603 protein-coding genes, 1 tRNA gene, 1 rRNA gene and 31 pseudogenes (1 of these 636 running past the window's edge) are annotated in these 710381 nt (G+C 59.6%); 280 read left to right on the top strand and 356 right to left on the bottom strand.

Features of this window, described 5'->3' with window-relative positions; genetic code table 11:
• The 7 genes from AGR1_RS20850 to AGR1_RS20880 all read right to left on the bottom strand — a co-directional run.
• A protein-coding gene (locus tag AGR1_RS20850; RefSeq protein WP_149148101.1) for a FadR/GntR family transcriptional regulator crosses the window boundary here: on the bottom strand, window positions 1–670 show its 5' portion. Its footprint begins 104 nt before the window's first position; only the first 670 of its 774 coding nucleotides appear in the window; it begins with the start codon at window positions 668–670; its stop codon lies beyond the left edge, outside the window.
• Between the two features lie 176 nt (window positions 671–846).
• Window positions 847–1713, bottom strand: a complete 867-nt coding sequence (locus AGR1_RS20855) for an aldose 1-epimerase (RefSeq protein ID WP_149148102.1) — start codon at window positions 1711–1713, stop codon at window positions 847–849.
• Entirely contained in the window at window positions 1700–2887 is a 1188-nt protein-coding gene (locus AGR1_RS20860) for a galactarate dehydratase (RefSeq protein WP_149148103.1), read from the bottom strand. The genes AGR1_RS20855 and AGR1_RS20860 overlap by 14 nt, the downstream gene beginning before the upstream one ends.
• A 44-nt stretch (window positions 2888–2931) precedes the next feature.
• On the bottom strand, window positions 2932–4656 hold the full coding sequence (locus AGR1_RS20865; RefSeq protein WP_187772252.1) for an ABC transporter ATP-binding protein: 1725 nt from the start codon (window positions 4654–4656) through the stop codon (window positions 2932–2934).
• 8 nt (window positions 4657–4664) lie between these two features.
• Window positions 4665–5789, bottom strand: coding sequence for an ABC transporter permease (locus tag AGR1_RS20870; RefSeq protein WP_137411129.1), 1125 nt, complete (start codon window positions 5787–5789; stop codon window positions 4665–4667).
• A gap of 9 nt (window positions 5790–5798) precedes the next feature.
• Complete coding sequence (locus tag AGR1_RS20875) at window positions 5799–6785, bottom strand: ABC transporter permease (RefSeq protein WP_149148104.1); 987 nt, start codon at window positions 6783–6785, stop codon at window positions 5799–5801.
• Between the two features lie 121 nt (window positions 6786–6906).
• Window positions 6907–8856: an ABC transporter substrate-binding protein gene (locus AGR1_RS20880; protein ID WP_149148105.1), complete on the bottom strand. Its 1950-nt coding sequence runs from the start codon at window positions 8854–8856 to the stop codon at window positions 6907–6909.
• Between the two features lie 300 nt (window positions 8857–9156).
• Between AGR1_RS20880 and AGR1_RS20885 the strand changes: the two genes are divergently transcribed.
• Genes AGR1_RS20885 through AGR1_RS20895 form a run of 3 tightly spaced genes read left to right on the top strand, consistent with a single transcriptional unit; the run spans window position 9157 to window position 11744 of the window.
• Window positions 9157–9876: a FadR/GntR family transcriptional regulator gene (locus AGR1_RS20885; RefSeq protein ID WP_077983889.1), complete on the top strand. Its 720-nt coding sequence runs from the start codon at window positions 9157–9159 to the stop codon at window positions 9874–9876.
• Between the two features lie 58 nt (window positions 9877–9934).
• Complete coding sequence (locus tag AGR1_RS20890) at window positions 9935–10816, top strand: SMP-30/gluconolactonase/LRE family protein (protein ID WP_149148106.1); 882 nt, start codon at window positions 9935–9937, stop codon at window positions 10814–10816.
• Between the two features lie 31 nt (window positions 10817–10847).
• Window positions 10848–11744, top strand: coding sequence for a dihydrodipicolinate synthase family protein (locus tag AGR1_RS20895; RefSeq protein WP_077983891.1), 897 nt, complete (start codon window positions 10848–10850; stop codon window positions 11742–11744).
• A gap of 116 nt (window positions 11745–11860) precedes the next feature.
• Here the strand turns inward: AGR1_RS20895 and AGR1_RS20900 are convergent, their stop codons facing one another.
• The 8 genes from AGR1_RS20900 to AGR1_RS20935 form a co-directional block, all read right to left on the bottom strand.
• The gene (locus AGR1_RS20900; protein WP_080793511.1) at window positions 11861–13513 is read right to left on the bottom strand and encodes an OFA family MFS transporter; all 1653 of its coding nucleotides are present in this window, start codon (window positions 13511–13513) and stop codon (window positions 11861–11863) included.
• A 115-nt stretch (window positions 13514–13628) separates the two neighbouring features.
• Window positions 13629–13973, bottom strand: a complete 345-nt coding sequence (locus tag AGR1_RS20905) for a formate dehydrogenase subunit delta (protein ID WP_077983893.1) — start codon at window positions 13971–13973, stop codon at window positions 13629–13631.
• A gap of 70 nt (window positions 13974–14043) precedes the next feature.
• The gene (gene fdhF, locus AGR1_RS20910) at window positions 14044–16926 is read right to left on the bottom strand and encodes a formate dehydrogenase subunit alpha (RefSeq protein ID WP_149148107.1); all 2883 of its coding nucleotides are present in this window, start codon (window positions 16924–16926) and stop codon (window positions 14044–14046) included.
• A gap of 4 nt (window positions 16927–16930) precedes the next feature.
• Entirely contained in the window at window positions 16931–18487 is a 1557-nt protein-coding gene (locus AGR1_RS20915) for an NADH-quinone oxidoreductase subunit NuoF (protein ID WP_149148108.1), read from the bottom strand.
• Entirely contained in the window at window positions 18484–18963 is a 480-nt protein-coding gene (locus AGR1_RS20920; RefSeq protein ID WP_149148109.1) for a formate dehydrogenase subunit gamma, read from the bottom strand. The genes AGR1_RS20915 and AGR1_RS20920 overlap by 4 nt, the downstream gene beginning before the upstream one ends.
• 104 nt (window positions 18964–19067) lie before the next feature.
• Entirely contained in the window at window positions 19068–20003 is a 936-nt protein-coding gene (locus AGR1_RS20925; protein WP_077983897.1) for a LysR family transcriptional regulator, read from the bottom strand.
• 100 nt (window positions 20004–20103) lie between these two features.
• Window positions 20104–20826, bottom strand: a complete 723-nt coding sequence (locus tag AGR1_RS20930; protein ID WP_149148110.1) for an aspartate/glutamate racemase family protein — start codon at window positions 20824–20826, stop codon at window positions 20104–20106.
• 21 nt (window positions 20827–20847) lie between these two features.
• On the bottom strand, window positions 20848–21477 hold the full coding sequence (locus tag AGR1_RS20935; protein WP_149148111.1) for a flavin reductase family protein: 630 nt from the start codon (window positions 21475–21477) through the stop codon (window positions 20848–20850).
• A 129-nt stretch (window positions 21478–21606) separates the two neighbouring features.
• On the opposite strand from AGR1_RS20935, the gene AGR1_RS20940 reads away from it, so the two are divergent.
• On the top strand, window positions 21607–22284 hold the full coding sequence (locus tag AGR1_RS20940; protein ID WP_044458905.1) for a GntR family transcriptional regulator: 678 nt from the start codon (window positions 21607–21609) through the stop codon (window positions 22282–22284).
• An 8-nt stretch (window positions 22285–22292) separates the two neighbouring features.
• Here AGR1_RS20940 and AGR1_RS20945 read toward each other — a convergent pair whose 3' ends face one another.
• The 7 genes from AGR1_RS20945 to AGR1_RS20975 all read right to left on the bottom strand — a co-directional run bounded on the left by AGR1_RS20945 (window position 22293) and on the right by AGR1_RS20975 (window position 30722).
• A complete protein-coding gene (locus AGR1_RS20945; protein ID WP_137411140.1) occupies window positions 22293–23315 on the bottom strand; it encodes an oligopeptide/dipeptide ABC transporter ATP-binding protein in 1023 nt (340 codons plus the stop codon).
• Window positions 23312–24295, bottom strand: coding sequence for an ABC transporter ATP-binding protein (locus tag AGR1_RS20950; RefSeq protein ID WP_149148112.1), 984 nt, complete (start codon window positions 24293–24295; stop codon window positions 23312–23314). Before AGR1_RS20950 ends, AGR1_RS20945 begins: the two co-directional genes overlap by 4 nt.
• The gene (locus AGR1_RS20955) at window positions 24288–25781 is read right to left on the bottom strand and encodes an amidohydrolase family protein (protein ID WP_149148113.1); all 1494 of its coding nucleotides are present in this window, start codon (window positions 25779–25781) and stop codon (window positions 24288–24290) included. The genes AGR1_RS20950 and AGR1_RS20955 overlap by 8 nt, the downstream gene beginning before the upstream one ends.
• Entirely contained in the window at window positions 25781–26974 is a 1194-nt protein-coding gene (locus tag AGR1_RS20960) for an amidohydrolase family protein (protein WP_149148114.1), read from the bottom strand. The genes AGR1_RS20955 and AGR1_RS20960 overlap by 1 nt, the downstream gene beginning before the upstream one ends.
• 5 nt (window positions 26975–26979) lie before the next feature.
• Window positions 26980–27927: an ABC transporter permease gene (locus tag AGR1_RS20965; RefSeq protein ID WP_149148115.1), complete on the bottom strand. Its 948-nt coding sequence runs from the start codon at window positions 27925–27927 to the stop codon at window positions 26980–26982.
• Window positions 27928–27945: 18 nt separating this feature from the next.
• Entirely contained in the window at window positions 27946–28914 is a 969-nt protein-coding gene (locus AGR1_RS20970; protein WP_077983902.1) for an ABC transporter permease, read from the bottom strand.
• 242 nt (window positions 28915–29156) lie between these two features.
• Window positions 29157–30722, bottom strand: a complete 1566-nt coding sequence (locus AGR1_RS20975) for an ABC transporter substrate-binding protein (protein ID WP_149148116.1) — start codon at window positions 30720–30722, stop codon at window positions 29157–29159.
• A 162-nt stretch (window positions 30723–30884) separates the two neighbouring features.
• Between AGR1_RS20975 and AGR1_RS20980 the strand changes: the two genes are divergently transcribed.
• A complete protein-coding gene (locus AGR1_RS20980) occupies window positions 30885–32402 on the top strand; it encodes an amidohydrolase family protein (RefSeq protein WP_149148117.1) in 1518 nt (505 codons plus the stop codon).
• A gap of 307 nt (window positions 32403–32709) precedes the next feature.
• Here AGR1_RS20980 and AGR1_RS20985 read toward each other — a convergent pair whose 3' ends face one another.
• From AGR1_RS20985 to AGR1_RS21010, 6 genes are all read right to left on the bottom strand, one after another.
• The gene (locus AGR1_RS20985) at window positions 32710–34884 is read right to left on the bottom strand and encodes a GGDEF and EAL domain-containing protein (RefSeq protein WP_149148118.1); all 2175 of its coding nucleotides are present in this window, start codon (window positions 34882–34884) and stop codon (window positions 32710–32712) included.
• Between the two features lie 231 nt (window positions 34885–35115).
• Entirely contained in the window at window positions 35116–36051 is a 936-nt protein-coding gene (locus AGR1_RS20990; protein ID WP_149148119.1) for a 2-hydroxyacid dehydrogenase, read from the bottom strand.
• A gap of 23 nt (window positions 36052–36074) precedes the next feature.
• The gene (locus AGR1_RS20995; protein ID WP_149148120.1) at window positions 36075–36806 is read right to left on the bottom strand and encodes an amino acid ABC transporter ATP-binding protein; all 732 of its coding nucleotides are present in this window, start codon (window positions 36804–36806) and stop codon (window positions 36075–36077) included.
• Window positions 36787–37446, bottom strand: coding sequence for an amino acid ABC transporter permease (locus tag AGR1_RS21000; RefSeq protein WP_003521700.1), 660 nt, complete (start codon window positions 37444–37446; stop codon window positions 36787–36789). Before AGR1_RS21000 ends, AGR1_RS20995 begins: the two co-directional genes overlap by 20 nt.
• Complete coding sequence (locus tag AGR1_RS21005) at window positions 37443–38147, bottom strand: amino acid ABC transporter permease (RefSeq protein WP_149148121.1); 705 nt, start codon at window positions 38145–38147, stop codon at window positions 37443–37445. Before AGR1_RS21005 ends, AGR1_RS21000 begins: the two co-directional genes overlap by 4 nt.
• A gap of 66 nt (window positions 38148–38213) precedes the next feature.
• Window positions 38214–39017 (bottom strand): transporter substrate-binding domain-containing protein, encoded by an 804-nt coding sequence (locus AGR1_RS21010; protein ID WP_149148122.1) that lies wholly within the window; start codon window positions 39015–39017, stop codon window positions 38214–38216.
• Window positions 39018–39312: 295 nt separating this feature from the next.
• Between AGR1_RS21010 and AGR1_RS21015 the strand changes: the two genes are divergently transcribed.
• Window positions 39313–39633: a hypothetical protein gene (locus AGR1_RS21015; protein WP_077983909.1), complete on the top strand. Its 321-nt coding sequence runs from the start codon at window positions 39313–39315 to the stop codon at window positions 39631–39633.
• 157 nt (window positions 39634–39790) lie between these two features.
• A complete protein-coding gene (locus AGR1_RS21020; RefSeq protein WP_149148123.1) occupies window positions 39791–40813 on the top strand; it encodes a LacI family DNA-binding transcriptional regulator in 1023 nt (340 codons plus the stop codon).
• A 149-nt stretch (window positions 40814–40962) separates the two neighbouring features.
• Here AGR1_RS21020 and AGR1_RS21030 read toward each other — a convergent pair whose 3' ends face one another.
• The 7 genes from AGR1_RS21030 to AGR1_RS21060 all read right to left on the bottom strand — a co-directional run bounded on the left by AGR1_RS21030 (window position 40963) and on the right by AGR1_RS21060 (window position 47991).
• Window positions 40963–41991, bottom strand: coding sequence for a proline racemase family protein (locus AGR1_RS21030; protein WP_149148124.1), 1029 nt, complete (start codon window positions 41989–41991; stop codon window positions 40963–40965).
• 10 nt (window positions 41992–42001) lie between these two features.
• Window positions 42002–43711 (bottom strand): aconitase X, encoded by a 1710-nt coding sequence (locus AGR1_RS21035; RefSeq protein WP_149148125.1) that lies wholly within the window; start codon window positions 43709–43711, stop codon window positions 42002–42004.
• Window positions 43712–43824: 113 nt separating this feature from the next.
• Window positions 43825–45066 carry an FAD-binding oxidoreductase gene (locus AGR1_RS21040; protein WP_149148126.1) on the bottom strand — a complete coding sequence of 414 codons (1242 nt, stop codon included), beginning with the start codon at window positions 45064–45066 and terminating at the stop codon, window positions 43825–43827.
• Window positions 45066–45788 (bottom strand): amino acid ABC transporter ATP-binding protein, encoded by a 723-nt coding sequence (locus AGR1_RS21045; protein WP_004444624.1) that lies wholly within the window; start codon window positions 45786–45788, stop codon window positions 45066–45068. Before AGR1_RS21045 ends, AGR1_RS21040 begins: the two co-directional genes overlap by 1 nt.
• Complete coding sequence (locus tag AGR1_RS21050; RefSeq protein ID WP_080793558.1) at window positions 45781–46434, bottom strand: amino acid ABC transporter permease; 654 nt, start codon at window positions 46432–46434, stop codon at window positions 45781–45783. Before AGR1_RS21050 ends, AGR1_RS21045 begins: the two co-directional genes overlap by 8 nt.
• 12 nt (window positions 46435–46446) lie before the next feature.
• Complete coding sequence (locus AGR1_RS21055; RefSeq protein ID WP_149148127.1) at window positions 46447–47112, bottom strand: amino acid ABC transporter permease; 666 nt, start codon at window positions 47110–47112, stop codon at window positions 46447–46449.
• A gap of 72 nt (window positions 47113–47184) precedes the next feature.
• A complete protein-coding gene (locus tag AGR1_RS21060) occupies window positions 47185–47991 on the bottom strand; it encodes a transporter substrate-binding domain-containing protein (RefSeq protein WP_149148128.1) in 807 nt (268 codons plus the stop codon).
• Between the two features lie 387 nt (window positions 47992–48378).
• Between AGR1_RS21060 and AGR1_RS21070 the strand changes: the two genes are divergently transcribed.
• Window positions 48379–49416: an Ldh family oxidoreductase gene (locus AGR1_RS21070; RefSeq protein ID WP_149148130.1), complete on the top strand. Its 1038-nt coding sequence runs from the start codon at window positions 48379–48381 to the stop codon at window positions 49414–49416.
• Window positions 49417–49649: 233 nt separating this feature from the next.
• Here the strand turns inward: AGR1_RS21070 and AGR1_RS21075 are convergent, their stop codons facing one another.
• From AGR1_RS21075 to ftsZ, 3 genes are all read right to left on the bottom strand, one after another.
• Window positions 49650–50615: a dihydrodipicolinate synthase family protein gene (locus tag AGR1_RS21075; protein WP_149148131.1), complete on the bottom strand. Its 966-nt coding sequence runs from the start codon at window positions 50613–50615 to the stop codon at window positions 49650–49652.
• A 108-nt stretch (window positions 50616–50723) separates the two neighbouring features.
• Window positions 50724–51422, bottom strand: coding sequence for a GntR family transcriptional regulator (locus AGR1_RS21080; RefSeq protein WP_077983918.1), 699 nt, complete (start codon window positions 51420–51422; stop codon window positions 50724–50726).
• 276 nt (window positions 51423–51698) lie between these two features.
• Window positions 51699–52661 carry a cell division protein FtsZ gene (gene ftsZ, locus AGR1_RS21085; RefSeq protein WP_003521714.1) on the bottom strand — a complete coding sequence of 321 codons (963 nt, stop codon included), beginning with the start codon at window positions 52659–52661 and terminating at the stop codon, window positions 51699–51701.
• Between the two features lie 380 nt (window positions 52662–53041).
• Between ftsZ and AGR1_RS21090 the strand changes: the two genes are divergently transcribed.
• Window positions 53042–53482, top strand: coding sequence for a response regulator (locus AGR1_RS21090; protein ID WP_149148132.1), 441 nt, complete (start codon window positions 53042–53044; stop codon window positions 53480–53482).
• 404 nt (window positions 53483–53886) lie between these two features.
• On the opposite strand, the gene AGR1_RS21095 is transcribed toward AGR1_RS21090, so the two are convergent.
• The 11 genes from AGR1_RS21095 to AGR1_RS21145 all read right to left on the bottom strand — a co-directional run bounded on the left by AGR1_RS21095 (window position 53887) and on the right by AGR1_RS21145 (window position 69390).
• Window positions 53887–54033 carry a DUF1127 domain-containing protein gene (locus tag AGR1_RS21095; RefSeq protein WP_077983920.1) on the bottom strand — a complete coding sequence of 49 codons (147 nt, stop codon included), beginning with the start codon at window positions 54031–54033 and terminating at the stop codon, window positions 53887–53889.
• A gap of 215 nt (window positions 54034–54248) precedes the next feature.
• Window positions 54249–54851 carry a hypothetical protein gene (locus tag AGR1_RS21100; protein ID WP_187772253.1) on the bottom strand — a complete coding sequence of 201 codons (603 nt, stop codon included), beginning with the start codon at window positions 54849–54851 and terminating at the stop codon, window positions 54249–54251.
• A 137-nt stretch (window positions 54852–54988) separates the two neighbouring features.
• Window positions 54989–56101: an ABC transporter permease gene (locus tag AGR1_RS21105; RefSeq protein ID WP_187772271.1), complete on the bottom strand. Its 1113-nt coding sequence runs from the start codon at window positions 56099–56101 to the stop codon at window positions 54989–54991.
• 2 nt (window positions 56102–56103) lie between these two features.
• Window positions 56104–58872: a ribosome-associated ATPase/putative transporter RbbA gene (gene rbbA, locus AGR1_RS21110; RefSeq protein ID WP_149148134.1), complete on the bottom strand. Its 2769-nt coding sequence runs from the start codon at window positions 58870–58872 to the stop codon at window positions 56104–56106.
• A gap of 11 nt (window positions 58873–58883) precedes the next feature.
• Entirely contained in the window at window positions 58884–59948 is a 1065-nt protein-coding gene (locus tag AGR1_RS21115; RefSeq protein ID WP_149148135.1) for an HlyD family efflux transporter periplasmic adaptor subunit, read from the bottom strand.
• A 415-nt stretch (window positions 59949–60363) separates the two neighbouring features.
• Entirely contained in the window at window positions 60364–61737 is a 1374-nt protein-coding gene (locus AGR1_RS21120; RefSeq protein WP_149148136.1) for an alpha-glucosidase/alpha-galactosidase, read from the bottom strand.
• A gap of 22 nt (window positions 61738–61759) precedes the next feature.
• Window positions 61760–63427 carry an ABC transporter ATP-binding protein gene (locus tag AGR1_RS21125; protein WP_149148137.1) on the bottom strand — a complete coding sequence of 556 codons (1668 nt, stop codon included), beginning with the start codon at window positions 63425–63427 and terminating at the stop codon, window positions 61760–61762.
• Between the two features lie 12 nt (window positions 63428–63439).
• Window positions 63440–64576, bottom strand: a complete 1137-nt coding sequence (locus tag AGR1_RS21130) for an ABC transporter permease (RefSeq protein WP_149148138.1) — start codon at window positions 64574–64576, stop codon at window positions 63440–63442.
• 1 nt (window position 64577) lies between these two features.
• Window positions 64578–65585 carry an ABC transporter permease gene (locus tag AGR1_RS21135; protein WP_077983927.1) on the bottom strand — a complete coding sequence of 336 codons (1008 nt, stop codon included), beginning with the start codon at window positions 65583–65585 and terminating at the stop codon, window positions 64578–64580.
• Window positions 65586–65730: 145 nt separating this feature from the next.
• Window positions 65731–67818, bottom strand: coding sequence for an ABC transporter substrate-binding protein (locus AGR1_RS21140; RefSeq protein ID WP_149148139.1), 2088 nt, complete (start codon window positions 67816–67818; stop codon window positions 65731–65733).
• 105 nt (window positions 67819–67923) lie between these two features.
• Window positions 67924–69390 (bottom strand): alpha-glucosidase/alpha-galactosidase, encoded by a 1467-nt coding sequence (locus AGR1_RS21145; protein WP_149148140.1) that lies wholly within the window; start codon window positions 69388–69390, stop codon window positions 67924–67926.
• A gap of 197 nt (window positions 69391–69587) precedes the next feature.
• Here AGR1_RS21145 and AGR1_RS21150 point away from each other — a divergent pair, with 197 nt between their 5' ends.
• Together AGR1_RS21150 and AGR1_RS21155 are read left to right on the top strand one after the other, a co-directional pair.
• Window positions 69588–70475 carry an AraC family transcriptional regulator gene (locus tag AGR1_RS21150; protein ID WP_077983929.1) on the top strand — a complete coding sequence of 296 codons (888 nt, stop codon included), beginning with the start codon at window positions 69588–69590 and terminating at the stop codon, window positions 70473–70475.
• A gap of 77 nt (window positions 70476–70552) precedes the next feature.
• Window positions 70553–71014: a hypothetical protein gene (locus tag AGR1_RS21155; protein WP_187772254.1), complete on the top strand. Its 462-nt coding sequence runs from the start codon at window positions 70553–70555 to the stop codon at window positions 71012–71014.
• 15 nt (window positions 71015–71029) lie between these two features.
• Here the strand turns inward: AGR1_RS21155 and AGR1_RS21160 are convergent, their stop codons facing one another.
• Genes AGR1_RS21160 through AGR1_RS21170 form a run of 3 tightly spaced genes read right to left on the bottom strand, consistent with a single transcriptional unit; the run spans window position 71030 to window position 75586 of the window.
• Window positions 71030–71941: a DMT family transporter gene (locus tag AGR1_RS21160; RefSeq protein ID WP_149148142.1), complete on the bottom strand. Its 912-nt coding sequence runs from the start codon at window positions 71939–71941 to the stop codon at window positions 71030–71032.
• Complete coding sequence (locus AGR1_RS21165) at window positions 71938–74340, bottom strand: PIG-L family deacetylase (protein ID WP_149148143.1); 2403 nt, start codon at window positions 74338–74340, stop codon at window positions 71938–71940. Before AGR1_RS21165 ends, AGR1_RS21160 begins: the two co-directional genes overlap by 4 nt.
• A 19-nt stretch (window positions 74341–74359) precedes the next feature.
• A complete protein-coding gene (locus AGR1_RS21170; RefSeq protein WP_137411169.1) occupies window positions 74360–75586 on the bottom strand; it encodes an ROK family transcriptional regulator in 1227 nt (408 codons plus the stop codon).
• Window positions 75587–75840: 254 nt separating this feature from the next.
• Between AGR1_RS21170 and AGR1_RS21175 the strand changes: the two genes are divergently transcribed.
• Genes AGR1_RS21175 through AGR1_RS21200 form a run of 6 tightly spaced genes read left to right on the top strand, consistent with a single transcriptional unit; the run spans window position 75841 to window position 82341 of the window.
• On the top strand, window positions 75841–77094 hold the full coding sequence (locus AGR1_RS21175) for an extracellular solute-binding protein (RefSeq protein WP_149148144.1): 1254 nt from the start codon (window positions 75841–75843) through the stop codon (window positions 77092–77094).
• A gap of 17 nt (window positions 77095–77111) precedes the next feature.
• Window positions 77112–78053, top strand: coding sequence for a sugar ABC transporter permease (locus AGR1_RS21180; protein ID WP_080793591.1), 942 nt, complete (start codon window positions 77112–77114; stop codon window positions 78051–78053).
• Window positions 78050–78892, top strand: a complete 843-nt coding sequence (locus AGR1_RS21185) for a carbohydrate ABC transporter permease (RefSeq protein ID WP_080793593.1) — start codon at window positions 78050–78052, stop codon at window positions 78890–78892. Before AGR1_RS21180 ends, AGR1_RS21185 begins: the two co-directional genes overlap by 4 nt.
• A gap of 4 nt (window positions 78893–78896) precedes the next feature.
• Entirely contained in the window at window positions 78897–80411 is a 1515-nt protein-coding gene (argH, locus tag AGR1_RS21190) for an argininosuccinate lyase (protein WP_149148145.1), read from the top strand.
• The gene (ugpC, locus tag AGR1_RS21195) at window positions 80411–81451 is read left to right on the top strand and encodes a sn-glycerol-3-phosphate ABC transporter ATP-binding protein UgpC (RefSeq protein ID WP_149148146.1); all 1041 of its coding nucleotides are present in this window, start codon (window positions 80411–80413) and stop codon (window positions 81449–81451) included. The genes argH and ugpC (AGR1_RS21195) overlap by 1 nt, the downstream gene beginning before the upstream one ends.
• A complete protein-coding gene (locus AGR1_RS21200; protein WP_149148147.1) occupies window positions 81448–82341 on the top strand; it encodes a sugar kinase in 894 nt (297 codons plus the stop codon). The genes ugpC (AGR1_RS21195) and AGR1_RS21200 overlap by 4 nt, the downstream gene beginning before the upstream one ends.
• A 15-nt stretch (window positions 82342–82356) precedes the next feature.
• On the opposite strand, the gene betC is transcribed toward AGR1_RS21200, so the two are convergent.
• A complete protein-coding gene (betC, locus tag AGR1_RS21205) occupies window positions 82357–83871 on the bottom strand; it encodes a choline-sulfatase (protein ID WP_149148148.1) in 1515 nt (504 codons plus the stop codon).
• Between the two features lie 15 nt (window positions 83872–83886).
• Window positions 83887–84840 (bottom strand): choline ABC transporter substrate-binding protein, encoded by a 954-nt coding sequence (locus AGR1_RS21210; RefSeq protein WP_149148149.1) that lies wholly within the window; start codon window positions 84838–84840, stop codon window positions 83887–83889.
• Window positions 84841–84934: 94 nt separating this feature from the next.
• Between AGR1_RS21210 and AGR1_RS21215 the strand changes: the two genes are divergently transcribed.
• Window positions 84935–85831, top strand: coding sequence for a LysR family transcriptional regulator (locus tag AGR1_RS21215; protein ID WP_149148150.1), 897 nt, complete (start codon window positions 84935–84937; stop codon window positions 85829–85831).
• Between the two features lie 30 nt (window positions 85832–85861).
• On the opposite strand, the gene AGR1_RS21220 is transcribed toward AGR1_RS21215, so the two are convergent.
• The 6 genes from AGR1_RS21220 to AGR1_RS21245 form a co-directional block, all read right to left on the bottom strand.
• The gene (locus AGR1_RS21220; RefSeq protein WP_149148151.1) at window positions 85862–87313 is read right to left on the bottom strand and encodes an aldehyde dehydrogenase; all 1452 of its coding nucleotides are present in this window, start codon (window positions 87311–87313) and stop codon (window positions 85862–85864) included.
• A gap of 16 nt (window positions 87314–87329) precedes the next feature.
• Window positions 87330–88052 carry an ABC transporter ATP-binding protein gene (locus AGR1_RS21225; RefSeq protein WP_149148152.1) on the bottom strand — a complete coding sequence of 241 codons (723 nt, stop codon included), beginning with the start codon at window positions 88050–88052 and terminating at the stop codon, window positions 87330–87332.
• Window positions 88045–88773 carry an ABC transporter ATP-binding protein gene (locus tag AGR1_RS21230; protein ID WP_149148153.1) on the bottom strand — a complete coding sequence of 243 codons (729 nt, stop codon included), beginning with the start codon at window positions 88771–88773 and terminating at the stop codon, window positions 88045–88047. Before AGR1_RS21230 ends, AGR1_RS21225 begins: the two co-directional genes overlap by 8 nt.
• Window positions 88770–89678 (bottom strand): branched-chain amino acid ABC transporter permease, encoded by a 909-nt coding sequence (locus AGR1_RS21235; protein WP_149148154.1) that lies wholly within the window; start codon window positions 89676–89678, stop codon window positions 88770–88772. Before AGR1_RS21235 ends, AGR1_RS21230 begins: the two co-directional genes overlap by 4 nt.
• The gene (locus AGR1_RS21240) at window positions 89675–90547 is read right to left on the bottom strand and encodes a branched-chain amino acid ABC transporter permease (RefSeq protein WP_149148155.1); all 873 of its coding nucleotides are present in this window, start codon (window positions 90545–90547) and stop codon (window positions 89675–89677) included. Before AGR1_RS21240 ends, AGR1_RS21235 begins: the two co-directional genes overlap by 4 nt.
• Window positions 90548–90617: 70 nt before the next feature.
• The gene (locus AGR1_RS21245) at window positions 90618–91832 is read right to left on the bottom strand and encodes an amino acid ABC transporter substrate-binding protein (protein ID WP_149148156.1); all 1215 of its coding nucleotides are present in this window, start codon (window positions 91830–91832) and stop codon (window positions 90618–90620) included.
• A gap of 134 nt (window positions 91833–91966) precedes the next feature.
• Between AGR1_RS21245 and AGR1_RS21250 the strand changes: the two genes are divergently transcribed.
• Window positions 91967–92839 carry a helix-turn-helix transcriptional regulator gene (locus tag AGR1_RS21250; RefSeq protein WP_149148157.1) on the top strand — a complete coding sequence of 291 codons (873 nt, stop codon included), beginning with the start codon at window positions 91967–91969 and terminating at the stop codon, window positions 92837–92839.
• 19 nt (window positions 92840–92858) lie between these two features.
• Here AGR1_RS21250 and AGR1_RS21255 read toward each other — a convergent pair whose 3' ends face one another.
• The 6 genes from AGR1_RS21255 to AGR1_RS21280 form a co-directional block, all read right to left on the bottom strand.
• The gene (locus AGR1_RS21255) at window positions 92859–93158 is read right to left on the bottom strand and encodes a HigA family addiction module antitoxin (protein WP_149148158.1); all 300 of its coding nucleotides are present in this window, start codon (window positions 93156–93158) and stop codon (window positions 92859–92861) included.
• 55 nt (window positions 93159–93213) lie between these two features.
• Window positions 93214–93492 carry a type II toxin-antitoxin system RelE/ParE family toxin gene (locus AGR1_RS21260; protein ID WP_149148159.1) on the bottom strand — a complete coding sequence of 93 codons (279 nt, stop codon included), beginning with the start codon at window positions 93490–93492 and terminating at the stop codon, window positions 93214–93216.
• A gap of 78 nt (window positions 93493–93570) precedes the next feature.
• A complete protein-coding gene (locus tag AGR1_RS21265) occupies window positions 93571–94377 on the bottom strand; it encodes an ABC transporter ATP-binding protein (RefSeq protein ID WP_149148160.1) in 807 nt (268 codons plus the stop codon).
• A complete protein-coding gene (locus tag AGR1_RS21270; protein ID WP_149148161.1) occupies window positions 94374–95414 on the bottom strand; it encodes an iron chelate uptake ABC transporter family permease subunit in 1041 nt (346 codons plus the stop codon). Before AGR1_RS21270 ends, AGR1_RS21265 begins: the two co-directional genes overlap by 4 nt.
• Window positions 95411–96454, bottom strand: a complete 1044-nt coding sequence (locus tag AGR1_RS21275) for an iron ABC transporter permease (protein ID WP_149148162.1) — start codon at window positions 96452–96454, stop codon at window positions 95411–95413. Before AGR1_RS21275 ends, AGR1_RS21270 begins: the two co-directional genes overlap by 4 nt.
• The gene (locus tag AGR1_RS21280; RefSeq protein ID WP_149148163.1) at window positions 96451–97461 is read right to left on the bottom strand and encodes an iron-siderophore ABC transporter substrate-binding protein; all 1011 of its coding nucleotides are present in this window, start codon (window positions 97459–97461) and stop codon (window positions 96451–96453) included. The genes AGR1_RS21275 and AGR1_RS21280 overlap by 4 nt, the downstream gene beginning before the upstream one ends.
• Window positions 97462–97682: 221 nt before the next feature.
• Here AGR1_RS21280 and AGR1_RS21285 point away from each other — a divergent pair, with 221 nt between their 5' ends.
• Window positions 97683–99803, top strand: a complete 2121-nt coding sequence (locus AGR1_RS21285) for a TonB-dependent siderophore receptor (protein ID WP_149148164.1) — start codon at window positions 97683–97685, stop codon at window positions 99801–99803.
• Window positions 99804–99920: 117 nt separating this feature from the next.
• On the opposite strand, the gene AGR1_RS21290 is transcribed toward AGR1_RS21285, so the two are convergent.
• A complete protein-coding gene (locus tag AGR1_RS21290; RefSeq protein WP_210248739.1) occupies window positions 99921–100814 on the bottom strand; it encodes an AraC family transcriptional regulator in 894 nt (297 codons plus the stop codon).
• Between the two features lie 214 nt (window positions 100815–101028).
• On the opposite strand from AGR1_RS21290, the gene AGR1_RS29670 reads away from it, so the two are divergent.
• The gene (locus tag AGR1_RS29670; RefSeq protein ID WP_187772255.1) at window positions 101029–101205 is read left to right on the top strand and encodes a hypothetical protein; all 177 of its coding nucleotides are present in this window, start codon (window positions 101029–101031) and stop codon (window positions 101203–101205) included.
• Between the two features lie 157 nt (window positions 101206–101362).
• Here AGR1_RS29670 and katG read toward each other — a convergent pair whose 3' ends face one another.
• Window positions 101363–103534, bottom strand: a complete 2172-nt coding sequence (gene katG / locus AGR1_RS21295; protein ID WP_149148166.1) for a catalase/peroxidase HPI — start codon at window positions 103532–103534, stop codon at window positions 101363–101365.
• 208 nt (window positions 103535–103742) lie between these two features.
• Between katG and AGR1_RS21300 the strand changes: the two genes are divergently transcribed.
• Window positions 103743–104651: a hydrogen peroxide-inducible genes activator gene (locus AGR1_RS21300; RefSeq protein WP_149148167.1), complete on the top strand. Its 909-nt coding sequence runs from the start codon at window positions 103743–103745 to the stop codon at window positions 104649–104651.
• Between the two features lie 27 nt (window positions 104652–104678).
• Here the strand turns inward: AGR1_RS21300 and AGR1_RS21305 are convergent, their stop codons facing one another.
• On the bottom strand, window positions 104679–105221 hold the full coding sequence (locus tag AGR1_RS21305) for an NUDIX hydrolase (RefSeq protein WP_077983440.1): 543 nt from the start codon (window positions 105219–105221) through the stop codon (window positions 104679–104681).
• A 113-nt stretch (window positions 105222–105334) separates the two neighbouring features.
• Here AGR1_RS21305 and AGR1_RS21310 point away from each other — a divergent pair, with 113 nt between their 5' ends.
• From AGR1_RS21310 to AGR1_RS21320, 3 genes are all read left to right on the top strand, one after another.
• Entirely contained in the window at window positions 105335–105979 is a 645-nt protein-coding gene (locus tag AGR1_RS21310; RefSeq protein ID WP_149148168.1) for a DUF47 domain-containing protein, read from the top strand.
• Complete coding sequence (locus tag AGR1_RS21315) at window positions 105979–106980, top strand: inorganic phosphate transporter (protein ID WP_077983442.1); 1002 nt, start codon at window positions 105979–105981, stop codon at window positions 106978–106980. Before AGR1_RS21310 ends, AGR1_RS21315 begins: the two co-directional genes overlap by 1 nt.
• 89 nt (window positions 106981–107069) lie before the next feature.
• Entirely contained in the window at window positions 107070–107861 is a 792-nt protein-coding gene (locus AGR1_RS21320; RefSeq protein ID WP_149148169.1) for a Ku protein, read from the top strand.
• 12 nt (window positions 107862–107873) lie between these two features.
• Here AGR1_RS21320 and ligD read toward each other — a convergent pair whose 3' ends face one another.
• The 9 genes from ligD to AGR1_RS21370 all read right to left on the bottom strand — a co-directional run bounded on the left by ligD (window position 107874) and on the right by AGR1_RS21370 (window position 119958).
• On the bottom strand, window positions 107874–110366 hold the full coding sequence (gene ligD, locus AGR1_RS21325) for a DNA ligase D (RefSeq protein ID WP_149148170.1): 2493 nt from the start codon (window positions 110364–110366) through the stop codon (window positions 107874–107876).
• A 3-nt stretch (window positions 110367–110369) separates the two neighbouring features.
• Window positions 110370–111203, bottom strand: coding sequence for a Ku protein (locus tag AGR1_RS21330; RefSeq protein ID WP_149148171.1), 834 nt, complete (start codon window positions 111201–111203; stop codon window positions 110370–110372).
• Entirely contained in the window at window positions 111200–111487 is a 288-nt protein-coding gene (locus AGR1_RS21335; RefSeq protein WP_080796398.1) for a hypothetical protein, read from the bottom strand. The genes AGR1_RS21330 and AGR1_RS21335 overlap by 4 nt, the downstream gene beginning before the upstream one ends.
• 43 nt (window positions 111488–111530) lie before the next feature.
• Window positions 111531–112424 carry an SDR family oxidoreductase gene (locus tag AGR1_RS21340; protein WP_149148172.1) on the bottom strand — a complete coding sequence of 298 codons (894 nt, stop codon included), beginning with the start codon at window positions 112422–112424 and terminating at the stop codon, window positions 111531–111533.
• Window positions 112425–112625: 201 nt separating this feature from the next.
• Entirely contained in the window at window positions 112626–114965 is a 2340-nt protein-coding gene (locus AGR1_RS21345) for an EAL domain-containing protein (RefSeq protein WP_149148173.1), read from the bottom strand.
• A gap of 187 nt (window positions 114966–115152) precedes the next feature.
• Window positions 115153–116256, bottom strand: coding sequence for a hypothetical protein (locus tag AGR1_RS21355; protein WP_137411236.1), 1104 nt, complete (start codon window positions 116254–116256; stop codon window positions 115153–115155).
• A 277-nt stretch (window positions 116257–116533) separates the two neighbouring features.
• Window positions 116534–118072: an ABC transporter substrate-binding protein gene (locus tag AGR1_RS21360; protein ID WP_244614254.1), complete on the bottom strand. Its 1539-nt coding sequence runs from the start codon at window positions 118070–118072 to the stop codon at window positions 116534–116536.
• Window positions 118073–118196: 124 nt separating this feature from the next.
• A complete protein-coding gene (locus AGR1_RS21365; RefSeq protein WP_149148175.1) occupies window positions 118197–119177 on the bottom strand; it encodes a mannonate dehydratase in 981 nt (326 codons plus the stop codon).
• A 67-nt stretch (window positions 119178–119244) separates the two neighbouring features.
• Entirely contained in the window at window positions 119245–119958 is a 714-nt protein-coding gene (locus tag AGR1_RS21370) for a FadR/GntR family transcriptional regulator (RefSeq protein WP_149148176.1), read from the bottom strand.
• Window positions 119959–120164: 206 nt separating this feature from the next.
• Between AGR1_RS21370 and AGR1_RS21375 the strand changes: the two genes are divergently transcribed.
• The 4 genes from AGR1_RS21375 to AGR1_RS21390 are packed head-to-tail and all read left to right on the top strand — an operon-like array spanning window position 120165 to window position 123655.
• Window positions 120165–121193, top strand: coding sequence for an ABC transporter permease (locus tag AGR1_RS21375; protein WP_149148177.1), 1029 nt, complete (start codon window positions 120165–120167; stop codon window positions 121191–121193).
• Entirely contained in the window at window positions 121190–122089 is a 900-nt protein-coding gene (locus AGR1_RS21380) for an ABC transporter permease (protein ID WP_149148178.1), read from the top strand. The genes AGR1_RS21375 and AGR1_RS21380 overlap by 4 nt, the downstream gene beginning before the upstream one ends.
• The gene (locus tag AGR1_RS21385) at window positions 122076–122921 is read left to right on the top strand and encodes an ABC transporter ATP-binding protein (protein ID WP_149148179.1); all 846 of its coding nucleotides are present in this window, start codon (window positions 122076–122078) and stop codon (window positions 122919–122921) included. Before AGR1_RS21380 ends, AGR1_RS21385 begins: the two co-directional genes overlap by 14 nt.
• The gene (locus AGR1_RS21390; RefSeq protein ID WP_149148180.1) at window positions 122918–123655 is read left to right on the top strand and encodes an ABC transporter ATP-binding protein; all 738 of its coding nucleotides are present in this window, start codon (window positions 122918–122920) and stop codon (window positions 123653–123655) included. The genes AGR1_RS21385 and AGR1_RS21390 overlap by 4 nt, the downstream gene beginning before the upstream one ends.
• 96 nt (window positions 123656–123751) lie before the next feature.
• On the opposite strand, the gene ugpC (AGR1_RS21395) is transcribed toward AGR1_RS21390, so the two are convergent.
• The 7 genes from ugpC (AGR1_RS21395) to AGR1_RS21425 all read right to left on the bottom strand — a co-directional run bounded on the left by ugpC (AGR1_RS21395) (window position 123752) and on the right by AGR1_RS21425 (window position 131530).
• Window positions 123752–124804, bottom strand: coding sequence for a sn-glycerol-3-phosphate ABC transporter ATP-binding protein UgpC (ugpC, locus tag AGR1_RS21395; protein ID WP_149148181.1), 1053 nt, complete (start codon window positions 124802–124804; stop codon window positions 123752–123754).
• A 17-nt stretch (window positions 124805–124821) separates the two neighbouring features.
• Window positions 124822–125664, bottom strand: coding sequence for a carbohydrate ABC transporter permease (locus AGR1_RS21400; protein ID WP_092773728.1), 843 nt, complete (start codon window positions 125662–125664; stop codon window positions 124822–124824).
• Complete coding sequence (locus AGR1_RS21405) at window positions 125654–126586, bottom strand: sugar ABC transporter permease (protein WP_149148182.1); 933 nt, start codon at window positions 126584–126586, stop codon at window positions 125654–125656. The genes AGR1_RS21400 and AGR1_RS21405 overlap by 11 nt, the downstream gene beginning before the upstream one ends.
• Window positions 126587–126596: 10 nt before the next feature.
• Window positions 126597–127868, bottom strand: coding sequence for a sugar ABC transporter substrate-binding protein (locus AGR1_RS21410; RefSeq protein ID WP_149148183.1), 1272 nt, complete (start codon window positions 127866–127868; stop codon window positions 126597–126599).
• A gap of 48 nt (window positions 127869–127916) precedes the next feature.
• Window positions 127917–129518: an FAD-dependent oxidoreductase gene (locus AGR1_RS21415; RefSeq protein ID WP_149148506.1), complete on the bottom strand. Its 1602-nt coding sequence runs from the start codon at window positions 129516–129518 to the stop codon at window positions 127917–127919.
• Between the two features lie 13 nt (window positions 129519–129531).
• Window positions 129532–130593: a LacI family DNA-binding transcriptional regulator gene (locus AGR1_RS21420; RefSeq protein WP_149148184.1), complete on the bottom strand. Its 1062-nt coding sequence runs from the start codon at window positions 130591–130593 to the stop codon at window positions 129532–129534.
• A 199-nt stretch (window positions 130594–130792) separates the two neighbouring features.
• Window positions 130793–131530 (bottom strand): PHB depolymerase family esterase, encoded by a 738-nt coding sequence (locus tag AGR1_RS21425; RefSeq protein WP_149148185.1) that lies wholly within the window; start codon window positions 131528–131530, stop codon window positions 130793–130795.
• Window positions 131531–131954: 424 nt separating this feature from the next.
• Here AGR1_RS21425 and AGR1_RS21430 point away from each other — a divergent pair, with 424 nt between their 5' ends.
• Complete coding sequence (locus tag AGR1_RS21430; RefSeq protein WP_149148186.1) at window positions 131955–134021, top strand: ATP-dependent helicase; 2067 nt, start codon at window positions 131955–131957, stop codon at window positions 134019–134021.
• 59 nt (window positions 134022–134080) lie between these two features.
• On the opposite strand, the gene AGR1_RS21435 is transcribed toward AGR1_RS21430, so the two are convergent.
• Complete coding sequence (locus AGR1_RS21435; protein ID WP_149148187.1) at window positions 134081–136252, bottom strand: TonB-dependent siderophore receptor; 2172 nt, start codon at window positions 136250–136252, stop codon at window positions 134081–134083.
• A gap of 6 nt (window positions 136253–136258) precedes the next feature.
• Here AGR1_RS21435 and AGR1_RS21440 point away from each other — a divergent pair, with 6 nt between their 5' ends.
• The 6 genes from AGR1_RS21440 to AGR1_RS21465 all read left to right on the top strand — a co-directional run bounded on the left by AGR1_RS21440 (window position 136259) and on the right by AGR1_RS21465 (window position 141388).
• On the top strand, window positions 136259–136489 hold the full coding sequence (locus AGR1_RS21440) for a hypothetical protein (protein ID WP_149148188.1): 231 nt from the start codon (window positions 136259–136261) through the stop codon (window positions 136487–136489).
• A 45-nt stretch (window positions 136490–136534) separates the two neighbouring features.
• Entirely contained in the window at window positions 136535–137347 is an 813-nt protein-coding gene (locus tag AGR1_RS21445; RefSeq protein WP_149148189.1) for an ABC transporter ATP-binding protein, read from the top strand.
• Window positions 137344–138387 carry an iron ABC transporter permease gene (locus AGR1_RS21450; protein WP_149148190.1) on the top strand — a complete coding sequence of 348 codons (1044 nt, stop codon included), beginning with the start codon at window positions 137344–137346 and terminating at the stop codon, window positions 138385–138387. Before AGR1_RS21445 ends, AGR1_RS21450 begins: the two co-directional genes overlap by 4 nt.
• Window positions 138384–139424, top strand: a complete 1041-nt coding sequence (locus tag AGR1_RS21455) for an iron ABC transporter permease (protein ID WP_149148191.1) — start codon at window positions 138384–138386, stop codon at window positions 139422–139424. Before AGR1_RS21450 ends, AGR1_RS21455 begins: the two co-directional genes overlap by 4 nt.
• 7 nt (window positions 139425–139431) lie before the next feature.
• Window positions 139432–140394 (top strand): ABC transporter substrate-binding protein, encoded by a 963-nt coding sequence (locus tag AGR1_RS21460; RefSeq protein ID WP_149148192.1) that lies wholly within the window; start codon window positions 139432–139434, stop codon window positions 140392–140394.
• A 97-nt stretch (window positions 140395–140491) separates the two neighbouring features.
• On the top strand, window positions 140492–141388 hold the full coding sequence (locus AGR1_RS21465; protein WP_149148193.1) for a MurR/RpiR family transcriptional regulator: 897 nt from the start codon (window positions 140492–140494) through the stop codon (window positions 141386–141388).
• 40 nt (window positions 141389–141428) lie between these two features.
• Here AGR1_RS21465 and AGR1_RS21470 read toward each other — a convergent pair whose 3' ends face one another.
• The gene (locus tag AGR1_RS21470) at window positions 141429–142715 is read right to left on the bottom strand and encodes a glycosyltransferase (protein WP_149148194.1); all 1287 of its coding nucleotides are present in this window, start codon (window positions 142713–142715) and stop codon (window positions 141429–141431) included.
• A 475-nt stretch (window positions 142716–143190) separates the two neighbouring features.
• On the opposite strand from AGR1_RS21470, the gene AGR1_RS21475 reads away from it, so the two are divergent.
• Both AGR1_RS21475 and AGR1_RS21480 read left to right on the top strand, forming a co-directional pair.
• On the top strand, window positions 143191–144954 hold the full coding sequence (locus AGR1_RS21475) for an ABC transporter ATP-binding protein (protein ID WP_149148195.1): 1764 nt from the start codon (window positions 143191–143193) through the stop codon (window positions 144952–144954).
• Window positions 144955–144994: 40 nt separating this feature from the next.
• Window positions 144995–146425, top strand: a complete 1431-nt coding sequence (locus AGR1_RS21480; protein WP_149148196.1) for a mannose-1-phosphate guanylyltransferase/mannose-6-phosphate isomerase — start codon at window positions 144995–144997, stop codon at window positions 146423–146425.
• A gap of 91 nt (window positions 146426–146516) precedes the next feature.
• On the opposite strand, the gene AGR1_RS21485 is transcribed toward AGR1_RS21480, so the two are convergent.
• The 7 genes from AGR1_RS21485 to AGR1_RS21515 all read right to left on the bottom strand — a co-directional run bounded on the left by AGR1_RS21485 (window position 146517) and on the right by AGR1_RS21515 (window position 156234).
• A complete protein-coding gene (locus AGR1_RS21485) occupies window positions 146517–148610 on the bottom strand; it encodes an NAD(+) synthase (protein WP_187772256.1) in 2094 nt (697 codons plus the stop codon).
• Entirely contained in the window at window positions 148585–150675 is a 2091-nt protein-coding gene (locus AGR1_RS21490; RefSeq protein WP_149148197.1) for an FkbM family methyltransferase, read from the bottom strand. Before AGR1_RS21490 ends, AGR1_RS21485 begins: the two co-directional genes overlap by 26 nt.
• Complete coding sequence (locus tag AGR1_RS21495; RefSeq protein WP_149148198.1) at window positions 150593–151135, bottom strand: NUDIX hydrolase; 543 nt, start codon at window positions 151133–151135, stop codon at window positions 150593–150595. The genes AGR1_RS21490 and AGR1_RS21495 overlap by 83 nt, the downstream gene beginning before the upstream one ends.
• 64 nt (window positions 151136–151199) lie before the next feature.
• Window positions 151200–151982 (bottom strand): class I SAM-dependent methyltransferase, encoded by a 783-nt coding sequence (locus AGR1_RS21500; RefSeq protein WP_246669695.1) that lies wholly within the window; start codon window positions 151980–151982, stop codon window positions 151200–151202.
• A 61-nt stretch (window positions 151983–152043) separates the two neighbouring features.
• Window positions 152044–153870, bottom strand: a complete 1827-nt coding sequence (locus AGR1_RS21505; protein ID WP_149148199.1) for a hypothetical protein — start codon at window positions 153868–153870, stop codon at window positions 152044–152046.
• Window positions 153867–155219 carry a nucleotide sugar dehydrogenase gene (locus AGR1_RS21510; RefSeq protein ID WP_187772257.1) on the bottom strand — a complete coding sequence of 451 codons (1353 nt, stop codon included), beginning with the start codon at window positions 155217–155219 and terminating at the stop codon, window positions 153867–153869. The genes AGR1_RS21505 and AGR1_RS21510 overlap by 4 nt, the downstream gene beginning before the upstream one ends.
• 34 nt (window positions 155220–155253) lie before the next feature.
• Window positions 155254–156234 (bottom strand): NAD-dependent epimerase/dehydratase family protein, encoded by a 981-nt coding sequence (locus AGR1_RS21515; RefSeq protein WP_149148201.1) that lies wholly within the window; start codon window positions 156232–156234, stop codon window positions 155254–155256.
• An 830-nt stretch (window positions 156235–157064) separates the two neighbouring features.
• On the opposite strand from AGR1_RS21515, the gene AGR1_RS21525 reads away from it, so the two are divergent.
• From AGR1_RS21525 to AGR1_RS21550, 5 genes and pseudogenes are all read left to right on the top strand, one after another.
• Window positions 157065–158282: an IS701 family transposase gene (locus AGR1_RS21525; protein WP_149148202.1), complete on the top strand. Its 1218-nt coding sequence runs from the start codon at window positions 157065–157067 to the stop codon at window positions 158280–158282.
• Window positions 158283–158565: 283 nt separating this feature from the next.
• Window positions 158566–159399 carry an IS5 family transposase gene (locus AGR1_RS21535; protein WP_149148204.1) on the top strand — a complete coding sequence of 278 codons (834 nt, stop codon included), beginning with the start codon at window positions 158566–158568 and terminating at the stop codon, window positions 159397–159399.
• A gap of 191 nt (window positions 159400–159590) precedes the next feature.
• Window positions 159591–159953: a transposase gene (locus tag AGR1_RS21540; protein ID WP_137409395.1), complete on the top strand. Its 363-nt coding sequence runs from the start codon at window positions 159591–159593 to the stop codon at window positions 159951–159953.
• Window positions 159950–160297: an IS66 family insertion sequence element accessory protein TnpB gene (gene tnpB, locus AGR1_RS21545; RefSeq protein ID WP_137409396.1), complete on the top strand. Its 348-nt coding sequence runs from the start codon at window positions 159950–159952 to the stop codon at window positions 160295–160297. The genes AGR1_RS21540 and tnpB overlap by 4 nt, the downstream gene beginning before the upstream one ends.
• 70 nt (window positions 160298–160367) lie before the next feature.
• Window positions 160368–161726, top strand: a pseudogene (locus AGR1_RS21550) (IS66 family transposase); the annotation flags it as partial.
• Here AGR1_RS21550 and AGR1_RS21555 read toward each other — a convergent pair.
• The gene (locus tag AGR1_RS21555) at window positions 161705–162892 is read right to left on the bottom strand and encodes an IS110 family transposase (RefSeq protein WP_081950783.1); all 1188 of its coding nucleotides are present in this window, start codon (window positions 162890–162892) and stop codon (window positions 161705–161707) included. The pseudogene AGR1_RS21550 and the gene AGR1_RS21555 overlap by 22 nt on opposite strands.
• Window positions 162893–163148: 256 nt before the next feature.
• On the opposite strand from AGR1_RS21555, the pseudogene AGR1_RS21560 reads away from it, so the two are divergent.
• The 3 genes and pseudogenes from AGR1_RS21560 to AGR1_RS21570 all read left to right on the top strand — a co-directional run.
• Window positions 163149–163412: pseudogene (locus AGR1_RS21560) on the top strand (transposase domain-containing protein); the annotation flags it as partial.
• Complete coding sequence (locus AGR1_RS21565; RefSeq protein WP_149148509.1) at window positions 163412–163738, top strand: hypothetical protein; 327 nt, start codon at window positions 163412–163414, stop codon at window positions 163736–163738. The pseudogene AGR1_RS21560 and the gene AGR1_RS21565, both read left to right, overlap by 1 nt.
• Window positions 163739–163780: 42 nt before the next feature.
• Window positions 163781–164149: a hypothetical protein gene (locus AGR1_RS21570; protein ID WP_149148205.1), complete on the top strand. Its 369-nt coding sequence runs from the start codon at window positions 163781–163783 to the stop codon at window positions 164147–164149.
• A gap of 66 nt (window positions 164150–164215) precedes the next feature.
• Here AGR1_RS21570 and AGR1_RS21575 read toward each other — a convergent pair whose 3' ends face one another.
• Window positions 164216–165499 (bottom strand): glycosyltransferase family 1 protein, encoded by a 1284-nt coding sequence (locus tag AGR1_RS21575; RefSeq protein WP_149148206.1) that lies wholly within the window; start codon window positions 165497–165499, stop codon window positions 164216–164218.
• Between the two features lie 159 nt (window positions 165500–165658).
• Window positions 165659–166849, bottom strand: a complete 1191-nt coding sequence (locus AGR1_RS21580) for an AGE family epimerase/isomerase (protein ID WP_149148207.1) — start codon at window positions 166847–166849, stop codon at window positions 165659–165661.
• A 284-nt stretch (window positions 166850–167133) separates the two neighbouring features.
• Here AGR1_RS21580 and AGR1_RS21585 point away from each other — a divergent pair, with 284 nt between their 5' ends.
• Window positions 167134–167919: a 2-keto-4-pentenoate hydratase gene (locus tag AGR1_RS21585; RefSeq protein WP_187772273.1), complete on the top strand. Its 786-nt coding sequence runs from the start codon at window positions 167134–167136 to the stop codon at window positions 167917–167919.
• A gap of 78 nt (window positions 167920–167997) precedes the next feature.
• Here AGR1_RS21585 and AGR1_RS21590 read toward each other — a convergent pair whose 3' ends face one another.
• On the bottom strand, window positions 167998–168903 hold the full coding sequence (locus AGR1_RS21590) for a LysR family transcriptional regulator (RefSeq protein ID WP_149148208.1): 906 nt from the start codon (window positions 168901–168903) through the stop codon (window positions 167998–168000).
• Window positions 168904–169088: 185 nt separating this feature from the next.
• Between AGR1_RS21590 and AGR1_RS21595 the strand changes: the two genes are divergently transcribed.
• Window positions 169089–170132, top strand: coding sequence for an aldo/keto reductase (locus AGR1_RS21595; protein WP_149148209.1), 1044 nt, complete (start codon window positions 169089–169091; stop codon window positions 170130–170132).
• 51 nt (window positions 170133–170183) lie between these two features.
• Here the strand turns inward: AGR1_RS21595 and AGR1_RS21600 are convergent, their stop codons facing one another.
• The 4 genes from AGR1_RS21600 to AGR1_RS21615 form a co-directional block, all read right to left on the bottom strand.
• A complete protein-coding gene (locus AGR1_RS21600; protein WP_149148210.1) occupies window positions 170184–171134 on the bottom strand; it encodes a bile acid:sodium symporter family protein in 951 nt (316 codons plus the stop codon).
• 246 nt (window positions 171135–171380) lie between these two features.
• Window positions 171381–173045 carry a type IV secretory system conjugative DNA transfer family protein gene (locus AGR1_RS21605; protein WP_149148211.1) on the bottom strand — a complete coding sequence of 555 codons (1665 nt, stop codon included), beginning with the start codon at window positions 173043–173045 and terminating at the stop codon, window positions 171381–171383.
• Window positions 173042–173350: a mobilization protein gene (locus AGR1_RS21610; protein WP_149148212.1), complete on the bottom strand. Its 309-nt coding sequence runs from the start codon at window positions 173348–173350 to the stop codon at window positions 173042–173044. The genes AGR1_RS21605 and AGR1_RS21610 overlap by 4 nt, the downstream gene beginning before the upstream one ends.
• Before the next feature lie 185 nt (window positions 173351–173535).
• Complete coding sequence (locus AGR1_RS21615) at window positions 173536–174450, bottom strand: nucleotidyltransferase and HEPN domain-containing protein (RefSeq protein WP_149148511.1); 915 nt, start codon at window positions 174448–174450, stop codon at window positions 173536–173538.
• Between the two features lie 363 nt (window positions 174451–174813).
• On the opposite strand from AGR1_RS21615, the pseudogene AGR1_RS21620 reads away from it, so the two are divergent.
• From AGR1_RS21620 to AGR1_RS21640, 5 genes and pseudogenes are all read left to right on the top strand, one after another.
• A pseudogene (locus tag AGR1_RS21620) lies at window positions 174814–175578 on the top strand (hypothetical protein).
• A 169-nt stretch (window positions 175579–175747) separates the two neighbouring features.
• Window positions 175748–176087: pseudogene (locus AGR1_RS21625) on the top strand (Arm DNA-binding domain-containing protein); the annotation flags it as partial.
• 287 nt (window positions 176088–176374) lie between these two features.
• Entirely contained in the window at window positions 176375–176659 is a 285-nt protein-coding gene (locus AGR1_RS21630; RefSeq protein ID WP_181404672.1) for a helix-turn-helix domain-containing protein, read from the top strand.
• Window positions 176649–177971, top strand: a complete 1323-nt coding sequence (locus AGR1_RS21635; protein ID WP_149148214.1) for a type II toxin-antitoxin system HipA family toxin — start codon at window positions 176649–176651, stop codon at window positions 177969–177971. Before AGR1_RS21630 ends, AGR1_RS21635 begins: the two co-directional genes overlap by 11 nt.
• 19 nt (window positions 177972–177990) lie before the next feature.
• A pseudogene (locus tag AGR1_RS21640) lies at window positions 177991–178689 on the top strand (BID domain-containing protein); the annotation flags it as partial.
• Window positions 178690–178809: 120 nt separating this feature from the next.
• Here AGR1_RS21640 and AGR1_RS21645 read toward each other — a convergent pair.
• The 7 genes and pseudogenes from AGR1_RS21645 to AGR1_RS21675 form a co-directional block, all read right to left on the bottom strand.
• A pseudogene (locus AGR1_RS21645) lies at window positions 178810–179037 on the bottom strand (transposase); the annotation flags it as partial.
• 324 nt (window positions 179038–179361) lie between these two features.
• On the bottom strand, window positions 179362–180393 hold the full coding sequence (locus AGR1_RS21650; protein WP_149148216.1) for an IS110 family transposase: 1032 nt from the start codon (window positions 180391–180393) through the stop codon (window positions 179362–179364).
• An 83-nt stretch (window positions 180394–180476) separates the two neighbouring features.
• Complete coding sequence (locus AGR1_RS21655) at window positions 180477–180815, bottom strand: hypothetical protein (RefSeq protein WP_149148217.1); 339 nt, start codon at window positions 180813–180815, stop codon at window positions 180477–180479.
• Entirely contained in the window at window positions 180815–188095 is a 7281-nt protein-coding gene (locus AGR1_RS21660; RefSeq protein WP_246669719.1) for a hemagglutinin repeat-containing protein, read from the bottom strand. Before AGR1_RS21660 ends, AGR1_RS21655 begins: the two co-directional genes overlap by 1 nt.
• Window positions 188096–188205: 110 nt before the next feature.
• A complete protein-coding gene (locus AGR1_RS21665) occupies window positions 188206–188658 on the bottom strand; it encodes a hypothetical protein (RefSeq protein WP_149148218.1) in 453 nt (150 codons plus the stop codon).
• An 18-nt stretch (window positions 188659–188676) separates the two neighbouring features.
• Window positions 188677–190563, bottom strand: a complete 1887-nt coding sequence (locus tag AGR1_RS21670) for a ShlB/FhaC/HecB family hemolysin secretion/activation protein (RefSeq protein WP_246669696.1) — start codon at window positions 190561–190563, stop codon at window positions 188677–188679.
• 370 nt (window positions 190564–190933) lie between these two features.
• Complete coding sequence (locus AGR1_RS21675; RefSeq protein ID WP_137412028.1) at window positions 190934–191734, bottom strand: hypothetical protein; 801 nt, start codon at window positions 191732–191734, stop codon at window positions 190934–190936.
• Between the two features lie 139 nt (window positions 191735–191873).
• Between AGR1_RS21675 and AGR1_RS21680 the strand changes: the two genes are divergently transcribed.
• Window positions 191874–192941, top strand: a complete 1068-nt coding sequence (locus AGR1_RS21680; RefSeq protein ID WP_149148219.1) for a linear amide C-N hydrolase — start codon at window positions 191874–191876, stop codon at window positions 192939–192941.
• Window positions 192942–193165: 224 nt separating this feature from the next.
• Here the strand turns inward: AGR1_RS21680 and AGR1_RS21685 are convergent, their stop codons facing one another.
• A complete protein-coding gene (locus AGR1_RS21685) occupies window positions 193166–193525 on the bottom strand; it encodes a VOC family protein (RefSeq protein ID WP_149148220.1) in 360 nt (119 codons plus the stop codon).
• 243 nt (window positions 193526–193768) lie between these two features.
• Between AGR1_RS21685 and AGR1_RS21690 the strand changes: the two genes are divergently transcribed.
• The 4 genes from AGR1_RS21690 to AGR1_RS21705 all read left to right on the top strand — a co-directional run bounded on the left by AGR1_RS21690 (window position 193769) and on the right by AGR1_RS21705 (window position 198507).
• Window positions 193769–196696: an Ig-like domain-containing protein gene (locus tag AGR1_RS21690; RefSeq protein ID WP_149148221.1), complete on the top strand. Its 2928-nt coding sequence runs from the start codon at window positions 193769–193771 to the stop codon at window positions 196694–196696.
• 195 nt (window positions 196697–196891) lie between these two features.
• A complete protein-coding gene (locus AGR1_RS21695; protein WP_149148222.1) occupies window positions 196892–197491 on the top strand; it encodes a superoxide dismutase in 600 nt (199 codons plus the stop codon).
• A 105-nt stretch (window positions 197492–197596) separates the two neighbouring features.
• Window positions 197597–197932 (top strand): ferredoxin FdxA, encoded by a 336-nt coding sequence (gene fdxA / locus AGR1_RS21700; protein WP_080793770.1) that lies wholly within the window; start codon window positions 197597–197599, stop codon window positions 197930–197932.
• Between the two features lie 11 nt (window positions 197933–197943).
• Window positions 197944–198507 carry a flavin reductase family protein gene (locus AGR1_RS21705; protein ID WP_149148223.1) on the top strand — a complete coding sequence of 188 codons (564 nt, stop codon included), beginning with the start codon at window positions 197944–197946 and terminating at the stop codon, window positions 198505–198507.
• A gap of 163 nt (window positions 198508–198670) precedes the next feature.
• Here AGR1_RS21705 and AGR1_RS21710 read toward each other — a convergent pair.
• Window positions 198671–199027: pseudogene (locus tag AGR1_RS21710) on the bottom strand (hypothetical protein); the annotation flags it as partial.
• Window positions 199028–199200: 173 nt separating this feature from the next.
• Between AGR1_RS21710 and AGR1_RS21715 the strand changes: the two are divergent.
• Entirely contained in the window at window positions 199201–199530 is a 330-nt protein-coding gene (locus AGR1_RS21715; RefSeq protein ID WP_281406462.1) for a GntR family transcriptional regulator, read from the top strand.
• A gap of 41 nt (window positions 199531–199571) precedes the next feature.
• Window positions 199572–201020, top strand: a complete 1449-nt coding sequence (locus tag AGR1_RS21720; protein ID WP_137412022.1) for a sodium:alanine symporter family protein — start codon at window positions 199572–199574, stop codon at window positions 201018–201020.
• A gap of 188 nt (window positions 201021–201208) precedes the next feature.
• Here AGR1_RS21720 and AGR1_RS21730 read toward each other — a convergent pair whose 3' ends face one another.
• On the bottom strand, window positions 201209–201946 hold the full coding sequence (locus AGR1_RS21730; protein ID WP_149148224.1) for a GGDEF domain-containing protein: 738 nt from the start codon (window positions 201944–201946) through the stop codon (window positions 201209–201211).
• Between the two features lie 318 nt (window positions 201947–202264).
• Here AGR1_RS21730 and AGR1_RS21735 point away from each other — a divergent pair.
• The 5 genes and pseudogenes from AGR1_RS21735 to AGR1_RS21755 all read left to right on the top strand — a co-directional run.
• A pseudogene (locus AGR1_RS21735) lies at window positions 202265–202700 on the top strand (NagC family transcriptional regulator); the annotation flags it as partial.
• A gap of 178 nt (window positions 202701–202878) precedes the next feature.
• On the top strand, window positions 202879–203385 hold the full coding sequence (locus AGR1_RS21740) for a sigma-70 family RNA polymerase sigma factor (protein WP_149148225.1): 507 nt from the start codon (window positions 202879–202881) through the stop codon (window positions 203383–203385).
• Window positions 203386–203468: 83 nt separating this feature from the next.
• Window positions 203469–204437, top strand: a complete 969-nt coding sequence (locus AGR1_RS21745) for a FecR family protein (RefSeq protein WP_149148226.1) — start codon at window positions 203469–203471, stop codon at window positions 204435–204437.
• A gap of 108 nt (window positions 204438–204545) precedes the next feature.
• The gene (locus AGR1_RS21750) at window positions 204546–206981 is read left to right on the top strand and encodes a TonB-dependent siderophore receptor (RefSeq protein WP_149148227.1); all 2436 of its coding nucleotides are present in this window, start codon (window positions 204546–204548) and stop codon (window positions 206979–206981) included.
• Window positions 206981–208204, top strand: coding sequence for an MFS transporter (locus AGR1_RS21755; RefSeq protein WP_149148228.1), 1224 nt, complete (start codon window positions 206981–206983; stop codon window positions 208202–208204). The genes AGR1_RS21750 and AGR1_RS21755 overlap by 1 nt, the downstream gene beginning before the upstream one ends.
• Window positions 208205–208260: 56 nt before the next feature.
• Here the strand turns inward: AGR1_RS21755 and AGR1_RS21760 are convergent, their stop codons facing one another.
• Window positions 208261–210243: a phosphatase PAP2 family protein gene (locus tag AGR1_RS21760; RefSeq protein ID WP_149148229.1), complete on the bottom strand. Its 1983-nt coding sequence runs from the start codon at window positions 210241–210243 to the stop codon at window positions 208261–208263.
• Between the two features lie 212 nt (window positions 210244–210455).
• Window positions 210456–211736, bottom strand: a complete 1281-nt coding sequence (locus AGR1_RS21765) for an ABC transporter substrate-binding protein (protein ID WP_149148230.1) — start codon at window positions 211734–211736, stop codon at window positions 210456–210458.
• A gap of 194 nt (window positions 211737–211930) precedes the next feature.
• Here AGR1_RS21765 and AGR1_RS21770 point away from each other — a divergent pair, with 194 nt between their 5' ends.
• Genes AGR1_RS21770 through AGR1_RS21795 form a run of 6 tightly spaced genes read left to right on the top strand, consistent with a single transcriptional unit; the run spans window position 211931 to window position 220072 of the window.
• Window positions 211931–214453 carry a hypothetical protein gene (locus AGR1_RS21770; protein WP_149148231.1) on the top strand — a complete coding sequence of 841 codons (2523 nt, stop codon included), beginning with the start codon at window positions 211931–211933 and terminating at the stop codon, window positions 214451–214453.
• A 13-nt stretch (window positions 214454–214466) separates the two neighbouring features.
• Window positions 214467–215561: a glycoside hydrolase family 105 protein gene (locus AGR1_RS21775; RefSeq protein ID WP_149148232.1), complete on the top strand. Its 1095-nt coding sequence runs from the start codon at window positions 214467–214469 to the stop codon at window positions 215559–215561.
• A 5-nt stretch (window positions 215562–215566) separates the two neighbouring features.
• Window positions 215567–216919, top strand: a complete 1353-nt coding sequence (locus AGR1_RS21780) for a glycoside hydrolase family 28 protein (RefSeq protein ID WP_187772258.1) — start codon at window positions 215567–215569, stop codon at window positions 216917–216919.
• Window positions 216919–218022 (top strand): sn-glycerol-3-phosphate ABC transporter ATP-binding protein UgpC, encoded by a 1104-nt coding sequence (gene ugpC, locus AGR1_RS21785; RefSeq protein WP_149148234.1) that lies wholly within the window; start codon window positions 216919–216921, stop codon window positions 218020–218022. Before AGR1_RS21780 ends, ugpC (AGR1_RS21785) begins: the two co-directional genes overlap by 1 nt.
• A gap of 1 nt (window position 218023) precedes the next feature.
• Window positions 218024–219019 carry a sugar ABC transporter permease gene (locus tag AGR1_RS21790; protein ID WP_149148235.1) on the top strand — a complete coding sequence of 332 codons (996 nt, stop codon included), beginning with the start codon at window positions 218024–218026 and terminating at the stop codon, window positions 219017–219019.
• A 3-nt stretch (window positions 219020–219022) separates the two neighbouring features.
• A complete protein-coding gene (locus AGR1_RS21795; RefSeq protein ID WP_149148236.1) occupies window positions 219023–220072 on the top strand; it encodes a carbohydrate ABC transporter permease in 1050 nt (349 codons plus the stop codon).
• Between the two features lie 9 nt (window positions 220073–220081).
• Here AGR1_RS21795 and AGR1_RS21800 read toward each other — a convergent pair whose 3' ends face one another.
• A complete protein-coding gene (locus AGR1_RS21800) occupies window positions 220082–221128 on the bottom strand; it encodes a LacI family DNA-binding transcriptional regulator (protein WP_187772259.1) in 1047 nt (348 codons plus the stop codon).
• A 1147-nt stretch (window positions 221129–222275) separates the two neighbouring features.
• Here AGR1_RS21800 and AGR1_RS21810 point away from each other — a divergent pair.
• The 6 genes from AGR1_RS21810 (at window position 222276) to AGR1_RS21835 (ending at window position 228286) form a co-directional block, all read left to right on the top strand.
• On the top strand, window positions 222276–223265 hold the full coding sequence (locus AGR1_RS21810) for an ABC transporter substrate-binding protein (RefSeq protein ID WP_149148238.1): 990 nt from the start codon (window positions 222276–222278) through the stop codon (window positions 223263–223265).
• A 5-nt stretch (window positions 223266–223270) separates the two neighbouring features.
• Window positions 223271–224044, top strand: coding sequence for an ABC transporter ATP-binding protein (locus AGR1_RS21815; protein WP_149148239.1), 774 nt, complete (start codon window positions 223271–223273; stop codon window positions 224042–224044).
• 4 nt (window positions 224045–224048) lie between these two features.
• A complete protein-coding gene (locus tag AGR1_RS21820; protein WP_137412205.1) occupies window positions 224049–224846 on the top strand; it encodes an ABC transporter permease in 798 nt (265 codons plus the stop codon).
• A gap of 86 nt (window positions 224847–224932) precedes the next feature.
• Entirely contained in the window at window positions 224933–225928 is a 996-nt protein-coding gene (locus AGR1_RS21825) for a 2-oxoglutarate and iron-dependent oxygenase domain-containing protein (protein ID WP_149148240.1), read from the top strand.
• Window positions 225929–225930: 2 nt separating this feature from the next.
• Window positions 225931–226902: a LysR family transcriptional regulator gene (locus AGR1_RS21830; RefSeq protein WP_149148241.1), complete on the top strand. Its 972-nt coding sequence runs from the start codon at window positions 225931–225933 to the stop codon at window positions 226900–226902.
• Between the two features lie 31 nt (window positions 226903–226933).
• Window positions 226934–228286, top strand: coding sequence for a cytosine deaminase (locus tag AGR1_RS21835; protein ID WP_149148242.1), 1353 nt, complete (start codon window positions 226934–226936; stop codon window positions 228284–228286).
• 173 nt (window positions 228287–228459) lie between these two features.
• On the opposite strand, the pseudogene AGR1_RS30175 reads toward AGR1_RS21835, so the two are convergent.
• The 4 genes and pseudogenes from AGR1_RS30175 to AGR1_RS21850 form a co-directional block, all read right to left on the bottom strand.
• Window positions 228460–229044 (bottom strand): annotated as a pseudogene (locus tag AGR1_RS30175) (metal-binding protein ZinT); the annotation flags it as partial.
• A 48-nt stretch (window positions 229045–229092) separates the two neighbouring features.
• Window positions 229093–230253: pseudogene (aztD, locus tag AGR1_RS30180) on the bottom strand (zinc metallochaperone AztD); the annotation flags it as partial.
• 102 nt (window positions 230254–230355) lie between these two features.
• Complete coding sequence (aztC, locus tag AGR1_RS21845; RefSeq protein WP_137412000.1) at window positions 230356–231294, bottom strand: zinc ABC transporter substrate-binding protein AztC; 939 nt, start codon at window positions 231292–231294, stop codon at window positions 230356–230358.
• Between the two features lie 14 nt (window positions 231295–231308).
• Window positions 231309–231602: an ATP-binding cassette domain-containing protein gene (locus tag AGR1_RS21850; protein ID WP_077984009.1), complete on the bottom strand. Its 294-nt coding sequence runs from the start codon at window positions 231600–231602 to the stop codon at window positions 231309–231311.
• 321 nt (window positions 231603–231923) lie between these two features.
• Between AGR1_RS21850 and AGR1_RS21855 the strand changes: the two genes are divergently transcribed.
• A complete protein-coding gene (locus tag AGR1_RS21855) occupies window positions 231924–232118 on the top strand; it encodes a LysR substrate-binding domain-containing protein (protein ID WP_137412204.1) in 195 nt (64 codons plus the stop codon).
• A 41-nt stretch (window positions 232119–232159) separates the two neighbouring features.
• Here the strand turns inward: AGR1_RS21855 and AGR1_RS29935 are convergent.
• From AGR1_RS29935 to AGR1_RS21890, 7 genes and pseudogenes are all read right to left on the bottom strand, one after another.
• Window positions 232160–232252: pseudogene (locus AGR1_RS29935) on the bottom strand (VapC toxin family PIN domain ribonuclease); the annotation flags it as partial.
• Window positions 232253–232326: 74 nt separating this feature from the next.
• Window positions 232327–233112 carry a TIM barrel protein gene (locus AGR1_RS21865; RefSeq protein WP_137411999.1) on the bottom strand — a complete coding sequence of 262 codons (786 nt, stop codon included), beginning with the start codon at window positions 233110–233112 and terminating at the stop codon, window positions 232327–232329.
• 8 nt (window positions 233113–233120) lie between these two features.
• Window positions 233121–234131 (bottom strand): Gfo/Idh/MocA family oxidoreductase, encoded by a 1011-nt coding sequence (locus AGR1_RS21870; protein ID WP_149148244.1) that lies wholly within the window; start codon window positions 234129–234131, stop codon window positions 233121–233123.
• 10 nt (window positions 234132–234141) lie between these two features.
• A complete protein-coding gene (locus AGR1_RS21875) occupies window positions 234142–235038 on the bottom strand; it encodes a sugar phosphate isomerase/epimerase (protein WP_137411997.1) in 897 nt (298 codons plus the stop codon).
• A gap of 45 nt (window positions 235039–235083) precedes the next feature.
• The gene (locus AGR1_RS21880) at window positions 235084–235992 is read right to left on the bottom strand and encodes a sugar ABC transporter substrate-binding protein (protein WP_187772274.1); all 909 of its coding nucleotides are present in this window, start codon (window positions 235990–235992) and stop codon (window positions 235084–235086) included.
• Between the two features lie 137 nt (window positions 235993–236129).
• Window positions 236130–237071 carry a sugar ABC transporter substrate-binding protein gene (locus AGR1_RS21885; protein ID WP_149148246.1) on the bottom strand — a complete coding sequence of 314 codons (942 nt, stop codon included), beginning with the start codon at window positions 237069–237071 and terminating at the stop codon, window positions 236130–236132.
• Between the two features lie 278 nt (window positions 237072–237349).
• Window positions 237350–238378: a LacI family DNA-binding transcriptional regulator gene (locus tag AGR1_RS21890; protein ID WP_149148247.1), complete on the bottom strand. Its 1029-nt coding sequence runs from the start codon at window positions 238376–238378 to the stop codon at window positions 237350–237352.
• A gap of 349 nt (window positions 238379–238727) precedes the next feature.
• Between AGR1_RS21890 and AGR1_RS21895 the strand changes: the two are divergent.
• Window positions 238728–239651: pseudogene (locus AGR1_RS21895) on the top strand (IS110 family transposase); the annotation flags it as partial.
• 264 nt (window positions 239652–239915) lie between these two features.
• Here the strand turns inward: AGR1_RS21895 and pcaF (AGR1_RS21905) are convergent.
• The 3 genes from pcaF (AGR1_RS21905) to AGR1_RS21915 are packed head-to-tail and all read right to left on the bottom strand — an operon-like array spanning window position 239916 to window position 242531.
• Window positions 239916–241121: a 3-oxoadipyl-CoA thiolase gene (pcaF, locus tag AGR1_RS21905; protein ID WP_149148248.1), complete on the bottom strand. Its 1206-nt coding sequence runs from the start codon at window positions 241119–241121 to the stop codon at window positions 239916–239918.
• Window positions 241122–241131: 10 nt separating this feature from the next.
• Complete coding sequence (locus tag AGR1_RS21910) at window positions 241132–241827, bottom strand: CoA transferase subunit B (protein ID WP_149148249.1); 696 nt, start codon at window positions 241825–241827, stop codon at window positions 241132–241134.
• Window positions 241824–242531 (bottom strand): 3-oxoacid CoA-transferase subunit A, encoded by a 708-nt coding sequence (locus AGR1_RS21915; RefSeq protein ID WP_149148250.1) that lies wholly within the window; start codon window positions 242529–242531, stop codon window positions 241824–241826. The genes AGR1_RS21910 and AGR1_RS21915 overlap by 4 nt, the downstream gene beginning before the upstream one ends.
• Window positions 242532–242670: 139 nt before the next feature.
• Here AGR1_RS21915 and AGR1_RS21920 point away from each other — a divergent pair, with 139 nt between their 5' ends.
• Window positions 242671–243432: an IclR family transcriptional regulator gene (locus AGR1_RS21920; protein ID WP_077984020.1), complete on the top strand. Its 762-nt coding sequence runs from the start codon at window positions 242671–242673 to the stop codon at window positions 243430–243432.
• Here AGR1_RS21920 and AGR1_RS21925 read toward each other — a convergent pair.
• The gene (locus tag AGR1_RS21925; RefSeq protein ID WP_149148251.1) at window positions 243402–244325 is read right to left on the bottom strand and encodes a helix-turn-helix domain-containing protein; all 924 of its coding nucleotides are present in this window, start codon (window positions 244323–244325) and stop codon (window positions 243402–243404) included. The genes AGR1_RS21920 and AGR1_RS21925 overlap by 31 nt on opposite strands.
• Window positions 244326–244441: 116 nt before the next feature.
• On the opposite strand from AGR1_RS21925, the gene pobA reads away from it, so the two are divergent.
• The gene (gene pobA / locus AGR1_RS21930; protein ID WP_149148252.1) at window positions 244442–245614 is read left to right on the top strand and encodes a 4-hydroxybenzoate 3-monooxygenase; all 1173 of its coding nucleotides are present in this window, start codon (window positions 244442–244444) and stop codon (window positions 245612–245614) included.
• Here pobA and pcaQ read toward each other — a convergent pair.
• Complete coding sequence (gene pcaQ, locus AGR1_RS21935; RefSeq protein WP_149148253.1) at window positions 245608–246552, bottom strand: pca operon transcription factor PcaQ; 945 nt, start codon at window positions 246550–246552, stop codon at window positions 245608–245610. The genes pobA and pcaQ overlap by 7 nt on opposite strands.
• 94 nt (window positions 246553–246646) lie before the next feature.
• Here pcaQ and pcaD point away from each other — a divergent pair, with 94 nt between their 5' ends.
• The 5 genes from pcaD (at window position 246647) to AGR1_RS21960 (ending at window position 250372) form a co-directional block, all read left to right on the top strand.
• Entirely contained in the window at window positions 246647–247444 is a 798-nt protein-coding gene (gene pcaD, locus AGR1_RS21940; RefSeq protein WP_149148254.1) for a 3-oxoadipate enol-lactonase, read from the top strand.
• A gap of 3 nt (window positions 247445–247447) precedes the next feature.
• On the top strand, window positions 247448–247882 hold the full coding sequence (gene pcaC, locus AGR1_RS21945; RefSeq protein ID WP_149148255.1) for a 4-carboxymuconolactone decarboxylase: 435 nt from the start codon (window positions 247448–247450) through the stop codon (window positions 247880–247882).
• The gene (gene pcaH, locus AGR1_RS21950) at window positions 247879–248619 is read left to right on the top strand and encodes a protocatechuate 3,4-dioxygenase subunit beta (RefSeq protein WP_077984025.1); all 741 of its coding nucleotides are present in this window, start codon (window positions 247879–247881) and stop codon (window positions 248617–248619) included. The genes pcaC and pcaH overlap by 4 nt, the downstream gene beginning before the upstream one ends.
• Before the next feature lie 2 nt (window positions 248620–248621).
• Window positions 248622–249242 carry a protocatechuate 3,4-dioxygenase subunit alpha gene (gene pcaG / locus AGR1_RS21955; protein ID WP_077984026.1) on the top strand — a complete coding sequence of 207 codons (621 nt, stop codon included), beginning with the start codon at window positions 248622–248624 and terminating at the stop codon, window positions 249240–249242.
• Between the two features lie 68 nt (window positions 249243–249310).
• A complete protein-coding gene (locus tag AGR1_RS21960) occupies window positions 249311–250372 on the top strand; it encodes a 3-carboxy-cis,cis-muconate cycloisomerase (RefSeq protein ID WP_149148256.1) in 1062 nt (353 codons plus the stop codon).
• Between the two features lie 425 nt (window positions 250373–250797).
• Here the strand turns inward: AGR1_RS21960 and AGR1_RS21965 are convergent, their stop codons facing one another.
• Window positions 250798–251091: a putative quinol monooxygenase gene (locus tag AGR1_RS21965; RefSeq protein WP_187772260.1), complete on the bottom strand. Its 294-nt coding sequence runs from the start codon at window positions 251089–251091 to the stop codon at window positions 250798–250800.
• 490 nt (window positions 251092–251581) lie between these two features.
• On the opposite strand from AGR1_RS21965, the gene AGR1_RS21975 reads away from it, so the two are divergent.
• The 6 genes from AGR1_RS21975 to AGR1_RS22000 all read left to right on the top strand — a co-directional run bounded on the left by AGR1_RS21975 (window position 251582) and on the right by AGR1_RS22000 (window position 259520).
• The gene (locus tag AGR1_RS21975; protein WP_149148258.1) at window positions 251582–253402 is read left to right on the top strand and encodes an ABC transporter ATP-binding protein; all 1821 of its coding nucleotides are present in this window, start codon (window positions 251582–251584) and stop codon (window positions 253400–253402) included.
• A gap of 41 nt (window positions 253403–253443) precedes the next feature.
• Window positions 253444–254979 carry an ABC transporter substrate-binding protein gene (locus tag AGR1_RS21980; protein WP_077984037.1) on the top strand — a complete coding sequence of 512 codons (1536 nt, stop codon included), beginning with the start codon at window positions 253444–253446 and terminating at the stop codon, window positions 254977–254979.
• A 78-nt stretch (window positions 254980–255057) separates the two neighbouring features.
• Window positions 255058–255981: an ABC transporter permease gene (locus tag AGR1_RS21985; RefSeq protein WP_003519820.1), complete on the top strand. Its 924-nt coding sequence runs from the start codon at window positions 255058–255060 to the stop codon at window positions 255979–255981.
• A 6-nt stretch (window positions 255982–255987) separates the two neighbouring features.
• Window positions 255988–256836: an ABC transporter permease gene (locus tag AGR1_RS21990; RefSeq protein ID WP_077984038.1), complete on the top strand. Its 849-nt coding sequence runs from the start codon at window positions 255988–255990 to the stop codon at window positions 256834–256836.
• A gap of 5 nt (window positions 256837–256841) precedes the next feature.
• Entirely contained in the window at window positions 256842–258575 is a 1734-nt protein-coding gene (locus tag AGR1_RS21995) for a M14 family metallopeptidase (RefSeq protein ID WP_149148259.1), read from the top strand.
• A 120-nt stretch (window positions 258576–258695) separates the two neighbouring features.
• Window positions 258696–259520 carry an AraC family transcriptional regulator gene (locus tag AGR1_RS22000; RefSeq protein ID WP_149148260.1) on the top strand — a complete coding sequence of 275 codons (825 nt, stop codon included), beginning with the start codon at window positions 258696–258698 and terminating at the stop codon, window positions 259518–259520.
• A gap of 84 nt (window positions 259521–259604) precedes the next feature.
• On the opposite strand, the gene AGR1_RS22005 is transcribed toward AGR1_RS22000, so the two are convergent.
• Window positions 259605–259979: a hypothetical protein gene (locus AGR1_RS22005; protein WP_149148261.1), complete on the bottom strand. Its 375-nt coding sequence runs from the start codon at window positions 259977–259979 to the stop codon at window positions 259605–259607.
• A gap of 343 nt (window positions 259980–260322) precedes the next feature.
• On the opposite strand from AGR1_RS22005, the gene AGR1_RS22010 reads away from it, so the two are divergent.
• The 11 genes from AGR1_RS22010 to AGR1_RS22060 all read left to right on the top strand — a co-directional run bounded on the left by AGR1_RS22010 (window position 260323) and on the right by AGR1_RS22060 (window position 272836).
• On the top strand, window positions 260323–261495 hold the full coding sequence (locus AGR1_RS22010; RefSeq protein ID WP_077984138.1) for an ABC transporter substrate-binding protein: 1173 nt from the start codon (window positions 260323–260325) through the stop codon (window positions 261493–261495).
• Window positions 261496–261584: 89 nt separating this feature from the next.
• Window positions 261585–262448 (top strand): branched-chain amino acid ABC transporter permease, encoded by an 864-nt coding sequence (locus AGR1_RS22015; RefSeq protein ID WP_077984042.1) that lies wholly within the window; start codon window positions 261585–261587, stop codon window positions 262446–262448.
• A gap of 1 nt (window position 262449) precedes the next feature.
• Window positions 262450–263457, top strand: coding sequence for a branched-chain amino acid ABC transporter permease (locus tag AGR1_RS22020; RefSeq protein ID WP_149148262.1), 1008 nt, complete (start codon window positions 262450–262452; stop codon window positions 263455–263457).
• On the top strand, window positions 263454–264218 hold the full coding sequence (locus AGR1_RS22025) for an ABC transporter ATP-binding protein (RefSeq protein WP_077984044.1): 765 nt from the start codon (window positions 263454–263456) through the stop codon (window positions 264216–264218). Before AGR1_RS22020 ends, AGR1_RS22025 begins: the two co-directional genes overlap by 4 nt.
• Window positions 264199–264915 (top strand): ABC transporter ATP-binding protein, encoded by a 717-nt coding sequence (locus tag AGR1_RS22030; protein WP_077984045.1) that lies wholly within the window; start codon window positions 264199–264201, stop codon window positions 264913–264915. The genes AGR1_RS22025 and AGR1_RS22030 overlap by 20 nt, the downstream gene beginning before the upstream one ends.
• A 173-nt stretch (window positions 264916–265088) precedes the next feature.
• A complete protein-coding gene (locus tag AGR1_RS22035) occupies window positions 265089–265904 on the top strand; it encodes a MurR/RpiR family transcriptional regulator (protein ID WP_149148263.1) in 816 nt (271 codons plus the stop codon).
• 204 nt (window positions 265905–266108) lie between these two features.
• A complete protein-coding gene (gene iolC / locus AGR1_RS22040; RefSeq protein ID WP_149148264.1) occupies window positions 266109–268025 on the top strand; it encodes a 5-dehydro-2-deoxygluconokinase in 1917 nt (638 codons plus the stop codon).
• The gene (gene iolD, locus AGR1_RS22045) at window positions 268022–269848 is read left to right on the top strand and encodes a 3D-(3,5/4)-trihydroxycyclohexane-1,2-dione acylhydrolase (decyclizing) (protein ID WP_137411975.1); all 1827 of its coding nucleotides are present in this window, start codon (window positions 268022–268024) and stop codon (window positions 269846–269848) included. Before iolC ends, iolD begins: the two co-directional genes overlap by 4 nt.
• A gap of 1 nt (window position 269849) precedes the next feature.
• Entirely contained in the window at window positions 269850–270758 is a 909-nt protein-coding gene (gene iolE, locus AGR1_RS22050; RefSeq protein WP_137411974.1) for a myo-inosose-2 dehydratase, read from the top strand.
• A 101-nt stretch (window positions 270759–270859) separates the two neighbouring features.
• Entirely contained in the window at window positions 270860–271672 is an 813-nt protein-coding gene (gene iolB / locus AGR1_RS22055) for a 5-deoxy-glucuronate isomerase (RefSeq protein WP_077984050.1), read from the top strand.
• A 36-nt stretch (window positions 271673–271708) separates the two neighbouring features.
• A complete protein-coding gene (locus AGR1_RS22060; RefSeq protein ID WP_149148265.1) occupies window positions 271709–272836 on the top strand; it encodes a Gfo/Idh/MocA family oxidoreductase in 1128 nt (375 codons plus the stop codon).
• A 133-nt stretch (window positions 272837–272969) separates the two neighbouring features.
• Here AGR1_RS22060 and AGR1_RS22065 read toward each other — a convergent pair whose 3' ends face one another.
• The 3 genes from AGR1_RS22065 to AGR1_RS22075 all read right to left on the bottom strand — a co-directional run bounded on the left by AGR1_RS22065 (window position 272970) and on the right by AGR1_RS22075 (window position 276006).
• Complete coding sequence (locus tag AGR1_RS22065; RefSeq protein WP_137411971.1) at window positions 272970–273932, bottom strand: 2-hydroxyacid dehydrogenase; 963 nt, start codon at window positions 273930–273932, stop codon at window positions 272970–272972.
• Window positions 273933–274339: 407 nt separating this feature from the next.
• Window positions 274340–275362 (bottom strand): LacI family DNA-binding transcriptional regulator, encoded by a 1023-nt coding sequence (locus AGR1_RS22070; RefSeq protein WP_142913140.1) that lies wholly within the window; start codon window positions 275360–275362, stop codon window positions 274340–274342.
• A gap of 134 nt (window positions 275363–275496) precedes the next feature.
• Window positions 275497–276006 carry a MarR family transcriptional regulator gene (locus AGR1_RS22075; protein ID WP_077984053.1) on the bottom strand — a complete coding sequence of 170 codons (510 nt, stop codon included), beginning with the start codon at window positions 276004–276006 and terminating at the stop codon, window positions 275497–275499.
• Between the two features lie 79 nt (window positions 276007–276085).
• Between AGR1_RS22075 and AGR1_RS22080 the strand changes: the two genes are divergently transcribed.
• The 3 genes from AGR1_RS22080 to AGR1_RS22090 all read left to right on the top strand — a co-directional run bounded on the left by AGR1_RS22080 (window position 276086) and on the right by AGR1_RS22090 (window position 279345).
• Entirely contained in the window at window positions 276086–276886 is an 801-nt protein-coding gene (locus AGR1_RS22080) for a creatininase family protein (RefSeq protein ID WP_149148266.1), read from the top strand.
• 115 nt (window positions 276887–277001) lie between these two features.
• On the top strand, window positions 277002–278129 hold the full coding sequence (locus AGR1_RS22085; protein WP_077984055.1) for a GTP-binding protein: 1128 nt from the start codon (window positions 277002–277004) through the stop codon (window positions 278127–278129).
• Between the two features lie 223 nt (window positions 278130–278352).
• Window positions 278353–279345 carry a WD40 repeat domain-containing protein gene (locus tag AGR1_RS22090; protein WP_080793901.1) on the top strand — a complete coding sequence of 331 codons (993 nt, stop codon included), beginning with the start codon at window positions 278353–278355 and terminating at the stop codon, window positions 279343–279345.
• A gap of 42 nt (window positions 279346–279387) precedes the next feature.
• Here AGR1_RS22090 and AGR1_RS22095 read toward each other — a convergent pair whose 3' ends face one another.
• Both AGR1_RS22095 and AGR1_RS22100 read right to left on the bottom strand, forming a co-directional pair.
• Entirely contained in the window at window positions 279388–280569 is a 1182-nt protein-coding gene (locus AGR1_RS22095) for an MFS transporter (protein ID WP_149148267.1), read from the bottom strand.
• Between the two features lie 394 nt (window positions 280570–280963).
• On the bottom strand, window positions 280964–281251 hold the full coding sequence (locus tag AGR1_RS22100) for a hypothetical protein (protein WP_149148268.1): 288 nt from the start codon (window positions 281249–281251) through the stop codon (window positions 280964–280966).
• Window positions 281252–281521: 270 nt separating this feature from the next.
• Here AGR1_RS22100 and AGR1_RS22105 point away from each other — a divergent pair, with 270 nt between their 5' ends.
• The 3 genes from AGR1_RS22105 to AGR1_RS22115 all read left to right on the top strand — a co-directional run bounded on the left by AGR1_RS22105 (window position 281522) and on the right by AGR1_RS22115 (window position 284492).
• Entirely contained in the window at window positions 281522–282700 is a 1179-nt protein-coding gene (locus tag AGR1_RS22105) for a hypothetical protein (RefSeq protein WP_149148269.1), read from the top strand.
• A 107-nt stretch (window positions 282701–282807) separates the two neighbouring features.
• Window positions 282808–283449: a DUF1007 family protein gene (locus tag AGR1_RS22110; RefSeq protein WP_170985652.1), complete on the top strand. Its 642-nt coding sequence runs from the start codon at window positions 282808–282810 to the stop codon at window positions 283447–283449.
• Window positions 283443–284492 (top strand): nickel/cobalt transporter, encoded by a 1050-nt coding sequence (locus AGR1_RS22115; RefSeq protein WP_149148270.1) that lies wholly within the window; start codon window positions 283443–283445, stop codon window positions 284490–284492. The genes AGR1_RS22110 and AGR1_RS22115 overlap by 7 nt, the downstream gene beginning before the upstream one ends.
• Here the strand turns inward: AGR1_RS22115 and AGR1_RS22120 are convergent.
• The 4 genes from AGR1_RS22120 to AGR1_RS22140 form a co-directional block, all read right to left on the bottom strand.
• Complete coding sequence (locus AGR1_RS22120; protein ID WP_149148271.1) at window positions 284489–284749, bottom strand: intracellular growth attenuator family protein; 261 nt, start codon at window positions 284747–284749, stop codon at window positions 284489–284491. The two genes, AGR1_RS22115 and AGR1_RS22120, sit on opposite strands and share 4 nt — an antisense overlap.
• On the bottom strand, window positions 284736–285428 hold the full coding sequence (locus tag AGR1_RS22125; RefSeq protein WP_149148272.1) for a GNAT family protein: 693 nt from the start codon (window positions 285426–285428) through the stop codon (window positions 284736–284738). The genes AGR1_RS22120 and AGR1_RS22125 overlap by 14 nt, the downstream gene beginning before the upstream one ends.
• Before the next feature lie 275 nt (window positions 285429–285703).
• Complete coding sequence (locus AGR1_RS22135) at window positions 285704–286399, bottom strand: tellurite resistance TerB family protein (protein ID WP_149148274.1); 696 nt, start codon at window positions 286397–286399, stop codon at window positions 285704–285706.
• Between the two features lie 108 nt (window positions 286400–286507).
• Window positions 286508–287146, bottom strand: a complete 639-nt coding sequence (locus AGR1_RS22140) for a 2-dehydro-3-deoxy-phosphogluconate aldolase (RefSeq protein ID WP_077984065.1) — start codon at window positions 287144–287146, stop codon at window positions 286508–286510.
• A gap of 171 nt (window positions 287147–287317) precedes the next feature.
• Here AGR1_RS22140 and AGR1_RS22145 point away from each other — a divergent pair, with 171 nt between their 5' ends.
• The 3 genes from AGR1_RS22145 (at window position 287318) to AGR1_RS22155 (ending at window position 289807) form a co-directional block, all read left to right on the top strand.
• A complete protein-coding gene (locus AGR1_RS22145) occupies window positions 287318–287806 on the top strand; it encodes a CYTH domain-containing protein (RefSeq protein WP_149148275.1) in 489 nt (162 codons plus the stop codon).
• Window positions 287790–288698, top strand: a complete 909-nt coding sequence (locus tag AGR1_RS22150) for a CHAD domain-containing protein (protein ID WP_149148276.1) — start codon at window positions 287790–287792, stop codon at window positions 288696–288698. Before AGR1_RS22145 ends, AGR1_RS22150 begins: the two co-directional genes overlap by 17 nt.
• Before the next feature lie 164 nt (window positions 288699–288862).
• Window positions 288863–289807 (top strand): rhodanese-related sulfurtransferase, encoded by a 945-nt coding sequence (locus tag AGR1_RS22155; RefSeq protein ID WP_077984068.1) that lies wholly within the window; start codon window positions 288863–288865, stop codon window positions 289805–289807.
• 112 nt (window positions 289808–289919) lie between these two features.
• On the opposite strand, the gene AGR1_RS22160 is transcribed toward AGR1_RS22155, so the two are convergent.
• The 8 genes from AGR1_RS22160 to AGR1_RS22205 form a co-directional block, all read right to left on the bottom strand.
• Window positions 289920–292163 (bottom strand): bifunctional diguanylate cyclase/phosphodiesterase, encoded by a 2244-nt coding sequence (locus AGR1_RS22160; protein ID WP_170985651.1) that lies wholly within the window; start codon window positions 292161–292163, stop codon window positions 289920–289922.
• Window positions 292164–292359: 196 nt separating this feature from the next.
• Entirely contained in the window at window positions 292360–293139 is a 780-nt protein-coding gene (locus tag AGR1_RS22165; RefSeq protein WP_077984069.1) for a MetQ/NlpA family ABC transporter substrate-binding protein, read from the bottom strand.
• 33 nt (window positions 293140–293172) lie between these two features.
• Window positions 293173–293841: a methionine ABC transporter permease gene (locus tag AGR1_RS22170; RefSeq protein ID WP_080793922.1), complete on the bottom strand. Its 669-nt coding sequence runs from the start codon at window positions 293839–293841 to the stop codon at window positions 293173–293175.
• Entirely contained in the window at window positions 293831–294871 is a 1041-nt protein-coding gene (locus AGR1_RS22175) for a methionine ABC transporter ATP-binding protein (protein ID WP_149148277.1), read from the bottom strand. Before AGR1_RS22175 ends, AGR1_RS22170 begins: the two co-directional genes overlap by 11 nt.
• Window positions 294872–295239: 368 nt before the next feature.
• Complete coding sequence (locus AGR1_RS22180; protein ID WP_149148278.1) at window positions 295240–295869, bottom strand: NAD(P)H-dependent oxidoreductase; 630 nt, start codon at window positions 295867–295869, stop codon at window positions 295240–295242.
• 361 nt (window positions 295870–296230) lie between these two features.
• The gene (locus tag AGR1_RS22190) at window positions 296231–297610 is read right to left on the bottom strand and encodes a GH1 family beta-glucosidase (RefSeq protein WP_149148279.1); all 1380 of its coding nucleotides are present in this window, start codon (window positions 297608–297610) and stop codon (window positions 296231–296233) included.
• A 610-nt stretch (window positions 297611–298220) separates the two neighbouring features.
• The gene (locus AGR1_RS22200; RefSeq protein ID WP_142913167.1) at window positions 298221–300071 is read right to left on the bottom strand and encodes an ABC transporter ATP-binding protein; all 1851 of its coding nucleotides are present in this window, start codon (window positions 300069–300071) and stop codon (window positions 298221–298223) included.
• 48 nt (window positions 300072–300119) lie between these two features.
• On the bottom strand, window positions 300120–301283 hold the full coding sequence (locus tag AGR1_RS22205) for a M20 aminoacylase family protein (RefSeq protein ID WP_077984141.1): 1164 nt from the start codon (window positions 301281–301283) through the stop codon (window positions 300120–300122).
• Window positions 301284–301588: 305 nt separating this feature from the next.
• Here AGR1_RS22205 and AGR1_RS22210 point away from each other — a divergent pair, with 305 nt between their 5' ends.
• The 3 genes from AGR1_RS22210 (at window position 301589) to AGR1_RS22220 (ending at window position 305366) form a co-directional block, all read left to right on the top strand.
• Window positions 301589–303298 carry a peptide ABC transporter substrate-binding protein gene (locus AGR1_RS22210; protein ID WP_137411955.1) on the top strand — a complete coding sequence of 570 codons (1710 nt, stop codon included), beginning with the start codon at window positions 301589–301591 and terminating at the stop codon, window positions 303296–303298.
• A gap of 144 nt (window positions 303299–303442) precedes the next feature.
• Window positions 303443–304453: an ABC transporter permease gene (locus tag AGR1_RS22215; RefSeq protein WP_077984077.1), complete on the top strand. Its 1011-nt coding sequence runs from the start codon at window positions 303443–303445 to the stop codon at window positions 304451–304453.
• Window positions 304446–305366: an ABC transporter permease gene (locus AGR1_RS22220; RefSeq protein WP_077984078.1), complete on the top strand. Its 921-nt coding sequence runs from the start codon at window positions 304446–304448 to the stop codon at window positions 305364–305366. Before AGR1_RS22215 ends, AGR1_RS22220 begins: the two co-directional genes overlap by 8 nt.
• A 161-nt stretch (window positions 305367–305527) precedes the next feature.
• Here AGR1_RS22220 and AGR1_RS22230 read toward each other — a convergent pair whose 3' ends face one another.
• From AGR1_RS22230 to AGR1_RS22300, 14 genes are all read right to left on the bottom strand, one after another.
• On the bottom strand, window positions 305528–305878 hold the full coding sequence (locus tag AGR1_RS22230) for a ribbon-helix-helix domain-containing protein (protein WP_137411954.1): 351 nt from the start codon (window positions 305876–305878) through the stop codon (window positions 305528–305530).
• A 70-nt stretch (window positions 305879–305948) separates the two neighbouring features.
• Entirely contained in the window at window positions 305949–306515 is a 567-nt protein-coding gene (locus AGR1_RS22235; RefSeq protein ID WP_003523156.1) for a DJ-1/PfpI family protein, read from the bottom strand.
• Between the two features lie 97 nt (window positions 306516–306612).
• Window positions 306613–308010, bottom strand: coding sequence for an amidase (locus tag AGR1_RS22240; protein ID WP_149148280.1), 1398 nt, complete (start codon window positions 308008–308010; stop codon window positions 306613–306615).
• Between the two features lie 52 nt (window positions 308011–308062).
• Complete coding sequence (locus tag AGR1_RS22245) at window positions 308063–308884, bottom strand: ABC transporter permease (protein WP_165691267.1); 822 nt, start codon at window positions 308882–308884, stop codon at window positions 308063–308065.
• Entirely contained in the window at window positions 308881–309831 is a 951-nt protein-coding gene (locus AGR1_RS22250; RefSeq protein ID WP_137411952.1) for an ABC transporter permease, read from the bottom strand. The genes AGR1_RS22245 and AGR1_RS22250 overlap by 4 nt, the downstream gene beginning before the upstream one ends.
• Before the next feature lie 247 nt (window positions 309832–310078).
• Complete coding sequence (locus AGR1_RS22260; RefSeq protein WP_149148281.1) at window positions 310079–311614, bottom strand: ABC transporter substrate-binding protein; 1536 nt, start codon at window positions 311612–311614, stop codon at window positions 310079–310081.
• A gap of 207 nt (window positions 311615–311821) precedes the next feature.
• Entirely contained in the window at window positions 311822–312724 is a 903-nt protein-coding gene (locus AGR1_RS22265) for a LysR family transcriptional regulator (RefSeq protein ID WP_080793945.1), read from the bottom strand.
• Window positions 312725–312867: 143 nt separating this feature from the next.
• Window positions 312868–313617 (bottom strand): ABC transporter ATP-binding protein, encoded by a 750-nt coding sequence (locus AGR1_RS22270; RefSeq protein ID WP_137411950.1) that lies wholly within the window; start codon window positions 313615–313617, stop codon window positions 312868–312870.
• A complete protein-coding gene (locus AGR1_RS22275; protein WP_149148282.1) occupies window positions 313614–314450 on the bottom strand; it encodes an ABC transporter ATP-binding protein in 837 nt (278 codons plus the stop codon). Before AGR1_RS22275 ends, AGR1_RS22270 begins: the two co-directional genes overlap by 4 nt.
• Window positions 314447–315379, bottom strand: a complete 933-nt coding sequence (locus tag AGR1_RS22280; RefSeq protein WP_137411949.1) for an ABC transporter permease — start codon at window positions 315377–315379, stop codon at window positions 314447–314449. Before AGR1_RS22280 ends, AGR1_RS22275 begins: the two co-directional genes overlap by 4 nt.
• Window positions 315376–316443: an ABC transporter permease gene (locus AGR1_RS22285; protein ID WP_077984083.1), complete on the bottom strand. Its 1068-nt coding sequence runs from the start codon at window positions 316441–316443 to the stop codon at window positions 315376–315378. The genes AGR1_RS22280 and AGR1_RS22285 overlap by 4 nt, the downstream gene beginning before the upstream one ends.
• An 18-nt stretch (window positions 316444–316461) precedes the next feature.
• Complete coding sequence (locus AGR1_RS22290) at window positions 316462–318102, bottom strand: ABC transporter substrate-binding protein (RefSeq protein WP_149148283.1); 1641 nt, start codon at window positions 318100–318102, stop codon at window positions 316462–316464.
• 50 nt (window positions 318103–318152) lie between these two features.
• Window positions 318153–319208, bottom strand: a complete 1056-nt coding sequence (locus AGR1_RS22295; RefSeq protein ID WP_137411946.1) for a dipeptidase — start codon at window positions 319206–319208, stop codon at window positions 318153–318155.
• Between the two features lie 205 nt (window positions 319209–319413).
• Window positions 319414–320121, bottom strand: a complete 708-nt coding sequence (locus tag AGR1_RS22300) for a phosphoribosyltransferase (RefSeq protein WP_077984086.1) — start codon at window positions 320119–320121, stop codon at window positions 319414–319416.
• A gap of 210 nt (window positions 320122–320331) precedes the next feature.
• Here AGR1_RS22300 and AGR1_RS22305 point away from each other — a divergent pair, with 210 nt between their 5' ends.
• Entirely contained in the window at window positions 320332–321504 is a 1173-nt protein-coding gene (locus AGR1_RS22305) for a M20 aminoacylase family protein (protein WP_187772261.1), read from the top strand.
• Between the two features lie 206 nt (window positions 321505–321710).
• Window positions 321711–322412 carry a DNA helicase gene (locus AGR1_RS22310; RefSeq protein ID WP_149148285.1) on the top strand — a complete coding sequence of 234 codons (702 nt, stop codon included), beginning with the start codon at window positions 321711–321713 and terminating at the stop codon, window positions 322410–322412.
• A 49-nt stretch (window positions 322413–322461) separates the two neighbouring features.
• Here the strand turns inward: AGR1_RS22310 and AGR1_RS22315 are convergent, their stop codons facing one another.
• From AGR1_RS22315 to AGR1_RS22350, 8 genes are all read right to left on the bottom strand, one after another.
• The gene (locus AGR1_RS22315; RefSeq protein WP_149148286.1) at window positions 322462–324258 is read right to left on the bottom strand and encodes an adenine deaminase; all 1797 of its coding nucleotides are present in this window, start codon (window positions 324256–324258) and stop codon (window positions 322462–322464) included.
• Entirely contained in the window at window positions 324255–325175 is a 921-nt protein-coding gene (locus AGR1_RS22320) for a nucleoside hydrolase (RefSeq protein WP_149148287.1), read from the bottom strand. Before AGR1_RS22320 ends, AGR1_RS22315 begins: the two co-directional genes overlap by 4 nt.
• Before the next feature lie 2 nt (window positions 325176–325177).
• Complete coding sequence (locus AGR1_RS22325; protein WP_077984091.1) at window positions 325178–326203, bottom strand: ABC transporter ATP-binding protein; 1026 nt, start codon at window positions 326201–326203, stop codon at window positions 325178–325180.
• On the bottom strand, window positions 326196–326975 hold the full coding sequence (locus AGR1_RS22330) for an ABC transporter permease (protein WP_065655279.1): 780 nt from the start codon (window positions 326973–326975) through the stop codon (window positions 326196–326198). Before AGR1_RS22330 ends, AGR1_RS22325 begins: the two co-directional genes overlap by 8 nt.
• The gene (locus AGR1_RS22335; RefSeq protein ID WP_149148288.1) at window positions 326972–327799 is read right to left on the bottom strand and encodes an ABC transporter permease; all 828 of its coding nucleotides are present in this window, start codon (window positions 327797–327799) and stop codon (window positions 326972–326974) included. The genes AGR1_RS22330 and AGR1_RS22335 overlap by 4 nt, the downstream gene beginning before the upstream one ends.
• A 161-nt stretch (window positions 327800–327960) precedes the next feature.
• Window positions 327961–328983: an ABC transporter substrate-binding protein gene (locus AGR1_RS22340; RefSeq protein WP_149148289.1), complete on the bottom strand. Its 1023-nt coding sequence runs from the start codon at window positions 328981–328983 to the stop codon at window positions 327961–327963.
• Entirely contained in the window at window positions 328980–330041 is a 1062-nt protein-coding gene (locus tag AGR1_RS22345) for a LacI family DNA-binding transcriptional regulator (RefSeq protein WP_149148290.1), read from the bottom strand. Before AGR1_RS22345 ends, AGR1_RS22340 begins: the two co-directional genes overlap by 4 nt.
• 127 nt (window positions 330042–330168) lie before the next feature.
• A complete protein-coding gene (locus AGR1_RS22350; RefSeq protein WP_080793975.1) occupies window positions 330169–331095 on the bottom strand; it encodes a LysR family transcriptional regulator in 927 nt (308 codons plus the stop codon).
• 168 nt (window positions 331096–331263) lie between these two features.
• On the opposite strand from AGR1_RS22350, the gene AGR1_RS22355 reads away from it, so the two are divergent.
• Window positions 331264–332379: an acyl-CoA dehydrogenase gene (locus AGR1_RS22355; protein ID WP_236760909.1), complete on the top strand. Its 1116-nt coding sequence runs from the start codon at window positions 331264–331266 to the stop codon at window positions 332377–332379.
• A 78-nt stretch (window positions 332380–332457) separates the two neighbouring features.
• On the opposite strand, the gene AGR1_RS22360 is transcribed toward AGR1_RS22355, so the two are convergent.
• The gene (locus AGR1_RS22360) at window positions 332458–334557 is read right to left on the bottom strand and encodes a TonB-dependent receptor (protein WP_149148291.1); all 2100 of its coding nucleotides are present in this window, start codon (window positions 334555–334557) and stop codon (window positions 332458–332460) included.
• A gap of 270 nt (window positions 334558–334827) precedes the next feature.
• Between AGR1_RS22360 and AGR1_RS22365 the strand changes: the two genes are divergently transcribed.
• Window positions 334828–335604 (top strand): IclR family transcriptional regulator, encoded by a 777-nt coding sequence (locus tag AGR1_RS22365; RefSeq protein WP_077984098.1) that lies wholly within the window; start codon window positions 334828–334830, stop codon window positions 335602–335604.
• A 2-nt stretch (window positions 335605–335606) separates the two neighbouring features.
• Here AGR1_RS22365 and AGR1_RS22370 read toward each other — a convergent pair whose 3' ends face one another.
• A complete protein-coding gene (locus tag AGR1_RS22370; RefSeq protein ID WP_137411935.1) occupies window positions 335607–336908 on the bottom strand; it encodes an NtaA/DmoA family FMN-dependent monooxygenase in 1302 nt (433 codons plus the stop codon).
• Window positions 336909–337122: 214 nt separating this feature from the next.
• Between AGR1_RS22370 and AGR1_RS22375 the strand changes: the two genes are divergently transcribed.
• The 7 genes from AGR1_RS22375 to AGR1_RS22405 all read left to right on the top strand — a co-directional run bounded on the left by AGR1_RS22375 (window position 337123) and on the right by AGR1_RS22405 (window position 345202).
• Window positions 337123–337923, top strand: coding sequence for an ABC transporter ATP-binding protein (locus AGR1_RS22375; RefSeq protein ID WP_137411934.1), 801 nt, complete (start codon window positions 337123–337125; stop codon window positions 337921–337923).
• Window positions 337920–338933 (top strand): iron ABC transporter permease, encoded by a 1014-nt coding sequence (locus tag AGR1_RS22380; protein WP_137411933.1) that lies wholly within the window; start codon window positions 337920–337922, stop codon window positions 338931–338933. The genes AGR1_RS22375 and AGR1_RS22380 overlap by 4 nt, the downstream gene beginning before the upstream one ends.
• The gene (locus AGR1_RS22385; protein ID WP_137411932.1) at window positions 338930–339994 is read left to right on the top strand and encodes an iron ABC transporter permease; all 1065 of its coding nucleotides are present in this window, start codon (window positions 338930–338932) and stop codon (window positions 339992–339994) included. Before AGR1_RS22380 ends, AGR1_RS22385 begins: the two co-directional genes overlap by 4 nt.
• Window positions 339995–340017: 23 nt before the next feature.
• A complete protein-coding gene (locus AGR1_RS22390) occupies window positions 340018–340971 on the top strand; it encodes an ABC transporter substrate-binding protein (RefSeq protein WP_077984103.1) in 954 nt (317 codons plus the stop codon).
• 221 nt (window positions 340972–341192) lie between these two features.
• Window positions 341193–342032: a siderophore-interacting protein gene (locus AGR1_RS22395; RefSeq protein ID WP_137411930.1), complete on the top strand. Its 840-nt coding sequence runs from the start codon at window positions 341193–341195 to the stop codon at window positions 342030–342032.
• A complete protein-coding gene (locus AGR1_RS22400; RefSeq protein ID WP_137411929.1) occupies window positions 342025–342303 on the top strand; it encodes a phosphopantetheine-binding protein in 279 nt (92 codons plus the stop codon). Before AGR1_RS22395 ends, AGR1_RS22400 begins: the two co-directional genes overlap by 8 nt.
• A 61-nt stretch (window positions 342304–342364) precedes the next feature.
• Window positions 342365–345202: a condensation domain-containing protein gene (locus AGR1_RS22405; RefSeq protein WP_149148292.1), complete on the top strand. Its 2838-nt coding sequence runs from the start codon at window positions 342365–342367 to the stop codon at window positions 345200–345202.
• Window positions 345203–345281: 79 nt separating this feature from the next.
• On the opposite strand, the gene AGR1_RS22410 is transcribed toward AGR1_RS22405, so the two are convergent.
• A complete protein-coding gene (locus AGR1_RS22410) occupies window positions 345282–346628 on the bottom strand; it encodes a condensation domain-containing protein (RefSeq protein ID WP_077984107.1) in 1347 nt (448 codons plus the stop codon).
• Between the two features lie 60 nt (window positions 346629–346688).
• Window positions 346689–351137, bottom strand: a complete 4449-nt coding sequence (locus AGR1_RS22415; protein WP_149148293.1) for an amino acid adenylation domain-containing protein — start codon at window positions 351135–351137, stop codon at window positions 346689–346691.
• 81 nt (window positions 351138–351218) lie between these two features.
• Here AGR1_RS22415 and AGR1_RS22420 point away from each other — a divergent pair, with 81 nt between their 5' ends.
• The 6 genes from AGR1_RS22420 (at window position 351219) to AGR1_RS22445 (ending at window position 358557) form a co-directional block, all read left to right on the top strand.
• Window positions 351219–352394 carry an isochorismate synthase MenF gene (locus AGR1_RS22420; RefSeq protein WP_149148294.1) on the top strand — a complete coding sequence of 392 codons (1176 nt, stop codon included), beginning with the start codon at window positions 351219–351221 and terminating at the stop codon, window positions 352392–352394.
• Window positions 352395–352412: 18 nt separating this feature from the next.
• Complete coding sequence (locus AGR1_RS22425) at window positions 352413–354038, top strand: (2,3-dihydroxybenzoyl)adenylate synthase (protein WP_137411924.1); 1626 nt, start codon at window positions 352413–352415, stop codon at window positions 354036–354038.
• 96 nt (window positions 354039–354134) lie between these two features.
• Complete coding sequence (locus tag AGR1_RS22430; RefSeq protein WP_137411923.1) at window positions 354135–355004, top strand: isochorismatase; 870 nt, start codon at window positions 354135–354137, stop codon at window positions 355002–355004.
• A 13-nt stretch (window positions 355005–355017) separates the two neighbouring features.
• Window positions 355018–355773, top strand: a complete 756-nt coding sequence (gene dhbA / locus AGR1_RS22435) for a 2,3-dihydro-2,3-dihydroxybenzoate dehydrogenase (RefSeq protein ID WP_080794003.1) — start codon at window positions 355018–355020, stop codon at window positions 355771–355773.
• A 30-nt stretch (window positions 355774–355803) separates the two neighbouring features.
• The gene (locus AGR1_RS22440; RefSeq protein WP_149148295.1) at window positions 355804–356517 is read left to right on the top strand and encodes a 4'-phosphopantetheinyl transferase; all 714 of its coding nucleotides are present in this window, start codon (window positions 355804–355806) and stop codon (window positions 356515–356517) included.
• A gap of 126 nt (window positions 356518–356643) precedes the next feature.
• Entirely contained in the window at window positions 356644–358557 is a 1914-nt protein-coding gene (locus tag AGR1_RS22445; RefSeq protein ID WP_137411921.1) for a PhoX family phosphatase, read from the top strand.
• Between the two features lie 409 nt (window positions 358558–358966).
• Here AGR1_RS22445 and AGR1_RS22450 read toward each other — a convergent pair whose 3' ends face one another.
• From AGR1_RS22450 to AGR1_RS22470, 5 genes are all read right to left on the bottom strand, one after another.
• Window positions 358967–360007: an HlyD family type I secretion periplasmic adaptor subunit gene (locus tag AGR1_RS22450; RefSeq protein ID WP_246669697.1), complete on the bottom strand. Its 1041-nt coding sequence runs from the start codon at window positions 360005–360007 to the stop codon at window positions 358967–358969.
• Complete coding sequence (locus tag AGR1_RS30120; RefSeq protein WP_271365710.1) at window positions 360004–360546, bottom strand: ATP-binding cassette domain-containing protein; 543 nt, start codon at window positions 360544–360546, stop codon at window positions 360004–360006. Before AGR1_RS30120 ends, AGR1_RS22450 begins: the two co-directional genes overlap by 4 nt.
• Before the next feature lie 379 nt (window positions 360547–360925).
• Window positions 360926–362356, bottom strand: coding sequence for an NAD-dependent succinate-semialdehyde dehydrogenase (locus AGR1_RS22460; protein WP_246666599.1), 1431 nt, complete (start codon window positions 362354–362356; stop codon window positions 360926–360928).
• Between the two features lie 310 nt (window positions 362357–362666).
• The gene (locus AGR1_RS22465; protein ID WP_137411919.1) at window positions 362667–364130 is read right to left on the bottom strand and encodes an ROK family protein; all 1464 of its coding nucleotides are present in this window, start codon (window positions 364128–364130) and stop codon (window positions 362667–362669) included.
• A gap of 21 nt (window positions 364131–364151) precedes the next feature.
• Window positions 364152–365069, bottom strand: coding sequence for a tagatose-bisphosphate aldolase (locus AGR1_RS22470; protein WP_137411918.1), 918 nt, complete (start codon window positions 365067–365069; stop codon window positions 364152–364154).
• Window positions 365070–365331: 262 nt separating this feature from the next.
• Between AGR1_RS22470 and AGR1_RS22475 the strand changes: the two genes are divergently transcribed.
• The 5 genes from AGR1_RS22475 to AGR1_RS22495 all read left to right on the top strand — a co-directional run bounded on the left by AGR1_RS22475 (window position 365332) and on the right by AGR1_RS22495 (window position 370244).
• Entirely contained in the window at window positions 365332–366249 is a 918-nt protein-coding gene (locus AGR1_RS22475; RefSeq protein ID WP_137412202.1) for a sugar-binding domain-containing protein, read from the top strand.
• A gap of 157 nt (window positions 366250–366406) precedes the next feature.
• Window positions 366407–367396 (top strand): ABC transporter substrate-binding protein, encoded by a 990-nt coding sequence (locus tag AGR1_RS22480; RefSeq protein ID WP_135398461.1) that lies wholly within the window; start codon window positions 366407–366409, stop codon window positions 367394–367396.
• A 124-nt stretch (window positions 367397–367520) separates the two neighbouring features.
• Window positions 367521–368567 carry a ribose ABC transporter gene (locus AGR1_RS22485; RefSeq protein WP_233284797.1) on the top strand — a complete coding sequence of 349 codons (1047 nt, stop codon included), beginning with the start codon at window positions 367521–367523 and terminating at the stop codon, window positions 368565–368567.
• Window positions 368560–369303 (top strand): ATP-binding cassette domain-containing protein, encoded by a 744-nt coding sequence (locus tag AGR1_RS22490; RefSeq protein ID WP_080820521.1) that lies wholly within the window; start codon window positions 368560–368562, stop codon window positions 369301–369303. Before AGR1_RS22485 ends, AGR1_RS22490 begins: the two co-directional genes overlap by 8 nt.
• 125 nt (window positions 369304–369428) lie before the next feature.
• A complete protein-coding gene (locus AGR1_RS22495) occupies window positions 369429–370244 on the top strand; it encodes a DeoR/GlpR family DNA-binding transcription regulator (RefSeq protein WP_127756839.1) in 816 nt (271 codons plus the stop codon).
• 84 nt (window positions 370245–370328) lie between these two features.
• Here AGR1_RS22495 and AGR1_RS22500 read toward each other — a convergent pair whose 3' ends face one another.
• From AGR1_RS22500 to AGR1_RS22530, 7 genes are all read right to left on the bottom strand, one after another.
• Window positions 370329–371030, bottom strand: a complete 702-nt coding sequence (locus tag AGR1_RS22500) for a ribulose-phosphate 3-epimerase (protein WP_246666590.1) — start codon at window positions 371028–371030, stop codon at window positions 370329–370331.
• Window positions 371021–371854 carry an alpha/beta hydrolase gene (locus tag AGR1_RS22505; protein WP_137411916.1) on the bottom strand — a complete coding sequence of 278 codons (834 nt, stop codon included), beginning with the start codon at window positions 371852–371854 and terminating at the stop codon, window positions 371021–371023. Before AGR1_RS22505 ends, AGR1_RS22500 begins: the two co-directional genes overlap by 10 nt.
• Window positions 371851–372672, bottom strand: coding sequence for a sugar phosphate isomerase/epimerase (locus tag AGR1_RS22510; protein WP_137411915.1), 822 nt, complete (start codon window positions 372670–372672; stop codon window positions 371851–371853). The genes AGR1_RS22505 and AGR1_RS22510 overlap by 4 nt, the downstream gene beginning before the upstream one ends.
• Window positions 372672–373745, bottom strand: a complete 1074-nt coding sequence (locus AGR1_RS22515) for a Gfo/Idh/MocA family oxidoreductase (protein WP_137411914.1) — start codon at window positions 373743–373745, stop codon at window positions 372672–372674. Before AGR1_RS22515 ends, AGR1_RS22510 begins: the two co-directional genes overlap by 1 nt.
• Before the next feature lie 124 nt (window positions 373746–373869).
• Window positions 373870–374637, bottom strand: coding sequence for an SDR family oxidoreductase (locus tag AGR1_RS22520; protein WP_149148296.1), 768 nt, complete (start codon window positions 374635–374637; stop codon window positions 373870–373872).
• Window positions 374624–375379 carry an FCD domain-containing protein gene (locus tag AGR1_RS22525; protein ID WP_246666589.1) on the bottom strand — a complete coding sequence of 252 codons (756 nt, stop codon included), beginning with the start codon at window positions 375377–375379 and terminating at the stop codon, window positions 374624–374626. The genes AGR1_RS22520 and AGR1_RS22525 overlap by 14 nt, the downstream gene beginning before the upstream one ends.
• A gap of 156 nt (window positions 375380–375535) precedes the next feature.
• Window positions 375536–376003, bottom strand: coding sequence for a metallophosphoesterase (locus AGR1_RS22530; RefSeq protein ID WP_246666588.1), 468 nt, complete (start codon window positions 376001–376003; stop codon window positions 375536–375538).
• Here AGR1_RS22530 and AGR1_RS22535 point away from each other — a divergent pair.
• On the top strand, window positions 375987–376439 hold the full coding sequence (locus tag AGR1_RS22535; RefSeq protein ID WP_246666587.1) for a LysR substrate-binding domain-containing protein: 453 nt from the start codon (window positions 375987–375989) through the stop codon (window positions 376437–376439). The two genes, AGR1_RS22530 and AGR1_RS22535, sit on opposite strands and share 17 nt — an antisense overlap.
• 36 nt (window positions 376440–376475) lie before the next feature.
• On the opposite strand, the gene AGR1_RS22540 is transcribed toward AGR1_RS22535, so the two are convergent.
• The 14 genes from AGR1_RS22540 to AGR1_RS22605 all read right to left on the bottom strand — a co-directional run bounded on the left by AGR1_RS22540 (window position 376476) and on the right by AGR1_RS22605 (window position 387976).
• Window positions 376476–377171, bottom strand: a complete 696-nt coding sequence (locus AGR1_RS22540) for a cytochrome c3 family protein (RefSeq protein WP_271365750.1) — start codon at window positions 377169–377171, stop codon at window positions 376476–376478.
• Between the two features lie 2 nt (window positions 377172–377173).
• Entirely contained in the window at window positions 377174–377665 is a 492-nt protein-coding gene (locus AGR1_RS22545; RefSeq protein ID WP_080820507.1) for a nitrate reductase cytochrome c-type subunit, read from the bottom strand.
• Window positions 377635–380139, bottom strand: coding sequence for a periplasmic nitrate reductase subunit alpha (napA, locus tag AGR1_RS22550; RefSeq protein ID WP_149148297.1), 2505 nt, complete (start codon window positions 380137–380139; stop codon window positions 377635–377637). Before napA ends, AGR1_RS22545 begins: the two co-directional genes overlap by 31 nt.
• The gene (locus tag AGR1_RS22555; protein ID WP_003520944.1) at window positions 380114–380401 is read right to left on the bottom strand and encodes a chaperone NapD; all 288 of its coding nucleotides are present in this window, start codon (window positions 380399–380401) and stop codon (window positions 380114–380116) included. The genes napA and AGR1_RS22555 overlap by 26 nt, the downstream gene beginning before the upstream one ends.
• Complete coding sequence (locus tag AGR1_RS22560) at window positions 380394–380894, bottom strand: ferredoxin-type protein NapF (protein ID WP_149148298.1); 501 nt, start codon at window positions 380892–380894, stop codon at window positions 380394–380396. Before AGR1_RS22560 ends, AGR1_RS22555 begins: the two co-directional genes overlap by 8 nt.
• Window positions 380895–380901: 7 nt before the next feature.
• A complete protein-coding gene (napE, locus tag AGR1_RS22565) occupies window positions 380902–381087 on the bottom strand; it encodes a periplasmic nitrate reductase, NapE protein (RefSeq protein ID WP_022557563.1) in 186 nt (61 codons plus the stop codon).
• A 202-nt stretch (window positions 381088–381289) separates the two neighbouring features.
• On the bottom strand, window positions 381290–382477 hold the full coding sequence (locus AGR1_RS22570; protein ID WP_149148299.1) for an NnrS family protein: 1188 nt from the start codon (window positions 382475–382477) through the stop codon (window positions 381290–381292).
• Window positions 382474–383226, bottom strand: coding sequence for an ATP-binding cassette domain-containing protein (locus AGR1_RS22575; protein ID WP_149148300.1), 753 nt, complete (start codon window positions 383224–383226; stop codon window positions 382474–382476). Before AGR1_RS22575 ends, AGR1_RS22570 begins: the two co-directional genes overlap by 4 nt.
• Complete coding sequence (locus tag AGR1_RS22580; protein WP_149148301.1) at window positions 383223–384032, bottom strand: ABC transporter permease; 810 nt, start codon at window positions 384030–384032, stop codon at window positions 383223–383225. The genes AGR1_RS22575 and AGR1_RS22580 overlap by 4 nt, the downstream gene beginning before the upstream one ends.
• A gap of 5 nt (window positions 384033–384037) precedes the next feature.
• Window positions 384038–385021, bottom strand: coding sequence for an ABC transporter substrate-binding protein (locus tag AGR1_RS22585; RefSeq protein WP_149148302.1), 984 nt, complete (start codon window positions 385019–385021; stop codon window positions 384038–384040).
• 147 nt (window positions 385022–385168) lie between these two features.
• Window positions 385169–385552, bottom strand: coding sequence for a hypothetical protein (locus AGR1_RS22590; RefSeq protein ID WP_137411905.1), 384 nt, complete (start codon window positions 385550–385552; stop codon window positions 385169–385171).
• Complete coding sequence (locus tag AGR1_RS22595) at window positions 385549–386487, bottom strand: U32 family peptidase (protein WP_137411904.1); 939 nt, start codon at window positions 386485–386487, stop codon at window positions 385549–385551. Before AGR1_RS22595 ends, AGR1_RS22590 begins: the two co-directional genes overlap by 4 nt.
• Before the next feature lie 5 nt (window positions 386488–386492).
• The gene (locus AGR1_RS22600; RefSeq protein WP_149148303.1) at window positions 386493–387470 is read right to left on the bottom strand and encodes a peptidase U32 family protein; all 978 of its coding nucleotides are present in this window, start codon (window positions 387468–387470) and stop codon (window positions 386493–386495) included.
• A complete protein-coding gene (locus tag AGR1_RS22605) occupies window positions 387461–387976 on the bottom strand; it encodes an SCP2 domain-containing protein (RefSeq protein WP_149148304.1) in 516 nt (171 codons plus the stop codon). Before AGR1_RS22605 ends, AGR1_RS22600 begins: the two co-directional genes overlap by 10 nt.
• A gap of 149 nt (window positions 387977–388125) precedes the next feature.
• Here AGR1_RS22605 and AGR1_RS22610 point away from each other — a divergent pair, with 149 nt between their 5' ends.
• The 3 genes from AGR1_RS22610 to AGR1_RS22620 are packed head-to-tail and all read left to right on the top strand — an operon-like array spanning window position 388126 to window position 390634.
• Entirely contained in the window at window positions 388126–388476 is a 351-nt protein-coding gene (locus tag AGR1_RS22610) for a DUF488 domain-containing protein (RefSeq protein WP_149148515.1), read from the top strand.
• 56 nt (window positions 388477–388532) lie between these two features.
• On the top strand, window positions 388533–390047 hold the full coding sequence (locus AGR1_RS22615; RefSeq protein WP_187772262.1) for a UbiD family decarboxylase: 1515 nt from the start codon (window positions 388533–388535) through the stop codon (window positions 390045–390047).
• Window positions 390044–390634: a UbiX family flavin prenyltransferase gene (locus tag AGR1_RS22620; protein WP_137411900.1), complete on the top strand. Its 591-nt coding sequence runs from the start codon at window positions 390044–390046 to the stop codon at window positions 390632–390634. Before AGR1_RS22615 ends, AGR1_RS22620 begins: the two co-directional genes overlap by 4 nt.
• Before the next feature lie 4 nt (window positions 390635–390638).
• On the opposite strand, the gene AGR1_RS22625 is transcribed toward AGR1_RS22620, so the two are convergent.
• Both AGR1_RS22625 and AGR1_RS22630 read right to left on the bottom strand, forming a co-directional pair.
• Window positions 390639–391316 (bottom strand): NnrU family protein, encoded by a 678-nt coding sequence (locus AGR1_RS22625; RefSeq protein ID WP_149148305.1) that lies wholly within the window; start codon window positions 391314–391316, stop codon window positions 390639–390641.
• Window positions 391317–391328: 12 nt separating this feature from the next.
• Window positions 391329–391484, bottom strand: a complete 156-nt coding sequence (locus AGR1_RS22630; protein ID WP_003520964.1) for a hypothetical protein — start codon at window positions 391482–391484, stop codon at window positions 391329–391331.
• Between the two features lie 137 nt (window positions 391485–391621).
• Between AGR1_RS22630 and AGR1_RS22635 the strand changes: the two genes are divergently transcribed.
• The 8 genes from AGR1_RS22635 to AGR1_RS22670 all read left to right on the top strand — a co-directional run bounded on the left by AGR1_RS22635 (window position 391622) and on the right by AGR1_RS22670 (window position 398349).
• Window positions 391622–392155 (top strand): cytochrome c oxidase subunit 3, encoded by a 534-nt coding sequence (locus AGR1_RS22635; protein ID WP_149148306.1) that lies wholly within the window; start codon window positions 391622–391624, stop codon window positions 392153–392155.
• Between the two features lie 4 nt (window positions 392156–392159).
• Window positions 392160–392450: a cytochrome C oxidase subunit IV family protein gene (locus AGR1_RS22640; RefSeq protein ID WP_149148307.1), complete on the top strand. Its 291-nt coding sequence runs from the start codon at window positions 392160–392162 to the stop codon at window positions 392448–392450.
• A gap of 166 nt (window positions 392451–392616) precedes the next feature.
• Window positions 392617–393069, top strand: a complete 453-nt coding sequence (locus tag AGR1_RS22645) for a cytochrome c (protein WP_137411896.1) — start codon at window positions 392617–392619, stop codon at window positions 393067–393069.
• A gap of 24 nt (window positions 393070–393093) precedes the next feature.
• Window positions 393094–394440, top strand: coding sequence for a nitric-oxide reductase large subunit (locus AGR1_RS22650; protein WP_137411895.1), 1347 nt, complete (start codon window positions 393094–393096; stop codon window positions 394438–394440).
• 64 nt (window positions 394441–394504) lie between these two features.
• Window positions 394505–395317 carry a MoxR family ATPase gene (locus tag AGR1_RS22655; RefSeq protein WP_149148308.1) on the top strand — a complete coding sequence of 271 codons (813 nt, stop codon included), beginning with the start codon at window positions 394505–394507 and terminating at the stop codon, window positions 395315–395317.
• A gap of 72 nt (window positions 395318–395389) precedes the next feature.
• A complete protein-coding gene (locus tag AGR1_RS22660) occupies window positions 395390–397288 on the top strand; it encodes a nitric oxide reductase activation protein NorD (RefSeq protein ID WP_149148309.1) in 1899 nt (632 codons plus the stop codon).
• A gap of 143 nt (window positions 397289–397431) precedes the next feature.
• Window positions 397432–397737 carry a DUF2249 domain-containing protein gene (locus AGR1_RS22665; protein WP_035257647.1) on the top strand — a complete coding sequence of 102 codons (306 nt, stop codon included), beginning with the start codon at window positions 397432–397434 and terminating at the stop codon, window positions 397735–397737.
• 78 nt (window positions 397738–397815) lie between these two features.
• Window positions 397816–398349 (top strand): DUF2249 domain-containing protein, encoded by a 534-nt coding sequence (locus AGR1_RS22670; RefSeq protein WP_149148311.1) that lies wholly within the window; start codon window positions 397816–397818, stop codon window positions 398347–398349.
• An 84-nt stretch (window positions 398350–398433) separates the two neighbouring features.
• Here the strand turns inward: AGR1_RS22670 and AGR1_RS22675 are convergent, their stop codons facing one another.
• On the bottom strand, window positions 398434–399666 hold the full coding sequence (locus AGR1_RS22675; protein ID WP_149148312.1) for an NnrS family protein: 1233 nt from the start codon (window positions 399664–399666) through the stop codon (window positions 398434–398436).
• A gap of 236 nt (window positions 399667–399902) precedes the next feature.
• On the opposite strand from AGR1_RS22675, the gene nirK reads away from it, so the two are divergent.
• The 3 genes from nirK (at window position 399903) to AGR1_RS22690 (ending at window position 402920) form a co-directional block, all read left to right on the top strand.
• Window positions 399903–401045 (top strand): copper-containing nitrite reductase, encoded by a 1143-nt coding sequence (gene nirK, locus AGR1_RS22680; protein ID WP_149148313.1) that lies wholly within the window; start codon window positions 399903–399905, stop codon window positions 401043–401045.
• 106 nt (window positions 401046–401151) lie between these two features.
• Window positions 401152–402069 (top strand): formylglycine-generating enzyme family protein, encoded by a 918-nt coding sequence (locus tag AGR1_RS22685; RefSeq protein WP_149148314.1) that lies wholly within the window; start codon window positions 401152–401154, stop codon window positions 402067–402069.
• A gap of 149 nt (window positions 402070–402218) precedes the next feature.
• A complete protein-coding gene (locus tag AGR1_RS22690) occupies window positions 402219–402920 on the top strand; it encodes a Crp/Fnr family transcriptional regulator (RefSeq protein ID WP_137411888.1) in 702 nt (233 codons plus the stop codon).
• A gap of 91 nt (window positions 402921–403011) precedes the next feature.
• Here the strand turns inward: AGR1_RS22690 and AGR1_RS29945 are convergent.
• Window positions 403012–403092 (bottom strand): annotated as a pseudogene (locus tag AGR1_RS29945) (cytochrome c family protein); the annotation flags it as partial.
• A gap of 37 nt (window positions 403093–403129) precedes the next feature.
• Window positions 403130–404269, bottom strand: a pseudogene (locus AGR1_RS22700) (IS3 family transposase).
• Window positions 404270–404318: 49 nt separating this feature from the next.
• On the opposite strand from AGR1_RS22700, the pseudogene AGR1_RS22705 reads away from it, so the two are divergent.
• Window positions 404319–404822: pseudogene (locus AGR1_RS22705) on the top strand (hypothetical protein); the annotation flags it as partial.
• A 15-nt stretch (window positions 404823–404837) separates the two neighbouring features.
• Here the strand turns inward: AGR1_RS22705 and AGR1_RS22710 are convergent.
• Complete coding sequence (locus AGR1_RS22710; RefSeq protein ID WP_149148315.1) at window positions 404838–405866, bottom strand: LacI family DNA-binding transcriptional regulator; 1029 nt, start codon at window positions 405864–405866, stop codon at window positions 404838–404840.
• A 140-nt stretch (window positions 405867–406006) separates the two neighbouring features.
• Between AGR1_RS22710 and AGR1_RS22715 the strand changes: the two genes are divergently transcribed.
• From AGR1_RS22715 to AGR1_RS22750, 8 genes are all read left to right on the top strand, one after another.
• Complete coding sequence (locus AGR1_RS22715) at window positions 406007–407041, top strand: Gfo/Idh/MocA family oxidoreductase (RefSeq protein ID WP_137411887.1); 1035 nt, start codon at window positions 406007–406009, stop codon at window positions 407039–407041.
• Between the two features lie 12 nt (window positions 407042–407053).
• On the top strand, window positions 407054–407956 hold the full coding sequence (locus AGR1_RS22720; RefSeq protein ID WP_137411886.1) for a sugar phosphate isomerase/epimerase: 903 nt from the start codon (window positions 407054–407056) through the stop codon (window positions 407954–407956).
• 62 nt (window positions 407957–408018) lie between these two features.
• Window positions 408019–409251, top strand: coding sequence for a sugar ABC transporter substrate-binding protein (locus tag AGR1_RS22725; RefSeq protein ID WP_077984120.1), 1233 nt, complete (start codon window positions 408019–408021; stop codon window positions 409249–409251).
• A 111-nt stretch (window positions 409252–409362) separates the two neighbouring features.
• A complete protein-coding gene (locus tag AGR1_RS22730; protein ID WP_137411885.1) occupies window positions 409363–410265 on the top strand; it encodes a sugar ABC transporter permease in 903 nt (300 codons plus the stop codon).
• Window positions 410262–411089 carry a carbohydrate ABC transporter permease gene (locus tag AGR1_RS22735; protein ID WP_077984122.1) on the top strand — a complete coding sequence of 276 codons (828 nt, stop codon included), beginning with the start codon at window positions 410262–410264 and terminating at the stop codon, window positions 411087–411089. The genes AGR1_RS22730 and AGR1_RS22735 overlap by 4 nt, the downstream gene beginning before the upstream one ends.
• Complete coding sequence (locus tag AGR1_RS22740; RefSeq protein ID WP_137411884.1) at window positions 411086–412171, top strand: ABC transporter ATP-binding protein; 1086 nt, start codon at window positions 411086–411088, stop codon at window positions 412169–412171. The genes AGR1_RS22735 and AGR1_RS22740 overlap by 4 nt, the downstream gene beginning before the upstream one ends.
• 54 nt (window positions 412172–412225) lie before the next feature.
• The gene (locus AGR1_RS22745) at window positions 412226–412447 is read left to right on the top strand and encodes a hypothetical protein (protein ID WP_137411883.1); all 222 of its coding nucleotides are present in this window, start codon (window positions 412226–412228) and stop codon (window positions 412445–412447) included.
• A gap of 92 nt (window positions 412448–412539) precedes the next feature.
• The gene (locus AGR1_RS22750) at window positions 412540–413526 is read left to right on the top strand and encodes a LacI family DNA-binding transcriptional regulator (protein WP_149148316.1); all 987 of its coding nucleotides are present in this window, start codon (window positions 412540–412542) and stop codon (window positions 413524–413526) included.
• A 32-nt stretch (window positions 413527–413558) separates the two neighbouring features.
• Here the strand turns inward: AGR1_RS22750 and AGR1_RS22755 are convergent, their stop codons facing one another.
• Window positions 413559–415244, bottom strand: coding sequence for a metallophosphoesterase (locus AGR1_RS22755; RefSeq protein WP_137411881.1), 1686 nt, complete (start codon window positions 415242–415244; stop codon window positions 413559–413561).
• Window positions 415245–415399: 155 nt separating this feature from the next.
• The gene (locus AGR1_RS22760) at window positions 415400–416239 is read right to left on the bottom strand and encodes an inositol monophosphatase (RefSeq protein ID WP_149148317.1); all 840 of its coding nucleotides are present in this window, start codon (window positions 416237–416239) and stop codon (window positions 415400–415402) included.
• 341 nt (window positions 416240–416580) lie between these two features.
• Here AGR1_RS22760 and AGR1_RS22765 point away from each other — a divergent pair, with 341 nt between their 5' ends.
• Window positions 416581–418554: a bifunctional diguanylate cyclase/phosphodiesterase gene (locus tag AGR1_RS22765; protein WP_187772263.1), complete on the top strand. Its 1974-nt coding sequence runs from the start codon at window positions 416581–416583 to the stop codon at window positions 418552–418554.
• A gap of 157 nt (window positions 418555–418711) precedes the next feature.
• Here the strand turns inward: AGR1_RS22765 and AGR1_RS22770 are convergent, their stop codons facing one another.
• The 8 genes from AGR1_RS22770 to tssH all read right to left on the bottom strand — a co-directional run bounded on the left by AGR1_RS22770 (window position 418712) and on the right by tssH (window position 428530).
• On the bottom strand, window positions 418712–419149 hold the full coding sequence (locus AGR1_RS22770; RefSeq protein WP_149148318.1) for a hypothetical protein: 438 nt from the start codon (window positions 419147–419149) through the stop codon (window positions 418712–418714).
• Window positions 419142–419591, bottom strand: coding sequence for a hypothetical protein (locus tag AGR1_RS22775; RefSeq protein WP_202048339.1), 450 nt, complete (start codon window positions 419589–419591; stop codon window positions 419142–419144). Before AGR1_RS22775 ends, AGR1_RS22770 begins: the two co-directional genes overlap by 8 nt.
• A gap of 8 nt (window positions 419592–419599) precedes the next feature.
• Entirely contained in the window at window positions 419600–421171 is a 1572-nt protein-coding gene (locus AGR1_RS22780) for a PAAR-like domain-containing protein (RefSeq protein ID WP_149148319.1), read from the bottom strand.
• A complete protein-coding gene (locus AGR1_RS22785) occupies window positions 421168–422229 on the bottom strand; it encodes a DUF2169 domain-containing protein (RefSeq protein ID WP_077984129.1) in 1062 nt (353 codons plus the stop codon). Before AGR1_RS22785 ends, AGR1_RS22780 begins: the two co-directional genes overlap by 4 nt.
• Window positions 422230–422235: 6 nt before the next feature.
• The gene (tssI, locus tag AGR1_RS22790) at window positions 422236–424563 is read right to left on the bottom strand and encodes a type VI secretion system tip protein TssI/VgrG (RefSeq protein WP_149148320.1); all 2328 of its coding nucleotides are present in this window, start codon (window positions 424561–424563) and stop codon (window positions 422236–422238) included.
• A gap of 158 nt (window positions 424564–424721) precedes the next feature.
• Window positions 424722–425222: a hypothetical protein gene (locus AGR1_RS22795; protein ID WP_077983120.1), complete on the bottom strand. Its 501-nt coding sequence runs from the start codon at window positions 425220–425222 to the stop codon at window positions 424722–424724.
• Between the two features lie 119 nt (window positions 425223–425341).
• Complete coding sequence (locus tag AGR1_RS22800; protein WP_003504561.1) at window positions 425342–425818, bottom strand: Hcp family type VI secretion system effector; 477 nt, start codon at window positions 425816–425818, stop codon at window positions 425342–425344.
• A 57-nt stretch (window positions 425819–425875) separates the two neighbouring features.
• A complete protein-coding gene (gene tssH / locus AGR1_RS22805) occupies window positions 425876–428530 on the bottom strand; it encodes a type VI secretion system ATPase TssH (RefSeq protein WP_149148321.1) in 2655 nt (884 codons plus the stop codon).
• Window positions 428531–428750: 220 nt separating this feature from the next.
• Here tssH and tssA point away from each other — a divergent pair, with 220 nt between their 5' ends.
• The 14 genes and pseudogenes from tssA (at window position 428751) to AGR1_RS22875 (ending at window position 447420) form a co-directional block, all read left to right on the top strand.
• Complete coding sequence (gene tssA / locus AGR1_RS22810) at window positions 428751–429806, top strand: type VI secretion system protein TssA (protein ID WP_149148322.1); 1056 nt, start codon at window positions 428751–428753, stop codon at window positions 429804–429806.
• Between the two features lie 67 nt (window positions 429807–429873).
• The gene (gene tssB / locus AGR1_RS22815; RefSeq protein ID WP_077983123.1) at window positions 429874–430383 is read left to right on the top strand and encodes a type VI secretion system contractile sheath small subunit; all 510 of its coding nucleotides are present in this window, start codon (window positions 429874–429876) and stop codon (window positions 430381–430383) included.
• A gap of 95 nt (window positions 430384–430478) precedes the next feature.
• A complete protein-coding gene (gene tssC, locus AGR1_RS22820; RefSeq protein WP_149148323.1) occupies window positions 430479–431960 on the top strand; it encodes a type VI secretion system contractile sheath large subunit in 1482 nt (493 codons plus the stop codon).
• A 55-nt stretch (window positions 431961–432015) separates the two neighbouring features.
• Window positions 432016–433410, top strand: coding sequence for a type VI secretion system contractile sheath large subunit (gene tssC / locus AGR1_RS22825; protein WP_149148324.1), 1395 nt, complete (start codon window positions 432016–432018; stop codon window positions 433408–433410).
• The gene (locus tag AGR1_RS22830) at window positions 433407–434231 is read left to right on the top strand and encodes a type VI secretion system accessory protein TagJ (RefSeq protein WP_149148325.1); all 825 of its coding nucleotides are present in this window, start codon (window positions 433407–433409) and stop codon (window positions 434229–434231) included. Before tssC (AGR1_RS22825) ends, AGR1_RS22830 begins: the two co-directional genes overlap by 4 nt.
• Window positions 434224–434733 carry a type VI secretion system baseplate subunit TssE gene (tssE, locus tag AGR1_RS22835; RefSeq protein ID WP_149148326.1) on the top strand — a complete coding sequence of 170 codons (510 nt, stop codon included), beginning with the start codon at window positions 434224–434226 and terminating at the stop codon, window positions 434731–434733. Before AGR1_RS22830 ends, tssE begins: the two co-directional genes overlap by 8 nt.
• A complete protein-coding gene (tssF, locus tag AGR1_RS22840) occupies window positions 434726–436507 on the top strand; it encodes a type VI secretion system baseplate subunit TssF (RefSeq protein WP_137411872.1) in 1782 nt (593 codons plus the stop codon). The genes tssE and tssF overlap by 8 nt, the downstream gene beginning before the upstream one ends.
• A gap of 9 nt (window positions 436508–436516) precedes the next feature.
• Complete coding sequence (gene tssG / locus AGR1_RS22845; RefSeq protein WP_149148327.1) at window positions 436517–437521, top strand: type VI secretion system baseplate subunit TssG; 1005 nt, start codon at window positions 436517–436519, stop codon at window positions 437519–437521.
• A 4-nt stretch (window positions 437522–437525) separates the two neighbouring features.
• A pseudogene (locus tag AGR1_RS22850) lies at window positions 437526–438732 on the top strand (FHA domain-containing protein).
• A complete protein-coding gene (tssK, locus tag AGR1_RS22855; protein ID WP_149148328.1) occupies window positions 438722–440062 on the top strand; it encodes a type VI secretion system baseplate subunit TssK in 1341 nt (446 codons plus the stop codon). The pseudogene AGR1_RS22850 and the gene tssK overlap by 11 nt, the downstream one beginning before the upstream one ends.
• The gene (tssL, locus tag AGR1_RS22860; protein ID WP_149148329.1) at window positions 440059–441561 is read left to right on the top strand and encodes a type VI secretion system protein TssL, long form; all 1503 of its coding nucleotides are present in this window, start codon (window positions 440059–440061) and stop codon (window positions 441559–441561) included. The genes tssK and tssL overlap by 4 nt, the downstream gene beginning before the upstream one ends.
• Window positions 441558–445037, top strand: coding sequence for a type VI secretion system membrane subunit TssM (gene tssM / locus AGR1_RS22865; protein WP_149148330.1), 3480 nt, complete (start codon window positions 441558–441560; stop codon window positions 445035–445037). Before tssL ends, tssM begins: the two co-directional genes overlap by 4 nt.
• Window positions 445038–445118: 81 nt before the next feature.
• Entirely contained in the window at window positions 445119–446522 is a 1404-nt protein-coding gene (gene tagF / locus AGR1_RS22870; protein ID WP_149148331.1) for a type VI secretion system-associated protein TagF, read from the top strand.
• On the top strand, window positions 446515–447420 hold the full coding sequence (locus AGR1_RS22875) for a protein kinase (RefSeq protein WP_149148332.1): 906 nt from the start codon (window positions 446515–446517) through the stop codon (window positions 447418–447420). Before tagF ends, AGR1_RS22875 begins: the two co-directional genes overlap by 8 nt.
• A gap of 11 nt (window positions 447421–447431) precedes the next feature.
• Here AGR1_RS22875 and AGR1_RS22880 read toward each other — a convergent pair whose 3' ends face one another.
• A complete protein-coding gene (locus tag AGR1_RS22880; protein WP_149148333.1) occupies window positions 447432–448568 on the bottom strand; it encodes a polysaccharide biosynthesis/export family protein in 1137 nt (378 codons plus the stop codon).
• 274 nt (window positions 448569–448842) lie between these two features.
• Between AGR1_RS22880 and AGR1_RS22885 the strand changes: the two genes are divergently transcribed.
• On the top strand, window positions 448843–449139 hold the full coding sequence (locus AGR1_RS22885) for a PRC-barrel domain-containing protein (RefSeq protein WP_003522015.1): 297 nt from the start codon (window positions 448843–448845) through the stop codon (window positions 449137–449139).
• Between the two features lie 94 nt (window positions 449140–449233).
• Here AGR1_RS22885 and AGR1_RS22890 read toward each other — a convergent pair whose 3' ends face one another.
• From AGR1_RS22890 to AGR1_RS22930, 9 genes are all read right to left on the bottom strand, one after another.
• Complete coding sequence (locus AGR1_RS22890; protein ID WP_080794037.1) at window positions 449234–449959, bottom strand: SDR family oxidoreductase; 726 nt, start codon at window positions 449957–449959, stop codon at window positions 449234–449236.
• A 59-nt stretch (window positions 449960–450018) separates the two neighbouring features.
• Window positions 450019–451629, bottom strand: coding sequence for an FGGY-family carbohydrate kinase (locus AGR1_RS22895; RefSeq protein ID WP_149148334.1), 1611 nt, complete (start codon window positions 451627–451629; stop codon window positions 450019–450021).
• Between the two features lie 88 nt (window positions 451630–451717).
• Entirely contained in the window at window positions 451718–452449 is a 732-nt protein-coding gene (locus tag AGR1_RS22900) for an SDR family oxidoreductase (protein ID WP_065654942.1), read from the bottom strand.
• 39 nt (window positions 452450–452488) lie between these two features.
• Window positions 452489–453466, bottom strand: a complete 978-nt coding sequence (locus AGR1_RS22905) for a ribose ABC transporter permease (RefSeq protein WP_137411860.1) — start codon at window positions 453464–453466, stop codon at window positions 452489–452491.
• Window positions 453456–454958, bottom strand: a complete 1503-nt coding sequence (locus AGR1_RS22910; RefSeq protein WP_077983138.1) for a sugar ABC transporter ATP-binding protein — start codon at window positions 454956–454958, stop codon at window positions 453456–453458. Before AGR1_RS22910 ends, AGR1_RS22905 begins: the two co-directional genes overlap by 11 nt.
• A gap of 69 nt (window positions 454959–455027) precedes the next feature.
• Complete coding sequence (locus tag AGR1_RS22915; protein WP_077983139.1) at window positions 455028–455939, bottom strand: ABC transporter substrate-binding protein; 912 nt, start codon at window positions 455937–455939, stop codon at window positions 455028–455030.
• Window positions 455940–456036: 97 nt separating this feature from the next.
• The gene (locus tag AGR1_RS22920; protein WP_077983140.1) at window positions 456037–456921 is read right to left on the bottom strand and encodes an AraC family transcriptional regulator; all 885 of its coding nucleotides are present in this window, start codon (window positions 456919–456921) and stop codon (window positions 456037–456039) included.
• Between the two features lie 369 nt (window positions 456922–457290).
• Window positions 457291–458343, bottom strand: coding sequence for an NAD(P)-dependent alcohol dehydrogenase (locus tag AGR1_RS22925; RefSeq protein WP_137411859.1), 1053 nt, complete (start codon window positions 458341–458343; stop codon window positions 457291–457293).
• Between the two features lie 246 nt (window positions 458344–458589).
• Complete coding sequence (locus AGR1_RS22930) at window positions 458590–459183, bottom strand: TetR/AcrR family transcriptional regulator (RefSeq protein WP_162520527.1); 594 nt, start codon at window positions 459181–459183, stop codon at window positions 458590–458592.
• Between the two features lie 121 nt (window positions 459184–459304).
• On the opposite strand from AGR1_RS22930, the gene AGR1_RS22935 reads away from it, so the two are divergent.
• Window positions 459305–460534, top strand: a complete 1230-nt coding sequence (locus AGR1_RS22935) for an MFS transporter (protein WP_149148335.1) — start codon at window positions 459305–459307, stop codon at window positions 460532–460534.
• A 76-nt stretch (window positions 460535–460610) separates the two neighbouring features.
• Here AGR1_RS22935 and purU read toward each other — a convergent pair whose 3' ends face one another.
• The 6 genes from purU to AGR1_RS22965 form a co-directional block, all read right to left on the bottom strand.
• Window positions 460611–461495 carry a formyltetrahydrofolate deformylase gene (gene purU / locus AGR1_RS22940; RefSeq protein ID WP_149148336.1) on the bottom strand — a complete coding sequence of 295 codons (885 nt, stop codon included), beginning with the start codon at window positions 461493–461495 and terminating at the stop codon, window positions 460611–460613.
• 121 nt (window positions 461496–461616) lie between these two features.
• A complete protein-coding gene (gene glyA, locus AGR1_RS22945) occupies window positions 461617–462885 on the bottom strand; it encodes a serine hydroxymethyltransferase (RefSeq protein ID WP_149148337.1) in 1269 nt (422 codons plus the stop codon).
• A 15-nt stretch (window positions 462886–462900) separates the two neighbouring features.
• On the bottom strand, window positions 462901–463455 hold the full coding sequence (locus AGR1_RS22950) for a sarcosine oxidase subunit gamma (protein ID WP_173991459.1): 555 nt from the start codon (window positions 463453–463455) through the stop codon (window positions 462901–462903).
• Window positions 463456–463468: 13 nt separating this feature from the next.
• Window positions 463469–466459 (bottom strand): sarcosine oxidase subunit alpha, encoded by a 2991-nt coding sequence (locus AGR1_RS22955; RefSeq protein ID WP_149148339.1) that lies wholly within the window; start codon window positions 466457–466459, stop codon window positions 463469–463471.
• Window positions 466456–466776: a sarcosine oxidase subunit delta gene (locus tag AGR1_RS22960; RefSeq protein ID WP_149148340.1), complete on the bottom strand. Its 321-nt coding sequence runs from the start codon at window positions 466774–466776 to the stop codon at window positions 466456–466458. Before AGR1_RS22960 ends, AGR1_RS22955 begins: the two co-directional genes overlap by 4 nt.
• Window positions 466777–466844: 68 nt before the next feature.
• Window positions 466845–468098 carry a sarcosine oxidase subunit beta family protein gene (locus tag AGR1_RS22965; RefSeq protein WP_149148341.1) on the bottom strand — a complete coding sequence of 418 codons (1254 nt, stop codon included), beginning with the start codon at window positions 468096–468098 and terminating at the stop codon, window positions 466845–466847.
• An 86-nt stretch (window positions 468099–468184) separates the two neighbouring features.
• Between AGR1_RS22965 and AGR1_RS22970 the strand changes: the two genes are divergently transcribed.
• On the top strand, window positions 468185–469231 hold the full coding sequence (locus tag AGR1_RS22970; protein WP_165691217.1) for a GlxA family transcriptional regulator: 1047 nt from the start codon (window positions 468185–468187) through the stop codon (window positions 469229–469231).
• A 16-nt stretch (window positions 469232–469247) separates the two neighbouring features.
• On the opposite strand, the gene AGR1_RS22975 is transcribed toward AGR1_RS22970, so the two are convergent.
• The 8 genes and pseudogenes from AGR1_RS22975 to AGR1_RS23015 all read right to left on the bottom strand — a co-directional run bounded on the left by AGR1_RS22975 (window position 469248) and on the right by AGR1_RS23015 (window position 475939).
• Entirely contained in the window at window positions 469248–469580 is a 333-nt protein-coding gene (locus AGR1_RS22975; protein ID WP_077983198.1) for a cytochrome C oxidase subunit IV family protein, read from the bottom strand.
• Between the two features lie 14 nt (window positions 469581–469594).
• Window positions 469595–470320, bottom strand: coding sequence for a heme-copper oxidase subunit III family protein (locus AGR1_RS22980; protein ID WP_149148342.1), 726 nt, complete (start codon window positions 470318–470320; stop codon window positions 469595–469597).
• Window positions 470321–470332: 12 nt separating this feature from the next.
• A complete protein-coding gene (locus tag AGR1_RS22985; protein ID WP_149148343.1) occupies window positions 470333–471037 on the bottom strand; it encodes a cytochrome c oxidase subunit 3 in 705 nt (234 codons plus the stop codon).
• Entirely contained in the window at window positions 471034–472812 is a 1779-nt protein-coding gene (locus tag AGR1_RS22990) for a cytochrome c oxidase subunit I (protein WP_149148344.1), read from the bottom strand. The genes AGR1_RS22985 and AGR1_RS22990 overlap by 4 nt, the downstream gene beginning before the upstream one ends.
• A gap of 55 nt (window positions 472813–472867) precedes the next feature.
• Window positions 472868–473683 carry a cytochrome c oxidase subunit II gene (locus tag AGR1_RS22995; RefSeq protein WP_149148345.1) on the bottom strand — a complete coding sequence of 272 codons (816 nt, stop codon included), beginning with the start codon at window positions 473681–473683 and terminating at the stop codon, window positions 472868–472870.
• Window positions 473684–473961: 278 nt separating this feature from the next.
• Window positions 473962–474777, bottom strand: coding sequence for a DUF2189 domain-containing protein (locus AGR1_RS23005; RefSeq protein ID WP_077983152.1), 816 nt, complete (start codon window positions 474775–474777; stop codon window positions 473962–473964).
• Between the two features lie 142 nt (window positions 474778–474919).
• Window positions 474920–475126, bottom strand: a pseudogene (locus AGR1_RS23010) (glycerol kinase); the annotation flags it as partial.
• Between the two features lie 153 nt (window positions 475127–475279).
• Entirely contained in the window at window positions 475280–475939 is a 660-nt protein-coding gene (locus tag AGR1_RS23015) for a hydrolase (protein WP_137411847.1), read from the bottom strand.
• A 150-nt stretch (window positions 475940–476089) separates the two neighbouring features.
• Here AGR1_RS23015 and AGR1_RS23020 point away from each other — a divergent pair, with 150 nt between their 5' ends.
• Window positions 476090–477010: a LysR family transcriptional regulator gene (locus AGR1_RS23020; RefSeq protein WP_149148346.1), complete on the top strand. Its 921-nt coding sequence runs from the start codon at window positions 476090–476092 to the stop codon at window positions 477008–477010.
• Window positions 477011–477058: 48 nt separating this feature from the next.
• On the opposite strand, the pseudogene AGR1_RS29950 reads toward AGR1_RS23020, so the two are convergent.
• Window positions 477059–477208: pseudogene (locus AGR1_RS29950) on the bottom strand (antibiotic biosynthesis monooxygenase); the annotation flags it as partial.
• 7 nt (window positions 477209–477215) lie between these two features.
• On the opposite strand from AGR1_RS29950, the gene AGR1_RS23030 reads away from it, so the two are divergent.
• Window positions 477216–477386, top strand: coding sequence for a LuxR C-terminal-related transcriptional regulator (locus AGR1_RS23030; RefSeq protein WP_271365558.1), 171 nt, complete (start codon window positions 477216–477218; stop codon window positions 477384–477386).
• A 53-nt stretch (window positions 477387–477439) separates the two neighbouring features.
• Here AGR1_RS23030 and AGR1_RS23035 read toward each other — a convergent pair whose 3' ends face one another.
• The 4 genes from AGR1_RS23035 to AGR1_RS23050 form a co-directional block, all read right to left on the bottom strand.
• A complete protein-coding gene (locus tag AGR1_RS23035; RefSeq protein ID WP_137411845.1) occupies window positions 477440–478402 on the bottom strand; it encodes a hypothetical protein in 963 nt (320 codons plus the stop codon).
• A gap of 81 nt (window positions 478403–478483) precedes the next feature.
• A complete protein-coding gene (locus AGR1_RS23040) occupies window positions 478484–480169 on the bottom strand; it encodes an iron ABC transporter permease (protein ID WP_149148347.1) in 1686 nt (561 codons plus the stop codon).
• Complete coding sequence (locus tag AGR1_RS23045) at window positions 480166–481263, bottom strand: ABC transporter ATP-binding protein (RefSeq protein ID WP_246669701.1); 1098 nt, start codon at window positions 481261–481263, stop codon at window positions 480166–480168. Before AGR1_RS23045 ends, AGR1_RS23040 begins: the two co-directional genes overlap by 4 nt.
• 102 nt (window positions 481264–481365) lie before the next feature.
• Entirely contained in the window at window positions 481366–482358 is a 993-nt protein-coding gene (locus AGR1_RS23050; RefSeq protein ID WP_149148348.1) for an ABC transporter substrate-binding protein, read from the bottom strand.
• Between the two features lie 291 nt (window positions 482359–482649).
• On the opposite strand from AGR1_RS23050, the gene AGR1_RS23055 reads away from it, so the two are divergent.
• The 5 genes from AGR1_RS23055 to AGR1_RS23075 all read left to right on the top strand — a co-directional run bounded on the left by AGR1_RS23055 (window position 482650) and on the right by AGR1_RS23075 (window position 488617).
• Window positions 482650–483783 carry an ROK family transcriptional regulator gene (locus AGR1_RS23055; RefSeq protein WP_149148349.1) on the top strand — a complete coding sequence of 378 codons (1134 nt, stop codon included), beginning with the start codon at window positions 482650–482652 and terminating at the stop codon, window positions 483781–483783.
• A 327-nt stretch (window positions 483784–484110) separates the two neighbouring features.
• Window positions 484111–485037, top strand: a complete 927-nt coding sequence (locus AGR1_RS23060) for an MYG1 family protein (protein WP_149148520.1) — start codon at window positions 484111–484113, stop codon at window positions 485035–485037.
• Window positions 485038–485363: 326 nt separating this feature from the next.
• Window positions 485364–485912 (top strand): TRAP transporter small permease subunit, encoded by a 549-nt coding sequence (locus AGR1_RS23065; protein ID WP_080796439.1) that lies wholly within the window; start codon window positions 485364–485366, stop codon window positions 485910–485912.
• 18 nt (window positions 485913–485930) lie between these two features.
• Entirely contained in the window at window positions 485931–487436 is a 1506-nt protein-coding gene (locus tag AGR1_RS23070; RefSeq protein ID WP_162927562.1) for a TRAP transporter large permease subunit, read from the top strand.
• A gap of 68 nt (window positions 487437–487504) precedes the next feature.
• A complete protein-coding gene (locus AGR1_RS23075) occupies window positions 487505–488617 on the top strand; it encodes a TRAP transporter substrate-binding protein (protein ID WP_077983157.1) in 1113 nt (370 codons plus the stop codon).
• Between the two features lie 62 nt (window positions 488618–488679).
• Here the strand turns inward: AGR1_RS23075 and AGR1_RS23080 are convergent, their stop codons facing one another.
• The 3 genes from AGR1_RS23080 to AGR1_RS23090 form a co-directional block, all read right to left on the bottom strand.
• A complete protein-coding gene (locus AGR1_RS23080) occupies window positions 488680–489312 on the bottom strand; it encodes a response regulator transcription factor (protein WP_077983158.1) in 633 nt (210 codons plus the stop codon).
• A complete protein-coding gene (locus AGR1_RS23085; protein ID WP_149148350.1) occupies window positions 489309–490706 on the bottom strand; it encodes a cache domain-containing protein in 1398 nt (465 codons plus the stop codon). Before AGR1_RS23085 ends, AGR1_RS23080 begins: the two co-directional genes overlap by 4 nt.
• 179 nt (window positions 490707–490885) lie before the next feature.
• Window positions 490886–492169 (bottom strand): cystathionine gamma-synthase family protein, encoded by a 1284-nt coding sequence (locus AGR1_RS23090; protein ID WP_080794080.1) that lies wholly within the window; start codon window positions 492167–492169, stop codon window positions 490886–490888.
• A 123-nt stretch (window positions 492170–492292) separates the two neighbouring features.
• Between AGR1_RS23090 and AGR1_RS23095 the strand changes: the two genes are divergently transcribed.
• Window positions 492293–492751 carry an Lrp/AsnC family transcriptional regulator gene (locus AGR1_RS23095; RefSeq protein ID WP_149148351.1) on the top strand — a complete coding sequence of 153 codons (459 nt, stop codon included), beginning with the start codon at window positions 492293–492295 and terminating at the stop codon, window positions 492749–492751.
• 55 nt (window positions 492752–492806) lie between these two features.
• Here AGR1_RS23095 and AGR1_RS23100 read toward each other — a convergent pair whose 3' ends face one another.
• A complete protein-coding gene (locus tag AGR1_RS23100; RefSeq protein ID WP_149148352.1) occupies window positions 492807–494495 on the bottom strand; it encodes a dihydroxyacetone kinase family protein in 1689 nt (562 codons plus the stop codon).
• Between the two features lie 236 nt (window positions 494496–494731).
• On the opposite strand from AGR1_RS23100, the gene AGR1_RS23105 reads away from it, so the two are divergent.
• From AGR1_RS23105 to AGR1_RS23115, 4 genes and pseudogenes are all read left to right on the top strand, one after another.
• The gene (locus tag AGR1_RS23105) at window positions 494732–495094 is read left to right on the top strand and encodes a hypothetical protein (protein WP_149148521.1); all 363 of its coding nucleotides are present in this window, start codon (window positions 494732–494734) and stop codon (window positions 495092–495094) included.
• Window positions 495095–495170: 76 nt separating this feature from the next.
• Entirely contained in the window at window positions 495171–495476 is a 306-nt protein-coding gene (locus AGR1_RS23110) for a hypothetical protein (protein ID WP_149148353.1), read from the top strand.
• 48 nt (window positions 495477–495524) lie between these two features.
• Window positions 495525–495688, top strand: a pseudogene (locus AGR1_RS30185) (sulfurtransferase); the annotation flags it as partial.
• 184 nt (window positions 495689–495872) lie between these two features.
• A complete protein-coding gene (locus AGR1_RS23115) occupies window positions 495873–496685 on the top strand; it encodes an alpha/beta hydrolase (RefSeq protein WP_137411836.1) in 813 nt (270 codons plus the stop codon).
• Between the two features lie 80 nt (window positions 496686–496765).
• Here AGR1_RS23115 and AGR1_RS23120 read toward each other — a convergent pair whose 3' ends face one another.
• The 10 genes from AGR1_RS23120 to AGR1_RS23165 all read right to left on the bottom strand — a co-directional run bounded on the left by AGR1_RS23120 (window position 496766) and on the right by AGR1_RS23165 (window position 507869).
• Window positions 496766–498139, bottom strand: coding sequence for an FAD-containing oxidoreductase (locus AGR1_RS23120; RefSeq protein WP_149148354.1), 1374 nt, complete (start codon window positions 498137–498139; stop codon window positions 496766–496768).
• A complete protein-coding gene (locus AGR1_RS23125) occupies window positions 498136–498498 on the bottom strand; it encodes a hypothetical protein (protein WP_149148355.1) in 363 nt (120 codons plus the stop codon). The genes AGR1_RS23120 and AGR1_RS23125 overlap by 4 nt, the downstream gene beginning before the upstream one ends.
• A gap of 372 nt (window positions 498499–498870) precedes the next feature.
• Window positions 498871–500568, bottom strand: a complete 1698-nt coding sequence (locus tag AGR1_RS23130) for a glycoside hydrolase family 3 N-terminal domain-containing protein (RefSeq protein WP_246669702.1) — start codon at window positions 500566–500568, stop codon at window positions 498871–498873.
• Window positions 500569–500625: 57 nt separating this feature from the next.
• Window positions 500626–501369, bottom strand: coding sequence for an alpha/beta hydrolase (locus AGR1_RS23135; RefSeq protein WP_348640592.1), 744 nt, complete (start codon window positions 501367–501369; stop codon window positions 500626–500628).
• Between the two features lie 35 nt (window positions 501370–501404).
• Window positions 501405–501953, bottom strand: a complete 549-nt coding sequence (locus AGR1_RS23140) for a carboxymuconolactone decarboxylase family protein (protein WP_149148357.1) — start codon at window positions 501951–501953, stop codon at window positions 501405–501407.
• A gap of 15 nt (window positions 501954–501968) precedes the next feature.
• The gene (locus tag AGR1_RS23145; RefSeq protein ID WP_149148358.1) at window positions 501969–503045 is read right to left on the bottom strand and encodes an ATP-binding cassette domain-containing protein; all 1077 of its coding nucleotides are present in this window, start codon (window positions 503043–503045) and stop codon (window positions 501969–501971) included.
• 4 nt (window positions 503046–503049) lie between these two features.
• A complete protein-coding gene (locus AGR1_RS23150) occupies window positions 503050–503952 on the bottom strand; it encodes a carbohydrate ABC transporter permease (RefSeq protein WP_236760886.1) in 903 nt (300 codons plus the stop codon).
• Window positions 503945–504838: a sugar ABC transporter permease gene (locus AGR1_RS23155; protein ID WP_246669704.1), complete on the bottom strand. Its 894-nt coding sequence runs from the start codon at window positions 504836–504838 to the stop codon at window positions 503945–503947. Before AGR1_RS23155 ends, AGR1_RS23150 begins: the two co-directional genes overlap by 8 nt.
• A gap of 59 nt (window positions 504839–504897) precedes the next feature.
• Window positions 504898–506130: an ABC transporter substrate-binding protein gene (locus AGR1_RS23160; RefSeq protein ID WP_149148524.1), complete on the bottom strand. Its 1233-nt coding sequence runs from the start codon at window positions 506128–506130 to the stop codon at window positions 504898–504900.
• Window positions 506131–506498: 368 nt separating this feature from the next.
• The gene (locus AGR1_RS23165; protein WP_149148359.1) at window positions 506499–507869 is read right to left on the bottom strand and encodes a PLP-dependent aminotransferase family protein; all 1371 of its coding nucleotides are present in this window, start codon (window positions 507867–507869) and stop codon (window positions 506499–506501) included.
• Between the two features lie 270 nt (window positions 507870–508139).
• Between AGR1_RS23165 and AGR1_RS23170 the strand changes: the two genes are divergently transcribed.
• Genes AGR1_RS23170 through AGR1_RS23205 form a run of 8 tightly spaced genes read left to right on the top strand, consistent with a single transcriptional unit; the run spans window position 508140 to window position 514676 of the window.
• Complete coding sequence (locus AGR1_RS23170; RefSeq protein ID WP_080794113.1) at window positions 508140–508622, top strand: MSMEG_0572/Sll0783 family nitrogen starvation response protein; 483 nt, start codon at window positions 508140–508142, stop codon at window positions 508620–508622.
• A 47-nt stretch (window positions 508623–508669) separates the two neighbouring features.
• Window positions 508670–509677, top strand: coding sequence for a Nit6803 family nitrilase (locus tag AGR1_RS23175; protein WP_210248747.1), 1008 nt, complete (start codon window positions 508670–508672; stop codon window positions 509675–509677).
• Window positions 509670–510791, top strand: a complete 1122-nt coding sequence (locus tag AGR1_RS23180) for an MSMEG_0568 family radical SAM protein (protein WP_149148361.1) — start codon at window positions 509670–509672, stop codon at window positions 510789–510791. Before AGR1_RS23175 ends, AGR1_RS23180 begins: the two co-directional genes overlap by 8 nt.
• Window positions 510788–511330, top strand: a complete 543-nt coding sequence (locus AGR1_RS23185; RefSeq protein WP_149148362.1) for an MSMEG_0567/Sll0786 family nitrogen starvation N-acetyltransferase — start codon at window positions 510788–510790, stop codon at window positions 511328–511330. Before AGR1_RS23180 ends, AGR1_RS23185 begins: the two co-directional genes overlap by 4 nt.
• Complete coding sequence (locus tag AGR1_RS23190; RefSeq protein WP_348640596.1) at window positions 511330–512298, top strand: sll0787 family AIR synthase-like protein; 969 nt, start codon at window positions 511330–511332, stop codon at window positions 512296–512298. The genes AGR1_RS23185 and AGR1_RS23190 overlap by 1 nt, the downstream gene beginning before the upstream one ends.
• The gene (locus AGR1_RS23195) at window positions 512291–512569 is read left to right on the top strand and encodes an MSMEG_0570 family nitrogen starvation response protein (RefSeq protein WP_149148364.1); all 279 of its coding nucleotides are present in this window, start codon (window positions 512291–512293) and stop codon (window positions 512567–512569) included. The genes AGR1_RS23190 and AGR1_RS23195 overlap by 8 nt, the downstream gene beginning before the upstream one ends.
• Before the next feature lie 11 nt (window positions 512570–512580).
• Window positions 512581–513837, top strand: coding sequence for an MSMEG_0569 family flavin-dependent oxidoreductase (locus tag AGR1_RS23200; protein ID WP_149148365.1), 1257 nt, complete (start codon window positions 512581–512583; stop codon window positions 513835–513837).
• Complete coding sequence (locus AGR1_RS23205; protein ID WP_246669705.1) at window positions 513834–514676, top strand: Pnap_2097 family protein; 843 nt, start codon at window positions 513834–513836, stop codon at window positions 514674–514676. The genes AGR1_RS23200 and AGR1_RS23205 overlap by 4 nt, the downstream gene beginning before the upstream one ends.
• On the opposite strand, the gene AGR1_RS23210 is transcribed toward AGR1_RS23205, so the two are convergent.
• The 13 genes and pseudogenes from AGR1_RS23210 to AGR1_RS23270 form a co-directional block, all read right to left on the bottom strand.
• Entirely contained in the window at window positions 514673–514951 is a 279-nt protein-coding gene (locus tag AGR1_RS23210) for a hypothetical protein (protein WP_149148366.1), read from the bottom strand. The two genes, AGR1_RS23205 and AGR1_RS23210, sit on opposite strands and share 4 nt — an antisense overlap.
• Window positions 514952–515156: 205 nt before the next feature.
• A pseudogene (locus tag AGR1_RS23215) lies at window positions 515157–516281 on the bottom strand (adenylate/guanylate cyclase domain-containing protein); the annotation flags it as partial.
• Between the two features lie 4 nt (window positions 516282–516285).
• Complete coding sequence (gene gcvA, locus AGR1_RS23220; RefSeq protein WP_149148368.1) at window positions 516286–517179, bottom strand: transcriptional regulator GcvA; 894 nt, start codon at window positions 517177–517179, stop codon at window positions 516286–516288.
• 110 nt (window positions 517180–517289) lie between these two features.
• Window positions 517290–518492, bottom strand: coding sequence for a 3-oxoadipyl-CoA thiolase (gene pcaF / locus AGR1_RS23225; RefSeq protein WP_137411829.1), 1203 nt, complete (start codon window positions 518490–518492; stop codon window positions 517290–517292).
• A 77-nt stretch (window positions 518493–518569) separates the two neighbouring features.
• Window positions 518570–520636 carry an acetate--CoA ligase family protein gene (locus tag AGR1_RS23230; RefSeq protein WP_149148369.1) on the bottom strand — a complete coding sequence of 689 codons (2067 nt, stop codon included), beginning with the start codon at window positions 520634–520636 and terminating at the stop codon, window positions 518570–518572.
• 10 nt (window positions 520637–520646) lie between these two features.
• Window positions 520647–521447, bottom strand: a complete 801-nt coding sequence (locus AGR1_RS23235) for an enoyl-CoA hydratase/isomerase family protein (RefSeq protein ID WP_149148370.1) — start codon at window positions 521445–521447, stop codon at window positions 520647–520649.
• 110 nt (window positions 521448–521557) lie between these two features.
• On the bottom strand, window positions 521558–522928 hold the full coding sequence (locus tag AGR1_RS23240) for an MmgE/PrpD family protein (protein WP_149148371.1): 1371 nt from the start codon (window positions 522926–522928) through the stop codon (window positions 521558–521560).
• Window positions 522929–524131 carry a CoA transferase gene (locus AGR1_RS23245; RefSeq protein ID WP_149148372.1) on the bottom strand — a complete coding sequence of 401 codons (1203 nt, stop codon included), beginning with the start codon at window positions 524129–524131 and terminating at the stop codon, window positions 522929–522931. It abuts the gene before it with no gap.
• A gap of 91 nt (window positions 524132–524222) precedes the next feature.
• On the bottom strand, window positions 524223–525221 hold the full coding sequence (locus tag AGR1_RS23250; RefSeq protein ID WP_149148373.1) for a tripartite tricarboxylate transporter substrate binding protein: 999 nt from the start codon (window positions 525219–525221) through the stop codon (window positions 524223–524225).
• Between the two features lie 165 nt (window positions 525222–525386).
• Window positions 525387–526898, bottom strand: a complete 1512-nt coding sequence (locus AGR1_RS23255) for a tripartite tricarboxylate transporter permease (protein WP_137411824.1) — start codon at window positions 526896–526898, stop codon at window positions 525387–525389.
• A gap of 9 nt (window positions 526899–526907) precedes the next feature.
• Window positions 526908–527408 carry a tripartite tricarboxylate transporter TctB family protein gene (locus AGR1_RS23260; RefSeq protein ID WP_187772264.1) on the bottom strand — a complete coding sequence of 167 codons (501 nt, stop codon included), beginning with the start codon at window positions 527406–527408 and terminating at the stop codon, window positions 526908–526910.
• A 227-nt stretch (window positions 527409–527635) separates the two neighbouring features.
• Entirely contained in the window at window positions 527636–528898 is a 1263-nt protein-coding gene (locus AGR1_RS23265) for an AbrB family transcriptional regulator (RefSeq protein ID WP_348640593.1), read from the bottom strand.
• Window positions 528783–529556, bottom strand: a complete 774-nt coding sequence (locus AGR1_RS23270; RefSeq protein ID WP_149148376.1) for an alpha/beta hydrolase — start codon at window positions 529554–529556, stop codon at window positions 528783–528785. The genes AGR1_RS23265 and AGR1_RS23270 overlap by 116 nt, the downstream gene beginning before the upstream one ends.
• A gap of 177 nt (window positions 529557–529733) precedes the next feature.
• On the opposite strand from AGR1_RS23270, the gene AGR1_RS23275 reads away from it, so the two are divergent.
• The gene (locus tag AGR1_RS23275) at window positions 529734–531743 is read left to right on the top strand and encodes a 3-hydroxyacyl-CoA dehydrogenase NAD-binding domain-containing protein (RefSeq protein WP_246669706.1); all 2010 of its coding nucleotides are present in this window, start codon (window positions 529734–529736) and stop codon (window positions 531741–531743) included.
• A gap of 434 nt (window positions 531744–532177) precedes the next feature.
• Window positions 532178–533791, top strand: a complete 1614-nt coding sequence (locus tag AGR1_RS23280) for a BCCT family transporter (RefSeq protein ID WP_149148378.1) — start codon at window positions 532178–532180, stop codon at window positions 533789–533791.
• A gap of 84 nt (window positions 533792–533875) precedes the next feature.
• Here the strand turns inward: AGR1_RS23280 and AGR1_RS23285 are convergent.
• A pseudogene (locus AGR1_RS23285) lies at window positions 533876–534015 on the bottom strand (IS3 family transposase); the annotation flags it as partial.
• A gap of 40 nt (window positions 534016–534055) precedes the next feature.
• On the bottom strand, window positions 534056–535381 hold the full coding sequence (locus AGR1_RS23290) for a PLP-dependent aminotransferase family protein (protein ID WP_149148379.1): 1326 nt from the start codon (window positions 535379–535381) through the stop codon (window positions 534056–534058).
• A 100-nt stretch (window positions 535382–535481) separates the two neighbouring features.
• Between AGR1_RS23290 and AGR1_RS23295 the strand changes: the two genes are divergently transcribed.
• The 5 genes from AGR1_RS23295 (at window position 535482) to AGR1_RS23315 (ending at window position 540339) form a co-directional block, all read left to right on the top strand.
• Window positions 535482–536444 (top strand): ABC transporter substrate-binding protein, encoded by a 963-nt coding sequence (locus AGR1_RS23295; protein ID WP_149148380.1) that lies wholly within the window; start codon window positions 535482–535484, stop codon window positions 536442–536444.
• A gap of 57 nt (window positions 536445–536501) precedes the next feature.
• Window positions 536502–537392 carry an ABC transporter substrate-binding protein gene (locus AGR1_RS23300; protein WP_149148381.1) on the top strand — a complete coding sequence of 297 codons (891 nt, stop codon included), beginning with the start codon at window positions 536502–536504 and terminating at the stop codon, window positions 537390–537392.
• Window positions 537389–538312 (top strand): amino acid ABC transporter permease, encoded by a 924-nt coding sequence (locus AGR1_RS23305; protein ID WP_137411816.1) that lies wholly within the window; start codon window positions 537389–537391, stop codon window positions 538310–538312. The genes AGR1_RS23300 and AGR1_RS23305 overlap by 4 nt, the downstream gene beginning before the upstream one ends.
• Entirely contained in the window at window positions 538309–539088 is a 780-nt protein-coding gene (locus AGR1_RS23310) for an amino acid ABC transporter ATP-binding protein (RefSeq protein ID WP_149148382.1), read from the top strand. Before AGR1_RS23305 ends, AGR1_RS23310 begins: the two co-directional genes overlap by 4 nt.
• A gap of 69 nt (window positions 539089–539157) precedes the next feature.
• Window positions 539158–540339, top strand: a complete 1182-nt coding sequence (locus AGR1_RS23315; protein ID WP_149148383.1) for a M20 aminoacylase family protein — start codon at window positions 539158–539160, stop codon at window positions 540337–540339.
• A 379-nt stretch (window positions 540340–540718) separates the two neighbouring features.
• Here the strand turns inward: AGR1_RS23315 and AGR1_RS23320 are convergent, their stop codons facing one another.
• Window positions 540719–543799 (bottom strand): multidrug efflux RND transporter permease subunit, encoded by a 3081-nt coding sequence (locus tag AGR1_RS23320; protein WP_149148384.1) that lies wholly within the window; start codon window positions 543797–543799, stop codon window positions 540719–540721.
• 14 nt (window positions 543800–543813) lie between these two features.
• The gene (locus AGR1_RS23325; RefSeq protein WP_149148385.1) at window positions 543814–544980 is read right to left on the bottom strand and encodes an efflux RND transporter periplasmic adaptor subunit; all 1167 of its coding nucleotides are present in this window, start codon (window positions 544978–544980) and stop codon (window positions 543814–543816) included.
• 165 nt (window positions 544981–545145) lie between these two features.
• Between AGR1_RS23325 and AGR1_RS23330 the strand changes: the two genes are divergently transcribed.
• From AGR1_RS23330 to AGR1_RS23345, 4 genes are all read left to right on the top strand, one after another.
• Window positions 545146–545835 (top strand): response regulator, encoded by a 690-nt coding sequence (locus AGR1_RS23330; protein ID WP_137411811.1) that lies wholly within the window; start codon window positions 545146–545148, stop codon window positions 545833–545835.
• A complete protein-coding gene (locus AGR1_RS23335) occupies window positions 545832–546896 on the top strand; it encodes an ATP-binding protein (RefSeq protein ID WP_149148386.1) in 1065 nt (354 codons plus the stop codon). The genes AGR1_RS23330 and AGR1_RS23335 overlap by 4 nt, the downstream gene beginning before the upstream one ends.
• A 161-nt stretch (window positions 546897–547057) precedes the next feature.
• Window positions 547058–548596 (top strand): MFS transporter, encoded by a 1539-nt coding sequence (locus tag AGR1_RS23340; RefSeq protein WP_149148387.1) that lies wholly within the window; start codon window positions 547058–547060, stop codon window positions 548594–548596.
• 64 nt (window positions 548597–548660) lie between these two features.
• Entirely contained in the window at window positions 548661–549239 is a 579-nt protein-coding gene (locus AGR1_RS23345; protein ID WP_077983178.1) for a cytochrome b/b6 domain-containing protein, read from the top strand.
• A 107-nt stretch (window positions 549240–549346) separates the two neighbouring features.
• On the opposite strand, the gene AGR1_RS23350 is transcribed toward AGR1_RS23345, so the two are convergent.
• The 7 genes from AGR1_RS23350 to AGR1_RS23375 form a co-directional block, all read right to left on the bottom strand.
• On the bottom strand, window positions 549347–549889 hold the full coding sequence (locus AGR1_RS23350) for a GNAT family N-acetyltransferase (RefSeq protein ID WP_149148388.1): 543 nt from the start codon (window positions 549887–549889) through the stop codon (window positions 549347–549349).
• 46 nt (window positions 549890–549935) lie between these two features.
• The gene (locus AGR1_RS23355) at window positions 549936–551885 is read right to left on the bottom strand and encodes a MacB family efflux pump subunit (protein WP_149148389.1); all 1950 of its coding nucleotides are present in this window, start codon (window positions 551883–551885) and stop codon (window positions 549936–549938) included.
• Window positions 551882–553069: an efflux RND transporter periplasmic adaptor subunit gene (locus tag AGR1_RS23360; RefSeq protein ID WP_246669707.1), complete on the bottom strand. Its 1188-nt coding sequence runs from the start codon at window positions 553067–553069 to the stop codon at window positions 551882–551884. The genes AGR1_RS23355 and AGR1_RS23360 overlap by 4 nt, the downstream gene beginning before the upstream one ends.
• An 11-nt stretch (window positions 553070–553080) precedes the next feature.
• Window positions 553081–553212, bottom strand: a complete 132-nt coding sequence (locus AGR1_RS30125) for a hypothetical protein (RefSeq protein WP_276327079.1) — start codon at window positions 553210–553212, stop codon at window positions 553081–553083.
• Window positions 553213–553277: 65 nt separating this feature from the next.
• On the bottom strand, window positions 553278–553730 hold the full coding sequence (locus tag AGR1_RS23365; protein WP_149148390.1) for an SH3 domain-containing protein: 453 nt from the start codon (window positions 553728–553730) through the stop codon (window positions 553278–553280).
• A 251-nt stretch (window positions 553731–553981) separates the two neighbouring features.
• Window positions 553982–555058 carry an ATP-binding protein gene (locus AGR1_RS23370; protein ID WP_149148391.1) on the bottom strand — a complete coding sequence of 359 codons (1077 nt, stop codon included), beginning with the start codon at window positions 555056–555058 and terminating at the stop codon, window positions 553982–553984.
• Window positions 555048–555737: a response regulator gene (locus tag AGR1_RS23375; protein WP_149148392.1), complete on the bottom strand. Its 690-nt coding sequence runs from the start codon at window positions 555735–555737 to the stop codon at window positions 555048–555050. The genes AGR1_RS23370 and AGR1_RS23375 overlap by 11 nt, the downstream gene beginning before the upstream one ends.
• A gap of 448 nt (window positions 555738–556185) precedes the next feature.
• Here AGR1_RS23375 and AGR1_RS23380 point away from each other — a divergent pair, with 448 nt between their 5' ends.
• From AGR1_RS23380 to AGR1_RS23430, 11 genes are all read left to right on the top strand, one after another.
• A complete protein-coding gene (locus AGR1_RS23380; RefSeq protein ID WP_149148393.1) occupies window positions 556186–556872 on the top strand; it encodes an MtnX-like HAD-IB family phosphatase in 687 nt (228 codons plus the stop codon).
• An 8-nt stretch (window positions 556873–556880) separates the two neighbouring features.
• Window positions 556881–558299, top strand: coding sequence for an aminotransferase class III-fold pyridoxal phosphate-dependent enzyme (locus AGR1_RS23385; protein WP_149148394.1), 1419 nt, complete (start codon window positions 556881–556883; stop codon window positions 558297–558299).
• Between the two features lie 4 nt (window positions 558300–558303).
• The gene (locus AGR1_RS23390; RefSeq protein WP_149148395.1) at window positions 558304–559254 is read left to right on the top strand and encodes an arginase family protein; all 951 of its coding nucleotides are present in this window, start codon (window positions 558304–558306) and stop codon (window positions 559252–559254) included.
• Complete coding sequence (locus AGR1_RS23395) at window positions 559251–559601, top strand: EamA family transporter (protein ID WP_149148396.1); 351 nt, start codon at window positions 559251–559253, stop codon at window positions 559599–559601. Before AGR1_RS23390 ends, AGR1_RS23395 begins: the two co-directional genes overlap by 4 nt.
• Window positions 559598–560503: an alpha/beta fold hydrolase gene (locus tag AGR1_RS23400; protein ID WP_149148397.1), complete on the top strand. Its 906-nt coding sequence runs from the start codon at window positions 559598–559600 to the stop codon at window positions 560501–560503. Before AGR1_RS23395 ends, AGR1_RS23400 begins: the two co-directional genes overlap by 4 nt.
• Window positions 560481–561644 carry a GNAT family N-acetyltransferase gene (locus AGR1_RS23405; RefSeq protein WP_149148398.1) on the top strand — a complete coding sequence of 388 codons (1164 nt, stop codon included), beginning with the start codon at window positions 560481–560483 and terminating at the stop codon, window positions 561642–561644. The genes AGR1_RS23400 and AGR1_RS23405 overlap by 23 nt, the downstream gene beginning before the upstream one ends.
• Window positions 561641–562039 (top strand): EamA family transporter, encoded by a 399-nt coding sequence (locus AGR1_RS23410; RefSeq protein WP_077983188.1) that lies wholly within the window; start codon window positions 561641–561643, stop codon window positions 562037–562039. Before AGR1_RS23405 ends, AGR1_RS23410 begins: the two co-directional genes overlap by 4 nt.
• Before the next feature lie 213 nt (window positions 562040–562252).
• Entirely contained in the window at window positions 562253–563632 is a 1380-nt protein-coding gene (locus tag AGR1_RS23415) for a TolC family protein (RefSeq protein ID WP_246669708.1), read from the top strand.
• Window positions 563629–564765, top strand: a complete 1137-nt coding sequence (locus AGR1_RS23420; RefSeq protein ID WP_149148400.1) for an ABC transporter permease — start codon at window positions 563629–563631, stop codon at window positions 564763–564765. The genes AGR1_RS23415 and AGR1_RS23420 overlap by 4 nt, the downstream gene beginning before the upstream one ends.
• Before the next feature lie 3 nt (window positions 564766–564768).
• Entirely contained in the window at window positions 564769–565482 is a 714-nt protein-coding gene (locus AGR1_RS23425) for an ABC transporter ATP-binding protein (RefSeq protein ID WP_149148401.1), read from the top strand.
• 4 nt (window positions 565483–565486) lie between these two features.
• Window positions 565487–566407 carry an efflux RND transporter periplasmic adaptor subunit gene (locus tag AGR1_RS23430; RefSeq protein WP_149148402.1) on the top strand — a complete coding sequence of 307 codons (921 nt, stop codon included), beginning with the start codon at window positions 565487–565489 and terminating at the stop codon, window positions 566405–566407.
• 538 nt (window positions 566408–566945) lie between these two features.
• On the opposite strand, the gene AGR1_RS23435 is transcribed toward AGR1_RS23430, so the two are convergent.
• The gene (locus AGR1_RS23435; protein ID WP_149148403.1) at window positions 566946–568175 is read right to left on the bottom strand and encodes a DUF4238 domain-containing protein; all 1230 of its coding nucleotides are present in this window, start codon (window positions 568173–568175) and stop codon (window positions 566946–566948) included.
• A gap of 320 nt (window positions 568176–568495) precedes the next feature.
• Here AGR1_RS23435 and AGR1_RS23440 point away from each other — a divergent pair, with 320 nt between their 5' ends.
• The gene (locus AGR1_RS23440; RefSeq protein WP_149148404.1) at window positions 568496–569665 is read left to right on the top strand and encodes an ATP-binding protein; all 1170 of its coding nucleotides are present in this window, start codon (window positions 568496–568498) and stop codon (window positions 569663–569665) included.
• Window positions 569666–570015: 350 nt separating this feature from the next.
• Here AGR1_RS23440 and AGR1_RS23445 read toward each other — a convergent pair whose 3' ends face one another.
• The 3 genes and pseudogenes from AGR1_RS23445 to AGR1_RS23455 all read right to left on the bottom strand — a co-directional run bounded on the left by AGR1_RS23445 (window position 570016) and on the right by AGR1_RS23455 (window position 577157).
• On the bottom strand, window positions 570016–575097 hold the full coding sequence (locus tag AGR1_RS23445) for a hypothetical protein (protein WP_149148405.1): 5082 nt from the start codon (window positions 575095–575097) through the stop codon (window positions 570016–570018).
• 321 nt (window positions 575098–575418) lie between these two features.
• Window positions 575419–575763 (bottom strand): annotated as a pseudogene (locus tag AGR1_RS23450) (helix-turn-helix domain-containing protein); the annotation flags it as partial.
• Window positions 575764–576182: 419 nt separating this feature from the next.
• Entirely contained in the window at window positions 576183–577157 is a 975-nt protein-coding gene (locus tag AGR1_RS23455; protein ID WP_149148406.1) for a LysR family transcriptional regulator, read from the bottom strand.
• Window positions 577158–577325: 168 nt separating this feature from the next.
• On the opposite strand from AGR1_RS23455, the gene AGR1_RS23460 reads away from it, so the two are divergent.
• A complete protein-coding gene (locus AGR1_RS23460; protein ID WP_149148407.1) occupies window positions 577326–578477 on the top strand; it encodes an HlyD family secretion protein in 1152 nt (383 codons plus the stop codon).
• A 6-nt stretch (window positions 578478–578483) separates the two neighbouring features.
• Window positions 578484–580052: an MFS transporter gene (locus tag AGR1_RS23465; RefSeq protein ID WP_149148408.1), complete on the top strand. Its 1569-nt coding sequence runs from the start codon at window positions 578484–578486 to the stop codon at window positions 580050–580052.
• An 80-nt stretch (window positions 580053–580132) separates the two neighbouring features.
• Here the strand turns inward: AGR1_RS23465 and AGR1_RS23470 are convergent, their stop codons facing one another.
• On the bottom strand, window positions 580133–580450 hold the full coding sequence (locus tag AGR1_RS23470) for a hypothetical protein (protein WP_149148527.1): 318 nt from the start codon (window positions 580448–580450) through the stop codon (window positions 580133–580135).
• 298 nt (window positions 580451–580748) lie between these two features.
• Between AGR1_RS23470 and AGR1_RS23475 the strand changes: the two genes are divergently transcribed.
• Window positions 580749–580898, top strand: coding sequence for a hypothetical protein (locus AGR1_RS23475; protein WP_348640594.1), 150 nt, complete (start codon window positions 580749–580751; stop codon window positions 580896–580898).
• Window positions 580899–580913: 15 nt separating this feature from the next.
• Here the strand turns inward: AGR1_RS23475 and AGR1_RS23480 are convergent, their stop codons facing one another.
• A complete protein-coding gene (locus tag AGR1_RS23480; RefSeq protein ID WP_149148409.1) occupies window positions 580914–581864 on the bottom strand; it encodes a LysR substrate-binding domain-containing protein in 951 nt (316 codons plus the stop codon).
• 110 nt (window positions 581865–581974) lie between these two features.
• Between AGR1_RS23480 and AGR1_RS23485 the strand changes: the two genes are divergently transcribed.
• The 5 genes from AGR1_RS23485 to AGR1_RS23505 all read left to right on the top strand — a co-directional run bounded on the left by AGR1_RS23485 (window position 581975) and on the right by AGR1_RS23505 (window position 585905).
• Complete coding sequence (locus AGR1_RS23485) at window positions 581975–582844, top strand: pirin family protein (RefSeq protein ID WP_149148410.1); 870 nt, start codon at window positions 581975–581977, stop codon at window positions 582842–582844.
• Between the two features lie 130 nt (window positions 582845–582974).
• Window positions 582975–583604, top strand: a complete 630-nt coding sequence (locus tag AGR1_RS23490) for a hydrolase (RefSeq protein WP_149148411.1) — start codon at window positions 582975–582977, stop codon at window positions 583602–583604.
• Between the two features lie 30 nt (window positions 583605–583634).
• Complete coding sequence (locus AGR1_RS23495) at window positions 583635–583982, top strand: putative quinol monooxygenase (protein WP_210248740.1); 348 nt, start codon at window positions 583635–583637, stop codon at window positions 583980–583982.
• Window positions 583983–584507: 525 nt separating this feature from the next.
• On the top strand, window positions 584508–585494 hold the full coding sequence (locus tag AGR1_RS23500) for an alpha/beta hydrolase (protein WP_149148412.1): 987 nt from the start codon (window positions 584508–584510) through the stop codon (window positions 585492–585494).
• Between the two features lie 120 nt (window positions 585495–585614).
• On the top strand, window positions 585615–585905 hold the full coding sequence (locus AGR1_RS23505) for a hypothetical protein (RefSeq protein WP_210055951.1): 291 nt from the start codon (window positions 585615–585617) through the stop codon (window positions 585903–585905).
• 267 nt (window positions 585906–586172) lie between these two features.
• On the opposite strand, the gene AGR1_RS23510 is transcribed toward AGR1_RS23505, so the two are convergent.
• From AGR1_RS23510 to AGR1_RS29955, 3 genes and pseudogenes are all read right to left on the bottom strand, one after another.
• Entirely contained in the window at window positions 586173–587339 is a 1167-nt protein-coding gene (locus tag AGR1_RS23510; protein ID WP_187772265.1) for an alpha/beta hydrolase, read from the bottom strand.
• 350 nt (window positions 587340–587689) lie between these two features.
• The gene (locus AGR1_RS23515; RefSeq protein ID WP_149148414.1) at window positions 587690–588031 is read right to left on the bottom strand and encodes a hypothetical protein; all 342 of its coding nucleotides are present in this window, start codon (window positions 588029–588031) and stop codon (window positions 587690–587692) included.
• 369 nt (window positions 588032–588400) lie between these two features.
• A pseudogene (locus tag AGR1_RS29955) lies at window positions 588401–588633 on the bottom strand (pirin family protein); the annotation flags it as partial.
• Window positions 588634–588837: 204 nt separating this feature from the next.
• Between AGR1_RS29955 and AGR1_RS23525 the strand changes: the two are divergent.
• On the top strand, window positions 588838–590403 hold the full coding sequence (locus AGR1_RS23525; protein ID WP_149148415.1) for a methionine--tRNA ligase: 1566 nt from the start codon (window positions 588838–588840) through the stop codon (window positions 590401–590403).
• A 139-nt stretch (window positions 590404–590542) separates the two neighbouring features.
• Here AGR1_RS23525 and AGR1_RS23530 read toward each other — a convergent pair whose 3' ends face one another.
• On the bottom strand, window positions 590543–591448 hold the full coding sequence (locus tag AGR1_RS23530) for a LysR family transcriptional regulator (RefSeq protein WP_149148529.1): 906 nt from the start codon (window positions 591446–591448) through the stop codon (window positions 590543–590545).
• A gap of 274 nt (window positions 591449–591722) precedes the next feature.
• On the opposite strand from AGR1_RS23530, the gene AGR1_RS23535 reads away from it, so the two are divergent.
• Window positions 591723–593198, top strand: a complete 1476-nt coding sequence (locus AGR1_RS23535) for an alginate export family protein (RefSeq protein ID WP_149148530.1) — start codon at window positions 591723–591725, stop codon at window positions 593196–593198.
• A gap of 144 nt (window positions 593199–593342) precedes the next feature.
• Here the strand turns inward: AGR1_RS23535 and AGR1_RS23540 are convergent, their stop codons facing one another.
• A complete protein-coding gene (locus AGR1_RS23540) occupies window positions 593343–593759 on the bottom strand; it encodes a VOC family protein (RefSeq protein ID WP_149148416.1) in 417 nt (138 codons plus the stop codon).
• A 204-nt stretch (window positions 593760–593963) separates the two neighbouring features.
• On the opposite strand from AGR1_RS23540, the gene AGR1_RS30130 reads away from it, so the two are divergent.
• Window positions 593964–594095 carry a hypothetical protein gene (locus AGR1_RS30130; protein ID WP_281406469.1) on the top strand — a complete coding sequence of 44 codons (132 nt, stop codon included), beginning with the start codon at window positions 593964–593966 and terminating at the stop codon, window positions 594093–594095.
• A 15-nt stretch (window positions 594096–594110) separates the two neighbouring features.
• Window positions 594111–594368 (top strand): annotated as a pseudogene (locus AGR1_RS29960) (prolyl oligopeptidase family serine peptidase); the annotation flags it as partial.
• A gap of 140 nt (window positions 594369–594508) precedes the next feature.
• Here the strand turns inward: AGR1_RS29960 and AGR1_RS23550 are convergent.
• Window positions 594509–595249 (bottom strand): SDR family oxidoreductase, encoded by a 741-nt coding sequence (locus AGR1_RS23550; protein WP_149148417.1) that lies wholly within the window; start codon window positions 595247–595249, stop codon window positions 594509–594511.
• Between the two features lie 169 nt (window positions 595250–595418).
• Window positions 595419–596252: an enoyl-CoA hydratase/isomerase family protein gene (locus AGR1_RS23555; protein WP_149148418.1), complete on the bottom strand. Its 834-nt coding sequence runs from the start codon at window positions 596250–596252 to the stop codon at window positions 595419–595421.
• 126 nt (window positions 596253–596378) lie between these two features.
• Here AGR1_RS23555 and AGR1_RS23560 point away from each other — a divergent pair, with 126 nt between their 5' ends.
• The gene (locus AGR1_RS23560; RefSeq protein ID WP_149148419.1) at window positions 596379–596765 is read left to right on the top strand and encodes a helix-turn-helix domain-containing protein; all 387 of its coding nucleotides are present in this window, start codon (window positions 596379–596381) and stop codon (window positions 596763–596765) included.
• 164 nt (window positions 596766–596929) lie between these two features.
• Here the strand turns inward: AGR1_RS23560 and AGR1_RS23565 are convergent, their stop codons facing one another.
• On the bottom strand, window positions 596930–597541 hold the full coding sequence (locus AGR1_RS23565) for a TetR/AcrR family transcriptional regulator (RefSeq protein WP_210248741.1): 612 nt from the start codon (window positions 597539–597541) through the stop codon (window positions 596930–596932).
• A gap of 72 nt (window positions 597542–597613) precedes the next feature.
• Here AGR1_RS23565 and AGR1_RS23570 point away from each other — a divergent pair, with 72 nt between their 5' ends.
• Window positions 597614–598627 (top strand): NAD(P)-dependent oxidoreductase, encoded by a 1014-nt coding sequence (locus AGR1_RS23570; RefSeq protein WP_210248742.1) that lies wholly within the window; start codon window positions 597614–597616, stop codon window positions 598625–598627.
• A 367-nt stretch (window positions 598628–598994) separates the two neighbouring features.
• On the opposite strand, the gene AGR1_RS23575 is transcribed toward AGR1_RS23570, so the two are convergent.
• Window positions 598995–599918: a LysR family transcriptional regulator gene (locus AGR1_RS23575; protein ID WP_149148533.1), complete on the bottom strand. Its 924-nt coding sequence runs from the start codon at window positions 599916–599918 to the stop codon at window positions 598995–598997.
• 227 nt (window positions 599919–600145) lie between these two features.
• On the opposite strand from AGR1_RS23575, the gene AGR1_RS23580 reads away from it, so the two are divergent.
• The 8 genes from AGR1_RS23580 (at window position 600146) to AGR1_RS23615 (ending at window position 608741) form a co-directional block, all read left to right on the top strand.
• Window positions 600146–600799: a hydrolase gene (locus tag AGR1_RS23580; protein WP_149148420.1), complete on the top strand. Its 654-nt coding sequence runs from the start codon at window positions 600146–600148 to the stop codon at window positions 600797–600799.
• A gap of 240 nt (window positions 600800–601039) precedes the next feature.
• The gene (locus tag AGR1_RS23585; protein ID WP_149148534.1) at window positions 601040–602077 is read left to right on the top strand and encodes an Atu2307/SP_0267 family LLM class monooxygenase; all 1038 of its coding nucleotides are present in this window, start codon (window positions 601040–601042) and stop codon (window positions 602075–602077) included.
• Between the two features lie 31 nt (window positions 602078–602108).
• The gene (locus AGR1_RS23590; protein ID WP_149148421.1) at window positions 602109–602999 is read left to right on the top strand and encodes a LysR family transcriptional regulator; all 891 of its coding nucleotides are present in this window, start codon (window positions 602109–602111) and stop codon (window positions 602997–602999) included.
• A gap of 248 nt (window positions 603000–603247) precedes the next feature.
• Complete coding sequence (locus AGR1_RS23595) at window positions 603248–604090, top strand: alpha/beta hydrolase (RefSeq protein WP_149148422.1); 843 nt, start codon at window positions 603248–603250, stop codon at window positions 604088–604090.
• 112 nt (window positions 604091–604202) lie between these two features.
• A complete protein-coding gene (locus AGR1_RS23600; RefSeq protein WP_149148423.1) occupies window positions 604203–605945 on the top strand; it encodes a monovalent cation:proton antiporter-2 (CPA2) family protein in 1743 nt (580 codons plus the stop codon).
• Window positions 605945–606184, top strand: a complete 240-nt coding sequence (locus AGR1_RS23605) for a hypothetical protein (RefSeq protein WP_149148424.1) — start codon at window positions 605945–605947, stop codon at window positions 606182–606184. Before AGR1_RS23600 ends, AGR1_RS23605 begins: the two co-directional genes overlap by 1 nt.
• Entirely contained in the window at window positions 606181–607191 is a 1011-nt protein-coding gene (locus AGR1_RS23610) for an alpha/beta hydrolase (protein ID WP_149148425.1), read from the top strand. Before AGR1_RS23605 ends, AGR1_RS23610 begins: the two co-directional genes overlap by 4 nt.
• A gap of 584 nt (window positions 607192–607775) precedes the next feature.
• Window positions 607776–608741 (top strand): zinc-binding dehydrogenase, encoded by a 966-nt coding sequence (locus tag AGR1_RS23615; protein WP_149148426.1) that lies wholly within the window; start codon window positions 607776–607778, stop codon window positions 608739–608741.
• A gap of 16 nt (window positions 608742–608757) precedes the next feature.
• Here the strand turns inward: AGR1_RS23615 and AGR1_RS23620 are convergent, their stop codons facing one another.
• The 3 genes from AGR1_RS23620 to AGR1_RS23630 all read right to left on the bottom strand — a co-directional run bounded on the left by AGR1_RS23620 (window position 608758) and on the right by AGR1_RS23630 (window position 611445).
• On the bottom strand, window positions 608758–609156 hold the full coding sequence (locus AGR1_RS23620) for a RidA family protein (protein ID WP_149148427.1): 399 nt from the start codon (window positions 609154–609156) through the stop codon (window positions 608758–608760).
• Between the two features lie 60 nt (window positions 609157–609216).
• Window positions 609217–610161 carry a pirin family protein gene (locus AGR1_RS23625; RefSeq protein WP_149148428.1) on the bottom strand — a complete coding sequence of 315 codons (945 nt, stop codon included), beginning with the start codon at window positions 610159–610161 and terminating at the stop codon, window positions 609217–609219.
• 726 nt (window positions 610162–610887) lie between these two features.
• Window positions 610888–611445, bottom strand: a complete 558-nt coding sequence (locus AGR1_RS23630; protein ID WP_246669723.1) for a TetR/AcrR family transcriptional regulator — start codon at window positions 611443–611445, stop codon at window positions 610888–610890.
• A 172-nt stretch (window positions 611446–611617) separates the two neighbouring features.
• On the opposite strand from AGR1_RS23630, the gene AGR1_RS23635 reads away from it, so the two are divergent.
• The 5 genes and pseudogenes from AGR1_RS23635 to AGR1_RS23655 form a co-directional block, all read left to right on the top strand.
• Complete coding sequence (locus tag AGR1_RS23635; protein ID WP_149148430.1) at window positions 611618–612556, top strand: alpha/beta fold hydrolase; 939 nt, start codon at window positions 611618–611620, stop codon at window positions 612554–612556.
• 90 nt (window positions 612557–612646) lie between these two features.
• Window positions 612647–613396: an SDR family oxidoreductase gene (locus AGR1_RS23640; RefSeq protein WP_149148431.1), complete on the top strand. Its 750-nt coding sequence runs from the start codon at window positions 612647–612649 to the stop codon at window positions 613394–613396.
• Window positions 613397–614762: 1366 nt separating this feature from the next.
• On the top strand, window positions 614763–616052 hold the full coding sequence (locus tag AGR1_RS23645; RefSeq protein ID WP_149148432.1) for an ImmA/IrrE family metallo-endopeptidase: 1290 nt from the start codon (window positions 614763–614765) through the stop codon (window positions 616050–616052).
• 265 nt (window positions 616053–616317) lie between these two features.
• A complete protein-coding gene (locus AGR1_RS23650; protein ID WP_149148433.1) occupies window positions 616318–618534 on the top strand; it encodes a hypothetical protein in 2217 nt (738 codons plus the stop codon).
• Window positions 618535–618793: 259 nt separating this feature from the next.
• A pseudogene (locus AGR1_RS23655) lies at window positions 618794–619003 on the top strand (LuxR C-terminal-related transcriptional regulator); the annotation flags it as partial.
• Between the two features lie 527 nt (window positions 619004–619530).
• Here the strand turns inward: AGR1_RS23655 and AGR1_RS23660 are convergent.
• From AGR1_RS23660 to AGR1_RS23695, 8 genes are all read right to left on the bottom strand, one after another.
• Complete coding sequence (locus AGR1_RS23660) at window positions 619531–619773, bottom strand: cysteine rich repeat-containing protein (RefSeq protein ID WP_149148434.1); 243 nt, start codon at window positions 619771–619773, stop codon at window positions 619531–619533.
• Window positions 619774–619922: 149 nt separating this feature from the next.
• Window positions 619923–620462, bottom strand: a complete 540-nt coding sequence (locus AGR1_RS23665) for a hypothetical protein (RefSeq protein ID WP_149148435.1) — start codon at window positions 620460–620462, stop codon at window positions 619923–619925.
• Between the two features lie 431 nt (window positions 620463–620893).
• Window positions 620894–621544: a DUF4410 domain-containing protein gene (locus AGR1_RS23670; protein ID WP_149148436.1), complete on the bottom strand. Its 651-nt coding sequence runs from the start codon at window positions 621542–621544 to the stop codon at window positions 620894–620896.
• Between the two features lie 5 nt (window positions 621545–621549).
• Window positions 621550–621903: a hypothetical protein gene (locus AGR1_RS23675; RefSeq protein ID WP_149148437.1), complete on the bottom strand. Its 354-nt coding sequence runs from the start codon at window positions 621901–621903 to the stop codon at window positions 621550–621552.
• 193 nt (window positions 621904–622096) lie between these two features.
• A complete protein-coding gene (locus AGR1_RS23680) occupies window positions 622097–625240 on the bottom strand; it encodes an efflux RND transporter permease subunit (protein ID WP_149148438.1) in 3144 nt (1047 codons plus the stop codon).
• A gap of 13 nt (window positions 625241–625253) precedes the next feature.
• On the bottom strand, window positions 625254–626471 hold the full coding sequence (locus AGR1_RS23685; RefSeq protein WP_149148439.1) for an efflux RND transporter periplasmic adaptor subunit: 1218 nt from the start codon (window positions 626469–626471) through the stop codon (window positions 625254–625256).
• 242 nt (window positions 626472–626713) lie between these two features.
• Window positions 626714–627394 (bottom strand): SH3 domain-containing protein, encoded by a 681-nt coding sequence (locus AGR1_RS23690; protein ID WP_246669709.1) that lies wholly within the window; start codon window positions 627392–627394, stop codon window positions 626714–626716.
• Between the two features lie 46 nt (window positions 627395–627440).
• Entirely contained in the window at window positions 627441–627743 is a 303-nt protein-coding gene (locus AGR1_RS23695) for a hypothetical protein (protein ID WP_246669710.1), read from the bottom strand.
• Between the two features lie 195 nt (window positions 627744–627938).
• On the opposite strand from AGR1_RS23695, the gene AGR1_RS23700 reads away from it, so the two are divergent.
• The 3 genes from AGR1_RS23700 to AGR1_RS23710 all read left to right on the top strand — a co-directional run bounded on the left by AGR1_RS23700 (window position 627939) and on the right by AGR1_RS23710 (window position 630358).
• Window positions 627939–628661 (top strand): response regulator, encoded by a 723-nt coding sequence (locus tag AGR1_RS23700; RefSeq protein ID WP_149148440.1) that lies wholly within the window; start codon window positions 627939–627941, stop codon window positions 628659–628661.
• Between the two features lie 8 nt (window positions 628662–628669).
• The gene (locus tag AGR1_RS23705; RefSeq protein WP_187772266.1) at window positions 628670–630013 is read left to right on the top strand and encodes a HAMP domain-containing sensor histidine kinase; all 1344 of its coding nucleotides are present in this window, start codon (window positions 628670–628672) and stop codon (window positions 630011–630013) included.
• A gap of 108 nt (window positions 630014–630121) precedes the next feature.
• Window positions 630122–630358 carry an acyl carrier protein gene (locus AGR1_RS23710; RefSeq protein ID WP_149148442.1) on the top strand — a complete coding sequence of 79 codons (237 nt, stop codon included), beginning with the start codon at window positions 630122–630124 and terminating at the stop codon, window positions 630356–630358.
• Between the two features lie 27 nt (window positions 630359–630385).
• Here the strand turns inward: AGR1_RS23710 and AGR1_RS29965 are convergent.
• A pseudogene (locus AGR1_RS29965) lies at window positions 630386–630835 on the bottom strand (transposase); the annotation flags it as partial.
• Window positions 630836–630846: 11 nt separating this feature from the next.
• Here AGR1_RS29965 and AGR1_RS23720 point away from each other — a divergent pair.
• Window positions 630847–631008: pseudogene (locus AGR1_RS23720) on the top strand (HU family DNA-binding protein); the annotation flags it as partial.
• A 264-nt stretch (window positions 631009–631272) separates the two neighbouring features.
• Here the strand turns inward: AGR1_RS23720 and AGR1_RS23730 are convergent.
• Complete coding sequence (locus AGR1_RS23730; RefSeq protein ID WP_149148443.1) at window positions 631273–631755, bottom strand: STAS domain-containing protein; 483 nt, start codon at window positions 631753–631755, stop codon at window positions 631273–631275.
• A gap of 166 nt (window positions 631756–631921) precedes the next feature.
• Here AGR1_RS23730 and AGR1_RS23735 point away from each other — a divergent pair, with 166 nt between their 5' ends.
• The 8 genes and pseudogenes from AGR1_RS23735 (at window position 631922) to AGR1_RS23775 (ending at window position 640618) form a co-directional block, all read left to right on the top strand.
• Window positions 631922–633052 carry a DUF3800 domain-containing protein gene (locus tag AGR1_RS23735; protein WP_149148444.1) on the top strand — a complete coding sequence of 377 codons (1131 nt, stop codon included), beginning with the start codon at window positions 631922–631924 and terminating at the stop codon, window positions 633050–633052.
• Between the two features lie 140 nt (window positions 633053–633192).
• Window positions 633193–633491, top strand: a pseudogene (locus tag AGR1_RS23745) (CopG family transcriptional regulator); the annotation flags it as partial.
• A 172-nt stretch (window positions 633492–633663) separates the two neighbouring features.
• Window positions 633664–634095: a cytochrome c family protein gene (locus AGR1_RS23750; protein ID WP_149148445.1), complete on the top strand. Its 432-nt coding sequence runs from the start codon at window positions 633664–633666 to the stop codon at window positions 634093–634095.
• A gap of 12 nt (window positions 634096–634107) precedes the next feature.
• Window positions 634108–634560, top strand: coding sequence for a (2Fe-2S)-binding protein (locus AGR1_RS23755; RefSeq protein ID WP_149148446.1), 453 nt, complete (start codon window positions 634108–634110; stop codon window positions 634558–634560).
• Window positions 634561–634563: 3 nt separating this feature from the next.
• On the top strand, window positions 634564–636882 hold the full coding sequence (locus AGR1_RS23760) for a molybdopterin cofactor-binding domain-containing protein (protein ID WP_246669711.1): 2319 nt from the start codon (window positions 634564–634566) through the stop codon (window positions 636880–636882).
• A 346-nt stretch (window positions 636883–637228) separates the two neighbouring features.
• Window positions 637229–637699, top strand: a complete 471-nt coding sequence (locus AGR1_RS23765; protein ID WP_149148447.1) for a (2Fe-2S)-binding protein — start codon at window positions 637229–637231, stop codon at window positions 637697–637699.
• A complete protein-coding gene (locus AGR1_RS23770; RefSeq protein WP_149148538.1) occupies window positions 637699–638391 on the top strand; it encodes an Isoquinoline 1-oxidoreductase subunit in 693 nt (230 codons plus the stop codon). The genes AGR1_RS23765 and AGR1_RS23770 overlap by 1 nt, the downstream gene beginning before the upstream one ends.
• A 28-nt stretch (window positions 638392–638419) precedes the next feature.
• On the top strand, window positions 638420–640618 hold the full coding sequence (locus AGR1_RS23775) for a molybdopterin cofactor-binding domain-containing protein (protein ID WP_149148448.1): 2199 nt from the start codon (window positions 638420–638422) through the stop codon (window positions 640616–640618).
• On the opposite strand, the gene AGR1_RS23780 is transcribed toward AGR1_RS23775, so the two are convergent.
• Entirely contained in the window at window positions 640615–641682 is a 1068-nt protein-coding gene (locus tag AGR1_RS23780; protein ID WP_149148449.1) for an AraC family transcriptional regulator, read from the bottom strand. The two genes, AGR1_RS23775 and AGR1_RS23780, sit on opposite strands and share 4 nt — an antisense overlap.
• A gap of 445 nt (window positions 641683–642127) precedes the next feature.
• On the opposite strand from AGR1_RS23780, the gene AGR1_RS23790 reads away from it, so the two are divergent.
• Complete coding sequence (locus AGR1_RS23790) at window positions 642128–642814, top strand: SDR family NAD(P)-dependent oxidoreductase (RefSeq protein ID WP_246669712.1); 687 nt, start codon at window positions 642128–642130, stop codon at window positions 642812–642814.
• A 782-nt stretch (window positions 642815–643596) separates the two neighbouring features.
• Here AGR1_RS23790 and AGR1_RS23800 read toward each other — a convergent pair.
• On the bottom strand, window positions 643597–644427 hold the full coding sequence (locus AGR1_RS23800; protein WP_149148451.1) for a helix-turn-helix transcriptional regulator: 831 nt from the start codon (window positions 644425–644427) through the stop codon (window positions 643597–643599).
• Window positions 644428–644505: 78 nt separating this feature from the next.
• On the opposite strand from AGR1_RS23800, the gene AGR1_RS23805 reads away from it, so the two are divergent.
• Window positions 644506–645420, top strand: a complete 915-nt coding sequence (locus AGR1_RS23805) for an SDR family oxidoreductase (protein ID WP_149148452.1) — start codon at window positions 644506–644508, stop codon at window positions 645418–645420.
• Here the strand turns inward: AGR1_RS23805 and AGR1_RS23810 are convergent.
• Window positions 645387–646343 carry a zinc-binding alcohol dehydrogenase family protein gene (locus AGR1_RS23810; RefSeq protein ID WP_149148453.1) on the bottom strand — a complete coding sequence of 319 codons (957 nt, stop codon included), beginning with the start codon at window positions 646341–646343 and terminating at the stop codon, window positions 645387–645389. The two genes, AGR1_RS23805 and AGR1_RS23810, sit on opposite strands and share 34 nt — an antisense overlap.
• Before the next feature lie 59 nt (window positions 646344–646402).
• Here AGR1_RS23810 and AGR1_RS23815 point away from each other — a divergent pair, with 59 nt between their 5' ends.
• The gene (locus AGR1_RS23815; RefSeq protein ID WP_348640595.1) at window positions 646403–647416 is read left to right on the top strand and encodes an AraC family transcriptional regulator; all 1014 of its coding nucleotides are present in this window, start codon (window positions 646403–646405) and stop codon (window positions 647414–647416) included.
• An 81-nt stretch (window positions 647417–647497) separates the two neighbouring features.
• Here AGR1_RS23815 and AGR1_RS23820 read toward each other — a convergent pair whose 3' ends face one another.
• From AGR1_RS23820 to AGR1_RS23840, 5 genes and pseudogenes are all read right to left on the bottom strand, one after another.
• Window positions 647498–648412, bottom strand: a complete 915-nt coding sequence (locus tag AGR1_RS23820; RefSeq protein WP_149148454.1) for an SDR family oxidoreductase — start codon at window positions 648410–648412, stop codon at window positions 647498–647500.
• Between the two features lie 197 nt (window positions 648413–648609).
• Window positions 648610–649557, bottom strand: coding sequence for an SDR family oxidoreductase (locus tag AGR1_RS23825; RefSeq protein WP_149148455.1), 948 nt, complete (start codon window positions 649555–649557; stop codon window positions 648610–648612).
• A gap of 258 nt (window positions 649558–649815) precedes the next feature.
• Window positions 649816–650700, bottom strand: a complete 885-nt coding sequence (locus AGR1_RS23830; protein ID WP_149148456.1) for a DUF2306 domain-containing protein — start codon at window positions 650698–650700, stop codon at window positions 649816–649818.
• Window positions 650697–651167: a DUF2147 domain-containing protein gene (locus AGR1_RS23835; RefSeq protein WP_149148457.1), complete on the bottom strand. Its 471-nt coding sequence runs from the start codon at window positions 651165–651167 to the stop codon at window positions 650697–650699. The genes AGR1_RS23830 and AGR1_RS23835 overlap by 4 nt, the downstream gene beginning before the upstream one ends.
• 362 nt (window positions 651168–651529) lie before the next feature.
• Window positions 651530–651838 (bottom strand): annotated as a pseudogene (locus AGR1_RS23840) (AraC family transcriptional regulator); the annotation flags it as partial.
• 506 nt (window positions 651839–652344) lie between these two features.
• Here AGR1_RS23840 and AGR1_RS23845 point away from each other — a divergent pair.
• Together AGR1_RS23845 and AGR1_RS29675 are read left to right on the top strand one after the other, a co-directional pair.
• Window positions 652345–653205, top strand: coding sequence for a MipA/OmpV family protein (locus AGR1_RS23845; protein WP_149148458.1), 861 nt, complete (start codon window positions 652345–652347; stop codon window positions 653203–653205).
• Between the two features lie 744 nt (window positions 653206–653949).
• On the top strand, window positions 653950–654369 hold the full coding sequence (locus AGR1_RS29675) for a hypothetical protein (protein ID WP_187772267.1): 420 nt from the start codon (window positions 653950–653952) through the stop codon (window positions 654367–654369).
• A gap of 383 nt (window positions 654370–654752) precedes the next feature.
• Here the strand turns inward: AGR1_RS29675 and AGR1_RS23855 are convergent, their stop codons facing one another.
• The 3 genes from AGR1_RS23855 to AGR1_RS23870 all read right to left on the bottom strand — a co-directional run bounded on the left by AGR1_RS23855 (window position 654753) and on the right by AGR1_RS23870 (window position 657451).
• A complete protein-coding gene (locus AGR1_RS23855) occupies window positions 654753–655421 on the bottom strand; it encodes a phospholipid methyltransferase (RefSeq protein ID WP_149148460.1) in 669 nt (222 codons plus the stop codon).
• Window positions 655418–656056, bottom strand: a complete 639-nt coding sequence (locus AGR1_RS23860) for a VTT domain-containing protein (RefSeq protein WP_149148461.1) — start codon at window positions 656054–656056, stop codon at window positions 655418–655420. Before AGR1_RS23860 ends, AGR1_RS23855 begins: the two co-directional genes overlap by 4 nt.
• A 543-nt stretch (window positions 656057–656599) precedes the next feature.
• On the bottom strand, window positions 656600–657451 hold the full coding sequence (locus AGR1_RS23870) for an SDR family oxidoreductase (protein ID WP_149148463.1): 852 nt from the start codon (window positions 657449–657451) through the stop codon (window positions 656600–656602).
• A 386-nt stretch (window positions 657452–657837) separates the two neighbouring features.
• Between AGR1_RS23870 and AGR1_RS23875 the strand changes: the two genes are divergently transcribed.
• From AGR1_RS23875 to AGR1_RS23885, 3 genes are all read left to right on the top strand, one after another.
• Window positions 657838–658761: an AraC family transcriptional regulator gene (locus tag AGR1_RS23875; protein ID WP_187772268.1), complete on the top strand. Its 924-nt coding sequence runs from the start codon at window positions 657838–657840 to the stop codon at window positions 658759–658761.
• Window positions 658762–659669: 908 nt separating this feature from the next.
• The gene (locus tag AGR1_RS23880; protein WP_149148464.1) at window positions 659670–660914 is read left to right on the top strand and encodes an efflux RND transporter periplasmic adaptor subunit; all 1245 of its coding nucleotides are present in this window, start codon (window positions 659670–659672) and stop codon (window positions 660912–660914) included.
• Between the two features lie 13 nt (window positions 660915–660927).
• Complete coding sequence (locus AGR1_RS23885; protein ID WP_149148465.1) at window positions 660928–664083, top strand: efflux RND transporter permease subunit; 3156 nt, start codon at window positions 660928–660930, stop codon at window positions 664081–664083.
• 1352 nt (window positions 664084–665435) lie between these two features.
• Here the strand turns inward: AGR1_RS23885 and AGR1_RS23900 are convergent.
• Together AGR1_RS23900 and AGR1_RS23905 are read right to left on the bottom strand one after the other, a co-directional pair.
• Complete coding sequence (locus AGR1_RS23900; RefSeq protein ID WP_149148466.1) at window positions 665436–666557, bottom strand: SDR family oxidoreductase; 1122 nt, start codon at window positions 666555–666557, stop codon at window positions 665436–665438.
• A 36-nt stretch (window positions 666558–666593) separates the two neighbouring features.
• Window positions 666594–667919 carry an MFS transporter gene (locus tag AGR1_RS23905; protein WP_149148467.1) on the bottom strand — a complete coding sequence of 442 codons (1326 nt, stop codon included), beginning with the start codon at window positions 667917–667919 and terminating at the stop codon, window positions 666594–666596.
• Window positions 667920–668083: 164 nt separating this feature from the next.
• Between AGR1_RS23905 and AGR1_RS23910 the strand changes: the two genes are divergently transcribed.
• Window positions 668084–669007, top strand: a complete 924-nt coding sequence (locus AGR1_RS23910) for an AraC family transcriptional regulator (RefSeq protein WP_187772269.1) — start codon at window positions 668084–668086, stop codon at window positions 669005–669007.
• 127 nt (window positions 669008–669134) lie between these two features.
• On the opposite strand, the gene AGR1_RS23915 is transcribed toward AGR1_RS23910, so the two are convergent.
• Both AGR1_RS23915 and AGR1_RS23920 read right to left on the bottom strand, forming a co-directional pair.
• Window positions 669135–669938 (bottom strand): NAD(P)-dependent oxidoreductase, encoded by an 804-nt coding sequence (locus AGR1_RS23915; protein ID WP_246669713.1) that lies wholly within the window; start codon window positions 669936–669938, stop codon window positions 669135–669137.
• Window positions 669939–669946: 8 nt separating this feature from the next.
• Complete coding sequence (locus tag AGR1_RS23920) at window positions 669947–670327, bottom strand: MarR family transcriptional regulator (protein WP_246669714.1); 381 nt, start codon at window positions 670325–670327, stop codon at window positions 669947–669949.
• 812 nt (window positions 670328–671139) lie between these two features.
• Between AGR1_RS23920 and AGR1_RS23930 the strand changes: the two genes are divergently transcribed.
• The 3 genes from AGR1_RS23930 (at window position 671140) to AGR1_RS23940 (ending at window position 673819) form a co-directional block, all read left to right on the top strand.
• Window positions 671140–672720, top strand: a complete 1581-nt coding sequence (locus tag AGR1_RS23930) for a methyltransferase regulatory domain-containing protein (protein WP_149148470.1) — start codon at window positions 671140–671142, stop codon at window positions 672718–672720.
• A gap of 64 nt (window positions 672721–672784) precedes the next feature.
• Window positions 672785–673159, top strand: coding sequence for a hypothetical protein (locus AGR1_RS29970; RefSeq protein ID WP_246669715.1), 375 nt, complete (start codon window positions 672785–672787; stop codon window positions 673157–673159).
• Window positions 673160–673525: 366 nt separating this feature from the next.
• Complete coding sequence (locus AGR1_RS23940; protein WP_149148471.1) at window positions 673526–673819, top strand: hypothetical protein; 294 nt, start codon at window positions 673526–673528, stop codon at window positions 673817–673819.
• Between the two features lie 81 nt (window positions 673820–673900).
• Here the strand turns inward: AGR1_RS23940 and AGR1_RS23945 are convergent, their stop codons facing one another.
• From AGR1_RS23945 to AGR1_RS23970, 6 genes are all read right to left on the bottom strand, one after another.
• Entirely contained in the window at window positions 673901–674998 is a 1098-nt protein-coding gene (locus AGR1_RS23945) for an aldo/keto reductase (RefSeq protein ID WP_149148472.1), read from the bottom strand.
• Window positions 674999–675065: 67 nt separating this feature from the next.
• Window positions 675066–677240: a xanthine dehydrogenase family protein molybdopterin-binding subunit gene (locus AGR1_RS23950; protein WP_149148473.1), complete on the bottom strand. Its 2175-nt coding sequence runs from the start codon at window positions 677238–677240 to the stop codon at window positions 675066–675068.
• The gene (locus AGR1_RS23955; RefSeq protein ID WP_149148474.1) at window positions 677237–678232 is read right to left on the bottom strand and encodes a xanthine dehydrogenase family protein subunit M; all 996 of its coding nucleotides are present in this window, start codon (window positions 678230–678232) and stop codon (window positions 677237–677239) included. The genes AGR1_RS23950 and AGR1_RS23955 overlap by 4 nt, the downstream gene beginning before the upstream one ends.
• Before the next feature lie 3 nt (window positions 678233–678235).
• Complete coding sequence (locus tag AGR1_RS23960; RefSeq protein ID WP_246669716.1) at window positions 678236–678868, bottom strand: (2Fe-2S)-binding protein; 633 nt, start codon at window positions 678866–678868, stop codon at window positions 678236–678238.
• A gap of 164 nt (window positions 678869–679032) precedes the next feature.
• A complete protein-coding gene (locus AGR1_RS23965) occupies window positions 679033–679617 on the bottom strand; it encodes an intradiol ring-cleavage dioxygenase (protein ID WP_149148475.1) in 585 nt (194 codons plus the stop codon).
• Between the two features lie 25 nt (window positions 679618–679642).
• Complete coding sequence (locus AGR1_RS23970) at window positions 679643–680605, bottom strand: MBL fold metallo-hydrolase (protein ID WP_149148544.1); 963 nt, start codon at window positions 680603–680605, stop codon at window positions 679643–679645.
• A gap of 89 nt (window positions 680606–680694) precedes the next feature.
• On the opposite strand from AGR1_RS23970, the gene AGR1_RS23975 reads away from it, so the two are divergent.
• On the top strand, window positions 680695–681651 hold the full coding sequence (locus tag AGR1_RS23975; protein ID WP_187772270.1) for a LysR family transcriptional regulator: 957 nt from the start codon (window positions 680695–680697) through the stop codon (window positions 681649–681651).
• 908 nt (window positions 681652–682559) lie between these two features.
• Here the strand turns inward: AGR1_RS23975 and AGR1_RS23980 are convergent.
• From AGR1_RS23980 to AGR1_RS24045, 14 genes and pseudogenes are all read right to left on the bottom strand, one after another.
• The gene (locus tag AGR1_RS23980) at window positions 682560–682781 is read right to left on the bottom strand and encodes a DUF2274 domain-containing protein (protein WP_149148477.1); all 222 of its coding nucleotides are present in this window, start codon (window positions 682779–682781) and stop codon (window positions 682560–682562) included.
• 2 nt (window positions 682782–682783) lie between these two features.
• Window positions 682784–683941, bottom strand: coding sequence for a TrbI/VirB10 family protein (locus AGR1_RS23985; protein ID WP_149148478.1), 1158 nt, complete (start codon window positions 683939–683941; stop codon window positions 682784–682786).
• Window positions 683938–684924, bottom strand: a complete 987-nt coding sequence (gene trbG / locus AGR1_RS23990; RefSeq protein WP_149148479.1) for a P-type conjugative transfer protein TrbG — start codon at window positions 684922–684924, stop codon at window positions 683938–683940. Before trbG ends, AGR1_RS23985 begins: the two co-directional genes overlap by 4 nt.
• Window positions 684921–685610 carry a conjugal transfer protein TrbF gene (gene trbF / locus AGR1_RS23995; RefSeq protein WP_149148480.1) on the bottom strand — a complete coding sequence of 230 codons (690 nt, stop codon included), beginning with the start codon at window positions 685608–685610 and terminating at the stop codon, window positions 684921–684923. Before trbF ends, trbG begins: the two co-directional genes overlap by 4 nt.
• On the bottom strand, window positions 685607–686968 hold the full coding sequence (gene trbL / locus AGR1_RS24000) for a P-type conjugative transfer protein TrbL (RefSeq protein WP_149148481.1): 1362 nt from the start codon (window positions 686966–686968) through the stop codon (window positions 685607–685609). Before trbL ends, trbF begins: the two co-directional genes overlap by 4 nt.
• Window positions 686969–686971: 3 nt before the next feature.
• The gene (trbK-alt, locus tag AGR1_RS24005) at window positions 686972–687259 is read right to left on the bottom strand and encodes a putative entry exclusion protein TrbK-alt (protein ID WP_149148482.1); all 288 of its coding nucleotides are present in this window, start codon (window positions 687257–687259) and stop codon (window positions 686972–686974) included.
• Between the two features lie 10 nt (window positions 687260–687269).
• A complete protein-coding gene (gene trbJ, locus AGR1_RS24010; protein ID WP_149148483.1) occupies window positions 687270–688034 on the bottom strand; it encodes a P-type conjugative transfer protein TrbJ in 765 nt (254 codons plus the stop codon).
• Window positions 688031–688951 (bottom strand): annotated as a pseudogene (locus AGR1_RS24015) (conjugal transfer protein TrbE); the annotation flags it as partial. The gene trbJ and the pseudogene AGR1_RS24015, both read right to left, overlap by 4 nt.
• A gap of 135 nt (window positions 688952–689086) precedes the next feature.
• Complete coding sequence (istB, locus tag AGR1_RS24020) at window positions 689087–689845, bottom strand: IS21-like element helper ATPase IstB (RefSeq protein ID WP_035226016.1); 759 nt, start codon at window positions 689843–689845, stop codon at window positions 689087–689089.
• The gene (gene istA / locus AGR1_RS24025) at window positions 689842–691338 is read right to left on the bottom strand and encodes an IS21 family transposase (protein WP_035226019.1); all 1497 of its coding nucleotides are present in this window, start codon (window positions 691336–691338) and stop codon (window positions 689842–689844) included. The genes istB and istA overlap by 4 nt, the downstream gene beginning before the upstream one ends.
• 325 nt (window positions 691339–691663) lie before the next feature.
• Window positions 691664–692734 (bottom strand): LysR family transcriptional regulator, encoded by a 1071-nt coding sequence (locus AGR1_RS24030; protein ID WP_149148484.1) that lies wholly within the window; start codon window positions 692732–692734, stop codon window positions 691664–691666.
• Between the two features lie 67 nt (window positions 692735–692801).
• Window positions 692802–694019: an MFS transporter gene (locus tag AGR1_RS24035; protein ID WP_210248744.1), complete on the bottom strand. Its 1218-nt coding sequence runs from the start codon at window positions 694017–694019 to the stop codon at window positions 692802–692804.
• A gap of 46 nt (window positions 694020–694065) precedes the next feature.
• Complete coding sequence (locus AGR1_RS24040) at window positions 694066–695163, bottom strand: alkene reductase (protein ID WP_149148485.1); 1098 nt, start codon at window positions 695161–695163, stop codon at window positions 694066–694068.
• Between the two features lie 3 nt (window positions 695164–695166).
• Complete coding sequence (locus tag AGR1_RS24045; RefSeq protein ID WP_149148486.1) at window positions 695167–696210, bottom strand: LLM class oxidoreductase; 1044 nt, start codon at window positions 696208–696210, stop codon at window positions 695167–695169.
• 91 nt (window positions 696211–696301) lie between these two features.
• On the opposite strand from AGR1_RS24045, the gene AGR1_RS24050 reads away from it, so the two are divergent.
• A complete protein-coding gene (locus AGR1_RS24050) occupies window positions 696302–697213 on the top strand; it encodes a LysR substrate-binding domain-containing protein (RefSeq protein ID WP_149148487.1) in 912 nt (303 codons plus the stop codon).
• An 837-nt stretch (window positions 697214–698050) separates the two neighbouring features.
• On the opposite strand, the gene AGR1_RS24055 is transcribed toward AGR1_RS24050, so the two are convergent.
• Window positions 698051–700207, bottom strand: a complete 2157-nt coding sequence (locus AGR1_RS24055; protein WP_149148488.1) for a ParB/RepB/Spo0J family partition protein — start codon at window positions 700205–700207, stop codon at window positions 698051–698053.
• Window positions 700208–700383: 176 nt separating this feature from the next.
• Window positions 700384–701577 (bottom strand): DUF932 domain-containing protein, encoded by a 1194-nt coding sequence (locus AGR1_RS24060; RefSeq protein WP_149148489.1) that lies wholly within the window; start codon window positions 701575–701577, stop codon window positions 700384–700386.
• A gap of 316 nt (window positions 701578–701893) precedes the next feature.
• Between AGR1_RS24060 and AGR1_RS24065 the strand changes: the two genes are divergently transcribed.
• From AGR1_RS24065 to AGR1_RS24070, 3 genes are read left to right on the top strand one after another with little or no spacing between them, the layout of a single operon-like run.
• Window positions 701894–703279, top strand: coding sequence for an ATP-binding protein (locus AGR1_RS24065; protein ID WP_210248745.1), 1386 nt, complete (start codon window positions 701894–701896; stop codon window positions 703277–703279).
• Window positions 703269–703961 carry a TOPRIM nucleotidyl transferase/hydrolase domain-containing protein gene (locus AGR1_RS29800; RefSeq protein ID WP_210248746.1) on the top strand — a complete coding sequence of 231 codons (693 nt, stop codon included), beginning with the start codon at window positions 703269–703271 and terminating at the stop codon, window positions 703959–703961. The genes AGR1_RS24065 and AGR1_RS29800 overlap by 11 nt, the downstream gene beginning before the upstream one ends.
• Entirely contained in the window at window positions 703954–705723 is a 1770-nt protein-coding gene (locus tag AGR1_RS24070; protein WP_149148490.1) for a UvrD-helicase domain-containing protein, read from the top strand. The genes AGR1_RS29800 and AGR1_RS24070 overlap by 8 nt, the downstream gene beginning before the upstream one ends.
• A 4-nt stretch (window positions 705724–705727) precedes the next feature.
• Here the strand turns inward: AGR1_RS24070 and AGR1_RS24075 are convergent, their stop codons facing one another.
• The 3 genes from AGR1_RS24075 to AGR1_RS24085 are packed head-to-tail and all read right to left on the bottom strand — an operon-like array spanning window position 705728 to window position 707391.
• The gene (locus tag AGR1_RS24075) at window positions 705728–706579 is read right to left on the bottom strand and encodes a hypothetical protein (protein ID WP_149148491.1); all 852 of its coding nucleotides are present in this window, start codon (window positions 706577–706579) and stop codon (window positions 705728–705730) included.
• Window positions 706576–707088 (bottom strand): GNAT family N-acetyltransferase, encoded by a 513-nt coding sequence (locus AGR1_RS24080; protein WP_125270088.1) that lies wholly within the window; start codon window positions 707086–707088, stop codon window positions 706576–706578. Before AGR1_RS24080 ends, AGR1_RS24075 begins: the two co-directional genes overlap by 4 nt.
• Window positions 707089–707091: 3 nt before the next feature.
• Complete coding sequence (locus AGR1_RS24085; RefSeq protein ID WP_149148492.1) at window positions 707092–707391, bottom strand: DUF1778 domain-containing protein; 300 nt, start codon at window positions 707389–707391, stop codon at window positions 707092–707094.
• Between the two features lie 273 nt (window positions 707392–707664).
• On the opposite strand from AGR1_RS24085, the gene AGR1_RS24090 reads away from it, so the two are divergent.
• On the top strand, window positions 707665–707874 hold the full coding sequence (locus tag AGR1_RS24090; RefSeq protein ID WP_149148493.1) for a hypothetical protein: 210 nt from the start codon (window positions 707665–707667) through the stop codon (window positions 707872–707874).
• 16 nt (window positions 707875–707890) lie between these two features.
• A pseudogene (locus AGR1_RS29975) lies at window positions 707891–708976 on the top strand (recombinase family protein); the annotation flags it as partial.
• Between the two features lie 216 nt (window positions 708977–709192).
• Here AGR1_RS29975 and AGR1_RS29980 read toward each other — a convergent pair.
• The 3 genes from AGR1_RS29980 to rrf all read right to left on the bottom strand — a co-directional run bounded on the left by AGR1_RS29980 (window position 709193) and on the right by rrf (window position 709934).
• Entirely contained in the window at window positions 709193–709459 is a 267-nt protein-coding gene (locus tag AGR1_RS29980) for a hypothetical protein (RefSeq protein WP_246669717.1), read from the bottom strand.
• 43 nt (window positions 709460–709502) lie between these two features.
• Window positions 709503–709579: transfer RNA gene (locus tag AGR1_RS24100), tRNA-Met, on the bottom strand.
• Between the two features lie 240 nt (window positions 709580–709819).
• Window positions 709820–709934 (bottom strand): 5S ribosomal RNA (rrf, locus tag AGR1_RS24105).
• Between the last annotated feature and the right edge of the window lie 447 nt (window positions 709935–710381).

Below are 710381 nucleotides of genomic sequence, written 5' to 3' on the forward strand. Positions count from 1 at the left end.
GCCTTTCCTGATGCATGAGCAGGTGCTGGCGCATAGCTTCGCCAGCTCTTGCAGGGTCGCGATCGGCGATGGCATCGACGATCGCTATGTGCTGCTCGAAGGAAGCCTTGCCGTTCGTGCCGCTGCGGCGCGCCAGCTCCCGTATCGACTGCCATGCATCGTCCTGGCGAATGCGGTTGATGACATCGAAGATGGACAGGAACAATTTGTTGCCGGCGCTCTGGGCGATCTGGCGGTGAAGCGAACCATCCCACAACTCTTTGGCGTCGGCATCCGTGCTCTGGCCGGTCTTGTGGACGAGGGCGCGCATGCGCTCCACCTCGGCGGGCTTGGCGCGCATGGCCGCAAGCTGCGCCAGTTGCGGCTCGATGCGAAGACGCACTTCCATGATTTCCATAATATCCGTACCGGCGACCAGTTCTGTCACCTGGGCGGACCAATCGTCGGGCTTTTCACCCACAAAGGTTCCCGCCCCCTGCCGTCGCCAGATCAGACCTTCGGCTTCAAGAACCTCAAGAGCGCGCCGGACCGCACGCCGGCCGACATTGAAAGTCTCCGCAAACGACCGCTCCGTCGGCAGGCGACGGTCCTTCGCAAGATCCTGCGCCTGAATGTACGCGCGCAATTTTCCTAGCGCATAGTTGGAGTTGTCGTTGGGGTTCACCGTCACGTCGCACCATTTACCGAACCAATCTTATATTGGTTCATTTGGTTCGAAATTTCCGCCGTCGTCAAGCTTATTTTTGAGCGATAATTACTGACGCTCAAAATATGGGCATTTGGCGGTTTTTTGAAGTTTGACGGTGGGCAGAGGGCGTTTGGGCGTCACAGGCGCGCCCGCTCCTCCTAAAGATCGATGGAGAGCCTGATGCGCCCCGACAGGCGCTCGCCAGGGGCAACCGTCCCGAGACCCTGCCCTTCCCGCTGCGCCTGCGACAAACCAAGCGCTCCGGCGGCCATGGAAACAGGCTCAAGACAGAGGTAGCGCTCCATGCGGTGCACGGCGAGATGGCCGAAAACGGGATCGGCCTCAAGCCGCAGTGAAAACCGGTCGAAGTCGACCTGCGCGCTTGACCAATCGGTGAAATGCCATGTGTATCCCGCTGCGGCGGGAATGGCGGGTTTCGGGCGAGGCGCCGCCGGCTGGCCGGTTGGCAGGTTTTGCGCATCCAGCGGATATTGCAGCCTGGCGTCCGTCCGGGCGTCGCGACCGAGCCCGGCCGCCAGATAGGGATGCCAGCCCAGCGACATCGGTGCTGGCACATCCGCGAGATTGGTTATCGACAGTTCCACGGTAAGACTTTCGTCTTCAAGCATGAAAGACTGCCCGGCGCGAAAAGAAAAAGGCCAATCCCCGTCGGCCTCGTAGTCCAGTACCAGTGAAACCCGAACCGAAGACAGATCTGAAATCGCCCACGGCCGGCGGTGAGCCGGGCCATGCATGGCGTCAGGCGCAAGCGCCGGATGCGGCAGCAGGTCATGACGGATACCGGCATGGATGAAGGACGCGCCATAGAGCCGGTTGTGATAGGGAAACAAGGGGTATGCGCCAGCCCTTGGCCAGTTGAACGGCTCGAATTCCTGCTCCATTGTCGGCACCAGAATATCGCCGTAGTCAAAGTGCCGCAGATGGGTCATTCTGCCACCCCAGTCGGGGCGCAAGCGGGCAGAGAGCCGCCCGCAGGCAATCTCAACCGTTTCAGGCGAAGGCATAGGAGCCGTCAGGCCGTTTTGGCACCCGTCTTTGCCAATGAACATAGCCATCCTCCCGCATGGCCTTTTCATCCATCTCGACACCCCAGCCGGGACGGTCCGGCCTCAGTTCCAGATATCCGTCCTTCGGCAGGTAGGGGTCGACGACATAACGGGTTTCGTCCTCGCGTTGTTCGAGATCAGTGCCGCCATAGACGTAGCATTGCCCTTTCGGCAGCCGGTATTCGAGAATGCGGAAATTCTGCTGGGCAGCGGAAAAATGCACATTGACGGCGGTGGCGAGCGGTCCCATCGGGTTATGCGGCGCGATGCTGACAAAATGGGCTTCCGCAAGCGTGGCGATGCGGCGCATCTCCGAAATGCCGCCGACGACGCAGATATCGGGCTGGATGATATCCGCACCCTTCACTTGAAGAAGGCGAAGGAAATAATTGCGATTATAGAGACTTTCACCCGTTGCCAGCGTGCAGTTCAGCCCCTGTTTAAGGTCTCCCCACATCTCGATGTTTTCGGGACGCAAAGGCTCTTCGAAGAACAGCGGATCGTAAGGGGCAAGCGCATTGCCAAGCTGGCGGGCGGCCGCCGGCTCGAAAATCTTGGCATGGGCGTCGAAGGCGATGTCGTAGTCAGGCCGCACCGTCTCGCGAAGGGAGCGGAAATATTCGGCGGAACTGCGCACCACCTCCCCCCAGCGATGGGCGTGGATATCGACACGCCATGGGCTGAGCTTGAAGGCCGTGAAGCCCCAATCCTCGTTGAGACGGTCGAACTCCTCCCTCGCCGCCGGCGCATCCGGGGCGGTGTAAACACCGGCATAGACCTTGATACGGTCCCGCACTTCGCCGCCCAGCAGCTTGTAGACCGGTACGCCCGCCGCCTTGGCTGCGAGGTCCCACAGGCAATGATCGAGCGCCGAGATGGCCGACAGACCGAGCGCTCCCGGCGGAAAGCGGTTCTGCTGGAGCAGGAGGTTATAGAGATACTCCACCCGCGTCGGGTCCTGCCCGGCGAGGAAGCCGTAAAGGTAGTCCAGCACTGGCGGTAGGGCGAGATCGGGGCCGTGATTGTAACATTCACCCCAGCCGGTCAAACCGTCATCGGTATCGAGGGCGACGATGACGCGGGGGCGGTCCTTGTCGCGGGTGACGAATACCCGCATGCGGTCAATTTTCATGCTTCAGTCTTCCTCATGAATTGCAGCGTGCGGCAGGCCCGGCACTATCGGGCGACGGCCCCGTTCTTGGCTTCGGATGGTTCGACGTAGCGGAATCTGCGCGTGCGATCCCGGTCGCGCGGATCCGGGCGCGGAATGGCGGAAAGAAGCGCCTGCGTGTAGGGATGGTCCGGCGCGTTGCAGACCTTTTCGGCGCCTCCCACTTCCACCAGCTTGCCGCGATACATCACGCCCACACGGTCGCACATATAGCGAATGACGCCGATGTCATGGCTGATGAAGATATAGGCGAGGCTCAGCTCATCCTGCAGCCGCATCAAAAGATCCAGCACCTGGAACCGCACCGAAACATCGAGCGCCGACGTCGCCTCATCCGCCACGATGACGCGCGGCTTGAGGGTTATGGCGCGGGCGATGCCGATGCGCTGGCGCTGGCCGCCGGAAAAGGCGTGCGGGTAACGTTCGCGCCCGCCCGGGTCCAGTCCCACCTGCTCCATCAGAGCGCAGACGCGATCATCCAGTTCCCTGCCTCTGGCAATGCCGTTGACCAGCAACGGCTCGCCGATGACCTGCGCCACCGTCATGCGCGGATTGAGCGAACCGAAAGGATCCTGGAACACCATGCGCAACTCACGCCGCGCGGCTTTCAGCTCGGAACCTTCGATTTTGGCCAGATCGACCACCGTGCCATCAGCCCGGCGATAGAGCATTTCGCCGTCCGTCGGATCGTAAAGGCGCATGATCGAGCGGCCCATCGTGGTCTTGCCGGAACCGCTTTCGCCGACAATACCGAGCGTTTCGCCCGGCAGAAGCTTGATCGAGACGCCATCCAGCGCCTTCATCTCGCCGAAGTGCATGGAGAGGTCATTCACTTCGAGCACGGGAGCAGCTGCAAGGTCGAGCGGAGGCCGCGCAAGGCGGATTTCCGCCTTCTGCTCCAGCTTCAGCACGGAGCCGATCAACATGCGGGTATAGGGGTCCTGCGGATTATGGAATATCTCATCAACGGTGCCATATTCCTTGGCGACGCCGTGATGCATGACCAGCACGTCATCGGCAATCTGCGCCACCACGCCCATGTCGTGGGTGATGAACAGCACCGCCATGCCATGCGCCTTTTGCAGCCGCGATATCAGGTCGAGGATCTCGGCCTGTGTGGTCACATCGAGCGCCGTCGTCGGTTCGTCGGCGATCAAAAGCTGCGGCTTGCAGGCCAGCGCCATGGCGATCATGGCGCGCTGGCGCATGCCGCCGGAATACTGGAAAGCGTAACGATCCAGCGCCTTTTCAGGGTTAGGGATCTCCACTTGCCGCAACAGCTCTATGGCCTCGGCCCGCGCCTCTGCCTTACTCATCTTCAGATGCAGACGCAGGACCTCCGTGATCTGGTCCCCGACCGTATGCACGGGTGAAAGCGACGACATCGGCTCCTGAAAGATCATCGCGATATCAGCGCCGCGCACCGAGCGGATGGCCCGGCTGCGCGGATCGAGCTTCGCCAGATCGAGGGACGTGCCGTCGGCACGGTTGAGGATGATCGATCCGGACGCAATGCGGCCGGGGCTGTCGATGATCTGCAGGATCGAACGGGCGGTGACGGATTTGCCCGAGCCGCTTTCGCCGACGACGCAAAGCGTCTTGCCGGGATCGATGGAAAAAGACAGGTCATTGACCGCCCGGAAAATGCCGTTTCTCACCGGAAATTCAGTGACCAGATTGCGGACTTCAAGCAGCGGTTTGGCTGGCTTCATAGAGAGAATATCGCTCATCCGGGGCCTCACTTGTTATAGGGATCGGCTGCGTCGCGCAGGCCGTCACCGAGCAGATTGAGCGCCATGACGGCAATGACGACCGCCACACCGGGCAGGAACAGCCAGGGTGCAGTCGCAATCGAGCGGATATTCTGCGCCTCGCGAAGCAGCACGCCCCAGGAAATGGTGGGCGGCTGAAGGCCAAGGCCGAGGAAGGACAGCGAGGTTTCCGCGAGGATCATCGCCGGAACCGCAAGCGTGACCGAGGCGATGATATGGCTCGAAAAACTCGGCAGCATATGGCGGAAGATGATGCGCCCTTCCGGCACGCCATCCAGCCGCGCTGCGGCCACGAATTCTTCGGTCCTGAGCGACAGGAACCGTCCGCGCACGACGCGGGCAAGCTGCGCCCAGCCGGTCAGGGACAGGATGATGGTGATCATCATATACTGAAGCGTGGCGGGCCAGCCCTGCGGCAGTGCGGCGGCCAGCGCCAGCCAGATGGGAATGGTGGGCAGCGAGAGTACGAAGTCGATCACGCGCTGCATGGTGAAATCAATGCGACCGCCATAATATCCCGATATGCCGCCGAGAACGACGCCGAGCAGCAACGAGAAGAACACGCCGACAAGACCGATCGACAAGGAGACCTGCGCCCCCTGGACCACGCGGCTGAAGACATCTCGCCCAAGGCGATCCGCGCCGAAGAGGAAGAGCGGCCGCGTCTTGTCGGCGGACGCCAGCAGATGGATATCCGTGGTGAACAAGCCGAATACGGAATATTCGTAACCGCGACCGAAAAACTGGACCGGGATTTTCTTCGCCGTATCCTCGACAAAGACCGCCGCCAGTGTCTCGGGGTCACGGGTCAGCTTCAGCGGATAATAATGCAGCCCGAGCGAGAAACCCTCGGTCGTATCGATGAAATGCACGCGCTGCGGCGGATGGAAGGTGGCGCGGGCATTCTGCAATACCGGATCGTTGATGGCGAAGAAGCCCGGTACCAGCGCAACGATATACATGGCGATGGTGATGAACATGGCGGCCATGGCCAGCTTGTGGCGCTTGAAGGCCCACCAGATGAGCTGCCACTGCGAGGCGACGGCCGCGCGGTCCTGCCGGGCATTGGCGGTGATGGTGATATCGCTCATGGCGCCCTCCTATTCGAGCCGGATGCGCGGATCGACCAGCGCAAGCAGGATGTCGCTGATCAGCGATCCGATCAGCGTCAGCGCACAGATCAACAGCACGAAAGCGCCCGCAAGATACATGTCCTGCGCCATCAGCGACTGCAGAAGCAGCGGCGCGGCCGTCGGCAGATTGAGCACGATGGCGACAACGACGGAGCCCGAAATAAGATTGGGCAACAGCCATGCGATGGTGGAAATGAACGGGTTAAGCGCAATTCTGAGCGGATATTTCGTCAGCAGTTTGAACTCGGACAAGCCTTTTGCCCGCGCGGTGGTGACATATGGCTTGGGCAATTCATCCAGCATATTGGCGCGCATGACGCGGATGAGACTTGCGGTGGAAGACACGGCAAGGATGGCGACCGGCAGCCAGATATGGGCCATCAGGTCCATCATCTTGGCGATGCTCCAGGACGCCGTTTCATATTCTGCCGAAAACAGCCCGCCGACATCGGCCCCGAACTCCACCGCCGCCACATACATCAGCACCAGCGCCAGCAGGAACGACGGTATGGACAGACCGAAGAAGGAAAAGGCGGTGAAGAGATAATCGCCGATCGAATATTTGCGCACGGCGGAGAAAACGCCGATCGGAAGGGCGATGGCCCAGGTGGCGAGAAGGCTTGCGACGGCCAGAACCAGCGTCAGCGCCATGCGCTCCCAGATGAGGCCGGACACCGGCTGCTGCCATTCGAACGAAATGCCGAAATCACCGCGGCTGATGATGCCCCATATCCATTTCAGATATTGCACGATCATGGGGTCATCGAGGCCGAAGCGTTCCCGCAGCTGCGCCGCCGTATTGTGGTCGATGACCTCGTTGGAAGCGGCCAAGGTGGCGATATAGGTCGTCACATAGTCGCCGGGCGGCAGCTGGATCAGGACAAAGGCAAGGAAACTGACGGCAACCAGGGACGGTATCATCCACAGCAGGCGTTTTACGATAAAAAGCAGCATGTCGTTCTCGCAATCACATTGTGCCGCACGCGCCGCCTCCCACTAAGGAGACGGGCTGCGGGTGGTCGAAACAACCTGAGAGGCGTCGCCGCGTTACGGCAGCGACGCCCATGTGGCGATATTAGCTTGTGAAGGTGAACTGTTGCGGCAGCGCCGGGCCGGGATTGGGCCACGACCAGCTGTCGGGTTCGGTCTCGGGCACGTTGCGCAGATTGTTGCGAATGATGCCGAAACCGCCCACCGCAAGGCAGAGACCGATCGTCTCGAACTCTTCCGCCGCGATATCGAAGATTTCCTTCATCTTCTGACCGCGCTTGGCAAGGTCGGCCGTCGAGCGCGCCTCGTCGAAAAGCTTGAAGCGCTTCTTCTGGCTTTCCGGCGGCTCTTCGCCCTTCTGGCCATTCGAGGTGTACCAGAGCGCCCACGGGATTGCGTAACGCGACCCCTGCGGATGGAAAGCGAAGAAATCGCGCGGATCAAGCATCGGATCGAGACCGCCGGGGCCGGGCCAGACGGCGGCATCATGGGCGTTGTCATCACCGCGTGTATAATAGAGCGCACGTTCGATGGTGTTGACCTTGATGTCGACGCCGATCTGCGCCCATTGCGCCTTCACCAGTTCCAGCGCATCGACCAGATCGGGATAAAGCGTCGGGATGACATCGATCGAGAAGAAGATCGGCTGGCCGTCAGGTCGCAACCGCATGCCGTTGCCGTTCTTCTTGTCATAACCGGCCTTGTCGAGAAGCTCGTTCGCCTTGTCCGCATTATATTCGGTGAATTGTCGCGCCAGCTTTTCATTGTACCAGGGATGTGTCGGGCGCGGCCCGGCCTGATAACCCTCGCTCTGGCCGAAATAGACGATGTCGATGATTTCTTGCCGGTTGAGCGCGATGGACAATGCCTGACGGAACGATTTGTCGGCAAACATCTTGCGCATTGCCGGGTCTTTGTGGGTGATGTTGAGATAGATCTGGCACTGCTGCGCGGCAGACGGCACCAGCGTCAGCAGCCGGTAATCACCCTTTTTCATGTTCTGTGACAGGGTCGGCTTGTTGGCAAGAACGCTGATATGGCGCTCCTGAATGTCAATCTTGCCGGAAATCACGTTCAGCATCAGCGATTCGACATCCTGCGAAATGCCGAAATTGATTTCATCGATATAGGGCAACTGATTGCCTTCGGTATCGACCTGCCAGAAGTAAGGGTTGCGGGTCATGACCACCCGTGTCGCACCGCCGGAATAGGGCTCCTTCACCACCCATGGATCGAGCGTCGGCTTGTCGACATTCGACCAGCGGGAGGGAATTTCGATATCGCCGCATTTGGCCCGGAACAGTTCCGTCCAGCTCGAGACACCCGCCGCCTTCACATCGGCATCCAACGACGTATTGTATTTCGGCAGGAACTTGCTGCAATAGTGCTTGGGAAACAGCGTCGGATGCTGGCCGAGCGGCGTGGCGAGATTTTCGAGATATAGTGCATTCGGCGCTGCGAATTTGAACTTTACCGTGAAATCATCGACTTTTTCGACATCGACCGCCTTGCCGGCCACGGAAAGCTGCGCCGGCGTGGCGCTGTAAAGCTCCTTGTTCTTGATGCAGTCCTCGATGGCGAACACCACGTCATCGGCTGTGAAGGGGTGGCCATCCGACCATTTTGCGCCCTCCAGCAAATGGAAGGTGAATTGCGAGGCATCGTCGTTGACTTCCCATTTCACCGCAAGGTTCGGCAGAACCTCGGTAAAATCCATGTTCCAGCGGACAAGGCCCTGATTGCCGACCATGCGCAGGATGCCGTTATGGTCCGATGAACCGCGCAGGCCACGACGCAATGTGCCGCCATAGGCGCCGATTTTCTCGTGCGGCGTCACCACCATCGGATTTTTCGGCAGACGTTCGGCCAAAGGCGGCAATTTGCCGTCCTTTACCAGCGCCTCCAGTTCCGGCGCCTGCTTGCCGGCAGCAGCCCGCGCCGAGGTCCCGATGACGGAAAGCGCGGCCACGCCGCCAACACCCGCCATAAAGGTTCGGCGCGTTACGCCCAGTGAAAATGTATCGCCATCGCGCATCGACAATCCTCCCAAAAAATCACCGGCAGCGAGACGGTTTTCACCGAACCGCGACGGCCCTCCCGGCCAGCCAGCACGCCGATCCTCCATCGGCAGGGGCAGACCATATGGGCGTTTTCAGATGATTACAAGTATTGACAGATTTTTACATCTTTTTTATTTGTAGACCGGTTTTCAGGATCAGGCTTGAAGAAAAATCGGTCAGGACAGCCCCCTCGCTCACAAAAATCCGGTATTTCTGTTGCGATTGAAATGCAGGAAACCCATTAACTTCAGCGATTTGCAACGGAAGGGCTGCTGATGGACAATCACACTGCATCTGCCGCCGCTCGAGGCGAAACTCGGCTGAGCGACATCATCTACGAAAAAATCGTGGGCATGATTTCGGACGGGCGGTTTCCCGTGAACGAGCGGCTGCCATCGGAACAGAATCTGGCATCGCTGTTTGGCGCATCGCGGCCGGTTGTGCGGGAAGCGCTGGAGCGGCTTCGGAACGACGGGCTTATCGTTTCGCAAAAGGGATCCGGCTCCTATGTACGCCAGCAGCCGGACTCTTCGGTCTTGCAGCAGGTGCCGGTCGGCTCGCTGGCAGATGTGCAGCGTTTTTTTGAGTTCAGGGCCGGATTGGAGGCTTCCGCGGCTGAGCTTGCGGCCCGCAATTGGCAGGCAACGGACAAGGTCCGCATAGAGCAGGCGATTGCCGCGCTGGAACAATGTCTCGAGCGCAACGATCTCGGCGCGGAGGAAGACTTCGCCCTGCACGAAGCAATTGCGAAAGCGAGCCATAACCAGTTCCACATTACGGTGCGGATCTGGTTCAAGCCTCATTTCGCCATCGGCCAGTCGGTGACACGCAGCCTCAGCCTCAAGCGGACCCCGCAGCATGTGCGCGAGGTGCAGGACGAGCACACGGCGATTGTGGAGGCGATTTTTGCGCGGCGCGAGCAGGCCGCGCATGACGCGATGAAAGACCACATATTGAAGGCGCGCGCCCGCATGTTTCAGGGCGTCGGCAGTTAGGCCGCACCCTGCAATGTCGAAAATAGAATCATAAAGCGCGGATGAGGGAGAGGAACCAGTGAGCCAGCCGCATATCGTCGAACCGAAGCTTCGTTCCCTGATCGATACCCCGTTGAGGGTTGGCGAATCGCCGGCCTGGGATGAGCGAACCGGCGATCTGTGGTTTGTCGATATTCTCGCACCCGCCATTTTCCGTCTCTTCCCCGACGGAAAACTCGACCGATACGACATGCCCGCCCAGATCGGCTGTCTCGGCCTCTGCGACAATGGCTTGATCGTGGCGGGCCTCAAGACCGGCGTGCATCTTCTCGATCCCGCGAGCGGCAAGCTCGATCTTCTCTGCGACCCGGACGACGGGCGGCCTGACAGCCGCCTCAACGACGGAAAGGTTGGTCCGGACGGCCATTTCTGGGTGGGGACCCGCGACGAGGCCGCGATACAGACAGGCAATGCACGCCTCTATCGCGTCGCCCCGGATGGCGGCATCGAACGCGTCATCGATGGCGATATGTTCACATCGAACGGGCTTGCCTGGAGCCCGGACGGCACACGCATGTATCATTCCGACAGCAGCGGCCTCATGTATCAGGCATTCGATTTCGACGCCGCGACCGGCAGGATCGGCCCAGCGGAACGGCTCCACGATTTCGCGCCGGATGAAGGCAGGCCGGATGGTGCAGCGACCGATTGCGAAGGCTGTTACTGGAGCGCCGGCGTTCAGGCGGGGCGCCTCAACCGCTTTTCGCCGGACGGCGAATTGCTCGAGGTCTACAGGCTGCCGTTCAAGGGGCCGACCATGCCGTGTTTCGGTGGTCCCGACCTCAAGACGATCTACGTCACAAGTCTCGTGACCGAGACGGGCGGAATAACCACCGCTGGAACGCTCGTCGCATTCGACGCCCCGGTCTCCGGCGCGCCTGTTCACAAATTTTCCATCTGAAGATGACTTTTGATCTTAAGGAACCCAGTTGATGACGACATTCGATTTTCGCCAGGCCCTGCAGGGCATCTCCGGCGTTCCGGTAACAGCTTACGATGCAGGCGGCGAAGTGGAGACCGGCGTTACCGCCGCGGTTTACGCCCGCGTCGCAAAGGCAGGCATCCACAATATCGTCGCGGCAGGCAATACCGGCGAATTCTACGCCTTGACGCCCGCAGAAATTCTGAAGGTTTATGAGGCTGCGATAAATGGCGTCAGCGGCAAAGCCCCGGTCACGGCGGCTATTGGACGCTCGCAGCGCGAGGCGCTTTCCATGGCGCGTCAGGCAAAAGAAATGGGCGCATCCGCCGTCATGTCGCATCAGCCGGTCGACCCTTTTGCAGCCCCGCAATCGCAGATCGACTATTTTATTGGCCTTGCGGAGGGCAGCGAATTACCGCTGGTCGCGTATGTCCGGGCGGACGGCTTCTCGGTCAATGACATGGTAAGGCTTTCCGGCCACCCGAATGTCGCCGGTATAAAGTTTGCGACGACCGACATCATGCTTCTGTCGCGCGCGATTGCCGCTTCCGATCCGAACGGCGCTCTATATGTCTGCGGACTGGCTGAAAGCTGGGCGCCGGCCTTTTCGGCGGCTGGCGCACGCGGCTTCACCTCCGGTCTCGTCAATGTCGCACCGCAATTTTCCCTGCAGGTTCATGACGCCCTGACGGCCGGCGATTTCCCGGCGGCACGGAAGATCATTGAAAAGATCGAGCTGTTCGAACGGCTACGGACACGATACCGCAACGGCGCAAACGTGACCGTGGTGAAGGAAGCCATGGAAATCCTGGGGTTCGAGGTTGGCCCCGTTCGCGCGCCTGGGCTTGCCCGTCTGGACAAGGAAGATCGCGCAACGCTTGAAGGACTGCTTGCCAGCTGGCGTTGATGGAAGCCTTGCCGGCAAGCTGCACGTTTTCGCTTTTATCAGTTTATATGCCGGCCATGAGCCGGCATATGTTTTTCGGCCGTGCATCAATCCTGCACGACCGAGGCCGATGGACGTCAGCCGAACAGGGCAAGGCTGCTTTTCACGGTAACCCACACACCCCACAGAAGCGGAATACCGACGGCGACCCAGGCAAGCGCCGCCTTGGTGTCCAATCCGCCCCGTCCGATGCCGAAGGAGCCTGTCGGGCCGGCATTGGCGGCAGCGGTCTTTGCCTGCAGGGCTGCAACTTCCGCATCCGGCATGAACCACTTGTCCGAGAGCGGCCGCACGAAGGCATTGGCCACGAGGCCGATCGCCAGCATGCCTGCCAGAATGTACATGGTGCTGGTGTAGAGCGCGGGTCCTGGCGCCACACCCGCCGCAATCTGTGCCTCTCGGATGTAGTTGACGACGACCGGACCGGCAATGCCAGCAGTCGCCCACGCCGTCAGCAGGCGGCCATGGATTGCGCCGACGAACTGCGTGCCGAAAATATCCGCGAGATAGGCCGGGATGGTGGCGAAACCGCCGCCATACATGGACAGGATGATACCAAAGGCCAGAACGAACAGCGCCTTGTTGCCCATCGTCGCAAGCGTCGGCGCCAGCGCATAAAGAATGATGCCGAGAATAAAGAAGCAGAAATAAGTGTTCTTGCGGCCGATCTTGTCAGACATCGACGCCCAGAAGAAGCGGCCGCCAATGTTGAAGAGCGAAAGAAGCCCGGTGAACCCGGCGGCAATCGCCGCGATCTGCGCCTTCTGTCCGGCATCGAGATCTGCAAAGCCCACGCCCGGCAAGCCGATCAGCGAGCCAGCGAAGATTTCCTGCAGCATGGGCGAGGCCATACCGATGACGCCGATACCCGCCGAAACATTCAGGCACAACACCGCCCAGATGAGCCAGAACTGCGGCGTCTTGTGCGCATCGCGCAGATGTACATGACGATGGGTTATCATGGCGCTTTTGGCAGCCGGCGCCGTCCAACCTTCGGGACGCCAGCCCGATGGCGGAATGCGGTAACCGAAGGCGCCCGCCATCATGAAGGCGAAATAGATCAGCGCCATGACGACGAAAGTCTGCCAGACGCCGACAGAGACATCCGTCTTGAAGTTGTTCATCAGGAGATTGGCGAGCGGCGCACCAATCATCGCACCACCGCCGAATCCCATGATAGCCATGCCCGTCGCCATGCCACGACGGTCCGGGAACCATTTGATCAGCGTCGACACCGGCGAAATATAGCCAAGGCCGAGCCCGATGCCGCCAATGACGCCAGCGCCCAGCCACATCAGCCAGAGTTGGTGCGTGATGACGCCGACTGCCGCCACCAGAATACCGCCGCACCAGCAGCAGGCGGAAACGAAGCCGGCCTTGCGCGGCCCCACTCTTTCCAGCCAGCCGCCCCAGATGGCCGCCGAGCAGCCCAGAAGAACGAAGAAAAGCGTATAGATCCAGCCGAGATCGGCCACGCGCCAGTTGCACTCAGTGGTGAACAGCGCACCCAGCAGGGTGAGGCTGGAGCAACTGGGGTCCGTGGCCGGCAGCGCCTTGGACAGCGGCAGCCAGAACACGCTGAAACCATAGGCCATGCCGATGCATAGATGGATGGCAAGGGCAGCCGGAGGCACCAGCCAGCGATTGAAACCCGGTCTTGCGATTATTCGTTCGCGGTCCAAAAAGCCGGCTTGCGCCGCTTCTCCCGCTGTTGCACCTGCTACTGCCATTGACATTACCTCCCTCGTGGATGTCTGGACATGTCACGTTCGCCCCGCCAGGCGAACACCGATATAGCCGAACGTCCCCCGTCCGGTCGAAAGTGTGATTATGCGGTCACGCCGCTCAAGCCTGTGTGCTTTCCGGGACGCTCGGCTCTGAAAGGGACTCTCCCGCAACCGGTCCTTTGCCACCCGGCGCGCCCTTGGCATCGTCGCCGAGCCCCACAGCATCGGGCGCCGGATCGTCGGGCCGCTTGATCTCCTTCGACGCGGCAAGCACAAGCGGCAGAAAATCACCTGCCCCGGCATCCGCCATCTCGAAGAACCGGCGTCGCATGCGCGGTTCCCAGAACTTGTTGATGTGGGTGGCGACACCCTCGATGCGAATATCTTCCGGCTGCGACAGAAAGAACGTCGCGATCTGGTTCGCCATTCTCACCAGCTTTTCATCGGTGTGGTTGAGCAACATGACCTCTTCCCCGCGTCGGCTGCCGGCCGACGCCTCTATGTGTGACAAGGCCGGGCGCACCCGGCCCTCCTTATTCCGCCGCTTCGAGCTTGCCGCTGATCCGCCGCGAACGGCGACCAAGCGCATCATATTCCTCCTGCCATTCCGTCGGACCGTTGGACGGCGATACCTGCACGGCGGTCACCTTGTATTCGGGGCAGTTGGTCGCCCAGTCGGAGAAGTCAGTCGTAATGACATTCGCCTGCGTGCCGGGATGGTGGAAGGTCGTATAGACCACGCCCGGCGCCACACGGTCGGTAATCAGCGCCCGCAGCGTCGTGTCTCCTGACCGGCTGGCAAGCTTGATCCAGTCGCCGTCCTTCACGCCGCGCTGTTCGGCATCGTGCGGGTGGATTTCAAGACGATCCTCCTCATGCCAGACGACGTTTTCGGTGCGCCGCGTCTGCGCGCCGACATTGTATTGCGACAGGATGCGGCCGGTGGTGAGAAGCAGCGGGAAACGCGGACCGGTGCGTTCGTCCGTCGCCACATATTCGGTGCGGATGAACTTGCCCTTGCCGCGCACGAAACCGTCCACATGCATGATTGGCGAACCATCCGGGAATTTCTCATTGCAGGGCCACTGCACCGAGCCCTTTTCTTCCAGATAGTCATAGGAAACACCGGCAAAGCTCGGTGTCGTCGCCGCGATCTCGTCCATGATCTCGGACGGATGCATGTAATTCCACGCAAGTCCCATGGCCTGTGCCAGCTTCTGCGTCACTTCCCAGTCGGCATAACCGTTTTTCGGCGACATGACCTTGCGAACGCGGTTGATGCGGCGCTCGGCATTGGTGAAGGTGCCGTCCTTTTCGAGGAAGGTCGAACCCGGCAAGAAGACATGGGCGTAGTTCGCCGTCTCGTTCAGGAAGAGATCGTGCACCACGACACATTCCATCGCGGCGAGACCGGCCGAAACATGCTTCGTATCCGGATCGGACTGGAGAATATCCTCGCCCTGAATATAGATGCCCTTGAAGCTGCCATCCACCGCCGCATCGAGCATGTTGGGAATACGCAGCCCCGGTTCGTTGTTGAGCTTCACGCCCCAGAGTTTTTCGAAGATGTCGCGCGTGGCGTCGTCGGAAATATGCCGATAGCCCGGAAGCTCGTGAGGGAAAGACCCCATGTCGCAGGAGCCCTGAACATTGTTCTGGCCGCGCAAAGGATTGACGCCTACACCGGGGCGACCGATGTTGCCGGTCGCCATGGCGAGATTGGCGATCGCCATGACGGTCGTCGAACCCTGGCTATGCTCGGTGACCCCGAGGCCGTAATAGATCGCGCCGTTGCCGCCCTTGGCATAAAGCCGGGCAGCACCACGCAGATCTTCTGCAGGAACGCCCGTGTAACGTTCCGTCTCTTCCGGGCTATGCTGGGGTTCTGCAACGAACGCCGCCCAATCCTCAAATTCCGACCAGTCGCAGCGTTCGCGGATGAAGGCTTCGTTGAACAGTCCTTCCGTGACGATGACATGCGCCAGCGCCGTCAGCACCGCAACGTTGGTACCCGGCAGCAGCGGCAGATGGAAAGCGGCCTCCACATGCGGTGTGCGCACAAGATCAATACGGCGCGGATCGATGACGATCAGTTTTGCACCCTGACGCAGCCGCTTCTTCAATCGCGAACCGAAAACGGGATGCCCGTCCGTCGGATTGGCGCCGATCACCAGCACCACATCGGATTGCTCGACACTGTCGAAATTCTGTGTGCCGGCGGAGGTGCCAAAGGCCTGGCCGAGGCCATAACCTGTCGGCGAATGGCAGACGCGGGCGCAGGTATCGACATTATTGTTGCCGAAACCGGCGCGGATAAGTTTCTGGACGAGGAAGGTTTCTTCGTTCGTGCAGCGGGACGAGGTGATACCGCCGATGGATTCCCGGCCATATTGGCCCTGAATACGCCGGAACTCCGACGCGACATGGGAGAAGGCTTCCTCCCAGGTCACTTCCCGCCACGGGTCGCTGATCTTTTCGCGGATCATCGGGTTGAGAATGCGGTCCCTGTGGGTGGCATAACCATAAGCAAAGCGGCCCTTGACGCAGGAATGACCGCGATTGGCCTGCCCGTCCTTCCACGGCACCATCCGCACCAGTTCCTCACCGCGCATTTCCGCCTTAAAGGAGCAGCCGACGCCGCAATAGGCGCAAGTCGTGACCAGCGAATGTTCCGGCTGGCCAATCTCGATCACCGATTTCTCCGTCAGCGTCGCCGTCGGGCAGGCCTGCACGCAGGCGCCGCAGGAAACACAGTCGGAATCGAGGAACGCCTCATGCGCACCGGGCGATACACGGCTTTCGAAACCGCGCCCTTCGATCGTTAGTGCAAAAGTGCCCTGCACTTCCTCGCAGGCGCGTACGCAGCGGGAGCAGACGATGCATTTGGAAGGATCATAGGTGAAATAGGGATTGCTCTCGTCCTTCGGCATAAAGCGGGCATTGAGTTCGCCCTCCCCGGTGCGGGCCTTGACGTGGTTGTCGCCTTCGTAACCGTAACGCACATCGCGCAGGCCAACGGCGCCCGCCATATCCTGTAGCTCACAATCGCCATTGGCGGCGCAGGTCAGACAATCGAGCGGGTGGTCGGAGATATAAAGCTCCATCACACCCTTGCGTATCTGCTTCAGCCGCTCCGTCTGAGTATGCACGACAAGACCGGCAGCAACCGGCGTGGTGCAGGAGGCGGGGGTGCCGTTGCGGCCCTCCACCTCGATAAGACAGAGGCGGCAGGAGCCGAAGGCGTCCACCATGTCGGTGGCGCAGAGTTTCGGCACATCGATACCTGCTTCGCGCGAGGCGCGCATGATCGACGTTCCCGCGGGAACAGTCACCTGACGTCCATCGATGGTGAGCGTCACCATGTCAGTGGCGAGGGACTTGGGGGTTCCATAGTCGAATTCTGTCACAAGGGCCATGGTCTTACTCCGCCGCTTCAACATGTGGGGTGGGGGCAAAATCAGCAGGGAAATGCCGGAGAGCGCTCATCACGGGATAGGGGGTGAAACCGCCAAGCGCACAGAGCGAACCGAATTTCATGGTTTCACAGAGGTCTTCCAGCAATGCCGTGTTTTTCTCCCGCTCGATGCCGAGCGCGATCTTGTCCACCGTCTCGACGCCACGCGCCGAGCCGATGCGACAGGGCGTGCACTTGCCGCAGCTTTCGACCGCGCAGAATTCCAGTGCAAACCGCGCCTGATGCAGCATGTCTGCCGTGTCATCGAAGACAACGATGCCCGCATGGCCGATGAGGCCACCAGCGGCCGTGAACGCCTCGTAATCGAAGATCGTGTCGAACAGCGAAACCGGGAAATAGGCCCCGAGCGGACCGCCCACCTGCACCGCCTTGACCGGACGGCCAGTGATCGTGCCGCCGCCGATATCATTGACGAGTTGTCCGAGTGGCAGGCCGAAGGCGGTCTCGTAAAGCCCGCCATGTTTGATGTTTCCGGCAAGCTGGATCGGGATGGTGCCATGCGAACGGCCGACACCGAAATCGCGATAAAACGCTGCGCCACGATCCATAATGACGGGAATGGATGCAAGCGAGATGACATTGTTGACGACGGTCGGCTTGCCGAACAGGCCCTGAAGCGCGGGCAGCGGCGGCTTGGCGCGCACCGTGCCTCGTTTGCCTTCAAGGCTGTTGAGCAGCGACGTTTCCTCGCCGCACACATAGGCACCGGCGCCCATGCGCACTTCCATGTCGAACGCGCGACCGGAGCCGAGGACGGAAGGCCCAAGAATACCCTCACGCCTTGCGATCTCGATTGCCTTTTCCATGACCTTGATCGCGTAGGGATATTCCGAGCGAGTATAGATGAACCCCTTGGTCGCACCGACGGCGAGGCCGGCAATAGCCATGCCTTCGATCAGCACAAAGGGGTCGCCCTCCATGATCATACGGTCGGCGAAGGTGCCGCTGTCGCCCTCATCCGCATTGCAGACGATATATTTCTGGTCGGCCATCGCATCAGCGACGGTCTTCCATTTGATACCCGTCGGGAAACCAGCCCCGCCACGTCCACGCAGGCCACTCTGGGTCACCTCGGCAACGATATCGGACGGCGCCATCCCAACAGCTTTTTCAAGGCCCTTCATGCCGTGATAGGCGCGATAATCCTCCAGAGACAATGGATCGGTCACGCCGCACCGGGCAAATGTGAGACGCGTCTGGCTTTTCAGGAAGGGAATGTCCTTCGTCGGCCCGAGACAGAGGCGATGCTCGCCGCCGGTGAGAAAACCAGCATTAAAAAGCGAGGCGACATCGCTTGCCTTGACGGGACCATAGGCGATACGGCCATGCTCGGTGCGCACTTCCACCAGCACTTCAAGCCAGAGCATGCCGCGCGAGCCGTTGCGGACAATCCGGACGTCAAGGTTGCGGCCAGCGGCTTCGCGGGCGATGGCATCGGCGACGCGGTTTGCACCAACGGCAAGGGCGGCAGAATCGCCGGGAACAAAAACGGTGACACTCATCGGCGCGCCTCCGTCAGAATGTCGCTAAGACAGTCCTCATCAAGACGGGCATGGACTTCGCCATCCAGCATCAGCGCTGGCGCCTGCGCGCAAAGCCCGAGACAAAAGACCGGCTCCAGCGTCACGGAACCATCGGCTGACGTTTCGTGCCAGTCGAGACTGAGCCGGTTCTTGACGGTTTCTGCAAGAGGCTCGCCACCCATCGACTGGCAAGCCTCGGCGCGACAGAGCTTCAGCACATGCCGGCCGGACGGATGATCACGAAAATCAGGATAGAAGGTGACGACGCCATGGACCTCGGCGCGCGAGATATTCAGCGCGGATGCGATGATCTGCTTGGCGCTTTCCGGGATATAGCCGAATTCATCCTGCACGGCGTGCAGGATGGGCAGCAGAGGCCCTTCCAGATGAAGAAGTTCGCCAATGACAGCGGAAATACGGGCCGCCTCATCTGCGGCAACCGCTCTTATATTCATAAGCCAGTCCTCCCAAACCGACAGGGGCAGGAATGGCGACCAAAACTTGCATCAAGCTCATCGCCACGCCCCTCATGTCATTGAGAATGGCGAAGTGCGGTTCGTCAGGTCAATAAGTCGTTTCCGTCGTGTGATAGGAAATTCCTATCAAATGATTTTTCTGCGGCTCTGAGACGCGCCTCATGCAGAAGCGCCGAAACTAGAGGCGTGTGCGGTTCCCGGTGCGTGGCAATCAGGCCGACGAGATGTTCCGGGTCAGGATCGGTGATCGGGATAATCCTGATCTGCTTTGGAAAACCGAACGATTCAGCTAGGTTACGCGGCATTATTGAAGCCCATTGTCCGGTGCGGATATGGGAAAACAGCACGATCATGGAGTTGGATTCAAGTGTCGGTTTGGCCTCCACTCCAGCTTCGGCCATGTGCCTGTTGATGATGCGCCGGTTCTGCATGTCCGGGGTCAATAGGCATAACCTAAGACCGGAAACCTGCTTCCAGGTAACGCTTTCCTGATCAGCGAGCGGCGTTCCGGCCGCGGCAATGAGGTGATATCGCTCCGAATAAAGCGGCACAGTCGTCACACGCCCGAGTGGTTCGTTGTCGAGGTAACTGATTCCCGCATCGATCTCGAGGTTTTCGATCTGGCTCAAGACCTGCAACGAGGTTCGTGAAGTCACCGAAAACGTCACATCGGGATGGCGCGCCTGAAAAGATTCCGTCAATCGCGGTACCATCGCCAGCGCGGTCGGAATGACGGCAAGGCGAATGTGTCCGGCAAGACCCTTGCGGGCAGCGCGCATTTCCTCGCGCATGGTGCGCGCATCGCCAACAATGCGACGCGCCCATTCGAGCACACGCTGACCTTCCGGGGTCAGCCCCTGGTACCGCGCCGAGCGCACGACGAGAACGACACCCAGCTGATCCTCCAATTGCCGGATTGCCGCCGACAGGCTGGGCTGGGAGACACCACATTCCTCCGCCGCCCGGCCGAAATGTTCTGCCCGCGCCAATGCAATGAAAAATTCCAGCTTGTCGATCATATGCTCTCCCCCGGCGCGCGATCCTTAGACCGGTGCACGCGGAAGAACACTAGAACGCGGCGGCGGCGCCCGCAAATAGCTGCAGGTATTTTCCTTGCGGCTAAGCGCAGGCGACGAGCGCCGGCCCCTTTAAGCGCGGATAATCGTAGGCGTTGACCTTCGAGGTGTTGTAACCCGCGCCCACCAGAGCTTCGGCAAGCTTGATCGCAACCGTGACACCATCGATGACGGGCACGCCGGTGGCCTCCCGCAGGCGGTCGCAGAGAGATGACATGCCGGCGCAGCCAAGGATAATAGCCTCCGCCGCATTCTCACGCTTGGCAGCCTCGATTTCGCGGCGGAGCAGTGCTTCCGCGACCTCCGGATCCTCCTCAAGACCAAGAACCGGCAGGTCGATCGCGCGAACATTTCGGCAATGCCTTTGAGCGCCATAATCCTCCACCAGATCTTCGATGATCGGAATGGACCGAGGAAGCGTGGTGATGATCGAGAAACGGCGGCTGATCGTCATCGCCACCTGAACTGCCGCCTGGCAGATGCCGATAACCGGCCCCCGCGCCACTTCGCGCGCGGCGTGAAGTCCCGGATCGTCGAAACAGGCGATCACGTAGGCGTCCACACCCTGCCCCTCTCCTTTGCGGATTTCCGCCAGAAGCCCCGGAACGGCCATGGCCTCATCCGCCTGCCCTTCAATGCTGACGGGGGTGTCGACCGGATTTGCCGCGGAGACGTGGGTTTCCTTCTGCTTGACCCGCAGCGCGCTATCGAGTGCCTGCGCGGTCATGGAAGCGGTGGAATTGGGATTGATCAAACGAATATGCATCGCACGCATCCTGAAAAGCTGTCACTTGCCGTCAGGCGCGGTGAAATCGGTGATTGGCGGCGCCTTTAAAACGAACTGGCGGTCCGAGGTGATGTAGTTGTCGGCATGAAGTCGGGCGATCGGCTGGTAGCGATCGGGATCGACGTAACGCCCCTCCTCATCGAGGCACTCGTTATGGACATGCATATGCACTACTTCGCCCAACACCAGTGTTCGGCGGGGGTAATCGATCAGTCGCTCCACCCGGCACTCGAAGGCGCAAGGCGATTGCGCAGCATAACTTGCGTCGATCTTGGTGCATGGCGTGGGCGTGAGCTTTGCCATCGACATCTCGTCAACTTCATTGTCAAAGCCGAGACCGCAGATCAGCATCTGTTCAGACAGCGCCATGTCCACCATGTTGACGACGAACTCGCCGGTGCGGCGGATATTCACCATCGTATCCTTTTCCTCCCCGCTGACCTTCGGCTGAATGCCGAGGACGACGATGGGCGGATCATGCGAAAAGACGTTGAAGAAGCTCATCGGCGCTGCATTGTTATGGCCCGCTTGTGAACGGGTCGTCACAAGCGCGATCGGTCGCGGACCGATAAAATTCGTCAAAAGGCGGTAGCGGCTCTGGGGCTCAAGCGCGCTGAAATCGAATTCCATGATCGGCATCCTAATTTAGTCGACAATTATCTTTCATATTGTTGACAATGTTGCAACCAAAATCCCGTTGATACAGTTGACTTTTTCATTCACATCGCGCTTCTCTACCGCGATTGGGGAGTATGTCGAATGAGCGAGCAGGCCGGCCCGTCCACGCAGCAGATTGTCGAGAAAGTATGGCTTTCGATTGCCGAACGCCGGCTGCGTCCGGGCGTGCAGTTGAAGGAAGAGCAACTGGCGACAATCTTCGGCGTCAGTCGTGCAAGAATCCGCCAGGCCTTGTCCGTTCTTGAGCGTGACGGGCTGGTGACGATTGTTCCCAATCGCGGCGCATTTGTCTCCAAACCATCGGTCGAGGAAGCCCGCGATGTGTTCTTCGTGCGCCGCACCGTCGAGCAATGCGTCGTCGAAAGACTGTGCAAATCCGCTACCAAAACCGATCTCAAAAAACTGCGCGACCATGTGGCGAAAGAGCGCGTGGCCAATACCAAAAACGTCACGACCGACATCATCAAGCTTTCCGGCGGGTTCCACCTGCTGCTTGCGGAAACGCTCGGTTCCGATTTCCTCTTTACCACCATGCGCGACCTCATCTCCCGCTCGTCGCTGATAACCGCCGTTTACCGTAACACGGATCGCTTCAACTGCGGCCCGGACGAACATGCGGAAATCGTCGATGCGATTGCCAACAACGATCCGTCGCGGGCCATCCACCTGATGACCCACCACCTTGAGCATGTGGAAGCGGAACTCGATCTCAGCGAAATCCGGGACCTTTCCCACGACCTGCGCGCAGCACTCGGCTGATCCCCCTCTCAGGCGCGCTGTCGCTGGCCGGTCCACTCCACATCATCTTCGACCAGATGACAGGCGACCCGCGTGCCGTTGGCGAGGCTTTTCACTTTTGGCACCTCTGCTGAGCATTGCGCCGTCGCCCGCGGGCAACGGGGGTGAAAAGCGCAACCCGAAGGTGGCTTTAGAGGACTCGGTACTTCGCCTGCCACAATCTCCCGATCCCGCTGCGGCGTCTTGATATTGGGGATCGTCTGGAGAAGCAGCCGCGTATAGGGATGGCGCGGATTGGCGAAAAGCTCTTCCGTATCCCCCTCCTCCACAATCCGCCCGAGATACATAACGGCGATACGGTCTGACATGTGACGAACAACGCTCATGTCGTGGCTGATGAAGAGATAGGTAAGGCCGAGTTCATCCTGCAAGCGGCGCATGAGGTTCAGCACTTGCGCTTGCACCGAAACGTCGAGCGCCGATGTCGGCTCGTCACAGACGAGGAATTCCGGTTCGCTGGCCAATGCGCGGGCAATGGAGATACGCTGGCGCTGGCCGCCGGAAAATTCATGCGGAAACTTTTCGCCGTCCGAGGCCGACAGCCCCACGGTTTTGAGAAGCTCTTCCACGCGCTCCATCGTTTGGGCCTTTGTCGCGCGCAGCTTCAGCTCGCGGATTGGCTCTGCGATGATGTTCTTCACGCGCCATCGTGGATTGAGCGAGGCATAGGGATCCTGAAAGATCATCTGCGCCGACAGGGGGCTGCCCCTGCCGCCCGCCGCAAATTGAAACTCACCGGCGCTTGGCCGGAAAAGCCCTGTTATCAGACGGGCGACTGTCGATTTGCCGCAGCCGCTTTCACCGACGATGCTGAGACAGCCCCCGGCCGGAACGGCGAAATCGATATCGTTGACGGCCTGGACGAACTGCCGGGGTTTGCGCTCGATGATGCGATTGAGAAGCGGGGCCGAAACATCAAAGGTTTTCGTCAGGCCCTTCACCGTCAAAGCCGGCTTGCTGAGTGCTGCTTTTTGAGCTGCGGATTGTGTCATGCTGTGCCTCCTGCGTTCAGCCAGCATGCACTGGCGCCGTTGCCGACTGTTTCGAGTTCAGGCCGTTCCCGCAGACAGCGCGGCCCGGCAAAACCACAACGGGGATTAAACGCGCATCCCGGCGGGATCGCATCGAGACGCGGCATCGCCCCGTCAATCTGGTTGAGCCGCTCTACCCTGGCGCCAAGCGACGGAATGGAGGCCATCAGGCCCTGCGTATAGGGGTGGCGCGGTTCGTGCAGCACCTGTTCAACCGGTCCCACCTCTATCAGCCGGCCGGCATAAAGCACCGCAACACGGTCGGCAGCCTCGGCAATCACGCCCATATCGTGGGTGACGAGCATGACCGCGGTCTGCTTTTCTTTGCACAGCCGCCGCAGCAGCGAAATGATCTGCGCCTGGATCGAGACATCGAGCGCCGTCGTCGGCTCATCGGCAATGATGAGTTTCGGTGAAGCGGCGAGCGCCAACGCAATAACTACTCGCTGGCGCATGCCACCGGAGAACTGGTGCGGATAATGATCGACACGATCCGCAGGTGATGGAATGCCGACATCTTTCAGCAGTTGAACGGCCCGAGCGCGTGCATCCGCTTTCGACAGTGGCAAATGCTGTCGGATCGTTTCGACAAGCTGTGCACCGACCGTAAACAGTGGATTGAGCGAGGTCAGCGGGTCCTGAAAGATCGCTCCGATCTCCCGACCGCGAATGCTTTCCATCGCCCGGTCATCCAGCTGATCGATACGGCGCGACCCGAGCCATATCTCACCGCCGGCAATGTGGCCGGGTTTTTCGAGCAGGCCCTGTATGGCAAGTCCCGTCATGGATTTACCGGCACCGGATTCACCGACGACACCCAGAATTTCGCCGGGCCGGATCGAAAGGCTGATATCGGAAAGCGCGGTAACGGTGCCACGCCGACCGGGAAACTCGACCTTGAGACTACGGACATCGATGACCGATTGGTTCATTTCAACCATGTTGGGCGACCTCCACCGGATAGCTCGGAGGGAAAATTTCGGAGACAGGCGGATTTGCCCAGCTCCGTTCGGGATATTTGGCAATCAGACGATCGAACTGAGCCTGCGCCTGTTCACGGGCACGCCGCATATCGATATGAGCGACCTGTCTCTCACGCATGGAAAGACGGCCGTCGACAAAAACGGCCCGCGTGACCTTGCCAGAGCCGCCGGTCACCAGCGTGGTGATGGGATCGATGCTCGGCGCCATGACGATATCGTCGAGGTCGAATACGGCAATGTCTGCCCTTGCACCCGGCGAAAGATGGCCAAGGTCAGATCGTCCAAGCGCGTGCGCGCCGCCAAGTGTCGCCGCATCGAAAAGATCGGCACAGCGGATCTGGTCTGGAACGCCGTCATTGATACGACAGGTAATCAGACCAATGAGCAGGTTCATCAACATGTCCGCCGGCGCCGTATCCGTTCCCATCGCAATGTTGATGCCGCGTTTGCGGCAGGAAGAGAAGGACGAGAGCGTGCTGCCGCCGCGGCTCGATACCAGCGGACAGTGGACGATCGACACGCCGTTCTCCGCATAAAGCGCCAGATCTTCCTCCGTCGCATTGGTGGCGTGCGGCGCGATCAGCCTTTCGCTGAGAAGCCCGGCCTTGGCCAGCCAGATCGGCGCGGTCGACTCATGAAGCTTGCGGACCGTCTCGACCTCCATGACGCCTTGCGCCATATGAAGACGGAACTTGCAGCCGAGTTCGCGGGCAGCCGCATCGGTACGCTCGATCAGGCCCAGAGTGGAGGTTTCGACCCGATCCGGTGCGAGCATGCCGCGCACCAGATCGCCATGCCGCCCACTCTGCTTCTCGATGAAGGCAATTGCGTCTTTCAGGCCCTGGAAACCACGCTCTTCATCAAAGACCGGCACCATGCGGCCCGGTTCTTCCAGCACCATGCCGCCGGAGCGGAAGGCGGGGCTGAGATAAACGCGAAGGCCAAGTTCACCAGCAGCATCGGCCGCGGCCTCGAACTCAGTTACAGTCTCCCCCCACGCGCGATAAAACAGCGATGCAATTGGCGCTGCGGTGGTGATGCCGTTGAGAAGCAGTTGTCCAAACGCGAAACGCTTCTGGAAGGCAAGTTCTTCCTGCGAGTACATTTCGTAAGGACCGGCTTCGACATAGGAACGCGGCCAGACACGGCCCTTGGCCCAGCCCGGATGATGATCGATGCCGAGGATCGTCGTATCGAGATCGGAGAGCGCGTCGAGATCGATCAGCCCGGGGCTGACGAGAGCATTTCCGAAATCGATACGCCGGGCGACCTCTCCGGGAAATTCATGCCCGACAAAGACGATTTCACCATTTTCGACGACAACCTCGCCGTTTTTGAGAAGGCGGTGCGATCCATCCTTATGTCCGACAACCCAGCTGGCTGCCAGCAACGTCCGTCCTTCCGGCCTTTCGCCGAGTTGCAACGAGTTAAGAACATCGCTCATCACGGCGCCTCCACGATGGCTTTGCCATCTCTCGCAGTGACACGGCCGCCTTTGACGACCAGCGGCCGCGGCGCGATATCGACAACGGCTTGCGCCAGCGTTTCCCCGGTCAAGAGGGTGAAGTCGGCATGACATCCGATCTCCATGCCATAGTCTTCGAGACCCATTACATCGGCGCCGCCCTTGGAAACGACGTGCAGCACGTGGGCTAGTTCGATATCCGAGCGCAGTCCGTTTTTCATGCCGATGATCTTGGCGCGATCCAGCATGTCCGGCTGTCCCCACGGACCCCATGTATCGCGGATGCCATCACAGCCGCCACCAACACGCACACCCGCTTCCTTGAGGCGCATGATCGACGGCACGCTTGCCGATGGCGCACCCGTGGTCAGGATGGCAACGTCGAGCCGCGCGATCTCGTCGATCAGCCTGCCGACGCGCAGATAGTCATTCATGCCGAGTGCAAAGGCATGGCTGATGGCGACATTGCCCTGCATGCCGTTTGCCCGGATGCGCTCGAAGATGAGTTCCATGGTGAAGGCGCCGAGGTCGGCGGCTTCGTGCAGATGGATATCGATCGGGACGCCGTGTTTTGTCGCCAGCTGGAAAAGAATGTCCAGCTGGCCCTTCGGATCGCGGTCGATGCCGCAGGGGTCAATGCCGCCAAGCACTTCGCAGCCCTGCTTTAAGGCTTCATCGAGAAGCTCCACCGTGCCGGGCATGACCATGACACCGGATTGCGGGAAGGCGACGATCTCGATATCGATGATACCATCAAGCTTTTCCCGGGTTTCCCAGATGCCCTCGACCAGCTTTAGCCCGTGGGTGGGGTCGATATCGACATGGCTGCGAATATGGGTGCCGCCATTGGCTGCGAGCCCGATGGCATGGCGCATGGACTGGCGATGCGGATCGATGCCGATCTGAACGCGGTTCTCCCGCTCGAAATCGATCCGCTCGCGAAGGATGGCGGCACGATTGTTGACGTGCCAGGGCATGCCCCACGTGGTCTTATCCAGATGCGTATGGGCATCGATGAGACCGGGGATGGCGATTGCTCCCTTACCATCCTCGACCGGCATTTCGGGTTCGGCTTCAAATGTTCCGAAACCTGAAATCTTGCCGTCCCTGATCAAAATATCGCAGGCTTCGCCCGCCATGGGCCGTACGTTGCGCAAAAGAAGATCGTGCATGGAACTCACCTCAGTTTCGGATTGAGCGCATCGCGCAGCCAGTCACCCAGAAGGTTGACGGTGACGACGAGCAGGCAGAGTTGGAAGACCGGAAACAGCACAATCCACCAGGAGCCGGAAAATAGGAACTGGTTGCCGATGCGGATCAATGTGCCGAGCGACGGCTGGCTCGGCGGCATGCCGATGCCAAGGAAGGACAGGGTCGCTTCCGTGAGGATGGCCATACCGAAATTAAGCGTCGCAGCAACCATGATCGGCGTCAGCGTGTTGGGCAGGATATGTGCCGCCATGATGCGACGGGCGGGCACGCCGATCAGCTTGGCGGCCTGAACATAGTCCTTGCCGGTTTCCACAATGGCTTGAGCGCGCACCGTTCGCGCATATTGCACCCAGGCGGAAAGCGCGATGGCGAGAATGAGCACGGCGGACGCACCGACCTCACGCAGGCTGTCGGGCAGCATCTGCCGCACGACGGTGGAAACGAGGATGGCGACAAGAATGGTCGGAATGGAGAGCGTGATATCGCCGATGCGCATCAGCAGACCATCTGCAATACCGCCGAAATAACCCGCCACCAGACCCGCCGTCATGCCGATGATGAGCGAGAGCACCACGGAGGCAACACCGATGACGATGGAGATGCGCGTGCCATAGAGAATGGCGGACAGCATGTCGCGTCCCTGCGTATCCGTTCCAAGCAAGAACGGCCATTCGCCGCCTTCCTGCCAGATCGGCGGCAGCTCGGCCTTCCACATGTCGAGCGATGCGCCGTCATATGGGTTCTGGGGCGCAATCCACGGCGCGAAGATGGCGGCAAGGATCAATAGCGCAAGGATGAGCGCGCTGACCTTCGCCGATTTGCTGCGGCTAAAGGACCAGTAGAGGTCGCTGTCACGCATGCGGCTTAAAAGCGACCGACGGGCGGGTTTTTCCGTTTGCGAAAGGTCTGTCATGAAACCGGCTCCCTTCGGTTAGCGCGCGGTGCGCAGACGCGGATCGATGACCGCATAGGCGATATCGACGAACGTGTTGAGGACAACGAAGATGAAGGAGATGATGCAGAGATAGGCCGCCATGACGGGAATATCGAGAAAGGTGACAGCCTGAATAAACAGCATGCCCATGCCCGGCCACTGAAACACGGTTTCCGTGATGAGTGCGAAGGCGATGAGCGAGCCGACATTCATCGTCGTCAGCGTCACAACAGGCATCAGACAGTTGCGCAGCGCATGGCGGAAATAGATCCGCCAACGCGGTATGCCGCGAGCTCGCGCGAATTTCACGAAATCGGAGCGCAAGACTTCAAGCATTTCCGCCCGCACCAGACGCATGACGAGCGTGATCTGGTAGAGAGAAAGTGCAATGGCAGGGAGAATGAGGGCCGCTCGTCCGGAAGACGTCAAAAGCCCCGTCGACCACCACCCGAGCTGGACGACATCGCCGCGACCAAATGCAGGCGCCCAGCCCAGCGACACCGAAAATACCAGAATGAGAAGGATGCCGACAACGAAGCTTGGCAGGGAGACGCCGACAATCGACAGGAATTGCAGGCCCTCCGTATACCATTTCCCGCGCCGGATTGCCGTCAGAACGCCGAGAGGCAGGCCGACGACAAGCGATATGATGGTGGCAACCAGCACCAGTTCGAGCGTTGCGGGAAACCTTTCGGCGATCAGCGGCAGCACCTGCTGGCCGTTGCGGTAGGAAACACCGAAATTGCCCTCCGCCGCATCTTTGACAAATCGCAGATATTGGGTCGGCAGGCTGTCATTGAGGCCGAGCCTCTCACGTAGCGCGGCGCGATCCTCCTGGGAGGTCTGTTCGCCAACCATCAGCTCGACAGGATCTCCCGCCAGCCGAAAGATCATAAAGGCGATAAGCGCAACGGAAAGCATGACCAGCACGGCATTTCCCAAACGCTTGATAATGAAAACCAGCATTGTTACCTCTCGGACACGAGCCTGAATCACGCGGGCATTCAGGTTCGATTATTCTCTTCCTGAGATGGGGCAAAGGTTACGCGGCGTGCAAGAACCGCGACCACGGTGCAACTTTGTCGACAATTTTTGACACGGTTTCGTTCGGCTTCACACCCAGTCGAATGAACTGGCGCGTACTCGAATGTCTGCTGAAACAGGCAAGGCGCTCAGTCCAGTGACCGGCGCCTCGCTTGCTCTCCGTCTTATTTGTCGAGCTGAGTCAGCCAATGGCGTGGCTTGTTGTCGGCGCGGAAGTCGACACTTTTGACCTTGGCCAGCATCGCCCAGGCAATCGGCTGCTGATGCAACGGCACGAGCATGGTCTCGTCCTTGGCGATCTTCAGCGCGGCTTCTTCGAGCGCCAGACGCTTCGTATTGTCTTGCTCCTGCGCCGCCTGCGCGACAAGCTTGTCGATCTCGGGATTGGACCAGCCGCCGTAATTGGAGACGCCCATCGCACCCTTGCGGGTCGAGAGGATTTGCGACAGCATGGAGAAGGCGTCGAGTGTCGGCTCGTTCGCCCAGCTGAGGTTGAAGACGTCAGCCGTGCCACCATTGCGCTTGGGTGACTGCACCGAACGTGGCGCGATATCGATGGTCGGCTGGAACCCGCCGCGCTTCAACATGTTGGCAACGCCAGAGCAGATATCCTCTTCATTGACGCTCTCATCATTCATGCAGGTATAGGTGAAAGCAAGGTTCTTCATGCCCGCATCGGCAAGCAGCTTGTGCGCCTTGGTCGGATCGGCCGGCTCGAACGTGTCGAGCGACTTGGCATAGCCCGCAATCTCCGGTGCGATCAGCGAGCCAGACGCTCTTGCGAGACCACGCATGACTTTCTTGTTGATGAGGTCACGATCGATGGAGGCTTCGAAGGCCTGGCGGACACGCAAATCATTGAACGGGTTCGGCTGACCGTTTTCCAGTTTTTCGCGGCGGTTGAAGCCAATGAAAAGCGTGCGAAGCTCGGTGCGCTTCTTCACCGTGATATCGGGCGAGGATTCGAGGCGCGGCAAATCCTGGATCGGGGCGGAATCGATCAGGTCGATTTCACCTGACAGCAGTGCCGCGACGCGGGTTGCCGCCGATGCGATCGGCACAAATTCGATGCGGTCGAGATTGTGCTTTTTCTGGTCCCACCAGCCTTCATTCGCAACGAGAACAGTCTTGCTATCGGGAACGCGGCTTTCGAGCTTGAACGGGCCGGTGCCGTTGGTGTGCATGGTGGTGTAACCATCGACCTTCGACGCGAAGTCGGTGGGCTTCTCGCTATTGTTATCCTTCAACCACTTGGCATTGAAGATGAAGATGTTGGTGATGTCGTTCAGGAAGAGCGAGGTGGGCGCGTTGACATCGAGGTCAACCGTAAAATCGTCAACCTTTTTGACGCCAGCATAAATCGGGATATTACCCCGCAGCGGCGAGGTCGCGTCCGAAGCGCGGGTAAAGGATGCGACGACATCATCAGCGGTGAAGTCTGCGCCGTCATGGAATTTCACACCCTTGCGCAGGGTAAAGCGCCAGGTCTTTCCATCAATCAGCTTCCATTCGGTGGCAAGCGCCGGCTCGATCTGGAAGTCCGGCCCGTAACGAACGAGACCCTCATAAATATGATTCAGAAAAGCAAGGTTGGACGTAGACGGGACCGAATATGGGTCTAGCGAATAAAGATCGGCGCGACCGGCCCAGCGAAGGGTCTCGGCATTGGCGGGAACGGCAATGGCGGCGGCAGCCATGGCCGCCAGGACGAAACTTCTGATACGGGACATTTGATCCCCCCTTTTTATAAATCGTTGGAAGACCGCTGGGCGGTCCGCTCGGGCAAAGGGAGTATTGTTTCACCCGGGCTTATTGTCAATAATATTGTTGACAATTATCGTACTCAAAATTGTAAGTTTTTGGATACGAATTAAAGAGAGGGAGGACGGAATATGACAGGCTTTCTGCTGATACACGGCACGATCGTCACGGTCGACACGGAGCGGCGCATTATCGAAGACGGCGCATTGGCCATCGAGGGCGACAGGATTGTCGACATCGGCACTGCGGATGAACTGGAACCCCGCCATGGAGACAAGGAGGCTATCGACTGCAGAGGAAAACTGATCACCCCTGGCCTGATCGATGCCCATGGCCATGCAGGCCACGCGCTTCTTCGCAGCGTTGCGGCGGATACCAATGCGATGTGGATGAAAATCATCACCCCGACATACTATCACTACGTGACCCGCGACTACTGGTATGCCGATGGGCTGATTTCCGGCATTGAACGATTGCGCGCCGGGGTGACGACCGGGGCCAGCATCATCACCTCGATGCCGCGCGCAGATGACCCCGTCTTCGCCATCAACCATGCCCGCGCCTATAGCGAACTCGGCCTTCGCGAAATCATCTGCATCGGACCGTCAGGCTTGCCCTGGCCTCATCAGGTCACGCGTTGGGAGAGCGGTTCGCCAGAGCGTCGTGACGTGAGCTTCGACGAGATGATGGAGGGCAGCGAAGCGGTGATTGAAGCATTGCATGGAAGCGCCGATGGCCGCATTAGCGTTTTCCTGACACCTTTTACCATCGTGCCTTCGGTCGAACCATCAAATGCATCGACACCTGATCAGGCTGTGAAGCTGACCGACGCCGACAGGATGCAGGCCCGCCGGATGCGCGAGATGGCGCGCAAGAGAGGTGTCAGGCTTCATTCCGACGCCTTTGCCGGACAAATCCGCATGGCGTTTCAGGACAAGGAAAATGCCCTGCTTGGTCCAGATATCCACCTCCAGCACTGCTGGGGCATCTCCCATGACGAGATCGACATCCTGGCCGAGACCGGCACCCGCGTGACCCACGCACCACCGGGCCGCGCGACACCCGTCATGGAAATGATGTCGAAAGGCATTCGTGTCGCGATTACCAGCGATGGTGCAGCCCCGAGCCGCCATTTCGACATGCTTCAGACGGCGCGCCTGGCACAATTTACGCAGCATCTCCTGCACAATCATGACCGCTACCTGCTGCCGCCCGGCAAGATTTTCGAGATGATCACAATCGACGCTGCTCACGCCATTGGTATGGAAGACGAGATCGGTTCGCTCGAAATCGGCAAGAAGGCTGACGTCGTCATCATCGATATGCGCAAGCCACATCTGATGCCCATGTGGATGCCGGTCCACCGGTTGGTGCATCAGGTCCTTGGCAGCGATGTCGATGCCGTCTTTGTGGACGGAAAGTTACTGATGGAAAATGGTCGGGTTCTGACAGCAGATGTCGACGCCGCCATTGACTTTGGCCAACAGGAGGCGATCGCTCTGGTAGAGCGGGCCGGCCTGAAAGCACATATGCATGATCCGGGCTGGGGCCGCTTGCTGCGCACATTCGACGAGCCGGTGTACCCTCCCCGTCCACCGGAAGATGCAAGCTACCGCGCGAACGCGCATGGGCTCGATCAGGATCGATAAATCAAGAGGCTACGGCAAACCCTCATTCACAGCCCCGCCAGCATCACGACAAAAACTCCCCGGCCTGGAGTGGTCCGGGGAGCAAACCTGACATCATGTCAGGCACTTTGACTGGAGCTAGTGACTCACCCGTTCAAAACGGGGTGGATCTGAGTTGTCTAACCCGGTTTATGCTTTTTATGCAGACAATTAGAACGAACGCTCGAGACGAACGAAACCGGTCCAAGCTTCAGACTTCTTTTCGACGTCGAGGTAGTTCGCATGGCGGCTCGCCCGTCTCTCCGGCAAATCCGTCAAATGGGGGAGCTTATGGCCTGTCGCTGGAAACGCCGGTGGGGAATGTCGTAGTATTTGCCAGCATTGCCTCAATCGCGTCCGCCGGAAGAGGTCGGCTGAAATAATAGCCCTGGCCGTAAGGACAGCCCGCCATGCGCAGGAACGCGGCCTGTTCGGCGGTTTCCACGCCTTCGGCAATGACATCGATGTCCAGCGATCCCGCAAGCTGGATCATGATCGTGACGATGGCGCTATCCTTGGTTTTTTCCGGCAGGTGGGTCAGGAACGAGCGGTCTATCTTCATGCAGGACAGCGGAAATGTCTTGAGCATACCAAGGCAAGAATAACCAATGCCGAAATCGTCCAGCGCCAGGCTGACACCCATCTGTTTTATGGCGCGCATAATCCGTACCGATGCCTCAACATCCTGAATGATCAGCGTCTCGGTTATCTCGATTTCCAGAAGGGAGGGCGCTAGCCCGGTTTCCTTCAGCACCGACCTTATCTGCTGCACCAGCCCGCCCTGAAACTGCCGCGGAGAAATATTGACCGCCATTTTCATGGGCGGCAGGCCGGCGGCGGCCCATGCCTGCGCCTGGTGGCAGGCCTTTCTGAGGATGTTTGCCCCTAGCTCCACGATCAGTCCGGTTTCTTCCGCAAGCCCGATGAATTCCTCAGGGCCGAGCAGACCTTCCGCGGCATGCTGCCAGCGAACAAGCGCCTCCACGCCGCTGACCCGGCCGTTTGCAAGATCGACTTGCGGCTGGAAATGCAGGACGAATTCGTCCCTTTCCACCGCCTTGCGCAACTCCTCAATCCGGTTGAATTTCTTCCTCAGATCATCCGCCATGTTCGGCGTGAAGGTGGCGATGCTGTCGCGCCCGTTATGTTTGGCCTCATACATGGCAAGGTCGGCCGCTGCGACGATTTCCGCCGTGGTTTCCCCATGCTCCGGGAAAAAGGCCATGCCGATGCTGCTTGTGACCTTGATATCGTAATTGCCGATGCGCAAGGGCTGCGAGACAGCGGCGCGGATGCGCTGCAGGCGGTTTTCGACATCGTCCTTGCGCTCTTCGAGAATGATGACGAACTCGTCGCCCCCCACCCTGAGAACGAGATCGTACTTCCGGAGACTTTTCGCAATGCGCTCGGCGGTTTTCGCCAGCAATGCATCGCCGATGCTGTGGCCAAGCGTATCGTTGATCTGCTTGAAGTTGTCGAGATCGAGAAACCCGATACCGACCCTTCTGTTCGCCTTTGCCGCCGCCGCCAGTATCTCCGGCAGCCGAGTATCGAGAAAGCGGCGATTGGGTAGCCGGGTCAGCATGTCGTGATCCGCCAGAAAGGCGATATGTTCCGCCGCCCTTTTGCGGTCTATCGCCAGACCCGCCATGCGCGCCGCAGCACCGATAAACTCCACCAGCGCCGCGTCCGGCTCGCGGCCGGCCAGCATGCACCAGACGAAACCATGCGCCTTGCCTTCGCTGGCCGGAATATCGAAACTGAAGGCGACGTGTTCTGCCGGATGGGTGAGGCGCTCAGGATCACTGATACTGGCGAAAAGTGCGGCCAGCCCCTCCTGCTGCGCGAGCGCCGGCGAGGCGTAAACGGAAGGCTCCCCTTCCGCCGCCTCGAATACCCGCACCGCGCAGGCAAGGCCGGTGGCGAGATTTTCGATGGCCTTGACGAATTCCTCGAGAAAATCCTCGATCCGCGCCGCCTCCACAATCATTTGCAGGATACGCGCCTGCGCCTGAAGCAATCGCTCGGAGGCCTTTTTCTGGGTAATATCGCGCGAAGCGCCGACCACGCCGATGATGTTGCCAGCCTTGTCCTTCAGCGGCACACGCGACATCATGAGCCAGCGGTCGATATCCCCGCGCATGGCACGTTCTTCATAACCGAGATCCGGTTCGCCGGTGCGCATTACCCGCGCTTCGGTCTCGGGAATGCCGGCGCGCTGCGCCGCTTCACCATGAATATCGTAGTCAGTGAGCCCTATCAGTTGCTCGACCGTATCAAAGCCGTTTTCGGTGACGATGGCGCGATTGGCGAAAAGAAAGCGCCCTTCCAGATCCTTGGCATAGATAAAATCCGGTACGTGGTCGATCATCGCTTCCAGAAGCGCGTGCCGGTCGGAAGGATTGGCATTTTCGCCCATGTCAGGAATGGCGGATGGCATGACATCGCGCTTTTTTCGCGACATCCGGTTCTCTTCGGGTGTCTTCGGGCCTTTGGAACGCACCTCTCCGCCTCATTACTTCATAATCAGGCAGAACAGTACGATTATACATATTATATAAGTATGAATGACAGGGCAAAGATCGCCGGGAATTCCGTCTTTTGCAGCAGCTTCCCCGAAGCCCTGCCCGACTGAAACCAAACAGCGCAACATGAGCTGCGCCGTCACTTCATACAGGTGACAATTCTTTGTCCGTCACACCACCGGCGTTGGCAAATCTTTGCCCGCGAAATGCGCATCGAGATTGGCGAGAACCAGATCGGCCATGGCGCGCCGCGTCTGGTGTGTGCCGCTGCCGACATGAGGGGCGAGCGTGACGTTGTCGAAAGCGAAAAGCGCTTCCGGCACACGCGGCTCGTCCTCGAAGACATCCAGCGCCGCGCCGCCGATCGCGCCGTTCGAAAGCGCCTCGACAAGCGCCGTCTCATCCACAAGCGACCCGCGCGCCACGTTGACCAGTACGCCTTGGGGACCAAGCGCATTGAGCACATCCGCATTGACGACATGGCGGGTTTCGGCCGTCGCGGCGGCGGCAATGATCAGCACGTCGCAATTGGCAGCCAGCGCTTCGATGCTGTCGTAATAATCATAAGCGACATCGCGACGGCTTCTCGCGGTGTAGGAAATGCGGGCATCAAAACCCTCGAGCCGCTTTGCGATTGCGTGGCCGATGCGGCCGAGGCCGAAAATGCCGTAACGGCGGCCGGCCACACGGGTGGAAAGCCCCATATCGCCCTTCAGCCATTGGCCGGTGCGCACATGCTGGTCCGCCTGCGGCAGCTTGCGCGCCTGCGCCAGAACGAGGCCAAGCGCGAGGTCGGCGACATCGGCCGTCAGCACGTCAGGTGTATTGGAGACGCGGAAGCCGCGCCGTTTCGCGTCAGTCAGATCGACCTTGTCAAAACCGACGCCGTTGATGGCGACGATTTCAAGATTGGGAAGTGCAGCGGCGATATCCGCGGGCAGGCCGATATGGCCGCCGGTGACGACGCCGCGGATCGCGCTGCCCTTTTCAGCAAGCAACGCCGCCTTGTCCGAAGCTTCGAACAGGCGATGCACGGTGAAGCGCTCGGCAAGTTCTTCTTCCAGCGCCGGGATGAGCGGGCACAGTTGCACGATTTCAGTGGTCATGGAGTTTCCTTTGCGCCGGTGAACTACTTCACATCGGCCTTGACGAATTGCCGGAGTTCCGGCGTTTGCGGATTGGCGAAGAGCTCGGAAGAACGGCCCTGCTCCCAGATTTTACCCTTGTGCATGAAGATGGTTTCAGTCGCCACGCGACGCGCGAAAGCCATTTCATGTGTGACAAGGATCATGGTCATGCCGTCCTTGGCGAGGTTTTCCATGACGGTCAGCACTTCCTCGGTCAGTTCCGGATCGAGCGCCGAGGTCACCTCGTCGAACAGCATCACCTTCGGCCGCATGGCGAGCGAGCGGGCAATCGCCACGCGCTGCTGCTGGCCGCCGGAAAGCTGGTCGGGATAGGAATCGAATTTCTCCGAAAGGCCGACGAGTTGCAGAACCTCGCGGGCAATCTCCTTCGTTTCCGATTTCGCCACATCCTTGACGATGCGCGGCGCAAGCATGATGTTTTCGCCGACGGTCAGATGTGGGAAGAGATTGTAGCTCTGGAACACGATGCCGACATCGGTGCGCAGCCTGCGCAGCGCCTTGGCATCTTCGCCGATCGCATGACCGGCAATTTCGATACGGCCGGAATTGATCTTCTCCAGCCCGTTCATGCAGCGCAGCAGCGTGCTCTTGCCCGAACCCGAGCGGCCGATGAGGGCGAAGACTTCACCACGGTCGACCGAAAGCGACACGCCTTTCAGGACTTCCAGAGCGCCAAAGCTCTTGTGAACGTTTTCAACGATTACTTCCGGCATGAAGCCTCCTTTCCAGCCAACGCGACAGCTGGGACAACGGGTAGCAGACGATGAAATAAAGCACGGCCACCGCGACGAAGACGCGGAACGGCTGGAACGTGGCGTTGTTGATGAGCTGCCCCGCTCTCGCCAGTTCGACGAAACCGATGATCGATGCGATGGACGTATTCTTGACGACCTGAACGGCAAAACCGACGGTTGGCGGCAGGGAAATGCGGATCGCCTGCGGCAGGATGACGTAACGATATTGCTGGGCGCGGGTGAGAGCCAGTGATTCCGACGCTTCCCACTGCTGCTTCGGCACAGCCTGGATGCAGCCGCGCCAGATTTCGGCGAGATAACCTGACGTATAGATCGTCATCGAGGCGCCGGCGGCGAAGAGCGGCGGCAATTCCAGCCCGGCAAGGCTGAGACCGTAATAGGACAGGAACAGGATCATCAGCACCGGAATACCCTGGATCACCTGAATATAGGTGCCAGCGGCAATACGCAGCGCCTTGAAATTCGAGGTACGGGCGAGCGCCACGAAGAAGCCGACGATGCCGCCGCCGATGAGTGCAATGATCGTCAGAAGCACGGTCCATTGCAGGGCGGTCAAGAGAAAGCCGAATTCGTTCCAGCCGAAAGTTCGAAGAGTCATGACTGCACCTCCGGCAAAGCGGTCATCGTCTTGCGCGCCACGCGGCGCCCGAACAGCCACATGCCGACGAGGGCGAGAATGAGCCGCAGGGAAAGCGCCAGTGCCAGATAGATGAGCGTGACGACGATATAGACCTCGAAGGAGCGATAGGTCTGCGATTCCACGAAGGCTGCGGCGGCCGCAAGTTCATGGGTGGAAATAGCCGAACATATGCTCGACGCCAGCATCATCAGCACGAACTGGCTGCACAGCGAGGGATAGACCTTGGCGATGGCCGGCACCATGATGACGTGGCGATAGATCTGGTATTTGGTGAAGCCGAGCGCCTCGCCCGCCTCAATCTGCGACTTGTGAACAGCCTCGATGCCGGCGCGGATGATCTCCGTCGAATAGGCCGCGAGGTTGATCGTCATGCCGATCAGCGCCGCCGTATCTGCCCCTACCCTGAAACCGAGGCCCGGCAGGCCGAAATAGACGATGAAAAGCTGCACGAGAAACGGCGTGTTGCGGATGACTTCCACATAACCGTCCACGATGATGCGGACGATGCCGCCGTTGATGGACCGCAGCGAGGCCAAAAGAATGCCGAAAGCGCAGCCGAGCACAATAGAGAGGACCGACAGCTTGATCGTCAGCCATATGCCGTTCAGAATTTCATTCTGATATTGGGCGAGCGCGCCGAATTGGAATGTATAGGACATGCGTCACTCCGTTGACATTTCCCGGGCCCGCCGGAAGTTTCCCGGCGGGCGCGTTGAAAGGCTCAATCAGAAGCTTGGCAGTTGCGGCAGCGGACGGCCTGTCCACTTGACCGAGATGCGGTCGAGATCACCCGACATCTTCATGAGGTAGATTGACGTGTTCAGCCACTGGCGCAGCTCGAAATCCTCAAGCTTGGTCGCCATCGAATTGCCCTGCTGGAAGAAGGTGAAACCAACCTGCAGACCGGCTTCCGGGCGCTGCTTGATGATCGCTTCGCCAACCGTGGACGGCAGGGCGACAGCATCCACCTGACCGGCAAGCAATGCCTGTGCGCTGGTGGAATCGTCTTCGTAAACGACGATTTCGAGACCTTCGATATTGGCCTTGCGCAGCGCGGTTTCCTGCGAGGAGCCGCGATTGACCGAAACTCGCTTGCCTTTGAGGCTTTCGAGGTTTTCGAACTTCTGATCCTTGCCCGAGATGATGTCCATGTTGAACGCGCTATAGGGCTGCGTGAACATAACCGTCTTGGCTCGCTCACCGGTCGGGGCGAGCGTCGCAACAAGGAAATCGACCTTGCCGGTCTGAAGCGCCGGAATACGCGCGGGCGGCGTCAACGGCACCAGTTCCACCGGCAGCGACAGGTAAGAGCCGATGAGATTGGCGACATCGACGTCGTAACCGGAAGGATTGCCCTTCTCGTCCACCATGCCCATCGGTGGAGCGCCGGTCAGAACACCGATCTTGACCTTGCCGCGCGCCGTGATCTCGCTGAGCGAGACGGCTTGGGCAGACGTGGTGGCAGCAAGCGAAGCTGCGGCAACACCAACGGCAACGGTCATGTTCTTCACAAATCTGGATATGTTCATGGTCTCTCCTCCAACCTTTTAAGTGGCTGCCCAAAGTGGAACAGCGATCCTGCGCAAAGTGAAAAATGTTCTCGATAACATTTCACCGCGATAGACAATAAACTCCTCCCAAGAGATCGCGAAAGCAAAAAATCTGATGAATTTACTTTGAAATTCAATAATTTCTGCCGGATATCGATTTTCCTCTGGTCGACACCATCTCACGTTCTTGGCAGGATCAATAATGCATGTTATCGGTATCATTGCAAGTCTGATCTACAGAACTGTTTCGATCGGCAATCATTCGGGAGGAAACATGTACACACGCTCGGCAATTTTCGAAGGCAGGATTCACCCCGGTCGGGAGGAGGAATTTTTCCGCATCGTCGAGGAAAAACTGCTTCCGGTCTGGAAACGCATGCCGAATGCGCAGGCCGTGCGGGTGATGCGCACCGAGCGTACCGATCCGGACGCGGCCTCGATCATCATGGTGCAGGAAATCGACTATCCTTCGATGGAGGCGGTGGAGGAAGCACTGGTTTCACCGGTCCGGCTGGAGGGCCGTGTACTGACGGATGAGATGATGAGCATGTGCGACGGACGATTTTATCATCTGGTCTATAGCCGCATCGCATAAATCCGGTGCACGCCGCACCGATATGCAATCATGCGGCGTGCTTTCCCTTGATATCTTCGTGTATGTCTTGTCCTGAACCGGTTCGAATTTAGGGAGACATGCTTTGGTGGAGCGCACGCCCTTGGCCGCAGCGTTAGTCACGTCGAAAAAAGCAACCATGAGCGACGTCTCGAAACTCGCGGGCGTCTCCAAGATGACCGTCTCGCGGGTGCTGGCCGATCCTGCCCTGGTGTCTGAAGACACGCGCCAGAAGGTGATGAAGGCCATCGAGAAGCTTGGCTATGTGCCGGATCGAATCGCGGGATCGCTCTCATCCCGCCGCACCAATTTCATCACCGCCATACTGCCGACGCTCACCAACTCCAACTTCGCCGACAGCGCGCAGGGTCTCGCCAAGGCGCTACGGGCGGCCGACTACCAATTGCTGATCGGTTATACGATGTACGATTTACAGGAGGAAGAGCGCGTCATTCGCACCATGATGGAACGCCGTCCCGACGCCATTGTCGTTGCCGGCACGGTGCATACCAAGATGGCAAGCGAAGTGTTGATGCGCGCCGGGATCCCGATCGTGGAAATCTGGGATGTTCCGGAACACCCCATCGACCACGCGGTCGGTTTTTCCAATTACGAAGTGGGAAGAACCGCAGCCAAGCATCTGATATCGCTCGGCTTCAAGAGAATCGGCGCGCTCGGCTCCAGGGCGGATGGCGATGTGAAGGACTGGCGCGGCGAAAGCCGCCTGCTCGGTTTCGGCGCGGCCTTGCGTGAAGCGGGCATTGCCGACGATCTCATCATCCGCGAAGGAAGCGCCCCGGTCTCCTATGACCACGGGGCAAAGACCCTCGGCTCGCTGCTGGCCAAGGCGCCAGATGTCGAGGCCATCTTCGCCGTGTCGGATATTTCCGCCGTCGGCGCGCTGATGGAATGTCATCGAAGGGGAATCCGTGTCCCTGACCGCATTTCCATCCTCGGCTTCGGCGATTTCGATATCGGCCGGCAATGTTATCCGGCGATTTCAACGATCCGGGTCGATGCCCAGATGATCGGGCGCAGGGCAGGCGAATTGCTGCTCTCGATACTGGAAGCGGGAAAGGATGCCGCTGTTCCCGAAGGGGCGCGGGTGGATGTCGGTTTCGAGCTGATCGTGCGAGAGACGACGAAACGCACGGGCGGCTAATCCACTCTCTTTCCTCATTCCTGCGCTTGTCACAGGAATCCAGCCGACGCGCGTCTGCGCGGCGAAAGGGAGTCTTTTCAGCCCAAGGACTTGGGCTGACTGGATCCCTGTGACAAGCACAGGGATGAGGGAAGTGCGGTGTATCGCCCTTACCGAGCACCCCAGGTATCTGTCAGCCGATACCCCTCCGGCCATGGATCGGACGGATCGAGCATGTGCTGGTGAATGCCGGTGATCCAGCCGCGGCCGGAAATTTCCGGCAGGATGGCCGGACGATCGCCGACCGTTGTCGTTCCGAGAATGCGTCCGGTGAAAGTGGAGCCGATCAGCGATACTGCCGTCAGCGTTTCGCCCTCCTTCATTTCACCGCGCGCATGCAGCACCGCCATGCGGGCTGAAAGCGCCGTGCCGGTCGGAGAACGGTCCACCTTGCCCGGCTGGATGGCCACGGCCGCCCCCGCCCTGAGGCCTTCGGCCGTGCGTTCCACCTTGCCAGCGAACAGGCAGAAGGAGAAATGCCGCCAGTCCGGGTTCTCGGGATGGTCGAAGCCCAAGGCCTTGTTGGCGGCATTGGTGATGCGCACGCCAAGGCGGGCAATGTCATGCGCCTCTTCCGGCTTCAGGCTGAAGCCCATCGCTTCCGCATCCACGATGACGAAGCTGTCGCCGCCATAAGCGGCATCCACCTTGAGCTTACCCAGACCCTCGACTTCGAGTTCCACATTGAGCTTTGCGGCAAAGCTCGGCAGGTTCTGCACGAAAATGCGCTCGGCCTTGCCGTTGCGGCATTCGGCGCGCACCTTCACCAGCCCGCCCGGCGCTTCCAGCAGCATGTGGGTTTCCGGCTCCTGCATCGGCACGATGCCGCCATCCAGAAGCACGGTGGAAACGCAGATGGAGTTGGAGCCGGACATGGGCGGGGTGTCTTCCGGCTCCATGATGATGAAGGCGGCATCCGCATCAGGGTGTTTGGGCGGCACCAGCAGGTTGACATGGCGGAACACGCCGCCGCGCGGCTCATTGAGCACGAAGTTGCGCAAGGTCTCATCGCGGGCGATAAAACGGCTCTGCTCCCAGATCGTCTCGCCCGGCGGCGGCTTTACCCCGCCAACGATAACATCCCCCACCTCGCCTTCCGCATGAGCGGAAATCACATGAACTGTCTTTATACTGCGCATTCAGTTCTCCTCACGAAAGCCAGACAGGAAGACGGGAAACCGCATGGCCGGTCAGCGCACTGTCGACGCAATCGGCAAGACTGCCGAAGCGCACCGCGCGACCACTGAGGCCAGGGCCGTAATGAGCGTATTTGCCGGAATTGGTCATGAGCGCACGGGTCTTCGTCGGGAAGACCGGCTCGGAAATCGAGCACCAGCAGAGATCAGGCAGCACCTGTACGCCGCTGTCCTTCAATCTCTGCAGCGTGCCGTCCTGCACAGCAGCATCGATGACATGCTGACCGGCGGTGACGATGACGGCGACATCCGCGAGACGATGGCGGCCGGCAAATTCAGCCGCAAGCGCTTGGCACTCCTCCAGCGAGGCATGCGGACTGCCGATGGCGACGAGTTGAACCTCTTCCGGCCCTTCGTTGAGCAGCGACCAGCCGGCGGCCATGTCAGCCAGCAAAATGGAGACGGTGTCGGCAGTTTCGAGAGGGGCAAGACCGGCTTCCGGCGTTACGCCCTCTATATGCAGCATGGGCGCAGCGGAGGTGGTGCCGAAAGCGGCGCAAAGCGCCTTTAGATCATCCCGCGACGGCTTTGCAGGGCCAAGGCCGCGCAGCAGGGGAATGCAATCGGGCGCGGCCTTGCCCGCCAGATAACCGACGAGCGGCCAGAAGGCATCATCCACGCCCTGCGGCAACGCCACATTGACGATGCGCCGAGGACGGCGGTTTTCTTCCAGATAGACGCCGGCCAGCGGTGCCCTGCCCGTCAGTGCGATGCAGAGATCGAGAAAATCCGGATGTTTCGCCGTACGCGCGCCAAGAACCGTATTGGCGAAGATCACAGCGTTCGATTCCGCCCAGGCGATCATGTCGCCCGCTTGCGGCGCGCTGTCGAGCAGGTAAGGCGAACAGGTGAAAGTCGGACGACAGCCCATGCGCACATAGGCATCCGCCAGCCTTGCGGCCGGGTCGCCGAAATCCTCCGGCATGCCCTGCGAACGCCAATGCGCCTTGTCCACCGAAATGGCGTTCATGGTCGTCGGCACCCGTACCTTCGCGCCCATCTCCGCCATTTTTTCCGCGAAGGTGAGATTGGCGGGGCTGGCGTATATGCAACCGTCAATATGGCCCTGCGTGACATCGACGAGCGCCGACGCTCCCTGCTGGGCGGCCATGGCGACGGTGATGCGCATGGCCTGCTGCACGGCGACGCCATCGCGCCCTTCGAGCATGGCCCGGTCGTTATCCCCAAGATCGAGATGCGCTGTCGCCGGCGGCGTGACGGAAAGGGATACGCCATCGGCTTCGATGGCCGTCTCATCGATACGGACATGAACGGCTTTGGAGAACCGGGCGAAATTTTCCGCGCCAAGGCGCAGCACCGGCAAAGGCTTGCCGAACATTTCGGCCGCGATCAGCGCGCCCAGCGTCAGCACGTCCTCGGCCTCACAGAAGACCAGCGCCGAGGGCGCGCGGCCCGTCAGGATTAGATCGAGCAGCACGCCCGAACCGGTGCACGAACCGCGGCTGGTGGGCATGAACAACACGCCACCGGTAAGACAGACACCATGCAACGGGTGGTGCACGTCGATGACCCGGCCGGTGGCGGGATCGACCCCACCCCAGAAACTCAGCGCTTCGGTCGTCGCAATCACAGGACCTTCGGCCGAACCGGCCAAAATACTGCGGGCTTCAGGAACGACTGTTGCCGAGAGGGAAGAAGACATCGGAAATCTCCCTAAAGCATTTCCAGTAAAAGTGCGTAGCGGTTTTACGCCAGGAAAATGCGTGAAAAAAAGAACTAGAGAATTTTTGCGTTTCGGAGAAAAGCCAAAATTCTCTAGAAACGTTGCGGCGAAAATGCCCTTGTATCCATGGCGGGTTTTTGCCCCGTCAGCAGATCGGCGACGATGCGGGCCGTGCCCGCCGATTGCGTCAACCCCAGATGCCCGTGGCCGAAAGCATAGACCACCCGCGCCGTGTGCCGTGCTTGCCCGATGGCCGGCAGGCTGTCCGGCAGCGAGGGGCGAAAGCCCATCCACCGTTTGCCGCCTTCGGTTTTCAGGCCCGGCAGGAAGGCTTTCGCCTTGGTCAGCAGCGCTTCGGAACGGGCGAAATTGGCCGGAAGCTCCAGCCCGCCCAGTTCCACGGCACCGCCAACGCGGATACCGGAGGAAAGGCGGGTAACGACAAAACCATGGCCGCCGAAAGTCACCTGCGTGCGCAGATCGAAGGCGCCAGACGGCAGGGTTGTATTATACCCCCGTTCGGTTTCCAGCGGAATTTTTTCCCCGAGCGAACGGGCGATGCGATGCGAAAAGGCGCCGGCCGCCAGCACCACCTTGGCGGCCTTGCGGGTGCGACCGTCATGGCTCACCACCTCGACTCCGTCTTCCAGTGGTCGAAGCGAAGCGATATCGAGGCATTCGATACGCCCACCGATGGTGCGGAAATGATCGGCCAGCGCCAGCGTATAAAGCTTGGGATCGGCTATGGAATACCAGCCGGGCGTAAAGGTTCCGCAGGTGAAACGCGGCGCGATGCCGGGCTGTATCTCGGCCATCTGTTCGGCATTGAGATGCCGGAACTCGATGCCGTGACGTTCACGCGCCTTCCAGCCGGCAAGCGAGGCTTCGAATTCCGCCTCGCTTTCATAGACCTGCAGGTTACCCTCCTTGCGCAGCATCGCAATCGTGTCCGTCTTTTTAAGGAACGGCTCCAGCTCTGCCTTGGAAAGGTCCATCAGCGCCGTCTGGGCGGCGGTGGAATGTTCCACCTTCGAAGCGGCGCAGGCCCGCCAGAACCGGAACATCCACGGCGCGATCTTCAGCGCATAGGCCGGCGGCACGCTGAGCGGACCAAGCGGATCGAGAAGCCACTTCGGCGCTTTCCAGAGAATGCCTGGCGAAGCCAGCGGCAGAATATCGGTGAAGGCGAAGGCGCCGGCATTGCCGGCGGACGCGCCCGCCGCCGGTCCTTCACGGTCGATGACCGTGACCGACAGGCCACGGCCCTGCGCCGCGATTGCCGCCGAGAGGCCGACAACGCCGGCCCCGATGACGATGACATCATTTGCAGGCATTACCGCACGCTCGCCAGAAACTTCTGGGTTTCAGGATGCTGCGGTGCGCCGAAGAGCTGATCCGGCGTGCCGATTTCCGCCATGACGCCCTGATGGAAGAAAGCGACGCGGTTCGAGACATCACGGGCGAAGGCCATTTCATGGGTGACGCAGATCATCGTCATGCCCTCATCCGCCAGCATCTTCAGCGTATCGAGCACCTCGCCAACCAGCATCGGGTCGAGCGCAGACGTGACTTCATCGAACAGCATATATTCCGGCGACATGGCAAGCGCACGGGCAATCGCCATACGCTGCTGCTGGCCGCCGGACATGCGGTTCGGATAGACCTTCAGCTTTTCGGCAAGCCCCACATGGGTCAATTGCTTGACGGCGATTTCCTCCGCCTTCTCCTTGGAAATACCCAGCACCTTGCGCGGCGCGAGCATGACGTTTTCAAGCACTGTCAGATGCGGAAAGGCGTTCCATTGCTGGAAAACGATGCCGACCTTGCGGCGCAGCTTGTTGAGGTCTGTCGATTTGGCATGCACCTCGGTGCCGTCGATGACGATCTTGCCGCTGTCGATCGGCTCAAGGCCGTTGATGCAGGTCAGCAGGGTCGACTTGCCGGAACCGGAGCCGCCGATGATGGTGACAACCTCGCCCTTGTTGACGGTGAGGTTGATCCCTTTCAGAACCTCCAGCGGGCCGAAGGATTTGCGGACGTTTTCGATCTCAATCATTGGGGGACCACCGTCTTTCGAGATACCCGCCGAAACGGGCGATGGGGAAACTGATAAGGAAGTAGATGGCACCGCAGATCATCAGGATCGTCAGCGGCTCCTGCAGGCGGGTGACGAGGATCTGCGAGGCGCGCAGAAGTTCGATGAGGCCGAGCCACAGCACCAGTGCCGAATCCTTCATGACGCCGAGCGTGAGCCCGATCCACGAAGGCAGCGATACGCGGGTGGCAAGCGGCAGCACGATGTAGCGCATGTCCTGCGACCAGGTCATGCCGAGCGACCGGCAGGCGCGCCGCGTATTCGACGGCACCGCACCGATGCCGCCGCGCACGATCTCGGTGCAATAAGCCGCCGTATAAAGCGACAGCACCACGCACGAGGTTGTGAACGGCGGCCAGCCGAGCTTTGCGATCGACTGGAAGGCGTTGCCGAGAACCAGCTGGATCAGCAGCGGTACGGAACGGAAAATATCCAGAACGAAGGTCAGCGGCAGCGACCAGTAGGGACCGAACTGGAAACGGATGATGCCGAAGATGATACCCAGAATAGTGCCTGCCGTAACGGCGACGGCAGTGACGGCAAGCGTCATCCCTGCACCCTTGGCCAGGAAGGCGAGATCACTCCAGGTGAGAGCGGTTTCAAACATGGCTCACCTCTCTCAATAACGGAACAGACGCGCAGCCAGCAATCGGGCGGCGAGCGTGACGATCTTGGCGATCACGTAATAGATGACCGCGGCGAGCGCGAAGAATTCGAAAGTGCGGAACGAGCGCGCATTGAGGGCCTGCGTGACGCCGGCAAGGTCCGTATTCATGCCGACAGTGACACCGAGCGAGGTCATCAGGATTGCCCAGACCATCTGGTTGGTGGCGGGCAGAAACGCGACGCGCAGCATCTGCGGCATGATGATCAGACGAAAGGTCTGCATCGAGGTCATACCGAGCGATCGGCCGGAACGGGTCTGCGTATCCGGTATCGCTTTCAGCGCACCGCGGAAATTCTCCGCGAGATAACCGGCATTGTTGAAGGCGATGCCGACCAGAAGTGCGGTATAGGGGCTGAGGTGAATGCCGAAATTGCCAAGCCCGAAATGGGCCATGTAGATCTGGAACAGCGCCGGCGTGTTGCGGGCAACCTCCACCCAGATGGAGGCGAGTTCGCTTAGAATGCGGTTGCCGGAGAGCCGGAACAGCGTCAGCACGATGGCGAAGGCCAGACCGATCACCATCGAGAGAATGGCAATCTGCAGCGTCACCACCGCACCGTCCAGAAGCTGCGGCAAAGCCTTCAGCGCCTGATTCCAGTGGAATGTATAGTTGAACATTAAGCGTCCCGCCTTTTCAGAAACGATCAACGGCGCGATCATTTTGACCGCGCCGTTTACGAAAAGTCCTGATCAGCGATAAACGCCGTTGACGGTGAGCGAGGGAACTTCGCCGCCAACCCATTTTTCATAGAGTTCGGCGTAACGGCCGGTGCGAACCTGCTGGTTGATGAAAAGGTTCAGATAGTTGATCAAGCCGTATTCCTCACGGTTGGTGAACAGCGACACGTAGTCGATATCATACGGTGCCTTGCCGACGACAGAGACGCCTGCGAACTTGCCGCTCTTGACGGTCGACTGCGCAACGGTGGAGGTGGAGACCGTGGCGTCGATCTGGCCCTGGCTAAGCGCAAGGAACACATCAGCCTGCGTCTGGTAAGGACGGAACTCGCCCACGCCCCATTCCTTGACTGTCTTTTCGAGAGCGATGGCTTCGAAAGTGCCGGCGGTTGCGCCAACCGTCTTGCCCTTCATGTCTTCGAAGGACTTGATGCCGGACTTGTCGTTGGCGGTGACAGCCATTTCAAAAGCAAAGTAAGGCACGGTCATGCCGACCGTCTTGGCGCGTTCCAGCGTATCAGACGTCGAGGCAACGCCGACGTCGACGCGTCCGGACATCAGCGCCGGAATACGCTCGGGGAACGGGGTCTCGACGATTTCAGCCGTGACGCCAAGCACCTTGGCCAGATCGTTGCAATAATCGACGTCAAAACCAACAGGGTTATTGGCATCATCACGCGCGCCCATGGGCGGGAAATCGAGCACAACAGCGCAACGCAGCGTGCCGGAGGAAATAATGTCGTCGAGTTTGTCGGCCTTGGCCGGCGTAATAGCGAAAGTGGCGGCCAGAAGGCCGGCGATGATGACCGATTTTTTCATTGTTGATTTGCTCCCATCAATTGGTCTGCCTTTGAAGGCGCGGTCACTATTTCCCCATGAAGTCGATAAATCAACACAAAAATACAACGAGTATACAAAAAGAATTTTTGCACGTGCGAACGAGTGAGGCGGCACGGATTGCCCAAGTAAGCTTGCGCATGGAGGGAACAACAGCCCAAGTCCTTGGACTGAAACACTCTTTCCGACACCCAGACGCGCGCCGGCCGGTTTCTTGCGACAAGCACCAGAATGATGGTTAGGGTATCGTCATGTCTAACGGGCTGGCCTTTTGCTCTGACCGAGCTTCACAGAAAAGACCCATTGCAATACTCACACCTTTGTATACTTTATGTATTCAAAATGTGCGAACCCTATCGGAGGACTATGATGAGCGACACGACCACCTTGACCATTGAGGCGCTTTTCCAGCGGGTCGAGTCGATTTTCTTGAGGGCCGGCCTCAACGCCGTGCAGTCGGGAGCGCTGGCCCGCGTCATTACAGCCGGTGAGCGGGACGCCTGCAAGTCCCACGGAATCTACCGTATCGAAGGCGCGCTCCGCACCGTCAAAGCCGGCAAGGTAAAGCCCGATGCGATACCTGAGGTGGCTGAAGACGATGGCGCGGCCATCGTGAAGGTCAATGCCAATGGCGGCTTCGCCAACCCTGCCTTCGAACTCGGCCTGCCGGTTCTGGCGGAACGCGCAAAGCGCCTGGGCGTTGCCGCGCTCGTCATCAATGACTGCACCCATTTTTCGGCGCTCTGGCCTGAAGTGGAGGGGCTGACCTCGAACGGGCTCGCCGGTCTGGTGATGTGTCCGAGCTATTCCACCGTCGCGCCGACGGGAGGAACCAAGCCGCTGCTCGGCACCAACCCCTTCGCTTTCGGCTGGCCGCGCAAAGGCACTTCGCCTTATGTCTTCGATTTTGCGACATCCGTTGCCGCCCGCGGAGAGATAGAACTGCATCGACGCGCGGGGAAATCCCTACCCGAAGGCTGGGCGGTCGACGCCGATGGCAATCCGACGACGGACCCCGAGGCGGCCCTTGCCGGTGCCATGTTGCCCTTTGGCGGCCACAAGGGTTCTGCCATCGGCACGATGATCGAGCTTCTCGCCGGCATCATGATCGGCGACCTCACCAGCCCCGAAGTGCTGGACTATCTCGGCACCACCACACTTGCGCCCTTCCATGGTGAGTTGATCGTCGCCTTCTCGCCGGAAGCCTTCGCCAAGGGGCGCCCGGGGGATCCCTTCCAGCGCGCGGAAGCACTTTTCGACGCCATCATCGGCCAAGGCGCCCGCCTGCCCTCCGGCCGCCGCTTCACTGCCCGCGCCAAATCCGAAAATGAAGGCATTACATTGACCGCAGAAGAAATGGCCAGCCTCGAGCGGTTGCTGGAGAATGGTCTGGCGGCGATCTCCTGACTGTGTCGGAGAACAATATACATAAGGCCCACGGCCCGGTGCAGAGTTGCCGACGCCGAGAGAATATCCACTCTTCATCACCAGCTTCGTGGGGATTGTAGCCGGCAAAAAAAATTTAAACGGACAGCCGTGGGACAAGTCCGGGGTGACGTCGAAGCCAAGAAACGCTCAAACCATAAATGCAATAAAGGCCCGCATTTTGCGGGCCTCTTGTTTTCACATCAGCGGCTGCTTTAGGCAGCCTTGCAGGCCTGCACCGCGCCCGGAAGCTTGCTCCAATCGGCATACCAGCTGTTGAAAAGCTTGAACTGCGCCTCGACATAACCGCGCTGACTGTCGGTCAGGGCGTCGGTTTCGTTGAAGTGCAGCGTGTATTCCTTGTCGCCCTTCAGCACCATCATGTGCTTGAAATAGAGAACCAGATCCGGGCCTTCATCGAAGGATGAGAGAACGGCCAGCGCCTGTTCCAGTTCCAGCGCGCGGGCGCGGGCATCGGCATCGCCCTTGGCGGCGGCCTGCGACAGCTTGCAGAGGTGAATGACTTCCTTCGGCAGGACATTGCCGATGCCGGTGATGGCGCCGGTGGCGCCGCAATTGACGAAACCGTGGAAGACTGCCGTATCAACGCCGATCATCAGGGTCACGTCGTTATCGCGGCTGGTGATGTTCTCGGCCGCATAACGCATATCCGCCGGGCCGCCGAATTCCTTGAAGCCGACGAGGTTCTTGTGTTCGGCGCGCAGCGCGAAGAAGAGGTCGGCGCGGGTCGCAAAACCGTAATAGGGGCTGTTGTAGATGACGGCCGGGATTTCCGGCGCAGCCGAAAGAATGGCCTTGAAATGAGCCTTCTGAGCAGCGATGACCGAACCGCGCGACAGAACACGCGGAATGACCATCAGACCCTTGGCGCCAACCTTCTGGGCGTGGGCGGCATGGGCAACGGCGGATGCCGTGTTGACCGCGCCGGTGCCGACGATAACAGGAATACCGGCCTTCACCAGACGCTCCACGCCTTCCATGCGCTGCTCGTCCGTCAGGAGCGGCCAGTCGCCCATGGAGCCGCAATAAACGACCGCCGACATGCCATCGGCGATCAGTTCCTTGCCCTTGCGGACAAGCGCATCGAAATCAGGGCTGCGGTCATCCTTGCAAGGGGTCATCAAGGCGGGAATCACGCCGGAAAAAATGCTGGCCGTCATTAATAGCTCCTAAGGGACAGTTTTTCGGGAATGGACGCACCTCCGCGCCACCCTTTCAACAAGGACATTACTATCTTGTATTTTATTTGTCGACAAGAAATCGACAAGCTACAGATTTATTTCCAGCCGTTCGTTTCGCACCAGAAGTTTCTGCACCTGCCGCACGATTTGTTCGGCGTGCTCCCGCGCGAGCCGTTCGGAAAGAGCGATATCGCGAGCGGCAATCGCCGCAATCATCTCTTCATGATCATCGACGAAGCGCTTGGGCAAACGATCATCATAGGACTGGTAATAAAGCCTGAGAATGCGCCGTCCCTCATCCAGGAGCCGCTTGAACAGGCTGGTGAAATAAGGATTGCGCCCGGCTTCGGCGATGGAAAGGTGGAGGGCGGCATTGGTGGAAATCATCGCCAACGCATCCTGCTTCTCGACTGCAATGGCAAATTCCACATTATGGGCGCGGATGCCGGCCAGATCCTCCGGACGGTGATATTGCGCGGCAAGCTGCGTCGTTACCCGATACATCAGCACCAGCGCATCGAAATAAGTGTGCATGTTGAGGAAGTCGATATTCGACACCATGGTCGATCGGTTCGGCAGCGTATCGATCAGCCCCTCGCCCGAAAGCCGCACCAGCGCCTCGCGGATCGGCGTGCGCGACATCTTGAACCGTTCGGCAAGCTGCACCTCATCAATGGGGCTGCCCGGCGGCAGAACCAGATCGAGAATCTCGTCGCGCAGCAGGTCATAGACCATCTTCACGCCAGAGCCGCGCTTACGCTCGGCAGAAGCAATAATATCAGACATTATCAAATCCCTCTTGTCGACATAAAGAGTACTATTATATTTTTCCCCGATCAACGCCGCGCAGCACCGCCGCTTTTTTGAATGGCGGAATAATCGTTCAAAAACAACAAAAAGCCGTCGCGAAAATTCCACACGACGGCTTTTGATCGTTCAGTTTGTGGCGCGGGTGCTTAAACGAACGACGATTGATCTTGGGAAGCGAGGAGCACGCCGCGTGCCTCTTCCCCCGCCAGGGAGAAGAAACGCCCAGCAGTGTCCCGTCTCAAGCCAGCATCATCAGTTGCGCAGGCCAGTGGCGACGACGGAAATCTTGAAAGCGCCGTCCAGCGTCGGGTCGAAGGAAGCGCCCATCACCACATCGGTTTCTTCGCTGACCGCCTCACGCACCAGCGTCATTGCCTCATCGATCTCGTAAAGCGTCAGATCGTTGCCGCCGGAGATGGAAACCAGCGCACCCCGCGCTTCCTTCAGAGACGGTTCACCGAGAAGCGGGTTGGCGATGGCTGCCGCCGCTGCTTCCGAGGCGCGTTTTTCACCCTTGGCCTGTGCCGTGCCCATCAAAGCCCGGCCGCCATTTTTCATGACGTAGCGCACATCGGCAAAATCGAGATTGACCAGACCTTCGCGCAGGATGAGATCGGTGATGCAGCGCACGCCAAGTGACAGGACCTTGTCGGCCGTCTTCAGCGCATTTTCGAAGGTCGTGCCGGCATCGGCAATGCGCAGCAGGTTCTGGTTTGGAATGACGATAACGGTATCGGCCGTGTTGAGCAGGTTGGCGAAGCCATATTCGGCAGCCCTCATGCGGCGTGCGCCCTCGAAGCTGAAGGGAAGCGTGACGACACCGACGGTCAGGATGTTCTTTGCCCGGCAGGCTTCGGCAATAACGGGGGCAGCACCCGTGCCGGTGCCGCCGCCCATGCCGGCGGTGATGAAGCACATGTCGTAGCCGCTCAGGTGATCCATGATCTCGTCAAGGGAATCGATCGCCGCCTGTCGGCCCACCTCGGGATCGGCGCCCGCTCCAAGCCCGCCGGTCAGTTCGGAGCTGAGTTGCACCAACCGCGGCGCATTGGTTTTCTTCAGCGCCTGCGCATCCGTATTGGCAGCGATGAAATCGACGCCGCCAATGCCCTCGGCAATCATGTTATTGATCGCGTTACCGCCACCGCCACCGACGCCGACGACGGCGATGTTGGGTGTGTTGCGGGCAATGGTGGCGCGCGGAGACTGGGTCATCGTCTTATTCTCTTTCTAAACTCATCGGGTCCGGCACCGTTTCTGAACGGGGCACGCGAATGATCGGCGGCGTCTCGGCGTTCCACTCCAGGCAAAGGAATGACGCCGTAACATCTTGAATTCCATGCGGGCCTTAAGGACAAATTGCGGCCAAAAGACTTGCGCTCCAGCGGCGAAAGATGCGCTACGGCAGCGTTCCTCCACCCCTTCCCCAGATGAAAACCAAACCGAATCAAATGCTTCGCCATTGCTTCGTGATAGCCGAAAAGGCACGCCGTTTACACTCTATTCACTATGTTTATCTCACTTTGGAACGAGTTGTCGCTCAGGGTGTTTGCTAGCCAACAGCGCCCGGCGGCGCGCAAAACGGAGGCAGGCAAATGTTGGCAGACGTCTTACAACGAGAAACGGGTTACAGCATGCAGCAGCCGCGCGTGCTGATCGTTGAAGACGAATTCCTGATTGCCATGGATATAGAAGATTCCATCATGCAGGCCGAAGATGAAGCCGACGTCATCGGGATTGCCAACCGTCTGGATGACGCGATCGCGCTCGGCAGGAGCGCTGACGTCGCCTTTGTCGACGTCAACCTTGCGGACGGGCAGACCGGACCGGAAATCGGACGCAGACTGTCGGAAAACGGCGTCGTCGTCATTTTCATGACGGCCAATCCAGAAGTCGTTGTCAACCTTGGTGTCGGCGCTGGCGTTATTTCCAAGCCTGTACCGCAAGATGCGGTGGAGCAGTGCCTCTCCTATGCCATAGCCAAACGGGCCGGCACACATGCCGTCACCCCCATCGGGATGCTGCCATTCGATTGAGATTGACGCTGGAAACTCCCGGTAAAACAAAAAAGCCTGCCGCGGGAGGAGGTGCGGCAGGCTTTCTAAAAAGATGAACAGCGATATGGGAGGAGGAAAACCGCTGTCCCCGGGGCAATCCATTGGGAGGAGGAGTAGGATCACCCGCATTACCAAAAGGATGTGGGAGGAGGTACATCGCTTTCGATGATTGGAAGATAGCATTTTTCTGCGCATTTGATAGGCATAAGCTTGCAGCGCAGATATGCACTGAACGCATGGCGACTATCATCGCCCTTCGCGTCCGATTTCATCGCCGCCTGAGTATCTGGCGGACATTCACCGCGAAGCTTTCGACATCCCCAAAACAAAAAACGCCCGCTGAGCGGGCGTTCGTATATTCAAAAGAGGCGATATGGCCTTGATTATTTGCCAACGGCGGCGCGGGCCACACTGGTGATCTGGCTGCGATCGATACCGAGATCGTGCAGTTCACGGGTGCTCATACGGCCGAGTTCATTGATGGTCTGACGATATTTGCGCCAGTTATTGAAGCTGCGTGCTACGTTCATGACATTACCCTTTCTGAGGTTAAGGTGACGTCAGTAACATTTTCGTCCCGGCGTCTTCTGATGCGCTCTATATGCGCTTTCCGATGACGAATTAACAGGCAGAATAAGGCAATCCACCCATGCGCTGCATGCACGGGTTCCGACCTGTGGCGTGCGAAAATGAGAAAGGCGGCTGAAGTTTTGGCCGCCTGCAGACCCGGACCCCGTCGAGCAGCCTAGAATTTATAGCGGACGCCGAAGACATTGGCGTTCGTCGCACCCTTCATATTGCCCAGCGTCTTGCCGCCGCCGGAGCGGTGGTGCAGCCGCCAGAAGAATTCCGTCGGGGAATCCTCGCTGAAGGACACGTTGATTTCCGGCCCCAGATAAAACAGGACATTGGCGTTGCCGTCGTCCTTGATTTCCTGTTCGCGCTCGCGGCCCCGCTGCGCATCCGTGACAAGGCTGAGGCCAGCGGTAAAGCTTGGCGTGATGAACAGACGCTCTCCGAGCCTGATCTGCTCGTAACGCGCGACGGGACCCGCCCAGACTTCACCCGTAAAGCCTTTGCCGAACCTGGCGGCAACGCCGATTTCGCCGCCGAGTTTCAGATTGCCGATATGGTAAGGGTAGAACTGATAGCCGCCGCCGAGAATGGCGTTGCGCTCATATTCCACCGGAATGAGGGCTGCACTTTTCAGCATGTCTTCTTTCGTCAGGACGCCGCCAAAGCCGAATATCGCTTCGCTCGTCTGCAACGTCATATCTTCCGACGCGAGGGATGGCGTTGCCGCCAGTGCGATCATGGCTGCCAGTGGCAGACGTGCTGCAATATTCATTTTGCTACTCCTGAACAAAGCCCGCTTACCCAGTCGTCCTCATAGGCATATTCACGGAAGGCGAACATACCGTTACCGAACACAATAAATTCAACGCGCGCGGAAACGGGTGAAACAGGCGCATGATCGCGCTGGGGTCAGCGCAGGAACCGCCTGAAACGGCGAAGCGCGAAAACAAAAAGCGCAAAGCCGATGGCGAGCAACGCCAGCAGTTGCGGCCAGACCACATCCAGCCCCGCCCCCCTGAAGAGCACCGATTGCGCCAGAATGACGAAATGGGTGTTGGGTGCGAGAAGCATGATGTACTGGATGATATCAGGCATGCTTTCACGTGGCGTCATGGCGCCGGAGAGCACCTGCAAAGGCAGCAGGAACAGGATCAGCAACATGCCGAATTGCGGCATGGAACCTGCGACGGTCGCAAGGAAGATGCCCATCGACGTCATGGCGAAGAGTTGCAATGTCGTTCCAAGCAGGAAAAGTGAAAGCGAGCCTTCGATCGGAATGGCGAGCAGCCCCCTGACGACCACGAACAGGGAAAATGCCGAGGCCACCAGCACGACAAGGCCCATGGACCAGACCTTGCTGAGCATGATTTCCAGCGGCGTGACCGGCATGACCAGCAGATGCTCGACCGTGCCATGCTCACGCTCGCGAATGAGCGCCGCCCCCGTCAGCACGATCGACAGCATGGTGATGGCGGTGATGATGTTGTTGATCGACCCGAACCACGACTTGTCCAGTTCCGGGTTGAAACGGGACCGCAGCGTCAGGTCCACCGGCACCGACGTCGCACCGCGATATCGGTTCACATATTCCTGAACTTCGCTCGTTACGATGTTCTGCACATAACCGCCGCCGCTGAAAGCCTGGCTCATGCGGGTGGCGTCGATATTGAGCTGGATGGCCGGCTGTTGCCCGGCCATCAGTCGGCGCTGGAAATCCGGCGGGATGTTGAGCGCGAAAGTATCGAGGCCCGCATCCATGCGCTTGTCCATTTCCGCAATGGAAATCTGCTTCGGCGGGGAGAAATAGGGTGGATAAAACGCCGTACTGATGCGGCCGGAAAGCGGCGACTGATCCTCGTCCACGATTGCGATGGCGGCATTGTTCAGCGTCTCCGGCAGCGCGCTGGAGCCGGTGTAGATTTGCAGCGTGAAGGCGTAGACAATGAGCAGCAGCAGCATGCCGTCGCGCGCAAGGCCGCGCAGTTCCTTGATGCCGAGCTGGAAGATGTTGGACGAAAACAGCTTCATGACGCCTGCTTCCTCAAAAGTGCGGCGCCGGCAATGAGAAGCAGCGGAATGGCGATGAGAAGCGGCAGGAAAGAGCCGGAGAGCCCGGCGAAATCCAGCCCCTTCGAAAAGGTGCCGCGCGAAATGGTCATGAAATAGGTAGCGGGATAGATGTTGCCGATAAAGGCGCCCGCCCCCTGTAGCGATGAAACGGGATCGATCATGCCCGAATATTGCGTTGCAGGAATAAGCGTCAGCAGGGCCGTGCCGAAGATTGCCGCGATCTGGCTTTTCATGAAGGACGACATGAGTAGGCCGATGGAGGTGGCAATGATGACATAGAGCAGCGCTCCCGTCGCATAGGCGAGATAACTTCCGGTGAAAGGCACCTGGAAGATGAAGATGGCGAAAGCCGTCAGAAGCAGGAAATTAAGCATGCCAAGAGCCACATACGGAAGCTGCTTGCCGATCAGGAATTCCAGGCGCGTGGTCGGCGTCACGTAAAGATTGACGATGGAGCCGAGCTCCTTTTCCCTGACGACGCTGAGTGCCGAAAGCATGGCGGGAATGAGCATCAGCAGCAGCGGAATGACCGCCGGCACCATGGCGACGAGGCTTTTGACGTCAGGATTGTAACGATAGCGCGTTTCGATGCTGAAACTGCTCTGCGTCGCCGCGCTGCCATATATCTCGACGGCCTTGCGCGCCAGCCATGTCTGGTGCATGCCCTGCACGTATCCGCGAACGGTTTCCGCCCGCTGCGGCATGGCGCCGTCGATCCACGCGCCCACCTCCACGGTTTTGCCGCGCAAGACATCCCGGCCGAAACCGGAGGGAATTTCGATGGCGAGGCTGAGTTCCCCGTCACGCATCCGCCGATCCATATCGGCATAATCGCGGATCGGTTCCTTTTCGATGAAATAACGGGAGCCGGCAATATCGAGCACGTAGTCACGGCTGATGGTGGAATCGTCGCGGTCCAGCACCGCGAAGGTCAGGTCCTCGACATCGAGATTGATGCCGTATCCGATGACAAACATCAGGATGACGCTGCCGAGCACCGCCAGCGTTCCGCGAATGGGGTCCCGCTGCAGCTCCAGCGCCTCGCGGCGGGTATAGCTGAACATGCGCCGGAAATCGAAAAACCTCTTGCGCGTGGGTGCGGCATGTTGCGTCGCTGGCACCTCCGCTGCCGGTGTGGGCTGTGTCGCGGGCTTTCCCTTCTTCACACCCGAGGCATCCTCGAGATAAGCGACGAAAGCCTCTTCAAGCGTTGCGGCATTGCGGCTTTTGGTAATCGCGTCAGGCGTATCGCTGATCAGCACCTTGCCGGCATGCATCAGCGAAATCCGGTCGCAGCGCTCCGCCTCGTTCATGAAATGGGTGGAGATGAAAATGGTGACATTGTCGTTGCGGGAGAGATCGGCAAGGATTTGCCAGAACCCGTCGCGCGCCACCGGGTCGACGCCGGAGGTCGGCTCATCGAGGATGAGAATATCGGGGGAATGGATCATCGCCACCGCAAGCGACAGCCTCTGCCGGATGCCGAGTGGCAAGTCGTCCGGCAGCGTCTCCATGACAGCGCCGAGATCGAAACGCTCGGCCATTTCGGCGATACGCGGTTGAATGGTCTCTTCCGGCAGCTTGAACAGACGGGCGTGCAGATCGAGGTTCTGCCGCACCGTCAACTCGGAATAAAGCGAGAAGGCCTGGCTCATGTAACCGACGCGGTGGCGGATTGCCATGTCGCTCGCATCCACCTTGTGCCCGAAGAGCTTGGCTTCGCCTTCGCTGGCCGCCAAAAGCCCGGTCAGCATCTTCATGGTCGTGGATTTTCCGCAGCCGTTGGAGCCGAGAAAGCCGAAAATCTCGCCGCGCGGAATCTTGAAGCTGACATTGTCGACGGCGGTAAAATCGCCGAAGCGCATGCTGAGATGCGACGCCTCGATGGCATAATCGCCCTCCCCGGTCACCTTGCGCGGCGCGATATGGACCTCGTGGTAACCCTTGCGCTTTTCTTCGGGAAGAAGCGCGATGAAGGCTGCATCGAGATTGGGTGCTGAGGTGCGCTCGAGAAGTTCGCTGGGCGAACCGGTGGCGAGTATTTTGCCGCCGTCCATGGCAACCAGCCAGTCGAAACCGGCAGCCTCTTCCATGTAGGCCGTGGCGACGATGACGCTCATCCCCGGACGCCCGGCCCGGATGGAATCGATCATTTCCCAGAATTGCCGGCGCGAAAGCGGGTCAACGCCTGTGGTTGGCTCATCGAGAATGAGCAGGTCCGGATCGTGTATAAGCGCGCAGCAGAGCCCCAGCTTCTGCTTCATGCCGCCGGAAAGTTTCATCGCGGGGCGGTCGGCGAAGGGCTCAAGGCCGGTGCTCTTCAGCAATTCGGCGATGCGCGCCTGCCGCTCCCTGCCGCCCTGCCCGAACAGCCTGCCGAAAAAGTCGATATTCTCGAAGACGGACAGGGTGGGATAAAGGTTTTTGCCAAGACCCTGCGGCATGTAGGCGACCCGCGGGCAGGTATCCTCGCGGTGACGCGGATCGGACATATCGCCGCCCAGAACCTCCACCTTGCCCTTCTGGATGGCGCGTGCGCCGGAGACGAGCGACAACAGGCTCGATTTGCCCACACCGTCCGGCCCGATAAGCCCTATCATCAGCCCTGCGGGGATCTCGACCGATATATCGGCCAACGCGACGGTGCTTCCGAAGGTCAGCCGCACATCGGTCAATCGCGCGACCGGTGCATTTCTGTCATTCGTTGCGGAGGGCGTGACCATCGCGGCCACCCTCAATTGACGAGATTGCGTTCGAGGTTCTCCGGCCAGGCGGCTTGCGGATCAAGCCGGACATAGGCCATGCCGGGCAACCCGGTTTTGACATACTGGATATATTTCTGCAGCAGTTCCTGCGGGATTTGCGCCCGCACCCGGAAGGTCAGCTTCTGGCGTTCCTCTTCGGTCTCGACCGTCTTCGGCGTGAACTGCGCGACATCGGCGACGAAGGAAACCTTGGCGGGGATGGTATATTGAGGAGCGGCATCCAGTACCAGGCGAACGTCCGAGCCCATGGATGTGCGACCGGCCTCTGCCGTCGGCAGGAAGAACGTCATATAGACATCGCCGAGATCGACGAGGTTCAGAACCCGTCCACCGGCGGACAGCACCTCTCCGGGCTGGGCGATCCGATATTGCACACGACCGTCACGGGGTGATTTCAGCGTCGCATCGGCGATGTCAGTCTCGATGCTTTCAATATCGGCCTGCGCGGCATCGACAGCCGCCTCGGCATCGACGATCTGCGCTTTGGCGGCGTTAATTGCGGCATCAGAGGCAGCAAGTGAGGCCTGCGCGGAGGCGAGCGTGGCGCGGGCGGACTGCTCGGCGGCTTCACTGTCATCAACGATCTGCTGCGAAACGGCATTGCCGGTCAGCAGCTGTTTCGAGCGCGCATAGGTCTTGGAGGCGGAATCGAGCTGGGCCTTGCGCTGCTCCACCACCGCCAGCGCCGAGGTCTTTTCCGCCTCCCGCTGGGCGACAAGGCTGTGGGCCGTATCGATCGCTATTTTCGCACGGCGAAACTGTGCTTCCGCCTGACGCTTCCGTGCTTCCAGCTGGGCGGTGTCCATCTGCGCCAGCACCTGCCCGGCCTTCACGAAATCACCTTCGCGCACCATGATGTCCTGAAGGCGGCCTGCAGTCTTGGTGGAAATGTCGATTTCTACTGCCTCGATCCGACCGTTGCTGGCCACAAATCCGGCGGGAAGTCCCTCACCCTTCAGCTTCGACCAGGAGAAATAGGCGATACCGGCAATAACCAGAACCACCAGACCAACGAGCAAGCCTTTTTTAGACATCCGTCTTCCCCATGAACCCTTCGAATTTCAACCCTAATACGATGAAACCGAAGAAGCCAGCCACCATTGCGTTTAGTATTCGCACCCGACATTTCTCCTGATCAGGGGAACGGGCCGGGTTAAGGGCTGTTTAAGTTAGGGTGTGTTTTGCGTCCTTGACACAAGTCAAGCGCATGGGAGGTTTCGGGCAAAAGCTGGAAACACCATGGGACCCACGGCCGAAATTAATGGCCGGCATGACAATCGCCGTCAGTCATGCCCGGGCCTGTCCAGAATATCTGCTCCCTGTCAATTTTCGCTAGGTGGTTGCGTCCTCGGGACAAGCCCGAGGACGTCGAATATGGAGAGAGGCGTGTCGGTGAACTCGACCGCAGACGAAAACCCGCCACCTCTTATTGGCCGCAGCAACCGCGCCTTACACCGCGCGGGCCCGCTTCACCTCCACCTGCGTCCATTCCGGCAGCCAGTCGCGATGGGCCAACAGCAGATCGTCCACCAGCGACCATATCTGGTCGAGATCCAGTTCCGCCGCCGTGTGCGGGTCCATCATCGCCGCATGGAAGATATGTTCGCGGTTTTCGCTCATCAGCGCCCGCACCGTCAGTTCCTGCACATTGATGTTGGTGCGCATCAGCGCGGTGAGCTGCGGCGGCAATTCGCCGATGAAGGTGGGCTGCACGCCGTTATGATCGACCAGGCAGGGCACTTCCGCCGCGCAATCCGATGGCAGCGAGGTGATGCAGCCATTATTGCGCTGGTTGCCGTAGATAACCGAAGGTTCGCCGGTCCAGACCGAGTTGATGATGGAGGAGGCATATTCCTTGGATGGCTTGACCTCGATCTTCTCGGCCGAACGATAGGCCGCCGCCTGCCCTTTCCAGCGCTCGATCTGCTCGATGCAGCGCTTGGGATATTCATCAAGCGGGATGCCGAATTTTTCGATCAAATCCTCTCGCCCCTCCTTGATGAAATAGGGCGTATATTCGGCGAAATGCTCGGAACTTTCTGTGACGAAATAACCAAGCCGCGTCAGCATCTCGTAACGCACCTTGTTGGGGCAACGCGGGTTCCAGCCGGGTTTTGGCGCACGGCCTTCGCGGTAGCCGCGCACGAGGTCCGGATAGAGGTTCTTGTAGCTGCCATCGGGCTGGCGGTGTTCAAATTCGAGGAAAAACGCCATGTGGTTGATGCCGGCCGAACGGTAGCGAATTTCCTCGTAAGGGATATCGAGATCGTGGGCGAGTTCCATGGCCGTGCCTTGCACGGAATGACAAAGGCCGACCTGCCGGATCGTCGGATATTTCTCCGCAATCGCCCAGGTGTTGATCGCCATGGGGTTCACATATTGCAGCATGATGGCGTTGGGGCAGACGGCCAGCATGTCCTCGCAGATTTTCCACAGATGCGGCACGGTGCGCAGGCCGCGCATGATGCCGCCGACGCCGAGCGTATCGGCGATGGTCTGGCGCAGGCCGTATTTGCGTGGCACCTCGAAATCGGTGACCGTGCAGGGCTCGTACCCGCCGATCTGGAAGGCGACGACGACAAAATCGGCACCGGCAAGCGCCTTTTTCTGGTCGGTGTAGGTCTCGGCTTTCGCCTTTGCCCCCAGCGTCGAAATCAGCTTGTTGACGACGACGGCGCTTTCTTCCAGCCTTTCACGATTGATATCCATCAGCGCGATGGTGGCGCCCGAAAGGGCCGGACGCTGGAGCACGTCGCCGATGATGTTCTTCATGAACACCGTGGAGCCTGCACCGATGAATGTGATCTTGGGATCTCTTGCCATGTCTACCTCCGGCATTGGGAATTCAAGCGATTTCGAAGGCGGCCCGTACAAGCCGCTGAGTATACTCGGTTTTAGGGTTGCTCAGCACATCCTCGACAGGGCCTTGCTCAACGATCTGCCCGCGCTGCATGACGATGACGCGGTGGCAGAGCGCGCGGACCACTTTCAGGTCGTGCGAAATGAACAGGTAGCTTAAGCCCCGCTCATCCTGCAGCTTGCGCAGAAGGTCGATAATCTGTGCCTGAACGGAAAGATCGAGCGCCGAGGTCGGCTCATCGAGCAGGATGAATTCCGGCTCCAGCGCCACCGCACGGGCAATGGCGATGCGCTGGCGCTGGCCGCCGGAGAACTCATGCGGGAAACGGGAGAGGATGTTGCCGGGCATGCCTGCCGCCTCAAGGGCGTCGCGCACCCGGTCCAACCTTTCGGCTTTCGTCCGGCCAAGGCCAATTACGACAAGACCTTCCTCGATGATCTGACCGATTGTCATGCGCGGATTGAGCGAGGCGAATGGGTCCTGAAAGACGATCTGCATGCGCGAACGCAAAGGCCGCATTTCGGCGCGGGAGCGGCCATCGACCCTTTCGCCGTCAAAGACCACTTCGCCGCCCGCCGGCTCGTTAAGCCGAAGCAGGGATTGTCCGAAGGTCGTCTTGCCGGAACCGGATTCACCGACGAGGCCCAATGTCTCGTGCCGCCTGAGGGTGAGCCCCAGACCATCGACGGCGATCAGTTCCTTCAGTTCCGGTTTGAACAGCCCGCCGTAACGCATCATGAAAGAGACGCGCACGCCGCTTGCCGTCAGCAGCACGCCGGAATTTACCGGCAGCGGCTTTGCCGTGCCATGCGGTTCGGAGGCAAGCAGATTTTTCGTATAGGGGTGCTGCGGCGCTTCGAAGAGCTTTTCCGTTGTGTTGTGTTCGCGCATCTCGCCGTGCTGCATGACATAGACGTAATCGGAAAACTGCTTCACGATCGTCAGGTCATGGGTGATGAGAACCACGGCCATACCGCGCTTCTTCTGAAGATCGCGGATGAGGTTGAGGATTTGCGCCTGCACAGTCACATCGAGCGCGGTGGTCGGCTCATCGGCAATCAGCACATCCGGATCGTTGGAAAGCGCCATGGCGATCATCACACGCTGCCGCTGGCCGCCGGAAAGCTGGTGCGGATATTGTTTCAGCCGCGCTTCCGGCTCCGGTATCTGCACCTGCCGCAGCAGATCGAGCGCCCTCGCCTCGGCTTCCTTGCGGCTGAGCTTCGAATGGACGCGGATCGCCTCGACGATCTGACTGCCGATCGTATAGATCGGGTTCAATGAACTCATCGGCTCCTGAAAGATCATCGAGATGCGGTTTCCGCGCAGCGCCCGGCGTTTGCTGCTGGAGAATTTCAATATGTCGTCACCGTTGAACCGCACGGTCGCGGATTTCGAAACCGAAGCCCGCTTCGTCAGAAGCCCCATGATCGTGCGGGCCGTGACGGATTTTCCCGAACCGGACTCGCCGACGATGGCAATCGTCTCGCCCCGGTAAAGCTGAAAGGAGATGTCCTTCACCGCCTCCACCGTGCCGTGCTCCACCTTGAAGGTCACGGCAATGTTGCGGGCGTCGATGATGGCGTCGTCGTGACGGTCAACGGCATCGAAGCGGATGGCGGGGGCGTAGGCCTTGTTCTTGGCAGCTTCCATTTCACGCTCCTCTCAATAGGGATCGACGGCATCGCGCAGGCCGTCGCCGAGCGCGTTGAAAGCAAAGACGGTGACCAGCACGAAGCCGACCGGGGCAAGGATCCACGGATAGGAGCCGATGACGGAATAGGTCGCCGTATCCTGCAGCATCAGGCCCCAGGAGATGAGCGGTGGTTTGACCGCAAAGCCAAGGAACCCCAGGAAGGATTCGAGCAGAACGACGCTTGGAATATGCAAGGTCACGGCAACGATCACATGGCTCATCACATTCGGCAGGATGTGCTGGAAGATGATGCGCCGGTCGGTCGCGCCAACGGCAATCGCCGCGCGCACATAATCGATACGCGCGAGCGCCAGCGTCTTGCCGCGCACCTCGCGCGACATTTGCGCCCAGCCAAGCGCCGACATGACGCCGACCACAAAGACAAGGAACACGGTCGTCGGTGCGGTGACCGGAATGAGCGAGGTCAGCGCGAGATAAAGCGGCAATTGGGGAAAGGCCAGCACCACCTCCACAAAACGCTGCACCCAGGCATCCAGCGGCCCGCCGAAATATCCTGATATCAGACCGACACTGGTACCGATGACGGTGACGATGGCGACGACGCTTAAGGCGATGGCAAGCGAGATACGCGAGCCGTAAATGGCGCGCGACAGCACGTCGCGTCCGAACTTGTCGGTGCCGAGAAAATGGACAGGCTGGCCATCGGTCGAGCCGAAGAAATGCCGGCTCATTGGGATAAAACCTAACAGCCTGTATTCCGCACCTTTGACGAAGAAGCCGAGATAGACGGGATTGTCGTAATCCGGCCCGACGATGGGCTGGAAGGTGACGGGATCGAGTTCTTCCGTCTCGGCGATGGCATAGACGCGCGGTGCAAGGCTTAAATTCCCGTCTTTGTCGAAGAAACTGACCACCTGCGGCGGCGAGAAGCTGGCATTGGTTTCAAGCGGGTTCATCGGCGCGAAGAAATCCGCAAAGACGGCAATCAGGATCAACAGCGCTACCAGCACCAGCCCGACTATGCCGGTAAACGAGCGCCGGAGACGCCGCCAGACCAGTGCGAGATAGGTCTCGTTGCCATGGGTGGAGCGGTCGGGTTTCGCCGCGGTGGCAGTTTCGGTTTTCACGTCGTCAAACGCCATCATCTCAGGCCCTCCCGAATTCGCGGACGCGCGGGTCGAGCATGGCGAGCAGCATGTCGGCGATGATGTTGCCGACGATCAGCGTTGCAGCCAGCACCATCATGAAGGTGGCGGTGACATAAACATCGCCCACCGCCATGGAGCCGACAATGGCCGGGCCGACGGTCGGCAGCGCGAAGATGATCGCGGTCTCGATTTCACCGCTCAACATATAGGGCAGCACCACGCCCTGATACATGACGAGCGGGTGCACGGCATTCGGCACCGCATGGCGCATGATGACGGCGCCTTCTGAAAGCCCCTTGGCGCGGGCTGTCTCGACATATTGCGCATTCAGCGTATCGAGCAGATTGCCGCGCATGACCCGCATATTGTAGGCAAGGCCGCCGAAGACGGCGATGGCGACCACCGGCCAGACATGGCTGACGAGATCGACGAATTTTGCCCACGACCAGGGTGCCCCGCCATATTGCGGCGAAAAGAAACTGCCGATCTCAGACACGTCGAAATGAAACACCATGAGATAAACAAGGATCAGCGCCATCAGGAAACGCGGGATCGTCATGCCGAGGAAGGCGATGGTGGAAAGAAGGTTGTCGACCCAGGAATATTGCCGTGTGGCCGCCCAGATGCCGAAGGCGATGCCGAGAATGGACGCAAAGATGTGGCAGACCAGCGCCAGCGCAATGGTGCGCGGCAGGCGTTCGCCAACCACATCGGCAACCGGCTTGTTGTAATAGAAGCTGTAGCCGAAATCGCCGCGGGTGACGATGCCCCCGATCCAGTTGAAATACTGAATGACAAGCGGCTTATCGAGACCGTGTTCAATACGATAGGCCTGCGCCTGCGCTTCCGCCTGCTCGAAGGATGCCCCACCCTGGTTCATCAGCTGCGAGCGGATGTAGTCGGCATAATCGCCGGGCGGCGCCTGGATGATGGCGAATGTCACCACGCTCAGGATCAGCAGCACCGGAATGGCGGATGCAACGCGTATCGTTAGAAATCTCAGCATCGAACGGTCTTCCTCGGTTTGGATGGGCCGTGTGTTGCCGGCCGCGCTTCACGCGCGACCGGTACCGGGTGTGCTCCGGGAGGAGTTCTTCAGGGTCTTGGCATTTTCAGACGAAAAAGCAGTGTCCGCTTTTTCGGGAAATGCTTTAGTTGATCGGCCCGCCCTCGCCCGGCTTGCCGGGAAGCTGCTGCGGGAAAAGTTCGTATTTGCCCTGCTTGTCGGCTGCGACCCACAGGCGTTCGCGGATGATGGAATCTTCGGCCCAGTTGAACATGAAGATCGGCGTGCCCTGCGGCACATTCGAGAAGCGCTTGTTGACGATCAGTGCGCCGGGATATTCGGTAAGGCCAATCGTATAGAGGTTCTGCGTATAGACCTTCTGATATTGCTTCATCAGTTCCGCCCGCTCGGCATTGTCTTGCGACGAGATGAATTTGCGAACGATGTCGGCCATCTCCTTCTCGAACGGCATCAGATCGAGTTCCTTGCCTTCGGGCGAGCGATGGTTCCAGCTGGTGCGCGGGCCGACAGGGGCAAGCTGCTCGGTATTTTGCACCACGGATGAAAGCTCGGTGGAGTTGCGCCGCACCAGCCAGTCGAACTGTCCGCCATAGTGGGCGGCGTCGCGCTGGTTGGAATCGAGACTGTTGATAACGACGCGCAGGCCGAGTTTCGCCATCTGGCCAACAAGACCTTCCGCGAGGCTCTTGTCCGTCGCGTAACCGTTGTTGACGAGAAGGGTAATTTCGACGTTGCGACCGCCCAGCGTTTCCTTCGGGAAATTCAGGAAACCATCGCCATCCGTGTCCTTCAGGCCGATCGAGGCGAGTGCGGCCTTGGCGCCCTCAAGGTCGAAGGGGTAATAGACCGTGGAGGCGCGGTCATAGAAACTGGTGCCAGACGAAATGCCCCCCGGATAGATCGCCGTGAACGGACCCTTCACCAGCGAGTCGCCGACGGCCTTGCGGTCGATGGCCGATGTGACGGCCTGCCGGAACACCTCGTTGCGGTTCAGCTCGCGAATGGCCTGCCCGCGCTCGTCCGGATTGCCCCAGCCATTGGCGGAGAAGTTCATCTGCAGATTATAGCCGATGAGGCGCGGCCCGAAGGCAAGGCGAGCCGGCGCATTGGGCTCGGCGGCGCGTTTCAGCGAAGCGACGAAATTTTCCGGCTGTTCTAGGTTTGAGAAATCGCCAGATCCCGCCACGGCCTGCACATCACGGTCTGCCCATGTGGAGAGCTTGTAGTGAACTTCGTTGAGATAGGGTAGCTGCTGGCCCTTCTCATCGACCTTCCAGTAATAGGGGTTGCGACGCAGAACGATGAGATCGTCCGGGCGGTATGACACCGGCACCCACGCGCCCATCACCGGCATGTTCATATATTCCGGCGGGAACGCGTTCTTGAACTGGTTATAGGTGTTCTTGGAATATTTCGGATGCTGGGGCTTCAGGATATGCGACGGCCCGGGGCAGAAGCTCGGATAGGCCATGGTGTAGAGATATTGTTTGGGAAACGCCGCCTTGAACGTCCATTCGACGGTGTAGTCATCGACCTTCTTTAGCGTCGTTCCCTCGCCGAAAGCCTCAGGCGATGCGCCGCCGCCAAGCGGTGAGACATTGGGATCGATGACGGCGTCTTCCCAGTAGAACATCACGTCATCGGCGTTGAAGGGCTCGCCGTCGGACCACTTGGCACCCTTGACGAGATGCATCGTCAGCTTGTGGCCATCTTCCGACCATTCCCAGCTTTTGGCCAGATTGGGCAGCGGTTCGGTATCCTTGGCATCCACCTGGAAAAGCGGCGCGGTGCGCGTCAGGCATTCTGAAAGGGCGATATCGATGCCGCCCCAGCCCTGGCTCTGGCCGGCGATATAGTTCCAGCCCTCGGGCCTGCCGCCCACCACATGGCGCATCGTGTCGCCGTAAACACCCATGCCGTCGGGCATATTGCCGGTCTTGTAGACCAGCGGTTCTTCCGGCAGGCGCTCCTTCAAGGGCGGCAACTTGCCGGTCTTCTCGAATTTCTCGGTGATCCAGTCAGGTTCGCTATAACTGGGAAGCGCCTTGAATTCGAGGATCGAGTCACGCGCCACATAATTGATCTTGCCTTCGGCCGGAAATTGCGGCGGCTCGGGCGGCGTGGTGGTCTCGAAGGCATTCGCATTGAGTGCGATCATCGAAACACCGAGACCCAGTGCCGAGATGATACCGATCCTGCGTTGAAGTAACATCGTTTTTCCTCCCAAATGGCAGCTCTTCGAGCGCCCACCCTCTGTGATCGTTAAGACCGGACGGCGAACTCCCTTTCGCCACCGGCCTGTTTCCATGCTTTTTCCTCAGACAGCCTTCTTGAGTGCCGATTTTTCGGCCCGCAACTCTTCGATGGAACGCACATTGCGGCGGGCGGCCCCCGCCCAGTCACGCGTCTTGACGGTTGATTTCGCAAGCCGCTCCTTTGCTGCCGGAACGGCATCGGCATATTGCGGCAGCCAGCGCGCCTGCGCGACAACCATCTCATCCACCATCTGCCAGACCTCCTCCGGCGTGGCGACGGCGCCGACCAGCGGATCATGCAGCACGGCAAGCTTCAAAATATCGATATCGCCGCTCACCGCCGCATGCACCGACATGCGCTGGACGTTGATGGAGGCCATGCAGGTGGCCGCACAGGCTTCCGGCAAGGTGATGCCCGAGACCATATTGATGCCGAAACGGTCGACGAAACCGGGGGATTCGATGATGGCGTCCGCCGGCAGATTGCTGATGACGCCATTGTTCTTGACGTTGAAATGGCCGCGATAGACACGACCCGTCTCCAGCGCTTCAAGAATATGGCTTGCATGTTCGTTGGAGCGCTTTGCCGGATCGATCGGCTTGGCGGCGGACGCCAGAAACTGCGGGAATTCCGTTTCGAACCAGTTGCGTGTTTCGGTGGAGTGGCGCAGATACCCGCCGGTTTCGCCATGAATCCAGTCGGACATATCGATCCATCGGGCGATTTCCTCTGGCCGCTTACGATACCACGGCAGATATTCGGACAGATGGCCGTTGCTCTCGGTCGAATAGACGCCGAAACGCTTCAGCACGTCGATGCGCAACTTCTCCTGCTGCGAGAAGACCGGATGCGCCTCAAAGGCCGCGATCAGTTCTTCCTTGCCGATCTTGCGACCGTTGAGCTTCAGATCGATGAACCATGTCTGGTGGTTGATGCCCGAGCAGATGTAGTCGAGTTCTCCAGGCGATTTCGCGCCGAGGATTTCGGCGATCTGTTCCGCGCCGTGCTGCACGCCGTGGCAGAGACCGACCGTATCCACCTTGCCATATTCGATGGCCGCCCATGTGTTCATCGCCATGGGGTTGGCATAGTTCAGGAATTTCGCACCCGGTGCGGCGACTTCGCGGATATCCTTGCAGAAATCCAGAATGACCGGAATGTTGCGCTGACCATAGAGAATGCCGCCAGCACAGATCGTATCGCCCACACACTGGTCGACGCCGTATTTCAGCGGAATGCGGATATCGTCCGCATAGGCTTCCAGACCGCCGACCCGCACGCAGCTGATGATATATTTCGCGCCCTCCAGCGCCCGGCGACGGTCAGTATCGGCCGTCACCTTGACGGGGAAACCATTAGCCTCAACGATCTTGTCGAGGATCGCCCTGATCATATCCAGATTGTGCTGGCTGATATCCGTGAGCGCGACTTCAATATCGCGAAACTCCGGCACACACAGGAGATCGGTGAACAGTTTTTTCGTGAAACCGACGCTGCCTGCGCCAATAATAGCGATTTTGAAACTCATAACGCCACCTCTGTTGCAAATCGAACGGGTGAAACGGGCCGAAGGATCGTAAAATGGCATTGCAGAAAAATACCGTTAAGAATCCCGGAAAACCGGCCTTCATCCCAATTTTTCAGCAACAATATCCTGCTGGCTGTCTCCTCGGATCGGGATTATGCGTATAATATCGGTGAGAGCCAGAGAAGGATTATGCTTTCATGGGTAATTTTGTGCTGCAAGATTTGATCGACCAGGGCCCCTGTATGCGAACAGTTTCGCTGCCGCGCGGCCGCCAGACGCTGCACACCATGCCGACCAGCAGCGGTTATGAAATCCGCCGCAGCGGCAATTACGACTGGGACGGGCGCAAGCGCGGCCAGACGCCGTTCACCGTGCTGCAATATTGTATCGGCGGACAGGGTAACCTGCGTTACGAGAACCGTCATTACGTCGTTAGGCCGGGCGAAACCCTGCTGCTGCTCATTCCTCACAATCACCGCTACTGGCTTGAAGAGGGCAAGCAATGGGAATTCTTCTGGATTTCCATGAATGGCGAGGAAGCATTGCGCATTCACCGCAATATCCTTTCCGTTACCGGCCCGATCCTCAAGCTCCAGCCCGAAACCGTGGATCATCTCGCCGAATGCTGTTCCCGCCTCGTCAATGGCGCGGAAACGCCAGGCGCTGCCTCCGCCGTTGCCTATGAGGCGGCGATGACGCTCTATGACGATGTCTTCGGTTCTCATCCATCTTTCGGGGGCGAATATCGCACCATGCAGCAGGTGCTGAGCTACATCGACATCCATCTCGGCGAACGGCTTTCGGTCAGCGACCTTGCGGCGGTGGCAGGCCTCAGCCGCGCACATTTTTCCCGCATCTTCGCGGCAAGCGAAGGCCTGTCGCCGGCGGAATTCGTGCTGCAGCGACGGCTCAGGCGTGCGGCCAAGCTTCTGACCTCGGCTGCCGACCTTCCCATCAAGGAAGTGTCGGTGCTGTGCGGGTTCGAGGATCCGAACTATTTCTCCAAGGTCTTTCGCAGGCTCTACGGCACCAACCCCAGCGAATTCCGCACCACCGGCATGTATGCGAGCGTGCGGCAGGGCTGAACGCAACGCGACTTCGTTTTGACATGTTTCAGGCGATTAAGGATGGGCGTTACGCCCCTTTTTGGAGACCCGCCGAGGTGAAGAGCATAATCCGGACGATCCTCGTTTTTCCGCTTCGGGCGATCATCGTTTTCGCCCTGATCCTCGACGGTATTGTTCGCCCGCTCTACCGGCCCGTCATCAGGGCCATATCCGGGCTGACATTCATCAGACGACTGGAAAGCCGGATCGCGCGACTGCCGCGCCTTGCCATTCTCCTTTGCCTAGCCGTGCCCTTCGCCATCGCCGAACCCATGAAGATCATCGGTCTTCTTCTCATTGCCAATGGCGCCGTCAAGATGGGGTTGGTTCTCACGATCCTCGCCCATCTCGCAACATTCCTGATCGTCGAGCGCATCTATCACGCCGGCCGGGAAAAGCTCCTTACCTATCCCTGGCTTGCATGGATCATGCGCTATGTGCGTTTCGCACGGTCGTTTTACGATCGCCTCAAACTCGCGGCACTGAACTGGATCAGGCTCCGGCTTCTGGCGCAATAGAGGCAGATCGACCCGTCACTGTTTGCGACGCAGCTTTTTCAGCAGATATTCCGCAAGGGCGGTCGCCTGAAGCGAAACGAGAATAATAACGATGCCAAACACCACACGGGCCTCCGGCACTTCGTCAAACAGGAAATATCCGACTGCTGTCACGAACAGGATCGACAGATAGCTGACAGGCGCAAGGATGCTGGCATCGGCAACGCGATAGGCCCGCAGGAAGCAATATTGCCCCATCTGCGCCAGCAATCCGATGCCGAGCAGCGGAACCCAGTCGAATGACGCAACCGGTTTCCATGTCCAGATCGCCGGAACGGCGGTGATGACGGCGAGGCCCACCGTATAGAACACCATCATGACCGTGGTATTCTCCTGCCGCAGCGCCCGGGTCTGGATCACTGCCAGCGCGCCGAACACCACCGAGACCAGAACGACAACCACACTCGCGCCAAACTCCGCGCCTCCCGGCCCGATGACAACCAGAACGCCGACAAATGCAAGACAGGCACCGGTCCAGCGAAAACGGCTCACGCTTTCACCGAGAAAGGCAACAGCCATTGCCATCGTCACCAATGGCCGCGAGAAACCGATGGCATTGACGGTCGCAAGCGGCAAAAGGGTGATGGCGATGAAATTGCTGGTGAGTGCGATGGCGTTGCAGCAGATGCGGAAGATGTTGCGCCAGGGATATTTGACGCGCGCCATTTCGCGCCTGTGCCGCCAGATGAGTGGCAGGATGAACATCAGACCGATCATCGCCCTGATAAAGACAAGCTGGAAGGCGGGATAGGTGACGCCCTGCGCCTTGACGAGCGCGGTCATTCCGCCCGCAACAAGGGTCATATCCAGCAACAGCCAGCCTATGCCCGCGCGCGTATCCGTTTCGCGCAGGGTTTCCTGTTCTTCGCTTTGGCCGTCGCCATTCACGCCGGCTGCACAAGATTGGCCATAAGGCGGAAGGCCCCGGGCACAAGCTTGTCCATCTGGTGATGCAAAACAAGGCTGGTATGGGTGTGACGGCCCTTGCCTATGATACCGGAGACCAGCGCGCCCTTGAGCGGCTGCTCATCGACATCATGCATGGCGAGTAATGGCTCGTAGACATCATCCCAGCGCGCTGCGAAATAAAGCCCGCGTTCCTTGTCCCACCCCGCCCAGTCGGCGGCATTGATCCTGTTGGGGCCGGCAAGTAGCGGATGTTCGGGCGCCAGCACCGTTACCTCCGCCTGCGGGTCGGTTACACGCCAGCGCAAGGAAGGCCTGCCGATCTCAAGCCGTCTCACAGGCGTCGTCTCCGGATCCCATCCATCGGTCGGCCGGTGATAGAGCGTGACAAGATGGCCGCCGCCTTCAACGAAACGATGAAGCTTTTCCGTTGCAGCGGCCAGGTCGTTGCGGATTCCGAAGGCGAAGATGCCGATAACGATCGTCGTAAAAGATGACAGGTCGCCGCCAAGCGCCTGAGCATCGAGTTCGGAAACATTAAGACCCATGCGCGAAAGCCAAAGACCCACCCTGTCGGCGCCGCCGCCGACATAACCGACGTGTGCGCCCTCGGGCAGTTTGAGGTCCAGCGACAGGATATTCAAAACGGACGGCGCCAGAAACCTTGCCCTGCCGATATGCGGATAGGCGATGGGCGTGATCTGGAAAGCGGGTTGCGAACCGACAAGCGCTTCTATTCTGGCAAGGCCTGCCGTCGCAGCGCCAGTGCGTTCCGCAATCCAGTCGCCGCCGTTTCTGCGCAGGTTCCAGCCGCCCGTAGTCCTGAACGACAGAGGCGCATCGGCGCCCTTCACATGCGCCTGAAAGACATGGGCATCCTGCCCCTTTCCAAGCGGAACCAAAAGGGCATCGGGCGCAATCGTCAGCGACTGCGCGGGCGTTACGAAAAACGGCTCCTCCAGATCGAAGGCGACCGAGACCTTTCTGCCTTCAATCGTTGCGGAAAGCCGCACAAAGGCATGGCCATTGCCACCCAGGGCTTTCCAGTCGGGCTGATAAAGCCCGGAAACAACGGCATCCCGATCGGCGGCAAGCGAAAAGACCAGCGTCCTGCCACGCGACTGAACGGACGACGAGACACCCGCTGGAAAAACCGGCGTGACCTCGACGTCAAATTCGCCCGCCTTGTCTGAAAGCTCCACGGAAAGAACCGATGTTCCACCCGGAACGATCTCCCCCGGCTCGGCATAGGCCCGCTCGAAAACATCGAGCGCCGTCAGGATAGCGGCGTCGACCTGCTCCCGCTTGCGTGCGATCCGATGCCCGTGCAGCTCCTTGAAATCCGCAGCTGCGGCTTCATCTACCGTCTGCAAAAGAGCCGCCGCAGCAAGAAGCGACGCCGTGATATTCCGCCTGTCGGGAAAGGCCGCGATTGCTTGGCTTATTGCCTGTTCGGCCTTGACCAGCGCCTTTGACAATTCCGCATCCAGCCCCGGAAAAGTCGCAAGGTCGGTGAGTGAAGACGGAAGCCTGTCGAGGATCGAGCTTTCCTCGCCGCCGACGGCATCCGAGAGCTCCAGATGCAGCGGCCAGACCTCCTGCGCCCATTTCGGCCAATGACCCATTCCCTGCGAGGCATGATAATAACGCGACCATTCGCCGATGCGGTCATATTGCGCACCGGTGGCCGCCTCCTTGCCCGGAGCATTGACTATCAGCGTCGTCTCCGGCGGCGGCACTTCGTCATCATAGGTGTCGCCACCGCCAGACCATGCGGGGAGGTAATATTTGGCCACCTGCCAAGGTTTAAGCCCCTCAGCAATATGCTCGGGATAGGCGGCAGGATCGGCCGCCAGCGCGATGGCGCTCTTTGCCGCCCGCGTCATGGCGCGATGGTGCCCATGCTGTCCCGGCACATCGAGAAAGGTCGGGATGACGATATCCGGACGTTCCTTGCGGTAGGCGCGCACCAGCCGCTCGACGATGCGTTGTTGCCCCCAGCGGTTAAATGTCTGGTCGCCATCCTTGGAAAAACCGAAGTCGTGAATGATATCCGCTGGGCCATGGCCGAGCCAGCTGATATCCGCATCGATGACGCGGGCGGCCTCCTCCAGCTCCCGCGACCGGATGACGCCAAGCGCGCCCAGCCTTTCCGGCCCCAGCGCATTCTGCCCGCCCTCGCCGCGTGTCGAGCAGGCGATGATGATCCGCATACCGAGTTTCATGCGAAAATAGGCCAGAAGTCCGTTCTGCTCGTCGTCGGGATGCGCGCCGGTGTGCATGACGGTCACGGTGGATTTCAACGCGCTCAGCTTGCGGTGCAGGCGGACAAGCCACGGATCGGCCATGTGCCGTTCGATGCGCTCCCGAGGGTTAAGCATGGGCGGTCTCCTCCAAATTTCAACCGGGTGCCTGCGTTGCAGCTCCCGTGGATGTCTCGAGTTTTGGTGTGACGATGTCGAACAGCGGCAAGGCGGCCGCACCGAGTGCCGCCGTCAACTGTCCGGATTTGCCGTGCATGACACGCGGCAGTTCCCGCTGTCGCCGGCTTGCGACCGAGGTTGGCAAAGTGCCCATCCGCGCAATGACTTCACTGATGACGATCTCAGGCAGCGCACCGCCGAGAATGACAGTCTGCGGATCGAGAATATTCTCGAGCATCGCAACCATGGGCGCCAGATGGGCGGCGGCATCCTCGATCCATTCCATCACCACCGGATTGCCCGCTTTGAACAGGGCTTCCAGATCGTCAAGCTCCGTATCCGCGACACCGGCGCAGACAAGTTTTTCCTTCAGCACGTAAACGGAGGCATAGGCTTCGAGACACCCTCTCTGCCCGCAGGAGGGGCAAGGCCTTCCCTTTGGCGAGACGGTCACGTGGCCGATTTCGCCGGCATTTCCGAATGCGCCGCGATAGGGTGAACCATCCTGAATGATACCGAGGCCGATACCGACGCCGAAATAGATCATGCAGAAATTTGGGATGGCCAGGCCCGCACCGAACAGCCGTTCGCCGACAGCGGCGGCCGTCGCATCGTTTTCCACCACGACCGGCTGACCGCAGGCTTCCCCCAGCATCTGCCGGGCATCGATGCCGCCCCAGCCGGAAAGCGTCGTCGGCCCGACGGACGTCATGCCATCAATCTCGAAAGGACCGGGCATGACAACCCCGGTGCCAAGCAGCCTGCAGCCGAGATTTTTCGCAACGGCAGCGTGCTCGGCGGCAAAAGTCTTGAATATGGCGTCCGGCGTCGTGTCCTTGAGGGGTGTAACACGATGGGTACGCAACACGCCGGCAAGATCGAGGCCGACCGTGACCATATGGTCGGCGGCAATTTCCACGCCGATGGTCGCTCCGCCATCCGGATTGACCGCGAACTGGATCGGCGGCTGGCCCCTGCCGGTGCGACGACGGCCGAGTTCCTTGAGCAATTCCTCGCCAACCAGCTCGTCGACGATATTGGCAACCGCCTGCGGAGTAAGATGGGTAATCTTGGCAATCTGGGCGCGACCGAGTGAGCCATGCCGCCGGACGAGGTCGAGAACGACTCGCCTGTTGTGCTCCCGGCTTCGCTCGGGATTTTTTCCGATTGCTACGGGATAAGCGTCCACCGTGTGCACCGTCATCTCTTCAACTTCCCGTCTGTTGGAAAATTCATAGCGTCGAATTGAGGATAAGCGCAATATAATAATTCAAGTAAATTATCTTATTGACAAACGGACGCCTTCAGAGAACCGTAGAGGGCGACCGGGGGTCAGGTTTGCATGGGGCGGAAGAGGAAACTCCGCGGCCGGCGAATCGATGAGCGCGCGCGAAAGCGCGAATAAAGGGAACGATCGCTCCGCATCCGGAAGACCGGACGGAGGAAAAGGAGGCTTACATGCGCAGGGCAACTCTGTTCGCCGGCTTGGTCGCCGGTTTCAGCACATTTGCATTCAACGCCGCGCAGGCGGTGGAAATCGAATATTGGCAATATGTCTTCGACACCCGTGTGAAAGCCATGGACGAGCTGATCGCGGAATTCCAGAAGGCCAATCCTGATATCACCGTCAAGCAGGTGACCTTTCCTTACGCCGATTACCAAACGCGCGTGATCGCCGCCAACATGTCCGGCAATGGCCCGGACGTGATGCAGCTGTTTTACGGCTGGCTCGACAAGTTCGCAGCCGGGGGCATTTTGCAGCCACTGCCGGCCGATACCTTCCCGCATGACAAGATCGAAAGCGAATTTTTCCCGATCGTCAGCGCCATGAAACGCGGCGACGACTATTATGGCCTGCCGACAGCGGTTCGTTCGCTGGCGCTGTTCTACAACAAGAAGCTCTTCACCGAAGCCGGTCTCGATCCCTCCAATCCACCGAAGACGCTCGATGAATTCGTCGCCGCCGCGGAAAAGATCGCCAAGCACGATGCCGCCGGAAACCTCACCGTTGCCGGTTCCACGCTCGACATGGGTGGACAGGACCATCAGTGGTGGCGTGAAGTCCTCATCCGCCAATATGGCGGCGAGCCCTATACCGACAACGACCAGAAGGTCGCCTATAATAGCGAGCCGGGCATTCAGGCCCTGAAATTCTATACCAGCCTGCAGCTTGAAAAGAAGATCGGCCAGGTGGGCTTCATGGATGAGGGCCAGGCCGCCTTCCGCGCCGGCAAGGCGGGCATGACCATCGACGGCACCTTCCGGCTCGGCTCGTTCCGCACCATCAAGGATTTCGAGTGGGGCGTGACCGAACTTCCCACCAATGACAAGAATATCCGCTCCAACTATGCAAGCTACTTCGCCAACGGCATCAGCGCCAAGACCACGGGTGAAGAGCTTGAGGCCTCCAAGAAGTTCCTTGCCTATATCTCTTCCCCGGAAGCCATGGCGATTTGGCTGAAGACGGTGGGCGAGTTGCCGGCGCGGCGCTCGGCAGCGCTGACCGAAGAAAACCTGAAGGACCCGATCTACGCGCCGTTCCTGAAGGGTCTGGAATATGCGCATACGACGCTGTTCATGGATGAGGCAGCCCAGCGGCAAAACGCCATCGACATGACAAACCGTGTCCTGCTCGAGGGCCAGTCGGTTGAAGACTCCGTCAAGCAGGCCGCCGAGGCCGAGCAGGAAATCATCGACGCGGCGAAACCCTGAAAACCGCAGGTCCAACAATGACAGCGATAGATCAACAAGGGGCGGCATCCGGCCGCCCCGGCGGCTCCTTCGGAGATCGCCTTTCCATGCGCACCAAACGGCTTTTGTGGATCTGGAGCTTTTTGGCGATCCCGATCCTGTTTTACAGCGTCATCCGGTTTTACCCGACACTGCAGGCCTTCTATCTGTCCTTCACCAACTGGGACTTGCTCAGGCCAGCAAAGTTCATCGGCGCCGCCAATTACGTCAAGCTGTTCAAGGATCCGCAATTCTGGAAGGTGTTCAAAAACACCTTCACCTATCTCATCGTCGGCACGCCGATCAGTCTCGTCCTTGCTTTCGTCATCGCCTTTTATCTCGACCGGGTGCGCATTCTGCATGGTTTCATTCGCGCGCTGTATTTCCTGCCCTATTTGACGACTGCAGCGGCCATGGCCTGGGTCTGGCGCTGGTTCTATCAGCCGCCGCCCATCGGCATCATCAACGACGTGTTCGGCATGATCGGCATTCCCCAGCAGCCCTTCATCCGCTCCACCGATCAGGCGCTCTATTCGGTCATGGTGACAGCCATCTGGGCGGGGCTCGGCTTCCAGATCATCATCTTCATGGCCGGCCTGCGTGCGATTCCCACGACATTCTACGAAGCCGCCCGCATCGACGGGCTGGGTGAATGGGCGATCCTGCGCAAGATCACGCTGCCGCTTCTGAAACCAACCACGGTTTTCCTCGTGGTGTTTTCCTCCATCGGCTTCCTTCGCATCTTCGACCAGGTCTACAACATGACCACCAATGATCCGGGCGGCCCGCTCGGTTCAACCAAGCCGCTGGTGCTGATGATCTACCAGACTGCGTTCAATTCCTATGCCATGGGTTATGCCGCAGCACAGACGGTCGTCCTGTTCACCATTCTTCTTGTCGTATCGCTGGTCCAGCTCTGGGTCCTGAGGGAAAAGAAATGAGCGAAGCGCCGCCACTCTCCCACGCCCGCATCCGCCCCGGCCGCATCGTCACCTGGACGCTGCTGTTCATCGGCGGCCTGATCATGATCTCGCCGCTGCTCTTCATGTTTTCGACCTCGTTCAAGACGGCGGATCAGGTTTACGATCTACGTCTCATTCCGGCAGCACCCACGCTTGCAAACTACATCACCGTCATGGCCGATGGCCGTTTCCTGCGCTGGTTCTTCAACTCCATGCTGGTTGCGGTCATCGTTACCGTGTCCAACTGCTTCTTTGACAGTCTTGTCGGCTACACGCTGGCGAAATTCGAGTTCCGCGGTCGTTATTTTATCTTCCTCGCAATCCTCTCGACGCTGATGATACCGACCGAAATGCTCGTCATTCCCTGGTATCTGATGTCCAGTCAGCTCGGCTGGCTCGACAGCTACTGGGGCATCATGTTCCCGGGCATGATGACGGCCTTCGGCACCTTCCTGATGAAGCAGTTCTTCGAGACGGTTCCGAACGACTTCATCGAGGCCGCGCGCGTCGACGGGCTCAACGAATTCCAGATCTGGTGGAAAGTCGCCCTGCCGCTCGTCACACCGGCGCTCTCCGCACTCGCGATCTTCACCTTCCTCGGCAACTGGACAGCCTTCTTCTGGCCACTGATCGTCACGACAAGCAAGGAGCTTTACACGCTGCCGGTCGGTCTTTCGAGCTTTGCCGTGGAACAGCAAATCCAGTGGGAAATGATCATGACGGGCGCCGCCATTGCGACCATCCCCACCCTCATCGTCTTCATCGTCCTGCAACGCTACATCGTTCGCGGTGTGATGCTGGCGGGTCTGAAAGGATAATATCATGGCCGATATGAACCCGCGCCTGTCCGACACCAGCAAGTTTCCCGACCCTGTCTACAAGGAAACCGTGCTGCGCCCGCTGTTCGACGGTGCCAAGAACCACCATGTCGACGGCTTCCGCCGTATCGACCGCGCCCATCTGGTCATGCTGCGCGAAACCGGCATTCTCGATGCCGAAACAGCGGCGAAGATCGCCGGCGCGCTTGAGGATATCGACAGGACCATCGAGCCATCGGAGCTGGTCTATACCGGCGAAGTCGAGGATTTCTTCTTCCTGATCGAGAAGGAGCTGAAAGCCCGCATCGGCGTCGATGTAGCCGGCCGCCTTCACACGGCGCGTTCACGCAACGATATCGATCACACGCTGTTCAAGATCGGCCTCAAGGACAAGATCGACACGCTCACCGCCAAGGCGCGCGTTCTCTTAAAAGCGCTGATCGATGCCGCCGAGCGCAATCAATCCACCCTGATCGTAGCCTATACGCATGGTCAGCCGGCCCAGCCCACCACCTTCGGCCACTACCTTTCCGCCGCCATCGAAGTGCTGATCCGGGATATCGAGCGTTTTGCCGAAGCGCGACGCATCGTCGATCTGTCGCCGATGGGCGCCGCCGCCATCACCACGTCAGGTTTTCCCATCGACCGGGCGCGGGTTGCCGAATTGCTGGGGTTTGCCGCACCCTTACGCAATTCCTATTCCTGCATCGCCGCCGTGGATTATACAACAGCGACCTATGGCGCGATCGAACTGATGTTCCTGCATCTCGGCCGGCTTATTCAGGATTTCCAGTTCTGGACGAGTTTTGAGGTCGGCCAGATCTATGTACCGAATTCGCTGGTGCAGATTTCCTCGATCATGCCGCAGAAACGCAACCCGGTGCCGATCGAACATCTGCGCCACCTCGCCAGCCAGACATTCGGCCGGGCACGCACGGTGCTGGATGTAATGCACAACACGCCCTTCACCGACATGAATGACAGCGAGGGCGAGACGCAGGGTATGGGTTATGAAGCCTTCACTTCTGCCAGCCGGGTACTCGATCTTCTCGCCAGCCTCGTTGGCCAGATCAGCATCGATCCTGAAAGGGTCGACCAGAATATTCGCCGCTCCTGCATCACCATCACCGAACTGGCGGATTCACTTGTCCGCATCGAAGACCTGTCATTCCGTCAGGCGCATGAAATTGCCGCGACTGTTGCCAAGAGCGTCGTCGCGCTGAAGGGCGATCTGCCGAATGAGGGTTACCAACCGTTCCTCAAGGCGTTTCGGGAACTGGCAGGACGCGATACCGGCATCGACGAGGAAAAATTCAAGCAGATCGTCTCGCCGGAACACTTTGTCGCCGTGCGCAGCCGCTTCGGCGGCCCGGCGCCTGAACCCATGCGGGAAGCGATTGCGGCATACCGCGACAGGCTCGGCGCTTTTGCGGCGGAAGCACGGCGTTTCGCCGATCACGAAGCGGCGAAAGCCGCCGAACTGGCAGAGAAATTCACCGCCCTGACGGGAGCGCGATAATGGCGACAATCGAACTCAATCAACTCGTGAAGCGCTACGGCAAGGTCGAAGCAGTCAAGGGCATAGACCTTGCCATTGAAGACGGCGAGTTCGTCGTTTTTGTCGGCCCCTCCGGCTGCGGAAAATCCACCACCCTTAGAATGATCGCGGGTCTGGAGGAAATTTCCGACGGCACGCTGAAAATCGCCGGAAACGTCGTCAACGAGAAAGAACCGAAGCAGCGCAACATCGCCATGGTCTTTCAGAACTATGCGATCTACCCGCATATGACGGTTCGCCAGAATATCGGTTTCGGACTTTATACATCAAAGCTCGACAGGGCGGAAAAGAACCGGCGCATCGAAGAGGCCGGCCGGGTGCTGGGGCTTGAGGCCCTGCTCGACCGCCGTCCCGCCGCTTTGTCGGGCGGCCAGCGGCAGCGCGTCGCCATCGGCCGCGCCATGGTGCGCGATCCTGCTGCCTTTCTTTTCGATGAGCCGCTCTCCAATCTAGACGCGCAGTTGAGATCGCAGATGCGCATTGAAATCAAACGCTTGCACCAACGTCTTAAGACGACAACCGTCTACGTCACCCATGATCAGGTGGAAGCCATGACCATGGCGGATCGTATCGTGGTGATGAAGGACGGCCACATATTGCAGGTCGGCACGCCGACGGAACTTTACGAAACACCCGTCGACATCTTTACCGCACGCTTCATAGGCAGCCCCTCGATGAACCTCCTGCGCGGAACCAGCGCCGGCGACAGCGTTGCGCCCTCGGCCACGGGAGACCTTCTGATCGGCGTCAGGCCGCATGATCTGCTGGTCGGCGAGAACGGTGCTGCTCAGGCGACGTTCACGCTTGAGGGAACGGTAACGGCGGTCGAGCCGCTCGGGCCGGAGACGCTTGTTCATCTGGACACCGACACCAGTTCGGTGATCGCCACTGCGCGAAGCAAAACCATTCCGGCCGTCGGCAGCCGGCTGCAATGCCAGGCGGAGCGAGGTTCGCTTTATCTTTTCGACGCCAAGACGGAAAAGCTTCTGGGCCGCGCATGATGACAACGGAAAAAACTGCCGTCATCAGCGTCGGCCGGATCTATTGCGACCTCATTTTCACCGGGCTTGACGAATTGCCGGTGCTCGGCCGGGAACTGTTTGCCCGCGACATGGAAATTGCCGCCGGCGGCGGAGCTTTCATTGCCGCCGCGCATTTCGCCCATATCGGCCGACCCGTTGCGCTGCTGGCAAGGCTCGGCACCGACACGTTTTCGCGAGATATCGGTGAGAAAATGGCGCGAAGCGGCGTCGACCTGCAGTTTTTGGAACATTCAGCAGATGCCGGACCGCAAGTCACGGTGGCGACAGTGGTTGGTCAGGACCGGGCTTTTTTGACGCGTCGCGCCGGTGCCGCCCGGCCTTCGACGCTGGATGCCGCCTTTGCGTGGGAAACCGCCCGGCATCTGCACATCGCCGAATTCGCCACTCTGCATGAGATGCCCGACCTGGTCTCCCGCGCCAAGGCAAGCGGATTGTCCGTTTCGCTCGACCCAAGCTGGGATGCTTCGCTGATCTATGACAAGGGCCTGCTCCAGGCCTGTGCCGGCGTCGACGTTTTTTTGCCGAATCTCGAAGAGGCCGAAGCAATCACTGGTCATTCTGACCCGGAAATCGCGATCCGCGCTTTATCAGAGGCGTTTCCCGTCGTGGCTTTGAAAGGTGGCGCGCAGGGGGCGTGGGTTTCCTCTCAGAGGGGGCTGCGGCATGTAGCGGCCCAGAAAGTCCCGGTTATCGATACGACCGGCGCAGGCGACGCCTTTAATGCCGGTTTTCTCGATGCGTGGCTTGAGGGACAGGACGAACAGCGATGCCTCAAAGCCGGGGTCGCTGCGGGCAGCCTTGCCGTGCAGGCGGCAGGCGGCGCACCAAGGGAGACGGCCGCCGCTTGAGGCATCCCGCCTGTTTCACTCTCCCCGCGGAAAACGCTGGTTTTCCTCCAGCACGTTGAGGTCCATGTGGTTGCGCATGTAGCGTTCCGAGGCTTTCTGCAGGGGCTGGTAATCCCATGGATAATAAGCCCCGTTGCGCAACGCCTTGTAGACCACCCAGCGCCGCGCCTGACTTTCGCGAACGGCAGCGTCGAAGACCGGCAATTGCCAGCGCCGACCAATCTCGGCGGAAAGCGATGAAAGCACATCGCGCAAAGCCGGATCGCCGGCAAGGTTCGTGCGCTCTTCCGGATCAGCCTCAAGATCGTAAAGCAGCGGCGGATCGGCTTCGCAAACCGACAGCTTGTAGCGCCCATCGCGAAGGGCAACGAGCGGTGCTATCGAGCCTTCGGCGGCATATTCCATCGGCACCGGGCCACGCCCGCCGGTTCCCTTGGCAAGCGCCGCCAGATCCTCGCCATCCGTCCAGCGTTTGAGCGAAGTGATATCGAGACCCGCCAGCCCGCACAGCGTCGGCGTGACATCGAGTGTCGAGACCGGCGTGTCGATCAAAGCCGGCTGCCAGCCGGGTGCGGCCACCATCAGCGGTACACGAGCGGAGCCTTCGAAGAAACACATCTTGAACCACAGGCCACGCTCGCCCAGCATATCGCCATGGTCCGACAGGAAGAGAATGATGGTGTCGTCCTCCATCCGTGTCGCTTTCAACACGTCGAGGATTTCGCCGATCTTTTCGTCGATATAGGAGATATTGGCGAAATAACCGCGCCGTGCCCGGCGTATCTGCTCGCCTGTGATCTCGAATGCCCCATGATCGCAGGCTTCCAGCAGCCGCTTCGAATGCGGGTCCTGCTCCTCGAAGGCAATCGCCTGCGACTGCGGATCGAGCGCCGGGCAGTCCTCGTATAGATCCCAGAACTTGCGCCGCGCCACATAGGGATCGTGCGGATGGGTGAAGCTGACAGTCAGGCACCACGGCCGCTCATCGAGGCGGCGCGACAGGTCGTAAAGCTTGCGGGTGGCGTTGTAGGCCACCTCGTCATCATATTCCATCTGGTTAGTGATTTCCGCGACACCAGCGCCGGTCACCGAACCGAGATTGTGATACCACCAGTCGATCCGCTCGCCCGGCTTGGTATAATCAGGCGTCCAGCCGAAATCAGCCGGATAGATATCAGTCGTCAGGCGCTCCTCGAAGCCATGCAGCTGGTCCGGGCCGACGAAATGCATCTTTCCCGAAAGACCGGTGTAGTAACCCGCCGCCCGCAGGTGATGCGCATAGGTCGGAATATCGGAAGCGAATTCGGCGGCATTGTCATAGACCCGTGTCCGGCTTGGCAACTGCCCGGACATGAAGGAGGCGCGCGCCGGCGCGCAGAGCGGACTTGCCGTATAGGTATTGGCGAAGCGCACAGAGCGCTTCGCCAATGTTTTGAGATGTGGTGCGTAGAGAAAATCGGCCGGGCCATCGGGAAAAAACGTCCCGTTGAATTGGTCGGCCATCAGGATCAGAATATTGGGACGCGGCATTTCCACTTTCCGATTTTAGAGGCCAAGCTTGCCTTTGACGGCGTCCGCACCCGGCTTGCCATCCAGCGTGGTGACACCCTGCAGCCAGCCATCCAGCGATTTGGGATTCGCCTTCAGCCAGGCCGTCGCCGCGGCCTTGGAATCTTCGCCGCCGAGGATGGAACCCATCAGGCTGTTTTCCATGCCAATATCGAATTTGAGGTTCTTGAACAGCGTCGCCGCATTCGGGCATTGCTGCGGCCAGCCGGTGCGGGCGAGCGTGTAGACTTCCGCGCCGCCGAAATTCGGGCCGAAATAGGCGTCCCCGCCGGAGAGATAGGCGATATCGATTTTCTCATTCATCGGATGCGGCGCCCAGGCGAGGAAGACCACGGCCTTTTTGTCCCTGCCCGCCCGCTCCACCTGCGCCAGCATGGCTTGCTCGCCGGATTCGACGAGTTGCCAGCCTTTCAGGCCGAAATCATTGGCGTCGATGATCTTCTGGATATTCTGGTTGGCCGGCGCGCCCGGCTCGATGCCGTAAATCTTGCTTTCGAACTCATCGGCGTGTTTGGCGAGATCGGCGAAATCCTTCACGCCCTTTTCCGCCATATAGGCCGGCACCGCCAGCGTGAACTTGGCGCCTTCGAGGTTCTTCGTCATCACCTCTGCCGCCTTGGCGGCATCAAGATCATCTACGAAGGATTTCTGCGCCGGCATCCAGTTGCCGAGAAAAACGTCGATCTCGCCGTTCTTCATCGCCTGATAGCCGATCGGCACTGACAGCGTCTTGACGTCGGCCTCATAGCCAAGCGCATCGAGCAGCACGGACGCGACACCATTGGTGGCGGTGATGTCGGTCCAGCCGGGATCGCTGAGGCGGATGGTCTTGCAGGCCGCGTCATCGGCCGCCTGAAGCGGGGTGGAGAAGGCTGCCACCGACAGAATGAGACCGGCGGCGATGCGATGCAGATGAGAAATGGTTTTCATTGCGGCTCCCCTTTTATCAATCCAGTTTATTGAACACCACGTTGCTTTTGCCTGTGAAGCGGGTATTTTTCGATGGTTGATATAAGGAATTTTAATGTCAGACCGGCCGCTCGATCTGGGATGGATGCGCATTTTCACCGAGGTTGCCCGCCGCGGCAGCCTGACGGCGGCGGCGGCATCCCTGCGGCTGACGCAACCGGCCGTAAGCTATCAGATCCGCAGGCTGGAGGAAGAACTGGGCGTAGCGCTCGTACAGCGCAGACATCGTGGCATCGAACTGACGGCCGAGGGACAAAAACTGTTCGAGATTGTTTCACGCAATGTCGACGCCATCGACCTTCTCGCACAACAGCTTCGCCGGACGGAGGAACGGCAGACCATCCGCCTGCACACGGACTATGCCTTTTCTTCCTTATGGCTCATCCCGCGCATGCATGGCTTTCGAACGCTCAATCCGGATATCAATATCCAGATCGTCGCCACGCAGGATCCGCTGGGCCAGGGCAAGCACGATAGCGACGTGATGATCATTTTCGGCACGCGGCAGGAGGCCGGCGACGGTGCGGTGCTGCTGCTTTCAGAAAAGGTCACGCCGGTCTGCTCGCCTGCCCTGCTGACCGAGACACCGGCACCCGCAACCGTTGCGGATTTTTCGCGGCGGAAGCTCATTCACCTCGAAAACACCTCGCAAGCGCACTGGTTCGACTGGCCTTCCTACTTCAAGCATTTCGGCGTGCAGAGACCGGCCGACCACGATGGCGGCGACATCAGCTTCAACAATTACACCATGGTGGTGCAGGCAACCATTGGCGAGCAGGGTTTCGCGCTCGGCTGGGCCGGACTGGTCGATCCGTTGCTTCAGGCCGGCGTGCTGGTGACGGCAGGCCCAAGCCTCGATGCACCGGGGCGCGGCTACTGGCTGATGCGACCGAAAAGCAGCGACACCGCGGTGAGAAAACTCACCGGCTGGCTGATCGACGAGCGGCGGTAACGCCGCCCGCCAGCTTGTACCGTTTCCTGTTCAGATCGGATAATGCAGCGGTCCGTCCTGCAACGTGACCCAGCGTAGCTCTGTGAATTCCGCAATGCCCGCCGTGCCGCCGAAGCGGCCGTAGCCGGAGGCCTTAACCCCGCCGAAGGGCATCTGCGCTTCATCGTGAACGGTTGGACCGTTGATGTGGCATATGCCGCTTTCTATACGGGCGGCAATGGACAGCGCCCGTGCCTGATCCCTACCGAAAATCGCAGCGGAGAGGCCGAACTCGGTTTCATTGGCAATGCTTACCGCCTCATCGATGCTGCCGGCCCTGATGATGGAAACGACCGGACCGAAACTTTCCTCCGAATATAGCCGCATGGCGGGGGTGACGCCATCGACGGCAATCGCATCCAGCATCGTGCCGTTGCCGCCGCCACCGGCGACCTGCCGTGCACCCTTGGAGACGGCGTCATCCACCAGCGCCCGAATGCGCGAGGTTGCTTCGGCGCTGACCAGCGAGCCGAGCGGTGTTTTGCCCTCACGCGGATCGCCAGCCGTGAGGCTCGAGGCTTTTTTCGCGAAGGCCTCCACAAATGTATCGGCGACGCTGTCGAGCACGATGATGCGTTCCGTCGACATGCAGATCTGGCCCTGGTTCATGTATGCGCCGAAAGCCGCAGCCGCGACAGCTGCGTCGATATCGGCATCGTCAAGCACAATGAACGGCGCCTTGCCGCCAAGCTCCAGCAGCGCGGGTTTCAGGTAACGGCCGGCCGTTTCGGCAATCACCCGGCCGACACGGGTCGAGCCGGTGAAATTCACGCGTCTGACGGCGGGGTGTGCGATCAGCGTATCGACGATCTTTGCGGCATCTTCCGGCGCGTTGGAGACGGCGTTGAGCACGCCCTTGGGCAGACCGGCGGAAGCGACCGCCTCAATGATCAGCGCATGGGTGCGTGGGCAGAGTTCCGAGGTCTTCATCACCACCGTATTGCCGCAGGCAAGCGGCGTGGCGATGGAGCGCACGCCGAGAATAACCGGCGCGTTCCACGGCGCGATGGACAGCACAACGCCCGCCGGCTGGCGCAGCGCCATGGCCATGGTTCCCGGACGGTTGGACGGAATGATCTCGCCCTTGATCTGGGTGGTGAGGCTTGCGGCCTCCACCAGCATATCGCTTGCCAGTTTGACGTTGAAACCGGCCCAGGCGTCGGTTGCGCCGATTTCTTCCTTCATCGCCTGGGTAATATCGGGCCCTGCGGCCAGAAGCGCCTGCGCAGCGGCCAGAAGCAGGCGACGGCGTTCACCGGGCGGCGTTGCCGACCAGACCGGGAAAGCGGCCGCCGCGGCATCGGCCGCGCGGGTAGCGTCCTCCACTGTTGCCGCCGCAGCACTCGTCGCCACGTCGCCGGTAATGGGGTTGCTGCGTTCGAAGCGCTTGCCGCTTGTGGCCGGGCAATGGTCGCCACCGATGAAAAGATTGACAGTCTGCATGATCTTCCTCCTGAATTCAGACAATGGCGGCGGTGGTGCCGCCAAGAAACGCCCGTTGCACGGCGGGATCGGCGGACAGGCCTTCAGCCGTGCCTGCCCCGACAATCCGCCCTGCTTCCAGCAAATAACCGCGATCGGCAAGCGCGAGGCTTTCGCGCACATTCTGCTCTACGAGCAGAATGGAAAGGCCGCTTTTCTTGATCTCCGCCAAAGCGGCAAAAAGTTCCTGTGTAACGATGGGCGCAAGACCAAGGCTCGGTTCATCCAGCAGCAGATAATCTGGTGCCGACATCAACGCGCGGCCGATGGCGACCATCTGCTGCTCGCCGCCGGACATGGTGCCGGCAAGCTGCTGCCGCCGCTCCGCAAGCCGCGGAAACAGCGAAAAAATATGCTCTCTTGTCGTCTTTTCCGCTGAACGGGCATGGCGGGGATTGGCTCCGAGACGGAGATTGTCTTCCACCGTCAACGCCGCGAAAATTCCGCGCCCCTCCGGCACCAGCGCCACACCCCGCTCCACGATCTGATGGGCGGGAACCTCGGCAAGCGACTCGCCATTGACGCGCACGTCGCCGGCGGCTGCCGCAACTAGGCCGCCGACCGCCTTCAGCAGTGACGACTTGCCGGCTCCATTGGCACCGAGCAGCACCACCGTTTCGCCCTTGGCGACATTGAGCGATATGCCGTCAACCGCGAGATGTTTGCCGTAGCGGATTGTCAGTGCGTCTATTTCAAGCATGTGCCGCTCCCAGATAGGCGGAAATGACGTGCGGATCGTCAAGCACCCTTGCCGTCGGCCCGTCGGCAATCTTGCGACCGGCCGCCATGACCACCGAGCGCGAGCAAAGGGCGCGCACGGCGGCCATGATATGTTCCACCAGCAAGATCGTCGTACCCTCCGATGCCAGCCGCCGGATCAGCGCTATTCCCTCCTGAAGTTCGGTGGGATTGAGGCCCGCGAGCCATTCATCCAGCAACAGAAGCTTCGGTTCACCCGCAAGCGCACGCGCCAGTTCAAGGCGTTTCTGGTCAATATAGGTGAGATCGCCAGCCGGCATCGTCTCCCGCCCGGCAAGACCAATCCTTTCAAGGCAGGCGCGCGCAACCTTCTCCGCCTCGGGACGCGAAAGCCGTTGCGGGCCGAACATGGCCGATACGGCAACGTTTTCGAGTAGGGAAAGCGAAGGCAAAAGCCGCACGAGCTGGAAGGTGCGCGCCACGCCGGCGCGCGCAATCACATCCGGCCGTCTGCCCGCAATCTCCTGCCCTTTGAGCCGGATCGACCCTTCGGTCGGCTTCAACGCCCCGGAGATGAGATTCATCAGCGTCGTCTTGCCGGAACCGTTCGGCCCAAGCAGCCCGACGACTTCGCCGGCCTCGATGGTAAGACCAAGGCCATCCACCGCCTTCAGCCCGCCGAAGGTCTTGCGGATATCGGTGATTTCGAGAACGGCGCTCATGCGGCTTTCTCCTTTTTGCGCAACTTCTCGAGCGCCGCGAGCACGCCATCCGGCAGCACGAACACGATGAGGATGAAGAGAGCGCCGAGAATGATGGAAAAATGATTGGGGAAGTTGGCACCCAGCCACTCGAACAGCAGGAACAGCGGCACCGCACCGAGGATCGGTCCCCAGCGTCGTGTGGCTCCGCCAAGCAGTGCCATGATGACGGTGAGGAACGAGACCTGCGGATTAAAGACGATGGCCGGCTCGATATAGACCCAGCGCGGGGCCTGAATGGCGCCGACAAGCGTGATGATCGTGGCCGACAGCACGAAAAGCGTCAGCTTGGTGCGTGCGAGATTAATGCCCGCATGGGCGGCCACGACCTCGTCGTCACCGATTGCCTTCAACGCCAGTCCGAGCTTGCTGCGGTCGATGAGGATCGACAGCAGAAGGGTAATGACAGCCAGCGCCAGCAATTGCCAGAGCACATGCTGCGGCTCCAGCGGCAGGAAGATGTAACGCCCGAGCGTGCCCGTCACATTCACCTCATACCAGGTGATGAGCTGACGGATAAGTTCGGCAAGACCGAAGGAAAAGATCACGAAATAAATGCCGGCGACGCGCAGTGTGGACAGCCCGACGACGAGCGCCAGCGACGCGCCGACAAGGGCCGCACTCAGGAGGACGAGCGGCCATGGTAAGACTTCGCTCAGCACCGCAACCGTATAGGCCCCGACACCGAAGAACGCGACGGTGGCGAGCGAAATATACCGCGTCGGACCGGAGAACATCGCCCAGGCGGAGGCAAGCGTCGCATAACCGAGAAGGCCGATGATAACACCGACGCCATAGGCATCGAAAAAGAAGGGGGAAAGCGCCAGCAGCGCGGCTGCGGCAAGGCCGATGAGAAGCGGGATCATTTGCCCCTCCTTGCGAAAATGCCTTCCGGACGCCAGAGCAGCACCACAAGGAAAAGCAGATAGGTGGCGGCAAGCGTGAGGCCGGGATCAACGTAAACGAGTACGAAGGTTTCCACGAGGCCAAGCAGCAGGCCGGCAACCAGCGCGCCGAGCAGATTGCCAACACCGCCCATGATGACGACGACAAGCGCCTTCATGGTGAAGACAACGCCATAGGAGGCGGAAAAAGTCTGATACATAGAGATCATCACCCCGCCTGCCACGGCGAGTGCGCCGCCAAGCGCAAAACCGATTGAGGCCACGCGATTCACATCGATGCCGACCAGCGGCGCGGATTTGGGCGCCAGCGCGACCGCCCGCAGGTTGAGGCCCCAGCGGCTGTGGGTGAGCGCCAGATATAGCCCGCCACCGATTGCGACCGACAGGCCGAAGGACAAGAGCCGGTCCAGCGCCACTGTCGTGCCGAAGACGTCGACGCCATCGGAGAGGTAGGAATAGGAATGGTAGTTGCCGCCGAACGCCACCAGCATGATGCCCTGGATAACGAAGAGCAGCCCGAAGGTCGCCAGAATGGAATCGACTTCCAGACGGCCGGACGCGCCCGAACGGCGCACCAGCGGCCGCATCATGACCCGGTAGATGACGAAAGACAGGGCGTAACCGAGCGGAACGATGATGAAAAGAGACCAGAGTGGCGACAGGCCATAGGCGGAAAACAGCACGAAGGTGATGAAGGCAGCCGCAATCAGCACTTCGCCATAGGCAAGGTTCATGATGCGGGCGATGCCATATTGCAGCGAAAGTCCAAGCGCGATCAGCGCATAGGTCCCTCCCAGCATCAAACCGAAGATGAGGGTGGATAAAAACAAGGGAACGTCTCCAGTATGGAACATGGCCGAAGCCTTCCGGCCGGGGTTTACGGCCCCGGCCGGCAAAGGCTCACCATTGCGGCTTCGGAATGACCGGCTTCGCTGCGCCCGGGCGGTCTGCGGGCGCAATCGCCACGAAACGGTCACCCTGCCATTGTCCCGCCCACCAGAGCTGGCGAAGCTGGTTGTCTTCAAGCTTGACCGGGCCGATGACGGTCTGGAAACTTCCCGTCGAAAGCTCATTCGCCACCGCCGCCTTATCAAGGCCGACACGTTGGATGGACTGGGCAAGCATTTCGAGGCTCGCATAGGTGATGGCGCTTGCCCAGCTGTCCGGCTTGGCGCCGATGAAGGCTTCGTGGCGCTTGAAATAATCCTCGATCTTGTCGCTGCTGCCATCGACGCCGCCGATGCTGATCACGCCTTCCTGCTTGCCATCGGAGACCTTCGGGAAAATCGGGAACGCACCGCCGACACCGACATAAAGAACCTTCGGGTTGAATCGCGCGGTCTGCGCCTGTTTCGTCACCGCGAAACTGTCGGGCGGATAGGAAAAGGCAATGAAGCTGTCCGCGCCGCTCGCCGCCGCCTCGTTCACAAGTGCTGCGAAATCCGAGGTGCCGACCGGATAGGTCTTGTCATAGGCAAGCGTGAAACCCGCTTCCTTCAGCGCCGGCCGCGCGGCCTTGATGAGATCGATGCCGAAACCGTCAGCCACCGAAATCACCGCGACCTTGTCGTTGATCTGGCCGGCATCGCGTGCGGCTTTCAAAACATCGGCCAGTGCATTGGCATAATCATGGCCACCACCGAGCATCCAGAAGCTCTTTTTCCAGCGGGCGGCAAATTCGGGCGCCTTGTCGGTGACGCCAGTCACCGCAAGCTGCGGATAACCGAAACGGTCGTAGAGCGGAGCGACGGCCAGATTGAAGCCCGTTCCCCAGGGCGGCAGAATGAAATCGACCTTGTCCTGGCTCGCCAGACGCTCGGTGAACCGCACCGCATCCTCGGCCGAGGAACGGTCGTCATATTCGACCACTTCCACCGGCAGGCGCTTGCCATCCGGCAGGGTGAGGCCGCCGGCATCGTTGACCTCCTTCACCCATAATTTGTAGTTGGGAATGGTGGTGATGCCGGCGCCCGTGGCGTTGGCGCCGCTTTTTGAGACCGCATAACCGATCTTCACCGAGGTGCGGTCCTGCGCATTGGCGTGACCGAAAAATACCGCCGACAGGGCAGCACTGGAGAGCAGGCAGAACAGCGTTCTGCGCTTCAGACTATTCATGATGTTCCTCCCAAAGCGCGTTGTCGGGGTTGCCATTCTCCTCAAGGCTTTCCCCTGCGCTGATCAAAGTTTAGCAATGACAGCCGCATATAAAATGCACTAATGTAGCGCATTATTGCACTTTTGGAGGTCGAATGCCGCTGCACAGCCAGATTGCCGGCAATCGCGTGGAGATCACGGCGCGCACCCTCGCCTCGACGCTGCGCATATCCGAGTTCCGGCTGGAATCGGATAGCGCCCATCTCCTTCTCCTGTCCGCCGGGGAAGCGGAAATCATACAGGGTGAAAAGACGCTGCCTGTCCCGGCACCGGGGCTGATCTGGCTGCCCATCGGTCCTAATGGCCGCCTCCGGCTGAATGCCGGAAGCCGTGGATCGCTGCTTAAGACGACGGAAATCGGGCTTGCCCATGCGATGCCCACCGGCACGAGCGCAAGCGCTGTTCGCAATATATTGCAACGTGTTCTGACGCAGACGCCGGCGGAGAAGGACCGGCAGGAACTGGCGGGTTATCTTGAGACCATCGCCAGCGAAAATGTCCGCGCGACAACCGGCTCAGACACGATCATCACCAGCCTCCTCTCCGTCACCCTCATTCGCATATGCCAGCACGCCATCGCCGATATTGCCGCAGCCGTCTCCACGCCTGGCAGCCTCACCGAGCGTTTCGTGCTGCTGGTCAGCCAGCACAAACGTGATCAATGGGGCGTGGAAGACTATGCAAGGCAACTCGGCGTCAATCGCGAACGGCTGGGATTTGCGGTGCGCAAGGCGACGGGGCTTTCGCCGCAGGCCTATATTCACCGGGAACTGCTGTCCGAAGCGCGCGACCTTCTTGTGAACTCATCGCTGCAAGTCGCTGAAATCGCATTCCGATTGGGCTTTCAGGACCCTGGATACTTCAACCGCTTTTTCACTCGCAACGAGGGCACGTCTCCCGGCCGTTTCAGGAGAACGGCAACGCGAATGCAGAAGGTTCCGCCGCCATCTTATGCGGCCTGGCCGTGACCTGACAGGCGGCTGAGAATTAAGCCGCTTCCAGTTCTTTGATATTGGCAAGGTCCGCTTCCAGCCTCGCAGCCGCCGCCTTAATGTCAAAGGCGTTCTGCAGGTTCAGCCAATATTCCGGTGTGGTCTTGAAAAATTTTGCCAGGCGCAAGGCGGTGTCGGCGGTGATACCGAGTTTCTCTCCGGCAATGCGTTCTATGCGGGTGCGCGGAATATTGAGGTGCTTTGCAAGAGCGTAAGCAGACATCCCCAGCGGCTCAAGATAGAGTTCCCGCAGGATTTCCCCCGGATGGATCGGAGGCGATTTACTGATTGTCATGCTCGCTGGCCCTCCTTGGCCGATTTGTCATGAGCCTCTCCACAAAAATGCCAGACTAGTGATAGTCGGTTATTTCAACGTTTTCCGGCCCTGCTTCCGTCCAGACGAAGCAGATGCGCCACTGCTTGTTGATCCGGATCGAATATTGGCCTTCACGGTCGCCGGACACCTCCAAACGGTTACCGGGCGGTGACCGAAAGTCTTCTACCGTGGTCGCCGCGTCCAGGATCGTGAGCAGCTGCTGGGCGCGGCGTACCAGATCGGCGGGAAAGCCCTTCTTCACAGATCCGTCGTCAATCGACGCGGTCAGCTTGTTTTTGAAAGAGCGGATCATTGTTGGCCTCGCGATGTTGGTATCATAAACCGATACGCACAGAAGTCAACAGAGCCGTATCTCAAAGAGATACGGCTATTACCACCCCACCACCGTTCGATGCCTCCCGATTGGCAGCATCATCGGCTTGCCCGAGGTCGGATCCTCGATGACCCGGCTTTCGATGCCGAAGACGTGACGGACATTCTCTTCCGTCAGCACCTCTTCCGGCGTGCCGAACACATGCAGCTTCCCGTCCCTCATGGCAACGAGATGATCGGCATAACGGGCCGCGAGATTGAGGTCATGCAGCACCATGACGATGGTGGTCTCGCGGGCGTGGTTGAGGTCGGTCAGAAGATCCAGCACCTCGACCTGGTGGCTGATATCGAGGAAGGTGGTCGGTTCATCCAGCAGCAATATGTCTGTCTGTTGAGCGAGCGCCATGGCGATCCAGACGCGTTGACGCTGGCCGCCGGAAAGCTCATCCACCGGCCGCTCGGCCAGTTCCACCGTATCGGTGGCGACAAGGGCTGCGGCGACGGCCTCGTCGTCCTGCCGCGACCAGCGGGCGAAGAGGCCGTGATGTGGGTGCCGGCCACGGCTGACGAGATCGGCAACCACGATACCCTCCGGCGCTATCGGCGATTGCGGTAAAAGGCCCATGCGCTTTGCGAGATCGCGGGAGGCAAGTCGATGAATCGATTTTCCATCGAGCAGAACCTGACCGGCGCGTGGCGTAATGAGCCGTGACATGCTGCGCAGCAAGGTGGACTTGCCGCAGGCATTGGCGCCGACGATGACGGTGATCTTGCCGCGCGGAACGGTGAGATCCAGCCCTTCTATGATGAGGTTTTCGCCGTAGCCGGCCGACAGGCCGTTCACGGAAAGGGAGTGGCCGGTCATAACGAGCCTCCGCTGCGGTTGACCCGCACGATCAGGTAAATCAGATAGGGCGCACCGAGCGCGCCGGTAACGACGCCGACCGGATAACGGCCTGGCAACAGAAACTGGCCGCAATAATCGCCAACCAGCACCAGCACAGCCCCGACCAGAGCCGCAGGAAGGAGCAGCGAGCCGTTGCTGCCGACGATGCGCGCCGCAATCGGCCCGGAGAGAAAAGCGACAAAGGCGATCGGCCCGGAGACCGCCGTTGCAAAGGCGATCATGCCGACTGCGGCGATGATGACGATGATACGGGTTCGTCCCACCCGCACGCCGAGCGCTGCGGCGGCGTCGTCACCCAGTCTCAACGCTTCCAGATCACGCGCCCGGCTGAGGAGCAGGCCGCCGAACAGGATGAGCGCGATGAGGAGCGGCAGCAACTGGGCGATTTTGGCGCCGTTGACGCTGCCGGTCAGCCAGCGCATCGCCTCCTGCAACGTCCATGCCGGCGCAACGGAGAGTATATAGGCGATGAAGCTTTCCAGCATGGCTGAAACGCCGATGCCGACGAGGATAAGCCTCGTGCCGGCCACGCCGTTGCGGAAGGACAGGAGATAGACGAGAAGCGCGACGCCGAGACCGGCCGCGACGGCGAAGACCGAGATTAGCGGACCGCTTATCTGCAAAACGACGATGGCGAAAACGGCCGCCGCACTTGCGCCGGAACTGATGCCGATAATATCGGGACTGGCGAGCGGATTGCGCAGCATGATCTGGAAGGCGACGCCGCCGAGCCCGAAGCTCAGGCCTGCGAGAACCGAAAGGAGCGCGCGCGGCAGGCGCAGCTGCCCGACGGTGAACGTGACGCCGGCAATCTCCTCCCCCAACAGAACACGAGTGACATCGCCGGGCGGCGTGAAGGATTGCCCGAGCATCAGCGTAATTGCGAAAGCGGCGATCAGGATCACCGACAGGGCGGCGATGACAAGACGGCGCCGGCGCTGACGGGCATGGCGATTGAAAACAAGATTTTCGATGACGGGAGCGGATATGGTCATAATTCGCGCACCCTCTGGCGTCTGACAATCCAGATGAAGAAAGGCGCACCGACAAGGGCGGTGACGATGCCGACATCGAGTTCCGACGGCCGCGCCACGATGCGCCCGACAATATCGCCGGCAAGCAGCAGGCACGCACCGCCAAGTGCCGAGAACGGCAAAAGCCAGCGATTGTCCACCCCGACGAGCAGGCGGCAGAGATGCGGCACCACCAGCCCGACAAAACCGATCGGCCCGCAAATGGCGGTAGCCGCACCGCAGAGCAGAATGGCACCGAAGGAGGCTACGGCTCGGGCCACCGCAACATTCTCGCCAAGCCCGGCGGCGAGTTCGTCTCCGAGCGCCAGAGAATTCAGCTTGCGCGCCGAAAGCAGGCTGATGATGAAGCCGGCGGCCAGAAAGGGCAGCACGGTCTCGATGCGCTCGAAAGTCGCCCCACCGACGCCGCCGATCTGCCAGGAACGGATGCCGCCGGCAATATCGCTACGCGGCAGCACGACGGCGACGACGAGCGAGGAAAAGGCGACGGAGGTGGCGGCGCCCGCAAGTGCGAGTTTCAACGGTGTCGCCCCGCCTCGCCCGAGCGAACCGACGACATAAACGAAAACCGCAGATCCCCCCGCCCCGGCAATCGCGACCATGATGAAGGCCTGCGCCGTGGCGATGCCGAACCAGACAATGCCGATGACGACGGCGAGCGACGCCCCCATGTTGACACCGAGAATGCCTGGATCGGCAAGCGGATTACGGGTGACGCCCTGCATGATGGCCCCGGCCAGCCCAAGTGCCGCCCCGGAAAGCAGGGCAAGCAGCGTGCGCGGCAGGCGCACCGCGACGGCCGCCTCGGCAACCGTCGCGACGCGGCCGCTGAGCCCACCAACAATATCCGCAAAAGAGACCTCACGCGTGCCGATGGCGACGGAGAGCGCACAAAGCAGTGCGAGAAGCGCCAGCACCGCACCGAGCCAGGCCGTTCGCACGCGGTTGGAGCGGCCGGCGAGCAGCACGGCCGTCGCTTTGCCAGGGCCGGACATTGTCACTGCGATTTCCCGGAGGATTTGTCGGCGGCCTTTGCCAGAAGATCGGCATAGTCCTTCAACACCCACGAAATCGACAGCGGCGTGGGGTTGGAGGCGGTGCCAAGCGGATCGCGGCCCAGCATGACGATGGCATCATTGGCAACGGCCGGCATGCGCGCGAGAAGCGGATCGGCCCGCATGGCATTCAGCAGCTGCTCACTGCCATAGGTCACGACGATATCGACATCGTCGAAGGCATCCACACGCTCGGCGCTGACGCCGGCGGCGAATTGCCCCGGCTTCGTCGCCTCCAAGACGCTTTTCGGCGAGGAAAGCCCAAGATCGGCGAAAAACTTCACCCGGGTGTCATTGGCCGTATAAAAATTGACGACGCTGAGATTGGTGGCGTCGAGATGGGTGACGAACATGGCCGACTTGCCCTTCAGCTGCGGGTGGCCGGCAACGACCTCAGCAATCTCACCCTCTATGCGTTTGATTAGCGCTTCACCTTCGGCCGCCATGCCAAGACCGGCGCTGTTCAATCGGATCATCTCGCGCCAGTCCGTTGCCCAGGGAGAAACGGGATAGGCGACGACAGGGGCGATCTGGCTCAGCGTATCGTAGTCGGACTGGCTGAGGCCTGAATAGGCGGCAAGGATGACATCCGGCTGCGTCGCCGCCACGGCCTCGAAATCTATACCGTCACCCTCGTCGAACAGAACAGGCTTTGCGGCATCGAGTTCGGTAAGCCGCTTCGCCACCCATGGCAGCAGGCCATCGCCGTCATCATCGCCGAAATTGGCCGCCGCAAAGCCGACAGGCACGATGCCGAGGGCCAACGGCACCTCATGGTTGGCCCAGGCGACAGTCGCGACCCGCTGCGGTTTCTTCGCAATCGTGGTCGTGCCGAACGCATGTTTGATGACGATGGGATAGCGGGTTGTCTCCTCCGCCGCGGCCATATTCGGCGCGATCATCGACAGGAAAAGCACAAATACCGACATGAGGCAGCGGAACGGGCAAAGCATTGGCGAGCTCTCAAAGGTTCAAAAGTGGACTTGAACTCTCAGCTTCAAATGCCCCCGTCAAGCCCAGGCAGGAAATGGCGTCGCAACAGCGGTGAAATTTCCGGGGTTTTGTACAAAACCGCAAAAAGTTACAATACCGGACAAACTTTCTCAAGTTATTGGGCGCTTCGAGAGTGGGCCGTGCAAGCGGCGGTCGGGGCATCAACGTCTGGAACATACCAATGAATATCGAAACCGAAGGCAGACACCGCAAAACCACGCGACGTCGTTATCAGGATAGGGCGCTGCTTGCCTGCACGGCGCTTGTCGCCACCCTGCCCGGCTCCCTTCTGGCGCAGGAAGCTGCCAATACGGGCGGCAGCACGGTTCTGGAGCGCATCACCATCGATAGCGGCGACAATGACCAGAAGTCCATTGTCGCCACCCGCACCACAAGCGGCAGCAAGATGGCGACCGATATTCTCGACACACCGGCCTCCGTTTCCGTCATCACCGCCAGGGAAATGCAGCAGCGCGGCGTGCAGAGCGTGGAAGAGGCGCTGCAATATACCGCCGGTGTGACAACGGATTTTTACGGCTCCGACGACCGTTTCGACTATTTCAAGATTCGCGGTTTCGACGCCTATACCTATCGCGACGGGTTGACGCTTGGCCGTCCCTTCGGCGCGCTGCGCGAAGAAACCTATGCCTATGAGCGTGTGGAAGTGCTGAAGGGCGGAAATTCCACCACCTTTGGCGTCTCGGATCCCGGCGGCTCGGTGAATTATTCCACCAAGGTGCCGAAGCGCACCCGTTTCGGTGAAGCCTATGTCACCGGCGGCTCCTATGGCCGCGCCGAAACCGGCTTCGACTTTGGCGACAATATCACCAGCGACGACACGCTGTCCTATCGCCTGACCGGCAAGCTCAGAAATGCCGATGCGGAATATGACTATTCCCGCGACGACGAGAAATTCTTCATGGGCGGCTTAACCTGGCGCCCCACGGACGTCACCAGCCTTACCGTGGTTTACGATCATCTGAACAAGGATGGCGTTCCGGGCGGGGGCGGCCATCCCGTCGGCTCGCATTTCGACCGGAGCCGCTTCTTCGGCGAACCGGACTACAATTATCGCGGCACGAACCGCAATTCGCTGAGCGTGATGTTCGACCACGATTTCGGCTCCGGCCTGACGCTGAGTTCCAATGCGCGCTACAGCAAGGCGAATACGGACTTCGGTTACGCCTATATCTCGTCGACACCGACCAACGGTTCGACCATCGCCAACCGGTCCTATTTCGGAAACGACACCGAGACCGAAAACTTCCTGATCGACACACGCCTGCAATATGACACGCGGTTTGAAACTGTCGAAAGCCGCAGCCTCGTCGGCGTTTTTTATAACAACTACGAATCCGGCAGCAAAAGCTACTTCGGTGCTGCGCCGAGCATCAACTGGATGAACCCGGTCTATACCGGCGCACCCGCTTCCGTGCCGCTCTATGCCGACTCCCTGACGGATCAGAAGACCAAGGCGATCTATCTCCAGCAGGACTTCACCTTCTTCGACAGGCTGATCGTCAGCGCCGGCCTGCGCAACGACTGGATCGACACCGAGCAGACCAATCGGCTGAATGGCACGACGGCCAGCGGCGACATCAGCGAACTGACCAAGCGCATCGGCGTGTCCTACAAGGTCACCAACGAAATCGCGCCTTATATCAGCTATGCCGAATCGGTAGTGCCCGCATCCGGCCTGACGGTAGAGCCCGAACGCGGCGAGCAGATCGAACTCGGGGTGAAATACCGGCCCGACGCTTTCCCGGCCCTGTTCACCGCATCGATCTACGATCTGAAGAAGAACAACATTACCGTTACCAGCCCGATCACCAGCCTGCCGACCACCATCGGCGAGGTACGCGTGCGCGGTCTCGATCTCGAAGCCAAGGCGGAAGTGACCGACAATCTCAGCCTGACGGCGGCCTATTCCTATCTCGACGCGGAAATCACGGAAAACGGCACCGGCGGCAATGTCGGCAACCGGCCGCAATTCGTGCCAGAGCATCAGGCTTCATTGTGGGTCAATTATACGCTTGCTGGCAACGACCATTTCGGCGACATGACCTTCGGTCTCGGCGGCCGCTATACAGGCGCCTATTATTTCGGCAATGCCAACAAGGTCGAAACCGGAAGCAGCGTGACCGTGGATGCCGCGTTCAGCTACAAGATTCAGGAAACTGCCTCGCTGGACGTCAATGTTTCCAACATCTTCAACGAAAAACATGTCTCTTATGGCGGGTTCGGCGCTGACTTTTATAATCCCGGTCGGGCGTTTTCCATAACCTTGCGAAAGACGTGGTAAAAAACGACATTAGCAATATTTTTCAGAATATTGCATAGTTTTTCTAACACATAAAGTCATCCTCGGGCTTGTCCCGAGGATCTGACCGGGTCGCATCAAGACACCGATCTCGCCCCGTCAAAGCAGCTTGTGCAGACGTCGCCAGGCGGCGGGCGTGTTGCCTACGGACTGGCGGAAAGCCTTGGTCAGATGGGCCTGATCGGAAAAGCCGAGCTGGGCGGCGATATCGGCCACCGTCAGATCGCCTTCCAGCAGAAGTTTCTGGGCGGCATTGATGCGCCGCTCCAATTGCCATTGCAGCGGCGTCTTGCCGGTGGTCTGGCGAAATACGGTGGCGAACCAGCTTTCCGAAAGCCCGACGATATCGGCCATCTCGGCAACCGTCATACGGTCGTCGCCACGTTTTTCGACCTGGGCAAGAAGCTTGTTCAACTGCGCCTGCGTCAGCCTGCCATTAGCCTGCTCCGGAGCAGGGCCGGGAATATCCAGCAGGCCGGCAACGATGCTGCCGACAAGACTTTCCGCGTAGACCGCATGTTTCGAGGGTTCGCAGAGCTCATCGACAAGCAGGCCGGCAAGGGTTTCCACCGAACCGATGTCCTGTATCTCGACCGGGCGACGCAGCGCCGTCATCGCCGCGGAACTGCCGACCGAAGGTGACAGGAAGCGCAACAACCGGTCCTTGTGAATATGCAGGTTGAGATGCGAGAACCGGTGCGTGGCGCTGCTGCTCGTCCACATCGGCACGCCGGCGGGCACATAAACCGCCCGTGTCATTGGCCGCGAATGGTTGGTAAATTCGCCATTGCGGTTGGACATGCTGATGCGCGAGGAGACATCGTTGAAAAAGATCATGATGCGCGGATCGGCGGCCAGATAATAACCCTTCGCCCCCATCTGGCTTTCCGCCTCCCAGAAAGCACTGACCAGTCCGTCGAACTGGCGCCATTTCACCGGCGCAGTGACGCTGATCCCTTCCGTGTGCCAGGTCATGGAATGCCAGAAACTCAATGCGGGTACCGTCCGGTTGTCGGGTTAGGGTGAGCGTATGAAAAGACGCGCGCACCACGCCAGTCATCGCGCTGCGCCCCATTAACATGACTTATCAATTCATGTTAATAGCAAAGATCGTTATAAAGTGAAACGTTCGCGGCGGCGACCGCGCTGGAACCTCTGCTCATGACGGCCGTTGAACTCCTGACAGAAGTGCAACAAGGAGATTACCATGAACAGCAATAAGGAACCGGGCGACTTCGCAGACAAGAAGCGCGAGGAGCACGGCCGTGGCGTGATCGTGGCGGGGCCGGACGCGCATGAAAACGAGAAGGACGGCAAAGCCCCGTCGCCAGACGCTGAAAAAACCCCGGCCGGCAAACCGGTTCCGTCATCGGACCGGCGATAGGGAAACCGTCCTGCGCAAACAAGATAAAGAGGGCCTATGAGGCGTCCAGCAATCTTTTCACCGTCGCGGCAAACCTTGCGCCTTGGCGGTCGATAGAACGCAAAACACCTCCCCGATTTCTCGGGGAGGTGTTTATTCTTAAATAGCCGGGTTTTTCTTACAGAAGGTCAAAACGGTCGGCGTTCATCACCTTCGTCCAGGCGGCGACGAAGTCACGCACGAATTTCTCCCTGCTGTCATCCTGCGCGTACACTTCTGCATAGGCGCGCAGGATGGAGTTAGAACCGATCACGAGGTCAACGCGGGTCGCCGTATACTTGGTCGCGCCAGTCTTGCGGTCACGAATCTCATAGAGATTGTTGCCGGTCGGAACCCAGGAATAGGCCATGTCTGTCAGCGTCGTGAAGAAGTCCGTCGTCAGCGCGCCGGGCTTGTCGGTGAACACACCATGGGCCGCACCGGCGTAATTGGCGCCGATGACGCGCAGGCCGCCGATGAGCACGGTCAGTTCCGGCGCGGTCAGGCCCAGAAGCTGTGCGCGATCAAGCAGCAGTTCCTCAGGGCTGACGACATAGTCCTTCTTGACCCAGTTGCGGAAACCATCCGCCAGCGGTTCCAGCGGGGCAAAGCTGTCGGCATCCGTCTGCTCGGCGGAAGCATCGCCACGGCCGGCCGAGAAAGGCACGGCAATGTCGAAGCCGGCCGCTCTCGCCGCCTGTTCCACACCGTAATTGCCGGCCAGAACGATCACATCCGCGATGCTCGCGCCGGTTTCACGGGCAATCGGCTCCAGAACCGAAAGCACATGCGAAAGACGGGCGGGCTCATTGCCTTCCCAGTCCTTTTGCGGTGCAAGGCGAATGCGTGCGCCATTGGCGCCGCCGCGTTTGTCAGAACCGCGGAAGGTGCGGGCGCTGTCCCAGGCGGTCGAAACTAGATCGGCAACAGAAAGGCCCGACGCCGCGATCTTTGCCTTGACGGCAGCGACATCGTAGCTGGTGGAGCCTGCGGGGATGGGATCCTGCCAGATCAGGTCTTCCGCCGGAACGTCCGGACCGAAATAACGGGACTTCGGGCCCATGTCGCGATGCGTCAGCTTGAACCATGCACGGGCGAAAACCTTAGAGAAATGGTCCTGATCGTCCTTGAATTTCAGCGAAATCTCGCGGTAGATCGGATCGACCTTCAGGGCCATGTCGGCATCGGTCATCATGGGGATGGTGCGGATCGAGGCGTCCTCGACGTCCACGGGCTTGTCTTCCTCGGCGATGGTGATCGGCGCCCATTGCGATGCACCGGCGGGGCTGTGGGTCAACGTCCACTCATGCTTGAACAGCATGTCGAAGAAGCCGTTGTCCCACTTGGTCGGATGACTGGTCCAGGCGCCTTCAATGCCCGACACCACCGTGTCGCGACCGATACCGCGACCCTTGGTGTTCATCCAGCCAAGACCCTGGTATTCCGGGCCGGCGGCTTCCGGATCGGGACTGAGGTTGGCGGCGCTGCCATTGCCATGCGACTTGCCGATGGTGTGACCGCCGGCGGTCAGAGCCACGGTTTCCTCGTCATCCATGCCCATGCGGGCGAATGTTTCACGCATCTGTGCGGCGGTCGCCAGCGGATCGGACTTGCCGTTGACGCCTTCCGGGTTGACGTAGATGAGGCCCATCTGCACGGCGGCAAGCGGGTTTTCCAGCGTCGCGGGCTTGGTCACGTCGCCGTAACGGCCGTCGCTCGGCGCCAGCCATTCCTTTTCGTCACCCCAATAGGTGTCCTTTTCCGGAGCCCAGATGTCTTCACGGCCGAAGGCGAAACCGAAGGTTTTCAGACCTGCGACGTCATAGGCAATAGTGCCGGCGAGCGCGATCAGGTCTGCCCAGGAAATCTTGTTGCCGTATTTCTTCTTGATCGGCCACAGCAGGCGGCGGCCCTTGTCGGTGTTGACGTTATCCGGCCAGGAATTGAGCGGGGCAAAACGCTGGTTGCCGGTGTTGGCGCCGCCGCGACCGTCAGTCACGCGGTAGGAGCCCGCCGCATGCCAGGTAACACGCGCCATCATGCCGACATAGCTGCCCCAGTCGGCCGGCCACCAGTCCTGGCTGTCGGTCATCAGCGCGCGCAGATCGGCCTTCAGCGCCTCAACGTCGAGCGTCTTCAGGGCTTCGCGATAGTTAAAGGAGGTGCCGAGCGGATTGGTCTTGGTGTCGTGCTGGTGCAGGATGTCGAGGTTCAGCGCGTTCGGCCACCATTCGGTCACCGATCTACCCGAGGCCGTGTTGCCTCCATGCATGACAGGACACTTGCCAGCCGGTTTTGAAGTTGCGTCCATTTCGCCCTCCGATGGGTTTGACAATTAAACCAATAATCAATTCGACATGTGCAGCGTGGAAGCCAGAGCCAGCAGTTGGTCATGGGAAACCGTGCAGCGACGCTGGTAACCTCTCACAGCTACAGCCTCTTTCTGTCATGAAAATGACTAGCAGCCGGGTTCCATAATTTCCAATTGTATATTCTAAAGGCTGCGATATGCTGAGCTTATGATTGCGCTCTCCATGAAACATCTCCGTTATTTCGATGCGCTGGCCAAGATCGGCCATTTCGGCCGGGCGGCAGAGGCTTGCGCGATTTCCCAACCGGCGCTGTCGCTGCAGATCCGGGAGCTGGAAGAACTGATCGGCGCACCGCTCGTTGAACGGAGCAGCCGCCAGATCCGGCTGACGGCGCTTGGTGAGGAATTCGCCGAACGCACCCGCTCGATCTTGCGTTCGGTGGATGAGTTGCAGGATCTGGCGCGGGCGCGGCATGGGCCGCTCAGCGGGCGCCTGCGCATCGGCGTCATTCCCACCGTCGCACCCTATCTTTTACCACAGATTATCAAGACACTCACGCGGCATTATCCCGGACTGGAGGCCCGCCCGCGCGAGGCGGTGACGCAGAAACTCATCGACGACCTTCTGGAAGCCCGGCTGGACATGGCGATCGTCGCCCTGCCCGTCTCGGAGCCGGCACTGGAGGAAGTTCCACTGTTTTCGGAGGAATTCATCCTTGTGCGGCCGATGGAGGACGCGGGCATGCCGGTGCCGAGCGCCGACAAGCTGGGCGAAATGCGCCTGCTGTTACTGGAAGAAGGCCATTGTTTCCGCAACCAGGCGCTTTCCTTCTGCAGCACGACCAATGCGCCGCCGCGCGTGCTGATGGAAGGCTCCTCGCTCTCCACCCTTGTGCAGATGGTCGGTGCCGGCATCGGGGTCACGCTCATTCCGCAGATGGCGGTCGACATGGAGACACGGCAATCCACGGTCTCTGTGTTTCGGCTGGCGGAGCCTCGTCCTTCCCGCACCATCGGCATCGTGTGGCGCAAGAGCAATCCGCTCTCGGCGCAGTTTGCCCATATTGCGGAGATCGTCCGCGAATGCGGCCTCCGGAGGCTGGCGGCCGCCGCCTGAAGAAATCCGCCACCCTTGTAGCTGGGCCTAGAGCTTTACGCCGCTCTGACGCTTCTTTTTGCCCTTCGGGCGAAAATCGACCAACAGCGATTTCAGCTCGATATCGCGAACGCGCCTTGCCGCCTCGTCCGGGCGCACCCATTCCAGCAGGCGTTCACCGCGTTCCTTGAAACTGGTTTCCGCCTCAGTCACCTCTATCTGGAACACATCGACCATGCAGGGAACGACATCGCCATTGTCGAGCATCTTGAGATAGGTGTAGCGGCCGACGGCATTCTTTTTCACCCGGCCGCGCACGCCCGCCTCCTCCCACGCCTCGATTGCCGCCGCCTCGTGCGGCTTCTTTCGTTTCATCGGCCAGCCGCGCGGAATGATCCAGCGCCCGCTGGTACGGGAGGTGACAAGGAGGATTTCGACCTCCTCGCCATTGCCGGCATAACGGAAGCAGAGCGCGGCATATTGCTGCCGGAAAGCGCCAGTGAAGAGCTTTTCCGGAACCGCAGCAAGCTGCTGTAGCAATGTCAGCGCACGAGCCGGGCGGGTTTTCCGGCTTTTCTTGGTGGGTTTCATATCCGTTGATAGTGCTGATTTTCCGGGTTGCATCAATGCCCCACGTACATTTATGACAGTTTTATGACAATCACCCCCCACAACTAATATAGCGCCATTGAGGGCCAATTCGCATGATGAGTATTTTTCGCAAGCTGATGCCGCGCGAGGACCGTTTCTTCGAGATGTTCAGCAAACATTCCGAAACCGTTATCAAAGCGGCCGAGGCCCTTGACCAACTTTTGAGCGGCATCGACGTCGAGAAGAACTGCGACCTCATCGTCGCTCTGGAACACCAGGCGGATGACATCACCCGCGATGTGCTGCTTGCGGTCAGACGCAGCTTCATCACGCCATTCGATCGTGGCGACATCAAGGATCTCATCCAGTCGATGGATGACGCCATCGACATGATGCACAAGACGGTCAAGACCATCCGTCTTTTCGAGCAAACGGAATTCGATCCGCTGATGAAGGAAATGGGTCATGAGATCGTGCGCGCAGCCGGCCTCATCGCAGAAGCCATTCCGCTTCTCAACAAGGTCGGCACGAATGCGCATCGCCTGTCGTCCATCGCCGAAGAGGTGACCCGCGTTGAAGGCCGCTCCGACGAACTTCACGATCTGGGTCTCAAGGACCTCTTCCGCCGCCACGGCGCAAGCGGCAATGCCATGGCCTATATAATCGGCAGCGAGATATACGGCGAACTCGAAAAGGTCGTCGACCGCTTCGAGGATGTGGCCAACGAGATCAGCGGCATCGTGATCGAGAACGTCTGATGGATGTCGCACTTGCCTTGCCGCTGCTTGTCGGCCTCATCGCCATTGCGCTGTTCTTCGATTTCCTGAACGGCCTGCACGACGCCGCCAATTCCATCGCCACCATCGTTTCCACGCGCGTACTGCGCCCGCAATATGCGGTAGCCTGGGCGGCCTTCTTCAACTTTATCGCCTTCCTGTTTTTTGGCCTGCATGTGGCCGAAACGCTCGGCACCGGCATCATCGACCCGGCCATCGTGTCGCCGCAGGTGATCTTCGCGGCGCTGATCGGCGCCATCGTCTGGAACATCGTCACCTGGATTTTCGGCATTCCCTCCAGCTCGTCGCACGCCCTGATCGGCGGGCTCGTCGGTGCGGGATTTGCCAAGGTGGGGTTCAATTCCATCGTCTGGTCGGGCCTGCTGAAGACTGTGGGCGCCATTTTTATGTCGCCTGCCATCGGCTTCTTCCTCGCGCTGCTTCTGGTGCTGACTGTCTCCTGGCTGTTCGTGCGGCAGACGCCCTTTGCCGTGGATCGCACCTTCCGCGTCATGCAGTTCATCTCCGCCTCGCTTTATTCGCTGGGACACGGCGGCAACGACGCGCAGAAGACCATGGGCATCATTGCCGTGCTGCTCTTCAGCCAGGGCCATCTCGGCGAAAGCTTCTACGTGCCCTTCTGGGTGGTGATTTCCTGCCAGTCGGCCATGGCGCTTGGTACGCTGTTCGGCGGCTGGCGCATCGTTCATACGATGGGATCGAAAATCACCCGGCTGAACCCGATGCAGGGTTTCTGCGCCGAAACCGGCGGCGCGCTGACGCTGTTCGGTGCGACATGGCTCGGCATTCCGGTCTCCACCACCCACACGATCACCGGCGCCATCGTCGGCGTCGGCGCGGCCCGCCGTGTCTCGGCGGTGCGCTGGGGCCTTGCCGGCAATATCGTCATCGCCTGGATCGTGACCATGCCGGCGGCTGCGCTGATCTCCGCTGCGGTTTACGGGCTGACCTCGCTGTTCTGATAGCTGCATTACTGCCGCTACGGGCCGCTTCTCCCGGAACAAACGCCGCCCTTGGCTGTTGTTCCGGGAGATCAACGTGGATCGCGGACATGGCACGGCAGGTTTTTTGGAAGGGTTATTTGAAGCTGTCGCTGGTGACGGCTTCCGTCTCGCTGACGCCCGCAACGACCGAAAGCAACAAATACAGTTTCCATATCCTCAATCGCAAAACCGGCAATCGGGTCGAAAGCCGGTATGTCGACAGCGTCACCCATAGGCCGGTCGCCGGGAAAAACCAGGTGAAGGGTTTTCCACGCTCCGAGGACGATTACGTTCTGCTGGAGGATGACGAAATCGATGCGGTGGCGCTGGAAAGCACCCGCACCATCGATATCAAGACCTTCGTGCCGAAGGGGTCTATCGACTGGATCTGGTACGACCGTCCGCATTTCCTGCGCCCGGAAGACAAGATCGGCACCGAAGCCTTCAGCGTCATCCGCGAAGCCATGAAGGTGAACGATGTTTTCGGCATTGCGCGTCTGGTGATCTATCGCCGCGAGAGGGCTGTGCTCCTCGAACCTTCAGGCAAGGGCATCATTCTCTGGACGCTGCATTACGGTGAGGAAGTGCGCGAGAGCATCGACGCCTTGGAGCCGAAGATGAAAATCGACCGGCCGCTGCTGGACGCCATGGAAAAACGCATCGGCAAACAGGTGACGGGTTGGAAGCCGGCTTTGGTGCAGGACCCCATTCAGAAAAAGATCAAATCCCTGCTTAAGTCCAAGGGCGAGGAGGTCTCCTCCTCGAAAAAGAAAACCGGCACGAAGGCACGCAGCGGCGGCAATGTCATCAACATCATGGATGCCCTTAAGAAAAGCCTTGCTTCCGACAAGAGAAGCTGAGGCTCGATGCCTTCAGCGGGCCTTTTTCGGAAGCGGCTCGGCAGCAGTAAAAAAGCCGTCCCACGGGTCTTTCTTCAAAGCGGAAAGGCGTGCGCCGATATTGCTGACGGTGAAATGGGCCGGGCCGATCTCAGCCGTCAGCTCCGACCATTCGAGCGGCGCTGAAATGGCCGCCCCCGGCCGGGCGCGCGTCGAATAGGCCGCAACCGCCGTATTGCCCCGGCCATTGCGCAGATAATCGATGAAGATGCGGCCCTGCCGTTTCGCCTTGGTGGCGACGGAGAGATATTTCTCCGGTTCGGCCTTCGACATATCCGCCGCCATCGCTTTCGCGAAGGCCTTGACCGGGCCCCAGCCCGCCTGCGGCTTCAACGGTGCGACGACATGCAACCCTTTGCCGCCCGACGTCTTGACGAAAGCGGCAAGACCCGCCTCTTCGAAACGTCGCTTCAGTTCGTGCGCCGCCTCGATCACCGCGTCCCAGGCCACATCCTCGCCAGGGTCGATATCCATGGTGATCATATCAGGCTTTTCCCAGTTGGCGGTGCTTGCCCCCCAGGGGTGGATTTCAAGCGCAGCGGACTGCACGAGCGCCATCAGGCCATCGAAATCGGTGATGCGGATCAGCGGTTCGCCGCCCCTGTCCTTGGGATCTTTGATCTGCTCGATTGCCTTGTTGATGCCGCGCCAGGCGTGTTTCTGGAAAAAACGCTGGCCCTCTATGCCCTCCGGACAACGCAGCAGCGCAAGCGGCCGGTTGACCACGAAGGGCGCCATGTGCCGCCAGACCTGCGCATAATAGTCGGCCAGTCCCTCCTTCGTCACGCCATCGTCCGGCCAGTAGAGCCGGTCGGGGTGAGTGAACTTGATCTTCGACTGCGGCGCATTGCTATCCGACACGGCCTTCTCCTCGCGTTCGATCTCCCCAGCCGGCTTGTCTTCCCGTAGACCCCGGAAGGAGGCGTGACGAAGATTGCCATCTCCCGACCATGCGCGGAACTCCACTTCCGCCACCAGTTCGGGCTCCACGAAATGAAGATCGCGGCGGGCAAGCGCGGTGAGCTTGTCACCGAAGGGGCTGTCCTTGCGTTCCAGCGGCTTCAGACGAGAAAATATCATCTCCGCCACGTCGCCCGTGTAACCCGTCCCGACACGGCCGACATGACGCAGCTTGCCTTTTTCATAGACACCGAGTGCCAGCGAACCGATGGCTTGGTCCGATGTCAAGGAGACGGTATAACCGCCGATGACGAATTCCTGTCGCATCGAGCATTTGGATTTTACCCAATCGCCCTTGCGGCCCGAAACATATTTGCTGTTCCTGACCTTGGAAATGACGCCTTCGAGGCTCAGCCGGCAGGCATGGTCGAGGACAAGCGCGCCACTTTCTTCGAAATGCTGACTGTAGCGGAGATGGGGATCGCCTGCCGGCAACAGCTTTTCCAGCAGCGCCTTTCGCTCGCTCAATGCCGCAGCGCGCAGATCGCTGCCATCGAGATAAAGAAGGTCGAAGGCATAGAATAGGAAGCGGTCGCTGTGCCCTTCGCTTAGATCCTTCTGCAAGGCGGAGAAATCGGAGGCGCCGTTATCGCCTTCAACGACGATTTCGCCATCGATCAACGCCGTTTCTGCCGGTAGCGCCGTCAGCGCGGATGCTACGGCATCACCGAATTTTTCCGTCCAGTCGAGCCCGCTGCGGGTCAGCAGCTGTAGCTTGCCCTGATCGACACGCGCCTGCAGACGGTAACCGTCGAATTTGATTTCATGCAGCCAGCGATCTCCGCTCGGCGGTTTAGGCTTCAGGGTGGCGAGTGCCGGCGGCACGAAAGATGGCATAGCCAGTTTGCGTGCACCTTTGGGCAGCACATGCGCCTGTTTCTTGCCCGACGTCGAAGCGGCGGCCTTTTTCGATACCGGCTTGGAATTCCAGGTATCCTTCGGTTTGGCTGCGACTTCCTCGACACTGCGCCCGGTTTTTACGGATTCCGGCCGTTCTTCGAGAATATCCGCGCCACCCTTATGCCTCGCCTCCTCGTCATCGCCCTTGATCAGCAGCCAGTTCTCCCGGTTTTCTCCGGGCTTTCCGTGCATGCGCACCAGATGCCAGCGGCCTTTCAGCTTCTCGCCCTCCAGTTCGAACTCCAGATGGCCTTTGCGATAACCCGTCCGAGCGTCCCCGACCGGCTGCCAGATACCGCGATCCCAGACGATCACCGTGCCGCCGCCATATTGTCCTTTCGGGATGACTCCCTCGAAATCGCCATAGCTGAGCGGGTGGTCTTCCACATGTACGGCAAGGCGCTTGTCCTCGGGATTAAGGCTTGGGCCACGCGTCACCGCCCAGCTTTTCAGCACGCCGTCCATTTCCAGCCGAAAATCATAATGCAGTCGGCGGGCATCGTGCTTCTGGATAACGAAGCTCGACCCTTGCTTTTCGGCCTTCGTGCCTTTGGGCTCCGGTGTCTTGTCGAAACTGCGCTTGGCGTTGTAGGTCTGCAATCCCATGGATCAGCTCGCTTTCCGCGGCGCCTTGCGGCCTGTTGCCGTTGCTCTTTTCTTGCTGTCCTTTTCGGCCCCGGCGCTGCGACGCAGGGCCTCCTTGAGATCGATGATATTGTCTTCCTTGCGTGGCGGCTGTTTCTCGATTTCCCGGCCCTCGATCTTGGCTTTCACAAGTTCTGCCAGCGCATCGTTGTAACGGTCGCTATAGTCGGCGGGATCGAAGGTACCTGCGCGCTTTTCGATGATGTGCCCGGCGAGCTCGAGCATTTCTTCATCGAACTCGATGTCAGGGATCGACTTGAAGACGGATGTCTGCGAACGGACCTCGTAGCTGAAATTCAGCGTCGTCGCGACGAGAGCCTTACCGCACGGACGGATTAGCAGGACACGGTTGCGGCGGAAAAGCACCGCTTCGCCGAGAGCTGCGACGTTCTCGTCGTCCATGGCTTTCGCCAGAAGCGTCAACGCCTCTTCGCCACCCTCACCGCTTGGCGCGAGATAATAAGACTTGTCGAAATAAAGCTTGTCGATCTCGTCACAGGGCAGAAAGTGACTGATGCGGATAACCTTATCGCTTTCCGGCATCAGCTTTGCGATCTCGTCTCCCTCAATGACGATATGGTCGCCATTGTCGAGTTCGTACCCCTTGACCTGATCTTCGCGAAGAACCGCCTCGCCGGTATCGCTATCGACATATTGCCGCTCGACGCGGTGGCCGGTCTTGCGGTTGACGATATTAAAGGAGATTTTCTCCGCCGAGGTCAGTGCGGAATAAAGACCGACTTCGCAGTTGAAATCGGCAAAGGTCAGCTTGCCTCTCCAGCTCGCTCTCCGTTTCATGTCCGTCGTCCCTCGTCATCGCTGTGGGAGGACGTTTCTCCGCGTCGGCCGCTGGCCAGAATGCGCTCGACGGCGGGCACGTCCGCCTCCGCCAGAACCGGTACCGGGTCTGACGCCATGGCTTCAAGCATCTCCGGCGACAGCCCGCCATTGCGGATGACCCATTCCATCGCCTCGCGGGTTTGCCGCTCGGCTTTCAACTGCGCATAAAGCGCCAGTATCAGCCGGTCGCGGACATCCAAGCTCTTCAAATTCCTTTCTGAAGGGTCTGCCTGCCGTTTCATCTGGAAATCCTCATAGGCTCGTCCGGCATTGGCGGGCATCGCCTCAGGCAATGCCCCTGCCGCCAGTCACACCATAAACCTCGCCATTGATGAAGCTCGCATCCTGCGACGCCAGCAGCACATAAACGGGCGCCAGTTCCACCGGTTGTCCCGGACGGCCGAAATCGCTGTCCTTGCCGAAATTCTTCACCTTCTCGTCCGGCTGGCCGCCGCTTGGCTGAAGCACCGTCCAGAACGGGCCGGGAGCAACGGAATTGGCGCGCACACCTTTTTCGATAAGCTGTTTGGCCAGCGCTTTTGTGTAGGCGACGATACCGGCTTTGGTGGTGGCGTAATCCAGCAGGATTGCGGAGGGCTCATATGCCTGGATCGAGGCGGTCGTGATCACCGACGACCCCGGCTTGAGATAGGGAACAGCGGCCTGGGAAATCCAATGAAGCGCATAAAGATTGGTCTTCATGGTGCGGTCGAAGTCGGCTGTCGACAATTCCTCTATGTCGTCGCGATACTGCTGTCTTGCGGCATTGATGACCAGAATATCCAGCCCGTTGAGATCGCCTGCTGCTTTCTCAACCAGTTCACGGCACCACGCCTCATCGGTAATATCGCCGGGCAGCGCGACGGCTGTTCGACCTTCCGCCTCAATGAGCGCCACAACTTCCTCGGCGTCGGGTTCTTCTTCCGGCAGGTAGGAGATCGCCACATCCGCGCCCTCCCGCGCAAAGGCGATAGCGACCGCGCGGCCGATGCCTGAATCGCCACCGGTGATCAGCGCCTTGCGCCCTGCAAGCCTGCCGGCGCCGCGATAGGTCTTCTCACCATGGTCCGGGAAAGGCGTCATATTTGTCACCAAACCCGGCATCTCCTGCGTCGGGGTCGAAAAGGGCGGGCGCGGATACTGGCTGCGTGGATCCTGAGGCTCGAGGCGGTCTGTCATCGCGATCTCTCCCATCGATAGAAGTTTATCAGGGACGCGTTCATGACAGGGGTCAAACAACTCCTGTCGGGTTGCTCGCGGATACCGCTCAGGCAGCCGCAGCATGGACGCGCCATACGCAACCCTAACGATCTGCCCTCGCTCTCGTTCCAAAGAATATGGGAAGGCGTGGTGACGACGTCCTCGCCGTCACCGTTTCTATCAAACAGGATGTTTCTTCCGCGTGTTGGGTCTGACGACCTGCGCGGGAGCGACATCCGGTTTGCCGAAGAGATAACCCTGCGCCTGCGCGCAGCCCTCATCCACCACCATGCGGTATTGCGCATCCGTTTCAATCCCCTCTGCTGTCACCGGCAGATCGAGGCTGCGGCCAAGCCCGATTACCGCGCGCACGATGGCGCGGGCATTGTCATCGTCGCTCATGGCGGCGATGAAGCTTCGGTCGATCTTGATCTTGTCGAAGGGGAAGCTCTGCAGGTTGCTGAGCGAGGAGTAACCGGTGCCGAAATCATCCATGACGATGGCAACGCCGAGCGCCTTTAACTGGTTGAGGATAATCAGCGTCGCCTTACGATCCTTCAGAAGTGCTGCCTCGGTGATTTCCAGCTCCAGCCGGTTCGGCGAAAGCCCGGTCTGCATCAGGGCGGTGCAGACGACATGGCCGAGATTGGCCAACGAGAATTGCAACGGCGAGACATTCACCGCGACCTTCAGATGCGGCGCCCAACCGGCCGCCTGGCGGCAGGCCTCGCGCAGCACCCATTCGCCGAGCGAGATGATGATGCCGCTCTCCTCGGCAATCGGAATGAAGACATCCGGCGGCACTACGCCGCGCGTCGGGTGCTGCCAGCGCACCAGCGCCTCGTAACCGACCACCTGGCCGCATTCGACCGAAAGGACCGGCTGATAATTCAGCAGCAACTCGTTGCGATTAATAGCGAGGCGCAAATCCGTCTCGAGCTGGCGGCGTTCGCGCGCTTCCTGGTCCATCAGGGGGTCATAGAAGGCCAATATGCCGCGCCCGCCCATCTTGGCGCGGTAAAGCGCTAGATCGGCGGCATGCATGATGCTTTCGTGATCCTTCCCGTCCCGCGGAAAGACGGCGATGCCGATGCTGACGCCAACGGAAGTCGGATCGTTGGCGACATTCATCTTCAGCGCGAACATGCCAAGGATCGTCTCTGCCAGCAAACGGGCCTCTTCCGCCCTGGTTTGCCGTGCGGTCAGAATGACAAATTCATCGCCGCCGAGGCGAGCGACCACATCGCCTGCCCTTGCACATTCATCGAGAATAGCGGCGACCTTTTTCAAAACACGGTCCCCTTCGGCATGGCCGAATATGTCGTTGACCGCCTTGAAGCGGTCGAGATCGAGCGCCAGAAGCGCGAATTGGTCCTCCTCGTCGCAGAGCTCGATCTGCTGGTGAAGACGGGTCTGGAACATGGTGCGGTTGGAAAGGCCTGTCAGGACGTCGTGGCGGGCGAGATATTCGATCTCCCGCTGCGCTTCGCGCTTTTCCGTCAGGTCGCGAATGGCCATCACCTCGCAAGGATGGCCGCGAAATTCGATCGTGCGCACACTAAGCTCGAATATTTGCGCCTGGCCGGCGCGCTCGCGAACCGCCTCCACAGGTGCGTGGCGCGGCAGATAGGCGGGCTGTCCGTCGATGGCCTTGAAAAGATCGTCGGGATTTTGTCCGAGCAGCGACGCTTCCTCCCGGCCCAGAAGGCCGGCAAAGCGGGTGTTAAGCTCCACGATCCGCCCATCGCGCACGACGGCGAGACCATCGAGCGTCGCATCCACAAGACCCTTGAGATCGACAAGGTAACGATCCACAAGAGCAGCAGCGGCAGTGGTGGACAGGATCAGGAAGGTGACGCCGGAAATGGCGCAGATCATGATCAGCCGGGCGACATTGTCGGGATCAGGCCCGGATACGGATGGATCCGGCGAAAGCACCGTGGCCGACATGGCCGTGAAATGTAGTGCGCAGATCGCGAAGATCGCCGATCCGGCCGGCGCGGCGATGCGCTGCCAGGAGCCGAGGCGACGGAAAAGGAAAAACGCCAGAAGAAACGACACCCAGGCGACCGCAAAACCACCCACCACCGCGCTCCACCGGTAGCTGATCGTGGCGGCGACATCCATTCCGGCCATTCCGACGAAATGCATGACGGCGACCGACAAGGTGATGAGCGTGCCGACGATCACCGGGCTGTGCGCGGCCTGCGAGCGTGTAATGAGCGCAAACCAGAAACCGAAAACGGCCAGAACCGCAGAAAGAGCCGTGAAGGCGAAATCATAACCGATCGGGACCGCACCCTTGTAGGCCAGCATGGCGACGAAATGCGTCGCCCAGACGCTCAGTCCCCCGGCAATGGCCGCAACCAGCACCCAGTAGGGTTTACGGCCAGCCGGACTTTCTTCCGCGCGCAACAAAAGATGAAAAAAAGCAAACATGCCAAGAAGGCAGATAACAGCCGCGAGAAGCACGACCGCGTGGTCGTGCTGTATGGCAACGCATTCCAGAACCGTGAACATGACGCACTCTCCCAGCCTCTGAAGAACCGCTCAGGATGGCACTATGGGAATGGTTTATTTATAAATCTCTAATGCAACCATTGATAATTGTTTCAATATTTTTTCGCGCACGAAAAAGAAAGCGGGCCGGCGCGCCAGGCTGTCACGCTTATGGCAAACCGACCCGGGAAAATCATCGACCGAAACTTTATTTCCAGCTTCGGTAATCTGCCGCGGCACATCCGAAAGGCGCCGCGCCATCGGCGAAACGCTCCTGCAACCGGGCGCAACCCCATTCGTTAAGCGCCGCCGGCAGCATGTTGTTGATGTCCATTCCGGGCGAGTTGAACTGCGAGGGAGCGCTTGTGACATACCACAGCCAGTAACCGAACACCGCGACGACGATGACGGCGACGATCGCAGCGAAAATACCCAGTCTGCGCAGCAGGCCCGGTCCCTTCTTCATCGCCGCGGCCTGGGCCGTTGCAGCCTCCTGCGCCTCACTGGCGAGCATCGGGGCAATTGATGCAAGGGCTTCCGCCCTTTCCTGCTCGGTCAGGTCGATCCGCTCCAGCCGGTCGTCGAGCAGAACCGGCAAGGCGCTGTCGCCATGCAGGACCGCCAGCGCCACATCCTGTTTTCCGGTGTGACCAATGACAACGGGAATGCGGCCCCGCTCCAGATGCGCAAAAGATTGCCGCTTGGTTTTATCGTCCCTCACCGTATCGGCATAGGTGACGAAGAGACGGCTGCGTTTTTCGGCAACCGCCGTCAGCGCCACCGGAATGACGGACAAAGGCTCAGGCTTGCGCAGTTGCAGACGAACCCGCAGGATCCGCAGAAGCGTGAACAGCATCGCGAGACTGCCGAAACCGAGAAGAACAACGAACACGCCGAGCGTGATGATGCGGTTCCAGAGCATGTCGAGGCCCAGCGAAATCGTTGCGAGTTCCGGGTTCTTCGCGGAGATGACCAGTCCGGTTTCATAATCGCCGGAATGGAAATCGACGAACATGACCTCGACATCTTTCTTGTAGCTTACGCCCGCATGGTCATAGGAAAGATCGGCCTTGCAGGTCGTGAAGATCGCCTTGCGCGTCTTGCAGCTGCCGCTGATATCGCCGTTTTCAATCTCCAGCGGATCTTTGCTGATCTGATAGTCGCGCAATATGCCCGGGCCTTCGGCGACAAGCATGACGACCGTGATGGCCAGAAGCACCGGAATGGAAAAATAATAGGCTGCAGGAGCCGAAATGACGCCGCGTTTGAGGCTCAGCGGCCGCGACGGAAGTTTTATCTGTGCAAGGTTCATTGTCGTCAACGCATTCTTCGGGAGGTGGGTGAGCGGAGTTCGCGACTCTCGCCCGACGGAAGGAACAGTTGCGGGACGGTCTAAACCGATGAAGTCCTTGAGAAAACCCCCTGAAATTGTGGGATGAGGGCGGCAATCGCCTATTGCCGCTTTGCTTTGTGAACGCAAAGCGCCGGATGAACCTTGCGGCGGAAGCCTTCCGGGGCATGGGCCCAAAACCTCATAAAAACGGGCGGTAAAACCGCCCGTCACTTGTTGCAAAGGCTGTCGTTTGTCCTCAGTCCTTCGTTACGTTTTCAAGCCGCGTCGTCTGGCTCGGATGCCCCACATAATCCTTCACACGCGCATTCAGCACGATCGGCTCGAACCTCTCAAACATCGGCAGCACTGCCGGTTTCTGGGCGACGAACATCTCCTGCATCTGCGTGTAGATTTCCCCGCGCTTCTTGGCATCGGGTTCCAGCGACGCCTTTGCCGTGAGCGCCGTCAGTTCCGGAATGTCCCAGGCCGAGCGCCAGACAAAATTACCGGCATTGTTGGCGGCCAGCGAATTATCGGGGTTGGACGAAAACTGCTCCATCGAACCCAGCACATTCGGCATATAGGCGCCGGTCTGCGGAATGAGCAGATCGAAATCCCGCGCGCGGTGGGCGGCAATAACCTCCGAACCATTTCCCTGCTGGATGTTGACCTTGATGCCGATCTGGCTGAGCGAGGCCTGGATGGCGGTGGCGAGATCGATGCGCGGCGTCTGCGCAATTGTTTTCAGAGTGAGCGTGAAGCCGTTCTCATAACCGGCCTCCTTGAGGAGAGCCTTCGCCTTCTCCACATCGAGCTTCCAGTCAGGGCTCGCAATGGCGTATTCGAAGTTTTGCGGCACCGGCACCGTGCGCGCCTTGCCATAAGGACCCATGATGGTCTTTTCCATGCCCTTGTAGTCAATGCCATAGGCAATCGCTTCGCGGACCTTTGGGTTGGACAAAGGCTCCTTGCCGGCATTCATGGACAGGACGTAAAAGCCGCCCGTCGGCACACGCTGGATCTGGAAACCCTCCTTGTTGTTGAAGGTTGCAAGGTCTGCAGCCGTCAGCGCACTGGCGATGTCAATATCGCCGCGCTCCAGCATCAGGCGCTCAACCTGGCTTTCCGGCACATGCCGCACGATGACTCGGCGCATTTTCGGGCTACCGGCCACGTAGTTCTTGTTGGCCTCGAGAATGATGATCTCATTGGGCGACCAGCGATTGAGCGTAAAGGGACCGGAACCGGCGGAATTGGTTCTCAGCCATCCATTGCCCCAGTCGCCATTGCTTTCATGCGACTTGAGTTCCTTGCTGTCGACGACGCTGGCGATGACCATGGCCAGACGATAGAGGAGCAGTTCGGAGGTCGTCTCGCCGGAAAGATCGAGGCGAACCGTCTTTTCATCGGGTGCGCTGACCAGCTTGTCGATATTATCGGCGTTATAACCCACGCGCTTCAGATTGGCGGCCGCGGCCTGGTTCATTTTCAGCAGGCGAGTGAGCGAATAGACGACGTCGGCCGAGGTTACGGGATTGCCCGAAGCGAAATTGGCCTCGCGCAGATGAAAGGTGATGCCCTTGTCATCCGTCTCCCAGCGCTCGGCAAGCTGGGGGGAAACCTTGCCCGAACCATCGACCGAAATCAGGCGGTCATAGAGATTGGCCATGATTTCATTGGCCTTTGCCTCCGTCGCCTGGTGCGGATCAAGAGACAGGACCTGCGCCAGCGACGTTCCAATGACCAGCTGGTCGTTGGGGGTTTTGGCCGCGACGGGCGATCCCTGCACGAGCATTGCGCCCAGAACGGTGGTGAATGCGAGACGGATTAGTGTTTTTTTCATACCTGCTCCTCCTACAGATCGGTAATTCATGTTCAGGAAAAAGCCGCGACGCCGGGTGCGCCGCGAGCCGGAATGGTCAAAGATGTTTGTTATCAAGCGCTTCGATCAGGGCAGCGATGTAGCCGTAACAGAAGGCGAAAGCCACGCCGACGGGATCGCGCCCGGCAATCGTCGGTACGTGGTCCGGCATGATCATGTAGCGATAACCGAGTTCATGATAGAGTTTCAGCGACCGCACCATGTCCATGTCGCCCTCATCGGGGAAGGTCTCCATAAAAGAGAGCTTGCCGCCGCTGATGTTGCGGAAATGGACGTTGAAAATCTTGTCGCGACTACCGAACCAGCGAACGATGTCGTCGATCTCCTCGCGCGGATTATCGAGCATCTCGCCGATCGACCCCTGGCAGAAATTCAGGCCATGATAGGGGCTCTCGCGCATTCGCACGAATTTCTTCAGCCCCTCGACCGTGCCGAGAACGCGGGTCACCCCCTTGTAACCCGGCGGGGTATAAGGATCGTGCGGATGGCAGGCGAGACGCACCTTGTTGCTTTCAGCCACCGGCACCACGCGCTCGAGGAAATAGTCGATGCGTTCCCAGTTTTCGTCCTCTGAAAGTACGCCGGCAAGGCCCGGCGCCGCATCATGGTCCGCCTTGTCCCAACGCCAGGCTTCATTGAGCGAACCGCCACGTCCGCGCTCCATTTCCGTGCGTGGAATGCCGATGAGGTTGAGATTGTATTTCGCGGCAGGGATTCCTGCCCTGGCGATATTTTCGATCATCGTGCAGACGGCATCGATCTGCCGGTCGCGATCCGGCCCGGCAAGCAGGATATCGGGATAGGACGCCTCTTCAATGGGCCGCGAAGGCAGGGGCAATTGCACCATGTCGAGAACGAGGCCAAAGCTTTCGACCTTGTCACGGTGGCGCTCGAAGTCCTCGAAAGTCCAGCTCGCGGGCTTTCCGGGCGGATCCGCGTTGATATTTTTGACGCCAAGCTGCGCCCAAACCTTGAAATCCTCATCATCGCGCGCAGCAACCTGGGTGCCGACATACATCGATTCTCTCCTCTCTCCATGCGAGTCATCATATGACATCGCATGAAATAAGATGAGTGTCGAGATGCTATTGCGCTTCTGACAGCAACCTGTATCGACGCTGACTGGCAAGCATATGTTCGCGCATGGCTTTTCGCGCCGCATCCGGATCCTGTTCGACGATGGCGCGCAGGATTGCCTCGTGCTCGGCCTGCACTTTGCGAAGATAATTCGCATCACCAGTTTCCGGCAGCGTCGGGAATTGCCCACGCGGTATCGAGCGCGAGCCGAACTGACGCAGAGCCTCCAGATAAAAGCGGTTGTTGGTGGCGATCGCGATGGCCGTATGGAACTCATAATCGGCATCGACGGTGGTTTCACCCGCATCGATGGCGCGGGCCATTTTCCGGTGCGCCGCAGAGATTGCGGCCTCCTGCTGGGCGGTGCGGCGATAGGCGGCGATTGCCGCCGCCTCCCCTTCGGTCGCAAGCCTGAACTCCAGCATTTCCAGCGTTTCCGCGATGGTGCCGACTTCGGTTTGCGTCAGCTTCACGCCGGCCCACTCACTGGCGTTGCTGACAAAAACCCCCTTGCCCTGGATGGGAACGACATAGCCGGCAGAACGCAAATCCGCGATCGCCTCGCGAACCACTGTGCGGCTCACGCCATAGCAGCGCTCAAGCTCCGGTTCGGTGGGAAGCTGATCCCCATTTTTCAGTTTTCCACTGCGAATTTCTGCGCTGAGATTATCGATGATCTGTTGCGCCCGCCTCTCCCGCGGCCTCGCCTTGTCGCCCATCATGCCACTCTTCCCTCTTGCAGAATACGAATCCCTTCGTTACTCATATGATGACATGACCGCACATCATATGTTTTCATGTTAACTCAGGGAGGAGTTGGGATGAAGTACCATCGAGAGTTTTTGCAAAGGAGAATTGCGCGTCTGCGGCGAGCAGCGTGCAACACCCTGGCCGCTGACGGCTTTCTTACGGGGAAGTGCGACCAGCAATGACGGAGATCTCACTGCGCGGGCTTGGACATCGTTTCCTGCAACTGATCGTCAGCCTCTTAATCCTGCTGTGCATCACCTTTATCATCGGCCGGGTCATGCCGACCGATCCGGTTGGTGCCATCGTCGGTGAACTTGCCGACCCCAAGGCCTACGAGGCCATGCGGGCGCGGCTGGGGCTCGACCTACCGCTTTACCAGCAATTTTTCATCTACCTGCGCGGACTGCTGCATGGAGATTTCGGCATTGCTATCCTCACCGGCAACCCCGTTACCCGCGATCTGGCGCAGGCCTTTCCCGCCACCTTCGAACTTGCCACGCTGGCGATCATCATCTCGACGGTCATCGGCGTCCCACTCGGTCTTGCCGCCGCGCTCTTCCGCGACACCTTCATCGACAAGTTCGCGCGGGTTTTTGCGCTTGTGGGGCATTCGATACCGGTCTTCTGGTTCGGCATCGTCGGGCTGGTGATCTTTTACGCGAACCTCAACCTTGTCGCCGGGCCCGGCCGGGTCGACGTCTTCTACGAAGGCATTGTCGAGCCGAAGACGGGGTTGATGCTCGTCGACAGCCTGCTTGCGGGCGAGACGGAAATCTTCTGGAACGCGCTTGGGCATATCATCCTGCCGGCCATCATCCTCGCCTATATGGCCATGGCCTACATCACCCGCATGACGAGGGCATTCACCCTTGAACAGCTCAGCCAGGACTATGTCATCGCAGCACGAGCGAAGGGCGTCAGCCCGGCACGCACCATAACCCGGCATGTACTGCCCAACATCGCCGTGCAGCTCATCACCGTTCTGGCTATCTCCTACGGCAACCTGCTGGAAGGCGCGGTGGTGACCGAGATCGTTTTTTCCTGGCCCGGCATCGGCCAGTACATGACGAATGCGCTGCTCATCGGCGATATGAATGCGATCCTCGCCGCCACAATCGTCATCGGCTTCATATTCATGTTGCTCAACTTCCTTGCCGATCTGGCCTACACCACGCTTGATCCCCGTACACGGGAGGCTGCACGATGACTGATATCGCGCATAACAATACCGTTGATCGCCCCGGCGCCCTGTCGCGCCTCTCGACCACCACCATGCTGACGCTTCGTAAGCTCGCAGACGAACCGCTTGGCATGTTCGGCTTCGCCATTCTGGCCATTCTGGTCGTAGTCGCCATTTTCGCGCCACTCATTGCACCCTATGATCCTGCGCGCCAGGCGCTCGAAAACGCGCTCCAGCCTCCCAGCTGGGTGCATCTGGCCGGAACCGACGAATTCGGCCGCGACATTTTCAGCCGACTCGTCTACGGCACCCGCATCACCATCCAGACGGTGCTGTCGGTCTCGGTCATCGTCGGTCCGATCGGCCTTGCCATCGGCGTCATGGCCGGCTTCTTCGGCGGGCGCACCGACGCGATCCTGATGCGTGCCACGGATATTGTGCTGTCCTTCCCGTCCCTCGTACTGGCACTTGCTTTTGCGGCCGCCATGGGCGCCGGTCTCGGCACGGCAATCATTGCGATCTCGCTCACCGCATGGCCGCCGATTGCGCGTCTTGCCCGCGCGGAAGCGCTTGTGGTGCGCAATACCGACTATGTCGCCGCCGCCCGTCTCTATGGGGCCTCGCCGATGCGCATCCTGTTTTTGTACATTGCGCCGATGTGCATTCCCTCGGTCATCGTTCGCCTGACATTGAATATGGCGGGCATCATCCTGACCGCCGCTTCACTCGGCTTCCTTGGCCTGGGAGCCCAGCCGCCGCTTCCGGAATGGGGCGCGATGATCTCCAGCGGCCGCAAATTCATGCTCGACTACTGGTGGGTCGCCGTCATGCCCGGCATCGCCATCCTGCTGACGAGCCTTGCCTTCAACATCGCCGGCGATACGCTGCGCGACCTTCTGGATCCGCGTCATGCCCGTTCCTGATAGCTCCCCCATCCTTTCGGTCCGCGACCTCAATGTCCGTTTTGGCCGCAACACCATTCCTGCCGTGTCCAACGTCAATTTCAATGTCGGGCGAGAAAGGGTCGGTATCGTCGGTGAATCCGGCTCCGGCAAATCCACCACCGGCCGGGCCGCCATGCGGCTTTTGCCGAAAAGCGCAACGGTGACGGCAGAGAGAATGGATTTTCTCGGCGAACCGCTGCTTTCAAAATCCGAGCGGCAAATGGGCGCGATCCGCGGCAGCGAGATGGCGCTGATCATGCAGGACCCGCGTTATTCGCTCAACCCAGTGCTGCCCATCGGCAAACAGGTGGCGGAAGCCGCCGAACTGCATCTGGCGCTGACCGGAAAGGCGGCGAGAGATGCGGCCCGTGACATGTTGCTGCGTGTGCGCATCAACGATCCTGATCGTGTCATGGCGCTTTATCCGCACCAGATATCGGGCGGCATGGGCCAGCGTGTGATGATCGCCATGATGCTGCTCGCCAAGCCGAAACTCGTCATTGCCGATGAGCCGACCTCGGCCCTCGATGTCAGTGTGCGCAAGGATGTGCTCTTGCTGCTGGACGAGATGGTGCGCGAGAATAATTCCGGACTTATCCTTATCAGCCATGACATCCGCATGGTCGCGGCCTTCTGCGAGCGCGTGCTGGTCATGTATGGCGGGCGCGTGGTCGAAACGCTGACGAAGCTGGAAGATGCGCAACATCCCTATACGCGGGGCCTGATCGCGGCCATGCCCGATCCCCGCAATCCGGTGCGGCGTCTCAAGGTGCTGGATCGTCAGGCAATCGATGCGGAGGTGATGGGATGATCACGGTAGACAAGCTCGACGTCGTCTACGGCGTAAAGGAAAAGAGCAATCACGTCGTGCGCGGCGTCAGCCTCACGGTCAACAAGGGGGAAACCCTTGGCATCGTCGGCGAAAGCGGCTGCGGCAAGTCCACCTTGTTGCGCTCGCTGGCTGGGCTGGAGGCCGGCTGGACCGGTTCCATCAGCTTTAATGGCAAACCGGTCGGCAAGACCCGCAGTCGCGACGAACTGAAACTGGCCCAGATGGTGTTTCAGGATCCTTATGGTTCGCTGCACCCGCGCCACCGCATCGGCCGGGCTCTCGCCGAACCGGTCCGCGCCATGGGCCTTGGCGACGGCTGGTCGAAGGTTCCGGCCGCCCTGCAGCAGGTGGGCCTGCCCGCACATTTCGCCGAGCGTTTCCCGCATGAACTTTCCGGCGGCCAGCGCCAGCGCGTGGCGATCGCCCGCGCGCTGATCCTAGAACCGCCGATCCTGCTGCTCGACGAGCCGACATCCGCGCTCGACGTCTCCATTCAAGCGGAAATCCTGAACCTGCTTGCCGACCAGCGCGAAGAACGCGACCTGACCTTTATTCTCGTCAGCCACGACCTCGCGGTGATCGCCCATATGTGCGACCGCGTTCTGGTGATGCAGAACGGCGTGTTTGTCGATGAGTTGACCAAGGCCGACCTTGAAGCGGGTATTACCCATGCCGCCTATTCAGGCGAGCTGTTCGAAAGCAGCTTTCTTTGAAATGACCGGTCGCGATGACGGCAACGCCCGAAGCGCGGTCGGGCTTTCCCGGACATGCCCGGCGTCTGCGGCTCCTAACCGCCGCAGATGCCAAAGTCAGTTCAGACGATTGCCGTTCTCATCCGAGAACAGATGAATTCCGTCCAGAGCCGGTGAAATTCTTATCTTCTCGCCGACCGCCTGTCCTATACGTTCGCGAAAGACGCCGAGCACCCGTGAACCACCGAGTGTCATGGTGACCTGCGTTTCAGATCCCAGTGGTTCGACGAGCAGGATCTCAGCGGACACGCCGGAAGGGTCAAGCGCGAAGTGCTCCGGGCGGATGCCATAAGTGGCCGCTCTTCCCACAAGAGCTGCGGCAGCGGCCGGCAGCGGCAGGACCACACCGCCGGTTTCAAAACCGGCTTGCGATATCACGCCAGGCAGGAAATTCATGGAGGGTGAACCGATGAAGCCGGCAACGAACTGGTTTGCCGGACGGTCGTAAAGTTCAAGCGGCGTGCCGACCTGCTCGACCCGGCCGCCATTCAGGACCACGACCCTGTCCGCCATCGTCATCGCTTCCACCTGGTCATGCGTCACGTAGATCGTGGTGGTCTTCAGCTTCTGGTGCAGCGCCTTGATCTCGCCGCGCATGACGACGCGCAGTTTCGCATCGAGATTGGACAGGGGTTCGTCGAACAGGAACACCTGCGGATTGCGAACGATAGCCCGGCCCATGGCAACACGCTGGCGCTGGCCGCCGGAAAGCTGGCGTGGATAACGGTCGAGTAAGGCGGTAAGGCCAAGGATTTCGGCAGCCCAATTCACCTTCTCGGCAATTTCCTGCTTGTTCGAACCCCGATGCTCCAGCGAAAAACCCATATTGCTGGCGACCGTCATATGCGGATAAAGAGCGTATGACTGGAACACCATGGCGATATCGCGGTCCTTCGGGTCGAGATCGTTGACGATCCGCTCTCCGATCCTGAGTTCACCGCCGGTGATGGTTTCAAGGCCGGCAACCATCCGCAGCAGGGTCGACTTGCCGCAGCCGGAGGGGCCGACAAGAACGACGAATTCGCCATCCTCGATGTCGAGATCGACGCCGTGAATGGTTTTCACCGCGCCATAGCTTTTGCGGATGTCGGACAGAGTTACGTTAGCCATCGATTAAATCCGGTTCTTCAGCCCTTGAGGCCGGTATGGGCGAGGCCTTCGACGAACTGCTTCTGGGCAATCACGAAGACGATGAGCACGGGCAGCGCCGTCAGCGTCGCTGCGGCAAGCTGGATATTCCACATCGGTCCGCCATAGGCGTCGGTATATTGGGTCAGCGCCTGCGGCAGCGTGAACATCTCTGCGCTGGAGAGAAAGACGATGGGCTCCAGGAACAGGTTCCAGGAGTGCAGGAAGGTGAAGATCGCGACCGAGGCCAGCGCTGGTTTTGCCAGCGGCAGCGCGATCTTGCGGAATATCTTGAAGCGCCCGAGACCATCGACACGCGCCGCCTCTTCGAGCTCGGCGGGCAGCGTCACGAAGAACTGCCGCATGACGAAAGTGGCAAAAACACTGGGCGCACCGAAGATCGGCACAAGAATGAGCGGCCAATGCGTGTTGACCATGCCCGCCTTCAGAAACATCTGAAACAGCGGCACGATTGTCACCTCCGACGGGATGAGCAGGCCAAGCAGCACGATCATGAAGATGGCGTTGGCGCCCGGAAACCGGATCCGCGCAAAAGCATATCCCGCCATGGAGGAAATAATCATGGTTCCCACTGTCACCACAGCGGCAATATAGGCGGAATTCCAATATTGCCGCACGAAAGGCTGCAGCTCGAAGACCTTCGAATAGGTCGTCCAGTCATAGCTCTGCGGGATGAGCTGAGGCGGGAAGGCGAAGATGTCGCTGATGGGCTTGATGGACGAGGTCACCATCCACCAGGTCGGAAAGACGAACGGGATCAACAACACACATAGCAACCCGTAAAGTGCCACCTGCATACGGGGGGAAAGGTCAGCTTTCATAAAAGACGATCCTCTTGCGCATCTGCCATTGGGCGAAGGTCAATACCGCGACGATCAGGAACAGCAGGATGGAAAGCGTGGAGCCATAACCGAAGAAATGGAACTGAAAGGCCTGCTGGTAGAGGTAATAGACCAGCACCGTGGTCGAGAGACCCGGACCGCCCTGGGTCAGGACAGCGATCTGGGCAAAGACCTGCAGCGAGCCGACGATGGTGATGATCGAGGTCAACAGGATTGTCGGGCTGATCAGCGGCAGCGTAATGCGACGAAATTGCTTGAAGGCCGGCGCACCATCGATGCGGGCCGCCTCATAGAGTTCCTTCGGCACGCCCTGAAGGGCCGCCAGAAACAGGATCATGTTAAGCCCGACATTCTTGAAGACCTGCACGACGATGACGGAAATCATCGCGGTCGTTTCCTCACGCAGCCAGTTGGGACCTTCTATGCCGACCATCAGCAACATGCCGTTGATGCCGCCGTTCTTCTGCAGCAGGAAACCCCAAACGATCGTCCAGGCAACCAGCGATACGACGACCGGCGAGAAAAACAGCGTTCTGAAGATGGCGATACCGGCCAGTTTCTGGTTCAGCAATACGGCCAGAAGCAGCGCCAGCGAGAGGTTGAACACGACGAGCCCGGCCGAAAAAATCGCCGTCGCGCCAAGGACGTCGCGAAGATTGCTGTCCTCGACCAACATCCGGTAGTTCTGGGCGCCCGTATAGGTGAAGGTGTTGGCCAGCACATTCCATTCATGCAGCGAATACCAGAACACCAGCCCGAGCGGGATCAGCACGAAAATGATGATGCCGATCAGTTGCGGGGCGGTGAACAGGAAGCCTGCAAGGCTGTCGCGCCGCGCGATTGTCCAGAACGCCGACACCGGGCGATCTGGACGACGGGTAACTTCCTGCGCGACAGCCATCTTTTTCTCCTCAGCGCTTCAAGAGCGGCCCGATCTGGCCGCAGATTTTTTGAAGCGCACCGGCGACGTCGGCCTGCGGCCGCCAGACGGCGTCGAGGTTTGAACGCACCATCTGCTGGATCTGGGCAAAACCGGTATGGCCGGGCATGACCTTACCGGTCGCGATGCCCGATATGACGACCTTTTCAATCTGCTCCTCGCTGAGCAGTGGATTGGTCTTTTTCAGCACCTGCGCATTCAGCAAAGACTTGCGCGCCGAAGGGAAGAACTGGCTGAGCTTGGCGGAATTTTCCGGATTGGTCATGTAAGCCACGAACTCCGCCGCGGTCTGCGCATTCTTGCCCGATTGCATGACGCCGATGCCCGCCTGGCCGATCAGCGCATACTCGCCGGCAGGGCCCTTCGGAAGAGGCACGAGATCCCAACCGAACGGCTTGTCCTTCGGCAGAAGCGAGGCGCGGCTGATCTGTGTAATCGTCATTGCCGCGTTGCCTGCAAAGAAATCGACCGTCTCGCCGGGCCCAGGAATGGCCTTCTTGTCGAAGATGGCGTCGTGGATGAACGAAATGGCATCCGCCATCGGCTTTTCCGCCATGGTGCAGGTTGCGCCGTCAGCGCTCCAGGGGGAAGCACCCCAACCATTCAAGATCGAGGTGAGATATTGCCAGCTCTGGTAATTGAAATCGCGGACGACAAGCCCGCCCTTGCCGGTCTTGGCAACGGCAGAAGCCGTGGCGATGGCGTTTTCCCAGGTCCATTCGCCGGCAGCGATCATGTCGGCAGGGGTTTTGGCGCCGGCGGATTTGATGAGATCATTGTTGACGAAGACGGCAAAGGGTGACGTCGAGAACGGATAGGCGTAAAGCGTACCGTCCTGCGACCAGCGTTCCATGGCCCCGGCGCTGACTTCCTCAAGATTATAGCCTGGCGCGGCCTTCAGCGTGTCGGTGAGCGGGTAGAGCGCGCCGGACTTGACGAAGTCATAGGCCGACGTCTCGAAAATCCAGGCCATGTCAGGCGGGTTGCCGCCCGCGATCTGGGTGGTGAGTGCTGTCGTGTAGGTATTGAAAGGCAGGGACTCATAGGTCACGCTGACATTTGGATGATCCTTTTTGAAACCCGCTGCGATCTCGTTGAAGAGCTTCAGATGCGCCTCATTGGCGCTCCAGATCGTCATGCGCAGATTGACTGCATCCTGCGCCGTGGCAGCACCGCCAAGCGTAAACGAGCCGATAAGCGCAAGCGCACAGGCCGTGGATTTCAGTTTAAAATGATTGTTCATTCCCGGTCCTCCTCCAAGATGGGTTCGATCAGACGGCAAACCGCCGTCCTAGTATGCTGCGATATCCGGCCAGCGAATCTCGATGCCCTCGCGGGTCAGTTGCGCCTGGAAGGCGTGCAGGTGCTTGTCGTCTTCCTGCACCTGGTGCGGCGTGAGGCCATTCTCCAGGCAATGCGCCGCGAGCATTCCCGCCACTTCGCCAATGTTCCATTCGACCGGATGCAGGCGGTAGCAACCGTTGGTGATATGCGTCGTGCCGATGTTCTTGCCGGCCGGGATGAGGTTTTTCACCCGCTCAGGGATCAGCGCGCCGAGCGGGATCTCAAAGGGGCAGGACGGCACGTCGATATAATTGTCGCCGCCGGTCGATGGATGCAGATCGATGCGATACATGCCGATGCCGATGCTGTCGCGATAGCGGACAGCGCCTCTTTCACCGCGAACCGTGTAGGACAGGTCCTGCTCGACAATGCGCGTTACCGGCTTGATGCGGCGGCTTTCGCGAATATAGGGCGCCATGGCGAGCCCATGGTCGGTACCGGTGATATCGCCGCGCAGCCGCAGCCCGCGGAACCCCTGCCCGCCATCGAAACGTGGCGCTTCCGTCTGCAGCCAGTAGAAGACCGAATAGGAAAGGTCCGCCGCCGCCTTCAGATGCCGCGCTTTTTCTTCCTCGGTCACGTCGATGATCGTGCTGTCCATGTAATCGATCATCGGCCAGTTCACGAGGCAGATATCGGACTGGTAGAAGCCGGGCGCAAAGTTTTTGCGCGCCGCGATACGCCGGAAAATCCACAGGTTCTCATCGCCGCCGCCTTTGCGCTGGTCGGCATCGACAAGCAGCGGATCGTCATCGGGATTGGGCGTGAAGGAGCGGGTGGTGTGCTCCAGCGTGCGTGGGTTTGGCGCGGTGAAACCAAGGAGCGGCCCGCCCCAGAAATGCGGCTGGTAAGAGCGCCAGTAATCGTAATTTTCGGGCTTGTCGATTGTCTGGTCGCCATCGACATGGTCAATGGCAAAGCAGATCGAGACAGCCTGCACATTATCGGGCTGGGCTTCAGCCGGCGCGCTGGGTTCGCCTGTATCTGACTGCGCCTCAAATCCCTTGGCATATTCCGTGCCCGTCATCGGCAGCAGATCGCCGAGTTCGGTGGCGTCGAGAACGTATTCGGCGGAAATGGAGATTTCAGCACCACTGTCACGATGGCGAACAGTCACCGAGCGAACCCTGTCGCCGTCCACGTCAGCCGCGACGGGACGCCAGGGTTTGAGGACCGTCAGGCGACCTGCGCCAATATAGGGCATCAGCATGCTTTCCATGACCGCGAGGCTGACGCGCGGCTCGGCGCAGATGCGGCTCACCCATCCGCCGCCCGGATTGAGATCGCCCCATGCCCGCGCGCCTTCCGTCAGCGGATAGTGGTCGCGATAAAATTGCCGCACACCGTTGCGCAGCGCCCGGTAGGACCGGGTGATGCCGAACTGTTCGACCCATGTATGCTCGTCCGAGGGAACAGCCTGACTGGTCAATTGGCCGCCGATCCAGTCATATTCCTCGGTCATGATCACGCGTTTTCCGGCCTTTGCAGCCGCCAGTGCCGCCGCCACGCCGCCAAGGCCGCCACCGACCACGAGAATATCTGCTTTCATGTCTTTCACGACGTCACATCCGTTTTGTTGACTGAGAACTTGTTTGCCGGGCCGGTCGGGCCGGCCCCAGCGTTTCTCCCTTGACCGGTTCACATTTGAGAAGGATCTGCCCTCCGGCGCTGCCGGTCTCAATGCGGTTGACCAGCATGGCGGTCGCCTGCCGCCCCATTTCCTCGCGGGGAATTTCATAGGAGGTGAAGCGCACCGGGCTGCGGGCGGCCCTGATATGGCTGCCGAGTACGATCATTGAAAAAGCGTCCGGCACCACGAGCCCCCTCGCCCGCGCCAGCGCCTCGACACGCACGGCATCGGCCAATTCTATGAAGAAGGCCACTGTGGCCCCGCTCTCAAGGATCGCATCGAGTATTTTCTCAGCCGAGCGGTTGACCGCCTTGATATGCAGGGCAAGCGTGGCCGCGTCTCCGAGCGCCGCGCTGAAACCCCGCCAGCGATCCGCAATCGATTCTGCCGGACCATTCGGGCCGATATAGGCAAGCTTGGTGTGCCCCAGCGCAATGGCGTCTTCGACAAGCTGACGCGTGCCCGCGGCATAGTCACCGCCCACATAAGGAACCGGTCCGCCGGCATCTTCACGCCGGCCGATCGCGACGAAGGGATAGTCTTCCGAAACCAGCCGGGCGAGTTCCTTGCGATCGAACTCGCGACCGAGAACCAGACAGCCGTCCGCAATCCGAAGCCTGTTGCCCTCCGAAAATATCTTGCGGTTCTCGCCGACGCCGGCGCTCGTCAGCAGCAGAAGATCGTAAGCCTGCTGCTGCGCCTCTTCTTCGATACCGAGCAGAAACGGCGTGAAAAAGTCAGCCTGCGCGCTTGGGAATGCCGGTTCATAGGTAAACACGCCGAGGATGCGGTTCAGCCCCTTGGCCATGCGCCGCGCAATCGGATCGGCGACATAACCTGTCTGGCGAATGACGGCCTGCACCCTTTCCCGGGTCTCCTCCGGGATGCGGGCGATCGCTGCCGGCGCGCCGTTCAAAACAAGCGACACGGTTGCCTGGCTGACGCCGGCGAGCTTGGCGATATCGTTTTGGGTGAGACGTCTGTGAGTAGTCAACCGATGCCCTCCCCGACATCCGATATTTGCTAATACGTATTAGCTGCTAATGCGCATTAGCACGATTTGTGGGCACCGAGTCAAGGGATAAAGATGCACTTGCTGAGGGAGGCCACAGGGTTGTGACAAAAAGCCCGTCTGCGGCGGCGGCACTGGTGAAATCGGCTATAACAGCCGTAAAATAGCGATCAGCCCGGATTCACGGACCCGCAAGTGCTTTCTCATCGGCGAGCTTCTGCTCAAGCAACCAGGTCCACATCGCCTCGTTCTTCAGCACTTTCCCTTCGACCGCTTCATGGTCCGTATCTTCAAACACGGTGAGCCGAACATTTCGTTTCAGTTCCTGAAGGCGTTGCACGAGGACCACCGTGTCGGACAGCCGAATCACAGCGTCATTTGCGCCATGAAACGCCCAGAAGGCTGTTCTGTCATTCGTTCGATTGAGATAATGCCGGATACCGCCGCCGGCGATCGGGACGATTGCGGCAAAAGTTTCAGGGAATTGCGCGGCCATCGACCATGCCCCAAACCCTCCCCGGCTATAACCGATCAGATAGATGCGCTCGCGATCCACCCGATGATCGGCCACCACCGCCTGCAGAACACTCGCCACACGCTCGATCGGATAGAGCAGCTCTTCACTCGGATTTTGCGGCGAGAACACCAGAAAAGGAAAATCGCGGCCTTCTTCGATCATTTTCGGCAGACCGCTGCGGCGCAGCTTTTCGATGTCGCTGCCGCCCTGATCGCCGCCATGCAGCCAGACGACGAGAGGATAGGTCTTATCCGAACTGGCGTAGTCCTTGGGCGTGTAGAGCAGATAGTCGATATCAGAGGCGATGGTGACATCGGATTTCATCGCCTTCTGTTCGGCCTGAGCAAAGGTCGAGGCAGCGATTGCGGCGACTGCAATCAGGTAAAGTTTCAGATGCGTCATGGTCTGATCCTCCCAAAATGCGCCTACTCCCGGGGCGCAATTGTTGAACTCGCGGATCACCGGGTTGGTTCAAAGGTTTCGCTGCAGGTTGCGAAAATGCACTGAAACAAATTGAGAGTATTTATATATTTCAGAATAACACTGCTATTTCCCCATGCGTAATCTAATTTTCGATTACGGGATCGGGCACGCCCGGCAACCAGCCGCCACCGACGAACTGCAAGCGACCTTTCGGAACGATAAATCTCATCACCCACCGTGTTTAAACGACTGGAACGAGGCGTTCAGCATTTGTTCTGGATTGGTGTTTGAGTCTTTGCTAATCATTGAGACAACAGGGCAGACAATGGCCGGCGATTCCGACAACTGCCATCTCTGAACGGGTCCTCACCATGGGGACAGGCAGGTATCAAGGATTGTTCGCATGGCGGTTGCCTATCTGGAAAAGCTCAACGAACAGCAGCGCAAGGCGGTGGAGCATGGCGTTGGGCTGACAGAAGGCCACACGGCCGGACCTCTGCTGATCATCGCCGGGGCCGGTTCGGGCAAGACCAATACGCTCGCCCACCGTGTCGCCCATCTGATCGTGAACGGCGCCGATCCCCGCCGCATCCTGCTGATGACATTTTCCAGACGTGCCGCCACGGAAATGTCGCGGCGGGTCGAGCGTATCTGCAAACACGTTATCGGGGCAAATTCGGCAATCATGACCGACGCGCTCGCCTGGTCCGGCACGTTTCACGGCATTGGCGCGCGCCTGTTGCGCATCTATGCCGAACAGATCGGGCTCAACATCGATTTCACCATCCACGACCGCGAAGATAGTGCCGACCTGATGAACCTTTGCCGGCACGAGCTGGGTTTTTCCAAAACGGAAAGCCGTTTTCCGACAAAGGGTACGTGTCTCGCGATCTATTCGCGTGTGGTGAATTCCCAGACGCCGCTCAAGGAGATATTGCGCCAGCATTATCCCTGGGTCGCCAACTGGGAGAGCGAACTCAAGGAACTGTTTGCAGCCTATGTGGAGGCAAAGCAGGTCCAGAACGTGCTCGATTACGACGATCTCCTGCTTTACTGGGCGCAGATGGTGAGCGATCCCATTCTGGCTGATGATATCGGCAACCGCTTCGACCATGTTATGGTCGACGAATATCAGGATACCAACCGCCTGCAGGCCTCGGTGCTGATGGCGCTCAAGCCCGGCGGCCGCGGGCTGACAGTGGTGGGTGACGATGCGCAGTCGATCTATTCCTTCCGGGCGGCGACGGTGCGAAACATCCTCGATTTTCCGGCTTCTTTCAGCCCGGCGGCCGACATCATCACGCTGGACCGCAACTATCGCTCGACGCAGCCGATCCTGGCCGCCGCTAACGGCGTGATCGATCTGGCGCGCGAGCGGTTCACCAAGAACCTCTGGACAGAGCGGGAATCTCTGGAGCGCCCAAAGCTCGTGACGGTGAAGGACGAGACCGAACAGGCGAATTTCATCATCGACCAGATTCTCGCCGCCCGCGAAACCGGCATGACGCTGAAACAGCAGGCCGTGCTGTTCCGCACCTCCAGCCATAGCGGGCCGCTCGAGGTGGAACTGACCCGTCGCAACATCCCCTTCGTCAAATTCGGCGGCCTTAAATTCCTCGACAGCGCCCATGTGAAGGACATGCTGGCGGTGCTGCGCTTTGCGCAGAACCCGCGCGACCGTGTCGCCGGTTTCCGGCTGCTGCAGATGCTGCCAGGCATCGGACCGAAGAAGGCCGGCAATATTCTCGATGCTATCGCGACGGACCCCGAGCCGCTGCTTGCCCTTGCTGAAATTCCGCCGCCGCCGAAGACCGGCGATGACTGGACAGCCTTCACGCAGATGCTGGTGGGTCTGCGGCAGGCCCCGAATGGCTGGCCGGGCGAAATCGGACAGGCACGGTTGTGGTACGAACCCCATCTCGAGCGCCTCCATGAGGACGCCGACACCCGCAAGGCAGATCTGCTGCAACTCGAGCAGATCGCCGGCGGCTACCCTTCACGCGAGCGCTTCCTGACCGAGCTGACACTCGACCCGCCCGATGCCACCAGCGATCAGGCCGGCGTGCCGCTGCTTGACGAGGATTATCTGAGCCTCTCGACCATCCATTCGGCAAAAGGCCAGGAGTGGCGCTCCGTCTTCATCCTCAATGTGGTCGACGGGTGCATTCCCTCCGACCTCGGTGTCGGCACCACCCAGGAACTGGAGGAAGAGCGCCGGCTGCTTTACGTCGCCATGACCCGCGCCAAGGACAGCCTGTCACTGATCACGCCGCAACGTTTCTTCACCGGCGGCCAGAACCAGCAAGGCGACCGGCATGTCTACGCCGCAAGAACCCGCTTTATTCCGGCGACCTTACTGCAATTCTTCGAGACGATGGCCTGGCCGCTGGTTTCAGCCGCAGCTTCGGAGCGCAGCGCGCAGCAGATCCGCATTGACGTGGGTGCGCGGATGCGCGCCATGTGGAAATAGAAAGCGGGGCGTTCACCCCGCTCTCATGACTGGCGATAGTTTTCCGGTCGACGCCGTTGTCAGAACTTCACGCTGGCCGTGAGGCTGACATTGAAGGGCTCGCCCACGGCATTGGCATAGCTGGTGGAGCCAATGGACGAGGTGTAATAGGTCTTGTCGAAGATGTTCTTCAGGTTGAGCTGCAGCGTCACCGGCTTTTCGAACTGAAGCGTGTAGGTGGCGAAGGCGTCGAAGACCGCATAGCCTGGCAGATTATAGGAATTGTCGTTGATGCCGGCGCGCTCACCCACCGCCCGGACGCCACCGCCGATGCGCAGCGTATTGCCGTTCGGACCGACCTCACCGACATCATAGGCAAGGAAGAGCGAGCCGGTGTGGCGCGCCACATTCGGCAGGCGCTTGCCGGCATAGGTGGGATCTTCGAGTACGAGCGCATCCGTATAGGCATAGCTTGCGATGAGATCGAGATCGTCGGTCAGGCTGCCGGCAATATCGACCTCCACACCGCGCGAACGGACGAGGCCGACGGCCTTCACCGTCGAGACGCCGCCGACATCTTCCGAATAGGCGACATTGCGCTTGCGGGCGTTGAACAGGGCGATATTGGCGTTGAGCCCGGCGAAAAGATCGAACTTCGCGCCCAGTTCGTAGGAAATGCCCTCTTCTGGATCGAGCCCGCCATAATAGGCGCCGATGGATGACTGCGGGCGGAAGGTTTTGGCCACATTGGCGTAAAGCGAGGCATTCGGAGTGAGCTTGTAGACGAGGCCGGCATTGGGAATGAGTTCGCCGCCATCCTTCTCGGTATTGACGACGAAGGGACGGCCCTTACCAGCATAGATGTCGTAATATTGGTAACGCAAGCCGCCGACCGCGATCCACTGATCGTTAAGATGCAGGGCGTCCTGCATGTAGATCGAGGCGGTGGAAAGTTTTTCCGTCTGGTCGCTGTCGACCGCTCTCACCGTGGTGCACACCGGCAAGCGGCCATAAACCGGATTGTTGATGTTGAAATTCGTGGAATTCGCGCATCTCAACATGTCGGTGCGCAGGGTGTCGCTGTAGTCATAGGACGCACCGAACAGCAGGTCGTTGCGCAGCCCGCCGATTTCGGCCTCGCCCGTCAGATCCGCCCGCACCGCGTGATTGTAGATCGTGGAATATTGCGTCGCATCGGCTCGTCGCGTCACCTGTCCGGTGCGGGAATTATAGCCCATCACACGCGCCTGATTGTCCGAATATTCGTTGCGGCTATAGGCGTAATTCAGCGACAGCTTCCAGTCATCAGAGAGTTGGCGGTCTACGGCGATGCTCGCCAGATCGGATTTGCCGTCGGTGATATTATAGGCTTCATCAAGGCGCAGGCGGCGGCTGACGTTGATCGCCTTGCCGGTCGCCGGGTCGAAGATCGTGCCGCGGTCAAACGGCACGCTGTAGTCCTCATGCATGTAGGAAACCGTAATATCGGTGTCCTCACCGCTCCATTTCAGCGAAGGCGCGAGCAGCCAATTTTTCTTCTCACCGAAATTGCGCCAGTAATCGCTGTTTTCCCCCTCGCCGATCAAACGATAGGAAAAATCCGTGCCCGCAATCGGGCCGGTAACATCGAAACCGCCTGATGTGCCGTACTTGCCCGCCCCATAAGCAGAAAAGCGCGAATAGGCCTCCGCCGTGAACGTGTCCTCGGGTTTCTTCGTCACGACATTCACCATGCCGCCAGGATCGAGAATGCCGTAAAGGGTGGAGGCCGGGCCTTTCAGCACTTCCACCCGCTCGACCGCATCGTTGAAGGAATGCGGCAAGGCCGTCTTCAGCCCGTTGATGAGGATCGAGCCGTCACGATTGTCGCCGAAACCACGGCGGATGACGGCATCCTGCGTACCGCCGAGCGTATTTGCCTGGGTGACGCCGCTGACATTGCGCAGCGCCTCGTCCAGCGAGCGAGCCTGCTGGTCGCGCAGCACCTCGGCCGTCACCACATTGACCGATTGCGGAATATCGAGGAGCGGCGTCTCAGTGCGCGTTGCCGTGCCCGTCGTCACCGGCTGATAACCGCGCGCACCTTTTTTCACATCCGCATTGACGGTTATGGTTTCGAGCACGGTCGTCCCGTCGGCATTCTTTTTCGGCGCAGTACTCTCCTGCGCGAATGCAGGCAGGGCAACCCCGGCCAGAAGAAATGCCAGCAGCGCCCGCGAGCGCACCCTAATGATCATCGAACCGTCATGCATCCTGTCTTGTCCCCGACTGTCCCAAATCGTCATCGCGACGATGCACCGCTCTTTCAATTGATGAATGTAGTAGTCAACTTTATTGCCGCATCAGCGCGGCAAAACATCGGCACCGAAGGCTGCATTCGCGCTTCCTTCCGTGTCATTTCAGCCCATGACAGCCGCTTTTTGTTCAAATCCACCGGCAAAAACCGCTTTTTCGAACGCTATATACTTGACTACTACAGTCATAAATAATTCTGGTGGCAATTCATTAAGACGGGGACGATTTTGAACGACGGCATGAGACCCATAAGGACGGATAGAGGGCTTGCGGCAGAGGCGATCGAGCTTTCCTATGGCGACACGCCGGTGCTTGCGGATATGTCCATCGATGTCGCGCCGAACCGCTTCACCGTTCTGCTTGGCCCGAACGGCTCCGGAAAATCCACGCTTCTTTCAGCACTTGCCCGCCTGCACCGGCCCGCGCGGGGCCATATTCTTCTCAACGGCAGCGATATCTTCCGCCACCCGACCAAGGCGGTGGCGAAAAAGCTCGGCATGCTGGCGCAGCAGAACCATACGCCGGAAGGGCTTTCGGTTTTCGATCTCGTCTCTCGTGGCCGCTACCCGCATCAGGGATTTCTGAAGCAATGGAGCGAGGAAGACGCCCGCGCGGTGGAAGAGGCGCTTTCCGTGACCGGCATGTCCGATCTGGCGGAAAGAGCAGTCGACAGCCTTTCCGGCGGCCAGCGCCAGCGCGCCTGGATCGCCATGGCGCTGGCGCAGCAGACGGATATAATCCTTCTCGACGAGCCGACGACATTTCTCGATCTGCATCACCAGATGGAGGTGCTGGACATGCTGGCGGGCCTCGTCAACCACCACAACCGCACGATCGTGGCGGTGCTGCACGACATCAATCTTGCCCTGCAATATGCCGATCACCTGATTTTCCTGAAGGATGGGCGGCTGCGGCACCGGCTGGAAACAGCAGCGGCCTGCGATGCCGGCATCATTGCCGATGTCTTCGACATGGCAGTTGCGCAGCTGATGCATCCGGTAACGGCACGGCCGGTATTTCTTCCCCTGCCCGGACGGGCCGGCGCCGCATGATGCCCAACGCAACCAGCGGAGGCGCCCTTGCCCTGCGCGAGCGTGCCTATGGCCGCACGCTTGCGGCAGCACTTCTCCTTCTGCTCGCCATGCTGCTTCTGGTGCTGGCACATATGGCCACCGGCCCACGCCCCATTTCGCCGCACGTTCTGCAAGACCTGATATTTGCTTATGACGCCCGCAATTTCGACCAGCAGGTTTTGATGCGCCTGCGCCTGCCGCGTCTGCTGGCCGCGATGGAGGCCGGGGCCTGCCTTGGAACAGCGGGGCTTCTGCTGCAAACCCTTCTTCGAAATCCGCTTGGCGAGCCGCATATTCTGGGGTTGAATGCCGGGGCGAGCCTCGCTGTCATTCTGGCGACAGTGATGCCGTTCGGGCTGATCGCAACGCCGCTCCTCCGCCCGTTGCTGGCAGCGACGGGCGCGGGCATCAGCTTCTCGCTCGTACTTCTCCTTGCTTCCGCCGGTCGGCAGGGGCTGACACCGGCAAAACTCGTTTTTTGTGGCATTGCGCTTTCCACGCTTGCCGGAACCCTCACCTCCGCAATCCTCATTCTCAATGAGGAAACATTGCAGCAGATGCGTTTCTGGCTTGTGGGCGATACGGCCGGCGTTTCCATGGCATCCATCGCCGCCGCCCTGCCCGCAGCCGCGATCGCGCTTATCCTCGCTTTCGCCGTCGCTCCCCGGCTCGATCTTCTGGCGCTGGGCGAGAGTGCTGCCGCAGCACTCGGTGTGCCGATCCGTTCGACCCGTATTCTGGCGCTTGTCTCCACATCGCTGTTCTGCGGCGCGGCCATCGCCGTCGTCGGTCCCATCGGTTTCGTCGGCCTGGTCGTGCCGCCGCTCGTTGGACGCGTGAAAACGGGTCGGATTCTGCTTGCCATACCCATCGCTGCACTCGGCGGCGCGGTTCTCTTGATCGCCGCCGATCTCGCCGCCCGTCTCATTCTCCTGCCGAAAGAACTGCCCACCGGCGCGATGACCGGCCTTGTCGGCGCGCCGGTGTTTCTCTGGCTGGTGCGCAGGGTGCTGAAATGAACCGTTACAGGGTTGTCCGACTAGGGCGCTTTTCAGTCCGCTTCATGCCGTCGCGGCTAACCATTCTGATGGCGCTTTTCCTCTGCGTCATGCTTGTCGCCCTATGGTCGCTCTCCGCCGGTAGCCAGCATATTCCCGCCTCCGCCCTGTGGTCGCTTGTCACCGAAACCAACACCGATCCCGCCGTGACCGACGCGGTCGTGGTTCTCGACTTCCGGCTCTCGCGCCTGGCGCTTGCGATGGTGGCCGGCGCCATGCTCGGCATTGCCGGCGCCATCATGCAGGCCACGACCCGCAACGGCCTTGCCGATCCCGGCCTGCTCGGCGTGCGCGAAGGCGCATCCCTTGCCGTGCTGGGCTGCCTGTTCCTGCTGCCGTCCCTTCCGGTCACGTTGCGTCCCGTCGCAGGTATTACCGGCGGGATGGCATGTGCCGCAATCGTTCTGATGCTCTCCGGCGCAACCTCGCGCCTGCGCTTCGTGCTGACCGGCATCGGTTTTTCATGGTTTTTATCAGCGCTGCTGCTTATCCTCATGGCGTCGCTGGATATTCGTAATTTGCAGACAGCGATGATCTGGATGGCTGGCAACCTGCAGGGCGCAAGCTGGACAGCCGTTTCAATCCTCTCCGTCATCCTCCTCATCGCCCTTGGTCTTTTGCTCCTGACGGCGCGCGCCGCAGACGTGCAGGCGCTCGGCGATCATGCGGCGACAGCACTCGGCGTCCATAGCCGTCTCCTTTCGGTGCTCCATGTCACGCTTGCCGTCACACTCACCGCATCCTGCGTTTCCTTCACCGGCAGCATCGGTTTTGTCGGTCTGATGGGACCGCATATCGCCCGGCTTCTGTTGCCCGGCGGCTCCTATCCCGGGCTTGTCTTGGGCGCAGGTCTGACAGGCGCAATTCTGGTCGCAGCATCCGACACCATCGCCCGAACCGCCTTTTCACCGTTGGAGCTACCGACCGGCCTCGTTCTTTCCGCCGTCGGCGCACCCACGCTGCTTGCTCTTCTCTGGTTTCACCGGCATCGCCTATAGGTCCCCCATGCGCAAAACACTCCTCGCCTTTCTCCCAGCTGCCGCTTTTCTCTTCGGCATAGCCACGGCCCAGGCCGAAGAGACTAGCCGAAGTTTCACCGACGACCTCGGCCGCAAGGTTTCCATTCCGGCAAAGCCGAAACGCATCGTGACGCTACACGATATCGACCTCACCATTCCGCTGATCGAACTGGGCGTGACGCCGGTGGGCAGCCACGGCCGCGTGGGGGCGAACGGCAAACCCTATCTGCGCTCCAGCGCCATTCTGACCGGCGTTGATTTCGACAATAGCGACATCGCCTATATCGGCTCCATCAATGCCGATCTGGAGGCGATTATCGCCCTCAAGCCCGATCTCATCCTGACCGAGCCGGATCGCCCTACCCCCGTTGAAAAACTGGCGCAAATCGCCCCCACCGTCGCCATCGACAATACCAAGGACGGCGCGCCGCATATTTACAAAGTGCTGGCCGAGCTGACGGGTACGCAGGCGCGTCTTGCCGTGCTGGAGCGGCGCTACCGCGCGCAGATCGAGGCGCTGAAGGTATCGGTCGATACCGGCGCCATCACCGTTTCGGTGTTCCAGCCGCTCAACGGCAAGATCAGCGTCTACCACACCTATCGCGCGCTCGGGCGGGTGCTGCGGGATGCGGGGTTTCGTTTCCCCGCCATCATCGACGCCATTCCGGAAGGCGACCGTATCGAGATCAGCGCCGAACGCCTGCCGGAACTCGATGCCGATATCATCTTCGATCCCTATCGCTCCGATACCGGCGCTTCGCCGCAAGCGGAAATCGACATGATGGAAGCCGTGATGCCGGGCTTCTGCAATTTTCTTCAGGCCTGCCGCAACGGTCGGTACATCCTCCTGCCGCGCGAGGAAGCGATTTCCAACTCCTATGCCGCGCTCAGCCTCATGGTCTCCGCTGTCCAGTCGCATTTGACGGTGCGGCCAGGAGCCGAAAAGTGACGGTAGCGACCATCGCGGACAAAAGCGCTTGCCTCGCGGCTTGGCACGCTGCTAATCCGAGAAGAAGAGTAGAAAACTCAGCTTCACGGAAGAATTCATGCCGGCTGGCGAAACGCATACATCAAGGCTTCGGCGCACCGACCGTTTCGGCGAGCAGCTGCGCAAGCGCCGCGACCGCCTGTCGCCGGGCCTGCTTGCCGTTGCCGAATATATTGACGGCCACCGCCATGCGGTTCTCGCCAAATCGGCGCTGGAAATCGGCTTCGAGACCAATACATCCGATGCGACCGTCATCCGCGCCATACAGGCGCTCGGCTTTCAGGGGCTGGTCGATCTCAAGGAAACGCTGGAGGCCTATCTGGGCGTGACGGATTCGCCCGTCGAAAAAATGGCGGCGACGACAAAATCCATATCCGGCAACTGCGATGCAGCGATAGATTTCGTGCTCGACAATCAGAAAAACACGCTGGAGATGCTCTCAAGCGCAGAAAACCGCGACGCCATGGCGGCCGCCGTGCGACTTCTCTCGCAAGCGCGCGGCATCGGCGTGCTCGGCATCGGCGCCTCCGGCATCATCGCCACCTATGCGGCAAGGCTGTTCCAGCGCTCGGGCGTCCATTCCTATGCGCTCAACGCCACCGGCATCGCGCTTGCAGAGCAGTTGCTCGAGCTTGAAAACGGCCACGTCCTCATCATGCTCCTGCACGGCCGCGCCCACCGCGAAGCCCAGACCGCCATAGCCGAGGCAGGCCGCCTCGACATCCCAATCATCATGCTGCTCGGCCAGGAAGACAGCGTGCTGAAAAAACACGCCAACGCCAGCCTATTCCTGCCCCGCGCCAAAAACGAAGGCGTGGCGCTCCACGCCCCCACCTTCATCGCCATGGAAACCATGGCCCTTGCCCTCTCCGCCGCCTGCCCCGAGCGAAGCCTTGAGACGCTGGAGCGACTGGTGGAGCTGCGGGCGTCGATCAGGCCGCATAAGCGGGTTTAAATTACAACGACACTGTCAAGCTCAGAATGTCGATGTACCGTTAAGCCGGTCCCCTTATTTTGTTGCTATCTTGAATTGTCTTAAGTATCTCTGATGCAACGTTTCGCCATGTTCGCATTTGCGGCTTAAATTCAGCAATCTTGGCTTTCAGAGAAGCGTATTCACCCGGCTCCAACAAGAGTTTGCGAACCAGACTCGCCAATTCCTCAGGTTTTTCCGGGTCGAAGTAAAGCGCGAGCGTTCCACCTGCCTCCCGCAAGGCAGGTACGTCCGCGGCAAACGCCGGCGTCCCGCACCATAGAGCCTCACTGATCGGCAGACCCCATCCTTCCATCCTGCTCGGCAAGACCAAGCCGTAGGCATTTTCGTACAGTAAGCGTAATTCCGCCTGATTAGGATTAAGCACGAAGTGAAATTTGTCGGCTATTGGCCGGAACTTCTCTTGCTTTAAAAATTTTTCAACCCTTTTCCGCCTCGCGCCAGCTAACACCAGTGCGGGCGGAATAACACCTGATTCCTGCAATTCCAGCATGGCCTCAACAACGCACTCCAAGTTTTTGCGGCCATTGTAAATGCCGACACCCAGCAGATAGCGATCTTGAGGTGGCTTCTTGTTGATCGGCTCAACTGTCTCACGAAGCTCGTTGCAAAGCGGTACAGCCACCACATCGGGTACTGGCGGCAATGTGCCAACATCTGAAAAATGCGCTACCTCCCGCGCCGTAAATTCAGAATTTGTCAAAATCAGTGCGGATGCCCCGATAGCGACCTTGTTATCGTGAATGAAATTCCGCGGAAATGAAAACTGATTCCGATGTGTGAAATCATGCAACGGAATCATATCATGGAGCATCGGAACAAAGATGGCTTTTTCACCGCGTTGGTTCAATGCCATGAGGTAGTCGGACATGATTTTCGGCCTCCCTAGCGAGACCAGAATCTGTCCGTCCAGGTCGACCTCTCGGACGGCCCCCGCCGGAATGGTTGCCCAGCGTTTGCGATTGCGATGCTCAACTATTGTGCGCACAACACCGTAGAACAGAGACTTTAGAAAATTCGTGTCGAAAAGGTTCTGCCGCAGGCGCACAGGGGTCGCGCTTGAAGGAACGTTTGGATCCAGAACACCCGTTGGCGATGCGTCACCGGTGCGCGGAAACACTTCAAAAAAACGACGATGCAACGGTGAGTAGATGACATATCTTACGGATTTATCCAGCAAGGTCAGCTCATAAGCGACCTCCATCACGGTTCTTGCAATTCCGTAATATTTGAATTTCACTCCTGAATTCAGGAACAGTTCCGACAGATCAAAAAAAACTTGGGGCATTTACCGTCCTGCCTGACGGACGTATCCGTCATAAAAAACATTGGATTGCAAAAGCTTACGGGCTTATATGCCGCGCCATTGTCGATCGCCCGCCACTTAGTTCGGGATATAGATTTTGAACAGCGCACTTGTCAACGGCAAGAACCTTCGGGCTGTGCAAAACTAGATGTTTCACACCAACAACCAATCCAAGAACTACTCACATCTAGTGCCCAGCAAAACCAGTGTCCTTGGGCACCACCACCGGAGGGAGATTGACACTTGACGATCACCCATTTAAGTGCACTACACCAATTTCGGATTAGACGTGCCTCGGCATTTGGAACCGGTGTTAAGCTTTGAGTTTTCTGACTATGAAACTTGGGCGTATCATATATGAGCGTTACACAGAACATCACGCCGCTGATTTGGGTTTGTTTGCCTGACGTGATAACACTCGCCAACTGCAGTTTTTGCACCAATTAGGAATATCGCTGTGATCGGATCATTTTTGTCGCAAAACGACAAGAAGCTGCTGGTACGACTGTTCAAAGAGAACTTCAAGAAGCATGTTGGCTGGTACTCCATGGCAATCGCGGCCATGGTTGTCGTTGCCGCGACGACATCTCTTAGCGCCTGGATCATGCGCGATATCGTTAACAGCGTTTACCTGAAGCGTGGCTTCGATGTTGTTCTTGAGATTGCGTTCGCGGTCGCCGCGATCTTCATCGTCAAGGGGCTCGCCACCTTCGTGCAGAGCTATTATCTAAGCAAGGCTGGTAATAGCATCGTAGCGGAGCAACAGCGCAAGATTTACGACCGGCTTCTGAAGCAGGGGGTTTCTTTTTTTCAGAACTTGCCGTCCTCCGAGCTACTCATTCGAGTCACCTATAACGCTCAGGCTGCGCGTAGCGTCATCGACACGATCGTAACGTCGTTTGTCCGCGATCTCTTTTCGCTTATCGGACTCATAATCGTGATGTTTGCCCAGAACTTTCTTCTGAGTGCGATCTCAATGATTATCGGTCCTCTTGCGATTTTCAGTGTTCGCCTTGTTCTGCGGCGCGTCCGCAAAATCATGGAGGCGGAACTTGCCTCGTTGGGTGAAATCGTCAGTGTCGTGCAGGAGACCAGCATAGGCGTGCGCGTTATCAAGGCGTTCTCGCTCGAGAAACTGATGCGCCAACGCATGGACAAAGCGGTATCGGATGTCGAGCATCGCGCAAATGGCATAGCGAAACTTGAAGCGGCGACAAGCCCGATCATGGAGACGCTCTCTGGCCTGGCGATTGCAGTTGTCATCGCCGTTTCCGGCTACACAGTCCTTGAAAAAGGCGGTTCTCCGGGCGACTTGATGGCCTTCATCACTGCCCTGCTACTTGCTTATGAACCGGCAAAGCGTCTTGCACGCATGCGCGTCCAGATCGAAAGTGGCATGATCGGTGTGCGTATGATGTTTGAGGTTCTCGATGCTCCACTGACTTTAAGCGAGAAAAGCGACGCCGCACCGCTGCCAAAAGCAAGCGGCGATGTGGAGTTGAAAAACGTTGGCTTCGAATACGTTTCCGGTCAGCCCGTTTTGAAAGACGTCAGTGTCCTTTTCGAAGGTGGAAAGATGACGGCACTCGTTGGGCCTTCAGGAAGCGGCAAATCCACAATTATAAATCTGATTATGCGCCTTTATGACCCGCAAAATGGGTTGGTTGAGATCAACGGCATGGATTTGCGCGACGTGTCCTTCGCCAGTCTGCGGGAGCATGTATCCTATGTGGGTCAGGAAACATTCCTGTTTTCCGGCACTGTAAAGCACAATATTTCCGTCGGTCGTGACAACGCTACGGAAGAGGAAATCGTTGCTGCGGCCAAGGCCGCCAATGCACACGACTTTATCATGAAGATGCCCGAGGGTTACGATACCAAGCTTGGTGAAAACGGCTCCGGTCTGTCCGGCGGTCAGCGGCAGCGCGTCGCGATCGCGCGAGCCATGCTTAGAAACGCGGATATTTTGATCCTTGACGAGGCGACAAGTGCCCTGGATTCCGAGTCCGAAGCGCTTGTCCGAGATGCTCTGGAGCGCCTCACGCTCAACAAGACATCAATCGTCATCGCTCATCGTCTTTCCACTATTAACAGGGCAGACAAGATCGTCGTTATGGACAATGGCGAAGTTGTAGAACAAGGTAGCCGCCGTGAACTGCTCTCGGCGGATGGCCTCTATAAGCGCCTGCACAGCATTCAGTTCGATGCGGATGTAGCTTAAACTTAGCAGATCTATAAGGCCGCGTTGGAAAGGTTTTGTTGTGAAGGAACACTCTCGAAAGATCACGCCGGTTCTTCTTGCTGGCGGTGCTGGTTCGCGGCTTTGGCCGGTATCGCGCGATCAGTTGCCCAAGCAGTTTCAGCCGCTGGTCGGCAATCTTTCGACCTATCAGCAAACGTTGCAGCGGGTGGGCGATAAGAGCCTCTATGCCGAGCCGCTTGTCATCACCAACGAGGATTTCCGTTTCTTCGCCCGCCGTCAGGCGGAAGAAATCGATCTGCCGGCGACGGTGGTGCTGGAGCCCGCCCGCCGCGACAGCGCCGCCGCCATGGCCGCCGCCGCCGTGCTGGCCGAGCGCCGCGAGCCCGGATGCCTGGTGCTGGCGCTTGCCGCCGATCATGTGGTGCTCGATGCCGACAAGTTCTCCGACGCCGTGAAACTCGGCGCAAAAGCCGCCGATCAGGGTAATATCGTCGTCTTCGGCCTGGTGCCGACCGAACCGCGCACCTCCTACGGTTATATCAAGCCGGGCGAGGCGATAGACGGCGAGGAAGACCTCAGCACCGTGGATGCCTTTGTGGAGAAGCCGGATATGAAGACGGCGATCTCCTATCTGGAAAAAGGTTATCTCTGGAATTCCGGCAATTTCCTGTTCCGTTCCGATGTGATGATTGCCGAGCTGAAGGCCTTTGCCCCGGAGATTCTGGCGGCGGTGACGCAAGCGGTCGAGCAATATGAAAGCGACCTGGGTTTCGTGCGCCTGCATCAGGAAAGCTTCGAGGCTTCGCCGAAAAATTCCATCGACTATGCGGTGATTGAGAAGACCAAACGCATGGCGGTGGTGCACGGACATTTCCGCTGGTCGGATATCGGCAGCTGGGATGCGATCTGGGAAATTGCCGACAAGCGCGGCAACGACAATGCGCTGGAAGGCAATGGCGTTTTCATCGATTCCGAAGGCTGCCTCATCCATTCGACGCAATTGCTGACGACCGTGGTGGGCGCCAGGGACATGGTTGTCGTGGCCACCAAGGATGCGGTTCTGGTGGTACCGAAGAACCGGGTGCAGGATGTGAAGGCTCTGGTGGAGACGCTGAAGGACGGCGAACATGCGCCGCAGACCCAGACCCACAAGCGCGTCTATCGCCCCTGGGGTTATATCGAACACATGTATGTGGACGAGCGTTACCGGGTGGGCCATATCACAGTCGATCCCGGCCACCGCATCTCGTTCCAGAAGCATTATCACCGCTCGGAACATTGGATCGTCGTCAAGGGCACGGCGACGGTGACGATCGGCGAAGAGACGAAGTTGCTGACGGAGAACCAGTCGGTTTACATCCCGATCGGCCAGCCGCACCGGCTTGCCAATGAGGGGCAGATTCCGCTCGAACTGGTCGAAATCCAGACCGGAGCCTATATCGGCGAGGATGATGTCATCCGCATCGAGGACGATTATAAAAGGAAGTGACGAGCGGATATGCTGCGGATAAAAGCAGCGATCTGGATTTCCCCTCCCCGATAAATCAGCGCCCTTCTGGCAGAGCGATCTTCTGCGCCCTCTAACCTCTGGGGGGCGGCGTAAGCGCCGCGTCAAGCTCACGTAGCCAGGCATCTGCCGATGCGTCCGAAGGCATGCGCCAGTCGCCACGCGGAGACAACGAGCCACCGGAGCTCGTTTTCGGACCATTCGGAACTGCGCTACGCTTGAACTGGCTCGTTTGAAAAAAGCGCCTTATGAAGACTCTCAGCCACGACCTGATGGTTTCCAGGTCATAATCCCGTCGGTCAGTATCCGCGAAGTCGGATGGCCAGTTACCCATTTTGACATCCCTCCAGGCGTGCCACGCAAGAAAGGCAATCTTGGACGGCCTCATTCCATATCGTACCGTGTAAAAGAGATTGAAGTCCTGGAGCGCATAGGGCCCGACGAAATCTTCAGTCTTCTGACTTGGTGCATCTGCATCACCTGGCACCAATTCTGGGCTGATTTCGGTCGACAATATATTCCGAAGAACTTCGGAAGCTTCCTCACCGTAAAGACCGCGCGCCGCCACCCATCGAATAAGATGTTGAATAAGGGTTTTGGGAACCGAGCAATTGACATTGTAGTGACTCATATGATCACCCACGCCATATGTTGCCCACCCGAGAGCAAGCTCGGAGAGATCACCCGTGCCAAGGACAATTGCGTTGTGCCGATTTGCCAGCCGGAAAAGAAGCGAGGTCCGGGCTCCCGCCTGAACATTTTCAAAGGTGATATCGTAAATTTTTTCACCTTCGGCGGCAGGATGACCGATATCTCTCAACATCTGCATCGAAGCTGGACCTACGTCGATTTCATCCGCCGTCACTCCCAAAGCCCGCATCAAGCGCCATGCATTCGATTTCGTGGTGTTGGTTGTCGCGAAAGCTGGGAGGGTCCAGGCAAGAACATTGGAGCGAGGTAGCTTCAACAAATCCATGGCGTGGAGCGCAACCAGAAGGGCGTGAGAACTATCCAATCCACCGGAAACGCCTATAACCACGCGTTCGATCCCACTGGCCTTCAAACGACGGGCAAGGCCTTGAGACTGTATCTGAAAAGCTTCCTCGCAGAGAGCATCAAGCTGACTTTTGTCATCTGGAACGAAAGGAAAGCGGGCAATTTTTCGCTGCAAGCCAATATCGTTTGCGGAGGGCTGAAGATGAAAACCAATATGCCGATAATCTTTTGGTGCAAGATCGCGCCGATTCGCGACAAGGCTACCATTCCGCAACCTTTCCGCTGCGAGAAGTTCAAGGTCGATATCCGTGACGATCATGCCGGCGCTGGTAGAAAAACGCTCAGATTCTGCCAAAAGAGTTCCAGCTTCATAGACCATTGCATGGCCGTCCCAAGCGAGGTCGGTGGTTGATTCACCAAATCCTGCCGCGGAATAGAGATATGCGGCATTGCAGCGAGCGGATTGCACGCGGCATAACGCGTGACGTTCGGCGGACTTGCCGATAATTGCATTGGAAGCTGAAAGGTTTGCAATAACAGTGGCGCCCGCAAGGGCGGCGAGGGACGAAGGTGGCGTCGGCACCCAGACGTCCTCGCAAATCTCAATCGCCAGCACGAAATTCTCTATATCCTGCGCAGCAAACAAGAGGTCCGTTCCGATCGGAACCGTCGTCCCCAAAAGCTCAATCGTCGCACCTCCTTCAACGATTGCGCCTGATGCGAAGTGCCTTGCCTCATAAAATTCGCGATAATTCGGCAGATAGGTTTTAGGGACGATACCCAAAAGACGACCGCGGTGCACCACGACCGCGCAATTAAGAAGGTGTCCCTGCCAGCGCACCGGCATTCCCACCAGAATCAGAGGTGTGAGCGTCTCGGTGCGCTTTCGCAGCAGTTCGAGAGCTGCTTCCGCCTCATCAAGCAGCGTTTGCTGATGCAGCAGATCATCAATCGAATAACCGGTCAAGCCGAGCTCGGGGAGGACAAGAAGACCAACCGACTGTTCGTCTGCTGCCTCCAATAGCGGTATCGTGGCTGCAGCATTCGCCAGAGGCGAAGCGGGCGAGACCAGATGCGAAGCAACGGCACAACGAAGAAAGCCCTGCGCGTAAGCCGAAGAGAAAGTCGTTGGTGTCACCTGTTTATTACGCGTCATCGTGTTCACTTGCATTCATGCCACCATCAGCAACCACTCCAATGAGAAGCCAGGAGGGGCGCACCCAAAATAAGGAAGAAAAACGCGGACGCCATTGTTTCCAATTCAGCAAAACCGCTTCGACGACGCCCTGCGCAGCACTTTGTTCCGCCAGGATCGAAGGATCCGGACAAAAATCATGCCACATGACAAGCCCACCGGGCCGAACCACCTGCAAGGCCTTTTCAGTGTCGTTCGCCACGACATCAGCCGTGTGACCGCCGTCGATCAGGGCGGTGTCGAAGAAATCGCTATCGAAAGCCGAGGTATCAAACTCTCTGCTGTCGATCAGTAGCTGCGTGACCCGTGAAGCCAGTCCTGCTTCGCGATAAAGGCGTCCAATTCGATTTCCACCATCCGTAACGCCCGATGCGTCTGAATACAAAGAACGCCCCTCGGCATCCTTTTCCCCTTCGGGAAGATTGAGTGTCCACACGTGTGCTTCGGAATGCTGTAAGCAAAGCCGCGCACCAAACCCCTCCCAGGTTCCAAATTCGAGGTGATGCTTTGGGCGAAAGGCGCGGTAGAGTTGCTGCAACACCTTCGCATCATGCACTTCCATGCGAAACTGCGTGAGCGGCATGTTAACGAGGTTTATCGGAGCGCGGAACGAGCAATCCAAACCGAGGCGTTCTCCCAACATATGAGCGTCAACGATTTCGAGCTTGTCTTCAGGCACATCGAAACTCGATGACGGGAGACCCTTGGCGGCCTCACTCAAGGCGATCTCTTTTTGTAAAGGATTCATCGAAGGCGACGGTGTCGCGTTGCGTCGAGCTTCGGCTTGCAGCACAACTGGCTCACTGAAACGTACTCTTGCCACGCCAGGCAGCGTAGGACCCTTTCTGATAACAATACCGCGCAGGTCCTCAACGTTATCAAGAGCTATAGCAATGGTCGCTTCCCCACCTGGGAGCACAAAAGCTTCCGATCCGATGAGTTCTGAAAAACCTTCTCTTACGCAAAGAACTCCAATATCTGCTCCGGACACGCCGACCGACAGGCGCACGATTGCCGGCCCTTCACAAACTGGTTGCACTTTCCAGATCAGGCCATAACCCCAGGCAGGTGCATCAATAATCAGATCACCAGTTTCCTCATCCACAACACCCGCACCAGTCGACTCGAACGTAGCAGCAACGTCAGCCGCTGATGCAGCCGTCGCGACAAGAACCGGCGAAACATAGACAGGTTCCCGTTCATGTATAAGCCTCAGACCATCAACTGCAACGGGTACGCCTTCAGGACGACGCAAGAGGAAATTTTCGCCATCCATCACGAGAGCCTCGTGATAGCCGACTGATGCCAACCACTCGAGTGCTTGCGAGACGCTCTGCTTTCTTTCCGCCAACGCGTGGTTGAGTTCTACAAGAACCCAAGGGTTAAATTTATCGAGTGTCTGAAGAGACCCTTTCAACACTTCGAGATCGAAACTGTCGACATCAACCTTGAGAAGATCAAGCCTGTCCCACTCCAGACGCTGCATTTCCGCGTCCACTGTAGAGAAAGGAAACTCTTCTACCTCCGCGGGACTGCCCCATACGCGGAATATCGCATCTCGACGGTTCCCTTCCGTCTCTCCCATAGCGATCTGCCGGACTTCGACATTTGAAATCCCATTAAGCTCGAGATTATGCCTGAGCATCCGATGTGTTTCGGTCGGCTCGAACGCGACGACAAAACCTTCCGGCGCACAACGGCCAAAAAGGGCGGAGTAATAACCGATATTGCCCCCGACATCGAAAATCCGCCAATCGCGACCGATATTGCGGACACACCACCGTTTTGTCTGCATCTCACAATAGGGATAGTAGCCTCGCATATGCGCGTAATAGGATCCGAGACAAATTGGCTCCGCCTCGGGAACCATCATCCAGATCGGAGCAAGATCGAGCTGGATAGCAGGGGCCGAAGCTTCAACATCCAGACCCGGTTGAGATTCGGCGGGGTGTTGCTGTTCAAAATCCGAAGTGTGCTCGGGTCGCGAGCCAGACGGCGAGCTGAGGAAGGATTGTACAATGTCCCTGATCGATCGCCGCATTTATTTCCTCCACTGTCATAACTTTGAGATCAAAAGTTTCAAGATCGTCATGATCAGCGACGCCTACAGGACGACAACCCGTCAGGGCAAAAAGATGCGCGCGCCCGCAGCCCTGATTTCCGCTGACTGTATAACTGCCAAAGCCAATTGCCTGCTCCGCAACATAACCAGTCTCTTCTCGCAGCTCCCGTAGCATAGCCCCGACGGCATCTTCACCGGGCTCCACATGGCCAGCCGGAAAGGTCATGGAATAACAACGCGCGCCGTGCTTATATTGCCACAACGTTAAAATACTGCCGTCCGCCAGAATGGGCACGGCTATCGAATAATCAGGCAAGTGAACTTGGTGATAGTCGTCGACAATGCGGCCATCCGGTAGCGATACAGCCTCGACTGAGAGCGTTACGAAGGGAGACACATAGAGCTCCCTCCGATTTTTGACGGACCAGGCGTTATTCATTGCTGTTTCCGCACCCCGAATTGTCAAACGACTTTCAAAGAGTTTGCGTCAATCTTACTCAGACTCAAATGGGCTTAGCAGTTATCAGCAAATGCCATCCCAAACTCTGCTCAAGCGCACGGAACAATTCCGGCGGCATAGTTTCAAACCAAGGTTGCCGCACATATTCATACTTGACATATTGTTCAATCTGGTAAGGGAAAATGTGGTCCTGCCGAATTTCGGTTGCTTCAAAGCAGCCAGAGAGAAGCTCTTGAACGTCGCGCTCATCGTACGTAAAAGCAATCGGGCACCCTGACTGTGCTTCCGGTTGATCGAGACCAGCTTCAATCATAGCAGCCTTCCAAGACCGCTTTGCATAAAGCATTATCCTCAACTCACCATCCGGCTTAATAACTTTTCGGATTTGCTCGATTACACCTCGCGGATTGGGTGTATGATGAATAACACCAAAAGAGTATACCAGATCGAAATTGTCCTCTGGAAAACCTTCCGTGAGCGATTCCGCATTCAATTGCTGCAAACTTCCGGTTTGTCCAAACACTTCAAACCGTGTCTTGGCGATAGAAAGGCTGGCTTCCGAAAGCTCGATACCAGAGTATATCGCACCGCTACGTGCAAAATTGACTGCATCAGTACCGATGCCACACCCAACTTCCAGTACCTTCTTGCCATTCCAAAGCGAGAATTCTGCAAATCCGGGAATGTGTGGTTCAACAAAGTACTTCCGGGCTTCTACTTCATCGAAATATTCTCTCGTGCCCACTTCGAGTTTTGAATGTCGAACATTGCAAGGGCGACGATTCCAGTACTCTTTTACGTCATCAATGGTTGCATGGTCGGTCACAGGTGAATCCTTTTATTGAATGATGATAGCAGTTCAGTTACTTAGGTGTGTTTCAACCAGGCTACGCATCAGCAAGTCGAACCCTTTTCACAGTTACACGTTCGAGGGCGACGTTGGATTTTCCTACTGAGTGAAGACGCACTTCAATAGGAAGAGACAAATCTCGCGCCGCAATTTGAAGCGGTAGCGAGATAATTTTTCTAGGGCCAAACAATTTGATTTTTACGACTTCGATCGTTCTTTCGCCCTGCATAATTTCTAGGTGCAGCTTCGATGTTGGAGAGTGGTTCCAACTTCTACTAAGACTTATATCAACTCTATAATTACCGGGCATCAAATTAGCATAAGGCCCATAAAATATATGTCCGCTAGCACCCGTTGAACGAATTATATTCCCATCTTTCTTCCCAGCAGAACCCGGGAACACTTCGGTAGTCCAATCCTGAGAGTCGACGAATGCTGACCTAAGCAAATAACCGTGCCGCAGCCTAGCAGAAAAAGGCGTTCTGCTGCAGCCAACGAAGCGCTGCATAAGCGATTCGAAACTATTATGAATCGCATTCACGCCGATAATTCGGCGCGGTTCTTTATTTCCTTCCAAGTGATCCCGCTCGTTTGTCACGACGGTATAAAATTGCTCCATCAACGCAGCCGCTGCGTCGCCCTCTACTTTTTTCGGGAGCCCAAAGTTGATTATAAAAGTGTCTGCTTGACCGATAGCTTCCCCATCGTCTTGCCAGTGAGACACATCAGTCAGAAATCCCAAATGTCGCCAACAGCTCGTGAAGAGGTCGTATATCCTATCCTTGGGGCCAAGCCAGACGAGATTAGTATTTCTCGGAGCATTCGCAAATAGATCCACAAGAAATGGAAGTACATGCTCCGGCGTTCCAAGTTCCAGATCGTAAGATTCCGGTCGATATCTTGCTTCAATTAACCCCTTCAGAGGCTGATCGATAGCTTTGCCAAGCGCCTGACGATACGCCATATTCACGGTGTCAGTCAGCCTGATCTCTTCCAGATCAATGCCAGCGAGGCCCCAAGTTTCTGATTGATCCGGTATCTCCTGCTGCTCGAGATTGTGGTAAAAATCGTCAGCACTATTTTCAACGCTCTTGTGTGCATGAGCAGGAGTGGTCTGACGGGTGTGATCACAATGATAGCCAAGAACGAAAGGTAAAGCGTCCTCAATCTTGCCATGGCGCATAACGAGACGCTTTGAAATATTCGCGTCCACATGCCAACCCAAGAGCATCCTTTCGTCGAAACCGTGAATGGAAAAAAGGTCGTCCCGCTTTATCAGCTGAAAATCACCGGGAGCGTCGTAGAGGATGGAGTCCATCCCGTACACAACCTCATTCAAATAAAATTTTTCTCCCGCCTCGCGGGTTTCAGCTATAACCCCGGCCGGATCACGCCGGTCGAAGCTCTCCCATAGTGTTTCAGGTATCTCGAAACGCGGCGCGCAGTAAAACCCGTCCTTCAGCGCTGCCAACTGCTCCGAGAGGGATTGCGACCCCCGCGGAACGAATATCATGTCCGTGTTGGTCGACAATATCCAGCGATTTGCAGGATTGGACCGTCTGACGGCAGCGTTGCGCGAAATGGGTTCAAGGGCCTTCAGATGCGTACGTGATGCGAAAAGCTGATTGTGAAGACTGGGCCTTATGCGGATAATCCGCAAAAGGCGCTTCGCACGATCCGTCAGCGTGTCACAGATCGCCTCCGGGAAGGTAGGGAAATCGTCCGGCGTGTTGTAATCGACGAAAAGAATTTCATCATTTTCATCAGTTAACACTTCCGCCATGCAATTCAGGCTGAGAGCAGCCCGCTTGTGGAGATTATAGCCGTAGCTGTCGTTCCTTCCGTAGAGGACGATCGATATCATGGCATTACCCGGTTGTGTTTCGCCGCTGCGGCATCTAAGAGCCAATCCCCCATACCGGGCCTGATCAGCGTTATTGCGGCTGAGAGCTTTGCGGCGTCAACGACGCGCCACGGGTCAATGACCGCCTTGGGCCCTGCTGCCGCGATATCGAGATTTCGATAGGCTTTCCACGGCGTCACAATGGCGACCACATCTGCTCCCGCCATGGCGCTTTCCGCATCCATCTTGATCACAATGCCGTCGGCAATTTGATCCGGAAGGCTGACAAGCGCTTGCGGATCCGTAATCCGCACACGATAACCTATGCTAATCAGCTTGTGGGCGAGCGCCAGTCCCTGGCTTTCCTCAATCACCGGCGTTTCCGGCTTATAGGAGAGGCCGAGAATGGCAACCTGCGCCCCTGGATCAGCCGATGCCGATATGGCCCGAACAAGTCGTTCGGTCTGATGATCATTGATTACATCCGTCGCTTCTGCGAGGTCCGTACGTGCACCCAGGCTGCGTCCAAGTGCAGCAAATGCCTTATTATCACGCGGGAAACAAGGACCACCATAACCGATGGCTCCCTTGATGTATTTCTTTCCTATACGGCTATCTGCACCGAGAGCATCCGTCACCACGTCTGCATCTGCACCATCGAGATGGTCGCACATGTCTGCGATCATGTTCGCATAGCTGATTTTGGTGGTTACATAGGTGTTGACGGCGATCTTGCAAAGTTCCGCATTGACCCAGTTCATGCGCTGGAATTCGGGACCGCTCTCCGTCGAGCCACGGTAGACGCTCTCGAGCATATCCCCGGCCTTGGGGTCGCTTTCGCCAATGAGAATCATGTCTGGATAAAGCATGTCGCGAACGACGGTACCGAGCGCGATGAACTCCGGATTATAACACAAGCCGAGATCCGAACCCACTGTGCGACCCGATGCACGTTCAAGCGTTTGCCTCAGAACACCGCCCGTAGAACCAGGCATAACAGTGGAAGTGACAACCACGTTGTGATAACCGATCTTGTCATGCAATGCAGCGCCGATGCTCTCAAGAGCGGAGATCACATAATCATTGCGGAAAAATCGGTCCGGCCCACTTGGCGTCGGTACGATGATGAAAGTGACATCCGACGAAAGCACTGCCTCCCGCATGTCAGTCGTTGCCCGAATGCGCTCACCATGCTCGTTGATCAACTCCTGCAGCTGCGGCTCGGGAACTGGTGCTACACCACGATTGATTGAATCCACGAATGCGGAATTCAAATCCATACCAATGACGTCAAAGCCCTTTTTGGCAAAAACGGCGAGCATGGGCGCACCAAGTTTGCCCAGGCCTATAACGGAGAGTTTCGGCTTCATCTTCATATCTCGCTACGGATCGGGCCGTTGGCCGTCACTTGTTTTTTCCACGCGCAAGCTCGGCCTGGCGCGCAATCCAGGGATAGGTGCGGGCCAGGCCCTGCTCAAGCGTAAGGCTTGGCTCCCATCCCAACTTCTCCCGAATGAGGTCATTATGGGAATTGCGCCCACGTACACCTTGCGGGCCAGGGATATTGCGAATTTCGAGATTCTTGTTGGCAACCCGCATCGTAATCCGGGCAAGTTCATTGATCGAAACCATTTCTTCCGAGCCAATATTCACCGGCCCAGCGAAAGATTCGCATCGAGTCAGCCGCAGAGTCGCCTCGAGGCACTCATCAACGAAGAGGAACGACCGTGTCTGTAGGCCGTCGCCCCAAATTTCGATTGCACCGCCGGATTCAGCCTCTGCGACCTTGCGGCAGAGCGCGGCCGGCGCCTTCTCGCGTCCTCCGACCCAGGATCCTTCCGGACCGAAGATATTATGATAACGCGCGACACGGCATTCCATGCCATGGTTGCGGTTGTAAGCGAGATAAAGACGCTCGGAAAACAGTTTTTCCCAGCCATATTCGCTGTCCGGATTTGCCGGATAAGCGCTGTCTTCCCGCGTTACTGGAGCATTCGGGTCCGTCTGATTATGTTCGGGATACATGCAGGCCGAGGAACTGTAAAAGACCCGCTTTATATTGCGGCGAAAACAGGCATCCAGGACGTTGAGATTGATGGTAGCCGAATTATGCATGATATCGGCATCGTTCTCGCCCGTAAAAATATACCCCGCGCCGCCCATATCGGCAGCAAGCTGGTATACTTCGTCAAATCTGCGATCGATCACCGCACGACAATTGGATTGCTCCCGAAGGTCTGCGATGACGAAATCGTCAGCCTCCGTTGCGGCATATTCCGGGTATTTGAGGTCAACCCCCCTCACCCAAAAGCCTTCGCGTTTCAGGCGCTTGACCAGATGTGCGCCGATAAATCCACCTGCTCCGCAGACGAGTGCCGTTTTCATGTGTCTCTTCCCAACAAGAAAAATCCGCAATTATGCGCCCGCAGGAGCTATCAGATTATGTTGGAAGTTTTCAATAGGTTTCGGATTATTTTCGATCTTTTCAGAATGTTTCTGCGTTAACCGGCCATCAATTGTTTGCGCGATCCCGCCCTATGCGGTAGGACGCCCCGAGCAGAAAAAACGGCGCCCCACGGCATCCAAGGTCGCATAAATGCACGATAGTGCCCTCTTCTATCCGGACCCGCTGCAAAAAATGTGCTACAAAAGAGCGATGAACCGTTGAATTTCGACACTCGAAAAATTCTCGTCGTTGACCTAGACGGAACCCTTCTCCGAACTGACATGCTATACGAGAACTTCTGGTCGGCTTTTGGCTCGGATTGGCGGTGTCTTTTCAGCGCGATCTCGGCATTGCCGCGTGGGCGTGCCCACTTGAAACGTCACCTAGCATGTGCGGCAACGGTCGATGCCCGTTTCCTTCCTTACAACACGAAGGTACTGGCCTATATCAAAAAATGGCGACGTGCAGGCGGGCGCACCGCTCTTGTCACCGCTTCTGACCAACAAATTGCATAAGGGATAGCCGACCACCTGGGTATCTTTGATGAGGTTCACGGCGAAATCTGAAAGGCGCCACGAAAGCTGCATTTTTGGAAGAACGTTTAGGTGAAACAGGCTTCTTCTATATGGGGGACACTGCTGCTGATTTTCCCGTCTGGGAACGCGCAGAAAAAGCGATCACGGTGGATGTACCTAGCACTACTTTGGCAGATTAACTGACGGTTAACGATAATCGGCCATCTTTGGCCCCTCAAAAAGGGGTGCGGTGGATGGTGGAGCAGAATATTGCACTGGCGGATTGGCTGAAGCCGTTCGTTGAGAAGCTTGGTCACAAGAAGCGGCGGCAGATGTGCCCGGTATATGTTTCAGGCCTGATCGGACCGGGTGATCGCAAGAGTATCGAACCGATGGCGGAACGCCTTGCGCCCGATCATTACGACCGTCTGCATCATTTCATCTCGGATGGGATTTGGGACGCCAGTCCGCTTGAGACTGAACTGGCTGTGCAGGCGGACAGAATAGTCGGAGCTTCAGACGCCTTTCTGGTGGTCGACGATACGGGTCTGCCGAAGAAGGGTGATCATTCGGTCGGGGTCGCTCCGCAATATGCTTCGATGCTGGGCAAACGCGCCAATTGCCAGACGTTGGTATCGCTGACGCTGGCACGCGATGAGGTTCCCGTTCCGGTTGGTTTGCGACTGTTCTTGCCGGAAAGCTGGACCAGTAACCAGGATCGGATGGTGAAGGCTGGCGTCCCCGAGGAGATGCGTATATCCCGCACCAAGCCGACGATCGCGCTCGACGAGATCGACAGGCTGATCGCGGCGGGGGTGCGGTTTGGCACCGTGCTCGCCGATGCCGGCTATGGTTTATCGGCCGCGTTTCGCCAGGGGCTCAGTGCACGCGGCCTCACATGGGCTGTCGGTATTCCCAAACATCAAAAGGTCTACCCCCATGATGTCGCCCTGATTTTTCCGGTTTCCGGTCATGGCAGACCGCGCAAGCATTCGATCCCCGACACCCTGTCGATGGCAGCCGAAACGATCCTGGAAGCATCCTCCTGGAAGAAGGTCAGTTGGCGTCGCGGCACGAAAGGTCGCCTGACAGCGCGCTTTGCTGCGCTCCGCATTCGGATCGCTGATGGTAGTCCGCAACGTATCCTCGACAAGGGACAGCAGCATATGCCGGGCGAAGAGGCGTGGCTGGTGGGCGAATGGCGCTCGAACGGCGAGCGCAAATACTATCTCTCCAATCTGCCGGCCGAAGCAACGTTAAAGCAGCTGGCAGCTGCCATCAAAGCCCGATGGGTCTGCGAGCAGGCGCATCAACAAATGAAAGAAGAACTCGGCCTCGATCACTTCGAAGGCCGATCATGGCAAGGTCTGCATCGACACGCGCTGATGACAATGATCGCCTATGCCTTCCTGCAACATCAGCGCCTACACCAGGCCAAGCGGGAAAAAAACCAAGAGGCACGGCCCGCCTAAACCGACACTGCCAGCCATCCGACGCGCGGTCATAAACACCCTCCTGGCAGCGTCAGCCCCAGAACGATGTCCGCACTGCAGAATCCGCTTCAGACCGCCAAAATGCATTCTGCCAAAGTAGTGCTAGGAAAGTACGCACAAAAGTCGAGGCCCTTTGCGACACAGTGGAGCATCTCCAAAGCGAGAAAGAGATTATTAGGCCTTAGAGGCTGACCGAAAAAGAGTTGAGTGAAATCAGTCATTTGTGATTCTGTTTGTTTGCTTAGGACGAACGGAGACCACAATGGGTTGGACTGATTTCACCCGTCGGCAATATGCCCGACGCGCGAGCCGCTATGCAAGTGATCTGACGGACCGGGAATGGGGATTAATCTCGCCTTGCCTACCTGGGCCAAGGCGTTTGGGCAGGCCACGTAGTACCGATCTTCGCGAGGTCGTGAATGCGCTGCTTTACATTGCTTCGACGGGTTGTCAGTGGCGAATGCTGCCAAAGGACTTTCCACCGTTTACGACAGTTCAGGCCTATTTCTACGAATGGCGGGCAACGGGTTTATGGGGCCGGATCAACCATCGTCTTGTGATGGAGACGCGCCAGCTGGAAGGTCGGCAAGCCTCGCCGTCTGCTGGCGTGATCGACAGCCAGAGCGTGAAAACCACGGAAAGCGGCGGGATTTCGGGCTATGACGCCGGCAAGAAGATCAAGGGGCGCAAGCGCCACATCATTGTCGACACGCTGGGGCTGATGGTCGGCCTGATCGTGCATGGCGCGGACATTCAGGACCGCGACGGGGCATCCGACCTTCTGAAATCGATCCGCCACCGCTGGCCCTGGCTCCGGCATGTCTTCGCCGATGGCGGCTATGTGGGCGACAAGCTGAAAGGGAGACTTGCGAAGATCGGCCAGTGGACGATGGAAATCGTCAAGCGTTCCGATAAGGCCGAGGGCTTCACCGTCCTGCCGCGCCGCTGGGTGGTGGAGCGGACCTTCGCCTGGCTCGGTCGTTGCCGTAGACTGGCCAAGGATTGGGAGAAAACGATCGCCTCCGCCGAGGCATGGATCACAATCGCCCACATCCGCATGCTCACACGGCGGCTCGCAAGATACAGAAATTGCTGAGGTCTTTTTGAGTCAGCCTCTCACATCTGCCGCGTCAGCAACTGGAAAGTACTGGTCTATCATTGCAGCCCGTGATGGACAGCAACGTGAGCGTCCGGTGAGCGGATTTTGCAGAACGAGCCAGTTAGGCGATGTTCTGGCATTAGAACCAGCATTAGTGCTGAGATTAATACCAGATCTGAGAGGTTGGCATGGCTCGCATGGAGATTATTTCCGGCGTTGAGCGTAGGCGGCGATGGTCGAAAGAGGCTAAGCTGGAGATACTGGCAGAAGCAGATGAGCCTGGCGTCCGCATTGGGGATGTAGCTCGTCGGCATGATATCCATCCGGGTCAGATCCGTTTATGGCGAAAGACATTCAGCCACTTTAGTGCGTCGCCATCGTTCGTTCCGGTACAGCTCGTGGACGACATAGGTCAGCGGCAGAAGCCTGCCGTTCCGCCGTCGCGGGTGTTCATCGAGATCTTGCTACGAAACGGTCGCGGTTTGAAAGTTCCAGTCGACCTTGAGCGAAAGACGTTGGCATCTTTGATCGCCTGCGTGGAGGCGGCATGATCGGGCCTTCAGGAAATGTACGGGTCTATTTGGCCTGCGGGGTGACTGATATGCGGCGCGGCATTGATGGTCTGTCAGTGTTGGTCGAGGCAGTCATAAAGGAGGCGCCGGGTTCTGGCGCGATCTTCGGATTCCGCGGCAAACGCGCGGATCGGATTAAGCTTTTATGGTGGGATGGCCAGGGGTTTTGCTTATTTTACAAAATTCTCGAGCGCGGATATTTTCCCTGGCCGACGGCGAAAGAAGGCGTTGCGCATCTGACGCAGGCTCAGCTTTCCATGCTTGTCGAAGGAATTGATTGGCGTCGACCGGCGTGGACTTCCGCTCCAGCTCGGACGGGCTAAGAGCCTTGTTTTACTTGAAAATCCGGGAAAAATTCTAGCGCTTCAGGCGCAAATCGGCTAGTTTAACGGCATGGAAACAACGCCATTGAACAGTCAGGACGAGCTATCTGCATTGCGCGCGCTGGTCGCTGAACAGGCGGCGAAACTTGAGAGCCAGGAAGCCGAAGTCACCAAGCGCGACTCCATTATCAGTCTTCTGCGCGCGCAGTTGGAACTGCTCCGACATCGGCAGCACGGTCCTTCTTCGGAAAAGATCGACCGGAAGATCGAGCAATTCGAACTGATGCTGGAGGAGATCGAGGCCTCTCGTGCTGAGGCTGAGGTGCGTTCCGGGAAGACCCCTTTGCCGGATTTGGACGACGTACCGGGTAAGCCGAAGCGCAGACCGCTGCCGGATGACCTTCCCACCGAAGAGCAGGTCTATGCAGCGCCCTGCAGTTGTCCGACCTGCGGTGGCACGTCTTTCCTCAAGGCGGCTGACAAGGTGGTCCAGGTGATGGAGCACGTACCGGCGTCCGTAAAGATTGTCCGCCACGTCGAAAAGCGAATGATCTGCAAGGACTGCGATACGACGGTGTCCGGCGAAATGCCAACCTTGCCGATCGAGCGAGGCAAGCCCGGACCGGGATTGCTCGCGCATATCATGGTCGCCAAATTCGACGATCACATTCCGCTCTATCGTCTATCCGAGATGTACGACCGGCTGGGAATAGATATATCCCGGTCCGTCATGGCGGACTGGGTTGGCCGCGTATCCGTTCTGCTTGCGCCTCTCATCTTGCTGATCAGAGCCCATATCGCTGCGGTCGACAGAATACATACGGACGATACCCCGGTCGATGTTCTCGACCCTGGGCGCGGGAAGACGAAAACCGGCAGGGTTTGGGTCTACGTCTTCGATGGCAGCGGCTATCAAGATCCAACCCCCAAGGCCATTGCCTATTACTATAGCCCCGATCGTAAGGGCGCACATCCAGCCGACCATCTTGCTAGCTTCAGCGGCGTGATGCATGCGGATGGCTATGGTGGTTATAAGAAGCTTTACGGCAACCAAATCACCGAGGCCGCCTGCATGGCGCATGTGCGCCGCAAGTTCCATGATGTGATCAAACTGAAGCCATCACCGATAGCCGAGGAGGCGTTGTCTCGTATCGGCGCGCTCTACGATATTGAGGATCGTATCCGCGGCATGCCGGCTGATGAGCGGTGCGCACTGCGCCAGGAACATGCCAAGCCCATTCTGAGGGACTTGAAGGTGTGGATCGAGGCTACGCTACCGACGTTGCCGCAGAAACAGAAGCTGGCCGAAGCGATGCGATACGCCCTCTCGCGGTGGGCAGCATTGAGCATTTACATCGATGATGGACGTGTCGAGATCGACACGGATGTTGTTGAACAGCCCCTTTCTCAACCTTTTTGTGGTTTAGGTGGCCTATCTCTCCAGGCTTCGACCATGGCCGCGTAGGCTGCCTCCGCCTGAGCAACGAGCTCCATCTCTCGATGTCGGATTTCCTTGATCCAATAATCGCGGGCGGGACCAGCGGGTCCATGTGCTTTGGGAGCGCCGGCACGAAGTTCAAGCTTGCGCATCTTCATGGCGACAAAGGCGGGCCGAGCCCATCTGTAGGGAGCCTCCTTGGTCAGCAACTGCCAGATCAGATTTGCGATCTTGCGCGCCGTGGCGACCGCCGCGACGTTGAGGCCTTTGCGGTCCTTGATCCGGAGAAAGAAGGCACGCAGCGGCCCCGGGACCGACGCGGCCGACCAGGCAGCTTCAATCAGCATCGTTCTGGCAATCGCGTTTCCCTGTTTCGAGATGCGGCCATGGATTGCGCCGCGATCGCCGGACTGGCGCACCCGTGGGGTCAAGCCGAAGTAGCTCGCAAGCCGGTCGGGCGTCGGGAACCGGGAGATGTCGCCAATGGCGGCTATCACCGCCGTGGCAACCACGGAATTTACTCCGGCGATCGTCATCAGCTTGCGCGTGCGAGTGTCGTCAAGCGCAATTCGGGCCATGGCACCATCCAGCTTTTCGAGCTTGCCCTTCAGCCAGTCCAGTTCATCGAGATGGCGGGCGAGGAGGTCGCGCTCTGCCTTGGGCAACGGGGCCTTCGAAAGCCAGTCTCTGCCATCTTTTCCGAACAGATGTCCCGAGTATTTCGGCACGAGATTGGCGTGGAGAACGGCCTGAACCCGGCTCTTCACTCGTCGCACTGATCGCACGAGCGCCGCGCGCTCCGACACGAGACGACGCAGGTTCAGGGTATCATCATCCGCGGCCCAGACCTCCGGCAAGAAGCCGGCGGCATGAAGCTGCGCCAGAATCCGCGCGTCGACTTTGTCGGTCTTCACGCGCGCGTGGGCGATGGCCTTCACCTGAAGCGGGTTCGCGATCACGACCTTGGCCACGAACGGCGTCAGCAACCTTACGATGGCCGAGGTGTTCCCGGTTGCTTCCAGTATAACTTCGTCATCCTTTCGAAGCTTCTGCCCAAAGGCCACCACAGCGTCGTAATCCAGGTCCACCCGGAATTCTTCGGTGACCTTGCCCCGGTCAAGAACCGCGACCTGCGCAAAACTTCGATGCACATCCATTCCGATCGACCGCATTCCAAATCCTCCATGTTGTTGATGGGGGAGTGCGCGGGCTGTGCGACATCTACGGATACGCGCTCGCAGCGCAGACGGGATAGTCGCAGGGGCGGCCAGATAACAACGCGAGCTCGCAGCTCAAAGTCAATTCGGCCTGCCCGCTTCTTCGCACTCCGACGCCCCTGTCCCGACACGACAATTCTAACATGACAGGATAGAATCTGCCGAACGTTCGTGGGACGCCGATGGCAACATGCCCGATAACAATATAGCTGAGCGAGCCATGCGTCCGCTGGGAATTGGCAGAAAAAACTGGTTATTCGCAGGCTCGGACAAGGGTGGCGATCGCATCGCCAATATATTGACAATCATCGAAACGGTCAAACTCCATGGCCATAATCCGGAAGTCTATCTGACGGACGTTCTGATCAGGATTCAGGATCATCCCAAGGATCGCCTTGAGGAGTTGCTGCCGTGGAACTGGGTGCCGATGGCAGCAATCACCCGCGCCGAGGCCGCCTGATGGCCCGCTCGACCCGCGTATACACGATCAAAGCCGTCTCGGACCTCCTCGACGAGGATATGGAGCTGCTCGAAGAGATCATGTACAATTCCGACAACATCGATTACGGCGAGATGATCCACATAGACGACGGGTCCAAAGATGGCATGACCGGATTTACAGACCGCGGCATCGAATGCATAGAGGAACTCCTTCGCGATGCCCGGAGCTGGAAGGGCGGACTACGAAGCTTCCTGGTCGCGGATCATTGTGACCCGGAAACGATCGAACGCATCATGGCGAAAGAACAGGCTCGAACCGAGGCTCAAAACCGTAAGCAGGCATAAAATCTATTCGCCGGACGCTTACACAGCAACCAGTTACCGCTAATGAAAACGCGTTACGGTCCAGTGAAAGACCCAATTCTCGATCTGGCCGGGACTGGAAGAAAACATAAGTTGTATGGCCCCGGAATGGTGCTGTCACCAGGCGAATACCGTATTGAAATGGATGCGCTAATTTTCGATGAGCGCGCCGACGAGGCGGTAGTCGAGGTATACAGTACAACAACCGGCCTCGTCACCTCAGCGCCCCTGCTGCGCGGGCCACACGGCCATCCCACCACGACCCGCCTCGAATTCACAATCGGGCAGCAGGATCAGGGCAGCTGGGAATTTCGAATTGCCGGTAATAATTTATACGGCATTCGAGTTACTGGCGTCCGGCTCCGCTCCGCAGGTCAAGGCGGAAAAACCTGATCGTTGAACCACCGTTGTATGCATATTCAATATATAGGTGCACACCGCCTGCCACCCGTAATATTTTCAGTTTTCAGCATCTTCAAGTCTACTAAGTACAGATAAAAGCAAGTCCGTAGATCTCTCCCAATTGAATTGGTCCCGAATTTCGCTCGCTATTCGGCTTCGGACACTCATGTCCGGTGGGAAGTTAGCCAATTGATACATGGCATTCGCCCAATCCTGCGGTTTATCCGGCTCACAAAAAACCACCATACCAGGCAGCAATTCTGTCATGGCAGGTCTCGCACTACATATGCAGGGAACTTCAAGCCTCAACGCCTCTAAGGGAGGCAAACCAAAACCTTCATATAAACTGGGGAAAAGCAGCCCTTTGGATCGCTTCAATACTCTAGCCAACTGTCCGTCCGTCAGGCGACCGATCGGATGTATTCTATCTCCGCTATCAGAGGTCAACTCGGCGGAAAATCCCTTCGGAGATTTTCCGACAACGACCAGATGATAATCCCTGACATCCCTGAAACCCATCGCCTTAATTACGACGTCAATATTTTTGTGGTAATCGTTAGAACCTATACAGACGAAGTATGGAGCATCAGGCGTAAGCAAATCCACACTCTCGTCTTCATGCCAGTCCAAAATATCAACGCCATTATAAACGACGTGTATTTTTTCCTCAGGAATACCAATAATTCGTGAAATATCTTTCGAACTGCTTTCGCTAACTGTCACGATGACATCAGCGCTTCTAATCGTATGGACGTATCTTTGTTTCCATTCGCTAATAGTTGATTTTTGAAATATGCTCTCAAATAGCAAAGGAATAACGTCGTGCACCATAACGACGGATCGAGAAGGTAACTCGGTTGGGCACCAGTGGACAGACGAGAAAAAATGAATAGGTTTTCCGCAAACCGGCCTAACATCGAACGTTGAGAGTGCCTCTCGCTTTATTAATTCCTTCAATATTTCACGAGCAACTCTACCAACACCTCGCCTGTCAACGAAAGTCGCAGTACTATACTGAATATTAAGTCCCTGAACACATAAGGGAAAATATTCAGAATTATCGAGAGCTTCAGGTGACCTCGAGACCGTTCCTTGCTTTGGAAAGCGCTTCCGTATCGCTCTTCGTATCATGCGCTCGGGATTAAGCGAACGAAGCGTCGCCCTAAAACCACTGTCGCTTTTCACTTTTCCATCGCCGATTCGGACGCCATTCGATTGTGCCGATATAACGTCATTTGCAACACGGTTAACTACCTCCTGGGCATATTTTGAAGCCAACAGGTGGTTGAGTTCTTTAGCAGTTTTTAGCTCATCCTCGTGGTTCAGAAGATCAAGGGCCATTATTTGCCTTTCGAAAGAGTGACCATAATTTTTGTGCCCCCAGTATTGTCTTTTTAGCTGATCGACAGCGTAAAATCGCTATCCCATTTAAAGCCTGAGAATAAAATGAAAACCCAATTCAAAAATCAGATTTCTGCTATTCCTCTACGGCTATGGGCATCATCTCCACCCACTGACCGCCAGCACGGCCTCTGCCTCATATATGGCGCAGACGATGTGATAGAAGGTGCTTGCCGGCGCCGGCTCATCGAGCATCGGCTTATCCGCTGGCCATTTGTCGAACCACAGGCCCTTGACCGTGGTGTCGAGGAAAGGTTGCAGCGCGCCGATGGCGCTGAGACCGGAGGCGAGGTAACGCTGCCGCTCCTCGCCGCTCGTGACGCTCGCAAGCCGTACCGCCGCTTTCAGCCATTCCGTCTGCGGCCATAACCGCGCCAGCCCGTCATGCACCGAAAAATCGTCGTAGAGGCTCATCACCGCCACTTTGCGGCGCGGGCAGATGCCATGTTCTTCGCCGATCTGGAACAGCCGTTTTGCCTTCCTGATCGCTTCATCGTTTCCACGCAGGCCCCCCCAGCGCACAAGAAGCCATGCCCATTCGAACTGGTGGCCCGGCTCCATGATCCGGCCCTTGTCGCTATCATGGGGTGTCCAGTCATGACCGAAGAATTCGCGCAAGCCGCCATTGCCGCCATCGATGAAGCGGTTAAGCGCAAGACCGGCGATCTCGTCGGCCAGCGCCGACCATGGGCCGTCCGGGTCCTGCACCTCCCAGGCCAGCATCGCCTCGAAGAGATGCATGTGCGGATTGGAGCAGAGCGGCGTGCGCGGCGGGTTCGCTTCCTCGAAGCCGGCGACCGGATGTCTGTAGTCGCGTTCGAGGATGGCAAGAATATCGAGCGCCCGGCCGCGCATCTCGTCCCGGCGCTCGGGAAGGCTTGCGGCCGCCTGTGCGGCGGCAAACAGCGCAAAGGCCTGATTGTAGAGATCGAAGGAGGGATCGATCAGCCTGCCGGTCTGGTCGGCAAGGTTGCCGTAAAGGCCGTTTTCAAGGCGATAGACCTTCTCGAACCAGGAAAGCCCGTGCAGGACCGCGTCTTTCCACGGCCCCTGCCAGCCATGCTGGCCGGCGGCGGCGAAACAATAGGCCTGGCGCGGCTGCACGCGGGCGCGGCGGTTATCGGAAAAAACCGGCTTCGCATCCTGACCGAGACGCTCGTAAAAGCCGCCGTCCGGGCGGGCCGAACCCGCCTCCCACCACAGGGGCAGGGCGTCCTCATCCAGCCATTTGCGTAATGTTCCGATCTCTTCGGCAAGCGCCTGCGCGATGCTCGGAAATTGCAATGTCATACGTCAACTCTCTGTTCTACGTCTTGGTAGGTACGAATACGCCAAGGGAACCCAGAAGCAAACGCTTGAATTTATGTTTTGTGACGCTGTCAACCATAAACACTATTCATTTGCTCTCTCATAAAGCCCGCAGCACGCGAGGAAGGGTACTGGCTCTACAGTGGCCCTCGCCGCACGTCCTTAAAGTCGGCAATGTGGTCAAACCCGGCATTGATGGCCTTGGCAGTGAGCGCCAAATCGTGACAACATTTTGGCGTTCGCGAACAACGGAGATCATGGACGCAATGGCCGCAATCGAGAAACTGGCGAAAAGCTTTATCACAGCAAGCCGCGAGGGGGCGAAGATTTCTCTGGCGGCGGTGCAGGCGGAGGGTCTCATTCCCGGTACGCTTGGAGAGGCTATGGCGGTCCAGCGGGCTTTTGCTGAGAGCCGGGCAGAACCGGTTGCCGGCTGGAAACTGGCGATTCGCGCGGATGGCGAGGCCATTGGGGCGCCCATGTTCGATTGTGTGCGGGTCGATGAAGCCAATGCTGCTTCTTTTCCGCATGGCGGCACCGAAGGCATCGAGGTCGAGATCTGCTTTACGCTTTCGGCGGATATTCCTGCGGCGGCGGCGGGGCCGCTGGCGAGGGCCGACCTGATGGCATTTATCGACAAGGTCCATCTTGGCGCTGAACTTCTCCGCTACAGGCTGGCGGAGAAAAACCAGGTGCCGTTTCCGCTTTTTCTCGCGGATCGCCTCGCCAACCATGGCTTCGTCATCGGCCCTGAAGTCGATAAAGGCATTGTGGATGTCTTTGCCGGAAACGGCGAGAACCTGCCACAGCTCACTGTTACCGAGGGGTCGGTATCGCTGTTCGATGCTACGGCAAAACATCCCAATGGCGATCCGCTTGCGCCGCTTGTCGCCTTTGCCAACTCGGCGTTCAACAGAGGCAATATGCTCAAGGCCGGTAACGTCGTAACGACAGGCAGTCTCTGCGGTGCGATACCAAGCACGATTGCCAGTGAGACGCAGATCACACTGAAATCAGCTGGCGCCTTCACGCTGTCCGGTCCGAGATCATAGGCGACCGGTCAGCCGGACACTCTTTTTTCAGCCCTCTGCCGTCTCATCCTCACCGCGACTTCCGATGCTATCGAAATGTCACTTCACCCGTCCGTATTCGCCGAGAAAATCAAGCAGGGCTCGAATACGTGCCGGAAGCGGGCCCCGTTGGCCGACATAAACGGCATGAAACTTCTCCGTCTCACCCGTATCAAGATGATCGAGCACGGAGACCAGCCGGCCGGTGGCGATATCCTCTCGCACGGTGAAAGCGGCAAGGCGAACCAGACCGACACCGGCGAGGGCGAGACGGCGAAGGCCCTCGCCGTCGCTGACCTGCACGCGCCCCGTCGCCGGAATGACAACAGTCTTTCCGGCATCCCGCAGCGGCCACCCGTCGACTGATCGGGCATAACCAAATCCGAGCCGATTGTGATTTTCCAGATCGGCGATTGTTTGCGGCACGCCGCAGCGCTCAAGATAATCCGGAGCGGCCGCGATCATCATCCTCGTCTCACCGAGTTTCCGGGCGACGAGGCTTGAGCTTTTGAGCGGCCCGGCGCGCACCGCGACATCCATGCGCTCCGCAAGCAGGTCAACCACCATATCCGTCTGGACGATATCGAGCGTGATGCCTGGATGAAGCGCCAGAAACCGTGGCAGGATGGGCGCAAGAATATGCGTTGCATAAGAAGCGCTGGTGTTGATCCGCACGCGCCCGACAGGCTGTTCGCCCTCACCGGCGGCGCGTTCGGCCTCCTCAATATCCGCGAGGATACGAGTTGCCCGTTCATAGAAGGCGCAGCCCTCTGGGGTGATCTGAAGCTGACGGGTGGAACGGTTGAGCAGGCGCGCGCCCAGGCGACCTTCCAGCCGTGCGATCAGTTTACTTACAGCCGAAGGCGTCATGTTTGCCGCCGCGGCCGCGCGGGAAAAACCGCCCAGTTCGACGACCCGCACGAAGATTTCCATTTCCCCTGCCCGGTTGATCTCCAGTCGCGCCATGATAACTTGATCTCACAAGTGATAGTAATTTTGGCATTCTATTTCATTGAAGAGCGAGCGTCTATCTTCAGGCGGCGATTGAAATGCATCGCAATCATCATCTGCCAGATCATGACGGAATGGACAGAGCGCGACGCTGCCAAAGCCCCGCCCACGACCATTTCGAAGCAAGAAAGGAACGCCCCATGGAATATCGCTATCTCGGCAAATCCGGCCTGAAAGTGCCGGTCTTGAGTTTTGGTACCGGAACTTTCGGAGGCTCCGGCCCACTTTTCAGTAACTGGGGCAATTCAGACGCCACGGAAGCCCGGCGTCTGATCGATATTTGTCTGGAAGCCGGCGTCAACCTCTTCGATACTGCCGATGTCTATTCCAATGGGGCATCGGAGGAAGTGCTTGGCGGAGCCATCAAGGGAAGGCGCGACAGCGTTCTGATTTCAACCAAGACCAGCCTGCCGATGGGCGACGGGCCGAACGAGGCGGGCTCGTCCCGCTTCCGATTGCTGCGGGCGGTGGATGACGCCCTGCGCCGTCTCCAGACCGACTATATCGACATCCTTCAACTCCACGCCTTCGACGCCTTCACGCCGGTTGAGGAAGTGCTCTCGACGCTCGATACCCTCATCCGCGCCGGCAAGGTGCGCTATACTGGCGTTTCGAACTTTTCAGGCTGGCAGATCATGAAATCGCTCGCCGTCGCGGATCGATACGGCTGGCCGCGTTATGTGGTCAACCAAGTCTATTACTCCCTGATCGGCCGGGATTATGAATGGGATCTGATGCCGCTCGGCGCGGATCAGGGTCTGGGCGCAATGGTCTGGAGCCCGCTTGGCTGGGGGCGTTTGACGGGAAAAATCCGCCGCGGCACGCCGCTGCCCGAAGGCAGCCGCCTGCACGAGACCGCCAGCTTCGGCCCGCCGGTGGATGATGAACATCTCTACCGCGTGATCGATGCGCTTGACGCTGTTGCAGAAGAGACCGGCAGGACGGTACCGCAGGTCGCCCTCAACTGGCTGCTCAGACGCCCCACAGTTTCCACAGTGATCATCGGTGCGCGCAATGAGGAACAGCTTCGCCAGAACCTCGATGCCGTTGGATGGGAACTGACGCCCGCGCAGGTGGCGCGGCTGGACGAGGCCAGCGATAGGGCCGCTCCCTATCCGCATTTCCCTTATCAGCGGCAAGCGGGCTTTGCCCGGCTTAATCCACCGGTCGTCACTATGCCGTAACAAGGCTGGTCGGGCCACCTGATCTGCAGGCGGCCCGACAGATCTGGAGCTTCAGTCGGCTTTGTTGTCGGAGCCTGCGTCCACACGGCCCGAAAACCAGTTCGCGAGGATTGCGCCGGAAATATTGTGCCAGACGCTGAAGATCGCGCTCGGCACCGCAGCGACAGGCGAGAAGTAAGCCGTGGCAAGCGCCGCGCCAAGGCCTGAATTTTGCATGCCCACCTCGATCGCGATGGCCTTGCGCTTGGCAAGCGACAGGCCCGTTGCCTTTGCCGCGAGATAACCGATGAGATAACCAAGACCGTTATGCAGGATTACGACGGCAAGAATCATCAGTCCGGACTGGGCGATAGCCGCCTTGGATCCTCCCACCACCGCCGAGACGATCAAGACGATGCCGATGACGCTCACGAGCGGCAATGCCGGAACGGCGGCCTTGACGAGACCGGGCAGCAGCTTCTGCAGAGCGGCGCCGAGAGCGAGCGGAACCAAAACGACCTTGACGATGCTGAGGAACATGGCCCAGCCGTCAACCGGCAGGTACTGGCTTGCAAACAACCAGACGAGAAACGGGGTCACCAGCGGCGCGGCAAGCGTGGTGACCGAGGTGCAGGCGACCGACAGCGCGACATCGCCCTTGGAGAGATACGTCATGACGTTGGAAGATGTGCCGCCCGGGCAGCAGCCGACCAGAATGACGCCAGCGGCGACTTCCGGCGGCATGGGAATGATCCGGGTGAGCAGCACCGCCAGAAGCGGCATGACCAGAAACTGGCCAAGGACACCGATCGTCACATCGAACGGCCTTTTGACGACCTCCCTGAAGTCATCGACCGACAGTGTGAGCCCCATGCCGAACATGATGATCGACAGAAGCGTGACGATCCACGGCGCTATCTGTTTGAACGTATCTGGAAAAAAGAAGCCGAGCACGGCAAACAGGATGACCCAGACTGCAAAGGTCTTGCCCACGAAAGCCGAAACGGCTGCCAGCGTTTTCATGTCTATACTCCCAATATAATCATGGGACCTCGTCTAGACTCCTACGGTGCCCTGTCAAGGTCATTACTCCGTTGCTAGACTTCGCGGTCGAAAAACGATCCCTCGGCCGCGATGCCGCCGTAGCCGCAGGACTGCAATTGGACAAAAGCTCATCTATCCGCGTCCGGTTGCGGCGAACGAAGCCCGAAGGACCTCACATGCAAAGTCCGATGCAGATACCGGACTGCCTTTTCGTTGTGGATCCCGTTAGACTGGATCAAACATCTCCCTGAACTCTCGATCGGCAAAATAGGCAAGTTTCTCGGCCAATATTGGTCGTTGTCCGGCCAAGAATAGAAGTTGTCCTTTCGCCGGCAGATTGCGCACCTCATCAGGGGTGAGTAACGGCCGGCCGGTATGCTGTTGGCTGTAGGAGATGCCGGTCTTATCGGAATCGAGCGCTCTCGCCATCGTCTGGAACACGACCGTTTCCTGCCCGAGCAAATCAGAGATGAGGCGGGCGCTGTCATGATCGTTGACGCCGAAGACCTGGAGCACGCCGGCATTTGACAGAAAGGTTCCGGCGCGGTGACCGTATGTGGCACGCAGCTGATGGATGTCCTGGAAGATGGGCCAAAGCTGGACACCATAACCCGCCATCAGACCCATCGCGCGTTCGACTGGTGCCAGATGCCCAAGGGATGCGAACTCATCGAGCAGATAGAGAACCGGTGTCGCCGGCCTTGCCGGATCACGGGCCATTTCGAGCAGGCTTTGGGAGACAAGCAGGCGCAGCCAGCGCGAATAGGTCGAGAGGCGGTCAGGCGGAAGGACGAGGAACACCGTCATGTTGTTGCGTTTCAGATCGGCAAACCGGAAATCCGAGCGGCTGAGGACGGCCGTCATGCGCGGTGAATCGAGAAAATGCGTATGGCGTTGGGCTGCGGACAGAACGCCTGCAGCTTCGCGGTCGGATTTTCCAAGGTGGCGGTTTGCGGCCCGGGCGACAAGACCTCTTGCCGCATCGCTATCCTGCATACGCTTGAGCAGCGCTGCAAACTGTTCCGGAGCAAGGGTAAGATAGTCGCGAAGTGTTGCGAGGTGCCGGCACCTCAAAGGCTCCGCTGCAACGTTCTGGAGCAGCAATCCGGCAATCAGCGCTTTTGCCTCCTCGTTCCAATGCGCCTCTCCCGCCATTCCCGGTTCGTCGAACACGAGAGCGTCGGCAAGCGCACTGGCATCGTCCGCGACATCGAGACCGTGGGGATCGAGCATGGCCAGGGGATTGAAGGCTGCCGAGGGTCTGCCGGTAACCCCGAAAGGATCGAGCACATGAACCGGTCCGAATTTTTGCCGGGCACGGCCGGTGATCCTTGCGTTCTCGCCTTTCGGATCGACGCAGATCACGGAACGGTCGGCAGTCAGCAGGTTTGGAATGATCGTACCAACACCCTTGCCGGTACGCGTCGGCGCCATGGTGAGGAGATGAGCCGGGCCATCATAGCGCAGGGGCTTGGCTGATTTTGTATCACGACCAATCAGGAGGCCTGAACCGGATGAGGTAAGAGCGGCTATCTCCTTGTCTGTCGCAAAGCGGGCGGAGCCATGGGTCTCATCGTCACTGTCCCCGAAATGCAAAATCAGTGGAGTGGTGATGAACCAGAAGGTGATAGTGGCAAGCGCCAGCAGGGTTAAGATACCCGGGATGATGTAGACAGGCGAGCCCCGCTCGAAACCCATTTGCCCGAGGAAATGACCGCCACCCATGCCGATCACAAAGGTGACGTTGAACAGGATGAACATAAATCCGAGGAGCCGTTTCCAGATCCGGAAGGGCATGGTGATCAAAGCCAGAAATGCCCAAAGCGGATCACGTGCTGCGGCGCGCAACATGTTTTTGAACGCGCCCCAAGAAAGTCGCAACCGGTTCATGGAGCGCCCTGCCCGCTTCCATCATTCTCTCTTGTGCCCGAGAGCCCTGGTCCGATCAGATCGTCAAAGAGCGCCTTGTCATTGTCGCGTGTCAGAAAGCCCGGCAGTTCGCGGCGCAGCCATTCACCGAGTTGCTGCTTAAAATCCTGATCATCCGAGGTTTCGAGGTGATGCAGAACGAGAGAGCCGATCAGGACCTTGCGGCGCATATCGTTGTTGCGCTCGGTTTTCGAGAGACGGGCCTTCAGCGCAGACCGCTGCGCCTCCAGTTCAGCCAGGCGCTGCTCGATGGTTTTCCTTGCCACGATTGTTCCTTTCGATTGCGGTCGCACCGGAACGGCCGTTGTTGCCCACGGCTTTGCTCCTGGAAGACAGACCAGTTTCTATGAGGAGATCGACATAGCGATTGTAAGAGGAGGTTGGACCCTATGGTTCATGACGCTGCGGCAGCTGCTCCCTGAACTCAGGATTGTTGAGCCACCCGTGAAGCTCAGTCGCTGGCCTTCGCGGCCTGTTCGAGTTTTTCGATGTGATCGCGGCAGACGGTGTTGACGAGATCGTAGAGGATGGACGTTCTTGCCGTCAGCCAGGTCAGCGCCTCCTCGGTGATTTCGTAATGATCGGAGTAGCGAGCCTTCACATAGGCTTCGTTCAGCGTATTGAACCACGAGTGAAACCGATGATGATCCCGCGGCCACGCCTCGGCTAAGCGGGTATCCTGCCCCTCCGCTAGCCCTCGTAGAAACTTCAAGTTATGGCTCGCAGGGCTGTAGTTGGTGAGAGTCAAAAGCAGCGTTGAATAGGCCTGCTCTATGGATTGATGCAGCATGAACGCTGTCTCTTTCCAATCACCATCTTTCAGCCCATAGAGGGTGTGCTTGACGAAGAATTCAGCAGTGCGAGAGCGAGCCGAAAAATGCTTTTTGGCAACCTCATATGCTTGCTGCGCCGTAAGGCTTTTGGGCTCGGCGAGCTCTCTATCATCAAGCTCGTAAAGCGCAATGCCATCACGCCGGATATCGCTGAAGAAATATTGCCCTTCCTGCAGGAAATTGCTGATCTCCCGAGCGCCATGGACAATGAGGCTCACGGGTGTCTCAATCTCCTTGTCCCACATCAGCCGGTCTGTCGCCTTGTCCCAGTATTTGGGATCGGCCAGTTCCTTGTTGCTGACGATGACAAGGATGTCGAAATCCGAGCGATAGCCTTTCGACGTATGCGGCTCATCCACCCAGGTGCCACGTGCGTAGGAACCGAACAGGATGATTTTGAAAATCCGTCCATCCTTCTTGGCGTCAGACTTCGAGCGCTCGACCAGATCAGCAAACTCTTCCTGAATAATTCCGACGACGCGCGCGAGCTCGCGTTGCTTTCGTTCCGGCAAATGTTCAAGGCTGGTCTTCATGTCTGCTCCGTTTCTGGACGGTACCCTGTATGGGCCATTGTAAACTTCTATGAAACTCCGATTTTTGGCAGCTGCTAATCGAATGCCTGTCTCCCCAAATATCCACATGCGCATTGCCCCTTATCCGCCGTGCGATCAGCCTGCGCATATCGATCTCACTGATGGATGCGATTGTGTCCTATTCAAACATGAGCAATGACCGATTGGCGACTACTACTTTTAGTAGTCGAAATGCCCGTTCGATGTTGCTAGCTTCGCCACCGGTAAACAGACAAGGGGACCAGTAACGGCAAACGCGCCTTCGCCGCCGGTGACCGGATCATCTTCCTCGAAAACAACCGCGACCTCGGCGTCAAAAACGGCATGCCTGGCACCGTCGAGCATGTCGCAAAGGGTCGGATCGTTGCCCGGCTCGATGGTCGTGGTGGCGACAGTGTCAGCATTCTGACCGACAGCTATCAGGCATTCGACCACGGTTATGCGACGACGATCCATAAAAATCAGGGAGCAACCGTCGATCGCGCCTTTGTGCTGGCGTCCAGCACCATGGACCGGCATCGGGCCTATGTTGCCATGACCAGGCACCGCGACAGCGTGCAGCTCTATGCCGATATCAAGGAGTTCACCAAGGCGGGCCGGCTGGTTGATCATGGCGTTGCGCCCTACGAGCATAATCGCCAGGCGCGAGAAAACTAATTTGTGACGCTGGAGAATGACATGGGCGATCAGCGCACGGTGTGGGGCATCGATCTCAAGCGGGCCATGCGAGAGGCCTCGCCAAAGATCGGAGACAGGATCGGACTGCAGCATGAAGGTGCCACGCCTGTCACGCTTCCGGACGCCACGCCGGCCGAGCGCAATGCGTGGCGTGTCGTCAAGGGCGATGAACTGGCCTACCAGAAGCTGACAAGCCGCCTGTCGCGTTCTGGCGCCAAGGAAACCACGCTGGATTACATCAGCGACTTTGCCGAGCGGCGCGGGATCGCAAGCGACCAAGGGATCGAGCAAGAGTTTGGGGGCAGGAGCGCGATTGAACTTGCGTCCGGCCGGGATGAGCGTCAAGAGCTCGTGTCCCGTGCGGCCCATCCGGCGCGGGAGCAGCAGGATCGGCCATCAGAGCTGGTCTAAGGACCTATCCGAATTGCACGATAGGGTACGCCAGAGCACGCTAACATTCTGAAATGTATTTATTTTCAGAATCGGAGCTCCGAAGTCTCTATCCGAGAACACGCCTTGATTTCCGCCCGCGTGCTTGCGTGGTTCTTACTCGAAATCGGGGCTTCCGAGGGACGGGAGCATGGCCAAGCTGACCAAACGATTTGTAGAAGCCGTCGAGCCGCAGAGCGAAGGGCACGTCGTCTGGGACGACGCGTATCCGGCTTCGGTCTTCGCGTCCATCCCTCGGGCAAGCGCAGCTACATCGTCCAGCACCGGTCTCGTGGTCGATCGCGTCGCTACACGATCGGCCTTCATGGCGTCTGGACACTCGAGACCGCGCGCCGCGAAGCCAAGGCCCTGCTCGGACAGGTCGCCCATGGCGGCGATCCTGCTGAAGAACGCGAGGAATACCGCAAGTCGTTGACCGTCAAGCAGCTCTGCGAGCAGTACATCTCTGACCCATGGAGGCTGGCCTCATACCACCAGATCTTCCGTAAATAGCCGCCGAGTAGCGGAGTATGTGGCACAATCTCTAGCCCCCACGTAGGCGACGACCCTCCAGGCTTCACATCTTTGTTCAAAACTCTGGACACGAACCATCCTTATGACCAATCAAATGGACAAAACTTGACTAGACGCCAGTCCCATGGCACAATGTACAGAATTCTGGACGCGAGAGGATCTCGTGTCCACTCAAATGAACAAAGCAGGTATAGCTGTGCCCCGTCAGAGAAGCTACTCTAGAGTCACGCGCCAAGCCCTCACCATGCTCGGCAAGCTGATCCGCGTCGGCCGCGCCGAGCGCGGCCTGACCGCACAAGAACTGGCCGACCGCGCCGGCATCAGCCGCACGACCCTATCCAGCATCGAAAAGGGCGCGCCGGGCCCTGAGATCGGCATAGTCTTCGAGGTCGCTTCAATCGTCGGCGTGCGCCTGTTCGACTATGACGAGCGCACTCTCCAGATGCACAATGCCCGCCTCGACGAAAAACTGACCCTTCTACCCAAGAGCGTCCGTCACGCCGTGAAGGAGGTCGATGATGACTTCTAAGGCGGATGCTACCGAAGCCTTTGTCTGGAGTTGGCTGCCGGGGGCGACGGAACCGGTGGTCGCGGGCCGGCTCGACCAGGACGGCGATCGCCTGCTCTTTACCTATGGCGCCAGCTACCGGCGCCGTAAGAGCGCCATTTCCCTCTATGAGCCGGAATTGCCACTTCAGGAGGGCACGATCGCCCCGATCAACGGCCTGTCAATGGCAAGCTGCATTCGCGACGCCTCGCCGGACGCTTGGGGCCGCCGGGTCATCATCAACAGGCTGACGGGCAAAAAGCCCGACGCTGCCGGCGTGCCGGAGATCAGCGAGCTGACCTTTTTGCTCCAGTCAGGTTCCGACCGGATTGGCGCCCTCGATTTCCAGGCATCGGCCACGGAGTACGTCCCCCGCCATGCCGCGCAAGCTTCGCTCGACGAACTCCTCGAAGCGGCCGAACTCATCGAAGAGGGCGTCCCTCTTACTCCGGCGCTCGGCCAGGCCCTCAATCACGGCACCTCGATCGGTGGCGCGCGCCCCAAGGCCCTGATCGACGACGACACTAAAAAGCTCATCGCCAAATTCTCTGCGACCAACGATACCTACAGCGTCGTGAAGGCCGAGTTCATCGCGATGAAGCTGGCAGCCGCCTGCGGGATCAACGCCGCGCCTGTGTCGATAACACGCGCCGCCCATAAGGATGTGCTGCTTATCGAGCGCTTCGACCGCACGCACACAAAAGACGGTTGGACGCGCCACGCCATGGTCTCGGCCCTGACTATACTCGGGCTCGATGAAATGATGGCCCGCTACGCCTCCTACGAAGACCTCGCCGAACTCATCCGCCACCGCTTCACTGACCCGAAGGACACGCTCAAGGAGCTCTACGGGCGGATCTGCTTCAACGTACTGTGCGGCAATACCGACGACCACGTCCGAAACCATGCCGCCTTCTGGGACGGCAGAATGCTGACGCTCACCCCCGCCTATGACATCTGCCCGCAAGGCCGCACCGGCAGTGAAGCCACGCAGGCCATGCTCATCAAGGGCGAGGGCCGTGCCAGCACGCTCGCCACTCTGCTCGCCGCCGCGCCCGACTATCACCTGAAAGAGGCGAAAGCCGCGGCGCTGATCGAACATCAGATCACAACCATCGCCAAGTTCTGGCAAGAGGTCTGCGATGAAGCAGACCTCAGCCCCGTCGACCGCAAACTGTTTGCCGGGCGTCAGTTCCTCAACAGCTATGCCCTCGAAGGCCTCGATGACCACAAGGCGCTGCAGGACGCGTTCCGCACCGCCCACAACACGCTGCTCACAAGGGCAGGCGCCTGACGATGACAGCACCAAAGCAGCTCAAAAGACGCGCCTGTCCGTTATCGAGCAGCGGTTCGATACGGTGAAATCTCCCGTGCGGCGCGGGTTCCGTGATCCGGCCGAGGTCGCCGCAAGACTCCGCAGCGCGATGACCGAGAAGGAAGGCAATGGCAAGATCATGGCGAAAGCCATGGCCGGGCAGCCGGAGCGGTTCGGGGAGCTGCGCGGCAAGTCAGGTCTGTTCGGAAACAACAAGGAGCGGAAAGAAGCGCTGCAATATGCGAGATCTCTCTCTGCCCATATCGGCTACGTCTCCGAGGCATGGGAGCGCCGGCTTGGCGAAGAACGCGCAAGCGAACAATGGCTGCGCGAACAGCGTGATGTGATCGAAGTACCCGGCCTCACGCCGCGTAGTGTCGAGATCATTGCCAAGGTCGAGAAGATGCAGGTCGACAAGTGGCGCCAGTTTATCGCAGAGTTGCGATCGTCACCTGAGGGGCAAGCCGCGCTCGATGAGGCCAAGCTGGTGGTCGACGCGCTCACGCTGCGGTTTGGTAGTTCCGATCCTCGCAGGTTCGCCGAGGAGCTTGCAGCACGCCCGGAGCTCGCAAAACAGGCCGAGCAGATCCAGACAATCGCCCGCATCGTGCATCGTACACGCCATGCCGAGCTTAGCCATGACCACGCACTCAGACGGCAGCTTAACCGGTCACAGGGGCTTGGACTGAGCCGATAGGCCAGAGACTCTACCATCCGCTGGTCCAGAAACTTGGGGCGGTTCAGGCCCAAAACGGGGAGCGCGTCACTTGAACCTTTCTGCTTATGCCGACTGTCCGGTCGAAATAGGGGCAGTTCGGTCTCGCTCCTCGGTGACGCGAGCTAGTTCCTTCTTTGGCCCCCTGATCTCTTCGGCCTCGTCGTTGCCCTGGGCGCTCGAGGCCGCAAACTTCTTCTTACACGCGTACAAAGAATGCTGGCTTACCGCCAGCCGTTGCGAAGCCTCCGCAACCAGATAGCCTCGCTCCGTGATCTGACGCACCACGTCACGCTTAAACTCTTCGCTTAAATTTGATCTGCTCATGATGATCTTCTTGCCTGAAAATTAGGCAAGAAGGCGTCTAAAAATCTCGGGGCTTCTGTGGTTGCCGCCCGTAATGCAAGAAGTTTCTGAACCATTGGGTGTGATCGAGTGCGGTCTTCTGTCAGGCCTTTAAATGCGGCACTTTAGAAGCCGCTGGCCGATATGGTGATCAGCGGATCAGGTCCAAATCTATTCAGCGAGCTGATTAGCTCTATGCCCCGAACTGGTTTTCCTGATCCAGATCTGTTCGATCATTTTGCCCATATGGGTCGTCGACTTTCTCACACCTCCGTCACCGGCTCTAAACTGCCTTGTGCCACACCTCTGTCACGCAGCAGCAGTCTGTGCCGGGTTCTGATAATCCTTGCCTGTTGTCAGCATGGCCCAGATCGCTCTGGCCATTTTGTTCGCGAGCGCGATAGCCACAAGCATTCTCGGTTTCCTGGCCAGCATTCCAGATAGCCAAGACCTTTCCAGGATCGTTCTCCGCCCGAGCCAGTTCAAGCGCGACATCGCTCCCATGATCAAAAGCCGGCGTATATCGGCTTGTCCGGCCTTTGATATTCGTCCGAGCCGCTCCTTTCCTCCCGACGAATACTGCCGTGGCACCAGGCCTAACCAAGCCGCGAAGTCTCGCCCACGCCGAAAGCTTTCCATGGGTGGAGCAAACGCTTCAACGGCCAAGGCGCTCATTGGTCCAATGCCCGGCATTGTTTGCAAACGGCGTGCTGTGTCAGTCAGTGATGCCAGAGCGCCGATCTGTTTTGTCTTCACCTCGATCCGTTGCGTCTTCTCGGCGATCTGCAGCAGAAGATCACGGCATTCGTCGCGAACCAGTTCTGGCAGATCGCTGTTCTCAGCCTCAACCATCGCCTCAATCCGCGTAAGCTGCCCAATGCCCGGAGGAATTGGATGCCCGAACTCGTAGAGGGCTGATCGCAATGCGTTTACCAACTCAGTACGCTGACGTACAAGTCGTTCTCTCCCACGAAAAAGAAGCGCCTGTGCCTGCTGCTCCTCGAGCTTCGGCGTAACGAAGCGCATCCCAGGTCGCTGTGCGGCTGTGACAATCGCTTCGGCATCCGCGGCATCGTTCTTCTGACGCTTCACGAACGGACGAACGTACTGTGGCGCTATCAGCCGTACTTCATGACCGAGTTTCGTCATCTCGCGTGACCAGTAATGAGCACTCCCGCACGCCTCCATCACGACGATCGAAGCGCCTTGCCCCGCCATAAATCTGCGAAAATGCTGCCGGGATAGCTTCCGCCGGAACTTCACCTCTCCGGAAAGCAAAGCTCCGTGAACCTGAAAAACGTTCTTCGCCAGATCGATCCCAATCATCGTGTCGTATGTCATGCTGCCATCCTTCCACCCTTTGGATTTTACCCGGCCATCCTCTGACAGAACGTGCCGGGTGGGTAGAGCGGCAACCACGCCATCTATTCAAAGCGTTCCCTCCTTCGAAATACGACGCGTGCACATTCATCACTCCATTTATCTATACTTCCGCCATCAACAAATGTACTGCTCACAATTTTTTTGAATGACCCTTGAGAAATTTTGTCTTTTATATCTTCCATGAATATCGAAAATTCTTCAACAGCATCGCTGAATTCCTCCCGGTCGAGGGAGTTTTCTTCCTGTAAGATTGCTTTAACTAGCCAGACATCCCCGTTGAATTGAAGTGTTATCATTCGAAAGTTTGCCGAAATTACTCCCAACAGTGCCTGCACAAGCATCAAAACATGCCAATTCCAGTCTTGTGTTGTGGGTATCATTAAGGTCTCCAATTTGGGGTTGTAGGTACTATGCTTGGACTTGCGGTGCCCTTCACAATAAAGACGTTAGTAGGTTGATTTATGATCCCTGCGCCGACGTTATTGTTCATGCCAGTAACCCCATTAAAGCGAACAACCGGGAAACCTTGTTTAGTCGAACCCAAAATTTCCGCATTCCCGTTATGATATGCATCAAGAACTCTCTGTGCATCTGAATGGCTAGATAGCGTGCCGCCACCGCGATACTCTGGTCGGCCTTCGATGTGGCGCATCTGCTTTTGGCTTACCGTCGTACTAACTTGCCGGAAATCAACGGCGGTCAGCTTTGTAGTATTTGGAACCTCTCCTTCAGCTTGTCCAGCAGTGCCGTTCGACCCAGGGCTTCCGGGCTTGGCCTGTCCGAGCTTTTCAGCAATGCCAAATGTGAGGACAGCGACAGCTGCGTTGGCAATTGATTGATTGACAAATCCGTTGAGAGCAGCCTGAACGGGTTCCGGATATTGCGCCAACAACCGGATGGTCTGAAGACGTTCTGCGTAAACTGCCGCGGCGAGCTCCTGGTTCGACAAACCGCCGAACCGGCCATTGACCAGCCGCATCTCCATGTCGGCATAGCCACCCGGAACGATGGACGACGGATCAACCATCGGATCGGCGGGATTGCGCAGATACTCGACGGCTTTCAGCGCATCGGTAATGGCGGCAACGCAGGCTGGACTTGTCCGGTTAGCATTACAGGCATCCGCAAGAACCGAATCGCGTTGCGTATCAAGCTGATCCCAATATCCAATCTGCTCTTGTAGCGCCGCGACTTGGGCATCTGTGCAGGCGTTTTCCGCCTTGCATTTTGCAAGCTGCTGTTTCGCCTTTTCCCGGGCCAGTTGTTCATTGTGATTGAGATAATTGTATTGATATTCCGCAGCTCCGTAGGCCGCGCCTTCTCCGCCGCCCACAGCAGCGCCAACCCCGGCGCTCAAACTTGCGCCGATCAACGTGGCAAGTGTCTGCTTTTCCTTTTCGGACAGACTGCTGTCCTTGAGCATGCCCTTGACTAGGTCCGCAATGGCTGGCGCCATGAGCGCCGATGCGGTACCGCCAAGCGCACCCCTGAGCGCCCCTTCCCATCCATTGACGCCGCCAAGGATACCGCCTCCGATGGCGTGAAGCAGGGCTCGACCTGCACCACCTTCATCCCAGAGATCACGTTCGGCCTGAGTCGTTGCGTTGTTGTAGAGACTGGAAGCAATATCGCCGGCCAAACCGGCCATTGTCTTCTGCGCTTCCTGAAGATCGGCCTGTGTCTTGTATTGCTGCCGCAGGATATGTTCGAGATCCGGTAGGCCGGGCAGGGAGGTGTTGGTATTGGCGGTATCGCGCCGGATTGTGCCAATGTCCTGGGTCTGGTTGTCCGGATCGGTAATGGTGATCGGTATGTTGCCGCCGATGGCCGAATAGGCCTTGCCGGTCTCGCTATCGGCAGCCTTGACCGGCGGTGCGATGGAGAGGCCGCCAGTCCCGATCGAGCCGCCATAGGTTTCGGCTTTCCAGCTTGAATGCGTATCGATATCGGTAGCATCGAGCGTGCCGGTGGAGAGATTATTGCGTCCCTCGCCAGCTTCACTGGTAATCAGGCCGCCGACAAGCGAGGTGTGCTGCTCGACATTGAGATCGATGCCACCCGTTCCGGCATGGATGCCGGATTGGTCGGTGACAATGGCCGCATCACCTTTACCCTTCTGCCCGGAGCCGGAGACGCCGGTGTTTCCAAAGCCGATCTGGCCAGAGACATTGAGCTGGTCCGCCTTTGCCTTGGCCGTATCCACCTGACTTTCGATCGTCAGGTTTCTGACATCGGCGGTGACCGACTTGCCAGCAACGGTCGCGCCTTTCAGCGCCAGATCGTTGGTGACGATGGTGACATCGCCAGTGCCGTTGACATGTGTGTTCGTATGGCTGGTGCCCGAGGTGGTAGAGCCGCCCTTGCCGTAAGAACCGTTGACACCGACGCTGGCATTACAGCCGCCCGACGAAGTGCAGCCCATATTGATGCCGGCGCCTGCGCTCCATGACTTGTTTGAACTTGCCGCATCAAACGTGCCTGTGGCGGCATTGAGATTGATGTCACCGTTCTCTGCCGACAGGAAGATGTCTCCGGTCAGCGCATCGGACGAGATGGCCGGCAGGCCGTTCTTGCCGTAACCGGCGAGGATTTGCGCGCCCTCACTTGTGATATCGCCGTTTTCGGCCGCGATGGTTATGGAACGACCGGCACGGATGTCGGTGACGACAGGCGTGGAGAACGAGGAAGAAGCGCTGTTCTCCTGGTGGCTGATCCCGGCATTAATGCCGATGCTGAAGGCGAGACCCTGGCCCGAAGAAATCCCCTCGGAGACGCCCTGCAGATCCTTGTAAGCCTGATAGAAGCCGAGCCCGGCAATGGCGCTGTTTGTGATGGCGTTGACCTCGCCGCCGTCCGACAGCCGTTCTGCCGAATTCATGATACTCTGCGCCGCCTTGCCAGCTTGGCTGGTCACGGAAACCGTAACACCGGCAAAGGTTTTTTCGTGCATCTCTTGATAATTGGTGCGGTCGTTGGCCGAGAGGAGATTGATATCGTTACCGGCGAAGAGGTCGACATCACGTCCTGCTTCGACCTGTGCAGCCTGCAGATTGACGTTGTTGCCTGCGGAAACAAGGAGATTGCGACCGGCGGTGAGAACCGAGATCGCGTTGGTGTCGGACTGCTGGTGCATGCTGTCTTTGGTCTTCTGCGCACCGATACCGACAGAGAAGCCGCCATTGCCGGAGGAAAGGCTGATACCGAAACCGGAGCGCTGCTCCTTCTGTGCCGATGCAGCACTTTCTGCTCCTGGCGTGATATTGACATCACGGGCAGCCTCCAGCGCGATGTCACGCCCCGCCATGATGGACGAGCCGATGACATTGACGTCGTTTTCGCGTGCCGTCAGAGTGACATCAGACCCACCGGCCAGCGTGGAGCCAACGTTTCGGGTAGACGATTGGCTCTTTTCTTTCTGTTCCTTGCCCCAGAGCGAAAGGAAACCGCCGCCGCCCCCCGCAAACAGGCCGGATTTCTTGCTGCTGCTTTCCAGCGCGTGCTGCTCCTCGGCCCCGATGATGGCGACGCTGTCGCCTGCGACGCTGATCGCATCGCCTGCCGTGACATTCGAGCCAGCGATGACGGCGTTGCCACCAGCATCCAGCTTGATGTTGCCGGACGCGGAAAGCTCGGAGCCAACTGTCGTTTCGTCGTAGTTGTACTGCGTCGAACTTTTTTTCGAGAGGAAGCCCTTGGATGAGGAATTCTGCTCGAACTCCGCAGTATTCTTGCCCGACGCGATTAGCAGATCGCCGCCCGCGCTGACATTGATATCGGCTTTGTCGGTCTCGTCGCCGGCAGTCACCTTCGAGGCGGAGACGACGGTATCTCCACCTGAGACGATGGACACGCCCTTCCCACCGCTAACCGATGAGCCGACGGCAGTCTGCGTTTCCGTGTGGCTCGTCGTCTGTTTCTTACCGCCGAACAGGCCACCCTTTTTCTTGTAGGTGTAATCGATCGTGGTGGTGTCGACAGCTTCGGCAATTGTCACGTCACCGGTCGCTTTCAGACCGACCGTCCCATCGGCGGCAACCGTGCTGCCGATGACGTTGAGGTTGCCGCCTGCATTGGCTGAGACCGATCCGCCCGCAGTGATCTCGGAGCCCTGACTTGTGGTTCTAATAACCTTCGTCGAACTCCGCTTGTCGCGCAAGGTGCTGGTTGTCGACCTTTCAGTCACGGAGATATTGATGTCTCCATCCGAGGTCAGGCCGAGATTGCCACCTACTTTCACCTTCGCGTTGGCCAGCAGAATGCTCTCGTTCCCCGTCAGCGAGGCATTGCCACCCGCCGTGAAGGTGCCGCCAATTGACGCGATTGATGAACCGGAAACGGTAAGATCGCCGCTTGATGCAATCATGCCTGATGTTGCAAGCAGGCCAGTATCGATTGTCACCTGATTGCCGGCGATCAGCGCGCCCGCAGAATTCAATCTTTCCCTGTCATTGACGGCGAGATGTAGTACCGGCGCAAGAACGGTCGTACCGTTCACCGTCTGCCACTCATATACGACGACGGATTCGGTGAGGCTGGCGATCTCCTCAGCCGTCAAAGGTTGGCCGAGCGGGCGTTGCTGCGCTCCGAGATAGGCGGCTCCATTGTCGAGAAGCTGCTTGATCTGGGTAATTGAATCCTGCCCGGTAAAACCTGAGCCCGTGGCCAGTCTGATCTGTTGCTCAATATACTGGTTCTCGAAATAGGCGTCCCCAAGGAACTGGATCTGGCGATCCGGCTGGTAGCCAATGCGACCTAGGAAATAGCTGGAACCATAGAATTTCGAGACGTCGAGGAAGGCGGCGCGGGTTTCATAGAGAAAGCTCTGGCCGGGAATGGTGCCGCCAAAGCCGCCGGACTGTGGGGTGGCGACGCCGCCAAGCGTGAACAGCGCACCGCTTGCCGTCATACTGGACAGTAATGCGGTCGGATTGTTCGAAGGCACAGGCGCTGCAACGGCAACACGGTCGGCGATCGTTCCGGCCGAAGCAGTATTGTTGACGGCAGCAAAGCCGGTGATACCAAGTGCTCCGCCCGAGCGGATTGCCGCTGGAACCCCACCGATCGCCTCTACGCTTTCCACGGTTCGTCCGGGGCCGATATCCTTTGACGCATCCCGCGTTCCAAACGGGCTGGGGCCAGGCATGGAGACCTGATATGAGTATTCATGGCCTCCTGTATCGCCACTATCCCGCCTTTCTTCCCACTGGAAGATGACATCAGGATAATATTGGCAACCCGAACTTTGATTGCAGTTGACTGACGTCGTGCGCTGCAGCTGCAAGCCCAGATTTGTCAGCGTGCCGGAGCCAACAAGTGTCATGCCGGAGCCAGCTTCGATGTTGCTGTAGGCATTGGTAAGATCGACGGTATCGACAAAAAGCGTATTACCCGCCTTGATAGTCGCTGCGGGGCTACCAGCCGATGTGAGGCGGTCCTCGGTCACATCACGATAGACATGGCGAATGGGGGCACCAATGACGAACTGCTTATCAGCAAAAGAGACGGAAGATGAACAATCTCCACACAGGTGTGCATAATAGGTGTCATAAGCCGACACGTGTGCGTTTGAGATTTGCTGGCTCGTATAGGTTGGAGCCACGCTTTTCTCGTTACGCAGGTTCGCCGTCAGGATCGAGATATTGCGACCAGAAGAAATCAGACCTGAACTGTTGACCGTAGCAGCATTGCGCGCACCGGAAGCACTTCCAGCAATTGTGAGGTCACGACCTGCGACAATCGCCCCCTGATCATTGGCCAGCACGCCACCCACGAAAAGTGCGGCGTCGTTACCGGCATAGATGAGCCCCGTCGCGGTGTTGGTCAGGTTGCCGGCGATATTGAGGGTAAGATCATTGCCAGCAGCCAGTTGACCGGAGTTGGCAAGTTGCGAAAGCGACAGCGTCAGATCATGGGCCGCCAGAACATTGGTGGCGCCATTCGCAGCAAGGCTACCCGCTTTAATCGCGATGTCACCTGCCCCCTGAACGGAACGAGCAGTACTGCTCGCGATGACAGCATTGAGCCGCGCGCCCGTCAAATCTGTCGTTCGAGATGACGTGAGCTCAATGCCCCCTGATGTCAGCGTGCTATTGGCGAGGTTAATATTATTGGCATCAATGTAGAGCGTGCTCGATGTGGCAAGTCTGCTCCTGTTATTGGAAAGGTCGGCATTTTGCTGCCTTATCCTGATGTCGCCGCCCGCGGCCGTGCGTTTATCAAAGCTGATGACACCATTTGCCGAAGACAGCAAAACGTCTCCGTTTGCCTCCAGACTGTCATAGCGGATGTCGCTGCCAGCCGAAGCCTGCAAATTCCCTTCTGCAAGCACGAGCCCGGAAATCCCGAGATCAAGGCCGGAAAGCAGCGCCAAATCGCCTTTCGAAAGGAGTGAGCCCGCCGTGATCGCGCCTGAGGCCGCCGTAAGCGACATCGCCGCGCCAGACTGGGCCGTGCCGCTGATGGCAATGGAGCCAGCCCCCGACCATAGCGAAACAGGTCCGGCAGCCGACGCGTCGGCCAGGGCAATACGCCCATCTGCCAGAAGGTTGAGTGCACCACTGGCCCCGAGAGTACCAGCGACATCGACGAAGCCGGCCCCACCATTGATCAGGATATCCTCTTCAGTACCGATCGAAGCGACCTTGGCGTCCTTACCCGCCTTGACCGACACCGATTTCTTCGAGGTCAGACGACCGGCCGAAGCACTTCCCTTAGAGGAGATGCTGACGCCGTTATTGCCAGAGGCATTGCCGATCGAAATCTTGCCGTCTGCCGATAGCGAAAGCTCGCTGGCATTGGCGGCCATGTCGCCGCGCATGCGAACACCGGCGCCCTTTTCCGTGACGACCATCTTGATGCGGCCGGCCTGCATGGCCCCGAGCGCGGAACCATCGATTGCATATTCGGGTGTTCCAGAGGTCGCATCGAGCGCCGTCGCATCGCCAGTAGAATAATCGAACTTGCTCTTGCCGGCCGTGAGGCGCAAATCCTCTCCATAAATCGTGCCGTCAATCTGGATGGTGCGGGATACGATATCAAATAGATCGACCCTCCCGTCTCCCGTCGCAAAATTCGCACCCTTCGGACCAAATGTGACGTCTCCGCTATTGACCGTGAAGCCATTGAGGCGTCCGTCAGTGCCAATGTCGGGCACACCCGTCGTCAGCATGGCGCGCGGCGTGTTGATAAAACCGCAACCGTCGCAGGTGATACCGTTTGGATTGGCGATGATGACGTCGGCGCGGCCGCCGAACACTTCGGTCGGCCCGAGAAGCGAACTGCGGTTTTGTGACGTGACCTCATTGAGGATGACGGTGGCAGAACCTTTGCCTTGAAGGTTTGGATTGCCCGGTGTCACGCCACCCAGTTTCGACGTGCCCACCTCACCATTGAAGTTATTGAGGATGACGCCGGGTGTGCCGACGTTGAAATCGTTGTATTTGTTGTGGGACAGGCCCTGGTTGTTGGGCCCAACGATATCGATGAGCGGAACCCCGTTCGGGGCAGCCCCTATCTGAGGGCGATTGTTTGGGTCCGCCCCCAGATCGGGGGCGATTTCCTGCGCACGCAGCAACACAGGCTGAAAGATCAGAACCGAACTCAGAATGCCGACGAGACCCTGTCGACCAAGCACAGCAAGGCGGCGGTGCGCCAGCCTCATCTGCGCAGATTGGCCATTCGGCTTTTTTGCGTTTCTGCTCATCGGTGTCCTCATTGGTCAGTAAAACAGGGCAGCCGCATCACCGGCTTGGCGGCGGTGATGCGGGCGGCTTAGCGATCTTTCCTGCTCGTGTCGGCTTGGGAGGGCTTGGTGTCGAGTTTCTTGTAGACATCCGCCAGCTTCGATTGCGGAGCCGGGCATTTCTTGCTTTTGGCGATCTCGGCAAGAACCTGATTGCGGTTACGCAATGCGTCGATTTCCAATTTCTCTGGCGATTTCGGATCCATGAAGAAAAGGGCCGGCCAAAACAGAAGAACACCGGTCGCGCCCAGGATCACATTTTTCCCCTGCGCATCGGATCGCTCTTTCACCGTCGCCAGCACTTGCCGCTCATTGGCCTCGAATTCGCGCTTTATGCCGGCGCAATCGAAAGCGCTGTCGGCAGGGTTTGTCGAAGCTACCGGATGCGCTGCCCGGCCACCGCAACCGGAAACGACAATGACTATGGCCACCAGGGCGGATACGAAAGATAATTTGGAGGTGTGAAAAGAAGATCTGATCATAATATTCTCTTTTGAAGCCTACCAGCGTGCCGTCACACTGGCGAAAATAAGATTGCCGCGTCCGTGACTGACGCTGCTGGAAAATGCCTGGGAATAGCCGAAATCGGCGCTGATGTTTCCGCCCACGAGTTTTGCGCCAACGGTCCAGCTTGCTAGGTGGCCGTCGGAGATATCGAAGCGATCCTGTGAAAACACGCGGCCGTAATCGAGACCAAGGTAGGGGCGTAATTCGCCCAGAACGGGCGCCACACTTGTACCCTCCCATGGCATTGTCCGCCACGTCAGTTCGTTACGACTGAAAAATCCGTTGTTGCCGAATATGACACTTTCCCTTGAGCCCCGTACGTTGCTGGAGCCACCAAGTCCGATCTGTTCTGCGCCAAACATGTTATCGGGCGAATATTGGGCATTGAGGAGCGTCGTTAACTCGAACCGCTGTCCAGCCGCCTCGAACGGCCGCGTCGCGCTGACAGTTGTGGTAAATTTCAGAAACCGAGGATCAGCCGTGCCCGCCCCCGGCTCTCCGGCCTCCACGGCATCAAAGAGATCAAGCCCCTTATCGAGGGCAAAATCGAGAGCGACGACGCCACCCAGAATTCTCTGTGAACGCGACAGGCCCAGACTGCCAATCGTGTATCGACGGCTTCCCACCTCAATTCGATTGCCGAGAAGGAAGTTGTCGGTCTGCTTGTAGGTGAGACCGCCTCTGAGGGTCGTGATGGAATCCTTGTCGCGCAGAATGACGCGGTCTATGCCAAATCCAGCCTGACCGGAATTGCCGGATGTTTCGATCGATCCAAAATTGCCGGGAATGGTGCTCTCATATTCGTACCAGGAGCCATTCGTTGAAAACGTCCAGTAGCCATAAGCTACGCTTGTATTGACCGAATAGCTGTTGCTGTGCCCGCGGCCATCGTCGTCCCAAGGATAATCCGGGCCGCTACGCCCGTAGGAGAACCCCAACTGATCATTGATGCCCAACAGGTCGTCGAAGCCGACGGAAACATTGGTCTGGGAGTAACCGGTACTCTCTTGACCGAGATTGTTGTTGGAAATGCTCGCATACCAGCGCTTGGCGGGTTTGTTCTCGACATTGAGGATAGACGTTCCATCTTCCTTGCCCGGCAACATCGAGGTTTTCGCGTCGTTCGATGACAAGCGGTTGATCTGGTCCAGCCCCTGTTCAATATCGCGAATATTGGCGACCTCACCCTTCATGCCGGGAAAAGCCGTGGCGAATGAACCGTTTCGCCGGGCCGGTTGACCGTTAAGATAGATATCCGAGATCGTGCCCTCGACAACGACCAGCCGTAGCAACCCTGTTCCGGCAATGTCCTGCGGGGGAACATAAGCGCGTGACGTCACGAATCCTTTGTCCAGATAGAGGTCGGTTATGGCCTTGAGCAGGATGGTAATATCGGCAACACCGATGCATCTACTGTCGTAACGCCGCGTCACTTTTCTGAGATCAATGGCAGACAGCCTTGTCGCACCTTCGATCTCTACACGTGAGATATCGAAGCAAGGACCAGCGGATTTCGCGCCGTCTCCTGGCGCTCGGCTCTCACGATCAGCGACGCCATCAGGCGTGACCTGTTTCAGGTTTTCCAGCCGCTGCAACTGTTCTTGTTGTTCTTGCCGCCGGGAAAAATCATCGGCGGGCGACTGTGCAATTGCCTGCCCTGACGCGATCAGGGTTGCAAAAAGCGCAATGAAAAAGGTCCGCTTGAAACTGTTTCGCGCGCTCCTCGGAGAATTGGCTGAGATTCGAGCAACCGGCACAATTGCGAGACAAAAGTCAGGAGGGACTAGCCGTCGGAAACCAGGAATGAAAGCAGCAAGTGACATATTTCGGAGGCCTGCATTTGAAATGAAGTTGTCGCGGCAATGCCGCCCATGCTTCACTCTGCAGCTGTCCTTGCTGTCGATCCCCTACCGGGTGCATAGATCAGTTCATCTGATCCAAGAAGCGTTAAAGTAGTATCTTTCTTTACGAGACGATAGTCCCGATCATTTGCTCAAAGAACCGTACACATTAAAAATTCGCGTAATAATCAATCATACCAACACCATGGCATGCACATCATTTTTCATCCGTGAATTTTAAGCGCGGTCCGCCAATTTCAAGCCCTTCGGTTCTTCGAGTCAAACAACAACCAGAAGTTATTGCAACAAGCGTTGGTCTGCAAGACCGGATGAAAACCAAAGTTAAGGGGAGACTAAAATTGTTCCTCAGATGGGATATGAACGGTGGCGAGACAACGCAATTCAATGGCTAGAACCGATAGGTCAGACCGACCACCGGCCCGCTCAGCCTCGAATCAAAAACATAACCGTCATCCGAATAATCGACATCGAGAACCTTGTAGCCCGCCGAGACCGACAATGTATCGGTAAAGATGTAGTTCACCGTCGCGAGCGCTGACCAGGTGAGATCGGATCCCGCGCCGAAACCGCCAATATCCACCTGCCCCTGGACGGATAGCTTGTCCGTCAGGCTGAAAAAGGCGCGCGCGCCGATGACGGGATCAACCCAACCGAAACTTTCCTTATGCGTGGCTGATACACTGCCGATCAGGGGATGGCTGGCAGTGACCGCCACCTCGTTGGAGATATGCCAGAAGCGGGCTCCCGCCAAGGCGTCGAGCGAAAATCCGTCTGCATCCACGATCCGGTAACCGGCCTGCAGCGTCGCCATGAATTCCTGCGTATCGACGTTCGCATCGATTGCCGCGCCAGCCGGAAGGGTGGGCAAACCCGGGATTTGCAGCGCCGGCAGCGGCCCGGCCGCCTTGCTGTCCGTGGTGTCGACATACATTAGATCGCCGGACAGGACAAAGCGGTCATAACGGCCCCAGATGTTCAAGAACCCGCCGAAGTTGAGATCGTCCATGACGTCGGAGAAGGATTTTTCCACATGCAGCGTCGGTGCGCGACGGAAGGGCGAAATGTTGCCGTTCAAACCCGTCGCCCACAGATAACCCGTTGCCTGAAACGCCCAATCGGCGCCGTCAACCCTCGCGGGCAGCGAGCCGAGTTGATCCGCGGCTGAGGCCGCGCTTGCAGAAAAAGCCATAACGGCCGCAAAAGCTGATAATTTTAGCAATGACTTCTCCTCGACCGAACGCCCGCAGCTAAACCTATTTGACACGCGCCAACAAGTCCGATTTTCTATCATACGCTGTATTGATACCGCGAGAGCCGGAGACGTTCCCATGCGCTTGAACACCCTTCCGTTTTTTTCCGCCTGCACCGCCGCGATCTTTTCCATCGCGACGCTCACAACCTCTGTCGCGCAGGCCTGCACGCGGTTCGTCTATCTGGGCGAAAATGATCAGGTGATGACGGCCCGTTCGATGGATTGGAAAACGGATGTGGGGACCAATATCTGGGTCTTCCCCCGCGGCATGGAGCGCTCCGGCGAGGCCGGGCCGAATTCGGTCAAATGGACGTCGAAATACGGCAGCGTCATTGCATCGGGCTATGATATTTCCACGACGGACGGCATGAATGAGGCAGGGCTTGCTGCAAATGTCCTCTGGCTGGTCGAGTCGAGCTATCCCGCCTATGACGGCAAATCCCCGGGCCTGTCCATCGCGGCCTGGGCGCAATACGTGCTCGACAATTTCGCGACGGTGGAAGAGGCCGTCGCTGCGCTCGAGAAAAACCCCTTCACGATCGTGACCGACAATGTGCCCGGCGAAGAGCGCTTGGCGACGTTGCACCTTTCCCTTTCGGATGCGACCGGCGACAGCGCGATCGTTGAATATATCAATGGCAAGCAGGTCATCCATCACGGGCGTCAGTATCAGGTCATGACCAATTCGCCGACCTTCGACCACCAGCTGGCGCTCAACGAATATTGGCAGCAGATCGGCGGTACTGTCATGCTGCCGGGCACGAACCGCGCATCGGACCGGTTCGCCCGCGCCTCTTTCTACGCCAACGCCATTCCCAAGAGCGAGAACCCTGTCGAAGCCATTGCCAGCGTCTTCAGCGTGATCCGCAACGTCTCCGTTCCCTACGGCATCACCACGCCGGACCAGCCGAATATTTCCTCAACCCGCTGGCGCACGGTGATAGATCACAAACGCAAACTCTATTTCTTCGAATCGGCTCTGACGCCGAATATCTTCTGGATCGACATGACAAAACTCGATCTCTCGAAAGAAACCGGTGCGGTCAAGAAACTCGACCTCGGCCCCAATCAGATCCATATCTATTCGGGTATGGCGAATGAGAGCCTGAAGGACACCAAACCTTTCAAGTTCCTCGGGCTTTGAGGGCGCCGATCGTGCCGCAAGGCATATGAGCAATTGATTGAGAAGGCATGATGCGCCGGACAGAGATCAGAACCTGTCGGTCAGAATTGTGTTTATCCCAATCTGAACGACCGCTCTCCTCGGAAAGCCAATGTCGAAACAACGCGGCCATCTATCCGGCGTCAACCCTGGCGCGAGAGAAATCACTCTCCTTCCAGTCATATCCGTGCGGGGAACAAATATCGTCAGCTCCGAGCGGGCTCCCACAATTCCACCGGATTACCTTCCGGATCATGTATCCTTGCGAAGCGCCCCACCTCCGAATCCCATTCGGCGCGGGTTTCAACCTCGACGCCGTCTGCCGTCAGCTTCGCGATAAGAGCGTCGAGATCATCCACCCGGAAATTGATCATCCATTGCTGTTCAGCACGACCAAAATATTCGCTATTTCTGGCGAAAGGCCCAAAAATCGTCAACCCAGCCTCCTGGTGCCACACGGATTTATGCAGATCATCGATGCCGAGATGTTTTTCATACCATTCGGCCAGACCGGCAGCATCTGCTGCTCTGAAGAATACGCCACCAATTCCAACGACTCTGGCCATGAGCACCTCCCGACTTGTGAGAACGCGAAAGTCGCAATCGTTTCAGCGCAGCCCACGAGAAGCAAACAAAACCGTCTTGCGCAGGGTTCATTGACTTTCTCGCTTTCAGATGGGGCAAAAACGACACGCTATCCGCAAATATCAAAAAGCGCCTTTGATTTTTTCACGCACAGGTTGACTCTCGCTCCCAATCATCATTAGCACAATGCCTGCATATTCGAATATTCTAATGCTGGGGGGCATATGGGCAGCGGGCGTAGTTGGTGGAGTGATGTTGCCCGTGGCGCGGCGTCGAGTTTTCACACGATCCTGAAGACGGCGTCGCTCTCTCTGGCGGTCGTCACTCTTTCGGTAACGGCCAGCCTTGCCCAGTCTGTATCGGTTTCGGCCTCGCCAGCGACATTTAATGCCGAAGGGGACGTGATCCGTTTTGATTACGTTATCGACCCGGGTTCTTACACCATTACGGGCATTAATCCCACCTCAACCTCGATCAAGGGTGCAAGTGTGTCCTGTCCGAGCCTTGGCGGTGGTCTCGAGTACCCGAACAAGTTGACATGCACCGCAACCTACCCTGTGGATTCCCTCGATGTCATGTCGGGGCAATTCTCTGATTTTGCGACTTTCACCGGTACACGAATTGGCGGCAACGGCAGCGTGACCATGACAAGCAACACGGTGGTGGTCCGTGCTGCTACGGGGGGACCTGTTATCATTTCGGTGACATCGTCACCAAACCCCTCCCAGCCCGGAGAGGAAGTAGCCGTCACCGCGACGGTTTCCTCAATGGGCTGTAACGCCGGCCAGTCACCCCCAGGAAGTGTCACCATTTCAATCGGCTCGCAATCGGAAAGTTTCGGCCTGTCACCCACGGCCCCGGTCAGTGCGGCGTCTTCAGCAACGTTTCGCACCTCCAGCCTCGCATCAGGCACCTATCCGATAAGCGCATCCTATTCGGGCGGCAGCGGTTGCAGCACGGGAACCGGTTCCGGCTCCAACCACACGGTGGAGACGAAACCGACCGTCACGATCAACCAGGCTGCAAGCCAGGCTGACCCGACGTCCCGTTCTCCAATCATGTTCGACGTCATTTTTGACAAACCCATTGTGGGCTTTTCTTCCGCAGACGTTCAGCTTTCCGGTACGGCCGGGGCCACCAGCGTGGCAATAACGGGATCCGGCCCCAGTTACAGCATTGCGGTCTCTGGCATGAGCGGGGCGGGAACCGTCACGGCAACGATTCCGGCGGGGAGCGTGACGACACCGGCGGGACTTGCGAACGAGGCGTCCACAAGTTCGGACAATAGCGTCACCTACGACCCGATAAACATTCCGCCGATCGCAACTGACGGCGCAGTGACCGTTGCAGCCGACAGCAGCGGCAATCCTGTCCCGCTGAACCTGTCCGGTGGTCAGGCTGATACGGTCATCGTTGTTGCGGGTCCGTCGCACGGGACGGCAACGGTCACCGGCGTCGCGCTGACCTACACCCCTGCCGGCGGCTATTCCGGTTCCGACAGCATCACCTATACGGCGAGCAACTCTGCCGGCAGTTCCACTGCAACGATTACGATTACGGTAACACCGCCGCCGGGTGCGCTTTCCCTGTCGCCCGCCGGCGGCGCGCTCAAAGACGCAATGGCCGGCGAAGCCTACAGCCAGGCGATTACTGCCTCCGGCGGCACCGCGCCGCTGATCTACGGTCTTGCGGGCGGAACATTGCCGCGCGGCATGGTGCTGAACCTCTCGACCGGCGAACTGACAGGACCGCTCGAAACCGAGACTGAAGGCGATTACAGCTTCACGGTCCAGGTTCGCGACGCCCGCGGCAGCACCCTATCAGCCGCCTATACGCTGAAGGTGACCCCGCGCGAGGTGAATGTGGCAGACAGGGAAATTTCCGTTGCCCCCGGCGCCACGCCGCCCAATGTCAATCTGGCCGCAGGCGCAACCGGCGGCCCGTTTACCGCAGCGGACCTGACCTTCGTAAGTCCGCCAAATGCGGGCAGGGCAAGCATCGTCAATGGCGAGTTCGCACAGGCAAGCGGCCCGCAGGCAACCGGATTTTATCTGAAATTCATTCCAAACCCGGCGTTTTCCGGTCAGGCCCGGGTTGGTTTTCGCCTCACAAGCGCCCTTGGTTCATCCAATCAAGGCACCATCACCTACAAGCTGGGTTATGACGCCGCGCAGGTAGCAAATGAGATCAACGACCTGGTGCATGGTTTCGTCAGCACGAGACAGAACCTCATCGCCTCAACCGTCAAGATACCCGGCCTTCTGGAGCGCCGGCAGATGGCCAATGCAACGGAGGCCGTGACCTCCAGTGCGACACCGTCCGGTGAGGGAATGGTGTTTGGTTTCTCGACCAGCCTCGCCCAGATCGAAGCTGCGCGCAACAAGGCCGACGGCGTGAGGGAGAGCGAACTGCCGGAATTCAACATCTGGCTCGACGGCACGTTCCTCGTCCACAATCGCGAGGAATCCGGCAGCAAGTGGGGCAGTTTCGCCATGATTTCGGCCGGCGCGGACTACCTGATTTCCGACAAAGCCCTGCTTGGTTTCTCCTTCCATTTCGACCGGATGACCGACCCTACTGATGGAGACAACGAACTGACCGGCAACGGATGGCTCGTCGGACCCAATGCATCACTGGAAATCGCAAAGGGAATCTTCTGGAACAGCAGCCTTCTCTACGGTGGCTCCGCGAATGACATTGATACGCCCTTCTGGGACGGCTCTTTCGACACCACACGCTGGCTGTTCGACACATCGATTTCTGGACGCTTTGATATCGATGATGTCACGACCTTCACACCAAAGCTTCGCGGCGTCTATTTTTCCGAGACCGTTGACGATTACGCCGTGGCGAATGGCGACGGCGACAGGATAGATCTCGAGGGTTTCCGGGAAGAACAACTACGCGTCAGCCTCGGCGCGGAGGTCGCCCGTCAGGTGGCGCTTTCGAACGGCTCGATCGTCACGCCGAAATTCGGCGGTACGGTCGGTGTTTCAGGTCTCGACGGAACCGGCGCGTTTGGCTCCATCACAACCGGTGTTTCCATGGAGACGGTGGAAAACTGGTCGGTTGATGCAGCATTGCTTCTCAACTTCGAGGGTGACGGGGAAACATCGGCCGGCGCGAAACTTGGCGTCAGCAAAAAGTTCTAGGCCACGAAACCCAAGGCAAACCAAAGCCGCCGCCCGCGGGCTGGAATGACAAAACCTTCCCGACGGCGCACCTCTCGAGAGAGCGCCAAAAAACTGCTTGACCTCAACCATGGTTGAAGTTCTAGACATATTGTCACCTTGTTTTCGCAAGGCTTTTTACATGCTCTTGAGCAAACAGTGACAAAGGAACACCCCATGGCTTTCCAGCTTCCCGACCTCCCCTACGCCCATGATGCGCTTGCCCATTCAGGCATGTCCGAGGAGACGCTGAAGTTCCATCACGATCTTCACCACAAGGCTTATGTCGATAATCTCAACAAGGCGATCGTCGGTACCGAATGGGAAAACAGCAGCCTCGAAGAGATCGTCCGTGGCACCTATGAGAAGGGTGCGGTGGCGCAATCCGGCATTTTCAACAATGCCTCCCAGCACTGGAACCACAATCTGTTCTGGGAAATCATGGGACCGGAAAATCATGCGATCCCCAAGGTTTTGGAAGAGGCCTTGACGCAATCCTTCGGCTCGGTCGCGCTGTTCAAGCAAAATTTCGCCCTTGCCGGCGCCTCGCAATTCGGCTCGGGCTGGGCGTGGCTGGTGGCGGATACCGACGGTCTGTTGAAGATCACACGCACCGAAAACGGGGTCAATCCGCTCTGCTTCGGGCAAAAGGCCCTTCTTGGCTGCGATGTGTGGGAACACAGTTATTACATCGATTTCCGCAACAAGCGCCCCGCTTACCTTGAAAACTTTCTCGACAAACTGGTGAACTGGCAGGCGGTCGCGGCCCGTCTTTGATTTGAGCCCCACCGATCCGGCCGGCCCCGCTGCCCTTGAGCGGCCCGCCGGATCAGGCGCAGCCGGACAGCCGCCGTCCGGCTGCAACTCTCTTCGAGCGTTCCCATGCCCTATGTCGTCACCGAAAACTGCATCGCCTGCAAATACATGGACTGCGTGGAAGTCTGTCCGGTCGAATGTTTCTATGAAGGCGAGAACATGCTCGTCATTCACCCGGACCAATGTATCGACTGCGGGATATGCGAGCGCGAATGTCCTGCCGCCGCGATCCGGCCGGATACCGAAGCCGGACTGCATGCCTGGCTCGACCTCAACCGCCATTATTCCGGCATCTGGCCGCGCGTGCACCAGAAAAGGACGCCGCCCGACAATGCCGACATCATGAATGGCGCCGCGGCAAAACTATCAATTCTTTCAAAGAATCCAGGAGCGGGCGGGTAGCCCGGCACATCATGTCTCACAATCTCAGGCTGATCGCTGGCGGTGCGGTTAATCATGCGCATATTCCGCTGAAGTCTTGCTCATCTCCGATGATTTCCCCGCGGGAATTCAAGGATGTAATGGCCGGCCTCGCCTTCACCGTGGCGGTGGCTGCGGCTTCCCACGCTGGCGAACGGGTCGGGCGCACAATCACATCCTTCATGCCGCTCAGCGCAGAACCGCCGCTTTTGATCATCTCCATCGACGCCAGCAGCCGGATGGTCGATCTCATCGCAGCGAGCCGACGCTTCTCCGTTGCGGCACTCGCCAGAGGGCAGGAGGAGATCGCCGATGTCTTTGCGGGCAAGGGAAATCACCCGGACCGGTTCAGCATCGGAGACTGGGATGCCTGGCTGTCAGGAAGCCCCAGACTTGCCGATGCGCTTCTGTCAATGGATTGCGAACTTGTCGGTTCCATCGATGCCGCAGACCACATCCTGTTCGTAGGGGCCGTAACCGAAGCAACGTCCGGTCCCTTGCGCAAAGCCCTGCTCTGGAGCGACCGCGCCTACACCGGCACGGAGACAAGAAGCTAGCTCGATCCCAGAGCTTCCCCTCGGCGATCTTAGATAGACAGCGTCTTTTCATCAGCTTCTGCCATTTCCTCAAGTGGTGATAACCCGACAATCAGCTATGGGATTTTTCGCAACCCGGCGGAAGACCGACAGCGACGGAGTACCTGTCGCCGCGGATTTGTCCCCGAGCCTTCAGGCATGTTACCGTCCTATCGTCGCTGAATTCACTCGTTGTCGATCCCTTCACCGATGGGTAGTCGCTGAGCTGGTGAAAATCTGCTGCCTCGACGCGGGCGAATTCCGCTTCCCCGTCTGTGACGTCGGTGCCGGTTGGCAATGACAGATAACCATCGGAGAAGATTTCGAGGCTGGTGGCCGCATCTTTGGCAAGGGACAGATCGACCTTGCCCTTGCCCTTGCCCTTGCCCTTGCCCTTGCCCTTCCCTATCACCTCTCCGCCATTAACCGAAGCGTACCCGAGAGCATGACCCTGTCTGTTTGCATCGTGTGGCTGGACACAAATGCCGCCCATCAGCAACTCTACAAAAGAGAGTGACCGCTTCTCGCGCACGCCAAACCTGAATGTAAATCGTTTGTTCGGAATCAATTCGGTTGGCGCAACTATTGCTCTTTCTTGTCTCCAAGGTGATAGTTCAGTTTGAATGCATAAACTATAGGCAGACATTCTGAAGAGCAGCATTGGAGCCGTTGTCCTTGTACATTGACCGGACAATTATCGACGCGATCTTCTGCGGTCGGTTGCGACCTGAAATGCGGCTCGGCGAACAGGAACCGGCGACCTTGTTTAATGTGTCACGCACGGTCGTCCGGCAATCTCTGACACGACTGCAGGCCCGCGGCCTGGTCCAGGTTACGGCGCGACGCGGCTCGCGCGTGCGTCATGATCACCCACATCAGCAATATCGAAACTCAGCTGACGGCGCGCATCAAGCAAATGCCGCAACTCGATCTGCGGGAGGCACACCAGATACGCCCCGAAAACCTGACGTCATCGGCCGGACGAAAGCGACGGCCAACGCATAGCAGACAACTTTAGTGCAACCGCGAAAACAGGAGAGACAGGCATGACGTCGATCATAGGATTTCTCAATACGTTTTTTTGGGGCTATGTTCTCATCTACGGATTGCTGGCTGTAGGCGTGTTCTTCACATTTCGCCTGGGCTTCCTGCAGATACGCCATTTTCCGGAGTTTATCCGCGTCGTCATGCGTGCGCCTGAGACGGATTCAGCTGGCATCACGCCGTTCCAGGCGCTTTGCACCAGCCTCGCCTCACGGGTCGGCACAGGTAATCTGGCGGGGGTTGCGGTAGCAATGACGCTGGGCGGGCCAGGCGCTCTGTTCTGGATGTGGTTGGTGGCAGCACTGGGCATGGCAACAGCCTACGCCGAAAGCACGCTGGCGCAATTGTTCAAGGTTCGCGGGCAAAGCGGCGAGTATCGCGGCGGCCCAGCATTTTATATCGCTCGCGGCCTGAACGCCCCCTGGGCAGCGACAATCTTCGCGTTATGCCTGCTCCTGGTTTTTGGCCTCGTATTCAACGCGGTGCAGGCAAATTCGATCGCCGAGGCGATGAATGGCGCATTTGGGGTACCCAAGCTTGCCGTTGGTGTCGTGATTGCCATCATTTCCGGTGTGGTCATTTTTGGCGGGATCAAGCAGATCGCACGTTGCGCAGAATATGTCGTCCCCTTCATGGCGGTCGCCTATCTCGGCGTTGCTCTATACGTTCTGATCGTCAACATCGCGGATGTGCCCGCGGCATTCATGCTTATCATTAAGAGCGCGTTCGGCTTCGAACAGGCAGTTGGCGGCATTGCCGGCGCAATGCTGAACGGCGTCAAGCGTGGCCTCTTCTCAAACGAGGCCGGGATGGGCTCGGCGCCGAACATTGCCGCAGCTGCCACACCCAATCCACATCACCCCTCCTCGCAAGGCATGGTGCAGGCGCTTGGCGTCTTCATCGATACGCTATTGATCTGCACCGCAACGGGGCTGATGATCGTGCTGTCCGGGGTGCTTGTGCCGGGCGGCGAGTTGACCGGTACGCCACTAACCCAGGCTGCCTTGACTGCCCATATCGGCGGTGCGGGGCATTACTTCATTGCGATCGCGATCTTCTTCTTCGCCTGGACTTCGGTGCTCGGCAACTATTCCTATGCCGAGAATGCTCTGGTCTATCTTGGATTGGACAACAAGATCGGTCTGACGTCAGCGCGTATCGGGCTGCTGTTGATGGTACTCTGGGGGTCTTACGAAAGCGCCATCACGGTCTTTGACGCTGCCGACGCATCGATGGGCCTGATGGCATCCATCAACCTCGTCGCGATTTGTCTGCTGTCGCCATTGGTCGTCAAATTGACACGCGACTACTTCGAACAGAAACAGTCCAAGAACCCGGTCTTTGATCCACACAAGTATCCGGAACTCGCCGGAAAGATCGATGCCGAAATCTGGCACGAGGTCTCCTCATCCCCGATTGCAGACGTCGAGGTGAGCCCGGCCAAAGCTTGATAGCACCGCGTTTGCGCCCGCCGAAAACTCGGCGGGCGGTTCTTTGGTCCTAACAGACCGATGCGCAGATCGCAGCGATAGCCCTTTCGCGCGGCGCCTCGGTGGCGACCCGCAACGTCTCTAATTTCGAGGGTATTGGCTTGATGATCGTCAACCCTTGGAAGGACCGCTGATGGCAACTGACAAGTTTACGCAATAATCCTGTCTCGACCGAGGGCTTTGGCCCGATATAGATTTTCGTCCGCCGCCTTCAGACGGTCCGATGGATCAAAGCCCCGATCGCAATAGCACGCCCCTATGCTCGTCGAGATTCGCACTTGGGTGCCACATGGCGTTTTCAAGACGATACGAGCTATTTCCTCCCGAACCTCTTCGCACCGATCGCGCATTTGTTCGATCGTCAGATCACTCTGAAAGAGCCCGAATTCCTCACCCCCAAGACGTCCTGCGAAATCCGGTTGGCTCTGGTAGCGGGCCAGGACAAGCCCGGCGCATCGCAGGGCTTCATCACCGGTCGCATGACCATACCGGTCGTTGATGGACTTGAAGTGATCGAGGTCCAGAAACAGCAGCGCTCCGATCCCTCCTCGCTGGCTTGTGATACGTAGCTCCTCCATGAACGCGCTTCTTGTGAGGACGCCGGTTAGGCCGTCGCTTCGGGACTGAATGCGAAGAGCTTCATAAGCATCGGCCAATTCGTTCAGAGCGTCTTTAGTCTTGGCCTCTGCCCGTCGCAATTTCTCCGACTGGGTGAAATGCAACGCCGACGCCGGGATGGATATCGCCAGCGGACATAATATGGTCATGAGCAGGCCCGCGCCCGCAACTTGCCCGCCGAGCAAAGGCACAATGCTGAACGAGATCGCCAGCGAGGCCAACACCGATAGCAATCCGGCAACAATCGACTTTTCTACAATACGACGCATTCACCCCACCATGAGAAGTATGGATTTCAATGAACCTTGTGAATTTAATGAAGCGTGTAACGCTTCAGTTAAAGTCGACACGTCTGCCCAATATCTGAAATTTGGTCGTCTAACGATCTTGCGGGCCTTATCTTGTAGTAGGGAGCGAGGTTCAGATTGTCGGCACCGTAGAGCTCGATTACGTCCTTCGGCGACAGGATGCGGACAAGAATTTGATGGGCAGCACGGATAAATGTTGATGTATGAAAAAGCGATCGAAACACCCCATTTCCAAATCGCAGCCCTTGCCGTAAAGCGCCGGATCATCGCCGTCGACGTGAGTTCAGCGGCATATATAGCCTGGACATAACGCCGAAGGCCGGCCCTGCAATATCTGATCGCCACGCTCCAGAAAAACGGCGTCGACATCCAGCCGATCGAAGCACTCTATCAGCAGTTTGACCCCACATGGCCGGGCGTCGAGGAATGGCTGACCGAGACCATGCCGCAGGTGGACAGGCTGGTGGCGAGCCTGATCGCGGTGCTCGATCCACAGGCCATCGTCTTTGGCGGGCATTTGCCGCGTGCGCTTGGCCAGATGATGATCGAACGCACACACATGCTCTTAGAGCGGGAACATCGTTACGGTGTCGGGCCAAAGGAAGTGAAGCTGGTTCTCAGCGAGACTGTCGGAGATCCATCCGCCATCGGCGCTGCGCTGCTGCCGCTGAGGGTGCGCTACTTCCTCCAGGGGATCACCAGCCAGACAGGCTGATGTAATCCCGCAACAATCATCACGGAAACGTGAGCCTGATTTTGCCCCCGGTTTTTTACTGGTTGGCAGCTTGCATCCGAAGGCGATAAATATGATTGGGACTATCATGTTTATCGCGACATGGCGCAGCATATCCGGCTGCTTCATGCACCAAGCCAATACGTCACCGGGTCGATTGATGAGCAAAGCCCTGTTACAGGTTCTCGACGCCAAGGAGGAAAGCCGCCTGATGCGGTTTTTCCGCCGGCGCTTGCAGAACCGGGAAGACGCTGCCGACGCCATGCAGGAAACTCTACTGCGGGCGCTGGAGGTTTCTCATGCGACGCTGATCGACAATCCACAGGCCTATCTCTTCCAGATCGCCCGGTCCGTCGCCCGCCTGACGGCCATCCGTCAGTCGCGCGAGCGGCCGTTATTCGCACCTTACGAAGCGGGTCTTGCCGTTGCCTGCGAAGAGCCGGGGCAGGAGCGGATCGTTGCAGGCCGACAGCACCTTATTTTGATGGCGCGGGCCATCGAGGCCCTGCCCAAGCGCTGCCAGCAGGTCTTCGTGCTCAGCCGCCTGCATGGACATTCCAATGGCGAAATCGCCGTCCGGCTCGGCATTTCCCGCAACATGGTGGAAAAACACATCATCAAGGCGCTGCTGCACTGCCGTCAGGTCCGCGCGCAAATAAAAATGTGAACCGGCATCAGGTGTTCGCATCCCTTTTCACTCTATAAGGGAAAGGAACACATCTCAGCACGCAACAAACGGCAGATCAGGACATGAACAAGCGCCCGGACGGTCTGAAGGATAACGGCGTGACCGATGATGGTCTGGCTGAAGAGGCCGCGCTGTGGGTGGCGCGCATGCAGTCGGCAGACGCGACGGAAGCGGAGCGGGAGGCGTTTCACGTCTGGCTGCGGGCCGATCCCGCCAATGCTGGCGCCTATGAGGACATGCGGGGCCTCTGGGGCGAGCTTGGCGATATCGAGCTTGCGCCGGCCGAACAGCGGAAACGGCGCGGGCCTCGCCGGGCAATGCTGGCATGTGTTGCCAGTCTCTGCCTCATCGGGCTTGCAGCGCTGTTTGCGGAGAAAAGCGGATTGAAGGACCACTGGCAGGCGGATTATTACACCGAAATCGGTCAAACACGCGTGCTTTCGCTGGAGGACGGCAGCCGCATCAGCCTGAACACCGACACGGCGATTGCTGTTCATTATTCGCAAAAGGAACGGCGCATCACCCTTCTTCGCGGCGAAGCCTATTTCGATGTCGCCAAAAACCCGGAACGGCCCTTCGTCGTCGAGGATGGCGCGCTGACGGCAAAGGCGCTCGGCACCCATTATTCGGTGCGCACCGGCAATGGCGCGCTGCCGCAGGAAGTGCAGGTGGAGGAAGGCCGTGTGGAGGTGACGACAGGCGCCGAGACCGCCGTTCTCACGCCCGGAGAGGCCGTCACCCTTGGCGGCGACGGCAGGCTGGTGCGCGCGCGCAAGGATGTCGCCAACAGCATGGCCTGGCGCGAAGGAAAGCTCGTCTTTTCCGGCCAGCCGCTGCGCGAGGTTCTCGATATTCTCTCGCAATATCGCCGGGGCCGCATCGTCATCCTCGATGAGGAGGCGGCGAGGCAGCACGTTTCCGGCATCTTCGACCTCAGGGACACGGATCAGGCGCTCACCATTCTCGAAGAAAGCCTTCCCGTTTCGGTATCGCGGCTTTCCGGAATGCTGGTTTTCGTCCGCTCGCGATAAAATAACTTTTTTCGCAGATCCGACGTCAGGAGTCGGCCCGCCTTTTCACTCTAGTCAATCAGGACCCGTTTCAGCAGGGGCATAAGATCACGAGTGAGAGGGAATGACATGAATTTGGGCAAGCAGGCACGCGGCTGGTTCTGGCTGACAACGACGGCGATCATCGGGGGTATCGTCGCGGCAGGTCCGGGCGCCACGACCGCCAGCGCGCAGACACCACCCGCCGCAAACGGCGCCCCCGCCCCTGCCACCGTAACCGTCTCCATTCCCCCAGGGCCGCTGGAAAACGCCATTCTCAGCTTCGGCCGCCAGGCCAATCTGCGCATGGTCTACCCCTCCGAGATCACCAGGGGTCGCAGCACGGGCGGCGTCAAGGGCACGTTCAGCGTGTCGGCGGCCGTCAGCGGGCTTCTGGCCGGATCAGGACTGAACTACGCATTGGCTGGCGGCAACACCGTCCGCATTTTCGATCCCGCCAGCCAGGCCGGCGAAAGCGGCGGTTCGGCCGCCGCCGGCAGCACCCTGCTTGCGCCGATTACCGTGCAAGGCACCGGCCTTGAAGGCGCCAGGGGCATCATCGAGAGCAATGGCTATGTCGGCAAATCCGGCCGCACCGCCACCAAGACCGATACGCCGGTCGCCGAAACCGCCCAGTCGATCACCACCGTCAGCCGCAAGCAGCTTGATGACCTGAAACCGCAGAACCTCTCGGAAGCGCTGAACTACACGCCCGGCGCGCGCATCGGCCAATATGGCGCGGAGCCGCGTTTCGACGCCTTCAAGGTGCGCGGCACCGATCTCAGCACGACAGGCATCTTCCGCGACGGTCTGCGGCAGGTCAGCAGCCAGAACGGCAGCGCCCGGCTTGAGCCCTATGGCGTGGAAGCGGTTTCCATCCTTCGCGGCCCGGCCGCCTCCATCTATGGCGCAAGCAGCTCCGGCGGCATTGTCGACATCATCTCGAAACGCCCGACCGAAGAGACGCTGCGCGAGGTGGAACTGCAATATGGCTCCTTCGGCCGCGTGCAGGGCGCTTTCGATCTTTCCGGCGCCGTCGATGACGAGAAGACCATGCTTTACCGCCTGACCGGCGTGGCCCGCGACGGCCGCAACGAAATCAGCGCCATCAAGGACGACCGGCTGTTCATCGCGCCGGCCTTCACCTTCCAGCCGGATGCCGGCACCAGGCTGACGCTGCTCGGTGAATATATGGACAGCACCACCGGCGGCACCTGGGGATACATCAACAATTACGGCAGCGACGGCAAGTCGACTGGCGCGACGCCGGTTTATGGCGGCGATTCCCGTTTTAATGATTTCGAGCAGAAACAATGGCGTATCGGCTATGAATTCGAGCATGAAATCAATGACACCGTCACCTTCTACAGCAAGGCGCGTTATTCGGGGCTTACGGCCGACCAGCAATGGGTCTTTGCCAACTATCCCGGCATCACCATCGAGGACAATGAAGGCTTCTCCGCCGACAATTACCTGAAGACCGAATTCGACACCGGCCCGGCGAAACATACGCTGCTGACCGGTATCGACTTCAGCCACATGTCATACACCTCGAAACAGGGCAGCGGGCCGGGCCTGTTCACCGACACCTATACCTATACGCCGGATGTATCGCTGATATTGACCCAGCGGATGAACACGCTCGGCATCTATGCGCAGGATCAGGTCGAAATCGACCGCTGGCGTCTGACGGCCGGCATTCGTCACGACTGGCTGGACACCGAATATCAGGCCCAGACCGTCGGAGACGCAACGGCCCCCACCTATGACGGCGATGAAACCAAGACGACCGGCCGCGCCAGCCTCGGTTATGTCTTTGACAGCGGCGTGATGCCCTATGTCAGCTATGGCACTTCCTTCGTGGCCAATCCGGGTGTCATCATCACCACCGGAACGGTAACGGGCCAGGCGCAGCCGACGGTCGGCAAGCAATATGAGCTCGGCGTGAAATATGCCCTGCCGCAATATAACGCCCTGCTGAGCGCCGCCTTCTTCAATCTCGATCAGGACAATGCGACGGTCTACGAGACCTCGTCCGGCATCAACCTGCTGCGCCAGCTCGACCTGCGTTCGCGCGGCGTGGAACTCGAAGCCACGGCCTCGCTCGACAATGGTTGGAGCCTTATCGGCTCCTATTCCTATAACGACGTTGAAATCACCAAACTGACATCGGAAACGGTGGGCAAGCAGCTCAATTCCTCGCCCTATCACACCTTCTCGCTGTGGGCCGATTACGAATTCCAGGAAGGCGCGCTTGAAGGCCTCGGCATCGGCGCGGGGCTGCGTTATGTCGGATCGAGCTTCGGCGACAATCAGCACACGCCAATTCTCGACAATGAGGCCCGCACCTTCGTCGATGCATCGCTGCGCTACGACCTCGGCAAGGCCCTGCCCTCGCTGGAAGGTGTGAAGCTGCAGATCAATGCCACCAACCTTCTTGACGAGGTGAAACAGGTCTGCACCACGGGCTTCTGCTATTATGACGAAGGCCGCAAGGTCGTCGGCAGCATCCGGTATCGCTTCTGATGCTGCAGCAGAACCCTGCCACAACCAAGCCGTCGCCGGCTGCCGTCTTCTTGGCGGTCGGCGGGCTTTATGTCGGGCAGAGCGTGATTGGCGGGCTGACCTTTCTCGGCCTGCCGGCGGTGCTCAGGACAGCCGGACTGCCGCTGGACCAGATCGGCCTGCTTTATATCGTCGTTCTGCCCTGGGCGCTGAAATTCCTCTGGTCGCCGCATGTGGAGCATTACCGGCTGCCACGTGTCGGCAGGAACCGCTCGCGGGTGATCGTCGGCGCGGGCATCGCCGCCTGCGCCTGCGGCCTCGCCGTTCTTGCCTTCACGGGCCCGTCGCCGGTTTCCGTCGCAATCGCCATCCTGTCGGTGATCGCGCTGGTGACGGCGACCGTCGACATCGCCTGTGACGGCTATGCGGTCGAAACACTGGCGGAAGAACATCATGGCTGGGGCAACGCCGCACAGGTGGGCGGCTCCTATCTCGGCTCCGCCATTGGCGCCGGCCTGTTTCTGGTACTGGTGGAGCGCGCGGGCTGGACGAGCGCCACGCTCGTCATGGCCGGGCTGGTCATCCTGCTTGCGCTCCCCTTCCTGCTCGGCCCGGCGGCAAGAACGGTCTCGCAGACACGAGACCACCTGCCATCGATCAAAAACGCGCTCAAGCGACGGGAAGTCCGCACCGGCCTTCTGGTCGCGGCCGTTTATGTCGCCGCGCAGAAATGGGGGCTCGCCATGCTCGGCCCGTTTCTGGTCGATTACGGCTTCGATCTCGCCACCATCGGCGCACTGAATGGCGTGGGCAGCATGATCGTCGGTTTCGCCGGCGCGCTGCTCGGCGGCACGCTGGTACGCCTCTACGGGGCGTCACGAATCCTGCTCGTCGCCATCTTCGTGCAGACTGCGCTGCTCTGCCTTTTTGCCTATTTCAGCGTTCATCGCGATATTTCGCAATGGGTCGTCATGGCGGTTGCGGTGGCAAGCTCGTCGGGCATCATGTCCATCGGCTTCGTCGCGCTTTACGCCTGCTTCATGGGCTGGTCCGACCCCCGGCAGGCCGGGGTCGATTTCACCCTGTTCCAGTGCATGGATGGCGTTGTCGGCATGATCGGCGGGTTGGGCGCAGGCGCGATCGCCGATAAATTCGGTTATCAGGCCTCCTTCATCATTGCCGCCATCGTTTCGGTGCTCGCCGTACCGGTCATCTTCCTGCTGATGCGGCGACAGAATTCTTGAACCGAAGCCCCGGGCGCAGCGGCTTAAACCGCGCCCGGCAGGCTATTTGCATCGGCCTATTCCACCACCACCGACAGTGCCGTACCGGTATAAACTGGCCGCACCTTCACATTGCCCGCATCGATCGTGGCGAATGTCCCGGTCAGACCGTTGGCGGAGACCACGTCGAGCCGCGTGCCTGCGGCTGGCGCGCCGCCATCAAAAACGAGCTTCAGCGTTGCGCCATCCAGCATTGCATTGCCCTTGATCCGAAGCGTACCCTTCTGTGGGTCGACCGCCAGCGTGCCGCCCGACTGCGCATAGTCGCCGCCGATGACAATATCAGTCGCTCCGCCGAGCGAAAGCGTGCCGCCGCTGACCAGCACGCTGCCGGTTCCAAGCGCATCGGCAGACGACGCCACCAGCGTTCCCTCCTTGACGATCGTGCCGCCGCCATAGCTGTTATGGCCGCCAAGCGTCAGCGCTCCGCTGCCGGATTTGACGAGACGCCCTGCCCCGGCAATATCGTTCGTCCATCTGTCCGCCGCATTGAACCCGCCGGCGGCAGCGTCCATCGTCACCTCGACATCGCCGTCAAACGCCCCGTAGCCACCGGCAGCGGCCACCAGATTGATACGGCCCCAGCCGTTGCTGTCATCCAGCAGCGGATAGCCGGCCTCGATGCCGGTGGAAAACAGCACGGCGCGGCGCTGGGCGGCATCGAGATAGGGCAGACGTGTCTCCAGCAGGACCTCCGCCCCCTTCGGCACCACCATCGGCGCATCGCCTGCGGCCTTGTCGCGGCTGAAGGAATAGGTCATGCGCCGGCGATAATCCGCCCCGTTCTTCGCCATATCGGCAAATTGGTCGACATCCGGCTTTTCGCCATGGGCGAAATCGATGAGCGACTGGCCCTGCGGCAGGCGCTTGGTGAAATAGGCCTGCAAGGCCGCATGCGCGGCTTTCTTCACCTCAGCATTTTTCGGGTCCTGCAACATGGCGGCGGCCATGGCGGTTGCGGTGATGCGGCCGCCGATCACGTCGAGCGGCGAATGCATGCCGGCGACGATGCGGCTCTCACCGAGTTCGGAGGCCGCCGTCAACAATTCGGAAAAGCGTTCCGGCATCGCATAGGCGTAAGCGATGGCGGCCAGATAGGCAGCATTGGTGTGGCCGCTTGGAAAACCGCCATCCTTGCCACGACCGCGGGTTTCACGCACGTATTTCAGCGCCGGCACGACGACACCCGGATCGCTCTCATAACCTTCAAAGCTCCGGTCGCCAATCGTTTCCTTGCCGGTCTCGATCACCTCGCCTTTGTCGTTCATGCGCCAGGGCCGTGGCGAGGAATAGAAATATTTTGCCGGCGAGGTCGTCCCCTCCGGTCCGCGGATCACCTTCATGAAGGCGACGAAATCCTTCAGTTCGCTATCGGCAGCACCCGCCTCGGTGCCCTTGTCGTCTTCCTTGCGGGCGATGACCTCGTTCGGATCGAAATCCGCCAGCGTATGATTGATCGTCGTCGTTGCGCCCGCCCCTTCGCGATACCAGGCGGCAAGCGGCCCCATGCCGTCGATGACGCTGTACCCCTGCGAACGCCGGTCGTTCATATAGGCTTCGAAAGCGGCGGCGCGCGTGCGGTTCTCGCCGGTTACGGACAGCACGTAACGCATGTTTTCCTGCCAGACGGCGGGATCGACGATCTTCACATGGCTGAACTCCGCCGGGCCATCGCCATTGGCACCGCCATCCGCCCATTTTTCATCGCCAAGCGTCCAGATGCGGTTGAAACCGGAGAGGATTTCGATGATCGGATTGTCCCGGTCGTCATAGGCGCGAACCGCCTCGCCCTTCTCATTCTTGCCGGTCTGGTTGCGGTAATTGTCGGCAAGCGGCAGCGGATAGGGGGCGACCGGCTCAGGCACCGCGATGGTATAACCCTGACCTGCCAGTGCATTGCTATCGAATGCTTCGGCGCTCGAAACGAGCACCAGCAATGCAACGGAGGCAAGCAGGGCCGAGCGTGCGGAGGGAATGGACGACATCTTTAGTTTGGCCATGACGGAGGATCCTGTGATTTGACGCGTGACGAAAGCAGGCGCGCAAAGGTTCGGCGCACCGCGCCGTCAGCTTTAAGCCGGGCATGTTGCAGTTTTTTTTCGATATGCTGATCAAGATAGATCGCATGTAAGAGAACGGCCGGCGGATGGCGGCGCGATCTGCCAGAAGCTTGCTCCGGGCAGATCGACTTTTTTATCTCGAAGCGGCGCTCTTATTTCTTGACCGCAACCGCCTCGTTTATCTTTGCGACGTCGTCTTCCAGAACCTTGTAGGTCTGGTCGAGCGTCAATTCGCCGACGATAAGCTGGCTCATGCGCTGCACGATCTGCTGATACATGGCGCTGCCGCCCTTGACGCGTTCGAAATCGCGGGCCGCCTGCGGCACGTTCTTCTTGTTGTCGAGGAACACCTTCATCGCCGCCCTGGCGTCTTCGCTCTTTAGCTTGTATTGCGGATCGACGATCTCCGCGCCAGTCAGGATGACGTAGTTCTCGGCGATTTCCCGCTGCACCTTTTCGGAGCCGAGAAATTCGATGAAGTGCGCCACATCTTCGGGATATTTGGTGCGCTTGAAGCCGACAATGGCGGTGCCGCCGGGCATGGCGTAGCATCCGGCATCGCCGCAGGGCGCATTGATCGCCGTCCATTCGAAATTGTCGCCGATCTTGTTCTGGAACGGATTGACCATCCAGTTACCGGCCAGATAGGTCACGACATTGCCGTTGACGAATTCGTCGCCCATGTTCTTGTACTGCGAACCGCCGGCCGCACCCCACATTTCCTTGGGGAAGCTGCCATTCTGTGTCCATGAATAGATATCGGCGATGTATTTCCTGGCCGCCTCATCCGGGAAGCTGAACTTGCCGTCCTTCACATAGGTCGAACCGTAAGAAAAGGCGCCGCCGGAAAAGCGGTGACCGGAACGGTCCATGGTGAAGGGGATCTGCACGCCGGTCGCCTTGGCGACGCGGGCGGACGCTTCAACGATCTCACTTAACTTCGCCGTTGGGCCGGGCAAGGGTTCACCCGCCTGCTCGAACAGCGTCTTGTTGACGAAGGGCAGGTTCAGCGTCTGCGACGCCATATAACCGTTGATCGACTGCGGATCGTTGACATTCGGCAGACGAAGCTGATCGAGGCTCGAACCGTGCAGCTTGGCGAAGGCATTCGCATCCTTCATGTAAGGGCGCATGTCGAGATAATAGGGCGCAAGCTGCCAGTCGGTGATCTTGGCGATATCAGGACCTTCGCCGACCGCAAGCTGCACCGGCAGCTGCTTGGAAACCGCATCATAACCCGAAGACACGAAATTGATCTTCACACCCGGATTGGCAGCCTCGAACTCCTTGCTGAGATCGGCCATGCGCTGCACGTAGCCCTGGTCGTCATCCGTAAAAAGGAAAGTAATCGTTCGGGTCTCGGCTTGGGCCGTCGCAAGACCGGCGACTGAGGCCACTACGAGGGCGCTGACGCCCGAAACCAATTTCATCATGCTCATCCTCCCAATGAAAATATTTTCATAAATCGAACGAAAGCTCCTCTGCTTAATTCGATTTATAATGTTTTGCGGCTTGACAGAATAAACGTCAAGCTGTTTGTTTTGGCGAAATCGCGCAAATCGAAGCGAAAGAGCAAAAACAGGTTTGTGAAAATAATTTCATAACGATCGACGGGAGGCGATCCATTATGACGGATGGACCATTTGCGGCGAACGCGTCGCAGCCGACATATACCGTCGCAAACGGCGAAACGGTGACCGCTTGGATCGTCTCCGATCCGGTGGAGACCTCATTTCCCGGCACCGCGGCCCCCGCCGAAGACCGAGTGAACTATCGCTTCATCAACGGTTTCGTGAATGTGGGCGACCTGCCCTGCCGCAAGGCCTTCCAGCAGACCATGATCGGCCGCGATATCGCACCCGAGAATGGCTTTGCGGTTTCGCACCTCAACCTGCCGGGCTCCAACCGCCGCGTCGAATTCACCGGCTTCTGGCATGTACCCACCCATGTGCAGCGCTGGCTGAAGGGCACCTTCCGCAGCGAGACTGCAAGGAAGGCGCACTTCCGGCTGCGCACCTGCGGTGGCGTCCGCATCTGGGTCGGCGGCGTCGAACAGGTCCGTTTCGAACCCTTCATCCGCAATGTCGAAAGCAGCCGTGACATCACGCTTGATCTTTCGGCCGGCGATAACGAGGTGCTGCTGCTCTGTGAGGATCTGGCGGAGCGCGACATCATCTGGTTCTTCGAGCTTGAGGTCGTCGACGCCGAGCCGCTGACCGTCGTGCTGCCCGTGCCGCTCGACCGGGAGGAGACAAAGCGTCTCGCCGCGCTGGTGCGCGATGTTCACCCGGCACGGGACGTCTTTTCCGGCTCGGCCCTCGAACTGGTCTTCGGGGCGCCGCCTTCGCACGATCTGCCGGTGCACATCGCCGTCAAAAGCCATGGCCATGAGCGCGCCACGCTTGCGGAGGTGGATACGGTGCTGAAGGCGGGGCAATCCTCGCTGACGATCCCCGAAACGACAGGCATTTCGGATGGGTATCACGGTGTGAAAATCACTATAGGTTCCGGAGCGGGGACGGTAACCCGTGTCATCGACGTCGCATTCATGCATGACATCGCCCCGGAAGCGTCCCCTATCGATATTACCGAGCGCAAAAAGGCCGCCCTGTCCTTCAGCGCCCGTTTTGGCGCCTGGCGCATCGGCCGCGCGCTGGCGATGGTCGCCTCCGGCAGCGACGATATCGAGACGATCGGCGGCATCGTCGATGCGACGCTTTATTCCATTGATCGGCGGGAAGATTGCTCCGATTTCGTCATGATCCCGCTTCTATGGCTTGTGCGCGCTTATGGCGACCGCCTGCCGGCCGAGATGCGGGCGCGGATCGATACCTCGATCCTCGGCTATCGCTACTGGGTGGACGAACCGGGCAATGACGTCATGTGGTTCTGGAGCGAGAACCATGTTCTCTGCTTCCACACCAGCCAGCTATTGGCTGGCGAGTATCTGCCGGATGCCGTCTTCGCCGCGTCGGGCCGCACTGGCAGAGAACAGGCGGCGCTGGCGGCCGACCGGCTGGAGCGCTGGTTCGACAGCGTCGAGGCCCATGGGCTGGCCGAATGGAACTCCGCTGCCTATTATCCGGTGGATTTCATCGGCCTTCTCGCCATCGAACATTGGGCGGGACCGGAGCTTGCCGCCCGTGCCCGCCATCAACTCGATGTCATTTTCGAAATGATCGCGCTGCACACGCTTGGCGGCGTTCCCTCCGGTTCGCAAGGGCGGGCTTATGACAAGGAGCTGCGCGCCGGGCCGCTGACGGAACTGGCGCCCTTTGCGCAGGTCGCCTTCGGTCAGGGCTGGCTTAACAATGGTGTTGCCTCGCTACCGATGTTCTGCTGCGGCAACTACCTGCCGCCGGCGCATCTTGCCGCCCTCTCCCAGCTGGAAAGCGGCCGTGCGGTCGAAGCGCGTTATGCGCAGGGGCTGGAGCCCGGCAAGCTCGTACTGTTCAAGAACGAGGCCGCCCAGCTTTCCACCGTTGTCGATCACAAGACCGGCCGCAAGGGCCACCAGCAGCACGTCATGGACATCAGGCTTGCCGGCCACCCGATGGCGCGGCTGTGGGTCAATCATCCCGGTGAGGACGATCCGTGGGGCACGCAACGCCCCTCCTATTGGGCGGGAAGCGGCATCCTGCCGCGCGTGGCGCAACATCGCGATCTGGCGATGCTGATTTTCGACACTGAGGATCACCGCAATGACTGGACCCACGCCTATCTCGGCCGCGACGGGCTGGAGGAGGTGCTTGTGGAAGGCAACTGGCTCATCACCCGTTCCGGCCGCGGCTTTGCCGCCCTTTACGCCACGAACGGCCTTGAACCCGTCACCTCTGGAGCCACCGCCAACCGCGAGATCAGATCACCCGGCCGCCGCGCCGGCTGGGTCGGTGTCATCGGCTGCGGCGACACGCAAGCTTTCGCCCGTTTCCGCGAGAAAATCCTCGCCACACGGGTCACCTTCGATGCCGAGAGCAGGCTGCTCTCAGTCACCCCACCCGCCGGGCCGGCACTCACTCTCAACTGGGACGGCGCATTCATCATTGGCGGACAGGCCATGGCCTTCGACCACGACCAGCCCCAACCGGAAATCACCTTCGACAGCGCCGACCCGGCTTCGGGCAGCGCTTCAAACCCCTTCTACTCCTAAGCGGAATTGACAGATGAACCAGCCAAGCATGGAAAAAGACACTCTCAGGACGACCATCGACAATGTCGCCGCCGCCTTCAGCCGCCTCAAGGGCATTCAGGAAGGTCTGGTCAGCGGCAGTTCCGATGGCAAGATCCAGTTCGATGAATGGGACTGGGAAGTGGGTGTCGGTCTTTACGGCTTCCTGCGACGGGCGCTCGCCGCCAACGACCGGAAGGCACTGGACGACCTCGTGACATGGTATGGCTGGCAGATCGACCGTGGCCTGCCGCCGCGCCAGATCAACAGTTCCGCGCCGATGCTGCCGCTCGTCATTCTGACCGAACATGTCGACCGGCCGGATTTCCGGGCGCTGGTGGAGGACTGGGCCGACTGGCTGGTGCATCAATTGCCAAAAACCGAAGATGGCGGCTTCCAGCATGTCGTGAAGGAACGGCTGAATGAAGGTGAGCTCTGGGACGACACGCTGTTCATGGCCTGTCTGTTTCTCGCCCGCGCCGGGGTCGTCTGCAAACGTCAGGACTGGATTGATGAGGCCGTCTACCAGTTCATGATCCATGCGCGGTATCTCTCCGACCCCATCACCGGGCTCTGGTATCACGGCTGGACCTTCAAAGGACGCCATAATTTCGCGGACGCCTTCTGGGCGCGCGGCAATTCCTGGATCACGGTCGCCATTCCCGAACTCTTCGAACTGGTGCCGACCCTTGCGGGGAAAGACAAGCGTTTCCTCGCCAATGTGCTGGCAAGCCAGGTGCGGTCGCTAAGAAAATATCAGCGCGAAGACGGCATGTTCCATACGTTGCTCGATGACCCGACCTCGCCGGTCGAGACATCGGCGACGGCCGGCATCGCCTATGGCATTTTGCGCGGCATCGAGGCCGGCATTCTCGGTGAAGAGAACCGTCCCCATGCGGAACGTGCGCTGAAAGCGGTGCTTGGCAATATCGATGACGAAGGCGTCGTTCACGGGGTTTCCGACGGCACGCCGATGGGCCACGATCTCGATTTCTATCGCCGCATTCCCAACCTGCCCACACCCTACGGACAGGCGCTGACGATGCTGCTTCTTATCGACGTTTTTCTGAAAAGGCCAAAGGCATCGTGAGCATCATGAACATCAGTCAGGACATCACAGTTGCGGCCAGTGGCCTCGATGCCACGGCGACCATCCAGCAGGCTATCGATGCCGCGTCATCAGCAGGCGGCGGGCGCGTTTCTCTCCTGGCGGGACGACATGTCAGCGCCGGTCTCCAGCTCAAAAGCGGCGTAGAACTGCACCTTGCCGAAGACGCGGTACTGGCGCCTGTTTCAGACTACGACGCTTACGCGCTGACCCGGGTTTCGGTGATTGCCGAAGACTCCGATCGCGGCATGATCATCGCCAAGGGCGCAAGCAATATCGCCGTGACCGGTCCGGGCCGCATCGAGGCCGGCGGTGAAAACTTCATCATCGGCGATGACACGGCCATGGGAACCTATGTCCCGGCGAAAAAACGTCCCCGCGTCATGGTGCTGGAAGCCTGCCGTAATGTGCGCCTTGAAAACCTGAACGTCAGCGCCTCACCCATGTGGACGCTGCATATGGTCGATTGCGAAGACCTTCATTTCCGCAATCTGCGCATCGAAAACGACCGCCGGCTGCCCAATACGGACGGCATCGTGCTTGACGCCTGCCGGCGCGCGCTGATCGAGGATTGCTTCATCTCGACCGCCGATGACGGCATTTGCCTGAAGACCAGCGCCGGGCCGGATGGCAAGGCGGTGGGCGTATGCGCCGATATTACCGTTCGCCGCTGCACCGTTTCCAGCATGAGCTGCGCACTGAAACTGGGCACCGAATCCTTCGGCGATTTCACCAATGTGGTGTTCGAGGATTGCAAGGTCGTGCAGTCAAACCGCGGCATGGGTCTTTTCTCCCGTGATGGCGGCGCCATGCGCAACATCCGCTTTTCAAGGATCGAGGCCGAGTGCCATGAAACGCCGGGTGGTTTCTGGGGTTCTGGCGAAGCGGTCACTGTCACTGTCGTTGACCGCCGCCCCGAACGGCAGGCCGGAAGGGTGGACAATCTTGTTATCGAAGACTTAAGCGGCTCGATGGAAGGAGCAATCAATCTTGTCTCCACCTCGGCGGCCGGAATTCACAATGTCAGGTTCGAGCGCATCACACTTGCCCAACATCCAGGCAAGCTCGGCACCGGCCTGCAATACGATCTGCGCCCCACCAATGCCGATATAGCGCCAAGCGCCGATGCGGCCGGTCGCGCCAATGCCTGGACGCAGGATGCTGAGGGCCGGATTGTCGGCATGGAGGATTATCCGGGCGGCATGCCCGCGATCTATCTGGAAGGCGTTCACGGTTTTTCGGCTGATGATGTCGCCATCAAAAGAACAATGCCCTTGCCCGAGGGTTGGAACAGCCAGGAGATCGTCGCGACGGCGAGCTCGGTTGAAGGGAGCAGGTGATGGGAAGTCTGAAACTCGAAAACCTCAGCAAGGCGTTCGGCGCCGTTCATGTACTGCATGATATCGATCTTCAGATCGAGAACGGCGAATTCGTCGTTTTCGTCGGCCCCTCGGGCTGCGGAAAATCGACGCTGCTGCGCATCATCGCCGGTTTGGAAGATGTTACTTCGGGCAGCATCGCGATTGGAAATCGCGATGTCAGCGCGCTGTCGCCGGCCGAGCGCAAGATCGCCATGGTCTTCCAGTCCTATGCGCTTTATCCGCATATGAGCGTACGCAAGAACCTTGCCTTCGGCCTGGAAAACCTGCGTTTCAAGCGGGCGGAAATCGAAAACCGCATCAACGAGGCGGCGCGCATGCTCGCCATCGAGCCCTATCTCGACCGCAAGCCGAAACAGCTTTCCGGCGGCCAGCGCCAGCGCGTCGCCATCGGCCGCGCCATCGTGCGCGAGCCTGACATCTTCCTGTTCGACGAGCCTCTTTCCAACCTCGATGCGGCGCTGCGCGTGCAGACCCGCGCTGAAATCACCCGGCTGCACCGTGATATCAAAACGACGATGATCTATGTCACCCACGATCAGGTGGAAGCCATGACCATGGCCGACAAGATTGTGGTGCTGCGCGCCGGGCGCATCGAGCAGGTGGGCAGCCCGCTTGAGCTTTTCGACAATCCGCGCAATCTCTTCGTCGCCGGTTTCCTCGGTTCGCCGCGCATGAACATGCTGAAGGGCACCATCACCAAGGACGAAGACGGCACCATTGCCATCGATGCCGGCTATGGCGTGTCGCTCCCCTGCCTCGTCGATCCGGCAACCGTCAGTCCGGGACAGTCCGTTCTGGCGGGTATTCGACCCTCGCATTTCACCATCGTGGATACCGGCCTGCCCTTCGAGGTGCAATACCACGAAAGCCTCGGCACCGAGACCTATCTCTACGGCAATCTTCAGGGCGAGAAAGAACAGATCATCGTGCATCAGGCCGGCCATTTCGCCCCCGCTTCCGGCTCGGTGCTGAAGATCATGCCAGCGCGGGAAAAGGTGCATGTCTTCGATCCGACCACCGAACTGGCGCTGCCACGCATCGCGAGCGAAGGGAGAGGTTAGCATGGCCAATCCGAAGCTTGCGAGACTGTCCGACCGCGCGCTCGACGCCGTGATGGCGATTGCCGAAGTGCCGCTCAATTTCATCGAGCGGCTGATCGGCAAAAGGCGCATGCCCTATATCTTCCTGATGCCGAACCTCGTTCTTTTCGGCATCTTCACCTTCCTGCCGATTGCCATTGCCGTCGGTTACGCCTTTACCGGCGGCACCGAACTTTTGATCTCCGACCGCCCCTTCGTCGGTTTGGAGAATTTCGGTATGCTGCTGGATTGCCAGAGCTATATGGACCCCGGCAGCTGCCGGGAATCGCTGTTCTGGACCGCAATCTGGAACACGCTGTGGTTCGTCGGCTTCAACGTCATCGCCACGTTGCTGGTCGCGCTCATCACCGCGCTCATCCTCAACAGGGCGATTGCCGCGCGTGGTTTCTTTCGCGCCATGTTCTTTTACCCGGTCTTGCTGTCCCCCGTCGTCATCGGCCTCATCTGGAAATGGTTTCTGGACCGCAACGGCCTGCTCAACGCCTTCTTCCAGATGCTGGGCGTGCCGCCGGAAATCTTCCTGCTGGATGTCGGCTGGTCGCGGTTCTTCGTCGTTGTGGTCTCGGTCTGGTTCCACATGGGCTTTTATACGCTGATCCTGCTCGCCGGCCTTCAGGCCATCCCGAAAGACCTCTATGAAGCCGCCGCCATCGACGCCGCCTCACCCCGGCGCACCCTCCTGCGCATCACCCTCCCGCTTCTCGGCCCCAACCTGCTCGTCGTGCTCATCCTGTTGATGATCCGCTCCGTGCAGATCTTTGATGAGGCGTGGGTTCTGACAAATGGCGGCGGTCCGGGCACGGCCAATACATTTGTCGTGCAATATATCTACCAGATGGCCTTCGGCAGCGATCTGAGGCTGTTTGGCCTTGCATCTGCCGCATCGGTTCTCATGGGGCTTGTGCTTCTCGCACTCACCCTCGTGCAGTTGCGCCTCGGCAAAAAGATGGAGTCCTGACCCATGTCCAACGCCGTCTCTTTTCTCACGCGCACCCGCCGCCCCGGCCGAATCGGCCTCACCGATATCCTCTCCTGGGTCTGGCTCATCGGCGGCACGCTTGCCGTCCTCATCCCGGTCGTCTGGGCCGCCATGTCATCGCTGAAACCGGAAGCCGAAATCACCCGGTTTCCGCCGAGCCTTCTGCCACGCGCCGCCGTGCAGGTGGAAGTGCAGGGTTACGACAAACCTCTCAGCCTGTGGAAAGCCCCCATCGACGGCATGGAGCGGGAAATGGCCATGGTCCGTCGCATCGGCCTGAAAGCCCAGATGGTCGATCCCGCCAATCCCGGCCCGCCCGTCAGCGTCGATACCCGCGAAATGACGCCTGTCCAGAAACTGACCGTTGCGACGGAAAACTTTACCGATCCGCTCACCCGGTTCAGCTTTTTGACCTTCCTCAAGAACTCGGTCTTCGTCACCTTCGTCGCAACCGTCCTGACGCTGATCGTCAACGCCATGGCCGCCTTTGCGCTGTCGAAATACCGTTTCCGCGGTGAGAAGGCGATCTTCGTGCTGATTATCTCGACGCTCATGATCCCGCTCACCGTCGTCATGGTGCCGGCCTATCTCGTCATCGTCGGCGTCGGCCTCGTCGACAATCTCTGGGGCGTCATCATCCCGACGGTCGCGACACCAACCGGCGTGTTCCTGCTCAGACAATATATGCTGACCATCCCGGACGAGCTGATCGAGGCGGCCCGCGTCGATGCGGCAAGCGAATTCCGCATCTTCTGGCGCATCATCCTGCCGCTGACGGCCCCGGCGCTTGCGGTCCTCGCCATCTTCTCGGTGCTCTGGCGCTGGAACGATTTCCTCTGGCCGCTGATCGTTCTCAGCAGCCGTGAAAACTTCACGCTGCAGGTGGGGCTGAACGCCTTCCAGGGCGAGTTCTCGGTGCAATGGCACTATATCCTCGCCATGACCTTCCTCAGCCTGGCACCCGTCACCGTCGTATTCCTGTTCCTGCAGCGCTACATCACGACAGGCATTGCCGGCACGGGCATGAAATAAAACGACAAATCATTTGGGGGGCGGCGCAATGCTGCCCCTCAGCACCAGCCGACAACCGAGTTCCAGCCGGTGCGCCGGGCGGGTGGGATCGGCCGCCATAAGGCGCTGCTCCAGCAGCGCAAGCGCCGCACCGCCCAGCCTGTCGGCGGGCAACTGGATGGTGCTGAGCGGCGGCGCACTGAAGGCCGCCGGCATGATATCGTCAAACCCCAAGACCGAAACATCGTCCGGCACCCGGATTCCTGCCTCTGTCAGGGCCTTCAGGCAGCCAAGCGCCAGATTGTCGGCGGCGCAGAAAATCGCGGTGGCGTTTCTGAGCGGCTTGTCTTCGGCCAGTAGACGGCGGATGGCGTCCTCGCCCCATTCGGGCTCATAGCTCTCCACCTCGATGACCATATCGGCGGGAACAGCGAGACCTGCCGCTAGATACGCGTCGCTATAGCCATCGTAACGGCGGCGGATCGTTGTGCGGCCCTTCCAGGTGATGTGAAGAATATTGCGATGCCCAAGAGACAGCAGATGTTCGATGCCGAGCCGCGCACCAAAACGGTTCTCGGCCGTTACCGTATCGACGATCATGGCCGGGTCCTCGCCATTGATCAGCACCACCGGCCGCGCAAGCGCAGACAGCGCCTCGACCAGTTGCGGCCTGTCATCGTTCAGGATGACGATACCGTCGACCTTTTCAGCATCCGCCGCCGCCGCCACCGCAACCGGGTCGAGTCGGCTCGTTGCGCTGACATAGGGAACGATGCGAATGCCGCGCCGCTCGCATTCACGCCGGAAACCGTTCAGCATCGTCCAGCTGACCATGTTGAGATCGCTTTGCGGTGCGGCATCATTGGTCATGGCCAGAAGCACCACGCGCAGGGTGGCGATCGTCGCCTTCTGCCTGCGGTTCTCGAGATAACCGAGCGCCCGTGCCGCCTCCAACACCCGGTCGCGAACCTGCGTGGTCAAGGGTGCGGTGCCGTTGATGGCGTGCGAAGCCGTGCTCAGCGAAACATTCGCCTCCCGCGCCACGTCCTTAAGCGTCGTCTTCCTATCCGCTTTCATATAGGGAAAATTCAACCACTCTTCTTCAGACGGTGCGGGCAGAAAGCCTGCCTCACGCAGTCGATCTAAAGATTACCCGTGCCTGTTTGCTGCTCTCTAGTCTGCAAAAGACTACAGCATCATCCGTAAATGCGGAATTGATTTCTCTTGGTTTTTTGTGACCGCGCATGACGAGGCCAATGCCGAGCGTTCCTTCGTCCATGGCGCAGATGGCGGTGGAATACGGCGTTCCAGCACGACCTTCCGCTTGGTTGATCGGTCACGAAAGACGGCGGCGACGGCACGCCGCGTCGTGTTCCCAGGAGACAAGGCAGTGAGGGCTTTCCCATCCAGATCCTCGGGGGTGACTTTCGTGGACCACTCCAGGCCACTGCAGGGTGCTCCGGCTGGATACACGCCGGCGATGTCGGACGCCGCGACTGGGCCAACTTCCGGCTAAGAGTAATCGCAAGGGCTCTTTCGAGTTCTCACGCCCGGTCTATTGGCGATGCAATCTCATGGAACTGTCCACAGGATCAAGCAGTCCAGAGGCATCGCAACCGATATGACAAGCACGCGGATATCTCTCCCGGGCTAACTGACCGATACGGCATTGTTACCACCGCGACAGGCGGTCGATTTCGCCAACCGCCAAGAAGAGATTTCCGCTCGATCCGTTCTAATTATTAGGACGCGAATTTCTTGGGCAACTGCGGAACGCCTCTCAATAGGAATTTCGTCTTGAATTCAGAATCTTACGAAATCTTCGATCAATACTCCATCAGGCAAAAGCGCTTTTTGCCTAAATTTTTTGCAAGCATAAGATTTCATCGAAGCTCTTGCTAAAGTTGGCTTCCTCGTGAGACAAATGACCTGCGAGTAGAAGCGGTCTGAGCCTGGGTTCTGGACATTGCTCGACGGGTAAAATCTGTCGGGGAGATGTCTAAATGCCGTGTAAAGTCAGTAACCTTATCCCAAATTCCGCAGAGATCGATGATGGAGCCTATCATCTTCATGCGCATCGGTGTTTTGCATGCCTGAGCAGCGAGCGTCCTGAAAAACGCAATTGCGCCGTTGCCAGGCTCCTTGCGGATGGATTCCATCCGGACCGCATCACCACTCCCTATCCGTCCTTAAAAACCGAACACTAATTGTGAAAGGTCGCCCCATGTGCCGCACCAAGCTTGCCTCCTATGCACTTGCCGCCACCCTTGCCGCCGGCGCGGCATCCGCCGCTGACAAGGTGATCTTTCAGCTCGACTGGCTGCCGGGCGGCGACAAGGCGCCGATCTATGTCTGTCTCCAGGAAGGCTTCTGTTCGGAAGCCGGCCTTGAGGTGGAGATCGCTTCCGGTCGCGGCTCGACCGACGCCATCTCGCGCCTTGCCGCTGCATCCTCCGATATCGGCGTTTCGGATATCGGTGCCCTGATGGCTGCGCGCGCCAATGAGGGCGTGAAGGTGACCGCCGTCATGTCGCTGTTCAACAAGGGGCCGCATGCATTCTACGTCGCCAAGGGCGGCGCGATTACAAGTGTCGCCGACGTCAAGGGCAAGACGATCGCGACGTCGCCATTCACATCGTCGAATGTTTATCTGCCACTGGTGCTCAAGGATGCCGGCATCGACATGGCGGATGTTAAACTCATCAAGGCTGATCCCGGCGCGCTCGGACCCATGCTGATGACCGGCAATGCCGACGGCATCATCGCCTGGATGACGGACCTCACGCGCTACAGCAATCAGGGCAAGGAAGCCGGCAAGGAAATCATTGCCCTGCCGTGGTCGGCCGCCGGTCTCGAGCTCTATTCCGCATCTCTCATCGCCAGCGATGATTTCCTCGCCAAGCGCCCGCAGGTCGCCGCGCGCTTCGTCGCGGCCTACAAGAAGTCGGTCGAGTTCGCCAAGGAAAATCCGGAGAAGGCGGCTTCGGCCGTCACCGCCCTCGTGCCGGAGCTCGGTTCTGAAGATGTTCAGGGTTCGCTCAAGGACACGCTGCCGCTGATCTTCAACGAGGTGACGGACAAGGACGGCCTCGGCACCTTTGAAACCGCTCGCCTCGCTGAAACCTGGCACCGTGTTTCCCAAGCGCAGAACATTGACCCGGCCAAGCTCGATCCGGAAACCATGGTCAACCGCACCTTCATGGTAACGGAGTAACGCTCATGGCGATGCCCGCTATCCGCTTCGAGAGGCTGGGACAGGTTTTCGAGACCCGATCCGGACGCACGGAAGCCCTGCGCGACGTCAGTTTCGATGTGGCACGGCATGAGTTCGTCTCGATCCTCGGTCCTTCAGGGTGCGGGAAATCGACCCTGCTGCGCATGATCGCCGGCCTGCTGAAGCCGACATCCGGCTCGGTGGAGGTTTTCAGCTTGCCGGTGACGGCCCCGCGTGATGACATCGGCATCGTTTTCCAGAAACCGACGCTGCTTCCCTGGGCCACCGTCGAAGACAATGTCGTGTTTCCCGCCCGCCACAAGACCGGCCGGGTGACCGCACAGGAGCGCGAGCGCGCGGGTGAACTCCTGAAGATGGTCGGGCTGTCCGGCTTCGAAAAACGCCTGCCGGACGAGTTGTCCGGCGGCATGCAGCAGCGCGTCGGTATCGCCCGCGCGCTGCTCATGGATCCAGATATCCTGCTCATGGACGAACCCTTCTCGGCCCTGGATGCGCTGACGCGCGAGGTGATGGGCTTCGACCTTCTGCGTATCTTTTCCGAGCGCCCGAAGACCGTGGTCTTCATTACGCATTCGGTCAGCGAGGCTGCGCTTCTGTCCGACCGGGTATTGGTGATGACCGGCCGACCGGGTTCGATCCTGACCGAAGTTACCGTATCCGTGGGCCGGCCGCGTGGCCCTGAAACTACAAAGGACAAGGCGATCCATGACCTCTCCAACCACCTCCGCGATCTCCTCCTCACCCGCCACGCGGCTTGAGGTCATGCAGACCCGCACATCACCACTTGCTTTCCTCAAGCAGGTGCTCGCATGGCCGGGCATCATGACCGCCGCTGCCCTGATCGGTGCCGTGCTTCTATGGGAAGCGGCGGCACGGCTCCTGTCGATCCCCACCTATCTGCTTCCGCCACCGACTGCGATCCTCGGCTCGTTCTCTTCTATTGGCTTCGAACGCTGGATGGGCCACATCGTCGCGACGCTGCGGGTGGCGCTGATCGGCTACGCGATGTCCATCGTCATTGCCATTCCGCTCGCGGTCGTCATGATGCGCTCGCCGTTCCTGTCGCGGACGCTCTATCCGCTGCTCGTCGTCGTGCAATCGACGCCGGTGGTGGCTATCGCGCCAATCATCATCGTGGTGCTCGGGGCCGGCGATGCACCACGCATCGTCATCACCTGTCTCATCACCTTCTTTCCGCTTGTCGTCTCAACCGCAACGGGCCTTGCCGCGACCCCGCCCGAGCTGATTGAACTATCGCGAAGCCTGCGCGCCTCCGGCTTTCGCGAAATCACCCAGATCCGCCTCCCCTTTGCGGTGCCTTACATCTTCTCGGCCTTGAAAATCTCGATCACGCTCGCCGTCATAGGTGCCGTCGTCGCGGAATTCTGCGCCTCGGAAGCAGGCGTCGGTTACTTCATCCAGCTTTCGACCTCGCTGTTCAAGCTGCCGCAGGCCTGGGCCGGTCTGTTGGTGCTGGCCACTATGTCGCTGCTGCTGTTTCAGGCCGTGGTGCTGACGCAGAAACTTTTCTTTCCCTGGAGCCTGCCGAAGAGCAGCTGAGCCCATCCGGAGTAGAAGCAGTCGGGCCTTGCCCGGACATTGCTCCTCAACCGCCGGCTCGCCGGCATCCACCTAAGGAGAATCGTATGAATATCCAGACCGACACGCTTGCAGAACTCGCCAAGGAAGCAACCATCGGCGGCATGGGCACGACCGTTGACCGGGAAATCCCCGTCATCGACCTTTCCGACTTCGATAACCGCAAGCATGAGATCGCCGATGCACTCTGGCAGGCCTCGATCGATATCGGCTTCTTCCAGGTATACAACCACGGCATCGCCCAGGAAGACATCGACGCGGCCTTCGACACGGCATGGAAGTTCTTTGAACTGCCGGCAGAGGTGAAGGCAAAAACCCCGATGCCAAAGGGCATCAATGCCGGCTGGGAATTCAAGGCGCAGGTTCGTCCCTCCACCGGCACGCCGGACAACAAGGAGAGTTTCCAGCTCACCCGGCCGGACATGATCCGCCTCAATCTCTGGCCGAGCGAAGAGGATCTTCCAGGCTTTCGGGAAAAGATGCTCCGCTTCGAGCGTCAGAACTGGGAACTCGGCATGCGCATCCTCTCCTGCTTCGCGCTGAAGATGGGCTTTGCCGAGGATTTCTTCACCGTGGCGCATGACCCATCTTCGGATCAGTACCAGTCAACGCTGCGGCTCATCCATTACATGTCGATGGAAGGTGCCAAGCCGGAAGACTTTACCTCATGGCGTGCCGGCGCCCATTCCGACTTCGATTGCCTGACCATCCTTCATCAAAAGGAAGGCGAAGGCGGGCTTCAGGTATGCCCGGGCAAAGATGCGGCCCTCAAGGAATGGACGGATGTTCCGCCGCGCAAGGGTTACATCACCTGCAACATCGGCGACATGCTGATGCGCTGGTCGGACGACCAACTGCAATCGACGTTGCATCGGGTACGCATGCCGCGCGAGGGCGAATACATGGGGCGGCGCCTGTCGCTGCCTTTCTTCTGCCAGGCAAACCGCGATGCGGTCATGCAGGGTCCGCTCGGTAAATACGAGCCGATCACCGCCGGCGAGTACCTGACCCGCCGCATCAACGCCAATTTCGCCAGGAAGTGACGTTGAAGATGGTCCGTTGCGGTGACATCGTGGAACAGTCAATCCGACTCCCGTCAGGCAACGGACCCATCATGCTTCATGGACGCGCGCTGCGCTATATCGACGAGGTTGCCCGACAGGGCTCTATCCGCAAGGCGGCAAAGACATTGCATGTCGCCGCCTCTGCGGTGAACCGCTACATCCTGGAACTTGAAGAAGAGCTGCAAGCGCCCATTTTCGAGCGTCTGCCACGCGGACTGAAATTGACCAGCTCCGGTGAAATCCTGATCCAGCATATTCGCGAAACCCTGCAGGCTCATCAGCGAATGCGTGCGCAAATCCAGTCGCTCAAGGGATTGAATCGCGGTGAGGTGGTGATTGCGACGATGGCAACACTTGCTGCCGGCCGGATCGCCGAGATCGTTGCGGCCTACCGTGAAAAACATCCGCAGGTCAGCCTGCGGATCATGGTGGGCGACCGGACGACCGTCGCAGAGATGGTGGCACTCGGCCAGGCCGATCTCGCCATCGCCTACAACCTGCCCGACGATACCCGGCTGCAACGCGCCGCGGAATTCCGTCACGCGCTGGGCGCGGTCGTCGCTCCCACCCATCCGCTCGCAACCCGCAGCACCGTGCGCATGTCCGATTGCCTGCTCTATCCGCTGGTTCTGGCGGATCGATCACTGTCGCTGCGCGAGGTCGTCGAGGCGACAGCCCCGGCGCGGGCCACCCTCGTTCCCGTTGTAGAGACCAACTCGATGGAGCTGATGAAACGCCTTGCCCGGACAGCGCCTCACATCACCTTCCTCAACAGACTCGATGTGGATCGCGAGACTGCGACCGGCGAACTGGTTTTCATCCCGCTGACCGGAACCGGCTCGTTGCAACGGCTCAATATCCTCCACCGCGCCCGCGGCTCGCTCTCGCCTGCCGGCAGCCATTTCATGCAATTTGCGCAGGAGCGTCTGCTTGCCTCGTTCGACGAGAGCTGACTGCCCGGCACCCACCCGATAGAGACCCGCCATGAACGATATTTCCCTGTTTCCCAACCTTGCCGCCCGTTTGGCGAGACCCGAGCGCATTCGTCTGGCAAAGGCGCGCGTGCCGGTCGCCCTGCTTGCCGATGACGTGCCTGATTTTGCCAAGGTCGACCGGGACGGCTCGGCGCTCGTCGACATTCTGATCGAGAACGGCAGGATTGCGGCCATAATGCCCACCTTTGTCGACAGTGATGAAGATACAGTCGCACTCGACGGCCGCCACGTCTGGCCGCTGCTGATTGACGCGCATGCCCATCTCGACAAGGGCCACACCTTGGGCCGAGCGCCCGATTCCGGAGGAACGCATCCTGGCGCGCGCGCGGCAACCACGGCGGACCGTCTCGCCCACTGGAACACCGATGACCTTCTGCGGCGGATGGAATTCGGCCTTGCGACGGCTGACGCCCATGGCGTTGCAGCCATCCGCACCCATCTCGACAGCCACGAGGGACAGGCGGAAATCACCTGGAACGCTTTTGCAGAGGTGCGCGAGCGCTGGAAAGGCTGTATCACCCTGCAAGCCGCCGGCCTTGTGCCACTTGATGCCTACAGCGACGATTATGGCGCGCGTCTTGCCGATATCGTAGCCGGCCACGGCGGCCTGCTGGGTGGCGTCACCCGTGCCTCCGGCGGAACGCACGGGGCAGGCCTCGACGATATCGACCTGCTGCTTGATCGGCTGTTCGTGCTGGCGAAGGAGCGGGAACTGAATGTCGACCTGCATGTCGATGAGGCCGCGCAAGCCGATGCTTTGCCGCATGTTGCGCGTGCCGCCATCCGCCATGGCTACGAGGGGCGCGTAACCTGCGGCCACTGCTGCTCGCTTGCGCTTCTGGGCGAGCAGGAACTACGCGACACGATCGCGCTGATCGCCGATGCCGGCATTTCGATCATCACGCTGCCAACCGTCAACATGTATCTTCAGGACCGCAAAGACGGTCGCACCCCGCGTTGGCGTGGGGTCACGCCGGTACAGGAACTGCAGGCGGCGGGCATTCGGGTGGCCGCGGCCGGAGATAATTGTCGTGATCCCTTCTTTGCCTATGGCGACCATGACATGCTGGATACCTGGCGGCAGGCGGTACGTATCCTTCACCTCGACCACCCTTACGCGGATGCAGCCGCGCTTGCCGGCCCAGCACCGGCCCGCATCATGGGCATTGACGCCGGCACGATCAGTGTGGGGCGCCCGGCGGATCTGATGATCCTGGAGGCCTGGAGTCTCGATCAGGTCATCGCCCGCCCACATGCCGATCGCATCATTCTCCGCAAGGGGATCCTGTCCAACAGGACATTGCCCTCCTACAGCAAGCTGGCCGATTTTCAGACGATGTAAGCCCGGTGCTGCTCATGCTTGAAACACCAAGGGACACCGGCGTTTTGAGTTTTGGCTGGGTGCAGACAACTCATGGACGCAGCCGCAGCAGAACATTCATGTCTGGATGAATGCGAAAAGGCGCCGGGCGGACCGCCGGGCGCCTTTCAATTATCTGCAAATCTATCGCCTGATCAGTGGGCCTTCATCTCGCGCACGATCTCATCCGCCTTCATCGAGGACGGATAGTAGGTCGGCCAATTGGTCACCTCGTTCAGAAGCGCGGCGCGGTCATTGCCCCAGTAGAGATGATAGTGGTCGGCCTTGTTCGGCGCAATCTGGTGATCACTGAACTGGATGAACTGCGGTGCTGCCGCATCGCCCTCGGTCTTCTTGAAGATGAAGCGGACGCCTCGGTTGCCCTTCTTGTAGGTCAGGACCTCCTTGCCATCATAGGCATAGCGACCGGCCAGCGGCTTGCCCTTTTCGTAGAAGGTCACCATGTCGCCTTCGATGGTGATGCGCTCGACATCGGTCTTGTAACCGACCTCGTACTCGGCACGGATGTCATCAACGCTCGCGGTACCCTTTTCAGCCTTATGCTTCCAAACCGGCTCGAGTGTGCCATCCTTCAGATACGGGTAGACCGACTGCCAATCGCCGGCGTAGTCCGAGAGCGGACGGTCTTTGATCTGGGCGTCTTCGAAATAGCCGGCGTAAATTTTCGGATCGCCATGGCTGTGCGCGTGCTCACCATCGTGGTTGTGGTCATGACCGGCATGATCATGCCCCTCACCCTCGTGAACCTTGCCGCTGCCGCCGGCAACCGCGATGTTGTAGGGCTTGCCCTCAACCTTGATAGTACCGACTTCCTTGAGCTCTTCCTTGGAGATCCGACGGACCAGTCCAGCATTCGGATCACTCATGACGACCTCGTCGCCCGCCATGGCGATGCGGGGGCGCGGATCGTTCCAGTGACCGTCCATGGAATAGGGCTCGGTTACTTTGGCGCTCTTGGTAACCTTCCCGTCAAGAACGTCGATCTGATGCAGCGAGCCGTCTTCCGTCAGAACGTATCCGAAGCGCGCGTTTGCCGGATCGAGAGCGAAGTCGATACGGCGGAACGGCAGTTCGATGTAACGGAAGTTCGGCGCATCGACGGGATCGACAACAACGAGGCCCTTGGCGCCGTAGTTGCCCAGGAAGACCTGCATGCTTTTGGCGCCAAGCAGCGTGCCTGTGGTCTGGCCTGCCGGCAAATCGGAAGGGTAGGTCAGCATTTTCGTGACGGGACCATCCTTGCCCGCAGTTACCGTCAGGATGCCTTCCTTGCAGCCTGCTGCGAGATATGCCCCTGAGAACGCCTCGCCGTGGATGCCGGTGCAGGTGGCGACATCACCCGCCGGTGTTCCATCTTCCTTCACGGCGCGCAGTCCAACGCGCGTCGGAGCGGCATCGCCCTCGACCGGTGCATCGGAAGCGACCGTCGTAACCCAGCCGCTACCCACGGGAGCGGCAAAGCCATGATGCGCCCGTGCCTGCTTTAACTCCTTCGACTCGACTTCGCCGTGCGAAAGCTCGTGCGCATCAACGATGGCCGCATAGCCGCCCTTGTCGAAATTGATTACCACCTTGCCATCGTGATCAATGACGTGGAACGGCCGAGGTCCAGTCAAAGCCTCCTTAACCGCATTCGGCTCTTCGATTTCAATGTCTGAATGATCGCCGTGAGAATGCAGCGAGATGCCGCTGTTGATGAAGTTTACGGCATCGTCGTCCGACTGGACTGAGACGATGGCAGCGCCTTCGTTGACGCTGTAGAGCTTGTTCTGGCCCTTTGTCTCAAACGTCCAGCGGTTCTCCGGCTTGCCAAGATCAAAGGCGGTTACCTTGCCTGCTTCATGGTCGCCGACGAACACGCGATATAGCGTGACGTTTTCCTCATTCTCTTCAGCAAAGGCAGCAGGCCCGAACAGGCTTACCGTCATGGCAAGAGCGGATACGCCCGGGATCAGATGTCTCACGTTTCTCTCCTTCTATATGACATATCGTAACGTTGCTGGGTGGGATTCGAGACTGCTTCAGTGAGCTCAGCCGCGATTGATGGCCTGCGAGAGCGTCTTGACGTTGTATCGCATCATCTCGATGTAGCTTGGCGCCGGGCCATCCGGTGGAGAGAGGGCATCGGAATACAGGACGCCACCAAGCTCAAGCCCGGCCTCAGACGCGATCTGTTCGATGAGCCGCGCATCGGAAATGTTCTCCGAGAACACGGCAGCAGCCTTCTTCTCTCGAATCTCACGGATGAGGGAGGCGACGTCTGCGGCAGAAGCCTCGGATTCAGTCGAAACACCCTGCGGGGACAGAAAGGATATGCCATAATCCCGCTCGAAATAACGGAAGGCATTGTGCGCGACGACCGCCACACGGTGATCCTGTGGAATCTTGCCGATCTGCGCCCTGATGTCGGCGTCGAGCGCCGCCAATTTTTCAGTGTAGGTAGCAGCGTTCGCCTTGTAGGCTTCGCATCCGCCAGCGTCGGCTGCACAAAACGCCTTTTCGATGTTCTGGACGTAGGTTTTGACATTCCCAACCGATTGCCAGGCATGCGGATCATTCGGTGTGGCATGAAAAATCGCCTTGCCGTCGACGAAATGGTAATGGCCACCGGTCGGGTCATTGAGGATGTCGGCGCCGTCGGTGATGGCGGTGACCGGCGCATCGGTCTGGCTTGCCTCGATCAGGCGCTCCATGAACCCTTCAAGAAGCAGGCCGTTGACAAGAATGACGTCGGCGCGGGCCAAGGCCATGGCATCGGCGGGGCGCGGTTCATAGACATGCGCGTCGCCATCCGGACCGACAAGCGTTCTAAGCTCGATGTGATCACCGCCGACCTGCTTTGCCAGGTCTCCGATGATGGAAAAGCTCGCCACGACCGACAGTTTTTTGTCCTGCGCATAGGCAGGCGCACCCAATGTGCCGAGCGAGGCGACAAGGAGACCGGCAAAAAGGAACGTTCGTTTCTTCATTGGTGTTTCCAGATTTAGCTTGAGATCAGGCAGTCAGATGAAGGGACCGCGGCAGAAGCATGCCGCGAGGGCTTGCGACGACGGACAGGAAATAGACGGCGCGGCGCGCCGGCGGCCACCAGGCAGGCGCTGCTCATCGGTCGCAACAGTCCAACAATGCCCCTCACCAAGGTCGACTTTCCCGATCCATTGCCGCCAACGTCGGTGACGAGGCTGCCCTTGTGCACCGCTTCGGTCAGGTGGTGTACAGCGGGATTCCTCTTGTACCCGAGCGTCAATTCGCTGAATGTCAGGCAGACGTCCTGCATCTTTTTCCCTTCGGTCGACCTCCATCGCGGTCGCTCGGAATTAACCGGGACTGCTTATGTAATGTTATTACATTCGCCAACCGATAATGTGACGTTATAACAGATCAAGCATCGGATCGGGATGCTGGCAGGGGCTGATGCAGTTGTGAAGCCTTCGATTTCTTTTGCGGCTGGCTTGCCCATCCCTCGCGGGCGGCATCGGTCATCTCATCCGGCATTCATCTGGCGCTCGCGATCACGCGGGAGATGCGCGCAGCAACGGGCGGCGTTCTCGCTTTTGGCCGAAGTTATCGCGTGTTCTTCGGATTACCCTGAGCAGCAATCCAGGGATTTGGAATCACATATGTGCCAAAGGCTTTGGTGGAGAAACAAATCGCGGACGGGCAATTACGGGCTGTGCTTGACGACTGGAGTTTGCTTTTCACCGGCTACCATCTCTACTATCCCGGCAGAGGCCAGATATCTCAAGCGATGATGGTGGTCGTTGATGCTCCTAGACAGCGCGCGAAAGCGTAACGTCGCTTGAGTTTTTGGGTCTTACCGAGCCCCCACTTGGACCAGGGAGTGATCACGTTCAGCCCAGCGGCCTCGAAAGGACTTGTGTCACGAGTTGATATCGCAAGGCCATTTGCTGCCGCTGTGGCTGCAATGCAATGTAGCCATCGGCCGCGCCTCAAACCGTCCATAAAACGCCGCCCGCAGCGAACCGCGGGCGGCAAGGCGTTCAGAGCGCCTGGCAGATATGGTCGATGCTGTCCTTCACGGCAGCGCCAGGATCCTTCAACTCGTGCACCTCGGTTGCGAAGGGTTCGAAACTGTAAGGTCCCTTGTAACCGGCCGCCTCCAGCCTCCTGATCTGGGCAATATTTTCCAGCCTGTCGCCGCCATCCACCAGTACACGGTGGGCGTCCAGCATGTCGGCGACGGAGACGCCGGGGTCGATCACGCCGGAAATATGCACGAGGCCGGTACGTTCGGGGAAGAACTCCGTCTCGCCTGCGAGATGGTGGTGGAAGGTGTCGTGCACCAGCCTGTAGACATCGCCGCCGCCTGCCGCATCGATGGCCCTGATGGCTTCGGCCTTGGTGCGCATCGAAGAGATCGGGAAACCGAGCGGCTCGACGAAACCGATCAGGCCGCGTTCCTTAAGGATCGGTTTCATGGCCTTCAACGCCGCCACGAGATCGTCGAAGGAAACCACTGTACCGTCGTTAAGCGGGCACATGACCAGCGCTTTCGCGCCGCTTGCCGCCGCATAATCGGCCATGGCGACGGCCCGCGCAGGCAGGTCGCCCGACCAGACGTTGAAGGGATAAAGCGCATTGATCGAGATGATCGTCACGCCGGCCTTTTCGGCCGCCGCCTTCACGGCCGCCGGCTCCACCGTGCCGACGATATCAGGCAGGTCGTTGCGGATTTCGACTTCAGTGAGGCCGAGTTCGCGGGCTGTCGCGAAGAACGTCTCAAGGGAAAGCTTCGGCGCGGTGATGTGGTTGATGGCAAAACGCATGAAAGACCTCACTGATAAAGGGCGGGACGGGTGGGAAGCACAATTGCGACGGCCGCCCCTTGCGTTTCCTGCGCGGCCACACAGGCGTCGGAGGTAATGGCGGCCACGTAGCCGTCCCAGGAATTGGGACCCGAGGCCGTGCCTTTCGCTGCCGCGTGAATGAAATCCTGCAATTCGACGTCGTAGCTGGCGATGAAGCGGTCTTTCCAGTCGGTGAGGATGTCGTTCTGCAGCTTGGCGCTAAGGCGGGTCTGCACCGACATCGGCTCCGGCAGGCTGGCAATGCCGTCTTCCCCCACCACCTGGCACTGGATATCATAACCATAATGGCAATTGACGAAGATTTCGACGTCGATGATCGTGCCCTTCGCCGTCTCCAGAATGACGATCTGCGGGTCCTTCAGCCGCGCATGGCTTCTGGCCGCCGAACGGGGGAAGAGAACACGCGCCGAAACATAGTCATCGTCGAGCAGCCAGCGCAGCACGTCGATCTCATGGATCATCGTGTCATGGATCGCCATCGGGGTGACATATTGCTCTGGAACCGCCGGGTTGCGGTGGGCGGCGTGCACCATGATCGGCGCGCCGATCCTGCTATTGACGGCCTGTTTCAGCGCCACGTATCCGGCGTCATACCGGCGCATGAAACCCACCTGAACCAGCCGCCTGCCATGCGCCACCTCGGCGTCGACGATGCGTCGTGCCCCTTCCGCCGTTGTCGACAGCGGTTTTTCGCAAAAGCATGGCTTGCCGGCTTCAATTGCCGCCAGCACATATTGCTCATGCGTGGCACCCCAGGAGGTGACGAGCACGGCATCCACATCCGTCGATGCTATCAGCTCTTCACCAGTGGCGAAAACGACAGCATCCGGGGCAATGTCGTTTTTGACCGCCTCGGCGGAGACACGGTTGACGTCGCTCAGCGCAACGATCTTCGCGCCGCCCAGAACCTTGTTGATACGGCGGGCATGATCACGCCCGATTGCGCCAGTGCCTACGACACCAATTCTGACAGTCATCTGAAAAACCTCATTTCCAGTATTTGGCGACGTATCGCCGGGTTTCGCTGAGCATGAACCGCGCGCTTTCATCGACGCGGTCTTCCCAGGCAAACACGCAGTTCGAGAGCACGCCGTCGAATTTCATGTCGGCAAGCGTTGCAAAGAAGATTTCCCAGTCGATCTCGCCCTGGCCGAAATCGGTGTGCTGATGCACCCTCACCTTCGAGCCGGGGGGATTGACGATGTAGCGTAGCTGCGACGACTTGTTGTGGTCATAGGTATCGGCAAGGCGCACATGCACCAGATGGCCCTCGGTCGCGCGCAGGTTCGCCACCATGTCCGGCCCATAGAAGAACGTGTGCGGCGCGATGAAGGAGGCCTTTACCGCCTTGGAATTGATGGTCTTGATAATGTCGATTGCCGGCGCGATCTCCTCGATCCAGTCTTCTGGATGTGCCTCCAGCGACAGCACCAGACCCTCCCGCTCAAGGATCGGCACGAGAATATCCATGGCGCGGAAGAACTGCGCTTCGCAGGTTTCCGGACGATGCAGGCCGGAACGGTCGTTGAGGCTGCGATCCGGCGAGCCGCCACGGCCGAATTCCGAAACGAACATCGGGCATTCCATTTCGACCGCAATCTCGATGGCGCGTTTCCAGTTGTCGATCGCCACCTCCCATTCGTCCGGATAGGGGCTTGCCCAGCGGTACATGGGTTGCAGCGTCGCAAGGCCGACACCATGGTCCTTCAACGCCTTTTTGAATTCGGCGACGCGTTCGGGATAGACCTTCGGCCGGGTCCACCAGGAAAGGAAATCCGGACGGGGTGAAAGTTCGACGTAATCATAGCCGAGTTCGGCAACCTTGCGGCAGGTCTCGGCCAGCGAAAGGTGCCGGAACATGTGGGGGTCGAGTGTATGTTTCATGGCTGTTTCCAGTGGAGTGATAGATGGACCGGGCCAAAGCCCCGCTTATTTGGCGTAGGCGGACATGTTTTCCGGGGTCACGAGTTCAAAGGGCACCCAAAGCGTCTTCTCAGTGCTTTGCCCGGCAGCGGCCTTCACCGCCGTCTGAACCGAAACCTCGCCCTGCTTCGTCGCATTCTGGTAGACGGTAATGTCGAGATCGCCGGCCTGCATGGCGGCAAGGCCGTCTGGCGTGGCGTCAATGCCGGCGATGACCACATCCTTCATGGAATCGCCCGCCGCCTTCAGAGCCTGCGCGGCACCGATCGCCATTTCATCATTATTGGCGATGACGGCATCGAACTGGATCCCCGCCGTCAGCCAGGAGGAAACGAGGTCCTGCGCCTGCGTGCGGCTCCAGTTCGCCGTCTGCTTTTCGAGGATTTCGATCTTGCAGTCCGGCCGGGCAAACACCGTTTCCACATCCTTGGTGCGCACCAGCGCCGCATGGTTTTCCAAAGGTCCCATCAGGATCACGGCCTTGCCCTTGCCGCCCATCAGCTTACAGGCGGCTTCGGCCTCCATCGTGCCGGAATCGAGTTCGTTGGAACCGACGAAGGCCGTGCCATCAGGCAGGCCGGTTTCCAGTTCTGCCGGCGGGTGATTGACATAGACGAGCGGGATTTTTGCGGCTGATGCGGCCTTGGTGATCGCCGAGGTGGCATCGCCATCCACGGCATTGACGATGATCGCATCGACACCGTTGGCGATGAAATTCTGCACCTGATTGAGCTGTTTCGAAGGATCGAGCTGGGCGTCCTCCACCAGAAGCTCGATGTTCTTGTCACGCCCGGCCTCAGCCCTGATGCCGTTCAGCAAAATCGTCAGGAACGGGTTGTCGAACGATGTCATGGAGACCGCAACACGGGTCTCGGCAAGGGCAGGCGTTGCGAAAATGTAGAGCGCAGTCGCCATCAACAGGTTTTTCAAAGTCTTTCCTCCCGCGGAAAACCTCCGCTGGTTCAATCGCACTGATATCGCTGAAGCCGGAATATCCTCCCCCCGCCTCCAGCGTCTTCGGTCTGTCACGTCGTTGTCAGGCCCGAACGATCTCAGTTCTTGGCCTGATAGTCCTTGAGGTTTGCGGGTGTGACCAGTTCGAAGGGTACGAAGACCTTCTTGTCGACCGCATCCCCCTTTGCCAGTTTCAGCGCCGTATCAACCGCGCCCTTGCCCTGGCCGGCGGCGTTCTGGAAAACGCTGACATCCAGCTCACCCGCCGCCATGGCGGCAAGCGCGTCCTGCGTGGCGTCGATGCCGGCGATGATGACGCTATCCATCAACCGACCTGCCGCCTTCAGCGACTGGATGGCGCCGATGGCCATTTCGTCATTGTTGGAAATGACCGCATCGAACTCCACGCCGGCCGAAAGCCAGTTGGTCATCAGGTCCGAGCCTTGAGTGCGCGACCAGTTGGCGGATTGTTCCTCGACAAGCTTCATGAAGCTACAATCGGGCGTCGCCACCACATCCTTGACATCCTGCGTGCGCATGCGCGCCGCCTGGTTGGAAAGCTCGCCCATCATCACCACCGCCTTCGCTTCCGTCTTGCCGGCCGCCTTCAGCAGGCGGCAGACTTCCTGTGTCTGCAGGGTGCCGGACTGCTTTTCATCGGAGGCAACGAAGGCCTGTTTTTCCGGCAGGCTGTCGAGGTTGACCGGCTGGCGGTTGACATAAACGAGCGGAATGCCGGCGGCAGCGGCCGCCTGGGAAAGCGCCACGGTCGCATCCGTATCCACCGGGTTGACGATGATGGCGTCGACGCCGGCGGCGACGAAGTTCTGCACCTGGCTCAACTGCTTGCCGACATCGTTCTGCGCATCCTCGATCTGCAGCGAAACGCCGCTCATGCCCTTGGAATAATCGATCATGCCGTTGCGCAGCACGGTCAGGAAATTATCGTCGAACAGGGCCATCGAAACGCCGATGGTTTCCGCCCAGGCGGTCGTCGCCAGCATGGTGGCGAGCGCTGCAATCGCGAAATGTCTTTTCATGTCGTTCTCCTCCACAACCCTTGAAAAGAACCGGCTGCATGGTTCAGCGCCCATCGCGCCGCTACCGTTTTCCGGCAAAAAATACCCGTCGCCGCTAAGACAAGTCCGCAGCCTGAAGCAATCCGAAACATCGTTATTATCGTGGATCAGCCTCCTGCCCGCTCCACACGCAGGCAAGATTTCCCAGTCCCGGCCCGGCGTCAACGGGTTAGCGGTAACCGAAACCATCAACGCTGATAGAAACAGACGAGGAATTTATGATAGAATCTATCAAACCCTCAAAGGCTTTCAGGAACCCACAGATGGGCGGGTACAAACCGCTGTCCCGGCGTTTCCGCCATGCCATGCTCGATGCTGTGGACCATGGTGGCGATGAGATCTGTGCATAATTCGCGAAGCGGCGTCTGGAATATGCCGCTGATACGCTTTTCCAGCAACGCCTGACGGGATTCGGGCGTCAGTTCATTCACAAGACAGACGATGGCCTCCTTCCGGTTTTCCTGCTGCAGGGCCTCGATGACGCCTTCCATGCCGCCGCCGATGCAATAGATGCCGACCAGATCCTTATGCTTGGCAATGGTGTCCATCACCAGTTCATAGGTCAGCCGCCGCGTTTCCAGCGTGATCAGTGCATCCATCACCTCGAATTCCGGCGAATATTCCCGCATATAGCTGCGAAAGCCGGTCTCGCGCAGCGAATGACCGTGAAAACGGTGGCCGCCGAGCAGCAAAAGCACCTTGCCTCTGCTGCGCGCCAGCCGCGAGATCATCCAGGCCGCCGTGCGTCCCACTTTCATATTGTTGGCGCCGAGATAAGCTTCCCGCACCCCCTGCGCGAAATCCGAAAGCAGCGAAAATGTCGGAATGCCCTTCGCCTTCAGTCCCTCGACGGCGGCGGTGACATCGTGATGGTCCGGCCCCGTGGCCGCTACGGCCTGCACGCGGCCCTTCATGCCCGTCAGAAGGGCCGCAAGCTCGCTCGGCTCGCCCGACTGGGCAAATTCAATGCGCAGATTGAGATGGCGATCCCGGACGTTGCGCACCGCAAGCTCCAGCTCATCGGCAAAGGTCTGGTAGAAGGCGTGCCGTTCCTTGCGCAGGATGATGCCGAGACTATAAGACGGCAGATCGGCCAGCATGCGCCGGCGAATGATGTTGGCTGCGTGAAAACCGATCTTCTCCGCCGCCTCGAACACCCGCCGCGCGGTTTCCTCCCGCACCGGCAGCCGGCCGTTCAGCACCCGGTCGACTGTGGCGACGCTGACGCCGGCGGCTGTCGCAACATTTGTGATGGTCGGACGTTTCATGCTGGCACCCGCATACGGAAAGATTCCTGTCATATCTCGCAAAACATGTCACGGATCGTGAAGTAATCCAACATGGGTGAAGGGATATGGCATGGAGTGCTTCATCGTAATCAGGCCAGAGCTACACCGCAGGGCCGACTTGCCTGGTCCAGTGCGCTCCTCCCCTTGTAACTTGATTTCGTCGCACTGTGATATTGTCGCTCGTGCGGTGGTGGATGGAAGACCGTTCGCCCCTGGGGACATTGATCCCGTAGATGAGCCAGGGTCTCCATCCGCCTTTTCATCGAACCCGAACAGTCGCCGGGGCCGCTTGCGTGTGCGAAGCCCAATTAGGCAAGGATGGGATAAGATGGATAATATTGTTGGCATCGATGTTTCCAAGGACCGTCTGGATGTGGCATTGGCAGCATCGGACACAGCGTTCTTCGTCGAGAACAGCCATGTCGGGATCGACGATCTGGCGCAGCGTCTTAAAGGCGTGAATGCCGATATCGTTGCGCTGGAGGCAACCGGCGGCTTCGAGACGCTGGCCGTGGCAAAGCTTTCGGCGGCCGGATTTGCGGTGATCGTAGTCAATCCGGCGCAGGTGCGTGCCTATGCCAATGCCATTGGTCGTCGCGCCAAGACCGACGCGGTCAATGCGGCGGTGATTGCCGCTTTCGTGTCTGCCACCAAGCCACAGATTCGGCCTTTGCGTGATCAGCAAACCCAGCTTTTATCGGCACTTGTCGACCGCAGGCGGCAGATCGTGCAGATGATCGTGGCCGAAGAGAACCGGTTACGCATGGCGCTGGAGAAGGCGACCCGCAAAAGCATTCAGCGCCTGCTTGCCGCCCTGCATCGAGAGGTGGACAGCATCGATGCGGAAATGGACGATCACATCCGCAAATCCCCCGTGTGGCGGGTGCGTGAGGCACTGCTGACCTCTGTGCCCGGTGTAGGGCCTGCAACGGCGCGCACCTTGCTTGCCGAGATGCCGGAACTGGGTAGTCTCGACAGGCGTCAGATTGCCTCGCTGGCAGGCCTTGCACCGTGGACCCGGCAATCGGGTAAGTTGAAAGGCAAGAGCTTGATCGGCGGAGGCAGAGGCAAGGTTCGGGCAGTGCTGTTCATGGCAGCCTTGGTGGCTGCACGCTATAATCCTGTTCTCAAGGCCTTTCGCGATCGCCTCGTCCAAGCCGGGAAGCCGAAGATCGTCGCTATCGTCGCAACCATGCGCAAACTCCTGACAATGCTCAACGCAATCATCAGGGATACCAAACCATGGCAAACGCTTGACATCAAAGACAGTCGCTCATCTCTGTGCTTGTCACAGAAATCCAGCCAGCCCAAGTCCTTGGGCTGAGAAGAGTCCTTTCGCTGCGCAGACGCGCGTCGGCCGGATTCCTGTGACAAGCACAGGACTGAGAAGGCCGGGATATGTCAGAGCGAGATAATCACCCACCCGCCGAGTAGCCTGAATGACCACTGTCACACGTAAAGAAACTGCGGCAGCGGCATTCGCACCCTTTTGACGATGCAGAATGCCGCCAAACAATCAGACCCGCTCCAGTGCCACGGCAATACCCTGCCCGACGCCGATGCACATGGTGGCGAGCGCAAGACGTTTGCCGGTCAGCGAAAGTTCGAGCGCCGCCGTGCCGGCGATGCGGGCGCCGGACATGCCAAGCGGATGGCCAAGCGCGATCGCACCGCCATTGGCATTCACCCGCGCATCGTCGTCTGCGATGCCGAGCTGGCGCAGCGTCGCGAGACCCTGGCTGGCGAAAGCCTCGTTCAGCTCGATCACGTCGAGCTGTTCCTGCTTCAGCCCGAGCCGCGCCAAGAGCCTTGCCGAAGCAGGGGCCGGGCCGATGCCCATGACGCGGGGCGGCACGCCGGCGGCGCCGCCGCCGAGAATGCGGGCAATCGGCGTCAGCCCGTATTTTCTCGCAGCTTTCGCCGATGCGACGATGAGTGCGGCAGCACCGTCATTGACGCCAGACGCATTGCCTGCCGTCACAGTCGCACCATCGCGTTTGTTGACCGGTTTCAGCTTCGCCAGCGCTTCAAGGCTTGTGGCCCGCGGATGCTCATCCTTCGATACCACCAGCGGATCGCCCTTGCGCTGCGGGATGGTGACGGACACGATTTCTCTGTCAAGGCGACCATTGGCCTGCGCGTCAGCCGCCTTCTGCTGGCTGCGAACGGCAAAGACGTCCTGATCCTCTCGGGAAACCTGATAGTCAATGGCGACGTTGTCGCCAGTCTCCGGCATGGAATCGACGCCATATTGCGCCTTCATCAACGGGTTGACGAAACGCCAGCCAATGGTGGTGTCGTAGATTTCGGCATTGCGCGAAAAGGCGCTCTCCGCCTTGGGCAGCACGAAGGGCGCGCGGCTCATGCTTTCCACGCCGCCGGCGATCATCAATTCCGCCTCGCCTGATTTCACGGCGCGGGCGGCTGTGATGAGGGCATCCATGCCCGAGCCACACAGCCGGTTAATCGTCGTTCCGGTCACCGAAACCGGCAGGCCGGCGAGCAGCAGCGACATGCGTGCGACGTTGCGGTTATCCTCTCCCGCCTGGTTGGCGCAGCCGAAGATCACATCTTCGACCGCTTCCCAGTCGACGGACGGGTTGCGCTCGACAAGCGCCTTAAGCGGCACCGCGCCGAGATCGTCGGTCCGCACCGAAGAAAGCGCGCCGCCGAAGCGGCCGATGGGCGTGCGGATATAGTCGCAGATGAATGCATCAGTCATCGGTTCTTCCTCAAAGTTCCGGGGCGACGAGATCGGCGACTTCGCCATCGACCGCCAAAGGCGCGCCGGTCATGGCCTGCAATTCATCGAAGGTCATCGCCGGCAGTTTTTCACGCAGCACGAAACGGCCGTCCACCACATCGATCACCGCATGGCTGGTATAAATGCGGGTGATGCAGCCGACGCCGGTCAACGGAAAAGTGCATTTTTCAACGAGCTTCGGCTCGCCGTTCTTGGTCACATGTTCGGTGATGACGAAGACCTGCTTGGCGCCATGCACCAGATCCATCGCGCCGCCGACGGCCGGCACGCCCTTGGAGCCGACGCGCCAATTGGCGAGATCACCATTCTGCGCCACCTGATAGGCCCCGAGGATAGCCACATCCAGATGCCCGCCGCGCACCATGGCGAAGCTGTCGGCATGGTGGAAGAATGCCGCGCCCGGCTTCAGCGTCACGGCTTTCTTGCCGGCATTGATGAGGTTCCAGTCCTCTTCGCCTTCCGGCGGCGCCTCGCCGAAATTCAGGATGCCGTTTTCGGTATGGAAAATCGCCTGACGGCCGGGCGGCTGGTAACGCGCCACCATTTCGGGAAAGCCAATACCGAGATTGACATAAGCGCCGTCCTCGATGTCCTGCGCCGCGCGCCAGGCGATCTGGGCGTTGGAAAGCTTGATGTCTTCGCGGGTGTCGATGGTCGTGGTCATGCGTAGGCTACTCCGGCGCGAATGAGGACTTCTTCCTGTTGCGGATCGGGGATTTCGACGATGCCGTTCACGAAAATGCCTGGTGTGACGACATGCTCCGGATCGATCTCGCCGGCTTTGACGATCTTCGAGACCTGCGCGATGGTGGTCTTTGCCGCCATGCACATTAGCGGGTTAAAATTGCGGCCCGCCTTATTGTAGGTGAGGTTGCCATAGGTATCGCCAAGCTCCGCCTTAACGATGGCGAAATCCGCCTTCAGCCATCGCTCCTGCACGTATGAGCGACCGTCGAATTCCGCGATGACCTTGCCTTGCGCCAGTTCCGTGCCAAAGCCGGTCGGGGTGTAGAACGCCGGAATGCCAGCGCCGCCAGCGCGAATGCGCTCGGCAAGCGTGCCCTGCGGCACCAGTTCCAGCTCGATTTCGCCAGCCAGATACCGGTCGGTGAAAGCGCGCGGATCGGACGAGCGCGGGAAGGAGCAGATCATCTTCCTGACCATGCCGGCATCGATCATCGCGGCGATGCCGATGCGGCCATTGCCGGCATTGTTGTTGATGACCGTCAGGTTCTTTGGGCCCTTGTCGATCAGTGCGTGGATCAGTTCGATAGGCGCGCCGGAGCCGCCGAAACCGCCGATCATGATCGTCGCACCATCGCCGATGCCGGCAAGCGCCTCTTTAGCGCTCTTAATTGTCTTGTCCATTCTCAAAACCTCCATCCAGCCGAGCGGATGGAACCCGCAAGGCTGCCTGACCGTGAGGTAAATCCGAAACCACCTCGACGGCAAGGATTTTGTGCGTTATATGATTTTTGTTCGTATATCGCACAAACGGAGCTGGGACATGGCCGTCAGCGAAAGAGACATGATGGGTGGTCTTGCCAAGGGATTGCGGGTGATCGAGGCCTTCAGCGCCGAACGGCCGCGCCTGTCGATCTCTGACGCCGCCGAGATCGCCGGGCTGGACCGTGCCACGACGCGGCGTTGTTTGCTGACTCTTTCGGAGCTTGGCTATGCGGCCTATGACGGCAAGTTCTTCACCGTGACGCCGAAAGTTCTGCGGCTCGGCACCGGCTGTTTGGCCACCATGCCGCTTCCGAAGATCGTCCAGCCGCTGCTCGACCGATTGTCGGAGGAGATCGGCCAGAGCACCTCCGTTTCCATCCTGGACGAGACCGAAATCGTTTATGTGGCGCGTGCCGCTCAGCAGCGGGTGATGTCGATCGCGCTGATGCCGGGGTCGCGCCTGCCGGCCTATTGCACCTCCATGGGCCGGGTTCTGCTTTCGGCGCAGATGGCCGAGCGGCAGCGCGCCATTCTCGAGGCCTCCAGGCGGGTGGCACGCACGGAAAAGACGATCACCAGGTTGGACGCACTGCTCGCGGAAATCGAGGTCACCGGCCATCGCGGCTATGCGCTGATCGATCAGGAGGTCGAGATCGGCCTTCGCTCCATCGCCGTTCCGCTGAAAAGCGTGCGCGGCCAGACGGTTGCCGCCCTTAATGTCGGGCTTGCCGCCTCGGTCGCCTCGATGGAGGATCTGGTGGAGCGATATCTACCCGCCCTACTTGCCGTTCAGCGCGAACTGGCAAGAATGCTGGTCTGAAGCGGCACCTGCCGCGCGCCGGAATCCCCCATTTTCCGCTGCTCCGCCAGCCGCCAGGCGCGCGGGGTCATGCCGGTCTCGCGCTTGAAGAACCGGTTGAAATAGGCCGGATCGGCAAAACCCAGCCCCTCGGCGATCATCTGCACGCTCGAAGCGGTAAAGATCAGTTCCTGCTGGGCGATCTCGATCTGGCGTTTGGCGATCAGCCGCTGCAGGCTGAGGCCGGACACCGAACGGACCAGACGGTTAAGGTGGGTTTCGGAAACACCGAGCTTCCCGGCATAAAACCCGGCTTTCTGCGGCTCGCGGATATGACGGGCGATCAGGGACAGCAGCCGTTCAAAACGCTGCTCGGCCAAGCCTTCGCCGCTGGTTTCCAGAAGCGGCCGCGCCGCCCGTACAAGAAGCGTGACGACGGTGGCGAGCTGCCCTTCGATCATCGCATCGCGACCGGTCTCGCGGGCCTCATATTCCGCGGATATCCGTTCAAACCCGCTGCGCAGGCAGTCTTTCTCGGCAAAATCCAGCAGGGGCACAAGCACCGGCTGCTGGAAATTCCGCAGCAACAGCGCCTGCACCGATGCAGGCAGCGCCCCGGGCAGCATGGTGACGATGACTCCGCCGATATCTCGGGAAAAACGGAAGCCATGTTCGAACCCCGGCGGCACGATGATGGCGACCGGCGGGCGGATCGGCTCGACACGACCGTCGAGCAACGCATCGCCCTCGCCACCGAAAATGTACAAGATTTGCAGAAAGGCGGAATGCCGGTGCAGACCGATTTCAAAGCGATGCAGGCTGCTTCGCGAAAAAAGCGTCTCGCAATGGAAGCGAAAATCGGTGCCTTGTATGGCTTCTTCGCCATAAAGCCCTTCACTGGCAGTCAACCGCATCTCACCACATTCCTTCGCATGATGGTCGGATTGTGCAATTTACCGGCTGGAAAGTCCATTGAGCTTTCCGCGTCCCCTCGTCAATTCTTGATAGGAGACAAGTTCGGGAGGAAACAATGCGCACCCAGGTCGTCATCATCGGCTCCGGCCCCTCGGGGCTTCTGCTTGGCCAGCTTCTGGCCAGAGAAGGCGTCGAGACCGTCATTCTCGACCGGGTCAGCAAGGAGTACATTCTCGGCCGTGTCCGCGCCGGCGTGCTGGAAGAAGGCACGGTGCAACTCATGGAAAAGGTCGGCGCGGATAAGCGCCTGCACCGGGAAGGCCTCCCGCATGACGGTTTTTCGCTGACCTTCGATGGCCGCGACCACCGCATCGATCTCTTCGACCTGACCGGCGGCAAACGCGTCATGGTTTATGGCCAGACCGAGGTGACCCATGACCTGATGGATAGACGCGAAGCGGCAAATCTTGTGACCATCTACGACGCCGGCAATGTCGAACCGCATGATTTCGATGGCGCAAGCCCCTATGTCACCTATCAGAAGGACGGCGTAACCCACCGTATCGATTGCGATTTCATCGCCGGTTGCGACGGCTTTCACGGGGTGAGCCGCAAATCGGTGCCGCAGGGGGCGATCAAGGAATTCGAGAAGGTCTATCCTTTTGGCTGGCTCGGCATTCTCGCTGACGTGCCGCCGGTCAATCACGAACTCATCTATGCCAACCATCCGCGTGGTTTTGCGCTCTGTTCCATGCGCTCAAACACGCGCAGCCGTTATTACATTCAATGTTCGCTGGAGGACCGGCCGGAAGACTGGAGCGACCAGCGCTTCTTCGACGAAATCCGCCGCCGCCTGCCGGAAAACCATGCGGATGCCATGGTCACCGGCCCGTCCTTTGAAAAATCCATCGCGCCGCTCCGGTCATTCGTCTGTGAACCGATGCGGTTCGGAAGGATGTTTCTGGCCGGAGACGCCGCCCATATTGTGCCGCCGACGGGCGCCAAGGGCCTTAACCTTGCCGCCAGCGATGTTCATTATCTGAGCGAGGCGCTGATCGAATTTTATCGCGAGAAGTCCGAGGCCGGTATCGACGGCTATTCGCAGAAAGCGCTTTCCCGCGTCTGGAAGGCGGTGCGCTTTTCCTGGTGGATGACAACGATGATGCACCGCTTCCCCGATACCGGAGATTTTGGCCAGCGCATACAGGAGGCGGAGCTGGATTACCTGGTGCAATCGCGCGCCGCTTCCACCGCGCTTGCGGAGAACTATGTGGGGCTTCCTTACTGAGAGACAGCCTCCGGCCGACCATCAAGCAACTCGCCCGCCGCCTCGCGGATGGCCTGTATCAGCAACGACAGCGGCAGCGTGGGCTGCGTATCGGCCCTCACTGTCAGCCCCACCGGGCCACTGGTATCGCCGGTCTCGACGGGCAGGATTGCGAGAATACCATCCGCCACATCGGCCGCCACCACGCCTTCCGAGATGATCCAGATCGCATCGCTGGTGCGCAGGAAGGCGCGGCCGAAGGCGTCGGACACGGTTTCGATGCGGATCGGCAGGGCCGGCACGCCGTTGGCGATCAGGAACTGCTCGACGACTGGGCCGATGACTGATTGGCGTGTCGGCATCAGCACGGGGTATTCATGCAGGTGATCGAACACGGAAAGGCCGGGTAAGAGCAGCGGATGGCCGGCGCGCACCACGAAGCGCACTTTTTCCGAATAGAGATGCTCGAAGGAAAAACCGGCCATTTTCTGCGGCGCGGCGAGACGCCCGACGACGAGATCGAGATCGCCGACACGCAGCTGCTCCAGCAGAACCGCATTTTCTCCCGTCACGATCTTCACCGGGCTGCCGGTCTTTTCCGCCAGAAATCCGGCCATCGCCTTCGGCATGATGCGAACAGACACCGTGGGCAGAGCGCCGACCCGCACCGGCGGACCAGCGCGCGCCGCCTCCTGCGATACCGAATCGACCGCCTGGCGCAACGCCGTCATCGTTGCGCCCGCGTGGCGCAGGAACACCTCGCCATAACGGCTGATGCGGATGCCGCGCCCCTCCCGGTCGAACAGCGAGACGCCGAGAATCTCTTCCAGTTCACGGATCGTCTTCGTTACCGCCGGCTGGCTGACATGCAAGATCTCCGCGGCCCGGATGACGCTTTTTTGCCGCGCCACCTCCACGAAAGTCTGCAGGTGGCGGAACTTGATACGCTGATCGACCATTGCTCATATAATCCAGTGGTTATGATTTTCATCGATAATGTCATTTTACTTAACCGGAACCCGCTTGCAATATCCCCGGCAGGAGGAGCACATCATGCATTTTCTGCGCTGCGGCGAGACGGTGATCCATTATCACGTCAAGGGATTGGACACAGGCAAGCCGGTCGTCGCCTTCATCAATTCGCTCGGCACGGATTTCCGCATCTGGGATGCGGTGATTGAAGCGCTTGGCGATGATTATGCCTATGTGCTGCACGACAAGCGCGGCCATGGGCTTTCCGATGTCGGGCAGCCGCCCTATTCCATCGACGATCACGCCGGCGATCTGATCGCACTCCTCGATCATCTTGGCGTGAAGAGCGCGATCATCTGGGGCCTGTCGGTCGGCGGCCTGATTGCGCAGGGGCTTTATGCCCGCCGTCCCGATCTGGTGCGCGCGCTCATACTCAGCAACACCGCACACAGGATCGGCACGGCCGAGATGTGGAACGCCCGCATCGACAAGATCGCCGCAGACGGCCTCGTCTCGCTGGTCGATCCCGTCATGGAGCGTTGGTTTACACCCGCCTACCGCCAGCCTTACAACGCCGTCTATGCCGGCGCGCGCAATATGCTTTCGCAACAGCCGGAGGCCGGTTACAGCGGCACGTGTGCGGCCATCCGCGATGCGGATTTTACCGAACAGGCCGGGCGCATCGCCGTGCCGACGCTTTGTGTCGCGGGCGATCAGGATGGCTCTACCCCGCCGGAACTGGTGCAATCGCTGGCCGGTCTCATTCCCGCAAGCCGCTTCGTCACCATTGCCGGCTGCGGCCATATTCCCTGCCTCGAACAGCCGCTCATTTACGCACAGGCGGCAGGCATTTTTCTCAATACCTTGCCGGAGCATTGACCGATGGCGGACCATATCGACAAGAACGCAAGATTTGAACAGGGCATGAAGACCCGCCGCTTCGTACTCGGCGACGCCCATGTGGACCGGGCGCAGACCATGACGTCCGGTTTCGACCAGCCTTTCCAGCAGCTCATCACCGAAGCCGCCTGGGGAACGGTCTGGTCCGGCAACCACTGGACGAAGCGGGAGCGCTCGATGGTGACCATCGCCCTGCTCGCCGCCCTCGGGCAGGACGAGGAGCTGGCCATGCATGTGCGCGCCACCGCCAATACCGGCGCCACCGAAGCGGATATTCGCGAGGCACTGCTGCATGTGGCGATCTATGCCGGCGTGCCCGCCGCCAACCACGCCTTCAAGATCGCCAAGCTTGCCCTGGCCGGTATGAAGGCCGATAGTTCCGCTGATAATTCTGGCGATGGGGAGGAGACGAAATGAGCAACCAACCGCCCGAAACCGGGCCCTTCTTCGCGCGCAACCGCGATATTCATCCGCTCGCCTATGCGCCCGGCTACAAGACCTCGATCCTGCGCTCGCCGCAGCGCGCCCTGATTTCGCTTGAGGGCACCAAAAGCGAGATCACCGGCCCCGTTTTCGGCCATGGCATGCTCAACCCGCTGGATAACGACCTCATCCTCAACTATGCCCGCCCCGGCGAAATGCCTGTTGGCCCGCGCATTCTGGTCCACGGCCGGGTGCTGGACGAACGCGGCCGCGGCGTGGACGGCGCACTGGTGGAATTCTGGCAGGCCAATGCCGGCGGCCGTTACCGCCACAAAAAGGAAAGTTACCTCGCCGCCATCGATCCGAATTTTGGCGGCGTCGGCCGCACGATCACGGATGAAAACGGCTATTACTGGTTCAAGACCATCCAGCCCGGGGCTTATCCCTGGCCGAACGGCGTCAATGACTGGCGGCCGGCCCATATTCACTTCTCAGTCTTCGGCCACGGCTTTGCCCAGCGGCTGATTACCCAGATGTATTTCGAAGGCGATCCGCTGATCTGGAAATGTCCGATCGTGAAGACCATCCCCGATGAGGACGCGATCAAACGCCTGATCGCACCGCTGGACATGAATGCGACGCTGCCGATGGACATGCTCGCCTACAAGTTCGATATCGTCCTGCGCGGCCGCCGCTCGACCCTTTTCGAAAACCGCATGGAGGGAAACTGACCATGGTTCAGCCGCTCAGCTATCTCAAGGAAACCGCCTCGCAGACGGCAGGCCCTTACGTGCATATCGGCTGCACGCCGAATTTCGTCGGCATCGAGGGCGTGTTCGAGCGGGATCTCGGTTCAGGTCCGCTTTATAACGACAAGGCCCGCGGCGAACGCATCAGCGTGCGCGGCACCGTCTATGACGGTGCGGGAATGGCGCTGAAGGACGCGCTGATCGAAATCTGGCAGGCCGATTGCGACGGTTATTACAACAGCCCCAGCGAAACGCGGGGCAAGGCCGATCCGAATTTCATCGGCTGGGGCCGTTCGCCCGGCGACATGGATACGGGCGAATTCGTCTTCGAGACGATCAAGCCTGGTACCGTGCCCTTCCGCGATGGCCGGCCGATGGCGCCGCACATCACCTTCTGGATCGTCGCCCGCGGCATCAATATAGGCCTGCAGACCCGCATGTATTTCCCGGAAGAACAGGAGGCCAATGCCGCCGACCCGGTTCTTGCCCGCATCGAGCAAAAAAGCCGCATCGCCACGCTTGTCGCCAAAAAGGAAGAAGGCAACGTTTATCGCTTCGATATCCGTCTTCAGGGCGAAGGCGAAACCGTGTTTTTCGATATCTGACGCATATCGCGCTAAGGTGTGCAGCGGTTTTGCGACGACGATATGCGCAAAAGAAAGCGAGACGGAGAATGAGCCTTTCCCCCTTCGAGCATCCGTTTCTGTCAGGCCTCTTCGGCGACAGCGAGGTCGTCGAGCTGTTTTCGGCAAAAGCGGATATCGACGCCATGGTCCGTTTCGAGACGGGGCTGGCGCAGGCGGAAGGGCAGGCCGGCATCATCCCCTCGGAGGCGGCAGAAGAAATCGTTTCGCGGCTTTCGGACTTTGCCGCCGATATGACCGCGCTTCGCCATGGCGTCGCGAAGGACGGCGTCGTGGTTCCGGAACTCATCCGGCAGATGCGCGCGTCCGTCGGCGGCAAGGCGACGGACAGGGTGCATTTCGGAGCCACCAGCCAGGATGTCATCGATACCAGCCTGATGCTGCGGCTGAAGGCTGCAACGGAAATCATTTCTGCTCGGCTCGGTCGTCTGATCGATGCGCTGGGAGACCTTTCCTCCCGCGACGGCCACAACCCGCTGACGGGCTATACCCGCATGCAGGCCGCCATCGGTATCACCGTCGCCGACCGGGCGGCGAGCTGGACTGCGCCGCTTGAACGCCACCTGCTGCGGCTCGAAACATTCGCACAGAGCGGCTTCGCCCTGCAATTCGGCGGTGCTGCCGGCACGCTGGAAAAGCTTGGCGGCAATGCCGCAGCGGTGCGTGCCGATCTCGCAAAACGGCTCGGCCTTGCCGACAGGCCGCAATGGCAGAGCCAGCGCGACGGCATCGTCGAATTCGCCAATCTGCTCTCGCTGATCACCGGCGCGCTCGGCAAGTTCGGGCAGGATATCGCGCTGATGGCCGAACTCGGCGCGGAAGTCCGCCTCTCCGGCGGCGGCGGCTCCTCGGCCATGCCGCACAAACAGAACCCGGTCAATGCCGAAACGTTGGTGACGCTCGCACGCTTCAATGCCGTGCAGATATCGGCGTTACACCAGTCGCTGGTACACGAACAAGAAAGGTCCGGCGCGGGCTGGATGCTGGAATGGCTGTCTCTGCCGCAAATGGTGACGGCAACGGGCGCCTCGCTGCTGATCGCCGAGCGATTGGCCGAGCAGATAGACAGGCTGGGCATAGGCGAAAACTAGGGCATTTCCAGGAAAAGTGGAACCCGGTTTCCCGTCCGAAAATGCTTCAAAATAAAGAGGTGGAGAATTTTCGCGATTTGAAGAAAAGCGAAAATACTCCAGCCGCAAGACCGGTCTATTTCTTGCGCAGACAGCGTTTCCGGGGGCCGCCGAACGGCGGACCGGAGGCGACATGACGACGCGTGGCGGCAAGCATTCTTTATGACCGCGACGACAATGCGAATATTTCCAGATATACAGCCGCAACTACGGGGAAGGTTTCTTCTTCGAAATCATCGAAAGGCGCGGGCGCGATGAACGCCCCATTCCGTATCGCCGCACAACGACGGCTTGCGCCGCCGGTCGGCATGCCGAAGGAATAAATCCCGGCGCCGAAATACGATCAGGCCTCAGACGGCAGGAATGCCGCTGCGGCCTGTTCTCATTCACGCCAGTGTCGTTATCTCATAATCGCGTGGAATGGCGGAGGTCGCCCTGAACCACTCGGACGCCCGTGTCCGCTGCTGATGGAAATCGAAGGCGGCACGGTCGGCGAAAAGCTCCTCCACCTGCCAGATCAGGGAATCGTCCGATTCGGACACCTCGAAGGAAAGACAGCCGGGTTCCGCTCTGGTCAGGCGCAGATGTTCGGGAAGGTGGCGCCGCACCAGCTCGACATCGTCCTTGGACAAACACTGTAAAAATCCGCTCAGCCTGACTGCGCCCGCCTTGTCGTTCATGGCCGGTACTCCATTCCTCATCGTTCGTCTCAAAGGTTCTATCGGCGATAATTTCAAAATACACGCATCATTGCGAAGCATTCTTCTAGAACCCGCGCTCAAAATCGGTGCAGCTGCGTATTTGTAGAGCAGTACATAAAAATTGTTCAACACTCTGGACATGATTGTTCGGTTTTGTTAGCTTTTTCGGCAAAACAAGGGTGGGGAATTAGAGTTACATGCGCATCGTCGAATCTGCGTCCGACGCAAATCGTCCGGCCAGCGCCGCTGAGGTTGCCTGCGGCGCTTTGGGGGCATCGAATGTGCCGTTTCAGCGGGCGGCGGCCAACCGGCATTTTGCCGGCAAAGCGGCCTGAAACATGCGACTTTTCGTTGCCTTCTCTGCCTTCAGTGCGGTGTCGCCCAGCAGGCGTGCCCGAGACATTTCCCCTTGCTCATTTTCATATGGCCACGCCAGCCTTGCCGCGTGCGCCACGCCGGAGACGCTGACATGACTGCCGCACACGCAAACGCCCTCCTCTCGGTCGAAGGCCTGAGCGTCGAATTTGGCAACAGCCGCGTCGTGGACGATATCTCCTTCCGCGTCGAGCCCGGCCGCACGGTCGCGGTCGTCGGCGAATCCGGATCAGGAAAATCGGTCACCTCGCTTTCCACCATGCGACTTGCGGACATGATGGGCGCGACCTACCCCACCGGCAAAATCCTGTTTGAAGGCAAGGACTTGCTGAAGGCGTCGCAGAAAGAAATGCGCTCGATCCGCGGCAAGGAGATCGCCATGATCTTCCAGGAGCCGATGACCTCGCTCAACCCTGTCTTCACCATCGGCGACCAGATATGCGAAGTGCTTGTGCTGCATGAGAAAATGGGCAAGCAGGCGGCGATGGCGCGGGCGCAGGAGCTTCTCGAAATGGTGCGCCTGCCCGATGCGGCAGAACTTCTGAAACGGTATCCACACCAGCTTTCCGGCGGCATGCGCCAGCGCGTGATGATCGCCATGGCGCTCGCCTGCCGGCCGAAGCTTTTGATCGCCGACGAGCCGACGACAGCGCTTGACGTCACCATTCAGGCGCAGATCCTCAACATCATGCGCGACCTGCAAAAGAAGCTCGGCATGGGCATGGTCTTCATCACCCACGATATGGGCGTGGTGGCGGAAATGGCCGATGACGTGGTCGTCATGTGGAAGGGCAAGAAGGTGGAGGAAGGTCCGGTCAAGGATATATTCGCCAATCCGCAGCACCCTTACACGCGCGCCCTGCTCTCCGCCGTTCCACGTCTCGGCAGCATGGAAGGCGAAGAGTTTCCCAAGCGCCTGCCGCTCACGGTGTTGCAAGATGGCCAGCCGGTCGTGGTTGGTGAAGAGCGCGTGCAAAACACTGCGAAATATGACGCGAAGCCGCTGCTGTCGGTGAAGGACCTGTTCGTGCGTTTCGATATCCGCAAGAACCTGTTCGGCAAGGCGACCCATCGCCTCAGCGCCGTGCAGAAGGTCAGCTTCGATATTCACGCCGGCGAAACGCTGGCACTGGTGGGCGAATCCGGTTCCGGCAAATCCACCATCGGCCGCACCATCCAGCAGCTGCAGACGGCGGTATCGGGCGAAATTGTCTTCAATGGCCGCAGCTATTCTGAAATGTCGGCGGCGGAGCGCTTTCGCATGCGCCAGGAAGTGCAATATATCTTCCAGGACCCCTTCGCCTCGCTCGATCCGCGCAAGACGGTCGGTTTTTCGATTGCCGAGCCGATCAACACCCATGGCTTGATCAACGATCAGAAGGCCGTAAAGCGGCGGGTGGATGAATTGCTGGAGCGTGTGGGTCTCTCCTCCGAACATGCCGCGCGTTATCCGCACGAGTTTTCCGGCGGCCAGCGCCAGCGCGTCTGCATTGCCCGCGCACTGGCTTCCGATCCCAAGCTCATCATTGCAGACGAAGCGCTGTCGGCGCTCGACGTCTCCATTCAGGCGCAGATCATCAATCTGTTCATGGATTTGCAGGCCGAGCGTGGTCTCGCCTATCTCTTCATCAGCCATGACATGGCTGTCGTGGAAAAGATGAGCCACCGCGTCGCGGTGCTTTATCTCGGCCAGATCATGGAAATGGGCAGCCGCCGTCAGGTGTTCGAAACGCCGACGCATGATTATACGCGCCGCCTGCTTTCGGCCGTGCCGGTCGCCGATCCGACCATCGAGCGCCGCATCGCCATGATCGAGGGCGAAATCCCCAATCCCGTGCGCCGTGTCGGTGATGAGCCGGCCATTCTCGCCCATGAGGAAATCAATCCGGGCCACTTCATCGCGAAGAGCGCCTGAATAACAACCAGAACCGCAACCATCTGAAGAGGAACAGGTAGATGACAATAATCAAGAAGGGGATGACGACAACGTTCGTCGCGCTTGCCATGGCCGCATCGGCCTTGACCGCCGCACCGGCTCTTGCCGCCGGCAAGATGACCATTTCCAGCCCGCAGGACCCGGGCAGCTGGGATCCGATCGACACTTTCCTCGTGCAATGGGCTGCCGTCGCCACCAACATCTTCGACGGCCTGACCTATCGCGGCCCGGACCTGAAACTCGTGCCCGGCCTTGCCGAATCCTGGGAAGAGCTGGATGAGGGCAAGCGCATCCGCTTCAAGCTGCGCCAGAACGTCAAGTTCCACAATGGCGAGCCCTTCAACGCCGCCGCGGTCAAGTTCACCTTCGAGCGCCTTCTCGGCGAACAGGGTGCCAAGGGCCCGCAGCGCTCCAACTATGTCGCCATCGAAAGCGTCGATGTCATCGATGACTACACGGTGGACATGAAGCTGAAGGCGCCGGATCCGGTGCTGCTGACCAAGCTTGCCGGTTATGGCGGCATGATCGTTCCGCCGAAGTACATTCAGGAAAAGGGCGAGGACAATTTCAACCTCAACCCGGTTGGCACCGGCGCGTTCAAATTCGTTTCCTACGCACCGAAGACCAACATCAAGCTGGAGGCCAACGCCGACTACTGGGGCGGTGCGCCAAAACTTTCCGAACTGGAATATCGCTTCATTTCCGAGCCGGCGACCGCCGTTGCCGAATTGCAGGCCGGCCGCGTCGATCTCGTCATTCCGCCCACCATCCCGATCGGCATGATCCCGGTTATCCAAGGCGATTCCAAGCTGGAGATTGTCAGCGTGCCCGGCCCGACGGTCGATGCGCTGCGTTTCAACACCCGTGATGGCATCACCGCCGATCCGAAGGTGCGCAAGGCCATCATCATGGCCGTCGACCGTGGCACCATCGTCAAGTCGATCCTCGCCGGTCAGGCCTCCGAGATTGCAAGCTTCCAGAGCGCGCTGTCCTTCGGTTACGATCCGGAGCTGAAGCCGCTGCCCTACGATCCGGAAGGTGCAAAGAAGCTTCTTGCGGAAGCCGGCGTCAAGCCCGGTGCGGCGCTCCAGATCGATATCCGTGGCAATGACGCGACGATGAACGAGGTGGCGCAGGTCATTTCCAGCTATCTGTCCATGGTCGGCATCACCGCCACCATCAAGCCCTATGAGACCAACGTTCTCCTGAACGACATCATCCCGCAGGGCAAGACCGGCGCGATGTTCCAGCAGAAATGGGGCGGCTGGACCTTCGATTACGACAACACGGCCTATTCCATGTATCACTCCGGTGAAAAGTGGAACCCTTACGACAAGGACGAGAAGCTGGACAAGATGCTGGAATCCCAGCGTCCGCTGACCGACCGTGCCGAGCGCGAAAAGATTCTCAAGGAAATCGGCAGCTACACCGCCGAACGCGCGCTCGAAATCCCGCTTTACAACACCAATGCCATTTACGGCATCAACAAGCGGGTCAAGGGTTTCGTGGCACCGCCGGATAACCGCCTGAAGCTGACCGACGTCACCGTCGAATAATCAGGCTGGTTTTTCTGATCAACACACCTTGCCCGCCGCAATGCGGGCAAGGTCGGGTCTCTCTTCAAGGTAAAAAACGTGGCCGGTTTCCTCATCAAGCGATTGCTGCAGGCGATTTTTGTCGTCATCGCCATCACCCTTCTCGTTTCCTTCGCCATCCGCCTCACCGGTGACCCCGCCGTCACCATGTTCCAGGGCGGTGGCAGCATGACGGAAGACGATCTGGCGCGCATCCGCGCAGCGCTCGGCACCGACCGGCCATTCTTCGTGCAATATTTCAGCTTCCTGAAGGGTCTCGTGACGCTCGATTTCGGCCGCAGCTTCACCGGCAGCACGCCCGTCTCGCGCCTGATCGCGGATGCCCTACCCGCAACGCTTCTCCTCGCCTTCATCTCCATGGCGGTCTCGATTGCGCTGTCGATCCCGCTCGGCATCAAGGCCGCAACCTCGCGCGGCAAGACGGCCGATCAGGTGATCCGCATCTTCTCGCTCGTCGGCCTGTCCTTCCCGAATTTCTGGCTGGCCACCATGCTGGTGCTCTTATTCTCCATCACGCTCGGCTGGCTGCCGCCAAGCGGCATGGGCGGCTTTGCCAGCTACATCATGCCCGCCGTCACCATGGGCGTCATCCTGACGGCTACCAATGTGCGGCTGGTGCGCACGGCCATGCTGGATACGCTGCGCTCGCAATATGTCATGGTGGCGCGCGCAAAGGGGCTGAGCGAAAATAAGGTTCTCTACAAGCACGCGCTGCGCAATTGCGCCATTCCGCTCATCACCTATTTTGGCCTGCAATTCGGCGGGCTGCTCGGCGGCATCGTCGTCATTGAGCGCGTCTTCAACTGGCCGGGCCTCGGCACGCTGGCCTTCGACGCCGTCGGCGCACGTGATTATCCCGTGCTTCAGGCCGTCATCACCGTGCTGTCGCTGATGATCGTCGGCATCAACCTTCTGGTCGATATCGCCTATGGCCTTGTCGATCCGCGCATCCGCACGGAGTAAGTGACGATGGCTGCCAAAACCTCGCGTCTTTCGCGCTTCACCAATCTCGAATTCGTCCTCGGCGCGTCGCTGACGACAATCATCTGCCTTGCCGTCATCTTTTCCGACGTGCTGTTTCCGGGCGGGGCCGACAAGATCGACCTCATGGCGCGCCTTGCCAAACCGTTTGCCAATGCCGCCCATCCGCTCGGCACCGATCCGCTGGGGCGTGACGTGCTCGCGCGCGTCGTCGCCGGCGGCAAGATCTCGCTGCTGGTCGGCTTCACCTCCGTCATCGGCGCTGTCATCTTCGGCGTCGCGGTCGGACTGGTGGCCGGTTATTATCGCGGCTTCTGGGACATGCTGGTCATGCGCTTTGCCGATATCCAGCTCGCCATGCCCTTCATCCTGCTCGCCATCACTTTCATCGCCATTGTCGGCGGCAGCCTCACCAACACCATCATCCTCCTGATCGTCTCGCAATGGGTGCAATATGCCCGCCTCGTGCGCGGCTCGGTGCTGACGCTTCGGGAGCGGGAATTTATCCTTTCCGCCCGCGCTATCGGCGTGAAGGACTGGCGCATCATTCTCCAGCACCTGCTGCCGAACCTGATCGGCCCTGTCATCGTGCTGATGACGCTCAATGTCGCCAACAACATCCTGCTCGAAAGCAGCCTCACCTTCCTCGGTCTCGGCGTCGATCCGACCATTCCGAGCTGGGGCGGCATGCTGGCGGATGGACGGACCTATCTGCAAACCGCATGGTGGGTCAGCGTCTTCCCGGGTCTTGCTATCCTTCTGACGGTGCTTGGCCTCAACCTTCTCGGTGACTGGCTGCGCGACAGCCTCGACCCCACCGGCAGAACCTCGAGGTAACAGCGATGAGCCAGATTTTCGACCAGACTTTCGAACGCACGCTGGATACGCTTCTTGCCAATGCCGAACCCGGCCAGTCCTTCGAGGCATGGAGCTTCGATGACGCCAAAAGCCGTCGCGAAGCCGAAAACCGGCTGAAGAAAAAAGGGGTCAGCGCCCGCATCCGCAGCGCCTACAAGCCGCTTCTCTTCACCTTTCTGGAAGAGATCAGCCTCGATGGCGTCGACACCATCGAGGTGCGTTACCCGGTGCACGCCAGCGCGCCGGCCAACCGTTTCCGGTTGGAGGCCTATCCCCTGGCGGCGCTGGTGGGCGATACGAAGATCGACTTCATCGCCCGAAAAGACGACGAGTTCCATTATGATGTTACCCTGAGCCGCAACGGCAAGACGGAAACCCTGAAGGTTCTGGCGCCGAACCGGGTTCACACCGATATCGTCGGCGAAACCAACGTCTCTCCCACCGGCTGGTTCCGGCCTGCCGGCAACGCTTCAGGTGAGCGGCTGGAGACGGATTTCGAACGGCTTTTCGAAGCGGCGATCCAAGCCGTCGCCGACCATGGCTGGGGTGACAACGAGCCCTATTTCGAAGAACTGAACATTCGCGTCACGCATCCAGCCGAAGATCTGCCGCTGGCGGTTGGCGACGAAGTCGTCAGCCTGCGCGAAGCCCTGCATGAAGATATCTATTTCTCGCTCTTGGAGTTCTTCCAGAAAAAATCCGGCCGCCCGCTTGGCGACCGGGGACTGAAGCCCGGCCAGATCGTACCGGAAATCGTCAAAAGCGAGGGCGAAGTCTCCGTCCGCATCGAGGCTCGCAGGCTCACCACCGTCTTTCTCGATGGTCGCGAACAGGAGATCGATACAGCCAGCGAACCGGTTGCGGCAGGCCAGCTCACGAAGCTGCTTGAAGAAATCGGCGGCGAGGGATTCGAGGCGCGCTCTCGTTCCGGCCGTATTCTTGCCGCCCGGTATGTCACCGGCAGCGATACCGCCGTGATGATCAGCGGCGGTCAGCACCCTAACGAGACCACAGGCATCGTCGGCGCCATCCGGGCCGCCCGCAGGCTCGCCGGACGCAAGGGCGCGCATTTCACCATTTCGCCGCTGGAAAATCCGGATGGTTACGCCCTGCATCAACGGCTGAGAGCCGACAATCCGCGCCACATGCATCACGCAGCGCGTTACACGGCGCTCGGCGACGATCTCGAATACCGCACGCTGGAAAATTCAGGCAGCCATATCAACGAGAAGGAAATCCGCTTCAAGGCGCAGGACATCAGCGGTGCCAGCCTGCATGTGAACCTGCACGGTTATCCATCTCACGAATGGACCCGACCGCTTTCCGGTTATGTACCGCGCAATTTCGCCATGTGGACGCTACCGAAGGGTTTCTTCCTCATCATCCGCCACCATGTGGACTGGGAAAGGCAGGCCGAGGCCCTGCTCGACCGGGTGACCCGCCATCTTGGCGCCATTCCCGGCCTGCTCGACTACAACAACCGACAGATCGCACTTTATGAAATCCACGCCGGTGAAACCGGTTTTCGCATCATCAACGGCTTCCCGTGCCTGTCGTCCGTCGATGACCGCCACACCGTACCGATGACGCTGATCACCGAATATCCAGACGAGACAATCTACGGCAACGATTTCATCACCGGCCACACCGCACAGATGGAAACGGTTCTCTCGGCCTATGACGCCTGGCAGGAAATCCTGTCACCACAGGTCGCCTGATAGAGCCAGTCGGAGACGGCGGGAGCGAAAGCGGCGGGAAAAGGCGATAACAAGTCAAACCCGATCAAGCAGGAAGCGGAGCGGTTTTGCATGGTGAGGGCGTGAACCACAGGAGACCCCATGCCCGCTCTCGACAAGCTCATCTGGCAGATCGAAACCGATCTGCACAAGGACCTGACATTGACGGTCCTGTCTAATCGCTGCGCAATCAGTACACATCACATGTGCCGGTTGTTCCAGCTTTCCACCGGCCTGTCGATCATGTCCTACGTCCGGGCACGCCGCCTTTCCAGGGCAGCGGAAACCATCGCGCTGTGCGATGGCGACATCCTCACCGCAGCACTTGATGCGGGATACGGGTCCCATGAGGCGTTCACGCGAGCCTTTGCGAATTATTTCAATGCATTACCGAGCACTGTTCGCAAGGCCCGATCAACCTCGTCCCTTGATCTCATGGAGCCATTAAAAATGAAAACCGACATGTTCGTCGAAGTCCAGCCGCCGGAAATGCGCCGTGCCGACGCCTTTATGGTTGTGGGTCTCAGTACCCCGTGCTCACTGGAGAATAACAGCACCATTCCCGCCCTCTGGCAGCGCTTCAATCTGCGCGAAAGCGAGGTCGAGGAGGTGGTATCCGGGGCTGCCTACGGAGTGTGCAGCGCCGCCGATGAAGCCGGCAACTGCACCTATCTCGCCGGCGTCCAGGCGCTGAAAACAACACCGGGCATGGATCATATCGAGTTGCCCGCACAATCCTACGCGGTCTTCACCCATAACGGACACATCTCGGATCTTCCACGAACGGTCTACACGATCTGGAACAAGGCGCTGCCCGATGCCGGACTGAAAACCGCCGACTCTCCCGATTTCGAACGTTATGACCGGCGCTTCAATCCTGAGACCGGGCGGGGAAGCGTGGAAATCTGGATACCCGTCATCGCCTGAAACAATGGCCTGTAAAGACCATATGCTCCAGCCAGCGTTGGGGCATATGGCGCATGGGCCGCCGCCCAACCGGAGACGGTCCGCCTATTTTGCCAACGCGGCGGTGGCGAGCTTCTGGTCCCGCTGCTTCTGCAGCAGCTTCTTGCCCTTGCTGAGAATATGCAAGTTGGCGGCATCCAGCTTGTTATAGGCAGCCTGGATGATATCGAGATCGGAGACATGCCCGACCGCTGCGAGCTTGTACATGACGTCTCCGACGGCGACGTCGATGGTCGGCGCAGGCGTGGTGGCGACGTCCCGCGCGGCGGCCTGAACACCCTCCGCCGTTCCGCCCATGCCGAGATAGAGCGTGAGCGCCTTGCGAAGAAACGCCTCGCGGCGTTCGATCTTGTTGTTGAGTATACTTTCGCCGACGCGATTACGCATCAGCTCAACGGCTCTGTTTTGATATTCGCTCATCAGACACCAAATAAAGTTCAGAAATATTCTTCGCGAGGCTACGAACAATCCCCTTAAAACTGGTTAAGGCGTGGCGTTCGCCTTCGCGTGAACACCATTGCGCACCGAGTTTACCCGAAGCTGTTTTCCCGCGTCTGAAACGACCGGCGACGGAACCGGTTTGAAAATCGTTCAGGCGGCGTTATTGTCCTTTCCGGTTTGGGGCGGGGCGCAACAAAGCCGTTATTGATAACCGTCAGGTTATTTATACCCCCCCTTATTTCATTTTACTTTGGCCGCCGCACTCATCAATCTGACAGCCTGGATCGGTGGACGGGAGCCACGGATCAATTGGGAGGAAGTCATGAAAATGCGGATCACCGCCGCCATCGCGGCCATTTGTTTTAGTTCCGTTGCCTATGCCGATACGATCAAGGTGGGTGTAGTCGGTCCGTTCTCCGGCCCCTTCGCGTTGCAGGGCAAGAACTTCAAGGCCGGCATCGACGCCTGGTTCGCCCTTAACGGCAACAAGGTCGGCGACGATACGGTTGAAATCGTCTATCGCGATGTTCCGCAGGCCGATCCGGCGCAGTCCAAGGCGCTGGCGCAGGAGCTGGTGGTCAAGGAAGGCGTGCAATATCTCGCCGGCTTTTATTTCACCCCCGACGCCATGGCGGTTACACCGCTTCTGAAGCAGGGCAATGTGCCGATGGTCATCATGAATGCCGCCACTTCGGCCATCGTGACCAAGAGCCCCTATGTGGTGCGCACCTCGTTCACCACCTGGCAGACCTCCACCCCCATCGCCAAGGTGGCCTTTGACGGCGGCGTGAAGAAGGTCATTTCGCTGGTCAGCGATTACGGCCCGGGCGTCGACGCCGAAAACGCCTTCAAGGCAGCCTTCACCGCCGCCGGCGGCGAAGTGGTGGAAACCATCCGCATGCCGCTTTCCACCAATGATTTCAGCCCGATCATGCAGCGCGTGAAGGATTCCGGCGCTCAAGGCGTCTTCGCCTTCCTGCCGTCGGGCCCGACCACGCTCGGCTTCGTCAAGGCCTTCAACGATAACGGCCTGAAATCTTCAGGCGTCAAACTTTTCGCACCGGGTGATCTGACACAGGAATCCGATCTGCCGGCGCTCGGCGAGGCAGCACTCGGCATGCAGACGACCTTCCATTACGCTGTCTCGCATGATTCCGCTGAGAACAAGACCTTCGTGGAAGCCGCCACCAAGGCGATCGGCAATCCGAAGGAACTGTCCTTCCCTTCCGTTGGCGCCTTTGACGGCATGTACGTCATCAGCAAGATGATCGAGGCCACCGGCGGCAAGCAGGATGCGGAAAAGGCGGTGGACGCGGTAAAGGGTCTTTCCTGGACAAGCCCGCGTGGCCCGGTCAGCATCGATCCGGAAAGCCGCCACATCACGCAGAACATCTATCTGCGCGAAGTGGCCAAGGGCGATGACGGCAATTATTACAACAAGGAAGTCCAGACCTTCGAAAAACAGGGTGATCCGGGCCTCGCCGCCGCGAAGTAAAGAACAGTTTTGACGACGTTGTCGGGTCGCCAATAGCGGCCCGTCTCCGGCCCGGATGGGCATTGCAGCACCGGGAGGAGCTTTTCAGCATGCAGACGGTCTTCAGCATCCTTGTCGATGCGCTTGCCTATGGCATGGTCCTGTTCATCATCTCCATCGGCCTTTCGGTCACGATGGGGCTGATGCGGGTGGTCAATCTGGCGCATGGCGCTTTCGCCATGATCGGCGGTTACCTCGCCTCCTATGCCGCCCACGGCCTCGGTCTCGGTTACGCCGTGGCGATCCTCGTCGCCATCGTCGGCACCATCGTGATCGCCATTCCGCTCGAACGTTTCCTCTATCGCCGCATCTATGGCGCGCCAGAGCTGACGCAGGTGCTAATGACCATCGGCATCACGTTTTGCATCATCGGCATCGCCAATTTCGTCTTTGGCCCAACGCTGAAGACCATTCCCTTGCCGCAGCAACTAGCCGGCCCCACGGATCTCGGCTTCCGCACCATCGCCACGCACCGCATCTTCGCCATTGCCTGTGGGCTGGCCGTGGCCGGCGCATTGTGGTTCACCTTCGAAAAGACGGCCTTCGGCATCAAGCTGCGCGCGGCCGTCGATAATGCCGCCATGGCAGCCGCACTCGGCGTGCGCACCGAAATCATCTACGCCGTCAGCTTTGCCATCGCCGTCGGCCTTGCCGCCATGGGCGGCGTCATCGGCGCGGAACTTTTGCCGGTCGAACCCTATTATGCGCTGCGCTACATGGTGACCTTCCTGGTGGTGGTCTCGGTTGGTGGCGCAGGCTCCATTCCCGGCGCGCTGATCGCCTGTCTTCTGCTCGGCGCGATCGACACGACCGGGCGGTATCTTGCTCCTGAATATGGCGAATTCTTCTTTTACCTGGCGGTCATCGTGATCATCACGCTGTTCCCGCGCGGCCTTCTCGGAAGGGCGAAATGAGATGGCGGTGCTCATGAACGACGTGACTGAAACGGCAGAGATCCCGAAGGCGCGCTCACCGCTGCGCACGCTTGCGGGACCGCTCCTCATCATTATGGCCGCGATTGCCGGTTATTATCTGTTTCCGGATAGCCTGGCGCTTCTGACCCGCATCATCGCCATCGCGCTGCTGGTGCTGTCGATTGATCTTGTTACCGGCTATTGCGGCGTCGCGACACTTGGCCATGCCGCGCTCTTCGGCGCGGGCGCCTATGCCGCCGGCATTGCCGCGGCCCATTTCGAGATCACCGATCCGCTACTGATGACCTTGATCGGCGCAGGCGCGGGCGGCGTGGCCGGGTTGGTCTCCGGCACCGTTCTCTTGCGCGCCCACGGCCTGCCGCAGCTCGTTCTTTCCATCGCCGTCATTCACCTGTTCCACGAGGCCGCCAACAAAGCCTCCGGCTGGACCGGCGGCAGCGACGGGCTATCGGGCGTCTCTCCCGACGCCCTGTTCGGCACTTTCGAATTCGATCTTTTTGGCCGCACCGCCTATATCTATGGCGTCTGTCTGCTGCTCCTCGTGTTCCTCGCCCTCAAGGTGGTGGTCAATTCGCCCTTCGGCATGTTGTGCCGCGGCGTCAAGCAGGACAGCATCCGCATCCAGGCCATGGGCGGTTCGGTCAATGGCACTATTTTGAAGATGTTCGTCATATCGGGCATCGTCGCCGGCATTGGCGGCGCGCTGAACGCCATCTCCACCCAGGTCGTCGGTCTCGACAGCCTCAGCTTCACGCTTTCAGCCGAAGGGCTGGTCATGCTGGTGCTCGGTGGCGCAGGTTCGCTTTACGGGGCGCTGATCGGCACCGTCACATTCATGTGGTTCGAGGATGTGGTTTCCGCCGCCAACCCGTTCCACTGGCTCACCATTGTCGGCCTGCTGCTGATTGCCGTCGTGCTGTTTGCGCCGCGCGGGCTTTATGGCGCGGGTGAAGACATCATTGCGCGCATTCGTGGAGGTCGCAAATGAGCGCCATTTTCGAAGTCTCCGGCCTCAAGAAAAATTTCGGCGGCCTCGTCGTTACCAATAATGTGTCGATGTCGCTTTCGCCGGGAGACCGCACGGTGCTGATCGGCCCCAATGGCGCCGGCAAGACCACCTTCGTCAATCTTGTCACCGGCAATATCAAGCCCTCGGCCGGAACGGTGCGCATCGCCGGCGAGGATGTGACCGGCCTCAGCGCCAGCCAGCGGGTGAAGCGCGGCCTCGTCCGTTCGTTCCAGGTCACAAGGTTGTTTCAGGACATGACGCCGGAGGAACATGTGGCGCTTGCCATTCTCCAGCGCGAAGGCAAGACGGGCCGGATTTTCGGCCGATACCGCGCCATGCCCTCGGTCATGAGCGAAGCCCGCGACATTCTCGGCACGCTCGGCCTTCTGGCGCTTGCCGAAACTCGGGTGCGCGAAATCGCCTATGGCCAGCAGCGTCTGATCGAGATCGCGCTGGCCATGGCGCTTCGCCCGAAAATCCTGCTGCTCGACGAACCCGCCGCCGGCGTGCCTTCCACGGAAACGGCGCGCATCGAACAGGCGCTCGACCGGCTGCCTGCTGATCTCGCCATATTGATGATCGAACACGACATGGATCTGGTTTTCCGGTTTGCCAAACGTGTGGTGGTGCTCGCCGCAGGCGCCGTCATCTTCGACGGCTCGCCGGAAGACGTCACCAGCAATGCGGAAGTCCGCCAAGCCTATCTGGGAAGTTACGCCGATGCCCGCAGCGCCGCTTGAAATCACCAACCTCACCGCCGGTTACGGCCCGACAAGGGTCATCGAGGGCCTGTCGCTTTCCGTGCCGTCGGGCTCGCGTTTTGCCGTGCTCGGCCGCAATGGCGTCGGCAAGACCAGCCTCTTCGCCACACTGGCCGGCCAGACGAAACGCTTCGCCGGCGATATCCGCATCGGCGGGCAGGACATCGCCGCTTTGCCGAGTGCCGCCCGCGCCAAAGCCGGCCTCGGTTACGTGCCGCAGACGCGGGATGTATTCCCGACGCTTACCGTCGAGGAGAACCTGTTTGTCGGCCTCAAGGCTCGGCCAAAATCGGCCATCGAGGAAGCCTACACGCTGTTTCCGCGCCTCAAAGAGCGCCGCCGCAATCTCGGCTCGCAGCTCTCCGGCGGCGAACAGCAGATGCTTTCCACGGCCCGCAGCATTCTTGGCCAGCCGCGCGTGCTGCTGCTCGACGAACCGCTCGAAGGTCTCGCTCCCGTCATCTGCGAGGAGCTGATGGCAGCCTTCTCCAAGCTCGCCCAATCCGGCGAAATGACCATCCTCCTCGTCGAACAGCGCATCCAGATGGCCATCGACTTCGCCGACCACGCCATCATCATGGAACGCGGCCGCATCGTCTGGGAAGGGCCATCCAGCGATCTTGCGGAAAACCCGGATATTATCGATACGCATCTCGGAGTTGGCGGGCTGCACTAATTTGAAACGCTATTCACCCTCAGCCCGTCATTCCGGCTTTGCGTCGGAATGACGGAAGCAATGCCACGCGAGCACCACTCGGCCTCATTTACCGTTTCCTAAAAAACCCAATGGAATAAAAATTCCACTGCAGTTAAAGTGCACACGATTTCAGTCCGCACGAAGGAACGACAATGACGGCAATCGAGGCGCCAGAATCCGTAAAGGCTTTTGAGGAGCGGCTGCTCCAGGTCGCGGAGGGTTTGCCGAAACGATTGCGGCAATGCGCCGATTATGTCGCCTCCAATCAGGATCGCATCGCCGTTTCCACCGTCGCCGAAATGGCGGAAGGGGCGGGCGTACAGCCTTCTGCCTTCATGCGTTTTTGCCAGATCATGGGCTTTTCCGGCTTTTCTGAAATGCAACGGCTGTTCCGTGATTCCTATGTCGGCGGTTGGCCGGATTACGCCACGCGGCTCGACCATCTGCGTGAAAAGGGCGATGAAAGCGCATCCGGCCTGCTTGCGGAATTCGTGGAGGCCGGCCGTTCCTCGCTGGAAATGCTGCTCAAATCGGTCGACACGAAGCAGCTTGATGAGGCGGTTTCAGCGCTCTCCCAGGCGCGCACCGTGCATATCATCGGTTTGCGGCGCTCTTTTCCCATTGCCAGCTATCTGGCCTATGCGTTCGAGAAGATGAAGGTGCCGGCGGTTCTGCACAGTGCGGTTGGCGGGCTCGGCAACATCAGCGCCATTTCCCGTGACGACGCGCTGATCGCCATCACCTTCTCGCCCTATTCCACTGAGACGCTGGAGCTTGCGGAAAACGCCCGCGCCAACGGTATTCCGGTCGTGGCGCTTTCCGATTCCGCGGTCAATCCGCTCCGGAAATCCGGTGCAACACTTCTGACGGTGACGGAAATCGATTTCGGCGCATTCCGATCGCTTTCGGCCACGCTCTGTCTCGCCATCACGCTGGCGGTTGCCGTGGGAACACGCAGGACCACCTGAATATTTTTATTGAAAATGGAAAAAATAGAATTTATGATCCAAATCCATGAAACGGGCATTCCACGACTGTCCGTCTCGTGACGGGACAAGTGAGCGGAGGAGGCTCACCCGAGCGGGATGGCGACAACTGGCGGCATGGTTGCCTGATCCGCTCGACACATATGAGGCAGACCGCGCCAGCGTGCGGTGCTAAGGAGGAACCTTTTGAAAAAACTTGATCTTATCACGATCGGGCGCTCGTCTGTCGACCTTTACGGTTCGCAGGTCGGCGGCCGTCTGGAGGACATGGCCTCCTTTGCCAAATATATCGGCGGCTCTCCCACCAACATCGCAGCCGGTGCTGCACGCCTTGGATTGAACAGCGCGGTCATTACGCGTGTGGGTGACGAACATATGGGCCGTTTCATCCGCGAACAGCTGGTGCGCGAAGGCGTCGATGTGCGCGGCGTGAAGACCGACCCGGAGCGGCTGACCGCGCTGGTGCTGCTCGGCATTCGCGACCAGAACCAGTTTCCGCTGATTTTCTATCGTGAGAACTGTGCCGACATGGCGCTCAGCGAAGACGACATCGATCCCGCCTTCATTGCCGAGGCGGCTTGCGTCTGCGCCACCGGCACGCATCTGTCGCATCCGAAGACGGAAGCAGCCGTGCTGAAGGCGCTGAAACTTGCCCGCGAAAACGGTGCGAAAACAGCGCTCGACATCGATTACCGACCCAACCTCTGGGGTGTTGCCGGCCATGGCGATGGCGAAAGCCGCTTTGTGGAATCGCAGAAGGTCACCGCCAAGCTGCAATCCACCCTGCATCTCTTCGATCTGATTGTCGGCACCGAGGAAGAATTCCACATTGCCGGCGGCTCGACCGATACGCTGACCGCACTGAACGCCGTGCGCAAGGTTTCGAATGCGACGCTGGTGTGCAAGCGCGGCCCGATGGGCGCCGTGGTCTTCACCGGCGATATTCCCGCAAGCCTGGACGATGGTGAGACGGGCGAAGGTTTTCCGATCGAGGTCTTTAACGTTCTCGGCGCGGGCGATGGTTTCATGGCCGGACTGTTCCGCGGCTGGCTGCGCGGCGAGGATTGGCCGACGACGCTGAAATACGCCAATGCCTGTGGCGCCTTTGCCGTTTCCCGCCACGGCTGCACGCCCGCCTATCCGAGCTGGGAAGAGCTGCAATATTTCTTCAAGGCCGGCATTCGCAACAAGGCGCTGCGCAAGGACGAGGCGCTGGAGCAGGTGCATTGGTCGACCAACCGCAAGGGCGACTGGGACACGATGCGCGTCTTCGCCTTCGATCACCGCATGCAACTGGAAGCCATCGCCGACGAGCTTGGCGTCAAGCACGAGCAGATCGGCGCTTTCAAGAAGCTATGCCTTCAGTCCGCGCAGCAGGTTGCCGGCGACAGGCCGGGTTACGGCATTCTCTGCGATGGCCGCCTCGGGCGCGATGCACTCTTTGCCGCCAGCGGCTCCGGCCTGTGGATCGGTCGCCCGGTGGAATGGCCAGGTTCGCGCCCGCTGACGCTGGAACCCGAACTCGGCAAGGATTTCGGCGGTCTTTCCGAATGGCCGCTGGAAAATGTCGTCAAGGTTCTGTGCTTCTATCATCCGGATGATACCGACGAGATGCGTGCCGCGCAGGAGGAGACGGTAATGCGTCTGTTCCAGGCGACCCGCCGCAACCGGTTGGAAATGCTGCTCGAGGTCATTCCCTCCAAGGTCGGCCCGACAGATGATCTAACCGCCGCGCGCATCATCGAACGCTTTTACGAAATCGGCGTCTACCCCGACTGGTGGAAGCTGGAGCCGATGAAGACCCGCGCGGCATGGAAAAATGCCTGCGACTCCGTGCACAGCAACGATCCTTACGTGCGGGGCATCGTCGTTCTCGGCCTTGACGCACCGCAAAGCGAGTTGGAGGAGAGCTTCCGCCTTGCCGCCGGTTTCGATCTGGTCAAGGGTTTCGCCGTTGGCCGCACGATTTTCGCCGACGCCGCGCGGGGTTGGCTCGGTGGCAAGATCACCGATGAGGAAGCGGTGAAGGACATGGCGCAGCGCTATACCAGCCTGTGCCGTATATGGGATGAGGCGCGCGCCAAAAAGGGAGAGGCAGCGTGAAGACAATCAGATTGACGGCTGCGCAGGCTATGGTTCGTTACCTCGCCGCGCAGATGAATGAATATGGCGAGACCTATATTGCCGGTGTCTGGGCCATCTTCGGCCATGGCAATGTCGCCGGCATCGGCGAGGCACTTTATGGCATTCGCGAGGAACTGCCGACTTATCGCGGCCAGAACGAGCAATCGATGGCCCATGCGGCCATCGCCTATTCCAAGCAGCTGCGCCGCCGGCGCGCCATGGCGGTCACCTCCTCCATCGGCCCCGGCGCTGCCAACATGGTAACGGCAGCAGCGCTTGCGCATGTCAACCGCCTGCCGGTTCTGCTGATCCCCGGCGATGTTTTCGCCAATCGCGGTCCCGATCCGGTCTTGCAGCAGCTCGAAGATTTCGGCGACGGCACGATGACGGTCAATGACTGCTTCCGCCCGGTCAGCCGTTATTTCGACCGCATCATGCGCCCGGAACAGTTGCTGACCGCGCTTCCCCGCGCCATGCGCACCATGACGGACCCGGCCGATTGCGGCCCCGTCACGCTCGCGTTCTGCCAGGATGTGCAGGCGGAAGCCTATGATTACCCTGTCAGCTTCTTCGAAAAGCGAGTCTGGCGTCAGCGCCGCCCCGAGCCGGATATGGTGGAATTCGAAGAGGCCGTCGCCGCGCTGAGGGCCGCGAAGAACCCGATCATCGTTGCCGGCGGCGGCGTGCATTTTGCCGGCGCAACCGACACGTTGAAGCGCTTTGCCGAAACCCACTCCATTCCTGTCGTCGAAACGCAGGCCGGTAAATCGGCATTGGCGTGGGATCACGATCTCAATTTCGGTCCCGTCGGCGTGACCGGTGCGGAAAGCGCTAATATCATCAGCGAAAAGGCCGATCTGGTCTTTGGCGTCGGAACGCGTTTTCAGGATTTCACCACCGGCTCCTGGGCGCTGTTCAAAAACCCGAGCCGCAAGATCCTGGCACTCAACGTTCAGCCCTATGACAGCGCCAAGCACGATGCGATCAGCCTGACGGCCGATGCCAAAATCGGGCTTGAAAAACTCTCCGCAGCGCTCGGTAGCCATCGTTTTGCGGCGCCCGATGCGGGCCTCAAGGCAGCATGGTTCGAAAAGGCCGATGCCGATACGGCGGCACCGGGTGAGGACCATGCCAACAGCCTGCCCACCGACATGCAGGTGATCGGCGCTGTCCAGCGCCAGTCGCGTGACAATACCGTCGTCATGTGCGCGGCCGGCACCATGCCGGGCGAGCTGCACCAACTGTGGAAATCCAAGCTGCCGCTCTCCTATCACATGGAATACGGCTTCTCCTGCATGGGCTATGAGGTTGCCGGCGGCCTCGGCATCAAGATGGCGGAACCCGACCGCGATGTGATCGTCATGGTCGGCGATGGCTCCTATATGATGATGAATTCCGAGCTTGCGACATCGGTTGCCATGGGCGTGAAGATCACGCTCGTCATCACTGACAACAGGGGCTACGGCTGCATCAACCGGCTGCAGATGGAAACCGGCGGCGCGGAGTTCAACAACCTCTACGCCCACACCAACGTCAATCCCATCGCCATCGATTTTGCCGCCCATGCCGGCTCGATGGGAGCGGATGCGCGCAAGGTTTCCACCATCGCGGAGCTGGAAGACGCGCTCGCAGCCGCGCGCGCCTCCACCCGCACGACTGTCATCGTCATCGATACCGACCCTTATCCGACCCCGCAGGCCGGCGGTCACTGGTGGGATGTCGCGGTGCCCGAAGTCTCCGACCGCGCCGAAATCGGACCGGCGCGCGCGCGCTACGAAAACCATATCAAGGAAAGACAGTAAGATGATCCGTTACGGAACCAACCCGATTGCCTGGTCCAACGACGACGACCGCACGCTGGGCGCTCATATCAGCCTGGAGCAATGCCTGGACGAAACCGCAAAGATCGGCTTTGACGGCATCGAAAAGGGCCACAAATTCCCGACCGACCCGGAGGGTCTGAAGGGCGTGCTTTCGCCGCGCGGCCTCTCCTTCGTCTCCGGCTGGCATTCGCTGAACCTCCTGACCGACGACATCGAATCCGAAAAGAAGGCCATGCAGCCGGCGCTCGATCTCCTGAAGGCCATGGGCTCGAAGGTCATCATCGTCTGCGAAACCTCCAACGCCATCCACGGCGCCGATGACACGGCGCTGGTCGACCGTCCGCGCCTTGCGGCCGAGGACTGGGCCAAGTTCGGCGCCGGTGTCGAGGCGCTTGCCGCCTTTGCCGCCGAACAGGGCATTACCCTCGTTTATCATCACCACATGGGAACGGTGGTCGAAAGCGAAGACGAGATCGACCTCCTGATGAAGCATACCGGGCCGAAGACCCATCTGCTGCTCGATACCGGCCATTGCCTGTTCGGCGGCGGCGACCCCGTCCGCGTCGCGCAGAAATACATGGGCCGTGTCGGCCATATCCACGCCAAGAACGTGCGCCCAGTCATTGCCGAGCAGGTTCGGAACGAGCGGCTTTCCTTCCTCGAAGGCGTTCGCCGCGGCGTATTCACCGTACCAGGTGACAGCGAGGGCGGCGTGAACTTCTCAGCCGTGCTGAAAATTGCCGCCGAGCACAATTACAGCGGCTGGCTGGTGATCGAGGCCGAACAGGACCCTGATGTGCGCAACCCGTTTGAATATCAGAGCCTTGGGCTGAAATCGCTGAAGGCTTTTGCGCGCGAAGCGGGGCTGGACAAGGCTGAGGCTGCTTGAAGCCTTTTCTCCCTCGTTCCTGTGCTCGTCACCGGGATGAGGGAAACGCGGGAATAGCCGCCCGATGAATTGAACGACTGACCAAAAAAGGGAACACCACCATGACCTCACTTCTGCGCAAGCCGGTCGCGACCAGCGGCAAGGTGCACGATATCACGCCCCAAAGCGCGGATTGGGGTTATGTCGGTTTCGGCCTTTACCGCCTGAAGCCGGGCGAAACGGCGGCGGAAAACACCGGCGATACGGAAGTCATCCTCGTGCTGGTCGAAGGCAAGGCGACGATTTCCGCAGGCGGTAAGGACTTCGGTGAACTCGGCGACCGCATGAATGTATTCGAGCGCAAGCCGCCGCACTGCGTTTATGTTCCCGCCGGCTCCGAATGGTCGCTGACCGCCACGACGGACTGCACAATCGGTGTCTGCACCGCGCCCGGCGAGAAAGGCAACCGCGAGGCGCAGCAGATTGGCCCCAATGGCGTGCAGCTGACCGAGCGCGGCAAGGGCGCCAACACGCGTTACATTTTCCCCATCGCCATGGAAGAGCGCGATGTGGCCGACAGCCTGCTGGTGACAGAAGTTTTCACCCCGTCGGGCAACTGGTCGTCCTATCCGCCGCACCGGCACGATGAGGATAATTACCCCGACATGACCTATCTGGAAGAAACCTATTATCACCGGCTCAACCCGGCGCAGGGTTTCGGCTTCCAGCGCGTCTTCACCGAAGACGGCTCGCTTGATGAGACCATGGCGGTATCGGATGGCGATGTCGTGCTGGTGCCCAAGGGCCACCACCCCTGCGGCGCGCCCTATGGTTATGAGATGTATTACCTGAACGTGATGGCGGGGCCGATGCGCAAATGGCGGTTCAAGAACCATCCCGATCATGACTGGATTTTCAAGCGCGATAATCCCTGACCGCTATTTTCACTTTAAATTTTGGGAGGAATGACCATGGCCGCTCTTGGCGTGGGCCTTCTCGGCACCGGTTACATGGGCAAATGCCACGCGCTTGCGTGGAACAACGTCACCAGCGTCTTCGGCGATGTGGAACGCCCCCGCCTCGTGACGCTCGCGGAAGTCAACCCGGAGCTTGCTGCCAAAAAAGCGGCGGAGTTCGGTTTCGTCCGTTCCACGGGCAACTGGCGCGATCTGCTGGCAGACCCGGAGATCGACGTCATCTCCGTCACCACACCAAATGCCTTTCACCCGGAAATGGCGATTGCCGCCCTTGAGGCTGGCAAACATGTCTGGTGCGAAAAGCCGATGGCGCCTGCCTTTACTGACGCGGTGAAGATGCGCGATGCGGCCCGCCGATCCGGCAAGGCAGCGGCGATGGGTTACAACTACATCCAGAACCCCGTCATCCGCCATATCCGCCGCCTGATCGACGAAGGCGCCATTGGCAAGGTCTATCACGTCCGGGCCGAAATGGACGAGGACTTCATGGCCGATGCCACCCAGCCCTTCTACTGGAAGAGCGAGGCATCCTCCGGTTACGGCGCACTGGATGATTTCGCCGTGCATCCGTTGTCACTGCTCTTCGCCCTCTTCGGCCACGCACAAAGCGCCATCACCGACATGGTCAAGCCTTACGAGACCCGCCCGCTTGCCGGCGGTGGCGAACGTGCGGTCGAGACGCATGATCTTGCCAGCGTTCTCTTGAAGCTGGAAGGCGGCATTTCAGCCGTGCTGATCGCCAACCGCTCCGCGTGGGGTCGCAAGGGCCGCATCGCCATCCAGATATATGGCTCCGCCGGCTCCATCCTGTTCGATCAGGAGCGAATGAACGAATTCCAGCTCTACACCACGGACGGACGCCCGGAAGAGCAGGGCTTTAGAACCATTCTCACCGCCCCCCACCACAAGCCCTACGACCGCTTCATCCCAGCCCCCGGCCACGGCCTCGGCTTCAACGATCTGAAAGTGATCGAATGCCGGGAACTGATAGCGTCCATAGAAGGCAAGAAGGCCCATATCATCGATTTCGACGAAGGGCTGAAGATCGAGCGCAGCATTCACGCCATGGCCCGGTCATTTGCAGAAGGGCGCTGGGTGGCGACGGAGGAAATTGCGGAATAGGGACAGATAGGGGGTGAGCGCCACGCTCACCTCCTTTGTCATGCTCAAGCCTGTCCCGAGCATCTGCAAACGATTGCTCTAACGCGACGTGTTTGGATCCTCGGGACAAAAGCCCGAGGACGGAGGAAAGGCCTCAGCCCTTGACCGGCGTCTCCGGCACCGGCGTCAGCACCTTGCGGTCCCTGAACCAGCCGAGAATATTGTCGGCCACCAGATCGGCCATGGCGTTGCGGGTGGGAACCGAGGCGGAGGCGACATGCGGCAGCAGGGAGACATTCGGCAGCGACAGGAAAGCTTCCGGCACCTTCGGCTCGGCATAGAACACGTCGAGACCGGCAGCCCCCAAAGCGCCACTTTTAAGCGCCTCAAGCAGTGCGTCCTCATCGACGCTGGAGCCGCGGCCTACATTGATGAACACGCCCTCAGGCCCGAGCGCGGTCAGCACGTCGGCATTGATCGCCTTGTGTGTCTCTGGTGTGCCCGGCACGATACAGATCAGCGTATCGACGGTCTCTGCCATTTCCTTCAGCGAGCCATAATAGGTGTAGGAGAGTTCGTCGCGCTTGCTGCGGGTGTGATAGCCGATCTCCACCTTGAAGGGTTCAAGCCGCTTGGCGATTTCCTGGCCGATGCGGCCCATGCCGAACAGGCCGACCTTGCGGCCGCGCAGCGAAAACGGCGACAGTGCGAACGGGCCTTCGCCAACCCATTTGCCATCCCGCAGCCAGGTCTCGGCCTGATAAAGACGGCGCACGGTGTTAATCAACAGCGCAATCGTCGTATCCGCCACTTCGTCATTCAGCACATCAGGCGTATTCGTCACCACGACGCCACGGGTGGCGGCGTGTTTAGCGTCGACACCATCATAACCCACGCCGAAATTGGCGATGATCTCGAGCTTCGGCAGCGCATCGATCCATTTGGCGTTGACGGCGCCAGAAACAGCAATCGCATTGACGCGTCCGGCCGCGCCCTCCGGCAAAACCGGCTCGGCACCGGCAGGCACTGCCACAATCTCGACCTTGCCTTCGAGGCGTTCGAGAACGCGAGGGTTTATCTTGCCGGGAACGAGAACGACGGCCTTTTTGTCAGACATGAGCGGATATTCCTCCAGATAACATTCCGATATCAGGAGTGGTCGTCAAGCGAACCGCTTGCCATCCCACTCCTCATGGCGGCGATCTTTTCAAACAACGACCGCCGTGAAAAGGCCAATAAGGGGATGTTGTGGAGGCAGAGGGAGGTTTCATGCCGATTTTTTGGCAGCGCCTCGCACCGTCGTGCCGGGCTGTTTCATCGCTGCAGGGTGTGACCTTCTAAAAGGAGCACACATCACGGCATTGAGCGCGATGGATACAGCTTTTCGCAACGTCACCCTTGGGCTTGTCCAAGGGTCTAACCATGCCAACAAAAACAATAGGTTGCGGATCCTCGGGACAGGCCCGAGGATTGACCTCGGCGCGGCTGGCGTCGCCAAGACCACTTCCTGCCGTAGGGTTAAGCTCACACCCGCGGCCGCACCGGCCCAGTCGATTGCCGGATGCGCATTTCCGGTTTGATGAGGTGAATACCATCAGGTTCATGGCTGCCCGCCAGCCTGTCCAGCAGCGCGCGGGCCGCCAAGCGCCCCACCTCGGCCTGGCCGTTGGAAACGGTGGTCAGCGCCGGGGTGGCGATGGCAGCTTCCTCCAGATCGTCGTAGCCCGTTACTGAAATATCGACACCCGGCACCAGACCGGCGCGGGAAATGCCGTTCATGAGACCGATGGCGACGAGATCGTTCCAGCACACGGCGGCGGTCGGCTTCTGCGGCAGCGAGAGGAAATGCACCGCCGCCTCGAAGCCGCCCTGTTTGGAGCGCGGGCCGGGAATGCGCAGGTTCGGATCGACCTCGATGCCCGCCTTGCGCAGCGCATTGACATAACCCTGATAACGGTCACGCCCCGTCGAGGTCTGGTCGGTACCGCCAACCATGGCGATGGTGCGGTGGCCGAGGCTGATGAGGTGGTTGGTGGCGAGCGAAATGCCGTAGCTGTCATCGCCGCGATAGGTTGGCATGTCAACGCCGTCCATGGAGCGGGCCACCAGAATGGCGGGCATGCCGTTTTCTTCGGCGAGCGTCATATCCTCGACCGGCGTGCCGATCGCCGGAGACATGATGATGCCGTCAGAGCCGAGCTGCAGCAGCGTTTCAATGAAGGTGCGCTGTTTTTCCACCGAATCGTAGTGGTTGGACAGGATGAACGTCTGTCGGCTGCGGTCCAGCTCGCTTTCAATGGCTTTCAGGATTTCGCCATAGAAGGGGTTCATCACATCGTGGAACACCACGCCGACAATACCGGAGCGGGAGGTGCGCAGGCTGGCGGCGCGGCGGTTATAGATATAACCCAGCGCCCGCGCCTGTTCCTTGATCTTTTCCCGCGTATCGGCGGCGACCAGCGGGCTATCGCGCAATGCAAGAGAGATGGTGGCGGTCGAAAGTCCGAGGCTTTCGGCAATCGTGGACAATTTGACCTTTTGGGCCACGGCATTCCTCCCCAAACGCACGTCGATGACGGATAGCTCCGTTTAAATTGCAATTAAACAATTTAAACAAAATCCGCAACCCGTTTAAGGAATACCCACAAAACAGATGGCTCTTTTAAAAATTTCAGCAAAAATTATTGAAGATTGGCGTCTATCGCCTTCAAGAGTTTAACGATGTTACGCACATCCTTGGCCGAAAGCCCCTCGACGGCTCTTGCGCCGCAATTGGCGATGGAAACATTGATGTGTTCGACGCTTTTCAGACCCGCTTCCGTCAGCTTCACCAGCGTCACACGGCCATCCTCGTCGTCACCGCTGCGCTCCACGAAGCCCTGGGCTTCCATGCGGCCGATCGTGCGCGTCATGGTGGGCGCCTTGACGCCGAGTTTCTGGGCGATCTGCCCGGGTGTCAGGCTGCCTTCCTGCGCCAGCGCCAGGATAACGCCGTCCTGTCCGGCATAAAGGCCGCTTTCGGCAAGACTGTGGCTCAGCGCCGTGCGCATGGAGCGGGCGGCCTGAGTGATGGATTGCGCCAGTTCCTCGGGGTTGAAATTCTCATCCCTTTTTTTGGCGTCCTTGGCCTTCTTGCCGCCCTTTTCCTTCTTGGCGCTTTTGTCCTTGTTCCCGGATTTGTCCTTGCTCATATGCGAGTGCCTTTTACCCTGTGGCGGAACCGATATATGTTGCTGGAAATCCTTATCGAATGCACGCGCGGACTGCCAGATGCCAAACTCATACACGCATTATCACGACGAAAACGTAACAGAGCCTCATCTTCGCGCAACAGGAGCAATCTCCGTCCTGCCGCTCGGTGCGCACGAGCAGCATGGGCCGCACCTGCCCTTCGAGACCGATACGCTGATTGCCGAAGGCATCGTCACCCGCCTTGCCGCCGCCCTGCCCGCCCACCTGCCCGTCTCCTTCCTGCCCGCGGAACCGGTCGGTTATTCCGTCGAACACATGGACGTGCCGGGCACGAAGACACTGCGTTACGATGAAGCCATCGAGCGCTGGCTCGGCATCGCCGAGGCGGAATGTAAAAAGGGCGTGCGCAAATTCGTGATGTTGAACGCTCATGGCGGCAATTCACCGCTGATGACCGTCGTCGCCACCGAGGCCCGCGTCCGTTTCGGCATGCTGGCGGTCGCCACAAGCTGGACCCGTTTCGGCGTGCCTGCCGATATCGTGAAGCCGCAGGACAAGGCGGTCGACATCCACGGCGGCGATATCGAGACATCCGTCATGCTCGCGCTTCACCCCGAACGTGTGGCGATGGAAAAAGCCGAGAATTTCCCCTCGCGCCAAAGCGACTTCGCACAGCGCTTCAGACATCTGCGCGCCTATGGCCCCCACGCCTTCGGCTGGCTGATGAGCGACCTGAATCCCGATGGCGTTGCCGGAAACGCGGCAGTCGCCTCGGCCGAAAAGGGCGAAAGGCTGATTTCCCATGCTGTATCGGGCCTCGTCGAACTGCTTGAAGATGTCCACGCTTTTGACATAACGTTATTTCATAACAAAATTTGAAAAACTCAGCCGAAACCGGCCAGAATCCCTTTGAACTGCCGGAACGTCGCGCCTATATGGACGACGACACTTATTCCTTAAGGCCGCGACCGGCCTTGCTCCACACGAGGTTTCCATGACCGAAACAGCACCAGCCAAGCCCATTCCAGTCACCGTCCTGACGGGATATCTCGGCGCCGGCAAAACGACGCTTCTCAACCGCATTCTCTCCGAGAACCACGGCAAGAAATACGCTGTCATCGTCAATGAATTCGGCGAGATCGGCATCGACAACGATCTGATCGTCGAATCCGACGAGGAAATCTACGAAATGAACAATGGTTGCGTGTGCTGCACGGTGCGTGGCGACCTTATCCGCGTCGTGGAAGGCCTGATGCGCCGTCCGGGCCGTTTCGACGGTATCATCGTCGAGACCACAGGTCTTGCCGACCCCGTTCCTGTCGCCCAGACCTTCTTCATGGATGACGACGTGCGCGCCAAGACCGAGCTAGATGCAGTCGTTGCCCTCGTTGACGCCAAGCATCTGCCGCTGCGCCTGAAGGACAGCCGCGAGGCCGAAGACCAGATCGCCTTTGCCGATGTCGTTGTCGTCAACAAGACCGATCTCGTTTCGCCGGAGGAAGTCGCCCGCATCGAAGATATCGTGCGCGCCATCAATCCTTCCGCCCGTATCTACAAGACCACCCGTTCCGGCGTCGATCTCGCCCGGGTTCTCGATCAGGGCGCCTTCAACCTGGAACGCGCGCTGGAAAACGACCCGCATTTCCTCGAGCACGGCCATGACGACCACGTTTGCGGCCCCGATTGCGACCATCATCATCACGACCACGGCCATGATCACCATCATCATGACCACGATCACGGGCATCATCACCACGATCATGACCATGCGCACGACCATGGCCACGATCACCACCATGGCGCGGTCTCCCCGATCCATGACGTGACGGTACAGTCGGTTTCGCTGCGCGGCGGCGAGATGAACCCCGAGCGGTTCTTCCCGTGGATTCAGAAGGTCACCCAGACCGATGGCCCGAACATCCTTCGCCTCAAGGGCATCATCGCCTTCAAGGGCGATGCGGAACGTTACGTGGTGCAGGGCGTGCACATGATCATCGAGGGCGATCACCAGCGTCCGTGGAAGGAAGATGAAAAGCGCGAAAGCCGCCTCGTCTTCATCGGCCGCGAACTGGACCGCGAGAAGCTGGAAAAGAGTTTTAACGCCTGCCTCGCGACGGCCTGAGGTTTTCAAGGGAAGGCACCGAGACGCTCATGCTCGGTGCCTCCCCACGCTCGACGTCATCCTCGGGCTTGACCCGAGGACCCATTGCCGCCAGCATGTGGATGGCCGGGTCAAGCCCGACCATGACGCAACGGGTTGAAACCGCACCAACGGGTCTTCCCGACCTTTGTCAGCGACCGAAATCCACCAAACAAAAAACACTGATACGAAAGACCGATGCCCCATGCCGACTGTTGCCCCGCTTGATATCGAAGGCCACGTGGTCTCGACCCATTTTCTCGGCGACATTCCCCTGTTTGCCACCGCCGCCGGCACCATTCACCGGCTGGATGGCGGCGAGAAGGTGACCGAGGCGCATGACGGGCTTTTGACCTGCATTCGTGACCCCTATAGCGCCACGCTGCTTTCCGGCGGCGAAGACGGGCGCGTGCTGCGCATCGGCCATGATGGCAGCATCAGCGAGATCGCCAATGTACCGCGCAAATGGGTGGGCGTCGTTGCCGGCGGCCCGCAGAAGGCGGTCGCTTATGGCGTCGGCAAATCCAGCTTCGTGCGACTGTCCGACGGAACGGTCAAGGAATTCAAGGAAGAACGCACGGTGGAGGCGATCGCCTTTGCACCGAAAGGCCTGCGCATTGCCGTTGCCCGTTACAACGGCGTGACGCTGCACTGGGTGGCGACGGCAGGCGATCCCGTCGATCTGGAATGGAAGGGTGCGCATACCGGCGTCACCTTCTCGCCCGATGGCAAGTTCCTTGTGACCACCATGCAGGAAAACGCCCTGCACGGCTGGAAGATGGAAGCCACCAAGGGCGGCATGGAAGCCCGCCACATGCGCATGACGGGTTATCCCGCCAAGGTCAAATCCGTGTCATGGTCGGCAAAGGGCAAGTGGCTCGCCTCATCGGGCGCCCCCGCCGCAATCGTCTGGCCCTTCTCCGGCAAGGATGGCCCGATGGGCAAGGCCCCGGAAGAACTCGGTAGCCGCGCCAATATCATGGCCACCAATGTCGCCTTCCATCCGGTGGAAGATGTACTCGCCATCGGCTTCATCGACGGCATGATCCTCGGCGTGCGCCTCGCCGACGGCAAGGAAGCCCTGCTGCGCCGCCCCGGCAAGGGCGCTATTACGTCCATGGACTGGAGCGCTACCGGCAAATTGCTCGCCTTTGCGTCCGAAGCGGGCGATTGCGGGATCATCGATATTTCGGCTTGAGGGATGGCGTAATGGGTTGCTCCGCACTTTCGCCGGAACGCCCTATTCCGCCACCTGCCGCCGCGTCAGAAACAGCAGCAGCAGCGCCGCACCCGCCCCGACTGAAGCAAGGCGAATAGAGGTGCCGAAGCTGGCATATTGCGATACGAACCCCATTAGCGGCACCGCAAACAGCGCGGCGAGAAAAATCGAATTCATATAGAGCGCCGTCGCCCGGGCCGTGCGTCCGCGGGCAAAGCCCTGCACGAAGGTGAGGCAGGTGCCGGCAAAAAGGCCGTAATAGGCCCCCTCCATCGCAGCGCCCAGCAGCATTGCGGGCAGGGTCGTGACGGAAGCGATGATGTTGAAGGCGATTATCGCCGTTATCGCCGCGCCGCTCAGCAGCAGCCGTGCGCTGATCAGGCGCATGATGCGCGGCGCAAAAAGAATGAGCAGGACTTCCATGGCGCATTTGACGCTGAGCGAAAGGCCCGGCGCATAGTCCGGCAAGCCCACCTCACGCACCAGAAACACCGGCAGGGCCGAGGCGCAAAGAGCGTGGGCGAAAGACATGCAGAAACTCGCTGCCGCCGCCATCAATAGCGGCAAGTTGCGCCCCGTATCGACCCCGCCTTCATCTCGCCGCTCCATCGGGCAGGTCTGGCCACGCGGCACGATTGTAAACGCAAGCGCCCCCCAGGTGGCCGCCATCAGCATCGCGTTCACGAAGACGGCCTTTGCACCGGCGAGATCGACAATCAGAAAGGCGGCAGCCGGCAACAACATCCATGCCAGCGATACCATCATCCTGAGGAAAGCATTATAAGAGATGGTATCGAGCGCCTCGATCCGGCCATGATAACGGCCGTAACTGAAGACAAGTGTGGTGGCCGCGTTGGAAAGCCCCATGCCTGTCGCCGTGACCGCCACCAGCAGCGCCAGATGCCCGAAACTCGCCGCCGCCGCCGCCACGAAAGCCCCGGCGACGGAAAGCAGCAGCAACGGCCTCACCCGCACACCGGCATCCACCCGCTCGCCATAGATACGGCTGGCGATGATGGAGGCAAGCGCTGCCGTCACGCTGTAAAGGCCGAGCGTTGCCGGCGGATGGCCAAGCACCTGGATGATGTAGAAACCGATAAACGGCACAATGGCAGCATTGGTGCTGCCGGCGATGAAAACCAGCAGCGCGATCATATAGGCCTGACGATCGAAAGCGCCCGGCAAAGTGCTTTTCTGTGGCATGGGAATCAAGTGAAGGCTGGGAGGCGGCACGGGATGACGGCGACCACCATCACACCAAAATGCTCTGTGGTTCAAGCCCGTCCGAAGGAACGAATGCGGTTTCGCTTCTCGAAGAAAACAAGTCGTCTTCCCCATCCGGTACACCGGCTCGGTTTCAATGTTGTGAAGAAACCGGACAAAAAAGAGGGCCGCGAGGCCCTCTTCTAGTCATGCGATGCGCCGTTTGTTCTTGCCGGAAACGCCATGCGTCAAACACACGCAACTCGAGGATCGTTGCCGGCTTATGTGCTGCGCGCATCGTCTGCGTCGAAAATCCCTGATGATTTTCGATCTGTTCCGTTGGAGCGGGATGGGGAAAAGCCCGATGGTTTCGCCATCCCGTTCCACGTTTCAGTTAGTGCCGGCGCTTTTTGCCGCCGCCGTTCTTGTTGTCGATGACATCGACGGACGTCTTGTTGCCGTTCAGCACACCGTTCAGAATGCCGGTCTTGTTGCCATTCAGAATCCCGTTATTGGACAGGATGCCGTTGACACCGAGATCGATGCTGGGCGAGACGACGACAAGGGCGCCCGCCTTGTTGCTGTTGCCGGACAGGATGCCTCCCAGAAGACCGCCCGCATTGGCCTGACCAACGGAAGCGACAGTAAGAATAGCGGCTACACAAGCGAACTTTGCAATCATTTCTCTCTCCTCTTTTGTTTGATCACGCCATCTGGCGTAACTGAACTGTATATTTAGAGGATTCTAATTCAAGCAAATGCTAATATTACAATGAAAAATTAACTTTAATACTGGTGATTTTAATAGAATTTTACACATCATCTTTTCGAGCCCACCATCTCTATTTCGGCATAGACGCCATGAATTTCGGCTCCGAACGTAAAACGGTGCGGGAGACTTTATTAACCATCCAAATATAAGATATTGCTTAATTAGCGACCGGAGATGCGAATGCGGCTGGGGGGATATATCGCGCTTGTTCTCGGGCTTGCCTGCTCCTCCGGCGCGCAGGCGCAGCAAAAGGCCGATGAGCACAATGTCACCTATAAATCCGGTATTGCTTATGACAGCAATTATTTCGCCGACACCAACCGGCTGAGCGCGATATCGCTGCGCACCGGCTTCGGGCTCAATGGCAAGATAACGCTGGAGGGGGCAGAGCTGCGTTATTCGCTCGAGCAAGAAGAGGTTCGCCTGCCCCGCTATCGTTTCGCCAATGAACATAACACCATCGCTACACTGGGTCTGACGAAGCGCTTTTCTGAAAAGCTGGAATGGGCTGTTGAGCTGCGCGGCACCCGCAGCGATGCCGGCGATATTTTCCTGCATCTGCCGGAAGAAGACATTGGTTACCGACAGCTGGATCACAAGCTGGAGGCGTCTTCCCAGCTCGGCATCCTCGCCCTTGGCGGCAAGAACACGCTGACGGCAAGCATCGCCAGCCTGATGAAAGGCAAGGCGCGGTTCCGCCCGGCCTATTTCCTGCCCACCCGACTGGAAGCCAACGAGGCGCTTTTATCGCTGAAGGCCGAACATGCACGATCGCTCGGCGGTGGCGAGGCGGGGCTGACGCTTGTTTACGACCGTATCGCCGTGCCTGAGGGGCAGCAGGAAAAATATGAACGTTTCCCGGCCCAAACGCTGCGCGGCTCTCTGGCCTATGGTTACAGGTTCTCCGACCGTTTCGCGGTTCTGGCCGAAGCGGGTTTCACATCCATTTCCGGCGATGAGATCAGCGACAAGGTAAAGCGCACCCGCCCCTATCTGCGGGCCGAGGCCGAGGTGAAGGCCACGGATCGCATCGCCTTCGGCGTCGGCTTTTCGCAGGACTATGCGCTTTTCGATCCGGATGATCCGATTGCGGAATTCCATCGCCGCTTTCAATTCGTCATGAAAAGCAGGCTCACCGAAAAGGTGGGGCTCGATCTTGCGCTGCATCGCGTCCACAAGGACTGGATCTATTATAATTACGATACCAGCGAGCGCAGGCTGGTCGCAACGCTGTCCTTCGATACCGGCAAGAACAGCAAGCTGGAGCTAGAGTTCAACCGCCTGCTGCATGGCGAGCGCGATACCGATCTTGCCTATAGCGGCTCCAGCATCACCTCGCGCTTCAGCGGCACCTTCTGAAATTCCTTGGCGGCCCGCGTGAAGGATCAAACCCATCAGGTCGAAATTCGGTCCCAATTTCTGCTAGAGTCGGACCTTCAAGATTCGAAGGCAGGACAGACCGGATAATGAACAGACGCTTTTTGCTCCTCGCGGCCGGCCTCGCCTGCGTTCCCGTCGCTGCGGTTGCGCATCCGCATATCTTTGCCGAAGCCCGCATGGAAATCGTCGAGGGGCCGAACGGCACCGTTCAGGAAGTGCGCAACATCTGGCGTTTCGACGAGATGTTTTCCGCAAGCGTGGTGATGGATTACGACAAGAACAGCGATCTGAAGCTCGACAAGGACGAGCTGGCGGAAATCGGCAATACGGTCAAGGAATCGCTTGCCGAATATTCCTACTACACCTTCATCACCGCCAATGGAAAACCGGTGGAGTTTGGGAAGCCCGACGCCATTCACGTGGACTACAAGGACAACCAGATCCTGATGTTCTTCTCCGTGAAGCCGAACAAACCGCTAGCAGTCAAGGGCAAGCTCTCCTTCGGCGCCTGGGATCCGACCATGTACACGGCGATCGATTTCGCAAAGGACGGCGATATCGCGACCGAGGGCAAGGACCTGAATGCCTGCAAGCATCATGTCGTCCGACCCGATCCTGACGAGGTGATCTCGCAAAACCAGAGTTCGCTGACCGATGCCTTCTTCAACGATCCGACCGGAACCGACATGACCAAGCTCTTCGCCACCCGGCTGGAGATATCATGCTGAGCCGCAGGGCAAACCTCGTCGCTGTCGCCATCGGCCTCGTTGCCGTGGCCGGTGCGGCCCATGCGCAGTCGCCGCTCGGCATCGGTTCGGCCGAGCCTTCCTTTTCCGTTGGCGGGCCCTTCGCACCGCTGATGCAATGGATCAACGTGCACCAGCAGATGTTCTACCGTGCACTGACCGGCGCGTTGAAGGCCATGCGCGAGGATGGCTGGGCGCTCAGCTCGCTGATCGGCCTCTCCTTTGCTTATGGCGTTTTTCATGCCGCCGGCCCCGGCCACGGCAAGGCGGTCATTTCGTCCTACATGATCGCCAATGAAACGCAGTTGAAACGCGGCATTATCATTTCTTTCGTTTCGGCGCTCATTCAGGGTTTGATGGCCATCGGCCTTGTCGGTGCCGCCTGGCTGGTGCTGCGTGGCACCTCCATCACCATGACGAAGGCCACGCAGGCGATGGAAATCGCCAGCTTCGCCATGGTGGCGCTGTTCGGCGCCTGGCTGCTGGTGCGAAAGCTCTGGTCGCTGCGCATCCGGCGCGAACCCGTTCCCGTTTTCGCCACGGCAGGTGAAACCGCCATGCCGCGAACGACCGGCATGGGCACGGGCCTGCGCTTCCAGGGTAAGCCGGTTTTCGCAGATCATGAGCATAATGGCACGGGCGACCTGTGCACCGCCTGCGGCAAATCCCACGCGCCCGACCCGATGTTGCTGAAGGGCAAGAACTTCAGCCTGCACGAGGCGTGGTCCGCCATTATCGCAGTCGGGCTCAGACCCTGCTCGGGCGCGATCATCGTCATGAGCTTTGCACTTCTGAACGGGCTTTATCTCGGCGGCGTGCTCTCCGTGCTCGCCATGTCGCTCGGCACGGCCATAACGGTATCGGCTCTCGCCATCATGGCCGTCTCCGCAAAGGGCCTCGCCGTGCGTTTCGCCGGCCCCGGCAGCCGCAGGGCGGCCGGCATCAGCCATGCGATAGAGATCGCCGGTGCGCTGTTCGTGCTGATCATGGGACTGCTGCTGCTCGGCGCGTCGCTTCAGCTCTAACCGTCACGGCGGCGCTGGTAACGGGCGCGCAGCCAAAATAGCAGGAAGAAACACAGCACCGCCACCGAACCGAAGGCAGCAGCGAGCCAGGGCGAATAATCGCCCAGCCACAGCATGATCTTCGGCATGACGAAGAAGACCAGCCCGAAACCGACGATGATGAGGGCGGCGGCGAGGGCCGGAGACCAATCCTTCTTACCGTGGCTCGGCTTTTCAGGCGCCGGGTTTTCAGGCGCCTGGTTTTCAGGCAATGGCATCGGCAAACTCCGCACGGATATCCTCAAGCTTGCGTTTCTGCGCTCCATCGGCCGCGAAATTCTCCGGCGAAAGCCAGGATTCGAAGGCCTTGCCGATCAGCGGCCATTCGCCGTCGATCATGGAAAACCACGCCGTATCGCGGTTCTGGCCCTTCGAGACCATATGCTGGCGGAAAACGCCCTCGAAGGTGAAGCCATAACGCTTCGCCGTTATCTTGGAGGGCTCGTTTTCATTGTGGCATTTCCACTCGTAACGGCGATATCCCAGATCCTCGAAAACATGTTTCGCCATCAGGTAATGCGCCTCGGTGGAAAGAGGCGAACGCTTCATCTTCGCGCCATGGGCAACGGAGCCGACCTCGACCACCCCGTTGGCTGGATCGGGCCGCATATAGCTCGCCATGCCGACGATATCGCCGGTGGCGTTTTCAACGAAGACCCGCGTGACCCAGTTAAGCTTCTGGCCCGCGCCGACAAGCCAGTCGCCGAAAGCGCTGGCATCGGGAAAGGCGCTTTGCGGGAAATATTTGAGCAGCGCATTCACGCCCTCGCCGCCGAGGGCGGTCCAGAGTTTTTCCAGATGCTTTTCGCGGTCGAACGGCTCGGCGGTCACATAACGACCCTTCAACACCACCGGCTGCGGCGGCGGACATCCCTTGAAATCACTCAGATCGCGCATTCTCTTCCCCATTTGCTGGGAGAAGGATTAGGGCAAGCGAGGCGGGATGACAACAGGGGATGTGGGGCATGAAGATGGCGCAAGAGCCTGTGGCTCACGCCCCTCTGTCCTACCGGGCATCTCCCCCACAAGGGGGGAGATAGACAAGCGGTCAAGTCTCGCCCATCTCAACATTTGCGAATGGAGTGGTGGTAGCGCCTCCTGCCGATCTCCCTCCTTGTGAGGGAGATGCCCGGCAGGGCAGAGGGGGTAATCCACGCCCGCCGAGGCCTACCTCAAACCTTCGCAGCCACCACCGTCGCCTCGATATGGTCGACCAGCGCATCCGGCAACCCAAGCCGCCCGGCAAGAAGATCGAGATAGCCCCGCTCCGCCCGCGTGTCGGCCTCGATGGCAAGCCGCGAGGCGGTGTAAAGCTCCACTTTCTGCTCTTCCGTGCGGGCGGCTGCCACCAGCGCGTCGATGTCGAGAGGATCGGCCAGTTCCTTTTCGAGGAACCGCTCGGCTTCGCTATCGAGGCCGAAGACCTGCACCTTGTCCATGATATTGGCGCGCTCCTTCTCATCGATATGACCGTCAGCCTTGGCGGCGGCGATCATCGCCTGGATGAGCTTTAGCGCAAAATCATTGGAAAGGGCGGGAGATTGCGGATGGAAGGCGGAATCGGCGGGCGGTGCGAGCAGCTCCGGCTCGGGTTTCGGCGCGACTTCAGGCGCCTGGCCGGACTTGTAATTCTTGTAGGCAAGGTACCCGAGACCGGCGATGGCGGCCACGCCGCCGATGGTGGCGACATTGCCGGCAAGCTTGCGGCCGGTCTTGGTGCCCAGAATGGCGGCGGCGAGCGCACCGGCTTTCAGGGGATTGTTCCTGGCGATATCGGCGGCCTGCCCGGCTCTGTCACGGACGCTTCCCGAAAGGCCCGGCACCTGCGAGCCGAGGAATTGTTCAAGAAGCTTCTTGGCGTCGAACATCAAAATCTCCTGTAGAGGTCAAATCTACAGGGGAGATAGGGAGCCGTGGCCCGAATACAAATGTCAAACCCGCTCACGCCTTCGTGAACGGGTTTGACAGATTGCAAATCAGGCGCGCAATGCGGCGGCTTCGGCCGCAAGCCTGGTGATACCCGCCCAGTCGCCGGTCGCCACCAGCTCGCGCGGGGCGACCCAAGAGCCGCCGACGCAAACCACGTTCGGCAGGGAAAGGTAATCATTGGCGTTCTTGAGCGACACGCTGCCCGTCGGGCAGAAGACGGTGCCGGCGAGCGGCGAGGACAGCGCCTTGAGATAGGGTGCGCCGCCGGCCTGTTCGGCGGGGAAGAACTTCAGCACCTTGTAACCCTCGTCACGCAGCGCCATGACTTCACTGGCGGTGGCAGCACCCGGAAGCAGCGGCACCTTTGAACCGCGCGCGGCTTCCAGCACGCTTTTGTTGATGCCGGGGCTGACGATGAAGGTGGAGCCGGCTTCCGCCGCCGCTTCGAAATCCTTGGCGTTGAGAATGGTGCCGGCGCCGACATTGGCGCCCTCCACTTCCGCCGCAACCGCGCGGATGGCGTCCAGCGCCGCCGGCGTGCGCATGGTGATCTCAATCGCCTTCAGGCCGCCCGCGACCAAAGCGCGCGCAAGCGGCACGGCGGAAGCGGCATCATCCACGATCAGCACCGGTACGACCGGCTGGAGCTTGAGGATGGAGAGCAGTTTTTCGGAGTCCTGGGCCAAGATGAGCCTCCCTTGCGCAATTGAAACGATTGAAATTCCGTCTACCGATTAGCCTGCCTCGGCATTTATGTCGAGGCGCGCCAGCCGCATTTTTATCCAGATACTTCAATCAATTCGCTTCATCACACTATCATATTGCGATACTCTGGCGCCCCAGTTCGCGGAGACAGCATGGCCAAGGAAATCGAACGGAAGTTTCTTGTTGCAGGCGGTGAATGGCGCAATGAGGTCACGCATAGCATGGCTTTCCGGCAGGCATATGTCGCCTCGATGGAAAACCGCTCGGTCCGGGTCAGGATCGTCGATGAGCGCGATGCGACCCTGACCATCAAGATCGGCGCAAGCGCGCTTGTCCGCGACGAATATGAATATTCCATACCCCTCAAGGACGCCGAAGAGCTGATGGCAAGCGCGCCGGGCGTCGTCATCGAAAAAACCCGCCACACCGTCGATCATGGCGGCTTCACCTGGGAAGTGGATGTTTTCGAAGGGAAATATCACGGGCTGGTGGTGGCGGAAGTGGAAATGAACGACGAGAACGCCGATCCCGATCTGCCGTCCTGGCTGGGCCGGGAAGTGACCGGAGACAAGCGTTTCTCCAACCAGTCACTCGCCATGGACTGTCCGAACGGAGACCTGTCGGATGCCCTTCAGAATTGATCCGAAAAAGCCCTTCGGTAACGAAATCCGCCGGGCCGGGCTGGAGCTGATCGACGATACAGTCACAATCCTTCGCGACCAGCCGTCCGGATCGCACGAGGCCGTGCACGACGCCCGCAAGCGGTTCAAGCGGTTGCGCGCCCTCTATCGCCTCATCCGCAAGGCGGCGCCGGATTTCGGCCGCGGGGAAAACGCCCGTATTCGCGATATCGCCCGCTCCCTCGCCTTTGCGCGGGATGCAACGGCGCTTGTGGAGACGGCGGAATATCTCGAGGCCTTCGCCCGTTCCGACGCGCAGGGAGAAGCGCTGCGGTCGATCACCGCGATGCTGCGCGCGCGCCGCGACGACGCCATAGAACACGAGGCCGGTCTCGACGAGGCCATTGCCGCCGCCATTACCGGCTGCGGGGAAGCGCGCAGGGCGCTTGAGACCCTATTGCTGCCGGATGCGTTGAAGGACACGGCGCGGCTGCTGAAAAGCGCCTGGGCGAAACAGAGAAAAAGGGCGCGCAAGGCGCTCGCCGATTGCCACGCGCAGGCCGACGTCGAACATTTCCATGAATTGCGCAAGTCTGGGCAAGCCTATTGGATGCATCTTGGCCTGATGCGCCGGCTCTGGCCTTCCGCCATGCGCGCCAAGCGCGCCGATACCAAGCGGCTCGTGGATATTCTCGGCCACGAGCACGATCTATCGGTTCTCGCCGCCGCCGCCGACCGCGAGCCGGACCGTTTCGGCAATGGCGAGCGGCTGGCCCTGCTGCTCGACGCCATTATCGAAAGGCAGCAGGCGCTGCGTGCCGAAGCCCTTGCGCTGGCAAACGAGGTGTTTTCCGAATCCGCTCGAACCGAAAGCCGCATCGTCGACCTGTTGTGGCGGCAGGCGGCGAAATAGGCGGGATGACGAAAGAAAGGTCTTGCGGTCGCGCCAAGGCCGGTTTTGTAGCACGAACCTCTTCGCCTTTTGCGCCCTTCTGTCAGATATTTGACGATTTGCAAAATACACGGAACCGCCGATAAATATTGCTTTGCGACCGCCGTCCCTGTATTTCAGCGCCCATGACCGACACGACCATTCTCCCCCGCCCGGAAGTATCTGGTGATTTCCTTGTGGCCGCGCTTTATCATTTCGCCCGCCTGCCGCGGTTCGAGAGCCTGCGCGAGCCGTTGTTCGCGCTCTGCCAAGAAAACGGGGTCAAGGGCACGCTGCTGCTGGCCGCCGAAGGCATCAACGGCACCATTGCCGGGCCGGATGCAGGCATTCACGCCGTGCTCTCCTTCCTGCGCGCCCAGCCGGAATTTACCGCGCTGGAGCACAAGGAAAGCCGTGCCTCGCACATGCCTTTCGTACGCCTGAAGGTGAAGCTCAAGAAAGAGATCGTCACCATGGGCGTGCCGGATATCGACCCGAACCGCATCGTCGGCACCTATGTCGAGGCGCGCGACTGGAACGAGCTGATCTCCGATCCGGATACAATCGTTATCGACACCCGCAACGATTACGAGACGGCCATCGGCGTCTTCAAGGGTGCAGTCGATCCGCAGACGAAAACCTTCCGCGAATTTCCCGACTGGGTGAAGAACAATCCCGGCCTGCACAACAAGCCGAAGATCGCCATGTATTGCACCGGCGGCATTCGCTGCGAAAAGGCCACCGCCTTCATGAAGGAGCAGGGTTTCGACGAGGTCTATCACCTCAAGGGCGGTATCCTGAAATATCTGGAAGAGGTCCCGGAAGAAGAGAGCCTATGGGAAGGCGCCTGTTTCGTATTCGATGAGCGCGTCTCCGTGGTGCACGGCCTTGCCGAAGGCGACCACCAACTCTGCCACGCCTGCCGCAACCCGATTACGCCGGAAGTGCGCCTGTCTCCAAAATTCGAGGAAGGCGTGTCCTGCCCGAGCTGTTACGACGAGCGCAGCGAAGAGGACCGTCAACGGTTTCGCGACCGGCAGCAGCAGATCGAACTGGCAAAGAAGCGCGGCGAGCGGCATCTGGGGCGGTAATACCGGCCGGCTATCGGACTGCATTTGCATTTGGATCGAGCGGGCGCCGCATCTTTCTTCTCCCCGCCGGGGAGAAGAAACAGGCCGCGGCGGCGGCAATCCACTGTGACCTTCACGCCCCTGCCCGCAACGCAAAAAGCGGCGCGTCCTGCCCGTCCAGCAGGGCGGTGATCTCTTCCGCCGCGACCGGTTTCGAGAACAGGTAACCCTGCAATTCATCGCAGCCGCACAGATGCAGGATGGCCGCCTGCTCTTCCGTTTCCACGCCTTCGGCCGTCACCGGAATATCGAGCGATTTTGCCAGCGCCACGGTGGCCTGCAGCATTTCCAGCGACCGGCCGCCCTTATCGAGCGCGATGATCAGCGAACGGTCGATCTTCATGCGGTCGAAACCGAAACGGCGCAGATACCCAACGCTGGCGAAACCGGCGCCGAAATCGTCCAGCGCTATGTGCAGGCCAAGCTGTTTCAGCTTGTCGATGGCCGCACTCGCCCGTTCCGGATGCTGGATGAAATAACCTTCCGTCATTTCCAGCCGCAGCCTTTCAGGCGGCGTCTGCGTCATCTCGAGAATATCCGCCACATAGCCGGCGAAGGCCGGGTTGCGGAATTGCACGGGTGAGATATTCACCGAGAGCTTGATGGACGGCCATTGCTGGGCCGTCTCGCAGGCCTTGTGCAGGACGAGAAGGCCTAGCCGGTCGATAAGGCCGCTGGTTTCGGCAGCCGCAATGAAGATATCCGGCGGCACAAAGCCATATCCCGGCCGCTGCCAGCGGGCCAGCGCCTCCACCCCGGTAATACATCGTGTGGCGGCGCTGACGACCGGCTGATAAACCACCTGTATCTCATCGTTCACGATGGCGGAGCGAAGATCGGCTTCGAGTTGCAGCTTTTCCTCGCGCAATTCATCCATCTTTAGTTCATAGGACACGTAACGCCCGCGTCCGTTTTCCTTGGCCTGATACATGGCCATATCGGCGCGCCGCAGCAGTTCCTCGCCACTGATGTCGCCGGCGCGGGAAACCGAAGTGCCGATGCTGCAACCGATGCTCGCCACCCTTTCACCGATGCTGAAAGGCTCGGTAAAGAGTTCCAGCAGCGCCAGACAGAGCTTGCGGCCTTCGGCCCATACGTCATTGCCCTGAATGGCGATAGCGAATTCGTCACCGCCGAGCCGCGCCAGAACAGCGCCTTCCGGCGCCAGCACCCGGAGCGCTGCTGCCACGCCCTTGATCAGCCGGTCGCCGGCGGCGTGGCCGTAGGAATCATTGATTTCCTTGAAACCGTCGAGATCGAGATAGAGCAGCTTGATATCCGTCTTGTCATGGCGGCCTCTTTCGACCATGCTGTTCAGTCTGGCGAAGAGCCCGGCGCGGTTGCTGAGCCCGCTCAGACGGTCGCGCAGCGCCTCCTCCCGCGCGGCCGCCTCATCCGCCTTCAGGCGGTCGAGCGTGGCCGAACCGATGATGAGCAGCACCAGAAAAAACGTGCCGGCGATACCGAGCGCGGTGAAGACCACCGGCCGCGCCTCATGAAAGCTGACGTCTCCCGGCAGGTGCGAGCGCCAGACAAGCCGGGCCAGCACCTCCCCCATCGGATTGACGATATCCACATGGTTGGCCGCAGGCGTGTCGCCATATTGCAGCTCGAGACCATCGATGACGTAATTGCGGGCAAGCTTGTCAACCGTCGCCTGCTTGAGATGGCGGGCAAAAACAAGGTAACGCCGCTCCTCACCGACCGGCGGCAGCGCGCCGGATTTCATCCGCACGAGCGCGACACCCGCGGCGGCGATACCATCGGCGGTTTTGGCAAAACCGGTCACCTGTGAGGTGATGCCCGGGCGCATGGACCGCACGCGCTCGATCATTTCCCTGAGGCCGCCGGCAAAATAGGCCTCCGGCTTCCACTTTACAGGCTTGCCGTCCTGATAGGCCATGCGGACGTTGCCATCCTCATCGATGACCACGGCCGTATCGAAGAGATCGTTATTGACCGTCATCTCGCCATAATTGCTTGCCACCCAGTCAAAACGATCAGGGGCATAGACATATTCGGCAGCGTCGTCCCAGGCGGCGTAGTCGTTCAGAGTCGCGCCAAGCTGTTCTCGAAAAGTGACAAGGGCGCCCGCCGTCGTCTCGCGCGAACGGGCGTTGTCGAGCAGGTTCGCCTTTTCGCGGACCTGGCTCAAGGCGGACAAAACCAGCGCGGTGACGATGACAAGCACCAGCGCGAAGGTGGACAAGACCACGCCCACGGCGGTTCTGCGCCCGACCGGCAAATAGTCCCCAATGTTGCGCGGCGCAATCCGCATAAAATCCCCTTCGAAAGCATCATCTTCCGCAGGAAACATTCAGAAGCCGTTAAGCCGCCCTGTGGCACTACCCCAAAAAACCACGGGTATAAAACGACAGTCTGGCAAAGGTCCTGAAAAATCCTTCCCTAAAACGCCAGGGGTTTTTCATGAAAGGGGGATTGCGCCCGCCTTCAAAACAAAAAACCTCCCCCGCAAGCGGGAGAGGTCGTTATTTTCGCCATATGGCGGTCTATTACCAGGACGGGATGACCGTGCCGTTGTACTTTTCCAGAATGAAGGCCTTCACTTCCGGGCTCTGGTAGGATTCAACCAGCGTCTTTACCCACGGCTTGTCCTTGTCCTGCGTACGAACGGCAATGACGTTCGCGTAAGGGGATTTTTCGCTTTCGATGGCGATGGCGTCCTTCTTCGGGTTGAGGCCGGCAGCCGTCGCATAGTTGGTGTTGATGACCGAAGCGTCGGTGTCGTCAAGCGAGCGCGGCAGCTGGGCGGCGTCGAGTTCGACGATCTGGATGTTCTTCGGGTTTTCGGTGATGTCGGCAGGCGTCACTTTGAGGCCGGCCTCTTCCTTGACCTTGATCACGCCCTTGGAAGCGAGAACCAGCAGCGCGCGGCCGCCATTGGTCGGGTCGTTTGGAATGCCGACGGTTGCGCCGTCCTTCAGCTCGTCAAGGTTCTTCACCTTCTTCGAATAAACACCCATCGGGGTGGTGATGGTGGTGCCGACGCTGACGAGATCGAACTTGCGGTCAGCGATCTGGTTGTCGAGATAAGGCTGGTGCTGGAAGGAGTTGGCCTGCAGCTCGCCATCGGCCAGCGCCTGGTTCGGCACGACATAGTCGGAGAACTCGACGATATCGATATCGAGACCCTTGGCGGCCGCGATCTTCTTCACCTGCTCCATGATCTGCGCATGCTCGGCAGGGGTGACGCCGATCTTGATGGTCTCGGCCAGCGCCTGACCGGCGGTGAAGAGAGCGGCGAGCGAAGCCGCGAGAATGAGTTTCTTCATGGGTGTCTCCTTGGGTTGTTATTATAAAGGCAGTTAATTCTTGCGGGTCCGCTTGTCGAAGCTGCGGGCCAGCCTGTCGCCCGCGCTCTGCACCAGTTGCACCAGCACGATGAGCACCAGAACCACGACCAGCATCACATCCGGCATGAAGCGCTGGTAACCGTAACGGATGCCGAGATCGCCCAACCCGCCGCCGCCGACCGCGCCGACCATGGCCGAATAACCGATGAGGCTGACCAGCGTGAGCGTGAGCGCCAGCGTGATGCCGGGCTTCGCCTCCGCCAGCAGAACTTTCGTGACGATCTGCAACGGCGTGGCGCCCATGGCGCGGGCAGCCTCGATCAGCCCCTTGTCCACTTCGCGGATCGCCGCTTCCACCAGCCTTGCGATGAAGGGAACGGTGGCGACCGTCAGCGGCACGATGGCCGCGCTGGTGCCGATGGAGGTGCCGGCGACGAGGCGGGTGAAGGGAATGATCGCCACCACCAGAATGATGAAGGGCGTGGAGCGCGCGGCGTTCACAACGAGGCCTAGAATGCGGTTGGTCATCGGCGCGGAAAACAGCTCGCCCTTGCCGCTGGTGGCAAGGAAAACGCCCATGGGCACGCCGATCAGCGAGCCGACGATGCCGGCAACGGCGACCATGTGCAGCGTCTGCAACAGGCCCTTGGAGAGAAGGCTGAACAGCATATCAGGCGACATAACCGAGCACCTCCGTGTGAAGACCGGTCTCAGCATAAAAGCGATTGGCGCGGGCGGTGACATCCGCAGACGCCGGATAGGAGACGACCAGCGAGCCGAAGGGCTGGCCGGAGATTTCCTCAATTGTGCCGGCAAGGATGTTCACGTCCGGGCCGATTTCAGCGACGAGACGAGCCGTCAGCGGCTGGAAGGCCGTTTCGCCGAAGAACACCAGACGCACCAGAACACGGTCGCCTTCCGCCGCCTGCGATTTCAGGCCCGAAGTGACCCAATGCGGCAGCTTCACGCCCACCGAGGACGACAGCAGGCTGCGGGTCGTCTCGTGTTTCGGCGCAGTGAAGATATCGAAGGTCGTGCCTTCCTCAACGATCAGCCCCCTGTCGATGACGGCCACCTGCGAGGCGATGGTCTTCACCACTTCCATCTCATGGGTGATGAGCAGCACGGTCAGGCCCAGTTCGGCATTGATGCGCTTCAACAATTCGAGAATGGATTGCGTCGTTTCCGGATCGAGCGCCGATGTGGCCTCGTCGGAAAGGAGCAGCTTCGGCTGGGTGGCGAGCGCACGGGCAATGCCGACACGCTGCTTCTGGCCGCCGGAGAGTTCCGCCGGATAACGCTTCGCCTTGTCGGAAAGGCCGACGAGATCGAGCAGCGGCGCAACGCGGCTTTCGATCTCCTTTTTGCCCATGCCTGATATTTCGAGCGGCAGAGCCACATTGTCGAAAGCGGTGCGCGACGACAAAAGATTGAAGTGCTGGAAGATCATGCCGACGGAACGGCGTAGCGTGCGCAGGCTCTTTTCATCGAGCGCCGCGACATCGACGCCGTCGACGACCACGCGGCCGGTCGAGGGCTTTTCAAGGCCGTTGGCGAGGCGGATGAGCGTGGATTTGCCGGCGCCGGAGCGGCCGATGATGCCGGTGATGGAGCCTTTCGGCACGGCGTAGTCGATACCGGCAAGGGCTGCGAAGCCGGGCTTGCCGCCCGTGCCGCCAAAGGTCTTGGTCACGCCTTCAAACGTGACCATAGGCTCCTTTGCCGACCCTTCAGGGACCGCCTGTTCTTGGCGTGCGGGGGATGCCGCACTGGATGGAAAACTCATTGTAAACTCTGGGAATGCGTGACGGATCGGGTCTCAAAAAATCCTGTTGCGGTGCTGAACCGCTCTCTTCATGCAGCCTTCGGGCACATTCGATGACAGCTGATTTTCCGGGTCATTTCGTCAGGCTTTCACTCAGAAATGCCGGGTATCGGCAATTCGATGGCGCATACTTGCCCGCACACGCCACCTTTTAACAGGGATGTTTTTTCAATTATCTGAAAAGAGAGAAAAAATCTACCGCAAAGCCGCCACGGCGGCCCTGCGGCAGTCAAGATTTCGCGACGATATGAAAATCAGACGCGGCTGACGAATTCTTCCGCCGGACGGCGCACCTTCTTCAGGTTCACCAGCCAGTCACCTTCCGGCTGGCGATAGCCGAGCGGCAGGATGGTGACCGAGCGCAGGCCCTTCTCGCGCAGACCGAGGATTTCATCGAGCTTTGCCGGATCGAAACCTTCCATCGGGGTGGAATCCACGCTCTCGAAAGCGGCCTGCGCCACGGCCATGCCGAAGCCGATATAGGCCTGACGGGCCGCGTGTTCGAAATTCACCTGCTGCTCGCGCTGCGGATAGGTGGAAAGCAACATCTGGCGATAGGCTTCCCAGCCTTCATTCTTGATGCCGCGCTCCTCGTTGACCAGATCGAACATGTGGTTGATCCGCTCTTCCGTGTAATTATCCCACGCCGCAAAGACCAAAAGATGCGAACCGTCGGTCACCTGCGCCTGGTTCCAGGCGATCTCCTGGATTTTTGCACGAACTTCAGGATCGGTGACGACGATGACTTCAAAGGGCTGAAGACCGCTGGAGGTGGGCGCCAGCCGCGCTGCCTCGACAATGCGCTCGACCTTGTCTTCGGACACCGTCTTGGAAGGGTCCATTTTCTTGGTGGCGTAACGCCAGTTGAGTTTTTCGATAAGCATGTTCGTTTTCCCTGGGAGGACCAACCCGCCCTGCCCCTTGACGGCAGAATGGGCGCTACGCTTCGTAGCCCGTCTGACATAGGGGGCGAGACGACGGGCGCAAGCAGGCACCGCGGGGTAACCGATAAAAAAGTTTGGAAAACTGATAATAAGGAGAGAGAACTTTATCGCGACGGGCGCTACGCGTCGCCTGCTACCGGATGCGGCGCGTAAAGTTCATGCAGGGCCGCCGCACCCAACCCTGTGCTCGTCACAGGAATCCAGCCGACACGCGTCTGCGCGGCGGAAAGACTCCGCCTCAGCCCAAGGACTTGGGCTGGCTGGATCCCTGTGGCAAGCACAGGGATGAGGGAGGTGACCGTTACGGTTTCACCAAACCGTGATTGCCCTTCGGAAAACCCGAAGCCAGCGCGCTGTACCACTTGCCGCTGTTCTTCAGCGTGCGCACCTGCGTATCATAATCCACATGCACAAGACCGAAGCGCATACGATAGCCTTCGGCCCATTCGAAATTATCCATCAGGCTCCAGGCGAAGTAACCGCGCATCGGATAACCGTCGCGGATGAGATCGGCGACGATGCCGAGATGTTCGGCGTAGTAATCGAGACGCGGCTGGTCATCCACCTCGCCGTTTTCGACGCCCATATTATAGCAGGCACCGTTTTCCGTGATGTAGCATTCCGGCAGGTCGTAACGTTTATAGAGCGTTTCCACCAGCGACTGGAGCGCCGGGGCATAGACCTCCCAGCCGATATCGGTCTTCACATCGCTTACGGCCGGGGCGGGTGCAGTGGCGGGGAATTCTGCGCCCGGTGACGCATCGTCGGCGACGCGCATCGGCGTGTAATAATTCAGACCCCACCAGTCCAGCTTCTGGCTGATGATGGAAAGGTCTTCCGCCTCCACGACGGGCATACGATCACCCAGAGCTTCCATCATCTCGACCGGATATTCACCCTTGAAGACCGGATCGAAAAACACGCCATTGTGGAACTGGAAGGCCCGTTCGGCGGCCTTGAGATCGGCCTCGCTGTCGGTAGCCGGAATGACGGAATGGGCATTCAGCACCAGCCCCACCGGCACCTTCGGCGCGACATGGCGGGAGACTTCCACGCCGAAACCATGGGCGAGATTGATGTGATGCATGGCGGCAAGGGCCGCCTCCATGTTGCGCTCACCCGGCGCATGAATGCCATACAGATGGCTTAGCCACACCGCGCACCAGGGTTCGTTGAAGGTCGCCACCGCATCCAGCCGGTCGCCGAGGCGGGCCATGACGGTCTTGGCATATCGCTGGAAGGCGTGCGCGGTGGAGCGCGAAGCCCAGCCGCCATCGCCCATCAGCGTCAGCGGCAAATCCCAATGGTAAAGCGTCGCATAGGTCTTGATGCCGCGCGCCTTGCAGCCATCCACGAGGCGGTCGTAGAAATCCAGCCCCTTCTCGTTGATCGGCCCGAAACCATCGGGGATGATGCGCGGCCAGGCGATGGAGAAACGATAGGCTTCGACACCCATTTCCTTGATGAGATCGAGGTCTTCTTCCCAGCGATTATAGTGGTCGCAGGCAATATCGCCGTTGTGCCGCCCGAAGACGTGACCCGGCATGTTGCAGAAGGCATCCCATATGGATGGCTTGCGGCCGTCCGCCCGGGTGGCGCCTTCGATCTGGAACGAGGCGGTCGCGACGCCGAACAGGAAATCGCCGGGGAAACGGGCGGCTAACGTTTTGGGATCGGTCATCTGCGAGGCCCTTCTCTGTCCGTCGAGCTTGAAAAGATCAGCAGCGGTTTAGACCATGTCGGCCGGCAGGTATAGTCGTGGGCGGCAGGAATCTACAACGTTTCAGGATACGCAATTTACAAGTTCAAAGCGCTTTGCATGGGGGGTTGCCGCCACAGCGGTTTGCCGGCGGCGCAAGGCATCGACCCGGCGAATGCGGGTGGGAGATGGGAGGTGGCAAAGGTTGTTGCATTCACCGAGCCGTATCGTCAGGGCAGCCAGAGCAGCCCATAGGTTACAGCCTTTTCACGGCACCTATCTGATCGGTCCTTCCCGCCTCTGGCCCGGCGGAACGCCTTTCAAAAACACGGCCTGCCAGAACCATGCTTGTCGATTGCGGGAGGAATGATGCGGCCAAAATGCGGTGATGGGGATGAGAGAGGAAGTATTTTTTCGGAAGTGACTGAAAAGGAAGGCGCGGCGGCGCGAAATTGTCCTCGCCATTCAGGCAGATCGCGAACAGCCCCCCTCACCCGACCCTTCGGGCCGCCTTTTCCCCGAAGGGTAGAAGACAACAAGGGACAACCGCTCGCTCCGCATCAGCCCTCAGCCTGAAGCCGACATTGCTCGATCAAGCCGCTTCCTGCACCAGATGCCCCGCCGAAACCTCGCGGTAACGCCGCTCAGGCGGGACATAGTCCACCGGCCGGATCGGGCTTTTGATCTCGTCCGTCGACATGTTGCGCCGGATCTGCCGGCGCGCCGGATCAGGCACGGGAACGGCGGACATGAGCTTTTTCGTGTAGGGATGCTGCGGATTGTCGAAAACCGCCGCACGCGGCCCGATCTCCACGATCTCCCCGAGATACATCACCGCCACACGATGGCTGACGCGCTCCACCACCGCCATGTCATGCGAAATGAACAGGAAAGCGAGGTTGAGGCTCTGTTGCAGGTCGAGCAGCAGGTTGCAGACCTGCGCCTTGATCGAAACATCGAGCGCCGAGACCGCCTCGTCGGCGACGATGACCTTGGGGTCGAGCATCAGCGAGCGGGCAATAGCGATGCGCTGGCGCTGGCCGCCGGAAAATTCATGCGGGAAGCGCCGCATCATATCCGGGCTCAAGCCCACCTTTTCCAGAAGATCGGCCGCCTTTTCACGGGCCTGCTGCTTGCTTCCAAGGCGATGCTCGATAAAGGGCTCCATGATCGCCGTGCCGATACTCATGCGCGGATCGAGCGAGGCGAAAGGGTCCTGGAAGATCATCTGCACGCTGCGGCGCATGGTGCGCAACGTTGTCTTGTCTAGCTTCAGCACCTCGTAGCCGTCGAGCATGACATTGCCGGATGTCGGCTCGATCAGCCGGGTGATGGAGCGGCCCGTGGTGGACTTGCCGCACCCCGATTCGCCCACGAGAGAAAGAGTTTCGCCCTCGGCGAGATCGAAGGATACCTTTTCCACCGCATGCACGGCGCCGGATTTGCGGCCGAAAAGGCCGGATCGAATATCGAAACGGGTGGTGAGGTCCTTTACCGAAAGAATGGGCGTGCGGCCTCCGGAGACCGTGTCCTTCACCTCGGCGACAGGCTGGCTTTCGCCGGTCTTGATATCGATGATCGGGAACCGGGCCGGCAGCACGCGCTCCTTCATCGAGCCGAGCTTCGGCACCGCCGAAAGCAGCGCCCGCGTATAAGGGTGGCGGCCGCGATGGAAGATGTCGTCGGTGGCGCCGGTTTCCACCACATCGCCGCGGAACATGACGATGGTGCGGTCCGAAACTTCCGCCACAACACCCATATCATGGGTGATGAAGAGGACGGACATGCCCTCCTCTTCCTGCAATTGCTTGATCAGGTCGAGAATCTGGCCCTGAATTGTCACATCGAGCGCCGTTGTCGGCTCGTCGGCGATCAGCAGCTTCGGTTTGGAGGCGAGCGCCATGGCGATCATCACGCGTTGCCGCATGCCGCCGGAAAACTGGTGCGGATAATCGTCGAAACGGTTCTTCGCATTGGGAATACGGACCTTCTCCAGCAGGCGGATGACCTCTGCCTTCGCAGCGGATGAGGAAATATCCTGATGCACGGTCAGCGCCTCGGCGATCTGCTTGCCGATGGGGAAGATCGGGTTGAGGCTGGTCATCGGCTCCTGGAAGATCATTGAGATGTCCTTGCCGCGAACCTTGCGCATCTCCTCTTCCGGCAGCGCCAGCAGGTCGCGCCCGCCGAGCATGACCTTGCCTTCGATACGGCTCGTCTTTTTATCGAGGAGCCGCATGATGGAGAGCGAAGTGACGCTTTTGCCCGACCCGCTCTCGCCGACGATCGCCACCGTTTCGCGCGGCGCGATCTCGAAACTCATGTTGCGGACCACCGATTTCCAGCCGCCATCGACGCGGAAGGATGTGGTGAGATTTTGAACCGATAAAACCGGGCTTACCGAACCGCCGGTCTGTTCCATGGACGTCGCCGCCAAAAGCATGCCAATCTCCTGAAAAGCAGAAGGCGGCCATGAAGGCCGCCGGGTATCTTACGCAGCAAGCGCGGTTTCGGCCATCGAAACCCAGTAGCTGATGCCGTAAGGCAGCGCATCGTCGTTGAAATCATAGGCCGCATTGTGCAGCCCGGCGGTATCGCCGTTGCCGATGAAGATGAAGGCGCCAGGACGCGCTTCCAGCATGTAGGAAAAATCCTCCGCCCCCATATGCGGGTTGGGGTTGGTGTTGACGGCGTTCGCACCGGCCACGCCCATCGCCACGCCGGTCGCGAATTCGGTTTCGTCACTGTGGTTGAAGGTGACGGGATAACCGCGATGATATTTCACTTCGACGGTCGCGCCATGTGCCATGGCGGTGGCGGTCGCCACTTCCTTCAGGCGCTTTTCGGCAAAATCGCGGGTTTCCGGCAACAGCGTGCGCACCGTTCCCGTCAACGTAACGGCGCCTGGAATGACATTGACGGCCGTGCCGCCATGGGTGGTGGCGACGGTGACGACCAGCGATTTCAAAGGGTCCGTCTCCCGCGAAACGATGGATTGCAGGGCGATGATGACATGCGCCGAGGTCAAAACCGGATCGATAGAAAGATGCGGCGCGGCCGCATGGCTGCCCTTGCCGGTGATGACGATTTCGAAACTATCCGCCGCCGCCATGGTCGACCCCTTGCGGATGGCGAATTGCCCGACCGGAATGCCCGGCTCGTTATGCATGCCATAGACCTGCGAAATGCCGAATTTCTCCATCATTCCGTCGTTCAGCATGGCGAGCGCGCCCGCGCCGCCCTCTTCCGCCGGCTGGAAGATCACCGCCACGGAGCCCTTGAAATTGCGGGTCTCTGCCAGATATTGCGCCGCACCCAAAAGCATGGCGGTATGCCCGTCATGACCGCAGGAATGGGCCTTGCCGGGCGTCTTCGAAGCCCAGGGCTTTCCGCTCGTCTCGAGGATCGGCAGTGCGTCCATGTCGGAGCGGAAACCGATGGTCGGGCCATCCCCGTGCCGGCCCTTGATGATGCCGACCACGCCGGTCTGGCCGATGCCGGTCTCGACCACGTCGCAGCCGAAGGATTTCAGCTTTTCCGCCACGAATTTCGATGTTTCGAAGACATCGTAGAGGAGTTCCGGGTGTTCATGCAGATGGCGCCTCCAGCCGGCAACTTCTTCCTGCATTTCAGCCACACGGTTCAATATCGGCATTCTCTTTTTCCCTTTTTTTGTTCCCCGCCGGGTTGTCGGACGCCATATTGCGTTTGGAATTTCTCGTTTTGCAAGCATGAAATTTGCTGCGTGAGCGAAAAATAGGCCGGAAACTGAATGGCTCAAAATTTGTTCACCAAAGAGACATTGGGACTTGCATTTCAAAAAAACTGACAATAGCATCGTCGGGAATGGAGGAATATTCCTTAGCAAAGTCAAATAGTTAGAAAAACAGACCTTGCGTGCGACGACGGGAAAAGCGTCAAACATTCAAACAGATAAAATCCAAAAAGGGGAAAACCACAATGAAGAAGCGCAGCGTTCTCTTTGCCAGCACGGTGGCGGCCATGGCCTTTGCGGGCTCTGTCGCCCATGCCGAGCGCGGCAGTGACGGCGAACTGAAAATCCTGTTCTGGCAGGCCGTATCGACACTTAACCCTTATCTTTCCGGTGGCACGAAGGAAGTCTACAGCTCGTCCATGGTGATTGAGCCGCTGGCGCGCTACGACGAAAAGGGCGAGCTGGTGCCGATGCTGGTCACCGAAATTCCGACGATCGAAAATGGCGGCGTCGCGAAGGATCTGCTCAGCATGACCTGGAAGCTGAAAAGCGATGTGAAATGGTCGGATGGCACGCCGTTCACCGCCGAGGACGTCATTTTCACCTGGAAATATTGCACCGCACCGGATGGCGGCTGCGCGCAGGCGGCGCAATATGAGGGCGTGAAGAATGTCGAGGCCATCGACGACCACACCGTCAAGGTCAGCTTCACCGAACCGAAACCTTACCCCTACTCCGCATTCGTGGGCGCACAGTCGCCGGTCATCCAGAAAAAGCAGTTCGAAAACTGCGTCGGCGCCGCAGCCCCCGGCTGCACATCCGCCAATTTCGGCCCCATCGGCACCGGCCCCTTCGTGGTCAAGGATTTCAAGCCGAATGACGTGATCAGCTTCGTCGCCAACACCAATTACCGCGACCCCGCCAAGCCCGCCTTCGCCACAGCGACCCTGAAGGGCGGCGGTGACGCCGCTTCCGCCGCACGCGCCGTGCTTGAAACCGGCGAATTCGATTATGCCTGGAACATGCAGGTGGAGCCGGAAATCCTCGCCACCATGGTGGCCGCCGGCAAGGGCAAGCTGGAGACCGCCTTCGGCACTCAGGTCGAGCGTATCAATCTCAACTGGTACAATGCCGATCCTTCGCTGGGTGACAAGCGCTCCACCAAGCAGGCCGGCCCGCACCCCGCCCTTTCCGATCCCGCCGTGCGCCGTGCGCTTTCGCTCGCCATCGACCGCGATATCATCGACGAAGCGGGTTATGGCGAAGCGGGCAAGCCGACCTGCAACATCGTACCGGCTCCGGAAGCCGTCGCTTCCACCAAGAATGACAGCTGGTGCCTGAAGCAGGATGTGGAAGGCGCAAACAAGCTGCTCGACGACGCCGGCTGGGTAAAGGGTGCAGACGGCATCCGCGCCAAGGATGGCGTGAAGCTTTCTTTCCTCTACCAGACCTCCACCAACTCGGTTCGCCAGGCCACGCAGGAACTGGTGAAGGATATGTGGTCGCAGATCGGCGTCGCTGCGGAACTGCGCAATGTCAGCGCCTCGGTCTTCTTCGGCGGTGACCCGGCAAGCCCGGACACCTTCCAAAAATTTTATGCCGATGTCGAAATGTACACCAACAATTTCGACGGCACGGACCCGGAAAAATATCTGGCGGAATGGCTGTGCGACAAGATCCCGGCCCCGGAAAACGGCTGGCAGGGCCAGAATATTCCGCGTTATTGCAACCCGGAATTCGACAAGCTGGTGGGCGAACTCTCCAAGACCGCCGAGCTTGACAAGCGCGCCGAGCTTTCCAAGCAGCTGAACGACATGCTGACGGAGGATGGCGCGCATATTCCGCTCATCCACCGCGGCAGCGTTTCCTCGCATTCGCTGACGCTGGAAGGCGTTCGCATGAATGCCTGGGACTCGGAACTCTGGAACGTCGCGGACTGGTCCCGCAAGAAGTAACACGCGGATGCGCCGGCTTCTCCCCCGGGAGAGGCCGGCCTTCTGCATGCCCCAGGACCATGTTCTGAAGACACATTTGCCGCGTTCAAGGCGAAAACGATCCCGCTTTTCGTCGCGCCGCGCTCTGGGTCTGGAGAGTTTCAGATGTTTACCTTTACACTCCGGCGGCTGGCCTTTGCCGTACCGACGCTGCTTGTCATCAGCTTCGTCATCTTCGCGCTGCTCGATCTTGCGCCGAACGATCCGACCGGCGACCTGCCGCTCACCATCCCGCCTGAAGTGCGCGAACAGATCCGCGCCTCGCTCGGCCTCGATCAGCCTTTTTTCATCCGCTACCTGATGTGGCTGCAGCAATTCTTCATCAACGAACCGCTGAACCTCCTGGAAAAGCTGACCGGCTGGCAGATCGGCGATGGCAGCCGCATGCGCGTGCTCTCCTGGGCGACACGCAGCCCGGTGGTCGATCTCGTCATTCAGCGCATGCCGCAGACGCTGTGGGTGGTGGGCCTCGCCTATCTCTTCGGTGCGCTGCTGGCGATCCCGATTGGCGTGGTCTCCGCCTACAAGCAATATTCAATCTTCGACCAGATCGGCACCTTCGTTTCCATGGTCGGTTATTCGGTGCCGACCTTCTTTACCGGCGTGCTGCTTGTCGTCATTTTCAGCTCCTACCTGCAATGGTTCCCGTCCGTCTACGACACCAATCTGCAAGTCAGGGACTGGGCGAGCTTCGTAGCGCAGGTGAAGCAGATGTTCCTGCCGGTGCTGGTGCTGACGCTCTATAACGTCTCGCAGATCAGCCGCTTCGTGCGCGCCTCCATGCTCGACAATCTGCATCAGGATTATGTGCGCACCGCACGCGCCAAGGGCGTGAAGGAAAAATCCGTGCTGCTCATCCACGTGCTGCGCAACAGCCTGATTCCGGTTGTGACGGTGATTGCGCTCGGCGTGCCGACCATCTTTTCCGGCGCCATCATCACCGAGCAGATATTTCGCGTGAACGGGCTTGGCCAGTTGCTGATCACCGCGGTTCAGGGCGCAGATATTCCGCTGGTACAAACGCTGACCTTCATTTTCGCGGTGCTGATCGTGCTCTTCAACCTGATTGCCGACGTGCTGTACGGCATTCTCGACCCGAGGATCCGCTATGACTGACGCCACTATAGAAGGGCCGACGGTTGCGGCCACCCCCACACAATCCGCCCTTGCCGACATGTGGAAACAGTTCCGCGTTCACAAGGGCGGGGTGGCGGGCCTCTTCGTCTTCATCTTCATCCTGCTGGCGGTCTATGTCGGCCCCTATATCCACACCGTTGCGCCCAACGCCATCAATGTGAAGGCGCGCAACCAGTGGCCGTCGCTCGCACATCCTTTCGGCACCGATAATCTCGGCAAGGACATGCTGGCGCAGGTTCTGGCCGGCGGGCGTATCTCGCTTGCCGTCGGCATCACCGCCATGCTGCTGGCGCTGTTCCTCGGCACGCTGGTGGGTGTTCTATCGGGTTACTTCCGCAGGCTGGACGGCCCCTTGATGCGGCTGACCGACCTGTTCCTGGCCCTGCCGCTTTTGCCGCTGCTACTTGTGATCCTGATGCTGTTTCGCGATACGCTGCGCGCGGCCTTCGGGCCGGAAACCGGCATCTTCATCCTGATCGTGTTCGTGATCGGGATAACGAGCTGGATGCATACGGCCCGTATCGTGCGCGGCGATGTGCTGACGATCAAAAGCCAGGAATTCATCATCGCGGCGAAATCGAGTGGCATGCGCGAATACCGCATCATCCTCAGGCATATATTGCCGAATGTGCTGAGTTCCATCATGGTCTCAGCCACGCTCGGCATTGCCGCCGCCATCATCACGGAATCGGCGCTGTCCTTCCTCGGCCTCGGCTTCCCCTCCGATTTCCCGACCTGGGGACGGCTGCTATTCGATGGCGCGAACTTCCTGCAATTGACGCCCTCGCGCGTGCTGTGGCCGGGCCTGGCGATTTCGCTGACGGTTCTGAGTGTCAACTATATCGGTGATGCGGTGCGCGATGCGCTCGACCCGCGCTCGCTGAAGAGCTAAACGCTCTCTCCCTCATCCCTGTGCTTGTCACAGGGATCCAGCCAGCCCAAGTCCTTGGGCTAAAAGGACTCTCCCCGTCGCGCAGACGCGCGACGGCTGGATTCCTGTGACAAGCACAGGAATGAGGTTGAGGGTATCGCGGCACAAAAGCGGGACGCGCCCTAGTGATAATTCACCTTTTCCGCATCGAGAATGCTGTCTGCATCCAACGCCGCAATCGGACTATCGCTGTGCGCCGGAATATCGCCGGAAAGCTGAAGCGCTAGATAACGCCCGCAGCAGACCCGCAGGAACGAGGTGAAATTGCCGAGATCGTGCCCGGCGTCGATCGATTCATTATAAAGCTTGGCGATGAGTTGCACGCTGTTCATGCCGTCACGCCGCGCGATCTCGTCCAGTGTCGCCCAGAAGAAATTCTCGAGCCGCACGCTGGTGACCATGCCATCGATCCTGAGCGACCGCGTATGGCTCTCCCAAAGCGCCGGGTCTGCCTTGATGAAAAGCTTGCACATGGTTTCCTCCCTCACCACGCTTGAAAGATAGGCGGAAAACGGGACCGGAAGAAGCCCCGTCTCCCCGTTCTCATTTGCCAAGCACGGCCATGAATTGCGAAAGCCAGGCCGGATGCGCCGGCCATGCGGGCGCCGTTACCAGTTTGCCGTCGGTAACGGCTGCATCGATGGCGATATCGGCATAGGTGCCGCCCGCCAGCTCTACCTCCGGGCGGCAGGCGGGATAGGCCGAGCAGGTGCGGCCTTTCAAGACGCCCGCAGCCGCAAGCAATTGCGCGCCATGGCAGACGGCGGCCACCGGCTTGTCGGCCTCGAAGAAATGTTTCACCGCCGAAAGCACATCCGCATTGAGCCGCAGATATTCCGGCGCGCGGCCGCCCGGAATGACCAGCGCATCGTAATCCGCAACCTTGATATCGGCGAAGGTGGCGTTGAGCGCGAAATTATGGCCGCGTTTTTCCGAATAGGTCTGGTCGCCTTCGAAATCATGGATGGCCGTGGCGATTGTCTGGCCCGCCTTCTTGCCGGGGCAGACGGCGTGCACCGTGTGGCCGACCGCCAGCAGCGTCTGGAACGGCACCATGGTCTCATAATCCTCGGCGAAATCGCCGGCGATCATCAAAATTTTCTTCGGCATGTCTTTTCCTCCCGTTTTCGAATGCCTTTGGGCACCCTAACAGGCGGGATCGAGATGCGGGTATTATGGCAATACTACAGGACCGATAAAGCTGGGATCAGCGGACCTGCGGCGGCTGTGGCCAGCGCCGCACGCCGCCGCCCCAATTCTCGAAGGCTTTTGAAAGCTTCAGCACGAACAAATCCTCGTAACGCGGCCCGACGATCTGCAAGCCGATGGGCATGCCCGATCTGGAGAAGCCGCAATTGATCGAGGATGCCGGCTGTTCCGACATGTTCCACGGGACCGTGAAGGCGATATGTTCGAAGGGCCGTTCGGGATCGTTGGTGGGCGAGGCCCAGTCGGCCGGATAGGACACGATGGGATTGACCGGTGAAATCACCGCATCCACCTGCTGCATCAACCGCCCGCAAGCCTTACGCATTTCCATGGTCTGGTTGAAACCGAAAACGGCGCGCGCGCCGGAGACATCCGCGCCCTTCTGCGCCCATTCATGAATATAGGGAAGGATAGCGGCGCGACGGTCAGCGCTCAGCGCCGCCATGTCGCCCCAGAACTTCGCCCGCCAGAAATCGTCCAGCCCGTCCAGCATCTCGCGTGTCAGCACCGGCTCGACCGGGATGACGATGGCGCCCGCCGCCTCGAACAGTTTCGCAGCGGAGAGCACGGCGTCGCGCACCTCATCTTCCAGCGGCAGGCCGCAGCCGGCATCCAGCATCAGGCCGATTTTCAGGCCCTTCACATTAATATCGAGATCCATCCAGTCGATGCTGTTCGGCGGCAGCGAGGTGCCGTCGCGCCAGTCGGGCCGCGAAAGCGTCGCCATGGCATAGGCGGCATCGGCAACGGTGCGGGTCATCGGCCCGGCGCAGCGACCGGTATAATAGGGATCGACCGGGATACGGCCCTGGCTCGGCTTGAAACCGAAGAGCCCGGTCCACCCCGCCGGCAGCCGCACCGAGCCACCAATATCCGTGCCGATATGCAGCGTGCCGTAACCCGCAGCCCCGGCCGCGGCCGCACCGGCGCTGGAACCGCCGGGGTTCTGGGTGGGGTCCCACGGGTTGCGGCTGAGCTTGTGGAAACTGGAAAGGCCGGAGGAAAGCATGCCGTAATCCGGGCAGGTCGTCTTGGCGTAAATAATCGCGCCATCCTCACGGCAGCGGGCGGCCACCGGCGCGTCCTCAACCGCAGGCACCAGTTCCACCGCTTTGGTGCCAAGCGGCACGGGATGGCCTTTCGTGGCGATCAATTCCTTGAGCGAGACCGGAATGCCATCGAGGGCCCCGAGCGTTTCACGCTTTTGCCAGCGCTCCGTCGAGGCCAGCGCCTGCCTTCGTGCATCCTCTGGATCATAGGCGTAAAGCGCATTCACCACCGGTTCGAAAGCATCGATACGCGCTTCCACCGCCTGCCAATATTCCGATGGCGAAAGCTTCCTATCCCGGTAAAGCGCCAGGATTTCGAGCGTGTTGAGGTCTATGAGATCGGTCATGGCATCGTCTCGTCAGAAAACAGGAAATAGGGGCGATATCGGCTTGAAACGGTCAGCTTGTATCGCGCGGGTCAAGCATGTCGCGCAGGCCGTCGCCGAGAAGATTGAGGCCGAAGACGGCGAGCGCAATCGCAAGGCCGGGCATGATGGCAAGCCAGGGTGCGGTGCCGAGATAGGTCTGGGCATCGGCCAGCATCCGCCCCCAGGTGGCGGCGGGCGGCGGCATGCCGAGACCGAGGAAAGAAAGGCCGGCTTCCGTCAATATCGCAAGACCGAGCTGGATCGTCACCTGCACGATGATCTGGTTGGAAATATTCGGCACGATATGGAAAAGCGTGATCTTGGCGCGGTTCTGGCCGATGCTGGTGGCGGCGGTGACATATTCCCGCGACCATATCTGCAACGCCGCCCCCAGCGTCAGCCGGGCAAACACAGGCACCATGAAGGTGGCGATGGCGATGATGGCGGTGAAACGGCCCGTGCCGATGAAAGCGCCGAGCATCATCGCCGACAGGATGGGCGGCACGGCGAAGATGATGTCGCAGATGCGCATGACCACGGTTTCGGTGAAACCGCGAAGCGCCGCAACCGCGACGCCGATGGTCGTGCCGATAAATGCGCCGATGGCGACGGCAGCGATGGAGGTGGACAACGAGTTCCACGCACCGGCCATCAGCATCGACAACACGTCGCGGCCGAAATGATCCGTGCCGAGACCGCCATAAACGAAGGGCGATTTCAGCTTCTGAACGATCTGCATCTTTGTGGGGGACACAGGCGTCCAGACCAGCGACAGCAGGGCGACTGCGACCAGAAAGACCGTGACGGCGATGCCGACGGCAAAGGCGGGGCGGCGGCGGATCAATCGCATCATCGCGCACCTGCCCGCAGTCTCGGATCGATGAGGAGATAGGCGATATCGACCACGAAATTCATGACGATCACCAGCGCCGAGAAGAACAGCACGACGGATTGCATGACGACGATGTCGCGCTGGGTCAGCGCCTGATAGGCAAGCCGCCCGAGGCCCGGCAGGTTGAAGACATTCTCCACCAGCACCGCGCCGGCAATGAGGAAGGTGAATTGCAGGCCGATCATGGTGATGACAGGGATCATTGCATTCGGCACCGCATGCCGCCACAGCGCCACCCGCTCGCTCAGGCCCTTGGCGCGTGCGGTGCGCACGAAATCCTCATTCATCACTTCCAGCACGGCGGAGCGGCACACACGCGTGAGAACTCCGGCCTGCGACAGCGCCAGCGCGACCGCCGGAAGGATGAGCGCCGTAAGACCCGCTGAAAAGTTCGGCGTCCAGCCGGGAAAACCGCCGGCCGGCATCCAGCCGAGCGTGGTGGAAAAGACGATGATGAGCAGCAGCCCGACCCAGAAGCCGGGCACGGCAATGCCCACATGCGAAAATAGCCCGGCCGCGAAATCCAGCGCCCCGTTGCGGCTCCGCGCCGCCGCCACGCCGAGCGGAATGGCGGTGGCCACCGAAAGGCAGACGGCCAGCAGCGCAAGCGGCAGGGTAACGGCCAGCCGCTCCAGGATCAGCCCCGCAACCGGCACGCCATAGGTATAGGATTGCCCTAGGTCGCCATGAAATACGCCGGCCAACCAGTGGAGATAACGCAGCGGCAGCGGCTGATCGAGGCCCATCTGCTTCTGCAGCGCCGCGAGCGTATCGGGGCTCGCCGAGGTTCCGAGCATGATGGCCGCCGGATCGCCCGGCAGCAGGCCCATGACGATATAGATGATGAGGGAAACGGCAAACAGCGTGATGACGAGGCTTAAAAGACGCCGAATGAAGACGGCTAACATCTGGCATCTTCTCCTTGCGTGGTTTTGTAGCCGGATGTCGTGGAGAGATTTGCTGTCATCCCCGCACACTCTTGCCTCATCCCTGTTCCCCAGAACATGCCCGAGGATGTCACAGGGATCCAGCCGACGCGCGTCCGTGCGGCGGACAGACACCTGTCAGCCCAAGGACTTGGGCTGGCTGGATTCCTGAGACAAGCACAGGAATGAGGTGGATGGGGAAACTGCGCCCTACCCCTCACAACAAACCCTATTCTTCCCAATGCACATCCGTCAGCACATTCGAGGGAATGGGCTCGTTTTCCCAAAGCCCCTTCACCTTCTTGTCCCAGACACCGAGTTTCGGCATGACGAAAAGAAAAAGAGCGGGTACATCTTCCGCGAGGATTTTCTGGGCTTCGCCATAGAGCTTCTCCTGCTCACCGGCATCCGCCGTCTTTTCGACATTCGCCACGACCTCATTGAAGGCCGGGTTCTTGTAATTGAAGTAGTACGGGTCGCGCGCGTAGATATCGATATCCATCGGCTCCGCATGGGCAACGATGGTCATGTCGTAATCCGCGCCTTTGAGAACATCCGCAACCCATTTCGCCGGAAATTCGGTGGTCTCGATGGGCATGGTCACGCCGATTTCGGCAAACATCGCCTGCAGGATCTGCGAGGTGCGCTGGGCATAGGCCATTTGCGGGGCCTTGATGGTGAAGTTGAATCCATCCGGATAGCCGGCTTCGGCAAGCAGCGCCCTGGCCTTGTCGATATCGTAAGGATGTACCCCGGTCGTATCGATATAACCGCGATCATTCGGCGTGTAATGGCTACCGATGGCCGTGCCGAAGCCGGACCAGGCGCCTTCGATCACCGTGCCGCGATCCACCGCCATCATCAGCGCCTGACGCACACGCTTGTCATCGAAAGGCTTGCGAGCATTGTTCATGCCCGCCACGACCTTGAGTTCAGTATTGCCGACGAAGGTGCCGAGACGCGCGTCGCCATCGAAGGAGGTCATCAGTTCCGGCGCGCCGAATTCCGGAAAGGCATCGATATCGCCAGACTTCAGCGCTGCGGCCTGCGCCTGAGGATCGGACACGAAACGGAAGGTCGCCTTGTCGAGCTTTACCAAAACGGCCTCGTCCCAATAGGCGTCGTTCTTCTGCAGCTCGACTTTGTCGCCCTTGGCCCAGTTCACGAATTTAAACGGACCGGTGCCGACCGGCGTGGTGCGGTTATTTTCCGCGCTTTTCGGCGCCACCATCACGGAGGCCGGCCAGCCGAGCCAGTAGAGAAGGCTGCCGGCCGGCTGCTTCAACTTCAGCACCAGCGTTACGGCATCCGGCGTCTCGATAGTGTCGATGGCGGCGAAGAAGCGTTTCTGCGGATTGACCGAGCTTTCGCCACGCGCCCGATCCAGCGAAAATTTGGCGACAGAGGAATCGAAAGCCTCGCCATCATGGAAGGTCACGCCCTTGCGCAGCTTGAACGTATAGGTCTTGCCATCAGGGGAAATTTCCCAGCTTTCGGCAAGCTGCGGCTTCACCTTGCCTTCGCGGTCGATCTTCACCAGACCTTCGAAGACATTCTGCCAGGTGACCTGGCCGATGGCCACGGGCGCGGCGATGGTCGGATCGAGGCCGGCCGGCTCGACGGCCATGCCAAGCGTCAGCGTGGTTTTTGGCGCGGCTTCGGCAACCGTTACCGAAAGCGGCAGCCAGAGCGCCGTGCCCAATGCGAGGGTCAGCGCGGCGCGGCGCGAAAACGTTGCCGCCTGCGAAAGATAAGTGCGTGGCATCATTGTCCCCTGTCTGGCGGCCGGGGCATTTTTGCCCTTCCGAAGACCGCCCGTTGCAAAAAGAGTGTCATGTTGCAGGCGCACACACAATCTCGATTTTTGTGTGCTCCGTGTAGCTGAAATGGCTACACGGAAATGCGGATGGAAATCAACCTTGGTGGGCAATTCTCCACACTGGCCAATTCCTCTCCCGGCGGGGAGAACAAACTACCCTGCCGTCGCCTCGCGCATGAAGCGCTCAATGAAGTCCGCAAGCTTGGAGGCGGCGAAGGACAATTGCCGGTCCGGCGCAACGCAGAGATCGATCTGGGTGTGGATACCTTTCTTGCCGGAGAGCGGAACGGCGACCATCTGTCCGCTGCGGATTTCACGCGCCACCGAAAGCGCCGGCAAAAGCGTGGCGGCGGCGTGGCCCAGCACCAGTTCCTTCAGCATTTCCAAAGAGCTGGTGATGAAGACGGGATCAAGCTCGATGCCGGCATCAGCAAACAGCGTGTCGAAGGCCTGACGCGCAGCGAAACTCTTGTCCGGCAGGGCGAGCGGCAGCCCGGCCAGCTCTTTGAGCGAAACTTCCGCCTGCCCGGCAAGCGCATGACCGGCGGGAAAGATCGCGTCATAGCTGATACGGGTGCGCGAGCGCACTTTCACACCGGAGACTTTCGGCGCGAACAGGCTGACGACCAGGTCCGCTTCCGCCGCACCCAGCGCCTCCATTGCCTGGCGGGCGCTGGTAATATGCACCTCAAAACGCAGCTTCGGATATTTCAGGCTGAACTGCGCCAGCACCGGCGCCAGAAGGTTCGCCACCGTCGCACCATTGGCATAGACCGTGACCCGGCCGCGTTGCAGGCCCTTCAGATCGTCTATCAGTTGGTGCACATGGTCGAGTTCCCGCAGCGTCTTGCCGGCGCGGGCGGCGAGCAGCTCCCCCGCAGCGGTCAGCTTCACGCCACGGCTGGAACGCTCCACCAGAGGCGAGCCGAAATAATATTCAAGGTTCTCTATCTGCCGGCTCACCGCTGTCGGCGCCACATTCAGGTTTTCCGCCGCGGCGCGCATGGAATTGGTGCGGACCAGTTCGTCGAAATACATCAATGCACGCAATTGCATGGGGTGGGTACCTTTTTCGGGTGGGGCGGCGTTGGCGCTCACCATATCATTGCAGCGTCGCGAAAGAATACTTCACCCGGAGAGATCGCCGCTTGTTTCTTCTCCCCGGCGCGGAGAAGTGCCGGGCCGCAACGCCGCACTCCTCAAACGCGCTTGAAGCCCTCGCTCGCCACAAGCAGCTGGCGGGTATAATCCGCGCTGAATTCCCGGCTTTCCAGCGCCTCAGCCTCCAGCATTTCCACCACCTTGCCGCTTTTCATCACCGCAAGGCGATCGCACATGTGGCTGATGACGCCGAGATCGTGGCTGACCATGACGAAGGTGAGGTTACGATCCTTGCGGGCCTGTTCCAACAGGTTGAGGATTTCCGCCTGAATGGAGGCGTCGAGCGCCGAAGTCGGCTCGTCCAGCAGCAGGATTTTCGGCTCGACGATCAGCGCACGCGCAATGGCGATGCGCTGGCGCTGGCCTCCGGAAAGCTGGTGCGAATACCGAAAGCGGAAGCCGGAACCGAGCCCCACTTCGTCCAGTGCGCGGGCAATGCGCTGTTCGCGATTGTCGAGACCGTGGATGACGAGCGGCTCGAGCAGCAGCGCATCCACCGTCTGGCGCGGGTGCAGTGAACCGTACGGGTCCTGAAACACCATCTGTACATCGCGGTAGAAGCTCTTGTCGCGGTGCTTGCCGGCATAGGAGCGCCCTGCCACCATTAGCGAGCCTTCGTCGAAATGGTTTAGGCCGGCAATGGCGCGCAGCAGGGTCGACTTGCCGGAACCGGACTCGCCGACGATGCCGAAGGATTCACCCTCGGCCACATCGATGCTGACGCTGTCGAGCGCGATGTAACCGTCGAAATCGACCACCATGTCTCTGATGGAAAGAACCGTGCTCATGCGCGCCACTCCGCCTTACGTTCCAGAACCGGCAGCGGATGCCGGTGACCGCCAATTTCCGGCAGGCAGTTTAAAAGGCCCTGCGTATAGGGATGTTTCGCTTCCTTCAGATTGGCGGAGGACAGTTCTTCCACAACCTTGCCGGCATACATGACGAGAACACGGTCGCAGAACGAAGAGACGAGGCGCAGATCGTGGCTGACGAAAATCAGTCCCATGCCGCGTTCCCGCACCAGCTTGTCAAGGATATCGAGCACTTCCAGCTGCACCGTGACGTCCAGCGCCGAAGTGGGTTCGTCGGCGATCAGCAATTCCGGGCCGCAGACCAGCATCATGGCGATCATGACACGCTGGCCCATGCCGCCGGAAACCTCGTGCGGGTAAAGATCGAAGACGCGCTCGGGATCGCGTATCTGCACCGCTTCGAGCATGGCAAGCGTGCGCTGGCGCGCCTCGCTGCCGCCGATCTTTTCGTGGGTACGCAGCGTTTCCATGATCTGGCGACCGATGGTCATGACCGGGTTCAGCGAATATTTCGGGTCTTGCAGGATCATGGCCATGCGCTTGCCGCGCATGATCCTTCGCTCTTTTGCAGAGGCCTTGAGCAGATCGATATCGCCGAAGCGAAGGGCGTCCGCCTCGATACGCGCGTTTTTCGGGGTCAACCCCATGATGGCGCGGCCGGTCTGCGATTTGCCCGAGCCGGATTCGCCGACGATGCCGAGCCGCTCGCGGCCGAGCGTGAAGGACACGCCGCGCACAGCCTCCACCAGCCCGGTGCGGGTGGGGAAGGATACGCGCAGGTCCTCAACGGTCAGAAGCGGCGCGCTCATTGGTTCGCCTCCTTGGGATCCAGCGCATCGCGCAGGCCGTCGCCCAGAAGGTTGAAACCGAGGCTGACGATGAGGATCGCGATACCCGGCATGGCGGCAACCCACCATTGATCGAGAATGAAACGGCGGCCGGCGGCGATCATCGCGCCCCATTCCGGCAACGGCGGCTGGGCACCGAGGCCAAGGAAGCCGAGACCAGCTGCGGTGAGGATGATGCCGGCCATATCCAGTGTCACGCGCACGATGAGCGATGACATGCAAAGCGGCATGACATGTTTTAGAACGATACGGAACGGCGACGCGCCCATGAGTTTGACCGCCGCGATGAAATCGGAATTGCGGAAGGTCATGGTTTCGGCGCGCGCGATGCGCGCATAGGGCGGCCATGAGGTGACCGCGATGGCGAGCACCGCATTTTCAATGCCCGGCCCGAGGGCCGCGACCAGCGCCAGCGCCAGAACAAGCTTCGGGAAGGCAAGGAAAATATCGGTGATGCGCATCAGAACCGCATCCACCCATCCCCCGGCATAACCCGAAACGGTGCCGACGATCAGCCCGATAGGTGCGGCGATGATGGCAACCAAGAGCACAACGAACAGGGTCAGCCGCGAACCGTGGATGAGGCGCGAAAGAATATCACGCCCCTGATCATCGGTGCCAAGCAGATACCCGGCCGTGCCGGGTGGCAGAAGCCGGGCATTACGCAGGTCCCCCTGCACCGGGTTATGCGGGGCCAGAACATCGGCAAACAGCGCCACGAATAGCAGCGCGACGATGATGCCGAGCCCGAGCAGCGCCAGCCGGTTTTCTGAAAAGCGCCGCCAGATGACATAGGCGCGCCCAAGCCGCGCCTGCCTGCGCGAGGCCGGCCGGTCGGAGAGCAGCCATTCGCGGCTATAGGGTTTGATCGTATCGGTCGAAAGGGTCATCGGCTGCGCGTCCTTGGATCGAGCGTCCGGTAAAGCAGATCGGAGAAGAGATTGATGCCGACGAAGATGGCGCCGATCACGATCGTGCCGCCGAGAACGGCATTCATATCCGCATTCTGCAACGAATTGGTGATGTAGAGGCCGAGCCCCGGCCAGGCGAAGATGGTTTCGGTCAGCACCGAACCTTCCAGCAGACCGGCATAGGAGAGCGCGATCACCGTCACCAGCGGAACGGCGGCATTGCGCAGCGCGTGGAACCAGATGATGCGCGTTTCCGAAAGCCCCTTGGCGCGGGCCGCGACGATATATTCCTGGGCAAGCTCGTTCAGCATGAAGGAACGCGTCATGCGGCTGATATAGGCCAGCGAGAAATAACCGAGCAGAGAGGCCGGCAGGATGATGTGGCGGAAGAGATCCCACAACACGTCCCATTGCCGCTGCCAGATGGCATCGATCAGGAAGAAGCCCGTGACCGGCGTGAAGGTGAATTCATAGACAATGTCCATTCGCCCGGGATAAGCCACCCATTGCAGCCGGGCGTAAAATACCAGCAGCGCCAGAAGGCCAAGCCAGAAGATCGGCACGGAATAACCGATAAGGCCGATGACGCGCACCACCTGATCGGCAAAGCTGCCGCGTTTCACGGCGGCAAGCACGCCAAGCGGAATGCCGAAGACGGCGCCGATGATCGTGCCGATGGTGGCAAGCTCTATCGTCGCCGGGAACACCCGCTTGATGTCCTCCATGACAGGATTGGTGGTTAAGACAGAGGTGCCGAAATCACCGGACAACGCCTGCTTCAGATAAAGGAAGAACTGCTGCCAGAGCGGCAGGTTGAGGCCGAGCTGCTCACGCACGCGCTCGACTACATGCGCAGGCGCGCGGTCGCCGACGATCGCCAGCGCGGGATCGATCGGCACCACACGGCCAATGAAAAATGTAACCGCCATCAACCCCAGGAAGGTGGTGATGACGGTGACGGCGAAGCCGAGAACGGCTTTCACGCGGGCGTTGGCACGGCGTTTGCCCTGCCTCGCCCGGCTGTTTGCTTCAACGATGCTCAAGAGACCGATCCTTCCGGATCATTCCTTGGAGATGTTGTAGACATAGTTGGTGTCGAAGCTCGGACCGAGCTTCAGGCCTTTGAGCTTTGCGGAATAACCGGCAACTTCCGTCTGCTGGAAGATGATGACGAAGGGACCCTTCGCCAGGACTTCTTTCTGCAGGTTCTGGTAGATCGTCGCGCGTTTGGCGCTGTCCTTCTCCAAAAGCGCCGATTGCGTTTCCTTGGTCAGCTCCGGAACGTCCCAGGCATTACGCCAGGCAAGTGTCTTGTTCTTGCCTTCATCCGAATTGTCGTAGTTGATGGTGAAGGTTTCCGCATTCGAGTTCGGGTCGAAATAGTCCGAACCCCACTGACCGATATAGATATCATGCGTGCGGGCGCGGTATTTGGTCAGCGTCTGCTTGCCGTCGCCGGGAATGATTTCGAGCTTGATGCCGGCCTGCGCCAGCGTCTGCTGCACGCTTTCGGCAATGCCGGTCACCGGCTGGGTGTTGCGCACATCCATGGTAACGGTGAAACCATCCTTCAGGCCGGCCTTGGCGAGAAGCTCCTTCGCCTTGGCGACGTCGAGTTTGTAGGGGTTCTCGTCAAGCGCACCCAACTGCCCCTTCGGCAGGAAGGTCTGATGAATTTCGCCGATGCCCTTGATGATCGTCGCGCCGATGGCGTCGTAATCGACCAGATATTTGAAGGCTTCGATGACCTCGGGTTTCTTCAGGTTTTCGTTTTTCTGGTTGAGGCTGAAATAGTAGACGGTGCCTTTGGGTGCGGAGGTGACGGCAAGCCCTTCCTTCTTGGAGACGGCTTCCATATCGCCTGGCTCAAGGTTGCGGGCCACATCGATATCGCCGTTTTCAAGCGCCAGACGCTGGCCGGAGCTTTCCTTCATATGGCGGTAGACGACACGCTTGAGCTTCGGCTTTTCACCGTAATAATTCGGATTGGCTTCCATGATCACGGCCTCATTGGCCTTCCAGCCGAGGATCTTGTAAGGGCCGGAACCGGCATAACCGGTCTTCAGGTAGTCGTTGCCAAAATCCGTATCATATTTGTAATCGGCGCTCGGGGTTACGGATTTCGCCTTCTCCATGACCAGTTTCTTATCGACCACCGAAGCGACGGTCGCGGTCAGCACGTTCAGCACGAAGCTCGGCGCATAGGGCTTGTCGACCGTCAGAACGAAGGTATTCGCATCTGCAGCCTTCGCCTTCTCGGTGACGTTGTCACCGCTGAGGCCGAACTGCGTCAGCAGGAATGCCGGCGACTTGTCGAGCTTCACGGCGCGTTCGAAAGAGAAAGCCACATCATCGGCCGTGACCGGATTGCCGGAGGCGAATTTCAGGCCGGATTTCAGCTTGAACGTATAGGTCAGACCATCGTCGGATGTCGTCCAGCTTTCGGCCAGATCGCCGACAACCTTGGATGTGTCGTTGATATCGATGGAAACCAGCTTGCTGTAGGTATTGCCGGTGACTTCGGCGGCGGAGAGTTCGAAAGCCTCACCCGGATCGAGCGTGATGATGTCATCGATGGCAAAACCTTCAACCAGCGTATCGGCCGGCGTGGCGGCAAAGGCATGCGGTGCAGACAGCATCATCAGCGACAAGGCGGCGCTGGTGCCGAGAATACGCATGGATTTGTTGAGCGATTTGATCATAGGATCTCCCCTTTTGTTATAAGATTGATTTGGTTCGCTTAAAACTGTTCTCAGGCCGCCTCGCGCCAGGCCTCAGACAAAACACGCAGCCAGTTTTCCCGGCATATTTTAGCAAGTTCTCCATCACCGTAGCCCGCCGATTTCAGCGCCGCAACCAGATTGTGGTTGCCGCTGGCATCCGCAATACCAACGGGTACAGTCGCGCCGTCGAAGTCCGATCCAAGCGCGACACAGTCGATGCCCATACGTTCCACCATGTAATCGATATGGCGCACCATGTCGGAGAGCGGCGTATCGGCAATGTCACGCCCATCGGGCCTGAGCATTGTCACGGCGTAGTTGAGGCCGACCAGACCGCCGCTTTCCCTGATAGCGTCCATCTGCCTGTCGGTGAGATTGCGGGCGACGGGAGTGAGCGCATGTGCGTTGGAGTGGCTGGCGATCAAAGGCTGGTTGGTGGTCTTCGCCACATCCCAGAAGCCTTTTTCGGTGATATGCGCGAGATCGATGAGAATGCCGAGCCTGTTACATTCCTTCACCAGCGCGAAACCGGCATCGGTGAGACCGGGCGCGGTATCGGGCGACATGGGATAAGAGAAAGGAACACCGTGGCCGAAAATATTGTGCCGGCTCCAGACCGGGCCGAGCGAGCGCAGGCCGGCGGCATAAAAAACCTCCAGCGCGTCGAGATCGGCCCCGATAGCCTCGCAGCCCTCCATATGCAGCACGGCGGCGAAAATATCCTCGGAAAAGGCCTTGCGGATATCAGCCGTGGAGCGACAAAGCCGCCAGGCGCCGGCGCGGTCCAGCCTCAGCGCAATCGCCGCCTTTTCCATGGCGATATCGAGTGAGGGCTGGCGCTCCAGCGGTGAAGCCAGCGGCGTGTTGTAATGGCCGCTATCGTCCGGTTCCTGAAGAATGAGATCGCCGGAGGGAATATAGATCGCGCAGATGCCGCCGCCGAGACCGCCTGCCCTTGCACGCGGACCGTCTATATGGCCTTCACGTGTTCCGTTCTTGAATTCGGCCACCGGATCGGCGCCGGCCTTGCTGTTGCGCCACAACCGAAGCAGCACATCATTATGACCGTCGAACACTGCATGCATGGGAAGAAATTCCAGTAACCGGCAAGAACAAAGGGAGCGGGCAGACGCCGGGATGACACCGCGCGAAAGCAAACCGACGCACCATTCGCCGACCGCTATTGTCTGTCGGCGGTGATCTTAGGCCGATCTCACAAAGCTTCGCAAGACACAAATTAGGCAGCGGTGAAATTATCACCACTTGCCTTTTGGCGGAATTTGCGCTTCGTCAGGCGCGCCAGCCGCCTTCCGCTTTGGTGAGCAGCGGCGTCGAAAAAACACCCCTCACCCGCTCTGGCCACTCCGGCCCGAAAGCGGCGATTTTTTCCCGCCAGCGATCCGATTGCAGCATGGCTGCGCCGATGACGGCAGGCCGAATGCCGGAGGCGGCGAGAAGCGAAAGACCCGATATGATTGAACTGCCGCTGGAGATCACGTCATCCACCAGCGCCACGCGCCGGTTCTCGATGAGCGGCAGCATGCGCGGATCGATATAGAGCCGTTTTTCCTGCCTTGTGGTGATGGAGGACATCGGCACCGACAGTTCCTCCAGATACCAGAATTTGCGCGAGGTGCCGAGCGGCACGTAACGGGAATGGCCGAGATGCCTGGCGACAGCGGCGGCAAGCGTCAGCCCCAGCGTCGGCAGGCCGATGACGACATCGGGCTTGAAGGGAAGAAGTTTTGCAGCCAGATCGGCCGCCAGCACCTCCAGCACCTCAAAAGAAGCCTGATTGACGATGAGCGAGGCAAGCGCATGTTCGCCATCCGCCAGCGGCCTTATCGGCAGGCAGATCTGCCGGCCGTCATCCAGCTCCGCCGGAAAGAAGGTGGAATGCGGACCGGCCGTATCGAAGGTGGCGGGCGGAAGTATGTCCTGCCAGAACTCATGAGGCGCGGCGGGGGATGGGACGACGGGCGATGCGGATGACGGCATCGTTCTTTTCCTTTCAGGAGCGGGGCGGCGAAAAGCGCTCACATTTTTCAGCCACGCCAACCCGGTTCTTCACATCAGGCATTTTAACAACCACAACAGGCTGCGGGTTCATTTCATTGGCTTTTTCAGCTAGAAGGAAACAAAGCAACAGGCATTCGGACGAACCCACCTATGACGCGGGTTTTTCCCATATTCAAGGACAAGCCGCCCATGAGACTGCTGGACCGCATCGGCGAGGACCTGCCATTCCTGACGGAGCTTCGCCACGACCTGCACGCGCACCCGGAACTGGGCTTCGAAGAGGAAAGAACCAGCGCCATCGTCGCCGATCTTCTCGAAAGGGCCGGGTTGAAGGTGCATCGCGGTCTTGGCGGCACCGGCGTGGTCGGCACATTGCAGGTGGGCAACGGCACCCGCAGCATCGGCCTGCGCGCCGACATGGATGCCCTTGCCATGCCGGAGGCTCCCGACCGGCCCTACAAATCGAAATTTCCCGGCAAGATGCACGCCTGCGGGCATGACGGCCACACCGCCATGCTGCTGGGTGCGGCGCGTTACCTCGCAAAGACCCGTGATTTTTCCGGCGCCGTGCATTTCATTTTCCAGCCCGCCGAAGAAGGCCGCGGCGGCGCGAAGAAGATGGTGGAGGACGGGCTTTTCACCCTGTTTCCCTGCGATGCGGTCTATGGTCTGCACAACATGCCGGGGCTGGGCGTTGACGAAATGGCCGTGGTGGAAGGCCCGCAGCTCGCCTCTTCCGATAGCTGGCGCGTCACCTTCAAGGGCATCGGCACCCACGGCGCCAAGCCGCATCTCGGCCGCGACCCGGTAACGGCGGCCGGCGCCTTCCTCGCCTCGCTGCAAACCATCGTCGGCCGCGTCGTCGATCCGCTGCAGCCGGCTGTCGTCAGCGCCTGTTCGGTGCAGGCGGGTGACCCGAAGGCGCTCAACGTCATTCCCGATCTCGTCGAAATCGGCGGCACCGCGCGTGCTTATGCGGCTGATGTGCGCGACCAGCTCGAAGCGGAAATCGGCCGGCTGGCAAAGGGCACGGCGGCAATGTTCGGCATCGAGGCGCATTACGAATTCATCCGCCGTATTCCACCCGTCATCAACGAGGCGGACGCGACGAAACGGGCGCTGCGCGCCGCAAAAACCGTCTTCGGCAACAAGACCCGCACCGCCTTCCCGCCTTCGACCGCCGGCGACGACTTCGCCTTTTTCGCGGGCGAAGCCCCTGGCTGCTACGTCTGGCTCGGCAACGGCCCGGCCGTGGACGGCGCGCTGCACCACAACACTTCCTACGACTTCAACGATGCGGCCATCGTGCCGGGCGTGGCTTTCTGGGCGACGCTGGTGGAGCAGGAACTGGCGGCGGAGTGACCTTTCGTACATTCAGTGCGTCGCTGCCCTCGACGCTTGCAGCGAATCGAGGACGGCGCTAACTTTGCTTTATCGGCTCGACCCAAGCCTCCCCCCCTCCTTTCGGGGAAGCATTCGACATGCGGGGTAACATCATCATCGAACCGTCTGTTCGGGCATTCGCATAAGGAGGGATTGCGTTTCGGACCCGCAATAGAGGTCTTTTGATGAAGCTTTCTACTCCGATTTTTCAATTGAAACGACGGGCCAAACTTATGGTCCGAAATAACACCATTCCTTTACACGAGGCATTGGACCAGATCGCGCGAGAGGAAGGGTTTGCAAGGTGGAGCCTGCTTTCCGCTCACCTTGCGGCGAGTTCTTTGTCTAAAGACCTGTTCTCACGTATCGTGGATGGCGACATGCTTCTGCTTGCCGGGCGCCCGGGCCAAGGCAAGACAGCGCTTGGGTTTGAACTGTTGTGCGCGGCAACTGAGGACGGACGGCGGTCTGTTTTGTTCACGCTCGAAATGACAGAACAACAGGCCCGAAAGCGCATCAAAAAAAATGCAGCCGGTCACACAGAAACCGAGATAGTGACGTCGGACGAGATATGCGCGGATTACATTACTCGCCACTTGTCTTCGGCCACGCGCGGCACTTTCTCCGTAATAGACTATCTGCAAATCCTCGACCAGCAGCGGCACAAGCCCGACCTTTCTCAACAAGTGAGCGTCCTTGGAGAATTCGCACAAAAGACTGGCGTTATTTTCGCATTCATCTCCCAGATTGACCGCTCATTTGATCAGGAAAACAAGCGACTTCCCGATATGCGCGATATCCGACTGCCTAACCTGCTGGACTTGGGCCTCTTCACTAAAGCCTGCTTTCTCCATAATGGAGAGGCGCAACTTCAAAATGTGAACTAAAAACGGACGGGCTGCCGTGGCGACAACATCGTGGCAGCCCGTCTTGATATTATAATCCCAAAACCCCAATCACTGGGCTTTCCATCACCCTGCCCGTCAACACATCGGCAATGCCCATATCCGTCTGGTGCGGGCCGATATTGCAGGCGAGCGTGGCGCCGAAGCAGGCCTTGAAGACAAGATAGGGTGGCTGCCATTCCACGACCCTGCCGACGGCTTCGCGCAATACTTCGAAAGCCTTTGCCACGTCTTCAAGCGGGGCGTCGGAAACGAGGCCTGAAAGCGGCAACGGGAGAACTGCGGTGACCTTGCCTTCGGAAGCGACAGCCATGCCGCCGCCTGCCGTTATCACCGCATTGGCGGCGAGCGCCATGTCATCGGCATTGCCGCCGAAAACGGTGAGGTTGTGGCTGTCATGCGAGACGGTGGTGGCAAAGGCACCGTTCCAGTTTCCCCAGCCGGTGAGGAAGCCGGTTCTGGTGATCGGCTCGGCCATGCCGTGGCGATGGGTGACGGAAATCATCGTCGCGCCTTCGGGCGGAACGATGAAACCGTCCTTCACTTCGGCATCCGCCTCGCCCCACTGCGTAAAGCGCGGGCGGTCGATGGTGGCGAGGCGCACCTTTGCCCCTTCCGAGGCGACCCGGAAATCATCGGCCTTGCGCAGCAGCAGCTTCATCGAACCTTTAAGGGCTGTCGCATCGCAGGCCTGGACATCGGCGAGCATGTGGCCACCTGCCGCAACTGCTTGGCCATTGGCGAGAACATGACGGGCTGAAAAGCCGCTCAAATCCTCAAAGACGGCGATATCAGCACGGCGACCGGCGGCGATGAGGCCGAGATCGGGGCGGCCGAGCCGTTGGGCGGCATTGAGGCTGGCGGCACGCAGCGCCCATTCGGGCCTCAGCCCGTAACCGACAAGGCGGCGCACCACATCATCAAGCCCACCGCCCTTCAGCAGATCGTCAGGGAAAACATCGTCGGTGCAGAGCGTCACCGTCTGCGGAAGATGGCCGAGCGCATTCAACGCTTCCACGAATTCCGGAAGCAGGTGATCGTGCGAGCCACGCAGCTCGATGGTCAGCCCTGCCCGCAGCTTCGCCAGAAGGTCTTCAGCGGAGACAAGCTCATGATCGGAGGAGACGCCCGCCGCCATGAAGGCGTTGAGATCCGCATCTTTCAGGCCACGCGCATGGCCGCAGAGCAGCTTTTGCGAGACAAGCCCGGCCTGCACGATGCCGCTCATGCGCGGATCGCGCTCGATGACACCGCGCATGTTCATGATTTCCGCGACACCGCCGACCTGCGGCCATGTCAGGATATCGGCAAGAATGGCAGCATCGAAATCCGCCCCGCTACATTCCAGACCGGGCGCAGACGGCACTGAAGACGGGGCAAGCAGAATGGCGCGCAGCGGCAGGTTCTCGATTGATTTCACCGCCCAGCGCACGCCATCGACACCATGCACATTGCCAAATTCATGTGGGTCCCAGACGATGGTGGTAACGCCGCGGGCGACAACCGCCGCCGCATAGGCGGCCGGCGTGATCATCGAGCTTTCGATGTGCATATGTGTGTCGATGAGGCCGGGCGAGACATAGGCGCCTGCCGCATCGATGATCCGTGCGGCGTCGCTCCGGCTTGCCCGCTCGTGCACGCTGGCGATCAGCGGGCCGACTATGCCGATATCGGCGGCGCGAAGCTCTCCCGTCACCACATCCACCAGAGTTCCACCGGTGACGAGAATGTCGAAAGGCGCATCACCGCGTGCGGCGGCGACCGCACGGGCGCGCAGCGTGTCGTCGTTGAGATCGGCAGGCTCGGATGTCAAAGAGTTCGCACTCATCGGGCGGCCTCCCGGCGCAGCGCCTCGAGAATCGCCGTCTTCGTACCTTCGGCATCCACCCTCTCGGCGAAATGCGCGTTGAAGGCCTGAGCTTTCTGAGCGCGCGTCTCGACCACGGTTCGCCCGCGCGTCAGCGTCGCGTGAAGCTCGACATCAATCCGCGCATGACGCCAACCGATGAGACCGGAGGTAAAGCCGACGGCGGCCACGGGATCGTAGAGCGCCATGGCGGCTCTGCCACCGCTGGCGGCGATGCCGATGAAACCTTCCAGCAAATCGGCGATCAGCCCGGCATTCTTGCCGCCGGCGTTACGGATCGGCGCTACATCGGCCGCTCCCGCAGTGACTTTGCGACAGGCGTCCAGATCGACCATGCGCAGCGGCAGGCCGTGCGAAAGAACGATGGCCAGCGCTTCCGGATCGGCAAAGGCGTTGAATTCGGCCGAGGCCGTGTGGTTGCCGCTCGTCACGCCACCGCCCATCCAGGTGAGTTCCGAAAATCTGGCGGCAAGATCCGGCCGGGCAAGGCACAGGGCGGCGATATTGGTGAGCGGGCCAAGCGCGAGAATACGCTTCTCGCCTGTCCCCTCCAGCCAGCCGCAGAGTGCTGCAAAGGCATCGCTTTTCGGCAGAGCCGGCGCCTCCGGCAGGCTTTGCCCGACGGTCGGAATGCCGCTTTCGCCCAGGATCGATTGCGCTGTTTCCAGCGCACCCAGAACCGGCATGGCGCGGCCCTGATGGATCGGCATCGACCAGCCGAAGGCCGCAACCGCACCCGCGGCATTACCGGAGACCGCTTCCAGCGTGGCATTGCCGAAGACCAGCGAGATGCCGTCGATGGCAAGACCTGCCGACTGCACCACCATGATGGCAGCGATGTCGTCAAAGCCCATATCGGTATCGATCCACACACCCATGGTCAGCTGAACACCTTGAGGCTCGCCGCCTTGTCAACCGGCAGGTCGAAGGCGAGCGTATCGCCGATGGCGTGGGCGGCCAAGGCGGCGTCCGTTTCCGCCTTGATGGGGCCGAGCGGCGTATCGAGCAGATATTCGCGGCTGTTGCCGGCAAAGGAGGTGCCGCGCACGGTTCCCTGGAAAGGACCTGAACCGAGGGTGACCATGCGCGGCCGCCAGGCCAGTCCAGATGCTGAAGGGACTGGTCCGGTAAGCGGTGTTGTGCCGTTTGCGGTTTTCAACGCGCCGCCATCAAGCGCGAAGATGTTTTCAAAGCCGACGAAATCCGCCACGAAGGACGAAACCGGCGCGTTATAAATCTCTTCCGGCGTGCCGATCTGCTCAATCTTGCCGCCCTTCATGACGACAATACGGTCGGCAAGCGCGAGCGCCTCGATCTGGTCATGGGTGACGAAGATCATCGTCACACCGGTTTCCTTCTGCACGCGCTGCAATTCGGTGCGCATTTCAAGGCGCAGCCGGGCATCGAGGTTGGAGAGCGGCTCATCGAGCAGGAGCACCTTCGGCTCCATGACCATGGAGCGCGCCAGCGCCACGCGCTGCTGCTGGCCACCGGAAAGCTCCGCCGGCTTGCGCGAGGCGAAGCTGGACAAGCCCACCGATTTCAGGCCGGAGGCGACCTTGTCTTCCAGCGCCTTGCCGCTCATGCCCTTGAGTTTCAGGCCGAAGGCGACGTTTTCGTAAACCGTCAGATGCGGGAAGAGCGCATAGGACTGAAACACCAGCCCGACGGCGCGCTTGTTTGCGGCAACGCGAGTGATATCGGCGCCATCGAGATCGATGCGTCCGCTTGCCACCGGCATCAGCCCGGCAATGGCGCGCATCGTCGTGGTCTTGCCGCAGCCGGAGGGTCCCAGAAGCGCGAGCAGCTCGCCCTTGCGGATATCGAGATCGAGGTCCTTGACGGCGACATTGCCGCCATAGGCGAGCGAGACTTTTTGGAGCGAAAGATAATTTGCGTCAGACATAACGGGAGAACCCCAGAAAACGTTCGGCCATGAAGACGATGCCGATGGAAAGGAAGGCGAGCAGCGAGGAGAGTGCGGCCACCGAAGGATCGAAGACGATTTCCATGTAACCCAGCATGTCGATGGGCAGCGTGCGCACACCGGGACCCGACAGGAACAGCGACACCGGCACCTGATTGAAACTCGTTACGAAACCGAGAATGAAGGCTGAGAGAATGCCGCCGCGAATATTCGGCAGCACGACGCGGAAAAACGCCCCCACCCGCGACGAGCCGAGCAGCACCGCCGCCTCTTCGATATCGGAGCGCAGATTGTTGAGGCTGGCCGATACCACCCGCACCGCATAAGGCAGGATGAGCGCTGTGTGGGCGAGAAACAGGGCAAGCGTGATGCCGATGCCGAAGGGCACGACGAAATAACGCAGCAGGGCCAGACCCACGATGATGCCGGGCACGATGATCGGCGCGGAAACGATGGTGCGCACTGTCTCGGCAAAAGGCAGCTTGTAGCGCGACATGGCGTAGGACGCCGGAATGCCGAGGATGAGCGCCGCAAAGGTGCCGCCGATGGCAAGGAACATCGACATGGCGAAACTTTCGCGGAAGCTTTCGACGGTGAAGACCTTGGCGATCCATTTCAGCGAAAAGCCCTGCGGCGGAAAGGCGAGCGTATCGCCGGCCGAAAACGAGGCCGCAACGATGATGAGAAACGGCCCGATCAGGAAACCGACGACAAGAAGGAGCGTGAGCGGAATGAAGAGCTGCCGGGTCATTTCTTGTTCCTCGCGGTGGCGATGCGCTTCAAGAGGATATTGGCGGCAAAGCTCATGACGATCAGGATGAAGGCGATGACGCTGGCGGCAACGAAATTGTTGGAGACCGTCACCTGCTGGTAAAGCAGGGTCTCCAGCATCAGCACCTTGGAGCCGCCGAGAATGGCGGGCGTGATATAGGCCGTCAGCGAACCGGTAAAGACCAGCGTACCGCCAACGACCAGCCCTTCCTTGGTGAGGGGCAGGATAACCTTCCAGAACACCTGAAACCAGTTCGCGCCGAGAACGCGGGCGGCCGCGATCGTATCCTTCGGCATATTCTCCAGCGCGCTGATGAGCGAGATGATCATCAACGGCAGGAAGAGTTGCAGAAGGCCGATGAAGACAGCCGTTTCGGAAAACAGGATGCGTATCGGCGCATCGCTCAGCCCCACCGCCTGCAGCGCCTGATTGACGATGCCGGTTCTGCCGAGAATGACGATCCAGGCATAGGTGCGGGCGACCGGCGAGATCATCAGCGGCAGCACGACGAGATTGACCACATGGCCCTTCTTGCCCGACGACAGGTTGACGATGGCAAAAGCCGCCGCATAACCCACCACCGCCGACACGACGGTGACAAGCGCGCCGAGCTTCAGCGTGCGCAGGAAAACCGTCTGGTTCAGCGGATCGGAAAAGAAGGCGGCATAGGCCGACAATGTCCAGCCGTCAGTGGTGCGAAACCCCTCAGACAGCAGGATGAAGACCGGCACGAGAAAGACCGCCGCCGCGAAAATTGCGGCGGGCAAGGCAAGCGCCAGCGCTTCGGCCCGGTTCTGAAACATTGGTTTATTCCCTGAACGGCCTCAAAGCCGGTTGTTACGGCAGCCGGACGCACCGGCCTGAGAAATTGGAAGGTGGAAAAGCGGTCAGGGGACGACCGAACCGCTTTTCCGGGAATGGAGCCGCCCTTCCGGACGATGCCCCATTCCAAACGGTGAAGGCCTTACTGACCGACCTTCGCGTTCCACTCCGACAGCCACTTGTCGCGGTTATCGAGCGTTACGTCGGAAGGAATGAGCTGCAGGCTTTTTGCGGTTTCGTCGCCATAGGTGATGTTGTTCGCCACCTCGTCGGAAACCTTGACTTCCCTGTTGGTCGGGCTGTCCACCAGCTTTTCGGCCAGCGCCTTCTGAATATCGGTCGAGAGCCAGAAATCCATGAACTGCAACGCTAAATCTTCGTTCTTCGTGCCCTTCGGCACCACGAGCACATTCATGCCGCCGGTCTGGCCTTCCTTGGGTGTTGCCCAGGCAAGCGGCAGGTCAAGCTTGGTGAAAGGCGCCCAGGAGAAGCGGCCGATGGGGGCTGCCCAGATTTCTTCCTGCTGCATCAGCTGCACGAGCTGCGACGACTTGACATAGAAGGTGACGATATCGTCCTTCTTTTCACCCACGGCCTCGATAGCGCCGGAAAGATCGGCCGTATCCTTGCCGATGGCCTTGCCGAGCATATAGAGTGCCGGCGGGCCTTGGTTGGTGGTGACATTCGGGAAAGCGACGTGGTCGACGATACCGTCCTTCAAAAGATCGGCCCAGCTGTCGATCTTCATCTTGTCGGTGCGGTAAACGATTGACGTGGCGTAGAAATTGACGCCGACGCTCATGCCGTCGCCATTCGGATCCTTGGCGATGTCATAGAGCTTTTCGATATTCGGAACCTTGGACGCGTCTATCTTCTGGATCAGGTCCTTGCGGGCGGCCGACAGCGCATCCGCCATTGAAACGATGGCGAGATCGACCACCGGATTGGCCTTGTTGGCCTCCATCTTGGCCAGACGCTCAACGCTGTTGCCGGTCTCGACGACCAGCTTGCAGCCGCATTGCTTTTCGAACGGCGTATAGACCAGTTCCTTGAATTCGTCCTGCGCGAAGGCGTAGACGGAAATCGTCAGCGTCTTGTCCTGCGCCTGCGCGGCGCCCATCGTAAACATCAGGGCGGCGCCCGATGCAAAAATGATCTTTTTCATGGTGTGAGTTCTCCTGCTGTCGTTTTTTTGGCTTCAATCGCATCATGCTTTGCCTTGCCGGTGGAGCCGCGCATGATCAGCGCCATCGGTACTTTCGAGATGTCCGCCACCACATCGACTGCGACGCCGTTTTCGCCCACGCCGTCGATCGCACGCAGCAGCGCGCCGACAGCGAGATCGGCGATGCGGCCCATATCCATGCGCATGGTCGTGAGCGGCGGGGTGACCACGGCGGAAAAGATGAGATCGTCGAAGCCGGTGACACTGGCTTCTTCCGGCACCTCGATGCCCTCGCGCTGCAATTCGGTAAGTACGCGCAGCGCATGCAGATCGGAGACGGCGGCAAAGGCGGTGAACCCTTCGGCAACCTTCTCTGCAAGACCAAGCCGGCAACCCGCACCGCCCGCCTGTTCAATGGCGTCCACCCAGAGCGTCTGCGTCACGCATGTCTTGCCAAGACCATCGCGAATACCGCCGAGACGGTCGTTCTGCACGTTGGAATCGCGGTTCTTGCCCACCAGCACCACCTTGCGATGGCCAAGCCCGGCCAGATAGTCGCCGACCTGCCGGCCGCCATCCCAATGGTCGGCGGCGACCGTGTTGCCGGGCGTCGAGGGGCTGTCGATCACCGCGACGGGACAATCGACATCGGCAATGCGCGTGCCGCGGCGGGGAACGATAACCATGCCATCCACGCCGCGTTCGACCAGCCGGTTGATCGCATCCGTCTGCATGGCGATTTCGCCGCGCGAGTCGGCGATCAGCACACCGTAACCGGCAGTGACGGCCGCCTTTTCGATGGCCTGCGCGATCTGCGGAAAAAGAGGATTGGCAATATCCGGCAGCACCAGCCCCAGAACACCACTTTTGCCGGTGCGAAGCGCCCTGCCCGCTGAACTCGGCACGTAGCCCAGCTCGCTTGCCGTCTTGCGAATGCGCTCCACCAGCTCCGGCGAAACGCGGCCCTTGCCCGACAGCGCATTGGACACGGTTGCCGCCGACACGCCGAGTGCCGCTGCTATCGCGCTCAGATTGGTGGCAGGCCGTGAAGACGCCATGATGGTCCGGAAAGACTGATTAAACGTTTAATCACGATAATCGAGCAAGGCCGCCCTGTCGAGTCCGGTGAAAGGCAAAATCGGCGAAAACCCGGGCATAAAGTCTAACTGCCCGAAAAAAGTGCGATTATTTTTGTGGGTCGTCGCTGTTCGCCGTGCGGTAAGCTTCCACCTGCCGCACCAGCCAGTCACGAAACAGCACGACCGGCACGTGATTGGCGCGTGAAAGCGGGGCCACCGCATAATAGGAGCTGGGGCTTCTGGCCTGATGATCGAAGGCCTTTACCAGTTGTTTCGATTTCAGCTCATTATCGATCAGGAAAAGCGGCATCAGCGCCACGCCCAGTCCGGCGATACAGGCCTGCGCCACGCTGGAAAACTGCTCGAACCGCATGCCCTGCGGCAAGGCGAGCGACAGGCCGAGGCTTTCGAACCAGTGGCCCCATGCGCCCGGCCGCGAGGCCATGTGCAAAAGCGGCAGGGCGGCGATATCCTCTCCCTTTTCCACGGGATGGGCGCTGAGGAATTGCGGGCTGCACACCGGCGCGACCATTTCATGCATCAGAAAGGTGCTTTCCGCCCCCGGCCAGTCGGCCTGACCGATATGGATCGCCATATCCAGCTGCTCGCGCTCGAAATCGAACTGCCCGATGCGGGTGGCGAAATTGATGGTGATTTCGGGGTGGCTCGTCACGAAATCCGGGATACGCGGCAAAAGCCAGCGCGTGCCGAAGGTGGGCAGCATGGCGAGGTTCAGCGTATTGCCATGCGTTTTGGTCATGATCTGCAGGGAGGCGGAGCGAATCTCGCCAAGGGCTGCGGCAATCGATTTTGCATAGGCGCGGCCCTCGGTCGTCAGCGCAACCCCGCGTGCGCCGCGTTCGAACAGGCGCACGCCAAGCTGTTCTTCCAGTGACATAACCTGCCGGCTGATCGCCCCTTGCGTCAGGGCAAGCTCATCGGCGGCGGCGGAAAAGCTGCCGAGCCGGGCCACGGAATCGAAGGCGGCGAGCGCGCTGGTGGAGGGCAGGAGTTTACGGCTGAGAGACGTCATGAGCCATTACTATATGTAATGCAAAAATGAGTAAACATGGCTTGTGCCGACTGGCTCGAATACCAATAATCCGGCCAGCAAATCCGGAGGCATCACGTGAGCGAACACGCAGCATTCAATTGGCAGGACCCTTTTCTGCTCGAAGACCAACTGAACGACGACGAGCGGATGATCCGCGACGCCGCGGCCGCCTTCGGCAAATCGGAACTCTTGCCGCGTGTCTCCGAAGCCTATCTTTCCGAGACCACCGAACCGGAACTGTTCCGCCTGATGGGCCGCACCGGCCTTCTCGGCGTCACCCTGCCGGAAGAATACGGCGCGGCCAATGCAAGTTACGTGGCCTATGGTCTCGTCGCCCGCGAAGTCGAGCGGATCGACAGCGGATACCGCTCGATGATGAGCGTGCAGTCCTCGCTCGTAATCCATCCGATCTTCGCCTATGGCTCGGACGAGCAGAAGAAGAAATATCTGCCCGGCCTCGTCTCCGGCGAGCTGATCGGCTGTTTCGGCCTCACCGAGCCGGATGCCGGCTCCGATCCCGGTGGCATGAAGACCCGCGCTGAAAAGATTGCCGGTGGCTATCGCCTGCGCGGCTCGAAAATGTGGATTTCCAACGCGCCAATCGCCGATGTCTTCGTCGTCTGGGCAAAATCGGAAGCCCATGACAATCAGATCAGGGGCTTCGTGCTCGAAAAGGGCATGAAGGGCCTCTCCGCGCCCAAGATCGGCGGCAAGCTGTCGCTGCGCGCCTCCATCACCGGCGAGATCGTTCTGGACGGTGTGGAAGTGGGCGAAGACGCGCTGCTGCCCAATGTTTCCGGCCTGAAGGGCCCGTTCGGCTGCCTCAACCGCGCCCGTTACGGCATTTCCTGGGGTGTCATGGGTGCGGCGGAAGATTGCTGGTTCCGCGCCCGGCAATATGGTCTCGACCGCAAGCAGTTCGGCAAGCCGCTCGCCGGCATGCAGCTTTACCAGAAGAAGCTCGCCGACATGCAGACCGAGATCGCGCTCGGCCTTCAGGCGTCGCTGCGCGTCGGCCAGTTGATGGACGAACACAAGATGGCGCCGGAAATGATCTCCATCGTCAAGCGCAACAATTGCGGCAAGGCGCTGGATATCGCCCGCCAGGCGCGCGACATGCATGGCGGCAACGGCATCCAGATCGAATATCACGTCATGCGCCACGCCCAGAACCTCGAAACGGTCAACACCTATGAGGGTACCCATGACGTCCACGCGCTGATCCTCGGCCGGGCGCAGACGGGCATTCAGGCGTTTTTCTGAGGCTTTCTCCGCATCGCTTCAAAAAAGGCCTTCGAAGATCACTTCGAAGGCCTTTTGCTTTTCAAATCCGGCAATCGCTCAGAACGTGCCGCGAATACCGACGCCGAACATGCGCGGTTCGGTCATGCTGGCCTCGATGCCGCCAATGCCGCGGTTCTGCTGCATATAGGTGGGCGCACGCTCGTCGAAGATGTTCTTGACATAGGCATAAACCTCCATCTCTTCCTGGAACCTGTAGCTCGCGCGCACATCGGCGATCGTATAGGGATCGATGGCATAGGCAGCCGTATTGGCCGTGTCGGAATAATAGCCGTCAATATGGCGCACCTGTCCCGAGACGGTGAACTTGTCTGTCACATCCCAACTCGCGCCGACGCTGAACATGAAGCCGGGCGATTTCGCGAATTCATTTCCGGCATAGCTGTTATTGCTGGAAATCTCATCAATCTCGGTCTTCAGCACGCCCGCGCTCGCCTTCAGCGTCAGATTGTCGAGAACCTGATAGTCGGCGCCGAGTTCCAGACCATAAGCATGCGCCTTCTGCGCATTGATGGTGTAGGACTGGGTGATGCCGGATGAGATGACGACCGGAATATTGTACTGGGCGTTCTTGTAGTCCATGTAGAACAGGTTGCCGTTGAGCGTCAGCCGGTCATCCAGTATTTTCGCACGTGTATAAAGCTCGTAATTCCATATGGTTTCCTTCTCGAACGGCAACCATTGTCCCGACGAGATGTTCAGCGAAATACCGCCGGGATTATAACCACGGCTGATCATGCCGCCGACGGTCCAGTCGTCATTGATCGCATAAGCGAGAGATGCCTTGGGCAGCAGTTCGGAAAAGGTCTCGTCAAAATCCACCGCACGGGCTGAATAAACCGAGCGACCCGAACGCTGGATGCGGTCGGTCTGGTAACGCAGGCCGCCGGTCAGCGTCCACTGGTCCGTAAGGCGATAGCTCAGCTCGCTGAAGATGCCGAGATTGTCCTTGGTGTCGTCGAACGTCGAAAGACTATTGTTAAATCGCCCTGTAAGTCGAAGAAGCTCGTCAGCCTGACTATGCGCGTAATAAATACCCGCGACACCGCTCAGCACGTCTTCCTGGTCACCGAAGGTCACGCGTGTTTCGTGAGAAGCGTTCGTCTGGTCGATATCCGCATCGCCGTTGTTCACGACACCAACCCGGCGTCTGGCGTCCGAAGCGGAGAACTGCGTCTGGTTGAAGAGTTTCACGCCGTTCTCGAAATCATAATCGATGTCGAGAATACCGGTGTGGGTGTTCTGGCTCCAGCTTGGCATGGTGGTGGTGACGTGATTGAGATCCTCGAAAGGACGCGACGCCGCTTCCTGGCTCGGCCGGTTGGCGGCATTATAGGAATAGGTAAGCTTGGTCGTCAGCCCGGGAATCTCCGGCGGTTCCCACAGAAGCTTGAAACGCGCGTTGAACTCCTTGAAGTCCTGATCCGTGCCCCCATGCGCGAATCCCGAATTGATATAGTCGATGAAAGTGTCGCGGCCGGAATAATCAACCGCCAGACGCGCCGCCAGCTGATCCTCGACGAGCGGACCCGAAAGCGCAAATGAGGCCCGCTTCTGGTGGTAATTCCCGATTTCCGCCTGATAGGAGGCTTCCGGCGTGAATGTCGGATCCTTCGTGTTGACGACGATCGCGCCGGCAATGGCGTTGGCGCCCTGCGAGGTGGTCTGCGGACCGCGGAACACTTCGATGCTTTCAACGTCCCAGATGGAAGTCGCGCCATAAATGAATTCGTTATAACCGAGATAATGGCCGTCCACATTGATCGTGGCGCGTGGCACGGTGCCGGCGAAAAATGCCGTCGCGCCCGTATTCGGGCCCTGCGTATCCAGACCGCGAATGATCGGTGCGCTGACATTGTCGGTGTAAACGACGTTCGGAATATCCTTGATCGCTTCCGATACGGTCGGGTCGCCGGTCTTTTCTTTTCTGATTTCCTCGGCGGATTTGACAGATACGGACGACGCCGTGTTCTTCATGTCGCGCGCCACTTTTTCACCGGTCACCACGATCGGCTTCAAGACGGTGGTGCCCACCGCATCAGCCTGCTGATCCTGACCGAGAACCGGCGTCACAAACAATGTCGCCAGCGTCAGAGCGCTGACCCCGCTCATCAAACGACCGTTAGAACTGAACCCCATCACAAACCCCTAATAAACATGAGTATTAAAGTCATATTCAAGTAACGGAAGCGTTATCCGTTTCGCAATAGAGAATGCGTTCTGTATTGCGGACAAAAAGGCTTCCGTAACGGGATGTGCCAAATTTACAACAAAGTTTACCCGCCGCCGCTTGTGCACCCGCAGCGTTTCGAAAGGGAACAGCATAATTCCGTCCGCAGAAATCGATTCCGATTTCCGCCCCGATGCGTTAGGCATGCTCAACAAAACGGGGGAACGGGCTTGAGCGCCATGGATGACGATACGGACAATCTGCCGGAAAACGAGGGCGAAAAGCGCTCGGCCCTCATTCAGTCAGTGTCGATCGCGGCGCGTTTTCTCAATCTGCTTGCCAGATCTGATACGGCGCTTGCCCTGGGCGAACTGGCCAAACGCGCCGGCACCGGCCGCTCCACCGCGCATCGCTATATGCAGAGCCTCGTGCGGGAAGGACTAGTGATACAGGATCCCGCAAGCGGTAGTTACGATCTCGGACCCGCGGCGCTCGGAATAGGCATCAGCGCGCTCAGGCGAATCAATCCGGTCGAAACCGCCGGCCGCCAGATGAATGCGCTTGCCTCCAGGATCGGCGCCAGCTGCGGCGTGGCGATCTGGACCGAACGCGGCCCGACCGTGGTGCGATGGGCGAGAAGCGCTAGCTTTTCCATCAGCACCGTGGCGCTCGGCGATGTTCTGCCGCTCGACAACAGCGCCTGCGGGCTGGTTTTCCAGGCCTACCTGCCGCCGGACAGGATCGCTGCCGTGCGCAGGTTGCAACCGGCCGCTTTTCGCGGCTCCCGTCCCGATGCCGGCATTCTGGAAACCATCCGCGAAGCGGGTGGCGCGGAACTCAATGAACATCTGTTCTCCGCTCTGACGGGCAAGGCCGCGCCGGTTTTCGACGCACAGGGCGAACTCTGTTGTGTCGTCACCACCGTATCCTTTGTCGCAACCGCTGAGACCGAACGGCATTTTTCCCGGCTGATCGAAGCCGCCGGACAGGCGACGGCCGAATCCGGCGGCGCGTAAGCCTATTCGGCCAGATGTTCCGCAAAGGTGCGGCCGGAATAGGCCGTGCGGAAAAGCCCGGCATCGGCGAGCTTCGGCAACAGCCGCTCCAGCACCAGCCGCATGGACGCCACCGAACCTCCGGGCACCGCGACGAAACCGTCGATCGCCCCGGCAGCCGCCCATTCACGGATGGCCTCAAAGGCATCTTCAACGGTGCCGATGATCTGCCAATGGCCCGACCCCATCACTTCCGGACGCCGCAATAATTCCGCAACACTCAGCGTCTCCCGCTCGATCAGCCGGCGCAGCAGGCCGGCATGGGTGCGGCTTCGCGGTGTCTCGGGCGGCGGCGGCAGGTCGGAGGCGGTAACGATCCGCGTGAGCGGCCAGTCCGTGAGATCAAGACCCGTCATATCGCGAATGGAGGCAAAGGCGCGGGAGCGGTTAGCGCGGACGTGGGTCTCCGTAAAGAGTTCCAGCGCCTCCCTGCCGGTCTCCGCCAGATAGAGGCTGAGGCCCGGCATCATCTTCACCCCGTCGGGGTTGCGGCCGTGGCCCTCGGCACGCCGCCGCAAATCCGCCCTGAGTTCGATGGCCGCCTGCATGTCCGGTGTGGAGGCAAAGACAGCATCGGCCACCGACGAAGCGAAATCGCGGCCCTCGGGAGAGGCGCCCGCCTGCACGAGCGGAATACGGCTGGCATGGGCCGGCAGGTTGAGCGGGCCTTTGACGCTGAAATGCCTGCCCTCATGCGCCACCGGATGCACCAGCGAAGAATCGGCGAACCGCCCGCTTTCCCGGTCGAGTTTGAGAGCTTCGTTCGGAAAACTCGCCCATAGCGCTTTCACCACCTGCGTGAATTCGGCGGCGCGCTCGTAACGCTCCTGCGGCGAAGGCATCTCTGTCAGACCGAAATTTTCGTGCCCGTCGAGCGCCGTGACGATATTCCACCCCGCCCTGCCATTGCTCAGCCAGTTCAGCGACTGGATCTGGCGGGCGACCACATAGGGCGGCAGAAATGTGGTCGAAACGGTGGACAACAACCCGACATGGCTGGTTTCCCGTGCAATGGCCGCAAGAAGCATGGTCGGGTCCATGCTGGCAAATCCTCCGCCGGTCTCCAGCCCCTCGGTGCGCAGAAAAAGCGTATCTGGCCGAAACACGAAATCCACATGCGCGGCTTCAGCGCGCTGCGCCAGATCGACGAAATAATCGCTGGAAAACACCCCGCTTATATCACTGTCCGCGCGCCGCCAGGCTTCGCCGCTGAGCCATGTTGGGGCCAGCGACATGCCGACATGAAGCTTGGCTGTGACTGACATGATGCACCTCGACTGAAATAACCGGCAGGAAATCCGCGCGTTGAATCGGCAAATTTCGATTTGTGGAGAATTTTACTATAGTTTAGTGTCGCTTCAAGACCACACCGTCGCGCCCGCCGGAAAGACGTGCTTTTTCCGCGAGTTCGATGTTGAAATTCAAATACTTATAACGACCGTGCGGCGTCTCGACGCATGGGCGCATGAATAACAGGAGTTGTATCCGGTGCTTGACGCCACGGACCTTCACGCCAGCTATGGACATGTTCCCGTCCTGCGGGGGCTTTCCGCCCGTTTCAGAGCAGGCCGCGTCACCGCGCTGGTCGGCCCCAATGGCTGCGGCAAGTCGACGCTGTTGAAGACCATCATGGGTTTCGTGCCTTTGTCCTCGGGGGCAATAAGACTTGGCGAGCGCTCGATCGACGAGATCGGACGCCGGAAACTGGCGCGGCGCGTCGCCTATCTGCCGCAGGAGTGCCATTGCCCTGACTATATGACGCTCGGTGAGCTGATCGAGCTTTCCGGTTACGCCCGTTACGGGCTTGCGGGCGGACCGACCGAACGCGACCGCGCGCTTTTTGCCGAGGCGCTGAAGACCGTCGGGCTGGAAGACAAGGCGAAAGCGCAGGTCAACACGCTGTCCGGCGGCCAGCGCCAGCGCGCCTTCATCGCCATGGTGCTGGCGCAGGATACGGACGTGATCCTGATGGACGAGCCGGTCAATCATCTCGACATGAAATATCAATATGCCGTTCTCGGCCTCGTGCGCGAACTGTCGGACAGGCATGGCAAGACCGTCATCGTCGTGCTGCACGATCTCAACCTCGCCGCCACTTTCGCCGACGATGTCATCATGCTGAAAGCCGGGGGGGTTGTGGCGTCCGGGCCGGTGGAAAGAACGGTCACGCCCGAAAATGTCGCCGAGGTCTTCGATCTCGAAGCCGATATCTTCTCCCGGCAGGGGCGGCTCATCTGCGTGCCCCGGCTGGAGCGGCAGGAACAGGCCATTCCGGCATGACCCCGAAAATAACGCTGATTTTCGCCGCCGCGCTGCTGCTGGCCGCCATCCTCGCCATCAATCTGCTGGTCATGTCTGGCGACATGCCGCCGGCCGAAATCGTGGCGACGCTCTGGCGCGGCGAGGCCGATACCTATGAGCAGTCGGTGCTTCTCTATCAGCAGATCCCACGCTCGTTGATTGCGATCTATGTGGGGGCGACGACGGCCGTCAGCGGCTGTGTGCTGCAGGGGCTTGCACGCAATCCCCTCGCCTCGCCCTCCACCTTGGGACTGAATGCCGGCGCGACGCTCTTTGTGATTGCCGGCGCGCTGGTGTTCGATGTCTCTCCGGAAATACAGGGCCTTGCGGCGCTTGTTGGCGCCGGCTTCGGTTTTGCCGCCTGCTTCGTCGTCGCGCGTCTCGCCGGGCGGGCAAACGATCCGCGCGGCCTGTCGCTCATACTTTCCGGCGCGCTGGTTTCCATGCTGCTGATCGGCGTGACCAACGCCCTTCTTCTTTCCAACCCCACACGCCGTGCCGAATTCCTGAGCTGGGTAGGCGGCAATATCAACCACGTCTATGCCGAGCGGCTCACCGATTTCTGGTGGGTCGGTGCGATTGCGCTCGTCATGTTGTGGGCGATCGCCCGGCCGCTGACGCTGGTTCTGCTGGGCACTGAAAAGGCCGCTTCCGCCGGTGTGAATGTCACGCGCATTTCCCGGGTCGCGCTCTTCGCCACCATGCTGGCCTCGGGTTCGGCGGTGGCGATCTGCGGCCCCATCGGTTTCGTCGGCCTCATCGTGCCGCATATGATCCGGCCGCTGGTCGGCGTGAATTTCACGCTTGCCCTGCCGGCCTCCGCGCTTGTCGGCGCGGGCCTCTGCGTGCTGGCCGATCTTGGCGCGCAAACCCTTTTTGCACCCTATGTGGTCAATACCGGGCTGTTCATGGACCTGCTCGGCGGCCTCGTCTTCATCGTCATCGTCAAGCGCTTCTATCTGTCGCCTTCGGCAAGGGGGCTGTCATGAAACGGTATTTCGCCACCGACGGCAAAGCGGTGCTGCGGCTGCCGAGCGGCCTGCAGATCAGGATCGGCAATCTGAAAGCCGGCCTTGCGCTGATGGTGCTGGCGCTGGCGCTGGCCGCCCTGTCCGTCAGCCTCGGCAATACCGAAACGGGCCTCGCCGATCTCCTGCGCGGATTGATGGGCGGGCATCTCGGCGACGATCAGGCCTATGCGCTGTGGACGGTGCGGCTGCCGCGGATCCTCATCGGTTTCATGGCCGGCTGGAGCGTGGCGCTGGCGGGCGCGATGCTGCAATCCGTCGCCCGCAATCCGCTCGCCGATCCCGGCCTGTTCGGTCTGAGTCAGGGGTCGATGACCACCATCATGCTGCTTCTGGTGCTGGTGCCGACGGCCCCCAAGACGCTGGTGGCGCTCGCGGCCGTCGGTGGCGGTCTGGCTGTCGCCTTCCTTCTCATCGCGCTCGTCGGGCGGGAACGCTCAAGCGGCCTTGCCATATTGCTGATGGGCATTGCAATTGAATCGGCGCTCTCCTCCGTCTCCTCGGTGCTTCTACTCTATACGCCGGCGGAAACCTCGCTGTCGCTGGCCGACTGGATGGCGGGTTCGCTGTTTCAGGCAAGCTGGCCGACCATCACCGTTTTCGCGCCGCTCTTTGCCGCAAGCCTTGCCGGCATTTTCCTCATCGGGCGCGCACTTGCCGTCTTCGATCTCGGAAATGAAATGGCCATGGCACTCGGGGAAACGGTCAGGCACTCGCGTCCGCTCGTCATTGTTTTTGCGGTGATCCTCAGCGCTTCCTCCGTTACCGCGGTTGGCCCGCTGACCTTTCTCGGTGTCATCGCCCCGCATCTCGCCACTTTCGTTTCGCCCGCCGTCGGCCGCGCCAGGCTTTTCCTGTCGGGGCTCACCGGCGGCATTCTGGTCGTCACCGCCGATACGCTGTCGCGCGGGCTTGTCGCCGATACACCGATGCCGATCGGCCTTGCGCTGACGCTGATCGGCGTGCCGCTTTTCATCCTCACGCTGCGCCTACAGGCGCTGCGCAGAACCGATAGCCACTGAAGACATCGAATAAAGGGAATGCCATGCGAATTGCCATCCTCATCGCCGCACTTCTGGCCGCCGGAACGAGTCTCGCCGCCGAGCGCAGCGTGACCGATGCCGCCGGCCGCACCGTCTCCGTTCCGGAAAAGCCGCAGCGCATCGTCGTCATGCACGAGCCGCTGCTCGGTGTGCCGCTGATGGATCTCGGCGCCAATGTGGTCGGCGCCTATGGCCGCAACAGCGACGGCAAATTCGCCACCGCCGTCGACTTCGTCGACACCGTGCTCGGTGAAGGCCGCACGAAACCGAAGGGTTTCGGCGCGGTCGGCCAGATCGACCTCGAAAAACTGCGGGCGCTGCAACCGGACCTGATCGTCGCCACGGAAATGGATGGCGGCAAGGCCGAACAGCTTTCCACCGTCGCACCCGTCTATCTGCAAAAGGCAAGCGCCGGCAAAGCCTATGGCTTCAGCGTGGAGGAGGATCTTGCGGGTCTGGTCGGGCGAAGCGATGTCTTTGCAGAGCGCCGGAAGACCTATGACACGAAGCTTGCCACGGTCAAAAAGACGCTGGGCGACGATATCAAGGGCAAGACCTATCTCGCGATCCTGCTGACCGACCAGATCAATGCGGTGGGTGACATGTCCGGCGCGGTGCAGGCGCTGGAGGATCTGGGATATACCCGCCTGAAGATCGACAACGCCGCTTCTTCGGGCGGAATGGGCTCGACCCTGATGATGCCGCTCAGCGCCGATGCCTTCGGCAAGCTCAATCCCGACCTGCTGGTGGTGATGAACAGCTATACCAGCCCCGCCCGCGGTGAGGCCGGAACGCGCGCCGCCCTCGAAAAGATCATTCCCGGCTGGGAGCGTTTCGTAAAACCCGCGCGCGAGAAAAGGATCGTTTTCCTCGATTCCACCAGGGTCACGACGCCTTCCATTCCGAGCGCCCTGCACACATTGGATGAAGTGGAAAGCTGGGCCAGCCGCCGCTGATCGGCCAGCGGCAATTCAGCAAAAACCTCAGGTGATATAAACTTGAGTTTTTAGAGAAAGTTATATTGCGACAGCGGAAACCGCCTGTTATGGTTCGCGTATCTTGACGCAACAAGGCCGGATCGCTCGCCGGAAAATTCCAACGCGCGATCGTCCGGCCCGCCGACCCGGGACAGCGACACCGCCGACCCCATCGGCAATATCCCAGGAAAGACAACAGCATGAGCATGCCAGAAACGATAGGTTCCGCAGCACCGGACCGCACGCCAAAACGCCATCGCCACGCCGTCGCGCTGCGCGCACTCAATGTCGCGCGCGTCGAAAAGCTCAGCCGGTCCATGGTCCGCATCGTCCTGACCGGGCCGGAACTGGAGGGCTTTGTGAGCCTCGGTTTTGACGACCACGTCAAGATGTTCTTCCCCCAGCCCGGTGAAACCGAACCGAGCCTGCCGGTGATCGGCCCGAACGGCATTGAGTTCCCGCAAGGCGCGCCGCGCCCGCTGGCGCGTGACTACACGCCGCGCAGCTTCGATGCCGAAAAAGGCGAACTCGCCATCGATTTCGCCACCCATCACGACGGCCCCGCCAGCAATTGGGCGAAAGCCGCCAAAGCGGGTGACAAAGCGTGGATCGCCGGTCCGCGCGGCTCTTTCACCGTTCCCTTCACCTACGACTGGCACCTGCTGATCGCCGACGATACCGGCCTTCCGGCGCTGGCGCGGCGGCTGGAGGAAATGCCTGAAGGCACCCGCGTCGTGGCGCTGATCGAGGTCGAGACGGATGCCGACCGGCTGGAGCTCACGACGAAGGCGGATGCGTCTATCGTCTGGGTGACACAGAAGACGGAGAACGGAACCGACCACGACGCGCTGGTGGGCGCTCTGCGCAAGCTCGACCTGCCGAAGGGCGATTTCTTCAGCTGGGTCGCCTGCGAATCGAAGGCTGCAAAGGAGATTCGCGCCCTTCTGGTTGAAGAATTCGGCGCCAACCCAAAATGGACCCGCGCTTCCGGTTACTGGCGGCGCGGCGCCAGCGGCGTTCACGATCATTTCGATGAATGAACCGGTAATCGCGGCGGACGCCATGCCGGAGGCGGAAACGATGATGACGGAACTCAAGGCCCTTATCGCCAGCGTTCTCGACGATGAGGTGCGCGACATCGAACCGGAGGACAACCTGTTCGGTCGCGGGCTTCATTCGCTTGCCCTCATGCGGCTGATGTCGCCGCTTTCACAGCTTGCCGGAACACGGCTCGATTATGAGGATCTGACCCGGCGGCCCACGCTTGCCGCATGGCAGGCGCTCATCGAACGGTCGCGCGCGGGACGTTGATCCCACGACACAGCACGTTTCGCGCCGGAGCGCGATTCCCGTATATTCCAAGGAGAGGACCATGGCAGCAGACAATACGCGTATGCTCGCACGTCGCATCGAAGAGAGTTTCGACAGGGGGGATGCAGCCCCGCCGAGCCAATACGAAGAACGGGTCTGGTTCGAGCAGTTTCAGGATCCCGATCAGGTCTTCCGCGCCCTTCTCGCCTATCGCATCGGTGAAGAGTGCGATCTGCTGCGTCTGACCTCGGCGCTGAAGACGGTTTGCGAGGTCTGGCCCGAGCTTCGTGCACGCTTTGCCTTCGGCGAGGACGGCACTCTGGCGAAGAGCATCGAAGCCCCGTCCGCATCCATCGTGCAACTGCTGCATGTTCCATCGGCGGGCGAGGCCCTGACCTTGCTGCACGACCTGCAGGCAAGGCCCTTCGATGCCGAAACCGATCCGCCGTTTCAGGCCGTCGTGCTTTTAAGCGAGGGAGAAATCCTGCTGGCTTTTCTGGTCCACGGCCTGCTCGGCGAAGTCCTCTCGCCGCAAATCCTGCTGGAAGGTATTTCCGCCGCCTACGCCGGGGAAGCGCCTAAGCCGCTTTCGCCGCGCGCGGTCGAAAGTGACAGCGTCGACCCGCTTCCGCTCCACTGGCTGCAACGTCCGGCCTCCGGCTCGACCGTCGTGGCGTTGCGGCAAAACGGGATCGACAGGCCGGTGAGCCACAGCCACGGCGTCGATCTTCCCGCCACCCTGCTCGGTCTCAACTGCTCCACGGCAACGAACGCGCTTCTGGCCCGCGCCGGATCGCGTTTTGCCCTTTTCCTGGCAAAAACCGGCGGTCCCGAGACAGTGACCCTGCGCCTGCAGCCCGGCGTCGGCACTTCAATGCCGATGTCAGCCGAGGCTGCGGCACGGGTAGCTGTCTCGCGCGACCAAACGCCCGAACGGGCTGAAAAAGCCGTGCTGTCCGGTCTGGAGCAGCGAAACGACAATGAAGGCGGAACTGCCACCTTCACGCTGCACGCGCTTGCGACACCCGTTCAGGCCACATCGGAGCATGGGCTCCAGTTTGAGCACCTGCCCCTGCCCTCCCTGCAATCCGGTCTCGGCCTGACGCTTGCCGCCGGTCCGACAGCCGCCGGCGATATCCGCCTCGAATTGACAGGCGGCAGGGAGACGTCGCCGCATGCGACGGCCTTCCTGCTGGAGCGTTTCGTCAGCCATCTCGAAGGCGGCACGGATTTTTCCGGCATCGTCCCTCAAAACGCCGCGGCGACACCGCAGCAGGCGACCCTTTCGCCCGCTGTTTCCGGTGAGAACGACGACGACACCGTCGCAACGATCCTTGCGGAATTCCGTGAAGCGCTCGTCTCGCCCGAGATGGGGCCGGATGACGATTTCTTCGATTTCGGCGGCCATTCGCTGATTGCGACGCGCATCATCGGACGTCTTCTGAGCAATCACGGCATCGAACTGCGCTTCAACGACCTGTTCAGCTACCCGACCGCCGCCTCTCTCGCAAGACAGGCGACCCGGCTCGAAACCGCAGCACCCGCGCAGGCGCAGGCAACGGCGAGTGGCTCGCTCACCGCACCGCTTTCGCTGGCGCAGATGTCGCTTTGGAAGGCCTATGCCGCCTTCGGTTTCGGCGAAATCTTCAACATTCCCTTCGCGCTCGATTTCCTCGATCCCGTGGATGAGAATGCCTTCGAATGCGCCTTCCTCGACATTATCGAGCGCCATCCCGGCCTGCGGACCCATTTCTACGTCGAAGAAGATACAGTTCTGCAGAAGATCGTGCCGATGCACGACCTGCCCGGTTACAAATGGTTCTGGACCAGCGAAGAAAGCCAAGGTGTGGACCGGCACGCGGAAGCCGGCTGGCGCTTCGATCTTGCGCGCGAACTGCCGATGCGGCTGCGTTTCCTGCGCGATGCGCAGACCGGCCGCCAGGTGCTTTCCTTCCTCTTCCATCACATCGTGCTCGACGAATGGTCTGTGAACCTGATGATGGACGAGCTGACCGAGGCCTACCGGGCAAGGGCGGCGGGCAAGGCTCCGGTCTTTGCCACCAAGCCGGCACCTTTCCATGAATTTGCGAGAAAACAGGTCGCGTCAGGCGTCAATGCTGGCCACCTGGCCTATTGGACCGATATGCTGCGGGATGCGCCAAAAGGCCTTACCCTCAAGGAACAGGGCGGCACGCCGCACGCGGCAACGCAGGACGAAGCACCGGCAGGCGGCTGGATCGAGTTCAAGCTGGAAAAACATGTCAGCGACGGGCTTTACGCCATTGCCAAGCAGAACAGCGCCTCGCTGTTCAACGTGGTCTATGCCGCCATCGCCGCATCGCTGCGCCATCTCGGCGGGCTTAGCGATCTCGTGGTCGGCACCTCGGCTTCGGGCCGCACCGATAGCGGCTATTTCGATACGATCGGCTATTTCACCACGGTTGTCGCCCATCGCGTGCGTTTCGGCGAGACCATGACCGTCGGCGACCTGATTTCTTCGGTGAAGAACACCATCAACGGCTCGCTGGAGCATAGCGAAATCCCGATCGATCTCGTCGAGGAGGCACTGGGCATGACACCCGGCCGCGACCATCTGTTCGAGGTCTTCATCCAGATTCACGCCAAGAACAAGCTGAACGGCACCCTTGCCGGGCCGGATGGCAAGCCGGTGGAGTTCCGCCAGATCGACCCCGACAAGCATGAATCCATGCTGGGGCTGCAATTCGAGGTGATGGAAGAGACAATCGGCGGCGAGCGTTCCATTCGCGTCTTGATGAGCTACCGTTCGGACCGCTACGGCCCTGACGATGTCGAGCGGCTGCGCCACACCACCAGCCGCATCTTTGGCCGTTTCGCTGAAAACGGCGCTTCGAACCGTGTGTTGACGACACTCGCCTGAGCTGGACTTGGGGCAACGAAAACCCGGCTTTGCGTCGCAGAGCCGGGTTCAGATTGTTGACAAAGTCCGTTGTCTGCCCTCAAACCGCCAGACGCAATGCCGTGGACACCTGAGCCGCCGCAAGCGTCAGCGCCTCCTCGCGCAGCATGGCATCGAGGAACAATGGCAACTCCTCGCGGTAGCGGGCGAAATCCTCCGCTTGCGTCAGCGCTGAATCCGCATCGATATGCAGGTTCAACTCGCTGCCGTCATCCTCGCCACGGAAGGTCAGGTTGAACCCGTCGCCGGGACCATTGGCAAGGATGTGCCTGATAACGGTAAGCCCGGCAAAGACCGGCGCACTGAAGGGCAGGACATTGATGAGCGGCGAGAAGAAGAAGCGCCGACCCTTCGGGATTTCGCGGTCGGCGGCGATCTGCTCGATGCGGTAGCGGCCATGCAGGCGCTGCTTTCGCAGATTGGCGGCGTTGCGCGTCAAAAATGCGCCGAGGCTCTCCCCCGGTTCGATGGTGAGATGGAAGGGCAAAATATTGACGAGCATGGCCGGCATATGCGCGCCGACGCTGCCCCAGCGACTCATGAAAGGCAACCACAAGGTCAGCACATCGCAGTCCGGCCGCGGCAGAACACGGTGGAGATAAAGTCCGGAAAGCAGCACCAGAAGGTCCGGCCAGCCGATCTCCATTGCGCCCGCCACCTGTTGCAACCGTGTGCTGAAACCCTGCGGCAAGGCCGCATCCGTATGCAGGCCGCCGCCGCCATAGTCCTCGCAATCCTTGTCCAGCACCGGCAGATCGGCGGGTGCGGCAAGATAGGCCGCCCAGAAATCGCGGTCCTTTTCAAAACGCCGGCTTTGCTTATAAGCTTCCTCTTCGGCAAGGAAATCGCCGAAGGGGTGGAAATCCGGACCCGCTTCGCCCTTGCCACAATAGTGCCCGTAAAGCTGGCCGCAACGCTGTTCGACCAACGTCAGGCCATAACCATCAACAACAATATGATGGGCGCGGATGTACCAGAGATAGCGGTCATCGGCGATACGGTAGAGTAGCTGCGCCGAAAGCCTGTCGGTTCTGAGATCGAGCCTTGCTTCCACATCCGCGTTCATGCGCCGCAGCGCCTCTTCCAGAGGAGCGGAATCGCCACGGAGATCGACGAGTTCCACCACCGGGGCATGGCTTGGATCGCAGCGTTGCTGTGGCGTCTCGCCATCGTCGCCGATGCGGAAACGGATCGACAGGACTTCGGATTCGCGCACGGTGCGTTTGATCGCCTGGAGGAGCGCGCTTTCATTCACAGCACCGGAAAGATCGATGTAATGGGCGACGGTGGAAACCGGCTCGTCGGGATGGAAGGAAAACTCCTCCCAGAAATCGAGTTGCGGCTGCGTCAGTGGAAGCCAGCCGCCGGCAGGATCGATATGCGCCATCTGTTTTTCCTTGCACAATTTCCGTTATCGGGCGCGAAGTGCCACCCGAAATGATTGGGTTCACACCGCCCGGGCGGCCAGGAGCGAAGTCACCTGTCTGGCGTTGCGGCACCGCAAAAGCTGCTGCGGTGTCAAGTCCACGCCGAAGGCAGTGCGGATTTCAGCCGAGACGATTTTCAGATGCGAAGGCAGAAGACCGAGCGCCAACAGGTCGCTGTTCGCATCCACATTCGCCGGTTTTTTACCCAACACGCCGAGATAGATATCCAGCACCCGGCGGTCGCCTTGATCGACGGCAGGAGCCGCAGGGGCGGAGATTTTTACCGGTTCCGTGGCACCGTTCAGCAATTCACGGGCGCGACGGCGATCCGGCTTGCCGTTGGCCGAGAGCGGCAGATCGTCGACCTTGAGAAACCGGCCGGGCACATGCGATTCCGGCAGATGGCTCCGGGCAAAATTGCGCAGATCGGCGGTCGAGAGTTCAAGACCTGGCGCAACGACGTAAAGCACGCCGATAGCCGCCTCGCCCTTTTGCTCGAGGCCGTAATCCACCACCAGAACCCGCTGGATGGAAGGATGGCGGATAAGCTCGTTTTCCACATCCGGCAGCGAAACGCGCACGCCGCGCACCTTGACGTAACCATTGACGCGGCTGGCAAACATGATCTTGCCATCCGGCCGGTAACGGCCCCGGTCTCCGGTGCGGAAGGCGCGAACGGGGTTTCCTTCCGGATCGTCGACCGTCACGAAATCCGTCTGGGTAATCGCGCCATCTTCAAGATAGCCGATTGCCACATTCACGCCGGCCGTATGGATGCGGCCGACGACACCGGCCGGGCAATGGCCGCCCTGATCGTTGAAGACGAAGTAACGATTGGCGGGCAGCGGATGGCCATAGGGCACGGCCGCCACATCTTCCGCAACGATCTCGTGCCAGATACTCCAGATCGTGGTTTCCGTCGGTCCGCCCAGCGATATCAGCCGCAGGCCGGGCTTCAATCTGCGAAGCTCTTCGACGATTACAGGCTTGATGTAATCGCCGCCCTGCGCCACGAGCCGCAGCGATGAGAGCTGGTCGCCACGGCGGCAGGAGAGAAGCATTTCGAGGATGGCCGGCACCGAGCACCAGAGCGTGACGCCATGTTCGGCCACCAGCTCGTTCCAGCGCACCGCATCCTTTTCCTCGCCCGGTTCCGGCAACACCAGCGTCGCCCCTGCGACGAGCGCGCCGAAAACATCGAAGACGGACATGTCGTGATGCAGCGGCGTGACGGAGATAAACACATCGCTATCCGTCACCGCCCATTCCGCAAGCGTGCTGCCGATGACATTGGCCGTGGCGCGGTTGGAAAGCACGACGCATTTAGGTTTGCCAGTCGTACCCGACGTGTAGAGATAAAAGGCGGGCTCTTCGCTTTGGGAAAGCGCCGCCACCTCCGCCTTGGTAACGGGCGCGCCAGCCGGTGCGGGCGCGGACATAAGCGCCGCCGGATCGACGGCGTCGAAACCCTGCGGAACGCTGCGGGCGACGATGATCGCCGGGCGGCAATTGGTCAGCAGATAGCGCAGGCGATCTTCCGGCGAGCCGGCATCGACAGGCACCCAGACCGCACCCATCAGCGCTGCGGCGAGCGTGATAGCCGTATGGTCCGGGCTGCGTGGCAGGCACACAGCAACGACATCGCCACGCCCGATGCCGCGCGCCTTAAGGCCCGCCATCGCCCCTGCCACCATCTGACCGAGTTCGCCATAAGCGATGCGCCGCCTGCCGCTGACGAGCGCCGTGCACGACGGGTCGCCCTCGAAAAGATGGCCGGCGAGCCGTTCCAGAAATGGCGGGCAGACGAAGTTTTCTTCGTCGCCGTTCAGCCGATAGTGAGACAGCTCGACAATGTCGCGTGCGTTGACGGAGAAAGCGCCGCTATTGGCGATCCCGGCAATCGCTCGTTCGATTGCCGCGAGAATATCCGCCACCGTCGCCGCATCGATCGCCTGCTCGGCATAGTCCATATCGAGCACGAGATCGCCCTGCGGATTCTGCGAAAAGCGGAAATCCAGCGCCACCTGCGGCGTCTGCGTAAGCCCGCCGGTCCATTGCATCGTCGAGCCGGATGAAAGCGTCGGCCAAGTCAGACCGTTGGTAATCACCACCGGCAAGGCGAGCCCGCCCGGATTGGCATTGAGAAGCACACGATTGAGATCGATACCCGAAAAGGCGAGATGGTTCAGCCCTTCCAGCACATCCGTCTGGAGACCCGCCGCCCGCTCCGCAAAGCTGTTCTTGGCCGGATCCCATTGGACGGCGATAAAGCTGGAGCGGTTGGCGAAGGCACCCTCCACCTGCGGTGCGACGGGGATGCCGACGACGAGCGCACCTTCGTTGAGCCAGAGCGAGAGCACATCGAGGATAACAGCCGTCAGCGCCGAATTCTTGAACAGCCGCTCTTTCGCACCGATGCGTGAAAAGGCGGTGAAGTGCTGTTTTTCCACGGTCACGCTCTGGCGGCTGTAACGCGAGGTGGGAATGGTTTCGAGCGGTGCTTTCCACGGCAGTTGCGAGGGCACCTCGGCATCTTTCAACTTTTCAACCCAATAGGCGGCATCCCTGACGCGGGCCGCCGAGATATCCTCCTTCGGCGTTCCGATCGTAGCGGGGGATTCCGGCGGCACGACACCATCGAAGAATTCCGCCGCGAGGCTCGCAATGGCCCGCCCGTCAAGGATAAGCGCGTCGAAACGCAGAAAGACCACGATCTTATGCCCCGTCGGGCCTGCATCCGGCATAAGAAACACAGTGACCTGCCATGGAGAGGCGGCGAGATCAAAATGTGCATGGGAGAAGTCCCGTCGCACCGCGTCGATCCTTGCCTCGGCTTGCGGAAGAGACAGGGCCGAAAGATCGACGAGATCGAGATTGATCTTCGCTTCGTCGGAGACGATCTGGACCAGGCGTCGCTCGTCGATGCGGGTGCGCAGGCTTTCATGTCTCGCGACCATTGCGGCAAGCCGCGACCGAAGCAGTTCCGGGTCGATATCGCCGCGATATTCGCGAAACTCCTGCATCGCAACGCCGCTGAGCGGCAGATGGGTGCCGCGCCCGAGCAGATAGGCCTGTTGCAGCGGAGAGAGAGGACGTTCCATGGGTTTTCCTTTTGCCTTGGCCACCGCTTCCGACTGCCTTGCGACAAATCGCTCCACGCTTTCACAAGCGAGATCGGGGGTTTCGGCGAGCCGGCGGAGAAGAGCGACATAGGTTTCGAACAAAGCGCGCAGCCAGCTTTCCGGCAACGCATCGAGCCGCACATCCCAGTTGATCAGCAAGCCGTCATCCACCGCCGCCACCTGCGCATCCAGCGCCACCCCCGGCCCCTGCGAGACGGTGTGGACCATCGGACCGAACACCCGCTCGACCCGTTCCGAAAAGAGCTCTCCGCCCGGAAGATCGACTCCTGCGGTGAAAACCACCGGCGAGGTCTGCAAACCACCCCGCTGACGGGAGAGATCGCGCATGACGCTGACGCCCGGATAGGACTGATGTGCGAGAAGCCCGTTCATCTCATCGAACAGCCTGCCAAGCAGCGCTTCAAGCGTTTCTTCAGGCCTGATGTCGACGCCGAGCACGAGCACATTGGAAAATTCGCCGACGATTTCATCGACCCTTTCCACCAGCGGCGCGCGCCAGAAACCCGGCACGGAAAGCCGGAATTTTTCCGCCCCCGCCGCCTCAGACAGCGCCAGTGCGAAAACACCGAGCAGAAGGGTCGATGTCGTCACGGAAAAACGCCGCGCTGTCCGCTCCAGGCTGCTACGCTCGGCCGCTGAAAGCAGCGTGGCGAGCCGGTCCGTGTGAACGGCGCGCGAGGGGTCATCGGACAGAAACGGCAGCGGCGGAGCGTCCGGAACATCGGCAAGCCGTTGCCGCCACCACAGGCGATCACTTTCGCGTAAGCCCCTCAAGTCCGGATCGGACATGAGACGTTCCGCCCAGTCGAAAAACGACGGGGTAACCGGTTCGAAAGTCCGGGTTTCGTCTGCGCCAGACGCCGTCTCGTAAAAGCGGGCAAGGTCTTCCATCACGATCCGCACGCTGGCCGGATCGACGGCCAGCATGTCTGTGTCCACATGCAGACGGCAACGCCCTTCCGGCAACAGGCTGAGCGAGATCGCCGCCGGTGCGGCAATGAGAAGATCGGCCCGGCGATGGCTCCATTCTTCGCGCTTCGCCTCAAGACGGCGTGCAAGCGCCTCCAAATCGAGTGCGGCCATGTCCTCCACATCGAGGCGGAGCGGCCGGTCGGCAGGATCTACGGACTGATGGCCTTCCGCATCGATCCTGAGGCTCAGCATGGGGTGACGCCGGCAGAGCCTTTCCACGGCAACGGCCAGTTTTTCCGCATCCACCGCCTTCCCGTCGAATTCGAGGTAGAGATGGGGCGTAACTTTCCCGAGTATTCCATCCGCCTCGCGGCCGACCCAATAGGCCACCTGCATGGGGGTTAAATTTAGCATGTGAATTTGTACCGGTTGACAAAACATGATTAGCATACTCAAGTATAAACCATCGTCAACCACTCGCACAGGAGGCATCCCATGAAAACGGGAGCACTCAGGACGAATGACGTCGAATCCGACGAAATTACTGAATTTAATAGAGATTTTCTGTTTACCTCCGGCAGCGGGCAATTGCGCGCCAAGGGCATTCGCGAAAAGATCGCGATTCCCGCCCGGGGCGGCGAAGACATTGCAAGCCCACTACAGCGGGCGCTGGCCGGCGCGTTCGAGCGAGCGCAGCGGGAGGGCGAGCAGAACCCCATCGCCATTGGCGCGATCCCCTTCGATGTCAGCGAACCTTCATGCCTGTATATCCCATACAACTATGAATGGAATTCTAGGGACGCGGAACCAATCGTTGCCGATTCGGCCATGCCAGCCCTTGTCGGCCAGAACAGTCTGCCGGACGAGAGCGGTTTCAAGCGCGCCGTCGAACATACCATCGTCAATTTCCGCCATTCCGAAGTCCGCAAAGCGGTGCTCTCCGTCATGCGTGAACTGACTTTCGCCTCCGAGGTCAATGTCGAAAGATTGCTGGCGAGTCTGGCCAAACAGAACCGCGAAGGTTACCAGTTCCGCATCCCGCTGCCCGATGGCGGCGACCTGATCGGCGTCAGCCCGGAACTCCTGATCCGCAAGCAGGGCGAGAACATCATCTCGAACCCGCTGGCGGGATCGGCAAAACGCATGGTCGATCCGGCAGCGGACAAGGCCAATGCGGATCGGCTGTCGGCTTCGGAAAAGGACCATTACGAGCATAGCCTCGTCATCGAGGATATCCGTTCGCTGCTTTCACCGGTCTGCGCCGAACTCGATGTTCCCGAAAAACCCTCCCTCATCAACACGGCGGCGCTCTGGCATCTTTCGACCCGCATTGAAGGCCGTCTCGCCGATCCGGAAACCAATGCGCTGCAGCTTGCCTGCCTGCTGCACCCGACGCCAGCCGTCTGCGGTTTCCCCACCGAGCGCGCCCATCGCCTCATCCGCTTCGTCGAGCCTTTCGAGCGCGGCCTCTTCACCGGCATGGTCGGCTGGACGGATTCTGAAGGCAATGGCGAATGGGTGGTAACCATCCGTTGCGGCACCGTGCAGCGAGAAACCGTGCGGCTCTTCGCCGGCGCCGGCATCGTGGAGGCCTCCGAGCCCGAGTCCGAATGGGCCGAGGTGCAGACCAAGCTCAAGACCATGCTGAACGCCTGCGGTCTTTCTGCCTAATTTTTCCAGGGACAAACCATGACAATCGAATTTGAACGCTGGCCCGAGGATTTCGTTCGCCGATACCGCGAACGCGGCTACTGGATCGACCGGCCGCTGAGCGGCATCCTTACTGAGCAGGCGGAGCGCCGGCCGGATGCGACGGCGCTGATCTGCGGCGACCGTCGCTTCAGCTATGCCGATCTCGACCGGCAATCCTCCAATCTGGCCGGACATCTCTCCGCCGCAGGCATCGGCAGGGGTGATACGGCGCTGGTGCAATTGCCGAACATCGCCGAGTTCTATCTCGTCTTTTTCGCGCTCATCAAAATCGGCGCTGCCCCCGTCAATGCGCTTTTCAGCCATCGCCGGCTGGAAATGACCTCCTATGCGGAGCAGATCGCGCCGAAGCTGGTGATCGCCTCGCGCGGCCACGAGCTTTTCGCCGATGACACATTTGTGGAGGCGCTGAAGGCGGTCTCCCCGAAGCTTGCGTTGACCCTGCTGCTCGGCGAAGCCGATCCGCAGCGCAGCCTGGAGCAGAAGCTGGCCGCCCCGGCGGAAAATCCACCGGCTTACGCCCCTTCCGCCGCCGATGAGGTGGCGCTGTTCCAGCTTTCCGGCGGCAGCACCGGAACGCCGAAACTGATCCCCCGGACGCATAACGACTATGACTACAGCGTCCGGGCCAGCGCGGAGATTTGCGAACTTTCACCGCAGACCCGTTTCCTCTGCGCCATTCCGGTGGCGCATAATTACCCGATGAGCTCGCCCGGCGCGCTCGGCGTGTTCCACGCCGGCGGTGCCGTGGTCATGGCCGCCAATCCCGAGCCGCTTGCCTGCTTCGACCTCATCGAAAAACACGGCGTCGATATCGTGCCGCTTGTGCCGCCGGCGGTGGCCCTGTGGCTGCAGGCAGCCCCCGCCCATCGCGAAAAGCTGAAGTCGCTCAAGCTCCTACAGGTCGGCGGCGCAAGCTTCGCCGAAGCGCTCGCCCGCCAGGTGCCTGAGGTCTTGGGCTGCGACCTGCAGCAGGTGTTCGGCATGGCGGAAGGTCTGGTGAACTATACCCGCTTCGGTGATCCCGACCATATCGTCTTCACCACGCAAGGCAGGCCGATCAGCCCGGACGACGAGATCCGCATCGTCGACGAGGACGGCAACGACGTGCCGGAAGGTGAAGCCGGCATGCTGGCGACCCGTGGTCCCTATACGTTCCGGGGCTATTACCGCGCGCCCGACCACAGCGCCCGGGTCTTCGATAAGGATGGCTTCTATTACTCCGGCGACGTCGTGCAGCGCACGCCCGAAGGTTATCTCAGGGTCGTTGGCCGGGTGAAGGATCAGATCAATCGCGGCGGCGAAAAAGTCGCTTCGGAAGAGGTGGAAAACCTGATCCTGCGGCATCCGGATGTGACGCACGCGGCGCTGGTGGCGATGCAGGACGAACTTCTCGGCGAAAAAAGCTGCGTCTTCGTCGTGTCGCGCAATCCCGCGCTCAAGGCGCCAGCTATCCGCCAGCATCTCGCCGGTCTCGGCGTCGCGGATTACAAGCTGCCGGACCGTGTGCGCTTCATCGAGGCCATGCCGCTCACCGCCGTCGGCAAGATCGACAAGAAGCGCCTGCGCGACCTGCTGACAGCCCCCGTCGCCATCAGCGCCTGACAAGCAGCGCCAATCGAAAGGGACGTTCAAAAGAGCGTCCCCATTCCAAAGATTACGCGCCGCCCGAGCCGGCGCAGAAAAAAAACCGAGGTCATCATGACGATCCCCACCATTTCCGACTATCCGATGCCGGTCGCCGCAAGCTTTCCGGCCAACAAGACAAAATGGCAGCCCGATGCGAAACGCGCCGTGCTTCTCATCCACGACATGCAGCGTTATTTCCTGCGGTTCTACGAAGCCGACGGCAAGTTGATGACCACCCTCATCGACAATCTCGCCAAGGTGAAGGCATGGGCCGTTCAGAACGGCGTGCCGGTCATCTATACCGCCCAGCCGCATAACCAGGCGCCCGGCGACCGTGCGCTGCTGAATGACATGTGGGGACCGGGGCTTACGGTCGTCGATCCCGAATTGCAGAAGGTGGTGGACAAACTTGCGCCGACACCTGACGACGTGGTTTTGACCAAATGGCGTTACAGCGCCTTCCAGCGTTCCGACCTTGCGGAGCGGATGAAAGGCTGGGGCCGCGACCAGATCATCGTCGGCGGCGTTTACGCCCATATCGGCTGCATGATGACGGCGGTGGAAGCCTTCATGAAGGACATCCAGCCTTTCATGATCGGTGACGGCGTCGCCGATTTTTCCGAGGCCGAGCACCGCATGGCGCTGCAATATGTGGCGACGCGCTGCGGCGTGGTGATCGACACCGCAAGCCTTGTCGGCGCGGGCGAGGCCACCGGCACCCGCGAATGGCTGAAAGCCCGCGTCCTGCAAATGGTGGAGGATGAAAGCGACATCGACCCCGATGAAAACCTGATCTTCTACGGGCTGGATTCGCTGCAGGTGATGAAGCTCTCCGGCGAACTGAAGGAGCGCGGTGTCACCGTCGGCTTCGATGAGCTTGCGCGTGTGCCGACACTTTCCGCCTGGTGGGCGCTGATCGACGAAAAGCGGCTCGCAGCCTGAGCGGACGGACAAGATGACGCAACAGAGATTTACAGGACGGCGCGTGTTGGTGACGGGCACGGCCCAGGGCATCGGCCGCCGCATCGCCGAACGTTTCATCGAGGAAGGGGCCGAGGTCATCGGCCTCGACCTTCTGGCCGATGCCGCGGAGGCCCCCTTGCGCCAGATCGCACTCGACATCACCGATGCGGCGGCAGTGGAGACGGTCTGCAAGGCGATAGAGAGCGAATGGGGCGGGCTCGATATTCTGGTCAATGCCGCCGGCATTTTACGGCTCGGTGACAGCGAAAGCCTGACGCCGGCGGACTGGAAAGCCTGCATGGATGTCAACGCCGCAGGGCCGTTCTATATGCTGCGGCAATGGAGCGGCACCTTCAAGCGGCAGAGGCGCGGCGCCATCGTCAATGTCGGCTCCAATGCCGCCGTCGTGCCGCGCATCGGTATGATGGCCTATTGCGCTTCCAAGGCGGCGCTGGTCAGCCTCAGCCATTGCGCCGCCCTTGAGCTTGCGCCCTATGGCGTGCGCTGCAATGTCGTCTCCCCCGGATCCACCGATACGCCGATGCTTGCCGGCATGTTGAGCGATCCTTCCGGCAAGGACCGGCTGGTCGCCGGCCTGCCCGAACAGTTCAAGCTCGGCATTCCGCTCGGCAAGATCGCAAGGCCGGACGATATCGCCGATACGGTGCTGTTCCTCGCCTCCGATCAGGCCGGCCATGTGACGATGCAGCAGATCGTCATCGATGGCGGCGCAACGCTTGCGGCTTAAATTCGAGCCGTTGGATTGAGGGTGAAGACTATGGCCGTCGCAACGGCGTTTCATCGCAAAGCCTTCTCCGGCGATCCACCCGAGGCCTTCTGGCCTTGGCCGGACGACAGCTGTGATTGCCATTGCCTCACCCTTCGTTACAACGCCGATGAAGGCTGCGGCGGCGAGGTCCCTCCCTTGCCGCCGCAGCTTTTGCGTGCAACGCCAAAACGCAAGGCGGAGTTCATCGCCGCGCGCAAGTGCGCGGCAGAAGCCATCCGCCGCCTCACCGGCCGCTCCACCTTTCCCGGCATAGGTCAGGACCGCGCGCCCCTCTGGCCCGAAGGCGTGATCGGCGCGATTTCCCACAGCCAAGAACGCGCGATTGCCATTGCCGGCTCTTCCGAGCGGTTCCGCGGCATCGGCATCGATATTGAAAAGCTCCTGAGCGAGGAGGAAGCCCGCGATATCGCCACACAGGCCCTAACCGCTCGTGAACGCCATAGCCTCGGCAACACCATCGACCCCTTCATGACCGGCCTGATTTTCTCGGCAAAGGAGAGCCTGTTTAAGGCGCTTTATCCGACAGTGAAACGGTTTTTCTTTTTCGAGGCGGCGGAATTATCCGGCTTCGACGACAACGGCTCTGCCTCGCTGCGGCTGACCGCCGACCTAGGCGGTGAATGGCCCGGCGGAACGGAGATTCCCTTCCGTTTCTGCCGCTTCGACGGCTTTCTCGTCACCCGCATCCTGATCGGGCGCTGACGAAAAAAGTCGCCCTGGCGCAGGGAAACGACCACCGATACCGCCCTTTCCGTCATCCGCATGAAATATTGGGACGGTAGGGACCTTGCTGGAATGATTCCAAACAAGCAACGGTGGAGACAGACTATGACCGACATCGATACGAGCAAATTGTCCTGGGACGAATGGGACGAACTGCAGAACCCGCCGCCGGCCGAAACCGACTTCGACCGCGTGGTTGAAGCCGCGATTTCCCGCCGCGGCTTTCTCGGCGGCGTGCTTGCCTTCGGTTCGGCCGCGGCCGCCATGGGCACGCTCGGCAACCTGATGAGCAGCACCTCGGCTGAGGCACAGGAAGCCGCCGTCGGCCGTTTCCCCTTCAAGCCGGTTGCCGCCGCCACCGACCACACCATCCATGTCCCGGAAGGTTATAACTGGAAGCCGCTGGCGAAATGGGGCCAACCGCTGTTCTCCAACGTTCCCGATCTCGACCCCGCCAAGGGCGTCAGCGTTGAAAACTCCGACAAGGTCTTCGGCGAAAACACCGACGGCATGGAACTCTTCGTCGTCGGCAGCCATCAGCTGATCGCCGTCAACCATGAATATGTAAACCCGGAAACCAACCTGCCGCACACTGACAAGGGCAACCCGAAGACGGCCGACGACGTGAAAATCCTGCAGAACATGCAGGGCGTGACCGTCATGGAAGTCGCGGAAGATGAGGACGGCTGGGAGATCGTTCTCGACAGCCCCTTCAACCGCCGTATCCACCACAATACGCCGATGAAGCTTTCCGGCCCGGCCGCAGGCTCCGATCTCGTCAAGACCGCCGCCGACCCGAAGGGTGTCGACTGTCTCGGGACCTTCAACAATTGCGGCGCCGGCCGCACGCCCTGGGGCACCTATCTCACCTGCGAAGAAAACTTCAACGGCTATTTCGGCACCACCGACGCCGCCTTCAAGCTGCCTGACGACTACAAGCGTTACGGCATCGTCGCCGAGACGCGCTATGCCTATGAGAAGTTCGACGAGCGTTTCGACGTTGCGAAGAACCCCAACGAACCGCGCCGCGCCGGTTACGTGGTCGAGATCGATCCTTCGGACGCCTCCTCCACCCCGATCAAGCGCACCGCGCTTGGCCGCGTCAAGCACGAAAACGCCGCCGTGGTCATCGCCCGCGACGGCCGTGTCGTCGTTTACATGGGTGACGACGAGCGTGGCGAGTTCCTCTACAAATTTGTCTCCAACGGCATCTACGTGCCGGGCGGCGACACCTCCAAGCTGCTTGACGAAGGCACGCTTTACGTCGCCAAGTTCTCTGACGACGGCGCTGGCGAATGGCTCGCCCTGACACCTGAAACCACCGGCATGAAGATCGACGAAATCTGCGTCTTCACCCGTCAGGCCGCTTCCAAGGTCGGCGCGACAACGATGGACCGCCCGGAATGGGTCGCCATCAACCCGGTCGCCATCGAAGCCTATTGCGCGCTGACCAACAACAGCCGCCGCGGCGAAATGAAGGACGGCAAGCTGCGCGCAAACGCCGGCGGCGACGCCATGGCGATCAACGCTGCCAACCCGCGCGAAAAGAACGAATACGGCCAGATCGTGCGCTGGTATCCGGAAAATGACGACCATGCTGATGGCAAGTTCAAGTGGGACCTGTTCTGCATGGCCGGCAACCCCACCGTCCACAAGGACGCCTATGCGGGTTCTTCGAACATCAACGAAGGCAATATGTTCAATTCGCCTGACGGCATGATGTTCGATAGCACCGGCCTGCTCTGGATCCAGACCGATGGAGAGGACAGCAACGAAGGCGCCTTCGCCGGCCAGGGCAACAACCAGATGCTGGCGGGCGACCCGGCCACCGGCCGCATCGAGCGCTTCCTCACCGCCCCGAAGGGTTCCGAAGTCACCGGCCAGACATGGTCCGGCGACAAGCGCACCCACTTCGTCGGCATCCAGCATCCCGACGCCCCCTTCCCGGATGGCGAAGGCAAGCTGCCGCGTTCGACGATCATCGCCATCAAGCGCGATGACAATGTGAAGATCGGCTAAGCCATAGACGTATTGGCAGCCGGACCGCGACGGAAATCGCGATCCCGTTTCACCATAAGACGCCGCGCGGCCGAAGGGACGCGCGGCGTTTTGCCGGGTTGCGAAGGCATGTTTGCGAAGCGGCACATGTCCACGTCCTCATCTCGGACAGCCCCTCCCTCATTGATCACACAGTTGCTCCAGGCCCGTACGCCCCGCCATGGAACGCAGGAGACTGTTTACGACGCAAGGCGCCCGCCGGCATATTCCGCATCGCGGCTTGGCGGCTTGGCGGCTTGGCGGCTTGGCGGCTTGGCGGAAGAATGCTCTGCGCACTTTATAAGCAAAGCAACGCCGTGCATCCTTAGAGATGCACGGCGTTGCTAATTGGATCGCACTATTTCGTCCAATGGCGCACCAGATCTTGCCTTTAGGCTTCGCGGAAGGTGCGGTTCGCCTGATCGAGCAGGGGTTTGAGGAAATAGGACAATACGCTTCTTTCGCCTGTCGTGATGAGGGCTTCCACCGGCATTCCGGGCATGAGGCTGAATTCGCCCAACCGCTTTATCTGCTCCTGCGAGCTGGCGACGCGCACGAGGTAATAGCTCGTGCCCGTTCGCTGATCCACCGTCACGTCAGCCGAGATACGCTCCACAGTGCCTGTGATTTCCGGCGTCGTTTTCTGGTTGAAGGCGGAAAAGCGCAGGTTCGTGGTCTGGCCGTAAAATATCTGGTCGATGTCCTGCGGCGCGACCTTGGCTTCCACCACCAGCTTGTCGACTTCCGGCACGATCATCATGATCTGTTCGCCCGGCGCAACGACCCCGCCGACAGTGTGTACTGAAAGTTGATGCACCACCCCATCCTGCGGCGCGAGAATATCGACACGTTTCAGCTGGTCTTCGGCCGCCACCCGGCGTTCGACATATTCGCCGATGCGGGCATCCATTTCGCGCAGATCGGCCCCCACCTCTTCCGACCATTGCTCGTCGATCTGAAGAATTTGCAGCCTGGTTTCGCTGATCTTCGCCTCGACCCCGGCAATGCCAGCCATCAGCCGGCCGATGTCGCCATCGATATCCGTGGCCTGACGCTCTAGCGTACTGAGCCGGCTTTTTTCCATCAGGCCTCGCTCGTGCAGGGAGCGAAAGCGGTTCAACTCCTCGCCGACCATGCCCTGTTCGCGGAAATTCGCAGCGCGCTCGGCATCCATGCCGGCAATCTCATCGCGAAGCTGCTGCACACGCTGTTCGAGCTGGCGTTTTTTGCTTTCGCCAACGGCCTTGCGGTTTTCATAAAGACGCTGTTCGGCATTCATCAACGCGGCCATCTCGGCATCGGCGGCTCGCCCAAGCAGCGCTTGCGGGAACACGACCTTGCCGGCGCGGTCACGCTCGCTCTCCAGCCGCGCCTTGCGGGCGTTGAATTGATCGAGGCTCTTGACGATGATGGCCAGATTTGCCCGCGTCATCGTCGCATCGAGGCGATGTTTTCGGCAATGGTGCCGTCCAGCAGTTCGATCGCCTGCGGCATGTAGCCGATGTGGCGGGCCAGCGCTTCAGCCGGCCATTGGTCCAGTGTCGCGCCATCCAGTCGAACCGAGCCTTTGAGCGGACGCCAGAGCCCGACCAGCAACCGCGCGAGCGAACTTTTCCCCGAACCGCTGGCCCCGATCACGCCAAGGGCGCTGCCCGACGCAAGCGTGAAGGCGACAGAGGACAGGACCTGATCGAGACGATCGGAGATGCGCACCAGCAGGCGGCCGCGCACGGCATCGAACAGACCCTGAAACACATAAAGCGCCACCACGATGGCGAACAGGGCCAAGAGCGTCGGCAGGCTGCGGCTCGGCAACACGCGGTCATAGACCTCCATCATGAAGAGCGAGCCGGTGAGATAAAGAATATTGACCAGAGCGCTCATGAGGCCGACGCCGATGAAAGCGACAGCGCAGCCCGCAAACACACCCCTGATCTGACGCACATTATTATTGGCGGATTGAAAACGCATTTTTACTATCCATTGAAATCGCGGCGACAGGATCAGCCGAGGCGGCTGGCGATCATGTTTGAAGAGGTCGTCATCTCCTGGCCTTCCTTGCACGACACGGATCGGCCCGAGGGCCATGTCGGCACGCCTAGTGGCGAAGGCTAACGGGCGGATGACGGATTCGCGATAAATCGTAGACGCGCCATAGTGATTTCCCATGCCCGCCATCGGTTTCCCAACGGGGTCGCGGAATCAGCAGTCCACCCAACACTGTCTTTGATGAATCCCAGGCGGGATCGCCGCCCGGATTTCCGGCACGCAGGAGCAAAATTGCGTCAGGCGTGACGATCCGGTGATCGGCGACGGGCTTTATTCCAATGAAGCCCGGTAATGCCCGAAGCTATATGCCGCCCATGCAGAGATATTTCATTTCAAGATAATCCTCCATGCCATGGCGCGAACCCTCGCGGCCGATGCCGGATTGTTTGACGCCGCCGAAGGGCGCTGCCTCCGACGACATGCGGCCCGTATTGATGCCGACCATGCCATATTCCAGGGCTTCGGCGACACGCCACACGCGCTTGAGATTGGAAGCGTAGAAATAGGCAGCCAGACCGTAGATCGTGTCATTGGCTTCGCGCACCACCTGCTCCGCATCCTCGAAACGGATGATGGGGGCGAGCGGGCCGAAAGTCTCTTCCTGGGCAACCCGCATCGTGCCTGTAACCCCGGTGACGACCGTGGGTTCGAAAAAGGTTCCGCCGTTCGCGGCGCGCTTGCCGCCGCAACGGATTGTGCCGCCTCTTGCGCTGGCGTCGGCCAAATGCCCCTCGATCTTGTCGATGGCGTGGCTGTCGATCATCGGGCCGATGGTGACAACGGGATCGAAGCCATCGCCGACCTTCAACTCGGCCACGCGCGCGACGAATTTCTCCGCAAACTCATCATGAACCGCCGACTGCACATAGATGCGGTTGGCAGAGACGCAGGTTTGGCCGCCATTACGGAATTTCGCCTGAATGGCGCCTTCCACGGCTTCATCAATATCGGCATCGTCAAAAACGATGAAAGGGGCGTTACCGCCCAGTTCGAGGTTGAGCTTCTTGATCTGCGGCGCGCACTGGCTCATCAGCAGCCGGCCAACTTCGGTCGAGCCGGTGAAGCTGATCTTGCGTATTTTGGCATTGGCGCACAATTCCGCACCGACGTCGGCGCCGTGGCTCGCATAAATCAGGTTGAGCGTCCCCTCCGGAAAACCGGCGAGCCGGGCCAGCACGAACATGGCCCCCGCCACCAGCGGCGTCTGTTCGGCGGGCTTCAGTACGATGGCGCAGCCGGCCGCAAGTGCGGGCGAAATCTTGCGAGCTACCATGGATGCGGGAAAATTCCACGGCGTGATCGTGCCCACCACACCCACTGCCTGCTTGATAACGAGCATCCGCCGATCGTTGGAAGGGGCGGAAATCGTTTCGCCATAGATGCGGTTCGCCTCCTCGGCATACCATTGCACGTAAGCGGCGGCGTGGGAGACTTCGGATTTTGCTTCCGCCAGCGGCTTGCCCATCTCCGCGGTCAGCATCGTTGCGAGGTCATCCGAATGAAGCACGATCAGCTGGTGCCAGCGTCGCATCACCGCGCTCTTGTCCTTGGCCGGCAGGCTCGCCCATATGCCCTGCGCTTCGGCCGCGCGGTCAATCGCCTCCCGCGTTTCCAGAGCCCCCATATCCGGCAGCCGCGCAAGCTGCGCGCCGGTCGAAGGATTGAAAACATCAAACTCCGCGCCCGACCACGCCCGGTCGCCGAAAGTGACGCCCGCGAGATCGGCAAACAGATCTGGCCGGGCAAGCCTGTCGAGGAGAGCAGGAAAAAGCGACAAGGACGGTTCCCCCTTTGACACAACGACCCGAACAGGCCGACACACCGCTATTTTAGCGACTGACCGCCGGTTGAAAGGCGCCGGCACCGGTGGTAGCGCCGTGCCCGAAAAACGTCAATATTGCGCGTGTATTCGCAGCAATCGATCAATAAAATTCATGATTCATCGCACAATATCGAACCGGAGATCTGACAGCCCCCGTCATTTCAGGCATGTCCACCAGCGCACCGGCCGGCCCTTCGGTGACCCTGGGCTGAACCGCAATTCACGCCACGCGCCTTTGCCAGCCGGGAGGTCCCTTCGCGAAGGCGGCCTTCACCCACCTTAGAACCGCGACATCGTCAGGTGGCAGGGTGGTGTCGACATCGAAAACTGGCGCGAGCCCTGTCGGTTCAGCTCTGGCCTCAAGCGCAATGAGTTCAGGGATGTAGCTTTCGCCCGGATGGCCCGGCAGCCTGTCCGCGAGACGCGCGCGATACCGTTCCGCTACGACCTCGGCAGGCGCATGGCACCAGATTTCTGCGAGTTCCGCCGCATCTGCTTTCTCAAGGTGCTCCTTCAACAACTCGATGGGCTGAAAGCCGAACCAAGCATCGACGATGAAACCCGACCCTTCCGGTGCGTCTTTTATGATTTGAAAGATCGCCTGATAACTGGCTTTGCCAAGCGTCCGATTGAACAGCCGGTCGACACCCTCGATATGCTCAAGGAAAGGGTTCTTGATCGTGTCCAGCGCCAGCACCGGCCAGCCCGTCTGCTGCGACAGCATACGCGCCAGAGTGCTCTTTCCGGACGCCGGGATGCCGTTCACGAAGACGATATGTTTGCCCCTCGTCTTTGCCGGCACGGCGGGCGAGGTTTCCACAAGCCGGCGCGCCATCAGGCCCGCGCCGATCATGCCGGCGTCATCGCCAAGCGCTGCCGCACGTATGTCCGTCGAATACCAGCCTTGCGCCCTGGGTAAGAAACCGAGCGCGGTAACCGCCGCCTGTCCCATACCGCCACCCAGCAGAAATACGGCGGGATCGAAGGATGCCGACAATGTACCGATGGCCGCACGCAGGGGCCCGGCCCAGTTGCGCAGCACCTCAAGCGCCCTTTCGTCGCCTGCCCGGGCCAATTGCAGAATATCGTCGAAACGGGTTTCCGCGGGATAACCTGCTTCCTCGATATGACGGCCAAGCGCCGTACCGGAGGATTCCGTTTCGACGCAGCCGCGCTGGCCGCACACACATTTGCGACCGTTGTGATTGACGATGATATGGCCGAGCTGACCGGCGCTCTGCCTGCCCTGCACGATCCGGCCGTTTTCCATGGACGCACCGCCGATGCCGGTGCCAATGGTCAGCATGACCGCGCTGGCAGCCCCCGCCGCCGCTCCAACGGCGGTCTCGCCCACCAGCGCCATGCTGCAATCGTTGGAGATCGCCACCGGGCGATTGAAGGTCTTTTCGGTCAAAGCCTTGATATCGCAGCCAGACAGATCGAGATAGCCGCCGGAGAGTACCGCGCCGGTTTCCCCATCGACACGGCCGGGGACACCGATACCAATGGCAAGGACGTCGGGAGCATCCATCTCCGATATCAGACCGAAGATCAGCTTGATCGCCGTCGAAGGGTCGCGGCTGCCCGACACGATCTTCTTGCGCAGAATTTCACCCTGCGGTGAAATCCGGGCGGCGCGAATATTCGTGCCGCCAATATCTACACCAATGGTGCAATCTTGCATGTCCATCTCCACCCACTGGTTTCATGCAGCCTTGCTGTTCTGACCCCGATAATAACGCGAAATCACCGCCTGGATATCGCGCAACCGCGACACGGCCACGCTCGAGAGTTTTTTCTGTGAAACCGCCCGGTCAAGAGAAATGCAGTCCTTCCACAGCGATCGACCGGCTATGACGCCGGAAGCGCCATTCTTCATCGCCGCTTCAACCTGGCCCAGAAATGTCTCGTGATCGACCCCCGCCGACAACACAGCCCAGGGAACATCGCCTGCAATTCGTGTGATTTCAGCGCAGGCTTCCTCAGAACCCGGATACGGGATTTTCAGCACCTTGGCGCCAAGAGCGAGGCAGGCTTCAGACCCCTGTCTGATGAGCATGGGAATTCTCGCCGCGTAATTTTCCGCACTTTCCCCCTCCAGCCGGTAGGTGAGGAATTCGACGACCAGAAGCAGGTTTTCACGGGCGAAATCCTCGATGTGCGCCTTCAGCGTTTCGAGATTTTTCGTATTGGCGGCCGGCGTGTCCATTCTGAGATAGACCATGATCTTGCCGCCGGTGCCGCCAAGTTCCCGCACCCGCCGGGCATTGACGCCATCGACAATCTTCGAAATCCGGTAACCTTCCGGCGAGGTGTCCCAGCCCGAAGCATCGATGCCGATCAAAAGCGCCGTGTCACGGGGAAGGAGATCGTTGTCGACCAGTTTGGGTACGGCGCAGATGGGATCAACCAGCACGCAACCGGCATGGGCGGCCAGAAACCTTGTGATATCAGCCTTGGTATCGCCCAAGACATCGTTGCCGATGGACGCCTGTTCCTCGGGCGTTGCGGCCAGCAGAGAGCGCATGCCGCCGCGCTGATCGCAGGCGATCACCATCATCGCGCCATTGGCGCCGCAAATCTGGTGGTATCCGCGTCGTTCCGCTGTTGTCATGGCTGTCATGGTGTAATCTCCGACTCCGCTGTCTGGTCAGCATTTGTTGATGGAATGCCCGGCGAGGATCGGAAAAAACGCAATATTCAACCGCGACGCGCCCGGCGAAGGACGCGTCCTGAAACAGCCAAAAAATGTCGGGCTTTCAGTGCATTGCGGTTTTGCGGGTTTTCAGCGATAACTCCTCCAAGGCGTGTTCTTGTAACACGTTTCAGAAAGGAATTGCAAGATGCCTCCCCAACCAGCCCAGGAAACACCCGCAACACGCGCCATGATCCATATGGTGGCCAAGCTGCATTATGAGGCCGACATGGCCCAGGTGGATATCGCCCGGAAGCTCGGCGTATCGACGGCAACCGTGTCACGCCTGCTGCAAAAGGCCCGCGCCATCGGCATCGTGCGCATCGAAGTGCTCGATCTCGTCTCCCCCGAAGATATAACCGAGAACCTCATTCAGGCGCTGGGCCTGAAACGGGCGGCGGTGATCGACACACCGGCAACCGGTGTGCTTGGCGCACTGGCCGCGCCGCTTGGCGCCCTGTTGAAAGAGGAAGGCCTCGGCGCGGGGTCGGTTATCGGAATAGGCTGGGGACGTGCGGTACGCGAAGTGCTCACGGCGGGTCTGATACGCATTCCGGGCATTGTGGCCGTGCCGATGAATGGCGGGATGCAGCAGGCAGCGGCGCATTTCCAGATCAACGAATTTACAAGACAGGCGGCCGAACAACTGGGGGGGACACCGCATTTCCTGCACGCCCCTTACCTTTCGTCGACGACATTGCGAGACGCGTTTTTGAACGACCCCGGCGTGCAGGAAACCACCGGCCTCTGGGACCGGCTCGACTGCTGCATCGTCGGCATCGGCCTGCCGCATGCCATCAACCCACCCGAAGCGAGCGCCGCCACCAATAACGAAAAAAGTCTGGGCGCTGTCGGCGATGTGATCCGCCATTATTTCGATATTGAGGGGCATCCGCTGGCCTGGGATGGCGAGGAAAGAATGATCGCCGCCTCACCGGATCAATTGCGCAACACCAGGCTGTCGATCGGCGTTCTGGCCACGGTGGAAAAGGCAGCGGGCGTCATCGGCGCAGTGCGTTCGGGCATGATCAACGCCGTGGTGACCGATACCGCGACCGCACAGGCCATTCTCGACCTTCTGCAAAGAAACGGCGGCGCGGCGGCCTGACCGTCACGCCCTCTGAAAAGCGCACAAAAACGCAAGAAATTATTTTCAGGAAGAAATTTCACTTGACGGACGCACTTTGCGGGCGTGAATATAATTTTCAGCCGGTTTATGGAGGATTTGCCGGCGTGAAGAATTCAGCTCACATAAGGAGGAGACTATGGAGCGCCGTTCATTCTTCAAGGCCGCAGCAGTCACATCGATTGCCGCGGCTGCCGCGCTGACATCAGGACAGGCAAGCGCGCAGGACAAGAAATATACCATCGCCCTCGTTCCGGGCCTGACCACGGACGCCTTTTACATCACCATGCGCAAGGGCGCGGAAGCCGCCGCCAAGGCGGTCGGCGTTACATTGGTGTTTCAGGGCGCACCGGATTTTAACCCCGTCACCCAGGTTCCGGTTCTCGACGCCGTGATCGCCAAAAATCCGGACGCCATCCTGATTGCCCCGACGGACAAGACCCAGCTCGTTCAACCGCTGAAAAAGGCCGCGGATGCCGGCATTCCGGTGATCACCGTCGATACATTCATCGGAACCGGTGTTTATCAGACCGGCGGCGGCGACGCTGATTTCCCGATCTCCTACATTGCGTCCGACAATGTGCTCGGCGGAGAGATCGCCGCGCGCTCGCTGGCCAAGGCGATCGGTGAAAAAGGCAAGGTATACGTCTCCAACGTTAAACCGGGAATTTCGACAACCGATCAGCGTGAGCAGGGCTTCAAGCAGGAGATGGCCAAATATCCCGGCATCACGGTTCTGGAAACGCAGTTTAACGATAACGACGCCAACAAGGCGGCTTCGCAGCTTCAGGCCGTCTACGCGCGCAACAGCGACCTTGCTGGCGTCTTCGGCGCGAACCTGTTTTCCGCACTTGGCGCCGCGAATGGCGTAAAGCAGGCGGGTCAATCCGGCACCATCAAGGTCGTGGCTTTTGATGCGCCCGGCAGCATTGTCGACAACATCAATGCCGGCCTTGTCGACATGGCCATTGCCCAGCATCCAGCGGAAATCGGTTATTTCGGCGTCATGGCGGCCTACGCGCACCTGACCGGTAATTCCATTCCGACCGCCATCGGTACCGGCTTCACGGTGATCGACAAGTCGAACCTGTCCGATCCGAAGGTCGCGAAGTTCATCTACTCGGAATAACAGGTAGCCTCCCGACAACTGGGCGTCCGTCCCGCCAGCGGGGCGGGCGTCATTTACCTGGATGTTTTGCGGCGGGCGATGGGCGCCCGGCCGCCGGGAAGATACAATGATGGATATCCCCACCATGACGACTTCAGATGAAAAGTCCGTCGCCCCGCAGGCGGACCACGCCGAAGTGAGCAAGACGTTCGTGCAGCGGGTGGCTCAGCTTCGCGCCTGGCTTTTTCTCGCGGCGCTCATCGTAACGTTTGAAATCTGGGCGCGGCTGTCTTTCGGCGGCACCTTCGTTCTGTCCGCCTTCAACTGGCAATCCGTGGCGGTATTCGCCGTCGCCCCGCTGTTGATCGCCATCGGCCAGACATATGTCATCATTTCGGGCGGCATCGACCTTTCGACTGGTTTCATCATGGGGCTGGCAGCGGTCGTGGCGGCGCATGTGACCAATATTGCCGGGCTTTATTTCCCCGCTCCCGTCGCGATGCTGATCGGGATCGCCTTTGCGGTTCTGGCGGCGGGCGTACCGGGCGTGATCAATGGGCTGCTGATTTCACGGCTGAAGGTGCCGCCCTTTATCGGTACGCTTGGCATGTTCGGCGTTGCGCGCGGCACCGCCTTTCTGCTTGCTTCCGGCACGACTGTCCCGGTATCCAACTCGTGGCTAGCCGCCCTTGGCAACGGCCGTTTTTTTGGCGTTCCCTATCTGGTGCTGGTCGCCGCCGCCTTTGTGCTCATCATGCATTATGTGCTGAGCCAGACGCGCTTCGGTCAACATAATTACGCCATCGGCGCCAATGTTCAGGCGGCCCGGCGCGCCGGCATCGACATCAAGAAACATATTCTCAAGCTCTATGTCCTCTCGGCCATGTGTGCAGGTCTCGGCGGCGCGCTCTATGCGGCCCGCTTCACCGCCGGCGCCGCACAGGCGGGCGAGCCCCTGCTGCTCGACTCGGTCGCCGCAGTGGTGATCGGCGGCGCATCGCTTTTCGGCGGTTCCGGCTCGATCATCGGCACGGTGGCCGGCGCGCTGGTGATCGCCGTCATCCAATATGGCCTTGTCTTTCTCAACGTCGAGCCATTCTGGCAATTCATTGCCGTCGGCATCGTCATCATCATTTCAGTGCTGATCGATCAGGCCCAGCGCCGGTTCAGCGGAGGCAAGCAGGATGAATAGTCAACCGCTTCTCGAGGTTCGCAATCTTTCCCGCCATTTCGGCGCGGTGAAGGCGCTGGAAAATTGTTCCCTGCTGGTTCGTCCGGGTGAGGTGGTGGCGCTGGCCGGCGACAATGGCGCCGGCAAAACCACCATGATCAAGACACTGTCGGGCGTCTATCCGCCAAGCTCGGGCGAAATCCTGATTGAAGGCAGGCCCGTCAAATTCTCCTCGCCCCAGGAGGCGCGGGAACTGGGTGTCGAGACCATCTATCAGGATCTTGCGCTGGCGGATAATCTGACAATCGGCGCAAATATCTTCCTCGGTCGCGAGCCCATGAAAAAGCTCTTCGGCTTCCTGCCGGTTCTTGATCGCAAGCGCATGGCGGATGCCGCCGCAGAAACCATGGCCAGGCTCGATTTCCACGTCAAACGCCTGGATGCGCCGGTGAGCAATTTCTCCGGCGGCCAGCGGCAGGCGGTGGCTATCGGACGTGCGGTCTACTGGAACGCCAGAATCCTGATCATGGACGAACCGACGGCGGCCCTTGGCGTACCGGAGCAGCGCAAGGTCATTTCACTGATCAAATCGCTGAAGGCGCAGGGTCGCGGCGTGATTTTCATCTCGCACAATCTGCAGGATATTTTCGCCGTCTCCGACCGGATCGTCGTCCTGCGCCGTGGGATTGTCGCGGGCGAGAGAGCAATCTCCGAGACCACGCATGACGAGGTCGTGAAGCTGATGATTGGAGGCTGAGCCATGCGGAGCGACAGCATCTGTGTCTTTGCGTGGAATAAGGTTGCTCCCACTGCCGGGTGCATGTTTTAAGGAAAGCGGCCGGCGGCAAGCTGGCCTTTTTTCATGACCGTGAGTAAACGCCGATGACAGACGAAACCGACAGTGCGGCCTCTCCTGCCCAAAGCCCGGGCAGCGCGGCGCTTCCGGCCGTTCGTCACAATCGCCTGATCGATCTCCTGCGCCGGAACGGTCAAATGACCGTCGCGGAGATGGTCGAGCAGCTTTCGGTGTCGCGCGACACGATCCGCCGCGACCTCGACCAACTGGAAAGTCGCGGCCTGATCCTGCGTACCCATGGCGGGGCGATCTACAATGACGCGCTGGTCAGGGTCGACACCACGCTCGGCACGCGGATGGACGCCTTTACTGCCGCCAAACAGCGTATGGGCAAGGCGGCAGCGGACCTCATCCGCGATGGCGAAACACTGATCGTCAACGGCGGATCGTCCACCTGTTATTTCGCTGCGGCGCTTGGCGAAAGGCAGAACCTGACGGTCATAACCAACAATCTGCGCCTGCCGCCAGTGGCGCCGGAAAACGCGCTGCGCACGCTGCATATTCTCGGGGGAATCTACTGGCCGGTCTCACAGGTCACCATCGGCACCGTTGGCTTTGCCGAAGTACCGGGCATCAGCGCCGACACCGCCGTCATCGGCGCGACAGGCATTTCAGCGAGCGGTATTTCGATGGGCAGGCTCGAGGAAGCCTCCGAAACGGCGGCCATGATCAAAATGGCGACGCGCACCATCGCTCTCATCGATCAGAGTAAATTCAACGTCACCGCCTTCGCGCGCGTGGCGACCTTCAGCCAGATCACTTTTGTCGTGACGGATGCCTGGCCGCCGGATGCCATCATGACGGCGATCAGGAAGGCGGGCACCCAGCTGATCGTCGCCTGAGCTTCGTCGATGGACGTGCTCCAGTTCTTTGTTTTCACGCATTTTCCGGACGTAAAACCGCTTCGCACTTTTACTGGAAATGCACTAAAGCGCGCGCAGCCAGGCGATACGACCCGCCAGATCCGGGTCGTTGAAGGCGAGCGATCCGAGGACCACGGTCTGTGCGCCGGCCTCGCGCAACAGCGGCACCGTATTATCCCGAATACCGCCATCGGCCGCCAGCACGACATCGCCGCGCCCCTGCGCCTTGAGGATGGCCGCCGCCTCGATCAGGCGCGGGCAAGCCGCCTCGGAAAGCCCCTGCCCCTTGACGCCGATGGCCGTTCCCAGCAGCGTGACGAAGTCGATATCCGCCACAAGCGGCCGGATTGTCTCGACAGGCGTTTCCAGACGCAGCACCACACCCGCCTTCGGACCCAATTCACGGATCAGCGCAATGGCCTGCGGCGTCACCGCGCCATTTTCCGGGTGTATGGAAATCAGGTCGGCGCCTGCTTCGGCGAACTGACGGATCTGGCTGAGCACAATATCACCCTCCACCATCAGATGGACATGTATAGGACGAAACGTCAATTTACGGATACGCGAAAGCTGATCCGGGAAAAACAGGAACGAGGGCGCGAAACGGCCATCGGCGACATCGGCATGGTAAATATCCACATGCGGATCGACGCGGGCGATTTCCCGTTCCAGGTTGGCGAGATCGGCCGACCACAACGAAAACTCGCCCAGGAGACGGTCCCGCGGCAGAGCCTCGAACCAATTGGCTGCGGCTTTCATGGCCATGCGCATGTCTCCTGGAATGTGTCGAGATACCGGATGAAGTCGGTGAGGGCAGCGTGCAAGTCGGCGCTGTAGCCTGCCCTGTCGACGGCCTTGGGTGTGATTGCAATGACGCGGGCATCGGGGATCATTTCACCCAGCCTGTGGGCGTAGTCCAGCGGATGAATGAGATCGAGCCCATGTCCGACCACCAGGGCCGGCACCTTGAGCGCGCGGATCTGTCTTTCATCCACACCCGGACCGTCCCTTGCGATGGCGTCCAGAAGCACTGCAATGGCTGCGGGTTCAGGATGATCGAAGAAGCCGGCAAGCGACGCAAGATTGTCCGGCGCCTCATGCGCAAGCCTGCGGCCCGTGGGCGATGCAAGAAACGCCGCCCGTCCGTTCCGCCCGGATTGCCGGAGATGATCGGCGATCACGGAAAAGGCCTTCATGTTCTCCGGCGCAGCTTCCGCCAGCCAAGCGGGACGGATGAGCATCAGGCCCGTCACCCGACCGGGGTGCAGGGCCGCGATACGCAGCGCAATCGCCGCGCCCATGGAGATGCCGCCGATCGCGAACCGCGCAAGGCCAAGCGCATCGGCAACGGCGATCAGATCATCGGCAAAACCGGCGATGGAATAAGACTCGCCGCTCGCCAGCCCTGAAAGGCCATGGCCACGGCATTCGAGCGTGATGCGGCGACATGAAAGCCCATCGGGAAAACCATACGCAACCTGCCTGAGATCGCCGCCAAGCCCATGCTGAAAGATAACCGGAAAGCCCGCGCCGCAATCTTCGATATGAACCTTTCGCCCATCCGGCAGCCTGTGAAGATATCTGCTCATGCGATGAGACGGGCGAGAAAACGCCGCACGTCCGGTGCTTCCTGTTCCGAAAGTCCGTGGGTGACGACCGGGCCATCGAAACCGGCGATATCGAGGCGCCTGATGAAATCCGGAAAGTCGATGACGCCGCGCCCGGCGGTTACAAATCGGCCCTCGGCATCGCGATCCTTGGCATGCGCCATCACGATATGGCCGGCAAGCCGGTCGATGGCGTCGGCCACGATCGCTCGCGCGCCGTCGGCATCCGCCTTTTCAAACAGGTTGGCCGGATCGAGCACGATGCCGAGGGATGGCGAGCCGATCTCCCGCATCAATCGAACAGCATCGTCCGCGTTGCGCACGACATTGGCCTGCTCCGGCTCGATACCGAGCCTGATCCCCAGGGTATCAGCCTGTTCCGCCGCAGCGGCCATCTGTTCGACAAGGTCTCTCCAGGCTTCCGCCGTGTCATTGTCGGGGTGATGGCGCCACTGGTCCTCGCGGTCGCGCGTGCCCGTGCACAACGTCACCACGGGAGTGGCAAGACACGCGGCGACCTTGAGGCAGACCCCAAGACGCCTCATGCCCTCGATGCGTCGCGCATGGTCGGGATGGATCATGTTATAGGTCGCGGAAAGGGCGGCAATACGGACACCCGTCGCACGGGTGGCGGTGGCGATGGCTTCCACGGCCTCCTCGGATACGGCGTCGGGCATCGAGGCGAGACCGGAACAGGCGAGATTATATTGCACACAGGCGTAACCATCGGCCGCAGCACGCGTGAGAACCTCGAGAGGATCCGTGCCCGGATAGGTCTTGGCGAATATGCCCACCTGCATCAGACCGCCCCTGTCATCGTTGCGACATCGATCCGCTGGCCGGTCTCGACAGATCTCGCGATGGCAGCCATGGCGCGAACCGAAGCAAGCCCATCCTCGATGCCAGCGCCGCGCATCGGTGCGCTGTCGAGAACGACCTCTGCAAAACCCTCGAGTTGCCGTCGATAGAAATGGCCGTCCGCGCCCAGCGGCCGCTCATAGGATGCGGTGCGCTCGCGGAAAATCTCCACCTCGGTTGCCTTGTAATACCAGGGATTATGGGTTTTTGCGAGGACGCTGCCGTTCTCGCCATAGATATGGAAGCCCTCGTGCCAGTCCATCCGCACAGCCACGGTCAGGTCCAGATGGCCGAGCGTGCCATCGGCAAAGCCGGTTTCGACAAACCAGCAATAGGCTCCGAAACGCTGAAGTAGTCTCGCCCTCACCCATTCGATATCGCCACAAAGATAACGGGCGATGTCGACCAGATGGCTGCCATGCGCCAGCATGTAATAGCGCTTGAGGTCAGCCTTCGGATTTTCCCGCGGCTTCAGGGCCGCCTTCGACAGAACCGGCAAGGGTTGCACCGCATCGGTCATCGTGTAGCGGTGGGTGCTGTCGCAATACCAGGCCTTCAGCGCCAATCGCTCGCCCATCTCATTGTCGATGAAGTGTTTGGCCGCCTCTATGCCGGGATCGAAACGCTTCATATGGCCGATCTGCAGCACCTTGCCAGTCCGTCGCACGGTTTCGGCTAGGGTCTCGACTTCCTCGACACTGACGCCAACCGGTTTTTCGCACAGCACGTGTTTGCCGGCTTCCAGCGCGCGGATCGCCGCCGGGACGTGGAAAGCGTCGGACGTGGCGATGACGACCGCCTCAAGCTCCGGATCGGCAAGCATGGCATCGTAATCATGATACACCTTGTCCGGCTCATAGGTCGCGCCCATGCGCGCGGCAAGATCCTGCACGACGTCGCAGATCGCATAGAGCCTGGTATTCCGGCCCTTCACCGTGGATTCGAAATGCGCGAACTGGGCGATCGGCCCGCAACCGAGCACACCGACGCGCAATTGCCGATCCAGTTTTTTCACGCTGTCCTCCCGATGCGAAGCCACTTCAATCTCGGCTCTTTCGCAGGGCGATGTCAAGAGGAATGAAGCATCAAACAGCACAAAAGCGCAAATATACGCATACGAAGGCCGGCGCTCATCGCCTCTATTTTACCTCCAGTCCCGCCAGCAGGCCGCCATCGATCAGGTAATCGGCACCGGTGATGAAACCGGCGCGGTCCGAGGCCAGAAACAGCACCAGCCCCGCGATCTCTTCCGGCTTCCCAATCCGGCCAATGGGATGAGCGGTGCCAAATCTGCGGAAGGCCTCCTCTACGTCGGCGTCAGCACCATCGAAGGTTCGCGCGGCGAGTTCCAGAATGGGCGTGCGCACGGAACCGGGGCTGACCGAGTTGACCCGGTCGCCCGCGTGATCCAGCGCCATGGCCCGCGTCAGGGCATGAATGGCGCCTTTTGTGGCGGCATAGGCTGCGACATTCTTCTGGCAGGCATGCCCCTGCACGGAGGAAATATTGACGATCGCGCCGCCGCCACGCTTTTGCATCAAAGGGATGCCATGGCGGGCCGTGAGCTGTATGGAGCCGACATTGACCGCGTAAGCCTTTAGAAAGACTTCAGGATCGGTGTCCACAACGGTTCCGTAGGGGTGAATGGCTGCGGAATTGACGATCACATCGAGCCCTTCGAAAGCCGAAAAGGCCGCTTCCACCTCGCTGCTGCTGGCAACGTCGCAGGTCCGGATGGCAAGATCGAGCTTTTCCGACCGCGCCACATCCCGCAACCCATCATTTGCAGCTTCATCAATGCCCAGACAGGTGACATGCGCGCCGGCGCGCGCCAATTCCAGCGCCGACGCGCGGCCAATGCCGGAGGTTCCCGTTACCAGGGCAATCTTGCCCTCAAACTCCCTCATCAACGCCTCCTGCCCCGTCAACATCTTCTGAAACGCCGTCTTTTGCCTCGATGAATCTGAGACCGAAATCCAAGTGCCGGCTCAGAAGATAACTGAAAGCGAGGCGGTCCCGCGCCCGCAGCGCATCGATAATCTCCTGATGCGCGGTATAGGTGGCATCGTGAATGGGCCGATTGCCTTTTCCAATCCGCATGATTTCAAGCATGGCATTACGCTGCGAAAGATAGCTGGCGTGCAGCACGCTGTTACCCGCCAACTGCACAAGGAGATCGTGAAAGACGAAATCATTCACTGCGGCCTCCTCCACGCCGACGCTTTCCCGCACCCTGCGATTGGCGGCATCCAGCGCGTCGAGGTCGCTTTGCGCCGCGCGCAGGAGCACGATCTCCCCCGCCGCTGTTTCCACCACTTTGCGGAAGCCCTGCACCTCGCGGAAGGAGGCGGGCGAAATGGCATGATGCAATGTCATCAGCCGATCGACGGCGTGACTTTGACGATTGGTCAACACCGCGCCTGTTTTCGGCCTGATGTCGATGACGCCGTAGGCGCGCAGATATTGCAAAGCCTCGCGCACCGTATTGCGGCTCGCCCCCAGCATAAGGCCAAGCTCGCGCTCCGTGGGCAATGCATCGCCGAAAGCGAGATTCCTGTCCGAAATCATCCGCTGGATATTGGCTATCAGCCGCTCAACGGCCGAACCACGCGGCGCATCCAGGGAAGGCGCTTTATCAATGATGTGCATGGCCCCTCCCATCCGATGTTCAATTGTTGGATGTTACGAAGAAAATGTCAATTGAAGAGGCCATATTTGCTCGACCCTGGCAAAAATGCTTAATACTGGTCCAACAAATAAGTAAGAACGTCGTCAAAACACGGTTGGGTCTGTGCCTGCCGACGTTCACCGCGCGGACGGTCGGCAAATTGCCTGACCATTCCTGCGCTCAAAAGGCCGCGGGGGAGAGCGAAGGCGTTGGGGATCGCTTCGCAGGCGCTGTAACCGGTCCAGTTCGACCGAGCTGTGATCGGCCGCGGTTCCGCCATTCGCCTGATCGTGGTTGCCGGGCAGCAGCGCGTAAGGCACCTTGCCGTCAAGCTTGCGCAGCGCCGGTTCGGCGACATCCCATTCAGCGGGACGATTGTTCTGGGTGATATCGCCCACATGGCTCATGAAGACGATTTTGTGGCTATCGCGATTGTCGACCAACCATTGCGTCATCTCGCCGAACAGATGCTTGATACCGTCATTGGACGTATAGTCCTGCGTATCGGGGAACACGGCGATGGTATAGGCGTTCGGGCCGGCGACGCGCACGCGAAAATCGTCCGCGATGCTCTTGCCGGCGCTGTCGGTGGCCGATGTCGCCATTACCGCCCGTGCACCGGACGATCCACGCCTCTACGGCGTCAAATTCCTCAGCATGTGGCTCGGACTGTGCGTGCCCGTCTCTCACCCGCTGGCTGAGCGGGAGAGCGTTTTCATGGCCGAGCTCGAAGGCCTGTCCTTCGTCATGCGCGAGCGGGGGTCGCGCACCCGTGAAATCTTCGAAAAGAACCTTGCCGATCACGGCATCTCCATCCAGCCCGTCATCGAGATTTCCTCTCGCGAAGGCGTACGGGAAGCCATCGCCAACGGGATGGGATGCGGCGTGGTGGCCGATCTGGAATTCGGCCACGATGCACGCCTTTCCTTCGTGCCGCTCAGCGACGCCAACGAACTCATCGACGAATATGCGATCTGCCTTGCCGAAAGGCGGCATCTGCCGCTGGTGCGCCGGTTCATCGAAGAAGCCGGCCGGGTCTGAAGCCGGTCACGGCTCCTCAACCGATCGCCTCGATATTCAAAAAACGTTCCGGTGCACATCCGTCATCGCCCGACGCAGGTCGTCGACGGCGGACGCCGTTGGCCCCGGCTGGTCGTTGAGCGCCGGCGGCATTTTCCAGCCGGGGTCTATGCCTTCCATATTGGGCAATTCATGGGCGATGCCTTTATGGCAATCGATGCAGGTGGCCTTACCCGTCAGCAGATATTTGGAATGAATATCGGCGGCGCGCTGCGTCTGTTTGGTAAAGTCCATGGCGGCGGAGGAATGGCAGTTACGGCATTCCAGGCTGTCATTGGCCTTCAGGCGCGACCATTCATGCTGGGCAAGCTCCAGCCGCTTGTCGAGGAACTTCTTGCGCGTATCGATGGTGCCGAAAATCTTGCCCCAGACCTCCTTGGAAGCCTGCATCTTGCGAGCGATCTTGTCCGTCCACTCATGCGGCACATGGCAATCCGGGCAGGAGGCGCGCACGCCGGAGCGGTTGGAGAAATGCACCGTCCGCGTCAGTTCTTCATAAACATTGGTCCGCATCTCGTGGCAGGAAATGCAGAAGGCTTCCTTGTTGGTCATTTCGAGCGCTGTGTTGAAGGCACCCCAGAACATGACACCGCCGACGAAACCGCCAAGGGTGAGGAAGGCGAGGCTGAGCGTGCCGGCCGGCGTCCTCAGAACCGCCCATAACCAGGCGAGAAGTTTTTTCACACGGGCGATCATCATTCGCTACCCGCCGGTTTGACGCCCATCTCGCTCATGTCCTGAAAGGTGTTGGGCACGAGCGGCCGTGTGTCAGCCTGCGGCACATGGCAGGCCGTGCAGAAATAACGGCGCGGTGAAACATCCGCCAGCATCTGGCCTTCGCGCGTCATGTAATGGGTGACGCTGATCATCGGCGCGCCGGAGTCCTGGGTGAATTCGCGCTTGTGACAGGAGAGACAGCGGTTGGCATTAACCGAAAGCTGGTAACCGTCGATCGAATGCGGGATGACCGGCGGCTGCTCTGGGTAAGCGCGCATGCGCCTGAAATCGTCGATCACCCATTTCGGCAGGGGTTTGGCCGGCTCGGTCTGCATGGCGTCGCCGCGCGGGCCGGACAATTCCGGCACCATCTGCGCAACGGCCCCCGTCGCCAGCGCCACGACCAGAAGCGTGGCGGCGATCCATCCGTGTTTCCTGATCATGCGACTGGCTCTATCTTGACTGCGCATTTCTTGAAATCCGTCTGCTTGGAGATGGGATCGGTTGCGTCGAGCGTGACCTTGTTGATGAGCTGGCTGGCATCGAACCAGGGAACGAAGATGACGCCGGGCGGCATGCGGTTGCGGCCGCGTGTTTCCACGCGGGAGCGGATTTCGCCACGGCGCGAGACGATGCGGATTTCCGCGCCCTGGTTGAGCCCGCGCTTGCGCGCATCGTCGGCATTCATGAAACAGCGGGCGCCGGGGAAAGCCTTGTAGAGTTCCGGCACACGCATGGTCATGGAGCCGGAATGCCAGTGCTCCAGCACGCGGCCCGTCACCAGCCAGGTATCGAATTCCGCATCCGGGGATTCCGCCGGCGGCTCGTAGGGCACGGCGATGATGACCGCCTTGCCGTCCTTGTTGCCGTAGAACTTCACGCCCTCGCCCGGTTTGACATAGGGGTCGTAACCCTCGCGGTAACGCCACAGCGTTTCCTTGCCATCCACCACCGGCCAGCGCATGCCGCGCACCTCGTGATAGGCATCGTAAGGCGCCAGATCGTGACCGTGGCCGCGCCCGAAGGCGGCATATTCCTCGAAGAGACCCTTTTGCAGATAGAAGCCGAAGTGTTTTGCTTCCTGGTTTTCGTATTCGCCGTTGATCTCGCTCAGCGGGAACTTGCCGACATCGCTGTCCTTGAAGAGCACCTCGTACAGCGTCTTGCCGCGATAGGCGGGATTGGCGTCCAGTATCTCCGCTGGCCACACCTCATCGGTGGTGAAGCGTTTGGAAAATTCCACCAGCTGCCAGAGGTCGGAGCGCGCCTCGCCCGAGGCCTCGACAAGCTGGTGCCAGACATGGGTGCGCCGCTCGGCATTGCCGTAAGCCCCCTCCTTCTCCACCCACATGGCGGCGGGCAGGATGAGGTCAGCGCTCATGGCCGTGATGGTCGGATAGGCATCCGAAACAACGATGAAATTTTCCGGGTTGCGATAGCCCTGATAGGTCTCGTTCTTGGTGTTAGGACCGGCTTGGACGTTATTATTGACCTGCACCCAGTAGAAATTCAGCTTGCCGTCATGCAGCATGCGGTCCTGCTGCACGGCGTGGTAACCCGGCTTTTCCGGGATGATGCCGTGCGGGATGCGCCAGATTTCCTCGGCATGTTTGCGGTGTTCCGGGTTGGTCACCGTCATGTCGGCCGGCAGGCGATGGGCGAAGGTGCCCACCTCGCGCGCCGTGCCGCAGGCCGAGGGCTGGCCGGTGAGCGAGAACGGGCTGTTGCCCGGCTCGGAAATCTTGCCGGTCAAAAGATGGATGTTGTAGACCATCTGGTTGGCCCAGACACCACGCACATGCTGGTTGAAACCCATGGTCCACAGCGACATGACCTTGCGGTTCGGGTCCGCATAAAGCTCGGCCAGCTCCTCCAGAAAACCGGCTTCCACCCCGGTCATGGCGGCGGTCTTTTCCAGCGTGTATTCGGAGACGAATTCCTTGAAGGTCTCGAAATCGATCGCTTCGGTCTTGGTCGGATCGGCGGAATTAGCGGCATTCACCTCTGCCGGATTGTCGGGCCGCAGGCCATAACCGATATCGGTGACACCGCGCACGAATTTCGTGTGCTTCTTCACGAAATCTTCGTTGACGCGCCCGGTCTTGATGATGTGGTTGGCGATGTAATTGAGGATGACGAGATCCGTGCCCGGCTTGAAGACCATCGGAATATCGGCAAGGTCCATGCTGCGATGGGTGAAGGTGGAAAGCACCGCCACCTTCACATGGTCGAAGCCCAGTCGCCGGTCGGCAATGCGTGTCCACAGGATGGGATGCATCTCCGCCATGTTCGAGCCCCAGAGCACGAAGGCATCGGCATGTTCGAAATCATCGTAACAGCCCATCGGCTCGTCCATGCCGAAGGTGCGCATGAAGGCGTAAGCGGCCGACGCCATGCAGTGGCGGGCATTGGGATCGAGATTGTTGGAGCGGAAGCCGGCGCGCATCAGCTTGGTGGCAGCATAGCCTTCGAAGATCGTCCATTGGCCGGAGCCGAACATGCCCACGGCCGTCGGCCCCTTCTCCTTCAGCACCCGCTTGCACTGCTGCGCCATCGCGTCGAAGGCCTCATCCCAGCTCACCGGCTCGAACTCGCCGTCCTTGGCGTAGACGCCGCCTTTTTTGCGCAGAAGTGGGGTTTGCAGGCGGTCCTTGCCATACATGATCTTGGACAGGAAATAGCCCTTGATGCAGTTGAGACCACGATTGACCTCCGCCTGCATGTCGCCATGGGTGGCGACGACCTTGCCTTCCTTGACGCCGACCATGACGCCGCAGCCGGTGCCGCAGAAACGACAGGGCGCCTTGGACCACTTGATCTGCAATGCGGAAACCCCGCCTGGCACCGGCTGGGCGGCGGCCGGCAGCGCAATGCCCGCCGTTGCCGCCGCAATGCCGGCGGCATGGGCCTTCAATAGATCACGCCGCGTCAGTTCGCTGCTCATCGCCGCTTGTCTCCTCTGTGTCGACGTGTTCGAAAACCATGTTGGCGGCAATCACACCGTCGAGTGTCGAAATATAAGTGAGCGTATCGCCCAGCATGCCGGTGCTCGTGCCGTCTATGACGATGACGATCTTGCCGTTGCCCTCGCCATGAACCTCGACATTGTCGAGCGTTGAAAGCGTTGCCAGCACGGCGTCCCGCATCTGCGGCATCACCGCCACCACGGCGCTTGAAACATGATACCGGCCTGTATTTTCAGGCATATTGCATCTCCGTGGCTCTATCTTTGATCTCGATCACACTGGCGGGACAGACGGATACGCAGGCCCCGCAACCGGTGCAGGCATCTTCCAGCAGTTCCGGAACGAAGGGGCCGCCGCGGCGGGGCCGAAACCGGATAGCCTCGGTCGGACAGGCATCGCGGCAGGCCTGACAATCGATATTGCCGAAGGCAAGACACCCCTCACCGATCGCCATGACATGATCGAAGCGCTGCGCCGCGGGGGCGGCAAAGACCGGCTCGGGACAGGCCTCCGCGCATTTGCCGCAAAAGGTGCATTTCCCGGCGGCGAAATCCACCGAAGGCAAACCGTCCGCCATGGCGATTATGCCGGTGGGACAGGCCTCGACGCATTTTGCGCAACCGCTGCACGCGGCGAGGTCGCTCAACGCGACCCCGGGCGGACAGATGCGTGGTCTATTTTTTTGCCCGCCGCGCAGGAAATCGCGCCGGCTGAGAGAGACTTCCATCATCATCTCGCCCTCAATGGCCGGGCGGCCCCGGCGGGCCGTAAATGATCTGGAACATCCAGACGATAAAGCCATAGGCTCCGACAAATCCGACCGCCAGAATGGGCCAGATTCCGAATGCCAGAACGGCGAAGGTGACAAGTTCCCTCGTCCGACCTGGCTTTTCATCTGCATGTTGAGGCGCGACTATTTTAGGCATATTCGCGTTTCCCTATTCGGTTGGAGTTATAATCGACCAAAAAGAAGATATGTTCAACTACTTGATTTTATTGATTATTTATCAAAACTAACATTCATCAACATCCCTCCCCTAAGTCACTGATTTCACTTTGTGCTTTTGCCAAAAAAAATAAACAAACCGGTCGGGACAGTGATGTCGCCGCCGCGGGGCAAGGTGTCTCTCATCCGCATGCCCCCGCCTCATCGATGCCAGGCGCGCGCATGAAGGGCAGAAAGCCCTGCAACCAGACCCCGAAGCTCGCCGCCCACAAAACGGCGCTGAGGCCATGGTGATAGGGTGACAATGTTGCGGCAAAATCGAATTCCGGCAGGATGCGGACCAGCCCGGCCATCACCATCAGAAGGGCGGCCACATGCGCCTGCCACAGCAGATGCGTCAGGTTGCGGCCCGTATGCCGCAGCCCGGCAATGATGAAGACGGCCATGATGGCGCATCCCAGCGCCCCGACCGACAGCAGATGCAGCCCTGCGGCGGGCGTGACGGAAAAACCGAGCCTTGTTGCGCCGAGCTCCAGAAAACCCGCGCCCGCAAAGGCGTTGCCGAGACCGAGCAACAGCACCTCGGTCTTAAAGACGGCACGCCCGATGAACCATTCGGCCAGTCGGTCGAAAAAGGCGGCCCCGGCCGCAAGCGAAAGCCAGGCGCAGACATCGCTTTGCGGAAAGAAAAGCTTCGCCGCCATGTAAAGCGTCACCATGGCGCCCGCCATATGCTGGCGGCCGGGATGCGGCCGGTAAGGCGTGGTCTCGCCGCCCGGATCGAGCGCCAGATTGATGACGACCACATTGATACGCGCGGCGGAGAGTGAAAACAGCACAGTGAAGATGCACAGCGCCGCCTCCAGAAAGCGGGATGCAAGTTCGGGATCGCCGCTCCACCAGGCATAACGCACACCCGCTTCAGCCGCCGTAAACAGAAGAAGCCAGGTAAGGAATGCCAGGTGTTTCATCGTGCGCCGGGCCAACATCGCCCTGCCGATGACAACAGAGAGCACGAGCAGAAAGGCAAGATCGAAAAAACCTGCAAACAGGCTCCAGGCCTCCATCCCGAGAAAGCCGATAAGGCGGCCCGGCATCCAGAGACCGGCGAGATGAAGCAGCGTTCGTCCCTGCGCCGGTTTCGTATCCGTCCATTCCGGCACCGCCGAGCCGAGGAAACCGGCAAGTGCCATGCCATAGGTGCCGAAGATCATTTCATGGGCGTGCCATTGCGAAGCAGGCACCGCATCGGCAAAAGGCAGGGCATAACCACCGATGACTATCCACAGGAAGGGCCAGCCCGCGCCATGCAGGGCGGCCAGCGGGAAAAACAGCCGCAGGGCTTCCGAAAGGATGGGGGGCTGCCTCATCGCACCCGCTCCTTTGCTGAAAACAGTTCGGCGAAGGCCGGGCTCTCGGACAGGCGTTCCGCTTCGTCGAAAACCGCACGCGCCATACGCCGGCCCGGCGAACCGGCGGGCTTATGCGCGGCAATGACGCGGCCATCGACGCCGGAGAGCACGATCAGCCGGTCGGCAACCAGCAACGCCTCATGAAGATCATGGGTGACGAGAAGGGTGGAAAAACCGCGCCGCCGGGCGGCGCCCACCAGAAGCTCCTGCAAATGACGGCGCAGGCCGACATCGACGGCGCTGAAGGGCTCGTCCAGAAACAGCATGTCCGGCTCCACGGCGAGCGCCCGCGCAACGCCGGCGCGCTGGCGCATGCCGCCGGAGAGTTCCACCGGATATTTGCCGAAATCCGCCGCCTCCAGACCGACTTCCAGCGCAAAAAGGCCCGCCTTTTCTCGCCGCTCCCGTTTCGGCATGCCGGCCGCCGCAAGGCCGTAGGCGATATTGTCGACAAGCGTCATCCACGGCAAAAGCCTTGGCTCCTGAAACACCAGCCCCTGCCGGCGATAATGGCGGTGCACGCGGCCGCGAACAGGATTGATGATACCAGCCGCGATCTGCAAAATCGTCGTCTTGCCGCTGCCGGAGGGGCCAAGCAACGCCACGGTTTCCCCGGGCGCTATGCCGAGATCGAAATTCTCGAACAGGCTGCGGCCAAGAAAGGCGTGGCCGACATGTTCGAAGCGCAGGATGGAACGGTCGCTCATCGTTTGACACCCCATGGCAGCCCGGCGGCGCGCCAGCGTTCCAGCGCCTCGCGCAGCAGATGCAGCAGGCCGTAATCGGTCAGCAGCGCCAGCGCGACGGTGATGGTGAGCCAGGCGCTGACCTGTGCGATGTCGAACAGCGCGCGTGCGGTGGCCAGTTCGCCGCCAATGCCGCCGGAATTCGAAAGGAGCTCGGCCATGACGGTTACTTTCCACGCGCTTCCGGCCGTCGTCGTCCAGGCCGGGAAGAGGTAGGAGAGCACATGCGGCATGGTGACGGTGCGCAGCCGGTAAAACCATGGAGCACCGAAGGCCTGCGCCATCACCTCCAACTGACGGTCCCGCTTGGCCACACCTTCCAGCGCACCGGCAAAGGACACGGGAGCCGAGGCGATGATGACGGTCATGACGGCCGTGCCCCCCGACGAGCCGAACCAGATAAGCGCCAGCACGATCCAGCCGATGGGCGGCACGCCGAGCAGAACGGTGACGACAGGCTTCATCAACCGCATGGCCGCGAAGGAATAACCCGCCAGCACGCCCGCCACCGTGCCGATGCCGGCGGCGATGGCAAAGCCGATCAGGGCCCTGACGGCGCTCTGCGACAGGATGGCGAAGAAATCCGGCCGCGCCGCCAGAAGCCCCATTGCCGCGAAGGTCTCCCCCGGCGAAGGCAGGATGAAGGAGCCATAAATCTCATGCCCGGCCTGCCAGGCGGCGAGAAAACAGAAGATGCCTGAAAGCCCGGCCCAGCCCGCCCAGAGATAGAGGCCCATCCAGCCAAGACTTTCGAGAATGCGGTTCATGCCTGCTACACCAGATAAAACCCGTCATCAGGCCGCCGGCCGCCGATGATTGCCGGGTCGGCCTTGGCAAGCTCATCGTAGAATGCCTCGAGATCGGCGCGCGCAGCGCTCGCCTTCAGGGCGCACAGATGACTTGTCGGAAAGGAGGCGGCGATGATTTCCGGCGGGAAACCCAAGGCATCGGCGGCCGCATCGGCCGCCGTCTTCGGATCGGCTACGGCGCTGGCGAGCGCCGTCTCCATGGCGCCCTGCAAAGCCTCGATGCCGGCCCTGCCGAGTTTTTGCTGGACCGGCGATGTCAAGGCGAGGCCAGCCTGCGGAATTTCAGCCTTGCCCGCCACCTTCGCCCATTCCCGCTGAATATCGATGGTGCGATGGAGAGTCATGAAAAACGACTTCGCCTTGATGAGCACGGCGGTCGCGGCCGGCTCGCTCAGCAGGGCGGCATCCACCCGTCCCGTCAGCAGCAATTGCACGGCTTCCGGCGGTGAGGCGGCATATTCCAGCTTGATGTCGCCCGGCTTCAGGCCGCTTTCGGCAACTAGGCGGCGCAGCACGAAATCGGGCATGTCGTTCTTGAACGGCAAAGCGAGGGTCTTGCCGGAAAGGCTTTGCAGCGAGTTCAACGTCCCGTCCTTCGAAACGATATAGAGCAGGCCCGTGGTCAGTACGTTCAACAGCCCGAGGCCGAGACCGCGATTATGGAGATTGGCGACGCCGTAGCTCGGCATCGCTACCGCTCCCATGGAGCCGGAGGCGACGGCGGCGCGCATTTCATCCGGCGTTTTCCAGGCTTTGAAAACCGCTCCGGGTGCGACATCCTTAAGGAACCCGCCCTTTACCGCATGGGCCAGCACGGCCGACGGCGCGGCCGGAGGGCCATAAAAGGTGAGCGGCGCTTCCGCCTTCGCAACATGCGGTGCGGCAAGTGTCGCGACCGCGAGCCCGGAAAAGGCCGAAAGAGCCTGACGACGGGTGAGATTTGCCATGGTCCTGATCCTTTCGCGCCGGAAGCGCCATAATGCGCGTGACGCCCGCTCAGACCGTTTACCGGTCCCGGCGCGTCACCACCCCGGAAATGACATTTTGCAAGCGCCCGCTCTTTGCGCAGGATCAAACAGAGCCGAAAACAGGGATTATTCACCCTTCTTGAGTGAGAGCGCGTCACGCAGGAGCCGCGAGCCCTCCTGAGCGGCGGCGGCGATATCGAGAAACATGAGGCTTGCGGTTTCAACCACACCTTCATCCACCGTGTCGTCTTCGGCGAAATCGCAGAGCATCTCGGTCAGGAGCGCGATCTTGCGCCGCTCCTCGCGGGCGGCGGCCAGAAGCTTGACGATATTGCGCTGGCGCTCGAAATCCTCGAGTTCGCGCAGCGCCTCGTGCACCCTGTCGCGGCAGCTGCAATCAAGCGCGCTCTGCAAGACAATGTCGCGCACCAGATGGATTGCCGCCGCGATATCCGCTCCGCCCGGTGCCGCTGCGGACAGCGTTTGCTCACTTTGCCCGTTCGTCGTCATGCATTCACCCCATGCGCCGTGTTGCGGGCACGGGCGATCCAGGCCGCACCTTCCTGCCCGTGGTGAAAACCGTTGGAAAAGGGCACGTCCGGATAGATTTGCCCGAGACGTGCAAGACCGTCCTCCGCCTCCCGCCTGCCGGCCAGAACATCGTCATGGATTTGCGCCACCGCGACCATGTCGCAGTCCTGCGGCGACAGCCGGAAGCGGGTGATGCCGGCAGAGGCCAGATCCCGCAATTCGCCAAGCAGCGACTGGCAGGTATGCGACACCGTCTGCACGCCATTCAGCGCCAGAAACGACTGCCGGTCGAGCGTGCGTACCGGTAATCCATCCGGATCGTCCCCGCAGAGGAACTGGCAATTATCCTTGATATTGCCCTTGGCGCGGGCATGGGCGCAGCGCGCCGAAATGGCGAGGGGCAGGCGGCCGAAGGCGAAGATTTCGAAGTCCACATCGGGCGTCTGCGCCACGATGCGCTCCACCGAAGTCATCGGCAGTTCCGGCGGCAGGCATATGGCGCTCGCGCCGCGAGACGACAGCAACCGCGCGGTCGCGGCATTATAGACATTCACCATTGGCCCGACGACATGCGGGGTGCCGTGCAGCATGCCGAGCGCGGAAAGATCGTTCGCCTCGACCGGATAGGGACTGTCGGCGATCAGGCCGCGCAGGTGGCGGCTTTCCCGCTCCAGTGTCACCAGCGAAAGCGTCGAGAGGATCACCTGTTTTCCGGCACTCTCCAGCCGCTCGATGACCTCTGCCAGATGCGGCTCGGTGAAATGAAACCGTTTGGAGCAGACGGTTTCACCGAGATAAACATGGCTGACGGGCGCTTCATCGGCGATGCGGAAATAGAAATCACGCCATTTCTCGCCCTGCCAAAGATAGAGGACCGGGCCGAGCGCCAATGTGGTTTTTGTGGGTTTTGCCATCGCCGTCATCTCCAGCGTTTCTCATAAGCGCCGACGGTGGTGCGCTGGCCTTCGCTCAAGAGCCGTAGGCGGGAAAGCAACCTGCCGCGCTCCTCAGCACCGGCGGAAAGTGCCCGGTGCAGGGTGGAAACCACTTCCGCCACATAGGCCTTGCCGCGCTGGCGGCCCTCGATCTTCAGTGCGCTGACGCCCGCCTCGCGCAAGGCATCGATCTGGTCCATCACATCAAGCGACACCGGATCCTCAAAGGCATAGGACCTGTCATCGGCGATCTCGAAACGGCCCTTGCACAGCGTAGGGTAACCCGCCGCCTCGCCGGCCGGAAAACGGTTGATGGTGTAATCGCCAAGTTCCGACACCAGCGCCTGCCCGTCCTGCCGGTAGCGGACGTGGCTTGCCGGCGAACAGACGCCGTTCATGTTGGGTGACTTGCCTGTGGCGTAAGACGAGAGCGAGCAGCGTCCCTCCGCCATGACGCAGAGACCGCCGAACACGAAGATTTCGATCTCACAGCGGATTTGCCGCGCCAGCCGGGCGATGTCGGGGATAGCCAGGGTGCGCGGCAGCACCACACGTTTCGCGCCGAAGGCATCGACGAGGAAATTCACCGCATCTGCATTGGAGGCGGAGGCCTGCACGGAGACGTGGATACGCTGCTGCGGATGATGTTCCGCCACATGCGCCATCAGACCGAAATCGGCAAGGATAAGCGCATCCGCTCCCGCCTTAACCGCATCGGCCGCGCCGCGATACCAGATATCCTCATTGCCAGCACGCATGAAGGTGTTGAGCGCCACGAAGGTCTGGACACGGCGCTTTTTCGCGTAAACGATGGCCTCGGCAAGTTCCTCGCGGGAAAAATTAAGGCCGGGGAAATTGCGGGCATTGGTTTCATCGCGAAACCCGCAATAGACCGCATCCGCCCCGGCATCCACGGCCTCGCGGAAGGCGGCGGGCGTTCCTGCAGGACAGATCAGTTCCATGCCTCACCTCCCCGTGTTTCGGATAGAACATGGCCGCGCAGGCGGTTCGCAAGGCCCGTTACCATTGGCGCGAAAGGCCCAGCAAATGCACCGAGATCGCGCGGCAGATCGATGCCGCTATCATCGAGCGCATTGCGCAGCGCCAGCATCGCCTCCATATCGCCGGTGACGCTGAGATCGCGCGAGAAGAACAGCGCATCGGCATCCTGCCGCCCCTCCATCAGCGCAAGCAGCATGAAAAGCGGCCCTTCCACCGACGCGTCCGTCTTGGGCAGGCGAGCCTTGCGGCTGACGGTGATGGCGGGACCTGCCGGCTCGACCATGAAGGCGAAGGGGAGATCGACGGGCAGAAAGGCGTAGCGCTTGCCACGATGTTCACCGAGCCGGACGAACATATCCGGATGCCGCTTCATGATCTGCGCCAGCATCGCCGCCGTCGCTCGCTGCACCACGGCAATGGGCAGGAAATTCATGGGGCGGGCGATGGCGGCGGGAAAAGGTCTCATGAAAGGTCCTGTCGGCTCAGTTGCGGGCGGCAACCTAACCGCAGCGCGCGGGTGGCGGTTTGAGCGAACGCAAAGACAGGGAAATTTTCGGGTGCGTCTTCACAAAAGCCGCTATAAATCATTCACTTGCCAAGCCAAGGAGGCCACCCCTGTCCGATTTAAGGGTCAAACGGATTTACGAACCCACCAGCGACGATGACGGCGCGCGCATTCTGGTGGACCGGCTGTGGCCGCGCGGCATGAGCAAGGAAAATGCAAAGCTCTCCCTGTGGATGAAGGACATCGCGCCCAGCAACGAATTGCGCAAGAACTTCTCCCATATGCCGTCCCGCTTTGAGGAATTCACCCGGCATTATCATGAGGAGCTGGCCGCCAATCCCGATGCCGTGGCGCACATGAAGGAGCTGATGGCGAAGGGCCGGGTCACGCTGCTTTATGCCGCCCACGATATCGAACACAACCACGCCCTGGTTCTTGCCGACTATCTTCGTTCGCACTGAAGCCGCATTTGCGGCAGCGCAAGGACATGCCGCATTGCCGCCTTCAAACAGGCGGCATGAGAGACGAAGAAACAGAAACGAGACCCATCCGCACCGCCAATCTGCGCGGTTTCATCCGGCTGCTGGAAGAACATGGGCAGCTGCGACGAATTCGCCAGCCGGTATCGCTGGTGCACGAAATCACCGAAATCCACCGCCGCGTGCTTGCCGGTGGCGGGCCGGCGCTGCTGTTCGAGCAACCCGTGGACCATGAGGGCAAGGTGCGGGCGATACCGCTGCTTGCCAATCTGTTCGGCACGCGACGGCGCATCGAATGGGGGCTGGGGCTTGAGACCGGCGGCCTGCCCGCACTTGGCCAAACGCTCGCCGAATTGCGCGAGCCAAGGCCGCCGAAATCCATGGCCGAAGCGTGGGGTAAGCTGCCTTTGCTGAAAGCCGCACTTTCCATGCGGACACGCAGCGTTCCCCGTGCGCCGGTGCAGGAGAAGGTGCTGACGGGTGATGCGGTCGATCTTGCCCGCCTGCCGGTGCAATGGTGCTGGCCGGGCGAGCCGGCCCCGCTCATCACCTGGCCGCTGGTCATCACCCGTTCGCCTGACGATCCCGACGATATCAATGTCGGCATCTATCGCATGCAGGTGTTGGGACCGGACAGGGTGATCATGCGCTGGCTGGCGCATCGCGGCGGCGCGCATCACCACCGCCTGTGGCAGGCGCGCGGGCTGGATATGCCCGTTACCGTCGCCATCGGTGCCGATCCCGCCACCATTCTTTCCGCCGTGATGCCGCTTCCCGACCATATCAGCGAGCTTGGCTTCTCCGGCCTGCTGCGCGGCTCGAAAAGCCGCATTGCCAGCGCCTTGACCGTACCGATGCCGGTGCCGGCCAATGCCGAAATCGGGCTGGAAGGCACCGTTTCGGCAACGGAAACGGCACTCGAAGGCCCCTATGGCGACCATACCGGCTACTATAATTCGGTCGAATCCTTTCCGGTCATGACACTCTCGGCAATCACCATGCGCCGCGATCCGATCTATCTTTCCACCTATACCGGCCGGCCGCCGGATGAGCCTTCTGTTCTCGGCGAAGCCATGCTCGAGATTTTCCTGCCGCTCGTGAAAAAGCAGTTTACGGAAATCGTCGATCTGTGGATGCCGCCGGAGGCCTGTTCCTACCGCATCATGGTCGCCTCCATCGACAAGCGTTATCCCGGTCAGGCAAAGCGGGTGATGATGGGGCTCTGGTCGATGCTGCCGCAGTTCAGCTATGTGAAGCTCATCATTCTGGTCGATCCCGACATCAATGTGCGCAACTGGGCGGATGTCATCTGGGCGCTTTCGACCCGCTTCGACGCCTCGCGCGATGCAACGATCATCAACGATACGCCCATCGATTATCTCGACTTCGCCTCGCCGAAAGCCGGCCCTGGTGGCAAGATGGGTCTGGACGCCACCCGCAAGCTGCCGCCGGAAACGGAGCGCGAATGGGGCCGCGTGCTCTCCATGACACCTGACGTGATAGCGAAAGTCGACCTGATGTGGCGCGATCTCGGCCTAGGAGAACGGCCTTGACCCCGTGCCGCGTCGTGGTCGGCGTTACCGGCGCCTCGGGTGCCGGCATCGCGTTGCGTATTATCGAGCGCCTTGCCGGGATGAAAAGCGTCGAAATCCATCTCGTCCTGTCGCAATCCGCCAGACGCACCGTGCTGCATGAGGAAGGTGCTGAAGCCATGGGGCGCATGTTGTCGCTCGCCAGCGTCAATCATGCTGTCGATGATATCGGCGCAGCGATTGCCAGCGGCTCCTTCCCGACAACAGGCATGATCGTCGCCCCCTGCTCCATGCGCACACTTGCGGCCATTGCAACCGGGCTTTCGGACAATCTCCTTACCCGCGCCGCCGATGTGCATTTGAAAGAACGTCGGAAACTTGTGCTAATGACGCGCGAGACGCCGCTGCATCTCATCCATCTGCGCAATATGTGCGCGGTGACGGAGGCAGGTGCGATAGTCATGCCGCCGGTGCCGGCCTTTTATAACAAGCCGCAAAGCGTCGACGATATTGTCGACCAGCTCGCCGCCCGCGCCATCGACCAGCTAGGCATCGCTTCCGCGCCGCAGGCGCCGATATGGCAGCCGCATATGGTGAATACGTCGTGAGCCATCAAAGATAGGTCATCGGGTCAGCGCCAAAGAGCGCGGCATGGCCGCCGGCCAGCAGCCACCACACCGTCAACCCTGTCAGCGCTGCGGCTAACAGCATCGGCCCGTCCACGGCGAGGCGCGTTTTGCCGGAAAGCATTGCTGCGAAAGGGATCATTGCATTTTTAGCAGCCGCCGCGCTCCATGTATTACCCAGTCTTTTCCGCGCGCGTTTTTCGGTCATCGCCATCCCGCCAAGCGAAAACAGCGCAAAGCCGCCGAACAGGATGACGGAACGCAGGTCGCCATTCGGCACGACATGCCCCAACGACCAGAACAGAAGGCCGACGAGTACCGGGTGCCGCGTGATGCGCACGATTGCCCCCGGTATATCTCCCTGCCGCACGGAAATGGAAAGCGGATTGACGCTGAGGAGGCCGGCCAGCACGAAAAACAGGCCAATCGGCGCTGCCAGAAAGGTGACATGCGCCTGCCAGGGCGCGACGTCCCAGAGCGGAATATACTCGACCGACAGCGCGGCATAAAATACCCAGCCCAGCGTCAGAAGCGAGACGACGGAATAACTCCCGAAATAGGCGGGCCTGCCGATGGCCGCGATCAGCCGGCCGCGCACGGCAGGGACGGAGGGAATGGAATGCAGCGCCACGAAAAGCGAAAGAGCGGCGACAAGTTCAAGCATGCGACTGCCTTCTCACTGGTTCAGGAACAGCACCGAAGCAATGGCCACGGAGGCAAGCACGGCGGAAACCGCACCCATGCGCTGCAACACACCCATACGGTACAACAGCACCGCAAAGCCAATGATAATAGGGGTTGCGACAATCAGCCCGACCTGCGCGTCGTTCATGGGAAGCTCCATTTTCCAGAGTTGCGCTTTGTCATGACAATAGGACTTTGCACGCTCCCTTCTTTGACCGACCGCAAAGAAGCGGGGTTTGAGGGCGCCTAAGCGTGGCTTGCTGTTTTACAATTACGGACAAGGCAATGGCGATCAATACGGAAGAGGAAAGCAGAAACCTGCTTTTGTGGATTCTGGTCTGGAGCGAACTTGCCGCTTTCGGCGCGCTGACCGGCGCCTTCATCATTGCCTTCACCCTCAATCCCGAGCCCTTCGCCGCCGCGCGCCTACATCTGCAGCCACAACTTGCCGGCCTCAACACACTAATTTTACTGGCAAGCGGCTGGCAGGCGGCCGTCGCGGCAAGCCGCTACACCGCGCTGGCGGGCAAAAGACGGGCACTTGTGCTTGCCGGCCTGCTGGGCTTCGCTTTCGTCGGTGTAAAACTCTATGAATATTCCACCGAAATCGCCTTCGCCTCCGATCCCGCCTATGGCGCTTTCTTCGAGCTCTATTTTCTGCTCACCGGCTTCCACCTGCTGCATGTCGTCTTCGTGGCCGTGCTGCTGTTTCTCGTCGCAGTCTTCCCCAAAAACGAGAACGTCACGCTGGTGACGACGCTGTGGCATGTGATCGATCTCGTCTGGATCGTCATTTTTCCCGTTATTTATCTGGTTTGACATCATGATCCACCGCACCTCCCGCCAGCTTGCAAGAAGCTTCGCCATGCTCGCCATTCTTGTTCTTGCCGGTACGACCGTCGTGACATCGTGGAAAGCGGCGCTTCTGCCGCCGGTCGCCGCCGCCTGCCTGATACTGCTTTTCGCGCTCCTGAAATCCAGACGCGTCATCGACGATTTTCTGGGCTTTCGCGAAGAGCGTGGCCTGCTGCGCACAGCACTTCTGGCATGGCCGGCCATCTTTGCCGCCGCAGCCCTATTGCGGGCGTTCCTGCAGGGCATTTTGTCGCTCTGAAAAGGCGGACCACACCACCTCTCCATTTGTTTGCCAAATGGCAAAGAACGCCGGCGGCCAGCGGCTAGAAAGGGGCGAGACCCGAAGCCTGCCGGCAAATTCCGGCAAGAGGGTTCGATCAAGCCAGTCCGCACAAGCGGTCTTCCGGATGGAAAGGACCATTGGCATGGCAGAACGCCTGACCAAAACAGGAGCGCGAAACGTCTTTTACGGCGGCTCCATCTTCTTCTTCGCCATATTCGTCGGGCTGACGGCCCATAGCCATTATTACATGCGCACCACCTCGACGGATGAAAGCACGCTGACGGAAAGCGTCGCGCGCGGCAAGCATGTGTGGGAGGAAAATTCCTGCATCAACTGTCACACGCTGCTCGGCGAAGGCGCCTATTTCGCGCCCGAACTCGGCAATGTCTGGAAACGCTATGGCGGCGTGGAAGATAAGGAAGCGGCGCGCGATTCCATCAAAGCGTGGATGGCCGCCCAGCCCACCGGCATCGAAGGCCGCCGCCAGATGCCGCAGTTCAATCTCACCGAACAGGAACTCGATGATCTCGTCGATTTCCTCGAATGGACGAGCCGGATCAAGACGCAGAACTGGCCGCCGAACGATGCGGGTTGAGGCTGACGGCAAGGAGATGACGAGATGAAATACCAGACGCAAAAAGTCGCCATGCTGTATTTTTACGGCGCAATCGGGCTGTTCGTGGCGCAGATCCTGTTCGGCGTCGTCGCCGCCACGATCTACGTTCTGCCCAATACGCTTTCCGAGCTTCTGCCCTTCAACATCGTGCGCATGATCCATACCAATGCACTGGTCGTGTGGCTGTTGATGGGCTTCATGGGCTCGACCTTCTATCTTCTGCCGGAAGAAACGGAAACGGAGCTTTACAGCCCGAAACTCGCCATCGCGCAGTTCTGGATCTTCCTGGTGGCCGCCGCCGTTGCCGTGGTCGGTTATATGTTCCGCATCCACGAAGGCCGCGAATTCCTCGAACAGCCCTTTGCGATCAAGGTCGGCATCGTGCTTGTCGTTTTGATGTTCCTGTTCAACATCACCATGACGGCGCTGAAGGGCCGCAAGACCACCGTCATCAATATCCTGCTCTTCGGTCTCTGGGGTCTGGCGATCTTCTTCCTCTTCGCCTTCTACAACCCCATGAACCTGGCGCTCGACAAGATGTACTGGTGGTACGTCATCCATCTGTGGGTGGAAGGCGTGTGGGAACTGATCATGGCCTCGATCCTCGCCTTCCTGATGATCAAGCTCAATGGCATCGACCGCGAAGTGGTGGAAAAATGGCTCTATGTCATCGTCGGCCTTGCCCTCTTCTCGGGCATTCTCGGCACCGGCCACCATTATTACTGGATCGGCGCGCCGGGTTACTGGCAGTGGATCGGTTCGCTGTTCTCGACGCTGGAAGTGGCCCCCTTCTTCACCATGGTCATCTTCACCTTCGTCATGACCTGGAAGGCCGGCCGCAAGCATGAGAACCGCGCAGCGCTTCTGTGGTCGATCGGCTGCTCGGTCATGGCCTTCTTCGGCGCCGGCGTCTGGGGTTTCCTGCACACGCTGTCTTCGGTGAACTATTACAGCCACGGCACGCAGCTCACCGCCGCCCACGGCCACCTCGCCTTCTTCGGCGCCTATGTGATGCTGAACCTTGCCATGATGGCCTATGCCATACCGGAAATGAAGAAACGCGCGCCGTATAATCAGTGGCTTTCGATGACGAGCTTCTGGGTGATGTGCACGGCCATGTCGGTCATGACCTTCGCGCTGACCTTTGCCGGCGTGGTGCAGATCCAGCTTCAGCGTGTCATGGGCGAAAGCTTCATGGATGTGCAGGACCAGCTGGCGATCTTCTACTGGATCCGCCTCGGCTCCGGTTTCGCAGTTCTCATTTCGGCAATCATGTTCATCTGGGCAGTTCTGGTGCCGGGCAAGCAGAAACAGGGCGACGTCGCCCGCCTCGTGCAGCCCGCCGAATGAGAAACGGACCGGCTCTCCTTTTCCCCCGGAGAGCCGGTGCTTACCATCAACCATGGAGATGACCATGAATACGATTTTCCGCCCCGCGCCGCAGCCTTTGCCGGACGCGCCGTTCTACACCCCGATTGGCAATGAATGCACGCTGTTCGAAAGCGCCTGGGTGCGGCAATTGCCGCTGCTGCTGAAAGGTCCGACAGGTTGCGGCAAGACCCGTTTCGTCAGCCATATGGCAGCGAAACTCGGCCTGCCGCTTTCCACCGTTTCATGCCACGACGATCTAGCTGCCGCCGATCTGACCGGCCGTTACCTGCTGAAAGGCGGCGAAACCGTGTGGATGGACGGCCCGCTGACGCGATCCGTGCGCCAGGGCGGCATATGTTACCTCGACGAGATCGTCGAGGCGCGCAAGGATGTGGCTGTCGTGCTGCATCCGCTCACCGACGACCGCCGTATCCTGCCGCTGGAGCGCACCGGCGAGGTTCTGGAAGCGCCCTCCGGCTTCATGCTCGTCGTGTCCTATAATCCCGGCTATCAGAACCTTTTAAAGAGCCTGAAACCCAGCACCCGCCAGCGCTTCGTCGCCATTGAATTCGATTTTCTGCCGAAGGAGCAGGAGATTGCCGTCGTTTCGCATGAAAGCGGGCTGGATGCCCGCGATGTCGAGCCGCTCGTCGATCTCGCCCACCGGCTGCGCGGCCTGAAAGGCCACGATCTGGAAGAAGGCGTCTCCACCCGCCTGCTCGTTTATTGCGCCAGCCTCATCGATACCGGCCTTCCCGCCCGTCAGGCCGTGCGCGCGGCGATGATCGAACCGCTGACCGACGAGCCGGATGTGAAGGCCGCGCTGCATGAAGTCGCGGATGCGGTCATCCGATAAGGCACATTTATATCCATATCTGAATGCGCGGTATTACCCGCGCATTCCGGCTCGATGCCATGAGGATAAACCATGCTGGACTTTCTGGAACTGGAAGAAACCGTCGGCCGCGCCTGGCACAGGCTGATTGGCGAAACCGGCACATGGCTGCGCTTCCCGGATCATGCCGTGAAGCTGGAGGATATGCAGGCCGTGCTGGCCATATGTTTCCGCGGTTTTGGCGGTGAACATGCGGTGCAGATCGCCCCGGCCCGCGCCCGCACCTCCACACACCGGCTGAGGCTTCGCCAGCGCATGGGTCTCGGCGAAGAAAAGCTTGCCCAGCCCGGACGCGATCATGCCACGCTGATGCTGCCCCCGGTGCTCGATCTGTTTCCCGACCGGCGCCTCAACCGCGATCTTTATCTCTGGCTCGCCGCCACCATGGCGATGATGCCGCTTGAACCAGTCATGGCTGCCGATCCGCTGCGCAACGATCTCGCCCGGCTCGACCGCGCCGCAGAACTGGCAAAAGCCGTCATCCATGCCTTCCCCGGAATGAAGGCCCGTTATCGCCGGCTTTGCGCCGCCATGCTCGCGGTGCGGCAGAAGCGGCCGCTGCCGCAGGCGGAACAGCAGGTGGAACAACGGGTGCTTTCCATGCTCGCCGATACGGCAGGGATCGAGGGCCATGCGCCACCCGCCGGCTTTCCGGCCAAGGCGCCGCCGCGCTACCTGCCGATGCTGCCGGTGCCGCTATGGCCGGACACGCTGCTGCGCGAAACTTCCGAGGCGCGGCAGGGCGAAGACCAGCCGGCGGCGAGCGCAGCACCACAGGGGGCGGAAGCGGCCCGTCATATCGCCGTGCGTGAAAAGGCGGAGAACCGGCAGACGGAACGCAGCCCCTTCATCCTGAACCGTTTCGAAAAAATCCTCGCCATGGCGGAGATGGTCAATGTCGATCGTCCCGGCGACGACAGCGACGATGCCGACGGCAGCGCAGCCGACGAGCTGGATGACATGACGCTGGGTGAAAGAAAGGGACGGCCCTCCGCCCGCTTCCGCTTCGATCTGGACCTGCCGCCCGAAGCACTGAACCATACCGCGCTAACGGCGGAACTGACCTATCCCGAATGGGATTATCGCAGCAGCAGCTATCTCGCCGATCATTGCCGGGTCATCGCCGGTCCGGCGAAAGACGCGGAGACGGCACCGGAACCCGACCCGGACACTAAAAGCCTCATCCGCCGGGTCAGGCGGCAATTCGAGGTGCTGAGACCGCGCCACGAGATGCTGCGCGCCCAGCTTGACGGCAACGATCTCGATCTTGACGCCGTGGTGCGCGCCAGAAGTGATATCGCCGCCGGCGGACAGGGCAGCGACCGCATCCATATGGCCAGCCGCCCGCAGGCGCATGATCTCGCCGTAACGATCCTCGTCGATGTGTCCTTGTCGACCGATGCCTGGTTCGACAATCGCCGGGTTCTCGATGTGGAGAAGGAAGCGCTGCTGGTGCTTGCGCACGGGCTTTCCGCCTGTGGTGACAGTCACTCCATCCTGACCTTCACCTCCCGCCGCCGTTCCTGGGTGCGGGTGGAAACGGTGAAGGATTTCGAGGAGCCAATGGGCCACGCTGTCGAACGTCGCATTGCGGCGCTGAAACCCGGTTTTTATACCCGCATCGGCCCCGCCATCCGCCATGCCAGCGCCAAGCTGCATGACAGGCCGGAGCGCCGCAAGCTGCTTCTGATGCTGACGGACGGGAAACCGAACGATGTCGACCACTATGAGGGCCGCTTCGCCATCGAGGACAGCCGCCGCGCGGTCTCCGAGGCGCGGCGCTCGGGCGTCAGCGTCTTCGGCGTAACGGTCGACAGCAAGGCGCAATCCTATATTCCGGCCATGTTCGGCCAGAACGGTTATGCCATCATCAACAGGATCGCCAAGCTGCCATCGGCGCTGCCGGCAATCTATCGCAGCCTTGCCGGCTGATTGTCGCGCAGACGGACCTGACGAATCTCAGGTTTGTTTGCGCGGCGACAATGTCTCCCAACGGCACGGCGGATAGGTTTTTCCAGTCCGCCGGCCGGCCGCACCGCCGGGCATCATTCCATCCGCGGCCGTGGAGCCAGCCTATGTCCGAAGCCCAAACCGCAACCAATATCGATGTGCGCATCATTCCGCATCGCGAACGTCATCCGCGCATTTTCGGTGCGCTCGGCGCGTTGACCGAGGGTCAATCGCTGCAGATCACCAGCGATCACGATCCCCGTCCGCTGCTTTACCAGCTCGCCACAAATTTCCCCGGCCAGTTCGGCTGGGAATATCTCGAACAGGGTCCGGAAGTCTGGCGCCTCGATATCGGCCGGCTTGAAGAACAGGCCGAAGGTTCCGAGGATGATATGTCCGGCTGCGAATGCTGCTGCGGATCCGAACATTGACCCCTGCCCCGGCGATGTGGTGAAAAGACCTCTGGCGGACGGCCCTTGCCGCCGCCAGCCGACAGATGAGGTGATGCAATGACGGAAAGAATCAGGGAACTCGATGTCCGGCCGCTTTTGCTGAGCGGCGGCGAGCCCTTTCCGGCAATCATGGAAGCCGTGGCCGGACTTGCGCCGGGTGAGGCGCTGCGATTATACGCCACCTTCCGGCCCGTTCCGCTGTTCAAGGTGATGGCAGAGCGCGGTTTCGACCATCAGGTGAGGGAAATCGGCGGCGGTGACTGGGAAGTGCTGTTTACGCCGCAATCCACTGAAGCGGAGCAGATTTCTGTTTCACCGGCGATTGCGGGCAATGCCGAGGAGCCGCAGATATGGCCAGACCCGGTCATCTATCTCGATCTCAGCGACGAAACGGCCGAAGGTCAGGCAAACCGCACGCTTGCCGCACTTGACCGTCTTCCACCTGGCGCCGTGATCTTCGTGCTGATACCGCAGGAGCCGACTTTCCTTTACCCGGACCTTCTGGCCCGGGGCCATCAATGGGCCGGCAATTTCGACGAGGCGCGCACGGCTTTTCGCATCTTCATCCGCGCTGGCGCCGGCGCGCATTAAGCCGGATACAAAATCCCTCGATAACGAAACGCCCCGGAAATTGCTTCCGGGGCGGTTCGTTTTGGCGGTTTAGCAACGACTCGACTACGCTTTCAGCGGTTTGCGCTCACGCGTCAGGATCGGCCCATATTCAACGCAGAAGAGACCGAAACCCACGATCCAGAAGAGCGCCGAGCAAGCATAGAGATGCATCATCGCGCCGGGGAAGAACTCGGCTGCCGGTCTCAGCAGTGCGCAGGCGATCAGCGCCACGTAAGCGGCGATGGTGACCCTGCTGGCCGCGAGCTTGCGCCCGGTATGGCCAAGGCTCGCTCTCGTCATGACAGCAAGCATCATGCAGCCGATAACGCCTACGGTGAGTATGTGCAGGACCGAGCGCGTATCCATCACGTCAAGCGCCGCCAGCGCTATGGTGATGAAACCGGCGGGAATGAAGGCATAGGCGACATGCAGCACCACCAGCACCTGCTCCGGCCAGGTCGTCCAGCCGCGCCAGCGGATAAGACGCGCGGCGTGCATGAAAGCCGCCAGAAGCGCCGTTGGCACGGCCACGATGCTCTCGGGCTCTATTGTCCAGACGGCCAGCGCCGCGATTCCGGTGAGGATGGCTGCGGTGTCGAAACCGTTATAGGGCACGGGGAAATCCGTGCGGCCGAAACGGTTCAGCCAGTTGCGGGTAAAACTCGGCACGATGCGGCCGCCGACGATGATGACGAGCACGGTATAGGCAGAGACCGCAAGGCGGGTCGCGATCTGGCTCAGGTCGCCTTCGATCGCCGCCACATGGAACACGATGTTGGCGACGGAAAGCGCCAGCAGCCCGCCCAGCACCTTCAGATCTTTCCATTTGCGCCCGGCAATGACCTCGCGCGCGCAGATCGCCAGAAGCGCCGGCAGGAAAAGCCCGTCCACGGCTGCGGCGGTGACCACGCCCACCGTCTCCGACACAAGCAGGAAAAGCCGGCCGGCACACCAGAGCGCAAACAGCCACACCAAAGGTTTGCCCGACACCGGCAGTCGTCCCGTCCAGTTCGGCACCGCCGTCAAAAGAAAACCGGCCAGCACCGCCGAAGCGAAACCGAACAGCATCTCATGGGCATGCCAGTTCGGTGCGCCGTAATCCCCGCCAAGGTCGATGAAGCCGGAAAGGGCTGCGATCCACAACACCATCGCCACGATGGCCCAGAGGGCGCCACCGAGGAAAAACGGCCGGAAGCCGTAAGAAAAGATAACCGGGCCGGTGCGCGCCAGCCCTCTTGGAATGCCGCCCTTTGGCCGGCTGCGCCCTTGGGTGAGAACGGTTTCGCTGCCACTCATTATAATACTCCTTGCTTGGTCTTGACATATGTCTAGACCCAAGCCCGTCCGGCTTCTTTGCGAACAGGCAAAGAGGCGGCGCGACGCTTCCACGCCGGCCTTCAGCCGCCTGCCAAAATGTCGCAGGGCGCCGAAAGCGAAGTTTGCTCCATCTCAAATTGTATTTCCGCCCCTCCGCTACAAATGCTGTGACAGAGCGAAACATGCTCTGCCCCAAGAGGGATAGGAGAAGAATGATGACGGAAACCTTCCACATCACACGGCGTAATATTCTCGCAGGCGCAGCATTTGCAGGGGCTATAGCTCCCGTCATCATGCCCTCGGCAGCGAGCGCGGCAGAGGAAAAGAAGGCCACAGCCAAGCCATTGACGAGCGCGGAGATTGCAGCGCTGCCTCGCGTAAAAGTTGATCTCGTCAAACCGCCCTTCGTGCACGCCCACACGCAGAAAGCCGAAGGTGGACCGAAGATCGTCGAGTTCACGCTCACGATCAAAGAGCAGAAGATGATCCTCGACGACAAGGGCACCGAGGTCCACGCCATGACCTTCAACGGTTCGGTTCCCGGGCCTCTGATGGTGGTGCATCAGGACGACTATGTCGAACTGACCCTCATCAACCCTGATACCAATGAGCTGCAGCACAATATCGACTTCCACTCGGCCACCGGCGCGCTCGGCGGCGGCGGGCTCACCATCGTCAACCCCGGTGAAAAGGCGATCCTGCGCTTCAAGGCCACCAAGGCTGGCGTCTTTGTCTATCACTGCGCACCTCCCGGCATGGTGCCCTGGCACGTCACCTCGGGCATGAATGGCGCGATCATGGTATTGCCGCGAGAGGGCCTGACGGACGGCCACGGCAAGAAACTTGTTTATGACAAGGTCTATTATGTCGGCGAGCAGGACTTCTACATCCCGCGCGACGAGAACGGCAATTTCAAGAAATATGAAAGCGCCGGCGACGCCATGGCCGACACGCTGGAGGTGATGCGCAAGCTGACGCCGAGCCACATCGTCTTCAACGGCGCAGTCGGCGCCCTGACCGGGGAACACGCCCTTCAGGCCGCCGTTGGCGAGAAGGTGCTGATCGTCCATTCGCAGGCGAACCGTGATACCCGCCCGCACCTCATTGGTGGCCACGGCGATTATGTCTGGGCGACGGGCAAGTTCCGCAACCCACCGGATCTTGACCAGGAAACCTGGTTCATCCCCGGCGGCACAGCGGGCGCGGCCTTCTATACCTTTGAGCAGCCCGGCATCTACGCCTATGTCAACCACAACCTTATCGAAGCCTTCGAACTGGGCGCGGCCGCCCACTTCAAGGTGACGGGTGAGTGGAACAACAACCTGATGCAGGCGGTGCTTGCCCCATCGAGCATCTGACGCAAACCGGAGCGCGCCGCCAGCAGGTGCGGCGCGCTCCCCCTTCTGCTATGCGGCCTGAAAGCAGGCCCGAACTCTGGCGTCTTCTCGACGCAGGCAGGTTCCCATGGGCATTCCCGGCAACAGCCATTTCCCAAATGCCGTCTCGCTTCTTCTCCCGCTCTCGCTTGCCACACTGCTGGCAACGGCCATCGGTTTCCAGTCCGGGATCATCCGCAGCGGCGCTGATGACCGCGCCGCCATGACGGCGCCACAGGTCGTTACAGTGCCCGCCGGACATTTCACCTACCGGGTGGAGGGCGAATATTTCCGCAATGGTTATGCTGTCGATGGGCCGATGGTTGACGTAACGATGCGGCAAAATCTGACGATCATGAAATATCAGGTATCGAGCGCGGATTATGCGCGCTGCGTCGCAGACGGCGGCTGTCAACAGCCGGAACCCGGCTTTGCCGCTCCGGTCGGCGGCGCGATACCGGCAACCGGCATCAGCCAGGACGACGCCCGCGCCTATGCAAAGTGGCTGAGCGAGCGGACAGGCGAGGTCTGGCGCCTGCCGAGTGACGCTGAACTGGCCTTCGCCGCCGGGTCGCTTTTCCCAGATGAGACGCTCGGCGTGGCTGCGGACAGTGAAAACCCCGCTTTGCGCTGGCTGGCGGATTACGAGCGACAGACCAGCCGCAAGGCCTCGGGCAACCCCGTTCCGCAATCCTATGGCAGCTTCGGCGAAAACGAATATGGCCTTGCCGATTTCGGCGGCAATGTCTGGGAATGGACCTCGAGTTGCAGCCACCGCGTGACGCTCGGCAAGGATGGTGAGGCGATCGATAGCGTCGCTTCCTGCGGCATTCCGGTCGCTTCGGGAAAACACCGGGCGGCGATGAGCGCCTTCGTCAAAAACCCGAAAAGCGGCGGCTGCGCCGTTGGCGTACCGCCTGATAATCTCGGGTTCAGGCTCGTAAGAGACACACGCTGGTACGCGCCGCTTCTCGAAAAGCTTCGTGCCACTGCCCTGTTTTCTTGACAATCATCAATTAAAACAAGTGCTTGATTCATATCATTTGATCTTCTGCCGCCGGTGATAGTGCTGTATGCTGACAATACAGAAAAGGCCGGTCCCCGATTGCCAATGCATTCACCTGCGGGATCGTCCGATCACCGGAGAGGGTGCAAGTGAAGATTGACCGAAGCGTCATCCGGTCGCTGGCCTTGTTTGCCAAGATGGCCGACGATGAGCTGGACGGCCTGCTGACCCACGCCACGTCCCGGCTGGTGCCGCCGGGTGAAGCCATTTTCGAGCAGGGCCAGTCGGCAACGCATTTCTTCCTGCTCATACACGGCCGCCTGAAGGTGACGCAGGTGACGCATGACGGCCAGCAGATCATCGTGCGCGTGGTGCATCCCGGTGATCTCTTCGGTTTCGCAAGAGCACTGCAACGGTCCGATTATCCCGGCACCGCCACGACGGCTGCCGAAAGCGTCATCCTGTCATGGCAGACGGACCTCTGGCCGCAATTCGTCGAACAGAACCCACATCTTGCCGTCTCCACCATGCAGACGATCGGCCAGCGGCTCGAGGAAGCCCATACGCGCATCCGCGAAATGTCGACGCAGGAAGTGGAGCGCCGGGTGGCCCATGCCGTGCTGCGCCTTTCGCAGCAGGCAGGCCGCAAGGAGGAAGACGGCATCCGTATCGACTTCCCGATCTCGCGGCAGGATATCGCCGAGATGACCGGCACCACACTGCACACCGTTTCCCGCATCCTCAGCAGTTGGGAGAGTAAGGGGCTGGTGCAGGGCGGGCGGCAGAAGCTTCTGGTCTGCAATCTGCCGGGCCTCGCCCAGTTGGCGGAAGGCGAAGTGAGGCAAGTGTAGCGCGCAGGCGCCTGACCTTCGCCAGGAGCTTTGCTTCCACCACGTAGCCGCACTGTTTTCACTCAGCCGGCTTCGAAGCGACGCTTTCGACTTAGGCGATGAGATTGTCCAGATTTTCCGGCTTGCTGGTACCAGCCAGCGCCATCTTGTTGCCGGGTATTTTCTTTTTGGGAAATGGCCTGCCCCCACGAGGTGATCCGTTTGGAATGTTAGTGCATGCTCAGCCTGCTAGCCACTGTTGGTGTTGACGCCGGTCCATTTTGGCGAGACCAGACCGTTGCTTCGGGTTCCGGTGGCTTATAGCCCAGCGATGATTGTAGCCTCACGGTATTATAATGCTGTCTCCAGTTTCCGATGATGATTTTCGCCTCCTTGAGCGTGTAGAAGATTTCGCCGTTGAGCAGTTCATCACGGAGCTTCGAGTTAAGCTCTCACAGTAGCCGTTTTCCCACGGGCTACCTGGCATGATGTAGGCGGTCTTGGCACCCACCGCGCTATCCACTCCCGTAGCGCCCCTTGGCGATGAACTCCGGGCGTTGTCGGAACGAATATGGGTGGGAACGCCGTGTAGGATGAAGAGGTCGGAAAGCACGTCGATGACATCGATTGCCTTCAGCTTTCTCCCGACCCTGATGGCGATAAATTCTCGCGTGAACTCGTCGATCACGTTGAGCATGCGGATTTTCCTGCCGTTGTGCGTGCGATCCTCGACGAAGTCGTAGGACCAGACATGGTTGGGATATTCCGGCCGAAGCCGGATGCACGAACTGTCGTTCAACCACAGTCGCCCGCGTTTCGGTTGCTTGTGACGCACTCTCCCGTCGCCAGATGCGCTCGACGTTCACGATCCAGCCCGCCTGGTGCAGCATCGCCGTGATGCCGCGATAGCCATAGCGACCATACTGGAGGGCGAGCGCCGTGATGTCCGTAGTCAACGCCGCTTCATCATCCTGAGTCTTTGCGATCTTGCGCAGCGTGGAACGATGCTGACCCAAGACCCGGCACGCCCGTCTCTCGGACACCTCAGTTCATTGATCACATGGTTCACGCAAACGCGGTGACGGGCGTGCTCAGAAGTTTCCCTTGGCGGCCTCCACTAAAACCATCTTGTCCAAGGTGAGGTCGGAAACGGCGCGCCGGAGCCGGGCATTCTCCGCTTCCAGCTCCTTCAGGCGCTTTACCTGGTCGCCCTTCAAGCCGCCGTATTCGGAACGCCACCGGTGATATGTAACTTCTGTCACCCCTATCGACCGGATCGCCTCCGCCATCGATTTTCCCTGCGTATTCAGCACGTCAACCCGACGAAGCTTCGTGACGATCTCTTCTACCTTGTGTCTTTTCGCTACCATTTCGATGGCCTTTTGAGGCTCATAAGCCATACTTCATGAAGGCAGTCCAGATGCCGAAACACCTGTGGAGACATCCGCAAACGCCCTCAGATTCGTACAGCACATGCTCGATCACGGCGCTGTCGCCGTGAAGGGTGAAAGTGCGGGCGTCGCCCATGGCGCAAGGCGCTGGAAGCAGCTCTACGAGCAGTCGCGTGGCAAAGCGGCCGCCGATGACGGGATGGTGCTTGCCAAAACCTGTCGTCTGGCTTTCGCACGCCGCCCCATAGGAGACGATGCCGAAGGCATGACGAGCGTTAGGTTTCACCTGATCGGCTTGCCCGATGTGCAGGTGCGCTTCACCAAAAAAGATGGGGATCAGCCGTCCACCAACGCCGAACAGCTGAAGATAGCCGCCTTGATAGACGATATCGCCGAGCAAATGGCGCGTGAAGACGTTGAAGCCACCTTGAAGGGCCGTGGCGCCTCCCTCTCCGACGACACACAGTGTGAGGAAGACGAATATAAATTCAATCCTTTCGGCGTCGTGAGCGTTAACGACCTGAGACTTTAACGCCCCCCTGCTGTCTTATGGGGCGGGATCGCTCTCGCCGGCCACCAGAAGCATGGGCCAAACGCAATGGCGGGCCTGATCGGGATAAAACGGCGCGTAGGCCGGCATGGTCGATAACAGTGTCTGAGCCACCGTCACGCCGAGATCATGCAGGGACATGCGGAAACTGGTCAGCCGTGGTTCCAGAAACTGGCCGCGCGGGCCATCGCGGAAGCCGATGACGGCGAGATCGCGCCCCGGTTTCAGGCCCACTTCCGCAAGCCGGCGATAAAGACCGACCGCCATCAGTTCGTAGATCAGCACGATCGCCGTTGGCCGGGGCCGCATCTGCAGCCATTCGCTGGCGGCGTGATAACCGCCCTGCTCGCTGGATTTCGCGCGGATGACCAGTGAGGAATCGTAAGCCATGCCATTGTCTTCCAGCGCGCGCCTGTATCCTTCCAGAAAAACATAACCGAGATTGATGTCGCTGTCGGGCACCGCCACCGCAATCGAACGATGCCCGGCAGCGGCAAGGCGGTCGACCGCGTTTTTCGCAACGCCCTCGAAATCGAGGTCGATCCAGGCGTGGGTGTCGCTGGAAGCGGTCCGACCGAGCGCCACGAAAGGCAGGCGGGTCTGCTTCAGGAAATCCACACGTTTGTCTATCCGCCGCGTCGCGGAAATGATCATCGCATCCACCATGCGGCGCGCCACCATGCGCTTTAGATATTCATCCGGATCCTCTTCCCCCGGGCAGGGCAGAACGATGAGATCGAGATTATGCTCGGAAAACACGCTTTGCAGACCGTCCGTCACGCCCAGGAAGAAGTTGTCGGAGTTCTCCACGGTCTGCGCGTCGCTGCCGGTCATGAGGCCGATGACATTGGTGGTTCCCTGCCTGAGGCTGCGGCCGGACTGGTTGGCGACATAACCCAGCTTTTCCGCCGCTTCGAGAACACGCCGCCGCGTTTCTTCGTTCACATCCGGCTTACCGTTCAGGGCACGGGAAACAGTGCCTATCGATATCTCCAGATAATCGGCAAGCTGACGAATTCCTTTCATTCATTCCCCTCCCAGGCCCGGCGCGCAGTCAACGCGTCCCTTAACGGTCTTGACATATCTAACACCATTGGCATAGTCTCGTAAACGTTTACGACGCTCTGCGCAAAGAGGAGTTTGCAAAAGAGCCCCGGGGAGATGAGATGACATTTAATGCCGTTTTATGCGGATGCGGAGCAATGGCCAAAGGCTGGTTACGCGCCATTCAATCCACGCCGGAAATCGCCGGCGCGATCAGGATCGCCGGTCTGGTCGACCTGAACGAGAACACAGCCCGCGCACTTGCCGAAGAATTCGCCCTCACGGATGCGGTCATCGGCACCGATCTTCGCCACGTTCTGGCTGAAACAAAAGCCGACATCCTTTTTGATATCGTCATCCCGCAGGCACGCTTTGCCGTGGTTGAAGCCGGTCTCGAGGCGGGGTGCCATGTGCTGAGCGAAAAGCCGCTTGCCGCCTCGATGGAGGAAGCCGCCACGCTGGTGGAACTGGCAAAAAATGCCGGCAGAATTCATGCCGTGGTGCAAAACCGGCGGTTTATTGCGGGTATCCGCCGGCTGCGCCGCGCGCTTGAAGACGGTATCATCGGTGACCTGACGGCCATCCATTGCGATTTTTTCCTTGGGCCCCATTTCGGCGGCTTCCGTGAAGAAATGAAGAACGTCCTGCTTCTCGACATGGCGATCCACACCTTCGATGCGGCCCGTTTCGTCGCCAATGAAAAACCCCTCTCCGTCTTTTGCGTGGAAAAGAACCCGGCCGGCTCATGGTATGCCCATGGGGCGAGCGCCAATGCCATTTTCGAGTTCTCAAATGATGTCGTCTTTACCTATCGTGGTTCCTGGTGCGCCGAAGGCGAGCGGACCAGCTGGGAAGCGCGCTGGCGGCTGATCGGCTCGAAGGGCATGATCCTCTGGGACGGTGAAGACAATTTCTCCGCCTCCGTGGCCGGTGACGAGCAGGGACTTTTGCGTGGATTTAAAACCGTAAACGTTTCCGATGCCGTTTCCGAGAAGGATACGCGTGGCCATGCCAGCGTCATTCTCTCGTTCCTTCATTCCATCCGCACGGGTGAGATGCCGGAAACAGCCTCCTTCGACAACATCAACAGCCTTGCCATGGTGATCGGCGCGATTGAAAGCGCCCGCCTCGGCCAGCGTGTTTCCATTGCAGCATAAGGACTGAAAGACGTGAGCAATCCGGCAACATCCATCCGCATCGGCACCATGGTCAGCGCCACCAAGGGACAGGCGGCCGAACGCATCGGCCAGATCGCCGATCTCGGCTTTGAAAGCTTCGAGCCGTTCTTCTGGCAGACCACCAACGGTCAGGACCTTGCCGAACTCGGCAAGCGCTGCCTTGATGCGATTGGCGACCGCGACATCACCATCAGTACGCTCGGCATGTTCGGCAATCCGCTGGAGGAGACGGACATTGACCTTGAGACACTGCAAGGCTGGAAAGACTGCATCGACAATGCTCACCATTTCGGCGCGACCTGCGTTGCAGGTTTCACCGGCAGGCTTCGTGGCAGGCCGCTGCCGGAAAGCCTGCCGCGGTACAAAGAAATCTGGAGCGAGCTTGCCAAGCGCGCCGCCGACGAGGGCGTGAAGATCGCCTTTGAAAACTGTGCCATGGACGGCAACTGGCAGACCGGTGACTGGAACATCGCGCACAATCCCGATGCCTGGGAGATGATGTTCAACGAAACGCCGGATGACAATATCGGCATCGAATGGGAACCCTGCCACCAGATGGTCTATCTCATCGATCCGCTGCCGCAGATCCGCAAATGGGCGGACAAGATTTTCCACGTTCACGGCAAGGACGCGACCATCCGCTGGGATGTCATTCGCGAGCACGGCATTTTCGGCAAGGAAAAATTCGTCTTCATGCGCACGCCGGGTTTCGGCGACAGCAACTGGACGGACATTATTTCCGAACTACGCCTCGCCGGCTGGTCCGGCTCCATCGACATCGAAGGCTGGCATGACCCCGTCTATCGCGACGCGCTGGAAATGACGGGACAGGTGCATGGCCTGAATTATCTGAAAAAATGCCGCGGCGGCGATTTCGTCGTCGACCCCACATAACGGAAGCCTTTTGGGAGAAGGTTTTTGAAAATTGCAGAGACGATAACCAAGAGGAGGAGATTATGGGTATCGCAAAATGCATGATGGCCGGCGCATTTCTGCTGGCGGGCGTGTCCGCCGGCGCTATTGCGGCGCAGGCAGAAGATGTGACGTTGACGCTGTGGTCGCTGGATCGCGATATCCAGCCGGCACCGAACCTCATCAAGGAGTTCAACGCGCTCAATAACGGCATCAAGATCGAATACCGGCAATTGCAGTTCGATGATGTGGTGAGCGAATCCATGCGCGCCTATTCCACCGGCAACGCGCCCGACATCATCGCCATCGACAACCCCAACCACGCCATGTTCGCCGCACGCGGGGCCTTTCTCGACGTGACGGACATGATTGCGAAGTCGGATGTCATCAAGACGGAGAATTATTTTCCGGGACCGCTGAAATCGGTGATGTGGGACGGCAAATATTTCGGCGTGCCCAAGGCCACGAACACGATTGCGCTTTATTACAACAAGGACCTGTTCAAGGCCGCTGGGCTGGACGCGGCAAAACCGCCGCAGACCTGGGATGAGCTGGTGGATGCTGCCCGCAAGCTGACCGACCCCTCGAAGAACATCTATGGTATCAGCTTCAGCGCCAAGGCGAATGAGGAAGGCACCTTCCAGTTCCTGCCCTGGGCGCAGATGGCAGGCGCGACCTACAAGAACATCAATACCGAGGGCGCCGTCAAAGCGCTGGAAACGTGGAAGCTGATGCTGGATGAAAAGCTGGCATCGCCCGATACGCTGACGCGCAGCCAGTGGGACTCCACCGCCACCTTCAACGCCGGCAACGCCGCCATGGTCATTTCCGGCCCTTGGGAAATCGACCGCATGCTGAAGGACGCCAAGTTCGACTGGGGTGTCGCTTTGCTGCCGGTGCCCACGCCCGACGCTCCGCGGTCTTCGGCCATGGGCGACTATAACTGGGCGATCTTCTCCAAGACGAAACATCCGGAAGAAGCCTTCAAGGCAATCGAGTTCTTCGCCTCAAAGGACAAGGACATGTTCAAGAACTTCGGCCAGTTGCCGGCGCGCTCGGATATCCCCGTTCCGCCGACCGGCAATGCGTTGAAGGATGAGGCGCTGAAGACCTTTGTGGAACAGCTGAAATATGCGCAGCCGCGCGGCCCCTCGCCCGAATGGCCGAAGATTTCCAAGGCTATTCAGGATGCCATTCAGGGCGCGCTTTCGGGTCAGATGACGCCGAAAGCCGCGCTCGACCAGGCCGCTGAAAAGATAAAGCTGGTCGAAGGCTGATCCGGGCGGGCGGCCGGCTTTCTCCGGCCTCCACCCAAGGGGTTCCTCCCGGTGGGGCTGCCTGCCGCGACAAGCGGCGGCGGCCCCGACTGGAGCTTGCGAGGATGTTTCATGAAAAAACTGTTTTCCAGCGTCAGTGACGGTCGCGGTTTCGATATCGTCCTTGTCGCCTTTCCTTTGGGCTTCCTGTTCGTCATGGCGGGGCTGCCGCTCATCTACAACATCGTCATGAGCTTTCAGGAAGTCGACATGTTCAGCCTGGGCACCTTCGTGCGCCCCTTCGTCGGCTTCAAGAATTATATCGACCTGTTCCGGCAACCGGAAACATTGCCGATCCTTTTCAACACGGTCACCTTTGTCGTGGCCTCGATTGCCGGGCAATTCGCCATCGGCTTCGGTCTGGCGCTGTTCTTCTGGGTCAATTTTCCCGGCGCAACCTGGATGCGCGGCCTTTTTCTCGTGTCCTGGGTCATGCCCGGCCTCGTGGTGGGCGCGATCTGGAACTGGATCCTCTCGGGCGATTTCGGCGTGTTGAATTTCTTCCTACGGGAAAGCGGCCTGATATCGGGCAATATCTTCTGGCGCTCCGATGCGAATTTTTCGCTCTGGGCCGTCGTCATCGCCAATATCTGGCTCGGCACTTCCTTCAACATGATCCTGCTTTCCGTCGGCCTCGCCTCCATTCCCGGCGACCTGTACGAGGCCGCGGAACTGGACGGCGCGAACGCCTGGCAGCGCTTCTACACCATCACCCTGCCGATGATGCGCTCCACCATCGGCGCCATCGTCTCGCTCGGGCTGATTTTCACGCTGCAGCAATTCGATCTTTTCGCCGCCATTACCGATGGCGGACCGAATAACAGCTCCAACGTGGCGCAATATTGGGCCTGGGATCTGTCCTTCCGGCAATATGATTTCGGCAAGGGCGCCACGATCTCCGTCATCATGATCGTGTTCGTCATGCTGGCTTCCATCGTTTATGTGCGTTCCACTCGGCATGAGGTGCGCGGATGAGCATCACGACCCGCAACCGCCTGATGCTGGCCATCGCCATCGTACTCGCCATCATCTACCTCTTCCCGCTTTACTGGATGTATTTGACCTCGCTCAAGAGCGGCTCGGAAATGTTCGCCAATCCGCCCTCCTTCTGGCCCAGCGATCCGCAATGGCAGACCTATGCCTATGTCTGGAACAGCCGCAATATGGGGCGCTACCTGTGGAATTCGGTGCTGATCGCCTCCAGCGCGGTGCTGCTGATCACCATTCTCGGCGTCGGCTGTGCCTATGTCCTGGCGCGGTATCGCAATGTCTGGGTGGATATCGGCCTGTTCCTCATCCTTATGCTGCAGGTTCTGCCGGCATCTTTGATGATCACGCCGATCTTCGTCGGTTTCTCGCAATTTGGGCTTCTGGATTATCCGCGCTTGTCGGTCATCCTCGCCATTGCGGCGAAAAGCATGCCCTTCTTCGTGGTGCTTGTGCGCGCCACCTTCATGGCAGTGCCGCAGGAGCTGGAAGAGGCGGCACTTGTGGATGGCAATTCCCGGGTTGGCGCGTTTTTCAACATCGTACTGCCGCTTGCCAGAAACGGCATTCTCGTCAGCGCCATCCTCATCTTCATGCAGGCCTTCGGCGAGTTCGTCTACTCGAAATCGATGATACAGGCGGCCGATTTGCAGCCGGCGAGCGTCGGCCTCAATTCCTTCATGGGCCCCAACACCAGCGAATGGAACAACATCATGGCCTATGCGACCATGTATGTGACGCCCATTCTTGCCCTTTTCATTCTCTTGCAGCGCCGCATCGTATCCGGCCTGACCTCAGGAGCGCTCAAATGACTCTTCAGATAGAACTTTCCGGCGTCAACAAATATTACGGCGCCTTTCATGCGCTGAAGAACATCAACCTTTCCATCGAGAAGGGCACTTTCGTCGCGCTTGTCGGCCCGTCGGGCTGCGGCAAATCCACACTTCTGCGCTCGCTCGCCGGGCTGGAAACCATATCGGCCGGCGACATGCGCATTGCCGGCACGCTGATGAACGGTGTGCCGCCGCGCAAGCGCGATGTGGCCATGGTGTTCCAGTCCTATGCGCTCTACCCGCATATGACCGTGGAGGAGAACCTCACCTATTCGCTGCGGATGCGCGGCGTCGCCAAGGCCGAGGCCCGCAAGGCGGCGGAAGAAGTTGCCGCCACGACAGGACTTTCAAAGCTGATGAAGCGCTATCCGCGCGAACTCTCCGGCGGCCAGCGCCAGCGCGTGGCCATGAGCCGGGCGATCATCCGCAACCCGCAGGCCTTCCTGTTCGATGAGCCGCTTTCCAATCTCGATGCGGCGCTGCGCGTCCACATGCGCAAGGAAATCCGCGCGCTACACGATCGCCTGCATGCAACCTCAGTCTATGTCACCCATGACCAGATCGAAGCGATGACCATGGCCGACCATGTCGTCGTCATGCGCGATGGCGTGATCGAGCAGCAGGGTACGCCACTGGAACTATACGACCGCCCGGTCAATCGTTTCGTTGCGGGCTTCATCGGTTCGCCGGCCATGAATTTCATTCCGGCGACCGTCAGCCCGGATGGCGCGTCCCTTCAGCTCAGCTTCGGCGAAGGCGAGCCGCAGCAATCAATTGGGAATCCGGCCTCTCTGCCGCCCGGCAAAGATGTGATTGTCGGCATCAGGCCGGAACATATCCGGCCTGTCGCAGCAGCCGGAGCGACATTGGCGCTGCCGGTTTCCGCGGTGGAAACAACCGGTTCGGCGACCTTCCTCACGACGGGAACCTCCACCGAACTGGTCATCGCGGTGCAGGGACGCAGCGCAGTCAAGGCCGGTGAAACGATCGGCCTCGACATCGACCCGTCCGATATGCATTTGTTCGATGCGGAAACAGGCGTCGGCCTGCTGACCCGCTGAGCGGCGGTTTTGCCGGCTGTTTCCTCCGCCGGCAAACACGAAGCGTGGAGTCGAATGACCATAAACGGGAAAACAGCATTCCTTATCGGCGCGGCCATCCTCGCCGGTCTTGTCATCGTCCAGCTCAAGGATGTCCGCATTGCCATCGGGGAACGCGCCATGGGAGGTTATGACGGTTCGAGCAACCCGGAAGCGGCCTCCCGCGCCGAACGGGAAGCAAAACAGGCAGCCGCGCGTGCCGAGGCTGCGGCAAGCGCGCTGGAACCGCAAAACTGACCGCGACCACAGAAGCTGAAATATTTCGATTGGAATAGTCGCTGCAATCTGACCTGTGCTATCAGACATGTGGTTTGGCAACGGGGGATTGAATGGCGCGAGGGTTCGTGACAGCCGAAGAAGTGGCGAAAAAGGCGGGTGTCTCACGCTCCGCCGTTTCACGCACCTTCACTCCCGGCGGCAGCGTATCCAAGGCCGTCCGGCGCAAGGTACTGAAAGCGGCACAGGAACTCGGCTACCGCGTCAACCGGCTGGCGCAGGGCCTCAACAATGACCGTTCCAACCTCATCGGGGTCGTCGGCGCCAACCTCGGTTCTCCCTTCATTTCAAAGCAACTCGATCTCCTCAGCATCGGCCTTCTGCGTCGCGGCCTGCAATGCCTGCTTCTGAATGCCGCAGATGCGCGCAAGGACATTGCACCACTCATCGAGCGTGTCTTCGAATTCCGCGCGCAGGCTATCATCGTTCTTTCCGGTGAACCTCCGGCCTCTATTATCGACGAATGCATCGCCAACGGCGTGCGTCTCATCCTCATCAACCAGCATCTGGACCGCACCGATACGAATATGGTGCTGAGCGACGATTCCCACGGCGCCAACCTGGCCGCCATGCGGCTTGTGGCAGCCAGGTGCAGAAAGGTTGCGGTTGTCTCCAGCGGCAGCCGGACGCCCGCACAGTTGCGCCGCGTCAACGCTTTCACCGAGCGCATGACCATGGAGGGTATCCAGGTGGTTCCATGGTGCGGCGGTCCCACCTGCTATGACAGTGGCTATCAGGCCGGTCGAGAATTGCTCGCGGACAGGACCATCGATGGCGCCTTCTGTGTCACTGATCTGCTGGCACTTGGTTTCATGGACGCCGCCCGGCTGGAAATGGGCCGCCGGGTGCCGGAAGATATCTCGATTGTCGGTTTCGACGATATTCCGCAGGCCGGCTGGAAAAGCTACCAGCTGACGACTGTTGCCCAGTCTTTCGACGCATTGACAGAGAAGGTTTTGACCGCGCTCGATAGCGATGAGCCGGAAACCCGGCTTCAGGTCGTGCCCGTTTCCATGGTCGAGCGCATCACCGCGCGGTAGACCAAATGTCTTTCCGGTCAAAAATCTTCAGATCAAACCGCAACGCGTTCACGCTGCGGTACAAGCCCAAGCTTCAGATCGCGCGGACTGCCTTCGGCACGCTCGAGAAACAGGCCGAGGGCTCCGAAGAAGATTTCGAGAAAGCTTTCGACCGAACCATCGTGACGATCCGGCTCCCGGCCGAAGCGCTCCGCCAGCGTTCGGTAAAGGGAAAGCCGTTGCGGCGCGATGTGCGGCAGCGCCAGGCCTGCGCCCTGGCGCAGGCAATACCAGTCGGCAATCAGCTCGGACATCGGCAGGTCCAAGGACAGGACAGTAGCATCAGAAGAAAAAAGGCCTTTCCCTCTCAGCAGATCGAGAACCTCCCGAACGCTTTTATCGGCGATTGCCGTGACGACCTCGGACGGCCATTCCCTGGGGAAATAACGGTGCCTGATCAGCGCCCGCTTGTGGCCCAGCAGAAATTCACCGTAATTGCCGGCGGCAAAAGCCGGGTCGTTCGCCTCACCCGCCAGTTCTGTCTCCTGTGCATAACCATCGGAAATACGACCATTGACCGGCAGGGCAGCCATTTCCACCGTCTCGACAAGGATTTCCTGCCGCGACGGGTGGACGACCTTGAAGGCAGGCGGAAAGGCGACGAGCGACGGCACGGCGATATTGGTGAGCGAGTTTTCGCCTTCCCCGCGCCGGGTCACGCCTTCCACGTGCAGGTGCCCGCTGAAATGGACGGCAAGCCCGGCCTGTAACAGCGCATCCTCCACCGCCTTGCGCGGCGTGCGGCGCACGACATTGGTTTCACCGAACAGGGCGCCTTCCGCACCGCTTGCACCATCGAAAGGATCGAGCGCCGGATAGTGGGAAAAGCCGAGCAATGTCTTGCCGTGCAGCTCCGCCCTGCGGCGCACATCGGCGATCCAGTCGATGAGGAAGGGCTTGCAGCGCAAAAGCGCATTCCAGCCACCGGAGGTGCTGTCGATAAAAGCCGCCTCCTCGCCCGCTTCGAACGCACCATCGAGCGGCTCGAAAATATTGGCGTCGATCATCAGCAGCCACAGGCCCGGTTCCGGTTCGACCAGATAGGAGGCATCCATCAGGCGGTAGACATTGCACCCATCAGGTGAGCGCACCACGTACAACCGGTCCTCCGGCGCATCGGAAACACCGAAAGGGGTTTCCCAATGCAGATAATCCGGCTGGCGGAAATAACCGAAAGCCGCCATCGGGCCAAGGCCTGCAGGATAGCCTTCGCAATACATCCCGTCGCTTACGACGACGCGCTCACCGGCCCGCCGCGCATCGCTTGAAACGGAAAGGCATTTGCCGTTCTCCGTCAGAAACTCCTTGGTGTGGTGCCGGCCGCGCGGTCCGAAAATGTCGTGGTTTCCGGGCAATGCGTAGAAGGCCGTGCCGTGGGCGTCGCTGTGGCGTTGCAGGATGTTCTTCAGCGTTTCAGTCGTCACCCGCTGGCCATCATCGGTATAGTCGCCAAGCAGCACCACATGGCGAATGCCGCGCTGCCGCACCTCCTCCAGCGCCGCATGCAATGCATCGGCGCTTTCATTGAAAACCCGGGTGGATTCACGCGTATCCGACCAGCTGCGCATGGTGATGCGCTGACCATCGATTTCGATGCCGGGAAATCCGAAATCGGCTGCCGTGTCATGGAAATGCGCGTCAGCGATGACGGCAACGGAGGGAAGCGTGCGTGTCAGCATGGTTGAGCGGTCTTTCTGCCCTCGACCATCTGCCCTCGACCCTGTCGATCCAGTCGGAAGCACGGCAGGGGCCGGGCATAAACGGGTCCATCCATCTCATTCCTCCACATGCATGAAGCACGAGGCCCGCTCTGCAAAAGGGCCTCCGCCTTAAATCACGCCGATGCCGCCCGCGGACGATCCGACAGCTGCCGGGCGGCCAGCGCTACATTCGATGCCTGGCTGACGCCTTTGGCAACACCGGCGGCTGCGGCCAGCACCGGCCCGCCTTCCCTGAGACTGCCGATCTCCAGAAAAGGGCACACATCGCCGCCAGCTTCGCTGACGAGTAGCAGCCCCGCAAGACAATCCCATGAATTCATGTGCAATTCGAGATAGCCATCGGAACGGCCATCAGCCACATAGGCAAGCGCCAGCGCACCGGAGCCGGCGCGGCGGACATTGGCGCCCATATCGAGCAGATTCCCAACGACATCGAGATAGGTCGCATTCGCGATACGGGTGGACCACCCCATCTCGATGGAAGCAGCATCGAAGCGCTCCGTTTCCGCAGTCTGGATCGGTTGCCCGTTGCGCGTCGCTCCCTCGCCGCGGCGGGCGAAATAAAGCTCGCCAAGGGCGGGATTACAGATCGCCCCGATTTCGGCCTGCCCGTTTTCGACATAGGCGACGGAGATGCAGAAATGCGGAATGCCACGGGCAAAATTGGCGGTGCCGTCGATGGGATCCACGACCCAGACGCGGTCACCGATCTCGCCGCCGCCCTCTTCCCCGAAAAAACTGTCTTCCGGGAAAGCGGCCGCGATCGCGCCGCGAATATGCGCTTCGGAGGCAGCATCCGTCACTGTCAGAAAATCCTGCGGCCCCTTCATCGAAAAGCTGCGCGTCGCCTCGCCCTGAAAACCTTTCAGCACCAGCTCCCCGGCGGAAAGAATAACGCTGCGGCACAATTCGGCACGCGCTGCCAATGTATCGGGATAGTGGATCGAATCCATGCGCAAGAACCATTTCTCAAAGTTTGAACACGCGTTCATATTGCACGCGCGTTCAAACTTTTCAAGGGGCGTTGAAAAGGTGCTGATGAACATTGGGAGTGGGCGGGCCGCCCATGCCAAATGAACAGCTTCGCAGAAACAGGCAGTTTGAAGCAAAGGACTTATTTCCAATCAAAAATCCCCCACCCGGAAACATAAAATACTGAAAACAGTGGAATGTTGCGAAGCGAAGCGCCTGCATCTTGCGGTTGATACAATTGTCTGTCGGTTAACCCTGTGTATTTCCGATGGCGTAACAGGAATTATGTTACAAATGTCGTTCTGTACTTGAAGAGCCATGAATGAAAATACTGACCACCACGCAAAAACTGCATGATTTCATGTCCGTCCGGTCCGACAATCCTGATCTGCTGAAAGCACAGTATCGCGCTTTCAGCCGACAGATGCCGATGATGTATTTCATCCTGCTTTCAAGCACATGGGCGCTTGCAGTAACGCATATGCAATTGGCGCCGCTTTGGCTCACCGTTGGAGTTCCCACCCTGTTCACGCTCGGCTGCACGCTCAGGATCGCCTTCTGGTGGAGGACGCGCGGCATGGATCCCGAACCGCGGGTGGCGCATGCAGCCCTTCGGCGCACGAACCGCCTCGCTGCCGGCATCGCCATGGCATTTACGCTATGGTCTTTCCTTCTGGTGCCCTATGGGGATGCCTATATGCAATCACACGTCGCCTTCTATATGGCGATTACTGTCATTTCCTGCATTTTCTGTCTGATGTATGTGCGCTCGGCCGCCTTCACGGTGACGCTCATCGTCAATGGCGCCTTCATCGCCTTCTTTCTGGCCTCGCAGCAACCGACATTCGTTGCCATTGCCATCAACGTGCTGCTGGTCTGCATCGGCATGATGTCCATTCTGCTGACCAACTACCGCAATTTCGAGCGCATGGTCATTTCACAACAGCGCACGGAAGCGCTCAGCAACGAAAACCTGCTGCTTGCCAATATCGACAGCCTGACGGAACTGCCCAACCGCCGTGCCTTTTTCGCCCACCTTGAAGCCGAGCTCGAAAAAGCCAGGGCCAACGGAACCCGGCTGGCGCTGGGTGTCATCGATCTGGACGGATTCAAGCCGGTCAACGATCTTTACGGACACTCCGTAGGAGACAGGCTGCTGGTCAATGTCAGCAAACGCCTCACCGCCAATCTGAAAGCCAGCAGGGCCTTTCGGCTCGGCGGGGACGAATTCGCCATCGTCGCCCCGATCATACCCGATGACGCGCAACTCGTCACAAATGCCAATGCGATCTCCGAGCAGTTGAGGGCGCCTTACCATTTGCCGGAGGGCACCGTGCATGTTTCCGCATCCATGGGAATTGCCGTGTTTCCGCACCTCGCCTCAACGCTTGAACAGCTATTCGACAGGGCGGATTATGCCCTTTACCACGCCAAGAAAACCCGGCGAGGCGATGCCGTTCTGTTCGATGCGGAGCACGAAAAGCAGATCAATATCGAAGCCCGCGTCGAGCACCTGCTCAAGCAACGGGATATGGAAAGCGAGCTTTCGGTCGTGTTTCAGCCGATCGTCGATATACGCGACGGAAGAACGGCAGGGTTTGAAGCGCTGGCGCGCTGGCACAGCCCGGTTCTCGGGCATGTGCCGCCTTGCCAGTTTTTCCCCATCGCGGAACGGGCCGGCATCGTCGGTTCGCTGACACGACCGCTTCTCAAGATGGCGCTCGCCTCCGCCGCCACATGGGAACCCTCCCTGCGCCTGTCGTTCAACCTTTCGGCCCAGGACCTCAATTCCCATGAGGGCGTACTTTCCCTTCTCGGCATTATCGAAAACAGCAACTTCGATGCATGCCGGCTGGACCTTGAAATTACCGAGACGGCTTTTGCCCATGATTTCGAACAGGTGAGGCAATCGGTCGAAATGCTGCGCCGCCTCGGCTGCGGCATATCGCTGGACGATTTCGGCACCGGCTATTCCAGCCTGACGCGACTGCATGCATTGCCGCTGACCAAGATCAAGATCGACCGCAGCTTCGTCACGGACCTGCACGAAAAACCGGCCAGCTACAAAATCGTGAAATCCCTTCTCACCCTCAGCCGCGACATGGAACTGGAATGCGTGGTGGAAGGGGTGGAAACACCAGCCGAGCTCACCGCACTCGAAGGCCTCGGCGCCACGCTGGTGCAGGGCTACATCTATGCGCCGCCGCTTCGGGAAGAGGATGTCGGTGCGTTTCTTTCGGGCCAGGCGACTAGAAGCGGAACTTCCGCTGGCAAACGCAGAAACAGGCTCCGCTAAATCAAACCGGCGAAGCCATTTCACGGTCTCTTCCAAACCGCCACATGGCTCCGGTCAAGACTATGAGAGATGACCGAAATCACAATGTTCATAGTCAAAGACATGCAACCGATCGTCCCGGGCAAAAACTACGAACAAAACGAGAATTAACACGGATTTATATTAGCTTCTCTTTTTTCAAGAGCGATAAATATTTAGGGTCCGCATCCGCAAATAGATCGTAGCCTTCCAGCATGTATGCGCGCAAAAGATGTTCTTTCGCCGCAAAAGTATCGCCTAGCTCGAAAAAGGAAACTCCGAGTCCGAATTGGACAAATGCATTGGAGAAGCCGTTCCCACTATTTTCCGCCTCCCGAAAGGCACGACAAGCGTTTTCCCAGTCACCAACCTGTAGGAATGCATCACCAATAGAAGCGTTCAACCATACCGATGCATCCCATATCCGCTTCGGAGTTGGCAAAAGAGCGAGAGCTTGCCGCCACGAAGTTATCGCTTCCACCGGCAAACCGCGCTCATCGAACTCGTCACCTATGGATGAGAGGCGAATTACTTCACGGTAGATATCGTCGGGGAGTTCCTGCTCGTTATTATTCACGGCCTTCTTTCCGTTTGAGGTAGAAATCCAGGTACTGTTTTTGATCCCCTGCGAATCCTTTCTGCCCATATATTTCGAATATTCTACCAAATACGTAGTACGCTCGCTCTCTATCGCCGAGTTTGTACATTGCTTCCCCTTCCGTCATAAGAACAAGGTGGTCCTCATGATTTGGATCGTCATACATTTTCGCCATGACTTCGATCCATTTGGAGGCGTTGTCCTTATCTCCCAGATCGACATAGTCTTGGACAAAGCCTGCTGATAGGCTCTGCGGGTAATAGTCCCATTTTTCTTTAGGTTCAGGTATCAACGCCCAAGCCTGGAGCCCCAGTTCGACAGATCCCGCCAAATCTCCGGCCTGAAATTTCTGACCAGATAAATCCAGCAATTTGTCAATCTGTGCCTTCAGGCTTGCTTCTATTTCAGGCTTTCTAGTCATTTTTTTCCTCAGTTGGCAGGCGGCAGGTAACGGGAGCGAGTTTGCCCCCCTCGACTCGAGTTTGATGGCCCCCATTCAAACCGATAATTGTCAGAGTTCAACATCCAATCTCGCACTTCTTGTGATCGGGCGCCATGGAAGCGTCCCGTAGAATTCCAATAGTCGACAGCGTCAACCGGGTGGTGCCCCATATGCGTTTGAGGTGAATCGACCGGTCTCCAGACATTGTTTTCGTCAAGAAATTCATCCTGCCCCCGACGGTTCGTCCGCAACAGGCCTTCTTCACGCATCCGTTCACGAACCTCGTTGCCGGTACGTGAGGTTTTGGAAGGAGTATTGCCCAGATACTGCCTGCGAAGGCTTATGCGCCGAGTACTTCTTGCACCTTGCTCACCTGTCTCCACCGCCGTTCGGCCAGCTGTCTGTGTCTGACTTCTCGCCAGAGCACCAGCCTCAGCCGTTGCGGCGGTTCTGCCTGCGACTTTCATGCCTGCAGCAACAGCTCCGGTACCACCCGCAACACCTTGGACCATTCCGATGGTGTTTTCGACCTGTTGTGCAGTCTGTTCGGATGCACCGGCAAGCCTAGCGACATCGCCGGAGGCGCTTGCAATGGCGGTTGAAGTCGCTTCACCCGTCCACGCCTGACGCAGGCCAGCCTGGAAATTGTCATAGCCGTTAGCAACAAGAAGGCCACCGCCGATCATGGCCGGGATACCCGGTGCTGCACCGACACCCGTGCCGGTTGCCGCGCCTCCAACCCCGGCAAGGGCAGCGCCGGCAACTGCCTCCGCAGCACCGCCAACCGCCTGCAGACCACCTACAGTTCGAGTAACAATCCTCCCATTGTTTTCATCGAATTCGCTGATCGCCTTTCCAGCTTCATCAAGCTTTTGGCCGGTCCAGTCCAACGCTTGTTCATACCACGCCTTATCCTGCTCATCATTCGCGTCTGGCGGCGCACTTGTCTCGGTCGATTTGACGTTGACGTATTCGCCTGGGCAATTTCCGTTGTTGAGCGTGCAGCGATCTGTGTGCCGTTGAACAGGTATTCCGTTCGCCCTTACGATAGTGGACGAAGTGACAGGTTCAACGATATTGCCGACGGTTCCTGACTTTACACCAAGGCCTACGCCGGGCTCATCGCCATACGAGCAACGGAACTGCGAATTCTGGCGCTTTATGACGAGGCCGTTTGATCGCACATCGGGCGAATAGTTGTTCTTGTCATCTCCTTTGCCCCAGCACATGTAAGGAACCGGTTTGTCCGGCGATTTGCAAACATCTGGGGACAGGCATACAGCCAACGCTGAAGCATCATCTGGAATAAATTCCGGCGGGCTCGGATCCGCGGTCGTTGGCGGCGGATGATATTCGTCTCCCTCTTCGGGGTCATTGAAATATGCGCGCTGCTCCTCCGCATCAAGGCTGCTTTTGTAATCTACGTACCCTGCAGCGCGGTCGGGTTCGTGGAAGAGGGTGGTCTGCGGCAGGTTCAGTTCTTTCGCCAAGGCGATGTTCGGCGAAGGATCTGAGCCGTAAACAGTAATTGGCTCCAGGACGGTGACATCATCGCTCATGCCATCGTCTCCGCGTGCCTGTCGGCGATTGACAGTATCGGAACACCGCGCCGTTCGGGCCAAGGAAATCCTATCCGCCACGTGAGAAATACTCGGCCAATTCCGGGCCTCATGTCGAAGTGGACACCGTCGAGAACAAGAGGGGACCACTGAACGCCCCGTCCCTGGTCGAGCTCCACCCGCAGCGAGATGTCAGGTAAAAACCCTTCCAGAGTTTCAAACTGCGGCAAGAGTCTGTGAAGTTCAAATGCTTCGTTCCCCGTCAACCAAGGCTCGGCAACCTGGTCTTTCGGTGCAGCCTGCCAAAACGAGAAATTGAAATCCGTCGGAAGCAGGGGATGCCGCTTCTCCAACCATTCGTCATCATAGGTTCCTGCGAGATCGGCGCGATCCAGCCAGAAGGGTGAAATCGGAGCAAGACCTGCAGGCGTCGGCCTGTCGCTTACCGCGCGAATTGGCAGGTTTTCGTCTTCAATCTGCGGAGCGGGCCATTCGGATCGTTCCCTGAACCGCGACTCGTCTACGAGGCCTATGCCGACAGGATTTGCCTCTATAGCCTCATGGCCCAGCCGTCCTCCAAATGCCAACCGCCAGTCCAACGGGACGTGAGGTACCGGTTGGCCTTCTGTGAGTTCCCAACCATCCAGGGCATCCTCATGCGCCCGATCCATCAAACCACGCCAAGTCTTGCGCGTTTTTGCCCGCCAGAAACGTGGACCGTGAACGCGGAGACGCTTCTCGATTGAGCCTACCCGTAAACCGCAAGTCCACGAGGATGAAGGCTCTCCACCCGGTGAAAATGTTGCGCCTATAAATGTCACGTCGGTTCCGGGCTTGAATGGCGCAAGATCGGTGCATGCCATCTGAGGTGATTGATGCGGGTCACCGTCATAGATATCTGACATGACGAGGGGCGATTGCTTGTCCGAGAGTTGGAGAGGCCCTCCATTTGTCAGCTTGAAAGTACCCCTTGCAACCACGACTCCCATCAGCTCCCCGAGCAAGTTGTATTGTCGGAAAGCAAGGGCGGGAAATGGCGTCCTGTTATCGACGGACATTTCAGATCAACCTTTTGCTGATGAGTCCGCCGATGTCGGCGCGGCGTCTGAAAAACCGCCACCGGGTTTGTTCAAGTCAACGACCACGCCATTGATCTGTGTCGGGCCGGATGCGGTAAAGTTAAAGTTCGTGCCGAGAATAATGACGGTGCCGTCTTTTCTCATAATGAATTTCGAAGCGCCGCACTCGATGACAAACTCCTCGCCGACGATTGTTTTTTTGAATTTCCCAACATTTTCCAGCGACGTCTGGCCGACATTCGTGACCTTGCTTACCCCAACCTGCTCGGTTTTCGCCACCCCGACAGATGTGGACTGAAACGAACTGACGATCGTGTTCATGATGCCCGGCAGCGGAAACAATCCCGAAGCATCGGAACCGACGCCCGAGCCGGAGCCGGCTAGCGCCGTACCCGCATCCGCACGCGGGCTCGGGCCTGAGACAACACCTTCGCGTGCGGAAAGACCGCCCGCACCGAGGAAACCTAGTGCCGATGAGGCAAGCGTGGTGGCGAAGGCCGCGACACCCGGGCCGCCGCCGCCGGCGATCTGGGCTGCCTGCGAAAGCAGACCAGCCGTCTGCCCGGATAGCGCCTGCACGCCCGCCATGGCCATCATCGCCATCGGTCCCGTGCCGCCGACGACGGTGTTTACCGAGCCGCCGATCTCGTGTTTCTGGTTGCCGGAAACTTCCACCGCGCGGTTGCCGCCGACCGAGGCGACCTCATGCCGGTCGATGCGCTTGGTCCGGTCATTCAGAACCCGCGTCGTCTGGTCCTTCTGTGCGTGGAAGAACTGGTTCTCCTTGCCGGCCTCATCCTCGAAGGTGATTTCGTTGAAACCGTCACCCTTGTGGCTGTTGGAGCGCAACACCATACGCGTCTTGTTGGCAGGCAGGTCGTAAGGCACGGAATTGGCCGGATTGTTGACCACGCCGATGACCAGCGGCTTATCCGGGTCTCCATCGACAAAGGCGACCATCACCTCCATGCCGATGCGCGGGATAACCTGCGCACCCCAAGTGCCGCCGCCCCATGCCTGGCTGACACGAACCCAGCACGTATCCGTGCCATCCTTCTTCGCCTTGCGGTCCCACGGGAACCACAGCTTGATGCGGCCATATTGGTCAGGATGGATTTCCTCGCCTTCAGGTCCGGCGACGATCGCCACCTGCGTGCCTTCGATGCGCGGGCGCTTCGTCACCCGGTGCGGCGTCAAGGGAACGCGCGCCGGAATTGCCTCAAAATGATTTCGATACTCAGGCTCGTTACTGTTTGTCTCATAGGAGAGATCGACGATGCTGTGGCTTGCCCTGATGATCACATGCTCTTCATAGGCATGTTCGGGATGGGCTACTTCGTAAGGCGTGAAGCGGCGGCCGGCCTCCAGAATGCGCGAGGCCGACGAACCGAAAACCCGGTCATGATCGGCTTCGATCGCCTGGGTTCTGAGTTTTTGCGCCCGCTCGGCCTCTTCCACCGTCCTGATGCGGGCCGGATATTCGTAGAGCTCGCGCTTCGTCGCATCCGGCATCTGCACCAGCGATGGCGTCATCGTGCCCGGCACCATGCCCGGCGTCTCGAAATTCCAGTCCGCACCCGCCCGCTGGCCGGAGACATAGGAAAAGCGCCGCGCCCAGTCGTTGATGTGGTTGCGATCCGACGACCCCTGCGCCAGCCGCACCGTCCCCTCCCCCTGCGCGGCCGGTGACGGCCCGAGCCAGCCGCTGGCGCTATCGGCCACATGCAGCTTGTGGGAACCATCCTCATGGCTGAACCAGTAGAACAGGCCATCCTCCTCGAAACGGCGGGTGAGATAATCGAGATCGGTCTCATTCCACTGCACACTGTAGTGCTGTGCAGGCGGCGGCGAGATGATGCCCGATGTGTCCGGTGCCGGAATGCCGTGCTCGGAAAACAGCGTCTGGACGATCTCCACCGCCGTCTTGTCCATCCAGATACGGCAATCCGACCGGCGTGACAGAAGCCACATTTGCGGGCGGATGGTCATGGCATAGGAGCGAAGGCCCCGAGTGATAGGCGGACCCTCATGCAACTCGGTAACCAGGCCGTTGAAGGGGCGGCGCACGCCGCTGCCCTCTTCGCCATCGCCCTGTTGCACCTCGACCGACACATCGACCAGCCGTCCGATCAGTTCTTCGGGCTTGACCGCTTCCTTCTTGGCGCGCACCGTCAGGCGAATGTCGAAGAGCTGCGACACGCCTTCCTCGACCTTCAGGCGTTCCGGCAAAAGCAGATCTTCACCCAACGGGGACGTGACCTTCAGAACGCGGCTCGCCTGAATGAAATCAGACGGCGAGGGCTGGTCGCTCATTGTCTATCTCCGCAATGTACAGAATGAGAAGCGGCATGCATGGGCTATCGCCTTCAACTATTGCTGATCGTGAAGCGAGGGCGCTCGGCGCCGTCACTCATCACCTGAATTCGTTCGTGCCAGAAAGAGAGCCAAGGGTCTCCATGCTCGAACTTCCGTCAGCGTCGCTCCCCAACCAGATAAGCGTATTGGAGTTTCGTTGCATAGTTGGTCGTCACATCCATCTTTGGGCCAAACATCACATCCGGGGTAAGAACGGTCCCGATCTCTTTCGCCGTGGGTGCGGTTCCGAGAAGATATATGTCTCTCGATAAGAACATCTGATTGCCGAACGAATTAGCGACGGCATAATTCACCTGCAAGGCGAACGCACTGTGCCGGTGCTGCAGCAAAGCCTGGCCAATCTTGGTTTCATTTGCTCGCAGCCACTTCCGCAACCAGACGGAAATTGCGCCCTCGTTGAGAGCGGCGGCAGCCTGGCTGAACACGGCTGCCGCCGCTCCACCGACAGCTGCGCGCTGATTGAATTGCCTCGGGCCGTCGGGAAGGCTCATATACGAAAGATCGGGTCCTCGACCCATCTTCTGAGGTGCCAGGACTTCGTCCTGCCGAACGGGACGGACGGTGAAACTGTCTGTAGAAACGGAAAAATTAGGCATTCAACACGCCTCCCTCTGGACGACATAACGAAAAATGCGGCACCGTCAGCGTTACGAGCTGTTGGTCCGCAAGCCCGGATATATAGTCCGGTGCCCGCTAAGGCACCGGACCTTTGTCATCAGGCGGCCTTCGTCGTCGCCAGATCGTAAGAGGCGATCATCGGAGACTGCGGCGAGTTGTTGTCGTCGAACGGCGTGTACTTCACTTCCATCTTGGTGAAGTTGAGCTTGATCGTTTCCACCGGACGGTCACCGCTGGAATCCACCGAGTAGCTGGCGATGAGTGTGTTCGTCAGCAGATACTCGATATAGGTGTTGCCGGGATTGCCCGTGGTCACCAGATGGATGGTTGCGAGCTTGCCAGTGCGGCCGGCGCAGGCTTCCTGGAAAAGCTTGGTGGAAGAAGAATCGCTAACCTTGGTCAGAATGACTTCCGAGATCGTCGGCTCGGATGCTTCGCGGTTTGCAGCAGAACCAGCAGAGGTGTTCATGTTGCGGGCCACGTTCCAGTGAATGGCTTCAATATCCATCCACTTGCGGTGCTCCTCATGCGTGGCGTCGCCCTGGATACCGTCAATCTGCAGATAAATTGGCATGCTGTAAGCTCCTGTAGCTGAAATGACCTCTTGCTCCGAGGCCGAGTTACCCTTCGTTTAATGCCGCATGCGTCGGGTAGCCCCATCCGACGCGGCAACTTTATCCACCCCAACCTCTTCGGTTACGGCGAATTCATCTGCTTCCCCAGCCTCTTCGGCACGAATGCCGAACCCGTTTTCACCAAAATCGACAATGATCGTCCCGACACGCTCTCCCGCGATGACCTTCTCGAGGAAAAAGCTGGAAAGAGGCGGCAGGAGATCCCTGCCGATCATGATTTCGATGGCGCGTGCGCCGATTTCACTTGCACCGGCACGCGCCACCAACGCGTCGCGCGCGGCATCGGAAAGGGTCAGGTCGGCGCCGTATATTGCGAGCACGCGTTCCCTGATCTTGCCGATCTGCATATCCACAATCCTTGCGAGTTCTTCCGCACCGAGCGGCATGAAAGGCAGGATGATCGTGCGCCCGAGGAATGCGGGCTTGAACTGTCTGGTCAGCTCCGGCATCAGCAGCGCTTCCAGCGCCTCGCCTTCCGGCATCGTATCCGGATCGGCGGAAAGCGCGGCCAGCAGTTCCGAACCGGTATTGGCCGTCATGAAGATCGTGGTGTTCTTGAAATCGACGTCGCGACCTTCGCCGTCGCGCAGCACGCCCTTGTCGAACACCTGATAGAAAATATCCTGGACGCCGGGATGAGCCTTATCGATCTCATCGAGAAGGAGAACGCCGAACGGCCGGCGGCGAACCGCTTCCGTCAACACGCCGCCTTCGCCGAAACCGACATAACCGGGCGGCGAACCGAGAAGCAGCGAAACCTTGTGCTCCTCCTTGAACTCCGACATGTTGATCGTCGTCAGATGGCTGTTGCCGCCATAGAGCAGATCGGCGAGCGACAGCGCCGTCTCGGTCTTGCCCGTTCCGGACATGCCGACGAGGAAGAACACGGCAGGCGGGCGGCGTGGATCGGACAATCCGGCACGGGCGGTGCGCATGGCATCGGCGATGCGGCCGATTGCAGCATCCTGCCCCACGACTCGCTGGCGCATGCGCGCATCCAATGTGCGCGCGCTTTCGATCTGATCGGCCAGAAGTTTACCGAGCGGAATTCCGGTCCAGCGCGATACGACGGATGCAATCGCTTCACGATCGACCATCGTCGGCACTAGTCTTTCGGCATTTGCCGGTTTGGTCTCAGCCGCAGGCCGCAGGCGCGACACATTCGACGCGCCGGTTTCAACGGGCTGCTCTTCGCTGAGTTCAGCCATTTCCGCATCATAACGGCCACGCAGATCGTCGATCCCGCTCTCAAGCTTCTCGACTTCGTCGCGTATCGACTGGATACGGCCCTGCATCTCGTCATCCTGCGGTTCACGCAGGAGCCAGTTGAACTCATCGGTCAGAAGACGCCGCTCGCTTTCCATCGCGCGCAGCCGTTCCGGCAGGGTCTGCCGCGCCAACGAAACGGCCGCCGCCGCCGTATCGAGAAGGCTGACGGCCTTGTCCGGCAATTGCCGCGCCGGCATGTAACGCGCCGATAATTGCACCGCCGCCACAATCGCCTCGTCACGAACGATAACGTTATGATGGCTGATGAAGCTATCGGCGACACCGCGCAACATGCGGATCGCGGTCGTTTCATCCGGCTCGCGCACATGCACGGGCTGGAAACGACGCGTCAGCGCCGCATCCTTTTCGAAATATTTCTTGTATTCGCTCCAGGTCGTAGCCGCGACGGTGCGGACTTCGCCGCGCGCGAGAGCAGGCTTGAGAATATTGGCCGCATCGCCCTGTCCGGCCGCACCACCGGCGCCGACAAGCCCGTGCGCCTCGTCGATGAACAGGATGACCGGCTCGGCCGAGCGTTTTACCGCATCGATCACGCCATGAAGACGGCGCTCGAACTCACCCTTCACGCCGGCACCGGCCTGCAGCAGCGAAATATCGAGGTTCAGCAGGCGAACGTTGCGCAATTTTTCCGGCACATTTCCGGAAGCGATTTCGAGCGCCAGCGCTTCGGCGACCGCCGTTTTGCCAACCCCGGCTTCACCCACCAGAATGGGATTGTTCTGACGACGGCGCGTAAGAATATCAACGAGTTGGCGCAATTCATCATCGCGCCCGATCACCGGATCGACCTTGCCGTTCCGGGCGTCGGCGGTCATGTCCTGGGTGTAAAGACGCAGAAAATCGTTCTGGCCGGCGGCCGGCGCGGCGCCCGCCGTCGCGGAAGGAACCTCTCTTCCGCTGCTGTCTTCAACCGAACTGCGAAGGCGTTCGAGAGCCGCGCGATCCATCGCCTTCAGCGACGGAAATGCCGAGCGGACAAAAGAGCGGAGCGAGGTTTCCTCGTCCATCGCCAGAAGCAGATCGCAAAGCGTCACGCGGTCGCGCCCGGCCTCCAGCGACGCGAGAACCCATGCCTCACGGCCCACCGTCAGAATGTTTTGGGAGAGCGACAATGCCTCTCCATCGCCGATAACAGCCTCTTCCAGGCTGCGGTCGATTTCCGTCTGTAATACCGGAAGTGGAATTTTTAATTCTTCGAATGTTTTCGCATAGATGCCGGCATCTACAACCGCTAGCAGCCAATGCGGGATATCCACGTACCTGTGCCCCATACGCACCGCAACAGAAGCCGCAGCTTCAAGCGAGACACGCAGGTCAGGCTCAAGCGCTTCAACGAGGCGATTGAGATCGATATGCGACATGCAATGAGCCTCCTGCCCGGGTTCATTCCACAACGTAACGTGGAATAACTATGATGATGAAACCGGGTTGTCCACCCCGAAGTTTATTTTTCATCGGATTAGATTAGGTGGTATGCGCCACAATTTAGACACATTTTGAATAAGTCTGTCTGAGGAATAGCCTTACGTAAGGGAAGTAACTACAAAAAATCCATTACTATTTCCTGGGGATAAACTGCTCTTGAACGCGCCGCATGTTAAAAGAGATACAGAATTTTTTGGCGATTGCGGAGAAAATATCCGGATCGATTCAAGAACGCGTGAAATATACTACAGAATTAAGGATGAAAGAAATCAGGCACGCACAGAAGAGCGCGCCACCTCCCCACAGGATAACTTAAAGATCTCCAGTAGCTGGGACAGTGTCAGCAATCTTGGATTGCAGATTATATATTCCGAAAGCAAGGACATAGAAATATTGGCGTGGCTTGCCGAAGCAAGCCTGCGGCTGCGCGGCTTTCCTGGACTGCGAGAAATCTATGAGCTTTGTGGCGATCTTTTCTACAACCATTGGGACTCATTGCGCTCCATCAGCGATGATAATGATGAGGAAAAATTTGCACCTTTTGCGGGATTGAACGGCATCGGCGCCGAGGGGACGCTTGTGCAGCCGCTTCGGCTTGCGCCGCTGATCCCCGGGAGGAAATTTGGAGAGCACAGCCTCTGGGATTTCCAGCTGGCGCAGCGACCGAACGAGAGCAAACGGCGCGAAGAACTGTATCGGCTCGCATCAGAAGCAGGCGTTGCCGCCATGTCTTCCCATCTGGCCGAGGTAAACGCCTGCCTCTCCTCCTTTGATGCCATCACGGCCGTTCTTTCCGAACGTTGCGGCCAGGCCGCCCCGCCGAGCTCCAATATACGCAACACGCTTATCGAAGCGGCTGCGGCACTTCGCACGCTGGGTGGGCGCGACGAGGAAACGGCACCGCTCGAACGGGCTACGGCTGCGGCTACCAGTGCGGATGAAAGCGGCCAGCCCGCCGTGCGGACACCCGCAACTTCTCCGGAAGGCATATCTTCACGCGATGAAGCGTTTGAAACTCTTCTTTCGGTTGCGCGTTACTTTCGCCGGACCGAACCGCATTCGCCGATTTCTCTTTCCATCGAAACGCTGGTTCGCAGGGGGCGCATGGATTTTTCCGAACTGCTGGCGGAGCTTCTGCCCGAGGCACAGGCCCGCAATGCCGTTCTGACGGCCGCCGGGATCAAGCCCGGCGGAGACAACAACGGAAAATAACGAGGCGAGGGACGGAGACGCCGTCCAGTAACAGTCAGCCATGCCAAGTGGCATCAAGGAGGTTGAAATGGCAAGTGTACACGAAAAGCTGGAACGGGTTCGCAAGCCCCGCGTCCACATCAAATACGAAGTCGAAACCGAAGGCGCGATGGTGGTCAAGGAACTGCCCTTCGTTGTCGGCGTTCTCGGCGATTTCTCGGGCAATCCGACCCAGCCGCTGAAGCCGTTCGGCGAGCGCAAATTTGTTCAGATCGACCGCGACAATTTCGACGAGGTGATGCGCCGCATGACGCCTGGCCTCAACATTGCCGTCGCCAACACGCTGCAAAAAGACGGCACGGACATGCAGGTCAACCTGAAGTTCGAAAGCATGGACGATTTCGAACCCGGCGCCGTCGTGCAGCAAGTTCCCGCCCTCAAGGCGCTTCTGGACGCCCGCAACGAACTGCGCGACCTGTTGTCCAAGGCCGACCGCTCGGAAGATCTGGAACGGCTGCTGGAAGATATTCTGCAGAACAAGACCGACCTCGCAACGCTGGTTTCCGAACTCAAGGAAAAGAACGGCGCGAGCGAATAATCGCCTGTGCGGAGGAAAACCTCCCCGAACGGCCCCGCTCTGGGGCTTCAACTGTTCAAGCGGCATTTAAAAGCCGCATGTGGAAGGACTGAAACATGAGCGCTGAAAGCCTGCTGAAAAGCGAAGCCCAGGCAACGACCGCCGAAGATCAGGGACTGCTGTCCAAGGTGGTTGCCGCAACCCGCCAGACCGAACCGGACCGCGCGCAGAACCTCCTGCGCACGCTAACAGACCAGGCGCTGAAGGGAACGGTCAAATATGACCGCAACCTCACCGTCACCCTCAACCAAGCGATTGCCGAGCTGGACCGGACCATTTCCGAACAGCTCGCCGCGATCATGCAGGCGCCGGAATTCGCCAAGCTGGAAGGCACCTGGCGCGGGCTCAACTATCTCGTCAAGAATTCCGAGACGAGCGTCAACCTGAAGATCCGCGTCATGAACGCCGGCAAGCGGGAACTGGCGCGCGATTTGGAAAAGGCCGTTGAATTCGACCAGTCCCGCCTCTTCAAGGCGATCTATGAAGACGAATTCGGCACCCCCGGCGGCGAGCCGCTCGGCGCCATCATCGGTGACTACGAATTCGACAATTCCTTCGACGACGTGCAGTTGCTGCAGGGTGTCTCGTCGATTGCGGCGGCGGCTTTTGCGCCGTTCATCTCGGCGGCCAGCCCGCACATGTTCGGCTTCGAGGATTATCGCGATCTTGCACGCCCGCGCGATCTGGAGAAGATTTTTGATACGGTGGAATACGCCAAGTGGCGCAGCTTCCGCGAAAGCGACGATTCCCGCTTCGTGACGCTCGCTCTTCCGCGTGTGCTCGCGCGCATGCCCTATGGCCCGAAGACCAACCCTATCGACGATTTCGCCTATGACGAGACCAAGGGTGCGGTGAATGGCGACCTTCAGCATGACGAATATTGCTGGATGAACGCCGCCTACGTCATGGGAACGAAGTTGACCGACGCTTTTGCGAAGAGCGGATGGTGCACGGCGATCCGCGGTGCGGAAAATGGCGGCCGGGTGGAAAATCTGCCCATGCACGTCTTCTCCAGCGATGACGGCGATCTCGATCTGAAATGCCCGACGGAAGTGGGCATTACCGACCGTCGCGACGCCGAACTGGGCAAGCTCGGCTTCCTGCCGCTTTGCCACTACAAGAACACAGACTATGCAGTGTTCTTCGGTGCCCAGACCGCGCACAAGCCCAAGCTTTACGACAAGCCGGAAGCCACGGCCAACGCCGCCGTTTCGGCCCGCCTGCCCTACATCATGGCCACGTCGCGCTTCGCGCATTATCTCAAAGTGATGGGCCGCGACAAGATCGGCTCCTTCATGGAAGCGTCCGATTGCGAAGTCTGGCTCAACCGCTGGATCGCCAACTACGTCAACGCCAATGACGAAGCGGGTGAAGAAAGCCGGGCGAAATATCCGCTGCGCGACGCCAAGGTGACCGTGCAGGAAGTGCCGGGCAAACCCGGCGCCTACAATGCGGTCGCATGGATGCGGCCCTGGTTGCAGATGGAAGAACTGACGACCTCGCTGCGCATGGTCGCGCGTATTCCGTCCAAGAACTGAACCTGGACCGGGGTGGTCCGCCACCCCGGCCCCGTTCGTCACCCGGAGCCCGCTCATGGCGCATCAGTCCTTTCCGGACGCCCGCATTTTTGCCGATCAGCTCATCGCCCTCATCGACGATGCGCTGACCGCTCAGGTTAACGCCATTCTCCATCACCCTGATTTTCAGGCGATGGAAGCGAGATGGCGCGGGCTTGCCATGGTCGTTCGTGAGGCTGGCCGCGGCGCCGACGTTAAGGTGAAGCTGCTGAACGCCAGCTGGCGCGATCTTGCCCGCAACACGGAACGGGCCACCGACTTCGACCAGAGCCATCTTTTCGAAGTCGTCTATAATCGCGAATTCGGCATGCCGGGCGGCGAGCCGGTCGGCCTGTTGATCGGCGACTACGCCTTTTCCCCCGATGATCTTCAGGGCGCCGATTCCATCACCACGCTGTCACAGATCGGCATGGTGGCTGCGGCCGCCTTCTGCCCCTTCGTCGCAGCGGCAGCACCTTCCGCCGTCGGACTGCAGGATTTTTCCGAACTCAGCCGAGTTCACGACTTTTCCTCGCTGAAGCAGGACAAATCGCGGCTTCGCTGGCATGCGCTTCGCGCACGCGACGATTCCCGCTTTGTCGGCCTTGTTGCGCCGCGCGTTTTGATGCGCTCGCCATACAGGCCCTACGCGCGGGGGCGCGATGACGGATTTCCATTCCGCGAGCATGTGGCGGAAAGCGGCGAGACCCTGCTTTGGGGCAACGCCGCTTTCGCCTTTGCAACGGTGGTCGTGCGCAATTTCGTCGATTCCGGCTGGTTTGCGGATCTGCGCGGTGTGACGCAGGATGCCGTGGATGGCGGCATGCTCTCTTCCCGGCAATTGCCACCGCTCGATCTCGGCATCGAGAGCAATGGCCTATCCGCGCAGCCGCCCGTCGAAGTGCAGCTGACGACCGGGCAGGAGCAGCAATTTTCCGATCTCGGCATCGTGCCCGTCTCCACCACCTATCTCTCCGGCATGGCGATCTTCAACGCCAACCAGTCCCTGCATGCCCCCGGCCATTATTCCAGCGAAGCCGCAAGACAGAACGCCCGCCTCGCGGCCATGCTGCAATATGTGCTGTGCGCCTCCCGGTTCTCGCATTACCTCAAGGTCATCATGCGCGACGATATCGGCCAGCTGAGCGATGCCTCGACGATAGAGCGCAAGCTGGAAGGCTGGCTTTCCTCATACACGCTTGGCAATGACGATGCGGAAGCGGCGCTGCGCACGCGCTACCCGCTGCGCTCCGCCGGGATCAAAGTTTTCGAGGTTCCCGGCAAGCCGGGAACATTCTCCTGCACCGTGCGCCTTCAGCCGCATTTCCAGCTCGATGACGTCTCCACGAGCTTCCACCTCATTGCCGAAACCATGATGCCGCCCGCCGCCGCATCCCGGTCTTCAGCCGAGCCGCAAAGGATATCCGCATGACACTGCGCGACGATATTTCCCACCTCCTGGACGACAATCGGCTGCAAGACACAATTGGGCTCGCGCGGGACCATGTGAAATCAAAGCCGACCGACAAGGATGGCCGTCATTTCTACATCGACCTGCTGGTCCTTGCCGGCGACTATGAAAAGGCCGATGCACAGTGCAATCTCGCCGCAACATTTTCGCCGCAGGACAGCGTCGGTTTTTCCCTCTTTCGCCACCAGCTGCGCGCCATGGCCGCGCGCAATGCGTGGTTCGAAACCGGCGCGGTGCCAGATTTTCCCGGCGGTCCGTCCGAACTCGACCAACTGGCCATCCGGGCGAATATCGCTGCACGCAGCGGCGATGCGGATGCCGCCAGAACCGCACTGGCTGAACTCGATGAAAAACGCGGCAACGTACCAATCAGCCGCAACGGCAAGAGCGCCGGCGATATTCGCGATCTGGACGACCGGATTCCGCATGCGCTGGAAGTGCTGACCAATGGCGGTCGCTACCTGTGGATCGATTACGATCGGATAGAAAGCCTCATCATCGACCCGATGAGCCGCCCGCGCGACCTCGCTTTCCGCGGGGCTGAGCTGACATTGCGCGACGGCGCGGTCGCATCCGTGCTGCTCCCGGCGATCTACCACGGTGCAAAGGACGATGTCGGCCTCCTCCTCGGCCGGGAAACCCGATGGAGCGAGGATGACCGGCCTCTGGCAACCGGGCAAGGCCAGCGCTGCCTGCTAATTGGCGACGATGTGGTGCCGTTCCACGAGCTCGGCTCCCTTTCCGCCGCCTCCGACGATGAAAGGCAGATCGCCCGTGGTTGATCCGCTCGAGCAATATCGCGCGCGGCAGAGAACGCTGTCACGCTCCGTTCTGGACCGGCTGCTCGATGACGCGCCGGATGCGGAAACGGATATGCTCGTCAGCCTGAAGGATCAGGCACGCGAGATGCGCGAGGTCATCCGCCGCGATCTCGAGGCATTGCTCAATACCCGCCGTAACCCCGCCGGTCCGCCGGCGGCGCTGAAAGAGCTTGCCGATGCGCTGGTGAGCTATGGCGTGGACGGCATTCTTTCGGCCAATCTGGTGACGGATGCCTCCAAGGCGCGGCTCGCACGCAGCATCGAGCGGCGTATTTCCCTGTTCGAAACCCGCCTTTGCGATGTGCATGTGACGATCCTGAAAAACCGCACGGATGGCGACCGGGCGCTTCGCATGCGCATACAGGCAAGTTTCCGCCTTCAGGAAGGCATGCCGCCGATCAGCTTCGAATCCCGGATCGATCCGTCAACGCAGCTTTTTCTGGTGGAGGCGACGAATGGCTGACGGCTTTCTCGAAAAATACAATGACGAACTCTTCGCGCTGCGAAAACGCGCATCGCGTTTCGCGGCGGCGTTTCCGAAGATTGCCGGCAGGCTGCGCATGACGGGCGATGTCGCCGACGATCCCCATGTCGAACGGCTGATCCAGAGCTTCGCCTATTCCGCCGCCCGTGTGCGCCAGAAGTTGGACGACGAGTTTCCGGAACTGTCGGACAGCCTCTTGGAAACGCTTTACCCGCATTATCTTGCGCCGATCCCGTCCATGAGCGTGGTTCAATTCACCCCAAGCACGGCGCTCGCAACCGTGCAGACACTTCCCCGACACAGCGAAATCCTTGCCGAGCCAGTAGGTGGTGAAAGCTGCCGTTTTCGCACCACGCAGGCAGTGGAAATCGCGCCGCTGCAAATCGCAGCCGCAACGCTGTCCGGCCAGCCGATCGACGCGCCTTTTTCGGCCTCGTTTACCGGCGCCGCCAGCTGCCTGCGGCTTTCGCTGCGCAGCACGGCGCCGCGCGGCGGCACTTTCCCGGAAATGGGCCTGACGAAGCTTCAGGTTTTTCTGTCCGCCGCATGGCAGCAGGCCACGGCGCTTTACGAGCTTTTGACCAATCATTGCGTGGGCATGGCGCTTGCGCGGCACGCCGAGGACAAGGAAGCCGTTTTCCTGCCCGCCGGCAATCTCACGCCATCGGGCTATTCCCGTGATCAGGCCATGTTGCCCTATCCGGCCAACAGTTTTGACGGATACCGGCTTCTCACCGAGTTCTTCGCGCTGCCACAGAAATTTCTCTTTCTCGACATCGACGGGCTGGACAAATGGAGCGGCGGCGACTGCGAACTTTACATCTATCTGGATGCAGCGGACGCACAGCTTGAACGCATGGTATCGGTCCGGGATTTCGTGCTGAACGCCTCGCCGGTCATCAACCTGTTCAAACAAAGCTGCGAACCGCTCAGCCTCGATGGCACGCGCACGGAATACCGGCTGCTGCCAGATGCACGGCGGCAGCGGACCCGCGAAATCTATGCCGTCGAAAACGTTCAACTGACAAGCCGTTCCGGACAGACGGAAAAGACCTCCCCGTTTTTCGGCCGCACCCAGCGCAACAACGGTGCAAACGTTTTCTGGCAGATACAGCGCCGTTTCGACGACGATGGTTCTTCCGATACGGACATCGCCTTCGTCGATCAGAAGCGCGGACCGCTTGGACCGCTCGACATGGTGGCGAGCATCGATACGCTGTGCATCAATCGCGAGCTGCCAAGCCAGCTTCCCTTTGGCGGCGGCCACCCCTTCCTGCAGCTTTCGACCGGTAACGAGGCTATAAAATCCATCCATGCGCTAATGCCGCCGACCGCGGCGATCCGCGTCAACGAGCGCTCGGCGCGTGAATGGCGGCTGATTTCGCATCTCCTCCTCAACCATCTCTCCCTCACCGACAGCGGCGGCGCGGCACTGAAGGACATTCTGTCGCTCTATTCCTTCAGGGACAGCCCGGAGACCCGGCAGCTCGTGGAGGCGATCAGCAATGTCGAGGCGCAGAATTCCCATGCCCGGATCGGATCGGCCATGGTGCCGGGAACGGATATCACCGTGGAGTTCGACCCCGCGCTGATCGCGCGGCCTGCCGCATTTGTGTTTGCCAATGTCCTCAATCATTTCTTCGGGCTCTACACCTCGATCAACAGTTTCACGCGGCTGACCGCGACGATGCGCGGCCACTCCAAACCGATTGCCCGCTGGCCGGCCCGCGCGGCCGACCGGCCGCTGCTCTAGGAGACCGGGATGGAACAGCAGACGCCAACCATGAAAGACCGGCAGGCCGCGCTTCTCAGCGACGATCCCGGCCGTTTTGAGCCCGCCACCGCGTTTCGCGTCGCCCAGCTGGTTTCGGCGGATGATGGGATTGTCGTCGGCGCTCATGGCGGAACACAGCCGACCCCGCTGGCGATCAGCGGTTTCAACCGCAAACGCGGCCAGGCCGAACTGAAATCCGCCTTCGCGCCCATTGTCGGGCCGCTCGGTTCGCTGCCGCCGGTCTATGGCGAATTGCTGCAGCGGGAAGAGCGCAGTCGCTCCGGCGCGCTGGCAAGCTTCTTCAATCTGTTCGCGGTAAGGTTCAGCGAACTGTTTGTATCCGCGACCGAAAAATACCGCCTCGCAAGGGGATTGCGCTGGTCGGCCGAGCAGCGGGAGAACGGTTTTCGCAAAACCCTGCTTGCACTCACCGGGTTCCGCACAGCCGGTCTGGTAGAAAAGGCAGGCGTGAGCGAAGATGCGCTCCTGCGTTTCAGCGGCCTTCTGGCCGGCCGCAACCGCAATGTTTCGGCCCTGACCTCCATGCTTTGCGAATTCACGGGACTTCCGGTGAATGTCGAGCAGTTTCGTCGGCGATGGGTGGCTTTGCCGCTTCACGAACAAAGTCAGCTCGGGCAGGCATCCGGGCTGAGGCTCGGACAGAACACGACGGCAGGAAGCGCTGTCGAAGATATGAGCGGCGGCTTCCGGATCGTGATCGGTCCCGTCGCCTATGCGGATTATCTGGCCCTGACGCCCGGATCGAAGCGGCTTGCGGAGATATTTTCGCTGACACGCCTGTTCGTCGGAAGCGCCTTGCATTTCGATGTGCAGGTGATCCTGAAAAAGGAGGACATTCCCTTTTGCCGCCTCGGCCAGCCCGATGCCCCCGCCCGCCTCGGCTGGAACAGCTGGGCTCGTGTGGCGCCTGCCCAAAAAGACAGCGCCGATGCTGTGGTGACCGAGCGGGAAGGCTCGGCGATTTCCGCGTGAGGGCATGAACATGAAGCTTGCACTCAAGGACACACGAAATATCGGAGCCGCAAGAGCCAGTCAGTGGAGCTTCGAGCGCGGCCGCCGCGTCATCGGCCGGTCTCGCGATTGCGACTGGCAGATCGACGACAATGAGCGGCGCGTTTCCAAGCTGCACTGCACGCTCAGCCGCGATGGCGAAGGTTTCACGATACTGGACCAGAGCGCGAACGGCACGCTGGTCGATGGCCGCCTGCTTCTGGAAGGCGAAAGCGCGCGTCTCCGCGACGGTTCGCAAATCAACATTGGCGGGCAGGTTTTTCACGTTGCCATCAGCGGCGATGCCGAGCTGGATTTTTCCGATCCCGATGCTTCCCTGCGCATGAGTGACGAGCCGCTGACCATTTCGGCGATACTTGCCGACATCGCCCCGAATGGCCGCTCGGCCGGCGGCGTGTTAGGCAACACCGCCTCCGCCGACGACTGGTCCGAAACATGGCGCGAGGGCGCGAAGCGGAAGGCGAAATCCATTTCGCGAAATGTCGAGATCGGCTGGAGCGAGCCGCCCGCGGCGCGTAGAACAGGCACCGTTCTGCCGGATAACTGGGACGAGGAGCCGGTTGCAAGCAGCGAGCACGAACATACCGACGCCCTGAACACGCCGGTGATGATCTCTCGTCCGGTTTCGGCCTCAGTTGACGAGGATTTCGACAGCGTTTTCCCGGAAACGGGTGAAGACCTGACACCAGAGGATACATCGGCTGCGGGCGCTTCGACTGCGCAGGAGATCGGCGATCTTCTGACCGTGCTGGAGCAGGAAAGCGCCGACTGTCTGGCCATTCTCGACGTTGAAGGCGAGAGCGCCGGCCACGGTTCGTCAGCCTCCCTGAGCGAACGGATGGAAACGCTCATCCGCCAGCAGCGGCGGCTCGCCGCCTCGCTCGAAACGCTGATCCATGGCTGCACGCAAAAACTCGAGCCGAGGCTTCTCGAAGCCTCTGTCGATGCCGGCAACGATCTTCGTGCCAAAATCGAGCGCCGCGACTGGCAGGGGCTGATCATGAAGACCGACTACTGGTCCACTTACAAAAAGCAATTTGAGGAAAACGGCCGTCCATTGCCGGTCAGGCAGTTCCTGCAGCGGGCAGCGCGCGGTGAGGCCGCGCCCACGCAGGAACCTGACGCGATAAAGGCCGATGCAAAGGGGGGTAAACAACCACGATGAGACATGAGAACCGTGTTGCCTGGAGCGAGGGCATGTTTCTTCGCGTTCAGCATTTTCAGCAATCCGACCGCTGGACCGAACGCTTGGTGCGCAACGCCACGCGCAACCTCTCGCCTTTCCCGTGGGGCATCGCCGAAATCGGCGTGGACCGCAGCGCGTTGTCGATTGGGCAATTCGCCCTGTCGAACCTGCGCGGCGTTCTTCCCGATGGAACGCCCTTCGAAGCGCCTGAAGATGCCGACCTGCCGCCGCCGCTCGATCTCGACGAAAGCGTCAAGAACGCCGTTATCTATCTCGCCCTGCCGGCCCGGCAGCCGGGCAAGGCGGATATGTCCGCCAGCGGCCGCAACGATGCGAACAATGTGCGCTTCACCGCCTCCAGCTATGAGGTCTCCGACACCAATATCGAGACGGATTTCGTGGCGCCCATCGATGTTGGCCGTCTTAGCCTGAAATTCCTCAAAACCGGCGACGATCTCTCCGGTTACGATCTCATCGGTCTTGCAAGGGTCATCGAGGTCCGTTCTGATCGCGCGGTCATTCTGGACCCGGATTTCATTCCTCCGAGCCTGAGCTGCGCGGCGGCACCCCGCCTCAACGAATTGCTGACGGAGCTTCTGGGGATCGTGCGTCACCGCGCCCAGGCAATTGCCGAACGCATCGGCGATCCGACGATCAGGGGAACGGCGGAAGTGGGCGATTATTTCCTGCTGCAAATCCTCAATCGGGCCGATCCGCTGCTGGCGCATCGCTGCGCCAACGCCACGCGCTTTCACCCCATCCGTTTTTACGAAGACTGCATCCAGCTTGCCGGCGAGCTTGCAACCTTCACCACGGACAAAAAGCGGGCGACGGATTTCCCGCCCTATCGGCACGAGGACTTGAAAGCCACCTTCGGGGCGGTTTTCGACGATCTGCGCACATTGCTGTCAGCGGTCCTGGAACAGGCAGCCGTGGCGATCGAACTGGTGGAGCGCCGCCACGGCGTCCGCGTCGGCACCATCCACGATCGCACGCTGCTGCGCGATGCCGGCTTCGTGCTCGCAGTGCGCGCGGATATGGCCGCCGAAGACATTCGCCGCCGTCTGCCGGCACAGATCAAGGTCGGGCCGGTGGAGCGAATTTCTGAACTGGTCAATGTGGCTCTGCCCGGCATTCCAGTGCGCTCCCTGCCGGTCCTGCCGCGGCAATTGCCCTATCGGTCCGGCACCGTCTATTTCGAGATCGACACGCAATCGCCCCTCTGGAAGCAGCTTGAGACCTCCGGCGCGATTGCCCTGCATCTGGCAGGCGAGTTCCCCGGACTTGAGATGGAAATGTGGGCGTTACGCGAATGAGCAAGGAAAACCCCTCCTCCTGGCAGGATTTGCCAACGGTGGTCGAAATCACCGAGGAAAGCCGCCGACGCAACCAGAACGCCCGCAACATGGCGGCGATCCTCGAAGACATTGTCGAGACCGACGCGCCGGCCGGGCAACCGAAGGCAAGCGCGGCCGCCATGCCGGTCGATCAGCTGCTCTCCGGTTTCCATTTCGGCGGCGGCGATGTACCGACGCTCGTGCAATCGGCCGCTCCCCTGCTCAACCTCGCGCATCTGCTGCGCTTCAGCGATGCGGAGCCGGATCCCGATCAGCTTCGCCGCGCCTGCATTGAGGCGATCACCCGCTACGAGCGCGATCTCGCTTCCGCCCGCATCAGCCCCGAGCGGGCAAGAGCGGCGCACTATGTCGTCTGCGCCACGGTGGATGATGTCGTTCTGAGCAAACCCTGGGGCGTGCGGGCAGGCTGGGCGCGCTCCGGCCTTGTCTCCACCTTCCACAACGATGTCACCGGCGGCGACCGGGTTTTCGACATTCTCGACCATTTCCACCAGTCGCCCGGCGCCAGCAAGGATCTGCTGCTGCTGATCTATCTGTGCCTGTCGCTGGCTTTCGAAGGGCGCACCCGCGTTTCGCCAAAGGGCGCGCTGGAGCTTTCGCGCATCCGCGACAGCCTCTACAAGACGCTGATTGGCCAATACGGCACCTTCGAACGGGAGCTTTCGCCGCACTGGAAAGGCGTGGAAGCCCGTCATACGCCATTGCGCACGATGGCCGCGCTGTGGACCCTGCTGTCCCTGATGGCGCTTGCCTTTGCGCTTGGTTATCTCTTCTTCACGCTGTCGCTCAACAACGCATCAGATGTCACATTCGAGAGGCTCGCTCATCTCCCACCGAACGAGACGCCGAGCGTGCTGATCGCAAGCCCGCCCCAGCCGCCGGCGCTCGTCGAAACGCCCAAGGTCGTGGAACCGCCGAAGCCGTTGGAACCACGGCAACCCTCCCGGCTTGAAAAGCTGATGGCCTTCCTTCAGCCGGAAGTCGAAAAGAAGCTTGTCACGCTGGCGGATGTAAACGGGCGGCTGCGCATTCGCATCAACAATTCGGGCCTGTTTTCCACCGGCAGCGCCGATGTCAGCCCGCAGTTCCGCGATCTCATCCAGCGTATTGGCGGCGCGCTTGCGGCTGAGAAATTCCGCGCCGTTGTCATCGGCTATACCGATACGGTGCCGATCAAGACGGTGGAATTTCCGTCCAACTGGCACCTTTCCGAAGCCCGCGCCAAGGCCGTCGGGGACATTCTTTCACAATTCACCGGCCCGGAGGCGATCCTGACGGAAGGCCGTGCCGACAGCGACCCGATCGCCGACAACAAAACGGAGGAAGGCCGCCAGATCAACCGCAGAACGGAAATCATGGTCCTGACCAATCCCGATGAAAAACTGAGCGACGCCGGCATTCTCTCGCCGACCATCCAGAACAGTTCGGGACAGCAGTCGCAAGAGGCACAGCCATGAATCCATTGAGCTATTTTTATACGATCCGATCCTATGTCGAGAGCTATGCCGCTCTCATCGGCCGCCGTTTCCTGTCGCTGTTATGGGTGATCGCGCTCTGCATCGTCATCTGGTTTTACGGTTATCTGGTCGCGCTGGGTGATTTCAAGCCCTTGGGAACGACGCAGGCCCGGCTCATCGCCATCGGCATTGTTCTCGCCATCTGGCTGCTTTATATCTCCGTCACCATTTATCGCGGGCGCAAGCAGGACAAGGACCTTGTCGACAGTATCGAGCGCGAAGCCCTGGCCAACCGCCAGGCCGAGGTCGGCGAGATCCAGATGCGTCTCAAGGAAGCGCTGGCGCTGCTGCGGCGGGTCACGAAAAAGCGTTTCGGTTATATTTACGACCTTCCCTGGTACGTGATCTTCGGCGCACCCGGCTCCGGCAAGACGACGGCGCTCACCAATTCCGGTCTGCAATTTCCGCTTGGCGATGCGCTCGGCGAAAACGCAGTGAAGGGCATCGGCGGCACGCGTAACTGCAACTGGTGGTTCGCCGACGAGGCGATATTGATCGATACCGCCGGCCGTTACACCACACAGGATGACCTCGATGGCTCATCCAAAGCCGGCTGGGAAGGATTCCTCGGCCTTCTGAGACGCTATCGCCGCTCGCAGCCGATCAACGGCGCGCTGGTGACATTGTCCATCCCCGATCTTCTCACCCGCGACGCCGAGGAACAACGGCAGGAACTGCGCTCCATCCGCCAGCGGCTTTCGGAACTGGATGAATATCTGCACGCCCGCGTTCCGGTCTATATCGTGCTGACCAAGGCCGATCTGCTGCATGGTTTCGTCGAATTCTTCGACGGTTTCAACAAGACCGACCGCCAGCAGGTGTGGGGCACGACCTTCAAGCTGGATGAGAGCTATACCGCCGAGGATCTACCGCAACGCCTGACGGAAGAGTTCGAACTGCTGCAACAGCGGGTTGATGCGATGCTGATCGAGCGCCTGCAGCAGGAGCAGAATGCCGAGACGCGCGGCCGCATCTTCCGCTTCCCCGCCGAACTCGCGCGGCTGAAAGACCGGCTCCATGAGGCTCTGACCGAACTTTGCGCACGGTCCCCGCTGATCGAAGCGCCGCTTTTGCGTGGCGTTTATCTCGCTTCGGGAACGCAGCCGGAAACGGAAAGGTCTCCCGCAGCGCCCCGAACCCGCCGAAGCTACTTCCTGTCGCGGCTTTTCAAGGATGTCATCTTCCCCGAAGCCGCGCTGGTGATGCGCGACAAGCGCCTTTCCGGACGGCAATTGCTGGTGCGACGCATCGCCTATGGTGTTTCGGCCGCAGCAGTCGCCATCGTCTTCACCGGCTGGATTTTCACCTATTTCGCCAATACACAGGCGCTTGCCGAAGCAGATCGCAAACTTGGCGCTTATGAACAGCTTGTTCAGGGCATTCCCGTGCGCGATGTTTCAGACGCCGATTTTCTCCGCATCCTTCCCGCGCTCGACAATCTGCGCGATGTCAATTCCGGCTTTGCCCGCGAGAGAGTGTGGAACGTCAGTTTCGGGCTCGATCAGGAAGGCAAGATCGTGGGACGGCAGCGTGACGCCTATCAGCGCGCGCTCAATGCCCTGCTCCTGCCGCGCATGATCGTGCAGCTGCAGAAACAGCTCGAGGATGAAAAGGATGTCACGCGCACCTTCAATTCGCTGAAGCTCTACGGAATGCTGGGCGGCATGGGTCCGCTGGACCCCGATTTCCTGACCGTGCAGACGCACCAGATGTTTGCCTCCCTCTATCCCGGCGATGGAAGGGCGGCGGCGAGAGAAGCGCTCGACCAGCATGCAAAAGCGCTGGCGGACGGCGTACTCGCCCCGATTGAGCTCGACGCACGGCTCATCGCAACTGCCCGTGAAACCATTCGCAACCAGGCTGTCGGCACGCGCGCCTATGATATTCTCGCCGGTCTTCCGCAGGCGCGGGAATTGATGGAATGGACACCCGCCACGGCCTTCGGCCCGCTGGGAGAGCGCGCCTTCGAGCGGCGCAGCAAAGCGCCGATGGCGGAAGGTATCGAAGGTCTTTTCACGGCGGAGGGATATCGCAGCGTCGTCATTCCGCAGATCGCCCATGCGGCGCGCATCGCACTTTCCGAAGGATGGGTGCGCGGTTCCGATGATGCACTCCGTGGCGCAACCGTCGAGCAGGTGGCGCAGGCCGCGCTGCAAATCTATTTCGACCGTTTCGAGAAAAAATGGGCCGATACGCTGGCCGACCTTCGGGTCAAGCCGTCCCAGACCCTTGGCGACGCGGTGGAAACAACCCGCGCGCTTGGCAATGAACGCAATATCGTGATGGAGGCTGCCAGATCGATCGCGGAGGCGACCGATCTGCGCCCCGGAGCAGACCCCGCCGCCCTCGCCTCCGCCGCTGAAGACGACGCAACATCGGCCGTTCTGGCCGCCACGGTGAACGCAGCCGATCCCTATGCGAGACTGCGGGACATGCTGGCGGCGAAGGGCGCTGCCACAACGGGCGAGCAGGCCAATGGCGGCAAGGCCGGAGGTTCGCCATCGGAACAGTTGCTCGCGCATTTCAAGATGTTGAACGAGCAGCTTGCCCGTTCGGCAACCACCTCCGATGAAGTCGCCAAGGTGTTCGACGTGGATAGTCAACTCACCAAGGCCAATCAGGATCTGTTGCAGCAGGCCCGTGAATTGCCGGCGCCCCTCGATGTGTGGGTGGCGGGTGTGGCGGCTGATGTCGGCTCGCTTGCGGTCAAATCCGCCCGCAGCCGCATTGCCGAACTCTGGGCGGCCGATGCGGCATCCCTTTGCTCTTCCATCGTGACCGGGCGTTATCCTTTCGACAGGTCATCTTCCCGCGATGTCGCCATCGCGGATTTCACCCGTCTCTTTGGGCCGACCGGTGTTTTCCAGTCCTTCTTCAAACAGCGAATGGAAGCCTTTGTCGACAAGACGACCAACCCCTGGAGCTGGAAAGGCACCTTCGGCGCCGCGGGCATTCCAAGCAGCGCCGTTGCCCAGTTCGAAAATGCCGACAAGATTTCGCGCGCCTTTTTCCCGAACGGCAGCGAGACGCCGGCGGTGTCTATCAATGTCAAACCCGTTTCGCTCACCAATGCCTCCAGCGCGGTGATGCTGGAAATCGAAGGCGAGCGGGTGGTTTATTATCACGGCCCCATTCAGGCGAAATCGATCACCTGGCCCTCGCGCGAAAACACGGCGAGCCTGTCGCGCATCGCTTTCCAGCCGGGCGGCTGGCAGCAGGCGAAAACCGAAAACGGCGACTGGTCGCCATTCCGGCTGTTCGACGGCGCCGACATCGAAAACCAGTCGGGCGATCTGCTGCGGGTGCGATTTGCAAATGGCGGGCAGGCTGCCGAATTCGATATTCAGTTCGGCTCAGTTCTCAACCCGTTCAGGCTGGACGCCATCGCCGGCTTTGCCTGCCCCGCGCAATTTTAGCGGCGGGGCAGCGCACCGTTTTTTAAGGAGGGGATCTATGATGAAAACAACGATGAAAAGCAACGCGGTCAATAACGACTGATGGCCAATCAGGCATCGAGGCCCGCCGAAACCGCGGCGCAAAGCGACCGTATCGGCTTCTTCGGCAAGGTCCCCAGCCATGGCGACTTCATCTCCGATGGGCTTGAACGGGAGCTGATCGGGACATTTGACGACTGGATGCGATCCGGCCTGCACGCCTGCGCGGACACTTTCTCGAGCCGATGGCCCGAAATATTTACGTCATCGCCGCCCATACGCTTTATCATCGAAAACGGGATATGGGGAAACTGCGCCTATGCCGGCGTGCTGGTACCCAGTGCAGACCGGGTGGGGCGCAAATATCCGCTTGCCATCATCGCGCAGCTCAATAGCTTCCGGAAACACCCGAGAACGCTCTATCTAGACGATACCTGGTTCATGGCCGCCGAGGCGCTGGCCGAAACATCCATGACGGGCGATTTCGACATGTCCCGGTTTAATACCTCCGTCAAGAAACTGCGCCTGCCGAAACCACGGGAAGACGATGATGATGCGGCGGACATGGTGCGTGGCCGCGTACCGACGAGCCTCTGGTGGCGCATCGATCCCGTCAGCCGCCGTGCCCGCGGTCTCAAATTCGACGGCAAACCGAAAGCTTCCGATTTCCTGCGCCTCTTCAGCGACATGGCAGGCAAGAGCGAGGAGGACCGCTCGACATCCGTACAGGCGCAGGAAAGTGCGAAACCCAAAACTCCGCCCGTGATGACGTCCGCGCCCGCACCGCCAACCGAACAGCCGTCATCGGTGATCTACAGCTATGCCACGCACCCGGGAACACGGCTTTCCCTGAACGCGGATTCGCTCTTCGTTTCCCAGACCCCTGCCCTCTTCGCCATAGCGGATGGACAGGGCGATACGCACAGCGCCGTGGAAGCAGCACGTCTGGCCACAAATACTCTTGCCGAGACACCCGATGCCGAAAGCCCCAGGGTGATGGCGCAGCAGATCAGGGGAAAGCTCGGCACCGTCAACAGCCTGCTTCTTTCCCGACAAGCCCTGGGCGCCGACGGCAGGCCGATGGCGAGCGTCATCATTGCCTCCATTATCGGCCGCAGACTGAGCGTCCTGTGGTCCGGCGATGCGCGCGCCTATCTCCTGAAAAACGGAACCATGCATCAGCTTTCGCGCGATCACGTCGTTGTCGGCATGAAAAGGCAGCTCGCGCAATGTGTCGGCCTTTCCCAGCAATTCCGCCCGGATATCGTCGGGGAAGACTGGGGGGCGCAGGACAGGCTGCTCCTGTGCAGCTATCCGCTGGTACAAATCCTGAAGGAGCGAGCCATTGCCGAGATTGTCGGCGACACTGCGATCAAGGATTGCGCCAGCGCCCTGATCCAGGAAGCGTTGATCGAGGACGCACGCGAGAATGTCAGCGCCATCGTGATTGGAAGCCGGCTTGAGTAAGGGTAAACAAACGGGCGACGGGCCTGCCTATCCGCAGGTTTCCGAGCGCTTTTCCGATCTATGGCAAAGCATTCGCCATGACGGCATGCGGGAAAGGCCTGCCGAAGAACAGAAAGACCTGATCGATCAGGTGAGAAATGCGCTGGACCGGAAAATCTCGTATTTTTCCGATGCGAAACCCGGCTGGATCGCCGACAGTTTTGCCCTTGAACGGATTGCCTACGAAAGCGAAAACACGCTGCTGCTGCAGGTGCGGCACCGTGATCTCGGCTCCCTTCATGCCCTGAAAACCACGCCGCCGGCGTTGAGAAACGACGCGGCGCTGCTGCAAAGATTACGCGAGGAGGCGCAGCTCGGCCTGACATTGCGCCATCCGTTTCTGGTAGAAACATCGGCGCTGCTGAGACTGGCCGATGGCCGGCCGGGCCTGTTGCAGCCATGGTTTCCGCAATCATTGGCATCGCTTGAATCGCAGCCGCCGGTTACCGCGCCGCAGGCGATCGCAATCCTTCGCCGCCTCCTGGAGGGGCTGAGCGCCATGCATGCACGGGGGTACGTCCACTGCGATGTCACGCCAGCCAATATTCTGCTGGAGGATGGCGATTTCGAAAGGGGCAGGCTTGGCGATTTCGGTATTGCTCTGGAAATCGGCCAAAAACACGCGGACCGGGGCATGCGCTTTGCCGCCTCGCACGAATTTGCAGCACCGGAACGGATGCGGGACGCAACCGCAAAGCCGGATCAGGATATATTCTCCGTGGGGCGGCTTGCCCGGCGGCTTATCGCGACGGGCGAGGTGCGAACAACGCAAAGGCTGACGGATTTTGCGGACGCCTGTTGTCAGGGCGAACCCGCGTCGCGTCCGCAATCGGCGATGGAAGCGCTACAGCTTTTGTAGCGCTTAATTGGTCAGTTGCCGCCGCCGGGAAGCGGTGCTGCGGCCGTCGGCACGCTCTTCTGGAACACGGTCAGGAGCTTGGCCGAATCCACCAGCGGCGCGTTGCTGGCATAGAGCACATCGCCCTTCTGCATCTGGAAGAGCTGCATGAGGGCAATGCTGGAAGCATCGCGCATATTGACGTGATAAATCACCGGCCGCATGGTCGTGGCCGTCGCGACCGGGCCTTTCGCGCCCGATGCGGTTGCCGACGGCACCTGAATGATCTCGTTGCGGAAGACATAGACATTGCGCGCGTCCGCACGGTCATCAAGCAACCCGCCGGCGCGGCCGACAGCCTGCGCCAGCGTGAGTTTTCCGGCTTCGAACTGGAACTCGCCGGCGCTCTTGAAAGCGCCGAGCGCGGTGTAGCTCGCCGCATCGCCATCGATCATGATCTGATCGTCCGGCGACAGGCGGATATTCTGGCGGTCTTCCCGCATGACGCGGTCAAGCGGCGCGCTCGCCCTGTGCGAGCCGCGAACGACGGTAACCGTGGCAGCGCCCGGAGCGACGGTCGGGCCGCCAGCCTGATTGAGCGCATCGAGCACCCGCTCCTGACGGGCGGTAAGCATTATTTTGCCGGGGTTTTTCACCGCACCGCTCAGCATGACGGCGCTCGTCGGCTTGTCGACGACAGTGACGACGGCCTGCGGGTTCACGGCTGATCCCTTGAGCCCGGCGACGACCTGCGATTGCAGCCCCTCGGGTGTCGAATCCACCACCCTCTGTTTGCCTACGAAGGGGATATTCACCGATCCGCTCTGGTCCACCGTGAAGCGTCCGAGATTGAGCGTCTTGCTTTGCGTCGGGGAGAAAAGCCCGTCTTCGCCGGTATCCAGCACGGTGATGTCGATCACGTCGCCGCGACGCAATCTCTGGGCGTTGTAGCCGGTGTTGCGAAGCGCTGTGAGGCCGGGGCCGGAAGCATTCTGCAGGCTTCCGGCGGAAACCGTAGCCGCCGGCGCATTCGCGAGCTCGATGACGGGGATTTTTTCGTTGGTTCGAGGAAAAGTCGCAGATCGGATATTGCCTGCGGTCGGTCCGTCAGATGGCTTTGCACATGCGCTCAAAAGAGCCACCAGCAAAACCGCCCCCAACTTTTTCATCCCTCATCCCCTTGATGATTCAACCTGACGCAGAGATAACATCCAGCCACGTCATCGCAACAACTTTAGCGGTTGCAATTTAGCGAAAACTTGTCTTCCAGAGAAAAGGTGTGACCATTCCGCAACCTTTTCGAAACCGCCTGCCGCAAACCCCAACAATGTACCGATGAGAAATCACCAGACCTCACCGGCTGACGCCGGCCAGCGCCATTCGATGGAACGGTTTTGCGTTGGAGGAGTTTGTTTTCTGCAAACCACGACAGGAGCAAGAACAATGGATCACACCAATCACGTCCGCCTGGTTGAAACCGAATTGACGCCGTCCGTTCTTGAAGGCGCCACCGTTTATGGTGCAGACGATCACAAGGTCGGCAAGGTCGATCATGTTCACGGCGTCGGGGCAGGCAGCACCGCCATCATCGATGTCGGCGGCTTTCTTGGTATCGGCGCAAAGCCCGTCGCAGTACCGCTTAGCGATCTTGATTTCATGCGGGATGAGGACGGCGATGTCCACGCGGTCACGTCATGGACCAAGGACCAGCTGAAGGACATGCCAGAACATCGTCATTAATAGCATTGTCATTTATTTAGAGGAGCGCCCGGCGGTTTGTCGGGCGTTCTTTTATTGTCGGGCAGGCGTTTGCGCGTCAGACTTCCCGCGCACATCAAACAGCGAGGAAACCGCCGTCAACAGGCAATACGGCGCCGGAAATCATCTTGCTGTCATCGGAAAGCAAGAGCGCGATGCTCTGCGCCACCTCTTCTGCTTCCGCAAAGCGGTTGAGCGGATGACGAACCATCATCGGCTGGCTCTTTGCGGGGTCGTTCCAGGCTTCCGCTGCGAGTTCAGTCAGCGTAATTGTTGGGGCGACGGCGTTGACGCGAATACCGTGGGGCCCGAGCTCCTTGGCGAGAACGCGCGTTGCGCCCTCTAGACCTGCCTTAGAGGCCGCATAACACAGGTGATCCTGAAAACCGCGATGACCGGCGATTGAGGTGATGTTGACGATGGCGCCGCCGCCGCCATTTGCGATGCGGGCGCGGGCAAATTCCTGGCAGGTGACGAGGGCCGCACGCAAGTTAATCCCCAGCACGGCTTCATAACCCGCGTCGCTCATGTTGAGCACGCTTTCCAGCACGTTGATGCCGGCGCTGTTGATGAGGAAATCGCAGGGGCCAGCCTCCGCCATCGCAGCGCGGGTGGCGGCGACATCGGCAAGATCAACGCGGATCGAACGTCCGCCGATTTCGCTTTTCAGGCTGTCGAGATCGGACTGCGTGCGGCTGATCGCCACCACGTCCGCACCGCGGGCGGCCATCAGTTGCGCGCAGGCACGGCCGATGCCTTTTCCTGCGCCGGTGATGATGACGGATTTTCCGGAAAACTGCATGGAATCCTCTTTATTTCTTGCGGCCATGACGGCCGGATGATGTGAGTTCTTGGAGCCGCTCAGGAATGACTGGAGGCGCGAATGGCGCGGGCAGCGATCTGGAGCGCCAGGAACGCGTCGTAACGCACCTGATGAACCATTTGAAAATCAGGATCGGGCCTTGCGCAGCTTACAATCCGCGACATCGCCGGCATGGCGGCAATGAGGTCGGGATAGGTTCCAGCGGCAACGGCGCCCAGCATGGCCGAGCCGAGAAGCACCGGCTCTTCGCATTCGGTCAGTTCAACGGGAAGCCCCGTCGCATCGGCCAGCAACTGCCGGGCAAGCGGATGAGCGCCTGCCCCGCCGCTGACGCTGATGGTTTCCACCGGCGCGCCGTTGCGGGCCTGCGTTTCGATGATCTGGCGAAGCCCGTAACCGAGGCCGAGAAGACCCGCCACATAAAGCGCCACGAGGGAATCCACGCCGGTCTCGGTGCCGTAACCGGCGATGACGGCGCGTGCATGGGGATCGGCAAACGGCGCGCGGTTACCGAGAAATTCCGGCACCACGTGAAAATCCTCGGTGATCTTTGCAGCAGCGGAAGCGGATGCGGCAAGATTGAGCGCCCGGTCAGCGAGCCATACCGGCAAGGCTTTGCCTTCCTTGTCGGCAAGCGCCTTCGCCTCTGCATAGGCCGGGTGCAGCTGCACGAGATAATCGATGGCAGCGCCGGCAGCGGACTGGCCGCCTTCATTCAGCCATGCGCCAGGAACCATGGCCGAATAATAGGGCCCCCAGACACCCGGCACAAAGGCGGGCTCGGTGGTGGTCGTCATGGTGCAGGACGAGGTGCCGAAAACATAACCGAGGCATCGCGACGCATCGCCGCCCGCAGCCACCGTGCCGACGCCGCCGGCATGGGCGTCGATCAGACCCGCGGCAACGGCTGTGCCCGCAACCAGACCCATGGCTTTTGCAGCGTCTTCCGTCAAACCGTTACCCAGCGCCGTGCCGGGATGGACGACGCTTTGACCGATGCGGCGAAAGCCCTGCTCGGCGAGATCGCCAAGCCCGATACGGGTGAAATACTCCGCATCCCAGCGCTTTTCGTGGGCGAGATAAGTCCACTTGCAAGTTACCGTGCAGGCGGAGCGATCAAGCGCGCCCGACGCCTTCCATGTCAGAAAGTCCGTGAGGTCGAAAAAATGCTCGGCCCGGGCATAGATGTCGGGCCTGTTTTCGCTGAGCCACAGCAGTTTCGGCGTCTGCATTTCCGGGGAAATACGGCCGCCGACATATTTCAGCACAGCATGTTCGCCGGCATTGATACGCTCCGCCTGTTCGACGGCGCGGTGATCCATCCAGACGATGATATCGCGCTCGGGATGATCGGGTGCGCCCACCGGCAGGGTCTCATCTTCCGGTCCGCGCACGACAAGCGAACAGGTGGCGTCGAAACCGATGCCAGCGACCTCGGCCGGATCGATACCGGCGCGGGAAACGGCTTCGCGGACGCTGTCGCAGACCGCCTGCCACACCTCTGCGCTCGATTGTTCGGCAATGCCGCCATCCTCGCGATGCATGCTGATCGGGCGCTTGGCGGTGGCGAGAAGCTTGCCCGCGACATCAAAGACACCGGCCCGCGCCGAGCCGGTCCCGACATCGACGCCAACAAGATAGGAAGCCATTTGCGATACTCCTCGGAGCGGATCATCCGGCGCTTAAACAGGTTAAAGCGGCGGAACCGTTCCGGTTCTTCCGCCGCTTCAGAGATTATTAAACGCGGTCGAAGTTGGTCGGCAAGACCAGCATGTCGCGGATGGTGACGGTACGTTTGCGCGTCAGCATATAAACGACGGCATCGGCCACTTCGCTCGCATCGATAAGGCTGCCGGATTCCTTGGCCTTGCGAAGATTTTCCTCCGGCCAGTCCGCGAGAAGTGCGGAAACGACCGGGCCGGGAGAGACCTGCGCCACGCGCACGCCGTGCGGGATCATCTGGCGACGCATGCCCTGCACGAAGCTGGTGATCGCCCATTTCGAGCCGGAATAGACCGGCTCCCAGTAGGTCGGGAAATGACCGGCGATCGAGCAGGTGACGACGATATCGCCGGTCTTGCGCTCCGACATATGCGGCACGACGGCATGAACATTCTTCATGACCGCGTTGACGTTGAGATTCAGCATCTTGTCGATGGCTTCGGGCGTCGTTTCGGTGAGATCGCCGCCGATATAGGTGCCGGCGTTGCAATAGAGAATGTCGATATGATCGACCTTCTTGAGAATCTCCGGGATCATCGCGTTGCAGCTGTCGGCATCGAGCAGATTGGTGACCTGCGGGATGGCGCGGTCGCCGAGCTTGGCGACCAGATCATTCAGGGCCTTCTCGTTCCAGTCGACCATGACCACGGTTGCGCCCTGTTCCAACAGCGCTTCGGTGGTGGCAAGCCCGATGCCGGATGCGGCGCCGGTGATGACCGCGATCTTGCCTTGCAGCGATTCAGACATTTAATTCTCCTGCGTTTATGAAGATGTTTCCAGGCCGGCTCAGCGCCATTCGCGCCCGATATAGATGGCCAGCAGAATGATGCCGCCCTTGATGACATCCTGCAGATAGGGGTTGATGCCCATCAGGTTGAGGCCGTTATTGAGAATGCCGAGCAGCACCGCGCCGATGAGCGTGCCGAGGATGAGGCCCCTGCCGCCGGCAATCGCCGTGCCGCCGAGAACGACGGCCGCGATGGCGTCCAGTTCGAAGCCGACACCGGCATTGGGCTGACCGCTCATCAGGCGGCCGGTGAGGATGAGGGCGGCAAAAGCGGCCGTCACACCGGAGATGCCATAGACGGCAAGCTTGACGCGCCCGGTCTTCACACCCGAAAGACGGGCGGCCAGTTCGTTACCACCAAGCGCATAAACGTGGCGGCCGAAGGCCGTGCGCTGCAACAGCACCCACGCCACCGCATAGATCACCACCATGATGATAACGGGCACCGGAACGATGCCAACGCGGCCGACGCCGAACCAGGAAATCCAGCTCGGAATGCCGCTGACCGGGTAACCGCCGGAATAGATGAGGCCGAGGCCACGGGCCATGCCCATGGTGGCGAGCGTGACGATGATGGCCGGCATCCTGCCCCAGGCGACCAGCGCCCCGTTGAAGATGCCGATACCAAGCCCGATAAAGAGGCCAGCCGGCAAAGCAACCGCGGGAGACAGTCCGGTATTCACCATCAGGCCGGCCGACAGCGTGCCGACCAGCGCCATGACCGCACCGACCGACAGGTCGATGCCGCCGGTGAGGATGACGAATGTCATGCCAACGGCCAGAATGCCGACGACGGATACCTGCCGCAGCACGTTCATGATGTTGTTGACGCTGAAGAAATTGTCGCTCGCGAGCCCCATGAGGATTGAGACGACAATCAGGCCCGCCAGCGGCAGGGCGAGCGGCGAACGCAGCATGGCGCCAAGACTGAAGCCGCCCGTTTTCGCGGCGGTGCCGGTGTTTGCATCAAGCGACATGTTCAACTCTCCCGGTGGTGGCGTTTGTCATTATTGTTTCTGAATTGATGTCTGCGCCTTCGACGGTGGCGACGATGCCGCCGGAACGGAAGACGCAGACCCGGTCGGACATGCCGATCACTTCCGGCAGCTCCGAGGAGATCATGATGATCGAATGGCCCCTGGCGGCAAATTCGCGCATCAGCGAATAGATTTCTGCCTTTGCGCCGACATCGATGCCGCGTGTCGGCTCGTCGAAGATCAAGACGCGCATGTCATGGTTCAGCCAGCGGGCAATCACGATCTTCTGCTGGTTGCCGCCGGACAGCGTGTCGACGCGGGCGTACGGCCCCTGCGCCTTGACCTGCACCTGCGCCATCGCTTTTGTCGTATGCTCCAGTTCCTTTTTGAGATCGAGGAACCAGTGAGCCTTGCGGTACTTGCGATAGTTGTTCAGCGAAATATTCTGGAGGATGGAGAAGCTGGTAATCAGCCCCTCTTCCTTGCGGCTTTCTGGCAGCAGGCCGATGCCGCGCATCAGCGCCTCATCAGGGCCGGAAAAGCGCGTGTCCACACCGTCGACCTTGATCTTGCGGCGCGAGGCGGAATGTGCCCCGAGCATGGCGAGAACGGTTTCCGTGCGGCCCGAGCCAACGAGCCCGGCAAAGCCGAGGATCTCACCCTTGCGCAGAGCAAAGCGCGAGACGGGACCGCCCTTCTTCAATTGCAGCTCTTCGACTTCGATCACCTTTGCGGCGGCGGGATCAAGTTGCGGCTTGGGCGGAAAGCTGGCTTCGATGCGCCGACCGACCATCATCTCCACCAGGCGGTCATTGTCGACTTCCGAGGTCAGGCAGGAACCGATCAATTCGCCGTCGCGCAGAACGGTAATGCGGTCGCAGATCTCGAATATTTCCTCGAGGTGGTGCGAAATGAAGATGATTGCCACACCCTGACGCCGCAGCTCGCGCATGACCGTGAATAGATGCTCCGTCTCGGAAGGCGTCAGTGTGGCGGTCGGCTCGTCGAGCACGAGAATGCGGGCATCGAGCGACAGTGCCTTGGCGATCTCGACAAATTGTTGCTGGGCAACCGAAAGGCGATGCACCGGCACGTCAAGCGGAACATCAACCGCCAGCCGGCTCATGATTTCCGCGGCGCGCTTGCGCATCGCGCCCTTGTTCAAAAGGCGCAGCGGCCCGCGGATTTCGCGGGCAAGAAACATGTTTTCCACGGCGTTGAGATAGGGGATCAGGCTGAATTCCTGAAAAACGATGCCGACACCGGCGGCAATCGCCTCGTCATAGTTGGCGAAGCGGCGATCCTTGCCATCAATGCGGATCGTCCCTTCCGAGGGCTGCAGAATGCCGCACAGGATTTTCATCAGCGTCGACTTGCCTGCGCCGTTTTCGCCCAGAAGCGCATGCACCTCGCCGGCGCGCGCCTCAAGGTCGACGCCACGCAGGACTTCGATCTTGCCAAAGCTTTTTCTTATTCCATTCAGTTCCAGCATTTCACCCTCCTCAATGGTCGGGACTGCCCCGCCCCCGCATGAAGCGGGGACGGGACGTGGGAGGCGTTCTTACCAGCTGAACTCGCCGGCGTTCTTGCTGTCGACGACCATGACGTCGATCGGTACTTCCTTCGGCACAACGCGAGCACCCCACTTCTGGGCGAGCGCCATGGCAAGGCCGACACGGACCTGGTCACGCGGGAACTGCGCGGTGGTTTCGATGAACGGACCACCGTCTGCAATTGCCTTCACCGCTTCCGGGGCGCCGTCGACCGAGGTCAGCTTGATGTCCTTGCCGGAACCCTGGATAGCAGCCAACGCTCCCATGGCACCGCCGTCATTCACCGAGAAGATGCCGGCGAGGTTCGGGCGCGACTGGATCATGTTTTCGACGACGCCGAGAGCAACGGAGCGGTCCTGACGGCCGTTCTGCGTGTCGACGAGCTTGATCTCGGGGAATTCCGCGAGTGCAGCCTTGCAGCCTTCGACGCGCTGCAGGATCGGAACGACCGGGATACCGTCGAGGATGGCAACCTCACCCTTGCCGTTCAACGACGTACCGAGATATTTGCACGACTGATAGCCAGCATCACGGTTCTTGGAACCGACGAAGGTATCGACCGGGCCGTTGGCGTTGGCGTCGACAGCAACAACGATCACGCCCGCAGCTTTCGCGGCGTGTACGGCGGCTTCGATGCCGGCGCTGTCGGTTGGGTTCAGAAGCAGAATGTCGATCTTCTGCTGAAGCATGTCTTCAACGTCGGAAATCTGCTTTGCCACATCGTGGCCGGCGTCGGTGACCACGACGTCAGCGCCGATACTGGCGGCAGCTTCCTTCAAGGCTTCCTGCATCGATACGAAATAGGGATTGTTCAGTTCCTGGAAGGTCATGCCGATCTTCAGCTTTTCCTGCGCCAGCGCCGGAGCGGCCATCATTGCAATTGCGGCTGTCGCCATCAGAAACTTGGATTTCATTTTCATCTCACTCTTCCTCCCGTTTGGAAAGTTGGGGCAACAGGTGCCCGTTTCCGGACAGACCTCTGCCCGAATTCTTGGAAATCGGCGATGTGTCGCTGGTTTACTCCGCCATCACAGCTGCCTTCTGGGCCGCAAAAATGGTTCGGAACCTCGACGGCGACATTCCCTTCAATTTCAGGAAATGCCGGTTGAAATTGGAAAGGTTGGAAAAGCCCACATCGTAGCAGACCTCCGCCACTTTCACGTCCTGATCCGCCAGCAGCATCTGGCAGGCAAGATCAATGCGCAACTGATTGCGATAGCGCACCAGCGTCGTTCCCGTATGGCGCTTGAAGGCGCGGGAAAAGGCGCTCGGGCTCTGGCCCACCATGTCGGCGAGATCGATTTCCTCAACCTGTTCCGTCAGATGTTCGCGCAGATGCGAGAGTGCACGGTTGATGCCGCTATCGCCTATACCGGTCAGATCGAGCTCGTAACTCAGGCTCGCCAGCACTTCTGAAGACGGCGCGTTGACCAGGAGATCGAGAATTTCCCAGAAGAGCGCCAGACGGGTCAGGCCCTGCGCCTCGATAAGCCTAAGGATGAGCGGACGAACGCGGTCGCTCGTCTCGTCGTCAAACAGGATACCGCGACGGCTGCGATCAAGGAGGCCGCGCACGACCTCCATTTCCGACATGGAGGCGCAGGCATCTTCGATAAAACTCTCCGGAAACTGGATCACGAGAGAGCGTGTCGGCACGATTTCGTCCGGCTCGATCTCGCTGATCCAGTTCTGGGGGAGATTGGGGCCGGTCATGATGAGCTGACCGGGGCCGAAGCGGCCGACGAAGTCACCAATATAAAAGGTGCCTGACGTCGCGACGACCAGATGAATTTCGTATTCGGGATGATAGTGCCAGCGCACGGTACGGAACGGATAGCCATGCCGCCAGGCAGCGAAAGATTCGCCCTTGCGGATGTGCACCAGTTCCAGATCGGGCTGCATCATAGTTCCTCCCATCCTTACGTCCGCCGTATTCACGGAGCGGGCCATTCCTCTTTATGGCTCGTCCAAGGCGTTGATGAGAGCATATGGCGTGCGGCATCTCTGCATCCACATCACGCCGAAGAAATTGCCGATACTTTTTTGACTCTTTTTTGTCGAGAATTGAAGAGTCGTCTGAAAGGGCTGACTATAAACGCGGCGGGCGTGGCGAATTTTCCGCTCAATTTGGCGTGATGCGCCCAGACAATGCGCAGCCGAAGACGATTTCAGGTGAAATTTTGACGTGTGGCCTGCCGGATGCCGGCAGGCCACACTCATACTTTTCCGCAACGTCCCTGCCGCTCAATCATCAGCGGCAGGCTTCAGCCGTTATTGCGGCATGACGATCTGCAATTTCACATCCGTTTCCCGCGCTTCCACCGCGCGGTCGAAACCGGCGATACTGTCTTCGAAGGGAATGGTCGCGGAAATCAACGGCTTCAGGTCAACCTTGCCGGAGGCGATGAGCGCAACGGCACGGTCGTAGACATTAGCGTAACGGAAGACCGTTTCCACCCGCAGCTCCTTGGCCTGAAGGCCGACAATATCGACCGGAACCGGATCGACGGGCATGCCAACAAGCACGATGGCACCGCCCGGCCGCGCCAGCTTCGCCATGCCAAGCACGGCGGGTGCAGCACCCGAGCATTCGAAGACGATATCACAACCCCAGCCATCCGTGGCGGCCGAAACCGCTTCGGCAAGGTTGCGTTCGCGGATATTGACCGTCTCGATGCCGTCATAAGCGGCGATGATATCGAGCTTCGGCTGAGCGAGATCGGCAACGATGACCTTGGCACAACCGCCGGCCAATGCTGCCAGGGCAACCATCATGCCGATCGGGCCGGCGCCCGTGACAACGGCGATATCACCGGGCTGAATGCGTGCCCTGAGGGCCGCCTGCATGCCGATTGCGAAAGGTTCGACCATCGCGCCTTCGGCGAAGGACACATTGTCCGGCAGCTTGTAGGTGAAGGCTGCGGGGTGAACGACTTCCGGCGTCAGGCAACCATGGATCGGCGGCGTCGCCCAGAAGCGGACAGCCGGATCGACATTGTAGATGCCGAGCTTGGAGGCGCGTGATGTGGGATCGGGAATGCCGGGCTCCATGCAGACGCGATCACCCGCCTTCAGATGGGTGACATCGGAACCGGTTTCGATCACCGTGCCGGAAGCCTCGTGGCCGAGGACCATGGGCTCGTTGACGACGAAATGACCGATCTTGCCATGGGTATAATAATGGACGTCCGAGCCGCAGATGCCAACCGTATGGGTGCGGATGCGCACATCCTTCGGTCCGAGCTCACCTGAACCCGCTCCACCGGGAATATCAAAATCCCTGAGCGAGAGCTTGCCCTTTTCTTCCAGCACCAGTGCCTTCATCTCATCCTCCGTGGTTTTGCGATACGCCTGGCAGCGAATTCAGCAAGCGTGATGGCGTGCAATTTCGGCAAAAGTAAACAGAAATCGGCTGGATCGGACGGTTTTTCTTTGCGTCGGAAAAACTGTATCGAGATGTCTCGAGTTTCTCATCATCCGCCGCCGGAACAGGCCGTCGGACGCGTTCAACAAGCCTCCGATTCGCTGGAGCAATCGACACCCGCGAGACCAAACGATAGCCCGGATCGATCAACCTTTCCTGATCCGTAGTCCTTCCAGAAAGGCCCGGAAACTCTCAACCGCCCGCTTCGAGGTGGCTTCGGGATCGTCGGAATTGGCGATCCATTGGGCGGCGCTGCTGCTTGCTGCATTGATGAAGCGGGCGCATGCCTCCGGATCGATGTCACCGATGGTGCCTTCCTCCCGGAGCGCCTCCAGACTTCGGGCGACAGCGGAAATACAGCCATTGGCATTTGGCCAGCGCGATGGATCACCCAGCACCGCCGGTCCGTCGCGAAACATGATCCGCTGGATTTCCGGTTCGAGAGCCATGCGCACATAACCGAGATTCTCCTCGACAAAACCCTCCCACCGGGAATCGGCCCTCGAAGAAATATCACAAAGCCTTGCAGTCATTTCCGCGTCGATTTCGGCCACAACGGCCGAAAGCAGGCCTTTTTTATCGCCGAAATGATGGTAGAGCGCGCCACGGGTGAGACCGGCTTCGGCGGTGAAGTCGTCCATAGACGCTTCAGCATAACCGATGCTGCCAAAGGCCTTGCGGCCCGTAGCCAGAAGCTTCGCCCGCGTCTCGGCAATCATTTCACTGCGAGGTTTGCGCATTTCTTCTCCATTTTTCTCATACGTCACGTATATTAGTTGACATACGCGCCGTATGCAATTATTTCATTAACATACGCCACGTATGTATGTGGTGGACACCCTTCGAACAAGGTGCATCCCGATGTCTAATCCATACAGAGAAATTTTCCGGGCTCCAGGCGCAAAAGGCTTTTCCGCCGCCGGCTTCTTCGCCCGCCTCCCCATTGCCATGGCCCCGATCGGCATCGTCGCCATGCTTTCCCAGACCCATGGCGAATATTGGCTGGCCGGCGCCGTCTCGGCAACCTTTGCATTGACCAATGCCGCCCTCTCCCCGCAAATCTCCAGACTGGTGGACCGCAAAGGGCAGAGTAAGGTCCTCATCCCCGCCACCATCGTCTCGGTCATCGCCTTTGCGGTACTGATTATCGCGACAAATCAGAAATGGCCTGCCTGGACGCTGTTCCTTTCCGCCTTCCTCGCCGCCGCCATGCCAAGCATTCCCGCCATGATGCGCGCCCGCTGGACGGAAATCTTCCGCGACCGACCTGAACTGAACACCGCCTTCGCCTTTGAGTCCGCCGCAGATGAACTCGTCTACATCTCCGGCGCCTCGCTTTCCGTTGGACTTGCGGTTTCGCTCTTTCCGGAAGCGGGCATGATGATCAGCACCACCTTCCTGGCGTTTGGCACCTTTGCTTTCCTTCTGCAACGCTCGACCGAGCCCAAGGTGCGGCCGGTTGAAAGCGGCCGCCGGCAGCGTTCGGCTATCTTCCTGCGGCCGGTCCAGATCATCACGCTTGCCCTGATCTTCGTCGGCTCGACTTTCGCCACGGCCGAGGTGAGCGCCGTCGCAATCACCAAGGCGCTTGGTCAACCGGAAGCCGCCAGCCTCGTCATCGGCGTTTACGCAATCGGCTCCTTCGTGGTCGGCCTCATCCTTGGCGCGCTCAATCCCAAAATGCCCCTGCAACGACAATTGCTGATTGCCGTCAGCGTGCTTGCGCTCACCGCCCTGCCGCTGCTTGTCGCCAACACCTCCGTTGCGCTTCTCGCTTTTGCCGTTTTCCTCAGCGGCGTTGCAATCTCGCCGATCTTCATCACCTCATTCGGCCTGATCGAGCGCCGCGTACCGGAATCGATGCTGACGGAAGGTGTAACCTGGGTGATGACCGGCATCGGTATCGGCATGGCGCTCGGCGCCTTCGTCTCCGGCTGGGTGATCGATAATTTCGGCCCGGATAACGGTTTCTGGGTGTCCGTCGCCGCCAGCCTTTCGACCGTCGTCATCATTGGGCTCGGCCAGCGCGCCCTTTCCGGAAATCACGAACGATCCGGCCCTGCGGCCGCAATGCAGCAACCTGCGGAGTAAGAACAAAGGATCGAGGTCATCCCGGGCGAGAAGCCGCTCGGGATAAACCTGAATTGCATGGGCTGGGGCTCTGCGCTCAGCCCATGCGCTCGGACACATGTTCTCCGGGGGACGCGGGAAAGACGACAGTTCGGTTTCCGTTCAGAAAGACCCGGTGATGAATATGGGCGTGGATGGCCCGCGCAAGAACTTGGCTTTCCACATCCCGGCCAAGACTGACATAATCCATCGCGCTCTGGGCATGGGTCACGCGGATCGTATCCTGCTCGATGATCGGCCCTTCATCGAGATCGGCAGTGACGTAGTGGGCGGTCGCGCCGATCAGCCTCACGCCGCGCTCATAGGCCTGCTTGTAAGGGTTGGCACCCTTGAAAGACGGCAGGAAGGAATGGTGGATATTGATGATACGGCCGGACATTTCCTGACACAGCCGGTCCGACAGGATCTGCATGTAACGCGCCAGCACCACAAGCTCCGCTCCGGTATCCCGCACCACCTGCAAGATCGCGGCTTCCGCCTCGGGCTTCGTTTCCGGCGTGACACGAATGTGGTGAAAGGGAATATCCTCGTTCACCACCTGCTTCTGGTAATCCAGATGATTGGAAATCACCGCGACGATCTCGACCGGCAGCGCACCGATGCGGGAGCGATAGAGCAGATCGTTGAGGCAATGGCCGAAACGCGAGACCATGATCACGACTTTCGTCTTTCGGGAGAGGTCGTGAATGTCATAATCCATATCGAAATCGGCCGCGATGGGACCGAAGCCGTCGAGCAGCCCATCGCGTCCCGATCCCTGTTCGGAAACGAAACTCAACCGCATGAAGAAGCGGTCCGTCTCCTGGTCGGTGAATTGCGAACTGTCATTGATGTTGCAGCCGGACCGGGCGAGGTAACCGGATACGGCGGCGACGATGCCACGGCGCGCCGGGCACGAGACTGTCATGATATAGGTTGTCAAATTCTGCTCCCTGGGTCTTTGCCGCACGGACGGATCGCCTGCGCTTTCTCGCCGATCGCCGATGAACCGCCGGCCATGGTCAGGACGGCGATTGAGACTTGCCGAAGCCCGGCGAGGCGGCTTACGAACCGTAGATCGGAAAGGCCTCGCAAAGTGCAGCAACCTCTGCCCGCACCTCGGCCTCGATTGCGGCGTCACCCTCGGCATTTTTGGACAGGGCATCGATGACACGCAGGATCAGCGCACCGATCTGTTCGAATTCGGCGACACCAAAGCCGCGTGTGGTGCCGGCGGAGCTGCCGAGCCGGATACCGGAGGTGACGAAGGGCTTCTCCGGATCGTTGGGAATGGCGTTCTTGTTGCAGGTGAGACCCGCCCGCTCCAGCGCGATTTCGGCAGCCTTTCCGGTGACGCCCTTCGGGCGCAGATCGACCAGCACCATATGGCTGTCGGTTCCGCCAGAGACGATCCCCAGCCCACCATCGGTCAGGACCTTCGCCAGCGCCTGTGCGTTGGCGACGACCTGGCCGGCGTAATCGGAAAATTCCGGGCGCAGTGCCTCGCCGAAAGCCACAGCCTTGGCGGCGATGACATGCATCAGCGGGCCACCCTGATTGCCGGGGAAGACCGCCGAATTCAGCTTCTTGGCGAGATCGGCATCGTTGGTGAGGATCACGCCGCCGCGTGGGCCGCGCAACGTCTTGTGGGTGGTGGAGGTGACGACATGGGCGTGCGGCACGGGGTTCGGATATTTGCCGCCGGCGATCAGACCGGCATAATGGGCCATATCGACCATAAGGTAGGCGCCGACTTCGTCGGCTATTTTGCGGAAGCCGGCAAAATCGATCTGGCGTGGATAGGCAGATGCGCCCGCCACGATCAGCTTCGGCCTCGTTTCCAACGCTCGCGCGCGCACCTTCTCCATGTCGATCAGATGCGTCTCGGCATCGACCTCATAAGAAACGACATCGAACCACTTGCCAGACATCGTCACCGGCGAACCGTGGGTCAGATGACCGCCATGGGCGAGCGACATGCCCATGATCCGGTCGCCCGGCTGCAGCAACGCCAGGAACACCGCCTGATTGGCCTGCGCGCCGGAATGCGGCTGCACATTGGCGAATTCCGCGCCGAAGAGTTGCTTCAACCGGTCGATGGCGACCTGTTCGACCTTGTCGACGAATTCGCAGCCGCCGTAATAACGCTTGCCGGGGTAACCCTCGGCGTATTTGTTGGTCAACACCGAGCCTTGCGCCGCCAGAACATCGGCGGAGACGATGTTTTCCGAAGCGATCAGCTCGATCTGCGTCTTCTGGCGATCGAGTTCCTCGGCGATGGCGTCGGCGATCACCGTGTCCGAAACGGTATTATGTGACAGTCGGTTGAGCATTTTTTCTCCTCCAGATCAGGCGATGTCCGCCGCAAGTTCCTTGCAGCCTGTTTCAAGCAGATGGCCAAGATGCGATACGAAACTGTTCCAGATATCCATACGGAAACGGTTTTCCGCATCGCGCCAGAGCACCACGCTGACGCCGTCAAAAATCGTCCGGCGTCCCTCGCCCACCGCAATGGTGTCGATGTCGCGGGCGCAGCCCAGCGTCAGCAACTCGGCGGCCTGCGCACCTTCGATCAGCAGCGTCACTTCCCGTCCGGAAATATCGACGAGACTATGCGGATGGCTGGCGTAAACGCCTGCGCAGGCGGCAATCAGCCCGTCAACCGCACTGACAGGTGCAAGCACGGTCCATTCGTCGGGGCCAAGGCGCAGGACCTCAATGTCGCCCGAAGCGGCGCGGAGGCCGATCCGGTCGGGCAAGGTCAGGCCAAGGGCGGCGTTGAGCGGGGCGAGATCGCCGCGCGCGCGCAGCGACAGCCGCGCCTGCGCGGCCAGAACGCTGACCCGGGCAGCTTTGCTCTCGGCCAGCGTGCCGGGAACAGGGGAGGAAACGCGCATATTCATTGTCATCTCCAGGTCAAATCTTCAGGCGGGTATTTTCGGGATCGACGAAGACCATCCCGGTGATTTTTGCGGCAATGGTGCGGTCCAGCATCGGAATGTAGACGGTCTCACCCATCCGATCATGGCCGCCCTCAACCAGCGCCAGCGCAATCGGCTGGCCAACCGCATCCGAGTGATAGGAGGAGGTGACGTGACCCACCATTTTCATCGGTATCGGCTGTTTCGCATCGAAGACGATCTGCGCGCCCTCTTCCAGCTTGGAGCGGTCTTCGGTGAGAAGGCCGACGAGGTGGCGGCGGTCCTTGGCGACGAGATCGGGGCGGGCAAGGCCGCGCTTGCCGACGAAATCGGGCTTTGATTTGCCGACCGCCCATCCCATCGCGGCGTCATAGGGCGTCACCGTGCCGTCGGTGTCCTGGCCGACGATGATGTAACCCTTTTCAGCGCGCAGCACATGCATGGTCTCGGTGCCATAAGGCGTGATGCCATATTGCCGACCGGCCTCCCACAGGATTTCCCACAGCTTGCGGCCAAGCGGCGCCGGCACGTTGACCTCAAAGCCGATCTCGCCGGTGAAGCTGACGCGGAACAGCCGCGCCGGCATGCCGGCCACGGTGCATTCCACGCAGGACATATGCGGGAAAGCGTCTTCCGTCAGTTCGACACCTTCCACCAGCGGCGCAAGCAGCTTGGCCGCGTTCGGACCGTTCAGCGCAATGGTGGACCATTGTTCGGTGGTCGAAGTCAGCCAGACATTAAGATCGGGCCATTCGGTCTGGAGGTAGTCCTCCATCATGTTCAGCACCCGGGCGGCACCGCCCGTGGTGGTCGTGACGTGGAAACGGTCCTCGGTCATGCGGCCGATGACGCCGTCATCACGGATAAAGCCGTCATCGCCGAGCAGCAGGCCATAACGGCAGCGGCCGGCGGCAAGCTTCGTCCAGGGATTGGTATACATGCGGTTCATGAACTCGACCGCGTCAGGACCGACCACTTCGATCTTGCCGAGCGTCGAGGCGTCGAAAATGCCCACACTCTGGCGCACCGCCCGGCATTCGCGGCCGACGGCCGCGTCCATGTCTTCACCCGGCTTCGGGAAATACCAGGCACGACGCCATTGCCCGACCGGTTCATAGACCGCGCCATGCTCCTCAGCCCAGCCGTCGATCTGCGTCTTGCGCGTCACTTCGAAATGCGCGCCGCGGTGATAACCCGCAAAGGCCCCGAAGGTCGTCGGCGTATAGGGTGGGCGGAAGGTGGTCAGTCCCACCTGCGGCTGCGGTTTGCCGAGTGCTTCCGCCGCGATGTTCAGGCCGTTGATGTTGGACATCTTGCCCTGATCGGTGGCCATGCCATTGGTGGTGTAGCGCTTGACATGCTCGATGGAGCGCATGCCCTCGCGCACGGCAAGCCGCAAATCCTTGGCCGTCACGTCATTCTGGTAATCGACGAAGGCCTTGGCCTTGCCGGCGTCGCGGTCGCTCGGCAGTTCGGTGTGGGAAACGCCGCTGCCGGTACGATCATGATCCACCGCATGGCTGGAAACGTTAGCGGTCTTGCCAAGCGCTGCGACGACGTCGCGGCCCCTTTCTGCGCCGTCCTTCAGCGCGGCCTCGATGCCCCACAGGCCGCGCCCGGCGCCGGCGATCACGCAGTCCTCGTTCGTCATGGCGGGCACGAAGGTCGTCCGCTCGTCATCCCAGGCAAGCTTGCCCTGCGTGTGAGAGAAGAGATGCAGCGACGGCGTCCAGCCGCCCGACATCAGCACCGCGTCGCAGGCGATCTCCTGTCCCGCACGAACCGTGGAACCGTTCACCGGATTGACGCGGACCGACTTGACGCGCAGCCGCCCCGACGTCGCCGTGACCGTATGCGACAGCTTGACGGGAATGCCGAGCGCACGCGCCTCGTTCACCAGCTCCTCGCGCACCTTGGCGCGGGTATCGACAATCGCCTGGACGCGCGCGCCGGCGCCGTGAAGATCGAAAGCCGCATACCAGGCGCTGTCATGGCTCGTCACGACCACCGGCCGGTTGCCGACCTTGACGCCATAGCGGTTGAGATAGGTCTGGGCAGCACCCGCCAGCATCACGCCCGGCCGGTCGTTGCCGTGGAAAACCAGCGGCTTTTCCAGCGCGCCCTGCGCCAGCACCACCTGACGCGCCCGAACGCGCCACAGGCGCTCGCGCGGCGTATCCTTCGGCACGGTTTCGAGATGGTCGGTCAGCTTTTCGCAAAGGCCGATCATGTTCTGGTGGTAATAGGCAATCGCCGTCGTGCGCGTCATGACCTTGACGCCCCGATCCTTCAGGGCCGTCAATTCATCCGCAAGCCAGGTCCACGCTGGCTTGCCGTCGATCTTCGCCTGGGGTTCGGACAAAAGCGTGCCGCCGGCTTCGGCATTTTCATCGACCAGCACGACCTTGAGACCATCGACCGCCGCCGCACGCGCCGCTGCAAGACCGGCAGGACCGGCGCCGACAATCAACACATCGCAATGCAGGTTGCGCGAGGCGTAGGTATCGGGATCTTCTTCCGTCGGCGAAACGCCGAGACCGGCCGCTGCACGGATGAAGGGCTCATAGACCTTGTCCCAGAAGCTCTTCGGCCACATGAAGGTCTTGTAGTAGAAGCCCGCCGAAAACAGCATATAGGCCATGTCATTGACCGCGCCGATATCGAATTTCAGGCTCGGAAATTTGTTCTGCGAGGTGGTTTCGAGCCCGTTCCAGATCTCCTGCACCGTGGCGCGGGTATTCGGCTCGAACCGACCGGCGCTACGGCGGGTGCCGATCAGCGCATTGGGTTCCTCGGAACCCGCCGCCACCGGGCCGCGCGGGCGGTGGTATTTGAACGAGCGGCCCATCAGATGCACGCCATTGGCGAGAAGCGCGGAAGCGACGGTGTCGCCCTTGACGCCGCGATAGGTCTTGCCGTCGAAGGTGAAGCTCACGGAACGGGCAGCATCCACCCGGCCACGGCCGGAAACGCGATAGGAGTTCATTTCGACACCTCTGAGCTTGCTGGTGCGCGTGTCAGCGTAGACAGTTCAGGGCGCGGCTCACCCGCGCGATAGGTCGTGAGAAACCGGTCGCTCACCGTGTCGCGCACGGCGTTGAAGAAGCGACCGCAGCCGTGCAGGTGCCGCCAGCGCTCGAAATGCGGACCTTTGACGTTTTCGCGGATGAACAGGAATTCCTCCCATTGTTCATCGCTTTGCGACGACGGGTCGGCCGGGCGGACGATATGGGCCTGGCCGGCATAGGTGAATTCGGCTTCGGGCAGCGTTTCGTTGCAATAGGGACAGCGGATCAAAAGCATGGTTCAAATCCTCGGAGCATTTCCAGTAAAAGTGCGAAGCGGTTTTACGTCCGGAAAATGCGTGGAAATTAATGCGCCACGGCGGCGGCGGCGGCCTCGTCGATCAGGCGGCCGGAGCGGAAGCGTTCCAGCGTGAACGGCGCGTTGATCGGGTGCGGTTCGTTTTTGGCGATGGTCCAGGCGAACGTGTGGGCGGCGCCCGGCGTTGCTTTGAAGCCACCGGTTCCCCAGCCGCAATTGACGTAGAGCCCGTCGACCGGCGTCTTGCCGAGAATGGCCGAGCGATCCGGCGTCACATCGACAATGCCGCCCCATTTGCGCAGCATCCGCATGCGGTTGAAGATCGGGAAGATTTCGACGATGGCCGCGATCGTATGTTCGATCAGCGGCAGGCCGCCGCGCTGCGAATAGGAGGTATACTGGTCCGTGCCCGAGCCGATGACCAGCTCGCCCTTGTCGGACTGGCTGATATAGGCGTGGACGGCGTTCGACATGACCACGCAGGGGAAAATCGGCTTGATCGGCTCCGACACCAGCGCCTGCAATGGATAGCTTTCAAGCGGCAGACGCACGCCGGCCGTGTCCATGACGACCGAGGTGTGACCGGCGGCCGAGACCGCAACCTTCTTCGCCTTGATGAAGCCCCTCGCCGTCTCGACGCCCGCGACGGAGCCATCGGCGTTACGGCGAATGGCGGTGACCGGACAGTTCTGGATGATATCGACACCACGGGCTGCGGCGCCGCGCGCATAACCCCAGGCGACCGCATCGTGTCGCGCCGTGCCGGCCCGTTCCTGAAGCGCGCCGCCCATGACGGGGTAACGCGCATTCGGCGCAATGCTGAGCGGCGGGCAATAATCCTTGCACTCTTCCGGGCTGAGCCAGCGATTGTCGACGCCGTTCAAACGGTTGGAATGGATGTGGCGCTTGAAGCTCTGCACATCGTGCACATTATGCGCCAGCATCAACACGCCGCGCCTTGAATACATGACGTTGTAGTTCAATTCCTGGCTCAGGTTCTCCCACAGATCGACGGCGTGATCGTAAAGACGGGCGCTCTCGTCATAGAGATAGTTCGAGCGGATGATCGTGGTGTTGCGGCCGGTATTGCCGCCGCCGAGCCAGCCCTTGTCGATGACGGCGACATTGGTGATGCCGTGCTGGCTGGCCAGATAATAGGCAGCGCCCAGACCATGGCCGCCGGCACCGACGATGACCACGTCATATTCGGCTTTCGGCTGACTGTCGGGCCATTGCTCGTCCCAGTCCTTGTGGCCGGTCAGAGCATTCCGCAAAAGATTGAAGGCATTAAAACGCGTCATGAGCGGGACCCGATGGTTGGAAAATCTCGTGTCGCAAAAGCTAGGAGCATTTGCCGCGCCCCGGCTGGACAATCGCGTCTGTTTGCATGAATATTTGCGTCATGACCTCACACCGCGCCAGAAAACGCCTCAGCGTCGCCTTCCTGCTTGCCGACCGCTTCACGCTGTCGGCCTTCGCGAATTTCGTCGATGTGCTGCGCCTTGCGGCCGATGAGGCGGACCGTTCACGGCCTATCCTGTGCGAATGGTCGGTGCTCTCGGCAAGTTTGAGCAGCGTGCAGTCGAGCTGCGGCGTGAAGGTGCAGCCGGACACGCGGCTGATGGACGCTGCGCATTACGACTATATCGTCGTTGTCGGCGGTTTGATCAGCGATCACAGCGCCCTGCCGCATGAAGCGCTGCGCTTCCTGAAAGAGCGGGCAGCGGCCGGCGTTCCCATCGTCGGGCTCTGCACCGGCGTTTTCATCCTGCATGAGGCCGGCCTGCTCGATGGCTATCGCTGCTGCGTGAGCTGGTTCCACCGCCAGGACTTTCTCGACCGTTTCGATACCGTCCAGATGATTTCCGACCAGATCTTCGTCATCGACCGCGACCGGCTGACCTGTTCCGGCGGCCATGGAGCAGCGCATCTGGCGGCGTTCCTTGTCGAGCGCCATGTCGGCCAGTCCGCCGCCATCAAGAGCCTCAACATCATGATGATCGACAGTGCGCTGAGCGGCGAAAAACCTCAACCCGGCCAGCAGAGCGCGCGCAAGGCCAACGATCCCCTCATCAAAAAAGCGATCCTGCGGATGCAGCAGAATATCGAGGTTCCGAGAACCGTGCAGGAACTGGCGAGTGATCTCGGCCTTGGCCGCCGCAGCCTCGAACGGCGTTTCCTCACCGACCTGGGCGCAACGCCTTCAAAGGTCTATCTCGAACTGCGGCTTGATCGCGCTTTGTCGCTCCTGCGCACGACGCGTGACAGCATCACCCAGATTGCGCTCGCCACCGGTTTTTGCGATGCGCCGCACCTTTCCCGCACGCTCAGAGCCGAGCGCGGTTTCACCCCCAGCGAATACCGCAAGACTCAGGTCGGCCACGTCGCGACCGACGAGGAATTCGCCGTCGGCGTGCTGCTTCCACAATCCTGAAAATCTTGCGTCGGTTCTAGGAACCCGCCCCCATGAAGGTCAGCCGGGTAAGAGCCGTATAGCTGGATTCCGAGGCCATCAGGGCTGCAAAGACGAGCACGAGAACCGGCGGTAACAGGATTGCGTAGATCAGGACCAGCCGTTCCCAGGCCATGTGCATGAAAATCGCCATGATCAACCCCGCCTTCAGGATCATGAACAGGATGATGAGAGACCATCTCGGATAGCTCTGGATACCGAGATAATCGATCATATAGGAGAAGGCGCTGAGAACGAAAAGCAGCCCCCAGACCACCATGTAAAGTCTTATCGGATGCTGCTGTCCCTGTTGTGACTGTTGCTGCGCCATGATGCCATCCTCACTCACCACAGATAAAAGAATGCGAAGATAAAGACCCACACCAGATCCACGAAGTGCCAATAAAGCCCCGTTATCTCGACGATCTCGTATTGCCCCTTGCGGCTGGTGAAGAACCCCCGCCTTTCCTCATCGAAATCTCCCCGCCACACCTTGCGCGCGACGATGAGAAGAAACAGGACGCCGATGGAAACATGGGTGCCATGAAAGCCCGTGATCATGAAGAAAACCGAACCGAACTGCGCTGCACCCCACGGGTTTCCCCAGGGACGAACACCCTCAGCGATCAGCTTGCTCCATTCGAATGCCTGCATTCCCACGAATGTCGCGCCAAGCGCTGCCGTCGCCACCATCAGCGCGGCGGTTTTGCGACGGTCGCGGCGATATGCGAAGTTGACGGCCATGGCCATCGTGCCGCTGCTGCTGATAAGAACAAAGGTCATGATGGCAATCAGGATCAGCGGAATGTGCCTGCCGGCAATCGTGAGCGCGAAAACCTCGCTCGGATTGGGCCAGGCCGCGGTGGCCGACATGCGCGCCGCCATATAGGCCAGCAGGAAACAGCCGAAAATGAAGATATCGCTCAGAATGAATATCCACATCATTGCCTTGCCCCAGGAGACGTTCATGAACGCCCGCTGGTCCGATGACAGATCGGCGGCGACGCCGCGCAGTCCAGCCGGCCGCAGATGCGGATCACTAATCGGTCTTTCCTCCCTGGATGCGGCCATGATCGACACTCCTCAGGTGACCAATTGACGGCAGAGATCGGCAAAACTATTCGCCCAGCCGGCGAAAAGCGCAAAAAGGATGAGCCAGACGACCAGCATGAAATGCCAGTAGATCGCGCACAGCTCCACACTCAGGCGCATTCTTGCCGACAAGGGCTCTCTCCGGGCACGGATTGCGGTGCGCCCAAGTACGAGGAGCCCGCCCAATATATGCAGGCCATGCAGGCCGGTAATCATGTAGAAGAAGCTGTTCGATGGGTTATCCGCCAGAACATAGCCTGCGGAGATAAGTTGCCTCCACGCCAGGAATTGACCGGCCACAAAGAAAACAGCCGTCGCAAAGGCTGTCACAAGAGCCGCATTCAGCCTGTCGCGATGATCCGGACGGGTTTCGGTTTTCGCCCATTGCAGCGCCAGACTGCTGGCGGCGAGCGCCGCGGTGTTCACCCATAACAGTCCGGGGAGCGGAATACCCCACCAGTCGGCGCCGCCCATGCGGCCGAGATAGGCGCTGATGAGCAAGGTGAACAATGCACCGACCACCGCCAGAAATATCCCAAGTCCGAGTTTCGCAATTGTCACCGACGATCCCTGCATCTGCGGCGCATCGCCTGCCAGACCAACTTCCAGCCAGGGCTTCGAGGCCAGCCGCTGCCGCGCCATCCACCAGCCGATGATGCCGGCGATACCGGCCATGAAGACAAGGATGGCGCTCATGACAAGGCCCTCTCGGACGACCCCGCCGAAGCCGGCTGGTTTTGCGGCAGGAAGTCCTCAGCCGCGCCGGGCACGCTGTAATCATACGGCCAGCGATAAACGACCGGCAGTTCCTTGCCCCAGTTGCCATGAACCGGCGGCGTCTGCGGCGTCTGCCATTCCAGTGTCGTGGCCCGCCACGGATTGCCGACGGCCTTCTTGCCCCACCGCAGGCTCCACTCGAGATTGAACACGAACAGCAATTGCGCCGCACCGACAATGAGCGCGGCCACGGTGATGAATATGTTCAACGTGTGCGCCGAATCTGGAATGAAGGCGGTTTCGCCCAGCTCGTAATAGCGGCGCGGCACGCCCATCAGCCCGAGATAATGCATCGGGAAGAAGATGGCATAGGCACCAAGGAAGGTGATCCAGAAATGGACGTGCCCCATCGCCTCGTTCAGCATCCGGCCCGTGACTTTCGGATACCAGTGGTGAATCGCACCGAAGATCACCATGATCGGCGCGACCCCCATCACCATATGGAAATGGGCGACCACGAACATCGTATCCGAAAGCGGCACATCGACGACGACATTGCCAAGGAATAGGCCGGTCAATCCGCCATTGATGAAGGTGACGATGAAGGCGAGCGCAAATAGCATCGGCAGGGTGAGATGAATATCGCCGCGCCAGAGCGTCAGCACCCAATTATAGACCTTGATCGCCGTCGGCACCGCGATGATCAGCGTCGTGGTTGCAAAAAAGAACCCGAAATTCGGGTTCATGCCACTGACATACATGTGATGCGCCCAGACGACAAAGCTCAGCGCCGCGATGATGACGATCGCCCAGACCATCATCCGGTAGCCGAAGATATTCTTGCGCGCATGGGTGCTGATCAGATCTGAGACGATGCCGAAGGCGGGAAGTGCGACGATATAGACTTCCGGATGGCCGAAGAACCAGAACAGGTGCTGGAACAGGATGGGACTGCCGCCCTCCTGCTTCAATTGTTCGCCCATCTCCACGATGGCCGGCATGAAGAAGCTCGTGCCGAGCAGCCGGTCGAACAACATCATGACGGCGGCGACGAAGAGCGCCGGGAAAGCGAGTAGCGCCATGGCGGTCGCCGTGAATATGCCCCATATCGTCAGTGGCATGCGCATCAGCGTCATGCCGCGCGTGCGTCCCTGCAACACGGTGACGACGTAATTCAGCCCGCCCAAAGTAAAGCCGATGATGAACAGGATCAACGATGACAGCATCAGGATGATGCCCCAGTCGCGCCCGCCCGGCGTTCCAGAAAGAAGCGCCTGCGGCGGATAAAGCGTCCAGCCGGCGCCCGTCGGCCCGCCGGGTGCGAAGAAACCGGCCACCAGCACAAGGACGGCGGAGAGGTAGAGCCAGTAGCTCAGCATATTGGCATAAGGAAACACCATATCGCGCGCGCCGAGCATCAGCGGGATCAGATAGTTGCCGAAACCGCCAAGAAACAGCGCGGTGAGCAGGTAAATCACCATGATCATGCCATGCATGGTGATGAACTGATAATAATGTTCCGCGTCGATGAAGGAGAAATAGCCGGGAAAACCGAGTTGCAGGCGCATCAGCCAGGAAAGCACCAGCGCCAGCATGCCGATTGCGATGGCTGTCAGGAAATATTGAATGGCGATGATCTTGGCGTCCTGGCTGAAAACATATTTCGTCCACCAGCTTTTCGGGTGATAAAGCTCGACGTCCTCGACTTCAGCGGGCTGAATGACCTGCCCGGCGCCAGATCCAATCTCGACCATGTTCCATCCTCCCTGTTCCCCCGATGCGGTCTTCCCCTCTCAATATGCACGACGCTCATCTGGCCGCCGACGTTTCCGCCGAGGCCAGCAATTTCGAGAAAGTCGGCTGCTGCTCCAGCCAGGCTTGATAATCGGTGTCGGTATCAACGACGACGGTGCCGCGCATCTGCGGATGGCCCACACCGCACAGTTCCGCGCAGAGAACCTCGAATGTCCCCGTCCGGGTCGGCGTGAACCAGTAATAGGTGACCGAACCGGGGATCATGTCCATCTTTGCCCGGAACTCCGGCACGTAAAAATCATGCACGACATCGACCGCGCGCAGCAGCATTTTCACCGGCCTGCCGGCGGGCAGATGCAACTCGCCGCCTTCAACGATGACATCGTCCATTCCGGCGGGATCGTTCCTGTTCAGGCCGAGCGGATTGTTGGGTCCAATAGCGCGCGTATCCGCCCGCCCGAGCCGTCCGTCCGCTCCCGGCAGCCGGAAACTCCATTGCCATTGCTGACCGACGACCTCCACCTCGCTCGCACCGTCAGGGACGGTTACGAACTGGTTCCATACGAAGAGGCCCGGCAAAAGCATCGCCGCCACCCCAACCCCGGTCCCGCCCGCCAGCCACCATTCCAGGCGCTTGTTTTCAGGCTCATATGCCGGCCGATTTCCGGCGCGGTGCCTGAAGCGGAACACGCAATAGGCGACGAACAGCACGATGGCGGAGAAAACGAAGCCGGTGATCCAGAAAGTGATGATGATCGTATTGTCGATATAGCTCCAGTTCGACGCTATCGGCGTCCACCACCACGGGCTCAGCAGGTGGAACACGATCGATCCCACTACCAGCAGAACGAGAACCACAACGACAGCCATCGTCTCCTCCCGTGACCCGGCCACGACTGCTTCCAAAACCCATCGCAAAATATATTAGCATTATCTCATAAATGAGTCGGGCGAGCAATTATGGTAGCGGCTCCTTCCTGTGCGCCTGCATCAATCGGGAAGGCAATCGCGAAAAGCAGACGGATCTGAAGAAAACGATACCACATGGCGTCCCCGCACTCTGCGTGGCCATTCCAACCGCCGCGGCTCCCCTCAGCGGGGCCGCAACGGCAGGAAGGATGATCTACGGATATATTTCCTCTATCAATTCAAGGCGTACGGCTCGGATAATCGGACACGATCAGTTTCCGATAGAGGTGCCAGGTCGAGTGGCCGAGGATGGGCATGACGACCGCGAGGCCGATAAAAACCGGGATCGTGCCGACAACGAGCAAGGCCGCGACGATCAATCCCCAAAGCGCCACGGGAACCGGGTTGGCAAGCGTGGCGCGGATGCTCGCATCCACCGCCGCGACTGCGCCGACATCCCGGTCGAGCAGCAGCGGAAACGCCACCACCGTTGTCGCCAGCACGACGACCGCGAAAACGAAACCCGCGAGATTCCCCCAGATGATGAGGGAGAGACCTTGCGAGGTCGTCAATACGTCCGACAGAAAGGTAGAGAGCGAAACCGGACCGGTCGCATCGAAAGTCGCAGTGTAGATGCTCTGCGCAACAATCAGCCAGACGACGAAAAGCACCAACAGCATGACGGCGACCGCGATGATAGACGGCAGGGCCGGAGAGTGACGAACCTCCAGTGCATGCCGCCAGGAGCTATCCAGCCCCTTTTCGCGCCGCCGACTGATTTCATAAAGCCCGATGGCCGCGATCGGACCAATCAGTGCAAAACCCGACATCAGCGGATAAATAACCGGCAGCAAATTGGCGCCGGAACTCCACATCACCAGAAAAACACCGGCGATCGGATACATAAGACAGAGAAAAACATAGTGGGACGGCTTTTCTTTAAAGTCCTCAAGTCCCAGCTTCAACGCATCCACGATATCCGGGATGCCAATCTTGCGGACTTCCGGGCGGGCAAATTCACCACTTGCACCGGACATGACATGGAATGCCGTCATAGCACTTCTCCTCCTGCGCCATGATCCGGCTGGCGGTACAGGAACGCTCTGTGACTTCTATCGAGGCGTAAAACCGCAACCGGCTGTTTTGTAATTTATCAAATTCTGGCGCCTTTGTCGCCTGTTGTTTAAATTGGAGACATCAGATGCCCGCCGTCGGCACAACCGACAGAGCCGCACTTGCGCAGGTTTTGGATCGTTGCCAGCTCCGCGCAGTGTCTATGGCGCGTACGAAGCGGGCATGGTCTTCGGCATCGACCGATCCGTCGGGCGCGAATATCTCGGCATCGCCTCGCAGGGCCGCAACATCGACGCCGCACAGTTCCGCCAGACCGAGCGCCGTCAACTCGCTTGCCTATGCGCGCGCCCATAGGCAAGCGATCAAAGCCGGGGGCCTCCCTTTACCATGGGGCTGCGCCGACTTCGTTTGCAGGGTCAGAGAATAAGCTTGAGGCGACGGAATGCGGGAGCCAATAGACGCCCGCACCATCCCTCTCCGGCTCTATTGGCCGCCCTTTATGGCCGGCGCCGGCGTGTTGAGAAGCTGCTGTTCCCAGAGATAGGCGATGCCGCTGCCGCCGAAGTGCTGGATGAGAATTTCGGTCAGTTCCTCGACATGCTCGGTGCGCGCCCAATCGCGCTGCCATTCGCCGGCGAGCGCCATTACCGTCATCGGGTTCGCGCCGGCTGCGATCATGCGCTGAATGGCGACCTCGTGAGACTCCTTGGAAATCCCGCCAGACGCATCGGTGATCACGGTTACGTCCCAGCCTTCGCCGGCTGCTTGGATGACGGGCATTGCAACGCAGACCTCGGTCCATAGACCCGCAATGATCAGTTGCTTGCGGCCGGTCGCCTTGACGACGTTCACCACATTCTCATCCTGCCAGGTGTTCACCCAGGTGCGATCGATGACTTCCTGGTCCGGAAACACGTCGGTAATCTGCTTGAAGAGCAGTCCGCCGCGCGCCGCGATTACGCTGGTGAGAACCGTCGGAACATTGAAGGCTTTTGCCAGCTTCGCCAGTGCGGTCGTGAGGTTGACCACAGCCTGCGGATCGTGGCTGTTGAGATTTGCGAGCTGATAGGGCTGATGATCGATCAGAACGAGGACGGAATCTTCAGGGCGGAGAAGTGAATCGAGGCCGTTACGAAAGGTCATGGGTTCATCCTATGTTGGCGTTTTATTGAAGCGCTTGCGCAAAGACATGCACCCCTTCGGGCGTTGCCGCGGGGCGAAACTTGTCATTCCTGTTTATGATGCGGTAGTCATTGTCAGCGTTGAGCTGTGTCGCAGAATGAGGAACGCTGAGTGGATATCGAAGATCTTCGGACATTCGTCGAAGTTGCAGATGCGGGAGGCGTCACTTCGGCCGCGCTGCGGCTCGGCATCTCCAAGTCGATGGTCAGCCGGCGGCTCTTAAGGCTTGAAGCCGAGCTTGGTGTCCAGCTTCTGGCCCGATCCACACGCGGCGCTTCCCTGACAGAAGCAGGCGCAACCTTCCGGGACTATGCGGCAAGGATTTCAGCTGAAATCGATGTGGCGAGGGAGACAATTCTTCCGGCTGGCGAGCTCCGCGGGCGTCTGCGGATTGCTGCGCCGCTTTCTTTCGGCCCGACGCATTTCGCACGGGTGATTGCGCAAATGGCGCGCCGCTATCCCCAACTCCAGGTTCAGACCTGTTACACTGATCGTTTCGTGGATCTGATCGCAGAAGGGTATGATTGTGCGATCCGGGTGGGCCACCTTCAGGATTCCAACCTTGTCGCCAGACGCGTCGGCCCGCTCTACGGAAGTTTCGTCGCCAGCCCGGACTATATCAGGGTCCATGGCTCTCCCGAGACACCGGAAGAACTCCTAACCCATCAGGCTCTCATGCAAGGAACGGAGACCTGGCAGGTGATGGATGGAGACGGGGTGACAAGCATTCGTCCACAGGGACGTTTCAAGGCCGACAACGGGGCCGCCCTCGCCGTCGCCGCAACCGCCGGTCTGGGGATAGCCGTGTTGCCCGACGATCTCATCAAGGATCATCTGGACTCCGGCGAGCTGGTCCGCGTCATGAAACGCTATCCGCCGCCGCCGGCGGGAATATTTGTCGTCAGACCGCCCGGCCAGCATCCTGCAAGAAAAATCCGGGTGCTGACCGAAATTCTGATCGAGTGCTTTGACCATGGCGCGGCGACGGCGTTCCGTTCCAATGCCGGAGGAAGCCCCCCGGCAGCCACCTGACCGGCACGTTTTCAAAACCGAGCGCACCCTATCGGTTTTTTCGGGCATGGGTTTCGGGAGAAACAAATTGCCGACGGTGTATGTGTGAAACTTGCTCCTACAGACGGCGTCCAGTTTCCGGAATTTTCCGACGAATTGCGGATCGGAACAGAACTCGTTGACATTTCCTGCTCCCTGAACGGCATCGACATTAACCACCACCGTTTTGAAACTTCTCTCCAAAGGCCGCAGCAACAAGGAAATGGCTCACGATCTCGGCCTTTCGGAAGCGGCCGTGAAATTCCACCTGAAGACCATCTATGCGAAACTTGGCGCCAGCCGGCGCGGCATGGCCGTCTCCGTCAGCAAACATCTCAAGCTGACCAATCGCGAATGATGCCGACATCGATATGCGATGTCGGCCGGCTCACATGAGGTTCGTAAACTGGACTACCCTTGAGCCAGGTTGAGGCAAATGACGGTCCTGTCATCACTGAACTCCGCCGTTGTCGAACCTTTGACGGACGGATACTCGCCCAGCTTGTGAAAATCCGCCGCCTCGACACGCGCGAATTCCGCTTCCCAGGCCGCAACATCCGTCCCAGCCGGCAAGGACAAATAGCCGTCGGAGAATATTTCAACGCTCGAGAGCCCGTCTTTGGCAATGCGGAGGTCAACCGTCCCCTCCTGCATGACCGTTCCGCCATTCACCGAGGCGTAACCCAGCACATGCCCATGCTGGTTTGCGAATTGCGGCTGGACACGGATGCCGCCCATCAGGAATTCCTCGACCGTTTCAACGTCGTTCTCAAGACCGCTCATCCCGGCTGCGGCAGTGACGGCATTTTCCGCATCCCGCGCCGTCATGATACCGTTTGCGACCGCCGAACGCAGGCCGGAGAAGATCGTCGCACGCGTTCTTGCTTCAGCCGCATCACCGTCACCGATGACGGCGAGAAGCTGTTTGAATACGAATATACGCGCCGAAGTACTTACCGTATCGATCAGCTTCGTGTGCTGAAACAGACGGGTGCCGTTGATCCTGACGCCGGAATCGCCGGCAAGCAGCAGGCGGAAGCTGTCGCCCATATCCGCCACGATCGCCAGGGTGGTCGATGGCGGATGGCCGGCATTGATGCGCTGCGCCTCCTTTTTCAGGATATCGCTGATATTCTGAAAAAGCGCGGGCGCGGCAAGCGTTTCCAGCCTGCCGTCAAGGCTCATCTCAGCCACGGCATTGGCGGCGGCGAGAGCCGCAATGCGGCCGGAAGTCAGCCCGCCGTAATTTGCTCCAGTCGGGTCGGTCGCGCCGTCGAAAACGGCCAGAACCCGTCCGGGAATGAGAAGCGCCACATCGTCCCCCGGCTTTGCGGCGTTCTTGTATTTCGATTGCGAAAAGCTCGCGATATTCATCTTTCCGGTGTCCTTGCAGAGGGAGGCTGGCGGCGACACATGGGTCGCCGCTGCTGCAGTTTTGAATGATGTTTGATGGCTTCAGACGAAAGAGGCTTCCTTGTCTTCCGAAAGCCGGAAGACGACGAAGACGCAAAGTCCGGTGCTGACGAGAAGCAAGGTGGAAAGAGCCGCGGCCGTGCCGAACTCGCCGTCAATCACCTGAATATAGATCAGCACGGGCATCGTAATCGTCCGCGCCGTGTAGAGTATCAGCGTCGAGGACAATTCGTTTATGGCGGTGATGAAGCTCATCAAGGAACCGATGATGAGACCTGGCAACATCAGCGGCACCGTCACCGATATGAACGTCTTTGCCGGAGAAGCGCCGAGATTGACCGCAGCCTCCTCGATGGAGGGTTTGATCTGCCGCAGGATCGAGGTCGTGGAGCGGACGCCGTAAGGCAGGCGGCGGATAAACACCAACAGGATGATGATGAGCGCCGTGCCAGTGATGTCGAAAGGCGGATAACGGAACGTCGTGACGTAGCCGATTGCCATGACGACGCCAGGTATCAGATAGGGTACCATCAGCAGAAGATCGAGCGAACCCGATACTGCATTGTCCCGCCTGACCACGATGAATGAGAGCAGGCCGGAAACGATGGCGATCAACACCACGGCTGCAATCGCAAAGGTGAAGCTGTTGGCAATCGCCTGCGGTGAATCGCGAAGAATGCGGGCATAGCTGTCCAACCCGAAACCGCCTCTGAAGACAGGGCCGTTCGTCGCAAGGAACGATGTGTAGATGACCGTAAGGGACGGTAGCATGGCGACAAAGACGACCAGATAGCAGAAGCCATGCACGATGAACGATTTCAACGGGCGCATGGGCTGTTTAACCGGCCGGTTCGTCAAAGAACTGGCGTAACGGCGTTTGGAGAGAATGTGCCGCTGCAACAGAAGTGCGGCCATGGAAATAGCAATCATCACCATGGAAATCGTGACTGCCATGGTCGGCGTGCCCGCCATTTCGGAGGTATATTGCGCATAGGCGATGGTCGAGAGCGTCCTGATGCCCTTGCCGAGGATTGCCGGCGTTCCGAAGTCTGCGATGGACAAGACGAAGCAGATGATCGCGCCGGTGCTGACTGCCGGAAAGACCAGCGGCAAGGTGATCTTGCGGAACCGTTGGAACGCCGTGCAACCGAGGTTTTCCGCCGCATCCTCATAAGATTTGTTGATGGTGTTCAGCGCATTTTCCGTCATCAGGAAAATATAGGGAAAGAACTTCAGGCTGAAGACCATCACGATGCCGGGTATCCCGTAAATGGTCGGCAAGGAAATACCGGCGAAAGACAGGAGATTGGTGACTGCGCCGTTGGCGCCGAACAGCATGATCCAGGCATAGGCGCCGATGAAGGGCGGTGCACATAGAACCAGCACCGCGAAGGTGGCAATGAATGTACGGCCCTTAATGCGGTAACGCGAGGTGCAGAAGGCAAGCGGAATACCGAGCAGGCAGGCACCCAACATGCCGAGCACGCCGATGACCAACGTATTCCACAATGCCACAGTATAAAAACGCCGCGTCAGCACCTGCACATAGTTGCCGAAACCGAAAGCACCCGTCTTGGCGTCGAAGAAACTGATGAAGAATACGCTGAAGATCGGCAGGATCAGGAAGACAGCCAAAAGGATAACGGCAAGCACCGTCACGCTTGTCCAGAAACCCGGCAGCCGCAAACGAAACCCTCCGGGCATTGAAGTCGCGGTCATATCCGTCATGACAGGCGCTCCCCGGTAACGCCTTCACCGAAGAGCTTGGTATCACCGGCAGACCAGGAGAAAACCGTTTTCTGGCCGGGCTGAAGGGCGATGATGTCAGGCGACGGCTTGGTGATCGCCTCGATTTCCTCTCCCGACGACAGCACCGCGGCGACATTCATCTCGCGGCCGGTGAAGCTGACCTGCCTTATGGTGACAGGCAGTTCGATGTGGCCTTCACCATCTGTCGCAGGCGAGCCGACGGTAATGGCTTCGGGCCGGATGGCGGCAACGACCGTTCGTTGCGGCGCAATGGCGTCGACCTGCGGCAACCCTACGCCGTGCCCGGAAATGGAGGTCCGCCCACCCGCACGATCCAGCGTCAGGAAATTGTTTGCCCCCACAAAGGAGGCGACGAAACGATTGGCGGGGTTGTTGTAAACCTCCCAGGGCGCTGCGGCCTGCTGGATCACGCCGCCATACATCACACAGACGAGATCGGACATGGCAAGCGCCTCCTCCTGATCATGGGTCACATAAACCGTGGTAATGTTCATGGCTTGCTGGATTTCGCGCAGCTCGCGCCGCAGATCCACACGCAGTTTCGCATCGAGGTTGGATAGCGGCTCGTCCATCAGCAGCACTTTGGGATTGATGACAAGCGCACGCGCAAGGCCGACACGCTGCTGCTGACCGCCGGATAATTCATGCGGCATGCGCCTGGCGTAGGGAGCGAGCTGCACGATGTCGAGAATCTTGCCGACCCGTTCGCGAATCTCGGGGGAAGACGCCTTGCGCTGCTTCAAACCGAAGGCGATGTTGTCGAAGACGGAGATATGCGGGAAGACCGCATAATCCTGAAAAACCATGCCGACATCGCGCTTGTGTGCGGGCACATGTTCGATCGCCTGTCTTTCGATGCTGATACTGCCGCTATCCTGCTGGTGAAACCCCGCAATCGTGCGCAGGAGGGTCGTCTTGCCGCATCCGCTCGGACCGAGAAGCGTAAAAAACGATCCCGAGGGGATGGAGATATTGATGTCGGAGAGAGCGACGACATCCCGGTAACTTTTCTTGATGCTGGTAATTTCCACGGCGGCCATGTGCTGCTCCATGACAGATCCTGCACGGCCCGTGACCACGCTGGACAAACGAAAAGCGAATTGTGAATGAAATAAAGGGGGACGGTCGCCGCTGCGCCGTCCCCGGCAATTACCTTACTGAACGTCGAGCAATGTCTCGTTCCACTTTTCCATCAGACGCGCGCGATTGTCTGCAGCCCATTTGAAATCGTATTTCGCATCGGGAACATCGGCCAGCGGAACAAGCGCCGGATTGGCGGGAACATCGGTTCGAACCGAGCGACGACCCGCCTTCACCACGATTTCCTGCGCTTCCTTGGAGACGATGAAATCGATGAAAGCCTTGCCATTGTCAGCATTCGGCGCTCCCTTGACGAGCGCCATGCCGTCAGGCGCGATTGCCGTACCCTCTTTCGGATAAACGATCTCGACCGGCGCGTTGCCGAGCTTGTAGCGCAGCGCGGCATCTTCCAGCGTAATGCCAACAGCCTGTTCGCCATCGTTGACGAAACGCGGCACCGCGCCTGAAGAGGTGGAAAGAACAGAGTTGGTGAGGATGCCGGTATAAATTTCCCAGCCCTTTTCCTCGCTGTCGAAATCCTGCAATACCGTTGCCATCTGAATATAGGCCGAGCCGGACTGATCGGCGCGGGCTGACGAAATCAGGCCCTTATATTCCGGCTTTGCCAGATCGGCCCAGGACGTCGGAACGGGAGCGCCTTTCAGGGCCTCCTTATTGACGATAAAAGCCGTGACGACAGCCGTGAAAGGCACCCAATTCGCGCTCGGTGAAAAGGCAGGGTTGATCGATGCAGCCTCAACCGGCTTGTATGGCTCGAAAAGGTCGGCGGAGAAATCGATAACCGTCCCGTCGACGCTCCAGATCACGTCGCCCGCCGGCTTGCCGCTCTCCGCCTTGATGCGGTTCATCAGCTCGCCCGATCCGGCTTTGACAAGCTCGACCTTGGTGCCGGTTTTCTTTTCGAACATGGGCAGCAATTCGTCCATGAGCTGCTGCGGGGCAGCGGAATAGACCACGACGCTGCCTTCGGCATGAGCGAAAGCCGCGCTGGCAAGGAAAGTGGCGCCGGCAAAAAGGCGCGCGAAAATAGTGCATGATTGACGCATGAGGGGGCTCCGTTTTTTTGTTCCCTGACAGACCGGCCCGGCGACATGATTTCTTTTTGGTTTTGCCTGTCGCTACCCGTTGTCTGCTATTTATTTTCTTTACGTAAATTAATTAGTCAAGCCGAAATTTATTTCGATTATGACAATAAAATATCCTATTGAAAAAACACATCATTCCCTGATTTCGATTTACAGACGCGCAGTTTCAATGGCGCGATTTACGGCGAAACGCGGTGTACAATCGCTTAATTTTCGCTAATCATCCGACATGATTTCTCGCGGGAGACTTGTTTGATCGATCTCGGCTATAATGAGCGGCGTCTGCTCGAGATTTTGCGCGGTAAGGGAGGCATGTCGCGCATCGAACTGGCGCGCGAAATGGATGTTTCCGCACCGACCCTTACCCGCCTGACGGCCAATCTGCTGGAATCCGGCCTCATCATCGAAGCAGAGGAAGCCCGCAATGACGGCAAACGGGGGAAACCGTCCACAGCCATCGAAATCAACCCGAACGGGCTTTTCACGCTGGGGGTCTACTTCAATCCTGACGATCTGCGTGTCTGCGTGGCCGATCTCAATGGCACTATAAGACAGGAAATCAGATCGGAACTGGAGGGGCACAGTTTCGAGCACATTATGGAGATGGCCGAGGCGGCCGCCCGGCAAGTGCTTGAAAAAGCGAAGATAAGAAAAAAAGATGTGCTAGGCTGCGGCATCAGCTTTCCCGGCCATTTCAAGCGGGATCGCGGCCATGTCTTCCGCATCAAGCAGTTCGAAAGCTGGCGCGATATCGACGTCGACAAGGACTTTCAGCCCTATTTCGATTTCCCGGTCTTTCACGAAAATGACGGCAATACCGTCATTCTTTCCGAACTCTATTATGGTGCAGGCCGCAATATCCGAAACTTCGCGATGATCTGGCTGACATATGGCATCGGTGGTGCGCTGGTGGTGCAGCGCCATCTCTATCGCGGCACCAATGGCAATGCCGGCGAATTCGGCGGACTGTTTCCAAAATCCCATCCCCGCCCCTCGGGACAGGACTTGTGCGACACTCTGGCTGCTCAGGGCGTCGCCATTCGACGTCTGAAGGATATTGACGAGAGTTATGCTGACCATCCCGCCGTGGCGTCCTGGCTTGAACGGGCAACGGATCAGCTTCGCCTGCTTTCTTTGACAGTCGCCCGCACGATGGATCCGGCAGCCATCATTTTCGGTGGATCGCTGCCGGACTGGATTGTCGAATATATCGTGCGGCGTATCGGCTCTCTGGATATACTCGGCGAGGATTTTTTCGTCGAGCCGCCGGAGATACGCAAATCGATCATGAGCGACTTGCCTCACCTGGGCGCCGCCAGCATACCGATCTACCGCGCCATCACGCCCAGCTATTATTCCGGGCGGGCGCTGAAGGGCTGGGCATGACGCCTCATGGCCGTTACGTGCCCCAGTGTATTGTCCAGAAGAGCCTCCATCGTCCAGAAACGCCCCTGAATATAGAAGTCACCGCGCGATTCCGCTCCCTTTGTGTTAAATGAAATCGCCGCGTTGGCGTCGAAGATGGCGAGCAGCGCACACGACCCGGCAAATTCTTTGGCGCTTTCGCAAACCACCCTTCCCACACATCACCACATCCAGCATGTCATTGCTTTTAGCCTCCATGGCGAATAGCGGGTTGAGATGACCTCCGGCAAAGGGTATCAGGTGCCACTCTCAGGCGGACCTTCCGCAAACAACAAGGCGCATCCTGACATGATACCGGACTTCCTCGTCACCCATTCCGGTGGCTTCCATGCCGACGAACTGCTGTCGAGCGTTGTGCTGACGCAGCTTTTCCCGCAGGCACGCCTGATCCGCAGCAGGGCGCCCGAATGGATCGCACCCGGCGCAGATCGCATCGTCTACGACGTCGGCGGCTCTTATGACGCAACAAAGGGAGCCTTTGATCACCACCAGCGCGGCGCGCCGTTGCGCAAGGACGGTCAGCCCTATAGTTCGTTCGGACTGATCTGGAAGCATTTCGGCCGCGATTATCTTGCCGCCTTTGGCGTTCCGGAAGACCATATCGAAACCATTCACGCCTCTTTCGACGCCAGCTTCGTGCTGCCGGTCGATCTGGTCGACAACGGTGCGCTCAGCCCCTCCACAGCCGGGCCGCTCGCGGGACTGACCCTGCCCGTCCTGCTCGAAACTCTGAAGCCTGTTTTCGACGAGACAGATCCCGAAGCGGACAATCGCAGTTTCCACGCGGCGTTGGCCATCGCCCGCAGCTTCGTGGAGGCAAAGATTGCCAACAGCGCCGCGAAATTGCGGGCCGAGACGCTGGTAAACCGGGCTATCGCGGATGCCGGCGAGGGTCATATTCTGGAACTGCCGGTGGGCATGCCGTTCCGGCCCGCCATCGTGAAGGCGGGGGCGGACCATTTGCTTTTCGTCGTTCATCCGCGTCACAACGACTGGTGCCTTACCGGCATTCGTCGCGCGGATGAAGGTTTTGAGCTGCGGGCGGATTTGCCGGCCGCCTGGGCAGGCCTGACGGATAAGGATCTGGAAGCGGTTTGCGGCGTCGAAGGCGCAAGCTTCTGCCACAACGGCCGGTTTGTCGCAGCGGCGAGAACCCGCGATGCTGCACTGGCCATGGCGGCGTTGGCGGTAAAAGAGGCGACCGCAACCAAATAGTGGCATGGTCGCCAATCAAGCGGCTAATCTGCATTGCCAAAGCCGAGCTTGTCGTCGCATGTCGGTAGCGTCGCCTGGGCGGTTTTGAGATCGCCAATCGCGATACCGACCGTGCGCGCCGCAAAAACGCCTCCCGGAACGAACAGCGGGAGGCGAAACATATGCCTGGATGTGGGTTTTGATGTTGCCCATACCCAGTTCTTGGTACGTCCTGAAAAGTTCGCCGGCGCGCGCCCTTGAGCATCGGGCCGCCGTTGTTATCCTGCCCGAATTATGGCGGTCACACACGTATTGAGGAATACGCGACCGCTTTCGGGGAGGATGTCATGAAATTTCTGTTGGCCGCTTCGCGTGCCATTGATGCCGCCAATGCAGCCATTGGCAAAGGTGTTTCCTGGCTGCTTCTCGCGGCCATTTTTATCAGCGCCGTCAATGCAGCCATGCGCAAGGCGTTTTCGATGAGCTCCAACGCCTGGCTTGAATCGCAGTGGTATTTGTTTTCCGCCGTGTTTCTGATCGCCGCCGCCTATACGCTTCTCAACAACGAGCACGTGAAGGTCGATCTGATCTATGGAAGTCTTCCGCGCAAGGGGCAGCTGTGGGTCGATATTCTCGGGACCATCTTCTTTCTCATGCCTTTCTGCCTCATCACGGTCTATCTCTCCTGGCCGGTTTTTCTGCAGAAACTTGCGTCCGGTGAGGTTTCAAACAACACGGGCGGCCTCATTCAATGGCCCGTCTGGGCGCTGATACCGATTGGCTTCAGCCTGCTGGCCATTCAGGGCGTTTCGGAACTCATCAAACGTGTCGCGATCCTGCGCGGCGATATCCCCGATCCGGTTGCAGCGGCTGACGCCGCCGCCGCACTGCTCTGATCGAAGGAAACAACAACAATGGCATTCATTGCGGAAAATCTCGCGCCCATCATGTTTGCGGCGCTCATCATCGTGCTTTTGCTCGGCTACCCCGTCGCTTTCGCCCTGGCCTTCGTCGGCTTTTTCTTCGGCTTTATCGGAATAGAGCTCGGCCTGCTGCCAGTGACGCTTTTCCAGGCCATCCCCGATCGCATATTCGGCCAGATGTCGAATGAAACGCTGCTGGCCATCCCGTTCTTCACCTTCATGGGGCTCATTCTTGAAAAGAGCGGCATGGCGGAGGACTTGCTGGACACAATCGGCCAGCTGTTTGGACCGGTCCGCGGCGGCATCGCCTTCGCCGTCATCTTCGTCGGGGCAATTCTGGCCGCCACCACCGGCGTCGTCGCCGCCTCGGTTATTTCGATGGGCCTCATCTCGCTTCCCATCATGTTGCGCTATGGCTATGACCGCAAGGTCGCCGCCGGCACGATTGCGGCTTCCGGCACACTGGCGCAGGTCATCCCGCCCAGCCTCGTACTGATCGTGCTGGCCGACCAGCTCGGCCGTTCGGTGGGCGACATGTACAAGGGCGCGCTCGTTCCGGGTCTCATGCTCGTGGCCGCCTATACGGCCTATATCATCGTGACCTCTATCATCAGCCCCACGAAAGTCCCGGCCCTGCCGCCGGAGGCGCGGACCCTTCGCGGCACCAAGCTCTTGCTCAAGGTGATAACCTCGCTTGTACCGCCGCTTGTATTGATATTCCTCGTGCTCGGCACGATCTTCCTCGGCATCGCCACCCCCACGGAAGGCGGCGCCATGGGTGCTGTCGGCGCGCTCGCCCTTGCGCTTGCCAACCGCAAGCTCAATTTCGGGCTGATCCAGCAGTCTCTGTACGCCACGGCAAAGCTGTCGTCCTTCGTTTTGCTCATCCTGCTCGGCGCGCGTGTCTTCTCCCTGACCTTCTATGGCGTGAACGGACATGTCTGGGTCGAGCATCTGATGACGTCGGTTCCGGGCGGCGAGATCGGCTTTCTGATCGTCGCCAACCTCCTGGTCTTTTTCCTGGCCTTCTTCCTCGACTATTTCGAATTGGCCTTCATCATCATCCCGCTGCTGGCGCCGGTCGCCGATGCGCTTGGCATCGATCTGATCTGGTTCGGCGTGATGCTGGCGGTTAACATGCAGACGTCCTTCATGCACCCGCCCTTCGGTTTTTCGCTGTTCTTCCTGCGGTCCGTCGCACCCACGCGCGCCTACAAGGACCGGATCACCGGACAGACCATCCAGCCGGTCACCTCGTCCCAGATCTATCTGGGCGCCATTCCCTATCTGTTCATCCAGCTGACCATGGTCATCATCATCATCGCCTTCCCCGGCATCGTGATGCACTACAAGTCAGGCGTAAAACAGGCCGATCCTTCCGCCGTCCATATCAATGTACCAATGCCGGGCGCAGGTACGGACGCCGATCCTTTCGCCAATCCTTTCCTGGCGCCGGGCAACAGCGCACCGAGCTTCGGAAAGCCGGGCGCCCCCTGACAATCGGCCGGGCGCGAAAGCGCCCCCCGTAACAAATATCGCTGACATTCAATAGGAGGAGGTAATCTATGAAGGTCAACCCAGGTCGCAGACAACTCTTGTCGGGCGGCGTACTTGCAGGAGCGGCTGCGGCTGCTTCGGCACTTGCGACACCCGCCATAGCCCAGTCATTGCCAACTATTCGCTGGCGTCTCACGTCCGGCTTCCCGAACAATCTGGACACGATCTATGGCGGCGCCGTGGTCATGGCCAATGCATTGAAGGCCATTACGGGCGGCAAGTTCGAAATCCAGGTCTTCCAGGCTGGTGAAATCGTTCCAGGAGCCCAGGCCATCGACGCCGTAAAAGCCAATACCGTCGAGATTTCCCATACCTGCGGCTACTATTTCACGGGGAAAGATCCGACATTCGCCATCGGTTCGACCATCCCCTTCGGCCTGAACGCCCGCCAGCAGAACGCATGGCTCTACCATGGCGGCGGCAACGAGGCTTACAACGAATTTCTTTCCGACTACGGCGTCATCGGCATTCCCGGTGGAGCGACGGGTGCCCAGATGGGCGGCTGGTATCGCAAGGAGATCAAGAGCCTCGAGGATATCAAGGGCCTGAAGATGCGTATTGCCGGCGTCGCCGGACAGGTGCTCGCCAAACTTGGCGCGGTGCCGCAGCAGCTTCCGGGCGGCGACATCTATCCGGCGCTGGAACGGGGCACCATTGATGCCGCGGAGTGGGTCGGTCCCTATGACGACGAAAAGCTCGGCTTCTACCAGATCGCGCCATACTACTATTATCCCGCGTTCTGGGAGGGTGGACTGACGATCCACTTCTTCATCAACAAGGACCAGTATGCAGCACTGCCTGATGAATACAAGGCAGCGCTCGACACCGCCTGCAAGGCCGCCAACATCAACATGCAGGCGCTGTACGACGTCAAGAACAAGGATGCGATCCGCTCGCTGGTTTCCAAGGGCACGCAGCTTCGCCCGCTGCCCCGCGATGTGCTCGACGCCGCCTATAAGGCGACCTTCGAGCTTTATGACGAGTACACCCAGAAGCATCCCGCATGGGCCAAGATCTATCCGGGCTGGAAGAAGTTCCGCGACGAGAGCTTCGAATGGTTCCGCGTCGCCGAATATACCTATGACAGCTACGGCTATGCCATGCAGACGGCCGGTAAATAAGCCGACATGGACTCTACCGAGGCCTCGGATGGCGACATTCCGGGGCCTCTGGCCTTTGGCGGTTATTCTTTGATAAGCCCGTTATCGATCGCATAGCGAATGAGACCGGCAGTCGTCGCTATATCCAGTTTCCTTTTGATGTTCTTGCGATGGGTTTCCATCGTGCGCTCGGCAATGTCGAGCGCCAGCGCAGCGTCACGATTGCTCTTTCCGCGCGCGATCAGCAGCAGAACTTCCTGTTCGCGTGTCGTCAGCGCCTTCAGTCTGCCGGACGCCCCCTCCATTAGCACATCGCGAACGCCAGAGGAAAAATAGGTGCCGCCGGCAGCCACGGTTTCGATTGCGGCAACAATTTCTTCAGTCGCCACGTCCTTCAGAATGTAACCGGCCGCACCATACATGACCGATGTCGATATATATTCCCGGCTGTCATGCATCGACAGCATCAGCACCCGGGCGGAAAGCTGCTTTTCCTTGAACAGTTCCAGGGCATCGATGCCATTGATCTGCGGCATATTGATATCCATCAGCACCACATCGGGCCGCGTGGCGACAGCCGCATCGATACCGGCCATGGCGGACACCGCGGTTCCAACGACTTCGAGATGCTCGTAAGTCTCAAGGACAGCCCTCAACCCGTCCAGAACCAGAGGATGGTTATCGATCAACAACACACGGATCGGATGAACGGTCACTCGGCGGCCTCCTGTAAGCCGTCATTGCGATCCTTCATGGCGGTGATGGGCAGCACCGCCCGCAGAACGGTTCCCCTGGCGGTGCTTTCGACATCCAGCCTGCCGCCGAAATGGGTCATGCGTTCCTGCATGTTTCTCAAACCAAGCCCCTTGCTTGCCGGCATCCCGTTCTCCTTCCGAACGGCCGGAAATCCACGACCATTGTCGCTGACATCCATCTGGACCCGTTCATCGCGGCTGGAAAACCGGATGGCGACCTGCGTCGCACCGGCATGGCGCTCGATATTGGTCAGCGCCTCCTGTGCGACACGGTAAAGCGCAACCCGTGCCTCCGGGACAAGCATATGCTTGAAGGCCACGGATTCAAGCGTCGCCGCAATTCCCGTGCGTTCGGAAAAACTCGAGATCAGGGATTCCAGAGCTGCCGTCAGCCCCAGATCGTCGAGGACACGCGGGCGAAGATCGTGCGAGATGCGGCGGACTTCCTTGATCGCTTCGTTCAACGCAATGGCGCCTTTGCCGATTGCCTCGACAGCGCCGACATTATCCGGGGTGACCTTGCGCCGCGCGAGATCGATCGCGAAACGCACGCCGACGAGATTTTGGGAAATGCCGTCATGCAGTTCCCGGGCAATGCGCAGGCGCTCCTCCTCCTGCGTATCGATGATCCTTTGCATCAAGTCCTTGAGCCGGCCATCCGCCAGCCGCTGCTGGCGCAGATTGAGCAGCATGCAGGTGGCAAACACCAGCAATACGGCGGGAACCGCAAACAGGGCGACGATCAGGAAGTTCCAGGTGATCGAATGCCGCAACTCCTCCTTCGCCGCCGCCGTCGTCGCAAAAACGTCGTCGAGGTAAACGCCGGTACCGATCATCCAGCGCCATTTGTCGAGGCCGGCCGCAAAGGAAAGCTTGTCGGCCATTTTTTTGGTGGAGGGTTTTTCCCACTTGTACTGGACCAGCCCTCCCCCCTTTTTCGCCTCGACGATCAGATCGTAGATCACCCGGTTGCCATCGGGATCGTGGAGATCCAGCCAGTTGTTCCCCGGACGGAAATTCTGTCGTGGATGGACCACGTTCAGCCCGTCATAGTCATAGACGAAGAAATAGCCGTCAGTGCCGTAGTCGAGACCGGTCAGGATGCGCTTGACCTCTTCCTTCGCGGCCTCGTCATCCGGTCCTGCCCTGTCATAGACCGAGCGGATCGCCGAAAGGGCGAGATTGGTGAGGTTGAGGAGTTCAGCCTCCTTTGCAGCGAGCATGTTTCGTTCGAACGCATCGATGCTCGTGCGCGCCAGCGTCATAGACTGCCACGTGATCAATGCGGTAATGACGATAATCGCAAGAACAAGTGGCCCGATGGCCAATGCGAGAATCTGGCTCCTGAGTTTCATGCCCCCTCCCGACACATCCATCTTGTGCTCTTTACTTCACAAAACTTAATGCCGCAAATGAGAGACATTGGAAAGCGACCCGCGCGACGCGACCATGAGTGACCTATTCAGGCCTGTCCCTGAAGAGCGGCTTTCAATCAAGTCCGGGGAGCGCCCGGCAGTCGGCGCTCCCGTTTTCGTCAGGCCTGATCCAGGGCAAGGGTCAGGTCGGCGACAAGATCGTCGGGATGTTCGATGCCGATTGACAGCCGGATCGTGGAATCCAGCACACCGATGCGCTGGCGGATATCGGCAGGAACTCCCGAATGCGTCATCGTTGCGGGGTGAGATGCGAGAGACTCCGTGCCGCCGAGGCTTACCGCGAGTTTGAATATGTTGAGCGCATTGAGGAATTTGAAAGACGCGGCCTGCCCGCCGGCGATGTCGAACGAGAAGGTCGATCCCGCGCCGGAGCATTGAGCGGCAAACACCTTGCCAGCCGCAGATGCCGGATCGCTGAACGGAAGGTAATGGATTTTCTCGACCTTGGGATGCGCATTCAGGAATTCCGCCACGACCCTGGCGTTGCTGTCCGCCCGCTCCATCCGGATTTGCAGCGTCTCAAGGGAACGTCCGAGCATCCAGCACGAGTGCGGATCGAGTTGCGTGCCGATTGCTCCACGCAACGCCTTCACCTGCTTCATGACATTCTTCCGACCCAGCGCCGCCCCGGCAATGAGATCGGAATGCCCGCCGACATACTTCGTCAACGAATAAAGCGAGATGTCCGCGCCATGCTCGATGGGCCGCTGGAACACCGGGCCGAGGAGCGTATTGTCGCAAGCGATGATCGGCCTGTGCCCCTGCCTCTCGCTGATCGCGTCGGCGACCCGGCTCATCATCGCGACATCAACAACGCTGTTTGTCGGATTGGCCGGCGTCTCGATGAGGATGACGGAGACCCTGCCTTTCGCCATCGCCTCTTCTGCGGCAGCCATCACCGTAGTCTCGCTGACGCCATCGGCAAAACCCACTGCCGAGACGCCGAAATTATGGAAGGTCTTGGCCAGCAGCGTCTCCGTGCCGCCATAAAGCGGCTGGGAGTGGAGCACAGTATCACCGGGCCGGACGAAAGCGAAAAGCGTCGTCGAAATGGCGGACATGCCGGACGAAAAGAGCGCGCAGCTCTCCGTTCGCTCATAAACGGCAAGACGATCCTCGACAATCTCGCTGTTTGGATGGTTGAAGCGCGAATAGACGAGGCCCGCGCCCCTGCCTTCGGGCGGCTCCTTGCGGCCGGAGACGTAGTCGAAGAAGTCACGCCCGTCTTCCGCCGATTTGAAAACGAAGGTCGATGTCAGGAACACGGGAGGCTTTACGGCGCCCTCCGACAATTCCGGATCATAACCGTAATTCAGCATCTGGGTTTCAGGATGGAGGGCGTGGTTGCCGATGTGGGTTTTGGACGGATGCGGCGCGGTCATTTCCGATGATCCCTCAGCTGGTGTTAAACTACCTGCAGATTACATGCAGTGAAACCAAAATACCTTGCATTTTGAAGCGTACAGCGGTCTCATAAAGCAATATATTGCGGAGAATGGTCATTTATGTCGCAAAAAATTGCAGATCCGATCGACAGGCGGATACTCAGGGAATTGTCTGCCGATGCGCGGATCACGAACAACGAACTTGCCGAGCGGGTCGGACTGTCAGCATCGGCGTGCCTGCGGCGGCTTCGACGCCTGGAAGAGTTAGGCGCCATCAAAGGGTACTCCGCGATCATTGATCCGGCAATCGAGGGATGGACCATGACGGCCCTTGCGTCCGTCCGCCTCAGCCGCCAGCACGATGACGAAATCCGGATGTTCGAGACGGCCGTTCTTGACTGGAACGAGGTTCTCGAATGTCATCTGGTCACGGGTCCGAGGGACTACATGCTCAAGGTCATGTGCGGTGGGCTGGAGGACTACGAGCGTTTCATCAAGGACAAGATTGCAAAGCTGAAATGCGTCGAGACCATCGAGACCAGCTTCGTCATGAACACGATCAAGGCGCGGCGCATCTGAACGTCATGGCCACGGCGGCAATCCGCTTTCTCATCAAGCCTGCCGCCCATCGGCGCTAATCGTTCCCGATTGCTTCAAGCCAGATGCTGACGGCGACCGCTCCCGCATCGGGATGTCCCATAGCCCGCTCGCCAAGATAGCTCGCGCGCCCGAGCCGCGGCTTCATCGACGTCGTCGCCTCGGCGCCTGCGATACCTGCCGCCAAGGCGGATCGCCAGGCGTCGTCGGCCGACGCTCCGGCTACGAGCTTATCCCGGAACGTTGCTGCCGCTGGGTGAAGCGCATCTATCATCGTACGGTCTCCCGGCTTCGCACCACCGAGTTCAGAGACCGCAAGAACGGCCGCCTCGAACGCTTCCGCCATCTGTTGGGCCGTCGGCTTTTCGATCCCGGCAAGATGGCGCGAAGCGCGCATCAGGCCCGTGGCGTAAAAGGGGCCCGAGCTTCCGCCGATTGCCTTCCGCATCGCATTTGCCATTTCCATCAAGCCGCCGGATATATCTGCGAAGCTCTGCCGTGGCAGCGCCAGTATTGCTTCGGCGCCGCGCACCATGCTTGTTCCAAGGTCACCGTCGCCCGTAACACTGTCCAGTTGCGTCAGTCTGGGCTCCGCAGCGATCAGTGCACCGGCGACCCGCTCCGCGGCGGAACGCAGTCGTTCACCGGCGACCGTGACGCTGCTTTGCGCGCTCACGCTCGTCTTGACGCCTGCCGAAGGCAAGACGCGGTTGCGGTTCACCACACCGCCGCGCGGCCATGCACCGGCATCGGTTGGCGCATCCATGAGGTTGAGCATTGCGTCGTCCACGTGCATGACCGACAGGGAAAAGCCGGGCATATCGAGGGCGGAGAGGAAGGTGCCGGCCCATGCCCTTTCGACCACGACGCCCTTTGCCTCCAGACGTGTGACGGCGGATCGCGCCACGACCGCAAGCTCCATTGGCGGCGTCGATCCCAGTCCGTTGACCAGAAGCGCAACCCGGTCGCCGCTCTTCAGCCTGCCATCGGCTTTGATCGTTTCGAGCACCAGCTTCACGAGCTCGTCCGCCGGTGCGATGGGCATCCGCCGAACGCCCTGTTCTCCATGGATGCCGAGACCGACTTCGATTTCAGCGTCGCCAAGGACGAAGCCCGGCCTGCCAACGGCAGGGAGCGTGCAGGAGCCCAGCGATATTCCCATGGAAGATAAGTTTCCGGCAGCTTCCCGGGCGATGCGGGCCACCTCTTGAAGGGAAAGTCCCTGCTCCGCGGCCGCGCCAGCGAGCTTGTGAACAAGTACGGTACCTGCAATACCCCGGCGGCGATCGTCGGGAACTGTATCCTTCAACGCAACGTCATCGGCAACGACCACGATCTCAACCGGAATTCCTTCAGCCCGCGCCAGCTCGGCCGCCAATCCGAAGTTCAGTCGATCACCCGTATAGTTCTTGACGATAACCAGAGCGCCGGCGGGTCCGGCCGCAGCCCTGATGCCGGCAAGAACCGCATCGGTGCTCGGCGAAGTGAAGACATCGCCTGCCACCGCAACGGTCAGCATACCCGCGCCGACATAACCCGCATGAGCTGGTTCATGGCCACTGCCGCCGCCCGACAGGACCGCCACCCTGCGCTTTTCCGGGTCCGGAAGGCCAGAGCGGATGACGACATTCTCATCCGCAAGCAGGACCGTCGCGGGGCTGAGGGCCACCACGCCCTCAAGCATGTCCCGCACTACGGTGGCTGGATCGTTGATGAGCTTCTTCATGCCTTTACTCCTCGATGCAGTTCGTCGACTGGCGGGGACGCGGACGTGCCCTCCCGAAGGTGAACAAGCACGATCTCCCGGTCAATTTCAAGTTCCGGGCATTGGAACTCGTAACATCGATTGAGGGTATGCGAGGCAAGCACAGGTGCATATCCGCCATTGCCTCTCGCGGCGGAGACGCTATCATGATGGCGCTGTAGGACGGTAAGCTTTGGGAGGAGCGATACGTGAGACGGATGTGGCCAGACGAATTCACCTTTCTGCTGGACGGTGCAGAAGAAGTTGACCTACATATTCCATCGGCGGCGCATGACGATGGTTCGCCCGGGAAAACAATATCCAGAAAGGCCTTGAAAGCCCGTATCAGCCAACAGGATTTTGAGAATATCTGGCATCTCGCAGAGGCCCGCTACCGGCTGGGCGGCAGGTTGTCAGGCAACGCGATTACGCTGATCGCCAACAACCCCCATTACCAGAACTGGCACCCCGCCGACGGCGGCAGCATCGAAAGCGTCTCCGATAGCGGTCAGAAATACACGACACGCTATGTGATCGTGCACTTTCTTCTGGATGATGTCAGCGAAGCTGTCGAAGCCTGAAATCCGGAAAGGCGGCTCTTTTGTGCGGGCGCAGCCCGCAAGCCGTTGAGGGCCGAGCGTATTACGGGGGGAGACGATGGACAAGGCACACCCATGGCGACATATGGCGAGCGCGCCGAAAACCGGAGATCGGATCCTCATCACGATACGGTCGTCCGAACAAGGGCCGTCCCAGGTAGACCTCGCCTATTGGTCGAAGGGCGACCAGTACGGCTCAGAGGGCTGGCGCGCTTCAGACTCCTCGCCGGGGCGGATCATCGAATATTCGGAGTCGGAATTGAAGTGCTGGATGCCTATGCCTTCAGCCAATATCGATGGTCTTACGATGCCCGCTCCCTGGGAGGGCGAGGACGACCGGGAGCTTGATGGGTCTGGGATCTGAAAGTCCGGGTTCGATCAGTGCTTGCCCGAGCCAACGGAGGGACACGCTATGCCGTCATTTTTGGACATTGCGCACCCGACAAGCTGAACCGGATCATCGTTACGCCAAGCCTGCCGTGCCTCATCGATGTCCGTAACGACGAAGACTATGCCGCCGATCAACGGTTCATTCCAGCCTCAATCCGCCGCGACTATCGAACGGTTGCCGAATGGGGACATGGCGTCGCAGGCCCGTCGATCTGGCTCCGCCAAAATGGGCGATGGCGCCGGCGGCTCAAGCGGACTGATCCTTATCTTAAAAATTATGAACTGGTGATTTTGTTCTCTCAAACTGATGCTTTCCCAAATCAAGGCAAGGGCGTCGCGTCACTTGGTTCGAGAGAGGATAGGATTTTTCATGCTGGAACTCCCGAATACGTCAACAATCGAAGGCAATGCTGTTCGGTGGGGGAAGATCGGCAGCGGCCCGCCGCTGGTCGCCGTTCACGGCACACCCTTTTCTTCTCAGGTCTGGCGTAAGATCATCCCACATTTTGCCCATGATCGGACCATCTATTACTTTGACATGGTTGGCTATGGTCAGTCTGAAATGCGCGAAGGACAGGATGTTTCGCTCGGAATACAGAATAATGTTCTGGAGAACTTGTTTAAAGAATGGAATATTGAACGGCCCGAGATGCTGGCCCATGACTTTGGCGGGGCAACCGTCCTTCGTGCCTACTTTCTCAACGGGTTGCGCTATTCCGCCTTAACGATTTTCGATGCTGTCGCTTTTGCCCCATGGGGGTCCCCTTTTGTGCAGCATGTTCGTCAGCACGAAATGGCGTTTTCCGACATGCCAGCCTACATGCATCGTGCCGTGTTGCGCGCCTACCTACAATCCGCCGCGCGCAATCCATTGTCGGAAGAGGCGCTGAAAATATACAGCGCGCCTTGGACTGGTCCTGTCGGGCAGCCTGCATTTTACCGGCAAATCGCGCAAATGGACCAGCGTTTCACAGATGAAGTCGAAACTCTTTATACCCGAATGGACTGCCCGGTAAGCGTACTTTGGGGAAAGAATGACGAATGGATTCCACATCACATGGGCGAGCGTCTGGCGGCGTTGATTTCCGCTAAAGACTGTATTTCGCTACCCGAGACCGGCCACCTTGTTCAGGAAGATTGCCCGGAAGCAATTGTCGCCGCAGTCTTGAGGAGTTTCAGGTGACCGTAAAAGTACCGAACAAGGCCACTTTAACGGTATAATTTCGCAGAACAAAGGCCACCGAATAAGTCTTCAGCCCTCGGTCACATCGCTGAAATTGTTACCTTCAGGTCGTTAATCAGTGTCGGCACCAGTTCTCCGACAGTCGGATGGATAGGCACCGCCCAGCGGAGTTTTTCGGTCGTCGCCCCCAGGTTCATGGCTTCCAGCACCCCGTAGATCGCTTCGTCACCCCCGACCCCCAGAAAGGCGGCGCCGAGCACCCGGTCGGTGTCAGCGTCGGCGACGAGCTTCATGAGGCCGAGTATTTCACCTTTCTCGACGGCTCGACCGACACGGCTCATAGGTCGGGTCGAGACCTTGACCCGGTGGCCGGCCTCCTTCGCCTGACGCTCCGTCATGCCCACGCGCCCGAGAGGCGGATCAATGTAGACGCCATAACCGAGTATGCGATCGGACAATTTGCGATCGCCGCCGTCGAGGAGGTTCGCGGCGGCGATCTCGAAATCATTGTAGGAGGTATGCGTGAAGGCGCCTCGTCCGTTGCAATCGCCAAGCGCCCAGATACCTTCGACATTCGTCTGAAGTCGCTCATCCACCTGAATGAATCCATGACGATCAGTCTCTACGCCCGCGAGATCGAGGCCGAGATCGTCGGTATTCGGCTGGCGCCCGAGGGCGACCAATACATGGCTGCCCCGGACTTCGCCTTGATCGGACCGCACGACGACGTCTGAGCCGTCCATGGCGACTGACAACAGTTTCTGGCTGAGAAGAACGTTGACGCCGTCCCTGGTGAGGATATCCGCAATGGCTTCCGAGATATCTCTGTCCTCCCGGGGCGCAAGGTGCGGTCCGCGCTCGACGACAGTGACCGCCGCACCGAAGCGCCGATACATCTGGGCAAATTCCAGTCCGATATAACTGCCGCCGAGGACAACCAGGTGTCTTGGCAATTCAGCGAGTTCGATCATCGAAGTGCTTGTGAGATACGGCACGTCGGTCAACCCCTGCACATCGGGGATGTGTGGTCGCGCGCCCACGTTGATGAAAATCTGCGGCGCCGTGTAGCGTGTACCGTTCACATAAACGTCCTTCGCACCGGCGAATTGGGCCTGGCCATAAACCACATCCATCGTTTCGAGGCTATCGAACCAGGCCGCCAGGCCGCTTCTCGCATCGAGGGTCACCTTCCTGGCGCGGGCCGCCACGGCCGACATATCCATCGTCGGCTCACCAGGAATAGTGACCCCGAATTCGGATGCACGCCGCGCCATCTGGGCGGTCTTGGCACAGGCGACCAAGGCCTTGGTCGGCATGCACCCGGCGTTAACGCAGGTTCCGCCGAGATACTTCCGTTCGATCAGGACCACCTTGCGGCCCATCGCCGCCATACGAGCGGCGAGAAACGGCCCGGCCTGTCCGGCCCCGATGAAGATTGCGTCGTACTCTCTCATGACACGGCCACCACGACGAGAAGCGCGAACGCTATGATAACGGTGTCTTCGACCAGCGCCACGGGGAGCTCAAGCCCGAAACGTTTAGCGAGCCAGAAGCGACTGATCGCGCCGCCCAAGGTTTCGGTGATAGCGCCGATGACGCCCGTGAAATGCCTCGGAGCCACCATTCCTGCAGTTGCGGCGCTCATCGGGCGGGCGATAGAACCCGTCACGGCCCGGAGCAATCGAGTGAAGAAAGGAGTGTTCCGGAAGATATCGAACCACCCAAGATACCTGGCCCAGGCGATTGTGAAGGGAACGGTCCTGGTGGGCAGGTCGACGGCGATTCCTGAGGGAACTGGGAAAAGAACGAGCATTCAAGTTCCTCTGAAAGTTTAGTAAATCAAGAACCTGCCGCTGGCATGCTCGGCAGACGCATGGTGACAACCCCGCGGCGGCCAGCAACGTGCGAGGGCGTTATTTCAAGGGAAAGTGTGCCTCCATCCCGAATCCTCCACACTGTCTCAGTACTGGCTCAGTGGTCAGGCTCGTCAGGATACCACGTTCCATCCACGACGGCGATGGCAACATTTCGCGCGCTGCCGCCCAAAAGGGCGACATAATTTTATCAAAGCAGAGATATTTTTTTGCCCGCCTCCCTGCGCTTGATCAAACAGGCTTCCTTGGGCCTGACATTTCCAGTCAAGTCCCACCGCGTTGTTTCCGGCGTCTAGCCGCGATCACCTGATCTATAAGGGCGCTCCCGGCGCGACCCCGCAAGAAGGATCTACCGGGCTCTGACCGGAGAATGGAATTTTTCCGGTTAAAGCCGCAACGGTTGCGCGTTGTACCGGCAAAATCGGAGAATAACCGTTCACGAACGTTTCGCACTCCGGCATATGGTAAAGGAGAAACGGGGAACCGAGCGAAACATATATGGTCGGAAGATAGTCCCACAATCTTTCCATCGATGCGGGAAACGGCCCGTGCAAATCTGCCCACCGCGGACCAAGGTGTTCCCTGGCGGACATCCCTTCTTCAGCCAGAACATAGACGCCAACGTCATATCGCGTCGCTTCTATTTTCTCGCCAGGCCGCAGAATTGTCACATCAAACCCCGCCTCTCGAAGAAGCCGGTCAAACTGAAGTTGTGCGATCGGACCGGACGGGGTCGTTCGGTTTTCGAGCCATGACAAAAGAACACGTGGATGTTTTTCCGGCCTCAAAGGCAGAATTTTCCGAGTGTCCTTGACCAAGGTCACCGCAGCTCTTGCGACGTCGTCGGCCCAGGCAGCGTGTTGAGGCGATGCGAGCAAATTTTTCTTCCACCGCTCGTCTGGCAGGGCAAACCGATCAAGATGAAGCCCTAGCGATGCCTTTAAGGCAAGGACGCGCAGTACGGCTTCGTCGAGACGACAATAGCTGAGAATTCCCTCGTCCAGTCCCGCGATCAGGAAACGGAAGTCATCAGCAAGATTGGTCGGGAACAGGAGAACATCGCACCCCTCCTCGATACAGAGCGGAACGATCTTGCTCCGTTTTCCCTGCGACCCGAACCCCACCATGCCCGTCGCGTCGGAAACGATCAGTCCGTTGAATCCCAACTCTCCGCGCAGCAGCTTAATATTGAGATCGCGGTTGAGGGAAGCAGGTGCCGATCCTTGACAGGAGGCGCGCGCACCCAGTTCAGCGGCGTAGGCTGGTAAGCTAATGTGCCCCGCCATTATCGACTGAACGCCGTTGGCTATTGCGGCGCCGAATATCTGGCCGAAGCTTCTGCGCCAGCTGTCCATGTCCATGGTATTGTTTGTCTTGACGAAATGCTGGTCACGCTCATCGACGCCGTCACCGGGCCAGTGCTTCAGGCAGGTCCCCAATCCAGCTTCCCGCACACCCTCATGATAAGCACGCACATATCCGGTGACCGCCTCAACGTCATCCCCAAACGCGCGCGTGTTGACAACGCTGGAGCGGAAATTGAGCGCGAGGTCACCAACCGGGGTCCAACTGATGTTGAACCCCAGATATGAGCCCTCCCTGGCCGCAATCGTTCCCATCCGCTTTGCGTGAATAGTGTCTCCGGTCGCCCCCACCGCCATCTGGTTCGGGAATTCCGTACCCGCAGCGGGGCTACTTTTTTCCGAAAACTCGATGTCGCCTGCCATCAGGAGCGGCACCTTGGTCCGCGACTGGGCATATCGCGCACTGCCTCGCAATTCACCTTCATCGCGCCTTATCATGCGATGAAGGCCGCCGACGTGATGGGCAAGCACGCCATTGATCGCCTCATCGGAAAGGTCGCGGCACACCGGGAGCAGGATTTGTCCAACCTTTTCCTCAGTGCTCAATAAAGAAAAGGTTGTCTGAACCCAGGCAAGAGCCGCTGTATCGAGATAAAAAGGTTTCTCACGCAGCTTTCCCATGAGGGCTGTCATGTTGTCGACCATTCATGTCCCTGCTGTTTTTATGGCGCTCATCCGCCGTCAAGCGTCCCGAAATCGCAATCACGGAATGTTCGTCAGAATATCCGCTACCGCGTCGGGCCGGTCCACCATGGGGTCGTGGCCGCATCCTTCCATGACCACGGTTTGCCAGCTCGCGTCCTTCTCACAGCGCTGAAGGGCAGCGTCGAACAGCGGCTGCGGGAAAAGCGGCGTTCTCACGTAGATTTTCGTGGCCACGCGATCACGGGCGCCAGTCAGATGAAGTGCCTCCAGCGAAACACCGATCGGCTGTCGCGTGATCTTGGAATCGACCCAGGCAGCATTCGCTTTATCCTGAATTTTCAATGCGGCGGAGGTTGGTCCCGGGCGGGAAATTTCCCCATTCTTCTGCGCGGACAGAAACGCAGCTTTCTGCTGGTCGTTCAAGAAATCAAACCCGCGCTGGCCATCGTCAGGCAGGAACGCATCCAGATAGACAAGGCCGGTTACCCGCCCTTCAAGCTTCTCCATCGCACCGGAAACAACCCAGCCGGCATAAGAGTGCCCCACGAGAACGGCGTCGTGCAGATCTTCCCATTCAAATACATTCACCACATCGTTGATATGCGTGGAAAGGGTGATCGAACCACTGATCAGATGAGAGCGTTCGCCCAGTCCTGTCAGCGTGGGTGTGAACACGCGATGTCCGGCGGCAACAAGCAAAGCGGCCAAATCCCGCCAAACCCAGCCACCATGGCCAGCGCCGGCAACCAGAACGAAGGATCGGGGTGTTTTTTGCGTCATGACAATTTCCTGTAGCGTCATTGTTTGGGAAATATGAGGGATCGGATTATCCGGGCTTACTCCGGAAAATCAGGGGACACTCCCTCAGGAAGAGGCAGTTCGAATGTGTTGACCGTCATCGCAACGAGCGAATAATAGCCAACGATCCCCACCAGATCGACGAGACCATCGCTTCCGATGGCGTCAAGCACAGCCGCATAGGTTTCATCCGAAACCCTGCGCTGATTGTAGATTTCTACCGTAAAGCGATAAACTGCCCGGCCAGCCGCATCAGCGATCAGTGGTTCCTGCCCCACGCGGATAGCCTCGATCACATCAGGCTCCACCCCGGCCTTGAGGGCATCCGCCTTGTGAGCATACCAGGGTAGCTCCGCATTCCACAGGCGTACGAGTGCGAGGATCGCAATTTCAGACAGTCGTGGTGCGACCGAAGAACCATATCGACAATATTGCCCCATGTTCTGTGCAGCTTCGGCCAGGAGAGGCCTATGCAACCACAGGGCAAGTGGCCCCCTCACGCGGCCGCGGGGACCACCGGCGATAACGTCGTGAACCCTCTTCTGTTCAGGGTCAAGATTGTTCAGGTCAGGTGCAGCAAGGCGCATGCCCGTTTCCTCCCATTACAGTCGTATTTCAGTCTCGAGATCGAAGAGAGAAGACCGTTGCAGGTTAAAACCGACCGGCACTGTCATCCCAGGGGAAACGTCGGCCTGTCCGTCCATGCGGAACCGCAATGTCTGGCCGGAGAATGAAGCCCAAACGAGCGTATCGGCTCCCATAGGCTCGACAAGTTCAATAACCGTGTCGAAGCAGACATCCGAACCCTCAGAGGCAACACCAACGTTGAAATGTTCGGGACGAACACCCAGCCAGGCACTTTTCGGCCGCAGATCACTACAGAAAGAATAACCATCGAGTGGAACGCGTAAATCGCCGAAATGCAGAGCGCTACCGTCAATCCCAACCTGGAAGAAATTCATCGACGGGGAGCCGATGAAATCCGCCACGTATTTGTTGGCGGGGGTATTGTAGATTTCCTGCGGGGTCGCAAGTTGCATTACGGAACCGCCCTTCATCACGGCGATACGGTCGGCAAGTGTCATTGCCTCCACCTGATCATGCGTGACGTAGATCATCGTATTGCCAAGCTTCTGGTGGAGACGTTTGATTTCCACCCGCAAGTCCGCACGCAGTTTGGCGTCAAGGTTCGACAGGGGCTCATCGAAGAGGAATACGTCAACGTCTCTGACAAGCGCACGACCGATCGCGACGCGCTGACGCTGGCCTCCTGAAAGCGCCGATGGTTTCCGCTCAAGCAGAGGTTCTATCTGCAGAACTGACGCTGCGTTTTTGATGCGCTCCGCAATGACGTCTTTCGCGACACCGGCGTTTTTCAAGCCAAAGGAAAGGTTTCCGGCAACGGTCATTTGCGGATAAAGCGCATATGACTGGAAAACCATGCCGATGCCCCGCTTGCTGGGTTCCTCCCAGGTCACGTTGCGGTCATTGATGAAGATTTGGCCATCGGTCGGTTCAATGAGGCCTGCGATACAATTGAGCAGGGTCGATTTTCCGCAACCAGATGAGCCAAGCAGGACAAGAAATTCCCCTTTGCCGATATCAAGATTGAGGTTCTTCAAAACCTCGACAGTGCCGTAGTTAAGCTTGAGTTCGCGAATTGAAATGCTCTGGTTCATGGCTTTATCCCTTGACTGCGCCTGCTGCTATCCCGCGAACGAACAGTTTTCCCGAGAGGAAGTAGATCGACAGAGGAACAAGACCTGTGAGGAGGGTCGCAGCCATATTGATGTTGTATTCCTTGACGCCCTGCACCGAGTTGACGATGTTATTCAACTGTACGGTCATTGGATAATTCTCAGGCCGGGTGAATATCACGCCGAAGAGAAAGTCATTCCAGATGCCGGTCACCTGGAGAATGACCGCGACCGTGAAAATGGGCAGCGCCATGGGCAGCATGATTTTCAGATAGATTCCCCAGAAACCGGCGCCATCAACGCGCGCGGCCTTAAAGAGCTCTTCAGGAATTGCACTGAAATAGTTCCGGAAGAGAAGCGTGAGGATCGGCATCCCGAAGACGGTGTGGACAAGCGTCAGGCCGGTGAGAGAGCCATAGAGACCAATTTCTCGAAGCAGGATCACGATCGGATAGATCATCACCTGATAGGGAATGAAGGCTCCGACGATCAGGATCGTAAAGAAGACATCCGCCCCCTTGATACGCCAGTTGGCCAGAGCGTAGCCGTTGATGGAGGCAATCAGGATCGAGAGGATCACCGAGGGGATGGTGATTTTAACGGAGTTGAGAAATCCCCTTGAAAGGCCTTCGCAGGTTAGGCCTGTACAGGTTGACGACCACGCCTCGACCCAAGGCTGAAACGTAATCTCGACAGGGGGAGCAAAGATGTTCCCAAGCCGGATTTCCGGCATTCCCTTCAAGGACGTGACGACCATCACATAAAGAGGAAGCAAATAATAAATGGCGAAGACAATCAGTGCACTATAAAGCAACACCTTGTCTCGCGAGATAAAACGCTGGGGACGAGGGCCACGAGGCTCCACGCGCGAAATTGGATAATCAGGCACGTTTTTTTCCTCCAAACTCGAGAATGGCCCAGGGAATGATCACGAAAGTGACGGCGACCAACATCATTGTGGAGGCCGCGAAGGCCTGTCCGAGATTTTGCGACTGGAAAAGATAGTCGAAGACGTATTTCGCGGGCACTTCCGACGAAAGGCCAGGACCTCCCCCGGTTTGGGCGATGATGAGGTCGTAGAGTTTAATGATGCCCGACGCGATAAGAACAAGCGCAGTGACGAAGACATTGCGCATCATCGGAAGAATAACAAAAAGATAGGTCTTCCAGGTGGGAATACCGTCCACCCGCGTTGCCTTCCATATATCCTCATCAATGCCGCGTAGTCCCGCAAGCATCAGGCACATCACCAGCCCGACACCGTGCCAGAGCGCTGCGGCGATGACGCCAAAGAGGACCAGTTTCGGGTCGTAAAGCGGATCGAAGGAGAAGCCGGTAAATCCAAGCCCCCGAACAAAGCTCTGGATGCCGAATTCCGGGTTGAGCAGCCATTGCCACACTAATCCAGTGACGATGAAGCTCAGCGCGTAGGGATATAGAAAGATCGCGCGAAACGTGTTTTCGAAACGTATTTTGCGATCCAGCATCGCCGCGAGCACGAAACCCAGCAACAGGGAAAGGACAAGCATCATCGCGCCATAGATGGCAAGGTTTTCGATTGATATTAGCCAGCGCCGCGAACCCCAGAGCCTTTCATACTGGCTCAGCCCCACCCATTCCGCATTGGGAAGAAGCCTGGAATTCGTAAATGAATAACCGATGGTCCACAGTGTGCAACCTAGATAAACGACCAGAGCCGTCACCACCATGGGAATTGAAGCGGCAAGTGCGCTCGCATTGCCGAGCCGCCATCGTCTGAAAGCAACCTTAGACATAAATTTTTCTCTGATTTGAGCGAAATTGGGCGTCGTGGAGCCCCCCGGCGACGTCCCCGTCAGTCGGCGTCCGCGATTATTGCGACGAACTCGCTTTGCGCCCGTTCCGCCGTAAAGCTGTCATCGCTGAAGAACTCCACGACAAGATCGGTGATGCGCCCCACGGAGTCTGGCGAGAGCAGGCTGTTGACGCTTCGGATAACCTGCCCCTTTGCCAGGATATCCAGCCCCTTTTTCATGCAGACACTGGCATCCTTGACCTCGATGTCGCTGCGCACCGGCAGCGCACCTTTGATCAGGTTAAATTTCACCTGGACGGAAGCGTCAACAATCGTGGACGCCAACGCCTCCTGCGCCGCCTCGATATCCTTGCTTTTTACTTTCGGGAAATAAAACGCATCGCCTGCTGTCGTAATGTAGGGATGAACGCCGAGCCCTGCGAGGCAATCATAATCCTTGCCGGCCGTCAGTCCGGCTTGCTCGAATTCGCCCTGAACCCAGTCACCCATGATCTGCCCGGCCGCCCTGCCATCAATGACCATCTGGGCCGCCGTGTTCCATTCCTGGACATTCGACTTTTTCGACAAGCGCCGCGCATCCGCAGCGGCTGCAAAAACCTTCGCAACTTCCGGACCTGCCGCAAGGTCGGTATTTTTGTCTCCGTAAACCTTTTCAAAGATTTCGGGGCCGCCAATCGAAACCATCAGCACATTGAAGAGGAGCTGGATCTGCCAGGGCTGTCGCCCCGCAGCCAGAGGAACGATACCCTTCTCTTCGAGAGCGGGTGCAGCGGCGACGAACTCGTTCCAGTTTTTCGGCACAGGCAGTCCAGCCGTCTCGAAAGCCTTGTGTCCGAGCCACAGCCACTGTTGGGAATGAATATTCGACGGGACGCAATAGACACGCCCCTCATAGGTGCAGTCTTCGAGCAAAGACTGCGGATGGATTTTGTCGAGCCAGCCTTCACGTTTTGCGAGATCGGTGACATCGCGCATGAGGCCGGCTTGAACCAGCTCCTTCATAGCCTTGCCATGCGTAAATTGCGTTGCACCCATCGGGTCTCCGCCGGTAATTCGACTGGTGATGAGCGGCCGCGCCACACCACCGGCCCCGGCAATGGCGCCATCCTTCCAGACATTGCCCGTGGCGTTGAATGCCTCCGCCAGTACTCGAACCGCCGCCGCTTCGCTACCGGACGTCCACCAATGCGTTACCTCAAGCTCGGTCGCGTTGGCAGCATTAACGGTATTCAGACCTAAAACGGCAACCGTCGCGTACAACCAATGTTTCACATGCACCTCCTCTGCATCGTCATAGCCAAATTTAAAACGATTAATACAGAGGTTTCCTCTCTCGTAACGGAGACTCTTGATTAGGCTCAGGCCAACCTTAAATTGGGCATGCCTCCACGGGATGGAATCGCAGGAGCGTTGCCGGCCCAACAGATGGCCGACCAGAGAGCAAAATATGCGCGCGATAGTAGACTCTGATCGCGCCGAGGCCGGCTTTTGCTTTCAAAGCCGATGTGCTGTGTTATGACCGTCTCGTCAAGAGACACAGCCTCCAAAGCCAAAGTCAAGCAGCATTCCACTATACCGGGCACGCAATTTTGCCGAGCCAGCCTTTTTTCCAGAATACCCAGAAAGTGAAAGTTTCGAAGTTAACCCATCCAACCAATATCCGAGAGTGTATTGGCCATAAACAGGAGACCGGCCTGCAACTCCTCACGCTTCACCGTACCGCCAAGGCAAACCCGGACGTGTTCATCGGGAGTGCCGAGGACGGTAAATGCGTCCGATGGCATCAGTCCGACGTGGCGCCCCGCCATGCGTCCCATCAACTCGGCCCGACTGGCGCCGGTTGGCAGCTTTAGCCAAATGTTGAAGGCTTCAGGTTCCCCCAGAAATTCATATCCTTTGAGCGTCTCGGCAGCAATCTTCTGACGCACCGCGCTTTCTGTCCTGACAAACCGGCGAATGGCGTCCGCAGTCCCATCTTCGATCCACCGAGTTGCAAGAGCCATACAAAGCGGAGACGGCATGACCGCGCTGGCTCGAATCGCTTGCGCCAATGAGTAGGCAGCCTTGGCGCTCGGCGCAACCGTATAGGCGAGACGAAGGCCTGCACCCAGACATTTGGCAAGCCCCCCGATATGCCAAGTCAAGTTGGGCGCCATGGTCGCAAACGGAGCTGGCGCCGACGCGGGAATAAAGCCATATGCGTCATCTTCGATCAGTGGAAGCCGATGACGGATCAGCACTTCGGCAATCTCCATGCGCCGTGTTTGAGGTATTGTTATTGTTGTCGGGTTCTGGACAGTGGGATTCAGGTAAAGCGCTTTCGGCTGATGCAGGTGAATGGCGGCATCCAGTTTGTCCGGAAGAATGCCCGCACCATCCATCGGCAAGCCAACCAGTTGCAGCCCCATACGCGCCGCAATTGCCCGCAAACCGGGATAGGTAATCGCTTCACACAGGATAACGTCGCCCTGACGCGTCATTGTCGACAATATTGCCGTCATCGTCGCATGCGCTCCAGGGGTGATCGAGATGCGCTCGAGGCTTGGAACCATTCCTCTCTTGGAGAGCCACGACGAGGCCGCGGCTTTATCCTGATTGCTGCCGGTCGTTGATTGATATCGAAGCAACGGTATGAGATTTGCCGACACCGTGCGAAGGCCGTCCTGCATGCGGGCAATCAACTCGGCGTCCTGCGGCTCCGGCGGCATGTTCATGGAGAGATCTTCATCCCGGGCACGATGAGGATTTGCTTCATGACGTGAGTGAGCAGGAGCGCAAGCAAACGTACCGCGGCCGACGTGGCTCTCGACCAGCCGCCTTGCATGGGCTTCTGCGTAGGCACGGGTAACGGTCGTAAAGTCGATCCCCAGACGGTCGGCCAGTTTGCGCTGTGGCGGCAGCCTGTCTCCTGGCGCAAACTCACCGCTCTTCACCGCCGCTTCAATCGCATCCGCAATTTGCAGATATCTGGGCTTACCATCCGGTCTCAATACGGGGGGCCAACTTGCCATTACGCGTCTCATTTCTAGATAATTTTGTAATTGTTTCGCATTGTATGTAAGTCTGCCGCACATTTCAACCCATCCAACATCGCAACAAAAAATGACAATTATTTGGGCGATACGCGCCTATTTATTCGTCAAGACGGACAAGTTTGGTGCAATTTATCGATTGTTCTTTTGCTTTTTCGATTTTATTGTATGGGTATTGCACTTGTTATTGATTCATACAATTTTCGTCGTACGCTTTAGCATCCCAACCGCACAACAGGAGCGAGATTGATGCCTCAGGTAACGCACGAAGCCCATAAAGACGGCGACTTCTTCGTGGACTACGAAACGAAGGTTTTTGAGGATGTAAAAGCAGATCCGGGAGAGAAAGCGCTGGTGACCTTTCACACTGTCGCTTTCGAAGGATCCATCGGCCTTGTCAACATTCTGAATGCCATCCGCCTTCAGCGCAAGGGTTACGAAACATCCATCCTGCTTTATGGCCCCGGCGTCACACTCGGCATCCAAAGAGGTTTCCCGAAGCTTGGCGACGAAGCCTTCCCGGGCCACCTGAATTTCAACAAGAACCTGGAGCGTTTCATGAAGGAAGGCGGCAAGGTCTATGCATGTCGTTTTGCTCTTCAGGCGCTTTACGGCCATGGCGAGCCATCGCTGATCCCGGGTATCATTCCCGTCCTTCCCCAAGACGTTCTCGACTGCGTGTTGCTGCACAAGAAGGCCAACGCGCTGATCATCGACACCTGGACGGTCTAAGCGACCTGTGCGGCGCGGCCATTTCGCGCCGCGCCTTCAGCAAGATGATTGTAAAGGAGCCAGCCGTGTCCAAAATCGTTCGCGCCGCCGCTGTACAGATATCCCCCGACCTCACTTCGCGTGCAGGTACGATTGAACGGGTGCTTAACGCCATTGCCGAGGCTGCCGACAAAGGCGCTGAATTCATCGTCTTTCCAGAGACATTCGTTCCCTGGTATCCCTATTTCAGTTTTGTCATGCCACCCATGCTGCAGGGTCCCGAGCACCTTCGCCTCTATGAGGAAGCCGTTACGGTTCCTTCCATGGAGACTATGGCCGTTGCAGATGCCGCACGCAAACGCGGCGTCGTTGTCGTGCTGGGTGTGAACGAGCGCGATCACGGCTCCCTCTACAATACGCAACTCATCTTCGATGCGGACGGCAGTTTGAAACTGAAACGCCGCAAGATCACCCCAACCTATCACGAGCGCATGATCTGGGGTCAGGGCGACGGGTCCGGCTTGAAAGTCGTGGATACGGCTGTCGGGCGCGTGGGCGCTTTGGCCTGCTGGGAACATTACAATCCCCTCGCCCGATATTCGCTCATGGCCCAGCACGAAGAAATTCACGCAGCACATTTCCCGGGCTCATTGGTAGGACCGATCTTCGCAGAGCAGATCGAGGTGACAATGCGCCACCACGCCCTGGAATCGGGATGTTTCGTCGTGAATGCGACGGCATGGTTGAGCGAGGAACAGATCGCCTCGATCAATCCCGATCCCAAACTGCAAAAAGGACTTCGGGATGGTTGCATGACCTGCATCATAACCCCCGAGGGTCGCCACGTCGTGCCACCGTTGACTGCCTCGGAGGGCGTCCTCATCGCCGATCTCGATATGAAGCTGATCACAAAGCGCAAGCGGATGATGGACAGCGTCGGCCATTATGCGAGACCGGAACTTCTCCACCTCGTTCATGATGCCCGGCCCGCAAAGGCACTGGAAACACTTGAACCAAACCTACCGCTGCTCAACGCAGAGCAAACCCCCGTGAAACAGGAGCGTGAAGATGCGTGATAACGTCGACATGGTCATTCCTGAGCTCATCAACGACCTTCAAACAAAGGGGATGCGGCTCGTGGATCCACGCGCCGGACACGAGAGCCGTCGCGGCGGTGCCGGTCCCTCCGACCACAAGGCCGTAAGTTTTGGCGAGACGACTGTGATGATACCGGTCCATACCGCACCGGCTTTCGACAGCCCCTACCTTGTGGAAGCACCGGACGACAATGGACGTGCCCGCATCACCAGGCAGGGAATAGAAGTTGCCAAAGTCCGATTTCCGAACCGGCCGAAATTCTATGATCTGACGACCGAAGACGGTATCCCCTACAACAAGATCGCGGTTCTTCACTCTCGCGACGTCCTCGCCACCACGGTGTTGCAGACATGCATCCGGTATGAGAGCCGGAAGAAAACCTGTCAGTTCTGTTCAATCGGACAGAGTCTTGCAGCCGGGCGTACGATCGCGCACAAGACGCCTCAACAGTTGGCTGAAGTTGCCAAAGCCGCAGTTGAACTGGACGGCGTGAAGCACATGGTCATGACGACCGGCACGCCGCCAGGCCAAGATCGCGGTGCAGCGATCCTGGCAGAAAGCGCTCGTGCAGTAAAAGCAGCCGTCAATCTACCCATCCAGGTTCAGTGTGAACCGCCTGAAGACGACAATTGGCTTCAGCGAATGAAAGACGCTGGCGCCGATGCGCTCGGCATGCACCTCGAGGCAGTGACGCCTGACGTCCGCAATCGGATAATGCCAGGCAAGGCAACCGTACCGCTTGAAAAATATTTCTCGAGTTTTGAAGCAGCTGTCAAGGTTTTCGGGCGCGGGCAGGTTTCAACCTATATCCTCGCCGGTCTTGGCGATACACCCGAAGCAATCCTCGATGTCTCCGACCGTCTCGTACGGATGGGGGTGTATCCTTTTGTCGTTCCGTTCGTTCCGATTTCCGGCACCCCGCTGGAGAGCCACGCCGCGCCAAGCTCCGAGTTTATGGCGAGCATCCTGAAACCTCTGTCCAATATCATTTTGGATGGCGGGCTCAGGGCAACCGACATCAAGGCAGGTTGTGGCAAATGCGGCGCCTGTTCGGCCCTTTCAACCTACGAGAAGTTGAGGGTACCAGCATGAGCGGCGTGAGCCATTCGTCCTTTGTAAGCCCGGAGTTTATTATTCGTGCCGCGACCGAAAACTGGGAGCTCCAGGGCGTCGCGCGGCTTCGTCACGCGGTGTTCGTTGACGAACAACGGATTTTCAAACTGCATGACCGTGACGAGGTCGATGATGTGGCGATCCCTCTTGCAGCGATTACGACGATGGCGGCAGAACCTGCCGAAGTCGTGGGCACGGTCCGCATCCATCAACCCTCCCCCGGAATCTGGTGGGGCTCGAGGCTCGCTGTCGACTGTAATTATCGACGGGTAGGCAAGCTCGGCGCCGAGTTGATCCGCCTGGCGGTCTGCTCCGCGAACGGCATGGGGTGCGTCCAGTTCAACGCTCACGTTCAACAGCAGAACGTTCCACTGTTCCGTCGCCTTCATTGGGATTGTGTTGGCCCGGTCGATCTTCACGGCGTTCCTCACATGCATATGCGCGCGGCGCTGGATCATTATCCCGCTATTCTCAGCCCCGAGACCGGTTGGTGCGCAAGATCTCGGAGGGCGGGATGATGCTGGAAACCCTGGCAAAAGAGCTCGCCGCCCACCCTTCGATACTCGGAAAACTCGATATTGCCGCCTCCACCAAAGCTCTCGGGCTTTCCGCCTCGACCATCGGCAGGCCCGGCGATGACGCAGCCGCCATCAAACGTCCCGAAGGAGGCTGGGAACTGCTCGCGGGTGAAGGGTTCATGCCCCAATTCGTCAATGATGATCCGTGGTTCGCGGGTTGGTGCGGCGTAATGGTCAACCTGTCCGACATTGCAGCCATGGGGGGGCGCGCAACCGCACTTCTCAACGCCGTTTGGGCTCCGGATGTCGCGACCGCTGAACCTCTGCTCAAAGGCTTGAAGGATGCGGCAGTAGCTTACGGCATTCCTATCGTAGGAGGGCATACCAACCTGCGAAGTGCCGAGCTCAACCTTTCGGTTTCAGTCCTCGGGCATGCAGAACATTTGATTTCCAGCTTCACGGCAAAAGCCGGTGACGTTCTTGTCGCGGCGATAGATCATAGAGGACGCTATCGTCCACGCTTCGACAACTGGTGCGCTGCACTCGACGCGCCTCATTCCCGGCTTCGTGGCGATTATGAACTTCTGCCGCAATTGGCTGAATCAGGTCTGGCGAGATCGGGCAAGGATATCAGCCAGGGCGGGATCGCCGGCACGGCCTTGATGCTGGCGGAATGCTCACGATGCGGTTTCGATATTGACCTTGAGGCCATCCCTCGGCCTGACGGCGTCGAGATTGGTCGGTGGCTGCGAACATTCCCAAGCTTTGGATTTTTGCTTTCTGTCGATCCCGCGAAGGCAACCTCAGTCTGCGCAGCTTTTGCAGCACGCGACATAAGCGCGGTTGCGATAGGCCACGCCACCAATCACGCACAGATAAATTTCAAACATGAAGGTTCAAAGGCGACATTCTGGAATTACGGAATCTCACCTTACCTCTCGCTTTCCAAGGATGCTTCCCATGCCTGAAGTTCACTTCACGATCCGCTGGCCGGATGGAATGGAGGAGAAATGCTATTCTCCCTCGACTGCAATACAAAACCACCTCCAGGTCGGAGGAACCTATCCCGTCCCCGAATTTCTACAGCACGTGCGAGCTGGCTTAAACGAAGCTTCGGAACGTGTCGCCGCCAAGTATGGCTTCACCTGCTCGTCCGCGTTGGACCAACTGGCCAAGATTGAAGAAACCGCGACGCACCAGGCCGCTGAGGGCCAAGTCGCTTGCCTATCGTTCTCCTGAAGGAACAAGCCATGACTGATGGTCGAGAGTCGAATATCCCCGTAGTCATCATCGGGGGCGGACAGGCGGGCTTGTCCGTAAGCTGGTACCTCACCCGCCAAAGCATCGAGCATGTCGTGATCGAGCGTCACCGCAGATTTGAGAGCTGGCGGAATAACCGTTGGGACTCCTTCTGTCTCGTGACGCCGAACTGGCAGTGCCGCCTGCCGGGTTGGTCTTACAAGGGAAAGGATCCGGACGGCTTCATGCTAAAGGACGAGATCGTCGATTATCTCGACGGCTTTGCCGAAAGCTTTAACCCACCCCTGGTCGAAGGCGTGGATGTCACCAAGGTGGAACCCCGCCCCGAGGGCGGCTATCGTGTCGAGACGACTGCAGGCACATGGTTAGCCGATCAGGTCGTTGTCGCCACAGGTGGCTACGATCACCCTATCGTACCTCCATTTGCCAGAGATATCGATCCATCCATCGTGCAGATGCACTCGCGCGAGTACCGGAGACCTTCACAGCTGCCAGACGGCGCAACTCTCATCGTTGGCACGGGCCAATCCGGTGTGCAGATTATGGATGATTTTCATCTTGAAGGCCGGCCGGTACATTTGGCAGTCGGTCCTGCTCCACGCAGCCCGAGGAAATATCGCGGTCGCGACGCCACCGACTGGTTATACGATGCCGGCACTTACGCCGTGACCATCGATGAGCATCCGGACCCGGTAAAAGCTCTTACCCAAACCAATCACTATATGTCAGGGCGCGATGGCGGAAAGGAAATCGATCTTCGGAAATACGCGCTCGAAGGTGTCAAGCTCTACGGTTCGGCAGCAGACGGTAAGGGATTGACAATGAATTTCCTTCCTGACCTTGAGAAAAACCTTGATGACGCAGACCGGAGCTACATGGGAATTCGCCAGCAGATCGACAAATGGATCAGTTCCCAAGGAATAACCGCACCGGAAGAACCACCATTCGAGAAGGTGTGGAAACCGGAACGTGAAATCGAGGAAATAGACCTGTCAGCTGCCGGGATCTCGTCGATAATCTGGGCGATAGGTTTTCGCCCCGACTACTCCTGGCTTGAGGTGGACTGCCTTGATGAGCGAGGCAAGCCGAAATTCCATCGCGGGGTGACCAAATCGCCGGGGCTATATTTTATTGGCCTGGGTTGGCTCAATACCTGGGGTTCGGGACGATTTCTCGGCATTGACGAGGATAGCCAATATCTGGCCGAGCAAATTGTCGCACTTCAAAAGGCTAGGTTTGCGGCATGAGCGCCAGACCTTTGCTCGTCCAGCAAAAGACGCCCCTCACCGAGCGACATGTTCTCGGCATGGCGGAAATGGGGTATCGCGGGCTTTCCGAGCAGTGGCTCCTGCGACGTGCAGGTGATCTGCATTGGCGGCTCATCGCAAGAGCGATGGGGCAAACCGAGACCCTCTTCACATGCGCCAAGGGAGAGCCTCTCTACGCGGCCTTCCGTTCCACCAGCTTGCGTATGATCAGGCCGGAAGCACCTTATCTGGGGGGAAATCTTGAACTATCAGGAGAGCTCTACCGCTCGGCGCAAGGGCATCTGGCGTCGCGACAAACAATAACTCTGGACGGCGAGATTATCGGTGGACTGACGTTGGCGTCTACTTTCGTCGGTCGATCAGCAGACGGGAGCAATCGTACGATTGTCAGACGCAGCCCGAAAGCACTGGCCGTTCCACCAGATGCTCCAGTGCCGGTCCAGCGTATCGTCGACAGGGCAGCCGCTACCGCACGTCGGATGCTCCAAGACAGGCACGCATGGCTTGAGGTAAATAAAGGGTCTGAGGCAAGCAAGGGTGAAAAAATCTTGCCTTGCCCGGCCACGGACTTTAACGCCGCAGGCCTGCTCTACTTCCCCTCTTACAGCGCCCTCTCCGATCGTGCACTCTTTCAGGCGGGGGAAACACAAACAGATTTCATTGCTGCAAGAGAAGTTTCATATGTTGGGAATGTCGAGCCTGGCGAAATCGTAACAGTGACATTCAAGCGCACCGCGCGTGGATATGTTATCGGGATATTCGGTGTCGATGATCGTCCGCTGGCCGCAATGTGCATCCGAACGCGAGCGCAAAGTTAGCGATCCTCGCGGTGGGTTTGGGGAAAATGCATCCGGTCCATGACGTCGCCGTCGACTGGCGCGGCATGGAAAAAGAGTACGACCGGCGGCCCCGCCAAGACGCTGGCGTTCAGCCATTGACCTGCACCGAAAAGTGGCGCCGGCTCAGAATTACTGCCGTTGGGAAGAGGATGCATCTGATCAATCGGAGGATCAACATATGCAGCATCGATTTTATCGCGCGAGACCTCCATTGGCGGCTTTGCAATAGATGCGATCAGGGTTGTCACGGACAACAGTCAGATCCTCGTCGCTGCAAGGGGCTGCCCGGACTGCCGGTGCGCTCACAGCGTGCGGGCCACTCTTCGATCGCCTGAACACTCAGACCTTTGGAGGACGCACAATTTGCTTGCCAGTTGATTGCGCTTTTGCCGGCCTGTCGGTCGTGTTGCGCACTTTCCTTTCCTCTGGCCTCTGTCCGCCGGGCAGAGCAAGATTACCGAGCGTATAGAGCTCGACCGGCTCGTCAAATCCCCTTAGATCGTAGCGACCGATGGTCGTCGTCCCGCTCGAATTGAGAAGCTTTACAAATCGCTCCGACATCAACAGCGAACGGCCTGTCTCGCTACAAATGGCCTGAACTCGGCTCACAAGATTGACGTCCGGCCCGATCACGGTGAAATCGAGCCGAAGGCCCGAGCCGATGTTGCCGTAGCTTACTTCTCCGTAGTGTAGTGCGATACCGGCCTGGAGTTTCGCATCGGGCGCTGTAAACCGGCCCAGACTCTCCAGCGCATCCTGAGCGCCTTGCAGTGCAGCAGAGCAGGCCGCGGCGGCCTCGTTGCAATGAAAAAAAGCAAGGACAGCGTCACCCATGAATTTGATCACCTCGCCGCCCGCATGAGTAATCGCCGGTACGACATGATCGAAATAAGCGTTGAGCAGTTCGAGCACGCGCGCGTTGGTCACTCTGTTCGACAGCTGCGTGAATCCGCGCAGATCACAAAGCATCAAAGCGGCTTCGAGTGTTTCAAGTTGGCCGCGGCGGATGTCGCCGGCCAGGATTCGTTGTGCTGTTGTCGGGCCTACATAGGTATCGAGGAGCGTCAACTCGACTCTCCTGAGAGTGCGCAGTTCGCAAGCATTGCGCAGCGCCGGGACGATACGGTTTAATGCCGCACGCTCGGAAGCGGCGAACCCGCTTGGCCGGGTCGTTGAGAAAGACGCCGCGCTGACCAACCCGTCGGCATTGCACAAAGGGAAAATGACGAACTCGACGAGCCCGCGCCCCTCGAAAAGGTCAGTATGGATCCAGGCAGGGTCGCTCGAGCCGTCAAGCCGCACGATCAGCGGCTCGCGCGTCTCCATAACACGTCGGATCGGGTTGTCAGCCAGTGCCTTAGATATTTCGATGCCATACTCTCTGTCCCGCGCCTCCGCCGTCTCGTTGGGCGCCCAGGCTGCAGTCCGTCCGAGAATTTCGGGGTGAAGTGTCCGAAGATGGAGTGTCAGCCGGTCGAGAGGCAAGCCTGCTGACGTGAGACGCTGTCCCAAGCCTGCGGCCAGACCGGCGTCGTCGGCTTCGTGGCATTCGTCTCCTGTTAGCCATTCAATGATCTCGATCATCGCTTTAGGAACCGTCCTCCGCGTTGATCTGCTCCCGCATCCAAACCAGGAACTTCTGGAGCGGCAGAGACGGCGAAACGTTCTTGGGCCAGGTTAGAAAATATCCTTCGCCGCTATAGCAGGTCATGTCGAAAGGGGCGACGAAGCTGCCCGCCTGGAGGTGGCGGGTGACGAAGACTTTCGTCGCGATGGCGACGCCAATATCCAGCGACGCAGCTTCATAGGCAAGGGCGGAGCTTTCAAAGCGGATGCCGGGCTCGGGGTCGACTGCCGCCCCCACACGCTTGAGCCATGCATGCCAGTCGGTAGGGCGCGCCATGGAGTGGAGAAGCCTGACACGGCTGAGGTCGGTAGGGTCCTTGAGTTTATGCGCCGCCTGAAATGCCGGCGAACAGATCGGGATGAGCTCGACGTCGACGAGCTTTTCGCAATGGAGATCAGGCCAGTTTCCTTTCCCCGCACGAATGGCGGCATCCAGATTCTGGGTTTCGAAATCCACCGGCGCGATGGAAGAACTCAAACGCACCTCGATGCGGGGGAAGGCGTCATGGAACTCTGTCAGGCGCGGGATGAGCCAGCGCTGAGAGAATGTTGTGTAGGACTGGATCGCCAGAATGTCTCGCCTGCCCCGCCGCGACACGCGCTTGGCGGCGTTACCTATCTCGAGGAAGGCGCGGGTGACACCGTCGTAGAGCTGCTGTCCTTCATCGGTCAACTCGATCCCGCGATGCAGCCGCTTGAACAGGACGACGCCAAGGTAATCCTCCAGAACCTTGACCTGCCGGCTGACAGCAACCTGCGACACGTTCAACTCTTGCGCCGCATGGGTCAGGCTGGACAGGCGCGCTGCCGCTTCGAAGGTCCGCAGCGGGTTGAGGGGCGGGATTGAATTGCTCATGATTCATTCATAACGCATTGGATGCTGGGCGCAAATCCGCCGTCAGCGAACTGGCGGAGCTGGCCGCCGAGGCAGATTTTATAGTGGTTCACCATCATCGGTATCGCGCCTTATACTCGCTCCATCGCGACCGCTATCCCTTGGCCAACCCCGATGCACATCGTGGCTGCTGCATATTGGCCTCTCGTCTTTGCAAGTTCAAGCGCGGCCGTTCCGGTGATACGGACGCCTGACATGCCGAGTGGATGACCGAGCGCAATGGCTCCGCCATTTGGGTTTACCCGCGGATCATCGTCCGCGATGTCAAGCTCGCGCAGGCAGGCGAGACCTTGACTGGCGAAAGCTTCGTTCAGTTCGATGACATCGAAAGCGCTCTGTTGCAGATCGAGGCGCATCATCAGTTTCCTGAGAGCAGGTACCGGGCCCATGCCCATGATGCGAGGCGCAACACCAGCAGCGGCGCCTCCGAGTATTCGCACGATCGGCGTCAGGCCGTGACGCTTTATGGCATCATCGCTGGCGAGGATCACAGCTGCTGCTCCGTCGTTGACGCCGCTGGCATTTCCCGCCGTAACGCTGCCGCCGTCCCGAAATGGCGTTTTCAGCGCCGCAAGGGCATCAAGTGTCGTCGAGCGGGGATGTTCATCCTGAGTAAATTCAACAGTCGGGCCTCTCCGCTGGCGTATCTCGACAGGGATAATTTCCTGTCCCAGGCGGCCATTGGCTTGGGCTGCGAGCGCCTTTGTCTGTGAGCGACAGGCGAATCTATCCTGGTCCTGCCTTGAGATACCGAACTCCTCAGCCACATTTTCAGCCGTTTCCGGCATCGAATCCACGCCATACTGCGCTTTCATAAGCGGATTGATCAATCGCCAGCCGATGGTCGTGTCTTCGATCGTGGCGGAGCGGCTGTAAGCGGACTCCGCCTTCGGTACGACAAACGGCGCGCGGCTCATGCTTTCAACGCCGCCCGCGATGACGAGGTTCGCCTCTCCCGACCTGATGGCACGCGCGCCTGCAATGATCGCATCCATGCCGGAACCGCACAGCCTGTTGATTGTCGTTCCTGGGACGCTTATCGGCAACCCTGCCAGAAGCAAGGACATGCGGGCAACGTTGCGATTGTCTTCGCCGGCCTGATTGGCGCAGCCGAATACGACCTCATCGATGGCCTCAAAGTCAAGGTCAGGATGACGCCCAATCAGAGCCTTCAGCACAACGGCGCCGAGATCGTCCGGACGCATGGACGCAAGTGTTCCGCCGAACCGGCCAATGGGCGTACGGATAAAGTCACAGAGGTAGACATCGGACATAGCTGCAAACCACAAAAATCGACGTGAGAGAATAAGTTCGGAAAGGCCCGGCCAAACTGGCCGGGCGAATGGTGTTGTTATCGAAGAACGGCCAACGCATCGCCGGCGCGCACACCACTACCCTTTTCGAGCACGAAGACCGGATTGATTTCCGCCTCCGCCAGGCGGCCGTCCAGGGCAAGTACCATGTCGGCAAAGGACAAGACGGCGTCAATCAGGGCTTCGGTGTCGGCAATCGGACGCCCGCGAAATCCATCAAGGAGAGCGGCGCATTTCAGCTCACCAATCATAGCCCTGACCTCATCGCGCGTTACGGGCAGCAGTCGCATCGCAACGTCTTGATAAAGTTCGGTCTGCACACCACCGGCGCCCAAGAGAATTCCAGGCCCGAGTTGAGGATCCTGATTATAGCCGAGGATGAACTCAACGCCTCCTTTGACACGTTCCTGGATCAAAAACCCGTCAATCCGTGCTGTCGTTGCGCGCCCTACCCTCACCAGCATCGCCTCGCAGGCGGCCTCAACCTCTTCTGGAGGGACCCCTACGACGACGCCACCAACCTCGGATTTATGCAAAATTTCGTCCGAAAGGATCTTGATCACTACCGGAGCGCCGAAGTCCTTTGCCTTGGTTGCGGCCTCGACCGGCGTCGAAGCTGTCACCTCACGCGTGATCGGGAAGCCGAAGCGCGCACACAGTCGCTTCGCGTCAGCCTCGTTCAATGCGCCGGGGATCAAATCGGAAATATCGATATTTTGTGTCTTCCTTTCGGACGAAGCCGGGACAGGAGGGCCTTGAACAAGTGCCTTCAAAGCCGCAGCACAGCTTTCGGGAGCTGCATAGGCGGGAATGCCGCTTGCATTCAGATGTTGGACGATTCCCGGTGCATCGGGGCTCACATAGGCCATGACCGGCTTGCGGCTAAGGTTCATGGAGTCCAAAAGAGGCCGGGCCACAACGTCCGGCTGGCCGATCGACGAAGAACCGACAACAACCACGATGGCGTCATAGCTGGGGCTCTCGGCAAGTATTTTCAGGATGGCCCTGAACAGGTCGGGCCGTAGGCCCGCGAGCGTAACATCAATGGGGTTGCGGTCGAGGACTGCCTCCTTGAGATCGAGTTCGAGCAGTTTCTGCGCCGTCTCAGCGTCCGGTTTTGGCATTTCGAGGCCGGCCAGACCAACATTATCAGCCACGATTGTCGCCGCCCCGCCCGTCGAGGTGACAATAGCTATCCTTCGACCCGCAAGAACACGGCCCTGTGCCAGGGCGATCGGAATATCGAGAAGATCTGCAAAGGTCTGCGCCCGGATGATACCGAGTTGTGCGAACAGCGCATCATAGACACGATCCGAGCCCGCCAAGGCGCCTGTATGCGAAACCGCCGATTGCGCCCCCGTTTCCGATCGGCCGACCTTGTAGGCCACGATGGACTTACCTGCCGCCGTCACCCTGGCCGCCGCCCGGCGGAATTTTTCAACGTTGCGGATAGTTTCGAGATAGAGCGCGATGACGGTTGTAGCCGGATCGTCCGCCATTGCCTCGAGCAGGTCCGCAACCTCCAGATCCGCTTCATTTCCTGTCGCAACGAGCTTGGAGAAGCCGATACCGCGAGCGACCCCGCGAGACAGCAGTGAACCGAGAATACCACCGCTCTGCGACAGGACAGCAATCGTCCCGCTGCGAAAGTCGGTCATGTCCATCGCACCGCTCGCAGTCAACATGATTCTGTCGCTGAGGTTGACTAGGCCGATTGTATTGGGTCCAAGGATACGCATCGAGCCGGCAGCTTCGCGCAGCTCCGCCTGAAGCCGCTGACCCTCTTCTCCGGCTTCACCGAAACCGCTTGCGAGAACGACGGCCGCCTTGGTTCCTGCTGCGGCAAGGTCGCGAACGGAGTCGATGACCCGGTTTGCGCCGACGAGGATGAGGCCGACATCCGGCGCCTCGGGAAGGCTTTTTGCATCGGGATAGCATTTAAGATCGCCGATCATTTCTGCACGCGGGTTGATCGGGTATATCTTCCCCTTGTAGCCGTGTTGCTGCAGATAGGAGATCGGCCGCCCCGTCAGTTTTGTCGGATCGGAGGATGCGCCAACGACCACGACACTTTCAGGGTTGAGCAATGCCTGAATGAACGTCATCTTATCCTCCTTATTCGCTCGACTTGTTGAGGAATGCCTCGACCGACGCACGGTGTTCGGCGGTTGTATAGCAGATCGCCTGCGCCTCACGACCAAGCGCAAAAATCGTCTCGTCCGAGCTTTCGAAGGTCTTGTTGAGGATCGACTTCGTTAGAGCGACTGCAGCCGGCGAGCCGATGGTTAGTTGTTCGGCCCAGACTTGTGCTTCCTCGAGCAGCGATTCCGGCGAAGCAACGCGATCGATCATCCCGATCTGAAGCGCCTCGGCGGTTTCGACGACCCTCGCGGTAAGGATCAGTTCCTTGGCTCGGGACAGTCCGACGCGGCGTGGCAGAAAATACATTCCGCCTCCATCTGAGACCAGCCCGCGCTTGATGAAACTCATCGACATCTTTGCGCCCTCGGATGCGATGATGAAATCACAGGCAAGCGCCATATCGAGCCCAAGTCCGAATGCCGCTCCGTTCACCGCCGCAATCACAGGTTTGGTGATCCCATGGATGACTGCCACGCCTTTATGCGTGCTCCGCTGACGGGTCCAGCCATTGAAGGCGACATCGCCGGGCGCAGCGTCCAGACGAGCACGCATTCCCGATACGTCACCGCCCGAGCAAAAGCCTTTGCCGGCTCCGGTCAAAATCACCGCCCGAACCGATTTGTCGGTCGCGAGCTGTTCGAAAAGCTCGATCAACTCCGCGCGCATCTGGTCGTTCACGGCGTTGCGCACATCGGGCCGGTTCAATGTCACGGTTGCGATGCCGTTCTTGTGCGATATCGCAACGAATTCGTGTTCGCGCACATTGATGGTCATGGTTTTGGTCCTTTCTGGTCTTTACGAGCCTTGCCAAGGGCAAGCATCATTTTCCGCTTTTTTGGATGTGAAGCCGGACAGCCATCTGGCCGATCCTGCTGTAACTTTTCTCAATTTTGCGCCCTGCAATCCTCGCTCGCCCTTCGCTTCAACCGAGCCGGCAGCTCCTCACCAAGAAGAACCGTCGTGACAAGGCTTTCGCGATCTCCCCTGGAGATGGTACCGGAGGAGAGCTCGTGGAATTTCGCGATGAGGTCCGCGTCGCTCAGCGGGTCTTCGGGATCACCTCGCCGCGTTTCCTGCAGATGCCGGAGCGTATGTCCGCCCCTGAGTGTGACCGTTAGCCGCGCCTGCCGTTTCACCGGATAATTGGCGGAAAGAACCGGATCTTCACTAATCCGTATTCTCTGCATGAAATCACGTATGTCAGCGCGTCCCATTATCGCCGGTTCGAACGCCGAGAGCCTGACCCCTCCGAGAAACAGGTAGACTGCAAGACAATATTGCAGACTGAAGCGGGCATCCTGTGCAGAAACGGGCTCCGGTCTATCGCACATGCTCTGGGTCGCCCGATAACCGGACACCTCGATGCGCTCTATGTCCGCGGGATTAAATCCGTGCTGCTTGCGCATGCTGCCAATCCCATCAAGCGCAGGAAAGATATGCCCACAACAGCCATGCGCCTTCACCGTCATGCGCGTGATGGGCGTCCAGGTACCGAGACCGTCAAGGGCGCGCGCCCAGTCACCGGAGGTCTCGCTCGTGGCAGCTGCGAAGCCTTTATCGGCATGCAGGCTTTCCAATGACCCCGTCACGCCGGCCGCAGCGGCCAATGCTGCCATGAGCCCTGCATCCGCAGCATGCCCCGGATGGAGCGCTTTTGCCATTCCTTCTCCCTGCAGGTTCTGCTGGTGCCCCCCGGCAAAACTTGTCGCAAGCGCTATGGCGTGGCCGATAACGCGACTGTCGCCGCCCATTAAGATCGAACCCGCCACCGCGGCGCCGATTGTTCCCACGGTAGAGGTCGTGTGCCAGAACGCGTAATGACTGGGCTGGATTGCAAGCGATATACGACAGCCGACCTCATAACCCGCGATGATGGCGCGGTGCAGGTCGTCGAGCGTGGAATCCAAATGCTGTGCGAACGCCAGGGCTGCCGAGATTGTGGGGCTTCCGGGGTGGTAGCCGCCATCCTTGAAGATATCGTCGAATTCCACCGTGTGGCTGGCAACAGCGTTCAGGAAAGCCGCACGTCGCGGGCTGCATGATTTTTCGTCCACATAGCACCAGGCGCGGCCGCTTCCTTCCGTTTCCATCATCGCGGGGGCCATGATCGTCGCCGGCGCCCGAACGCATCCGGGAAGCGTTGTGGCAAACCAGTCGAGGATGGCGCGACGCGTTGCCCAACGCACCGGTTCTTCGACCGGGCGGTGACGCCAGTCCGCCGCAACTTCGGCCAATCTCAAAAGCGGATTGGTCATTCATGCGGCCCCTGCAAAGATGGCCTCGTCGGCGTGCAGTTGCGCGATCGTTTCCCCGTCGAAGCCAAGTGACTGCAAAAGCTCCTCGGTCTGCGCCCCCACCGTCTGTGGTGGGAAGGTAAGGCCCGGAGGACTGTCAGACATGGTAAAACCAGCAACCGGCACCACCAGGCCGTCAATCTGGCTTCCCGGCGCGTCATGCTTGTGGAGAACCTGCCGAGTGGCGATCTGCCGATCTGCCAAGGCCTCCTTTAGCTGACGTACCCGCGCTGCAGGAATTCGGCGTTCGTTCAGAAAGTTTTCCCAGTAGTCGGCGGGCATGGTCGCAAATATCTGCTTGAGAGCCCGTTCTTCCTCGGCATGGCCATCCAGCCGCTCGTCGTTGGTGGTTTTGATCAGGTCCTCGCGCCCGAGAGCAATCCAGAGACGACGCTGTTGCTCAAGATTGGAGGCCGCGACCATCAACTCCGCGTCGGATGCGGGATAGAGCCCGATTGTGGCGAAGGGGAAGCGGTTGCCCTTTGCCTTGGGATGGCTCTCGTTCCAGAGGTAGCCAGTCACTGAGGGACTGCAAAGCATGAGGGCGACATCGAGCATGGATACGTCGATGAACTGTCCCTTTCCGCCGTTGCGTTCACGCTGAAACAGTGCCGCCGTGATCGCGTACGCCGCCGTTGTGCCGGTCGCATAGTCGACAACCGGCGCTCCGCATTTCAACGGATCGCCGTCCTGATCGCCGGTCATTGCCATCATTCCGGAGAAAGCCTGCAATACGGAATCATAGCCGGTCTGTTCGCGCCGTGGACCGGTCGCTCCGAATGCGGAGATCGAACAATAGATGATGCCGGGATTGAGCGCTCGCATGTCCTCATAGCCGAGCCCAAGCTTTTCAAAGGCTCCGGGTCGGTAGTTTTCAACGAAGACATCGGCTGTCTTGATGAGACGCTTTAATACCTCGCGCGCACTCTCGACCTTCAGGTTGAGCGCCATGGCCTTTTTATTAGAGGCTTGCGACATGAAAGCCGTCCCCATACCCAAATTGCTCAGGGCGCGATCCGCCCCTTGAAGGCGGGCCTGATCCGGGTCGGAGGGATCTTCAATCTTGATCACTTCGGCACCCAGGACGGCCATCTGGTAACTGGCAAAAGGACCAGCAAGAACATGGGTCGTGTCGATGACACGGAGTCCGGCAAGCGCTTTCATGTGAGATTCCCTTTTCGAAGTCCCGATCACATCGGCAGAAAATCGCCGAAGAATTTGTCCGCATGCAGCCCGTCGCATGCGGACATTCGCGTTATTGCAGGAGGCCCGCGGTCTGAAGTTGCTTCGTCGCGGTATCGCTGACCGAACGTACGAACGCCGTATACTGCTGCGGCCCCATCCAGGAATCGACTACGCCGGTGCTATGAGCATAATCCTGATAAACCTTCGCCTTCATCGCTTCGTGGAAAGCATCGGCGATCTGCTGCTGCAATTCGGGAGGCATGTCCTTCGGACCGAAAATTCCCCGTACCTGCACCCAGCTGGTATCGACCTTGAAGCCCTGTTCGCCAAAAGTCGGGACATCAGGAGCCCCCTCAAGGCGCTTCTCTCCGAGAACACCGAGACCATTGATCCGCTTGGACTCGAAGAAAGGCGCAGTGGGACCGAGGTTGGAGACGCCGACGTCGATGTGCCCACCGAGCAGTGCCGTCATGATGTCTGGCGTAGAATCAAAACCCACCCAGTTGAACTTTACGCCGGCCGCATGTTCAAGCATTGACGTGCCCAGATGCTGCATGGATCCGACCGGACCGAACCCGCCTATATTGATCGTCCCGGAACGCTCTTTTGCTTTGGCGACCAGATCGCCGATTGACTTGATGTCGGAATCTGCGCGCGTGAAATAGACGATCGGGTCTTCCTGCGTCGAGGCGATCCAGGCGAAGTCATCGGCCGAGAACGTTCCCTTCAGATTTGTCAGCATGCTGGTGAAATGCGTCATGGTATTGATACCGAGGGTTAAGCCGTCAGGCTTCGCACTGGCCACACGTGCCATCTGCGTCGCACCACCCGCACCCGGTGCGTTTACCACAACGATCGTCTGTCCGATCAACGGTTCGAGCGATTGGGCAAGCGTGCGGATGAAGATATCCGCCGTTCCGCCGGGCTTGGTATGCATGACGACGTTGACGGGGCCAGTCGGCTTCCAGGACGTCTTCGCAAAGGCTGGGCTCACCGCGAAGGCGGCAGTGGCTGCCATGCAGGCCGCGAGGCTGCCGGCACGCACGAAGTTGGACAGATTGAATGACATCACGTTCCTCCCAGGGGTCAAGATGAAAAACCGGCTCCTCTCCGGCGCATCATCAGTGTGCTGATTTTATCAAAGAACTGAACTAAGCTTTGGTCAGTCCAGATGAACGAGAAAATTGGTCTTGGCGGGTGGAGAGCCGACATGGGCCGGCCCTTTACATCGACCTCAGCTTGCTGCGGTCTCACCCTCATCCCGCGCGATACGCCGCCGACGCCGGATAAAGCCGATAGCGGGTAGAACGAAGGCGAGAGCTGCGATCAACAGCAGAACCAGGGTCAGGGGAGACGAGTAGAAGATGTCGAGGCTTCCATGGGATGTAATCAAAGCGCGGCGGAAGTTCGTCTCCATCATTTCACCGAGCACCAGTGCAAGGATGATCGGCGCCAACGGTATCTGTATCTTCCGCAACAGATAGCCGAGGATGCCGAAGGCCGTCATTACGTAGACAGGAAACATCGTGCCTTCTGATGAATAGGCGCCGACAAGGCAGATGGCCGAAACGATAGCAGCGATAGCCGGCCGGGGAATATTGGCCACCTGAGCCCAGCCGCGCGCGCCAGCAAGGCCGATCAGCATCATAATGGGCACGCCGATCCAAAGAGAGGCAAAGATTGTATAGGGGATTTCAGGGTTGCGACTGAAAAGCAAGGGACCTGGCTGGATTCCCTGAATCATCAGGGCTCCGATCATCACAGCCGTTGTCGGCGATCCGGGAATGCCGAGGGCAAGAAGCGGCGCCATAGCACCCGAAACGGCTGCGTTGTTGGCGGCCTCGGATGCGGCAACGCCTTCTACAGACCCCTTGCCAAAAAGGTCCGGCTGCCGGGAGGTTCTCTTGGCCGTTGCATAGGCAATGAAGGAAGCGATCGAAGCGCCCGCGCCGGGAATGATGCCAATGACGTAGCCGAGAACAGAACTTCTCATGATGACGCCATTGAGTGGCCAAAGCCCTTTCCAGTTCCACGACATGAAGCCGCCAACCGGAGGGCTTTTTACCTTTTTGGCAGCCCCCTCCTCCACCATGAACAGCACTTCCGATAGCGCATAAAGGCCAAGCAGCACCGGCACCAGAGGAAGACCCTCAAAAAGCTCCGTGGATATGGCAAAGCGCGGTGTGCCGGTCTGGGTATCGAGGCCCACGGTTGCGAGCGCCAGTCCGATGCCCATCGCAATGGCGCCTTTGACGACCAGGCCCTCGGCCAGACCAACAACCAGGCTAAGGCCGACAATGGCCAGCGCGAAATATTCGCCAGGGCCAAAACGAAGTGCAAGTTCCGACAGCGGAACAGCTGTGAAAAGCAGGAAGAGAGCGCTGACGAATATGCCGATACCGGACGCGATAATCGACACCATCAGCGCTTCGCCCGCCCTCCCCTGCTGCGTCAACGGATAGCCGTCCCATGCGGTGGCGACTGCGGCCGACGTTCCCGGCGAATTGATCAAGATAGCGGTGATCGCACCACCATATTCGGCTGCGGCATAGAGCGCGACCAATCCGACGATCGAAATGACCGGGTCCAAGCCGTAGGTAAAGGGAATAAGCAAGGCAACGCCAAGGCTCGGCCCAAGTCCAGGAATAGCGCCGATCAGATAACCGGCAAGCGAGCCAAAGACCAAGCTTACCCATACCATCGGATTACCAAACGCGGAGAAGCCCAACAGGAGATTTTCAAACATTTCGGTTCCTCAGGGAAAAACGACATTCAAGGCGGTGTCGAACACCACGTATATGAATGCGACCAAGGCCAGGGGAACGCCGATGACGTGCAGGGGACGACGTTCGCCGGCGGCAAGCATTACTGCCATCGAAAAGATACCGACGCAGAGGTAGACGCCCATCGCCTCGAACCAGGCAGCCTGGGCAATGAAGATCACGCTGGTAAGGAACACATAAAGGGGGCGACGCCACTGCGATGTCTCTCGCTCGCTCTTACGAAGCAGGCCCGCCACGCCGAATGCGATCATCAGGATGGTCGCGATCAAAGTACCGGCCGCAATCAGCAGAGGGAACCCTCCTGCACCGATGTCAGTCGCGTTGAACGGCTTGGGCAAGCTTCGTGCCTGCAAGCCATACCAGATCAATATTGCGAGAAGCACCGAGCCGAAAACCACCTCGAGCGCGGGCAGGGAAATGCTTACGGAGCCAGCAAAGCGCTCTTTGCCTGCCGATACAGGTTCCTTGTTCATAATTTTCCTCCTCTGGGCAGCACGAAAAACTCTCGCGCCCCACCCCCTCCTCAAGGGGTGTACAAAGCGGCCGTCTCGAAACTCCATGGCCTGGAACAATTCGAAACGGACCTGGCATCGTTATCGGAGATGAGGTTGGCGAATTGAACTGAGAATTGATTTGGCCAACAAGCCCCATTTCTTTGGGCAGCAATTCCAGCCCGAACCGCGCGCGCCTTCAGAGCCGATTATTCCTCACCGACACCCGTTGAACGGCGTTTCTCATAACGATGGATCAGCCCTACGATCCACGGAATATTGGGTATAAAAATGAAGATTCGGGTCAGATGGAATGCGGTGATGAGTGCGACGTCCTGACCGAGGTATTTCGCCGTGAGCGCCATTTCGGTTACCCCGCCCGGCGCCGCACCAAGAACCATAAGTTCCCAATCGAGCCCCAGCCCCACAGCAATGACGACAGCAACGCCTGAGGTCATGGCCAGCAAAGCAAGTGTCGCAAGGACAGACGTAATGACAAGTCGCCCGGCGGCCTGAAACAGGGCCCTGCGGAAGGTCGACCCCAACCAGACCCCCAGAATGACCTGTGCAGCCGAGAGGATGATGGGAGGATAGACGAAAGGTCCGAACCCCATGGCCGCAACGGCCGACGATGCTGCAAGCGGCCCGAGGAAGAAGGGATTTGCGACGCGCAGGAGGCGGAACAGCAAGCCGCCTGCCACGCCGACTGCCGGCAGAATTGCAGTACCCGCCATATCGAAGACAGCGGAAGTGCGCATACCGGCAGAGAGCGGCCAGCCGTCAATCGCATATATGACGACGGGAAGAAGGACGACGACGGCTGCGATCCGAACGGTCTGAGCCAGGATGATGGGGCCTGGATTGCACTGGAAACGCTCCGCCATAATCGCAGCCTCGACCGGACTTGTGGGTAAGGATGACAGAAAGGCAGCCGTCAGATTCAGTCGCGCAATGCGCGCCAGCAACAGCGCAACGGAAAATGCGCACAGCGCCGTTGCCAACGCCATTCCCACGAGAAGCGGAGAAAGCGTCAGCAACATTGCAAAGGCAGCGGGTGAAAAATAGACGCCCACCTGCGATGCCACAACGATCTGTCCGGCGGGGCGCGTGTCTACGGGAATGACGATATCGGCAATACCGGTCAGGTAGAGCATTGCCGTGAACAGCAAGGGGCCTATCATCCATGGCAAAGGCAAACCGACGCTGACGGCGACAAGCCCGCCCAGCGAACCGAACGCATAAACGAGCAGAAGCCATCCAACATACCGAAACATCGTCACCGCCCGAACGCGCTTCGCGCCCACCCGGTGAGCGGCGTGGTTTTTTGACGAGATGCGTGCAGGGCGATGATGCACATCAGCGGTGTTCCGCAAGAAACAGCGACACAGCTGTGTTGAACCCGTCGGGGCATTCGATGTTGATTGAGTGGCCGCCCGGCAAATCCTTGATCGCAATATGCGGATGAGAGTCACGCAGCCAATTGCGCGCGTTCTGAAACCGCTTTTCCCAGGCGCCATTTATCAGCAGTGTCGGCACACGTAACTCGCCCAGCCGTCCGCGAACGGACAGATGCGGCGTTGCCTGCGCCAGAAGCATGACTATGCCACGGATATCGCTGCTATCCGCGTCCTGGCTCAAAAGCTCTCTGAGATCGGGCGGGAAGCGCTTCGCGTGGCAGGGATGATAGGCCATTCGACGCAGGGCAACGTGCCTTTCTCTCAATATCTCTTCCATCTGCTTAAGGTTCTGGCGCTGCTGAGAGACATCCCACGCCTCCCGCAACGCACCATTGGCGTTGGTAAAGACCTGGGCAACTACCCGGTCGGGAAAGGTCAACGCATAGCGAAGCGTCAGGGCAGCGCCGAAACTCTGGCCGCAAATATGCCACCTGGAGATCTGGAGACGCTCCCGGACGGCCTCGATCGCCATCACCAGAGCTTCAGGTGTGGCGTCGACCTCACTATTTGGCGCAGGCGAAAGACCATGTGCCGGCAAATCAATCCTGATGATGCGGAACTCCCGCGAGAGGCACAGATTGGGCCGCCAGTGATTCCGACTGGACAGCATGCCGTGGACCAGCAAAAGCGCCGGGCGTCCGTTTTCGGGATCCGCATCGATAAGTAGCGTCATCGAAATTATCAGTCTTCCTCACTCCAAAGAAGACGCTACCAGAAACCCTTGCGTGTTGAACCCAACTATCGGCAGGGCAATTTCAAACTATTGGTTATGTTACCAATTGAGCGTTCGTCGCTATAGAAACCCGGATGACCGGTATTATGCGCCTGCATTTGCGCAGGGCGCCGGTTGATGATGCAGACCATCAAACGGGAGGAGAGTATGGCAACTCTGGTAGGTTGCGAATTGCACGAAGGGATTGCAATCGTCACGATTGATTCACCGCCTGTGAATGCGCTCGGTCAGGGTGTCCGGTCAGAACTTCTTGCAATGGTTCGGGAGATCGATCGCGATCAGGACATAAAGGCTGCTGTCCTTTGCTGTGCAGGCCGAACATTCGTGGCGGGAGCGGACATCAGCGAACTCGGCAAGCCGCCGCTCTCGCCCGTGCTGCCCGAGGTTCTGGATGCTATCGAAACTGCCCGCATTCCTTGGGTTGCCGCTATCCATGGCACGGCGCTCGGCGGCGGACTGGAACTGGCGCTTGCCTGCGCAGCCCGCATCGCTGACGTCAGTGCAAAATTCGGCTTGCCCGAGGTGACGCTCGGGATGGTGCCGGGCGCAGGCGGAACAGTCCGGCTACCGCGTCTTATTCCGATGAGCGACGCCATTGACATGGTGACGGGCGGCAAACCCGTAACGGCGCTGAAGGCATTGTCGTCCGGTCTTGTCGATCGCCTTTGCGAGAGGGATCTGCTTTCATCCGCACTTGCCTTCGCTTCGGCGCTCTCCGGCAAGCCCAAGCCGTTGAGCTTGCTTGACCGGCCCTGTCGCAATGTAGATGGCGTCGATTGGGATGAATTGAGGAAGACAATCAAGGCCAAGGCACGCGGCGCAGAAGCGCCTGTGGAAGCGCTGCATGCCCTGAGGGACAACCTGAACCTGCCGGCGCGCGAAGCTCTCAAGGAAGAAAGACGACGATTCCTTCGCCTTGCGTCTTCCGAGCAGGCCGCGGCACTGCGCTATGCCTTTTTTGCCGAGCGGAGCACAGGACGTAGCCTCGCCACAATCGAAAGTGCACCGGCGGAACTTCAATGCGTCGGCGTCGTTGGTGGAGGCACAATGGGTGCCGGCATTGCGATCGCACTTCTTCTTTCCGGGTCTGAGGTTCGCCTTCTGGAGCGTGATTCCGGTGCTGCTGAAGCCGCCCGAACGCGTGTGAAGGAGATGCTGGATGGAAGCATCGCCCGCGGCGTGGTTTCACAAGACGCCGCGAATGACGCGATCAATCGCTTTGTGGCCGAGACAGACGCAGCAGCTCTTCGTTTTTGCGGTCTCGTGATCGAAGCGGTGTTTGAAGACATGGAAGCCAAGCGCAACGCCTTTTTCAGACTTGACGCCGTCATGCCCAAAAATGCGGTACTCGCCACCAACACCTCTTATCTTGACATCAATATGCTGGCTGAAACGACGGCTGATCCCACCCGGGTTCTCGGACTTCATTTTTTTGCGCCAGCTCATGTGATGAGGCTTCTAGAGATCGTAAGGGGACGCCATACCGGGAATCGTGCGCTCGCTACCGGGGCAGCGCTCGCAAAAAAACTCAGAAAGACAGCCGTCGTTTCCGGTGTCTGTCATGGTTTCATCGGCAACCGGATCATGGCTGCATACCGGCGCGAATGTGAACTCATGCTCTTACTCGGCGCTCTGCCCGAACAGATCGATGCTGCAATGCGTGACTTCGGTTTCCCCATGGGGATTTTCGAAGTGCAGGATCTCAGCGGTCTGGATATTGCTTGGGCGCAACGCAAAAACAAGGCTTCATCCGAGAGCGTCCCCTACAGCCGCATTGCAGACCGGCTTTGCGAAGCCGGTCGCCTGGGGCACAAGTCTAAAAGGGGGTGGTATGACTACACTACGGGTCCGAAGAAGATCGATCCCGAGGTTGCCCACATCATAGAAGAGGAAAGATTGAAAGCCGGAGTAACACGACACCGCTTCTCGAACGAAGAGATCATGCAACGCATCCTCGACGTCATGCAGACCCAGGGCCAGGCTTTGCTTGACGAAGGAATAGCCGAGAGTGCGTCGGATATTGATATCGTTATGCTGACCGGCTTCGGTTTCCCCCGTCACCGCGGAGGTCCGATGTATCTTGCCGAGCAGTTAGAATTGCCGAGCTCCGAACGCAGTCGATCATGAGTAAACCAGATGCGTGGAATCGACATGCAGCTGATACTAAAGCCGCCGATCCGGATTTTTCTCCATCGAAGATCAGTTTCCGCTCAGCCGGCTCCAAATAGTTGACGGAGCACACGACCAGGCAGTCACGCTTTTCAAGCAACCGTTCGGCCCCTAGCCCAATCTGGAGGAATTGCCCGGACTGTTCAAAATGACCATGTTTCGAGTTCCGCAATTACGGTTCGGGGTGGAACATGAAAGATATGGAGGTCGCATATAGACCAAATCTGGTCGATGCATGATCCATGCCGCGTCGTCCTGTCAGCAATACTGCGTTATGCGGGCAAGATGTTCCAAACTTTCAAAGAACCTACGGGGATTTTCTCCGTCCTGATTTGCTGCAGTCCGCAGCGCGTGTCACCCAGACGGAAAACTCGTTATCATTGGAGAACACTATGAGCGACAGCGGCATTCCCGTTCCCGAAGGTCCAACCGAACTGATCGATACAACTTATATGGTTGGACAAGACAACATCACACCCCGGATCGGGCCGTTCGGCCTCGACGTGCATAACCCTGTTTTCCTGATCTCGGGTCTGACCATCGTTGGCTTCGTCCTACTGACGCTCGCTCTCCAGCAGTATGTGGGACCGCTCTTCTCCGCCCTGCGCGACTGGCTGACAGCGACCTTCGACTGGTTCTTCCTGGCTGCCGGCAACGTTTTCCTGCTTCTTTGTCTTTTCTTGATCGTATCGCCCTACGGCCGGGTCCGCATCGGCGGTCGCGATGCTTCGCCGGATTATTCCTATTCCGGCTGGTTTGCGATGCTCTTTGCTGCCGGTATGGGGATCGGCCTGATGTTCTATGGCGTCTCCGAGCCAATATCACATTATTCCACCGCCGTCGCTGGGAATGCCGGAAGTCCCGAGAGTTGGGCACCACTCGGAGGCGCGGCAGGGGACACGGCGACCGCCCGACATATCGGCATGGCCGCGACGATCTTCCATTGGGCCCTCCATCCTTGGGCGATCTATGCGGTGGTCGCGTTGGCGTTGGCGCTGTTTTGCTACAATAAGGGCCTACCGCTCACAATACGCTCGATCTTCTATCCTATTTTCGGCGAGCGTGTCTGGGGTTGGGTTGGCCATATGATCGATGTGCTCGCTGTCTTCGCCACGCTTTTTGGCCTTGCCACCTCCCTTGGTTTCGGCGCGGAACAGGCAAATGCCGGCCTGAATCACCTGTTTGGGATGCCGGTCAACGACATCTCGAAGGTCGTCCTGATCGGTGTTATCACCGCTGTGGCCCTCACCTCGGTAGTGGCTGGGCTCGATGCCGGCGTCAAACGCCTTTCGGAGATCAACATGATCCTGGCCGCGTTGCTCCTGGCCTTTGTCGTGGCAGTCGGTCCGACGCTGGCCATTTTTACGGGCTTCTTCACCAACCTCTACGAATACATTCGCTACCTGCCCGAACTGTCGAACCCCTTCGGTCGGACCGACGACAATTTCCGCCAGGGCTGGACCGCTTTTTATTGGGCTTGGTGGATTTCCTGGTCGCCCTTTGTCGGCATGTTCATTGCACGCATCTCGCGCGGGCGGACGGTGCGCGAGTTCCTCACCTGCGTGCTCATCATTCCCTCGCTGGTATCAGTCTTCTGGATGACGGCGTTCGGTGGGACGGCGATCAGTCAGATCGTGAACGATGGTTACCAGGCCGTGGTCGATGCTCCGCTGGAGCTTAAATTGTTCGCCATGCTGGAAGCCATGCCCCTGCAGGCTGTCACAAGCTTCATCGGCATCGTACTGGTCATCGTATTCTTCGTAACCTCGTCTGATTCCGGCTCACTCGTCATCGACACCATCACCGCCGGCGGCAAGGTGGACGCACCTGTTCCCCAACGGGTCTTCTGGGCGACATTTGAGGGCCTCGTCGCCATTGCCCTTCTGCTTGGTGGTGGACTGGGAGCACTTCAGGCAATGGCCGTATCGACAGGCTTTCCGTTCACCATCGTCCTCTTGCTCGCCTGCTTCGCCATCCTGAAAGGACTAGCAAACGAACCGCGCTAAAGATTTGGAGATCGAGTACGCCGAGCATTGCTCTGCAAGAACTCACGAGCTTCGTGACCTGCTGCCGGTTTTTCGGATACGAAGTTAAGCTAATCCCACCGTGGTTTCAAAATCATTGGGGCTGAGATAGCCCGGTGTCGAGTGGCGACGTTTCGGATTGTAGAGCGCTCGATGTAATCGAACACGTCTGCCTTTGCATCGTCTTTGGTCCGGTAGACAGCTTGCGTGCCGTTTTCTCTGTTTTCAGTGGACAAGACGCTCTCTTTATCTCTGGTGCGCGAGCGCGATGGACTCGGCAACCTGCCCATGTCCGGAATCCAGCTTGCTGGTAGCAACTCGGATATGGGAACTTGGCAGGATGGAGAACTTGTTGCCTGGCACGACCGCAATATTTCTTGCCGCAAGCGTTACCAGAGCGAAAGATTCCGATTCCACCGGCACCCAAAGGCAAAGGCCGCTGCCGGGCATGGTGGTAACGCCACGCTCAAGCAGTTCGCGCGCCAACGCATCGCGTCGTTTCTGATAAATGGCGCGTGCGTTCGCGACGATTTCGGAGGTTTCCTTGTCTCGGATGAGCCAGGCCACCGCAGCCTGTAGGACGCGGCTTGTCCAACCGGCGCTGAACGCTCGGTAGGATTGGATCTGTTCGACAATGGCTTTTGATCCTGAGAGAACCGCAAGCCGCAGATCAGGCCCTAATGTCTTCGAAAAAGACACAATACGCACCGTTCTGTCTGGAAAGCGCGAGCCGAGCGACACCGGCTGTGCAGTCGAGATATCAGCAATACCATCATCTTCGATAATCAAAGTGTCGCTATCTGCCAGAACATCGGCCAGTGCCTGCATTCGCTCTGGCGTAACGGTCTGTCCCGTTACCGAATGCAAGCGCGGCTGAAAAAGAAACGCAGCGGGCCGCTCCGTCATCGCCTGTTTCAGCGCAGGGGGCATAGGGCCCTCTTCATCGGACAGCACGGGAACGATTTTCACGCCCAGATCCTCGAGGATATCGAGAAGACGCATAGCGGTCGGGTGTTCGACGGCAACCACCGAGCCCGGACGCACGAGCGCGCGGATGGTGGTGTAAACGCCATTATATCCACCATTGATGGCAAGAAAGGCTTCAGCGGCATAGGGCCAGTCGTCAGCAAGCGCATCTTTCAACTCAGGCACGATGCGGCTGCGCTCGTAGCTGTTCAGATCACTGACAGACGTTGCATGCACCATGGCCTTTGCAAGCGGCGGCAGCAATGCCCGATCAGGAACCGCCATGGACAGATCGAGAACATTCGCGCCATAATGGCCGGCACTCGCCAACCGCTCCGGCTTTGCGACGAAGCGTTCCGCGCAGACCCAGGTTCCGTTACGCCCGCGACCGCTGACGATCTTCTGCTGGCGCAATTCGCTCCAAGCCTCGGAGATCGTGGCCGGACTAACCCCAAGCTCATAAGCCAGATCGCGAATGGCGGGTAACCGCGTTCCCACCGGCAGCAATCCGGCTCTTACGAGCGCACTCGTTTCGAGCGCAATGCCACGAATGGTTTTGTTGGTTATTTTTTCGGCAAGCCAGCGGGCTTCAACGATCTCGCTCAATTTTTTCTCACTTTAAATGTTCAATAACGTAATAACATTTGTACGATTTCAAGTGTACATTTACTCTTGAGGCATCAAAAAAACAAACGAGTAAAAAATCATGCCCTTGAAACTTCGTCTTGCCCTTCGAGATTGGGACTATATGACACCGCTCGTTCTGGGAGATGTCTCGTCTCCAAAACTCCAGATCGAGGTCGATCGGGTCAGCACTCTCATTTCGAACATCGCTGAAGACGAGGCTCACGACGCTGCCGAAACCTCCTTCAGCCGCTACGCGCAGATGCGTTACGATGGCGATGAGAGCGTTATCGGTATGCCGAACTTTATCATGCGCGGCTTCCGCCACCGCTGCATCATCACCACCAAGGATAGCCCGATTCGCACTCTTGCCGATCTTGCGGGCAAGAAGATCGGCGTGACCGGCTGGCGCGATTCCGGCAATACATGGACCCGCGCGGCCTGCCGTCGAGAAGGCGTAGGGGTGGAAGACGCCATGTGGTATGCTGGCCGTCTGACGGAAGCCCATCCCATCACCGACCGTCTGGATGGTTTCGGTCGTCCAGGCCGCATCGAGGCGGCGCCGGGCGAACGCCCGATGGTTGATCTGCTGAAGGACGGCGGGCTCGACGCCGTGTTTACCCCCTTCATGCCAAAGGGCTTCTTCGATCAGGACTCCCCTTTCCGACAGGTTCTGACGGATTACCGGGCTTCTGAAGTCGCCTATTTCAACGAAGTCGGTTATGTGCCGGGCATGCATCTTATCGGGTTCAAGGCCCATATCGTGCGCGAAAATCCATGGATCATGGATGAGCTGAGCGAGCTTATCGACGCCTCCCAGCGCATGTGGCTCGACAAGCGCGAAAAATACGCCGACACAACGCCATGGATGATCGACGAGTTGCGCCGTTGCGCTGCGGATCTGCCGCCGGACTGGAGTGCCAGCGGCTTTAAAAAAAACGAAGTCATGATCGTCGATTTCGCCAATGAGCTTCACGCTCAAGGCATTCTGCCGCGGCTTTTGACGCCCGCGGAGCTGTTTCCGCTGCACGCCGCAGGCAACTGACGACAACAGACAGACCTTGGCAATTCAACCGTTGCAAACAAGAAGGGGAATACCAAAATGCAAACGAAATTCATTGCTTCCGTCGCCCTTGCCGGGCTCATTCTCGCTGGACCGGCTCTTGCCGAGACGGCGCCCGCTCCAAAGCAGAGCGTGAACGAGGAACTTCGCGCCCGGCTTCCGGAAAAAATCCGCTCCGAAGGAAAGATGGTCTCCGTCAACAATGGATCCTTTCCTCCCTATGAGATCGTAACCGGCACCAAGATGGAAGGCGCAAGCGCGGACCTGACCGATGCGCTGGGCGAGCTGCTCGGCATCAAGATCGAGCATGCAACCGTCGGCGGCCTGCCAGCGCTTCTGGCAGGCGTCAATTCCGGGCGGTACCAGTTTGCATTTGGTCCTGTCGGCGATTTCAAGAGCCGCGAAGAAGCGAATGACTTCGTCGACTGGGTACAGGAATTCGTCGTCTTCGCTGTTCAGAAGGGCAATCCCAAGGACATCGTCTCGCTCGACACATCCTGCGGCCAGCGCATCGCCGTCATGGCTGGCGGCTCGGCTGAGCGCGTGATCCAGGCCCAGGCGGAAAAATGCAAGACCGATGGCAAGGCCGCGATCGAGGTTCAGTCCTACACCGACCAGCCAAGCTCCATTCTGGCGGTTCGCTCCAAGCGCGCCGACGCCTTCTTCTCCTCTCAGGCGCCGTTGACCTATTTCGTATCCCAGGCCAATGGCCAGCTGGAACTGACGGGCGTCGGACAGAAGAACGGTTTCGATGACCTCTATCAGGGCGCTGTCGTTCCCAAGGGCTCTGAACTCGGCCCGGTTCTTCTCGATGCCATCAAGGTGCTGATGGACAACGGGACCTATGCGGCCATCATGAAGAAGTGGGGTCTTGAGAATAACATCCTCACGCAGCCCGGCATCAATCTCGGGGGCCAGTTGCCAAAATGACGAGCTCTGTTGAAATGAAAGTGCCGCTTTCGGGTGGCGCTGATCTGCGGGATGTGGCGACAGCCCATACCCCGTTTCGTACGGGAAGACTTGTGCTGTGGGTCGTCATCGTCCTCGTCGTCGCCAATTTCGGCTGGATCGTCGCCAACAACGAGAACTTCGGCTGGCCCGTCGTCGCTCAATATTTCTTCGATCCGACCGTCATCAGCGGTCTCTATGTCAGCCTCGGGCTAACCGTCATCGCCATGATCCTTGGCATCATTCTCGGCCTCATCATCGCGATTGCCAGAATGTCGAAAGACGGTCTGGCGAACTCTTTCGCTTCGCTCTTCATCTGGTTCTTCCGCGGCACGCCGCTGCTCGTCCAGCTGATCTTCTGGTACAATATGTCCACCCTCTTTCCGCAGCTCTCCATCTCGATCCCCTTCGGGCCGACGCTTGCAAGCTGGGACACCAATTCCGTAATTACGCCAATGACCGCTGCAATCGTTGGTCTGGCCCTCAATGAAGCGGCCTATATGGCGGAAATCATTCGCGGTGGTCTTCTCTCAGTCGATCGTGGGCAGGCGGAAACGGCAGAAGCCTTCGGCATGACCAAGGCACGCGCACTCTGGCGCATCATCATACCTCAGGCCATGCGTTCCATCGTTCCGCCCACCGGCAACCAGCTGATCAGCATGATCAAGGCAACGTCGCTTGTCAGTGTCATTGCCATGGCCGATCTTCTTTACTCGGTGCAGTCCATCTACAACCGGACCTTCGAGATCATCCCGATGCTTCTCGTGGCGGTAATCTGGTATCTGCTGATCACGTCTGTCCTCAATGTGGGTCAGAACTATATAGAGGCCTATTACGGCCGTAGCGACCGCCGCAATACCGGCGTTACAAAGCCAGCACGGGAAGAGGAGGCTAGTCATTGATCTCAGCTACAGACCAGAAGCCTCTCGTGCAGGCCCGCAACGTCCACAAGTCATTCGATCATCTGGAGGTTCTGAAGGGTATCGATCTGGACGTGATGCCAGGCGAAGTCGTGGTCATCCTCGGGCCGTCCGGCTCAGGCAAATCCACCTTCCTTCGTTGCATCAACCACCTCGAGACAATCCAAAAGGGATCGATTGCCGTCGATGGTGAACAGATCGGCTATCGGGTGAAGAACGACCGGCTGGAGAAGCTTTCCTCCAACGGCATCGCACGCCAGCGTCGCAAGATCGGCATGGTGTTCCAGCAGTTCAATCTCTATCCGCATATGACGGTGCTGCAGAATATCATTGAAGCGCCGGTGGGCGTCCATGGCGAAAGCCGCAAGACTGCAACCCAAAACGCCATGCGCCTGCTGGAACGGGTTGGCTTGTCAGAAAAAGCATCCAGCTATCCGCGCCAGCTTTCCGGCGGGCAGCAGCAGCGTGTGGCGATTGCACGAGCGCTGGCAATCAAACCGAAGCTCATGCTGTTCGATGAACCGACTTCCGCGCTCGACCCGGAACTCGTCGGCGAAGTTCTCGCCACGATGCGCGACCTTGCAAGCCAGGGCCTGACCATGATCGTCGTGACGCACGAGATCGGTTTTGCGAAAGAAGCGGCAGATCGGGTCATCTTTATGGATGGCGGCAATATCGTCGAGATGGGCAAGCCGGAGGACGTTATCGGCAACCCGCGACATCCGCGAACACAGGCTTTCCTCTCCCGCTTTCTGTAAGCGAGACGTTTTCTCCCCAACCTGACGCCATTTAACGGCTGGCGTCCTTTTCAAGACCCTGGTGGACCCATGCTAAACGACAACCAATATGCCCGCGTTTCCGATTTCGAGCCCATGGAGGCGGAACTCAAGGCCACGCGCCAATATCTGCACGCCAATCCCGAGCTTTCACTGGAAGAGGTAGAAACCGCTCGCTATGTGGCGGAGAAACTCGAAGCCTGGGGCTTTGAGGTGACCCGCAATGTCGGCGGTCACGGCGTCGTCGCCCGCCTGAAAAACGGCAGCGGTAGCAAGAGCATCGGCATTCGCGCCGATATGGATGCACTGCCGATCATGGAAGAGACCGGGCTTGCCTATGCCAGCAAGACCCCCGGCAAGATGCACGCCTGCGGCCATGATGGCCATACGACCGTTCTGCTCGGCGCTGCCGAATATCTGGCACGCACGCGCCGCTTCGATGGCACCGTGACCCTGATCTTCCAGCCCGCAGAAGAAAACGGCAAACCCTCCGGCGCGCAGAAAATGATTGAGGACGGCCTTTTCGAGCGCTTCCCCATCGACGCGATTTTCGGTCTGCACAATCATCCCGGCGCACCGGAAGGCACAATTTTGACGCGCTCCGGACCGATGATGGCGTCTTCCGACACGGTTAAGATCACGGTCAGGGGCAAGGGCGGCCACGCGTCCCGCCCACATCTGACGGTCGATCCGATCGTCGTGGCCTGTAACCTCGTCGTTGCACTCCAGACCGTCGTTTCGCGCAACATCGACCCCACCCAGACGGCGGTAGTCACCGTCGGTACCATCCATGCGGGAGAGGCGGTAAACGTCATTCCGGAATATGCGAAACTGGCGCTCAGCGTGCGCTGCTTCGAACCCAAGGTGCGCGATCTGCTGGAGCGTCGCATCACCAAGCTCGCGCAGTCCATGGGGGAAGCCTATGACGCCGCCATCAATATCGAGTATGAGCACGGCTATCCAGTCGTTGCCAATTCGGAAGCCGAAACCGCCTTTGCGCGGTGCGTGGCGGAGGAACTGATTGGAAGCGACAATGTCACCACCTGCCCGCTCATTCCCGGCAGCGAGGACTTCTCCTATTTCCTCGAAAAGAAGCCCGGGAGCTTTCTGCGCCTTGGCAACGGCATGAATTCCGCCATGCTGCACAGCGCCAAATATGACTTCGCCGACGAAACTCTCACGGTCGGAGCAGCCCTATGGGCGCGCTTGGCCGAGCGATTTCTGCAACAGTGATCTGCATTTGGCGAGCCCACGCCACCACTCAACCCCGCCTGTTCGCGGAGCGCCCTGATTGGCATGGATGGAGCGATATGGATCCTGGAGGCCGGTGCGCTAAAACCACGGGGGGATTGGAGAAAAGGTGCCAAGAGAAGGCTTGCACCGGACGGAGCAGGAGATCGTTCGCGGCACCGTCAGTTTTTTACTGAGTTCGGGTTCGAAGGCCGGACTTGCGGGCGTGCCAAGCGGCTGGGTATGACTCAACCGTTGCCCTACACTTGTTCCTCAAACAAGGAGACGCTGGTTGAAAGGATATAACACAAAGGGTTCGTCCAGCGATGGATTCCGTCCAGGTCATTATGAGGGCGCCTGCGCACCCTCATAACTCCTCTTTTCAGGGTCGTCTCACCGACGCCACGATGACGTAAAACACAGGGACGAACAAAACGGCAAGGACGGTTGCGGAAATCATCCCGCCGAAAAGACCCGTTCCGATCGCATTTTGTGTTTCGGAACTTGCGCCCCTGGCGATAACGAGCGGAACGATGCCGAGCGTAAAGGCGAGCGAGGTCATGACGATGGGCCGCAGTCGAAGTCGGGAGGCTTCGATGACGGCGTCCTTGAGGGATTGTCCATCCTGCTGCCTCTTTCGCGCAAACTCCACGATCAGCACCGCATTTTTTGCCGACAGGCCGATGAGTGTGATGAGGCCGACCTTGAAGAACACGTCGTTTTCCAACCCGCGCAGATGAACCGCAATGACGGCCCCAAGGATGCCAAGCGGCACGACCATCATGACGGAGAGCGGAACGGTCCAGCTTTCGTAAAGCGCGGCGAGCACCAGGAAAACGATGAGGAATGAAAAGGCCATCAAAATCGGCGCCTGCGCACCGGACTGGCGTTCCTGCAACGATTGACCGGTCCACTCAACCGCAAAGCCTTTCGGTAATTTCGCGGCGAGCCGCTCCATTTCCTGCATCGCCTTGCCGCTGGAGACGCCTGGTGCGGCGGAGCCAGAAATGCTGCTGGATGGATACCCGTTATAGCGGGTAAATTGCAGCGGCATTGTTGACCATTCGGGTGTGACGATTTCCGAGAGACGGACCATCTTGCCGGCATCGTTGCGGACGTGGAGGTTGAGAACGTCATCCACCTGCATCCGGCTTGAGGCCTTTGCCTGCACGATCACCTGCTGCAGGCGTCCATCGCGTGGGAAATCATTGACGTAGGTCGAGCCGACCGCGCCGCTCAGCGTATCGGCGATGGTTGAATAGGGCACACCGAGCGCGCTTGCTTTCTGCCGGTCGACGTTCAAGGTGACGCTTGGACCACGGGGAAGTCCATCCATGCGTACATCGCGAACGACCATGCTCTCAGCCGCGAGCTGCGTGAGCTGGGCGACAGCCTTGGCAAGCGCCTCTGCCCCGTGGTTGGCACGGTCCTGCAACCTCAACGCAAAACCCGATGTCGTGCCGAGTTCATCGATTGCCGGTGGCTTGAGGCTGAAAACCTGTCCCTCCTCTGCCGTAGCCATCGCGACCGTCGCGGCATTTACTTCTTCATCGACGGTTGTCTTGCGTTCGCCCCACTCCTTGAGGGTGGTGAAGGACATGGCGGTGTTTGGTCCCGAGCCCGAAAAGCCGAAACCCGTAATCGTCAAATTATTGGCAATATCCGACCGGGTCTTGACGTGTTCTTCGAACAGATCGACGACAGCGCGCGTCCGTTCCGCCGTGGCATCCGCCGGCAGGGTGAAGGATGTCATGAACGAGCCCTGATCTTCGTCCGGCACAAACGCCGTTGAAACAGTGGAATATCCATAGACGACCGCCCCGATGATGGCGAGGTAGACTACAATGGTCCGTCCGGTCTTGCGCAGGAGGATGGCGACCCAGCCGGCGTACCGCTCGGTTAGGCGTTCAAAAGCACGGTTGAACCAGCCGAAGAATCCCTTTCTCTGATGGTGATCGGGACTGATCGGCTTCAGCAACGTTGCGCACAGCGCGGGCGTGAGGCTGAGCGCAAGGAAGGCCGAGAACAGAATCGAAACGGCCATCGACACGGTAAACTGCCGGTAGATTGCCCCAACCGAACCGGAAGCCATGCCCATCGGTAGGAAAACCGCCGTCAGAACAAGCGTGATGCCGATGACGGCGCCGGATATTTCCGTCATCGCTTTGCGGGTCGCTTCAAGAGGCGAAAGCCCTTCCGTTGCCATCAGACGCTCGACATTTTCTACGACGACGATGGCGTCGTCGACAATGATGCCGATTGCGAGAACCATGCCGAACATCGTCAGCGCGTTGATCGAATAACCGATCGCCAGCATGACCGCGAATGTACCAAGAAGGGCGATAGGCGCGACGATGGCGGGGATGAGCGTGTAACGCAGGTTTTGCAGGAACAGCAGCATGATCAGGAAAACCAGGACCATGGCTTCGGCGAGCGTCTGAACCACCTTCTGGATGGAAACCTTAACGAACGGCGCCGTGTCATAGGAAATGGCGTATTCCATCCCCTGCGGCATGGTCGCGGCAAGCTCCGCCAGACGCTCACGCACGCCATTGGACGTGCTTACCGCGTTGGCGCCCGGCGTCATCTGAATGGCGGCCGCCGTTGCGGGTTTACCGCCGTCGAGGATGGAGAAGCTTGAGCTCTGGGATCCAACTTCGATTGTCGCGACGTCCCCCAATGTCAGTCTGGAACCATCGGAATTGGAGCGCAGGATGATCTGCGCGAATTGTTCCGGGGTCTGCAACTGGCCGTTCACATTCAGCGGCACGGTGACCTTCTGGCCCGGCACAGTTGGAGATTCACCGAGGCGTCCAGGGGCGACCGGAACATTCTGCTGTTGGATCGCTTGGGTCGCCTCAGCCATCGAGATGGAATGGGCGACAAGGCGGACCGGATCGAGCCAGATGCGCATCGCCGCTTCCGAACCGAACGACTGCACACGGCCGACGCCGCCGACGCGCTTGAGCTCGGGCGCGATATTACGCACGAGATAATCGTCAAGGGCAAGCGCGTCGAGCGACCCGTCTTTCGACTTTAACGAAACGATCATCAGGAAGCCGGACGATGCGGATTCAACGGTCAAACCCGCGCGGCGAACCTGTTCCGGCAGGCGCGGCTCCACGGCCTTCAGCCTGTTCTGCACATCCACCTGGGCAAGCTCGGGATTGGTGCCGGGCGTGAAGGTGACCGTGATGTTGGCAGAACCGGAGGAGTCGGCCGACGAGTCGAAATAAAGGATATTCTTGGCGCTCGAAAGTTCGCGCTCGATCAGGCTGGTAACGCTGTCATTGATCGTCTTCGGCGTCGCGCCGGTATAGGTGGCATAGATCGAGACGCTGGGCGGCGCGATGACGGGAAAGCGCGAAACGGGGAGCTGGGGGATGGAAATGACCCCGGCAATCACGATCAAAATGGCGATAACCCAGGCGAAAACCGGCCTGTTAATGAAAAACTGCGGCATGATATGTCCGCTCCTTAGCTTTTTGTCTCTGGCGCGGCGGGGGAAAAGGGCACTGTCTCAAGCGGCTGTGCGTTTTCGACGCGATCCTGCCCCAGGACGACGACCGTTTCTCCAGCGGCAAGTCCTGATGTGACGATGTATTGACCGTCCGTTATCGGCCCCAACTCCACGGTTCGTCGCACACCGGTCTTGTCTTGTCCGATGACGACGATCTGAGGCCGACCGGCTGGATCGCGGGTAATGGCTTCCTGCGGCACGCGAATTGCGTCGCTGTAGATGGCGCGAGGCACCATGGCGCGGATATACATGCCCGGAAGCAACTGCTCCTCCGGGTTGCTGACGAGGATGCGAATACCAAGGCTTCCCGTGGCGCTATCGACGGAAATATCCGAAAACAGGATCTTTCCGTCATGGGCAAAGGGTTTACCGGCAATCGTCGCGATCTTGACCGGCAGTTCGTCCGGATTTTGCGATCCCGCCTCCGCAGCCGTGTCGCGCAGCGCTTCAAGGCTCATAGCGGATTGGCGAACGTCCACATAGACCTGATCGATCTGCTGAATGACGGCAAGCGGTGTCGTTGCAGAGGCCGAGGCAAGCCCGCCTTCGCTCATGAACGACTGGCCAATGACGCCGCCGATGGGACTGCGTAAGGTGGCATAGGAAAGCTCCAGCCTTCGCCGCGCCAGAATGGCCCTGGCCTCCGCCACATTTGCCTTTGCCTGCGCCAAAGCCGCCGTTGCATTGTTGAAGGACTCGGTGCTGGTAATCTCGCGCGACGACAGGGATTTCGCCCGTTCATATTTGACCTGGGCATTGAGAAGTTCTGCCTCTGTGCGCGCAAGCACGGCGGCTGCCGCATCCACATCGGCGGAGAACGGTGCAGGGTCAATCTCGAAGAGGGGCGTGTCGGCGTTCACGAACGCGCCTTCGGTGAAGAGCTTCTTCTGGATGATGCCGCCCACCTGGGCGCGAATTTCCGCCGTGCGATAGGCCGAAACCCTGCCTGGCAACTCGTCATACACGGTCACCGTTTCCGGCTTTACCGTCATGACACTGACGCGTGCAGGCGCTGCTACTTCGGAGGCGCTGCCTTCGCCCTGCCCGCTGTCGCTGCACGAACACAGAAGAATGATCGGCAGGCACAATGCGCCGAATTTCCAGAAGCGTGATCCGCGTTGCATGTATGTCCACCATTGAATTCTTGAAAAATCTCTTTGATGGCGACCCTCTATGATCTGAGGGTGGTGGCTATGTGTAGGAATTGTTGAGGTTTCGTGGAGGCGGCAGTCTCTCACTCGACGGCGCCGACGTTCGATGGCATGGAGGTGTCAAGGAGTGTGAAGACGATGGCTGAACTGGTCTTGATCGCTGAAGACGACATGGAAATTGCCGGCATACTCGAGGCTTATTTTGTCCGCGAGGGTTTCCGGACAGTGCATGCCCGCGACGGCAAGGTGGCCCTTGAACTCCACCGCTCACTCAAACCCGATATTGTTCTGGCTGACGTCACCATGCCGCGGCTGGACGGATGGGAGGTTCTGGCAGAGATACAAAGGCGCGGCCATACCCCCGTCATCATGGTCACCGCGCTGGACGAAGATGTCGACCGCCTTCAGGGGCTGCGTATCGGCGCGGACGACTACATCGTCAAACCGTTCAACCCAATCGAGGTGGTGGCGCGGGCAAAGGCGGTACTCAGACGCGCCGGGCTCGTCCAAGCAGGTGCCGTCGTCCGCGTCGGCAATCTGACCATCGATCTCGACAGTTACCAGGCAAAGATCGACAAAGACGGCGAAACTATCCGACTGTCGCTCACCTTGACAGAGTTCCGCCTGCTGACACATCTGGCGCGAACGCCGACCAAGGTTTTCACCCGGGGAGAGCTGGTCGACGCCTGCCGTCCCGGTTCCGACGCACTCGACCGCACCATCGACAGCCATCTCAGCAAATTGCGCAAAAAGCTTGATCAGGCGGGCGGCGAAGGCATGCTCGCCAGCATTCGTGGCGTCGGTTACCGCCTGGCGGTCGAGCCATGACGCTGAAGAAAGGCCTCAGCCGGCAGATATTGCTGGCCATGTCATCGATGACCGTGGTTGTCTGTCTGGTGGTCTTTTTCGGCACCTATATCGCCTTCGGCATCATTTTTTACTTTTCGCCATGGTCGCAATACGAAGAGAGTTGGCTGACAGGCGTCGACTTCATCATCCTCTCCATTCTCATCTTCATAGCCCTCATCGTCGCCGCCGTCGCATCGGTCCGATTGACCCGGCGTATTCTACAGCCGCTTGAATCACTTGCCGAAAGCGCACGACGCATCAAGGACGGCGATCTCTCCGCGCGCGCTCTGCCGGGGGACCAGTCGCTTGGGGAAACCGCCCATCTCGTCCATGATTTCAACGCCATGGCGCAGCGTCTCGAGGACATGGCGGCCGATATGAAACTCTGGAACGCCACAATCGCCCACGAATTGCGCACCCCGCTCACGATCCTGAAGGGCCGTCTTCGAGGGATGATAGACGGCGTGTTCGAACCTGACGAAACCTCGCTTCATGCCCTCGTGATGCAAGTGGATTCGCTGGCGCGGCTCGTCGAGGATCTGCGCACTGTGACGCTGGCCGACAGCGGCCACCTTGACCTGCGCATCGAGCCGGTGCGGCTGAAGCAGGAAATCGAACAGCTCGGTAACCTGCTGGAACAGGAGCTGCGGGAGGAGGGTTTCGAACTTCGGCTCAGTCTCGCCGATGTCGTGGTTCAGGCCGATGCGATGCGGATTCGGCAGGTGCTTCTTGCCCTCGTGACGAATGCACGCCGTCACGCCGTGCGCGGCGCTATCGATATAACGCTTGGGGTCGAAGACCGCGTCACGCGCCTGCGCGTTATCGATGAAGGCCCTGGGCTCGGTGACGATATCGCGCCCTGGGCCTTCGAACCCTTCAGAAGAGGCGCCAGGACCGCCCTTCATGAAAAGGCCGGCAACGGGCTTGGTCTCTCCGTGGTGCGCGCGATCGTGGAGGCCCATGGCGGCAAGATTCGGTATGCGCCCTCCGCCAAGGGCGGCGCGATGTTCGAGATTTCGCTCGCCCGGCCGGTCTCCTGACCACGGTCACAGCGCTCGACCGCAGGACGTCGTCTCCACGCTTTCTCCACAATGCCTCCATGGAACAACAAAGGGCTGCCCATACGGTCCACTCTGCGGAAGTGGTCGCGGCTTCAGCCGTGGTCAGCCTTGCGCGATCAAGACTTCTGATGGTGAAAACAATGACGGTGTCTGTCGACCCGAATAACGTCACGCCACCCTCCGCGCTGCACGCGCGTCGGTGGTTCATTCTCATTGCGGTCATGCTGGCATTTACGCCCGTTTTGATCGACATGACGATCCTCCATATCGCCGTGCCGTCGCTGACGCTGGCGCTGCGGGCCTCGACCACGCAGGTGCTCTGGATCATCGACATCTATTCGCTCTTAATGGCCGGATTGCTCGTACCCATGGGGACCCTGGCCGACAGGATCGGCCACAGGAAAATGCTGCTGACCGGCCTGTTCGTTTTTGACATTGCCTCCCTCGCGGCTGCGTTTTCGGCGACACCCTGGATGTTGATCGCCGGGCGTGTCCTGCTTGCCTTCGGCGCGTCGATGATCATGCCTTGCGTTCTCGGCATTATCAGGCGCACTTTCGAAGACCCGGGCGAGCGCGCGATGGCGCTCGGTCTCTGGGGCACGGTCGGTGCCGCCGGCGCCGCCGTCGGCCCACTGGTGGGCGGCGCGCTTCTCGAGCATTTCTGGTGGGGATCGGTCTTCCTGATCAATATTCCCGTCGTGCTCGTCATCATGCCGATCATTGCTTTCATCCTGCCGAAAAAGGAAATGGTTTCTCCCGGCAAATGGCAGATAAGCCAGGCTCTGTTGCTGATCGTCGGTCTCATCGGACTGGTCTATGCCGTCAAAACCGGTTTCGGTGGCAAGGAGCCCTTCGTGATCGTCGTGCTCGCTCTTCTTGTCGGCTCGACGGCTCTGACGATTTTCGTTCGCTCCCAGCTTTCCGTCGCGCAGCCAATGCTTGACGTAGCCCTCTTTTCCCGCCCTGCAATCGTGACGGGTGTGGCGATGGCGATCGTCACGTCGGGGGCGCTGGCAGGTGTCGAACTGACCCTTGCCCAGGAGATGCAGTTTGTTCTCGACAAGTCCCCGCTGCAGGCGGGCCTCTTCATGCTGCCCATCATGGTTGCTGCCGCTGTCGGCGGTCCTTTCGCCGGTTTCCTGTCGAACCGGCTCGGGCTTCGCACGGTCGCAAGCGCATCCCTGCTGGTTGCCTCTCTGTGCCTTCTCAGGCTGGCGCGGATGGACTTCCATGACCCCGGCTTCATCGTCCCGGCATGCCTGATGCTGCTCGGACTATCGCTCAGCATCGGCCTCACCGCTTCATCGATCGCCATCATGGGAGCCGTGGAGGCTGAGAAGGCCGGTGCCGCCGGTTCGCTCGAGGCAACCGGTTACGAGCTTGGCGCCGGCCTCGGCATCACCTTCTTCGGCGTGGCGCTGTCGGCAATCTATATGGGTGCACTGGTTCTCCCGGCAGGCGTTCCGGCAGAACTCGCAGATGCTGCACGCCATTCGATCGGAGATACCTACGTACTGGCAGGCAAACTGCCCGAAAACGTCGCTTCGGCACTGGTAACCGCCGGCAAGAGTGCCTTTTCGCAGGCGCATGCGGTTCTGTTGACCGCGGCGGGAACGCTGATCGGCCTGCTTTCGGCAGCCGTATTCCTTGCCCTCAAAAACGTCAAGGCGGGCCACTGAGCCCCTCTTTCTCATTCGCCAGCGCCAATCTGGCGAGATAACTATTCCCATCAAGGAAACCATCGTGAAGTCAGCCATCGACACCGACAATCCCAAGGCCGTTAAATACCCGCTTCCGATCCGCTGTCTTCACTGGGTAAGAGCCGCCCTGATCATCGGGCTCATCGTATCGGGGTGGTATATGACGCGCCTGCCGGAAAGCGATATGGTGATCGCCTCGATCTTCTATCCCAACCACAAGCAGTTCGGCATTCTCGTCTGGCTGCTTGCACTTGTCCACCTTGCGCTTCGCTCGCGTTACGCAACGAGCATGCCGCCAGCACCCTCGGCGCTTGCGCCTTGGGAGAGAATCCTCTCGCATGCAGTTCACAAGCTTCTCATTCTCCTCACACTCCTTGTTCCGCTGCTCGGCTATTCGCTCTCCAGCAGTTTTTCGCAGAGTGATGGTGTCCCATTTTTCTTCATTCCGCATCTGCCGGAACTGCTTCCCAAGAACGACAATGCCTTTATTGTCTTCCAGACGCTGCACAGGTACGGCGCCTACGCCATTCTGGTGCTGATCGGAGTTCACGTGCTGGGAGCGCTGAAACACCGGCTGATGGACAAGGGCGGTCCGACCGACGTCCTTTCCCGCATGGTTTGATGCGGGTCGGGAGCCGATCACAAGACGAGACGCTGGTCAGACGGCGTCGGTAATCACCGGTAAGGTGGATTCTTGGCCCATTTCACCGACAAGATCGCAGGGAAGGATTAGCGTTTCGCACAGGCCATGTTTTTCTGGAATCTGAACATGCCACTGTCATTGGGATCAGCGTCCTGCGTATCGTGCGGGTCAGGATGCCGCGAATTGTAATATTCGACGATCTTGAACCCGCACTTGTTGACGTAGAAATGAATGTTGCGCTTTTCGAAATAGGGCGTGTGCGTCGTCCATATGCGGGTTTCAGGATATCGCTGCTCTATCTCTTTCCACGCTTTCTGACCGACGCCACGGCCATGCTCATCCGGGTCAACGTAGAAAAAGCCAAGCTCATTTTCATGCGTCGTCTCGTCTATCGTAACGACCGCACCTCCCACCCACTTCCCGTCGGCGAGAACGCGAAGCACGACAGAGCCGGGAGCCTGAAATGCGCGTTCAATATCCTCGTCAGCCGGGATCGTCTCGTCCGTCGAACCCATTTCCTCCACGACGGCAAGCATGAAGGCGCGCTGCAAGGCCTTCTTGAAACTGGGCAAATCCGCCTTTTGCGTTATATCCAGCGTCACATCGACGGAATTTCCATGTGTGCTCATTGAACTCTCTCTTTGGCTTGGATGGCACAATCCATGATATTGCCTCTTACTCTCTCGACAAAGCGTCCACCGGATCGAGCCGCGCCGCATTGCGGGCGGGCAGGAAGCCGAAGGTGAGGCCAATCAGAAAAGCGACGACGCAGGATCCGAGCACCGCCTGCATTGAGATGATCATCGGCATCTCACCCTGTCGGTCGCCGATGATCGCCGCAATCGCAAACGCGAGGGCTATGCCCACGACCGAGCCCGCCAGGCAAATCAAGACCGCCTCGATGAGAAATTGCAGCAGAATGTCCAGCCGTCTTGCACCCACGGCCATTCGAAGACCGATTTCGCGCGTCCTCTCCGTGACGGACACAAGCATGATGTTCATAACACCGATGCCGCCCACGATCAGCGAAATCACGGCAACCGACGAAATCAAAAGGGCCATCGTGCGGGAAGTCTTCTCAAGCGCCTTTCGCATCTGATCACTGTTGAAAACATAGAAGTCCTTCGTCCCGTGCCGCCGGGTAACAAGGTTGACGATCGCGCGTTCGGCGGCCGCTGTATCGACGCCATCTGCGACACGCACGGTCAATCCGCCAAGGCTGCTGGCAGTTCCAGACACCCTGCCCGCAACGCTGGAATGGGGAACATAGATCTGCAATGTTCTGTCGCCCGCAGCGCTTCTCGGCCGTTGGACAACGCCCACCACCGTCGCCGGCATGCGGTCGATCATGATGGTGCGCCCAAGCGGAACCCGCTTATTAGGGAACAGTGCAGCTGCTGTCCTGTCATCCAGAATGGCCTGCTGGCCGAGCCTCGATGGCGTCCCGGAGGCGAAGCCCCTGCCCGCTATCAGCTTCATGCCGTTAATGGTGAAATAGTCGTGCCCGACGCCGTTGATGTTTGTGGTCAGAGACGCATGGTCTGAGCGTGCGCGCGCCGAAACGTAGATGAGCGGCTTCACACCGCGCACGTAGGATTGCGCAGAGAGCGCTTCGGCATCGGCAATGACAAGAGACGTGATATTTGCCGCACGCTCGTCGCCCCAATCACGCCCGGGATAGATGGAGAGCGTGCTGGCCCCAAGTTCGCTCATCTGAGCCAGAATCTTCTGGCGCGATCCTTCCCCCAGACCCACAACACAAACGACGGCAGCGATGCCGATGATGATACCGAGCATCGTCAGGAACGTGCGGATGCGGTGAGCTGCCATGGAGCGAAGCGCCATAGGACCCGCATAGGACAGGCGCTGCCGGAAGGCGGAAAACCGGCCGACCGGTGTTTCGTCACGGGGTGGCAGCGAGATGCTTGCCTCCGGGACATCCCGTGTTCTTCGGTCGGAAACGATCCTGCCGTCACGGATTTCGATGATACGATCGGCGTTGGCCGCCACCTGCATATCATGCGTGACCATGATGACAGTGTGCCCTTCACCGTGCAGCTCCTTGAGGATCTCAAGAACGTTCTCGCCGCTTTTACTGTCAAGTGCGCCGGTGGGCTCGTCTGCAAGAATGATTTCGCCACCATTCATCAAGGCGCGGGCAATCGAGACACGCTGCTGTTGGCCTCCGGAAAGCTGCCCCGGGCGATGATCGAGACGCTCGCCAAGTCCAAGACGATCCAGCAGTGCCTTCGCCCGGCGATGACGGGCAGCCGGATCCAAACCGGCATAAACGGCAGGCATTGCCACGTTCTCGACGGCTTTGAGCGGACCGAGCAGATGATAACGCTGGAAGATGAAACCGAAATGTTCCCGTCGCAACGCCGCAAGCTCATCGGCAGTCAGCCCTGAAACACTCTTGCCGTCGATCAGATACTCCCCCTCAGTGGGCTGATCAAGACATCCGAGGATATTCATGAGCGTGGATTTGCCCGAACCGCTGGCGCCAACGATCGCGACAAGCTCGCCCGCTTCGATCGTAAGGCTGACACCGTTCAGAGCGGTGATTTTTTCACCTCCGGCTACAAACGAGCGGTAGACATTGTCGATCTGGATAAGAGGGGTCACATCGTCACCATATCTGTGTTGGTCGACGTTTCACCTTCAGCGGGTATGATGACCTTATCGCCAACGGAAAGCCCGTCGATGATCTGACTGTTGATTTTATCCGTCAGTCCAACGGTCACGAGCTTCTCGACCGCAGCGCCGGAAGCCTGACGCACCCGCACATGATAGCGGCCGTCCTCATCGCGATGGGTGAGGGCCGACCAAGGCGCGAGAGGGACGTTCTCTGCCTTGCCGACGATAATTCTGACGGACGCGGTCATCATGGGCCTGAGGCGGCCATCCGCATTGGGGGTTTTGAACAGGCCGTTATAATATACCGCCTGCGCACCCTGAACCGCGCCTGACGTGCCTGTCGTGGAATCCGCTGCGATTGTCGTGGGCGCCGGTTCGATCTGCTCAAGTTTCGCCGAGATCGGGCTGTCGGGATAACCCATGATCGTAAAACGGACGTTTTGCCCAACCCGGACCCGCCCAATATCGGTTTCCGAAACCTGAACCTTCACACGCATTGTGTCCAGTTGCGCCAGAGAGACGATTGTCGGTGCGGCCTGAACGGCATTCAGGGTCTGCCCAGCCTTGGTAACGACGGCGACAACCGTGCCGTCGATCGGAGCGCGCACTTTCGTATAGCCGAGATTGACCTCGGCATTCTCAACTTCGACCGAAGCCTGAAGAATTTGCGCGTCGAGCGCCTCGACTTCGGCCTGCAAGGCACGAAACGCCGCTTCAGCCGTTTCCCTGTTAGCGGTCGAAACAATGTTCGCGCTGTTGAGCGTTTTCTGCCTGCTATAAGCAAGTTCAGCCTGATGCCGCTGTATGTCCCGCGCACGCCGCTGTGCCTTCAGGTTCGCAAGGGCGGCATTGGCGATCCGTAGACCGTTTGCCTGCGGTGTAGAATCGACTTCGCCGATCAAATCGCCCTGCTTCACCTTCTGCCCGAGTTCGACATGCAGGTTTTTCAGCTGCCCGGACACCTGTGCTCCGACATTGACCAATCGGGCAGGCTCAAGGACGGCGCTGGCGACAACCGCTTCTTCGACGGTTCCCTGAACAACCGGCATAACGATCTCGCCCTGATCATCCGTCCCGGAAAAAACCGTCCGCGCCGAGGCCCCGCCGATCGCCAGAACCGCGATGACGGAGCTGATGATGAGACGATTCTTTCTGGCGATTTTGCGTTTCATTGTCGTCTGACTCATGGTGTTGCGGCCTGCTGAACGCTCGTCCGCAAATGGTCGTTTATCTGCGAGCCGGTCGTATGCCAGGCAAAAACCACCTCAAGGATGGAGAAGACGATGCAGACAACGAGAAGTTTTCGTTCTGTCATGAAGCGTCTGCCCCGGCATGCCTTGGGCGGGGGTCGCACGGCAACCCATCCGCCTAAGCGCCGTCTCACCAATTGGGATCCCAACCGGGCGGTGGCACATCGTCTTCCCAGGCGAAGTCATCCCAGGTGTCGATGTCGCCATAGAAATCCTGGTCGGCATAATGATCGGACCAGTAGGTGCCAATATTGAAGGACACCGTCGGCACGACCGGCTCATGCACCAAATGGGCGTAGGAGGGCACCCGAAGCTTTTGCGCGTCGTGATCGATATCGATGTAAGCACCCGACACCCAGCCCCGGCGCCCTGCGGCCTCGACATCGCACCAACGAAAACCCTTCGTGCAACCGATGACGTTGAGTGGCATACCTTCGGCCAAGATACCCATGGAAGGATAGTGTGTGCTTGGACCCGCCCGCATGTTGATTTCGGCAGCGGCATAAGAACCGGCCTGGGCGGTGGTGTTTCCAAGGATGGCTGCGCCGGCAATTGCCGCCGCGAGAATGAGCGCGTTTCGCATCGAAAACCTCGTATCAAATTTCCGCCGGCACGTTGGCACCGACGCTAAGAGCAGAGATTGCTCGTGGGTGTCACTAACCAAGTGCAGGTCCAGATTATGTGGAGAAAACGTCGATGATCGGTGGCCTGAAACGAAAGAGGGGCGCCGAAGCGTCTCTTCTTTCCATCCCCTTTGGCTCTTTTGTACTCGCGCGAGCTACCCGCGGCTCGGCGTCGGCGAGGCGTCGCTGCAAAGCAAGTCGTGTCTGATTGTCAGACCGGCGCCTCCTCCCGACGTGGCAGCCGCAGATCAATGCTAAAACCGCGTCCTTCGGTCGGCAGAATGACAGCGTCGCCTCCGTGCGTCTGCATGATCGCCTTTACAATTGGAAGACCAAGGCCCGAACCGCCGGAAACACGATTACGGGAATCATCGGCCCGCCAAAACCGTTCAAAGGCGCGGTTCCGGCTCTCATCGGCAAGGCCCGGACCTGTATCGGTGCATCGGAAATACACATAATCCTTGTCCTGCCAGGTCTCGAGATAGACGGTGGAATGCGGGGCATAGCGCCGGCAATTATCGAGCAGAGCAACGATCGCCTGACGCAATCTGGGCTTGTCTGCCATCGTAACAGCGGGCTTCAGCCGCCTCACGACCAGGCTGCCTGCGATTGAAAGGTCATCCTCCATGGAATCGGCAGCGGCCGCGACTTCCGATGCAAGATCCAGCCGAGAATATTGCAGATCGAGCTGCCCGGCATTGCTGAGCGCGAGCGTCCGCAGCTCTTCGACGATGCCGCCAAGGTCGTCGACGTGAGCAATGAGGCGAAGATAAAGCTGAGGGGTAGGCTGAAACGCACCGTCGAGCAGGCCCTGCAATCTGCCCCGCAAAATAGTCAGCGGGGTTCGCAACTCATGGGCTATCGCGGAGTTCGAATATTTGAGTTCGGTCTCTGCCCGCTCCAGCCGCTCAGCCATCAGGTTAAAGTCCGAGACGAGCTCACCCGCTTCGCCAAAACTGCGACGGGGAAGCACGGCGCGCGCCGAAAAATCACCCCGGGCGATCGTCCTTGCCGCACTCGCAACGGACTTCAGCGGTTCCGTGACGTATCGCGCCAACCTCCAGCCAAGGATCGAAGCGGTCAATATACCTATCCCAAGCAACAGCCCCAGCGTGATCGTATCGCCAAGCTGCCAGGCGCTGTCATATTCGCCTTCAGGATAAAGCCAGTCATAGATGAAGAAAAAATATGCTACCAGGCCGCCATAGACGACGACGAAGGCTAACAGTGTCAGCAACACCATCGCCCGCACAAGCCCAGCGTTCAGATTAGCACGCTTAGATGTCATCAATCCGGTATCCTACGCCGCGCACACCGGTCAGAACCCCACCGGCGCCTGCGGCAGTCAGTTTGCGCCTGAGATTACTGACGTGGCTGTCAACCGTACGGTCGAGCGCCTCGCCTTCGGGGAGACAGGCGTCGACCAGTTCGGAGCGCTCGAACACGCGGTTGGGTGAAGCCGCCATATGCGCCAGAATTCGAAACTCTGTGCGTGTCAGGTCGAGGATCACATGGTCGGACCCCGTTTCCACCACCGCACGATGCGCTTGAGGATCGACGCTCAGCGGACCAACGCGAAACACATGGTCCAGACTGCGCCCTGCAACCCGCCTAAGGACCGCCTTGGCGCGCGCAACGATTTCAAGGGGATTGAAGGGTTTGACGACATAGTCATCGGCGCCGATGCGCAAAGCCTGCAGCTTGTCCAGATCATCCGCAAGCGCCGTCACCATGATGACAGGGGTGTCGGACACCCGCCTGATGGCGGCAAGCACCTCATATCCGTCCTGACGCGGCAGCTTGATATCGAGCACGACCAGATCCGGTCGGAGGCGCTGATGATGGCCCAATCCAACCGTGCCGTCACTCGCGGTGACGACGCGGAAGCCTTCGCGCGCGAAATAGGTTTCGATGATGTCGGATATTTCCGGGTCGTCTTCTATGATCAGGATGAGGGCGTTGTTCATGGATTGTCTCTCGATAAGCAATTTTTGCAGGCGTTGAGATCAAGCGTCGTCGACATTGGTTCAACGTGCTGACGTCGCGATCGCAGTGCGGCTTCGGCATTCTTTCCGAAGTTGGACCAACTTATTGAAGCGCGTCAATCGGTGATGTGGTCGGCGGGTTCCCGCTCCACCGAACACGACGATTTTCTCCACGCTTTCTCGACAGACGAGGCGCACTTGCCTTTTCGCCAGCACGGCACCGGTAAACGGCACTGTTTCGTTTCCCAACGCGCTGGGAATTGACGGAGAGCCTTTCGGATATGAAAAAACCAACAATCGAACAATCGCCGGTGAAAACCCGCTCCTATCGTGCCGATAGTCCCTCAGCGTCCGGCCGGCCGGCTACGTTTGGCAACACTTATCGCGTTTCCAGGTCTTACGGCATCATCTGCACAGGGATGGCGCGCTGATGCACGCCTATTGCGACTTTGACGGCACCATTGCCACTATCGACGTTACGGATGCCGTTCTCGAGCGGTTTGCGGCGCCGGAGTGGCACGACATCGAGCGGGCCTGGGAAGCGGGGCGGATCGACGCGAGGCAATGCATGAGCGCGCAAATCACGCTCATTCAAGCGGCCATGAACGACATCGATGAATTTCTCAACACAGTCGAAATCGACCCGGAATTCCCCGAATTCGTCCGCTGGTGCTCGAAAAATTCGATTCCCGTTACCGTTGTCAGTGATGGGGTCGATCGCTTCATTCACCGCGTCTTGTCCAATCACGGCCTCCGTCACCTCGACATCATCGCCAATCGCCTCTGTGTCGAAAAGAACGCGAGCCGCTTTCACTACCGATTGGAAGCACCGTTCACGCAGTCCGATTGCCAGGCCGGATCGGGCGTTTGCAAATGCGCCGTGGTCGCATCGCACACGCCCCACCTCTATGTCGGCGACGGGCGAAGCGATTTTTGCGTCTCGGCGCGTGCGGACCTTCTTTTCGCAAAGCACAAGCTGGTCGCCCATTGCACAAGCCACGCCATCCCCTTCGTCTCCTACACGACCTTCAAGGATGTGCAGACCGAGGCGGCTGCACGGCTGCCGCACATCATCACCGCTCGCGGAGCGGATCGTCACCTTTCCCAAACCGCCTAATCAGGAATATGAAAATGCATTCTCTCATCAAGCCGGCTAACGGCCAGCCAGATACCGTATCCGAAGAGGACCTTCGCTTTCTGGAGGAGACCTATTGCTCCCACGGAGACACGGTTCACTACACGGATCATCCCAAGTACTTCTCGGGATGCGATGGTTCCTTCATGTACGACGAGGCTGGGACGGCCTTTCTCGATCTGCAGATGTGGTACTCGGCGGTCAATTTCGGCTACCGCAACCCGCGCCTCAATGCAGCAGCCCATCGCCAGCTGGACACCCTGCCCCAGGTTGCCTCGCAATATCTGCATCGCGAGAAGGTCGAACTGGCGACGATGATCGCGCAGGACGCGGAAAGAAAGTTCGGCCGCAAGGGTCGCGTGCATTTCAACGTCGGCGGCTCACAGGCGGTCGAGGACTCGCTGAAAATCGTCCGGAACTTTTCAGGCGGGAAAAGCCTGATGTTCGCTTTTGAGGGCGGTTATCATGGTCGCACGCTGGGCGCCACATCCATCACCTCTTCTTATCGCTACCGCCGCCGTTATGGGCACTTTGGCGAACGCGCCCAGTTTATCGAGTTTCCTTATCACTTTCGCGGCCCAAAGGGCATGTCGAAAGAGGAGTACGGCTACTATTGCGTCCAGAAGTTCGCTCGCCTGTTCGAGAGCGAATATAATGGGGTCTGGGATCCGAAGGCCGGCAAGTCCGAATATGCGGCGTTCTACATCGAGCCCATTCAGGGCACCGGCGGCTACGTGATCCCGCCGATGAACTTCTTCGTCGAGCTGAAGAAGGTTCTCGATCAGCACGGCATTCTTCTTGTCGTCGACGAAATCCAGATGGGCGTCTACCGCACGGGCAAGCTCTGGTCGATCGAACATTTCGGCGTCTCCCCTGACGTTCTGGTCTTCGGCAAGGCGATTACCAATGGTCTCAATCCGCTGTCCGGCATCTGGGCGCGCGAAGAGATGATCAATCCGACGATTTTCCCGCCCGGCTCCACGCACTCCACCTTCGCCAGCAACCCGATGGGAACGGCTGTTGCCCTCGAAACGCTTAAAATGGCCGAAGAAGAGAATATCGGAGCCAGTGTCATGGCGAAGGGCGCCGCCTTCCTTGATGGTTTGCAGCAGTTGCAGCGCAAACATGCGATCGTCGGCGAAGTGGATGGGCTCGGCCTTGCGCTGCGGATGGAAATTTGCCGCGACGACAGCTTCACGCCTGACAAGGCCACGCTCGACTGGATGTCGGATGAGGGCATGAAGGGTGACATGATCGTCAACGGGCGCAAATACGGCCTGGTGCTTGATGTCGGTGGTTACCACAAGAACGTCATCACGTTCGCGCCAAACCTCAACATCTCCTTCGACGAAATCAATCTGGCGATCGAGCTGCTCGATCAGCTTCTGACCCGCGCCGAACGGAGGTAATCTCGTGAATACGCTTCTGCTCCATCTCGACGATGCCCTACATCTGCAGCCAACCTTTGTTGATGCCGCACTTTCGGTGGGCGCGCGCGAGGTTGACGAACGACGCTGTGGGAGCGCCGTTCGTCTCTGGAGCAGGAGGGAGTCGCTCGATCTGTTGAAACCCAGCATCGCGCGCCCCGCCGGCGCGCCCGCGTCCCCTCGACTGTGTTTCCTTGGATCGGGCGACTTTCATCATGTCTCAGCAATGCTGATTGCCGAGGCGGCAGAAAGTTTCGATGGACCTCTCACCGTCATCCATATCGACAATCACCCTGACTGGGTCAATTTCGACAACGGTCTCCATTGCGGCTCGTGGGTCAATGAGGTTGCAGAACATCCAAATGTTCAAAAAATCATCACGCTTGGTGTCTGCAGCGATGACCTGCAATCGCCGGAGCGCAAAGGTGCTAACCTCGGCAATCTGGCTAACGGCAAGGTTGAACTCTACCCTTACGACCGCCTGCCAAGCCGCGTCAAACGCGCCTATGGGGAGAGCGTCAGCTACACTCAGGCGAGCAACCATCTCATCTGGTCGACAATGAAAAAAATGGGACTGGCGGCATTCAGAGAGCACCTGCTCTCGCGGATATTCACGTCCAATGTCTACATCACCATAGACAAGGATTGCCTGTCGCTGGACGACGCGATCACCAATTGGGATCAGGGCCGATTGCGGCTTTCCACGATCCTCAAGCTCTTAAGCGATATTGCGACGCGACATCGTATCGTGGGTGCTGACGTCATCGGTGATTATTCGACGCCGGTTTATAGCGGCACCCTGCTTACACGACTTCTGAAGCAGGGGGAAATCCTGATCGACCAGCCGTTGCGCGCCCCCGATGCGGTGATGACCCGCGATCGCAATACCATCACCAACCTTACGCTTTTAAGGTCTTTTTCGGACATACTGTCATGACGGACGGGCTCAGTAACACAATGCTTGCTCTCATTCTTTTCTGCGTGCTGACGGAGGCCGGCAGGGAAGTCTGCTTCAAACTGGCCTCGGCCAAGGACCGGCGCAACATTTATCTCCACCCCTGGACATTAACCGGGGTCGTGTTCTGGGGCGTAGAGCTCGTCGCCTGGACCTATGTCCTTTCGCACGTTCCGCTTTCCATCGCATTCCCGCTGATGGCCTCGAGCTATGCCGTCATTACCATCTTTAGCGCCATCCTTTTCAGGGAAACAGTCGGCCTGCGGCACTCGATCGGTGTTGCCCTGGTATCGGGCGGCGTCATCTGCGTGGGAGTATCGGGATTATGACGTTTTCTTTCGCCGGCTCACAATCCAGCCTATCCCGCCCCTTCCCTCAAGCTCCGGCAGACGAAAAGACGAAAGCGTTCAATCCGTCAAACGACGGTCTTTCCTTTTTCGAAGAGGGTACGAACGGCAAGGCCATCATGCTTGTACACGGCATGAGCGGCGCCCCTGCCGAAATGCGCCTGGTGGCACGACAATTCAGCCGCAGGGGTTATTCGGTTTTTGCCCCCCTGCTCGCCGGACACGGGCGTGGGGAAGCCGCCTTGCGGCGTTCCCGCTTTGAAGACTGGCTCGACAGCATCGCGATCGCCGCAGACTGGCTGGCAACACGAAGCGACACCGTCTTTTCCGCCGGCATTTGCGTTGGCGGAAAGCTTTCGCTGCTCGCGTCGCATATGCAAGCGTCCCCGATCAAGTCGGTCGCGCTCTACTCACCCTGTTTCCACTACGATGGCTGGAATGTTCCGCGCTATTACGCGATCCTGTCACCGCACATCAGATGGATCAGGCTGATACCCTTCATCGATCGTCTCAATTTCAGCGAAACGCCTTCCCTCGGCATCAAGGACGAGCGCCTGAGACGGATGATTGCGGCAATGGAAAATGAAGGCGTTCTCAGCCATTTTCCCGGACGGGGTCTCGTCGAGATGAATAGACTTGGTCATCATCTCAAGAAGCATCTGCCTCAGATCACCACGCCATCCCTCATTATTCATTCAACCGAAGATGACCTCAGCGGTCCCGATCACGCCCGCTACATCGCCGCAAAGCTTGGCGGCCCAAGAGCGCTGCATTGGTTGAACGACAGCTACCATATGATCCACGTGGACAGGGAACATCGCAAAGTCGCCGATCTTTCCGCCCGGTTTTTTGAGACAAAACATGCGTTTAGAAACCCGATTTGAGATTGGCGACGGCCCGGGTCTCAACTCCCGAAACCTCGAATTCCGGATCCACGAGACTCTTGTCGCCGTCGACAGGGATGCCTGGGATGCGTGCTTCAGCGCCGATATAGAGCGCTATGACTACTTAATGGCAGTCGAACAGTCCGGCCTTGAGGGCTTTGAGTGGCGGTATGCAACCATCAGCTATCACGGGATAATCATAGCTGCAGCGCCGTTTTTTCTATGCGATTACCGTCTGGAAACGACGCTGGAACGAGGACGGCTCACGTCCCTTGTCGAAGGCATCCGCAAAAGATTCCCACGCTTTTTATCGCTCCGGCTTGCCTGTATCGGCTCTCCCTGCACGGAGTGCGCGAGCATCGGAATGCACCCGGATATTCCCGGGGTTTGGGAAGCCGATCTGATAACTCATCTGCTGGGGTCCGCGGAAAGATGGGCGCAGATGTCGGGATATGGTCTGTTCGCGCTGAAAGACGTGCCGATGCCTCTTGGGCGGGCGCTTTCTGCAGCGGTTCACAGACGCGAGTTTGTTGCCATGCCCGGCTTACCAACAGCGTGGTTGCGCGTAGACTTTCCCGATATCGAGAACTATCTCGCTGGATTGTCGTCTTCGACACGCAAGGACATGCGCCGCAAATGCCGCGCAGCCTCCGAGGTAAAAGTGGAGAGAGTTACCGACCTTGGCAACATGTTGCCCCGCTTTCTCGAACTTTATCACGATACCCGCAACCGGAGTGAATGGCAGTTCGAAGAGCTGACGTCGGACTATTTCACCAGTGTCCTGTCCAATCTGCCCGAGAATGCGTTCTGCACCGTCTATCGTGTTGGCGACGAGATTCTCGCCTTCAACCTGCTTTTGCACGACCGCGACCGGCTCATCGATAAATTCTTCTGCATGGATGCTGTCAGGGGCAAACCATACAATCTCTATTATCTCAGCTGGTTCGAGAACCTGCGTTTTTGCCTCGAGCATGGGCTCACCCGATATCAGAGCGGGCAGGCCTATTACCAGAACAAGCTCCGCCTCGGCAGTATGCTGACGGCAAACTCCATGTTTTTCAGGCACCAGAACCCTGCTCTGCACACTTTGCTGAGATGGGTTTCCCCGCTTTTCAGTTCCGATGGATTGGACAAACAATGAAGGATCTGCCGACGCTTTGGCTCTCCATCCCCCTGTTGAATACGCTGCAGCAGATTTTTCTCAAGGAGAGCGCGGTCCATGTTTCAGGCGAATTCGGCGTTCAATGGTTGGTTAGTCTTGCCACATCGCCCTGGTTTATTCTGGCCATCATTGCCGAAATTGTCTGTTTCGTCCTGTGGCTGCGTGTGCTTGAGCAGACTGACCTGTCCAAAGCGTTTCCTCTTTCTGCGGTCAGCTATGTTTTCGTGCTCGCAAGCGCTTGGCTCCTCTATTCCGAACCGGTCTCCGCTCTTCAACTGGGCGGAAGTGCGCTGATCATTGCGGGTGCCTGGTGTGTGTCGACGGCACCGGAGGAAAGGGCGATACCGGCGTCCTCGACCAAATCTGCACAGTGACTGCGCGAAATCTTGAGCCTGCAATGGTCTTGGGAGGGGTGATGAATGCGGCGGCATTCATTCGAATTGTCGCATCTGCGACCGGCACTGGGGTCAACGGCAATTTTTCTGGGTAATGCGTGTTTCATGTGGTCCAAAATGAATAGGGTGCGTCGTGATAGCGTCGATCGTTCGAGGTCGAATTGCAATGTCGTCTTGAATCGGCATCGCTGGGTGCTCATTGCCCTCCTGCTGTCTTCTTGCCATCAGGGCGGACCGACTTTTTCGGACATCGCACCGGTAGAGTTCTCGCCGGTGGGCGCGCAGCGACCCAGCCCAAAAAGCGAATCCTGGTGGCTGGCGCTTAACGACAGTCAACTCAATGCCATCGTGGCGCGTGTAGAGCAGGGCAATCTCACCGTGGCGCAGGCCCGCGAGCGGCTGGCTGCCGCCGCCGCCATTTCACACTCTGCGTCTTCCGGCTTCCTGCCCAATGTCGGCCTCTCCGGGTCTGCAACGGGTTCCAGCAGCAGGACAAAGGTAGACGACATTTCCCGCCGTCCAGCTCAGCTTAATCTTGAGACCGGCTGGGAAATCGCTCTCTTCGGGCAAGATAAGCTCGCCCAGCAATCTGCCGATCTCGACCGCTACATGGCGGCGGAAGACGTAAATGCGGCAAAGCTCTCCGTCGCGGCGGAGGCCGCAACAAGTTACGTGCGTCTGCGGGCGCTGCAGCACCAGCGACGAAATGCCGATCTCCTTTCCTCCGCCAAAACAATAGCCAGGGATGTGGCGACCGTTCGGTCACGAAGCGGATTGGCGACAAGGCTCGAAGCCCAGTCGGCAACCGACGATAGTGCCGCGATGGCGCAACAAAAACGTCTCCTCGACAATGCCATCGCGGACGAAATCCAGCGCATTGCCTTGCTTCAGGGCGCGATGGAGGGTGATGCGGTACTATCGGTAGTAAAACCGCAACCCGTGGTTAGCAAAGCACGGGTAACGGCAGTCCCGGCCGATGTACTTCGGCAGCGCCCGGATGTCAGGAGGGCGGAATTCGCCGTCCTGAAGGCTGGGGCCGAAGTGGGAATTGCGAAGTCAGATCTTTATCCAAAACTTCACCTTTCGGGGATGATCGGTATCGGATCACCCGTCTCTGGGTCCATCTTCGGCATCATGGGCGGTCCGTCATTACAAATGCCCCTCTTCGACTACGGGAAACGGCTCGATGTCGTGGAGGCAAAAAAAGCGCAATTGCGTGAGGCCGTCGCGGCTTACCGACAGGCGGTTCTTGTCGCCCATGGTGAAGCCTCCTCGGCCTTGCGGGCGCTGCTTGCCGCGCGCCTGGAAACTGCCCGTGCAAAATCGGCGCATGCCACGGCTGAAAAGGGCTCAGCGGAGGCCCAATTGCTGTCCCGCGAAGGACTGTCGGACGCGTCCGTCCTTGCGGGTCGCCAACTCGCAGCCGCAGAAACCCGCCGTCAACTCACCGAAGCGATGAAGGACGAAGCGGAAGCCCTGATTACCTTTGCGAAAGCAACGGGCGGAAGTCTCGCCGCGGAGGCGTCGGGTATCGCAACCTCCCCTCATAAACGGAGGAAAAGCGGATCATGACGATCTCGATTGCGCGCAAGACCCTTCTTCACGAATGGCGCCGCTTTTTACCCGCGACAATCGCGATTGCCTTCTCGGGCGTCCTGATGACGGTCCAGGGTGCCTTGTTGCTGGGCATCGTGGGCGCCAATGGTCTTTACGTCACGCAATCCAAAGCCGAATACTGGGTGGGTTTTCCGGGAACGCAGAGTGTCGACCTAGGCCGCGCCATCCCGGCGAGTGTGGCGACAAATCTCTATGCCGAGCCGGCGATTTCGCATGTGGAGCCGGTCCTGTTCGGCTCCGGCGACTGGAGAGGCACCCACGGAGGCGGCGGTGTCAGCGTCACCGTGCTCGGCATCGATACGGCAAATAACGCCGAGGCCCTCGCGCGCATTATACCCATACCGCTGCGAAACGAATTGAGTGAGCCCGGCACGGTTGTCGTGGACATTGCGGACGCTTCGAAACTTTCTACCAAAAAGGGCGGTATTGCCGAGGTGAACGGGCGTTCGGTGCGGATTGTCGGCTATATCGATGGTCTTCGCGGACTGGGGGGCGTCAATGTCGTCGCCTCAAGGGAAACGGCCCGAAATCTCGATCACAGCCTGCCCAGCGACGGCGGCGCCACCTATTTCCTCTATGATCTCAAGCCGGGCACCAACGGCGCCGCCATACAGGCGCGCCTCAACAGCGGTACCGACATACGCCGCTTCGAGGTCTGGTCGGCTGAAGAACTCGCATCGATGACAACGATGTACATGTTGCTGGATTCGGGTGCGGGGATTGCATTCATTTTCGCGACCCTCATCGCCGTGATGATCGGTGCCGTCATAACGAGCCAGACCCTGATGGGTGCGGTGGCCGGCACGGTGCCTCAATATGCGACGCTCAGGGCGCTTGGCGTACCCTTCGACCGGCTTCGTTTCATCGTCATCGAACAGGCGGGCTGGGTCGGTCTTTTCGGTTTTATCATCAGCCTGTTTCTAAGCGTTGCAATCGCCCTGATGGCGGCGGTTTACCGAGTTCCCTTCGAACTGCGCTTCACCATCGTTGCTGCAGCCTCAACGGTGGTGCTTCTTGTCGCGGCTGTCGCCTGTCTTCTGGCAATTCATCGTTTGCGGGACACCGATCCCGCCACGCTTTTGAGGTGAACCATGCTGCCTGTCCTCAGCGCGCGCAATATCGGTAAGTCCTTTACAATACATAACATTCGCATGCAGGCGTTGTCGGATGTGTCGGTCGACATTTTCGCTGGAGAATTCACGCTACTGATTGGCCCTTCGGGCTGTGGCAAGAGCACGCTGCTTGCCATCCTCAGCGGCATGACGAAGCCAGACGACGGGTCGGTGAGCACAGGTGATGTCATGCTGTCTGCCTTAAGCGATGAAGCGCGGGACGAATTTCGCCTGAAGAATTGCGGATTTGTTTTTCAGGGGTTTAATCTTTTCCCGGGCCTCACCGCGGCCGAGCAGGTGCAGATACCGCTTGATTACATGTCTGTTCCCGCTGCAGAGGCCCGGGAACGGGCCGCAAGCGCATTGGCAAGCGTCGGCTTGTCAAAGAGAAGTCATCTACGGCCATCGGAAATGTCCGGCGGTGAAAAACAGCGTGTTGCGATTGCCCGCGCTATCGTCAAAAAACCCGCCATTCTCTTCGCAGACGAACCGACCAGCGCCCTCGACAGCGAAAACGGTCGAAACATTGTCGAGATTCTCCAGTCCATCGCAAAAGACTCCGGTTCGGCGGTGCTGTGTGTTTCGCACGACATGCGTCTCGTCAAGCAGGCTGATCGTGTCCTCCAGATGGAGGACGGACGCCTGCTCCGAGACATCAGGCCCATCTCCGGTAAAAGTTCCACAGGATCCTGAAGACATGAAATTTCTCCCTCGTATCAAACGTCCGGCAGTGACAACGGTTTCGGCTGGGATGATCGGCGTGGCGCTCTTGTATTTCACCGCACTTTCCCCAAACGCCGAGGAAGATACCGACCGGCCGGATCTGGTCGGTCCACCCATCCTGGCTGCCGCTAGGGGGGTCGTAGATATCCCGGGCGGTCTTCTGCGGGTCGCCTCCCCCCGCGATGGCATCGTTGCGTCCCTGCTGGTCAACGAGGGTGACCAGGTCAAAGCGGGGGACGTCATGGCGGTACTCGATTCCAGTCAGGAAACGTTATCGGCGAAGATCGCATCGGAGGAAGCTCTGCAGGCCGAAGAGCAACATAATCTTCTTCAGATGAAGATGAAAAACCTTTCTCGCCAGGCAGATCGGGTCAAACGCGCCGCAGCGGGAAATGCCGTCTCGGACCAAGCTCTCGATGAAGCCATAGCAGCCAGGGACAATCTCACCGGCGAACTGAAGGTGGCCGCCTCGGTTCTCGCTGCCGCAAAGATGCGGCGCGATATCGCCGCCCGCGAAGTCGAAATACGAACAATCCGCGCTCCGGTCGACGGTTTCATCATCAGGCAGGGGATTAAAGTCGGGGAATTTGCCGCCGCCAGCGGCGCGACGGAGATGTTCACCATCCTGCCGGAAGGCCAGAAGATCGTCAGGGCGGAAATCCCCGAGCAGTTTCTCGACAACGTCAAACCCGGTGTGCCTGTTGAGGTGCTTGCAGAAGACAGAACGGGACTGGCATATGAGGGTCGCATCAGCCGGATTTCTCCCGTTCTGATGCAGTCAACCGGGATGCCCGGCGAACGCAATGACATTCGCACAGCGACCTCCATCGTGATGGTGGGCCACGACGCTCCGTTCCGGGTAGGGCAACGGGTCATTATTCGCGTCTACAAATAGGTCGCGCTACGACGGTCGTGACGATCTGGTGTGGTAACTTCAAGGACCTTCACGCCCGCGGCCTGCATATATACCAAGGCCCGAGATGCTGACGCATCCTCGCCTTGAAGAGATTGCAAATATCTCAAATGCATCAGACGCTTGAGATATTTGCAAAAGGAATACCAAGAGTCATACTCAATGATTCTTGGTATTACTGCTCCACAAACGCGAAAAGCCCCACGTCGTCGATCGACTGCGGGGCTTTGGTTTGGATGCCGATTTTGGCCAGTAAGTCTTTGTCAGACTTGGACAAATAGGGAAGTATGTAGGAATTGGTTGCGGGGGCAGGATTTCATCTTAACTTGCGATCGTCGCAACCGCCCAATGACGTACTAAAAATTCTTCTTACCGGCGACCGGAGCGGCCTATTCCGTGCAGTAGCGTAACGAATTTCACCTTGGCAAACGAGTCCAAGAATGGAAATCATCATATTATGCAATGAACAAGGATATTGGCCGAATAACTATCAGATATAACCTGACGATGCTCACGATGCTCACGATGCTCGGCGCAGGAGCTTTCGCCTACCACGTCGTGCGCTCTTCCGCAGCCACGGGCCGACTTCGTTCTCATGCGGATGGTCGGCGACAAAATCCCAGAAGTCAGACAAGGTAATTTCCTGTGTGGTGGCAATCCTGGCAAAGTCGTCGACGATCACCTCCCAAATCGGGTCGCGGACGAACGAACCGATGGAACCGTCGTCGTGATAGCGAGGTCGGCTGCGAATACGGACCGCGCGCAACCGAATGTCTTTGGGTAGAGATCCGCCCGAAACGAGAACAAGTTCAGAGGACACTCCTTCAGATGGTGGCGCGAATTCATCCTTGTCTGTCATCTTCCAACTTGAACTGTCGCCGACGCGTTCGGCTCGAGTGAAATTTGCCAATGCAGTTCCGGCCCGTGAAATGCGCATTATGGAATCAAGGTCATCGGCAGCAAAAGAGGAAGGAAAGTAGACGTTCTTGTGCGCGTTCAACCACTGAAGCTCGTTGAGTGCTACAACCTCGTCACGTCTTTTCAGTCGGATGACGTTGCCATCGGCATCCGCTCCGTAGACGTTCGGGTCATGTAAGAGCACAGCGAAGCAAGGCGAAAGTGGCATCAACATTTGCAGACCGGCGCGAGTGATGCCGCCCATTCGGCGGGGCTCTCTGACTCGTCCGAACCAGTTTGTCTGCACAACAGGATTGTCGGCAATGATAAACGGGATAGACGTCTCGTTGATGATCAGGAACTGCTTCAAATCAAAAAGGATAGGGCACATCGCCAAGGTTGTTGCAACGTTGTGATTGGCGGCATCCTTGAGCCCGATCTTGACCGATCGGAGTGCTTCCTCGCTGACCCGACCGTGCAGCCAAAGGCGAGCCATTTTTTCAGCCATGTTGTTGTACTCTTCCTCGGCCCGCAGTGTTCGCGCCTTCTGAAGTGCAAGCATCTGTACGATGCTCCAGCCATCGCTGTCCTCGATCAAACGACTCTTGATCACCTTGCGGATCAGTTCTGCGTGTGAACCTTCCAGTTGACCGAGCGCCTTTTCGATCAGAAGATTCTTACCGTAGAAATAATCGACATAACATTGATCCGACAACGACGCACCGCGCACAACTTTGCCGCTGGCGATGTTCACCAGATTGATCTGACGTGGCTTCTTTTTGTTTTCGAAATCAACCGCAAAGCGTCGTAGCAATGACTTCGGCACATAATGCTGGCGTTTATTGTCGGCCATTTCGCCCCTTTCAAACTGCGCCGCGCAGGTACGCGCGAATTCTCAAGTTAGGTTCCAGCACCGAGCTTTTACAGAGCAGCGGATCTGAATCCTTCGCTGGTAGGCTAGGCGCTGCTCAGACAAAATGGCTCCGCACCGCAACCCGCCGCTACCGCCGCAAATCCCGCAACCAAAAAACGCTGGAGCGAACTCAAAACCGGATAAAACTTGGGGGCAAGGTCAGATAAGAACGATGGATAACCCTACTCGCTCATAATCATGTTGACTTCCGGGCACCGTTTAGACAGCTGCTGGAAATGCCGATCAAATTGGAGAGTTAAGTGCTCGACTTGAATTCGCTGACAGATCTGGAGAGCTTCTTTGCGGACAATCCTGCTGAGAGTGTCGGACTCGAATACAAAAGTTCAAAAATCCTCGCAAAAGGGGAAATCGGCCCGATTTGCAAAGGAGTGAGCGCTTTCGCCAATTCAGCAGGTGGAACCTTCGTCATAGGAATTGATGCGAAGGACGGGCGGACAACACTCGACGACGGCTGGCAGGGACAGTCTAAATTGGACTGGATTTATCGCGCTATTAACAGCGGCACGTTCCCCGCGGTTGAGACCGCGATCGTAAAAGAAGTACAGGGCGAAAGCGGGAAATATTACGTAATTTCCGTTGGCGTCAGTAAGGACGCGCCGCATCAAGGGCAAGATAATCGCTACTACAAACGCCGAGGCTCTCACAGTGACCCGATGGAGCACTACGAAATTGAGGACGTACGAAATCGTCCTAAAGGTAAGGGATCACCCCTAGAGATTAGCCTCTTTCCAGAGGGGCTGCTCGCTTCCTTCAAGGTGCGGAATATTTCCGAATCTGATGTTATTGACCACCTGAAGATATCGGTCGAAAGCAACTTCACATTAGATCACGATTGGATAAAGGAACTTTCAGTGAGAGGCCTTCGTCAGCTTCGCCCGTCGGTAGAACACGTATTTATTCTGGACTCGTTTTATTCAATGTCGAAGGAGACGAATGAGCCTGAGATAAAGATCACCGCCACTTTCGAAGTGGCTGGTCGGCATGGTCGAGTAGCTTCCACGTTCTATCTCGCCGACTATATGAGTGCCTCGGTGGTCCGGTCGCCTGTCGTACGGGCCATCGATGATGTCGGTGAAAAGGTCGAGCGAGTAGCAAAATCGTTTGAGCAGTTCGGTCGAGACAGCAAAGCCTTTGTGAATGCTGCAGTGGATGGCAGTGGCCTCCGGCTTTCACAGCGCACGATTAAAGGGCTTCTACGTAACAATCAGCTCTTCGATCCTATGGAATTCGACTGGGACGGATATCGAATTTTGCTCGATATCTCAATCGACGAGGCCTTCAAGTTGCACCATGTGTTCGGCGTCATGATGAGAAGCGCTGAGCGCGAGCATGAATACAGGGCGCTCCCGGAACCTCTTCGGAAGAAATTCGAGACCCTGTTCAAGGTAGATTTCTCCAATAGCGATTGAAGTTTTGACCTGTGCATCGAGAGGTTTTGAGCGGAATCTAACCATCGACCCGCTCATCAGTTTTTCTAAGTAGTTGAAAATCAGCCCTCGGCGGAAGATTCTCAGCCGGCGTGACATCAACCCTCATGGTCAAACCTCCTCGATGCCGCTTTTGAGATAAAGAGTTGCCGTCCCGTTTGGGAGGGTAAAGACGCCGGAGGCTACGGAAGATGGTGCGCCTCCGGCACTTGGTCAACCTTCGACCGTGTGAGAGTTATCACGAGCTCGCCCGCGATATGTACCAGCAGTGACGGAGATCTACGGGCAACGGAACGCGGCCGAATAATCTCCGGCACTGACCGAGCTGCTGGTCAGTGCCGAGATTGCTTGCCGAGCAAAATTTTCTGCTCGAAATCATGGGCTTCTGCAACACCGAGCTCAATCAACGTCCCGATGACCCGGTCCATCCGTATGCGATGCTGGTGGGTAGGCAGCAGGATCGAACCATCCTCTTCGGCCACGACATCGAGCCAATGCACGATACGTCGACCAAGACCCAATTCCAGCCACACACCAGCGTCGCCGGGGCACCGCTCGAGCCAAACCTCAGTTGCTGCCAGAATGAATTCCAGATGTCGCCCTCTGGGCCGGATTGACATGGTGTTCATTGTGAAGTGGGCAACGATTGCCGTTGGGCCGCCCCCTACGTATCGGGACAACACATCCAACAGCGAGTCTATCCGATCAAAGATCGATGGGACCAGGTAGGAGGTCGTGCGCCCAAAAGGATTGTGAGTGTTCATGAAGAAATTCGCCAGAATTGGGCCACTTTCATGGCTAATCGATAGATCCCCACGGCGTCTTTCTCGCTGCCAAAATTCGCAATCAGCAAGTCGTTGACCAATTTCCTCACGGACCATCACCGGTCGCTCTGCGCTATGCTCGGAATTGTTGAAGTACCAGACATCTGATGCGAACAGCACGATATCTGCCGTCCTGGCAAATGAGCTGTCGGGAAGACCAATCAGCAGGGACATGGCCTCTTCAAAGCTCGAATTCGGCCCTTCCATCATGAGCCGCGCGACCAGCTGGTAATATTGCTGGTTCCACTCGGAGGGTGGCCGATCCAGGTCGGTGTTGGCATCAAGCCCTAGACCATTCGCATTTGCTGTCCATTGCGCGTAGTTTTCGACAACAGCTGGCAACCAGCTTATTATCTCCGAATGCAGATGAGCACGTACCGCCAAAAGCCATGCCGCTGCCATCTGACTATCGGTAAACTCTGGAAAATCCTCAGCCTCCTCCATTTCGTCGATCTTGACGTCAAGCTTCTCGACATCAGGGACTCTTCTGCCGATACGGAAGGGCCGGCGAACGCTTGGACGTTCGGGCACGAATTCTGGCCATTCCGGCTCTGCGCCGCCTTCGAGCCAAGCAATTTCCGCGGCGACCGCGCGCTCTACCCTATCATCCCGCAGTCGCTGGGCTGCCTCAGCCTCCCCGCGGGTTTGTTCCCACTTGTTGTGGGTGTATCGACTGAATTGAAAGGCAATACGCAAGGCAGCCTTCACAAGGCGCGCATCCTTCTCGACGATCTTGCTGAGTGCTGCAGAAAATGCTGGTGCCCCTCCCCGGTCGTCGCGCGCAGCGAGCTCGAGCACCAGGTTGCGGTCGGCTACCAGCCCTTTTCTGAGCCAGAGATGAAGTATCGCCGTAATCGCCAGTGCTGGCCGGTTGTAGCTGAGGGTGTCGCGCATGGCGCCGATCCGATCGGTGGGGCCGCCAAGAATTTCGGCAGCGACGGCGCGGACCCAATCCTCGAATTCATCAACTAACGCATCGTCGCCATCTCGACTTACCAGGACAGCAATAGATGCAAGCGAAGTTGCTCCGGACTTCAGGAAATCGGCCTCATGGGGATCTGGAAGCTTACGCCCAGCAAATTCTGCAGCTTCCCTGGCAAACTCGGCACTGGCCCATTTCGGATCATCCAACGCAAGGCTGACTCGGGCGCCGATATTTGCCTCGGCTGTGTGCGCCGCGCTTCGTTGCTGAAGTCGTTCCAGGTGAGCTGCTTCCCTTTCAGGAAAGCAAAACTGCAAACCTCCATCAGATTCAATGTAATTGGAGCGGTCCAGTAGATTGGCGGCATGTGCCACCATAAACGCGGGATCGGAAAAATTGGCATGGCTATCGTAGTCGCCGAGGCGCAGCTTCGCGGCTGCTATACTAGCTCGCAAGGTGTCGGCTTCTGCGGTCTGTCCCAAAAAGAATGGCAAGACTTGTTCGAGGCAGACGCGACGAGATGGTCTCTTCCGCAAATCTTCCAGTCGCACTGGGCCATCAGGCTCATCCCCAATGGAGGCGGTGTCCATACCATCCCGGGCGATACGCCCGCGATCTTCAGCAAGGAGCTCTGGAGATGACAGGAATGGAATCGCCTGACTCATTGTCTTTGGCATGTGCGAAAGGATCAAATCGACCGCGATCAAAAGAAAGGCGGCTGAAGTTCCATCAGGACCAAGGACATCGGCCAGAACCGCTTGCACATCCTCGCCATCATCGAGGCGCCGATGGCCCCACGCTTCAAGCGCCATCAGTGCCGATGCTACGCAATAATCGTTGGCCAGACCGCGTGGCCAAAAGTAGGCGTCGGTGCATGGAAAAAAGCGCTCGCCCTCGGTAAACTCTATTGTGAAACCGTCATCATTGTCCGGTTCTCGATATTCGACCGCGTGAGCGACCAAACTGCGGATTAGATTCAAGCCAATTAGGGGCGACGCATTTAGAAGGTCCAAAAACGGTGGCTGTGCTGGTGACGGTGGAAGGTAGTCACTGTCGTAATATTCGAACGCTTTGTCTCGAGCCGAATGCCGGCGGTGTGATCCTGAAGGCCTTATGAGGCTCTTCGCAGTAAGGTCGGCAAGAGCTTGTGGCACCGCTGCTGCCAGCACCTTAGTGTGCAGCCGGGTATCCTTCATCTTGTCGCGGTCTCGCGTCGGGTCAATTGACGAAAGGTATGCAGCCGTGGGAGCCGGTGCGTGCGAAGCCATCAGGAAACAAAGCGAGCGAAGTTGCTCAACAATGCGTCGACGCTCCGATGGTGTTGGCGCTGCCACATCCTTGTCGACGTGGATAATTTTGCCATCATCCGGACCATCCAGCCGCAAAAGCCAGTCAAAAAACATTTCGCCGATGTCTTTAGGCGATGACATGCCCCAGAAGTAAAGTGGGAGTTGTGCCATGCCCAAAAGAATGACGCGCTCAAGGGCTTGCAACGGCAAAATGTCGGCGTGTGCAGCACACCAGCGCAGGACATGACCTCCTGTTGTTGTGATTGCTGCCCGAAGCGAGGAAGGCCCGCCTGATCGCGTCTCAGAGGCGTTGGTCAATTTGGCGAGCTGCACGGTATCCACTGCGACAACTGCAGCGCATAATTGTCCCAGTAGCTTGCCGCCCTGCCGGAGTAGAAGCTGGGCATTCCTTTCCAGAAGTGGTGCGACAGCTTCGGAACGAACGATCGCCAGAAGCGCATGCCGGCGCCAGGAGCTATGGACCCCCTGCCCCGTGAGCAGATCCAGCAGTGCTTCCCATTTTGCCGGATCGCCGCGTTCCAACGCAATCCGCCCAGCCATCTCGACACCTCTTGCAAGGCTTGCTGGAATGGGGCTGCTCTTGTCAACTACGTCCAGAAGTTCCGGCTCCTCGTCAATCCTGATACCCACAGCCCAATCGCGTAGTACATCATGATAGAATGCGAGGCGATCGCGGCGTGTCTGGCGCAACGTTAGCGATCGCAGCATCGCCTCACGGGCAGCTGTATCCTGTCTCAGGTGGAGCTCATCACCCCCACTGAGCGCGACATCGACCAAATCCGAAAGCAACCTCTGTGCGGAAGAGATTTCACGTCGGGGCGCTCCATCTGCAGTTCGCCACCAATCCAGCGCTAGGTCTGCTTCCGTTCTGATGCTGTTGGGATCGCCAACCTTTAGCAGCCGAGACAGGCGGTAGAGATTGCGCGAAATGCTTGCGGCGGGATGACTAGATTTCAGTAGCGCCTTGAGTTGCGGTGCTTGCTCCCGCAGCGAATTAACCTCGTCATCGCTGAGATCCCCGACTTCGATGGTTGCCGGAGTGCCGAGCGATGCGAGCGCATCTTGTGCGAGCCAGTCGTCGCCATCGCTGCCGTAGTCCAGGCGTGCAGTCGTTAAAACCACCACTCCAGGTATTTGCGCGATCTCGCGCAGAAGATCATTGACGGTCGAGCGTCGGGCCGGATCGTCAAACATGTCCAGGCTGTCGATGAAGACGACGGTGGCCCCTGAACTGGCCAGGTCCGTTAAAAATTCTCTTGCGGTAACAGAGATACCCAATCTGAGCGCAAACTCACTCCATCCCCCAGAAGGCGTCCTTACGGGATCGAGCACGAACGCACTTGAAACGGTGATGACCCGCTCAGCGATCGTCCTAAAGACCGATGATTTGCCAACGCCGGCATTGCCGCGCAGATGGACCAGCCTGTGACCATCCATTGCTTCATCGATCGCATCCACCACAGCCTGCCGAGGCAGGTGCACACCCCCGACATCTCGTCCAATGTCCGCCAAGGCGTGAAAACTGGCTTCAGCCAGCTTCGCCCTGGCCGGTGCGAGATTCCTGTCGCCTGACATTGAATAACCGAGCCGGTTCAGCAAGGTTTGAAGCTGTGCTTTGTCGATTGTGCCGCCGGCTTTTCCCTGGGCGACCGCTATCTCGATCAGATTGCCCCAGAGCGCTTCGGTCCGAGTTTGATCCTGCGTCGACAAGACGTGTCGGGCGACGAGCAGAGCGTGGTCGCGGGCCTGTGGTGCTCCAGATTCGAAATCAAACTCTAGAATTCGGAAGCGTCGCAATAGCTTCCAGATCGTCTCATCGTCATCAGCGACGCCATTCGCGACGACATTGCCGCGGAACGTAGACACAAAGTCCCGCATTGCTGGAGATGCGATACCAGTGGCAGACAATCTGGCAAAAAAGTTGGCACTGGTTACGACCGCCCGCGACCATTCTAGAACGTCCTGATAAGGCCCCGAGATCTTGGCGCTTGTTCGTTGAGTGGCGACCGCCAGAAGATGTCGATCGTCGGCAATTTCGGGATTGTCGGCCGTTTCGGCTATTTGCTGGCAGACTGCAAGGAAAACAGCGTCTTTGCTTGCGAAAGTGATGGTGCGCTTGGACTGGATCTCAAGGACCAGCGGGCCATTAGGTGTCGAACAGTGCAGCACTAGGTCGTCGAGCGCGAACCCGGAATCGGCGGCCTGAAACTGGATGCTATTTATGGTGCCACCAGGCGCACCACGGGCCTCGTTGCCGGCAAGCATAGCCAGCATGTAGTAAGCGCCAAGTTCTCCTTCGATATAGGTGCCGGCTCCCCCTCGAGCGGCGGGCGCTCCGGGATTTTTTACTTCGTTCATAACCGGCCCTTCGTTTGAGCAAATAATGTACGAAATACTCGTCCTACGTTCAACTTGGGTTTGGGCCTAAACAAAGATTGTCGACGCCGATCCAAAGAGATTTTAAGCCGATCTCGATGCACCAAGGCGGCAAAGTAGTACGGTTTTTCTGGGGGTAAACTCCCGCGAGATTGAAAGGCAGGCGGATAGAGCACGAACTCGATCACCTGCGGTCCGCCGCGGACTGTTTCAAGCCGGTCATTGCCGGGGGCAATGAGACCTAAATAGACCGGCATTCGAAATCAGTTATGACTGAATAGGCGTTATCGGAATTGGCCAACGTTAAATCACGCCCCATGCTCGAAACCTCCCCCTCCCCGTCATCTCGCGCAGGCCGAGTTCCAAATCGATCCGCACCGTCTGCGGCGTGACGTCCAACGTTTTGGCCACCATCCCGGCAGACACCAGCGGCTTTGCCCTCACGAGCGCGACAAGCTCCGGGAGCTTTTAGGACGTCGGCCGCCCTTCCAGCTTTCGCTGCATCATGGCGCGGGCCAACGCCAATCGATCATGCTCCTTCAACCCGATCTCAGCGGTTCACCAGCAGATCATGGGCGGTGGCGAGGAGCCTAATTCCGCGATCACGATGCCGGCGGCGATCGACGGAATGGTTTTCAGGCCGAGATGCGTCATAGGGCGGGCAGCCCTCGCTTTGCACCTGATGATTTTCGAATTTGTGTATCGTGACGCGGATTTAGCGCGGATGATCGTAGCGTTTTGGCGTACTGGATCGTAGTTTTGGGCTACTGTGGGATAGCGTAGCGTAGGATTTGGTTGCGGGGGCCAGCTTTCATCATTACTTGCGCACAAAGCAAGTAATGATGGTTGCAGGTTTGACGCAAGAGTTTTTCTCTTATCTATCAACGACAACTGGGGCAACCCAGCGATTGCCATCCACCCCACATGACGGACTGTTTGTGGCGCAAGCATAAAAATTAATTAGAATGCGCCTAAGGTCGCCATCATCACAAAGCCGAGCCTCTCGTGTCGCGGTGGGCGGCTGGAAATATGCGACCTCCCTTCCGGCATTGCAACTCGACAATCGATCAAGGAAGATACGGGAGAACGCCACTTTCGTGATGTGCACCCACTTGAAGGAGCTTCTCAAACCAGGTGATCGAGGGGTGGCGACCCAAGGTACGGTGGGTAAGGGTAGAGATTGTCATAGGTGGGGCAACGTATGGAGCCTCTCGCCAAGTCAGCCTGAAAGTTTTTTCAGCAAAACGCGCAAAACGCAAAGGGACATAAGCAACCATATCGGTCGTCGCAAGCAGGGGCGGCACCGCCAGTATGTGAGAGAGGGTGGCACCCACACGCCTCTCAAGGCCTTTGTCCCTCAGAAGGCCGTCAAGGTGCTGAGGGTTGCTCGTGACATACGCTCGCTCAAGCCCACTCTGGTCGATGACGGCACTTGCCACGGCGGAATCGCGACGCGAAATGAGGATGTCTATATGCGGATACTTGCCGAGCGTCTCGAGGGACATTTCGTCGTCGGCCGCAGGGTGGTCCGCCCGAAACATCCAGACATTGGGATCGCTGAAGAGATCCATCTTCACGAAACGGGCGGGCACCTTTCCAAATGCCCCGGCCGCCAGGTGGACCGCACCGCGGTCCAATTCTTCGACGATGTTCACATCGTTCATCGGCCGGATCCAAAGCCGGACACCTGGAGCGCTCTTTGCGACAGCCTGCAACAGTGACGGTATGATAGTGCTCGTCACATAGTCGGACGTCGCAATCACGATCTCGAAATCCGCTGTGGCGGGATCAAATGCTGGCTGGCCCACCGCCGTGTCTATCTGACGAAGTGCAGAGCCGAAGGCTCGCGACAGCTCCATCGCTCTCGGAGTCGGATGCATACCGTCCGGGCCTCGCAGGAAGAGCTGATCATCGAAAAGCAATCTCATCTTGTTGAGCGCATGGCTTACCGCAGACTGGCTAAGCCCAAGCCGTGCCCCTGCCTTTGTAACGTTCCCCTCCTCCGCCAAAGCGTCGAGCACCCTGATAAGATTGAGATCCATAGCGCGTCCTGCCTATCTCAAAACCGACTCAAGCTCTGTTTCTCGTCAATATGAGAAACAGAGTAGAATGAATATAATGCATTTAACAAGTGCATTGTATTCATTTCATTCATTAGCACTGAAAGCCTATCTCTTCGTCAGTTACGACACTCGACGGGAGACAGGGAAATGAACATGGCTGTCACAAACCTCCACGGAGGGGCAGAACAGATTAAAGGGAACGCGGATGAGGCGCTCACTGCTGCTTCCAAGAAAAAGCGGCGCAGAACCTTTCAGGCGCTCGCACGGAGCACCGTCATCGTCGCCGCGATCGGAATGGCAGTCGTCGTGCCGATGGGCTGGGGACATTGGGTTGCTGGCAAGACCAACCAGTCCACAGACGACGCCTATATCAAAGCCGATACTGCATCTGTGGGGACAGAGGTCGCCGGCCGCGTGAGAAAGGTGCTGGTTGCCGACTTCCAGCACGTAAAAGCCGGAGAACTTCTCGCGCAGATCGATGATCGAGACTATCGCGCCCAGCTGGGCCGTGCGGAAGCTACAAGAAAGGCCGCAGCGGCCTCGGTCGCTATTCTTGAAAGCCAGATCAACCTGCAAGCAAGAGTCATATCGCAGGCCGAAGCGAGCGTGAGGGCTGTCAAGGCGGATATGGAGCGGGCCGAAAGCGAGTTTCTTCGACAGCAGGAGGCGTCGCGAATTGGCTGGTCAACGGCGCAAAAGCGCGAAGCAGCGACTGCGGAGATGAAACGATATAGTGCTCAGGTGGAAGAACGACAGGCGGCAGTGGACGTCGAGCAACAGAAAGTCGCTGTGCTTGACGCGCAGCTTACGGAAGCTCGGGCCACATTGGACGCACAGCGTGCAGCCGTCGAACTTGCAAGCATCACGTTGGAACGGACATCGATCAAAGCACCTTTCGACGGTGCCGTAAGCGCCAGCAATGTGCGCCAGGGACAATATGTGAACGTTGGAACGAAGGTCATATCCGTGGTTCCCCTCCCGCGCCTCTACGTGATTGCCAATTTCAAGGAAACGCAGCTTGGAAAGGTCAGCGTGGGCCAACGCGTCACGATGACCGTCGATATGTTGCCCGGCAAATTGCTGAGGGGCCATGTTGCAAAGATCTCCCCCGCCAGTGGGTCGGAGTTTGCCCTGCTTACGCCGGATAACGCCACCGGTAATTTCACGAAGGTCGCACAGCGTGTACCTGTTCGCATCGAGCTCGATGACACAGACCAAACTGGAAACAGGTTGCGTCCTGGTATGTCGGTGGTGCCGACGATTCACACCGACGAATTTGTCGGTGGAGAACAGGAGTGAAATCCGATGACACTTCCTGCCATTCCGAGACCTTCGGCGTTTCTGCCTAAAAGCAAGTTGCTGCCTTTGATTGCTGTATCGGCGGTCATGCTTGGTACATTCACGTCCATTTTGAATTCGAGGCTGACCGACATCGGCCTCGCTGACCTTCGCGGCGCTTTCGGGCTTGGCTTCGATGAGGCATCCTGGCTGATGACCGCTTACACAACGGCTGAAGTGGCCGCTATCGCGGCAACAATCTGGTTGCGCACTCACCTCTCGCCGGCCATCGGCGTGATGGTCGGCGCCGCCCTGTTTTCGGTTTTCTCCTTTCTTGCTCCGTTCAGTCCCTCGCTGCCCGTGCTGTTGGCTCTGCAGGCATTGCGCGGTCTTGCCGCTGGAATGCTGATACCGATGACCTTCGCGGTGGTCATGCGCAATATCTCCCAGCAGCGACGCCTCTATGTCCTGTCAATCTACGCGCTGATTTCCGGCTTCACACCCAATTTGGCGATCTTCGCCGAAGCATGGATTATCGACCATCTTTCCTGGAAATACCTATTCTGGGCCAACGTGATACCCAGCTCGTTGGCCATCTTTGGCGCTTATTTCGCCATGCAATGGGATACAGCAAAACTGCACCGGTTTCGGCGACCAGACCTGTTCGGCCTTCTTACCTTGTCCCTGGGTCTGGCGTCGCTCGTCGCTGCATTGGATCAGGGCAATCGCCTCGACTGGCTGAATTCGGGTCTGATCATTGGCTTGATCGGCGCGGCGGCGGTCTTGCTGCTTGCGTTCGTCGTGAACACCATACGACACCCGGTTCCGATGCTGGATCTACGGATTGTCCTTCAGAGAAATGCCGGGCTGGCCCTGTCGGTACTCTTCACGACGCGCTTTGCCACAATGGCGACAGCCTTCATAATCCCCCAGTTCCTCATACGAATCCAGGGCTACAGGTCCCTGGAGACCGGCAATTACTTTCTTCTGACCGGGTTGCCGCAACTTGTGCTCGCCCCTTTGGTAGCATGGCTTTGTTATCGGTTCGCGCCGCGTAATCTTATTGTGTTCGGTGCGATCCTGTTCTCGGTAGGCGTGTCGCTGGCTGCCGTTCCAACACATGTCTGGAACGGCGATCAGTTTATGTCGTCCATGCTTATCCAAAGCATCGCAAGCCCGTTTCTGGCTGTTCCGGTCATGCTGATCATCACGGAAGACATCACCTTCCCGCAAATCCCCTGGATTGCGATGTGGGTCCATATCGTTCGAACTGTTGGAACCACAATCGCAACAGCGGCAATCACTACCTTCGTGCGCGTCGACGAGCAGGTGCACTCGAACCTGCTTGGAACGCAGGTACAGCAAGGTGATCACGTTGTGCAAACATGGCTGGACACACTCACCTCGTCCATGGGTTCGACGCTTGATGGCAAGGGACCCACCGCGGCAATGGGGCAGCTCGCAAAGCTTGTACAGCGTGAAGCCTATGTCCTCGCCTATGCCGACGCACTATCAGCTCTCGCGCTGATAACGCTCCTTGCTGCCATAGCGGGGATGCTGATGCGCCCGACAAAGGTGCCAGGCAAGTTTTTCTGATGCCGTTTTGGGAGATATCGTAATGGGAATCATTATGGAGATCGACGCTCGCTCTGCGAACATGCGTGATATTGACTCGATCATTCGAGAAGAAGAAGATAACCACCCGATTGCTCGCGGAGATTGCGAGCGACGAGCAGTTCGTCGTCGACAATGCTGTCGAGGAAGTCGTTCCATTCCTGGGGCGAGCGGCAGGCGTCTTTGAGCATCTGCTCCAATTCGTCCATGCCGTCGTCTGTCAGTGCGGTCACAGATTCGTCGTCTCCGGTGTACACGGAGATGATGCTGCCGTAGCTCAGATTATCATCGTTGGCAACGATTGCATGAAGAAGCTCCGGGTCCTCTTCGAGAATTTCGGCCACAAATTTAATCGTACGGACGTATGTGACTGTCGCCATCAGGCGGCCTTTGCGTCGATTGTGGTGATCGCCGACCAGTTCCACGGATTTCTCCGATACTCTTCACCACCCTCGACCGCGCCTGGCTCGTTGCACGTCGCGGTGGCGCGCTCGGCAATAGCTTTCGTGGGGAACGCCTATCCATCGCGAGGACGGCGCGAGATCCGCTGGTGCCGATCGTCTCGACGATCTCATAGGTCTTGATGATGACTGATGGCGTCACCCAGCGCGTGCTCACCAGACGCTACGCAAGCTCGAACGCAACGGTATAGTGACGCGCAGGGTTCTGGATGGACGCGTGCTCGGCGTCGAATATGTGCTGTCACCGCTTGGGCACTCACTGCAAGAGCCGTTCTTGATCCTGTTCAACCGGACGCTTGAAAACATCAATGTAATTCAGGACTGCCAACGCAGCTATGATGCCCGTCAAGATCAGGCAGTAGGCTGAGCGCTGAGTGAAATATCAGCTTTCCGGCAAGGCATTAGAAAGATCGATGGGGGGCACGATCTTATTTGCCTGCGAGCGCTGGATCGCACATTCATGGGCAAGAAAATCGACCAGCGCCCGCACCGATGGCAGCAGCCCGCGGCGGGTGGGAAAAACCGCGTGTACAATGCCTGCCACAGGTCGCCAGTCGGGAAGAACATGAATGAGCCGACCCGCTCTGATATCACCCCAGATAAAAATGGTCGGCAATTGTACCGCACCCGCGCCGGCAATTGCCGCATCGCGAAGCACCTTCATGTCATCGGTAATCAGGCGGGGCGAATGCGGAACGGTCGCGACTTGCCCATCGGCGTGATGCAGCTCCCAGGCATAATCCCTGTGAGGCCGCTTCCAATCAAGGCTCGGCAGCCCCCTCAAATCGGCAGGCGATTTTACGGCCCCTGAAATCAGGCCACGCGCGGAAACCAGGCACTGGCTGCTTTCATCAAGCCAGCGCATGACAAGATCAGTCGAATCAAGCGGCGGGAACCGTACCCGGATGGCCAGATCGATCCCTTCCGAAATGACGTCAACGCGGCGGTTCGTACTTTCCAGATGAATTTCGATGCCCGGATTCTGCATCATGAAACGCGAAATCAGCTCACCGAACTGAAACGACAGCAATGCCGTCGGGCAGCTCATGCGTACAACACCGCGTGGCTCCGTCCTCACCCTGGCGATGACCTGTTCGGCAGCCTCAGCCTCGACAAGCATTGCCACGCAACGCTCGTAGAACTCGCGACCGATCTCCGTCACCGAAAAGCGGCGAGAGGAACGGTTGAGAAGGCGCACGCCCAGACGTTCTTCCAGATGAAGAATACGACGGCTCAGTCTTGACTTCTGAATACCAAGCGCACGCCCGGCTGGAGAGAAGCCACCATGGTCGACAACGGCCACAAAATAATAAAAATCGTTAAGGTCCTGCATCGTCCTTTTTGTAGGACGCTGCGTCGCTGTTTGCAATCTTTTTTCATCATCGTTGCGATGCTAGTCCTGCCTTCATCAAGCTCAACTGCGGCGTTGATGGAGGAAAAAACATGGGTAAGAAAGTCATTGGCCGCTACGGGAATGATCGGCAACATTGGGTCGGCGACGGTTTTCCCATTCGCTCGCTTTTCTCCTATAATACCCTTGGCGCCCACATCAGCCCGTTCCTCCTGCTCGATTACGCCGGGCCATATGACTTTCAACCAACTACCCAGCGGCGTGGCGTCGGCAAGCATCCGCACCGCGGCTTCGAGACCGTCACCATCGTCTATGACGGCGAGGTCGAACATCACGATTCAGCAGGCAATGGCGGTATAATCGGGCCGGGTGACGTCCAGTGGATGACGGCGGCTGGCGGCATCATTCATGAGGAATACCATTCGGCCGCCTTCGCAAAGGCGGGAGGGACATTGCGCATGGTTCAGCTCTGGCTGAACCTGCCCGCCAAGGACAAGATGACATCGGGCGGCTATCAGAGCATCCTGAAGGCGGACATTCCCCAGGCCTCTTTGCCCGGAAACGCCGGGAAGGCACGGATCATAGCCGGTCAGTATCGCGCAATAAAAGGGCCGGCAAAAACCTTCACCCCCATCAACCTGTGGGACTTGACCCTCAAGACCGACGCAGAACTGACGCTCGATCTGCCCGAGAGGCATACCGCGATGATAGTGGTGCTAAGCGGTCGCGTCGCCATCGATAGCAACCATGAGGCAGGTGAAGCGGAGATGGTACTGCTCGATCCGGCAGGCCGCGAGGCTCGCATTCATAGCGATGGTGAAGCGCAGTTGTTGGTCCTGACGGGAGAGCCGATCGATGAACCCATCGTGGGCTACGGGCCGTTTGTTATGAACAACGAGGCTGAAATCAGACAGGCAATCGAAGACGTTGACAGCGGACGCTTCGGCATCGCCGCAGCATGATCGGGAGAGCCGGAAGCATACCGCATCCGGCTCCTCTTTCCTGTGGAAGGGTCCGCGCTCGCTCGTCCACTTGATCAAGGGCTTCGGCCCGCGCCAGCGCAAAATTCCAATCGATGAAAGAAACCTGCCAATGGCAAGCGAACAAATCCGCAATCCCCATACCGACCAGCTTCTCACGCCGCAAAACTCTGCCCTCATCGTCATCGACTACCAGCCGATACAGGTATCGTCGATCCGCTCGATGCCGCGCGACGAACTGGTCTTCAACATCACAAGCGTCGCCAAGGCGGCGGTCAACTACGATCTGCCGATCATCCATTCGACCGTCAATGTTGCAACCGGCCGCAACAAGCCGCCGATCGCCGAACTTCAGGACGTGATCGGCCATCTGCCGACCTATGACCGTACCTCTATCAACAGCTGGGAGGATGTGGCGTTCAAACAGGCCGTCAAGGCCATTGGCCGCCGCAAACTCATCATGACCGCGTTGTGGACCGAGGCATGCCTAACCTTCCCCGCGCTCGATGCCATTCAGGAAGGTTATGAAGTCTATGTGCCGGTCGATGCCGTCGGCGGCACTTCTCTTGCCGCCCATGAGGCAGCACTACGCCGCATCGAACAGGCTGGGGGAAAGCTGATCAGCCGCGTTCAGATGTATTGCGAACTCCAGCGCGACTGGGCACGCGAGGCGACGGTTCCGGGCTTCATGGGCGTGTTCGACAATTACGATGGTTTCAACGTCGAAAAAGCCGCCAAATAACCTTTAGCCGACAAGCAACAACCAAGATCCATGGCGACGGCGGCTCGGCTGCTGTCGCCGCATTTTGCAAGGAGAAAGCAAATAAGCGAGCTATTCATCGTCGTCGGGCTGAAGGCCAAGGCAGGCAAGGAAGACGAACTGCGTCGTGACCTGTCGGTCCTCGTCGAACCTTCTCGAAACGAGGAAGGTAATATCCGTTACGATCTGTTCGAGGATCAGAACGAACTGGGACGCTTTGTGTTCGTTGAGGAATGGGCATCCGTGGAAACCCGTAATCGACACCACGAGCATGGTCCGCATATTGCGGATTTTCATGCCAACGGGCGCAGCAATGTCGAAAAAACAGAGTTTGCACATATGCTCAAACGCGTTGTCTGACAGTTTTATCGCAGCGTAATCCGGCTGAACAAACTGGGACCAACAAAGACTCTTCAGCAAGGCCACCTGTGTCGCGACCAGTCTGGTTTGATTTCCAACTTCATCTCTCCCCCTCCATAAAGGTGGACTTTCTTCAGGTGATTCAATCAGAAGCTCTGAGAGGATAGACTGGCTGAAGAACATCATCAGGGGGCCGATTTAAGATCTTGCGATCTGAAGATGCACGTGCCCAATCCGTTCGGTGTTCCCCGTTTAGCGACACAGTATTGCGTCAAAGCATATTATCGCGCCGCTTATTCAGATGACATCAATACCTCGGGCAACGTCTATTTGAGCGCACGCCTGCCCGCATAACCTATCCGAACTAGAGTAGCGGCCAAGGACACACACAGACCCTCTTTCCAGCAACTCCGCTTTCTGGGCCGTGTCCAGACTGTCGTGGGAAATGCTCGGAAGAACTCTCTCTTGAGAGACCACCGCGCATGACCCTACCGCCACATTTTGATTAACTCACGGAACGTCTCTATGCCTCCATTCTACACCCCCGGCCTGCCGCTCAACCGCCGTGATGCCCTGATCGCGAGCGCGGCGCTTGCCGCAAGCCTTACATTACTGCCACGCACAGCGCGTGCCGACAAACCTGTCACCCTAAAACATTCAGAAGGAGAACTCACCATGGGCTTTGTCACAACCGACGACGACGTTCAGATTTTCTACAAAGACTGGGGCCCCAAGGATGCGCAGCCAATTGTATTCCACCACGGCTGGCCGCTCAGCTCCGATGACTGGGATGCACAGATGCTTTTCTTTCTCTCGAAAGGATATCGCGTCGTCGCACATGACCGGCGTGGGCATGGACGATCAGAACAGGTCGCTGAAGGTCACGATATCAACCATTACGCAGCCGACGCCTTTGCTGTAGCCAAGGCGCTGGATCTGACGAATGCAGTTCACATCGGTCATTCCACGGGTGGCGGTGAAGTCGCACGCTATGTGGCGCAACATGGCGAACCTGCAGGCCGCGTGGCTAAAGCCGTCCTTGTAGCCGCCATCCCACCGCTGATGCTGAAAACCACTGACAACCCCGAAGGCACACCGAAGGAGGTCTTCGACGGTTTTCGGACAGCGCTGGCCAGCAACCGTGCACAGTTCTTCCGCGATGTCCCGTCAGGTCCTTTCTATGGCTTCAACCGCGAAGGCGCGACGGTCCATGAAGGCGTGATCCAGAACTGGTGGCGGCAAGGCATGATGGGGAGTGCCAAGGCACACTATGACGGTATCAAGGCCTTCTCGGAAACGGACCAGACCGAGGATTTGAAAGCAATCACCGTGCCGACGCTGGTGCTGCACGGCGAGGACGATCAAGTCGTCCCAATCGCCGCTGCGGCTTTGAAGGCAGTCAAATTGCTGCCGAATGGCTCATTGAAGACCTATCCCGGCTTCTCGCACGGCATGTTAACGGTCAACGCCGATGTATTGAATGAGGATATTCTGGCGTTTGTCAGCGGATAACAAGGCTTTGGGACGGAATACCCAAGCCAGTATGCCGACCAAGTCGGACCATCGCATAGTTCACCTGCCACACGATGGTCCGGCATCCTGAGCTTTGGTTGCGGGGTTGGGACGCCTGCAATGGTACTCCTCGGCGGAGCGGTGTTTGGAGCGGCCTACGTGATGCTCACCAGCGTCTATCTTGTCTGGGGAGTGCGCACCTTGGCCGACCGCCCCACTACAGGTTTAATGATCGCTTTCCTGACGATTGCCATCGGCCAGACGGCCGGCGCCCCGCTGTTCGGCCTGCTTCTGGGCAGCTTTGGCGCCATGCCGTCGGTGGCGACCTTCGCGGCCTTCGCGCTCGCTGCCGGATGCGCCCCAGAGAATACCGCGAAGTCCGGGATCGGATCTCGCGACAGCCGGTTTTGATCTGCCTCAATAGGCGCTCTGGCTCGTTGTCCGGACGCAGGCAAACCGACCAGTGACAGCTGATGCCCAGAAGCGGTCCAGACCTGCTTGGAACCTGTCAATTTAATGGGACAACGCACCGCAGTGTTAACTGTGTGCCATAGCGTGAGTGTGGGCTAGGGTTTCTTCTTAAGTACCGATCATTATCACCGTTGTATGCCCTTCTAAAATCACTTCCTACCAGCAACCATAGCGGACTATTTCGTACAGTCGCGTAACTGCGAAGTGCTAGCGCTCGATGGTCTTTGTATCTGCGACCCGTTGGACCAGTCGGGCGTCGAGCGTTTCGAACTTGTTAGCGACATCAAGCTCGTAGACACCCGGACCGATGTCGGAAGCAACCCTTCCGTCTGAGCTCTGCGGGAGGCGGCCATAGATGGAGGCGAAGGCCGCGAATCCATCGTGGCCGGCTCCCGCCTGTGTGGCCAGATTGGTTATGTCGATCACGCGGAGGTTTGAATTCCGCGCTTCGACGAGAACTTGGGGATCATCGATGTTGGCTGCGCCGGCACGGAATTGCCCTCCGGCGATAAATCTGGATACCGACAGCGCCTGATCCTTCCTGGAGACCAGAACGGTGACGGGAGAGCGCAGGCGGCCGACGACCCGGAGTTGTTGAAGAAAGACTTCCGCGTCTATATCTGGCGCAGCGAGCGTGAGGTCGATGAGCTTGCCGAGGGTGCGCTCGTCTTTGGCAATCCGGATTTGCCGGACAGACTCCATAGTTAGCCAAGCCCCCATGCTGTGAGCGTAAAGCTTCATCCCCCGGACATGGCGGTCGCCAGCGACCCGCTCGACCACCCGGGCAAGCGCATCGCGCGAGAATGTCACCGCGTCTTTGTCTGCGAGATACCCGGTGATCGCTGCCTTCGAAGGCCATGAGAACAGCACTGCTGACTGCGCGACCTGGACGTCGGCGGTGAGTTGAGCCGTGCGGAACAGCGATTCCGGAAAGTTGCTGTTGAAGCCGTGGACAAAGATGGCGACGTCGCGGCCGAGCCCTTCTCCGCGGGCGGCAGTGCCCCCGACTTCCGCAAAGAACCGCCTTTCATCGAGGCGCTCGGACGAAACGATCGCGAAGTGCCGGGTCGGGTCCGGCACATCCGTCGGCCATTCGATCTCGGTCGGTCGGTGGGTCGGGGGAATGGAGACGACATAGCGAACATAGGTAGTTGTGGCCGTAAACCGGTCGGTCAGGAAGGTTGGTGTACTCGGATCGGTTGCCCGCGTACTCGCCACGAAGATGGTAACCTGCTTCGCGCCCTCGACGGCAGCCACCGGAGTGAGGACGGATGAGCCGGGCCGCGCGGCGCAGGCGCACAATGCAAGTGCCAGCGCCGTGATCAGTATGGCTGCCACGTACCGCCCGGATTGCTGTCGCCGCCTGATCGCCATCCCCTCCGCTCCCCATCGCGCGGAACAGCTTGCTTCTAACACCCCGATCGTAGACTGATTTCCGGTCACGCAGCCCCAGGTAATAATTGAAAGATCTCGCCGACTTCGCCGAAGAAGTGACTTCAGATCATCGCGGAACGCCATTTTCAATCTTTCTACTGAGGTCATCGGTAGTTCGTGCGAAGTGCAGCAACCCCATGCATATGGCCCTCTTCTAACGTTCGATCGGGCGTCACTGTAGTCTCGCCGCGCGCGAAACTGTGTCCTGCAATGAGGAACGCGAGCGAGAGGGTCGACGATTTGCAAAGCCTCGTTGAGATCGCGAATGCCGGCGCACAATCATACTATTTTCACTTGGCTGGATAAGGCTCGATGTCTGCCGACCAATAGTGTTTAGCAATATTCTGGCTGTTGCGGATAACGTGGTAGGCGATATCCGGATCGCCTCCTTGAAAAGTGTCCGGATCCGCACCACACATCAAACAATACATTTGCTGATGAACGACGCTTGCAAAATATTGCAGAACCGGCGTGGCGTCCTCCTGGCCGATTGCTCGCAGGTCATGGGCAGCCTGTTCGATCGCCTTTTCCAAAGCCGCCGAAACGGCAGCAGCCAACATCCTGTCCGCACGGCTGATGACGACAGCGATTTGGCGTTCAGCCGGGGTAAGATCAGGTCCAATATCTGTCATTGTTCACCTCACATGTTGTTAGCGTACTTCAATTGTGCTGCCACAGCGCCTACTCTGGCGAAGTGCTGAGAAGCGACGGATAGCTTCTGCCGTCTGCATAAACTCGCGGTCGTAGATGAGCCGAACGACTGCCCGTTGCTGCTGTTCACTCCATCTTTGGGAACAGTCTTCTGGCGTTCCCTTTCCTTCCGAGTGCTGCCGCGCAGCCGCGTTCCCTCGTCTTTCGCCTTCGGGGCGGCAACCCGAGATACTCCTCATCTTGCCGATCAACCTTTCAACGCGGTTGGTATCGTCGCCGTCATAGGTTGGGTAGTCCCGCTATTCGCAATACTCCGTCACCAAAGGCGGAACGCGTACCGCCTGGCTGCTTGCATGGGAAACACCACGCCCTGCGATCATTCGGTCCAATGCACCGAGACGGATAATCTGGTCAGCCGTCCTGCAGCAGCAGTGAAAGTCGCCGCGATACAGGCACCTGACAGTGGCAAGGCCGATAAAGTGGTGGGCCGAACATCGATGCCGTGACCGGTTACCAACTCGGCCGGGCAGGTCTGATCGAAGAAGAACGGTCTCGCCATTTGCCGCTTCGGCGCCGGCAAAGCTGTCAGTCGTGATCTTGTTCCCGCCGTCTACACATGATAGCAGTGACAATATGGACAGACTTTTTGCCAACGCCACGATGATGATGCTGCGCTCCTAGCGTGGCGGATTTTGTGCGCTTCTTATGCACCTTAGACCGCCCTTGAGGCGGTTTTTCATTGGTCGACCCGCCTTGAGGGATATTCAACCTCCACAAGGATATCCCAATGAAAAACACGACGACTTACATCACAACGTCGATTCCATACGTCAATGCCGCACCACATGTGGGTTTTGCGCTCGAACTCGTGCAGGCCGACGCTTATGTTCGCCATTCCCGACTTCTCGGCAACGACGTCAGGTTTCAGTGCGGGACGGATGATAACAGCCTGAAGAACGTCCGTGCCGCGGAGGCGGCGGGACGCCCCGTGGCCGACTTCGTCGGCGAAAATGCAGACCGCTTCGAAGAGCTTGGCAAGCGCCTCCACATTTCAAACGATGCGTTCGTCCGCACATCCGCAGATTCAAGACACGCTGCCTGTGTTCATTCACTCTGGAACGCATGTGCGAAGAATGGCGATCTTTATCGAAAAAGCTATGAGGGCTTTTATTGCGTGGGCTGTGAGCAGTTCTACGACCTAACGGATCTCGATGACGGCCGATGCCCGGAGCACGGTATCCCGCTTGAAGTCGTGAAGGAAGAAAACTGGTTCTTCCGTCTCTCTCGATATGGCGACCATATCCTCCATCTGATCGAGACCGGGGAGCTTCAGGTCGTGCCGGCTCACCGGCGAAACGAGATACTTGCCTTGCTTCGGCGCGGACTCGAAGACATCAGTGTGTCGCGCAGTGCCGAAAGAGCACGCGGCTGGGGAGTGCCCGTGCCCGGCAGCGACGAAGTTATCTATGTCTGGTTCGATGCCTTGGCGAACTACCTGACAGGGCTCGGCTACGGTTCCGACGAGGCACTGTTCAGCCAATATTGGGTGCGCCAGGGCGAGCGCATTCATTTCGTCGGAAAGGGGATATCCAAGTTCCATGCGGTCTACTGGCCGGCGATACTCCTTTCCGCTGGCCTACCGCTGCCATCGTCGATCTACGTTCATGGCTACCTGACCGCCAACGGGCGGAAGATCGGGAAATCGACCGGCAACGGCATCGATCCCGATGGTCTCGTTCAAAACTACCGGACTCCGGACGCACTTCGTTATTACCTGCTCCGCCATATCCGTTCGGCCGATGATGGGGATTTCTCCGAGGAACGGCTCGAGGCCGCGTGGTCGGGAGAACTCGGCGGGCAGCTTGGAAATCTCCTCAATCGGGTTCTCACATTACTGTCTTCGTCATTCTCCGGTGTAACGCCAGCCATTCCCGACAGTACCCTTATTCACGAAGCAGCGCGTCTTCCCGAAAAAATCTTGGATGCCTTCGATAACTACGAACTTCACGTCGGCCTGACAGAAATCTTTTCCTATCTAGGGTCCGCGAACAGGGAGTTTACACGGAAAGCGCCCTGGTCTGATGCCAAGTCCTTGCTCGGCAAACTCCACCATACGGAACGGCAAAGGATTTCGGATCGTCTTGGTGCGACATTGGCGGAGCAGATCCATGGGCTCGCCATCGTCGCTCGCTGCCTGCTCCCGTTTCTGCCTGAATCAGCTTCACGGCTGCACACGAGGCTCGGGATATTGTGCCCCGCAAGGTATGACGCTCCACTCGTTGTCAGCGGGGTGAAAACATCTTCTGGAGGAATCCTCTTTCCGCGGCAGACGGTGGTGCGAGCGACGTCATGATTCAACGCTGGTGTTTCCGGCAGGTCTCCGCACCATACGGGACCACTATGCTATATCTCTGCCGGAGCGGTTTTATCGTCTTCGCTTCAGTCGGCTCTCATGGCTTCAGTGCAGGGAATGTCACTCCCTGCGCCGATCGTTAAAATACCTTGTCGGCCGACTTCCCCTCGCTAACGGGCGGCGTTCCAAATCGTTCGATAAGCATCTCGGTGAGGGTTCGCACTTTTCGAGAGGGGTACTGGCCGGGCGGCCTTACGACGAAGATGCCGGCCGGCGGAATCGGATGACGCGTCATGATCGGCACCAGCGCGCCCGAACGAATATGATCCGCAACCAGCGGTTCTGGCAGATAGGCGACCCCAAGGCCGTCCAGAGCGGCCGCCACAAGAGACATTGCGTTGTCAGCTATAAAACGTCCCTGGGGACGTACGGTGACGATGTTGCCGCCATCCATGAATTGCCACACCTCTGCGTCCCGCATAACGACTGGGTGCTTCATAATCTCATCCGGTGTTTCGGGAGCACCGTGAGTTTCGATATAGGCAGGACTCGCAACCAGCTTGCCAAAGATCGGTCCGATACGTCTTGCGACGAGGCTTGAATCCGACAGATGCCCCAGCCGAATTGCGCAATCAAACCCCTCTCCCACGAGATCCACGAAGCGATCAGTATAAGAAGAAAGGATTTGTAGCTGTGGGTGTCGGCTAGCCAGCTGGGAGAGGATGGGGGCAAAATAGGTCGGACCAAATGACAGTGGCGCGGCTACGCGCATGCGGCCTCGAAGCTCACCGGCAGGCAGGATCGTTTCCCGCACCAGATCCAATTCAGCTGAGGTCCTGGCTGCGTAATCGCGGAATGTGGCGCCTGCTTCCGTGAGCGCTATGCCACGGGTCGTCCTTGCAAATAGCTGTGCGCCGAGTTGCTCCTCGAGCCTGTTGATCCGCCGGCTGACCATCGACTTGGAGATTCCCAGTCGCAGCGCTGCAGACGATACTCCGCCTGCATCAGCAACTTCGACAAATATTCTTAGATCCTCAATTTCCAAAAAACGTTCCTTATTTTGCAACACGGCTTCACACGACCGGAGACTACCAAGGCGAAGAAGAGAATGACAACTTCGCTGCGGCTGACTCTCCCATGAGGGCATCCTCGCAACCTGCATCACGAACCGCCGATATAGGGCTTATTCCATAATCTTTCTAACGGCTTCACCTCATTTCTCCGCCCATCGCACCCCGTACCAGCGGCGGACGGCGGCGATCACCCATGAATAATTAACACAGGATGTGGCCATGGGCCGAAGGCTGAAAGGCAAAGAGATGATTGACCGACAGAAATACACCACCTCGCGTCTTTCAATAACGTTCGGCCTTCGGTCCATACCCAGGACGCGGATACTGCTGCTTTCGCTTGCTGCCCTCGCGTTTGCTCAATGGGACTACCGGTCAGCCCTGGCAGACGATTCTGGCCTGAAGCAGGAGAGGCCCTCGATAAAAGCCGACCGGTCGCGGGAGGACTGGTCGCTTCTCGCGGATCCGAAACTACGGACTGAGCCGCTGGACAGTCTCAAATACATTCCGTTGTTTGCCTCGAATCCCAACAGCTACATCTCGCTCGGGCTCAATCTACGCGAAATCTTCGAAGTCAGTGATGCGCCGGCTTTCGGAACCGTGCGTGCGAATCCTGAAGACTCCTACTCGTTGCAGCGCACGCAGTTCCATATCGATGTTCACCTGAATGAAAACTGGCAAGTGTTCACACAGTTCGAGGATGTACGTGCGTTCAACAAGACCGTAGTCGGCCCCAACGACGCAAACCGATTTGACCTTCGGCAAGCATTCATCGGCTATACGCAAGAGACCGGCAGCGGAACGTTCAGGGCAAGGGTTGGACGTCAAGACTTTGCCTTTGATCTCGAGCGGTTCGTTTCGACGCGCGATGGGCCGAATGTCCGTCAGTCGTTCGATGCCGTCTGGGCCGGGTGGGAGACGGACGCATGGCGCTTCTATGGCCTTGTCAGCCGGCCTGTCCAGTATCGCGATGACCGCCCTTTCGATGATCGATCGAGTGGGGATGCAATGTTCAGCGGAGCTCGTGCGGAATGGCAGCTGTCGCCGGATATCGAGGCCTCCGCATATTATGCGCTTTATCAGCGCAAGGACGCCACCTTTCTCAGTGCGTCAGGTGAGGAGGACAGGCATATCCTCAATATCCGGACGGCCGGGAAATATGCCGGTTTCGACTGGGATGCGGAAGCGATGGGACAGATCGGCAAGGTCGGCTCGGCCGACATTCTGGCCTGGGCCGTGGGTGCGAGGACCGGCTACACCTTCGAGGATGTCACGTGGTCGCCGCGGATCGGTCTACAGTTCGACGTGGCGTCGGGCGACGGTGATGCGAGCGACGGCACGCTCGGCACCTTCAATCCGCTGTTTCCGAACGGCTTCTATTTCTCGCTCGGTGGTCATACCGGATACGCCAACCTCGTTCACATAAAACCATCGGTCACCGTTCAGCCGATAGAAGACCTGACCCTGATGGCCGGGGTGGGACTGCTCTGGCGACAGACGACTGATGACGCTGTCTACACCCTGCCAAGCATTCCCGTGGCTGGCACGGCGGGTCAGGGGCCGGCATGGACCGGAGCCTATTGGCAGGTCAGGGTGGACTACCGCTTCAATCCCAATCTCACGGGGTCGCTGGAGGCCGTCCATTATCAGGTCGGCTCGGCGCTTCGCGACGCCGGAGGCACTGACAGCAACTATGTTCGAGCGGAATTGAAATACTCATGGTAGCGAATGCACAGCCTTGGGCACCAACGCCTGTCGCCGCGCCGAACATACAGGTACGATGGATCGATCGTCTGATATGCAAGACGCGGTGCTGTACGATGAGAAAAGCCGGATAGGATTCTTGGGTCGATATCGCGGCACCCGTTCTCAGGACGCCGATTGAAACAACTCGACCAGCATCCTGTCATTGTCCCGGATGTAAGCGAAACGATCGCCGGAATTGTTGGGGACGGAGGACGGCGGCATGACAATTTGAACACCCTTAGCCGCCAGCGCGGCTATGGTCTCTTCCAGCTCATCGACATTGAGCGCGAAATGGTTGACGCCACCGCGTTTCAGGAGTGTTTCGATGTCTTCTCGCTCGCTTGCCATCGGGGCAGCACCTTCGACTTGAAAGATTTCGAGGCGAGCTTCGCCGCGAACGAGCATGGCCACCTGCGCGCCAGGCAAGGTGAAACTGTACTGGTGCTCGAAGCCAAGCTTATCACGATACCAGTCAAGGCTAGCCTGCAGGTCGTTGACGACGACACCCACATGATGAAGGCGACGGACGAAATCTTCCATGTGATTTCCTGGGTTTTATTTTTCGTTTCGATCCGATTTGACCCCCCGTTATTAGGGGTGCGGCAGTAAGCGCCCTGCCGGAAAGGACCGCCTTCATTAGAATTTCATGGCGTGGAGGTTAGTCCTGCATGGGCGAGCGGCATAGTCTCCCCAAATGCGAAACGTTGTTGCAAAACGTAGAACGGCAGGCCGCTCAAGGATGTCATGGCACATTCTGGGAAGCACTCCCAATCGGGCGCCACGGCCCTTGCGGGCGTCGGCGTCATGGGCATGTTGCGCTTCGCCCGCTTCACAGGCGGGCAGTTCTGGATCGGGGATTATGGCGATCAAGGGTAGGAAGCCGACTTCCGCAATCTCCTGTCCTATTCGCCCTATCACACGATCCGCTCGGGCACGCCCTATCCGGCGATCCTGGTCACGACGGCTGATACCGACGACCGCGCCGTGCCGGCCCACAGCTTCAAATATGTCGCGGCGCTCCAGGCCGCAAAGCTCGGCGATGAGCCGCGGATCCTGCAGGTCGACAGGCGGACTGGCCATGGCGCCGGGAAGCCCACCGGCAAGGCGATCTCGTCGATCACCGACCCTTGGGCGTTCGCCGCGCATTAGACCGGCCTTCACTCTACGGCGGCGGTGACCGCTTGGCGGAGCAACCCCTCATCGTCAGCGCGGCAGTGCTGGGCCAGGAGATCCACGATCATCCGCGGGTGGCGACGGTTAGCCCCCGGCATACGGAAGATTGAGTGCAGTCAGGCTATCGCGCCCCCATCGGCCGTCAGGATGGCACCCGTAATCAGGCTCGCGGCAGGACTTGCAAGAAAGACCACAAGGTTCGCGATTTCGCCTGGCTCGCCGAAACGCCCCAGCGACGTGAGGCTCCGCTGGAAGTCAGCGGCCGCCCCGTCCGCCGGGTTTGCGTCGGTATCCACCGATCCGGGCTGCACGAGGTTTACGGTAATGCCGTTCGGACCAAGTTCGCGCGATAGCCCGCGGGTGAAAGAGGTGAGTGCTGCCTTGGACATCGCATAAGCCGTTACGCCCGGGAATGGAACCCGCTCGCCGAGACCCGATCCGATAGAGATGATGCGCCCGCCCGCGGAAAGATGCGGAATGATAGCCTTCGCGAACAGCACGGGCGCTCGTACGTTGACGTCCATCAACGTTTGATACTCAGCCACATCAATGTCGGCGATCGTTCCGGAGTGGCCAATCGCCGCGCTGTTGACGAGGATATCGAGACCGCCAAGCGCCGTGATGGCATCGCTGGCTGCGTGTGTGATCGCCTCAGGATCAGCACTATCGGCTTGAATCGCAACCGCGCGACGCCCCGTATTTTCGATGGATTTGGCCACCGTGTCAGCTTTTTCAGCCGAGCGCTGGTACGTAAACGCCACGTCAGCGCCGTTTTCGGCCAAGGCCAATGCGATCGCGGCGCCGATGCCCCGCGATCCTCCGGTTACCAATGCGCGTTTCCCGTTCAGATCAATCATTTGTTCTTCCTTTTTTGCGTAGCCGACCCAAGCCCACGTGGTTTTCACGAAATACGAAAGGCGCCCGACCGCGTGTCCAGCTAACTTAATGTTCTCCAGTCACGACTCTTAGTATCGAGAAGTGCTGAACTGTGTTGCAAAGTGCGGAACGTCTGGCGAAGCCGTGGTGTCAAGCCCGCAGCGCACGGAGCAGACCTTCCAGATTTCGCTCGCCGTCCTTTGTCTGTGCTCCTGCCTCAAGCCCACCCCGGATGAGCTTTTCGGCCGCAGGACGTGCGAACAGCCCCGCCCAGGCGTCGTGCTCGCGACTGAAGCCTTCCCGCAGGTTTACGGAAGGCACCGCCTTTTTGGCGGCGGCGATGACGCCTTCTGGCAAAGCGGCAATGTTGCGCGCCAACCGGTCGACGAAACCGTCAAGCTCCGAGGCAGGCAGCGCCCGGTTGATCCAGCCATAGCGTTCCGCCGTCGCTGCATCGATGAGATCGGCGCCAAGGATCACTTCGAGGGCGCGGCCGCGCGTCATCCGTGATGACAGATACTGGGTGGCGCCGCCGCCAGGCGTAATGCCCATCAACGCTTCGCATTGTGCAAGCCCTGCCCGCTCTTCGGCTGCAAATGCCATGTCGGCCGCCGCAACGAACTCCGCGCCGCCGCCGCGCGCCAGTCCGGCAAGCTTGACGATCGTCACCTGTGGCTGTTCGCGCAGGAGTTCGCCGAACGCCTGGAACGGGTTAAGGCCTTCCGGAGCCTCGCGAACAAAATCGTCGAAAGCATGTGGTTCGTCGATCAATGTCATGTCGACATGGGCAATGAAGAACTCCGGATCCGCGCTCTGGAAAACCAGCACGCGCGTACTGGGATCATGGCGAACGGAGAGAAGAAAGCGGCGTACCTCGCTCATCAGAGGAACGTCGAGGACGTTGACCGGTGGATTGTCGATGGTGATCGTCGCAATGCCATCCGATTTGGAAATTCGAAGCCGGCTGAAATCTGTGTCTGTCATATGTAAGGTCTCTGTTCTTCGGGAAACTCTGGCGCTGATCTTTCGCGCCATTGACTTAAAAGTATTCATTGCATACCTAGCGTCAATTACGCACCCGAAGCATCCCAGGGATGCCGGAGGATACCGATGGATGAACCAACACGCGAAAATGACCCGATCTACCGTGCCGACTGCCCGAGCCGGGTGATCCTCGACCAGATCGCCGACAAGTGGTCGATGATGGTGCTTGCGGTGCTCAGCGAACCCCGACGCTTCAACGCCATCAAGCGTCGCCTCGATGGCGTCACCCAGCGCGTGCTGACCCAGACGCTGCGCAAGCTCGAGCGCAACGGCATGGTAACGCGCAGGGTTCTGGATGGACGCGTGCTCGGCGTTGAATATGCGCTGACGCCGCTTGGGCGATCGCTGCAAAAGCCTTTCTCGATCCTGTTCGACTGGACTGTCGAGAATATGGACGTGATTCAGGATTGTCAGCGCCACTTTGATGCGCGCCAGGATCAGGCCGCGATCTGAACCGTGGACGGTGCGAACAGGAAGCTCATCTGGTCTCGAACGCGGTCATTCGTCACTTTGACAACATTCGAACGATCTACGCCGAAGGCAGTACGGAAGTGCCGATTTCTCTCAGCACTGACCTCGGATAAGACTTCCGCTCAGATCTTTCTGAGCCCGATAATTTATGATGCAACCATTCCGCCACCAATCAGCGATGCAAAGACCTCGACGGCTTCGCTCTGGTGCAAAGTCTGACGCGCCACAGCTGACGAAAGCGCTTCTCCCGCGCCGACGAAGCCAATGCAACGCTTCTCTAGAACCCCTGCCGACAGAGTGTCGAAGGGCTTAAGAACTGCAGCGAACATCTGGACCGAGTTGTCGAGCAATTCCTGAAATACGACGGCTTTTTCCTCACTCCCGGTTAAAGCTGCGCCGACGGTGTGAAATTCATCCGTCATGTCAGCAGCGCAGCGGATGTAAGCTTCCGCCAGCAAACGAATGGTTTCCTCCAGACTCCGCCCACCGGCTGCCATCGCGGTTCGAAACGCCCTCACCCGCTCGTCATCAATCCACCGGTAGAGCTCGATGAGCAGGCCTGAACGGGTGCCGAAATGTTCGTACACCACCGGTTTCGAGATTCCGGCACGGGAGGCAAGATTGCCCAACGTCAGACGGTCCGCGCCTTCATCGCGGACGATCAACAACGCAGTATCGAGCAGTTGCCGTCGTCTCTCTCCTTTCGAAAGCCTGCGTGATGAGGTCTGTATGCCAACGTGATTGGGAGTGCCTGTCACTGTCGAGTCCTTGCGAATCCTACTTTTAGTAGGTATAACCTACCAATTGTAGCTTACCCAAAGTGAGGACATATGACAATGATTCCCCATCCTATTCTCCTGATGGGTGGCACCGGCGCGATCGGGCGCCTGACTGCCCGCGCGTTTCGCTCCGTTTACCCCGATGTTCCTTTATTGATCGGTGGGCGCGATCTGCTCAAAAGCCGCAACGCCGCAAGCGAGATCGGGCAAGCAGAAGGCGTGTTGATCGACCCGCATGCTGACAATCTCGGTCTCGGTGATCGCCAGGTAAGCGCCGTCGCGATTTTTTACACTGACGAACGATTAGCCAGCCTGCGCTTCGCTCAAAGCCGCAGGGTACCCCATCTGGGCATTTCTTCAGGCGTCCATGAAATTGCTCCCGAAGTTGCGACCTATATGCACGCGCCTGACGCGGCGGCAGTCGTCCTCGGCTATGAATGGCTGGTCGGTGCCACAACTGTTGCCACGTTCACATGCGCAAAACCATTTGCACGACTTCACGAGATCACGATCGGTGCCCTTGTCGATGAGCAGGATGGTGGCGGGCCGGCTGTCGCCGAGGATTTTGAGCGGTTGAACCGGATGATGCCGGCTGCTCTCACCCGTCGTGACGGCAGCTATGTCTGGCGTAGTGAAGATGATGCCAAGGCCGAGTTCCGTGCAATCGATGGTACCAAAATGGCTGGGACAGGCTTCTCGTCTATCGATGTTGTTGGCCTCGCGACAGCGACCGGGGCACCGAATGTACAGTTCAACATTGCGACCGGCGTGAGTACGTCCCGTCGTCGCGGCGAACCCAAGTCGACGGAGATTATCATCGAACTGGCTGGCGAGGATCACGACGGACAGCCGCTTCGCAACCGCCATGCAGTGTTTCATCCGGGCGGCGCTGCTCCCTTGACTGCATTGGGTGTCAGCATGATCCTTGAACGACTGACCGGGCTGGACGGTAATAGGCCGACCCCGGCAGGGTTGTATTTTCCTTTTCAGGTTCTCGATCACGCCAGCTATCTGTCCCGGTTGCACGCGGAAGGCGGCAGCATTGTCCCTCTGGACGCCAATTGACGTAATTGGCGAACCGGTGAGAAATTGTAACTAGACGCCGGCTCACGTCGGGTCCGAGACATAGAGATTGAACATGGTGGATGGCATTATCCATCGACCTGATCCAACATGTTCCGGGGCTCCGGATGAAGGCCTCTACGCCTATGCCGTGGATCCCGAACGGGCAAAAGAGCGAGGAACTGGTCGGAGAGCGCTTTTGACACTGAATGATCGCTATCGGTTTAGAGCGCATTCCGAAAGGTTCGCAACGGTTTTCGGTAAAATACACGTAAAGCAAAAATCAGAGCGCCGATCTGATACAATCAGATCAGAAACGCCCTGATGTTTATGACAGCCTCTTGAGGCTGCAGCACTTGCTCTGCGATCGTCATGAAATCCGCAAAGGGCCCACCTCATCCGGGTCCTGGTTTTCACGATCTGTCGAAAAGTCTTCAAAACACTCGATTAGCATCTCGGTGAGCACCCGTATCTTGCGTGCGGGGTACTGCCCCGGCGGCCGGATCACATAGATGCCCAATTTGGGCGGCGGATAGCGCGTCATGACCGGGACCAAGGCGCCGGAAGCCAGATGCTCCTTAATTAATTTGTCAGGGACACCGGCAAGACCAATCCCCGCAAGTGCTGCAGCCACAAGAGCCACGGCATTGTCGGCTTTGAATCGGCCCTGCGGCTTCAGCGTAATGATCTTATCCCCATCCATCGCCAGCCAGGTTTCAGTTCCCTGCATGACGACCTCATGCGTGAGGAATTCCTCTGGCGTTTCGGGTGAGCCGTGTTTTTTGATGTAGTCCGGCGTTGCAACGTACTTGGCCGTGGTCCAGCCGACGCGTCTTGCAAGCATATTCGAGTCAGCAAGATGGCCGACCCTTATCGCGCAGTCGAACCCTTCTGCGATCAGGTCAACGAACCGATCCGTATAGCTGGTTTGAACCTGCAACTCCGGGTAGCGCTGCGCCAGGGATGCGAGCACCGGGGCGAAGTGCGTCGGACCGAATGTAAGCGGAGCTGCTATTCTTAGCCGACCGCGAAGGTCACCGGCGGGCAATATCGTCTCCTTGGCAATATCGATCTCGGCGCAGACTTTTGCGGCGTGTTCCCGGAAGGTGATCCCTGCCTCCGTGAGGGCGGCGCCGCGCGTCGTGCGTGCGAGCAACTGCACGCCCAAATCCTTTTCAAGCCGAATGAGGCGCCGGCTGACCATCGACTTGGAGATGTCGAGCCGCCGCGCGGCGGGAGAAACCCCGCCAGTATCGGCAACTTCCACGAAGGTCCGCAGGTCTTCGATGTCCAAATCAACGTTCCTGTATTCACGACAGATGAGTGCTCGAATCGTTCCAATCGTATCACAAACAGAAGGATTGGGATTGACATTGGCGTTCCTAATTTCGCGACACAGCTTCACGGGAACGGGCGCTACCGCATCACAAACGAAAATGACACTGTCGATCAAGGCGCCCTCGGAGGCAGTGCGCGCCTGCCGATTTCCATACGCCTCAACAGCAGCAAAGGATGCTTTCCATGACCTTTCGTAACGGCCTTGATTCCCTTCTCCGCCCCGAAGACTCCGTCCTCGTTCTGATCGATCATCAGCCCTACCAGCTGGCGAACCTGAACAGCCACGACCCGCAAGCTGTGGTCAACAGCACGACCGCGCTGGCGAAGCTGGCAAAAGCCTTCGATGTTCCGACCATTCTGACCAGCGTGATCGCGGGGCGCGGCGGACTTCTCTTCAAGCAGATCACCGACGTATTTCCGGACCAGGAAGTCATCGATCGCACCTGGGTCAACACCTGGCAGGACGAGAATGTGGTGAACGTCGTCAAGGCGACCGGCCGCAAGCAGTTGATCATCGCCGGCCTGTGGACCGAGGTCTGCGTGGCGATGCCTGTCATCCAGGCCGCCGGCGAAGGCTGGGACGTGACCGTAATCACCGACGCGTCGGGCGGGATTTCGAAGGAGTCTCACGAAGTTGCTGTCCAACGCATGATCGCGGCCGGCGCGAACCCGATGACCGTGATGGCGCTCGCTGGCGAATGGCAACGCGATTGGGCGCGCACCGGGCATGTCGAGCAGTTGACCGAGATACTCATTCAGCACTTCGCCGGCAGCGGCATCGCCTATCTCTGGGAGCAGCAGCTCCTCAATACGCCTGTGCCGGGCAAAGCCGCCTGATCCGAACCGGTTATCGGGAAGGGGAAGGGCATGCAACGCAAGCGCCCTCCCCGTTCCATTCATCAACGCCGGTCGGCAGCGAGGCGGAGTTTACGTCGATGCTAGGGGCCATTGTGAAACGGCACTGGCGGCCGCAAAGGCGACGACTATCCCGCTGAGAGATATTGGGTGCCGGAGCGGTTGAGCAGTTACCTCCCCTCGCCGCCACCCCATCAACCAAAGAGTTTCGAAGGAGTCTTCATGGAAATTGGTGTTGATAGTTTTGCCGCGATCCTGCCTGATCCGACGACAGGAAAGCTCCCTTCGGCGGCCGACCGCATGGCCGATCTTCTTGAGGAAGTCGAGGTCGCCGACAGGGTCGGCCTCGACGTATTCGGCATCGGCGAGCATCATCGAGCCGAATTCCTCGATTCCGCACCGGCGATCATACTTGCCGCAGCAGCGGCGCGCACCAGCCAGATTCGATTCACCAGCGCGGTAACGGTATTGAGTGCTGCCGATCCTGTAAGACTCTTCCAGGAGTTCGCGACCCTCGACCTGATTTCCAGAGGGCGCACCGAGCTCGTCGTCGGCCGTGGTTCGTTCGGTGAAGCCTTTCCGCTTTTCGGCCTGGACACACGGGCATATGACGAACTCTTCGCCGAAAAGCTAGACCTGTTCCTGAAACTTGGCGAGACAAGCAATCCCGTCTGGGAAGGCCAATTCCGCCCGGCATTGAACGGTCAGGGGGTTTATCCGAGGCCTCACCAATCGCAACTGCCTCTATGGATCGGCGTCGGCGGCACGCCGCAGTCCTTCGCGCGCGCCGGCACGCTCGGCCTTCCGCTGATGGTGGCAATCATCGGAGGAACATTTGAACGGTTTCGCCCGCTCGTCGATCTCTATCGCGAGGCCGGCATACGCGCGGGGCACAGTTCAGAAAAGCTCAAGGTGGGTGTTCATGCGATGGGCTTCGTCGGCGAGACCGACGCAGCCGCAAGGGACGCCTTCTTCCCGGGCTGGGCGCATCTGACGACCAAGGTCGGACGCGAACGTGGCTGGTCGCCCCCAACACGTCAGCAATTCGAAGACATGGCAGGCCCGGGCGGCGCGTTTTTGGTCGGAGACCCGAAGACGGTCGCAGCCAAGATGCTGCGGGCCAGTGAGACGCTGGGCGGTCTATCGCGCATCACCTTTCAGATGAGCACCGCCTCTCTGGAAACGGTGGCAATGAAACGCTCGATCGAGCTTCTCGGCACCGAGGTCGCGCCAGTTGTGAGGGCTGCGGGAAAGATCTGATCAAGAAACGAAATCGAAGCGGGGTGACCATATGGATATCGAGGATCTGCGGACATTTGTCGAAGTTGCCGACGCCTGCGGCGTTTCTCCCGCGGCCCGTCGGCTCGGGATATCGAAGTCAATGGTCAGTCGCCGCCTTATCCGGCTCGAGGGAGCCCTGGGTATCCAGCTTCTTGCGCGAACGACCCGTGGTGCCGCGCTGACGGAGGCCGGGGTTGCATTTCGCGAACATGCGGCAAAGGTTTGCGCCGAAATCGATGCGGCGAAAGACGAGATATTGCCGGCCGGTGACCTGCGCGGGCGCTTGCGGGTCGCCGTGCCACTGACATCGGGGCCTGTGCATTTTGCGCCCGTGCTTTCCCGGATGGCATGGCTTTATCCAAAGCTGCAAATACAGGCCGACTACAGTGATCGCTTCGTGGATTTGATCGCAGAGGGATTTGACTGTGCGATCCGGGTCGGCGCATTGCGTGATTCAAACCTGATCGCGAGGCGAGTTGGTCAGATCTATGGGCAGCTGGTCGCAAGCCCTGACTATATCAGGATGCACGGCTCACCGGAAAAACCGGATGAGATCAGCTCTCACCAGGCTTTGGTGGGAGCTGAAGCGTGGCGGTTCATGGATGGAGACAAAATCGTCACCGTGCAGCCACAAGGGCGGTTCAAAACCGAAAACGGAATGGCACTTGCCAATGCAGCCGCGGTCGGGCTTGGCCTTGCATGGCTCCCAGACTGTGTCACGCGACATTATCTTGCTTCGGGCGCGCTCGTACCGGTCATGACCGCATATCCACTGCCCGTCGGCAATGTCCACGTCGTGCGCCCGCCCAGTCCGCATCCGGTGCAAAAGGTGCGCGTCCTTTCAGAGTTGCTGATCGAAGCCTTCGAGCGAAATGAGCCTGTCTGGAGTGCAGGGACATGACGACCGTCACTCGCACGCTTCTCATGTTTCGAACTGGCTTGTCGCGACAGACTGCGACTTACAGCCTGCAACTGAACGGCGGGCTCAGGCCACCACACCGAGCAGATGCTTCGCATGGTCCGGACGCTGCGCCTGCAGCTCGTCGGTCTGGACTGATCCAATGAAGCAACAAGAACATCCGCATGCCCATGATCAACCAGTGGCAGCCCGGTCTACCCATCCGAAAACCTAAGGAAAGCAAAGAAACCATGACGACGATTACAATGCAGGACGGCACCCGGATCTTCTACAAGGACTGGGGTTCGAAAGACGCGCAGCCCATCATGTTCCATCATGGCTGGCCGCTCAGCGCGGACGACTGGGACAACCAGATGCTGTTCTTCCTCGACAAGGGCTACCGCGTCATCGCGCATGACCGGCGCGGTCATGGTCGCTCCGACCAGACCGATACAGGAAACGAGATGGACACATACGCGTCCGACGTCGCGGCGCTCGTCCGGGAGCTCGATCTGAAGGACGCGGTTCACGTCGGCCACTCGACCGGCGGCGGCGAGGTGATCCGTTATGTCGCTCGCAGCGAGCCTGGTCGTGTGTCGAAGGCCGTTCTGCTCGGCGCGGTGCCGCCGATCATGCTGGCGACGCCGCGTTATCCCGGTGGCCTGCCAATGCAGGTGTTCGATGGGTTCCGCGAGGCGCTCCTGCGCAACCGCGCACAGTTCTTCCTCGATGTCCCGACCGGCCCCTTCTACGGCTTCAACCGCGAAGGCGCCGAAGTAAGCGAGGGACTGATCCGCAACTGGTGGCGGCAGGGCATGATGGGCGGTGCAAAAGCCCACTACGACTGCATCTCAGCCTTCTCGGAGACGGATTTCACCGAGGACCTGAAGGCCGTTTCGAAGCCGGTTCTGCTGATGCACGGCGAAGACGATCAGGTGGTGCCGATCGACGCTTCGGCCCGCAAAGCGATCGACCTGCTGCCGAACGGCACGCTGAAGACCTATCCCGGCCTGTCGCACGGCCTGTTCGCCACACATCCCGAACTGATCAATGCCGATCTGCTGGCCTTCATCGAAGGCCGCGACAAGGCTTGAGCGAGGTTGCGGACACCCTGCCGGGCTTCGCTTCCAACTATCGATCACCGCGGACGGCTTATCATCCGCCGCCCTTTGATCATGACCAACGCAAAGCAGGAAAGGTACGTGGATGGCTGAAGTGAGCCTGGGGCAAACGATTGGACCGGCAGTTGTCCTGATGGGAGCGGCTGTTGTCGCTGTGCCGTTGTTCCGCCGGCTGGGGCTGGGATCAGTGCTCGGCTACTTCGCCGCCGGCGTTCTTGTCGGGCCATCGGTGCTGGGGCTGTTCACCGATACCCAATCCATCCTCCATTTTTCCGAGCTTGGAGTAGTGATGTTCCTGTTCGTGATAGGACTGGAACTGCGCCCGAACAAGTTATGGGCGATGCGAACACAGATTTTCGGGCTGGGCCTTGTCCAGGTTTTCTTAGCCACAGCCGCCCTTGCGCTGACGGGCGCATTGCTTCTTGGCCTTTCCGCGACCGTCGCTTTCATCGCCGGGGCGGGCTTTGTCTTATCCTCGACCGCCGTCATCATGTCCGTGTTGCAGGATCGGGGCGAGATTTCGAGCGCAGAGGGACAAAAGTCGGTCGCTATCCTGTTGTTTGAGGATCTGATGATCGTACCGTTGCTGGCGGCGGTCGCCTTTCTCTCACCGCTCTCGCATGGAGAGGCGGGATGGACTGACGCCTTCGTGGCCGTTGCGGCGCTGCTCGTGCTTCTCGGCGTATCGCGCTGGGGTCTTAATCAGTTCTTCGCCTTGCTGGCCCGCACACACACCCGCGAAGTGCTGACGGCAGGCGCGCTGCTTGTCGTGCTCGGCGCAGCATTGCTGATGGATGTGGCCGGATTGTCGATGGCGATGGGCGCGTTCCTCGCCGGAGTGATGCTCTCGAGTTCGAGCTACCGGCACCAGATCGAAAGCGATATCGAACCGTTTCGCGGCTTGCTGATGGGACTTTTCTTCCTCGCGGTTGGCATGTCGCTGAACCTCTCAATCGTCGCGGTTGAATGGCCGCTCCTGCTGGGCCTGCTGGGCGCGTTCACGGTCGCGAAAGGCGTCGTGGTCTATGCGGTCGCCCGGCTGTTCGGCGGCTCCAACTCTCACGCCTTGCATCGCACGTCGATGTTTCTCCAGGGCGGCGAATTCGCCTTCGTCCTTTATGCGGCGGCAACTTCGGGCGGCGTGATCGACGTACGGGAGAATGCGCTGTTCGCCACCGTCGTGATCCTGTCGATGGTGTTGACCCCGCTGCTCACGATAGTGGCCGACTTTCTGCTTCGTACGGAAGCATCGCTGGATGGCGTCGATCACGCTCGTGATCTCAAGGGGCGCGTCCTCATCATCGGGTTCGGACGCTTCGGTCAGATCGCGTCACAGATACCTCTATCGCAGGGCGTCGAGCTTTCTGTCATCGACAGGGACCCTGACCGCATCCGCGATGCTGGACGATACGGGTTCAAGGTCTTCTTCGGCGACGGGACGCGGCTCGACACGCTGCGACACTCCGGTGCGGAGGAAGCCGACGCAATCATGATCTGTGTAGACGACCCGAAGGCCGCGATGAAGATCGTGGAACTGGCGCAACACGAGTTTGCCCAGGCCAAACTTCTTGTCCGCAGCTACGATCGAGGACACGCGGTAGATCTGATCCGTGCCGGCGTCGATTACCAGATCCGCGAAACGGTCGAATCCGCTTACCTGATGGGAGCTGCAGGTTTGCGGGCGTTGGGCTACGGGGAAGCCGAGATTGAAGATGCCACCATCGACATTCGCCGGCGCGATGCCGAGCGCCTGTCTGAGCAGGTTCACGGGGACATCATGTCGGGCAGCAACCGGCTGCTCCTTCAACCCGTGCGAAAGCCGCTCTGATGATCCGACTTTCTGCAAACGCACGTATCGCTGTGACCGTCTCTGCTGTGAATCTTTCCGGAACCAGCATGCTGATGCTCGATGAACAAAATCCATCTGTACATAAAGCGTCAGCAGTGGGTGACGCCTTGAAAGTAAATAGTGCGCCTGTGGAGTTGCGTGAGCTTCCAGTCGGCCACGGACTGGCGCACCAAGACATCGGCGAGACGGATGGATGGATTGGGAGAAACTTCCAATGAAAGACGGTCAAAACCCAATTGTTTCACAAGGAGTTCGCGTAGACGAACGCATAATCCCCGTTCCCGCCTCAATCAGCGCCGAAGCGCAGGCGATGTTGCATGCCGCCGTACGCGAGGGAACGCCACTCAACGCACTCTTTCCAACACCGTCACCGCAAGATCATGAGGCATGGCGGCAGATGCAGATCGCTGCCGACAGATATTATGCCGAAACTCTTCTGGAAGCTGTGAAGGAAGCGAAGGGGAAACACGAAACGCTAAATCTCGGCACAACCACGGTTCATGTAGCGACACCGGAACATATTAGACTTGGGGATTGTGTTCTTATCGATCTGCATGGCGGCGCGCTTGTTTTTGGCGGCGGCGATTCCTGTCGAGAAAGTGCGCGAGTAAATGCAGAGCGGCACGGCATGATCTGCTACGGTATCGACTACCGCATGCCGCCAGATCACCCCTATCCCGCCGCCCTCGACGACTGCATCGTGACCTACAGGCACCTGATTGAGCGGTATGGCGCAAACCGTGTCGTGTTTAGCGGTCGCTCGGCCGGCGGCAATCTAGCGATGGCTACGGTTCTGCGGGCACGGGACGAGGGTCTGCCTTTTCCGGCCGGTGTCGTGCTGCTTTCTCCGGAAGTGGATCTCACCGAATCGGGTGACAGCTTTCAGACCAACCGGACGATCGACGTCATTCTGCCGAATTCGCTGATGTCGAATAACCTGCTCTATGCAAACGGAGCGGATTTGTCTCATCCCTACCTGTCGCCACTTTTCGGGGAAATATCGGCCGATTTTCCGCCAACTTTCCTGCAAAGTGGAACCCGCGATCTGTTCCTTTCCAATGCGGTGAGACTTCATCGCAAGCTGAGACGTGCGGGAGTTCCGGCAGAGCTGCATGTTTTCGAGGCAATGCCGCATGGTGGATTTGGAGGCACTCCGGAGGATCAGGAGCTCACGGAGGAAGTCGTTCGTTTTGTCACCGGCTGCCTGGCGAAGACGGTTCGCTAGGTCAATGTCTTTTCCGTTAGCACCTCATGCACGAAAGAGTTCAGTCAATAGGGCAACTGCAGGGAAGCCGTCACCCCAGCTCTGCGTGGAGGGTCCCGAATGCATGTCAAACCTGGGCACGACAGGGGAAATGAGACGTATCGGTACCGGGGCGCGGTGCGACAACGCGCAACGGGAGTCGCTCGAGCGGACCCGCTTGACGCAAGAAATTGCAAGAAACGCTCAGGATATGACCGATCGCGCGCGCTGGGATCGCTGCAGGCGCGATTCTGACCGGCGCGAGTGCCGTCGCTAGGACCAGACCTCGGCAGTTTCAGCGATGCACCAGCATCGCGTAACGAGACTCAATAACCGCGCTCGCTGCCGATACCTGCTGACGAATGCATATAGTGCAGCGTTCCCGTTTCAGCGACACAGCTCTTCATAAGAATGGGCTACAGAAACTCGTGCAGAAACAATAAAAATCATGGCGCCACGGCAGCAAAGGATCTGACGATGGCTGCTTGTAACGGCTCTGGTCTGCCGTGCAACGCGATACGTAACCGGATCCCAATCTGATCGAATGCTAATCGAGGAGTGTCACATTGAAAGCTGTTACAGTTTCGAAGACGGGTGCAGAAACTCACCTTGTTCTTGCCGAACATACAGAACCTGGGGCCGCGCCGGACGAGGCAATCGTCGCGGTTCGCGCGTTCTCGCTGAATAACGGCGAAGTTCGCGGTGCACTCTATGAAGGTACCGATGGCGATCGACCCGGATGGGATTTGTCCGGCGTGGTCCAGACGGCCCCGGAAGGATCCGGCTTCCGACCGGGCGATCGCGTGGTGGGCCTGGTATGGAGCGGTGGCTGGGCGGAACGTGTCGCCGTGCCGACGAACCGGCTTGCCAAAATTCCCGACGATGTAAGCTTTGAAGCGGCCTCGACCCTCCCTGTCGCAGGTCTGACCGCAGCCGTAGCGCTGCAGAAGAAGGCGATCGGTCCAGGAAGCCGTGTTCTCGTCACGGCGGCCACGGGTGGTGTCGGCATTTACGCGATCCAGCTCGCAGCAGCTGCAGGCGCCCACGTGACGGCCTTCGCGCGGGATGGCTCGACTGCGGAATTCCTGCGCAGCCTTGGCGCGAACGATATCGCGGTCGGCGTCGAGGCCGGCGAGAAGGGTGGGCCCTACGACCTCATTCTGGAGGGCGTCGGAGGCTCGCTTCTGGGCGAGGCGCTGATGTGGCTGGCATCGCGCGGGGTCTGCGTTCTTTTCGGCGATGCCTCGGAGGATACGCTCACGACCTTTGACGCCCGTCGCTTCCGCCTTCAATCCGGTGGAGCATATGGCGGTACGGTTCTCTACGGCTTTTTCCTCTTGGAGGAGCTGACCCGGCCGGGGCACGCGGCCGATGGGTCGGCCATCCTTGCCGATCTTGCGCGGCGGCTGTCCGATGGAAGTCTTCGTCCGGTCATCGGAAAGACCACACCTTGGGCCGACATCAATGCGACAGCCCGCGAACTTCTGAAAAGAGAGTTCGCGGGTAAGGCCGTCCTTACAGTGGGCGGATGAGGAAAAGCCTCAGGATTTACTTGCTCTCCGGTATGCGCGCGATGACCTTGATCTCAAAATCGAACCCGGCCAGCCAGTTTACTCCGACGGCAGTCCAGTTGGGATAAGGCGGCTTGGTGAAAATCCTCTGCCTGACTTCCATGATCGTTGCGAACTGGCTCTCCGGGTCCGTGTGGAACGTCGTGACATCCACAAGATCGTCGAACGTGCAGCCTGCGGCATCGAGTGCAGCCTTCAGGTTCTCGAAGGCCAGTTGAACCTGGCGTTCGAAATCAGGTTCGGGTGTTCCATCGCCGCGGCTGCCGACTTGCCCCGAAACGAAAAGAAGATCGCCTGATCGGATCGCTGCCGAGTAGCGATGCTCTTCGTAAAGAGCATGCCTGTTGACGGGAAAGATGGCCTGGGGTTTTGTCACTTCTCGTCCTCTCGTAATTGTTGTCGATGGGTATGTTAGCCAATCTGGTATCACATTCGATCACTTCAGCTGTTCGGGCAGCGGGATAAACTCGGCCTCGTCGCCGGGCGGTAGACGAAAGCGACCATGCTCCCAGTCACCCTTGCGCCAGGCCTCTTTCGCGGCATCGATCTTCTCCTGCGACGAGGCGACGAAGTTCCACGAAATATAGCGCGGTCCATTCATTGTCTCCCCGCCGAGCACCATTAGGCGCGCGCCTGCCTCGCCTGCTGTCAGGCTGATCCGATCACCGGGACGGAACACCATCATCTGGCCAGCAGCAAACGGAGTTCCGGCGATCAGGATGCTGCCCTCGACGACATAGACACCGCGATCTTCGTGATCATCGGGCAGCGGCAGCTTTGCGTCGGCGGACAGAATGACATCCGCATAGAAGGTCTCAGTGAAGGTTTTGACCGGAGCCCGCGCTCCCCAGGCCGAGCCGATGATCAGCCGGACCTGCTTGCCTTCATCCTCGATGAACGGCAGCGCCTCGCGACCGTGATGTTCGAAACTGGCTGCAGTGTCTTCCGCGTGATCTGGCAGCGCGACCCAGGTCTGGATTCCAAAGGCGGTGCGGGGACGGCTGCGCATCTCCTCGCTGGTGCGTTCGGAATGAGTGACGCCATTACCGGCGATCATCCAGTTCACCTCACCGGGGTAAACCATCTGGTCGGCGCCGGTGCTGTCGCGATGGTGAAATGCGCCCTCATAAAGATAGGTCACGGTCGCCAGCCCGATATGCGGATGCGGACGTACGTCGATGCCAGCGCCGGTCAGGAATTCCGCCGGCCCCACCTGATCGAAGAAGATGAAGGGGCCAACCATCTGCCGTTTCGGGGCGGGTAATGCACGACGCACTTCGAACCCGCCGAGATCGCGGGTACGCGGGATGATGAGGGTCTCGATGGCGTCGAGGCTGCCAGTTTCGGGGCATTCGGGGGTCTGCGTGGGGTTCCAGCTCATGTCAAGTTCCTTCGCTCAAACTGGTTATAGAGGCCACAGCAGGTGGCGGACGGTGGGCGGTTGGTCACCGCATCTTTTGGCAGGTATCAACCCAACCTTGTAGGGTTGGAGATCGATCAGGACTGCCATCGGGTTCTTGGAGCGAGGAAGCGAGCCACATCCACTATAGAAGGTCATGAAAACATCTTTTGTTGCCGATGAGAGTGTGATTGGCAGGCACAATTCGCCTTCGACAGTGCTTGAAAGGACACTGACATCTATATTTATGGTGCGGTAGCACCCGTTCATGCGAAGCTGTGTCGCACTAAGAGGAACGGCAAGTCCGCACGGACCTGGTGCCCGACCAGGTGGACGATGCGTTCGCCGTCGGCGGCCGTCAATCTCTCGCCGGGTCGGCCAGCCCTTGGGAGGTATCAACCAGATGCGGCCACGGGATCCACCATCACCTCGACCACGGCCGATTTTCCAGAAACCTAGCGATTGTCGCTCCGAACGCGGTGCGCAGCACGCGCATGCCGGGTTGGAAACTTTGGTTGGGGCCTCATCTTGGCGGATTGGTCGCTGCGATTATTCGCTAAGTGAGTGCGATAATGCCGGTGTCGATTCGACGGCCTTTACAAAGGCAAAGATTGGGTGGAAACCAGTAAGGCTTCTTTTGGGAAGGAGAGCACCGAAAGCTTCCATTTCCGGTATCGGTCCCGTCAAGTGTCTTCGTGGCAATTGCCGCTATTTTGCCTTCGCCGCACCATAACGCAGGCCATCCAGCAGCAGCATGAGCATTCGTTCGGTGTGCGCCGGCCCATCCTCCCCCGAGGCCACGGCAAGGTTTCCGATCGCGCGCAGCAGATCGTAGGGCGCAACGTCAGCTCGGACTTCTCCCGCACCGGCAGCAGCATTCAGCAGCATCGACAAAGCCGGTTCAAATCGGCTTCGGAAATAGTCCGGCAAGGTGGCGAATGCCGGATCGCCGGAATGGAGCGCCGCGGCCAACCCCTGTTTGGTGGCGAGGAAGCGCGTGTAGCGCTTCAGCCAAGCTGCCAGCGCATCGGCTGGCCCGTGTTCAGCGGCAAGCGGCACTGCCGCATCGGCGCAGGCATCGACCTCGCGGCGGAACACCGAGGCCACCAGGTCGGCACGCGTCGGGAAGCGGCGGTAGAGCGTACCCAGCCCAACGCCCGCTTGTGTCGCAATCTCCCGTATGGGCGCATCCACCCCCGAACGGGTGAACACGATCCTGGCGGCTTCCAAAACTGCTTCCTCGTTTCTGCGAGCATCAGCACGCATTCGCGGTGCGGGTGCTTCGGCATCACCATGAGCCGATGACGCGGCCTCGACTGCATTTCGGAATTTGGTCGACAACATTTTCTGCAGTCCTTCTTGATAAGCGGATCATTGTTCCGTATTTATAGTATAACGGATCGTTGATCCGCTTGCCAGATCAGAGGTTCGCAGTTCCATGTCCAGCTCATTCGCTGAAAACCAAGCACACACTGCGGGCTTACCCGCTATTGTCTCCATCTCTCCCATTACCTTGCCGTCCCCGGGACGGGGCGTTGACCTGCACGTTCGGGTTTCGTTACCGATCGCAGGCGACGCGCTGCCCGTCATCATCTTCTCGCACGGCAATGGCCAGTCGTTTCACGCCTATGGCCCCCTCGCTGATTATTGGGCAGCACATGGCTTCGCCGTGATCCAGCCAACACATCTGGATTCGCGGATGCTCGGCCTTGCCCAGGACGATCCTCGCCGCCCACAACTCTGGCGCTTCCGCGAACAAGACCTCGCCGCCGTTCTCGACGGGCTCGATCACATCGAGAACCAGGCACCAATGATTTGCGGGCGGCTCGATCACTCGCGTATCGCGGTTGCAGGCCATTCGTGGGGCGCACAGACCGCCAGTGCCTTGCTTGGCGCCACCCATCCCGATCCCGACGACGGGTCGGTGGTCAACAGGAAGGACAGCCGCGTAAAGGCGGGCGTGCTGCTGGCGACCCCAGGTCGAGGCGATGCCCTGACCGAATATGCAGCCCGTACCTACCCATTCATGTATCCAGATTTCTCGACCATGACGGCCGCGACCCTGATCATCGTCGGCGACCGTGATGTGGGCAGCCTTTCAACACGTGGCGCCGAATGGTGGCGCGATGCCTACGATTTGAGCCCCTCACCCAAGGCATTGTTTACGGCCTTTGGCGGCGAGCATGCTCTTGGCGGCATCCCCGGTTACGAGGCGCGCGAGACTACAGACGAACGGCCCCAGCGGGTCGACGCGATCCAGCGCCTTTCAACCGCCTTCCTCCGCAGCGCGCTCTATCCCGGCGATCCCGCATTTTTCGACACGGTCGCGACCCTGGCAGGCGATGCTGCGCCCGAAGGCAGCGTCGAGACGAAATAGGTCGCCGGACGCGCCCTTCCGGCTCCCCCGTAACGCGCACCTACCCCTTCCACGGGCGCCCTTTACCATCACCACAAACAGGAGTTTCACATGAACACGATCCTCATTACCGGCTGCTCGTCCGGCTTCGGACTTGAGACTGCCCGCCATTTCCTCGATCGCGACTGGACTGTCATTGCCACAATGCGCGCACCTCGTAGGGATCTATTGCCCGCATCCGAACGGCTGCGCGTCGTTGCACTCGATGTAACCGACGCTGCCAGCATCGCTCGCGCTCTGGACGAAGCGGGACCGATCGATGCCCTCGTCAACAATGCCGGCGCCGGTCTGATGGGTGCGCTGGAAGGCGTGTCGATCAACGCAACACGCCAGCTTTTCGAACTGAACACGTTCGGCACCATGGCAATGTCGCAAGCAGTAATGTCCGGCTTCCGTGCGCAAGGGACGGGCGTGATCGTCAATGTGTCATCCGCCGTGACGCTCAAGCCACTGCCGATGTTGTCCACCTATACGGCCAGCAAGGCGGCGGTAGAGGCATTCAGCGAAAACCTCGCCTTGGAGGTGGAGCCGTTCGGGGTACGCATGCGGCTCGTCATTCCCGGGCGGGCGCCGGAAACGTCATTTAGCGCGACCGCCCGTGCCCGCTCGCAGAACGGCATACCCGAGGCCTATGCCGACTGGGCGAAACAGGTGTTCTCCGCAACACCGCCACAGCCGGCCGAAATCACCACTGCGGGCGACGTGGCAAAAGCGGTCTGGCAGGCAGTGACCGATGCCTCTTCGCCGTTTCGGATCCCGGCCGGCGCGGATGCCGTAAAGCTTGCCGCACAGGTCGCATAACGGCTTACTTCTGCACCTTCACCGGCCGGATCGTTCGATGAGCTCCGGCCGTCCCGATCGGAAGAGTCAAATGAGCCGATGTGCTCCGTCATCCCAATTTCACTCGCTCCCAAAAGATACTGAGCGATGACGAGTGGCCGGGTTCCGCGATCCATCACGCGGCCGCTGATCGACGGAAATCCTGTTAAGGCCGAGATTAAATGCCGGGAGATGCGCCGCGGTAGTGACGCCAGCCTGGTGCAGCATATGCGCAACGAAGCCGGCCAAGACATAGAAGTTGCCCCTCTCAGCTTAGCCAGAGGAAAGCGGCACGATCTGCGCTGCAGACAATTGACTCCCGCTTTGCACCTGTTGATTTGGGAATTTGTATTATCTGTCGGGGATTTAGCGCCGATGACCGTAGCGCTCTGGCGTACTGTGTCGTAGTTGTGGGCTATTGTGGGATAGTGTAGCGTAGGATTTGGCTGCGGGGGCAGGATTTCATCTTAACTTGCGATCTCCGAGTACTCCGAACCCGTTACTCAAGCTTCTGGTTGCCGAGAACCGCATCAGCCTTTTTCGTAGCGCTGCGTAAAAAAGGCATCCTAATTCTGCGCGCCTACCGAGGGCACAACCCTCTCGAGGTTTGCAGCACTTCGTGCAGGGGACCCCAATCATGCGCCGGATGCCTGGATGTTCGCCTGTCGGCCAGCCAGTCCAATGGCTTGTATTGAAGGCGGTAACTCTTGGTACTTCCCACTGCGGGATTTTTTTCGCATCCCTCTCCTTCTTACGGCATTCTGGTGCGTTTGAGCACGCGCTTCACAGTCAACAGCCCTCAGATTGGATTTAGCGCGTTTAAATGATCCGTGGGGCGTCCGGGATTAATGCCAGGTCGCTTTCAAGCTCAACGCCTCTCGCCGGAATCCATACCCCAACCGTGAAGCCGCCCGGGCCTGAACGCGTATCCGAGTCGAGATGAATCTCGATGGAATGTTCATCCCGAAGAACCGCAATAGCTTCTGCCAATGCGATTTTGATAAAGTTGCGGCCACAGTCTTGGTCCGGTCGCTCTGCCAAGAATAAAAAAGATGGATCGGGCGCATAAGTAGAGTTTATTACCTGTACAACTTTCGGGAGCAATAGAGAAGCGGATGGTCCCCAGCTTTTCTGGCCCATACGGATGCCGGCGGCGCTTTCTAAAGCCAGGTAGTCGGCGATCGCTCGTCGAGGCGTCTATGCAGCAGTCATGCGCTGCGATAACCTTTGGAACGCTTCTCCCCAAGTGATTTGGGTACATACCGGGTTGGTCGCTTTTACCGGGCTAAATTTCCCTATAGAACTATTACCATCATCCTGCGGTTGTTTCTTCTTTCAAGGCAAAGTCGTGAATTCCTCGGATAAGGGCGATAAGCTCGAAGATGCATTCTATCAGTATCTCCTCGATCAGAAGGATCGAGGAGAGTTGGTGCTGGGAGCTTATCCGCCGGACAACTGCAAGATTTTCAAAAAGAAGGAATACTACTGTAAAGAGCGCGAGGCGGACGTCGAGTTCGATGTAGTACTGGAATTCTACGCCAACGGGCGCACTTCCCCTCATCTCTATGTCATTTTCGAATGCAAGAATTACCGTGGCAGTGTTCCTGAGCTGTACGTAAACGACTTCTCAGCGAAACTCGGGCGAATGTTCCCCCATACGGCAAAAGGCGTGATGGTTGTGTCTTCCCGGCTGCAATCCGGAGCCGAAAAGGTCGCGCGGAACAAGGGGCTAGGCATCGTAAAATACGACGGACACGGCCTCGACATCATCGCGGATCGGAAGGCGCGGCCGTACATCGAAAACCGATTTGTGGAGTTCCAGCTTTTTCAGGGAGGGTCGGCGACAAAATCCCTGAAGTTCTCTGCCTATAATGATGGAAAGTTTTTCAGCAGCATTAGCCAGTTCCTGGGTAGCCTCCACCCGGAACTCGCAGGAGACGTCGGTGAGAGCCCGACGGCCATTCCCTTCATGCCTCCGGAGGCCATAAAGAGTTCTGTCCGAGAAGTCTTGAAGCTCGTCGATTACCGGGGTGGGCCGGTAGATTTGGAACATATCTGCTCTGCGCTATCTATAGATCTTCAATATTCCGATCAGGAGGTCCACGACACGGATGGGACGCCCATTCTGGGCTCTGCACACTTCCATCGGAAAGTGATTTCTATCAACTCTCACGGGAACAGGAACCGTGAACGCTTTACGCTCGGTCATGAAATAGGTCATTTTTTCTTGAAACATCAGCAGTACCTGAGTTCCGAAAACATCATCGAACGCGATCTTTTGATAAACAAAGAGATGGATGCGAGCTTTAACCTGGAGCGACTTGAATATCAGGCGAACTCGTTCTCATCCAACCTCATCCTGCCCGACGATTTCTTCAAGCTTAAGACCGCGCAATTCCGCAATTTTCTCGAAATCAGGGATAGAGGACATGGCTACATATTCGTCGACGACCAACCTTGCAATTACACGATATACGAGCAATTACTCGCGGCTCTATCGACGCATTTCGAGGTATCGAAGCAGGTCATCCAGATAAAGTTCAAGCATCTGGGCATGCTCAACGACCAACGCAAGCAGAACCAGGCCTCGCCCGTTGCCAGAGTGTTGGAAGGCTTGATATCCCCTAGAAGCGCGTGATCCTCCGCCCATGAGACTGGCGGTCCGTCGCCGGGTTGGCTAATCAACCTTCACGATAAGCTTTGAATAGACCCATCCGATGGTGACAGTGTTTGTCAGTGGATCGGCAATTTCGATCCTAGTCAAGCCGTTCGCTGTCTCATGCGCAACAACGATGTCTGTAAACCTAGACATCTCATTGGAAACGAGCCGCTCTTTCTCGAAGTAATAGACTTACGCGCTTGGCGATGATGAGACGGAAATCATTTGGGGATGCCGAAGGTAAATGAGCTCAAAAGGTATAGGTCCTGACGAGATTGCTGCCGCACATGCCTTGGGAGCCGCGGCCGCGGCCGAATTCCAGATAACCCTGGCCGCGCTTACCAAAGAGGCCACTTCGGTCGATGGTTTGCAGATTTTGGCCCGCGCCGGCTTTTCGGTGCTTCTTTCCCGGCCTGGATCTATAAAGCGGGCAGACAGGCCCGGTTTGGAACTCTTTCATCTCGAATTGATCCAGGCCTTGGTCCTTTCGCGCGGACGCGCTACCGTTGATCCAAAAGCCGACTATCCGGCTGTAACCCAGCGCATCGTCGACCTAATTGGACAAAATGCCCAAGCCTATCGAGATCAGGCCAAAAGCAAGATTTCGGCTGATGTCGCCGAAAATCGACGGCAAGAATTATTGAATCTCATCCAACGCTGGACGTTGGCAGTCAGAGGCGCTCGTCAAGGATTCCAGACCCGAGAATACGCAAAGGACCTTTCTAGCGCGATCAATCCAACGTTCCGGCATCACTATGGTTGTGACGCAACGGAAGTTGTCTCGGTCTTATTAGCGGTTATCGATATATGCCAAATACGGGTTGAGGCCTTTCTGCAAGACATGCGCGGCTGGATGACGAAGAAATCCGCGAGCGCCATGCTTGAGGCCTTCACTCGGGACCTCGACCCGGTCAGGCAGAAGGAAGTAGAAGTACACGCAGTGGGCTTAAAGAATGACCCACGGCAGATGCAAGCAATGCTTTGGAACATCAATGAAGAACGTCTCATAAATCTTTTTACGTTCACGAAATCCGAGCTGATGGCGGCGGTCCCGATGGAACAGAGGGCATCCGTAGAAGCGGTCCTTTCTTTGGTGTCGCTGGATTTCGGTGCGGTCACAGTTGCGGATCTGGAGCATCTACACCTGAACAATCCCGTTCAACTCAAGCCCCTTATCCCGTTGACCGAAAGCGCTGTTTTCTGCGCTGGCCCGCAGGTTCTCGGTGTCCATCTTGCTGCAATCATCGAGGGACTTTGCGCGAGGATACCGAAGCTTAAAAAGGCTGCGGAGAGGTCACGCGCGCGCTGGCTGGAGGATCGACTCAGCGTAACGGTGCGGAGGTATCTGCCCCATGCCGATGTTCGGGAGCAAGTGAAATGGAGTGATGACGGCGGCGCCACCACCTGGGAGTGTGACCTCGTTGCAGTTATCGACAAGACCGTCTTGGTGTTCGAGGCGAAGTCGGCGAAGATCAGCGCGCCTGCCCGCCGCGGCGCCCTTCGAAGCTTGAAGGATGCGCTCAAAGAATTGGTCGTCGCGCCCTCGGAGCAGTCGCTAAGGATGAAACAACGCATCGTCGGCGCAAAGGGGCCATTGTCATTCGATACTCGGCAGGGCCCGCTCATCATTGAGGCGGACAATGTGCGTAACGTCGTGCGCGTCAACATTGTCCACGAGACAGTTGGCCCGCTATCTTCGCATTGGCCGCAGCTTAAGGAGGCCGATCTTGTTCCCGTTGCCTCCGACTTAGCGCCAACGATGTCGGTGTTCGATCTTGAGACGGTGTTCGAGTTAATTCCGAGAGAAGTCGAACGCTGCCACTATATGAGCCGAAGGATCGAACTTGAGAGAAACGCTATATACACTGCGGACGAACTGGATCTGTTGGCGCTGTACCTCAGGAACCGATTTAACATCGGCGACGACGAATATGACGGCGACCAGCATAGTTGGTATGGCCTTTCGATGACGCTCAGCTACGTGCGTGACGAGAGGCGGGGCGCCCGCCTCTCGTCTCCATCAGCCGCTACTACCGAGTTCTGGGGCAAATTGCTGACCTCTCTCGAAGAAAAGCGCCCAGTGGGATGGACACGTTTCGGCCATCGTCTGCTCAATGTCGACTTTGCCGGCCAACGGAAGATCGAGAAGCTAATGAAGAGGGGCTTGAGAGAGGTAGGTCGGCGGCCTGATCTGTTTTTCCAAACAGGGGTCACGCTTGGCGCGCGTAGAAAGATGCATACGATCGCCATTGCGGTCGGAGCTCCGGTGTCACCAGAGCAATTTGAACAGAATCTGATTTCGTGCTGTGAAAGTGCCTTCGAGCAAGGCGGGCAAGATGAGGTCCTTGTTCTTTACTGGTTCGTGCCGCGAACTTCAGAACCATATGACTTCGTGGGAGTATTTCAGCGACGGCGTCAACCGGTCCCTAGTGCCGCGCGGCTATCGTCGCACGGCGCCTAAAATTGGCGCTATGCGGTGACGATAAACTCTCATCTCCGTCGCCTATGACCGCGCCCGGTGACGTTCCCATGCCGAACCGCCGGGAACTTTGGGAGCTAGGCACCCGTGACTTGTCGCCGAGTCAAACGCCATATTTTACATTTCTCCCCTTCGGCAACCGCATCAGACAGCGGCTTTCCGCGTAATCGGCGATCGGCAAGCCTAGGCTGGAGATGCCGTATGTTCGATCGTTCGATCTTAGGATCCTGCTGGATCACATCTTGTCGTTTGCGGCCTCCTGAACAAGCAAGTCGCCGCGCAACTTGATGTGAGCGAGGTCACGGTCAAGGTGCGTCGTGGCCAGGTGATGCGAAAGATGGGCGCGGATTATTCGCTGGCGGACCTCGTCCGATTTACCGAAAGACACAATGACAATGGTGCCGAAACGCTCTCGCTCACAGATTTGCTCGGGCGCTCGAACTCTGCATGAACTTTTGGATACCTGCGCTCGAGAGGAATTCCGAATGATCTCCACGCGCGCATGCTTTCGATTGGCACGCTCGCGAAGGCGGCAGACGTGACCACCCCCACCATCCTCCCGAAGCCATACCACGGCAATGGGGAACAAAGGCAGTGTGATCACGATGACTTGGGCCGCCTGACCTTCCTTCGGCAATGCCCCGACTTTGGCTTCAGCATCGGCCAGGTTCGCCTCCTCCTGGACCTGTCGATCAGTTCCGACTGCAGCTGCGCTGATCGGCGGTGAAAAAGATCGAATCGCTTCTGGTCGAATGGCGCTTTCTGACCGGTGGGAGTGGGACTCCAAGCCGTGATCGACACGCGGATGCCTACTGCGGTCTAACAGAGATCTCGCCAGTAGGTGTGAGCGTTTCTAGCGTCAGTGACCTTGAATTGCTCCAACCGAAAATGACCAGCCCCACGGCATGCATGGGGCTGGTCATCGTGTATTTAAGTTTACGCTTATCCGTTTCTATCCGGCGCCGCTATTCGCTTAGATCAATTCGACTGTCGAGCAGCCTTAATCTCCATCAGTTTCGCGCTGCAGGTTTCCGAAACGCTTGATGCATTCTGCTGCAGGCACTGCATCAGCTTTCCGCCGCCAGGCTGGACCCCATTGCAGAGCTTCTTCACGTCCGCTTCGCATGCGGAACGCACCTCGAGCATCTGCTGTCGGCTCATCTGTTGGGCGTTGGCCGTACTGGCAAGGACGAGGAAGGCGAAAGTCATGTAGATTTTCATTCGTAGTCTCCTGAAGACATGATTGCAAAAAAGGGGGGGACGGACCGCAGTGTGGTCGATGAAACGGCCCGTCCGTTTCGGCACGGGGGCGGGTGCCGAAGGCGGCGGCTGATCGTTCCGATTGGATTTCTGAAACTCAGCCGAACACGTTATCCGCTGATGAGCCGTGGCATCCGTGCTGCTTCAAGCTGTTCCGGCGTCAGCTTGGCGCGGAGATCGGTGATCGCCCTCTTCAGCACCTGCGCCTTTTCTGCCTTTGCGGCCAGGGCATCGGAAAGAGCTTCCACTCGATCGAAGGCTTCTGGGCCCTTCGGGTCCTCATCAGGTGCACCGATCACGGAGAGGACCGCGTCGCGATCCGGGATGAGCGAGAGCAAGGCGTTTGTATAGGCCCGCCATGCATCCTGTTGATCGGCACGGATTCCGATGGCGGTTTCTTGGGCCGAGAGCATGCCGGCCAGCCGGAAACGGATTGCCTTGCCGGTGTAATAATACCGCAGATCGTCGAGGCGGTCGGTCAGAGCATAAAAGCTGGGTAATCCGTCTCCCGAACCCGCATAGTGCCGATAGTCGTAAGCCTCTTCAGGACGGGAGGCGCCTGCATCCTGTCCCTGGGCCATCCCTGCGAAGGGAACGGCGGTAAGCAGCAGCGCGCCGGCGCCAAACGAGAACAGTGTTGTTTTTCTCATAGTGAACTCCGTTGTTTCTCGACGGCGGCACCATGAAGGCAGCAGTTTGCGCTGGAATTTCGCTCCTGTAGAGAAATGTAAAGATTTGTTGCCTCGATGGGATAGCTGGGGTTGCAGATCAGACGGCAATATGCAGCGGAGGGGCGATGGTACGGAACCGTTCCCGCTGTGAGCGCTCGGTCTCGGCACAGCGGCCGCATGCTGTCGCGATTGCAGACGGTTGGCATGGCGCACTTACGGCTACGTCGGTGCCGGGCGGGACGATCTGGTCGACGGGCTGCGCCGCGAGCATAGGATTAAGCGGTTACGGGCCCCACCAACTTGACGGGTCGGATTCGTCAATCTTCTTCCACCAATCCAGATAGCCGGCATTGGCGACCACGGCATCTTCGCCGCAAAGCCCATGCATCGCACGGCGATCGTGCTTTTCTTCAGATCGATTTGTTGGAAACGCCCCGCAGTACCTCTGCGGTGGTCTTGGAGATCGCCCTGGCCGTGGCCTTGATATCGCGATCGGGCGTTTTGCCCATTCCCGTCGCCAGGTTGATCCCGCTCGACACGACCACATAACCCCCGACTGCAGCCCCCACGCCAAGCGGCATCACCAGACCCGGCTTGTAACCGCTTCCCGCATGCGTCTTGAACCCTGCAATCAGCTTTCGTTCCGATACGGTCGGCGCAAGAAGCTGTGCCTCGACCTGCAACTCGGACTTTCCATAGCCGAAACCGACCAGCAAGCGTTTCGCGGTGCTCCCCTTTTCCGCTTTCGCAACGGAAAGGGCGAGCAGAGCTGTTCCCGCAGCACCGAAGCTTTTCTGTCCGGTAGCAGAATCCCTGCCAGCGGCGGAGATACCCCGCTTGGCTAGTTCCGCCAAAACCAAATGTTCCAGTTGTTGGGCCGCGGCCATCGCATCCCCGTATTCGGTCACGTCGAGAACAGTTCCACCTTTCGATTCGACAATCACCAGATCAACTTCGCTACCTTGGATGGTTGCGGGTTCGGTCATGGTCACGCGGGCGCCGCAACCGGCGAGGATGACGAGCGCTGTTCCCAATGCGATGATGGGGGAAAACTTGGACATGACGATCAGATTTTACGATCATCGGAAGGGGCGCCGGTTGGCTTCGCCTCTTCTTCATCGCCTTCGTCGGTGCTGAACGTGCCGGAGCAGCGGATCTTGCCACTCATGTCGTCCTTCAGGCAGATCTGGTAACCGTTCTTGTCCAGGAAGAAGGCTGCACAGGTGTTTCCAGCCACGTTTTCGGGGAGGAGGCAGATTTCGGCAAGCGGCAGCGCCTCGACGTCAGGCTCGGCGCTCTCGGCCACTCCAGCTGCTATGAGCAAGGGAGACATTGCAAGGAACACACCGACGACGCCCGACCTGGTGACGGACGATCTTCTTGAAACGACGCCCAACACCAGCAGCAATTTCTTCAGCATCTTGTTCTCCATTCAATTCCGCCGCGCCGGCTGACGCCGCGAAGCTGAGAAAATATCCGCCCTGAACTTCGCCGGCGTTTTTCGCTCGGATAGCGTTTTGTTACGATTTGTATCGGCTCGGCGCTTTCGACGCCCCGCCCTGGGACGTTTCCGGCAGGACATGAATGTTTCGGTGCGCAGCAGCCTCGACACGCTATCCCGCAGGGAGCGGCTTCGACTTTCGCGAAGCCCAGCGTTCCTCGATATTGCGAATGACGAGGAAAAGCGCCGGCACGACAAACACGGACAGCACCGTCGAGATCAGCATGCCGCTGACCACCGAGATTCCGATCGACTTGCTGGCATTCGCGCCGGCGCCACTGGCAAGAACGAGCGGTACCATGCCGAGGATGAAGGCGATCGACGTCATCAGGATCGGCCGGAAGCGCAACCGCCCGGCGGTGACGGCCGCCTCCATCAGGGGCTTGCCTTCCTTGATCCGCAACTCACGGGCGTATTCGACGATCAGGATGGCATTCTTGGCCGCAAGAGCGATCAGCAACACAAGACCGATCTGCGTGTAGAGCGTGTTCTGCAGACCGAGCGCCAACAGAACGGCCACGGTGCCGCAGAGCGCCAACGGTACGGAGAAAATGACCGGAAGCGGCCCGAGCCAGCTTTCGTACTGACCGGCGAGCACGAAATAGACGAGCACGAGCGCCAGGCCGAAAGCGATATAGATCTGGCTGCTGGCAAGCTTCTCCTGATAGGAAATCCCCGTCCAGTCGGTGGTTGCGCCGGCAGGAAGAACCTCTGCCGCGGCAGTCTCCAGGATGCCCATCGCTTCACCCGAACTGATATCCGACTGCGGGCGCCCTACGATGGAGGTCGCCGGATGCAGGTTGTAGAGCGAAATGAGCGAGGGACCGACCTTCTCCTCGACGGTCAGCATGCTGCTGACAGGAACCAGTGACCCTGAGGCGTTTGGTACCCTCAGTCGCGCAATGCCCTCCACCACACTTCGATACGAACCCTCTGCCTGAACATAAACCTGAAACGTATGACCGAAACGGGTGAACTGGTTGACATAGGACGACCCAAGATATCCGGACAGTGTATTGAAGATATCGCCGATCGCGACGCCGAACGTGGCTGCCTTCGTGCGATCGATGGTGACACCGAGTTGAGGCGCGCTGAAGTTGGCATTGACCTGTGCGGCCTGCAGCCGCGGATCATCGAGCGCGCGGTTCGCCACCTGGTTTGCGATATTGGAAAGCCGATTGAAATCGCCACTACCATCGGTCAGCTCGACCATCATGGTGAAGCCGCCGGTATTGCCGATGCCCTGGATCGAGGGCGGGGGAACCGCAATGGCAAAGCCGTCGTCGAGATTGGCGAGCTTCGACGAAATCGCATTGTAGATTGGCAGCAGGCTTTCCTCCTTGCCGCGCTCATCCCATGGCTCCAGCACGATATAGGCCATGCCGGCATTGGAAAGCGGCGCGTTATTGTCGAGCAGGGAAACCCCAGCAACGGTGATGACGTTCGCGACGCCAGGCTGCTCACGAAGCCGTCGTTCCACCTCTGTCAATGCCTTGTCGGTCCGCTCCAGGGACGCTCCAGCTGGAAGCTGCACGGCGGCCACGAGATAACCCTGGTCCTCGATCGGCAGAAAGCCGGTCGGAATGCGGGACAGTCCCAGAAAGGCGAGTGCGACGATGACGGCCGTCGCGGCCGCAACGAGATAGCGAAAACGCAAGACCTTCGACAGCAATCTGGCGTAGCCGTTTTCCAGACGGGTGAACCCGCGGTCGAAGAGCCGAAAGACAATATTGCGCTCCTCCAATGGCTTGATCGGCCGCATCCATAACGCCGCCTGGACCGGCTTCAACGTGATGGCATTGATCGCGCTGATAACAGCGGTGGCCGCAATCACGAGGGCGAACTGCTGGTAGAGCCGACCGGTTAACCCGGGGAGGAAAGCCGCCGGCAGGAAGACCGACACGAGAACCAGGGTGATGCCGATCACCGGCCCGAACAATTCGTCCATAGCCTTCTCCGCGGCCTTGGGGCCGGAGAGACCATCGGACATATGGCGTGCTGCACCTTCCACGATGACGATCGCATCGTCGACGACGATGCCGATCGCCAATATCAGGGCGAAGAGCGTCGACATGTTGATGGTGAAGCCGAGCGCGCTCATCGCAGCGAACGCACCGACAATGGTGACTGGCACGGTCGTTGCCGGCACGAGCATGGCGCGCCAATCCTGCAGGAACAGCAGGATGACAGCCAGCACGATGACGCAAGCCTCGATCAGCGTCTTGTAGACCTCATCGACGGCCGCGTTGACGAACGTTGTCGTGTTGAACGGCACGGAATAGCTGAGCCCCGCCGGAAAGGCTTTCGACAGCTCGGTCATCCGCTCCTCGACCGCCGTTGCCACGTCGAGGGCATTGGCCTCGGGAAGCTGGCTGATGGCGAGTGCTGCGGACGCCCGTCCGTTTACGCGGAAAATCTGACCGTAGGATCTTGAACCGAGTTCGACCCTCGCGACATCCCGCACGCGGGTGATGGCGCCCGTCTGCGTATCGGTTTTGACGATGACGTTCTCGAACTGATCGACCTGATCGAGCCTGCCGGAGATATCGATCACCGTCTGGAACCCCTGACCGGTTGCGACCGGAGGCATGCCGATCTGTCCGCCGGACACGGTCTGGCTCTGCGCCTGGACGGCGCTGACGATATCCGAAGGCTGCAAACCTCGAGCCTGCAACCGATCAGCATCCAACCAGATGCGCATCGCATAGTCGCCGGCTCCGAAGACGGAAACGTCGCCGACACCTGACACACGAGCGAGTTCATCCCGCAGGTTGATGTTCGCATAGTTGGCGAGGAACAGGCTGTCGTAACGAGGATCGGAAGCGCTCAGCGTCACGAAGGCGAGAACAGATGTGGAGCGTTTGCGAACCGTCACACCCTGGGACTGTACGGAGCTCGGAAGCTGGGAACTTGCGGCATCTACACGGTTCTGTACGAGGATTTGCGCCTCGTCCGCATTCGTTCCGATATCGAAGGTGACCGTCAACGTATAGGAGCCATCACTCGAGCTGGTCGATTGCATGTAAATCATGCCGGGGACACCGTTGACCTGCTGCTCGATCGGCAGCGCGACGGTATCCATCAGCGTTTTGGCGCTCGCGCCAGGATAACGCGCCGTGACCTGAATGGTCGGCGGCACGATGTCGGGATATTGGGCGATCGGAAGGGTGAAGAAGGCGATCGCGCCGATCAGGATCGTCAGCAACGCAATAACGTTGGCCAGGACCGGTCGCTCGATAAAGAATTTGGAGAACATGAGGACTGTCCGATCAATCGGTGGCCGGTGCGGATGTGCCCTGCACCTGCTGGATTTCATCCTGGGAGGATTGCAACGACGTCTGCCGCTTCCTCACGACCTCTCCCGCTCGCACACCTGCCAGAGCGTTCGTTACGATCAAGTCGCCGGATGAAAGCGACCCTGCAATTTGCTGAAGGTCCCCGTTGCGCTCCAGCAGCGTCACCGACTTCCGTTCCACCACGCCGCTGTTGTTCACGATCAGTACGAAACGCCCCTCCTGGTCCGTTCCGATCGAGGACGGTGGCACGAGGAGAGCATCCTTGATCGTTTCGACAGGGATGCGGATGCGCACGAACAGGCCTGGGAGAAAAGCAAGGTCCTTGTTGTCGAAAACGGCACGCACCGAGAGTGTTCCGGTATCAGCGGCGGTCTGGGGCGCCACATAATCTAGTTTGCCTTTGTACGGAAAATCGTTGTCGATCTGCGTGCCTGCTTCGACGTCGACATTGCCGACATCCTTCAGCGTCAGTCCCCGTTTGCGGACCTGTTCGCGGATCTCCAACATCTCCGTATCGGATATCGAAAAGGAAACATGGATGGGATCGAGCTGGACGATCGTGGCAAGCGTCGTCGCGCTGCCTGAGCCCACCAAAGCTCCGACATCTGCCTGATGTTCCGTGACGAAGCCGTCGAACGGGGCCGAAACTGTTGTGTAGCCCAGATTGAGTCGTGCCTGCACGAGCGAAGCCTTGGCGGCATCGAGTTGGGCCTTCGCCGTATCCCTGCTTGCGCGGGCATTGTCGACATTGGCCTCCGTTGTCACACTCGTCCGGGCCAATTGATCCTGGCGGTCGAGTTGGCGCTGTGCGTTATCGAGCGTTGCCTGCGCCTGTTCGACGCTGGCCTCGGCCTGTTGGAACTGGGCGTGATACTGATCAGGCTCGATCAGGAAAAGGCGCTGACCTGCCTTGACCTCCGTGCCATCCTTGTAGTCGATAGATGTGAGAGTTCCCGAAACCCTGGCAACGAGATCGACACTGTTGAGAGCCTTGGTCGTGCCCGTCGCGTAAAGATAACGCGTGACGGTCGCTGTTTTCGGTCGTGCCACAACGGCGGTCTGGGGCGGCTCGGACTGCCCACTACCACTTCCGTGATCATCGCAAGCGGCAAGCGATGCTGCCATCAGCGCCAAACCAAGCATGATCGCCAGACGCGATCGTGTGACACGATAGTGTCGATATCCTTGCATTTAATACATCTTCCTGATTGGGCGATCGTCCGGGATCCGGTCCCTATCGCGGTGCCTGCCAGCAGGCGCCCCGAACAGCCTGGGAACTGTCCTGGACGCCTGCTGCGCTGGGGCCGAGGGCGGTGGCGCCAGCGAAGTTTGACCCTGATTAGAGCACCGGTTGCGCTATCGTGCCGGAGAGCGACCGCTTGGTCTTCGGATTGCAGCCCTCACACAGTGCACTTTCTCTGGTTCTGGATAGCTCAATCCAGCGTGACGGATCCGTGCCGAACCCGGACGTTTCCAGCAGGGCCTCGTGTTACGGCCGCGCCGGCGCATTTCTCGTCATTGCAGCCACCGACGGCCGCTCTTCCGCCGCCATAGGGACCGCGCGTCACGGCAGCGCCGCCGCAACCGTCGTCATTGCAGCCGCCGACGGCAGCTCTTCCGCCGCCGTAGGGGCCGCGCGTCACGGCAGCCCCGCCGCAACCATCGTCATTACAGCCCCTAACCACCGACCTTGATCCACCGCCGTAATAGACATTCCACTCACCGTACCAGGGACGCCCGACATAATAGGTGTTCCAATAGGCCTGATTGAAGGCGACGACAGTGAGGCCGATGGCGGGAGCGACCGTAGGCGTGACGACGACGGTGCTTCCACGATAGAAGACCTGTACGTAGTTTGCGGCGACCCAGCCACGATCCCGGCCCCAACTGACATCGCACCAGGAGGTATTCGCCGTGCAGCCGTAGACCGTCAATGCGGCGCGCGCGGGCAGCGTGATGACGACCGGATAGCGGGTGCTTGGACCGGCGCGCATGTTCACGTTGGTGACCGCCACAGCCGACGTGGCAGCGGCCGCGCTGGTGGGTGCCATTGCCGACAGCAAGACCGACAAGCCGGCAACCATCGCGGCTGCCAGGAAGTTGACGCATTTCATGTGGTTTCTCCTGATTGGGGCGCAATGCGCGAATTGCTATCGACGATCAGCGCGATACGGTTGCATTGCGGGTGACCGAGCGGCCTTGCGGGCCGGTCGTTGTGCGGGTGCCGGTGCAGGTGCCATTTGCGCAAGAGGCCGAGCCTTGGCGTGTCACGCTATTTCCGTAAGGTCCCGTACCGGTGATCGAACGGGAGCAATTTTGATTGCCGCAACTGCCGGAGGCATGAACGGAAGACTGACCGCGCCATCCGTAGATGTGAGCGTCACGGTTCCAGGCATTGGCCTCCGCCATCATCGCAGCGGACATCACCGTCGCCATCAGGGTCAGGCTTGCGAGTTTTTTCATGATCCAGTTTCCTTTGCGTCGTGGTCAGCTCACGGCGTCTGCCGGACCTGTGAGAGGCAAGCTAGCGTGCCCGCGTAAACCCGCTTTGAACGGGGCATATCGTTTTGTTTCAGTTTGTTAACGGGGTGAGTTCGTTTGTAAAAATGGGAAGCTGGCACTTGCGCCTGCGTGAGTTGAACGGCAACAATACTGGCCATGGAGAAAGCAAGCCCGACAGTTCTCATCGTGGAAGATGACGCCGAGATCCGCAGCCTTGTCGCGGATCTACTCGGGCGAGAAGGATTTATCGTACGCGAGGCGGCCAATGCGGTAGCAATGGACGAGTTGTTCGCGCGGACGAGGCCCGATCTGCTTGTTCTCGATATCATGCTGCCTGGAGAAGACGGACTATCGATCTGCCGGCGGATCAGGGCCGCAAACAACATTCCGATCTTGATGCTGACGGCGAAGGGAGACGAGATCGACCGTGTGGTCGGGCTTGAGATGGGAGCGGACGATTATCTTGTCAAACCATTCGGCCCGCGGGAGCTTCTCGCGCGTGTGCGGGCACTTCTGCGGCGCGCAAGCGCCGTCTCCGCTCCGATGTCTTCGACAATGCGTCGTTTTGCATTCGACCGTTTCGTCATCGATCTGGATGCCCGTTTGCTCGTTGATGCGGAAGGTATTCCACTTTCGCTGACCAGCGCCGAGTTCGACCTGCTCGCCTGTTTCGTCAGCCGCCCACGCCGCGTTCTCACCCGGGACCAGATTCTCGACTGGGTGCACGGGCGTGCCGCCGAACCCTTCGACCGCACCGTCGACGTGCTGATATCGCGCATGCGCAAGAAGTTTGATGCGGCGAGCCCGGGTTCCAACCTGATCAGCACGATACGCAATGGCGGTTATCTTTTCACCGCTCCCGTCCATCAGGTGCCCTGATGCGCTCCTTGACGCTCGCCAGCCGGCTGACGGCCATTGTCGTCGTTTCGCTCCTCGCGGTTTGGCTGGCATTGGTCGTCAGCTTCTACGCCGGGCGCGACTGGGAGGAAGAGAATTTCTGGCCGACGCCTGGCCGGATCGCAGCGATCGTATCGGCTGTTGAAGCAGCTTCACCGGAGCAGCGCTCCGATATCCTTGCCGCCTTGAATACGCGGACGCTGACTGTGCGGGTAGAAGACACACCGAATCGGCGCCCCTTGGCTGATCCCGCCAAAGTGGTTGATGAGGAGCTTATCAGGAAGTACGCCGAGGAACTTCGCGACCGAGCATTTACCGTATCGCAACATTCTGTACGCCTCGACAGACCAAACGTTTTCCGCATCTGGTCGCGGGCGCGCCAAGCTCTGGAAGTCAGGATCGGACTGGAAACAGGGAACACTCTGGTGATCGAGAGCACCCCTCCCCTGCTCGTTACCCCTTTCGGTCTCCCGACCGGCATTGGAGCGGGGCTTATCGGAACAGGCGCTGCGCTCATAGCATTGATCATCCTTTTTCGCGAAATCAGGCCGCTGACGCAGCTTGCTCGTGCCGTCGACCACATGGACCTGGATGGCAACCCGATCGCTTTGCCGAACGTCAAGCGGCAATCCGCGGAGATCCGGGCGCTGGTCGTGGCCTTCGATCGTCTACAGACAAGGCTCTCCCAGCTCCTGCGCGCCCGGATGGCGATGCTGGGAGGCATTTCGCATGACGTGCGGACATTTGCGACAAGGTTGCGCTTGCGGGTGGATTCAATACCCGACGAGCAGCAGCGTCGTCGCGCCATCGCCGACATCGCGGACATGATCCGTCTGCTGGACGACGCGCTTTTGGCGTCACGTGTGGGCGCAGGAGATCTGTTGGAAGAGCTCTTGGAATTCGACGAAATTGCCCGTAACGAAGTTGAAGATCGCCGCTCCGCCGGCGCGCCGGTAGACCTACTCGTTACCTCGGAGGCTGAAGGTATCACAATCCTGGGCGATCGCCTGGCGTTACGCCGGGTCATCGCAAACCTGATCGAGAATGCCATCAAATACGGCGAAAACGCTCATGTCACCGTGTCAGCTTCCGCCCAATATGCCATCCTGTCCGTTGATGACGTGGGTCCGGGGATTCCTCCTGAGCTGGAAGATGTCCTGACCGAACCCTTTGTCCGCGCCGAGGTCTCGCGCAGCCGCGATACGGGAGGAGCCGGGCTTGGCCTTGCAGTCGTTCGAAATCTCGTCGAGGCACACGGTGGGATCTTGAAATTTGAAACCCGATCGGGTCAGGGATCGCGGGTCACGTTTCAGATTCCACGGTTTCAAATGTAGGCGTGTTTCATCAGCTCTGCCGCGAGTGAACCAAGTACAACCTTCTCGTGCCGGAGAGGGAAAAAGAGCGCATGACCGCTGATAACGATAAAAATCAAGGAAACAAAAATGACCGATACCGCAACACGAGTGAAGAAAATTGTAACTGGTTATCTCGGGGTGAGTCCCAGCCTGGTCGCAGAAAGCGCGAGCTTTACCGAAGATCTTGGCGCGGACTCGCTTGAGATCGCCGAAATGATCATAGCCTTCGAAGAAGAATTCGATATTCAAATAGAAGACGACGCAATGGACTCCATTCTGACCGTCGGGGATGCCGTGAAGTTCATCGAGAAGACCAAAACCTGATCGTACGATATCAGATCGCGACCGCAAGCGCGTCAGGACCGCATTGGCGGCCTCGTAGAGCGCCCAGCTGGCGGGCCCGTCGCCGCAGCAGCTGATCCGGCCTTGGATGTCGGTCTCACCGGACTGATAGCGAAACGGCGTCAGCCCCAGATGCGCGCCCACTGCCCGCGACGAACCGCTCCGGCCGGTCGATCGTGGCGCACGATGTCAAGCACCTGCTTGGTCAGGCGGGCGAATTTGCTGCGCATCGCCGCCAGCACCGCAAGCAGCGGCTCCACCCATTCCATCACGTCGGTCTCACCCGCGCACGCGGTCCGCAAAGGCCGATCGCGACACTTTCCCGACCTTGAGCCCGGCCTCTCGCAGAACCGTCCGCACCACGCTCTTTATGCTGACCATCTCCTTCAGCACCGTAGGAGGGGCATCTCGCAGCGATCGCCACAGTCGGCATTGCCTACTCTTCACAGATAGCCGACGCCGACGCCAATGGCGCGGAAACCGCGATCCAAGCCTTCGGCAAGTTCAAGGTGAAGGCAACGCCGGAGCGTGAAGGTCGTAACCTTGCAGCCGGGGCAACCATCAAGATTGCCGCCTCGAAGAAGCTGGCCTTCACCCCTACCAAGGCCATCAAGGACTCCCTCAACGGCTGAGACGTTTCAATAATCCCGAAAGCCTCAATGCTGAGAAGCGCGGCCGTCACCCCTGCACCGACATGCTTCCGGTTGGCAAACGCACCCTCATAGATGAAGCCGCTGTCACGGCATCCGTCCATTTTCGGACCAATTGAGTGCGCAACGAAGTGGCGGTTTTTCGTCTATCGCGCACCAGGTCCCGCAGATACAGTAAGAGCCTGCCGGCCATGCAAAGTGGCACTTGCAGGATGGCGGAAGGGATCCGCCATCCTTTTTTCTCCCTCAAGGATGCAACCCAGCAGCTTGAGCCTCCTGATGGAAACGGCGAAACAGTGGTCCGACCCGCTTATGCCGGTCATGGCCGGGCGGATGAACCAATCCCACCCGGCGGCCGGCGCGAGCTTCCCGCTTTAGCCAATCGCTGATCGTCTCGGCGCTGGTATGATCGATGAAATGCAGGTTGTTCGCTGCAAGTCGCACCTTGCGATCTGGCGGAAGGCCTTCCAGTGTCTGGATCAGGGATGGCACGTCCTTCGCCGTGGCCGCACCGTCGAGATCAACCGCGATCGCGTCCATCTCCTCGCGCCGCTCGATGTTGAGCTTGCGGCGCAGGTAGGGCACAATTTCCAGGATCGACAGCGTCAGACCGAGGCCGACGCCGAACAGCAGGTCCTGGGTCACCACCGTCACGGCCGTCGCGATCCAAATGCCGACCGGCACCCAGCCGTGGTGACCGAACAAGTGGTCCGGACGTAGATTGTCCATCCGCCGAATACGATCACCAGCATAAAATCGCTCGCAAAACGAGATGGCATCGCCAACCCGAAGATACGAAAAAACCTGTTGCTCAATCCTAAAATTCGAAGCTGCCTCTTGACTAGGATGCAACCAGTGTTGCGGTTGCGATACGACTTAATCTGGGGGGCCTGCCATGTACTATTATATCGATGAAAGCGGGAATACCGGTCTCAACCTGTTCGATATAAACCAACCCAAGCTGTTCTATGGGGTGCTTGGCTGCCCGGCCAATCTCGATGTGATTGTGGAGCCTTTGCTGGCAGAGCTGAGGAAGGAACTAGGCGTAAAGCGCATCCACGCCGCAGAACTCGGTGTAGGCCGCCTTATCCCGGTAGCAAAGCGGATTGCAGATTTCAGCAAGAAACACGACCTGCGGTTCTCCTTGCTCAAGGTTACCAAAGAGGATCATGCGGTGATCAGCTTCTACGATCAGGTGTTCGACTCCGGATTGAACAAGGCGGTGTCGTGGCATCATTACTTCACTCCCCTTCGTTACCCGATGTTAATGAAAGTCGCATTTCTCTTCGATGACCAGCTGAGGAAAGACGCTTGGGCGGCACGGAAGGAAACCAACCCGGCAAAGAGCGCGTCCGCGCTGGTCACGATCTGCAATACTCTCCTTTCTCGCGTCGATCGGCTTCCCGACGCACGCTCCCGAGAACTTGTGTCAGGCGCATTGAAATGGGCAGCGGCCAACCCGTTCGAGATCGACTATGGTGTCGGCAACAAGGACACGGCCCTACAGATTTCGCCGAACCTGGTCGGCTTTCAGCAGGTCATGCAGGTCATGGCGGTTCAGTCGAACAAGAAGGGGCGCTCCATCCGCAAGATCACGGTTGATCGCCAGACCGAGTTCAACAAGGCGCAAGGCGAACTTGCGAGCTGGTACGAGAACCTTCGGACCGTCAAGCACAATACCGATCTCGGTCCGGGTATGCCAAAATTCGACTATTCAATGATGCCAGAAGTCCCGCCAACATTCACACCCGGCGATGAAAGCGCTGGATTGGAACTAGTGGACGTGACCCTATGGATCACAAAGCGTCTGGAGGAAAAAAAGGATGTTCCCGCCCAGCTACGGCACCTGTTTGCCAGCCAGACTAAGCGTGGACTGGTCGATGAAGTTTCACTCGATGCGATAGACAAGCGCTGGCGGCACCTTCTGTCGCTGCCAGTTCCTGACAAGCCCCTTCCTGCCGATCTCGATAAACACTTCAAGGAATTGGAGGACGCGAGAAAGGCGACGGTTGCTGCGCTGGGATAAAATGCTGCTCATGCGTGTCGAAGGTATCCAAACACGCGCGTGCTGGTTTTCCAGAGCGCGGATCCAGAGTTCTTCATTGCCCATGTCGACATGACCTTGATCGATGAGCCGCATGCCTTCGACGAGCTTGCCCGCAATGCGAGGCCGGCATCGCATCCTTCCTCTCACCAGACGCGGCCGAGCGCCAAGGCGGCAATCACGAAGCGACTCGACCAGCTCGACCGGCGCATGACCCGGGTGGAACGCGATGTCGGTATCCCCGTCGAGACGCTGGCCATCTTCGTACCTTTCTGGGTGACGGCGACGACGCCGGCATGCCCGAGCCTGCCGCTCAGGCCGCTCGCGCCAAGACGGGCGAGCGGTACGAGGGCGTTCTTCGCAGCTCTCGGTCGTCGACTCGCGAGCAGGCCGAAGCTCCAGGCAGGAAATCTCGGAGGACAGCCCGATCCCCCACATCGGGCGGAATAGTCAGCCAATATGGATGGCAGCGAGCGCATCCATCAGAGATTTCAAACATCAATTTCGGACGATTGAAAAGATATCGCGGATTTCCGAGCATAGATCGTTTCTACCGGCATAACTATCGTATTGCCTGACTACGGAGCGATACAGTGATTTGCACCACGATCCATGCCACAGCCGCGACTGCAGCTGGTCGCATCGAAGCACTGACGGGCGCGCTGCTTGCGATCCTTCTGCTTATTGCTGGGCTGTTCTTTGCGTCCTCAGCCGCCGCTCAGGAGGCAGATGGAGAGCGCTTGTTCCGGCAGCGTTGCGCCGCCTGCCACAACATCGAGCCGGGACAAAACAAAATGGGTCCCCACCTCCTTGGCGTTATTGGCCGGACTGCCGCCAGCATCGAAGGCGCGAACTATTCCGACGCGATGCAATCTTCAGGCATTACCTGGGACCGCCAGTCACTCGACACCTTTCTCGCCGCGCCGCGCCAGATGATGCCCGGGACACGGATGACCGTCAGCGTCCCCGATGCGGCGCAACGAGCCGCAATCATCGATTACCTCGAAAGCCAATCACCAGATTGAGGAGAACTATTCATGACAGCCTTCACGATCAACGGGAATGCGGTTGATGTCGCCGCCGAACGCGATACCCCGCTCCTTTGGGTGATTCGGGAACATCTAAAGCTGACTGGCACCAAATTCGGCTGCGGGATCGCGCAATGCGGGGCGTGCACCGTCCACGTCGACGGGGAGCCGACCCGCTCCTGTCAGACCTTCCTGGAGGATGTCGCCGGCCGTGAGGTGACAACAATCGAAGGTCTGTCACCCGACGGCAGCCATCCCTTGCAGAGGGCCTGGATTGCCGAACAGGTGCCGCAATGCGGTTATTGCCAGTCCGGACAGATCATGCAGGCCGCCGCCCTTCTTGCGGCCACACCCAATCCCACCCGCGAACAGATCATCGACCACATGGATGGGAATATCTGCCGCTGCGGGACTTATGTCCGCATCATCAGCGCAATCCAGCGCGCAGCACAGGAGGGCTGAACCATGACCCCGACTCAACGGCCTCAAAGTCGCGCGCTGTCGCGGCGTAGTTTCCTCGTCACAGCCGGCAGCCTCGGGATCGCGGTCACATTCGGGAGCCTGACCGACCTTGCCTACGGCGCGGCCATGGCCCCTGCCGCCAAGGGCGACTTCCGTCCCAACGCCTGGATCACGATCGCCGCAGACGGAACGGTCAGCATCATCGCGCCAGCCGTCGAGATGGGTCAGGGCATCACAACGACGTTGCCACTGCTCATCGCCGAGGAATTAGATGCCGATTGGAACCGTGTGCGGGTCGTGCAAGCGCCCTCTGACGCCGAGACCTACGGCAATCCTGGCTTCTACGGCATCCAGCTCACCGGCGGCAGCGAGTCGACGCGTGGTTATCATGCGCTGCTTCGCCTGACCGGTGCCCAGACCCGCCTGATCCTGATGGCGGCCGCTGCCGGCATGCTGAACCTGCCAGTGAGGGAGCTTACGACCGAGCCAAATAGAGTATTGCACTCCACCTCGGGCCAGGCACTGGATTACGGTGAGATCGCCGCCAACGGTGTGCTGCCGAATCCGCTGCCGCAGGCAACGGAGGCTGATCTCAAGCCGAGCGACAGGTGGCGTTACATAGGAAGCCGCACGATCCCGCGGATCGACGTGCCCTCGAAGGTCGATGGAACCGCGGTCTTCGGGATCGACGTCCAGCTTCCGGGCATGCTCTATGGCGCGGTTTTGCGGGCACCGGTTCAGGACGAGCGGCCCGAAGCCATCGACGACGTCGAAGCGCGGGGTGTGCCAGGCGTCACGCATATCGTCCCACTGCCTTACGGCGTCGGCATTATCGGCGAGACGGTTGAAGCGACCAGGCGTGCGAAGGACCTGCTCAACGTGACCTGGAGCACGACATCACGGGTTCGCAACTACACGAGCCAACGGCTGCTAGACGAATACCGCGCCGTCGGCCGCGACCTCGAGAAGCAAGGCGTTCCGGCGCACATAACTGGTGATGCCGAGGCCGCGATTGCCGGCGCCAAGACTGTGATAGAAGTCGACTATATGAGCGACCATGTCGCCCACGCGACGATGGAGCCGATGAACGCCACTGCACTGGTGACCGGCGACAGGGTAGAAATCTGGGCGCCGACTCAGGGGCCAACGGGTACCCAGGGTTTCGCCGCGGAAGTCGCGGGCACCACGCCCGACAAAGTGAGGGTCAACACCACCCTGCTTGGCGGCGGCTTCGGACGCAAGGCCGAGGCCGACTTCATCATCGATGCGGTGTCGCTGGCCAAGGCCGTGGAGGGGCGGCCCGTCAAGGTCATCTGGAGCCGCGAGGATGACGTCCGCCACGACAAGTTCCGGCCGCTCGAGGCACAGCACATCAAGGTGGGGCTGGATACCGAAGGTAATATCGTCGGCTGGCGGCACAGGATCGTGGCGGACTCCATTTTTGCGCGAACATTGCCGCCGGTGTTCGCAGAGGCGGGCGGGCACGACGACGTGGTGACCGAGGGTGCTAAGTTCAACTACGCCATCCCCTCCCACCAAATTGAATATCTGCGTCAGGATAACGGGCTCGCCATCGGGTTCTGGTTCGCAGTGGGGGTCGGCTATACGAGGTTCGCAATCGAATGCGTTGTCGACGAGATCGCCGCCGCCAGAGGTATCGACCCCGTCGCATTGCGGCTGGAACTTCTCAAGGACCAGCCGCGTGCGCGGAAGGTGATCGAGACCGTTGCCCAGATGGCCGAGTGGGATCGGACGCGGGACGGGCGCGGGCTTGGCATTGCTTACTCCGATGCTTTCGGCTCGCATTGCGCACAGGTCGCTGAGGTCTCGCTTAACCGGGACACGGGTGAGATCCGGGTGCATAAGGTCTGGTGCGCCATCGATCCCGGCGTGGCGATCCAACCGCTCCATATCGAGGCGATGATGATTACCGGCATCACCAACGGGACTGGCCATGCGTTATTCGAACAGATCAATGTCGTCAACGGCGAAGTGCAAGAGTCGAATTTCGACACCTACCGTGTCATCCGCATGTCCGAGGCGCCAGAGATCGAGGTGGCCGTGGTGCCAACGCCCGGCAGTCCTTTTGGCGGCATCGGCCAGGCAGGCCTTCCCCCCACCGGGCCGGCGATCGCCAACGCTGTCGCGCGGTTCGCCGGGGGTGTGCGGCTTCGCCACTATCCGTTCACTCCAGAGCGAGTGAAGGCGGCGCTGGAAGCCTGGATTTCCCCGGTGGGTCGGCCTATCTCCACCCATAACCGCACGGCGTCGTGGTTATGGGTGGCCCCTTCTCGATCTGCACCGCCTTACCTGCAGCCATGATAGTCTTCAGTCACTAGCATCCCACGCTTGAGATTGCTTTGCGTTACGAAGCGCGATCCCTCCTCGGTGGATTGCGCGTCGTAGGCCGGCCCCTATCACTCGGCGCATTGTTCATACGGCCGACATTGCTTGATGAAGGCCCCTCTCAATCCGTATCAACGAAGAGCGCGATAATTCCTGGCTCTTCTTCTGGACCGGCCCATATGCCCAGCCAATTTCAGCCCGGCGAAGCCGTCAATCACGCATTTGTAGGAATGGGCAATTTATTTAAAGGATCGCGCGTGTTCGTCTGAGCCGGAAAAGAATAGCCTCTCAGGTGAAATAGCTGAAATCCTGAGAGTTGTTCATGTCGTACGCGATCTTCGTCAATGGCCAGATTCACCACGTCGAAGATGACGGCCAGACGCCGCTTCTATGGGTGCTTCGCGACACGCTGAAGCTCACCGGTACCAAATACGGGTGCGGTGTGGCCCAATGTGGCGCATGCACCGTCCATGTGGACGGTCAGCCCATGCGATCCTGCACGTTGCCGCTGGAAATCGCCGCGTCATCTCAGATTACCACGATCGAGGCGGTCGAAGGCGCCGAGGCCGATGCGGTCCGAGCCGCCTGGTTGGCGCGCGACGTTCCGCAATGCGGTTTCTGCCAGTCGGGGCAGATCATGAGCGCGGTGGCCTTGCTGCGCGCTGTCGGCTCGCCGACGGATGGGGATATCGACACCGCCATGAGCGGCAATATCTGTCGTTGCGCCACCTACAACCGTATCCGGGCCGCGATCCATGATGCCGCCGGGACGCTTAGGAGGCAGGCAACGTGATCATATCGCGAGAATCTTCGCCCAAGCCGCGCCGACGGCGCTTTCACATCGGCTGTCTCCCGATAGTGCTTGTGGTCGTTGCGGCAATCGTCCTGGCGATCGTTTATGTACTCTATCCAAGGACGATGCCGCAGACGCAGCCCATTCCCGCAGCCCAGTTACTCGAACAGATCGAGCGTTTGCGGCCCGTGTCTGATTTCGATGGCATTCCCGACCTGCAAGAGAGATCGGTTGCGCTGTTCAGAGAAGCCGGCCGCGTGCTGGAGAGCCCGCGCTGTATGAATTGCCATCCGCGCACCGATCGGCCGACCCAGACCGATGCCATGCGACCGCACACGCCGTGGGTCTCTCGTGGCCCCGATGGGGCCGGTGAAGCGACCCTGCGGTGTTCGACATGCCACCGTGACGAGAACTACGCTGCATCTGGCGTGCCGGGCAACCCCAAGTGGAAGCTCGCGCCGATTGAAATGGCGTGGCAGGGCAAGACGCTCGGCGAGATCTGCCGGCAGATTCTGGATCCCGCGCGTTCTCATATGAATCGCGAGGAATTGTTCCGGCATATGGTCGAGGACGAACTTGTCGGCTGGGCATGGACCCCCGGTGGCCAGCGCACACCCGCACCCGGCACCCAGGCGGAATTCGGGGCAATCATCAAGGCTTGGCTCGACACGGGCGGAGAGTGTCCGAGATGAGTTGGTCGTTTTTGAAGAGGAAAAGCTCATGACCGAATCAAAGGTCGAGAAACGACGCTTCGCTATGACGCGACGCCGATTGATCCTGGGTGGATCGCTCGTGGGCGGTGCCTTGGTTGTCGGCTATACCGCCACCCATCCCATGCAGGTCGCAGGCGCCATTCTGCAAGGCGGCGGCAGCGACCCGGAACCGAGCGTCTTTGGACCGTTCGTCCGCATTGGTGCCGATGACTGGGTGACGGTGGTCAACAAACACCAGGAAATGGGCCAGGGCATCCATACTGCGTTGGCAGCAATGGTCGCGGAAGAGCTCGACGCGGATTGGGATCGCGTACGCGTGGTCGATGCGCGCGGCAACTTCCGCGCCTATGGACCGCAGCTGACGGCCGGATCCAATTCGGTTGCCAGCAACTGGGATACACTGCGCAATGCCGGTGCTGCAGCAAGAGCTATGTTCGTCGCGGCAGCCGCCGCGCGCTGGGGCGTTTCGCCACAGTCGATTGCGATCAGAGACAGCGTCGTATCCCATACCGGCTCGGGCCGGTCTGCGACCTTCGCCGAGTTGCTGACTGATGCTTCGCGCCAGAAGTCGCCACAGGCGCCGGAACTGAAACAACCCGAAGACTACCGGCTGATCGGTACCGATCGGGTACGACGCAAGGATACCGTGCCCAAGATCACTGGAGGGCAGGTCTATACGCAGGACGTCGATTTGCCCGACATGCTCGTCGCCATGGTGGCGCATAGTCCACGCTTCGGCGGCAAGCTTGCCCGGTTCGATGCATCCGATGCACTCAAGATTCCAGCTGTCGTCGATGCCTTTGCGATCGAAACCGGTGTCGCGGTCGTCGCGGAAAACACCTTTGCGGCCAGACGGGGCCGCGACGCGCTAAGGGTCGAATGGGATGACAGCGAGGCCGAGACGCGCTCGACGCCGGAGCTTTTCCGCTATTATCACGAAGTTGCCGCCGGTCGAACCGATATTAAACCGAATGTCCTTGAGACCAAGGGCGATCCGGACACGCAATTCGGGTCCGATGTCCTCGAGTTTACATTCGACTTCCCCTATCTCGCCCACGCGCCGCTGGAACCGATGAACTGTGTCGCTCAGATCGATGGCTGGGACATCAAGATCATGTCGGGCACTCAGTTGGTCACGCTCGATCAGGTGCATGCAGCGCGCATCGGCCTGACGATCCCGGGCAAGGTCGATATAGAGGTACTTCCGGCCGGCGGCTCCTTCGGGCGTCGAGGCACTGCAACCTCGGACTTCGTCGTAGAATGTCTGCGGATTGCGCGACACACCAACGGCCGTCCCGTCAAGCTGGTCTGGACCCGCGAGGACGATATGGCCGGCGGCTTTTACCGACCGATGGTGCATCATCGGGCTTGGATCGAACTTGGTCCCGACGGCTTCCCGACACGTTGGCGCCATCATGTCGTGTCGCAGGAAATGGTACCGATCGGCGGCAATTTCCAGAACTTCGAAGGCATCGCGGGCTCGCCCTATTTTGTCACCGCTTCGGTCGTCGACGGTAAGATCTTCTCGCCCAGCCATCCCGTTCAATGTGGCTTCTGGCGCTCTGTCGGCCTGTCGCATACCGGCATGGCGATAGAGCATATCATCGACCAACTTGCGCGGCAGGCTCGCCGCGACCCGGCGGACTACCGTCGGGCGCTCTATCAGCGGGCAGATGCTGCCCGGCATCTGGCGGTGCTGAACGAACTCTGCCTCAAATCGGGCTGGGGTAGTCCGATCGAAACTGGCTGGGCGCGAGGCATGGCCATTACGGAATGTTTCGGCACAGTCGTCGGCCAGGTCGCGGAAGTCCGGATTCAGGAAGGCCGCCCCGTTGTGCGCAAAGTGACAGCCGTGGTGGATTGCGGCATCCCGATCTCACCGGATCAGATCGCAGCACAGATGGAGGGGAGCATTGGCTTCGGCCTTACGGCCGCGCTTTACGGTGCGGTGACGTTGAAGGACGGTTTCGTTCAGGAAACCAATTTCGACAACTATCCGATCCTGCGCATGAATGAAATGCCGACGGTCGAAACCCACATCATGCGGTCTGCCAACAGGCCGACCGGGATGGGAGAACCTGGCGTGCCGCCGATTGCGCCTGCAGTGGCAAACGCGATGCTGATCCTGACCGGATCCCCGACAACAAGCCTTCCGATCCTGAGCGGCAACGCGCTCGGCAACAGCGTCGTATCCGTGCGATCTTAGCGTTCAGAGGGTGCAGGCCTTTGATCGGACGCAAGTTGCCCGCCCGCTGCCGCCACAGCAATCGTGTGCTGAACGCGACGGCTCCCGTTTCCGGTATCGGGACGCCGCGCACTGGACAGCGAGCTTGCAGCGACGGAATGTGTCTCCGGCTCGACCTTCCGAAAGCGCCCAAATTGACGTGGCGAGCAGCCCATGACGCGTTTGAAGGCCGTGCTGAATGCGCTTTCCGATTCATACCCAAGCGAAGCGGCAATCGTCGCGACGGGATCGCTTGAATTCTCCAGCCTGTCGCAGGCAAGCAGCATCCGCCATCGCGCCACGTACTGCATCGGCGGCTCGCCGACGCGCTCCTTGAACCTGAGAGCAAATGTCGAGCGCGACATGCCGGCGATCTCACCAAGCTCTTGCAGGGTCCATTGATAAGCGGGTTCGGCATGGACCGCCTTGATCGCGGCACCGAGCTGCTTATCCGCAAGAGAGAAGAACCAGCCGACACGGTCGCCGCCATCCGTGTCCAGATGCACGCGTAGTGCCTGCACCAGCATCATATGGGCCAAATGCTGCGCGACAAGGGCGTTGCCAGGCTGCTCTTCGCGCAGTTCCTTCATCATTTGCTCGACAGACCAGCGCAGTGCTGCCTGCTCGGGTTGCTCGTGGATGTGCACGATCGGCGGAAGCAGGCCCAGCAGCATATCAGCGTGATTGCCCTTCACGCCGAAGCGGCTTCCGACAAGAAACAATCCGCCGCCGCCGTTGAGCGTGACGACACCACCCCTTCGCGCGGCTGGGAATATCTCCCCGGCCCTGACCGCGGGCCCATCGATGCTGCTGCCAAGCCGGAAGGGGCGACCAGTCGGCAGCACGAAGCAATCGCCGGCCTCCAGGCGCACCGCATCGCTGACATCCTCGACGGTGAGCCAGCAGCCACCCGACACGACCGCGTAGCATTTGATGAGCTTGTGCTGATCGCCGAACTGGACAGCCCAATCGCCGCCGGCCTCGAAGCCAGAAGACACATAGGCATGAGGTTTAAGCAGCGAAAGGACGTCTGATAAGGGATCCATGGGCTCATATGGGACGATTACCAATATAAAGCGGGTCATATAGCATAGATCGTCCTAAAAGCAACTGCGCAATTAAGTCAGAATATAAATGCTGGCAAAGGCGCGACCGCGCTTCCGCCTTCAAACACCGGAGTAAAACATGATTGTGATACCACCCCACAGGCGATATTGGCCATCAGGTTGTCCAAAACCTTCTCCAGTCGAATGCATCAATCCGAGGGATGGGCGCGATCCATCACACATAGCCGAAGAGGTGCGAGAAACGTCGAGATCGTCAAAGGCTCCCATGGGGACGCTGATGTCGTGAACGAAGCGTTCAGTGGCGCCGACGCGGTATTCTGGCTCAACGCCAACGAGCTTCCGCCAGTGGTGCGAGGACACGCTCAAGCCCGCCGTGCTCGGCGGAGCAGGCATTCCGATCCCCCAACAGCAGGAGCATCAAGCCATGCATTTGACTGGCCACACCATTCTCATAACCGGCGGCACGAGCGGCATCGGCCGGGGGCTCGCTGAGGCTTTTCACAAGCTCGGCAACCGGGTTATCATCGCTGGACGCCGTCAGGTGCTCATCGACGAGATCACCGCTGCGCATCCGGGAATGCGTGGCCTGCAGGTCGATATGCAGGACCGGACGGCGATCGCTCATCTGGCCGAAGAAGTTCAGTCGCATTTTCCCGACCTCGACGTTCTTGTGAACAATGCCGGTATCTCGCGGCTCGAGACCTGGGACGGCGATGTGATCGACATCGAGACGTCACTCTCCATCATCGAGACGAACATCATAGGCGTCCTGCGGTTGACGGCTGCCCTGCTTCCAACACTCGCGAGGCAGCCGTCCGCGACCATCGTCACCACCACTTCAGGCCTCGCCTTCGTACCACGGTTCAACTACCCCACCTATTGCGCAAGTAAGGCGTTCCTCCATTCGTGGCTGCAATCCCTGCGTCACCAACTGCGCCAAAAGCCGATTGAAGTCATCGAGCTTCCGCCGCTGTACGTTCAGACTGACTTGCGGGTCCTCAGTAGGCGAGCGAACCGCCGCTATGCCGCTCGCCGACTACATCAGCGAAGTCATCAAGCTTCTCGGGGAACCTGCACCGGCCAGCGGCGAAATCCTGGTCGAGCGGGTTAAGGCTCTGCGCATGGCGGAGCAGCGCGGTGCGTATTCGGAAATCTACGCAAATCTCAACCCGACATAGGTGCCGGTATCACACGGTCAGAGCGAAACGCCGAGAGCATAGTTCGACTGGGTGCGATCCTCATTTCGAACCAGTTCTTGAGAGACTCACGAAAGGAAACTTCACAATGAACAGCGGACACGTTCAAGAGATCCCCCAAACGCAGCGACGGGCCAATCACGGCCAGCCACGTGGAAATTCATCCTCTGGACAGTCATTGCTTCCGTCGCGGCTGCCTTCGCCGCCTGGTTCAGCGCAGCACTGAACCTCGTGGTCTGGCGATGTTCGCAGGATTCATTGCCTGGTTCAGCCGCCCGACATCTGTGAAGAGAAGCTCGGCGGCGATGCTGTGCCTCTGGCTCGGCATTGCGATTGGCGCCGTGTCACACATTATGACTAGCGCTCTCATTCCCTTGCTCGACCACATCGCTTTGCCCGCAGTTGTGCCTCGTCGCGATTCTCATCGTCGGCCTGCGTACCCACGGTATTCTGAGAAACATGCTCGCATGGTTCCTCGGCATGGTGACGTACTTCGCGGCCAAGCTCGATCTTGCCGTCACCTCGTTCTTGCATTTGGCAATCGCGACTGGGATCGGGGCTTGCCGGCTATGCCTGCCAAGACCTGAACCGGCGCTTCGCCGAATAACTCGACTGCCTTTGGATCGCAAAGCAAACACGGCCTCTGTACCTTGGGCATTTCAGCGCCCGATTCACTCTAGCTGCAAGCAACTCGGCCTCAGCCGCAGAGCTTGCATATCTTTTCCAGATCGGCTTCGCCTGCCGGATTATAAATCATCAACTTGAGGTCCGGTCGGCCGTCGATCGCAAAAGACGAGAACTCGAAGGCAATCTCACCGACAACCGCGTGGCGTATCGTCTTCGCCCCTTCGCCAGTCGTCTGTACGTCATTTTCCGTCCACATTCGCACGAAATCGCTGCTCTTCTCAGATATCTCGGCGACGATCTCTGCGGCATGACTGCCCTCACCAGCACGAGCGGTTTCAGCTCGAAAAGTTGCGACTAGAAACCGGGCCACGGACTCCCAATCGCTCTGCGCGGCACGCGTCGCCGGGTCGAGAAACATCCGCCGCAATATGTTTCGCTCGCCCGGAGGTAGCACTTCGTAGTCAGTGAGAGCGAGCTTTGCTGCGCGGTTCCAGCCGACGATGTCCCAGGTTGAGGTTGCAACGGTTGCCGGGATCAAGGGCATGGCGTCGAGGAATCGTTGCAGTCGCCACGAGATTCCGCCGCGCGCGGAGCCATGGGTCTTCGGTGGACGGCCGATGCTGACAAGGAACAAATGCTCCCGTTCAGCTTCGGTCATCATGAGCGCGTCGGCGAGGCTATCCAGCACGCGCGGTGATGGCGCACCACCTCTCCCCTGTTCGAGCCAAGTGTACCATGTCGTGCTGATATGAGCCCGTTGAGCAACTTCCTCGCGCCGCAGGCCTGGTGTCCGGCGGCGCCCCCCGTAGCCAAGCGCGGCGGGATCGAGCCGCTGCCGACGGTCCCTCAAGAACGATCCGAGGCGATTCCTGTCGTCGATGACATTCAACCTGTCAGCCATTATAACAGTATAAACTCACGTATTTAACAGGTTAGAGTTTGGCCGATATTCTCCTCCTGGACAAGAAGGAGATTGGCCATGAGAGTGTTTGTCACCGGGGCAACGGGATTTGTTGGCGCAGCAATTGTGAAGGAACTTCTCGCGCACGGACACCAAGTTTTGGGACTTGCCCGTTCCGACCGCAGCGCGGATGCACTCGGAAAGATGGGCGCGGAGGTTCTCCGCGGTGATCTTGAAATGCCTGAAACGCTCCGGCACGGCGCCCAGACATCAGATGCGGTCATTCATACGGGCTTCGTACACGACTTCTCGCGTTTCGCCGAAGCGTGCGCGATCGACCGAACGGCGATCGAGATGCTCGGGGCCGCTATCGAAAACACGAAAAAGCCATTCGTCGTCACAGCGGGTGTTGCCTTCTTGGATGCGGCGGGGCCTGTCACGATCGAATCCGATCCAGCTTTTCCGCCGTCGGACGCCTATCCCCGAGCGTCCGAGGCGGCAGCCAAGGCGCTTTCTAATCGCGGCATCCCGGCGAACATCATGCGCCTGCCTCCATCCGTGCATGGCAAAGGCGACCACGGCTTTGTCCCGATGCTGATCGACATCGCCCGACGGACGGGCCTATCCGCCTATATCGGAGATGGACTCAACGCCTGGCCGGCGGTGCATGTGAGTGATGCCGCGCGCGCCTTTCGGCTCGCTGTCGCACGCGGCGCGAGCGCCGAGACATATCACGCCGTGGCCGAACAGGGCATTCCGTTCCGGGAGATCGCTGAAGCGATTGCGAAGGGCCTTGATGTTCCCTGTGTGTCGCTGTCCGTGGAGGGAGCGCAGGACCATTTCGACTGGTTCTTCGGCTTCGCCTCGATTGGCCAACCAGCCTCAAGCGATTGGACGCGAGCCCGCCTCGACTGGAACCCCACAGGTCCCGAACTTGTCACCGACATCATGAACGCAGGCTACTTTGCATCCAGCGTCGGGCAGAGCACGTAGCGAACATCAGATGAGCCTGCCCAAGCTTCGCCTACGGCAGTTAGCGGCAGCGTAGTGACCGGCGCATCGAATCTGGCCTTGTTCGTTTCCGTCAGAAGCTCGCGCGCGCCGGCCAGCAAATCCCGGATGGCGACGCTGCCGATGCCGCTGCCCATCAGTTCGAGCCCCGAACCGCGGAAAGTATCGCCGCGGAGCGAAATCTCGTCGCCGGCGACGGTGCCGAGCTGGACGTAGCGCACTCTCGGTTCGCCCATTCCGGAACCGCGATTCTTCGTCGCGGCCGCGATCACCCGGCTGGCAGGCTCGCCCCAGATAAAGTCGAGCACGACATCGACCCCGCGGTCGAACTCGGCGCGCAACGCCTCGTCGACGGCGGCGTCGAGAGCAATTCGCGCTTCGACTTCCAGCCGATCCAGCCGCTCGCGGCTGCGACCGACCGCGATGATCCTGTTTGCCCCGAAGTGCCGCGCGACCTGCACCGCCATGCCACCTGCAGCGCCGGTCGCGCCGTTGACGAGCACGGTAGAGCCCGGCTGGATCGGCGCCCGGCGCGTCAGGGCAACCCATGATGCCAGGCCGCCGGTCGCGACCGCCGCGGCGCGAACGTCGGAGATATCGTCCGGGATGGCGACGAGCATTTCTTTCGAGACCAGCGCCAGTTCGCCCATCGAGCCGAAGGGTGCCCTGGGGAATAGGAAATAGACCCGCCGGCCCTCCGGATCAGTGCCGACGCCATCCACGCCAGGTACGAAGCCGGCCTGGGAGCCGCTCGTGTAATGCCTGCCCGACGCCAACGCCTTGACGATGGGGCTCAGCGGCGCAGCGTGAACCCGCACGATCGTTTCTCCTTCACCCGCGACGGGGTCTCGGAAATCGCCATAGGCGGGTGCCTGGCCGAAATCCGTAACTACTGCGGCTTTCATCTTTTCTCTCCGTATGGACAATCGAACTGTCGATTTAGAGCGGAGGATATCCGCGATCCGTGGTACGCACTCTAGCTGAAAGTCTCAATTTCCTTCGCGATCGTACCTTTCCTATGGACCCGCTTTCCGAAATCCTCTCGCTGCTGAAGCCGCGCAGCTACATCACCGCCGGGTTCGACGCCGGCGGCGACTGGTCGCTGCGGCTCGACGATCTTGCCGGAAGGATCAAGTGCTACGCCGTGATACGCGGCAGTTGCTGGCTCATGCTCGAGGACGCCGGAGAGCCGGTCCAAATCGTCGCCGGCGACTGCTTCGTCCTGCCGAGCGGGCGTCCGGTGCGGATCTCGAGCGACCCGGCGCTGGCGCCGACGCTCGCAAGCGAAGCCCTTGCGCCGGACCGGGACGGAGAGACCGTCACCTACAATGGCGGCGGCGACGTGCTGCTGGCCGGAAGCCGGTTCGAAGTCAGCGGTAGGCATGCTGACGTGCTGCTCCGAACGCTGCCGCCCGTCATCCACCTCAAGGCTGCCGGGGACCAGGTGGCGCTTCGCTGGTCGATCGAGTTGATGATGCAGGAATTGCGGGAAGCGAGGCCGGGCGCGTCTCTCGTGGCGCAGCACCTTGCGCATATAATGCTGGCGCAGGCGCTCCGCCTCCATCTGTCGCAGCAATCCGGCGCGGAGATCGGCTGGTTCGCGGGCCTGGCCGACCCGCAGATCGGCGCCGCCATCGGGGCGATCCATGCCGATCCGGGACATGGTTGGACGCTCGAAGAACTCGCCGCCCGCGCCGGCATGTCACGAACCGTTTTCGCGCGACGTTTCCGGGAGAAGACGGGAGAGACGCCGGTCGCCTACCTCACGCGCTGGCGGATGATGCTGGCCGCCGAGCGGCTTGTAGCAGGCAGCGAAACGCTGGCACGCATCGCGCGCGCCGTCGGCTACGAATCCGAAAACGCATTCAACACGGCTTTTACGCGTGTCATGGGGCTGTCGCCGCGGCGATATTCCAAAGCCGTCGATGCGCACTCCCTTGTCGAACCTCTACAAAAACGGTCATATCTGATTTCCTAGGCCTGAGCCGGGATTTCGATCGCTATGACGCGGCCTAAGTGAGCAAGGCGTCCGAAACGCGAGAGCACGCTCGGCACCGTTTCATACGAACCTTACGTTCGTCAGTTCCTGAGACGCGTCCCAGAGGCGTGCGGCCACGGAGGTATCGAGCGCCTGCTTAGGAGGTTTCTCCTCGGTCGGATAGCCACGCGTTCCGCCCAGCCTGTCAGGTCCGTAGTAGGCGCCGTCGCGCGCGGCCGGATCGGTCGCGGCATAGAGCGTGGGTAGCGCGCCCTGCCATGCAGGCTGGAAAAGGAACGGCAGAAAGCGGCGCGCCATCCCGGCGGCGCTCCACTGGCCCGCTCCGTTCGGAAGCAGATCAGTGCGCGAGATACCGGGATGGGCTGCCAAGCTCTCGACTCCCCATCCGGCCGCCTTACTGCGCCGGCTCAATTCCAACGCGAACATGACGCAGGCGAGCTTCGACTGGCTGTAAACCAGCATCGGCTTGTAGCCGCGCTTAGCTTGCAGGTCGTCGAAGTTAATCGCTCCACGCCGCGCCGCCACACTGCCGAGGGTGACGACGCGCGCATTTCGCCCTTTCTTAAGCAATGGCAGCAAATGTCCGGTCAGGGCGAAATGGCCGAGATAGTTGGTGCCGAACTGCAATTCGAATCCATCGCTAGTCTGGCGACGCTCCGGCGGCGTCATGACGCCGGCATTGTTGATCAGCAGATCGAGGCCGTCTTGCTCCCGTGCGAGCCGCGCGGCAAACTCGGCGATCGATGCGAGGTTGGCGAGATCCACCTTGCCAAACTGCACCTGTCCGCCAGGGACCGCTTGTCTGATCGCGGCCACTGCTTCAGCGCCCTTGCGCGGATTGCGCCCGGCGATCACAACGCTTGCACCTGCACGGGCCAAGGCCAGCGCGTCCTCGTAGCCCAATCCTCCAGTACCGGTGACGACCGCTGTACAGCCATGTTGTGGTGGAATGTTACTTGTCGTCCACTTGGTCATATTTGAGGTTCACGCCTTCTCGAAAGTTCAGCGGACTTCGAATGAGAAAGGTCCCAACGCGCCCGCTTTGTCCTTCCTCAATAGAAGGGCTGCGGCTTCAAATCGCCATGCCCGAATCGGCAAAAAACATGCCTATTCCTACATTCCCTCGGCTGGCGGGAAATATCCGAAGGCAATCGATGCCGGACCTGGCGCGGCTACGTTGGCACGTTCAAAGCCCGGGGCCGTCCGAGATGTATGTCCACGTTGGTCAGTTCCAGAGAGGTCTCCCAGAGGCGAGCCGCGACGGCTGTGTCCAGCGCCAGGCTGGGAGGTTTCTCGCGGGTCGGATAGCCCCGCGTCCCACCCAGCCTATCGGGTCCATAGTAAGCGCCGCCACGCGCTGCCGGGTCGGCCGCTGCAAAGAGTGTGGGCAAAGCACCTTGCCATGCGGGCTGGTACAGGAACCATAGATAGCGCCGCGCGAATCCAGGTATGCTCGACCAGCCCGGTCCATTCTCAATCAGGTCGGTACGTGAGATGCCTGGATGCGCTGCCATGCTCTGCACGCCCCATCCGGCGGCCTGGCTGCGTCGGTTCAGTTCGAAGGCGAACATGATGCAGGCCAACTTCGACTGGCAGTAAACCTGTATCGGCTTGTAATCGCGCTCGGCTTGCAGGTCGTCGAAGTTAATCGTTCCCCAACGCGCCGCAATGCTGCCCAGGGTCACGACGCGGGGCTTCCGCCCCCTCTTCAGGAGTGGCAGCAGATGCGCGGTGAGAGCGAAATGGCCAAGATAATTGGTGCCCAATTGCAGTTCGAAGCCGTCGCTGGTCTCGCGACGCTCCGGCGTTCTCATGACACCTGCGTTGTTGATCAAGAGCTCGAGACCGTCTTGTTCCTGTGCAAGCTGTGCGGCAAATTCAGCAATCGAAGCGAGATTCGCAAGGTCCACATTGCCGAACCGCACCTGTGCACCCGAAACGGCTTTTCTGATCGCCGCGACGGCTTCAGCACCCTTCCGGGGATTGCGCCCGGCTATCACAACATTCGCGTGGGCACGCGCCAGGCCCAATGCAGTCTCGAAACCCAGCCCACCGGTGCCGGTGACGACCGCTGAGCGACCGCGCTGTGATGGAATGTCCCGGAATGTCCACTTTGACATCAATCATCCTACTTTCTGTACCGCTCGGCGGAGCCTTCGAGTAATGATGGCATCCAAGCCCGCCTCTCTTCTTCATCGCCAGCATGCCCGCGGCGCGGCAAACCTCCATGCCGGAAATCGCAAAAGTCATGTCTGATCCTACATTCGTGCGGCTTACGACGAGCTATTGGAGGGCAAGCAATAGCCCGGGTTCTGATGGTGCTCAGGTTCGCGCGCGGTCCGGCTCGTCTGCCACGCCAGTTTTGGTTGGTAGACAGCCTACAGCGATGCTTCGGTGATGCCGCTGATTATCCTCGGTCCCCAACTGCGGACGGTGAAGCTCCAGGTCGCGAAGACAATGAAGGCGCTTGCAGCCAGGAGCACCGCTGCTGTTCCAAAGCTGGCAACCACGCCGCGATCCCGACGGCGTGCCCGGATAAAGAGTTCGGCGACAATGAGATTGGGGACATAGAAAAAGAACGTCATGATCGCGTCGAACCAGCCGGTAAAGCTGGGACCGGTTCCGACACCGCCGCTCAATAGGAACCAGGCGCCATATTCCATCCTGTACAGCCAGGAGCCCACCGTCAGCGCGAACAGCCTGATCGCCCAGGCACGGTGCTGAGCGTAACTGCCAGCTCGGGCGCGGGTGTAGGCCAGGGCGGCGCAGAAAACCATCAACGCGCCGTAGATGCTAAAGCCCGTATCCATTAGCGGGCCGCCGATCGTGCCTCTTCCCAATATGAAGCCAAGCCCACCCAGCCCGGCCAAGCCGGCCGAAACGACGTAGGATCGGCCTAGCCAGCGATGAAGGGCGGGAAAATTGCGGCGCACGCTTCCGATCAATTGAACAGGTCCGAGCAGCAGGAGCACGCCTCCAGCCATGAAATGTGAGCCGATGGCTACCGTGGAAAGCAATGCGCCGCCATCGTACAAATCGGGAAGGGACTCGTTCCATCGCTCACCGGCTCCGCCCAGGGCCATGCCGCCGAAGAAAGCGATGACGTAGGTGGCGAAGATGGCGCCGCTGATCCAGCTCGCGGCGACGAGAAGTCGAGTGCTCCAGCGCAGTGCAGCACCATGAGAGCCTCCGGTCGGGTGGGCGAGTTCCCGACCAGCGGTCGAGGAACTGCCCGTTATGGTGATTGTGTTAAATGGCTTCATTGCGCGCGGCGAAGCACCATGGTCCGACCGAGTATGGTGGTGCCCATATAGGCGCGAAGTTCCAGTTTTCCGCTCACAAGCGTTGCTCTGGCGGAATGGGTCTGGCCAGTCGCTCCGCTGTAGAAATTTCCGCCTTCCCAGCGACCGTCAGCGGCATCCCACTTAAGGTTGGTCACGAGAACAGCTCGCTCTAGTGAGCGGCTCCGGAGGGTCGGATCCGGATTGAGGGTGTCCTTCTTGAAGGTCTTCCCGTCGGCCTCCATCAGAAGCTTTCCGTAGAGGACGCGGGCCGCATAGGTTTCTCCGGCGTTAAACATCTCGAGTTTGATGTTGCCGTCTTCGGACTCCCATACGCCGACAATCTGATCCGGCGAAGAAGCCTGTGCAAAAGCCTCTCCGACCGGGAGACCTGTCATTCCTGCCGTGAGCACTGCGGCCAGCAAGGGCCCCGTAACTGACTTCACCATTGCACGTTTCCTTTTTGTCGATTCAGGCCGGACGGTCCACATGCGAGGTCGTGCCGCCTGAAGCTTCTATGAATGCAATGATCCTGCGGCTCTCCTCAAAAGGAGCGCGGACTTGGAACCGGCCGGACAGCTGCCTGGACATTGCACCGTGAAGTTACAGGTCGACGGCACGGCGCCGAATGCCCAGAAGCTCAAATTTTCTGCCTGATCCTGCAGTTGAACAAGAAGAGAGTGGATCGCCCAGTTCGCGCGCCAGTTTGTGAAGAGGCAAGGAAATCGGCCTTCGGTCCGTCCGCCAATGCTGGCTCCTCTCACGTTAGCCCGTTCAAAGCGAAACGGACCCCTCTTGACATTTGTTTGGTGAGATCGATGGTGACGCCGATATAGGGCACCTGCGGACTTGCGTCGACAACCCGCCCGCTGGCCGGCATTTCCATGCTGACCACCAGGCATTCCATGGCGCCATAGCGAAGCGTCTCCTCGCCGAAGAGAATTTCCTTCGCCCCCTAAATTACGACGCAGAGCGACGGCCGGTAGATCTGCCGCATCGGCATCCTCTGCTGGCAGGACCGGATGATGTTGACGCTCTCGATCTGTGTCGGAAACAGCCCTTCACCGCCGCCCTGGCTTTCGATGTAAGCGGTGACCCCGCCAAGCAGCGATGACGACACGCGGACCTCCGATTGGTTTCGAGGCCAGCGCAGCACTCGCCCTTCTACCGGCAGCGTATCGGGGCTTGTAGGAATAGGCAAGTTTATTGAGGTATTCGGCATTCTGGTCATGGAAGACTTCCTCTAGCTTGATGGTGCCGATCAAAGCGAGTGAATGCTTGATGCTTACGATGACAGAAACAACCGAACCCTAGCCGCCTTCCAAGGTGTCGCCGGATAACCCGAACTAGGCAAAGATAGAGTGTTCACCGCGCCCTTGCCGAATGCGCTTTCACCCGGCCGCCGTTCGCGCTCCGCGCCGATGCTCCGGGGCCAAACGCGCAACGCGCGCGACGTTCTCTGCCTGAAAAACCGTCGTGGCGCTGTGTCCGCTGCATTTCCCGACAGCAAAGGCCTCCGCGGGCAACCGCCGTTGGGACCGCGTGGCCGCCTTGAGGCGCGGCCGCATCCAAATTAGGTCTCGCACGGAGAGTGAAACTCTCGACCATATCCAAGGATTTCCGCCAATGGCATTGAGAAAATTCGTCTTCGCCCAATCGCGCGCATTCGTTGCCGCTGCGAGCGTATCGATGATCGCTTCGCTGTCAGTCGAGGTACGTGCTGCCGACTCGTTTGAAGGCGAGGAGTCGGCCTCTTTTGCCGCCGATGATTTCGACCAGGATCGGTTCGGTGGAATGCGCCAGAGATTGTCGGACTGGAATGTTATCGTTGGCGTCGGCGCCCTTTATGCGCCGAAGTTCGAGGGGTCCGACGAATTCGAGGTTTCTCCCGTTCCGATGATCTCGGCGCAAATTGGCGATCGTGTGAGCATCGACACAACCGGATTGACGGTCGACCTGTTGGAGACGAATGGCTTCACGCTGGCCTTGACGGGCGGCTACGAACTGGGCCGGGATGAAGATGATTCTTCCCACCTGAGAGGTCTCGGTGATATCGATGCGGGAGGCCTGATTGGAGCCCGGCTTTCCTACGCACTGGGAGCGATGGAATTTTATGCGTCCGTCGACAGGACCATTGGTGGCAGCGATGGCCTTCTCGGCAAATTCGGAACGACGATCTCGCATCAATATGACCGCTTCATCCTGTCGGCAGGCGCTTCCGCGACGTTCGCCGACGACAATCACATGGAAAGCTATTTCGGCGTGACATCGGCACAGTCGATTCGATCGGGCTTGCGGGAATATGATGCGAGTGCAGGCCTGAAGCGCGTCGATATCGAAGCCTCGGTCACCTACATGGCAACCGAGAACTGGCTGATCCGCGCTCAGGCAGGCGTCGGTTTCTTGACCAGCGACGCACAAAACAGTCCGATCGTTCAGGACGATGTTCAGCCGTCCGCTCTGCTGTCGGTCGGTTATAAATTCTAGCGGGGCGGCAAGGCTCCACCAACGCCGGCGTCTTGCACCTGTCTGGCTGAAATAATGTTGTTGGTCGACGAATGCAAAAGCGCGAACGCGCTGCCCGACGTGCCCACCAAGAGCCTGGCAAGCTTGCTGCTGGCCGCCGCATGACCTCGTGCTCTCGGGAACCCAGGGCCAGCTTCGCGCGGAGAAAGGGTTTTCGACGGTCAAGGAGAATAGGGAACTGATGGTCAGCTTGTTTTCGCGGTGATGCCTAGCATTTCTTCCACTTTGGTCCCAGCCGAGATATTGTTGGCGTGGTTATGCTCGCTCCCCAAGGCGCTCGACCTGTGCGCCCATAGCGGTGGGCGGGAAGTGGAGGTAGTCTTGGGCGTGTTTAGCTTCGCTCGCTGTGAGGGCAGAGCGCAGGCGGGATACGATTGGCGCGCAGGGACGCAGATGGTTGAATTATCAGGTGCTGATTCGAAACGGCGATATTAATCAGTCGGATGCCCTCTGCCTCGATTATGGCAACGCAGTTCTCGAGCGGGAGCCAGGATTTGCCCGGCACTCCCGAAAAAGTTGGTCGAAACGGCTGCCTACAGGGCCTCACGCGGACGTCCTAATGCGAGTAACCAATGCGAGCTATCGCTCCTATGTTCGAGGGACATCGTTCATCAAGAGGAAAAGTCATGCCAGACGGTACGAACTCAGGTGCCGACTAGTCCCTTCCGACGGTCCGCACGAGCGCGCTCGACGTTGCAAAGTATTATGTCAGGTTCATCGAAACCGGCGATCGCGAGGGCATTGCCAATAGCGTCGCCGATGACGTGGTGCAGATCTTCCCCATCTCTTTCGAAGCGACCGACGATCCTCAGGGGAATTTTCTCCGGCAAAAAAGGTCGTCGACTACACTTACGGGCGGTTTCGGAAATTCACCGGGCTTCGCTGGCCCGATCCGGAGTGGATGAATCGGCGGATGGGACGCGTGCATTCCTCGAAGGCCGCGGCGACGCGACCGTTACCCAATCTGGCGATCGGTACAGCAACGTGTATGTCACACGGTTCGACGTCAAGGGCGGCCTGATCGTACGGATCGCCGAATATGCCAACGTCGCGCTGTACGTGTCGCTTGGCATCGAACCTTCGCCGACCGAGATCAAGGCCGTAGAGCGCGTACAACAGGCTTGATCTGCCGCGTTGTGACATAGGAATAGGAGCGTCGCGATCAGCGATGAAGCGGCCGGGTCAAGACACGGATCGCCCGCGGGCGATCCGATCGGGCGGTCCTGCCGCGCGGCCAGGAATTGACGACCAGGTTGTTGAGCGGCCCTGGGCATTCCCGTCATCGCAAGCGTCAGCAGCGCCGCCAACGGAAGCCGCTCATGGCGTGGTAGGCCGGCGCGGGGCCTTAAGGTGCTCGACCTCGCCGACCTGTCGGAATGACCGTATTCGATCCAGAGGCCCGTTTGCTGATCCATCCCTTGCTGTTCATTGACGCGTTTTCCGCGGGTCCAGTCCCCTGCGGCGGAGCGGCCACACTCAGCGGACGACTGGCTGTGATCTTATGGTTGTCATCGGTCATTAGACCGCCTGTCCCATGGCCAGGGCTGCTGGCCGTCGGGCGACACCGGCAACTGGAGCAAGTGTTGCGCTGGCGCGCGTCGCGGCTTGCGGCGGCGAATGCGATAAACTGCTGCCGGAGGAATGTTTGCGAAGGTATGGCCAATGCAGGTAGCCTTCAGGCCCAAACGATCAAGCAAAGGCCTTGAGATCGGGCATCGCGGGCCATAGGTGAACTGATAAAACGCGCCGTCGGCGCGTAGATGTGCGAATGCTCCATTCAGGATCGACAGGACTTTTTTAGGAGGCATCGAGAGTAGCGGGAGGCCGCTGATGATAGCCCCGGCAGGCGTGCCGTTGAACAGAACAACGTCATGCAGCCTGGCCGCATCCATCCAAAGCGTCTTCGCGCGTGGAAAGTGGAAATTCAGCTTTGCGGCGAAATCCGATCCGAATTCGATGAGCGCCAGATTCTCTTCAGCTATTCCCTTCCTGATCAGGGCGCGTGTAAACGCACCCGTCCCGGGGCCGAGTTCGATGACCGGGCCGATCTCCGGCGAGACCTCCGATACCATCAGAGCCGACAGCGCGCGTCCGGACGGCACGACTGCGGCGACACGGAGGGGCTCGGCGAGCCAGGCACGAAAAAAGTGGAAGGCTTCGGTCGCTTTGCTTGTCATGGGCGGCTCCCCGTTGGGGCTGCTCGCCACCGGCACCGAGCGGCAACTCGCCATGTCAGCGCGAGCAGCGCCTCGGTTACGATGAGGAGGACAAGCATCTTGATCGCCAAGGTCGATGCGGACATTCCAGGAGCTACCAACGCGGCAAAGTAGCCAGCCGCGATGAGCAGGCCATTCCATAGAGTGATGCCCAGCACGGTCCCGCCGGCAAATCGTCGGAAGTCCGCATGAATGAGTCCGGCGACCACAGGCGCGACAAGGCGCACCGTCGGTATGAGTTGGGAGACGAAGATTAGGGTGCGCTCCCGCGCCCGGAATGATGCGACAGTTTTGTGGACGCGTGCTGATGACAGGCCCAGCAACCTTGCACTCCGATACAGCAGCCGGGCGGACCTGTTCTGTCCCAATGCGCGAACGAGCAAGTAGAGAGCAAGCCCTCCGCAAAAGCTTCCAGTCGTCGTAACGATGATGGCGACCGGGACAGACCAGGCGTCGTCGACAGCAGCAATGCCGATTGCGACCAGGACACCGTAGGACGGCAGAGCGGGAATGAAGCGCTCCGCCAGTCCGATCGCGAACAGGCCGAACACTCCGTATGTCGCGATCCAGTCGATGAGGCTTCCGAGCGGGTCCACGCGTCAGACCTCTCTGCTGGCGGCTGGCGCACCCAGACCGATGATAGCTGGCAGCGCCGTCGGTTCGCAGAAGCCTGTCAGCGTCGCGGGCACGTTCCAAAGGCGAGCCGCGACATGTCTCTCCCGTGGTTGACCGTCTCCGGCGCGAGCGAGCGATAGCGCATCTTGGGAGCCGAGTCCGCATCTACAGGTGACGACGATCGTCCGAGCACGTTGGGACGGGGTACTATCGGTGGTCCAATTCTTTGCCATTGTAGGCCCTTTGCTTTGCTGAGCTTCTGGTCCGGCTGCGGCCACCGAAGGCACCGCTTGCTGGGGTACGCCTTCGGTGACCTGAGGGCCGCCATTGCATCGGGGGAAGAATGGCGACCCTTCGGATCGCCGGGAGTGGGGCGGCCTCCGTGATCCGATTGCGGTCCGGCATGGCGGGAGCCAGGTTTAGAGGCAGGTTGGTCGTACTTGGCGGGGAGTTCTGCCTGCGCATCCTCCTGCTGGGGTATCGCCACCGTCGCTCTTACCCGCGAAGGGCCCAACCCATGGTTCTCAACCGAGGCCGCCGTTCGCGAAAACGTTTTGACCGTCGATCCATGCGCCGTCCGGGGAGCAGAGAAGCGCGATGACGTTTGCGATGTCCTCCGGTTGGCCCAGGCGCCGCAGGGGTGTCGCTTCAGGGATGCCTCGGAGTGCTTCCTCGCCGTGCTGGCGCAGCAGCTGGGTATCGACCGCGCCCGGTGACACGGCGTTGACCGAGATATTGCGGCCCGCAAGCTCCTTGGCGAGGACGCTCGAGTAAATTTCCTGCGCCGCTTTGGTGGCTGCGTAGGCACCCGTATATGCGGGCTTCTGGAGAATGATGCTCGAGCTCAGACTGACGATCCTGCCGCCGTCGCGGGTGCGTCGTGCCGCCTCGCGCAGAACATTGAAACTGCCCGTCATATTGGTCGCGATCATTCGATTGAAAGCATCGTCGGTCATCTGGGCAAAGGGACCGACATTCATGATCCCGGCATTGTTGACCACCACGTCCACGCCGCCATAGGCCTTGTCATGGGCATCGAACAACGCCTTGACAGCAGCCGGATCTGCGACGTCCGCCTGGCGCGCCATTGCACGGCCCCCAGCCGCCTTGATGTCGGCGACGACTTGATCGGCCAAGTCGCGATTGGTGAAGTAGTTCACCGTAACGGCATAGCCGTCGCGTGCCAGACGGCGGGCAGTGGCGGCGCCGATGCCGCGCGACGAGCCGGTGACGACCGCAGCCCGGTCGGCGCCAGGAACGGTTCCAAGGTTGGCTGCGGAAGTTTGGGCCGAAGCCGTTCCACTGAGAGCAAGGGCGGCCGGTGCGGCGGCTGCAAGCGCCATGAAGGTTCGGCGGGAATTGTCAGTATCGGACATCGGAAATGTCTCCTTTCGAGAATTGCGAAAGCTCGTGGATACGGCCGTGGCCGCGTTCGGTCGTCACTGCCCTCGAAGCGAAATAGCAATGCGCTGGTTTAGTATGACAAGCAGCCCAAGATCTCTTTCAGCCGCATTCGTTCGCGTGCGCAGTGATAGACACTGCTACGAGCAGAGTTTGCTCTCATTGAACATCTATTGACCGCGCTGCTGTTTCTGTCATGTTGCGTGCACTCCTTGCTTGGCTGGCACCTTCAAGCTAGATGGAGTATCCGATGATCAGAATGCCCGAACCATCAAGAAACTTGCCTATTCCTACAGATGACAATACTCTGTCGCGAGATGGGCGTGTCTTGCCCTGGCCTCACAACCAACCGGAGGCTCGCGTGTCGTCATCGCTTCTTGCGGCGGTCACCGCCTATATCGAAGAACAAGGTGGCGGGCAGGGCCTATTTCCGACGCCGATAGAAGGCTTCAACATCGTCCAGTCTTTCCAGGCGATGATGCCGATGCGGGCGCTTTACCGGCCGTCACTCTGTATCGTGCTCCAGGGCGCGAAGGAGATCCACTTCGGAGAAGACAGGCTGGACTACGGTGCGATGGAATGCCTGGTCGTGAGCGTCGAGCTTCCAGCAACTGGACGCATCGTCGAGGCCTCTCCTGAGGCGCCCTATATCGGCGTCACCGTAGACTTCGATGTGGCGACAATGCGCGAGGTTCTGGAGCAGCTGGACGCCCAGCCAATTCCGGCCTCAGATCCCGGACCCTGTGTTTTTGTGGGCAAGGTCGACGAACCATTGGCAGATTGCCTCCTGCGTTTGATCCGAATGACGAAGACACCGAAGGCAATCCCGATCCTTTATCCATCGGTGATGCGCGAGATCTGCTACTGGTTGCTGAGTGGACCGCATGGGGCTGAACTCTGCAAGCTGGCGTTACCGGAATCGAGTATCGAGCGTGTGGTCAAAGCCATATCCATGCTGCACGTGAACTTCGCGCAGACGCTGCGGATCGACCAATTGGCAGAGATCGCTCGGATGAGTCCGTCGTCGTTCCACCAGCACTTCAAGGCCCTGACCTCGATGTCCCCGCTTCAGTTTCAGAAACAACTGCGCCTTCTCGAGGCCCGACGCCTGATGGTCGCGGAGGCTGCAAACGTGTCGGAGGTAGCCTACCAGGTCGGCTACGAAAGCGCTTCGCAATTCAGCCGAGAATATTCTCGCACATTTGGGGCTGCGCCAAAGCAGGACGTCATGAACCAGCAGCGCCTGTACAGCAAGTACGCCAGCAGGAAGGTGCAAAGTGGCTAGCTTGTAGATCGCGTGGGGCGCTCTTTTGCAGTTTCGCTTGGAATGACCCTCTTGGTATAAGAAAATGCCATCCGGGTTGGATGTGCCTGCGGTATCGCTACCAGGCGTCCGCCACATGAGCTTTGCAGCGCAGCCTGCTAGACTGTAACGCGCGACCGGTAAAAGCCGAGGCTGCGCCATTCATGTGGAGGCGCCATGGATTGCCCACCGATGGCGCAGATGGTTCCTTGTTCCGTCTCGTCCACAGGCGCAACAAGCGGGTGGATTGAACTGGGCGCTTCATCAGCAATAGGCGATGTTCCGGTCCATCGAGCGGCCAGGCCCGCGGGACGGAATCCTGACCGCCCAGTCGGCGAGTGCCAGCGCTTGCCCAGCTCCGACAAAGTGGTGACTTGAATCCTTCCGCCCAACTGCGCTCAGCTCTTCGCTACACTCTTAGCAAGGGAACGCAGGTCGCGCGTCGACACATGACACTCACGGACGATCCCTTGAACTGACTGAACCAGCAATCTCTAGTCAATTGCAGGATTAGGCAGAGAATTTGTGCTTTTTGGCATTCGTCATCGAGCCGCAAGTGGTTAGCGTCACGTCGCAATGAGCGCAGGTAGATTGGAATGGAGATCGCGCTCCTTGCTGGTTTACCTCTGGAGCTATCGGGGGCCTTTGACATCGTGGTTGGCGCGAACCTCTGACCTCGATCGCCCGCTCACATCAAAAAAACGCGGGTACGCCCTTCTCGGTCAGGCCATCGTACCGCACTGCGTGCTGTGAGGTGGCGTGCAACTGCCTTGAAGAAACTATCGCGCAGGCACCGGCACGCCTTTCGATAGCGAACGTACAATAGATCCGGGAGGTAGCACCATGCTCGTCGAACTCGTTTGCTGGTCGCAGTGGACCACGGAGCCTTCATGTCTGAATTGCAGTCAACACAGAATGGCCTGATGACCGGTATGATTGCGCACATAGGCGCTTGTGTCGCCCTTGCAGGATTGCTGACACTTTCGGCTTGCGACGATCCGCGGAACGCGCAATCTCAGACAGTGACTGTCCCACCACCGCCCTCAGTCACGGTCGTTGCTATTCGCCGCGACGAGGTGCCGATCGTTGCCGAAATGCCAGGGCGAACATCCGCTTTTCAGAGTGCCGAAATCCGGCCGCAGATCGGCGGCTTGATCCAGAAGCGGATGTTCACCGAAGGTCAGGAGATTAAGGCGGGCCACCAGCTCTATCAGATTGATCCTGCCCCCTATCAAGCGAGTCTCAACAGCGCAGAGGCTGCTCTGGCTCGTGCCGAAGCGTCGGTCAGCCTGGCCGAAAGCAATGCCCATCGCGCCAGGATCCTCACCGGCACCAGGGTTATGAGCCAGCGGGATCTGGAAACCGCGGAAGCGACGCTGCGCCAGGCGAATGCGGATGTGCTCTCGGCCGAGGCCTCGGTCGAGGCCGCGAGGATCAACTTGGCCTATACACGCGTCCTATCACCCATCGACGGTCGTACCGGCCGCTCCTCGGTGACCGCCGGGGCGCTCGTCACCGCCAACCAGACCGCAGCACTGCTCACCATCACTCGGCTGGATCCGATCTATGTCGATCTGACGCAGCCGAGCGCGCGCCTGCTGCAACAGCAGCGGGCGATCGCGAGCGGTGCGTTACGGCGCGACACAGCCGACCAGGCGCCGGCCCGGCTGATTCTAGAGGACGGCTCCGAATATCCTCGTCCCGGCCAACTGCAGTTCTCCGAGGTCATCGTCGATCGGGGCACCGGCTCGATCACGTTGCGCGCCATCTTCCCCAACCCCGAGGGGACGCTGATGCCCGGCATGTTCGTCCGCGCCCGGGTCGAGGAAGGGGTTGCCGACCGGGCTCTATTGGTGCCCCAGCAGGCCGTCACGCGCACCCCGCGCGGAGAGGCTTCGGCCTTTGTCGTGAACGCGCAGGGCGTGGTGGAAGCCCGTATCCTCACGACCGTGCGCGCCATAGGAACCAACTGGCTCGTCACCGACGGTATCCAGCAGGGTGAACGCGTCATCGTGGAAGGCGTCCAGCGGGTGCGTCCGGGCGGCACTGTCAAAGCGACGGAGACGACAATGCAGGCGCTCAACGAGCGAAACGATAACCCAACCCAGGCCGCACGCCCGCGCGCCGGAGGCTGAGAGGTCGACTTCCATGGCCCGTTTTTTCATCGATCGCCCGGTCTTCGCCTGGGTGATCGCAATTGCGATCGTGCTGTTCGGTGTTTTGTCGCTGCGCACGCTACCGGTCTCCCAGTATCCGGCAATCGCCCCACCGGCGATCTCGATCAATGTGAGCTATCCCGGCGCCTCCGCCGAGACGGTGCAGGATACGGTGGTCCAGGTCATCGAGCAGCAGCTCAATGGGATCGACAACCTGCTCTACTTCACTGCCAACAGCAGCAAGGATGGCAGCGCCACCATCACATTGACCTTCGCGCAAGGCACCAATCCGGACACGGCGCAGGTTCAGGTGCAGAACAAGCTGTCGCTGGCTATGCCCCGCCTGCCGCAGATCGTGCAGCAGCAGGGTATTCGCGTCGCAAAGTCAGCTGGCAACTTCCTGTTGGTCGTCGGTCTGGTGTCGACCGATGGAAGCATGGACCGGACCGACATCTCGGATTTCATTGTCTCCTCCCTGCAGGATCCGTTGAGCCGTACCGCGGGCGTCGGCGACTTTCAGGTGTTCGGTTCCCAGTACGCAATGCGCATCTGGCTCGACCCAGCTAAGCTGACGAACTTCGGCATGACACCTTCCGATGTGTCGGCTGCAATCCGGGCCCAAAACGTGCAGGTCGCCAGCGGCGAACTCGGCGCGGAACCGGCAGTTCCGGACCAACAGATGAACGCGACTGTCGTCGGTCCGTCCTACCTTGAAACGCCTGAGGAATTCGGCGCCATCCTGCTGCGTGTACAGCCCGACGGCTCTCAGGTACGGCTGCACGACGTGGCACGAGTTGAGATCGGCAGCGAGAACTATACAACCCTTAGCTATTTTAACGGACAGCCGGCGGCTGGGATCGGCATCAGGCTGGCGAGCGGTGCGAATGCACTTGACGCCGCAGCCGCAGTTCGCGCGACGATCGCGCGCCTACGGCCCTCCTTTCCTGCCGGTCTCGAAGCCGTCTACCCTCTGGATACGACGCCGTTCGTGCGCCTATCGATCGAGAGCGTGATCCATACGCTGATCGAGGCGGTCGTGCTAGTCTTCCTGGTGATGCTCCTCTTTCTACAAAATTTCCGGGCGACGTTGATTCCAACCATCGCGGTGCCGGTGGTGCTGCTCGGCACCTTTGCGGTGCTGCAAGTGTCAGGCTTCAGCATCAACACGCTAACGATGTTCGGGATGGTGCTGGCGATCGGCCTCCTGGTCGATGACGCCATCGTGGTGGTCGAGAATGTCGAGCGTGTGATGGCCGAGGAGCATCTCTCACCGATCGAGGCCACCCGTAAGTCTATGGACCAAATCACCGGGGCGCTGGTCGGCATAGGCCTCGTGCTGTCTGCGGTATTCCTGCCCATGGCCTTCTTCGGCGGCTCCACCGGCGTCATTTACCGCCAGTTCTCCATCACTGTCGCGACCGCCATGGGCCTGTCGGTGCTCGTCGCGATTGTCTTCACCCCGGCGCTTTGTGCCACCATCCTGAAGCCGCACAAGCCAGGCCAGAGCCAGCGGGGCTTCTTCGGCTGGTTCAACCGTGGCTTCGACCGGGCCACTCGTGGCTATGCAAGCGGCGTCCGGTACGCTCTCAGGCGGCCGCTGCGGATGATGATGTTGTTCGCGGCCCTGTTGGTCATACTCGCGGTAATGTTCGTGCGCTTGCCGAGCGCCTTCCTGCCTGACGAGGATCAGGGGACCGCGTACGTTCAGGTCGTCTCGCCCCCCGGGGCGACCACAGCGCGCACGCAACGCACGCTGGATGAAATTTCCCGCTATATTCGCGAGGAGGAGAGCGGCGTCGTCGCCTCCACGTTCGCCATCAATGGGTTCAGCTTCACCGGCCGAGGTCAGAGCGCCGGCATGGCATTCCTCAGCCTGCGCAACTGGTCGGACCGCCCCGGCGCTCAAAACAGCGTGCAGGCGTTGACGCGACGTATCATGGCCCGCTTTGCCAACTACCCCGACGCGATGGTCTTCGCCTTTGCACCACCCGCGATCACCGAGCTGGGCAATGCCACGGGTTTCAACTTTCAGCTCCTCGACCGCGGCGGCCTCGGACACGAGGCCCTCATGGGCGCCCGCGCCCAGCTTCTGGGCCTAGCGGCGCAAAGCCCAGTTCTCGCGGGCGTGCGGCCGAACGGGCAGAACGATGAAGCCCAGTTCCGCCTGATGATCGACTGGGAACGCGCCAGCGCACTCGGTCTGTCTGTGTCCGACATCAACAGCACGCTCTCCACCGCCTGGGGAGCGACCTATGTGAATGACTTCATGGATCGTGGCCGGGTGAAGCGCGTCTACATGCAGGGCGATGCCTCCGCACGCATGCTTCCGGGTGACCTCGACCGCTGGTTTGTTCGCAACGCGAGCGGGCAAATGGTGCCCTTCTCCGCCTTCGGCCATGCCGAATGGGCTTACGGTTCCCCGCGGCTCGAGCGGTTCAACGGCGTCGCCTCGGTGGAGATTGCCGGCGCCGCGGCACCCGGATATACTAGCGGCCAGGCGATGGCCGAGATGGAGCGGCTTGCCGCGCAGCTCCCGGCCAGCTTTGGCTTCGACTGGAGCGGCATCTCCTACGAGGAGCGGCTGTCGGGAGCCCAGGCTCCTGCGCTCTATGCGCTATCGTTGCTGATCGTCTTCCTTTGCCTGGCGGCGCTCTACGAAAGCTGGTCGATCCCGCCGGCTGTGATGCTCATAGTGCCGCTTGGCATCCTGGGCGCGGTGGCGGCTATGCTCGGCCGCGGGCTGTCGAACGATGTTTATTTCCAAGTCGGCCTGCTTACCACCGTTGGCCTCGCCGCAAAGAATGCCATCTTGATCGTCGAATTTGCCAAGGACGGCTTCGATCGCGGGCAAAGCCTGGTCGAGGCGGCGCTGGAGGCCGCTCGCCAACGCCTGAGGCCAATCATCATGACCTCGCTCGCCTTCGGTCTCGGCGTCGTGCCGCTCGTCGTTGCCAGTGGTGCAGGGTCGGGCGGGCAGAACGCGATCGGGACGGGTGTGCTCGGCGGAGTGATGAGCGGTACGCTCTTTGCAATCATCTTCGTGCCAGTCTTCTTCGTTATTGTGCTCAAGCTGTTCCGAACCAGGAGAAAGGGCGAGGAGGAGCAGACGGCAGCTGCGTCGCATCCACTCCGGACGCCAGGAGAGTAAGCACGATGCTCTGCACGGTGATGTGGGAGGCCGCATCCGTGTATCGTCACAGCGCGACGTCGCTCATATCTTCGGCCCGCCGAAGCGACGCCGCCTTTCCGCCCCGCTCTATTTAGCTAGCTACCTACCTACCTGGCTGCGATGCAAGGCACTAAACCAACGTCAATCGGCCAGTTTGGCGTGACCGACCATTTGAAGGAAGGGCGTCCCAGGACGGAAGCTTAAGCCGGTACTCTGCGGACCTCCGTCTGTTCGACGACTCCTTCGAAGAACTCCGCAGCCAAGAATCAGGGGTTCGGCAGCTAGGTCTCAAATTCGGACGACCGCTGGAGCGACAGCACGGATCGATCGGCTTCCGGACGATTGCGAGGATATTAAGGATGATAGCACAATGGAGCGCGGAGAATGGGCGCTGTAGCATCAACGGCATAACCGTGCTCACGATCGCAAATGGAAGGCAGCATTCATACTTAAATAGGGCTCGCAGTACGCTTGGAAGTGTTTGGCTTCTTGGCGCTCACGGGGATCGTGTCCGCGCATTATGGCCTCGCGGGTAGATACGACGCTTCTGCGCCGATCATTTTACATGTAACCGTAACTGCGGCGGCGTATAGTCCGCTTTATCCCTCTTCATGGCCAGAGGAGAGGCCAAAGAACTCCCCTCGATGGAACAAGGCGGGCCGGAGGAGTATTTCGAGGCGCTCAGGACACGTGCGGAGGTCGAGCTTTCTCCAGTGCGCCTGTACTACGATCTCGCTGACATATTACGCGTCGGGGATCAGATTACCATCGTTGCTCTTCGCAATTGCCTGTCTTTTACCCAGCACCTGGTTTGCGGTTGCCGGACGGCGAGGTAGACGGATGCGACTGAGTGAAGCGTTTCAATGGATCGAGACGTTACCTCTCGTTCGGATGATCGTAATAATCCCTGGTCTCTAGCCGGATATCTCGGCATTGCCCATCTCGGGTATCGCGATGCTCGTGGGCTGCATCGCCACTGTCGATCCTCGCCTTCTTGGCGTTTTCAGCGCAAATCTGGACGATGCGCTGGCGCTAGCCGGGTTCGCTGTCGCCGCGACCACGGGATGTCGGGCATGACCCTCGCGCCGATCGCGAACATGCCTTGGGGTGATCCGTCCGAAGGCGCTTCCTGCGCATAGGCGACGGAGGCCGGAAGAACTACTTCACTCGCTAGCAGGATCGGAAGAAAAATACGCATCGGCTTTTCCACCTCTGGGGTCGTAATGGCCACCGAACGCGACCGTGCTTCACGGTTTACATCCGGTGGCCCGGAGATTGCCGGGGGCAGGCAACCTCCCAATGAATAAAAAGTTAGGCGAGATTTTTGTACATCAGCCCATCGGCCCGAATGTCACGTCGCCAAGCTGCTCAAGTGTGGCCCACAGCTTCGCCGCAACTTGCTGGTCGTCGGCTTTTTCAGGAATCCCAGCCCAGCCGGGTAAGCCGCCCAGCCCCAGAAACCCGTTTGGACCGTAGTATCCGCCAGCCGCTGCCTGCGGCCACGTTGCCGCATACAGGGTTGGTAGAGCGCCTTGAGCGGGCGGCTGGAACAGGAAGGGCATGTATCTATGGTTGCGCCCCTCCAGGCTGTCCAAGCCGGGGCCGTCCGGGACCAGGTTGGTGCGGGCGATACCGGGATGGGCAGCTATGGACGATATACGCCAGCCTTCCGCCGCGCTGCGCCTCTGCATCTCAAAGGCGACCAGGAGGATGGCGAGCTTGCTGTTATCGTAAGCTGCCCCATAGTCGTAGTCCTGAACCAGTTGCAGATCAGCGAAGTTGATTGCGCCCATGAACGAACGGCTGCTGGAAACCCAGACGACGCGCGGGGAATTGCTTTCGCGAAGCAGCGGCAGCAGCCGAGCGGTCAACGCAAAATGACCAAGCGTGTTCGTGGCGAAAACCCGCTCGAACCCGTTGGCACCTACTTCGCGGTTTTTTCGCCCCATGACACCCGCATTATTGACAAGGATGTCCAGACTTCCTCGCGAAGCGCGCATCCTCTCTGCAAAGTTGGCAACCGATGCGAGGTCCGAAAGATCGAGCGTCTCGAAACGGATCGAAGCGCCGGGGGCGGTGGCCTTGATGCGTCGGACGGCTTCCTCGCCCCGTTCCTGGTTCCGGGAGGCGATGGTTACGTCCGCCCCGGCGCGTGCGAGTTGAAGGGCGTCATGAAAGCCTAAGCCACTTCGGTCGCCCACGGGATAGCCGTTGCCGCCCGTGACGAGCGCCGAGCGCCCTCGCAGGGAGGGGATGTCGGCTGCCGTCCAATCGGGGATTCTCGGCAATCCCTGCTGACGCGGGGACAAGGGTGGCCTGTTTGCCATGACGGCGATGCCGCCTCCCACGAACGCGACACCAGCTCCCGCCGCACTGTATCGAATAAACGAACGGCGCGACAATCCTGATGCTTTGATTTTGACGGGCCCATTCTCCCCCCGTGTGTTTGTCATTTTAGCAATCTTTCCGAGTGATAGAATCTTGGCTGGTTAACAGACGTCAGTGTTTCGAAGGGCCACAGCAATATGCTGATTTGCGACCAGCATGGCGATGCCGGTCAGGATGCTTGCGACCGGGACGGTCAGCAGACCGAGCCCCAGGCCGTTAGGAACCTGCGCAAGCGTCGCCGCATCGCTGATCATGCCCACAATGAGCGGACCGAGGGCTGGCCCCAGAAGGCCGGAGCCGATCATCGCGAGGCTCGTCGCCATCGCCTCCTTGCCCCTGCCTGCCACCAGGTGGGCGGCGCCGAAACACCAGGGCAGCAGAAACGCGAAGGACAGCATGCCGGGGACGAACAGGAGAATGGAAAGCCATCCGACCGGCGCGAACAACGCTGCGGTCGTCGTCAGACTTGCGATCATGAAGAGGATAGCGGGTGGTCCGAGGACCCGGCCGGTGCCGGCGCGAACGGCACGGTCGAACAGGCGCCCGCCGATCAGCGTTCCGCAAATCCCCATCGCACCCTGCAGCAGTCCGAACGCCAATCCGGCCTCGCTGGCGCTGTAGTCGTGAGTGCGGATCAGGAAAGGAACCGCGAAAGCGTAGAACGGCGCCGCGGCGAAGCCGAGTGCGACCGAGCCGATGAACAGCCAAAGGAACGCCGGAGACGAAAGCAGCTGCAGGCTCGATCGCACGAAAGGCGCACCGTTGGCGGCCGTGCGCCTGAGCGGCGGGGTCGGGCCGACGACGACGAGCGCCAGCAGACCGATCAGCACGCCCATGGCGCCGGCGCAGACCAGCGCTGTACGCCAGCCCAGCGTATCGCCGATCGCGCCGCCAACGGCGAAACCCACCATGGTGCCGAGCGGAATGCCCATCGAGAAGATGCCGAGCGCCAGCCCGCGATGCGCGGGCGGGATTTTCCGGGCGATGATCGCATGGCTGGAAGGCGTCCCGCCGGCCTCGCCAAACGCGACGCCGAAGCGTGTAAAGGCGAGGAACAGGAAACTCATGGCGAGACCGCCGAGTAATGTCATCGCGCTCCAGAGCATGATGCATAGGACGAGGACGAACCGGGGCGATCCTCGATCGGCGGCGCGGGCGAGCGGCATCGACAGCAGCGTGTAGCAGACCGCAAAGGCGATGCCGGTGAGCAAGCCCACCTCGGTATCGCTCAGATCGAGGTCTTCCTTGATTGACTCGGCCAGGACGAAGGGAAGCATCCGGTCGATCTGGGACGTGGCGCTGACAAGAAATAGCGTGGCAAGCAGCATTATGACGCGCCGACCCTCAACATATTCGTCGCCGCTCGCGCTAGATATGGTGGGCAGATCAGCTTGCTTATCTATTGACGAAGCGGCCGTTTCTGTCATGTTCGGTGCTTCCTTGGCTGTGATTGGCATCACCAAGCTAGAGGAAGTCTCCCATGACCAGAATGCCGGATACCTCAATAAACTTGCCTATTCCTACAAGCGACCATATGCTGCCGGCTGAAGGGCGAGTGCTGCGCTGGCCTCGAAACCAACCGGAGGTTCGCGTGTCGTCATCGCTTCTTGGCGGGATCACCGCATACATCGAAAGCCAGGGCGGCGGTGAGGGTCTGTTTCCGACCCCGATCGAGAGCGTCAACATCATCCGTTCCTATCAGCAGCGGATGCCGATGCGGCAGATCTATCGTCCATCGCTCTGCGTCGTGGCCCAGGGCGCAAAAGAAATTCTCTTCGGCGAAGAGACGCTTCGTTATGGCGCCATGGAATGCCTGGTCGTCAGCATGGAGATGCCGGCCAGCGGGCGGGTCGTCGATGCAAGTCCGCAGGTGCCCTATATCGGCGTCACCATAGATCTCGACGTTGCGATGTTGCGCGACGTGCTGGAGCAGTTGGAGACGCCCCCCGTCCCGCCTGCCACGCCCGGTCCGTGCGTGTTCGTCGGGAAGGTCGACGAGCCTTTGGCGGAATGCGTGCTGCGGCTGATCCGGATGTCGCAGACGCCGAAGGCGATCCCGATCCTCTATCCATCAGTCATGCGCGAGATCTGCTACTGGCTTCTGACCGGCCCGCATGGCGCCGAACTCTGCAGTCTGGCCTCGGCGGAATCGAATTTCATGCGGATCGCCAAGGCGATCTATTTCCTGCGCGCCAACTTCACCCAGACGCTGCGAGTGGAGCAGATGGCCGAGGTGGCGCGCATGAGTCCGTCATCGTTCCATCAGCACTTCAAGCAGCTCACCTCGGTGACGCCGCTTCAGTTCCAGAAGCAATTGCGCCTTCTCGAATCGCGTCGCCTGATGGTGGCGGAAGCTGCAAGCGTCGAGGAAGCCGCCTACAAGGTCGGCTACGAAAGCGCGTCGCAGTTCAGCCGTGAATACTCCCGGATGTTCGGCGTCGCGCCAAAGCAGGACGCCCTGAACCACCAGCGCATGTATAGCCAGTACGCCAGCCGCAAGGCTCGAACTGCCTAGACTCATGTTGCAGCAGGTCGCTCCTTGCCCGTTCGGCTCGGAGCGGCCTTCTTGATATGCCGCGAAGAAATGCATTGAGAGAGGGGTGGATGCGCCTTCGGCCGTAAGCTGCCGGCCGGGCGCGCAATCACATCAGGTTTTCCTGCGCGGCCTGATAGACGGTTCTCACGACCGGCTGGAAGCCGAGGCGGCGCGCAAGCGAGGCATCCATGTGGAGGCGCCAGGGATTGCCGAGCGGCGCCGAAGACGGTTCCATTGTTCCGCCGACCAAGGCGACGAGCTCGTAGATCGAGGTCGGCGCCTCATCGGCGATGTTGACGATGCGCCCATCCATCGTGCCGGTCAGGGCCAGGCCCATGGCGGTGGCGATGTCGCGATGATGAACCATGCTCATTCTTTGGGCAGGATGCATTTTGAAACTGGCGACCAGTCGAGGCAACTCTTCGAGATGCCCGTCCTTGTCGCCATAAACGAAGCCGAACCGCTGGATCGACCAGTTCAGCCCGCTTTCGCGCAGCGCGTTCTCGGCGGCGAGCTTGCTGGCCGGATAGGCTTGTTGCGGGTTGGCCGTATCGTCCTCGCGGCCAGGGCGCGAGCTGTCGGCGTCATAGACATTGGACGTGCTCGCCATGATGAAACGCGCCTCGGGCGCACGCGCCTTTGCCGCGGCGATGAAGTTGCACGTGCCCTCGAGGTTGCTCTTCCAGATCAGGTCGGTGTCGGGCGTTCGAAAAACCGCAGCGAGATGGATGATCGCTGATACGCCCTCCACCGCTTGCATGAGCGAAGCAGGATCGAGAAGGTCCGCCTCCACCGCGCTCACGCCGGCGGGCGCCTCTTTCCCGCCGCGCATCAGGGCACGGCAGTTCACCCTCGCCCCGACAAGGCGCGGAAGAAGGCGGGCTCCGACGAGCCCCGTTGCACCACTCACCAAGACTGTCATGAAGCTGTTCCTTTCTGCAGCAGGTTTTCGAGACGCACCGTTGCGGTCTGAAGAACCCGGACCGTGGCCGCGATTTCGGCGGCGTCGATGCCGTCGAACGCGACTGAGCGAATGAAGCTGAGATCGGGCAGCTCGCGCCACAGCTTCGCGCCGGTGGCGGTGATGCGCAGAAGCTTCTGGCGCTGATCAACCCGGTCAGGCTCTTGCTCGACGAGGCCCTTGCGCACGAGCGTTGCGACGATGCCGGTCATTGTCGCGCGTTCGATCGTAAGCAACCGCACGAGATCACGCTGCATGGTCGGCCCGGCTGTTGCGAGCTGGTAGAGCACGTACCACTGCACGGAGCCGAGATCATAAGGACGCAGGACAGAGTCCATGACCGCCCGGCCCGCGAAGTAGCACCGCTTTGTCCAGGCCCCGATAAGGTCGCGATTTATATCTTGCTCCTCAACCACGACGCATGCCTCCAACCTTGCTAGCCACCTTACAAATATGTAAGGCACCAAACAAATGTCAAGTCAGGTAGTTCTGATGCCCTCGCCAGCCGCAAAAAGTAGGATCTGGCAAGTTTTTTGCGGGTTCGGGCATGGAGGTTTGCCCCGCCGCGGGCATCCTAGCGATGAAGGTGAAAGCGGGTGCGTCGAGACGAGCACTGCTCCAAGTCTGGCTTAACGGCAAAGGCAAGAGCCCGACAAGATGGGCGGGACGCGCGGCTATCCGACCGAGGAGAAACCTCCCAAGCCGGTCCTGGCTAGCGCCGTGGCGGCTCGCCACTGGGAGACGTCCCTGGGCCTGGCCGACGTGACGTTCGAGTAAGTCGTCACCAAGGGGCAAGACCGGGCCTTCGCCGTCTCACCCATCTGGCTGCGATGCGATGGCTGCTGCCCCCGCGGAATCCGGCAAATCGTCATTCGGCACGGCGAGTCGAGGCATCACATCGCGCTGTTGCAGCCGAACCGAACGGAAAGGGAGTTCAATCCGGTGACTGTCAACCAATCTCTTCCGGATGGTCGATTTGGTTCGCTGTATGGCGTCAGGGTCATTACCGTTTCCTTCACGGGAATGGAACGTGTCAACGATCAGTTTCCGGCCTGTCGCATAGGGTGTCCGCCCGCGTCGCTTCTTTCCTTGCAATCCAACAACAAAGGACCGCAGGCGCAAGCCTTGAACGTGACTTGGAGATTTGCTGATGGCATGGTCGTACGGCTACTTTACTGACCTCAACTACACCCGTGGATATTATCCGGAAATGAATCCGGCCATGTTGCGTCTGGCATGCCTATGCAACGCCATAGAGCCGCAATTGCCCGATGCGCCGTCCTATCTGGAGCTAGGCTTCGGGCAGGGTGTTACGATCAATATGCTCGCCGCGGCATCTTCCGGGACCTACTGGGGTACGGACTTCAATCCAGCGCATACCGTCGAGGCTCGCAAACTAGCCGATGCGTCCCGAGCCGACATTCACCTGTACGATGATTCCTTCGAGGATTTTGCCAGCCGGAAGGATCTCCCCGACTTCGATGTCATAGCGCTTCACGGCGTCTGGAGCTGGATATCGGAGGAAAACCGGAAGGTCGTAACGGACATCATCCGGCGGAAACTTCGTCCCGGCGGGATTGCCTATATAAGCTATAATTGCCTCCCGGGCTGGGCTCCAGTCGTACCGATCCGCCAGCTGATGTCGCTCTACCAGGATTATGGCGGCGGCAAGATGTCGAGGCCGATCGAGATGATCGAAGGCGCGGTACAGTTTGCAGAAGAGATCGCAAAGGCCGGTTCGTTCTATTTTCGGGACAACCCTTTCGCCACACATCACCTTGATCAATTGACAAAACAGGGACGTAACTATCTCGCTCATGAGTACATGAATGCGGATTGGCATCTCGAGCACTTTTCCGACATGGTCCGCAGTCTGGATGACGCCAAGCTTACATACGTCGGATCTGCACGCCTGCTCGATGGCATCGATGCGTTCCAGCTCAACGAAAAGGGAATTAAATTCGTTTCGCAGATCGGCCATCCGATCATGCGCGAGACAGTCCGCGACTATCTGGTGAACCGACGCTTTCGCACCGACATCTTCGTCAAAGGCCCCCAAATGCTTCCAGGTCGGGAACATCGCGATGCGTGGCATGCGCTGACCTTCGTGCTGACGACGCCGTCGATTGACATTCCTAAAAAAATCTCGTGTGGCAGGGGAGAAGTGGAGCTGCCTCCGGAGAAATACGACTTGATCCTCGAGGCCCTGTCCGACGATGACTACAGGCCAAAACGTGTCAAAGAACTCCTAAAACACGACAAGCTGCGAAAGCTCAAGCCGCAGGATGTCGTGGATTATCTGACCATCTTAACGGGGGCTGGTTTCGCGGCCCCGGCCCAGATCCCTTCGGACAAGGTCAAGGAGCAATGCAGGGCGCTGAACCGGCACATCCTGCAACAGGCACTTGTGAGCATGGATCTGCATCACATGGTATCGCCGGTGACCGGAGGGGGGATCGGGCTCACGCACATGACGCAGCTATTCGTCCTCGCCTCGAGCGAGGGTAAAGTCGGCGCTGCCGCCTTGACCAACTACGTGTGGGATTTCCTGGACAGCATGGGCGAACGCCTCGTGAGAGACGGCAGAAAGATTGAATCCAAGGATGAGAACCTTAAGGAAATCAGGTCTGCGGCAAACAAATTCCTCAGGTTCGGGCGATCGCTGCTGGAAGCCTTGCAGATCATCGAAAGTCCCAGTGCCGGGGATTCGTCGATGGCGGCTGCAGAGTGATGGAATGCGGCAATGATCCAGCGACGCGGATTATCGCTTTTGCCGCCATCCTGACATAAAAGCGATGACAATCTTTAGCCGTTTCAGATCGCAAATGGTGTACTATTCTGTTTTGAGTCCTGAGGACGAGAAGCTAACCCTCATTTCCGAGAAGCTCGAACGCTTCCTACAGGAGGACGATGGCCGACCGGTTGCTATACTTCATCCCCTTCTGGTCGTGCCGGAAGACGGTCTCACTCGCTGTTCGGGGTTTTTGCCGATGGCTGCCTCGTTAATGGCTCGACATGGAGCGGAGATAGTGTACCTGAGCGATCGCCTACCAGCACTCGTGGCGGAAGGGTTGCCTTGGGATGCGGCAGCTCTGATACGATATCCGACGCGACAAGCCTTTGCCAAGATGATGGAAGATTCGGAATATACTTCTTTTAGACGGTTTTGACGGTGTGTTTGTCACATCGATGCCGACGCTTAGATCACGTTTCAGGAGGTCGCTCAACCGGATCGAACGTGATCTGACCATAGACCACGTTTGGGAGCGAAATTCGGAAATGGCATGATGATGACACACGCTAAACGTAGCATTCAGTATGTGTCTTGCAAGGCCTTCTGGTCGCGCGGCAGGACCGCCCGATCGGATCGCCCGGGGGCGATCCCCGTCGCCCTCGTTATCCGCCAATCTGGGAATCGGCCTCCAGATCGCCAAGGATCTGACTGCCATAGCACGCAAACAGCCGAGGAGCTTGAGCAGGCGAAGCGTCCGAGCGTGGTCGCACTCGACGAGATGCGCACTGTCTAGGACACAAACGTGTTCGGTGTACTCGCCATCTGCCAGGCGATGGTGCCGATCCTGCGTGACACCCCGAACGCCCGCATCGTCAACATCTCCAGACGCGCCGGATCGCTGATGCTGAGTTCTGATGCCGGTTCCCCGTTACGACCGCTCTTAGACGCCAGCGACGCGGCCTCGAAGACGGTGCTCAACGCGCTGACGCTCGCCATGGTGATCGAGCTCGAGGCCGACGGTAGCAGCGTCCACGCCGTTTTCCCCGGCTATACCAGGGACGAGGCTCACAGCATTTACCGGCACGGATACCGTTGAGGAGGGTGCTGCCGAGGCCGTGGTCCTGTCCGTGAAGATCACATATGGAGTTCGTAAGATCGTCTGCTTTCGAACGGACATTCATCGGCCGATACGAGCACGAGCTGTCGCTTGTGCTGCTCGGATCAGTCCTTGATACTGGGCGTCCTTGTCGGGATACCAGGGCATTCGTCCGATATCGGCGAAACCCGGGATCGTCTCCATATGCTGCACCATGCGCCGGCGCATCGCCTCGTCCGGCAAGGGCCCGTACATGGCTTGGACATTGTCCTCGGCATGCTCCGGGTTCGAGGTGCCACACAGCACTGTCGTGACCGCCGGATGCGCCATGACCCACTTGAGGAAGAACTGCGCCCAGGTCGCGGCTTCGAATTCCCGCGCGAAGTCCGGCAGCGGGCGACCTTCCACCACCTTCATCAGGCGCGCCTTTTCGAGCGGAAGGTTGATGAGGACGCCGACCCCGCGGTCGGCTGCGGCCGGCAGCAGGCGGTGCTCGGCGCTGCGGTTGAAGATCGAGTAGTTCGTCTGGATGAAATCGACACCGCCACGCTCGACGAGTTCGGCGAGCTGATCCTGCGCGCCGGTTTCATGGTGGGTCACGCCGACATAGCGAATGCGGCCTTCCTTCTTCCAGGCTTGCATGAGGGGCAGGATTACCGGTGCGTTGACGATGCTGTGGCACTGCATGAGTTCGATCGTGTCGCGCCAGATGCGCAGCCTCGACTGCTCGAAACTTGCCAGGGCATGGCTTTCGTCGCCGAGATATTCGCCGGTCGACCAGATCTTGTTGGCGACGAAAATCTCGGATGCCCCCGGTGTGCCCGCCAGGAACGCGCCAACGGAGACTTCCGCCGATCCGTAGAGGGGCGACGTGTCGATGACCCGGCCACCGCCCGCGACGTAGCGCCGAAAGACCTCGCCGAGATTCCTGCGGTCGTCGCCGGGGCGGGCGTCGAAGGTCAGGAAGGTGCCGAGGCCGAGTGTGGTGAGGGTCTGCTCCGTTCTCGGAATCGTTCGTGTTCGTGCAGATGTCGTGGAGGCCGCCGCCGGCGCGCTCGATTGGCCTTGGGCATGGACCTCACCGGAAAAGAAAGGTGTTGTAGCCAGTATGGTGGCTCCCGTGCCTAAAGCACCGATGAAGCCGCGCCGGCTGAAACCAGAAACCTGCTGTTCGCTCATGCAATAGTCTCCTCTTTGTAAGCTCATGCACGGATCTCGGCGCGCCGCGGGCTGGGCGATCGGCCCCCTAGAAAAGATGTTCGACGCGGATCGGCAGTTCCCGAAGCCGCCGCCCCGTGGCATGGAAGATCGCGTTGCCGATCGCCGCGGCGACGCCCACCATGGCAACCTCGCCGAGCCCTTTCACGCCAGCCTCGTTAAGCAGCGGGTCCGGTCGATCGATGAAGCCCACCTCAATCGCGCCGATATCGGCGTTCACCGGCACGACGTATTCAGCAAAGTCGTTGTTCAGCACGCCGCCGAACCGCGGATCGATCTCGGCTGTCTCGCGCAGCGCCGCGCCGATGCCCCAAACGACTCCGCCGCGAACCTGGCTTTCCGCTGTGCGCGGGCTCACGATACGGCCGCAATCGACGACGCTCACGATACGCGGCACGCGGACATGCCGCGTCGTCGGCTCGACACGCACCTCGACGAAGTGTGCGATGTAGCTGAAGCTCACGAAGGGCTCGTACTCCGGGCCGGCGGCTGCGGGCAGGCCCCGCTGAAGCCGATCGAACACGGTGTCGGGCTGGCCGGGTGCCTGCAGGCGGGACTCGACCTCAATGTAGGGCCGTCGCCAACGAGCGAGCATCTCGTGGATGGTGCCGCGAATGGGCCTTCCGTCCCTGAATTCCTCAAAGCGAGCCTGCATCGCCTGCACAGCCCTTCGAACGACCGGAACCGAGCTAGCCGTCCCCCAGGAGCCCGCGGTGACATGCTGGGGCGCGGCGTCCGGGTCACCGATGACGATCTCGACGCGCGCCGGATCGATGGCTAATCCATCGGTCACCGCCGCGAAGATGGCGGTCCGAATGCCCTGCCCCATCTCATGGCCACTGAGGGAAATCCGGGTCGTTCCGTCTGCTCTGACCCGAAGGCGCGCGATCGCCGGGGCCATGGCAGCCTTGTACGCGCCAGCGGCGACCCCCCAACCGATCAGCGTGCCGTCGGCAGCGCGCATCGACCCAGGCGCCGGGTCGCGCCGAGACCAGCCGAAGCGTTCCGCGCCGTCCCTGAGGCATTCGGCGAGGAAGCGTGACGAGAAGGGATGCCCCGTGACGGGATCCGTCTCCGCGTCATTGGCGAGACGAAAGGCCAGAGGGTCGCGGCCAGCTGCATAGGCCAGCTCGTCCACAGCGCTCTCGAAAGCGAAGGCAGCGGGATGCTCGAACGGCGCACGCATGTAACCCGGCGACTGCACGTCAGTGCGCACGAGCCGCGCAGTGCTCGTGTAGTTCGGGATGGCGTAGAGCCGTGCGGTGATCTCGCTGAAGCTCGCTCGGAACGTGTCCGGCCGGCTGTTCTGCATATCGGCGTCATAACTTGCCGCCACGATCCGTCCATCGGCATCCGCGCCCAGCCGGATCCTGTGGCGGCTGGCGGGACGAAAGCTTGCGGTGTGAAAGAGCTGTGCCCGCGGCATGACGAGCTTCACCGGCCGGCCGAGCAGCATGGCGGCGCGCGCGGCCAGCACCGTCTGCCCTTGAAGGGAGTTCTTCTGGCCGAAACCACCGCCGAGATAGGCGCTCTCCACTCGCACGCGCGCGGGATCGAGGCCGAGAGCCGCCGCCATGCCGAATTTGAGTGCGCCGGAGTTCTGTGTTCCCTCATGTATAGTCAACGTTCCGTCGCGCCATTCCGCGACGGTCGCGATCATCTCCATCGGGTTCTGGAACTGCGCCGGGGACAGATACTCAGCGTCTACACGGAAGGTCGCGGAAGCAAGCACTGCCTGCGCATCCCCCATGTCATGACCGGGTTGCGGAGCGAGGACTTCCGCGCGCGTATCGCCGAGAAGCGCTGCGAACTGCTCCTCCTCGTAGCTGGCCTCGACCAGCGCCGCGGCCTCGATCGCGATCTCCAAGGTTTCTGCCACCACAAGCGCAATCGGCTCGCCGCGATGGACGAGGCGATCAGACAGCATCGGCTGGTGGCTCTGAAAGCCGAAGCCACCGCCCATGAGGTAGCCAGCGGATTTCACGCCCTTAAAGTCGCGCCAGGTGAGAACCGCGAGGACGCCATCGACAGCCCGCGCCGCATCGATATCGACAGCGGCAAGGCGTCCGCGCACGATCCGCGAGGGCACGGTCATGGCGTGGGCGACGCGTTGCATCGGCATATCGGCGGCAAACCGTGTGACGCCGCGCACCTTGTCGCGGGCATCGACCCGCGCGCGATCGGGATAGATGGTCTGGTTCATCGGCTCGGGCTCCTCTCCGCGGCGATCATCAATGCGTCGGCGACGGCCGCAGTGCCCAGCGCAACCTTGAAACCGTTATGCAGGCCGGGGCGAGCATCGGCGAATGCCACTCGTCCGGCCTCCAGGGCGGCAGCGCGGTCGAGGCGCTGTCCAGCCAGCGCAGCCTCGGCCGCCGGCACGCGCCACGGCCGGGTCGCGACACCTCCGAGAGCGATGCGTGCCTGCCTCACCATGCCGTCATCCAGCTCCAGCGCTACGGCCGCCGAGACCAGAGCGAAGGCGTAGGATTCTCGGTCACGTATCTTGTGGTAGGTCGAGGCTTGCCCCAGCCGCCCGACTGGAACGCGGATGTTCAAGATCATCTCGTCCGGCTCGAGCACCGTCTCGAGATGCGGCGTGTCGCCTGGAAGGCGGTGAAGATTGGCGACCTCAAGGGTGCGCATTCCACGCGAACCGTGGACATCCACCGTGGCGTCGAGGGCGGCCAGAGCAACCGCCCAGTCTCCGGGATAGACCGCGATACAGGATCTACTGCCACCGAACAAAGCATGGCCGCGGTCCAAACCGTCGAGCGCAGCACACCCGCTTCCAGGCATTCGTTTGTTGCAGGGATATTCGGGACCGTTCCGGAAATAGGCGCAACGGGTCCTTTGAAGCAGGTTACCTGCGAGTGTTGCCATGTTGCGCAATTGCTGGGAGGCTGCTTTCGAGAGCGACTCTGCAAGCACCGGCGCCCGCTGGAGCACCGCCGGATGGGCGGACGCATCGCTCATGGTGACCAAGGCACCGAAGATCAGCTCGTCTTGATGGGAGCGTATCTCGTCGAGGCCGGCGATACTGGTTACGTCGACGAGGTGGCCTGGCGTTTCGATGCCGAGCTTCATCAGATCGTAAAGTGTCGTACCGCCGGCGAGAATGCGGGCTCCGGTCGCTGATTGAACCGCGTGGATCCCGTCGATGGATGTGGGGCGCGCATAGGTGAACGGTCGCATTGCTCAGCCTCCCATAGTCACAGCGGCGTCTCGAATCGCCGCGACGATGCCGACATAGGCTCCGCATCGGCAGATGTTGCCGCTCATGTATTCCCTGATCTCAGCTTCGCTGGACGCATGGCCCTCCTGCACGCAGGCGACCGCAGCCATGATCTGCCCAGGCGTGCAGTAGCCGCATTGGAGTGCATCGTGATCAATGAACGCCTGCTGCATCGGATGAAGCGGTCCGTCCGCCGGCGTTAACCCTTCGATCGTCAGCGCTGCGCGCCCCTCCATCTTCGTGGCGAGCGTCAGGCAGGACGCCACGCGGCGACCATCGACATGCACGGTGCAAGCCCCACACTGACCATGGTCGCAGCCCTTCTTCGCTCCAGTCAGGTCGAGTTGCTCACGCAACACGTCGAGCAGCGAGGCGCGCGGATCGACCGACATTTCGATTGGTCGCCCGTTGACCTGAAAATGGATCGTCAGGTTCATTTCGGGCCGGGCAACCGGTGCTGACGGCGTCGCGGCTGTCGTCTCGCCAAACCCGACGAGCGTGACGCCGGTCATAGCCACGCCGACCAGCATCACGTCGCGTCGATTGATCGACAGGTCGTGGCTTCGGGCATGGGGCGATGGGTCGTGTTCACTCATGGATTATCTCCCTCCGAGTAGTATTTGCTCGTGGTTGACGGTGTCAGGTGACGCTCCATTGCCGCGCCCGCCGGCTAGTTCACTGGCGCCAAGCCACATACGATGACCGCTCCGACCCGTGAAAGGAGCCGGCAACGAGCGACCTTCCATCATGACCCATTGGCTCAGACCACGAAGTCGAAGCGTGCGAACTGACCGTCGCCCGCGGGGCTGATCGTCATGAGCAGCGTTTCATCGAAGATCCGATCGCGCGCATTGCCCGGCTCGCCCGGAAAGAAGATCTGCGTCGTCAGAACATCTCCGCCCGGCCGTTGAACTTTGAAATGGAAGTGTCGCGTGCGCCCCGGATAGAGCGCCGGCACGACGGTGTTGAACCACCAGCGTCCCTGCTCGTCGGCGAACTGATGCCCCCGCAGGCGGAAGCCTTGACGATCGTACTCGCCGTTTTCGTCGGCTTGCCAAATTTCAACGAGGCTACGCGGCGTTGGGCGGCAGCGATCATCGAGGACATAGCCGGCGATGGTGATGCGCTCGCCGCCCGGCGCATCCGGATAGAGATCCTGTTTCAACGGTGAATTCGGCTTGAAGAACGGACCGGCCTCACGGGCGGGCGTCGGTTCATCTCCATCGGCGCAGGCGCGCGTCAGCGGCAGCGACGGCGCCTCCTGTCCGAAGGCGATCGCTCCGGAAAGCGGCACGAGCGGCATGGCGAGAAAACCCGAAAGAAGTGCGCGCCTTGATGTCGTCATTGCAGGGCCTCCGTGGTTCACCGGATCAGAACTGCCAGTTGACCGGGACCCAGGCGTAGCCGGCGTCGGTCTTGAGCATTCGGCCAAGGCCCGGGAACGGATAGTGGAAGCCGAGAACCAGGAGCCGGTCTGCCGCCGCCATATCGAAGATGCGGCGGCGGGAGGCGAGGGCGGTGTCCCTGTCGCGGTCCGGCCCGGGCACCCAGGGCCGGTCGACATTGACGATCGGGTGGTAGGCGAGATCGGCCGTCAAGAGGAGCTGATCGTTCCCGGATTGAACAAGGAAGTTCGCCATGCCGGGGGTGTGGCCGGATGCCGGAAGCGTGGTCAGCCCAGGGACGATCTCCGCGCCGGCTTCGTACAGTTCGATCCCGCTGCTGACGGGCTCGACGCTCCGCTTGATGGCGGCTGCGAAATTGCGGCGGAAATCCTCGGGCACCGGCATGTAGGAAAGGTCCGGATCGTTGCGGACGAAGAAGTCCCAATCGGCACGGGGCGCATAGACGGTCGCCCGCGGGAATGCCTTGCCGCCGTCGGCGGTTCGAAGGTTGCCGACATGGTCCGGGTGCGTGTGCGAGACGACCACGACGTCGATGTCCTCGGGCGTCAAACCGATGGCGGCGAGGTTCTCGAAGATGCGGCCGCTTTGTGGGCCCATGGTCTGCCCGGCTCCGGCTTCGAGGAGGACCCGCCTGCCGTTCGTCTCGATAAGAAGCGTGTTGAGGTTCAGCGTCAGGCGGTCGGCCGGCAGGAAGGCGTGCCTCAGGACCTCCTGCAGTTCCGCCTCCGGCGCATCGCTGGCATAGACCCGCGGAGGGCCGCCGATCAGCCCGTCGCTCAACACGGTCGCCGCGATGTCGCCGACGCGAAAGCGGTAATGGCCGGCATTTCCACCCCAGGCTGGGGTCGATGCGGCGGGTGCAGCCTGCGCAAGCGCCGTGCCGGCCGGCAAGATCAGTCCCGTCACCGCCGACGCGGCTGTCAGCATGATCTTCCTGCGGTTCAGCGTGATTTCACCCATGGTTTTGATCCCTTCCAAATACCTGATCGCAGGTGCCGCGTTTGATTTCTCTAGGGATGACACAGGTCGGACGTGCGGATAAGCTAATCAAAACGGATCAGCTTATTAAGCGGGACTTTGCAATGCGGCCGCTACGCCTTGACAGCCTGGAGATATTCGAGGACGTGGTGCGCCGTGGCGGTTTCAGAGCCGCCGCGCTTGGCAGGGGCGTTTCGTCGTCCGCCATCAGTCAATCGATCAGCGTGCTCGAGGAAGCGCTGGGCATCCGGCTCTTGAACCGAACGACACGCAGCGTCGCGCCTACTGAAGCGGGCGAGCGGCTTCTCGAGCGGCTAAGGCCCGCTCTTCACGATATCAGAACGGCGATCGACGATCTCAATCAGCTTCGCGAGCGCCCATCCGGCACCGTGCGGATCAATGCGCCGGGTCCGGCCGCCGACCACGTTCTGTGTCCGCTGGCCTTCGAGTTCATGAAAATTTATCCCGAGGTCAACATCGAGATCGTCAGCGATGCCGCGATCATCGATATCGTGGAGCAGGGTTTCGATGCCGGCGTGCGCTTCGGAAACCAACTTGCCCAGGACATGATCGCCATGCCGCTCGGCTCCGCCCTGCGATATGCGATCGTGGCCTCGCCCGATTATCTTCGCAAGCGCGGCCGACCCGGCTCTCCGCACGACCTCTTGCAGCACGACTGTATTCGTCGCCGTTTCCCTGGCGGAACCATGGTGACGTGGAAGTTTGAGAAGGACGGCGAGGAAGTGGAAATCACTCCGAAAGGCCGCTTGACGCTGAGTTCGGCGCATCAGGAGCTCCAGGCCGCGCTTGCGGGATCGGGGATAGCTCACCTGTTTGAGGATTATGTCCGCGACGATGTAGAACAAGGCAGACTTATCGAATTGCTCACCGACTGGAAGCAGAAGCTGCCGAGCTGGTATCTCTATTATCCGAGCCGGCGGCATACGAGCGCGGCCATGCGGGTTTTCCTCGAATACATCCGCAATCAGAGGTGACGTCCAATTCTCAGGTAGTGCGCAGCGCCGCATACGGAGGAAACTCGTCTTCGGCGACCCACTCCTCCCTCGACGTCTTCAAGGCGACCATTTCGTCTGAGGTCGTCAGCTTACCCAGGAGCAGCGCGAACTGTCGTGCTCCATAAGCTCGTTCGCGGTGAGCGCGACAATCGCTCAGAAGCGATCGCTGACCTGAAACATGCTTTCAATGGCATCCTAGTTTTCGTGTGCGTGCAGTTCCCCGTAGGGGATGGCCGCGGTGCGATCGACTTTCGAACGAGCGGTGGAAAGCGGCTCGATGACCGCCTTTAGCATTTCCTCAGGAACGACGTGCTGATGCAGGCCGAGCGGCGTTGCCGGAGGCGAGGCGAGCCGTGCCAGTGCCGGCGTCGGTCCGCGCCCTAAACTCCGCGAGGCGCTGCGCCGATAGCCCTTCAGGCGCCGGATCTTCCGACATGACCGTATTCGCCGGTCCTCGCTCGGCGGAGATCGCGTTTGCGGCCTCGAGAATCAGTCTGTAGGTCTCAAGGTCATGAAGATTTTGGCGGGCGATCGAGAAATCAGAAGGGAACGCGTTAAAACGGCCACGGCAAGAATGCTCGTGCAGAGGATTGAAAGACCCCTAGTGAAAGGCGTTGGTTGAGGCTTTGCGCCAGCGCCGGAGCAAGGTGCTGGCGCTTTCGCCTTCTGCCTCTGAAACGAAGCGCTTCGAGCTTTCGGAATATATCTGAGATTCTGCCTGCAAGTTTCATGGACATGTACTCGCGATCGCCGCACCGTCGATATTATTGACAAGCGAGAGCGGAGAATAGCACGCATCACTTTCAAGGATACTGAAATCTAACTGCCGCTCCCTTCTTACTCGTCAAGCAATGTGGTTATCTGTTCGTTGCCAAAATGCGGTGGACTTACGGGATGATTCGCCGCGCCTTGGCGAAGCCGCGATCGGTGGCGATGAACCGTTCCAGCATCGGTACGATCAGCTTCACGGGATCGGTCACAGGTTGGCCGGTCTCGCGGGTCAGCACCTCAGCATAAGCTACGAGATCCCGATGGAGCGGCGCAGGTAATTCTACCGTCACCTTGACGGGTTTATCGTCGGAGATCGGTCCAAGTTTGAGCTTTGCCATGGTCAACCTCTATAGGGTTCGAGGACGAGATCGCGCGTGACGATGACACGAACCGGGAAGCCCGGTCGTATCGTGAGCGTCGGCGCGACCTGTAATTGACGGCGGATGATCTGTTGCCCGGCATCGTTGATGGTGTCCTGCGTACCATCGCGGATTGCAGCAACCAGGCGGTCTTCGTCGCTGACGGCCAGTTCGGTGCCGATCGCGAGGAGCGTGGACAATCCCGCCGCCTTGGCGAGATCCCACCAGTGATAATCGACGCGATCCTCAAGTCCAGCATAGCCTTGCGTGTCAGCGCCCGGCTGGCGTTCAAGCACGATCGAGCGGCCGTTCGGGAAGATCAGCCGGTTCCAGACCAGCAGCGCCCGTCTCTGACCGAACTGCACGTTGTTATCGTACTGTCCGATGATCCGTGTGCCTTGCGGCACAAGGAGAATTCGGCCGGTTGGGCTGTCGTAGATGTTTTCCGTCACCTGCGCCGTGATCTGACCGGGCAGATCGGAACGGATGCCGGTGATGAGCGCGGCCGGAATTACTGCCCCGGCCTGAAGGATGTAGGGCGAGGCCGGAGGCATGACACGATCCGTCGATGTGGTCCTGCGATCAACAGGCGCATTGAGGAATGCAAGCTGCCGATCCCGGGAGGTCTGTTGGCCGGGTTGCCCCGCGAGGCCGGCGAGATCGAAGCCGGGCATGTTTGGCGTGGTCGAGCCGCCGGGCGTCGCGGGTGTCGCGCCTGGCTGGGTCTGGAAAAAGACGCGGCTGGTGCGGGCCGCCTCTTCCTCGGCTCGACGGCGTTGCTCGGCTTCGTCGACGGTCGGCGTCGTGATTGTCGGCGGAACAACGGGCTGGCCCCGGTTCTGGGCGTCCAGAATTGGCCGCCCGAGATCACCGGGCAGCGGCGGGCCGAGCACAGGTCCGGTATAATCGCGCGGAAGGCCGGCAAGGCCATCCGCTGTCTGGCGGTTATTGGTAGAGTAGAGTTCCTCTCCGCCCCGGCCTCCATCGCGGGTCTGGAGAGCGTAGATCAGCGCGCCGCCGATGCCGACGAGCCCGACGGCCGCAACGCTTGCCAGCACTTTCCGCGAAAGGCGTGTGACGCGCGGCGTCTCGGCGCGAAGGCGCATTGGAGCTGCATTGTTGGTACTGTTCTCACTCATGATGCGGGTCTCCCGCCGGTCCGAACGATCCTGACGACCTGCTGACGGTCGTCGCCGCCAAGGCGCAGCTCGGCCGCACCGAACAGGCGGTCGACGATCAGGATGTGTTGGTGGATACGACTGTTGACGAGCTGCGCTTCACCGTCCGATCCGATGACGAAGATCGGCGGCATTTCGCCCTGCACAATACCGCGCGGGAATTCGACGTAAACCCTGCGGCCGTCGTCATAGACGGAAACGGGTTTCCAGGGAGGGTTGCCACCAGTCAAGCCGTAGCGGTAGTTGCGCGCGGCAACGGCCGGGATGACCGGCATCGCCGGGATGCGCTGACTCTGGCCGACACGCTGCAGCGGATAGGCCCAGGCGACGGCGGGCATATAAGGCTTCTCGCCGGAACGCAGCTCGATCATGTAAACGCGGCGGTCGGTGGTCACGACGAGATTGGTCGTGATGTCCGGCCGGGAAGGCTTCACGAGGATATGCACGCGGCGGGTCGTGCCGCTGCCGCTCTCGGTGTCGCCGATAATCCAGCGGGCGGTATCGCCGGCCGCGATCGGTCCAGCGCCCGTCAGCGACTCGCCGGGTTCAAGCGCGATGTCGGTGATCTGCCCAGGAGCTGCATAGACCTGATAGAGCGCTCCTTCGGACCAGGGGTAGATCTGGATCGCATTGAAGTAGCCCTCCCGGCGCGGCTGCACGCGAGCTGCGGCGTTGGCGTTCTCGACGCGAGCGACTGGTGTGCTGGCCGCCGTGCCGCCCTTTGCCGGCGTCCAGGTCGGAGGGATGTGGATCGGACGCGGCCGATCGTCTGTCACGGACACCGGAACAGCCGGCAAAGCCGGAACATCTCGATCATAGCTGATCTCTGGCGGCTTCTGTGGCGTGGCGCAGCCCGCCAACGTGGAGGCGGAAATCAGCAAAACCGGAAGCGCGGATTTACGGAAAACCGCAAAGGCGAGTTTGCGGATCATCGGCCGGTTCATTGGCTCAACTCCCGCGACCAGTTGATCGCATTGATGTAAATGCCGAGCGGATTCACCTTGAGGCGCTCCGCATCGCGCGGCGGCTGGATGACGATGGTCAGGATCGCGGTCCATCGCTCGGTCGCGCCGAGCTGACCATTCTCGAAATGCCGTTCCGTCCACGCCACGCGGAAGCTGTCGGGAGAAGCGCGGATGACGCTGGAGACCTCGACGGCGATCTGCTGCTTGCCGACTTTCGTGAAGGGATCGTTGGCGCGGGCATAGTCGTTGAGGGCCGCCGCTCCCCTATCGGTCGTCCATTCATAGGCCCTGAGCCAGTTCTGCCTCACGATGATCGGATCGGCAGGAATGCTTCTGGTCTGCTCGATGAAGCGCGCCAGATGCCAGGCCACCTGTGGATCGGTCGGGCGGAATTCTGCCGTGGCTGGCGCGACGGCCTGAGCCTGACCCAGATTGTCGACCTGAACCACCCATGGCACGACAGTCCCGCGCGCAGACTGATAGACCAGTGCGGAGGCGAAGCCGGCCGAGAGGATCAGCGAACCGAACGCCATGTAGCGCCAATTCTTCGCCTGCACGCGCGCCGACCCAAGTCGTTCGTCCCAGACCTGTACGGCCTTCTGGTAAGGTGTTTCAGGCTCAGGTGTCTTGCCGTAATGCACGGCCGGTCGTTTGAAGAGGTTCATGAGCGGTCACTTTCGGAGAGATTGACTGATGAGCCGGAGCCATGGCCATCGCCCGAGCGAACTGCGTGGGCGGCTGCGCTGACGCCATGAGAGACGTGGCGGCCGCGCTTCATGCGCTGCGCCCAGGCCGGCGGCTGGTCGGGGGTGGCTGCGGGAGCGACGGACGCGGGATCGGATTCGCCGGCGCCCGAGCCGGACGAGAAGGAGCCGCCGGTGGCGCTGACGCCGGCCCGCGCGCCGTCTGAAAAGCTGAATTTCATACTCTCGGACGCGCGGGAAGCGGCACGGCGCAACGGAGAAACGGAGGCAGAGCCGGCGGCGCGTGCTACGCCCCCGATGCCGGATGCCACGCCAGATGCTCCCGACTGGCCCAAAGAACCGAGCGTGTAGGCGGACGATGCCGCCCCGGCCGCAACAGCTCCACCACGCGCGGCAGCGGCGCTGCCGGAAAGAAGAGCGGCCCCACCCTTGGCAGCCACCATAGCGCCGCCGCCGGCGGCAAGTGCTGCTCCGCCGACAGCAAGGCCGGTGCCGACTGCGGCACCTGCGCCAAGCTGCGGACCGCCGCTGACCAGACCGGAGGCGATGCCGGGACCGAAGATGCCAAGGCCAACGAGCGAGAGGGCCGCGAGCGCGATGGCCATGGCGTCATCGATGCTGGGTGTCTGGCCGCCAAAACCTTGCGTGAACTGGCTGAACAGCGTGGAGCCAATGCCGACGATAACGGCGAGCACCAGCACCTTGATGCCGCTGGAGATCACGTTGCCAAGCACGCGCTCGGCCATGAACGCGGTTTTGCCGAACAGGCCGAAGGGGATCAGAACGAAGCCGGCGAGCGTGCTCAACTTGAACTCGATCAGCGTCACGAAGAGCTGGATCGCCAGAATGAAGAATGCGAGGATCACCAGCGCCCAGGCAAAGAGCAGGCAGACGATCTGGATCAGGTTCTCGAAGACCGCGATCCAGCCCATCAGCGGCGAGATGGCATCGAGCAAGGGACGCGCCGCATCGAGCCCGGTCTGTGCCACCTTGCCAGGACGCAGCAGATCCTGGGCGGTGAAGCCCGTGCCGGCGGCCTTCAATCCGAGACCGGAGAAGCTGTCGAAGACGATCCTGGCGAGGTTGTTCCAATTGGAAATCAGGTAGGCAAACACCCCAACAAACAGGGTCTTCTTCACCAGCCTCACGGTGATGTCGTCGTCCGCGCCCCAGCTCCAGAACAGCGCAGCAAGGGTGACGTCGATTACGATCAGCGATGTGGCGATAAACGCCACTTCGCCGCCGAGCAGCCCAAAGCCGGAGTCGATATAGCGTGTGAAGGTGCCGAGGAACGTGTCGATAACGCCGGAGCCGCCCATGCTTCACCGCCCTTCGCTGGAGGTTGGCGACGCGGGTGCGGGCGAGCGGCCGAGGAACCGATCTCGCGTCTCAGCCCAGACCGCCAAGCATTCGGTGTCATTCGCGGCAGTTGCCCCAAGCTGCTGGCACCGGCGCTGCCCTTCGCGCAGCGGATCGCGCCGGGGTTCGACGATGCGCGTGGAGAAATCCTTTGTCGGCTCCTCCTTTCGGGTCAGCTCGACGACCGCCGCCGTGATGGCGACCGCGACGAACACGACAGCGCCCAGCCGGGCCAGCATCTTGCCGTCCATAAGCTCGCCCTCAGTTGCCGTTGAACATCTGCGCGTTGCCCGGCTGATAGCCTGAACCGGGCGTCAGGAAGCGGCGGCGTTGCTCGCGGCCCTGTTCGGCGGCCGCTGTGCGCTCGGCTTCGGTCAGTGCGCCTGCGCGCCCGTTGGCGGCAAGCAATGCGACCAGATCGGAGAGCTGCTGCGATTGGAGGGCCAGGAGCTGGTTGCCGGCCTGCGTCGCCTGAAGTGCGCCCGTCGCGCCCTGGCTCCGGTTCACCAGTTCGCTCATCTGCGTGCGGTTCGTGTCGATATTGCCGACGACCCCGGCCTGGACGCGCATGGCATCCTGCAGACCGCCGACCGTATTCTGCCAGCGCGAGCGCGCATCAGAGACGAGCTGTTGATCCGTGGCCGACATGGAGACGTTGCCGTACTGCTGCTGGAACGCCTGATCGATCCGCTGCACATCGAACGCGATGTTCCGGGCCTGGGTCAGGAGCTGCTGCGTGCGCTGAACATTCTGCTGAAGCGTCTGGAGCGACGAGAATGGCAGGCTCGCAAGGTTGCGGGCCTGATTGATCAGCATCGTCGCCTCGTTCTGAAGCGAGGTGATCTGGTGGTTGATCTGTTCGAGCGTTCGCGCCGCCGTGAGCACGTTCTGCGCGTAATTGCTGGGATCGAAGACGATTCTCCAGGCGTAGGCAGGCGTGGTGGCCACCGGCGAGAGCGCCAGCGGCATGGCGAGCATGGTCACTGCGAGAAGGACGGCAGGAGAGCGGACAGAACGGGTCGTCATGATTCAGTTTCCTTTTCGGCTTCGGGGACGAGAGAGCGAAAAGTCGGGATGAGATCGGCCGCCCAACCGGCATCGCGGGCCTTGAGCCAGGCTGCGAGAAAGCCTTCGCGACCATGTTCGGCGAGCAGGTTCTCGATCAGCGTCTGGTCGGATTTCGAGGAAGCGGCGCAGACCGCGAGCCCGACTTCGGACAGGCCCAGTTCGAACAGGCGATTGCCGCGCCGCGACTGGCAGTAGTAGTCGCGTTTGGGCGTCGCCCGCGCGAGGATTTCGATCTGACGGTCGTTGAGTCCGAAGCGGCGATAGATGGCCGTGATCTGCGGCTCGATCGCACGCTCGTTCGGCAGGAGCAGTCGCGTCGGGCAGCTTTCGATAATCGCTGGAGCAATCTCCGAATTGTCGATGTCCGAAAGCGACTGGGTGGCGAAGATGACCGAAGCGTTCTTCTTGCGGAGCGTCTTCAGCCACTCGCGGAGCTGGCTGGCAAAACCTTCGTCATCCAGCGCCAGCCAGCCCTCGTCGATGATGAGCAGCGTCGGCCGCCCGTCGAGTCGGTCGCCGATGCGGTGGAAGAGATAGGCGAGAACAGCCGGGGCTGCGCCCGTCCCGACCAGACCTTCGATCTCGAATGCCTGCACGTCCGCCGAACCAAGATGCTCGGCCTCGGCATCGAGCAGCCGGCCATAGGGACCGCCGACGCAGTAAGGGCAGAGCGCCTGCTTGAGATCGTTGGACTGGAGAAGGACGCCGAGGCCGGTGATCGTACGTTCGCCGACAGGCGCCGAGGCGAGCGAGGTCAGCGCCGTCCAGATGTGTTCCTTTGCCTCCGGGGTGATTTTGATCCCTTCCCGCAGGAGGATTGCGACGATCCAGTCAGCCGCCCAGGCGCGCTCATAGGTGTCGTGGATGCGGGCAAGCGTGTCAACGGCGGAGTAAAAACCGGCCATGGGGCGGAGCAAAAGTCGGCCACTATGGCGCCGGCCTGAGACGGCCGGGAGGGCGTAGCCCGAGCGGGGGTCTTAGGCCGGCGCGGCGATTTTTTGAGGGGAGTTTTAGCAGGCCTTTCGGGCGCGACTTTGAGCGAGACGATAGCTTTCGCCGTTCATCTCGAGGATGTTGACGTGGTGGGTGATGCGATCGAGCAGTGCGCCGGTGAGACGTTCGGACCCCAGTGTTTCCGTCCATTCGTCGAAAGGCAGATTGCTGGTGATCAGGGTGGCACCACGCTCGTAGCGTTGCGAGATCAGCTCGAACAGCAATTCCGCCCCGGTCTTTGATAGTGGCACAAATCCCAGCTCATCGATGATCAGCAGCTTGTAGGCGGCCATCTGCTTCTGGAACCGGAGCAGACGCCGCTCGTCACGCGCCTCCATCATCTCGCTGACCAGGGCCGCCGCCGTGGTGAAGCCGACGGACAGGCCCTTCTGGCAGGCGGCCAGGCCGAGACCGAGTGCGACATGCGTCTTTCCCGTGCCGCTCGGGCCCAGCGCAATGACGTTCTCGCGGCGCTCGATCCATTCGCAACGGGAAAGCTCTAGCACCTGCATCTTGTTCAGCTTGGGGATGGCTGTGAAGTCGAAGCTGTCGAGGCTTTTGACGACCGGGAACTTGGCCGCCTTGATCCGACGTTCGACCTTGCGGCGGTCCCGCTCGATCATCTCCCGTTCAGCAAGCCGGAACAGGTAGCCGACATGATCGACGCCTTCGGTGGCGCATAGCCGGGCCAGCTTCTGGTGCTCGCGCTGGAAGGTCGGCAGCTTGAGGGTTTTGAGATAGTGGCCAAGCAGGATCTCTGGCGCGTCGCTGCTCATGCCGCTTCTCCCGCATCAGATGACAGGAGGCGCATATACGCCTTTGCTGACGTCTTCTCGACAGTCGCCGTCGGCAGGTAGGGATAGATCGCCAGATCCAACCGCGGCGGCCGGCGCTCGACCCGGCACAGGATCAGATGCTTGACCGCATCGAAGCCGATCGCGCCGAGCTGTATCGCCTGCTTCACCGCTGCATGTAGATCGGCAAGGTCGAAGCTTTCCAGCAGGCGCAGAACCTGCACGTATTCTCGCCGCCCATGTTTGGCCATGCGGCCTTCCATCAGCCGGCGCAGCGTCGCGAACTCGTCTGGCAGATCCCAGCCCTGCAATGGAGCCGCCTGATCCAGAGAATTGATCTTCCGCTCGATCAGCGGCAGGTAATGGACGGGATCGAAGACGACGTCTTCCCGTTCCCAGCATCGCGGATGACGCGCGATGATCTCGCCGCGGCAGCCGATCACCACCTGATCGACATAGCCCCGGACCCAGACGTCCTGATGGCCGTAGGCGACCGGTACGGAATAGTCGTTCGTCTTGTAGCGCACCAGCGACTGGGCTGTCACAACAGCGCTGGCCTGGTCGCAGGCATCAAACGGCGACGCCGGCAAGGGACGCATGGCCGCAAGATCGCGCTGCAGCCGTTCGCCAATCGTCTCGCTCTCGCCCCGCAGCTTGTCGCGCTGGCGTTTGCGGCACTGCTCTTCCAGAAAAGCATTGAACGCATCCCATGTCGCAAACCGCGGGATCGGCACCATGAAGTTGCGTCGGGCATATCCGACAAGACCCTCGACATTCCCCTTGTCGTTGCCCTTTCCCGGCCGCCCATAGCGATCCCGGATCAGGTAGTGGGACAGGAAGCCGCTGAACAGCGCTGCCCGCTTGCGTGTGCCGTCGGGCAGGATCTTTGCGACAAGGCAACGGTCGTTGTCATAGACGATCGACTGCGGCACGGCCCCGAAGAACGCAAAGGCGTGGACATGACCATCCACCCAGGCTTCGGCCACTGCCGCCGGATAGGCACGCACATAACATCCGTCGCTATGAGGAAGATCCAGCACAAAGAAGCGAGCTTTCTGCTCGACGCCGCCGATCACCACCGTCGCCTCGCCGAAATCGGCCTGCGCATGGCCCGGTGGATGCGACAGCGGCACAAACACCTCCTGGCGGCGTTGATCCCGCTCGCGCATATAATCCTTGATGATCGTGTAGCCGCCGGTGAAGCCGCACTCGTCACGAAGCCGGTCGAACACCCGTTTGGCAGTATGCCGCTGCTTGCGCGGCATCACCATGTCAGCTTCCAGCCACTGCTCGATCGTCGAAACGAATGCATCCAGCTTCGGACGCCGGATCGGCGAACGTCGCTGATAGCCGGGCGGTGTCGAATACGACAGCATCTTGGCCACGCTGTCGCGCGATACGTTGAAATGCTTTGCTGCCTGACGCTGCGTCATCCCTTCGGAAACAGCCAGGCGAACCCTCAAATAAAGTTCCACGGTGTAGATCCCCTGTCCCTCCTGCGATCATTGCAGAAAGGAAATAGGTGGCCGGATTTTACTCCGCCCGCGGACGGACTATTCCGCCGCTACCGTGGCCGACTTTTCCACCGCCGCTCTCACGCGCTTCTTCAATACTGTTGAAAATGCATGATTTGTGCATTTCGCGGGGCCGGAAATACAATCGACGAGATCACAGCGTGGGCGTCACGGTGGCAAGTCCGGCCTCGGGTATGGTGACCGGACGTGCAAGGTAGGTCTTGTTTGGAGTCGACAAGATGAGGAGTTCGGAGCATCAAATCTGCTCTCAGTTCAACGCGACGCGCTACCCGCCTTGACCACGTTTCCTGCGGCTGTCGAGTGCAAATCTCTGCGCGAGACTCAACAGCCGCCGAAATGCCGGATTGTCATTGTGCCGGGACCAGACCGCCTTGAAGTAAAGCACTTCGCCTCCGATGACGCGATAGGTTACCCCTGGATAACAAAGGGCGGTTGCTGCCTCGCTGGTAATGCTGATGCCGGCTCCTATGGCAACGAGATTGAGTAGATTATCGCGACCCACATCCTGCGCGCAGAAGTTGGGTTGTTTACCGAGATTGGCGAATTGCGCCAACACATGGTTATGAATGTCGCAGTCCTGCGACTTGCTGCTTTTGAGAAGCGAATAGGGCGACAGATCCGCCCAAGTCAGCGTTTGCTTGTCTGCAAGCCTATGACGCCGCGGAAGTGCGGCGAATAACCGCTCGTGCCACAGCGGGGTGATCTCGCAATCTGCGACGTTGTTAAGACCGCAGAGAAAGGCGACATCGAGATTGAGGTGGCGGACAGCAGCAATCTGGCTAGGTGCATCTGTTTCCTCAACGATAACCCGAACCTCCGTATGTGCGGCTTGGTATAGGGCGATCAAATCGGCGAGAAAGCCGGACGCGAGCGAAGAGGCTACGCCTATTCGCACCTCACCCGTCTCGCCGCGACCGATCGAACCCACTGTCGATGCGCCTTCGTTCAGCTTCCGGAAGGCCTCGCGTACGGGACGCAAGTAGTGTGAACCAGCGACCGTCAACTTCACGCCATGGCTGTGCCGATGAAAGAGTGATGCCCCAAGTGTATCTTCAAGATCACGGATATACCGACTAATTGCAGATGGTTCATGTCCGAGTGCATCAGCCGCCCTGCGAAAGCTACCGTGCTCCACGGCCGCCAGAAAGCAACGAAGTTGGCGCAATTCTAAACGCGTTGTCAGTAGTTGCGCGATGCCGGGGTGACGATTGGCTCGGCCCTGCGATTTCTCGACATCTCCCGAAGACAACACATCCGGTCGAACCGCCGCTTCGATGAGATCGGCGCGCGGTTGAAATGACGCGTTTGTATCGTGAGCAATACTTGTCTCGTCCATGCCTAGTCGATGCTTTCTGGGTTTTCTTGGTGGAACCCGCCCGGTGAGCGCATTCCCCCTGGCGGACTCATGCTTCGCTGGGGGCCGGCCTGACACCACCTGGGACACCGCGTGCTTCGCGCCGGTCGAGATAGCCGCTCCACAAGGTCAGCAGCAGGCCAATCCCGACCATGATTGCGCCGACCCACGGCGTTGCGCCTAGTCCCAAACGGGAGTCGGCCACCGTTCCGCCGATGAAGGCGCCAAGCGCGATACCGGCATTCGCGGCCGACACATTGATGGTGGAAGCGATGTCGACGCTTCCAGGTCGATAGCGCATGGCAAGCTGCACGACATAAAGCGCCAGACCCGGAATATTGCAGAACATAAGTGCGCCGAGCACGCCAAGCGTCAGGATCGAACCGATCATGGATGGCGCTGTGAAGGTGAAGATCAACAGCGCGGCCGCCTGTGCACCCAGCATCAGGGCCAGCGCCGGCACCACGGCCTTGTCGGACACCCGACCACCAAGGAAGTTGCCGACGATCACCGACACGCCATAGAGCGCCAGCATCCAGGCCACGCCATTCGGGCTGAAGCCCGTGATGTCCGCGAGGATGCTGGGGAGATAGGCGAAGGCGACGAACGTGCCGCCCCAGGCGCAGAAGTTCATGCCGAACGCCATCAGCAGCCGCCCGCTACCGAGCACCTTGATCTGGTCCATAAGGCTTCCTGCCGGCGCGATGTCGACCTTTCGGGGCAAGGTCGCGGCCATGGCGACGAATGACACAAAACCCACCGCCGCGACAAACCAATAGGACATGGGCCAGCCGAGGCGCTGGCCGATGACGGTGGCTATCGGAACACCGGCCGCGACCGCGATCGACAGGCCACCAAATACGATCGCAACTGCCGAAGCTCTTCGGTCTTCCGAAACGAAGCTGGCGGCGATGGCCGCGCCGACGCCGAAGAAGATGCCGTGCGGCAAGGCCGTGACGACCCGCGCGATGATAAGAAACGTATAGTTCGTGCTCAGGGCAGCCGCCGCGTTGGCAATGACGAACAAGGCCATGACCGCCAACATCAGCGTCTTGCGCGAAAGGCTTCCGGTCAAGGCGGCGACGATCGGCGATCCGAAACTGACCCCAAGCGCATAGCCGCTGATGACGAGCCCCGCCTGGGCCAGGTTGACCCCGAAGTCCTCGGCAATGTCGGGGAGGACACCAACGCTCGCATATTCGGTGGTGCCGATGGCGAAGGCCCCGATCATCATGGATAACAGGGCGGGAAGTCTACTTGTGCTCATGTGCAAATCTCTCTCATCGTGTTCGGCCGCGCATCTACGCGGCAGATCAAGGGGTAAATCTCGGATAGTCCGTGTATCCGCGCGCATCCCCTCCGTAGAGGGTGGCGCGATCTGCCTGTGCGAGCGGCCAGTGGTTTTGCAGCCGGGCAACGAGGTCAGGGTTAGCGATGAAGGGCTCGCCGAAGGCGGCGATATCGATCAGTCCGCCGGTGATATACTGATCGGCCCCCGCGCCGGTCATGCCGCCGGCAAGGATCAGCGCACCGTCGAAACGGTCCCGGAACAGCTTGAGAAATTCCGACGGAATACTCGTGCTGCCCCGCGATTTCTGGTCCATCAGATGGACGTAAGCGATTCCGCGTCTCGATAGTTGTTCGGCGATGTAAAGATAGGTTTCCTCAATCTCGGGGTACTTTCCCATATCGCAGAGTCCGCCGAACGGAGACAGCCGCACCGCCGTCCTTGCCGTCCCTATGGCCTCGATGACGGCGTCGATGGTCTCGAACAGGAACCGCGTTCGTCCTTCCAGCGTGTCGCCGCGATACGCGTCCGTGCGGTCATTGACGAGCGGATTCAGGAACTGTTCGATCAGATATCCGTTCGCTCCGTGAATCTCGACCCCGTCGAACCCCGCTTCGTCAGCATTGGCAGCGGCCTGAGCGAAATCGCCGATCACACCGCGCACCTCTTCGGTGGAAAGTGCTCGGGGTCGGGACACGTCGATGGGCCCAGGCGAGCCATTCTCGCGATAGCCCCAAGCCTGGGAGTCGGCTGCGATTTTATCGGTCGAACTGACGGGGGCAATGCCGCCCGGCTGGTTCGAATCATGGCTCACGCGGCCAACATGCCAGAGTTGTGCGAAGATCACGCCGCCTTCGTCGTGAACTGCATTTGTGGTTTTACGCCAACCCAGGATCTGCTTTTCCGTATAGATCCCCGGGATAAACAAAAATCCTTCGGCGGTGCGCGAAATCGGCGTCCCTTCAGTAATAATCAGGCCAGCGCCGGAGCGCTGACGATAATATGTGGCTGTGAGGTCGTCCGCGACGCCATCGTGCGCCCGCGCACGCGTCATGGGAGCCATCGCTATGCGGTTGCGCAGCGCAGTCTTTCCGATTTTAAACGGCTCGAACAGCTTACTCACGGTCTAGCCCCTTTGCCCGATATCTGGGATGGACGCCGATGGCGACGCCGCAAGCGCATCGGAAGCGAGGCCGGGCAGTATGTCCCGGGAAAGTTCGTCAATGACTTCCGGCAGCGGTCGGCGGGAGGGTCGCAGCAGCACCGCGAGATGATCGACGCCGGCGCCGCGAAGCCATTCAAGGTGATCGAGGAACGGTTTGCGGCCAACCCGTGCGCCAAACTTGCGAGGCGTCGGTAATTCGTCCGGATCCTCGGCAAGGTCGAGATGAAATGCGCTGATGAAAACGCCGCGATCCAGGCCAGCGTCCTGACGAAGCCGTCGGAAATCTGCCGCCTGTGCCGCCATCCGGTCGAGACCGCCGGGATAGACGAAACGCCCGTCCATGTTTGCCGCGATCCATTCGTTGGATTGCTGGCCGTTCCCGGCGATGATCGTGGGAATGGTTCGCTGAGCAGGCTTGGGAAGTAGATCCAGATCGCTAGATATAAGTCCGTCGCCGAGTGGCAGACCGCCGTCCTTCCATGCATCGCGCAGGTAAGAGAGATTCACGCGGAAGGTCTCGCCGCGTCTCTCGAAGTCGAGGCCGAGCAGCGGATACTCCACTGGCCGGTCGCCCGAAGCTAAGCCGAGGACCAGCCGGCCGCCCGACAGGTGATCGACGGAGGCGGCCGCCTTCGCCACCATCATTGGGTGACGGAGCGGTAAGACAATACCCGCAGTGCCGAGTGCGACATTCTGCGTGATTCCGGCAAGAAAGCCGAGATTGACGAAGGGATCGTAAATCGAGCCCGCATCGCCGAAATTCCTGGGATCGAAGACCGGAACATCGCGCATCCAGATCGCCGAAAAGCCCGAAGCGTCGATCTGCCGGACCAGCGCAGGGTAACGGGAAAGGTCGGGCACGCCATGCGGCCGCCGGTCTGCGATACGGCGCGCTTCGCCTTCTGGCGACCAGTCGTTGTCGAGCGGGAGTTCGACACCCAGCGTCAGTCGGTCGGGACGCCGGATCAGTTCGAGTGCGGTTTTAGTGTTGGTGTAGCTGTCCATCCCTGGACTGTATCCGCTCGCCATTATTGTGATAATCCCGTACTATGGAACGTCAGCAGTGAAATTATTTCTTGAGTGAGGACAAGCGACCATGAACAATCGCGCCGGCGAAATGGAGGTATTCGTTGAGGCTGTGGACCGGGGCAGCTTCGCCGGCGCAAGCCGGACGCTCGGGTTGTCACCTTCAGCCGTCAGTAAAGTCGTTGGCCGCATCGAAAAGCGGCTGGGGGCAAACCTGCTGATCCGTTCGACTCGTTCGCTGAGTCTCACGCAGGAGGGTGAGACCTATCTCCGCCGCGCCCGTAATGTGCTGGCCGAGATCGAGGACACCGAGCGGGCAATAGCATCGGGGGCGTGCTCCACTCCGCGTGGCCTTTTGCGGGTGAACGCCTCGGTTCCCATCGCGCATTGCGCGGTGACGCCGCTCCTGCCGGCATTCCTCGCCCAGTACCCAGACATCGAGGTCGATCTGTCTTTAGATGACGGCATGGTCGATCTGATCGAGAACCGCACCGATGTCGCAATCAGAGTCGGGCCGTTGCAGGACTCGGGACTAAAGGCCCGCAAGTTGCTGGAAAGCCGCATGGCGGTCGTGGCAGCGCCCGAATACCTTAGAGGCAGCCCGCCATTGGAAACGCCTTCGGACATCAAGCATCATCAGTGCATTGGTTATAATTTTCGTCGTTCAATGGCCGAATGGCCGTTTCGCCAGCCACAGGACGGAACGATCTCCCACTCCCCACTCAATGGCCGGGTGCAGGTCAACAATGGTGAAACGGTTCGGCGGCTCGCGATCGCCGGGCTCGGTCTAGCTCGTCTGGCTCGGTTTCATATACAGCCGGATATTGATGCGGGTCGCCTCGTTCCGGTGCTGGACGACTTCAATCCCGGTGACATCGAAACCTTTAGCGCTGTGTATGTTGGTCACGAGCATCTTGCGGCGCGCATCCGTGCCTTCGTAGATTTTCTCGGCGCCCATATGAAGGTAACTCAGTCCGAGTGAGCACATCGACGAATCGGCGCAAGTTTACGGGGCGTATCGGGCAATCTCCGCGACGAGTGCCGAGAGCCTCTCTCAGCTTCAACCCGTCGCCAACTACCGTCCGAACTCTTCCTCTCTCCTGCCAAGGATACCGGCCCCGGCGATTGTCAGACCATCGCAATGCGGCATTAGCATCGTGTTCCTGTTGACCTGAGCCCACTTTCCCTCCAGCTTCTGGGAGAGTCTTGGGTTTTCAATCCGGGAGAGCGGGAACGGGAAAGCCCGATCAGCGCCCTCTTAACCGCCCGGACTCGACCCGTCGCGGTCGGCCTCTTCCCCTCCATGGTGAAGCCCTTCCTCAGGGCTTCACCTGAACGTTTGCAACGCCAGCATCAACCCTGTTCAGGCCGCGTGCGTCTCGCTTGAGCTTCCCTGAGTTCCCTGAGCACGCGACGATTGACGTTCGGTTCCCTTAGGATGTCGACATCTGTTTTGTCGTCAAAGTCCGACAACAGGGTCAGGTATGTAGAGCGCAATCGTGAGAGGCTATATTTTGATATCCCGCAGTTCTCCAGCCGGTCGGGGTGATCGTCCGGCAAGTCAACGAATTCCATTTCACTAATCATATGAAGGTCCTTGTCCGGTTTCTGGGAGTACAAAACCTAGCGGACCGGACAAGGATCGGAAATGTGCAAATCTGCACTAGTCAAAACGCCCCAAGCCGCCTTGCCATCCTGGCGAGGGCCGACGCCGTCTGATCGACTGCGGACAGCATGGCAAAAGCGCCCCACCATACGGCAGGGCGCTTGTGATGAATGATAAAAGGAGAGCCGCCCGCGCTCCTCCCCACCGTGTCGATTATTCGGCGGCGATCACTGCCGGTTCGTCGTCTTCGACGCCGGCCAGGTCTTCCTCGTCGCCGTCCCCGGCGAGGAAATCCGGCAGCGCGGTGTCGTCGCCACCATCGGCATCCACCGACGTCTCCACGGCCTGATCACCGTCAATATTGGTGAGCCGCAGCGGCTCAGGCAACCAGCCGGTCTCGGCGAGCAATCGCTCCGCCTCGGTGGCCATGTCACTCTTCTTCAGATGGGCGATCAGGTCAGCCGCCCGGTCGCCGGCGCCTTCACGAACGGCGGCGAGGATGCGAGGCTTGGTCACGCGGCCGAGATAGTTCTCGACCGTGGGACGGAAGCCGACGTCCACCATGTCGAGACCGGTGGCGCGCGCCAATCGATCGGCCTCGGCCATGCGGCGATCAAGGCCTGCCTGCGAAATCCCGGTGGCGCTGTGGGGATTCGGACGCTCATAAAGCGCGTTTATCCCGTAGGCGACACAATGGGCGAGCAGCGCCTGGCGGCTGGCGTCGTCGAGCACGGCAAGCCAATCCCAAAGCGCGTCATCGTCGGCCGGAATATCCGCCTTCCAGTCCTCATGCCGCTGGGAGACGGACTTCGCATACGGAGCATCGGCGAGATCCTTGCCCTGTTCACGAAAGAAGACGTGGTTGACCGAGGCTTGCAGGCTCGCGCCCGACGTGCTGGTGCGCTGGAAGGTATCGCGGACCAGCTTGTGTAACAGGGCTGTAAGCGCGACATGCGGATTGGCGCCGACCGCATCACGGAGCGCGAGTGAGCGATGTGCGGTCAGTTCGATCACAAGCCGTTCGGGCAGCGGCTTGATGACGTCCTCCTCGTCATCGTCCTCGGGCTCGACCGGCAGGCCGCCAATGGTGATGACGGCGCGCTGGATGACGCCGTCAGTGTCGATTTCTGCAGCAACGACATCGGGATCGCCGTTGCCCTCTTGGCCATCGATGACGAGCGGAGCTTCATCCTCGGGACGGACATAGCCACGATCGACCACCAGATCACCATCGCGATCGATATTGACGAAGACGCCGGCGCGGGCAATCTCAGCCGGATGGTAGATCACCGGACGCTGCTCGAAGGCGTTGAGCGCCTGTTCGACTTCGCCAAGGCGCTGATCGATCTCGTCGGGCAGTTCGTCGGCTTCTCCATATTCGGCCTCGAGACGGCAATATTCGTCACGCAGAGCCTCGCGGGCAGTACGCTCCTCGTCCGTCAGATCGGCAGCCGTGCCGACGATCTCGCGCAGGCCGTCATTGTGGCCATAGGGGAAGTTGACGGCGATCTCGACCCACTTCCAACCTTCGCCAGCGATTTCCTCGGCGATGGTCTTCAGCTTTTCGCCGACCAGCCGATCAAGCAGGACCGGGTCTTGCAGCCAGCCACCGTTGTCGTCCTCGAACAGGTCGCGCAGAACGTAGCCTCCCGCCGCCTCGTAGGCGTCGATACCGACGAACACGGCGCGCTTGTCGGATGCGCGTACCGCAGTCTCGGTCAGCATGCGGCGGATCTGCCAGGGCTCCTTCTGCCAGCCATCCTTGATCGCCGCCCAGACCTGCTCCTGGCGAGCATGATCCTCAGAGACGGTAAAGGCCATGAGCTGTTTCAGCTCGATGCCGTCTTCGGCATAGAGATCGAGCAGGACTGGCGAAACAGAGGCCAGGCGCAGGCGCTGCTTGACAACATTGACGTCGATGAGGAAGGCGGCGGCGATGTCTTCCTCGCTCATGCCCTTGTCGCGCATGGTCTGGAAAGCGCGATACTGGTCGAGCGGATGGGGCGGAATGCGTTCGTCATTCTCGGCGAACGAGATCTCCTCCATCAGGATGTTGCTGGCGGCATCGCCGACGACGCAGGGAACCGGCGCTGTCTTGGCGAGGCGCTTCTGCTTCACGAGGATCGCGAGAGCCTGATAGCGGCGACCGCCGGCGGGCACCTCGAACATGCCGGTTTCCTGCCCGTCTGCGTCGAGCACCGGCCGGACGTGAAGGCTCTGGATCAGGCCTCGACGCGCGATCGAGGCCGCCAGATCTTCGATCGAAATGCCGGCCTTGATGCGGCGGACGTTCGACTGGCTCAAAACGAGCTTGTTGAAGGGAATGTCGCGCGAGGACGACAGGGTGATTTTCTGAGTGGCAGTAGCCATCGGGGTAATCTCCGCGACGAGCGGCCGAGAGCCTCTCTCTCGACCTCCAACCCGTCACGAAGCGAAGCGCCGCCCTCTCACTCTAGGAGGGCAGCGCCACGAAATCTGCGAAACGGAAAGGCACGAACGCGCAAAGCCGGAAAATACGGAAATCCGCAATCCCGGCTTGACGGTTGTCAGGCCGCTCGATCGAGCAGCCTCTTGGCTTTCGCCTCCATGTCGAGGCGGGCATCCTGATGGGGTTTGTCGCGTGCGACGGCGGTGATGCCTTGCACGAAATCGAAGATGCTCGCGGGCGGACGGCCTTCCTCCGCCAGCACCGCGTCGATTATCCTGCCGGTCTCGGCTTTGGAGAATCCTCTCTTGCGCAGAAACTCAGTGCGATCCTCGTCGCTCTTCGCCACGATCCGCTCGCGGGCGGCTTTGATGCCGTTGATGAAGGGCGCGGGCGAGGAGTTGGCGAAGTTCAGCAGCGCCGGAGCCGCCTCGTGGGCAAAGCGCGAGGCCGCATATTTGGAATGTCGGATGGTGATTTCCTCGAAATCCTCCACGCCCCACAAGTTTCGATTCTGGCACACCGCGCGCAGATAAAAACTCGCCATGCCGAGGGTCTTCGCCCCGACTTCCGAATTCCAGCAATAGAAGCCGCGGAAGTAGAGATCGGGAGAGCCGTCCGGAAGGCGCCCGGCTTCGATGGGGTTCAGATCATCGACGAGGAAGAGGAAGACGTCGCGGTCGCTCGCATAGAGCGTCGTCGTGTCCTTTGTGATGTCGACGCGCGGATTGTAGATCCCGGTCAACCAGTCGAGGACACCCGGCACCTTCCAGCGGGTATCTCCGGTGCCGTTGCCGGCAATACGCTGCACGGCCTCGACCAGCTCGAAGTCGTAGATTCGGCCGTAGTCCGGGCCGGTGACGGCGCGAAGCTCAACACGGCCATCGTCGGTTTCGAGCGTCTTGATCTGCTCGGCACGATTGGACGTCAGGCCGTATTGCAAGTTGATCCCTGCAAGCGCCGCCGGAAGCTGGCGGAGATAGGCGGCCGGAGCGGCGACTTGGCTCGCCAATTGGCCGAAGCTCCAGTGCGTCGGAGCGACCGGCGTATCCGAGCCCGGCAGGATCAGGGAGAGCCGTTCGGGGTCGCTGCGGTTCGCCTCCACGTGGATGAGCGCGCTTTCCACCGCTCGGGTCCGGCTGCGCTCTGCCCGGTCTCGCACGGAGCGCGCCAGTTCGTTGAGCGAGAGATAACGCTCGTCCGGCGGGCGCGAGAACCATTCGGACGACACCCGCCCGATGCGCTCGCCGCGGTTGACATCGACCTTATAGCCACCGCCTGCGTCACCTCGGCCATCCGGCACCTGCATATTCATGGGACCAATCTCCATGACGGGCGCCGGAGACCTCTTCTCCAGCCCTCAACCCGTCACGGAAACCCGGTCCGCACTCTCACTCTAAAGGGGCGTTGCGGGCCTCCCCACAGAAGGGGTGCGCCGGCAACGAAGTGCCGGCCACGGAAGACCTTTCACATAGGATATGCACAAGAGATTTCATGCCTGAGGACCCAGGTGCATGATTGAACGGGGAACGATCCTGTGAATCGTCTACGTTAAGGCTAGGCTGCCACAAGCTGCGCAAGCATGTGAAGACAGAGGAAAATGGTGGGAATTTCGATTTGGGGGTTGGAAGTTGAAGCTGAGCAATGTGAAGATCGAGAACTTCCGCCTGCTGCGTGACGTTGAACTTGGTCTCGAAGACAGAACAACACTTATCGTTGGCCGAAACAACAGCGGCAAAACCTCTCTCGCAGAGCTGTTCCGCCGCCTTCTCTCAGAAAAGAACCTCGGCTTTCGCCTGGAGGATTTTTCACTAGGCTGCCACGAGCAATTCTGGAATGCTTTCGCAGCACTTAGTGCCGGCGCGGAAGCAGCAGATGTATTGGATATGCTTCCGTCGATCCGGATAACGCTTGATGTTGCATATGATGTCGATGCGGCGGACCTCGGCCCTGTGGGTGATTGCATCATCGATCTCGACCCGAATTGCTCACATGCACGCCTCACCCTGACCTTTGGACCACGCGCAAATGCGGCCGGTTTGCTCTTCGCCGATCTGCCTGCTCCGGGAGAAGATATCGAGTTGGCCCGCACCGCGCTGTTCCGCGTTCTGGCGAGTCGGGTAACGGTCGCCTACAACTCGGCATTGGAAGCTGTCGACCCCAATGATCCGACGAACAGAAAACCTGTCGAAACGAAAATGCTCACCGCCATCATACAGGGCGGTTTTATCAATGCGCAGCGTGGATTGGATGACGACACAAAGCGCGAGCGCGATGTGCTCGGCAAGGTCGTCGAGGTGCTGTTCCAATCAGCGCTCAATGATCCAACAGACTCTGCGAAACGGGCCACCGCCGAGCAACTGAAAATCGCTGTCGAGGACATTCAGAGCGATCTGCACGCCGACTTCAACGTCAAGCTCACTTCGCTTTTGCCCACCTTCGAGCTGTTCGGCTACCCTGGGCTGGCCGATCCGGGTCTTATCACCGAGACGAGCTTCGATGTAGAAAAGCTGCTAAGCGATCACACCAGGGTCCGATATGCCGGGAGAAACGGGATAACGCTTCCCGAGACCTACAACGGCCTTGGTGTGCGCAATCTCGTATTTATGCTGCTTCAGCTCTTGCGCTTCTTTCGGGAGTATCAGGCTACGCCGACAGCCGCCGGTGTGCATCTGATCTTCATCGAAGAGCCGGAAGCACATCTCCATCCCCAGATGCAAGATGTCTTCATCCGGCAGCTTGATCAGATCACGAATGCCTTCGTTGCACAGTTGAACGAGAACCGGCCTTGGCCCGTCCAGTTTGTAGTTACAACACATTCGCCGCACATGGCGAACGAAGCCCGCTTCGAGTCCATGCGCTATTTTCTGTCGATGGCAGACGAGGACGGGGTACGCAGATCCGACATTAAGGACCTGCGTCGAGGCATGGGAGATGCTCCGGAGCCTGACCGCGCATCAATATCTGACGCTGACGCGTTGCGACCTGTTCTTTGCGGACAAGGCCGTGCTGATTGAGGGGACATCCGAGCGTCTGCTGCTACCAGAGATGATCCGTAAGACAGACAAGGCAGCTCCCGGAGAACCGCAATTGGGCAGTCAGTATGTGACCGTCATGGAGGTCGGCGGAGCCTATGCCCATCGCTTCTTCGATCTACTGACATTTCTTGAACTCCGCACGTTGATCGTTACTGACATGGATGCCGTTCGCCCCAACGCGAACAACAAGCGCGTGGCTGTGCCTGTCGCGCAAGGGGAGTTTACAAGCAACGGCTGCCTGAAAGCGCTGTTTGGCGAGAACGTCTCGCCAACGGAACTGCTCGCGAAGACGCCGGACGAAAAAACTGCGAACGGTCGGCGCATCGCCTACCAGATTCCGGAAGACGATGGCGCTCCATGTGGTCGCAGCTTCGAAGATGCCTTCATCCTCGCAAACCCCGTACTTTTCCCGCTCGATGAGGGAGATACGGCAACCGCCGCTTATGAGCTTGCGGCGGAACAGAAGAAGTCTGCCTTTGCACTCGAATACGCGATCACGAACACCGAGTGGAATGTTCCCCGCTATATTGCCGAAGGGTTGAGATGGCTGGCGCAGGGCAATCCGTCGCCTGTGGCGCCGCCGGAGGCGGTAGCCATCGAGATCCTCGCAGAAGCCGCCGGCGTGGAGATCGATGCGATACAGGGAGGCGAGCATGGCTGAAGGACATGAGAGTCCTGCGGATGCCGCCGGTCGCATTGCTCTTGAGCGCATGTTCGCATGTCTGGATGAGGGCCGTAGTTTCCGTCTCGAGGCAGGCGCCGGAGCCGGAAAGACCTATTCTCTTGAAAAGGCGCTCCGCAGGCTGATTGACAATCGCGGCACGACTTTGCTGCGACATCGCCAGCAGGTCGGCTGTATCACCTATACCAATGTCGCCAAAGACGAGATCATCTCCCGGACGCACGCGCATCCGGCCGTGAGACCAGAAACCGTTCATGGTTTCTGCTGGTCGATCCTCCAGGACTTCCAGCCGACGTTGCGAGAACTCGTGCCGGGATTGCCAAGCTGGGACGAGCGGCTTGCCGAAGCTGGTGGTATCGGCGAACGCCGTGTGCACTATGAGCTTGGCTATCCCGGCGTCACCGGCGATCAGGTCTCGCTCCGCCACGAAGATGTGCTGTCGCTGATGATACAGGCGATGGAGCGCCCAAAATTTCGCCGGGTGCTGACTTCTCGATACCCCATTCTGCTCATCGACGAGTACCAGGATACAGACGCAGGCTTCGTCGATGCGCTGAAGGCATGGTTCCTTGACCGCGGCGAAGGCCCGTTGATCGGCCTTTTCGGCGACCATTGGCAGAAGATCTACGGAGAGGGATGCGGCCTGGTCGAACACCAGGCGCTGGAGGTTATCGACAAGAAGGCAAACTTCCGCTCTGTCGACCCGATCGTACAAGTGTTGAACCGCATGCGTCCTGACCTGCCACAGATGGTCAGCGATCCCGCGGCTCCAGGCGAAGCCCGTCTATTTCATACCAACAACTGGCCGGGACAACGTCGAACCGGACAAGGTGGAGGTCACTGGACAGGCGATACCAGCCCGGAGGCGGCTCGGGCCTATTTTGAGTACGTTAAGGATCGATTGGCTGCGGAAGGATGGGACCTTTCTGTCGAAAAAACGAAAATCCTGATGCTCAGTCACAGCATCCTGGCGCGCGAACAAGGTTATGAGGGCATTCGGAGCATCTACGGTCAGTTCAACGATCCATGGCTAAAGAAGGACGATCCCCACATCAAGTTTCTCGCGGATCAGCTTGAGCCGGCCTGTGCCGCGTTTGAAGACAAGCGTTATGGTGCAATGTTCGAGGCGTTCGGGGCGGCGATGCCGCGGATCCGTCAGCACCAGGACAAGGTCGCTTGGACTGAAGGGATGAATGCGCTGTTCGCGCTGCGGCAGGCCGGATCGATCGGCGACGTGATCGATTTCATCGCGACTCAACCCCACATGCGGCTGCCGGCGGCAGTCGAGGAACGCGAAGCGAAGCTCGCCGAGGTCGGCGCTGAGCCTGTTGAGGGAGAGTCTCGCCGCGTCACGCAGCTTCGCAAGCTGCGAGCCGTCCCATATGCTGAATTGATCGCCTTGGATCGTTTCATTGACGGACACACACCTTTCGCGACCAAGCATGGCGTGAAGGGAGCAGAATTCGAGAACGTGCTTGTGATCGTCGGGCGCGGGTGGAACAAGTACAATTTCGCCCAGACCCTTGAATGGATCGATGACGGCCCGCCCGCTGACAAGCAAGAGTTTTTCGAGAACAATCGCAACCTCTTCTACGTTGCTTGTTCACGCCCGAAGGTTCGACTGGCTCTGTTGTTCACGCAAATTCTAAGCGCAAACGCGATGGCGAAACTCAACGAATGGTTCGGTGCGGAAAACGTCGTCGCGCTGCCGGCTGATCCACCGCCGCCGGCGGCGCAGTGACAGGTCAGTCATCATGGACGTTTGAGAAAAGCGCCCTGCTCTGCTCCTCAACAAGTTTTTCAAAGGCGCTGTAGCATTCGCCCAAGCGAATGCACTGCTCGTTCAATGCCGGAATAAGCATATCGAGCGTGAGTGGCAGGCTACCGCCGATGCCGTAGCGCGGACGGGATTGATCGGGGATACGCTCTCGTTTGACCATTTGCGTTATACCGAGCTCGATGCGTGGCGTGAAGCGATGCGTGTGCTTGCTTCGAAACTCCTCCGTCCTGGTTTTGAAATTGCCGTCGTCCACCTTGTTGAGCGCCCGGATCAAGGCACGCCATCCACGCCAAGACTTTGTCAATTTTGACGCCCATTCTTCGTTGATGGCCCAGTCCTCGGGCAGCGTAGAAAAATCATCCGTCCATTCGTCGCGCAGACGGACTACATTTGCTTGATGGGATAAATGCGCAACTGCGAAATAGAACCTGGCCTTTAACGTGTACGGGCTAAGAAGCGCCATCGTGGCCAAATCCTGCACGAACTCGTGGAGGATCTCGTTCTTTTGGTGAAGATCCAAACCGACCAGCACCTTTTGCAATGCTTCGAGCCTTGTCGTTACGCCGATCAGATGATTGATTCCATTGGCGAGGTCTCGCGCGGCCTCATCGGCCAAATCTCGATAGGCCATTTGCTGCAATCCAAATTCGGCATCCAGCTGGATGGTTTGAGGCGCGCGAAACCAACCATATGGCATGAAAGAGATGCAAGGCGAGGTATTGCGCAGGAGCGCTCGATATTCAGCGAATTTTGCAGCGAGAAAGTCATCAACCTTCTCATCCATCCTGCCGTCTTTTTGCGCCGCCGGATCGCTCAACGGACTGTCCCTTCAGCAAGGGAGACAGCGACATCACCGAGCGAGCGAAACAGCACGAGATGGTCATCTTTGGACGCCATGAACCCTCGCCGCCGCCAAAATTCCGCCGCCCCTTCATCGACGGCGTTGACCATCAAGGCCCGCCCCCCGATCAACGCTGCGGCTTCAACGCAGCGCTGGAGTGCGTGTTTTACCAGACCTGTGCCAATGCCTTGCCCCGCCCACTCCGTATCGGTAGCGAGTTGGCCAAGAAGCAAACAGGGAACGGGATCGGGCGGCTGGCCCGTGCGGATCGAGCGCGGCAGGATCGAAGGAACGACGGCCGTTGGCGCTAAGCCGTAATACCCGACAACGCGCCCGGCCTCGTGGACGACAAGAACCGCCGTGAAGCCCTTTTCCTGATTGGAAAGGGCTCGCGTCTTCAACCAGTGATCAAGCGTAGGTTTGCCGCAGGAGAATGCGGAAACGTCATGCTCGGCAGAAAGCGGTTCAGGAGCCGACAGCGTCACGGCTCACCGCTTTGCGACGTAGCCAGATTCCCAAGGTGCCGGCCGCTTCGCCAGTTCCACCATCTCGGGAACGGACGCACCCGGACGGGACAGGACATCCATGAAGTCGGCAAAGCCCTCAGGGCTCATGCGGATGAGTCCCTGCTCCATGACGACCTCCTCGGCCGCGCGCACGGCGGCGTCGCGCACGAAATCGGTACGCGAACGACCGCGGAGGTTTGCGGCGCGGTCGATTATTGCGACGTCCGCCTCCGGCAGGCGCATCGAGATGGGGTATTCCTTGCGTTCGATGGTGCTAGCCATAATGATCTCCTTGCGAGCAAGTTAATCGCTTGTATCGCCAATTGCAATACGATATCCTCAAGCTCGTCGAGAAGCGTTCCGAGAATAGCTGCGGGAGCAATCGCATGGGCCAAGAGCAGGTTTTAGGGGATGTTCGCAGGTTATTTCGCTATGCCAGCGCCGCCAACGGTACGCTGCAATGCTCCTCCTCGCGCCTAAGCACTCCAAACGCCGCCAAATATTCACCTTTGATTTCAGTTGCTTATAGAGCCACTGGCGCCAATCCTCCGGGGCATGGCCCAACAAGGACGCAAATCAGAGGTATCACAGCGCGAGCGCAAGGAGTTGCGCGAAGCGATGCTTCCCGACGCGCCGGAACTGACCTTCACGCCGCGCGGCGACCCCGACCCGCGCCTCGTCCAGCTTGCCCGGTTGCTCGGACAGCGACTGGCTCGCCAGAACTTCGCGGCGCAAATGAACACGCGGGGACCGAACGGCTCCTGATGACAGGAGGCCTGATTTGAAAGTCGCCCTCTATGCCCGTTATTCCTCCGACAATCAGCGTGACGCCTCGATCGCCGACCAGCTCCGGCTGTGCCGGCTTCATGCCGAGAAACAGGGCTGGCAGGTCGCTGAGGAATACACCGACCACGCGATCTCTGGTTCATCGCTGCTCCGCCCCGGCATCCAGGCGCTGATCGCCGATGCCACGCGTGGTCGGTTCGACCTGATCTTGGCCGAAGCGATGGATCGCCTGTCGCGCGATCAGGAGGACATTGCCGGCCTGTTCAAGCGGATGTCCTATTCCGACGTGAAGATCTTCACTCTGTCTGAGGGTGAGGTCTCGCACCTGCATGTAGGCCTCAAGGGGACGATGAACGCCCTGTTCCTCAAGGATCTCGCCGACAAGACGCGCCGTGGGCAACGCGGCCGTGTCGAAGCAGGAAAATCCGGAGGTGGTAACGCCTACGGTTATGACGTGGTCAAGAAATTCGACAGCAATGGCGAGCCGATCCGCGGCGACCGGACCATCAACGAAGCGCAGGCCGAGGTCGTCCACCGCATCTTCCGCGACTACGCTGCCGGCAAATCGGCCAAGATCATAGCTGTCGCTCTGAACAAGGAAGGCGTCCCTGCCCCTACCGGCGGCGATTGGGGCTTCAGCACGATTAACGGCAATCCCAAGCGCGGCAATGGCATTCTCAACAACGAGATGTATGTCGGCAAGATCGTCTGGAACCGCCAACGTTTCGTCAAGGACCCGGATAGCGGCAAGAGGCAAGCCCGGCCCAACCCGGAATCCGAATGGGTCATTCAGGAAGCACCGGAACTGCGCATCATCGATGACGAACTTTGGCAGGCGGTCAAAGCCCGACAGGGAGAGAACAGGATCGATCGGAACGCAAGCGGCCATGCCGACGTCGCGGCCATCAACTATCGCCGCCGTCCCAAATACCTCTTTTCCGGACTGACCAAGTGCGCGTGCTGCGGCGGTGGCTATTCAGCCATCTCGGCCACGCTGATCGGCTGCTCAACAGCCCGCAACAAGGGCACCTGCGAGAACCGCGTCAATATCCGCCGCGACGAATTGGAATCGCGCGTGCTTAACGCGCTGCGCAACCGGATGCTCGACCCGGCGATCTTTGCCGAATTCTGCGACGCCTACACGCAGGAGACCAATCGCCTGCGCATGGAGAGCCGGGCCAATATCGCCGCCGCGCAAGCCGAGATCGAGAAGATCGAACGAGAGGTCCAGAAGCTCATGGACCTTTACCTGAAGGACGCCTTTTCCGTGGAAGACGTGAAGGAGCGTGGCGACAAGCTACGGACACGCAAAGCCGAACTGAACGCCTTCCTGTCGACGGCCGAGGAGCCACCTCCCCTTCTCCATCCAGCCATGGCGCAGCAATACCGCAAACGCATTCAGCAGCTTTACGAGACGCTTCGGGATGATTGCGAGGAAAAGCGCGTTGAGGCGGCGAACGTCATCCGCTCGCTGGTCGAAGATATCGTGCTGACGCCGGTGGACGGCAAGGTGGAGATCGATGTCCGCGGCGATCTGGCCGGCATCCTGACTATTGCCACACAAAGCAAAAACCCCGCGGCTGGTGCAGCGGGGTCGCAAGTAAAGATGGTTGCGGGGGCAGGATTTGAACCTGCGGCCTTCAGGTTATGAGCCTGACGAGCTACCGGGCTGCTCCACCCCGCGTTACCAGCGCATTCGGCGAAGCCGAATGTCGCGTCTGCGTCGTTGCTTTAGCGACGACGGAACTCTGGCGGAGTAAATTGCGGAGCAATTTATCTCCTTTAAGGGGCGCACCTCATTTTGTACGCCATTTTTATTGCCTTTAAATCTTTGCCTTGAATGACAAAAGGCCGCATGTAGCGGCCCTTTTTGTCGGCTGGGCCGAAGGTTGTGAATGAGAAGATTTTGAGTTGCGTTTTGCAGACCTGGCAGCGACCTACTCTCCCGCGTCTTGAGACGAAGTACCATTGGCGCTGGGGCGTTTCACGGCCGTGTTCGGAATGGGAACGGGTGCGGCCGCCCCGCGATAACCACCAGGTCGGCAAAACGCAACATATGTTCATGCGGTAGCATGAACATATGTTGTTCTTTTCTGGATTGGCATGCCTTATCCCGTTTGCTTGTCGCTCACGGGGGACGCCAATGGGCCATACGGACACCTCATGTATGAGGGACCATGTGACCAAAGCAACCTAGTTCATGTTTTCACATGGAAACTGTTGTTTCGAGAAGCTGGGAAGCTTGCGCTTCGTTTTAATTTACACGTCTTTTCTTGACCTGTCCGTATTCTACCTTTGCTCGACAGCGAGCGAGGCAGCCATACAGACCAGAGGTCGTCACGCCTTGTGGCGCGGCCCGTCCGGAGCCCATCGGGCGTCAGGACAGAAGAATAATGCTCATCTTCGATGAGCATGAACAATGGGAACGAAGAAGTCGATCGAGCTATTAGTAACGGTAAGCTTCACACATTGCTGTGCTTCCACAC

It is taken from the genome of Agrobacterium sp. B1(2019), from assembly GCF_008274755.1.
GTDB classification, from domain to species: domain Bacteria; phylum Pseudomonadota; class Alphaproteobacteria; order Rhizobiales; family Rhizobiaceae; genus Agrobacterium; species Agrobacterium salinitolerans.

Excerpts from the sequence above, each read along its gene's own strand:
- AGR1_RS22495 (WP_127756839.1), top strand. The coding sequence starts at position 369,429 with ATGACAGACGAAACCGACAGTGCGGCCTCTCCTGCCCAAAGCCCGGGC.
- AGR1_RS23870 (WP_149148463.1), bottom strand. The coding sequence starts at position 657,451 with ATGTCCGATACTGACAATTCCCGCCGAACCTTCATGGCGCTTGCAGCC.
- AGR1_RS23800 (WP_149148451.1), bottom strand. The coding sequence starts at position 644,427 with ATGGCTGACAGGTTGAATGTCATCGACGACAGGAATCGCCTCGGATCG.
- AGR1_RS21570 (WP_149148205.1), top strand. The coding sequence starts at position 163,781 with ATGAAAACGCGTTACGGTCCAGTGAAAGACCCAATTCTCGATCTGGCC.
- AGR1_RS23230 (WP_149148369.1), bottom strand. The coding sequence starts at position 520,636 with ATGACGTTCATTCAGGCATTGCTCAACCCTGAAAGTGTCGTGGTCGTT.
- AGR1_RS22765 (WP_187772263.1), top strand. The coding sequence starts at position 416,581 with ATGAAAATACTGACCACCACGCAAAAACTGCATGATTTCATGTCCGTC.
- AGR1_RS23095 (WP_149148351.1), top strand. The coding sequence starts at position 492,293 with ATGTCGCAAAAAATTGCAGATCCGATCGACAGGCGGATACTCAGGGAA.
- AGR1_RS22760 (WP_149148317.1), bottom strand. The coding sequence starts at position 416,239 with ATGGATTCGATCCACTATCCCGATACATTGGCAGCGCGTGCCGAATTG.
- tssG (WP_149148327.1), top strand. The coding sequence starts at position 436,517 with ATGGAACAGCAGACGCCAACCATGAAAGACCGGCAGGCCGCGCTTCTC.
- AGR1_RS21060 (WP_149148128.1), bottom strand. The coding sequence starts at position 47,991 with ATGAAAAAATCGGTCATCATCGCCGGCCTTCTGGCCGCCACTTTCGCT.
- AGR1_RS23710 (WP_149148442.1), top strand. The coding sequence starts at position 630,122 with ATGACCGATACCGCAACACGAGTGAAGAAAATTGTAACTGGTTATCTC.
- AGR1_RS21485 (WP_187772256.1), bottom strand. The coding sequence starts at position 148,610 with ATGCAAGTGAACACGATGACGCGTAATAAACAGGTGACACCAACGACT.
- AGR1_RS21165 (WP_149148143.1), bottom strand. The coding sequence starts at position 74,340 with ATGCTTAACCCTCGGGAGCGCATCGAACGGCACATGGCCGATCCGTGG.
- AGR1_RS23905 (WP_149148467.1), bottom strand. The coding sequence starts at position 667,919 with ATGACAGAAACGGCCGCTTCGTCAATAGATAAGCAAGCTGATCTGCCC.
- AGR1_RS20925 (WP_077983897.1), bottom strand. The coding sequence starts at position 20,003 with ATGATCGACAAGCTGGAATTTTTCATTGCATTGGCGCGGGCAGAACAT.
- AGR1_RS22135 (WP_149148274.1), bottom strand. The coding sequence starts at position 286,399 with ATGTTCGACGCCAAGAAGCTTCTTGAACAATTCCTCGGCTCGCAGGTG.
- AGR1_RS22250 (WP_137411952.1), bottom strand. The coding sequence starts at position 309,831 with ATGTTAGCCGTCTTCATTCGGCGTCTTTTAAGCCTCGTCATCACGCTG.
- AGR1_RS21315 (WP_077983442.1), top strand. The coding sequence starts at position 105,979 with ATGGATGTCGCACTTGCCTTGCCGCTGCTTGTCGGCCTCATCGCCATT.
- AGR1_RS21180 (WP_080793591.1), top strand. The coding sequence starts at position 77,112 with ATGACAGCGATAGATCAACAAGGGGCGGCATCCGGCCGCCCCGGCGGC.
- AGR1_RS22990 (WP_149148344.1), bottom strand. The coding sequence starts at position 472,812 with ATGGTCGAGATTGGATCTGGCGCCGGGCAGGTCATTCAGCCCGCTGAA.
- AGR1_RS21120 (WP_149148136.1), bottom strand. The coding sequence starts at position 61,737 with ATGGCAAGAGATCCCAAGATCACATTCATCGGTGCAGGCTCCACGGTG.
- AGR1_RS22215 (WP_077984077.1), top strand. The coding sequence starts at position 303,443 with ATGTTTACCTTTACACTCCGGCGGCTGGCCTTTGCCGTACCGACGCTG.
- AGR1_RS21250 (WP_149148157.1), top strand. The coding sequence starts at position 91,967 with ATGCCGCTGCACAGCCAGATTGCCGGCAATCGCGTGGAGATCACGGCG.
- AGR1_RS23765 (WP_149148447.1), top strand. The coding sequence starts at position 637,229 with ATGTCGTACGCGATCTTCGTCAATGGCCAGATTCACCACGTCGAAGAT.
- AGR1_RS22440 (WP_149148295.1), top strand. The coding sequence starts at position 355,804 with ATGGCCGTCGCAACGGCGTTTCATCGCAAAGCCTTCTCCGGCGATCCA.
- AGR1_RS21665 (WP_149148218.1), bottom strand. The coding sequence starts at position 188,658 with ATGATCAGATCTTCTTTTCACACCTCCAAATTATCTTTCGTATCCGCC.
- AGR1_RS23145 (WP_149148358.1), bottom strand. The coding sequence starts at position 503,045 with ATGAACCAGAGCATTTCAATTCGCGAACTCAAGCTTAACTACGGCACT.
- AGR1_RS23625 (WP_149148428.1), bottom strand. The coding sequence starts at position 610,161 with ATGAGCTGGAACCCCACGCAGACCCCCGAATGCCCCGAAACTGGCAGC.
- AGR1_RS22525 (WP_246666589.1), bottom strand. The coding sequence starts at position 375,379 with ATGCACATCATTGATAAAGCGCCTTCCCTGGATGCGCCGCGTGGTTCG.
- AGR1_RS22485 (WP_233284797.1), top strand. The coding sequence starts at position 367,521 with ATGACGACTTCAGATGAAAAGTCCGTCGCCCCGCAGGCGGACCACGCC.
- AGR1_RS23140 (WP_149148357.1), bottom strand. The coding sequence starts at position 501,953 with ATGCGCCTTGCTGCACCTGACCTGAACAATCTTGACCCTGAACAGAAG.
- AGR1_RS21215 (WP_149148150.1), top strand. The coding sequence starts at position 84,935 with ATGTCAGACCGGCCGCTCGATCTGGGATGGATGCGCATTTTCACCGAG.
- AGR1_RS20990 (WP_149148119.1), bottom strand. The coding sequence starts at position 36,051 with ATGACCACTGAAATCGTGCAACTGTGCCCGCTCATCCCGGCGCTGGAA.
- AGR1_RS23465 (WP_149148408.1), top strand. The coding sequence starts at position 578,484 with ATGACACTTCCTGCCATTCCGAGACCTTCGGCGTTTCTGCCTAAAAGC.
- AGR1_RS23690 (WP_246669709.1), bottom strand. The coding sequence starts at position 627,394 with ATGAAATGCGTCAACTTCCTGGCAGCCGCGATGGTTGCCGGCTTGTCG.
- AGR1_RS23570 (WP_210248742.1), top strand. The coding sequence starts at position 597,614 with ATGACAATGATTCCCCATCCTATTCTCCTGATGGGTGGCACCGGCGCG.
- AGR1_RS21070 (WP_149148130.1), top strand. The coding sequence starts at position 48,379 with ATGAGCGACACGACCACCTTGACCATTGAGGCGCTTTTCCAGCGGGTC.
- AGR1_RS22885 (WP_003522015.1), top strand. The coding sequence starts at position 448,843 with ATGGATCACACCAATCACGTCCGCCTGGTTGAAACCGAATTGACGCCG.
- AGR1_RS22800 (WP_003504561.1), bottom strand. The coding sequence starts at position 425,818 with ATGCCAATTTATCTGCAGATTGACGGTATCCAGGGCGACGCCACGCAT.
- AGR1_RS23540 (WP_149148416.1), bottom strand. The coding sequence starts at position 593,759 with ATGGAAGATTTCGTCCGTCGCCTTCATCATGTGGGTGTCGTCGTCAAC.
- rbbA (WP_149148134.1), bottom strand. The coding sequence starts at position 58,872 with ATGGTCACGCCCTCCGCAACGAATGACAGAAATGCACCGGTCGCGCGA.
- AGR1_RS23200 (WP_149148365.1), top strand. The coding sequence starts at position 512,581 with ATGACTGATGGTCGAGAGTCGAATATCCCCGTAGTCATCATCGGGGGC.
- AGR1_RS21745 (WP_149148226.1), top strand. The coding sequence starts at position 203,469 with ATGAACAAGCGCCCGGACGGTCTGAAGGATAACGGCGTGACCGATGAT.
- AGR1_RS23780 (WP_149148449.1), bottom strand. The coding sequence starts at position 641,682 with ATGGATCCCTTATCAGACGTCCTTTCGCTGCTTAAACCTCATGCCTAT.
- AGR1_RS22685 (WP_149148314.1), top strand. The coding sequence starts at position 401,152 with ATGGGCATTCCCGGCAACAGCCATTTCCCAAATGCCGTCTCGCTTCTT.
- AGR1_RS23730 (WP_149148443.1), bottom strand. The coding sequence starts at position 631,755 with ATGGACAATCTACGTCCGGACCACTTGTTCGGTCACCACGGCTGGGTG.
- AGR1_RS20915 (WP_149148108.1), bottom strand. The coding sequence starts at position 18,487 with ATGAGTGTCACCGTTTTTGTTCCCGGCGATTCTGCCGCCCTTGCCGTT.
- pcaH (WP_077984025.1), top strand. The coding sequence starts at position 247,879 with ATGAGCAACCAACCGCCCGAAACCGGGCCCTTCTTCGCGCGCAACCGC.
- AGR1_RS21385 (WP_149148179.1), top strand. The coding sequence starts at position 122,076 with ATGCCCGTTCCTGATAGCTCCCCCATCCTTTCGGTCCGCGACCTCAAT.
- AGR1_RS21980 (WP_077984037.1), top strand. The coding sequence starts at position 253,444 with ATGACAATAATCAAGAAGGGGATGACGACAACGTTCGTCGCGCTTGCC.
- AGR1_RS30130 (WP_281406469.1), top strand. The coding sequence starts at position 593,964 with ATGGCACATTCTGGGAAGCACTCCCAATCGGGCGCCACGGCCCTTGCG.
- AGR1_RS23115 (WP_137411836.1), top strand. The coding sequence starts at position 495,873 with ATGCTGGAACTCCCGAATACGTCAACAATCGAAGGCAATGCTGTTCGG.
- AGR1_RS22280 (WP_137411949.1), bottom strand. The coding sequence starts at position 315,379 with ATGACCCTTTCGACCGATACGATCAAACCCTATAGCCGCGAATGGCTG.
- AGR1_RS23090 (WP_080794080.1), bottom strand. The coding sequence starts at position 492,169 with ATGACCGCGCCGCATCCGTCCAAAACCCACATCGGCAACCACGCCCTC.
- AGR1_RS22080 (WP_149148266.1), top strand. The coding sequence starts at position 276,086 with ATGCCAAACTCATACACGCATTATCACGACGAAAACGTAACAGAGCCT.
- tssM (WP_149148330.1), top strand. The coding sequence starts at position 441,558 with ATGAATCCATTGAGCTATTTTTATACGATCCGATCCTATGTCGAGAGC.
- AGR1_RS22880 (WP_149148333.1), bottom strand. The coding sequence starts at position 448,568 with ATGAAAAAGTTGGGGGCGGTTTTGCTGGTGGCTCTTTTGAGCGCATGT.
- AGR1_RS21035 (WP_149148125.1), bottom strand. The coding sequence starts at position 43,711 with ATGTCTTCTTCCCTCTCGGCAACAGTCGTTCCTGAAGCCCGCAGTATT.
- AGR1_RS23955 (WP_149148474.1), bottom strand. The coding sequence starts at position 678,232 with ATGCGACCGTTCACCTATGCGCGCCCCACATCCATCGACGGGATCCAC.
- istB (WP_035226016.1), bottom strand. The coding sequence starts at position 689,845 with ATGAGCAGCGACGCGCCAGAGATCCTGCTTGGCCACTATCTCAAAACC.
- ugpC (WP_149148181.1), bottom strand. The coding sequence starts at position 124,804 with ATGGCTAACGTAACTCTGTCCGACATCCGCAAAAGCTATGGCGCGGTG.
- tssI (WP_149148320.1), bottom strand. The coding sequence starts at position 424,563 with ATGAGCGACCAGCCCTCGCCGTCTGATTTCATTCAGGCGAGCCGCGTT.
- ftsZ (WP_003521714.1), bottom strand. The coding sequence starts at position 52,661 with ATGACCCAGTCTCCGCGCGCCACCATTGCCCGCAACACACCCAACATC.
- AGR1_RS21800 (WP_187772259.1), bottom strand. The coding sequence starts at position 221,128 with ATGAAAGCGGATAGGAAGACGACGCTTAAGGACGTGGCGCGGGAGGCG.
- AGR1_RS23675 (WP_149148437.1), bottom strand. The coding sequence starts at position 621,903 with ATGCTGAAGAAATTGCTGCTGGTGTTGGGCGTCGTTTCAAGAAGATCG.
- AGR1_RS22490 (WP_080820521.1), top strand. The coding sequence starts at position 368,560 with ATGAATAGTCAACCGCTTCTCGAGGTTCGCAATCTTTCCCGCCATTTC.
- AGR1_RS20935 (WP_149148111.1), bottom strand. The coding sequence starts at position 21,477 with ATGGAATTCGATTTCAGCGCGCTTGAGCCCCAGAGCCGCTACCGCCTT.
- tssC (WP_149148324.1), top strand. The coding sequence starts at position 432,016 with ATGGCGCATCAGTCCTTTCCGGACGCCCGCATTTTTGCCGATCAGCTC.
- AGR1_RS23885 (WP_149148465.1), top strand. The coding sequence starts at position 660,928 with ATGGCCCGTTTTTTCATCGATCGCCCGGTCTTCGCCTGGGTGATCGCA.
- AGR1_RS23515 (WP_149148414.1), bottom strand. The coding sequence starts at position 588,031 with ATGACAGATATTGGACCTGATCTTACCCCGGCTGAACGCCAAATCGCT.
- AGR1_RS21660 (WP_246669719.1), bottom strand. The coding sequence starts at position 188,095 with ATGAGGCTGGCGCACCGCCGCCTTGCTGTGCTTGGTCGACAGGGTCTC.
- AGR1_RS21305 (WP_077983440.1), bottom strand. The coding sequence starts at position 105,221 with ATGAAACCCACCAAGAAAAGCCGGAAAACCCGCCCGGCTCGTGCGCTG.
- AGR1_RS21740 (WP_149148225.1), top strand. The coding sequence starts at position 202,879 with ATGAGCAAAGCCCTGTTACAGGTTCTCGACGCCAAGGAGGAAAGCCGC.
- AGR1_RS21515 (WP_149148201.1), bottom strand. The coding sequence starts at position 156,234 with ATGAAAACGGCACTCGTCTGCGGAGCAGGTGGATTTATCGGCGCACAT.
- AGR1_RS23350 (WP_149148388.1), bottom strand. The coding sequence starts at position 549,889 with ATGAGCACACATGGAAATTCCGTCGATGTGACGCTGGATATAACGCAA.
- trbJ (WP_149148483.1), bottom strand. The coding sequence starts at position 688,034 with ATGACGACCCGTTCTGTCCGCTCTCCTGCCGTCCTTCTCGCAGTGACC.
- AGR1_RS21225 (WP_149148152.1), bottom strand. The coding sequence starts at position 88,052 with ATGCTTGAAATAGACGCACTGACAATCCGCTACGGCAAACATCTCGCG.
- AGR1_RS23900 (WP_149148466.1), bottom strand. The coding sequence starts at position 666,557 with ATGACAAACACACGGGGGGAGAATGGGCCCGTCAAAATCAAAGCATCA.
- AGR1_RS20955 (WP_149148113.1), bottom strand. The coding sequence starts at position 25,781 with ATGAGCGATGTTCTTAACTCGTTGCAACTCGGCGAAAGGCCGGAAGGA.
- AGR1_RS23445 (WP_149148405.1), bottom strand. The coding sequence starts at position 575,097 with ATGAACGAAGTAAAAAATCCCGGAGCGCCCGCCGCTCGAGGGGGAGCC.
- AGR1_RS23500 (WP_149148412.1), top strand. The coding sequence starts at position 584,508 with ATGCCTCCATTCTACACCCCCGGCCTGCCGCTCAACCGCCGTGATGCC.
- AGR1_RS22555 (WP_003520944.1), bottom strand. The coding sequence starts at position 380,401 with ATGCCTGAAAATACAGGCCGGTATCATGTTTCAAGCGCCGTGGTGGCG.
- AGR1_RS23250 (WP_149148373.1), bottom strand. The coding sequence starts at position 525,221 with ATGTCATTCAATCTGTCCAACTTCGTGCGTGCCGGCAGCCTCGCGGCC.
- AGR1_RS23810 (WP_149148453.1), bottom strand. The coding sequence starts at position 646,343 with ATGAAAGCCGCAGTAGTTACGGATTTCGGCCAGGCACCCGCCTATGGC.
- AGR1_RS21505 (WP_149148199.1), bottom strand. The coding sequence starts at position 153,870 with ATGATATCGATCGTCCTCTACGGAAGGAACGACAGCTACGGCTATAAT.
- AGR1_RS23240 (WP_149148371.1), bottom strand. The coding sequence starts at position 522,928 with ATGACCAATCCGCTTTTGAGATTGGCCGAAGTTGCGGCGGACTGGCGT.
- AGR1_RS23040 (WP_149148347.1), bottom strand. The coding sequence starts at position 480,169 with ATGACGGATATGACCGCGACTTCAATGCCCGGAGGGTTTCGTTTGCGG.
- AGR1_RS21890 (WP_149148247.1), bottom strand. The coding sequence starts at position 238,378 with ATGAAACGTCCGACCATCACAAATGTTGCGACAGCCGCCGGCGTCAGC.
- AGR1_RS22735 (WP_077984122.1), top strand. The coding sequence starts at position 410,262 with ATGAGCATCACGACCCGCAACCGCCTGATGCTGGCCATCGCCATCGTA.
- AGR1_RS23170 (WP_080794113.1), top strand. The coding sequence starts at position 508,140 with ATGCCTCAGGTAACGCACGAAGCCCATAAAGACGGCGACTTCTTCGTG.
- AGR1_RS23805 (WP_149148452.1), top strand. The coding sequence starts at position 644,506 with ATGAGAGTGTTTGTCACCGGGGCAACGGGATTTGTTGGCGCAGCAATT.
- AGR1_RS21260 (WP_149148159.1), bottom strand. The coding sequence starts at position 93,492 with ATGATCCGCTCTTTCAAAAACAAGCTGACCGCGTCGATTGACGACGGA.
- AGR1_RS22325 (WP_077984091.1), bottom strand. The coding sequence starts at position 326,203 with ATGTCTGACGCAAATTATCTTTCGCTCCAAAAAGTCTCGCTCGCCTAT.
- AGR1_RS22450 (WP_246669697.1), bottom strand. The coding sequence starts at position 360,007 with ATGACGCGGGCAAATCTGGCCATCATCGTCAAGAGCCTCGATCAATTC.
- AGR1_RS22335 (WP_149148288.1), bottom strand. The coding sequence starts at position 327,799 with ATGTTTCAGAACCGGGCCGAAGCGCTGGCGCTTGCCTTGCCCGCCGCA.
- AGR1_RS21695 (WP_149148222.1), top strand. The coding sequence starts at position 196,892 with ATGGCTTTCCAGCTTCCCGACCTCCCCTACGCCCATGATGCGCTTGCC.
- AGR1_RS23100 (WP_149148352.1), bottom strand. The coding sequence starts at position 494,495 with ATGAAGAAGCTCATCAACGATCCAGCCACCGTAGTGCGGGACATGCTT.
- AGR1_RS22470 (WP_137411918.1), bottom strand. The coding sequence starts at position 365,069 with ATGACAGCCATGACAACAGCGGAACGACGCGGATACCACCAGATTTGC.
- AGR1_RS22775 (WP_202048339.1), bottom strand. The coding sequence starts at position 419,591 with ATGACTAGAAAGCCTGAAATAGAAGCAAGCCTGAAGGCACAGATTGAC.
- AGR1_RS22180 (WP_149148278.1), bottom strand. The coding sequence starts at position 295,869 with ATGCTTATCGAAAAACTCAACTGGCGTTACGCCACCAAGAAAATGGAC.
- AGR1_RS22020 (WP_149148262.1), top strand. The coding sequence starts at position 262,450 with ATGGCGGTGCTCATGAACGACGTGACTGAAACGGCAGAGATCCCGAAG.
- AGR1_RS21680 (WP_149148219.1), top strand. The coding sequence starts at position 191,874 with ATGCGCTTGAACACCCTTCCGTTTTTTTCCGCCTGCACCGCCGCGATC.
- AGR1_RS23270 (WP_149148376.1), bottom strand. The coding sequence starts at position 529,556 with ATGACGCTACTTATCGATGCGGATCCCGAAAACGGACGCCCGGCGCTT.
- AGR1_RS20970 (WP_077983902.1), bottom strand. The coding sequence starts at position 28,914 with ATGCTGGTTTTCATTATCAAGCGTTTGGGAAATGCCGTGCTGGTCATG.
- AGR1_RS22265 (WP_080793945.1), bottom strand. The coding sequence starts at position 312,724 with ATGCAATTGCGTGCATTGATGTATTTCGACGAACTGGTCCGCACCAAT.
- AGR1_RS21020 (WP_149148123.1), top strand. The coding sequence starts at position 39,791 with ATGAGCGACGTCTCGAAACTCGCGGGCGTCTCCAAGATGACCGTCTCG.
- AGR1_RS21780 (WP_187772258.1), top strand. The coding sequence starts at position 215,567 with ATGAACATCAGTCAGGACATCACAGTTGCGGCCAGTGGCCTCGATGCC.
- AGR1_RS21000 (WP_003521700.1), bottom strand. The coding sequence starts at position 37,446 with ATGACTCTTCGAACTTTCGGCTGGAACGAATTCGGCTTTCTCTTGACC.
- AGR1_RS22305 (WP_187772261.1), top strand. The coding sequence starts at position 320,332 with ATGAGACTGCTGGACCGCATCGGCGAGGACCTGCCATTCCTGACGGAG.
- AGR1_RS21245 (WP_149148156.1), bottom strand. The coding sequence starts at position 91,832 with ATGAATAGTCTGAAGCGCAGAACGCTGTTCTGCCTGCTCTCCAGTGCT.
- AGR1_RS21765 (WP_149148230.1), bottom strand. The coding sequence starts at position 211,736 with ATGATGAAATTGGTTTCGGGCGTCAGCGCCCTCGTAGTGGCCTCAGTC.
- AGR1_RS22715 (WP_137411887.1), top strand. The coding sequence starts at position 406,007 with ATGACATTTAATGCCGTTTTATGCGGATGCGGAGCAATGGCCAAAGGC.
- AGR1_RS21220 (WP_149148151.1), bottom strand. The coding sequence starts at position 87,313 with ATGCAGACTGTCAATCTTTTCATCGGTGGCGACCATTGCCCGGCCACA.
- AGR1_RS23005 (WP_077983152.1), bottom strand. The coding sequence starts at position 474,777 with ATGACGGCATTCCATGTCATGTCCGGTGCAAGTGGTGAATTTGCCCGC.
- napA (WP_149148297.1), bottom strand. The coding sequence starts at position 380,139 with ATGAGCAGCGAACTGACGCGGCGTGATCTATTGAAGGCCCATGCCGCC.
- AGR1_RS21875 (WP_137411997.1), bottom strand. The coding sequence starts at position 235,038 with ATGAAACATACACTCGACCCCCACATGTTCCGGCACCTTTCGCTGGCC.
- AGR1_RS23365 (WP_149148390.1), bottom strand. The coding sequence starts at position 553,730 with ATGCGAAACGCGCTCATTCTCGCGGCGGCAATTGCCGGCGCAGCCATC.
- AGR1_RS21280 (WP_149148163.1), bottom strand. The coding sequence starts at position 97,461 with ATGCTTTGCCCGTTCCGCTGCCTCATGTCGGTATTTGTGCTTTTCCTG.
- AGR1_RS22960 (WP_149148340.1), bottom strand. The coding sequence starts at position 466,776 with ATGCTTTTGATCCGCTGTCCCTATTGCAACGAAACGCTGCCCGAAGCC.
- AGR1_RS22675 (WP_149148312.1), bottom strand. The coding sequence starts at position 399,666 with ATGAGTGGCAGCGAAACCGTTCTCACCCAAGGGCGCAGCCGGCCAAAG.
- AGR1_RS21815 (WP_149148239.1), top strand. The coding sequence starts at position 223,271 with ATGGCGATGCCCGCTATCCGCTTCGAGAGGCTGGGACAGGTTTTCGAG.
- AGR1_RS21330 (WP_149148171.1), bottom strand. The coding sequence starts at position 111,203 with ATGAAACGGAGAGCGAGCTGGAGAGGCAAGCTGACCTTTGCCGATTTC.
- AGR1_RS21790 (WP_149148235.1), top strand. The coding sequence starts at position 218,024 with ATGGCCAATCCGAAGCTTGCGAGACTGTCCGACCGCGCGCTCGACGCC.
- AGR1_RS20950 (WP_149148112.1), bottom strand. The coding sequence starts at position 24,295 with ATGGTTGAAATGAACCAATCGGTCATCGATGTCCGTAGTCTCAAGGTC.
- AGR1_RS22780 (WP_149148319.1), bottom strand. The coding sequence starts at position 421,171 with ATGAGCGATGATGTCACCGTCCTGGAGCCAATTACTGTTTACGGCTCA.
- AGR1_RS22635 (WP_149148306.1), top strand. The coding sequence starts at position 391,622 with ATGGCGATCAATACGGAAGAGGAAAGCAGAAACCTGCTTTTGTGGATT.
- AGR1_RS22645 (WP_137411896.1), top strand. The coding sequence starts at position 392,617 with ATGGCAGAACGCCTGACCAAAACAGGAGCGCGAAACGTCTTTTACGGC.
- AGR1_RS22090 (WP_080793901.1), top strand. The coding sequence starts at position 278,353 with ATGCCGACTGTTGCCCCGCTTGATATCGAAGGCCACGTGGTCTCGACC.
- glyA (WP_149148337.1), bottom strand. The coding sequence starts at position 462,885 with ATGCTCAACCGACTGTCACATAATACCGTTTCGGACACGGTGATCGCC.
- AGR1_RS22085 (WP_077984055.1), top strand. The coding sequence starts at position 277,002 with ATGACCGAAACAGCACCAGCCAAGCCCATTCCAGTCACCGTCCTGACG.
- AGR1_RS22410 (WP_077984107.1), bottom strand. The coding sequence starts at position 346,628 with ATGGCGCATATCGATCCTGCCGGCGGCTGGCTTCCACTGACGCAGCCG.
- AGR1_RS23755 (WP_149148446.1), top strand. The coding sequence starts at position 634,108 with ATGACAGCCTTCACGATCAACGGGAATGCGGTTGATGTCGCCGCCGAA.
- ligD (WP_149148170.1), bottom strand. The coding sequence starts at position 110,366 with ATGGGATTGCAGACCTACAACGCCAAGCGCAGTTTCGACAAGACACCG.
- AGR1_RS21880 (WP_187772274.1), bottom strand. The coding sequence starts at position 235,992 with ATGGCGACTGCGCTCTACATTTTCGCAACGCCTGCCCTTGCCGAGACC.
- AGR1_RS30120 (WP_271365710.1), bottom strand. The coding sequence starts at position 360,546 with ATGCGTTTTCAATCCGCCAATAATAATGTGCGTCAGATCAGGGGTGTG.
- AGR1_RS23985 (WP_149148478.1), bottom strand. The coding sequence starts at position 683,941 with ATGAGTGAGAACAGTACCAACAATGCAGCTCCAATGCGCCTTCGCGCC.
- AGR1_RS21125 (WP_149148137.1), bottom strand. The coding sequence starts at position 63,427 with ATGGAAGCTGCCAAGAACAAGGCCTACGCCCCCGCCATCCGCTTCGAT.
- AGR1_RS22345 (WP_149148290.1), bottom strand. The coding sequence starts at position 330,041 with ATGGCGTCTTCACGGCCTGCCACCAATCTGAGCGCGATAGCAGCGGCA.
- AGR1_RS23035 (WP_137411845.1), bottom strand. The coding sequence starts at position 478,402 with ATGAATATCGCGAGCTTTTCGCAATCGAAATACAAGAACGCCGCAAAG.
- AGR1_RS22390 (WP_077984103.1), top strand. The coding sequence starts at position 340,018 with ATGCGAATTGCCATCCTCATCGCCGCACTTCTGGCCGCCGGAACGAGT.
- AGR1_RS20965 (WP_149148115.1), bottom strand. The coding sequence starts at position 27,927 with ATGACAGACCTTTCGCAAACGGAAAAACCCGCCCGTCGGTCGCTTTTA.
- AGR1_RS23640 (WP_149148431.1), top strand. The coding sequence starts at position 612,647 with ATGAACACGATCCTCATTACCGGCTGCTCGTCCGGCTTCGGACTTGAG.
- AGR1_RS22600 (WP_149148303.1), bottom strand. The coding sequence starts at position 387,470 with ATGGAACTGATCTGTCCTGCAGGAACGCCCGCCGCCTTCCGCGAGGCC.
- AGR1_RS22330 (WP_065655279.1), bottom strand. The coding sequence starts at position 326,975 with ATGACCCGGCAGCTCTTCATTCCGCTCACGCTCCTTCTTGTCGTCGGT.
- AGR1_RS21255 (WP_149148158.1), bottom strand. The coding sequence starts at position 93,158 with ATGACAATCAGTAAATCGCCTCCGATCCATCCGGGGGAAATCCTGCGG.
- AGR1_RS23410 (WP_077983188.1), top strand. The coding sequence starts at position 561,641 with ATGAAGGATCTGCCGACGCTTTGGCTCTCCATCCCCCTGTTGAATACG.
- AGR1_RS22120 (WP_149148271.1), bottom strand. The coding sequence starts at position 284,749 with ATGCCATTGCCTGAAAACCAGGCGCCTGAAAACCCGGCGCCTGAAAAG.
- AGR1_RS22030 (WP_077984045.1), top strand. The coding sequence starts at position 264,199 with ATGCCCGCAGCGCCGCTTGAAATCACCAACCTCACCGCCGGTTACGGC.
- AGR1_RS21775 (WP_149148232.1), top strand. The coding sequence starts at position 214,467 with ATGAACCAGCCAAGCATGGAAAAAGACACTCTCAGGACGACCATCGAC.
- AGR1_RS22385 (WP_137411932.1), top strand. The coding sequence starts at position 338,930 with ATGAAACGGTATTTCGCCACCGACGGCAAAGCGGTGCTGCGGCTGCCG.
- AGR1_RS20985 (WP_149148118.1), bottom strand. The coding sequence starts at position 34,884 with ATGTCGCGAAAAAAGCGCGATGTCATGCCATCCGCCATTCCTGACATG.
- AGR1_RS22475 (WP_137412202.1), top strand. The coding sequence starts at position 365,332 with ATGATCCATATGGTGGCCAAGCTGCATTATGAGGCCGACATGGCCCAG.
- AGR1_RS21040 (WP_149148126.1), bottom strand. The coding sequence starts at position 45,066 with ATGCCTGCAAATGATGTCATCGTCATCGGGGCCGGCGTTGTCGGCCTC.
- AGR1_RS23550 (WP_149148417.1), bottom strand. The coding sequence starts at position 595,249 with ATGATTGATCTGAACGGGAAACGCGCATTGGTAACCGGAGGATCGCGG.
- AGR1_RS20995 (WP_149148120.1), bottom strand. The coding sequence starts at position 36,806 with ATGCCGGAAGTAATCGTTGAAAACGTTCACAAGAGCTTTGGCGCTCTG.
- AGR1_RS23960 (WP_246669716.1), bottom strand. The coding sequence starts at position 678,868 with ATGAGTGAACACGACCCATCGCCCCATGCCCGAAGCCACGACCTGTCG.
- AGR1_RS21995 (WP_149148259.1), top strand. The coding sequence starts at position 256,842 with ATGAGCCAGATTTTCGACCAGACTTTCGAACGCACGCTGGATACGCTT.
- AGR1_RS24090 (WP_149148493.1), top strand. The coding sequence starts at position 707,665 with ATGGCCCAACAAGGACGCAAATCAGAGGTATCACAGCGCGAGCGCAAG.
- AGR1_RS21030 (WP_149148124.1), bottom strand. The coding sequence starts at position 41,991 with ATGCGCAGTATAAAGACAGTTCATGTGATTTCCGCTCATGCGGAAGGC.
- AGR1_RS21355 (WP_137411236.1), bottom strand. The coding sequence starts at position 116,256 with ATGAACCTTGCACAGATAAAACTTCCGTCGCGGCCGCTGAGCCTCAAA.
- AGR1_RS23590 (WP_149148421.1), top strand. The coding sequence starts at position 602,109 with ATGGATATCGAGGATCTGCGGACATTTGTCGAAGTTGCCGACGCCTGC.
- AGR1_RS23260 (WP_187772264.1), bottom strand. The coding sequence starts at position 527,408 with ATGAACAAGGAACCTGTATCGGCAGGCAAAGAGCGCTTTGCTGGCTCC.
- AGR1_RS23660 (WP_149148434.1), bottom strand. The coding sequence starts at position 619,773 with ATGAAAATCTACATGACTTTCGCCTTCCTCGTCCTTGCCAGTACGGCC.
- AGR1_RS23015 (WP_137411847.1), bottom strand. The coding sequence starts at position 475,939 with ATGACCTTTCGTAACGGCCTCGATTCACTTCTCCGCCCTGAAGATTCC.
- AGR1_RS22590 (WP_137411905.1), bottom strand. The coding sequence starts at position 385,552 with ATGACGACGAACGGGCAAAGTGAGCAAACGCTGTCCGCAGCGGCACCG.
- AGR1_RS21425 (WP_149148185.1), bottom strand. The coding sequence starts at position 131,530 with ATGACGCATCTGAAACTTTACCTGATTGCAGTCGCCGCAATCGCTGCC.
- AGR1_RS22830 (WP_149148325.1), top strand. The coding sequence starts at position 433,407 with ATGACACTGCGCGACGATATTTCCCACCTCCTGGACGACAATCGGCTG.
- AGR1_RS23835 (WP_149148457.1), bottom strand. The coding sequence starts at position 651,167 with ATGGTGAAGTCAGTTACGGGGCCCTTGCTGGCCGCAGTGCTCACGGCA.
- AGR1_RS21235 (WP_149148154.1), bottom strand. The coding sequence starts at position 89,678 with ATGATCCCGCTTCTCATCGGCCTTGCCGCAGCCGCGCTGCTGGCGCTT.
- AGR1_RS21540 (WP_137409395.1), top strand. The coding sequence starts at position 159,591 with ATGGCTCGCATGGAGATTATTTCCGGCGTTGAGCGTAGGCGGCGATGG.
- AGR1_RS23560 (WP_149148419.1), top strand. The coding sequence starts at position 596,379 with ATGGATGAACCAACACGCGAAAATGACCCGATCTACCGTGCCGACTGC.
- AGR1_RS23325 (WP_149148385.1), bottom strand. The coding sequence starts at position 544,980 with ATGCAACGCGGATCACGCTTCTGGAAATTCGGCGCATTGTGCCTGCCG.
- AGR1_RS23315 (WP_149148383.1), top strand. The coding sequence starts at position 539,158 with ATGCTAAACGACAACCAATATGCCCGCGTTTCCGATTTCGAGCCCATG.
- AGR1_RS21730 (WP_149148224.1), bottom strand. The coding sequence starts at position 201,946 with ATGCGTCGTATTGTAGAAAAGTCGATTGTTGCCGGATTGCTATCGGTG.
- AGR1_RS23735 (WP_149148444.1), top strand. The coding sequence starts at position 631,922 with ATGTACTATTATATCGATGAAAGCGGGAATACCGGTCTCAACCTGTTC.
- AGR1_RS22340 (WP_149148289.1), bottom strand. The coding sequence starts at position 328,983 with ATGAAAAAGATCATTTTTGCATCGGGCGCCGCCCTGATGTTTACGATG.
- AGR1_RS21965 (WP_187772260.1), bottom strand. The coding sequence starts at position 251,091 with ATGAACGACAAGGCGGGCGCAGTCAGGCTGAGCGGATTTTTACAGTGT.
- AGR1_RS22260 (WP_149148281.1), bottom strand. The coding sequence starts at position 311,614 with ATGCCACGCACTTATCTTTCGCAGGCGGCAACGTTTTCGCGCCGCGCC.
- AGR1_RS21045 (WP_004444624.1), bottom strand. The coding sequence starts at position 45,788 with ATGATTGAGATCGAAAACGTCCGCAAATCCTTCGGCCCGCTGGAGGTT.
- AGR1_RS23585 (WP_149148534.1), top strand. The coding sequence starts at position 601,040 with ATGGAAATTGGTGTTGATAGTTTTGCCGCGATCCTGCCTGATCCGACG.
- AGR1_RS23830 (WP_149148456.1), bottom strand. The coding sequence starts at position 650,700 with ATGAAGCCATTTAACACAATCACCATAACGGGCAGTTCCTCGACCGCT.
- napE (WP_022557563.1), bottom strand. The coding sequence starts at position 381,087 with ATGCCTAAAATAGTCGCGCCTCAACATGCAGATGAAAAGCCAGGTCGG.
- AGR1_RS20900 (WP_080793511.1), bottom strand. The coding sequence starts at position 13,513 with ATGGCAGTAGCAGGTGCAACAGCGGGAGAAGCGGCGCAAGCCGGCTTT.
- AGR1_RS23880 (WP_149148464.1), top strand. The coding sequence starts at position 659,670 with ATGTCTGAATTGCAGTCAACACAGAATGGCCTGATGACCGGTATGATT.
- AGR1_RS22935 (WP_149148335.1), top strand. The coding sequence starts at position 459,305 with ATGTCTAATCCATACAGAGAAATTTTCCGGGCTCCAGGCGCAAAAGGC.
- AGR1_RS22560 (WP_149148298.1), bottom strand. The coding sequence starts at position 380,894 with ATGATGATGGAAGTCTCTCTCAGCCGGCGCGATTTCCTGCGCGGCGGG.
- AGR1_RS22545 (WP_080820507.1), bottom strand. The coding sequence starts at position 377,665 with ATGCGCAGTCAAGATAGAGCCAGTCGCATGATCAGGAAACACGGATGG.
- AGR1_RS23085 (WP_149148350.1), bottom strand. The coding sequence starts at position 490,706 with ATGAAACTCAGGAGCCAGATTCTCGCATTGGCCATCGGGCCACTTGTT.
- AGR1_RS22750 (WP_149148316.1), top strand. The coding sequence starts at position 412,540 with ATGGCGCGAGGGTTCGTGACAGCCGAAGAAGTGGCGAAAAAGGCGGGT.
- AGR1_RS22595 (WP_137411904.1), bottom strand. The coding sequence starts at position 386,487 with ATGGCAAAACCCACAAAAACCACATTGGCGCTCGGCCCGGTCCTCTAT.
- AGR1_RS22015 (WP_077984042.1), top strand. The coding sequence starts at position 261,585 with ATGCAGACGGTCTTCAGCATCCTTGTCGATGCGCTTGCCTATGGCATG.
- AGR1_RS23505 (WP_210055951.1), top strand. The coding sequence starts at position 585,615 with ATGGTACTCCTCGGCGGAGCGGTGTTTGGAGCGGCCTACGTGATGCTC.
- AGR1_RS21310 (WP_149148168.1), top strand. The coding sequence starts at position 105,335 with ATGATGAGTATTTTTCGCAAGCTGATGCCGCGCGAGGACCGTTTCTTC.
- AGR1_RS23790 (WP_246669712.1), top strand. The coding sequence starts at position 642,128 with ATGCATTTGACTGGCCACACCATTCTCATAACCGGCGGCACGAGCGGC.
- AGR1_RS21345 (WP_149148173.1), bottom strand. The coding sequence starts at position 114,965 with ATGTTCACGGTTCTGGAATGCGTTGCCATACAGCACGACCACGCGGTC.
- AGR1_RS22205 (WP_077984141.1), bottom strand. The coding sequence starts at position 301,283 with ATGCCGATATTGAACCGTGTGGCTGAAATGCAGGAAGAAGTTGCCGGC.
- argH (WP_149148145.1), top strand. The coding sequence starts at position 78,897 with ATGGCCGATATGAACCCGCGCCTGTCCGACACCAGCAAGTTTCCCGAC.
- AGR1_RS23490 (WP_149148411.1), top strand. The coding sequence starts at position 582,975 with ATGGCAAGCGAACAAATCCGCAATCCCCATACCGACCAGCTTCTCACG.
- AGR1_RS22895 (WP_149148334.1), bottom strand. The coding sequence starts at position 451,629 with ATGGCTTCCTATCTTGTTGGCGTCGATGTCGGGACCGGCTCGGCGCGG.
- AGR1_RS22115 (WP_149148270.1), top strand. The coding sequence starts at position 283,443 with ATGCTGAGCCGCAGGGCAAACCTCGTCGCTGTCGCCATCGGCCTCGTT.
- AGR1_RS20945 (WP_137411140.1), bottom strand. The coding sequence starts at position 23,315 with ATGACACAATCCGCAGCTCAAAAAGCAGCACTCAGCAAGCCGGCTTTG.
- AGR1_RS22530 (WP_246666588.1), bottom strand. The coding sequence starts at position 376,003 with ATGGCGACATCGGCCACCGACAGCGCCGGCAAGAGCATCGCGGACGAT.
- AGR1_RS23370 (WP_149148391.1), bottom strand. The coding sequence starts at position 555,058 with ATGACATCTAAGCGTGCTAATCTGAACGCTGGGCTTGTGCGGGCGATG.
- trbK-alt (WP_149148482.1), bottom strand. The coding sequence starts at position 687,259 with ATGGACGGCAAGATGCTGGCCCGGCTGGGCGCTGTCGTGTTCGTCGCG.
- AGR1_RS21445 (WP_149148189.1), top strand. The coding sequence starts at position 136,535 with ATGAGACCCATAAGGACGGATAGAGGGCTTGCGGCAGAGGCGATCGAG.
- AGR1_RS23395 (WP_149148396.1), top strand. The coding sequence starts at position 559,251 with ATGACGGACGGGCTCAGTAACACAATGCTTGCTCTCATTCTTTTCTGC.
- AGR1_RS22110 (WP_170985652.1), top strand. The coding sequence starts at position 282,808 with ATGAACAGACGCTTTTTGCTCCTCGCGGCCGGCCTCGCCTGCGTTCCC.
- AGR1_RS21810 (WP_149148238.1), top strand. The coding sequence starts at position 222,276 with ATGTGCCGCACCAAGCTTGCCTCCTATGCACTTGCCGCCACCCTTGCC.
- AGR1_RS23665 (WP_149148435.1), bottom strand. The coding sequence starts at position 620,462 with ATGAGAAAAACAACACTGTTCTCGTTTGGCGCCGGCGCGCTGCTGCTT.
- AGR1_RS23965 (WP_149148475.1), bottom strand. The coding sequence starts at position 679,617 with ATGACGACATCAAGGCGCGCACTTCTTTCGGGTTTTCTCGCCATGCCG.
- AGR1_RS23510 (WP_187772265.1), bottom strand. The coding sequence starts at position 587,339 with ATGGCGATCAGGCGGCGACAGCAATCCGGGCGGTACGTGGCAGCCATA.
- AGR1_RS22430 (WP_137411923.1), top strand. The coding sequence starts at position 354,135 with ATGACGATCCCCACCATTTCCGACTATCCGATGCCGGTCGCCGCAAGC.
- nirK (WP_149148313.1), top strand. The coding sequence starts at position 399,903 with ATGACGGAAACCTTCCACATCACACGGCGTAATATTCTCGCAGGCGCA.
- AGR1_RS21795 (WP_149148236.1), top strand. The coding sequence starts at position 219,023 with ATGTCCAACGCCGTCTCTTTTCTCACGCGCACCCGCCGCCCCGGCCGA.
- AGR1_RS23385 (WP_149148394.1), top strand. The coding sequence starts at position 556,881 with ATGAAAATGCATTCTCTCATCAAGCCGGCTAACGGCCAGCCAGATACC.
- AGR1_RS23120 (WP_149148354.1), bottom strand. The coding sequence starts at position 498,139 with ATGAGAGAGTACGACGCAATCTTCATCGGGGCCGGACAGGCCGGGCCG.
- AGR1_RS22930 (WP_162520527.1), bottom strand. The coding sequence starts at position 459,183 with ATGCGCAAACCTCGCAGTGAAATGATTGCCGAGACGCGGGCGAAGCTT.
- AGR1_RS22035 (WP_149148263.1), top strand. The coding sequence starts at position 265,089 with ATGACGGCAATCGAGGCGCCAGAATCCGTAAAGGCTTTTGAGGAGCGG.
- AGR1_RS21090 (WP_149148132.1), top strand. The coding sequence starts at position 53,042 with ATGTTGGCAGACGTCTTACAACGAGAAACGGGTTACAGCATGCAGCAG.
- AGR1_RS23425 (WP_149148401.1), top strand. The coding sequence starts at position 564,769 with ATGCTGCCTGTCCTCAGCGCGCGCAATATCGGTAAGTCCTTTACAATA.
- AGR1_RS23430 (WP_149148402.1), top strand. The coding sequence starts at position 565,487 with ATGAAATTTCTCCCTCGTATCAAACGTCCGGCAGTGACAACGGTTTCG.
- AGR1_RS22160 (WP_170985651.1), bottom strand. The coding sequence starts at position 292,163 with ATGTTTCCTGCGGAAGATGATGCTTTCGAAGGGGATTTTATGCGGATT.
- AGR1_RS21605 (WP_149148211.1), bottom strand. The coding sequence starts at position 173,045 with ATGAACCGGTTGCGACTTTCTTGGGGCGCGTTCAAAAACATGTTGCGC.
- AGR1_RS22755 (WP_137411881.1), bottom strand. The coding sequence starts at position 415,244 with ATGCTGACACGCACGCTTCCCTCCGTTGCCGTCATCGCTGACGCGCAT.
- AGR1_RS22100 (WP_149148268.1), bottom strand. The coding sequence starts at position 281,251 with ATGATTGCAAAGTTCGCTTGTGTAGCCGCTATTCTTACTGTCGCTTCC.
- AGR1_RS22900 (WP_065654942.1), bottom strand. The coding sequence starts at position 452,449 with ATGTCTGAATCGCTGCAAGGCAAGATCGCGGTCATCACCGGCGCCGCA.
- AGR1_RS22075 (WP_077984053.1), bottom strand. The coding sequence starts at position 276,006 with ATGAGCAAGGACAAATCCGGGAACAAGGACAAAAGCGCCAAGAAGGAA.
- ugpC (WP_149148146.1), top strand. The coding sequence starts at position 80,411 with ATGGCGACAATCGAACTCAATCAACTCGTGAAGCGCTACGGCAAGGTC.
- AGR1_RS20865 (WP_187772252.1), bottom strand. The coding sequence starts at position 4,656 with ATGAGCGATATTCTCTCTATGAAGCCAGCCAAACCGCTGCTTGAAGTC.
- AGR1_RS24060 (WP_149148489.1), bottom strand. The coding sequence starts at position 701,577 with ATGAATATGCAGGTGCCGGATGGCCGAGGTGACGCAGGCGGTGGCTAT.
- AGR1_RS23610 (WP_149148425.1), top strand. The coding sequence starts at position 606,181 with ATGAAAGACGGTCAAAACCCAATTGTTTCACAAGGAGTTCGCGTAGAC.
- AGR1_RS21750 (WP_149148227.1), top strand. The coding sequence starts at position 204,546 with ATGAATTTGGGCAAGCAGGCACGCGGCTGGTTCTGGCTGACAACGACG.
- AGR1_RS21360 (WP_244614254.1), bottom strand. The coding sequence starts at position 118,072 with ATGCTCGTGCAGGGATCGCCCGTCGCGGCCAAAACCCCCAACGACCAG.
- AGR1_RS21145 (WP_149148140.1), bottom strand. The coding sequence starts at position 69,390 with ATGAGTTTCAAAATCGCTATTATTGGCGCAGGCAGCGTCGGTTTCACG.
- pcaQ (WP_149148253.1), bottom strand. The coding sequence starts at position 246,552 with ATGGTCGATCAGCGTATCAAGTTCCGCCACCTGCAGACTTTCGTGGAG.
- pobA (WP_149148252.1), top strand. The coding sequence starts at position 244,442 with ATGCGCACCCAGGTCGTCATCATCGGCTCCGGCCCCTCGGGGCTTCTG.
- tssC (WP_149148323.1), top strand. The coding sequence starts at position 430,479 with ATGAGCGCTGAAAGCCTGCTGAAAAGCGAAGCCCAGGCAACGACCGCC.
- AGR1_RS21525 (WP_149148202.1), top strand. The coding sequence starts at position 157,065 with ATGGTGGAGCAGAATATTGCACTGGCGGATTGGCTGAAGCCGTTCGTT.
- AGR1_RS22925 (WP_137411859.1), bottom strand. The coding sequence starts at position 458,343 with ATGAAGGCACTGGTGCTGGAAGAAAAGGGCAAGCTCTCGCTCAGGGAT.
- AGR1_RS22270 (WP_137411950.1), bottom strand. The coding sequence starts at position 313,617 with ATGAGCACGGTTCTTTCCATCAGAGACATGGTGGTCGATTTCGACGGT.
- AGR1_RS21365 (WP_149148175.1), bottom strand. The coding sequence starts at position 119,177 with ATGTATGTCGGCACCCAGGTTGCTGCGCGCGATGATGAGGATTTCAAG.
- AGR1_RS23595 (WP_149148422.1), top strand. The coding sequence starts at position 603,248 with ATGACGACGATTACAATGCAGGACGGCACCCGGATCTTCTACAAGGAC.
- AGR1_RS22290 (WP_149148283.1), bottom strand. The coding sequence starts at position 318,102 with ATGATCAAATCGCTCAACAAATCCATGCGTATTCTCGGCACCAGCGCC.
- AGR1_RS22970 (WP_165691217.1), top strand. The coding sequence starts at position 468,185 with ATGAATATTTGCGTCATGACCTCACACCGCGCCAGAAAACGCCTCAGC.
- AGR1_RS22580 (WP_149148301.1), bottom strand. The coding sequence starts at position 384,032 with ATGAACCGCATTCTCGAAAGTCTTGGCTGGATGGGCCTCTATCTCTGG.
- AGR1_RS23375 (WP_149148392.1), bottom strand. The coding sequence starts at position 555,737 with ATGAACAACGCCCTCATCCTGATCATAGAAGACGACCCGGAAATATCC.
- AGR1_RS22980 (WP_149148342.1), bottom strand. The coding sequence starts at position 470,320 with ATGGCCGCATCCAGGGAGGAAAGACCGATTAGTGATCCGCATCTGCGG.
- AGR1_RS23855 (WP_149148460.1), bottom strand. The coding sequence starts at position 655,421 with ATGACAAGCAAAGCGACCGAAGCCTTCCACTTTTTTCGTGCCTGGCTC.
- AGR1_RS20940 (WP_044458905.1), top strand. The coding sequence starts at position 21,607 with ATGAGCGAGCAGGCCGGCCCGTCCACGCAGCAGATTGTCGAGAAAGTA.
- pcaC (WP_149148255.1), top strand. The coding sequence starts at position 247,448 with ATGGCGGACCATATCGACAAGAACGCAAGATTTGAACAGGGCATGAAG.
- AGR1_RS23605 (WP_149148424.1), top strand. The coding sequence starts at position 605,945 with ATGATCCGACTTTCTGCAAACGCACGTATCGCTGTGACCGTCTCTGCT.
- AGR1_RS21510 (WP_187772257.1), bottom strand. The coding sequence starts at position 155,219 with ATGAAGCCGAAACTCTCCGTTATAGGCCTGGGCAAACTTGGTGCGCCC.
- AGR1_RS21495 (WP_149148198.1), bottom strand. The coding sequence starts at position 151,135 with ATGAATAACGCCTGGTCCGTCAAAAATCGGAGGGAGCTCTATGTGTCT.
- AGR1_RS21075 (WP_149148131.1), bottom strand. The coding sequence starts at position 50,615 with ATGACGGCCAGCATTTTTTCCGGCGTGATTCCCGCCTTGATGACCCCT.
- AGR1_RS21690 (WP_149148221.1), top strand. The coding sequence starts at position 193,769 with ATGGGCAGCGGGCGTAGTTGGTGGAGTGATGTTGCCCGTGGCGCGGCG.
- AGR1_RS22615 (WP_187772262.1), top strand. The coding sequence starts at position 388,533 with ATGAGAGACGAAGAAACAGAAACGAGACCCATCCGCACCGCCAATCTG.
- AGR1_RS24070 (WP_149148490.1), top strand. The coding sequence starts at position 703,954 with ATGGCTGAAGGACATGAGAGTCCTGCGGATGCCGCCGGTCGCATTGCT.
- AGR1_RS21055 (WP_149148127.1), bottom strand. The coding sequence starts at position 47,112 with ATGTTCAACTATACATTCCACTGGAATCAGGCGCTGAAGGCTTTGCCG.
- AGR1_RS23600 (WP_149148423.1), top strand. The coding sequence starts at position 604,203 with ATGGCTGAAGTGAGCCTGGGGCAAACGATTGGACCGGCAGTTGTCCTG.
- AGR1_RS21080 (WP_077983918.1), bottom strand. The coding sequence starts at position 51,422 with ATGTCTGATATTATTGCTTCTGCCGAGCGTAAGCGCGGCTCTGGCGTG.
- AGR1_RS22785 (WP_077984129.1), bottom strand. The coding sequence starts at position 422,229 with ATGTCCGTCGATAACAGGACGCCATTTCCCGCCCTTGCTTTCCGACAA.
- AGR1_RS23050 (WP_149148348.1), bottom strand. The coding sequence starts at position 482,358 with ATGCGTCAATCATGCACTATTTTCGCGCGCCTTTTTGCCGGCGCCACT.
- trbG (WP_149148479.1), bottom strand. The coding sequence starts at position 684,924 with ATGAACCGGCCGATGATCCGCAAACTCGCCTTTGCGGTTTTCCGTAAA.
- AGR1_RS20905 (WP_077983893.1), bottom strand. The coding sequence starts at position 13,973 with ATGTTGCTCAACCACACCGATGAAAAGCTGGTGAGAATGGCGAACCAG.
- AGR1_RS21115 (WP_149148135.1), bottom strand. The coding sequence starts at position 59,948 with ATGTCTAAAAAAGGCTTGCTCGTTGGTCTGGTGGTTCTGGTTATTGCC.
- AGR1_RS23580 (WP_149148420.1), top strand. The coding sequence starts at position 600,146 with ATGACCTTTCGTAACGGCCTTGATTCCCTTCTCCGCCCCGAAGACTCC.
- AGR1_RS21470 (WP_149148194.1), bottom strand. The coding sequence starts at position 142,715 with ATGCCCCAAGTTTTTTTTGATCTGTCGGAACTGTTCCTGAATTCAGGA.
- AGR1_RS21975 (WP_149148258.1), top strand. The coding sequence starts at position 251,582 with ATGACTGCCGCACACGCAAACGCCCTCCTCTCGGTCGAAGGCCTGAGC.
- AGR1_RS22955 (WP_149148339.1), bottom strand. The coding sequence starts at position 466,459 with ATGAACTCCTATCGCGTTTCCGGCCGTGGCCGGGTGGATGCTGCCCGT.
- AGR1_RS21960 (WP_149148256.1), top strand. The coding sequence starts at position 249,311 with ATGAGCCTTTCCCCCTTCGAGCATCCGTTTCTGTCAGGCCTCTTCGGC.
- AGR1_RS23255 (WP_137411824.1), bottom strand. The coding sequence starts at position 526,898 with ATGTTTGAAAATCTCCTGTTGGGCTTCTCCGCGTTTGGTAATCCGATG.
- AGR1_RS22890 (WP_080794037.1), bottom strand. The coding sequence starts at position 449,959 with ATGCAGTTTTCCGGAAAATCCGTCATCATCACCGGCGCAGGAAAAGGC.
- AGR1_RS22360 (WP_149148291.1), bottom strand. The coding sequence starts at position 334,557 with ATGGGGTTCAGTTCTAACGGTCGTTTGATGAGCGGGGTCAGCGCTCTG.
- AGR1_RS23125 (WP_149148355.1), bottom strand. The coding sequence starts at position 498,498 with ATGCTCGTTCTTTTCCCAGTTCCCTCAGGAATCGCCGTCGACCTGCCC.
- AGR1_RS23295 (WP_149148380.1), top strand. The coding sequence starts at position 535,482 with ATGCCCTTGAAACTTCGTCTTGCCCTTCGAGATTGGGACTATATGACA.
- AGR1_RS22625 (WP_149148305.1), bottom strand. The coding sequence starts at position 391,316 with ATGCTTGAACTTGTCGCCGCTCTTTCGCTTTTCGTGGCGCTGCATTCC.
- AGR1_RS22465 (WP_137411919.1), bottom strand. The coding sequence starts at position 364,130 with ATGCAAGATTGCACCATTGGTGTAGATATTGGCGGCACGAATATTCGC.
- AGR1_RS22795 (WP_077983120.1), bottom strand. The coding sequence starts at position 425,222 with ATGCCTAATTTTTCCGTTTCTACAGACAGTTTCACCGTCCGTCCCGTT.
- AGR1_RS22155 (WP_077984068.1), top strand. The coding sequence starts at position 288,863 with ATGACCGACACGACCATTCTCCCCCGCCCGGAAGTATCTGGTGATTTC.
- AGR1_RS21920 (WP_077984020.1), top strand. The coding sequence starts at position 242,671 with ATGGCCGTCAGCGAAAGAGACATGATGGGTGGTCTTGCCAAGGGATTG.
- AGR1_RS22210 (WP_137411955.1), top strand. The coding sequence starts at position 301,589 with ATGAAGAAGCGCAGCGTTCTCTTTGCCAGCACGGTGGCGGCCATGGCC.
- AGR1_RS21565 (WP_149148509.1), top strand. The coding sequence starts at position 163,412 with ATGGCCCGCTCGACCCGCGTATACACGATCAAAGCCGTCTCGGACCTC.
- AGR1_RS23700 (WP_149148440.1), top strand. The coding sequence starts at position 627,939 with ATGGAGAAAGCAAGCCCGACAGTTCTCATCGTGGAAGATGACGCCGAG.
- AGR1_RS22505 (WP_137411916.1), bottom strand. The coding sequence starts at position 371,854 with ATGAGCAGATATCTTCACAGGCTGCCGGATGGGCGAAAGGTTCATATC.
- AGR1_RS23105 (WP_149148521.1), top strand. The coding sequence starts at position 494,732 with ATGTGGCCAGACGAATTCACCTTTCTGCTGGACGGTGCAGAAGAAGTT.
- AGR1_RS22405 (WP_149148292.1), top strand. The coding sequence starts at position 342,365 with ATGGCAGCAGACAATACGCGTATGCTCGCACGTCGCATCGAAGAGAGT.
- AGR1_RS23165 (WP_149148359.1), bottom strand. The coding sequence starts at position 507,869 with ATGGCAAGTTGGCCCCCCGTATTGAGACCGGATGGTAAGCCCAGATAT.
- AGR1_RS21270 (WP_149148161.1), bottom strand. The coding sequence starts at position 95,414 with ATGACCATATCCGCTCCCGTCATCGAAAATCTTGTTTTCAATCGCCAT.
- trbF (WP_149148480.1), bottom strand. The coding sequence starts at position 685,610 with ATGAACCTCTTCAAACGACCGGCCGTGCATTACGGCAAGACACCTGAG.
- AGR1_RS21400 (WP_092773728.1), bottom strand. The coding sequence starts at position 125,664 with ATGAAAGCTGACCTTTCCCCCCGTATGCAGGTGGCACTTTACGGGTTG.
- AGR1_RS23305 (WP_137411816.1), top strand. The coding sequence starts at position 537,389 with ATGACGAGCTCTGTTGAAATGAAAGTGCCGCTTTCGGGTGGCGCTGAT.
- AGR1_RS22230 (WP_137411954.1), bottom strand. The coding sequence starts at position 305,878 with ATGTGCAAGCTTTTCATCAAGGCAGACCCGGCGCTTTGGGAGAGCCAT.
- AGR1_RS21590 (WP_149148208.1), bottom strand. The coding sequence starts at position 168,903 with ATGGCGCGACTGGAGATCAACCGGGCAGGGGAAATGGAAATCTTCGTG.
- AGR1_RS23280 (WP_149148378.1), top strand. The coding sequence starts at position 532,178 with ATGAGCGACAGCGGCATTCCCGTTCCCGAAGGTCCAACCGAACTGATC.
- AGR1_RS20860 (WP_149148103.1), bottom strand. The coding sequence starts at position 2,887 with ATGAAAATTGACCGCATGCGGGTATTCGTCACCCGCGACAAGGACCGC.
- pcaF (WP_149148248.1), bottom strand. The coding sequence starts at position 241,121 with ATGACTGATGCATTCATCTGCGACTATATCCGCACGCCCATCGGCCGC.
- AGR1_RS21230 (WP_149148153.1), bottom strand. The coding sequence starts at position 88,773 with ATGAGCGCCGTTCTCGAAATCACCGATATCCGCAAGACCTTCGGCGGG.
- AGR1_RS23485 (WP_149148410.1), top strand. The coding sequence starts at position 581,975 with ATGGGTAAGAAAGTCATTGGCCGCTACGGGAATGATCGGCAACATTGG.
- AGR1_RS22095 (WP_149148267.1), bottom strand. The coding sequence starts at position 280,569 with ATGCCACAGAAAAGCACTTTGCCGGGCGCTTTCGATCGTCAGGCCTAT.
- AGR1_RS21635 (WP_149148214.1), top strand. The coding sequence starts at position 176,649 with ATGACTTCTAAGGCGGATGCTACCGAAGCCTTTGTCTGGAGTTGGCTG.
- AGR1_RS21820 (WP_137412205.1), top strand. The coding sequence starts at position 224,049 with ATGCAGACCCGCACATCACCACTTGCTTTCCTCAAGCAGGTGCTCGCA.
- AGR1_RS22425 (WP_137411924.1), top strand. The coding sequence starts at position 352,413 with ATGACAATCGAATTTGAACGCTGGCCCGAGGATTTCGTTCGCCGATAC.
- dhbA (WP_080794003.1), top strand. The coding sequence starts at position 355,018 with ATGACGCAACAGAGATTTACAGGACGGCGCGTGTTGGTGACGGGCACG.
- AGR1_RS22355 (WP_236760909.1), top strand. The coding sequence starts at position 331,264 with ATGATCCGCGACGCCGCGGCCGCCTTCGGCAAATCGGAACTCTTGCCG.
- AGR1_RS22300 (WP_077984086.1), bottom strand. The coding sequence starts at position 320,121 with ATGCCGTCATCCGCATCGCCCGTCGTCCCATCCCCCGCCGCGCCTCAT.
- AGR1_RS22170 (WP_080793922.1), bottom strand. The coding sequence starts at position 293,841 with ATGTCGCCTGATATGCTGTTCAGCCTTCTCTCCAAGGGCCTGTTGCAG.
- AGR1_RS22995 (WP_149148345.1), bottom strand. The coding sequence starts at position 473,683 with ATGGCTGTCGTTGTGGTTCTCGTTCTGCTGGTAGTGGGATCGATCGTG.
- AGR1_RS23060 (WP_149148520.1), top strand. The coding sequence starts at position 484,111 with ATGATACCGGACTTCCTCGTCACCCATTCCGGTGGCTTCCATGCCGAC.
- AGR1_RS21630 (WP_181404672.1), top strand. The coding sequence starts at position 176,375 with ATGCTCGGCAAGCTGATCCGCGTCGGCCGCGCCGAGCGCGGCCTGACC.
- AGR1_RS23435 (WP_149148403.1), bottom strand. The coding sequence starts at position 568,175 with ATGGCCGACAATAAACGCCAGCATTATGTGCCGAAGTCATTGCTACGA.
- AGR1_RS21285 (WP_149148164.1), top strand. The coding sequence starts at position 97,683 with ATGAATATCGAAACCGAAGGCAGACACCGCAAAACCACGCGACGTCGT.
- AGR1_RS21580 (WP_149148207.1), bottom strand. The coding sequence starts at position 166,849 with ATGACATTGCAATTTCCGAGCATCGCGCAGGCGCTTGCCGAAGAGATC.
- AGR1_RS22005 (WP_149148261.1), bottom strand. The coding sequence starts at position 259,979 with ATGAGCGAATATCAAAACAGAGCCGTTGAGCTGATGCGTAATCGCGTC.
- AGR1_RS21370 (WP_149148176.1), bottom strand. The coding sequence starts at position 119,958 with ATGATGGGCGACAAGGCGAGGCCGCGGGAGAGGCGGGCGCAACAGATC.
- AGR1_RS22175 (WP_149148277.1), bottom strand. The coding sequence starts at position 294,871 with ATGGTCACGTTTGAAGGCGTGACCAAGACCTTTGGCGGCACGGGCGGC.
- AGR1_RS23695 (WP_246669710.1), bottom strand. The coding sequence starts at position 627,743 with ATGAAAAAACTCGCAAGCCTGACCCTGATGGCGACGGTGATGTCCGCT.
- AGR1_RS23400 (WP_149148397.1), top strand. The coding sequence starts at position 559,598 with ATGACGTTTTCTTTCGCCGGCTCACAATCCAGCCTATCCCGCCCCTTC.
- AGR1_RS21760 (WP_149148229.1), bottom strand. The coding sequence starts at position 210,243 with ATGGCCAAACTAAAGATGTCGTCCATTCCCTCCGCACGCTCGGCCCTG.
- AGR1_RS21265 (WP_149148160.1), bottom strand. The coding sequence starts at position 94,377 with ATGACCGGCCACTCCCTTTCCGTGAACGGCCTGTCGGCCGGCTACGGC.
- AGR1_RS21405 (WP_149148182.1), bottom strand. The coding sequence starts at position 126,586 with ATGGCTGTCGCGCAGGAAGTTACCCGTCGTCCAGATCGCCCGGTGTCG.
- AGR1_RS21130 (WP_149148138.1), bottom strand. The coding sequence starts at position 64,576 with ATGATGGCGTTTGACGACGTGAAAACCGAAACTGCCACCGCGGCGAAA.
- AGR1_RS20920 (WP_149148109.1), bottom strand. The coding sequence starts at position 18,963 with ATGAATATAAGAGCGGTTGCCGCAGATGAGGCGGCCCGTATTTCCGCT.
- AGR1_RS23650 (WP_149148433.1), top strand. The coding sequence starts at position 616,318 with ATGAGCTCAAAAGGTATAGGTCCTGACGAGATTGCTGCCGCACATGCC.
- AGR1_RS22480 (WP_135398461.1), top strand. The coding sequence starts at position 366,407 with ATGGAGCGCCGTTCATTCTTCAAGGCCGCAGCAGTCACATCGATTGCC.
- AGR1_RS21410 (WP_149148183.1), bottom strand. The coding sequence starts at position 127,868 with ATGAACAATCATTTTAAACTGAAATCCACGGCCTGTGCGCTTGCGCTT.
- AGR1_RS22710 (WP_149148315.1), bottom strand. The coding sequence starts at position 405,866 with ATGAAAGGAATTCGTCAGCTTGCCGATTATCTGGAGATATCGATAGGC.
- AGR1_RS22915 (WP_077983139.1), bottom strand. The coding sequence starts at position 455,939 with ATGAAAATGAAATCCAAGTTTCTGATGGCGACAGCCGCAATTGCAATG.
- AGR1_RS23180 (WP_149148361.1), top strand. The coding sequence starts at position 509,670 with ATGCGTGATAACGTCGACATGGTCATTCCTGAGCTCATCAACGACCTT.
- AGR1_RS21535 (WP_149148204.1), top strand. The coding sequence starts at position 158,566 with ATGGGTTGGACTGATTTCACCCGTCGGCAATATGCCCGACGCGCGAGC.
- AGR1_RS22510 (WP_137411915.1), bottom strand. The coding sequence starts at position 372,672 with ATGCAGGTGGGCATATTCGCCAAGACCTATCCGGGCACGGATCCTCTC.
- AGR1_RS21575 (WP_149148206.1), bottom strand. The coding sequence starts at position 165,499 with ATGGCCCTTGATCTTCTGAACCACGAGGATGAGCTAAAAACTGCTAAA.
- iolE (WP_137411974.1), top strand. The coding sequence starts at position 269,850 with ATGATCCGTTACGGAACCAACCCGATTGCCTGGTCCAACGACGACGAC.
- AGR1_RS22420 (WP_149148294.1), top strand. The coding sequence starts at position 351,219 with ATGAAAACGGGAGCACTCAGGACGAATGACGTCGAATCCGACGAAATT.
- tssL (WP_149148329.1), top strand. The coding sequence starts at position 440,059 with ATGAGCAAGGAAAACCCCTCCTCCTGGCAGGATTTGCCAACGGTGGTC.
- tnpB (WP_137409396.1), top strand. The coding sequence starts at position 159,950 with ATGATCGGGCCTTCAGGAAATGTACGGGTCTATTTGGCCTGCGGGGTG.
- AGR1_RS23760 (WP_246669711.1), top strand. The coding sequence starts at position 634,564 with ATGACCCCGACTCAACGGCCTCAAAGTCGCGCGCTGTCGCGGCGTAGT.
- AGR1_RS22975 (WP_077983198.1), bottom strand. The coding sequence starts at position 469,580 with ATGGCGCAGCAACAGTCACAACAGGGACAGCAGCATCCGATAAGACTT.
- AGR1_RS22650 (WP_137411895.1), top strand. The coding sequence starts at position 393,094 with ATGAAATACCAGACGCAAAAAGTCGCCATGCTGTATTTTTACGGCGCA.
- AGR1_RS22275 (WP_149148282.1), bottom strand. The coding sequence starts at position 314,450 with ATGAGCGCGCCGCTTCTGACCGTTGAGGACCTGCGCGTATCCTTCCCC.
- tagF (WP_149148331.1), top strand. The coding sequence starts at position 445,119 with ATGGCCAATCAGGCATCGAGGCCCGCCGAAACCGCGGCGCAAAGCGAC.
- AGR1_RS21615 (WP_149148511.1), bottom strand. The coding sequence starts at position 174,450 with ATGAAGACCAGCCTTGAACATTTGCCGGAACGAAAGCAACGCGAGCTC.
- betC (WP_149148148.1), bottom strand. The coding sequence starts at position 83,871 with ATGCCGCGTCCCAATATTCTGATCCTGATGGCCGACCAATTCAACGGG.
- AGR1_RS22370 (WP_137411935.1), bottom strand. The coding sequence starts at position 336,908 with ATGTCAGTCACAGCCAAGCTTCATGTCGGCATGTCGCTGGCCCCAACA.
- AGR1_RS22950 (WP_173991459.1), bottom strand. The coding sequence starts at position 463,455 with ATGAATATGCGCGTTTCCTCCCCTGTTCCCGGCACGCTGGCCGAGAGC.
- AGR1_RS24085 (WP_149148492.1), bottom strand. The coding sequence starts at position 707,391 with ATGGCTAGCACCATCGAACGCAAGGAATACCCCATCTCGATGCGCCTG.
- AGR1_RS21430 (WP_149148186.1), top strand. The coding sequence starts at position 131,955 with ATGGCGGTTGCCTATCTGGAAAAGCTCAACGAACAGCAGCGCAAGGCG.
- AGR1_RS23300 (WP_149148381.1), top strand. The coding sequence starts at position 536,502 with ATGCAAACGAAATTCATTGCTTCCGTCGCCCTTGCCGGGCTCATTCTC.
- AGR1_RS23420 (WP_149148400.1), top strand. The coding sequence starts at position 563,629 with ATGACGATCTCGATTGCGCGCAAGACCCTTCTTCACGAATGGCGCCGC.
- AGR1_RS23630 (WP_246669723.1), bottom strand. The coding sequence starts at position 611,445 with ATGCGTGCTGATGCTCGCAGAAACGAGGAAGCAGTTTTGGAAGCCGCC.
- AGR1_RS24045 (WP_149148486.1), bottom strand. The coding sequence starts at position 696,210 with ATGGACAGCTACACCAACACTAAAACCGCACTCGAACTGATCCGGCGT.
- AGR1_RS22630 (WP_003520964.1), bottom strand. The coding sequence starts at position 391,484 with ATGAACGACGCGCAGGTCGGGCTGATTGTCGCAACCCCTATTATCATT.
- AGR1_RS23820 (WP_149148454.1), bottom strand. The coding sequence starts at position 648,412 with ATGACCAAGTGGACGACAAGTAACATTCCACCACAACATGGCTGTACA.
- AGR1_RS20960 (WP_149148114.1), bottom strand. The coding sequence starts at position 26,974 with ATGCACGATCTTCTTTTGCGCAACGTACGGCCCATGGCGGGCGAAGCC.
- AGR1_RS23555 (WP_149148418.1), bottom strand. The coding sequence starts at position 596,252 with ATGACAGACACAGATTTCAGCCGGCTTCGAATTTCCAAATCGGATGGC.
- AGR1_RS22190 (WP_149148279.1), bottom strand. The coding sequence starts at position 297,610 with ATGACCGATCCCAAAACGTTAGCCGCCCGTTTCCCCGGCGATTTCCTG.
- AGR1_RS23945 (WP_149148472.1), bottom strand. The coding sequence starts at position 674,998 with ATGAGCGAACAGCAGGTTTCTGGTTTCAGCCGGCGCGGCTTCATCGGT.
- AGR1_RS23685 (WP_149148439.1), bottom strand. The coding sequence starts at position 626,471 with ATGCAAGGATATCGACACTATCGTGTCACACGATCGCGTCTGGCGATC.
- AGR1_RS21005 (WP_149148121.1), bottom strand. The coding sequence starts at position 38,147 with ATGTCCTATACATTCCAATTCGGCGCGCTCGCCCAATATCAGAATGAA.
- AGR1_RS21555 (WP_081950783.1), bottom strand. The coding sequence starts at position 162,892 with ATGGATGTGCATCGAAGTTTTGCGCAGGTCGCGGTTCTTGACCGGGGC.
- AGR1_RS22965 (WP_149148341.1), bottom strand. The coding sequence starts at position 468,098 with ATGACGCGTTTTAATGCCTTCAATCTTTTGCGGAATGCTCTGACCGGC.
- AGR1_RS22655 (WP_149148308.1), top strand. The coding sequence starts at position 394,505 with ATGAATACGATTTTCCGCCCCGCGCCGCAGCCTTTGCCGGACGCGCCG.
- AGR1_RS23360 (WP_246669707.1), bottom strand. The coding sequence starts at position 553,069 with ATGAAACGCAAAATCGCCAGAAAGAATCGTCTCATCATCAGCTCCGTC.
- AGR1_RS23495 (WP_210248740.1), top strand. The coding sequence starts at position 583,635 with ATGGCGACGGCGGCTCGGCTGCTGTCGCCGCATTTTGCAAGGAGAAAG.
- AGR1_RS23405 (WP_149148398.1), top strand. The coding sequence starts at position 560,481 with ATGCGTTTAGAAACCCGATTTGAGATTGGCGACGGCCCGGGTCTCAAC.
- AGR1_RS22575 (WP_149148300.1), bottom strand. The coding sequence starts at position 383,226 with ATGAGCGACCGTTCCATCCTGCGCTTCGAACATGTCGGCCACGCCTTT.
- gcvA (WP_149148368.1), bottom strand. The coding sequence starts at position 517,179 with ATGAGCAATTCAATCCCGCCCCTCAACCCGCTGCGGACCTTCGAAGCG.
- AGR1_RS22220 (WP_077984078.1), top strand. The coding sequence starts at position 304,446 with ATGACTGACGCCACTATAGAAGGGCCGACGGTTGCGGCCACCCCCACA.
- AGR1_RS23930 (WP_149148470.1), top strand. The coding sequence starts at position 671,140 with ATGGCATGGTCGTACGGCTACTTTACTGACCTCAACTACACCCGTGGA.
- AGR1_RS23065 (WP_080796439.1), top strand. The coding sequence starts at position 485,364 with ATGAAATTTCTGTTGGCCGCTTCGCGTGCCATTGATGCCGCCAATGCA.
- tssH (WP_149148321.1), bottom strand. The coding sequence starts at position 428,530 with ATGTCGCATATCGATCTCAATCGCCTCGTTGAAGCGCTTGAGCCTGAC.
- AGR1_RS21585 (WP_187772273.1), top strand. The coding sequence starts at position 167,134 with ATGGCCGCAATCGAGAAACTGGCGAAAAGCTTTATCACAGCAAGCCGC.
- AGR1_RS22245 (WP_165691267.1), bottom strand. The coding sequence starts at position 308,884 with ATGATGCGATTGATCCGCCGCCGCCCCGCCTTTGCCGTCGGCATCGCC.
- katG (WP_149148166.1), bottom strand. The coding sequence starts at position 103,534 with ATGGACGCAACTTCAAAACCGGCTGGCAAGTGTCCTGTCATGCATGGA.
- AGR1_RS21335 (WP_080796398.1), bottom strand. The coding sequence starts at position 111,487 with ATGAAACGGCAGGCAGACCCTTCAGAAAGGAATTTGAAGAGCTTGGAT.
- AGR1_RS21925 (WP_149148251.1), bottom strand. The coding sequence starts at position 244,325 with ATGCGGTTGACTGCCAGTGAAGGGCTTTATGGCGAAGAAGCCATACAA.
- AGR1_RS21175 (WP_149148144.1), top strand. The coding sequence starts at position 75,841 with ATGCGCAGGGCAACTCTGTTCGCCGGCTTGGTCGCCGGTTTCAGCACA.
- AGR1_RS21150 (WP_077983929.1), top strand. The coding sequence starts at position 69,588 with ATGGGTAATTTTGTGCTGCAAGATTTGATCGACCAGGGCCCCTGTATG.
- AGR1_RS22025 (WP_077984044.1), top strand. The coding sequence starts at position 263,454 with ATGAGCGCCATTTTCGAAGTCTCCGGCCTCAAGAAAAATTTCGGCGGC.
- AGR1_RS21415 (WP_149148506.1), bottom strand. The coding sequence starts at position 129,518 with ATGAAAGCAGATATTCTCGTGGTCGGTGGCGGCCTTGGCGGCGTGGCG.
- tssF (WP_137411872.1), top strand. The coding sequence starts at position 434,726 with ATGGCTGACGGCTTTCTCGAAAAATACAATGACGAACTCTTCGCGCTG.
- AGR1_RS22745 (WP_137411883.1), top strand. The coding sequence starts at position 412,226 with ATGACCATAAACGGGAAAACAGCATTCCTTATCGGCGCGGCCATCCTC.
- AGR1_RS22585 (WP_149148302.1), bottom strand. The coding sequence starts at position 385,021 with ATGGCAAATCTCACCCGTCGTCAGGCTCTTTCGGCCTTTTCCGGGCTC.
- AGR1_RS23920 (WP_246669714.1), bottom strand. The coding sequence starts at position 670,327 with ATGGACTCTGTCCTGCGTCCTTATGATCTCGGCTCCGTGCAGTGGTAC.
- tssK (WP_149148328.1), top strand. The coding sequence starts at position 438,722 with ATGAGACATGAGAACCGTGTTGCCTGGAGCGAGGGCATGTTTCTTCGC.
- AGR1_RS24035 (WP_210248744.1), bottom strand. The coding sequence starts at position 694,019 with ATGAGCACAAGTAGACTTCCCGCCCTGTTATCCATGATGATCGGGGCC.
- AGR1_RS21595 (WP_149148209.1), top strand. The coding sequence starts at position 169,089 with ATGGAATATCGCTATCTCGGCAAATCCGGCCTGAAAGTGCCGGTCTTG.
- AGR1_RS22350 (WP_080793975.1), bottom strand. The coding sequence starts at position 331,095 with ATGACGTCTCTCAGCCGTAAACTCCTGCCCTCCACCAGCGCGCTCGCC.
- AGR1_RS23535 (WP_149148530.1), top strand. The coding sequence starts at position 591,723 with ATGATTGACCGACAGAAATACACCACCTCGCGTCTTTCAATAACGTTC.
- AGR1_RS22740 (WP_137411884.1), top strand. The coding sequence starts at position 411,086 with ATGACTCTTCAGATAGAACTTTCCGGCGTCAACAAATATTACGGCGCC.
- AGR1_RS20980 (WP_149148117.1), top strand. The coding sequence starts at position 30,885 with ATGACAGGCTTTCTGCTGATACACGGCACGATCGTCACGGTCGACACG.
- AGR1_RS21460 (WP_149148192.1), top strand. The coding sequence starts at position 139,432 with ATGCGCAAAACACTCCTCGCCTTTCTCCCAGCTGCCGCTTTTCTCTTC.
- AGR1_RS20880 (WP_149148105.1), bottom strand. The coding sequence starts at position 8,856 with ATGCGCGATGGCGATACATTTTCACTGGGCGTAACGCGCCGAACCTTT.
- AGR1_RS20975 (WP_149148116.1), bottom strand. The coding sequence starts at position 30,722 with ATGTCCCGTATCAGAAGTTTCGTCCTGGCGGCCATGGCTGCCGCCGCC.
- AGR1_RS22985 (WP_149148343.1), bottom strand. The coding sequence starts at position 471,037 with ATGAGCGCCATCCTTGTCTTCATGGCCGGTATCGCCGGCATCATCGGC.
- AGR1_RS23480 (WP_149148409.1), bottom strand. The coding sequence starts at position 581,864 with ATGCAGGACCTTAACGATTTTTATTATTTTGTGGCCGTTGTCGACCAT.
- AGR1_RS22905 (WP_137411860.1), bottom strand. The coding sequence starts at position 453,466 with ATGTCGCTTGATGCAAACACCGGCACCGCCGCGAAAACGGGCGGCTTC.
- AGR1_RS21185 (WP_080793593.1), top strand. The coding sequence starts at position 78,050 with ATGAGCGAAGCGCCGCCACTCTCCCACGCCCGCATCCGCCCCGGCCGC.
- AGR1_RS21655 (WP_149148217.1), bottom strand. The coding sequence starts at position 180,815 with ATGATACCCACAACACAAGACTGGAATTGGCATGTTTTGATGCTTGTG.
- AGR1_RS29675 (WP_187772267.1), top strand. The coding sequence starts at position 653,950 with ATGTCAGGTTCATCGAAACCGGCGATCGCGAGGGCATTGCCAATAGCG.
- pcaF (WP_137411829.1), bottom strand. The coding sequence starts at position 518,492 with ATGTCCGATGTCTACCTCTGTGACTTTATCCGTACGCCCATTGGCCGG.
- AGR1_RS22910 (WP_077983138.1), bottom strand. The coding sequence starts at position 454,958 with ATGCTGGAACTGAATGGAATAAGAAAAAGCTTTGGCAAGATCGAAGTC.
- AGR1_RS22235 (WP_003523156.1), bottom strand. The coding sequence starts at position 306,515 with ATGCCGAAGAAAATTTTGATGATCGCCGGCGATTTCGCCGAGGATTAT.
- AGR1_RS22725 (WP_077984120.1), top strand. The coding sequence starts at position 408,019 with ATGGGTATCGCAAAATGCATGATGGCCGGCGCATTTCTGCTGGCGGGC.
- AGR1_RS22010 (WP_077984138.1), top strand. The coding sequence starts at position 260,323 with ATGAAAATGCGGATCACCGCCGCCATCGCGGCCATTTGTTTTAGTTCC.
- AGR1_RS21015 (WP_077983909.1), top strand. The coding sequence starts at position 39,313 with ATGTACACACGCTCGGCAATTTTCGAAGGCAGGATTCACCCCGGTCGG.
- pcaG (WP_077984026.1), top strand. The coding sequence starts at position 248,622 with ATGGTTCAGCCGCTCAGCTATCTCAAGGAAACCGCCTCGCAGACGGCA.
- AGR1_RS21825 (WP_149148240.1), top strand. The coding sequence starts at position 224,933 with ATGAATATCCAGACCGACACGCTTGCAGAACTCGCCAAGGAAGCAACC.
- AGR1_RS23135 (WP_348640592.1), bottom strand. The coding sequence starts at position 501,369 with ATGACGCTACAGGAAATTGTCATGACGCAAAAAACACCCCGATCCTTC.
- AGR1_RS23460 (WP_149148407.1), top strand. The coding sequence starts at position 577,326 with ATGAACATGGCTGTCACAAACCTCCACGGAGGGGCAGAACAGATTAAA.
- AGR1_RS21465 (WP_149148193.1), top strand. The coding sequence starts at position 140,492 with ATGCCGGCTGGCGAAACGCATACATCAAGGCTTCGGCGCACCGACCGT.
- AGR1_RS21705 (WP_149148223.1), top strand. The coding sequence starts at position 197,944 with ATGTCTCACAATCTCAGGCTGATCGCTGGCGGTGCGGTTAATCATGCG.
- AGR1_RS22445 (WP_137411921.1), top strand. The coding sequence starts at position 356,644 with ATGACCGACATCGATACGAGCAAATTGTCCTGGGACGAATGGGACGAA.
- AGR1_RS21380 (WP_149148178.1), top strand. The coding sequence starts at position 121,190 with ATGACTGATATCGCGCATAACAATACCGTTGATCGCCCCGGCGCCCTG.
- AGR1_RS22640 (WP_149148307.1), top strand. The coding sequence starts at position 392,160 with ATGATCCACCGCACCTCCCGCCAGCTTGCAAGAAGCTTCGCCATGCTC.
- AGR1_RS20885 (WP_077983889.1), top strand. The coding sequence starts at position 9,157 with ATGGACAATCACACTGCATCTGCCGCCGCTCGAGGCGAAACTCGGCTG.
- AGR1_RS21375 (WP_149148177.1), top strand. The coding sequence starts at position 120,165 with ATGACGGAGATCTCACTGCGCGGGCTTGGACATCGTTTCCTGCAACTG.
- AGR1_RS29970 (WP_246669715.1), top strand. The coding sequence starts at position 672,785 with ATGACAATCTTTAGCCGTTTCAGATCGCAAATGGTGTACTATTCTGTT.
- AGR1_RS22570 (WP_149148299.1), bottom strand. The coding sequence starts at position 382,477 with ATGAGGCAGCCCCCCATCCTTTCGGAAGCCCTGCGGCTGTTTTTCCCG.
- AGR1_RS21140 (WP_149148139.1), bottom strand. The coding sequence starts at position 67,818 with ATGTTACTTCAACGCAGGATCGGTATCATCTCGGCACTGGGTCTCGGT.
- AGR1_RS23330 (WP_137411811.1), top strand. The coding sequence starts at position 545,146 with ATGGCTGAACTGGTCTTGATCGCTGAAGACGACATGGAAATTGCCGGC.
- AGR1_RS23670 (WP_149148436.1), bottom strand. The coding sequence starts at position 621,544 with ATGTCCAAGTTTTCCCCCATCATCGCATTGGGAACAGCGCTCGTCATC.
- AGR1_RS23975 (WP_187772270.1), top strand. The coding sequence starts at position 680,695 with ATGACACAGGTCGGACGTGCGGATAAGCTAATCAAAACGGATCAGCTT.
- AGR1_RS24030 (WP_149148484.1), bottom strand. The coding sequence starts at position 692,734 with ATGGACGAGACAAGTATTGCTCACGATACAAACGCGTCATTTCAACCG.
- AGR1_RS23235 (WP_149148370.1), bottom strand. The coding sequence starts at position 521,447 with ATGACCATCAATGTGCGCGAACACGAATTCGTTGCGATATCGCACAAG.
- AGR1_RS23680 (WP_149148438.1), bottom strand. The coding sequence starts at position 625,240 with ATGTTCTCCAAATTCTTTATCGAGCGACCGGTCCTGGCCAACGTTATT.
- AGR1_RS21755 (WP_149148228.1), top strand. The coding sequence starts at position 206,981 with ATGCTGCAGCAGAACCCTGCCACAACCAAGCCGTCGCCGGCTGCCGTC.
- pcaD (WP_149148254.1), top strand. The coding sequence starts at position 246,647 with ATGCATTTTCTGCGCTGCGGCGAGACGGTGATCCATTATCACGTCAAG.
- AGR1_RS23980 (WP_149148477.1), bottom strand. The coding sequence starts at position 682,781 with ATGGCAAAGCTCAAACTTGGACCGATCTCCGACGATAAACCCGTCAAG.
- AGR1_RS23950 (WP_149148473.1), bottom strand. The coding sequence starts at position 677,240 with ATGAACCAGACCATCTATCCCGATCGCGCGCGGGTCGATGCCCGCGAC.
- AGR1_RS22240 (WP_149148280.1), bottom strand. The coding sequence starts at position 308,010 with ATGACCGATCTCATAGACCTCAACACGCTCGAAATCCTGGCGCTTTAC.
- AGR1_RS30125 (WP_276327079.1), bottom strand. The coding sequence starts at position 553,212 with ATGACAGAACGAAAACTTCTCGTTGTCTGCATCGTCTTCTCCATCCTT.
- aztC (WP_137412000.1), bottom strand. The coding sequence starts at position 231,294 with ATGAAGAAACGAACGTTCCTTTTTGCCGGTCTCCTTGTCGCCTCGCTC.
- AGR1_RS24055 (WP_149148488.1), bottom strand. The coding sequence starts at position 700,207 with ATGGCTACTGCCACTCAGAAAATCACCCTGTCGTCCTCGCGCGACATT.
- AGR1_RS22200 (WP_142913167.1), bottom strand. The coding sequence starts at position 300,071 with ATGCTTTTGGCGGCGACGTCCATGGAACAGACCGGCGGTTCGGTAAGC.
- AGR1_RS23130 (WP_246669702.1), bottom strand. The coding sequence starts at position 500,568 with ATGGTCGACAACATGACAGCCCTCATGGGAAAGCTGCGTGAGAAACCT.
- AGR1_RS22065 (WP_137411971.1), bottom strand. The coding sequence starts at position 273,932 with ATGTCTGACAAAAAGGCCGTCGTTCTCGTTCCCGGCAAGATAAACCCT.
- AGR1_RS22665 (WP_035257647.1), top strand. The coding sequence starts at position 397,432 with ATGTCCGAAGCCCAAACCGCAACCAATATCGATGTGCGCATCATTCCG.
- AGR1_RS29670 (WP_187772255.1), top strand. The coding sequence starts at position 101,029 with ATGAACAGCAATAAGGAACCGGGCGACTTCGCAGACAAGAAGCGCGAG.
- AGR1_RS22150 (WP_149148276.1), top strand. The coding sequence starts at position 287,790 with ATGCCCTTCAGAATTGATCCGAAAAAGCCCTTCGGTAACGAAATCCGC.
- AGR1_RS22395 (WP_137411930.1), top strand. The coding sequence starts at position 341,193 with ATGAGCATGCCAGAAACGATAGGTTCCGCAGCACCGGACCGCACGCCA.
- AGR1_RS23110 (WP_149148353.1), top strand. The coding sequence starts at position 495,171 with ATGGACAAGGCACACCCATGGCGACATATGGCGAGCGCGCCGAAAACC.
- fdhF (WP_149148107.1), bottom strand. The coding sequence starts at position 16,926 with ATGGCCCTTGTGACAGAATTCGACTATGGAACCCCCAAGTCCCTCGCC.
- AGR1_RS21320 (WP_149148169.1), top strand. The coding sequence starts at position 107,070 with ATGGCACGGCAGGTTTTTTGGAAGGGTTATTTGAAGCTGTCGCTGGTG.
- iolB (WP_077984050.1), top strand. The coding sequence starts at position 270,860 with ATGACCTCACTTCTGCGCAAGCCGGTCGCGACCAGCGGCAAGGTGCAC.
- fdxA (WP_080793770.1), top strand. The coding sequence starts at position 197,597 with ATGCCCTATGTCGTCACCGAAAACTGCATCGCCTGCAAATACATGGAC.
- AGR1_RS20855 (WP_149148102.1), bottom strand. The coding sequence starts at position 1,713 with ATGCCTTCGCCTGAAACGGTTGAGATTGCCTGCGGGCGGCTCTCTGCC.
- AGR1_RS22605 (WP_149148304.1), bottom strand. The coding sequence starts at position 387,976 with ATGAGACCTTTTCCCGCCGCCATCGCCCGCCCCATGAATTTCCTGCCC.
- AGR1_RS22060 (WP_149148265.1), top strand. The coding sequence starts at position 271,709 with ATGGCCGCTCTTGGCGTGGGCCTTCTCGGCACCGGTTACATGGGCAAA.
- AGR1_RS22520 (WP_149148296.1), bottom strand. The coding sequence starts at position 374,637 with ATGAGGGAGTTTGAGGGCAAGATTGCCCTGGTAACGGGAACCTCCGGC.
- AGR1_RS21870 (WP_149148244.1), bottom strand. The coding sequence starts at position 234,131 with ATGACTGTCAGAATTGGTGTCGTAGGCACTGGCGCAATCGGGCGTGAT.
- AGR1_RS21435 (WP_149148187.1), bottom strand. The coding sequence starts at position 136,252 with ATGCATGACGGTTCGATGATCATTAGGGTGCGCTCGCGGGCGCTGCTG.
- AGR1_RS20870 (WP_137411129.1), bottom strand. The coding sequence starts at position 5,789 with ATGAGCGATATCACCATCACCGCCAATGCCCGGCAGGACCGCGCGGCC.
- AGR1_RS21300 (WP_149148167.1), top strand. The coding sequence starts at position 103,743 with ATGATTGCGCTCTCCATGAAACATCTCCGTTATTTCGATGCGCTGGCC.
- AGR1_RS23245 (WP_149148372.1), bottom strand. The coding sequence starts at position 524,131 with ATGAAAGCGCTTGCCGGACTCCGTGTCATCGACACGACCCATGTTCTT.
- AGR1_RS22145 (WP_149148275.1), top strand. The coding sequence starts at position 287,318 with ATGGCCAAGGAAATCGAACGGAAGTTTCTTGTTGCAGGCGGTGAATGG.
- AGR1_RS21600 (WP_149148210.1), bottom strand. The coding sequence starts at position 171,134 with ATGAAAACGCTGGCAGCCGTTTCGGCTTTCGTGGGCAAGACCTTTGCA.
- AGR1_RS21210 (WP_149148149.1), bottom strand. The coding sequence starts at position 84,840 with ATGAAAACCATTTCTCATCTGCATCGCATCGCCGCCGGTCTCATTCTG.
- AGR1_RS22165 (WP_077984069.1), bottom strand. The coding sequence starts at position 293,139 with ATGAAGAAACTCATTCTCGCGGCTTCGCTCGCCGCTCTCTTCACCGCC.
- AGR1_RS21650 (WP_149148216.1), bottom strand. The coding sequence starts at position 180,393 with ATGACATACGACACGATGATTGGGATCGATCTGGCGAAGAACGTTTTT.
- AGR1_RS23205 (WP_246669705.1), top strand. The coding sequence starts at position 513,834 with ATGAGCGCCAGACCTTTGCTCGTCCAGCAAAAGACGCCCCTCACCGAG.
- AGR1_RS21135 (WP_077983927.1), bottom strand. The coding sequence starts at position 65,585 with ATGCTGAGATTTCTAACGATACGCGTTGCATCCGCCATTCCGGTGCTG.
- AGR1_RS22315 (WP_149148286.1), bottom strand. The coding sequence starts at position 324,258 with ATGAGTGCGAACTCTTTGACATCCGAGCCTGCCGATCTCAACGACGAC.
- AGR1_RS22415 (WP_149148293.1), bottom strand. The coding sequence starts at position 351,137 with ATGCTAAATTTAACCCCCATGCAGGTGGCCTATTGGGTCGGCCGCGAG.
- tssB (WP_077983123.1), top strand. The coding sequence starts at position 429,874 with ATGGCAAGTGTACACGAAAAGCTGGAACGGGTTCGCAAGCCCCGCGTC.
- AGR1_RS23155 (WP_246669704.1), bottom strand. The coding sequence starts at position 504,838 with ATGTCTAAGGTTGCTTTCAGACGATGGCGGCTCGGCAATGCGAGCGCA.
- AGR1_RS22320 (WP_149148287.1), bottom strand. The coding sequence starts at position 325,175 with ATGGGTGTGTGGATCGATACCGATATGGGCTTTGACGACATCGCTGCC.
- AGR1_RS23320 (WP_149148384.1), bottom strand. The coding sequence starts at position 543,799 with ATGCCGCAGTTTTTCATTAACAGGCCGGTTTTCGCCTGGGTTATCGCC.
- AGR1_RS21865 (WP_137411999.1), bottom strand. The coding sequence starts at position 233,112 with ATGCGTTTTGCCATCAACCACATCACCGCGCCGAAGCTTTCCCTTGAG.
- AGR1_RS21200 (WP_149148147.1), top strand. The coding sequence starts at position 81,448 with ATGATGACAACGGAAAAAACTGCCGTCATCAGCGTCGGCCGGATCTAT.
- AGR1_RS23340 (WP_149148387.1), top strand. The coding sequence starts at position 547,058 with ATGACGGTGTCTGTCGACCCGAATAACGTCACGCCACCCTCCGCGCTG.
- AGR1_RS23775 (WP_149148448.1), top strand. The coding sequence starts at position 638,420 with ATGACCGAATCAAAGGTCGAGAAACGACGCTTCGCTATGACGCGACGC.
- AGR1_RS21675 (WP_137412028.1), bottom strand. The coding sequence starts at position 191,734 with ATGGCTTTTTCTGCAAGCGCGGCCTCAGCCGCGGATCAACTCGGCTCG.
- AGR1_RS20875 (WP_149148104.1), bottom strand. The coding sequence starts at position 6,785 with ATGCTGCTTTTTATCGTAAAACGCCTGCTGTGGATGATACCGTCCCTG.
- ugpC (WP_149148234.1), top strand. The coding sequence starts at position 216,919 with ATGGGAAGTCTGAAACTCGAAAACCTCAGCAAGGCGTTCGGCGCCGTT.
- AGR1_RS22380 (WP_137411933.1), top strand. The coding sequence starts at position 337,920 with ATGACCCCGAAAATAACGCTGATTTTCGCCGCCGCGCTGCTGCTGGCC.
- AGR1_RS23185 (WP_149148362.1), top strand. The coding sequence starts at position 510,788 with ATGAGCGGCGTGAGCCATTCGTCCTTTGTAAGCCCGGAGTTTATTATT.
- AGR1_RS21850 (WP_077984009.1), bottom strand. The coding sequence starts at position 231,602 with ATGCAGGACGTCTGCCTGACATTCAGCGAATTGACGCTCGGGTACAAG.
- AGR1_RS23335 (WP_149148386.1), top strand. The coding sequence starts at position 545,832 with ATGACGCTGAAGAAAGGCCTCAGCCGGCAGATATTGCTGGCCATGTCA.
- AGR1_RS21490 (WP_149148197.1), bottom strand. The coding sequence starts at position 150,675 with ATGCGGCGATCGATCAGGGACATTGTACAATCCTTCCTCAGCTCGCCG.
- AGR1_RS23525 (WP_149148415.1), top strand. The coding sequence starts at position 588,838 with ATGAAAAACACGACGACTTACATCACAACGTCGATTCCATACGTCAAT.
- AGR1_RS23470 (WP_149148527.1), bottom strand. The coding sequence starts at position 580,450 with ATGGCGACAGTCACATACGTCCGTACGATTAAATTTGTGGCCGAAATT.
- AGR1_RS21170 (WP_137411169.1), bottom strand. The coding sequence starts at position 75,586 with ATGACGGTGCACACGGTGGACGCTTATCCCGTAGCAATCGGAAAAAAT.
- AGR1_RS21390 (WP_149148180.1), top strand. The coding sequence starts at position 122,918 with ATGATCACGGTAGACAAGCTCGACGTCGTCTACGGCGTAAAGGAAAAG.
- AGR1_RS22310 (WP_149148285.1), top strand. The coding sequence starts at position 321,711 with ATGAAGCTTTCTACTCCGATTTTTCAATTGAAACGACGGGCCAAACTT.
- AGR1_RS23635 (WP_149148430.1), top strand. The coding sequence starts at position 611,618 with ATGTCCAGCTCATTCGCTGAAAACCAAGCACACACTGCGGGCTTACCC.
- AGR1_RS21910 (WP_149148249.1), bottom strand. The coding sequence starts at position 241,827 with ATGACCACGACCATCGACACCCGCGAAGACATCAAGCTTTCCAACGCC.
- AGR1_RS22500 (WP_246666590.1), bottom strand. The coding sequence starts at position 371,030 with ATGGCCATGAAAGCCGCAGCCAATTGGTTCGAGGCTCTGCCGCGGGAC.
- AGR1_RS21455 (WP_149148191.1), top strand. The coding sequence starts at position 138,384 with ATGAACCGTTACAGGGTTGTCCGACTAGGGCGCTTTTCAGTCCGCTTC.
- AGR1_RS22000 (WP_149148260.1), top strand. The coding sequence starts at position 258,696 with ATGCCCGCTCTCGACAAGCTCATCTGGCAGATCGAAACCGATCTGCAC.
- AGR1_RS23070 (WP_162927562.1), top strand. The coding sequence starts at position 485,931 with ATGGCATTCATTGCGGAAAATCTCGCGCCCATCATGTTTGCGGCGCTC.
- AGR1_RS21340 (WP_149148172.1), bottom strand. The coding sequence starts at position 112,424 with ATGACAGACCGCCTCGAGCCTCAGGATCCACGCAGCCAGTATCCGCGC.
- AGR1_RS23275 (WP_246669706.1), top strand. The coding sequence starts at position 529,734 with ATGATGCAGACCATCAAACGGGAGGAGAGTATGGCAACTCTGGTAGGT.
- AGR1_RS23045 (WP_246669701.1), bottom strand. The coding sequence starts at position 481,263 with ATGGAGCAGCACATGGCCGCCGTGGAAATTACCAGCATCAAGAAAAGT.
- AGR1_RS24050 (WP_149148487.1), top strand. The coding sequence starts at position 696,302 with ATGAACAATCGCGCCGGCGAAATGGAGGTATTCGTTGAGGCTGTGGAC.
- AGR1_RS22730 (WP_137411885.1), top strand. The coding sequence starts at position 409,363 with ATGAAAAAACTGTTTTCCAGCGTCAGTGACGGTCGCGGTTTCGATATC.
- AGR1_RS21770 (WP_149148231.1), top strand. The coding sequence starts at position 211,931 with ATGACGGATGGACCATTTGCGGCGAACGCGTCGCAGCCGACATATACC.
- AGR1_RS21720 (WP_137412022.1), top strand. The coding sequence starts at position 199,572 with ATGACGTCGATCATAGGATTTCTCAATACGTTTTTTTGGGGCTATGTT.
- AGR1_RS23970 (WP_149148544.1), bottom strand. The coding sequence starts at position 680,605 with ATGCTGACAGCCGCGTCGGCGGTGACGGGACTGATCTTGCCGGCCGGC.
- AGR1_RS23825 (WP_149148455.1), bottom strand. The coding sequence starts at position 649,557 with ATGTCAAAGTGGACATTCCGGGACATTCCATCACAGCGCGGTCGCTCA.
- AGR1_RS22295 (WP_137411946.1), bottom strand. The coding sequence starts at position 319,208 with ATGCATGCAGTGTTCGACGGTCATAATGATGTGCTGCTTCGGTTGTGG.
- AGR1_RS23845 (WP_149148458.1), top strand. The coding sequence starts at position 652,345 with ATGGCATTGAGAAAATTCGTCTTCGCCCAATCGCGCGCATTCGTTGCC.
- AGR1_RS21010 (WP_149148122.1), bottom strand. The coding sequence starts at position 39,017 with ATGAACATATCCAGATTTGTGAAGAACATGACCGTTGCCGTTGGTGTT.
- AGR1_RS23380 (WP_149148393.1), top strand. The coding sequence starts at position 556,186 with ATGCACGCCTATTGCGACTTTGACGGCACCATTGCCACTATCGACGTT.
- AGR1_RS22670 (WP_149148311.1), top strand. The coding sequence starts at position 397,816 with ATGACGGAAAGAATCAGGGAACTCGATGTCCGGCCGCTTTTGCTGAGC.
- AGR1_RS20895 (WP_077983891.1), top strand. The coding sequence starts at position 10,848 with ATGACGACATTCGATTTTCGCCAGGCCCTGCAGGGCATCTCCGGCGTT.
- AGR1_RS23195 (WP_149148364.1), top strand. The coding sequence starts at position 512,291 with ATGCCTGAAGTTCACTTCACGATCCGCTGGCCGGATGGAATGGAGGAG.
- AGR1_RS22105 (WP_149148269.1), top strand. The coding sequence starts at position 281,522 with ATGCGGCTGGGGGGATATATCGCGCTTGTTCTCGGGCTTGCCTGCTCC.
- AGR1_RS20930 (WP_149148110.1), bottom strand. The coding sequence starts at position 20,826 with ATGCATATTCGTTTGATCAATCCCAATTCCACCGCTTCCATGACCGCG.
- AGR1_RS22920 (WP_077983140.1), bottom strand. The coding sequence starts at position 456,921 with ATGCAGCCCGATCTGGAACTGGTGCACATCCGCAAGGGCGAATCTTTC.
- AGR1_RS22660 (WP_149148309.1), top strand. The coding sequence starts at position 395,390 with ATGCTGGACTTTCTGGAACTGGAAGAAACCGTCGGCCGCGCCTGGCAC.
- AGR1_RS23075 (WP_077983157.1), top strand. The coding sequence starts at position 487,505 with ATGAAGGTCAACCCAGGTCGCAGACAACTCTTGTCGGGCGGCGTACTT.
- trbL (WP_149148481.1), bottom strand. The coding sequence starts at position 686,968 with ATGGGCGGCTCCGGCGTTATCGACACGTTCCTCGGCACCTTCACACGC.
- AGR1_RS21100 (WP_187772253.1), bottom strand. The coding sequence starts at position 54,851 with ATGAATATTGCAGCACGTCTGCCACTGGCAGCCATGATCGCACTGGCG.
- AGR1_RS21050 (WP_080793558.1), bottom strand. The coding sequence starts at position 46,434 with ATGTTTGAAACCGCTCTCACCTGGAGTGATCTCGCCTTCCTGGCCAAG.
- AGR1_RS23455 (WP_149148406.1), bottom strand. The coding sequence starts at position 577,157 with ATGGATCTCAATCTTATCAGGGTGCTCGACGCTTTGGCGGAGGAGGGG.
- AGR1_RS22365 (WP_077984098.1), top strand. The coding sequence starts at position 334,828 with ATGGATGACGATACGGACAATCTGCCGGAAAACGAGGGCGAAAAGCGC.
- AGR1_RS21450 (WP_149148190.1), top strand. The coding sequence starts at position 137,344 with ATGATGCCCAACGCAACCAGCGGAGGCGCCCTTGCCCTGCGCGAGCGT.
- AGR1_RS21885 (WP_149148246.1), bottom strand. The coding sequence starts at position 237,071 with ATGAAAAGACATTTCGCGATTGCAGCGCTCGCCACCATGCTGGCGACG.
- AGR1_RS21835 (WP_149148242.1), top strand. The coding sequence starts at position 226,934 with ATGAACGATATTTCCCTGTTTCCCAACCTTGCCGCCCGTTTGGCGAGA.
- AGR1_RS21095 (WP_077983920.1), bottom strand. The coding sequence starts at position 54,033 with ATGAACGTAGCACGCAGCTTCAATAACTGGCGCAAATATCGTCAGACC.
- AGR1_RS22125 (WP_149148272.1), bottom strand. The coding sequence starts at position 285,428 with ATGCGCGATCTGAGTGATTTCAAGGGATGTCCGCCGCCGCAGCCGGTG.
- AGR1_RS21990 (WP_077984038.1), top strand. The coding sequence starts at position 255,988 with ATGGCTGCCAAAACCTCGCGTCTTTCGCGCTTCACCAATCTCGAATTC.
- AGR1_RS23190 (WP_348640596.1), top strand. The coding sequence starts at position 511,330 with ATGCTGGAAACCCTGGCAAAAGAGCTCGCCGCCCACCCTTCGATACTC.
- AGR1_RS21915 (WP_149148250.1), bottom strand. The coding sequence starts at position 242,531 with ATGGACAAGACAATTAAGAGCGCTAAAGAGGCGCTTGCCGGCATCGGC.
- AGR1_RS22400 (WP_137411929.1), top strand. The coding sequence starts at position 342,025 with ATGAATGAACCGGTAATCGCGGCGGACGCCATGCCGGAGGCGGAAACG.
- AGR1_RS21685 (WP_149148220.1), bottom strand. The coding sequence starts at position 193,525 with ATGGCCAGAGTCGTTGGAATTGGTGGCGTATTCTTCAGAGCAGCAGAT.